The organism is Clostridium pasteurianum, from assembly GCF_001705235.1.
Lineage (GTDB): Bacteria > Bacillota > Clostridia > Clostridiales > Clostridiaceae > Clostridium_S > Clostridium_S pasteurianum_A.
The window spans coordinates 3,575,631-4,485,768 of the sequence record NZ_MCGV01000001.1 but is presented as its reverse complement, the minus strand read 5'-3'; the positions used below and the strand labels follow the sequence as shown (position 1 = coordinate 4,485,768).

Here is a 910,138-nt window from a genome sequence, read left to right as displayed (position 1 = left end):
GATATTAAAGCAGATAAGTTATTTTGTGGATTAAAAGGATCTTCAACAAAAGTATTGAAAACAAATAGAATAATTCATAAATCTAAAGTCGAGATGATTGAAGGAAATATAAATGAACAAGCAATTAAACTTACAGATAAGCTTTGTTCAATTAAACCATCTGTTTTTAAGTAACTAAATAGGGAGGAATTACATGCAAGAAAATAATAAACAAATATATTCAGGAGTTTGGATATTTGCTGAAGAAAAGAATGGAATTTTAGAAGATGTAGTTTTTGAACTTCTTGGTAAGGGAAGAGAAATAGCATCCCAAATCAAAGTGGATTTAGCAGTTGTTTTAATGGGACAAAACATTAAGAAACTAGTTCCAAAGCTTATACAATATGGTGCAGATATTGTATATATAATAGATAGTCCATCATTAAAAAATTTTAATGATGAATCATATAGTAAAATTTTTGTTGAATTGGTTAATAAATATAAGCCAGAAATTATTTTAGTAGGGGCAACAATTCATGGATGTTCTCTTGCAGCAAGGGTTGCCTCTATGTTAAATACAGGACTAACTGCATGTTGTATAGACTTAAAGGTAGATTTAAATAAAAAAGAATTGCTTCAAATAAGAACAGCATTTGGTGGCGATATTATGGCTACAATTGTATGCCCTAATAAAAGGCCACAAATGTCAACAGTTAGACCCGGAGTTATGAAAGCTGCTATTCCGAATTACGGTAGAACTGGAAAATTAATTAAACCGATTGTTAAAATTCCTGAAAATTTAAGTACAAATGTAAAGAATATAGTTTCAATTATAGATGAATCTAATAATACATCTAAATCTGATATAATAATTTCTGCAGGAAGAGGAGTTGGAAACGCTGAAAATTTAAAATTAATAAAAGATTTTGCAAAACTTTTAGGTGGTACTGTTGGAGCAACACGTGCAGTTGTTGATAATGGATGGATAGAACATAAATATCAAATTGGGCAAACTGGGAAAAGTGTAAATCCTAGAATATATTTCGCATGTGGAATATCTGGGGCTATACAACATCTAGTTGGAATTTATTCATCTGATATAATAATTGCTATTAATAAAGATCCTAATGCAGCAATATTTAATGTTGCTACTATTGGAATTGTAGCTGATATGATGGAAATAATTCCAATTTTAATGAGTAACTTTAAGAAGAGATTAAAAATAAAGGTGTAAATTAACTAATGGGATAATTGGATATACGTGAATTATTAGAAAAATTAAAGTTGGAATTTATATTTATATGGGGGAATAGCTCAAGTTATTAGTATTGCAGTCTATAGAAGTTTTTGCGATTGGCGTTCTTTTCAGAGTGCGAGTAGAATTATATGGCTTAATCAAGCCACCATCTTAGTGAAGTTGTAAAAAAAAAGTAGACATCGGATTTAACCACCAATTGTCTACTTTTTTAATATAACATATAAGGTAATGATATGATGTTTATTGGAATACTTAAAGGAACAAAAAAGAAAATGGACTTTTGAAGAAAAATCAAGAATTGTAAATAGATATTTTAATGAAAGTAATTATTTCAGTTAATAACAAATATGAATCTTTCGGATAGTGTCGTTTAGCAGCAATAATACAAAATAAAACAGAACTAACCATATCTTATAATGTGATACATAAGTGTTGTAATTTTTTAAATATAAAGTCACATGCCAAACTTCATAAATATAAACATACAGGTGAAAAAAATAAAACTTACGACAATATAGTACGAGGTCAATGGAATGCAAAAAGACCATTAGAAATTGTAGTATATGATATGACGAGAATACGTCAAGGCAATATAATGTATGAATGGACATATATTTTAGATACTTTTAATAATGAGATTATTTCCCATCATATTTCTAAAATTGAAGGAGACAAAACACCTTATTACCAATGCCTTGAGGATTTAAAACTAAAAGTAAAGAAACAGAAAGATCCAGTAATTTTGCATACAGACCAAGGATCAGTCTACTCTTCAAGAGCCTTTAGTGAATCTCATAAAGATTATAACATAGTTCGTTCAATGTCACGAGTAGCAACTCCAACAGATAATCCTATAATTGAATCAATTAATGGATGGATTAAGTCAGAGCTGCGCTCAGACTATACAAAAGAAGAAAAAAGGGACTTTCCTAATTTTCTAAATAAATATGTTGAATATTTCAATAATGAAAGGCTAGCATATGCATTAGGATACTTAAGTCCATTTCAATACAAGTTAAAAAATGGATTTCGATAATGGTGGTTTTATAGTTGTCTACTTTAGTTTGACAACTTCACACAGCAGGTGGTTTTCATGAATGACAAACAAGGATAAGAATGTGTTTTTCATTCTTATCCATATTAAAAATTTAAATATCTTATATCAGTTTTCAAGTTTACACAAAACTTGAAACACACTCGTTTAATACTTACTATTTTAGTTGTAAATAATAATCTTGTTGAAAGTCAGCAATTTGCAAGTGAATTGTTTAATAATTGCTATATTAGTTGTAAATGGAGTACCTGCAAGTTTACTCATAGCAGAAAGAGCAGTTTAATAATTACTATGATAGCTGTAAATCACCATGTTGGTATGTATATAGGAAATAGTCAATAGGTTTAATAAATTACTATGATAGTTGTAAATTATGATAATACAGGAATACAGCAGATTGTAACTTGCGTTTAATAGTTACTATATTATTAGTTGTGAAACTTTCCAATATTAAAATTTATTAATATCAAATTAGATATTTTGAAGCAAGTAATTAACTTTAACACCTGAAAACTGGAAACGTAAAATCAAAATATATTTTTATTTCTAATTTTATTGTGATAAAAATAAAAAAAAAGTGTATAAGAATAGTAGAGACATTTTTAGTCTTTGCTGTTTTTTTTATTTGGCAACAAATTATTTAGGTCAATAGACTAACAAACTGTGTGTAGGCAAATTTTGCTTATATGCAGTTTTTTTATACAAAAAATTAATGAGGAAGGTGAGATTATGACATTGACATTCTATAGTGAGAAGACAGGTAAACAGTTAGAAATTTATAATAATATGACTTCAATTAAATGCTATGAATTGCTTGATATTAAAAGAAAAATTGAAAAAGAGTATAAAGACAAAGTTATGTTTATTATCAAATAAATTAAAAATTTAAAATGAAAGGCGGAATTGTAATGGAGAATAAAGAGTTAGTAAAAGAAAAGAAAGAAGTTGCAACACTTGGAGATGGAGAAGTATTTATTAAAAGAACACCTAAAGGAGCTATAAAGTCTATATGTGCGAAATTAAAACTTGAAGAAGCGAAGGGAGAACTAGCCAATATACAAGGAAATATTACTATCACTGCTGCTGGATATAATACTTTAAATAAAATAGCAAGTATAAGTGTTTTTACTCCAGAAAAACTTATCTTACCGGATGGAAGTGTAGTTGTTAATCCATTCCCTGTATTTGATAAAGAAAGTGGGAGTATAGAAAAAGTATGGGTTAGAAAAACTGCTATAGGCTATGCTCCAAGCGGTAATTTAGTTATAACTTCTACTACCCTTCTTTACGATATAAGATTATATTTTGTTCAGGATCTTATTAAAAAAATAAAGAATAATAAAGCAGTAGGTAAAATAACAGTAGAAAGTTTACTAACAGAAGAAGAGAAAGGAAAGGGAATATTTGAACCAATACAGGGTAAGCTTGGTGTATATGCTAACCTTCAAAATGTTGAAGCAATAAAATGTTTTGAGACTTTTGTACAGAATAAACTTTTTGCTGATAGAAAAGCGCAAACAGTCGCAGAAAGGAATGTACTTAAAAAGCATCCTGCTTTGGCATTTTCAAAGGTACAAGCTTCAGGAGCTGAACATCATAGAGAAGCATGGCTTCAAGTTATTGGATGGAATAATGACCTTACAGAAAAAGATTATATGAAGCTTGCAACTATGTACGAAAATGGAGAAAACATAAGTGATTATAAAGGCGTTAATGTTGAAGGTTATGAAGTATCTGGGGATTTAAGCGAAGAAGATTTAAAAGCGAGTGCAGATGAAGAAGAAATAAATCATGATGAAGAAAATAATAATACAGTTCATAAGTTACCTGAAAAAACAGCAGATACTATACAGCAAATAGTTATAGACTCTGAAAATAAAAAAGTCAAAGTACCTGTTGGTGCTGCAAGTGAAAATACTAATGAAGAACAGGAAAAAATTAATGTAGAAGACTTAGGAGACGAGCCATTTTAAAATTAAATATTAAAAATTAAATTATATAAAATCCTCTTCTTATAAGATTTATTTATAGGAAGGGGATTTTATTTGTTAATCGATTAAATGAGAATAATTAAAATTTAAATGTAAGGAAGAGATTTAAATGATTAACGAAAAAGAATTATTAAGTGTACTGGATATTGATAAAAGGGCAGCCGTAATAGCACCATTAAATAGAACCAGCTTGTGTAAAAGCAAATGCAGGCAGTGGAAAAACTAGAGTACTTTCATCAAGAGTTGCAAATATGTAAGTAAAGGTTAGTCTTAGAACATTTTTTGATTGAATATTCATTACAAGTTCTATAACAGCTTATGAGTTTACATTTCTTACACTGCTTGCCACAATTACTATTACACAAGTTTGTTTTAGTACAACTTTTTCGATTTTGATCTAATCGATATTCAATTATAAGACAATCTTCTATTCTAAGGTGTTTTCTTTTGCATAACTTATTATTTGACATAATTAATCCTCCTAATATGCTTAGGACAAATATCAATTAATTTAATTATATCAAATACTTTGAAAGACTAACTTCCGCTTACAAATAAAAACGAAGTTAACTTTTCAATTAACAAATAAGAAAAATATAAGATGAAATAAAAATGAAAAAGAGTAATTTAAATTAAAAAAAGTTTATTTTTTACATAATTAGATTTATAATCTAATTATGAAAGATGCATTTGGACAACCTTATTATTGCAATACATCTCTCTTAGAGGGGAAAAACGCTAAGATCATACTAAAAATTTTGTTTTTTAAATCGACGGAAATATAATAAAAAATAAGCAATAAGCAAATAATTTTAAGAACAAGGTGTGAAAATGGCATTTCTGCAAGATATTTAAAATTGTGGTTAATAAGAATTATAAATATCTTATTTAACATCCATAATATTTAGAACTAACATTGACAAGCTATTTTTCATTTGATTAAAGAGAAACCACTATTACCATAATTGGTATTTTATGTTACCTAGCTTTTTACTAATTGAAATTTGGTAACATTTAAAGGAGGTGATAAAACTATGGTTGAAAAGAAAGAGTATAAAACTCCACAATTCGAGACAGTAGAACTTGTAGTAGATGAGACGCTTTCGTTAGACTGCTGGATGTCAGCACCTGAAAGCTGCTAATCCTTCTGCTGAGGAACTATTTATCCATTAGATAAATAGTTCCGTTTTCTCCAATAAAGAAAAGGTGAAGGTGTCCAATGTTAGGGATGGTAAGAAAACTATTCCTACTGGAGATAATAAAGATTAACGAGAGAGGGGGAATATGGTTACACAAGTTTTTGATATGTGTATATCATATAAGAAAAATATGGAACAAATATTAATGTCGTCTCAGTATACCATGATACAGGTGAAAGGAGAATATTATGTTATACCAGTAGTCACAGGGAAGGAATATCAAAACAATGTTATTTGCCTGAATGGTGAGGTCGCAAAATATATTTTTACATACATTTATAACAAAAAAGAGGCAACTAACTATATGGATATAGCTCAAAAAGTAATTCAAGTATTCAATGTGAGTCTTGAAAAAGCTCTAGTTGATATTAAGCATTTTGTGAATGAACTTAGTGAAAAAGGAGTGATCACAATTGACAGAAAACAATGAAAGGATTGGAAGGACTGAATTTAAAACTCATATACTAAAAGAGGCTGAGAAACAGAAAATATTACGTCAAGTCTCTATTGAAATACTTGATTATTGTAATTATAATTGTGATTACTGCTATGTACATGGAGCAAATAATTCCACAATAAATCTTCATCAATTTAAAAACATTATAAATGAACTTGCTGATGCTGGAACTTTGTGGGTAACGATATCTGGAGGAGAGCCACTATTGCATCCTGATTTTATATCAATGTATTCATATGCAGTGAAAAAAATACCTTATGTTACTATTTTCACTAATGCTTCATTAATTTCAAGCGAAATCATTAATTTGTTTAAAGAAAAGCCTCCATACGAAATTGAAATAAGCTTGTATGGAGTTGATGATAACAGCTACGACTCTTTTGTAAAAAAATCTGGAAAATTTCAATTATTTCAGTCAGGTTTGGATAAGTTAGAAAAAAACGGAATCAGTTATTCGCTAAAAACGACAATAACACGACAGAATGTTAACTTTCTTCCCTTGTTTATTCAATACGCGAATGAAAGAGGAGTTAAATATAGATATGATTCACTTGTTCTACCTAAAATATTTGAATCTTCTTCTAAAATCAATAGCGAATATCGATTATCACCTAAAGATGCTGTTGATGCGTTACTTTCGCGTAAAGGTATGCTAGAAAAAGCTACCGATATTTATAATGGTCGAAATAGCAATGACAATAGACTATATCGATGCAATGCTGGAATTAATTCAGTTGCTATTGACTCAAAATTAAAAATGAGTTATTGTGTTGCATTAAGAGAACCATATTATTCTTTGAGTGAAGACGGAAAAGGTATTGAGGCTGGTCATCAATGGCTTATGCAAATGAGAAATCAAAATCTGGATAGATCGGATAAGTGCTTTAACTGTGATAAAAAAGCACTATGTAGATATTGCCCCGGTAGATTTTATTTGGAGACTGGCAGTGAGCACATTCCGTCTGAGTGGAATTGCTTATATGGCCAATATCTTTATAAAAAAATAATGATGAGTAAAGAAAACAAGAGAGGTAACATATGAAACTATTTAGAACGAAAGGAAGAAGTATGTATACCTTAATATGTGAAGGAGATATCTTGATGGTAGATTCTTTATCTAGCTCAACTAAAATTATTTTTGGAGATATCGTTATATACGAATCACATGGAATCTTATGTGCACACCGAGTGTTTGCACATAAGAAAAATTGTTTAATTGTTGCGGGGGATAATTGTCGTAAGTTTGAACATATACCATACAGTAATTTGCATGGAATTGGAAGGGTATTATTCAAACAAGATCAAATTCCAGTGAAGCTTGACAGAAATATACATAGAGATATTCTTACAATATATATAATCGGATTCATTTTATTAAATGGTATAACTTTGAAAATTTTACGTAATATTCACAATAATAAAAATATAATTTATGGTTTCACAAATTATGTAAATAGTATTAATCAAAAAATAAAAAATAAACTACATCGTAAGTATCTTAAATCTTGTTATAAAAAGAATAATCAAAGATTAAAGAGGTGTAACCGTGTTTGAACATAAAAGCTTATTTCGTGCCTTGTGGGTTGGCCCATCACGAACAAATTTACTCATAACTCTTTTCAGCATTTTTGTATCGGGTACATCTGAAATTATTCTGCGCAGAATTTGCGGACAGATGGGTGATATGTTGATTGCAAATACATTTAATTTTATTTGGGTAGTATTTTTATTAGGGGTTGTCTCCATGTATATTATATTTAGCTCAATAGCAAGTTATGGCTATTCAAGGTTAGAAGCCCAAGAATACCATGGATTTTATTTTGATCTTGAGCATAAGTTAATTAATGGAGAGCAGTGTAAGCTTGATTGTTGGGATATTGGTAACTTAACGACACTTCTTGCACGCGATACTGATATTGTTATCGGATTCTTGAATCGCTTTTTTCAAGACACAATAACAGATGCAGTAAGCTTTCTTGTAAGTATTATTGTATTGATGTTAATTCATCCGTTGCTACCGGTAGTGGCATTAACTTTTGGTATACTTCAAGTTGGCATTTCAAAACTGGTGAATAAACCTATGCGAGAAGGATACCGTAATTATCAAAAATCACTAGATAAAGCAAACGCATCTGTCTTGTCTAACTTGTATAATCTGGAGTCTGTTAAATCAAATCAACTGGAAGAAATATATGAACAAAAGGACAAAAATCAACTCGAAGAATTACACTTTGCATTGAAAAGAAGTGCAAAAATCCGAGCACTATTTAATGCACCAGCTACTTTTTCTGCGTTTTTAGCATTAATTGCACTTTCAGTTTGTGGGGGATATTTAGCAGTTATTGGCAAAATTACAATTGGTTCATTGATTGTGTCGCTTACTCTAAGTGATTCAGTTGTTTCACCTTTAATGGGTTTGAATCGTACAATTACGATGTACCGGCAAATGAATGTTTCATATAATAGAATCCAGAAGTTTTTATCTGTTAGTGAGGAAAATAAATCTGATTTACACTTACAAACTATAGGAAAAAAAGATGCTCCTGAAATATGTATAAAAAATTTATCTTTTGCCTATGAAGGAAATAGTAATATTTTGCTAAAAAATATTACTGAAGATTTAAAATCAGGGCATATCCATTTTATCTTAGGTGAGAATGGAACTGGAAAGAGTACACTGATCAAACTAATAGCTGGAATATATAGTCCAAATGGTGGAGATATTCAAGTAGATGGTGTGTCTATAAGTAAGTGGAACAGGTGGAATTTGAGGGAGCGGTTCTCGATCGCCTCACAATCTCCGTTACTGTTTGCTATGAGCATATTGGATAATATTATAATAGGGAATCAAACAGTTTCAAATACAGAAGTAGAAAGTATATGTAAAGCTATTGGTATTCATGATGAGATTGTTTCTCTTAAGGATGGCTATCATACAGTACTTAAAGACAATGGTAAACCTTTATCAAAGGGACAGCGACAGCGACTAACTATTGCACGTGCAATACTAAATCCCGCAGAAATTTTAATATTTGATGAACCAACTTCTGCAATAGACACGAATTATGCAGAAAGCTTTATTAAATTAATGAGAAAACTGGCACAAACTAAGCTTGTTATCATAATTACACATGATTTGAACTTAATTGATGAGGAAGATCATGTCATTCGAATATCTGGAAGAGAGGCGCAATGTAGTGAAAAATCGTAATGCAATTTTACAAGTATGCAGAGAACTAAAAAGGTACATGATTCCATACTCAGCAACGACGCTTCTGATAGCTTCACGAAATTTTATTATTGTTTACTTGACAGCCTATCTTAGTTTTCAGATTGTTTTAGCAGCTAAACAAGCAAGTATAAACCATTTTATTAAGAATTTAATGCTTTTCCTTGTTTTGCTGTTGTTGTATGTTCTTGCGGACTCATTACTGATTTATGCGCAATCTATTGTAATCGACCGGATGACCAACCACTTAAGACATTGCATTCATAACAAAGTGTTACATGCTAGGTTGTCCGCAGTAGATGGAATTGGTACTAGGATGGGTGTAATTGCTCGTATTAATCAGGATGTAATGCTTGTAGCTGAAGTATTTCAAGGTAAAGTTTTGTTGCCGCTTATGTATTTAATTTCAGGAATTGGTGCTACAGTAAGTATTACGGTCATATGCTGGAAAATCACCGTTGTACTATATATATTAGGGTTACTGATATTGGTACTTCAGATTAAGCTTGGTAAAAAAATGAAAAGAATTGCTGAACAAAAGCAGATTATCAAAGCAGCTATACTTCAAAGATATAACGAAACAGCACAGAATTCTTTGTATATTAAGATAATGCGTCTTGGTAGTCTCGTTTTGGGTGCCATTAAATTAAAAATGATAGATTACTATAAAGTAAAAAACAACGAGGCTAATATTTCAGCTTGGATTTCAGCATTGAATGCAATAAAGCAATTTTTGCAATATGGTGGAATCATTATTCTTGGTTGGTTGATGTATAAACATGGTAATCTTGGTGCTGAGTATATCCTGTACCTTGCAGAGTTAGCACCACTGGTAATTAATATGATTACGTCTTTTGGTGATGCCTATATATTACTTCAGCAATCATTGGTTGGGTTCGAACGTATTAATGAGATGTTAGCACTTTCACAAGAAGATTTACTTACGGGAAGAAATGTTGCTATAAAAACTAGTGATGATATATTATATGCAAAGGAAGCAGCTATACGTTTTGCAAATGGAAATTATGGTTATACAGGATTGACGTTAACTGTTCCACAAAACACAATTGTTGGTATTACAGGAAACAGCGGTTCTGGAAAAAGCTCTCTTATGAGAGTTATACTAGGTCTATACGAAAATACAGAAGGAATTATGAAACTTTGGGGACAACCAATTAAGTCGTATAACAAGAAGAGTTTAAGAGGAGCAATCGCCTATGTTCCCCAAGATGATTTGATGGTTGCAGGAACAATTTATGAAAATTTGACTTTAGGAATTGATATGTCAAAAGTTAAACTTAAAGATATAAATTTACTGATCAAGAAACTGGGTATCAGTGAGTGGATTTGTGAACGGGGTGGTTATGATGTTTTGCTAAGTGATGGAGGAGATCAGTTATCAGGAGGTCAGCGCCAAATGATTGCTATTGCTCGTGTACTATTGAGCAGGAAAAAATTGCTTATACTAGATGAAGCATTCGCTGGAATTGATGCCAAGCATACTCAGCTTATTCTTGAGAATTTGCGGTCAATAACAAAATTTCAATCTGTGATTATAGTGTCGCATGATGAAATGGTGTTGAAGAAATGTGATGTTGTTTTGAATATGTAAAAAATTTAAAATAAATACAAAAATTTAAAGGAGGTGATTATGAAATGTTCATTCTTGTCTTTGGTAATGGAAATTCTGGTGCTGAAGCGGCCAATATTATATTTAAAATTACAAGTTCGAAAAATAACATTGTAAAGTATTACTATGAATACCCACCACATAATGGGTGGCATTTCACAAAGGAACTTGAAACTACTAAATATATTGATTCAAAGAGTTCAAGGACTGAACTTATAAAATTAATGGAAAAAGCTGACTTGTTGTTTTCCTGTGGCTGGGTACATAAAATAAGCGCAAATATTACAAATGAAAAAAATGTTATAATTTGCATCCTTCTCTTCTTCCTTTATATCGTGGAAAAAATACCTTAGAAAGGCAAATACGCAACAAAGAAAATTTGTATGGAATAACATTGCATATGATGGATGAGAAGTATGATACAGGTCCGATTTTTGAGCAAATTGCTTTTTTAAAAACCGATGATTGTTCTCCTCAAAAACTCGTAATTCAAAATATTAAATATATGAAAATTTTACTGGTTGATTTCTTTAATAATTATCCCAAAATAAAATGTATACCACAAGATGATCCACAAGTTAAGCAAAAGACATTGATACATCTATAAGTGGTGTTACAAAATAGTGCAGAACAGAAAGGAATATGTCAACGATTTGTGTGAAAAACAGCAATAATACAGTAGTTAGTATCACAAGAACTCTATTTATTGTATAACAATAAATAATCATAATATATGATACGAATTAATAAAGAAGATGTCGAGATAATAGGAATTCCATCTAGGCTATCTGTAGCAGTAATCTCTACTAGAATGGACATTGGATGCTCATCATTTTTTATTAAAGCGACATAATTATCAAGCATTGTATTTAGTGAATTTGATTTAACTTATTTTAATGTAAATTAGTTTGGTTTAATAGACTTTTAAGATGGAATATAACAAATAAGAGATTATATGACGCATGAATTTGAATAAGTCATATAGAGATTCTATAACAATTAATAGTGAAAAATGTTTACTATACAATATATTTTGGGTAACATTTTTTATTATAAAAAATTTTAAATTTTGATGTGATAAAAGTGAAAAAAAAGTGTATAAGAATAGTAGAGACATTTTTAGTCTTTGCTATTCTTTTTTATTGGCAACAATTTTTTAGGTCTTGTGACTAACAAACTGTATGTGAGTACAATTCTGTACTTATATGCAGTTTTTTTATATCTAATTTTAGAAGTGAAGGGTGGAATTTATTATGAAAATTAAAGAAGTTACAATGAATGGATTCAAAAATAATAATACTGTACAGGAACTTACAGGCTTTGATTTATTTACAGGACATAATGGTAAAGGAAAATCTTCAAGGCTTCAAGCTGTGTCTCTTGCAATGATGGGATACATACCGCAGTACGGAAAAACATTATCAGATATTTATAAATTAGCTTCAGATAAAGAAATTAATGTAGGTTTAAAACTGGATAATAATTTTTCTTTTGATAGAAGTATATTAAGGAAAACAACTACAAAGAGAAAAACAGGAGAGAAGGAAGTTAAATATGAAGAAAAATTAACGCTAACACCAAGCTTAGGTGAGAAAAAGCTTGCAGATAAAGAAGCAAGAATAAAATCAGAACTAGGGAATTTTCCTATGATGATTGATTTTCAGAACTTCTTAAATATGAGTGACAGTGAAAAGAGAAAGTTTATATATTCTCTCACTGGTGTAAATTCATCTAAATGGAATAAGACTTCAATACAAAAGTATCTTGAAAGTAAACTACTTACACTTGAACTTCAAGTTAAGAAACCAGCGCAATATGAAGGTATGAGAATTCTAATTGATGAGGTTATGAAACATTATGTTGATGGTATAGATGTTCAAATATCCATAGAAAATCTTATTGATAGAGCAAAAGAAAAATTATCTTATTATAAGGAGAATGCCACAAAAACCGAAGGTACAGTTCAAAAACTTGCAGAGCTTAAAAACTCAACAGATGTAGAAGGAGATTTTAAAGAGATTCAGGATGAACTTAAAAATTTACAGGACAAGCTAATGCAAACTGAAAAGCTAATAAGTACCTCTACGGAAAGAAGAAAAGTAATAGATAACAGACTTAAAAAAATTCAAATTATTAATATTGAAATAACTAATCTTGAAAGATTTAAGCCATCTGCTGATTTAGAAAGTTTAAATACTAAAATAAAAGAGCTTAAATCGCAGGTTAAAAATGATAATATAAACTATGATGATAAGGTAAAGGGATTAGTAGAAAAGATACAGAAGCTTCAAAGTGGACTTCCTGAAAAACAAAATAGATCACAGAAAATTATAAATAAAGGAATTGAAAAGAAAACAATTATTGAAACTTATCAGAAGGTATTGAAAAGTATAGATTCTCATGGAGCTTCATGCGTTCTGGATTCACAAATAAAATGTAATAAGGATTTTTCTAAGTTTAAAACATATGCAGAAAATCTAGTTAAGAATTCTAAAAAAGAGAGGAAAGAACTTCTTGATGAATACCACGCTGTGGAAGCGGAAATTGCTAAAATTAAAAAAGAAATAAAGGCTCTTGAAGATAAGAGAACTGATATTATATCTGAAGAAAGAAATCTTAATAATAAGAACACTTCAATTAATAATCAAATTCTAAAAATAATATCTCAAATAAATTCTGTTAAAACTGATATAAAATTAAATGCAGAGAAATTGAAGATTAAAAAAGATGAACTGTCTAATTTGCAGAATGAAATGGCAAGTACAGAACCGGCAGCTCCAGTAGATGCTCTTCAAAAACAGGCAACTGCATTAAGAAGTACTATAAAAACACTTGAAGATGAAAGTAAGCTTCAAGAGAAATCTAAGAATGATTATGAAAATTTAAAAAAGGTAATGCTTGAAAATAAAACTTCTGAACTTAATACAGTGCTTTTAAATCAGTTAATAGATTGTTTAGGAGTTAAAGGGCTTCAAGGTGAGATTATGAAACAGGGATTAGAACCTTTGAAAAATCTTGTTCAGGAAAATTTAAGACTTCTAGGCATTAAAAATGAATTTTCTTTTGTATGCGAGTCCGAAAAGGGAAAAGAAGTTTTTCAATTTGGCTGGATTGATGAAAAAAAGAATTTTGTTGATTTTGACGCTCTTTCAACTGGACAACAGATGATGTTATTAATAGCATTTTTAACGGCAGTGATAGAGAAGAAATCACCTAAATTAAAGGTTCTTATGATAGACAACCTTAATGATCTTGATAACATTAACTTAAAAAATGTATTATCTGGTCTTAAGAGATTATCACCAAAACTTGATAATATTATAATTGCAGGAGTTATAGATGAAAAAATCAATGATGATGTAATTAAAGTTTGGAATCTTGATGAAATAAGTGCAACAGAAAATAAAGAAATGGAAGATAAAGAAGAGATTATATAAATGAGAATAAGTATTAAAAGTAAAGTGCTGAATGGTTAATTAAAACTATTTGGCACTTATTTTTTTCTATATTAGAGGAGGAATATTCAAATGAATAAAGTGTATGAATATGTACAAGAAAACATCATAAATCAGTTAAAAGAGGCAATAAAAAATGGAACGGAAACACCCTGGCAGAAACCATGGGTAGGTATTGGAAGACCTAAAAATTATGTAACACAGAAACCATATAGAGGTATAAATCTATTATTGCTGCCTTTTGCCGGTGAGTATATAACTTTTAAGCAAATTAAGAATGTACAAAATAAACATCCAGAAGTTCATCTTAAAAAAGGAAGTAAATCATATATGGTTGTATTCTGGAAGTTTCAAGATAAGGATAAAGCCGATGAAGATGATGTTGTGATTGATGAAGATGAAAGTAAAAATAATTATAAACCTCCAGTGTTTAGATATTATAAAATCTATCATATATCAGATGTTGAAGGATTAAAACTACATGATAATATAATTCAAAATATAAATGTAAGCTTGCATGGAGAAGCAGAAAATCTTATTGATGAATATTCTAATGCGGTATGTATAAACAAATGCTTAGGAAGTGACAGAGCTTATTATAGTGCCGCAATGGATACGATTAATATTCCTGATATTAGGCAATTCAAAAGTGAAGAGGAATTTTATTCTACTGTGTTCCATGAAATGATTCATAGTACGGGTGCTAAAAAAAGACTTGGAAGATTTGATGAAAATGCCAACCAATTTCAATTTGGCAGTGAAAGTTACAGTAAAGAGGAATTGGTAGCTGAAATAGGGGCTTCAATGCTTATGTCACAGTTTAGTATTGCAACTAAAGCATCAAATAAAAATTCTGTGGCATATTTACAGAGCTGGTTAAAGGCTATTGAAAATGATGTTACTTTGATAACTTTTGCAGCACAGCAAAGTGAGAAAGCAGTAGATTATATAAATAAAATATGTAATAAGGAGCATATAATTATTGCTTAAAATTTCATAAAAAATTAAGTAGAAATGCTAAATTAGTTTACTAATAACTATTTGGCATTTCATTTTTTTTTACAGGAGGAATATAAAATGAAATTAGTTAAAACTTTAAATAATATTAGTATAAATGATTTAGGCTTTGAAGAATGGTACAGTTTTAATGAAAATGTATATTTCAAGTTCTATGATAATAGTTTAAGGATTTTTAGTCTTGAAAATGCAATGAAGAAGGGAAAAAAGGTAACTAGATACTCTGTTTACAGCAAAATTTATAATAATGGTTTTAAGGCAGCATTTTTAAACTATTTAAATGATTTACAATTGAATATTGTTGAATTTATTTCAAAATTACAAGAGGATGAAATAAAAGAGACATCAGAACTAGGTATAAGAATGACATTAGAAAAAGGTGTTAGAGTCTTTAATCCCTTTTATATACCTAAGAAAATTAAAGAGCCTGCTAAATGGAGAATATCACAGGTTATAAAAGCTGTGATGTCAGGACAAATAATTAAAGGTAAATGTACTATGCATCTTACAGACGATTATGCTTATGATAATAGCACAAATTTCGGAAAGAGAGAGATTAATGTTTTAGAACTTTGCAAGGAGCTTGTTGAAAATCCAAATGGTTGGTGGATTAAAAAAGAAAAGGAAGTAAAGGAATTTAAGATAGTAGGAGTACACTGCTACAATTTTAATTATAATGAAGTTTATTTTAAGGAAACAGCTGCTAAAAGAATAATAAAATTTGATGATAATAATGCTGATAAAGTTATGAAAGAAATCAAATGTTTATTGTGTAAAGGAGAGAAGGTTAAAGAGGTAACAATAGAAGCTAATCTAAAAACATATTATAAGTTAATAAATTGCAGTACTATTGCTTTTATGAATGTTCCTATTACGGAGGATATGAATTCTTCGATTGAAGCAATTGTAGATGATGAAGGAAGAATTACAGGTAAAGAAATAAGTAAAATATTATATCCTTACTTAAAGAAGAAATACGGATATGGTATAGCAGGGGATTTCTTAATTGTAAAGGTCAATAACAGAACTGGTGACACTATAAGTATGACAGATGGAGACATTAAAATGGTCACTACATTTATAAAAGTTCAAGAATATAATTATGGAAAAAGTCCTAATGAATATGATACCCAAAGAGAAATAGAAAAGAAAGAATTATGAGATACTATTATTATAAAAAAGAATAAAATAGTTATGATTTTGTCGTCGATCTCCAATAGAGTAAAAATACCGGGGGGGCGACGAATTTTAAGTTTGGCTTAAAATAGCGGTCTGAGATTGAATATTGGAATTTTTATGAAAAATTTTCTGATTATTGCGTTTTTACAAGTACTGATGTATACTATACTCCATTGTTTTTTAGAGTACCTATGAAGAATAAAGTAAAATGATAATTTGACGATATAGTTTTGGCAAGAATATATAAAATATTTCATAATAAGTAGCTATAAGATGATTTTACAGTTTGAAATAAACTTTAAATTTATTAGTGTACGTGATAGTCTTATTACTGATCTTTTTTACATATTTATTTTTTGGTGAATTTTTGATTCTTTCACTAGTAAATATTTTTTACTCATTAATTAAATCATCGCATAGATTTATGGTACAAAAAAAGCCTCTGTATAGGTAGGCACTTTTTTAGTGTCTACTGTATAGGGTCAATTTTAAAGATATAGGTACTTTTTATTGTTAATGTGTAATTATGAAAAATGTATCTAATTCGGTGGAAATAAGATTAAATTAGTATGATATAATTTTATTGGATTATTAAAATGAATAGTGTGGTGAACGTATGTGTTGGGATAAATTAAAAATTGTGTTTTTATCAGAACTAGTTAGCAGTGATGGTGGATCAATAAATTGTGAGATTGCTTCTTATATTTTAAAACATATTGATGAAGTTAAGAATTATAACATAAGTGAGCTGGCGAAAAAATGTCATGTAGCTAATAGTTCAATCAGTAGGTTTTGCAGAGAAGTTGGATTAAATGATTTTATGGAACTTAAAGAATTAATTACTACAACATCATTTCAATTTGATATATATTCAAATCATCCCAATACTAATGTACGCTCGTTAGATTTTATTAAAAGGGTTAAGGACAGCTTGGATTTAGCTTCAGAGTCTTTGAATTATGAAGTACTTAATCGTTTATCAGTAGATATTTACAATTATGAAAAAATAGCAATTTTTGGTTTGCTGAAAGCAGAAACGGTAGCAATGAATTTACAGAGTGATTTACTTCTACTAGGAAGAGGTGCTTTTGTTTTTACATTAGTCTAACTTTATGAGGGGGCCTATGAGATGTTAAGGATAAAATATTAACTGTATGTTTTTGATTATATCATCTATTATAATGAAAATAGTAGTAATAGCTGTAAACAAAAAAATTTAAATATGATAAAGGTAATTAAGCAATGATAAAAATTAATTATTTAAATGCAATTAAGGAAAAATTGGCAAAGGAAAAGGTATTTACAGCTGCGGTTATTTTAGCGGCTACATCTTCTTTAGTAGTAAAACCTAAGCTTGATTATATAAATTTTAAAGTGCTTGTTTTGCTATTTAATTTAATGATAGTAGTTGCAGCATTTGAAAAACTAAGAGTTATGGACAAAATAGCAGTAGAGATTTTAACTAGGTGTAAAAATACAAGAGTGGTCTCTTTGGTTTTTATAGTTGTAACATTTTTTTTATCAATGGTTGTGACTAATGATGTGGCACTTTTAACCTTTATTCCCCTTGCTATTCTCACACTAAAAAGTACTAGAATAGATCCAATGAAGACAATTATAATCCAAACTCTTGCGGCTAATATAGGAAGCAGTCTTACCCCCATGGGAAATCCTCAAAATTTATTTTTATTTACCCATTATAAACTCAGTGGTATAGAGTTTTTTTCTGTAACCATACCATTTGTTTTTTAGGATTTTTATGGCTTTTAATTTTGAATGGGAGGACTCCAAGAAAGAGAATAAAAATTTCCACTCAAAAAGTGTATATTGAAGATAAAAAAAGAATGTATATTTACTTGATTTTATTTTTAATCATAACAGATTCAGTATTTAACCTTATAAATTATATATATACTTTTGCAGCAATGCTAGTTCTTGTTCTAATTTTGCACAGGCATCTTATAAAAGAAGTAGATTATTTTTTATTAGCTACGTTTGTAGGATTCTTTGTGTTTATTGGAAATATATCAAATATTGAACTTGTACAGGCACAACTTAGAATTTTTCTTAAAATACCGCATATGCCATATATATCTTCTATAGTCCTCAGTCAGGTTATTAGTAATGTTCCTTGTTCTATACTTGTTTCATGCTTCACTAATAACTGGAAGGAGGTACTTTTAGGGGTGAATGTTGGTGGAATGGGAACTATAATTGCATCTCTTGCAAGTCTTATCTAATATAAAATATATAGTAATGAAAATTGTGATAGGAGCGGTGAATATATAAAAAAATTTCATATATATAATATTATAAGTTTGATTTTATTTAGTTTAATAATGTATATACAGATTTAATTCTTATGTAAAATTAATATAATGTTTCTGTTTATGTGTCTTAAAGGTACTGTTATAAATAATAACGGTACCTTTTTTGTAGTAAGGGAGTTTTAATTTTACAAATGAGCAAAGTATAGAGATTACAACAGCTTAAAATTGTAAACCAATGCTAAAACATAGGTTGACAATTTCAAGCTATTGGGATATTATTCTATATAAATAAAACATAAGGAATTATTTTAAGGATGGGGGTGTAGTCATAGAAGATAATACATATAAAAAAACTTTTTCGTTAAAATATAACTGGAAAACTAATAATACACCTGTAATGCTTCTTATAAAAGCAATGCAAAAGCTTTCAGGTAGTATGTGGAATGGATATTTTATTGTAAAACATGAGGTAGAGATCAAAAATATTAATAATATTGATGTAGGTGAAGAAATTAAATTTGAAGCTTGTATAGAAAAATCCAGTAAACATAAATTTATGTCTTATGTGATATGTGATTGCAAGGTAATGCATGATGGGGACAAAATAGCACAATTAAAAACAACTTTGGTTAAAAAAGAAAAGTATAAGAATGTAAAAAATAAGCCTATAAGTTTTAAGAATATGAAATTCTTTAGGGTTGTAACACGTGAAGAGGTAGAAAAGTTTTGCAAAATAACAGGCGATTACAATTACATACATAGAGGGGAAAAAGCAGTTGTACAAGCTATGCTTATGTTGCTTTTATTAGAAGATTATTTGGCTTTTAAAAAAGTGTATATGAGAAATTGTGTTATAAGGTATATCAGACCTGTTATAGTAGAAAGTAAAATATTTTTGTGCTGGAAAAATCCTATGGAATTAGTGGGAGCTACAAAGGATGGAATATGTTTTGAATTAAAATTTAAGAAATAGATTGGAGAAAGATTAAATTGAAAAATAAATTAACATTAAGAGATATTACTTATTCTGCTTTATTGACTGCAATAATATGTGTACTTGGATATATTATTATTCCCATTCCATTTAGTCCTGTTGCAATAACTGGGCAGTCTCTTGCAGTTATGCTTGCAGGCTGCTTATTAACGCCACTTCAAGCAGGGATTAGCATGATTAGCTTTTTATTTCTCGGATGTGTTGGCATTCCTGTATTTTCAGGAGGAAGAGCGGGAATTGGAATTTTGGTTGGACAATCTGGTGGCTACTATATTGGATATCTTATTGGGGCTGTTTTGATAAGTATTTTAGCAAGAAAAAGTGATTCGTTTTTATGGAGACTTGCAGCCTGCTTTATAGGAGGAATAGTTATAGTTCATTTTTTAGGTGCAGCATGGCTTGGATTTGTTACAAACGTTGGAATAAAGAAATCTTTTATTTTTGGTTCACTTCCATTTATACCAGGAGATTTATTGAAAGCGGTAATTGCTGTAGCTATATCATCAAAGATTAATAAGGGGTTGAGGAGAAATTAATAAGGTTTATATAGTAGGTGGACTTAGAACACCAATAGGGAAAACTAATGGATGTTTAAGAAATTTTTTACCTGAAAGATTAGCAGCTTTTTTAATTCGTAAACTCATACATAAATATAGGTTTAATAAAAATTCAATAGATGAAGTTATTCTTGGAAATGCTGTTGGGACAGGTGGCAATCTTGCGAGACTGAGCTTACTTGAGGCAGGTTTGGATTTTAATACAGTTGGCACAACTATAGATTTTCAGTGTGGCTCAGGACTTAAAGCTATAAATTTGGCAGGGAACTTAATAAGATCAGGTCAGAGGAATATTATAGTGGCAGGTGGAGCAGAAAGTACAAGTCTTATGCCTAACAAGCAGTACAATAAGAGAGATTTTAGATATAAAGGAGAAAATGTATTTTACAAAAGAGCACAATTTTCACCATATTCGATTGGTGATCCGGATATGATAGAAGGAGCGGAAAATACAGCAAAGCATTGTAATATTGTAAGAAAGGATATGGATATATGGTCTTTTCAAAGTCATGTTAAGGCTCTAAAAGCAAGGAGTGAAAATAAACTTCAAAATATTATATGCAGTATTGGGATTGATGAAAAAGTTATTAAAGAAGATGAAAATATAAGGAAAAGACCTTCATTAAAGCTTATGGAAAGGGCTGTTCCAATTTTGAAACATTGTGGTACCATAACTGCTGGAAATGCCTGTAGTACTAATGATGGTGCAGCACTTATAGTTATGGCATCAAAAGAAGCTGTACAGAAATATAATTTACACCCGGAAGCCTTGTGGGTCGGTGGAGAAAGTGCAGGTGTTGATCCAAATCTGTTTCCACTTGGTGCTGTTGCTGCTTCAAAAAAGCTATTAAAATTATATGATTTTAAAATTGATGATATGGATTTTGTAGAGATAAACGAAGCTTTTGCTGTAAAAGTATTGGCATTTTCAAAGTATTTTAATTACTCTAAGGATAGGTTGAATGTATTTGGTGGAGCTTTAGCTTATGGACATCCTTATGGGGCATCAGGGTGTATTATAATGTTACATCTTATGGAGGCTTTGAAAGACAAAAATAAAAAAAGGGGAATGGCTACATTGGGAGTTGCAGGTGGTCTTGGAGAAGCAGCCATAATAGAAAGGTGTGATTAGTTTACATGCTAATTTTATCAGGAGTATTCCACAGTGCAGAAAGAAATCCAGAAAAAATTTGTATGACTTTTAATGAAAAAAATATTACATATGGAGAACTTATAAAAAGCATAAATGAAAGGGCAGCATTCTTGACTCAAAAGTATGAACTAGGAAGTAAAATAATAATAAAAAATGAAGATCCTATAAATGCTATAATTAATTTTTTAGCATGCTGCCGAGGAGGATTAATTTCAATTCCAGTGTATGCTAAGGTAAGCTCCTCAAAACTAGAAAAAATAAAATTAAAGGTTAAACAAAGTTCTATTTTAGATAACAGTTTTTCCTTCAAAGAATGTAATAAAAAGGACTTAAAGCTGCCGCATATTGATGACACATGTATATTTCTTGGAGCTCTAAGCTCAGGGACTACAGGGCATAATAAAATCATATGGAGAGATCATACAAGCTGGGCAAGTGCTTTTGAATATCAGAGCAAAATATTTAATATAAGTTCTGAGGATATACTTTTTATTGTAGGCTCGCTTTCTTATACTGGAAATCTTAATAGTGTAATACATATTTTAAATGAAGGTGGAAGTATAGTATTTTCTAAAAGTATTTACCCAGATAGATGGGTAGAAGAAATGAAGAAAAACAATGTTACAAGTATATTTATGGTACCTGCACGCTATAGGATATTATTAAAAAAGCTTAAGGGGGAGTTAACAGGAATAAAATCTGTATTGAGTGCGGGAGATAAACTTGACTTTAAGACAGTAAATTTATTGAAAAAAAGATTTCCTAATGCTAGTATTTGTGAATATTATGGTGCAAGTGAACTTGGTCATGTAACATATATAAATTTTAGAGAAAACAATTCTGTAGATAGTGTTGGAAAAGCATTTCCACAAGTAAAGCTTTGGATAGAAGATGATGAGGTATGGGTAAAAAGCCCATATTTAGCACCAGATTTTAGACCTATGGCTTCTGTTAAGGATATGGGTAGAATTGATGAGGATGGTAATTTATATATTTTAGGAAGAAAAAATAATACCATAAATAAAGGTGGGGTTAAAATACTTCCATATGATATAGAGAAAATACTTAATTCACATCCTGATATATTGGAATCTGTGGTATATGGTGAAAAGCATCCGATAAAAGGTGAAGAAATATCTGCCTTAGTTGTACCCAAAACTGATAAGCTTACGGTAGAGGATATTCGAAGATATTGTAAAAACAATCTTGAATTATATATGCAGCCAAGAAAAATAAAAATAGTTAAGGATTTAAAATTGAATTCCAGTGGTAAAATTGATAGAAAATCTATAAATAATATTTAGTTATAGTATGTCAGGGCAGCCTTCTACAGGTTACGGTCAATAACAGAACTGGTGATACTATAAGTATGACAGATGGAGACATTAAAATGGTCACTACATTTATAAAAATTTAGGAATATAATTATTACGAAAAGCCTAATGAATATGATACTCAAAGAGAAATAGAAAAGAAAGAATTTTAAAGACAGGAACAATTTCACAGCAATATATATAAACAAATATCTGAAGTTAACACTATGATATTCTTCTATAAAATAATAAAAATAGTTATAATTTTTTCGTCGACCTTAGATAATATAAAAACACGATGGCCGACGAATTTTTTTATTTTAGGTAATGCTTATAATATATTCATAATCACATAAACACCAAGAAAATTTTTAATATGCTATTGTACCATAAAATTATTAAAAGGTATCTTCTTATTTATCTTAAAATCTCATTCATTAATTTGATATTATATATAATTTTTATTTTCAATTATTGCATCAGCTATTTGATTTAATGTAAATTGTTGTATATAAAGTGAAAAAAATATATAATTTATAATATATATTAGATAAAAGAGGAATGATACATATGGAAGAAAGAGTAAAAAATGTAGCGGTAGATGATTGTTATTCGCCACAATCTATTATAAATATATACAACAATTCTTTGAACGTTATGGTAGAAAGAAAACAATTAATACTTCAAGGAATGTATAAAGTGGCTGCTAAAAGTAAGTTATACAATAAATCATATTATGATAGAATATCAGATGAAAATACTGGATATGAAATATGTTTAGTTGTAAATGAATCATTGAGAGGAAAATTAAAAGACGGCTTTGTTTATAAATTTAAAGGCTATCTAAATAGGAGGGTAACAAAAGACGGTCATATACAGATCAATTATTATGTAATTAAAGTATTATCCCAAGAAGGAAAACTAATTACAGAAAAGCAGTATAAGGCTTTTAACATACAAGAACAGAAGGATAATATTGGATATAAAGAGATGGATAAATATATCAAAGATAAGCTTTATATTGAAGAAAAAGTTAGAATTGCAGTTATAATTGGTAACAATTCAATAATAAACGAAGATATAAAGAAGTGTATGGGAGAGAGTAAAGAGATTTATGATATTAGTCCAGTTAGGATAAATTTATCGGATAAAAATGAAATAATAAGCAAATTAGAAGAACTTGACAAAGAAGAATATAACGTTATATGTATATCAAGAGGCGGAGGAAGTGGATTAGAAATATTTGATGATCCTGATATTGCAGAAGCTATTATAAAAATGAAAACTAGGTTTATATCAGCAATTGGTCATGTTGAGGATAAACCATTCGTTCAAAAAATTGCTGATAAAAAATGTGATACGCCATCTTCTTTGGGTATATATTTAAGGGACATAAACAAAGAAGTAGTAGAAAAGAAGACTAAGGAAATTGAAAATGAAAATAAAGCAAATGAGGATAGAGAAAGATATAAATATGAAATTTCAGAATTAAATATAAAAAATGATAAATTACAAAACAAAATCTATGATATGCAAACGAAACACTCTATTGATATAGAAAATCTAAGAAATGAAGTTGAAATAAAATATAAAAAACAAATGTACATATACATAATTGCTGCACTTATTATTGGTTTTATGATATCGAGAATTATAAAATAAAATATTTCACTTAAAGCAGCTATAAAAAATTTTATGGCTGCTTTTTATCTTTTGGAGCTAATTGTATGAAAATTACAAAAGATTAATTAATTTTAGTAAACTACTAATGAATATTACAAGTAAAAAACATAAAATTGCCGCATATATAACAAATTCTATTTTAATTCCTTCTTTGACTTTCATGAAGTATCACCTCTTGTTACTAATTATTAACATTTAATGAAATAATATTACAAATAGTAGTATAATATATAATAAAATAATATATTATTGGGGGAATAATAAATGAAAAGAAAGTTTTATACTGAAACATGGTTTATGTGGCTTATGCTATTTCTTTTTGCACCATTAGGGATTATTTTATTGGTTAAATATCATAAGGGTAGTGAACTTAAAAAGTCTTTAATTTCACTTGTATTTATTTTTATATTTTTTATAGAAATCGGAATATATACAGGCGTTGGGGCTAGTAGTAACAAGAAAGTCACTTCACGCTTGCCTAAGGAAACTACAGAAAAAGTTACTTATAAAAAATTGAGTGCATCAGATAGAGATCTTTTAAAAATGAAATATAGTGATTTCAATGATGATGAAAAAACTCAATTTTCAAAAATAGAAGAAGAGTATGGAGAGTTGTCATCTAAAGATCAAGCAAGTATATCTGATGATTATCGAAGATTGGAAAATGAAAAAGAAGATGCAGAGACAACTAAAAGTCAAAATAATAATACTCAAAATTCTCCAACAAATCAACCAGCTCAACAGCCAGCACAGCAGCAACAAAATTCTACAGCTTCGCAACCACAACAAAATACACAGCAAAATCAACAACAAAATGCACAACCAGCAAGTAAAGCAGTTCAACAACCTTCACAGGATCAAAATCAAAGTCAAACCGTATATATAACGAAAACTGGTAAAAAATATCATAGGGCTGGATGTAGATATTTAAGTAGAAGTCAAATACCCATAAGTCTTAAAGATGCACAGTCAGAAGGATATACTCCTTGTGAAATATGTAATCCATAGAAAACCAAGTTTAATAAAGCAATAGTATTATTAATATGTATTTATAAGAACTACATAATTTTAAGTTTACTGTGATAAAAACGAAAAAAAGATGTATAAGAATAGTAGAGACATTTTAGTCTTTGCTATTCTTTTTTATTAGCAACAATTTTTTAGGTCAATTAGGACTAACAAACTGTATGTGAGTACAATTCTGTACTTATATGCAGTTTTTTTATATTTAAAATTAAAAATTTGAAAGGTGGAAGATTTTTATGGAATTATCTAAGAAACAAACATTTGAGGTCAAAAACACTCTTAAAATAGGGCATATGAGGTGTTCATTCGAAGATAAAAGGATGTGTAATCAATGGATGCCGCTTTACAGAAGCAATAATAAAACTAGTAGTGAATTAAAAGAAATTCAGAAGGTTATTAATGAAATAATGGACAAATATAATACCTTTGAAAAAGTTCTTCATGAATGTGAGGCTTATCATGGAGTAGAAATTAATTATATGTTTGGTGGATTAAATTATAATGCAGATTTATTTTTAGTGCATGGTAACTTTAATTACTGGGTAAGGCTGATACCACAAAAGGGTGAATACAACTTATATATTTCCGTCTATGATAAAGAGACAGGAAGTGATAAACAATGAAAGTATTAAATCATTTGAATGATAATCAACTCAGAGCTGTTACATCTGATTCAAAAACAATTCTGTGTCTGGCAGGAGCAGGAAGTGGAAAAACCACTGTCCTTACCAATAGAATTTCTTATTTAAATGAAACTCAAAGAGTAGGCGGCAGCAGTATATTGTGTGTTACTTTTACTAGAAATGCAGCTAAGGAAATGAAGGATAGAATAAAGCTCCTTATGGGTGAAGAAGAAGGCGGAAAGGTATTCTGTAATACATTTCACGCCTTTTGTATTTCTATACTAAAGGAATGGGGATTTAAGACTGGATATAATAAGGAATTCAGTATCTACGATCAAGACGATAAGGAAGATATTATTAAAAATATTTTAGTGGATCTTTGTATATGCCACAGTAAAGAAGCAATAAGTACAAGAGATATACTTAATTCATTGGAATGTATAGAACATCAAGAGTATAGGGCAGAAAAATATCCAGCACTAAAAAATTATATATTAGCTGCTGGAGAATACAGACACAGACTTAAGAAGAATTCAGCTGTAGACTTAGATATGCTTTTAAACGATGCTGTAAAACTGTTGGAGAAGTGTTCTGAAGTTAAAGAATATTATCATAAGAAGTATGAATATATCTTTTGTGATGAATTTCAAGATTGTGATGATATTCAAGTTAAACTTCTTAAAATAATTAATCCTAGAAATTTATTTGTTGTAGGAGATCCGGATCAGTGTATTTATGAGTGGAGAAAAGCTAAACCTAAATATATTGTGAACTTTGAGAGTTATTTTTCAAATTGTGATGTGATAAAACTTGAGGATAATTATAGATCTACTAAAGAAATAATAAATGCAGCTAATAAATTAATTTTCAATAATGATGATAGAGTTGATAAGAAGCTTATAGCACATAAAGAAGGAGAAAATATAGAAGTACTTACTTTAAAAAATACCGGGGAAGAGGCAGAATTTATAGCTCATACTATTGGTAACTATAATAGAAATTCAAAAGATTTTGCTGTACTTTCGAGGACAAATAAACAGCTTAACATAATAGCACAGAAACTTAGAGAGGGTGGTATTTCATATCAAATTATAAATAATAGCCAAGATATATTTAAAAAGCATGACATAAGGAAGATATTTAATTTTATCACTGCTGCTGTAAACACTAAAGATGATAGAGCAGTGAAAAGAGCTGTTAATTTTCCAAAATCTATTTTAAATGCAGCTCAAATATCAAAAGTTGAGCTTAGATGTTCAGAGATGGAATTAAGTTTCTTTGAAGGACTTCAAAAATTAAAGTTTAAAGCACAGGATAAAATTGATTTATTCCTGGATAGAGTATCGAAACTTGAAGAATTTATAATTAAAGAAAATAGTAATGCATATGATGTTTTTAAATATGTTGTAGAGCTATTAGATATACAGGAATTATATAGAACTGAAAACAGGGACAGTAAAAGTGATGATATATATGCAGCCTTAGAAAAAATATCTCACTGGACTGATATCCAAGAAGAAATAAATCAAAGTGTTTCAATTTCAACATTTTTAAAGTGGTTAAAAACAAAGGATATTCAGGAACGACTTCTGGAGCAAAAGGATGCTGTTAGGATCATGACGGTTCATGCAGCAAAAGGGCTTGAATTTCCAATTGTATTTGTAGTTGGAATGAATGAAGGAACTTTTCCAAATAAACGAAGTGATATTGAAGAAGAGAGAAGACTTTTTTACGTTGCAATTACTAGGGCTAAAGAAAAACTCTATATAACAAGACCAAGTAAGATTGTTTATAGAAGTGGACTTGAAGTTGATACTGAGGAAAGCCGGTTTATAGAGGAAATGAATGCTTAATTTTTGTGATTATAGAATTAAACAATTGGTTATAGTATAATATATATAGAAGGTTTTATTGTGAAAGGAAGATATCATGGAAAATATTGATTATGATAGAGCAATTAAAAAAGCAGAAGGAAATGTTAAACATGAGGGAATGCATTTAACCGATTATGAAAGAAATTTAATAAAAAGGACATTAATCGGAGAAATTTCTAATGAAGAATTTTTAAGATTGGTTTATCAAGAAGCTATTAAATAATGGAGGGCTGGTTATGTACGATATTACTGGAGACAAAAAATATCGTTCACTGTATTATTTTAAAGACGTTGATGTTTTAAAAAATAAATTTAATATAAAAGATGAAATCCAGTTAGAAAAATTAGAACGTACAATAACAACTAAAAGACTTTCTGAACTTGAATTAAGACCAATAAAAGGTGATTTCGATTTTACACATTTAACTAAAATTCATAAATGTATATTTCAAGATATATATGATTGGGCAGGAGAAATACGGAATGAGGATATATTTAAAGGCGGCGAATTTGCACCATCTTATTTACTGAAAGAAGCTTTAGAAACTCAAATATTTATTCCATTAAAAAATGATAACTATTTAAAAAACATGGATATAAATGAATTATCTTTTAAATTAGCATATTATATGTCTGAACTTAATTTCGCTCATCCTTTTAGAGAAGGCAACGGAAGAACTCAAAGAGAATTTATTAGGTGTCTAGCGCTTTTTAATGGATATGATTTAAATTGGAATAAGATTGATTCGGATGCTTTATTAAAGGCTACAATTAATGCTACTAGAAGGTATAGATATGATGATTTGTCTAAAATTATTCAGTTAAGTATTTCTAGTTAATCTAACACTTAACAAAGATAAAATTAGGGAAATTAAAAAAAGTTTGTGATAAAAACAAAAAAATAGTGTATAAGAATAGTAGAGACATTTTGTCTTTGCTATTCTTTTTTATTGGCAACAATTATTTAGGTCTATTTTATATGACTAACAAACTGTGTATGAGTACAATTTTGTATTTGTATGCAGTTTTTTTATTTATAAAAATTAAGGAGGAGATGAAAATTGATTAATTTTCAGGAATTACGTAATCAGCTAAGAATGAACAGATGGAAAAATGCTATGATTTTATACTCTGTAGATTATTACAGTATAAAAACTATAATTGAGCAATTTAAAAATTATATAGAAATACCAGAATTAAATATATCATATTTAAATGATATAGATAATATGAAGCAGATTGTAAATGCCTGCGAAACACTTCCTTTCATGAGTAAAAGAAGATTGGTACTTCTAAAAAGTGATTTTTTAGAGCCTAGCAGCAAAGATAAAAATAATTTATTAAAAGATATTTCAAAATATATTTCTGATGTTCCAATTACAACAATCTTGATTTTGTATTCTTTTCAAAAAGATAAAAGAGAAAATGTTAGCAAAAATAAAAAATTATTAAAGCTTGAAAGGATAGGAGCTTCAGTTGTTGTAAGTCCAAAAAACAATTCATATGCAGTCAGAACTTTAGTACAGGATTTTTCAAGAAAATATAACTTGAAACTTAGTAAAGATGCAGAAAATTTTATAACCTCTAATTCAAGCAATAATTTAGATTTTCTGATTAATGACCTAAGTAAACTTAGATTTATGGATGAACTATCTATAGAAAATATTAAGAAAGTTTTTTCAAGTTTAAATGATCAGGATATATTTGATTTTACAGAAGCTATAAGTAATAAAGATAGACTAACTTCACTTGAAATACTTAATTCTCTTACTAGAAAAGGAGAGACACCTATAGGTATTTTATTTATGCTCATTAGGCAGTTCAAACTTCTATTTTATGCAAAAATTTCAATAGAAAAGAACGTTAACAGTGAAGAATTTGCCAAAAAGAATAAATTACATCCTTACTTTGGAAAAATAATTTATTCTCAATCTAAAAATTTTACATTAAATGAGCTTCAGAGTTATTTAAGTATCTGTATAAAAAGTGAAATTAAGTTTAAAACAACCGGAGCTTCAAAAGTGGATTTAGAAATGCTTTTAGCTTTGTTAATTTAAAATATCAATAATTTATGCAATATAGATAAAAAACAAAAGGTGAAAGGGGAAAATAATATGCTGTACAATGATTTCAGACCACAAAATTTTAATGACATGATAGGGCAGGACCATATTACAAAAATACTTAAAAATCAGATTAAATCGGGACAGGTTTCACATGCATATTTACTGTGTGGTACAAGAGGAACAGGCAAAACAACCAGTGCTAAGATAATCGCAAAAGCTGTTAATTGTCTTTCGCCAGTAGATGGTGAACCATGTGGAGAATGTGAAATGTGTAGAAAAATTCAGCAGGGAACATGCCCTGATATTATGGAACTTGATGCTGCTTCTAACAATGGTGTAGAAGATATTAGAGGAATAATAAGTTCACTAATGTATCCACCAGTTGAGGCAAAATATAAAGTCTATATATTAGATGAAGTTCACATGCTGTCTATGGGAGCTGTAAATGCTTTTCTTAAAACACTTGAAGAGCCGCCTAAAAATGTGATTTTTATTCTTGCAACTACCGATCCTCAAAAGCTTCCAGTAACTATATTGTCAAGATGTCAGAAATTCGATTTTAGAAGAATTAGGACAGATGATATATTTACTAGATTAAAGTATGTATCATCAAAGGCTCATATAAATATTGAGGGCAAGGGACTAAATTTAATTGCAAAGGTATCAGATGGTGCAATGAGGGATGCATTAAGCATACTAGAACAATCTATGTCTCTTGATACTGGAAATGGTGTTATCTATAAGGATTTACTAAATCTTTTAGGAATCAGTAATAACAATAATCTCTTCAGAATAACAGAAAATGTGCTAAAAGATAATAAAATTGAAGCATTAAATATTATTGCTTCACTGGATGAACAAGGTATAGATTTACTGCTTTTAACTAAAGATTTAATAAAGTTTTTAAGAAACCTACTTATGGTTAAAACTATGAAAGAAAATGCTTCAAAAGTTGTTCCTATGGCTGAAGAAGATATTGAAAAATTAAAAATTATAGGTAAAGATACCTCAAGTGAGAAAATAATATCATTAATTAAAGTACTTCAAAATTGCGAATTAAAAATGAAAACTTCAAGCCAAATAAGAGTAGTACTTGAATTAGGATTAATTGAGTATGGAAGCTATAATGCCAGCGGTTCAATTAATACTATGAGGTCAGATATAAAGCAGCTTGAAGATGAAATGAAAAAACTGATAAATAGGCTTAATTGCAATCAAAAGATAAATACTTCTGCAAGTGATATAAAGATTAAGATAAAAGAAAGTAAGGAAAATATAATTGCAGCATTAAAAGCTTCACCCAAAGTTAATATAAAGCAAATAGGAGAAGCTTTAGAAAAGACTAAATTAAAAGTTTCTGTATTTCCCAAAATTATAATAATATCAGAAAATAAAGAAGAAAAATTAATTTTAAACAATGGTATTGAATGTATAAGGAGAGGGTTTTCTAAATTCTTAAATCAGCCTGAAGAAAAGGTTGAGATTACAATTGTATAAATTAAGTCAAATATTATATGAATTAAATTGAAACTGTATGTGAATGCATGACTGCATCTATGTACAGTTTTTTATTTTAAAGCTGGATTATTCAAATAAAAATTATGGAGGAATTTAATATGGAAAATGAAAATTTAAGGCAAAAAGCTGAAAATAAAATAGATGGAGAACATAAGCAATTTAAAGAGAAGGTTCTCAAAATGAAACCAGAAGAAATATACAATATGTCAGGTACTATTATTTTTACTGAAGCTACAATTTATCATTTACAGCAGCTTATGAAAAATGATGAACTCTGTGAACTTATAAATAAAGAGAATGCAACTCTTAATGGTGCCGTAGGTCATATTATTATGAATGTCAGAAAGAAATATGGACAAACGGGAGATTTACCTGTAGAAGAATTTCATAGTCTAATATGGGATTATTATAAAATGGATCACAGTAAAGCAAAGAAAGCTATGGAAACAAAAGAAAAGGTTAAAACTACTTTATCCGAAGTAACTAATATTACTAAAATAAAATCAAAGCCATCAAGTCCAAAGGCAGGAGTTCTTCAAATGTCTTTGTTTGACCTTGGAGGTGAAAATAATGCGTAAAGTTAAACTAGCAGAAATAAAAACATGTAAACTAAAAAAATCATTTTTAATAAAATTTTCAGAGACAAATATAAAGTACTTTATATCTTCTCAAATTATTAATTTTGATAATGATATATTAATGCTCTGTATATATTCAAAATGTGAAGATTCAAGTAAAGTAGAATTGAGTTATAGAGTATTTATAGATAAAACGAAAAAAGACTATATAACTCAGGATTTTACTTCAAAAGAAATAAAGTGGCGTAAAGCTATTCTCTCAAATCTTTTAAACTGGTACTGGGAAGAATATAGTGTCCTAGTAGATAATAAATCAACTCGAAATATATTAAAGTATTTTAATGTCAAAGAAAAACCTCTTTCTGCTGTAGATGACTTTCAAAATGCTGTACTTAAAGAAAAATTAGAAAAAAAGCATGAAATTATTACAAAGAGAATAGATGAAAAAATGAAAATAGTACCTGATTTGCCGGATGATTTTACAGAATGGGTTGACGAAGAAGCCTTAGTTAGAAGCAGATACATTTATTATAAATATAGGAGAACCAATAAGGCAATGGAAGGTTATTGTACTCACTGCGGTAAAAAGGTTTTTGTTAATAAACCCAGACATAATAAAGAAGGAATATGTCCTAGATGTAAAAGCAAAGTAATATATAAGGCAGAAGGAAAATCTAAAAATGTAGAGGATTTTACAAGGACATCTATTATACAGAGAGTTTCTGGAGGTATCATTATAAGATCTTTTAGTGTAAGGAAATTTTACAGAGAGAATTATAAAAAGCCTCAATTAATGATACATGAAGTTTCAAGAGATTTTTATGAGTTTAGTAGTGATAATTCTTTTAACATTAAAACATATGAATGGAGAAATTTTAAGCAAACAGATGTTATGCGTTGGTGTGAAGGTGAAAGTAGTTTAAACTTTGACTATTCTAGAATTTCACTATATAGTAGAAACCTAGATGATGTTTTAAATAATACGATATGGAAATATTCAGAGATTAAGCATTTTGCAACTGTGGAACCAGGGTATACATTTCCTGTGTATTCTTATTTAGGTTTATACACGAAGTATCCATTTATAGAGCAATTAATGAAGCTTAATTTAATACATTTAGTTAAAGATATATTAGGATCATATTATTCTTATGGACGTTGCTGTCAAGGTGAAAATGATGTATTTAATTTCAATGGAAAAAACATAAAAAACATTCTTAAAATAGATAGGAAGTTTTTAAGCCTTCTTCAAAAATTAAATGCAGGTATAAGCGAACTAAAGGTAATAGAGGAGGTTTTTAAGAGAAAAATTAATATTACAAATGAAGAAATATTTTATATTGCGGATAAGTTTTACCGCGAAAAAGATATTTTTGATTTTGCCACAAAGTACTCAATAACTATACACAGGATTATTAAATATATATCGTCTCAGATGCTTAATTATGATGAACATTCGAAAGAAAATGATATTTTCTCAGATTGGGAGGATTATTTAAATAACTGTACTCTTTTAAAATATGATATAAAAAGTGATTCAGTTATATTTCCAAGAAATCTAAAGCAGAAGCATGATGATATATATAAACTTATAAAAAATAATAAAAGGGAGTTGTACGATAAAGCCATAAAAGAAATGTATAATGAACTTTTGGAGAAATTCAAATGGAACTTTGGAGAATATATAATTTTTCCACCTAAAAATGCAGCTGAATTAGTAAAGGAAGGTAATACTTTAGATCACTGCGTTGCAACAAATTATATGTCTCTTATGGCAAGACGGAAAACAGTAATACTATTTTTACGAAAGGAAGATAAAATTGATATGCCATTTTACACTGTAGAAGTTAAAGATAATGAAGTAAAGCAGTGTAGAGGTAAGGGAAACTGCGGTATGACAAATGAAGTTAAAAAGTTTATTGAAGAATTTAAAGATAAAAAATTAAGAAAAACTCTAAATGAGAAAATAGCGTAGGAAGGTGAAGGTAATGACAGGAAAAACACATATAAGTATAGGACTGGCTGCTTCGGCAACTGTCCTTTCAATAAATAGTCAAACAGCGAAATAGAATTACTTTATACTATAGGAAAAAAGGCAGCACTTAAGCTTATTCATACGAAATCAATATTGGATTATGCATTAGGTGTACTAGCTTTTATTTATTTTATATTTACTATGTAAAAAATATTTTAAAATTGCGGTGATAAAAACGAAAAAAAGATGTATAAGAATAGTAGAGACATTTTTAGTCTTTGCTATTCTTTTTTATTTAGCAACAAATTTTTAGGTCAATTTGACTAACAAACTACATGTGGGCAGTTTCTGTCTATGTGTAGTTTTTTATATATAATTTTAAAATTTGAAAGGTGGAATTAAAATGAAATACCTAGATAGGAAAGAAGAATATTTTATAAAAGAACTTTATCCTGCAATTATAAAAAATAATTTAGAGGAAGATGTTAAAAATCAGACTGAAAAATTCATTAGAGATAAATCAAATGAATTTTTAGTAGAACTATCAAATCGAAATAATGCTGAAGAGCTTATAGCAAACATAACTAAAATGATAGTTGATAAATTCATGAAAACTTTCTCTGATCTTGACCGTAGTGGACTCTTTGGCTGTTTTACTTTTGAAAAACCAGAAATGGGCTTTGACGTTATTTACGGAATAGATTTCGAAGAATATAGAATTGTAATCAACGATATTGATGGAGAATTTTATTAATAACAAAAAATAATTAGGGAAGGTGAAAATTTATTATGAACAAAATTATATTAATAGGAAGGTTAACTAAAGATCCAGTGCTAAAATTTACTCCAGGGACAGGAAAAGCTGTAGCACAATTTAATATAGCTGTCGACAGAAAATTCAAAAGAGAAGATCAGCCAGAAGCAGATTTCATTCCTATTGTTGTATGGGGAAAGCAGGCCGAATCTGTTGCAAACTATATGTCAAAAGGAAGACTTATAGGTATTAGTGGGAGAATACAAACTAGATCCTATGATGCTAAGGATGGGACTAAAAGATATGTTACTGAGGTTATTGCAGAAGAAACACAGTTTTTAGATTATGGTTCATCTAATAATGGAAACAAAAACAATCAATACAATACTGGAAATCAAGGAAATTCATCATCAGATAATAATGATATATTACCTATTGATGACGGAGATATTCCATTCTGAGATACAATTTATAAATAATTAAAAATAAATCGTTTGAGATATTAAAGTGTCTTAAGCGATTTATTATGTAAAAGGGGAAAACTATAATGAAAAATTTTATTAAAAAGGTAATAACTTATTTATGTTATATATTTAAAGGAAAAAAGCTGGAGGAATCAATACAGGATTTGAAAAACATTAATAAAGAAATTATAAGTTCAAATGAAGAATTAAAGACTGAAAATAAGAGGCTACAGGATGAACTTCTAAAGATTAAGAATAAAAGTGAAGAAGAGAAAAAAGAACTTAAGGAGGCACAAGAAAGAATTATAAATGAAAATCTTGATTTAAGGTATTTTACAAATGAAGTATTTCCACAAATTCTCAAGGGAAATAAAGGATTTATGGATAAAAAGATTGCTTATGATACCTTTTTAAAAGTTGTAAAGAGAGGTTCGTTTAAAGAGAACAAAAGTGAAATTAATAAAAAACAGCCATCAAAAATAGTTGTAGTTAAGTAGAACTAAAAAAAACTGTATGTGAGCGGATAAAAGCTTATATGCAGTTTTTATTTTATAAAGGGAGGAAAATAATCATGCGATTTTCATGTGATAAAAATACTTTATTAAATAGTTTAGAAGTTGCAACAAGAGCTATTAACGGCAGAAACACTATGAAGGTCTTAACAGGAGTACTTATAGATGTAAAAAATGGGGATGTAACTATAACCGGAAGTGATTTAGACATGACGATTACTTCTAATTTTAAAATCTTAGACTTTGAAAATGGACAGGCTGTTGTTAATAGCAAATTACTTCTTGAATATGTTAAGAAACTAAAGAATGCAAATACAACAGTTTATACAGATATGGGAAAGCTAATTGTTAAGTCTGGCAAATCAAGCTCTGGCTTTATAACAATGAAATACGAAGAGTATCCTAAAAAAGTAATTAATTCAAACGAAACTTGTGTAAATGTACTAGCTTCTGAATTAGCAATAAGTATAAAAGAGGTATTATATGCAACCTCTAAGAATGAAATACGACCAATACTCACTGGAGTTTTATTTGAAATAGAAAATGGAGAATTAAATTTAGTTGCTATAGATGGTTATAGACTATCAATGTCAACTTTGGCTGCTGATTCTGAAAAAAATGTATTTGCTATAATACCAGGAAAGGCACTTAAAGAAGTATTAAAAGTGCTTCCTAAAAATACGGATACTAACAATGATAAGGATATTGATATAAAGCTTAATATATCAAGTAACTTTGCAAAATTTGTTATAGGGGATGTATCTATTGAGATAAGGCTGCTGGAAGGAGATTTTATAAAATACAGCAGTTTAATTGAGGAAAAATTCAGTACAAAACTAGTAGTTAATAAAGAAGACTTAGAGGATGTAATAAGCAGAACTTCAATAATTGATGAAAAATCTAATTTGATTAGGATGAGAATTTCAAAAGAGAGAATAATTATAACTGCTAACAGTAAAATAGGAAATGCTGAAGATGAATTAACAGTAGAAGAACTTCAAGGGGAAGAAATGAATATAGCTTTTAATTCAAAATACTGGCTTGAAATGTTATCAGCAATAAGTACTGAAGACGGTAACATAGAAATTAATTTAAATAGCAATACAAAGCCGGCAATTATTAGGAAAGTAAATGATGATAGCTTCACTGGACTTATTTTACCAATGAGAATTATGGGTGAAGAATTAAAAGAAAGTGCTTAAAAAGCAGAAAAATGATATGACAATTAATATAAAGCTCCTTTAATTGAATAATATAATTTATGCTACCACTTAATTGTGGTAGCTTTTTTATTTTGTTTCAAAATTGTGTGATAAAAACGAAAAAATAATGTATAAGAATAGTAGAGACATTTTTAGTCTTTGCTATTCTTTTCTATTGGCAACAATTATTTAGGTCTATTTATATGACTAACAAACTGTGTATAGGCAGATTCTGCTTGTATGCAGTTTTTTTATATTTAAAATTAAAAAATTTGAAAGGTGGAAGATTTTTATGGAAAACAAAATTGAAAAACTAAGACAGGAACTTTATGTGCTTATACAAAGTAATAAATTAACAGACAGGAATGTAATATTAAAATCACAGCAGCTTCAAAAAGAAATAAACAATTTTATGAAAGAAAATTTAAATGTGAAGTCTTTATGAGAGGGTATATAAGCAGGCAATCTATATGTTTACAGTATAGGAATTACATTGTTGTCTATAGAGATAACATAATGCTCGTAGGCATAGTCATAGACAGATTTATTGTTTGCTTTAAAAGAGTAAAAAAAGCGTTTATAAATTTAAAAGAAGCTTTAAACGCTATGGAATTAGAGCTAAGAGAAAGAAGAAAGTGTTAGATTACATGTCTAGCACTTTTATTTTACATATAAGAAATTGAAAGGAGCTGTTTAGGTTGAGTAAAAGAGAGGATTTTGACAATAATCCTAGACTTAGTATTTTAAATGTTGCGGATAAATGCAGAATATTATACAGGTCGGAGGGGAAGAGATTTACGAGTGTTTGTCCATTCTGTGGTGCTTCACTAGGGCACTTTTATTTAACTCCTGATGATGGTAAATACAAGAATGTTTACCGCTGTGTAAAATGTGGAGAACATGGTTCGGCTATTACACTTTATTCAAAACTTCATAATTGCAGTACTAAAGATGCTTATAAGGAATTAATGGGATTTGAAGTAAATTCATCTACAGTTGATTTTATGAAGGAAGCTAAAAAGGCTGCTAGTGTAAATTTATATCCTATAGCATCTATTGAGGTTAGAAACAAGGTATATAGAAATTTAATTAGAAAATTATCATTGTCCGAAAAACACTATTTAAATCTTAGAAATAGAGGACTTTCAGGGAAAAATATTATTGAAAATGGTTATAAAACATTGCCATTTGACAAGAAACTAAAAAATAAAATATGCAGGGAACTTATAAATTCTGGTTTTACATTATCTGGGATACCAGGATTTTATACTGATAAATATAATAATTGGACTTTCTGGACACCAAAAGAAGGAGGATTTTTAGTACCAGTAATAAATTCAATTGGACAAGTCCAAGGTTGTCAGATAAGAAAGGATGCAGTTAAGAAGAAATACCCTTGGTTTTCGTCAAGTAGAATGGAATGTGGCACTCAGAGTAATGGATTTATTCATGTTCACTGGAATAAAAGTCACTCTTCTGAAAAGGTAGTAATTACAGAGGGTGCTTTAAAAGCTACGGTAGCAAGTATTTTTTCAGATGTAACCTTTGTTGCAGTACCAGGAGTAAATTCTATTAATTATTTACCAGAAGTTTTAAAACTATTGAAAGCACAAAAAATTTTCATTGCTTATGATATGGATTATAAAAAAAATGAAGCTGTACAGAAAGCATTAAATAAACTTAAATGGACTTTAAGAGTTAATAGATATAATTATACTCAAAGTATCTGGAATGATGAATTTAAAGGAATTGATGATTATATGCTACACATTGTTAAAAGCAAAAATAAAAAATTGGTGATGTAAAAGACGATACAAAAATATTGAATAAAGTTATCATATATGATAACATGATAGAAGGAGAAAGAATGGATTGGCAGATTGAATATTATAAAAAGAAAAATGGGAATATACCAGTATTGGAGTTTTTACTAAAGCTTAATCCTAAAATTAGAGTAAAAGCGTATAACGAAATAAGATTATTAAGGGAATATGGAATATATTTAAAAGAACCTTATGTAAAATCAATAAAAGGTGAAAAATATAAAGGAATATATGAATTAAGAATTAATCAAGGAAATGATACTTCAAGAATATTTTATTTTACTTATAATAAAAATATTTTTATTATGTTAAATGGTTTTATTAAAAAGACTAATAAAACCCCAAAAGCAGAACTTGAAAAAGCAAAAAAGTATAAAATAGATTATGAAGAGAGGTGTAAATCATGAGTAAAGCTGGTGCAAGTTTTTCAGAAATTGAAAAAAGACTCATGGAAGATGAAAAATTCAAAGAAGAATATGAAAAAGCAAAACCTCGCTATGAGCTTGTTTCTTCAATTATACGAGCTAGGATTGAACAGAATTTAACGCAAGAAGAGTTAGCTTTACGTGTTGGCACTAGAAAATCTAATATAAGTAGACTTGAAAGCGGGAATTATAATCCATCACTTGATTTTGCAAATAAAATAGCGAAGGGATTAGGAAAAGAACTTTATATAGAATTAAGATAAAATTTTTAAATTAGAGCTGTTTGTAAATTATTACAGGCAGCTTTTTATTTTACAAAGAGGGAGGAAATAAAAATGACTTTAATTAGTTCAAAAACTATTAAGTGATATAATGTAAATGAAAATGTTAATTAATAGAATTTTATTAAAATAACAATGTTAATTTTAAAATATTTAAAAATCGGTAAACAAATCTTTTATAGTAGTATCTTCATAAAGACAAATTTATGTAGGGTTTATTGATGAGTTTATGATTAATACGTTATCAATATAAAAAGATAAAGGAGGATATATGAGATGTCACTTGTAAAGGCAAATGAAATACAAATCGAATATGAAATTTTTGGGAAGAACACCAATCCTACTATAGTGCTTATTGCAGGAAATGGTGCTCAGCTTAATTTTTGGGAATTAGATTTTTGTGAAATGCTTGCACAAAATAATTTACAAGTTATACGTTTTGATAACCGCGATGCGGGATTGTCTACAAAATTTGATGCCGCTGGTATTCCTGATATGAGTAAAATATATCAGGCAGCAAAAGATGGAAAACCAATTAAGACGGCATATACATTAGAAGATATGTCCGATGATGTGGTTGGTTTACTCGATACACTAGGAATAAAGAAGGCTCACATCTGTGGTGCTTCTATGGGAGGTACAATTGCACAGGTTTTTGCCTATAGGCATCCTTCGCGCATATGTAGTTTGATTTCTATTATGTCATCTACAGGTAATCCGAATAATCCACAAATATCACCAGAAACATTGAAAATTGTTACGGCAACTCCACCAAATGGGCGAGATGCATATATTGATTACACTTTATGTATGTGGAAAAATCTTTGGAGTAAAGGGTTCCCTTTTGAAGAAGAACGTGCAATACGGTATATTGAAGAAAGCTATGATCGCTCTTATTATCCACAAGGAGCTGTACGCCAAAATGCGGCATTAGTTGCTAATGGAGATAGGAGACAACATCTTTCACTATTAACAATTCCAACACTGGTGATTCATGGAACTGCAGATCCATTGTTTCCTGTTGAAGCAGGGAAAGATACAGCACGTACGATACCCAATGCTAAATTACTTTTGATTAAAGGAATGGGACATGACATGCCTAAAGGAACGTGGAAGTGCATAGTCAAAGCTATTGCTAGCCTAGTAAATGACACATCTCATTAATGTTAATGAGAAAATATGCAATCATATTTATTATGTGCGCAAAAGTGGATTGATTATTATAGAAAATTTCAAGTTATAGGTAAATTATTTTATATTTCTCCTACAAGACGTATCTATCGTTGATGCGCCTTTTTTTGTTTATGTTAAATGTAATGTAATAGTTTTTGATTTGCCCCTGATAACACTGGCGCTGGTATTGCTTCTGATAATGGGTATTTTTTATTTATTATACTCGCTGTAATTATTGACAAAATAAACAATTGTAGTAATGTAATGGTATAAATAATGTAAGGATGTGATAATATGTCAAAAGTACTTTTCTTGAATATGCCTGCCCATGGGCATGTTAATCCGACCCTAGGAATTGTGTCTGAATTAGTGAAACACGGTGAAAATGTAACCTATTTCTGTACTAATGAATTTAGAAGCAAAATTGAACAAGCCGGTGCTAATTTTAAAAGCTATAACGAAAAAACAAATCCATTGACCCAAAAACAAAACATTAATATTAAACCCAATCTTAAGTATTATTTAAATCATTTATCTGAAATAATAAAATCAATCGATGTTATTATTTCAGATATTTTGGAGCAAATTAAAGGTATAAAATATGATTATATTGTTTATGGATCTATGTTTCCAGTTGGGAAAATTATTGCTCAAATATTAAAAGTACCGTCTGTTGCTTCCTTTGCAGTATTCGCTACTGCTAAAGAATTGGTTGAACAAAGGAGAGAGTTAATCGATGTAAATGAATTGAAAAATCATCCAGTTAATAATGTCTATAAAGATGTTTCGCAGCAATTAAAAATAAAATATGATGTAGATTTGCCAGATAATATATTTGAGTTATTTTTTAATAAAGGTGATATAAATATTGCGTATACTTCTAAATATTTTGTTGCACATACAGAATATTATGATGATAGTTTCAAATTTATAGGGCCACCTATATATGACAGAAAAGAAAATATAAATTTTCCATTTGAAAAATTAGAAGGTAAAAAAGTTGCTTATATTTCATTAGGCACAGTTTTTAATAATACTGACAATAAACTTTATGATGTTTTCTTTAAAACCTTCGCTAATACAGATTTCACTGTGGTTATGTCAGCATATAATTTAGATCTGTCTAAGTTTGATATACCAGATAATTTTATTGTAAGAAATTATGTACCACAATCAAAAATTTTAAAATATACTGATGTAGCAATAACTCATGCTGGTATGAATAGTACTAGTGACTTAATATATAATAATGTACCTTTTGTAGCAATACCTATTGGAGCAGATCAACCATATATGGCAGGTAGGGCTGCAGAGCTTAAAGCTACCATTTCTCTTGACAAAGATAAGCTTACACCTAAAATACTAAAAAGTTCGGTTGAAAAAGTTTTATACGATTCTAGTTATCTTAAAAACATAAAAAAAATAAGTAATTCTTTTAAGAAAACGGGTGGTTATAAAAAAGCAGTTGAAGAAATTTTTAAATTGAAAAAATTAAACGATATTTTAAATTAGTAATATAAATTAAACATATGTTTTATTGTAAGATTTATGTTACAGTACAAGCAGCTACAGAATAAACCCTGTAGCTGTAAGATTTCATATTTTTTAAGAGTAGAGTAAATACAACTATATTTTTATATTTTTCGGTTTTTTATCATATTCATGTTAATGCAAATCAATTTTTTATCAAGCCTATCTTTATATTTTGAGAGTTAAATTTGCACCTTAACTCTTTAAAAATTCTTTTTATTAGTATTAGCTTTTTTATACGTGGTGAATTAATACAAGCTTGTTCTAGTGCTAGAAATCATTCATTTTTAGCAATTTCATTAAATAAGTAGCACTTGATCAACGCTAGCTCTACTGAAATCAGATATAGTTTTGCTACTTCATCATATATAAAATTAAAATCTATGATTTTATCTATTTTTCTCAATGAATGATCTTTTGTAACTATATCTTCTAAGATATTTAATTCAACTTTTTGATTATTTAGGGTAATATTCTATTTACACCATTTATTATTTTACATTAGAGAGAAATAAGGCTGTGCATTAGCGATTTTTTTAATTGCTAATGCGGTCTCTTTCTAAGATTTTTTATAGTTAATTAAAATATTATCAGTTATAAAATTCACAAAAATACAATTTTAAAATTGTATAGTACTGTCAAAATAGTTGAATTAGCTACAAAAAATGAAGAAATATAATAAAAACACGTATTTTAATAATGAGAAATGTAATTATAAAAAGTATATATTAGATAATCAACTGCTATATAGAAATATGCTCGGCAGTTACTATTTAATAAATGGAAAACTTTTGATATAATGTACGTAAAAATAGTAATTTACATTAAGCATTTATTGAGAAATAATATTTTTTATAGCATTAATATTGTATAAGTAATGTAAATAATTACATTACTTATACAATTAAAAGTTATAACATTGTAACAATATCTCAATAATACAATTTTAAAAATAAGTTTAGGTGAAATAATACATTTTACTTAAAAACAAGAAAAGGTTATCTATAAAATAAATTAAATATTTGAAACAACTTAATAACATTAAAGGAGGTGATGATTAAGTAATACTCAAATAATTATACAAGATATTTATAGAGGAGGAGAAAAAATGAAAACATCAAAAAAATTTTGCAGTTATTTGGCTTTGTTTGTAGCCACACTATTAATTTTTGTTAATTGCAAGAGTAGTGCTTTTGCAATGAATAAAGCTGTTAGCAAAAATAGTACAGATTCATTTAAACAAGTAATTGAATTTGAAAATCAAAAACATTTTTCACAAGATAATGGAAATGGAGTAAGAAACGATCAATTCAAAGGTTACTCTGGAAGTGGTTATGTATATCTTACATCAGGCTGGGCAGATGTTAATTTTACAGTTCCTAGCGATGGTAAATACAAAATAACTATAGTTACAAATTCAGATCAATATAAAGAAAACTGGCTTTATTTAGATAGTAATTCAGCTGGCAAACTTTCTACTAATGCAAACACTTGGAATCAAACTACTAATGAATATACTCTTACAAAGGGACAACACAAATTTGGAGTATCATCTAACTGGGGATACGTAGCATTAGATTATGTATCAGTTGAAAAAGTTGCTGATAATCCTACTGATCCAACTAAACCTGTAAGTGGTGGGCTTTATGTAAATGGTACTACTTTATATGATGGAAAGGGAAACCCATTTCTATTTAGGGGTGTAAGTGTTGCACATGCATGGTTTCCTTCATACACTCAAACTTCTATTAATGCTACAGCAAAACTTGGAGCAAACAGTGTAAGAGTAGTATTAGCTGATGGTTTCCAATGGACTAAAACTTCTGCTGATGAAGTTAAAAATATTATTTCATGGTGCAGACAAAATAATTTAGTTTGTATCCTTGAGGTACACGATCACACTGGTCATAATGATCCACAAGAATTATATACAGCAGCTGATTATTGGATAGGATTAAAGGATATTTTAAATGCTAATAAAGATTATGTTGTAGTGAACATTGCTAATGAATGGCTTGGAGATTGGAATCAATCTAATATTTGGGCTAGCACTTACTGCGCTGCAATTAAGAAAATGAGAGATGCAGGAATTCAAAACGTATTCATGGTTGATGCTCCAGGCTATGGTCAACAAACTGATCCACTTATTGCAAACTGTACAACAGTAAAAAACGCAGATAGAACAGGAAATACTATATTTTCTATTCATATGTACTCAGTAGCAGGTAAAGATGCGGCAACAGTGAAGAGTAATATTGATAATATGCTTGGGAAAGGTGTTTGCACGGTTATAGGTGAATTTGGAGATTATCAAAATGGTGGAGTTGTAGATGCTTCAACAATAATGAGCTACTGTGCACAAAAACAGGTTGGAACAATGGCTTGGTCATGGAAAGGAAATGGTGGACAAGATGCAAATCTTGATTTATCAAATGATTGGGCAGGAACTAACTTAACTGATTGGGGTAAATTTGTATTCTGTAGTAATTACGGAATTCAAAAAACATCAAAATTAGCATACTCAGGTAGTGGATACAGTGGCCCAACAAATCCAACTGATCCAGTTACACCACCAACAAATCCAACAAATCCGAGTAATCCGGTTACTCCGCCACAAACAGATGATGAATCAATAAATAATATTAAACCGGGATATTTAAAAAGTTTAGCTACACCTTGGTATGTATCTAGCAAAGGAGATGATACTACATCCTCTGTATCTTCAATTAAAAAATTAAGTAACGGTGGTTACCGTTTATCCTTTGATCTAGCAACAGATCCATATCCATATTTAGTTAACATGGCAAAAGGCTTAGATTTTTCTAAAAATTCTAAAGTTAATGTAGTTATAAGAAATAATAATGCATACGCTGTTCAATTGCAACCAATATTCAAAGCTGGAGATAACTGGGCATGGACAGAATACGATAAATATCAAGAAATACCAGCGCTTACAACAGTAAAACTTTCTTTTGATATGTCAACTTGTGCAGAAAGAAATGATGTAAATGCACTTTTATTCAGAATTCAAGGGGCAGGTAGTAAATTTGCTGGAAGTGTAGATTTCTTATCAGTTGATACTGATTTAGCAGCTGATGCCTATAGTGCAGATATTGCTGAGCTTAATCGTCCAAAATCAGCTTCATACTTCACATGGAGTTATCCAGAAGCTTCATTTAAAGATCAAACGACAAGTACAAGTTGTAGTTCGGATGGAGTTCTTGGAATTGATTTTAAGAATGTAACTTCAAAGGATGCAGCAGGTATTCAGACAGAAACAAAACCAGGACTAGGAAAAGGACTTGATTGTTCACCTTATAAAACTGTTACTTGTACAATTACAAATAACAGTTCAACAGATGTTTCAATGTCACTTTTATTAAGAACAACTAGCAACTGGACATGGCAAGAAAATTGCGGTACTGTCAATGGCAAATCAGGTAATGGTCTTATTCCAGCAGGAAAAAGTGTTAAAGTAACTTATATTTTAACTGATTCAGCTTGGAAATCAATACTTTCTAACTGGAATTATACTGGAAAATTACAAAATCCAGAAGATGTACGTGCAATTGCATTTAAAATATGGTCAGACAATGCTGCCGGAGCATACGGAAAAGTAACAATTTCAAATTTTGCTTTCAATTTCTAATATACTGAATTTTTAATACATTTGGCATGTGAAAATATTTTAAGGGCTTTCCGTGATAAAATTACATCATAGAAGGCCTTCTTTTTATTATAGAAAAAAATTATTTTAATTATATATATTGTTACTTTAACGTACTATATCATATTAACATAATAATGTGAAAACTTAATGTAAAAATAAGCATATTTAATAGCAAAAAATTGTAATTTAGCTAACAATATTTATATATTACGAATTAACTTTGGTTTAAATTATTATTTATAAAAAGTATATACAACAATATTATTTTAAATAAGTATATTTTGCTTGCAAATAGGACAGATGTTATTTTGAACTTAATTATTTGTATTTTGGTTGATATAGTTATTGCTATTTTTGATATTAAATTTTTGTTCATGTTTTTTTAAGTAAATCTAGTTTTGGTAAAAAATTAATTGTATATAAACTGGATGTCATAAAGGATGATTATAGTATACTGGATAGAGATAAAATGTAGCTAATATTGAGGTAAGAAATAAAGTGCTGTTATTTGCTTTTTCAATTATATCTCCAATGGTAGTTTACTATTATATGAGTAAGTACATATGTTTTTTATATCTATGTATTAATCAATAGATATAACTTTTAAAAGCAGGAGTAAAAAATTTCTGGAAAGTAAAAATAAATATAGAATATAGCTAGATTCGTAGTCTATGTATACTATGAAAGGCTAAATAGTAGGTATAGGAATTAATATTAAATATTATTTTTAAATTTAAAGATTATAATGTTATAACATTATATTGACAAGTTGTAGATATTAATATAAAATATAATTGTAAACATTATCATAATGCTTATAAAAATAGAGAAAAGAGGTGATATTATGAATATTTATTTGTTTTGCAATGCAGGAATGTCAACTTCTGTATTAGTTGCAAAAATGCAGATTGCAGCAGCTCAAAAAAGTATAGATGCAAAAATAGAAGCTTTTTCAGTTGAGGTTCTTGAAGACAAATTAGACGAAGCAGATGTTATACTTGTTGGACCACAAATCAGACATATGATGCCTAACATTAAAAAAACTGTTGGAGATAAATGCCCAGTAGATGTAATCGACATGAGAAATTATGGAATGATAAATGGAGAAGGAGTACTACAGCAAGCTTTAGATTTAATAAAAAAATAAGTAACAAAAAAAACAGCATACTAAATTTCTATTGTATGTTCAAAATATAATAAAAATTAGTATGCCCGAACAAAGTACACTTAATATTTTACACAAAAATAAAATATATTACAACATTTAAATATTATTCGGAGGGAATTTAAATGAACAATAAGATTATTGAAAAGATAGAAGGTATAATGATGCCAATTGCTAACAAAGTATCTAGTAATAGATATTTATTAGCAATGAGAGATGCTTTTTCAATATTACTTCCTTTTATCATAATTGGTTCGGCATTTGGAATATTTAATTGGGTTGTTTTTGATCCAGCAGGAACAATTATGGGATCAACTGGACTTAATTTGGGTCATAAAATAACAGGATTAACTGGCAAAGCATACGATTCTTCATCTTTTGTACAAACATTAACAAGCTTACAGTATATGTGTTCTATTGCTTTAAATGGTGCTTTCAGTGTATTCTCTTTATTATTAGTTATTGCCTTTGGATATAGATTGGGAAAAATTTGGGGTAGTGAAGAGTTTCTATCTGCAATGATTTGTTTAGTATCTTATTTGATAGTTACTCCACAAAGTATAAACTATGTACTTAAAAATAAAAGTACTGTTACAGTTCCAAATGCATTTAATATGAATTATTTTGGTTCAAAAGCAGTTATTACAGCCTTAATTGTAACTACCATTGTTGCTTATTTATTTGCAAAACTTTCAAACAATGAAAAACTTCAAATTAAAATGCCTGATGGAGTACCACCAGCTGTTGTAAAATCATTTCAGACTCTTATACCAATTGGAATAATAATATTCTTAGTTGCATTAGTTGCATCAATATTACATTGGACAAATCAACCTGCTTTAAATGATTTGATATATACAGTTATAGGTGCACCACTTATGGGATTCTCTCAAGGACTTGGATTTGCACTTATATACCAGTTAGTTGTATGGGTGTTCTGGTGGTTTGGAATTCATGGACACAATGTTACAGCAGCTATACAAAATGCAGTTTATCTCCCAGCACAACTTTCCAATCAAGCAGGAACAACTCATTATATATACACGAATGGATTTTTCGAAGCTGGATTAATGCACATAATGGGGTTGATAATTGCAATATTCATTTTCTCTAAAAGAGAAGATTGGAGAGCAGTTGCTAAAGTAGCAGCACCATCAATGATATTTAACATACAGGAACCTATAGTTTTTGGACTTCCAATTGTTTTAAATCCGCTTTTACTTATTCCATATATTTTAGCACCTATTATGCAGGTGCTTATTGGCGGAGCAGCTATTTCACTTGGAATTGTACCAGTATTTAAATATGTTGTTCCTTGGACAATGCCTGCTTTCTTTGGAGCATTGGTTGGAACAGGATCACTTGCAGGTGGATTGCTTCAATTAGTATGGCTTGTAATCGATACTATAATTTATGCACCATTTGTTATAGCAGCTAATAAAACAGCAAAAGCAGGACTTTAAGTAGCAGTGATTTATAATATTAAAAAAATTCTATAAAAGTTAAGGTAAAAAAATCATAAAATTTTAAGATTTTTTTACCAAACTTTTTTACCCTTAAACTAGAATTATAAACATATATGTATATGAGGAGGAATAATTATGGATGAAAAAACAGAGCAACAATCAATGGAACTTATTTTAGATGCAGGAAATGGTAAAGCTTTAGCTGTAGAAGCATTTAGAGGACTTCTTCAAGATAAAGATGTAGAAAAAGCAAAGAAAAAGTTGAAAGAAGCTGGAGCTGAAATAGGAAAGGCTCATAATATACAGACAAGTTTGCTCCAGCAGGATATATCTGATAAACCTGTTGAAAAATCTATTCTTTTAATACATGCGCAAGATCATTTTATGACGGCATTAACAATGAGGGATATGGTTGAACTTTTAATAGAAATGTATGAGAAATTAAATCATGAAAAATAAAACTATTAGTATAAATAAAACTACAGGTTTTGCATCAAGGCGTATATTTTGTACAGTATTAGACTTAATAGTGTGGTATCTAGTATATATAATAATTTTACTTCCAGCTTATTTTATGCAAAATGGTATGCCCCAAAAAGCTTTAAATCCTTACATATATAAAAATAGATTTGATGTAATAATAAAATCGCCCACATTTTTAATACTTTATTTAGGATTTATAATTTTATGGGAGATGTTAATTCCTGTAATAACTAATGGTCAAAGTCTATTTAAGAAAAAATTTAATCTGAAAATAGAGTGCGATGGCAATGGTAGTTATATTAATTTTGTTGTTAGAGGTTTAGTTAAAATAATAATATTAAATCCATATGGTGTTATTGCATATTTGATAAGCAGTTCTTTTAAAACCGGAAATGGAAATTTAATTTCTGATTTTTTTACGATTTTAACAATAATATGTGGAGTATTAATACTAATGAACAAAAAAACAATTCATGATAAAATATCAAAAACTCATGTAGTTTTAATAAAATAAAAGCCAGGAGTTGATTTTAATGAAATATACATTGCCTAAAAATTTTATAGTAGGAGCAGCTACTTCTGCTTGGCAGTCTGAAGGATGGACAAAAAAAAATGGAAGACATCATTTTGTTGATAGCATGTACATGGCAGCACCTGAAAGATGGCATGATGGCATTGGTCCAACAATAGCAGATGATTTTTACAATAGATGGAATGAAGATATAGATTTAATGAAAGAAACAGGTCTTGATTCCATAAGAATATCCATCGATTGGAGCAGATTTATTGATGATTATGAAAAAGTTACAGTAAATGAAGAAGCAGGTAAATTTTATGACAGCGTAATTGATAAACTTAATAAAGTAGGTATAATGCCTATGATATGCTTAGAACATTGGGATATTCCTCTTGATTTATACAATAAATATGGCGGATACGATTCATCTAAAATAATAGATTTGTATGTAAAATATGCCAAAAAAGTATTTGAAAGATACAATAAAAAGGTTAAATACTTCTGGACATTTAATGAACCAATGGTAATTCCACAATTGTGTTTTATGGATGGATTTTGGTATCCATACAAGACAGATACAAAAATTGCAATGCAGTGGATATATGGAAAAGTATTAGCCAATGCTAAAGCAGTTAAAGCTTTTAAAGAAATGAACGTAGAAGGAAAATTAGGAATAATATTAAATTCTTCTGTTATATATTCAAGAAGTGATTTAAATCCTAGTGATAAAAAAGCAAAAGAAGTTGCAGATCTATTTTACTGGAAAAGTTTTATGGATCCATGTATTAAGGGAAAATTTCCAGAAGAACTTATAAAAATACTTAGAGAAGAAAACTGTATGTTTAAGTATGACGAAGAAGAATTAAGTACAATAAAAAACAATACCATTGGTATATTAGGCTTTAATTATTATCAGCCAATGAGAGTTATGGGTCAGAGATTTAAATTAGCAGACAATGCTCCATTCCACCCATCTAAATATTATGAAGAATATGATATGCCAGGCAAGAAAATAAACCCATATAGAGGATGGGAAATATATCCTAAGGCAATTTATGATGCAGCCATGAGAATAAAGAATGAATATGGAAATATTGAATGGATAGTTACTGAAAATGGCATGGGGGTAGAAGGAGAAGAACAATATAAAGATGATAAAGGTGTTATACAAGATGATTACAGAATAGAGTTCTTTAAGCAACATTTGGCTTGGCTTCTTAAGGCAGTTGATGAAGGATCAAACTGTAAAGGCTATATGGTTTGGAATTGGATGGACAATATTTCACCATTAAATGCATTGAAAAATAGATATGGTCTTGTAGAAATGGATTTAAAAAACAGTAGAGCTAGAAGAATGAAAAAGTCAGGACATTGGTTTAAAAAACTTCATGATACAAGAAACTTTGATTATGAAGAAATAAAAAAAGAATATAAATAACCTAAAAAGAAAGGAGGAGCTGACAAGGGGAGCTGTTGCACAAAACGTAAATAATGCAAACTAATTTAAAAATTAATTTGCATTATTTTTTAAACTAAGAATTATTAATTTTTAATGTAATAGCACCTATTTGTACAGCGAGGAAGATTATGTATCCATTAAAATTTCAACATTTATATTATGAAAAAATTTGGGGTGGAAGAAAACTAAAGAAATTTAGAAATGATGTGCCAGATGGAAATATAGGCGAAAGCTGGGATGTGGCTTGCCATAAAAATGGAACAAGTATAGTTTCAAATGGGGAGTTTAAAGGAAAAAGACTTGATGATTTAGTAAAAGAAAAAGGCATTGAAATAATAGGTAGTAAAATAGGTAAAGACTGGTTTCCACTACTTATAAAAATTATAGATGCAAAGTCAGATCTTTCCGTTCAAGTACATCCAAATGATAAGTATGCAAAAGAAGTAGAAAATGAAATGGGTAAAACAGAAGTTTGGTATGTAATTCAGGCGGATGAAGGTGCAGCATTAGTAGTAGGAACTAAGGGTAAATGTACTAAAGATGAGCTTAAAGAAGCCATAGAGACAGGAAAACTTGATAAGTATATGAATAAAATACCTGTTAAAGCAGGAGATGTTTGCTTGGTAAGAAGCGGCATGATTCACGCTATATGTGGTGGAGTTTTAGTAACAGAAATACAGCAAAATAGTGACACAACTTATAGAGTTTATGATTATAATAGGGGAAGAGAACTTCATGTAAAAAAAGCTCTCGATGTTATAGATTTAAATCTAAAAGCTAAAAAGAGCAAGGGAATAAAACTTACTTATGAAGGCTATGAGAAAACACATCTTTGCCTTGGAAAAGATTTTTCACTTGAACTTTATGATGTTTGTAGTGAATTTACTGAAAAAAGCGATGAAGAAAGATTTTATATATTCACCTGTGTTGATGGAGCTGGAGAAATACTGTATGATGGGGGCACTGAAAAGATAGAGTTTGGAGAAAGCGTTCTTATTCCTGCATCACTTGGACAGTATACTGTGAAGGGAAAAGTTAAGCTTGTAAAAAGTTATGTGCCTGATGTAGATAAAGTAGAAAGTAAGATATTAAATGAAATAACTTATTAAATGAAAATAAAAAATGGGAGGTACTAAGGTGCTTCTCATTTTTTATTTTAAGATATAAAAAGAACTTGTTCATAATGCTAATTATACATGTTTTGAACAAGTTCTAAAAATAAAAATTATATTATTTTATGATTATATAAAAATTATTTAAAGTTACTGTTGAATAGTACAAGTTTGTCCATTTAAAGTAAAGGATGTTGGAGAAGTTAGTACTCCACTATAGTTTACATTAAAGCCAAAACTTTGAGTTCCACCGTTTGCAGCAATAGTTTTATTCCAGTTTGCATTTCTGAAAGTTGCAGTTAAACCATTGGTAGTATAATCAGCAGACCAAAAATTATTTATAGTTTCACCTAGTGGTAAATCCCAAGATAGCTGCCAACCATTTATAGGAGTTGCTCCATTGTTTGTTATTGTTACATTGATAGTAGCACCAACCTTCCAATCACTGCTAATGGTATATTTTATAGAAATAGGCGATTGAGGTTCTGAAACAATTGTATAAGAAGCTGAAGTAATATCTGAATCTTTCATTCCAGCGTTAACTGCATAAGCTTTTACCATTTCATTTTTTGATACATTAATAGGGGAACTGTATATAGCTGAATTTGTATTTGGATTGCTTCCATCTGTAGTATAGTAAATAGTTGCTCCTGGTGTAGCACTTGAAATTGATACAGTTTGAGTAGAATTATATTTACCTGATGGTACGCTAAATACAGGTGATACTACTTTTGAAATGCTGGTACCAGGTTCAGTAGTAACACTTAATTCTTTGCTTGAATTTGATACGTTTCCAGCAGCATCCTTAGCCTTTACCGTAAAATTGTAAGTAGTACTTGGAGCTAATTCGGTTACAGTATAGCTTGGCACTGTACTTGATCCTACCTGTGTAGATCCATTGTATATATCATATTCAGTTACTCCCACATTGTCAGTTGAGGCTGTCCATGAAAGACTAACAGAATCAGAAGTTTTTGCACTACAGGATAAATTGTCTGGTGCTGTTGGTGCTTCAGTATCTATCACCTTGCTACCGTTTTTTGCTGACATTTTATCAGACATAGTTTTATAATAGTCAAGAATACTGTCTCCATGCATAATTGTAAAATCATCTAATCTTCTATAATTATAGTTCCAGAACATACCTCCAGCAGCATCCATTTTATCTATCGTATCAAATGCAGCTTTCCAATAAGCTTCTTTATTATTGTGACTATTGAATTCGCCCATTACAAAAGGTTTTTTAACTACTTTATGTGCATCGTTAATCCAGGCAGTCATTAAAGTTTCAGTTTGAGATGGAGTTAAGTTTGCCCAGTTTTCATCAGGATATGGATGAGCTGAACAAAAGTCAATGTATGGAGACTGCTGAATATAAACGTATGGATTTCCTTCATCACCTCCAAAGTTATATTTACTTCCATGACCTTCTAAGCCTGCATCAACCATATGATTTGAATCTATGGATTTTATATAACCTGCCATTTCGTCAACCCAAGATCTTAAAATTTTACCGGTTACGTTTTCATTGCTAGTTGTATCTTCATATCTTGGTTCATTCATAAGTTCCCATGAAAATATAGTAGGATCATCCTTATAAGCTACTCCTGTGTAGTGATTTATTCTATCTATAAAATGTTTTGCGTAGTCTTTATAATTAGCTTTACAATTTGTATTTGTAAAGAATTGTGTTTTTGAGCCACTAAGACCTTCCCAAGAAAGTTTTTTGTTTATTCCGCCATAAGCATCCCAGTAATTTTCAAGGCAAATTATTACCTTCATACCATGTTTCTTTGCTGACTGCATGATATAATCAAATTCCATAAATTCTGCTTCATTGTATACTCCTTTGGCGGTTTCAAATCCATGCCAACTTTCATTTGAAAATCCCCAGGTTCTTACAACCTTGACTCCATCTGACTCCATCTGTGCCATAAGACTGTCAATTTGAGATTTGCTCATATAATTGTTTTCTATTCGAGATTTGCTTAAATTGGATGAATCTCCATCACCGTAGGTAAATAAATCATAAGCATTAGCACCTGTAAAATAGAATGGATGTCCATCAACAGAAAATTTTGTACCTTCTGCCTTCACAAAGCTGTTGTTATTATTTGCGGCTTTAACCTTAACATTGTTACTTAAATTAATACTGAGCGACATAAGTGTTGCAATACTACATGCAATAATTTTTTTGAATTTCAAATTTATACACCTCTTTTTAATTATTAAATGTACATTAGGAAAGTTATAAAATACTAATATTTTAACAATTTAACAATATAAATTTTAAAATAAATATTGAAGGTTAATATTGAAGGTTAAAAAAAGCAATGCAAATTATATATTCATATTATAATAAATTTATAATATGATAATGTTATAACATTTTAAAATATACGTAATATAAATATTTATATTGCTAACTTAATAATGAATAGTATTTTATAATCTATTCCTAATGTAAATATGATTTATTACATAATAATTATACCAAAAAATTACTTTTTGACAAATTGTAATAAATATGAATATTATTTGTTTTTGATATAATTAATCAGTATATTCCATTCATAGTTGCCTTTTTTTAGTATTATTACGTATATTTTAAATTTACTATTTTAAACAGTATAAAAACACATTATTTAGTGTACAACTCAATGTAATAATTTTATTGCTTTATATACTGATAATAGTAGTTTGATGTTTGCAAAGAAAAAGATATAATGTTATCATAATATAAAGTTACTAATTTCTATGTAAAGTTTAAATTGTAACTATTGTAAATGTTTTTATGAATGATATGATGCTAAGAATGGTTTATATTTGATATAACTGAGTTGAATGTGTACATAAATGCTAAAATTAAGATTAATTAAAAATATAATTGTAAATAGAGGTGAAAATTATGAAGCTTGATTTCAGTAGTGGAGCTAAACCTCTCTGGAGTCAGATGGCAAGCATAATTAAAAGTAGGATTGAAAATGGTGAATATAAAATAGGGTCTCTTCTTCCATCGGAAATGAATTTTGCAGACGAATTCAATGTCTCAAGAATAACAGTAAGGCAAGCACTTAATAGGCTTATGACCGATGGATATATATTGAGACAAAGAGGTAAGGGTACTATAGTAAAAAAGGATAAAAATAGTTTTTCAACAAGGATGCAATCCTCTTTTAAGCAACTGCAAGATGAATATGATAAAAAAAAGAAAAATCTTTTGAGTGTTCGTAATATTAAAGCACCCAATAATATTGCAGAAGTGTTTGACATTGAACCTGGAGATAATATTATAATGCTGGAACGTTCTGTAGAATTAAAAAATAAGATAATAATTATGTATTACAACTATATAAATCCCACGGTTGGAGCATCTTTAAGCGATGATTTTTCAGGTTCGTTAAGTAAATACTTAGAAATGAAGGGATTCTATATAACTTCTGCAAAAGAAGTAATTTCTGCAAAGATATCTTCAGAGAACGATAAAAAGATTTTTGGATTTAATGATGATAAGGCAATGATTTTAAAGACAAAATATTCTTATTCTAGTAGTGTTCCTGTGGCAGTGACTTATGGAACTTATATAGCAGAAGAATATAGCATTGTCATAGAATTAGTATAAAAAAATTAATGTTTTGTTCTATGGATATCTCAGTGGCTGTTATACTAAGAAATTAGTATAGCAGCTATTTTTTATAAAATTTATCGACATATTTTTAATATATGATATAGTTTTTTAGAATGTATTTTTATGTCCAAAATTTAAATAGGTATTGTTGGTCTTGGAAGTATAGCAAATAAGGTGTATCTGCCTTTTTATCAAGAGGAGAAGCTTGGAAGCTTGCAGGAGTTTTTAGTCCAACTGAGTCAAAGATAAATAAAATGTCTTAGTAAGTTCTTTTGGTTTATATTTACTCTCAGGTTTTTGGAAATAGGCTTAGTAATAGAATAAATATTAATATCAAGAATACTTTTAGCAATACTTAATACACTAATAAGACTTTTATTAGGTTGTCCATCACTTTTATGAAAATAGTAAGTTATATTACCACTAGAAATATTTCACCAAATTATAGATAATATATTGTTCTTTGTCATTTTTCAATTGCTAATTTGGTTTTGTTATGTTGTTTTTTTATGGATTGATGTCACTTTTACAGCAGCACATCCTGAGACTAAAATATATATGTATATAATAAATTATACATGGATATATTGGTTAATATTTTTATTCTACCCATAAGCAATCTGAGTGTCGCCTAGATCACTTTTTTACTTTTTACCATATCTTTTTAGAAGAAATTCCACATATGTAAGGGTTTCTTCATTTATATCTTGACATGAATTTATCCATCCTAAATTTTTCATACCTACTAATATATAGTCTTGTATTGTTTTGAATTTGAGAGACTCTTTTTCATCTAAATATCCAGAATAAATTAATAGTTGTTCTTTAGCAATATTAAGTCCATTGGCAAGCTTAACGATGGTACTTGAGTCAGAACTTTCTATGCTGTTGTTCTCTATTCTACTTATTGTAGTATTACTTAAACCAGCTATATCTGCAAGTGTCCGCTGTGAATATCCCCTAATAATACGGATTCTCTTTATATATTCTCCAAAAGTTTCGTTATGAAGTTTTACTAATTTATTATCCATATATTGTACTCCTTTTAATAAAAATACAAGGATATTATACCATATAATGTTAAGATATCGTATTAATTATTGACATTAATTTTATTGAAGTATAAAATCTGAATAGAACATATGTTCACAGTAGGTTAATAAGAGGGAGTGCTAAATATGTATAGGGAAGATTATTATAAGTTTTCACATTACTTGTTACCATATTCGATATTTAAATTTGGAAATGTAATTATAAAAAGAATATTAGAAGATGAAGAAGAATTTATTGAAAGTCTAAAAGTATCATGGAATAGTATTGAATTGGAAGGAAATTCGATTAGAAGTAATCCTCCTAGTTTTGATATTGATAATATAAAGATAGATGAAAATAAAACTCTTATTATAATTAAGATACCTGAAGCAAAAGAAGAAAGAGAAACTTCATATATAGGTATTGGATTTAATAAAAATAATGATTTTAGATATTTCACATATGAAATAGGAAAAGGTCTGCATTATGAAAAGATATATTTTTTATGTGAATGGACAAAAAAATTTAATCATATAAATCATGGAATGTACAGCAGTAATGATATTGAAAATTTTATAGATGATATAAAAACATTATTATAAGTTTATGAAAGAGATGAGTAGTAGTGAAAAATAATAATTAAAATGAAAAAGAAGAATATCTATTTAATAATATATGTAGGTATATAGACAAAAATTAAATATCTCCAACATTAACAGAATTAAAGAATATTCTATGGGCTAAATCTTACAAATATACTTGTAAATTATTCGAAAAAATTAGAAAAGTTTAATCAAAAGTACTCTAATCAAAATAATAAGTAGATATTAGTAATATACAAAGTCTTATGTGAGTATTGATAAATGAATATATCAAGTTATGAAAGAGATAGTATTAATTTTACAAAACTCCAAACGTGGTATGCTGAGAAATTTTATTTTGTGTTGCATTCAAATAGATGCTATTTATAAAAGACCGGTTTACCAAAAAAGAAAAACGTGTTACTATAATAAAGTAGTAAAAAATTTTTATTTAGAGAAATAATAAAATAGAAAATCTAGCTTATAGATTTATTGATAAATCTATAAAGCAGCTAAAATAGTAATTAAATTATAATTTTGTAATAATTTAGCTACTTTTTATTATTATGATGGATGTGATATTATGAGTACAAAATATGAAATTATTGCTGACAAGATTAGGCAAAGGATTATTGATAAAACATATGAACCAGATAATTATCTTCCTAATCAAAAAATATTGATGAATGAATTTAATGTATCTAGAACTACCTTAAATAAGGCTATTACAGTTTTAGTCATGGAAGGATTGGTTTATTCAAAGCGTGGAGCTGGAACTAAAATTATAAATAGAAAGTTTTGGTATGAAAATGAAAATACAGATAAACATTATCAAGGACTTGCTGCTCGAATGAAAAAAGCTAATAGGATTTTGGTAAATAAAATTATTGAATTTAATGTAGAACTATCAAATAATATTATTCAAAATAAGCTTAAATTAAAAGAGAAATCCCCTGTTTACAAGATAATTAGGTTAAGGGTATTAGATTCAAAGCCATACATGTTGGAGCATACATATATTCCTGTTAATCTTGTTCCAGGCTTAACCGAAAAGGAAAGTGAAAAATCTATTTTTGAGTACATGCGAAACATATTAAAAATTCAATTTTCAGGTTCTTTTAAATATTTCCGAGCTGATATTCCTAATAGTTATGATATTGAATATTTAAAATGTTCTGAAAATGATCCTATTTTTCAAATTGAAGAAACAAATTTTACTTTAAATGGAGAACCTATTGAGTATAGTATTTCAAGAAATAAATACAATATTAGAGGGTATGCACTACGAGAGGTAAATTTTAAATAAAAAATTAAATAATTTAATAGTAATGTTAATGATTTGAAAAATAAAGGAATTATTTAAAGATTTATGTAAACTGAGAAATTGACATTAAACAATAGCTCTGTATATATGTGTAGTAAGTTATATAACTTTAGTATGGATTTTATTATACAAGGAAATGTAATTATAAGTGTATTGGGATTTGATTTAGGTGGAGCTAGTATAAAATATGGCATAATTAATGAAAATGGAAATATTCTGGCAAATGGGAAACTTAAAAGCTCTAAGGAGGATATTGAAATTTTTATAAATAAATTAAATGATATTAAGTTAATGTTTCAAGAAAAATATGATATTGTTGGTGTTGGAATAAGGTTTTCTGGAGCTGTTGATAATGATACTGGAATAGTAGGTGGATTTAGTGCAATTCCATACATACATGGTTTTAATATAAAAAAAGATATGTGACACTAACTGTGCTGCATTAGTAGAAGTATAGAAGGGAGTAAATCTTCATTGTGGGGAATGGAACTATAACTTCATTAGATGATTATAATACTTTAAGTAAAGCGGCATCACATTGGAAATGGCAGTTGCTAAAGCAAAAAAATATATCAGAAGATAAGTTCAATGGTGAAATGGCAGTTACTCTCATGGAAAATGGAGATAAAAAGGGTAAAAAAGAAATTGAAGCCATGTATGATAATGTAGCAAAAGCTATAACAATATACATATAATCCAGAAATGATTATAATAGGCGGAGCTGCGAGTGATAGAAAAGATTTAATAGATAATATAGATATAATATTAAAAAATTTAAAATTAAATTGCTAAGATAAAATCATGCATAAAAAAATGTAAATCTGAAAACAATGCCAACTTAATTGGAGCTGTTTATAATTTTTTGAATGAGTAGTTTAAGAGAAGATAATATGACATTTAGTAAAATTTTTTTATATGGTGAAGTAGTTGAAATCTCATCAAGTAAAAGGTATATAAGGTAAAGGGGAAATACTTTAGTCATATTGTTTTTTAAAATTTTCATTAAACTCTAGTATCCTATAAATAATTTATAGGATACTAGAGTTTTTTCATTTGTATAATGTTAATAAATTTAGTAGTATGACAAGTTAAGGTTAATAAGCTAAAGTCATACATTACATAATATAAAACATGACTACTTTTTTAAAAAACCGGTTTACTTTTTTAAAAAAGCGTGTTAATATAATAAAGAAGAATAAAACTGGTACTTGCTATATAAATAGTTACAAGATAATATTTCAAAATGGAGGTATAAATGATGGATTTAGAACAGACCGTAATGAATATAATAATTTATTCTGGCGACGCAAGAGGATATATGTATGAAGCTCTTGAGAATGCCAAAGAAGGAAAATATGATGAAATAGGCAGTCTTATAGACAAGGCAAATGAAGCTATAGGTAAGGCTCATGATGTTCAGACATCAATGCTTCAAAAAGAAGCAAGTGGTGAAAAGTTAAAAGTATCAGTATTATTTGTGCATTCGCAGGATCATTTAATGACAACGATATCAGAGAAAAATATGATCTGCGAAATCATTGAATTAAGAAAATTAGTTAATTCATTGATGAATAAGTAATTTATCCATAAAGTATTAAAAAATGATATTTAATATAAGAAAGAGGAGGAAGTTATTATGGTTACTATTAGATTATTTTGTGCAGCAGGAATGTCAACAAGTATGCTTGTTACTAAGATGCAGGAGTCAGCAAAAAAAAATGAGATTGAAGTAGATATAGAAGCCTTTCCAGAAGCTGAAATGGCAAAAAGATTAGAGGGAGTAAATGTTGTACTTTTAGGACCACAGGTAAGATATGCTCTTAATAAAGCTAAAAAAGTATGTGAACCTAAGGGGATACCAGTAGAAGTTATAAGTCCAGCAAGTTATGGAATGATGGACGGTGCTAAAGTATTAGATCAAGCTTTAAAGCTTGCTAATAATAAATAAAATAATATAGAAATAGGGGGAAAATCATGAGTGAACAAAAAGAAAGCAAATTTATGTCCAAATTGGAAGAAGCACTTATGCCAATTGCAGGAAAAATATCGGAGAACAGATACCTTCTAGCAATACGTGATGGTTTCATGCTTGCAATGCCACTTCTTATAATAGGAGCAATGTCATTATTATTTGCTAATTTTCCTATAACAGGATATGGAGACTTCATGAAAGGTATATTTGGAACTGGTTGGGATGACTTTTTCAATATTCCTTATAACTGTAGTATGGCACTTATGACTATATTCGTTGTTATGGGTATAGCGGTTAGTCTTTCAAAATACTATGATATTGAACCAGTAAGTACCGGAGTAACTGCATTAGTATGCTTTTTTATAGTTACACCTTTCTGGATGAATTATACACCAAAAGGAACTAAGAGCAACTTTTTTATATCAAGTATAATTCCTACAGATTGGCTTGGCTCTAAAGGATTATTTGTTGGAATGTTTACAGCTATAATTGTAACTGAAATTGTTAGACAAATTATTCATCGTGGATGGGTAATTAAAATGCCAGCTGGTGTTCCACCTTCGGTTTCAAAAGCATTTTCAGCTTTAATACCTGCATTCTTTGCAATGTATGCTTTCAACATAATAAGATTGTTATTCACATATACTCCGTACAGTACTGTTCATATGTTTATATTTAAAATCTTACAGCAGCCACTTACTTCACTTGGTGCTACTTATCCTGCATCAGTTATTGCAAACTTTTTCATGCAATTATTTTGGATATTTGGTATTCATGGTTCAAATGTTGTTGGTGCTGTTACACAACCACTTTGGTATTCTTTGCAGGCAGAAAATCTTGCAGCTTATCAGGCAGGTAAAGCTTTACCCCATATAGTAATTCAGTCATACCAAGATTTATTTATACAATTAGGTGGATCTGGAGCCACACTTGGATTATGTTTATCAATGATATTCCTTTGTAAATCAGAGCAATGTAAAAAAATCGGAAAACTTGCAATAATACCTGGTATATTTAATATTAATGAACCTATTACTTTCGGACTTCCAATAGTATTAAACCCTATTATGGCTATACCATTTATAATTGTACCTTTGGTTCTTACTACAGTAGCTTATTTTTCAATGGCCACTGGATTAGTTCCTAGACTTTCAGGTGTTTTGATACCTTGGACGACACCACCAGTAATCGGAGGATTCTTAGTCTGCGGTGTAAGAGGAGCAATTCTACAAATAGTTGAATTACTAATTTCAACTTTAATATACTTACCATTCTTAAAAGTGGTAGATAAATCTTATTATAAAGAAGAACAATCTGTTCCTGCAGAAGCTGAGTAAAATGAATTTTAAGTTTTTGGAAACATAATTGATTGTTTCCAAAAACTATTTTTAACATTTAAATATAAGTTAAATAAATTTTTCAATATTAAGGAGGATCTTTAATGGTAAATAAAAAATTAGATGTAATTCCTGATAACTTTTTATGGGGTGGAGCTGTAACTTCCTTTCAAACGGAAGGCGCATGGAATGAAGGAGGCAAAGGGCTTTCTATAGTTGATGTAAGAGAGATAAAAGATGATTTTTCAGATTGGAAAGTGGCAATAGATTTTTACCATAAATATAAAGAAGATATAGCACTATTTAAAGAAATGGGTTTTAATGCTTACAGAACAAGTATTTCATGGGCGAGAATTTTTCCTGATGGTGAGGGAAAAGTAAATGAAGAAGGACTTAAATTTTACGATGATATGTTTGACGAATTATTAAAAAATGGTATACAGCCGGTTATCACACTTTATCATTTTGATGTACCGTTAGCTTTAGCTGAAAAATATAATGGCTTTGCTTCAAGAAAAGTTGTTGATCTATTTGAAAAGTATTCAAGAACGGTATTTGAACGTTTCAAAGATAAGGTTAAATATTGGATTACATTTAATGAAGAAAATTTGATGTTTGGAATGCCTGAGCACTGGGGAGTAAAACTTTCTGGAGATGAGACAGATGAAACATTAAGATATCAGATGTGTCATAATGTTTTTGTTGCTCAAGCAAAGGCTAAAAAAGCGCTTAAAGAAATAATTCCGGATGCTAAAATGGGAGGAATGGTTGCATATACAACATTATATCCTGCATCCTGCAATCCTAAAGATAACCTTGCACTTGTTAAGGCAAAAGAACTTTTTATAGATTTCTATTTTGATATATTTGCAAATGGAGAATATCCATCATATATTACAAGTTATTTGAAAGAAAAAAATATTAAACTCCAAATGGAAGATGGGGATCTTGAACTTATTAAAGAAAATACTGTGGACTATTTAACTTTTAGTTATTATCAAAGTCAAATTGTAAAAGATGTTAATGAAAATGATGAGTTAAATCTTAAAGGTATTATGCCAAATCCAAATTTGAAGAAAAATGAATGGGGTTGGTCTATTGATCCTATAGGACTTAGAGTAGCTTTAAAGGATGTTTATTCAAGATATGAATTACCTATTTTTATATCTGAAAATGGAATTGGAGTAAGAGAAGAACTTAATGAGAAAAATACAGTTGATGATGATTATAGAATTGATTATTTAAGAGAACATATTAAGCAAATGGAGATTGCTATATCAGAGGGTGTAGAGGTAATTGGATATCTAAACTGGGGTTCAACAGATCTTTTGAGTTCAGGCGGTGAAATGAAAAAAAGATATGGTTTTATTTATGTAAATCGTGGTGAGAAAGATTTAAGAGATTTAAAAAGATATAAGAAAAAGAGTTTTTATTGGTATAAAAAGGTTATAGCCTCTAATGGAAGAGAACTAGATTAAGAATATTCTATGTAATTAATGAAAGGATAAATGATGCTATGAATATAAGTATAATTGATGAAATAAAAATCAGCTTATTTAAACCACATAAATATAATGAACTAAAAAATGAATCAATTTTTAGGATAATTTTATTTCAGGGCATTACAGTGATAATAAGCATGCTATTTTTAATAGTATCACAGCTTCTAATCTCGATATTTACAGGCAAATTTTCAGAATTTAAAGTGTATCTAATGGGATTTACTTTCAAAAATGCTTTGATTACTGCTTCTACTATGTTTCTAGATATAATGCTAGTTACACTTATAATAAGCTTTATATTTAAAGTTGCAGCATTCATTAGAAAATCTAATAAGTTGAGCTTTAAAGTTACATTTAATTATATTGCACATTCTTTGCTTATTTGTTCTTTGTTTAATAGACTTTTTGGACCATTTGTCATTATGCTAGTACTTAGTTACTATTTAATGGCTACTAAAGAGAATATTCCTGATGTAAGGCATCTTCAAAAAAATAATAAGTCCATTTAGCTATATTGAAAAATCAGCAAAAAATAGTGGAATGTTAAAAAAATAGTTTTTATACGTTAAACTAATTTTTAAACATTCCACTCTTTATTAGCTATTTTAAAAAACAATCCATATGGGTACAACAATTATAGTTTTCAAAAACTAATTATTCGAGGCTTAAAGATGTGTTATCAATAAATATAAGCAAACATATATAAAGGTCAAACTGAAATACGTGTAAAAACACCTTTATTTACATATGATGATATAGTTATGCCATATTGGCTTATCATGAACAAGTGGTAATGTGTCAGGTGAAATTATAAAGAGATTTAAATTATGTGATGAGAGAAATTGCAAGGTTAAGTTTACCATGCATGATAACAAAATAAACAGCATAATATCTACAAATACAGGGTATTTGTTTGATGCCGTAAACGCCATTTTGAATATTATAAAAATATGCTATATAAATTAGGCTGGTGAATGTATATGAGATTAATAACATATGTATAAATTTTTATGTCAAAATTAAAACAAATAATTATTTTGTATATCTTTTTTATAAAAGAAAGGAGGTAGCTGATAAGAACATTACAAATCATGATAATGTTTATGCAGCGAGATGCTTATGTATCCATTAAAATTTGAACATTTATATTATAAAAAGGTTTGGGGAGGAAGAAGTTTAGAAAAATTTAGAAATGATTTACCAGAAGGTAATATAGGTGAAAGCTGGGATGTTGCATGTCATAAAGATGAAACAAGTATAGTTTCTAATGGAAAATTTAAAGGAAAAAGGTTAGACGATCTAATAAAAGAAAAGAGAAATGAAATTGTCGGTACAAAGATAGATAAATTTTGGTTTCCATTACTTGTAAAGCTTTTAAATACTACATCAGAATTGTCTGTTCAAGTACATCCAAATGATAATTATGCCAGAAATGTAGAAAATGATATGGGAAAAACAGAAGTTTGGTATGTAGTTGATGCTGAAGAAGAAGCTGCACTTATAGTTGGAACTAAAGGTAATTGTACTAAAGAACTATTTAAAGAAGCAATAAAAAGCAGTGAATTGGAAAGATATATGAATAAGATACCTGTTAAAAAAGGAGATGTTTATCTCATAAAAAGCGGCATGATACATACTATGACTGGAGGCCTGATAATAGCTGAAATACAGCAAAACAGTGATACAACTTATAGAGTATATGATTATAATAGGGGAAGAGAACTTCACATAAAAAAGGCTCTTGATGTTATAGATTTAAATATAAAAGCTAAAAAAAGCAATGGAATAAAACTTACTTATGAAGGTTATGAGAAAACGCACCTTTGCCTTGGAAAAGATTTTTCACTTGAGCTTTACGATGTTTGTAATGAATTTACTGAAAAAAGTGATAATGAGAGATTTTATATATTCACTTGTGTTGATGGGAACGGAGAAATAGTTTATGATAATGGAACTGAAAAAATAAGTTTGGGCGAAAGTATTTTAATACCTGCTTCACTTGGAAAATATATTATAAAGGGTAAAATTAAACTTATTAAGAGCTATGTACCTGATATAAAAAAAGTTAAAAATGAAATATTAAATGAAATAATTTATTAACTAGGGATAATGTCAACATTTCCAACAAAGACCAAGCTAAGGCAAGAAATAGGTAATTGTAATTATATAAATGATATAATTTACTTATTATTTATATAATTATGAGAAATGATAATATGAAAGGTAATAACATTTATGTTATCCATGGTTATATGTCTTCTAACCAAGCAGAGTGGTTTCGATAGCTGAAAGAACAATTTAAAAATAGTACTGTTAAAATTAATATTCCTAACATGCCTGATTCGATTAATCCCATCTTGAACCTTGGCTTGAACATCTTCGTAATAACGCTTTGGATATTGATTCCCCTAAAGAGCATTGGTAAGTGATAGCACTGATGAAAACTTATCAAACAGATGTGTTATAACAGATATGAAGCATAAAATAAAATTTCTGATTGTAGTTTAACCATGTTTAAATAAGTGTACTATATTACAAAATTTAACAAATAAAAGGATAAAGTCGCATATTCTCAATTTAAGGAGAGTATGTGGCTTTTATTTATTTTGTTTTTCAATTATATGTATATATAGGACTTTCGCCAACATTATTGCATTATCATATACTGAAGGAAAAGATGATATTATTTTAATTAAAGACAAACTTGAAGAAGTATTGGATTACTCACCTAGCATTATGTCTAAGATTGAAACTATGAAAGGTATTGACAATTCAGATGAAATTATAGAACATAGTGATTCTCTAATGCTTGCAAGAGGATGCTTAGTTTTGAATATAGGAATATCAAGACTTTTATATTATCAAGATTTAGTTTTAGACAAGTGTAAGAAAAGAAATTGTAAGTTATATATAGCATCGGAATTACTTTCATCTCTTGGTAAGAAAGAGTGGCCAAGTCGTTCTGACATATGTGATATATCTTATATTGTAAAAAAAGTTTTGAAGATATAATATTAAGTTCTTAATTAAGTAGAAATGAAAAATTATCAACTGCAAATTATTATTTAAACCAGGTATATGATATAATAGAAAAAATATCTAAATATTATATTACAATATAGATAAACTTTGATAATAACGCTATAAAACAATACTTGGGCTTAGTTTACTATGTATGAAAGATGATTAAATAAGATATTGTTAGGAGATGAGCTGATGAAAGTTATTGATGATATAACAAATTTTATATTTGTTGAAGATGAACCACATAAAGTCGATGCGATTTTTATACCTGGAACATCCTTGGCTGATCCAGCTGAGAAGGCTGCTGAACTTTGGAATAAAGGATATTCAAATTATATAATACCATCAGGGAAATATAGTTCAAAACTAGGATATTTTCCATCAGATAAAACTAAAGACACTTCCTATGAGAGAGATTATGAAACTGAATGCGATTTTTTTTGTGAAGTATTATACAAAAATAACGTGCCAAAAGAAATTGTTATTAAAGAAAAATCTTCTCAAAATACCTATGAAAATGCGTATAAATCAAAAGAATTAGTTGAGAGCTCAAATATAAATTTAAAAAAGGCTATCGTATGTTGTCAGTCATATCATGCACGTCGTGTGCTAATGACATATAGTTGGGTTTATCCTAATACTCAATTTTATATTTGTCCTGTTGACACTCGAGGAATAACCAAAGATAATTGGTTTACATTTGAGTATGGTATAAACCGAGTAATGGGGGAATTAGCAAGATGCGGACATTACTTCCCCGATATGATAAAAGAAATATATGAAAAAGAACTTAAAGATAAATAAAAATATTGCTATGTATGAAAACTATAAAGCATGAAACTTATAGATGAGCAGAATACGTATGAGGTTTAAAGATATATTAAATAATATTGGAGTTATTATGCTTAGAAAATATTTATTAAAAAATAAATTACTATTTTTAACGGCATCATCATTACTCAAATATATTGTTGATACTGCCGTTCAAGAGGATATAAATAAATTTAAAAGATCTATAGTATTGTGGGGGGCTTTATCATAAGTAAATTGATTATAGACTGTGTAAGTCAATATTTTAATGCAAATTTTATAAAGAAATCCATGGTTTGTGTAAAAGATGATATTTTCTTCTTCCTTATCTAAGTATTCAGATGCAATAATTAATTGCTTTTTATTTAAATTTAATAGCAAACCCATATATAATTATGTTTAATAAAATTATAACATAAGTGGGAGAATAATGGCGAAAAATATATTAATATAGATATTTAGAATTAATAAGTATTATACATTATCAAAATTTATATAACGAAATTAAAATTATTAATTACAAATTAAAAAGAACTCTTAGAATGTTTCCCTCTTGATTTCAGATAGCTTTTGTTGTATAACAGCGTAAACAGTATCAGGAATTTTATTTTTTCTCAATATTTCACTAATATAGTCTTTACTATATCCTAGACTTATACTAACACTTTTCCATGATTTAGCACCCATATACGCTTTTAATTTAAGTAATTTTTCCTTTGAACATTTTTCCTTCATATTATATAGCTTTAAGTAATTAATATGATTGATACCAAAATAATTACAAATAAGTCTCCAATAATATGGATTATTTAATTTGTCTTCTTCTACATGCATTAATGTATCAACTGAGATATTTATTTTTTTACTTAATTTATCTAACGTCATATTATTTTTAAGTCTTAATTCTCTCAATTTAGTTCCATAGGAATTTATATTTATAATTTTTTTAGAAATAACTTTTTCTTTCTTTATGTCAAATTTGCTACCCGCAAGGACACGGATTAATGGCGGATATAAATAAGAAGTTAGCTGGGTAAGTTACATTTCCTGTAGATCTAGAAAGTTTTATAATTTTATCCTCTAGAGGCTGTCTTAACACATCAATTACACCTCTTTTAAATTCAAGTAATTCATCTAAAAATAGAACACCATTGTGGGCGAGGGAAATTTCACCTGGCATAAGTCTATTTCCACCACCAACCAATGATATCTTTGAACATGTATGATGTGGAGCCCTAAATGGTCTTTTAAGAATTAAATTCTTATTTCCTAAATTTCCGGAAGCACTGTATATTTTTGTGACTTCAATAGCTTCCTCATAACTTAACGGAGGTAATATGGTTGGAAAGCGTTTTGCAAGCATTGTTTTACCTGAACCAGGAGGTCCGTAAAGCATTATGTTATGTCCGCCTGAAGCTGCAATTTCCAGTGCCCTTTTGGAAACTGACTGACCTAAAACCTCTGAAAAATCCACGTCATATTTGCAATCTGATTTTTTACTGTGATTTTTACAGTACGGAAGTATGTCTCTATATTTTATAAAATTTATTACTTGAAGTAAATTTGAGAAAGGATATAGATTTATATTTTTTATAATTGAACATTCTTCTACATTATCGGAAGGTATTATGAAATTAATTAAATCTTTATGTATTCCTTCTAAAATAGCAGGCAAAGCACCACGTATTCCTTTTAAATTTCCATTTAGTGAAAGCTCTCCTATAAGCATAAAATCATTTTTATCATCAAAAATAACCTGTTTTGTAGCAAGAAGTATACCTAATGCTATAGGCAAATCAAATAATGAGCCTTCTTTTTTTAAACTTGCTGGAGCTAAATTCACAGTTATTCTACATACAGGAAATTTAAATCCAGAATTTATAATAGCAGATCTGACCCTTTCTTTAGATTCTCTTACTGCAGTATCTGCTAATCCTACTATATTAAAAGTTGGAAATCCTTTTGAAACATCTATCTCTACAGATACCATAAATCCGTTTATTCCAGCTAGTGAAGCTGAGTTTAATATTATAGTGGACATATTATATTTTATTACCTCCTTGTATAAAGTCGTTACATAAAGATATAAATTTATACTCTCTTAAAATAAATTATTGACAAGGATATTTTTTTTATTCTAATTTTTTTTTGAATAAAAAAGTATTTTATGAACATAATTATGCATAAAGAATTTCAATAAGAAATAAATATTTATAAAAACTATTAGGAGAATAATAAAATGTACGATAATGATTTATGGTTTACCATAATTAACATGTCTGATAAAAGTAAGCAAGAACTTTTAAAAAAGTACAAAACTACCGATGAAATTTTGTACAAATTTAGAAATGCCTCATCGTTTAGTAAATATAAATTTGATGCTGATGAAATACAGTATACAAAAGAGTTAATGCGTAAAAATAATATGAAAATAGTTTTTTGGAATGATGAAGATTATCCTAAAATATTAAAAAACTATGATGATATGCCATATGGTTTATTTTATATGGGAAATATAAAAAAATTAAATGATATATCTCTTAATATTGCAGTTGTTGGTTCTAGAAAATGTACTCAATATGGAAAAGATATAACTAAGATAATTTCTCGTGAAGTTTCATTAAATGGTATTGGTATTATAAGTGGTATGGCTAGAGGAATAGATACATGTGCTCATACAGCATGTATAGAAAATAATGGTTACACGTGTGCTGTACTTGGATGCGGTGCTAATGTTATTTATCCTAGAGAAAATAAAGATTTGTATTGCAAAATTATAAGAAGTGGGTGTATAATTTCTCAATATAAGCCAAATACAAAACCATTGTCTTATAATTTTCCAATAAGAAATAAAATTATAAGCGGCTTAAGTAAATTAGTCTTAGTTGTTGAAGCAGGAATAAGAAGTGGATCATTAATAACAGCACATATAGCCTTAGACCAAGGAAAAGATGTTGCTGCTGTACCTGGATCTGTTTTTTCTAAAATGAGTCTCGGAACTAATCAGTTAATAAAAGAAGGAGCTTATGTTGTAAGAAATCCAGATGATTTATTTGATGTTTTAAATTTTGAAAAAATTAATTTTAAAAAAATAAGCGATACTGCAGGAACTGTGAAAATGTCTCAAAAGCAGAAACAAATATATGATATTATTAATGATAAACCAATTCATGTTGATGATATAAAACAGTATCTTAATATTGACATTCAGGAACTTTATGAGTTATTATTTGAAATGCAGTTAAAAAATGAAATAATATGTTTAAGTGGAAGCTATTATGTAAAAGTAAATAAGTCTTTATAAATATATAACTTTATTTTTGGAGGGGATAAGATGGGACATAAATTAGTAATTGTAGAATCTCCAGCTAAAGCAAAAACTATAGGCAAATATCTGGGGAGTAGCTATGTTGTGGAAGCATCAATGGGTCATGTAAGGGATCTTCCTAAAAGTACTTTAGGAGTAGATATAGAAAATAATTATAATCCTAAATATATAACAATAAGGGGTAAGGGAGAATTATTAGATAAGCTTAGAAAGGCTGCGAAAAAATGTGATAAAATATATCTTGCAACCGACCCTGATAGAGAGGGAGAAGCTATATCTTGGCATTTGTCAAAAGTTTTAAAAATAGATGAAAATGAAAAATGCAGAATAGAATTTAATGAAATAACTAAAAATGCTATAAAAAACGCTATAAAAAATCCGAGAAAGCTTAACCTAAATCTTGTAGATGCTCAGCAAGCAAGGAGAGTACTTGATAGATTAGTTGGATATAAGATAAGTCCAATTTTGTGGAAAAAGGTTAAATGGGGATTAAGTGCCGGAAGAGTACAATCTGTTGCACTTAGAATGATTTGCAGTAGGGAAAAACTTATAGTAGATTTTAAACCAGAAGAATATTGGAGCATAGAAGCTAATTTATATAAAAATGCAAAAAAGAACAAATTTACTGTTAAATTAACTTCATTCAAAGGTAAAAAATTAAAGATAAGCAGTAAAGAAGAAAATGAAAATATAATAAAAGATATAAAAAATGGAGATTTTAAGGTACAGAATATCAAAAAAGGTACAAAAAATAAGAATTCTCTTCCACCCTTTACTACAAGTACACTTCAACAAGATGCCAATAGAAAACTAAATTTTTCAACTAAAAAAACAATGTCTGTTGCACAGCAACTCTATGAAGGAATAGATATAAAAGGACATGGAACAATAGGTCTTATTACATATATGAGAACTGATTCAGTTAGAATTGCAAAGGAAGCACAGGTTTCAGCTTCTGAATTTATATCTAAGGAATATGGAAAGGAATATGTGCCATCAAGCCCTAAAATATATAAAAGCAAAAAAAATATACAGGATGCACATGAAGCAATTAGACCAACATCCATAGAACTTACTCCTAGTAGTATTAAATCAAGCTTAAAAGATGATCAATATAAATTATATAACTTAATATGGTCAAGATTTATTGCAAGTCAGATGTCAAATTGTATTTTAAATACGTTATCAATAGAAATAAAAAATGGAGATTACTCCTTTAGAGCTTCTGGAAGTAATATTAAATTTGAGGGATTTATGAAAATTTATAAATATACTACTCAAGAAGAGGAAGAAAACGAAAAAATTCCTGAACTAATTGTAGGTGATATTTTAAAATCAGAAAGCATAGATGGAAAACAACATTTTACACAGCCTCCTGCTAGGTTTACAGAAGCTTCACTTGTAAAAACACTTGAGGAAAATGGTATAGGAAGACCAAGTACATATGCTCCTATTATTTCCACACTTATTGATAGGAAATATGTAAAAAAAGAAAAACGAACCATATTTCCAACAGAACTTGGTAATATAGTTGATAATATTCTAAGTGATTATTTTAAACAGATTATTGATGTTGAGTTTACCGCAGACATGGAAAATAAATTAGATGCTGTTGAAGCTGGAAAAGAAAATTGGAAGAAGATAGTTGACGAGTACTTTGAGCCACTAAAAAAGGCAATTGATATTGCTGAAAAAGAAGTTGCTAAAATAACCATAGAGGATGAAGTTACAGATATTAAGTGTGATAAATGCGGTAGAAATATGGTTATTAAGCATGGTAGGTTTGGAGATTTTTTGGCATGTCCTGGATATCCCGAATGCAAAAATACAAAGCCTATTGTTGAAAAATTGCAAGTAAAATGTCCAAAATGTGGCGGAGATGTAATTGTAAGAAGAAGTAAAAAAGGAAGAAGATTTTATGGATGCAGTAATTATCCAAAATGTGATTTTGTAAGCTGGTTCGAACCAACGGATGAAAAGTGCCCTAAGTGTGGAAGCTTTATGGTTAAAAAGACTAGTAAATCTAAGGGAAATTATCTTCAATGCTCTAATACAGAATGTAAATATGAGAAAGTTAATGTAGAACCAGAGAAAAAATAATTGTATTAATATAGCTATAATTGTCGCAATTGTAAAAATTAAGATTGAATAAATAAAACATATATGCTATTATTTTTAATGGGCAAGTTGATAATTCTAAATGTTGAGAAAAATTAAAAAATTTAATAACTAAAAGGATAAAATTAAAAATCAGGAGGAGTAGTAATGTCAGTACTATTAAATAAAACACGTAAGCTAAATACAATACTTCAAAAATCAGGAACGGAACCAGTTGTCTTTGATGATATATGCAATTTACTAAGCGAGGTACTTGAATGTAATGTATACGTTGTGAGCAGAAAGGGTAAAATACTAGGTAATAATATTTCAAGTGGGTTTGAATGCGAAAAGATAAAAAAAGAAATATTACTTAACAAAAAATTTCCTGATTCGTATAATTTAAAACTTTTGGATTGTAAAGAAACTAAGGCAAATTTAAAGCATACCAAGAACTGTACTTTCTATGATGATGAAACTTGTGAATTTGAAAATAAAGTTTCAACTATAGTCCCAATAATAGGTAATAGGGAAAGACTAGGAACATTGCTTTTAGCTAGATTCACTAAAAAGTTTACGGATGACGATTTAGTTTTAGCTGAATATGGTGCAACAATTGTAGGACTTGAGATATTAAGGTCTAAAAATGACGAAATAGAAGCTGAGGTTAGAAAAAAAGCAGTTGTTCAATTGGCTATTGGAACCCTATCTTACTCTGAACTTGAGGCTGTTGAACATATATTTGATGAATTAGATGGAAAAAGTGAAGGTCTTTTAGTGGCATCAAAGATTGCAGATAAAGTTGGAATAACAAGATCTGTAATTGTCAATGCACTTAGAAAATTTGAAAGTGCAGGAGTTATAGAATCTAGATCACTTGGAATGAAAGGTACACATATTAGGATTCTAAATGACAAATTATTAGAAGGGCTTAAAAAAATAAAATAATTAAATAAAATTCTTGAATACATAGAATCTATGTGATATACTTACAAAGGTGAAAATACACACACTATCTAGTTTGAAATTTGTGCCATTAATGTATGGTTGTTTTAATAAAAGATAGTGGCGGTAATAACAAATTTTAGGAGGAAAAATTTATGTCAGTTATTTCAATGAAACAATTATTAGAAGCTGGTGTTCATTTCGGACATCAAACAAGAAGATGGAATCCAAAAATGGCTCCATACATATTTACAGAAAGAAACGGTATATATATAATCGATTTACAGAAAACTGTAAAGAAGATTGATGAAGCTTATAATTTCATTAGAGAAGTATCAGCTCAAGGTAAGGATGTACTTTTTGTAGGAACAAAAAAGCAAGCTCAAGAAGCTATTGCTGAAGAAGCAGTAAGATGCGGAATGCATTTTGTTAACAATAGATGGTTAGGTGGTATGTTAACAAATTTCAATACTATAAAAACTAGAATTGAAAAATTAAATAATTTAAAGAAGATGGAAGAAGACGGAACATTTGATGTTTTGCCTAAAAAAGAAGTTATATTATTAAAGAATGAAGAAGAAAAACTTGTTAAAAATTTAGGTGGAATAGTAAATATGACACAATCAAATATCGGAGCTTTGTTTATAGTAGATCCAAGAAAAGAAAAGAATGCTATCTCTGAAGCAAAGATTTTGGGAATTCCTGTTGTAGCAATTGTTGATACAAATTGTGATCCAGATGAAGTTGATTATGTAATTCCAGGAAATGATGATGCAATAAGAGCTGTAAGACTTATAACTTCAAAAGTTGCGGATGCAGTAATTGAAGGAAGACAAGGCGAACAGTTAGCTGAATAATAAACTAGTTATAATAAATCTAAATACTTTTTTTAAACGAATGAAGGAGTTTTCTTCTTCATTTGTTTATGTAAATAAAAGCATATAACGGAGGTATGAAACATGATTTCTGCAAGTGCAGTTAAAGAATTAAGAGAAAGAACCGGAGCCGGAATGATGGCTTGTAAAAAAGCATTAACAGAAGCTAACGGAGATTCAGAGAAGGCAGTAGAATTATTAAGAGAAAAAGGATTAGCAGCTGCTGCTAAAAAAGCTGGAAGAATAGCTTCAGAAGGTTTAGTTGTTGCTTATGTTAATGATGATGGAAAAAGTGGAGCTATTGCTGAAGTAAATTGCGAAACAGATTTCGTTTCTGCAAATGGTGACTTTAAAGCTTTAGCAGAAGATATAGCTAAATTAGCAGTAAACAGTAATTCAACTACAGTAGATGAACTACTAGAGGAAAACTTAAATGGAGAAGGCAAATTAAAAGATGTTATAACTGCTTTAATTGCCAAATTAGGAGAAAATATTAATTTAAGAAGATTTTCTAAATTTTCAGTTCAAGATGGAGTAATTAAAAGTTATATACATGGAAACGGAAGAATTGGAGTTCTTGTTAAATTAAATAGTAGCAATACTTCTGATGCAGTTCACGATTTAGCTAAAGACATATGCATGCAAATTGCTGCTGCAAATCCATTATATCTTGATGAAAGTTCTGTTGATCAGGCAGCTCTTGACAAAGAAAGAGAAATATATAGAATTCAAGCTGTAAATGAAGGAAAACCAGAAAAGATAGTTGAGAAAATGGTTGAAGGAAGAGTAAGAAAATACTTGAAAGAAGTATGTTTAGTAGATCAAGTATGGGTTAAAGATTCAGATTTAACAATTTCAAAATTATTGGCTAAAAAATCAAAAGAATTAGGAGCCGATATTTCAATAGCTGATTTTGTAAGATTTGAAAGAGGCGAAGGAATAGAAAAGAAAGAAGAAGATTTTGCTGAAGAAGTTAAAAAACAAATGCAGCAGAGTAAATAACATATTTGAGAACACTGCGTGTTCTCTTTTTTTGAAATAATTTTGTGAGAAATGCAGCTGAATTGCAGTGGCTTTTGATACCCAGTGCAATTTTAATTAAAATAAAATGATGTATAAGTAGCATTGGAGGTACAGTATGCAGTCGAATAAATATAAAAGAGTAATGTTAAAAATTTCAGGTGAAGCTTTAGCAGGAAATAATGGATATGGTATTGATTTTGAAGTAGCAAATAGAATAGCAAAAGAAATTAAAGAAATTGTTGATTTAGGAATAGAAGTTGGAGCTGTAGTAGGCGGCGGAAACATATGGCGTGGAAGAAATGGTAAAGGTATGGATAGAACTACTGCAGATTATATGGGCATGCTTGCAACTTGTATAAATGCCTTGGCACTTCAAGATTCACTTGAAAATATAAATGTTGATACTAGAGTCCAAACAGCTATAGAAATGAAACAGGTAGCAGAACCATTTATAAGAAGAAGAGCAATGAGACATCTTGAAAAAGGTAGAGTTGTTATATTTGCTGGCGGAACAGGAAATCCTTATTTTTCTACTGATACTACAGCTGCATTAAGAGCTGCAGAAATAGAAGCAGATGTAATACTTCTTGCTAAAAAAGTAGATGGAGTTTATGATAAGGATCCACATATATATAATGATGCTGTTAAATTTGACAATTTGAATTATATGGAAGTACTTGAGAAAAATTTACAAGTTATGGATTCTACTGCAACTTCTTTATGTATGGATAATAATATACCAATAATCGTATTTGGACTTGATGTTTCTGGAAATATTAGAAAAGCAGCACTTGGAGAGAAAATAGGTACTATAGTATCAAAATAGATTTGGAGGATTTATTTTATGATAAGTGATATAATTAAAGAATTAGAAGAAAAAATGAAAAAAAGTATATCATCTTTAAAAAAAGAATTAGGTTCAATGAAAGCTGGTAGAGCAACACCGGCAATGCTTGATAGAATAGAAGTTGATTATTATGGCACTATGACTCCTATTAACCAACTTGCTAATATATCAGTACCTGAATCAAGAATATTAATGATTCAGCCATGGGATAAGTCATCTATGAAGAGTATAGAAAAAGCTATTTTAATTTCTGATTTGGGTTTGAATCCATCTAATGATGGTACTGCTATAAGACTTATAATTCCCGAGCTTACAGAAGAAACAAGAAAAAATTTGGTGAAAAACGTTAAAAAAGCAGGAGAAGAAACTAAAGTGGCTTTGAGATCTATTCGTAGAGATGCTAATGATAAAATAAAGGCCTTGAAAAAAGAAAGTTCTATAACCGAAGATGAAACTAAGACTGCAGAAAATGATGTCCAGAAAAAAACTGATAGTTATGTTAAAGACGTTGATGTAATAGTAAATGCAAAAGAAAAAGAAATTATGTCCATATAACTGTATATATATGATTTATTTTAGACCTGCTAAAGTATGCAGGTTTTTTTTATATTGGATATATGTTAAAATATCAATGTATTTATATATTGAATGGAGAGAATAATATGCTAAATTTTACTAAATCTAATAAAAACATAGGTGACAATACAGATATTGATTTTTCTAATATTCCGCAACATATTGCAATTATAATGGATGGAAATGGACGATGGGCAAAAAAAAGAAATTTACCAAGAACCATGGGACATAAAGCTGGTGGAGAGACTTTAAGAAAAATAGTAAAAGAATGTAGTGACATAGGTGTTAAATATTTAACTGTATATGGTTTTTCAACAGAAAATTGGGTACGTCCTAAAGATGAGGTTAATGCCATTATGAAGCTCATTGTTGAAATTTTAAAAAAATATTTTGAAGAAATGAATAAAAATAATGTTATTGTAAATCCAATAGGTGATATTTCAGGTTTACCAGAAGCCTGTATTAAAACATTAAATAATGCAAAAGATAAAACTAAAGATAATACTGGACTTATGCTTAACTTAGCACTTAATTATGGTGGACGTAATGAAATAGTCAATGCTGTTAAGAACCTGTTCATTGATTATGACAATAACAAAATATCAAAGAATGATATTTTGAATTTAAGTGAAGATAAATTTTCTTCGTATCTTTATACAGGTGATATTCCAGATCCTGATATAATAATACGCCCAAGTGGTGAAAAAAGACTTAGTAATTTCTTATTGTGGCAGTGTGCATATTCTGAATTTTGGTACTCTAATATAAATTGGCCTGATTTTTCTGAAGCTGATCTCCATCAAGCTATAAGAGACTATCAGAATAGAGACAGAAGATATGGAGGCGTAAAATAATGAATATAAACAAAAGATATTTAGGTGCAGTTTTTTTAGCTCCTCTACTAATATTTTTGCTTTTAGGAGGAATATATCTTAAAATATTTGTTTTTGCTTTATCTATATTAGGCTTGTATGAATATTATAAAGTTTCAAAAGAAGCATCAATTAAACCTATGCCTGTAGTTGGGTACATTCTCTGTATACTTTATTATAGTTTAATAAGTTATAATTTAAATTTTAAGATTGTTTTGTTCTTAATAGTAATGGGAATATTTTTTATGATGTGCATACCAACATTTAATACCGAATACAACTATATAGACATTTCAGTTACAATATTAGGATTCATATATGTTGCAGTCTTTTTTAGCTTTATAGTTTTAACAGATGATTTAAAATATGGAAATTATCTTATATGGCTTATATTTATAGCTTCGTGGCTTTGTGATACTGCAGCTTATTATTCAGGAAGAATTTTTGGTAAAACAAAATTATGTCCAAAGGTAAGCCCTAAAAAAACTGTAGAAGGTTCGATTGGAGGAATTATTGGCAGTGTGCTTGGTTGTACTATTTATGGTTTTATAATATCTAAGTATGGTGTTAACATAAGTTTATATCACTACATAATATTAGGAATTATTTGTGGAATTTTTTCTCAATTTGGAGATCTTGCTGCTTCATCAATTAAAAGGCATGCAAAAGTTAAAGATTACAGCAATTTAATACCAGGTCATGGTGGTATACTGGATAGATTTGATAGTATACTATTTACGTCAGTAGTAGTATTTTATTATTTGAGCTTTTTTGTATTTTAAATAATTGTCAAATTAGCACTTATTTAAAATATATTTAATAAAATAATTGATCTTGTGACTTAAAGGAGGAGAACGCTTTGAAATTAAGCAGCATTCAAAATAAAATTGTTGAGGATACAAAACATACCTGCTGCCTAATTAAGGGTAAAAGGGGAACTGGTAAAACTACAATAGCAGCTTGTAGAAGCATATTTCTAAAAAACAATTACTGTATATCAAAAAGCGATAATATAATTGTAATTAATAGTTCCAAAAATAAATTGAATAACTTTAATGAAATATATTCTTCATTATATAATGATGCAAATTCAAAGTATTCAACACTTCTAGAACCTTATAGAAAAGTTACTAACATATGTACCTTAGATGAAATTATAGATAAATATGCTGTTTCAAAAATAAGCCTTATCAGTGAAAGAGATAAAATAGCTTTGATAAAAGACTGTGTATATGCTGCAAGCAATATTTATCCCAAAATTAAAATATTAAATAACAGCTATGTTGATTTTTTCAAAGATGAAATAGAATGGATTAAAAGTTGTGGTTATGAAGACATTAATATTTATCAGAATGTAAAAAGAATTGGAAGAAATTCTACTAAAAACACTGTACATGTAAGGCTTAATAAAAATTCTATTATGCGAGAGTGTGTTTTTAAATTGATGCTTATGTACAATGATAAATTAAGCTATGCTGGACAATTTGATGATGAAGATAAAACTAAGACTGCTTTAAAAAATTCATCTAAAAAGAAGGCACAAAAGTACACACATATAATAGTAGATGAAGTTCAAGAATTAACAAAACTGCAAATCGATTTTATTAATTCTATAAAAAGAAATTGCAAATACTCATCAATATTTTTTACATATGATAATGACTCAATAAAAGAAAACAATTCTTGGCTTATTAAGGGACATAAAATAAGTACAATATGTAAAGATAAAATAAAAAGTTATAATTTGAAAAATACCTACGGTAGTGAAACCCAAACTTCAATGGAGAAATTTACTTATAAGGATCTTAAGCATAAAACTAGCTTTGATTTTATGAGAGATAATTATGAAACATCTAAAATAATTTTATCAGGAGACTTAAAATACAACAAAAGTGAAGTGGCTAAAATACCTGTATTTAATGAGATAGCTGCAGGTGAACCAATACTTATGAATCCTGAAATTAAGGACAAGTTCTATCTTCCTAAGTACTGGATTAGTAGTGCTAAGGATTGCTTTATGCTTAAGATAAAGGGAGATAGTATGATAAATGCAGGAATAAATGATGGTGATTATGTTGTAATAAAAAAGACTGCATATGCGGAGAATGGAAATATCGTAGCTGTCAATATTGATGGAAGTGCAACTCTTAAAAGACTTAAGATGGATAAAAATGATGTTGAGTTTATGCCAGAGAATGAAAAGTACAGTCCTATAAAAGTTACTGAGGATCAGCAGGTTATGCTTATAGGAATTGCTATTGGTATATTAAAAGTCAATTAAAAAATAATATAAAACGATCTTCTTGAATATTAATAACTATAAAGTTTTAAAGCTTTATAGTTATTTTATTTTTGAGAGGTAATAATATTGAAAGAATACAAAAAGTTAATAGAATGTTTTGCACTATTATGTGCATTTATAGTATTCACATTACTTATAAAAAAGTATTTTAAACCATTTTTTGTTATAATCCTTTTTGTAATATTGTGTAGTCCGATACATAAATTTTTGTGCGGGTATAAAATTTTTAATAATAAATTAAGTGCAATAATAAGTATAGTATTTGTAAATCTTATGATTTTTTTTGGAGTATTTTTAATGGGCAATTTTATTATGAGTAAAATTACCATGTATTTTATAAATCCATACAATAAGATTAATATTAACAAATTACCAATAATAAGTAAATTTAATATTAACATTTTAATGGGCAAACTCAATATTTTTTCAGATAAGCTACTTAATACTGATTTCTTCAGGAAAGGAGCTTTTTATACCACAGATAGTATTTTAACATACTTTGTTGCAACTATATCTGTTTACTTTATTTTGGCAGATAAATATGATATAGTTAATTTAACTGAAAAATTGCTTACTAAAAACAAAGTACAATTAATACTAAAAAAGCTTAATGATATAAAAAACTTGCTCATAGTCGAAACCTTTTTAGTATTAATTACAACAGTAGAAACAATAATAGGATTTTTTATTCTAGGCATAAATGATTTTTTTATGCTTGGGATTATATGTGGTTTTTTAGACATATTACCTTATGTTGGGACTATTCTGGTTTTTATTCCTTTGATGATATACTATGCTTGTAAAAAAGAATATTTAATTGTCTTTGGTTTGGCTATCTTATACATTTTTCTCCAATTTATACGTCAGATTATGGAAGCCAAATTCATGAGCAATAAGTTTAAAGTGCATCCTCTTTTGATAATAGTATCAGTTTACATTGGAATTAAAGCCTTTGGAATAATTGGATTATTTATGGGTCCCATTTATGTAATAAGTGCAAAAGAAATAATATTGTCTTCATAAAATATAGGAGTGATACAATGAAAAACATATCAATAATAGGAGCTACAGGTTCAATTGGGACTCAAACTCTTGATGTAATAAGGAATGATAGTGAAAATTTAAAGCTAGTGTGTGCTAGTGCTAATACTAACTTTGAAAAAATGATACAAATAGTAGATGAATTTAAACCTGAAATGGTTGTAATGACAGATAAATATTCATATAGTAAGGTATTAGATTATTGCAAAGAAAAAGATATAAAAACTATTGTGAAATGTGGTTATGAAGCTCTTAACGAAGCTGCTTCTTACGAAAAATGTAATACTGTTGTAACATCCATAGTTGGAATGATAGGGCTTATTCCAACTTTAAAAGCTATTAAAAGTGGTAAAGATATTGCACTTGCAAACAAGGAAACTCTTGTTGTTGGCGGTGAAATAGTGATGAAGGAAGCAAAAAAGTATGGAGTTAAAATACTTCCCGTTGATTCTGAGCATGGAGCCATATTTCAGAGCCTTCAAGGAAATAAGTATGAAGATATAAATAAAATACTTTTAACTGCTTCTGGTGGACCTTTTAGAGGCAAAAATATGCATGAATTAAAGAACGTTAGAGTGAAGGATGCTTTGAATCATCCAAAGTGGAAGATGGGTAAAAAAATAACGATTGATTCATCAACGCTCATGAATAAAGGACTTGAGGTTATTGAGGCTCATTGGCTTTTTAATGCAGATTATGATGCAATACAGGTGTTAGTACACCCTCAAAGCATAGTTCATTCAATGGTTGAATATAAGGATGGAAGTGTTATAGCACAATTGGGACCTACTGATATGAGACTTCCAATTCAGTATGCATTAAATTATCCAGAAAGAAAAAAAAGAGTAGTTAAACCTCTCGATTTCTATACGACTCCAGATTTGCATTTTGAAAAGCCGGATTTTAATACTTTCAAATGCTTAAAATTAGCTTATGAAGCAGGAAAAGCTGGAGGTTTAATGCCAACTATTTTAAATAGTGCTAATGAATATGCTGTGAATTTGTTTTTAGATGGAAAAATTAAATTTATAGAAATTCAAGAAATAATAGAGGATGCATTAAATCATTTTCAGAATTTAAATAATATAACTGCTCATACTATAGTAGAACAGAGTAAAAAAGTTACAGAATATTTAAAAGGTAAAAATATATTTTAGAGGTGATAATTTTGAGTTTTTTGAATATAATTGCTGCTATCTTTGCTTTTGGCGTACTTATATTAATACATGAATTAGGCCATTTTATTTTGGCAAAGTTAAATGATGTTAAAGTTGAAGAATTCGCAATTGGAATGGGTCCAAAACTTTTAAGTATCAATGGAAAAGAAACGCAGTATTCGATTAGGGTTCTGCCTATAGGTGGATATGTAAAAATGCTTGGAGATGAAACTAAAAGCAATGATCCACGTGCATTTAATAATAAATCTTCAGCTAGAAGGCTTAGTATAGTTATTGCAGGTCCTCTTATGAACTTAGTGCTTGCTGCAGTTTTGTTTTTTGCAGTAGGAATGGCAAATGGTATACTTCTTCCTAAAATATCAGCAGTTGTTAAAAATTCTCCTGCACAAAAAGCTGGTATAAAAGTAGGTGACACAATAACTAAAATAAATAATTCTCACGTAGGTACATGGGAAGATGTTTCTCTTTACATAGCATTTAATAAAGGTGAAAGTGTTAAAGTAGCTGTGAAAAATAATAATGCCGTAAAAAACTTAGTTATAGTACCTGAGTATAATAAAAAAGAAGGAAGATATCTTATAGGTATAGCCCCTGAAGTTGTACAGAAACCATCTATTCTTCAAGGAACAAGTTATGGTGCTAATGAAACAGTAACTATGATTAAATCAGCATACTTAAGCTTAAAAATGATTTTTCAAGGAAAAGCTTCAGTTAAGGACGTATCAGGACCAGTAAGTATAATAAAGGTTACAGGAGCAGCTGCAAATGCAGGATTTATGGCTCTTATTAATTTCATTGCCTTTTTAAGTGCTCAACTTGGAGTATTAAATCTTTTACCTATTCCAGCACTAGATGGAGGATACGTATTTCTATTTATATTCCAAATGATTACTGGCAAGAAGGTTGATGATGATAAAATTGGAATTGTAAACACAATAGGTTTTGCACTGCTTATGCTTTTAATGGTAGTAGTTACAATAAAGGATATTATGTATCCTATAAAGTTTTAATTTTGAAGGGATGATACAATGCATAGGATAAAAACTAGAAAAGTGAAGGTAGGAAATTTATATGTTGGCGGTGATTCTAAAATAACAGTACAATCAATGACAAATACTGATACTAGAGATGCCAAAGCAACTATAGAGCAAATAAAAAAATTAGAGTCTTCTGGCTGCGATATTGTAAGATGTGCTGTTCCTGATATTAAAGCAGCTTCAGCCCTAAAGGATATAACAAAAAGTGTAAATATACCTGTAGTTGCGGATATACATTTTGATTATAGGCTTGCACTTGAGTCAATAAAAAATGGAATTTCAGCACTTAGAATTAATCCAGGCAATATAGGAAGCAGAGAAAGAGTTGAACTTGTAGCCAAAAGTGCAAAGGAAAGAAATATCCCAATAAGAATAGGTGTAAATTCAGGTTCTCTTGAAAAAGACCTATTGAATAAATATAAAAAAGTTTGCAGTGAAGCTCTTGTAGAAAGTGCTTTAAATCACGTAAAAATACTTGAAGACGTAAATTTTCAGGATATAGTAATCTCAATAAAATCTTCTAATGTTGCAATGATGATAGATAGTTATAGACTGATATCTAAAAAAGCAGATTATCCTCTTCATCTTGGAGTAACTGAAGCAGGAACTATATGGAGAGGAACTATAAAATCTTCTGTAGGTATAGGTACTCTTTTGAGTGAAGGAATTGGAGATACTATAAGAGTATCCTTAACAGGTGATCCAGTAGAAGAAGTTAAAGTTGGAAAAGAAATTTTACGCTGTTTCGGTTATGAGAAGAGCGGAATAGAATTTGTTTCATGCCCAACTTGTGGAAGAACTTCTATAGATCTTATAAAAATTGCAAATGAAGTTGAAAAAAGATTGGAAAATTGTAATAAAAACATCAAGGTGGCTGTAATGGGCTGCGTTGTAAATGGACCAGGTGAAGCTAGAGAAGCAGATATAGGCATTGCTGGAGGAAATGGTGAAGGCCTTATATTTAAAAAAGGACAAATAGTAAAAAAGGTTAAGGAAGAATATTTAGTTGATGAACTTATAAACGAAATATCCAATATGTAATTTATTATTGAAATATCATCTTTTATATGGTAAAATAGTATGAGATGTTAAAGTTTACTGATAGATTTGTGCAAAGAGAGTGGGTAGTTGCCCGCTCTTTCATTTTGTATTTTTTATTAAATTTAGGAATTAAAAAATTGTAATTGGTAGATTATATATTGTAAGGAGGGGATTTAGTGATAGAAAAACTAATGGAACTTATAAAACCAATCGTTGAAAACTTAGGTTATGAATTTTATCATATTGAACTTGTTAAAGAAAATGGTGAAAGATATTTAAGAATATACATAGATAAAGAAAATGGTATATCCCTTGATGATTGTGAGAAAGTTAGTAGAGCTGTAAGTGATTTACTTGATGATAAAGATCCTATTCCTTACAGTTATTATCTTGAAGTATCATCACCAGGAATCAATAGAATTTTATATACTGATGAACATTTAAAAAAATATGTTGGAAGTATGGTAGATATTAAATTGAAAAGCAGTCTTAATAAGGTAACAAACTATTCAGGTAAACTAAGTGGTTTTAATGAAGAAATTATTGCAATCATTGTCTTGGATAATAAGGAAATAAAAATTCCTAGAAAAAAAATCAAAAAGATTTGTTTGAGTGGGGAATTTTAAGGAGGTTAATAAAATGAATCAGGAATTCATCCAGGCACTTAAAGAAATTGTTGAGGAAAAAGGTATAAGCGAGGAACTTCTTTTTTCAACTATTGAAGATGCGTTAGTTGCAGCATATAAGAAAAACTATGCTAAGCTTACAGAAAATGTTCATAATGTTAGAGTGAGCATGAATAGAGAAAATGGTGAAATACACGTTTATTCTCAGAAAAAAGTTGTAGAAACAATTGAAGATAAAATTTGTGAAATTTCACTTGAAGATGCTAAAAAAATAGATCCTAAATATCAATTAGATGACATAGTTGATATAGAAATAACTCCTAGAAGTTTTGGAAGAGTTGCAGCACAGGCAGCAAAACAAGTTGTAGTTCAAAGAATAAAGGAAGCTGAAAGAAGCATTCTTTACGATGAATTTTCAGAAAAAGAATTTGATATAATTACTGGAACAGTACTAAGAAAAGATAAAGGTAATGTTTTAATTGATTTAGGAAGAATAGAAGCAATACTTGGACCATCAGAACAAATACCTGGTGAGGAGTATGTATATAATTCAAAAATTAAATTGTATATCGTTGAAGTAAAGAATACCACAAAAGGAGCACAGGTAGTTATATCAAGAACTCATCCTGGACTTGTAAAACGACTTTTTGAACTTGAAGTACCTGAAATATATAAGGGAATTGTTGAAATTAAAGGTATCGCAAGAGAAGCGGGTTCAAGGACTAAAATTGCAGTATATTCTCATGATGAAAACGTAGATGCCATGGGTGCATGTGTTGGTCCTAAAGGCTTGAGAGTTCAAAATATAGTAAATGAACTTAAGAATGAAAAAATTGATATAATAAAGTGGAATAAACTTCCAGAAGAATTTATTGCAAATTCACTTAGTCCTGCAAAGGTATTAGACGTTTTTATTGATGAACAGTCAAAATCAGCAAAAGCAATAGTAGATGATAATCAGCTATCACTTGCTATAGGAAAAGAAGGACAGAATGTAAGACTTGCAGCAAAACTTACAGAATGGAAAATTGATATAAAAAGTAAATCACAATATGAAAAAGAAAAATCAACAGAAAGTGAAGATGAAAGCGCTGAATAATCTATAATGCTATTTTGTTTAAAGGACGGTGGTTGTTATGTTGAAAAAAAGAAAGATACCTCAAAGAATGTGCACAGGCTGCATGGAGATGAAACCCAAAAAAGAGCTTATACGAATTGTAAAAAGCAAGGATGGAGAAGTATCTGTAGACATGACAGGTAAAAAGCCTGGAAGAGGAGCATACATATGTAAAAGTGTGGAATGCCTTGAGAAAGCAGTAAAGCAAAAAAGATTAGAAAAAAATCTTGAAATCAAGGTAGATGATGAACTTTATAATAAACTTCGAAATGAGGTTACTGATGAACAATAAATTTCTTCAATTTTTAGGTATTGCTCAGAAAGCTGGAAAATTAGTAATAGGTTATAATAAGTGCGAAGAACTGTTGAAAAAAGGCAAAGCAAATCTTATAATACTTTCAAAAGATATTTCTATAAACAGTAAAAAAAAGTTTGAAAAATATTCATTGGAACATAATATTGATGTTGTAAATATATTTTGGAGCAGTGAACTTGGAAATATTCTTGGAAGGGAAAGTATAAAAGTAATATGCGTTGTAGATGAAAATATAGGTCAAAAATTGAAAAGTCTATTAATTGAAAATAATTAACTGGGGGTGTAGCATTTGCCAAAAGTAAGAATATATGAATTATCAAAAGAATTAGGTAGATCAAGTAAAGAACTTATTGCTTTGCTCAAGGATGAGTTTGGTATAGAAGTTAAAAATCACATGAGCGTTATAGATAAAGAAGATGCTGATTTAATAACAGAAATGCTTTCAGAAAAGAAAGATGAAAATAGTGATGAAAAGCCTAATTTAGTAGAAGAATATGAAGAAATGATTGACAGCAGCATAAAGGTTAGAAAAAATAAAAAAATAAAAAATAAAAATGGTAAAGAGGATAATACAGCGGCTTCTTCAAATGAGACAGATGCTCAAGAGCAAGAATTTGATGACATAATAGAAATAGCAAAAACAATAACTGTAAAAGAATTATCTGAAAAATTAAAAAAGCCAACAACAGAAGTAATAAAACAACTCATGTTTATGGGTGTAATGGCTGCAATAAATCAAGAAATAGATTTTGATACTGCTTCGAAGGTAGCTTCCAAATTTAACATTGAGGTAGTACTAAAGGCAGAAGAAGCAGATAAGAAAGAGCTTAAGAGTGAATTCGAAAGTGAATTCGAAGGCGAAGAAAATGAAGATGAAAGCAATTGGATAAAGAGACCGCCAGTTGTAACAGTAATGGGCCATGTTGACCATGGAAAAACTTCTCTTCTTGATGCTATAAGAAAGTCAAGTGTAACTGAAACTGAAGCGGGTGGTATAACACAGCATATAGGTGCATATACCGTAAAAATGCACGATGGTAAAGTAACATTTTTGGATACTCCAGGTCATGAAGCCTTTACCGCAATGAGAGCAAGAGGCGCTGAGATAACAGATGTGGTAATACTAGTTGTAGCAGCAGATGATGGAATTATGCCGCAAACTGAAGAAGCTATAAATCATTGTAAAGCAGCTAAAGTACCAATAGTTGTTGCTATAAATAAAATAGATAAACCTGGCGCTAATCCAGATAGAGTTAAACAAGAACTTACTGAATATGGTTTGGTTCCTGAAGACTGGGGCGGTGATACAATATGTGTACCAGTTTCAGCTAAAACAAAAGAAAGTCTCGATAATTTAATAGAGATGACTATTTTAACTGCTGATGTTATGGAATTAAAGGCAGATCCTAAAAGACATGCAAGAGGAACAGTAATAGAGGGAAAACTTGATAAAGGAAGAGGCCCAGTTGCATCATTAATTGTACAAAATGGAACTTTAAAAGTTGGAAATTCTATAATAGTAGGTTCTACTTATGGAAGAATAAGAGCTATGTTTGACGATAAAGGCAAAAAAATTAAGTCAGCAGGACCGTCTGTTCCAGTTGAAGTTTTAGGACTTTCTAACGTTCCTGAAGCAGGAGATAAATTTAATGTTGTTAAAGATGAAAAAACAGCAAGAAATATGGCAGAAGCCAGAGTTGAAAAATTAAGAAGTGTTAACTTAGCTTCAAAACACAAGGTTTCTCTTGAAGATTTATATAAACAAATACAAGAAGGAAAGGTTAAGGAACTTAGCATAATAGTAAAGGCAGACGTACAGGGTTCTGTAGAAGCTGTAAGGCAATCTTTTGAAAAACTTTCAACTGATACAGTAAAAGTTAGAGTTATTCATGGAGCTGTAGGTGCAATTACAGAAACTGATGTTATTTTAGCAAGTGCATCTAATGCTATAATCATAGGGTTTAATGTAAGACCTGATAATAACGCATCAGCTTTAGCTGAAAAAGAAAATGTAGATATAAAAACTTACAGAGTAATATATAATGCTATAGATGATATAAAGGCTGCTATGGTTGGTATGCTTGATCCTGAATTCAAAGAAGAAGTTATAGGAAATGCAGAAGTTAGAAATATATATAAAATATCAAGTGTTGGAACTGTTGCAGGTTGTTATGTAACTTCAGGGAAAATAGTAAGAAACAGCAGTGTTAGAATAGTAAGAGATGGTATAGTTATATTAGAGGGAGAATTAGCCTCACTTAAAAGATTTAAAGATGATGCTAAAGAAGTAGCTAAAGGCTTTGAATGTGGTTTAACTATAGAAAACTTTAATGATATAAAAGAAGGAGATGTCATCGAGGCATTCCAAATGGTAAAAGTCAAACAGGAAGGTTAAAATAAATCTGCCTATAAAAAGGAGCGATGTTCTATGGCAAAATATAGGGCAGGAAGAATAAATGAAGAAGTAAAAAAAGCAGTAAGTAATATTATACAAAATGATATTAGAGATCCTCGTTTTACTTCTATGGTAAGTGTATTAAAAGTAGATGTTACTAAAGATTTAAAATATGCTAAAGTCTTTGTCAGTATACTTGGTGATGATGCTAAAAAGAAAGAAACTATGGAAATACTTAAGAAAAGTGAATCTTTTATAAGAAAAGAACTTGGTTATGCTGTTAAACTTAGATGTACACCTGAAGTAATAATAGAACTTGATAATTCTATAGAAAAGGGTATGCATATTGATGCTATTTTAGAGAAAATTAAGGGGAATAGCAAAAATGATAATAGATGATATAATTAATAAAATTAAAAGTAGTAATAAACTTGCTATAACTTTTCATATATCACCTGATGGTGATTCTATTGGATCAAGTTTAGGACTTTTAAATGCACTTAGGAGCATTGGCAAAAATGCATATATTTTAAGTAAAGAAGTGGTTCCTGAATCTTTTGGCTTTTTAAATTATGCTTCTGAAATAACAGGAACTGCTTACGATATAACTGATGATACTGATTTACTTATAACTTTAGATTGCGGCGATATAGAAAGATTAAATTTTAATAACTCTATAATGGAGTCAAAAAATAAGAGCTTTTTTGTAATAAATATAGATCATCATGTTACTAATGATTCCTTTGGAGATTTAAATTTTGTTAATACCAAGGCTGCATCGGTAGGAGAAATTATATACGATATACTTTTAAGAGCTAATATGCCAATTGATAGGAATATTGCTGCTTGTTTATACACATCAATACTTACAGATACAGGATCATTTAGATTCTCTAATACAACAGAGCATACACATGCTGTAGCTGGTGCTTTAATTAGCACAGGACTTGATTTTAGCGAAATACATAGAAAAATATTTGATAACAAAAAGTTTGAAGCATTTAAACTTCAAGCTTTGGTATTAAATGATATGTATTTAACTTTTGATAAGAAACTGTGTGTTATGAAAGTTACTAAAGATTTTCTTAAAAAATCAGCGGCAGAGGATGCCGATACTGGAGACCTAGTCTCTATGGGGTTAAAAGTAAATACTGCTGAAGTATGTATTCTCTTAAAAGAAAAGGATGACTGTATTAAAGTAAGTCTTAGATCAAAATCTTATGTAGATGTTAGAAAAATAGCAGAAAAGTTTGGCGGCGGTGGTCATGTTAGGGCTGCAGGTTTATCTATAGATTCAATAAATATACTTGAAGCAGAAAGAATGCTTCTTTCAGAAATAGAAAGTGAATTATAAAATGGACGGAATAATAAATGTATGTAAACCGCCTAATATAACATCCTTTGGTGTCGTAAGGGAAATAAAAAAAATTTCAAAAGAAAAAAAAGTTGGTCACACAGGAACTCTTGATCCAATGGCTTCAGGAGTTTTACCTGTTTGTCTTGGAAAAGCTACAAAAATTGTTGATTTTGTTATGAATGGCAAAAAATTATATGAAGCTGAGATGAAGTTAGGAGAAACAAGTGATACCTATGATAGAGAAGGAAAAGTATTAAGCAGTACTGAAGTTACTTTAAAAAATGATGATATAATTAATGCTATTATGAGTTTTAAGGGCGAAATTTCACAGGTGCCTCCTATGTATTCAGCTTTAAAGGTTAATGGAAAAAGGCTTTATGATCTAGCAAGAAAAGGCATAGAGGTAGAAAGAGCTTCAAGAAAAATAGAAATTTATGATATTAAAATCATAGATATAAGTATTCCGTTTGTTAAATTCTATGTTGAATGCTCAAAGGGAACTTACATAAGAAGTTTGTGTTATGATATAGGAAATAAATTGGGCTGTGGTGCATTAATGTTTAATCTTACAAGGTGTGCTTCGGGTAATTTTAATATACAGCATAGTGTAAAATTAGAAGATTTAAATCAGGATAATATTTTAGAAAATTTAATTCCTATAGATGAATGTTTAAGGGATTATGATAAAATTACTGCAAATAGTAAATTTGAAAAATTGCTTGTTAATGGTGTTAACATTTGTGATAAAAGATTTGTATCAAGCATATTAGATAGTAAAATATATAGAGTATATAATGAAAAAAGTGTATTTTTAGGTCTTGGTAAATTAAATGAAAAAGGATTTAAAATGATTAAACTATTAACTTAGGAGAAAGATTTATGGAAGTTTTAAATGATAGTTTTAAGATTAAATTTAATTACAAAACTTATATTACAATAGGAAGTTTTGATGGGATTCATATGGGTCATTTAAGTTTAATAAACAAGACTATAGCACTAAGTAAAAGCAGAGGCTCTAAGAGTATGTTAAGTACATTTAAAGAGCATCCTCTTAATGTAATAAATAAAGCTGCTGCACCTAAGATACTGATGGATAATGAAACTAAAATAGATATATTAAAATCTTGTGGACTAGACATTGTGAATTTTTTTGATTTTAATGAAAAAATAATGCAGATGATGCCAGAAGATTTTGTATTAAATATGTTACAGCACTATAATATGAAAGGTATAATAACTGGATTTAATCATAGATTTGGCTATAAAAACCTAGGTGATGTAAATTTACTTAAAACTTTAAGTAAAAAATATAATTTTGAACTTTATATACTACCACCGGTAACTTTTAAAAATGAAATAGTAAGCAGTACTAGAATAAGAAACTGTATAATAGATGGGAATATAGAAGATGCGAATAATATGCTTTTAAGACCTTTTTCTATTAAGGGATCTATAGTTCATGGCCGGGAGATAGGTAGGAAAATAGGATTTCCAACTGCGAACTTAAAGTATAATTCCAAGTTTATCTTGCCTAAAAATGGAGTATATTATACTAAAGTTTATTATAATAGTGCGGAATATAAAGGTATAACTAATATAGGTACTAATCCTACTGTAAATGGTGCTAAACTTACAATAGAAACCCATATGTTAGATTTTAATGAAAATATTTATGGAAAAGAAATAAAGTTAAGTTTTATTAAGAAAATACGCGATGATATTGTTTTTAAAAATATAAATGAATTAAAGGCACAGCTGGAAAAAGATAAGAATTTTGCATACAAACAGTAATATTAATAAATAATAATTTACATTTTAAAAAATTTTTGATATACTATTAAAGTAAACCTTATGCTAAGAGTATTGAGCCACCGACGATATTCTTGGAATATGGGGATAATATTTTGGAGGTGTTTGTTTTGGATAAAGCAAAAAAACAAGAATTAATTAAAACATATGGAAGAAAAGAAGGAGATACTGGTTCTCCAGAAGTGCAGATTGCATTATTAACAGAAAGAATCAATCATTTAAATGAGCACTTAAAGTTCCATAAGAAAGATCACCACTCAAGAAGAGGTCTTTTAATGATGGTTGGTAAAAGAAGAGGTCTTTTAAATTATCTTGAATCTGTAGATGTTGAAAGATATCGTGATATTATTAAAAAATTAGGTTTAAGAAAGTAAAAGTAGTGGAAGAGGGAGCGGTTCATACCGCTCTATTATTTTAAGTGACAAATTTGTCAAATCAAATAATAATAGTATAATTTATGTTTCGGTGATATATTTCTATTAAATTATGCTATTCTTATTTGATTTATGTATCACTTCAAAACATTACTTTTACTTTGAACTGATACATAAATTAAATAAATTTTTTTATACTATTAATGTAAATTCATATAAGGAGGTAAAATTATATGTTACATGTTTTAGAAACAGATATTGCTGGAAGAAAACTTAAAGTTGAGTGTGGTAAAACAGGTATGCTTTCAGATTGTGCTATGTTCATAAGTTACGGCGATACTGTTGTAATGATTAATGCTAATGCCTCAGAAAAACCAAGGGAAGGTATTGATTTTTTCCCTTTAAGTATTGAATATGAGGAAAGACAATATTCTGTAGGAAAAATACCAGGTGGATTTATAAAAAGAGAAGGTAAGCCATCTGAAAAATCAATTTTACATGCTAGAGCAATAGATAGACCTTTAAGACCTTTATTTCCTAAGGGTTATAGAAATGATGTTCAAATAGTATGTACTGTTATGTCTGTAGAGCAAGATAATTTGCCAGAGATATTAGCTATGAATGGAGCATCGCTTGCACTTTGTTTGTCAGATATTCCATTTAACATACCAGTTGGAACAGTTTCTGTTGGATATGTAGATGATAAGCTTGTAATTAATCCTACTTTAGAAGAAAGAGAAAAAAGTTCTCTTGATTTAACTGTTTGCGCTACAAAAGAAAGAGTAATGATGTTAGAAGCTGGTGCTAAAGAAATACCAGAGGATTTAATGATCAAAGCAATTGATTTTGGATTTAATGCATGTCAAAAAATAGTTGAGTTTCAGGAAAAAGCAATGAAGGAATTTGGAAAAGAAAAAGTTGTTCCTGAATTATATCATCCTAAGGAAGAAATCGAAAAGGATGTTAAAGATTTTGCTTTTGATATGATTAAAGAAGTTATGTACATAACAGATAGAGATGAAAGAAATGCTAAGCTAAAAGAAATAAAGGAAAAAATTTCTGAAGAATTCGGAGAAAAATATCCTGATGATGGTGCAGACATTGATGAAGTAGTTTATACTCTTCAGAAAAAGGTAGTTAGAAATATGCTTTTAAAAGAGCATAGAAGACCTGATGGAAGAGCATTTGACGAAATAAGGCCTATAAGCTGTGAGGTTGGTCTTCTACCTAGGACTCATGGAAGTGGATTATTTACAAGAGGATTAACTCAAGTTATGACTGTTGCTACTCTTGGACCAGTCGGAGATGCTCAGATAATTGATGGTTTAGGTGTAGAGGAATCTAAAAGATATATGCATCATTATAATTTTCCACCATATTCTACAGGTGAAACAAAACCATTAAGAGGACCAAACAGAAGAGAAATTGGTCATGGAGCTCTTGCTGAAAAAGCTCTTGTTCCACTTATACCTTCAGAAGAGGAATTCCCTTATACTATAAGACTTGTTTCAGAAGTTTTAAGTTCTAATGGTTCAACTTCACAGGCAAGTGTATGTGGAAGTACATTAGCCTTAATGGATGCAGGTGTTCCAATAAAAAGACCAGCAGCAGGTATTGCTATGGGACTTATCACAAGTGAAGATCTTTCTGAAGAAGCTGTTATTACAGATATTCAAGGATTAGAGGATTTCTTTGGAGATATGGATTTTAAAGTTGCTGGTACTGAAAAAGGTATTACTGCAATTCAAATTGACACTAAAATTCATGGTATATCAAAGAATTGTATTAGTGAAGCTATAAATGGTGCAAGAAAAGCAAGATTATTTATACTTGATAAAATAACTAAATGTATACCTGAGCCTAGAAAAGAATTGTCACAATATGCGCCTAGAGCGTATACTATAACTATAGATACGGATAAAATAAGAACTCTTATTGGTGCTGGTGGAAAAACTATCAATAAGATAATAGATGAAACTGGTGTTAAGATAGACATAAAAGAAGATGGAACTGTATTTGTTTTATCAGATAATGCTGAATCTGCAAATAAAGCTCTTAAAATGATAGATGATCTTACAAAAGATGTTAAACCAGGCGAAGTTTATTTAGGGAAAGTAACCAAAACTACTAACTTTGGGGCTTTTGTTGAAATACTTCCTGGAAAAGAAGGCCTTGTTCATATATCAAAGCTTGATGTAGTTAAGGTAAATAAGGTAGAAGATGTAGTTTCAGTTGGTGATGAAATATTGGTTAAAGTTACTGATATAGATCGTCAAGGAAGAATAAATTTATCAAGAAAAGATGTTTTAAAACAAAACGAAAACAAATCCAAAGAAAAATAATCAATCAATGATAGAAGGGCTTAATTGCCTTTTTATTTTTAACATATTTAAATTGAGGTTATAAATATATATGCAAATACATAATATTTTAATAACAATTTTAAATATGGAGGTTAGATTATGAGTGACAACAATAAATTATACAGTGAAATAGAGAAATATGAAATTATTAATATAAATGATGGTGAAAAATATTCTACTCTTTCAAATAATGATATAATTATTGATGACGATGGTAGCATGAAGTCTTTAATCATAGGAAACAACTCTACTGGTTTCTCCTTTTTTAGCAAGAACGATTTTTTTGAAGTTGACTGGCAGTATGTAAAAAAAATTGGTGCTAGGACAATAATTATGGATGTAGACAATTCAGTAATGAAAAAAAATCGTTTGTAATTGGAGGAGTACTATGAAGATTGTTGTTCAAAAATTTGGAGGGACATCTGTATCAACGCCAGAAAGACGAAAATGTGTTATAGAAAAAGTATTATCTGCTATAAATGATGGCTTTAATCCTATAGTTGTAGTTTCTGCAATGGGAAGAAAAGGTGAACCTTATGCTACAGATACTCTTCTTTCTCTTATAGACAGTGATTTTAAAAAATCGAACAAACAGGCTTTAGATTTATTAATGAGCTGTGGAGAAATTATAAGTACTGTAATAATGAGTAACGAATTAAAAAAAGCTAAAATAAATGCTATACCAGTTACTGGTGGTCAAGCAGGTATACTAACAGATGATAATTATACTAATGCAGCAGTAAAAAAGGTAAAGCCAGAAAACCTTTTGAATATTTTATCTCTTGGTAAAGTACCTGTTGTTGCAGGTTTTCAGGGTAAGAGTGAAAATGGATTTTTCACAACACTTGGAAGAGGCGGTAGTGATGTAACAGCTTCATTAATAGGTTCTGCTGTCAAAGCTCAAAAAATAGAAATTTATACAGATGTGGATGGCATTATGACTGCAGATCCAAGAGTAGTAAATGATGCTTCTTTAATAGAAAAAATAAGTTATAACGAAATATTTGAGTTCGCGGAGCAGGGTGCTAAAGTAATACATCCAAGAGCAGTTGAAGTTGCAATGAAGAGTGATATACCAATTATGATTAAAAATACTTTAAATCATTGCAGCGGTACTTTAATAAATAAATCTGGTGATACTTCAAATAAAAATATTATAACAGGTATAACTTCCTTAAGTGGACGAGTTCAAATACGAATAAGTTTAGAAAGTAATAAAAAGGCAGTAGATTCAACGGAATTTTTTAATAATCTAGCACTTAATAAAATAAGTATAGATTTAATAAATGTTTTTCCAAAGGAAAGTATATTTACAATAGATGAAAAAGATTTAAATAAACTTGAAGGAATACTTAAGCAGTATAATATTAAGTATTCTTTAGAAAAGAATTGCAGTAAAATTGCAGTTATAGGTAGTAGAATTTGTGGTGTTCCAGGAGTTATGGCAAGAATTTTGAAGGCAATTACTAAAGAAGGTATAGAGGTACTTCAAACTGCTGATTCACATATAACAATATGGTGCCTTGTAAAATCTAATTTAAAAGATAAAGCTATTAAATCTCTCCACGATGAATTTAATTTAAATAATAAATAAGTATAGTTTATTTAAACCTGCACACAATATTTGTAGTGCAGGAGGGATTTTAATGAGTGATGAAAATAATAATAACAGTCAGGAAAATGCTAATCAGGAAAATACTAATAATGATACAGAAAAAAATGACAGTAATAATGAAGCACCTAGAGATATAGAATTTATACAAATTATAGGTCAAATTGAAGGTCATGCAATATTGTCTTCTCAAACTAAGACAACAAAATATGAGGAAATCATTCCACAACTTATGAATGCAGAGTATAATCCAGAAATAAAAGGTGTTCTTATAATACTTAACACAATAGGCGGTGACGTTGAAGCAGGTCTTGCTATAGCAGAAATGATAAGAAGTTTAAGCAAGCCAACAGTATCTCTCGTTATAGGTGGAGGACATTCAATTGGAGTGCCACTTGCTACAGCATCCAATTATTCATTTATATCACCTACAGCGACCATGATAATACATCCAATAAGAATGAATGGTCTTGTTATAGGAGTACCGCAAACATTTCAATATTTTAATAAAATGCAGGAAAGAATATCAGAATTTATAGTAAGAACTTCTAAAATGAAAAAAGAAACACTACAAGAACTTATGCTTAAAACTGATGAACTCTTAAATGATATGGGGACAATTTTAATTGGAAAACAGGCAGTTGATTACGGTCTTATAGATGAAGTTGGAGGAATAAAAGAAGCAATAGGTAAACTCAGAGAAAACATGAATAAAAATGAACCGAAGAAACCATAGGCTATATTTACCCTATGGTTATAATATAGTTAAGAACTAAAATACATATTAATAATAGAGGTGATATATTTGCCGAGAAGTAAGCATTATAGGAAAAATAATCAAAAAAAAGTTTCTGAGAGTACTTTAAATAGTGACATAGCAGGTATATCAATTTTTAGCTTTGGAACATTTGCTGCATTGAGCATGTTTTTTACTAACTTTGCTGGAATTATTGGCAGCGGAATGAAGAAGCTTTTATTTACATTAGTAGGTATAGGTGCATATATATTTCCGTTGTTATTGATGTTTATAGGTGTCTGCTACATAATAAAAAGAGGAAGAATAACTTTTAGCAAAAGATTTTATGGAGTTAATTTATTAATCATCAATACTCTTATGCTCATACAGATGGAAAAATTATCCCTGTATTATAACGGAAATGTTTTAGCTGGAATAAAAAAAATTTATGCTTCAGTAGATACATTTCACGGTGGAATAATTTCATATCTTATAGACATACCTATATATAAATTATTTGGGAAAGGATATTTATTGATATTTGTAACTCTTTACATAATATCATTTCTTTTAATTTCTCAAAAATCATTTAGTGATTTGCTTAAAATGTTCTTTAAAAGAGAACCTCAGAAGGAAAAACCTCATATTGATGATACTAAGAAAATGGAATATGATGATTCCAAAGATAATGATGAAACTTTAGTTAAAAAAATTAGAAATAAAGTAAAGATTGTTGACTTTATGAAAAATGAAGGAAATTTGGAAAATGGTAATGATGGACAACCTGCCCAAGAAATTGCTGTATTTGATTCTTCAGATAAAACCGAAAATGATACTAAAGTTATAGGAGCAGAACTTGAAAATGCTATAGAAAAACATTCTTCAAATGATGTGGATATTAAATATGATTTTCCGCCGGCAAGCTTATTAAATATAAATGAAACTTCTAAATTAAAGAAAAGTGATAAAAAAGAACTTCTGGCAAGTGCAGAAAAGCTTACAGATACTTTGAATAGTTTTGGGGTAGATGCAAAAGTAGTACAGGTTTCAAAAGGACCTTCTGTAACAAGGTATGAACTTCAACCAAGTGCAGGAGTCAAGGTCAGCAAAATAATTAATCTATCAGATGATATAGCATTAAATTTGGCTGCATCAGGTGTTAGAATAGAAGCTCCAATACCTGGAAAATCAGCCATAGGCATAGAAGTTCCTAATAAGGAATTAACACCTGTCTTCTTAAGTGAAGTAATTCAATCAGAAACCTTTGCTAATTCAAAATCAAATTTAGCTTTTGCACTAGGAAAAGATATAGGTGGAAATTGTGTAGTTACGGATCTTACAAAAATGCCGCATCTTTTAATTGCTGGAGCAACAGGTTCAGGTAAAAGTGTATGTATAAATACCCTTATAATAAGTCTTCTTTACAAATGTGCACCAACAGATGTAAAACTTCTTATGATAGATCCTAAAGTTGTTGAATTAAGTGTATATAATGGTATTCCGCATCTTTTAATTCCTGTTGTTACTAATCCTAAAAAGGCGGCTGGAGCTCTAAATTGGGCTGTAAATGAAATGACAAAACGTTATAAACTATTTGCTGAAAATAATGTTAGAAATATAGAGGGATATAATGAACTGTATCATAAAGATAAAGTTGAAAATAAACTTCCATGGATAGTAATAATAATTGATGAGTTAGCTGATCTTATGATGGTTTGTCCAAATGATGTTGAAGAATATATAGGACGACTTGCTCAAATGGCAAGAGCGGCTGGAATGCATCTTGTAATAGCAACGCAAAGACCTTCGGTAGATGTAATAACTGGAGTTATAAAAGCTAATATTCCTTCAAGAATTTCTTTTGCTGTATCAAGTCAAATAGATTCGCGTACTATTTTGGACATGTCAGGAGCAGAAAAACTTTTAGGAAAAGGTGATATGCTGTTTAGTCCAGTTGGAGAATCAAAACCTCTTAGAATACAGGGAGCATTTATTGCTGAAGAAGAAGTTGAAAGAATTGTAAGTTTCATAAAAGATGAGACTAGTGAGGCGCAATACAAAGAAGAAATAATAGAGCAAATCAATAATAATGTTTCAAAATCCGAAGGAGATGAAGATGAATTATTGGATGAAGCTTTAAACATAATTATTGAAAACAAGCAGGCATCAACATCACTTATACAAAGAAAGCTTAGAATAGGTTATAACAGAGCAGCAAGAATAATGGACCAATTAGAAGAAAAAGGTTATATATCGCAAAAGGACGGAACTAAACCAAGAAATATTTTGATAGATAAGAATGATTTATAAAATTTGCATTAAATAATCTAAAAATCCTTGTTAATTTATCTATAAAGTAATAAAATATAACTTGTATTTAACGTGTGGATTGCTAGGAGGAAAAAACTTGAATAAATTAAAATTTGGCCTAGTAAGTTTAGGCTGTGATAAAAATAGGGTAGATAGCGAAATCATTCTTGGCTTTATACAAAACACCTGTGAAATCGTAAATGACCCAAAAAAAGCAGATATAATTCTCGTGAATACTTGTGGGTTTATAGATTCAGCAAAGCAGGAATCTATAAATACAATACTTGAGATGAATAAATATAAAGAGAAGTATAATTGTAAAATGTTAATTGCAACTGGATGCTTGACTCAAAGGTATGGTAAAGAATTAAAAGAACTTGTACCTGAAATTGATGCTATTTTAGGAGTAAATGATTATAAAAATTTAGACAAAGTAATAAATGACTTTTTTAATGTCGGAAAGAAAAATATTTATTGCAATTATAGTGATAAAGAAATAAATGAGGGGAAACGACTTATAACATCTGGCAGTTATTCATCATATATAAGAATTGCAGAAGGTTGTAATAATTGTTGTTCTTATTGTATAATTCCACAAATACGCGGAAAATATAGAAGTAGAAGCTTTGAAAAAATAATTGAGGAAGCAAAAGAATTATCGAAAAATGGAACAAAAGAACTAATTCTTATAGCTCAGGATACTACTAAGTATGGAGTGGATTTATATGGTAGGAAAAGATTGCATGAACTTTTAAGGGAATTATCTTTAATTGACAATATTGAATGGATAAGAATAATGTACTGCTATCCTGAAGAAATAACAGATGAACTTATAAATGAAATATCATCTAATAAAAAAGTATGTAATTATATTGATATGCCGATACAACATATAAGTGACGACATTTTAAAGAAAATGTTTAGAAAAACTAGAAAACAAGAAATATTAAACAAAATAGAAAAAACAAGAAGCAAAGTACCTGATATAACTTTAAGAACATCACTTATTGTTGGATTTCCTGGGGAGACAGAAGAAAATTTTAGTGAACTTTGTGATTTTGTGAAAAACATAAAAATCAATAACCTTGGAGTCTTTGAATACTCTAGAGAAGAAGGTACAAAAGCAGCTTTAATGCCTATGCAAATTAGTGATGATGTAAAGGCTAAAAGAAAAGAAACTATAATGATTATTCAGCAGCAGGTATCAAAAGAAATTAATTCGAAGAAGATAGGCAAAATTTATAAGGTTCTAATTGAAGGCTTTAATGGTGAATATTGGTATGGCAGAAATTTTGAAATGGCACCTGACATAGATGGTAAAGTTTTCTTCAGATCCAAAGCTAAACTTCAAGTTGGAAATTTTATAGACATAAAGGTTACAGAAAACCTAGAATATGATTTAATAGGGGTTGTATATAATGAATCTAGCAAATAAGTTAACTTTAATGAGAATTTTTTTAGTTCCTATATTCTTAATATTTATTGTAGTGCGTCAAATTCCTTTTGGAAGAAGTATAGCTACATGCATTTTTATAATAGCTGCAATAACAGATAAATTAGATGGCTATATAGCACGAAGCAGAAATCAAATAACTAATTTTGGTAAAATAATGGATCCTCTTGCAGATAAACTTTTAGTATCATCAGCTCTTATTGCTTTAGTAGAATTTCATGTTATCCCTGCATGGATTGCTATTGTAATAATAGCTAGGGAATTTGCTGTAACAGGTTTAAGAAGCGTTGCTGTTAGTGAGGGAATTGTAATTGCTTCAAGTTGGTGGGGAAAAATTAAAACTGTATTTCAAATAATCGCTATAGTATTTGCTTTATTGTACATAAATTGCAGGAAAAATTATGATTTTAGGAGAGTAATGGATCAAATAAGTTACTTTCGTATTCATGCCACAGGAGTAGTGAAATTTTTGCGATACAGTACCGATATTGCACTGGGCATAGCACTTATTGTAACTATAATTTCAGGCATAGATTATTTTATTAAAAATAAAGATGTTTTTATGAATGATAAATAATGATTAATTTTCTACAAACTGGATAATAATAAAAATAGAAAATTCTTTTTAGGAAATTTTTATTTATCTAATTCCGTAAAAAATGTAGTTAAATTGATTTCATAAAAGATATAACTAATTGTAGAGTGTCCTATGCACTCTACAATTTCTCATTTAAGTGATTTTACTATATTGACAAACATTGAAATTACTATATAATAAATATATAGAACAAATGTTCGAAGAAAGGTTGGTGACCCCTTAAGGGATAATATGGATAATGAAAAATTAAAAGCCATTGATGCGGCTATGAGTCAGATAGAAAAACAATTTGGAAAAGGCGCTATAATGAAATTAGGTGAACATGAGATACGAAATATTGATTCAATCTCAACAGGATGTTTATCTTTAGACATAGCGCTCGGAATAGGTGGTGTACCAAGAGGAAGAGTAGTTGAAATATATGGACCAGAATCTTCAGGTAAAACAACAGTTGCACTTCATATATTAGCTGAAGCACAAAAAAAGGGAGGAGCAGCAGCATTTATAGATGCTGAACATGCATTAGATCCTCAATATGCAAGAAGATTAGGTGTAGATATTGATAATTTAATAGTATCACAGCCAGATACAGGGGAACAGGCACTTGAGATTGCAGAAGCTCTTGTTAGGTCAGGAGCTATTGACGTTCTTGTAGTTGATTCTGTAGCAGCTCTTGTTCCTAAAGCTGAAATAGAAGGTGAAATGGGAGATTCCCATGTAGGTTTACAAGCAAGGCTTATGTCTCAAGCACTTAGAAAATTAACAGGTGCTATAAATAAATCCAACTGTATTGCTATTTTCATAAATCAACTTAGAGAAAAAGTTGGTATAATGTTTGGAAACCCAGAGACAACTCCTGGTGGAAGAGCTCTTAAATTCTATGCTTCTGTTAGAATGGATATAAGAAAAATAGATTCCATAAAACAGGGTGAAGAAATGGTAGGTAATAGAGTAAGAGTTAAAGTTGTAAAAAACAAAGTTGCGCCTCCTTTTAAACAAGCTGAATTTGATATCATGTATAATGAAGGTATTTCTCGTGAGGGAAACATAATTGATGTTGGTGTAAAAGAAAACATAGTTCAAAAAAGTGGTGCATGGTTCTCTTATGGTGACATCCGTCTTGGTCAGGGAAGAGAAAATGCAAAGCTATTTTTTAAAGAAAATCCTGAAATAAGAGACGAAGTTGAAAATAAAATAAGAGAAAAATATCAATTACCAATTCAGCAAGCACCTAAAGATACTGCTGCAAATAAAAAGGAAACTGGAAAGATCAAAAAATAGTTAAAAGGTTGTAGAAATATCTGCAACCTTTTATTGTAATTTAGCTTATTTTTTTACAGATGTTTTAATAATACTATATCTTGACATAATGATTAATTTAATATACAATTATCACATATACAAATACTGGTTTAGCATATTCAAATGATTGCCAATTGAATAATATGACACCTTTTCATAGCTTCATTAATTTTACTTTATAATATTGCAACATAAGCAAAGGGGTGTTTTAGGCAATGGATGTTAATAAATTAATAATTACTATAGTTTGTGTAATTGTTTTAATAACTATAGTTGAATTGTATATCAGAAGAAAATATGCCTGGGCTAAGATTTCAAGGGCAGAAGAAGATGCAAAGAAAATAAAAGAAGATGCTAAAAAAGAAGCCGAAACACTAAAAAAAGAGGCGACTTTGGAAGCAAAGGAAGAAGCTCATAGATTAAGAGCTGATCTAGATAAGGAAACTCGCGAAAGAAGAAGCGAAATTCAAAGATTAGAAAGAAGAAATCTTCAAAGGGAAGAAACTTTAGACAGAAAAAATGAATCACTTGAGAAAAGAGAAGTTACCCTAGATGAGCGTGAAAACTCAATACAAGAAAAGCAAAATACTATAGAGGAACTCTATAAGGAACAAAGACAAAAACTAGAGAGACTTTCCGGATTAACTTCTGAAGAAGCAAAGAATTTATTATTAGAAGAAGTTAATAGAGAAATAAGGCATGAAAAATCTGTAATGATTAAAGAAGTAGAACAAAAGGCTAAGGAAGAAGCAGATAAAAAAGCAAGAGAAATTATTACTTATGCTATTCAAAGATGTGCAGCTGATCACGTTGCAGAATCAACGGTTTATGTTGTATCTCTTCCTAATGATGAAATGAAGGGTAGGATAATCGGTAGAGAGGGCAGAAATATTCGTACAATTGAAACTCTTACTGGTGTTGATTTGATTATTGATGATACTCCAGAGGCTGTTATTTTATCTGGATTTGATCCTATTAGAAGAGAAGTAGCTAGAATTGCTCTTGAAAAGCTTATACTTGATGGGAGAATACATCCTGCTAGAATTGAAGAAATGGTTGAAAAAGCTAAAAAAGAGGTTGAAAATAATATTAAAGAAGAAGGAGAGCAAGCCACTTTTGAAACAGGGGTTCATGGGTTACATAGTGAACTTACTAGATTGCTTGGAAGGTTAAAATATAGAACCAGTTATGGTCAAAACGTTTTAAAGCATTCCATAGAAGTGTCATATCTTGCTGGCTTTATGGCAGCAGAACTTGGTATCGATCCTACTTTTGCTAAAAGAGCTGGTCTTCTTCATGACATAGGTAAAGCTGTTGACCATGAGGTTGAAGGACCACATGCTTTAATAGGTGCAGATGTCGCTAAAAAATATCGTGAACTTCCTCTAATTGTAAATGCAATAGGAGCTCATCATGGTGATGTAGAGCCACAATCTTTAGAAGCTATTTTAGTTCAAGCAGCGGATGCAATATCAGCAGCAAGACCTGGAGCAAGGCGTGAAACTTTAGAAGCTTACATCAAAAGGCTACAAAAATTAGAAGAAATAGCTAATTCTTATGAAGGTGTAGAAAAGTCATATGCCATTCAGGCTGGAAGAGAAATCAGAATTATGGTTAAACCAGAAACAGTTGACGATGCGGGTTCTGTAGAAATGGCAAGAGGTATTGTTAAACAAATTGAAGAACAATTGGAATACCCTGGTCAAATAAAAGTAAATGTTATAAGAGAAACTCGCGCAGTTGAATATGCAAAATAAAAAACCAAAATAAAAGGATCCTTTCAATTTATATTTATAAATTGGAAGGATTTTTTATTTTTTTACATTTACTAGAAGGATTTTCTTATTATATGTAGAATTATATACATATAACAATATAAAAATATACTATTTATCAACTTAGGAGGGTTATTATGGAAGTATTAAAAGTTTCAGCAAAATCAAATCCAAATTCTGTAGCAGGAGCTTTAGCAGGGGTCTTAAGGGAGAGAGGTGCTGCTGAAATCCAGGCTATAGGAGCAGGTGCCATTAATCAGGCAGTAAAAGCAATTGCAATAGCACGAGGTTTTGTTGCTCCAAGCGGCATTGATCTTGTATGTATTCCAGCTTTTACTGATATTGAGATAGATGGGGAGGAAAGAACAGCAATTAAACTTATTGTTCAACCTAGATAATTATAAATTTAAATTATAGGGGATTAAATCCCTTGTAATTTAGCTGAATTATTATGAAATTATTTTAATTATATTTATAAAGAGACTTTTGAATTTTACAAAGTCTCTTTTATTTATTATAAAAATGTGGTAAATTATTGTTTGTAGATAATTTTTTTGGAGGAATATTATGAAAAAAATTGACGTAAAAGCTATTATTACTCTCATGAGACCACAGCAATGGACAAAAAATGTTTTCATTTTTGCAGCAATTATATTTTCTAGAAAATTTACAGATATAAATTTGCTTTTAAGTAATTTTCTTATTTTCTTTATATTCTGTCTTGCAGCTTCAAGTGTATATATTCTTAATGATATAATGGATGCAGATAAAGATAGAAAACATCCTGACAAGAAAAATAGACCTATAGCCAGCGGTAGAGTCACAAAAACACAGGGAATAATTTTATATATAATACTTATTTTATTCCTCTCAGTAATTACATATAAAATAAATTTACAAATATTTATTGTAATATTAACTTATATAGTAATGAATATTTTCTACTCTATTAAATTAAAAAATATAGTTATAATAGATGTTATGATTATAACTGCTGGATTTGTTTTAAGAGTAGAAAGTGGAAGTATTATAACTAATGTAGAACTGTCTCCATGGCTCATTTTATGTACGATGCTTCTTTCTTTGTTCTTAGCTTTAAATAAAAGGAAAGGAGAAATTGTAGCATTAAAAGAGAAAAGTTCATCTACAAGAAAAATACTTCAAGAGTATTCTGTAAGTTTAATAGATAAAATGTTAACTATAGTAACTCCATCAATATTGATTGCTTACTGTCTTTATACTTTTAGTTCCGTACAAGACAGAGGAATGATGATAACAATACCTTTTGTATTATATGGAATATTTAGATATCAATATTTAATGGAAAAAGAAAATGCAGGTGCAAAACCGGAAGCTATATTTGCTAAAGATAAGCCTTTTTTAATAAACATCATATGCTGGTGTTTATCATCCTTAATTGTTATTTATTTTAAACTGTAATAATTATAACTAAAATATAAATAGATGTGGAGGAAACATAAATGAATTTTTCTAAGAAAGCCGAACAAATAACACCTTCTATAACTTTAGCCATAACTGCTAAAGCTGCAGAAATGAAATCAAATGGAATAGATGTAATAGGATTTGGAGCAGGAGAGCCAGATTTCAACACACCCAAAAACATACAAGATGCTGCCATATCTGCTATTAGAAATGGTTATACTAAATATACTCCTGTCTCAGGAATTAAGGAATTAAAAAAAGCCGTATGTGATAAATTTAAAAGAGATAATAATTTAGATTATGATATTTCTGACATTATAATTTGTACTGGAGCTAAGCAGTGTCTTTCAGATACATTTTCAGCTTTAATTAATCCAGGTGATGAGGTTATAATAGGTGTACCTTATTGGGTAACTTATCCTGAACTTGTAAAATTAAATGATGGTGTATCTGTACTCATCAATACTAAAGAAGAAAATCATTTTAAATTATCTATTGAAGATATAAAAAATGCATATACTAATAAAACAAAGGCAATACTACTTAATAGTCCTTCAAATCCAACAGGTACAGTCTATACAAGAGAAGAGCTTAATGAAATAGCTGATTTCGCAAAAGAAAAAGACTTATTTATAATTTCTGATGAAATATATGAAAAACTAATTTATGATGGAGAAAAACATATAAGCATTGCAAGTTTAAGTGAAGATGCCTTCAATAGAACTATAGTAATAAATGGAATGTCTAAGTCTTATGCTATGACTGGTTGGAGATTAGGATATGCTGCATCAGGCTGCACAAAGCTCATAAAGCTTATGTCAAATATACAAGGACATACTACTTCAAATGCAAATTCAATAACCCAATATGCCAGCGTTGAAGCTTTAAATGGAAGTCAAGAAGACTTAAAGTTTATGGTAGGTGAATTCGAAAAAAGAAGAAATTACATGGTAAAAAAAATAAATAGCATAAATAGAATTCATTGTACTATGCCTAAAGGTGCTTTTTATGTAATGATAAATATAAGTGAATTATTTGGTAAAAAAGTTAATGGCATAGAAATAAATAATTCTGTAGATTTTTCAAAAGCATTACTAGAAGAAAATAAAGTAGCCGTAGTTCCTGGAGCTGGTTTTGGAAGTGATAATTATGTTAGATTGTCTTATGCTACATCTATGGAAAATATAGTAAAAGGCCTGGATGAAATAGAAAATTTTGTAACTAAGCTCAATTAAAAATAGTAATAAATTTAAATTATAATAAATGGAATTTTTCTTGAACATGCCACTGATTTATGGTATACTTTAGGAAGCTTATTAGTAATAATAATTTTAGAGGTGATTTGTATGGTAACTAAAAGTGTCGTTGTTAAAAGTTCAACTGGTTTACATGCTAGACCAGCAACATTACTAGTAAAAAAAGCATCAGGTTTTAAATCAGATGTAACTATGGAATTTAATGGAAAGAAAGCTAATGCTAAAAGCCTTATAGGTGTTTTATCATTAGGAGTTTCAAAAGATAGTACTATTAAGTTAATCGTTTCCGGTGATGATGAAGCTTTAGCATCTGAAGAAATTGTTAAATTAATTGAATCATTAGATGAATAGGTAAATGAAAAAAAACAATGGAAATTAAATTTTCATTGTTTTTTTTATTTTAGCAATCTAATATAAATTCACAAAAAAGTTTATACTATAAGTATTGCATTGTTATTATCATAATTACGAACAAAAATCTTATATTAAGCAAAAATATATGTTATAATATAAACGAATTTAACAAAAACAATATTTATGTACGGAGGTATAGTATGAGGGATACATATGAAACACCACTTAACAGAAGATATGCTTCTAAGGAAATGAGCTATATTTTTTCTGATAATATGAAATTTAGGACATGGAGAAAGCTTTGGGTTGCATTAGCAGAAAGCGAAATGGAATTAGGTCTTAATATAACTAAGGAGCAAGTTAGTGAATTAAAAGCTCACATTGATGATATAAATTATGATGTAGCAGAAAAAAGAGAGAAAATAGTAAGACATGATGTAATGAGCCATGTATATGCCTATGGCGTTCAATGTCCATCAGCAAAGGGTATTATACATCTTGGAGCTACATCGTGTTATGTTGGTGATAACGCAGATATAATCATAATGAAAGAAGCTCTTCTAATAATAAGGAAAAAACTTCTTAATGTAATATATGATTTGAGCAAATTTGCACTAAAGTATAAATCTTTACCCACATTAGGATTTACTCATCTTCAACCTGCTCAGCTTACTACAGTTGGTAAAAGGGCAACTTTATGGATACAAGATTTAATGATAGATTTAGAAAATCTTGATTTTGTAATACATAATTTAAAGTTAAGAGGAGTTAAAGGTACAACAGGAACTCAAGCAAGCTTTATGGATCTTTTTAACGGAGATGAAAATAAAGTTAAAGCTCTTGAAAAAAAGGTTGTTGAAAAAATGGGATTCAAAGCTGCATATAATGTAACCGGTCAGACTTATCCTAGAAAAATAGATTCCGTAATTTTAAATACTCTTTCCGAAATTGCTCAAAGTGCATATAAATTTAGCAATGACTTAAGAATACTTCAAAACATGAAGGAAATGGAAGAACCTTTTGAAAAAAATCAAATAGGATCTTCAGCTATGGCGTATAAAAGAAATCCTATGAGATCTGAAAGAATAAGTGCACTTTCAAGATATATAATTGTAAATTCTCTAAATCCAGCAATAACTGCTGCAACTCAATGGTTCGAAAGAACTTTAGATGATTCTGCAAATAAAAGAATTTCAGTTTCTGAAGGATTTTTAGCATTAGATGGGGTTCTTAATTTATATATAAACATATCATCTAATATGGTTGTATATGAGAAAGTAATAGCATCACACGTTAAAAATGAACTTCCATTTATGGCAACAGAAAATATTATGATGGAAGCTGTAAAAAAAGGCTGCGATAGACAGGAGCTACATGAAAGAATAAGAGAACATTCTATGGCAACTACTAAAAGAATTAAAGCTGAAGGACTGCCAAATGATTTAATAGATAGAATTAAAAAAGACCCTTCTTTCAAATTGACCGAGGATGAAATTGATAAAATAATAGATCCAAATAAATTTGTAGGTAGAGCACCATCACAGGTTGAAGAGTATATAAATGATTGTGTAAAACCAATTCTTTTAGAAAATGAAGAAATTTTGGGCATTAATGTAAATATTGAGGTATAAATATTTACACATGGATTTTAAAAGTATATAATTAATTCATAGGAAATATTTTCTTGAATTAATTATATATTGTAAAGGGTGACCATATGTTTAAACAAAAAAGAATAATTAGTTTGGCTATTATACTCATTTTTATTTTTTCTGGTTGTTCAAACATACAAAATAAAGCTAAAAATAAAGTTAAGTCTAAAACTCTGACTTCGTCTATTAAGAAAAAAAGCAAACCTAAAGAAGATCCGGATAAATCTAAGATTTTTAAATTAGGTGACAACGGTGAAGAAGTAAAGAAAATACAGGATGAACTTAATAAGTATGGTTATTCAATAACCGCAGACGGAAAATTTGGTGCATCAACAGATTGGGCTATAAGAGATTTTCAATACAGGCATAATATAAATATAGACGGAAGCGTTTCAGAGCAAACAAATAGCTTGTTAAAACAGCCTCCAACAAATGAAACTATGGTAAATTCTAATGTTACACCAGATCCTAATCCTGATGTTCAAGCGTGCAAAGCAGCTGCTGAAAATACTGTAAATACTAAAGATACACCTACATATACTAAATTCTTTATAATGACTTCCCTCAGCGAACAGAGAGTATACATTTTTAATGGTGAACCTCATAATTGGAAACTCATAAATACTTTTGAATGTACTTCAGGTTCATCTGAAACACCAACAATAACAGGTCATTTTTTTGTCGAAGGAAAAGGACTTGCTTTTAAAACTGAAAATGACATCATATGTAAATACTATACGCAAATTCAAGGAAATTATTTATTCCATAGTATACTTTTTGATAAAAAAGGCAATGTAGTTGATGGGACTTTAGGTGCATCCTTGTCACATGGATGTGTTCGCCTTGCACTGCAAAATGCAAAATATATATACGACACGGTACCAATGGGAACAGGGATTTGGATATATTAGGCATAAAACAAAGATGTATATTCACATATAGAATAGTACATCTTTGTTTTATGCCCAATTTATTTTACATATAATATTATTTAATATAAGAAGATGTTATAATATATATTATAATTTAAATAAGATAATTTATAATTGGAGTTGTATAGATTATGTCTTTTAAAACTTCTTTGAAAGAAAATATAAAATTTAACATTAAAAAGCCAAAAATGTATAAAGTAATACTACATAATGACGATTATACTACAATGGAGTTTGTAATTGAAATCCTCATCAATATATTCAATAAAGTTCCTGCAAATGCAGTTAAAATAACTTTTGATGTTCATAAAAATGGATCTGGTATCGCAGGAATTTATCCATATGACATTGCAGCAACAAAGATAAATGAGGTTAAAGAATCAGCTTATGAAAATGGATATCCATTGAAATTGACTATGAGGGAGGTATGAGTGTTGAAATTAGATGAGATTGTAAATGAAATTATTACAGCAGCATATAGTGAAGCAAAATTTGATATGCATAAATACTTTACACCAGAGCACATTTTATATGCTTCATTATTCTATGATGCGGGAATAAATATAATAAAAAATACAGGTGGTTCTGTAGAAAAGTTAAAGCGGCAGTTAGAGCAATATTTTACAAAGAATGTAGAAAAGCTTGATTCAGGAGAGCCTACCCAAACTGTTGGAGTTGAAAATGTAATAAATGATGCAGCAAAACACGTATTATCATCTGAAAAAGATTCTGTTACAATTGGAGATATATATGTAGCAATATTTGATGATAGTTCATCCTTCGGCAGCTATTATTTAAAGAAGCAGGGTATTACAAGATTGAAGCTATTAAATTATATTACACATGGCATATCCACTGTTAATGATGACGAAGAGGAAGAAAACATAGAGCCTTTAATTGAAAACGAATATTTATTTGATGATTACCACGAAGATGAAACTTCTGTGGTGGAAAAATATACAGAAGATATTACTGAAAAAGCAGAAAAAGGTCTTATTGATCCTGTTATAGGCAGGCAAGACATTTTAAAGAAAACACTTCAGGTTCTATGCAGAAGGAGAAAAAACAATCCAATTCACGTAGGGGAACCTGGTGTTGGAAAAACTGCTATAACCGAAGGGCTTGCAAACTTAATAGCTAAAGGCAATGTTCCTAATATGTTAAAAGGCAGTAGAATATATACATTAAATATGGGAACAATGGTTGCAGGAACCAAATATAGAGGTGACTTTGAAGAAAGAATAAAAAATGTATTAAGTGAAATTTCAAAGTATGAAAAGCCTATAGTATATATAGACGAAATTCACACAATCATAGGCGCTGGAGCCGTTTCAGGCGGAACCGTTGATGCCGCAAATATATTGAAACCGTACTTTACCGACGGTAAAATTAAATTTATAGGTTCAACAACTTATGATGAATATAAAAAAATATTTGATAAGGATAGGGCTCTATCTAGAAGATTTCAAAAAATAGATGTTAGAGAACCTTCAATAGATGAGACTTACAATATACTTATTGGTATTAAAGATAAATATGAAGAGTTCCACAATGTTCGATACACTAATACAGCATTAAAGGCCGCTGCCTCACTTTCAGCCAAATGCATAAATGATAGATATTTGCCTGATAAAGCAATAGATGTAATAGACGAATGCGGCGCTTCGGCTGAAATGGATAGAAAAAATGATGAAAAAATATGTATAAACGTAAAAGATGTTGAAAATGTAATATCTACTATGTCCGGTATTCCTGTAAATGATTTATCAAAAACCAAAATAGAACGACTTAAAAATCTTAAAAAGAATCTTAAAAGTAAAATATTCGGACAGGATGAAGCTGTAAGTTCTATAGTTGAAGCTATCAAAAGATCCAGCGCCGGTTTTAACGATGAAAATAAGCCTATTGCAAGTTTCCTTTTTGTAGGTCCGACTGGCGTAGGTAAAACTGAAATATCAAAACAGTTAGCAGAAGCTTTAAATATAAAATTAATAAGATTTGATATGAGTGAGTATCAAGAAAAGCATACTGTTGCAAGATTAATTGGTTCTCCTCCAGGCTATGTAGGATACGAAGAGGGTGGTCTTTTAACGGATGCAGTAAGAAAGAATCCATACTGTGTTCTTCTTTTAGATGAAATCGAAAAAGCACATGCTGATATTTTAAATGTACTTCTACAAGTTATGGATTATGCTACACTTACAGATAACAGTGGAAAAAAAGCTGATTTTAAAAATATCATCATTATAATGACATCCAATGCCGGTGCTTCTGAAATTGGCAAAAATAGAGTCGGTTTTGGAAACAGAACCGTAGGAGAAGATAATATAGATAAAGAAGTTTCTAAAATATTTTCACCTGAATTTAGAAATAGATTGGATGATATAATAATATTTAATAAAATGAATGAAGATATGGCCATGAAAGTTGTTAAGAAGGCATTAAATGAGTTCCAGCATAAACTTACATCAAAACATATAGAAATTGAAATTACAGACAAATGCTGCAGCTTTATTGCCCAAAAAGGACTCAACTCAAATTATGGTGCAAGAGAAATACTGAGAGTTGTTCAGGAGAAAATAAAGCCGCATTTTGTAGATGAGGTTCTCTTTGGAAAACTCGTTAAGGGTAGTAAAACTTTAATAGATATAGAAAAGAACGATATTGTATTTAAAAAAAATATACAATAAAGATTTGGAACTTTTAATTTTTAGCAATGTTGACAAAGAATAAAGATTGTACTATAGTGTAATTATTGTTAAAAAGTTAATAATATATAATTCTCTTATCAAGAATGGTGGAGGGACTGGCCCTGTGAAACCTAACAACCGGCAAAGTGTACGGTGTTAATTCCTGCAAAACTTGTTTGTTTTGAGAGATAAGAAAAACAGTTTATTAATATGAATTTAGTAATCCGTTTCTCTTATAGAAATGGATTATTTTTGTATACTAATTTATAAAAAATGGGATGGTGAAAAAAATGCCTATAAGAATACCCGATAATCTTCCGGCAGCAAAAACTTTAAATGAAGAAAATATATTTTTTATGCACGAGAATAGAGCATATCATCAGGATATAAGACCTCTTAATATTCTTATATTAAATCTTATGCCTACAAAAATTGTTACAGAAACGCAGATACTGCGCCTTCTTGGAAATTCGCCTCTTCAGGTTAATCCTACTTTTATTCATACAAAAACACATAAATCTCAAAATACATCTGAAGAGCATTTAATTAAATTTTACGAAACCTTTAATGATATTAAAAACGAAAAGTTTGATGGAATGATAGTTACCGGTGCTCCAGTTGAAACTCTCCCTTTCGAAGAGGTAGATTACTGGGAAGAACTATGTAAAATCTTCGATTGGGCCGCTGAAAATGTAACATCTACTATATATATATGCTGGGGTGCGCAGGCTGGTCTCTATCATTATTATGGTATCCCTAAATATGATCTCAAAGAAAAACTTTTTGGAGTATTTAAACATACTATTACAAATACAAAGCAAAACATAAATTTAACAAGAGGTTTTGATGATGAATTTTATGCGCCTCACTCAAGACATACTACTGTAAAAAAAGAGGACGTTGAAAAGATAGAAAATTTAAATATTTTAGCGGAATCAGAAGAGGCAGGTGTCTATATAGTTGCCTCAAAAAATGGCAAGCAGATATTTGTAATGGGGCATTCTGAATACGATAGGGATACCTTAAATTCGGAATATGTCCGTGACAAAAATCAAGGTCTTGATATAAAAATTCCTAAAAATTATTTTAAGGATGATGATCCGGCTAAAGGTCCTAAAATTACATGGAGAGGTCATGCTAATTTACTATTTTCAAACTGGCTTAATTATTATGTATATCAGGAAACACCGTATGAATTGTAAGAAGAGTAAAGATCCCTGTAGTAAATATACTTTGTATTGCAGAAAGAAGTAAGCAATTATGGATTATAAAAGTGTGTTAAATAAAATTGTTAAAGCTTATAGGCATATACTTGGAAATAATCTAGTAGGGATATATGTGCATGGTTCTATTGCATTCGGATGTTTTAACTGGAATAAAAGTGATATAGATTTCCTGGTTGTTACAAATAAAGTACCATCTTTGCAGGAAAAAGTAGATATGATTCAAACCTTACTTAACTTAGAAAATCAAACCACAAAAAAGGGATTTGAAATGAGTGTAGTGTTAGAAAGGCATTGTAATAAATTTATATATCCAACTCCATTTGAATTACATTTTTCTAATGCTCATATACAGAAATGCAAAAATGATCTAACACAATATTGTGCAGATATGAATGGAACAGATAAAGATCTGGCAGCTCATTTCATTGTTACTAAAGCAGTTGGAGTTGTATTGTATGGAAAAGATATTGCTTCTGTCTTTGGAGAGGTCAACAAGGCTTATTACCTTGATAGTATTAAATCTGATATAGCTGATTCAGAAGATGATATTGAGAAAAATCCGGTATATGTCATTCTTAACCTATGTCGAGTATGTGCATTTATTAAAAATGATCTCATCCTTTCCAAAGAGCAGGGAGGGGAATGGGGAATAGAAAATATACCCAAAATTTATATTCCGATAGTAAAATCAGCCTTGAAAAATTATTGTGATGATGAAGATTTGTTATTAGATAAAGATTTGGCAAAAAAATTTGCTGCATATATGAAAAGTGAAATATTTATTAGTGATTAAAGTTATTTTTCATACTTTGGTAAAAAGAAATATTATTTTTATAGCCTCGGATTTAATTTGAGGCTTTTTATGGAACCCAGCATACTGACGATAACTTGGCACACGTACAAGTAACTTATTTAATGCAATTATGATTCGCTTGAAAAAGTAGTTTGGATTTAATGTATGAAATTCAAGATGCAGGTGATAGTTATTTGAACGATATAAAAATACATTATTGGTTTTTGCTGCAGAGGAGGTTATATTTTCAAGGTTGCTGATCGTTATTTAGAATCTATTGATTTTGAATATATAATGGGTGAAAATGAGAAATTAGGAGTAAGATTTAAAAATGAAAAAAGATTTCGCTAATGCATTATATATTTTATTATGAGTAATTTGAAATTTATATTTAGTACATGCAGAATATATTATATAATTTCCAGCTAAATTCAACTCCCTCAGCGATATAACTGATAATGCATATCACTTGATTATCAATAAAAAAGGTGAGAAGTAGTAAAAACCTAAATAATATATACAGGTTTTTACGCCAAAATATTTAATCCGCATTTGAGTGAAAATATTTAAATATAGTTTTAATTAAATGTACAAAATCATGTTTGAATGAAAAGTTTTTTGATTTTCTGTAGCAGAAACGGTTTTCAAATTTATTTCATTTAAGCTCTATAAACAATCAAATAAATAATATATAAAATTTTACTTATAAAAAGAAGGATTTTACCCCTCTTTTGTAGAATATTTTATTCGTAAAATAACAATTTGACGAAGTAAAGGAGATTTTTATGAAATATTCTTTAAAGCAAGTATATGATAATGAAATACCGCACTCTTTAAGTAGCTTTTTAATCTATCTCAAAACTATTAGGGGGAAATCTGAAAACACTATTTACAATTATAAAATGGATTTAATAGTTTTCTTTAGATTTCTCAAATTATATAGAGGTTTAGCTAAAAATATGGACTTCGATGATATTATTATAAATGATATAGATAATACATTTTTGAATTCTATAACTTTAGAAGATCTATTTGCATTTATAAGTTTTACAGAGGAATTTAGAAATAATGGTAGCTATGCCAGAGCTAGAAAAGTTGCCTCTTTAAAATCATTTTTTAAGTATCTTTCCGGTAAAGCTAAAATATTAAAAGAAAATCCAGCAGTTGAGCTTGAATCTCCTAAAATTCCTAAACGAAATCCTATATATTTAACTCTTGAAGAAAGTGAAAAACTTTTAAATTCTATAGACGGAGCCTTTAAAGCAAGAGATTATTGCATTATGGTTTTATTTTTAAACTGTGGCCTTAGATTATCTGAGCTCGTAAGTATAAATATTTCTAAAATAAAAGAAGATACTTTGACTATTGTAGGTAAAGGAAACAAAGAACGAACCATTTATTTAAATAATATGTGTTTAAAAGCAATAAATGATTATCTCCCTATTAGAAATAAAAAGGCAGCCGAAATAAAACCTGAAGATAAAGATGCTCTTTTTATAAGTAGAAAATTATCAAGAATAAACCAAAGAACTATCGAAATGATGGTTAAAAAATATGCTCTTAAAGCAGGCTTAGATTATAATAAGCTAACGCCACATAAGTTAAGGCATACAGCTGCTACTCTCATGTACAAATATGGGAATGTCGATATAAGAAGCCTTCAACAAATTCTTGGCCACGAAAGTGTGTCTACCACTCAAATATATACGCATGTTGACGATGAAAATTTACGAGAAGCTGTAAAATCAAATCCACTTAATAATATTTAGAAATTACATAACATGTATTATGTAAACTAATCTCACTATACAATTACTTAAGGGCATAACTTTGCTGATTTTAGCAGAGTTATGCCCTCTTTACTTATTAAAATTAAGTTATTTATTAAATTTATCTTTACGCAAAGTCAAAAATCCTGGAAAAGCTTCGTTTATAAATTTTTTTCTCTTCTCTTCATCATTCAATATTTCATTTAAGCCATCCACATCATTTATAAAATCAATTTCTGGTTCATCATAATCATCGTTCTCGTCTTTAACATAATCGTCATCATAATCATGAAGAATTTCGTTACTGTCATCACTATCTTTTGCTTCATTAATGTTATCATCGTCTGGTATTACATTGTCAACCAGTATAGATCTTGTGTTAGCATTATTAGGATTAAGGCATTTGCCACAATTATCACAAATTTTTTCCGGATTTAAATCGCATCTATCACATTCACCACAATTATCGCAAACTTTATTTTCATCAAGGACACACATCTTTTTCATATATTTAACCCTTCTTTACTTGTTCTAAATAGTAAATTTTATTATAACAGAAAACGAAATAAATATCAACATAGCATCTAAAGCCCTATTTTTTTACCATGATTATCCTACGTATATATATTTTATAGAACATAAGTTTGCATGTATTACCCTTATATGATATAATTTTTTTAAGTAATTATAACGTCTTAATTAGAGGTGTGACTAATGTCAAAAGAAACAAAACGTGATGTTCAATCAGAAATATACGACTTTATTAGATCTGAAGTTATCAATAAAGGTTATCCTCCTTCAGTTAGAGAAATCTGTAAGCAGGTGGGTTTAAGTTCAACTTCAACTGTTCATGGCCATCTTTCAAGGTTAGAGAAAAAAGGACTTATAAAACGTGATCCTACAAAACCTAGGGCTATAGAACTATTAAGAGATCCTGTATCTAAAAGAGAAATGATTGATATTCCAATAGTGGGTAAAGTTCAAGCTGGTCAGCCAATTCTTGCTGTAGAAAATATAGAAGATTATCTTACCATTCCTTTGAATTTTGTAAGAAATAATAATGAACTTTTCATATTAAAAATAAGCGGCAGCAGCATGATTGAAGCTGGAATTTATGATGGTGATTTAGCTATAATAGAAAAAACAAATTATGCTCAAAATGGCGATATTGTTGTAGCTTTAATAGAAAATGATGCTACAATAAAAAGGTTTTTTAAAGAAAAAGATAAAATAAGACTCCAACCAGAAAATCATACTATGGATCCAATTATAGTGAATAGCTGTGAAATACTCGGAAAATTAGCTGGTATTTATAGAAGATATTAAAATAAGCTGTTTCAACTTTGAAACAGCTTATTTTCTATTTATATGATTTTTTCATTAAATTAGAAAGTGCTACAAGTATTCCAAGCTTTGCATGATCAAAATTGAGTCCACCCTGCAAATATCCTATGAATGGTTTTCTTATAGGCGCATCAGCTGATAATTCTATAGATGCTCCTTGGACAAAAGTACCAGCTGCCATTATTACTTTATCCTCATATCCAGGCATATCCCATGGTTCACACTCTACAAATGAATCAACTGGAGATGCATACTGTATTCCTTTTATAAAATCAATCAATTTTTTCTCATCATTAAACTTAATAGCTTGTATTATATCAGTTCTTCTATCGTTATACTTAGGAAGAACATCAAAGCCACAAAGCTCCATTATTCTTGCACAGAATACTGCACCTTTAACAGCTTCAATTGCCACATGAGGTGCCATAAATAGGCCTTCATAGAACTGTCTCATAACTCCGAAAGTTGAGCCGCACTCTCCCCCTATTCCAGGCACTGTAACCCTATAGGTTGCTTGCTCTACATATTCTTTTTTTCCAGCTATATATCCTCCAGTTGTAGCTATTCCTCCACCAATATTCTTAATTAAAGATCCTGCTATAATATCTGCACCAACATCTGTAGGTTCTTTATCTTCTACAAATTCACCATAACAATTGTCAACAAAGACTATTACATTTTCATTAACTGTTCTTATAGCTTTAATTATTTCAGACATCTCTTTTATACTTAAGGATTTTCTCCATCCATAACCTGTAGAACGTTGAATATGAACTAATTTTATGCTTTTATCCTCTTTAAGCTCTCTTTTAACGGTTTCCACATCTATTTTACCATTTTTAAGGTCAACTATCTTATGATTTACCCCATATTCCTTAAGTGATCCTACTTTTTTAGAATCTCCTATACCAATTATATCATGTAGAGTATCATATGGCATACCACATATAGATATCATTGTATCTCCGGGCCTTAAGTTGCCAAATAAGGCAGCTCCTATTGCATGCGTTCCGTTGACAAAATGTGGTCTTACAAAAGCACTCTCCGTATGAAATATATCCGCATATACTTTATCTAAGGAATCTCTACCTATATCATTATATCCATATCCACTTGAATATGTAAAATGTGATTCACTTATTCTCGCTTTTTTAAAAGCTTTTAAAACTTTGAGCTGATTATATTCTCTAATTTCATTATAATACTTAAATTCACCCTCAACATCATTAAGAGCTCTTTCATACAAATCAAATACCTCTTTAGTTATTCCGTATTCATCCATAAGTGTTTTTCGTGTAATTTCTAGCATAAATTTTATAAACCTCCTGATAAATAAAAACTAATTTATTTTTACCTAAAAAAATAGGCAAAAACTTTGCCTACTTTTCTCATCTATTTTATTCTTCATCATGTTGATCTTGACTAAATGTCATTGGTCTCAAAGGAGTTACAGTAGATACCGCATGTTTATATATCATCATCTGTTTTCCATCACTATCAAGTATTACAGTAAAATTATCAAATCCTTTAACATTACCTCTTAATTGAAATCCGTTTGTCAAATGAATTGCAACAGGCACCTTATTTTTTCTTGCACTATTTAAAAATATATCCTGCAAATTGTTCGTTGACTTGTTATTCATGGTACTCACCCTCCGTTTATTTTACCTAATTAGTATTCTATAAAAAATTTTAAAATCCTTTAATTTTCTTTTATAGAAGATAGAATTTTAAAAACTACCTCATCATCATTTTTATACATATCTTTGTCTAACCACACTGCCCTTTTGTCTTTTCTAAACCATGTAAGCTGTCTTTTGGCATAATGCCTGCTTCCCTTTTTAATAAGTTCTACAGCTTCATTAAGTGTGATATTACCGTCAAGATAAGAAAGTATTTCCTTATAACCTATTCCCTTCATTGACTGCATATTTGAATTATATCCCATATCCCTCAATTTTATAACTTCGCGAACAAGACCTTTTTCAATCATTTTATCTACCCTTAAATTTATTCTTTCATAAAGCTTTTGCCTATTCATATTTAATACAAAATAATGAATATTGTACGGTATATCATACAAATCTACATCACTATTTATTTGACTTATAGTCTTGTTCGTAACTTTATAAACCTCAAGGGCTCTAATAACTCTTTTCAGATCATTAGGATACAATTTTTTATATGATTCATTGTCAACATCTTTAAGCATTTCATGCACATATTCTTTTCCTTTTTCATCAGCAAGTTTTTTTAAATAAGACCTGTATTCGCAATCCTTGTAAACTCCTGTGAAATCATAATTACATATTATAGAATTTATATATAATCCCGTACCCCCAACAAGCATAGGATACTTTTTTCTATCTTTTATATCATTAATAGTTTCTTGCGCAATATCTTTAAATTTAGCAACACTGAAATCCTCATTTGGTTCTACTACATCTATTAAATGATGTTTAATGCCCTTCATTTCATCTTTTCTTATTTTAGCAGAACCTATATCCATATATTTATATATCTGCATTGAATCAGCAGATATTATTTCTCCGCCTATTTTCTCCGCAACTTTTATAGATATATCAGTTTTTCCTACGGCAGTAGGTCCTGCTATAATGAGCAAATCATCCATACAAAATTCATCCTCAATCTCAGTTTATTATTGAATTCTTTTAAATTTCTTTTCAAAATCAGTTACAGTTAACTTTACAATAGTTGGTCTTCCATGAGGACAATTAAATGGATCATCAGCAAATCTCAAATCATCTATAAGTGCCTTCATTTCTTCCATAGTAAGTTCATGATACGCTTTTACTGCTGCTTTACAGGCTGCTGTTGCAATACTCCTGTATTTTACATCTACTGTTTCGCCTTTTCCCATATTTTTTAAATTATCTATTATTTCTAAAAATAAATCTTTTACGTGAGGTTTTCCTAAAAACAAAGGAACTTCTTTAATAGCAACTGTATTTTCGCCAAAAAGTTCAATGGTAAAACCAGCTTTCTCAAAAACCTCTTTATTTTCATCATAATATATAAAATCCTCTGGTATAAGCTCTACTACAGCAGGTGTAATCAATATTTGAGATACTACATTGCCATTTTTAATTTTATCTCTGTACTTCTCAAATATTATTTTTTCATGAGCAGCATGCTGATCTATTATATATAGCTCATCATTACTTTCACCTAAAATGTATGTATTATTAAATTGTCCTATTAATCTAATATACGGAAATTTTGGTGTCTTTTTAATTATATCATAATTTTCGTCATCTGGTAAAACTTCTTTAATTATATCCTTTTGGTGTATTTTCTTGAATTTGCTATCCTGAACATAGGCAGGAGCTTTGGGCTTGCTTTCAGCATAACTTTCATGATTTTGTAAGTCAATTGGTATCTGCACTGATACTTTGGGCCTTTCAGCATCAGTTTTTGTATTTAAATCATCTTTAATTTCATCAAGTTTATGTTCTTCTTCCTTTAAAGCTTCTACATGAAAAGAGTCTTTTATACTGTTTTTAATCCCCTCATGCACAGTGTCAAAAACAATTTTAAATATTTCTCTTTCATTTTGAAATTTTACCTCGGATTTTGTAGGATGCACATTTACATCTACAAATTCAGGAAACATATCAAGAAATATTACAAAGAAAGGGAACTTATTTATCATCATAAAGGATTTAACAGCGTTTTCAACTGCAGCAGTTATAAGCTTATTTTTTATATATCGTCTATTTATAAATATACTTTGATTATTCCTGCTTCCACGGCTTATTTCTGCATTTCCAACGTAACCATGCACAGATGCCAAATCTGTATGGCGTTCAAAGCTTATGACATTGTCACAGATTTTCTTGCCATATATAGCCCTTATAGTATCTAATAAATTATCAGAAGAATATGTTGTAACTGCTCTTTTACCGTTATTAACAAGTCTAAATGAAATTTCATTATGAGCTAAAGCTAGTCTATTTACTATGTCAGATATAGATGCAGCTTCTTTAGCTGGAGATTTTAAAAATTTTGCTCTAGCAGGCACATTATAAAATAAGTCCCTAACCTCTATATTAGTTCCTATATTAGTTCCGCAATCTTTTATATAATCAATGTTTCCACCGCTTATAGATATTTCTCTGCCAAATTCATTATCCTTAGTTCTGGATTTTAATATAGTTTTAGATACAGCAGCAATACTTGGGAGTGCTTCTCCCCTAAATCCTAATGTATTTATAGCATATATATCTTGAATTTTTGAAATTTTACTTGTTGCATGAGGCATAAAGGCCTTTTCAATATCATCTTTATATATTCCGCTTCCATCATCTAATATTTTAATTAATGTTCTTCCGCCGTTTTCTATCTCTATATTTATAGTCTTAGCTCCTGCATCAATACTGTTTTCTACCAGTTCTTTAACAACAGATGCCGGTCTTTCTACTACTTCTCCTGCAGCTATTTTGTTCGAGGTATCTTCACTTAAAACATTTATCCTCAAAATTCCACCTCCTTAGAAAATGCTTTACTACAGATTTTTAGCGCGTTTTATAAATTCGTAAAGCTTATTCATACATTCTATAGGGTTCATTTCTACAATTTCTGTTTCTTTAAGTTCATTTAGTATATTTTCTTTTTCAATATAATTAAAATCAATTTGATAATTTTCCTTTGGCTTTTCAAGGGCTACGGCTGCTTCTTCCTCATACTTTTCTGCTTTTTTTAATTTTTTATCTTTGTTATTCCTATTTTTGCTTTCTAAGTCTTTTAATATTTCCCTTGCCCTAGTTAAAACTTCTTCCGGTAATCCTGCAATCTTCGCAACCTCTATACCATAAGATTCATCAGCACCCTTGGGAATTATTTTTCTCAAGAAAATTATATCGTCATTGACTTTTTTTACTGCAATAGAATAATTTTTTAATCCGCTTATTTTTCCTTCAAGGCTTGTAAGTTCATGATAATGAGTAGCAAAGAGTGTTTTGCATTTTAAATTCTTATTTTTGCATATGTACTCTATAACTGCCCACGCTATGCTTAAACCGTCATAAGTACTTGTTCCACGACCTACCTCATCTAGAAGTATAAGACTGTTTTTAGTAGCATTCTTAAGTATATTTGATACTTCCCACATTTCCACCATAAAAGTACTTTTGCCTGCATTTAAATCATCAGAAGCTCCTATTCTTGTGAAAATTTTATCACAAATTGAAATCTCAGCAGAACTTGCAGGTACAAAGCTTCCTATCTGTGCCATGAGTACAATAAGAGCAACCTGACGCATATATGTGGATTTTCCGGCCATATTAGGTCCTGTTATAAGCATCATTACATTATCTGTATTGTTTATTGAAGTATCATTGGCTACAAAATTTCCATTTGAAATAACTTTTTCAACAACTGGATGTCTCCCATCTTTTATATCAATGTTACCATCAATTTTAATTAGTGGCTTGCAATAATTATTTTCCCTGGCTACTTCAGCAAATGAAGATATGCAATCAAGCTCCGCTAAAATTCTAGCACTAGCTTTTATTCTATCAATTTGTTCTTCTACTTTATCTCTTATTTCGGTAAACATTTTATATTCTAAAAGTACTAATTTTTCTTCAGCTCCAAGTATTTTTTCTTCCATTTCTTTAAGTTCAGGTGTTATATATCGCTCACTATTAGTTAAAGTTTGCTTTCTTATATACCTTCCTTCTGGCACTAAATCTAGATTTGATTTAGTTACTTCTATATAATATCCAAAAACTTTATTGTAACTAACCTTTAATGACTTTATCCCAGTTATTTCTCTTTCAGAGTTTTCTAAAGTTGCTATCCACTCTTTTCCATGAGACTTGGCTAATCTTAGTTCATCTATTTCTTTATTATAACCATCCTTTATTATATTACCCTCTTTTATGGATAAAGCTGGATTGTCATTTATAGATTTAGATAAAAGTTCGTATATATCGCTGAGATCATCAAGATTATCTTCCATTTTCACCAAAAGTTTTGACTTAAAAGTTTTTATAATTTTTTTTATTTGAGGTAATTTTTCAATAGATCCTCTAAGGGATATCATTTCCTTGGCATTTACACTTTTACCTGATATTTTTCCAGCAAGTCTTTCTATATCATATACTTGTTTGAGTAATTCCTTTAAATCTTCACTAGTGGATATGTTATTCAGCATTTCTTCCACTGCATTAAGTCTTAAATCTATTTTGGCTTTATCTATTAAAGGTCTATCTATCCACCGTCTAATTTGTCTACCACCCATTGCTGTACTGGTTTTATCAAGCACCCAAAGAAGAGAACCTTTTTTACTCTTATCTTTTAAAGTTTCTGTAAGCTCCAAGTTTCTTCTTGAATTTATGTCTATACTTAAAAAATCAAGTATTTCGTATTTTTGAATTTCATCAATATGTGTAAGTGCAGTTTTTTGAGTATCAACTATATATCTTATAAGTCCATTGGCACAATTTTTAAGAGTATCTGTCATTGTAACATCCTCGAAATTTGAAAATTGTGCTTTTAAATTTTGATTTTTATACTCTTCAAAATAGTCATCATTGAACTTGTTATAAACAATACTAAATCTTTCCTTTATTTTATCTATGAGTTTATCATTTATGCTTTCCTGAATGATTATTTCTTTTGGTGCAAACTTTGATATTTCATTTAGTATAACTTCAAAATCAAATTCAGTTTCAGTACAATTAAATTCACCTGTAGATATATCTGCAAAGCACATTGCTGTATTTTTACTATCTACAAATAATGACATTATGTAGTTATTTTTTGTATCCTCAAGAAAAGAAGAATCCGTATAAGTTCCAGGTGTAAGTACTTTTATAACATCTCTTTTTACAAGCCCTTTAGCTAGTGCTGGATCTTCCATCTGCTCTGCTATTGCAACTTTATAGCCCTTACAAATAAGCTTACTTGCGTAAATAGCATAAGCATGATGTGGTATACCACACATGGGAGCCCTATCCTTAAGCCCGCAGTCTTTACCTGTAAGAACAAGTTCTAATTCTCTCGAAGCGGTTTCTGCATCATCAAAAAACATTTCATAGAAATCGCCAACTCTAAAAAATAGAATACAATCTTTATAATTTTCTTTAATATTTAAATATTGCTGCATCATAGGTGATATGCCCATAATTAATCATCCCTCAATCCTATGTAAATAATTATGACTGTTTTACTAAAAGTTAATACTTCGTAGTTTATAAATATTGCGAAGCAAAAGCGGAAAAAAATTAAGAATTAAGAATGATGGTAGCTTTTTCTTCGTTCCACTACGAAAAACTTATAAACTTATAACTACCTCTATTTCCACCAGTGCAAATATTCTTTTCTAAATTGTAGATTTTCCATAGCAAAGCGGCGGAAAATCATCATTCATTCTTAATTTTTCTTAATATAGTTCGCAATATTTATATTTAGTGCAACAGCCCCACTAAATAATTATTAGTGTGACGATCACATTTATTAGACTTCTTCGCCAGATAATGAAAAAGCATGAGCTTTTGTTATTTTTATATTTTTAAGTTTACCTATATCGTCAATAGATCCTGCAAAATTAACAAGTTTTCCAGTCCTGGTTCTTCCCATTAATTTACTTTCATCGTTCTTACTTTTTCCTTCTATTAAAACCTCAACAGTTTTTCCTTCATATTCTTTGTTTTTCTTTTCACTTATGGAATTAACAGTTTCTAAAAGTCTATTAAATCTTTCATGCTTAATATCATCTGAAATTTGATCTTCATATTTTGCAGCGGGGGTACCTTCCCTCATAGAATATAAGAAGGTAAATGCTGAATCATATTCTACTGTCTTTACAAGACTTAAAGTATCCTCAAAGTCTTCTTCTGTTTCTCCTGGAAAACCAACTATAATATCCGTGGTTATAGCTGCATCTTTTACTCCGCTCTTTATTTTATTTACAAGTGATATATAATCCTCTCTAGTATAATGTCTATTCATTTTTTTTAGTATACGTGAAGAACCAGATTGAACTGGAAGATGAATATGTTCACATACCTTATCACATTCAGCAACTGCTTTTATAACATCATCAGTTAAATCCTTAGGATGTGATGTCATAAACCTTATCCTTGAAATTCCGTCAATTTTATTAAGTCTCCTTAGAAGGTCTGCAAAATTAATTTCTTCTTCTAAGCCTTTACCATAAGAATTCACATTTTGACCTAAAAGTGTTATTTCCTTATAACCTTGTTCAACTAAATTTTTTATTTCTTTTTCTATATCTTCAGGATTTCTGCTTCTTTCTCTTCCCCTTACATATGGGACTATACAATATGAACAAAAGTTATTACATCCATACATAATAGTTACAAAAGCCTTAATATCATAAACCCTATCTATAGGAGTGCCCTCTGTAATGCCTTCCTCCTTATCCCATATTTCAACTACAGATGTTCTCTCATTTTCAACCTTTTTTAAATAATTGGGAAACATTTGAGTATTATATGTTCCCATTACTATGTCAACAAATGGGAATCTCTTTTTTATATGTTCTGCCATATTTTTTTGCTGCATCATGCATCCACATACTGTAATTATTAAATTAGGATTTTTATCCTTGAGTTTTTTTAGAGTGCCTAAATTTCCATATACTTTAAGCTCTGCATTTTCTCTAACACAGCAGGTATTAAATATTATAAGATCTGCCCTGTTTTTATCTTCTGTTTTTTCATAATTCATTTTTTTTAGCATTCCTGATAATTTTTCGGAGTCTTCTTCATTCATTTGACAACCCCATGTTTCTATAAAAAACAATTTATTTTTATCCATAATTTCCTCCTGGCTTAATTCAAAATATAAATTTAATATACTATTTATAAATATAAAATGTCAATTAATTATTATATCATAAATTAGTCAATAAGGGCATATTATATAAAATTTTATCGAAATTTTTTTGAATAATTAATTAGATCTTTGAAAAGAATAATATTGAAATTGTATAAAGGAGGTTTTGCATATGTATGATGCCAAATTACCCGAAAATAGTGATAAACAAACTGAAAAAGACCTGATTAGATGCAACTGTGTATGTGATATAGGATATTTTAGTAGTTCCAAGAATGTCAAATTATTTAATGCTAGATCTTATCATGTACCGACCGAAGGAATATTATGCATTAAATAATAAAAAGTGAGAAATAGCAGTCGTAAGGGCTATTGTAATCTAGCTGCATTTCTCACAAACTTAATTAAATAAAAGCTATATTAAGTTCAAAGTTAAAACCTAATATAGCTTTTATTCTATACTCCTATAAAAACAATTCATACAATCATTCTTTCTTTTCTAGCTGGAGCTGTTCTACTTCTTTTACAAATCCTATGCCAGTATACAAATTTATAGCTGGAATATTATCCATATCCACTTTTATATAAACATCTTTATAGCCTTTTTCCTTTAAATCATTTAATATATAAGTCAAAAAGTATTTTCCATACCCTTTTCCTCGATATTTCTTAATTATACCAAAGTTCACTATAGTAACAATATTATTTTCTAATATATATTGACCATATCCTATTATTGAATCACATTTTTTTATAAAAAAGGCTCCATCGTCAACATAATAATCCTGTGTTTCATCATAGTATATATCCTCAACTGAAAGTGGAATTCTCCCCTCTGAATCAAAAATTTCATTTTGTATGTAGCATCTTATATTTTCATCTTGCAACTTTACAAATTTTTCAATGGTTACATCATCTAATTTTTTTACAGGCTTAAGATTTTCTAATTGAATTTTTAGCCGCATACTGCCTTTAATAACATTAAAACCTAATCTTTTTAATACAGGATAATTATAATCATTTTTTTCACATTTATATAAAAACTTATAGCCTTTACTAAAATACTTTAAAATTGTCTTGTAGATTCCAGCTTTTAATCCATACTTTTTTTCTATATACATAGCATTTATTTCAACTATGTCTTTATTTTTCTTTTCTATCCATGCATATCCTGCATATTCTTTGTTAAATCTAAAAATTCTTACATTTTTCTTAATAAAAAATTTTTTTATTAAAGATGTACTATTATATGCATCAAAAAAATCTTTATTAAGAGTATTAAAAATTTTCCTTCGCTTATTTAATTCTATAAAAAAATTTAAATTTTTATCGTTTAATTTCTCACATGTAATCATATAATATCCTCTTATTATATTTATTAATTTAAGTATAAAATCAATATATTTTTCTGTCAATTTAAAAATACATTAATTATATTTTTGTATATATTCCATGTATTTTTTTATAAACCCTTTTTCATAATCATCATTTAAGACAATTTTATTAAGTTTCTTCATGTACTTGCATTCAGACCAATTTTTATGTTTCACATATCTCTTATTGCCTATTTTCCAGAATTTATGTGGAAAAATTATAAGTGAAAGCATTATTTCTATTTCATCTATAGTGAGCTTATTTACGGAACTATATGCTTCTATTATGGATTTTGCCTTATTAAAGTCCCACATATATTCCTTTTTAGTCATAAGTCTTCTAATCATTTTACCTAAATCATTTATAGGCAAATCCAAAATTATACTGTCTAAATCAATTATATAATAATTATCGCCATTCTTAATTATATTTTGATAGTAAAAACTATTATGACATATAGATTTTTTTCTATTTATGTTTTTAATAATTCTAATATAAGATGATTCGTTAAGTATTTTTATAGAAAAAATTCCTCTTTCATAATACTTATCAATAAGCTTTTCATACATAATATCAAATTCATTCTTTATTCTTTTATTATCTATAATATATCTAAATTTTTCCATATCATCAACACATTTTGTAAAAATTTCTATCCAATTTTTTGATTTAGTTTTCATCTTAAATTTTCGAGTATCTATATTTTTTGCAGCCAGATGAAACTTTGCTAAAAACTTTGCACAATTAATAGCTTCATTTATATCATTTAAATTGCATTCGTCACCATCTATCCATTCTGTAGCATAGAACACAAGATTTCTATAATACACAGTCAATTTATCGTCTTTCGTTTTAATGTACTTGATTGTATTATTAAAATTATTTTTATTAAGTTCTCTAACTAAATAATTGCCATTTTGAACTTTTTTAAACTCATGTTTCATTTTCTTTAAACAAATAGTGCGCTTGTCTGTAGTAATTTTATATGCACTTCTTGCTTTCTTTATATCTATAGCTTTAAGTCCATATCTATCTAAAACTTTTCTTAACATTCTTAATTCTTTACCTTTTATTTCTCCAATGGAATTCACTGTTTCAATCATAATATCCTCCATAAATTAGATACTCAATAGAGTATATTGCAATTAAATTGAATTTATTACTCAATAATTGAAACCCCATAAATGCATTTTTAAGTAGAATATTTAAATAAAAAACCATAAGTACATTTAAACTTATGGTTTTCTATTCTATGTGATATTTATATTATTCTTCAACTTCTCTTATACTTAAACCTATTTTTTTATCTTCTGAACTTACTTCCAATATTTTAGCCTTTATTTCTTCACCAATTTCAAGAGCATCTGATGGCTTTGCAATTCTTTTATGGCTTATTTCTGAAATATGAACTAAACCATCAACTCCAGGTTCAAGTTCAACAAAAGCGCCAAAATCAGCAAATCTTACTACTTTACCTAAAACAACAGAACCTACAGGATATTTTTCTTCTACATTATTCCAAGGATTTTCTGTTAATTTCTTTATTGATAAAGATAATTTCTTATTCTCTTTATCAATACTCAATATATACACTTTAATTTTATCACCAATTTTAAGTACATCTGCAGGCTTTTCAACTCTTCCCCATGATATTTCAGATACATGAAGAAGTCCGTCTACTCCCTCTATCTCAACAAAAGCACCAAAATTAGTTAATCTCTTAACTTCTCCTTCAACTATTTGACCTTGCTCTAATTTATCCCAAACCGCTGCTTCTAATTTTTCTTTTTCTTTATTTAAGAGTTCTCTTCTTGATGCTACTATCTTTGTTTGTCTCTTCTTAATAGAATATTCTATAATAGCTACATCAAAACTTTTTCCTACATACTCACTAAGATTTTCAACATGAAAAAGTTCTACATGTGATGCCGGAATAAATATTCTTATTCCTTTATATAGTGCAATTATTCCACCTTTTACAGCTTCTTTAACAACAACATTTAAGGACGTCTTATTTTTAAATGCTTCTTCTATTTCTTTGTATCCTTCTTCTCTTTCAAGTTCTTTTATAGATAATACAACATAATTGTCAGCATCCTTTAATTTTATTATTTTTGCTGAAACCTTATCTCCGACATTGTATATATCCTTTAATTCTTTTTCCTGATCTTCAACTTCATTTTTAGGTATTATTCCGTCTCTCTTATAATTTATATTTACAAATAATTCTTTATTAGAAATTTGAATAACTTCTCCAACTACTGATGCACCTACATATATTTTTTCTTCATTCTCAGCTATGAACTTCATTGCATCAGCCATTTCACTATTTATTTCCTTTGAAACTTCATTTTCACTCATTTTACTAATTGCCTCCTCAATAATCCAATTAGGTGTTGACGCTCCTGCTGTTACACCTATTTTAATATTGTTTTTATTTTTTAATATAGCATCAGGTATTTCTCCTGAATTTTCTACATGAATTGTATTTTTACAATTGGCTTTACATATTTCATATAGCTTAGTTGTATTTGAGCTTTGCCTTCCGCCAATAACCACCATAAAATCCACTTTTTTTGAAAGCTCATTGGCAATCATTTGCCTTTCTGATGTAGCATTACATATTGTATTAAAACACAGAACTTCTCTCTCATTGTTCTTAACTTTACTTAATACTTTCTCCCAATTTTCTGCTTTTTCAGTAGTTTGAGAAACAATACAAACCTTTGAACCAACATTTTCTATATTTTCACCTTTTTTTGAAATTACAGCCTTATTATCGCACCAACCATTAATTCCTATAACTTCAGGATGGTCTTTATCACCTACAATTACTATATCATATCCAAGTTCACTGTATTTTTTGACTTTCTCATGAATCTTACTCACAAATGGACAAGTAGCATCAACTACAGTAAGTCCTTTAGACAAAAGCATATCATACACTTTCTTAGAAATACCATGAGATCTTATAATTATAACATCATTTTCTTTTAACTTTTGTATATCATAAGTTTCAATGGGATATATGTTGTTTTCCTTAAGTTTTCTTACAACATCATTATTGTGAATAAGTTCACCTAAAGTATAAATTTTTTTATTGTACTTTTTTTGAGTTAAAAGTGCCAGCTCTACAGCTCTTTTAACGCCAAAACAAAAGCCAGCTTTTTCGGCGAGTATAACCTTTTTCATTTACAGAATTAACCACCTTTTATATTTTATCTTTTATATATTTTGTAATGAAATCTACAACTTGTTCTATATTCATAAATGATGAATCGATTTCCACAGCATCTTCAGCCTTTGTTAGTGGATTTATCTTACGATTTGAATCAATATAATCTCTTTTTATTATATCATTTAGTATGTCTTCGTAACATACATTTATGTGCTTTAATCTCAATTCATTGTATCTTCTTTTAGCTCTTTCTTCAGGTGCAGCTGTAAGATAAAATTTAAAAGGTGCATCCTTTAAAACCACCGTTCCTATATCTCTGCCATCCATAATTACATCATACTTTTGCGACATACTTTTTTGCAAAGATACAAGTTTTTCTCTTACCTCTAAGATTGAAGCATAATTTGATACATTTTGGCTGATTTTAGGCAATACAATTTCCTCACTAACATCTTCTCCATTTACTATAAGTTTATCATCTTCAAAGTGCATAGAAATCAATTCCATAAGGTCACATAATTTTTTTATATTATTAGTATCTATATTTTTTCTCATAGCTATTAAGGTCACTGCTCTATACATAGCACCAGTGTTAATATACATAAGCCCAAATTTTTTTGCAACAAGTTTAGCTATAGTGCTCTTTCCTGCTCCCGCAGGACCATCTATTGCTACAGTTAATTTCAATTAAATTCCGCCTTTCTCTTTGCTGCAATGTGTTTAAAAATAATTAATATTTATTGAAATACTATTATTAATTAATTCTATACATATAGAAAAAATCCTTTAATTTTTCTACAAAATATATTTTTTTGTATTCTTTTCTATTAAATTTTACATAAATGCTGCAATATTTTTTTATAACTCGTTCATCTATACTATGACTATTAAATATTAACCATATAAAATTACAAAGCACCTACATTTTTTCCAGCTTCATGTGCTGTTGACATTGCTATTTGAAGATTAAATCCACCTGTGTAAGCATCTACATCTATTACTTCACCACAGAAATAAAGATTATGTATTTTTTTTGACTGCATAGTTGAAGGATCTATCTCCTTAGTATCAATTCCTCCTGCAGTTATTATTGCTTCTTCAATAGGTCTTAATCCTTTTATGCTCAAAGTTAAATTATTTATTAAATGTACAAGATTTTTTCTTTCCTCTTTAGTAATCAAATTTACTTTCTTAGTTTCTTCTATATTTGATAATTTTATAATTATAGGTATCAATTTCTTCGGCAGTAAATCATCTAGTGAGTTTTTAAAATCCTTATTTATATATTTATTAAAATCCCTTTGTATACGACTATCAAGTTCCTTTTCATTAAGTGCTGGTTTTAAATCTATTACAGCTTCTAGATTTTTATTATAGTTTACAACTCTACTTGCACTTAATACTATAGGACCAGATATACCATAATGTGTAAATATCATTTCTCCAAAGTTATCATATAAAACTTTTTTACCTTTCTTTATATAAAGTTTTACATTCTTAAGTGAAAGACCCTGAAGCTCACTTATCCAATTCTCTTTAACTTCTATTGGAACAAGGGATGGCTTTGGTTCAATAATTTTATGTCCTAAATTCTTTGCAAAATCATACCCGTCACCCGTTGAACCTGTTTGTGGATATGATTTTCCACCGGTACACAAAATAAAAAAGTCTCCACCTATAATTTTATTTTCACTCGTAACAACATTTTTTATAACATTGTTTTCTCTATTAATTTTTATAACTTTTGAATTTAAAAGTACCTTTATTTTTCTCTTTTCAATTTCTCTAATAAAAGCATTTATTATATCTGAAGATTTATCAGACTCAGGAAAAACTCTTCCGCCTCTTTCAACTTTTAATTTAACACCTAAGTTTTCTACAAAATTAATTAAATCAACATTAGTAAAAGAATAAAGGGAACTATATAGAAAATATGGATTGCCTGGTATATTATCAAAAAACTCACTAATATCTATAGAGTTTGTTATATTGCATCTTCCTTTTCCAGTTATAAAAAGTTTTTTACCTAATTTTGAGTTTTTCTCTACTAAAACGACTTCATTTTCAGCTGACGCCGTAATTGCCGCCATCATGCCTGCAGCGCCGCCACCTATTACAACAACTTTTGCCAAAAAACCACCTTCTAATAAAATTTAAAATTTATCTTCCATATTTCTAGAAGAATAAACCCCATATTCTTTCCATATATTTTCTAGGTCAGTAAATACATTGGATATACGATCTTTTTCTCTTAAACCAACAGATACAATAAGAGCATTTATTACACTTAAAGGTGCAACCAAAGAATCTACGAAAGAAGCCATATTGCTTTGTGCTATAAGAGTATAATCAGCTTCTGTTGCAAGTGGTGATAAAAGACTATCTGTAAGCGCAACAACCTTAGTTTTTCTTGATTTTGCAAACCTTAAAGCTTCAATGGTTCTTGAAGCATACCTTGGGAAACCTATACCTATAAGCAAATCATCAGAAGTTATATTTATTATTTGTTCAAAAATATCACTGATTCCGTAACTGACAACATATACATTATCTAGTATTAGGTTCAAATAAAATCCCAAAAATTCAGCAAGTGCTGTAGAGCTTCTAAGTCCAATTATGTATATTCTTTTAGCTGCAAATATGTTATTTATTACTTCATCAAATACAGTATGATTTATTTTTTCTAATGTGACACGTATATTTTCCATATCAGCTTTAAGAACACCTTTTAATGAACTTTCTTTTGATATAAATGTATTTGATAATTCAATTCTTTGAACAGTTGTTAACTTATTTTTAATTAGCTCATGAAGTGCTTTTTGAAGCTTTGGATATCCACTGAACCCAAGTTCATTTGCAAATCTAACCACTGTTGATTCGCTTACTCCAACACTTACTCCCAATTTAGCAGCTGTCATAAATGCTGCTTTATCATAATGCTTCAATATGTACTCTGCTATTAATTTTTGACCTTTACTTAATCTCGGAAATTTAACTTGTATAATTCTCATCAAATCATATTTTTCGTCTTCCATAAATTCTAATCCTTTCTAATGCTACAATAATAATTGCATTACCACAATTAAAATGAATTTTTTATTTCATTTTAGCATTTAATAAAAACTTATGCAATATTTTATTTATCTAATAGTATATAACATAGAATAAATCACGAACATACAATAATTGTAAATTACAAACTTTTTAAATAATTAATTTCATTTTCCCGCAGCATCCTTGTTTCACCTTCTTTTAAGTTTCCTAATTTTATATCACCAACAGAAATTCTTTTGAGTTCTACTACAGGAAAACCAATAGCACCACACATTCTTCTTACCTGCCTTTTTTTCCCTTCATGAATGATTATTTTTAATATAGAAGTTTTATCCGTAGACGAAACTATTGAAACTTCAGCCTCTTTAGTTATATATCCTCCTATATCAACCCCACGTTTTAAAGCTTCAATATGCTTTGCCTCTGGTTTACCCTTTACTGTTGCCATATAACATTTGTTTACATTTTGTCTTGGATGCATTATTTTATTAAATATTTCACCATCATTAGTTATAATTAAAAGCCCTGAAGTATTGTAATCAAGTCTTCCCACTGGAAAAACCCTTTCATTAAAATTAAGGAGATCTATTACCGTCTTTTTTCCCCTATAATCACTTACTGCTGAAAGATAGCCTTTAGGCTTATTAAGTGCAGCATAAATCTTTCTTTCCTCCAAGTGAATAAGTTTATTGTCTACTTTAACTTCATCCTTATCTGGTTCAACTTTAGTTCCAAGTTCCTTAACAATTACATCATTTACTTTAACTCTTCCTTCTTCAATCATATTTTCACATTTTCGCCTAGAGGCTACACCACAACTAGCCATATATTTTTGTAATCTTTCTTCCATTTAATCACCTTATTAATCATATTATTTAGCTTATTTTTTAATATTAAAGCCATTTTTTCTTTCTAAAATAAGCAAGCATAAATGCAGCTATACCTATCATAACAGCCCACAGGAGCGCATATCCATACTTAAATCTAAGCTCAGGCATATTTTCAAAGTTCATACCGTAAACACCTACTAAAAATGACAGCGGTATAAATATAGTAGAAAAAATGGTCAAAAACTTCATTATTTCATTCATTTTATTACTTACGCTGGATAAATATGTATCAAGCATACCTGATATTATATCCCTAAAAAGTTCAATAGTATCTATAACCTGAATAGTATGATCATAGACATCCTTAAAATAGATACTGACATCACGTCCAATTAAGTCAATTTCACCCCTTTGTAAATTATTTATTATTTCTCTAAGAGGCCAAACAGCTTTCCATAAGAATATCATTTCTCTTTTGAGATTATATACCTCATTAAACAAATCATTTGATGCCTTATCTACAATTGATTCTTCAAATTTTTCTATCTTGTCTTCTACCTTTTCTAATACAGCAAAATAATTATCTACAATAGAATCAATCAACGCATATGTTAAATAATCTACCCCTGTCTTTCTAATTTTACTTTTGGAATTTCTTATTCTATCTCTTAAATTCTGAAAAACGTCCCCCTCTTTGCCGGTTTCTTGAAAAGTAATTATCAAGTTATCCATACATATTATGCTGATTTGTTCAACAACAAGTTTATTGCTCTTATAATATATCATTTTAAGAACAATAAAAATATACTTCTCAAACTCTTCTATTTTAGGTCTTTGATTGGTATTTAATATATCTTCCATAATAAGTGAATGTATTTTAAATTTCTCACCAATCTTTTCATATAAACTTATATCCTCAAGACCATTTATATTTATCCATGTCATGCTGTCTTTATCTTTATATTCATAACATTCTTCAATTGTCTTTAAATTCTTTTCCTCAAAACACTCGTCTTTATAATCCATAACATAAATTTTTGATTTTTCACCGGTATTTTTGCCTATATGTACCAAACTTCCAGGTTTCAACCCTCTTTTTTTAGATACCCCTTTTGTGTATCTTGTCCTTGCCATTTTAAACCACCTAACTATGCATAAATTATATAAGTTTCTATAAAAAAACTATATAATTTATATTAACACATTGATAAATTACTTAAAAGTGCAGCACAATAAATGTTATAATAAGAATTGAATTTGTATTAGGAGATGATATTTATGAAAAGGTCTAATATATTTTTGGGTGGACTTTTGATTTTAATAGGCTTGATGTCAATTTTTAATAAGTTTAACTATTTTGGTCTATTTTCTTCAAAATTTATATTTGCACTTACTATATTAGTACTAGGAATAGCTTTTGACCTAAGTTATTTTATAGGTCGCAAAAGTTCAACTAATCTTGTACCTGGTGGTATATTAATAACTTTAGGAATATATTATATTTTTAAATCATATTTTTATATAGGGGCATTAAATGTTATATCATGGCAGATATATGCACTTTCACTTTCAGTTGGTCTATATCAGTTATATATATTTGCAGGAAAAGAACGAAGTAATTTTATATTGGCAACAGTACTTGCTGTAATTTCTATTTTTTCAGTAGCATCAAATATATTTAAAATCATACTCCCTGTATGGTTTGATAAAAGTTTTGTACTTCCAATAATTTTAATAGCAGCAGGCATTTATGTATTGTTTAGAAGCTTAAAAAATTAAGGAGATGCTTAAATGAATGGTGATAAATTGGCCTATAACGGTTGGCTTAAAATTTACAATAGAGATGTAAATGGAAGGACTTATGATATACTTAAAAATTATGATGCCGCAGCCGCATTTGTAACTGATGAATTTGATGATGTTTTAATGGTAAAGCAATTCAGACCTGCCATAATGGATAACACCCTTGAAATTCCAGCAGGCTGTCTTGATATTGAAGGTGAACTTCCTGAGGATTGTATTATTCGTGAACTTAAGGAAGAAACTAATTTGCAAGTAAAAAGGGAAAACTTACAGAAAATTATATCCTATAAACCAATTCTGGGATTTAGCAAAAGCGTTCTTCATCTTTACCACGTAAAAATCAAGAAATCAGATTTAACTATAAGTAAAATCAATGATGAAGATGTAAATGAAGTTATGTGGATAAATAAAAATGATTTTATAGAATATATTAAAAGCGGCAAAATTTCTGATGGTAAAACAATAATAAGCTATTTATATCTCAAGGAAATGATGGGACTATAGAAAGATGTGAAGTAATTTAGGTGCTTTCGTCATCTAACGAGATGAAAAAAATTATAATCTGCGTAGCCAATGTGTTGGGTACTAATATTGCTAACCAAAAATTTGCCTCGCATTATTTAAATTTGGTGCAGCAGTTCCATATAATTACACCCAAAATTCCGTAGGTACGGAGGAATTTTTTCCTTGCTTTACCTTCTAATCGAAGTAACAGTGCTGAAAATTCTAATAAATCTTGGTAGAAAAATCATAAAATTATCATACGTGAGGTTTGGGCTTTAGCACATTATCCTTCTTTACTTCAAATAGGCACTCTTTAAATTACATTAAACGTTTAGACAAACTCAAGGTAAGTTAAAGAGTGCCTATATTAAATTAAGAAGGATAATGGATCCATGATCCAAATCTCAGTTATAATAAGATTTATATGATTTTTTTAATGTTCTAAAGCACTGTTACTTCGACCTATTCAAACTTTGTCTTTAAAAAAGTCGTCTTTAGAGTAGGTCATATTTTTTTTATTGACTTTGCTTTCAGCTGCTTCATTAAAAGCGTGTTCTGACTTTTCTCCTTTGGTTTCAGTATCAGTTTTTTTTACGTTATTTCTTCTTGGCATTTTTTCCTCCTCATAATAAAAAAATTCATCTTTTTTATTATGTCTTATTTATTCTTATATATGCAGAGGAGCCTTTCTACTTCATCCTTATATTTTTCATTTTTAATATCATGATAAGCTGGAGATAAATTTTTTTTAGCAGTATTATATACATGAAGATTGCCTATTTTTACATCTTGCTTCCATATTTCAATTATCCCATCGCATGAATTAAATACTCCTTTAAATACAGCCTTTAGGCCATTATTACATAAAAATTCTGTAAAGCCTTCTCCAAAATCATTTAATTTTTCTACATATGTAGAGGTACTTTTTTTAGTTTTAACTTCCTTTTTTTTATCGTTAATAGGCTCTACAATGACTTCAGTTTTCTCTGAAAGAGTGCCTTTCTTTGCAAGAACATCAGCAGCTTCATTCCACTTTATACCTATATGGCTTTTTACCTTCACCCAGTTTATATTTATAGTACATTCATCTATAAAGCTTTTAAATTTCTGAGTTAAAGGTTTATTGGCTTTATACTTTCCTGTAGCCCATTTCTCTATATTTTCAAAATCGTAATAGATAGTTACATGATTTACATTGTTTTCACTGCACCAGGTTAATGCATATTCTACAGCTTTTATTTCTCCACCAACCTGTCTTGAGGATACTGCATAGTCAGCACTAACTCTTCCATATATCTCATGTATGCATTGGCCATTTTTTAAAATTACGGCTCCGTAACCAACATTTCCATTTAAATAAGAGCCATCAGAATATACTTCAAATTTATCCAAGCTTATCACTACCTTTCAATTAAAAATCTTTATTTAGCCCATTCATTATTGGCCCATTCCCCTCTATTGAACAAAACATCTCTATAAATTTCGAAACTTTCTACAGATTTATTCTTTAATTTTTTCACTTTCCCTAAACTTCTATTTAACGATAATTCGCCCTTTTGACCTGTAAGTACCCATAGTATTTTCTTTATTTTAGGCCTTACTGGCAGTTCTTTTTCACCCATACCGTCTGTAAAATATATTAAAAGGCAATCCTCCATTCTATGTTTATGGAGATATTCGAAAACGGGCGAAAAACTTGTTCCACCTTTTGTATCTAACTTTTTTCTTATGTCCTTTGGTTTTTTTACTTTATATACTCTTCTCACTATATTATCACATTCAATTATGGTACATTCATAATTTCTATCCCTTAAAATATCAAATACTTCTGTCATGGCTTCATCTATCTCCACATCAGTCATACTTCCACTTATATCTACAGCAACAACTATTTTAATAACATGATTTGAAAGCCTTCCTCTTAAATCCATCCTATAAGGCTGCCTTCTATCTTTCCTAGTTATTGTTTTTTTATATCCCTTAGGAAGTGTACCTATCATTCTTTTTAAATAACTTTGCCACGATATTTCTGCTTTCTTATTCATATCATCAACATATTCTTGAACCTTAGGAGGAAGCTTTCCCTTGGCTGCATTTCTTATAATTTTATTTTTTAGTTCATCTATTTGATCCTCACTAAACTCTTTAGAATTATTCCTCCAGAGCTTATGGATGTTCATTTCATCAAATTCCTTATATACACCAAAATTTTTATCATTTACAATTCCTCTTTTTTCATCTTTCTTCTTTTTATCTATATTTTCCTGTATCTTTTTCACATAGTACTCAAGAGTTTTATCATACTCAAAATCTATTATATTATACTGAAGTTTAGTATTTTGGAGACTAATGGACCATGGCGGTAAGTCTTTAATATACTGATTAACAGAAACATCCATAGCAGTATTTATAGCTAGCATACTGTACTTTTCACTTAACTTTTTTGCCCTTTTCATATGATTATACATAACATGGTATATTTCGTGTTTTATTAAAGCCTTCATTTCTTTTATGGAGCATTTTAAAAATATATACGGATTAAAATACATTGTAAAGTATGACAGCGACATTTCCGTTTCACAGCCTGAAGCAATATCGCCTCTCACTCCCCTTTTCATCTGTATAAAAAACATAGCAAAGAAATTATCCTCACCATCCATTAAGTCAAAGGTAAGCATTTCAATAAAATTTAAAAACTTACTTTTAAATTCACTGTCAAAAGTTTTTTCATTCATTTGAATCATTTGCTCAAAAAGCTCTTTATGAAGTTTGTCCATTTGAATATTCAAATTAATCAATCCTTTAATCTTCTATTTCTTCATACATACGAAAAAAGTCCTCTAAAAAAGTATCATTTTCCAAAAGTTCTTTATAAAACTCACTGCTACAATCCTTTTTTATATTTTGCATTATTCCCATCTTTAAATCATTGGGATAAAGATTTAAAAACTGTGAAAAAAGTTCAATTTCCCTTTTCCTATTATTTTTATTTTCAAGATAAAATAAAATATTTTTAGATGCCAAAAACAATCTAGAATGACTTTCACCTTTAACTCTATCCTTTAACTTCTGGCTTATTATATCATCCTTAAATACATCTTCAGGTTTTATAATAGGTCTTTTGCTTTCTTCAATATAGTTCACAAAATCCTGAGCTATTGAAGTTCCAACATTTCCACGTATAAGATTATAAAAGACATTTGATGATATAGAATCTTTTTCATTAACATAAATTTTATATATTTGAGAAACCCTTTCCCAGCTTCTAGGTGTAGCCTTTATGGATTCCTTGGAATTAGGTGTATTTAAGTATTCTGGAAAACTTGCTATAAAATCAAGTATTTCTGAGTGAATTCTTCTTTCACCGTTTACACATTCCATTCCCCATTCTATCCATGCATTAACATCTGAATCAAGATAAATCCATACAAATCTATCTTCCTGTGCAGGGTCCATATCATTTACCTGATAATCACTATCTTCAAATTCATCATATTTACTGGATGGGTTCATAGCCGCAATTACATGAACATTAGATTTTAGTTTATATCCATTTATTTCTCTATTTAAGATTATGTTCATAAGTTCTTGCTGTACGCTGTGTTCACACCTATTTATTTCATCTATGAATAAAAGTATTTTTTTACTAGGATTTTCTTTTAAAACTTCATCTATTTCAATAAATTTATAATACTCAGCATATACTGTTCTTTTCATAAAAACCTTTTTGCCATTAAAGTCCTTCTCATAATCCTGCACCATCGGCAGACCACCAATCTCTCCTTCCTTTAACAAATTGCCATCTATATTAACATAATAGTATCCTTCATTTTCAGCAAGTTCTTTAACTAAAGAAGTCTTTCCTATACCACTTTTCCCTATTAAAAGAGGTACAGAATTTGACTTTAAAACAAGCTTTATCCCTTCCATTGCATCCTTAAAATTCATTTCATGTTCTCCTTACATTGACAATTTATAATCTACTGTATATATTTTAGCATTTTTACTTCCATATTCGTGTATAAATCTTATTTTATTGAAATCAACAGCTTTTATTTTTAAAAAATCAACTACATATTGTTTTTCAATGTTTTTGTCTCTGAGCTTTTTGATTAAAATATCTTTAAATTCCTTATCATCTTCAAATTTTATATATTTTAATGTTTTTACATTGTCTTCTACAAAATATTTTTTATCATTTTCTTCTATATTATCTATATACATAATTGCTTCTTCATTTTGTTTTACCGCAGCTCTCTTAATTTCAAGAGTAGGATTATCTATATATTTTATAGCCTCCCAGTTTGATTTTACTGCCATAAGCTTAGCTTTATATGATGGATCCTTTATATATTGTATTGAATCCCAATCGCTTTTTACTGCTAAAATTTGAATTTCTTCATTTGGATTATCTATAAACTTAATAGCCCATCCCTTAGTTTTAAGAGCCGCTTTAATTGTTTTTTCTGTTGGATTTTTTATAAATTCTAATGTATTCCAGGCTCTTTTTACACATAAAATGCATAGCTCCTCATCTGGATTATCAATTTTTTCTATAAGCCATGGATTTTTTTCTATATCCTTTAAATTATAATTCAAACTAAATGCCACCTCTCTAGATTATTTCTCTACGCTTAAAAATTAATTCAATGTGCCTAACATAACACTTTGATGCCATCATCTTGGAACATAAATGTCTTAAGTTACATTTTGTTTTCCTATATTATATCACTGTATTAAATTCCAACAAAGCATAGGAAAAAGAATTATTGTAACAATTATGTCAATACGTAAATATTCTAATATTGAGACCTATTGATGTTCTCACAAACACTGGAGGTGCTTATATTGAATTATGAAATTATAGACTGCATAGACAGTGGAACGGAGTACTGCCCATGCCACCTTGCCGAAGCTGGTAACTGCATACTTTGTTCCCAGTTAAGCGGTAAAAACTTTTGTGATTGCGTAAATTGGAAAGGAGTTTGTATATATCAGGAATATACGTGGAATCTCAATAAAGCAAAAAAAGAAAGAGAAGAATATACATGTGAAATATTAAAAAAAGAAACAATAGATAATAATTTGATTATACTTACAATCTTAGTAAAACACAAACTTGCAGAAAACTTATTATATCCTGGAAGTTATGTTTTCTTAAGACCACCCAAAAGTTCAAAATACTACAGTTGTCCAATTTCAATAATGGAGGCCTCGTCCGAAGAAAATACTCTAAAAGTTGCTATTGAAATTAAAGGAATTAAAACTAAAAGTATAAATGACCTTAAAGAGCAAGACACTATTTTACTAAAAGGTCCTTACTGGAATGGCGTTTTAGGTCTAAAAAATATATATTCCTGCAAAGAAGGCATATCCCTTATTATTGCGAGAGGTATAGGAGAAGCTCCATCTGTTCCTGTTATGAAAAAACTATATTCCAGCGGCAATAAAATAGTTCTTATACTCGATAAAGGGAAATTTAACAATGTTTTTATAAATAAATATATAGAAGAATATGCAGCAGATGTTTATAATTTAAATACCCTTGATAATGGGGAGCTTTCAGAAGATTTTAGGGATTTTCTACTAAACTTTACAAAGTATAATAAGGTAAATTTAGTTCATGTTTCAGGACCTAATATACTCATAAGCAAAATTTTGGACGTACTAGATGAAAATATTAAAGTTTCTTGTTGCAACAATGCAAAATTATGCTGTGGAGAGGGTATTTGTGGTGCATGCAGTATTATGTATGATGATGATAAGATGAAAAGGATGTGCAAAGTTCAGATAGATCCAAGATTTCTTTTTAAGGGCAGAAGATATATTTAGTAACTAATTATTTTGGAGGTAATTTTTAATGAAAGTTATAATTATAGGTGGAGGATGGTCAGGTGCTGCAGCAGCAATAGCTGCAAAAAAAGCAGGTGCTGACGAAGTTTCTATATATGAAAAAACAGACATGATTTTAGGTCTTGGAAACGTTGGCGGAATAATGAGAAACAATGGTAGATATACTGCCGCAGAAGAACTAATTGCCATGGGTGCAGGTGATCTTATAAATATAACAGATGCTAATACAAGGCATAAAAACGTTGATTTCCCCGGTCATGAACATGCTCCACTTATAATATTGCAACATAGACTAAATTTAAAATTAATTTTTTAAAATCACTAAAAAATAGCATCTGGTCTAAAAATACCAAATGCTAAAATATATTTTCAACTATTCACTAGCAGTACTTCCAGCTGAATTAGATGTTTCTGTATTTGTAGATACATTATTTTGAACCTCAACTAAAGTTGCAGTATTAGCAATTTTAAGCGCCTCATCTAAATCAATACTTAGCTTATTTAAAGCATCTAACCTTGTCTGCATTTTGCTTATTACCTTATCCATAGAATTAAGTGCATTGTTAAAGTCTGCTTTTCTTACCTTCGATTGAGTATCTGAAACTTCAGTGTTTATCTCTGCTGTTTCTTTTATCGTATTACCATCACTTTGAATAGTTTCAGAAATTGCAATTAATGAATTTAATGTATCCTCAGGTAACGTTTTCTTGCCTGACTTAAGATCCTGTAGAATTAAAGAAAGTTTGTCCCTTTTCTGCTCAATTTGCTGCCTTAAAGCTATAGTCTGCTGCCTTAACTGTTTCATTTGTTCATGTTTTGCTTTCATTGCAGTCTTAAATTCAGCTACAGCTTGTTTTTTGTCATTCACTTTCTGTACAGCTTCTTGTCTATTGGCTTGTCCTTTTTCGCTGTTTTGTTTGCTTACTGAAGAATTCACATTAGCATTTTCATTTTTTACATTTTCATCCTTAACTTTAAGTTCTTGATGATTACTATTGCCCTGTCCATGTTCAGTATTGTTCTTATCCTTTGCTAAAGCTGCCGTAGGTAACGTTATTACTAAAGATAATGCAAGTGATAAAACTCTTTTTTTATTCATAATTATTTCCTCCGTTTAGATATTTTAATTTATGGAACTTAAATCAATATCACTTGGATCTTGAATGGATTTCAAAATACTGTCGATATTTTTTACAGCTGAATCAATTTTGGAGTCGACCGCTTTTTTTTGCTGTTTCGATAAGGGATGAATATCACTATTTTTTTCCTTAACTGTAGTATCTTTTGTACTGCTTGAATTCTTTTTTATACTGCTAACAGAATTACTAATTACTTTCTTTTTAGTAGCAACTGTATTATTTGTGCTTTTACTTGAACATCCAGTAAAAATTAATACTGCTGTAATCATAATTCCAAGCATTATTTTATTCATTGTCCTCCCCCTTTTTACTATTCGACAATATATTTGTATTATAGCTTTATTATCGTCAATTTTTAAGTAAAATTTATTATATTGTTAAAATATTTTTTAATCAAATACATATTATACCTTTTGAATTATAAAAACATATTTTTCAAAGTTGCTCAATTTCTAATCTTAATTTCATTAGTGTATAATTCTAGCCTATATCCTTTTTTAAAATTTCAATAAGTTCATCAATTTCGCTGCAGGTTAATTTTTTAGCTATAGCACTAACAAAGCAAATAGCTCCTCTTTTATAGTATTCAGTTTCATTCTCTTGTGTTGGATTATAAACTTCTACTTTTATTTCTTTCATGTGCTATAACCTCCCTATATTCTTTATGTCAGCTGATGTTTGTACTATTCTAATTTTTTATAGTATTTTAGTCCTATATTATCCACCATCATGAATAAGTTTAATACAGACTATATTTTCAATAAAAAACTTGTTCATTGAGGTGATGATCTAATGAGAGTTGCAATATACAGCCGCAAATCAAAGTTTACAGGTAAAGGTGAATCTATTGGTAACCAGGTAGAATTATGCAAAAACTATTGTACTGTTAATCTAAAGCATAAAAACATAACTGACTTTTTAATATACGAAGATGAAGGCTTTTCAGGTAAAAATACTCATAGGCCTAATTTCCAAAAAATGCTTAAGGCTGCAAAAGCTAAAAAATTTGATATTTTAATATGCTATAGACTTGATCGTATAAGTAGGAACATAGCAGATTTTTCAACTCTAATAAGAAAACTTGTGGAATGGGAAATTGATTTTATAAGCATAAGAGAACAATTTGATACCAACACACCAATGGGAAGAGCTATGATGTATATAGCCTCTGTTTTTGCCCAGCTTGAACGAGAAACTATAGCTGAGCGTGTAAAGGACAACATGATTGAATTAGCTAAAATGGGTAGATGGCTTGGCGGTCAAACCCCTTTAGGTTTCAAAAGCCAAAAAATATTATATTTGAATGATGAATTCAAGCAAAAAAGCATGTATAAGCTTTCTCCTATTAATACTGAACTAAAAAAAGTAAAATTAATTTACAATAAATATATTGAAACAAATTCCATAGCTCTCACTTTAAAATATTTACTTTCAAACAACATCAAAGGAAAAAACGGTGGTAATTTTGCTGCTATGTCTATAAACGATGTACTTAGAAATCCAGTATACGTTAAGTCAAATAAATCTGTTTTTATATACTTAAAAAATAAGGGTATGCAAGTTTGTGGTACTCCTAATCAAAATGGAATACTAATCTATAATAAAAAAAGGTGTCAATCCAAAACCAATAATATGGCAAAATGGATAGCTGCAGTAAGTAACCATAGTGGAATAATTGAAGCCGATACCTGGTTATATGTTCAAGAAATTTTAGATAAAAATTCTAAAAAGCTTAATCCACGTCAAGGAACTTCTAAAAAATCTCTATTGTCAGGTATTTTAAAATGTGCTGAATGTGGTGCTCCAATGCGTGTAAGCTATGGAAGGCCTAAAAAAGATGGAGGTGAAAGAATATATTATTACACCTGCACAATGAAAGCACATTCAGGAAAATCAAAGTGTTCTAATCCCAATGTACGGGGTGATAAACTGGAAAAAGTCATTCTAGAAAATCTAAAAAAACTAGACAAAAAAGCTATATTGAAAGAACTTCAATTATATAAAAAAAATACAGCTAGTACTTCTACCTCCACTGTTTCATGCCTCAAACATGAATTAAAATTAAAAAACAAAGAAATGAATGCACTTTTAGATGAACTTTCTAATTCCGCAAGTCAAAATGCATCAAAATTTATTTTACTTAAAATAGACAGCCTTGGTAAGGAAATATCAAATATAAAAAGCAGATTAAAGAATTTAAACTCTACAGAAAATACAAATAAACGGCTTAATTCTGATTTGTTGATGAATTGCCTTAATAGTTTTAAAGATACCTTTGATGTACTTCAAACAATTGAAGATAAACGAAATATAATAAATGCCCTCGTGCGTAGAATTGAATGGAATGGAACTAATAATACAGCATATATCTATCTTTGGGGTTCTGAAAGTACTTTATCGCAATACAATAAATCAAGGTCATGCTTGGCTATACGATGTAAATAAAATAGAACCAGCAGTTAAAAAATACTTAATAAATATGGGTATAAAAATACACCTTATAAAAAGAGTAATTGACGTAAAGAAAACAGAAAATAAAATTGAAGGAATTTTTTTATCTGATGGCACTTACATTGAAGGCGATATGTTTATAGAAACGACAGGATCTACAGGCCCAATGGGAAATTGTTTAAGGTACGGAAATGGATGTTCTATGTGCGTACTACGCTGCCCTTCTTTTGGTCCTAGAGTAAGCATAAGTCAAAGAGCTGGCGTTGATGATTTAAGAGGTGAAAGAGAAGCAGATATGCCAGGTGCTTTCAGTGGTTCCTGCAAGCTTGCAAAAGAGACCTTATCAGACGAAATAGTAAAACAATTAGATGAAAAAGGTGTCGTTATACTAACTGTCCCACCTGAGGATATAAATCTTGATAAATTAAAACTCAAAGTATGCCAGCAGTATGCCCTTAAGGAATTTGCGGAAAATGTAATACTATTGGATACAGGACATGCAAGGTGTTCCAAACTGCAACCTTTAAAAAAGTATTTAGAAAAGAAGTAGTAATTCTCCTTTCCTTTTTTAATCCTATACTATTATTTTCTGTTTATTTATCAATTTTCTTTATAGATACAGGATAACGTTTTGCATGCGTATAATTATGTTTAGAGTTAACAAGTATTTCTGCGCTTTCTTCACTCCTATTTACCATATTTAAAGTGATTTCATCATTTAAAAATTTAAAAGTAGAATCCTGCTTCTTAGATTTTAAAAATTGCTGTATATTATATATAAATAGTAGTTCTTCATCTAAATTCATTTTTAAATTTCTTTCAAAAAATCTATCAGATTCTTTATAGTCATTTATTATATGTGTTATTTCTTCATTAGCAATTTCATATATACTTTCTCGTTCAGATAATTTTTTGAGATATCTATATAACATATTTAAGGCAATAACTATGGCAAGTACTAAGGCAATGCATCCAATTACCCCTATGGCTCTAAATATTGCAATACAAACTTTTAATACAATTAAGATGACAACTATTATTAAAATTATTTTTTCCAATTAGAATCCTCCCCCCAATATATTTTTCTTATATTATGCCACTTAGTTTCCAATCATAGATTGCATACCTCGCTACGTATTTGTGTCAAAAAATAAAAGGAGCAATAATGCTCCCTTTCTTATTTTGTACCATTATATAGTTCTTTATTTTTAACTATATGGAATATTAATAGTGCTGCAAATATAAAGCTTAATATAGACCATATCTGTAAATCCTTAAAAATACCTATATTGCAAATTCCAATCAAACCACCAATAGCATAAAATACTATAGATGTAATAGTCATACCTTTGCTATATTTTGATACTATTGCAATTATACCTGCAATTAACATACATACTGCGAGAATAAAGCCTGCTGAGCCACTTGCAGTTTTATTATTTTCCAAAGCATTTCCTACTCCGGCAGCACAACTTTGAAATGAAATTAATGCAAATAAAACAATACTAACTATACCTATTACTTTTTTCAATTAAAACATCTCCTTTTTTGTCCACTATTATATTAACAAAATGTCCATAATTATTCAATAAAATTGTAAATAATTATATAAATATGTACTTATTTAGTGTATCTCAAAGGAAAATCCACTCTAACATATAAGATTAACTTAAATAACACAAATGAGCTGTCTATTACTACTGATGACAGTTCAAAAAAACTCAAAAAAAAATAGTAATGCCTTACGCAAATAAGTACATTACGTAATTAAAAACTCACACACAAAAAACAAAGGCTTCTTTTTATATTGTTTTCGCACTCAAAATACCATAAATTCCTCTGAAAACTACGACATATAAAAATCACTTTACTCATCAAGTATAAATAATTCATCTACCGTAGTATGTAACAATCTAGCCAGTTTCATTGCCAGCTCCAGTGTTGGATTGTACTTATTATTCTCAATAGCATTTATAGTTTGTCTTGTTACCTTCAAAGTATTGGCTACATCTTCCTGTCTGAGTCCAAGTTGTTTCCTTAAAATTCTTATATTATTTTTCATATCTACCAAGCTTCCATTTCAAAAAAAACTGCACCAATATCATAACAAGATTTTGTGTTATCAATAAAAACCCCGCCATTCCAATGTTTCCTGCATGAATAACGTTATATATAAGCCAAACTGTTAAAAATAATATTGTATAAGTCCATGCTGATTTTATTGATTTTAAGCTAATGCTCATTTCCATTTCATCCATTTTCCTCATAGTAACCATCTCCATTTTAATTCTTAAAGAAATATAAATGTAAAAACTTCTTTACATTATTTATTCTAGTACTCGTCAGAAAAAATGTAAATAGTTTTTTACATTTATCATGTACTATAGTGATTACTTTTTATTTTTCTCTTCTAATTTCTTAATCAAATATCCCAGTTCATCATGAGTCAAGGTATCAGCAGTAGCATATGCAAGCACCTCAGTATATTTATCCTCAAGCATTTTTATGTTTTGGGGTAATACCATAACAACCTTCATACATAATCCTCCATATAGTTATCTACTTTATGTTATGTATCATAAAAAAAATTGCTACCATTATTTCAATACATAATCATATATTTAGATAATTTATAAATAAAATAAATAGTAAACATTATTTATATCTTGCTGGGGGCAGCTAAATGAGAGTAGCAATATATAGTAGAAAAAGTAAATTTACCGGTAAAGGAGATTCTATAGAAAATCAAATTGAAATGTGTAAAGATTATATAAATAATAATAAACACAAAGATAACATAGAGTTTACTATCTACGAGGATGAAGGCTTTTCAGGAGGGACAATAAACAGACCTAAATTTCAAAAAATGATTAAAGACATAAAACTAAATAAATTTGATATTCTAGTATGTTATAGATTAGATAGAATAAGCAGAAATGTAGCTGATTTTTCTAGTACACTTGAAATATTGCAGGAACATAAGGTTAGCTTTATAAGTATTAAAGAACAATTTGATACTTCAACTCCTATTGGAAAAGCAATGATTTATATAGCTTCCGTATTTGCTCAACTTGAGCGCGAGACTATAGCAGAGCGTGTAAAAGATAATATGATTGAGATGGCCAAAAATGGGCGCTGGACCGGCGGAAAAATCCCATTTGGATTTAGTTCTAAAAGTAAAACTTATATTGATAATAGAGGACTTACACGTGAAGTACACACCCTTGAAATAAATAAAAACGAGAGTGAATTTGTAAAATTTTTATATCAAAAATATTTAGAGCTTGGAAGTCTACACAAATTAGAAGTATATATTACAGAAAATCAGTTAACCTCTAAAAATGATATCATGTTTGAAAAATCAAGTTTAAAACTTATACTTCAAAATCCTGTCTACGTAAAGGCAAATAATGATATTATAGACTATTTAAGGGCTAATGATTGGAAAGTTTACGGTGAAGCTGATGGCATTCATTCGCTTCTCACATATAATAAAACCAAGCAAGTTGTAAGAAATGGGAAACATATTAAAATCAAAAATCCTAAAAATGAACGCTTTGCTGCCGTAGGAAAAATTAAAGGTTTCATTGATCCAGAGCTTTGGCTTAATGTTCAAAAACAGTTTGATAAAAATAGAAATACCTTCCCTAGATTAGGTAAAACAAATAATGCTTTATTAACTGGTAAAATAAAATGCGGTTATTGCAAAAAATACATGGTAGTCCAACACGGCAAAGTTTCTAAATCAGGCAAAAAATTATTTTATTATGTTTGTTCTTTGAAGCAAAAATCACACAAAAAACTTTGTAAAAATACAAATGTTAGAGTTGATAAAATAGATTATTTAGTGATTCTTAGTTTAAAGAAACTATCTAAATCTAAGAAAAAATTCATAAATAATCTCAATCAAAAATATTGTTCTCAGATGAAAAATAGTGAATCAGATATAAAATTAGAATTAAATGCAGTACTTTCAAATAAGGAAAAGCAAATTGATAGACTAACAAATGCACTTGCAAATGGCACAGGAATTGAAAACATAATTATTGATAAAATTAAGACTATAAAAAAAGAATGTACTGAAATAGAAAATAAATTAACTAATATTAGATTTAATCATTCAGAATCTAAAACAGCTAAACTAAATTTAAATATAATAGAAAATATATTAAATGACTGTAATATAATCGATACACTGCCACACGAAAAGAAAAAAATTATTATAAATGCATTAATAGATAATATTTATTGGTTTGGAAATTCTAACAAAGACAAGGAAAAAGTCATAATCAACTTTATTGGATCTGATAAAAAGAGTAAAATATTGGAATTTGAAAATGTAGGCTTAGACAAAAACACACCGCAGTTTGGTTCACCTCGCACATGCAAAGCTAATGACATGCTTCTACCCCCTTGAAAAATTAAGAAAAATTAAAGGACTAGAAAATGCAAAATTTGTAGATCCATATGCAGGAGGCAAAGGAAATTCCATAAGATATTTATCTGTAGCTCCAAGAACAAACGATATGAAAGTAAAGGGTATTGATAATTTATTTTGCGGCGGAGAGAAGAGTGGCTTGTTTGTAGGTCATACTGAAGCTATCTGTACTGGAAGTCTTGCCGGTAATAACGCTGTAAGAAAATTTTTAAATATGCCACCTTTAATACTCCCTAATGAGACTGCTATAGGAGACATTATTTCTTATGCTAATTATAAATTGAGTACAACAAAAGGCCGTAGAAATAGATATACTTTTGCTGGGGCGGAATACTTTGCGAGAATGAAGGAAATGGGGCTATATACAATAGATAGAGAAAAAATTGAAAAAAGAATTTCTTCTTTAAATTTAACTAATATTTTCAATACTCAATTGGTGAAATAATGCTTTACAAATAATGATAAAATTTTAGCGGCGAAAAAAGCGCCGCTAAAAAACTTTAATCGTTACATAGTCCTCGTTGGTATTATAGCATCTATTACACCTATAACTATAGCTGCTAATACAGCTCCTATTATTGAAACATGCATATTAGGTACTAAGAATTGAGCAAGGTATATTATTATAACTGAAATAATAAATCCCTTAAACCCTTTACCAAATGGTGAAGCATCAACCTTCATAAAAGATTCTACCAAATAATCTAATGCAGTTATTACGATTGCTGCTAATATAAATGTCCAAAAGCCTCTTATTGAAAAACCCGGTGTAAAAAAGGATGTTATTGCTAAAACTATTGCAAAAAGAGCCAATCTTCCTAACCATCGCATGAGACTATTGTTATTATTACTACGTACATCTCCTTTATGATCTTCATTATGACTTTCTCCCATTTAAACATCTCTCCTTTTTATTTACAAATCTTTAAATCAGTCATAGTATACCCAGATTGATTTAAAATATTATTTAAAAAAGAGAAACTCTCATAAGTACAATTCATTATAAAGTTTTAAATAACTATAATATTTAACTAAATAAACACAAAAAATTTAAAATATATTCACACATTTTTACATATAAGCCTAAACATTCATTTGATTTTTTTTTTAATATAATATAAAATTTTATTGAATAGTTATTTACTTACTTTATTATTATTTAGGTTCCTTCGGGAACTTTTTTTTATACACATTATTAGAATGTTATAGTATCTGGATCATGCCCTATTCTTTCCCCTGTATTAAGACTTTCTATCTTTTTCATATCTTCCTTGGATATCTCAAAATCATATATGTTAGAGTTTTCTTTTATTCTATTTTCATTTATTGACTTTGGTATTGTAACTACATTCATCTGTAAGTCCCATCTAAGTGCAATTTGTGATATAGTTTTTCCGTATTTTTCTGAAAGAGATTTCATTAAAGGTATCTCAAATATTTTTCCCTGCATCAAAGGTCCCCATGCTTCAAGTTGTATGTTATTCTTCTTGCAAAAATCATGCAGCTCAGTTTGTGGAAACTCAGGATGATATTCAACTTGGTTAACCATTGGTACTATTTCACTATCCTCCATTATTTCTTCAAGATGGTGAATTTTAAAATTACTTACTCCTATTGCTCTAATGTATCCGTCCTTATATAATTTTTCCATGGCTCTCCATGTATCCTTATTTAATTTTTTAGGCCAATGAATTAAATAAAGATCTAAATAATCAGTATCAAGCCTTCTTAAAGTGTCCTGAAATGCTTTTAAAGTCTTATCATATCCATGTTTATTGTTCCAAACCTTACTAGTTATGAAAACTTTATCTCTTGGAATACCATATTCGTTTAAAGCTTTTCCAACAATAGGCTCATTTCCATACACAGCAGCAGTATCAATATGTCTATATCCAGCTTCTAATGCCATTTTAATATATTGAGTTGAAGTATCCTTATATTCTATTTTATAAGTTCCAAATCCGAGCCAAGGCATCTTAACTCCATTGTTTAAAACTGTACAGCTATTTATATCTAACATTTTTATTACCTCCCTGTAATTTCTAAATTTATTATATCACAAAAGAACTGCACATCATTAATGATATGCAGTTCCTAGAAACTTTTATTATAATATTAAAATGTATATTAAGTTATATTTGATTTGAGGTTTAAGTTTACTTTTTATTTTACTTTACATAATATTGATTATGTAAATATAATTCTATAGATTTAAAAATAACTCTTGCATACTTATATATCATCCCTAATCCAACTTCTTTTATAATATCTATTCCACAATAATCATCTAGTAAATTAAAAATCGCCTTAAAACTAACATTTCCAAATTTCAAATTACCATATGAGGTCCATAATTCATATGGTGTATCACTCAATATTATGACTTCCTTATCATCATGAAAATCTAAAGGAAATGATGTCCCAATTACAATTACATATGGAGCTTTATATTTATTAAGTATATAATTATAAGCAATCTTTATATTATTTCTATCTATAGGCTTTTTTATGGTTCCATAGATGTTATTAAGTCCTTTTTCTTCTAATAATGTCCCTACAAGTGGTGCAAGTATATCACCATTTATAGTCGGATTTCCTATACACAGCAAAATCACATCTCTATCTTGTTGTGTCATATTGCATAAAAGTTTTGAAAACTCTTTTTCTATTCCTATTTCATAATAATATTTTTGTAAATATTTATTCTTTTCCATTTTAATAATTCTCCTTGTTTTTTAATTTTTCAAATGTTAAAATTAATATTTTTGAAATCACCTTAGCCATTTTCCGAACTATTTCAAAATCACAGTGCTTTAATAGACTTATAAAATTGTTCTCATATTCGTCTTCATGGTTTACAACACCAACTAAAGAAACATCACCAATTTTAGGTAATCTACTATGAAGGCATTCGCCAGGTTCAAATCCTCTATTCTTTAAAACAATATCACTACTATAATCACTTGCTGTTATAGCCGCATCAACAACTATAATATATGGATTTTGAAATTCACCATAGATTTCGCTTAATACTTGTAAAACATTATGAGTATTAACTGTTTTATCTAAAGTACCATATACATTATCAATACCATTTTTTTTAAGTATACTTCCTGCTAATGGTCCTAAAGAATCTCCTATTAAAGAATCTACACCTAAACACAAAATTACTACTTCTCTTTTCTCCTTAATCATGTTAAATAAAATTTCAGAAACACACTTTACAATACCATGGTTGTCCACATTAAAACTGAAATAAAAATCATCTTCCTTTCTACATAATAATTCATTACAACTTTTCATTTAACTATTCCCCCTTAAACACAAAAAATTAAAGCTGGCTGCAATTAAAGATTGCAAACAGCTTGTCGGTATAAACCAAAATCATATATGTCGCCAATAAGAACTTATACTTACCAGCAAATAAAATTTACTTACATTAGTATTTATATGTCATTTAAAAAAATTCTCTAAATATTTATTTTAATTTTCTTCTAACCTTTCCCACGATTTAAATTTAGTTACGTTATCTTCATCTATAAAGAAAACTCTTGCCCCTCTTCTATAACCTGATTGTGCATATGCATCATACCCACTGCATCTTCCATATCCCATAATTATTCCATCACTTTTTCCTATATAATCATTAGTATGATCATGCCCTACAAATATAGCTTTAACATCTCCTCCATTAATTATGGCTTTAAAAAGTCCACTATCACTACTTTGGGAACATATTGATTCATTTTTTTCACCGTCTATTTTTTGATTATTCCATGCTTTACAATACTGCGATAATGGTATGTGAAAAAACATAACTGCTGGAATTAAATGTCCATATTTATTTTTTATTTCTGATGATGTCTTTCTGTACCATTGAACTTCGGAAGGTTTAATACATCCATAGCCTCCTTTATTGTCATAACTTCCTGAATCCATCATATACATATTAAAAATAGGTGCTTTATTTTTTGAATCGTTAACGATCAGGTTAAAAGCACAGTTATCATCATTTATTTTATTCATATTATATTTATACTTCATATACTTTTTTATCATGGTTTTTCTTTCAACATTAATAGCTTCAGTATCATGATTTCCAAGTACTACTGTCCAAGGAATTTTTCTTTTTTCCATAGGTTCCGCTATACTTTTAATTGCACCCTCATAAGTCATACTCATGCAATATCGTCCATCTATGTTATCTCCTGTTAATACAACAAAATCAGGCTTTTCATAATCAAGAACTCTTTCCATAAAAGCTACTGTCTTTAAATTTATGCAGTCCGTTTGATGCAAATCAGTAAATTGTACTATCTTAAACTTACCATTATTATTAAACTTTAATTTATTAGTGCAAAAAAAATCATTTCCATTAATCATATTTATGAGGAATACAAATTCAAAAACTAAAATAACATTATTTCTAAACATATACTTTTTATTTTTCATTTTTTACCTCCATAATTTAAAATAAAAACAGGCACAATAAAACTTACATTTTTATTGTGCCTGTTTTTATTTTAAATTATTTTGTTTTCATTCTGTGAATTTTTGGTATGATGAAATTATAAATACCAAACTTAAAACAATCATAATTTTCTACATTCTCGCTAATAATTCACTCTTCTTTTGACTAAATTCTTCCTCTGTTAAAATGCCACTATCCTTAAGTTCTGCAAGTTCCTTTATTTGTTGAGGAATGCTTTCTTGCTTAACCTCAGCATGTCCCGATTTATTTTTTAATTCCTCTTTAGCAATATTAACAGCATCAATAAATAGCTTTATAGCCTTTTCACTTACACCTTCCATAATGATCTTTGATACTCCATAACCTATTTCTAAATCGCCTGAAGCGTATCCGCTTTGCTGGGATATTGAATTAATTTGCTCTAATTGTATTTCCTTTTGTTTAAGTTCAAAGAACCCAGTTCTATATAAAAATAAAACTCTTTTATTGGTACATGCTGCCAACCAATAATGACCATCTAGAACACATGAAGTCAGATATTTAATTTCTTCATCTTCCATTAAAACTTTTGGTAAAGTATTAATCTCATCTTTAATACAAAAAGTATTAGTAACATTTGCTTTCTTCATTTGTTCCTTTATTTGCTCTAATGTAGGCATAATAATCCCCCTTAAAATTATATATTTTAGTCTTTTGAGAAACAATAAAACATTGAGTTTTATAGCAGTTTCACAGATATATTTTTAAAAAATTTCATAACTAAAAATCAAAATTTATATTTACATAAAAAACTAATTGAAATTATGAATATTCTTATTATACTTTTATTTGCTATATTTTAACAAACTATTTATGCTTTAAAATTAGTGTGACTTACATCTTTTATTATTAAGTAACTCATAGTAAAGTTCATAGTTTTTTTCATCAAAACATACAAACAAAATTTCTTTCATACTTGACTTTCTATTCAAGCACTCACGTACAGTATTTATTGCTATTTTGCATGCTCTCTCTTTAGGAAAACCATACACCCCTGTACTTATATTGGGGAAGGCTATAGTACTAAGCTTATATTCTTCTGCAAGCTTAATACTATTTATATAACAAAGTTTCAAAAGTTCATCCTCATTATTACTTCCATCTCTCCAAATTGGACCAACTGTATGAATTACATATTTTACTTTAAGTAGTCCTCCAGCTGTAATAACAGCTTGACCTGTTTTACATTTTCCTATTTTATTTCTTATTTTAATACACTCTTCAAGTATATCTTTTCCACCTGCTCTATGAATTGCACCATCTACTCCACCGCCACCAAGAAGGCTTGAATTTGCAGCATTTACAATAGCATCAATCTTTATCTTTGTTATGTCTCCCTTAATCAATTTTATTTTCTCGTTCATAACTTATTTAATGAAAAATCACTATATCATCAAAATTTTTCATTAAAATTCACCCCTTTATATCATTGACCTTTAAATTAAACTCTATTTTTAATTTCATTATTTAACTTTATTTTAATAATTAAACTTATAAAGTATATAATACACTTACTTGTTCACTATTTCCAGATAAAATTATATTTTATTTGGGTTTACTTTTTATAACATATACATAATTTATATTATGTAAACTTATAAAAGTTTTACTGTAATTAATGCCTCCCAAAAAATAAAATTAAGAAAAAAGAATTAGGAAAATCATCCTTTATTCTTCTTTCTTAATTTTTCTAAAATCAATTTCTTTTATTTTATTCTCCTAAATATGCTTTTCTTATAGAATCACTATTTAAAAGTTCTTTAGCATTACCCTGCGTAACTATATTTCCCGTTTCAATTACATATGCTTTATCTGCTATAGAAAGAGCCATCTTAGCATTTTGTTCAACAAGAAGCACCGTAGTTCCAGCTTTATTTATCTCTTTAATTATTGAGAAAATATTATTAACAACTATAGGTGCAAGTCCCATTGATGGTTCATCCAGAAGTATTATCTTAGGATTTATCATAAGAGCTCTACCCATAGCAAGCATCTGCTGTTCTCCACCACTTAAGGTTCCAGCGAGCTGCTTACTTCTTTCTTTAAGTCTTGGAAATTTATCAAATACTTTTTCATAATCTTCCGATATTTTGCTTTTATCTTTTCTTATATACGCACCTAATTCAAGGTTTTCCATAACAGTAAGATTAGCAAATATTCTTCTTCCCTCAGGAACATGTGATATACCTAAATACGGCATTTTATAACTTGGAAGAGTATTTAATTTTTCACCATCAAAATTTATCTCTCCAGACTTTACAGGTACTAACCCTGATATAGCTCTAAGTGTAGAAGTCTTTCCGGCTCCATTGGAACCTATGAGGGTAACAATTTGTCCTTCGTCTATTTCCATATTTACATTCTTAAGTGCATGTATTGCACCATAATATACATTTAAATCTTTAATTTTCAGCATCGTCTGTATCCTCCCCTCCTAAGTATGCCTTTATAACCTGGGGATTATTTTTTATTTCTTCCGGAACGCCTTCAGCTATTTTCTTACCATAATCAAGCACAGCTATTCTTTCACATAGATTCATAACAAGTTTCATATCATGCTCTATTAAAAGTATTGAAATTTTAAAATGATCTTTAACCCACTTTATAAGTTCTGTAAGTTCTTGAGTTTCCTGAGGGTTCATTCCCGCAGCAGGCTCATCTAAAAGTAAAAGTTTAGGACTTGCTGCAAGTGCTCGCACTATTTCAAGTCTTCTCTGCTCACCATATGGTAGGTTATCTGCCATCTCATCTTTTTTATCATCAAGATGAAATATTTTTAAAAGTTCAATAGCATTTTTTTCTATTTTCTCTTCCTCATTAAAATATCTAGGAAGTCTTAATATTGAATCAAACAAATTATATTTAACTTGATAATTATAAGATATTTTAACATTATCTAGCACAGAAATACCCTTAAAAAGTCTTATATTCTGAAATGTTCTTGCAATTCTCTTTTTAGTTATATCATATGGCTTAACATAAGTAATATCTTCTCCATTAAATTGTATAACACCACTAGTTGCATGTTTTACGCCTGTTAACATATTAAAAATAGTGGTTTTACCGGCACCATTAGGTCCTATAAGCCCATATAAATCATTATCACCCATAGTAAGTGAAAAATCTGTTACGGCCTTAAGTCCTCCAAAGTGTATGCTTAAATCTTTCACATCAAGCAGTGGCATTATTCTCTCCTCCTTTAGCTAGACTTTTTCTTTTAAATATTTTAGAAGGAGTAATTCCCTTAGCACCTAAAATCATTATTAATATTAAAAGAATAGGATAAATTACCATTCTGAAATCACCAAATCCCCTAAGTCCCTCTGGGAGATAAGTTAATATAGCAGTTGAAATCATACAACCTGGAATAGTCATACCTCCAAGAACTACATAAACAACTATATCTGTGGCTTTCAAGAAGTTAAAAGACTGATTAGGTTCTATATACATCATATAATGCGAATACAAACCTCCTGCAAGCCCTGCAAAAAAGGCTCCAACTACAAATGCCATGATTTTGTACTTTGTGGTGTTGATTCCCATTGCCTCAGCTGCAATTTCATCTTCTCTTACTGAAATCATAGCTCTACCTTGAGATGAATGAACTATATTGTAAATAACAATAAGAGTTATAATCATGCCTATAAATGCAGCACCAAAGGTTGTTTTTGCTGGGATTCCCGTAAGTCCCTGTGCTCCACCTACAGCAGGTATATTTTGCATTACAACAACAATTATCTGGCAGAAGCCTAAGGTTGTTATTGCAAGATAATCACCTTTAAGCTTTAATGTAGGAACCCCTATTAAAAATCCAATAAAAGCAGCAAAAACTCCTCCTAAAGCAAGTGATGCTATAAAGGGCATTTGAAGTTTCATTGTAAGCATTGCCGCAGTATATGCACCTATAGACATAAAACCTGAATGTCCTAGTGCAAGCTGACCCGTAAAACCAACTATTAAATTTAAACTTAAAGCCATTATAATATTTATACATATTAACACAAGAATTCTCGCATAATATTGACTAATTATGTTTTTATTTATAGCAAACGAAAGAATCAAAAATACTACAGCTGAAATCACAACAAGCAAACCTAATTTTTTGTAACTACTTTTTATCATAATCTGTCACCTACACTTTCACATTTGGCTTTTTACCTAGAAGACCTGAAGGTTTAATTAAAAGTATTAAAATCAGTATTGCAAATGCAATGGCATCAGAGAGTTTAGAAGATATATAGACCTTCGTGAATGTCTCCGCAATTCCCATTATTACTCCACCTAAAACGGCTCCTGGAATTATTCCTATACCTCCAAGTACAGCCGCTATGAATGCTTTAAGACCAGGCATTATACCCATATAAGGATCAATTCTTGAATAAAGTATTCCAACTAAAACTCCAGCAGCACCTGCAAGAGCAGAGCCTATTGCAAAGGTAATTGAAATAATGTTGTTAATGTTTATCCCCATAAGGGCAGCAGCATCTTTATCAAAAGAAGTTGCTCTCATAGCTTTTCCAACTTTAGTCTTATACACTACAAATTGAAGAACAAGTGCTAGTAAAATCGATATTAGTATAATGATTATATGAAGAGAATCCAATCTTAAAGAACCAAAGTTAATAACTTTTGAAGGAAGAAGATTTGACGGATATGTTCTATAATCAGGTCCAAAAATAAAATCCAATCTACTTCCATTTTCAAGTAAAAGAGACATTCCAATAGCTGTTATGAGAAGTGAGAGTTTAGGAGAATTTCTAAGAGGCTTATAGGCAATCTTTTCAATTATAATGCCTAAAAGTGCTGAGCCTAACATAGCAATTATAAGCGTAGGTATAAATGGCAATTTAAAACTTGTTGCTGCAAAGAAACCAAAAAACGCTCCCATCATATATATATCACCATGTGCAAAGTTTATAAGACCTATTATTCCATATACCATTGTATATCCTATTGCAATAAGCGCATAAACGCTTCCCAGTGCAAGACCATTTATAAGTTGTTGTAAAAATTCCATATGCGTTCCTCCGTTTCTTATGATATATACTTATAAAATCGAAAAGACATAAATCCTTTCGATCTTATAAGTTAATCATATAATTTAAAATCATATTATAAACGAATCGTCTCAAAATGCTTAAAATTACAAGAAAACATTTTTAATTATTTTGAGACATATCCTTAAATTTGCTTTATGGCTGCACCTTTTTAACAAAATCAAATTTATTGTCTTTAGCATTTAGTATTACAGCTGATTTAATAGCATTTCTGTCTTTATCAAAAGTAATTTTACCAGAAACAACTGTACCATTATAGCTCTTAAGAGCTGCTTTTATAGCATCAGGATCAGTTTTTCCTGCTTTCTTTATGCTTTCAATTAAAACTTTACCAGCATCATAATTTAATGCTGCCATTGAATCAGGTACACTGCCATATTTTTTCTTGTAACTATCTACAAATTTAACAACCTCACTTGATGTATCTTGTGAAGAGTAATGATCTGAAAAATATGCTCCATTTACAGCATCTCCTCCAACTTTAAAGAGATCATCTGAATCCCATCCATCACCGCCAAGGAAAGTTGACTTTATTCCCTGTGATCTAGCCTGTTTAGCTATCATTCCAACAGTTGAATAGTAATCTGGAAGTAAAATAACATCCGGGTTCGTTGCTTTTATTTTAGTAAGCTGTGCATTGAAATCTTGATCTCCAGTATTATAAGTTTCTGTTTCTACTACCTTTCCTTTAAAAGATTTTTGGAAGTACTCCGCGAGTCCCTTTGAATAATCATTTCCATTATCATAAAGTATTGCTGCTGTCTTAGCTTTTAAATCAGAAGCTGCAAATTTAGCTATGACAGTTCCTTGAAATGGGTCTATAAAGCATGTTCTATAAATATAATCACCAGCTTGTGTGATTTTAGGGTTAGTACCTGTTCCTGTTACCATTGGTATTTTGTTTCTCTGTGCAATAGGAGCTAATGAATTTGCACATGTACTTGTAAGTGGGCCAACTACTGCTACTACTTTGTCATCATTTATTAATTTTTGGCCTACATTTACAGCTGAAGCTGGTTTATTTTCATCATCACCATAAACAAATTCTACCTTTTTACCATTGATTCCGCCGCCTTTATTAACTTCATTTTCTAAAAGTGTAAGACCATTACGTGCTGATTTTCCATATGCGGCTATTGAACCTGTAAGCGGTAATACTGCTCCGATTTTAATCTTATCTGAGCCACTTCCACCGCTAGAAGCACATCCGGAAAACATTCCTACAGTTAAAGCTAAAATTATACCTATTGAAATTTTCTTTTTTAACATATATAAGTCCTCCTATTAGTATTTTTTATTATTAACAATTGCAACTATGTTTTTTATTATATTATCACAGTTTGTTTACAAAATCAATATTTTATTAACAAATTATCAACGTATTTGTGTTATTGTTATTAAATTATTACTGTATATTGCTTATAGATGAATATTTTGTAATTTGTCACAATTAAATATTTACATAGAAAAAAGCGACTAATTTGCATTAATCGCTTTTTTTATGTATTTTCTATTTTAAGCTATACCTATTTTACATCTTAATCATGAACTACTTTCCAATTTCCGTTTACCTTTGCAGTTACCTCTCCATTTTTCAAAAAATAATCTGCAATTAATTCTGAAATATCAATTGGAATATCTTTAATTACCCTTTTGTTTTTAAACATGTCGTAATTCCCACCGCCGGATGCACGATAATTATTAACTGCAATATCGTATTCTTTATCCATTTCCATAGGTGCTCCCCTGTAATTCAATTTTGTAATTCTGTCTCCTATTTTTCTAGATATATTTATTTCGTATTCAATTCCTTCCCACATATCATAATTATAATGATGAGGCTTTAATACTGTAAATTTCGAAGAAACTTTTACTTTTCCAGTAAAGGTTTCAAAGTAAGCTGCTGATACCTCAAGTGCATCTTTAATATCCTTACCTTTAACTCTTATAACTTTCAAAGTATTTGGATACACATAATTAGAAACAATATCCCTCATAGTAACATTGGCTGGAAATCCTTTACCATTATTGTCAAATAGCGCAGTTGCAGAAATGTCTACATTGCCATTTATCATTTGAATCTTATTTATAAATTCAATTAAAGCATTGTCTCTAAGCCTTGCTTCCTTGGGATCCTTTATTGTCATATCTCCCTTTACTTTACCAATAGGTGTATCCAGCCATTTTTGAGTATCCTCTTCAAATTTTTTGCCTATTTCTATTACTTCGCTGTCATCTTTAACATTCAGCGTTGGGAGCAGCGATGATTCCTTTTTAACTATTTTCCAACCTAGTGAAGTTTTCTCTAATACAATATCCACTTTGCCAATATTCTTAGCACCATAACCTGGCTGAACTACTGTTACCCCATTAATTGCTTTACCCCAAATTTTCCTGTGCTGATGACCAGTTAAAAGTACATCCATTCCAGTAACTTTCTTGCAAAGCTCATAAGCCTGATTTTCTCCATTTTGAATTTCAGTCCCATAACCCGTATCAATATCTCTTTCAAATCCGCCATGATACGAAACTATAATTATATCTACCTTTTTTTCTCGTTTAAGCATGTTAATCCATTTTTGCGCTGTTTCTACAACATCTAGAAACTCAAATTCTTTTATTATATTGGGATTTTCCCAATTGGGAATGAATTTTGTGGTAAGACCTAATACTGCTAACTTTAAATCCGTATCTATTTGTTTTGTAATATATGGCACACCAAAAGCAGGCTTTTTACTTTTTTTATCTACAATATTCGCAGAAAGCCATGGAAAATTAGATTGATTTACTGAATCATTGAGTATTTTAGTTCCATAATTAAATTCATGATTTCCAATAACTGCAGCATTATATTTCATATAATTCAAAATGGATATTATAGGATTATTACCATTTTTACTTACTTTTGCATAATAATACGTAAGTGGAGTCCCTTGAATAATATCGCCATTATCAATTAAAATCAAATCATCGTTCTTTTTTCTTTCATCTTTAACTATGCTAGATAACTTGGTTAGGCCAAACTGTTCTTTACTATTATCAAGGTAATTTATTGGAAATACATTTCCATGTATATCACTAGTTTCGAGTATAACTATATGTTTAATTTTACTACTCACGCACAACAACTCCATTCGTAAATTAACTATATTTTACCATCTTATTACTGCACAATCAATAGCAATTAAACGAATACTTATCCCTACTAAACACACTTATAATTATATTTTAAAGAAGTTTTTTTACTTCAAAATACGCAGCAGTTAATGTTATTTTTAACATTTATATTTTTAAAAATAGTTCTGCTGCATATTACAATTCACTAAAGAGAAACTATGCTACACATTACATTTATTATTTTGATTTATCGGTCTCATTAAATTTGCATTTATTTTTTTATCTTCATAATTAATGTTTTTTATCCTCACTACAAATCTTTCTCCTATGGATGGTGAAAAATTTGACCAATTAGGGAAAGGACATAGACAATTTACACCCTTCCTTATGTTTAAAAATATTCCATAATCCTTAATTCCAGTTACTGTGGCTAAATATTCTCCACCTTTATTAAGCGCCTTTACAAAAGTAAGGTATGGATCTTTTTTAGCATCTTTTAATGAAACTACTATATGACTTTTATCTACATCAAGCTCCTTTATCACAGCATCAACTACGTCACCAACTTGTACATATTTATCAACTCTATCTATATATCCATAATCTATTTCATTTATAGGTACTCTATATTCTATTCCGTAACAATCCACTCTACAATTATTTCTACCAACAGAAGTAACCCTTACAGAAATCCTATCTCCTACTTTATGTTTTTTTAGCTCTAAATTTTTTCTGAGTTCCATAGCTTCCTTCCTTGATGCTACAGCCGTTTTATCCTCTTCATTAAAATTAGATACAATAAAATCAATTTCACAGCCTATCATGCTTCTTATAACCCTTTTGTCTTCCCTTGATATGTTCATTTCTTTAATTGGTATAAATACTTTAAATTCATCATAGAACACAATTCCACAATCGACTTCTTGTCCATCTTTAATATCAACAGTTTCTACAGCAGATAAAGTACCTGTTAGTATTTTTCTACTTTGACGTGAAGCCATTAAATCATACTCTTTACTATTTAATTCATTTCTCATAAAATTACCTTCCTCCTTAAATTATATAACAGCTCGTTGCTGCACTAAATAAAAGTAATGCAGCGATCACAAATTCTATTTATATTCTAGTTTATAAATTGTATTTAAAACTTACGCTATTTATGCCACCTTTATAAAAAATACCCTTGCAATGAATTTTTTCATTACAAAGGTATTTTTTATTTTTAATTAATTTATTTTTAATTAGTTTATTGATAATATTGTTACTCCGTTCATGCTTCTATTATCAGGAAGATTAACATCAAAAGTATCACCTACATGTTTTTTATATAAAGCTTTTCCAAACGGTGAATCTGCACTTATGTATTCTATATCGTCTTCACCATCCACATTTATATTAAGCGTAGTAACAAGTTTAGCTTTAAACTCTTCTTCCTCTCCTATTTTAAGAGTCACTTCTGAATCTATGTTAACTTCATTATTATCATGATTTTCATCTACAATCACGGCATTTTTTAACAGCCTTGATATCTGTCCAAGTCTTCTATTATTGTGGTAATAATCTTCCTTTGCAGCTTTATACTCAGCATTTTCTGAACGATCGCCAAAGGCTGCTGCCTCCATCTTCTTTCTAGCTATTTCATGCCGCTTAACCGTATTTCTATAATCATATTCCTCTTTCAATTTTTTATAATCGCTTTTCGTAAGCATTCTAGACATTATGCATAACACCTCTTAATAATATAAACTTATAAAATCATTATACCATTTGTATTCTTAATCAGCCCTTAAAAGTTCAGTATATTTTTCAATTTTTAAACTATTTATTACTGTTATAGACACTAATATATTAAGAAATACGGCTATTATAATTATAATTGCATCAACTTTTAAATTAGCTGTGTACTTAACTGAAAATGAACCTACCAATACATTATAGCTCAATACTTCACATATTAAACTACTTAATATTCCAGAAAGTAAACCAATTATAATTCCTTCACTAACTGCAATTTTTATAATATCTTTGTTTTTAGCGCCTAATATGTTAAACATTACAAATTCATTTAATCGGTCAAAATTTATTATCATTAAAACATTACCTATTAGGCAAACAGCTGAAAATATACTTATAATACAAATATATATGAAAGCATAAGTAATCTTCTGTATATATTTATTAACCTGATTATATTTATCTTTTTCATCTATTATAAGAGAATTATTTAAACTTTTAGTTAAATTTAAATATAATTTTTTTTCATGTCCTGCATCATCTTTAACTAAATATTTAATTTTGCTATTATTATCTCCTATAGAATTATTATTCTTAATGTCATTTATATCTATATAAATACCTGAATTATCTCTAAAATTACTTTCTGTGCAAATACCTATAACTGTAAATTTGTAGTTTTTCCCTTGTATATTTAAATCAATTTTATCGTTAACATTAATGCCAAAATGATAAAATCTTTCACCTAACACTATATATTTTCTATTCACATCATTTTTATTAAACCATCTTCCTTGTAAGGTATTATAATTTACAATATCTTTACTTATATCAATAGCTTGTATATTTATGCTTCTATTATCATAAAAAAAGTCTCTAAGTTGTTTTTTACTCCCCTCCTCAAATTTTTGTCCTTTAATAAAATTGTCGAAGTTCTTTCCCCTTATTGATTCAAAATTTCCTGTAACATCTATAGTTTTTACATACCCTTTTACATCTTTTTCCCTGCTTAATATTTTCTCTATATTATTTATATTTTTTTTATTAAAATTTGTACTTACAGATAAGGTATATCCCATATCATAATTAATTTTATTTATTATCCCTGGAATTAACTCATTTCTTAAATTAACAATAAACCCACAGACAACCAAGGTAACAATTAACGCAGTAACACAAAAAGAGAATCTGGTTTTATATCTCTCTATATTCCTTAGTGCTAACAAAACAAATTTATTTCGTACGTTGTTTAATTTTATAATTAAATTAATACTAACCTTTGATAATCCATATATAATTATTATTGAAATTAATATTATACTAACACATACTACTCCATTTTTTAACGAACCAATATAGATTGAAAAACTTAAGGTCATAAGTAAAAACATTTCAATTACATGCGTTCCATAATCTTCTCTGCTAAATAAGATTTTTTGTGTCTCCTTACGTAAAATAAAGTTAGGATTTATTTTCTTACTTATAATAATTGGCAATATGGTAGATATCATCATTTGAATAATAATAAATAATGCTGTTGACAATATAGGCAAAATTGATACTTTTATTATTGAAAACATATCCATATCAGTTAAAATATTTTTTTCTACAAAACCAGTAATTGCGAAACTAAAAAAAATTCCTATAATAGTGCCAATAACGCAGATTATGAAAGTTTCATATAAAATTAAGTTTCTAAGAATATCATTTTTCATTCCATATATAGCTAACAGGACATAATCTTTTTTTCTTTTTAGTATAAGTAACCATGTGGTAAAAGATATACTTATTACTGTTATAGTAGTGACTAATATTTGAATAAAATCTAATGCTTTTTCCTCTTTATCCATAGTATTTTTATTTGACTTAATACCTTCTTCATATGTAACTATATTAGTTCCTGATCCAAAACTTTTGTGTAGTTCACTCTTTATATCATTTAAGTTATAGTTTTTATTAACAATTACATTAGCGTTTGTTACTAAATTTTCTATTTTTATTCCTTTACTAAGTTGCAGTTTTAAATCGGATTTACTCAAAATAATTGCGCCCAAAATATCTTCCTTTGATACATCCGTATTTTCTACAATATCTGCAATTTTAAATTTATTATAGTCATTAGAAAGTCCTTTAAGTTTAAGAGAAATAATGTCTCCCATTTTTAAATGAAATTTATCTGCCGCAGCTCTGTTAATGACTACTTTGTGATTTCCTAATTTTTTTAAATAGTTTGTAACTCTTTTGTTTATATAGCAATATTTTGGATCAATAAATTTTACTTCTGCTATATTGGCTATTTCTCCATGAGTAAAGTTATTCTCAATTTTATATGTAGTAGCATATTGAATCTTGCCTTCACGTGTTAATTTATCCAATACATTTAGCTGTTTATTACTAATAATAGAGTTTGGCACTTCTATATTAATATCACCTTCATTAATACTTTTAGCATTACTTACAATATAATAATTATTTAAAGCAATTATAATTTTAAGCGATACTAATATTGCTGCTGCAATAACTACAGAAAAAATGCTTAAGAAAATTTGAAATTTTGCTTGCTTCCAGTTTTTTAAGTTATAAGTTTTAAATAGTTGTTTTGTAGTTATCATGCCTGTTCACTCGCTTCCATTAAAGTGCCATCCTTCATATATAATATTCTGTCTGATCTTTCAGCAACCTGCCTATCATGAGTTATCATTATAATTGTCATGTTATACTTTTTTCTAAACTCATCAAAAATATCTAAAATAGTCTTACTGTTTTTACTATCTAGTGCACCTGTTGGCTCATCTGCAAGTAAGATTTTAGGTTCACCTGCTAAGGCTCTAGCTATAGCAATCCTTTGCTGTTCACCGCCAGATAATTGTTTAGGAAAAGCCTTTTTTTTATCTTTTAATCCTACAATATTTATTAGTTCATCAACTTTATTTATCATATTAATTTTTTTCTTAGAGAAAAACAATGGAACTTCAATATTTTCCTCAGCATTTAAAGTAGGAATTAAATTAAAAGATTGAAATACAATTCCTATATTTTCATTTCTGAATTCCGTTAATTTATTTTTGCTTAATTTTGCAACATCAACATAATTTATATTAACTATCCCTGATGTTGGCTTGTCTATACATGATAGTATGCTAAGGAACGTACTTTTACCACTACCACTAGGACCCATTATAGCAACATATTCACCATTTTTAACACATAAGTTAACATTTTTTAAAATTTCAAATTTTTTATTTACATCACCTACAGATTTACAAACATTTTTAGCTTCTACTATACAATGCAGCATGTTTTTTCCTCCAAACACTAAATATTGCAAATTACTTCTTATAATAAATACTAATTTGTGATGTTATTATCTTTTAGATATTTTAACAAATTATCTTTTAATTGTTTTCCACCCTTAATTTTATTATATAAAATCTCATTTTTATTTGCTCCACCAAATTTATCTTTAGAGTTGTCTATGTATATTTGAATGTATTTTCCATTAAAGTATAACTGCGTAATTATAGGGTCTCCTTCTGTAGTATACCTGACTAAATTAATCCTATCTTTTATACCTTTACTAACATTATCTATAAACTTTTGCAATCTATCTGTATTTACATTATCTTTAAGACTATAAGTAATAGTATCATTTTTACTAACATTTTTGATACCATATTTACTATATCCTTCTTCTTGCCTGCCACATGCAGAAAATATCAACATACTTACTACAACAGCAGATATTAAATATTTTTTCATACAGCTTCACCTCCAAATTGCTATTTACATATGTACTGCTTAAATTTTTATGTATATTATACCATATATGACAATTACCTTTTATTACTCACAGGACTTAATAAAAAAATAAATATTGTCAAAAAAAATAGCAAGGACTAATGTCTCTACCATTCTTATCTTATATACTATTTTTTTGACTTTATCGTAGATGATTGAAAATTCTTTTATACTTATAACATAAAATATTTATAAACGTCTGTGTGTATAAATAAAGATAAATCATTGCCACACCTATTATTATGTATTCACATGGAAATTTAGATTTCTCCACTGTATGATCAATTTCAAGCCTACTTGCATAAGTGCTGGCTTTTCTTAAATGCCAGGGTGAAGATACAATAACTGCTGTATTAAGCTTTCTCTCGTGCATAATTTTCTTTGAATTTACTAAATTCTCATATGTATTTTGGGCAAGTTTTTCACGGACTATATTGCCATTAGGCACTCCTAATTTAATCAATGCTTCTGCCATAACATCAGCCTCAACATAACAATTAGCTACCGCTGCCCCAGAGCAAATTATGATTTTTGCAATTCCTTTATGATACAACGCTGCCGCTTTATTTATCCGTTCTCGCAAAATTGGTGATACTTTTCCATCTCGTTTTGCTGGATAACCAAGTACAATTATTACATCTCTTTTTCGTCCATTATTATATGCTGCCTTTTTAAAATAGTGGCATATGATAACATACTCAATCATAAAGCACAATATTATTGAGCATAAAATATATAATAATATCATCTAACGTATATCCTCCTATATTTTCATTATCACTAATATTTTTCAACATGTAAATAATCCATGATATAATTCACTAAACAAACAAAGCAGCCAGTAAGGGGGGACAAACTGGCTGCTTGCATATTAGTAATTCGATTTATCTTTTTCTATCTATGTTTATATAGTACCTTATTATTGTGACAGTTAAGTTACAATAATAAGTACAATATGTTAATTTAGATTTGCTTCATCTTCAAAATTAACTAAATCAAAATTTCTATGTCTATTTAATTACCAATTATAATATAATGAAAGGAAAGTCTATTGGGCTTATGAAACAATAGATATATAAGATATTATCAAAAATGCACTTATTGGTCTTAGCTTAGGTGCATTTTTAATCTTTTGAATCTTTCTTTTCAGCAGTAATTTCCGTTTCACTTTTTACATCATCTTTTATGCTTGTCTTATTTTTTATTGTTAATTTATCTTTTAGATATGTTGATATAAATACTATAGCAGCCATTCCTAGAGTCGTAATACAAAACATTGCTACAAGAACAATTTTATCACTCAAAGTATCACCCCCTAGTTAATCGCCCAACAGCTTTCCATGGTTTGAGAAAACCTACAATGGGGATAATAGAGATATCTTATATCGCTTTCTCATATATATATTATAACATATTTGTAAATTTTGTAATTAACTTCTTGTAAACTCATTTAAAAATAGATTCACTTTAACATCTTAGTATAGTATTCTCCTCATTATCTCTATGCCTAACTTCAATAATGCATTTCTCTTTGGCTATATTATCTAATTTTTTTGAAATATATTTAATATTGTTTGTATCTAAATTTGCATCCCATTCATCTAATAATATCACTTTTATGTATTTTGCATTTTTACTCATCAAAAATTCTTGTAAATTTGATAACATTCTCTCACCAGTTGAACCTTCAGATCTCTCAAAATACAATTCTGATGATGACGGAAGATAAAAAGCATAATCACCATACATTTCTTTTAATTTCATAAGTAAAGTTGATTTTCCACTGCCATTCTCCCCACGTATCGTATACCGCCCATTTTCAAAATTATTAGTTAACTTTTGAATGCTATTAACAGAATCTGCGCTTTTTTTTGTACCTTGGTAAAATATATAAAGCTTATGCCAATTAATATTTCCCTGATACTGATTTAGCTTTTCTGGCAAAACCATATTCTCTACAATATTATTTAAGCTTGCCATAATTCCAGTAAGCAACATACCATATTCAATTAAAATACTCATATTTTGCAGCATATTAACCTGACGTGGAAGAGTTACAATTAATGTAGTAAGTATAGCCATATTATTTCGATTTGTACTAAGAATAAAAATAATCACAAATACTATTGGTAAAACACTCAAAAGCATTGATATAACTGAAATTTCACCTGTTAATTTTGCAGACTTTACACTATATTTTTGAGCTGCTATTAACTTAGTGTAAAAATTTTTCTGCCACTTACACCAATTATATTTATTACCAATTAAAATACTGCTCCAGCCACTTGATAATGTACCATTCATTGCAGCCTGTGAATTTTGAACACCTATATTATACTTTTTTACTTTCTTCCTAGAACAAATAATACAGAATAGAACTATTGCAAATGCACAAAAATATCCTATAAGGAACACTGAGCTTAATGTCAAACAAATAACAAAAGCATTTAATATTAAGTTTAAAATAATTGTTAAAAAGTCACGAAAAAAATTATAAGAGTCATTAACTGTTATCCATGTTTGATTCGTAAAAAATGCAGAACGGGATTCATTAAATGCGGAATTGTTTCTTAAATATGGATGATTATATAAATTAACATTATATTCATTAATAAAACCATTGAATACTTTATATTTTGATTTATTTAATAAAACATTAATCACTAATCTAGGTATTAATACTAAAATAAGCGAGATAAAAAATAAAACTAGCCAAGACATAAAAACTGCATAACTGCCCGCCGTTTTTCCTAAATTAGTTGTGCAATATGTAGAAAATGCTACCAATGATTGCTCTATAAACACACATATTACTGCAAATACAAAGTAATGATTAACAAATTTTTTTAACATTGCGTTTCCCCCATGTGAGTATATTTCAATTATTTTTTATATGAGTTTTTAATTTCACCTTTAATGATTCTTTCTATAAAATCATCAAAAACTATTTTTAATGCTTGCACATTTCTTCTGGTTTAAATCTTCCTTCAACAATACATCCCTTTCTACAAAATCCTTCAAATTTAAAACAGATAATGTCTCTTTTCTATTCATACAAATAAGATCCACTAAATACCATAAATATTATTCAATACTATCCTTTGTACCCTTTCTGTAATCCCCGTATTTTCAACCATTATAATTTTTAAAAATAAGTATAGTAATAATCACTTGCTAATACTAATTCTATTATTTTACTTATAATTAAAAATATGTTATATTATAATTAAATACTAGTATTGAAGTAATTTATAATGTGAAGATAGGTCATTATATAAAATTTTAAAGAGGCGACTTTTGTGTTAAAAAGCGAAGTAATTAAACAACTTACCACACCATTAGACTCACCAGCATATCCTAGAGGTCCATATAGATTTCATAATCGTGAATATTTTAATATCATATACCTTACTGATAAAAATGCATTATGCAAAATTGTTCCAGAACCATTAAAAGTTGATAAACCATTGGTTAGATTTGAAATCATGGCAATGCATGATACTAGCGGATTAGGTTGTTATACAGAAAGCGGGCAGAGCATTCCCGTAAGTTTTAATGGTACTAAAGGTGATTATCTCCATATGATGTATTTAGATAATGAACCTGCTATCGCTGTTGGAAGGGAACTTAGTGCTTATCCTAAAAAATTAGGATATCCAAAACTATTTGTAGACTCAGATACTCTTGTTGGTACACTAGAATATGGTAAATTACGAGTAGCAACAGCTACTATGGGATATAAACATAAAGCATTAGATATTAAAGCAGCAAAAGATGAAATTTGTCGACCTAACTATATGCTTAAAATAATACCCAATTATGATGGCAGTCCAAGAATTTGTGAACTTGTAAGTGCAACAATCACTGACATAACAGTACATGAAGCATGGACAGGTCCCGCACGATTACAATTATTTGACCATGCTATGGCACCACTTAATGATTTACCTGTAAAAAAAATCATTTCTAGTTCACATATAATAGCAGATATAACACTTCCTAAGCCTAAAGTTATATATAATTATCTATAACTTTTACTTGTTTTATATAAAAGAACATCTTATTAGTAATTTAAAAAATTGCTAGTAAGGTGTTCTTCTTCAACTTTAAACACTGCAATTAAGACTATTAATTATCCATAATTTTAAGTTTATTTGAAATAATTAAATCTGCATCTGTAAGTTTCTTAATCTCATCTATACTTGTATTTTTATTAATCTCCGTAAGCAATAATCCTTCAGGGACAATCTTTATCACTCCAAGTTCTGTAACAATTAAATTTGCTCGAGCTTTAGCTGTAAGTGGTAAAGTACATTTTTTTAAGATTTTAGGGTTTCCTTTATTTGTATGAGTCATTGCTATAATTACTTTTTTAGCTCCATTAACTAAATCCATTGCTCCACCCATACCTGCAAGCATTTTCCCAGGCACAATCCAATTTGCTATATTGCCCTCTTGGTCTACTTGAAGTGCGCCTAACACACTAACATCTACATGTCCACCTCTAATTAAGGAAAAAGATACAGAACTATCAGTGAAAGCACCATCTTTAGATACCGTTGTATACTGTCCACCAGCATTTATAACATCCTTATCTTCCTTACCTGGATTGGGTTTTGCACCCATGCCTACTATTCCATTTTCCGATTGAAATACAATTTTAAAATTCTTAGGAATATAATTTGCAACCATAGAAGGAATACCTATACCTAAATTTACAAGTTGTCCATCTTTTAATTCTTTACTAACTCTTTTAGCTATAATCTTCTTTGCTGTATTCTTTTCCATAATCATCTAAGCAGCCCCCTTTACTATATAACTTACAACAACTCCTGGAGTTGCAGTTTCTTCCTTTTCCAATTCATTGCATTTAACTAAATTTTCTGCTTCAACTATTACTGTTTTAGCAGCCATTGCCATGTAAGGATTAAAATTTTTTGTAGTCCCCTTATAAAAAATATTTCCCTCTTCATCCACAATGCTGCCTTTAACCAAAGCTATATCAGCCTTCAATGGAAGCTCTAATAAATATTCTTTTCCACCTATAAGAATTTTCTTTTTTCCTCTTTCAACTAAAGTTCCTAATCCTGTTTGAGTAAGTACTCCACCTAAACCTGAGCCACCTGCACGTATTCTTTCTACTAACGTTCCTTGAGGTGATAATTCTAATTCAAGTTCCTTATTAAAAAATTTTTTTCCTGTTTCAGGATTAGTACCTATATGAGATGCTATAACCTTTTTTACTTGATTATTTACTATTAATTTACCTACACCTTTATTAGGGTAACCGGTATCGTTGCTAATTATCGTTAAGTTTTTAACATTCAAACGGACTAATAAATCAATTAATCTACCTGGTGTACCACAATTACAAAAACCGCCAATCATAATTGTCATACCATCCTTAAAAAGCGACTTTACTTTCTTTAATTCAACTATCTTATTATTCATTTTAATACACTTCCCTTTATCCTTTTTAGAATAATATTAATAAAAAGATAGATAAATTATAAAACACTAACCTTTAAAACAATTTACATACATATCTTTTATCTCGCTTGTAAGTGGGAATCTAGGATTAGTACCTGTACATTGATCATCTAAAGCTCGTTCTGATATCTTATCAAGTGAATCATAGAAACTTTTTTGTGAAACACCTGCATCACTTATTGATTTTGGTATATTTAATTCTTCTTTTAATTCATGTATTTTCTTTATTAAAAGGGTGACTTTTTCATCGTCAGTACTTCCTCCTAAATTTATATAATCTGCAATTCTAGCATATCTGAATATTGTATTGGGATACTTATATTGAGGACAAGGTGCCTGTTTTACTGGATTGTTAACTGCATTAAATTTTATTACTTCTTCAATTAATAATGCATTAGCAACGCCTCGAGCTATGTTATGCTCGGAACTTAATTTTATTGCCATAGAATGACATAACCCTAAAAATGCATTAGCAGATGCCATACCTGCCATGGTAGACGCATGTGCCATTTTTTCTCTTGCCTTTTCATTTGATTTTCCATTATGATAAGCTTCTGGCAAATACTTTAAGATTAATCTTATAGCTTCTAATGCTAGTCCATTTGTGTATTCTGAAGCATATACAGATGTGTATGCTTCTATAGCATTAACTAGTGCATCCATACCTGAATAGGCAGTTAATTTTTGAGACATATTCATCATTAATTCGGCATCTATAATTGCCATATTTGGTGTCATCTCATAATCTGCTAAAGTATACTTGTTTCCTGTTTTATCATCAGTCACTACTGCAAATGGGGTAACCTCTGAACCACTTCCTGCTGATGTTGTAACAGCAACTAACATAGCTTTCTCACCAAGTTTTGGAAAAGTATATATTCTCTTTCTTATATCCATAAATTTTATTGCAAGATCTTCAAATTTTACTTCAGGATGCTCATACATTACCCACATTAGCTTGGCTGCACTCATTGCAGAAGTTCCACCCAATGCTATTATAGTATCTGGCATAAAAGATAGCATCTCAGAAGCACCCTTGCTAATAGTCTTTAGATCAGCTTCTTTTTCTAACTGACTAAATACTTTAAATTCTATACCTATACTTTCAAGTATTTTTATTATTGGTTCAACATAATTTTGATTATAAAGATCTTTATTTGTAACTATATACGCTCTTTTTTTATTTAACTCCTTTAGGTCTCTTAAAGCAAATTGGAGACAACCAAATTTAAAATATATTTTTTCTGGTACCCTGAACCAAAGCATATTTTCTCTCCTTTCAGCTACAGTTTTTATATTTAGAAGATGTTTAGGGCCAACATTTTCAGATATTGAATTTCCACCCCAAAATCCACAACCTAAAGTAAAAGAAGGCGGTATCTTAAAATTATATAAATCTCCACTTGCACCTTGAGCTGTCGGGATATTAACAAAGGTTCTTACAGTTTTCATGGCATTGCTAAATTTATCTATTTTATCTTGTGACTTTATTACATCTGCATATATGCCTGAAGTATGACCAAGTCCACCCAAGTTTACAAGAGTTACTGCTTTATTTAAAGCATCATCGAAATCCTCTGCCTTATACATAGCTAAAATAGGAGATAATTTTTCATGTGCAAAAGGTTCTTCTTCACTTAAAGAAGTAACTTCACCTACTAATATCCTTGTAGTTTTAGGAACTATTATACCTGCCATGGATGCTATAGTATACGCTGATTGTCCTACTATTTTAGGATTAATTCTTCCATCTTTAAATATTAGTTGGCGCATATTATCCATTTCATCCTTTTTTATTATATAAGCACCTCTTTTTTCAAACTCAGCTCTTACGCTATTATATATTGATTTTAAAACTATTACTGATTGTTCTGAAGCACATATAACTCCATTATCATAAGTTTTAGACAATATTATCGAACTTACAGCCATCTTTATATTAGCTGAATCATCTATTATTACTGGAGTATTACCTGGTCCAACACCTATTGCTGGTTTTCCAGATGAATAGGCAGATTTAACTAGTGAAGGTCCACCAGTTGCAAGAGTTATGTCTGCCTTCTGCATTAAATATTGAGTTAATTCAATTGTGGGATTATCTATCCATCCTATTATATTTTCTGGTGCACCACTTTTAACTGCTGCATCAAGTATTATTTTAGCTGCTAGTATTGTTGATTTTTTGGCTCGAGGATGTGGTGAAAATAAAATTCCATTTCTTGTTTTAAGTGATATTAAAGATTTAAATATTGCTGTAGATGTGGGGTTTGTCACAGGAATTATAGCTGCTACAACACCTATGGGTTCTGCTATTTTAGTAATGCCATATGGTTCATTTTTTTCTATCACTCCACAGGTTTTTTCATCCTTATACCTATTATAGATGTATTCCCCAGCAAAATGATTTTTAATTACCTTATCTTCAACTAATCCCATACCTGTTTCTTTGACAGCTGCTTTTGCTAATTCTATTCTTGCATCAATAGCTGCCATAGCTGCATTTCTAAAAATTTCATCAACCTTTTCTTGAGAATAATAAGAGAATTCTTTTTGAGCTTTTTGGACTAATTCGAATGTTTCGTCCAATTCTTTTGTTGTTGAGACTTTCATACATATACACTTCTTTCTAAAATATTTATTATATTTTAAAAATAATGTCTATATTAAATTGTCAGTATAGATATTATTCTTGAAAGCTTATTAAAAAATATACTATACCAAAATTTCATGCAAATACACAATCATACTATATACAATTTTACGTTATTCATAAATATATTTAATAAATTAAGTTATACCCATTACGAATTTGGTTTATATTCTTGAATAGTAATTTTGTAAAATCTTATTCTTATGCAGAATTGACAAAATAAATTTTTATTTTAGAAAACAAATCAATTCTTCTCAAAATCCATAGTAATATTAATTTATAAAAACACTGAAGTTTTTTATTTATAAATTATTCTTACTAAATTAACTAGTATAACGAATTGATTTATTATTTATTTTACAATTCAATTATATATCAGTGAAAACGCTATGTCAAAATTTTAACATATATGTATTTTATAGTAAGTAACACTTTTTACGGAAGGTTGTCCTTTTATTTTATGTTAATAAAATATATTGCATAGTTATCATCATATTTATAAAAATACGAATGTTTTAAATTTTCTTAATAATTAGTTTGATAAAATTTTGTATACAATGCAAATTAGTAAAACATTCATATACAAGTTGCTAATTGATTTAACCAGCTACAAATTTTGTTGATGCATCTTCATTTCCATATCTTCAATAATTATCAGATATACTTATTTTCTTTTCATCTGCTAAATCCTCATATCTATTTTCTCTTTTTAAAATTAGATATAAAAAAACTGTATATAAGTACAGAATTATACTCATACACAGTTTATTAATTAAAATTCATCTAATAAAACATAAAATGATAAAAGTTAAATAGTATTCTGTAGTTGTTTTTTTATGGGACATAGGTCTTGCAATAATTTAAAGCATATTTTCAATGCTTATTACTAATTTAAAATATGTTTTAATTTTTTTAATTTAAAAATTTCTTCAATTGCTTTTTTATAACCACCCGTCTGCTTAAAAGAATTACTTATTTTTTTTATGTTTTTAAGATAACTAGAATCATATAAAACTTTTTCAACCGAACTTTTTAGTATTTTAGGTGTAAGCTTATCTTTGTCAAGAGAAATGGTAGCTTTAAGCTCTGCAGCCCTACCTGCCATATATGGTTGATCTGCTCCAATAGGTATTGCTACAAAAGGTACATTGTTATATATTAAGTCACTAGTACTATTCATACCAGCATGAGTTATTGCTACATCAGTATATTTTAAAATTTTTGATTGCGGTACATAATTTCTTACAATAAAATTATCTGGTATATCAAACTTAGACAGCTCTAAATTATATGCTGACATAACTACAGTGAAATCTGTATTAGCGAAGGTTTTAAAGAAAACATCATAAAGTTTATTGTCAGTATTATTAAAAACTGTGCCTAATGAAATATAAGCAACTTTTTTACCTTTTAATTTTTCAAATGGAAAATCTATATTTTCCTTTCTGTCATATATAGGTGGTCCTATAAATTTGAAACTATCATCATAATATTCTGTATGCGCAACAAAATATTTAGAAGTATACGCAATATTTATATCACCTTTATTGAAAAATAACTCAAACATATTATCTGGAAGCTCTACATCATATTTTATTTTTAATTGTTGCGAAACATCTTTATAGACATTATTAACTGGATGATTTTTTAATTCATTTACATTTATAAACTCTCTTCTTTGCTCCATTAGTTCTTTAGCTGTAGCAAATACAGCAAAAGAAGCAACAGACGGTACTTTTAATATTTGGGCAATAATTTTCCCAACTGGAAACATAGATCCATAAACAATATAATCATATTTTATACCATTAATCTGCTCCAAAATATCTGAAATAATAACATCAATTGATTTTATTATTTCAGATAAATGATTTAAATAATACTTAAGATTGGGTTTAATATTAATGTTTTGTTTTTTTGTCAATGGATTTGTTTTTTCGTTATAGCTTTTAAAATTGGCACCGGCTTGTTCAATTTTGCTTTTAAATTCATTAGTGCAGAAATAGGTCACATTTTCACCGTGTTTCACTAATTCAGACACAATTCCTAGGGTCGGATTAACATGCCCATGGGCAGGCATATTTAAGAAAAGTACTTTTGACATATTATCACATCCTTACATTGTTTATACCATTACATTACTACAATTGTTTATTTTGTCAATAATTACAATGCACATATAAGTCTCCTGTCTTAGTTTTCAATAAAAATTTTTCACCTTCCAAATTTTTGATTTTAAATATAAAACAAACTGCATACAAGCAGAATCTGCCTATACACAGTTTTAAAGCAAAAAAGCCATCACAATTAAGTGATAGCCATAAATTTATATAATATGAAGCAATCTAAGAACATTCCTATTTAGTTTTCTAGTTTCTGATATACACACACCTTTTGGCAAGGTAGTTTTCTTTCTTTTACACTTCATATCTTTATTTACATTATTATTCTTTTTTAATTTTAATTTTGCTAGCATAAATTTAACTACCTCCTCACTTACTATTATATATTAATTTTATCATTAATATTATTATTTTTCAAAATAAAGTAACTATTTCTGTATATCAAAAAAATATTTACCATGTAAAGTACATTCATTATATCAGTGTCAATAATATCTTCACTGGATATTAGAATAATATATGAATATTCTCCACTAAATATAGGTATTAAATGTATTTTGCTATCTAATTTTTGTATTTGTCCCATACTGATGTTTTTACTTATCCTCTCTAGTACCCCTTTTCTTATTTTCAAACTATTTTTAATTATTATATTTTCAAGTACTTCTTTTATGCTGTTTATCAAATCAGTATCATTAGAATATTTCACTTCATACATATAAACTTCAATTTCAAAAATATTTGTATACTTATTTAAATACTCTAATAATTCTTTTTTATATTCATCAAAAATTTTAATTGAACCAATGTTTCGCTGTTCAAAATAACATTCAGCATCTTGAATTATACTTAAAAATACTTTCTGTTTATTCTCAATAATATCAAATGTTCTTTCATTTTCACTTGTGATTTTACTCATTATTTCATTACTCTTAAATTCTGCATTTGCAAATTTAGATATACTAGGCGTTTCAAATACAGCTATATCAACTACAACCACTGCTGCCATATAATATATTAAATTTTTCCAATCGTAAGTGTTGATATAACCACTTAAAATACACAATATAACGCCTAATATAGCAATTAAATAGAATGTTTTTCTTAATTTATTCAAGTACAAAGAGAATTTTAAATCATCTATCCAATAAAATATAGTACTTATAATCAAATAAATAATTACAACACCATAATATATTAAAATCACTAATTTCATGTTGCTTCCCCCATTAATAATTTAATTATATCATTTTTACACTTTTTAACAAATAAGGTTATTATCTTTTTGATAGAATTTTTAATTGTAATTTCCACAGCTGCCTTATTTGTAAATGTCAAAAGCATAATTCCACCTACATCTTCTAATATCAAATATGCAACTCTTGATGAAAGCATTCTAGTTTTTCAGCTTCCTGCATTTACTCTTACACAGGCATGTTCATTTAATGGTGCTGTTACGACTGCCATCTGGTCAATATTCAATCTATTTAATAATTCTTTTTTGTTAATCATTTATATATCTCTCTTATATTTTATATTAAAAAAGTAGACAATTGGTGGCTAAATCCAATGTCTACTTTTATCTTATAATTTTACTAATCCAGTGGTTTTCATGAATAACAATAATAGAAATAAAATTTCACACTATTGACTTTAGAAGAAAATTGAGTCTACATATGTAGGATCAGCATATGTAAAATCATTTCCCCAACCATCATCTATCATAAAAAATTCATTGCTATTTATATTGCAATATCCCCAAGCTGTAACTGCATGCCCTAATTTAGTACAATAAGGTTTCATTGCAGAAAGTCCTAATATTATAGGTTTATCTTCTTTAATAACTCTCGTAATAAGACTTCTATAATCATTTATATTAAAATAACTTATAAAGGTAAAGTTCATAATATTAGAAGCATGCTGACATTCTATCAAATATTTTTTTATACCATCCAAAAGTGAACCTATATATATTCCTTTATTGTTTTCAAGCCTTGTTACTCCTGTTACATAATATAGCAACTCATCAGAAAAATTACATTCATGCGTAAGATTATCCACGGAAACATAATCATTATAAGCATTCCAATACTTTGCATAATATGCCAATAACATAGTAGCAGCAGTAATAACGCATCTACCATCTGGATTATACTCATAATGTGGCAATTTATTTTTCAATGTATATGTTTCATTATCGGAGCCCAAATTTGATTTAAAACTTTTAATTGAATCTTTATTAGGCATATTTTGATAATATACTTTCTTTAAATCTTTTAATAAACCTATCCTTTGTTTTGTTTTACAATCAATAATCTCATTATTGTCCTCTTCGAAATAAGCCAATGGTCCATTATAAAAATATTTTTTATCTCTATCCAAAATAAATTTATTATTTTTTTTAGGTGAAAATTCTATAACTTTACGATTACTTAAGTTTATTATTATATATCCACTACTATTTGATGAAAAAAATAGAGCTTGCTTATCTCCTTGAAAACTATATAAAACAATACTATTATTCAGCTTACAGTTTGAATTGAATTTCTTCATAAAACTTTCAGCATAATTTTTAAAATCCGGATAATTCTCCTTATTTGAATACGCTTTGACATTAAATGTTAAAATTATACTTAGTAACATAACAGCAGAAAAAATCTTTATCATATAAAATTTGATTTTCAAAATAACTCCCCCTTATATTGATATATGATATAATTGTAATATAGCCCATAATTACTATAATAATACATCAATTAAAATGTTGTATCAATAATGAAAAATATAATTAATATTAAAAGGAGCTTATTATGAAAAAAATTATAATTAAAATCTTTCCTTTACTTATTTTATCTATACTAAGTTTACCAATTAACATAAATGCAGAATCAATAAACGGAATTGGTATTATAGGATATGGTGATATATACACAGCTAATAGAACAATTAGTGTTACAAGTTCGATAGTTAATAATAATAAAAACATAGTTTTTTACGAAGTTTACAGCTCTACAATTTATCTTAGTGTTATTGAATTAAATTCAAAAGTAACAGAAATAACTCTAGATGATGACCAAAAAGATTGGCCATTTAAAACTAGTATTTCAGGAAATACTACTGTTTATGAGCTTGATAATATACCAAAAGGTATACACTGTATATCTTTTAATACAAACAGCACAACACCGACGTACGACGGTTCTAAAAATGATTATATATACATTAATGTCAAACCAGATGTTGTAGTTATGCCAGAATTAATAAATACTCCAATTGAAAAAGATTTTAAAATCAGATTCAATAAACCTGTAAAAGATGATGGTAATTTAAATAATTATATATCAATATTAAACCAATATGGTGATAAGTATACTACTTATAATTCATATGTTTCTTCTGATGATCCTTGCTGCATTAATGTTCACTGCTATAATCCTTTTCGCATATTAACAGACTATACTTTACATGTATTGCCAGGAATAAAATCTACATCTGGAAGTGTTTTTTCAAAAGAAACAGTATTAAGATTCAGAACAACTAATGACATGAGTTACTATAGTTTCAATAACTTAAAATAATTAGTAACCAATTTATATTGTATATTTTCAATATAGTATCAGTCTGTTTTAAGTTTTGTATGAACTTGAAACAGACTCTAACTTTTACCTAGATAGTTTTTTATTATATAATTCTTATTATATTGACATAAATTTTTCTTAAATATATCATAAAAATAACAGCACAATCATATTCATTCTAATTGAATCATTTTTACCAAAAATTAGATTTTCTATTTGTTTTATTTTTAGGTTCTGTGCTTTGATATTCTTCTATTGGAAGTTCTTCATCATCGGGGTTGTCACTTTCTAAATTATTACTACTTTCGCTAACAGTATCTCGAACTGATTTTTTATCTATTTCCTCAAAATATTTCTGTGTCCATTCAGGTTTATAATCACTCACCTTTATAGGTCGCATAAACTTTGAAAGCCTGTGTTTTGTATAATCCATCTTATCAAGTATTAGAGGCTTCTGCCCTCTTAAAATAAGTATTTCCTTTTCATTTGGAAGTCTTAATATCTCATCTGGATTCATAAGATTTCTCTTAACAGTTCTATTTGTTATCTTTCCAAAATCCATCATACCCTCAAAACCTGCTGATTTACTCAAACTAACATCATTTACTGTAGCAGTCCCTAAAAGTTTTGATACAAATTCCGCTGTGATTATATCAGTAGCTCCTAAAAATAATCTGCTATCGCAATTTCCTATAATTTCGGACCACCCATCATTAGGGTATCTATTCTTAAGCTGTGCTATATTCTGAAATATTACACAGCTTGAAATCCCCCTTGAACGCATGGTTGATATTTTCTTTGTAAAGTCAGGAATAGCACCAATATTGGGGAACTCGTCCAAGATAAAATATACATCCTTCTGTCCTTCCTTTACTGCATAATCAGCGTATTTAACAAGCTTTATAAAAAGGAACGAAAAAAATAACCCTGCTATAAAATCAAAAGTCGACTCCATATCAGATGTTATGCAGAAGTATGCACACTTTTCTTTTTTAGGAAGTGTTAAATTTATATCACTTTTACAAGTTAAATCCTGTACTAATTTATTCTGAAATACCTGAAGCTTGGAACCTAATCCTATGACAACTCCTGTCCTTACATTTTCACTGGCCTGCGAATATATATTATAAGGCATTTTAGCTGCATGTGATGGAGATAAAGCTCCGAATACTGCATCTATGGTTGAAGGATCATTTAAAGCAAGCATTGAATAAACTGCTGATAAGTTTCTCTCTTCTTTTGGATTTTCCTTAACTACATATAAAACTAAGGCTTTAAGTAAATTCATTTCGGTTTTGTCCCAAAATTCATCCTGCCTTGCCCCTGGTGCTTTTGTATTTGCCATGACAGTCTCGGCAAAACTTTGAGCTGAAATATCGTCTGTTACTTCATTTAATGGATTCCATCTATCGGAATTAACCATATTAACTAGGTTTAAGGCCTTAACATTATAACCTTTATTCTTTAGAAACTGAGACATAGATTCAAAAATTTCAGCCTTTGGATCTGTTAAAATCATAGACTCACCAAGTTCAGCTATCTGCATTATATTAGGCCTTACAAAACTTCTGCTTTTCATACTGCCAGAAGCTCCAAACACAGCTATATTTTTATTGAAGAAAGTGTCCGGCGATAGAGTAACCATTTTACTTCTAATACCATCCTTTATACTTCCAAATACCAGACCTTTTTCAGTCCCAATACCTAGTACCATATCTGCCTCTTTTGCACTCATCCAGTTTGCTGTTCCTTGGGTTCCATTATCCTTAAGATAATTGACACCACTCTGCTCCCCTCCTATTTCCATATTTCTAAAAAAGAAATATATTACAACAAGGCTAATCGTAAAAAGTAAAAATTCCAATAAAAAGCCTTTACGTACTGTGTTATCACATGCAAGCATACTAAAACTTCGCAGTGGATTTTTATACATATCTCCTATTTTAGATAAATCGACTATATATTTTCTCATTAATCCTGCTCTATTTAGCTGCTCCGTTAATACAACCAAAGGAGTTAATAGATATATACAAACAATAAAATACAACAGAAATACATATAAAATAACTTTATAATTATGTTTCTTTGAATGCACAACAATCAATTTAATCACCTCATGTAAAAAAGATCGCCTAAATAAGCGATCTTAAGTATATTATTGTATTTTTAACTACCTTTCGATTCCATAATACTATGAAAATATATCTTATTTATGTATTATCTCTTAAAGCGTTCTGATTTAATTTTCTAATTGAAGCTACAATTAAAGAAATAATAGGAAGTATAACTACTATTGGTATAACTAATATAACATATATATTAGAAGCAAAATACATATGTTCTACAGGTGAATCAAACATAATAATTGAAAATATGGCACCTATAATCCCAACAGGAACTACTAAAGGCTTATAGGATTGTAATTTGAAAAACTGTGCTATTGATAGTACTGTTGAATAGTACATAATACATATTTTCATAAATTCATTAAATAGCAGCATCAGAGAAATTAATGCTTCCATCCTTGTAATAATTTGTCCTATATTTATAACTCTTGTTGTCTCAAATGGTGATAAAGCATTAATATATCCTAATCTCCCAAGTACAGATGTGTCTCTAAAAACAACAATAAAAAAATATGTCCCTCCTATAATTAATCCTGCAAATGCAGATTTTTTTACTTTTTCTATATTATTAACATATGGAAAAATCATCAAAAATGATATCATTTCACCAAATGGAATAGATACCATAATATTTGTTCCTTGAATAAAATCGTTAAAATTCATTTGAAAAAAAGGTAAAAAATTTGATAAGTGCGCATCTTTAATAACGCTTATTGTAATTATCGCACTTACGATAAATGCCAATATACTCAGAATAAAAGCGGCCCTAGCAATAGTTTCTATACCTTTTTTTATTGCATACATAGAAACCATTGAAATTATTATTATAAATACAATAGTATATGTTCTATTAAAAAGATATGCAGAAAGAAAATCGGCAGTAAATCTAAAATTAGCAGCAACTATATATCCAAAATAGGAAATATATAATATAGATATGGCCTTACCAAAATAGCTTCCATATATTACATCATTTATTTCTATTAAATTTTTTCCCGGAAATTTTTTACTTAAAGCTGTATAAATTTGTAATAAAAATAAAGCTATAATAAATCCACCCGTCAAAACTATCCAAGTATTTTGCTTTGTTATCCCACTTACAAAAGTTACTGTAAGTGCAGATGCCTGAAGTAAACCAGCAATTAAAAATGTTAGTTGTGAACCTGATATTACACCGTTCTCTATTCGCATATTTTCAATACCTCATATAATTTTACTGCAATTTAATTATTTTTCCTAATAGTTAATATTATTTACAAGTTTACAATTTTTATAACTACATTGTTTTTCTACTTCATATTCACCCGTAAAAAATCCTGCCTTAATAAAGCACTCTTTAAAACCAAGTCTTGCTGAAATAGCTAAATAATAATACGTATATTCCCTTGTTATTGTAAATCTATCTTTAATCTCCCCCTTAGTTTTAATGACATTATCACCAATTTGGGGCATTTTCAAAGAAGCTTTTGGAGTATCATAAAATTTATTCATCTACTTCACTCACCTTTTCAAAAAAATTAACTGCACCATGTTTAACTGTGCAGTACTTCACCATCTTATTTATTTTTATTTTTTCTGCCTGTTTTTTATTGTCTAAGATTATTATTACTCTCTCACCAAAACTTCTATTTACTGCTCCCGAATAAATTACCTCCTCTCCCTCATCTATTACGGCTATATCAAAAGCCCTATTTTCTTTAAACAAAGCTAATTTAAAAGGAAACTTTTCAATCATACAACATTTAATTTGCATTTTCATATCATTAATCAAATAAACATACAAATCCAATGCTTTTATCATTTTTTTATCTAACTCTTTTTTACCTTTTAAAACATATATATCATCACAAACTAACTCAATTCTATTTTGTCTTATAAGGTTTTTAAATTGTCTTTTAAGATCTTTTATATGAGCTAATTTATTTATGTTCTTATACCTCATGCAGCCAAATTTACTAATAAGCTCAAGTATCTTTTCCTGCCTTGTATTTATATAATACATACTATTTTCTCCCTTCAATATGCAATTATCATTATTAAAGCAGCGGTTATATATGGCACAAAAGCTACTCTATCATTTTTTAAACTTCTATTTTTTAATAACTTATAAATGCCATAAATTCCACAAAGAACAGAAGATAAGATTAATACAAAAAAGCTTTTATATATTCCAACGAACATACCGCAAATTGTAAGCATTTCTACATCTCCACAGCCAAAAACTTTAAAAAGAGTCAAAGTTAAAGAAATGCCTGCCATAACTATTCCACCATACAAATAAATCTTAATTTCTCCTCCATTTAAATAACCTAATATAATAAACAAAAGATTTACAAAAAATAAACTGACTGAGGTAAAGAAATATACGCTCCTAGTTTTAATGTCAATTAATGATATGAATACCATAAAAGTTATTACAGACGAGTACTTAAAAAACTGTAAGTTCACTCTATATTTTGAATAAAAGAGAATATAAGATATTTCAAGAACAATACATATAGTTATAAATTCTTTTAAATTTTTCTCATTTTTTTTGCAAAGTTTTGAAACTCCAATTTGAATAAGCTCACTCATAATTGGGGCAAACATAAATATTAAAATCAATATATTTATCACCTTCTTGCATATTAAAACAGCGAACAGATAATATCTGTTCGCTATAAAACATAAATCCAAATTTTTATTATAATCATTAATGATCACTAGCAGCAGTAATATCTTGCCCGTTAGTATCTTGTTGACCTGGCTGCCAGTTACCAACTTTTTGTTCATCCTGAGATGGTGTTGGTTGAGTTGGTTGTACTGTGTGCGTTGGTGTTGGTTCTTGTGTTGGAGCCGGCGAAGTTGGCTTGCTAGGTGATACTGTTGATTTAGGTGAAGTAGGCGAAGTTGTTCTTCTAGGTGAATTTGTTTGATCATTATTAGATGCAGTATCTTTTTTGCTACTACCATTTTTATTACTGTTATTTTTACTATTGTCATTTGAAGCTGCATTAGAATTTTTAGCTGTATTTTGCGTATTTACATTCGCAGGCTGACTACTTGCAGCAGCTTTATTTGAATTATCATTCTTAGGCTTGTCCGCAGTTTTAGTGCTTTTCTTTTTAGTTGCTTTCTTCTTAGCCTTGCTTTGTGCAATTTTTTGAGCTGCAAGCTGTTTATCTTGAACTACTTTATTATCATGTATTCTATATAATACTCCAAATGCTGCTTCACCAAGTAAAATCAATCCCATAACTAATACAATTATCTTAGTTCTTTTAGATTTATTTGGCCTTTTAAATTCTTTCATCGGCTTAGTTCTTTTAAGTCTTCTCATTTTTCTCATCGTAGATCCCCCATTACCAATAAAATCGAATATTATACTTATATTTTACAATCTATGAACCTATATTGCAAATAAAATCACAAAAAAAACATTATTACTATAATTTGTATATGCATTATGGAATTAATTATTACTGTAATTTTATCTCATAATAGAACATTTAGCCACACTAAAATAGCCCACTGATAAATCTCTAGATATTTTTAAAAATTCATCCTGTGATCCTCTAACCATGATTGATGAAGCTAAAACATTTTTATCACTACTCTCTAAAAATCTTCCCTCAGAATCAACAGCTCCAACAACTTCTGCTTTTTTCATATCGAGCTCTGTAGTGCTATTTTCACCCTGCAATACACTAGTATGTGTTATATCGATAACATCACCCTTGCGCAGAGTTCCGGCAAAAGCATCATTATTGATTTTATTAACAGGTATTGAAATTTCCTTTTCATCTTTCTTTAAAAATATTCTTGAATTATCACTTTTATCTGAAATTTTTCGTCTATTCAAAATTTCACCTTTATAAATATCTTTTAAAGCATATTTACTTTTCATCATAGATGTACTTTCAATCATATCAGAACTAACATATTTAACATCACACTTTATTATTTTTAAATCACAGTTTTTGATTTCTTCACCACACTCTATATCTTTTGCAGCAGCTATAATCTCCTTTTTAGGCAAAGGTTTTGTCATATTTTTTTCAAGTATAATTAAAGTACTAAAAAGAGCACATGCAATTACTGCTGTGCCTATTAGTATCTTTATTCTAATTTTACTAAATTTCATATTAATCACCCTTTCTCTATTTAACTATATCCGTATCAACAGAAGTTGTAACCTTCTTAGTTTGTCCAAATAAAAGTTTTACATTATAACTTATAGCTACATGAACACTTGTATTTTTAACTATGCTGCCATTTGAAGTTGTTACAGGATTCACGCTTTTATCCATAACGTCTCTTCTTGTAAAGGAATTACTATTTCCACTATAACTTAATATTTCCACATGATTTTTGTTTACATTATATATTGTAAATTCTTCTATATGAGTCTTACCAATTACTAAGCTGCCCTTTGAAGTAGTAAAATCATCATTAAGCTTCATATTTGTCTTCAAATGCTGTATAAAAGTTTCAAGTGCAGCTGCTGCATCACTTATTCTTAAATTTTTTTCATCCACTGACAATGCATTAACATCTACATTTTTATAAACTGCAAGATTTGACAGCATAACATCATCCTGAATTTCCTCAGCTCTATTTACCATTACAGCATGAAATATAACAAACTCTGCACATAAAATTATGAGAACAATAACAAATAAACTGAGCACAACTATGGATGCATCACCGTTATGTTTTATTTTAATCATAGCCCTTCTCCTTTAATTTACGGTTCTACTGTATTTTTGCTCGTAGAACTTTTTTTAATTGTCACTGTCTCATCCTTATTTGAAAAAGCAGGTATTATACCACTTTTCACTGTTAATTTCTTGAATGTAATCTTATACTTTATAGTAAGATATACATCATCTCCATATTGTACTTTATTTAAAGTAGTTCCTGCGGTATCAATATTATTCACTCCTATACTCTTAAAAGCATGAGTCATCTGATTTAAATTATCTATATTTAAATAACCTGTTTCCTCCATTTTAAGCATATATTTTCTAGCTATAGCTTCAGCTTTATACGTTGTATTGACTGGAGGAATGTTTGAAACAAAATATACAAACAGCGTACTTATAATAGCAGTTCCAATTAAAACAGCAGCCACAACCTCAATTGCTCCATCTTTTTTCCTTTTAAACTTTAAATGCAACCTACCACTTCCTTTAATTCAAGCATGACTCAAAATACTTTCACTAAACAAATATAGTTTTAATAGTATTATTAAACCAAGTTTGTACACTTGTCATAAAGCCATTTATAAGATTTTTATACACTGGATAAGTTATTACTAAAAAAACTGCTATTATAACTAGAACCGCAACAGTATTAACCTCTCCTTTTTTGTTTCTTGAAATTTTCTTTAAAGAATTTAAAATTATTTGATTCATAATATCTCTCCTATCTTTTTTAATTATTAATTAAATATCCCGTGTACACTCTGCATCATATTACTTCCTATAACATAATAAACGAGTATAACTATGCCTCCTAAAAGCATCATAGAAATAGCGAGCACATACATATCAATTTTTTCTGTTTGACTTGCTGTATAAATTGAATTAACAGCCTTTAATGAGGTGCTTTGATCATCAAGAGCATCTTCAGACACACCACTTGATACACTTTCCTTAATAAGTGCGACAAAGGAATCTATTTCAGGCATATCATATTCATCATTAAAGTCATCCAGTGCCTTTTCTATATTTTTAGATAGATTTATTCTAGCCGCCAATCTTATGAGACTTTTTTTAAATCTACCATTTTTACAAACTGTATAAGCTTCAAGAAGTGCATGTCCTATACTTACTCCTGCAACTGTCTGAAGTGTTACTAAATCATATACATCTGCTAAATCCATCCTTATTTTATTCTTATCATCTTCATTACTTATATAATTTATAATATCCACTAAAAAAAAGCCCAATATAGAAATTGCGCCACTAAAGACAGAATTCTTTATGGATACTCCAATTTGCAGTAGTAATGCTATTAACATTATTACTGCAATAGAAACTTTTATAAATACATAGCTTGAAACATTTAGTTTAAGGGGATTACCACATCTCATGAGCTTCTTTTCTATACGTTTTTCATCAAAAAGTTTTTTTATAAAATGAATTTTTTTATCGCTACCATAAGAACTATCTTTCTTTACCCTTCTGTACTTTTTATTTAATTTAAACTTAACAATGTATCTAACAATATAAGAAATTATTAATATACACAATATTAAAATTCCCCTTAATATAAAAATTATCACCACCCTTCTTCCCTCCTTCAGTAATTAAATTTTTTAAGAGTTATGCACTCATACGCTGCAAATACTAATACACAAACCATATACGCAACTATAATTTGTCCCACAGTTGTTTTCATCAAAAGTGCATAAAAATTATTTGTAATTCCAGATAGCGCATTCAATATGATACCCGCCACAAAAATAATAACAGCAATACTTATTTGAGCACCTATTACCTTCCTTCTACGTTTCTCTTTACCTTCGTAATAATTTTTTATAACTATTCTAGTTTTATCGAGAAGTTTAGAATAATTGGCATTATTTAAAGAACATATATACAAATTTTTTAATATATTTTTAAGTCTTATATTTTCAATCTTATTTATATAGTTATCAAAAGCTTTCTTCATTGGAATACCCATTTTAACATCCCTTATAAAATCCATGTTATATGTTTTAAGTGGTTCTTTAAGCCTTGATGTACTTTCTTCCATCATAAAAATAATATTGTTTTTTATGGCGGCGTTATTTTTTAAAGAACTTATAAAGAACATAATACTGTTATCTATTCTGTCAAAATTAATTCTCATCATTTCCTTTAAAACAGCATAAGAAATAATTTGTACAGAAAAAAAAGCTATTAACGAAAATATAAAACTCTTATAGATTTTGAAAACTACAAAGGAAAGAATTAAAGATACAATCAAAATAAAAAAGACAAATATTTCAGAAGTCATGCATTTAAAATGGTTCCTTATCCCTGATAAATACATAATCTCATCTAATTTGTCCAAAACTTTGCTTTTAGTCTTTTCTTTATATATGCTGTTAAGTCTTCTATTAAAAAATCTTTTCCGGTATTTGTCATCAAAGTAACAAAGTATTTCTTCTATTTTTCCTCTACTGCCTTTAAATAATTGGGATGCTAAAAAATACGCTGTAAGAATAGCAAAAAAAACTAAAACTAAATTTAAAATAGCAACTAAATTTTTCAAACTATACACCTCCAGCATTCATGAAGTTTGCATATTCAATTTTTCTTTTTACCTTAATACAGCTATCATTTCTTTTTATAAAATCCCCTTTATTGAAATAAAAAATGGGATTAAAAATAAGTTCACCCTCCTCTTCATTAAATCCGGCCACTTCTGTTACTTCCATAACTCTAAAATCTTTCATAAATATTATTATATCAATAGCTGCTAAAAGTTTTAGAAGTGACAATCTACTTAGTTTAGCATTTCCCTCCTGCATGTAATCCACAAGCTTGTTTACAGCTTCCTCTGCACTATTGGCATGAACAGAGCTCCAGCCATCATGTCCTGTACCTATAACCTTAAAAAGACTTAGAGCTTCCTGCCCTTTAATTTCTCCTATAACGATCATGTCAAGGTCCTCTGTCATGGCAAATCTTGTTAAATCGCCAAGAGAATATTCAGCATCATTTTCCCCAACTTTAGCTCTCTTCTTTTGAAACATCATATTAGGATGCCTTGAGTGAAGTTCTTCAGACTCTTGAATAATAAGTACAGCTTTATCATAAGGCACCTTTTCTAAAAGAGCATTTATAATTGTAGTTTTTCCGCTGCCTCCTTTACCACATAAAAGTATATTAACACCTGCTTTAACACGTTCCATAAGATAATCATATATTTTTCTATCAAACATATTTTTTTTAATCATTAGTTCTTCCAATTGAAGTTTATTCTTAGGTATTTTTCTTATAGATATATATGAATTATCAACAGAATTTACAAAGGATGAACTTAAACTTATCCTTAAATAAAACTTATCTGTACTATCTGATAAGACCTGTATAGCATTCTTCTTATCAAGAGTTCCTTCAAGTTTTATAACAATATAGTTAAAAAATATATCAAAAGACTCTTTAGATGGGAATTTCACCTTTGACGGAAATCTCTTTCCACGTATTTTTACCTGTACATTATCATATGAAAGCACCCTTATATCAGAGATTTCATCATCATCTATTAAATCCTGGAGAATGTAATATCCAAAAAGATAATCCTTCACACCTTTTATGAGCTTATTTCTATTTGTTTCATTAATTTTTATACCATTTTCATCTACATAATTCATGATTTCACTTTTAAGCGATTGTTCTGGAATTTTACCATTCTCGGTATCGTTTATGAGATATGGCCTTTTCTCTGTAAATTCTTTTACTATATTGTCAACTAAAACTATAAGTCCATCTTGACCTTCATCTTTAGTATTTTTTATTAAAGCTTCACTTTTGTAATTAAGCTCTTCTACTAAATTGACTCTGTTCATTAAATCACACCTTTCTTTCCAATAAAAAACCTATCTAAAATAGAAGCTTTAGGTATATATCCTAAGTTTTTTAGCACTTCCATATATGGTTTAATACATTGGCTTTTTAAACCTAAAGTATCTATAAAAGGTTTTTGGTTATTTAATGCCTCCTCCTTTCTAGAATCGTGAGGTAAATACCCTATGATTTTGTATTTTTCAAAAAGTTTTTCAATGGTCTCTATATCTAAACTATTATTAGAAAGCTCAGAAATAACAATATTAAATTTGCTTAAACTTACTGCCTTTTTTAAATTATCAATTACAAAAAGCATATTTCGTATACTGGTATAATTAGGTCTTACAATACAAATAATTTTGGTAGAAAGCTTTATAGGCACAAAAGTGCTTCCAAGACTTATATCGGGGTTTGTGTTTATTAGTACGGTGTCATAAATTTGTGAAGCAATATTTATTATGTTCTCAAAATACTCAGGCGGCATTTTTTCAAAAAGCATTAGGTCATATAGCCCTGTTGCTATATCTATATTCTTGTATTTATTATGTTTATTTACAAATTTAGTAAAATTATCTTCATTAAATATTTTTCTTTCTATAGCATTATACATTAGCTCAATGCTTGTACTATTTTTTATATCATACTTACTTTGTATGCTTATTTCCTTTTTAATCCCAAAGAAATCATCTACAGTTGGAAATAAAGTATTGAAATCTAAAATTAATATTTTCTGATTGCTCTTTTTAGATAAAATGACTCCTATTTGAGTTATAAAATCTGCTGTAAGTAGTGAATCTTCTACCGAATATACAGCAATTACATTCTTCCTTAATATTTTAGTTTTGTATATTATTTCTTTTACTGGAACTTTAACCTTTTTTTCAATTACTTTCTGCTTTTTTAATTGAGATGCTTTTTCATCATTTTCTAGATTGCTATACTTTAAATAAATACTGGATATATCAGAAAATGAATTTGGTTTTAATATTAATTTAATGACATCCTCTGGCTTTACAGGATCAAACAGTATATCATTTATAGAATAATTAAAACATCTCTTAACTCCAGCTGTATCATCCTCATTTGTAAGGTAAACTATTCTTGTATTCTTCGATTTTACTAAAAAAAGCACATCATTTATGTCCATTTCACCCGTAAGCCTGCGCGATAAAACTACTACATCGAAATTCTCCTTTAAAAAAAATTCTCTATAGTTTACTACAACTACTTTCATATCTTTAGTATTTTCTAGCATTTTGCTTACCTTTTCATCCAATTCAGTCATCCCCGTTGCCACACCTATTTTCATAAATTTTCCCTCCTTACTTATATGCAACGCATAAATTCTCGATAGTTTACACTGATAAAATTTTCACTTACATTTTTTATACATATCCTTCCCAATACAAATATATTTTAGTGCATATTTAAGTTTTAAAACTTATCTAATTTGCTACATTTATATGCCAGTTTCCACATATGCACTTTACATACAAATTTAAACTTAACACAATTTTAATAATTTGTAATAATTCTCATAACTTTTATGGCATAAAATATATTATGGAGCTGTCAAAATTTTTATTTAAAAGAAAGGACTGTATTAATGAGGCTTTTAACGAATAAACTTAATTATATTAGGAAAAATTATTTCATCGAATTATTATTTATACTTGCGGCCGGAATAATATTATTAAATACACTTTTTATAAATCCTGTTATCGGAAAGCATGATAATGGTGATTTTGGTAGGCTCATGTTATATGGTGGAATAAATAATTTATCTAGTAACTATGATAAAATTTATGATGGTTTCTTACATCTAAAGTATTCAATATCACCTAATCACATATTTTTAATATTTGACGCGGATTGGGTTTCATGCTCTTTAGTCCTAAAAATATCAACGATTATTTTTTTAATCACACGCAGTTTTGCAGCAAAATTATTTGATATAAGGTATTTAGCTTTTATGTACAGCATCATATTTTTAATTGGAACATTCCTAATAATTAATTATAAGAAATTTTCTAAGCCTTTAAAAATATCTGCTGCAATATATATACTTTTATTTTTCACAAGTACATGTTATGTTGAGTATTTTAACTCCTTTTTCGGTGAACCTGGCACTTTTGTATTCTTCTTGTTAACCATAGGAACATATTTACATTTAATTGAAAAAGAAGATGTTAAGAAAAGAGATTTTATATACTTTTTCATTGCTTCTGGATGTTTTTTGACTGCAAAGTCACAAAATATACCTATGATGCCATTTATGCTAATAATATATATTGCTCTATTTATTTCATATAAGAACTTAAGTTTTAGAAGAACTATAATTATAGGATCAATAATAGTAACTTTAATGTGCTCTGTTTCCCTTATTTCACTAACAGAAACCATTAATGAAAATAACATATATCAATCAGTTTTTTCTGGAGTTCTACGTGGTTCTAAAACACCAGAAAAAGACCTAAATGAATTAGGACTCAATAAAAAGTTTAAAGTATTCATAGGACATTCCTTTTATAATACAGATAAGGGACTTGATCCTCTTGGATCGGACATGCTTAAAAATTTTTATCCTCATATATCTAATTGGAAAATATTATTTTTCTATTTAAAGCATCCGTCTAGAATGTGGCAAAAAATTGTTGATGCTGCAAATTCAAACTATGAATTAGACAAACCTTATACATGCAACTTTGTTAAGGGTGAGTATTCTCCAAATAAAAAGGTTAATACTTTTAGAAGCTTTTTAATAAAAAAATTTCCTGCTGTACATCATAATGTGTATGGTTTTATCATTTTCTCCTTAATATACTTTATAATATCAACAATATATTTAATAAAAAGTAAAGATGTTTCTATAAAACTTTTAAATTTAATGCTTATTTTCATACTCATAACAGGTTCTTCTCAATTTATTCTTCCTGTTATAGGCGCCGGCCATGGTGACTTCTCAAAACATCTTTTTTTACTCAATTTATCTTACGATATTATGTTTGGTATAGCTTTACTTTGGATTATGCATATTACTTTAAAGAAATTAAGAATTAAAAATTAAGAATGATTGTAACTTTTTCTCCGTTCTACTTCGACTATTTTTAGATTATAAATTTAAGATAAGCAAAATTCATATGTTTATTATATTGATAATTGTGTTATAATAATTAATAAAGAAAGCCATTGGGCTTAATTGTTTAAGTATACGATATTTTTTAAAACGCACTTAGTGGAATGAGTGCGCTTTTATTTTTTTGATTTTCTATTTTTTGCCGTGACTTCTATTTCAGTCTTTGCAATATCCTTAATTTTCATTTTATTTTTAAAAGTTAAACTGTCTTTCATATAAGTAGCAATAAAGACAATTGAAGTCATTGCTAAAATCGTTATACAAATTATCGCTGTAAAAATTACTTTATCACTCAAAAGATACCACCTCCCTGCTGTCAAAATTGTCCATGACTTTCCTTTGGCTCAAGAAAACTCCCTGGAGGCGATATAAATATCTTATACTGTTTTCCTATATCTATATTATTCCATATTTGTATGTTATCTATTCAACATGATTCCTCATCTTAAAAATAAATATATTTTTAACTATCTATTTAACTCTTCCTCCATGAAATACACATTCATAAACTTTTTTATTATTACAATAAATTTCCTCATTTCCATTAAACCAATTAAACTCTCCATTAACGCTACAATGATAAATATAGTCTCCATTTTTATATATCATTGGTCCCCTGTATGGATAATCTTTTGAAACTAAAAGCAGTGCTTCTTTAAGGAATTTTCCAGAAAAATTTTCATCAATAACTCTTCCCATATAATTCATTGACCAAATTGGAGTATTATCCTGCCATAAAGCTTCCTCTCCTAAGAACTTTTCTCCTCCTAAATATGTATCAATATACTTTAAATTTTCCTCTTCATAATGCAAATCATGAGAACTAGGTCTTGAAGATGGTTGTTCTTCTTCTCCACTTCCTGCATATGTAACCTTTTTAGCTCTACATAAAAAATTCACTATATTCTCAAAACTGTAATCAATAAATTTTTCTTCATTTGTGCAACAATTACTATCACAATCCTTAATTAATTTATCTATAGTAACCTTAAATAATTCACTTAGTAAAATTAATTTATCAATTTCAGGATAAGACTTTGCACTTTCCCATTTTGCCACTGCCTGCCTTGAAACACCTAGAATTTCACTTAACTTCTCCTGAGATAATCCTCTATCCTTACGAAGCTTCTGTAATCTTTCATTAAACTGCATTTTCATCACCTCAAATTAAGTATACTTATTAAATTAAAAACTATCTACCACCTGAACGTAACAATCATGTAAACTATATGTGGCAAAGAAACTTAAGGGCTGTTGAATTAATAATTAAGATTCATTTTTTCATGTATCACACCTTTACTAATACTTTTATTTGTAATACAATATTAAGAAATTTATATAAGGAGATTCAATCATATGAAAATCATAAATAATTCTGACTCAGTAATTATAGTACTACATGAGATATATGGGATTAATAAATATATAGATGAGATTTGCATGAAATTTTCTAAGCTTAACTATGATATTATTTGTCCAAACTTAATTGAAGTAGAAAATCCTTTTAGTTATGATTTGCAAAATGAAGCTTATGATCATTTTATTAATGAAATTGGATTTGATTTAGCTGCAAAAAAAGTAAAGAAATTAATAGATAAGGTTAAAACGCAATATAAGCATATATTTATATTGGGCTTTAGCATAGGAGCAACAATTGCATGGTTATGTAGTGATTATTACGAAATTAGCGGAATCATAGCTTACTACGGTTCACGAATTAGATACTATGTAAAAATCACTCCTAATTGCCCGGTTCTATTGATTTTTGCTGATGATGAACCTTCTTTTAGTCCAACTGAATTAGCCAAAACCTTAAAAGCCTTAAATGTCGATGTTCACATATTAAATGGCAAACACGGCTTTAGTGATCCATTTTCATCTAATTATTTTAAGCCATCATCAAAAAAAGCAGAGCTCTTAGCATATAGGTTTTTAAATCACTACAATAACTAATATCTACTAAGTTTATAAAATATAATTTTGCGATTGCTTAAGTAAAATATTTACTAAATCTTGTGCACTATTGCAAATATTATTGCTACCACTGCATTATGCCCTACTTTTGTAAAAATAAAAATGCAATTCCCAGAATTAGAAGACAAATATATCCAAACTTTCTTTTTATATTTTTTTCCTTAAATATGATACCTCCAACTATTGCTGATACTAAAATAGATATTTTTCTAAGAGGCATAACTATTGAAATTTCACTTGATGGAATATTTAATGCCATAAAATATATTCTGTCGGCCGTAATAAGTATTACACTCATAAGTGGTATATAAAAATCGAGTTTAAATGGGCTTTTATCTCTTGAAGTTATTCTACAGTATAACATTGCTGACATATTAAATAAAAACATAAAGAAGCAGAACCAAAACTGCATTTGCCCAGGGTTAATAGACTTAAGAGCTATTTTATCAATAGTTGCACTTATAGCATTCAAAATCGCTGCACATATCATAAAATAAAAGTATTTATTCTTAAATATATTTACTACTTCATTTGAACCTACCCTACCAATGAAATAATAAGATACAAGCATAATAGCTATTCCTACATATTGAAATAAATATAGTCTTTCATTTAATATGAGTATACCAAAAATCACAGAAAACATCGGGTTTAGTGTGTCGAATGGAGTTATGACACTTATAGGAAGATGCTTAATAGCTGTAAAACTAAGCAGCCATGCTATAAATACCACAAAAGTTTTAAATAATAATATTAAAATACTACTTGTACTTATTTTTGAGGCATTATTAAATTCAAAAGACACTAAAATAAAGGAACAAAGAGAATAGAAAGCAAGCACCGTTAGCACTGAATTTTTCTCAAATGCTTTTTTCTTAGTTATATCCCAAAATCCCAATAAAATTCCAGATAATATTACCATCCAAATCCATGAATACATAAAAAATTTCTCCTTTGTACTGTAATTTATTTTAACATTTTTGCAAGGTTTAAAAAAATACTACTATAGTATATATTTTTCTTTAATTAAGGTCAAATCCATAATAGGTACTAAATTCCTCATTTATAAACATTATATAAAATCAGTAATCCAAGCTATAACAAATACAAGCTACCATGATATAATATTATTTATAAAATTTGTTCGGCAAAATGTACATTGATTAATTGTTCACGTTTGCTAAGGAAAGAGGTGTGCAAACTTGTGTCTTATTTAAAAGTATATATAAAAAAATACTGGAAAGGATTTATTACGGCAATTTTATTTGTATCCTTAGAAGCATTATGCGATTTAATGCAGCCTACAATAATGTCTCAAATTGTAGATAATGGTGTTACAAATAAAAATATCAACTACGTTTTAACTATGGGAGGAATTATGCTTCTCATTACAGCTATAGGTGCCGCTGCAGCTTCCATTCGAAATATAATCTCAAGCAATGTTTCTCAAAAATTTGGTACAGAACTTAGGAGTGACTTATTTAAGAAGATTCAGAGTCTTTCCTTTGAAAACATAGATAAATTTCAAACTTCTTCTCTAGTAACTAGGCTTACAAACGATATAACCCAGGTTCAGAATTTTGTAAATGGGCTCATGAGAATATTTTTTAAAGCACCACTTGTAGGCCTTGGTAGTATAATAATGGCTGCAAAACTTAATTTTAAACTCTCAATAATTCTATTTGTTATTGTACCTATTGTTGGTGGATTAATTTACATAAACATGAAATTTGCATATCCGTACTTTACCAAAGTGCAAAAAACTCTTGACAGCATAAATTCAGCTATGCGTGAATATTTATCTGGTGTAAGGGTTGTAAAAGCTTTCAATAGGTTCGATTACGAAGTAGAAAAATTCCGGTTAAAGAATGAAGAATTTACAGTGAGCTCAACCACAGCCATGAAAGTAACATCAGTATTCACTCCTGCTATTGCACTTGTTGTGAATTTAGGAATAGTATTAGTTTTATGGATAGGCGGTATAAAAGTAAATAACAGAAGTATGCATGTTGGAGAAATAATAGCTTTTACAAACTATATGACTCAAATTTTATTTTCTCTAATGATGGTTACAAATGTATTCACTATGCTTGTACGCGCTAAAGCATCAAGTGACCGTATAGGAGAAGTGTTTTCAGAAAAAAATTCAATGATAGATGGAAAAGAAATTAGCAATACATCTTTAGAAAAAGGAACAATTTGTTTTGAGCACGTATTTTTTTCTTACAATAAGGAAAAAGAACCTGTTTTAAAGGATATATCTTTTAATTTAAACAAAGGTGAAACTCTAGGAATAATAGGTTCAACTGGTTCAGGAAAAAGTACCCTTGTAAATTTAATTCCAAGATTCTATGACTGTACAAAAGGTAAAATAAAAATTAATGGAATAGATATAAGAAATCTAAATTTTAAATACTTGAGAAACAAAGTTGCCTTAGTACCACAAAAAGCACTATTATTTTCAGGTACCATACTGGATAACCTGAAATGGGGCAATGACAACGCTAGCTCTAATGAAGTTATAGAAGCTTCAAAAGTAGCTGCAGCACATAATTTTATAGAAAAACTTCCAGAAGGCTATGATGTTAAAATTGGTCAAGGTGGTGTCAATCTTTCTGGCGGCCAAAAACAACGTATATCCATTGCAAGAGCATTACTCAGAAAATCAGAATTTCTTATTCTCGATGATTCTACAAGTGCAGTAGATACTGATACAGAAGTTAAAATAAGAGAAAACTTAAAAAAATATGAAGAGGATTTAACTTGTATTTTAATAGCGCAAAGAATAACTTCTGTAATGGATGCAGATAAAATCATAGTTTTAGATGACGGGGAAATTAAAGGCATAGGAAAACATGAAGAACTTCTAAAAAATTGCAGCATATACAAAGACATTTTCCTCTCTCAAATTGGAAAGGAGATGATGTAAATGACTGAAGCGCAACATTCCACTAATGTAAATGTACCCATTCCAGGTTTTAATGGCGGAAAACGGCGTCATATGGGTCCTGTAGAAAAGCCTAAGAACTTTAAAAATACCTTAAAAAGATTGTGGAATTACTTTGGATATGAAAGAAAAAACCTTATTATAGTGTTTATATTAGTTGTAATAGATGCAGGAGTAACTCTTATAGTTCCCTATTTTATAGGCCGTGCTGTTGATGCCATGTCCCTAAAAAGTGGAAAAGTAAATTTCAATCTTTTGACTTTAATGATACTAGCTTTACTTACATCATATATTATTGATGCAATTTTAACCTTAATTCAAGGCTTTTTAGTATCAACCTCAAGTCAAAGAATTGTAAAAAATATGAGAAACAATTTATTTTTAAAACTTCAAAAACTTCCTGTAATGTTCTTTGATACAAATTCCAACGGCGACATTATGAGTAGATTATCAAATGATATAGACAACGTAAGTACCACTATATCTCAATCTTCAATTCAGCTTATGTCTGGAGTTATAACTTTAATTGGTTCCTTAATTATGATGATAATATTAAGCCCAATACTTACAGCTGCAAGTTTAATAACTGTACCCCTAGTTTTTATACTTACAAAGAATATTGCCAAAAAAACAGGAAAACTTTTTAAAGAGCAGCAAGCAGAACTTGGAAAGCTTAATGGACATATAGAAGAAAATATATCAGGTATACATATTGTAAAAGCATTTAACCATGAAGAAAAGACTATTAAAGAATTTGATAATATAAATGATAGATTATGCTCTGTTGGATTAAAAGCTCAAATATTTTCTGGCTTTTTAATGCCACTTATGAACGTAATAAACAACATAGGCTTTGCTGCAGTTGCCGGTGTTGGAGGCATCTTAGCTGTAGAAAATATGATTACTGTAGGTATTATTGCAAGCTTTTTAAGCTATTCAAGGCAATTTGTAAGACCTCTCAATAATTTAGCCAACGTATTTAATACCTTTCAATCGGCTGTAGCTGGCGCTGAAAGAGTATTTGAAATATTGGATCAAAATGAAGAAGTAAAAGATAAACCAGATGCTGCGAAAATTGACAAAGTACAAGGTAATGTTGAATTTCACAATGTTTATTTTGGATATAGAAAAGATGTAAACATACTTAAAGCTATTAACTTTGAAGCAAAAAAAGGTGAAACTATAGCACTTGTTGGACCTACAGGTGCCGGAAAAACCACCATAGTAAACTTACTCACAAGATTTTATGATGTAACCAATGGCGAAATTCTCATAGATGGAATTGATATAAGAAATTATACCCGCGATAGCCTTAAAAAATGCTTTGGTATAGTACTTCAAGATACATATCTTTTTACAGGAACAATAAAAGAAAATATAAAGTATGGTAATTTGAATGCTCCTGATGAGAAGGTAACAATTGCAGCAAAAATGGCAAACGCTCATGAATTTATAAAAAGGCTTCCAGACGGTTATAATACTGTACTTTCCGAAAACGGCTCAAATTTAAGTCAAGGTCAAAGACAACTTTTAGCCATTGCAAGAGCAATCTTAACGAATCCATCTATACTCATACTGGACGAAGCTACAAGTAGCGTTGATACTAGAACAGAATTAAAAATACAGGAAGCCATGATTAAATTAATGGCTGGGCGAACAAGTTTTATCATAGCCCATAGATTAAGCACTATAAAAGATGCCCACAAAATAATGGTTATAGATGACGGAAAAATCATTGAAATGGGAAATCACGCTGACCTTCTAGCAAAAAAAGGCAAGTATTATCACATGTACTTCAATCAATTCAAAAACACTGAAGATGAACAATAAAAATTGAAAATTAAGAATGGCGGAAAATCCTCCTTGATTCTTAATTTTTTTCTGCTATTGGCATATAGTTAAAAACGATAGTTTCTGCACTAACATTATTATAATCACGCCTATACATAGTAATTACAGGAAATTTTACAATTTCATAAGACTTAGAAATAAAACTTATCATTGGTATTTCCCCTTTTATAAATGTCTTTAAATTTTTACTCTGTTTTATATACCATGCATGTTTATGCTGTGGAATAGCAAATACTTTCATGTCCTTTGGAATTTCTTCCACTTTAGAAACTTGTACTCCTATTATAAATGAGAAAGTAAATTTATTAGTTTTAGGTTTCTCATATTCTGGCAAACTGTCAATGCCATTAATCGTATAGATATCATTAGGATTAATTACATTTTTAATTTCCTTAATTCTACTTCTAAAGTTATCAACCAATTTTGTCGTTTTCCCAAAGGGTATAAACTTTGTATATTCATATGCAACCAAAGTCATTTGAGGCAAAATTATAACCCCCATATTATTTTTAACTTTATTAGAATCAAACTTCATCAAATTTGAATATACTTTTTTCATTTCGTCATTAACTTTTAAACGATTTTCCTCAAATTTCTTGTATTTTGAGCTGAGTATCTTTAAATCTCCACTTATAGATTGGAGCAAATCATTAGTGTATTTTATACTTTCTTTAGAATCCATACAACTAATAAATTTTTCAAGAAACTTCAAATCCGTCTCAGTGAATTCAAGATTATATAAACTTTTCACATAACTCTTAATATCTTCTTCTGTCATCTGATAAAATTCTTCATCCCTATCTTGAATTGTTTTTTTAAATGATTTCCAATTAATTTCATCATCTTCTATTATCTCATTTTTAACTCTCAATGTATTACTGTTATCAAGTACTTTAACAAGGTGTATCCATGCATTCTCCTTTTCTTTACTATCAATGGGTTCATCAAGATAATTTGAAAACTTCAAACAAATATATCTGCCAAAAAATCCAGGAAAAATATGCAGTAACTTTCTTTTCATATATCCCCTCTTTTCCCTTTCACTCATGTCAAAACTTTTCTTTAGAATCATCATATTTTCAGTTATTTTTTGTATATTAGAATCTGCATAATTAAACTCATTTATACATGTTTCAAGAATCTCTTCGCACCTTTCCATATTTTCAATTTTAAGTTTCATATTATTTAGGTGTTCCTTAAATACCCTTTCAATTTCACTAGAATCAAATAATATTTCTTTAATTTTCTTTACTGATATGTCAAAGCTCCTCAATACAGAAATTTGTTTTAACTTTTCAATATCCTCTTTAGAATAATCCCTGTAATTATTATGTTTTATTGAAGGACTAATCAATTCATTTTCTTCATAATAATTTATTGCCCTTTTGGTTAAAGACGTAATTTTCATAACTTCACTTATCTTCATACTTATCTTCCCTCCCTTATTTAACAGTATAAACTAATCCCCAAGGTATCAGTCAATAAAGAATTTATCTTCCTGTTATAAATAATATTTATGACTTAATAAATAAACTATATTTCTCCTTGGACTAGTATAGAAGTATAATAAATTTGAAAAGAAAAACGAAAGGAAGTTTCAGGTATGGAAAACGATTGCAGGGGTACACTATTCTCTAATGTGTACTTTAAACTACTTATAGTCTTTGCCATTGGTGCTATAATATGGTTTATGCCTTGTCCTTCTGGTATTAAACCAATTGCCTTACATATGCTAGCAATTTTTATTGCAACAATAGTTGGATGCATATTAAAACCTTTTCCAATAGGTGCTGTGGCTATTATAGGCTTAACATTATCTTGTTTTACAAATACCACAAAAATAGATACTGCACTTTCTGGTTTTAGTGAAAGCAGCATATGGCTTATAGTTATTGCCTTCTTTATATCAAGAGGTTTTATAAAAACAGGTCTTGGTTCAAGAATCGCTTATCAATTTGTAAAATTATTTGGTAAAAAAACATTAGGACTTTGCTATTCAATTATATTTTGTGATCTCGTAATAGCTCCTGCTACTCCAAGTAATACCGCAAGAGCTGGTGGAATAATCTACCCTATAATAAAGTCACTATCAGAAGCATTTGGTTCAAAGCCCGAAGATGGAACAGAAAGAAAAATAGGAGCTTTTCTTATATTTTCTGAATTTCATGGAGATGCTATAACTGCTGCTATGTTTTTAACCGCAATGGCTGGAAATCCGTTAGCTCAAACGCTTGCAAAGGGACTTAATGTTAATATCACCTGGTTTGGCTGGTTTTTAGCTGCACTAGTACCTGGCATTGTATCACTTATTCTTATACCTTTAATAATATACAAGCTGTATCCACCAGAGGTTAAAAATACACCCAACGCACCCAAAATTGCAAAAGATGCCCTTTCAAAAATGGGACCATTAAAAAGGCAAGAAAAATTTATGATTTTAATCTTTATTATAATACTTTTCTTATGGGTAACAGGAAGCTTTACTCATGTAAATGCTACACTTACAGCTTTAATTGGTCTTTCACTTTTACTGATTTTCAAAGTAATTGACTGGAATGACGTAAAAAGCGAAAAAGGCGCCTGGGATACTCTTGTATGGTTTTCTGTATTAGTTATGATGGCAAATCAGCTAAATAAACTAGGGTTAATCAAATGGTTTAGTAAATTAGTTGCAAATGGTGTCCACGGTTTCAGTTGGCCAATAATATTGTTTATTTTACTCGTAGCTTATTTTTATATACATTACATATTTGCAAGTGCAACCGCTCATGTAAGTGCAATGTACTCCGCATTTCTTGGTGTAGCTATAGCTGGTGGTGTTCCTCCAATGCTTGCTGCTTTAACTTTAGGTTTCTTTGGAAACTTATTTTCTTCAACTACACATTACAGTAATGGACCTGCTCCTCTTCTTTTCGGTTCAGGTTATGTAAGTCAAAATAAATGGTGGAGTTTAAACTTTATTCTTGGTATAGTATACTTTATTATATGGCTTGGTTTAGGCTGCATATGGTGGAAAATTATTGGATTATATTAAAAAATTCATATTATTTATGACATTAATGAAAATTAAAAGGAGTGTTATTAAATGATCAACTTAAAAGGACAAGATTTATTAAGAAACCCATTTTTAAACAAGGGAACTGCTTTTACTGAAGAAGAAAGAGAAAAATACGGACTTACAGGACTTCTTCCAAGTACAGTAAGAACTCTTGACGAACAGGAACAAATTGCATATGAAAGAACAAAAGCTTTTGAAGATAACCTTGAAAAGCACAATTATCTCATGAATTTATTTGATATAAATAGAACTTTATTTTATTATGTTGTAGGAAAACACGTTACAGAATTTCTTCCAATAATATATACTCCAACTATAGGAGATGCAGTAATAAATTATTCTAAAAATTATGAAACACCAAAAGATGCTGTATTTTTATCTATTGACCATCCTGAAAACATAAAAGAATCCATTGAAGCAGGCTTAAAAGATCTCGATGAAATTAAACTTATTGTTGTAACCGATGGTGAAGGAGTTCTTGGAATTGGAGACTGGGGAATTCAAGGCGTTGATATTTCAATAGGAAAACTTGCAGTATATACTGTTGCGGCTGGTGTTAACCCTAAAAATGTTCTTCCTGTAGTAATAGATGCTGGAACAAACAATGAAAAACTTTTAAATGACCCACTATATACTGGAAACAAACATAAAAGAGTTACAGGTGAAAAATATGATAATTTCATAGATGAATTCGTAAAAATTTCTACAGAGCTTTTCCCTGAAGTTTTAATGCACTGGGAAGATTTCGGTCGTGGTAACGCACGCAGAATACTAGAAAAATATAGATCAAAAATTTGTACTTTTAATGATGATATTCAAGGTACAGGCGTAATGATGGTATCCGCTATGAATGCAATTGCAGAAGTTACAAAAATTCCTGTAAAAGATCATAAAATATTAGTATTCGGTGGTGGTACTGCTGGAGTTGGAGTATCTGATCAAATACTTCTTGAAAAAATAAGAACTGGAAAATCTGAAAATGAAGCAAGAAAAGATTTTTATCTCATAGACAGGCAAGGCCTTCTAACTGAAGATATGGATGGCTTAACTGATGGCCAAAAGAAATATGCTAGAAAAAAAGGCGAATTAAAAAAACCTTTAACTGATATTGCTGATATAGTAGCAGCAGTTAAACCTACAGTACTTATTGGATGCTCTGGAGTTCACGGTGCTTTTTCAGAAGCTGCAATAAGAAAAATGGCAGAAATAAATGAAAAACCTGCTATTATGCCTATTTCAAATCCAACAAAACTTGCAGAGGCAACTGCAAAAGATATTATAGAATGGACTGATGGAAGAGCTTTAGTTGTAACTGGAAGTCCTTCAGAGCCTGTTGAATACAAAGGAATTACCTATAAAATAGGTCAGGCAAATAACGCTCTCCTCTACCCTGGTCTTGGCCTAGGAATAATTGTTGCAAAATCAAAAACAGTTTCAGATGCAATGCTTTCAGCCGCTGCACATGGAATTGCAACTTTACAGGATCTTTCAAAACCTGGTGCTCCAATACTTCCACCTGTTGCAAGACTTAAAGAAGCTTCAAAATTAGTTGCAACAGCCGTAGTTGAAGCTGCTGTTAAAGATGGTCTAAATAGAGCTGACATAAAAGATGCTAAAAAAGCTGTAGAAAACGAAATCTGGGAAGCGAAATATGAGTAGTAGTGTTCCGATACATTAAAAAAAATTCATAAATCTAAGAGCCTAGATATTAAAAGCCTAAGAGATTTCAATAAACTCACTATCGTTCAAACCTGCTAAGTAAAGTCAAGTGTTTTTATTAAAAAATTTCAAAGAAATTTTTCAGTAAAATAGGGCAACTTTAAAAGAACCTTCTTACAGAAGATTTTTTTAAAATGCTCTATTTTTATTTTTTTAGTTTTTCAAAATTTCTGAAACTCTAGCATAATATATTCTCAAAAATTTATTTAATCCTGCTATTTTAGCCTGCTTCTTTGCCTTACCCTCTGATTCTTTTTTTATTATATAGTCATACACTGCTGTATCTTTAGTGGGGACTCTACATTTTATGCTTTTCATTATCTCATAACCTGTTTTTCTAAGATATCGAGATCCTCGTTTTGATATTTTTCGGTTGTTTCCATTAAAGTTTCCCGATTGATAAGGTGGTGCATCTATTCCTGAATAAGCCACAAGAGCCTTTGCACTGTAATACTTTCTTACATCACCTATTTCCGCAATAATTCTTGGTGCCAGTCTTTCTCCTACACCGTTCATATTCAAAACAACATCATATTCTGGTAATAGCTTGGCAAGTTCCTTCATTCGTGATAATATTTTATTTAAGGTTATTCCAGTCGAATGGATGCCCTTTATAGTTTCTAAGATGATCATTTTTGTACTTGACATCTTAGAAGGCATAGTTGTGATACTATTTTTAGCGAGAATATATATTTCATGAGCTTTATTCTCGCTAAATTGGTATCCTTCTTTTTTTGTCCACTTCTTATAGTTTTCAGTAAATTTATTTTGGCTTAATTTAATAATATTGTCATAATGCCAGTATTTTTGAACAAAATCTGATAACTTATCTTTTGCAAAGTTAGGTGAATTTGAAGCTAGAAGTCCTGCAATTCCTGGCATTGTTTCATCTAAAAGGTTTGAAAGAATTACTTTAAGTTTTATTCTTAAGGACATAAACTGAAAATATTCTCTTGAAAGAGCTTTAAGTTCATAATATATATCTTCTTCTATTTTATAATTACTTAGTTCATGCCAATTGTCTAAGCCAAATTTCGAGATTGTTTTTGAGTCTAATTTATCTGTTTTACCTTTTCTAATAGATATACTTGCATACTTTTTCATAAGCATGGGATTAACAACAGAAACCCAAATTCCTCTTTCCTGTAGATAAGATACTACTGGAATATGATAATGTCCTGTTGCTTCCAAAATTACTTTACTTTCTTCGTCAAAACTTATAATCTTATCAGCCAGCTTTTTTAGTTCTTCTAAAGTATGTTTAACTTCAAAAGGTTTCTCTAAAATTTCACCATATAATTTGCGAATACAAACTGTACTTTTGTTTTTTGAAACGTCTATGCCAACACTAATCATAATATCGACTCCTTTGCTAAAAATTTTGTCCATCCACTTATTACTACTCATTTTTGTTCGTTACACGGAAGCTAATTATAGTTCCAACCTGCTTAATCGAATATACGTAACAAGGAATGGGTGATAGTTTGAGCCACGGAAGCAAAATTCCAACAATTGAATCATCAGCCCATTTCTTATTATATTAAAATAAGTGTAGGTACTTAATCAAATGAGATTAAGTGTCTACACTTATAGTACAAAACAATTGAAATCTCTAAGCCTTTTAATATCTAGGCTCTAATATTTATTGGATTTTTTTTAAATCATATCAAAACACTACTACTCATATTTAAACAGTAGTTTAAGGAAAAAATTCCTCCGTTCCTACGGAATTTTGAGAATATCGAGCGCTTTGCTCTAAAAAATCTACATTTTATAAAAAAACATTTCCACTAGTGAAAATGGGAGCAGTTATAAGTTTAAAAGTTTTTCGCAGTGGAACGTAGAAAAAGTTACATTCATTCTTAATTTTTTAAAAATATTATTACTCTATATAAGCCCCAAAACTTTAAGTAAATATATTCCTATAAAAATTATAAACATCAGCTGTATTAATCTTGCTAATTCTTTATATAATAAAGCAAAAAACGCCAGATATAAAATTAAATCCAGCGCTTTTTATTCATTTTTACTTATGAAGCTTTTTCATATTTTAATTTTTTAACATTACTTTTACTATTTCCGAAGATACTAAATAAAATACCCATTACAATTAACACAGCTCCAATTATAAATCTCTTATTTATAACTTCACCTAAAAAAACCGCTCCAAGGGCAACTGATACCATAGGCTGTACTGGATAAAATAATGAACACTTTCCTGCTTCAATCATTGAAAGACTTTTATTCCACAATAAATTTGGAAGAGCCGTACACACAACACCCATGTATATTAAACAAATTATATTAGAAGTAGTAAACGTAACATGACTTGTATTTGCAATTTCTATAATAGAGGCCGGAAAAGAACATATCATAGCAACAATAATTGCATAAGTTGTAACAGTAATTGCATCGTATCTCTGTGTAATCTTACGTACAAAAATAGATGTCAATGACCATATAATAACGGACACAACAGAAAATACAATCCCTAGTATTGCTCCGCCTCCTCCTACTCCACCGATAATTATATAAGCACCTACAACTGAAGCTATTACAGCAATAACTTTATTTAATGTAATTTTTTCTTTTAATAATGGAACTGCAAATACAATAATAGCTACAGGGTTCATAGAATTAATAAGTGAGGCAATTGATGCATTGGCAAACTTTATCCCTATCATTTGGGAGCTCACCGAAATAAAATATCCCATAAACCCAATAAAAAAAATGTATTTATAGTCACTTTTTTTGATAGTAACCTTCTCCCTACTTTTAAGCACAATAAAAAGTACAATTGAAGCTATTAAATATCTAAAGAACAAAATTGTAATTGGTGGGATGCTCTTTAAGACAAATTTACCTGCTACATATAAACTTCCCCAGGCACTAGTTGTAATAATTAAAAATAAGTACGCTATTCTTTTGTCATTTGTTCCCATGTAATTCCTCCATATATAATTTTTATACTAAATTTAACGCATTAAACTTAATTATACCACCCTCGTCAAATAATGTTATGGTTCTGCTATTTTGCTTTAAGCATTCTAATAAAATAATCTTTAAAGCAAATATTGATATGATTTTACAAATAGTGTATTCTAATTATAAAGGAGTTGTAACTATGAATCTAAGAGACTTGGAATATTTTAATTGCTTATGTAAAACTAAGAACTTTACTGAAACTGCAAAAATTCTTTATGTTTCACAGCCCTCAGTAACCATGGCTTTGCATAGGCTTGAAAAAGAATTAAATACAAAACTCATTATAAGAGATCATTCGTCAACTAAATTTTCACTAACTGATACCGGAAAAATACTAGAAAAACATGTTATAAACATATTTAATGAGATAAATGAAACAAAATTTGAAATTTCTAGAGCAGCAGGACGCAAAATAAAATTGGGAGTTCCCCCTATTATAGGAGCTTATTTTTTTCCTGCCTTCATGGAACAATTAGTTAAGAATGGTACTGCTGAAAATATAGAACTTGTAGAAACAGGTTCCGCAGCTATGAAAAATCTTATATTATCAGATAAAGTTGATATGGCACTCATAGGTTCACTCGCACCAATAAAATCTAAAACTATAAATGCAACTCTTTTAAAAACAGATGAATTTATGGTTTGCATGAGTAAAAATCATATAATTTCAGAAAAAGAAAGATTAGATTTTAAAGATATTGCAAAAGAAAAGTTCATTGTTTTAGGAGATTCATATATACATAATAAAGTATTAAAAGACCTGTTCTTAGAAAATGGAACTCCTCTAACAAACTTTTACTGCACAGATGAAATACAAACAGCAAAATCGCTTATAAGTTCCGGTCTTGGAATAGGTGTAATGATAAATATGGCCGTTAAAAATGTGGACAGTTTAAAAAAACTCCCCTTAAAAAATCCAATACTTTTTTACATATCACTTGTTATAAAGAGAAATCACTATATGACTCTAGATGAAAACAAAATTACAAATGTACTTACCTCTAAAAATATAAATTAAGAGCTGATTTTTTAGTACAATCAGCTCTTAACTTAAATTTATCAGCATTATTCATTTAATTTCTTCATTCTAATGAAACTATATATAAGTACTATTAGTGCTATCAATACTAAATATGTGTTTTTTTCTAATGTAGCAAACATCAAAACTACTACAGACACTGTTAAAGCTATTTTATTTAATAATACTTTAATATTAATAATAACATCACCTTTCGTATATCAATATTATAACGTTTTCTTCAATTTATATACAATACATAATGCCGGTATAATTGTAAAATGACCTTCTTTTGAATGCTGTATGTTAAATATTTTTTGAATAATCACAAATTTTCATCTATAAAATCTTTTATCATACCTAAAAGTTCTCTGCTCCAGAATGACCCTTCATGAGGTGCTCCGTCTACACATATAAGACTTGCATCATAACCTGCATCGGATAATTTGTGAAACATTAATTCGCTCTGTGAAAAATCCACAAGTGAATCATTATTCCCATGGAGAAGCAAAAATGGAGGATAATTCTTTCCCCTTTTTATATGATTTACCGGATTAATTTCAAGAAGCCTTTTAATATTTTCTTCTGTATCTTCTCCCCTAAGTCCCTCAAAAATTTTCCTTGATTTTTCATCCATATATTCTATTTTATTTAATGCACTAGTAAAATCAGCCGGTCCAAAACAGTCAACTACCATCTTAACACTATCCGAATATTGTGCATGTTCATCTGTCTTATACCGTTCTTCATCACCTGTTAGGCCTACAAGCAGTGCAAGATTGCCACCAGATGAAGTTCCCCATATTCCAATTCTATCTGGATCTATTTTATACTCACTTGCATGTTTTCTCAAAAATCTTATACCTGTTTTAACATCCTGTAAACACTCAGGAAATGGATGCCCTTCTAAACTATTTCTATGAGTTAGTGTAGCTACAACATACCCTTCTCTTGCAAACTGAGATAATTGAGGTATTTCATAATAAACATCTGGGAATGTCCATGCACTTCCCTGTACGAAGACAATTAAAGGATATTTAGGCTGCTCTTTTGCAGTATCATCCGTCCAGGGTCTAAAAATCTGCATTTTGAGCTCTACGCCTTGAACTCTCGAATATACTACCTCAGGAATCATAAGTGCCATACCTTCCAGCGATGGATTATTTTTAATTGTTATGATTTCTTTGTATGCCATATTAATCTCTCCTTACTAAATACTAATTATATCTTATATCATAAAAATGCATTTTTCAATTATAAGCTAAAAAAATAAATATATTGTTTTCATATTATAAATTCAAGATTAATATAATCCTTATAGAAAATAATATATAATTATGTTAGTATTTAAATATAGTTGTCGTTAATCGTTATTTAATAATTTATTTGGAGGTTTTCATGAGAATTGTTATGGTCTCTAACCTAAAAGGAAGTGAAATCCTTGGAAGGCAAATTTATGATGAAACAGGGAGAGTCTTACTTGGTGCAGGAGTAAAACTAAAACCCTATTATATTGATAAAATCAAAGAACTTGGAATTAATTTAGTATATATTGATGATGATATATCCAAAAATGTAGTAATTGAAGAAAGTATATCTGAAAAAACAAGACAAATGAGTAAACGCGCTGTTAAGGACATGATTAGTAAATACTCTCTTGAAAGAAAAACCTATAGCAGTGGTATTATGGATTCTGTAGATTCTGTAATAGAAGATGTTTTGTCAAATAAAGATGTTTTAATAAATGTTGCAGAAATAAGTGCAAGTGATAACAATATATATTCTCATTCTGTAAACGTAAGTGTTCTTTCTACAATAATAGGAACTCATATGGGATACAGTCCATTAAATCTTAAATCTATAGCTACAGGTGCACTTTTGCATGATATAGGTAAAATAAAAATTATGAATGATAATGAGATTTTAAATAGTTTTAAAGATAAAAAAGAATTAGATAAATATATTAAATTTAATCACCCTAAAATTGGTTATGATTTTTTGGGGAAACAGCACATTTGGAGTGCGTATGTTAAAGTCGCTGTACTAATGCATCATGAGAAAAGTGATGGCAGTGGATATCCTCTGGGATTAGAAAGTAACGAAATAAATAAAGCAGCTAAAATAGTTGCTATATGCGATGTATTTGATAATTTAATATCAGGTAAATATAAAAATAATTTTCAAACTACATCTGAAGTCATTGAGTATCTTGTAGGAATGAGTAATACTTATTTTGATGCAGATATAGTAAGAAAATTCACTGCAAATATAGCTGCTTTCCCAACAGGAAGTGGCGTTCTTTTAAATACAAACGAAAAAGGACTTGTAATAAAGCAGAACAACTCGATGCCAACACGTCCTATTGTAAAAGTTATTTATGATAAAGCTGGGAACTTACTTTCTAAGCCTTATGAAGTAGACCTAATAAAAGAATTAACTCTTTTTATTATAAAATCTTGTGAATTTTAAATTCTTGGAGGTATTTTATGTGTCAGAATGTTGATTATACAAATGCTGGTTATTCTCGTGAATGTATTACCCTAATTAGCAATATTTTTAAAAAACTTTTAGACATAGATGTTGATAACTACGATACTGAAGTAAAAAGCTCACTTGAGAAAATCGGAAATTTTTTTAATCTAGATAGAATATACATATACTATTTATCTGAAGACCCTACTTTTATGCGAATAGAATCACAATGGAATAAGCTAGGTATAGCCCCCAAAAGGGAATTTCAAGAAGAAGAAGCTGTTTATATGCTTCCATGGCTCATGCGAAATATTAGGAAGAATAATTTTATTGCAATAAACAGTATAGATGAGTTTCCTAAAGAAGCAACTTTTGAAATAGAAAATTTTAAGACTGAAGGCATAAAATCTTCTCTCATAATACCTTTAAAGAAGAAAGAACAATTAATTGGATTTGTAGGTTATGAAAGTTTGTCAAAATCAATAATATGGGAAGAAAATCAGATTACAATATTAAATTATGTAGCAAACTTTTTTTCATATGCAAGAACAAGAATTATAAAATCCAAATTATACAAATCAACTCTTAAGGGACAAGCAATTTTACTTAATAATTCTAAATCTCAAATTTGGGCTTTAAGTAACATTACTTCGTATGAAACTGTTAATGAAGCACATGCAAGCTTTTTTGGAAAGAAAAAAAAGGATTTGGAATATCAAGATTTGTTTGATGTATTTGATATAGATACTGCAAATAAACTTTCTAAAAATAATTGGGAGCTATTCAAAAAGAACGCACCAGCTGAAAAAGAACTTGAAATTAAAAATTTTAAAGGTGAAAATAGATTACTTAAAATTAGGAGTAATCCCCAAAGAGATGAAAAAGGAAATATTAAATATCTTATTTGTACAGCTGAAGACATTACAGAGCAAAGGCAGTCAGAAATTGAATTATATAAAGCAAAAGAGCAGGCAGAAGCTGCTAGTATCGCAAAAAGTCAATTTCTTGCTAATATGTCCCACGAAATAAGAACGCCAATGAATGGAATATTTGGCTTCCTGCAACTATTAGAAGCAACTGATTTATCTTTAGAACAGAAAGGATTTATACGAGAAACAAAATCTGCATCTGAGATGCTGTTACATATTATTAATGACATACTGGATTTTTCAAAAATTGAAGCAAAAAAATTGGTTATGGAAAAAATAGAATTTAATTTAAGAAGTACCATTGAGAATACTGTTTCACTTTATATTCCAAAAGCTTCAGAAAAAAATATTGAAATTTATACTATGATAAAAGCAGATGTTCCTGAAAATGTTATTGGTGATCCATCAAGGCTTAGACAGATACTAGGGAATCTTATAAGCAACGCAGTAAAATTTACAGAGCACGGAGAAATTACTGTTAAGGTAGATTGCATAGATGAAAAATGTGGAACGGCTTTAATTAATTTCAAAGTGGAAGATACTGGTATTGGAATACAAAAAGAACGTATTGATACAATTTTTCAATCCTTTACCCAAGCAGATACATCTACGACTAGAAAATATGGCGGAACCGGGCTGGGACTTGCAATATCCAGTGAATTAGTAAAAATGATGGGCGGCAAAATTGAAGTTCAAAGTGTATTAGGTGAAGGTTCTACATTTAAATTTGATGTTAAATTAAAAATTTCTAAAAAAGTCTCTGAAAAAAAATTTGCATTTGAAAAAATTAGTGGCACAAATATTTTAGTTGTTGATAGTAACTTAAATGATAGAAACACCGCTTGCTCCTACCTTGACGGAGTTGGACTTAAAGTATTTCCAGTAGAAAACGCGGGAGCTGCAATTACAACTATTATTTCAAAAGCAAATACAGCTGATAAAATAAACGTTGCTATAATTGCATATAAAATGTCAGATATGAGCGGCCAGGAGCTTGCAACTACTCTCAAAACAATGCCTTTTGCTAAGGATATTAAGTTAATACTTTTAACATCTGTAGCTAAAAAAGGAGATGCTAAAATTGCAAAAGAATATGGTTTTTCTTCATATTTAGCAAAGCCTATTAAGAAAAATGATTTGCTTGGAAGTATTGCTATAGTATTAGGATTAAAAGATGAAAATAATGAAGAAAATCAAATTATAACAAAGCATATAGTTAAGGAAACAGAATATGCATTAAAACCTAAAATTTTATTAGTTGAAGACAATGAAATGAATCGTAAAATAGTTATAACTATGCTTAAATCCCATGGTATGAACTGCGATGTTGCAGTAAATGGCGCAGAGGCTTTGGAAGCAGTTTCTAAAAAAGATTACAATATTGTTTTTATGGATTGTCAAATGCCAATAATGGATGGATATGAATGTACAGCTAGAATAAGAGCCTTTGAAGGTAATAAAAAACATACTACCATTGTTGCAATGACAGCTAATGCAATGAAAGGCGATTCAGAAAAATGTCTTAAAGCTGGAATGGATGAGTACATTAGTAAACCTATTGATTTTAACATTATGTTTCATATGATAGAAATAAATATTAAGAATAAAGTCAATAATAACTACAGTAAAATTATAAACGACAATATTAGTTACTTTATTGAGGCTACAGGTCTTGAAAAAAAAGATGCAATTGAGGTACTTGAAGAATACGTAAAATGTTTACCAGATCTATTAAAAAACATTAATGATGCTTTAAATAACAATGATTTTAATAAATTAGCAAGTCTCGCTCATGAATTAAAAGGTTCTTCTGGATCTTTTAGAATAAATTCTATTTATGAATTAGCAATAAAACTTGAAAAAGCTGCTAAAAATCAAGAACTGAATGAATGCAGCAAAATGTTTATTAAAATACAAGAAATTTGTCATTAATAGCTAATTTAATTTTTATATAATATACTTAGGAGGTTTCTGTATGAAAAAAGTATTAATTGTTGATAATTCATCTTACATGAGGATGTTTATAAGAAAAATAATTGAGAAAAATGGTTCTTATAAGGTATCTGAAGCTGAAGGAAAAGACGATTCAATTGAAAGAGTTAATATTGAAAAACCTGATATTGTAATTTTGGATTTAAATATGTCCGAAGCCACACTTGATGGTATTGAAGTATTAAAAGATATAATGAAAATCAATCCTGAAACAAATGTAATTATTATGTCCGCAGTAGGACATCAAGATGTGAAGGATGAATGTATGGCCCTTGGAGCTAAAAGTTATATTAGAAAGCCTGTTGACACTAAAGCATTACTAAAAGCAATGAATTAATATAGATATCAAAGTAAATAAACTATTTACTAATTGATACCCAAAATTCCGTAGGTACTAAGGAATCTTTCCCTTGTTTTACTCCAAAAGCGAATTAACATTGATGAAGTAACGATTTAAAAAAATTCTAATAAATCTTTGTGAAAAAATAGTAAAATACTTAGTTATTTGAATTTGTCTGAGCATCTTTTCAGCGAGTTATTGAAATATCTTAGTATTTTACTATTTTTTTACCCTAGATTTATAGAATTTTTTTAATGTTACAAATCAATGTTAATTCGCTATAATTAAGTTTTATTATTCAGTCATAATTTTAATAATTTCTTTGTCAGTTTCTCTCATTCCTTCTTTTGCAAGCTTACCTACATTACATATAGTAGCTTCAACGCCCTTCTTTACAATTCCATCACCATCTCTAAATTGTTGTCCATTTTTATACATATAATATCCTAAAATTCCTGCATCAACACCTGCTGCAATTTTGGCAGCACAAGATGCTTTAGCACCATCACAAATAATTCCAGAAACTATAGATAGCGCATTAACAATTGTATGAGAAATTTCTTTATAATCTCCACCATAAAGATAGGCAATGCCTGCTCCACTCCCTACCCCTGCACTAACAGCACCGCAATATGCAGAAAGTCTTCCGATTCCAGTTTTCTGATGTATTGTAACTAAACTTGAAATAACTAAAGCTCTATAAAGTTTTTCTTTTGAAACTTTCAATTCTTTTGAATATTCAATAACAGGAATAGAACATGCCATACCTTGATTTCCACTACCTGAAATAATAATGACAGGCAATTCACAGCCATTCATTCTAGCATCTGATCCTGCTGCTGCCTTAGCTTTTGCTCTTAATTTAATATCAGAACCATATGTTGAAAGTAATACCTTACCTATATTGGCACCATAATCACCTTTTAATCCCTCTTCTGAAATTCGTGAATTATATTCAATTTGTCTGTGTATAATATCTTCTATATCATCCATATCAACAGAATTTGCAAAATCAATAATATCTTTTATATCTAATAATTTCTTATCACTGAGTCCCTCTTCATGCGATACATTTGCTTCTTTTTCATAAATTACTTTATCATCTTTTTGAACTAAGACAATATTAGTATGATAATTCACAATTTTTACTTTTACAAATGAATTTTTATAAAACAAATTCATTTGTATATAAAATATGAATTTGTTTTCTACTGGCTTAACTTTAATTGAATGTGTATTCATGTAATTTTCAATTTCTTGCTTTTCCTCTTCTGTTACCTCAGAAATAACCTCTAACTTTTTTTCTGCCTTGCCAGCTATAATTCCCGCTGCAACTGCTGCCTCTATTCCCTTTAAGTGATTTGTATTAGGAACTATTACACTTTTAACATTCTTAATAATATTTCCGCTTACTTCAACAATAACTTTTTCCGGTATACATCCTAGTACCTTTTTTGCGTATGCAGCAGCATATGCAATTGCAATTGGTTCAGTACATCCCATAGCAGGTACTAATTCTTCTTTTAAAATTTGCAAATAATTTTTATATTTCAAATTACTTTTTTCCACTATTACCACCTCTAATTCATAATTGTAAATACTATTTGAAATTTTCTTTACTTTATTATACTACATATTATTCCGTATGCCTCATTCTGTAAATTATGATATTTTCAATTTATGAAAAAATGAGCATTAATTAGAATGACTAATTATCACAGTAAAATGGTAAACTAAAAATGTAAAAGTTATCAATAAAAAAGCAGTTATCTTAAGGAGGTATTATATTATGAAAAAGTTAAAAATAGTCACAATTGGTGGGGGTAGTAGCTATACTCCAGAATTAATGGAAGGATTCATTAAACGTTACAAAACTTTTCCTCTTACAGAACTTTGGCTTGTAGATGTTGAAGGTGGAAAAGAAAAATTAGAAATAGTTGGCGCTATGGCAAAACGTATGTGGAAAGCTTCAGGATATCCATGTGAAGTGCATTTAACTTTAAATAGACGTGAAGCCCTAAAAGATGCTGATTTTGTAACAACACAATTTAGAGTTGGTTTTATGGATGCACGTATTAAAGATGAAAGAATTCCTTTAAGTCACGGAATAATTGGTCAGGAGACAAATGGAGCTGGAGGTATATTTAAGGCATTTAGAACTATTCCTGTAATTTTGGACATTATTAAAGACATGAAAGAATTATGTCCAAATGCTTGGTTAATTAATTTTACAAATCCATCAGGTATGATTGCTGAAGCTGCTATTAAATACGGCGGCTGGAAAAAAACAATTGGACTTTGTAATGTACCAATAACTTATATGAAAATGGCAAGTGAGGCTTTAGATATTCCTCTGGAAGACTTAAATTTTAAATTTGCTGGATTAAATCATTTCCACTGGCATCGTGTTTGGGATAAATATGGTAATGAAAGAACAGATGATGTAATTGAAGCCGTTTATAATCCAAATAGCTCTAAAAAGTTAAAAGGTATGGCAAATATAAAAGATACACCAATGCTTTATGAACAAATTAAAGATTTGGGAATATTACCATGCTCATACCATAGGTATTACTATACAACAGACTTTATGCTTAAAGATCAATTAAAAGATTATGAAAAAGGAGAAACAAGAGCTGAAAGTGTTAAACGCATAGAAGCTAAACTATTTGAATTATATAAAGACCCTAATTTAAATTATAAGCCAAAAGAATTATCAAAACGTGGTGGAACTTATTATTCAGATGCTGCATGTGAAGTTATAAATTCAATATATAATAACAGTCAAACTCAAATGGTAGTAAGCACTCAAAACAATGGAGCAATTTCAGAGTTACCATATGACTGTATTGTTGAAATATCTTCACTTATCACCGCTCATGGTCCACAGCCTTTAACTTGGGGAAAATTTGATTCTGCACCAAGAGCACTTTTGCAGCACATGAAAGGAATGGAGGAAACAGTAATTAAAGCTGCTGTTACTGGAAATTATAATAAGGCATTGCATGCATTTACTATAAATCCACTAATACCTAGTGGTGAAATTGCTAAACAGCTCTTAGATGAAATGCTTGTAGCACATAAAGAATATTTACCTCAATTTGCAGATAAGATCAAAGAAATTGAAGCTCAAAATAAATCGAAGTAATAGTATTTTGAAACATTAAATAAAAATCATAAGACTAAGCTTCAAATTATAAAAAGACTAAGGAATTTTAATAACTCGCTGAAAAGAAGCTCAGACAAATTAAAATTTCTAAGTCTTTTTATAATTTGAAGCAAGTCTTATTGACTTTTATTTAAATCGTTCCCAAAATACTATTACTTCGCTTAGAATAAAAACAAGGTAAATTTTTCTCCGCTTCCCTTCGAAAAATAATATATTAATTTTTAATGCAACACCTAAGTGTTTTATAATTCAAAAAATTCCCATTATAAAATGCTGAACACCAAGAGATGTAAATGCTAAAACTACCCAGCATGTGAAACCTAATAAGATTGGTCTCATACCATTTTTTATAAGTTTTACAATATTAGTATTTAATCCTACAGATACCATTGCCATTACAATAACGAATTTTCCTATCTCAGATAAAAATTCAGCACTTCCCTTTGGCATTGGAACAAATGTATTAATTAATGATGCAGCTATAAATCCAAGTACAAACCATGGGAATATTTTGCTTATGCTATAAGAACTTTTTTCATTTTTAGCTGCTTTTTTAGATGTATAAAGAGCCAATACCAATGTAACTGGAACAATGGCCAAAGTTCTTGTAAGTTTTACTATAACTGCAAGATTACCTGCTGCATTACTGTATGAATAACCGGCCGCTACTACAGATGAAGTATCATTAACAGCTGTTCCTGCCCAAAGACCAAAGCATTGATTGCTCATACCAAATAAGTGTCCAAGAAATGGAAATAAAAAAGCCGCAATAGCATTAAAAAGAAATATGGTTGATATAGAATGTGCAACTTCTTGTTCATCTGCATTAATAACTGGGGCTGTTGCTGCAATAGCTGAACCTCCACATATTGAAGAACCAACTCCAATTAAAGTCGCTGTTTTTCCGTTTATTTTTAATAACTTACCTATAATGTACGCGGTAATAAATGCTGCTGATAATGTAAAAATCATCAAAATAATTGTTTGCTTCCCTACCTTAAAAACATTAAAAAGATTCATGCTAAATCCCATAAGAATAATGGAATATTGCAGTAATTTTTTTGCGGTATAAGTTACACCTTCATTAAAATATTTTGGCCTCTTCCAGAATGCTAAAACCATACCAAATAAAAGTCCCAATACAGGGCTTCCTATAATTGGGAACGTATTTCCTATTAACCAAGCTGGAATTGCTATAATTAGTGCAAGTATAATTCCTAATAATTTATTTTTCATAGTATCTCCTCCTGTCTGTTTATTATCATACATCTTGACAATGTATAAGTAAAATATTATTATCTAATACATATAATAAGTATATTCTTATATATAAAGGGGATGATATTATGACTTTAAGACATTTTAAAATATTTGTTGCCGTATGTGATGAAATGAATATGACTAAGGCTTCCAAAACACTTTTTATCTCTCAATCAGCAGTTAGCCAAGCAATTTCTGAACTTGAAAATCATTATGGAGTACATCTTTTTGAACGTTTATCAAGAAAACTTTACTTAACTAATGCTGGAAAAGAATTGCTAAATTACGCTAGATATATGATTAAATTAAATGTAGAGTTAGAAAATGGTATGAAAACTTTACACCAAAATGGTTTTATTCGCATTGGTGCAAGTGTTACTGTTGGAGCTTATGTCCTTCCTAAACTTGTTTCACATTTTCAGAAATTAAACCCCAAAACTGATATAAAAGTACATGAGGAAAACACTAAAGAAATTGAAAAAATGCTTCTTTGCGATAAAATTGATATAGGTCTTGTAGAAGGAGACACAACAAGCCAAGATATTATAAAAAAACCATTTATGAATGATGAGCTTATACTTATATGCGGACCTAATCATAGATTTGCAAAACTCAGTTATGTGGAACCTACCGAACTTGAAAAAGAAAAATTTATTATTCGTGAAATGGGAAGTGGAACCCGTAAAACTTTTGAAGATAAAATGCAAGAAAATCAATTAACATGGCAAGTTTCATGGACATGCAATAATACTGACACTATAAAAATTGCCGTTGCTGAAGGCTTAGGAGTTTCAATTATTTCTAAGCATTCCGTTGAAAATGAAGTGGCTTCTGGAAGCCTTTGCAGCATACCTGTTAAAGGTATAAAATTCAAACGTACCTTTAAAATTATATATCATAAAAATAAATATCTAACAGAAACACTTAAAAATTTTATGGCCTTATGTTCAACAGCTACTGTTAAACACCAATAATAAATCTAGTATTGACACTTTAAGGAATTTAATATATCATCTTTATGTAAATGCAAATAGTTTGCATTTACATAATTGGTTTTAGGAGTGATATTATGTCAAAAAAATTTCTTATTTTAATCGGTATTATTATTACATTATTTGCATTTACAGCCTGTAACGGTAATACTCTATCAAAAAATAACTCAGATAATAAACCTAAAGTTGTTGTTTCCTTTAATGCTATGAGAGAATTTGCTTATGCAATCGGCAAAGATAAAATCAATATAGTAACAATGACACCAAATGGTACTGAACCACATGATTATGACCCTAACGTTAAAGATATAAAAAAATTACAAGATGCTAAAGTATTTATATATAACGGTCTAGATATGGAATCATGGGTAAACAAAACATTAAAATCTATAGATAATAAAGATTTAATTGTAGTTGAAGCATCTAAAGGAGCTGTACCAATTGAAAATAAGGATAAAGATGAAATTAAAGATCATGGAGCATATGATCCACATTTATGGATTAGTTTAAAGGGTGCCAAGCTTGAAAGTAAAAACATAAAAAATGCATTAGTTAAAGCTGACCCATCCAATAAAAACTTTTATGAAAAAAATTATAATGACTTTTGTGCAAAACTTGATAAGCTCTACGATGAATATGCTATCAAATTCAAAAGCTTACCTAAAAAAGATTTCGTAACTGGACATGCTGCATTTGCATACCTATGCAGAGATTATGGATTAAATCAAGAAAGTGTAGAAAGCACTTTTGCAGAAGGTGAACCAAGTACAAAACAACTTGACGAGCTAGTAAACTACTGCAAAAAAAACAATGTAAAAACAATATTTGTTGAAGACATGGTAAGTCCAAAAGTTTCAAATACATTGGCAAAAGAAGTTGGTGCAAAAACCGAAAAAATATATACCATTGAAAGCAAAGAAGATGGAAAAGACTATATTGCATCCATGAAATCAAATTTAGAAGAAATTTATAATAGTTTAAAATAAATTTTCATAAAATCCTAATTAATGAATATCTATAATCTAAGTAAGATATAACATAATACCAGATTTATATCTTACTTAGATTATTTCATTAGGTGGTGATATAAATTGGAAAACAGCCGTCATAATGTACTTTTTATGCCCTTTATGTTATGTCTATTTTTGCCAATTTTAATTATGCTTATATTAAATGTAAGCACATTTAAAAAGTTATTTCCATTATTTTTTAACAATTCATCCTTACAAAGCTTCACAACTATTTTTATAAGTATTATTTTAGAGGCTCTCCCCTTTATCATTATAGGTGTATTTCTATCTTCTTTAATTCAAATCTTTATATCAGAGGAAACACTATCTAGGATAATACCTAAAAATTTAACTTTAGGTATTTTAGCAGCGGCCACAATCGGACTTATATTTCCTGTATGTGATTGCGCTATAGTTCCAATAGTACGAAGACTTCTAAAAAAAGGACTTCCCCTTCCCATTGGAATTACATTTATGCTTTCAGTTCCCATAATAAATCCAGTTGTACTTACTTCAACTTATTATGCCTTTTTAAATAGCCCACATGTTGTATTATTAAGAGGTTTATCTGGTTGGCTTGCTGCAGTAATTATAGGATTTATAGTAAGTAAATCTAATAAAATAGCTGCTAACCATCAAACCTTGAATGACATTTTATTTTCCGAAAGACTATATACAAGAGATTCGCATTCTCTTAAACACCATAGCCATGAACATATTCATCACTGCAGTTGTGGACATGTTCATAATGATACAGATAAAATTTCTAAGTTCACATTAATTCATATATTAAACCATGTAAGTTTAGAGCTCCAAGATGTCGGAAGATTTATTATAATAGGTGCTTTTCTTTCAGCGCTTATGCAGACCTTTATACCGAGAAAATACATTTTATCCATAGGACATGGAAACATATCTTCTATTATAGTTATGATTATACTTTCATATGTACTATGCGTATGTTCTGAAACTGATGCTTTCATAGCACGTACTTTTGTAAATCAATTTACTAATGGTTCTATAATTGCATTTTTAATATGTGGCCCAATGATAGACATAAAAAACACCTTTATGCTCAGTGACGTATTTAATTTTAAATTTATATTCAAGCTGATATTTACAATAATGAGCGTATGCTTCTTGGTAGGCTTAATATTTAATCTTGTTAAAATTCCATTATAGGAGAGATTTAGAATGAAAAATGAATTCAAGTGGTTTATAATTCTTTTAGGATTTACATATTATATGTATTACCTTATTTCAACTAAAAAACTCTATCTATTTATACACCCTAAAATGACCTGCTATATAGTTTTTGCGTTTATAATTTTCATTATATTATGCGTTTTCCAAATACATAATATTTTCAAAAGTAAGCACTCTATTTCATCAAAATCTGTTTCAAGTGTTTTTCTTATTCCTCTTATACTTGCCTTTTTAATAAATCCACAGGGGTTAAGTTCAGATATTACTCAAAAAAAAGGCTTAACTACAAGTCCTTCTTTTACGATAAATGACAATGTTAAAAAAGAAAAAGGAACAATTAAATTAAATGATAATAACTTTTCAGATACCATAAACGAAATAGAAAATAATGTATACAAATACAAAAACAGAAAAATTGAAATTTCAGGCTTTGTTTATAGAGATACCAATTTTCCAAAAGATTGTTTTGTAACTGCTAGAATGCTAATAATATGCTGTGCCGCTGATGCAGAAGTCACCGGTATTGCATGTAATAAAGTCAACAATAATTTAAAAAACAATGAGTGGATTAAAGTTACTGGAACAATAAAATCTATGAAAAATTTTGATAAGGAAGATACCACCCAAACTGTAATTCCTGTAATTGAAGTGCAAAGCATAAAGCCTATTTCAAAACCTAATAATCCTTATATATACTTAAAAAAGACACTGTCAAAATAATGATAATTATTTGTTAATATATAAAATTCAAGAAAAAATTTATGTAAAAAGTAATAGCCCTAAATATTAGATAACTATTTAGAGCTATTACTTCTTATTGCACATCATTTAATTAACTAATTTAATTATTTAATTAAATGTTTACTCTTTAAAAATTCATCTGCTACCTTTTCAGGACTTTGCCCATTATCAACTTTATAATTTAGGCTTCTCATTTCAGAATCTGTAATTTGATTTTGAAGCTTCAATAGAACTGGTTTTAATTGAGGAAATTTTTTCAATGTATCTTCTCTTACAATAGGTACAGCATAATAAGGTGGAAAAAAGCTTTTATCATCTTTTAACGTCTTTAAATCAAATTTTTGCAATAATCCATCTGTTGAAAAAGCATCTGTTACTTGAGTTTCATCCTTATTTAAAGACGAATATCTTAATCCACCATCAAGACCTTTTTTACTTTTAAACTGTAATCCGTACTTTTCATTCAATCCAGGATATCCATCGGATCTATTTAAAAATTCCATTGTGCTTCCTAAACTCAAATTATTACTTACCTTCGATAAATCAGATATACTGTTTATATTATACTTTGCTGCAACATTCTTTTTCATTGCAAGTACATAAGTATTATTAAACCCAATAGGCTTCATCCATTCTATATTGTAATCTTTATGAAAACAACTTTTCACATTATCATAAACCTTTTTTTCATCGCTTATTGAAGATTTTTTCATTATATCTACAAGTCCCGTACCTGTGTATTCTACATATGCGTCTATATCACCGGATTTTAAAGCATTAAATGCTACACTTGTACCACCAAGATTTAGTTTTCTTTCAACTTTATAATCTGTATTATGCTCTATTAATGAAGCAACCATATTACCAAGTATTAGTTGCTCATTAAAATTTTTCGAACCAATAACTATAACCTTTTTAGTTTTATTGTTATAAAATGTAACACCGCTGGCAACTATAATTGCAACTAGGACTATTGCAATAACTGCCTTGTAAATCTTACTCTGTATCTTTTTTGATTTTTTCTTATTGATGTTATTTACATTCTTTATTCCCTGAGGTGTTACTAAACTTTCAATCTTCCCTATTATAAAATCTAAAAGAAGAGCAAGTATTGAAGCTGGAATTGCCCCTGCTAATATCATATTATTATCAACTGTTTGTACTCCTGAAAAAACAAGATATCCAAGACCACCCGCACCAATAAATGCAGCGATTGTCATAAGTCCAACAGCAGTTACAACAGAAATTCTTATACCTGACATTATTATAGGCATTGCTAATGGTAAACTTACTTTAAATAATATCTGATTTTTAGTTAAGCCTAAACCAGTTGCCGCTTCAATTACAGGCGGCTCTATACTCTTTAATCCGGTAAATGTATTTTTTATAATAGGAAGTAGTGAATATAATACTACCATTACTATAGCAGGTTTACTTCCAATTCCAAAAAACGGTATTAAAAATCCAAGTAACGCCATACTTGGAATGGACTGAATTACATTTGCAATAGCTATAATTGGCGAAGAAATTTTTCTTACTCTTGCTATTAAAATTCCTATGGGAACTCCTACTAATATTGAGATAACTACTGCAAAAATTGTAAGTTCAATATGCTGCAAGAACAAGCTAAATATTTGCTCTTTTCTGTTAATTGCAAAATTCAAAAAACTAATCATATAAATTAACCTCCTTGTTGATGAATTGATTGCTCAATACAGACAGCAAGCTGCTTTTAGTAATAAGACCAACAAGGTTTGAATTATCATCTATAACAGGCATAAACCCATTCTTTTTGTTTTCAACTATTTCCAATATTTTTATTATTGAATCATTTTCATTTATGGTAACTACATCATTTTTCATAATATCTTTAACTTTTTTATTTTGGGCTATATTAAACTTCAATTCTTTTAGCGTAACAATTCCAAGCAATTTATTATTTTTAGAAGCTATAATTAATCTATCGACATGATTTGATTTCATAATTTCTAATGCCTGAATAGCTGTTCTTTCAGGACTTGATTTTATAATATCTTTTATCATTATATCCTTAGCTTTAATTAATTCTGGTTGATTCCATATTCTATTTTTCCCAACGAAACTTTTTACAAAGTCATTTGCAGGATTTTTTAATATTTTATCAGGAGTATCATACTGCACAACCTGTCCATCTTTCATAATACAGATTCTATCCGCTAATTTTAATGCCTCATCCATATCATGTGTTACAAACACTATAGTTTTTTTTAAGTTTTCATGTATTGTAAAAATTTCATCTTGAAGCTGATTTCTTGTTATTGGATCTAAAGCACTAAAGGGTTCATCCATAAGTATTATCTCTGGATTCATAGCAAGAGCACGTGCAAGTCCTACCCTTTGCTGCTGACCACCGCTTAATTGACTAGGGTATTTATACATATATTCCTCTGGTTTCATTCCAACCAAATCTAACAATTCTTTTACCCTATTGTTAATTTTAGTATTATCTACTTTTTCAATTCTTAATATTATGGATATATTTTCTTCCACTGTCATGTGTGGAAACAGTCCTGTTTGTTGTATTACATATCCTATATTTCTTCTAAGCTTAATGGTATCTTGATTTTCTATTTGATTTCCATTAATCAAAATTTCACCTGAAGTTTGATTAATTAATCTATTTATCATTTTCAGTGTAGTAGTTTTTCCACATCCACTTGGTCCAATTAGAGTAACAAGTTCGCCATCTTTTATAGTCAAATTAACATCTTTTATTATGATTTTACCATTTACTTTTTTACATACATTTCTTAATTCTATCAACAAATCGCCTCCATTTATTGGAAACAACTTTATATAAAAATAAAGTTGTTTCTTATAATTATAGTATACAACACTTATTTTGTAAAGAAATCGTAATTTTACCTCCACAATACATATAAAAAAAATGAGCTTACACTCAATTTTTATTGATTGCAGCTCACTTTAAATTATTATATAAAAAACCTTTAATTCTCAAATAACTTCCTTCATCACCTATGGCTATAAATACATCATTACTCTTGAATATTGCATATGGACCAGGCGAAAGTATAAGTTCTCCTTGACGACGTATAGCTATTATTGTCGCACCAGTATTTTGCCAAAACTTAGTTTCTGAAATTTTTTTACCAACTACATGTAAATTACTATATATTTTAAATTCAAATGGAGCAAATGGATTTGTTTTACTGAATCTACTCGAATAATCTATTAATTCATTAGTAACACTATTTATCTTTTTCTCTAAATCATTTCTAGAATTTATTAGTTCCTCCATCTCTGCTCTTAAAGATGTCAATGAATTTGTATCTTTATACTTGTCAATAAACTCCAAACAGTTATCTATAGATTTTATAATAATGCCTTTACCCTTTTCAACCTCTACTATATTCATATCATTGAGTATAGCAACAGCTCTTCGTACAGTTTCAGGTGAAACTTTATATTGGCTTGCAAGGTGAGAACGACCATATAATTTCATACCTATTGAAAAATCACCTGATATTATTCTATTTGCAATATCAATAGCAATTTTTTGATAAACAGGTTTTGTTATATTCTGCACCATATTCTTCTGAAATCCCATTTATATAATGGGATACCTCCTTTTTTACCATTAATTTTAACACATAAATAGTATAGTTAATTATTTTACAAATGTAAATACTTATATAAAAATATATTTATAATTAAAATTCTATATTTCATCCAAGGATTTTTGTTTTGTTTCAACTCCTAAAGTAGCAATAACAAAGGCTACTATTATAAGTATAATTCCAAGTGCAGCAAAAACTATTTTAGTATCGTAATTTTTAAGTATCCATGCAACTCCATAAGGGCTGAATATGGTTGCTAATCTTCCAATAGCATTGCAAAATCCTGAACCTCTCATCCTCACATTGGTAGGAAATAATTCTGGAACATAAATAGCAAGACCAAGGGTAAGCAATACATATATGATTATAGTTAGGAAAAATCCAATAGTTAGTATCATCCACATAACATTTTGTGAAGCATATGCATATCCAAGTGCACCAGCTGCAAGCATAAATATAGTCAAACACCACTTTCGTCCAAATTTGTCTACAATAAAACTTCCAATTAAAGCTCCAAGAGGTGCTCCTACCATCATTATAGTTGTATATCCAAGAGACTTAGAAACGTTTATCCCCTTCCTTAAGAAAAATGTAGGTGCCCAGCTTACAAAAGTGTATATCAAAGTATTTATTGCAATCAAAACTACGCATCCTACAATGGTTCTTGAAAGCATATTTTTGCTAAATAAATCAGAAAATTTCCCTTCATCCCTATTTTCACTTTTCTTTATAACACTAGGCTGAGATATAGAATTTCCTCTTTCCGCTGTAGCTTCATTGTAAAATATATTTACTACATCCTGTGCTTCTTTTTCCATTCCCTTTGATTCATACCATCTTGGGGATTCAGGCATACTTTTTCTAAGATACCATACAATAAGAGAAAATACTCCTACAAATACGAACATCCATCTCCATCCAAATCTAGGTATTATAATATATCCTAAAAATGCAGCTGCCGGAGTAGAACAATTTGTTATGAGGGATAACATAGAAACCCATTTTCCTCTTGTTTTTGATGGTACAAATTCTGCTAAAAGTGCATATCCTGTAACAATTTCAGCGCCAAGTCCAATTCCCATTACTCCCCTACAGGCTATTAAAAAAGTCATATTAGGAGAAAATGAAGCCACAAGAGATGCTCCACCAAATATTAAAAGATTAAGCTGATAAGAAAATTTACGTCCTAATTTGTCACCTAAAAATCCAGTAAGCAGCGAACCTATTAAAAGTCCTAAAAAAGTTACAGAAATAAAAATAGCATTTAGTCCAATAGTTGACCATCCACTTTTTAATAACACTCCTAAAACTCCACCTGCTAAATATACATCAAAACCATCCAAAAATATTCCAAGGCCTATAAGCCATAACATCTTGTAATGTAATTTAGATACCGGAACATAATCCATTTTTTCAGAAATATAACTAACTGATTCCATAAAAATACCTCCATCAATAGATAAAATTAATTTAATATATAATTTCACTGGCCAGTAAAAATTATTTTCTAGAATTGAACATAAAAAATAGACCTCTCCCTGGGGCGAAAGGTCTACCGCGGTACCACCCAAATTTATTACTTAAATAGTTTAACGGCTCTACCGGCATAATCTTACTAATTTCAGATTGCAATTTAAGGGTGAGTTTCAATATAATATAAATATGCTTTTTCACCATGCGCACTCTCTTTAAAATATATTTATATTTACTTGTCCCTATCATAATCTTTTAAATATTAATTTTTGAAATAATTAGAAATTTCAGACTAAATAAAGTGACCTACAATTTAAACAAATTTCCAATAAAATATAAAAAAGCGGTAGTATTCTCTTGGAGCGAGAATACTACCGCGGTACCATCCAAATTTTTTCTTAAATAAATAACGGATCTAACCGATTTAGCTTACTAATATTTCAGCTAATAACTCGAGGATGAGTTTTCAATATATAAATATGTGAATTTCCAGCAAACATCACTCTCTGTGAATACTATATATTTACTTGATTCCTGTCATAGTCTTTAAATCAAATTCAATTTTATGTGTTAATTGTATTACTAATTTAACAGGTTGTCAAATCATTTTTTAAAAATTTTGCATAAACATGCAAAATTTTAGACAAATTCTTATTATTAATTTCTATACATTTTTCATTTAATTAAAGACAGTCCCCAAGTTTGGAATTCTGTATTCTAGCTGCATGTGCTAATAACATAATTTATAATAAACACATCCAATTACGTCTTCCATATAATATTCTAACAATTGCAACTGTTTCATTAACCTCATTTTATAAGTCCTTTTCTATATCAGACAGTGCCTCCTTAAAAGGTTTAACTTTTTTCTTTTCCATTGCATCTAAACCTTCATCAAGCAATTTATGCAATTCAAATTTACCAACAAGTTTTTCATAAGTTTCAATGCTCATAACAGCTAAATCCTCCTGACCATTTTGGGTTATATAGACTGGCTCTTTATATTTATGACAGAAATCTGATATTTCGCTGTATTTATTTCTTAAATCTGAACTTGGTCTTATCTCTGGCATAAACTATCCCTCCTATAATTTCTAGATTAATTGATATCCATCTTTCTGTATACAAAAATTATTAATGTTTATATATACTAATTAATACATTTATTTACTGTAATCTTGCTTCATGAAATACCTTTACGTTTTAAGAAAATAATCATATTGCAGCGGCCAAGTTTTCTCTTGGTTTCATGATAAATTTTTTTTGATTTTATCATGAATTTTTTGCTTTCAAGCATAATGAGTAGACTTCCTGTTTTTTAGAAAATTATAGTATACATTCAGTGATAATTTAAATTTCTTTTGCAAAAGATATCGCCGTTTTTTCAGGAAATGATTCTCTTTTTTCATCATCTTTGTTTACTACATGGTCTGTTTGGCATTTTTCAATATGAAAGTGTATAATTTTTGTTTTAAATTCTTCCTCATAAACTTTCTTTTCATAACCATTACTTTATTCTTAATAGATTCTATTAGGTTGAGCTGTTACAACTTTATTGTACCACCGCACTCAGCGTACGAATATATTAACTTCCTAATAATATCTATTGGCAATCAGTTCATCTCCATCAACAGTATTCTTTATAATCTATAATTCATTCCTATTTTTATTATATAACGTCGAATTCCTTCATCAAATCAGATTTAAATTTTGACAAAGGCTTATCCAAAAAATTTTCTCCATCGTAATCAAACAAAATCTTGATTACTTCTTCTTTGGTTAATATATTTTTACACTGGCTAATAAAATCCTTAAGATAATCATTATTATAAATATATGCTTTTCTGATTATGTTTTTTGCAAATAAAGTCATATTCTTGTACTTATCATCTAAATGAAATGTAGATATTGATTCTTCTATACTATTTGCTTTATTTCCACCAAGATAATCAGATATTTTAATATTAAATTTTTCAGATAATCCATATAAGTAATCGAAATCAGTTATCTCTGATTCTAAGTCAAAATCAGTTTTAAATCGATAAGTGCTATCATCATCCATATATGGATGAAATGGCTGAAAATTTATTTTATCTAGGTCTGCTTTCTCATGATTGCATGTCTTACATGAAGGTATAAGATTATAAAGGCATAATGCTAAATAGCTATACTTAGATTTGGGAAAGTAATGATCTATATCCCCATTAAATTTATTTGGCTTTGTAGATTTTTTATCGTAATATACATCTATAAAATTTCTATTACAATACGGGCACGTATGAATACCTAATATTTCAATTATTTTAGGTATTTGTGTTTTTCTAAAATTCTCATATCTGTGGTAAAAAAACGTTTCTGAATCATTGTTTATTTTCATATTTTTCTTTTTCATTTTTTTGCAATATTTAAAATGCTCTTCTGGTGATGAAAAGAAAAACTTTTTTAAAACTGCATAATCATTTTTTTTATATTTATAAATATCATTTTCCCAAATCAAATATTTTCCTTCATGTCCAAATATAAGGTTTTGCAAAACAACATCATTACTTAGGATCTCTAAAAATTCTTTTAAATGATATTTATAAAACCAATCCCAAAATATCTTTTCAATATTTTCTTTTTTATTTTTTAATTTAATACTTATCATAATTTATCACCATTCAAGATTTCCCTTATTCTGTTAAGTTTTTCTTCACTAGTTTCTCTCTTTATTAAATCCAATAAATTATTTTTTAATTGATTTTCTCTATTTTCAATATACATATACTGCAATTTTTTTCTTAATGGCAGTTCACCTATCGAATTAATTAAAAACTTTTCATAGTCCATATTACTATTTCCTGCTTTCTTATTATTAAGTTCCTTAATTAAATCAAGTATTTTATTGTATGCAAACTCTCCTATTGTTCTTTCTAAAATAAAGCTATCTTTTAAGATTTCATAAATATTTGCACCAAAAGTGTTGTAAATTTCATCTTTCTTATTATTCATTGAGCATATATTAATTTCATTCTTCACATTTTCTAAACAATAAATGTGATCTGACATAATATCTGTTGCCATAAATGGTGAGTGTGTTGATAACACTATTTGAATATTTCTATTCTCATATTTCTTTATTTCATCACACAAAAGTTTAATAAATCTTCTACTCCATTCTGGATGTAAACTTTGATCAGGCTCATCCAATAAAATTAGTATCAACTGATTTTCTTTAGCTTGTATTACTATATCAAAAAGTTTAGATATTAAGTCCAAAAAATTTTTCTCACCCTCCGACAAATTAGAAATGCTAATATTAAATCTAGTATTAAGATCACTATATTCACTTTTAAAATAAAAATCATACACTCTAAGTACTTTCACAACTACTTCATCTATCTTTGATTTACAATCAATTAATATTTCATTTTTATTAAAATACGCTTCATCCAAAAAATTTAAAGAATTTAAAAATTCTTCAATTGACTCTTGATATTTACTATTTGTACCTAATCCAATTTTACTTTCCATTCTTGAATATAAATATCTACTTATACAAATTAATTTATCATAATCTTCTAACGTTTTATCTGTTTTATAATAATTGATTACATTAATTAAATTTTCATACTCATTTCTTTTATTTGATAACTTTCCAAAAATAAAATTAGAATTAGATTGTACATATTCCTTCTTTTTAAGATTATTTAAAAATTCAATATGCTTATTATTTGAAAAATTAATATTAATTCCATTATTGTTATTTTTTTCTCTATCATTATCTATCATATCACAAATTCCTTTTATAAACTGGTATATAATATAACTAGATAACACATCTAATATAAATATTCTTTTGTGAAATATTTTTTTATTGTTTTCTAATTCGATTTTCTTATTTGGCTGCTTTTTCTTAACCAAGTGCAAAAAATTTATTCTTTCTGATTTATCTATGTATAAAATGTTTTCTAAGTTCGCAATCCACTTTTCCATTTCCTTATTCCTATTTTCAATATCTAAACCATAATCAATATTTGGTGAAATGTGAATAATTGCCGAATTGCCACAAAAATGAAGCTCACTGGTATTATTAATATTATTAAGATATCTATACTCCCTCTCTGTACTAGGATATACATAATATCTTCGTTTTCCTAAATAATCATCATCTTCATAATTTTCTTCACCCTTGCCTATATACATACTTCTTATATCTATTCGTCCACTATACTTATTTGATATATAATTTACTTTTATCTGATCACTTATTTCATCTTCAAACAATTGACTTTTATTAAAAAAGTGCTTTATAACATCAAAATTATTATTATTTTTTTTAATCACTAATCCCATAGGAATTTTATAAAATGGATCCCTCATTTTATAAAAATTGAAATTTGTTAAACTATTTTTAAACAACTTTGTTATTTTATCTCCTGGTTCCATATCATCCATTATTTCAATTCCAAAATAATTTGATTGAATATGATAAAGTATAAAATAGCTATCAATAACCTCACTTCTAGTTCTACCTTTTCTCTTTATTGATTCACGACATCTGTCATCCCAGTTCATGCCAAGTATATCTAACAATGTCGTTTTTCCAGAACCATTCTTACCAAGTAGCATTGTAATATTCTTCATACTTTTAGGATATAGCTTGTCCATATAAGATGGTTTCTTATTTACAATCAATCTTTTATTTTCAATCTTCACATCAAAATTTGGCGAAAAATTAATTTCTTGCTTTTTTAATATTCCATTGAATTTTTCCACATATAAATATATAAGTTCCATTTATATCTACACCCGTCTTTTTAATTTTAAATTTATGTATTCTGTTTATTTAAATCATATAAACCTTATTTATAATATAAAACATTGTTTGATTTCTTATCATATATCAAATCAAAATGATAGTTAATTAAGTTGCTTTTATTATACTACAAATCCTATCATTATAGCCTTATTTTTCATATAGAAATTGACCTATTCTATATTGCTAATTGCATATATTTCGTTCTGTATAAATACAAAAGCTCCCAAGGGAAATCCTCAGAAGCTTCACTTATCTACTCAATTTTTATGTTTTCTATTTAAACTCTCTAAATTTTTAATACTTATACTCATCAACATAATGACATCAATTCAGTAGGCTTATATCCCTTAAGAATAAGTTCAATTATACTTTCCTTTATTGAATCATAATTATTAAAAATCACTTTAGCTTTCTCTACATTATGATAAACTTTCCAATATCCTACCATTTTGCACTCTGTATCATTACAATCCATAAAAGATATTACATCCTCTATGGGATATCCTAAAAATACTCCAATTTCATGTGGACATATTTTTTCAAATCTTCTTTTCAAATGGCATAAACACTGATTAACATTCATTTCACTTTTATACCCAAACCTATTTAAAAAGACAATATTTTGCTTATCCTTTATATGTATTTCCATCATCTCATAGTTGTAAAATAATACCACTATATTTCTTTTATCCCTACGTAATTCAAAGAAACTGACACCTAGCTTCTTTCTTAATCTATCCTTATATTTATTCCATATTAAATTTAATTTTCTTTTATCATTACTAAAAGTAACTAGAGAGGCTATTTTTTGTTTCTTTAAAGTTGGTCCACAATTACATATTATTATATACAATAAGTATTCAAAATCATCATACTCATTAACAATATTAAAAAATTTAGTTACTTGTTCCCTACTCACAAAATAGCCTCCCTATATTATTATTAAAATCTTATTTTTCTGATAATGTCGCACCTAACTTCTGGCAATTTTCTATACTGCTGTCATCTGGTTCATTATTTATTATCAGGCTTTCCTGAACAAGATTTGCTCCAAAACCCTCCATTTGTTTTTCCCAGTTAGTCATCCAATCACCGCCGCCCCAACCGTATGAGCCAAATAAAACAATATTCTTTCCTTTAACAGCCTCAGAAGCAGATTCTATAAATGGTTCCATTTGAGATTCCTCAAGCTGTTCAGCACCCATAGCGGGGCAACCAAAAGCTATTAAATCAGCATCTGATACATCCTCAATTGATGCATCACCTACGCTAATAAGTTTTACAACTGTATTTTGTCCCTCTGCTCCATCTTTTATTCCTTTTGCCATAGCTTCCGTATTTCCTGTACCACTCCAATAAATTATTGATATTTTTTTCATGATTTTAATCCTCCTGATTTATTTTATTTTTTATATGTGACCAAGCCCGTTTAGAAAAAACAAGCTTTATCCCTTGTCTTCTTGTTTCTTTTTTTATAATATTCATAAGTGGATGCTCTACATAATCCACTAAAACCAAAACTAAATCTATTTGATTTGGTATTTTTATTTTTCTATCTCCACGTTTTCTTCCTGTTATATGAAATACATCAGAGAATCCATTTTGAGCTAATTTGTCTTCGATATTTCCAATTTTATCTCCTCCAACAACTAAAACACTCATTTGCATCCTCCTTTACTTGTTGATTATCATTCTCAATGAAGGCTGTAATATTATACAGCTGCCCTACCTTTTTCAGTAAGTTTCCACAAATCTATGTTTACATTATTTTTACCACTACAGCAACTTCTTCTTTTTTTAGAATTGCAGCTTCCGCAGTCACAGCCTGATGAAGCATTCATATTATCTTTAACTATATAACCAAGTCTTTCAAGTTGAGATATCATTTGCTCTACCATACTTTCATCTATTCCAAGTTCTTTAGCCATTTTTTTGTTTGAGTACAAACCACCCTCTGAAAGTCTTTTTAAAATTTTCATCATCATAAAAATCATCCTTTCCTTAAACAAATCCCATAAGTCTTCCTACCTGATATACTATTACTGCACATATCCATCCAATTGCACAGGTATATGCTACTGCTCCCCATGCCCATTTGCTTGAGTTAGTTTCACTCTTTATTGCTCCTATAGTTGCAACGCATGGAACATATAAAAGACACATTACCATAAATGACATTGCTGTAAGTGGAGTAAATGTATTTTGTATTGCATGGAAAAGATGTACTCCTTCGTCAACACCGTAAATTGTTCCAAAAGTACCAACAACAGCTTCCTTAGCTGCAAATCCTGTTATAAGTGCAACTCCTGCCTGCCATGTTCCAAAGCCTGCTGGTTTAAATATAGGTGCTATTAATGCTCCAAGCCTTGCTAATATTGTTTTATCCTGTGCTGCTCCTGCTGGTAAATTAGTAAGTACCCAGACAACTATACACACAACTAAAATAACTGTTCCTGCCTTCTTTAAGAAGTGACTTGATTTTTCCCACATGTGAATTAAAATTCCTTTAAGCGTTGGTATACGATAAGGAGGTAGCTCCATAACAAAATAAGAATTTTCGCCTTTAAATACTTTTGAGCTGAGAAATTTACCCATTAATATTGCAACCATAATACCTAAAGCATAAAGTATAAATACTATAAGTCCACCTTCACTGAATATACCTATTTTTTTATTTGCAAAGAATGCTCCAATAAATAATCCATAAATTTCAAGCCTTGCCGGACACGACATAAAAGGACTTATTAAAATAGCTATCATTCTATCCTTTTTATTTTCAAGTGTTCTTGCTGACATTATTCCCGCAACATTACAGCCTGATCCAATTATAAGTGATACTGCTGTTTTACCATGAAGTCCAACTGCATGCATAAGTCTGTCCATTACGTATGCTGCTCTTGCCATGTATCCGCTGTCTTCAAGAAGTGAAATGAAAAAGAACATTATGAGAATCATAGGGAAAAATCCAAGAACTGAACCGACACCACCAAAAATACCATCACGTACAAAATCACCTAAAAGCTGTGGTGCTCCCATTTGCTGAAGTGTAAAATCCACATTAGTTCCAAGCTGTCCTATTAAATCATTAACTAAATCCGCAAGTTTTCCATTACCTAAACCTATGGAAATCTGATAAACTCCAAACATTATAATTGCAAATATTGGTATTCCAAGCCATTTATTAGTTATCACTTTATCTATTTTATCCGAAACAGTCTCTTTAATAACAACATCTTTTTTCACACTGCTTTTAACTATATTGCTTATTTTTTCATATCTCTTATCAATTATAAAAGCATCTGGCTCATAACCAATAGACTTAGTAAGTGTTTCTATACTATTATAAACTTTATTTTTTACATCATTAGTTTCTACTTTTTCACTTACATACTTATTTACATATTCATCATTTTCTATAAGCTTTAATGCTGTCCATGAAGTTGGATACTCGAGTGCCACAGCACTTTCTGAAAAGGCGTCCTCAATTTTTTTAATCTCTTTTTCAACTTCAGAGCCATAATTAATTTTATATAAATCATTACTAGAAGAATCTCCAAGTTTAACTGCTGCACTTATAAGTTCATCTATTCCCTGTTTCTTTGGTGCTACTGTTGGAACTGCTGGAATTCCAATAGCTGATGATAACTTTTTAACATCTATTTCTATGTTCTTATTTTTAGCTTCATCCATCATGTTTAGTGCTAAAACGACCTTAGCCCCAGTTTCAAGAATCTGCATAGTGAGATATAAATTTCTTTCAAGATTGCAGGAATCCACAACATTTATAACCACATCCGGTTTTTCCTTAAGTATAAAATCACGGGCTACAACTTCATCTTCTGAATATGCGCCTAAGCTGTACGTCCCTGGCAGATCAACTACCGTTATATCTCTACTTTGAAACTTTAATTTTCCCTCTTTCTTCTCAACTGTAACACCAGGCCAGTTACCTACATGCTGCCTTGACCCTGTAAGTTCATTAAACAAGCTAGTTTTACCACAGTTTGGATTACCAGCTAAAGCAATTACTAAATTTTTATTCATTATCAGCCCTCCAATTAATCTTTCTAAACTTCTCTAACCATAACCTTTTGTGCCATTGACCTTCCAAGTACAAGTCTTGTTTCACCAAGCTTTATTACTAAATGACCTATGTCATTATTCATTATCTTAATTATGGTTCCTTTACTAAGTCCCATTTCCATTAATTTTTTGCACATGTTTTCTCCTCCAACTACATCTTTTATTTCTGCACTGCTCCCCATAGAAACTGCATTTAACGGCATACTTTTTTCATTCATATAAATTCCCCCTTAATTTTTATATTAACTCTACTAAAATATCCTTTGCTTCATTCTTTCTCAAGCTTAAATTGTACCCTCTAAGTTGAAGTTCTATAGGGTCACCCATAGGTGCTTTTCCTGCCACAAGAATTTCTGTTCCCCTGACAATTCCCATGTCCATAATTTTTCTTCTAACTTTGCTTTCAGGTAATATTCCTACCACCTTGACTCTTGATTTAATTTCAACTTCATTTAAGCCTATACCATTTGACATAACATCACTCTCCTAAAGCTATTATTTTTTATATATAATTATTATCATATGAGATTGATAATCATAATCAACTATGTTGTAATTGTATTACATTAAATTACTTATGTCAATAGGGATTTTCTTATTTTCGCATTTATTCCCACAGCTCCCATTCCAATTTCAAATAAAAAAAAGCTGCATATAAGCACAGAATCATACCTATACACAGTTTTTTATGATGCTTATATTATTTTTCAAATTTAAAGTCTTTTAATAAATCTGCTAAGCTTGTATTTGCCTGACCTTTATCTACATACTTTTCAAAATCAACTTGAGGTTTTTCTGCTGCTTCTTTTATACTTAAACTTATTCTATCTTTTTCACTATCAATGTCTAAAATCTTTACTTTAACTTTGTCTCCTACCTTTAATACATCAGAAACCTTTAAAATTTTATCTTCTGATATTTGAGATATATGAACAAGTCCTTCAACACCATCTGCAATTTCAACAAAAGCTCCAAAATCTACAATTTTACATACTGTTCCTTCTACTATATTTCCTACTTTAAATTCACTATTTACATTATTCCATGGATCTTCACTTACATCTTTTAACGAAAGTGATATTCTACCTTTTTCCTTATCGGCTTCTAGTACATAAACTTCAACCTTATCTCCAACATTTACTACATCTGAGGCCTTCTTAACTCTCTTCCAAGATAATTCTGAAAGATGTATAAGTCCATCTACTCCTCCTAAGTCAACAAAAGCACCAAAATTAGTAAGTCTAACTACAACTCCTTCTCTTTTTTCTCCAACTTTTATGCTGCTCCATAACTCATCTTTTTTAACTTTAAGTTCTTCTTCTTCAACTTTTTTGCCAGATACTATTATTCTCTCTTTTTCCTTTTCAAATTCAATAACTTTTGCTTTAACTATCTTATTAACAAAGGAATTTAAATTTTCAACATAAGATACTGAAATTTGGGACGCTGGCATAAACACTCTTATTCCATCTATGTATCCTACAACTCCACCTTTTACAGCTTCAGATATAGTTACATCTATAACTTCACCTTTTTTAAATGCACTTTCGAGTTCATCTAGAGCCTTTATTTTATCTGCAATTTTCTTGGATACAAGTACATTTCCTTCTCCATCATTCATTTTCATTATGTACAAATATATTTCATCATTTTCCTTCAAAACTTCACTAGGATTAACATCCTCAGTACTGCTCATTTCACTTTTAGGTAACAATGCATCTGACATGTATCCTATATTTATTACAGCACCCTCTTGAGATACAGATACAACCTTACCTTTTACAATTTCACCTGCTTTTACAGTCTTCATTGAATTTTCAATTTCATCCATAAATTCATTCATTGAAACCTTATTATCTTCTGCCATGTTTATTTCCCCTAACTATATATATTTACAAATCATTTAATGATTTATATCCAAACATTGTTTTAGCATTTCTCACTGCCCTAAGCACTGCTTCTTCCATTACCTTAGCTGATAGAAATCCGACTACAGACATATCTGCATCAACTTTCCCAGTTGCCATAGTAAATATGGTATCGCCATCAAACATGGAATGTGCTGGTCTCATAGTTCTTGCATAACCATCATGAGCCATTGAAGCAATCTTATTCATTTCACTCTTGTTAAATTTTCCATTTGTAACTACTACTCCAATTGTAGTATTTCCACTAAATAAATTTTTCTTTTCAGCATAGCTTTTTACCATTATATCTTCTGTACATGCAAAAGTTTTTTTATCCTTGTTTAAGGCACCTGCTATTATTTTTCCTGAACGTGGATCTACTACATCTCCAAGGCAATTTACTGCTACACATGCACCAACTTTAAGTTCACCAGCCTGAAGTGCATAACATCCAAGTCCACCTTTCATTGAATATTCTGCTTTTCCAGATATTTTTCCAACAGTGGCACCTGCGCCTGCACCTACATTGCCTTCTTTGCATTTATTTATCTCTGAATTTTTACATGCTTCGTAACCCATATTTTTATCTGGTCTTATTTTATAATTTCCAATACCAAGATCAAATAAAACTGCTGAACAAACAATTGGAACTTTAGTAACCTGTACATCAAATCCAATATTTTTTTCCTCTAAATACTGCATAACTCCACCTGCTGCATCAAGTCCAAAGGCACTTCCTCCAGCTAATACTACAGCATGAATTCTATCCACAAGATTTACAGGATTGAGTAAATCCGTTTCTCTTGTCCCCGGAGAACCTCCTCTTACATCGACTCCAGCGGGAGCTCCATCATCACAGATTACTACAGTACATCCTGTTGGACCATCTAAATTTTGAGCATTTCCTATTCTTATACCCTCAATTTCGTCAAATGATATCTCCTTCATATTATTCTCCTTATATTAAAAAATATTTTAAAGCAATTTGATTCAAAGTAAAGCCTTCTTGCTTAATATATTTACCCTTATTTTATTTATCATACCACAATTGCCCACAATAGAAAAACCCAAGTCCTTGTACACTGACTTGAGTTTTTAAAATTTTTGTGTTTTACAAATGTGAATTTAATATTATATTAATTAATTCATCTAATTTGTAAATTCCTTCTTCTTTATTTCTCCCTATAATAACAGCTTTTATATTAAGTTTTCTGCATGCCTCAAGTTTTTCTAAAGTTCCACCTCTAGTGCCGCTGTCCTTCATAATTACATAATCCGCCGAATATTCTTTAAACATTGCTCTATTAAAAGCTTCACTGTAAGGCCCAAGCGCTGCCACAATATCTTTAAGCTTTACACCATGTTTTTCACATTCCTTTATGCTAGGAGTAGCAGGTAACACTCTATAAATAAATCTATTATTCCCTTTAACTTTTTCAAAATCACATATATTTTTCATTCCTGTAGTAAAAAACACTGTTCCTCTTATACTCTTTATGAATTCTATACATTGGCTCAATGAATCTACATATATGCAGCCCTTATAATCCGATATCTTATCCCTTACATACCTAATATATTTTAGATTGTATTTTTTACTTACTTCAACTGCATTTTGGGTTACCTCTACTGCATACGGATGTGACATATCTACTATCATTTTAATATGTTCACTTTTTATGAATTCTTCCATTAATTGCTTATCCATTCTTCCAACAAACAATTTTCCTTGAGGAATAAATTCTCTCTCACTTTCAGTAGCAGAAGACACTATAAAATCAGCCTTATCATATAATGCTCTTGTTAATTCTGCGGCTTCAGAAGTTCCACCTATTATCCATATCAAATAGAGTATCCCCTTTCAGTTACAATATTGCCATTAACAACAGACGTACTTTTATTTCCTATAATAACTAAAGTCCTCATATCAACAAAATCAAAATTAATGTGAGCCAGCGTTGTAATAATTTTTTCTTGTCCATCTCTTTCTGCATTTTTAACCATTCCGACAACAGTATCGCCGCTCTTATAATTTTTAATTATATCTATGGCTTTTTTTAGTTGAAGCTTCCTACTTTTACTTTTAGGATTATAAATTGCTATAACAAAATCACCCTGTGCTGCAAGTTTAATTCTATTCTCTATAACCTCCCAAGGTGTCATAAGATCACTTAAACTTATACAGCAAAAATCATGCATTATTGGTGCTCCAAGCTCTGCCGCTGCTGCAAAAGCACTTGTAACTCCAGGTACAACCTCTACTTCTATATCTTTAGCCAGCTCAAGTATTGGACCTGCCATTCCATATAAACCTGCATCGCCAGTACTTATTATGGCAGTATCAAACCCGGCCTTTACTTTTTCTACAGCCAATTTGCATCTTTCTATTTCTCCACGCATGCCTGTACTTATTATTTCTTTTCCCGTAATAAATTCCTTAATAAGTTCAATATAATATTTATACCCTACTATTACAGGTACCTTCTTTAATACCTTTACAGCTTTTACTGTCATATATTCTTTTCCGCCAGGGCCTATACCTACAACATAAAGTTTCGCCATTATTTTTTCCTCCCAACTGCAATAGTTATTCCATTTACTATACTTTTCTTAACTATTAATTCTCCACCTGCCAAATACGCACATGGTTCGCATACAGAAGTAACACCAACTTTACTTTTAACAAAGCTGCTTGAAGTAAACATATGCTGTACTTTACATATATCTTCTTTAGAAAAAGTAACAAACGGGCAATTAAGCTGCTTACTTAATTCAACTATTCCCAGCTCGCTTTTTTTAATATCAATACTTGCAATTCCACATATGGACTTTATATTTAAATTATTTTCTTTAAACACTTTTTCTAATGCATTTAGAATTTCCACTTTACTTTTTCCACGTTTGCACCCTATACCAACCACCAAATTTTTAGGCACTAATATGCATACAGGTTTATTGCAACTAATATTTTTTAATGAAGTTACATAAATAGCACCCTCATAATTTTTATTATTTACATTATCATAACCTATAGAAGCCTTAATTTCAGATTCATAATATATATTTCCACCATTAACCATAATAGCAGTGATTTTTTTTGCCATTTCCATATCTTCTATGTGTAAATTAAGTCTTTTAGCAAACATATCTACAGCCTCAATATTTCTTCCGTCTGAAGCTGTGGTTATTACGGCTTCAGCTCCAGTAATCTTCTCAAGCTTCTTTGCAAGGCTATTAGCTCCTCCAATATGACCTGATAAAAGACTTACAGCATATCTCCCCATATCGTCCATTACAACAACTGCGGGATCTTCAGTTTTACTTTTTATATATGGCGCAAGCATCCTCACAGCTATACCAACTGCACTTATAAAAATGATATTATCATAACTAATAAAAATTTTCTGAAGAACTGATTTAATGCCTCCTGATACATTTTTATTTATAAATACATCAGCACCATCTAAATCCTTACATATATTTTGGGATAATCTTTCTCCTCTATTTGTAAATACTGTAATTGCAGTCTTCATTTTTTTCCCTTTCTGAAGCCGTGAGAAAATTCAGGATCATAGAGTTTTGATCTATTATAATCTCCATCTATAAAATTGCCAACTAAAATCTGAGCAAAATTCTTTATGCCATTATCTTTAACCTTCTCTGCTATATCCTTTAAAGTACCGTATATTATCTTTTCATCAGGCCAAGTTGCTTTATATACAACAGCTACTGGAACATCTTCTCTACCATAGCCTAGTTTCAGTTTCTCAACTACTTTTTCAATATTCTGTGCAGAAAGAAAAATTGACATTGATGCTTTATGTGCTGCCAGAAGTTCTAATTTTTCACCTTCTGGTACCTTAGTTCTTCCTTCCATTCTCGTTATTATAACAGTTTGACTTACACTTGGCAGCGTAAACTCCTTTTTTATAGCGGCGCAACTTGCTGTAAAGGAACTAACGCCTGGTATTACCTCATACTTTATATTCCTTTTATCAAGTTCATCCATCTGTTCACGTATAGCACCATATATTGTTGGATCACCAGTATGTAGTCTAACTAAATTTTCATTTTCATTTTGAGACTTTTCCATAATATTTACAACCTCTTCCAGTGTCATGCCTGCACTGTCATAGTTCTTACAATTCTCCTTGCAATATTTAAGGTGAACCTTAGATACAAGTGATCCTGCATATATTACAGTATCAGCAGCTTCTATAAGCTTTCTTCCTTTTACAGTTATAAGATCTTCATCACCTGGACCTGCTCCTACAAAGCTAATCATTGTTTTTCCTCCTCCCTAATAAAAGAGACATATAACTTTTATCTTCAAGTATTTCTTCTTTATCATATAATATTTTTTCATCTGACCTACCGCAGCACTTTATATAAACATACTGAAATTCATATTTTTCAAGTGTATCAAGTATGTCTTTTTTATTTTTATAGGTTTTTAATATAGCTACGCTGCTGCATTTTTTTAGAATTTCTTCATCTATACTGCCATCACATAAATAAAAACCTTCGCCCTTCATTGCAATTGGTATTTTTACTTTGCTGGCTGCCGCAGTAAAAGAGGATATTCCGGGGATAGCTTCAACATTAACCTTTATTTTTTCTAATTCTCTCATTAAATATAAAAATGTGCTATACACCATAGGATCTCCAAGTGTAAGAAACACTCCTGTATCTCCATCCATTAAAGTCTCCTCTATAACCTTTGCTGCCTTTGAGTATCTTATATCATTATTTTCTCCCATAACTATGCTTATTGGAACTATCTTTTTTTCATCAACATAATCTTTCACTATAAGAAGTGCTGTACTTTCACCCTTTCTATCTGGTACAAATATAGCTGAAGCTTCCTTTATAGCTTTATAAGCTTTTATTGTAAGATATTCTGCATCACCAGGTCCTACACCTATTCCATATAATTTTTTCATGGTTTTATCCCCCTAACTAAAAATACAGGATTATTAGCCTTCATAAGTCCTAATCCATCTACAATTGAAACCTGAAACAGTTTTATCTCTATATTTAAATAATTGTATTCCTTTAATATTTCGCAAAAATCATTCATATTTTTAACTCTAATAAAAGTTGCTGCAATTATGCCAGAAGCTTTAAGCTTTCCATTTATAATTTCAAATATTTCTTTAAGCCTGCCTCCACTTCCACCTATAAAGCATTTATTAAAATCAGGCACTTTATTTAAAATTTCTGGTGCCTCTCCTTCTAATAAATTCACATTAACCTTAAATTTTTCAGCATTTTTTTCTATTAATTCTATTGCCTGCTTCTTTTTTTCAATAGAATAGACAGCTGCTCCAGATAAAGCCGCCTGTATTGAAATAGATCCTGTCCCTGCACCTACATCTAAAAAAATATCATCTTTATCTATTGCAAGAGCTGCAATTACAGCAATTCTAACATCAAATTTAGTCATAGGAACTTTGTTTCTTATAAATTCCTCATCTCTCAACCACTTCAAATTTCAATCACCACCACTGATAATTTAGATACGTTAAAAATATCGTCTCCTATATTTTTTTCAATTATAATTTCATCTTCGTATGACAAATTAAACCCTGAATATATCCTTCCCTTTACTCCAATACTATAAAGTTTTTTAGATATATAAGAAGGTGTATTAGTTTTATCCGTAAGAAATACATATACATTTTTATTTAATACCATATTTTGAATATCCGCATTTTTCCCGTGTAAACTTATAAGTTCAGCTCCCTGCCAGCTTTTCTTAAGCTTACACATCATATACTGAAAAGAAGACAATCCTGGTACAATTTCATCAATACAAATTTTCTTTCGTGTAAGATAATCGGTTATTCCAAAAAAACAGGGATCACCAGAAGCCAATATATCAACATCCTTATTTTTTTCTATAGCTTCTTCAACCTCACATAATCTATTTACTGATATTATCTTATCATTCAATTTAGCTGCATCAGAAGCTGCCCTTTCAAAAGCAACAATACATTTAGAATTTTTTATTATATTAACAGCCTCAAAAGTCATATATTTAACATTTCCAGGCCCTATTCCAATAATTCTAATCATTAAAGCACCCCATATTCCATAGAGTATATATATACCTTGATTTTTATTTGATCGGTTTTTAAATATTTTCTTATTCTTTTTTCGCAACCAGTTGTCATGTAAGAAAACACTTTATTCCACGAAGTATTATGTATAATTTTAACTGCTTCTTCTGCCGTAACACATTTTCTCATTTCCTGCAAAACTTCCATGGGTGCCCCAAGCATAGCAAGATAATATATAAAAGCTTCTATTCTAGTATCGCAAACCTTACTATGAGTATTGAAAATTCCTAGAGACAATTTAGAAAACTTACCTATATGCCCTACAAGTATTATTTCAGTAAAACCCTTACTTTTGCAATATAAAAGAGCATCACCTATATAGTTTGATACCTTTACCCTAGGTGCAGAAAGTCCAAGCTCTTTAACCATAGTTTCTCCATAGTTCCCTGGAAAAAGTATTATGCTCCTGCTCCCCTCATCATATATCTTATCTATTTCCATATATATAGTTTTTACAAGAGCAGCCTCTGACATTGGTTCCACAATACCCGTTGTTCCTATAATTGAAATTCCACCGAATACGCCTATATTTTCATTAAAAGTTTTTTTTGCTATAACTTCTCCTTCAGGAGCATAAATAGTTATATTATAACCTTTATTTGAAACTCTCCTTATTTCATCTTCAATCATTTTTCTAGGCACTGGATTTATAGCTGCTTCACCAACTTTTCCAAATAATCCTTTTCTTTTTATCCTCCCTATTCCCTGTCCACCATCTATATTTATTATGTTATCATCACGTCTAGTTACCCTTGCAAATATCTCTATTCCATCAGTTGCATCAGGATCATCTCCACTATCTTTTACAATGCAGCAACTGCTAAACTCATCATTAACTTCTGCCTTTTCCACCTTCAATTTAAGTTTCATTCCATATGGCGTATCAATGTCTACATATTCTATTTTCCTTTTGCCTAAAAGCATTATAACTGCGGCTTTAGCTGCCGCAGCGCTGCAACTTCCTGTTGTATAACCACAGCGAAGTCTTTTTCCTTCTTTTATAACATAAAGCTCATTCATTTTTTCACCACCACATATATTTAAATATTCTCTAAAGCCTTTTTTATATGGGATACATATATTTTTTGAAAATCTTTAAGCTCTCCTAATCCATGAATATATGTTTCAACTTTAAAGCCCTTTAATTTTAAAATATTCTCCCAGGAATCCTCCTTCTCACCACACATATCATTTTTAACATGATCACCTGCTACTATCAAAAGTGGTGCTAACATCACTTCATGTGCTCCTGATTTTTCAAGCCACTTTATCCCTTGTTCAAGTCCTGGATATCCTTCAACCGTAGCTATAAACACATTATTGAATTTTCTTTCATGAATAACATCCATTAGTTCACAGTAACAGGCATTTGCATAATGATTTGAACCATGAGCCATAAATATCACTGCCTTATTATTAGGTATAATAGTTCTAATAGCATCCAAAAACACTTCATAATCTCCATGATCATACATTACAGGTGTTCCTAGTATTAATTTCTTAAAAGCTTTCCTATTAATAAACTCTTCTACTGTTTTTTTTACATAATCATACTCTATTCCAGGTATTATATGAAGTGGCTGAACTACAACTTCCTCAAAACCTTCACTGTACAATTTCTCTAAAGCTTCTTCCGGAGTATCCACGCTCAAGTTATCTCTATTTTTCAATTTTTTAATAACCATGTGTGATGTGTATGCTTTTCTAACCTCATAATCCTTATAATCCTGGGCTATTTTGTTTTCAATAGCATCTAAGGTAAGTTTTCTTGTATCTGAATATGTAGTTCCAAAACTGACTACTAATATAGCTTTTTTCACTTTTATTCTCCTTACTATAATATTTTAAAAATCTATTTTCGGTTTTTTTGATTTTCTAAAACTCTTCTAATTTGCCCAATAGTTAAAGGTAATTCTCCATTATCTAGTTTTATAACTCCATCTTTTTCTAAAATTTCTGCTAGATGAGCTATTCTAGGAAGTCTAAGTCCTATATCTCTAATAACCTTTTTATTACTGAATACCTCTTTAGTTGTACCACTAAGCACTATTTCACCTTTATTTAATAAGTATATCCTATCTGCAAGAAGTGGCACAATATCTACGTCGTGAGTAGCAAAAATTAAAGTTATATGAAGTTTACTATTGATATAATTTAACAATTTTACAATCTGGCTAACACCCCTTGGATCTAGAGCCGCTGTAGGTTCATCAAGAACTAAAACCTTAGGTTTCATTGCAAGAACGCTAGCTAAAGCAACTCTCTTCTTTTCACCACCACTTAAATTAAATGGACTTCGTTTTTCATAACCCTCTATTCCAACTGCCTTTAAAGCCCACTTTATAGAAGCTTCCAATTCCTGTCCTTTTATTCCCATATTCATTAATCCATAAGCAATTTCCTGATGAACTGTAGAATTAAAAAGTTGATCATCAGAATCCTGAAAAATCATTCCAACCTTACTTCTTATTTTAAGCAAATTTTTCTTGTTTATTTCTAGTCCATCTACTATTACTTTACCTTTATCAGGAACAATAAGTCCATTAAATAATTGAAACAATGTTGATTTACCAGCACCATTCTCCCCTAAAATAGCAACTTTTTCTCCGCTATTAATGGTCAAATTTACATTTTTTAAAGCCAAATTACTTTGGTCATAGCTGTAACTAGCATTTTTAATATTAATTAATTCCATTAACCTTCATTCCCCTAACAAAATATTATATCAACTCCAACTAAAAACAAAAGTATTATTACAATTAGTATGCCTATACATTTATCCGCCTTAGGAACTGCATTTTGAAAATAATTTGGACTTTTTGTATTTTCATTGTAACCCCTAGAAAGCATTGCTTTATAAATTTGAATACTTCTGTCAAGTGATTTATTTAAAACATATGCAGCAATTTTACCAGTGTCACTTACCTTATTAATCCATGAACGCTTATTTCCCATTCTACTTGCCCTTGCACGATTCATGTTACTATTTACTTCACCAATTATATATAAATATCTATACATCATAGCAGCTATATCTATAATTATTGCAGGGATTTTACAAACTCTAAGCGTTTCTAATATGTCTACCATATCCGTACTAAATCCCAATAAGGCTACTAAGGTCACTGAAGTTAAAATTCTAATTAATACTAGTATTCCTAGTCTCATGCCCTCTACATATATGTGTAATTTTATTGAAACTAAAGATATGGTACATATAACAGTTTCACCATTTGTAAAAATAACGCCTAAAAACACTAACCAGGCAATACTCAGCGGAATACTCAGCCGTTTCATTATTTTATTAATAGGCATACCACTAGAAAATAAAAGAATTAAAGACACAGTAAGTATTGCCATAAGTATATAAAAACTTCTTAACATCGATGCTATAAACACACTTATAAGTATTACTTCCGTTTTCACTCTGCTATCTAAATTAAAAAATAACTTATTATTTTTCAATTCACTTTCCATAGACTTACTCCTTATGGGTTTCTACAGCTTTACTGCCGAAAAGCTTTTCCCAGTTATGTCCTATAATTATACCAGCAAAAAAATTTGCTACAGAAAACGCCCCTACTTCTGCATCACCAGGTAGTTCTATAAAAGGATGATGAGCTTTTGCAGTTAAATTATTAACTTTGTCATCAGTTCCCCCAGCCTCCATTTTATGGCTGTCCATATATTTTCCTGCTCCAAAAATAAATATTAATATACATATCATTATAGCTAACATAATCTTAGTGAATTTATCTAAAAATTTCATTTTTTATCATCCTTTATAAAATATTTTTTAGACTATGTTTTAAATAGGTGTTATTTTTTCACTTATTTAAAACATAGTTTCATTTAGTATCCTTAGATATTTTTTAAAAGATCCGGACGCCTTTTAATCATTACCTGTAAAACAGCAGCTGTAAATATAGCTTCTGCTACAGCTAATGGTAATTGTGTTGGAGCATATCCCATAAAAAATATCATCCATTCCTTAACAAAAGAAACATGTCCATGTAAACTCAGTGCCAATTCAAAGGCACTAATTAAATATGTTACAATATCCCCCACAAAACCAGCAACTGCCGCTGCTAACCAAATAGGGCTTTTAAAATGTCTAAGTATCTTCCAGCACAAATATCCAGAAATACCCCCTGCTATTCCCATTGAAAAATCATTTGCTCCTATTGTCGTTATTCCACCATGTCCCAAAAATATGGCTTGGAAAAATAAACATATAGCAGAAATCACAGCAGTGGCAAAAGGTCCTACAATTATTGCTGCTAAAGGCGTACCACATGGATGTGAGCATGAACCTGTAACTGGAACAGGTATATGCATACAAGAAATTGTAAACACACCTACTCCAACCATAGCTAAAAATGGTTTATAATATAAATTTTCTTCTGATCTTTTCTTAATCTCCCTTACACCCGGTATTATAAAAGCTGCACTTACAGCATACCAACTTCCCCATGCCGCAGGTGATAATATTCCATCTTCAATATGCATTACAAAACCTCCAAAAAATAAAAGAATCCTTTAAACAAAGCTGTTAAAAGGATTTTAAACTAAATAAATCATATAAATATCAATTACTACCTCAATATTTAATCTTATTTTCGCTCCCCCCTATCGCTCGTAGAGTTATGGTGCAAAATATAGGCTTGTGTTCTGACTTAAGAATCATTATTTTAGCACGTCTTCCCATTTTCAAGTGACATAATATGCTAAAATTCATCTATTACAGCTACGGGATAGTTCAGGATTTTAACCTGATTCCAATTTAATTAATCATAATGATTAAACCTTATATTTTTTATTATTATATTGTTAAAATAATATCTGTACAAATATTTAATTGATTATAACATTAATGCAATATTAAATCAATAAAAAAACTCAAGTCCTAATACAAGAACTTGAGATATTTTCTATTATTTATGTCTTATTTTATTTACAGCAATTACAACTGCAACAGTAATCAAAACTGATAAAATAGCCTCTGGTATCCCATTTACCACACACACTGTTAATATTCCACTTTTAGCAGTATTTACACTTACGTTTAAAGCCTTTGCATATGGTTTTAAGTATATAAGATAAATCATGCCCATAACTCCTACAGTATTTGTAAGTGAGCCAACTAAACCTGCTAGCATAATACCTAAATTTTTAAACCTGTTTTGGCATACTTTATAAGAATAATATGCAGTTATTCCTATTAATACCCTCGGCAAAACTGATACCAATGGATTTATAAATGCAAATGATACTGGCGTTGGTGCAGTTACAGCCTGTATGACACTAAAGATTCCAAATATAAGTCCTATCATACTTCCAACTACAGGTCCTTCAAGCACCGCTCCTATTATTACTGGTACATGCATTATAGTAGCTTTTATAGGTGGTATAGGTATAAACCCTAAACCCGTGACACCTAACATAATTGAAACTGCGGACAACATACCTATTATGGAAAGTTGCCTTGTGCTAAACTTTGCTACTGAATTTGAATTTGCTTTCATGATTGTTCCTCCGTTCTTATTCCTTTTAGGATATAATTCAGATAATTTCTTATAAATACTTTTATAAAATTATAGTTCAGTTTCATAAGAATACCGACGTTTTAATTTTATCATTTTTAATATAAATTTCAACATAAAAATTATTGGTAATGTTAAATTTTTTACCTCACTAATCAGTTATCTATAATTTAGTATATAAATCAAAGTCTGTAAGTTCCTGCTCAACATCATTGTTTTTGAATCCATTCATTGTAATCTCTTTAATTTTTATAATAAATTCCACCTTTAAATTGGATATAAACAAACTGCATATAAGTACATAATTGTACTCACATACGGTTTGTCAGTCACAAGACCTAAAAAATTGTTGCCAATAAAAAATAGCAAAGACAAAATGTCTCTACTATTCTTATACACTAATTTTACGATTCTATCACTTAAAATGCAACATAAATGTTAAAATTATAATTATTCATATTTTACTAATTTGACATTATAATCAATTAATGTTATTTTATATTTGACATGTCAAATAATATCATTAAAAGAAGGGATTGTTGTTTTATGAATAAAAAAACAAAATTTTTATCATCATCTTTATGTGCATTAGTATTAGCTTTTAGCACATCATTAACAAGTGTACATGCTGCATCTATAACTTCAAAGAACATAACTAATAAAAATGTAATTCATAGTGTACTGAAGCAACCATTTACTGGAACGCTCAGCGGATATGCTACTCAAAGCATCCCACTTTTGGCTAGCCCTAATGCTTCATGTAAAACTATTACAAGCTGGCTTATGGCAAATACACGCTTTGTAATAACAAGAACTGATACTAATGGATGGTATTATGGTGCTTGGGGCAGTGATTATAACGGATGGCATTTTGGTTGGGTTCAAGTACAATATATAGACAATATAACTCTTTCTTAATTTTTTATACACTTCATATATAGTACAAGCTTAGTACTTGTAAATAAAAGTGCATATTAGAATATATTTAAAAATAAGTGATTTTGTAATTAACATTATAAAAAATCTTACGGAAGGAAGTAATCTATTTCATGAATAAAAAAGTAAAATTTTTAGCAACATCATTATGTGGATTAGTTTTAGCTTTTAGTTTATCTTTAGCAAATGCTAATGCTGCTACTATACACACTACAAACTCAATTAATAAGAATATAATGTCGATAAACTCTAATATGGGTTCTAGTTATGGTGCTATTTTTGGATATGCTACTCAGGATGCATATCTTTTGAATAATCCTAGCCCATCTTGCACTCAAACAGTAGGTCATCTTTCACAAGGCACACGTTTTCAAATACTAGAAAGCCCGGGTCGGGGATGGTATTATGGTGCTTATGGTAGTGACTATAATGGGTGGACTTATGGTTGGATTCAATCTGAATATATATCAAATATAACAGTTGAATATTAATTTTTTATATACTAAATAATTAAAAACTAAATGTACACCGAGATATCAGTCTATATCCCGGTGTGCATTTAGTTATATAGTAAAGTTAAAGCACCAATTAAATGACTATTAATAACTTTTGAGTCTATTATTAAAAACAGTTATTATTTTATAAAATTATAGCAACATGTATTGAATTGTTTTCCTTGACATACTTATAATTAACGATTTGAAATTTTATCTTCATCTAAATTATAACAATTATTATATGTATCAATCATTTCACTTTCAACTACCCCTAAAGCCGTTGTAAAAGAATTAAATAGTAATACATTACCATTTTTCATTTTATTAATTTCTATATTATACATTTATTTTTTTAATTTCATTTATTTTTCCTCCGTTTTATTTAATTCTAATTTTTTAAAATTTAAAGGACCTTCTTAAATTTTTTATTATTGAGGATTTAAGATTTTTATACTGAATTACCCTTTAAATTTCAAAATCACTTGTTATGCTATTACTATAGCATAACAAAACTCATCGCCACAAATGACAAAGCAATCATCATTGCATTGACAATCACCACAGAGATTTATTGATGGTTTTACCCCTTTTCTAATTATTTTCATATTATCACCTCCTTTCAAAATGTAATTTTTCCACAATAAATATTTGCGTATTTTCATTTAAATATCATAATTTTATTTAAAGTACTATATTAATTACGCAATCCTCTAAATAGAATCAACTAAATAATGAATATTATCAATTGATGATAATATTTCTAATTGCTTGTCCCAATGTTGTATTTACTTGCTCCTGGAGAATTTTTTATAAGTACAATATATTTAAAATAATCAGTTACAATACTTTTGCCTAACCTATTATCAATAAAGTACATTTCCCTATCAAAAGAAGATTTACTTCCATCTAGCTTAAATACAGTAATATCACATTTAGTATACTTATTTATGATTTTACATACTCTAAAGATTATTATAAAGCTATTGAAAACCTAACAAATCTCGAAAGTATAATTAAAAACATTGACATTAATAAATATTATGAGGTTCTCATACAAAAGACAATTTGTCTTGAAAGGTTAGAAAGATATTCAGAGAGTCTTAATTTATACAATAAAATGGCAAGCATTTTGGAAAACACAAACATTGAACAATATGTATTAGTATTAGCAAATATGTTAAAACTTTTTAGAGATTCTCTTAACTATAAAAGTGCAAAAAAACTCTTAGCAATATAACTTCAAACATAGTTAAAATTAATAATCCAAGACATCTATCTAATATTTGTCTTGATATCTCTAAAACTTTTAAATGGTTAAAAGATTACAAGAACGGAGAAAAATATTGTTTAAAATCATTTGAATTTTCCAAAAAATATATGCAATATTTTGCAATAGATGATATATTCTCTGAATTAATTGATATATTATATTACAATTAATAAAGAAAAATTTTCAGAAATGAAAAATAAATTTTTTATTATATCAAGTAAAGGAAATAAATTAGATACTAAAATCATGCTTAAATTAATAGGAATTTACCTAAAAATTAACGATACTCAATCTATTCAAGAAATATATGATTTTAGTATAAAATTTGGCAATTTAAATATTTTACATTTATTATCGTTTTCACCAGAATTTCCATGGTAACATATGATAGCGTTACCTTTATACCTATTTTAAACAAATTTACTTATATCATCATATAATCAAGCAAACAAAAGCAGCCAGTAAGGGGGGCCAAACTGACTGCTTGCATATTAGTAATTCGATTTATCGTTTTCTATCTATATTCATATAGTAACTCACTATTGTGACAGTTATGTTACAACAATAAGTATAATATGTTAATTTGAATTTTCCCCCCGTAATTATAATTAAATCTTTATCTCATCTTTTAAATGTTATTTCATCAAATCTATAATTATATTTCATAATCTGTTTACCTCTTAAATTAACTCTCTAATTCCATCCACTTTTCCATAGCTAACTCTAATTTCTCTTGAATTTTCACCTTTTCTTTTTCAAGTTCTAACAATTTATCATATTCCCTTCCTTTATTATTCATTTCATTATCTATATCTTTTAACTTTGTTTCGAGCTCTTGTACTGTATTTTCTAAAATTTCAGCCTTTTTTATTTTATTATTAGATACTTGCTTTTGAGAATTTTCCTTTCCCTTTATTTTTTTGTTTTTCTTTTTATTTAAAGTTTCTATTTTATTTTTGCTTAATTGTGCTTTCTTCTCTTTGTAATACTCATAATTTCCGTTATAATTTACAACTTTTTTATCTTTTATTTCACATATTCTCTCCGCAATTTTATTTATAAAAAATCTATCATGTGATATAAATAAAATAGTTCCATTAAACTCCATTAAGGCTTCTTCGAGGTTTTCTCTTGAATCTATATCCAAATGATTTGTAGGCTCATCAAGTATTAATAAATTTATATCATTTTGAATCAGTTTACAAAGCTTAAGTCTACTTTTTTCTCCTCCAGAAAGATTTTTAACCTTTTTAAAAACACTTTCTCCATAAAATAAGAACTTAGCTAATATTCCTCTAGCTGGGCCTTCTAAAATACTCATATCCTCTCTAAAAGCTTCAAGAACCATCAATTCTTCATTATTAAAAGTTACATTTTGAGGAAGATACCCTATTTTAATGTTAGAGCCTAATTTTATCTCACCACAATCTGCATCATATTCACCTAAAAGCATCTTTACAATAGTTGATTTTCCACTTCCATTGTTACCTATTAAAACTGTTCTCTCACCATATCTAATATCTAAATACAAATCTTTTAAAACTTTTTTATCTCCAAAAGATTTACTTAGTCCCTTAATGCTAACTACATCCTTGCCTGACATATCTGTATCTGCAAAATCTAATTGAATTTTAGGCTTGTCAATCACTGGTTTATTTATTCTTTGTATTTTATCTAACCTCTTTTGCATACTTGCTGCTCTTTTAAAAAACTTTTCATTGTCGGCTTGAATAGCCCACTGCCTTAATTGTTTTATGGCTTTTTCCATAGCCTTTATTTTTTTCTGCTGATCTTTATAAGCTTCAAACTGCTCAAAAACCCTTCTTTGTTTTTCTTTAACATAATACGAGTAATTGCCATCATAAAGTGAAACTTCTCCATCTTCAATTTCAACTATTTTTGTTACTACTTTATTTAGAAAATATCTATCATGTGAAATAACTATAACTGTTCCTTTATATGTTTTAAGATATCCTTCAAGCCATTCTATTGATGACATATCTAAATGATTGGAAGGCTCATCAAGAAGAAGTACATCTGGTTTTTGCAATAAAATTTTACCTAATATTACAATAGTCTTTTCCCCACCACTTAAACTTATAAACTTTCTATTTAAAAACTGGCTATTAAATTTTAACCCGGTGCAAACCTTACTAATATTCTCCTCTATTTCATAGCCGCCCTTTGTTTCGTAAAGTTCATTAAGTTCACTATATTTTCTTAATGTATACTCTAATTCTTCTCCTTCTAATTTAGCCATTTTTACTTCTAATACTTTTAATTGTTTTTGTATCTCATATTGAGTTTTAAAAGCAATTTTCAAAACATCCTCTACTTTAAATTGCTTAGGATAATTGGGTATTTGATCTAAATATCCTATTGTTGAATTTTTTCTTATAAAAATACTGCCTTTATCCTGTTTTTCAATGCCTGCAATAATTTTAAAAATTGTAGTTTTCCCTGTGCCATTTCTTCCTATAAGTCCAATTCTATCCATACTTTTAACTTCAAAAGTAATATTTTGAAAAATCCAACTACCTCCAAAGTATTTTCCTATTTCTTTTAGCGCTAATTCTATCATCATTAATTTCCCCTCTATATTTTCAATTCATAAAAAATAAAACCCGAGCAAGTAATACTTACCCAGGTTTTAAACTTTGAAATTTAACATATAATTTTTCCTATATATGAATAAATGATTATAAACAAAACCCAGGCAAGTTAATCCTCACCTGGGTTACAAATAACATAATTATATTGTATTTACAGCAAAGATAACTCACTTCTTTTTAGTTCAATATTTAATTTTAGACAGACTTCTCCCGTAAAATTAGAAGTTGCATATGAAATTCCAGATAATTCCATTGGTAGTCTATCTAAAACTATATTTACTAAAAAGAGCTTAACCATTATCTTCACCTCCACAATTTTCAAATTAATATATTAATATTAGCATATAATTTACCCATTATCAACAATACATTACCATTTAATTCTTCATAATTACTTTCACCATTAACTTGTTTATAACAATATATACCTTTTGAATAGTGTTTCTTATAAATATTTCTTCATATTTTCAAGAATAACTGAATATGCATTGGACCACATATGTATACCTTCTATTGAAAATTCTTCTTTTAAGTTTCCTTCTTCATCCATTAATCCATCATTTACATTAATAAATTCATAATTATGCTTTTTAGCTAATTCTTTAATAGATTCATTCGCTTCCAAAATGACAGCATTTGTACGTGTCTTAAATCTGTTTTCTTTAAATTCTTTATCCACATCAGGGAAATCAGCCTTTGCATTTACTGGATAATAAGCCATTACATACACCCTGCAATTTGGCAATCTTTCACTTATTTGATTTAAAATCTTGTCATAGTTTTTAATTAAGCTTTCTTTTCTATAATCCGGTGTATTCATATCATTTGTTCCTATATTAATAAATATTTTTGATGGTTGCAGCTCAAAAATACATTCATCCATAGAATTTAATAATTCTGTTGTTACAAAACCTGCAATTCCACGATTATAGATAATGCAATTTTTCTCTAAAGTTTGCTGCATCTCATCAATTGGGAAAAATTCCATTAACGAAGAACCCACAAATAAAATTTGTCCTTTCTTAACAGATTTATTAAGTATTTTATAATTTGTTAATTTGTTTTTCTTGTGCTTTTGTATATAATTAGATCTTACAGCCTTAATTGCACCCTTTATTTCTGGCTTCTTTAGTATTTCCATAGTCTTTTGATCCATTGTTTTAGGCCTCTATTCTATTAATTATTCTAATTACGTTTATAAGCTCTACCATTTATCTATTAAGCATTTTCAATAACTTAGTTTCATTATTTCTTTAGATCATTAATAACTAGCTAACTCTATAAAATATATAAATTTATGATAAGTCTTATATTCTTATACATTCTTTTTAGTTTTTATCATTTGAATTAAAACTTTTTGCATTTACACTTACATAAGAATATCTAACATTTTTTTAGGGTTATTAACGAATGATTTCATTATTTGATAAGTTTCAGTATCCTCATACTTAACTCTTTTTATCTTATCATTATTTAATTCATAAATTATAGAATCAGGGTAAGCCATAACTATAGGCGAATGTGTAGTAATTATAAATTGAGAGTCTTCTTCAATCAAATCATGCATTCTGGAAACCAGAACCATTTGCCTTGTTGGAGATAAAGCAGCTTCTGGTTCATCTAAAATATACAAACCGTTTCCTCTAAATCTATTCATAATTAATGACATAAAAGATTCTCCATGAGATTGTAAGTGTAACGAATTTCCACCATACGAATCGGAGACACCTATATCATCAATATTAGAAGCTAAATTATAGAAACTTTCTGCTCTTAGAAAAAAACCATCTCTAGGTATTTTAGTTCCTTTAATCAATTTTAAAACTTTCCATAAATCAGAATGAGTATCTCTTGTTGAAAAAATAAAGTTTTTAGAGCCTCCCTCAGGATTGAAACCATATGCTACAGCAATTGCTTCAAGTATAGTGGATTTACCTGTTCCATTTTCACCCACTATATAAGTTACCTTCGGATGAAATTCTATAGTTTTCAAATTTTTTATTATAGGTAGGCAATATGGATATTTACGAAATGAATCCACTTCTTCTATATTTAATTTGGCTTCTCTTATGTAACAATTTTGTTTCATTTACTTACTCCTTAAACTTTATTTAGAATTTCAATTTAATAATTTTAGTTCTGAAAAATAAAATATATAATAAAATTATATCATATAATATCAATATAATATTTCATGCTTATTTTCATACATATCTAATAATATATGAGTTCACCATTAACCTCTATTTGGGCTACATAAGCTTCAATTCCATCAACTAAAATCATACTGTCTTTCCTTTTACCGTTGTAATTTCAAAATATTTTTTTCATTTGAAATAATTTCATTAACATATTATTCAATTAGTGGTATAGTAAAAGTGGATTAAATTTTTTTACTGGTTAGGAGTTTTAAGTATGGGAAGTTATGAGATACTGTCTATTGGCACAAAACTTAAAAACTTAAGAGAAAAGTATAATGTAAAGCAGGAAGACATATCAGGTAAGGAGATAACTAGAAATCTTATAAGTCAAATAGAACATGATAAAGCAAATCTCACCCAAAATGCTGCTGAAATTATATTAAAGAACTTAAAAAACATTTGTGATAAAAGACATATTACAATTGATGAGAACATAGAATATTTAATGGAAGATGAAAAATCACAGGCTAATAAGATACTTGATAAATGTATTAAAGAGCTTAAGGATTTAATGGTATATAAAGATAATAGCTTTATTAATAAGTTAGCAGAAATAGAAGAATTCTTAGTAAAATGGAGTATTACTGATAAAAAAATAGCCATTTTTGAGTTAGCTGGAGATTATTATTGCAATATTAATGATTACTATAAGAGTTCGTTATATTACGAAAAAGCTAGAGCATTGTTTGATATACATAGTAAAAATTCTATTGGCATTTTAAGAAAATTATCTATGGTATATTTTTATATGGGCGAATATAAACAGGACATAAAATGCTGCCAATTTGCTTTGGATTGGTTTAATGATGATTTAACAAAAGAATATCACTGCATATTTTTATTTAATAGTGCCTTATGCTATATAGAATTAAAAAAATACGATAACGCTTTAACTTTACTTAATACCTTGGAACCATTAATTAAAGATGTAGATGAAAATAAATACTATGATGTTATAATTCAAAAATCTGTATGCCTTCAATTATCAAAAAAATTTGATGAAAGCTTAAACATATATAATAAAGCATTAAAATTTATAAGTAAAAAAAATATTGAAAAATATTTATTGATAATAGCTAACATCACTGAAATTTATATAGAACTTCATGATTTTGATAAAGCCAAAAATGCATTAAAAGTATTACTTGATAATTTGGTGACACTTGATGATAGTTTTAAATATTCTCCAATATTATATTGCGAACTTGGTAAAATATATAGAGATTTAAAGGATTTAAAAAATGCCGAAAAATACTTTTTGAAATCATTATATGTATCCAAAAAACAATCCTATTATTTCACCATAAAAAATGCTATTATTGAGTTATCTTCCATATATGTCAGTACAAATAATGCAGAAAAACTTTCTGAAATAAAAAATGAATTTTTCATCTTAACATCACAAGAGAAAAAACTTAGTAATGATGTTATGCTTATATTGATTAAAGACTACCTTAACCTAAAAGATACCAATTCCATAAAAGAAATTATTGATTTTAGCCAAAAATTTATATATGAAGGGATATGATAAGTATGTTTTCTAAAAAACATAAGATAATAATTTCACTAATAGCCGTATTTCTCCTAGGAACTTGCATAATATTTAATGGTAATGTTGATTTAATATCAGCTGGTCCAATACTTCCGTGGTAAAAAAATAATAGTACTAAATTCATAATCCATTAAAATTTTAATTTCTACATAAAAACGCCAGGTAATCAGTTACTTAATATTACCTGGCTAATTTCTATATTATACAGTTCATATTATATTAGCATCAATTTTTTCCCCATTGCTAATATTTTTAATTCTAACTACATATTTTTCACCGATATTTGAGTAAAATTCGTCCATTTGATTAAAATACAAAAGCAGCCAGTAAGGGGGGACAAACTGACTGCTTGCATATTAATAATTCGATTTATCGTTTTCTATCTATGTTTATATAATAATTTCTTATTGTGACAATTACGTTACAACAATAAGTATAATATGTTAATTTAAATTTTTTCAATAAACTTCATAAGCTATGCATTTAAATATTATTCATTATCCTATTCAAAATCAATTTAATTTTTGAATCATCCTTTATATTTCTCATACCATACTTCTTTATGAAATCTCTAATGAACTCTATATTATTTATTGATAAAACTAATCTGATTTCTTCTTTTAAATCTTTAACATATTTTTCGCTTTCAATCTTTTTATATTCTTTAATAAGCTTATCTAATTCTGAATAATTAGTACTTACATTAAAATAGCATTCAAAAAAATATTTCAACGTGCATAATTGTTTTTCATCAATCACCATAATCTCTCCTTAATTTTATGGTAAAGGAAACGATTTTGTGTTCTATTTATATATGATTTACATACAAACAATTTTTCGCCGCCTATATATTATAAATTCACACTATTATTCAATCTATTTTTTTACTGTATCTGTTAAATAATGCATACATCGTTTAACATACATTTCATCCATTACTCATATATTTTTGCTATTATTTATTTTCTTCTTTAAATTGCTTCAATTTTTTACATCATATCTCTTTCTCTGTCCGCAGGGAATTTTCATCGCCAAGTTATCTCACATGCTAAATTCACAAAAGAGCTAATTGCTTAAAATTATAATCAGTTCTATAACTTTCAACTTTGCTTATATATCTTAATGTTTGTTTTAATTTATATCTTTTATTTATATAGTGCCAATGTTACAATTTCCATGTTATTTAATCTTATAAATGCTGTAATAAAACAGTAACTATGATAATTCTTTAACACTTTTAAATTCATTAAATATTTCCCTTATTATTTTAATCATTTTCTCTGGGGTTGTATTCATTTCAATACAATTAGTTATAATTTCATTTAATGCTTTCTCTTGCGATTCAGTATTATTCAATACTTTCTTCATTTGTCTTATAATTTCATTTGTAGTTTCCTCAGTTTCATTTTCTATAAATTCAATTACTATTTGATTTAATGTCTGATCATAATCTAACATTAAATAATAACTATCGAAAAAATATACTATTTTATTATTTTGTTCCACTATTAATTCCTCCTCAATTTAATTTAGGATAGCAAGTTATAATTTTAAATCCTAAGTCATTATCTTTAGTTTTTTGGATTACCGTCACAGTTTTTGATACATTATCAACATATTCACCAGAGTTTTTTGAAACTCCATATCCCACTGAAAAATCATGTTCTGTTTTCAATGTGATCCTACTACTTTTTCCATTCACAATCCAATCAGCTATTTTATCTGAGTTTTGATTTAAAACATCTTTTGTTGCTTTTATCGCTGTATTTTTATCACTAAAAGATGTTGCACCATCTGCTCCCTGCCTCATATTACTAACTCTCTCCTCTAAATACTCCCTACTTTTACCTACATGTCTATCTAATGTATGTCCACCTTTACTTTCCATTATATCCAAAATATCATTGTCTACATGACGTATTTTATTAATTTGTTTCCAATATAATGAACTAACTTTACTAGCACTTCCAAATCCAGAGGCAGCTATAAAAGATTTACCTCCTACGCTCATACCAGGTTTAAAACATTTAAATGTTGACCTTGCTCCTGCAATTCCTGAACCTAGAAAAACTCCACCTAGTTCACATGTAACCATATCCGAACCTGCTTCTGCTAAATTAGGATTTATTCCTGTTGCTATCATAGCATTTTTTTCACTTGAATTAAATAACCCAAATCTTATTTTCCAATCAATCCCTGCAAGTTTAAAAAAGTCTAAGGTTCCATCAAATACATTGTCCTTATTAAATAGTTTATCTCTTAAATTATCCCTTTCCTTTTTTAACCTCATAAGTCCACTGTCTTTCTTCACTGTAAATGATAAACCATCACTATCATTTGAACTATATTGAGCACTGTTTTCATTATCTGCTTTTTCGAAATCACCTTTTACTTTAATTAATTTGTCATGAAGTTCTTTCAGTTTACCTAAGAGCTTGTATCCTTCTATGCTCGCTTCTTCTACCATATTATATATTTTATTCATACTGAAAGCTGCAAAATTATTCCTTAATTCGTTATTATAATTGTCTATTGCTTTAATTTGCTTACTAAGAATATTATTTCCCCATAAAAACTGTTTAGCAAGAACTTCAAGCTCGTCTGTTACCATTTTTATCTCTGACATATAATCTCTCCATTATTGTAGCTCATGTATATTATACCTTTATATGTCTTAAAAATCAATAATATTTAAATTCAATTAAAATATTCATTAAACTTTTATAACTTCTACTGATTTTTAAAGGAGTTTATTAACTTTGTTGATTGCTGTTTACACTTTACATTTACCTCCTCACGTTTTATTTTCTTCATACAGTAAAAAATCAGCTGCTTATCTCTATCTATCCTATTTTAATATTTAGTACCGCTCTATCACTCTTAAACTCTAGTTTTACATTGAATATCTGTTCTTTATTATCACTGGAATATACATTCATATTAAACCCTATATGGTTATCATCCTGCTTGATTATATTACTTATAACACCATGAGTTAATTTAGAATTGTCTTTTATAAAACTAAGTTTATTTATTAAGGTTTTAATAGAATTTACATCTTCTACACCATACAGATAATTGAATCTATCTTTGTTAGTTCCTTTTAACATATACTTTTTTAAAGCTCCATCATTATTTTTAATACTTAAAGTTTCTTTATAGAGCTTTGGCATATCATTAGCTGCTTCTTTTAATCTTTTCTGTACCCAAAACATTTCATCCATTGATACAAGTTTATTATTATAAAAGTCGCTTATATTATCAATATAGAAACTTCCATTGCTCTGCCTTTCACAGGATGTATTAGCCTGTTCCTTTACATTATTTCCATCGTCACTTTCAAACTTTTCAAGTTTTTCTGCATTCTTATTTTCTTTTCCAACTTCAACATTTATTTTATTTTCTTTAGCATTTTCATCATTAGATTTAACACCTTTGATTTTAGCTTGTATATTTTTCTTAGGATTTAATTCATAATTGTCCCTACATGTAAATTTAATCATCAAAAATATAGCTGCCCCTATAAATAACGCCGTTATAACACTTCCAGCAATTATAAATTTAAGTTTTCTACTCATTGTTTCTCACCCCTAACGTCTTACTTTTATATTTACTGTTCCAAAATCATCGCATCTTGCAGTATCGCAAGCTCCACCGAAGCCCATAAATAAGTCTATATGATTACCTTTTATAGCTCCTCCAGTATCTCTAGCTGTGTACCACCCATTAAGGTCATATCTCTGTCCATTTTTATTCTGATACCTTTTATTATCAGGAAACTGAATATATACACGACTTCCCAGTTTAATTACGCTTGGATCTACTGCTATTACCCTTGCTGTAAAGTCCTTTCCATCAAGATTTGTCCCATCTGCTGTAGTTCCGCCGCCTTCCATACCATCATGTACACCGCCATATGCAGTACATATAAAACTGTCATATTTAATATTAGGATTATTGAACACCCAGAATACATTAGCTTCTGAAGCTATACCTTCCATTGGAAACTTATTTATTCCAGTTTTGGGGTTAGGATCATTAATTAAAACCTGTCCATCTGTATCAACACCAGTTAAAACAATAAAATGACCACCCTTAGTAAAGTGTCCTGCGTGCATACTTGCAACTACTGGATTACCCTTTTTAAGCTGGTCATATACATAACTATAATTGGAAGGTTCTATTTCATTACTGCTATTAATTCCAAATCGTGACGTAGAACTATTGTCAAATAATCCCCAAGAAGTACCTTCTCCTGTATAACTATTATATCCCGAAGCTATAGCATAAGTCGCAGCTTCACCTGGATCTAACATTCCATCACCATTTTTATCCCATGAACCTAGCTTTCCACTAAGCCCTGAAATTATCATAGCGAATGAAGTCGGACCACATCCACTTGTACCTATATTTCCTTGACCATAAGGCTGACTTGCCCATCTTGCATCCGTCTGTCTGAAAAGTGGTATTTCGCCGCTGAACCCATTATCAGCTCCAGCATCTAATATATCATTTACTATACTATTGTCATTAGGATCTTTATTCATCCAGTCACCATTCTGCTGTTTTGTATCATAGTCATTACTAGCTCCTGCTATGACAAAGTGTGCTGCCATTTTAAGCTTATCCTCTGTATCTTCATTTGGGAACTGTTGTTTTATTATCTTTTTTAGTCTTTCCATACTCTTACCGCTTTCTGTAACCTTTTCTATAACTGGAGTATCAACCTTAGTTGTAGTGGTTATAGTTTCTGTTACTGTTTCCATTTCTGGTTTTGCATTTGGATTATTGTTGGCAGTCGGCGGCTTACTATCTTTAAGCTTCTCATATGTTCTTGTTTTAACATCTGTTTTAGTCTGAGACTGCACTTTATAAGTTATATCCACTTTACCTTTTAAAGCATCTGCACTGGTTAATAACTTTACTTTTTCCTTAGTAACAATAGGTGATGATGTGACATTCTGCCCTGTTGAATCCTTTGTATTAACTGTAACTGTTGTAACTATAGAATCATCCTTATAGGAAAAATCAGGCTTTAAAAGCTCTGCATACTCTGAAATAATATCCTCAGAACCTAACAATCCAGCCCGTCCACTTTTGGATACCATTTTATCTATATCCTGATTTTGCTCCATTTCAACAAGTGATATAAAACCTTCAACATTACCATCTGTAAGTGCTACTTTTTTAGCCATACCATACATATCATTCATAGGGCCATTGGCATCTTTAACTTTTTTAGTAAGAAAACCTGCAAGTTCTTTATTCTGATATTCATTTAGATTGTCACTAAAAGTTTGATCTCCCATGAAACCCGTTTTTGCCACTGATATAGCGAAAATAACTACAAATATAAAGCAAATAAAAATAAGTCCCCAAGGAAACATTATCTTTTTTATTAAAGCTTTCAAAACTTTTTTCCCGTTTTTCTTGAACTTGTTCCTAACCATATTTCCTAAAAATGAACCTGATTTCTTATTTGACATAAATCATACCTCCCTTCAAAAAATAAAAAAGCCGAGGAATTTTAAACTTTAAACAAGTTAAATTCTTTGGCTTTTACAATCAATATTTATTTATGACCAGCTGTTAAATCCATCAATAGAGGTATAAGAATTAGTCTGTGCTATGATTTTTGCCTTATTGTCATCCGATAGCTTATTGAAGGGATGTGCTTTTGCTAAATTCATAGCTGCCGCAGTATTATTGCCAGCTGCTATATTTCTAGAAAAAGCTTTTTTATTGTGAGAAGTTCTTAATGACTTACCTACATTTGTATTAGCAGTATGCTTTAAAACTGCATTTGCAGGACGATTTAACACTTTAAACTTCTTAAAATTAGCCTTTAAATCATTGTTTCCTCCAAATAAAGTATTTATAGCTTCTTTCTTATTTTTAGCCAGTCCAAGTTTCTCCATTTGTGCTGCTGTTTTATATATAGCTTTTGATGCTGTTCTTCTATTCTGTATACCTCCTGCTAAACTCCCACCTGCTTCAGCCAAACCTTTAAACATAGGATCTCCTGCGGTCATAGCTTTTAATAGTCCATTAACCCTTGATCCTGCCTTATTTTTTGAAATTCCCATGTTAAAATTATCTGCAAGCATAGAGTTAGATAATCTTTGCTTTGAACTATCCTCAGTAAATTTACTTATCATAGAATCTGATGCTTTATTGTGTGAAGGGGCTGAAATATCTTCCCCACTTTTACCTAATAAATCTTCATCAAAATTATAATTATTATAAGATTTACCACTACTCTTATTTTTATCTTCTAAATCATTATTTCCTACCTTAACATATTCTCCGTTATTATAACTTCCATATAAGTTATCCTCAGTATTTTCACTTGGAGGATTTGAATCTTTTACTGAATTTTCTCTTTTACCTGAATTTCTATTTTCGCGTAAACTTTTACCAACATTACCAAGTGTATTCCCAAAGATTTTCTTAGTTACATCTGAAGCTTTAAAATCTTTAAGTCCATTCCCACTTCCATGATTTCCTCCTGTTGTCATTCCGAAAGCTGCCGTCATGCCTTTAGCAATACCGCCCACTGTTCCTAGAGCTCCACCAGCAAGAGTTGATTCATCTATACCGGAAGCTCTTGTAAAAAATCCCTGAAGTGAATTTCTAAGCATTTCAGCAACTTTTGTTAAAGCTGTTACCCATATTAGAGCTAGAAGCCAATTCTGCCAGGTTGATGCACCTAAAGCTGCAATCATTACGGTAAAAGTAAATGCATAAAAAAACTGCATAGAGGCATTGGTTATCATTTCTCCAAACCATATTGAAGCTGCATGTACCCTATGATTTATACCCCATAGTGCTATGGCTATAGGTGTAAATACATACATTACTGAAAGTACAACCTTTCTACTTAAAAATATAATGTTTATTCTTATATTCTGCCATGCATAAAGTAAATGAACTATCGCTGTAGTTATTGGAGAACTTGTCTTAATTGCATCAACAAGAGAGTACTTAAATGCTGGGCTGCTAGAATAATCACCTATTACCGATTTCGTGGCTGTTGTTAGTGCATCCGTAAAACCATTAAACAGCTCAAATAATCCCTGTATAAAAATCGGTGCTGCTGCCAGTAAAAATATACATAAAAACCAGTTCATTAATTCTTCCTTTAAATCTATTTTCTTTGAAACTGAATCCGAAAATAGTACCATACTAAAACCAGTTTTTGCAATCATAATTAAAAACAGCGGTGACACTAAAGTACAGATAAGAGTATATAGATAGTTTAGATTCTGCCATTCTTCATACTTAAATGGTGCAAGATCAAGCTTATCGGTGCTGAATATTAAATCACCAAGAGGCTCAAATCCAATTTTGTCATCTATAATATTATCGAGTGCTTTAGGCACCGCATCTATAACATCTGCCACACCTCTTTCAATAAATGTCCCATCTTTATCCGTTTCAGTTTTGGAACTACTGTCAATCTTAAAGGTGGAATTTTTCGTGTTAAGTGCAGCTCCTGAAGTATTTGCTATCCATCCTAAAAAGCCTGCAAGTATTAAACTTATTCCAAGTATAAAACCTCCTGCTGCTATTTTGCCAAGTGACTCCATGGCTTTTTCTCTAGCATCCTTTTTATGTGCTGTAAGAAGCATTTTTATGCCAAGCATAATTATTGCAAACGCCATTGATATGCCGCCAAAGGCACTTATATACTCATATATTATTTTAGTTGGTGCATCCGCATTTGAAGATATAAAATTCAATTTAAAACCTCCTTCCTATGAAGTTTTCACCATATCCCACTCAAAGTCAAAGGGCTTAACATGCATAAGTACAAGCTCCTGCTCTGAAAGAAGTATTGCCTGTCCAGAAACAAAGGTTGTCATAAGCTGCTCGCACCTTGAAGATAGACTTAAAAATTCACAGACCTTTTTTGCCACTGAAGATTCCTGTTTCAATAGTATCTTCGTACCACAGAGATTTATTATAGCTTCCGTCTGCTTGCTGCCTATGAAATCCTGCATAAACTGCGTGGCTAAGGTAAGTGCTATCTTAAGTTTTCTTCCGAGCCTTGCTATAAGCTCTAAGAAATGAAGTGACCTTTCAAACTTAGCAAATAAATGCCCTTCATCAACTATAACTTCCTTTTCAATATCCTTGTATCTGTAATTTGAAAAAGTTGTCCATATCCATGAAAGACTGTTTATCATAGCATAAAATTTTGTGAATTCATCATTTAAATGTTTATAACTTATAGCTATTATTTTACTGTTAAAATTTATTGAAGATTTACAATCAAACATTGCCATAGGACCGTCACCTGTTATCATCTTCATTACTTCTATGAGTTCTTTTACTCCCTCTGATTTTATAGTTTCATTTTTCTCAATAAGAGCGTTCCTTAAATCAGTTAAAGTCGGTAGATCCTTTTTTATATTTCCTGTATAAAATTTACCTTCTTTCTCATAGGTTTTCTCTTCATATAAACTTTCAGGTTTTTCTGTAATACCTAAATTCTCATAAAGTTTTGCTGTACACTCGTCAACTGCCGTTATTTCTTCTCCTTGAAGTGGACTTCCGTTCCTAAATTTCTCTGAAAATATAGAAATCATCTCTATTATTTCAGAACGCTTGCCGTATATATCAATCTTCTTTTTGCAGGTTTCATCTTCTTCAACTTCTATTTCAAATGGATTTATACCTGATTTGACACCTGGTTTTAATTGTATATACTGTCCTCCAAGCTTGTCTATTAGTGGCCTGTACTCCTCCTGTGGATCGAGTATGACTGTCCATCTTCCTGCCGCTGCCGAACGTGCGGATTTAAGTTTCAAAAAAACTGACTTCCCTGCCCCTGTAGTACCTGAAACAAAAGTATGGGGATTAGTTAAGGTCGGTGCTCCTATAAATTCGTTATAAACTATAGGTGATTTAGTAAACATATTTTCTCCGTAGAATATACCATTTTTATGACACAGTTCAGTATTTCCAACAGGCACTAAACATGCAACAGAGCCCGTTATCATATTTCTAAACCCATTTGTGTATTCTATATTGAGATTTGGAACACCAGTTAAAAATCCTTTTAGTTGATCTCCCACAAGGCATTTTGCCACAAGAGACTTTCTAGCACAGATAGTATCAAACATTTCTGCTTTATCCTCCAGTGCATTTAAGTTTTTTCCCCACAGGAATATTATTGGCTGCACATAAAACATTCTTTCAGTATTTGTCTGTATCTTTGCTCTAGTTTCATCTAAATCCTCCGCTGCAAGCTTCATGCCATAATCTATAGAATAGCCGTGCTTTAACTGTAAATTTATATTACTCATGTACTGACTGTACTTTCCTGTAAGTCTTCTTATAACCGTTGAATCAGGTATATTTTCAACATAAGTTGTAACATCAATGTCTCCCATTTGAAATAACTCATTTAAATATCCTACAGTCATATTTCGTGGAAAACCTATTATTGCGTAAACTCTAACATATCTATTGGGTCCTAAATAAATATAATCTTTCCCTTCAGCTATTCCATCAGGCGTAATTAAATCCATAATATCTATAGTACCTTTTTTAAAGAAATCATTGTTTGTGCTATTTTTCTCTTTCTTATTCTTCTTCGACTTCCACAACCTGTCCTACCCCCTCACTGTATAAATCAAATGCTCCTTCTTTTTCTAAGCTCTCTATCTTTATATTTTTGCCCCTGTTAAACAGGTCTGTTAAAATCTGTGCTGTACTTTCAGAACTTAAAAGGCTAACTTTCATCCTTGCCCTTGAAAGTCCTCCTATTATATTGTCTACTCTTGATTGAAGTTCATTCAAAACCTTTTTCTCGCCCTTATCTGGCAGATATGCCCCTACAGTGCAGAAACTCTTTCTCACAAAAATGCCCTTTTCATTTTCAAGCTTCCTATAAGATGTATAAAGCTCAGAACAGTAATCCTTTAAATTATCCGAAATTAAAATATCTGCACTATTCATGGTTCTTTCAACAAGCTCCGCTGGCTCCTTTATATCTATCTTTTTTAAAGTCGTATGAAATTGCACAGGAAAATTAAGTGATAAAGCTGACATCATAAGACAATCCTCAAAAGATGTCTGTTCATCGTCCGTTAAAAGCTCAAAATCTGGAGAAGATATACCTAAATTAACCCTTATGGCTCCATTTCTCATATATATTTTGCTTCCTTTTATTTTTTTAATTCCAGTACATTTCTTTAATTCACTGCTGCTTATCTTATTTCCATCATCATTTTCATTATGATTTTGAATAGTTGCATTTATCTGCTTTTTAGGTTTATTGTTTTTTCTAGTATATATAACCACAATCCCTAAAAATATAAACGCAAGTACTGGAAATACTAACGCTATAATTATCACTGAATTGCCTCCTTCTATTTATTTTTGAAATTTAAATACCTTATTTCTAAATTTAAACTTAATCATTTTAAACAAATATTTATCAAAATTATAGGTATCATCCACTTTATAAAAAGCACATAAGGCTGAAAAAATAACTATTACAAATGCAAATATAATCCTTATAGTAAGCGATATTGGATGAAACGTTATATCTGGTGAATGACCTAATACTCTGTGTATAGTCATATAATTTCTATTAAAAAGAAATAATATTGAAATAAAAAGTGCAGCAAAGATTATCCATCCAAACTGCCTTAAAGAAACATATCCACCTATTACTTTGTCCTCTTCATTTATGTTAAATGGGACTTTAAAATATCTCATATATTCACCTGCCTTTTTTATTTTAATTGTTCCACAAAATATTGTTACTTTTCTTAGAATAGAAACAAGGCAACTTATTCTCCACCCCCTGCTTTACTTTAAAATCGAATTACCAGTACTGAAGTAACGATTTAAAAAAGCTCTAATAAATCTTGGTGAAAAAATTGTAAAATACTTAGAGTTTTTAATTTGTTTGACCTATGGAGAGTTATTGAAAACTCTTAGGATTTTATAATTTTTTCACCTTAGATTTATAGAATTTTTTTAATGTTATAAAGTACTAGTAATTCGTTTTATTGTCCAAAGCCAAAAAACAATCCTGCAAAAATAGCAAATCCGCCTATTAAAAGACTTGCTATTATAACAGTTAAAATTGAATCCATAGCCTCACTTCTTGCTTCCTGCTTTTTACTTGTCATTAACATTTTTATTCCTATAACAACAACTGCAATTCCTATTAGAGCTCCACCAAAAGCTTCTGCTATTCCTTGATTAGCTTTAAATATATGACTTGCAACTTCACCCGCAGAATGAGATGTTATCTGCTCTGCATGTACTATCTTCGTACCTGAAATTCCTATACACAATGATGTAGTTATTCCTATATAAAATTTCATACTTAACCCTTTGAATTTATTAAAATACTTCTTTATCTTCATCATTCAAACCACCCCTCTACTTAACTATAGTTTCAATTGTCTTTAAAACACCAACAAAAGTAGGCATTAAAAAATAAGAAATAAGTACCAAAGTTATAACACCAAAATCAGTAATTCCAACTTTTTTAATTGTTTTACTATGAATAACGGCTCCAAGTATAATAAAAATAAATGCAGCAGAATACCCTAAAATAGCTGCTGGATATATAATGGGATTGATGGTACTATATATAGTCATTACTACTTTAACTAATTTGCCACTTGCGACTTCAGGAGAAACAGGTTGTATATTCATAGAATCAACCTCCTCACATCAAAAGAATACTTAAAGTTTATTTTATCTTGGATATGCTTTGTATTTTTTTCAAGGCATTGTATTTTATATTGGATATTTTTTTTGCAGACATTTTTGTTTTTTGAGAAACGCTCTTTACTGATTTATCTTCTATAACTATTTTTTTTAATATATACTTTTCTATATTAGATAAGTCATTTTTACTTCTTAATAAAATTAATCGTAAATCTATTTTATCTTCTATTTTTTTATAGTTTGTATCTTCACATGCAAGCATATCTTCTAAAGACATTTTGCCATCAAAAAATTTCATTTCATCCAAATATATAAGATTATTTATATTACTCAAATAAAGCAAATCAGTATATTGACCGTAATTTAGCCCCATCTTCTGGAATTCACATTCATAATATTTTTTTTCTGCTTTTAAAGCCTCAATTTGTTTTTTAAATTTTAATATTTTGGAAACCTTATGTTCTGGTATTTTAAAATAACTATATTTCTTTTTTATTTCAGAAATTAAAGTAAAATTAATCATGCTAAAAACATAAGTTGAAAATTTAATTTTTTTATTAATATCATAAGAATTTATAGCCTTCATTATAGCTATTATGCCTTCTTGTGTAAGATCTTCTACAGATAAATTTCTATTACGCAAATAAAAACCATTTACAATTTTTTTTACATATCCCATATTATCCTGTATCAATAAATTTTTAGAATCCTTATCACCTCCTCTTGCCTTTAATATTAATTCATTCGTTTTAACATTATCCATTTAAATCACCCATTTTGCATTCTAGATTTTAATACTGCCTGGAAGATCATTTGGCTTGGCTCCAGAAGAAGCAACAAATTCCAACTTTTTATTCTTGGAATTATATCTATAATGATTAATATTTGCCAAGACCATGTCTCTATTTGAAAGTTTATTTCTTTTAGACATAGCTATAGAATTTTGTCTTTGCAGCATAATAAGTATTTCCATATCATCTGCATTAATCTTACTTCTTCTTTTTTTACTAGCTAACTTAGATTTTTCCCTATTAATTTTGGCATTTACTTTTTTTCTTCTTTCCTTTTCCTTATCATAATTTTCATCATTTTTTATAATTTTAGTTACTAAAGAATTACTTATCTGTAACTTATTTGATATTTCAATAACTTTCAGCTTTTCCACATAAAAATAATACTTTATCATCTTTTCTCTTTCTTTAATTTGAATACTTTTATTACAGTCCCTCTGTTCTTTTTCCAATTTGTATCTACTATCAAGTTTTAATATTGAATATATACTTGTCCTGCTTTTACATGATTTTTTAGCAATACTGCTGATAGACATTTTCTTATCAAAATACATACATAAAATTTCCCCCTTCATAACCACACCTCCTATAATTTATATTTTTTGAACTATACACTAGTAAATTTTTTGTTTACTGTTATCAAATATAACTTTCTCTTCAAAATTATTTTATAACATTTATAATATTTTCAACTAATCACCTTTATATCTATATTTTTACATATAAATGTCAAAAAAATGCACTTATATTTGATTATCTATTATCAATAAACTTTTCAAATGATTTATTACTGTTTTCCTTATTCTATAGTAGGTTCTCTCTTTTATAAACATTTCATCCTGTATTTCAATAACACTTAATTTTCTCTTATATTTACATTCAATATACTTTTGTTCATCCCCCGTTAAATTTTTTATTATCTGTTCTAGATATTTATTTTTAAAATTTATTTCTGCAATTTTTCTCTTTATAGATTCCACTTCTTTTTCATTATTAATATTTTTATTAATTATAGATTTATATTGATCATAATAATTTAACTTACTTTGATACGCCTGTACATTAAGCTGATCTTCATAGTAAGCACTTAAAATATTCTCCACTTTTTTATCTTCAAAAGATTTTTTCATTTCATTTGCCTCTTTCCTTTTTATTGAGTATATGGTGTAAATTGTATGTAACTTTTAATAAATATTATATAATTATTATTTATTTTATGCAACACTTTTCAAGATATTTTTACCACTTTTAGGTTGTTTATGCTAAAATTTATATATACTTTCTAAACACTTTACATAGAAACCATTTTGACTATTAAGTTATCCTTACATATAATGCCTTTAAAATTATTACTTGCTTAAGTTTCACATTATGAATCCTATAACTGAAAGGAGCTAGATTATGGATAATAAATTATTAAAATTACCAGAAGAAACTTTTGGAGAATATATAAAAAGAATACGTGAACTTCGTGGATATTCTCAACGAAAACTTTCAACACTAAGTTCACTAAGTAATACTACAATTTGTAGAATTGAAAAAGGAACAAACGGTGGCATTGAAAACCCAGATGCTGAAACTATAGCTAAGTTAGCTGAAGGCTTAAAACTAAATAAAGAAACACTATTAATTGCAGCAGGTTATCTTGAAAAAAAAGATACTAAAGAGGCAAATGATATCAAAGAATATATAAGAATTGCCCTCCAAAAATTAGGATGGATAAATTCATATAAAGATATAAATGAAGAAACTATTACATATGTAGAATTCTTACTAAAAAAATATGGCAATAGATATAAACAAATTCCTTAATGCCATGTATCAAGGAATTTGTTTACATTTTACTTGTTTATTCTAATATATTCTATTATTTTTTCTTCTCTTTCATTTTCTAAATCCATTAGTTCAATTAAGTTTTTCTTTAATTCTGGATTAACTCTTAATATATTTTTAATCATATTTTCTTCAATATCATTAAACTTGAAAGTCATATTTTTAAATTTAAGCCAATTCAATTTTTCAAAAGTATTTTTTAAATTTTTATACTCAGAAAAGCTTGTACTATCCTCCATTCTATTTTTAATAGACCTTTGCAAAATAGAAATGGAATATTCTTTTATGTATTTACCACTAAATATTGATTTTTCCATATAACTTACTGTTTCTCCTACTTCACTATTTGAAAGCATTGCCACGGCTTTATTAATCCCTTGCTTATCATCTAAGCTTAAGAAATCAAATTTTTTTTTGACATATTATCTTTTCCTCCTCGTTGTATATAAAGAAACCTTCTCAATAGTTAATTTATACAAGTACCTTAAACTTTGAAACAGGCATAAATTTAATTTTGATACGGAGACTTTATAGTTCTTACATATAAATATTAACACTTATAATCTAAATTTAACGTCTCTTTTATGACAACTAAATTCAATAAATATTACAAAAATATGACCCATTACTCCATAAATAAAACAGCTGGTACGCTACATTCCAGCTGTTTTATATTCAAATAGGATTACTCAGCAAGTAATTTTTATATACACATTTTTCATCGCAATATATTTCTATTGAACCAATAACATCACGATTCAAATCACGATTTTTTATATTATCCGATAAAATTATCTTTTTTAAGCAGTGTTCATCTTTACGCAAAGGAATATAAATATCACATGGTGAGTAAAGTTTAACTTTTCTATTACTATTAGAAGTAATCTTTTCACCTACCTTTTCACCCTTTGAAGCTACTTTTCTATATTCATAGTTTTTCTTAACATACTCATATATCCTTTTAGTTTCTTTCCATCTAGGCGTGCAATTTAACACAACAAATATAACATCATGACCATTCATTTTTACAGATGTAACAAGGCATTTTCCAGCCTTTCCAGTGTATCCTGTTTTTACTCCATTTGCACCCGGTATCTGATATAATATTTTGTTTATATTATGATAACTTCTAGTAAAACCATATCTATCGGCGGGCACATCTTTAGAACTTACAATTTCATTAAATAATTTATTCTCTTTTGCAACTGAAGTTATAAAAGCCAGTTCATATGCTGTGCAATAATGAAAATCTCTGTCAAGTCCATGTGGTGTTTCAAAATGACTATTAAACATTCCAATTTCACAGGCATATTCATTCATAAGCTCTGCAAATCCTTCTACACTGCCTCCTATACCTTCCGCAATACAGATAGCAGCATCATTGCCAGAACGCAGCATAAGTCCAAATAGAAGTTCCCTTAAGGTTATTTCTTCTCCTGCTCTATATCCTACTTTTGATCCCCTTATTGATGCTGCCCTTTTAGATACTGTAAATTTCTTATTTAAATCACCATATTTAATTGCAACTAAAGAAGTCATTATTTTAGTAGTACTTGCCATTGGAACTATCATATCTGCATTTTTATCATACAATATCATTTTCGTTTTACTATCCATAGCCACAGCACATCTAGCATCTATATTAAGTTTATCTGCTTTTACGTTAACAATTGGACTAAGAAAGCATATAATTAATGCTAAAGCTGTAACTCTACAAATTTTCACATAAATCACCTTACTTTTTATAAGTATTAATTATAGATTTTCTAAAGTTAAACTAACTGCATTATATTGTCTAACTGGAAATCCTATGTTTGCACTTAATTATTTTGTCCCTCTTATAATTTAAATATTCCTTTCCTTATAAAAAGCATATATATGGTTAAAATATATAATATTATCCTTATCGGGAGGCATATTATGTATCTAATAATTATTCTTATCATACTAATTCTTATTCCCTTTCCTGTAAAAGTATCTTTTTTATACTTTGAAGGCAAATATTCAATTTTTGTTTATAAGAAAAAATTAAAATTCAGAGTTAGTAGAACTGAAAGAAAGGTTGCATATTACTTTGACACATTAACTTACATTAATAAGAATAAAAATAAATTTCTAAAATACTCTTCAAAGTTTAAGTTCAGTTTAGGATTTGGAATTGCTGATGATGCCGCATGCACTGCAATTATCTTTGGATTTATGAATTGTCTTAATTCTTTTTTTTATAACTTATTTAGTACCTTTTTTAAAATAAAAAATTTCAATTACAAAGTACTTCCCTACTTTCAAAAAGATATATTCAAAATTGAATTTGAAAGTATAATTTGGGTAAGTATAGCAAAAACTATCTACAATTTGATAATTTTATTTTATTTAAAATTTAAGTTGCATATAAAACTCAAAAATAAAGGGAGTGTACATAATGGATAATAATCCTATTGAAAATTTAATGAAAACCACTATGGAAAATATCAAAGGAATGATTGATGTAAATACTATCGTAGGGGAGCCAATTAAAAATACAGATGGAAGCTTAATATTACCTATTTCAAAAGTATCTTTTGGTTTTGCATCAGGAGGAAGCGAATTTAAAGATTCATGTTCATCGTCTGGTCCTGATAAAAACTATCCATTTGGCGGAGGTTCAGGTGCAGGAGTCTCTTTAAAGCCTATAGCTTTTCTTGTTATAAAAGAAGATTCATCAGTAAGACTTCTTCCTTTAAATGCAGAAAACACCTATGAAAAAATAGTTGACTTAGTTCCACAGGTTTTAGAAATGGTTAAAAATTTTTCATGTAAATGCAAAAAAGGTGAAAAGCAAAATGCTGAAAAGGAGAAGAAAGATAGTGAAAAGAAACAAGATTCAGAAGATAATAAAGAAGAAGATTAAAATTTTTTAGTCATAAAAATTTTTTTCCTATTTTACTCAAAAGTCAAAGCTGTTAATTATAACGTCAAAAGTGCCTATTTTTAAAGGCGCTTTTGACATACATAATTAATTTGCTTTATTTATATCATAAGAATTTAACTTTTTCACAGTAATTCAGCATCCTTTTTATAGCATCCTCATCTAATTTACTCCACTCAAAATCTAATTTATTTAAAATAGCATTGGTTCTCTCATTAACAGTTATAAATCTTGTTGAACTATTATCGTCAAGAAGTCCAAAATTAACTTTAATATTATCAACATACTCTCTTAATTCATCACTCTCACCTTTTAAGGAAATACATGATAAAAATTCATTCATATCCTTAAGCTTTATATTTTTGTATTTTGTATTTAAGAGAGTTACTAAATTACTAGTACTGATTTTTTTAGGATTTATTATATGAAACACTTGATTCTTCAAATCGCACTTATTAAAAATGAGAATAATTGCTTTAGATAACTGATCTACATAAGAGAAATCAAAAATGTCTCCTTTTATATTGGGTACACACTTAAGCCTTACAAAAGCCTTTATATTTTTATAAAAAGCATTTTCTTTTATGTTTTCCTGAAACAAGCCAGTTCCATAATTAAACATAACATTACCTAATCTAAATATTTTAATATTCAAGGAATTCTCACTTGCTTTTTTAACTAGTTTTTCAGCTTCTAATTTCGAGCGTACATACACATTATTACTTTTTTGTCCTATATCAATATCGGATTCAGAAAACATAACCAATTTATTATTTGGTATGCTTCCACTTGCAACACTCATAGTGGATATTTGATTAAAATCTTTTTTTAAACCTGCCATCGCAAAATCAAGCAGTCTTTTTGTACCTAAAACATTTATATCATAAAAGTCTTCATATTTACCATAATGCTTTACATTTGCAGCAGAATTTATTATGCAATCTATCTCTGATAAATATTTTTTATAGATTTCTACATTTAATCCTAATTTGTCCTTTGATATGTCTCCACACAAAATATTAATTCTATGTCTATATTTATGATAAAATTCTTGTCCAAAATAGAAATCAGTCTTTTGCATAATCCTTTCTTCAGCTGCTTCAATACTTTTTCCCCTTAATAATAAGTGTACTTTACTATCTGTATTAATCATAATTTCTTTTAAAATATTTACACCAACATATCCAGTAGCTCCTGTAAGTAAAATATTTTTATAAGATACTTCTTTATTCAAGTTAACCTTTTTATATTTTTCTATATCATGTATATAACGATCATACTCAACTTTTATTTCATGTGGTATTTCATTTTCAAATCCTGTAGTTGCTGCTATTTCACCTTTAGCTGCAACATAAAATTTGCTTTTAATATTTAAAGCTAATTCTCTTATTGTTGGATATTCAAATATATCATTTATAACAATACTAAATTCCCTTGATAATTTTGAAACTACCGAGATAGCCTTTAGAGAATTACCTCCTATTTCAAAAAAATCATCATTTATGCCTATAGTACTTAGACCTAACACATCCTGCCATGTTTCCATTATATTTTTTTCTATTTTGTTTCTTGGAGGCTCATATTCCACTCCCATGTTAATTTTTTCTTCTGGATTTGGCAGTGCTTTTCTATCTACCTTACCATTTGGTGTTAAAGGCATGCTGTCTAGCTTTACAAAATACGATGGCAGCATATACTCTGGAAGAAAGTTCTTTAATTCTTTTCTTAGTTCACCTACACTATATTCTTTTTCTCCAAGGTAATAAGCACATAAGTAATTATTCTCATTTTCACATTTCTCTAATACTACCGCTGCATTTATCCCCTCTATTCTTAATAAATTATTTTCTATTTCTTGAAGCTCTATTCTAAAGCCATTAATTTTCACTTGATAATCAATTCTTCCCATAAAGTATATATTGCCATCTGGGAGCCATTTTGCAAAGTCACCTGTTTTGTATATTTTTTCTCCTTTTACATAAGGATTTTCTATGAATTTTTCTTTTGTAAGGTCTTCTCTATTTAGATATCCTCTCGAAATTCCATCTCCGCCTACACATAGTTCTCCCGGCACGCCTATTGGAAGTAAATTGTTATTCTTGTCCATTATATAAGCTGTTGAATTAGATATCGGAACTCCTATAGGTACTACTTTATTTTCATCCCAATCTTCCTTAATTTCATATACCGTTGAAATTACTGTGTTTTCTGTTGGTCCATATCCATTTACAAGCTTTAAATTTTTATATATTCTCTTTATTTTGCTTACCTTTTTACTTGACAGTACATCCCCACCTACCATCAAATATCTTAGATTTTTAAATATTTCTACGTTATTGTCACAATATTGATTAAATAGTGGAGTTGGCATAACCATTATTGTTATTTTATTATGATTAATGTAATTCTCTAATTCAATATCACTAATCGTTAAAACTTTATTCTCCAAATGCAGTGCTGCTCCGTTAAGCAGTGCGACCCAAATTTGAAATACTGAAGTATCAAATGATAAAGAACCACATTGAAGAACCTTATCATTTTCCTTAATTTCAATATAATCAGGATTATTAACAAGCTTTACTAAATTTCTGTTCTCAACACATACACCTTTAGGGTTTCCAGTTGAACCTGAGGTATAAATTACATATACTAAATCCCTCGGTGTATTGATATTTTCAAGGTTTTCTTTGCTCCCCTTAAATATCTCCTCACTTTTTAAATCTATTAATTGTACATTTATTTTTTCTAAATTAATCTTTTCTAACTGATGTTTTTTAATTAAAAGTAGTTTACTGCGGCTATCTTTAATCATATAATTTATTCTTGTTTCAGGGTATTCTTCATCTATTGGTAAATATGCTGCTCCACTTTTTATAATTGCAAGCATAGCAATTATTGTATCCACGCTTCTATCACACAATATTGGAATAATATCTTCTTTAACTACACCTTTTTTTACTAATATATTGCCAAGCTGATTTGCTCTTTCATTTAATTCTTTATAAGTTAAACGTTCTCCATTTGATACAAGGGCAGTTTTATCTTTAAACCTTTCAGCTATTTCTTCAAATAATTCTTTTATTGTTATATTCTCTGCATATTCTCTTTTTGTATTGTTAAAATTATTTAATATAATGCTTTTCTCTCTTTTAGATAAAATATCAATTTCACTAATAGAACAACTAAAATCTTTAGTTACCTCTGATAAAATATTAATATAATGATTAGCAAAGTTTTCCATGAACTTCTTACTATATACCGACTTTTTGTACTCCAATTCACCAAAAGTATATTCCTTATTTTCTTTAAGTATCATAGAAACATCAAATTTTGCTGTCTCACTTTTTAAATTATACATAGATATTTCTGTATCTTTAAAACTTAAATTATCAATATTTAAATTTTGAAATGAAAAAGTAATATTAAACAATGATGTATCATTTATGTTTAATTTCTCAATTAAGTTCTTAAGGTCATACTCTTGATTTTCAAATGCATTCAGTGAGTTAGATTTTACCTCACTCAAAACCTCCTTAAAACTCATATTTCCACTTATATTGCTCCTTAGTGGAAGCATATTTACAAACATACCAACTGTATCCTTAATATCTTCATTGGTTCTTCCTGATACTGGTGTCCCTATAATTAAATCTTCTTGGCCGGTATATTTGTATAATAATACATAATATGCTGATATATAGAACATAAATTTTGTTATGCCTAAATTATTCAAAGTTTTATTTATTTTAGAAGTAAGCTTTTTATCTATTTTGAATTTTATGGTATTTCCTTTAAAATCTTTGTTCAAAACTTTTTTTCCATTTAAGCAAACATTCATTTCAAAAGGTTTTCCTTTAAATTCGTTAAGCCAATAATTTTCTTGTTCTTTTAGCAAATTCTTCTCATACATATTATTTACCCAGTTCGAATAATCTTTATATTGAATTCTTAATTCATTAAGTTTTTCTTCATTATATAATTCTGATAATTCTTTCATTATTATTCCTACAGAAACACCATCAGAAATTATATGATGCATATCAATTATTAATACGAAGGCATCTAAAAATTCAATAATGAAAGCTCTAATAAGTGGACTTTTACTTAAATCAAATGGTTTTATAAACTTTTTAGCTTGAAATTTATTTTTATCGAATTTCATACCAGCATATATATATTTAGTTTTAAAGTCTGCTACTGCATGTATCTTTTGAAATATATCTCCATCAATTACATGAAAACTTGTTCTTAAAGCTTCATGTCTATTTATTAACTTACAGATTGATTTCTCAAAACGATACCTATCAAAGTTACCCTTTATAACATACACTAGAGGTATATTATAATTTGTGCTGTTTACATTAGTTTGGTTTACAGCATATAACCTTTTTTGTACCGGTGATGCCTCATAATAATCTGCTTTATTAGCTTTTTTAATTTGTTTAAAACCTGCTATTCCATCTGAAATGTTACCTTTTAAGTATTCTGCTAACTCTTCTATTGAAGGCTTATTAAATATATCTGTAACAACAATTTTATATTTTAATTCTTTATGAATTTTAGAAACTAATCTTATAGCTGTTAATGAGTTCCCTCCTAGTTCAAAGAAATTATCTTTTACAGATACTTTTTTTATATTAAGTACCTTGCACCAAATATTCTCAAGTTTTTGTTCCATCTCATTTCTAGGTTCTATAAACTCAGCATCACTTTGTGCTGATAAATCAGGTATAGGAAGTGCTTTTCTATCAACCTTACCATTAGAGTTAACAGGCATACTTTCAAGCTGCATTATGTGTGAGGGAATCATATGACCTGGAATTTCTTTCTTTAAAAAATCCCTTATTTCTTTTGAAGATACTTTTTCCTTGCTTACAACATATGCGCATAAATACTTATTTCCATCTTTATCCTTTTGGGCCGCAACAACTGCTTCTTTTAGTTTTGAATACTTTAATAATTTTGCTTCTATTTCTTGAAGCTCTATTCTAAAACCATTAATTTTTACTTGATAGTCCATTCTACCTATAAAATGTATGTTCCCATCTGGAAGCCATTTTGCAAAATCACCGGTTTTATATATTTTTTCTCCTTTTACATAAGGATTTTCTATGAATTTTTCTTTTGTAAGATCTTTTCTATTTAGATATCCTCTTGAAATCCCATCTCCACCTACACACAGCTCTCCAGCTACACCTATTGGAAGCAAATTGTTATTCTTATCCATTATATAAGCTGTTGAATTAGATATCGGAACTCCTATAGGTACTGATCTATTTTCATCCCAGTCCTCCTTAACTTCATATGCCGTCGAAACTACTGTATTTTCTGTTGGTCCATATATATTCATAATCTTTAAATTTTTATATGTTTTTTTTATTCTACTTACCTTCTTGCTTGATAAAACATCTCCACCTGCCATCAAATATTTTAGATTTTTAAATATTCCTATATTGATATCACAATATTGATTAAATAGAGGAGTTGGCATAAGCATTACTGTAATTTTATTATGACTAATGTAATTTTCTAATTCAATATCACTAATTGTTAAAAGTTTATTTTCCAAATGAAGTGCTGCTCCATTAAGCAGTGCAATCCATATTTGAAATACTGAAGCATCAAAGGATAAAGAACCGGATTGAAGAACTCTATCATTTTCATTAATTTCAATACAATCAGGATTATTAACAAGTTTCACTAAATTTTTATTTTCAACGCATACACCTTTAGGATTTCCAGTCGAGCCTGAAGTATAAATTACATATACTAAATCCTTTGGTGTATTAATATTTTTAAGGTTTTCTTTGCTTTCCTTAAATATATCAGCACTTTTTAAATCTATTAACTGTACACTTGTTCTTTCTAAATTAATCTTCTTTAACTGATGTTTTTTAATTAAAAGCAGTTTACTTCGGCTATCTTTAATCATATAATTTATTCTTGCCTCAGGGTAATCTTCATCTATTGGCAAATATGCTGCTCCACTTTTTATAATTGCCAGCATGCCAACTATTGTATCCACACTTCTATCACACAATATTGGAATTATATCTTCTTTGACTACACCATTTTTTATAAGTGTCCTACCAAGCTGATTTGCCCTTTCATTTAATTCTTTGTAAGTTAAATATTCACCATTCGATACAACAGCAGTTCTATTTTGAAATCTTTTAGCTATATCTTCAAATAGTTCTTTTACCGTTTTATTCTCCGCATATTCTCTTTTTGTATTGTTAAATTTATTTAAAATAATGTTTTTTTCTTCTTCAGAAACCACCTGTATCTGAGAGATTTTCATATTAGGATTATTAATAATCTGTATCGCAATAACCTCCATACCTTTAAGCATTTGAGTTATTTGCTGTTCAGTATAATCCTCTATTCTATAATGAATTTCTAATTGAATATTTTCCTTTCTTTTTAATTTTTTAATAAAAATATGTAGTGGAATATTTGCATGCTCTTGAGCAAGTATTTCATTATAAGTATACATATTGTTAGATGCTTCTAAATTATAGCTATCAAGTACATAATAATTTACACAAAATTTAAATAAGGAATCAAATCCCTTTCTCTTTAACTCTAAATCCTGGACTAATAAATCATATGGATATTTCTGATTATGGTAGCAGCTTTTAAGCTCCATATTTAAATAATCCAAAAATTCATTAAAAGTAATATTATCTTTTATATTTATTCTTAAAGGCATGGTTCCTGTAAACATACCTATAGTATTTTTTTGGCGTTCACTATCCCTATTAAAACAAGCAACAGCTAGTGTTATATCGTTATCATTTAATATTCTACTCATATATATACTTGAAATAGAAATAAAGAATTTGTTTAAAGATATGTTTTTATCATTTAAAAATTTTTCAAGTCCCTTTTGCATATTTTGACTTAAAGTAAACGATTTTATTCTAGACTTTGTACTTTTAGGATTTACATATAAAGAATTTTCATTTAAATTTGAGAATTTTTCATTCCAGAATTGCTTATTTTCTTTAAATTCTTTAGAACTTAAATATTTATTTTCATCATATATGAAATCTATATATGAATTTTCAACATTAGAATTTACAACTTTATTACTGCATAGCTGGTTATATATATTACAAAATTGTTTGATTAATAAATTACAAGACATACCATCAAAAATAAGATGATGTATAAAAAAGCATATTCCCATATTTTCATCATTAATTTTATAAATAAAAAACTTAAATAGCAATTCATTTTGCCTATATAAAGTTTTTCTACCTTCATTTATACAAAATTCATCAAGCTGCTTTTCAGCATTATTCTTGTACATTGTAAAATCTAAAAAAGGTACGTTAATAAATTTATATTCTTCTACATATTCATATAACTTTCCATCTTCCTCATAAAACTTCAATCTAAAGGAATCATTTTTTTTAATAATTAAATTTATTGTCTTTTCTAATAAATGAATATCTAGGTTGCCGCCAATATAAATTTTAGACACAATATTATGCATTGATGTACCTGGAAACAATATTTCATTGTACCAAATTCTCTTTTGTGGATGTGTTATTTCAAACTTTTTATTAATGCTATTCATAAAAATACCCCCTAATATGTTAGTTTACATATATACTACACTTTAAATAAAAATATAGTTGCAACATTTTTCTTTTAAATGTAATTTTTAAATTTTATTAACATATTAGATTATAAGCTGCTCTTTATCATACTAATAACTATTTTTTCATCAATACCATTTTTAAATGAAATAGAATATGATAGCTCTCCATTTTTCCATGTTGCTGAATTAACTATTTTATTTTTGCTCTCTTCTAGGTTTACGCTAATTTTATTTATTTTACATACATTTTCAACTCCAGATGTATTAGAAACATCTCCTGTATTTCCAATATCTTTCCCTGCTCTAAAATTAATTGTATCTTTACCATTGATATATTCTACTTCAATCATGTTATCTTCTATAACATATATTTTATTTAAATCAAATCCATCAGGTATTTCTTTTATATAATTTATGTTTAAGTTTACCTCCCTTTCAGCTTCTTCCAGAGTTTTGTACTCTTTTATCTGGTTTCCACAAGCAACTGAGGGAAACTTGCCTTGTTTATCATTTTCTTTATTATTATTTTCTTCCTTATTTGCTTTAACATTTTTGTTATTATTATTTACTCTATTATTGATATTACTATTGTCATCACTCTTATTATCTGAAATGCTATTTTCCTTATACTTTAAAGGATCACTTTTCTTATAATTTTTATTATCACTAACATATTTATTTGCATCTTTTTGCCTTTTAGACATATCATAACTTTGGCTATTTTTATTTTCTATACTATATCTTTTGTAATTATTATATGATTTACCTGATTGCCTATTTTGTGAATTTTTATTTGTATTATGTACATATTTCTGCTTTAAACTATGCCTATTATGTTTAAATAATTTAAGATTATTATTTACAACATTTAAACTTAACGCTAGTGTAAAAAAACTTACAGCAATAATTAGTATATTTCTTGTAAGTACTTTATGATTTTTTATTTGTGAATTTGTATTTTTAATTTGTAAATTTGCACTTAACACATTGTGGAGTATTCTCTTTTTCATATCTTCATTTATACTAATCTTATCCAATGCTCTTTTATAATTATTACTCAAAATCATACTCCTCCCTTAACTTCTTCTTTAATATCTTTCTTGCTCTACTAAGCAATGAACGTACTGTTGAATTTTTTTTATGTACTATAGCTGCAATTTCTACCGTAGTGTAATCCTCATAATAATATAAATAAATAATTTCCCTGTATTTTAGTGGAAGCTCCATGACTTTATTAAGAACATTATTATCTTTATATTCATCGTAATATGGAATTTCAGTTAATTCCACATGCTTTTTAAACCACGCAGATTTTAATTTGTTTTTGCAAATATTTCTTGCAACGCAAATAAGCCAACTTTTTTTATGATTATTATTTTCAAATATTTGTATATTTTTAAGCAATTGGATAAAAACCTCTTGTACTACATCCTCTGCATCATAAATATTTTTCATATATGAATATGCAAGTCTCAATAACATATTCCCATAATGATCCAAATCCTGTGAGATAATTTCATTTGTACTTAATGAAATCTCATTCATTATAAAACTCATCCTTCCGTCCTGCAGTACAAAACACTATAAAGTCCCTAAATGATTTATATTGAATTTTTTAATTATTAATAAGTACCTTTAATTTATTCAAACTCCGTTTTTTTCCACTGAAACTAAATACAACATACTATTTATTTTTCAGGCTGCATAATTTACAAGCTTATCATTTCTACTTAACTTAATGCTTTGACCATCTACATTTCTTTAAATATTTAAACTTTAAGTTCAAGTACATTTTGAACTTCTTCAACATTATTAAATTATCCTATAAAATTTTCTAAATATAATACAACTTAACCTAAAAAAATGTTGCACAAAATTATATATTTCTTATAATTTTATCAAGTGTTTTTTAATTCTTTAGTGTTTCAACTTAAACTACCTAAATCACTATTATTTCCTATCAATTTTATGCAAATAAAAACGGCTATGCAAAAACATAACCGCTTTTATTGATATAATTAACTTTTTCTAATTTTCCTCAGCAGAATCCTTTTCTACTTCCTCTTTGATCTCCGTTTCATCTATGTCTTTTAAAAATTTTTCCATAGACGGCAGGTCTTCTATATTCTCCATATTAAAGCTTTTCAAAAATTCATCTGTAGTTTCATATAATATAGGTCTTCCTGGTACATCTAACCTTCCGCATTCTTTTATAAGCTTCTTTTCTTGAAGTGTTAAAATAGCTCTATCGCTTTTAACTCCTCTTATTTCGTCTACATCTATTCTCGTTATAGGTTGTTTATATGCAATAATTGCAAGAGCTTCAAGAGCTGCTTGAGAAAGTGCCTGTCTTGTATTTGTCTTTAATAATTTTCGTACATATTCACTATTTTCATTTTTAGTAACAAGCTGATACGAATCATTTACGTTTATTAATTTTATACCTCTTGAATCATCGTTATACTTAACTATCATATCATTTATTATATTAAGTGTCTTTCTTGTACTGCACTCAATTATAGAAGCTATTTGCTTTAATTTAAGCGGCTCCCCACTTACAAACAAAAGAGATTCAATTATAGATTCATAAAAGACTTCCTTTGAAGTTTCATTCATCTCCATCTGCTTTTCTTTAATTTTGCTCAAGTACTTTCATCCCTTCTATATATATATCTTTAAAATTATTTTTCTGGTATGCTTTTACATCCTTAAGTTTTATTAATTCTAAAAGTGCCAAAAAAGTAACTACTATTTCAATTTTACTAGAACACTCTTTAACTAAGCTGGAGAAATACACTTCTTTTTTTAATTTTACACTTTCACTTATTTGATCCATCTTATCTTCAATTTTATAAGTATCGGGCGATATTTTATCTGAAAGATTATCACCTATATTCAGCTTACTTGTATACATCTCCATTAACTTTTCAAATAACTTGTACATATCAAGAAGAGTTTTTCCCTTAAGAATATCTTTATCAAATTCCCCTTCTAAATTGTCGTCAATTATTTCCGGTTTTTTGGAAAATACCTCTCCATAATCTTTTTCACGTTCTTTTAAAAACTCAGCTGCTAATTTAAACTTTTTATACTCTACTAATTTAGAAACGAGTTCCTGTGTAGGATCCTTTTCTTCATCTTCTTCCTCATCTTCTTTGTTTTTAGGTAAAAGATATTTCGATTTTATTTCTATTAAAGTAGCCGCCATAACTATAAATTCAGAGGTTACCTCAAGATCCATTTCCTTCATCTCATTTAAATACTGTATATATTGATTGGTTATATCAAATATTTTTATTTCGTAAATATTCATTTTATTCTTTTTTATAAGATGAAGAAGAAGGTCAAAAGGTCCCTCAAAATTATCTATGCTTATATTCAGCGTCATATAAAATCTCTCCCATATTTTTCTCTGCGAAATCACTTAAATCAAAATTCATGAGCATATTTACGTTTTTTCTTAAAATAAATTGTTTAATCAATCCTACTACTTTTCCATCTATTTTAATTAATTTCTTTATTTCGCTGCCACTTATTTTTAAATTACATTTCAATATATTATTTACATAATTGTATATTTTATACTTTATATCATCATTCCATGAAAAAAGAATAAGCTCATAATCACTCATACCTCTAAGTATATTATATATATCATAATTTGTTTTTGCATGCAATAATCCTACCTCTACTTCATTTTTCTTCAAAACAAACTCTCTAATTGGATTTATAAGCTCCTTACTAAAAAAAGAATTTTTAAGTATAATAGTATTTAGTTTCTTATCTTTAGAGCAGTAAATCAAATTTAAAAAATTCATATAGGGATTTTTGCTGCAATTACAGAGTATATTCTTACTTCCAAGCTTCTCATAATCAATATTAAAAATTCCATACTTATGACAGGTCTTTAACATTTCGATCCAGTTTTTCTCACAACAAATTAAATACAATTCTTTTACGTACCTATCATAACTTATAGAATCAAATATATTATTGCTAATAAGCTTTTTTATTACATCCTCTTCTTTAATCTTAAAACCATATCTAATACCATATCTAATGGCTCTAAAAATTCGTGTAGGATCTTCATTATATGAATTTTTATGTACAGATTTTATAGTCTTCTCATTTATATGTTTTATCCCATTATGCAAATCTATAATTTTCTCTTTAGCAAGATCATAGGCTAAAGCATTGATTGTAAAGTCCCTTCTATATAAATCATCTTCAATAGATGAAGGTTTAATAACTGGAAGCATTCCATCATTTAAGTAGATTTCACTCCTGCACCTTATTAAATCTATAACTATTCCATTATTAAAATGAAGCGTTGAAGTTTGAAACTTTTCATAATAAACGTACTTTTTCAAAGTTTTCAAAGCTTTTATAACCTCCAGGGGATTTTCCTCAATACACAAATCAATATCTCTAGTTTTCAAATTTAATATTGAATCTCTAACAGCGCCACCAACTATATATACTTTTATTTTTTTGGCTTTGCATATATGCTTTATTTCATCTAAAACACTTATTTGATTTTCATCAAGTATCCTAAACACATCCACCAAAATGCATCCTTCCATCTATAAAAAAATAAACTGTAATTCCAATAGAAATGGCTTTACAGTTTATTTTATCATACTCTATATTGCATTATCAAATATACGTTCTAAATCATGTTTGAAATTATCAAAAAATCCTCCTAGTTTTATATCTCTGTCACAATATATTTTAACTCTACCAGCAAATTTGCCATTTACATAGTACTCAGAGTATCCAATAATCGTTCCCATTTTAAGTTCCTTAGTTTTCTTATTTATTTTATAACAGCATCTATTAGTTATAGTGCTTTTATCTCCTCTTGGGACAACTACAGATAAATCATCTTCTGCTTTTATTAAAAAGAATTTATCACCTTTCTTATTCAAAGGGACCTTTTTTACAACACTATTCTTTGAAACAATCTTTTTGGAAGTAAATTTTGAAAAACCATAATTCATTAACATAGAAGCATCTTTATTTCTTATTTTATACGTAGGAGCTCCCATTATTATGGCAAGCATTCTAACGTTATCTTTACATGCTGTTGCACTTATACAGTACTTTGCTTCATCTGTAAATCCTGTTTTCAATCCATCACAGCCTTTGAAAAACCTTACCAATTTGTTGTGATTTACAAGACCTATAGGACTTTTTCTTCCTTCACTTATAGTCTCCATATACGTTCCTGTATACTTTAAAATTTTAGGATGTTTTAAAAGCTCACGTGACATAAGCGAAATATCATAAGCCGTTGTCATATGTCCAGCAACATTTAGTCCTGTGCAGTTTTTAAAAGTAGTATCCTTCATTCCAAGTTCCTGTGCCCTTTTATTCATCATGTTTACAAAATTTGCTTCGCTGCCGCCAAGATACTCTGACATCGCAACCGCTGCATCATTTCCTGAAGCTATGGCTATTCCTTTTAAAAGTTCCTCTACAGTTCTAACTTCTCCTGTATCTAAAAGCATAGAACTTCCGCCCATTTTTTTTGCATTCTCACTTACTGTAACCTTGTCTGAAAGTCTAATCTTTCCACTGTCCACAGCTTCCATGGTAAGTAACATTGTCATTATCTTAGTTACTGAAGCAGGTGCAAACTTTTCATGAGAATTTTTCTCATAAATAACTGTTCCAGTTGATGGTTCAAGTAGTATAGCAGACTTACCATCAACATTAATACCTGAAGTATCATTTGGCACTTCATTTTTAGCATTATTTTTAGGCTCAAATGCCATTACATTAGTTGGTAAAAACACACTTTGAAGAAATATAAATAGCAGAGCTACCGCCCCTATCGTAATTCCCCTTTTTTTCATTTATGTATCATCCTCTCTAACAATATCAGTTTACAGATTTATTTTTACCATATTGTCAGAAATTATCACATAAATGAAAAATTTTTTTCTTTTATAGTTTTTCTAGTATTGTTGTTACAAGTTTAGTAAACTTTTCTTTAACCATATTTGAAGTTTCCATTACTTCTCTGTGATCAAGAGGTTTATCAAGTATTCCAGCTGCCATATTAGTTATACATGATATACCTATAACTTTAATTTTACAGTGATTTGCTGCTATAACCTCTGGCACTGTAGACATTCCAACAGCATCACCGCCTAAAGTCCTTATCATTCTAATTTCAGCTGGTGTTTCATAATTAGGTCCTGACATCATAAAGTAAGTTCCAGAAACCACATCAATATCAGCTTCATCTGCTGCCTTCCTAGATAATTCTAAAAGTTCCTTGTCATAGGCATTAGACATATCTGGAAATCTCGTTCCCATCTCATCACAATTTTTACCTATTAACGGATTTATACCTGCAAAATTTATATGATCCTTTATAATCATTAAATCACCAGGTTTAAATGCAGTATTTACTCCACCAGCTGCATTTGTAACTATAAGAGATTCAACACCTATGCTTTTCATTATATAAATAGGCAATGCAAGGTCTTCCATTTTATTTCCCTCATAATAATGAAATCTTCCCTGCATCATAACTACATATTTTCCATTAAGCTTTCCAAACACAAATTGACCTGCATGACCTTTAACTGTGGATGTTGGAAGATTTGGAACATCCTTGTATTTTATAACAACCTTTTCACTTACCTTGTCTGCAAGCTCTCCTAGTCCAGAGCCCAATATTATAGCAATACGAGGTTCTCCTTTTATTCTAGCTTTAATAAAATTTGAACTTTCTTCTATTGTTTTTATATCCATATTAATTCTCTCCTTTATCTTGCAATTAAATCTTTAAAACTTTTACCTTCTAAATTATTTCTCATCATTTATTATGTACTTTTATATGTTTAAGGCTATGTAAATAAATTAGGCTCTAGGATGTGTTTTCTTATAAACTTCAACAATTCTAGTTTTTTTACACATCCCAGAATAAATTTGAGTAGTAGACATATCACTATGCCCTAAAAGTTCCTGTATTGTTTTTATATCTGCTCCATTTTGAAGCAAATGAACCGCAAAAGAATGTCTTAAAGTATATGCATTAATCTTCTTTTTTATGTTGGATTCTTTTGCATAATGCTTAACTATTTTCCAGAACCCTTGGCGTGTCATTTTATCTCCCTTTAAATTAAAAAACAAATAATCTAAATTTTGAATGTTGAACTTTGTCCTTATTTTTAAATACGTTTCAAGACGTTTAACTGCATAAGATCCCATTGGAATTATTCTCTCTTTATTTTTTATGCCCTTGCACTTTATGTATGATAATTTTAAATTCACATCATAAATAGTCAAATTTAAAAGTTCAGTAACCTTCATACCGGTGGCATACATTATTTCAAGCATAGCCCTATCTCTTATGCCCTTATCGGAACTTTCATCCGGTTCATTTAATAATCTTTCAACTTCTTCAATAGTAAGTACTTCTGGAAAATCTCTTTTTATTTTTGGGACTTCATATTGAACAACAGGATTATCTTCCTTTATGCCTTTTACCTCGAGATACTTAAAGAAATTTCTTATAGAAACTATATTTCTTACAATGGAACTATTAGCACGTCCACTTTTTTGAAGATGCTGTACATATGCCATTATAGTAATTACATCAACCTCTTTAATTTTTTCCGATCTCTCCTTCAAGAAATCATCAAATCTCTTTATATCTCTCTGATAAGCATCAATAGTATTTACACTGAGATTTTTTTCTTTCATTTCACAGAAATATTGTTCAATTAAATTATTCATATATAAGTCTCCTACTCCTTTTAATTATAACCTTCACAAATTCTAAAATAATATATATATTTTATTATAAATTGCTTACTATAATTAAATATATTATATACAAAATAACTGTTACTATTAATATTCTTTTTCTCAACAATGTAAGTTATAATTTTGTCTGCAATTTCCGGAAGCAGTATGCCAAAAATTATAAGTATTAGAAAACACTTTAAAAATTTTATTATAAATAAAGTTACTTCCTTATTCATATCAAAAAAGACTTCCCCAAAATTGTATTGATGCGAGTTTAATTATATTTGGCGTACAATATGTTTCAAATAAAAAGCCTATTCCCATAAATATAGTTACACAAACAAATATTAAAGAATATGAACCTATTTTAGTAAATATTCTGCTCTTTATACCATCGTTAAACCCATACTTTATAAGACCTATGGAAAATTCCATAGAAATAACCGAAACAAATACAATACACGGTATATAAATCAAATTCTGAGGTAAAACGCCCAAAAACGCCATTGTAATTCCCTTTATTCCGAGATTGTTAACAAAAAATGTTATTGTAAATCCAAGACTAAATCCTTTTAATACATCAATGATCAAAATCACAGGTATGCCTATCATGGTAAGTCCCAAAAACCAAATTGCTAATATTAATGGTATATTGTTTTTTAATGTCTCAAATAAAATTCCATTATAATTCATAGAAACATTACTTTTGCTCTTCGTAAAACTCAAAATATAACTCATCAAGTCACTTTTTTCATAGCCTGTCATGTATTTAACTGTATAAACACCTATTACAAAACCTATTCCAATACTTAAAGAACTTATAATGTAAAGCCAAAATTTCTGCCTTACATGATTTCCTATCATCTCAGCTATATTTAATTTCATGCACCTCACCCTTTCATCCATATCATTTTAATAAATAATATGCCATTAAAAAAAGGTTTATGCACAATTTATATTTAAATAAAACCCTACGTTCTCCTACACATAAGTATATAAATAAATTTTACTATTGAAATCCTCATTTGTAAATGCACATTTTATTCACATAATTTACCCCTAGACTCAAGGTACTATTGAGTTAAATCATAATTTTGTACATTATTCTCTTAAAAGAAGCTATTACTTTTTATATTTAAGTAATTCCATTTAAATATATCCTTAAGCAACTTACTACTTTATTTTTGGTTTTTTATTTATATTATCTTTTATTTTATTTTCTAGTTCATCTGCCTTACCTGAAATTCTAATACAGGCAATAACACTAAGCAAGGAAATTAATACAAATACGCTGCATACTATAACTACTATTTTTACCAACATAAATATATCACCACTTGTCAATAATCCTATCTTAAGTATTCCCTTTAAATATTTTTCCCATAATATGAACTTATAATCATTTTAATTTGTTTTTAATAAGCATTTTATATTATATCACAATTTTTGCATAATATTTCTACCAATATGTATATGTATTAATTCAAATTGAAAAGATATAATATATGTTCACTTCATTCCCACAATTTATCATCGCCTTTATTCTATGCGAAGTAACAGTATTTTAAGAACGATTTAAATAAAACTCAATAATACTTTGCCCAAAATAATGAAAAGACTTAGTAATTTTAATTTGTCTGAGCTTCTTCTCAGCGAGTTATTAAAATTTCTTAGTATTTTCATTATTTTGGGCTTAGTATTATGAATTTTATTTAATGTTCTAAAATACTATTACTTCGCATTATTTACTTGCTATTTCTTTAGCTACATCAGTTTCAATTGTTTTAGCCACAAAATCAACTATCTCTTTTATTTGAGCCCTTGATAAATGGTCTCCATATTTATTATCCAATTTATCTAGTAAATCAGTTATTTTATCCTCTGCAAAATCCTCTGGATGAAGTTTGGCTAATTGAATCAAGAATTGCTTACACTCATTATAATTTGCATCACCCATTTTGCTTTTTATAAAAGTGAGCCCAGCCTTTGCTTTTTTAACTGCTACTGGTACTATAAGTCCTACAATTATTCCTAAACCGCCATAAATTAGATTTGTATAATTATCCATTATTATTTTACCTCTTTATTCATAATTTTTAGTATAATAAAAAAGCTGCTTACAAATTATATATAAGCAACTTTATAACCAATTGTTCCTATTCAATAAACTTAGCAATGTTACATTTCTCGCACTATAATTCCTGCATTTATAACAGCATTTAATTGATTATCACTGCTAGATTCCATTATTGCTATTGTATTGAGATAGCTAACCTGTGTATATTGTCCAAATAAGTATTATAAAATAAATACTCCATATTCATGTTTATACTTTAACTTCAAAAATAGACTTCCTACATTCTAACTATGAATGAAGAAAGTCTATTGATATTATTTTTAAAATTAACACATATATTTAAGGACTCACCTTGTAACATAAAAGCAAACTTTTCCTAAAATATTGCTACCACTAGTCTATGATACTTTATTTTTAAGTCTTAATTTATCATCAATCATTGCAATGAATTCTGAATTTGTAGGTTTACCCTTGCCATTGTTTATAGTATAAAACCCACTAAAATCAACCATTCCACCGTTTATTATATATTTTCAAAAATTATATATCGTTCAATATTCATTGGTTTATATATATAATAATAGTTATTAATTACATATATATTATACCCTATTTTTTTATTATGCAATACCCCAAAATTAAAAGAAAGAAAAAAAGGGATACAACAGAGTAATTTAATATCCTATCGTATCCCGCAAATCTATTTACCCACTATTTTTTCTAACATAATTACTTTCTTATTCAATGTAATAATTCAATAAATTATGTCAATTTAATCAATACTTATTGTGAATCTCAAATCACAGTATGTCTGAAATTTTTGCAATATTCAAGTAATATAAGAAATCTACATCTATTTCTTATAGGTTATCCTATTAAGATAATTACAATAAGAAGCAATTAAATACATCATTTAACATTTATTCCTATAAGTTGTACACTTTGTTTGTATTTAAAATACAAATAATCGAATTTTAGGAGGATTTAAAATGAAAAACTTAAAATTAAAAACTTTATCTTTAGGAATTGTATCTAGTATCTTAATTTCTTCTAGCGCTTTTGCTGCTACTAATAATACAAAACAAATAAACACAACTTCTACTAAAGTAACTACACAAGCACCATCTAAGAATGCTACATTGTTAAAACTTCGTGATTCATGGGATAGTAGAGACGCTTCTAAAATACTTGGCAGTGGTGGATATATTGAATTAGGTGATGAAGGAACAGCTGTTCTACAAGTTCAATATCGTCTACAATCTGCTGGTTTTTTACCTCTTATTTATACTAGTGTTGATGGTATATTTGGACAAGAAACATACAATGCTGTTAGAAATTTTCAATCACACTATGGTTTAAGGATTGACGGTATTGTTGGCTGGGCAACATGGAATGAATTATTAAAACATTAAAGTTTGTGTAATATAAATTCACATGATCTAAAAACCTAAACGAAGCTCAAGATTATTTATTTAATCCTGAGTTTCATTTCTATAATGTTTCTCTGTACTTGATCTAAAATTTTTCATAATGCACTGTTCCAATATAAATTGTTGAAAACCTTCAGCAAAAGTTCTATCATTCACTTTAGTTTTCATATTTATTTTTTAAATACTACGCACCTCTACACACCTATAGATGTGAGTAGCTTTTTATGTATTTAAAATAGTCCATTCTAGTTAATCAAAGCCTTTAAAATACCCCTATTTATTCATAGCTTCTTCAACTGCAACGGCAACACTTGCTCCAACCATTGGGTTGTTACCCATTCCGATTAATCCCATCATTTCAACGTTGGATTTACTTTTTACTGTTGAACCCACATAAATACTTAATTAATATAAAATCAATACAAAAAATAAAAAAGAGTATATTAATGTAAATATACAGTAAATTTATTTTATAGTTTCAACTTTTATCATGCATTAATCTAAATATAAAACTATTATTTTTTCTCATTTTTACTCAGAACTTCATTTCTATATAATCCTAATCCAATAGACGTTATAACTAAATCACTTATACCTTTTAATCCGGATATTAACAATCCAATGCTTATACTCGTGATAATACACACAATCATTTTATAATTAGGCAATTTACTTGAATCAAAATAATACAAAACTAATAATAAAAAATTAATAATAATACTTGCAATCCAGGTTAATGTACTAAGATAAAACGGAACAACAAAATCAAAATAAGAATCTGTTTCTTGAATTAGATTTAAAAATCTTTCATTAATCAAACTCGTTATAATTGCTAATGCTCCTACAACAATAGCAAGTATGCCTGCATCAATTGCTATTGAATCTTGAGAATAATCTTTTAACAGTTGAAGTTTATTATTTATTGGCAATATTAACATTATTACGAAAGCAATAACAGAAACAATTATTAGTAAAAAAAAATCAGCAGATAAAAACACATTTTTTATTCCATACTTTTTTAGCATTGACTTTCCGTTTATATCAATCAATTCTTTCATCTCCTCAAAGTTTTAATTGAGATGATTCTCTCTCTTTATAATATCTATGAGTTCTTTAAACTTTTTAATATATATTTGTATAGATGAATCACTTTTAATACTTTTTTTATAAATCGTACACTCTGAATCTATTCTCTTAATCACCTTTTCATTTATATTTTTAACATTTATAACAAATGTGCCATACGCATTTTTAACCATATTAACACATTGGCTAAAAACAGTATCTTCTTCTTTTGAAATTTCACCTTCTTTATTTTTTAAAGTAACATTAATTTCACTTATTTTTTCTTCTTTTAAAGCTTCATCTAATTTTTTAAATCCATTTTTTGAAGTATAATTTGCAGGTATTATATTAAATTTTGCATAATAAATTTTATTTATTTCAGCTAATATTTTATCTATATCAGCTGATTTAGGATATAATTTAATTTTTATCTCACCAATGGTTGGATTTATTAAATAACATAATCTTTCAAATTTCTCCATAAAAGTTTTTTTGTCTATTTCATAGGTATCTTCAAATACAATTATTTCACTTTTTTGATCATATAAAAAAATGTTCTCATAAGCCTTATTAGTTTCATCTTCCCAATAAGTATCATGCATATCATCATCATATTTTTTCTCTACAACCTTTTTTCTTATCTTACATAATTTTCCTGTTATATATTCTTCAGAATCTAATTGTATCTTCTTTACATCAACAAATGTCCATTTTAATGTTTTTGTTTCATATATCTTATCCTTATAATTTAATATTGCCTCACCTATTAATGGTATTAAACTATCAAAATTACTATAAAAAATATTTTGATTTATATTTATTTTCGCTGCATATATGTATCTACTCATTATATTTCCTCTCTTTTGATTTAAGTATACTAATTTCTATTTAATTTAATTATTTCTACAAAAATCATAAAATTCCTCCACCGAATTACATAAAACTGCTGTGTGTTACCTATTTTAGAAAAATATAAATATATTTAAAAAATATATAAAAATTACAACAACAAAAGGGATACAACTCAATAAATTAATATTTGAGTTGTATCCTTTCCTATTATATATAGTATCTTTATATTTATAAAATATATACATTATGTTTATTTAACTACTTCCTTATCAACGTCAATTTCAATAGTTTTAGCTACAAAATCAACTATCTCTTTTATCTGATTCCTTGATAAATGGTCTCCATATTTATTATCCAATTTATCTAATAAATCAGTTATTTTATCCTCCGCAAAATCCTCTGGATGAAGTTTGGCTAATTGAATCAAGAATTGCTTACATTCATTATAATTTGCATCCCCAATTTTGTTTTTAATAAAAGTAAGTCCAACTTTACCCTTCTTAACTACGACTGGTACTATAAGTCCTATAATTATTCCTAAACCACCATAAATTAAATTTGTATAATTTTCCATTGTTACATTACCTCTTTCTTTATAATTTTTAATATAATAAAAAAGCTACCTATTATATATAAGCAACTTTATAATTAATAGTTCCTATTTAATAAACTTGACCATGTTGCATTCCCTACAATTCCATCATGATTTAATCCATGTCTTGCTTGATAATTTTTCACATATGCTTCAGTCTGCCTGCCAAATATACCATCAAATTTAATTCCCATTCTAAATTGTATTATTCTCGTGGCTAACCTATTTACATAAGGTCGTCCACATATTGGCTTAGAATAAATAGTTGCCATTGCATTAGCACACTTACAACCCCATATTCCATCAGCATTTAACCCACATGCAACCTCAAATTCTTTTATTTTAGCTGTGGTCATTTTGCCTTGAATTCCATCAACAGTAAGTTCAGCACTCATAACAGTATTTAATTGTTCTTGAATTATCCTTACTGGATTTCCTTCTTGCTGCTGTATTGAAATATCCTGTGGTGTGTCATTTAGATAAGCATTATCAAGAAAATAATCCATGTCTACATTACCATTTATTGCTCCTGCAATATTTCCTGTCTCTGTATATTGCCAACTTGCAATATTGGGATAAAGATGTGGAACACGACCATATGAAGCCAACCATAAAATAGTATCAGATGGTATATTCCCTGCAAGATAATCACTAAAGAATGAGGTTGAAGTATACAAACCTACTCTTTTCCCTTGTGATTTTAAATAATTCAAAAATTGATTTACATAACTAACAACTTGAAATTTACTTGTCCAATAGCTCTCATTTTCAACATCAAGCCACAACACCATATCATTATGCCTATTACCTATTTGATTTAAGAAAAATTGTGCTTGTAATATAGGATTACTCTTTCTTAAGAAATGATAATATCCTATTTTAAACCCATTAGATATTATTTGATTATATCTATAATCTAAAAGTGAATCCCTAAAATCACATCCTTCAGAAACCTTTTGTACGATAGTTGTTACACCTGCATTATGAAGATTTGAATATGAACAGATATCATCTCCGCTATAAACGTCTATCGCCCAATTTTGAGCTTGTACATTTTTATACATTAAAAAAGTAGTAGATATAAATATACCTACTACCAATAAACTCAATATTCTATTTTTTATTTTCATTAACTCATCCCCATTTATCATTTAAATAAAGTAACTTTAGCAAAGAATCCTATAATTGCAATTCCTAATCCTACAACTGCATAATAAACATGTTTTAAATCTGTTTGTATTTCCCCTATGTCTTTACTATTCTGCATACTAATAGAGTAAGCATTTTCGGACTTTTGCCTCAAATTAGCAAAGTCATCTAACTTAGTCTCGATACGGACTAATCTGGTTAGTATGTCTTGTATGTTGTCTTTGTCGTCCATTATTAATACCTCCCAAAAAATAAAATTAACATCCTATTTGGATGTTTTTAAAGTTAATTATTAGCTTTTTCTATTACTGGAATATCTATTTCATTGAGTCTCATAGCTGGATAATCAATTTGTTTAGCTACTATTTGCCAACCAAATTTAATATCCTTATCACCTTTAACAATGAAGCTGTTTGGGTCTCTTTCCTCAACCCATATATCGCCTTGTCCATATTTTGTTAGAAAAACTTGATATGGATAATTAACAGTATCTACAGTTTCATTAAATATCTTTTCAATATCTATTGTAGCAGTACCATTAACTAACTGACTTTCTCCAAAATCACTAAAATAACATTCTGCTGTTTCAAAAGCATTTAAACCTCTAGCTCCATAATCTTTTGTTCTAACACATCTCTGCTTGTAACCTTCTGCTATAAAGCCACCTACAACATGGAGAGTACCATTACCATTATTTGAATTTCCACCAACACAATATAATCTAGTATCATAATCAGCATTAGTTCCGCTTGAATGGAAGTCAATATAAGTTGTCGAAGGTACTGTTTGTGAACCGAATTCCATTCCACTATTCGCTTCTTCAAGCCTTAATTGTATTCTGTTATCTTGACTTGTAATACTGTTTCCATTCCAAGTTATTCTATTCACTCTCAAATCTCTTGAAGAATTAATATCGATACCATCTGCTGAAGGTTCACAAATTTCAAAATAATCATTTACATTGTTATTTGAATCAAAAGCCTGCATATATATTTTATTCCATACCATAGCTATACTTGAACGACTAGAGGTATCATTACTCATATGGCTTATGTTTACTGAATCTGAACCCATTTCGTTTCTACTGTATATTGTTCCACCATATGGGTCGTTTGGATTTAATATACCTTGAAGAATATTAATAGGTGAACCACCGCTTGCTGTTATTCCGTATTTATCAAGCATTAAAATTGGGGTATTGTTAGCATCATTTATAACTTCTTTTCCATCACCATTGCCGCTACCACCTAATGTTAAAACTCCACCTGCTATCTTATTTGCGGACACACTTCCATCTTCTATCAACACACCTGTTATACACCTTTTAAGAAAAATTCTTCTTAATCTAATATTCTTTCCCCCCACACCAGGGAATCCAGCAACAAATAAACAAGCATTAGTTCCAAAATTAGGTATTGTTACATAACCACTAAATTTTGTTTCTGTTGTACCAATAGTGAAATTATTACTCTGTCCATTACATAACCATGCCTTATTAATATCATATATCCATACACTCATATTGGTTGAAACTGATACATCACTTATTGCATAAAATTCATAATAAAGTTGTTCTCCTGCTCGGAATGGAATAGCTGATTGATTAGTAATCATAAAATAATCTGAATTATTATTTGTTCTAATTACATATCCATTACTAATAGTAGTTGTATTCCAACCTGTTGATACATTAGCACCAGTAAGTTCATTGCAAACTGCTAAATTTGTGCTATCTCCTATTTGTAATTTATCTGCTGTAATAGTATTGGATGATATATTATCAGATGTTATAGTATTGCTTGCAATTTCATTAGCTGTTATACATTTCGAAGCTATCTCTCTTGCTGTTATGGAATCTGCCACAAGTTTGTCACCTGTGATTGTATTAGCAAATATTAAATCATCTGTTATAGCATTATTAGCAATTTGCCCTGTATTAACAGCCTTATCATCTATTTTATTTGTAGTAATAGCTTTGTCTGCTATTCTTTGTCCATTAATTGTTCCTGCCGTTAGATTGTCACAGTTTAAATTTACAACATCTATTATCCCTGCATCTATTCTTCCTGCGGTTAATTTATTAGCAGTCAGAGTTATTATTTTACTATCCGTTATACTACTATCTGCAACTTGTTCAGTCTTTACTGCTCCTGTATCAATCAATGCTGTTGTAATGGCACCAGTTTTTATTTTAGCAGTTTCTATTGTGGCATCTGCAATCTTAGCATTATCTATACTTGCATCTTTTATTTTAGAAGTGTCTACAGCTTCATTTTGAATGTCTGCATTAGTAACCACTAATTTATTAGCTGTTGCCCTATCAATTTTAGCATTCGTAATAGCTCCATCCTCTATATCGGTTGTACCTACAACAAGTTTATTAACACTAGCTCTATCAATTTGTGCGTTTCCTATAGCGGCATTAACAATATTGGAACTGTCAACAGCTTCATCACCAATTTTTGCGTGTGTGATACTTCCATCCTTTATATCAGCCGATTGTACCACTAATTTATTTACGCTTTCTCTGTCTATTTTGGCATTAGTAATGCTGGCATCTACTATCTGTGCTGTTCCTACACTGGCATTTGCCATTTGTGCATTGGTAACACTTACATTATTAACTTTTGCCCAATCAACACCATTTAAAGTACTTCCATCTACACTTCCATTACTTGTTGTAACATTATCTACTGTATCTTTTGTATTATCAAAACGAGTTACTAAATCCTCTATATTATCTAATACATTACTTATTTCTGCTGTATTCCTTTCTGGTTCTTCTAAATATTTATCAATCTTTTTTATTCTTTGTAAATCCATAATGTTATTGTCTTTATCTACTAGCATTATGGTGTCGCCTATATCATAACTTAAAACTTTATATTCGTCTGGCTTTAAGTTTGCTAAATCTATAATATTAACTGAATAACTTTTCTTAGGTTTAGAAAGTTGCTCTAGTCTATCATTGGCATCATCCCATAAGTTATAAACATTATCATACCTATTATCTTTCCAATATGCCCGTATATGTTGCGTGGAATAAGTATAATCACTGATATAGTCTCTACCATCATTAATACCAGTTATTCTCAATCCATTAGCACCAATTGGACAAAGCTCTGTTATAAAATCCCTGCTATCACCTTGAACAGATAAACTTTTTAAATTTAAATCTTTCATAAAGTATGTACCTTTTTTTGACCCTAGCTGTTCATAAATCTTTACTTCTTTATTTTTGGCATCAAATGTCATGTCACAATGAAACATATTTTGTATCTCTTGAAGAATTTCATAAACCGTACATTCAGCCTTATTTATATTTCTTACCTTTGTTACGTTGCAATAAGATACAAACCATGTAGTATGTCCTAATAATTGGTCAGTAACTGATTGACAAGAGGTTTGATTATAAGTAAAACTATCAACTAAAGTTCCTTTTAATTCTTGAATATCTACTTCACAAACTAATTCCTTATAATTGTCCTCATTTATATTAACTTCTTTTACAACATATCTGTTATCCTCTGTTTCAACATACATTTCTTCAACTACTACTGGATAATTAATATCTGTATTTGCTATAGAAAGAGAGAGAGTATCTAATTTTCCGATTTCTCTCTCTAACTTCAATTCTTTATATTGAGAAATATTACTAACAATATTTCTATTTTTGTCTAATAAGACTAGCAAAATATCACGCTCCCCTTTTTTATAAATATCTTGGTTTCCAATAAACATCAGTCTGAATATTGGTATTTATAGTTAATGTATTACTTCCTATCTTTAATTTAGGAAATTCCCATAAGTTGGCTTGGGGATATTTATTATATATATCTAAATAATCTAATTCTCTTGCATAATAGCAATTAACACTATCAACCAAATCTTTAGGGTTTGGTTCTACATTAGAAACACCTCCAACGCTACTTCTAACTAAATATATAAATTCTAATGTATTCCAACCTGCATTTAAATTTAATGTCAAACTTTTATTAGTCTCTGCATTATTGTTACTATAGACACTAGAGCCATTTAAATAAACATTTATTGCATTACTATAACTGAAAGTAAATGTTATGGACTTTGCATTTGCAACATATAGTCCACTCTTTATACTTCCAAACATTCCAGCTAAATCATCCTGTTCAGCAAAACTCATATCACTAATAAAGTCCTGTTGGTATGCACTTATACTTTTATCTATATAACTTTTATCTACTCCAATAGGTGATAAGCTTTGACTTGTGTCCGTACTAAATCCAATAGTCCAACGTTTATGAATCCATTTATTAGCTCCTGTTGTTTCTGTAACCCAATGGTCTAAATCTGGCTCTGTAATTAATTGCTTTTCTCCATCTAAAGTTACTGGAACACCATTTTTTAAATAAATTATTCTTATTTCCTTATCAGTTACACCATCAACATAAGTAACTGGTGTATCAACAATAGGAGTTAAAACAATTTTTAATGGACACTCTGCTGTACCATCATTATTTATTGTTAAGTTACCTCCTGGCATAGATAAATGCTGTTCACTTGTATAACAAATTGCCTTAAATACACAAGTTAATACTAATTTATTTAGTACTACACTTTTGGCAACTGTAGGTGTACTATCTAATTTACTATCATAAAAATAGTTCATATTATCTAATTGCAAGGTTACTGTATTTCTTAAAATAGAATTTAATTGTGATACTTTTAATAAAACATCTTCTCTGCTACTTCCAATAACTAAAATTTCTGCTGTGATTTTTTTATATTCAAATTGTTGGTGTAGGTCAAGGGGTGTTAACCTATCCCTTAACCATTCATCAGCGTTATCTACTGTAGCTGGTTGTATATCTAAATTTATTAATCTACTACTATAATTACTTATATCTACATTGTTTATGGCCATTTTCAAGATTTATCGCCCCCTTCTACTATTCCTTGCAATCTGATTACTTACAGTGTCCGCTACTGCTCTACCAACTAGAGTTTTATCCAAGTACATATTTACAACTGTTGGTGTACTATTTCCACTAACTCCATCAAGAACATTTTGAGCGACTTCATGAGCGGCTTTCTTTACCATATCCTCACTAGCTTCGTGGTTATAGATTTTTGTTCCTTGTGGTGGTGCATAAACTTCATAACCTCTTTCATGCATAGTTGTTAAATAACCTTGGAAATTGTTTGTACCACTTGCATGTTTACCAGTTAAACCACTTGTTGCCATTCCAACACCTAACATATTTGCACCACTTTGTACAACTTGCGCAACGATAGGGTGGTCTTTAAAGAAACTTTGAACATCACTTACTATTTGCTCTACTGCTTTTTGCCACTTTTGAAATGGTGTTAACATATTTCCAGTATCAGTGTTAATTTGCTTTACTGCTGAACCTCCCATATCTTTTACATGGTTAACTACTCCATCACGTTGTTGTTTTGCGGCATTTATAGACTGGTCACGTTGTTTCCCTGCGGCATCAATAACTTTTTGGGCTTGGTCTGCGGTTAAACTATGTGTTACATCTCTTTCATAAATTGCATTTGCAACTACATCATTATATTGTTTATTAGCGGCACTTATCGCTCCATCTCTTGCACTATTAGCATTCTTTATAACTTCACTAGCTTCTTGTGCTGTAATACTGCCATGATAAGATTTAATTCTTTCAAGTAATACTTTTTGTTCTATAGCACTACTGCTCAAATTATTAACTGCATTTTCTCTCATAGCTTGTGATATTTGGGCTATCTGTTGATTTTCTTGCTGGCTAGTACTTCTATGTTGGTCACTTGCATGTTTATAAATTGCCAGTATTTGGTCTTCATAAGCCTGTGTAACACCTTTTCTAGTATTAGCACCATTTTGAATATCTCTAATCATTTTATCTTGTTCATTTTTTGTAATAGATGTAGTTTTAGAAAATAAACTTTGAAGTTTTTGGACTTCATCACTTGTTCTCTTATCAATAGAACTATCTACAACTTGTGTCATTTGGTCGTATTTACTTTTTATTTGTTGTATGTTTTGTTGAGTTATGCCTATGCTGTCGGTTAAAGTAGATTTTAAATTATTAACTAATTTCTGTTTTTGTTGGTCTGATATTCCACCGACTTGACTAAGCATTTGTTGGTATTGACTTACTATAGCTTTTCTATTTTCAGCAGTTAAATTAGATGTATCAGTAACAAGGTTTGTAAAATCTTTAATTTTATTTAACTTCATTTCATCATCTAAAGATTTTGACTGTTTAACCATATCTGTAAAATTCTTAATAACATTAGTTTTGGTTTGTTGGGTAAATTTATCGCTGTTATCATTCACGTTCATCATGGTTTTAGTTACTTGGTCGTCTAATTTTGCATATTGACTTATACTATCTTTTGTTGATTTAGAAAAGTTTACTGTTTTAGTCTGAACTTGGTCTATCATCTGACCATTTTCATTCATAACTTTTGTCGTTTCTTGATATTTATTATTAAATAAATCAACTGTAGGAATAGCATCATCAGTTCCCCATTTATAAAACTTATATCCTGCTACTCCTAATGCTCCAACTGCGGCTACTGCAATTGCTATTGGTGCGGCTAAACCTGCAACACCAGCACCTAAAACTGTTGCTCCACCCTCGGCTATTCCTAAACCTGCTCCACTTGCTTCGGCGGCTGTTCCTAACCCTTCAACTGCTCCACCTGCTATTGCTGTTTTTTCTGCTGTCTCTGCGGTTGCTTTACCTAAATCTTCTGCTACTTTTGCACCTTTGCCACCTGCCATAGTACTGGCATCTTGTGCTAAAGTATTTTCTTTAGTTGCTAAAGTATCGGCTTCTCTTTCTGCTGTACTTTTACCTAAACCTTTTCCATTTTCAGCTTCACTATTAAGATTTTTGGCTTCTGTATTTCTAATTGTTGCTTCTGAATTAGCTGTTTCAGCTTCTGTATTAAGAGTTTTGGCTTCTGTATTTCCTGCGGTTGCCTCTGTATTTGTCTTTTCTGCGGAGGTATTAGATTTTAAAGAATTCTCTAATGTTTTCTTACCTATAAATCCAGTTACCTTGCTTATAACACCAAGTAATTTTCCGCCGCCATCAATTATCTTTCCTGTCAATGATAAAATTGGTGATCCTATTGCTACAATTCCTGCACCTTCTAAAATTAATTTCTTTGTACCTTCATCTAAATTACCAAATGCTTTTACTGTGTTTGTTGCATCACCAATTAAAGGGGTTAAAGTAGGCAAAACATCTTCTCCAATAGCAACTCCCAAAGCTTTTATAGAACCTTCAAGTTCTTTTAGTTGATTAACTGGTGTGTTTTTCATACTATCGCTAAGTCTATTTACTTCACCCGTACTGTTTTTAGCACCATCACTTAACTGTCTTAAATTGTCTCCACCCTTTGTTAAGAGTGCGTTCCAACTTGCTAGACTTTCCTTACCGAAAATAGTTGCAACTGCGGCATTCCTTTGTTGCTCTGTCCAATTTTTAGTATGATTATTAATGGTATCAATAATAGTAGGTAAATCTTTCATCTGACCTTTACTATCAAATACTTGGAGGTTCATTTCTTTCATTGCATTTTTCATTAGGTCTGTTGGTTTAGTTAGATTTACAAATCCTGCTTTTAAAGAATTAGCGGCGGTTGTTGCATCTATATTATTACTTGCAAGTTCACCTAATGCGGCACTTGTAATTTCAATAGGTTGGTTCATTGCACTCAAAGTTTGTCCAGCTACACTTATCCCTTCACCAAGACTTGTAACACTTGCCTTAGTATGGTTAGCAATATAAGCGAAACTGTCTGCTATATGAGACATATTTGCTGTATTCTGTGCAGCATTATTAGTTTTCATTCCATAAGCTTCAAGTGAACCACCTAAAGTATTAATAACATCACTTAAACCTTCATTTGCTCCTCTTGCAGTAACTAATGATATTTTCAAATCATCAATTGCTTCACGACCAGAATATCCATCTTTTTTCATTGTTAATAATCCAGCGTTTATATCATCAGTACTTTGTCCAAAATCTCCACTCCATTGTAATGAATCCGTTGACATTTCTTTCATAAGGTTATCAACTTCGCTAGTACTTTCACCACTTGCAATTAATTCTTTTCTTATATCTGCCATTTGATGCTCAAAATCAGCACCACTTTTAACTGCAATTCCTAACCCTGCAACGACTGGTAGTGTAAATTTTGTAGTCATGCTGTTTCCAATATTCTCTATATTAGAACCAACATTTTTTATTGATTTTGAACCACTTTCTAATGTTTTACTTGCGTTTAACCAACTATTATTATTCTTTGCAATAGTTTCATTAGTTTTCTTTAATTGTGCTTCATATCTTAAACTTTCAGCACTGGCATTATTCATCTTGGTATTAAGATTTTCAATACTTTTTGCATTGGTTTGTACTGCTTTGTCGGCGTTCTTATATTGTTCAGTTAATTCCTGTACTCTTGCTTTTGAGTTTTGAGTAACCTCTGAATTCTTTCCATAAGCTTGTGTAGCACCTTCAAGTTTTGCTTTCTCTTCATCAAGTTCAACCTTTAGTTGGTCACGTTTTTTTATATTATCTTCTAATTTTTGAGAGGTCTTTTCAATGGACTGGTTATATAAGTCAATTTTACTTTTTGCTGTTATTATAGTTTCCTGTAAAGATTTTTGGACTCTTGTTAAGTTAGTTTCACTTTCTCCAAAAGCTTTTACTCCCAAATTAGCTTCATTTAATGCACTTTTATTTAATTTTAAATTAGCATTTATTCCTTTTAAGCTGTCATTAAATCCACTATCATTAAGTATGTATTGTACATTTATCTTTTTTGTTTGGTCTGCCATAATCCAATCTCCCTTCTATAAAAATTTACAGTTTTCTATTGATACAACTGTATTAGGATCGTTAAAATCGTTTATCTTATCACCTTTTTTATTTGTGTTATTTTCATTTTCATTATTTTTGTCCCATCCCATAAATTTACAATGCTGTTTCCATAAACTTAAAATTTCTTTTGGACTTGCTTTCCAAAATTCTTCATCTGTATAATTTAATTGCGTTTTTGCAATATAAAAAAACCAGTCTAGGTCTATCAAATCACCTGACTGGTTTACTTGTTTTTTCTTGTATTCTTTTTAACTTTCTTATCATCTTCTTTTTTCTTATCGAATGATAAACTTCCTTGTATCATGGAATAGCATATTCCATCTATTATCTTCATTGTTGGATAATCCATGCTTATAGAATTTGAAAATTCTTCTTCTGTCCAATCTTTTTCTATACATGCACATGCTAATATTTTTATTGCATTAGTAAATTCCTTCTTAAACTGTAAAAAATCATTTATAATTTGTGTGCTATTTTCATATCTATCTTCTATTTTTTTTACACAATTCATATCAAACCTAAATGTATACTCCTTGTCTCCAATTTCTAATTTATATTCCTGTACTTTTCCAACATTCATTAATATCTATCTCCCTTAATTGAATTATTTTTATATTAAAAAAGGAATGGAAATTAATCCATTCCAATAAATTAAGATGCTGTTGTAAAACTTATAACCGTTGTTGCCAACTCTTGTCCATAAATATCCTTAGTCCCTGCTACAACTATTTCGTATCTCTTACCTGCTGTTAAATTAGCAGATGGAATTATAGTACATATCTTTTTAGCATCATCAAAAGCAACACTTATGTTTACTGCTGTATTATCTGTATCATTAAACATATTTATTTCATTTGAAGCTATTGCATTATTGAATGTAATAGCAGGTTTTGCACTAACTGCTACATTTGTTCCACCATTTGCTGGAGTACTTGAAGAAATCGCTAATGCTGATACTGCTTCTTCTGTAGGAATTATTACATTTGCAAAGAATAAAGTATCTATATCTGTTGGACATTTATCATCTATAGTTTCTATTCCATATTTCCACATTTTATTATTATTTAAGGGTTGGAATGTGCAAGAAATTGTTGTATCTTGGTAATCTACCTTGCCTTCGGCTTGTTTGTATGTTTCATCGACTGGACTTAATTTACCTTTGTAATAAATCTTATATCCATGACCATTACCACCTGCAAGTGTATATTTAACAAGTATTGCGGTATATGGTGCAACATCTGTTGTTAATGCATAAACCCCTCCTGTTGAAGCTACATGATTTCCGAAATATTTAGCCATTTGAGGATTAGAAACATGACCTAAATCAAAACTTATTTCAACGTTCTGTAAAGTTGTATCTTGATCTGTCAAATTTCCTTCCTCATAGTGCTCACCTGTGTTAGTCTTTACCTTGGCTTGAAAACTTTGAACTCCTGGTATGTATTCTGGTGTTTCAAATACTAGATTTCCAACACCTAATTCATCTTTATCTATTATTGCTAATGCTAATTTGTCTATATTTACTGTTGCCATAATATATCTACTTCCCTTCATTTTTTTATTTTTATAAAGTCCCTAAGAATCTAATTGCAGTATGATTTAATTTCGTAGTATCTTCATATAGATCAACTTTGCTTTGTCTTATAAAATCATTATCTTTTAATTTTTTCTTTACCGCTTCTTCTATATCTGTGCTACTTGTGTCTTTTGTAAAAATATCAACTTGTAAAAAGTAATTAGTTGTTATTTCTTGTCCTTCTTCAAATAAAGCACCGTTTTCATCATAGAATTCGTATTCAAGATATGGCGGTGTTGGATTGTCTGCATGAAGGAAATAAACTGTTTTGTCTGTCAACAAATTTTTAATTGTATTATCTAATAGTAAATTTCTTACATAAGATTTTATATTCAAAACATCACCTTGCTTTCTCTAGAAGTCCATTAGCTAATTTAGAAATTACATCATCCATAGTTTTATTAATACTTCTTTCAAACCATCCCACATGTGCTTTTTGTTGACTTGTCCCATACTCGGTGAATTGTGTATACCATGTACCAAGTGTTATTTGACCAATGACTGCAAAATCTTCAACTTTAACTGTACTTTTTATTCCTTTTTGTATTCCACCTTTTCGCTTTGGTGCATTTTGCATTACTTCTTCATAAGCTGGCTCTATAGCATTTTTCATAACTTTTTTCTTGTCAGCTTCGGTCAAAGTCATTTTGTCCAAATTATCAATTAAATTATCTAGTCCATCAACTGTTATTCCTGCCATATTAATTTACCGCCTTGGCTTTAATCTTATAAAAAGTATTGAGATATTCTACGTTATCAACAAAAGTAATATCATAAGTTTTATTTTTCCATAAAATTCTATACATTTTTGCTCCATTAGCCTGCTCCATGTCTTCTAAATCTTTGGAATATCTAATTATAAAATTAATTGTATCTTGTTCATTTACTGCTTTGGCACTCCAAAATTCACTACCATATAAATTGTTTATACTAGCAAATTTAGTTGTATAATCATACCATCCATCTGTGGTAGGATTTCCTTCATCATCATTAACAATTTTTGTCTTATCAAGTTTCTGTATAGTGATTTTTTTATTGAGTTTCCCTATGTTAATATTAAACACTTGTACCACCACTTTCTGCTTGTTTAACTTTATCTTCTAGTACAAGTTGAAATGCTATAGAATTTAATGTTAATCTAGTTTTATTACTCATATTTACAGTATCTAATGTATAAGACTTATTATTGTACCAGTCTGATACTAAACAAAAACAATATATTTTTGCTCTTGCATTTGTACTATCTAAATTAGTTAGTCCTGTATTGGATATTAGATAATCTTCTGCACCTTGAATACATAATGTTAAAAAACTATCATCATCAGTTCCATCAACTCTTAGAAAATCCTTTGTTTCTTCTAATGTAAGTATCACCTTCATTCACCCTCTTTAAAAAAGGGCATAAAAAAAGAACATATCTTCTCTATGCCCTAGTAAAATTATTATGCTAATTTAGCCATTAAAACTTTTATAGCTCCAGTATCTTTAAGCTTACCATCAAATCTGAATATACCTCTTACTTTAGTTGTATCAGTATCAAAAGCATCCCCACCAATGTTAGTACTTGCAACTGATAACTGCTGTCTGTCAAACATTGTGTATGCAGCAATTAAATCGCCTATTACAAATGGAGTTCTTGTTACGCTTGAACCACTTTCTACTGCTGTTACATCTGCTAAGAATTTAGAAGGTACTTTAACAAGTTCATGTCCTAAAAATCTAAAACCGCTTGCCATTGTTGGATCTGGCTGTAAATATGGGTGTCCTTGTTTGTCTTCTAATTCATCAATGAATTCATATCCACTACCATTAGTGTATATCTTAACACCATCAAGTGGTAAATCTTCAAAATCTTTGTTTAATACAGTCTTTAAAGCTTTTATTGAAGCTGTTGCTGTTCCTGTAAAATCAGCAGTTTCTTGTAAAGATGTTACACTCATTATTCCCTGTGCGGCTTTAGTTCCAGAACCATTAAATATTTGATAATTATAAGTATTTAACTCGTTCTTTGCCATCCATCTTTGAATATAAGCCAAAACGTTCTCTGGAGTATCGTTTAAAAGTTCATCAGTTAAAGGAATTGTACCAGCATATTTTCTTACAACATAATCTAATTCTTTGAAATCTGGTTCATGTAATGCTTGAATTTCTGCTCCCTCGTCTACACTTGCGAATCCAGCAGCTTGTGGTTGTTCATCTTCTACATTCCTTGAACCCGATAATGTATTAACTGGTTCTACAGTTATGTAAGGTCTAATATCAAACTGATTTCTCTGTAATTCTATTATTGCAGTTCTTAAATCTTGTGGTACAAGTAATCCACCTTTTGTTTTGTCTCCCTCAACCAACATATTCTTTATTTCTGTCTTTTCTTCATTTGACATATCTCTTTTTAATAGAGCTTTTACAAACGCAACATTTTTAATATTAGGATTTACCTTTTTATTTCCCTTACCGTTAACTTTTACATCTTTAATCTCATTCTTAGATACATTGTCCTTTACATCCTCAAGACTCATATCTTCCAAGTTTTTCTGAACCTCATATTCATCTTTTAAATCATTGATTTCTTTAATTTTGTCCTGTGCTTTCTTTAAGTTTTCTCCTACAAATCTTCCATCTTCATTTTTTAAACCTTCAACCTCTATCTTTTTTGTGTTTATTACATTTAATATTTCTTCACTTTTTTTCATAATAATATTACTTCCCTTCATTTTAATTAATTTTTTGTATAAAAAAAGCACTATTTATTTAGTGCTAAAAATATCTCTGTTTCCGATATTTGATTATTAATTTTTGCTTCTAATTCCTTGTTTTCTTTCTCGGCTGCATCCTTTTTTTCATCTTTAATATCCTTATCCTCTATTTGCTTTTTAGATTTATTAAACATATCTAGTACATATTTTGGTGTATGCTTGTACTTATTTAAGAAGTTATGTTCTCCTGCATAAGCAACCATTTCTTTATCATCATCTAATATTGTAATATTAAATAAATCACTCATTTCTTGTGCATTTAACCATGTTTCATTTGCTAATAAATTTTTAAAATCATCAACTGTTGTTTTTTTAGGGTCTTTTATTTGGTTCATGTAAGTTGGTATCATAATACTGTCTTCCATTTTATTTAAAACATCAATTTGTTTCTGCATATCATTAGCGTTTCCCATTGCAAAAGTCATAGGTTTATGTATCATTAAAACACTAATATCATAAGCATAAATATTATCTGCAACCATTGGAAGCCAACTTGCACAACTTGCACATGTTCCATCTAAATAAGCATTTATAGTAATACCTTTATTTTTAACACTTTGTAACATAGTAATCATAGTTTGAGTTGTAAATACACTACCACCCATACTTGAAATATGCATATTTATTTTTTTTGCATCACCTAAGTTATCTAAAGATTGTTGAAAATCTGGTAATGTAACATCTGTACTATCCCATTTATCACCTCCAGAAACTATATCTCCATAAACATATAAATCTACTTCCTGTGGATTTTCATTACTATTTGTAAAATTCCAAAATTTATTTTTCAAAGAATATCACTTCCCTTCATTATTGATTTTGATTAGTATTTGAATTTTGTTTAATCCATTGTGTACCAACTTGGTCTATTTTAATCATTGCACCGTTGCCAAATAATTCATCACCTCCATCTTGGTGTTTATATCCAAGCTTTTCTCTCCCTTCATTCGGTGTTATAAGAAAACTTTGAACACCCTTAGTAACATAAGTCATTAGAACGTCTGGGGACATTTTAAATAATTCATCTGTATCTCTTTCTAACCTTGTCCCATTATTCTTTTCAGTACTTGTCAATAGTTTTCTTGTATCCTCTTGGTTGTAGGCTTTAAGTATAGGCATTAAGCTATTAATATAAAAATCCAATTGTTGTGTTTCTGAATTACTATAGCTCGAATGGTCATAGTTATTTAATATGTTTGGTTTTATTCCAAATACTGCGGCAAGTTCAAGCGAACTCATTTTGCTTAATTCCTGGAATTGTGCATCTGTAAGTTTCATATCAATTGATTTCGTACTAAAACCCATAGGAATAGGAATCCATTTACCAGCATTATCAGTGTTGTTACTGAATTTTTGCATTTGGTTTGCTATCTGTGTAGCCTTTTTATCATCATAAGTTTCACTGTCATACTGTACAATAACTTTGTTTCCCATCATCTTGTTTCTATATAGTTCACTCAAATACTCTTGACTATATTTTTTACTATCAATATGATATTGTATTAGGTCTGGTAGACAAACTCCTGTGTAACCATCCCAACTAATGCTACTTTTATAATGAAGTATTTCATCCGTACTAAATAACCATTGTTTGGCGGTTCGGCTATCCGTCCATCTATACCAAACAGCATTTTTAACACCAAATATTCCAACATTATCACACAATATTTGAACTTCATCACTTGGCAAAATCCATAAACTAGCTGTGTTTCCATTCTGCATTTGATTATATACATAAGCATTACCATACATATTACGGTTAAATTCTACAGTTTCCCAAAAATTAGTTGCTGTCATATATGGGTTTGGCTCTACATTTAGAATATAATCCAATCTAAAGTTATTTATGGTGTCTTTTCCTGCTACATCATCCTTTAATGTCGCCTGTATAGGTAATTTTCCCATGCATTCACTTAAAAATTTTAAACATACTAAAAATGTACTTTCACCTAAGTTTCCATCTTTAATATGTTCATTATTTAGTAAAGCATTTAAGAAATCATTGGAATTTATACCATAATTCAAAAATTTACCTTTGTTATTGTTCCTTTTTAGCCTATTTCTAATAAATCCCATTGTTATTTATCACCTCCCTTTGGGTATTTGGCTAATAAATAGCTTGTAATTAATAAAAATATCCCTAAAGTATAGAACCCTACGACCTTATTTATCAAGAAACTAGCATAAATAGCACATAAAATTCCACCTAAAAATGGTATTTCCATGTCATTATTCTTAATAAAATTACTTATATTTTTAAGAATATTCTGTATTTTTCCTATAAATTTCTTCATTTTCACACCTCATTTATTATCCATACATTGATTTCAACCTATCATCATCATATACTTTATTTAAATCTGCTTTCTTAGGTTCATTTTTCATTGCTTTCCAGTGACTATCAACCCAAGCGGCTACGGGGTCAATTCTTTTAACTCTACTATTCTTATCAAGCATGACTTTACCCAAATAAGGTTTTGTAAGTTCACAGTTATTCATTGCCCATGCTAAAAGTTCATCTTTTCTGTTATAATAAACATTTCCTGCCTCTACTTCATATCTAATATCCATAACACTATCATTTAAGTTCTTGCTATATTGTTTTATTTCTAACGTATCTGCAATTTCTTCTAAGTCAGCTAAAAACGCACTAGAATTAGCTGGGTCATAACAAATTAAAGTAATATTTAAATTATATTTCTTTTGTTGTTCCTTAATATACCTCAAAACCTCTTTATAATCAGTTTTAATTCCGTGTGCCTTAGTTGTTCTTGTAATTAAGCCCGCATTAATCCACTGTTGATAAGGTGCATTATCGGTTTTTTCATGTTCCCCTACTCTTTTACTTGGCATAAAACTATGATGATGTACAAAATATTTCTTTTCATCATCTTTATTAAATACAAACTCAAATACAATGGAAGTAAGATCTCCGCCACTACTAAGGTCAACCCCGATAACGCAATCTTGTCCTCTAAAATCTTCTAAAGTTAAATTACATTCACATTCATGGAATTTAGTCATATTCATATACTTAGTTTCGCTATATTCAACCCACATATCTAAACTCTTTGTAAGAAAGTTATTCCAATCCTTACCACCCATTGTTTTAGCTTGTCTATAATCAGTTTTCATTGTATCTAATGTGTCAATATCGTACTGCATACAAGGATTAGCCTTATAGTAGTTATTGTAATCATCTAAATTATCATCTTCATCTAATTCAGCAATAAAAATAAAGAATTTTTCATTAGTTTCATCACCATTTAATACCTTTTTGCAATATCTATAAAGTTTATGACATGCACCATCTATAGTAAATCCTGCTGTTGTTATTACATTTAAAAGACATTCCTTTAATTTCTTCTGACCATCCTTTATAAGAGAATACATTTGGTTATCTTTATGTGCATGAAATTCGTCTATTGAGCCATAAAAAGCTCTAAATCCATCAATAGAGTTAGTATCTCTACCAATAGCACGAATTAAATTTCCAGTATTATCACATTCAATTTCACTTTTATAATCTTTTATAGTAAATAGTTCATTTAAATCATCATCACTTTCAATAAACTTCTGTGCTTCTTTAAAAACAATCTTGGCTTGATCTTTTTTTGTTGCGGCTAATAATATTAGTCCATTTCTATAGTTAACAAAGTTACCCATGTATGTAGTTAATACACCACTTAACATTGATTTACCATTTTGTCTTGCTAATTGAATATAACTCTGCCTATATCTTCTATATCCTGTTTCTTTATCAATCCATCCTAATAAACTTCCTAATATAAATGCTTGAAATGGATATAATGTTAAAGGTGTGTTTTCATCACCTTCACATATAGTTAATGTTTCAGCATAACTGATAATATCATTTGCTCTTTGTACATCAAAAGTATACCTAAATGGTGCTGATTTACTATCTTCTAAATCCTTTAAATGCCTTTTACAAGCTAATTTGATACTATTCCCTGCTTTTATTTTTCCATTTAAAACATCATAGCAGTATTGTGTTGTCCTATCTTCAATCATTTGGTAACACTACCCTTGAACTTATCAAACTTATTTTTAGGCTTTTCTTTTTCCTTTGGAACTGTCAATTTACATCTACTCATTATGTTTAGACCTAATTCATTTCCAGCTCTATCAAGCATGTTAAAAATGCTTTTCTGTGTATTTAATAAATCACTGTAATCTTTTCCTAATGGACTTACTTTATTAATTTCTTTTGCTATCTTGTTGTATTGTTCCTCCAGTAAAACATATCTTCCTAATGTTTCTGCATCTAAATTAGAAAGTATCTTTGCTTGTATTAGTTGTTCCTTTAACCAATCAAATCTTTCTTTCTGCTTTTTAGATTTTATATATGAAGGTGTAATAAAATCATCAATTCCAACCTTCACTTCATGTTCCATTCTTTCTTTTATTTCAGCTTTTGTCTTATGTGCTACGTTTCCTCTAGCCAAAATTGAATTTATTGGCTCTTTTATTCTTCCCATGTTAAATTACACCTCCATTTCGCCGATTTCTTGTTCCGTAATGTGAAACGATATAAAAACGATATTTTGCACGAATTCAGTCCGACCACAGACTTAGAAGCATTAGTTAAAAACTTTTTGACACTCCCTGCCCCTTGTCACAACAAAGGATTTTTACTTTCTATAAAAATATTTTTATATTATTTATTATTTTTTTATTTTTCTTAAAAATTTTTCCTTTGCTTGACTCAATAAGTCTTGCATATGCATCTTACTATCTATATCCTTTATGTATTCGTCATGTATAAGTATATGTGTTGCCTTGCTTACTGGTATCAAGTTACCGTCTTCAAGTCTCTTACCCCAATCATCTTTAAGTTCTACTATATGATGTACAATATCTGCATACACAATCCTATTGTTAACAATGAATTCATACACATCCAACCCGTGATACAACTGTATTGTTTGCCTTCTCTTTACCATCCATATCTTACTTATGTAGAACCCTTGTTCCTTTGTATCATTTCTACTCTTTTTATATTCTCTATACTTCTTTCTTCTATTACCATCCACAATGTTACTGCAATCATCACAATACTTTTGATCCAATGGTATCATCACCTCATTGCAACGTGGACACATCTTAAACATTCCCATTACAACACTTCCCTCGAACGCTTTATTGATGTAATGTCTTCCATTACTTAGCTAATAAGTAATATACCTACACATATACTTGTCCCTTTAGTATCTTGGCAATGTAGAACCCCAATTCCAAATAATAAAAGTAGAACCCCTAAAATAAAAACAATAATACTGCTGAACCAACTGAACCTTTTTATTATTAACTTCTTATCTTTTAACATGGCACATTCCTTGTCAATGTTTCATTCTTCTTTATTTCATCTACTGTATATATCTTTAATCTTGTCTTACAATCTCCGTTATGTTCATTGTCTATTAATGGTTCTATGTCAACATCCAAATTTAAATCCGTTAAAGCTTTCACAACTTCATTAGTAACATTACAAGCATAAGTATTAATATCTATAGTTCCACTTAAACATCTTGTCTTTGCCATTACATATCCTCCCATTTTATTTATTTTACTTTTACTTTCTTTGACTTTAAAAAATAAAATAAGAAGGTATTACTACCTTCTTTTAGTTTCATCATATTTATTTGATAAATAAGCATTTGCTTTACCTTGCTGAACCTTGCCTATAATTCCACCAACACCAGACAAATAAAGCACTATAATTATTGCACTTATTATTAGACTAGAACCAAAGATTTTAACAATAAATATAATTGGAATAAATCCAATAATCAATAAGACTATATATTTAGTTAAAGTTATTTTATATTTTCTATTCACCTAAACAACCCCTTAAATAAATCCAATATACTAAAAGTGGTTCTGTGATAAGCTCTATTATACATACTTTTTTCAGGATTATTAACTAATCCCATTCCCTTTTTACTATATAGAGGATTTACACTTTTTTGGCTGCTCTTGTTATTCTTCCTGTTGTACGTGCTTTTACTCTACGTTTAATACTTGGCTTTCTTATACCCATTCTCATACTAACATCACCTTTTTAGGAATATTATACCATATGTAACTATTCAAAAAAGAGTTATTTTTCAACTTTTTCTATTATATAAATCTTCTGATTCTTTTGCATATTACATCTACCAATTAAATCAACTATTGACCCTTCACAGGATAAAACAAGTGATATAGTTTTTTTATATATTCAATTTCATATGAAGTAATACATTGAACTGTAGCTCTTTCAAGTTCTCTCCTACATTCATTATAGTCTTGAAATTTAGGATTAATTTCCCCCATATCTTTTTCAAAATTTCCTATATCAGCATAACCAGTTTCTTTTAAGTTATAAGCATACTTTATTATAATATGTTCCGAATTTGTATCCATAGGTTCATATCTATAATCATAACTTTTTCTCATTTCTATATCACCCTAATCCCATACAAATTTTTTATCTTTTAGTATTGGCAAATTGCCTAAATTATCTTCTTTTATATCATCCTTTTTTGTTTTTATATATTTAGGGTTATCTTTAGGATAATATATCACTTCTTCACCATAATCCCATTCACCTGTTACCATATAAGCAGTAAAAACTTCTTTTACATTCGTATTTTCAATTAATTCTATAACATTTTTTCTTGATAATTTTTCAAAATCATCATTTGAAATCTTACCCATAAAAAAATCTTCCTTACTATCACACTTATACGCTTTTACTGCTAAAATTGTTTTACGTTCTTCATTATCCTTATAGCAAGCTTCTGTAATTGCATAATATTTCTTTATATCATCCATTCTAACACACTCCAATCAAATATATTTTTACATATACTTCTACAATTGAAGTGTATTTCCTCTTAAATGTCGAATGATTATAAAGAAAGAATTATTTATATTTTGGCATTCTGTTATATCCTATTATTGGATTATTTGATTCATATAATTTTATATATTCTATTTCTTTGCGATTGACTTCCTTATCATCAGCACTTTCAGATTGCCATAAAATTTCTTTTCGTATTGTAAAGTCTTTTCTCTGTTCTCTAATAAAATCTTTTTCAATCAATTTACTATTTGCACTTCCAAAATAATTAATGTCATCAGTTAAATCCTTACCTATATAAATCTTGCCATTTGGATAAGTAATTTTATAAATAACTTTCATTATTGACACCTCAAACTTACATATAGGTTGCTTATATACTTGTACCATAACCAAATTATTCTTAATTTATAGTCTTGGTCTTCTTCTTTCATTATCAATGAATTTTTCCAAATATTCTTTTATGGCTATTTTAATTATTTCTTCTTTATCTAATATAGTATTATTTTCATCTATAGAGTCAAATTTATCTATAATTATGTCAATAATATCATTAAATTTAATAGTGACTGGAGTTGAAGGTGTCTTACCTAAAGCTACACTATATTTAAATTTGCCAACACCTTCATTTTTAATTAAATCTTTATTAAAGCCTTCTTTATAATAGCATTCATCTAATGTTTTAATTAATATTTCATTAAATATTTTTTCATATTCCTCTGGACTACCAATTGCCATATTAACATCCCCATGATCTATTTTGCATCTAATAAAATTTTTTTATTATTATTTTATAAAATTCATTAGCTATCTTATTTCTCCTATTAGTAGATATTCTTATAGGTCAATGTATTTTATATTTCCATTAATTTTAAATTGATTTTTAAACTTCAACACTTCATACTTTATTTTTATAGCTTTCTCGATATTTTCAATTACCTTTTTAGCTTTTTCAAGATTTTTAGCTTCTCCAATATTAATGCGTATTCTATTTGAATAATAATTATCTTCATCAATAAAATTCACAATTCCTACTGGAATAATTTTTTCACTATTATAAACATTATCTTTTTCTACGATAAAATCAATATTATTAGATTTAAGATATTCTTTATTATCTATGTCAGTAACTTCAAAATCGTTATTACCATTTATAAACGAACTGTAATACTCATCATTATCCTTTTTTACACTAATATCAACATAGTATTTTGTTTTAAGCCTCTCATGATATGCACAATATAATATTTCAATTTTCGTGGTGCTCATCTCCTAATATTGTAATTTTATAATTTATTCTTCAATATTAGTTCATAATCCTTCTTTTATCAAACTGTTATACTATTTTTATATCAGTTCTTTCTAAATATGGCGTATACTCAGTTTGCTTAAAATTCAATTCATATTTCTTTTCAGATAGAAAACCTTCGTAGAATTTAACAGTTCGGCTTTGCCCTCGCATAATGAGTGAGATAATTTCCTTATACACAAATGGCATTTTTGCACCAAAATATATCCCTGTTAAACACTTATTATCATATACATAAAGCTTATTACATTCTTTATGAAGTAATCTCCATTCTTTTTCATATCCCCACTGCTTATTTTTAGTACATATACTATCAAGAAATTTATCTCCTACTTTTGATATATCCAACGAAATTTTAGGATAATCATCACTGTAATTTACCTTTCTAATTTTATTAAAAAGTTCATACCTTGTATCAAATTCCAAACAGAATCCACTATGCTTATCAGCATAATGAGACCACATAAGAATATTATCATATAATTCTGAAAAACAAGATACGCCATTATATTTTTTAAAATTATTCGCAAATTCTTCAACTGTTTTTTCAGCAGCCTTTTCTATATTATCACTCTTCTCCTTAGATAATTCAGGTGCAGTAATTCCATGCCTTTTCAATGAATCATTTAATATATCATTTCCAGAGCGTTTATCTATATTAAATCTTAATTCAAATGGATCATTGAAATCATCTACATTTGAAAACCATATTTGATTGTTTTTTAAATTAGCTAAAGTATAATTGTTAACTGGCTGATATTTATACAATTTATTAGGGATTATCCTATGTTCCAATTCATAACGCATCCTTTACATTTTTTCTTTTATTATACTACTTGTACCCATAATGTTCTATATCTTGTAATATAATTAAACAAAAAATACAAATAAAGGATATTTAATTAACTATCTTTATTATTATTTATTTATTTCAAAAAAGTAAAATCCAGCATACAGTATGAAACTCATATTTAGTATCTAATATTATAATATCATGGTGAAAGATTTTGACATTGAATTACTTTAATCTAATTCTTTAACTTTTCTAATAGCAAAAGCCACTTGTTTAAAGCAACTATTATATTTTAAGTTCATTATTATAATGAAATTGCTTTAGCAGCTCCATAACAGTATTAGTCTTAGCAAATATAAAAGCCCATTGTTCTTGTCCATTTCTAATTATTTTTTCTATACGTTCCGCGTAAATATTTTTTCAATATAACCATGCTATCTTTCCTCTATTTACAAGAGCTATTTCATTGTTATTCTCCAATCCATAAATTTTAGAGTAAATTCTAGCATATTCTGTTCCCATAAATTCAGATACCTCTCGTTTTGATAAATCCCTTAAAATCCAATTAGCAGTACCAAGTGCATCTTCTACAGTATCAACAAACTTTTTATTTTCATCTTCATTACTTTCATACTTTTTTAAATGGTATTCTTCATATTGCCTGTCCAAATACATTTTCATATTATCAAAAGTTTCTTTATACATATTTTGCTTTAAATAATCTATGCACTCTACAATTTCCTTTCTATCTTTATTTACATATTCAAATAATAAATTTCTATCATCCTTTTTATCTGGTATAGCACCAAAATAGAATTTATTTTGTGATGGCAATTTTTTTAATTCTCTGATTTTCTTTATAATATTAATCATCTTTATTCCTCGAGTCTAATTAGTTCAATATTTGACAGTATATACTTTTTTGTACTAAAATAACTTCTACAAACAAATTTTATAGGGGATGATTAAAACGAAAAAATTTATTGTTTTATTTGGTGGAATATTTTTATTAATTATTATGTCTATATCAAATATTCCTATTTTAAATGATGCATTCTCTTCATTAATAAGCAACTTGCCTGTAATAGGGAATATTACAACTTTCATTGATATCTTTAATGTTTATAAAATATTAGGAAATTCACCTTTAACTATTCCAAAAGTGTACTTGCTTATTCCACATGCTATTTCGCTCATAGCAACAATATGGATTTTTGAAAACACCTCTTTTTTAGATTCATATGATGAATCTTTAGATACATTGCTATCTAAAATCTTACTTAGAACTATCATTTATCTTATAATAATATTGTTACTAAAATGGTCTATCTTGTCAGTAATACATCTTTATACAAAAGCAATTAATGAAATAACTTCCTTTCAATTTTAAATCATTTATAATGCACTCATTCGCTTTTATTACATTTTCAAGATAAAATATGGGATACCACATGTCCCAATATGTAGGTTTAGCCAATCGCTTCAATATTATTATGATTGTTCATCCATTCCTTATATTCTTTTACCCATCTGTCATGTCCAATCCTGTTAGTGTATCCCTTGCATATGTCAAATTTAATTTCTATTACATTTTTATTAACTCCATCCTGAATCATATCTAAAATCTCAAATACATTTTCTTTTGATAACTTTGTATTATGTCCATTATTTTCTCCACTTGTTATAGCACTTCTTTTTTGCCTATAATTCGCTGCTTCTTTGCCACGTCTAATTTTCTTATTTAAATTTTTTATAGCATTTTTATTATACATTGCACAATCCGAATACAAATCCAAATAATATTTTTCCATTTTGTATAAGTCCTTTACATTACATTCTTTCAAAATTATAAATTCAAAGCTTTTCTCACCATATTCGTTGTAATCCTGCTGCATTAATTTATTAGCACAACCGCCTCTAAGCTTTGCTTTATAATTACTAAACCTTCTTTTGATATCTTTAGAAGAACCAACTCTTACTCTTCTTGTTATGTTATTTTTAATTAAATAAATTCCTATTTTTACTTTGCTCATAATAATATCCCCCTTAATTTTTTATAAAATAAAAAGCAAGTAGATTAAACTACCTGCTCTGGTACTAATTTTTGTTAATTTTAATATTTACCTTGCAACACTGATGATTTAACTTTTGATGCTTATACTTCACATAAAGGGAAAGTCTATAACCTTTACCAACCTATTTGAGGAGGTAATCTATACCTTAAACTTGATTGATTTTTCCTTATGGTCTACTATGTCCAGTAGGCTGACCAAACCCCGTTTTGGTATGATTAAATTACAAAAAATAATAAATACCCATGCAAAATCATATCTCAAGCAAAGAAATTTTATCTCTACTATAATAGTACTTTTGGACAGACCTCTAGCCCTTTATTTATGCGATGTTCAAAAAAAGTTACAATACTTTTATACACTTTTTAAACATTCTAATAACATTTTTTTATGTGTTACGAACAAGACACTTAGTACTAACATTTTACAATTCTTAAAATCTTTATTTAGTTTAAATAATATAACCCTCATTGTTTGAGGAATTATATTTTTATTTTTCATTTTATCTATCAATCCATTTTTAACCCACCTTATTATATTTTCTGTCTTTCTTTCACTTTCTTTGTCTCCTTTTACATAATTCATTCTAGCTCCATTTATTTGTCTTTGTGCCTTATTAAAAACTTCTTTCATAAAACTTATCTGTGTATTATAATATCCCCTTGTCTTTATTCCTTTGCAACATATGTCTTCTAGCTTCAACACTTTTGTGTGTTTACTTCTAGGAATTTTATTTAATACTTCATTTAAATAATCCATTGGTGTATCCATAAAAGTAAAAATACTAGACTTTGACTGACCAGCATATTTAAAAAATACAGTTCTTACTATTTTATGTGTTTTAAAGTCTTTATTAATCCTAAATAGTATTACTATTAATCTAATATGAGCCATGATAAAGCTCGATACAAGTTCATACACACATTTTTTCTTGATAATGGTATAATTTTACGTTATTACTTAATAACTGTTCTGTATAAAGCTTGTACAAAAATTATAATAAATATTTAACTGACCATCACATTGAAGATCGGTTATTATACATTCCTTAATTAGTTTATCGCATACAAAAACTAATAAGCAGTCTTATAAATAAAAAATAGCTTATAACTATTGATATATAAGAGTTTGATAAAAAAGTTGGCTATTTAAAAGTACCTATATATTTATATAATATATATTTATTATAGGTATCTTTAAATAGCCAACTTTTAATTTTTAATTAAAATCATTATAAATAAATGGTTAAGACCACTTTCTTTTGTTTCTTTTCTTTGTTGGTCAGCTCTTAGTTTCCTTTGTGGAATGAAATGGAACAAAAAACTATGAGTTCATACAAAGAAAAGAAATTTAGTCCCCTATTACTATCAATGACACTTAATATTTATGAAATGTTCTTCTTTCTTTGAACCAACTTCTTTGCGATTCAGCGGTAAAAAGAACCGCTCGGATTCGCAGAACCTTCGCTAAAGAAGAAGAACCAAGAAAGAAAGCTCTTATTTATTTTATTTGTAAGTTGGTTAGTATATTATAGAAAACGACCGGTTTAGAAAATCTATATATAATTATATTTGTATTAATACTATATACATTTATATTATAGCGTTTCTAAACCGATCGTTTTTTTGATGTTATAAAAAGTTGTCACTTTTAGAAATGCTATAATAAATATATATATTTAGTATAATTATATATTCTAAAGGTGACAACTGTTTTGTTAAACTTTTTCTTTTATATTTTCTATTTCATAAGACAATAATATTTTCACTATACTTTCTATACCGTTACTATATTCTGGTGATACTCTAATTTTATCAGAATCATATTTATAATAAACTGTACCCCAACTTTTATCTTGAAGATATTTGTCTTTTACTTTTTTCACTTCATTTTTAATGGATTTAATTACATTGCTACTAAATTTTTCATTTAATTGCTTTTCATACTCTTGAATGTTTTTTTGCCTTTTTACATTAACATGATTAATTTTATAACCTTTGTAATATCCTGCTATCCTATCATCTTTTTTGGTTAATATAGGCAGCACAATATCATTTACTTTTTTATAAAATTTCTCTTTTAATTCTATTTTCCAAAGTTTTTGTTTATTGGTGATATTCATTTTCTGCATTATCTTTTTTTCTGCATTAATTATTATTTCTTCTTGTAAGATAGTGGTTTTTTTCTCTACATAATTATCATAATAAATTATATAACAATAATCATATTCAATTTTTTTCTGCCTTTGTAATCTATTGAGTGAACTTTCAATAGCTTTTTTTGATTTACTATTTACTTGGAAAAACACATCATTTTCTGCAAGTTCATTTGATTTATATTTATTTTGCATATATTTATGAAATTTTTTTCTGTTTCCGTTACACATTTTATAATTTTTATTAACCATATGCGTTAATTCTGCCAAGCCATTACTAGTTATATACATAACATTGCTATTTTTTTTAAATAATATGTTTTCTATTAATACATCTAAATATTTACCATAAATCCCTTTGTAATTATCGACTTTGCCACGATTATCTATTTTTTCCTTTGGATTAATATAAATTTCATCTATAATAAAAGCATTGCCATCTTTATGATATGTAAAATACCTTTCCCATTCTTTAAATTGTAGCTGTTTAGATTTACCTGTTTTTATTTTTTCTTTCAATACATCACATAGTATTTTATAATTTTTATATTTTTTATTTAATTCTAAATTGTTAATATTCATATTTATTTTCTCCTAATTGTTAATTATTTAATTCTGCTCTTAGCTGTAATAATCCCGTTAAAGCTTTATTGAATTTTTCTGTATTCTTAAAACTATATACCTGCTGTCCTAAAAAATTGGTAAATTTATAATATCTAAAGCCTAAAAAATTTAATGAATCAGCTAAATTCTTTTTATGTATTTCATGATACTCTTTTTTGTTAGTATCCATAATTTATTTTCCTCCTAATTCTTTATATTTTTTTGTGTCCTATCTCTACTATAATACCACTTTTGGACAGACCTCTAGTCCTTTACTTATGCGGTGTCCCAAAAAAGTGTTTACTGATTTTGTTGCTTTCAATAGTATAATCTTAATAAATACTATTATAAAGAATTTGAGATTTTACCTTCTTATATCTTCATAATAGGAAATAAGGTTTTTTTAAACACTTTACATTTAGTATCTATAAAATTAACTTTCATACTTATTTTTATAAATATAATAAACGTTTATGGAATAGTAATTTTAAAGGTTTTATATTTCCTTCATTTTTTGAAATTTTAATTCATGTTCATTAACTTTTTTACTAATACTGTCAAGTCTTTTATCAATATTATCAAATCTTTTCATTATATTTTCATACATACTTTGTATTACATTTAAAAGTTTATCATATTGTTCATTATCCATTTTTACACCCTCTTTATTTAATATTATATAACAAAGTGACTAATGTATTAAAGTTTACTAATACCATATAAACTACCAACTAAACCACTTAAACAAAGCTACTTTAAATAAAATAAATATATTTATAGCTCTAATTTACAAATTATAAATAACATATATTTTTTCATATCTCCATTATCTTTTATTTACAACCCAGCATTACTTCTATATAGCTTGAATAAGACTACTCTGTATATGCTATAGCATAATTTATCCACTAGAATATAAATCCTCTGTATAAAGCTAATACACGCTTATAACTATATTTGTCATTTTCATAAAAATAATTAAAGTTCATCCATTAAAAGGTGAACTTTAATTACACAAAACTATAGTTGAAATGTAAAAAAACCATCTTACTTTTACAGATTATTTAGATTACCAACTTCATCTTTTGTACAAAATACAAAATTATAACATTCTTTTATTATTTTATCATTTGGAGCAATTGTCATCCCTGTTTCTTTATTATAATTTTCTAAATATCTATCATCTTTCTTCGTAAATGTTACCTGTTTTGCTTCTTTTATAATTTCTTCTATAGCTGCTTTACAAAATTTAATATCACTTTGATCATGTAAATCTACATCTTTAGGTATATCTAATAAATAGCTTCCATCACTCCCTCGCTCTATTTTTCCAAATGATCTTACTCCTACAGTGAAGTCCCAATCATCATTATAAAGAATAACATAATGAGTATTATTAAATATAGGCATCCAAAAAGACCTACATTCGTCAGTACTATTCCTTCTTGATATTATATATTCTCTTACTTTCCTGAATACCTCTAATTTGTTCATTATCTTTTCAATTCCTTGTAAATTCTTTGTATTTTCCACTTTTATTATCTCCTTTGTCTTTATAATTATATTGTACCCCATTGGTACTCCATTATCAATAAATTTATAAAAATAAAAAAGAGACTTTTTCAGTCTCCTAAATTTGCCTTATGTATAGTTTTACGCTTCATATCTCTATACCAATCCGCTTTATCCTTGTACCCTAGTTTTTTAATAGCTTTTTCTAGCTTTTCAAGTTCTTCTTTTGTATCTCTTACTTGAAAGCGTGGATTCTCTGCCATACTATCACCTCTTAATGCATGATACTCCATTTGTACTCCTAATGTCAAATTTATATATGCTGGAGTAATTCCAATATAAAAAAAACAATTATATAACAAAAAATTTTCTAATTTAAATTTAATTAAAAAGAATAACACAATAAAATTAATATTGTTCTATCCTAATTGTATTCACATTAACTCTAATAAATTGTACTAAACTACTATTTATCATATTCTTTATTTTCCGTATCACTATAAAATAAATCATATATTTTTCTTATAATATATTACTTCTATATCCATACTAAAATGCATTAACAATTCAAATTAAAATATTAATGTAAAAATCAGAAATAGTTATTCTAATTGATTTAATCGTAATTTCACAATAGATTTGCTATACCTTATTGTTTTTTATGTTATAATTTATAAAATGCACTTTAAAGTTTGTTTTTCATAAATAATAAATTAACAAAATATAAACAAATGGGGCGATTAAAAATGGAAATGAAACTAATTGAAGTTAATGAAGAAAGAAAACAAGAAGTTTTTAAAATAATTGATCTAAATTCAAATATTTCTAAAGTGACTTTTAATTATGTAGGAACAGAAAAACAATTAGATAATTTTTTCCAAACAGCTTGTTTAGGATATTTGAGAAGAAATAAGTTAATTGACTAAATTTAATAAAGGTAGAGAATGACTTCTCTACCTTTTATCATACTTTTCTTTTTGTCCAACAAAAATGTTTTTCAGCTCTTCTACTGTTAAACATTTTTTTCTATTTCTGTGTATCATTCTATGACAATTAGAGCATAACATTCTAATCTCTCTTATATTTACTTCTCTCATATCATCAAACTCAGAAAGTGGATTCTCATGATGTCCTTCTATATAATCTTTCCCCCAGTCTCCATATTTGGCATAAAAATCAGTATTACATACTTCACAATATAACTTTCCATGTTCTTTTTTAAATAGTTCTTTTGATAATTTTATTACTTTTGGATTTCTCTCTATTTTCTTATGGGTTGTTAAATATCTTTTTCCCTCTTGGAAAACCCTGTCATTATATTTATCAAGATTAATCTTTACGAAAATGTTTTTATTTTTAGGTTTGTGTGTTTGGGTGAATCCCAAATAGCTTCTTACTTTTTTATATAAATTTGGTGTTAAGCATAATTTTTCAGCTATATCCTTATCATAATAGTTATCTTGCATTGATAATATAATTTGTTTTAATTTGCTCCCATACCTCATACATGCTAAATCAATACGATCTTTATCATATATTTTAAATTCAGAATATACTTCATCTAAAAATTGAATATATGCTTCATTTTCAAATCTACCCTCTGGTTTTAATTTAAATTTATTTTCAAAATATTCAATATCATATTTTATATTATACAACGTAACATTTTCAATAAATATATTTCTTAATTCTAATTTGTTGTATTTTGAATAAACTTTATTTCTATATTTACCTAGTATATCATTTATCATTTTTTTTCGTTCATCAAGTATTGGATTTTTTATATGTTCATTCCAATACTCCCATCCAACATGCTCTATATAATCTGTTACATATGTTGTAATATTTTCCTCATTATAAATTTCATTTTCAAGTATTTTATTATCACTATCTTTTATTATATTTAGTATTGCTCTAGCTATACTTGTATAATATTTCACATTATATTCACGTTGTTTTTCTATATATGTAATTCTAAACAATTTATATATTGCTTTTCCAACATCATTTTCTTTTGTAATTTTTAATAGTAATTTTGTAAATTGTTTTGTAAACTTTAATCTATCCTGCTTATTAATTATTATCATCCCCAACATAATTTTAAGCTTATAATACACCATTTGTAAATATTCTTTTGGGATTTGTTTTAAAGCAGCTAATACTTTAATTTTATAAATGATTTATATTAAATATAATTATTATTCCCTTAGTATTATTTAATACTTAACTTTGTCACACCAGTATTTCCAATGTTTTCGTGTCATCTAATATAAAAATGTCGTATTAAACAAAAATCGTGACTTAGCGAACTGATTTTTTTAATAATTCCACCACATTATTTACTTTAATTTACATTTATGCATCAATACTATGTATTCAAATTACTAACAAATATAACTGCACATTAAAACAAATAATTTTTTACAGCAAAAATACACCTACTCTTTATATCTTTTTAAAAATTTGATATAATATAAAGTAAGTGTTGGATGTTATTTTCTGATGCTTACATCTATCAAAAATAGGAACTTATAGAGATTGCAGCTCTATAGGTTCTTTTTATTTAAGTCATTCTCTTTGCCATGCTGTGAGCTTCTTTTCTAAATCTTTATAATCATAAGTTCTTTGATTGTAGTTATTAAATTCATCTACTTTATAAGTATTCTTATAGCTCTTATATACATTTCTAGCTTTATTTACAGAATTATTAATGTTATTACCTATCTTTTTACGTAAAAGCGTATATACATTGCTTATACTACCTCTATGTCGAATTCTAATTATATTTTTAGTTACTAGTTCTTTTAAATACCTTTGTATTGTTCTAATGCTCCTATTAAGTTTATCAGCTAATGTTTTTTGTGAAGGATAACAATTATCTTTTTCCGCATAGCAATATGATTTTAGAAGCACATAGAGCCTGAATGCACCATTTGATAGGTTGGAGGTAATATCTGAATTCTTGATTATTGTAAAATTTCCTTCTTGCATTATCTTCTACCTCCTCTCATGTTTTCCAAAGGGCTAAATTGCTGATAATTTTTTCTTATATCTTCTGTTGTAACATCTGCATAAGCTTTCTCTGTGACAGTTACGGATGAATGTCCTAGTAGTCTACTTAGCATAAATATATCTCCGCCAGCTAATAAAAACCTTCTAGCATAGTTATTTCTTAATCCGTGAGCTGTTATATTTTTCTCTATTCTTGCTCTCTTAACATACTTAGCAAAATTGGTTTCAAAATTTCCTATACTTAATTGACTTCCTCGCTTAACACAAAATAAGTTATCTGTTTCTACATATCTATCTTTATATTGCATCCATCTTCTTAACAGTTTTGACATGGTATAACTATAAAATACATATCTATCCTTTCTACCCTTTGCAATATCTCCACTTATAAATACTGCTCTACGGTCTATATCTATATCTTTTACTTGTAAAGCTAAACATTCTCCTATACGCATCCCTGTATCCATTATTATTTGGATTATCACATAGTCTCTAAACTCGTGAAATTTTGTGGTATCCATACATCTAATTATTTTTTTAAAATCTTTATCTGATAATTGGTCTTTCGGTATTCTTTTATTTTTAAATTGTTTTATCTTTTTCATAGGGTTTTTTTTAATAACATTTTTATCTTCTAAATAATTAAAGAACACTTTTAAATTTCTAATATAATTATTAACAGTTGTTACACTTACTTTTTTACCATAATCTTTTCGATTTTCTGGAAAGTTAATTCCTTTACTATAGTCATTACTTAAAAATGTATATTTACCTCTTTCTTTTGTATAGGTAATATAATCCTTACACATTTTATCTGTAATAAGATTTACATTATTAACTTTAAAAGTGTCTTCTATATATCTATCAAATAATCTTAATGTAGATTCATAACTTGTAATAGTCTTGATTCTTAAATCTTTTTCTTGACAGTAAATCATAAAATCATCAATTGCATAATCGATACCTAAATTTTTATTTTTTCGCATAATAAAAAGCCTCCAAAATCCATACTCAATGAATATTGAAGGTTTAATCTTTAAACATATATAATATTGGTTGGTTCAAAAAGCAATTGGTTGCTATAAAAATATAATTTCAATTGCCTTCAAAACGTTGCTACCACTAGTCTATGATACTTTATTTTTAAGTCTTAATTTATCAGCAATCATAGCAATGAATTCTGAATTTGTAGGTTTACCCTTGCCATTGTTTATAGTATATCCAAAGAGCTTGTTTATTGTTTCAACTTGTCCACGAGACCATGCAACTTCTATAGCATGTCTTATAGCTCTTTCTACTCTACTTGCTGTAGTATTATACTTTTTAGCAATAGAAGGATATAGTTCTTTTGTAACTGCTGATAATAGCTCCATATTGTTTACTACCATAGTTATAGCTTCCCTTAAATACATATAGCCTTTTATATGTGCTGGAACTCCAATTTGATGAATTATAGCTGTAATTTCACTTTCTAAGTCAACAGCTTTGTTGCCTGAGTTACCAGAATATCCTTCGTTTGCAGATGTATTTTCAAAGCTTGTCTCTCTTTCTATCCCAGCGTATGATTTTTTTTCATCTGAATTAGATATGTTACTATTAAACATGTCTCTTATTCTGCTCGTAAACACATCCATATCAAATGGCTTAACTACATAATAATCTGCACCAAGAGTTATTGCTCTCTGTGTTATCTTATCTTGACCCACTGCAGATAATACTATAACTCTAGGTGGATTTTCTAAATTTTTATTATTAAGTCTTTCAAGTACTCCAAGTCCATCTAAGTGAGGCATTATTATGTCTAGAACTACGAGATCGGGCTTCTTTTCTTCTATTAATTTCAACGCTTCTATTCCATCTTTAGCTATTCCTACTACTATCATATCACTTTGATTCAACAAATAATCATTAAGAATATTACAAAATTCTTTATTATCATCTGCAATTAAAACACTTATTTTTCCATTTTCCATTTTTAACTCCCCTTTTATAAATTATAGAAATTCTACCATTAATTATCATTTTATATAATTTATATTCGACAAAACTATATTTTATCCTTCTTATCTATATAAAATTACATTATAGTGTATGTATAATTTTATAATTCTATATTTTTCATATTTAATTAATTTTGTCTTTATCTACTTTTCCATTTTATTACTAAAATGATAAAAAATCAAGAGATTTTATCTTTTTTATAAACTTATTATAAGGTATTACACCAAAATAGATATGATTTATACATGTTATATAATGATCAATAAAAAATTATATACATGCATAAACCATAATAATTATATCTCAAATGACATTTATAACAAAATTTTTATAACACTCCAGCACCTTTAAGCATCCACTCAATATAAACTCCATATCCTGTATCAGGTTTATTGACAAGAACATGTGTAACAGCTCCAATTATTTTGTTATTTTGAATTATTGGACTTCCACTCATTCCTTGTACTATTCCACCTGTTTTCTCTAGAAGCTCAGAATCTGTAACTCTAATCATCATACTTTTAGGATTAGGAGAATCTTGATCAAAAAGTTTTTCTATATTTATAGAATACATTTTAGGTTTATTTCCGTCTATAGTTGTTAATATTTTTGCAGGTCCTAATTTTATTTCATTTCTCATTGCAACTTCCATTGGCTTGCAGTACTGCTTATTTGCAAGATCATCAAAACTTTTACCAAATAAACCGCATATAGTATTTTTGTTTACAGTACCTATAGGATTATCTTCATTTATAAATATGCCCCTTAACTCTCCTGGGTTTCCTCTAATTCCCTTATTTATAGAAACTATAGAAGAATCAATTAAATTTCCACTGCTCATATTTATTATATCACCTGTATCCACATCTGTGATAGGATGACCAAGAGCTCCAAAAATTTTATCCTTATCATAGTAAAAAGTTAATGTTCCAATTCCAGCTGTTGAATCCCTTACCCAGAGACCTAGCTTATACTCTCCATCATTTTTGTTTTTAACTTTATCAATTATTTTATCAAACGCCTTACCTTTTCTTTCTACTGTAATTTTTACTTTAGCAGTAGAATTTTTATTTACTTTTTCTGATAATTCGCCAGCATTATTTATATTTTCCCCATCTACCTTAATTATACTGTCACCAATTTGTATTCCTGCCACCACAGCTGGGCTCTGTACCTTTCCACTACTACCAGTTATATCACTAAATCCAACTATTAATACACCCTTTGTATGAAGCTTAACACCTATTGGCTGTCCTCCAGGATAAACTTGAATTTTATTTTGATTTTTAACGCTTGAAGATTTTGATGAAAATACACCAAATATACTTTTATTGGTATTATTGTTTCTACTTAAAGTTGTATTTTTTGTTTTAGCTGCAAGTGAATTAAGGCTAATTTCACTATTCTTAAAAAAAACACTTTTTGGCATACTACTTATTTTACTATAAGCCAAAAATACAACTAAAATTACAGGAGTTAAAATGCAGTATATAATATTTATTTTTTTATTTTTCACAATTTTACCTCCTTACATTTATAGTTTTAAACTTCTACGCTATTAAATTTCCCATTTTAAAATTCAATTATGCTATTATATAGCTGTATTTATAGTTAATACTTTAGAAATTATCCTAAAAAAAAATAAAACTGAAAGAACATATGGTTCTTTCAATTTTATTTTATAATAATATAATTTTTATAAGCATTTTCTATTATTTAACTTACCTTTTTACTAATAATCTTCACTTTTCTTTTTTCAGCAATAGCTATCATTTCCTCAGCATGCTCAATAGTTATTTTAGTAACTTTACTTCCACCTATCATCATTGCAAGTGCTTTCATTTTACCTTGCTCATTTAAACTTTCAACATTAGTATATGTTTTATCATTTTTAGTATTTTTTGAAACCATAAATTGCACGTCTGACATACAGGCTATCTGAGGAAGATGTGTTATACAAAAGACTTGATGATTCTTAGAAACCTCATACATCTTATCTGCCACACGCTCAGCTATTCTTCCACTTATTCCTGTGTCAATTTCATCAAATATTACAGATGGTATTTTATCTTTATTTACAAAAACCGTCTTAATAGAAAGCATAACTCTTGAAAGTTCTCCTCCAGACACTACTTTTTCAAGTGGTCTTAAAGGCTCTCCTATATTAGTTGAAATAAAAAATTGAACTTTATCACAGCCATCATCACTAATATAATTTTCATTAAAATCCACACCGATTTTAAAAGTACTTTTATCGAGTCCAACATAATTTAACTCATTTTTTATATTAACTTCAAGTTTACTTGCAAATTCACATCTTATCTCATGAATTTCTTTAGCATATTTTATTAGTTTGTTACAGATATCTTTTCTTTTATCTTCTAACTTTTTTATTATTTCCTCACTATGAACTATTTCATCATAGGATATACTTAATTTTTTCCTATAATTTAATATGTCTTCAATAGTACTGCCATACTTTTTTTTATATTTATCTATAGTAAATAATCTACTATTTATATAATTAAGTTCCTTTTCATCAAAACTTATATTACTTTTAATTGATTTTATCTCTTCCACAACTTCTTCAATATTATAATAACTATCTTCAAGCACTTTAACTATATTAGATATTTTGTCATTATTATTTTCAATATTTTTAATTCTATTCACAACATATCCAATTAAATCATATACTGATTTAGAATTTTCACTGCCATCATAAAGAATTTCAGAGGCTTCAGAAAATACATTTGATATGTTTTCACTATTAGAAAGAATGGAATATCTCTCTTGAAGCTCGTCATCCTCTCCTATTTTAAAATTAGAATTATCTATTTCATCTATTTGATACTTTAAAAAATCAGATAATTTACCATTTTCTCCATTTTTATTTTTCAAATCATGAATTTTGCCATCTATATCTTTTAATTTTTTATATGTATCCATGTATTTTTCTTTTACATTATGAAGTGTTTTTTCTGCATAATCATCTAAATACATAATATGCTTTAATGGATCCAATAAATTTTGGTTCTCATGCTGACCGTGTATGTCTATTAGAGTTACACTTATGTTTTTAAGGGCAGATACTAAAATGGCCTTGCCATTGACTTTAGCAATACTTTTACCTGATTTAAACGTTTCTCTACTTATTATTACATAATCGTCAAATTCTATTTCCATATTTTTAAGTTCTAGCTCAGTTTTATCATTTTCTATAGTAAAAATAGCTTCAACATAAGTACTTTTCTCACCAGTTCTTATAAAATTTCTACTTGATTTTCCTCCAAGAACATAACTTATAGCATCAATTAAAATGGATTTACCAGCTCCTGTTTCACCAAATAAAACATTAAAACCCTTTTCAAAATTAACAGTAAGCTCCTCTATGAGTGCAAAATTTTTAATATTAAGTTGAAGAAGCATAAAAACTCTCTCCTATTCATCAATCATCTTTTTAAGCTTTTGAACTATGCCAACTGCTATTTCTTCAGTTCTAGCAAGTATAAAAATAGTATTATCACCTGCAATTGATCCTGCTATTCCATCTAGATTTAAAGAATCTATAGCTTCAGCTGCTGCATTAGCAGAACCAGATATCGTCCTTACAACTACCATATTATTTACTCTATCAACATTTAACACTGTCTGGGAAAAAATTGTTACAAGTTTATTGGATAAAAAACTTTCCGTTGGTGAGATAGTAGCATATTTATATCTTCCCTTTGACGAAAGTACTTTTATAAGCTTCAGCTCTTTTATATCCCTTGATACAGTTGCTTGAGTAACTTCCATTCCACTTTTTCTAAGTTCTTCTGCTAACTCTTCCTGTGTCTCAATATCTTTTGAATTTATAATTTCTAATATTTTTGTATGTCTTGATACCTTCAATCTTTATCACCTTCGCATTCTTCACTTCTAAGTATTATCTTTTTTCTTAATACATCGAAATAATCATAATTATTCAATTTTAATAATTTACATTTATAATCAAGTCTAGAGATTTCAATATCTGGAACGCCCTTAACATCTACAGGATTTTGTCCATCTACAGATATAAATACACTTTCATTATTTTCTATTTTGGATATTAATATATCACTCTTTCCATCAAGTACTATAGTTTTCATTGCCAGACCTTGAGGACAAATTGGTGTTAGTGATATTAAATCCAAATTAGGATAAATAATGGGTCCACCTGCTGATAAATTGTATGCTGTAGATCCTGTTGGTGTTGATATTATCATTCCATCTGATTTAAACCCCATATAGAACTTATCGTCAACTTTTATATTATATTTTAATATTCTTGCCATATTTCCATTATATAAAACAATTTCATTTAAACAATAGAATACTTTTTTTTCTTGATTTTTTATAAAAGAACATTTAAGCATGGTTCTTTCTTCAATAGAATATTCACCTTCAAAAATTTTATGAATGGAGTCTTTAAAATCTTTAAATTCAATGCAAGATAAAAAACCAAGATGACCTATATTAACACTGAATATAGGAATTCCACAAGATACTAGGTGCCTTGCAGCATTTAATATGGTGCCATCTCCTCCAAAAACAATAAAAAAATCCAGTTCTGTTTTACACATTTCATTAAAGCAGTTTAATTTATCGTAAAACTTAACTTTAATATCTTTATTTTCGTCTTTTATAACTTTTTCTACATATTTTTTTATTTTTCCTTCAGGATCTTTACTATAGTTAATATTAACTCCTACTTTTTTCATTTAAATCTCCTCTTAATCAAGATTTCCGTGAGCACTTTCAACTACATAATTTACTGAATCATAACTCACTTCTTCGTGGCTCTTGGAAAAATAAACTAAATATTCTATATTACCCTCAGGACCCTTTATAGGAGAATATGTAATTCCTATTATAGTTAACTTCATTTCTTTCAAAAAATCAACTATACTATTTATTACCTCAATGTGTGTATTCGGATCTCTTACAACACCTTTTTTGCCTACCTTATCTCTGCCAGCTTCAAATTGTGGCTTTATTAAAGCAGCAACTTCACCATCATCTTTAAGCAAATTTATTACTGTAGGAATTACCTTTTTTAGCGATATAAAAGAAACATCTATACTTGCAAAATCTCCATATTCTCCTATATCTTCATAGGTTACATATCTTACATTAGTTCTCTCCATGCACACAACTCTTGGATCAATTCTAAGTTTCCATGCAAATTGACCATAACCAACATCTATAGCAAAAACCTTTTTAGCACCATTTTGAAGCATACAGTCAGTAAAACCTCCTGTAGATGCTCCTATATCAAAGCATACCTTATCTTGTAATTTTAAGCCAAAAGTTTTAATTGCTCTCTCAAGTTTATACCCACCACGGCTTACATAAGGCATCTTTTCTCCTCTAAATTCTATTTTGGAAGTCACCTTTACTTTTTGACCACACTTATCAACCCTTACTTCATCTACAAAAATCTCTCCAGCCATTATGCTTGCTTTTGCTCTTTCTCTAGATTCAAATATTCCTTTTTGTACTAATAGTACATCCAATCTTTCTTTGTTTTCAGACATATGAACTTCTCTCCTAAAATAAAACCATATAAACCATGAAAATCACGTTATTTAAAAGAAAGTATCCTTTTACAAATGCTATCTATATCAAGGCCATACAGTTTGTATAAAATTTCAGTGCTTCCCTGCTCTATAAATTCATCCTTGAATCCAAGATTTAAAACATCGTTTTTAAAATTCATATAATTTAAATGTTCAAGTATTAAACTTCCAAGACCACCATGAAGCACATTATCTTCAATAACTACAAATTTATAATTGTCTTTTGCAAATTCATTTAAAACCCCAGTATCTATAGGTTTTATAAATGATGCATTTATTACAGCACAATTAATTTCATATTTTAAAAGTTCTTCTCTAATTAAAACAGCCCTCTGAACCATTTTACCTGTGGCTATTATTGCTATACCTTCTCCTCTATTCAATATTTCCCATTTTCCTTTATGAAATTCCTTTAATGGTTCTAATTCGACTGAAAATTCATCTCCACCTCTAGGATATCTTATAGCTATCGGGAAATTTTGATTAACAGCCCAACCCAGTATATATTTTAACTCATCTATACACTTTGGAGCCATTATAGTCATATTAGGTATGCTGCTCAAATATGAAATATCAAAAACTCCTTGATGTGTTTCGCCATCTTCCCCTACAATTCCAGCTCTATCTATAGCCAAAACCACAGGAAGATTCTGAATGCAAACATCATGAAGCACTTGATCATAGGCTCTCTGAAGGAAAGTAGAGTATACTGCAAAAACAGGTTTATAACCTGAAGATGCTAGCCCTGCTGCCATCGTAACTGCATGCTGTTCTGATATTCCTACATCAAAGAATCTATCTGGAAACCTTTTAGAAAAATCACACAAGCCTACTCCATCTGTCATAGCAGCAGTAATACCAATAATTTTTTGATTCTTCCCTGCTAATTCTACCATAGCTTCACCAAACGCTTTAGAATATGTATCTTTAGGCTTACCAAGTTTTTCGCCTGTTTTTGGATTAAATGGACCCATACTATGAAACTTATTTGGATTTTTTTCTGCATAGTAATATCCTTTTCCTTTTTGGGTTATAACATGTAGAATAACAGGTCCTTTAATTTTTCTTGCCTTTTGAAGTACATCTGTCAATTCATTGATATTATGCCCATCTATTGGTCCTAGATATTTTATTCCTATATCCTCAAAAAACATACCTGAAACAACCATTTGCTTTATTCCACCTTTTATTTTTTCAATGGAATTAGCAACCTCTGATCCTAAATTAGTTTTTTTAAGTTTGGATTTTACGTCCTCTTTTAATTTATTATATTTTGGATCTAACCTTATTTTGTTTAAATACTTAGATATACTGCCAACATTCTTAGCAATTGACATTTGGTTATCATTTAGTATTATTATAACATTAGTTTTTTTGTATCCAATATCATTTAAAGCTTCAAAAGCCATTCCCCCAGTAAGTGCTCCGTCACCTATAACAGCAATTACACTATAATCATCTTTAGATAAGTCCCTTGCTCTTGCAATACCTGCAGCTGCTGAAATAGATGTACTACTATGACCTGTTTCAAACACATCATAAATGCTTTCATTCCTTTTGGGGAAACCACTTATTCCTTTATACTTTCTAAGCTTATCAAATTTATCTTTGCGTCCAGTTAAAATTTTATGTACATAAGATTGATGTCCTACATCCCATATAATTTTATCTTCTTTAAAATTAAATACTTTATATAAACTTAATGTAAGCTCAACTACACCAAGATTAGAAGCAAGATGCCCACCTGTCTTTGAAACACTGTCTACTAGAAATTCTCTTATTTCCTCTGCCATTTCATTAAGTTTTTCATTACTCATTGATTTTATATCTTCTATATCTTTATAATTATCCAGTATATTGTACATTTTTTCATCTATCCTTTTGAACCAAGTATAAAATCTTCGATACTCTAGTGACTATTTTTATACTATTATTTATTCCATATGTTTTTCCAATAGCTTTGCCCAAAATAGTTCCACCTGCTATCATTCCTCCGATTATGGCACTTAAAACTGCAGAGGGAATACTATTATTAAATATTTGCTGTATCACTTTATCTGTAATTAAAGCCCCCATAGTTCCACTTACAATCCCACATATATCTCCTATTACATCATTGCAGAAAGTTGAAACTTTATCAGCATTCCTTATAAGTTTTATAGCAATTTCGGAGCCGCTAATTTTCTTTGCAGCCATAGAATGAAATGGTGTCTCAACAGCTGTAGTTACAGAAATACCAATTACATCAAATACAATTCCTATAAGAATTACACAAACTAATAAAATAAAAGCTACTAATAAATTGACTCTTTTTAGTAGCAAATCAGATAATAGAGAAACGCTACTACTAATAGTAATAGACCATACAAAAATTTTCAATAGCCATTTGTGCATAGTTTTCGCATTGCTCTTAATATTTTTATTTTTTGACACAGTAACTCCTCCAAGTAAAATAATCAATGTGGTAGCAAAGCAGGTAAATCTTGCGGCATAGGTTCAGTAGGATTTCCCCACAGATAACCATGCGTCACCGCATGGCGGTTTCCCTTTAATATCCGAGCTGAAGTGTCACCACATTCAGGACTGAATTGCCACTAAGTCCGCACTGCAATCCCTGCTCTACCTTTTTATAACAGCCTAGGAGTTTTCCTCAACAGTTAGATGCTTCTCTAGCCTCTTTTGCAATATAGGTTTCAGAGTTCAATAAGATAAAAAATTTAGGCCTAAAATTTTTATCATGTTTATCTCCTCTCCCCATATCACTCAAGGCAGGCTACACTGCACATAGCTTTCACACCACATTGCAGGTTTAATCCAATTTCGTACATTGAATATCTCATCCAACATACAAGAACTGGTCTCCACAAAAGTAGGGTCATTTATCGCATGCCATTGCGAGTGCCCCAGCTTTTTTAACTTCCAGCACAAGCCCAGGACTGGGCATTCCAAGGCCAGCACCAGAAACTTCATCGATATGCCCTTTAGCGGATTTTTAGCCCCGCCTTCAAAAAGCACTTACCTGACTAGGATACTGCACCACATTAAATATGTTAATTGAAATTATATCACACTAACTATAAATATTCAAAAAAGCAAAAACACCCATATAGTTATAAATTTATGATATTTATCTCTTTCTCTTTAATAAAAGTTCCGTTATCTCTGTAAGACAAGTTGTATTTCCATCTATTGTACTGACAATATCTAAACATTCTTCAGTTAAACTTTTGCACATAGTTTTACATTTATCTATTCCATAAGTTGTTACATAAGTACACTTATCATTTTCTATATCGCTTTTAGATTTTTTACCCATAATTTTGGTATCACCAATAACATCGAGTATATCATCTTCTATCTGAAATGCAAGACCAATTTTGTCACCATATTGTGATAAAAGTTCCACATGACTATGAGGGGCATCACCTAAAATAGCTCCACTTAATATTGATGCCTTTATAAGTGCTCCAGTTTTCTTTTTGTGCATATACCTTAATTCATCTGCACTTACTTTCTTTCCTTCACTTAATATGTCTACAACCTGACCACCTATCATTCCCTCTGAACTTGCTGCTCTTGATATTAATGAACATGCCTCAAGTGCCTTTTTATCTTTTTCTAAACAATACTCAAACATTATATCCATTGCTTCATTTAAAAGTCCATCACCAGCAAGAAGTGCCATAGAATAACCAAATACTTTGTGATTTGTAGGCTTTCCTCTTCTCAAATCATCATTGTCCATACACGGCAGGTCATCATGTATAAGAGAATATGTATGTATCATTTCAATAGCTGCTGCTACTTCAATTACATCTTTATAATTGTCATGATATATTCCATAGGAAGACATTAGAAGAAGTGGTCTTACCCTTTTACCTCCAGCATTTAAACTGTATTCCATAGCTTCATATATTTTTTTATCATATTTACCTTTGCCATTAAAATAATTTTTTAAGTAATTATCCACTGCCTGCCTTAATTCTTTATTGTTCATTCAAATCACCTGCTTTATTAAAGTCCTCTTCGCCTTCCTGTGTAAGTATTTTTATCTTTCCCTCAGCCTTGTTTAGAATCTTGTACAGTTTATTGCAAAGTTTCACTCCGTCCTCATAATTTTTCATAGTATCATCAAGAGTCAATTCTTCATTTTCCATACTACTTACAATGTTCTCAAGTTCCTTCATCATAGTTTCATAACTCTCTTTTTTAGGCATAACTGATTTCACCTCACACTAATTTAAAACTATTTTGAAATATGTATTTCAGCCTCTACTTTTCCATCTTTTAAAGTTATATTTACACGATCTACTTCTTTAAGTGTTTTTACATTATTTATATTTTTACCATTGTAATCACTTATAATTGAATATCCTTTATTTAAAATATTGAGTGGACTGTTTAGCTGCAAAATAGAATTATATTTTGATAATCTTTCCTTCTCAATTTGTATTTTTGTCTTCATTCTCATATTTAAAATATATTGAAATTTATCAATTGATGAGTACCCATTAACTATAAATACTTCAGGGCTATTCTTTTCTATGATTCTTCTGTTTATTTCAAGCTCCTTGTATTTATTTTCAAAATAATTTTTAATATTAATTTTAAGCGAATTTCTAAGTGAAATAAATCTATTAAACTCCTCATTTAAATTAGGTACTGCAATCTCAGCAGCCGCAGATGGAGTTGGTGCCCTTCTATCACTTACAAAATCCACAATAGTAAAATCTGTTTCGTGTCCAACACCAGTTATTACTGGCTTTTTGGAATTATATACAGCATAGGCAAGCTTTTCATCATTAAAAGACCAAAGTTCCTCAATAGAACCGCCTCCCCTAGCTAGTATGATAGTATCAATATCTTCAATTTCATTTAAGTAATTAAGTGACTTTATTAGGTCCTTCGGAGCATTTATACCTTGCACCAAGGTAGGACATATTAGTATATCAACACTTTTGTTTCTTCGCCTTGAAACATTTATTATATCTCTCACTGCCGCACCTGTAGGAGAAGTTATAACTCCAATTCTCCTGGGGTATTTAGGTATCTCTCTTTTATACTCTTCATTAAACATTCCTTCCTTTGAAAGTTTTTCTTTTAACTTCTCAAAGGCTTCGTAAAGTTCACCTTTTCCTTCAGGCTGTATTTCAGTACAATAAAGCTGATAAGCCCCATCTTTAATATATACTGACACTCTACCTTTTATCTTTACCTTCATGCCATTTTGAGGTATAAAAGTAAGTCTTTCAGCATTGCTTCTAAACATTATGCAATTTATTTTGCTTCCTTCATCCTTAAGAGAAAAATATACATGGCCACTGCTGTGAAATTTAAAGTTTGATATTTCTCCTTTTATGTAAGCATTATTTAAAATATAATCACTGTCTATAACTTTTTTTATGTAATTACTTAATTCAGAAACGGACAATACTTTTATATACATACTATTTTAATGCCTCACAAACATTTAATATTAACATTGTGGTAGTCATAGCCCCTACTCCACCGGGTACAGGTGTAACATAAGCTGCCTTCTTTATAACTTCGTCAAATGCCACATCACCACGAAGTTTACCATCAACTACTGTAGTTCCTACATCAATTACAATAGAACTTTCACTTACAAATTCCTCAGTTACAAATCCAGGTCTTCCCACAGCACTAACCACAATATCAGCATGCTTACATATATCCTTTAGATTCTTAGTTCTTGAATGACATATAGTAACCGTTGCATTTTCATTTAGTAAAAGCTGTGCTGTTGGTTTACCTACAATATTACTTCTGCCTATTACAACAGCATTTTTACCGCATATATCTATATTTAAGCTTTTTATTAACTTTAATACACTTCTTGGCGTACATGGTATAAATGATTTTTCGCCCTTATAAAACTTACCTGTATTAATATCCGTTAAACTATCTATATCCTTATTAGGATCTATCTTTGAAGTTACCAGTTTTACGTCTATATGATTAGGAAGAGGAAGTTGGAGCATAATACCATCAACATCTTTATTTCTATTTAATTCTTCTATAGTATTTATTAGTTCTTCTTCACTTATGCTTTCATCTAGAAATATACTTTCAAATTTTAGTCCAAGACTTTCAGAAACTTTCTTTTGATTATTAACATAATATATTGAGCCTCCATCATCACCAACAGTTATGCTTGCAATACATGGAACCCTAAGTCCACTCTTTTTTCTGTTCTCAACAAATTCAAGTATTTTTTCTTTATACTTTTTAGACTCCGCTTTACCATTAATTAATTCACCCATATAAAATTTCCCCTTTAATCCTGAGATTTTTTATCAACACTATCTATTAATTTTCCAATAACTCCATTAACAAATGTAAAAGATTTTTCTTCTGAATAATTTTTTGCAAGTTCAACAGCCTCATTGGCAGATACCTTATATGGAATGTCATTTTGAAAGAATATTTCATAAGCTGCTATTCTAAGTATTGCAATATTAACTTTAGATATCCTATCCATTTTCCATTTATTTGAACTCTTCTCTATTTTACTATCTATAAAATCTATATTTTCTTCTATTCCATTTATAGTATTTTCTACGTATCCAAAATCTATATTCTGAGATTTATTGCTTTCTTTATAATTTTCTATAACTTCTGAAACACTGTTTTTATTAATAGATATTTCAAATAAAAGTTTCATAGCTACTTCTCTACTTTTTTTTCTGTTCATTAAAAATTTTCCTCCTAATACACAATTCAAATTGAAATATATGTATACAAACTATAATTTATAAACATCAAAACACCCTCTTAAGAGGGTGTTTTATAATTATTCTTCTTTTTTTTCTTCTTCCTTGTCTACAAAAGCTACATTTTGAACAAAAACATTTACCGCTGAAACCTTAAGTCCTGTTAAACTTTCAACCGTTCTCTTTACATTTTCCTGAACCTTACCTGCAATATCTGGTATTCTAAGTCCATATTCTATTACAACATATAAATCTATTGAAGCGCTATCCTCTGCAACATTTACTTTAACGCCTTTTGTTAAATTCTTTTTTCCACTTAATATCTTAGTTATTCCACCTACAATACCTGAGCTCATACCAACTACGCCCTTTATTTCAGATGCTGCAAGTCCTGCAATAACGCAAACTACTTCATCAGATATTTTAACTATTCCCATATCTATATCCTTAAGTTCCTCTTCCATCTTAATATTACCTCCTCTGCTTTGAAAAAAAACAAAGCTATTACCTATAATTAAAATTAAAGGATACTACACAAATCAAAAATTCATTCACTAAACTAAGAGTATTATATCAAAATAATTAGTATTTTACAAATAGGCAATTTAAAAATATTGCGAACTAACATTGATTTGTAACATTAAAAAAATTCTATAAATCTTATCATAAATGGGGTTTAGGTCGTAGACCCATTATCCTTCTTTATAAAATATAGGCAATCTTAATGTTTACGATTAATAAATTAGATTTCTTAATTTAAAAATCTAATTAAGAATCGTAAAATACTAAGATATTTCAATAACTCACTGAAAAGATGCTCAGACAAATTGAAATAACTAAGTATTTTACGATTTTTTCACCAAAATTTATTAGAATTTTTTTAAATCGTTACGTATTAATGTTAATTCGCTTTTGGAGTAAAACAATGAAAAAATTCCTCCGTCCCTACGGAATTTTGAATATAAATAGCTAATCTACTTTGATATCTATATTATTTGATTTTTAAATAGGTTACCGTATTTTTCGTAGGATAGCGGAGAAAAATTTACCTTGCTTCTAATTTTTAGCGCAGTAAGAGGTACTATTTAAAATACGTTTTAATGTACTGGCTGTAAAACTTCTATGTTCCTGAGATTAGTTACATCTGTAACTACTTCTTTAATATCTCTGAGTTGATTATCAGTCAATTTATCATTATCACATTTTACTGTTATAGTTACTTTACTATCAGTAATTGAACATAATGCTTCTTTAAAGCCTTTGCTTTTAAGCATTGTTTCAACTTTATTACTTTTAGCATCTTCATCTGTTAATGTCATCATCTTTTGTTGAGCTGATGATTTAGTTTCATTTGAAACATTTTTATCATCAATTATGTTCTTTAAAGTCTGAATTTCCCTTTGATCTTTCTGCTCTCGCTCAAGTCTTCCCTCTGCAAATATGTCTGATTTACTGCTGCTTTTTTTAGAATTATCATTAAGAGAAACTGTACTCTTATTATTACTATCACTATCAAAATCAGAATCATTTACATAAAGTGGGCTTCTGACCCTTGTGGCCAGAACACCAGCACACACTATAAGTACCATTAAAGTAACAATGATAACAGCTTGTTTTTTATTCATTTATTTCTTATCCTCCCTTTATTTATTATCTATTCTAAAAAATTTATATGCTTGTTTACTCTTTTCTATGAATGATTTATTTTTTCATAGGATATACATTTACCTTATCTTCACTAAGTTGAAATAAGTCAACAACAGCATTTATTATATTAAGTTTTATAACGGAACTGTCTGCCCCCTCTGCAACCACACATACTCCTGTTATCTTAGGCTTGTAATCTTTTAGTATGAATGGTGATTCTTTATCCCCATCTTTTGAGGTTACAACGGTGCTTCCATCAGAATTTTGTGTAGTTGTCCTTTTTCCACCGGAATTATCTGTTTCATCAGTAACAGATTTAGTTTTATTTTCATTAGTGGCAGGTACCTGTTCTTCTCCACTTCCAAAATAAATCATAACTTGAACTTTACCAACTCCATCTATTTGCTCTAAAGTACTCTTTAATTTGTTTTCCATACTAGTTTCATAATCTTTTGAAGGTTCTACTTCATTCTTAGTCTTGCTTTGATTACTTTTACTAGTATTATTACTATTACTTGCCAAAGACATATTAGAAGTATTTCTAAAAAAATCAGCAGTAATAATTAAGAGTACTCCTATAAGCCCTAAAATAATTATGTTACTTAATGTATTTTTTTTGCCATTCTTATCCTTGAAATTAATTTTAAGATGTTCTAAAATTTTTTTAAAATTCATCTCATCACCCCATTAAAGTTTATAAACTTTTATATCAGAATAAGGTACTTTTATTTCATCACTTACATAAGTACTTATTTCTTTTTTTGTTTTTTCATCAACATCACTGCTTTTATCACATTGTTCATCTTCTATTCTCACCTTTTTTACCTTCCCAATTGATCTGTCTTTCACTCCAATGCTTAAAGACTTTACGGAGACCGCTTTACTGCTATCATCATAATTAACCTCAGCAGTTACACTATAATCATTATCAGGATATTTGTTTTTTAGCATTTTTACGCAGCTGTCCTCTAAATTTTTTTTAAACTCCCCTACTATAGAAGATACATTTTTACTGTCACTTTTCTTTAGAGTCTCATTATAATTATTTTGTTCAAATGTATTCTGAGCATTTATAATATAGCTTTCTACATCATCAGTTTTACTTACAACTTTTATTATTGGTTGAATAATTACAGTCATTAAAATAAGACCTACTACAAACTTAGCGTATTTTCTGAGCTTATTATCCGGTAATATAATCTCCACAGCTGTAATAAGTACAGCTGTAGTACATATAGTTATAACCCATTGTTGAAGCCATTTAATCATATAGTTCACCATTCCTTACCCTTTTAAGCTGCTTTACCCGCAGCTATTATTATTGCTATCATTATAAAAAACATTACTGATACGCCTATAAGACACGAAGCAATAAGTATAAGACAATCGCCTGCACTATTTATGCAATTAACTATTTTTTTATCACTTATAGGTTCTACCAAAGCAGCTGCTAATTTATGAATAAATGCAAGTACCAAAATTTTTATTATAGGGAAAATAACAATTGCTATTAAAACAATAAGCCCTACACTTCCAACTGCATTCTTAATTAGTATTGAATATCCAGCTACTGTTGAGATTGCATCTGATAAGCATTTTCCAACTATTGGTACAAAATTATCCACTGCAAATTTTGCAGTTTTTGAAGTAACGTTATCTACAGCTTTAGCACTTATTCCACGTATAGTTATTATTCCTATAAATACGGTCATAACTATACCCTGTATCCACATAACACACTGGCGTAACAGTTTTGATAATTTATCAATTTTGTAATCATTAGATAAGTTGTTTACAAATTCAAGTACAAAAGACATTAAAATCATTGGTATTAATACATCATTAAAAACTTTTTGTGTAAAGCTAATAGAAAACAATATAATAGGATCAAGGAGAGTAGACTGAACTAAACTTCCTGAGCTTATAAGTAGCGTAAGTAAAATTGGCACAAGTGCTCCCATGGTACTACTCATATCCTTCATTGAAGCTTGAGCAGTACTTATACATATTTTAAAATTTCTGGCAATTATTATTATTATAATTGAGTAGCATGCAAAATATGCTATATCCGTTAACTTTTCTGAGGAAAAAGCATTTTGTAAATTATTTAGAAGAGCACATATAATACATATAAATATAAGTGTAGATATTAATTTTAAACTAGCTGATATATCCTGAATAAAGTACTGGGCTACAGCCTTACTAAATTTAGTAAATGATACATTCCCTTTACCATTTTTCATATAATACTCAACATAATCCTTTATATCAAAATCCCTTAATATCTCATATTTATTTTTAATTTTAGTCATGTAATCATACATCTGCATTATTTGTTCTTCATCTTCCTTAGTACTTTTATCATTATTCACATTATATGCTTGTACAGTTATTGGTAATAACATAAAAAAAATTATAAGCATTAATATTATTTTTTTCATTTTTTACTCCTATATGATATTTAAAATAGCATTTAAAACCCCCATAAGTATTGGTATTGCTAACATAAGAATAAGTATTTTCCCTGCAAATTCCACTTTTGAAGCTATATTATTTTGTCCTGCATCCTTACATATTTCACTGCAAAATGATGCTACATATGCGATACAAAGTATTTTAAACACAGTAGTTAAATATACAAAATCCACTTTAGATTTAAGGGCAAATTGCTGTAAAACCTGCATAACTGATGTTATTTTAGGTATCATAAAAATAAAAATTAAAGTTCCTGTAATTATACTTATACTAATAGCTACATCTTCTCTTCTGTTTTTAAATACAAGCGTAACTGCTAAAGCTACAAATGCAAAAGCTGCAATCTTTATTATTTCCATAATATCCCCCTAGAGTTGGAACATAGTTTTTACAGCATCAAACAATTTGCTTATTAAATTTATTACCATAATGAGAATGATCACTATGCCTGCTAAATTTGTTACTACCGCAAAATCATCTTTGCCACTGGATTTAAGTATTTTATCCATAATTATGATGATAATTCCAACTGCTGCAATTCTAAATATAAGTGTTACATCAAGCAAAAGATCACCTCCTAAATAAGCATAATTGTAATCATCGCCCCAACGCAAAAGCCTAAACACCTATACATTTTGACGTTTTTTTTCATCGTTTCTTCTGCATCATTTATATTTTTTTTTATACTTTCAACAGCTAAATCAAATACCTTTATTTGACCATCAACATCTGTTTCCCCTAAACTTTTAGATAAATTTAAAATTATCCTTTTATCTTCATATTTTAAATTAGTATCAAATTTTTCAGATGCAAAAGTAAATTTAAATGCTTCATATACGCTATTACAAGTTTTATTATTAAGATTTTCTGCTGCGCACTTAAAAATCAAGTTCACAGGATAATTTGCCCTTTCGCTAGTTTCATTAAATGCTTCGATAAGCGGCACATGAGCATATATAATTTCATTTCTAAGTTCATAAAGACAATTTTGAAGCTCCTTTAACTGCTTTACTCTTTTTCTAAAGTTCTCTGCATAACTAAATCCCAAAAAAGTAGAAGAAGTTATAATAAGAATGCATCCTAAAAACTTTATCAATTATATAAACTCCCCTCCTTCTCCCCTGTATAAAAATTATAAATATACTCTACGGTTCCAACTCCTCTTTTATCACTTAAAACTATTGCTCTTTCAAAAACTCTGTTATTAACTGCATCTTTAAATACATCTCTTTTATTTAAATCTTCAATACCAAAACCATGTATAGTAGTAACCAAATTAACACCACAGTTTACTGCGGTAAGTATACTCTTAATATCATCATAGGTTCCTATTTCATCGCAAATTATAACCTCCGGTGCCATGCTCCTTATAGCCATCATAATACCAACACTTTTAGGACAGTTATCCATTATATCTGTTCTTATTCCAATATCCATTTGGGCTATGCCTTCTAAACAAGCACCTATTTCACTTCTTTCATCTATAATGCATACCCTTTTCCCCTTAAAATCAATACTTCTAATGCCATATGATAAATTTCTTGCAATGTCTCTTAGTAAAGTTGTTTTACCACAATTAGGAGGTGATATTATAATGGTATTAAACACCCTGTTTCCATGAATTATTTTTTTCATTATCTTATTTGAGCATCCTATTATTTCATTACATATTCTTATATTTAACGAAGATATATTTTTTATAGTTTTTACCTTATCTCCCTCAACCACACAATCACCGCATATTCCAACCCTGTGTCCACCTTTTATAGTTATATAGCCTTGTTTTAATTCATCCTCTACAGAATATATTGAATAACCACTCATAATATTAAATATTTTTTTTAACTCTTCTTTAGTAGTAATAGAACTACCTGTTATTTCTCTTCCACCTACTTGGAGCATTAAAGGCTTGTTTACTTTTATTCTTATCTCCTGCAATTTATTACAATCTGATATTCCTTTAATTTGATTTTCTATATTTTCAGGTAGTATGGAAAAAATATCTTTAAGGTTCATCACTTTTCCTCCTTTCCCTAATTAATTATTATTTTATATACTTATGAATTATTACAAAAAATGAAATTTATATATGCTTCTTATAAAATTGCAAAAAACAAAAGAAGCCATAGACTTAATATAAATCTATGACTTCTTTATGCTTTATATGTACTAAACCTTTTTACTTTAAAAGCTTAGATATTTATAAATAATTTTTCTATATAAAACTGTAAGATTCGTTGATAATATGATTATTGAACTCTTTCCATGTATTCCCCAGTTCTTGTATCAACTCTTATAGTTTCTCCTTCATTAACAAATAAAGGTACTTGAACTACTGCATTAGTCTCAAGAGTAGCTGGTTTCATAACATTTGATGTTGTATTTCCCTTTACTCCAGGTTCACATGAAACTATTTTAAGCTCTACAAAATTAGGTGCTTCTACTGAGAAAGCTTCTCCTTTATAGAATTTAATTGTTGCAAACATATTTTCCTTTAAAAACTTAATAGCATTTTCAACTTGATCAAAACTTAAAGGAATTTGTTCATAAGTCTCTTGATCCATGAAATAATAAAAAGATCCATCAGAATACAAATATTGCATTTCTTTTCTTTCTATTACTGCTTCCTGTAATTTAGTTGTTGGGTTAAATGTTGTCTCTGTTACGGCACCATTAATAACATTTTTAAGCTTTGTTCTTACAAAAGCTGCTCCTTTTCCCGGTTTTACATGTAAAAAATCAACTACATTATAAACTTGTCCATCTAACTCAAAAGTAGTTCCTTTTCTTAAATCTCCTGCTGATATCATTTAAGTATCCCTCCAAAACATTAATCAATATATAATATTATAACCTTTTAGGTAAAATTAATACACTTTATCCTTATTAAACAACTATAAACATATAAGTTCTTTAGGTGAATGTGATAAAGCTTCACATCCATTATCTTTAACAAGTACTAAATCTTCTATTCTTACTCCACCAAATTCAGGAATATATATACCAGGTTCATCTGTTACTATCATTCCAGGTTCCAAAACTATATCAGATGAAGGACCTAGTGTAGGGTTCTCATGTATTTGTCTTCCAACTCCATGACCTAGTGAATGTCCAAAATTCTTTGCATATCCATAAGAATTTATTACATCTCTTGAAACTTTATCAGCTTCACAACCTTTAATTCCACTCTTTATAGCTTTTAGACCAGCTTCATTAGCCTTAAGAACTATACTGTATATTTCTTTCATCTTATCATTTGGTTTTCCAATAACAACTGTTCTTGTCATATCAGAGCAATAATCATTAAAAATGCATCCAAAATCCATAGTCAAAAAGTCTCCATCTTGAACAACCTTCTGAGTAGCCTGACCATGAGGTAAACATGATCTTTCACCACTTGCTATTATAGATGGAAAAGATAAATCCCTAGCACCTAATTTCTTCATGGTAAATTCAAGTTCAAGTCCAATTTCTCTTTCTGTCATTCCTTTTTTTATAAATTTAAGCATATGACTAAAAGCTTTATCGGCTATAGCTGCTGCCTGCTTTATAGTATCAATCTCATCATCATCTTTTATAATTCTTAATTTTTCAACCATACCATTTAAAGGTACTAGTTCTGCTTTAACACTATTTTTATAAGTATTATACGTAGAAAATGATATTATATCTTCTTCAAATCCCAACTTTTTAATTTTTAGCTTTTCTACCATACCACCTAAGAAAGATGAAAATGGCCTATCATACTGTACAACTTTATAATTTTGACTAACTTGCTGCTTTGCCTGTTCTGTGAACCTTGAATCAGTTATAAATATAGTCTCATCTAAAGTTATTATAGAAAAGCTTTCGTCGCCCGTAAAACCACTCATGTAATTTCTATTAGGATCACTTATAAGCAAAACCCCATCTATTCCACTGTTAACCATTGCTTTTCTTAATTTTTCAATTCTTTTACTATACACTTAAGACGTCTCCCTTCTGACACTTATACTAATAATATCAATCTTATAGCACATAAATTACGACTTAAATAAATAGCTTGTAATTTCAATATATATTTATTGACATTATAAGTTATTCCAAAATTACACATGGTTGACCAATGCTATTTTATCAGAACTTATAATTATTTGCAAATTTATTTTTCCCCTTGCTTCTTGAGCATCAGCTCTATTTTACAGACTTTATTACCATCTTTGCTGTTTATAGTAATATTACTAATATTATTTATGCATTTCTCATAACTAAATTTATTAAGCTTACTCATTATTCCATTTTTGTCGGAAACAAAGCTTACTTCCGTACATATATTATTTTTATCATCATATTTAATATCTTCTACATTTACATCTTTATATTTATTAAATGTATGAAATATTTCTTTATATGAGACATTAGTCTTTTTTTTAGTTATTTTCTTAGTTTGCATATTATTTTGATTCTCTAAAGTTATATATTTATTATAAACCTTATTATTCACTGCAATCAAAAATAAAAAAGAGAATACTAATAGTACCCCCGCTATAATTTTAATTTTCATGTAATTCCACCTTTACATTTAAATTATATGAATTATCATCATCTTCACCTTTACAAACATCTTGCACCTTAAACTTTTCACTTTTTTCCATTTCATAAAGCATATTTTCCATTTCATTATTTCCACATATTACATTAAAACTTATCAAATTATCTTTTATTATAACAGTAGTCCAGTTAAATTTATTTATAATACAAAAAAACTCATTAAGTCTATTATTATATCTTTTAGAAATTTCATTTTCTGTTGGTTTGTCGATGTTATCTTTTTCGAAATTTGTTTTATCTTCTATTTTTATTTCTTTTAAATTATTATACTTAAAATAGTTACTGCATAAAGCACCTACTGCTATTAAATTACATGCTGCTAAAACAATTAGGACTATATACACAATCTTGTTTTTTCTATTAACCTTTTCTGTTTTAATATCATAGGGTAAAAAATTGTTTTCATCCATATTTTTTCCTTTCGTGGCACTATTCGTAATTTTTTTAGTTAAACAATTAGTTTCATCAATTCACTTTTACTCATCTCATCCAAGTAATGTACTCTAAAATTTTTCATTAATTTATCTATTGTCTTTTTATCACTTATACTTTCTTTTACAATATAAAAATCTTTAAAGTTATTTCTATCAATTTTATTTTCTATAAACATACTAATGTAATCATAAAAGGCATATATCTCATTATTTCTACGCGAATATATATTATTAGCACACATATACCCATTTTCAACAGCATTTATATAAATATCTTTCTTATATGAAAAACATAAAATAAAATTATCCTCCTTAATGATCTTTTTATAATATTCAATAAAACAAAATTGAATCATTTTTACTGCTTTTAGAGTCCTCACATCTATATTCTTTCTTATACCTTGTAAATTATCGGAGCTCACAAAAAATACAATTACTTTTATTTTATTGTTTTTTTCTTCAATCTTCCTATAGCTAAATATGAAATTTCTTTCATTATGATATATATACCTTAATTCATTATTTATCATTTGATACAATTGTTCATCTTTAACCTTAGGTAAATCAAAGTATTTTATATAAACTTCTTCTCCACCTATTATTACATAGGTCTTTTTACTCTTTAAATTAAAGAATTTATTTGTGCTTTTTATATCTTCCATTGTAATTTTATTTAAAATATTCAAGTAAGTCTTTTCAACTTCGTCATAATTAACAGCATAAATTTCCTTAAAATTTTTCATGAATTCTCCTTTCCTGAAATAAAACTTCATTCTATATAAATATCACAGTTATTATTTTTTGTTTTAAATTCTGATTTTTGAAATTCCAGCATGCATTTCTTTCTTTGACATTCAATACTTAATAAATAAACTGCTGCAATAACACAAAGCATGCCCAATATAATTCCATATATAATGCTAAATCCTTTATGTTTTATTCTTTTATTGGAAAACACTTCATATACCTCTTTCCATCCTTTAGAGTTACAAAAATATAAAAAACATTGTTATTTTTTATCACTTTAAAATCTTTAACATCCATAATAATATTATTCGATGTCACTTTCATATTTAAGATATAATAATCTATTACAATTTTGCTTAAATATTTATTTAATAAAATCACGTTAAAACTATTTTGATCCTTAGTTATTTTTATTTTATTATCATCTTGAACTTCTACTGTGCCTTCCTTCAAAAATTTATTTATCACAATTGTTCCATTAGAAAAATAGGCACTATCATTATTTGTAAGCATTTCACTTTTGTATTGATTTATAAAATTAAACAGCACCGAAATCGCAAATACAGCAAACATACTGAATATGGCAGCTGCAGCTGTAATTTCAATAAGTGTAGTTCCCTTTTCTACTTTACGAATGTACATACAAAAGTCTTTTCCTTTCCAAGAATTTTAGTATAAAGTTTTAAATTCACATTAGTTCTTCCACCTACATTTGAATCATTTACAATAATATAGGGATAACTGTTCAAATTACACGTTCCTATGTTTTTCAAGTCGGGTGTATAGTTATTACTTTGTATATCAGATTTTGACAAACATATCTTACCTTTTTGTTTCAATCCTTCAATATCCGAATTATTATAATTAAAAATAATCTCATTTTTTACAGCATCTAAATAATATGTATAATTCATAACTTCATCATTAAATTTTTTCATCTTTAATTCATCTACTTTTAAATCTATAGCAAATAAAAACAGTATTGAAAATATACTAAATGCGCACATAACCTCAACTAAAGCAAAACCTTTTTTACTTCTTAATTTCAACATTTCCCGTTCCAACACACACAGTAATAATATGTGTTCCTTTCTTACTATCTTTATATGCAATGGAACACGCATTTAAAAGCATTCCATTCTCATCAATCAAAATTAATCCATTGTTAGTTGCAACCGGCTCAAGTTTAAAACCTTGTGGTAAAACAAAGATATCTATATTAGAATTTATATCTTTAAAAAACTCTACACGATTTAAATTCATATTAAGAAACAATTTTCCGCATGTACCCTTAGCTATGCAATAATTTCTGCTAGTATTTATAAAGTTCACCATTTGATTATTAACATATTTAACTTCAAGTGCATTTCTAATGTCTTTATAACTTTTAATGCTCAATATAACTGTGCTGCACAATATTGATATGATAGCCGCACTACAAACAAGTTCCATAAGAACATATCCCTTTTTATTTTTTGTTAAAAACATATGTAGCTTTCCTGCCATTTATCTCGACCTCATATTTTAAATTATTACATTTAAAATCCACATTGAGCGTATTATCATCAATTGGATTCTCAACATCTACCTCTGCATCTCTAACATTCAAGTCTTCACTTATGTTATTCCGAACTTTATCTTTATCAAATTTATCTTCTTTCATATAACTTCTCATAGAACTTGAAAATATAAGTGCTCCTATATTTTTTGCTTTCTCATCTTTAGCTTTTGCCACATAGGAGGAAATATTAGGAACAAGTATAGAACCTAGTATAGCTATTATTGATATTGAAATTATAAGCTCAATAAGCGTAAATCCCTTCTTTTTCATCAAAAATACCACTCCTTATATAGAATTCATTATATTAATCATTGGCAATATAGAGGATATTATTATTGTACCTACAAATATAGCAAGCAATATTATCATACATGGTTCTACTAAATTAATTATCCTTTTTAAATCATCTTTAAACTCTTCACTGTACAATTCACATATATTTGACATGATTTCTTCCATATTGCCGCACTCTTCTGCCATAATAAACATGCTCTTTGCTCCTTTCGTGAAAATATCTGAGTTTTCAAAACCTTTTCTAAAGCTTTTACCATTTTTTAAACCTTCTACTATTTTCATTACACATTCTTCAGCATATAAATTATCTAAAACTTCTGAAGCTATATACATTGCCTTAACTATATCTATACCACTTTTTAATAATATGAAAATTACATTTGAAAATCTAAGAGTTATTTTATTCATATATATTTTTCTTATAAATGGAATTTTAAATTTAAATCTATCTACTTTTATTCTAACTTTTTTCGTTTTTAATATTTTTTTTAATATAAAATATTGTAGACCAATAAATATAAAAATTATGGGAAAATTCTGTCTCATAAATAAACTTATATTCATAATAATTTGAGTTATCTCTGGCAATTTACCACCCAATGAATTTAATGTATCAACAAACTTAGGAATAACCTTTGAAACTAAAAACATTAAAACTATTATTGTAAATATGAATACAACTATAGGATATGTGCTTGCATTTTTAATTTTTTCTTTAATCTTCCATTCTGATCTATAGTAATCTGCTAAATTTCTGAAAACCCCTGATAAATTTCCACTCTCTTCGCCTATATATATCATATTCTTAAAAAAATGAGGAATTTCATCTCCGCATAATTCCATGCTCTTGTGCAATGAATTACCGTTTTCCACTTCTTTTTCTATAAGCTTTATGTTTTTCCTCATAGTTTTTTGAAATTTATCACAAAGAATATTTAAACTTTCGCATATATTAAAACCTGAATCCATCATATATGCCATCTGCTTTGAAAAAATATATAATTCCTTATTGGTTACTTTCCTATTTCTATTAATAAAAATATATTTTAATGTAGAATACTTAATTAGAAAATATTTCTTACTTTTAAGTTCCACAATAAGTTCATTTTTACTATTACAAAATAGCGTTCCCTTTATAACTTTTCCCTGCAGATTTATAGCTTTATATTTATATTCTTGCATGAAAGCACCCCTTAAATATTATAAATAACTCTCTTAAATTCACTGAATGTAGTTGCACCCTTCCTTACGAGGTCTATTCCACTACTTTTTAAACTTTTAATTCCTCTGTCCATAAAATACTTCTTAATTTCTTCACTGCCATCCGTCTTAGCTATTATATGTTTTGCTTCATCATTTATAGCCATGATTTCAAATACAGCTGTCCTTCCATAATAGCCTGAGAAATCACATTTCGTACAACCTTTACCTCTATATAAGACATCACTTGAATTTAGTTTTAAGATTTGCCTTTCATAAGAATTAGGCTTATATTCTTCTTTGCAATGTGGACAAATAGTTCTCAATAACCTTTGAGCTATAACTCCATTTAAAGCATCTGCTATAAGATACTTAGGTACTCCCATATCACAAAGTCTTGTAACTGCTGAAAATGAATCATTCGTATGAAGGGTGCTTAACACCAAATGCCCTGTTATAGCTGCTCTTACTGCAATTTCTGCTGTAGTTTCATCTCTTATTTCACCAACCATTATGATATCAGGATCCTGCCGCAATATGTTTTTAAGTCCTGAAGAAAATGTAATTCCAGCTTCCTCATTAACATTTATCTGATTTATTCCATTTATTATCATCTCAACAGGATCCTCAATTGTTACTATATTTTTTTCTTCTGAATTAATCTTTGAAATCATAGAATAAAGTGTAGTAGTTTTTCCACTTCCAGTTGGACCAGATAGAAGGAGAATTCCATTAGGCTTATTTAGCATTTTAATAATATCATTTCCCCTATTTCCTGTTATATTATCAAAACTAAGATAATTACTTTCTTTATAGAGCACTCTTATTACAATTTTTTCTCCAAAAATCACTGGTATTGTTGATACTCTAAAATCATAATTTCCAGTTTTATTTTTATAATGTATTCTACCATCCTGGGCTGCCTTTTTTATTACAATGTTCATTCCTGCCATTATCTTTATTCTTATACAAATTGAATTATAAGCATTTAAAGGTAATTCCATTATTTTTTTAAGAACACCATCTATTCTTATTCTAACCACAGCCTTATCTTTAAAAGGCTCTATATGTATATCACTAGCTCGCTTAGTAATTGCTAAATCAATTATTGAAGCAGTAAGAAGAACTGAAGGCGAATCGTTATTCTCGCTGCTATCATTCTTATCATTTTGTCTACTTTCCTTGCTTTTGATATCCTTTATTGCTTTCTTGCTGCATTCGAAGCTCGTATATAAATTTATGTATTTTTCTATTTGATTTTTATTTCCCTTATATATAAAAATTTCTCTCTTAAGTAAAAACTTTAAGTCATTAATTATATCTATGGATAAATCACTATAGGAGGCAACATAGGCTTTGGTGTCATCAAGATAGAATGGAAATACCTTATAGCTGCAAACCGCCTTAATATCCATACAATTGAAGTATTTTTTATTAATTTCACATTCATCTAAATCTACTAATTTCAATTCTGTCACTTACAATAACACCACCTTATATATGAAATTATTAACATAAATTTTATTTATATACAATGTTTTGTAACGATTTTCCAAAGAAATTTTTATTAAAGAAAATATATTAAACATGTAATATAAAATATATTTATATAAAAAAACTGTTGGCATACAAAATGCCAACAGTAATATGTTTGGTATTAACCATCTTTTGCTAATCCATAAGAATATTATTTTAACTTTATTAATACTATATTTTTCTTATTAATTTGTGTTTGGTAAGTTTGTCCACAAACTATATATCCTGAATCATTCGTTTTTCTAATATCCAAAGCTGTATCCCATGCATTGTAATCACTCGCTGTATAATGCCATGTTTTATTTCCATATGAATCTGTTTGTATAATATCTATAGTTGGGTTGTCTATACTAAAATTACAACATGTTAACATGCACCCATCATTTGGTGTCAATTCAAGAGACATTACTTGATCATCGCCAAGCTGTTTTTGCCATATCAAATTTCCACTATTGTCTATTTTGTTAAGCCTATTTCCACCAGCAAAAATATAGCTATCATCACTAGTTATTTGTAAACTATTTGCATATGATGAATTACCACTATAATACATATTATTCCATAGTTCATGTCCATTTCTATCCGTTTTGATAATAGACGCTTCAATACCCTTTTGCATAAAAGAAGTTCCTAAGATAATATACCCTCCATCAACTGTTTGTTTTATTGAAGCTCCACAATCATCATTAGATGTACCATAACTTGTATTAAAAATAATATTTCCATTAGCATCAATTTTAGATAAACTTATATCACTTCTATGATTAGGTATTTGTATACTTCCTACAATTGCGCATCCGCCATCTCTCGTTGGCTCAATTTGACTTAAATCATCTACGTTTGAAATCGTTTTACTCCATAATATGTTACCATCTTTATCGATTTTAGATAAATAACTTTTATCCCCCATAATTAAATAGTTTCCATCGCTTGTCTTCTTTATATCTTGTATTACTCCATCCCTGGAATCTGCACTTACAGGCTTAATACTTTTATCCCATAATTTATTACCATTACTATCTGTTTTTAACAAGTACATTGCATACTTACCATTATAGCCACCAACTAAATATCCACCATCGTCAGTTGGCTGTACACAATGCCCAGATGCAAAATCATCACCATATTGTTGCCATTCAACATAAGAGCTACTAGATAAGTTAGACGTTTTCATTGGCCTATTTATTTTGTTTTTACTACTTATTGTAGCTTTACTGGTTACATTTTTTGTAGAATTACCAGCAGCAAAAACAGATGTTGAAGTTAAAAATGTTGAAGCTAAAATTCCTGCCATTAGGCACTTCATGTAATTTTTTTTCATTTTCATCACCCTTTCATATTTTGTCACATTATAACAATAGTGTTACCATTGTTTGTTTTAATATTACACCTTATGTCTAATATAGTCAAATACTACAAAAATGTAATGCAATTCAATCATATATAACTAATAAAATTATTTTTAAATACCTAATTTCATTAATATTCTAAGACACTCACTTTAGGTGTTTTCATGAATTACAGAAAAAGTCACCTTCTATAGAAGATGACCTTTTACCCAATTTATATTTCGTTCAATTATGTCAGCACATTTCATAAGATATTTCTCTTCAATTTCAGTAAACCTTCCTATTTCTGCACTGTCTATATCCAGTACAGCACAAACTCTACCATTATGTATAATTGGAACTACTATTTCGGAATTAGACTCTGCATCACATGCTATATGTCCCTTAAATTCATGCACATTTTTTATTATCATTACTTTCTTTTCTTTAAAAGCAGTACCACATACTCCTTCACCATACTTTATTTTAGTACATGCAGGCATACCCTGAAATGGTCCAAGTATTAATTCTTCTCCTTGTGCAATATAAAAACCGCACCAATTAATTTTATCAATCAAAGCATTTATAAGTGCAGAAGCATTACACAATTTTGTTATGCTTCCTTCCTCATTACCTTCTACTAATCCTTTGAGCATAATTAACATATTTTCATACTTTTCTTCTATACTCATTTCATTAAATATACTTATATCAAACATATTTATCTTCAGTGAGCAAATCCATATATTAAAAGACCCCCACTAAAATTCACATCCTCTCAATTAAATTAATTCAATTATATTAACATTACTAAATTAATTCAACTAAAAAATAATACATCCACAGCCAAAATAACTGTGAATGTATCACTAGCTCATATAATCACCTAATGTAAGATATGCCATACAGTATGAAATTATACTCTCAGATCCTTGATTAAAATTTATCTTGTCTTTTTCTATACCATCAAAGCAGCCTCCTGAATCCTCATCAATAAGGCAAATATTTTTTGAATTTTTACCTATATACCATTTAAAGCAATCTTCAGCCCTCTTTAAGTAAATATCTTCACCTAAAATATTATAAAATGCAATATACATAAGAAGTGCTTCTGCTGCTTCTATAGGCTGTTCATCAAATTCTGCTGCATCCTTACCTTTTTCAAGCCACCCTTTACAACCTATTGGCTTAAAATAGTCTTTTCTAAAATATATTTTATCTATAAACTTTAAGCTTTGAACAGCAACCTTCTTTACATCATCTTCCTTTAAAATCTCATATGATAATATTAAAGCCCATGGGATTATAGAATTGCTGTAAGTAAGTTTTCCTTCAAACCAGTTCCAATTTAAATCCTTATTTTTGTCATAGGCACCCATTATATCACTGCTTAATTTCTTAACTATAGAAATCAATTTATCCTTACTACTTGCATAACTAATTTTATATTTTTTGTTCTGCTCTATGTTCAAAGTGTAATAAATACCAATAATACAGTATGCCTTAGATCTTAAAAATCTTAGATTTAAGATATTAGGAACTGCTGCATCAAGTAAAAGCATACAGCAATTTTTTATGTTATCAGGCATAGTCTTTATTGATGCTGTATATCCAAGTGCCCATATACATCTGCCAAAGCAGTCATCAGATCCCTCTTCTTCAATAAAATTTCTATTGTAGTCCATAAAATTTTTAAACTTGCCTTTTGAATTTTGTGCATTAACTAAAAAGGACATATATCTATTTACAAGTTTCAAATATTTTTTATCCTCATATTTTTCATAAAGCATTCCAGCAACTATAAGTGCTCTCACGTTATCATCTGTGGTATAGCCTTCAGTTGGATCAGGAACACTAAATTTAGAATGCTGAAATATTCCAACATCATCTGTCAGTGTATACAAATAATCTAAATTTAATTTGCTATTAATTTAAACCACCATCTTTCTTACTTTACAATTATCTTCAATTACTTTCAAGAATAACTGTATATAAGAATTAGCAACATTATCCCACATCATATTTTTTCCAAGTCTTTTAGTTTTAGCTTCTATTTTCTTCTTTTCTTCAGGATTTTCAATAACCCAATTTATACATTTTGCAAGAGAATTTTCATCTTCAAATTCTCCTAAGAGTCCTCCGCAATTCTTGAGCATTTCCCTTGCATAGCTGTAAGGAGTTGATATTATCACTTTCCCATACCCAACTGCATAAGCAAGAGTTCCACTTACTGCCTGGTCTTTACCCAAATAAGGAGTCATATACATATCTGACATTCTAAGATATGTTATTATTTCTTTTTTAGTTAAATACTTATTTAAAAACTGCACATTTTTCTCTATTCCAAGTTTTTTTACTAGCTCCATTAAACTCTCTCTATATTTTTCACCATAATTCTTTTTTACAGTAGGATGAGTTGCCCCTAGTATTAAGTACTCTATGTTATCATGCTTTTCTGCAACTTTAGCTATTGCTTTTATACCATAATTAAGACCTTTTGATGGACTTATAAGCCCAAAAGTACTAACTATGGTTTTACCACCTAAGCCATTTATCTTTTTTAATTCTTCTCTTGTCTTTGTTCGTATCTTAGGGACTCCATGAGGTATAACTTCTATCTTACTCTCTAGGGCTCCATAGATCTTAGTTAATATTGGCACAGTATTTTTAGCCATAGTCACAATTTTCGAACTTTTTTCAATGAGTTTTTTTAATATTTCTTTCTGCTTTAAGCTTGGATTTGGAAGTACTGTATGGAGCGTTGTTATAAACGGTATATTTAAATTATCTATAAAATCAAGTATATACTCTCCACTTTCTCCTCCAAATATACCATATTCATGTTCTATTACAAGCAGTTCTATATCCGATTCATTAACCTTCTTAGCCGTTTGTATATAGCTTTCTCTGTCGAATTGATTTATTTCAAATACAACTCTATTATCATACTCATATTTATCATCATTTATAGCAATTACATAAGGTTCATCAATAAGTTTGGTTTTATATATTTCATTTATTAAATCCTGAGTGAATGTTGCTATCCCACATTTTCTTGAAGGATATGTGCTCAAAAAAGCAACTTTTTTACTCATCATTTGCATAAACTATTCCTCCTATCCACTGCTATATTGCAATATCTTCATTTTTTGCATATGCAGTATCACAAATTTTCTTATCCTTACCTATAGTGCAATTAAAAGTTACAACTGTTCTAAAAAGTTTCGCTCTATCCCTAACTTCAACGCCATTCCATAAAATACTTTCTGCAATTCTACTTTCTGGCATAACAACAGAATTATCCCCAATAAACGCATACGGACCAACTAAGGCTCCTTCACCTATTGATACATTTTTTCCAATATAACAAGGACCTACTATTTTTGCTTTACTACTTATTCTATTATTCCTATATGGCAGAATTATATTCCTGTTATAATAAAATTTTTCCATCTTTGAAGAAATTAATTTGCATTTTCCATCCATAATATCCTTGTGACACCTTATATACTTACTTAAATTTCCTATATCCATCCAGTAATCTTTTGATTCATACGCATAAAGACCAAATCCTTTTTGTAACAGCTGAGGGTAAGTATCTTTTTCTATAGAAACCACTCTATTAGCTGGTATTTCTTTTAAAACTTTAGGTTCAAAAATATATATTCCAGCATTTATAAAGTGTGATGTTATTTCCTTTTCCTTAGGTTTTTCCTTAAAGGATTTTATACGCTTATTATCATCATATTCTATAACGCCATACTGAGAAGGATTCTCAACATAAGTGACAGCTATAGTTGCATCTGCTTTTGTGCTTTTATGAAAATCTATAAATTTTTTGATATTTATATCACTTAATATATCAGAATTAAAAATAATGAATGCATCATCTACATATCTTTGCACATTTTTAATTGCTCCACCTGTCCCAAGTGGAATATCTTCAGATATATATTTTATTTTAACCCCAAATTCTGAACCATCCCTAAAATAATCTTTTATATAATTAGATTTGTAACAAGTACTTATGATTATTTCAGTTATACCATTTTTCTTTAAATTCATTATTGTGCTCTCTAAAAGAGGTTTTCCCATAACCGGAACCATTGGTTTTGGAATATTATCAGTAAGTGGCCTTAATCTAGTCCCTTTACCTCCTGCTAAAAGTAGCGCTTTCATATAATCCCTCCTATTATTTTTTTTAAACACATGAAATTGAATGTTAAATTAGTATTGATACAGTAAAACTACTGTGAGACTTAAACTATTTATGTTCCAGAATGCCAATCTTAAATATGAATTATGGAACATATATAGCTTTTAGTTAAACGAATTTCTCTATATATTGAAATGTTAAATTACACCCTTGTATAATTTCTTACTGTAGATGTAATTAATATTTTAGATTTAATGAAGTTGTAAAAATTATGCAGCAATCTTGTTAGCACTCGTATTTGTTGAGTGCTAACAAGATAATTATAAGATTATTTCATGTTATTGTCAACCAAATTGTTTACATGTATTTGATTCTTTACCATTTTTTATAAAAATTCTAACTATTACTGCTCACTTAACAATTTAATAGTTGAACTATTTTCCTTATAAATGTTATACTAAAGTCAATTGACATTTTACTTTTAAATGAGAAATTATAAGGGACATCAATTTCCTGCATGTTAGATGTATTTCTCATGAAATCACTTAAATGAAAGGGACTGATATAATGGCTCTAGATGGCATATATATTCACAGTATTTTACATGAACTTAAAAACAGCCTATTAGGCGGAAAAGTAAGTAAAATAAACCAGCCTGAAAAGGATGAAATAAATTTAACCATAAGAACTAAACTAGGAAATAATATAAAATTACTAATAAGTGCTAATCCTTCTTACCCTAAAATACATATCACAGACCTAGTAAAAACTAATCCTATAAAAGCTCCTATGTTCTGCATGGTTTTAAGGAAGCATCTTATAAATTCAAGAATTCTTAAAATAAACCAAATTGAAAGTGATAGAATAGCAGTATTTGATTTTGAAACTACAGATGAATTAGGATTTAATAGCATATATAAATTATATATAGAAATAATGGGACGTCACAGTAATATTACTCTTGTAAGGGAACATGACAATATAATAATGGACTGTATAAAACATATAACCCCTGAAGTAAATAGGTATAGAACTCTTCTGCCTGGCTGTAAATTTGTTCTTCCACCAAAAAGTACTAAACTCAATCCATTTAATTTTGATATTGAAGATTTCAAAAAATACATTGAAGAAAATAATGTTTCTAAAAATCCAAATATGTTTTCCAAAATATTTACAGGTATAAGCTCTAATTTTTCTAAAGAACTATACTTTAATATGGAAAAATACAGTGATATAAATTCATTTTTCGCATATTTAAAATCAATGTTTGACAAGATTAAAAATAATGAATTTTACTTTGCTTCTTATTCTTTAAATGGTTATGTCAAGGATTTTTATTGTCTAAAACTAACCTATATCCCGGATTATGAAGAAAAACTATATGAAACTCCTTCTAAGCTAGTTCAAGATTTTTATTATTTAAAAGATAAAACAGAAAGACTTAAAAATAGATCTTCTGATCTTCAAAAAATAGTGAACACAAATTTGGAAAGATGTAAGAAAAAAAATGAAATTTATGAAGATGAACTAAAAGAATGCATGCATAAAGATTTATACAAAATATACGGAGAACTCCTTACATCAAATATTTATCTTTTAAAAAAGGGTGACAAAAATGCAACCGTACTAAATTATTATTCACCTGACAATGAAAATATAACAATAAAATTGGATGAAAATAAAACACCTTCTGAAAATATACAGCGTTATTTCAAAAAATATAATAAGCTAAAAAAGACTGAAAAAAATGCTAAAGTACAAATAAAAAATAACAATGAAGAAATAGATTATCTCGAATCCGTTCTCACAAACATTGTAAACAGTGAAACATATGCTGAAATTGAAAATATACGCCAAGAACTTATAGATACTGAATATATAAGATTTTCTAAAAGAAATAAGCATAAAAAAGCAAAAACATCAAAACCTATGCACGTTAAATCAAAGGATGGAATAGACATATACATAGGGAAAAATAACAAAGAAAATGATTATTTAACATTGAAACTTGCAGATAAAAGGGATATATGGTTTCACACCAAAAAAATTCCTGGCTCTCATGTTATAGTTAAAAACTTCGGCAATGTACCAGATAGCACTCTTGAAGAGGCTGCAGCAATTGCAGCATACTATAGCAAGGCAAGGGAATCTTCTAATGTAGCAGTAGATTATACAGAAGTAAAAAATATAAAAAAACCATCTGGTGCTAAACCAGGAATGGTAATATACTATACCAATAAAACACTATACGTAAATCCAAAGAAACCACTATCGTAGAAAAAATTAAGAGTTAAGAATTAATGAAGTAACAGTAGTTTGAAACATTAAATAAAACTCATAAGACTAAGCTTCAAATTGTAAAAAGGCTAAGAACTTTTAATAACTCGCCTCTCGGCTCAGACAAATTAAAAGATCTAAGTCTTTTTACAATTTGGAGCAAGTCTTATTGAGTTTTATTTAAATCGTTTCCAAACTACTGTTACTTCATTTAGAGAAAAAACATGGTAACTTTTTCTCCGTTACACTACGAAAAGCTTTTAAATCTATAAACATTTTGGGACTGTTGCATTAAAAAATTAGTGCACGGCTCTTTTAGCTAACAAAAATGCAATTTCCCGAGCTAAAAGCCCGGAAAATTGCATTTTATAAATTATAATTTTATTTATCTTACTGCTCTGACAAGCTTTTCTCTGGAAGTATCAAATTCAAAACAATTCCAACAATAGCTGAAAGTGCAACACCTGATATAACTACCGGTGAATTGCCAAGCTTAAAGTTAAGTGACGCTCCACCTACTCCAAGAACTATCATTACAGAAGTTATCATAAGATTTCTTTTAAGTGAAAAATCTATTTTTTCATCTACAAATATTCTATAGCCAGAAGAAGCTATTATACCAAATAGTAGTATACTCACTCCCCCCATGACTGGCTGAGGCATATTTATAATTATAGCAGCTATCGGTCCTATAAAAGATAATATTATCGCAATTACACCAGCTATTCCTATTACCCATACACTATAAACCCTAGTTATTGCCATAACTCCTATGTTTTCTCCATAAGTTGTATTTGGAGGTCCTCCTACAAAACCTGCGAAAATAGTTGCAAGTCCATCTCCAAGAAGTGATCTATGAAGTCCTGGATCCTTGGTAAAATCTCTTCCTACTACATTGTTAGTTACATATATATGACCTATATGTTCAGCTATAGTTACAAAGGAAACTGGTGCCATAATTATCATAGCATTTATATTAAACTTAGGCGCCATAAATGCTGGTACTTGAATTAGCTTAGCTGACATTATAGCATGTATTGCTTTATCTGGCATAACACCTAATGCTAGAGCAAGTAGATATCCACATATCATTGATATAAGTATTGGAATTACTCCTAGGAAACCTTTAAAATACATGCTTCCTATTACTCCAACTGCTAATGTAACCATAGAAACTGTTATCCATGCCCACTTAGGAACATTAGCTGGTATTGCAGAATTTGAACCAAGCCCTGCCCAACCAATTGCACTTCCTGCTAAACTAAGTCCTATTACTATTACAACAGAGCCAACTACTACAGGAGGCAATACCTTATCTAGCCAATTGCTTCCCACAAACCTTATTATTGTTGAGACTATTACATAAACGATACCTGCTGCAATAACTCCTGAAAGCATTGCATTAGAGCCATAAGCGGCAGCAGCTGTAGTCATCGGTACTATAAATGCAAAGGACGAGCCTATGTATGCTGGTAATTTTGCTTTAGTACATAAAATATACAGTAAAGTTCCAACTCCACTGCAAAAGAGTCCTATTGATGGATTCATGTGTGTTAAAATTGGAACTAAAATAGTTGATCCAACCATAGCAAATAAATGCTGAAAGCTGAGTGGTATTGTTTTAACTATTGGTAATTTTTCTTCTACGTCGATATAGTTTTTCAAAAAACTCCTCCTTTTTAGCCTCTCTGGACTATATTAAAAGTTTATTTATATTTATAATTCATAAATATCTACTGAATCTTCTTTGTCCATTTCCTTAACATTAACTGATATCATTTCACTTTTTGAAGTAGGTACATTCTTTCCAACATAATCTGCCCTTATTGGAAGTTCTCTGTGTCCTCTATCAATTAAAACTGCAAGCTGTATCATCTTAGGTCTTCCTAAATCCATTATAGCTTCTATGGCAGCTCTACATGTTCTTCCTGTATAAAGAACATCATCGACAAGTATTACTATTTTTTCTTTGACTTGTATTTTAACTTCTTCATTGCTTACTATAGGCTTGTCACTTACAGTAGTTAAATCATCTCTGTAAAAAGTTATGTCAACATTTCCTACTAAAACTCTTTTTCCTTCTATTTCCTCTATTATATCAGCTATTCTATTAGCTATTGGAATACCTCTTCTCTTTATTCCAACCAATATTACATCATCTACACCCTTGTTCTTTTCTATAATTTCATGTGCTATTCTAGTCAGTGTTCTTTTTATTGCTTTGTCATCTAAAATCTTTGCTTTTAAATTCATATTTTCACCTCCAGTATAATAATTAATAAAATGCAATAAATATTAATTTTAATATATTACCTTAAAAATCACTTCAATAAAACAGGAAATCATAAATTTTAAAATAAAAAAGCCCGACCTAAAGGCCAGGTTGATTTTTAACAACAAATTTTTCAAACCTTAAGACCTCACAGGATCATTTTAAAGGAAATTTACCAATACATATGTTAGCATAAATCTGCAATTATTTCAATTCATTTTTCAAAATACCTATGATTCTTTCAAAATATGCAGGTAGTTTGCTATTAAACTCCACATATTTTCCAGTCCTTGGATGAACAAACCCTAATTTTTGGGCATGAAGCATTTGTCCATTTAAATTGAATCTTTGCTTTTTGTAACCATATACAGGATCTCCTACTAATGGGTGCCCAATATACGCCATATGAACTCTTATCTGATGAGTTCTCCCTGTTTCAAGCTTGCATTCTACAAGAGTATTATTTTTATACCTTTCAATCACCTTATAATGGGTAACTGCCTTTCTTCCATTCTTAACAACTGCAATTTTTATTCTTTCAACAGGATGCCTTCCAAGTGGTTTATCAACTATTCCTTCATCTTCTTTTATAATTCCCTCAACAAGAGCTTTATATACTCTATTCATAGAATGTTCTTTAAGCTGATATGCAAGTTTTTTGTGCGCAGCATCATTCTTAGCTACGACAATTACCCCTGAAGTATCTTTATCAATTCTATGTACAATACCAGGCCTTAAAACTCCATTTATTCCAGACAAATCATTACAATGATATAGTAAAGCATTTACAAGAGTTCCACTGTAATTACCCGGTGCTGGATGCACAACCATCCCCTGCTGTTTATTAACTACAATTATATCACTGTCTTCATAAACTATATCTAAAGGTATATCTTCAGCATCTACTTTAAGTTCTTCATTATCGGGAAATTCAAATGTTATATTATCTCCCGCTTTTAGCTTATGATTGCTTTTTACAATTTTACCGTTAACAATTGCACTTTTCTTTTTAATTAATTCCTGAATATACGATCTCGATATATCAGTAAACTTTGAAGATAGATACACATCAATTCTCTCATTATCATTACTCTCTTCTGTAGTAAAATTAAACTTTTCCATGCTTTTTATCATCCCTTATAATATATACTGCCAGAATTATTGTACCTATAACAACACATATATCTGCAACATTAAAAACTGGATAGTAATAAATGTCTTTATAATGAACTGAGAATAAATCCACCACATATTTATAATAAATCCTATCAAATAAGTTTCCAATGGCCCCTGCAATAATTAAACTTAAAGCAGCTCTTAAAAACATATTTTTAGGTCTATATTTTATAACATATCCTATAATACCTATTAAAATTAAAGCAGTAATTATAGAAAGGATCACCGTTTTTCCTCCAAAGATACCCCAGGCAGCCCCCCTATTTTGTACATAATTCAAGTCAAAAAAATTTTTAATTACTACTATCTCTTGAACTTTCTTAAGCTTTGTTACAGCCCAAAACTTAGTTAATCTGTCTACTAAAATACCTGCTACTATTATAAGTATCTCCACACAGAAACCTCCCTGTTCTAAATATATAAAAATTATGAAGCAAAAGCAGAAAAAAATTAAAAATTAAGAATGAATGTAGATTTTCCAAAGCAAAGCAGAGGAAAATCCTCCTTCATTCTTAATTATTAATTTTTCATTCTTAATTTTCTAAAGTTGCTTCGCAATATTTTTAATGTATGTGAATTTAATCTGGCAACTGATTTTTATATTGAAGATTACTTATCTTCTCTATTGGCTCAACATAGCCTTCGTCTTCACTATCATCATCATTAAATTCATCACATTTTTCTATTTTATCAAATTCCTGAACCTTCTCATAACTATCCTCTAAATCAAATCCACTTCTAAGATTACCATCATAAAATGGATATCCCAAAACATCTTCTTCTGGTGCTCTATCATTTTTTTCTCTTGGCTTCGAATCATTCAATTTGTTTTGACAATTTATGCAATTTTCAGCATATGGTACAAAACTAAGCCTCTCTTCACTTATAGGTTTACCACAAATTTGACAAACACCATATTCATTATTTTCTATACGCTCTAAAGCACCATTAATTTTATTAAGTAAATCCTCTTCATTTTTTCTAAATGCCATCCCTCGTGCAATATCATTAAATTCAGAAGCTAGATCAGAAGGATGATTGTCATAAAAAGATAATTCAGATGCTATTTCACTTTTAGAATCTATCGTTTCATTTTTTTTCATTTCTAAAATAATTTTGTTTATGTTCTCTTTTTCATTTATAAGTTTATTTTTAAAATGCTCAAGCTTATCACTATCCATAATAATCCTTCCTCCATTATACTATATAGAAAATATAGGGTCTATAAATAAATTTAATTTTCCCTAGGATTATTATTTGAATATAAGCAAATATTATAACAAACTAATCATATTCTTTAATATTGTAGATGAATTCTTTATGGCAATTGGCAAAAATTTTTCATAATCCATGTGTGCACCATTATTTGCATTATCAGATATAGATCTTATTACAACAAATGGTATTTTATTTAAATATGCAGTATGAGCTATGCTTCCACCTTCCATTTCACATGCTACAGCACCAAATTCACTATTAAGCCATCTGATTTTATCTATATCTGCAACAAATTGATCGCCTGTTGCAATTCTTCCAATATAAGCTTTTTGAGTATCAAATTTATCACATACTTTTTTAGCTGTTTTAATAAGTTTAGTATCGCATTTAAAATCAAAAGTATCCATTCTAGGTATTTGTCCAACTTTATCTCCAAAAGCTGATGCATCCATATCGTGCTCTACTAAACTATCTGCTATAACAATATCTCCTGGAAGAATATCTTTTCCAATTCCACCGGCAACTCCAACATTTATTACATAATCAACATGAAAATCATCAGCTAATACTTGTGTACATATTGCTGCATTAACTTTTCCAATTCCACATCTTACTACAACTACATTTTTTCCCATTAATTTACCAGAATTAAAAGTCATATTGGCTTTCTCTTCTTTTTTTTCAAGTTCCATTTCACTTAAAAGAAGCTTTAACTCCTCATCCATAGCTCCTATAATTCCTATATTCATATTATACTAATCCTCCTAAAAATTATATTTTTTTAATTCAATCTTTATTTTAACATGTACTTTAATCTACCATAAAAAAATCTCACATAAAAGTGAGATTTTTAAATAAATTTTCTATTTAACGAAAAACTTCTTTACTTCCTCTAAATCATCTGCAAAACTCTTATCGTCATCATTAACATCAGTATCATTTTCTACTGACATTTCCACTTTTTCACTATTTTTACTCTCAATTTCCTTTTCACTTATGCCTTCAGAGTCAGAGACATTATAATTGCTTTCAAAATCACTCTCAAGTGAATTAAACATATCAAGCTGCGAATTCATAAAATTTCTATACTTTGCTCTAAATCTCATAAACTGCTGCTTAACATTATCATAATCATCATTTATTTTTATTACATCCGTATTAGCTTTATCAATTATTTTTTGAGCAGTATCATTAGCATTTTTAAGAATCAAATCACTTTCTTTTTTAGCAGATTCCTTTGCTTGTTCTGCTGCATTTTGAGCTAAAATTAAAGTATTCTGTATTGTTTCTTCAATTTTTTCATAATGAGATAGCTTTTCCTTTAATGCTGAAACTTTTTCCTTAAACTCTGAATTTTCTTTATAAAGCTGCTCATAATTATCTGAAACCTGATCTAAAAATTGGTCAACCTCATCAGGATCATATCCTCTTAACGTTTTTCTAAATTCTTTAGTATTTATATCCATTGGCGTTAATCTTACATCCATAGTATCACCTCAGTTTTATAATTTCCATCTTGTTTAAATTAACTTATTCATAATAAAACATTAACAACAATCCTCTGAATTAAACTGAGTAAAGCCCAAGCAAAAATAGGCGAAAAATCAATCATAAGCCCAGGTATAATTCTTTGTTGTAACCTTCTAAAAGGCATCAAAAATGGTGATGTTACTCTTCCGACAATTTCTCTTATATCATATAAAGAATCCCCTGGTATAAAAGATAATATACAATCAGCTACAATAAACCACTGCAAAATTGTTATTATGCTATTGATTGCTTTAACGAGTATAAACATTATGATTATCCCCCACTATTTAGACCAGTTAAATATACTTTTACTTGCTAAATCATTTTTAAAATCTCTTGATATATCAACATTTGAAGGAGATAATAAGTAAACTCCCTTATCAACCTCTAAAAGCTCACCATTTAAAACATAACTTGCTCCTCCCATAAAATCAAGAAGTCTCTGTGCAGTTTTTGGTTCTAATTCAGTGACATTGACTACAACTATTTTTCTGTTCTTCAAGTCATCACAAATTTGAGTAGCTTCATCATAATCTTTAGGCTTTACAATGACAACTTTAACTGAAGAAGCTGTATGTATATTTACAACCTTGCCATTATTGTTTTTGTTATTTGCCTTTTCCTCATACTCATAAGCATTTTCCCTTACTGCTGAATCTTCTTCAATTTCATCTTCCTCATAATCATCAAAATCTTCATCATTAAGTCCTATTATTCCCATAACTTTGTTTAAAACCTTACTTGCCATTTTTTTTACCCTCCTAATTAATAACTAAATTTTATTATAATTTCTTTTTCCAAATATTCCTTCTCCGACTCTGACAATGTTTGCGCCTTCTGATATTGCGACCTCATAATCATGTGTCATACCCATAGACAAATATTTCATTTCAATATTTTCAAAATTTCTATTTTTCAAATTTTCAAAAATACTTTTCATTTTTCTAAAATAATTTCTATTACTATCTTCGTCACCTATAGGTATTACGGCCATCAATCCTTTCACTTTTACATTATTACATTTTTGGCATTCTTCTAGCAGCTCATTTAAATCTTCTTCTAGAATTCCAGTTTTATTCTCTTCTCTACCTATGTTGATTTCTATAAGAACATCAGCTGTTAAATTTGCCTTTGAATATCTTTTTTCTATTTCCTTTAAAAGTTTTACACTATCAAGAGAATGTATTAAAAAAACTTTCCCCACTATGTACTTTACCTTGTTTACCTGAAGATGTCCTATTAAATGCCATCTTATACCTTTGCCAACTTTATCATACTTATCCATTAGCTCTTGAACTTTATTTTCACCAAAATCCCTTACACCCTGCTCGTATGCTTCCTTAATGTCTTCAATAGGTTTGGTTTTAGATACAGCTACAAGAGTAACTTCTTTAGGGATTTTTTTTCTTACATTTTCTAAGTTAGAAGTTATACTCATTTTTACCGTCTCCTTTAATATATTCTCCATAAAAACAAAAAAACCTTCAAAATTAATAATCTTTTTAATAGAATTCAATAAAAATTAATATTATTTATTTGGATTTAACATTTGAATGTCTAAGCTCACCACCATATGCAGGAATTTTGATACTATTAAAAACTTTTAGACTTACATATATACTTCTTCCTTCTAATATTTTAAGATGTCTTCCATTCGACATCATATAAGATTTAAGTCTAGCTTTGTCTCCTATAGCCTTTATATCAAAAGGAGTTGCTACCTTAACACCATTTACAAGTAAAAACTCAGCATTGCAATATATTTCAGTATTGCTTGTAATTCTCTGATCATTAATAGAAATAGCTTCTGCTCCTGCACACCTTAAATCATTAATTACAGCACGCATATCAAAATCATGAATTACCTGATATATTCCTCTTTGCTGTCTAAAATCACTGTATTTACTACTTGCAGCAAACTGATTACCACTATCATCTAAAATTATTTCTACTCCCTGACCATTTACATCTATAGTTCCAAGTTCCATTTTATCTAAAGTTAGTTCATCCTGAATTTGTTTTCTAGTGCTATCAAAATCCTTGCTGGTTTTTTTAAAATCTTTTATATCATTTTTTAAAGCAAAATACTGTTCATTTAAACCATTTACATCGTTCAAAAGTTTGCTTCTTTTTCTAAAAGCATCCTCATACTGTTTAGAATTAAGATAAACTCTTTTTTGTTTATTACCAAAACTCATATTAGATGATATAAGAACGCCCAAAAATACGGAAGCGATAAAAATAAATATAGATGCTTCATTGTTTTTCATAAAACCACCCCATTAGCGATTTTTAGCCATCTCTATGAGTTTTCTTCTTATTTCAGCAAAGTTGTTAAAAATCCTAGTACCAAATACAATGACTGCTGCTAAATATATAGGAAGTCCAAGTTTATCACCTAAATATACAAGTGCAACTGCTAAAACTGCATTTCCAAAAAATCCAGACATAAATATATCTGATTTAAATTGTTTATCAAGTCCAGCCCTTACAGCCCCAAAAACTGAATCCAAACATGCAAAAATAGCAACTGAAAGATATGGTGAAAATTTATCAGGAATTGGGACATTCCATACGACCCCTATTATTATACCAATCAATAATCCAAAAATTGCAAGCACAAAATCACCTCATTATTTATTCACAGGTTTAGCATAATCAAATTTTATAACTTTATTCGATTTACTTATTTTAATACTTTCATGTTTATCATAATCTGTTTTATAACTAGACGGTATACTCGAAAGCACTCCTGGATAGGAAAGTGCCGAATAAAGAAGTTTGCTATCTCCTATAGCCTTTATTGTTATTTTTTCATATGGAGATATTCTGTCATCACCAACAAATATGTCAGATCCACCACTTGAACTTCTAATACCAGTCATAGAACTAATTCTTATATCATTAATAGATATAGCCTCTGCTTGTGAAAAATTCAATTCATTAACGAGATATAACAAATCTTCCCCAGTAATTGCCTCACTGGTGCCAGTAGATGTAGATATTTTTTGAGGCGTTATTACAAGTATGATACCAGGTCCAGTAACATCTACGCTTCCAGTTAACATATTACTTAAATTAAGTTCGTCTACTATTTGTTTATTCATAGAATTGCTGTTTGCTGCTGCATTTTGATATCCCTTTACTTGTTTTTGAAGTTCATCTACCTTTTTTTGCAAATCACTTTTTTCTTTACTTAGACTATTTACCTCTTCTGAGATTTCTGTACTTTCCATGCCTGTACTTTGTTTTTCATTCTGGAAATTAATAGTTTTAAGTTGATGAGCTATCATAAAACCAAGAATACAGCATACAAAAGCTACTCCAATTTGTGAACCAAATCTTTTCATATTGCTCATAATATCGCCTCCCTATTGCTGCAACAAAAATACAGGATTACCTTTAAAACTAACATCTACATATCCCTTTTTATCAATTAAATTTTGAGAAGTAATTATATTTACTGCTTTATTTAGCTTGTCCACGAGGTTTTCCGGTGTTCCTATAATCACACACATATCTTTAAAATATAATTTTAAATTTATAATATTGGTCATATCCACACTTGTCATTTTTAAATTTTTATTTTTCATGACTAAACCTGTCATTTCATTAATGAGTTCCAATCTTCTGCTGCCACATGGAATTTCTTTTCCTATTTTAGCATTTTTCACACTAATTCCATCTAATTTTATTAAATTCATTCCTGATATCTTATTTCTTATTTCCAATAATACACCATTTTTATCAATAATAAAATAGTTTTGTCCACTATTTATATAAAAAACCGCTTGCCTTTCTTTTACAATAATATCAATAGTATTCGGCAATTTCTGCTTTATGTTAACATCCATAACATAAGGATCCTGCTTAATATTATCTTTATATTTATTCAAATTTAAATAAAAAATATTTTTTCCCTTTGGAATATTAGAATTTTCTATAATTTTATCAGATTTTAAAATTTTGTTTCCATCTACATTTATATATTTTATATTAAAATATGGTAATTTTAAACATAATGTTACAAGAACACATACTAGCAAAAATAAAAATATAATTATTCTTTTTCTTCTTTTTTTTCTTCTTCTCTTAACTATGTACTCATTATTTTCTTTCATAAATTCACCTTCACACCTATGGAATTTTAGATATAAATTTTTATAACATTATCACACACGAGGTTTGGGCTAAGCCAATTATCCTTCTTTACTTTAAACAGGCCTTCTCCATATTATAAGATGTTTAGATAATTCTTAATACTACTAAATTAAAGTTATTAAGATAGCCTATATTTTATACAGAAGGATAATTGGTCTACAACCCAAACCCCAGTTACAATAAGATTCATAGAATTTTTTTAATGTTACAAATCAATATTACTTACTACTCTGAGATGATATATTAAGAAGTACTCCCATGGCTATAAGATTAAAAAGTAATGAAGAACCTCCATAACTTATAAATGGAAGCGGTACTCCTGTAACCGGAATTGAACCTGTTACAACAGCTATATTTATTATTGCCTGTACTGCTATTACAGTTGTTATTCCAACTGCTAAAAGCATACCATAGGTATCTTTTGCATTCATAGCTATTTTAATTCCTCTTTGTATTAATATTATAAATAATATTATTATAAAAATACACCCTATAAGTCCTAATTCTTCTCCAATTATAGAAAATATAAAATCATTATAAGGCTCAGGTATATAATAGCACTTTTGTCTTGACTGTCCGAATCCAAGTCCTTTAAGTCCTCCAGAACCCAAAGCTAAAAGTGATTGACATAACTGATATCCTACTCCCTGTGAATCTTTCCAGGGATTCCTAAATGTCATAAATCTCTTATACCTATAACTTTCTGCAGTTATAAAAACCCATCCAGCAGGTATCATTGCTAAAAATATCGAACAAATATGCTTTACCTTAGCACCACCAACAAACATAACTACTAAACTTACTACCATTATTACTGTTGCTATACTTAAATTTTTTTCGATATAAACAAGACCCGCAAATAAGCCTGCAATCATAAGGTATGCTACAAAATTAGGAAAAAACCTTTTTATTTTATCTCCATTTTTTTCAATAGCCTTTGCCAGCACAAGAACTATAACATACTTGGCTATCTCCGATGGTTGAAGATTTCCAAAAGGTCCTATTCTTATCCATCTATATGCTCCATTTATAGGAGGAAAAGCTAAAACAACCAAAAGAAGAATTATAGTTATAATAACTAGCTTTAATGTAATTTTCTTAAGTTTATGATAATCTATTTTCTCAACTATCAAAAGAATAGCTATGCTTACAATTGCCCATAACCCCTGCTTTTTTAAAAAATACATATCATCATAATTGTACATTGAGCTATTAAGTGCACTATACGAACTTGCACTATATATCATAATAACTCCTATTGCTACCAGCAAAAGCACTGTTGCAAAAAGCACAAAATCAACTTCAACCTTTTGAAGCAGTTTTGGTTTTGACATATCTCACCCTCCTAAAATCACATACTTAAATTAACGATAGAAAAGCAACCAGACACAATACAACTGTCACAATGGAAAAAACGGAAACAACCTTTGTCTCATGCCACCCTAATTTTTCAAAATGATGATGAATAGGTGCCATTTTAAATACTCTTTTCCCTGTAAGTTTAAAACAAGTAACTTGAATTATATCTGATAATACTTCAATTACATATATTCCACCTACAATTATAACCAGTAATGGTAATTTTAATACCAAGGCAATTGCTGCCACAGCACCACCAAGTCCAAGTGAGCCTGTATCACCCATAAAAATTTGTGCAGGATAGGAATTATATTTCAAAAATCCTAAAAGTGTACCAATTATAATTCCGCAGAATACTGCAAGTTCATACTGATGCCATGAATAACTTACAACACAAAAGAAAGTTATAACGAGAATTGTAATTGATGCTGCAAGTCCATCAAGACCATCTGTAAGATTTACTGCATTAGTAACAGCTACAAAGTAAAATATAACCGCTGCCATATATACTAAAGGCGGAAGAGTCCATGTTGTTTTAATGAAAGGTACAAAAGTATCACTTCCAAAACGTATATAAGCATAATATGAAATAGCTGCTGATACTATAATTTGAAGTAAAAATTTTTGCTTTGCAGTGAGTCCTTCATTTCTCTTATGAATAATTTTAAGAGAATCATCTATAAATCCTATTAAAGAAAATGCAAAAAAACATACAAAAACAAATACAGCATTACTATTAATATTTTTTCTCATTATAACCATTGAAATAGCAGCTGTAATTATAAAAATCACTCCACCCATAGTAGGTGTACCTGCTTTTTTCATATGGCTTTTAGGCCCTTCTTCACGTATAATTTGACCGAATTTTAATCTATGTAGAATAGGTATAACTAACGGTCCCTGAAGTATTGAAAACGCAAATGAAATCAATACTGAATAAATGATAACTCCCATTTTATATCTCCTTATCTAGTTCTTTAAGTTTTGCAACTATATTTTCAAATTTCATAAGCCTAGATGCCTTTACAAGAAAAACATCTCCACGTCTTATGTTCTCCTCTACAAATTTAATGAGCTCATCAGAATCCAAAAATGATTTAAAATTTTCCTCATTGCCATATCCTTCAAGGTATGCTTCACCAAATTCACCTATTGTTAAAAGCTTATCTATATTATTTTCCTTTGCATATACACCGACATTTTTATGTGCCTCATGGGATTTTTCACCTAGTTCTCTCATGGTACCGAGTATTGCTATTCTCCTTTTTCCTTTAAGATTCTTAGTAACATCAATAGCAGCTCTCATAGAATCAGGACTTGCATTATAGGAATCATCTACTATGACAATATTATCTCCATTAACAATATCAAGCCTCATTGATGTAAGTTCAAGATTTAAAAGTCCCTTTTTTATTTCTTCATAAGTAAGTCCTAAGCTTCTAGCACATGCAATAGCCAACATGGCATTTTCCACATTATGTTTACCTGGCATTAAAAGTTTTATATTACTAAACTTCTGACCTTTCTCTTTTACACTAAAATTAGAGCTATTCTCATCTAAAACTAAATCACACGCGCTAAAATCTTTTTCATCCCTGATAGAAGTTTTAATTACATGAACATTATTAAGTTTTACAGTACTTAAAAGATCATTATCGCCATTTAAAATTAAGATATTATTATCCTTAAAGAAATCTATTATTTCGAGTTTTGCCTTCAATATATTCTCTCTGCTGTGAAGATTCTCAATATGTGATATCCCTATATTAGTTATCATAGCAATATCTGGCCTTGCAGCCTCAGCCATTCTGTGTATTTCATCAAAGTGACTCATTCCCATTTCAAGTACAGCAATATCATAAGTATTATTAAGTTCAAATATCATCAGTGGCAGTCCTATTTCGTTATTAAAATTTCCAGATGTTTTAAATACTTTAAACTTGCTTCTTAAAACAGATGCTGTAATATCTTTTGTAGATGTTTTTCCTGTTGAGCCAGTTATAGCAACTACCTTTATGTCAAGTGTACTTCTATAATATTCTGCTAAATTAAGAAGTGCCTTTTTTGTATCTTTAACCTGCACTATTGTTACATCATACTGCACTATAGAATCTTTTTCAAAAAGGACTTCATCTACAATACAAAAAGCTGCTCCATTTTCTACTGCTTTATGTATAAACTTATTACCATTAAAATTTTCACCTTTAATAGCTATAAAAACAGAACCTTTATTTAACTTTCTTGTATCGATACTTATATCATTGAATTTTTCTTTACTTCCACGTAGAATAACCTTGCCATCTACTGCTTTTACAATCTCATCAAATGTCAAATTTTCCAATTAAAACAGCTCCTTTATATATTCTGAAACTATTTCTCTTTCATCAAAATGAATAGTTTTGTCCTTTAGTATTTGATAATCTTCATGTCCCTTACCAGCTAATACTATAACATCGTCTTTTTGAGCCGTAAGAAGAGCCTTTTTTATTGCTTCTTTTCTATTTTCAACTATAACATAATTATCGTTTTTTATGCCTTTTACTATATCCTTAATTATTTCTCCCGGTTCTTCACTTCTAGGGTTATCTGATGTTATTATCGCAGTATCACTTAGCTTTGCTCCAATTTCACCCATAATCGGTCTTTTGGTCTTGTCTCTATCTCCTCCACATCCGAAAACAGCAATGAGTTTTCCACGTGTAAATTCTCTTGCAGCTTTAAGTACTTTTTCAAGTCCATCTGGAGTATGAGCATAATCTAAAACCACATCAAAAGGTACCTTTGAGCCATGAGTTACTATTTCACATCTCCCTGGAACACTTGAAAGATTTTTAAGTCCCTCCTTTACTTTTTCCATACTAATTCCTTCATTTAAGCACGCAGCAACACTTCCAAGCGCATTATACACATTATACTTACCTGGAATATTTATTTTAACATGTTCTTCTAATTTCTTATAGCATAAATCAAATTCTGTTCCTCTAGAACTCATTTTTAGATTTTCCGCTCTTAAATCAGCTTTTTCTGATAAACCATATGTAATCTTATTATTATTACAATCTTTAAGAACTCTTTCACCATATTTATCATCAATATTTATTATAGAATTTTTGCTATTCCTAAATAGTATCATTTTAGCTTGATAATAATTCTCAAAAGTTTTATGGAAATCAAGATGATCCCTTGTCAAATTTGTGAATATACCTTCTCTAAAATTAATTCCATAAACCCTATCAAGATACAAAGAATGAGATGAGACTTCCATTACACAATACTCAATTCCGCTATCCACCATATCCTTAAATAATTTTTGAAGTTCAAGAGATTCAGGTGTAGTTCTGTGGCTTTCAATTTTTTTATTCCCTATATAATTTGCAATTGTTCCTATAAGCCCAACTTTATATCCTGAACTTTCAAGCATAGACTTCATCATATATGTAGAAGTAGTTTTACCATTGGTACCTGTAATACCTATGAGCTTAAGTTTCTCTGTAGGATTACCATAAAAATTTGCTCCTAAAACTGCCATGGCCTTTCTTCCATCCTCTACTTTAATAACAGTACAATTAGGCATTTCCTCAGGTATTTTAGTACATACTATAGCAGCTGCCCCATTTTCTACAGCCTTATCTATAAATTTATGTCCATCACTTTTATAACCTTCAATACAAAAAAATAATCCCCCATCTTTTACTGCTCTGGAATCATAGTTTATGTTAGTTATTTCAGCATTTAAATCTCCACTTATAAGTTCATATTTAATATTATAAAGTATACTTTTTAATTTCATAAAATCACTCCTTTAGCACTTAACTATGAATTCAACTTCATATATAAAAATAATACAGACTAATTAAAATTAAGAATTAGAAATTAAAAATTAAGAATTGATGTGACTTTTTCTCCGTTCCACTATGAAAACTTTTAACCTTCTATTTCCACCAGTGTAAATGTTCTTCTATAAAATGTAGACTTCCCAGAGCAAAGCGGCGGAAAATCCTCCTATATTCTTAATTTTTAATTTTTCATTCTTAATTTTTGTTAGTCACTTATATCTCCAAGATTAATAGTTATAACTGTCCCCTTATTAACCTGCTTTCCTGCCTTAATACTCTGTTTTTCTACAACACCATCCCCTGTAATTTTAAAATCAAGTCCAAGACTTTTTAGTGTCTGTTCTACCTCTTGTCTACTGCACCCGATTAAATCCGGTACTATAACATCATTATTATTATAATTAGTACTATCACCTGTGTAAAGTACCACTTTTGTTCCTTCCTTTACAGTTATGCCAGGAATAGGTGTGGTATTCTCTACATATTCGCCTGCACCATCTATATCTGCTTCTATATTTAACTTTTTAAGTTCCTTAATTGCATCGTCCTTTTTCATGCCGCGTAAATTTGGAATAACAACGTCTTTAAGCATACTTTTAGCAGCATCAGAGCTGGATACATCTGGTTTCATACCTAAGTAATTAAATATTTCATTAAAAACTTTCTTTCCTACTGGTGCTGCAGTCTGAGCTGCATAATAATTAGATGGATCCGGTTCATCTATTGAAATCATAACTGTAACTTTAGGGTCATTTGACGGCGCCATGCCCACAAAAGAAGATATATACTTTCCATGTTCATAACCACCGCCATTGGGATTTGGCTTTTGTGCAGTACCGGTTTTTCCTGCAATATGATATCCAGCAATGAAAGCATTTTTACCTCCACCTTCTGATACTACCCTTTCGAGATAACCTCTAAGAGTGGCAGTCATACTTTCATCTAAAATCCTTTTTTTATTATAATCATTATACTCTTTATCTACAACTTGCTTATTATTATCTACATGGCTTATTTCTTTCATTACATGTGGTGTTATTAAATTTCCTCCATTTGCAACGCAATTAAGGGCCTGCATGTATTGAACCATGGAAACAGTATTTGACTGTCCAAAAGCTATTGTAGCTAAGTCCACAGGGCCTATTTTGCTGGTTGGCCTAATAATCCCTCTTGCTTCTCCTGGAAGATCTATACCTGTTTTTTTACCAAAGCCAAATTTATTTATATAATTATTGAGATTCTCAGCTCCAATTTTTTGTCCAAGTTCAGCAAATCCTACATTGCATGAGTTTTTAAGTATATCCGGAAAAGTTTCCTCTCCATGCCCTGTTCTTTTCCAGCAGTGAATAGTTCTCTTAGCTATAGTAATACTGCCTGGACAGTTAAATTTATCATTTTCATGTACAATTCCAAGACTCATGGCTGTACTAGCAGTTACTACTTTAAATATAGAACCTGGTTCAAACGCATCGCTTACTGCTCTATTTCTCCAGCTTCTCTGGAGCTCGTCATAACTTTTACTTTTATCCCAGGGATCATTTAAATCATAATCAGGCTTATTCGCCATAGCAAGTATTTCTCCGTTTTTGGGATTCATTATTACTATAGAAACAGCTTTTGCCTTATTATTTATCAAAGCTTCTTGAGCATATTTCTCCGCAAAATACTGCATGTTTTTGTCTATAGTAAGCACTACATCCTTGCCATCCAATGGTTTTGAATATTCAGAAATTGTATAAGGCAAATTAGCACTATTCTTATCTATTTCAGCTTTCCTCACACCAGGTTTGCCCTTTAAATATTTATCATATTCAAGTTCTACTCCAGTAAGCCCATTACCATCCGAATTTGTATGTCCTAAGACCTGTGACAAAAAGTTGCCATATGGATAATATCTTTTTGTATCTGGCGACACCATTATACCCTTTACATTTATAGCTAAGACTTTATCCGTACGGCTTTTATCTACTCTTCTTGCAAGTATAGCAGATCCCATAGGTCTACCATCTTTAAATTTTTTATTAAGTTGTTTTTCTACATCCTTCTTTTCCATACCAAGTGCTTTTGAGAGCTTATCTGCTAGTTCATTCATCTTCATATTTTTTTCAGCAAGAGAATTTTTTATAGTGTTTAAATCTAAATCGACTCTATAAACATTACCGCTGATAGCAAACTCTTGACCATTTCTATCAAGTACTCTTCCTCTTTTAGCTGAAATTTTTACTTCACTTGTCCACTGTTCTTGTGCCATTTTTTTGTATTTTGTAGATTTTACAACCATAACACTAAAAAGTTTATAAAAAAGCAGTGCAATGACAAAAGTTAAAACTACAAATACAATAAAAATTCTATTTCTAATAGTAGCTTTATCAACCAATATTCTTTTTGGCAACCAAAGATACCTCCATTAAAAGAGCTTACTTTCTATAAAATCCAAAACACCTTTCTTACTTGTATCTTTAGTATTTCCACTATAATTAACACTATTCTTATGTAAATCTACACGCACAGCATTATTTTTATCTGGTTGAATCATATGTAAATCGCCTGTAGCCTTTTGAGTTAAATCATCTATATTCTCAGATTTAAAAATTTGCAGCCTCAAATCATCATTTTGATCCTGCATGACGTTTGACTCATTTTGAATAGATGCTAACTTATTTTGAAGTGAATAAATCTCTGAATATCTAAGCAAAATAACAAACCCAAATATAAAAATAGCAGCTATGCCCAAAATAATCCTTACTTGTTTTTTCATTTTAATATTTTTTCTATGAAGTTCCATTTCTCTTTTTCTTCTCTTATAGTTTTCCCTTTCTTTTATATATTCCTCTTCTGACCTCTCCGGAACTAATACTGTATTACCTTTAATCTCAAACTCTTTATCCATTATTATCACTTTATTCACCTCATTCCAATATTATAACTTTGAGCTAAATATAACTCATTAAAATTCTAACATTGTACCTTATAAAATATTCCTGCAAGAGAGGTTCGAGCTATATATAACGTATTAAAATTCTAACATTGTAGCTTATAAAATATTCCTGCAAAAGAGGTTCGACCTTAGAATCTTTTATAAGATAGAATGTTATTAGAATTTATATGTTATATTTAGAATCTTTTATAAGGTAGAATGTATTAGAATTTGTGTGTTATATATAAATTTTTTCTGCCACTCTGAGCTTAGCGCTCCTACTTCGTGGATTATATTCAAGTTCTTCGCTGGAAGCTTCTATTGGTTTTCTAGTTATTATCTTTATCTTAGGTTTTTTTCCACATACACATATAGGTATCTCTTTTGGACAGGTACATGGATTTTGCAGCTGCCTGTATTTATTCTTAATAATTCTATCTTCAAGTGAATGAAATGTTATTATACAAATTCTTCCTCCGGCTTTCAATTTATCAACTGAATCCTCTACAGTTTCATTTAATATCTGAAGTTCCTTATTCACTTCTATTCTTATGGCCTGAAATGTTCTTTTAGCCGGATGAGGACCTTGTCTTCTAAATTTTGCAGGAACTGCCGCCTTTATTATTTCGACAAGTTCAAAAGTTGTCTTTATAGCATTTTCCTGTCTTCTTTCTGCAATAAATTTAGCTATACGCTTTGCAAACCTTTCCTCTCCATAGTCCCTTATTACATGATAAAGCTTTTCTTCATCGTAACCATTTACAACATCAAAAGCGGAAAAATCACTATCTCTATTCATTCTCATATCAAGAGGTGCATCGTGCATATAACTAAAACCTCTTGAAGGTTCGTCAAGCTGATATGATGAAACTCCTAAATCGGCTAATACTCCATCCACCTTATCTATTTTAAGTTCTTCTAATATGTTTTTTATGTTGTGAAAATTATCATGCACAGGTATAAAATTTTCATAATCCTTAAGTCTTTCACCTGCTGCTTTAAGTGCATCCTTATCCTGATCTATACCTATAAGCTTTCCATCTTTTGAAAGTTTCTTTAGTATTTCAAGTGAATGACCTCCGCCGCCAAGGGTGCAGTCAACGTAAATTCCATCTTCTTTTATATTAAGCTGTCCTATAGTTTCATTTAAAAGTACAGGGACATGACTAAATTCCATAATTTATTCTCCTTTTGTATTCCAATTATATTCCAAGTTCACTCATCTTTTCTGCAATCTCATCCATATCCACACTTGCTTCATTGTATTCTAACCATTTTTCTTTGCTCCATATTTCTATTCTAGTGGATACTCCAATACTTATAATTTCCTTATTAATAGATGCATATTCAATTAAATTTTGCGGCACAAGAACTCTTCCATGTTTATCTAAACCTACTTCATTAGCTCCTGAAAAAAAGAATCTAACAAAAGCTCTTGCATTATGGTTTGTAAGTGGGAGTTTTTTTAATTTTTCTTCAAGTACCTTCCATTCGCTAAGTGTATACACATAAAGACATCCATCTAAACCCTTGGTTATAATAAATTTTTCTCCAAGCTCTTCTCTAAATTTAGAAGGAATAATTATTCTATTTTTTGTATCTATGGCATGACTATACTCACCTATAAACACATTCTCTACCCCTTTATGTATTTTTTGTACCACTCCGTACCACTTTAAACCACTTTTAATATAATTCTATATTAACATTAAAATTCCTCCTTTTTAAAGCAATAATTTTAAATGTTTTAAACTTTTTTTTAAAAAAACTGTATTCTTGAATAAATAACCAGCTTAGAGTATAATTTAAAGGAAATCTTATATTAATTTTAGAAGGGATGTACATAATAGATGAGATTGGGAATTGTAGGTTTACCAAATGTAGGTAAAAGTACTTTATTTAACGCAATAACAAAGGCAGGAGCAGAATCTGCAAACTATCCTTTTTGTACCATAGAACCTAACGTAGGAGTTGTATCTGTTCCTGATAAGAGACTTGATGTCCTTGAAAAAATGTATAACTCAAAAAAGAAGGTTCATACAAGCATAGAATTTTATGATATAGCAGGTCTTGTTAAAGGAGCAAGTAAAGGTGAAGGTCTTGGAAATAAATTCTTATCACATATAAGAGAATCTGCTGCTATAGTTCACGTTGTAAGATGTTTTAAAGATGATAACATTGTACACGTTGATGGAAGTGTTGATCCTATACGTGATATTGAAACTATTAACCTTGAACTTATATTTTCAGATCTTGAAGTTCTTGAAAAAAGACTTGAAAAGACTATTAAAACAGCACGTTCTGGTGATAAAAAGTCAAAAGCCGAACTTACTATACTTGAAAAGTTAAAGGCACATCTTGAAGCTGGTAAATGTGTAAGAACTCTTGAATTCACAGAAGATGAAGCTGAATTCGTAAAAAGTCTTTTTCTCTTAACCTCTAAGCCTGTACTTTATGCTGCCAACATATCAGAAGATGATGTATTATCAGGGAATGTTGAAAATGATATGGTTAAATCAGTAGAAGAATACGCTAAGAAAGAACATTCTGAGGTTATTCCTATTTGTGCAAGTCTTGAAGAACAGCTTTCTGCTCTAGAAGAAGATGAAGAAAAGGAAATGCTTTCAGAATACGGATTAGAAAGTTCAGGATTAGATAGACTTATTCAGAGTAGTTACAAACTTTTAGGTCTTATGAGTTTCTTAACTGCAGGACCGGAAGAAGTAAGAGCATGGACTATAAAGCAGGGAACTAAGGCGCCTAAAGCAGCTGGTAAAATACATACAGATATTGAGAGAGGTTTCATACGTGCCGAAATTGTATCTTATGATGATTTAGTTAAATGTGGTTCAGAAGCTGCCGCAAAAGAAAAGGGTCTTTATAGGCTTGAAGGAAAAGATTATATAATGCAGGAAGGCGACGTAGTATTCTTTAGATTTAATGTATAATTTTAAATAAACATAAAAGAATATTTGAGAAGTACACAAAAAACTAAGAGCAAAGGATACATTTTCACTTTTAATCCTTCCGCTCTTAGTTTTAATCTTATAAAATGCAGCTATTTTTTTAATGATTTCTTTCCTTACTAGCTCCATATTTTTTCATCTCTAAACTTGATTTTTTTAGCATATCCTCCCAATTTGTATCCATTAATATTTTTACTGCATCTTTAATATTCGTCATTGTATATACTGAAAAATCACCTTCAATAATTGATTTTTCCAAATCATAATTTAATATAATATTATCTTGATTATTTTGTGGAATTACAACTGCGTAATTACTTTTACTATTGTATAATCTAGAAATTTCATAAAATCCCTCTATTTTTTCATTTACTCCACCAATAGGCTGCACTTCACCAAACTGATTTATAGAACCTGTAACTGCTATATTCTGCTTTATAGGTATTTTAGAAAGTGCAGAAAGTATACTTACTATTTCTGCAACGGAAGCACTATCCCCTTCAAGTTTTCCATATATCTGTTCAAAGCATACATGAAAATCTACAGGTATTTTATTGTATCCTCCAAATATTTCATTCATAAGTCCTTTTAATATACTAATTGATTTAGAATGTATACTTCCGCTTAAAGAATTCTCCTTTTGAATATCAACTATATTTCCGCTTCCTCTTGAGCAAGTACATGTTATTCTTATTGGTTTGCCTAATTCTGCATAGCCTAAACTTATAACTGATAAACCATTTATCTGTCCAATTCTACTACCAGAAAAATTCATTAATATCTTTTTTTCTACATAGTTTTCATTTATCTCTTCCTCAATAATACTTTTCTTATATATTACATTTCTTATATTATCATCAGTTATGCATTTCTCACCATTTTTATCTGCGTTATAACAGCATAGAGTCAATATTTTTTTCAGTTTATTTGGTGAAATTAAAAGCTTATTTTTACTGCCAGCCAATCTAGATAAATACTTATATATCTCCTTAAGCGCAGCTGAAGATATATTATTATTTCTCTTACATTTTATAAATTTATATACTTCATTTTCAATATACTTTATAATAGCTTCATTAATTTCCACAACTGGATTATATTCAGCTCTCACCTTAAATAATTCCCTAAAGTCTTCATCTAAGCTATATAATAAATTATAAGTTTCATAATCACCAACTAATATAATTTTCACACTTATATCCACAGGCTTAGGCTTTAAAGTATTCAAAGATATAACTTCAAAATGCTCTCTGCCATAATTAGGTCTAATCTTTCCACTTAAAAGTACCTTTTTTAAGTAATAGTAAGAAGTTGGTCTTTCAAGTATATCTTTAGCTCTAATTATTAAACAACCATCATTTGCTTTTAATAAAGAACCTGCTTTTATTAATCTCACATCGGCATCATAGCTACCATCATGATTCACATATTCAATGTTTCCAAAAAGATTAGAAGGACATGGATCATCTTCGTAAATAACTGTAGGTTTTGTGTTTTCACTATTATCTACTATTACATTAACATGATATTTAAGAAGTATTTTTACTATTTTTTCTGAATCCTTCTCATAATTTGAACTATAATTTTCTATCATCATTTTTTTTATATCATTAAAAACCTTATAAATATATACCACTGCCTCAGGAATACCTTCAAAGCAATTCATAAAATTATACTTATTTTCTTTGGTTTCACTTTCAATATATTTCCTTAAGCATTCCTTTAAATCACTTATTTCATTTTCCTCTATATTTTTTAAATTTGTAAATATAACCTTAGTACTTTCCTTAAGCTGTTTCATATTTTTTAGTATTTCTTCTCTTTCTACTTCATCTATATTATCATATTCTCCTTCAGTAAGCGGCTCACCATCTTTAAGCGGCACAAAATTAAATCCACCATCTGACGGCTTCAAATCAAACCCCTTTTCTTCTGCTTCTTTTACTATTTTATTTATTATTTTCTTTTTTCCATTTTGTGCTTTTTCTAATATTACATCACGTTCTTCAACTTCGAGGCCGTTATAGAATTTATATATTATATCTTTATATAGCTTCTTTATTTCCTCTACACATTCAAAAAGCTTTTTACCATATCCATTATTTATAACCATACTTTCAGGTTCATTTTTATTTTTTCCTGTAACATAACATATATCTTTAGGACTATTTTTTCTACTTAAAACATCATTTATATAACTTTTAATATTATTTATCACATCAACATTAGGATCATCTATTAAATAAATATTGTACCCCTTATCATTTATATTAAGGCCTTTTTCTATTAAGTCATATAGTTTATCATAAGCATTAAATTTAGAAGTTCTTTTATTAGTTAAATCGATATTATAAACAAGCTCTTCAGGAGTTAATTTTTTAACCATAATATATCCCTCCTTTATATTATTATTCTTAAAGTACTATTTTAGGAACATTTTTTTTAGTAAGCTTATATTTTACATTCACAAATATTTGAACCTATGCTATAATAAACGAGAATAACATATGTACTTTTAAAACCAACATAAAGGAGTTATTAATATGAGTTTTAAAGAAAAAATTTCTCAATCTTATGCAAAAAGTTTTCTAAAAAAATACGGAGACAGATTAACAAATATTCAAGGTAATGTAATTTCAGTAAAAGTTGAACGAAAAACCTTTTTATGGTTTATCAATAAAATAGTTGCAACCATTATTGTAAAACCAGATAGAAGTAAATCTGTAGTAAAATGTGTATATAAAAGAAGACGTTTTTTTAAAAAACCAGATTTCATGAACATATATCAGGGTAACCTTGTAATAGTTCAAGGTCTTAAACCTAATAAAAATTCTAAAAAGAATAAAAAATCTAGTGATGCTGTAGAAATCATGAACATACGAAATTTAAGCACAAAATGTGATTTAGTCCCTGTTGATGACGGAGGAGTAAAAGTTTCTAGAAAAATTCAAAGGATAAAATAAAAATCAACACTTAAGCTTTTAAATATGGCTTAAGTGTTTTTTATTTAAAAAATGTTCTTCTTTATTACTCTAAAATATGTTTTATTTATTATGATATAAATATATGCTATTTATAAGAGATATGAAACCTGAGAAAAACAAAACTATTATCCACTGTAATATGCTCAGTGCAGTTGTATGAAAAACCACTTCCAGAAAAGGAATATATACAACACATAAAAGCATTGTTACAGATATACTTACTGCCCCTAAAAGATACATATTAGTAAAGATTTTTATTTCAAATATAGAATGTTTCTCAGAACGACATTCAAAAACATGTATTAACTGAGACATAATCAAAGTACCAAGTGCCATAGTTCTACTTACCTTTAATCCAAAATTCAAATACAAGCCAACTAGAAATGACAAAATGGTGCAAATTCCTATAAGACAGCCTCTTATAATTATCTTTTCACTAAGTCCCCTTGAAAAAATCCCTTCTTTTTTATCTCTTGGTTTATCATCCATAATATCATCATCTGGTGGATCAAGACCTAAAGCTAATGCCGGGAGACCATCTGTAGCCAAATTTACAAGCAGTATCTGTATAGGCAAAAGTGGCGTTTCAAGATTAAAAATAGAAGATAAGAACATAGTCAAAACTTCTCCTAAATTACATGACAAGAGATATCTAATGAATTTTCTTATATTATTGTATATAACTCTTCCTTCTTCTACAGCCGCTACAATAGTTGCAAAATTATCATCTAAAAGTATCATAGATGAAGCCTCTTTTGTAACATCAGTACCTGAAATTCCCATAGCTATACCTATATCAGCTTCTTTAATTGCAGGAGCATCATTAACGCCATCTCCTGTCATGGCAACGACCTTATTTTTTTTCTTAAATGCACGTACAATTTTAAGTTTATGTTCAGGGCTTACTCTAGCAAAAACTCTTGTCTTATCAGTTCTCTTAACAAGTTCATTTTCGCTTATCTTATCAAGCTCTTCTCCGCTTATAACCTCTGACAAATCAGAACATATGTTTAAATCCTTAGCTATGGCAAAAGCTGTATTTTTGTGATCCCCTGTTATCATTACTGGAGTTATACCTGCAGTTCTACATTTAAGTACAGCATCCTTAACTTCAGCTCTTGGAGGATCAATCATGCCAGCAATGCCTAAAAAAATCATGTCATCTTCTTTGCTTAAATTTTCATCCTTATAAGCACAAGCAATACATCTCAGAGCCTTTTTAGACATATTATCAAGAGCCATATTTACTTTAGATTTATATGTTGAAGTAAATAATTCTATTTTATTATTCAAGTATATATATTTACACTTAAGTATTACCCTCTCGGGTGCTCCCTTTAAGTAACATCTAATACCATTTCTGCTTTTGCTTGTTACCTTCATCATTTTTGTCTTAGAATCAAAAGGTACTTCATTCATTCTTTTTTCAAGCGAAATAAAGTTTTTAAGTTTTGAAGTGTCCTTAAAAAATGCTCTTATTAATGCCGTTTCTGTTGGATCACCAAAAAGACATTTGTCTATATTATTTCCCTTAAAATCATAATCACAATCATTACAGTATACAAAAGCCTTTCTCAAAGCATCAAACTTATTTTCATCATAAATATCTCTTTCATAAATTTGATCATTAAAATACATGGCTTTTACCGTCATTTTATTTTGAGTCAAAGTTCCTGTTTTATCACTACATATTATAGATGTACACCCAAGGGTTTCTACTGCTGGAAGTTTCCTAACAAGTGCATTCCTTTTTAACATCCTTGAAACCCCTATAGCTAAAGCTACTGTAACTATTGCTGGAAGTCCTTCAGGAATGGCTGCAACAGCAAGACTTACACCCAAAAGAAACATCTCATACTTGTCCTCTCCTCGCAGTATTCCAAGTACAGTTACAACTACACATATTACTATACATATTACAACTAAAATTTTTCCAAGTGATGCTAGTTTTTCTTTAAGAGGTGTTTTCTCTTGTTCTATATTATCAAGCATGTTAGCTATTTTACCCATTTCTGTAGCCATGCCAGTTTTAATAACCCTTGCCTGACACTTTCCTGTGAGAACTATTGTGCCCATATATAGATTGCTTTCTCTGTTGTCTTTTGAAACGCCTGCTGATTCACCAGTAAGTAAAGATTCATCCACCATCATATTTATACCTTCAATCAAGATACAATCTGCTGGAATTCTGTCACCAGTATCTAAAACCACTAAATCTCCTGGAACTAAAAGTGATGCATCAATTATCTTTATACTTCCATTTCTTATTACTTTTGATGTTGGCGCTGTAAGTTTTTTTAATGCCTCAAGAGATTTCTCAGTCTTAAACTCTTGTACAAAACCGAGTACTGCATTCATAACTACAATTATAATTATAGTTATGGCATCTGCTTTTTCCCCCATAAACCCAGATATAATTGTTGCTGCTATGAGTACCCATATGATTACATCATTGAACTGAGATAAGAATATCTGAGCTGGAGAAATTTTTTTACCCTTTTGTATTGTATTATATCCATATTTTTTCTGACGTCTTTTAACCTCTTCTTCTGACAAACCACTAGCTGCCCTATTTTCATTAATCAATTTATCACCCCACATTGTGAACTATATATACTTATACTACTTTTACAATTTATGCTTATAACTATGAGAATTATGCCGCTAATACTTTACAATTTACAATTTAAATTATAAAATATATAAAGATTAAGATTTACATATTTAAAAATGAAGGGATGTTTAGAAATGGAAGATATAATTTATATAACGGGACACAAAAATCCAGATACTGATTCAATATGTTCAGCAATAGCATATTCAGAACTTAAAAATAAATTAGGAGCTAAAACAGTGCCAGCAAGACTTGGCGATGTAAGCCGTGAAACAGGATTTGCTCTAAATTATTTTAAAGCTGATGCTCCAAAATTAATGAAAGACTTTCCAAAAGATCAAAATGTAATATTAGTTGACCACAATGAAAAATCTCAATCAATAGATAATTTAGAAGATGTGCATTTACTTGAAATAGTAGACCATCATAGAATAGCAGATATTCAAACAAGCTATCCTATATTTTTTAGAAATGAACCCGTAGGATGCTCAAGTACAATAATTGGAACTATGTATTTTGAAAATGGAATAGAACCTTCAAAAAAAGCTGCTGGTCTTATGTGCTCTGCAATAATATCAGATACACTTTTATTTAGGTCTCCAACTACTACTCCAAAAGACAAAGAAGTACTTAAAAAGTTAGCTAAAATAGCAGATATAGATCCAGAAAAATATGCTTCAGAAATGTTTAAAGCAGGAACTTCTCTTAAAGGAAAAACTGTAGAAGAAATCTTCAATAGTGATTACAAGATATTTAACCTTGGTGATAAAAAAGTAGGTGTTTCTCAAGTTACCACTATGGACATAGAAGGTTTTGATGAATACAAAAAAGATATGCTTAATTACATGAATAAAAAGGTAGAAGCTGAGAACTTTGACGTTTTACTTTTACTTTTAACTGATATTATAAAAGAAGGTTCTTTGTTTATAGCTGCCGGTAAAGAAACAGCTATTGTAAACAAAGCTTTCAACGTAGAACTTGAAGATAATTCCGTTTATGTTCCTGGAATATTATCAAGAAAGAAACAGGTAATACCACCTATAACTTCTGTTATAGAATCTAAATAAAAATAAGAAAGTGTGTGCAGTGATTTTTTAATCATTACATGCACTTCTTTTTTTACCTAAAACAAGCAATTAAGCTAACATTATATGTAAAACACAACTAATAAACTATTTGCATCATATTTATATACCTGTAATTAAATCAAGTTATAGATATATGATTGTTAAAATATACTTAGAGTACTAAAATTGAAGTAGCAGTGTTTTGGAACGATTTAAAAAAATTCTAATAAATCCAGGTAAAAAAATCGTAAAATATTTAGATATTTCAATTGTCTGAGCATTTTTTCAGCGAGTTATTGAAATATCTTAGTATTTTACGATTTTTTCACCTTGGATTTATAGAATTTTTTCAATGTTCCAGAGCACTGCTACTTCAATTCTATCGTCTCAAATTATTTACAAGTCCCCACATACTGTCTGCCGTTTGTACACTCTTTGAACTCATTTCTAATGCTCTTTGAGCTACTATCATATCAGTTATCTCTGTTCCAAGATCAACATTAGAACCTTCAAGACATCCCTGCTCTATCTGTGAATCATTTCTTTGAAAGACTTGAACACCATCTGCCGGAACAAATAAATTATCTCCTGCAGATACCATAGAGTCGTCTCCAACAGCATCATAAATATTTATCTTACCTACACTTGTATAGTTGCCTGAAGCATCATCTTTTACACTTAATATGCCATCACGTGATACAGTAAAATTATCGTTAGTAAGATGAACTGTATTAGGGTCAACACTATAGTCTACATCGAGCATATTACCATTTCCATCAGTTAACTTTCCATCAGCATTTATTTGAAAATTTCCATTTCTCTCATAAGCCTCAGAACCATCATAAGTAGTTACTCTAAAATATCCTTTTCCATTAATACAAAAATCAGTATTAACTCCAGTATTATTTACGGGACCCTGATTTTTATCTCTTAACCAGTTATCAGCTTTAACTCCGGAACCAACATAACGATTCTTATCATTATTAGTAACTGGTACCCCATTTCTATTCAGTGTTTCATATAGCAAATCACTAAATCCAACATCTTCTGACTTATAACCTGTAGTGCTCATATTAGCTATGTTATTTGATATAGCATCAAGTTTCTCCTGTTCTGCAGCCATACCACTTATGCCGTTCCACATAATCCTAAACATATATTTTCACCTCTCCTAAAAACATGTAATCATCAAACCTTTCCAACATCATTGGCTGCTTTTCCAACCGTTGAATCAATATCTTGAACCATCTTCTGATTACTTTCAAATTCCCTCATTGTAGTCATCATATCAGTTATTCCCTGCATTACATTTACATTTGATCCTTCGAGTGCCTTATTTTCTACTCTTACTCCAGAATTCATTATAGGGTTGTCTCCCTGATATAAATTGTCTCCAACTTTTTTCAAAGTATTATAGTCATTAAAATCAGCCAATTCCAATGAATATTGTGGTACTCCATTTACACTAAGCGTTCCATAACCATCACATGTAATATCTCCATCACCTATTTTAATTGGCTCCTGAGCATTTGTTGCAATGTTTTTTCCCATAACATAGTCACCAGCATCATCCATAAGATATCCATCCATATTTACATGAAAATGACCATTCCTAGTATAATAATTTTGTCCATCCTTATTAACTGTAAAAAAACCTCTACCCTCTATGGCGAAATCAGTATCCTTATCTGTACTTTTTATCTCACCACCAGTAAAATCAGTAGAAGTTTCATCTACCTTAGAGCCTAAATTTAAATACCCCAAAATCGTTCTTTCAGGTACTCCATTTTCTTTATTTGAATAATTTTGTATAAGAACATCTTCAAAAGATTGTGAATGTAAATCGTCACTTTTAAAACCTACTGTATCCATATTCGCTAAATTATTACTTATAACATCTTGTTTAGCTTCCTGAACAATCATTCCACTTATAGCAGTGTAAAGTCCCCTTACCATAATATATCACTTCCTCATTTACTATTTACTTTCATGTCCGATGGATATTTCATACCATAAGAATATGCTTTACTTTCAATTTGGGCTTTAGACATAGTATTATCTATCTTTACAGTATACATAAAAATTGATGCCAAAACCATACCTATCCCAATCCCAAAAAGGATCTTTCTATCACAGATAATACACAAAAATGATTTTAATTTGTATATAACTTTTGAATTAATAATACTTCCCCCTTACCTAAATTGAGCTTTTCTGATATATCATCCACTGAATAACCATCTTGAAACATCTTTTTAACCTTACTTACTTTTGCACTCTGAATATTATTGTTATCGTCTTTTACGTTCAAATCTTTACGCTCTAAGTCTTTATGTATATTGCTTTTACTCACTAGAATATCATTTTTCTTTTCTAAATATTCTACTTTCTTATTATCGCCCAATTCTGCTTCTTTTTTATATGTATCAATATTATATTTAAGTTCTTGTATTTCCTGCTGCATTTCAAGAATAGTTTCTGCAAACTCTTTTCGTATTGTGCCAATCTTTAAATCATAATCTTTAGTATTCTTTAGCTGATTTTCAAAATTCGAATCAAAAGAATCATCATTTTTTACTGCTTTTAAATTTATACAAATAAGTATAATTCCTATAATTATTAAAATAACACCTGACATTTCATCAACCCCAAATTAATCGTATTTTAATGTTTTTAGCGCCCTTCGTAAATGCATTATAGCTCTTGTATGCAGCTGACAAACCCTTGATTCAGATACATTTAATATATTTCCTATCTGCTTTAATGTTAATCCCTCATAATAATATAATGACAAAACCATATTATCTTTATCATTTAATATTTCTAACGCTTTTGCTAGATACTCAATTTCTTCTTTTTCTTCAAAACTTTTCTCAGGGCTTGGACTCTTTTTATCCTCTATAGTACCAAGAAGAGGCATGTCATCATCTTCTGAAAATATTAAATCTTCAAGCGATACAACAGATATGTAATTAATATAACCTTCAATTTCTGCAATATCCTTAAGCTTAATACCCATGCTGCTAGCAATTTCACTTTCCGTAGGTTCTCTTGATAATTGCTTTTGTAATTTTTCTAACGTAAGATTATATTTATTAAGCTTATCCATTGCCCCTTTAGAAATAGGACTATTTTTCCTAAGCTCATCAATCATAGCTCCTTTTATCCTTATAGATGAATAAGTTGAAAATTTCATTCCTTTACTTTTGTCAAACTTACTTAAAGCATCCATGAGACCTATCATACCATAACCTACCAAATCTTCATACTCAATATATTTACTCTTACCAAGTATTACCCTAGAAGCAATATATTTAACAAGAGGTATATATTTCTTTATTATTATTTCTTTATCATCTATAATTCCATCTATGGCCATATAAAAATCCTCCCTAAATTTTTTTCATGCGTTCTCTCATTATATCAAAAGTATAAGCTATTATGTGTTCCCTCTCCTTATCATCAATATCATAAAATTGAAGTCCACATATATATTCGCCCTTTGCCTCAATTATTGTTCTTACACAAGTACTTACTAAAAATATCTTTTCCTTTTTTAGAGGCATATTAATAAAAATCACATCACCGACTTTAGATTTTTCTTTGATTCTTATCTTAAGTCCACCACCACTTATATCAAGAAGAATAGCATCTAAAAGTTCGTCCGAATGCTTTTTCAAATTTTCGATTTCATTTTTTATTTGGCTTCTATCTAAAACTTTATACTTTATTTTTTCAACTAATTCAACCCTAAAATTTTTTCTTCTCTGAACCCTTTTTATATCTTCATCATTAGGTTTAGTTATTAATATCATACTTATAGTATCTTTTTTCCTACCAATAACAGTGGATATAAATGAATAAACCTTTTTATTATTATAACAAATTATCTCTGCCATATCACCTTTATAAGGCGCTGCATAAACTCCATTTGATACTGGAAGACTTATGGCAATATACTCTTCAGTTATTTCTTGAATATTACTTTTATAAATCCCATTCTCCAATAAAACTTCACACTTGTCATTAATACTTACAATACTACTATCACTCATAACCACAGCTCCTTACGAAAAAATCTTAAATATTTTCTTAAATAGCCCCTCAATTCCAAGACCATTCTTACCATTAGTTGTTCCTATAAGTTTATTAGCTATGTATTTAATATCTCTAGAAGCATCACAATTTGGACTCTGTAAAACAAAAGGATTTTGATTTCTAACTGCCTTAAGCAATTTTGAATCCTCCGAAATACTACCTAAAAATTCAGTATCTGATTTTAGAAATTTTCTTGCCACATTTTCAAACTTATTGTAAGTATCAATACCTTCATTACTATCAATTACTCTATTTATAACTACTTTAGCGGTTTTCTTTATATTAAAATGAGTAACAGCCTTGAATAAACTATATGCATCCATCAATGAAGTAGGTTCCGGTGTAGTAACTATTATAAGTTCTGAACAACATGAAATAAATCCCAAAACATTTCTATTTACTCCTGCACCAGTATCCATTATTATATAATCCAAGTTTTCCATACGTGAAAGCTTTCCAATAAAATTATTAATTTGCTTATTGCTTAGTTCTTTAATTCTAGTTATACCAGATCCTCCAGCCAAAAGTTTAACTCCAAATGGGCCATTTAAAACAACATCCTCTATTTCCATATTGTTATATATAACATCAAATACATTATATTTCGCTGAACATCCAAGAAGAACATCATCATTTCCCATACCAACATCTGCATCAAATATCAAAACTTTTTTCCCCATTTTCTGAAGCGTTATTGACAAATTAACTACAAAATTACTCTTACCAACCCCTCCTTTTCCTGATGTAACAGTAATTATTACAGGCCCTTTTATAGAATTTTCATCGATATTTTTTTTTGCAGCCATAGTTCTCAATCTTTCAGCCTGATCTAACATACATTATCCTCTCCTAATATCAAGCTACTTAATTCTGCTAATTTTAACTTTTTTATATCATCAGGAACATTTTGACCTGTCGTAACGTAACTCACAGGTTTATCTGCATATTTTAAAATATTAACAATTGAACCATAAGTTGTAGTCTCATCAAGTTTAGTAATTATAACATTGTGAAATTTAAGCTGCTTATACCCATCAATTATTGATTCTATATCCTTATTTTTAGTAGTACAACTTATAACAAGGTTTATATTTGAACTATGAGTATTATTGATAAAAGCTCTAAGTTCTGATATTTGCATTTTATTTTTACTGCTTCTACCCGTTGTATCTACTAAAATTATATCACACTCTTGCATACTTTTGATAGCCTCATTCATTTCTTTTAAAGTTAAAACTATTTTAAAAGGAAGATTCATAATATCAGCGTATGTTTTAAGCTGTTCTACAGCTCCTATTCTATATGTATCAACAGTTATAAGCCCAACTTTTTTCTTGTCTACTAAAGAAAACTTTCCAGCCAATTTTGCAATAGTCGTTGTTTTACCAACACCAGTAGGTCCTACAAACGTAATTACACCCTTTTCCTCTAAACTAGAAGTTTGTATATTATTTTCTAGTGCTCTTCTAAATTTCACATTCTCACTTGCATCTGAAGAATCACTCTTAAAACTTCCAACTATTTCTTCTATATACTTAGGATTTACATCAGCTTCTTCAAGCTTTAACTCCAATTCTGTCTTTTCTTTAACACTATTGCCTAAAGAAATATTTCCTATAAGTTTTTTCATTTCTTGCATTTCTTTTAGTATTTTTTCTTCACCTTTATTACTAGACTCTACTTTCTCCTTTGCAATATTTTGTTCTCTCTGAATTTTTTCTGATTCTGCATGTTTTTTCATAGCCCTTTTTAAAGCTTCCACACTCTCATTTACATTTGAATCATTATTTTCAGTACTTACATAATTTCTTTCTTTAATTTTAGATTTATTTGAATTTTCAACCGCTGCCGTAACTTCTATGACTTTCTTAGAAAAAAATCCGGCAATACCAGGTTTTCTTACTTTCATTTGACTTATTATTACAGCATCACTACCAAGTTCACGTTTTATTTTTGATAAGGCTTCATTCATACTATTTACAATATACTTTTTTATCACCATTATAAATTTACAACTCCTTCGGTTTTTATCTGCACATCGTTAGGAATTTCATTTAATGAAAGAACAGCAACATTTGAAAATACCATTTCTGTAAGTTTTCTAAATGCTGGTCTTATCTTTGGTGAAACTAAAATAGCCGGTTGATTATCATTAAAGTTAACAGAATCGATAACTTGCTTTATAGACTTTAAAATATTATTTGTAATATCCGGCGCAATTGCTGGAAAAGAACCCTGAACTGATGATTTTTGAATATTCTTTGCAATAATGCTTTCAACTTCAGGTGCTAAAGTTGCAACTGTAATACTATTATTCTCATCAACAAGATTACTGCAAATTGTCCTTCCAAGTGCCATTCTAACATATTCTGTTAAAAGTTCAGTGTCCTTTGTTTCTCTAGAATTATCAGCCAAGCATTCCATTATCGTCACCATATCTTTAATTGGTATTTTTTCCTTAAGAAGACTTTGTAATACTTTTTGAAGTTCACCTACAGTCATTAAATCAGGTATAAGCTCTTCAACTACAGCAGAATATTTCTCTTTCATTGAATCCACAATATTCTTTACTTCCTGTCTGCCTAAAAGCTCATAAGAATGATCCTTAACAGTTTCAGTCAAATGAGTTATCATTACCGTTGTAGGATCAACAACTGTAAGCCCTCTTATTTCAGCATCTTCTCTTTGATCTTTGTTAATCCACATAGCAGGAAGCCCAAATGTAGGTTCTACCGTTTTTATTCCCTTTATATCTGAATTTTCATTCATAGGATCCATACATAAAAGCATATTAGGCATAAGTTCTCCCTTTGCAACAATTGTTCCCCTTATTTTAACAACATATTCATTGGTTTTAAGCTGCAAATTATCTCGTATTCTTATTGGTTGTACAACTATTCCCATTTCTATAGCACACTGTCTTCTAACAGATGCAATTCTCTGAAGTAAATCTCCCCCAGAATTTTCATCAGCAAGAGGAATTAGACCATAACCTATTTCTATTTCCATAGCTTCTACCGAAATCAAATTCATTACATTTTCAGGCTCTCTCTTTTCCTTTTCAATAATCTTGTTATTTTCATTCTGCTGTTCCATCATTTTCTGTGACGCATCATCTTTAAATAGAAGATATGCAGAAACACCTGACGCAATTGCAAGAATTAGAAATACAAAATGCGGAAATCCTGGAACTATAGCTAAAGTAGCTAATACAAATGAAGTAAGTGCGAGAACCTTAGGAAAAGCTGTTATTTGCCCAATAAGATTGTTTCCAAGGCTACTACCATCTTTAGATCTTGTAACAAGTATACCAGTTGCAACAGAAATCAAAAGTGCAGGTATTTGACTTACAAGTCCATCACCTATTGTAAGTATTGTATACTGCTGTGCTGCCTGAGCAACAGTTAACTTACGCATTACAACACCCATTATCATTCCACCTATAATATTTATAACACATATTATAAGAGAAGATACAGCATCACCTTTTACGAACTTTGAAGCACCATCCATAGATCCAAAAAAATCTGCCTCAAGCTGCAAATCATTTCTTTTTTTCTTTGCCTCATCCTCTGTAATAAGACCTGAATTTAAATCAGCATCTATAGTCATCTGTTTTCCCGGCATAGCATCCAAAGTAAATCTAGCTGCAACCTCTGCAACTCTTCCTGTACCACTTGTTATAACTACAAACTGCACTATTACTATTATAAGAAAGATTATTACACCAACAACATAATTTCCGCCAACAACGAAATTACCAAATGCATTTATTATGTTTCCAGCATCACCATCAAGTAAAATACGTCTTGTAGATGATACATTAAGTGCCACTCTAAAAAGTGTTGTTATAAGTAATAACGTTGGAAATACAGAAAATTGAAGTACACTTGTATTAAACATTGTTATAAGAATTATAGTTACTGACAATGTTATATTAAAAGCAATTAAAAAGTCTATTGCTGTAGCTGGCAATGGAATAATCATCATAAGAACTATTGCAACAACAGCAAGGGAAACTATTAAATCCATATTACCTTTTATATTGAATTTTAATTTCTTACCCTCTTCCAAAATTATCACCCTTATCTTCTCTTCTTTAATTTATATACCAAAGCTAAAATTTCAGCCACAGCCTGATACATATCCATTGGTATTTGTTCATCCACATCAACCTTTGCAAATATAAGTCTTGCTAATGGCTTATCTTCCATAATAGGCACATCATTTTCCTTTGCAATTTCCTTTATCCTAATTGCCGTCCTATCTGCACCTTTAGCAACAACCACAGGAGCCTTATCAACTCCTCTTTCATACTTAAGTGCAACAGCAAGATGTGTTGGATTTGTAATTACAACTGTAGCATCGGGAACCTTATTCATCATTGTCCTATTAAGAAGCTCTCGCATTCTTTTCTTTCTTTTTCCTTTTATTTCAGGATCTCCTTCATCATCCTTAAATTCATCTTTAACCTCTTTTTTAGTCATTTTCATTTCTTTTTTATATGAACGCTTCTGAAATACAAAATCAAAAGCTGCAATTATTACCATAATTACAGTAATACGTTTAAATATATCAACAATATATGTTAAATACTCCTTTGGAATATAATCAATCATAAGATTGCTTATATTTACTATATCCCCATAATTATTCATTAAAAATTCATATCCAACAAATCCAGTAATGACAACTACTACTATATCCTTTAAAAGCTCTTCAAGCGTTCTTTTTGAAAACATTCTCTTAAAGCCAGATATTGGATTGAACTTATTAATATCAAATTTAAAAGGTTCTTTAACCCTTATAAAACCAGTTTGCAATATATTTCCTGCAACACCAAATATCATTATGGGTACGGCAAATAAGAAAATACATTTACCTGCATTCATAGCTGAAAAAGCAATTATATGTTGTAATCCATCTTCTGTAAGAGTACCTTTTAAATAACTTTGAAAGAATGTAATCATCATTCCTTTAAGCCCATCAAATATATAATTTCCTGTGGCAGCTAGCATTACTGTGGCTGTTAAAAGTGTTATTGCAAGAGTGACATCTTTACTTTTAGCAACTTGTCCTTTATCTCTTGCCTTACTCAGTTTTCTAGGAGTTGCATCTTCTGTCTTATCACCATTATCAGCAAAAATAAAAGCAATAGGTACTAATTTATAAAAGCTTTTATATATATCAGGCAAATACGAAAATGATGAAATTAAAAGGTTTATAATAATAGGTAAAACCATCATCAAACACGTAAGACCAATTAATATCTTTATAGGAAGTTCCAATATCATTACATTAAGTTGAGGTACAGTTCTAGACACAATTCCTAAAACTATATCTGTAATCAAAAGTACTAAAATAATTGGAAGTGCTATTTTAAAACCAAGCGTAAAAAATTTTATAAAGACATCAAGTGAAACCAAAACACTTTGACTATTTACCACAAAAGTTCCTAATTTGACAACCTTAAAACTATTCACAATCTCCCTTATAACCATCTCATGTGCATTTAAGGAAAAAAATATTACAACTGCAAACATATTTAAAAGTCTTTCAATTATTGCTGCATTACTTTCACTTGTAGGATCATATGATGACATCATTCCATATCCTATTTGAAAGTCCAAAAACTGGCCTGCTACCCTGGTGCACATAAAAGTAAGATTTGCAAAAAAACCAAGTATGAGTCCAGTTATAGTTTCACATATACACTGCCACATATACAAAAGACCATTATTAAGTGCAGTATTATGTGATACAGTTACATACGGCATTATAAGATACGCTAAAACTAATGATAACATTATCTTAACAGTATTTGGAAGAGATTTTGGAAATATAACCTGCAGTGCTATAAAAAAAGCCAGAACTCTTAAAAATATTAAAAATAATGATGTAAAATATGTAATGTCCATATTTTTATCACACCTAACGTGTTATATTTGATATAATATCAAATATTCTGCCTGTAAAACTTGTCATCATATGAAGCATCCAGCTTCCTGTTAAAAATCCAACTACAGCAACAGCCAAAAGCTTTGGAAGAAATGTAAGTGTCTGCTCTTGAATTTGAGTTGTTGCTTGGAATATACTTACTATAAGACCAATTACAATTGACGTTATAAGCATTGGTGCAGAAACCAAAAGTCCAGTTGTTATTGCATCTTTCATAACCTTAATTATCATATTTTCACTCATATATATCACCCTCCAAAACTCAAGACAAGAGATTTAACTACAAGATACCATCCATCAACCATTATAAACAAAAGAAGTTTAAATGGAATTGAAACCATAGTTGGAGGAAGCATCATCATTCCCATTGACATAAGTATACTTGAAACAACTAAATCTATAATTAAAAAAGGTATGTATATTAAAAATCCTATTGTAAATGCAGTTTTTAATTCACTTATAATAAATGCCGGAACTATATCATGAAAAGGAACCGTATCTTTTGTTACTTTTCCGTATTTATTATCCAAATCTACAAAAAGTTTTAAGTCCTTTTGATATGTCTGCCTGTACATAAATTTTCTAAGTGGTTTCTCCATTTCAGTAAGTGCCTGCTGTTGATTTATAGTGTTATTTATATATGGCTGAATTGCATTTTTATTTATAGTATTATATGTAGGCATCATGATAAACATAGTTAAAAATAATGCTAATCCTATAAGTACTTGATTTGGAGGAGACTGCTGCGTTCCCATGGCAGTCCTTAAAAATCCCAAAACTACTATTATTCTCGTAAAACTTGTCATCAATATAATTATTGATGGAAGCAAAGTTAAAACTGTAAGAACTAAAAGAAGTTTTATATTGTCGACAAAATCTTTTGGATTATTGGCATTTGCATTATCAACTGAAATATTTACCTTAGGTATCTGCATTGTATTTGCATTTGTAGGCGCTGCATAAGCTTTAGTTCCAAAATAAAAAATGAATACTAAAAAAACTGCAAGCATAATTATTTTTTTCTTTTTCATATTATTCTTCCCTTTTATTCTCAAGTTTATTTCTAATATTCTTCCAAAATTCATTAAAAGTTGCATACTCTGAGACCTTTTTATCCTTCTCAAGCATAATAACCTCATCATCCTGAAGTTCCTTTAAAATTTCAACTTTATTTTGAGCACTCGAAATTACATACATCTTTTGACCAATTTTAACTACTAAAAGACTGTTCTCTTTAGAAATAGGCATTTTTTCGATTATCTTTATAAATTTACCATTTTGAATATTTTGTAGCTTACTTCCACCATATTTAAATGATACAATTATTAAAAACAAGACAAGTGGTAAAAATATAGCTATTTTTAATATCATAAAAAAGAATTGTTCCATAAGATACCTTCCTATTATAATTATTGTTGAATAACTAAATCAGAAAAATACACATTATCTATAGTACCATTTTTAAGATGTGGATTTATGGACTTCAGCATTTGCTCCTTCATCTTATCTATTCCCTCTTGATTAAAATCAGCCGCCTTTTTACTTCTAAGAACATCTACAATAGCATCTCTAAGTATAGGAGTTTTAATATCTGATTTTTTGTCCTCAAGCTCAGATTGAAGTTTTGAATTTTTAGCATTATAGCCAAGTGCAACTGTAACCTTAACATATTTAGCTGAATCAGTATCTGCAAGATTAGTTAAAATTTCATCAAAAGTATATGTTTTTTCATCAGCATTTACCTGTTGTGCATTACTTACAGCATTATTATTAGAAACTGGTTGTGGCTGATTTGCCTTCTTAGAAAAAAATAAAAAATATGCAGCAAAAGCTACTACTAATACTACAATAATGGCTAAAAGTATTATTGTCAATTTAGATTTTTCTTTATTATCATTTGTACCTTTTTTGTTCTTTTCACTCATTTATTACTCATCCCTTCTTGTTGGCATATACCATAATCTATATAATTGCACCTTTTAAAATTCTTCTTTTAAATTCTATAATTTTATCTATGATTTCATCCGAATCCTGTTGAACAATGTATTTATTCCCATTTGCAAGAGTTATTACTGTTTCAGGAACCTGCTCAATTTTTTCTATTTGATTATCATTTAATATTAATTCCCTGCCATTCATTCCCGTAAGCTTTATCATTGATACACCTCACATTAAGCTATTAAACAGGGGAATCCAATATATAAATTGAATTTCCCCGTAAAAATCATATAACTAAAATCATTGTTTAAGATTAACTAACTTTTGAAGAATTTCATCTTGAGTTGTTATTATTTTACCACTAGCTTCATACGCTCTACTTGCAGTTATCATATCTGTAAATTGCTGCGCCAGATCAACATTTGATGATTCAAGGGCACCACTTGTAATTGCTCCAAAGGAACCACTATTATCTTTAAGTGTTACATCAGTATTATAATCAGTTTTTCCATCTATTGCCTTTGCATATCCGCTTTTAACTATAGCCGAACCAGAGTTTGCAGAAGGATCAACCAGATTACCTCCAATTTTATTAAGACCTGCTGGATTTGTAAAATTAGCTGTTGCAATTTGACCTATAGCTGCTGTTGAATTATCAGAAAGAGTAGCTGTTATAAGCCCAGTGCCACTTATACTAAAACCAGTTACTGCAACATCTTTAAATTCAAATGCCTTATCAATCGTATTATAATAAGCTTTTCTAACTGTTTTAGGTATTTTTAAAGAATGTAAATTAGTGTTATCAGCCCTCAAATCTGCATCCTGATTATCTACAAAAACTATGTCTCCTGAATTTGCATACAATTTATCATCTTTATCACTAGAGTGATTTCCTGCTGTTCTGTTAGTAACAGCAGTAATGCTATCTTCTAATTTAGAAGCTCCAACTGTATCTGTTGCAGTACTCTCATTTGCAGTACTAGCATCCTGCATTTTAGACATACTTACAAAATCCCCACATATTTTATTGCCAGAAGTAGCATCTGGATCAATGGAATTTCTACCAATCATAGAGTAGCCAAGTACCTTATATCCTCCTGCTGTAAGAAGGTTACCATCCGCATCAAGATGGAAAGACCCATCTCTTGTATAATGAACTGTAGTTCCTGTAGGTGCAGATGTTATAGTATGCTGTTCAGGGTCTACCTTTATACAGTCACTTTCATCATACATATTTTTACCTGAAGCAACCATAAAATATCCATCACCATCTATATAGTTATCAAGGGTCTGTCCTGTTGTATTTATACCACCCTTTCCAGTATTTGTTGTTATGCTTGCAACATCAACTCCAGTTCCTATTTGCTGAGGATTTGTACCACCATACGTTGTTGATGAACCTGTTGCTGCTTTAATGTTTTCATTCATTGAATCCTCAAAATTAACTGATTGATTTTTATATGCAGTAGTACTTTGATTTGCTATATTGTTACCAACTATATCCAATTGTTCCTGAAAAACTTTTAGAGCACTTACACCTGCATTCATACCTCTTGACATAAATTCTACCTCCAATTTTTATATTTATGCAGTTTTATGTTCTGCTTCTATCATTCCGCAAAACAAGCTTCCTTATAAGGTCCAGCTATAATAAAACCACACTGTCTATATTAGTAAATACATTCCCTTTACTGCTATTTTTATCTACAGCAGTTACTATAGTCCTATTTTTAATACTTGTAACCAACGCTACATCTTTATAAAGAATCAAACAATCCTTTGATCCCTTTTCGTTTGCTTTATTTATACCATCATTTATTTTCTTCATGTCAGTTTCATTAAAATCAATATTCCTTAATTTAAGTCTTTCCGCTGCATGATTTGAAAGAGTGAATTGATTCTTCTCTTTAATACTTGTATCTAGAATATTTTCAAAATCAAGTGAATCATTGCTCCTATTAGTTTTTACAGTATTGTTATGGATAGAATAATCAGAAATACTTTGAAATTCTAGCAGCTTTCCATTTATTACTCTATATCCCATATATTGTCACCTACACTATCTAACTTTAAGTTGTACTTGGAGTACTATTACTACTTGAAGTACTACTACTTGAACTACTGCTGCTACTTGGAGTAGTACTGCTGCTACTTGGAGTAGTACTGCTGCTACTTGGAGTAGTATCTGTACTTTCGGTATTATAAATTCCATTTTCTATAGAACTAACATCCGAATAATTAAATGTTAACACCTTATTAACAGGAACATCCTCATACATAATATTTCCCTTATCATCTTTAACAATATTACCACTTGAATCCCTTTTAGGCTCTTGCGTTGTTTCATATTCAATGTTACCGTTACTGTCTCTTATAATATTGCCCTTGTCATCACGTTTTTCTTGTTTTATTGGGTAACCATTATCGTCTAACACCTCAACATTGAGTTTGATGTTATTACCATTTCTGGTGACATTTTGAACTATGCCCTTATAATTCTTACCATTATCATCAGTTACACTTAGGCTTACTAATTTTCCAACCAAAGAGCTTGCTCCATTAAATGTCATAGTAGTATTCAAATTTAGCATCTCCTGAAGACTTGAAAACTGTGCCATCTGTGCTACATATTCAGTAGAATCTTTAGAATTTGTTGGGTCTTGATTTTGAAGTTCTGCAACAAGTATCTTTAAAAAAGCATTCTGGTCTAAACCACTAATACTATTGGTTTTACTAGAAGTACTACTACTGTTTTTAAGCGCCTGAGCTTGTGAAGCACTTATTCTAGAGCCATTCATTGAGTTAATATCAGTATAACCTGTACTACCAGCCATACATACACCTCCTAAACAAATACATTTACTTTGTTAATTTCATTTTCATTAGAGACATTTTGTGAACTTTCTTCATTAATATCTCTATTTAAGTTTTTGCTCCTATTTCCATTGTTGCTATCATTTTTGTCATTTCCACCATTTTGATAACTGGCACCTTGTCCTCCAAAGAAAGTTGTATCTTCATTATATACATTTACTGAAAAAGTCTGTATTTTTATATTTTCATTATTTAAACTACTATTTATGTCTTTTAAATTTGCATTTAAGAGGGCATATGCATCTTTATTTGAAGCTACAATATCTGCTTTCATAACACCTTTATCCATAGTAAGTCTTATGAGAACTTCTCCAAGTTCCTTTGGATTGATTTTCACAGTTAATTCTTGAATATTATTATTCTGCATATACTTAACTGATTTTACTATATCTGCTGCAAATGTACTTTTGTTTATATTAGGGACTTCTTCTGCTCCATCAACTTGTACACTATTATGAGAAATTTGATTCATAAGTGTAGTAACCTTTAAATACTTGCTATCAGATTTATCACCATTATTAACAAGATTCTTTAAAAAGCTATCTCCAGCACTTTCCCCATCATCTTTTTTATCAGATGACGATAAAAGATCATTAGAATTCTTACTTGCATTTTCATTATTTAATGGCTTCTCTTGATTAATTACATTTAAATTTGTATTTTGAGTATTTGTCGTTAAGCTTTCATCATAATCATATTGACCTTCGTTCAAGTGATTCACTACATTCGCCGATTTATCTTCGCCCTTGTTAACTTTTTGTTTCAATACACTTACAATATTACTAATTAGCTCATTATGATCATTAGAATTCAAATTTGAAATATTTTTTAAACTTGAATTAATAAAATCAAGAACCTTGTCAGTAGAATTTCCATTAAATAAATCTTTAATATCAGAAACAAACTTTGAAATATCATTTTGAACATTTTCAGATAGTCCTAATTTTGCAGCATAATCTTTAAGCTTATTGATGTCTATATTTCCACCGCTGTTTCCCAAAAAACCTGAAATAAGTTGTAAAATTCCCTGCAAATCCAAACTTGAATTTTTATCATCATCTTTAACTAATTTTTTCAAATCATCTACCAATTTACATAATTTATCGTCTTTAACATTTCCTGTATCACTAGCTGATTCATGACCTGCATTTACATTTCCTGTATCACTAGCTGATTCATTACCTACATTTACATTTCCATCACTTTTTAAAGAATCATCTTTAAGTTTACCACTTGATGAATCATCTTTTTCATAGGTTGAATCGTCATCTTCTTTACTTTTCACATTATTTTCGCCAGAATAATTACTTTTTAAAACCTGGTCAAAAGATGATTTTGAAGAATCTTTAACTGTATTAGATTTACTTTGACTCAAATTAGTTTTTAAATCAATACTTTTTACAACGTTAACCATTTTTCTATTTTCACCCCCTTTCGCTATTTCGCATAAAGCTATATAAAGCAAGTTCATCATTTATTTTTTGTTCATTTTGCTTTTCATTTATTTCAAATTCCAATCTTTGTTTTTCCTTTAAAACATCAACTGTCTTTCTTTCAACCTGTTTTTTCACGAGAACTTTTCTTTTCTCTTCAACCACAGCTTTTTGTCTTTCAAGATCATTTATGGCTTCATCTATACATACAACTAAAAAGTTCAAATAATTTTGAGTTACTTTTTGCTCAATTACTGTACCAGAAATTCTTTTTTCAAAATACTCGTTATAATTATTTTTTAAGGTAACTATTCTGTTTTGAATCTCATTCTTTTTATCTTGAGATTTTTTAAAATCAAGTTTACTTTCTTCCTCTCTCTGCATCCTCAAATCTAAAAGCTTTTGAAGCCTAAAATTAAATACAGCCATAATCACATTCCTTTCTACTTTTTAAGGAACATATTCTTTAATGAATCTACACTATTCTCAAAAGATGATTTTTCGTCTATCCCCTGCCTTAAGTATGCAATTATCTTATCATAATAAAATATCGCCATATCAACTTTTCTATTAGTACCTTTAACATAAGCTCCTATATTTATAAGATCTTCATTCTTTTTATATTCTGCAAGGAGATCCCTTGCAACACCTGCTGCTTTTTTATGATCTTTATCCGCTACTTCTGACATAAGTCTACTTATACTTTTAAGAATATCTATTGCAGGATAATGATTTTGTGCTGCAAGGTCTCTTGATAAAACAATATGTCCATCAAGTATACTTCTTACTGCATCAGCTATAGGTTCATTAAAATCATCACCATCAACAAGTACTGTATAAAATGCTGTAATAGATCCTTTATCAGACATACCCGAACGCTCCATAAGCCTAGGAAGTTTTGCAAAAACTGATGGAGTATAACCTTTTGTTGCCGGTGGTTCTCCCGTTGCAAGCCCCACTTCCCTTTGTGCCATAGCAAATCTAGTTACAGAATCCATCATTAAAATTACTTTTTTCCCTTTATCTCTAAAATATTCTGCTATAGCTGTAGCTGTAAATGCTCCTTTAAGTCTAACAAGTGCAGGTTTATCAGAGGTAGCACATACAATTATTGATCTTTTAAGCCCTTCTTCACCAAGATCCTTTTCTATAAAATCTAAAACTTCTCTTCCTCTTTCACCTATAAGTGCTATTATATTTATATCAGCTTTAGCTTCTCTTGCAATCATTCCAAGAGTCGTGCTTTTACCAACACCACTTCCTGCAAAAATACCAATCCTTTGTCCTTCACCACAGGTTAAGAAACCATCTATAGCCCTTATTCCTGTTGAAATAGTATTTTTAATTCTCTTCCTTTTCAAAGGATTAGGTGGTTCTCTATCAAGTGAATATAATACGCCATTTTCTACCTTTCCACCACTTAAAGGATTACCGAGACCATCTAAAACTCTTCCCAATAATTCATCTGAACACCTTACAGAAAGCGGAATACCTTTTGGAACAACTTTGCAGCCTGGAGATATACCTTCAAGTTCTCCAAGCGGCATTAAAATTACATGTCCCTCATTAAATCCAACAACCTCGCATTTTATTTCCTTATTCTTCTCATTGTAAATTATACATACCTCACCTACAAAAGCCTTTATACCATCAACTTCAATAGTGAGACCTATAACTTTGTTTACAATTCCCTCTACATATTCAGTTTTACTCTCTTTTACTCTATCTATAATCTCATCAAAATCAATATCTATCATTTAATCACCTGTATTATTCAGTTTTAAATAATACTTCTTTTATATTTTGAAGTGCACCCTTAATACTAACTTTAACTTTTCCATTATCTCTTTCCACAATTGCTGAATCTTCTTCTACATATCCATCATCAATCACAAAAAATTCTCCATGATATGGAAGAGTCCTCTTCCAATCTTTAAGTGCCGCTTTAACACTTTCAGAATGTTTTTTATTGCACTTTATTATTATAGTTTTAGTATTCTTTGAAAGATTAATAGCTTCATAAATCATATTATTTAACCCATCACTCTCAGAAACTCTCTCCTTTAATACATGCTGTGCCATTTCAAGTGCTAGTTTTTTTATTTCTTTTTCTTTACTTTTAAAATACTCTTCTACCTCGTATTTAGCACTCTTAATAATGTTTGAAGCATTCTGCTGTGCAAGCGATTTTAAATTTTCAATCTCCATATTACCTTTTACAAAAGTATCATTGTAAGCATCATCATGTCCCTTTTTTCTTCCTTCACTGAGACCTTTTTCATAGGCTTCATCATATGCTTTTTTATAAGCATCTCTTGACTCTTCTATTCCTTTATTCTTTATTTCTTCCGCTTCTGCTTTAGCTTTACTTAAAATAGCGTCCGCAATTGCAGTATATTGCTCAATCTCAGCCTGCTCACTATCACCTGCAAGTTTTTTATACTCCTCAAAAGATTTTACTTCAGCTACAGGAATTACGTGTTCCTTATTTTTATCTAATATTCTTTCATAATCAATAATATTAGAGGATAATAGCATCTTCTCCACCTCTTGAAATTACAATTTCTCCAGCATCATCAAGTCTCCTAATTACTCCAACAATCTTCTGTTGTGCTTTTTCAACATCTACAAGTCTTACAGGTCCCAGGAATTCTATATCCTCTTTAAGTGCTGCTGATGCCCTCTTAGATTGGTTCCTATAAACAGCATCCGCAACTTCCTCTGAACATCCCTTAAGAGCCATTCCAAGATCCTTATTATCAACTTCTCTAAGAACTCTTTGAATTGCTGCATCATCAAGACTAATGATATCTTCAAATACAAACATAGATTCTTTGACTTTCTCTGCAAGTTCTGGATTTTCTTTTTCAAGTCCTTCTGTAATATTTTTCTCTGTAGTTCTATCAACCTGATTTAATATATCAACAAGAGTTTTAACTCCTCCTATAACTGTTACATCAGATCTTACTACAGACGATAATTTACTATTTAATACTTTTTCTATTTCCTTTATAACCATAGGAGACGTATTATTTATATTTGCAACCCTATATGCTACATCATTTTGAACTTCTTCCGGAAGAGCCGATAATATTTGACCTGCTTTGTCCGGTTGAAGGTAACATAATATAAGTGAAATTGTCTGTGGATGCTCATTCATTATCACATTCAAAAGTTGATGAGCATCTGCTTTCCTTGCAATAGAAAACGGTCTATACTGTTCTGTCTCTTCAGCCACTTTATCAAGTATTTCTTTTGCCTTTTGATTACCTAATGCTTTAGCAAGTAAATCTCTAGCATAATCAACTCCACCTTCTAAGATATAATCTTTGGCTTTATTCATTTCTATGAATTCTTGAAGAACTTCCTGCTTATATTGAGATTTAACACCAGAAATATTCGCTATTTCATAAGTTATTCTCTGAATTTCTCTTTCTGGAAGCTTTTTAATTATATTAGCTGAAGCCTCTGGCCCAAGAGTAATGAATAGTATGGCCGCTTTCTGAACACCAGTTAACTTCTGTTCCTTATTAGCCATATACTATCACCTCTCATCATTTTTCAGCCAAGCTTTAACAATATCAACAACTTGTTCCGGCTTAGTTGAAGCATACTTCTTAATTTCTTTTTCAACATGAATTTGCTCATTTTCTTCTCCATCAAAATCAATTGGTGCAAATTTCACTTTAGTCTTTTTATTTTCGATTTCATCACCAATTACAGCATCAATGTTTTGAGTATTATCTAAATCCTCATCTTCAAATTCATCTTCGTTCTCGTTTCGTCTCCTCTTTATTATCATAAATACAGCTAAAGCAATTATGATAAGTAAAATTGCAGCTCCTATTCCAATGCCTATATAAAGCTTCTTCTTCTTAGCAGCATCTTGTTCTTGCTGCATTTCTTTAAGTTCTTTCTTTGCATTGTCTTGTGCAGTTGTATCAAATGGCATACCCTCTACACTTACACTATCTCCTCTTTGCTGATTAACGCCAACTGCATTACTTACAATATTAGTTAGTGTTGCTTGCGTTGTCCCACTAACCTTGCCATCAACAAGCACCGAAACTGTAAGTCTTGTTATATCACCAGGAGCCTTGACAATTTTAGATTTTTCACTACTAACATCATAATTCGTAGTGGTATCTTTACTTGTTGAAGTAGATCCATTATTAGCATTAGTAATAGTATTACTATTAGTATTATTATCAACTGTACTTCCTGAATTATTACCAGCACCACCAGTATTATTACTTTCTTGGTCATGTTGACTAACTATAACAGGATTTTTAGTATCATTTGGATTTCCCTTGTTATCATAATATGTTTCTGTATTTGTTTCATTAGAATCAAAATTTAAATCTGCATTAATTTTAACTTTAACTTTTCCTTTTCCATAAATCTCTTCAAGAGCATCAAGAGCCTTCTTTTCTAACTGATTCTCAACAGTTGTTTCCATCTTATTTCTACTTTGAGCAGAATCAGAACCGGAGTCAGAGTCAAAATCATTTCCCTTGCTGTCATACAAGCCTTTACTTAAAAGATTCATTTTATCATCAACAACCTGAATATTGCCCTTAGATAAATTTTTAACACTACCAGAAACTAATGCTATTATAGCTTTTACTTGATCTTTAGTAAGTGTTTGTCCATCTTTCATTTTAAGGGTTACAGAAGCTGAAGCCGCAGTTGAATCTTTAACAAAAGCTGAATCCTCTGACATAACAAGCTGAACCCTTGCATCATCAACGGCACCAAGACCTTTTATAGTTCTTTCAAGTTCGCCTTGAAGGGCTCTTTGATATTCAACCTTAAATTCAGAATCAGTAGTTCCAAATTTACTATTACTATTATCAAATAGTTCAAATCCTGTACTACCATTTTTTAAAGTAGATGCATATTGAAGTCTAAGTTTATCAACGTTCTGCTCCGGAACATATATAGTATTATCAGATGAATCCTCCTTATGTGGAATCTTATCCTCATCAAGTTTTTTCATAACCGTAGATGCATCAGTTGAATCTAATTTAGAAAATAGAACCGCATACTTTGTTCTGGTTTTTAGCATTATAAATGATATTAATGAAATCACAATAGCTAAAACAAGTATTACAGAAACTATCTTTTTTCTCTTGCTAAGTTCTGTCCATTTATCCTTTAAGTTCTTAAAAACGTCTAATAGTTTATTCATCACCAGCACTCCCCGCTATAACTGCATTCTATTTAACTCCTGATATGCATCTACTAATTTATTCCTTACCTGTATAGCAAGTTCCAGTGATAATTTTGCTTCTTCAGTTGATAACATTACTTTATGTACATCCACATTGTCGCCTTCAACAAACTGATTCGTTGTGTTGTCAGCATCTATTTGCTTATTATTTACATCTTGCAATTTTTGTTCCAATATATTCCCAAAATTTACATTGTTTGTATCTTTTCCACTATTTTCATCATCAATCACATTATTATTTGAACTAACCGCATTTTTATTTACTACTCCGGTACTATTAAGTGCATTTTTGACACTATCCGGTATAAATTCATCAACTCTCATAAATATTTACTCCTTACTTACCAATTTCTAAAGCCTTTGTATACATTCCTTTTTCATCATTCATAGCAGTTACATTAGCCTCATAAGCTCTAGTTGAAGCCATCATATCTGCCATTTCATTTAAAATATCAACATTAGGCATAGCTACATATCCATCTGCATTAGCATCAGGATTACCAGGATCATATTTCATTTTAAAAGGAGACTGATCTTCAGCAATCTTTACAGCCCTAACACCTAATAGTTTTTGATCATACTTGCCAGTTTGTGTATTAAATTCATTTTCAAAATTATTCTGAAAAACTGCTACTTTTCTTCTATAAGGTCCACCTTCTGCTGTTCTTGTAGTAGAAATATTCGCTACATTAGAAGCTATAGTATCCATCCTAAGCCTTTCAGCAGAAAGACCACTTGAACTTATATTAAGTGAATCAAAAGCACCCACTAAAATCCACCTCCTACATAATTACTAATTTATTTTGAATTTATAACGTTGCTTTCCATACTTATTCTGTTACTTATTTGATTTATAAGTGTGTAATATTCTAATGTGTTTTGAGCTTCATTTGAAGATTCAGTATCAATATCAACATTATTTCCATCTTCTCTAACACTTGATGAAGTATCTCTTTTTACTGAAATATCCCCAAATCCAGTCCCATCATTTATATGTTTGGGATCTGTTGTCTCCATTTCAAGATTATCCATTGAATTTTTCAAATTATCTTCAAAGTTTACATAATATCTTTTATAATTTGCAGTATTAATATTGGCCATATTATTAGATATAACTTTCTCTCTTTTAGATGTTGCATCCAATCCTTTACCAAGTAAATCATATGTAAATTGGCTGCTTGAAATGTTACTTAAATTCATTAAAAATTCTCCTCCCTTTAATAAATTTTAATACCCTATTTAATTAATTGGACAAAAATAATTAAAATCCTTCTCAAATTTAAAATTTGCATTATTTTTGCATATTATAATTATACTATATTTCAAAAAACTTTGAAACCATTTTAGAAAATTTTAAGATATAATTAAAATATCAATTAAATATCTTTTATCACACTATACTCATTATTTCTTTAGTTATTCTAAATGTTCCCTTACCATCCACAAGTTTCTGAGACTTAATGGAAACTTGCCTTCTCATATCATAATCAAAACTTAAATTATTTATTTCAGCTAAAATTTTTTGTTTACTTAATTTATTATACCATCCAACATTTCTTATTATTTTTAGAGAATCGAATCGCTTTGCAACTTCGATTTGATTCTTTGCCATAATAATGGATAATGATGGTACACCAACAGCACACAATTCATAAAGTGTACTTCCAGCCGCCGATATACATATATCCGCATTTTTCATTAATGAGCACATATCAGCATTATAATAAAATTTTATATTTCCTAAGTTTTTATAACTTTTAAGTTTTTCTATATAACTATCATCAAAATATTTTCCAATAACTACATGGAATTTATAATGTTCATTCTTCAAATAATCAAGAAGTTTTAATGTAATAAAAAAAGGATCTGTACCGCCCATAGTAATCATTATATCGTAAACATTTCCTTTTATATTTTTAGCAGTAACATTTTTAAATTCATTTCTAACCATAGCATATTTACATCCTAAAAGTAATTTAGCATTTGTACCATAATTTAAATCCTCTGCATTTATATTTTGATTTATAATCATATCTACATCATTAAAATTATGAAGACACATATCATCTATATATATACTTTTATTAAACATATCACCTACCAAACTAAAATACTTATCATTTACATCGTAGCTATCTGTTATTAATACATCTCCTGTTAAATCTCCTAAATCATGAAACAATCTATTTTCCCTTACAAGTTCAATATTAAAACCTGAAGACAAAACTTTATTTATTCCTTTAAAATATTTGCCATAAGTCTTATCTTCAACATTTTTCCCGGAAGTTTTGCAAACATATGATATATCAAAATGTTTCTTGAGTTCTTTAGCAAGAGCAAGTGTTCTCATAATATGACCCATACCTATATTGCCCCCACCATCAGCTCTAATTAAAATTTTCAATTGTATCACAACCCTTATTCTGTAAAGCTACTTTATAATAATTTTCACACCTTTTTTTGTTCTATATCACAATTAATATTTGCAATCTTTTTATGTTCATCTAAATATTTAATTACATCTTTTGCTGAAATAAAATCATCCTTAAAATAATCATATATTTGCTGAACCACTCTATAATCCTCTTTAGTATCTACACATAATCTATAATTTTTTTTGTAAAACTCATTTCCTTTTACACAACCTATTTTAAATTTTTCAGGGTGCTTGTATATATAAAGAGTAACATGTTCTTTATACATTTTCTTTTCTTTTTCTGAAATATTTTCATTGTCTTTATTTATAAGATAATTTACCTTGCTTAGTACATTAAATAAAAATATTTCAACATCAAATCCACGTACGAATGTTTCAGGAACATCAAGCCTTACATAATCATAATCATTACATAAAAATTTTGTTATAACATTATCAACTATTACAGGGTCTATAAAAGGGCAATCTCCAGTTACCCTTATTATAATATCTTGACTTAATGCACCAAATTTTTCTCCAGCCTCAATATATCTTTTAAGCACATCATTCTCTGAGCCCCTAAATACATCATATCCATATTGTTCACATTTTCTTACAAGTGGTAATTCCCTCTCCATTAATGAAGTTGCAAGAATTATTTTATCTATATATTTTGATTTTTTTAATCTATCAAGTGTATGAATAATCATCGGTTTTCCCAAAATAGGCTTCAATACTTTACCCGATAATCTTTCCGACCCCATCCTTGCTTGGACAATACAAAAAATTTTTGGCATAACACTCACCTTTTCCCCATACTTGTAATTGTCTAAAAACATAAAGTTTTTAGATACTATTTCTTAAAAAAGTATACCTGCTTTTCAGCAAACATTCAATATTATAATTTTTCCCTTTATGCTATAAATTTTATTACTTATATTTAACTTTTAAAACTGGCATATTACTTGAATAATCAAACGTTTTAATAAAATCTGCATGCATACAATTATTTTGAAATTTATTATAAAGAGATTGCAAATCAAGTAATTCTCCATCATTATTTAATGTTTTCCCAAGATAATCATATCTAATGAATCTGCTGATGCTACATATCCATCTATAAATAGAAGAATTCCTGTATCATCATTAACACCGCACTCAGGTTCACTAAAATAAACGTCTAGTTTTCTATTCTCAGGTTTATATATACTTGGATGTGCATCTATACTCAATTTATATTACTTTGACATAATTTTTCTTGCCTCTATATATAGTATTTATTTAAAATCCAAATAAATAAGTTGTTGAATTAGAAGATAACATTTTACTAATTCAACAACTTAATATTTACAAAAAAAATATAATCATTTTACATTTTTAAGTATATTTAATACATCTTGTGGAAATTTATTAGCTTGAGCCATCATAGCTGTACCGGCTTGAACTATTATACTTTGCTTGGAATATTCAAGTAATTCTCCAGCAACATCCACATCCATAACATCACTATCTGCACTTTGAATCTGTGAATTTAAAATATCTGTATTGGCTACAGTTGAATTAAACCTATTCTCTAAAGCTCCATATTGGCCTCTAGCATCATCAATCTTTGATAATACAGCATCCACAACATTGATAGCAGTCTTAGCACCTGCATATGTTGAAATATTAACATCTGTTAGTTTATTACCTGATGCATCCGTAAGATTATCTGTTTTAAAATCAAAAGTTGGTACAGTAATAGCCTCCCCTGCATTATATCCAACTAAACATTGTAATGCATTAGGATTGTCACTGTCTAATAATGAAACATTATTTATATTAGTACTTTTAGCTAAATTATTTATGCCATCAATAAGCTGACTTACTTCTAATTGAGAATCTGCTCTATTGTTATCATTACTTGTACCATTTGCTGCTTGAAGTGCTAATTCTCTAATTCTATTAGCCATAGAGCTAATTCCATCAATTCCACCCTCAGCTGTTTGTAGCAAACTTACAGTATCCTGAGAATTTTGACTTACTTTTTGAAGACCACGAAGCTGCATATTAAATTTTTCATCTTTATCAATTGCATATGGATTATCAGCAGCATTATTAACTTTAATTCCAGAAGATAAATTTCTGGAAGCCACATTTTGTCCAGCAATGGCTCTTCTATAATTTTTAAAAATCTTTAACGAATAAATATTATGATTTATTCTCATATTATCAACTCCACTTATTACATACTTATATTGTTATTATCGAAAAATGCATAATAACCTTTAATTGCAATTAACATTCATCCTTACATTTTATATAAGTGCTTTTTGCTTCTTAGTGTATTCTTCTATTTGCATTTTACAAAACTCATACATGTCCTCATTACAATAATTTTTATACCAGGAAACAGTCATATCTATAGTTTCCTCAAAATTTAAAGCCTGCTGCCATCCCAAAAACTCTCTTGCTTTGCTGCAGTCAAGTGTAAGTAAATTTGCTTCATGAGGCTTTGCTTCATTTGAAACATCCTTCCACTTACCTTTTCCATAACTTTTTATAATTTGATTAACTACATCCTTTACCTCAATATTTAAGGTTTCATTTGGCCCAAAATTCCATGCTCCAGAATATTTTAAAGGTTCATTATACAATTTTGCCGCAAGTAACATATAACCGCTTAAAGGTTCTAATACAAACTGCCAGGGCCTTACAGAATGAGGGCTTCTAATATTTATAATATCACCTTTTTCAATTGCCCCTATACAGTCTGGGACTATTCTATCCTGTGCAAAATCTCCTCCACCAATTACATTGCCTGCTCTAACTGAAGCCACAACTTTTCCATGTTTTGAATAATCATTTAAATTAAAGAAAGAATTTCTATAAGAAGCTATTAATAGTTCTGCACATCCTTTGCTTGAACTGTATGGATCATATCCACCCATAGGATCGGTTTCTTTATATCCTATAGATTGCTCCTTATTTTCATAACATTTATCTGTAGTAACCATTACCCCAACTTTAACAGTTTCACATTTCCTAATTGCTTCAAGCACATTAAGAGTTCCCATTACATTTGTTTCATATGTTTCCCTTGGGTTTTCATAAGATTTCCTAACAAGTGGCTGTGCTGCAAGATGAAATACAAATTCTGGTTTATATGTATTAAATACATTTTCAAGTTTTTCTGAGTTTCTAATATCTCCCCTTATATCTATAAGCCTACCTGAAAGTCCACAGACATTAAAGTTGTCATTCTTTGTGTATGGATCTAATGAATATCCTATAACATTAGCCCCTAATTTTTTTAACCACATAGAAAGCCACGAACCTTTAAACCCTGTATGACCGGTAACTAATACATTTTTATTTGAAAATACATTTTTCAAATTATTTATCAATTAATAGTGCCTCCCACCTATCTTCAATATATTTTTCAAATTGCTTTATCAGTAAATTAGTAATATATTTTAATTCTTACCCATGAGTAAATCCAATAAGCTTACTATTTTAATATCTTTTTTTGTTAAAGAAAGTACTTGCTTTCTAATTTCATCAATATAACCATAACTAAAGACAATTAAAATATCAACAGGATCTGATACCAACTTTAACGGACTAACAATTTTAATATGAGTTTTAGGTGTGTACATTTCTTCATTAAAAATATTATTATCGCAAATATAAGATATAGCTTTACTAGATTTCATTGCTGCTAAAGTCATAACTCCTCTACCACCTGCTCCAAATCCAGCAATCGTTTTTCCTTTTTTAGCAGCTTCAATTACAAATTGATCTAATTTATCTATACTATTTCTTAACTCGGATTCAAATTTCTCATATGTGTCAAAACTATCCATAAAAGTATTTTCCAAAATTTTTTTTGAATTATCTTTTTTCAATTTAATTACTGCTAAAAGGGAATTTCCCCTTCTTTCTGATTCATTTAGTAAATCCGTTGTAACAAGCTCGAATCCATATTTATCTAAAGTTCGTTCTAGGGTCTCAGTTGACATGTATATAGTATGTTCATGTTCAAAAAGGCAATATTCTTTACGCTCTAAAATTTTTTTCAAATCATGAATTTCAAGTACTAATATACCATTCTCAGTATCTAAAATCTTTTTTATATCAAGTAAAATCTTTTTAGGTTCAGGCATATGATCAAAAGTATAAGTTAAAAGTACAACGTCAACTTTCCTTAAATCGCTTGGTAAATCATTAATTGAATTTTCTTCAAACAGCCCCTGATAAACACTAACACCCTTTTCTCTGCTTAATGCACATAACTCCTTCGAAGGTTCAAATCCAAAAACCCTTGCCCCTTTTTTCTTAAAATAAGACAATTGTTTTCCATCACTAGAGCCTATTTCTACAACCTTAGAATTCTTTTTTAGATTAAATTCACTATAAAGTTTATCTACAAGTTTTCTCATAAACTTATTAGCAAAGTCGCTTTCACCCACAGTATAATTATATGTATCATAATAATTACTATAATCAACATCATCTAATGTTTGAGATACATGACAATCATTACAAAAATAGATATCAATATTATGAGTAAATTCATTTTTAAAATTATTCTTACTTCTTAAATCATCCGTTAAAGGCATATCTTTTAATGTAAGCCACTTTTTTAAATCATGCCCACCACATATTCTACATTCATTTCGTTTCACTATCTTTATATCAGCCAAAAAAATCACCCTCTAAATTTTAAATTTTATGCATTTCTTAATATTATATGTGTAGTCTCTGGTACTCTTATACTCTTAACACTTTTATTTGCACTCAAAAACTCATCAACAGACCTTTTTACTCCAGTTGCTCCTTCCTTCTTTGCAAAATAATCATGTATAATAAAATATCCTCCCTTACACAACTTAGGATAAAAATACATTAATGATTGTTTACAAGATTCGTATGTGTCACAATCATAATATACAACAGAAAATTTATTATTATCAAAATTAGTTAATACTTCAGGAATAAATCCTTTCGTTATAATAACATCTTTAAAGTCTTTAAATAAATTTAACATTTCTTCATAAGAAGTGTCCTTAAACATACCCTTTAAAAATGTAGGATCAAAACCAGATACATGGTCTTTAAATCCTTCAAAAGAATCTACTATGTAATATTTTCTATAATCTTCATATATCGTTTTATATAAAGTCAAAAAATAAGAAAGTCCACATTTATAAGCACCTAATTCTATAATATCTCCTTCTAAATTTTTAGTGTTTTTTATAATAGACATAATTAACCATGAACCAATAACTGAAGATTGATTATCTATTTTCATATTTCTCAAAATACTTTTTGTAAACAAATAATCATTTTCCATTAAAGAAATCTCTTGCTTTTCAAGTTGCTCTTTAATATCATCTTTTATTAGAATACTGTACTCATCAAAATTTTCTTTATATTTAAGTCCTAAACTCATTAATTCATCACTTATCTCATTAACTACTTTAGATGACATTGCAAAAATCACAATAAAATAATTCTCAACATTGTTACTTTCTACATATTGTTTCAAAAAGTTTTTCTTGTATAATTTAATTCCATGTATATCGTCTTTTTCTAAATTGTTATCAATTGCAAATAAAATATTGTTTGTATTAGTACATGTATTTAAATAATTTCTAAATGCTGCTCCAGCCCCATATGCAATAATATTCTTTATCATTTTTTCTACACTCCTTAATTACCTCTAAATTAGCCAAAATTTCACGCTTTCTGTTTACTAATTGATTTCAAAATATCATTATAAATATACTCCTCATCAATATTATAGAATTTTCTTAGATAATCTTCGCTACCAAAAGCTTGTGGATACCTATCACCAATTCCATATTTCTTAAATATTATATTTTTGTTCATGTTTTCACATAATATTTCACTCACTGCACTTCCAAGACCACCTATTAAATTATGTTCCTCTACTGTAAAAATATACTTAGTATGTCTTGCACATTCATCTACAGCAATTTTATCAATAGGTTTCACTGTGTGCATACTAATTAAATTTACTGAAACGTTATTATTATCTATTAACTTTTTTGAAATATTCAAACATTGTTCTAACATGTTACCTGTTGAAATTATACTTATATCATTTCCACTGATAACTTTTATAGCTTTTCCAATTTTAAATTTCGGAAAAGGATGACTAAAAATATGTTTTTCATTATTTCTATTAAGCCTTATATACATAGGTCCATCTATTTCAGCTGAAGCTTCAACAGCCTTTGAAGCTTCATACGGATCACCAGGGCATACCACTTTCATATTGTTAAGTACTCTCATTATCGCTATATCTTCAGTAGCATGATGGGTTGTTCCTTGTACCCCATAGCTAAACCCACCTCCTACACCAACAAATTTAACATTTAAGTTTTGGTAGCACACATCCAATTTAATTTGCTCACAACATCTCATAACCAAGAATGGTATAATTGAATAAACATACACAATCTTGCCCTTCATGGCAAGTCCAGCAGCAACACCTATCATATTAGCTTCACTAATACCTACATTAATAAATCTATCAGGAAATTCTTCTGCAAATCCTTCAAATACAGAATAGCCTAAGTCTGCTGTAAGTAAATATATATTTTCATCTTTTCTTGCTAATTCTATTAATTTATTAATAAACGCAGTTCTCATAATGAATCCAACTCCCTTATTGCTTTTTCGTATTGCTGTTTATTAGGAGATTTATAATGCCATTCTAACTTATTTTCCATAAATGATACACCCTTACCTTTTACCGTATGCGCAATTAATGCAAAAGGTTTACCTGTATCATTATTATATGCCAATTTTAATCCCTCATCTATAGAAGCATAGTCGTTTCCATCAATTTCCTTAACATTCCAGCCAAATGCCTCCCACTTATCTTTCAAAGACTTTTCACCAGAAATCTCCTTACTTTTTCCTAGCCCTTGTAATCCATTATTATCAACTATAGCTATTAAATTTGATAAATGGTTACTTGAAGCAAACATTGCAGCCTCCCACACTGAACCTTCATTACATTCCCCATCTCCCATTAAAATAATGGTTTTACACATTTTGCCTCTATTAGCTATTTCCATGCCACAGCCAATAGATAATGCATGGCCAAGAGACCCTGTTGAAGCTTCAATTCCAAGCATAACCTGTTTAGATGGATGTCCTCCTAATTTAGTACCATCTTTACAATATGTATCCAGCATATCAACGCTAAAGAAACCTTTATGAGCTAAAACCGAGTATAGCACTGAACATGCATGGCCTTTACTAAGAATAAAAACGTCTCTATTTTCATCACATATATTGTCTTTATTCAAATTCATATATTTAAAATACAATGTAACTAAAATGTCAACACATGATAAAGCAGAACCAACATGCGAGCTTTTTGATATATACGCCATTTTAACTATTTCTTTTCTAATGATTTTTGATATAGTAAAAAGCTTATTCATTTCAATATTATCCATAACGTCTCCTTTGTTTAATATAAATCAATATTTTTTTTGAACCATGCTACACTTTCCTTTATACCACTTCTAACATTGTATTTAGGCTTCCAATCTAATTCTTTATAAACCAAAGACATATCCGCTTCCCAGCTATCTGTATCTGAAGATCTTCCAGATAATTCTCCCCATAATGGTTCAAAATTTCCTGCACATTCATCAATAATTACACTAGCCATTTCTTCAATAGACATTTGATGACCACTACCAGCATTGTAAATTTTACCTGCAATTTTTCCTTCAAATGCAACATATTTAAGAAGCTCTACAATATCTTCAACATATATAAAATCTCTTACAGCAAATTTATTAGCCAATTTAGGATTTTCGTTTCTTAAACAAGATAAAATCACTGAAGGTATCAATCTAGTTTTATCTTCATATTTTCCATAAACTGAAAATAATCTCACCGTTCCAATAGGTTTTCCCTGAGTTTTATAAATCATGTTACAATAATTAGTTGCAGCCGCTTTTGTAATACCATATACATTAATAGGCTCAAGAATATCGCTTTCTTTCATTGCACAACTTTTCATTCCATATTCTGACGAACTTCCTACGTTTACAAATGCCTTATAATCTATTTTAGAACAACAATCTACAAGATTCTTAGTTCCAATAATATTAGTTTTAATTATTTCATTATCATCTTGTTGGTAATAATATGCACCATAAGTTGCAAGATGGAAGATATAATCCGGCTTTACACAATTAACAACTTTATTCACTTTATCAAAATCAGTAATATCGGCATAATGCACTGTTACGCTGTTTATTACCTTCCTCAATCTCCAAATATTTGAACTTTCCCGTATTATTATATTAACATCAAAGTTGTTTTTCACTAAATTTTCTACTAAACAGGCTCCTATAAAACCAGTTGATCCAGTAACTAAAATTTTATTATTCACTTTCAAATTCCTTTCATATATTAATTATTTTAGCTTTACCCTCTAAGCTCAAAATATATCCTTTATATTTAAAATCATCTCTCAACATCCTCATAATCTCGTCTTCATAAGATACAGCAAATATAATTATCAAATCATTAGAATTTATTTTTTCCATATCGGGATACTCAATTTTTTTATCACAATTGATTAAATATTTACCTTGTTTGTACTTATCAGTATCAAATACATGATTTATATGAAACTTACTGCCACAAGCTGTCATCATAGCCTGTGATTTAGCACCCGCACCCCAAATTGAAACATTATGAAATTTTTGAATTTGTTCTAAAATAAACTGAATGTCGTTTGTCCTCTTAGTTAAAAGATTTTGATTTTGCTTTCCCTTTCTTAAATACAATTCCAAATAATCATTAGAAAATAATTGCCTGATTTTAATAACTTCGAATCCCGCTAACCTGGAGAGATAAGCTAGACTTAAAGGTGTATAATAATTTATATGATCTGAAAACAAGTCATAATATCTGTCTTCCGAAATCATTTCCTGGCCATTAGGAACTTCAATTAATCCTACCGCTCCATGATTACACACATTAAAAATATTTTTTAATATTTCAACCGGATTATCAATATGTTCAAAAACTTCTCTGCAGGCAAAAGCATCAAATTTACAATTAACATTAGTTTTACCTGTAAAATATTCATTGACAACTTTTAACTTTTTTTCTTTACACATTTCACAAAATTCAGAGGATGGTTCAAAATCAATTTGATTATTAAAATATTTTTTTGTATGTTCTAAAAAAGAACCATCACCACAACCAATTTCTAAAAAATTATCATGTTCAGAACCTAATTCATTTAATTTTTCAACTTAATTTGTCTGTACTTCTTTAATTTTATCCGTATGTGATACCGCCATTACATAGTCATCATAATATCCTTCATCATTAACATATGGTATTTGATAATAGTTGCAACATGGACAATTATATAATTTTAAAGATATACCATTAAATTTGGTAACCTTATTATACAACTTTCAAACTTCCAAAGCTGAATTTTTCATTTCACAAATAATTTTCATTTCCACATATTCTACATTTCATATTTACACTTCCTACTTAATTTTTTAATATAATATTTTACTTTTCTCCTTATTTCCTATAACTAAAATTGTTTTATCTTTATAGAATCCATTGAATAGATCTAACTCCATATTTTCCATGGCATATTACCACCTTCACACATTTTGTTTACTGTTGATACATCCTTAAAAGTATCTACTGCTTTCCAAAATCCCTTATGCTCGTATACTGCAAGTTGCGAATCTACAACCAATTTTTTCAAAGGCTCTGCCTCAAACATACAATCTTCATCTGGAATATAATCAAATATCCTCTTGTTTAAAATCATATAGCCACCATTAACCATATCCTTAAGAACCGGTTTTTCCTTAAAAGATATAACTATACCCTTCTCAATTTCCATTAATCCAAAGCTGGACAATGGATGAACACCCGTAAGTGTAGCAAGCCTTTTTTTGCTTTTATGAAATTCAAATAGTTTCTGCAAATTAACATTGCTTAGCCCATCACCATATGTAAACATAAATTCATCATCTTCTATATAATTTCTAACTTGTCTTAACCTTCCACCTGTTAAAGTCTCAAGCCCTGTATCAACTATAGTTACATTCCATTTTTCTTCTTCCTTTGTGTGATATTCAATATGGTTATCGCCATTAATATGTAATGTAAAATCATTATTTCTCCAATACATTTCCATAAAATATTGTTTTATCATGTCACCTTTGTATCCAACACAAAGTATAAAATCATTTATACCATAATAAGAATAGAGCTTCATTATATGCCATAGTATTGGCTTCCCGCCCACTAACACCAATGGTTTAGGTCTATATTCTGTTTCTTCCCGCATTCTAGTACCTTTTCCACCACACAAAATAACTGCTTTCATAAAATCGCCTCACCTTTTTAATACATATTTCACTATAAAATTTTATATATGTTTATTTTTTTATTTTCCAATACCCATTCTTTCGTATATCGCAGTAAAATACTTCTTTTATTACCGCCAAATATTCCTTCATTGTTATTTGATACTGCCAAATTTTGTTTATATAAATATTTATCATCCTCAATTAAAATATCATCTTGCAAAATTTCACCACAATACTGCAAATAACCAGTTCTACCAACTTGTATATCCTCAGCAGCAATTCCTGCAAATATTTTTAGCGAATCTTTATTACTCATTATTTTAATTTCATTTGTACCATCCTTAAAACAACATGCCATACCCTTTTTTATAACCTTATCACTACTATTTCTTAATTTTATATAATGATCTAGTTTACCATATTTATATTGCAATTCCTCTTTTTTTGATATACCATTATAAAAAAATGAATATGAATTCTCTTTTCCCCTAATAAGCCATTCTGAATGATTTTCTTTTTCTTTTCCTAACCAAGGAATATCTTCAATAATGATTGGCCCGATTATATAATTATTATATAAGTAACAAATATCTTCCTTTTGCGACCCTAGACTTGACATAAAAACTGCTGGTCCGCCATCAGCTTGAATAATATTAGAATTGGTGCAAAATATTTTACTAGGCTTTACAAAGTTTGCATTATTGTGAGCATAAAGTGCCGCTCCATACTTTCTGGCAATTAGGGTAGATCCTTCAATATATATTCTCATTCCACTGCTAGTTCCACACCCATGTGCATGGCAAGATGTCCACCCACACTCATCCATTTCCGCCAACCTTGAGCCATCACTTATCCAATTACCTAAATGTTCTATGTGACAATTTATTATTCTTTGCTCTGTTCCTGCAGAACATGCGTCATTATGAATAGGATACCTCATATTTCTACAAGTTATTGTTAAATTTCTTAATTCAGATGTACTTTGAAATATAATTGTTTGATATAATCCACAATTTTTTGATCCATCATTTCGTCTTCCAACAATTTTGTATTTCTCCCTTTGTGATGTCTTACCATAAAGATTTACCCAATCTCTAGTTCTTAGATTCATTACATTATAAGTTCCCTCTTCTAAAACTAAATTATATATTTTAAGCGGCGAAGCATCTATGCAACTATCAATAACTTTTTGAAGATTATATTCATTGCTAATGCTCAAATTTACTTCTTCCCTGTATCTTTTTAATAACTTTTTCAATTTTTGTGGAAAATCATTATAACTTTTATACTGAAAATCCAGTTTCACTTGTAATTTACTTGATAACATTTTTTCCAGCTCATGGTATGATTTTTCGTTTTCTTTAAATACAAAAGTTTTAACATCCATATAATTTCCTTCTATCTATATAATAATTAGCTTTTCATAAAATATTTTATAATTCCCTAATTATCTTTAATAATTCTTCTAAGTAAGACTCACCTTTATAATATTTTTCTATATATTCTTCAATGCCATTTAGCTCCAATTTTGCATATCCATTCTTTATTAGCTTGCACCATGGTAAAATCATTTCTTCCATTAATTTTTTCTTATCTATTTTTATCGTCTCATCATTTAACCCAAAATTTTTAAAATAATATAATATTTCAAGATAATTTTGAATAAATACCTCACCAAAATTGTATCCAGAAGGTCTATGTGCACCTGCTTCGCTAAAAAAATTATCATATAATACACAATAAGGTTTATTTCTTAACAATATTGACAATTGAAGATACACCTGATTTAAACGTAAATCTACAAATTTATCATTTTCTTTTATATCATCAAAATCACTTTTCTTTAATATAATACCTGAAGCGTATGTAGAGTAAAACGATACATCTTTTATAAAATTATTAATTCCACAATCTATCTTTTCACTAACTTTAGAATTATTAAATATATAAAATACCCCACAATTAGGATTTTTATATATTTTATCTACTAGTTTATATATACCCTGAAATGCAAAATAATCATCATCACCATGAACTGTAATAAACCTTCCAGTTCCTTCTTTTAAAACAGTTAGCACATTCTTATCTGCTCCAATATTTTGTTCATTTTTAAAATATTTCAAATTACTATACAATTTCATATATTTATCTACTATTTCTTTTGTATTATCTTCAGAATTATTATCTGATACAACTACTTCTATATTAGTATCATTTCCAATGTCGTCAAATATAGATTTTAAACATTTATCCAAATACTGTGACCTATTATACGTTGGAATACAAATAGACAAAATAGGCTGAGATTTTCTTCTATCTTCTAAAACTTTAGATAATTCATTATTATCTTTTGTTTTAATCCATTTACCAGATACATAATCAAAAGCTTTAACTACTCTTGCTGGACTTCCAACTGCAACACAATAATCTGGTATATTAGAAGTAACTACGCTGTTAGCTCCAATTGTACATCCTCTTCCTATTTTAACATTTCCTACTACAACACAATTATTAGCTATCCATGTACCATCTCCAATAATGACTTCATTTTCAAATGAAGTTATTCCTTGATACATTATAGGAATTCCAACTTTTTTATACTCATGATTATGATCTGTAATATGTATATTAGATGCAAATATACACTTCTTTCCTATCCTTACAGTATGTGCAGCCGAAATTACAAGCCGCCTTCCAAATTGGCATCCATCATCAATTTTTATATTCGGTTCATATCCTAACTTTCCAAAAGGAATCATAAAACATGCGTCTTTTAAAATAACAACATCTTCACCTATACTTATACCTTGTGAATAATCCACTTCAAATCCAGGAGCAATTTGTGATCTATTTCCAAAATAAAAGAATTTAAATTTAACATCTGACAAATATTGTTTCGCAAAAATCTTATTATATTTTTCATTATTCCATCCTGTTTTGACAGCTCTACAATCGTGAATACACCATGGCGATTTTTGTCTCGGTACCACTATTTTATATCCAGCAATTATACTTTCAGCACTTAGAAAACTATCATTTAAATGCCAACTATTAAACAAATCATCACGCCATTTTAAATCATATTGAGTAACCATTATGAACCCATCAATTATTTTTACTTTTTCAACTTCATCATGGCATTCACCTAAAGAAAGCAAATTAATTTTTCCCGTACTTGACTCATAAACTTTACCAACTTTAAATTTTGATTTGCTTAAATCCCCTGATTCATCTAATGTCTTAGCTCCAACCATTCCAAGCAAACCAACCTCTGGATGATTTATAAAAATATCTATTATATCTTGAATAAAGTTTTTATTTATTATAAATACATCTTGATGTAAATACACTTTATATTTAGCATCACTTTCTTTCATTGCTAAATTATAACCCTCTGCCATATTATTAGCTTCTTTTATGAACATTGTATCCATACTATATCCATCTGGTATATTCAAATTATTTATGTATTTTAAACATTCATCATATATAGCATCATTATTTACACAAGATATAAAACAAATCTTTTTATTATTCATCACTATTTTCACCTCTAATAGCATCTGCTAAATTTTTAATTTCACTATCATCATTCTCCATATTCTTTAAAAATCTCAGCGCCAATTCATCTTGACCAAACTTATGTAATATATATCCAAGATTATATACAGTATCAGAATTACAATTATTAATTTCATAGGATTTCTGAAGCATAGGAATGACTTCATCATATAAACTATTTTCATAACACAAAATTGCTATTTCATTTAAAATATACTCTTTTTTTATAATATTACTAAAAACACTAGAAATAATATTATTACAATTTAAAATTCCATCTTTAAACATTGTAATTAATTTATTTTTACTTTCTTCTACTTCAATATTATTTTCAATTCTCCTTAGTAAAAACTTAACTTGAATATCAGTATTTTTACCAAGCTTATTATTTATTTCATTCATAAGTTCTAATTCCATACTATTTTTATTTTCTATCATATTTAGATATTTTATTGCAAGTTTATCTTCTTTAAAAACATGCAACATATATGATATGTTATACAAAGTGTCTCTGTCTTTTGAATTAATTTCAAAAGCCCTTTGCAAAAATGGAATTACATATTCATAATACTTATTTTGAAACATCATATTTGCTATATAATTCAAAACTTCAACTTTATCTTTTGAAATCTTGTCTACAGATTTTATAATATCATCAAAATTAGTATCCTTTATAAAATCAACTGCTTCCTTCTCAATACCACTAAATCCATCATCTTCAATTTCCTTTATTAATTTATCTATATGATTTAATTTTTCATCACCACAGCCAACTGCAATATATTCATATATTAAATATTGTTCCTTTTTATCCTGACCAAAAATTCCACATAATTTATTAACGAAATTTTCGTCTCCATTCATTACAGTCGTCATTACCTTATTAAAAGTAACATTTTTATACCCAGATTTTAAGAACACATCTTTAATTTCTTTATAATTAAAGAATAAAGTTGGCTTATCATATATAACATTATATACAAAATCGTTTTTATACAAATGATTTCCCATCATCATATTGTATAAAAATTTATAATTCATGGCATTTGGAACACTTACTATGATTTTTCCTTTTTCTGTTAAATAGTCTTTCAATTTTTTCAAAATCAATTCAGGTTCATTTAATAAATTTAATATATTGTCCATTATTATATAATCGAACTTATTTTCACTAAAACTAAATTCAAAATTTTCAATATCGCCATTATAAGTCTCACATATATTGCTAGCTTGTTTGAGTGCATAAGCATTTTTATCTATCCCAAATAACTTTACATTTTTATAAATATTTTTTATTTTAAGTAAGTTAGAACCACATCCACAGCCTATATCTAAAACTTTAAAATTACCATTTTTATCTTCATTTATAAGATTAATTAAATTTTCATTTATGGCAGTAGTATCTCTTGTTGTAAACTTCCATTTATCATAAAACTTATTTTCATTTGTTTTCAATAAACTTATATACTTATCATCTTGACTAAAGGAAACGCTTCCATAATGATGTATAAATGTATCCTTACATAAAATCAACCTATAATGCGCATTGATTATTCTTAAAGATAAATCATCATCCTCAAAATTTCCTGGTGAAAATATTTCATCAAGTAGCCCAATCTCATCCAAAACATTCTTTTTTATAAGCATACAAAATCCAACTAATTTGAGTCTATCTTCCCACTTCGAAACATCACTGACATTATATCCTTGAGCAAAGTCAATTAACTCTTCTAAATTAGTATAATTAGTATTTATTTGCTGATAATACGATACACTATTTGATACAGGACCAACAGCACCAATATTATCAGAACTATAAAGACATTTAATCATATTATCTAACCAATTATGTGTTACTATTACATCATTATTAAGAAGTAAAATATTATCTCCTGAAGCCACCTCAATTCCTTGATTACATCCTTTAGGAAATCCTACATTTTCTTCATTTAATATTAAAATGATATCTTCTTGATTATTAAGCCATTCACGTGTACCATCATTTGAACAATTATCAACAACTATAATTTCGTATTCACTATTTTTAGTATTTTTCCTTATACTTTCTATGCATTGCTTTGTATACTCTAAATTATTATATGTAAGTATTATTATACTAGTTAACATTAGCATCACCTCTTGTTTACTAAAAACATTGTTATAAAATATACTGCTTATATTAATATCGTGATTTTCTGCTATTTCTTTAACTTAAAGCACATAATAGAAATTCACATTTAAGTACTTATAACACACCATAATTAAATTATACTTAACGAAAATTATTATTGGAATAGCATATTAATTGATTTCTTAGCTCTCTATCTGTAAATTTAACTTGTTCAAAATCAACCTTACTATTGTCTAATAATTGTAAGTTATACTTTGCATCATTATAATTATTTAAAAGTGCTAATGCTTTTTTTAAATACATAAGTGCCATATTCTTTTCACCTTCTACTATAAAAATCGCACCTAAATTATTAAATGATGCAGCATTTATAGGATTCAATAAAATTACTTTTTCAAATTGTTTTTTAGCAAGCTGCCAACTACCAATTTTTAAATAATATACTCCCAAATAAAAAATTGCAGAATAATCATCCTTTTCTTTTTTCAAACATTCCTGCAAAATTTCAAATCCATCATTTAATTTTGAAAGTTTAAATAATACTGACACATAATCAACACAATTTTTTTCATACGGCAAATTCCTTTTAAAAATAGATGTTTTTATAAATTTTATATCATACTTTTTTAAAATTTTAATTTCATCATTTATAAAATCCTCAACATTTCTTGATGTGTTATTATCATGTCTTCTTAATTTGATCATAGGTTCATTTATATACCCGATACCAGCCACTTGACAAATTTTTAACCATAAATCCCAATCCTGAGAATAATTTAGATTTTCATCAAACATTCCACACTTAATAACAGTCCTTTTATCTAACAGCATTCCTGAATTAGTTATAATATGATTTCGTACAAATTCATATCCTAATAATTCACTTGATTGTACTTGTTTCCAATCAATTACTGTATTTATAACATTGCCATATTGATTAATTTGCTGATATGCTGAATGTACACCAACCCATGGATTACAACTACTATTTTTTTTATTTAAACTAATTAAATAACTTAATTCTTTTTCAACAAGAGTTGGAAGTGCTATATCATCTTGATCCATAAAAAGTATAATATTATTTTTGCTTAATTTTATTCCCTTATTTCTACTTGCAGATGATCCTATATTACTTTTATTTTTATAAATAAAAATATCACTATATTTTTCACTATATTTTTCACATATCTTCAAAGTATCATCACTACTTTTATCATCAATTATTATTAATTCTTCTACAGGTAAAGTCTGAGACATTATACTTTCAATAGTTTCACCTATAAATTTTTCTCCATTATATGTCGGAATTATCGCTGATATATTAGCATAATTCATAAAAAGCACTCCTAACAATTTATATTATTTATAATCAATTGCAAAATACTGCAATCTACTATACTTTTATCTTTTTAACGAGCTATCCATATTTCGTATTGTTATATTTCTAGTATAAGTAAGCTATCATTAAGTCAAATTACACCATAACCAAAAGTGTAATTTTTCCCATATTCTTTACCCTCACTAATTAAAACATTTTCAGCTTCTGCTTTTCCAGCAGTAGTAGCTATTACAATATAATCATAATTTAACCTATTCAAATTTTGTGGATTATAAATATCTATATTTTCAAATTTTCCGCTTTTGAATTTGTCAATAAACCCAATCAATTCAAAGTTAGGCAAAATATTTTCAAATATAGTTTTAGTTATCTTACCCGAATTACTTGCTCCCCAAATAACGTACCTTATTTTTTTATTACTGTAATCATTCAACAAAACAATTATGGATTTTTTCATATTACATATAAAGTCATAATTAATATCTAAATAAAACTTTTTTTCTATTTTGTCCATTACCTTATCTATATATATATCAAAAAATCTTTCAGTCTGATGTGCATAATTATTTTCATCTCGTAACATTGCATTATAAATTAGATAAGGTTTAAATTTACCATTGACTACATTTTCACTCAACCTTGTAACATCTCTATTTACATGACTAATGTATTTATAAACTTTTTGCGTCTTATCTTCAATTAAGTAATTTGAATCAGATAATTCAATAAATCCATCAAATATCTCAGCCAATTTATGAGAAGGAAAAAATATTTTATCGTAATTTTTTAAATGCTCCCTAACTTTAGACTTCCAAATATTTAGAAAGTTTTTGCTATAGCCTAAATCTTTGTATATAATTTCAGAACTTATATCTTTAGTAATCGGATAATTACGTATATCAAATTCCTTTTTAGTATCTGGGCACAATAGATAATAATCATGTATAGTAATATATAATGGAATAGAATACTTTTTAGCTATTTCAGATATATCAAAAGTATGAAATTTCAAATCATATACATGAATAAAATCAATATCAAACATTAAAATAATTTGTTCTAAAATTTCTCTATAACTTTTTTCAAAATATGTAGAAGGTCTTATAAAACATTCTAATTTAAAATTAAATTTTTTCACATATTTATTTGAATAAACCGTTAAAAGCAATTCCCTACCATTGGATGTAATAAAAAATTTATTAATATCTAACGGTAGGGTTTCTATATATTCATGATAATCCTCTAATTTCACAGACATTAAATATAATACATTTCTTTTGTTATTTTTAATTGAAATGTAATTCTTAATATTTTCCTGTATATCTCTTAAAGGATTAGTTCTTATAAACTTATCTACTTCATTAAAATAAAAAGGATACTTATTTCTTAATTTTATTGAATTTTCTTCAATATATTTATTTTTTTTGCTTCCAAAAGATTTACTACCTTTGTGATATATAAAAGTATTATCACAAATAACATTTACATATCCATACTCTATAGCTCTGCAGCAAAAATCATTTTCTTCACCATATCCCTTGTTAAAACTTTCCTCATCAAGTAATCCTATTTGATTTAAGACCTTTCTCTTAATATACATGCAAAAACCTACACCCGTTGGAACTGCTGGATAACTTTTAAAACTAATTTTTTCAATTAATTTAGCATAACTATCTAAATTGAAATTTTCAGGAATTGAATTGTGTGTACAAAAATTAGGAACCGAACATATCGTACCATCGTTTGTTAAAGGAGTCACCGTTGCAATTAAATCGTCACTATATGCACAACTTATAATCTTATTTAACCACTTAAATGTGACAATAGTATCACTATTAAGTATCACTACATCATTATTTGAGTACTTCATACCAATATTAATACTTTTTACAAATCCTAAATTTTCTTCGTTATTTATGATAATTACATTTTTTTTATTACTACATAATGAATTTAAGTATTTTTTAATTCTCATATCGCTGCTATTATCATTAATTAATATTAAATTGAACCTCTCATTTAAAGTATTTTCGTAAATTGAATTTATGCATTGAATTAAATCATCAAACGCATTATATATTGGTATTACAATATCATATACATAATCATTAAACACTCTTATTTCTCCTTTTTAAATTATAATTAAACGCCATATCCATACATATAATCTTCAATAAGATTTAAGCCTAATTCTTTCAAACATTTATTAGCTTCTTGTTTCCCCGGTGATGTAGCTACTAATATATATTGAAAATTTAATTTAGAGATATCATCTGTTTTACGTATTATACAATTTTGTAAATTTCCTTCTTTATACTTATCAACAAAACATACTAAATTAAAATTAGGTAAATATTTGCTAATTAACATTTTTGTTATTGTACCCGAATTACTAGCACCCCAAATCACATAATTAACCTTTTTATGAATAAATTTTTCCTTTAAATAGCAGATTTTATATATCATAAAAATTAAGAAATCGCGCTTTAAATCATATTCATTCAAAATCTTATAAGTTTCTTTTTTTATGAAATTGCTTTCAAAGTTTTCACCCGAATCCATTATTAATGAACTTAGTGGATTTTTTTCATTATTTATATTAGAATTGTAAACTAGCTTCTTATCTCTATCATTACTAAAAATATATTTCTTGTATTCCTCAAAATAGCATTTAGCCTCTTGTTCCGTACTTTGTATTTCCATTTTACATATATTATCTTTAAAATTATTCAAAATACTAGGCTTATCTAAAATCAGCTTTATGCATTCACTTAATTGATGTACATTTTTATTTTCAAACACCAATCCATTTACTCCTGTTTTTACATTTTCCGTTAGTGCCCCAACATTGCTTACAATTATTGGTACATTGCATGCCAATGCTTCATATACAACAAAACAATACGTTTCATTCCATATAGATGGAATTATAGCAATATCTATGTCCTTATACATTTCCCATATATTGTCACCTAAAAAGCTACCACAAAATTCAATATTCTTAACGCCTTGCTTAGCAGCCATAATCATTAATATTTCTTCAAACTCTCCAGTACCATACAATTTAAAATTATAGTTATCATTTCTAATGCGTGACAATGCATTAATTATCAAATTAACACCCTTATGATAAATCAAAGCTCCAATATATCCAATAGTTATTTTATCATTATCCTTATAAATTTTTTTATTCATTCTAATTTTACTAAAATCTATGCCATGATTAATAACTTTAATATCAATTGAATTCTTAAATTCATTAACAAATACTTTTTTCAAAGCTAATGATGGAGTAAACACCATTTTAGCATCCTTTAAAAAATCTTTAGCAATTTTGAACCTTTTGCTAAAGATTTTTTTATTTTTAATTTTACTGTGACAATTTACACAATTTTCACCAGACCTAGATCCTTCACATATTTCATAATTATAATTTAAATAAATAATCTTAGGGCATACGAGGAAAAAATCTGTTAATGTTACCACATATGGTATATTTAACAGTTTTGCTGCCTTTATAAAAAAGGCAGCTCTTATAGTATGACATATATGTATTATATCTGGTCTTTCTTCTGATAATATTTCAACTGCAGCATCAACATATTTACTATTTTCTAACTCTAAGTCATCTACTAATTCATCACACAGCTTAAAAGCCATTATTGGTACATTTTTATAAACAAAATTTTTTATTAAAATGTTATTAATTTTTCTATCATAAGTTTTATCATTATAAAAGCTATGAGTAATTACTTTTACATTATTGTCCATCTTTCCAATCTGGCTAGAAAGATTAAATACAAATCTCTCAGTTCCTGAATAAGTTTCTGGATAAAATGTATGTACAACGTAAAAAATTTTCATATTCTTCCTCCTTACATTAATAATCAACATATCCCTAAGACTCACTTAAAATTTACTACTTTTTCAATAATTTTATAATCATATCTATTTTAGAATCATTCGTATACTTTTTTGAATCCTCTAGCATATCGATAACTGATGCAAATTTATTTTTATTAAATTTAAAATCCTCATGATTACTTTTAAATATGCCAATTTGAGCTGGGGAAATATTGTAGTCTATATCATAGAAAAACAGATCCGAATCCTCACTTATAACTTTTATTACCCATTCAGGTGCATTTAATAAAACTGCTTTTAATGTATCTCTAAATTGATAATCTTGCGATAAAGGTAATAAACACCTTGAGCATACAAGATCTTTATCAACAATATTATTTTTGAACATCTTTCTTGCCCTTATGAATTTACTATTATTTCTAACATTTAAAATACTGTTATTATCTGAAAGCTCTCCAAAATCATCTGGTTCATCATTAGAAACACAGCATGGTGAAATTCTACCATCAGGGAATATCATGCCACCAAAATATAGCCAATCACATTTTTGTGATCTTAGCTTTACATCTGGAATTTCTGGCTCATAATCAATTATTTCTTTTTCTTTAATATACTTTTTTAAAAATGTATCCTGTTTTAAAAGTGATTTTTCTATAGCTTCCCCAGAAATCATAGGTCCATCAACTCTAACTTTAGATGGATTTATTCCAAACTCATTTTCATCTTGTGGTGCATATCCATAAAAAAACTCTACTATATCCACACCTATTTTTCTAGCCAACTCTCTCACTTTATCAATTTCATTTTCATTGTGTTTAAAAATCAAAAATCTCCATTGAATCAAAGGATATTCCAATCCAAGTATCTTTTTTCTCTGAACTAATTTCTTTAAGTTATTTATTACCAGAGAAAAATTTCCTTTCCTTCTATATTTACTATAACTCTCTGCGGTTGCCCCATCTATAGAAGCACTAATCAGTCCTATACCACTTTTTAACAATTCATCAATTTTATCATCGGTAAGATTAACACTTAAATTCGTAGATATTACAGTAAATACATTTTTCTTCCTATTTGCACTAATTATTTCACTCAAATCTTTATTCAACAAAGGTTCACCAGTACTAAAATACCATGAAACAAAAAGTCCATCACCAATTTCATCTATATACTTAGTATTTGTATCTTTGCTAAGAAATGTTTTTTTTCGCTTTATTGTTCCATTGCCTGTCCCACAATATGGACAAGAAAGTTGACATATTGTTGATGGATCTATAGTAACATCAATTGGCTTGCCACTAACTTTTTCAGTTCTTTCTTTTCTTTCCATTAACAAAATAAGCAAATTGAGATACTTTTTAAAACGCATTTCTTCATTTTCTATGAGCGGTAATATATATTTTAAAGCTGACATATTATTTTTCCCCCTTTATAATCAAAAATATATTATAAGACTGCATAACACACTGTTTCACACATATCATAACTATAATGCCTTATATACAACTTATATTCTGGCACTATTGATTTTATCAATAATGGAATTTGCCACATATCTTCAATTTTATGATATACACAAATTGCTAATTTAGGTTTTAATTTTGTTATAATTTTTTTTGCTCCCATGATTGCTGAATACTCTGAACCCTCAACATCCATTTTTATAAATGTTACCGGTGTATCCTTTAGATATTCATCAAGGCTATACACATTTACTTTTTTTACTCCTTGATCACTTATAGACGATGCACCTTCTAATCCATCATAAAAACTCAATGTTGTAGTTTTATCATATACTCCACCATTAACAGGTACTACCTTATCACTATATTTGCTATCCTTAATATTCTTTAATAACCTATTATAATTTTTCTTATCAGGCTCAAAAGAGTATATTTTATCAAACTTTCCTTTAGTCTTATGGATAAAGCTTTTCATTGTATCACCTACATATGCACCTGCATCTATAAATATTTCTCTATTACCTAATTTTATAATTTCTTCATCAAAATATTGGTTTTCATTACATTCGGCAACACTATATAATAAATTAAAATCTAAATTTAATTTATGCATTAATATATTCATATATATTTGCTTTGAATTATAATCTTCTAAAATATTTAACACTTTAAAAATATCATTTATATGATCTTTCATAACAAGTGGACTTGATCTATAGAATCTCGCAAATCTTATTGCATTTATATTTTCAATATAATTAATATTTTCAATTCCCATCTTCTCTAATTGAAGTTTTATTTCATCATGATACATACTTGTAATTAAAACTTTAACTTCGCTCTTCATATCTTTTAACTGTTTTGGTGATATAATCGGGACATCATTAATGTACTCTCCCCACTTTTTACTATCATTATCACAAAAAAACTTAACAACATTTTGGTTTTCTAAGACCTTGTAAAAGTCTTCACCAAATTTCGATGCTCCAAATAGTACAAGTTTTTTTCCATCATTGTCCAAGAATTTCATTTTATTGTTTTCTTCGAATTTTTGTAAACTATAACTATTAATAGAGCAATAATTTATAAACATTTCTTTAGGATCAACTATATAATTATCCATAGTTTCTTTGCAAACATTCATCCATTTTTTCATAGTTAAATCTATTTCTTTATCACCTACTACCTTTATTGCTATATCATTTCTTTTCTCTATTTCATTTTTTATATCATCATTCAAAACAAACAAAGAATTTTTATTATTTAATATTTTTAATAATGAATAATACTTACCAGTCCACAAGTCAATTTGATTTTTATTTAAAATATATGTATTAAAAGGTATCTTAATTATTTGTGATAAATAAAATGCATATATTGCACCTTGTAATTCATCTGCCTCAATAATATTAATACTATTTTTTCGGATAATATCTGCCATTATACTTAACCTTAATATAATTTCTCTATCACAATCACTTTTTATTGCATTTTTAATCCAATAACATTCATAATATGTAACACCATATTTGTCCAATTCTTTTTTTACATTAATTTCATCTGAAATTACTGTAACTGAGCATCCATTTTCAGTGAGCCATCTTATTTTATCCAAAAAAAACTTTTTATTAAGCTCTACTTCCCCTTGTGCAATAATTATTAAAACATTAACTTTCATAACTTTACTCCTTTATTTTAGATATTTTCTATTTAAATGAATTAACTTACTTTATGATGCAATTATAAATATTTTTATACGATATTATCTCATCTTCTATTGATGGTACATAAAAAGACTTTATATTATCTTTAAATCTGTTTAGAATAAGCGGTTTTTTTAAAATATTATCAATTATCATTGCAAGCGCTTTACTATTGCCGCATGCAAATGTAAATCCATTAAATCCATTCTTTATACCTTCTGGTAATGCTCCAACTTCTGCCGATATAACCGGAACATGACATGTAAAAGCTTCATACATTATAAGACAATAAGTTTCGTCCCATATTGATGGAACTATTAAAACATCAATATTGCTTAACACATCACCGAATTCTTCTCTTGAATATACTCCACAAACCTTAATTCTACTATCATTCTTAACCGATTTTTCAATTAGTTTATTATAATCTTTATTAACACCGGAACCATATACTTTCAATTGTAAATTGTTATTGCTTATATTTTTAAAAGCTTCTAATATAACGTGCAAACCTTTATGTTTATACAAAGAACCAGCATAGCAAAAATTTATTTCATCATTTTTCTTATATATCTTTACATTTTTTTTAGAATCATTTAAGCTTATTCCATGATTTATTACTTCTACATTCAAATTATCAAAATTGTTTTCAAAGATATTTTTAACAAATTTAGATGGTGCTATTACTCTCTCAGCTTCTAAAAGCATTTTATTAGCTTCTATATATCTATTTTTACTTTCATTTTCATTATAATCACAACACTTATAACACCTCTTACCATATTCATTTCCATTACAGCGATTTCCTTCTTTACCTAATAACAAATATTTAGGGCAAATAAAAAAATAGTCCGTAAGTGTTATAATATATGGGATTTTTAACTTTCTTGCACTATTTAAAAATGGAGCTACTCTCATTGGATGACATAAATGTATTAAATCCGGTTTTTCAATATCCAATATTTTCAACGCAAATTTTTCCACGTCATTATTATTTAAAGTAAATTTTATATTATCCGGGATACATTTATGTTTTATTTCTATTACAGGAATATTATCATAACAAGTTTCTCTATAAATTATATTTTCATCCTCTTTATTATAATAACTTTCATCATAAAAACTATAAGTTATAACTTTAACGTCAATTCCTGATTTTATCATGTTTAGAGCAAGATTATAAGTAAATCTTTCAGTACCCATGTAATATTTAGGATAAAACTGATGAACCAAAAATAATATCTTCATATAAATACCTCAATTCATATTTATTAGTTAGTAATGTTTTATGGTCTTTCAGTTTTCACATTATTAGAGACCTCGCTAAAGGTGTTCCCTTTTTTATGTAACTCTTTGCTTTTTTGCCAATCACATCGTTTATATATTTAGTTTCCATCCCAAATCCTGGTCTAATACTCTTAATATTCTCTTGAGTAAACATTTCTCCAGCCTTTATATCCTTAACAACAAAAAGAGACCTTGAATGTTCTCTACTTTTAATTTGCCTTTCTGTAAGCTCATATGTAACTTTTCCTAATGCTTTTTCCACATTTCTAATAGAATCTACCATATTTTTAAATTCCTTTGGTTCCATTGAAAACTTAGAATCAGGTCCTCCAAGATTTCTATCTAGTGTGAAGTGCTTTTCAACTATTTTTGCTCCTAATGCCACTGCTGCCACTGAAACTGAAGTTCCAAGAGTATGATCAGAAATACCCACTACCACTTCAAATGTTTCAGCCATATTAGGTATTGTTTTAAGGTTAATATCTTCGTATGGTGCTGGATATTCACTTGTACATTTCAAAAGTACGACTTCATTATTTCCAACTCTTTTACATGCTTTTAATGCTTCCTCTATATCAGAAAGCTCAGCAATACCTGTTGATATAATTACTGGTTTTCCCTTAGCAGCCACATATTCTATAAATGGTATATCCGTAATTTCAAATGAAGCAATTTTATACGCTGGAACATTCATTTTTTCAAGAAAATCCACAGCCGTATTATCAAACGGAGACGAAAAACAAATGAGTCCTTCCTCCTCTGCAACTTTTTTCAGCTTTGGCTGCCAATCCCACGGAGTATACGCTTTCTCATATAATTTATGAAGTGTTGTTCCATCCCATATTGTACCCTGTTTTATCTGAAAGTACTCATTATCACAATCCATTGTTATAGTATCAGGAGTATATGTTTGAAGCTTTACAGCATCCGCTCCAGCTTTTTTAGCTTCTTTTATAAGCTTAACTGCATTTTCATACCTTTGAAGGTGATTTGCAGATAATTCTGCTATTATAAATGCAGGTGAATCACTACCAACCTTTTTATTCTCTATATTAAATACCTTTTTCATCAAATTCACCTCTAGTTAATCTAAAAGTCATACATTTATTATCGTCAAAAACCACAAAAAACTTAGAGTTATTTTCTCTAAGTTTTATATATCATCATAACTTGTTATTGTAAATCCATTTTTCAGTTTCCATAATACCATCTTTAATATTATATTTCGGCTTCCAAGCTAAAATTTTTTGTGCTTTACTGTAATCACATTTTAGCTTCATAATTTCACTCTGAGGATGAATATGTTTTACATGTATTACTTTTACCCTGTTATTTGATATAAGCTCTGCAAGCTCATTTATTTTTATATCTTCCCCTGTACCAGCATTAACTATTTCCCCATTAACATTATCATTATAACCACATTGAACTATAAATTCGGCACAATCTTTTACAAATAACAAATCCCTTGTTTGGTCACCTGAACCATAAATTTTAATAGGCTTACCTTCTAAAGAACTTTTTATAAAAATAGAAACAACACCGCCTTCTCCACCTGATTTTTGAAAAGGCCCATATGTATTAAAAGGCCGAATAACAACAGCTGGAAGACCATAAGCATGATAATAAGATAGTACCATATTTTCAGCCGCTATCTTACTTCCGCCGTAGGGTGATACAGGTTTGGTAGGATGTTTTTCATTAATCCCACTTTCATCACATTTATCATAAACCATACATGTACTCATAAATACTACTTTGCATGAATGAATTTTCTCAACATTAATATTCCATTCATCACCCTGCATTCTGCTATCTTTGCCAAACATCTGCTGTTTAGCTTTTTGTAAAATATTAAATGTTCCCACTGCATCATTAAAAAATGTTGTTTTAGGGTCATCAATGCTGTCCTGAACATTTATTGAAGCTGCAAGATGAAAAATTATATCAAATTCATTTTTAAATATCGTATCCAGAAAATCATTATCCTTTATATCACCTTTATAAAATGAAAAATTTTTTAGTGATTTAAATTCTGAAATATTAGATAGATTGCCATTAGACAAATTATCTATGGCAGTTACTTCATTATTATCTTTAAGAAGTCTTTTTACTACCCATCTTCCTATAAATCCCGCTCCTCCAGTAACTAAAACTTTCATATTATCACCTTTTCATTATATTAAATTTGCTATTTCCCTAACTCTATTATTCCATGTATGATTCATTTCTACTTCATTTCTGGCTTTTTCCGCCATTAAGTTTCTTTTACTATCATTATTTATTAAATCATCTAATCGTTCATCTATATTATTCATATCTTTAATATCAACTAGCAGTGCATTTTCCTTGAAAATTTCATGAAGCAGCGGCGTATAATTTGAAAGTACAACGCTCCCGCACATAGCACTATTAAGCACCCTTTCTGTTATTCCATTATACACTAAGGTCATAGTGGCATTTAAAGATATCTTAGATCGTTTTAAAATCTCAATAGAATCATTAATTCCCACTGGAGAATGAAGTATAACATTATCTCTATTTAAAAATTTTGTCCAAACATCATTCCCATATATATGGATTTTGTGCGTTTTTATTTTTTCTATGTATTTATGTCTATTAAAAAATCTCAGATATCCATCAATTTCTGGTAAAAGTACTAATTGAAATTTCATCTTGTCATTCTCACTTATTTTGTCATATCCATTATATGACATAGAAATATTAAGAGCTTCATGAACTGGCAAAAAAGAATTATACATTCCTACTTCAATTGCATCGTTTAATAATTTATTAATAGGTTTTCCAAATTTAACTTTCCATGATTTTCTTAGTTCTTCATAATCAATCATAGTACCAAAAAAGACTATATCTTTATCCCTTTTATCACTGCTACACTCAATATTCTTATCCGCACCTAAAAGCATTGAATAAGCATTTTTTATTTTTATTTCATTTCTTAAATAATTGACTCTACCTACATCATTACATAAAATATATAAATTATCATAATTTAAATCTATCGTCGGTATATGATAAATTGGATGATCTACCATTATAGATAAATGCTTCAAATCAAAATACCTATAATATGCAATATTATTATAATTAAAGCTCATTGAATTAAAGCCTATACAAAGTTTAGGTTTTTTTTGCTTAATTTCATCTGCAAACTGCATCTTATCCAAACTATTTAAATCAATTATTCCAGATTCAAAACCTTCTTCTTTAAATGCCAAATCCAATTTATCAGCAAAATACTGCATCATATCATATGCACCTGTGCCTTTAAAAATCACTATATCCTTCATTTTTATACACCTCATTTATTTTAATGTCATCATGAGTTCATTTAAATTATGAATTTCACAGTCTGCTTCATAATCCAAATTTAATCTATCATTTTTATGGTCACCATGTTCACGAATTATCCTCACAGTATTCATTCCAACTTTTCTTGCGCCAATAAAATCTTTATGAGGATTGTCACCTATATACACTGAATCTTCGGCATTTAAATTAAAATATTCAAGCATTTTCATATAAGGAACTTCACTTGGTTTAGAGAAATCTTTTCCTAAGTCATCTGTAACGATTATTTTATCAAAAAAATTTTCTATATTTAATAATTTGATTTTATTCCATTGCACAGCTGCAAGTCCATCTGTTATAATTCCTAGTTTGTATTTTCCTTTTAACTTACTTAGAGTATATCTACTGTCATCATACAATTTTAATTTAGGTTTAGCTTGTCTGTATATTCTTACAAGCTTTTTTATATCCTCGTTGTAATCATGATTTTCGCATAATACATTAAATATCTTCCCTCTACCATCCTTATTTAATATATTTAAAATTTCTTCCATAAGTAAATCATAATCATCCAAATATTTTAGACTTAAATATTTGCAAACATCTTTAAATCCACCAATTACAAAATCTCTTTCATCATACAAAGTATCATCTAAATCAAAGATTATTAATTTAATCACCTGTACACCGCCTCATCATAGCGAAGCATAGTTAGTTCCTTAAAATCACCTATTTCATATTCTATCTTTTTTCCTGCCTTCATAAAATTGAAAAATTTTCCGTAATCAGCACCAGACTCAAATGTTAAAGGAACGCCGCCCCCAAACCTAGGATTAATTTCTATAAAATATATATTATCAAACTTATCTTTAATACACTGAATAGTAAGCGGTCCTATTCCCTTTAATTTGGTGCATAATTCAAAAGTTTTATCTATAATCTTTTTATCCTTAACAGTTTTGCTTTTAGTTACCTCTCCTGCCCTTACTTCAATACGCTGTCTTGGAACTATGGATATTATCTTACTATTTAAATCACATAAAACATCTATGGTATACTCCGTGCCTTCAACGTACTGCTGAATGATAGGATTATGAACCTTACTTGCAAAAAAATTCAAATCATTATTATCATATATTTTAAATACACTACTACTTCCCATGCCATCTCTTGGCTTAATTATAAGTGGAAATCTTACATCATAAGGCTTTTCTTTAATCGAAAAAGATTTTGGTGTTTTAATTTCATTCTCATTAAAAAATTTATAGGTTTCCCACTTGTCATTACAGACTTTTATTACATTCTTATTACTTAAAAGTAAGATAGTATTTACTTTTTCAAATTCTTCTCTATACTCACAAAGCAGTTCAAATTCCCTTTCATACAGTGGAATTAACATATCAATGCTTTCTTTTTTACAAATTTTTATTAATTCATTTACATAATTTTTCTCACTGCACTTTGGCACAATATAAAATCCATCTACAAAGCATGCTGCTGGAGCAAGCATACTTATATCAGTTCCAAAAACATTAGAAGTTTTCTTTAAATGCTTTATTAATTGTACTCTCTTTCCTACTGCTGTTAATAATATATTCATATTTACTCCTATAACTTTTTTAATAACCCTGCATTTAAAAGGGCATCCGCTGCATTTTTAATCCTGAAAAAATCTATATTTGATTTTTCAGATATATCAAGAAGAGAATTCTTTCCATCACTTTGATTTAATATCCAAAACATTGCAGTTTCATCATATTCATATAACATTCTTCCACCCAGACTTCCATACAAATTTCTTTTTCCAAGTCTCGGTTCACATTTAGGATTTAAATTTAAATATGCATTATTATTTTCAATTATAAAAATAATTTTAATATATTTATCAAAAGTGTCTGCAATGCTTTTTTTATCTACAAAATTAAAATTATCCGCTGAAGTATGATATTCACCGTAATACCCATAAGGGGTTCTCATAAGTGAACCTACTGGTAAATTAAAACCCGGTGAGCAAAACTGTCTTTCGTCGCTTCCCCAAGGAAAAAAGTCCAAAACTTTATATTGAGCACCACTGTATTTTAATATATTAACAGCTATTTTATCTATTAAGTTGTTTCCATCTCTGCTCTTTTTATATGTAAGACATCCTCTATCTCCAACACAGCTTGCTACAAGACCATATTTAATGTTTGAAGTTTTCTTTTCATTTAAACTTAGCCACGTAATTGAGCCAATAGTTTCTGGCACAAATAGAAATCTATATGAATATCTTAATTTACATTTTTCATTCATTTTTGCTAAAGCATATGCTAAATAAGTTGTAAGTGCTATTCCACTTAAATTATCATTACACATGGAAGGATGGCACACATATGTACTTATAAGCACTTCCTCTTTGCTTTCCCCCTGTAAAAAATACTCTCCGTACGTAAGATATCCATTCTTTAGGGATGAATCAATATGGACTTCAAATTCTTCATCAGGTTTTGTCTCGTTTTGAAACTTAATAAATTCATTATGACTCATACAAAATCCCCAATTTTCATTATAATAAGACGTCATATATGGTATCCAATCTGGTGTATATGGCAAAGTAAATATATGAGTTTTTAACTCTTCAAATTTCATGGTCTTATTAATAGGACTACTGTAATTTAACACACGCAGGTTTGATTCTTTAAAATCTACTATTTTTTCTCCTCTTGGGTTTTTAATCCATGCATCTTTTATATTCCACTCTCTTGGAACAGTCCAATCAAAAACCTCAGTACCCGATGGCACTTCATTTATGTTTATAGGAATTATTTCCTTTATTATATTTAATGTTTCCCTTACTCCATCACCAGTTATGCTCCTGCATATTGGAAACATCTCTTTCATGAGTTTAAACATCTTTTCACCATAAATCTCACAATTATTTATTAAATCCATAGTACCTCCATATCACTTTTTAAGAAAAGAATTTATATCATTTTGTAAAAGCTTCCTACCTTGAGTATAAACATCTGCCGCACTTACAAAAAGTACTTTTCCATATCCTATCTGTTCTTCATTCATGTATCCATTATCCATTAGATGTTTTTTTAAAAAATTAACATCAAGCATGGGATTTATTTTTAAATCTCTTACATAAAAAGTACACTCATCTTCATACTGATTATTACCATCTTTTATTATACCTTTAAAGGTTTTAAAATATCTATAAGGAACCTTAAAGCTCTGCTCTACATAATGAATATAAGTACAGGCATGAAAATCTGCTCCAAAGTATAAAAGTTTTCCATTATTTTTATGTAAAATTTGAAATATTGATTTATCACCAAAAGAATCTTTACCTATTCTTAAATATTCTTCTTTTTGCTTTCCATATACAGCACATGAAAATATAGGCTGAATAGTCCGCTCTACACCCGGCATATTTCTAAAATATTCAGTAAGTACACCTACAGTAGATTTTGATTTATCTTTGTCAAAAACTTCACCATTACAAAAACTATAAGTAAATGTAGGCATTATTATGGTACCTTCTTTTCCAACACATTGTTTTAACACATCTACAAGTGCCCCCAAAAGTTCATTTCTATTTCTTAATGCCAATTTACCAAATACAGTTATATCAGAATGTACAAGAATTGTATCTCCCTTTTTTATTCCAATATTTTTCAAACTATTTATAAAGTCATTACAATACAAATATCCATCTTCTGTCTTAAATAATGGATTTAATATTTCCATTTTATCTTCACTTCTAAACATTCTATCCCCTCTTTTTAGCTGCAATATCATTAAGCTGTTTAAAATTTCTTATTCCCTCTACCTCTTCCATTGTAAATTTAATCTTTAATTTATCTTCAATTTCAGAAATAAGCATAAGATGAGCAAAAGAATCCCATACATCGTCATTATTATCTCTAGATATATTATCATTAATATCTTCTACCTTCATACCTGTAACTGATGAAAAAATTTGTTTTAATTCATCCATAACCAATCCTCCTATAATTTATATATCCAATATTGTGTTTTATCTTTTTCCTTTAATAATTTAAATCCATAATTTTTATAAAAGTCCATGCAGGGCACATTCCTTGCTGTTTCTTTAAATTGCCCTATTATTTCATTTAGTTTTAACTTTTTAGCTTTTTTTACTATATAATCAATTAAATTATTTTCTATCCTTCTTCCTATAATGCGGCAACTCATAAAGAACCCATTTATAACAAGTTTATTTTCTTTTACATTTATTATTATAACAGCTGTAAGTCCATTATCTCCATATTTATCTGAAACTTTTGCAGAAATAATTTTGTATTCTTTATCATTCATTAAATTCTTAATTTCTTCTTCTGAACACCTGCGTCCAGTCATATTAAATTGATTTGTTTTTTGAGTCAGCTGCGAAATTCTTGCAACATTAAATATATCATTTTCTTTGATATCAACTTTTATTTTTAAATTTTTAATGTATTCATCAATATTGGTACTATTTCTTTTTTCTATGTCTCTTTTCTTTTGAGCATTGTACATCTTTTGTTTATTCTTATCTTCTTGTGTAAGACTTAATATGTTAAAATCATTTAGACCCATAACAGTACTTAAATATAATGCAGGATCACTGGGCAAATCTACTACCTTAACATCTGGAAGTTCTCCTTTTACAATTTCTCTATTAAATTTATCATCATCCATAAATACAATACTATTAAGCCCTATATTAAGTTCTTTTGAAATCTTCTTTAAATTTAAAACCTTATCATCCCAATTTATTTCTATGCATGCAAAATTATCTTCTCCCAAAACCATATAAGGATGCTTTTTAATAACTTCGAGTGCTTCATCCTTGTTATTTTTGCTATTTACAGCTAAAAGAACTCCTCTTTTATTAAGGGCTAAAAGATATTTTTGAAGTTCCCAAAAAGGCTTACCCTCATTTGTCGGTCCAAGTTTTATTCCTTCTATACCAAGTTCACCAACTACACCGCCCCATAAAGTATTATCTAAATCTAGAACAATACATTTCCTTATAATAGAACACATTGGTTTAATATATCCCATATATTCCATACAAAGATATGGAATATAATCAAATTTAAGTTTTACATCCCCTATATAATACATTTTATCATCGTGAATATTTATTTTCCCGTACTTTGAGCAAAAACCTTCATAATCAAATATAAACACCTGATTATCATTAATATATTTAGCATTAAGTTTTTCATTTAACATAGTAATACTTTTGACAATACCCTCATTCTGTTTATTCTCTAAAATTCCCATAGATGAATACATTGGCACTTCAAAATTATGAAATAGTATTTTAGAATTTGTATTTGATTTCAAAACTTCTAATAAATTTTCTATGTTATTCAATTTTTCATCAAAAAATTCTCGTCTTTGATTTTCATTAAAAGCATAAAATTGAAAATAATTTTCACCAAGCAAACTTCTAATATCTATAAATATTATTATTAATTGAGAGTTAAATTTATAAAGGCTACCATTCAAATTAAGAATTTCTTGAGAATACTGATTATATGCTCCCTCATAAAATTCGCACTTAATATCTTCATCTGCGCACTCCACAGTCAAAACTTCTTTAAATGCCCTTGTTGTAAAACTAGAAAGATAAGCTATTCTAATATTCCTAGTGCCACATTTATTTAATTGCTTATATGTGCTAATATATTCACTAATACTTCTTTTCAAAGCTGTTCCTCCAATTTTAATTATAATAATCAAATAAACTTAGAGTTTTCCCTAAGTTTAAAATTTACATTTAGATTAAATTTTCATTTTTAATTATATTTCTTAATTGCTCTTTACTTAAAATAATCTCATCATTTGAAGTATAACTTTTTATTTTAGCTTTCTTGCAACTTGAATAAAAATTTTCATACTTTAGTCTGTCAAAGCTTGTAGGCGTAACAGCAAACATATCATCAAATTCATAGGCATATTGAGCTTCTTCCTCTGTCATAAGTTCTTCATACATCTTTTCTCCTGCTCTTAATCCTATTACTTTTGTATTAATTTTTTCTCTATCCAAACTGTATTTTCTAGAGGTTTCTTCAACTACAACATCAACAAGTTCTTGAAGCAATAGAACAGGCATTTTTAGCACAAAAACTTCTCCACCTAATGCCTTTTCTGCTGCTATAAGTGTAAGATTTACTGCCTGCTTTACTGTCATCATAAAACGTGTCATTCTCCCATCTGTTACTGTAACTATACCATCATCAATAATTTGTTTTTTGAAAAATGGTATAACTGATCCCCTTGACCCCATAACATTGCCAAATCTTACTGCAACAAATTTAGTTCTAATGGAACCTTTACTAAAATTAGCTGCTTGAACTAATTTTTCAGCTAATAATTTAGTTGCACCATAAGCATTTATTGGATTTATAGCTTTATCTGAACTTGTAAAAAGTACGCACTGTACGTTGTTATAGGTTGCTGCTTTTATAACATTCTCCATGCCTGACACATTTGTTTTAATTGCCTCAGTTGGGTTATACTCACAGGCTGGAACATGCTTCATAGCTGCTAAGTTAAATACAATATCTATACCATTCATAGCTCTTTCAACACGATCATAATCCCTTACATCGCCAATTAAAAATCTTAATTTATTGCAGTCTTTTATAGCATTTTGCATCATAAATTGCTTATACTCATCTCTGCTAAATATCCTTATTACCTTAGGATTTGATTTTAAAAGTTCTGTGACCATTTTTGATCCAATTGTACCAGTCCCACCAATTATCAATATTTTTTTATCTTCATAGTAATTCATAGTTTCACTTCCATATTATTTCAAAAAATTTTTTCAATATCTGCATTTATAGTTCCTTTTATTCTAGCTCCAGCACTACAATTTATAAATTTAATGTGAGTATACTTAGCAATTTTATCTTCAAGCCATTTTTTCATGTACAGCCATCCAGATGTAGTCTTGAGAATACTTCCATCTACTCCTTCTACTTTTTTAGTTAAATCACTATTAAAAACAGGTGCATTTCCATGAATATAATCATCACAATGAGATTTATTATTTAGATAAGCCAAATCCTGTCCAACAAATATTACTGAATTTGCGTCTTCTTTTATAGCAATGCTCAAGGCTGCTGTGGCCACAGATTTCCCAGTATCAATTACCTTATCCTCATTCACTACACCATCACCTGAATTGTAAAACATAAATTTAGGTCCATTATACTTTGTTACAGCTAAATTTGAGGCAATATTTAAAAAGCACATAGGTACATCTAAATTTTCATATCCTTCAATTTGGTTATAAACTATTTCTTGAGGATCTATAATTGTTATCATATCTGGCTTTATTCCAGCATTCATTAACGTTTTTAATGAACTTCCAACTGCAAAAATAATAGCCTTATCTCTAATTTTTTTTATTTTACCAATATTTAAGCCTAACGACGGTCCAGCTGCTGCAATAATGATTTTTTTGTTTCTAAAATTGTATTCTTTAAAAAACTTTTCAATAGTATCAAATTTCATCTTTTCATTTAAAAGAGAATTTTTTTTAGCTATTTCACCGTGCCTTTCAAATTCTATTACTGCAATTTCAAATCTTTGTAATGCCTCTTTAAACTCATTGCAGCCTTCGGGAAGAACTCTTGCTGATGGTTTGTATATAATAAACGCATCACTTTCATCAATACATTTAGATAATTTTTTCAAAGTATCCCCATTATATGTACATGAAACACTTACTCTCTTATCCTTTAAAATTTCCTTTAAAACACCATACTGCAGCGCAGCTTTCATTACTTCTTCATCTACATCAAATACGTTAACATTACTTTTTTCATCTATTACTTTTAATAATTCCAAAATATGATATCCTAATCCTATACCATATATAACTATATTCCTTTTATCCTTAACTTTCTTTTCTCTATATTTTGCAAAATTCACGGCTTCTTTTAATGGATGATATACACTATGAAGCAGTACGCCGTTGACTGACAGTGTATAGACATTATCATAAGTATTAAATAATTCCACTTTTCTTCCTATCGCCAAATTAGACATCTCCTTTTAAAGGATCTAATTTTGAAATCCATTCATCAATCATCGGTATAAATTCATATTCAAGCAAGTCATCAATTAAAATATAATTTTCAGTTTTTATGGAATTAGCTACATTAAGTAAAATGTTATTTAATTTCCTGCCATCATTTTCGATAATATTGCTCATCCCATTTTGATTCATATTCCACATGATTTTTGATATTTCCTGTGATAAACTGCCAACTCTTATAACTGCTGAATTATCATGACCTGATTGAAACTCATATATGATATTATATAAATTTAATTTTAAATTGTTAAGTAACTCAATCAATGTTTTTCACCAACCAATTTATTAAGCTCGTTTAATATTTCAGCCCTCTTATTAATTATTAGATACTTCCTAAATTCATTTAACCCATCATACACAAAATTATTAGTATCAAATACACATTCCATAAAAGCATTTATTGCTTTAACTTCTTCATTCAAATTAACATAACATTGGGCTATCATACGTTTAGGCTTAAAACTTCCCATACCAAATACTGATACAAATTTTTTTGTTTCACCCATATCTATACATTCTTTAAACACTTTAATAGCTGTTTTGTAATCTTTTTTCAAATAATAGCAAAAACCTTTTATATATTCTAAGTCAACAAAGCCTTTGTAACACTCATCGCTTAAAAGGTTATCAACCATTTCAATACATGCATCGTATTCTTCAATTTTAACAAGAGCCTCTGCCATCCTTTTTGCCATATCAATCTCATACAGTGTTATACCTGTAGGATCTTTTTTCCCTGCCAGTTCATTGCATTTAAAAAAATACTGCAGTGCTTTTTTATAATCACCTGCTACTTCATAGCTTACACCAATATTATAATAAACAAAAGGCTCATTTGGTTTTTCTTTTAACTGTTTTTTCAGTATTTTCAAGTTTCTGTCAGATTTGTTTCTCTTCTTTACCACAGATGCTAAATATCCATAATGAATAATTTTGCATATTTTGTCATCCAATATAAAATCATTTTTCTGAATATCTGGAATATTTATTTGCTCATGTATACTTCCAGAATATCTATATTCCTTTTTATTTCTAAAAATTTTAGTATAAACTGCAGAATATAATATCATGCTTGCGTCCATAATGTTGTATAATGGTATTTTATATCCTTCTACTTTTGCATCTTTAAGAATTTCTCTAACCTTAGCTGCATCACACAATAGCTTCTCATCTGCATCAAGAATAAGAATCCAATCCCCTGATGCATTTTCAATGGATATATTCCTTGCCTTGGAAAAATCATTTTCCCATTTATAATCAATAATCTTAATATTACTATCAAACTCTCTAATTATTTCTTTAGTTTTATCTGTCGAACCGGTGTCTACAATTACAGCTTCATCTGCAAGTTTCATAGCATTTTCAAGACACATTTTTATATATTTTTCTTCATTTTTAACAATCATACATAGGCTAATTTTCATTAGTAATCCTCCATAGAACTTAATACTCTGATTATCGATAATATTTTATTATACTTTAATAAATATCCATCAGCTTAGTGAACATGAACAAAAAACCTCCGCATAATAGCGGAGGCTTTATTATAATCTATATTATTGCAATAATTTAAGAACCTGCTGTGGATTCTGATTAGCTTGTGCAAGCATTGATTGAGCTGCCTGTTGAAGAACGCTCTCTTTTGAGTAGTTCATCATTTCTTTAGCCATATCAACATCTGTTATGTTTGCATTTGCTGTTGTTAAATTCTCTTGCTCTGTTGAAAGGTTATTTATTGTATGTGTAAGTCTGTTCTGTACTGCTCCAAGATATGCTCTTGAAGTTGATACTGTATCTATTGCTTTCTGTATAATACTCATTGAACCTGTTGCTTGAGCATTGTTACTAACACTTAGAGAAGATGTATCAACACTTAAAGAAGTTGCATTCATAGCTATACTATTTATGTTAAGTCCAATAGAATCATATGCATTAGATGTTGAACCTATTTGGAAAGTTAAAGTATTAGCTACTGATGTATCTGCCGACAACAAATTAACACCATTGAAATTAGTCTGCTGAGAAATATGATTTATTTCATCTGCAAGTGTTGACATTTCTGCTGATACTGCACTTCTATTTAAGCTTACATTTGTATCATTGGCAGCTTGTGTTGCAAGTTCATTCATTCTCTGAAGAATTGATTGTGTTTCATTTAATCCACCTTCTGCTGTCTGAATTAATGATATTCCATCTTGTGCATTGCTTTGTGCCTTATCAAGACCATTAATTTGTGACTGCATCTTTTGTGATATTGATAGTCCTGCTGCATCATCTGCTGCCTTGTTGATTCTTAAACCTGAACTTAACTTTTCCATTGAAGCTGAAGCGCTTTTTTGATTCTTGTTTAAATAGCTAAGTGCTGTGTTTCCACTAAGATTGTGATTGATTATCATGATAAATTCCTCCTTGAACTTTAATGGGAATCCTTTCCCATATTTTGTTTATATTTTTAGAATTTCATTAATACTAATTTATATATCGTAATATTATAATGATGCTTTATACTTTTTGTCGAAAAATGTTTTATTGTTGTATGTAACTTTTTATACACTAATAAGTAAAAACAAAGGTATTACATTAGCATAAAAAATATGCTCCCTTCTAAGTGGTCAAGTAAAATAATAAAAAACTTGTTACTTAGGAGGGAGCATATTTTTATGGCATTTAAACACAAATATTCGCTTTTGGATTTGATGGGTTAAGAACAAGCAGTAAAGCAAGTAGATATTCTTCAGTATTAAAACATGCAGCAATTAATGATTATCTGAAAGAAAAAATATACAGCTTCTGAAATACTGAAAAAATATAAAATCCGGTCAGAAACTCAACTCAGAAGATGGATTAAGAAGTATACTGGTCATCAAAAGCTAAAATCTTTGGGAACAGGAGAAAATACTGTCATGACTAAAGGAAGAAAAACTGCGTGCTGAAAATGAGAGTATAAAACACCTCATTGCCTATGAAATTGAAGAAATTCATGAAGAAAGCCCTAATAAAGGATATCAAAGAATACGAGATGATTCAGAACGATATCATGATATTAAAGCGAATGATAAACGTGTTTTACGCATATGTCGTAATTTAAATATAAAATCAACACTTAAATATGCAAACAAAGGTTGTACTAGGCACACAGCAGATCCACAATACATAGCTAAAAATCTACTAAACATTGACAACGGTCTTATAAAAGGCTTTTGTGGTATCCTTAAAAGAGAACGTTACTAAAGTTCAATAAAAAAAAAAATTGTTCACTTTAATAAGTCTTTGTAAAAGAAGCTTTTTTTAATTACGTGGATTTTAAATTGAAAAAGATGTGTTTCTGTGCTATCTGATTGGGTTTTGCAATGTAACTTATTTACATTATGTGTGTTACTTTCCAATCTACTAATATCACTCTCATAACCTGCATCCGCAGTTATATTTGAGTGCTTAAAATGCAAAAAATTTTCCATGATTTTTTTATAAATGGAATTAGCTTTGTAGTATCCGTATGCTGATAGCCTAAAGTAAGCAATACAATATATTTAGGACCTAATACCGTATACGATATTAGGTCCAATACAAATCTGTTAAATCCATTTCCTCAATAAATTAACTCAGTAAACAAACGCACCGAATCATTATATGGCATTTAGAAAAAACCTCCGCATAATAGCGGAGGTTTTATTAAAATCTATATTATTGTAATAATTTAAGAACCTGTTGTGGATTCTGATTAGCTTGTGCAAGCATTGACTGAGCTGCCTGTTGAAGAACGCTCTCTTTTGAGTAGTTCATCATTTCTTTAGCCATATCAACATCTGTTATGTTTGCATTTGCTGTTGTTAAATTCTCTTGCTCTGTTGAAAGGTTATTTATTGTATGTGTAAGTCTGTTCTGTACTGCTCCAAGATATGCTCTTGAAGTTGATACTGTATCTATTGCTTTCTGTATAAGGCTCATTGAAGCTGTTGCTTTAGTATTATCGCTAACAGATATAGCTGATGTACCAACAGATAAAGATGCTGAACCCATTTTTATGCTGTTCAAATTAAGTCCAATAGAATCATAACTATTTGCTGTTGATCCTATCTGGAATGTCAATGTAGTAGTACCACCTGTCAAAAGACTTACACCATTGAAGTTTGTCTGCTGAGAAATATGATCTATTTCATCTGCAAGTGTTGACATTTCTGCTGATACTGCACTTCTATTTAAGCTTACATTTGTATCATTTGCAGCTTGTGTTGCTAATTCATTCATTCTCTGAAGGATTGATTGTGTTTCATTTAATCCACCTTCTGCTGTCTGAATTAATGATATTCCATCTTGTGCATTGCTTTGTGCCTTATCAAGACCATTGATTTGTGACTGCATCTTTTGTGATATTGATAGTCCTGCTGCATCATCTGCTGCCTTATTAATTCTTAAACCTGAACTTAACTTTTCCATTGAAGCTGAAGCACTCTTCTGATTCTTGTTTAAATAACTAAGTGCTGTGTTTCCACTAAGATTGTGATTGATTATCATAATAAATTCCTCCTTGAATTTAAGCGGGAATCCTTTCCCATATTTTGTTTATATTTTTAATTTTTTTATTAAAAGCGCAATATTATTGTAATAATTTAAGAACCTGTTGTGGATTCTGATTAGCTTGTGCAAGCATTGACTGAGCTGCCTGTTGAAGAACGCTCTCTTTTGAGTAGTTCATCATTTCTTTAGCCATATCAACATCTGTTATGTTTGCATTTGCTGTTGTTAAATTCTCTTGCTCTGTTGAAAGGTTATTTATTGTATGTGTAAGTCTGTTCTGTACTGCTCCAAGATATGCTCTTGAAGTTGATACTGTATCTATTGCTTTCTGTATAAGGCTCATTGAAGCTGTTGCTTTAGTATTATCGCTAACAGATATAGCTGATGTACCAACAGATAAAGATGCTGAACCCATTTTTATGCTGTTCAAATTAAGTCCAATAGAATCATAACTATTTGCTGTTGATCCTATCTGGAATGTCAATGTAGTAGTACTACCTGTCAAAAGACTTACACCATTGAAGTTTGTCTGCTGAGAAATATGATCTATTTCATCTGCAAGTGTTGACATTTCTGCTGATACTGCACTTCTATTTAAGCTTACATTTGTATCATTTGCAGCTTGTGTTGCTAATTCATTCATTCTCTGAAGGATTGATTGTGTTTCATTTAATCCACCTTCTGCTGTCTGAATTAATGATATTCCATCTTGTGCATTGCTTTGTGCCTTATCAAGACCATTGATTTGTGATTGCATCTTTTGTGATATTGATAGTCCTGCTGCATCATCAGCTGCTTTGTTAATTCTTAAACCTGAACTTAACTTCTCCATTGAAGCTGAAGCACTTTTTTGATTCTTGTTTAAATAACTAAGTGCTGTATTTCCACTAAGATTGTGATTGATTATCATAATAAATTCCTCCTTGAATTTAAATGGGAATCCTTTCCCGATTTCTATAACTTATCGCTTTACACAATATTTATCGTAGTGTTTTTATATTACTTTATAATTTTCAATAAATTTTTTTATTAAAAAATATTGCATTACCACTGAGCCTATTACCATATTTTTTATTTATAAAATCTTTTTCATTTATTGATTTAAGTTTATCTTTTATAATGTCTAAATTTTCATTAATTAATTTTTCAACCTTTTTATCAATATCTACAATATCACTGTTATTAAATTCTTTAATTATATTCTTCTTTCCATAGAAATCAAGATTTTCTTGTATACTATTTATTATATATTGTCTCTCTTTTAATAAAGAATTTAATTCATCATAATTTTGCGTATCAAAACATGATATCATTTTAACAGTTTTTTCTTTAAAACTAGAAACTAAAGTCTGTATATCCTCCATAGTTCCTCCTCTACAAGTCCAAGACATCAAAAGCTTGCAATAAGTAGGTTTCTCAATTATTAACTATTACTACTTTGCAGCATAGATGATAAGTAACTTGACTGTGAATTTAAAGTTGAAAGTGCAGATTGAAGCGCAGTAAATTTATTAGTATACCTTGTTTTATCTCCACTCATTTTTGTTTTAAATGTTGCAATTGCATCCTGTTCATCCTTTAATTCCTTATAAATAGCATTTTTATTATTTGAATAATCACTACTGTTACATCCTGCTTCTTGAATCAGCTTACCTTGATTACCATTCTTATCTACATAAGTTCCAGCATATTCACTAATTATATCACTTATTCTTTGAAAAATTCCCTCTTCACTATTTCTTGCAGTAAGCTGAGTACTTGACAAATCCGGTGTATACATTCCTGTACTTGTAGAAGCTTTAGTGAATAAATCTATTACCTCTTGAGGATTATTCTGCAGCGCAGTTGTAAGTTTGCTTACATCTATTGTGATTTTCCCATAATCCGTATAATTTTTAGTTGATGTTGATAAACCAATCCCATTCATAGTAAGATTATTAGCTTGAACGGGTGTATAAAAGGCTGTTCTCATAGATGTTGTCATATCTACAAGTAAGCCATCATTTGAAAGTATGCCCTGCTGCGCTTTCTGATTCCATTTTGTAATTTGATCCGTTGTCATCCCTTGCTCTTGAGCTAACGTAAGTACAGAATATCTTCCACCAGTACTTGCAGTACCAGTTCTTTGATTTATAATAGTTTGTACCCCACCTATAAGATCATTATATTCATTGACAAATTCCTGTATTTTACTTACTGCTGAAGATACATCCTGCTTTACAGTTATTGTAGCAGGATTTGATGAATCTATAGCACTTGAAACATTATACTGCACACCATCAACTGTAAATATATTTGAAGACTCCGTTATAGCAACACCATTACTAGTATCACCTGGTTCTTTTATTGTAAATGTACCATTTGCGCCAGAAGTACCTTGGGCAGCTCCATGTGATGTTTGCGTTATACTAGTAGCTCCTGCTGTTGCGCCAAATGCACTATTAAAAAATGTTTGAGCGCTGCTACCATCAGCATAAGATATATTTAGATTTTGAGTTCCTGTTTCTTCAACACTGATTTTACTTGTTGAAGAATTATAACTGAAATTTAAACCTGTTAACGATGAGAGGTCACTCATAATTGTACTAATCGATTTAGTAGTATCTACAGTGTAATTTTCAGTTGCTCCACCATTAACACTAAATGATAAAGTATCTCCATTTTTCAATCCCAAATTTGTAGTTATTAAATTACCTGATGTTATAGAAGTACCAGCCGCAGCTGTTATACTAGTGGAACTAGTTGAATTTCCAAATGTATTGTTAAAAAATGTTTGAGCACTACTACCACTAGCATAGGATAAACTCAAATTTTGACCTGAAGCAGCTTGAGCACTAATTTTACCTGTTGAAGCATCGTAACTAAAAGTTGAACCTGTTAATGATGACAAATCACTCATAAGCGTTCCCACTGTTTTGCTTGTATCTACAGTATAACTTTGAGCCACTCCATTAGCAGTAAACGATAATACATCTCCATCTTTTAGTGCTAAATTCGTATTTGATATCCTATCCGAAGATGATGTAGTATTAGCTGTTATAGTACTGTTACCATCTATCCTAGCTGTATCCGTTGTAGATATAGTCCCTCCACTTAAAGTCATTCCAAGTTTATTAAAAAAGCTAGTACTATCATCTACACCTTCAATATCAACATTTTGACCACTTCCAGTCTTGCTTGTAGAAATACTGAATTTTCCGGTAAGTTCACTATAATTAAAATTCATGCCAGACATAGATGATAAATCCTGCATTGCAGTATTTATTGATACACTATTGTTTAAATTATAGCTTACATTTCTACCATTAGCTGTAAAATGTAACACACCACTCTGGATTCCAAGTGTCGACAATGCTGTTCCTGCTGGTGGCTTTGAACCTAAAGTAGCTGTTACATTAGCAGATGTTGCAAGTGTCGCTGAAGTAATTTGATATGTTCCCGCTTTTGCATTATTTAATGCTGTAGCTGAAACATTATTCACATTAGAATTGGCAGAATTGGTTAAAAACGCATTTGGTGCGAATATATAGTCACTTGATAACTGATTAAAATATTTATCTTGAAAATGCTGCAAATTATCTATAATTGATCTATACATATCCTGCCTCCACTGAGAGGTCTGCTGCTTAGCATATAACTTATCTAACTGTACCTGATCAGATGCAAGCATTTCATTAGTCATTTGTCCAACATCTAAGCCTGACATTTGAGAGATCAACCCTTTAGAATAACTTCCAGATGCGCTTGTTGTAGATGTACTAGAATTGCTGCCAGATTTATTAGGTGTGTACACACTATTTTCATTTCCAATTAAATCGCTTGTACTATATGGAACCACATAAGAATATGGATTGCTACCAATTGTACTACTCATTAATCATTACTCCCTTCTACTTGTTTCTTACAGATGTCTTGTATGCCTCATCCCAAGTTGCTTTTACTTCTTCAATAAGAGGTATTACTTCATCCATTTTAGAAACATCTTTTTTCATATTTGCTTCAATTAATTCATTTATTATATATTTGTATATAGAAACAATGTTAGGACCCCAATCGCCAGCCATTTCTAAATCAAGTGTTGCAATAAGTTCATAAAATACATTTTGTGACTTCTTTATATTCTCATTTGCTTTATGAAAATCCTTATCTACTATAGCCTGTCTGCCTATTTTAGAAAACTTCACAGCACCACCTAATAGCATAAGAAGAAGCTGATCTTTTGAAGCATATGTTACACTATTTGTTCTATATTGCTTATAAGCATCTTTAACATTCATTTATATGGCACCTACCTTCTTATATCTAGAAACTTACCTTTATCATTTTTTTGATCATTATGATTTATACCATCATCCTGCTTAAATGCTTCTACTTCAATGGTTTTAACAGCAGTTTTATTATCCTTATATGCAACTACAACAAATTTTTTATCATTTGATTTTTGCCTTTTAGAATTAAAGTTATGATTGTTTTTATCTTTCTTCTCCCTTTTTAATGGCTGGATTTTCCCATTATGATGAATCTTTTGTGTTTTAATAGAATCATCTATCTTCACTCTTGCATCCATGTCGATATTATTCATATATGCTACCCCCATGAATTTTTAATTAAGCTTTTTTATTTAGAACCAATCCAGCCATGCCATAAAACTCTTCCATTAAATCAAGCATTTGTTTTGATGGTATTTCATTTACCACTTGACGTGTATTGTTATCAATAACCTTCATAACCATTACAGATTTAAATCTTTTATCTTGTTCATACTCTATATGTGTGGACTTATCTTTAATAATTTTATTTATTTTATCCTTTGTTTTCTGTACCTCTTTAGTTTCTGTTATCTTATCTTTAGGATTATATTCATTTGGAATTGACTTTTGCTCTGAAACATTTTCAGTTTTATCAACCAAACTATTATCTATGCTATACAAGTTCTGTCTTCCTTGACTTAAACCTTCAACATCCATATTAATTTAAACCTCCATATTATTTTTTTATTTTTTTTAGTATAGAACTATCAACTAAAACTGACTTTTTATTTTCCTCACTGATTTCCTTGTATAATTCTTTCCTCAATATAGCAACATCTCTAGGTGCATTTATAGCTAGTTTAACTGATCCATCATCAATTTTAGTTACAATAATCTCAACATTATCGCCTATAAGAATAGATTCGCCTTTTTTTCTCGTGATAACTAGCATAACTTATTCCTCCTTTAAGAGAGGATACTTTATAGGATATTTATCATTATCTAAAATTAATTGCTCACCTACTTTACTTTTAGTATTAATAACTATGGGAGCCTTTAAATTTACAGTCATTTTTGATACATCCTTATTGGGACATACAGTATTATATACTAAAATATCTGATTCCTTCTCAACCTCTAATTCTTTAATTTGATTTTCTAAGAGCTTAAATTCATAATCCTTAACAACCATAAAAGGAGATACTATTATTATCCCAATTTCAATATCCTCAGTTGAATGCATTATACTAAATACATTATTCCCTTCAAACGGAACAATTATGAACTTTGTTAATTTTTTAAAACCTGGCAAGCCTTTACTAAAAGTTATTATATCACTATCATTATATTCTATATCGCCATAATACTTCGAATGTAATTTCATATTCTACGCTCCTATTTTACATAATCTAACAAAGTTTCTTGAAGTACCTTTGCACTTACATAAAGTGATGCTGAATAAGTAGCCTGAGTTTCTGAATATTTCATAGTAGTTTCTGCATAATCTGCATCATTAACAGAAGATAAAAGTTCTGTTAAATTTGTATTTTCTGAATCATTAACACTTGCTGCTGTAGTCATTCTATTTTCTACTGCTCCAATTTCAGTACGAACTTTAGATACATTATTTATAGCATCCTGAATATCACTTAAATCACTACCAATTAAAAATGATCTACCCGTAGTTGTTGTATCACCGTCTGCATGATTTCCTGTAGAATTAGGATAACTTAAATCTTTAACTATATTACTTAAAATAGTCCTTAAGTCTTTAGAGTTACCATCTGTATTATTAAACTGAATTACAGAACTTGCCTGAATATTATACGAAACTGATACACCAGCTGAAATTTCAGTTGACAATCTTGAATTTATTTGATTTAACTGAGTTGTTTCACTGGCACTAGGACTACTTCTATTTATAGCAGTTCCGTCTCGCATAATATAATCCAGCTGTGTATTTCCATCTGAATCAGTAGTGGTTCCTACAGGTTTAAATGTAGCACGAGTTCCACCAAAAATATACCTACCATCATAATTTGAATTCATACATTGTGCAAGCTGACCTATATTAGCATTTATTTCATTTTTAATACTTGTCAGCTGCTGAGAACCGTAGGCAGCATCACCAGCCGAATATAAAAGTTCATTAATTCTCTGTAAAACACTCTGAACTTGACCCAAATCTGTATCTGTAACACTTGACCAATTTTTTGCATCATTTATATTACTAGCATACTGCGCATTTTCAGAAAGTTCTTCATTTATTTGCATTACCTGCGTTGTCCCATAAGGATCATCTGATGGTAAGCTTATCTTTTCTCCAGTAGACATCTGCTGTTGATATTTTTGAACATTTTGTAGGTTGTTACTTAAATACATAAGAAAATTATCTGAAAGCATACTATTTGTTATTCTCATATTATCACCTCTTAATATCTAATATTATCTTACAAGTCCAATTACAACATCCAATAAATCAGCTACTGTAGATATTACCTTAGCATTTGCCTGATATGCATGTTGATATTGAATTAAATTTGTTATTTCCTCATCAACTGAAACTCCTGAAACTGCAGTTCTGCTATTTTTAGTAGCATTTAATGTTGAATTTTGAGTAGCATAATTTCTATCAGCCTCAGAAGCTTCGTTACCTACAGCATCTATTATATTCCTATAATAATCCGATGAAGTTGTTCCATTATCATAATTGTGAAATGCTGCAATTCCGTCAGCATTATTAACTAAGCCGCCATTCGCAGTTATAAAATCATTTCTAGATGAAATCCCAGTTATACTAGAAATATTAAGCAGTATATTTTGCATACTAGCAATTGCCTTAGCCCTATTTCCATCATTTGGACCATCTGTTGTATTTAAGCTTTCATCATTATATTTATTATCATTAGTTCTTGTCTTTATCTTTGCATTATTATCAACTATCATCTGGTTTAATGTTATATTCCCCGCTGTTATTCCTTCTTCATCAGTATCAGTATACTTGGTTGAAAATCCAGTAGCATTGCCTGAAACCAAACTATACTTAGCTGTATCACCATTTACAAAGAATGGCTCACTATCAGCATGCGCACTAGTATCAGATGAATCTACAGTAGATTGACCACTTTCTATTGTATTAACGGTGAAAGCTAAAGCTTTAGCAAATGTATTCAAACTATTAATAGCATTATCAATATTTGATTGAGCATCAACTATACCTTTAATTGAACCATCAGTTGGAGAAAATAAATTAAGATCACTAAGTTTAAATGATGTAGTTTGAGATGCACCATCACGTGAGCCAGCACCAGCATTTACTGTTGCATTACCCTTTACATCTGCCATCAATATTCCATATTTGCTAAGGCTATCATAATCACTTGAACTCAAATTAGCATACATTGTAATTGTATTGTTAGGATTATCTTTATCTCCATTTCTATAGTAAGTTATTTTATATACTGGATTTCCTGTGGCAGCATCTGTTACAGGATTTCCGCCTCCATCTACAACAGCATTTATACTATTAACAAATGAGAGTCTTTTTTCCTTATCAGCATCTACAGGTTGAACTAAATTTTCATCTGAAGATGCACCACCAGCTTTTAAAGTAAGCCCTCCATTATCAGCTACATCTTGATCTACATTAAAATATGTGCACAATTGTTCAACTTTTTGATCTCTTTCATCCATAAGGTCATTAGGTGTATCACCAACGTATTCAAGTTTTATTATTTGAGTATTAAGGTCATCAAGATCATTAAGTCCACCATCTATCTTTTTTACATAGTCACCTATAGTTGTCTTACAATCATCTTTTAACTGCTGCAATTTTTTATATGCACTATTTAATTGATTTGTAAGTGCTTGAGTTGCTTCAACAACGCCCTTTCTTGCAGTAGGATCACTTGCCGCTCCTCCCTCAAGTTTACTCCATGCACTAAAAAAATTATTTATCTGGGTAGCAAGACCATCCTGCGAAGGTTCCTGCGTTATGTGTTGAAGTTGATCTAGATATGACTTAACAGATGCTGCATATCCAGTACTGCTTGTATCTCTCCTAAATGCATAATCAAGGAACATATCTCTTACTCTTGCAATATCAGTTATTGCTACCCCTGTACCTGCCTGAGGGCCTCTGGAATCAAATTCTCCTGCACCATTATAGAAAGTAGCATCCATGGTAACCCTTTGTCTTGAGTAACCATCTGTACTGGAATTCGAAATATTATGTGACGTTGTATCAATTGCAGCTTGCTGCGCCGTTATACCTGACCTAGCAATATTCATAGTTCCATTTAATCCTGCCATTACTTTATCTCCCACCTATCTATCTATTTATTTACTTTTCCATAATTGTTATATACTTTTGCACCTCTATCTGGATTGAAGATTCTCAAAACTTTATTAGTAAACATTAATCTTCTCTTAAGTAAGCTCTGATTAATTTCATTTTGAGATTTAACTTTTAAAATAATATTCTTTAGCTTAAGGAAATTATCATTTAATTCTTTATCATTTAATTCTTCTATAATTAACTTTACACTTTTACTACCAGTAAGTTCCCTACGTTCAAGTTCATATTTACCAATAGTAATACTGCTTTTTTCTATGTCTTTAGCTACAGCCTCAAGCTCAAAAGCATTTTCATTAATGCAAAGATTATACTGCTTCTCTAATAGCACAATTAACTCATTTAATGCATCGTATTCCTTAAGCATAAGTTCATTTAGCATTTTTTTCATATATATCATTCCTTCCTAACTTTACTCTTCTAATGTAAACTTGCTTTTACTTAAGATATCCAAGATAGAACTAAATTATAGTATAAACTCCATTGAATTTAAGTATATGCTTGAAAATACTAGATTGGAAATTCACCATGAACCTCAGTAATAAAAGATATTTAAAACTTAAAATCGAAAACAAATACCCTTATAATGTTCTATTTCTCATAACATCAATCATCTTTTGTGAAATCAATTTGGGATCTATGTTATAAGTTCCATTTGATACTTCATTTTGTATAGAAGCAACTTTTCTCTCATTTTGTTCTTCAGGCACATCCATAACAAATGCACTTAAGCTTCTGCCTGTATTAGAAATTTGTATTTTATCTTCATTAACAGATTTTTTTTGATTGATATTACTATTTTTACTAGTTTTATAAAATTGAATAACCTTACCAGCATCTACACTATTTATTTTCATAATTGTATACTCCTTTCCTAATCATATATATCAAGCTTATACAAAAATAAAATTATACCATATGCTAATTTTATTATCGTAACTATAAACGATAAATTTATATTAGTATTAAAATAATTATGGGAGGATTTAATCACTTAATTAAATTCAAGTGATTAATCCTCCCATATATATAAGCTAAAAACATTATTTTCTCAAACTTTTTATTTTCTCTTCATTACTTACAATACTTGTAATTCTAACTCCAAAGTTTTCATCAACAACAACAACTTCACCATAAGCAATCTTTTTACCATTTACAAGTATTTCAACTGGTTCTTCAGCAAGCTTATCAAGTTCTATAAGTGATCCAGTACCTAAGTTAAGAATATCCTTAATATTCTTTTTAGCTCTTCCTAAAACAACAGAAATTTCAAGTGGAACATCCATTATAAGATCTATATTCTTAGGTGCACCATAGACCTCTGAAGCTTCCAAAGGCTGAAATGATGCTCTATTAACCTCAACTTTAGGTTGTGCATACATTTGTCCTTGTGGTACTTGCATTTGTGGCTGAGGCGTCTGAGGTGGTGCAGTATTAGTATATGCTGCTTGCATCTGAGGTTGTGATGCCTTCTGCTCCGGAGCAGCCGTAACTGCAGGTGTAGGTTCATCTTTTACAGGTGAATTACCATTATCTTTAGGTGCACTTTCTTCAGAATTTTGCTTTTCCTCATCACCTTTAGAATTATTCCCGCCCATCATTATTCCTATCATTTTTTTCGATGTTTCTATAGGCAATATCTGCATAATCTGACTATCAACCAAATCACCAATAGTCAATTTAAATGCCACCTGAACTATACTTTCATCTTCCTTAATATTCTCTGATAACATATCAGTTTTAGAATCCCATATTTTAGATACTGGAGGTGAAATATTTACCTCACGTAAAAGCATGGTAGCCATGGAAGTGGCAGATGCTCCAATCATTTGATTCATGGCTTCCGATACTGCACTAAGTTCAATTTCTGATAAAGTTTTACTTTCAACTTTACCATCTCCACCCATCATTAAATTAGCAATAACAGCAGCGTCTGTAACTTTCATTACAAGCAAATTTTCTCCAGAAATTCCACTGATATATTTAACATCAAGTGCAACATTTGGAACCTCAAAGTTTTTCTTTAATTCGCTAAGTGTTGTTACTGTTACAATAGGTGTAGTTATATTAACTTTTTGACCAATTATAGTTGAAAGGGCTGTAGATGCCGAGCCCATAGAAATATTTCCTATTTCACCTAATAAATCTTTTTCTATATCATTTAAACCATTATCATCATTAGCAGTATCCTCTTTCTGCTCTTCAGGTGAATCAGAATTATCTTCTCCCCCATTCAAAAGAGAATCTATCTCTTCTTGTGAAAGAAATCCATCACTCATATTTTCCCACATCCTTATCAATTTTATCTAATATCTTAATCCCCATACTTTTACCTATAATTCCAGGTGTAGCTACATAATGTAACTTATCATATATATATATATAGGAATAGGATCGCTGCACTTATTATCTAAAGTTATTACATCTCCAATAGATAATTTCAAGAAATCAGCCACAGTTATTTTGCTAAATCCTAATTTAGCTGTTAAAGGAACATCAACCACATCCAGTCTCTTCCTCAATTTTGTTCTTGATTCATCAATTATCTCTTCATCATTTTCCTGATACCAATACTGTACAACAAGTTTGTCTAATATTTTTTCTATGCTAAGATATGGTATACAAATATTCATATAAGTGTGGCTGTGTCCAACATCTACCGAAAATGTTATAAGTGCAACTGGTTCATGAGGACCCAAGGTTTGGTTAAGTGCCGGATTTGTTTCAAGAGATTCTATCTCTGGTTCAACATTAACCACATCTCCCCATGCTAATTTTAAGTTGTCGATTAGTCCTTGATTTATCTTCATAATAATATTCTTATCTATATCAGTTATATCTCTTGGCTTATATTTCCCTTCACCATTGCCACCAAGAAGTATATCTATAACCTGATCTATAAATTGAGGATTCGTTTCAAATAAAATAGTTCCACTGAGAGGAGGCATCTTAAATATTGTTAAAATTGTAGGATTTGGTACTGAATGAATAAACTCCTCATAAGTTATTTGTTCAACTGTTTCTATTTTTACTTTTACGTTATCCCTAAGTTGTGCTGTTAAATAATTAGACATTATTCTTGAATAATTATCATGAATAAGTTCAAGGGTTCTTATATGCTCCTTAGTAAACTTCTGTGGACTTGTAAAATCATATACTTTTACTTTTTGCTTGTCCTCGTCTTTTGGAAGCTCATCAGGCTGAAGTTCACCGGAGGATAAGGCAGATAATAGGGCATCTATTTCACTTTGTGACAAAACGTCTGCCATAATTTTCCCTCATTTCTTCTCATTCTTCATTATCAATTTTTTATCAATTTATCAATATCTATAAGGGTAACTATTCTATCCTTAAAATTAATAACGCCTTTTACATAATCCTTTTTACTATTATCATCTACTTTTTCTATCAATTTTTCATCTATATCTAATACTTCATCTACTTGATTAACTGATATTCCAACTAGTTCTTCTTCTAATTTAAGTATTATTATACTTTCATCTTCATTATCACCATCACCTATATCAAGAAGAAGATTTATATCTAAAAGTGAAAGCACATTACCTCTTATATTTATGAGGCCTTTGACATAATCAGGTGCTTTAGGCACTTTAGTTACAGTCATACTTTCAACAATTGTTTGAACTCTTGATGTTTCAACTGCAAACTGCTCATCATTTAACTTAAAAACAACAACTTGCATTATCTCACCCCTATTACTCTTATAATTGCTTCAACCTAATATAATTACTGTTGAAGTGTTAGCACTGTATTTTTTATCCTAATGCCTTTTTTATAGCTTCAAGTACTCTATCAGCTTGAAAAGGCTTTACTATGAAATCTCTTGCACCTGCTCTTATAGCATCCATAACCATTGTTTGTTGTCCCATAGCAGAACACATAATAACTCTTGCAGCTGGGTCAAAAGATTTTATAGCTTTAACGGCTTCTATACCATCCATATCAGGCATAGTTATATCCATTGTTACTACATCTGGTTTTTCCTTTTTATAAATTTCAACAGCCTTTAGACCATTACTTGCCTCTCCTACTATTTCAAAACCATTCTTCTCCAATATATCCTTAATCATCATTCTCATAAAAGCAGCATCATCAACAATTAAAACTTTAGCCATTTTTTTCAACCTCCATATTAATTTACTCCCAAAATATTTAATATCTTTTCTAATGAACCGGGCATTGGTATATAATAAAAATGCCCACTTATATTTCTAGTTTTGTCCTGAAGAAAAACTGTTTCCAAATCAAGAACATTATCATCACATTGTCCAGCTTCTATAAAACTTGTTGAGAGTATAGCCCCCAGCATGTCATATGTAAAAGCCGGTACCGATGGTGTTATAACTAGATTCGTGAATTTAGCTATGGCATTCATATATGAACTAGAAATTATATTACCTATTTCACATAATACTGAAGCACACATATCATTCAATTCTTCTTCCTTACTTCCTGTCAATGTTTCTACTATTTCAATAGCTGTTTCCTTTTCAAATACAAATAAAATATTTCCAGGAGTATCTCCAAGTACCCTAACCACAACCCCAACTGCTACCTCTTCTTCACCTACGTTTGAAAAAAGGGTATTAAATGGAACTATATTTACATCCGGTACTGTCATATCTATTTTTTTATTTAATAGTTGAGACAAAGCCGTTGCGGCATTGCCAGAACCAATATTTACAACTTCTTTTATTGCATCTAATTGCATAGGAGTTAATTGTAAGTAATTCATATTTGATCATCCTCCTCTACACCAGGGAAGCAACATCAAGTATTAACGTTACGAGACCATCTCCCAATATAGTTGCACCAATATATTCTTTTAAACCTTTTAAAGTTTTTCCAAGTGGTTTTATAACAATATCCTGCTGACCAATAAGTGAATCCACAAGAAGTCCTGCCATTTTATCTCCTATTCTTACTATTACTATATATATTTTATCACTATCTGACTTTTCAAGTCCCAACTTTTCATTAATTCTAATTATAGGAAGTACTTTACCCCTATATATTATAACTTCTTTATTATTTGTCTTCTTTATTTCTGCTTCCTTAAGATCAATTACACTATCAATTGCATTTAAAGATATAGCAAGATTTTCTTCTCCAACTTTAACTAATAATGCAGTAATAATTTGAAGGGTTAATGGCAATTTTATAGTAAATGTACTGCCTTTTCCCTGTTCTGTAGTCATATCAACAGTTCCGTTAAGAGATTGTATTTTAGTCTTTACAACATCCATTCCAACTCCTCTACCGGATATATCTGTTACCTTATCATTTGTACTGAAGCCCTGATCAAATATCAAATTTACTATTTGATCTTCAGTCATACTTTCTGTGTTTATTCCTCTTTCTTCAGCTTTTTCTCTTACTTTCTCCACATTAATTCCATAGCCATCATCTTGAACCTTTATTACTGCCTTAGTTCCTTCTTGATATGCTATAAGTCTTATTTTTCCTACAGGATCTTTACCAGATTTAAGTCTATCCTCTTTTGTCTCTACACCATGATCAGCTGCATTTCTAATAAGATGGATAAGTGGCTCACCAATTTCATCTATGACTGTTCTGTCAAGTTCAGTATCCTGACCTTCAATAATAAGTTCCATGTCTTTATCAAGTTCAACTGATAAATCTCTTACCATTCTTGGAAATCTATTAAATACAGTATCAAGTGGAAGCATTCTTATCTTCATAACTAAATCTTGAAGATCATTAGTAGTTCTAGCTACCTGCTCCAAAGTTTCATTTAATTCAACAAGTTTATAATTTTGACTTATTTGCTCAAGTCTTGTTCTATTTATAACAAGCTCTGAAACCATATTTAAAAATTTATCAAGTTTCTCTAAATCAACTCTAACAGACTGATGAACTTTTTTATGTGTATGCTGAGTTGTCTTTTTAGGACTACTTTTCTTAGCCTTTTCTTGAGCAGCTGGCGTTGGCTTACTTTCAGCTTTCTTTTCTTTATTAGCTTCTTTAGCCTTTTCTTCGCCTTTATTATACTTAGCTTTAAGTTCTTCTTCTGTCAATTGTTCTATTTTTATACTATCTATTTCTGAAATTTCACTTAATATTTCATTTACATCTTTTTCTTCCTTAGTAGTTAAATAAACAAGTTGTATTTCAAACTCAAAGTTTTCTGCTTCAAGATCTTCAGTAGCAGGAATAGATTTTGTAATTTCTCCCCACTCTTCAAGACTCTTAAATATTAAAAAGGCTCTTGCTGACTTAAGTAAAGTTGACTTACTCAAATTAATTTCAACATAAAATGCATTATATCCCTTTTCAATAGCCTGCTTCATAACATTTAAGTCATATTCATTAAGTTCTACGCCTTGATTATCTTTTTTGCTTTCTTCTGCCTTTGCATCACTATTTTCATTACCTTCAGGTGATGCCTGAACATTTGTATCCTTTTTATCAGAATTAACGCTTCCTGATATAGCTTCAAGCTTTGATATGATATCATCAACTGGAACTCCTTCTTCTTCTCCATTTTGAATATTATCTACCATTTGCTCAAGTGTATCAAGACACTTAAATAAGACAGTTACAACTTCCTGAGTAACTTTAAGCTGTCCATCTCTAAATTCTGAAAGGACATCCTCCATTTTGTGAGTCAAAGCTGCCATAGTATTATAGCCCATAGTAGCTGCCATACCTTTTATAGTATGTGCAACCCTAAATATTTCATTTAGCTTGTCTACATTATCTGGCTCCTGCTCCAATTGAAGGAGTGCTTCATTTAAAGTTTGTAAATTATCCATAGATTCTTCTAGAAATATCGACAAATATTGAGATGTATCCATAAATTCCCCTCCTTACAGCTTCCTATAAATAAAAGTAGATGCTTTTTCAAAACCATATTCTTTATAATTATATATACTCTCAGTAGCTCCTACAAAAAGCAATCCACCTTTCTTTAATGACTGACTAAACTTCTTATAAATTTTTTCTTTGACATCTTGATTAAAATATATAACAACATTTCTGCACACTATAAGATCAAAATTGTTATCATAAGAATCCAATATTAAATCATGCTTCTTAAATGTTATCATTTTTTTTATTTTGTCGTCCACGATATATTTATCGCCTATAATTCTAAAATATTTATCTAAATCTTTCTTTTCTACATTTTTTATTTCATTTTCTGCATACTCACCAAGTTTTGCTTTGCCTAATATTGTTGAATCAATGTCTGTAGCTATTATGTTATGCTTTCTAAAACTATCTATTTTATCGAGTATAATTGCAATTGAATATGGTTCAGCACCTATTGAACATGCAGCACTCCAAATTTTAAGTGGTTCCTTATTTGAGTATACCATATTTCTAAGCTCTTTTTCAGCTTCTTTAAATATTTCTGGATTTCTAAAAAACTCTGTAACATTAATAGTTATAAAATCCAAAAATCTCTGCCTTTGATCTTCATCCCTCTTAAGTATTTTAACATACTCATCAATAGATTCAGCTCCTACTCTTGATATTAAGCTTAAGATTCTTCTATGTAATTGATTTTCCTTATAAGCAAACAAATCTATGCCAAATTCTCTTAGCACCCACTTTTTAAATTCGCCTAAATCCATATTTACCTCCTGAAACCTCGTACTATCTTTATTATTTCATCTGATATTCTATCTAATGGAAGAACAATATCTACTTTTCCAGTTTCAAAAGCTGACTTTGGCATACCATATATAACACATGTTGATTCATCTTCTGCAATTGTCACTCCCCCATTATCCTTTATAACTTCTGTTCCCTTTGCACCATCCTTTCCCATGCCTGTTAATACTGCACTAACTATATGCGAATTAAAAATTTTAGAAGCCGAAATAAACAGCTTATCAACTGCAGGTCTAACACCCCATATAGGCGGATCTGTAGTAAGTTTTATTTTATTATTAAAATTAACTTCCATATGATATCCTCCAGGTGCCAAATAAACTTTTCCAGCCTCATATGTTTCTCCATCTTCTGCCTCTTTAACTCGCATTTTACTATTGTCATTAAGTCTATCAGCAAAAGCTTTTGTAAAGCCAACAGGCATATGCTGAACTACAAAAATCGGCACATTCATGTCTTCAGGAAAGTTTGTAATAACCTTGTATAAAGCTTTAGGTCCACCTGTTGACGCCCCTATAACTACTGCTTCTATATTGCTATTATTTATATTACTGTTATCTATATTTTTCACTTTTCTTTCTTTGATAATATTATTCTTAAAACTTACACTTGTTTTTTTATACTCACTTTGACTATATGCTGCCTTTACTCTCTTTATGAGTCCATCTTTTAACTTAGGTATATCAAAGGTTCTTTCAGGTTTTAAAATAAAATCAAAAGCACCTAAATATAGACAATCCATAGTATACTTCACTTCTTTTTGTGAAACACTACTAAAAACTATTACAGCCATATCCTTTTTTAAGTATTTAATAGCTTTAAGTGTTTCAATACCATTCATCACTGGCATTTCTATATCTAGAGTTATAACATCGGGCTGCATAATTTTCAATTTATTTAATAAATCCTGCCCATTTGTCGCGGTTCCTATAACTTCAATGTCTTCACTGGTATTTAACATATCTGATATCAGCTTTCTCATAAGAGCTGAGTCATCTACTACAATAACCTTTATTTTTTCCAAAGTCATCCACTCCACCTAAATTTTCTTAGTTCCCATACCAACTGTCCTAATACTAACGCTTCCATCAAAAGTATCAAAAATCATTGTCCTTCCTTTATTTCCACCAATATCTTCACTTAATAGTGGTACATGGAGCTCACTTAAAATTTTCTTTACTGCAATACCATTTCTATTTCCTATGTCCATGTTCATACTTTTATCTGAAAAGTTAAACATTGAAGCACCACCAGCTATTTTCGCTTTCATATTCCTAGCATTAGCTCCCATCTTCTCCATTTTCTTTACCAATATAGGTACTGCTAAATCAGCAAATTTATAAGGATTTGTAACCTTGCTAAATTGAGTGCTGTCAGGAAGCATTATATGTGAAAGTCCTCCTAATTTATTTTTCTCATCATAAATAGCTATACCAATACATGATCCTAAACCAACAGTTATTATCTTGTTTGGAGAAAGTGCAGCATTAAGATCTGCTATACCAACTCTAATCTCCTTAATTTTTTCTATCTCTTCCATTATCATACCCCAACTACCCTAAAGTAGTTCTTTTTCCTCATCAGTTAGTATTTTTGATATATCAAGAAAAATAACTATATTGTTGTCTGTCTTTATAAGTCCTTTTATATAACGCTTGGAAATACCTGATATTACATTAGGTGGTTCTTCTATATCACTTAAAGCTACATCTCTAACCTCAGACACTAAATCAACAATTATTCCAACCTTACCATTTTCAAGTTTTGAAACTATTACTTTTGTTTCATTAGTAACATCACTATCTGGAAGATTAAATCTTTTAGCAAGAGAAATTACGGGCAATATACTACCCTCATAATTAATCACGCCATCAACAAAATCTGGTACATCTGGAATTTTTGTTGATATTTCATGACCAAGAATTCTTTCAACTTGCATAATATCTGCTGCATAATATTCTTTATTCACAACAAATATAAGTATTTTTACATTGTCATTCATATGTTATCCTCCTATAATAATAATTTATCAACAACAAGTTCATCGTCTTTATCTACATATACATGAATATCCTTGCACGGATTTTCTATAACAGATTCCTTATTGCCAATAGCAAATATGGTATTTTGATAGGCTACTTCAGCATATATATTGCCATTCTTCTCAGTTTGTACTCTTGTAGAAACGCCTCCTATACTTCCAACAACACCACACTTTATTTCATTACCAGCCTTTATAACGCCACCCCTAGCTATGGCATTCTCATTATTAAATATAACATTGTTCCTTGCAGATATATCAGAAATATATTCTCCCTTCCCAGATATAAATACATTTCCTGAACTTTCTATCTTTGAATTTTGGCAATATCCTACACTAACATCTACAGGTACAGAAAGCATTAGCTTAAGCTTAGAAACCTTATCATCGCAAAGTGAAGCAATTCCACTTAGCTCATCAGCATGCTTTATATTTAAGGGTCCCATACCTATTATCTTAGCTTTAAATATATTTATAATTTCAATATTATCACTATCATCCATATCACATATGCTTACAAATTTTTCACACAATCTAGGTATTAACCTAAACTTTCCTTCTAAAAGCACTTTTAAAATTTGGCCATCTGAAACTTCTGCTTTTGGTGCATTATAATTCTTTAATTGTTCAAAAGCTTCTAATAGCTTTTTAATATTTAAGCCTATAGTATTGAGAAACTCCAGTTGCTTTAATACAAATACATCCTCTCCACCCCCACATACGGTAGAGAAAATAGCATTTTTTTCTATAAAAATATTTCCACTAGCAATAACTGTAGCATTCTCAACGTTCTCATCAATTTTAACATTATTTTGAGATTCAACTTTCATGCTCTCATTTACGCTGCCGTGAATAAAAACGTCTCCAACAAATTTTATATTTCCAGTTGTCAAATCCACATCAGAATTAACTTCATGTATTGCTATAACTGAAATTTTATTTCCACTATATACTGGCTCACCTTTTCGCACGGACACAACTGTATTATCGTCCTTAATTTGGCAACCTTCACCAACATTAAGTTTTACTGACTTTCCTTTTTTCTTTTTAGTTTCATTTCCATATATGTCCTTACCATCATGTCCTTCTTTACCAGTATGTCTTACAGCTAATATGGTTCCCTCTTCAACAGCATTAACAAATCCTATACTCTTAAAGTCTATTCTTCCATTTTTGCTTTCCTTGAAGCCATTTTTCTTTCTTACATCAAATTTAAACTCAATATAATCGTCCTCATCATCTTGGGTTTTAATTCCTTGTGCAACTAATACATTCATTGCTCCATCATCTGAAGTACACTTGGACATATTTTCTTCAACTATACCATAAGATATATTTGCTGCCCTTAAAGTATCTAAAAGTTCAGCCTTAGTATATATTGGCGGTTTTTCGGTTCTTAAAATTTCTTCCTGCAGAACTACTCTGGCTGAAGGTTTTGTATCTTTAAGCTTATATATGTTCTTATTAGTATAAGTTATATTTACATATGCACTCATCTTATCTGATGAAACACTTATATCAGCTCTTCTCTCTGGTTTCTCAATTTCATGAAAATAAATTTCTATTATATTAGAGCTGGAAACCTCATTTTCTCCAGTAACTTCTTTTCCATCAATTTTAACATTAATATTTTTAGGTACTACAATTACAGCATTATTACCACCTTCTTTGGGATCTTTAACTATTATCTTACTATTTAGAACTTGAATTGTGCCATTACTATTTTCATGCTGTAATTCTTTATTCTTATTATTCTTATCAATAATTTGAACCTTTATTGATGCCTTCTTTTTAAATATTCCCCTTTTTTCTTCGATTACTTCGTATTTAATATCAGCCTTAGTCAAATTATATTTTTTGCAAGCCTGCACTATGCAATCATCAACTGTGGATCCATTAAAAATTTCATTTTTCATCTAAAAAATCTCCCCATCAAAAAAGTTATTAATTAAAATCATGTTACCTTTAACCCACACATTTTTTACTTAATTTATCGTAAAACTTTACTAAACCTTTATAACTATAATATTTAATTTAATTAATACGGTTTATTAATTATAATACATCTTACTATTATTGTATATTATTTTTTTGATTTCTGCTATTAAAATCTCTAATATATTTCTCTATATATTCGTCATATCCTTTTCTTATACGTTTTATAGTTTGAACTTTTTGAGAATCAAACTTCATTTCATCCACTTCACAAATTGGTAAAACTTTAGGTGATGTCCCTGAAATAAATAATCCATCTAATTTATTTATATCTTTATAATTAATTCTTTTATCTAAAACTTCTAGTCCACAATTTTTGCAAACTTTAATTATAACATCTCGTGTTATACCTGGCAGCACATCCTCTTTAGGGGCCGTGTAAACCTTATTATCCTTTACCATAAATATGTTTGATTTGCTCCCCTCAGTTATATTTCCATTTCTGTCCACAAGTATAGCTTCAAAAACATTCATTTCCTTTATTTTTTTATCAACACTGCTTCTAAAATCTAGATTTATAACCTTAGCATTAGGATTACTTCTTTCTCCATGGTAAATTATTGTTTTAACTCCATTTTCATAGTCCGATTTGTCTGGATACTTATGTGGAATAAAATAACTATAAAAATCAAATTTGTTATCTACATAATTAAATACTAATTTTATATTTCCTATTTTCTTATTATTAGCCTTTACAAGCTCAAATATATTTTCTTCTATTTTATGTTCCGTAACAGGCAACTTCAAATTTTCAATTTTAAATGAATTTTCAAATCTATGAATATGACCATCTAAAAAAAGTGGAATACCATCAATTATCCTAATTACTTCATATAAACATTTTCCTTTGTAATCAAATCCACCATCAAATTTACTTTTATCTTCTACTTTTCCATTATATAAAAAATAACTTCCAGCACATTTCTCCATATTATTATACACTTCTTTCTAAAAAATCTTTGTAAAACAATTTTTATTTCCAATTTAAAGCCTCAATATTATCATCTCTTTTCTTAGGATTTACAAGATATGGATGCCCCACCAATTTAAATAGTGGCATATCGGATAAGGAATCAGAAAACATGTACGATGCCTTAAAATCTACATCTATTTTTTCTTTTTTTAAAAATTCTTTAAGTCTTTTTACTTTTTCCTCACCTTTACAGTTTTCGCCTATGATTTTCCTTTTAAATGCACCTTCCCCACATGTAAATCTTGTTCCAATAATCTTATCAACTTCTTTTATATTATAAAGTTCATTCAAATAAAATTCTGCTGATGCTGATATTAAATATATATCGTATCCTTCACTCTTGAGCTTTTTCATTGTATTAATAGCATCAACATATAATATCTTACTTAATTTTGTATTATAGAATTCTTTAACATACTGTTTCATTTCGTCCTCTTTTACTCCATCTATAAACGAAATAAACATTTCTTTTGCACTTCCTGCATCTAATATTTTAAATACATATAACACACCTGCAATAATTATTTTAGGAAACTTCATTATTATTTTAAAATTCTTTTTAACCATAAATTTATAAAACTCAAATAGAGTTTCTTTTTTAGTTAAAGTGTAGTCAACATCAAATATAGCTAATTTTTTCATTAATTTTTTCTCCTTCTATATATAAAAGCAACTTATTTTTCTGCATATAAAAAGGGATTATGCAAAATGCACGACCCCTTTTACTACATAAGGAAAAAAGCATTACATTCTACACACTATAAGTTTCATGTGATAAAATTTACAATCATATACGAATTAATAAATAATCTCAGATTAAAATAAATTATATATGACTTTTTATTCCTTACAGATTTAATTTTATATGAATAAAATCCAAAATTTCTTAAAGTATCCGACTTGAATATACTTAATTCAAAGCCAACTTAATCACCTAATATAGGTTAATTATTTTTACTCATAATATCTTCATAATACTTTGTAGCAGCTTCAAACTCCTTATCATCAGGTATTACAAGTTCTCCTTCTTCACCTTCACCTACAACTTTAAAAAGGTAAACTGAACCATTTTCAGGATTTTGAACCAAAGCAAACTCATTATCATTATAAACAAAGCCATCTACAACTTCACATGAGACTGCATTGCCATTTTCATCCTCTAATTCAACTACCATGGCTTCTTCAGATCCACAGCCGCCACATCCACAATCGCATCCATGTTCATGTTCATGTTCTCCACAGCCACAATCGCCTTCACAGGAATTTTTTATTTCATCTTCTTTCATTAAAACTTCACTCCTTTTTTTACATCATGTTATCATTCTACCCTTATTTTAATAATTTTAAAAGTCTTTTTTCTAAAATTATTAAAATTTTTCCTAAAAAATAAAATCTATGTATCATACCATAGTCATAAATTATATATTAAATAACTATTAGTATCAAAATCTTTTAAACATAAAAATAAAGGACCCTAAGGTCCTCTATTTTTATTGAGCAGCTAATTTCTTATATCCTTCAAGTCTTTCTTTTGCATCTTTTTCAGTCTTAGCATATAGTTCATCGGCTTTATCAGGGAATACTTTCTTTAATGAAGCATATCTAACTTCACCAAGTAAGAATTCTTTAAAGTTTCCAGTTGGCTCTTTAGAATCAAGAGTAAATGGATTCTTTCCTTCTGCTTTTAATAATGGATTATATCTATAAAGTGCCCAGTATCCGCAGTCAACTGCTTTCTTCTGTTCAACTTGTGATTTACCCATTCCAGCTTTTAAGCCGTGGTTAATACATGGTGAGTATCCTATTACAAGTGATGGACCATGATAACTTTCAGCTTCTTTTAAAGCTTTCATTAATTGATTCTTATCAGAACCCATAGCAACTTGAGCTACATATACGTAACCATAACTCATTGCCATCATTCCAAGATCTTTCTTCTTAGTCTTCTTACCTGAAGCAGCAAATTGAGCTATTGCTGATGATGGAGTTGATTTTGATGATTGTCCACCTGTATTTGAGTAAACTTCTGTATCAAATACAAATACATTTACATCTTCTCCACTTGCAAGTACGTGGTCTAAGCCGCCGTATCCGATATCATAAGCCCAACCATCTCCACCGAATATCCATTGAGATCTCTTAACTAAGTAATCTCTATTAGTGTACATTTCAGCAAGAGCTGGATTTGAATCTTTTTCTTTCTCAAGTAAAGCTGTTAATTTATCAGCTATTGCTCTTGAATTTGTTCCATCATCTTTATTGTCAACCCATTCTTGAAGAGCTGCTTTTAATTCTGCACTTACGCCAGAGTTAATTGCTTCATTAGCAAGATCAGCTAATCTATTTCTTAACTGCTGAGATGCAAGGTTCATACCTAAACCATATTCAGCATTATCTTCAAATAATGAGTTTGCCCATGCTGGTCCATGTCCATTTTCATCAGTTGTATAAGGCATTGAAGGAGCACTACATCCCCAAATTGATGTACAACCTGTAGCATTTGCTACTACCATTCTATCACCAAATAATTGAGTTATAACTTTAGCATAAGAAGCTTCTCCGCATCCTGCGCAAGCACCATTGAACTCAAGAAGTGGTTTCTTAAATTGGCTTCCCTTAACTGTGTACTCATTAGCAACATCTTTCTTCTGAGGAAGAGTTACTGCATATTCAAAGTACTCTGCTTCATAAGCTTGGCTTTCAGCTGGTTTCATAACTAAAGCTTTCTCTTTTGCAGGACAAACTTCAGCACAGTTTCCACATCCAGTACAATCAAGAGGACTTATAACTATTGAGAACTGTAAATCTTCAGCTGATTTAACTCCCATAGCTTTCTTGAATTTCATTTCTTTTGGAGCTTTTTTAACTTCTTCTGCAGTTGCAAGAACTGGTCTTATTACTGCATGAGGACAAACAAATGAACATTGATTACATTGAATACATTTGTCTACATCCCATTCAGGAACATTTATAGCAATTCCTCTCTTTTCATAAGCTGCTGTTCCAACAGGATATGTTCCGTCTTCTTTACCAGTGAATGCGCTAACTGGGAGTTTGTCTCCTTCTTGTCTATTCATTGGTTCAAGTATATCAGTTATGAACTTAGGCTTTGCTTTTTCAGCTTTTGGTGCATCTTTTGCATCAGCCCATGCTGCTGGAACATCTATCTTAACAATAGCTCCAACACCTTGGTCTATTGCAGCATTGTTCATATCAACAACTTTTTGACCTTTTCTACCATAATTTGTTACAACTGCTTCTTTTAAGTACTTAACAGCATCCTCTACTGGAATGATGTTTGCAATTTTGAAGAATGCAGCTTGACAAATCATGTTTACTCTTCCGCCAAGACCAATTGCTTGAGCAATCTTAATAGCGTTTAATGTATAGAAGTTTATGTTATTTTTAGCTATATATTGTTTCATTGCAGCTGGAAGTTTTTCTTCTAACTGTTCTGGAGTCCAGATTGTGTTAAGTAAGAAGTTTCCACCTTTTTTAAGTCCTGCAAGAACATCATATTTATTAACATAACTTTGGTTATGACAAGCAATAAAATCAGCCTTATCTACTAAATATGGTGATTTTATTTGTTTTTTACCAAATCTTAAATGTGATACTGTTATACCACCTGATTTTTTAGAATCATAAGCAAAGTATCCTTGAGCATACATTGAAGTATGATCTCCTATGATCTTTATAGCACTCTTGTTTGCTCCAACAGTACCATCTGATCCAAGACCCCAGAATTTACATGCTTTAGTTCCTTCTGGTGTTGTATCTATTTCAACATTTGGAACTTTAAGAGATGTATGTGTAACATCATCGTTTATTCCGATTGTAAATCCATCTTTTGGTGCATCAGCTTTTAAGTTTTCAAATACTGAATAAATATGAACTGGTAATGTATCTTTTGAACCAAGTCCGTATCTTCCACCAACTATAACTGGTCTGCTTGCTTCATTATAGAAAGCTTTAACAACATCAAGATATAATGGCTCAGCTTCTGAACCAGGCTCTTTTGTTCTATCAAGAACAGCAATCTTCTTAACTGTCTTTGGTATATATTTTAAGAAATGTTTAACTGAGAATGGTCTGTAAAGATGTACTTTTAATACTCCGACTTTTTCTCCTTTAGCCATTAAATAATCAATTGTTTCTTCTACAGTATCGCAAACTGAACCCATAGCTATGATTATTCTGTCTGCATCTTTAGCACCATAGTAATTGAACAAATGATATTCTCTTCCTGTTATTTTGCTTATTTCAGCCATGTAATTTTCAACGATTTCAGGAAGTGCATTGTAGAATTTATTTTGTGCCTCTTTTCCTTGGAAGTAAACGTCTGTACCTTCATTACTTCCTCTTTGAACTGGATGATCTGGATTTAATGCTCTTCTTCTAAATGCATTAACAGCATCCATATCAACTAATCCTCTTAAATCTTCATAATCCATTACTTCTATCTTTTGAATTTCATGTGAAGTTCTGAAACCATCAAAGAAGTTTATGAAAGGAACTCTGCCCTTTATAGCAGTTAAATGAGCTACTGCTGACAAGTCCATAACTTCTTGTACACTTCCTTCAGCAAGAAGAGCACATCCAGTTTGTCTTGCAGCCATAACATCCTGCTGATCTCCATATATATTTAAAGAATGAGTAGCTAAAGCTCTTGCAGTTACATGGAATACTCCAGGTAAAAGTTCTCCTGCAATCTTGTACATATTTGGAATCATCAAAAGCATTCCTTGAGAAGCTGTATATGTAGTAGTTAAAGCTCCTCCTTGTAATGATCCGTGAACTGCACCAGCAGCTCCTGCTTCTGATTCCATTTCCATGATTTTAACTTTTTGACCAAAAAGATTTAATCTTCCTTTTGTTGCCCATTCATCTACGTGTTCTGCCATTGGTGATGATGGAGTAATAGGATAGATTGCTGCAACGTCTGTGAACGCATATGAAATATGAGCTGCAGCTGTATTACCATCCATAGTTTTCATTTTTTTCATGTTGTTTATACCCCTTCCTACAAATTATTTTATTAGGAATTATAGGTAAAATTATAAATTTTGCCTATAAAAGCTTAAGAGCTTGTTACATTTTTAACTATACTATAAAAAATTTTCAAAGCAAAACTTTTCTTTTTTTAATTATCATAACTCTAATGTGAAAATGCTTAGCATTTCTTCATAAATTACAACTTTTCATTTATTTTCTCTTTTTTACTTATCTAAATTTTTTAATGTACAGCTTTTCATTGTACCTATAATGCTAATTAAATTTTAATTTTTGCATTACTTTATATTATATATATCGCTTAAATTATTTTCAAGTTAATTCATCTTTTTCTTCAATTCGTAATTTTTAAAAAATTCCAAACCAACTAGGTTAATATATTATTTTTCCCAGGGAAGCATAGAAAAATTCACCTTGTTTTTATTCTAAGCGAAGTAACAGTATTTTGGAAACTATTTAAATAAAACTCAATAAGATTTGCTCCAAATTATAAAAAGACTTAGAAATTTTAATTTATCTGAGCTTCTTTTCAGCGAGTTATTAAAATTTCTTAGTATTTTTATAATTTGGAGCTTAGTCTTATGAGTTTTATTTAATGTTTCAAAATACTGTTAATTCGTTATCTTTTAATAAAAACCTGTGTCCAGTATATTTGCCCATTACTTGATTTTGCAGCTCCAACTCCCAGCTCTCTATATTGTTTTCCAAGAATATTGGCTCTATGTCCTGGAGAATTCATCCAACCTCTCATAACACTTGCAGCATTAACATATCCATAAGCAATGTTTTCTCCAGCTGCAGCATATGATATGCCATATCTTGTTAGTAGTGAAAATGTTGAACCAAAGGTAGGAGATGTATGCGAAAAATAATTTCTAGTAAGCATATCCTTTGATTTTATTCTGGCAACATTAAAAAGCTGCACATTAGCTTTTAAAGCTGGAAGACCATACTTAGCCCTTTCCACATTTACAAGTCTTAAGACTTCATTTTCTTGACCTGTAAGTCCATTTACTGGAATTTTTATAGTTTCTCCAACATAGATGGCTGTTGACTTTGAGAACTTGGGATTAAGAGAAATTATTTGATTTAAACTTACCCCATTTTTGTTTGCTATCTTTGAAAGAGTATCACCACTTCTGACACTGTAATTTGTATAATTAGCTTGAGCACATACACTACCTGCGCTCATTGATAGCGCAATTAGAATACTCATAAAAAAGCAGCAGATTTTTTTCATAAAATTCATCCTCCTAAAAATAAGTTTTTATTATTTTTAGGAGTTTATTTAAAAAATATTCATAAAGTTGTTATATAACAATCGAAAATATAAACTTTAAAAAAATTAAGAATTAAAAATGAAGAATTAAGAATGATGGTAACTTTTTTTCCGTTTCACTACAAAATACTTCCATTAACACTAGTGGAACTGTTCTTCTATAAAATATAGATTTTCTAGAGTAACATGGTGGAATACCATCCTTCATTCTTAACTCTTGATTGATCTTTCAACAAACGAGTTATTAAAATTTCTCAGTATTTTTATTATTTTGTAGCCTTATTTGTATGAATTTTAATTTAGATTTTCAGTAGTGATAGCGTATAAAAATCTTCCTTGCCCTTATTCCAAGCGAAGTAACAACATTTTGGAAACAATTTAAATAAAGCTCAATAAAACTTACTCCAAATTATAAAAAGACTTAGAAATTTTAATTTGTTTGAGCAATCACCCCAGCGAGTTATTAAAATTTCTTAGTATTTTTATAATTTGGAGCTTAGACTTATGAGCTTTATTTAACGTTCCAAAATACTGTTACTTCGCAACTTTTTTGTATTTTTCTATTACATTTATTATATTTTGTACACCATTTTTTACAGGACTTAAATTCATGCTATTTATATACTTTTTCTTATTTTTTTCAAGTTCAATAATTTTATTAACCAGTAAAGATGGATTTAATTCTTCTTCTTCTATTACCACACTATACCCATTCTTTTCAAAAGATCTTGCATTTAAAATTTGATCCCCTCTACTTGATTTTTTAGAAAGTGGAATGAGTACATTAGGTTTTTTAAGAGCTAAAAGTTCAAAAATTACATTAGCTCCTGCTCTTGAGACTACTAAATCCGCCGCATTCATAACATGAGGTAGTTGCCAGGATATATAATCAAATTGCTTATATCCCTTAGTACTGTTTAAACTTTCATCTATATTACCTTTACCGCAAATATGGACTATATCATATCTCTTAGTAAGTTCTTTTAAACTTTTTCGAATATTTTCATTTATAACCTTTGAGCCAAGACTTCCACCTATTACTAAAAGTACAGGTTTATCACCAGAAAAGCCACATACGTCAAGGCCTTTTAATTTGCTTCCCTTAAATAATTCTTCCCTTATAGGTGTACCTGTTAGTGTACCTTTATTATTTTTTATATTTTTAAGAGACTCAGGAAAAGTTACGCAAACTTTTGTGCAATAAGGTGCAGATATCTTATTTGCAAGTCCCGGTGTTATATCAGATTCATGAGCTATTACTGGTATCTTACAAAAATGTGCAGCTATAACAACAGGTACAGACACAAAACCACCTTTAGAAAAAACTATATTGGGTTTTTCCTTCCTTAATATATTAATAGATTGAAATACACCTAAAATAACTTTAAATGGATCAGTAAAATTTTTAATATCAAGATATCTTCTCAGCTTCCCACTAGATATATAATGATAATTTATTTTTTCCTTTTCAATTATATTTCTTTCTATACCATTTTTTGTTCCTATGTACTGCACTTCATACCCAAGTTCTTTAAGTTTGGGGACAAGCGCTAAATTGGGTGTAACATGTCCAGCTGAACCCCCGCCCGTCATTATTATTTTTAGCTTTTTCATAACTACACTCCTTTTCATAATTATAACGTTTCAATTTAAAATCATTTTTCATAAAATTCATTATAAAGCTGGTATATAACAGTTCATGCACTGCTATAATAACTTTAAAAATAAATCATCTAAAATATTGTATTACTATTTGTATATTTACATTTCCATTATATTCATTTATATCAGGGTAAAATGCAATATCAAGATAAATATTATTGTCTAATCCATTATACATTTTATTCATTTCACTAGCACCAAACTTATCTATAACTATATTTTGAAATTTCTCTATATCACCAAAAAATATTCCCTCAATATATTTATTATTTTTTGATAGAAGCTTTAATTTTAAAACATTATGATTTTGTCCTATTATTCTAGCATTTACTAACTTTGCGTTTTTTTCACCAAATATTGGCTTAGGATTGCCCTTTCCAAAGGGTTCTAATAAACTCAAATCTGTAATAAATTTATAATTTATATTATCAAGAGGCATTCCCATATCAAGAGTTATTTTAGGTATTAAATCTTCTTCGCTTAATTTTGTATTTTCATTTAATTTCTTTCTCAAGACATCAATATTATCTATACTTAAGGATAATCCTGCTGCCATGGGGTGTCCACCAAAATTTGATAATATATCTTTACATTTTATTAATTCCTCAAACATATTGTATTCTTCTATGGATCTTCCTGAACCCTTGGCTCCATTTTTTGTTTTTGTCAAAACTATTGTAGGCACATTATACTTTTCTCTTATTCTACCTGCAACTATTCCTACTATACTTTCATGTACATCTGGTATATATATTACAAATACTTTGTCATCTTTTATCCCCGTATTTTCAATTATATTAACTGCTTCTTCTAAGCCCCTTTGAGTCATGTCCTTTCTTTCATTATTAAACTCAAAAAGTTCTTTTGCTAATTTATCCGCCTCTTTTTCATCTTTTGTTATTAATAGTTCAAGTCCCCTTTTGGCAGAATCAAGCCTACCAGTAGCATTTATACATGGTCCTATTACAAAGCCAAGATGATATGTAGAAATTTTTTTATCCTCAATGCCAGTTTGTCTTATAAGTGCTTTTAAGCCTACATTTTTAGTCATATTAAGCATTTCAAGACCTCTTTTAACAAAAATTCTATTTTCATCAACTAAATCTACTACATCGCATACTGTTGCAATAGCAACAAATTCACATAAATTATAGCATTCCTCTTTATTTATCTTCAATTTCTCATATAAACATTGTATTAGTTTAAAAACAACACCTGCTCCACATAGGCTTTTAAATTTGTATTCACATTCATTTTGTTTTGGATTTATTATAGCATCTGCCTCTGAACTTAAAAATTTTCTTATACCTTTTTCATTTTCCACAAATGGTATATCATGATGATCTGTAACTATAACTGTAAGCCCAAGCTTTTTAGCATAATTAATTGGCTCTATAGCTGCAATACCATTATCACACGTTATTATAGTATTAACATTATCTTTTACACATTTTTCTATTAAATTTATGTTTATCCCGTATCCATCTTTCACTCTGTCTGGTATATCATAGTCTACTTCAGCACCACATCTTTTTAAAGCTGTAAAAAGTAAATATGTACTTATAACTCCATCAACGTCATAATCACCTATTATTCTAATATTACTTTTATCTTTTATTTTATTTTTTAATATGGTACATGCTTTTTCCATATCCTTCATCTGACATGGATTATGTAATTTTTTTAAATCTGGATGTAAAAAACTATTTATCAAATTTACATTATTAATATTTCTATTAATAAGAAGTTTTCCCAGCACTTCACTTATACCAAATTTTTTAGCTATAGATTTATAATCAGCTTTTTTATTTCTAACAAACCATTTCTCCAACTAATAAAACACTTCCTTTAGCATCAAATCATAATTAAGGGACATCCCCCATAGCTTACATGCATTTCCCATGAAATCGCTCAAACAAAAAGCGATGGCTATTTAATAATGCCACCGCCAACTAAAATATCACCATCATAAAACACAACAGATTGACCTTTAGTTACCGCTCTTTGTGGTTTTTCAAATTTAACTTTTACATGTTCATCGTCTATAGAATATATAGTAGCTTTAGCTGGACTTGCTTTATATCTTATTTTAGCTTGAACTTCCATAGAATTATTAAGCTTATCAAAAGGTATAAAATTATTTTTAATTGAAACTAATTCGTCTTTAAATACGTCCTCTTCATCACCTATTACTACTTCATTTTTCATTGTATTTATATTGGTTACAAACACCTTTTTACCTGCTGATATGCCAAGCCCTTTTCGCTGACCTATAGTATAATAAACTATTCCTTTATGTCTGCCTAGTACTCTTCCAGTCTTATCTACAAAATTTCCAGCTTTAATTTTCCCGGGACACTCCCTTTTTATAAAACCACCATGATCATTATCAGGTATAAAACATATTTCTTCGCTGTCCTTTTTATCAAACACATTTAAGCCTATTTCTTTTGCAATTTCACGAATATGTTCCTTTTTATAATCTCCACATGGCATTAAAGTATGTTTAAGCTGATATTGTGTCATATTGTACATAACATACGTCTGATCTTTTTTATCATCCTCAGATTTCTTTATTAAATATCTACCATTTTCCTCTATGATTCTACAGTAATGTCCTGTAGCAACATAATCAGCACCTAACTCTTGAGCTTTCTTTAAAAGTGCATCAAACTTTATATATTTATTACAAGCGACACAAGGATTTGGAGTGTGTCCTTTTAAATACTCATCTATAAAATAATCTATTACCTTTTCCTTAAATATGTCTGTAAAATTAATTACATAAAAAGGTATGCCTATCCTATATGCTACTCTTCTCGCATCCTCAACAGATGAAAGCGAACAACATCCACCCTCAAGTTCAGTGTAAAAAGCATCATCAGGTGTAAGTTTCATTGTTATTCCTATTACATCGTATCCTTGTTGTTTTAATAGATATGCAGCAACCGAACTATCAACCCCACCACTCATACCTATAACTACTTTTTTATTCATTTTGCATCACCGCCATTTCCTTATCTAGCAAATTCCTTTAGTTTATCCACAACATATAAAACTTCCTCTTCTGTGGTAAATTTTCCTATTGTAAATCTTATTGAACTTTGTGCTTCTTCCTTAGATATACCCATTGCCATGAGAACATGCGATGGTTCCATTGCTCCTGCCTGACATGCACTTCCAGCTGATGCCGCTATTCCTTCCATGTCAAGTTTAAACAAAATGCCTTCACCATCTTTTCCATTAAAACATAAATTTATGTTATTTGAAAGCCTTTTTTGGTTTAATACCCCATTTAATTTTACACATGGTATCTCTAATGCCTTTTCAATAAATAAATTTCTTAATTTTTCCTGCCTTATACTTTCATCTTCAAGATCTTCTGATACAATTTGAAGTGCTTTAGCTGTTCCAACTATACCTGGAACATTCTCTGTTCCGCCCCTCCTTCCTCTTTGCTGTCCTCCACCATATATAATATTGTTTATTTTAGTTCCCTTTTTTATGTATAATATGCCAACACCTTTAGGGCCATAAAATTTATGTGATGATAAACTAAGTAAATCAACTTTCATCTTTTGGACATCTAGTTTTAAATGGCCTGCTGCCTGAACTGCATCTGTATGAAAAATTATATTTCTTTGCCTACATAAATTTCCTATTTCGTCCACTGGCTGAATACTTCCTATTTCATTATTAGCCGTCATAATGGATACAAGTATAGTATCTTTCCTTATACTTCTCTTTAGATCATCTATGGAGATAAAACCATTTGAATCTACAGGAAGATATGTTACTTCAAACCCTTCTTTTTCTAAAAACTTACATGAATTAAGTACTGCATGATGTTCTATTGATGTTGTTATTATATGTTTGCCTTTATTTCTATTTGCAAAAGCAGTGCCGATTATTGCCCAATTGTCACCTTCACTTCCTCCACTGGTAAAAAACACTTCATAAGGTTTGCAGTTTAAAGCTCTTGATATTGCTATTTTCGAGTCATCAATTGCAATTTTACTCTTATTAGCCAGAGAATATATTGAAGATGGATTCCCGTAATATTCTGTAAAATATGGCATCATTTCATTTACAACCTCTTTTAAAACAGGGGTTGTTGCAGAATAATCCATATAAATCATCTTTTTCATTATCTTCATCTCCTCTTTTATTTATACAATTTTCACACTTTAGAAAAGTTAAAAATGATGGTAACTTTTTCTCCGCTGCACTGCGAAAAACTTTTAACCTTATAAATACCTCCATTTTCACCATTGGAAATGTTCTTTTCTAAAATGTAGATTTTTCATAGCAAAGCGAAGGAAAATCCTTCTTAATTCTTAATTTTCTTTTTACGTTTTTGCGTAGCTTTATTTTTACATTCAATAAAAAACTTCGAGTCATTTATAAACGCATAGAGCTGTTTCAAAATATTTTTGAAACAGCCCTTAAATTTTCACTTTATTATATTATACTACAACTTATAGAGTTCACAAAGTGAAACTTAAGTTATATGTGCTCTAAAGCACTATCATCAAAGCATCATGGTGCACATATAACTTAATAGTTAAAATAGGAACCCTTTATTAATCAAATATAGGCATTGATAAATATCTTTGACCGCTGTCAGGAAGAATTACAACTATATTCTTTCCTTTAAATTCTGGTCTCTCAGCAACCTTTTTAGCTGCGAATAGTGCTGCTCCAGAAGATATTCCAGCAAGTATTCCTTCTGTTCTTACAAGTTCTTTAGTTGCAGCAAAAGCATCTTCATTTTTAATCTGAATTACTTCGTCAACCACACCTGCATCATATACTTCAGGAATAAATCCTGCTCCAATTCCCTGTATTTTATGAGGACCTGGCTTTCCACCTGAGAGTACGGGTGAAGTTGCTGGCTCTACAGCTATTATTTTTACATTAGGATTTTTCTTCTTAAGCGTTCTTCCAATTCCAGTTATAGTACCACCTGTTCCAGCTCCTGCAACCACTGCATCAACTTTTCCATCAGTATCTTCCCATATTTCAACTGCTGTTGTAACTTCATGTATAGCTGGATTTGCTGGATTATTAAATTGTTGAGGTATAAATGAATTAGGATTTTCAGCTGCAAGTTCATTTGCCTTTTTAATAGCACCAGACATACCTTCAACTCCTGAAGTTAAAACAATCTCTGCACCATATGCTGTTAAAAGCTTTCTTCTTTCAATACTCATTGTCTCAGGCATTGTAAGTACTAATTTATATCCTTTAGCAGCAGCAATAAATGCAAGACCAACACCTGTATTACCACTTGTAGGTTCTATTATAACTGTGTTTTTATCTATTAATCCCTTTTCTTCTGCATCCTTTATCATCGAATAAGCAATTCTATCTTTTATACTGCCTGATGGATTAAAATATTCTACTTTTCCAAGAATATTTCCACCAACTTTATTTTTTTCTTTGTAATTTGAAAGTGCTACTAAAGGAGTTTTTCCAATAGTCTCAATTAAATTTTTATAAATTTTACCCATAATAAATCACCTCATTTAATTTATGAAACATATCTGTTTAGTAGGAAAATATGTTTTAAAAATTATCTATACTTCTTTAACAATATAGATAATTCTTCAAGTACATTAAATGTAATACATATAACTTGAATTTATTGTATTACTATAATTAATAACTAAATCCTCTAAAGTAATTGAAACAACTACTTCTTCAATTGCCTCATTAATTTTTGACCAAACACTATTTCTTATAAAATTATCAAGCTTATCTTCACTTAGTACTGCATCTTCATCTCTCTCTACAACAGAAAGATCTCCTTCAAGAGCATTCAATATATCGAGTACTGTCATTTCCTTCATGCTTTTTCCTAAAACGTATCCACCTTGAGATCCTTTTCTTCCCTTAACAAGACCTTTTTTTCTAAGTGCAGAAAAGATTTGTTCAAGATACCCCTCAGATATATTTTCCCTTTGAGATATGCTCTTAAGGGTAACAATATCATTTACAGAATTTACAGCTAAATCAATCATTGCCTTTAATCCATAGCGTCCTTTAGTTGATATTTTCATATACATTTCACCTATTTATAGTTTCTTTATTAATTTACTATGTTTTTATATTACGACTAAACATTTTACTTGTCAAGTAATTTTAAAAATTTATTGTTTTGAGTATTTTAATTATTCGCTATTGCAATAATTTTTAAAATTTTATATTTTATTTGTTCATAAAATATTCTTTTTTGAAGCAAAATACTGTAAAATAGAATTATGGGTATGTTAAATTTTAAAATTAATTCAAAATATTCATTTTACTATTTCTATTTAATTGAAAGAGGGGTTTGATTTGTTAAAAAAGGAAATTATTGCAATGATTCTTGCGGGTGGTCAAGGCAGCCGACTTGGAATCCTAACAAGAAAAACTGCAAAACCAGCAGTACCTTTTGGTGGCAAATACAGAATTATTGATTTCACGCTAAGTAATTGTTCAAATTCTGGAATTGACACAGTAGGTGTTCTAACTCAATATAAGCCATTAGCATTGAATTCTCATATAGGCATTGGGAGTCCCTGGGATTTAGATAGAAGCAGTGGTGGTGTTAGTGTTCTTCCTCCTTATATGGGTGAGAGTGGTGGAAACTGGTATAAAGGCACTGCTAACGCTATTTTCCAAAATAGACACTTTGTAGATGCTTATGATCCAGATTATGTAGTTGTACTATCTGGAGATCATATATACAAAATGAACTATGAAAAAATGCTTGATTATCACAAAAAGATGAAAGCAGATGCAACTATTGCTGTATTTGAAGTTCCAATAAAAGAAGCAAGTAGATTTGGAATTATGAACACAGATGAAAATGATAGAATAAATGAATTTGAAGAAAAACCAAAAAAGCCAAAAAACAATCTTGCTTCTATGGGAATATATATTTTCAACTGGAAACTTCTAAAAAGATTTCTAAAAGAAGATGATGAAGATAAAACCTCAAGTAATGATTTTGGAAAAAATATAATTCCAAACATGCTTAAAGCAGGTAAAAAACTTTACGCTTACAGATTTAATGGCTATTGGAAAGATGTTGGGACAATAGAAAGCTTATGGCAGGCAAATATGGATTTATTAGATGATAGTAATAAACTTAATATTTATGACACCAAATGGAGAATTTATTCCGTAAACCCAACAATGCCTCCTCAATACATAGCTTGTAACTCTAATGTCAAGGGTTCACTTGTAGTTGAAGGATGTATAGTTTTCGGTAAAATCACTAATTCGGTATTATTTCCTGGTGTACATGTTGGTAAAAACACTGTAGTGACTGATTCGGTCATAATGCCAAATGTAAAGATTGGTGATAATGTAGTTATAAAAAGATCAATAATAGGCAGTGGTGCTAAAATAGATGACAACTTAGTTATAGAAGGAAAAGATAATATCGCTGTGGTAGGTGAAGGAAGTAGAGTAAAAGAAAGCATTGCACAATAACATGTTGGGGGAGGATTAAAATGCTAAATAATTATATGTCAATTTTAAGTTTAAATGAAAACGACGAAAATATTAAAAGCCTTACGAAAGCAAGACCTTTAGCTTCTATACCAATTGCAGGAAGATATAGAATTATAGATTTTACACTTTCAAACCTTGTGAATTCCGGCATACAAAATATTGGTATATTAACGCAAGGTAAATCGAGATCTCTCATAGATCATTTAGGTTCGGGTAAGCCTTGGGACTTAGATAGGAAAATCAATGGACTTTTTATATTTAATTTTGGAGGAGTTATTTCATCTTTAAGTGATGTTGAAATGTTAAAAGGAAACATGGAATATTTGTACAGGAGTAAACAAGAGAAGGTTGTTTTATGCTCTTCCGCTATGATATGCAATATAAATTTTGAAAAAGCAGCAAAATTTCATGAGGATTCTAATAAAGATATAACTATTATATATAAAAAAATAAATGATGGCACAAATCATTTTCTAAATTGTGATGTACTAAATATTGACGAGAATAATTCTGTACTCAGCGTAGGTAAAAATACGGGAATAGATAATAATCAAAATATATCAATGGAAATGTTCATTATGGATAAGAGTCTTTTAATCGATATATTAAATAATTGTATAAAAACAGGTTATGTTTCATCTTTAAAAGAATGGATTTATAGGAATATAAGCAAATTCAGTGCAAATGCATATGAATTTAAAGGATATGTAGAATATATAAACTCAGTAAAAACCTATTATAAAGTTAATATGGATATGCTTAATCTTGATATTAATAGAGAATTATTTTTTAAAAACGGACTCATATATACTAAAGTAAAAGATGAAGCACCTACAAAATATTTTAATGATTGTTCTGTATCAAATTCATTAATAGCCAATGGTTCTTTAATACAAGGATATGTTGAAAACAGTATAATAGCAAGAAGAGTGATAATTCTTAAAGGGGCTAAAATAAAGAATTGCATTATAATGCAAAACTGTATTATAAATGAAAATGCCGATCTAACAAATGTAATAATTGATAAAAATGTTACAATTGATGCAAACACCGTTTTAAAGGGTGGAAATGAATTTCCTTTAGTTATAGAAAAAAAATCTCTTTATTCTGTAAGTTAATTTCGCAAGAAATATTATTATATATTTTTAGTAAATCTTTATAGTAAATGCAGCAAATGAGTTTATGATTATTTTAATTTTAATTACAAATTCATTTGATTTTTCCAATTACAAAAGGAGGTAAATTGATTTGAAAATTTTATTTGTTTCGTCTGAAAGCTACCCTTTTATAAAGACAGGCGGTCTTGGCGATGTATCTTATGCACTTCCAAAAGCTCTTAGGAAAATAGGTATAGATGCAAGGGTTATAATTCCAAAATATTCTGATATTCCAAAGCACTTTAGATATAACACAAGTCATATTGCAAGTTTTGGAGTCCCCGTAGGATGGAGGAGTCAATATGGCGGACTAGAATATTATGAATATGATGGTATTCCTTTTTATTTTATAGATAATGAATATTACTTTAATAGATCTGGTTTATATGGTTATTATGATGACGGTGAAAGATTTGCCTATTTCTCAAGAGCAGTATTACAGGCTATAACCTATATGGGTGATTTTAATCCTGATATTATACACTGCAACGACTGGCAAACAGCAGTTATTCCTGTTCTTCTTAAAGATCATTATAGGGACTACAGCAATTATAATCATATTAAAACTATATTTACAATACACAATTTAAGGTATCAAGGTGTTTTTGATAAATGTGTTCTAAGTGAACTTTTATGTTTGAATGAAGGATATTTTAATGAATATGGCCTTAAATTTTATGATGGCGTTTCTTTCATGAAAGGTGGGCTTTTATTTGCAGATAAAATTTCCACTGTAAGCAGAACATATGCAGATGAAATTAAAACACCGTATTACGGAGAACATTTAAATGGTCTTTTAAACACACGCTCATGCGATTTATGGGGTATCGTAAATGGAATTGACTATGACATATTAAATCCTAAAACTGATAAAGATATATTCTTTAATTATGATGCTTCAGACTTTACAAATAAAGTTAAAAATAAAACAGCTCTTCAACAGATGCTAAATTTGCCTGTAAATGAAAACATACCACTCATAGGTATAGTTTCAAGACTTGTAAGTCAAAAAGGATTAGATTTAATATCGTGCATATTAGAAGATTTACTTCAAGATGGCATACAAATTGTAGTCCTTGGTACTGGAGATACCGAATACGAAAATATGTTCAAATATTTTGCCTCCAAATATCCTAATAAATTATCTGCAAATATTAGATTTGATAACAGCCTGGCTCAAAAGATATACGCTGCATCTGATATGTTCTTAATGCCTTCAAAATTTGAGCCATGCGGAATAGGTCAACTAATAGCGCTTAGATATGGTAGTATGCCTATTGTAAGAGAAACTGGTGGTCTTAAGGATACTGTTCATCCGTTTAATCCTTTAACCAGTGAAGGTAATGGTTTTTCTTTTACAAATTATAATGCATACGATATGCTTCATACTATAAGATTTGCTGAATATTTTTACTATAACGAAAAAGATAATTGGCATAAACTTATAAGTACTGCTATGAATGAAGATAATAGCTGGAATAAGTCAGCTTACATTTACCGAGATTTGTATAATTCAGTACTTTAGCCATAAATAATTATTTGTTAACACCTTGGATTATTTTACAAACTGTATAAATAAATTAATTTGGGAGGGAAAGTATTATGCAAAAAACAACATCAAAAAAAAGAAGTTCAAAATCAAAAACTGCATCTAAAGCAGCTGATAAAGAAAAAAAGACTTCTACATCAAATACTGATGTTTCTATTGATTTAAAGCCAAAAGAGATTTCAACCAATGTAAAACCAAAAACTAAAAGATCAGGCAGTTCAAAATCAAAAACTACTGCTAGAAAAAAGACCTCATCTACTTTAAAGAAGCAAGAACAAATAAGAGAAACTGTTAAAACACCATTAGTAAAAGAAGAAACCAAAGAAGCTATTAAAAATGAGATCAAAGGAGCAGTTAAAGAGCCTCCTAAGGAAGCAGTTCAAAAACAAAGCAGGAATAAAAATATTAATGTAACTTTTATTGTTAATAATACAGTAACTTCTATAGGAGAAAATATATTTATATCTGGAAATTCAGAAGTTTTGGGAAACTGGGATATAGACAAAGCGGTTAAATTAGATACAGATAAATCTTTATATCCTACATGGAGAAAAGATATACACTTACCTTTAAATACTGAAATTGAATTTAAATTTTTATCTATAAAAGACTGTGGAGATCACAAAGATGTAACATGGGAGAATTCAGAAAACAGGATATTAATTGTCAACGAAAATACAAAAGTATACGAATGCAACTGGAAATAGAAACAAAGGGAAGTAACTTTGATTTGGAACATTAAAAAGGTTCTATAAATCTTATCATAAATGGGGTTTTTGTCAAAGACCCATTATCCTTCTTTATAAAATACAGGCAATCTTAATGTTTACGGTTAATAACCTTGATTTAAAGGATTGTATAAACCTTTTATAATATAGAGATTGCCCATATTAAGTAAAGAAGGATAATGGGCAAAGCCCAAACCTCGTGTATGATAACATTTATTAGAACTTTTTTAAATCGTTCCTTCATCAAAGTTATTTCCCTTTAGGAGTAAAGCAAGGAAAAAATTCCTCCGTACCTACGGAATTTTATAAATCTTATCATAGATGGAGTTTGGGTCGTAGATTCATTATCCCTCTTTATAAAATATAGGCAATCTTGATATTTACGACTAATAGCTTTGATTTAAAGGCTTATATAGATTTTTTATAATATAGAGATTGCCTATATTAAGCAAAGAAGGATAATGGGCAAAGCCCAAGCCTCGCATATGATAACCTTGCTTTTATTCTAAGCGAAGTAATAGTATTTTGAGAACGATTTAAATAAAATTCAATAAGACTTGCTTCAAATTATAAAAAGACTTAGAAATTTTAATTTGTTTGAGCTTTTTTTCAGCGAGTTATTAAAATTCCTTAGTATTTTTATAATTTGGAGCTTAGCCTTATGATTTTTATTTAATGTTTCAAAATACTATTACTTCGCAATATTTATTCTCTATCTTTTCTCGTTTATGTGCATAAATCCCATATTAAATATTCCCTTTATATGTTCATCATCAAGAGAGTAATATACAACCTTTCCATCTCTTCTGTATTTAACAAGTTTTGCCTGCCTTAATACCTTTAGTTGATGTGATATTGCGGACTGCTTCATTTGAAGTAAATAAGCTATGTCACATACACACATTTCAGCTTTAAAAAGTGCACAAATTATTTTTATTCTAGTACTATCTCCAAAGACCTTAAATAAGTCAGAAAGATCATATAATTCCTCTTCATCAGGCATTTCATCCTTTACTTTTTCAACTATATCTACATGTATTACATTAGTTTCACATACTTCATTATTATTTTCATTTTCAGCCATATAATTCATCCTCCTAACATATTCATATGAATATATGTTCACATAAATATATTAACATTGTATTAGCAAAAACACAATGTTAATTCGCTTTTGGAGTAAAACAGCGAATTAAAATTTACCTTGCTTTTATTTTAAGCGAAGTAATAGTCTTTTAAAAACAATTTAAATAAAACTCAATAAGTCTTGCTCCAAATTATAAAGGCACTCTTATCATATACGAGTTATTAAAAGCTTAGCTTTACATAAACTTTTAATTCAGATTTTCGGTAGCGCCAGCGGAAGAAAATCCTCCTTGCCTTTATTCTAAGCGAAGTAATAGTATTTTGAAAACAATTTAAATAAAACTCAATAAGTCTTGTTACAAATTATAAAAAGACTTAGAAATTTTAATTTGTTTGAGCTTTTTTTCAGCGAGTTATTAAAATTTCTTAGTATTTTTATAATTTGGAACTTAGACTTATGAATTTTATTTAATGTTTCAAAATACTATTACTTCGCTTATTTAATCTTAATATTAAATTTCAAATCATCTCTAAATTCAACATTACTAAAATCATTGGTATATATAACATATTTCTCATTAGGCTTTAACGCCTCAAATACCTTTGTAAATTCATTAGGATTCTTGTCACTTCTTTTAACATAGTCTTTAATATCAATATCATTTCCCTTAGAATCTTTTATTAAAATGTCCTGTGCCTGAAAGTAAGGTGCCTTTCCTTCTGCTGTATATTTAACTATAGTTTTATCCTTTTCTTTTTCGATTTCATTTATTATAATCTTCCCCATACTTCCTTGCTTAAGTTCTATCGGACATGCTACATCTGTACTTTGGCTGACTTCCTTTGGCTTTTTTGTTTTAATTTTAATAGGCGTTTCTTTACCATTCTTTGACAGCTGTACTCCACCTCCAGCTGATGGTATTATCCTACACGGAACAATAGTAATATATTTAGGTAGTTTCTTTAAACTAACGTAGTCCATTTCACTAGTAAAAATTCCTGTTTTTAAATCTCTTGATCCTCCACCTAATCCTTTAGGTATAAGTTCTATTCCTCTATCATCAAAAGCTATCCAATAATCATACTTACATAATTCACTACTGCTGTCTTTGTACTTAGATTTACCGCTTAAATCAATAGATGTATCAATTGGTGAAAGAGTAACCTTGTCTACACTTATATTACTATCTGGAAATTTCAGCTTTAAGTTTGGTTTAATAACTTTACTAGCTTTGACTAATTCCCTTTTAGATGCTGTAAATGCTATATTCCAGTGACCTTTTATATTACCAATCTCCTCTACCTTTAGAGCTATATTATAATTTTCAGTATCCTGCGGCAATTTTGTATGAATTTCTTCAGTACCTACATATGTGTTGTCATTCTCATAACTTCCTGTGCTGCTGCCATTTGATCCCGAAAGCATTTTACCATTTATCTTTAAAAATCTACTAAAACCTGAAACCTCTAAATCATTAATTTTTTTCTTACTTTTAATTGTATATCCTAAAATAACTTTTGAATCATCTGCTAGCACCTCATTTATAGTAATCGTTACTCCACCATAAGATGCACTTCTATTAACACTTTGAGAATATTTAGCATAATCTCCATTAAAGCCAAACTTATCATTTAAAGTTTGCGTTATAGAATTCAAAATTGGTATATTCTTAGCAAATGCAGGTGAAACTGTTCCTATTCCTATAATAAAAACTAAAGCTGCTGCCGCTGCCACTGAACTATATTTTATTACCTTAAATCTTCTATTTCTTTTTATTCTCTTATTTAAATTTTTCTTTATTTTTTCTTTCTGGGATTCAGATACATCTTCCTTAAAATCATTTGCTTCTTTTTCATCCATTTTTACATAATTGAATAATTTGTATATGTCTTTCTCTTCCAATTTAAAATTTTTACTTTTCATTATAAAAGCTCCCCCTTCAAACTTGTAAGTTTGCCTTTTAAAAATTTGCGTCCTCTCGAAAGCCTTTTATCAACCAAATTTCTGTTAACTCCAAATACTCTTGCTATGTTTTCTATATCCTCATGCAAAAAATATCTTCGTATAAATATTTCTCTATCTTCTTCCTTCATAGTATTTATAACTTGCAAAATTTCCTTTTTGTTTTCCTTCGATATGAGATTTTTATCAATACTAAAACTATCCTTTAAATCATAGTCATCTATATTTTCATTCTTACTTTCCTTTAAAAGTTTTCTCATATAATCTATTGCCTTATATTTCGATATTGCTGCAATCCAACACTTAAAATTTCCCTTTTCTATGTCAAAACTTTCAATATTATTCCAAACAGCCCAAAACACATCACTTGCACACTCCTCTACATACTCTGAATTTAAAGTAGTCCTTACTACCTTAAATACCAAGTTACTGTACTCGTCTACTACGAATTCTAAGGCTCGTGGATTTTTTTCCCTTATTTGCTCTATAAAATTTTCTTTGTTTATATTCACATCTTTTTCCTCCCTAAGAAGCTTCTCATAAATTAATACGAAACTTTTTAAGACATTCTGACCTTGATATTCCTATCTTTTAAAATTATATAGAAATTACTAGCCTGTATCAATTAAACTCTACAAAGCATACTATGATATATAAGCAAACTTTAAAGAAGAATGGTGATAATATGTGTGGAATAGCTGGATATGTTAACTTTAAAAGAAATTTAATTGATAAAAAAGCTGTCATAGAAAAAATGACAGACACTCTTATAAAAAGAGGCCCAAATGAGAAAGGTTACTATATATCAAAAAACGCCCTATTAGGTCACAGGCGTCTTGTAGTCGTTGATCCAACAGGTGGAAGTCAACCAATGATAAAAGTTCATAATGGTAAAAAGTACATTATAGTGTATAATGGTGAGCTATATAATACAGAAGATGTACGAAAAGAGCTCCTAAAAGAAGGATATAGTTTTTCATCCTACTCCGATACAGAAGTTCTCTTAACAGCTTATATACACTGGAAAGAAGATTGTTTAAAGCACATAAATGGTATTTTTGCTTTTGCGGTATACTCAGAAAATGACAAAAAGATTTTCCTCGCAAGAGATCCCCTTGGAGTAAAACCTTTATTCTATACTATAAAAGATAATAATTTAATTTTTGGCTCTGAAATAAAAACTCTTCTTGCAACCCCCCTTGTAGAACCAATTTTGACTAAAGAGGGTTTAATGGAAATATTCGCCCTTGGACCTGCTCGTGATCTCGGAAGTGGTGTTTTAAAGGATATTTACGATATTCCACCTGCAAACTACGCTGAGTTTACAGAACATGGCTTTAAACTTCAAGAATACTGGCATTTAACCTGTAAACCTCATCCTGAAAATGCAGAGGAAACAGCAGAGCATATAAAAATATTGCTCACAGATGCTATAAAACGTCAATTATATGCCGATGTTCCTGTTTGTACTTTCCTATCAGGCGGGCTTGACTCAAGTATAATTTCAGCCGTTGCAGCTTCTGAATTTAAAAAACAGGGTAAAACATTAAATACTTACTCTATTGATTATAAGGATAATGAATTGTATTTTAAAAACGATAATTTCGTAATAACCCCTGATAGTGTATGGGCTGAAAAAATGCATAAATTTATAGGCAGCAATCATCATAATATAATAAATGATAATTTGGAATTAGCCTCTGCTCTATATGATGCTGTAAAAGCAAATGATATTCCAGGTATGGCAGACATTGATTCTTCCCTATTTCTCTTCTGCAAAGGCGTTGCCAAAAATAATGTAGTTTCACTATCAGGTGAGCGTGCTACACGAGTGATACTTTTAAATAATTCCATAATGTCTTAATGCATATTCAATTCCATCATTAGCTATATCTTTAGTAACAAAAGAAACTAAATCAAATAAATCCGGATTGCTATTCCCCATGGCTATACTATTAGGAACATACTGGAGCATTGATAAATCATTTTTACTATCTCCCACTGCATAGCAATTTTCCGGCGAAATATTAAGATAATCCTCTAAAAATTTAATTCCCGTTGCCTTTGAATATTCCTTAAGAATTATCTCTCCGAACTTTCCAGTCTCATCAACTCTATCAATGTACTCAAAATCCTTAGAAATATATGATTTAAATTTTTTTAGCTCACTTTGTTCGTTTGTCCACATAACAAATTTATCAAAAACAATACCAGGATAATCCCATGACTTTGTAACATCATGCCCTCGTTTTCTGAATTTATTCTTTAAATACTGAATCCTTTCAGAATCATGTTCTGTTTGATCAAAGAAAAAATCATTCTGTCCTTCTAAAAGTGCTTCAATTTTACATTCACGCAGCTTTTCTACAATCTCAACGCACTTTTCATGAGGAATTGACTTATCTAAAAGTGGTTGTCCATTAAAATATATGTACGTTCCACATCCACAAACATATCCGTCAAACCCAATTTCACAAACATTTTTGGGTAAATTAAAAAATGTTCTTCCTGTATTTATAAAAACTAAATGCCCATTTTTACGTGCTTTCCTTATGGCAGCCACAGCACTTACAGGAATTTCATTTCTTTTTTTATCTACTATAGTCCCGTCAATATCAAAAAAAATCATCTTTCTATTCATTCTACTACTTCCTTTTCTTCTGTCTTTCATAATCATCATTTTAAATTACTACTAAGAAACTTAAAAACCTTGTGAAAATAAGGTATTATCACACTGTCCTTTTCTCTGTATATCTCATGATTTGAATTTTTAACTACTACAAGCTTACAATTCTTTGCGCTCTTTGCAAATTTGTTTTCACCTTGAGGTTTTACTGTATTATCATCTGCTGCTTGAAATAAGAGCACCGGAATAGTGACCTTAGAAGCATTTTCCTCATCGGTTACTTCGTCTGTTGCCGTTAAAGATTCATTAAGCCACTTAAATGAAGGTCCTCCATTTTGAAGCTCAGTATTATTGTCTATTTTTCTAGAATAATAATCATATCTAATTTTACTGCCTGTACAAGAATCTTTTGAATATAATTCTTTTGAATAAGCATGCTTACCTGGAGCGTAATTATCCCCACATCTAATAAGATTAACTACACTGGCAGTGACTCTTGAAAAAAATTCAGGATATTTACCTGTATTTATTTCAAACATTGGTGCACTTAAAATAGCAGCATTAAAATACCCTGGATGCCTTTCTAAAAATAGACCTCCAATTGCTCCCCCCATGGAATGTGCAAACAAAAATAGCTTTTTCCCCTTATTTTCCGGTATGACTACTGTATCCATGTACGTTTTAAAATCATCAACATAATAATCAAATTTATCTATACTCGTCTGAGTAGAATCTTTTCCTAATCTCCCTGAGCGTGCATGTCCTCTATGTTCCAAACCATATACAGAATATCCATTTTTCAAAAAATAGTATATAGTCTCATTGTATTTAACCATACTTTCTCTAAATCCATGGGATATTACAATAGATGCCTTTGAATCAGACAAAACATATTTTTCATAATAAATCTTCAAGTTGTTTTTACCATGAAAATACCCTGACTTGCGTATATTGCCCAAATATTTTTCTACACCCTTCATTTCTTTTGAATAATTTTTCTCAGTTATATAATAATTTTCGAAATCCCCGTCTTCTTTTCCCTCTTCGGATGCTGATACACTTCTAGTAAAAAAAGCATTAAGCATTAAAGTCATAACTATAATCATTAAAAAAATCTTCTTTATTCTTTTGCATTTCATTTAAAATACCTCAATTTCTTTAGCTTTAGTTTAAATAATATTCCTATAGAAGTTTATACTAAGAATTTTTATACGTCAACTTATCAATATTAATTTTAAGCTTAAACTCCAAATTTCTGTCCTTGTAAACTACAATCTTATCAAGTATTCTTTCCAGATCCTCACGCGTTGGAATTTCAGAATCAATTATATTATCAAAAATTTCAACTGCCGTTTTTAATTTTTTTTCCGCTCCTCTACTGTTTTCTTTCTTGCTTTTTTCAATTTTTTTCTTTAGATTTAAAATACTTTTTTTCTTCTCATCTTCAACTTTTACATAAGCATCTTCAATTACATCTTTACCTCTCTGATCTTTCTCCCTTACTAACTCGCTTATTTTCTCTGATAAAATTAATTGTAGTTCCTCTTCTTCTATAGAAAGCTCTTTTTTCATTCTATCAATAGATTCTTGTTCTATACTCATGTTTTCTGTAAAACCAATACTTAAAATATAATCTGCATACTTTACTTTAACATCCTTTAAAAACTCCTTAAAAAAGAATAAAATTTCATCCTCACTTACAGCATGATTACTGCATACTTTATTTCCATACTTCCTGTACATTCCGCAATTGTAACCTCTACGTACAGCTGGCTGCGAACGTAAATTGCAGCCAATAATAGCATGTTTACATTCTCCGCATTGCATAAAGCTACTAAATATATAGTTATATTTTGCTCTACCTCTAAAATTCACTTTATTCCTTCTGGAGTTTATTTCCTGTGCTAATAAAAAATCTTCTTTTGAAATAATAGGTTCATGGTGATTTTCAAAAACATACTGTTCATCCCTAGGTACCATTTCCTGCTTACCCTTAATCATCCTAGCTTGTCTTTTTCTTGTCCTAAGAGTACCTATATAAATATCATTTTTGATTATCCTGTTAATCATATGCGTCTGCCATTTATGAGTTACAGCATTTTTAAACACCCTGCCCTTTTTTTTATGCCTTTTTTGTATATATTCACTTGGGGTGGGACATCCCCTTACATCAAGAAGATCACATATTTTTTTATACCCGCATCCCTGTATATATTTTCCAAAAATAAACTGTACTACTGGCTTTATTTTTTCATCGACTATAAGTTTAAAATCGTCACCAACTTTAATTTTTTTATATCCATAAAAATTTCCCATTATTAGCTCACCTTTTTTTTGCTTTAAGTACATACTGGCCCTTATTTTTCTAGAAATATCTTTTACATACATTTCATTGTACCAAGTTTTTATTCCAAGTATATCGCTATTGTCATTCAATAAATCAAGTCCACCGTTAGCCTCTTCAACTAATATGAGTCTAACATTAACCTCACGCAGTTTGTCAATGAACACAAGAACCTTTCCATTGTTTCTTCCAATACGTGACAAATCTTTAGCTATAATAACATCAATTTTTCTATTTTTAATTTCTTCAATCATACTTAAAAAATCAGTTCTATTAAAGGTATATCCAGAACAGTTGTCATCTACATATATTCTACTAACTGTCCAATTTCTACTTTTGGCATATTCTTTAATAATGTTTTTCTGAGAAATAACGGAACTGTAATTTTCTTTATCTTCATCCCTACTAAGCCTTACATAACCCACTATGTTCATGATTTAACCTCTCTTAAATTAATATAAAAAAATAAAGACTAAAAGTCTTTTCTACATTCTCTTCTGAACCATAGCCTTAAGTACATTTTCAATACTTCTACTTCCACTTAAAAACACAGTTACATTTAAATATTCTTTTTTATACTCTATAATTTTTTCTTTTATATTAATATCTTTAATTTCAGTTTCAGTTAAATAAATAATTAAGGATTTTTGATTTTTGTAGATTACTTCTCTTAGATGCATTTTGTCTCCAAAAATATTGATTATTATATTATATGCAATAAGAGTATCTTCCGTTACAAAAATCTACTCTTATTATCATATATTTTTTAATTTATACACTCAAGTTTTTATAATTTTTTTATATAAATATATTAAGGAAATTCCCCCAACAAATATACCTAAAATCACATACAAGACTATAAAACTTTTTGTATAATAAACCACTTGAGGAGCAATCAGCGATCCAAATAAATTGAAAGACATATGAAGAACAATATTAGATAAAATTGAATCTGTCCATATATACACAAGTGCTGTAATTACCCCAAGAACAAATGCATAAATTCCCTGCTTAACATTGCCATGCATTAAAGCAAATATAAGTGCCTCAATTATGATGCTTAAAACTAAATTAAAGTTTTTTCTAAGTTCATTAAAAATTATTCCTCTAAAAAATATTTCTTCAAATATAGGTGCAATAATAATCATGCAAATTATTCCTATAACACTTTGTGTGCCACTTAGTATACTGTTAGCAACTTTATCATAATCTCGTAAAATATTTTGAGTTAAATACAAAAGGCTTGAACACAAAAATGCAAATCCTATAGAAGACAAAATAATAATAATTGCATTAAAAATACTGATTTTCTTAAACTTACATCTCTCTATTAAATTTTTTTCTTTTTTCCTAAACATTAAAATAAATATAACTAAAGCTATAATATCCGCAATTGCTGTAATTATAACAGCATATTTTGTAGTAGCACTATAAATGTACGCTTTACTAAAGGTCTCAGTTGATAATGCTTTTACTACTAAATAAATTCCAAATATCATTCCTACTACGATTTGTGATAAAAAGTAAATTAAAAAATATACTATTACATTTAATATAGTCTTAAAATACTTCATATTTCCCCCCCATCCTTGCTATATAATAGATATATTATACTACTTTCACAAATAGTATCTAATAATACTTTTAAATAAGATATTTATATTATATTTAAATCAAAATGAACAATCAAGAATATCTTAAAACCCCTCAAAAATAATCACTAGCTATGCACACTCAGGTGAATGTGCAGATGAAATATTCGGTGGATACCCTTGGTTTATGCGAAAAGAAATGATATATGCTAATACCTTCCCATGGTCAAGATTTGTAAGTGAAAGGAGCAGCCTTCTGTCACATGACTTAAAATCTATAAACCTTCAAGAATATGTAGATGCTAAATATAAAGAAAATTTAAATAATGTTCCCGTTTGTGATACTGATACTCCTTATGCAAAGAGAATGCGTGAACTTTTCTATTTAAATATAAAGTGGTTTATGATTACACTGCTTACAAGAAAAGATAGAATGAGCATGGCAAACAGCCTTGAGGTAAGAGTACCTTTTGCAGATTACAGACTTGTTGAATATGCCTTCAATATACCACCTGAAATCAAATTTTTAGAAGGCAGAGAAAAGGGAATATTAAGGAAAGCCTTTGAGGGCGTACTGCCTCAAGATGTAGTTGAAAGGAAAAAAAGTCCTTATCCTAAAACTTTTGATCCAAGATACACCGCTATAGTCCAAAAATGGCTTAAAAAAGTAGTAAGCGACAAAACTTCACCTATTCTAGATATAATAGATTTAAAAACTATAACTGAACTAATAGATACCGGAGGGGCTTCCTACAAAACTCCATGGTTCGGTCAGCTTATGAAAGGCCCTCAATTAATAGCTTATTTACTTCAATTAAATTATTGGCTTAAGGAATATAAAATAAAATTAGTTTAATCATATGCGAGGCTTGGAATATGATTCCTTACCCAAACCTCGCATATATGTTCTAGATTACTGTTGCTTCACTTCATTTGTTGATTAATATTAATTGATTATATTTTTATAATAATTATTAATACTTTATTTACTATTTACCCATATAAGTGATATAATAAACAATATTTTATTATTTTACGTATTAAATTTATGGAGGATACATAATGTCGTCATCTAATAAAACTTCTGCTCAAGCTTCAAATAATTTTGTCGAAAAATATTACTTTCCAATTCTAATTATTTCACTAATAATACCAATATTTAATTTATTTTATAAACTTAGTTTAGGAACCATTCAAGATTGGGATGAAGCTAGACACGGAATTACAGCCTTTGAAATGATAAAAAATAATAACTTTTTAATTTCAACCTATGGTTATAAAATAGATTATTATAACTTTAAGCCACCCCTTGGAATGTGGATGATAGCATTATCTTATAAAATATTTGGCTATAATCTTTTTTCCTTAAGACTTTTTTCTACTTTAAGTTCATTTTTTACAGTATTAATTGTAAGCAAAATTTTAAAAGATAGAATAAGTAAATTGGCTTCAATAGTTGGATTAATTATCTTAAGTACTAATTACCTTTTCATAATTTGGCACACCGGTAGAACTGGAGATTTTGATGCAGGATTAACTTTACTTTTCACATTATTAATTTACTTTTTACTTAAAATAGATAATTCTATAAAAAACTTTTACATTGCAGGTTTTATTTTTTCTATGGCTTTTCTACTTAAAAGTTATGCAACACTTCAAATTATAGCTGTTGTTGGACTCATATTATTAATTACAGGCAAACTATTTAAGATAACCTTTAAAGAATATCTAATCTTCTTTGCATGCAGTTTTATTCCAATATTTATATGGGCTGGACTAAGATATAATTTTGATGGCACTAAATTTTTAAAATCCATGATAACCTATGACCTTTTAGCCAGATCCACAAGCACAATAGAAGGCCACAGTGGAAGTATAACTTATTATCTAAAATATTTTGTTAGAAATAATTACTATATTACTTTTTACATTGCTTTTATAGTACCTATATACATATTTACAAATAAACTAAAAATAAATTTACAAAATAATAGATTTATGAAAATTTCCATTTTAGTTTGGGCTCTTGTTCCTTTTATATTATTTTCATTGTCTAAATCCAAATTAATATGGTACATAAACGGAATATATCCTGCTCTAACCATATTATTAGCATGGATGACTAACTCTTTAATTAAGAACAAAGCTGTTTCATCAAATCTTAAATATTTTGTATGTTTTATTCTTATTTCATGCTCTATATGCGGTGAATTTTCTATAGTACATAAAATTAATACCTCATCAATGCCTGCTTCTCAAAATGTACTTATTGATTTAAAAAACAAAGAAGATTTGAAAAATAGCACAATATATACTGATGAATGGTCACAATCAAATATGTTTATTACAGAAGTTTTATGCAATTTAAATCCAAAAGAAAGCTCTAAAGATAATTTTGTTAATAATAAAGTTAAAGGATTATACTTATTAAATAATAGCAAAACCAATAGGTCTTTTGTTCATGATAAAAAATGTACTGTTATTATGAACAATGATGATTATATTATAATAAAACAGTAAATACATATAATTGCAGTGAAAATAATCCTCATTGCAATTTTTTATTTCATTACGTATATTTTTCTATTTCATCTACAATTCCTAAAATGCCTTTTTTTATTTTATGCAAATTAGTTCTACTTAAGCTAATTCTCATAAGTCTGCTGCTATTACTATTTAAATAAAATTGTGATGTATCAAGCATTATTATATTTCTCAATTTTAATTTCTTAATAATATAACTCATATTTACAGTTCTATTTATTTCACAGCTAGCAAAAAATCCCGACTTTGGAATATACCAATTTATTTTTGAACTACCTAAATTCCTAGTTAATCTATTCAGATAATTCATCCTCCCAGTATACACTTCCTTAAATTTTTTAATATTTTCATCGAACATACCACTTTTTATATATATCTCTAAAGCCCCCTGTGAAAGCACAGATGTATTTAAATCATTCCATCTTTTATACTCTATAAAATCATTTGTAAACCTACTTGGAAGCACTGCTGCTGAAATTCTAAGTCCAGGAAGAAGAACTTTAGAATATGATTTTAAATAGATAACCCTTGAATTCATATCTAAGGCATACATTGGATCTGATTTTTTATCTATATCTAAATCCCCAAGATAATCGTCCTCAACTACATACACATTATATTTATTACAAATTTCTATTATTTTTCTCTTATCATCATTTGAATATGACAGGCCTGTTGGATTATGAAATCTTGGTATAGTATAAAAAAATTTTATACTTTCTTTTTCAAATATATTCTGAAGCTCATCAAAATCTATACCATCATAATTTCTTTTAATTCCAATAATATCTACATGATTAAGTCTCAAAGACTTCAAAACACCGTGATATGTAGGCTGTTCCACAAGCACTTTTTTCCCACCATTTCCAAAATCCATCATTGTAAGTATATTTATAGCCTGCTGAGAGCCTGATGTTATAAATACATTCTTCTTCTCTGCAAATACCTGATAATTCTGGAGCTGTTTCATAATGGCATCAATTAAATTAGGAAGTCCCTGTGCATTTGAATTACTAAAAAGGTTGTCCTTGTATAAGTTCATTGCCACATCCGTGCAATGTTGAAATTCTTCATATGGTAAAATAGCTTTATCTGGTGCAGCTGAAGCAAAATCCACTTTATTATTTGAAACTTCATCACTTAAATTCAAATCTCTTTCAATAAGGTAATATCCACTTTTAGGTATAGAATAAACTATGTGTTCTTTTTCCATCAAATCATAGGCTCTAACCACTGTTGTTTTACTGCAATTAAACCTTTCTGAAATATTTCTTATTGATGGAAGCTTTTCACCTGATTTTATATTACAATTCAATATTTCATTCTTTATATATTTTATAATTTTATCATATTTGTTCAAAGCATTTTCCTCCTGCGCATGCACACTTATAATACTATTTTACACCATGGACAGTTTAATTTTTAATATTAGAAACTTAATCTGTACCAGTTCACATTAAGTTTTTTATTCTTGTACCACATGTAAGTTCTATTTTACACTGTACCTATAACATTTTTAAAGAGGAGACTTTAACATGAAAGATTTAACTATAGGGAATGAACGTACAGTTATATTAAAATTTACTTTACCAATACTCTTAGGTAACTTATTCCAACAATTATACAACACTATAGATAGTATAATTGTTGGAAACTTCCTAGGTAAAAATTCTCTTGCTGTAGTCAGTGACTGCTTTAACATAAACTTTGCCATATTCCTCATAATTATAGGATTAACTTTAGGTACAAATATACTCACAGCAAAATTCTATGGTGAAAAAAATATAGCTAAAGTAAAACAAGCTATTGATACCTCATATGTATTTATATTAATTACATCAATATTAATTACAATACTAGGAATTATATTTAGTAAATATATATTAATTTTCTTCAAAGTTCCTTACACTCTTATGAATGAAGCAAATTTATTCTTTAAAATTCTTATGCTTGGAACTATTGGTTCCTTTGGTTATAACACCATAAGCAGTATTTTAAGAGGCATTGGAGACTCAAAAACTCCACTATATTTTCTCATACTGTCTACCGCTGCAAATATATTTTTAGACATTCTATTTATAGTAATCTTCAAAAGTAAATCTTACGGAGCAGCATTTGCAACAATAATATCTCAGACCATTTCTTTTATAGGAATTTTTATTTACTTTAATAGGTCATATTCTGAATTTAAATTTAATATAAAAAATATAAATTTCAGCACATATGTATTTAAATTAAGTTTAAAAATAGGACTTCCCGCTGCCATTCAAAAATTGTTTTTATCTGGTGGTCTCATAGTTAATCAGATTTTAATAAACAGTTTCGGTGAAACCTCTATTGCAGCTTTTGCAGCAGCTTCAAAGCTTGATTCTTTTGCGCAAATGCCTGCTGCTAATTTAGGAGATGCATTGTCTGTTTTTACCGCACAAAATCTTGGTGCAAATAAAAAATCAAGAGTTAAAAAAGGATTTATTTCTACTTTCATAATTGGTTTTATTATATGCTTAATAATTTCTGTAATAGTTGTGATCTTCTCCAAAAACTTAATGAGACTTTTTGTAAAAGATACTTCTGTTATTAGCATAGGAAAAAATTATCTTTTAATAGTAGGATCTTTTTATATTGCCTACTCGGCTATGAATGTAACAAATGGCGTTCTACTTGGACGTGGCGATTCAATTTCTGCTATGATTTCAACTATAGTATCTCTATGGTGTATTCAACTGCCTATATCAATATTTATGTCATATAAAATTGGTGTAAGCGGAATATGGCTTGGGATTCCTGCTGGTTGGGTTTCTGGTTTTGCTTTAAGGTTATTATTCTATTTTAAGGGAGAAACAAAAAATTCTAGAGAGCATAAAGTACCCTAGAATCTGTATTTCTCATGAGATCACTTAAATAAAGCTTAACTATTAAAACTCTATAGTTGAAAGATATCTCATAAGATCTTCTCTTAAATTATTATTTTTAAGAGCAAACTCAATATTAGCTTTCACGAATCCCAATTTATCTCCTATATCATATCTCTTCCCCTCAAAACAATACGAATATATTGCTTCTTTTTCAAGTAATTCTTCTAAAGCATCTGTAAGTTGAACCTCTCCACCTTTTCCAGGTTTAGTATTCTTTAATACTGGAAATATCGATGGTGTTATTATATATCTACCTAAAATAGCTATATTGGAAGGTGCTTCTTCTATTTTAGGCTTTTCCACTAAATTTTTAACCTTGCATACCTTATCTTCAATTTCTAATCCATCTACGATTCCGTACTTTGATACATCCTTCTTATCAACTTCTTGAACACCCAAAATAGATGTATTGTATTTATCGTAGCAATCCATAAGTTGTTTTAAACATGGCACTTTGTTATCAACTATGTCATCGCCAAGCATAACCGCAAAGGCTTCATTTCCAGCAAAACTTTCAGCAAGACTTATAGCATGACCTAACCCTCTAGGTTCTTTCTGCCTTATATAACATATATTAACCATAATACTTACGTTTTGAACTACTTTAAGTAATTCATTTTTATTGCTATTTCTTAATTCTTCTTCAAGTTCTACTGATTTATCAAAGTGATCTTCAATGGATTTTTTGTTTCTGCCAATTATTATTAATATTTCCTCAATACCTGCTGCAACTGCTTCTTCAACTATATATTGAATTGTCGGTTTATCAACTATTGGTAACATTTCCTTTGGCTGAGCTTTTGTAGCTGGTAGGAATCTAGTTCCTAAGCCAACTGCTGGTATCACTGCCTTTCTAATTTTCATAATATTGCCACCTTTCGTTACTATTTGTTTTTAATACTATCTGCATAAGATTTTAAATCATATAATTGTGAGTTCATTCCGTCCATTCTACCTTGTGCATTTCCACCTTTACTTTGGTCACTTGAACTTTTACTACTAACTGCATTTTGTTTAGTGGTAGTTTGAGTTTTCTGATTGCTATATTCACTTGAATCCACTAATTTACCCATTTTTTGAACCCAATTCATTATTTCACTGCTGGAGTTTCCTCCACCTCCGCCACCAACCATAACATACCTTATTTTACCTTGCTTAACCAATTCTTTAAATTGAGCCAGTGTAAGTATCTTATCATTGCCCATGAATCCACCTAAGCACATTACGGGCTCTCCAGTTTGTACTATTAACTCTGATGCTGAATTAGCATTTTGAACTACAAGTAGATACTTTTCACTACTGGTCTTATTCTTTTCTAGAAATTGAATAAGTTTTGAGTTAGAATTATTTCCACCTTGAGTCATACCAATATTGCCACCTCCCATGCCGTGACCGCCGCTCGATAAAATTTCTAGGCCTGCTACTGGGAATGAACTATTAACTGCTGTAGTAAGCACAGCACCCGAGCCTATAAGTGGCGCTACTATTAGTCCTGCTATAACCAAACATGTTAGTTTTTTCTTAAACTCAACATCTTTTAAATCCTCTATTTTCATACCCGTTATATTCAATACTAAAAGTATTATAGACGGTACAATATTTAGTAAAACTACTATTATCATTAATACTTTTGCAATACTTAATGAACTTATAAAAAATGAAAGCATAAGTAACTGAGTTGCTCCGTTTACTGCAAAAGCTACTGGTAATAAGTAAGCTTTCCATCCACCCTCTTCATAAAGTTCCCACAAACAAGTGACTCCTATTCCAGCCAAAGCTGCTGTTGGAGGGGCGAACATTGTTAAGTAATATGGATGCCATGTACCTGTATTAAAGCTGAAATATATAAATTCAGGCAAGAACCACATAAACCACATTACAATAGATTGTTTTCTCTTATTATCAAGACGGAATCTTAATTTTTCCTTAAGCACAGATGCTATAAATCCAAACATTGCAAGTGGTAAAAACCACACTACTTGATCTGCAAGTGTATTTTTAGAAAATAATCTTGTCACTCCTGCAGTAACAGTTCCACCAAATGTTGATGTTTGGAATCCTGATGAATTACTGTCTTGTCCACCTGGGCCTCCCTGACCTCCTGGTCCACCTTGCATGTTACCAATCTTACTACTTGAACTTGAACCTCCTGGACCGTCCTGCATCTTGCTGCTGTTACTACTTGAGCCTCCTGGCCTTCCTTGGCCTCCTGGTCCACCTTGGATATTAACACTTGAAGAATTCTTTAAATTTCCCGGCATAGATTTTCCACCACCAGGGCCACCTTGTTTAGAACTAAAGGATAATCTCTCCGAACCATTATGTCCGAATATTAAATTTATTACTGTATTATTACTACTACTATCCACATATGGTCTACTTGATGCAGGAAATAAATCAACAGCAAATGCCCAAGATAAAGAAACAACCACTAAAATAAGAGTTCCACAAACTAAATTTATTAACCTTTTCTTAATAGATATAGTTGTTGTAAGAAGATACGTTATATATATAGCTGGAATAACCATGTATGCTTCTAGCATTTTTACATTAAAGCCAAATCCCACAAGAGCTAAACTTATTATTAAATACTTCATTTTCCCTTTCTCAGCTGCAACTGTAAGTGCCCACATTGCTAATAGTAAAAACATTATAAGTATGTTATCTATAGTATTATTTCTACTTACAGCTACAAAAATTGGTGTTATAGAAAGAAATAATGCTGAAAAAAGTCCTGCCGCACTTCCAAAAGATTTTTTGACTATTATGTATATTAATATAACAGAAATTACTCCTGCTAATGCCGAAGGTAATAATATACTTACACCACTGTATCCAAATATTTTAGCAGATATTGCTTGAAACCAGAATCCAAGCGGCGGTTTATCAATACTTACAAATCCAGAAGGATCAAAAGCTACAAAAAAGAAATTCTTAAAGCTCATAGTCATGCTCTTTACCGCTGCTGCATAATATGCATTTCCAGTTCCCTCTATACTTAAATTTACAAAGTTTAATATTGATGATAATATCACAATTATAGTTAAAGCTATATTTTCTTTGGTAAAACTAATTTTTCTCATTTAAAGTTCACTCCCCTTATTGTAATTTGCATCCTTAAGTTATTATGTAAAAATTATAAAACACAATTTACTGTACAAATATCAAAAGTTTATGTGAACTCTATGTGATTAAATTTTTTCTATAAAAAAATATTGTAAATTCAAAAAAGATGCCGCAATAAGCGACATCCCTTTTGTTATTAATTAGGATTAGTTTTATACCATGCTCCATCCTTGTACCATTCTTCACCTGAAACCACAAATCCTGGTACATTATGAGCTGGAACTTGATTCGTTCCATCATTAAATAGTATATTAGCACTTGAAGCATTTTCGATAGTATATGAATACCATCCATTGCCATCGCTAGTCATTTTTGCTCCTGGCCATGCTGGTCCCGTTACTCCACCTGTAGCCCCATAAAAATATATATTAGGTTCTCCCCAAGTACTTATATTTTTGAAGTGAACTTTCATATAGATATTATATTTTTGTGAATATGCCTGTGATTTGTCTCCATTAGCATCTACAGCTATAAATTCAATTGTTCTACTTGAATCTATTGTAATGGGCCCAGTATATTTTGTACTATTACTGGTTGGTACAGTTCCATCAATAGTATAATATATTGTTGCATTTGGATCTGATGACGTAAGTGATAGTGTTTGACTTCCTGCATATCTTCCCTCTTTTAAACTTGGAGAAATAGTTATTTCTGGATTGTACTGATATAATGCTCCATCTTTATACCACTCTTCTCCTGTAACATCAACGGCTGCACTTTTATTAGTCCCATCATTAAAGGTAGCTTTAGCAGCTGTTGTATCTTTAATAATGTAGGAATACCATCCATTACCATCATTATTCATCTTTACGCCTGGCCAATTTGCTCCTTTTACTCCACCAGCGGCATTATCATAATATACATTTGGTTCTCCCCAGCCACTTGGGTTTTTATAGTGTACTTTTATATAAGTAATGTATTTCTCAGTATATACATCTGATTCATTGCCTTTAGAATCTCTTACTATAAACTTAAGTATTTTACTTGAATCTATTGTAATTGGTCCTGTGTATTTTGTGCTTGAAGCAGTTGGTTCAGTTCCATTAGTAGTATAATATATTGATGCATTTGGATCTGAAGCTGTAAGTGAAACCTTTTGAGGTGATGTATAAGTTCCTCCTTTTACATCTGCATAAGCTGTTAATTGAACAGGATTACACGGTATATTTATATGTTTTGCATGTCCTGCATAAACTTTTACATAGGTAACACTACCATATATGTCAGTTCCAGCTGCATATCCTTCTCCTGTTGCTTTCTTTAGCTCATCATAACTTGCATATTTGGTTAACTTACGTCCTCCTACAGTAACATCTCCATTTGCTTTTACGTGCATTTTAACTATATAATTTTTCAAATCGGATTTATAGCTGCCTTTCTTTGAACTTATATTAAATTGTACAGCTTTTGAATCACAGGCTCTTTGAAGTGTCATTTTTTGATCAAAGTAACCATCATTCTCATAATTATAAGTATTTCCATCATCATCATAGTAATCAAAGGTTGAAGTGTCTGCTCCTGGAAAAGCATCTACATATACGTCAGTTATTTTCTTTTCACCTACATAGTTTTCATAGTCCTGTGTAGGAATTATTGCACCACTCTTTATAAATATAGGAACATCATCCCAGGTAGTTGAATTTACAGCATAATTTATACTTTGCCCACCTGTATATTGGCGACCTGTCTTATAATCTATCCAATTTCCTGCTGGTAAATATATGCTCTTTGATGTTTGTCCTTCTTCAACAACTGGTGATACAAGCATATAATCTCCAAACATCCATGCTTCCTTATCATTTGCTGTATTAGCATCATTAGGATATTCCATCATGAGTGATCTTACAAGTCCTAATCCAGTTTGTGATAAGTTTCTATCATATGAGTATACATATGGCATTAATTCATATCTTAACTGCATAACTTTCTTCGCAGCAGATTCCGCAGTGCTACCAAATGCCCATGGATAACGTACTTTATCCTCTTGACCATGGACTCTAAATATAGGTGTAAATGCACTGAACTCAACCCATCTTGCGTAGTTCTCACTTGATGGATCATCACCATTAAATCCACCTGTATCCATTCCCCATCTAGCCTCACCTAAGTTAACTGCTGAAAGCATTCTTTCACGTTGATTTGCCATGCTTTGAAAGCCGCTATTTATATCTCCAGACCACATGCCATAAGCATATCTCTGGGCTCCTCCATAATAACATCTATTAAGTGACCATACTCTTTGGTTTTTATATTCTCTTTGACCATCATATATGGCTCTTTCCATGTTCATGTTTCCAAAATTACCGAACTTAGTATCCTCATCACATTCATCATTCCAGAAACCTACAATACCTTTATCAAAAGCATCTTGTATATGCTTCCACCACCAGGTTCTAAGCTCAGGTATTGCAAAGTTTACATTCTCCATTTGTTTTCCGCAGCAGTAATCACTCTGTGCTGAATCACCTGGAAGCCACCAATTTTTTGATGTTACATAATCTGCCTGAACTGAATCTTTGAGAATTCTTGGTTTCATTATTCCTGTTAATTTAAGTCCCTTGGAATCCATATACTGTTTAAGCTCACCCGACTCTGCAGATGGGAAATTATCTGTATTCCATTTAAATTCACCATAGTTGTCCTGCCCCCACTCTTTCCAATCAAAATCAAGACAGAAGTTATCTATTGGAATTTGCTTAGAACGATAGGTATTAATTACACTTTTAAGCTTGTCTTCATCAGTTCCACTTCCTGATAATGAATTCTTCCATCCCCATTGAGTATTTGTAAAACCAGTTGCCCATTTTGGAAACATTGGTGCTTTACCTGATACATCAGCTTCCTCTGACATAACCTCCTTAGGACTTCCTACCATCACATAATAATCTGTATCGGTTTTAGAATCCCCATTATAGCTAAGAGATGTATCTCCTACTGAAAAGTTTCCTCCATCTGAATCTACAAGTACTCCATATCCATCATTACTCCATATAAATGGTGCTCCACAGTGTCCTTGATACCCTGCATAAACAGATGTATTGCCACTTCTAAGCATTCCTTTACTTGAATCATCGTTAACATTGTATCCACTTACCCCATAAAATCTATCTCCAGAATTATGTGTAAAATTTACGCTCTTACTTGCAACTGAAGCTTGTTTTAAGATCAATTTATCTTGTAAATCATAAACAGAAATACTTAAATCCGTTTTACTTATTTTTAAAGTCATTTTTGAGGTCTTTATAATCATAGGATCCGATTTAAGATCACTTGCTTCTATTTTAACTTTACTCCATTTTTTATTAGAATCTATGACTAAGGTATCCTTACTTGATTTTCCGCCTGGTTTATAATCAACCTTAAAAAGTTGAGGCTCACATATCTGTATGTCTGTTTTATCAGCACCCTTTTTAATCTTCAATACATTACCCTTTAATTTAGCAGAAAATTTCTTTGGCGAAGCTACTTTACAACTTACAATAGTTTTCGTATTAGTATCAGCTTTTACAACATTTGAGCTTAAAACTTTAGGATGAGCGCTTACTACTAACGCGGCAGCAACAAGACAATATAACGTCTTTTTACATAAACAGTTCCTTTTAGTATTGTCCATTTAATGTTTACCACCTTTCAATATTTTGTTTTAATTTTTCTCATTTTAGTTATTTAAATTCATATATATTAAATCATAAATGTATAAATTTTAAATCTAAAAGGGTTGTTACATCAAATAAAATAATATAGTGCAACTTAAAATCAGTAACCAATTAATTTAATTATTAATGCAACAACCCAATTTTAGGTCATTTCAATATACTTTATCTAAAACTAAGGTCTGGAACTAATATATTTTTCATACATAATCCTAATTTTGTTGAAGCAGATTGTGCTCTTATAATTGAATTAGCATCAGGATTACTTTGATACCATGTTCCATTTTCACACCATTCTTCTCCTGTAACATCATATCCTGGCTGGTTTTTGCCTGGAGTTTGATTTCTGCCATCAGTAAATAATACTTTTGCACTTGTCCAATTTTTAATAGTATATGAATACCATCCATTGCCTTCACTAATCATTTTTATTCCTGGCCAATTTGCTCCTTTTTTGCCTGAAGCGTCATAATAGTACACGTATGGTGCTCCCCAACCACTTGGATTTTTAAAGTGAACCGTTACAAAATCGCTTACTGGATTTATTTGATATGTTTCTGTATAAATAGCTGATTTATTGCCTTTTGCATCTACTGCAATAAACTTAAGTGTAGTAGTTTTAGCTATATTAATTGGTCCCGTATATTTTGTACTGCTTACTCCTGGATCTGTTCCATCAGTAGTATAGTATATCGTTGCATCTGAACTTGTTGCTGTAAGTGATACCATCTGTGCTGACGTATAATTTCCACCCTTTACACTTGCAGCTGCAGTTAAGCCATCTGGGTTAGATGCATACCATATTCCATTTTCATACCATTCTTCTCCTGTAACATCAAGTCCTGGCTGGTTCTTTCCTGGAGTTTGATTTGTACCATCAGTAAACAATACCTTTGCAGTTGTCCAGCCTTGAATAGTATATGAATACCATCCATTGCCTTCGCTGGTCATCTTTATTCCTGGCCAATTTGCTCCTTTATTACCTGAAGCATCATAATAGTACACATATGGTGCTCCCCAGCCACTTGGATTTTTAAAATGTACAGTTACGCCTTCATCTGCTCTACGTATGTTATATACTTTTGTATAAACATCAGAAACATTATTTGGATTTGCAGCATCTACAGCTATAAATTTAAGTGTTTGAGAATCTTTTGCTGGATTTAAAATTATTGGTGCTGTATATTTTGTACTGCTTGATGTTGGAGTTGTTCCGTCAGTAGTATAGTATATTACTGCATTCTGTTTTGAAGCTGTAAGAGTTACTGTTTTAGCACCATAGTATGTCCCTTCAGCTAAATCTGCAGATGCTGTTAAAGGTATATTGATAGTATAATTTTCTGTATCAACATCAGATTTATTACCTTGAGCATCTACTGCTATAGCTTTAATAGTTGTATTTGAATCTATAGTAATTGGTGCTGTATATTTTGTACTATTTTCTGTTGGCTCCGTTCCATCTAAGGTATAATATATTGTTGAACCTGGTCTTGAAGCTGTAAGAGATACATTTTGTGCACTTGCATAAGTTCCACCCTTTACACTTGGAGTTACTGTTAAAGATGCAGGTTCAGCTGTTGTAGGTACAATTATATCTTTTGCATCACCGGCAGCAACTTTTACATAAGTAACATCACCATATTTATCAGTTCCAGTTGCGTACCCTTCTCCTGAAGCATTTTTAAGTTCATCATAACTTGAACACTGTTTTAATGCTTGTCCGTTGGAAGTAACCGTATTTAATGCTTTTGAATGTACTTTCACTATATAATTCTGTAAGTCAGGTGTATAACTTCCTGAATTTTTACCTATATTGAATTCTACATAGGTTGAACCATTATCCTTTTGAAGAGTCATCTTCTGATCAAAATAAGAGCCTTTTTCATAATTATAAGTATTTCCATCATCATCATAGTAATCAAAATTTGAAGCTTCTGTACCTGGAAAAGCATCTACATATACGTCAGTTATTTTCTTCTCACCTACGTAGTCTTCATAATCCTGTGTAGGAATTATTGCACCGCTCTTCATAAATATAGGGACATCATCCCAGGTATTTGAATTTACTGCATAGTTTATAGTCTGTCCACCATCATATTGTTTTCCTGTATTATAATCTATCCATTTTCCTGCTGGTAAATATATATTCTTTGATGTTTGCCCCTGTTCAACAACTGGTGATACAAGCATATAATCTCCAAACATCCATGCTTCCTTATCATTTGCTGTATTAGCATCATTAGGATATTCCATCATAAGTGATCTTACAAGTCCTAATCCAGTTTGTGATAAGTTTCTATCATATGAATATACATATGGCATTAATTCATATCTTAACTGCATAACTTTCTTTGCAGCGGATTCCGCAGTACTCCCAAATGCCCATGGATAACGCACTTGGTCTTGGTTACCATGAACTCTAAATATAGGCGTAAACGCACTAAACTCAACCCATCTAGCATAATTTTCACTTGATGGATTTCCGCTATTAAATCCACCTGTATCCATTCCCCATCTTGCCTCACCTAAGTTAACTGCTGAAAGCATTCTTTCACGTTGATTTGCCATACTCTGGAAGCCAGTATCTATATCTCCAGACCACATACCGTAAGCATATCTTTGTGCTCCAGAATAGTAGTTTCTATTAATTGACCATACTCTTTGGTTTTTATATCCTCTTTGTCCGTCATATATAGCTCTTTCCATGTTCATGTTTCCGAAGTTACCAAAGTTAGAATCTTCATCACATTCATCATTCCAGAAGCCTACAATACCTTTATCAAAAGCATCCTGTATATGATTCCACCACCAGGTTCTAAGTTCAGGTATCGCAAAATTTACATTCTCCATGTCCTTCTTACAACAGTAATCATTCTGTGCTTTATCACCTGGAAGCCACCAATTTTGTGATGCTACATAATTTGCCTGTTGTGAATTAAAAAGAACTCTTGGCTTCATTATTCCTGTTAATTTAAGTCCCTTAGAATCCATATATTGTTTTAACTGACCTGACTCTGAAGATGGAAAATTATCTGTATTCCATTTAAATTCACCATAGTTGTCCTGTCCCCACTGCTTCCAATCAAAATCAAGACAGAAGTTATCTATTGGAATTTGCTTAGAACGATAGGTATTAATTACACTTTTAAGCTTGTCTTCATCAGTTCCACTTCCTGATAATGAATTTTGCCATCCCCATTGGGTGTTTGTGAAACCGGTTGCCCACTTAGGAAACATTGGTGCTTTACCTGATACATCGGATTCTTCTGACATAACTTCCTTAGGATTCCCAAGCATTACATAATAATCTGTATCGGTTTTAGAATCTCCATTATAACTAAGCGATGTATCTTCTATTGAAAAGTTTCCTCCATCTGAATCTACAAGTACTCCATATCCATCATTGCTCCATATAAACGGTGCTCCACAGTGTCCTTGATATCCTGCATAAACAGGTGTATTGCCATTTCTAATCATTCCTTTGCTTGAATCATCTTTGATATTGTATCCATTAGCTCCATAAAATCTATCTCCAGAATTATGTGTGAAATTTACGTTCTTACTTGCAACTGAATTTTGTTTTAAAATCATTTTACCCTGCATATCATACGCTGAAATGCTTAAATCTGATTTACTTATTTTTAAAACCATTTTTTTAGTTGTCACAACCATAGGATCCGAATCAAGATCACTGGATACTATGTTACCTGTACTCCACTTTTTATCAGGATCTACTACTAAAGTTTTATCACTTGATTTTCCACCTGGTTTATAATCAACCCTAAACAGTTGAGGTTCACATATTTGTATACTAGTTTGATCTGAACCATTTGTAATTGTCAATGTATCTCCTGTTAGCTTTGCCGAAATATTTGAAGCTGCTTTAACACTATTAGCCTTAATGCTGGTATTAAAATCAGCAGCGGTATTCAATCTTAATGTTTGAGGTACAGTATTTACTACTAATGCGGCAGCAACAAAACAATATAATGTTTTTTTCCATATAGGTCTTTTATTAACACTACTCATTTAATTTTTACCACCCTTCATTACTTTATTTATAATATTTCATACTATTTTTCTCAAGTACTTTTAAATTTGTGCAATCGATTGCACAATTAGGTAAAAAAAAAGATTTTTTTTCGTTAGTTATAATATATTACTTTTAATAATTAGAATCTTTACACCTCCTTTACAGATAAAGTATATACCAATTTTGCATACTTGTAAACGTTATTTTTAACATTTAATTACACGTGTACATGATTTATCCATGTGTATTCTCTTCTTTTTAGCATATTTTTATCTATAAATCTCTTTTTCTGAATTTTTTGTAATATTATCAAATTACTACTTATAGTTAAACTTATGACATTTTGATATATCAATAAAAGGTACTGCTGCACTAAATATAAATATTGCAAAGCAAAAATAAAAAAAGAATTAAGAATGAATGTAAATTTTCTATAGCATAGCGGCAAAAAATCATCCATCATTCTTAACTCTTCATTCTTCATTAATTTTTTATATGGCAGTTACTTTATTTATTTCCATTAAGTATATATTGTCATATCACGATAATGATATTGTTTATAAGTAAAATAATATATATTTTGGGAGGATAATAAAATGAAGAAAAAGTTTAAAGTTATTGGATTATTTTTATGTGCATTTTTTGTAGTAGCTTCAGTTATATTTAGTGGTGACAGCAGTAAAATATTTGCAAATGTAACTAAAGGTTCTTCAAATAATAATGCAGTTGCAGCAATAAATACTGAAAACTATGTACCTAAGAAAGATTATTCATCTAATTTAGTAGCAAATTATAAAATGGATGAAACAAGTGGAACAGTTTGTAAAGATAGCTCAGGACATGGAAATGATGGTACTTATAATGGTACTACAAGTGTAAATGATAATGCTGGAACATATAGAATCTTTAATGGTAGCAATGATTATATTAATTTTAATAAGCCTATAATACCAGCTGGTAAGAAAAGTATAATGTTTAGAATAAAATGCCAACATTATGCATCAAATTGGAGAAGTTTACTTAATAATTATCAAGGGGATTGGTCAAAAAAAGGAATTGGATTTTATGTAACAGATTCTGGCTATTTATCAATTCTTATGGCTAATGGATCGACTTTAACTTATACTATATCTATGCAGAGTAATATTAAGGTAGATGATGATAATTGGCATACTATATTATTTACTTGGGATGGGACTACTAATTCTAATTGTGTTAAATTATATATTGATGATTTAATAAAGCCAAATGTTTCTTCTACTGCATCTTCAGTTGAAACAGATGCTGCAACATATAGTTTACTTGTAGGAACAGCGAGAACTCCTGATATGATGTACCGTTATAACGGTTCTTTAGCCGATTTACAAATATATAATGATGTAATAGAATGCAACAGTGTGGCAACAGGAATAACGTTAAATAAGACAACAGATTCAATAGAAGAAAACAAAACTGATGATACTTTAACAGCAACAGTAACACCTGATGATACAACTAATAAAACTGTATATTGGACAAGTAGCGATTCAAATGTAGTAACGGTAGATAAACTTACGGGAAAGATGACAGCAGGAAGCAGCGAAGGAACAGCAATAATTACAGCAACTACACAGGATGGAAGTAAATTAAGTGCTACATGTACGGTTACAGTAACAAAAGCAAAGGATCCAACGCCTACAACTGGCGGCAATAGAGCAACGTTAATAATTAATATGGCTAATGGAAGCACAAAACAGTATGATTTATCAGAAAGTGAGTTAAATGACTTTTTGAATTGGTATGATGCAAGGTCGAAAGGAACAGCAGCTGCGTATTATGTAATTAATGTTCCTGCAACTGGATCATATTTAACAAATAAGGATTATATACCATTCGATAAGATAGATGATTTTAAGGTTCAGGAGTATACAAAATAGTAATATTCATTTTCAAAATATATTCATGCCTTAGAATTTCAAACATACTAATCTTAGTAAGTTAAAAGTTAAGAATGAAGGAAGATTTTCCAGAGCAAGGATGCGGAAAACTCTCCTTCATTTTTAATTTCTAATTTTAATGTACTATAAATTTTATTAAACAATTGTACCTATCTCAAATATACTATTTATGTAAGTTTTTAATAATAACATGAGGTTATAATTATGGAAAATACTAATTTAGATATCTTAAAATTTAATGAGAGGTATTTTAGACCTTCAAAACTAGTTGCTATAAATGTAAAAGACTTTAGCTATGAATTTCTTGATAAATACTGGAAAGAAGATTACAATAAGATAACCTTGCCAAATTATCTATTTATCTCCCCTAAAGAAACCGTTATTAATTATTTTAGTATTTTAAGAGAGGCGTCGAGTATATCAAAAGGTGGATGCGGAAGCATTGGAAATGGAGTGGAACCCTACCCTATTTCCTACAGCTTTCTCACAGAAGATTTTAAAAAAAGACTTGATTATAAAAGTTACTCTGAAATGTTTAAAGAAATTGGTCATATCAATTTAATAAAACTAAGAAATATACTAGATGCTAATAATACTAATGTATATAAATATTTTTTTGAAATAGAAACCATAGAACCATCTGTAAATGGTAATACAAGTTTTGCCTATTACTATGGATTTATGTATATAAAAAATGAGAACGGCAGCTACAAAATTTCTGATATAGATTTAAGGGGTGAGGATTTTCTGTGTGCTCCCTACCATGGTTGGGCACATAATGCTGAACTGTATGTAAATACGGTTTACGGTGATTGGTGCAAACTAATTAAAGTTGTACATCCTACAGAACAAATTGGTTATGTAAAAAACATTTTTGTTTCTGGAACAGATGGAAATGAATACATGTTTCAATTTTTTCAGCTAACAAATGGTACAGACATACAGGTTAATCAATTTATAAAAAATATCAATGGACAATGGGTTCCTACTATAATTGATGTTAATAAATGTTTAAATCTGTGAAGTAATAGTATTTTGAAAAATTAAATAAAAATCATAAGACTAAGCTTCAAATTATAAAGAGACTAAGTAATTTTAATAACTCGCGTAAAAAAGCTCAAACAAATTAAAATTTCTAAGTCTTTTTATAATTTGAAGCAAGTCTTATTGACTTTTATTTAAATCGTTTCCAAAATACTATTACTTCACTTAAAATAAAAGCAAGGTAAATTTTTCTCCGCTTCCCTACGAAAAATAATATAAATATCAAACTAAATCAGCTATTTAAATTTGGCAAACTTCGTAGAATTATTGAAAGTTTACTTGTCTAAATAGTGATTTACTAATTATTCCTAAAATTCCGTAGGAACGGAGGAATTTTTTCCTTGCTTTACTCTCTAATCGAATTAACATTGATGAAGTAACAATTTAAAAAAGTTCTAATAAATCTTGGTTAAAAAATCATAAAATACTTAGAGTTTTCAATTTGTCTGAACGTTAGTGAGTTATTGAAAACTCTTAGGATTTTATGATTTTTTAACCTTAGATTTATAGAATTTTTTTAATGTTACAAATCAATGTTAATTCGATTTATTTTTCCACTGAATAATAGCATCTCTTAGGCGATATAATTTTTCCATCAGTTTTTAATGATTTAATTGCTTGATTCACTTCCTTTGAATCAATACCTGCCTTTTCAGCTATATCCTTAGTTTTAAGAGGTTCTCCTGCATCATTTAATATTTTTAAAACAACTTCTTTTGTATCCATAATAAACTTCCTTTCATTAATATTTATTATTATTTAATAATCTATATTTATTAATATACTACTTTTTTAAAAAGTTGTAAATAATAAATTTAAATCTTATAATATTATTAGACTTTAAATTTGCTTATATGTATAAACCAAACACAATTTATGACGATTTTATTACTATGTGGTTTATCTCTAATTTGAAAGGCGGTAATTACATGAAAAAATACAATATACCCTTCTCTCCACCAGACATCACTGAGAAGGAAATAGAAAAAGTAGTTGAAGTTTTAAAATCTGGATGGATTACTTCAGGGCCTAAAGTTGCAGAATTTGAAAAAAAAGTAGCTGAATACTGTGAGTGTGAAAAAGCAGTTGCCGTTTCCAGTGCAACCTGTGCTCTTGATTTAATACTTAGAGTTCTTAATTTCAATCCTCCCTATGAAATAATAACTACCCCTTATACTTATGCATCTACTTCAAATACCATATGTCATAGAGGTATAAAGCCAAAATTTGTGGATCTAGAAAAAGATTCATTCTTAATAGATATAAATAAAATTAAAGATGCTATAACACCAAACACAAAAGCAATAGTAACAGTTGATATTGCTGGAATTCCCCTTGACTATGATGCCATAAGGAATCTTTTAAAAGAATTACATAGAGAAGATATAGTTTTAATATCAGATTCTTCACATGCTTTTGGAGCAACATATAAGGGAAGAAGAGTTGGATGTCAGGCAGACTTTCACGTATTTTCTTTCCATGCAGTAAAAAATCTAACTACTGCTGAAGGTGGAGCAATAACTTTTAATAATAATCATTTTAATGGAAAAAAGGATTTATATAAGGAACTTAAATATACTTCATTAAACGGTCAAACTAAAGATGCTCTTACAAAATCTAAAGCTGGCGGTTGGCAGTATGATATTTTAACTGACGGTCTGAAATGTAACATGACAGATATTCATGCAGCAATCGGTCTTGTACAACTTACACGTTATGAAGATATGCTAAAAAAAAGAGCAGCACTTACAGACCTTTATGATGAAGCTTTAAAGGATAAATCATGGGCAATCATACCTTTTAAGAAAGATTCAGAAAAGGAAACTTCATATCACTTATTTCCTTTAAGAATAAAAAATTTTACTGAAAAACAGCGTAATGATGTAATAAATATACTGGCTGAAATAGGAATACCTACAAATGTCCATTTTACGCCTCTTCCAATGTTTACTTATTATAAAAATTTAGGATATTCTATAAAGGATTACCCTAATACTTATGATCAATATAAAAATGAACTAACACTTCCACTGTATTCTTCCCTTTCTTTTGAAGATGCGAAAAGTGTAGTAGCTGAAGTTATTAAAGCAGTTGAACAAGTTATAAAAACTGCATAAAATTATAAGTGGCTGTTGCATTAAATGCAGCAGCCACTTATAATTTTATTCTTCATTTTTATCTAAGTTAGATTTATATATTCTTCTTCTATCAAGAGACCATACTGGATCTGACATTTCACCTGGATTTATTCCCTCAACTGCTTTTCTCATGTCGAACATAGCAGCATCCATATCATCTAAATGATGAAGAACTTCTGCCTCAGGAAACATTGGCTTTTTAGGGCTTCCGTATTCTGCCTCATAGTGATGTGATAATACCATGTGCTCAAGCATCATAGATACTTCCTTACTTGCTCCAACTTTTTTAGCTGAAGTTCTTACCTTTTCCACACCTAAAATTATATGACCTAAAAGCTGCCCCTCTATACTGTAGTCAGTAACTATCCCAAGCTCTGATGATTCCATTTCCTCAAGTTTTGCCATATCGTGAAGTATCGCACCTGCATATATTAAATCTGTATTCAAAAATGTATATACCTCACTGATTTTTTCTCCTGCCTTAAGCATAGTAGTTGTATGATATAAGAGTCCAGAACGAACTGAATGATGATTTTTCTTTGCTGCTGGCCAGTACATTAATTTTTCACCAGCTCCTTCTAAAACATCATATACAATGTTTTTTATATCTTGATTTTTTATCTTATCAGCATATTCAAGTATAGTGGCGTACATATCATCTGAAGAATATGGTGCTGATGGAACAAAATCTGATATTTTAACATTATCATCATCTACGGTTTTTCTTATTTTATCTATTTTAAGTTGAAGATTATTCTGCCATTCTATTATAGTACCTCTTACCTTTACAAGCATGTTGTCTGTAAAATTTTTTTCATCTTCATCTGATGCATCCCAAAGTTTTCCGTTTATATCACCGGTTTTATCTCCAAAAGTAAAATTAATAAACTTCTTATTGTTTGATGAGATTCTTTTCTCCGCTGATTTAATTATGAAAAACCCATCTATTCTATTACCCGCTTGAAATTCCTTAATAGTTTTTAACTCTACCAAAATATTCCTCCATTCTTTATGCATTTAAATAATAACTACATAAATATTGTATTATTAGGCATCTTAAAAAATAATAATTCCATGTTGCAATATAATTTTTTTGAAGATGCCTTAAATCCCTATTGTATTTTAACAGCATCACCAGAGTAAAATAAATAAAGATATTTCTCTTTTACTTTTAAACCAGTTATGATTTCAAGAGCCTTCTCATAATAATTAATTTGATAAGTATATTTTTTAATTATATCATCTATATTATCATCATTTACATAATCATTTTTATAATCTACAAGTATTATTTCATTATTTTCCTTAAAAAACAAATCTATTATACCTTGAACTACAATCTCTTCCCCTTCATATTCCTTAGGCAAACTCTTATATATATCTGTGCTTTTTACTCTCATTTGAAATGGGAATTCTCTGTATACATTCTGAGACTTAATTACTCTTTTACCTATTTCATTTTCAAAGAATTTTAGAATTCTACGTATATTTACACTCTGTGCCTGCTTTTCAGTTAAAATTTTTCCTATAACCATATTATCTACTTGATTTTTAATATCCTTAGCATTCATGTTTTCATGTAAAGCTAAATGCTGCATTACAGAATGCATAGCAGTTCCCCTCTCTGCGGGTGTCAACTTTTTTACTTCCTCAAGAAAATGCGGTTTCTTTGAGAGAGGTGGTGTAAAAATCTTAGCAGCATAATCATCATTTTGCTGGTTCATTCTTCTCTTAAGCTCCGTTACTGAAAGAAGCGCTGGAAGCTCAGAGGCTTTTTTATGTGGATATTTATATTCAAGCCTATTCTTTATCTCCTCTGCATAATTACTTTCATATGGCATGCCTTTTATCTTATTTAAATTTTCATAAAATAAATTAATTCTGTCATCAGTGTTTTCTTCATCCTCTAAAGACGGCTCACTAAATGTAAGTATATCCTCTCTGCTCCACATTTCTATTTTCCAATTTGATTCATCATCAATTAATTTTCCTTCTTTAACTTCACCTGCAGCCTCTCTCAATTTTTCAGCATCTTTATGCCTTATAACTGCACTTGCTATCCAATCAAGAAAACTTTTACTCTTAAGTATAAAATCCTCTGAGATCTTGTCACTACTTACATTTAAATTCATTGACCACTTAAAAGCAGCTTTTTGAACATCCTTAACTGAACCTGTTATTATGAGCTTCTCTTTAGCTCTAGTAAAGGCTACATATAGAATTCTCATTTCTTCAGAAAGTGTTTCAAGCTTTATTTTATTCTTTATTGCCTCTTTTACAAGTGTTTTATGTGAAATTCTCCTTTTATAATCAACATACTCAGGACCAAAACCAAGGTAGTCATTAAAAAGTACTGGATTATTCATATCCATAAAGTTAAAATTCTTTCCACAGCCGCTTACAAATACTATAGGGAATTCCAGTCCTTTGCTCTTATGTATACTCATTATCCTAACTACATTTTCATTTTCGCCTAAAATTTTTGCACTTCCCATATCACCGCTAGTAAGCTTAAGTTTGTTTATAAAGTTTATGAAATTAAATAATCCTTTATAACTAGTTTCACTATAAATCTTAGCTCTTTGAAATAGCATTTTCAAATTTGCTTGACGCTGAATTCCTCCACTAACAGCTCCTACATAACCGTAGTACCCCGTATCAGTATAGAGATACCATATAAATTCATCTATAGGAGTATATAATGATTCTTTTCTCCATTTATGAAGCTTAGAAAGAAATTCTCTTACTTTTATTGAAAATTCATCATCACCATTTTCTGCTGCATTTTTTAGCTTATCATAAAAAGTAATTCCTTCTATTCCTTTTATATCAATTAAATCCTCTACTGTAAAGCCTCCAATTGGAGATTTTAGCACCGCTGTCATTGGGATATCCTGCCTTGGATTATCAATTATCTGAAGCAGCGACAACATAGTTTTAACCTCAGGCGTTTCAAAATAACCTGAATTAGTATCAGAAAAAACTGGTATACCCATATTTTTAAGTTCATCCGAAAAGACATCTGCCCATCCTTTTGTAGATCTAAGTAGAATTACAATATCCTTAAACTGGGCTTTTCTATAAGTACTTGTATTTTTATCGAGTACTTTGAAGCTATTTATAAGCTCCAGAATTCTTTTTCCAATAAGCCTAGCTTCAAGCATAATATTATCTACATTTTCTTCATCTTCATCATTTTCCTTAATAGCTTCTTCTTTCACTTCATTTTTTTCAATTATATTGAGCTCAACGGCATGAGAAAATGCCTTTTCATCTATTTCTTCATAATTTGCCCCTAAATTTAATTTTTCTTGATCATTATAATCAAGTTCACCTATGTTTCGAGACATTATTTGCTTAAATACAAAATTTACTGCATCCAGTATTTCCTTTCTGCTCCTAAAATTTTTGTATAGAAGTACTTTTCTATCTTTTTCTCCATCAGCTGTTTTATAACTATTATATTTATCCAAAAATATACCTGGATTTGCTTGTCTAAACCTATATATACTCTGTTTTACATCACCAACCATAAATAAATTTGGATTTTCTGTATCCTTCCTCGATATAGTTCCAAGTATAACTTCCTGCACCATATTACTATCCTGATACTCATCTATAAGTATTTCATCATACTTTTCACGTATTTTAAGTGCCGTATCTGAAGGTATTATATTACCATCATCATCTTTTTTAACAATAATAGAAAGACACATATGCTCAAAATCATTAAAATCAATTATACCTCTCTTTTTCTTTTTATCCTTATATCTAATATCAAATTCTATAATAAGTTCACTTAAAGTTTTCATGAGAGGATATAAACCTTTAAATTCTTCTTTTATTTCTTCATCATCCTGCAATAACATATCGTCACTTATGCTGCTTAAACTCTTTTTAACACCATCTCTTATAGACTTTACAATACTCTGCTTTTCTTTGTCTACACCTTTAGGACATCTTTTTAACTTTTTAAATTCAATATTTAGGGATTGAGCTTTAAGACTTCCAAAACTTTCTGAAGCCTTAATTAAAGCTTCAATCATAAAAAGCTCTGATTCAAAATTTTCTCTGTAATTTTCTATTGATGGACATTCATTTATTATTTCAATTGCCACTTTAAGCTGATTTTCCATACCTAATAATTGAATCTTTATATTTTGTTTTAAAACATCTGCCCAAATCGAATCTTCAAACTTAAAGTCATCACCTACATTAAATTTTTCAGAAGCATTTGTAAGCCATGTATAAGGCTCAGGATTGCTCATAACAAAGCTATAAAGGTTCATTATCATATTAAAGAGTATATCATCACTCTTATTACCACAGTAACATTCTACAAGCTTTAAAAATTCCATACTGTTATTATTTTTATTTATCCCTTTAGAGGTATATTCCGCCTGAAGGTACTTATCCTCAAAAAGTTCTTCTAATGTTTCATTTTTAAGGAGAAGCACCTCAGTTTCATCTCCAACTCTGAAATCAGGGTCCAAATCAAGCATATGGAAATTATTCTTTATTACATCAAGGCAAAATGCATGTATTGTAGTTATTTTAGCTTTTCCAAGTAAAGCTAGCTGTTTTTGAATTACCCTTGATCCTGGATTTTCACAAAGCTTTTTAGATAAAGCATTTCCTATTCTCTCTCTCATCTCAGATGCTGCTGCATTAGTAAAAGTAACCACCAAAAGTTTATCAATATCAATAGGATTTTCTTCATCGGTTATCATTCTTACTATTCTTTCAACGAGAACTGCTGTTTTTCCAGAACCAGCAGCTGCTGCAACAAGAAGATTACAATTTTTAGTTTCTATTGCCTCAAGCTGTTCTTTTGTCCATTTAGTTGCGCTCATTGTAATCACCTTCTTCATCTATTTCTTTCCCTATAAGTTTAAATACTTCGTCATCCGACTTTTCCTTAACATATCTATAATTATTGCCATGAAACATAGTATCAAACCTACAAATAGATGAATAAATGCAGTAATCACATGGCTTTTCCTTTCCATTTTTATACGGTCTTATTTTTATATCTCCCATTAGTAGCTTTTCACAATTTTTAATAACTAAATTCTTTACATGGCCTATTAACATTTCAAACTGCTCTTTAGTAGCCGCACTTGACCTTCCAAGAGTACCATCTTTCTTTATTGAAGCAGGAATAAGTATTGATGCACCTTCCATTTGTCTATCCATCTCATGTACAACCTCTGGATCTGAAAGTAAAAGTCCCTTCATTTTAAGATGCTTCATTATTTCCTCTTTAATTTCTTCCTCTGTTAAATTTCTTTTATCCTTTATAATGGGATCATCCATTGTAAAATAAAATATTCCGCCAGGTAAAGTTCTATCATCATCCTCCAGATTCTCACTTTGAAGTATAGCATCAAGATATAACAGAAGTTGAATATCAAAACCATAATACACATCCGATAGTTTAAATATCTTATTGCCTGATTTATAGTCTATTATCCTTATATAAGTATTTCCGTCCTTTTCCAGCATATCGATTCTATCAATTCTTCCCGTAAGTACAACTTCACTATTATCAGCAAGCTTAACTGTTATTGGTGGATAATTTCCTCCATTTTCAAAGGTAACCTCATACCCTGCTGGCCTAAAACCACTTCTTTTAAACTGCTCTGCAACAATTCTAGCAGTTCTTTTTAATATTCTTTTAAGCCTTAATGTCATATAACTGTATCTAGGTGAACTGTTAAATATAGAACCAGCATTATCTTCTAATTCCCTATCAACTATTTCATATATTTTTTTCTCACAAACTTTATCATCTACGTCTTTCCATTCTATATTTTCTTCTCTTATGTTTTCACAAAATTCGTCTATTACCTTATGCATAAAAGAACCCAAATCCGGAGGCGTTAAACTAAACATTTTCCTTTCTTTTATGTTAAGTCCATACTGCACATAATATGAGAAAGGACACTCTACATATTTTTCAAGTCTTGATACACTCATTTTTAAGCTGCTTCCATATAGTTTTACTGCCTTTTCTTCACTTATATAATCAACTTGAGTAGTATAAGCTACCGCCTTAAACATATTGCTGCATTTTTGAGACCAACTTTCATCTTTACAGTACCATCTATATACATCATGCCAGACAGCACTACTATGATTCTTCCCATCTACTTCCTTTCTGAAAGATGCTACCATTTCATTAAAAGTAGGCACAGTACTAGAAACAAGCTTCATATTCTCATCATCGTTATCAATTTTGATTACATCACTTTTTTCTTTAAGTTCTGGAAAAAGTGTCTTCATTCTATTTATTATCATAGAAGGTCTTAAAGTTTTTCCTTCATAATCAGCTATAGGATAACTTAATATTAAATATTCACTGGAATTTGCAATAGATGTATATACCAAAAATCTCTGCTCCATAGCTTGAGTTTTTGTATCCTTAGCAAGTTCTACTCCGCTATTCATTAAAATTTCTCTGTCTCTATCGCTGAGTATGCCCTCTTCCATAGCCGCAGATGGAAATACACCATCATTAACACCCATTATGAATATAAGCTTTATTGCGTGACTTTTAAGACGATCTATGCTTCCAACAAGGACTTGATCTAAAGATGATGGAATAAGCCCCATTTTATGTTCTTTTACCCCTATGGAAAATATTTTAGAAAACTGCTCTAAATTTGCCTTCTCATCACCCATTACCTCAACCAGTTGGTCCATAAGTTCTATTATTACGTTCCATATTTGACTGTATTCATTTGCCAAAACCTGTCTTCCGCTTTCTCTAAATTCGGAAACCATTTTTTCAACTTTATCTGGAACATTTATATCACACAAAAATTCGAATAGTGATTTGCATATTTCAGCAACATTACTCTTTCTTAAAACTTTTTTTCTAAATTCAACTATAGGTTCCACAACTTTATTTCTTATTTCATTTACTTTTGCTAATCTCTCTTGGTTCTCTACCGAAACTTCATCATCATAACCATTGTGATATACATTATATGTCCAGTCCTTCTCAGTCCATTTCTTCTTTCCCTTTATTCCAGCTGCTAAAACATAATTTTCTAATATATCAATATCATCATAAGGGACATCAGTAAAACCTGTTTTAAGATACCTGAAAACAGCCTCATAAGACCAGTTTTTAATAAAAATATCCATGATTGATTTTATGAGTATTATGAGAGTATTATCTTCAATATCTTTATTTTCATCTATAAAAAACGGAATGCCATACTCTTTAAAAATTACAGCCACGGTTTTTTTATAACTTCCTAAATCCCCTGTTACAACAGCCATATCTGAATAACGCATTTTCTTATCGCGCACAAATTCCACTATTTTTCTAGCTGTTTCTTCAACTTCAGTATACAGGTTTGAAGTCTTAAAAATCCCTATTTTTTTAGGTTCACTTTTATATATTTCATATGGAAAGCTGTATAAATTTTTCTCTAAAAAGCCAAGCTCTGGGCTTCTCTTAAATCTGTAAAACGGTCTTTTATTTAAATTTACAGGTTTATCAATTTTTACGTTATTATCCTGAGCTATTTTCATTATTCTATTTTCTGTGTTTTTAGTTACAGAAAAAATATCATCATCATACGGCACATTGCCATAATCCATAGTTAATGTAATATTAACTCTACTGCACTTTTTTAATAATTCTTCTATTATTCCATACTGCTGTGGTATAAAGCTTGAAAATTCGTCAAGCCATATTTCAGCGCCACTGAGCATATTTGAAAATTTTATTTTATCTTTAAGCATAGTAAGATCATCGTCAGAATCTATGTAATTCTTATGAAGTAATTTATCAAATTCATCGTATATTAAACTTAAATCATGAAGTTTATTTTTAAGCTCATCATCTTCTACATTATCAATAGTACTTCTAAGTATCTCCGGTGTTAATTCATATTTTTTAAACTCACTTATTGTATCTGACACAGTATCAACAAAACCCTTTTGTCTTGCTGAAAGAGCGAAAACTTTAAACTCATCTTTTAGTTTATTCATTATGTGATAAAAGAGCATACTCTTACCTGATGAATTCATATGTTCTCTTGCTATTCCGCCAACTTCATCAAACACTCTATACGCCATTCTCTTAAAGCTAATTACCCTAACTCTACTAAGGCTCTTTTCACCAATTAATGTTAATATACTTTTTTCACTTTGAAAAGAAAATTGTTCTGGAACAACAAGTATAAGGGGCTTATCTCCGCCTTTTTCTATTCTACTATGTATGCTGTTTATGCAAAACTGACTTTTTCCACTTCCAGCTCTTCCGTATATAAATCTTAAACTCAACTTATAGCACCCCTTTTCACAACCTTATAAATTAAATTATATACAATAAAAATATACATTGCAAAAATTGCAATGTATATTTTTATTATTGACATAATTTTTTATTTGTATATAGGGAATTTACTACATAACTCAGAAACTTGTTTTCTTATTTCGCTTAAATCTTCATCTCTATGTTCAATAGCATAATTTATAAAGTATGCTACCTTCTTCATTTCATCTTCTTTAAAACCTCTAGTTGTAACCGCTGGAGTTCCCATTCTTATACCACTTGTTACAAAAGGACTCTTTGTTTCAAAAGGTATAGTATTTTTATTAGCTGTTATTCCAACTGAATCAAGAAGATGTTCTGCATCTTTTCCTGTTATATTTTTATTTGTTAAATCAACTAGTAGAAGATGGTTATCAGTTCCTCCTGATACTATTCTAAAACCATAATTTTGAAGCTCATCTGCAAAAACCTTTGCATTTTTTATTATCTGATTTGCATAATCTTTAAAATCGTCCTTTAATGCTTCTCCAAAGCACACTGCCTTACCTGCAATTATATGCATTAATGGTCCACCCTGCATACCAGGGAATACTGCTTTATCAATAGCCTTTGCATATTTTTCTTTGCAGAAAATTGCTCCTCCTCTTGGTCCTCTTAAAGTCTTATGTGTAGTTGTTGTTACAAAATCAGCATATGGAACTGGTGATGGATGAAGTCCTGCTGCTACAAGACCTGCGATATGAGCTATATCAACCATCATATAAGCTCCTACTTCATCACATATTTCTCTTATTTTCTTAAAATCTATAATTCTTGAATATGCGCTGGCACCTGATACTATAAGCTTTGGCTTGCATTTTAGTGCAGTTTCTCTCATTGCTTCATAATCAATTTGTTCTGTTTCTTTGCTTACGCCATATGGAATTACATTAAAGAGTTTTCCTGAAAAGTTAACTGCACTTCCGTGACTTAGATGACCACCATCAGTTAAATTCATACCCATTATTGTATCTCCTGGCTTTAACATAGCAAAATATACAGCCATATTGGCCTGTGAACCTGAATGTGGTTGTACATTTGCATGCTCTGCTCCAAAAAGCTTTTTTGCTCTCTCACGTGCAAGTTCTTCTACTTTATCAACTACATAACATCCGCCATAATATCTTTTTCCTGGATATCCTTCTGCATATTTATTAGTTAAGTAAGAACCCATTGCTTCCATTACAGCTTGACTTGTAAAATTTTCTGATGCTATAAGTTCTATGTTATTTTCCTGCCTTTTATGTTCTTCTTCTATAACAGAATAAACCTCAGGATCACTGGCTTTTACCTTTTCAAAATCCATTTATTATACACTTCCTCGTATTTTAATTTAATTAGCTAAAAAATTATCAATTTTATGTATGATTATATACTAAAATGGCGTAGAATTCAAATAAAAATTTGTGTTATAATAATTTTTGTACAAAACATAAATTCTACCTTATAAAAGATTCTAAGCTCTAAACTCTTTTACAGGAATACTTTATAAGTCACAATGTAATACTTTTAATGCATTTACATAGTTAATAATTATACATTAATTTATAATCCTATTTAGCTACAATTTTTTGAAAGGTTCTGTTAACTATTGTCTAACGAAAAAATTATAAATTTAGCAGCATATGCAGGTAAAATATTACTTGAAAGTGGTGCTGAAACATATAGAGTTGAAGAAACAATAAACAAAATTTGTTCAGCTTTTGATATGAAAGCCGCTGATAGTTTCGTAACCCCAACAGGTCTTATCATATCAGGTACAGGTAATGATGATAAAATAATTTCTATAGTAAAGAGGGTACAGGTAAGAACAGTAAATCTTGAAAAAATATCCGAAGTGAATAATCTTTCCAGACTTTTGCAGCATGAGACTCTTTCTATTGAGGAAGTACATAGTAGGCTAGAAAAAATTGATAATAATAAGATTTTTCCAAATTGGACTCATACTTTGGCCAGTGCCTTAGCAGCTGGATTTTTCACTCTTATTTTTGGAGGTACTATAAACGATTTTGGAGTTTCATGCCTTATAGGTGTATTAATTAGATTATCCTCAACCATAATTTCCAAGCTTAATATGAACGACTTTTTTCTCAATATGTTTGGAGGTGCGGTTGCAGCACTTACAGCACTTATTTTTAAGAGATTAGGAATTGTAGTCTATTTAGATAAGACCATCATAGGTTCTATAATGCTATTAGTACCCGGTCTTGCGATTACAAATGCTGTAAGAGATACCATAGCCGGAGATTTAGTGTCTGGAATTTCAAGAGCACTTGAAGCCTTTTTCATGGCAGTAGCTATAGCTGCTGGAACTGGTATAGTTTTTAAAGTATGGATTAACTTTTTTGGAGGTACAGGGTTATGATATTAAACTTTATATACGCATTTATAGCATGTGCAGCATTTTCAATTTTATTTAATATAAAAGGCAAAAGAATATTTATAGCATCTTTAGGCGGCGGATTAGGTTGGCTTATATACATATTGTGCATTCATTATAATGTTTCCATAACTTCTTCTAACTTTATAGCTGCTATGGTAGTTTCTATATACTGTGAAATAATGGCAAGAGCCTCAAAAACTCCTGTAATTGTGTATTCTGTCTCTGGTATCATTCCATTAGTACCTGGAAACGGAATGTACAACACTATGTATGAAACTATAACCGGAAATCTTTCAAAAGCATCAGAATGGGGTTTTAAAACCTTAATGTATGCAGGTTCCATTGCTGTTGCTATCATTTTAGTTTCTTCACTTGCTAGACTAATAAAGATGAAGAGAAGTAGCAGTGCTTTGGAACATTAAAAAAATCCTATAAATCTAAGATAAAAAAATCATAAAATACTAAGAGTTTTAAATAACTCACTACGTTCAAACAAATTCAAAACTCTAAGTATTTTATGATTTTTTTGTCAAGATTTATAGGATTTTTTTAAATCGTTCCAAAGCACTGCTACTTCTCTTTGAGGGTAAAGCAAGGAAGAAATTCCTCCGTACCTACGGAATTTCAGGGGTGAAATATATTTACTTCTATATCTATCTTATTTAGCTTTTAAATACATTAATGTATTAGTCATCATTAATTAGTGGTAAATAAAATCATACACGATATTTAGGCAAAGCTAATTCTTCTTTATAAAACAGGATATCTTAGTATTTACAATTAACAACCTTGATTTACTGATATTAAGAATTATCTAAACCTTTATAATATAGAAATTGCCTGGTATATTATAATTTTATAATACGATATTATAGAATTTTTCGTAGAGCAGCGGAGAAAAATTTACCTTGCACTTATTTAAATGAAGTAATATTATTTTGGGAACGATTTAAATAAAACTCAATAAACCTTACCCCAAATTATGAAAAGACTTAGAAATTTTAATTTGTCTGAACCTAAAGGTGAGTTATTAAAATTTCTTAGTATTTTCATAATTTAGGGTTTAGGCTTATGAGTTTTATTTAATGTTCCCAAAATAATATTACTTCATAAACATAGTTATAGTGGAAATTAGTTCGTCTAGTTTAGAATCATTCAAATCGTCTAATTTAATCTCATCTTTCATGCACTTTTTTGTATAATTCTGAAGCATTAGTATCCCTATTTTATTTACAGCCGCTTTAACTGCAGCAACCTGCACAAGTACATTTTTACAACAGGCATCAGCTTCTATCATTTTTTCTATACCTTTTACCTGTCCTTCTATCTTCCTGAGTCTTACAATCAGATCTTTTTTATTTTTTTCATTATTTTCTCCCACTTATTTCACTCTCCAATCGGAAAATATAAAGAATTGCATCTCCTATGAAATTAATTAAATAACATATGGGAAAACTAGCACTTTTACCAGTTTTCCCATATAAAAACTATATCTATCAAAATGATTTAAATTCTATTTTTTATTTTTCCTTGCATTCTATGCCAAGCTCTTCAAGTTGAGCTGCATCTACAATATTAGGTGCTTCTGACATTGGGCAGAATGCATTCTGATTTTTAGGGAATGCTATTACATCCTTTATATTCTCTGTGCCTGCAAGGAACATTATAAGTCTATCAAGACCATATGCAAGTCCCGCATGTGGTGGTGGTCCAAATTTAAACGCCTCAAGAAGGAAACTAAATCTTCTCCATGCATCTTCCTTTGAAATACCTATTACCTCAAACATTTTTTCCTGGAGTGCAACATCATGAATTCTAACGCTTCCTCCTCCAAGTTCCTCTCCATTTAATACAATATCATATGCCTTAGCTCTAACCCTTGCAGGATCGGAATCAAGATACTGAATATCTTCGTCCATTGGCATTGTGAATGGATGATGTTCTGCTTGGAATCTACCTTCTTCTTCATTATAAGATAGAAGTGGGAATTCAGTAACCCATACAAATCTAAATTCTTTATTATCCTTTAATAACTCAAGCTCCTTCGCAAGCTCTACTCTAAGTGCTCCTAGTGCTTGAAATACTACTGAATCTTTATCTGCAACTATAAGTATAAGGTCTCCTGTTTTACCTTGAACCTTATCAATTATTGCATTTAACTCTTCTTCTTTTAAGAACTTAGCAATAGGAGATTTTACTCCATCTTCCTTAAGTGCGATCCATGCCAAACCCTTTGCCTTATATGTCTTTACAAACTCACCTAATTTATCTATCTTTTTTCTAGGCATATTAGCTGAATTTGGTGCTTTAATAGCTCTTACGCTTCCACCATCCTTTATAGCTCCGCTAAACACTTTAAACTCACTATTTTTTAATTCTTCACTTATATCATTAATTTCCATGCCAAATCTTAAATCTGGTTTATCTGATCCGTACTTTTCCATAGCAGTTTTCCACGTCATTCTCTCAATTGGAAGTTTTACATCAACTCCAGCTATTTCTTTAAAAACCTTTTTGATAAGTTTTTCATTGAGAGCCATTACGTCATCTTCCTCAACAAAAGACAATTCCATATCGACTTGTGTAAATTCAGGCTGCCTATTAGCTCTTAAATCTTCATCTCTAAAGCATTTTGCTATTTGGAAGTACTTATCATAGCCTGATACCATAAGAAGCTGTTTAAAAAGCTGTGGTGACTGAGGAAGCGCATAAAATTTACCGTTAAAATTTCTACTTGGTACTAAATAATCTCTTGCACCCTCAGGTGTACTTTTTGTAAGTACTGGTGTTTCCATCTCAAGGAAACCTTCCTCATCCATAAAATCTCTTATAACTTTTGTAGTTTTATGTCTTATCTTAAAAATCCTCTGCATATCAGGTCTTCTAAGATCAAGATATCTATATTTAAGTCTTATATTTTCAGCAGCATCAAGATTTTCTTTTATGTAAATAGGTGGAGTTTCACTTTCTGATAATATTTTAATATTTTCTCCCCTTAATTCCACCATTCCTGTTGGCATATGAGGATTTGGTGATTCACGTTTTACAACATCTCCAGAAACTGCTATACAATATTCTGATTTAACCAAATCTGCCTTTAAAAAAGCATCTTTATTTATCTCTTCTCCGAAAACCACCTGGAGTATTCCTTCTCTATCTCTTAAATCTACAAATACTAATCCTCCAAGATTTCTCTTTCTTTGAACCCAGCCCATAACTACAACTTTATTTCCAATATGGTTTTCTCTAAGTTCACCGCACATAATGGTTCGCTTTAATCCATTTAAAGATTCTCCCATTTCTTTATTCCTCCTAAATATAGGATTCTCAGTTCAACTATCAAGTTATGCATGCACCATAATACTCTAATTCTAGCATTTTAAAATACATATATCTTATGTTTTACCTTGTGAATCCCTTATGTAATACAAATGTCATGAATAAACCACTTCACATACTAATTGAAGTGGCCCTAAATTTAATTTTAACCCTATAATTCACTTTTATCAAGGTTTATTCTCTATACAATGTTTCTAAAAAATCTATTTTTCCATTTACTTTTTCCTTAATTCTTTTTATGTACTCCCTTACATCTTTTAAATTAGCATATCTTTCTATTCTGTTAGTATCTTTAAATATTATCTTTGAAACACCATGACAGCCCACTGCAATTATAGGTTCGCTGTCTTCTATCATTATCATATTGTATACACATTCTCTGCCTTTTATAGAGTATCCTATATTCTCCATGTTGCCTAACATATTCTTCTGTCTATACATATAATATGGACTCATATTAAGCTTTCTCGCTGCATCATGAGCTATTTCAAACATATCATTTATTTCACTATCATCCGGTAATTTTACTTCCTTCTCCTCTAAAATATCTTCAAATAATTTTGAACCTCTTTTTAAAGCTAAACCATGGATAGTTAAACTTTCAGGCTTTAATTTTAAAATTTCGCTGCAGGTATTTTTAATCTTATCTACATTTTCCCCTGGAAGCCCTATTATTATGTCCATATTTATATTTGAAAATCCAACTTTTCTTGCCATATAGAACTTGTCAACTACATCCTGAACAGTATGATGCCTTCCTATAACCTTCATGGTATCATCATTCATGGTCTGTGGATTTATACTTATCCTATGAACTCCATACTTTTTCATTGTATTTAATTTTTCTTCTGTTATACTGTCTGGCCTTCCGCCTTCTACCGTAAACTCTTTTACAGAATTACCTTTTATGAATGCCTCATACACATTTTTCATTATGAGTTCAAATTGATTATTATTTACTGATGTAGGTGTCCCTCCACCAAAGTAAACACAGCTTATATTAAGTCCTTTATTTTTTATGTATTCCGAAGTTGCCTTAATATCATAAATCATAGCATTAAGATAATCATCTACGTACTTTTTACAATGATCTATAGTATCTGAAATAAATGAGCAGTATAAGCACCTTGTAGGACAAAATGGCATCCCAAGATAAATGCTTACTGCCTTTTTATCATCCTTTATAAAATTTCTTTCATTTTTACTAACTTCTATACATAATCTTGCCTTTTTTTCATCTGTACAGTTATGAATCCTATAATAATCTATTATTTCTTCATCACTTTTATTTTCTTCTATTAACTTACTGGCTATTTTGCTAGGCCTTATACCTATTAAAGTACCCCATGGCAATTTTCTACCTGTAAGATGAGAAAAATATTTAAATACAGCCATCTTAACATTATCATTAAATTTTATCCTATCATCAAACTCATAATTTTGTAGGCTGCCATCCTGTGAAAAAATTTGAGTATTATTAGAACCAATTTCTATCCTATAGTCCCAACTTTCCGAATCAACCATTTCTACTTTTTTAAAAAACAAAATGGTCATATGATAAACAGCATACGAATACGCTTCATCATTTATTTTTACTTTTGTCATAATTTAAACTCCCCAGTCTTTAGATAAATGGATTACTCATCTTTTCGTGTTCTATAGTTGTTTCTCCTCCATGTCCAGGATATACAATAGTACTGTCATCCAATTTAATGAGTTTCTTAACAGAATCCACAAGTGCATTGAAATCTCCACCAGGAAGATCCGTTCTTCCAACCGAATTATTAAAAAGAGTATCACCAGAGAAAAGGAAATTATCTATTAAATAGCACATACCACCTGGAGTATGGCCAGGAGTTTCTATGCATTTTACTTTTAAACTTCCAAATTGAAGCTCATCATTATCATTTACATATTTGTTTGCGTTCTCTTCTTTTTTTCCAAACATGTATTCTCCATTATTTATAAGCTTAACATCTTTTTCATTCATATAAACATCTATATCATACTCTTTTATTAATTCTGACACAGCAGCTGTATGATCTGCATGGCCATGGGTCAGTAATATGAATTTAAGATTGGAGTTTGTATCCTTAAAAGCCTTTAAAATTTTATTAGGAGCATCACCTGGATCTATAATTATACTATCATTTGTCTTTTCATCAACAATTATATAGCAATTTGTCATATACATACCAGCAGGAATTATACTTATTTTCATACATTTCACCTCTAAAATACTTTTTTACTATCAAGCAGCAACGTTACAGGCCCATCATTTTCTATCTCAACATCCATATAGGCTCCAAATATTCCAGTTTGAACATTCTGTATGTCCTCTTTACATGAAGATACGAAATCCTCATATATCTTTTCTGCTTTATCTCCTGAAAGAGCTGCTACAAAACTTGGGCGCCTACCTTTCCTACAGTCTCCATACAATGTAAACTGTGAAATTACTATGAGCTCTCCATTGATATCTTTTAAGGATTTATTCATCTTGTCATTTTCATCCTCAAATATTCTTAAGTTTATAATTTTATTTTTTAAATACTCTACATCTTCTAAGGTATCTCCCTCTGTAATTCCTATGAGCACATTTAAGCCTTTATCTATTTGTCCTACTACTTTTCCGTCAACTTTCACACTTGACTTTTTCACTCTTTGTACAACTGCCCTCATAATATCCCCCTTAACTATTAGTTCTATATATATCTATAATGCCCGGTAGCCTTTTTAGTTTTTTCATAAGTAGTCCTAAATGGTCTACATCCTGTATTTTAAGTTTTAAATTCAAATATGCCATGGAACCTTTGGATGTTTTAGCATTAATAGACTCTATTGATATTCCGAGGTAACTTATTACCTCAACAACATCTGCAAGAAGTGACTGTCTATCCTCAGCTTTAATTTCAACCTCAGCAATATAGCTTTCATTTTTACTTTTGCCCCATTTTACTTCTATAATTCTAGAACTATCTTCTCTTATAAGATTATTTACATTTGTACAATCGGTTCTGTGTATTGAGACTCCTCTTCCTTTAGTTATATATCCTATTATAGGATCTCCTGGAACTGGTGTGCAGCACTTTGCAAACCTCACTAAAATATCCGATACTCCTTTTACTGTCACTCCAGGCTGTTCATCCTTATAAATCTTTTTAGCAGTACTTGCTCTATTATTGCTTTTATTTACACTTTCCAAAACTTCTTCATTGCTAGCTGGTTTATGGTCTTTTGATTTTTCAAAAATATCTTTAAATCTTGCAAGTATTAGAGATGCTCCAACTGCACCTATTCCTACAGAAGCATATAAATCATCTATTGAATTCATATTATATCTTTTTAATACCAATTCCAAATTTTCACCCTTAGCAATCTCACCAAAGTTGAATTCCTGCTTTTTAGCTTCTTTTTCTAAAAGTTCTTTGCCCTTGCTTATATTTTCATCTCTCTTAGCTTTTTTAAACCATGAACGTATTTTACTTTTAGCTTGATTGCTAGTAACTGAATTAAGCCAGTTTATATTAGGCCCCTTAGGCAGTGATGTAGTAAGTATTTCAATTATTTCTCCTGTTTTTAGTTTATAATCAAGAGGAACTATCTTTCCATTTACCTTAGCACCTACACATCTATTTCCTACATCTGTATGTATCTTATAAGCAAAATCTACTGGTGTCGCATTATATGGCAAATTTATAACCTTTCCCTTAGGTGTAAACACAAAAATTTCATCAGAGAACAAATCTATTTTAAAATTTTCCATAAATTCTTGCGCACTAGGAGTTTCCCTCTGCCAATCAAGCATTTCTCTTATCCATGTAAGTTTAATATCATCTTTATTCCCATTTTTGGTTTTCTGCGCTGCATTTTGGGTATTTTCCATTATTCCTTCCTTATACTTCCAATGAGCAGCTATACCATATTCTGCAGTTTTGTGCATATCATATGTTCTTATTTGAATTTCAAATGGTTTGCCTTCAGGTCCAATTACCGTTGAATGAAGTGACTGGTACATATTAGGTTTTGGCATTGCTATATAATCTTTAAATCTGCCCGGTATAGGTTTATACATTGTATGTACGATTCCAAGAACTGCATAACATTCCTTTATGCTATTTACTAGTATTCTCACTGCCGTTAAATCAAAAATTTGATCTAAGCTTTTACTTTTGTTTAACATCTTTCTATAAATGCTGTAAAAGTGCTTTGGTCTCCCATCTATATCTGATTCTATTCCAGATGCCTCAAGATTATTTTTAAGCTCTTCTACTATTTTTTTTATGTATTGTTCTCTCTCAACTCTCTTTTCAGATATTAAGTCCACAAGCTCGTAGTATTCTTTTGGCTTAAGATATCTAAAAGAAAGATCTTCAAGCTCCCATTTTATTTTAGACATACCAAGCCTATGCGCTAATGGAGCATATATATCGAGAGTTTCCTTTGCCTTTTCCTTCTGCTTTCGTTCACATTTAAATTTAAGCGTACGCATATTATGAAGTCTATCGGCAAGTTTTATCAAAATAACTCTTATATCTTTAGCCATTGCCAAAAGCATTTTTCTTACATTATCAGCCTGTTGTTCTTCTTTTGTTTTGTAAGTTATTTTGTCAAGTTTTGTTACTCCCGATACTAAATCAGCAACTTCCCCACTGAATAATCTTGTAATATCATCATAACTAAAACTTGTATCCTCAATAACATCATGTAGTATTCCCGCAACTATAGTATTAGTATCCATGCCCATTTCTGCTAAAATGCACGCAACATCGACAGGATGACTTATATACGGCTCTCCCGATTCCCTTTTTTGAAATTTATGAGCTTCATATGCAAAGTTATATGCTTTAATGACAATATCTTTATCTACATTATTACAATTTTCATCTATCTTTTCTAATAAATCTGATAATTCAGCCATTATAATACTCTCCTAAAATCAAAGGCTGGTCGCATAACCAGCCCAATATTTTCTTAATATTATATAGTATACCTTCTAATTTTATAATTGTAAAGACACTACTGTAGGCTTTATTTTTCGCCACAACTTTAGCATTACACTCTAATATAAATTTTATTAAACATTATATTTAACTAGAGACATTGTATCATATTCTCCAAGCTTTTCTTTGCCATTTAAGTCTGTAAGTTCTATAACAAAACATGCGCTAACTACAGTTCCACCTAATTTTTCAACAAGTTTTGCCACTGAATTTATAGTTCCACCAGTTGCAAGAAGGTCATCAACTATAGCAACTCTTTGACCTGGTTTAATAGAATCCTTATGCATCTCTAATGAATCCTCACCATATTCAAGTGCATATGAAACACTTACAGTCTCGCATGGAAGTTTTCCTTTCTTTCTTACTGGTACAAATCCTGCTCCTATTTTATAAGCAATTGGTGCTCCGAATATAAATCCACGTGCTTCAGGTGCAACTATTAAATCTATATTTTTGTCTTTAAGATAGTCTCCAATCTCATCTATACAACATTTATATGAATTTTTATCTTGAATAAGTGTTGTAATATCTTTGAAGCTTATTCCTTCTTTTGGAAATCCCTCTATAACTCTTATACTTTCCTTCAGATTCATTCAAAGTTCCCCCTTAAAATTAAATTATGTACAAGCTAAACATAACGTATTAAAATTTATGTGCTATATATTTAGAATCTTTTATAAGATACAATGTACTAGATTTTACGCATTATATTTACATATATTGTTTTACGGTTATAATTATACTATAAAAATTCTTCTCTTAGCTTATCTTCATTACCTAAATACTTAGCTATTTGCTCTGCCTTATAGCTATCACCTGTAGTAAACAATTCAACTATTATTCTTGCATTATCCATTTTGCCAACAGCATTTACCCTAGGATTAACAGCTTCTGATAAAATCCTTACAGTATCTACATTAACGGCTTCAATAGATTTTAGTTTCATTAAAGCCTTTATACCATGATTATTGGTCATTTTTATCCTGCTTATACCTTCACTACTCATAATTTTATTTTCGCCATATAATTTATTACATTTATGTATAATGCCTATTGTTGCAAGATCTAAATATTTATTAACACACTTCATTTGATAGTACATAGAAATAGCCTCGCATACCTTAAATACCATCCCACTAATACTCAACTCATTAAATGGATATTTAGATTGCTTACAGTTTGGATTTACCACTATTGCATAATCATTTTCATTATTTGATTCATGATAATCAATAACAATTGCATCTATATTTAACTTTTTACATAAGATAGCATTTTCCTTAGAATTAATGCCACATCCTATGGTTATAAGTAAATTTGCTCCAAAATATTTTATTTTTTCATTTACATCATGCGGATTGACTTCAAAGCTTCCACAAAAGTCATCCGGTATAAAATATTCCACATCAGCATTAAGGTATCTCAAAACTAACAGCATAACAGACATACCTACTATACTGTCTACATCATAATAACCATAAAGTACTATTTTTTCTCTATTATTTATAGCCTTAGCTATTCTCAGTAACGCTTTATCCATTTCTTCAATTAAAAATGGATTATACATTCCCTTTAATCCGAAATATTGTAGCTTTTCTCCTGTTTTTTCCATTTTTATTCCTCCGAATTTGTAGAAAACAAATATATTATAATGTATTATGAGATATTTTACAAATGCTATTTAACCCGAAAAAATAAAACAGCCTGCAAGGCTGTTTTATTTTTGAGCTGCTGCTTTCATTTGAAGCTTTTTTTTGTCAGCTCGCTTTTTGAATATAACCCATAAAGGACTTGCTATAAATATTGAAGAATAGCATCCAGAAGTTATACCTACAAGCAATGGTTCAGTAAATTCCCTTACAGACGGAACAAAAATATGTACTGAAGCTACAGCTATCAAAACTGTAAGTACTGTATATATAGATCTCGTCATAGTTTCATTTATACTAAAATCAGCAATTTCCTCTGAACTCATCTTCCTATGCTTTCTACTATTTTCTCTTATTCTATCAAATACAACTATAGTATCATTTATAGAATAACCTATAATTGTAAGCATACCAGCTATAAATGCTGAATTTACTGGAATTGCAAAAATAGCATAAAATGCAAGTGTTATGAGTATATCATGAAATAATGATATCATAGCTGCTGCACCAAATTTAAATTCAAATCTCCATGCTACATATAAAAGCATGAGAACATGCGCAACTATAAGTGCAAGTATAGCTTTTTTCAAAAGTTCGCTTCCTATAGTTCCACCTATTTTTTCCTGAGAAGCTAAAGCTTTTGATTTTAAATTATATTTTTTTTGTACTTCTTTAAATATTTTACTAGATTCACTATCTGTCATAGTACTGCTCTTTATTTCAACTTCAGTATCATTGTTAGCTGTAGTTATAGTACTATCCTTTGTATATTTATCTACTATTTTTTGAATGTCACTTTTATTAAAGGATTTATCTATTTTTATATCCATAGAATATCCACCAACAAAATCAATACCAAACTGCAATGGTTTTCCTGTAGTAGCACCTCTATATACCATAAAGGCAATTCCTAAGAATATTATAGTAAGTGATATTCCAAACCAAACTTTAGTGTGTTTAATAATCTTAAGCATTATTTACTACTCCTTTCCAGACTAACTCCGAAATGAGATGCTTTACTTATAAGCTTCATATCTATAGCCCAGCTTAAAAGGTGCTTTGTTACAGTAATAGCAGTAAACATACTTATTATAACACCTATTACAAGAGTTAAAGCAAATCCCTTTACTTCTCCACTACCAAGAGCATAAAGTACAACACCTGCAATAATAGTAGTAACATTAGAATCAATTATTGATGACATAGCTCTATGAAACCCTGCATTAAAAGCAGATCTCACTGTTTTTCCAATTCTAAGTTCCTCTTTAAACCTTTCAAATATAAGTACATTGGCATCTACCGCCATACCTATTGTAAGCAATAGTCCTGCTATACCAGACAAGGTTAAGGTTACTTTTACAGCCACAAAAGCTCCTAAAGTTAAAACTGTAAATAAAACTAAAGCTATATCTGCCATAAGTCCAGGAACTCTGTAAACCAAAATCATAAAGAAGAATATTATAGCTATAGCCACTTCTCCAGCAAGTATACTGTTAGGAAGAGCACTTGCTCCAAGAGAAGCACCAACAGTTTTAGATTGAACAACCTTTAATGTTACAGGAAGTGCTCCTGAATTTATTATATTAGCTACACGTTTAGCATCTTCAAATGATTTACTTCCAGTTATAATCGCATTTCCCCCGTTTATAACTGAATCCACTGTAGGACTGCTCAAAACATCCTTATCCATATAAATAGAAATCTTTTGTCCTATGAATTTTGAGGTAGCATCAGCGAATTTTTTTGTACCTGAACTATTAAGTTCAAGACCTATAGTTGGCTGTTGCGTATCCTGTGATAAATATGCACTTGCTTTTTTTACATCCTTACCAGTTAAAACCGTTTTATTATCAGGGCCTACAAATCTAAGTTGACCTGTTCTTCCTATTGTTTTTGCAACTGAATCCTTATCATACACTCCAGGAACATCAATTCTTATTCTTTTAGATCCTTCACTTGATACACTTGTTTCACTAACTCCCAGTTTATTTACCCTTAGGTTTAAAAGTTCTATTGTCTTGGACATAGTGTCCTTACTTATTTTCCCTTGTATCTCTTCAACTATAGAAACTCCGCCTTGAAGGTCAAGTCCCCTAGTTATAGATTGTTCAAAAGATTTAATTCTATAATCGCCTAAGTTAAGTCCAAACGCACCAATATAAGCTAACCCTGCTATTATAAGTACACTTAGAGTAAAAAAAATGGTACTTTTCTTTTTCATTTTTATCCCCCTTTATCGCCAAATTATGCCATGTATGATTATATTGTAAAACTTATTCTTTAATTTTGCAAGACCAATTTCTAAGTGTTTTAGAAGTTATATCTTCAAAGAATTAAAATGTAAAATACATAGCTTAATTTAGTTTCTATTTTTCGGCTTCTACCAGTAATTGTTCATTATTAGTGTTATTAATAACTACCTTCTAATTATACATATACTTACAAATACAGTCAATAAAGTCTACTATCTTAATATTATTCCATAAATTGAGCTTTTAATGCAATAGCGCACTCAATTCTCTTTTTCTGCATTTTACATCCCAATTCATATGGAATATTCATGTTTCCATTAAAATTATAGTTATTAGCTTGACATCCACCACTGCAATAAAATCTAGCCCAACATTCTTTGCATTTAGGCTTACTATATATATTAGCTTTTTTAAATTCACCTGACATTTTTTTATCTATATCATCATCATATATTGTGCACATTTTAAAAGCTTCATTTCCGACAAACTGGTGACATGGATATACATCACCTGATGGAGCTATAGAAACATATTCATGTCCTGAACCACAACCAGAAATTCTTTTATATACACATGGTCCACCATTTATGTCTATATTGAAATGATAAAATTTAAATTCATTTCCTTCCTTATGCCTTTTTATCATTTCTTTATATAATTTATCATACTGCTCAAATATTACAGGAAGATCTTCTTCTCTAAGTGAAAGAGGATTACTGTCCGGTAGCACAACTGGTTCCATTGATATTTCTTTAAATCCCATATCAGCTAAATATTTTATATCCTCAAAGAAATCCAAATTATTTCTTGTGAAAGTTCCCCTTACATAATATTGTTTAGATTTATCTCTTTTTTCAACCATCTTCTTGATATTAGGAAGTATAGCATCATGAGAGCCTGTCCCATCTATTCTAACCCTTACTTTATCATTTACTTCTTTTCTTCCATCAATACTTAAAACTATGTTTCCCATATTTTCATCTAAATAATCCATTATTTCATCATTTAAAAGTGTTGCATTTGTTGTCATTGTAAATCTTATATTCTTATTATATTTTTTTTCTTCTTCCCTCGCATGTTCAACAACCTGCTTTATAGTGTCCATTGCCATAAGTGGCTCTCCACCAAATAAATCCACTTCTATATTTTTTCTTGGTCCACTATGTTTTATTACAAAATCAATTGATTTTTTTGCAACTTCAGGAGACATTATCTCTCTACGTCCTTTGTAATCTCCCTCATCTGCAAAACAATACTTACATCTTAAATTACAATCATGAGCTATGTTTAAACACAATGCCTTTATGAAAGATGGCTCATCATTATTTTTCTTAGCTACATCCTCATATAAATCTTTTGAATAAAGCACTCCCTCATTTTGAAGTTCTTTAATTTCATCATAAGCTTCTGAAATTTCTGCTTCTGTATACTTATTTTTAAACTTATTTATAAGTTCTTCTTTACTTTCCATTTTATCTTCATCTATTAAATCATAAACCAGTTCATCAATTTCGTGTATAGAACCGGAATTAACATCTAAAACATATCTGTTATTATCTTGAATAAATTTATGTAATAATGACAATTTATTTCCTCCTTAAATTTCGCTTTTAATAATTTTAACAAATAAGGGGTTTAACACCGCTCATTCTAATCGAAAACCTTGGATTTTCTTCATGGAAAATCTTTCATACCATTTTCCCTTGAAAAATCTTCATTTTCAACGAGTAAAGCAAAGTTAAGCCCCCCAGTTACTAGTTCTTAGTTGTACAAAAAACGTCTTGAAATAACTTTTCTTACAGTCAATCCAAAATTGCAATAAAAACTGCTATCCTAGTTATTTTCACAAGCTAAATTTGCAACTGTACAAGATGTTTTACATGCTGATTGGCATGAATTTGCACATTCTTTACATCCAGGTTTCTTTAAGCTTTCTTTTATGTTTGATTTGTTAATACTTTTTATATGTTTCATAGTAATTCCTCCCATTTCATACAAGCTACAATATAGAGAAACTAGTTTAGCTATTAAGTTTCCCCTTGTTTTCTCTATAGATTATAGCATAATTCAAAAATTAAATAAAGAATCTAAATATTAATTCCTAACATACCAGATAATGTTCCAACAACAATAGCAAGTACAATTCTTATAATATCCCTTAACTGAAATGTTCCACTTGAACCATCAATTAGAGAAACAATATAAAATATTGCGATATAAAAAATTCCAACTAAAAGACCATTAAGCCAGCCCTTTTGGCCAGATTTCCTTGAAGAATAAATGCTTCCAAACATTACACTCAAAAGAGTTGTTACCAATATGACCATATTAGTAATTCCCTCCGAAAAACTAACTTTAGTAGAAACAAAAGCAAAAATAAGAATCACAACAAGAGTAATAAAAAGTGCTCTTAAAACTCCTCCTGCTGCTGAAACATAAATTTTACTTTTTCTTTCCAAACAAAACACCCCCTTGCCTTACACGAAACATTTTTATGTAAAACTTCTACATATAATTATTTATGTTGACACAAGGTGTTTTATTACTTTAAGGCTTAGAGTTTAAAATACTTTATTTTTCACTATCTGCTGTTCTATCCTCTACATTAGATATTGCTACCTTTTTAATTTTTAATTTTGTTTTATCTGGACCAGTCTGTAAGATAATATAATCACTTTGTATATTGGTGATTTTACCCATTATCCCGCCTCTTGTTACTACATTTTCATTTACTCTTAGTTCTGAAATCATTTTGTTAAACTTCTTTTTTCTAGACCTCTCTGGAAGCCATAATGCAAGATAAAATACTGCTAATAAACCTACAATATAAAGTACTGTAACAAGCGTACCTGACATAATATCTCTCCTCCTATCTATAATTAGAAATTTTATAGGGCATAAGCCCCCTTAAAACTTAGCTGCATTCCTAATGAAATAACTCAAATAAATTTTTAAGCTCTTCCATTCCACATACTCAATTTTTCATTTTTAAACTCTTCAAAATAATCTCCATCTATAGCCTTACGTATATCTGCCATAAGCGTATTATAAAAATAAAGATTATGGAGCACACAAAGCCTCATAGCCAGCATTTCTTTAGCCTTAAACAAATGTCTTATATATGCTCTTGAATAATTTCTGCATGTAGGACAATTGCAACCACTATCTATTGGTGAATCATCCAGTTCATACTTAGCATTTCTGAGATTTATTTTGCCATACTTTGTGAACACATGGCCATGTCTTCCATTTCGTGCAGGAAGCACACAGTCAAAGAAATCAACACCTCTTGCAACACCTTCAAGTATATTACTTGGAAGGCCTACCCCCATTAAATATATTGGTTTATCCTGAGGTAAATGCGGCACAACAGCATCTATAATTCTGTACATTTCTTCATGGCTTTCACCAACAGCAAGCCCCCCTATAGCATATCCATCTAAATCCATCTTAGCTATAGTTTTAGCATGCTCTATTCTTATATCATCGTAAACTCCGCCTTGATTTATTCCAAAAAGCATTTGTTTTTTGTTTATAGTATCCGGCAGTGAATTAAGTCTATCCATTTCATTTTTACATCTTACAAGCCATCTTGTAGTTCTCTCAACAGATCTTTCAACATATTCTCTTGGAGAAGGATTTTTTATACATTCATCAAATGCCATAGCAATTGTTGATGCAAGATTACTCTGTATTCTCATACTTTCTTCTGGTCCCATGAATATTTTTCTACCATCAATATGAGAATTAAAATAAACCCCTTCTTCTTTTATCTTTCTTATATCTGCAAGGGAAAAAACTTGAAATCCACCTGAATCAGTTAAAACAGGTCTATCCCAATTCATAAATTTATGAATACCACCCAATTTTTTTACAACATCATCACCTGGACGCAAACTCAAATGATACGTATTTGAAAGCTCAACCTGGCATCCAATTTCCTTAAGATCCATAGTTGATACTGCTCCCTTTATAGCAGCAAGAGTTCCTACATTCATAAACACTGGTGTTTCTATTGTACCGTGAACCGTCTCAAGTCTTCCACGTCTAACTTTACCACATTTCTTTAAAAGCTTATACAACTATATTCCTCCTCGGTCTATTTTATAAACATAGCATCTCCAAAACTAAAAAATCTATATCTATTTTCTACAGCTATTTTATAGGCATTTAATATATTTTCTCTTGAAGATAATGCACTAACTAACATCACAAGTGTTGATTTAGGAAGATGAAAGTTTGTTATAAGTGCATCAACTATTTTATATTTATATCCCGGATATATGTATATATCAGTCCATCCAGATTGTTCCCTAACTATTCCGTTTTCATCTGCAATAGTCTCTAGTGTCCTAGTTGAAGTTGTACCAACAGATATTACCTTTCCTCCATTTTTTCTAGTTTCATTTATAATATCAGCACTTTCCTTTGAAAGTATATAATATTCCGAATGCATATGGTGTTCTTCAATATTTTCCACTTTAACAGGTCTAAAAGTTCCAAGACCAACATGAAGTGTTAAAAATACAGTTTTTACTCCCTTAGCTCTTATTTTATCCAAGAGTTCATTAGTAAAATGTAGTCCTGCCGTAGGTGCTGCTGCAGAGCCATTATTTTTTGAATAAACTGTTTGATACTCCTCATTATCCTCAAGTTCTTCTGTTATATATGGTGGAAGAGGCATTTGGCCTAATTTATCAAGTATTTCTTCAAATATTCCATCATATTTAAATTCTACAATCCTGTTACCATCTTCGCCTATGCTTTTAATTGTAGCCTTAAGACTTCCATCTCCAAATTCAAATTCAGCACCAATCTTGGCTCTTTTTCCTGGCTTTACAAGAGTTTCCCAGGTATTGGCATCAATTCTTCTAAGAAGAAGAAATTCCATTTTTCCACCTGTTTTCACTTTGCTACCAATAAGCCTTGCTGGCAAAACTCTAGTATCATTTAATACAAGGCAATCGCCTTCATTTAAATAATCCACTATGTCCTTAAAAATTTTATGCTCTATTTCTCCTGTTTTTTTGTCCATTACCATAAGTCTGCATTCATCTCTTCTGTCACAAGGATGTTGGGCTATTAATTCCTGTGGTAAATCATAATCAAAATCCTCTAATTGCAAAACCTTCACATTCCTTTCACTTATGTTTATAGAATCTTACTCATCTTTTTTAAAAAATGAGCATTGATTGTTATTTATATTATCATTGCCACTTTTAAATGGCAAATTCAAATGTTCATATGCTTTTTCAGTTGCCATTCTTCCTCTAGGTGTACGTACTATAAATCCCTTTTGAAGAAGATACGGTTCATATACATCCTCAATTGTGTCTATTTCTTCACCAATAAAATACGATAAAGTTTCTATTCCAACAGGACCACCGCCAAAATTTTCAACTATTGCTTTAATTATTTTGTTGTCTATGCTGTCAAATCCTTCATTGTCAACTTCAAGCATCTCAAGAGCTTTTTTAGCAGAATTCAAATCAACAATTCCCTTTCCCTTTACATCTGCATAATCTCTCACTCTCTTTAAAAGCCTATTAGCAATTCTAGGGGTCCCTCTTGAACGTTTTGCCACTTCAAGTGCTGCATCTTCTTTTATCTCTATATCAAGTATTGAAGCAGACCTAAGTATTATTTCTTTTAGCTCCTCATAATCGTAAAATTCCATTGGGCAAAGTACTCCAAATCTATCCCTTAAGGGAGATGTCAAAAGTCCAATTCTTGTAGTTGCACCAATAAGTGTGAATTTAGGCAAATCTAATCTTATAGATTTTGCCGCAGCTCCCTTTCCTATTATTATATCGAGAGCATAGTCTTCCATTGCAGGATAAAGTATTTCTTCCACACTCCTGTTAAGTCTATGTATTTCATCTATAAAAAGCACATCAAACTCAGAGAGTCCAGTTAAAATTGCTGCCAAATCACCTGCTCTTTCAATTGCCGGACCAGATGTAACCTTTAAATTTCCTCCCATTTCTTTTGCAATTATATTAGCAAGAGTAGTTTTGCCAAGTCCTGGTGGGCCATAAAAAAGCACATGATCAAGTGACTCTCCTCTTTTTTTAGCTGCTTTTATGAAAATATCCATTTTTTCTTTTACTTTTTTCTGACCTATGTATTCTTTTAATCTTTGAGGTCTTAAATTGTATTCAGCAGAATCCTCTTCTAAATTCATTGATGTTAGTATTCTTTCATCCATATTAGATCACTCTCAATTCATTAAAAACCTTAAACAACTCTTTATGATATTTTCAATACTTTCATTCTTGTCCACATTATTAATAGCTTTATCTGCCTCTTTTTCTGAGTATCCAAGTGAAATCAAAGCATATTTAGCTTCTTCTATTCTTTTATTTTTATCTTCAATGTTTATAGTAACAGTGTCATTTTCATTGCCATATTCCTGCACTTCATCAACTTTAAATTTATCTTTTAATTCAAGTATTATTCTCTGTGCTGTTTTTTTGCCAATTCCAGGAGCTTTTACTATAGTTTTTTCATCCCCTGTAATTATAGCATACTTAAGATTATTTACAGTAGAAATTGATAAAAGTGACAATGACGCTTTTGCTCCAACTCCATTTATTGTGAGAAGTTTATTAAACATTTCCAGTTCTTCTTTAGTTAAAAATCCATAAAGTCCTATAAAATCCTGTCTTACAATTTGAATTAAATAAATAAGAACCTCTTCACCAGTCCTCGGCATATTTGCTATGGTATTACCTGAAGTGAAAATTTTATATCCCATTCCATTATTATCAATTATTATATAATCCTTATTTATTCCTATATACTTGCCCTTTATATATTCATACAAAATTATTACCCCCAAAAACGAACAATATATTTTAGGATGTTTAATTTATAATGCAGGCTATTATTAATTATAGCCTGCAACTTTTTTAGCATCTTCCTTAGAACCAAATACTAAAAATCCTCTTTTTAAAAGTTCCCTAGTTTCATCCTTTAGCTGTTTTACATTCTTATATGCCTGTTCATTAGTCTGTATAAGTGCACCATTACTTCCTACCTTATATACACTTATATTATCACTATTTTTATCTTTTTTTAAAACAAAGACACCGTCAACTTTGGGATTATCAATATAATTGTTCTTTATAACTTCAACTTTCATGTCATTGTCCCATATTACAATATATCCTTGATTTTTGTAACTTTTAGTTATTTCATCTTTGCTCATGTTATTTTTCTTTTCTTTTTGAGAATTAGTTTTCTCATTACTTTTCAAAACAGTATTCTTTGTCTCATCTTCCGGATCGAAAGTAATATCATATTCTTGTTTTAATATCAAAACATCCAAATTCTTTCTTTTATTGACATTGCTACTAGAACTATATTTGGCTTTATCTTTTTTTCCGAAAAATTCATTTATACTTTTAGATACAGCATATTTTTCAGTATTTATAATTTTAACTAAATTCTTTCTATATCCTACACAAAAAGAAATAATAAAAGTCCCAATTAAAACTATACAGCTTAAAAGCATCTTCTTTTTCAGAGTCATACTATCCCTCCTGTTTCTTATTGGATAGTATTGACACTTTTAATGATTTTATTCAAATATTACTATAAAATATGCTAACAAATATTATATATCAAACATTTATACAATTGCAACTAAAATATAAGATATCTAAACTATCCCACCGCACTAAAATGCAGCAAAATTACAACGAACACTAAGTTCAATACAATTTTGCTGCATTTTTATAAAATCATTTTAATGTGGCTATTACACTAAAAGTTAATAAAATGAAAAAATTCCTCCGTGCCTACGGAATTTAAATAACTGATTTAGTTTCATATCTATATTATTTGATCTTTAAATAAGTTAATATATTATTTTTCGCAGTGAAGCGGAGAAAAATTCACCTTGTTTTTTTATTTTAGGCGAAGTAATAGTATTTTGGGAACGATTTAAATAAAATTCAATAAGACTTGCTTAAAATTATAAAAAGACTTAGAAATTTTAATTTGTCTGAGCTTTTTTTCAGCGAGTTATTAAAATTCCTTAGTATTTTTATAATTTGAAGCTTAGTCTTATGATTTTTATTTAATGTTTCAAAATACTATTACTTCTCTTTATTTTTAAAGCTGTCTACTGACAAGGAATGTAAGCTCCTTAAGGTTGTGGATACCATCGTGTGAAGTGCCTGGATAATGAATAGCCATCTTGCCAGGTTCAGTTACTATACTAACACCTAAAAGCGTCATTTTTTCTATGAAATTTTCATCGTCCCCACTATATCCCATGGTTTGTAAGTATGCCGTTAGATTTTCTTCAACATAATTATAAACTTCCTTACTATCAGAATATGGACAAACAAATATAAATCTATGGAAACACCTATTTATATCTTCACCTTCTGGCATCCCACTCGATAAAATTACTGTATAATCAGCATTAAAAGAAGAATATACTTTAAAGTTTTCTTTATTTTTTATTCCATACTTAATAGTGCAGTATTGCCTATCCTGTATTGTTTTAACAGAACTCCATTCATTTAAATATGCCTTTGGTACAATTTCTGCACCCCTTTTCAGTGCACTCGAAAGATCTTCACAAAAATTTTTTACATCCAATTTTTTATTTATAAATACTATTCTTGGAGACAAACAGGCTTTCTGTTCCCATGTTATCATATCTTTTGCTACATTTTCTGCCGTTCCCTTTAAATCATAACATTTATCAATTACTTCAAAACTTATTTTAGCGCCGTGCATTAATATATGTTTTTGATATTTTGCGCATATCTTTCCTATAATTTCTGCAGAATAATCTCCTCCCCAGTGAATTACTCCATCTGAATTTTTTATCACACTATCATAAATTTCAGTTTCACTGCTGTCAAAATATATAACAGACAATCTATCCTTTATATTGCTGTCCACTTCACATAAACTTTTATAAAATGCATAAGCAAAATAAGGCTCATCCTTTGATACTTTTACAAGATTACAGTTTTTTGATAGCAATCCCATGGAAATACTTACAGGTATAACTACAAATGCATTTCCTGATATATTATGAAAAATTGTTCCCATTGGCTGTCTGTGTACATATCCATAATAAGTTTTTTGCCATTTATCAAGAGCATCTAAATTTCCTAGTTCACATTTTATAGTCTTTTCTATATTTTCACGAAGCAGCATCTTCATTACACCCTTGAGCTCGTAATTAACTAGCTCAGTACTTTGATTTGTTATTTGCGCAAGAATTTTAATATGTTTACTGGCGTATTCTTCATTGAGCCACATTTTTGCACATTTATCAAGTATATCAATTGTCTTCGAAGTTGAAATGCCGTGAGCCTTAAATTTATTATCATTAAGTCTATTTATTTCATTTATAACTTCCTCTTTATCACATGTTCTTATTTCTAAATTTAATTTATTTATCTCCTTTAAAGTTACATTTTCACCCGAAGTGAGTTCTAATTTCATTTTTCTTCCCCCTTTATATTAAGGGTAGCACCACAGCCTTTTGCTTCTGATCCCTTGACCCTTCCAATTACTTTAAAAGTCATACCTTTTTCACCGCATTCCGGACACACATCATTAGAAACAATTTCAGCCATATCATCAACTAATATAGATGCTCCTGCAAAAGACGAAGTACCATAAGCATTTAAAACTTGTATAAGTCCTTTATCTCCAGGTTTAGTTAGAGGTCTTAAAGTTTTTACATCTCTTATAATTACCCTTCCCCATTTAGGAACATGGAATAAATAACTTTTTAGTTTCTCTGAGTAGTGTCCATACATTGGGAATGTATTTTCAGTAAATGAGTAAGTATCAATAAAATTCTTCTTAGGAACTCCTAAAAATTCCGAAATTTCTTGAACAAAAACATTTCTTTCTAATTTAGTACCTATAGATATGCTTCCTTTTTTACCATCCCAACCTCCTCCTCCGGTATGAATTAATGCTCTATGGCCTAAATTATATGGTCCCTTGCCTTGACCTTTTAATTTCATAACTGCATTATACAAAAGTAGCGTTGAGCCTCTAAGTGATATATGATTGTTTTTATTGTTATTATCCTTTAAAAATTTCTCAAACACACTTATATCTATTGAAAATTGTTCACCATCCTGCTTTAACAAAAATACAGTATCTTTACTAAATTTAAATATGTTTAAAATATTTCCAATATACGATTCTGTAGGCTTATTTTCTATACATATGCTTTTATATTTTCTCATTACTTTTGGCTCTGGAAAAAAAACGCAATTGTATTCAGTTGAAGAATCATAAACACTATCGTCCATTGAAGCAAATTTTCTTATCTGCTCTATATCACAAATTCTTCTACCTACTATACTGGGGTCACCGCTTGTACTACTTGACATTGTCCATCTATCCAATTCTTCAGGAGAAACTCTTAATAAATCTCTAAAAAGATTGGCTGACTTTTTAAAAAGTGTTGTTGCTAAAAATGGTATAAAACTAATATCATTTTCACTTTTTAAATGTACATTAGGATTATATGATTGACTTTTGCATATTAATTGATATGCTGGACATTCTTCATATTGTCCAATAACATTATCTCTAAGATCATTAAAAAAACTTGAATATTCCATTTCATTTTACCTCCCATAATTAGTATGTTATTCTATATAATAATTATAATTGAATATTTTTCTATTTCAAATTGCATTACAGCCCATATTTTAATGTACTAAATAGTATAAAGTTTTTAAATTGAGTCTGACCAGTCAGTCTAAAATTTACTCCGTTTTGAATGTAAATATGTATTATTACCTTTATACTTGTGTAATCATAGCTATTTATGAAGAAAAAATTAGTATTATTAATTAAATACAAATTAAAAGTAAATACTATATGTGAATTAATTATTAAGGAAGTGTTCTAAGTGTATCATTATTTAAATATATTTTTTAGATCCCTCATTTCATATTTTGTTCTGCTTATTTTTACACGAATTATGGGAAAAAAACAATTATCTCAACTGACTTATTTTGATTACATAGTTGGAATCACCATTGGTTCTATTGCAGCAGCGGCCTCAGTAGATAAGCATATTAATGTATTTGAAAGCTGCTTTTCTATCATAATATGGAGCCTACTTACATTAACAATCTCAGAAATAGCCCTAAAAAGTGCGAAATTAAGATTGTGGCTTGACAGTGAACCCTTAATAATCATAAATAATGGTAAAGTTATTTATAAAAATATGAAAAAAGCAAAGTATAACATAGGGGACTTATTAATGCAACTTAGAAACAAAGACATTTTTTACATTACTGATGTTGAAATAGCAGTACTCGAACCAGATGGTAAGCTAAGTGTTTTGAAAAAAGCTGAAAAGACTTCAATAACCGCAGAAGATATGAACATAAAAAAACCTAAAGTCGGTATGATGGTAGATATAGTTTTAAATGGTAATATCTTATCTAACCATTTAAAACAAATTCAAAAAAATAAAGATTGGGTCATTGCAAAACTAAAAGAGAGGAATATATCTAACATAAAAGATGTAATCTATGCTGGAATCCAAGCAGATGAGCAGCTATACATAGTCACTAAAATAAAGTGATATCTTTAAAATAAAAATATAACACTTTTATATGTGATTACTACATCTACATATAAAAGTGTTATATTTCATGATAAAAGCACGTATATCATTGCAATTCGAAATTTCTAGCCTTCAAATTCCTCATCAAATTCAGCATTGTGATAAACATTCTGGACATCATCGCTGTCTTCAAGTTTATCTATTAATTTCTGAACTTTTTCTGAATCCTCTAAATTTAATTTTATAGTATTATCCGGAATCATTGTAAGTTCTGCTGATACAAAATTAAAGTTTTCCTTTTCAAGTGCCTCACGTACACTAGAAAAATCCCCTTGAGCAGTAGTTATTACAAAAACATCATCTTCAGATGAAAAATCTTCAGCCCCTACTTCAAGAGCCTTCATCATAATTTCTTCCTCGTCCATTTCATCAGTTTTCTCAATTACAATTTGACCTTTTCTCTGGAACATCCATGATACGCATCCAGTAGCACCCAAATTTCCACCATGTCTATCAAATGAACATCTTACATCACTTGCGCTTCTGTTTTTATTATCTGTTAAAACATCAACTAGCATTGCAACGCCAACTGGTCCATATCCTTCGTAAAGTATTTGTTCATAGTTTACGCCTTCAAGCTCTCCGGCTCCTTTTTTTATAGCTCTATTTATAGTGTCCATAGGCATATTAGCAGCTTTAGCCTTTGCAACGCAATCTCTTAACTTTGAATTTGCCTCAAGACTAGCTCCTCCTGTTTTAACAGCAACAGCTATTTCCTTACCTATTTTAGTAAATATTTTTCCTCTTTTGGCATCTGCTTTACCTTTCTTTGCCTGAATATTATGCCACTTTGAATGTCCTGACATACTCCAATTCCTCCTAACAATATATAAACATATTAAATAAAAAACAATCTACTATAAACTGTATAATATCGACATACACTTTTGTATTATATCACAAAGGATATTTTCATTTCAATTATTCCGTAAATAATCTATTTTCTCCCTTAAAGTAATATTTTTCCTCACCTATATTAAACTTAGATGTACCATGACATATTTCAGTCACTTCTTTTTTAACTTCACTTAGCTTATCCAGTTCACAATTAAACAAAATTTTAACTTCATCGGTATATTCAATGTTCTCAACATGCCAATTTTTATTTGAAAAAAGATACTGAATTTTTCCCAGAAGATCATAATTTATTGTGATAACTAAAGGTACTCCTTTCACTTTAAGAACTATTCCGGATTCTTTAACAGCATCAGCTGCACTTTTAGAATAAGCTCTTACAAGACCTCCTGCCCCTAAAAGTATTCCTCCAAAATATCTTGTTACTACAATTGCCGTATCTGTTATTCCATTTTTCTTTATAACTTCAAGTACCGGTATTCCTGCTGTACCTTGAGGCTCACCATTATCACTGTATCTTTGAATCATTCTATTTTCCCCAACTATATATGCAGGTACATTGTGCGTAGCATCCTTATGTTCGCTCTTTATTCTTTCTACAAATTCCTTTGCTTCCTCTTCGGATTCTACTCTCTTTATGTGACCAATAAAAATTGACTTTTTTTCTTCAAATTGAACCTCTGCTTCACGTCTTACTGTCAAATAGTCCATATTTCTGCACTTCCAATCCCAAAACTTAATGTAATCACTTTAGTATATTATTAATAACTTTAATTCCCTTTTCAATTTTCTCTTCATTTGTTTTTGAAAATCCAACCTTAAAATACCTAATTCCATCAATGCTATTTTTATAGAAGAAAACCCCTGGAGTAATCAATATATTATTTTTCTTACATTCATAAAACAAATCAACACAATTTTTATTTATAAAATCATCTATTTTAACATAAAGGCTGAATCCACCGCCGGGCTCCTTAAACTCAACTTTATCTCTTAGTATGCTTGAAAAACTATAACACATGAACCTATACCTGTTTTCATATATATTGTTTATTTTATTTATGTATTTTTTCCAATATCCATTTTGTATATATAAATCCAATGCTCTTTGCATCAAACTAGATGTAGATATATCCGTATTCACCTTTGAATTTTCTATTTGTTCTCTAATTTCATTTGGCATTATTAAATATCCTATCCTAATTCCAGGAAGAAATATTTTAGAAAAACTCTTTATATATATAACTCTGTCCATTGTATCCATGGCTCTAAAGCTAGTATATTCAATGCTTTTGTCATATCTTATTTCAGAAAGATAATCATCTTCTATAATATAAAAATCATACTTATTAGCAAGTTCTATTATCTTCTTCTTTTTCTCTCTACTGTAAGATATACCAGTAGGATTTTGAAAATATGACATAGTATAAAAACACTTTATATTATTTTTCTTTAAAACTTTTTCAAATTCCTCAATATTAATTCCGCCATCTTCCATTGGCACTTCAAATATATTTGCCCTTCTCCATCTAAATATAGAGAGCGCACCACTGTATGTTGGCTTTTCTATTACAACATTATCATTTACATTAAGGATAGCCTTAGAAACTATATCTATGCCCTGCTGGGCCCCTGAAACTATAAGTATGCTTTCATCATTTATTTTTCCATTCCAGAAATGCTTACTTATGCTCTTTCTGAGTCCTTCATATCCACGAGCTTCCTCATAAGAAAGGGCATCTACTCCATCTCTTTCCAGTACCTCATCTATTACTTTTTTAAAATTGCTAACGGGGAAAAATTCAGAACATGGATTTTCTTCTGCAAAGTCTACATATTTATCATATTCCTTCTTATTAGTTCTCTTAAATATTCCAGAGTAATCTTTCATAAGTTTTCTATTTATATCCCTTTTTTTAGCGTAAGTTCCACTTCCCATTTTTAAAAATGCATATCCTTCACTTTGAAGTTTTCTATATGCATTAACTATGGTATCATTATTTACATTCAGAAATTTAGATAGTCCCCTTATGGAAGGAAGTTTTTCTCCATTTAAAATTTTACCACTATCTATCAATTTCTTTATATTTTTGGCTATTTGAATATACTTAGGAATTTCTTCATTTAAAAGCACTTTATATTTTTCCATTAACTTCACCCACTATAGGTAATATACATTTTCACTGCAAAGCACTTTTCCGTCTTTCATTTTGTATTCCCTTGTACCTTTCTTTATTATATTAAGCTCCCACATTTTGTTTAATATTTCTTCAAAACTTATAGTAAACTCATTAAAGGCTGGATCATTATTAATATCCTCAGCACTTAAACTTCTATCTTTTTCTCTCATATAATCTATCAAAATTGATGTAATTGATCTTATATTTTTACTTATAAATTCCTCAACCTTGAAAATCATGTCACTTATAGCTTTTTGAGCATCTTTTTCACTAAAAAATAAATTATCTATGTACTTCTTAAAATCACTATTTATGTTCGTAAGCATATTTACATCGTCTTTATTTATCATATATCCAGAATAATTAATATAGAGTTTTGAGAACTCTTCTACAGAATTTACTGCAAAATAATATGCTGTATATATCCTTTTATTTTTTAGATATTTTTTACATAATCCAATACTTTTTAGCAGTGTTGAAATGTATACCATGTTCCATTTTTCTCTATCAATATCAGGATAATATCTTCCACTGTCATATTTCGCTGTTATATCCTTGTCTTTAGAAAATACAAGCTTGGATGAAGCAAATATTCTATGAAATAGTCCGCCTTTTAGATCATTTTCATTTATACTTACAAATTTGCTTTTACTCATAAGTTTTATGTGAATAGGAATGCCTTTTTCATTCATATATATATTTTTTATTAAATCCATTTCTTCACTTACTATTACAAAAAAATCTATATCTGATTCTTCCCATAAATCACCAGAAACTATGCTTCCAAATACCATAACTGCTAAAACATTATCGTTTGATTTTAGTGAATCAGTAAGCGATAAATAAGCTTTCTGGTATTTCAATATATCATTTTCCAATGATAGCCCCCCTTATAATACTGTTCATATCATATATATCTTACATTTATTATAAACTTCATCATCAACTATTGCTACAATATGAGTTCCGTCATCCTTAAATTCTTCTGATTTCACAATAGATTTTTTGTGGATATATGAAACTATTTTTTGTTCAGAATAAGGTATTAAGTACTCTGCTTCTCTAGCTGCACTTGGAATACTCTCTACAATTTTTTTCATAAGTTTATCAAGATTAATTCTATTTTTCGCAGACATCTCCACAATATCATAGCCAATAAGAATTTTTTTTATTTCATCTAATTTTTCTTTAGATACCTTATCTATTTTATTTAACACCAGTATCTCTGGTTTATCCTTTACACCAAGCTGGCTTAAAACACCATTTACAGATTCAATTTGCTGCATAAGTGTATCCGATGAAGTATCAACCACATGAACTAATAAGTCAGCATAAATAACCTCTTCTAGTGTAGCTTTAAAAGCCTCCACTAAATCATGAGGAAGTTTTCTTACAAAGCCAACAGTATCTGTCAAAACAGCTCTTCTGCCATCATCAAGCATTATTGCTCTAGTCGTAACATCAAGAGTTGCAAAAAGCATATCCGCTTCCATAACATTTTCCTTATTAGAACTATCAGTAGGCGCTGCAATTTCACATATAGCATTTCTTAAAGTTGATTTTCCCGCATTTGTATAACCTACAAGTGATATGCATGGCAATTTTTCAGAAACTCTTTTTTCTCTTTGCACCTGTCTTACTTTTTTTATTTTCTTTAATTCCTTTTGAATTTCATATACTCTTTCACTTATATGTCTTCTGTCAATTTCAAGCTTTTTTTCGCCAGGCCCTTTTGTTCCTATTCCTCCACCAGTTCTTGAAAGTACCTTGCCAAGTCCCATAAGTCTTGGCATTCTATATTTGAGCTGTGCTAATTCAACTTGAAGTTTAGCTTCCTTTGACCTAGCTCTTCTTGCAAATATCTCTAGTATCAATGTAGTCCTATCAATAACTTTTATACCTATACCTTCCTCAAGGTTTCTAACCTGCGCTCCTGAAAGTTCATCATCAAAAATTATAAGATTAGCATGTAATTCCTGCACTAATAATTTTATTTCAGATACTTTGCCTTTACCTATAAAATAGGCGTTATCAATTTTTTCTTTATGCTGAGTAACTTTTTTTAGTGCTGTTACCCCACAGGCTAGAGCAAGTTCTTTTAATTCTTCTAAGCTTTCTTCACTATCCACACCGACTAGTATAGCTTTTTCAGAATTATCATATTCGCTGACAATTTTATTCATACTACGCTCTACATAATTAACTTCATCAATGAACTTATAGTTAAAGGCCTCATTTAGAGTTATTGGTCCTATCTTTTTTGATATTATTTTATTATCTTTTATATCACAAAAACCTATATCCACTCCAGTTATAGTACCATCTATGGTTCCAATTGATACTACAGCATCCAGTTTCAAGCTCAAAAGTGAAGATAGATCTATATCTGAAAGTTCGGGATTACCATTAGGGTGTGTATGTACTATCCTGACACCTGATAGCTTCTTTTCTTTCAAGTCTACAATTGGTGTTTCAACACTGCGCATATCGCCAATAGATACACTTACAATTTTTCCTTTTCTACTTATGGCAACACTTATTTCTCTATTGATTAAATTTGTTATGCTGCATATCAAATTTATAATTTCAATGGTAAATATGTTTTCCTTAGCATTCATATCATATAATTTTTCTAATTGATTAATCAGTGAAGTTCTTATCCCTTGTGTATTTCCTGATATCATAATATAACTTCCTCCTTAAGCATCATATTAAAATGCATCCCTTTTATAATATATCATTTTTTTATTAAAATCTATAATAATCTTTATTAATAGCCATTTTAAGGCACCTTAAATCCAGAATTTTTAAGGTTAAGTTGAATAGCAGAACTTGGTATTTTACCTACTATTATAGTTTCCACTACAGGTATTTCATTCTTTATTTCTATATCATCATACGCCATTGGAATCATTACTCTAACTTTAGTTTTAACCAAAATACTTATAGTATGCCTCGTTTGATTAATTCCAGCACTTTCAAATTTTGATACATATCTCGTTTCCACGCTTCCTATTTGCTCCATTTTAATAGTTATATTAGGTCCTAAGTAGGCTAATATATTATTTTTCAAAGCATAACCCATAGGTATTTTAATTCCCATTTTTCCTAACCTTCCTATATCATACTGCGATTCTAGTGCAATATCACAGGCTAATTTATTTAATTTTACTGTATCAGCTTTAATCATAACTATATTATCATCTTTATCTTTGTCTATTTGTATAATCTTATTGTAATCGCATGTTTTATTGTATATTTTTGTCGTATTTCTGTTTACTATTTCAGTTACTTTCGACTTTATTTGAGCATCTCCAATCTCCATAATTATAGGTGTTACAAATTTATCGAAAGCATAAATAAAGCTATTGAATAATATTAACATAAATGTTAATATTAATATTGTAATAATTTTTGCTTTTTGCGTTAAAATATTTTTCACCTTGCTTCCATATTGTGTAATATTTTGTTTTCATAATTTAATAAAACAAAAATATATTACACTAAAACATTTTTTTATTGAAATAGTTACTATACCATCTAGAACATTATTTAACTTTAGTTTATAATATGGTTAATTATATATAATTATTATTTTAACTAAAAAATAATACCAACATTTTGAAACATATAAATTTGTTATTACGATAATTTATGGTATAATTATTCAACATAGTTTAATACTTTTAAGGAGGAAATTATGTCTGATAACAACAAGGCTAAAATTAAACCTAAAAATAGAACTGTTAAACGAACAAAGAAAGTAAAGCACAAGAAATTTGGATTCTTCAGAACACTATTTACTATATTCTTTTGCGCATTTATTTTATTAGCCGTAGCTGGCGCTGGAGTAACATTTGCAGTAATAAAAACTTGTCCCGATTTGGATGTAAATGGAACCATTTTAAATGTAGATAGAACTTCACAATTATACGATGACAACGGTAAAGAAATGGATACCGTTGTAACAAATCAAAAACGTTATGTCGTAAGTTCAAAAGACATCCCTCAAAATTTATCAAATGCTTTTGTAAGCATAGAAGATGAGCGTTTTTATAAACATAATGGAATAGATTTGAAAAGAATTTTAGGTGCATTTTATAATGATATAAAATCAAAGATACATAAACAAAATAATATTCAAGGCGCATCAACTATAACACAACAGCTAGTTAAAAATAGAATGTTTTTAAATGATTCACTAGCTAATAGAATTTCACTCAAAAGAAAAATACAAGAAGCTTATTTGTCTATTAAACTTGAAAAAGTATTGAATAAACAGCAAATACTTGAGGCATACATGAATACAATTTATTTAGGTGGTCAAGCTAATGGAGTTGAAGCCGCTTCAAAGCAATATTTTAATAAAGATGTTAAAGATTTGAATTTAATTGAATCTGCATTTATTGCTGGATTAGCTCAAAGCCCATCGGCATATTATCCATTTTCAGGTAATGCTGCCAAAAACCCAAATATTTATTTATCTAGAACAAAATTAGTTTTATATCAAATGCGTAAAAATAATTTTATAGATTTTTCTACTTATCAAAATGCTATAAATGACTTAAATAATAACAAATTGGTCTTTTCACAGCAAAAGATGTCCAACAAATATGCCTATGAATGGTTTTCTATACCTGCAGTTAATGAAGTTAAAGAAGATCTAAAAGCTCAATACCATTATACTGACGAAGAAATAGAAAATTTACTTAGAGATGGTGGACTTAAAATATATACTACTATGAATGTAAATATGGAAAATAACATTCAAAATATAATAAATAATTCTAGCAGACTAAATTCAGTTTCTGTACATGATAAAAACAATATCATTCAACCTGAAGCTGCTGCAACATTATTTGATTATCATACAGGTGAAGTTAAAGCTATAATTGGTGGACGTGGTGACCAACCTCCAACTTCGTATAATAGAGCGGATTCAAATTCTTACTTGCGTTCAATTGGTTCAAGTATAAAGCCTCTTACAGTTTATGCTCCGGCTATAGAAACAAAGCTTGCAACCGAAGACAGCATTATAGACGATTCGCCTTTACCACCAGATATTGGTGAAAAATATTCTACTAATGGTACACCTTATAATCCTCACAATGATAATAATAGTTTTTCTGGACCTATTACAGTAAAAGAGGCTTTGAAACAATCAGTAAACCTTGTAGCTATAAAACTTGAAGATAAGTTAGGTCTTTCGGTAGGCGCTTCATATGGTGAAAAATTTGGTCTCAACTTAGTAAATAGTGATAAAACAAGTATTGCTGCAATGTCACTTGGAGAAATCCGTGGTTCAAATGCTACTACTATGGCCGCTGCTTATGGAGTATTTGGAAATAGTGGTTTATATGCACAGCCTAGATTATATACAAAAGTAGTAGACAAAACTGGTAAAACCATACTTGAAAATGACTATTCAACTAAAAAAGTTATTTCACCTCAAGCAGCTTACGTAATGTATGATCTATTAAAGGGTCCTGTAAGTGATGGAGGTACTGGAAGTAATGCTAATTTTGGAGGTATGCCTGTAGCCGGTAAAACAGGTACTTCATCAGATTCAAGTAATTTATGGTTTTGCGGTCTTACTCCTTATTATTCTGCAGCGGTATGGGTTGGAAAAGATCAAGCGCCATTTAGTCTCAACCCTCTTGGAAGTAATGACGTTGCCGAAATATGGGGAGAAATTATGAAAATGGCAAATTCAAATTTAGCATTCAAAGATATTGAAATGCCCGGTGGTGTAACTAAAGTTGGAGATTCATACTTTATTGATGGTACTAGTCCATCTAATTTGAGTGATAGCGGTCAGCAAACACCAAATGCTACTACACCAAATGCTGCTACACCAAATGCTACTAGTCCTAACCAAAATAATAATACAACTAATACTAATAATATTGATCCCAACAAGAGTAACCCTAACCAAAATAACAATAATACTGTCAATAATACTGTTAATAGTAATGTCAATAATACTACTCCTATTAATAATAATACTACTGGTACTAGTAACAACACTAATGGTAACACTACCAACACAACAAATAGTACTATAACTAATCAATCCAAGCCTAAATAAAAATAGTCCCAAATAAAGTATAAGTTCTTCTTTATTTTGGGACTATTTTATATTATTATAATATATTTTTCAAACTATTATAACGTTCTATTTTTATAAGTATCAATAATTAATTTTACAGCTTTTGTTAATATGGGACATCCTTTATTTAAATCATCACATCCATCCATCTTTCCAGGATCTCCAATTCCAATGATGACAGGTATATCTTTTGGGTTTATTGTATTAACAGTATCTCCAATTAGTACTTTATTATTTTTACAATTTCCATACTTATCTACAGCATATTGTACTTTTTCTCCATACTTATCTATTGAATAATCAACTTTTATTCCGCTTCCCTTACTATTAGATGCCACTGCAACTATACCCATCACTTCAACTTCATGGTCTTTAATAATATCTTGTATTATTTTTTCTCCTTTACCTCTTCCTATATCTCCTCTATCATCCACCATTACAATTACAGGATCATTCTTAGCACATTTTATTAATTTTATAGCTTCATTTCCTGTAATTTCACTTGGGTTTCCACCTGAAATAGATATACATCTTCCACTAACATTTTTGGCTGCCTCTTCAGCAGCCTTTTTTGCAATTTTATCTCCATCAGTTATAATTATAATTTTTCGTTTCATTTCATATTACTGTTTTGTCTTGGAATTAAACAGTACAGCCATTAAATATCCAAAGAAAATAGCCGCTGTAATTCCAGCTGCTGATCCTTTTATCCCGCCAGTAAATGCCCCTACAATTCCATCAGCCTTTACTTCTTTAATTGTAGACTTTGCAAGTGTGTATCCAAATCCCGGTAGTGGAACTGTCGCTCCTGCTTTACCATATTTCACTACTACATCATATATATCAAGAGCTCCCAATATTACTCCTAATGTAACAAGCGAAACAAGTATTATAGCTGGCTTAATGGAGAATTTATCCATTAGTATCTGAACAATAACACACATGGCACCTCCAACTAAAAAAGATGCTATATAATTACTCATTATTATCGCCTCCAAATTCAATGGAAACAGCATGTGCAATTCCTGGTATTGATTCACCTTGAAGAGTTGAAGTGGTGCTCAAAAGTGCTCCTGTGGAAACAATTAAAGCTTTCTTTATTTTACCTTTTAACATGCTTTTATATATATATCCACAATCTACAACAGCAGAGCATCCGCATCCGCTTCCGCCAGAATTTGTGTCTTGTTCATCACAATTAAATATTTTTTCGCCGCAATCCATATAAATATCTCGCATTTCATAACCATATTCTTTTTTTAAAAGTTCCTGTGTTATTTTTTTACCAACTCTGCCAAGATCACCTGTAGCAATAATATCATAATCACTTGGGCTTCTGCCTGTATCTTGAAAATGCTGTCTTATTGTATCAATTGCAGCCGGTGCCATAGCTTCACCCATACTATCTGGACTTGTTATTCCATAATCCTTAACCTTACCAGTAGTAACAAAGGTTATGTACGGAAAATTTCCTTGCCTCCCTAAAAGCATTGCTCCTGCTCCAGTAACTGTCCACTGAGCATCAGGTTTCCTTTGGCTTCCAAATTCCAGCGGGTATCTAAACTGCCTTTCAGCAGACGAAAAATGGGAAGATGTAGCTGCTATTACGTAATCTGCAAAACCTCCATCCATAATCATTGAAGCAATACCAAGTGATTCAGTCATTGTAGAACATGCACCATATAGCCCATAAAACGGTATCTTTACATCCCTTGCAGCAAAACTTGAAGATGTAAGTTGATTTAAAAGGTCTCCTGCAAATAAGTAATTTATATCATCTTCAGTAAGATTTGCTTTTTTAATAGCTTCAGTGATAACTGTATAAAGCATGCTGCTTTCAGCCTTTTCAAAACTCTTCTCACCATTCATGTCATCATTTAATACAATATCAAAGTAATCCTTGAGTGGTCCCTGGCCTTCCTTAGGACCTACTACAGAAGCTGATGAAATTATTCTCGGCTTACTATCAATTTTTACTGTTTGTGAGCCCAATCTCTTTTTCAAATTAACCACCCTATTTCACATTATACTAATAAAATAATATATCAATCCTATAATAACCGAAGAACCTATTCCATATACTAATACAGGTCCTGCTATAGTAAACATCTTTGCACTTACACCCAAAACAAAACCTTCTTTTTTAAACTCAATAGCTGGAGCAACTATAGAATTTGCAAATCCTGTTATAGGAACTATTGTTCCCGCACCAGCTACACTAGCAATTTTATCGTATATCCCTATACCAGTTAAAAAAGCACCTATAAATATCATTGTAGAAGATGTGTACATTCCTAAGTCCGCAGTTTCAACACCATATCTAGAATAAATATCAGAAACAAGCTGACCTACATCGCAAATTAATCCACCTATTAAAAATGCACACACACAATTTTTCATAATATTAGGTTTGGGTTTTTGTACCTTTGAAAGTTCATTGAAGTCATTCTTTATTTTCGCCTCTGGAACATCCATAAAGTTTCCTCCTTTTTAATCTACAGTTCGTTACAAATCTATTGTTTACAATTAACCTATTTTTTAAACAAAAAAATAGTATACACTCAATTGGTGTATACTATTTAGTTAATTTTTCTCTTATAAATTTTAATATTCTTTTTTCTATTCTAGAAACTTGCACCTGACTTATACCAAGCATACTTGCTACTTGTGTTTGAGTTTTATCTTTAAAGTACCTAAGCATTATAATTTGTTTTGATTGCTTATCTAAACCCTTTATAACTTGCTTAAGGACTATTTTGTCTATTACTTCTGAATCTTCAGAATATGGTTCACTCAGCTTATCTATTAATAGCACCGGCGAGCCATCATCTTGATGTACAACATCATATAAATACTGCATACTTGTTGTAGATTCTGTTGCCATTATTATTTCTTCCTTGTCAATTCCCGAAAACTTAGATAATTCTTCTATTGTTGGTTCTCTATTTAATTTTTTAACTAGTTTCTCTCTATCATAATGAATTTGTCTTGCTGTATTTTTTACACTCCTACTGACTTTTATTATTCCATCGTCTCTCAAAAATCTTCTTATTTCTCCCATAATCATAGGAACTGCATAAGTAGAAAATTTAACTTTATAATCCGAATTAAAATTGTTAACGGCTTTTACAAGTCCCATACAACCTATTTGAAAAATATCATCATATTCATAACCTCTATTTAAAAATTTTCTACTTATAGCCGACACTAGAGGAAGATTGTTCTCTATAACCTTATTTAAAGCTTCCTTGTTGCCCTCTTGAAAACATTTTATCAATTTCTCGTTATCGTTATAATTATGCTCCTCATTTCTTAATGAATTTTCTTCTCCCATAATACTAGCTTCCCCGCTATTCCCTCCTCTTATCACTCTTTAGTGAGGATGAACTTTTTTTTCATTACTACTTTAGTTCCCTTGTCCTTTTCAGAATCAACTTTTACGCTGTCCATAAAACTTTCCATAACAGTAAATCCCATACCTGATCTTTCAAGATCAGGTCTTGATGTATAAAGAGGCTCCATAGCCTTCTTAACATCTTCAATTCCAATTCCTCTGTCTAAAATCTCAATTGTAAGCTCTCTATTTTCTATTGAAGCAGTAATTTCAATTATTCCACCCTTATTCTCATATCCATGAATGATAGAATTTGTAACTGCTTCAGATACTGCCATCTTAACATCATCAATTTCCTCTAAGGTTGGATCAAGTTCTGCTGCAAATGCTGCTACAGTAACTCTTGCAAAACTTTCATTCTCAGATTTTGCAAAAAATTTTAGTTCCATTTTATTATCTAACATTGAAATCCCCCCATTAAATACTTCTAACAGCTTCATTTACACTGTTATAAATGTTTATTATCTTAAGCATACCAGACAATTCAAATACTCTCTTAACTGATTCTTTTGCATTTATTATGCATATAGTTCCTCCAGATGAATTGAGTTTTTTATATCTCCCAATAACCACCCCAATTCCTGAACTGTCCATAAAAGTAACGCCGGAAAAATCCAAAATAACATTTTTATATCCTTTAAATCTTATGTAATCATCTATTTTATTTCTTACTTCATCCGAACTATGATGATCTAGTTCTCCAGCTATAGCTACTATAAGCTTACCATCCACATCCTTAAACTTCAAATTCATAATTAATTCCCCCTGCAATTATAAAAAAGTAATTTTTAATATGGCACAATAGTGCATGTATAAATTTATAGCTATATTCAAAACACTAAAGTACTAAAATACTTATTCTATACATATAGCTAAATTCCTTTTTTTATATAAAAAGTTTATATTTGTATTATTTCCAATTCATTTCTTTTTATACACATAAATAGATTTAACTATAAAAAGGCCCTGAATGTCAAAAGGACCGTTGCACTAAAATATAAATATTGCGAAACACAAACAGAAAAAATTAAGAATTAAGAATGAATGTAAGTTTTCTCCGTTCCACTACCAAAAACTTTTAAACTTATAACTGCTCCCATTTGCTCTAGTAGAAATGTTCTTTTATATATTATTAAATTTTCCAGAGCAAAGCGATGGAAAATCATCCTTCATTCTTAATTCTCAATTTTTCTATGCAGTACACAATACTATATCAAAAAATTTATTATCTCTATCTCATGCGTTGAAAGTTTAAATTTATCATACAACATTTTTTCCGTGAATTTTCTATTGAATCCCTGAGCATCTGGAATGCATAATTTCATAAGATTGTTAGGATAATATTCATATATATTTTCCCCTAATTTCTTCGCAAAAGCTTTAAAATAGAATTCATAAATCTTACTATTTAGTATATCTAATAAATATTCATAACTAATAGAAACTTTTTCTTTAGTTGCAAGACAATAAACATCAGCACTAAAATAACTTTTTTTATCTATAGCAAATCTATTTCTAGAAGCCTTATATGGGAAAACAATCTTTTCTCTCTCAAATATATCGCTCTTTCTTCCCCACTGAAGTTCATACCATTTCCTTATACCTTTTTTACATTCACGTCTTTTCTCTAATCTATCCTTATATTCACCTATGTGCCTCATTACATTAGGATACTTTGAAGGATCATCAATAAAATTAGAATAAATTATATATAGACTTTCCTTACTGACATTATATTTTGATATATCCTTATTTTTAATCCAAGGTCTTATAATACATTGCTCTAAGTTTTCTTTTAATATAGTATCCTTATCAACTATAAAAGCTTTATCGCATCCAGTTATAATCCCTTGATAACTTTCGCATATATCAGACAATCTAAATTCACTATTGTCTTCAATTTTACTTATTATATTTCTTTCTTCGTCAGGCACTAATATCCATCCTGTATTACTTAAACTTTTTGTATTTACATAAAATCTTTTTAGTAACTTACCTTTTCCTTTAAGCAAAGAATCATAAAATTCTTTTTTATTATTTAAAATATTAGGTTTTATAACTTCTATTTTGTCACTAGAAGCCTTACGTTTTTTCAAAAAAATCATGACTGTATCTATTCCTGCATTTTTAAATGGTCTTATACCATAAAAATCCACAATTTTATATATATTTGCAGTTTCGCTTAAAATTTTTCTAAGTTCCTCTCCACTGGGTGATTCTATAAAATATCTTGAAGTTATGAACCCAAGTTTACCTTCATCTTTAAGAGAGGAAATGGATTTTTCAAAAAAGCAGTATGATACATCACCTTTGTCTTTATATGATGAGTACATCTTTTTTAAAGTTAAAGAATAGTCTTTATTTATTGATTTTAAGCCCACATATGGTGGATTGCTCAAAAACACATCATATTTTGTTTTTATGTTCTGAATTAAAAAATCGCTGCATAAAAAATTATGAGAAATGCATCCAGATATAAAAAGTAAATCTATAAATAATATTTTTACTGCATTTAAATCAACATCATACCCAAATAAATTATTTTTTACTATGTGATAATTTATATCTTTCCTTTTAAGCTTTAAATTATTTGTTTTATTTATAATATCTAGGTTTCTCAAATAAATATCTTTTAAATACAAGAAACATGGTATTATAATGTTTCCACATCCACATGCTGGATCAATTATTTTAAGAAAGGGATTACTTATTATATCCTTCTTTGTAATTGTATTTTTAACTATATAATTTGATATTTCAAGAGGCGTATATACTATTCCCCTCTCCTTTTTCATAGATATAATTTTAGAATATTCCTCTGAAAAACTTCCATTAATATCTAAAGCTTTTTTATAATTTTTAATAGTATTTACCGCTTCATCTTCATTATCAGCTTTTTTTATACTATTATATAAAACATCAATCTTATACAAAAATTCTTCTATCATAGTTTCTCCAATTTTCTGTCTTATCTATATATAACACATTAAAATTTATACATAATAAAAATTATATATTTAAAAATACCTCATCAAGTATCTTCCTTTTCCATTTGTCACTACTTTTAGATAGCTCACTACAATTTTTTTCCAACTTATTTCTGAAATCTTTATCATCAATAGAATTTAGATTTATTTTTATGTTTAGTATAGACATTTCTATGGCTGATGCTGCCATAATTGCTGCCGCTCCCGCATCTGTTAGGACATTTTTATTCCCGTACTTTACTGAAATCCATATGAGTTCAAAGAGTTTGCATGAATTTTCAGCTATATTTTCTGGAACTTTTGCAGCAAATTTTGAAGCTTTTTGTATCATTTCATGCCTGTATTCTTTTTCTTTTTCAGTATTTTTAGGAAGTTTATAGCTTTCTATTATTTTAGCAAAAGCTTCGGCATCCTTATCTATTCCTAACAAGAAATACTCTTTAAGCCTGTCCGATTCTTTTAAACACGTATCAATTGCTTGTTTAACTTCTTCATCATAATTTTCATAAATTTTTTTGCCTATTGTAAGATTAAAAACCATACAATTAAGTGCAGCTGAAAGTGATGCTGAAAGTGATGCTACCGCACCGCCACCAGGTGTTGGTGCCTTGGATGAAAGTTCTTTTATAAATCCCCTTATGGTTAAATCCTCTAACATTTTTCTCCTCCACTATATTATGACTATTTTTTAATTTATATTTTATCATGTTTTAACAAAAATACAAAAAAGAAAGCAAAAATAAAAGCATTTTTGCTTTCTTTCAAAATTATTTCATAACAAGATGTTTCTTTTCTGTATAAGGCATACTCCAATAATTTTTATAAATATGGTCTGATGCCTCTTTAGGTTCATAATGCTTTTTAGATTCTGCTATTTCTCCAACAGGTGTTATGGCAACTACAGAATATTTATCTGGTATTCTGAGTTCTGTCTTTATTTTCTGCTCATCAAAAGAAGCAATCCAGCAAGTTCCATAACCTTCATTGGCAGCAGCCAAAACAAAATGTTCCATAGCAATAGCGCTATCGACTAAATAATACTCTTTTCCGTTTATAACTCCTGATTGTGATTTATCTCCAACAACTACAATAACCATAGGAGCATCATTTACAGCATTCTTAGCCTCTTCATCAGCATTAATAACACAATTGGCAATTGCACCCTTCTTAGCTGCATCATCTACAACAATAACACTATACGACGTCTTATTCTTCCATGAAGGTGCCATCATAGCAGCATTAAGCATATTATCTAATTTAGGTCCTGCTATAGGTGTATTCTTAAATTTTTTTATACTAGTTCTACTTTTTATTACTTGATAAAAATCCATAGAAATCACACTCCTCTAGATTTATTTTGCCTAAAAAATAAATCTTTTATGTGCTTTCTAACAGAAAAATTTTTGATAATATAAATAAGTATAATTAATTGGGATTGTTGCATTAAAAATTAAAATCATTTTAAATACCTTTGTATATCTAACATATCAATTGAGTTCTTATTTGCCATAAATCCGTAAAATATATATTTAAAAAGTGACAATGGCTCTTTCCTTATAATCATTCTTCCAAATGCTTCGATAAAAATATATACTGAAAAAATAATCTTTTGATACCATTTAGAGTTTCTTCTTACAAATATTACCCTGTTTCTATTTAGATAAGCATACGAAAGTCCTCCAAACTTATTTATTGTAGCTGAACCTTTGTGATAAACTCTACTTGAATATACAGATACAATTTTATATCCTGCTTTTAATGTCCTAGTACAAAACTCAGTTTCTTCAAAAAACAAAAAATAATTTTCTGGTATAAGTCCTATTTTTTCAAATACTTCTCTTTTAATTAAAAAGCAGGCACCTTCTACATAATCTACAAAAACATCTTTTTTTTCAATTTCATTATAATTTTCGCCTTTAAAATTTCTTCTTGCAGCTGCAAAATATAAATTTATTCTTGCACCCATACCTTGAATAATATCTCTCTTGTAGTAATCACATATACATGACCCTGCTATACCTATCTTACTATTTTCACTCATTTTTCCTACAAGCTTTTTCAAAAAATCTTTTTCAACTACTACATCACTATTAAGTATGCACACATATTCCGCACCATTATTAAGTGCATATCTTATACCTATATTATTTCCACTTGCATAGCCTAAATTTGAATCAGCTTCTATAATATTATAGCCCTTGAGTTTATTTTTTAACTTTAAGTAAGAATCATCCGTAGACAAATTATCTACTATGACAATATTATAATTGCTATAATCTATATCTTTTAAACTTTTAATACATTCAATAGTATCATCATAAGAATTATAATTTAAAATTATTATAAATATTTTGGGATCATTAATCATTTTGATTTTTACTCCTAATTTCAATTAACTTTTTGTACAAAGTTTTTGTGATTTTGTTCCAATCGTACTTATCTCTAACAATCTCTTCAGTTAACATTCCCTTATGTTTTATATCATCATCCTTAATAAGTGTACTTAAAGAATCACTCAAAGCATCCACATCGTCAAAAGGAACCGATTTACCATTATGGGCTTTTATTATTTCAGATGCTATTCCAACATCTGTAGAAACAATAACATTTCCCAAGGCTCCCGCCTCAATTAACGAAAAAGCAAAACTCTCATACTTAGATGTCAAGCAAAATATTTTTGCATTTCTATATTCCTGAAATAGTAATTTTCTATCATAAATAGGTCCTTTAAAAATTATGCTCTCTTTCATTTTAGGATATTTATTAAAAAACTCCTCTATATATTGCTTAAATTCGTCCTCAATGGGTCCTACAAAAATTAATTTCCAATTACGTCTAATATCTTCATTTATATTTTTAAAGGCTGACATTAGCATATCTGAAGCCTTTTCAGGGCTTCCTATTCTGCCAACACTTATAATAATATTTTTCTTTTTATTATAATCTACTTTTTCACTAAGAATTTCTTTATCAAAATCAAGTCCATTAGGAATATTAACAAGTTTATCTTGAAACTTTATGAGCATGTTTTTAAATTTTTTAAAAATTTCTTCCTGCTCCACACCTATTATATCTACCTTACTTAAATATGTATTTAATACTATACGTTCAAAAACTTTCAAATTTTCAAGTTTTAAAACAAGTTTATTAGAACAATCCAATTTTAAAAATATAGTACCCTTTTTATTAAAATGCTTATACAAAAAAGCATATATCACAGAATTAAAAGTAATATGGAATATTTGAAGAACATCTATATCCTTAGCTTTTGATTTCAAATATTCGTAAATATTGAAAATATGCCTATGCTTTTTTTCTATAAAATCTATTTTTAAACCCTTTACCTCATTTTCAAGATAATCATAACTTCCATTTTCATAGCAAGCTACAACAGAATCCGCACCATAAAGTTTATTCATTTTGTAAGCAATCATACCTACATCCTTTATTAAATGAACGTTTTGTGCATCAGGATAAAGTACACAATATTTCATAAAATCAACTCTTTCTCACTGCAATTTTTTTTATATCATCTACAGTAAAATATTTAAATATAATAACAAATACAAGATACCCTACTGCACTTAAAATTATATTAAGAACAACATTCACATGAAAATATTTTAGTATCCAGGTTACAGCACCCATACTAAAACATGGCAGCAATATCTTTAAATAAAATTCATATTTAGCTACTTTAACAATTTTATCCGAATAATACTTCATAATAGCGATAGTTATAACTTCAGAAGCAACTGTTATTAATGCAGCCATATTCATACCAAAATAAGGTGTAAGTATTAGATTAACAATCAAATTAAATAAAGATGAAATTGTTACAGCCTTAAGGTATTTCTTTTCCATATTCCATGCATTTAAACCATATGCATATACTTCTCTAACAAATAGTATAAGAGTATAAAATAGCAGTATAGAAAACGGCATATAAGCACTTTCATATACTTTTCCAAACAGCAGTACTATTATATCTTTTGACAAAATTATACCACCTAAAACTATAGGTGTAATAACAGCCACAACTACCTTGGATACATTTTTTATTAATTCTTTCAATGCAGTCATATTTTTGTCATTATAATAACTTATCATAAGAGGAAATACAACTCCGAATATTATTGTTTCAATATTTGTCAAAAATGAAATGATAGTATACGCTGATGCATATATACCTGTAACAGCACTGCCCCAAGAAAATCTAATTACAATTCTATCCACATTAAGATTTATTGTAGCCAGTATTCCCGATGCTAAAAATGGCCAACCATACAAAGTATATTTTTTTATTCCATTCCAATTTATTTTTAATTTAAGACTAAACTTTTCACGAAAAAAGTATATGTAAAATTGATATATAGTAGCAACTGCAAGTCCTAAAAGAATGAAAACAACATAATAATTAATTTGCGATGGTTTTTTTAAAAATAAATATATCAAAATAAAAGGTATCACATTTTTAAGTACATTGTATACAGCATTGTATTTCATCTCTTGAATTCCATTATAAACCCAATCTATGCATAAAGCATTAGGTAAAAGTGTTAAGCTGTATAAGATTAAAAGAACTGCCATACTTTTAGAATTAAATGATAAAATAAAAGCTAAAACAATCAGTACTATAAAACTTAAAATAAAAATAATTATCCTAAAAGCTGTTATTTCACCCACTATATTTTCAATATTTGCCCTGTCTTTTGCAACTTCCCTTTGTCCATATGTCTGAAGTCCAAAAAGTACTGTAATCGAAAAGTATACTATAATGGCCTGAACTGTTGATATATCTCCAAAACCCGATTTATCTAAAACATGAGCTGAATATGTTACTGTAAGAAATGATACAAGTTGTGATACTATGGTTGAAAAGCCCATAGAAAAAAAATTTTTTATTACTTTATTCATAAAAACCATCCTTATGTATATATAATTATAAATTATAGGTGGCACTAAGCCACCTACAATTTAAATGCACTATTTTTCAAGCCAATTTATATATTCCTTTAATGATTCTTTCCAATCTCTTGTAATATCTCCTGTTGTAAGTTCAAGCATATAATTTCTAAGTACAGAATACTTCGGTCTCTTAGCTGATGCTGGGAATTTTGCCGCATATTCTTCTGAAGTGCATGGAATTGCTTTTGCATCAATTCCTGTAAGTTTAAATATTTCTACTGCAAAATCATACCAAGAACATATTCCTTTACATGTACAATGGAATAAACCATAATTCTTTTCATCTACTAATTTAAGAACAACTTTAGCTAAATCAACTGTACTTGTAGGTGTTCCAACTTGATCATTTACAACTGTTACTTCACCATATTTTTTTCCTAAATTTATCATAGTTTTAATAAAATTTTTTCCATCACCATAAAGCCATGCTGTTCTAACTATGTAATGCTTTGGGTTCAATGCCTTTACAAAATTTTCCCCTTCTAATTTAGTCTTTCCATAAGCAGATTGAGGATTAACCTTATCAAATTCAATTATTGGTTTTGTGGCATCACCACTAAAAACATAATCTGTTGAAATTTGAACAATCTCTGCTCCTACACTATATGCTGCTGCTGCTAAATTCTTAGGTCCTATAGCATTTATCTTATAAGCCAAATCATACTGCTCTTCACATTTATCAACTGCTGTATGTGCTGCACAATTAATTACTATATCTGGTCTTTTTTCACTGAAAAATCTATTTACAGCTAAAACGTCAGTTATATCTAGATCTTTAACATCTGTAGGTATAACCTCTACATTTCTTCCTTTTAACTGATTTTGAATTTCTCTTCCTAATTGACCATTTGCTCCTGTTACAAGTATTTTCATATACTAAACCCTCCATTTAATTTATAAGTTTCTTAAATTCTTCTAAACTATAGTTATTACTTATATATATCCTCTTTAACTCATAGCTTCCATCCGATTTTGAAGCAAAACCTTCCTTAGTACATGCTGCAAGCCTATATCCAAGTTTTTGAGCTATGCTAATCGTATCCTTATTATATTTTCCAAAAGGATATGCCAAATAGTACTCTTTTTTATGCAAAATACCTTCAAGCTTTTCTTTAGAACGTTTTAATTCATTATACTGCTTTTCATAACTCAATTCTGAAAGCTTAGAGTGACTAGCTGCATGAGATTCCACATCTACATTATTGTTAGAAAGTTCAACTATTTCCTTCTCAGAAAGATATGGACATGTATTTATCAAATCTGTTATGGCAAATATAGTACCTTTAAATCCATATTCTTTAAGCACAGGATAGGCATTTACATAATTATCTTCATATCCATCGTCAAAAGTTATAAGTATTGGTTTAATACCAAAAGGTTTGTTGCCTTTAATAAAATCATAGAGTTCGTTAAAACTTATAGGTGTATACCCACTTTGTTTTACTATTTCCATTTCACTTTTAAATTTTTCCTTTGAGACCTTAAGCTCGTCACCTTTGCCATCTTCAATCCAATGATACATCAAAATTGGTATTTTTAATTTTTCACTTTGTTCCTTATAAAGTTTAACCTCATCATTTTGATAATCTGAATTTTGTTTTTCAAGTTTTTGATTTTGCTCTTTTAAATATAAAATCTCTTTTGCATAATTAGATTTTTTTTGATTATAATTCATAAAATTGAAACCAACCAAAAACATTACACAAAACATTATAGTAAAAATTACAATATACTTTTTATTCTTATTCATCATACACAATATTTAGCGAAAAGTCACTAAATTACTTCATCTTCCTTTCTCACTAAATATTATGTATTAAATATTACAAAAATATACAGCTAATTAGCTTTTTTATATTTAGAATATACCTTTATTATCTTAAGATCATCTATAAAAACTCTCTTGAATATTTTCTTAGGCTGTCTGAACATCCTATAAAACCATTCAAGTCCAGCTTTTTGCATCCATCGTGGTGCTCTTTTTAAATTTCCTGCCTCTATATCTATAGAAGCACCTATAGCTAGTGATACTGGAACCCTAAGCTCTTTTCTGTATTTATATATAAATTTCTCCTGTTTAGGTGCACTTACACCAATGGCCAGTATATCTGGCTTTATTTTATTAATCATATCAATAATGTATTTTATCTCATTTGGTTTTTTTTCAAAACCGAAACTTGGTGAAAAAGTCCCTGAAATTTTAAGACCAGGATATTTCTTTTTAAGATTTTCTCCTGCTTTAAATGCAACGCCTTCAGCTGCACCCAAAATGAAAACAGAGTACCCCTTATTTGCAGCAAGTTCACATACACTTGGAAACAAGTCTGATCCTGAAACCTTCTCTTTAACTGGCGTTTTAAGCCACTTTGAAATCCAAACTAAAGGCATACCATCTATTAAAATCAAATCAGCATTTTTATATACTTCTCTAAACTCATTATCATTTTCAAGCCTTACAATATGATCTACATTAGGGGTAACAACATAATGATAATTTCCATCCTTAATAAAATCATCTATAGTATCAATCGCTTCTGCCATATTTACATTATCTATATTTGTATTCAAAAATTTCATTCTATATTTAGTCAATCTTAACCTGCCTAAAAATTTAAGCAGTTTCACCTCCTTTACAGTATAGCCTCAATCTAACTATAGTTATAATACTAATGTCTGTCACCTAATGCAACAAACATCCAAAAAAATGAAGTTATTGTAGGTATAAAAAGAAGATTATCTGATAAATTCATAACCATAAATGCAGCGGCAGATGCAGTAAAACCTAAATAAAAAGCTTTTCTAAGCTTATCATTTGAATTTTTATATGTATAATAAACCTTTAAAAACATGTTTATTATAGCTGCTATAAAAAATATTCCTCCAAATACCCCAAGTTCAGATTCTATCTTCAAATATGAATTATGTACAGGGAAATGTGAATAGTCAAGATATCTAAGCTCTGGATACTTTTTTACATATATATCATAGTTACTAACGTAATTTCCATTTCCAACCCCTGATATGGGATGCTCTTTTATCATTTTTAATGCAGTTTTCCAGAGTTTTATTCTAGCCTCATTTAAATTCTTATTGTTTATATTCATTAATCTGCTCGTGACCTGAGGTATAAGCATAGAAACCCCACCCAAAGCTATTATAGGAATTATAAATTTAATACTGTAAATTACAGCCAGTACACAAAATCCTAATGCTAATGCTATATATGAATTTCTTGATCCTGTTAATATCATATTATATATAACAAGTACTATTAAGACACCATAAAAAGTTTTATTTTTTAAATTTTTATCAAAAAAAGCCATCATTGCAATAGGAAAAATGGCCAAAATCATGAGTGCAGCTAAAGTATTCGGATTACCTAATGTTGATGAAATTCTAACCATAGTTACACCATTAACTTTGTAGTCATATATGTGTCTTATCCCAATGCCAGTGATTTTTTGTACCAATCCAATAACACTAACAACAAATACTGAAGCCACAAAACTATTTACAAAACCTTTAAAATACTTTTTTTCTTTATAATTTAAAGCTAAGATTGTATATAAAACTATATATGAAAAAAATCTTAACGTCTCCTGGAATGCTAATTTTTTATCCATAGCATAAGAAATTGAAATTACCATAACAAAAAGTAACAGTACTAAGCAAAATAAAGTTTTATCACCTAACATAACATAAAAGCATTCTTTAAATTTTTCCTTATTGTATAAGATTTCGACTAAGAACAATATAAAAATTGCTAAAAGAAGACAATCACTAACTGTTATATTTTTATGTATAGTCATATTATACGGAACTACAGGTGTTAAAAATATAAACAAGCATATAACAAAATAATTGATTTTCTTAACCTTATCATTCATAAAAAAACTATTCTCCTTTTTTTAACGTATTTATATTAAACCCAAGTGCAATTTTTATTGTATTAAAATATATTTTCACCGTATACAATGTATACTTATCATGGCTAAATAGAAACTTTACAAGGTTACCAACTGTCCTAAACATTAAACCAACAATTAAGTTAATTCTAACAAGTATTTCTTTTAATTTGCCATAATTCTTATTAAAGTATTTTATCATACTCTTATATCTTTCATAAAACGTTATATCTTTAATTTTATCGCTGCTCTGCCCTATGTAGTGAATTATCTCTCCATAAGGATAATAGACTGCTTTAAATCCAGCTTTATTTGCCTGATAACAAAAATCTATTTCTTCATAATACATAAAATACCTCTCATCAAGCATTCCTATTTTGTCTATCACATCTCTTCTTATTAGAAGTGCAGCCCCAACGAGAACTTGAACCTCACGTGGCTCATTTACTTCCTTAAAGTTCATCATATATTGCTCTACATCTTTAGATCCTATTTTACCAGATATAGCTATCATTAACTTTTTTAACATTGGCACTTTAAGAATGTTTTTAAGCTTATATATATGATATACTTCTCTCTTAAAAGTTGGGAAACCAGAAACAGAAGTTTGATGTGTCATATCAGGATTTAATAGTTTAGGTCCCAAAAGTCCCACATCATTATTTTCATCCATATATGTCACCATTTTTTTTATTACATCCCGTAAAAGCACCGTATCACTATTTAATAAAAATATGTATTTGCCACTGCTCTTTTTTATAGCAAGATTATTGGCATAAGCAAAGCCTCCATTGATTTTACTTTCTATAAGCTTAACCCATGGGAATTCCTGTTTGAGCATAACAGTGCTTCCATCCTTTGAATTATTGTCCGTCACTATAACCTCATATTCAATATCATTTACTGTAGACTTTATTGAATTAAGGCAGTTTCTTAAAAGCTCCTTCGTGTTATAATTTACTATTATAATTGAAATGTCCAATTTGCTCATCCCTTCTAGCCCCTGGAGCCAACTTTCTTCTTAGGTAAAATTAAGAGCTTTGCCATAGCTAAACCCATTAAAAATTTTACCCCTAACCATACAATGGGATCAATAAATATATTTCTTTTGTTATTTTTCTTATAAAATATCCACATTGCCCTATAAAATTCATATGTAGCCTTATGACTAAGCTGTTTACTACTCTCGCCCTTATAATGAATTATAGTTCCAACAGGACAATATCTAACAATATATCCTGCTTTTCTTGTTCTAAGACACCAATCCATTTCCTCACCATACATAAAGAATGTCTCATCTAAATAACCTATCTTTTCTATAACTTCTTTTTTCATCATTAGATATGATCCCGAGACTGAATCTACATCTATAAAATCATCAGGAGAAGCATAGGTTAAATTGTATCTTGAAAACTTCTTATTATTCTTAAATATTTTACTTAACCCAAAAATCTTGTAAAAAGCATCCTTAGGTGTTGGAATCATTCTTCTGCATGCAAGTTGAAGTGTTCCATCAGGATTTAAAACCTTGCAACCTGCAACACCAACCTTTTTATCACCCATTAAACATTTATACGTTTCTCCAATTACATTTCCATTTATAACCGTATCCGGATTTAAAAGAAGAACAGCTTTACCTCTACTCATTTTTATAGCCTTATTGTTACCAGCAGCAAAACCAGAGTTTACTTTATTCTCTATAAAAACAAAATTCTCCATATTAAGAAATTCTTCTTTTATAAAATTAACACTATCATCTGTAGAGCTATTATCTACCAAAATCACTTCAAATTTAATTTCATTCGTATTTTTGTATATAGAATTAATGCAATCACTTAAAAACTTTTTAGCATTATAGTTTAATATTATTATGCTTAAATCGTATTCTATCATATATTTCTCCTATAATTCTCTTTTAATAACATAGTAAATTATAGCATAAATATAATTTTTATTGTAGATAATGATTTTAAAAATTAGTTAATTTAAAAGATCAATTTATTAAATTAGCTATGAACAAAAATATATTACTCATACAAAACTCTAAAATAACCCTATATTTACATCAAAATACTAATGAAGTATAATGTTTAGAGGTGTACATATAGATTCAAGTTAAATATATTATGCTACTATAATATACATAAAATTAATCAAGAAAGGTTGTTTTTTATGCATAAAATGAAAAATATTTTTAACACGATTATAAAATTTCGATATTTATTAGCCTTACTTATTCTTATATTAGGCGTAGCTTCTGATTTTAATTTCAGTTCAATTCCTGCATGGGAACAATATGTTCCACAAATTAACAATGCCACTTCAAAAATATTAGGTCAAACAAGATATATAAGAACTGATGAATGGGTCGTACAAACACCCATGTATATGGCACAAGTTATGGATAAAGATCATTTTCCTGTCTACAATAAAAATATTGGTTTATCAGGTCAAAATATGATTTTAAATTATAATGCTCCAACACGTGACATAACTGTATTATCAAAACCATTTAATTGGGGATTTCTACTTTTAGGAAAGGGATACGGTTTATCCTGGTATTGGTTTTCCAAACTATTATTATATCTTTTATTATCCTATGAAATGTGCTTTATAATAACAAAAGGAAATAAGGGAATTTCAGTTTTAGGAAGTTTATGGATAACTTTTTCACCTGCTGTGCAATGGTGGTTCATGCAGCATATAGGAGATTTAGTACTATACTTTGAAGCTATAATTGTAACATATTATTATTTTCTTAAAAACTCTAATAATACTTTACGAAGAATACTGCTAGCTTTTGCTTTTGCTTTAAGCTGTATAGGCTTTGCACTGGTATTATATCCTGCAGTTCAGGTTCCCCTTTTCTACTTAGGCATAATATTTATGATTGTTTTATTTATAGATCTAAAAAAAGATTTAATTTTAGAGAAAAAAGACGTATTAATTATTATTTTAAGTTTTGCTTTTATATTTTTTAATTTAATCCATTTTTATTTAATTTCAAAAGATTCAATAAAAATATTATTAAATACAACTTATCCTGGAAAGAGAGTAAGTGTAGGTGGAAATTTATCTTTTTTTGCTCTAAATACTTTTTTAATAAATGTACTTTTGCCTTTTAAAAATTCTACATATTTAAATAACTGCGAAGTCAGTAGTTTTTATAATTTTCTTATCCCTTTGATCTTTTGTATACCAGTTTTAATAAAGAAAAAGGTAAAGGATTTAAAATTGGGAATTGCCTTAATTATATTTATATTATTTCAGGCATTTTATATGCTTTGGGGAATACCAGTTTTTTTATCAAAAATTACTTTATTTTCATATGTTACCGAACAAAGACTACTCGCCATATACAGTTTAACTTCATTATATTTAAGTATTTGGGCATTAAATCTACTATATAAAAAAAGATATTTTAATTTTATATTTTGTGCAGTAATTAGTCTTATAACAACAATAATATACTATTTTTCTATCTTTTATTCTCCATTTAAAACATACGTAAGTCCAAAATATTATTATATTATTTTACTTATATTTTTCGTTTTAAGCTTTTTACTTTTATATGGCAAAAAAAATTATTTTATTGGTTTAATGGCAATTTTAGTACTAATTTCTGGTATAACGGTAAATCCGTTAACCAAGGGTGTTAACTCAATATATAATAATAATTTATCAAAAAACATAGTTTCCATATCAAAGAAAAGTCCAAATGCAAATTGGATATCTATTGATGATACAAATGGCACTATGGGAGCTTTTATATATGCTAATGGTGCAAAGTGCTTAAATGGAGTAAATTTCTATCCAGATTTGGCTGAATGGAAACTTCTAGATAAAACCGGTAGTCAAAATAATATTTATAATCGATACTCACATTTTTCTTTTAGCTTAACTGATAAAAAAACTTACTTTACGCTAGTTGCCCCTGACAGCACACACGTATTTATAAACACTAAAGATATAAAAAAATTGAAAATAAAATTTATACTGTCTAAAAATAATTTAGATAGCTATAGTGATTCAAGCATCAAATTTTCTAAAATATATAGTGATAAAGTAAATAAATATAGTATATACAAATTAATATATTGATAAAAAAACAATTTACGACTTGAATTTAGTATAATTTTAATTTAAAATAAACTTTGTGGTAAATTTATTTTTCGATATACCAGTTTAAAGTTTATTAACTGTGTGAAAGGTGTGTTATTTTTGAAAATAGCAGTTTTAATTCCATGCTACAATGAAGAATTAACAATAAAAAAAGTTATTAATGATTTTAAAAGAGTCTTACCAGAATCGGATATTTATGTTTATGATAATAACTCAAAAGATAATACAGCTGCTATAGCAAAAGAAAATGGTGCTGTAGTCATAAAAGAACCCCGTCAAGGAAAAGGAAATGTTGTAAGGAGTATGTTTAAGGATATAGATGCTGATTATTATATTATGGTTGATGGTGATGATACTTATCCAGCAGAGTTTTCACATGAACTTCTTAAACCAATAATAAATGGTGAAGCAGATATGACAATAGGTGATAGATTGTCAAATGGTACATATAGATCTGAAAATAAAAGAGCTTTTCATAATTTCGGAAATTCATTAGTAAAAAGTTTAATAGGTAAGCTATTTAAAAATGATATCAATGATATTATGACAGGCTATAGAGCCTTCAACAGATATTTTGTAAAAACAATACCTATTTTAAGTACTGGTTTTGAAATTGAAACTGAAATGAGCATACATTCTTTAGATAAAAATTTTCTCTTAAAAGAAATTCCTATAAACTATAGAGATAGACCAGCCGGCAGTTCTTCTAAACTTAATACATATAAAGATGGTTTAAGAGTTATTAAAACTATTTTATCTTTATTTAAAGATTATAAACCTTTAGAGTTTTTTTCAATTATTTCACTAATCATATTAATTTTAGGTTTGATTTTTGGTGTACCAGTAATATATGAATTTGTAGAAACTAAATATATAACTAAAATACCTTCTGCCATTTTAGCTACAGGTTTAATCATTTCCTCGGTTATATTCTTAATAAATGGTTTTATACTTGATACACTTGTAAAACAGCATAAACAAGACTATGAATTGTTTTTAACTGAATACAAAACAAATAATCATATTAACAAATAACTAAAATACATATAAATAAGCAGTTGTCACTTAACTATTAAGTTAAAGTAACAACTGCTTATTTCTTAATTAAATATAGGAATATCAAATTTTAAAATTGGACTTGTACACATATCTATGAGCTTCTTAATATTATATATTTGATTATAAGCCCATCTTACATCAGTAGCATATTGATGTTCTCCTGTATCATTAGGATTCCATCTCATCTTATATAGTGTATTCTGATTATACGTAGAACTATTTATGTAAGAACTGCCTACCCAGCTTGCTCCTCCAACAATAGCTTTGTCAACGCTAGTCCAACCTTTATTATATGCATATTGTGAGCCATAATAATTAGGGCTTGAATCATATGCTCCTATTCCATACATGTTATAAACTGTAGTTCCATTTACGCTAATTCCTGTAGCTAACCTTGAACTTCCATTTCCAGTTTCTAAAAGAGCATGAGAAACTAAATAAAAAACACTTATATTACTCTGCTGAGCACCTTGAAGAAATGCTGCTCCATGTCCTGCCAAAATTCCCTTTCCAGCTAACATACTATTTACATCATCAACAGTTACTCCAGGCTCATAATTTAGAACCATAAATTGGTATATTCCATAGTCGTTTAAAAAGTTATTTGGATTAGCATAATACTCAACATCACTTCTAGATGCAGCAACCCAATCATTTCCTGATTCTACCACATTAGCACCAGGTGTGGCCATCTGCTTGTCTACTAATTGAGATAATGACATATTATAATTCGTGCTTACTCCATTTAATCCCACAAGCTTCATAACAGATATATCTTGCGATACAGTTTTACCTGTATTATCATAAGCTGTTACAGTCACATTATGCTTTCCATTTGGTATATTTCCTGCATCCAGCGTATAAGTAAAGCCACTATTATCACCATTTTCATACATTGGATATGCATTCTTAACATCAGTTCTTGAAGTCCCATAATTAGCATTTCCTTTTAACTGACCATCTACAAAAATACTAACCTTTTGGATACCGGTACTTCCAAGTGCCCAACCTCTTAAATTCAAAGTTGAATTTGTAAGAAATACACTACCCTGTGGGTCATCTATATACAGCATAGGTTGTAAAACTTTATAATCCACATTTATGGACGTAGTTACAATTTTTGCATCTTTGCCTATTGCTTCAACCTTAAGTTGTTTATTGCCACTTCCATTATCGAAGTTCTTACTTGTTGAATAAGAGTAAGATACTTGAGAACCATTTGTAGAAATAATATTAGCCTTACCCAATAATATAGCATTTGAATATACATCAATCTCTTGGACACCATTTGAATTAACAGTAGTACCAGTTACATTAATAGATTGATTATCATAAAAAGACGTTCCATCATTTGGAGTACTAATATTTACACTTGGACTTACACTTTGAGGTAAATCCTTAACAATCCTTATTCTTATTGCTTGTATACCCCAATCTTGATTAGGTACACCTGCTACCTGTCCATCTTGTACCCAATCCATCCAACCTACATTTTCCACATGAACTTGATATTGAATATGGTATCCAGAAACATTATTAAGTCTAATCTTTATTTGATTCATTCTCAGGCCTTCACCAACAGTACCAGCATTTGCTCCATTTTGTACCTCAGGCATCCAACCTTTATTCTCCACATTAGCTTGATATGCTATACTACATCCAGTCGGTAAATTATCACTACTTATTTTAATAGTCTCTAGTCTCAAACCTTTTCCTGTAGTACCAGCAATGTCCATACTTTTTAAAGTATTCATCCAACCTAAGTTTTGTACCTGTGCCTGATAATTTACATTTAAATCACCTGTTGGCTGCACTGGCTGCGGTTGTGGCTGTGGTTGTGGCTGTGGTTGTGGCTGCGATGAATTTGTATTATCTTTAACAATTTTTACTCTTATAGCTTCTACTCTAAGACCTTTTCCGGTAGTTCCAGCTATGTTTTCATCCTGGTCTCCACCTTTAACCCAATTCATCCAACCTAGGTTTTGTACATGAGCTTGATATTCAATATGATAGCCACTGACTCCTTCAAGCTTCATTTTTATAGCTTCTACTCTAAGACCTTTCCCTACAGTTCCAGCTATATTTCCATCCTGATCTCCACCATTAACCCAGTTCATCCAACCTAGGTTTTGTACATGAGCCTGATAAGAAATCTTAGCATTTGGAAACTCACTTGAATTTATGAGCTTTACCTTCAATGCTTCTACTCTCAGCCCTTGCCCAGTTGTACCAGCAATATTACCACTTGAACCTTGTACTGGCTGCTGCCATCCAATATTTTGTACATGAGCAGAATACTGGACATCTAGATCATTAGTTTGAGCTTGTACTTTAGAAGATACTAGTGTTATAAATACTAGAATAAACATACTTATAACAATACCTACCTTTTTTTTCAATGTTCTTCTCACCTCCCTTCAAGGCATACGAAATAAGTACAGATTATATTTATATAATCGTAATATATGTCGAAAATATTAATACCTTAAGCATTTAATATCTCAATAAAAAACCTTGAAGCTCGAAACACAACAGCCATATTTATAAAATTTAAATTATTTCTTATTTATCATTCTCTTTATTTTATTTTTCACTCTAATAAAATAATATTTAAACAAATTAGGGCTCTTATATAAAAATTTTACTTTTAATTTTTTATCCGAAGAAATATATGGATTCTGACAAAAATCAGCAAGCGGCTTCACAACATTATTCCATTTATAACTATCCTTAACAGCCTTGATATTATCCTTTGCTTTACTATATTTTTCTTCATTATCTAATAACTCCATTATTTTCTCCGCCAACTCATTATACTCTCCCGCATCGTGGCAAAATCCAAGCTCATTCTTCTCAACAAGTTCAGACATATAATCGCCTTTTGTAAGAACCATAGGAAGTTCACACCATAAATAATCTAAAATTCTAGTTCTAAAAGAATATCTAGTCTCTAAATTATTTAAATATGTACTAACTCCAATATCAGCTTCTAAAAGATAATTCTGCCTTTCATTATAATCTACCCAGTCATTAAAGAATACATTTTTATTATATATTCCATACTTTTTACTTCTAGCTATACATTCATCTGCAACTGTAGTATCAACATTTAAACTAGGATGCCCAATTCCCATGAAAAACAACTTTACATCATTTCTCTTAGCTACAATAACTTTCATTGCCTCAATTAATGTAATTGGATCAAACCAATTCCATATTCCGCCACCCCATATTAATACTTTGTCATTCACATTGATGTTTTTCCAGACACCCTTTAGAACATTCTTAGTCTTTTTAGGTTCCTCATCATTAAAGCCAAATGGCACAACATCAATTAATTTTTTCATTTGAACATCATCAGTATACGTAGCTGGATTAACTCTATTTATAGCAGAAAGCATACCCATCCAGTAATCCTTTTGCTTCTCACTAGCACATATGAAGAAATCACCTATAGCTAACTCTTCTAATATCAATTCCACATCAGTTTGATGATAATCAATACGATCTTTTAACGATAAAAATTTTCTAAGCTCAAGATTTTCAAGAGTTATAGGATCGTATATATCTACTACTATAGGCTTTTTTATTTTCTTCAAAAAAGGATATAATCTAAATGCTATTCCCTGAACTATTATAGAATCTACGTTTTCAATTTCTTCCTTAAGCTTTTTTCTGTCACCTAATATTACCTTAAAGTTTTCCTTTTCAAAATTCATATCTGTGTCATTATTAGGTATAAATAAGGTTACTGCAAGCTTTTTGGATAACTCCTTAGCAAAATTAAAATAACGTATACCCGGTCCAGACATTTTCTTTGCAATTTTATCAGGACTTATTAATAATACTTTTTTCATCTTTTATACTCCCACTATCTTTTAAATATCTTTCCTAAAAATCTAAAAATATTTAAATTTTTAAGTCTTCCGAGTTTCCTATCTATTTTTCTCATCCAACTTTCAAGTTCATTTACATCTGTTTTAACTTGATTCAATGAGCCCTGTAAATTAACAACTTTCTTATTTATAGTTTGAATTTCTCCTATTTTCTTTAAAAGTAAAGCGTTTAATTCTGTATTTCCGTCACCTTTATTTAATAACATTTCACTTGAAATATCAATATCACCTGAAGTTTCCTCATCGTAATCGTCTAGAACTATACATTTACTCTTATCTAAAGGATTAGCTTTATACACACACTTACTTTTGAATAAAAGGCTTCCTTTTAATTCTTTTCCATTTTCAATTATAGATCCAACATACTCATTTAAGTCATCTTTATCTTCTTTATCATCTTTCCAAATAGTTATACAATTATCGTACCTATCTGTCTGCGCATCTAGCACAAAATAAAATCCCCTGTTCTGTGAATTACAAATTGGTTTAAATCTTATACTCACCCATGAATTATCAACTAATGATCCTGCATCTATTGTTTCTTCTACTAATAGCTTATTTTCCTTTTCCTCATACAAATAAAATTTTATCTCATGATCATTCTTTCTACCATATGTTGCAACCTTTAAATCTATGGTAGTTAAATTTGGATATCTGCATTTAAATTTCTGCCCTATCCTTCTCCCCAGCATTAGCTCACCTACATTAGAAGTTTGTTTTTCTTCTGATATGTCAATAATTAAGTCTTTGTTTCCATCCATATCAACTTTTCTCTTCTTTATAGGTTTATTACAGAAGCTTACTAAAGGTTTCATTACCTCTTTCCACCTGTATTTTTCTCTTATTCTACCAATGTTATTTTTACAATTCTTATAGAATTCTTCACTGCCAGCTAATTTCAAAATTCCATCTTTAAGACTATTTACATCTTTATACCTTACAACAACACCAAGTTCTTCTTTTTCTATAAGCTCTGCAAAATAATCACCTTCAGTAGCGATAATAGGTAATTTAGCCCAAAGATAATCTAGTATTCTAGTTCTAAATGAAAATCTAGTTTCAAGATTATCTAAATGACAACTAACTCCTGCAAAGGATTCAAGAAGAAAATTCTGTCTTTCACTGTATTCAACCCAATCCATGTTAAAGAAAACATACTTATCCTTTATATTTAACTTTTCTGCTAACTCTATAGCATTATTACACATTTCCATTTCTGGAACACCTGGATTAGGATGTTTTACACCAAGAAAGAATAATTTAATATCATCTCTTTCTTTAGAAATTTCATATACTGCTTTAATTAATGTAATTGGATCAAACCAATTCCATATTCCGCCGCCCCATATAAGAACCTTATCTGTTGGCTTAAGGTTTGGAACTTTTTCTTTCATTAATTCCTTATTATGTACAGGTTCTTCGTTGCTTATACCAAATGGAACTAAATCGATAAGTCTATCTAGTTTATGAGATAAATCATACTCATATGGATTTATCTTATTAAGTGCAGAAAGCATTCCTATCCAATAATCCATTTGCTTATCATTTGCACATATGAAATAGTCACCTAATTGTAATTGTTCCAACTGAATTTTCAAGCTTCTATTATTCTCTATTAATCTATTTCTCATACTTTTGTTTTTAAAAGTTTCTAATATCTCTATAACAAAAGGATCATATATATCAACAACAAGTATTTTTTCTTTACATATTTCTTTAAGTGATGGTACTAATTCTAATATAAGTCCTTGAAGAACTATTACATCACTTTCATGTGCAGCCTTTATAAGTTTATCAGCTTTTCCGAGTTCATACTCTACAATTTCAAAGTCCAGCTTTATATCTATCTCATTCTCATTTGGTATGGCCAACACAACATCATTATACTTACTTAATTCTTTAGCAAACTCCCAATACCTTATTCCTGGACCTGCCATTTTTTTAGCTATTGGTTCATTGGAAATAAGCAGTATTTTTCTCTTAAATTTAATATCTAATTTTTCTTCTACATTATAAACATTTAATAACTTTTGAAACTTATCTAAGTATTTATAATCATGATAATATTCAACCGGGAAAGGCATCAATGGATTTGGGATTAACTTTTTCAAATCCTTATCTTTAATCTTTCTATTGTTTTGTATGTATTGTCTTTTTTCATTAAGCCTTACTAAATTATCTGTAAGATTATTTATAGCAACTAATGATGAAAAATTCTTCTCATCAGAATCGATTTCAAAGAAAGCGCTGTCGCTGTTTTTTATATCAAAATCATCACTATCTACCTTTAAATCCATCTGTATTCTTTGAATCATTAAAAGTAAATTACAAAGTACTATATCAAAATTCTCACTTGAGTAATTTTTATATATAGTATATAGAGCATTTCTTTCAAATAAAGTTTTCATTTTATGCTGATTGAACTTCTTGGATGTACCATTATGCCTATGATAACATATAGCTTTAGAACAAAATCTAACTTTATATCCTAAAACCCATAATCTCCAGCCAAGATCAACATCTTCATAATAAGCAAAATAATCTTTATCAAAACCACCTATTTCAAGAAAAACATCCTTTTTTATAATCATAGAACCGCCGCAGGCAAAAAGTATATCCATATCTTTATTATACTTTTTCTCAGCCTCTTTTGTAGTTATACCAAAATCATACTGATATCCATATCCCGCAAAGCTTACACTACCACCGGCAAAATCAAGCTTTGATCCATCCCAATTAAGTATCTTACTTCCGACACAAGCATACTTATCATCACAATTTTCAAGAGTCTCAAACATATCATTAAGCCAATTTTTATCAAGTTTCATATCATTATTAATTAATGCAAGATATTCACCTGTTGCTATTTTAGCAGCATCATCATTAGGCTTTGCAAATCCCTCATTAGAATCATTTTTTATTATTTTTACTTCCGGATAATTTTTTTCTAAAAACTGAACAGAACCATCCTTAGAGCCATTATCCACAACAATATATTCTATCTTTTCATGAGGATAAGATAATTTTTTAAGTTCGCTGAAACAATTTTTAAGATGCTGTACTCCATTGTAATTTACAATTATAAAACTCACTGTAGGATAACTATTCAAAATCTATTCACCACTTTCTATTTTTAATGCCCTATATAACGCGTAAATTCTATTACATTCTATCTCATAAAAAATTCTAAAGTCGAGCCTCTCTTGCAAGAATATTTTATAAGCAACAGTGTTAGAACTTTAATGCGTTACTTGTAATTAAAGCATCCATTCACAATTAATTTTAACCTGCCCGTCTCCTTTTACATCTCCTTCATGGATTGTAAAACAATAATGCTTATGTCTAAAATCATATACTTCTTTTAAATCTTCATCTAATAAACCAACAGAAAAATAGTACGTAGACTTTAATAGCAACTCGTTTTGCAATGAAAAACTTATCATATTAGTATCTTTCATATCTGTAATAAGCATACCATCTTGTTTACAATCATGATATATAAGCTTAAAACCTTCCTGTGTAAATATTTCAAAAGCAACAACAGCTGATTTAACATCTGAGTTTCTTTTAAATTCAACATTTACCTTTATATTCTCTTCAGTACCAAAGAAATTCCTAGGACGTCCTGCATTATCAGAAAAATATACTTTAGTTACCTCTAGCTTTTTGTTTCCTTCTCTATTTCCTTCAATAAATTCCGGAGCCTCATGAAGCGTAAAATCAAAATCAGTAAGTTCATTTTCACTTTTTGATTTATCTTTATTAATTTTATCTTCACTTTTAGCATATAATAATTTCATATAGAGACCTACCATTCTATCTGTAGGACCTTCTATTACTTCTCCGCCTCTTTTAATAAATATACATCTATCACATATACGCCTTACACTGCTCATATCATGGGAAACAAACAGTATAGTTTTACCTTGTTCTTTGAAAGATTCAATTTTTTTAAGGCATTTTTTCTGGAAATTAGCATCTCCAACAGCCAAAACTTCATCAACTAATAGTATATCCGGATCTACTGTTACAGCAACAGAAAATCCAAGTCTCATGTACATACCTGAAGAATAGTTCTTAACTGGTGTATCCATGAAATTTTCAAGTTCTGCAAACTTTACAATTTCATCATATCTTTTATCTATTTCCTTCTTACTTAATCCAAGTATAGATCCATAGAGATATACATTTTCTCTACCTGTCATATCAGGCTGAAAACCTACACCAACTTCTAGAAGCGATGAAATTTTTCCTTTAACAAAAATTTCACCTGAATTTGGTCTTATTATATTAGCCACTAACTTTAAGCTAGTACTTTTACCGGTTCCATTTTCTCCAATTATTCCTACAGTTTCACCCTTATTAACAGTAAAAGAGGCATTTTTTAAAACATTAAACTGAGTAACCTCAGTTCTATTTCTATGTAATACTTTATTTAAAAATTTTTCTTTTAAGGAATAGCTTTTATTTTTGTATATATTAAAATGCTTTGAAACGTTTTTAAATTCTATAACTGCCATTCTATATTCACTCCAATTTATATTTAAACCAGATTACTTATAATTTATACATTGGTCTTACACAAATTAAATTTCATCTTAATTTAATTAATCAAACTTCCTCTGCAAAACTATTTTCTATTTTTCTAAACACCTTATCACCTATATATAAGACAACTATATCCCATAATAACATTGCCACAAAATAAAAGATGCTTGGAACTTTTCCCTGAATTAGTACCATTCTTATACTGTCTACCATAATCGTAATTGGATTCAAGAGAAGTAATGGTCTGTATCTTACAGGGACAGTTTCCATTACATATACAATTGGCGTCAAATAAAACCATAACATAAATAATACTTCTACCAAATGTGAAACATCCCTATAAAGCACATTAAGTGCTGATAGCAATAACGATAAACCAATCGAAAAACCAAGCAATAATAATAATATTATAGGAAGTAAAACTACAGTAAAACTAAATTTTACATTAGAAAATGCTATCGCTCCGAATAAAATAACAAGAGTTATCAAAAAGCTAATAAAATTAGAAAATATTATTGATAACGGCATTATCTGTCTTGGAAAATATATTTTCTTAATTAAATTTGAATTCGATATTATTGAAGTAGTACTACCTTGAACTGCCCCTTGAAAGAACTGCCATGGAAGTAATGCTGCAAGTAGATTAACTGTAAAATTAGGTGTCTTCATTCTCATTATATATTTAAATGCAAATGAATATACAATTAAAAGCATTATAGGATTAAGAAATGACCAAAAAAATCCCAAAGCAGAATTTCTGTATTTCAATTTCAATTCTTTAATAGTTAAGTTTTGTAGAAGTTCCTTATGTTCCAATAGTTCTTTAATAGAATTAATCAAAAATTTCACCTGCTCTTTTACTAATATATTTTAATTTTTATTTTCTTATCTTTTAATATTTGTTCAAGCTTGATATCATCTTTAACAGCCTCAGTACTTTCCTTCATAAACATTATTTTCACTGTCTGCACTATTAGTTTCAAATCAAGTAGTATAGAATAATTTTTTATGTACATAATATCATATTTTATTTTATCTTCTGGAGTAGTATTGTATTTTCCAAGAACTTGAGCTAATCCTGTAAGACCTGCTTTTACAAAAGTTCTATACTTATAATCTGGTATTTCCTTTTCAAACTTTTCTACATAAAAAGGTCTTTCTGGCCTTGGACCTACTATACTCATATCACCTTTTAATATATTAAACAGCTGAGGTATTTCATCTAATCTTGTAGACCTCATTATAGCGCCTATTTTGGTTATCCTTGTGTCGTTTTCCGTAACCAAAACAGGTCCAGAATGTTTTTCAGCATTAACTATCATAGATCTAAATTTGATTAGTTTAAATCTTTTTCCACCATTCGTAACTCTCTCTTGAAAATAAAATACACTTCCACCATCCGTAAATTTTATAATTACTGGCAATATAAGAAAGCATGGAGAAAATATTACTATTGCTATAATAGAAACAACTATATCTAGTAATCTCTTTATGGTCTTTTGTTCAGTAGTTAGCTCAAGATTATTAACTTTTAATATAGGTATATCATCTATCTGCTCAAAGGCAGCTTTATAAAAAGCTATATCCGTAACAGATGGAACTATAAATATATTTTTATTCATGTACATACAATTTTTAATAATATCACTTTTTTTATTTTCATCTAAGTCATCACAAATAAGAACTATATTAGCTTTATCTAAAAGCTCCTCTTTGTCATTTGTATAATTTTTAATTATACAAATAATATCATATAAATCATCATGCTTAAGTAATATCTTCTTGGCAACACTTTCACCGCTCTGCCCTATTATAATTACTTTTTTCACACCATAAATTTTTCGTTCGACTTTCCACCATATACAGTTCCAAATTGACAAAAATATGAATTGAAGTATAGTACTTATTAATATAACTAACCTAGGATAAGAAAATCCCCTAAGGAAAAATGTAATTGCCATGGTAAATACAAAAAGCATTATTACAGTGAGAAATATAGAATAAACTATTTCCCATAAATCTTTTTTAAGTATATCAATAAGTCCAAATATATACATAAACACCAAATAAATAACTATAGTAAATGGCAATGCTCTCTCAAAAGGTCCTAAATTAAATTTAGGGGGATTAAATTTAAATTTAATCATGTAAGCTAAATATATAGAACCTGCTACAATAAACATTTGAACAACAACAGATAAAATTCTATAAAAATTCGATGTCATATTATTCTTTTTCAAGCATTTCACCTCTTTTATATGATTCTATAAAAACAACAATCACTAATCTAATATATCAAATTAAATATATTATTTCAAGTGATAAGTGACAAGTTATAAAGTTCTAACTAAATTTCACTCTATAACTTGTCACTATTATAATCAATATCAAATATAGAACTTCTGTATCACTCTTAACGTGTACCTACTTCAAAACATTACAAACTATTAGTTTCGTTAGAAATCATATAACTACATAGAATTCTTATCATTTTATTTTTTAGAATTCAATTTTGCACTCACTTAATTTAGGCCACTTTTGATCCTTGTCTGAAAAAGTAAGCTTTTCAATTCCTTCTATAGGCCATTTTACACCTATCTCAGGATCGTTCCAAAGTATTCCACCCTCAGAAGCTTTATCATAAAAATCAGTACATTTATAACAAAATTCAGCAGTATCAGATAAAACTACAAAACCATGTGCAAAACCTTCTGGTATGTAAAATTGCTTTTTATTTTCTTCACTTAATGTTACTCCTACCCATTTTCCATAAGTTTTTGAGCCATGTCTAAGATCAACAGCAACATCAAAAACTTCTCCGCGTACAACCCTTACAAGTTTTCCTTGTGTATGTTTCTTTTGAAAATGAAGTCCTCTTAAAACTCCTTTAGTTGAGCTAGATTGATTATCTTGAACAAATTTCATATCAAGTCCAGCCTCTTTAAAATCATTATAATTATATGTTTCCATAAAATAACCTCTGTTATCTCCAAAAACACCTGTTTCTATTATATACACTCCTTCAATATCAGTTTTATTAAACTTAAACTTACCCATTTAAATTCATCTCCAATTTACAATTTTATATTCCAAAATAAACATAAATTATAAAAGACATAAGGTCCCCTACAATCTAAATGTATTTCTTACGAAATCACTTGAATTACAGTAAAATCAGTAATTATTAGTTTTAAACAAAATAATAATTACTGATTTAAAATTAATTACTTATTTTTGTACATCTTTTTATAGTATTCTTGATATTGTCCTGAAGTAACATTCTTCATCCATTCTTCATTATCAAGATACCATTTAATAGTCTTTACAATTCCAACTTCAAATTTTGTTTCTGGATACCAATCAAGTTCATCCTTTATTCTAGTTGGATCTATACCATATCGTCTATCATGACCTTTTCTATCTGCAACATATTTTATTAAACTTTCATCTACATCTTTATTCACATTATTATGAATATAGTCTATTACAGTTTTAACTATAAATATGTTTGTTCTCTCATTATGTCCACCAACATTATATACTCTTCCAACTTCGCCATCATTTAATACCATGTCAATTGCCTTACAATGATCTTCTACAAAAAGCCAGTCTCTTATATTCATTCCGTCACCATATACAGGTAATTCTTTTTTATTTAAACAATTGTTTATTAAAAGTGGTATTAACTTTTCAGGGAACTGATAAGGTCCATAGTTGTTTGAACATCTAGTAATATTAATTGGCATTTTAAAAGTATCAAAATAAGCTTTTACAAGCATATCAGCACTAGCTTTGCTTGCTGAATATGGGCTATGTGGATTTAGTGGAGTAGTTTCAGTAAAAAATCCCTCTTTGCCAAGTGACCCATAAACTTCATCAGTTGATATTTGAAGATATTTCTTACCTTTCTTAAAACCATCTACAGTTTCCCAGTTATTTTTAGCTATATTAAGTAAATTAACAGTGCCAAGTACATTAGTTTGAACAAATACTTCAGGCATTTTAATACTTCTATCCACATGTGATTCAGCAGCAAAATTAACAACAAAATCTATGTCATAATTCTTAAATATCTTTTCAATTGCTTCCTTATCACATATATCTGCCTGAACAAAAACATAGTTTGGATTTTGTTCACAGCCTTTTAAATTTTCAAGATTACCAGCATAAGTTAATTTGTCTACATTTATTATCTTTATATCATTGTATTTATTAAGCATATAATGTATAAAATTTGAACCTATAAATCCGGCTCCACCAGTTACCAAATAATTTTTCATATATTTGTTCTCTCCTTCACTACCTATAAATTACAATTTATTTTATTCTTGAACAAGATTAAATAAGTACTTACCATAATCTGTTTTATGAAGTGGCTCTGCAAGCTTTTTAACCTGTTCTTTAGAAATATATCCTTTTCTATAAGCTATTTCTTCTATACATGCAATATAAAGTCCTTGCCTATTTTCTATTGCTTCCACAAAGTTAGCAGCATCTAAAAGTCCTCTATATGTTCCTGTATCAAGCCATGCCATACCTCTTCCAAAGAGTTCTACCTTCAATTTTCCACTTTCAAGATATGCATTATTAACAGCTGTTATTTCTATTTCTCCTCTATCCGATGGCTTTACGTTTTTAGCTATCTCTACTACATTATTATCATAAAAATATAAACCTGGAACTGCATAATTTGATTTTGGATTTTCAGGCTTTTCTTCTATTGATATGACATTATTTTTATCATCAAATTCAACTACACCAAAAGCTCTTGGATTGCTTACGTGATATCCAAAAATTGTAGCTCCCTCTTCTCTGGCTGCTGCTCTCTCAAGTCTTTCAGTAAATCCATAACCATGGAATATATTATCTCCAAGCACAAGGGCTACTCTATCATTTCCTATGAATTTTTCACCAACTATAAACGCATCTGCAAGTCCTCTTGGTTTATCCTGAACAGCATATTGAATTTCAAGACCAATCTGACTTCCATCACCCAAAAGTCCTTTATAAGCATTTATATCCCTCGGAGTTGATATTATTAAAACTTCCCTTATTCCAGAAAGCATAAGCACCGATAAAGGATAATATATCATAGGTTTATCATAAATAGGGAGTAATTGCTTCGACGTTGCCATAGTTATTGGATAAAGTCTTGTCCCAGATCCTCCAGCTAAAATTATACCTTTCATTATATAATTAACCTCCTAAACTATACTAAATATTTATATTTCGTACATTACTTTCAACATTGCAAAACTCATTATACTATATATAATCTCAATTGTCTAATTAAAAGCTCTCCATAGTTTCTTTTATTCCATGTTCTAAATCATATTTAGGTTTCCATCCACATGCCTTAGATATTTTATCATAAGACATATAACTTTCAAAAATATCCCCAGCTCTTTCACCATCATGAATTATTTCTACATTCTTCTTACTTACAGAACACATAAGCTCTGCTAATTCATTTACAGTGATTTTTTTATTTGTACAAACATTATATATACCGTTATTTAATGATTCTAGAGCATACATATTTGCCGTTGCCACATCTTTAACATAAACAAAGTCTCTTATCTGCTCACCATTTCCATATATATGAAGAGGCTCGCCTTTAATGATTTTATCAGCAAATATAGAAACTACTCCGCCTTCTCCACTGCTGTCCTGCCCTGGCCCATATACATTAGAATATCTCAAAACAGTATAGTTTATATCATATAATTCTTTATAAACTTTCAAATAATGTTCAACTGTATGTTTTGAAACGCCATAAGAAGATATCATATCAAGCGGGTGATCCTCATCTATAGGCAGATACTTTGGCTCCCCAAAAATAGCTGCTGACGCTGGATAAATCACCTTTCTTGTGCCATATTTTCTGCACATTTCAAGTATATTGATACTTCCTAAAATATTTGTTCTAGCATCATATAAAGGATCTTTTACAGAACCTGCAACACTTATCTGAGCTGCATTATGTATTACAATTTCCGGTCTTTCCTTTTTAAACACATTTTCTATTTCGCAGCTTAATATGTCAAGCTTATAAATATCAACACCATGAGGCACTTTACTCTCATTACCATGTATCATATTATCTACAATACATACTTTATGTCCATGCTCTAATAGCATTCTGACCACATGTGAACCTATAAAACCTGCTCCACCAGTTACTAATATATTCATTATCAAATCTCCTATTCTAAATAAGAGGTATCTACTTACTCTTCTTATTACTTAATTCATCATATAATGCTTTAAATTTAGGATTATCTTTTATAGTAAATAAGTAATTCATAAATGGTTTCTTTAAATCGTCTCTCTTTAAAGCATACTCAACTGTAGCCTGTAAAAATCCAAGTTTATCCCCAACATCATATCTTCTACCATCAAAAATATATGCATACATTGCTTCTGTTTTCATTAATGTCCTAAGTGCATCCGTAAGTTGAATTTCGTCACCCTTACCAGGTTTTGTCTTATCCAATATATCAAATATTGCTGGAGTTATTATATATCTTCCAAGTATTGCGAGATCGGAAGGTGCTTCTTCTATTTTAGGTTTCTCTACTAGATCCTTAACCTTGTAAACTCCGTCTTCTATATGCATTCCATTTACTATACCATATTTTGAAACCTCTGAATGAGGTACCTTTTGAACTCCAAGTATTGAAGTTTTGTATTCATCATAACAATTTATGAGCTGCTTTAAGCATGGTACCTTTGCATCTACTACATCATCACCAAGTAAAACTGCAAATGGCTCATTTCCAACAAAAGTCCTGGCGCAATTAATCGCATGTCCAAGGCCTCTTGGCTCCTTTTGACGTATATAATATATATTGGCTAGCTTAGATATATCTTTTACCACTTTAAGAAGTTCATTCTTGTTATGACTTTCAAGTTCACTTTCAAGCTCAAATGATTTATCAAAATGATCTTCTATAGCTCTTTTATTTCTTCCTGTTATAACAAGTATCTCCTCTATCCCTGACTGAACCGCTTCTTCTACTATGTACTGTATTGTAGGCTTATCAACTATTGGAAGCATTTCTTTAGGTTGTGCCTTAGTAGCTGGCAAAAATCTTGTTCCCAATCCTGCTGCTGGTATAATCGCCTTTTTAACTTTCATTGCAAAAACTCCTCTCAACTAGTTACTATAATTAAAATATATTCAATAACTATTATTGAAAACCATTTACCTATTAACGTAATTTATATTATACTACTTTTCAAAAGAATTTCCTAATTTTAAAACAATTTCATCTTTAGGATTCATTTTTTTTGCTATATCGTAATGCAATTTAGCTTGCTTTAGATCTCCCTTATTAAGATAACATATAATAAGATTAGTGCATATCTCTATTGACTTAGTCACTTCAAATGCTTTTCTTAAATATGCTATGGCCTTATCCATATCACCAATAGCTGCATAGTTTATGCCAAGTTCATTAAAAACTTCTACTATATTATTATCTATTGCTATTGATTCATTAAGATAATAAATTGCTTTTTCATAATTTGAAAGTATTCTATAATTTACTCCTATATAATACAAAAGCACTGCATCATCTTCAAATTCATCAAGAAGCTTTATGAATATTTTAAGTGATTCTTTAGGCTCTCCATTCATTATTTCTTTTGCTTTTTCGTATTCCCTTATATCCTTAAGAGAATGCTTTAACTCTAATACATTTTCACTTTGTTCTCCGCCATTTTCAATATAAGTATTTATAGAATACCAGGCACCTTCGTAATCCTTATCTTGATTTTTAATTAAAGCCTCATAAAAATAAGGTTTTGGAAATTTTTTAATTTCTTTAGCTCTTTCTATTATTTTCAATTCTTCTTCTTTAAATTCAGAATTTTTCTCTCTTATATTCTCAGCTACCATCAAAGCCTTATCATAATTTTCTTCATTTTCCTCTATAAAAGTTAATCCTTTAAGAAGTATATATGCATCTTCATAATTAGAATCTTTAACCTCACTAAATATAATTTCCTTTATATATTGTGTTGTAATTTCTAAATTTTTATTTAATATTTTTTTATATATTGAGTTATATTTGAAATTTTCATCTCCACCCAGTACATAAAACATACCTTCTACGAAAAAAGAAAGAGGTATATTCTTGAATTTTTCTCCACTTTTAACTTTATCTATAACTCTTTTTGATCTTATTGGTACATATATATTTTCATTCATACTAACCTTAAAAATTGATTGTACACTTTGAAATCTAAGTTCCAAAAAAATAAGTTTTGATACCTTTTCTTTAAATTCTTCTTCTACACTCATTATTTCACCACCATTTATACATCAAAATGGAAGGTAACTATCACCTTCCATTTTATTAATTTAAAATTATCCTAATATTTATTTACAAGCATCATTTACAACATTCATAACACTTTCATTAAACTTATCCATTTTAGCTTCTGAATCATTTGAATTATTACCTACAACAGCTAAGTATATTTTCATTTTAGGCTCAGTTCCAGATGGTCTTACAACAAACCATGAACCATCCTCTAAAATATACCTTAATACATTTGATTTAGGAAGTTTTATTTCATTTTCAGTCTGATGTACAAGATCTTTTTCAATACTTGCCTTATAATCAAAATTTTTAACTATCCTTACTCCATCTATACTCTTAGGCGCATTTTTTCTCAAATAGTTAAGTGCATTCTGAATTTTTTCTTGTCCTTCCTTGCCTTTAAGTTCTATTGAAACTAATTTTTCTTTATAAAATCCATATTTCTCATATAACTTATTAAGAGCATCGTCAAGATTTAATCCTTTTTTCTTATAATATAAAGCCATTTCACATACAAGTGTAGCAGCTATAACAGCATCTTTATCTCTTACAAAAGTACCAGCAAGACATCCATAACTTTCTTCAAAGCCAAATAAATAAGTATTAGATTTAGTTTTCTCAAATTCCTTGATTTTTTCACCTATATACTTAAAACCTGTAAGTACATCTATAAGTTTTATATTATAATCTTCTGCAATCTTACGTGTCATTTCAGAAGTTACTATAGTCTTTATAACAGCACCATTAGAAGGAAGTTTATTTAAATCCTTAAGTGATGATATTATATAATGAGTTAAAAGAACTCCTGTTTGATTTCCTGTGAGTACTTTATATTCTCCGTTCTTATTTTTAACTACAACTCCTATTCTATCACAATCAGGATCAGTTCCAAATATAACATCTGGCTCAACCTTTTTAGCTAATTCAAGAGCTATATTAAATACTGAAGGCTGTTCTGGATTTGGATATGGTGCAGTAGGAAAATTACCATCTGGTTTTTCCTGTTCCTTAACTACAGATACATTTTCGTATCCCAATTCTTTTAGAACTCTTCTTACAGGAATATTTCCAGAACCATGAATAGGTGTATATATTATTTTTAAATCTTTTGCATGTTCTTTTACCATGTCTTTTCTTATGGTAAGGTTTTTAACTTTCTCTATGTAAGCCTTATCTACATCTTCACCAATTATAGTAAGCAATCCACTTTCTTTTGCTTCATTCATTTTTGCAAGTTTTACACCAGAAAAAGCATCTGTTTTTTCTATACAATCAAGGACTTCTGCTGCTGCTTTATCCGTAAGCTGATTTCCATCCTCATTGTAAACTTTGTATCCATTATATTGTTTTGGATTGTGTGAAGCAGTAATTACAATTCCAGCCTTACAATCTAAATGTCTCACAGTAAATGAAAGCATAGGTGTAGGTCTAAGTGAATCAAATAAATAAGCTTTTATTCCATTAGCACTTAAAACACAAGCTGCTCTTTCTGCAAATTCTCTTGACATTATTCTTGAATCGTGAGCTATACTAACACCAATTTCACCTTTATAAGTTTTATTCAGATAATCTGCAAGACCCTGTGTTGCTTTACCAACAGTATATATGTTCATCCTATTACTGCCAGCTGCAATTACTCCTCTAAGTCCCCCCGTTCCAAACTCTAAATCTTTATAAAATCTATCCTCTATTTCCTTGTCATCCTTTATACTCTTGAGTTCATTCTTAGTTTCATCATCTACAGCTTTTGAATTCAACCATAGTTCATATTTTTCTTTATATAACACTACATAACACCCCCTAAAATTTTAGCTATAAATATTATACTATAAAACAGCCAAAATTAAAACTTTACAGGCCTTTAAATATATATTTATTGCTAGTTTTTATTTTAATTTCAATAATCTATATTATTCTAAGTTTATTATACTTCTTAAACTCATAAAAATACCTCACAATCAATTAGTCTTTAATCGATTGTGAGGAAACATTTTGATTCTAATATAAATCTTGCATATTACTAATCTTTAAATATGCTTTATCTCCAAACATTTTCATATTTATAGCCAGTAAGATTTTCAACAACTTCTTTTGTTTTCGGATCTACATCATCCTTTGAACCATTCTCTTTCAAACGTTTAATTTCATTTAATAATATAATATGTGTTTGTTTGTTAAGTTTAAAAGTAAATGCTAATGCTATAGACCATACAAGCATTCCAACGCAGCCAATAATTAGTATATATGCAATAGTCTGCATTACAAAATGAGATTGTACAGCTCTTCCTTTAACAAAACCTGAGGCTTGTAATATTAATCCAACAGCGAATGTAGCAATGGCTACACTGCTTTTTCTTGTAAAAGTCATAACTGCTGCAAAAAGTCCTTCTCTTCTTTTCTTTGTAACTATTTCATCTACATCCGGTATAAATGGGAACACATTCCATGGTGTGAATTCCAATAAACTTCTTCCTATTTGATAAACACCAGCAATCAAAAATAATAAGACCATATTGGCTCCTAGTCCTCCTACATAAACACCATAAAAAGCAAATAAGCATACAATCATTATGGAATATGATATCTTATACAAGTTAGCCGGACCAATCTTAATCATCAAAAATCCGCCTACTATAGTCATAGGTATACCAACAATACTAAGTGAAAGCAAATTAGCTGCAAGTGATGATGTAGCCTTCAAATTATAAACACAGAAAAATACAAATACAGTATTAAATGTATCTTTAGCAGTAAATGATAGTAGGTAAATAGCTAAATGTTTTCTAAAGCTTTTAATTTTCAAAGTTGATAGATAATCACCCGCTACCTCAATAATATTTTTTATATAATCTTTAATACTTTTATGTTCAGGCTCAGCTGAAGCCAATTTCTTCATTTCTGGTGTAAGCTCTCTTTCCCATGATACATGATAAGCTGAAAATATACAAATTGCATATAGTATAGCAAATATTAATCCATTAATAAAATATGCATATGGATTACGTTGACCAAAATAACCAATTAACTGACCAGGAACAAAAGTAGCTAAAAACGTACCCGAAGCAGAAATAAACATTCTGCATGTAGAAATTTTAGTTCTATCATCAAAATTATCTGTCATCTCAGTTGGCAGCGTTTCCCATGGAATTAGAACCATTGCAGCTATTATTTCAAATAACAAATAAGTCACTAAATAAAACCAATAACTTTGTCCTGTTACCCACAACAAAACATAGTCTGCCATTAAAGGTGCACCAATGAGTAAAAAGAAACGCCTTCTTCCGAATTTTTTACCTAATTTATTTTTATAAAAATTATCTGTCAAACTACCTATAAATAAGCTAGTAAATGAATCAACAATTCGTGCTATAGCTATAATAGAAGCAGCCTGTACAGGTGATAATCCTGCAAAATTAGTGTAAAAAAAGAGTAAAAAGGCTCCAATAATCGTAAAAGCTCCACCGCCCATTAAATCCACTAATCCATATCCAATACCTACAGGTATAGTAATTTTTTTATCTTTACGTGACACATAAACTCCTTCTCTCTATATGGTATTCTTTAGTATCGTTTAAAATCTAAAATATTTTTTTGCATTGTTATAGCATATTCCTTTTATTGTATTTTCTAGTAATTCCATATCTTCTGGTACCTCACCATTTTCAACCGATTCACTTATTAGATTGCAAAGTATTCTCCTAAAATACTCATGCCTTGTATATGATAAAAAGCTCCTTGAATCTGTAAGCATTCCTACAAATCTTGATATAAGTCCTGTATTAGATAAAGCTTTCATTTGGTCTATCATTCCATTTTTATTGTCATTAAACCACCATGCTGCACCAAATTGAATCTTTCCAGGAATTCCGTCACCTTGGAAGTTTCCGGCCATTGTGCTGACAATATAATTATCATTTGGATTTAATGAATATATTATTGTTCTAGGAAGAGCTTTTTCCTTCTCTAATGAATCTAAAATTTTTGAAAGTGGATATGCTATACTCCCATCCCTAATAGAATCAAATCCCGTATTAGGTCCCAGTTTTTCTAGCATTCTTGTATTGTTATCTCTAATTGCTTCCATATGAATTTGCATTGTCCAGCCTAATTTATAGTAAGCTCTACCCATACATCTTAATGTATATGTTTTATATTTATTTTCTTCCTCTTGACTTATGGTTTTACCATTTATAGCCCTATAAAATATATTCTTTACTTCTTCTTTTGAAGTTTCTTCATACATAATGGAATCCAATCCATGATCTGAAATTTTGCATCCAACAGAATCAAAAAATTCTATTCTCACTTTAAGGGCACTTAAAAATTCATCATAATCTGAAATTTTCATTTTAGATACTTGTTCAAGTTTTTTAAGCCACGGAATAAAGTCATTTGATCTTATTTTCATAGCTTTATCAGGTCTAAAAGTTGGTAAAACCTTTACATCAAAATCTTTATCTTTCTTGATTTTTATATGATATTCCAAAGTATCTACTGGATCATCTGTTGTACATATAGTCTCAACATTTGATTTTTTAATTAATTCCCTAACTCTAAACTCATCACTTGAAAGCATTTTGTTTGCTTTTTTCCAAATTTGAGGTGCAGTTTTTTCATTTAAAATATCATATATTCCAAAAAATCTTTGAAGCTCTAAGTGTGTCCAACTATAAAGCGGGTTACATATAGTCATTGTAATCGTTTTTGCCCATGCCATGAACTTCTCGTAATCGGTTGCATCTCCTGTAATAAATTTTTCATCTACACCATTGATTCTCATGGCCCTCCACTTATAATGGTCTCCGTATAACCATGCTTCTGTTATATTCTTAAATTTTTTATTTTCATAAATTTCTTTTGGATCTATATGACAATGATAATCTATAATAGGCATATTTTTAGCATAATCATGATAGAGCTTTACTGCTAAATCATTCGATAATAAAAAATTTTCATCCATAAATTTACTCAATGTAATCAACCTACTTTCAAATTATAAAATTCCATTTTTAATAGCTAACAATCAAAGTTATTAAGTTTGTTAATTGCCATAAGATATGATATATTATTATTCGTAAATATTTTTTATTTGTAGGCATTTTTATTAACCATCACCATATTACTCGCAATAATATGACAATGATTAATTAATAAAAATGTCTATTTTCAATTAACTTATTTTTGACTGCTCATTTTATTAATAGCTTCCCAAAGACCATTTAAATAAGTTACACCAAGAGCTCTATCATATAGTCCATATCCAGGTCTTGCTTTTTCATTCCATATCATTCTTCCATGATCTGGTCTCATGTATCCATCAAAGCCTATATCATGATAAGCCTTCATTATTTCAAACATATCAAAGCTTCCATCACTTGAAAGATGTGATACTTCATGAAAATGTCTTTCACCTACAAATTTTATATTTCTAACATGAGCAAAATGTATCCTTCCCATGGCACCAAAATATCTTATAATTTCAGGAATATTGTTTTTCCTTTCACAGCCTAATGCACCACTGCAAAGTGTAATTCCATTATATAGGCTATCCACTGATTTCACTATTCTATCTAAATTTTCTTTTGAATGAACTACTCTAGGTAATCCAAATATTCCCCATGCAGGGTCATCTGGATGAACTGCCATTTTGACATCATACTTTTCACATGTTGGTATGATTCCCTCAAGAAAATACTTGAAGTTTTCAAATAACTTTTCTTCATCTACATCCTTATATAACTTAAGAACTTTTTTTAATTCCTTAAGTCTTTCAGGTTCCCATCCAGGAAGCGTAAATCCATTAGAATTTTTTTCTGTATCCTCTACAAGTTTTACTGGATCCATTCCTTTTAGTTTTGCATCATCATAATCCATAGCTTCAGAACCATCTGATAGTTTCATTGCAAGATCTGTCCTAAGCCAATCAAATACTGGCATAAAATTATAACATATTACCTTTACACCTGCTTTTGAAAGATTTTTTATAGTCTCCTTGTAATTCTCTATATACTTGTCTCTAGATGGTAGCCCAAGTTTTATGTCCTCGTGCACATTTACACTTTCAATAACCTCTAGTTCCAGCCCATGTGCTTCTATATTTTTCTTATAGTCCAGTATCCTGTCTAGCGTCCAAACCTCTCCAGCTGGAATATCTCCTAAAAATCCAACAACTCCCGTAACACCTGGTATTTGGCGTATTTGATCAAGTGTTACACTATCATCATTTTCACCAAACCATCTAAACGTCATTTTCATAATAACACGTCCTTACTATTTAAAATTCAAGCTCTTTTTAAGTGTATCCCTAACTGCACCTTTTCCCTTTATCATTTCAGCAAAATAGCTTTCAACCTTTTCTCCAATACCAACTTGATACAAATCAGAGCCAAAAATATCTTTGTTTGAAAGTATTGGTTTCAAAGTACCATTTTTATATTCGCTACCAATATTAACTTCAGATAAATATTGCTTTAAAGTTTCTAAAAGTGGATCTGAACTTATTTCAAACTTTTCACCCTTGTCATCTATTCCAAGCATATATCTACACCATGCTGCAATAACCATTGGAATATACTTTAAAGATTTAACATCTAAATCTTCTCTTCTTATATATTCTTTAATTGTTTCACCAAATCTTATTCCAACCTTCTGTGATGTATCTGTAGCAATTCTTTGAGGTGTATCTGGAATATAAGCATTTGGAAGTCTTACCTCTATAACTTCTTTTATAAAATCTTTAGGATTAAGTATTCCTGGATCAGTAACTACAGGCATACCTTCCTTATAACCTATTTTCTCTACAAGCTTTCTTATACATTCATCTTTCATTTCATCTGCAATAAGATTGTATCCAAGTAAACAACCAAATACAGCCATAGATGTATGAAGCGGATTAAGGCATGTACACACTTTCATTCTTTCAACTTTTTCAACTGTTTCTCTATCTGTAAAATAAACACCTGCATCTTCAAGAGGTATACGACCATTAGGAAAATCATCTTCAATAACAAGATACTGAGGTCTTTCAGTATTTACGAACGGTGCTATATATGTGTGTTTATTTGTTATAATCGGATCTATATTTTGGAGTCCTAAATCCTTAAGTTTTTCTTCTACTGATTTTGAAGGTCTAGGCGTTATTTTATCAATCATACTCCAAGGGAATGTAACTTTATTAGTATTATTTATGTAAGAAACAAATTCTTTTTCAACAAGCCCTTTTTCAAACCACTTATTAGCAATAGTGTTTACCGCATTATAAAGTTTTTCCCCGTTATGTGAACAATTATCCATACTAACTACAGCAATCGGCAATTCACCATTTTTAAATCTAGTGTATAAAAGAGAAGTAACTTTGCTCATAACATTTGAAGGCTTAGATGGACCATTGTCTATATCAGAATTTACTTCATCAGTAAATTCTCCTGATAATTTTTTCAAATTGTATCCTTTTTCAGTTATTGTAAAGCTCACCATCTTTAATGAAGGTTTTGAAAATATAGTATTTAATCTATTCCAACTCTCTTTTCTTTCAGTATCTGCTGCAATACTCTCACCTATACTTGCAATAACTGTTTTGTCTAATTTTCCATCTGGATTCATAATTACCTGTAAACTTAAATTATCATATGGTTTATATATTTTATCTATAATTTCATAATCATAAGTTTCTGCAGCAATAATTCCGGTTTTTACTTTTCCTGAATTTAAAAGTTTCTGCTGAAGTGATGCTATAAACCCTCTAAATATGTTTCCAGCTCCAAAATGTACCCATGTTGGATTTTCAATAGTATTTTGTGACATTTTTTCATAATCAAATTTAGGAAGTTCAACTTTTTTGTTTTCCCATATACTTTGATTTTTAATACTTTCACTACTTAAATTTAGCATAAAATTTTCTACCTCCTCTTAATTATGTCTTATTTGTCCTAATTAGTTATACCAGGACTCACCTCCTTTGCTTTTGCTAACATATAAATATAATGTTTGCACTTAATTATAATAAAATTTTTTAAGCTTATATCTATATAGAGCATTTAAGTTTACTTAAAATACTCAGGATATTGCATCTTTACCTTATCTAAATTGAAATTAACCATAGTTAAATGTTTTTTCATAATTTCATCAGCAACATCAGGTTTATTATTTTCTATAGCCTCAATAATACTTTTGTGTTGAGAATAAATTTCGTCAATACTCAAATTAAAAGCCAAAGTAAGTATACGAATACGCTGAAAATCCCTTTCAACTTCACAAATAGTATTCCATGTTCTTTCCTTATTGCAACCTTCAAAAATAGCTTTATGAAATTCCTCATCCAATTCAAATAATTTCTTATAATCTTTTTTCTCCATATATAATTTGTACATTTGCAAATTCATTTGCAAGGATATAAGTTTTTCTTGTGGAAATTTTTCACAACAAAGTTTAACAACTGCTCTTTCCACATGCTCACGCAAAAATCTTGCTTCTTCAACAGCTTCCAAATCAATTAATGACACAAATGTACCTCTTTGTGGATATACATTAAGTAATCCTTCTTTAGATAGAAGCAGAAATGCTTCTCTGACAGGTGTCCTACTGGTACCAAACATCTCTGATATTCCTTTTTCAGAAATATTCAAACCAGGTTTAAGTTCCAGATTCATAATTTGTTTCTTTAAAATTTCATGTAATTGTTTACTCGTTAAGCTTTTACTTATTTCAGAATTCATTTTTTTCCTCCATTGCTACACTACCATACTACCATACTTGTATGGTAGTTGCAAGCGTTTTCTTTTTTTTTAATATTAATAGTTATAGTAGATGATATATTACAACATATATTATCTACTATAACTATTAATATTTCAATGAACATTACCCTTCTAGAAAATATCTTAAATGAGGTAATTTCATATTTTACGTATATAAAAAAGAAGTTTAACTTAAAAATTAAACTCCTCTTCTTGCTATTTAATATCTAATTCATTAAGAATTTCAATTCCATTTTTTTTAAGTACTTCAGCTGTAACCCCATTTCCATTTATCTTATTTCCTATAAAATTACCATCATATATAGTGCCACAGCCGCAAGATGGACTATTTGCCTTAAGTATTGCCTTCTTTGCATCAAACATCTTAACTATTTTTAGAGTCTCTTTAGCTCCTGAAATATAATATTCTGTAACATCTTTTCCATCCTTATCAAATACCCTAGCTTTTCCATCTAAAACTTCTTTTCCGCTTCCACCTTTAATTTCAGCAGGCTTTCTTGGGGTTGTCATACCACCAAGTTGTTCAGGGCATATTGGTATTACAGTCATATTATTGCAGAGCTTCTTTACTTTTTCATTTAAATTATTTGAGCCACTATATTTACAATTTATACCTAATAGACATGCAGAAACAATCAAAACATCATTCTTCATTTTTTTCTCCTTATTTTAATTCCACTACAGTAACTCCTGTGCCACCTTCTCCAAAATTTCCAAGCCTATAACTTTTCACATGAGAATTTCTTTTTAACATGTCATTTATAGCCTTCCTTAAAACTCCTGTTCCCTTACCATGTATTACTGTAACAGAATTTAGACCTGCCATATATGCTTCATCAAGATATATATCAGTTTTGTACATAGCCTCTTCTGAATCCATACCTCTAAGGTCAATAGATTGAGAAACTGACCTTAAATTAAGCTTTGCCTCTCTTTTCTTATTTGCTTTATTTTTCTTTGAAGATATAATGCTGCTATCGCTTTTTCTAAGCTCCTTTAATTTAACATTTATCTTCATTATTCCAGCTTGAATTTCAACTTCTCCTTTATTATCAACAGTTGAAACCACAATGCCCTTCATGTTAAGAGATGGTATAAATACTTCTTCTCCCTCTTTTACCTCTTTGAGCATCTCACCTTCGTGTTTTACATCTTTATTTAAATTTTCTTCTGCCTTATCCAGTTTTTCTTTTAACTTCTGTCTGCTCTCCTGAAGTTTTTGTCTTGCATCAGAAGAATATCCCATTCTCTCCATTTCCCGCATGTCCTTTAAAATCTTATCTGCTTCCATTTTAGCTTCTTCAATTATTCTCTTTGCCTCACGTCTGCCTTCATGGAGAGCTTTTTCCCTGGTTTCTGTTATTGAAGATGCTTTTTTTTCATACTTTTCCTTAAGATTTTCAGCTTCTTCCTTTAAGAATTCTGTTCTTCTCAAGTTTTCTTCAGCTTTCACACTTCTAGTTTGAAGATTTTGAATTAAGTCCTCAAAATCCAAAGTATCCTTGGATATACCTCTTCTAGCATCTTCAATTATGTAATCAGAAAGTCCTAACCTCTTTGAAATTTCAAAAGCATTTGATTTTCCAGGTATGCCTATTAAAAGTCTATATGTAGGTCTTAAAGTTTCAACATCAAATTCAACAGAAGCATTTTCAACATTTTCAGTTTTAAGAGCATAAGCCTTAAGTTCACTATAGTGGGTTGTAGCAACTATCTTAGTTCCTCTTTTTCTCAAGTTTTCAAGTATTGAAACAGCAAGTGCAGCTCCTTCTGTAGGATCAGTACCTGCACCTAATTCATCAAATAACACAAGTGAATTTTTATCAGCATTATCAATTATTTTAACGATATTAGTCATATGTGAAGAAAAAGTAGATAAACTTTGCTCTATACTCTGCTCATCACCTATATCTGCATAGACTTCATTAAAAAAGCTTATAGTCGAATTTTCCCTGGCAGGTATCATAAGCCCACTCATAGCCATAAGTTCAATTAATCCTGTGGTTTTAAGAGTTACAGTTTTTCCACCTGTATTTGGTCCTGTTATAATAAGTGAGGTAAATTCTCTCCCCATGTATATATCAAGAGGAACTACCTTAGAAGTATCTATAAGTGGATGCCTTCCCATGACTATATCTATTATTCCATTGTCATTTACATGTGGTGCAGTTGCATTTATAGAACTTGCATATTTAGCTTTTGCAAATATGAAATCAAGCTCTGTAACTATTTTTTCATCATTTTTCACTGCAATAATACTTTTATATATAAGCATCGATAATTCCCTTAAAATTCTTTCTATCTCTGCTTTTTCTTTTAGCATAAGTTCTTTTATCTCGTTATTTAAATTTACAAGTCCCATAGGCTCTATAAAAAGTGTTGCACCTGTAGAACTCTGATCATGTACAAGGCCAGGTACCTGAGCTTTATATTCAGCTTTAACAGGAATTACATATCTATCGCCTCTTATGGTATATAGATTCTCCTGTAAATACTTTGAATAATTTCTCATCATGGAATTAACCCTATCTTTTATAGATGCATTTTTATCCTTAAGACTTCTTCTTATTCCATATAAAGCAGTACTGGCTTTATCAGAGATTTCATCCTCACCAATGATTGCATTAAAAATACTATTTTCTACATTTCTTAAAGGAATTATCCCACTGCATATGTCTTCTATTATTCTATAACTTTCTTCTTCATCCTTATGAGCTATGTACTCCTTAAAATTTCTGGCACACTTAAGCATATTTGCAACCTTTAAAAGCTGACCTGGCATTAAAGAGAATCCTTTTTCAGCCATGCCTACTGCTTCAGTTACATCATAAGCTCCCTCAAAAGGAGGGGTTCCCTTCTTCATTAAAAGTTCAAAAGCTTCTTTAGTTTCTTCTATATGTTCTTTGACTTCGTAAACACTGCCATAAGGTCTCAAATCATCAATTAATCTTTTTGACGCACTTGTACTCGTATATTTTTTGATCTTATCCTTTATCTTAAAATATTCAAGAACTCTAAGTGATTTTTCATTCACTTTATTCAACTCCTCTTTTATAGCTTCCTCTTGTAAATCCCTTAAATTCTTCCGTTACTTTACCTTTTTTTATCCATGAAAGAACCTTCTTAACCATTTCTTTATCTTCATCAATAAAGTCCACTCTACATGAATCTACTCCTAACCCTTTAATTTCCTCTAGATTATCTATTAAATTCAAAGGCATAGGATTATATATATGACTTCTACAATATTTATCCGTTATAACATTAAATGGAACATCCATTCTGTCTTTAAGCACAAAATTGGAGTGCATGCATGCACCACTGCATTTATCTTTTGAAGATTTTCCTCCAAAAACGCTTCCTATTACACAATATTCACTTACCATGGCCTCCACTTTACCATATATAAGTATTTGAGTATTCATGCACTTATATTTATTTACTGCCTTTATTTCACTCTTGCTCAATTCTGTACTTAGGCAAAAACCTGTTACATCTTTTTTGTATAATTTTAATGCCTCACTATTGAATATATTTCCCTTATAATCGCCTATTATTTTAGCTATACTTTTATACTTATTTATTATCCCTGCATTGGCTGTTACTATGCCCTTTATACTATTTAAATTTCTATCTATAATGCTACATATATCTTTAAACTCAGTTTTAATAATATTAGGCACTTTAACATATACTCCATGAAGCTCTTCAAGCTTTAAATCACATTTCCTTGGAAATACATCAACTATTATATCATTAAACCCTTCTTCACATGCTGCTTCATATTGAGCTTTATTTGAAACAAGAATCATCATTTCAGGAATTTTTATAACTTCACTTTTTGAAACTTCTAATTCTTTAAACTTAAAATTAGACTTTCTCCTATAACTTTTTTCAATAGAATCTTTAAATTTTTGAAGTGCATCCCTTCTCACTGCATTTACATGAGAAATAGATATATATCCATCTTCAAAATCTTCAAAGATTATATTTTTAACTTCAAAAGGAGTGCCTCCCGTTTTCCTCAAATTCTCTTCTAATTTGATTTTACTTACTGGACTCTTTTGTGCCTTCTGAACTAAATCTCCAACTGATACTACTTTAATATCTCTATTTTTTTCATTAGATTTTAGTTTATTACTCCTACTAAATTCTAAGTGAACTTCAAAAGGACTATGAACTTTAAATTTAACTTTTAAATCTACATATATCTTTCTTTTAAAATCATTCTTATAGCTTTCCCCAATTTCATTTATTAGTTTCGAATCTAACGTTTTATAAATATAATCTCCACTTTTATAGAAATGAGGAAATATCTTAACTTTGCTGCCCTTTTTAGCTTCTTTAACTTCGTTTCCATCACTAATTATTTTAGATACAATAGTACCTTTCGTATCATTCCTGACTCCATCTTTTAGCCTTAAAGTTTCCTCAAGCAAAATAGTATTGTCATTTAAAATCTTTCCCATAAAAATTCCTGTATTTTTAGGGAAATTATATGCCATCATATCTCTTCCTGTATTTTGAAGAAGATATGCCCTTGAAAAGCCCTCTCTATTAAAAAGTTTGAGTAATTTATTTTTTTCTTCATTAACATTATACTCTTTTTTGTCTATAACTTTTCTATATGTAGAAACTACTCCTCCCGTATACTCAGGCTTTTTCATCCTACCCTCAATTTTCAAAGAAGAAACTCCTGTTTTAATAAGTTTATCCAGAACATCTACAGTACAAATATCCTTAGTACTTAAAAAATATCCTTTCTTACTTTTTCCTGTACTTTCATCAATAAGAGTATATGGAAGTCTGCATGGTTGAGCACACCTTCCCCTATTTCCACTTCTTCCACCTATTATTGAACTCATAAGACATTGGCCTGAATAGCATACACAAAGTGCACCATGAATAAAAGTTTCCGTTTCTATGTTAAGATCTTTAGATATATATTCTATCTCATTTAAAGATAATTCCCTTGAAAGAACAACTCTATCATAACCTTTTTCACTATAATATAAAGCTCCTAAAGCATTATGAATTGTCATTTGAGTTGAAGCATGCATTTGAAGCCCAGGAAAATATTTTTTTGCATACTTTATAATAGAAGTATCTTGAACTATAAGAGCATCTACTCCAATCTCATAAAGAAATTTTATATAATTCATAACTTCCTTAATTTCATTTTGCTTTATAAGTGTATTTACTGTTACATGTATTTTAACACCATAATCATGACAGTAATTAACTGCCTCTTTCATTATTTCATCATTAAAATTTTCAGCATAAGCTCTAGCTGAAAATCTACTTCCACCAATATAAACTGCATCAGCACCATTTTGAACAGCTGCATATACACTTTCAATACTTCCTGCTGGTGCTAGCAATTCAACCTTATTCATATGTACCTCCATTTAATAAAATTTATAATTTAAGCGTAATCCACGCAATCAGACAATTACATACTTCCTATAACTATTATACATAAAGGAAATTTTATTACAAACTTTTATTCTAATATAAAAACAAAAAAACACCTTAAATAAAATATAAGGGGGGAAGACCCTCCTTATGTTTTATATTATTTTCTAATTATTCTTTATCTAATTTGCTTATATCATCATCTAAGTATTGTTGAGAATCATCTTCGTCTTCATCAGTATGACAAACATCTTCCTTTTGAGGTGGATCAAATATATCAAATGGGAATTCAAGATTATTAAAATATTCACATGGATCTTCTGAAATTTCTTCGCACACATCTGGTCTGCAAAATCCTGAAGATGGAACAACAAGATTTACAAGTCTAAACAATTTAATTATAGTAAATAAACCTATGGTTACATTAACTGCATTAGGTACTGGAACAGCATCACCACTACTTACTACTGGAATAGTGTAACTCAAAGTTGCATCAAGTGGATAGCCATTTGCTTCTACTAAAACAAACGGTGCAACTTGTAGATTATCAAATTTACTATTGCTTAAATCTGTAAATATACTAACAGGAGCCCCAATAGAACCAAACAAAGTAACTTTTTTATTGAATATGCTGCTGGCTGCTACAGTTGAAATAACAGCTCCAACACTATTCCTGAATTCTAATGTGTACAAAAACGTGAACTTAAGTTCAATATCATAATACCCTCTTTTAAAGGCATTTTCTGATTTATTTACTAAAATTACATTGCCTATAGAAAAGCTATTTGGGACTATAACTACTGCTGCTGCATTATCCGGTGGATTGATTGGCTGACCAGTTGTATTATCATAAGCTAATTTTTCAATACAATCCTGCTGCCTACATTGATCATAAACTTTATTAGCTATAATGCATTCATCTTTAGGCCTTTTCCTAGAATCACTAATAGCCATTATAATACCTCCCTGTATTGAGTTACAACATGCGCATAACATGACATTATTTATCTTACATTTTTATAATATGAATCCACAAAAAAAATTGTGATTACTTTTTATAAATTATTGTTTATATTTATTTAAATATCTTTTTTCAAGTTCCAGTATTTTATTTCTATTCATATCTTTTATCTTTCTAATTGGTGAACCAACATATAATGAATATGAATCAGTTATTGTCTTTGATTTGACTAAACTATTAGCTCCAATAAAAGTACCCTCACTTAGAACAGCGCCAGGAAGTATTACACTATTCGCCCCTACAATAGAAAACTTTTCTAGTACAACCCTAGAAGAAAATACATTTTTATATTCATTAGGTACAGTAGGATTAGTAAGATACGAATTACTATAGTCATCCGTACTTGTAAGAACTTTTGTTCCTGTAGAAAGTGCTGTAAAATTTTCCATAACAAACTTTTCATTTCCGGTTATACTTACAAAACTTGCTATATGAACATTGTTACCTATTTTAACTCCTTTTTTACAACTTATGAAAACAAAATCATCTATAATAACATTATTACCTATCTCTACGTTTTCCGGAAATGTTATCTTTGACTTTCCATATATGGTTACATTTTTGCCAATACTTTTGAATTTCATAAATTATCTCCTTATTATTTTTAATAAACTTATTGAGTTTTTTATCTACTTACCATTTATACTATTAGAATATACTTTCTTACAATAAACCTTAATCTGAAAATTCACTTATATGATAATAAGAGTTGCGAATATATAGATTTATCTATAATTTTCATTTTATATGCATATTGAATTAGTTCATACCATTCAGACCTCATCAGCTTTTTTATACCTGGTTTATTAGTATTTTGTCCATTATGAATTCTAAAACAGCTCAAGGTTTCCGATAAATATACAAAATTGCCCCTTAAAAGTAATTTAATCCATGTTGCAATATCTATAAGAGCACAAAATTGCCTATTATTAATAGTGCCAAATTTATCGACATCTTTTTTCTTAAATAATACTGTAGTTGGCTCTCCAATAAAGTTCCCATATAAAAATATTGCTTTAGCAGCACGTCTGCCATTAATCGGCCTATTTACATATTTTATTTTGTTATAAGTAAGTGTATGAGGTAACCTATCCCCACTTCTATCTACGAGTTCTCTGTGAGATGTAACCAATGAAATTTTATTATTGCTTTTAAAGCATTTAAGCATTTTTAATACTTTGTTTTTAACAAACATATCATCATCATTTAAATAGTTAATATATTCTCCCCTTGAAAGTTCATAACATTTATTAAAATTATTAAGGCCAAAGTTTCCTAGTGGTCCATTATTAAAATAATATCTTATATTTTTATATTTTTTTAAATACTTATCTACTATTTTTTTTGTGTAATAATTAGTGCTATCATCACATATTACAATTTCAATATTTTTATAAGTTTGATTCACTGCACTCATTAATGCCATATTAAACAATTCAGGTCTATTAAAAGTAGGTATAAGAATACTTACAAGTGGATCATCTTTCACTTTTATCACCTTTTCTTCATTATTATTTGCTGTACTTTTTAATCGTTATGTTATTATATTTTAAAAATATGTGTATTTAATTACTGTAACTTCATTCCCCATTTTCTTTCAAATTTAATTCTATTTGCATTAATTATTTTAGAATATTCTGTATTTTTAAAGGATATACTTCCATAATGGTGAACAAACGTGTCTTTACAAATCATAAGCTTATATCCCTTTCTAACCATCCTTAAACAATAATCATCATCTTCAAAATTTCCAGGTGTAAACCTTTCATCTAAATATCCTAAATTATTTATAACCTTCATTTTTATAAGAATACAAAATCCAACTAGTCCTCGTGTTTTGACCCACCTATTACTATTTGAAACATTGTATTTTTTTGCAAATCTTTGCATTTCATATAGAGAATTATATTTAACAAATATTTTTTGTTTTCCATAGCATGTATTGGTAACAGGTCCTACTGCCCCTATCTTATTATCACTATATAAGCACTTTTTTAAATTTAAAAGCCAATTTGATGTAACTATAACATCATTATTTAAAAGAAGTATTTCACTACCTGATGCTTTTTTTATTCCAACATTGCAGCCCTTAGGAAATCCTTCATTAACTTTATTATATATTGTTTTTATATCTTTTTGCTTCCTGAGCCAGGATTTAGTGCCATCTTGAGAATTATTATCAACTACAATTATCTCATAATCATTTTTTCTCGTGTATTTTCTTATACTATCTATACACATTTTAGAGTACATAAAATTGTTACAAGTTAAAATTATTATACTAGTCTTCACATCATATTCCCCTTTAGATTGGTATGAATATAAGAATTTATTTATTTTTTAATCTTATGAGTTCATCGTAGATTCCTTTTTTCAAGAAATTAAAATTACGGCTATATTTAAATCCGAAAAATTTATCATAATCATCAATCTGTTTCATAACCATTTTAAGTCTACTTTCTTTATCAATGCCACTCCACACCCCTCCTCTATGAATTCTATAAACAGAAGTTACCTGAGGTAAATAAGCTATAGGCGCTTTTTCTGATACTGCCATATTGAACATCCAATCATAAGTTACCATATTGTACAATGATTTTTTTAATTGTTCTACAATACTTTTTCTGTACATACATGCAGAAAAATTGCCTATAACATTTCTAATTGTAAGATCATTTATAGTTATTTTTTTATATTCAGAATATCTATATTGCCATGGAATAACTGTCTTTAAATTTTTCGCAGCATCATATATTATATATCTATTAAATACAGCAGAATAATTTCTGTGTTTGTCTAAAAAGTCACTTTGAATCTGCAACTTTTTTCTATTATTCCAGTAGTCATCTCCCTCAAGAACAGCTATATACTCTCCTCTACATTTTTCAAAGCCTAATTTATAGTTTTTTGTTATACCAAAATTTTTACTGTTGTTAAATATTCTTATTTTATCTCCATATTTTAATTTATACATTTTTAAAATTTTAAAAGTATTATCACTAGAATGATCATTCATTACTACAATTTCATATTTATACTTTGTTTGCTGCATAAGTGCACTATCCATAGCTTCTTTTATAAATCTCGAATGATTATAGGTAACAATTAAAACACTTACTTTTATTTTATCTTCCATAAAACCACCTTTTACTCAATATAACTTATTAAATTATATAAATAATTTTCACATTAATATTTTCTATTTAAAGATACCTTATCATGCTAAAACATTATTTACTATTTTTATTATTTTCCATTGAACATCAGCTTCAAGAGAATCATAAAAAGGCAAGCATAAAATTCTTTTTGATATATCCTCTGCTATAGGCATTTTTTCTTCACTTTTTAGATACGATAATTTACTTAAACATGGATAAAAATATCTTCTAGGACTTATTCCTTCTTTTAAAAGCAAATTCTGTACTCTTTTGAGTATACCTTCATCCTTTAAAATAATAGGAAAATAGCTATAATTTAATGTACTATTATTATTATGAATTTGGAATGTTATATCACCTTTAATGTAACTCATATAACGTTCATACACATTCTTTCTGTTTTCTAATATTTTATCCATATCATCTAAAATACAAAGTCCCATTGCCGCTTCAAATTCATTCATCTTAGCATTTATACCAATATTCTTTACGCTGTCAATACCATTAATCCCAAAATTTCTCATAAGCAATGCTTTTTCATATAATTTATCATCCTTTATTATTAGCGCTCCACCCTCAATTGTATGAAATACCTTAGTTGCATGAAAACTTATAGCAGATATATCACCATAATTCAAAATGCTTTTTCCTTTATATTTAACACCAAATGCATGTGCCGCATCATATACAACCTTTATATTATGCTTACTCGATACTTCATCTATTTTCTCCACATCACAGCTATTTCCAAAAACATGAACAGGAACAATAGCTGATACATCATCTGTTATATTTTTTTCTATCAATTTTGTATCAATATTTAATGTGTCTTTATTAATATCAACAAAAATTGGATTAAGCCCTTCCCATACCTGACTGCTTATAGTTGCCACAAAAGAAAATGGAGTAGTTAAAACACTGCCCTTTAAATTTAAAATTTTATATGCAAGTTGTAGAGCCAACGTTCCACTTTGAACTAAGACTACATTTTTCACATCAAGATACTGTTCAATATTTTTTTCTAGCTTCCTTACCATTTCGCCATTATTAGTTATAATTCCGGTATCAAATATTTTTTTTATATACTTAACATACTTATCAAATGGGGGAAGGTATGTCTTTGTTACATTTATCATATTATCCTCCTCAATAATTTCTGAAAATCAAACTACTACAATTGACTCATAATTTGAATAATCGCCAACTTTTCTTGTGATTTTCATTAAACTTTCCGCACTTATCTTCCATGTGTGATCATTTAAACTTTTATGCTTAAAATATAAATAGTTAAATTTATTGCACGAATATATTTTAATTCCAATTCTACAGCAATCCTCCATAAATCCAGCATCTTCTGCTAAATCCACATCTCTAAATTTTACTCTTTTAAAGATATTTTTTTTGCCTAAAAGTGTAGAACCTGCAATTCTCGGTATATACTTTTCGCTTCCATCAGGATACATTATTTCAACTTTCTTATAGTTCTCATAGTATATGAAAAATGATGCTTTCCCAACAACATCAGCCTTTGAATATGAAAGAGAATTAATTTCATCAATTAGATAATTTTTTCCGTAATAATCATCATCATCAACTTTTGCTATATAATTGTATTTTGCAATGTTAACTCCACAATTTAAACATTGTCCAAGACTTATATTTTCAGGCTTTTGAATTACTCTTATATCTTTAAATAACTTGGACATTTTTCTATATTTATTCAAATTCAAATTATTTTTATTTAATATAATTATCATTTCTTTTTTGGGATAGCTAACTCTGTCATAATTAGCAAATATATTATTAATATATTTTATTTTATTTGTACAAACTATTATTGATATTCCCGGTTTATAGTGATTTTTACATTTTTCCCTTGTTTTAAGTAACTTTCTTCTTTCCTTATCAATATTAAATATCATCGCCATCATTTTAAAATAATCTTACTTACTTAATTAATATATGTGATTGTGATATTAAATGTTACATACCATGCATTAAGCAAAACACAATTTAAATATAATGATTAAAGGTGCATTAAAATGCTAAATCAATTTAATTCTATACATAAAAAAAGAAGTGCTAATAGCAATTAAAAATTACCATTATAGCACTTCTTTTATAATAAACTTAAGATTTTATTTTTTGATAAACTTTTTTTGTACCATTCTTTTCAATTTTGTATATTCCCTTTATTGGAATATTAGCATTTTTTGCTTCATTACTTACATCATCTATATTTTCTTCTTTAAATTTTACACTATGAGTACACGAAGTCGAAATAGAACAAGGTGTTTGTATTATCTTAGTTTTTATATTTTTTTCACTCAACTTACTATATACATATATAGCATGATTCTGTGATTTAAAAACTGCTAGATATTCATTTTGTAACTCATTTGTTTTCACTATATCAACTCCCTTATTAGAGGAGTTTTCGAATCCAAACCCACTCTTTTATTTTACGGGCGTTTTCAATACTCCCTAATACATTAATATGCCTTTTATCAATTAATGTATATAAATTTTTTATATTATTTTTCTTAATGTAACTTATTATAGTATAATATAAATACTTAATATATGATGCTTTATTCAATTTATCTTTATCCAAATATAGTTTACCAAATGCCTTATCCCCCTTTATGTTGATTTGTGCATAAAACTTTCCTGCTCTCATGGTGAATCTATACAATTCGTTTACATTATCTTTTTCTTCAAATCGATTTGGACACATTTTAAAAATAGGCACATATCTACTACCTACACGATGTTTAACTTCTTTTTCATATTCCACTAGATTACAATTATTATTATCTATTCTTAAGTAACAATTTCTATATAACTCAGTGTATCCCATACTTTTAAAGTTACTTAACAAATCATCGCTTACTACCCTATCTATTCTATTTACTCCAAACTTCTTAGCTAAATTAATTATTTCACTCTCTATAGCCGGATATATTTTTTTATATTTAGAATTTAATACCCTTAAATAATGAACAAAAGCATATTTTGCTTCATTAGTACCAAAGTTTTCAAAACTTATTATAGCCGAGGATATATTCTTTTCATTTTGTAAACCCTTTAATATTATAGTTCTATCATTTAATATTATATTTATTAGATTTGAATTTATATTTTCCATGCTTTTTAAATATCTTTCTTTTTCATCAAAGTTTTGTATACACTGAAATCTGATTGTTCCATGCTCGTCTCCCTTAAATGCTTTAGTATCTTTTGATACTTTTAGTAATTCTTCAGCATTCTCATCTATAAATCCTTTTAACTTTTTTCCTAAGTTATAATATTTATGTCCATTTCCTTCTATAAACTCCCTATAAAACTTTAATGCCTCTATTATAGTTTTCTCATAATTAACTCCCTTTTTTAAAGAATAATCTTTTATCCATTTTTCTAGTTCATCCATAACTTCACCCCATAAAATCTTTTATATCTCTCCTTTATTTATTTCAATTAGTGCTTGTATTAACTTTTCAATATCTTGAATTGTATTAAAATATCCTGGACTAATTCTCACTGTACCTTTATTTTCCGTTCCTATAACCTTATGGACAAGTGGAGCACAATGATATCCATTTCTCACATAGATACCCTTTGTATTTAGAAATGCTGCCGCATCTGAACTATCAATTCCGTCTATATTAAATGAAACCACAGCACCATGATTTTTCATGTCAGGAGGACCATATAATTTAATATAATCCTTGCTTTTCAAATTATCTATTAGATATTCTGTAAGTTCCATCTCATGCTTTCTTATATTACTCATACCTACTTCATTTATGAATTTTATTCCCGCATTTAATCCTGCAATTCCAGGTGTATTTAAAGTACCACTTTCAAATCTATCAGGTAAAAATTCAGGTTGATCTACTGAAAATGAATTACTTCCAGTTCCCCCACTTTTGAATTCAGCAAGTTTTATACCCTTTCTTATATAAAGTACCCCCGTACCTTGTGGTCCTAAAAGTCCCTTATGACCTGGAAGAGCAAGTATATCTATATGATATTTTTGAACATCTATATCTAAAGTACCTGCACTTTGAGATGCATCTACCATAAATGCTATCCCTCTTTTATATGCAATTTCTCCTATTGCCTCTATATTTTGAATACTTCCAGTCACATTTGATACATGATTTACTACAATCATTTTTGTATTTGGGTTAATAAACTTTTCTATCTCTTTTTCATCTACAAATCCATATTTATTAGCTGCTGCGATACTGCACTGTACTCCCTTCTTCTTTAAATAACTTACAGGTCTTAGTACAGAGTTATGTTCCATACATGTCGTAATAACATGATTTTTCCTTTTTAAAAAACCTTTTATTCCTATATTTAAAGCTTCTGTTGCACTACAAGTAAATATCACATCAAATAAATCCGGAATGTTAAATAATTTAGCAATTTCTTCTCTTGTATCTGTAACTTTACGCGATGCCTTTATTGCCATATCATATGAGCCTCTCCCCGGATTTGCTGCATAATTTTTCATGCAATCTAAAACCTCATCATAAACCTCTTTAGGTTTAGGAAATGTCGTTGCTGCATTATCAAGATATATCATTTATAAATCTCCTAAAATAATTACTTATAAATATTTTATGAAAATTTAATTCATTATATTATAAAAACAAACCAAAAAATATTCTTTATATAAAAATAAAAATCTCATTCATTATTGAATGAGATTTTATTTAGAATTCTTTCTATTTTTCGTGCCATCATTTAATACTTCAACTACCTGCTTCTTTGCTTTTGCCAGATTAATTTGATTTTCCAAAAATTTATTTTCAAGATCCATTACCTTATATTTTAAAGTATGTACATTAAATTTTAAATCTTTATTTTCCTTCTTATATTTTTCTTGAATGTCTATATGATTTTTAACTGAATCTTTCATCTCTTTATTTTCTTTTGTTAACTTATCAATTTCTTCTTTCAATTTAACGATTTCACCTTGTGAATCTTCATCCACTGCATTTTCTAATTCTTCAATTCTAGATAACAACTTCACATTTTTTTCATTAATACTTTCTATTTTATCTGTAAGTTCTTTTTCATTTTCTTCAAGTTTCTTTTTACTTTCTTCAAGCTCTTTTTTATTCTCCTCCAATGAAGCTGTTTTTTCCCTCATTAATTCAACATCATCAGCCAACTTTTCATTATCATTTCCAAGCTTGAACATGTCATCAGTGACATTAAGTGCTGTAAGTATTGCCGCATCAGATGTACTTAACTTTTCATTATTTTCTAAAATGTTCTTTATTTTCTTATCAACGTAATTTCCAACAGTCCTGAGGTATTCTTCTTTTTCTTCTCCCTTTAAATTATACTCCATACCATTTATAGTTATGGTAATTGTATTCATATAAACACCCTCTTAATTTTGTATGTATACAGTATATATTAAAACTAAACATCATTTATGTAAATTGCAGCGGGCACATAACGCCCTCTACAATTTAAATTCATTTTGAGCAATATCATTTTCAGCTATAATATATTCTATCACTTTTACAACCTAATTTCACATAATAATTAGATTAATATACCTTAAATATATTTTAACACATAATTTACTATTGGAAAATATGATTTTTATCTAAGTTCTGCGCCTAAAACATGTTCAAGGGTTTTTATAATTTTATTTTGAACCTTTTCAACTTCTTTATCCGTAAGTGTCTTATTTTCATCTCTGTAAACTATAGAATAAGATACACTCTTTTTGCCGTCTGGAACCTGTTTACCCTTATAAACATCAAATAATTTTAGTGATTCTAATATATGTCCACCCTGTCTCCTTATAACATCATCAATTTCCTGTACAAGTGTATTCTCATCAACTAACACTGAAATATCCCTAGTTACTGCTGGGAATTTAGGAAGTTGCTTATATTTCTTATTCAATTCTGCATTTTCTATTAATAGGTCAAATTTTATTTCCGCTATATAACATTTTTCATCTATTCCATAAGCTTCACAAACATCTGGATGTATTTCACCTAAAGTTCCTAAAACTTCATTCTTTATCTTCACAACTGCCGTTTTTCCAGGATGGAAAGTATGATTATTAGTTTCTCGCTCATATGAAACTTTATTTACTCCTAAAGCTTCAACTAAATTTTCAATAACTCCCTTTAGATCAAAATAATCAACATTGCCATACATACCTATAGTTATAACTTGTTTTTCTTCTGGAATTTTATCTTTATCTTCACTTGGTACATAAATTTTTCCTATTTCAAATAGCTTTGCTTCTTCATTACTATGAGAATAATTTCTTACAAGAGATTCCATCATAGAATGAATAGTCGTAGTTCTCATTATACTAAAATCTTCACCTAAAGGATTTCTAATTTCAACAGCATTTCTAAGAGGACTATCTTTTGGAATCAATAACTTATCATATATTTTAGGACTTACAAATGAATAATTTATAGATTGGTTAAGTCCACTTGAAATTAATATATCAATTACATCATCTTTTATTTCCTGATCTTTACTCTTACCTGTTCGTATACTTGGAGATTTTATGGTAGTTGATATTACATTATTGTAACCATAAATTCTAGCAACCTCTTCAGCTATATCTTCTTTTATGTTTATATCATTTCTAAAGGTTGGAGAAAATACTTCAAGCTTATCACCTTTTATCTCTGTATTTAATTCTAATCTATCAAGATATTCCTTCATTTTTTCTTTTGGAATATCTGTACCTAAAAACTCGTTTATCCAATTATAATCAACCTCTACAGTATGTGGTTCTTTTTTTACAGGATATATATCAATTACTCCATCTACAACTTCTCCTGCCTTCAACTCCTGTACTAATGTACAAGCTCTATTAAGTGCAATTTCAGCAAGATTTGGATCTAAGTCTTTCTCATATCTTCCTGATGCTTCTGTTCTAAGAGCTAATTTCTGAGAAGAAACTCTTATATTAGTTCCATCAAAAGTAGCAGATTCAAATATTATTTCATTTGTATCTTCAGTTACCTCTGAATCTAATCCTCCCATTATACCTGCTATAGCACAATTTTCATCACCATTTTTTATCATGAGAACATTTGAATCTAAGTTTCTCTCTTCACCATCAAGTGTAGTGAATTTTTCACCATTATTTGCTCTATCAATAACTATTTTATTTGAAGATATCATCTTTTTATTAAAAGCATGCATTGGCTGACCTAATTCAATCATAACAAAGTTAGTTATATCAACTATATTGTTTATTGGTCTTACCCCCGCAAGCATAAGTCTTTCCTGCATCCATGCTGGAGAATCCTCTATTTTGACATTTTTAATTATTTTTGCCATATACCTTTTGCATAGCTCATCTTTAACTTCTACACTTAACTCTTCTTTTATATTTTTTCCACTTGTCTCAGAAAAATCTATCTTTACATTTCTGTACTTAGTATTAAGAGTTGCTGCTGTTTCTCTGGCTATTCCAAGTATACTTAAACAATCAGGTCTATTAGATGTTATTTCAAAATCTATAACCGGATTATCAAGACCTAAAACTTCTTTTATATCCTTTCCAATAGGAGTATCTTTATCTAATATCATAAGTCCATGTACATGCTCTTCATCAGCTATTCCAAGTTCTTCTTTAGAACACATCATTCCATTGGAAAGTATTCCTCTAAGCTTACCCTTTTTAATTTTCACGTCACCTGGAAGAGTAGAACCATGAAGCGCAACAGGGACAACATCCTGTTCTTTCATATTTTGAGCACCGGTAACTATTTGAATTGGCTCTTTTTCACCAACATCAACACTGCAAACTACAAGTTTATCTGCATTAGGATGAGGTTCTATTTTTAATATTTTTCCAGTAACTACCTTTGTTATCTCATCACCACTTGTTATTATCTCTTCAACCTTAGAACCTGAAAGAGTAAGTTTATCTCCAAGTTCTTTAGCATTTATATCAAAATCAACATAATCTTTTAACCATTTAACAGGTACTTTCATTTTTATCCTCCTTACAAACTATTAAAATTGTTTTAAAAATCTCATATCACTTTCATATAACTGTCTTATATCATCTATCTCATAATTAAGCATAACAATTCTATCAAATCCAAGTCCAAAAGCAAAACCGCTGTATTCTTCAGGGTCTATACCGCAATATCTAAGAACATTTGGATGAACCATACCACAGCCCCATAATTCTATCCAGCCTTCACCTTTACATACTTTACATCCTTTACCACCACAAGCAAAGCATGTTACATCTGCTTCTGCAGAAGGTTCTGTAAACGGGAAGTGATGAGGCCTGAATTTCATTTTTACATCTTCACCAAACATCTTTTTAGCAAATGTTTCAAGAGTTCCCTTTAGATCCGAAAATCTTATGCCCTTATCAACAACAAGTCCTTCAATCTGATAAAATATTGGTGAATGAGTTGCATCTACAGCATCAGCTCTATAAACCTTTCCAGGAGAAATCATCTTTATAGGTGGTTTCTGATTTAACATTGTTCTTACCTGCACTGGTGAAGTCTGAGTTCTTAAAACTACGCTGTCATTTATGTAAAAAGTATCTTGTTCTCCTCTTGCAGGATGATTTTTGGGAATATTTAGCATTTCAAAATTGTATTTATCATATTCAACTTCAGGACCTTCCTCAACTACAAAGCCCATATCTCTAAATATGTTTTCAACTTTCTCTAAAGTTAAATAAGTTGGATGTTTATGACCTATTGTCTGTCTCTTGCCCGGCATAGAAATATCTATAACTTCACTTTCAAGTCTGTTCTTTTTTTCTGTCTCTTTTATCTTTTCACTTGCATCTATTATAAGACCTTCTAGCTTTCCTCTAACTTCATTTGCAAGTTTACCTATAACGGGTCTTTCTTCTGGTGATAAAGATCCCATACCTCTTAAAATTTGTGTAAGTTCACCCTTTTTACCAAGATATTTAACCCTTATGTCTTCAATATTTTTCTTGTCACTGGCTTTTTTTAATTCATTTAAAGCTTTTTCTTTTATAGCTTCAAGTTTCTCTTTCATTGAATTATAAACCCCTTTCTTTTTTATATAAATAAAAAACCGCCCCTAATAAAAGGGACGGATAATATTCCGCGGTACCACCCAAATTGGATAACCCACTCAACATTTTAACGGTATTAACCGCTACTTACTAATTTGTGCATAGCACATTTCATAAATAGGACTCCAGAGCGAACTTCAATACAAAATTAATTTAAAAAGGCTTTCAGCTAATAACCTCTTCTCTCTTAAAATCTTATTGTATTTACTTTCTCCTTCAATGCCTTTAATTATAACATTATTTTTTATTATAACACATAAAAATATTTTTTCAATACTTTATTCTCTAAACTATTGTTTCATTTGCCTAACATATTCAAACATCATAACAGCAGATGCTACTCCAACATTAAGTGATTCTGCATTCCCTGGCATTGGTATTTTAACTATTAAATCACTTACTTTTTTTATGAGACTACTTACACCATTTCCTTCATTACCAACTGTAATAATTAACTTTCCATTTAATTTAACATCATAAAAATTATGTTTTGCCTCAAGAGCACTTGTTATTATTCTAAAACCATTTTCTTTTAATTTTTTTATTTTAGATAAATTCTTATCTTCAAATATGATAGGTATTTTGAATATGGATCCCATAGTAGATCTAAGAGTTTTGCTGTTATATACATCCACAGTACCTGTTGTAATTATAACACCAAGAGCCCCTGCAGCATTTGCAGTTCTTATTATAGTACCCATATTACCTGGATCCTGAACTTTATCTACAAGTATATAAAATCCATCTTTAACTTCAGCATCAATATTTTTATATTCCACAACAGCTGCTATACCCTGGGGATTTTCCGTACTGCAAATTTGATGTAAAACGCTTTCAGAAACCTCAAACAATTGAGCCTCTTTTTTATTCTCTTTTATAAAGTCTTCTGAAGTGAATTTTTTATAATTCTTTTCGGAAATAAACAAATAGTCCACTTTAAAATCGGATTCAAGGGCTTCTTTAACAAACCTCAATCCCTCTACAATAAACTTTTTTTGTGTATCCCTATATTTTTTTTCTCTTAATTTCTTAACAGTTTTTATCACAGGGTTATCTTTACTGCTTATTATCATCTTTAATTTGTTCATTCCTTTACTTAAAATATGTATAACACAAATGCAGCCATACTAGGCTGCATTAAATAATCTTATGCGTTAATTTGCTTTTTAGCGATTTCAACTAATTCTGAAAATGACTTAGGATCATTTATAGCAATTTCAGAAAGCATTTTTCTATTCATATCAATTCCTGCTAATTTCATTCCGTTAATAAACTTAGAATATGAAAGACCATTTGTTCTTGTTGCTGCATTTATTCTTGCTATCCAAAGTTTTCTAAAATCTCTCTTTTTTAATCTTCTTCCAACATAAGCATTTCTTAGTGCTCTAATAACTGATTCATTTGCAGTTTTAAATAACTTACTTTTTCCACCATAATATCCTTTAGCAAGTTTTAAAACCTTTCTATGATTTTTACGTGCATTTACTGCTCTTTTTACTCTAGCCATAACTAAATATACCTCCTTTAACCTTTCCTATTTATAGGTATGGTAACAATGTCTTCATTGTTTTTTCTTGAGTCTCTGAAACGTATCCACCTTTTCTAAGATTTCTCTTAGTCTTTGTGCTTTTCTTAGTTAATATATGGCTTCTAAAAGCCTTTCCTCTTTTTAACTTTCCAGTTCCAGTCAACTTAAATCTTTTAGCCGCTGCTCTTTTAGTTTTCATTTTTGGCATAACTTATTTCCTCCTATACTATTAAGCTTTTTTAGGTGCTAATATCATTATCATATTTTTTCCTTCTAACTTTGCTGGCTTCTCAACGACACAAACATCATTGATTTTCTCAACAAAATTATCAAGTATCTTGTTACCTTTAAATGCGTAATCTGCTTGCCTTCCTCTAAACCTTACTGTAACTTTAACTTTGTTTCCGGCTGTTAAAAATTTACGTGCATTGTTAGATTTAATCTGTACATCATGTTCTTCAATAGACGCACTTAATCTTACTTCTTTAATGTTTACAACTTTTTGATTTTTTTTGTTTTCTTTTTCTTTCTTAGTTTGTTCATATAAAAACTTACCAAAATCCATTATCTTGCAAACAGGTGGAACAGCATTAGGTGATATAGCAACCAAATCAAGTTCCTTTTCTTCTGCTAATTTTAAAGCATTGCTTGTAGGAATAACCCCAAGCTGAGAACCATCATCGCTTATTACTCTGACTTCTTTCTGCCTTATTTCCCCGTTTACAATAAAATTTTTATTCTTACTTATGACTTTCACCTCCGAAAACTTAATAAATATATTCATAATAAAAAGAGACGGTTATTTACCGTCTCTAATATACATAACAAAATATCTGCATATCTAAACCTTACTAGCAATGCTGTAAGGTGAGAAACGGCAAGTTTCTACTTTAACACCTTATGAATTATATCACTGTTATTATATCTTGTCAACAATTACAGTGAATTTATTTTTTGCTCAACTTCTGCATGAATTTTAAATATGAAATCTTCAATATTCATTGAACCTAGATCTCCATCTTTTCTGCTTCTTACAGAAATAGTTCCCTCTTTCATTTCTTTCTCACCTATGATAAGCATATAAGGAACCTTTTTAAGTTGTGCTTCTCTTATTTTGTATCCAATCTTTTCGTTTCTAACATCTTTTTCAACCCTTATACCTGCATCTCTTAATTTTTCGCTTATTCTATCAATGTAGTCTAATTGATTATCAGTTATATTCATTACTTTTACCTGAACAGGCGCAAGCCAAGTTGGAAAAGCTCCGGCATAATGTTCTATTAAAATTCCTATAAATCTTTCTATACTTCCAAAAACAACTCTATGGACCATGACAGGTCTATGTTTTTCTCCATCTGCGCCAATATAATTAAGGTCAAATCTCTCAGGCATCTGGAAGTCAAGCTGTATTGTTCCACACTGCCATGTTCTCCCTATGCAATCTTTAAGATGAAAATCTATTTTAGGGCCATAAAATGCTCCGTCACCTTCATTAATCTTATAGTCTAATTTTGCAGCTTTAAGTGCGTTTATAAGGCCATTTGTAGCCATTTCCCAATCTTCATCGCTTCCCATTGAATTTTCAGGTCTTGTAGACAATTCTACATAATACTCGAAGCCAAATACTTTATAGAATGCGTCTATTAGTTTTATTACTCCAATTATCTCATCTGTTATCTGATCCTTAGTCATAAAAATATGGGCATCATCTTGAGTAAAGCACCTAACTCTCATAAGGCCATGAAGTGCTCCTGATTTTTCATGTCTATGAACAATACCAAGCTCTCCAAGTCTTATAGGAAGCTCTCTATATGAATGTATATCATCCTTATAAACAAGAATTGATCCTGGACAGTTCATAGGTTTTATTGCATAATCTTCATCATCTATTTTAGTAAAATACATATTTTCTTTGTAATGATCCCAATGTCCTGATTGGTGCCATAATTTTTCATTTAATATTATTGGTGTACTTATTTCATCGTATCCTGCTCTATAATGAATTTGTCTCCAATAATCTATTAAAATATTTTTAATTATCATTCCCTTTGGATGAAAGAAAGGAAAACCTGGTCCCTCTTCATGCATTGTAAATAAATCTAGTTCTTTACCAATTTTTCTATGATCTCTTTTTTTAGCTTCCTCAATCATATTAATATAATCATCAAGCTCTGCTTTTTTAGTAAATGCTGTTCCATATATTCTCTGAAGCATTTTGTTCTTCTCATTGCCTCTCCAGTAAGCACCAGCTACGGACATAAGTTTTATAACTTTAACCTTTGCTGTTGACTCAACGTGTGGGCCAGCACATAAATCTACAAAATCACCCTGTTTATAAAATGAAATTACAGCATCCTCTGGCAAATCCTTTATGAGCTGTACCTTATAAGGTTCTTTTCTTTCCTCCATGTACTGTATAGCTTTTTCTCTTGGAAGTTCAAATTTTTCAAGTTTAAGATTTTCTTTTATTATTTTGTTCATTTCCTTTTCTATTTTAGGAAACATTTCTTCTGTGAATGAAAAATCCGCATCAATATCATAATAAAATCCATCATCAATTGCAGGTCCTATAGCCAATTTAACTTCAGGATAAAGTCTTTTAATTGCTTGTGCAAGTATATGTGAAGCAGTATGCCTTAATGTCCATCTTCCATCCTCATCATCAAAAGTAAGGATCTCAAGCTTACAATCTTTATCAATGCTGGTCATTAACTCTGCCCTTTTTCCATCGATTTTAGCAGAAATAGCCTTCTTGTACAGTCCTGGACTTATTGCTTTTGCAATATCGCCTGGAGTTGTTGAATCTTGAAACTCCATAACTTTTCCATCTTTAAGTGTTACTTTAATCATTTTATTTCCTCCTTGTATATAAAATTTATTTTATCAAAAAAAATAAAACTCCTCCCATACAAAGGGACGAGTTACCGTGCTTCCACCCAAATTAAAAGAAGATACAATCTTCCTTTCACTCAAATCCTTAACGCAGATATGCGGAGATGCCTACTATAATTTCGACACTCAGCTCAAAGGTGGTTTTCAACATTACCCATTTGAGAAACTTTCAGCAATAATTTCTCTCTCTTTAAAATAGTACCCTGTTTACTCTTCCTTTTCAAAGCCTTTAATTTATTTTAAATTATATTCCAATACAAACCATAAGTCAATATATAATTTAAGCTTATTATACAAATAATAAGCTCAAGCTACTTTCTACTAACACTGACACTATTACAAAATACCACTTTTCTCTCAAAAACGTTCTGTATAGTGTTTAAAATCTCCTTATTTATAAAATTATCATCATCATGAATAATTATCTTTTCAGGACATGCTGTTATGAGACCACTTATAAGCATATCATCAGCGTTTATATCATTTTTAAATTTAGATCCAGAAAGTTCAGACATAACTTTTTCCGTCACATCCACCTCATTTTTGTCAGTAATTTTATATTTTCCGTCCTTTAACACATAAATATTTATAATTTCAATTTTGCTTTCCTGCATATCAACAAAATATTTAAGTAATTTGATAAATTCATCATATTCCTTTTCAATCATATATCTTTCTATAACTTTATCAATTATACCTTTTAAATTGGTTTCTATACTTTTCATCCTAAAAATCAAAAAACCATTTATATTTACTTGATCATACTCACTCAAACATTCATTTATCTCTTTTAAAATAAAATTTTTCTTATTTAAATAAAATATTTCTTCATCATTTATGTCATTATCTTTTAAAATAGCATTAATGCATAATTCTCTTATTTCATTCATCTCATCAGAATTTAAGAAAAAATATGAATCCTCTAACATACAATTTAAATTTGACACACAAAATTCCATTGCCAAAATATCATAAATTACTTTTGAAAAATATCTATTAAATTTCTTTTTAATATCATTATTATAAACACTATCATCACAAATAACTTTTATAAAATGGTTTTTATCCTCAACACTTTCACATATTCCCATATTTATATTTTCTTTTTTAAATAAAGATTCTATTTCTTGTATGCTACTTATTAAATAATTAACTTTATCCATTGCCACTATAGTCTTAATCAGCATATATACCAATCCCTTCCAGTTAAATGTAATGCAAAATCATATTCATAATAACCTAAAATAAAAAATTCAATCTCATATTAGTATGTATCTAAAAAAGAACTATATTCATTTAATTTTCGAAATATATCGACAAACTCAATTCTTATGCCTTTCACTATATGTTATACTAAAAGCAACTGAGAGGTGTTTATTTTGAAAAGTGTTATTGTTGATAATAGAATAAGTCAAACAGAAAAAAATAATCTTAAAAAATTAGGATTAAATATAATTTTAGTTCCGCCTTGCAATGATATCGGTAAAGCTATTTCGTCTCACCCAGATGAAGTGCTCTGTAAAATAGATCGAAAAAATCTAGTGGTATACAAAAATATTCCTGAGACATTTATTTCTGATTTAAAAAAATCAAATATTAAAATAACAATGTCTGAGAATACACTAAGCCAAAAATATCCCTACGATATACTACTAAATGGAGTTACTCTAAAGAATTTTTTTATACACAATATTAAATTTACAGATCCAATATTATATAAAAATATCTCTAATAAAATTATTCTAAATGTTAAGCAGGGTTATTCAAAATGCTCAACTGCTGTAGTAAATGATTCCGCTATAATTACAAACGATATCGGCATATCTAAATCAGCAAAAAAGCATAGCATAGACGCATTGCTTCTTCCGCCTGGTGATATTCTTCTTCCTGGATTCGATTATGGATTCATAGGAGGAACCTGCGGACTGATAGACCCTAATACTTTAGCCTTTTATGGCAATTTAAAAAAATATAAATATGGAAATGAAGTTTTGAAGTTTTTACATAAATACAACATAACTCCTCTATATCTTAGTAATGATAAACTTATCGATAGAGGAAGTATTATTTGTATAGACTCTTAAACAATAATCCACCTTCCATATTTAAAACATTCCATTATAACTTGACAACTTGATGTAGCAAACTTCTTTAAATAAATAAAACTGCCCCAAACGATTTTTATATCATTTGAGACAGTCTCTAAACTAACTTCTAGGCTTTATTATTTAAGGCTGCTTTCATATTCTTGTATCATTCTTTTAACCATCTGTCCGCCTACAGAACCATTTTCTCTAGAAGTAAGATCTCCATTGTATCCTTGCTTTAAGTTTACTCCTACTTCTCTTGCTGCTTCCATCTTAAACTTATCTAATGCTTCCCTTGCTTCTGGTACTAATGTTTGATTGTTTCTTCTTGCCATAATTAATTCCCTCCTCAATAATTTTAACTTGTATTGAATTTACACTATAAGTTTGCGTCATTTTGAGATATTTACTCTATTAAATTAAATGTAATTTGTCCAATACTTGCATACTAATTTATCTTTTTAGCTTTAAGGATTTTTTTTCAATTAAAATCAAGTAATTGGAAAAGCTATTGTCAAGAATTATTATATTTGTTATAATACTTATGTAACTATAATATAGGAGGTAATTTTATGGAAAATGAAAACAAGCCTAAACTCGGAGGCGGAATAATAGCTTTATCTGTAATACAATTAATAATTTATATTCTAATGTTAATAGGTACTATATTTGTGTATGTTTCTAAAGATAAAATAATTGAAATTTTAAATAATTCCGGTACAGATACTTCCGCAATTACAAAAGCATTCTCTACAACTAATTTAATCATTGGATTAGTTCTTACATTACTATTGATAATAGGTATTATATTAATTCTTTCAAGAAAAGTTTTAGGTGTGTATATATATTTCTTATCAATTTTGGCAAATTTAATTGTTACTATAGTATCACAAGGTTTTTCTGCTGGTATACTTATACAGCTTATACTACCAGTTCTTACAGCAATATTCATATTCCAAAAGAAAGAAATATATGGCTTTGGAAATAAGAATGCCAATATTAATATGTAATACTTTCCATAATGCTTAAATTTATATTTCAGTAATAGGTAATAGAACTCCTACAGCTATTTAGGAGTTCTATTTTCTATTGTTGCAAAAATTATAAAAAAATAAAGGTTTTTAAGCTATTTTGTTGAATATATTATATTAGCATTTTTAGTGTTTATATTTGCTTTATTTTAACATGCATAATTACCATAAGGGGGGATTTAAAACGAAAAAGTATTTTAACAAATTTTTCAACATAGCCTTAATCATTGGTTTTTTAGCCATTTCATTAGGTATTAAATCAACTGTTTTTGCCGATTCAACAGTTCCTGGTGTTACATATCAAGGTCAAATACAAAATATTGGTTGGCAAAGTCCGGTTACTGATTATCTAGATACTAATATGGATAATTATGATATAAAAGTAGGTACTCTTGGACAAGGCTTAAGACTAGAATCACTAAAAGTAAATCTTGTAAATGCACCTGCTAATGCTGCCATAACATATAGCGCTCATGTTCAAAATATTGGCTGGCAGCAACCTGTAAGCAATGGAGAATTAGCTGGAACTGTCGGTCAAGGCTTAAGAGTAGAAGCTTTTAAAGCCTCTATTTCAAACATGCCAGGTTATTTAATTCAATACAGAGCGCATGTTCAAAATATTGGCTGGCAAGATTGGGTAACAGGTGGTTCAAGTATTGATAATTCCAACATTGCTGGAACTGTCGGTCAAGGCTTAAGAATAGAAGCTATACAAATCAGACTTGTAAAATCAAGTGTTGACTCCATAACTTTAGATAAAAACACTTGTACTTTATTCGCTGGTCAAACAGATACTCTAAAAGCAAATATACAACCTACTTATGCAGCTAATCAATCTGTAACATGGACGTCTTCTAATACTTCCATTGCTACAGTAGATAACACTGGTAAAGTAACTGCCATAAGTGCTGGTACTGCCAATATAACTGCTACCACAGCAGATGGCAATAAAACTGCTTCTTGTGCTGTTACTGTTAATACTCCAACAAAAGTTGATAGTATTAGTTTAAAGCCTACAGATGCTTTAAAAGTAGGTGACACAGATACTTTAGCAGCAACTATATCGCCTGAAAATGCAAGTGAAAAATCTGTAACATGGACATCTTCTAATGCTTCCGTTGCTACAGTCGATAGCACAGGAAAAGTAACTGCTGTAAGTGCTGGAACTGCCAATATAACTGCAACTACGGTTGATGGTGGTAAAACCGCTTCTTGTAACGTTACTGTTACTAATAACCAAAATGATGGAATTTCTGTATCTTATCAAGCTGATGTAAAAGGTACAGGATTGCAAAATTCAGTTAGTGATGGACAAATAGCTGGAACGGTAGGACAAGGCTTGGCTATACACGGCATTAAAGTTCAACTTATGAATGCGCCAGCTGGAGCTTCAGTTGAATATCAAACTCAAGTTCAAAATATTGGTTGGCAGCCAATAGTATCTGCTGGTACTGAATCAGGTTCAGATGGACAAGACTTGAATGTAGAATCAGTTAAAATCTATCTTAAAGGTCTGTCTGGATACAAAATACAGTATCAAGCTCAAGTTCAAAATGTTGGCTGGATGAATTGGGTAAACGATGGCGATATCGCTGGTACTGTTGGTCAAGGCTTAAGACTAGAAGCTTTAAAAATTAGAATAGTAAAAGACATTCATGTTCAATATTCTGCACATTTTGGTAATATAGGATGGAAAGACCCAGTTACAGATGGTACAATAACTGGTTCAAATGCTAAGCCTTTTGATTTACAGGCATTAAAAGTACAATTAATTAATCCACCATCTGGTGCAAGCGTACAGTGTCAGGCTCAAGTTCAAAATATTGGTTGGATGAATCCTGTTACTTTAGATGGCAATAATTATGCTGGTACTACTGGTCAAGGCTTAAGGCTTGAAGCTTTAAAATTACAACTTCTCAATGCACCTGGATATTCCATAAAATATCAAGTTGATGTTGAAGGACAAGGTTGGCAAAATTGGGTAAGTAATGGTCAAATGGCTGGTACTACTGGATTAGGTCTTAGAATACAAGGAATAAGAATAATAGTATATGCTGATGACGGAAGTTCAACTAGTGATACTAGTCAACCTTCATCTTCTATGCTAAATACAGTAAATTTTAAAGCTTCTGAGTACTTACGTTATTCTTCTAACATACAAGCTACAAATCAAACTGCTATAAAGCTTCACAACGGAATTAATCAAAATAACTGTGTATATTTTTCAAGCACAGCTCTTAGAGCAGTAGGATTTTGGGTTCCTTATTCGATGTGTAATACAGGAGACTACACAAATTACCTACTTGGTAAGGGATGGAATAAGCAAACTGATGTAAGCTTATTAACTCCTGGAAGTGTATGTTTTACTGTTAATGATGGATTAACATATCCAACTCATACTTTTATGTTTTTAGATTGGGTAAACCCTGATGATCACACTTCAGCTTATGTTGCTGATAATCAATCAAATGATGTACATGTAAGAAGTTTAGTAGATGCTCCTGGAATAGATGCTTTAGCATACTTCCTACATCAATAAATTAATTATAAAAAAACTGCTTCATAAAGTTGAAGCAGTTTTTTTATACAATTAAAATGCTTAAATTAGTCCTGTAAACATTTATCTATTGATACCTTATAATAATCAATTTTATCATTCAATTTTTTAAGATGCTCATTATATTGGGCTATTTTTTCTTCAAGAGCAGTTCTATGATTTATAAGCATTTCCATGCGTTCATTCATGGTAAAGTCTCCAGCAGCACGCAATTTAGCATATTTCTGAATTTCCTTTATAGGCATTCCCGTATCCTTTAATCGTTTTATAAATTGTATCCAGCTTACATCCTTTTCACTATAGCAGCGCCTACCGTTTTTTTCACGATCTGGAGTAATCAAATTCTCACTCTCATAGTAGCGCAGTGCGTATATACTTATATTAACAAGCCTTGAAAACTCACCAATTGAATATTTCATTTTGTATTTCCCCTTTTAACATTAAATTAATACTTGACCTATAGTTAACTGTAGGTTATATAATTCCAATATAACATCAAAAAGGGAGTGTTTCAAATGAAAGAAAAAGTTAAATACACAGTTATTACAGGAGCAAGTTCTGGTATAGGATATGAAACTGCAAAGGCATTTGCAAAACGTGGTAAAAATTTAGTTATTGTTGCCCGTAATAAAGAGAATCTTAAAAAGTTAAAAATGGAAATTTTATATGATAATCCATCATTAGATGTTATAGTTAAAAATGTAGATTTATCTATTATGGCTAATGTTCATCAATTATATGAAGAATTAAAGCAATATCGCATTGAAACATTGATAAATAATGCGGGTTTTGGTAACTACTCCAATGTTGCTAATCAAAATTTAAAAAAGATAGAAACTATGCTTCAACTAAACATAGAGGCTTTAGTCGTTTTATCTTCACTATTTGTACATGATTATCAAAACATTGAAGGCTCTAAGCTCATAAATATTTCATCCTGTGGCGGATATATTATTGTACCAAACGCTATTACTTATTGTTCAAGCAAATTTTTTGTAAGTACATTCACTGAAGGCTTAGCAAGAGAATTACAGGCCTGCAATGCTAAATTACAAGCAAAAGTATTAGCACCTGCTGCCACAAAGACTAACTTTGGAAATGTATCCAATAACATAGATAACTATGATTACGATAAGTCTTTTGGTACTTATCACACTAGTAAACAAATGGCCAACTTCCTTCTTAAATTATACGATAGTAATGAGATTGTTGGATTAGTCAATCGTGAAACTTTTGAATTCGAGTTAAGTTCTCCCCTATTCGATTATGCAGGAAATTCAAAACATAATCAAAAATAATATAGCTAGTATTCCAATAAAACTCGATACAAAGATTTGATATTGTGAAGAAATGAAATAATCAAAAATATCTGCGCCTAATTACACAAATTTTTTTATATCTTAAATATACTCTATTGTCTTATTATGCAAAAAAATGTCACAACAAATGTGACGTTTTTGTAAATTTTTAATTATCTATATTATACATAATAACACAAAATAGCAAAAAAGTCAAGTATTGTAGTGTCCCAATATGTATTGTATATTTTATTAGAGGTGATAATTTTATGAAACCAAAAAGTATGACAGCACTCGTAAGTGTCTTTTCAAGGGCATATCATTCAGTACAAAATTCGGAAAAAATATTTGATGATTATTTAGCAATGGAAATGTTGACAGAAGATGAATACAACCAAATATCACGTAATATGGCAAAGGGAATATCTTTTTTCAATCCCTCTTTTGTAGGTACACAAAAAGAAGCTTTGCGTTATATTGTTGACAATTATTTATCTCCAACTCCACTTGGTAGAGCTGCATTTACAGAAAAATCACTTGAAAACGCTGTAAAAATTGGTGCAAAGCAATATTTAATTTTTGCTGCTGGATATGACACATTTGCTTACCGTCAGCCTTCCTTTGCATCAAAAATTGAAGTTTTTGAAATTGACCACCCCTCTACTGCTGAAGACAAGCAAAAACGTATTAAATCATTAGTATCAGAAAAACCAGTAAATCTACATTATGTGTCTGCGGATTTTAGAGAAACAAACTGGAAAAATAATTTGCTTACCCGTACAGAATTTGATAAAAATAAAATTAGCTTTTGTAGCCTTCTCGGAATAAGTTACTATTTGTCCAAACATGTATTCGCAGAAACAATTAATACAATTTCAGACTTTATGCCAAAAGGCAGTAGCATTGTTTTTGATTATAACGATGAGAATGCTTATACAGACAAAGCAGGAAAGCGAGCTAAAAAACTAACTGCAATGGCTGGTGGTGCAAATGAAAAAATGCTTGGAAGATATTCTTATATGGAATTAGAAACATTATTAGACGAAAGTAATTTCTTGATTTATGAACATTTGGCACCAAACGAAATAACAGAGCAACTCTTCAGAAAATATAACAAAGCAAATCCAAGCCATCAAATGACAGCTTTTGATAATGTAAATTATTGTTTGGCTGTTAAAAAATAATCACCAAAATTGTTCATAATTAATATTTAAAACTAAAACATATGTCACAAGACATATAGCACACTATCATTGTACATTTGTGAAATTACTTATTTTTAATATGCAGAAATGATAAAATTTAAAGTGTTTTTATAAATTATTTGTTTTCTTAATTGTTGCGTTAAATATGTAAAGTTTTATGAGAAAACTTTACATATTTAATATTTTAATTATGCTTCTATAAAACTAATAGTTGCAAGCAATAAAATTAACCCACTGATTATTATTGAACTTATTGCATATTAACTTACCTAAAATAAAAAAAGCAGTCCAGCTACTGAAAAATCAGCAGTCAGACTACCTTCTTACTGTTATGGAGGCGCCACCCAGATTTGAACTGGGGGTAAAGGTTTTGCAGACCTCTGCCTTACCACTTGGCTATAGCGCCATATGGAGCGGAAGACGAGATTCGAACTCGCGACGTTCACCTTGGCAAGGTGACGCTCTACCACTGAGCCACTCCCGCATTCATACATAAACATGGTGGCCAGACCAGGAATCGAACCAGGGACACGAGGATTTTCAGTCCTCTGCTCTACCGACTGAGCTATCTGGCCACAATGGCGACTTGGAAGGGGATCGAACCCTCGACCTCTGGCGTGACAGGCCAGCACTCTAACCAGCTGAGCTACCAAGCCACTGTGTAGTTATAAATATAGAATGGTGGGCACTACAGGGCTCGAACCTGTGACCCTCTGCTTGTAAGGCAGATGCTCTCCCAGCTGAGCTAAGCGCCCACACCATATATCTTAACTAAGACAAGGAAAATTATACAACAAAATAAGCTATATGTCAACGTTTTATTTGTTATTTTCCAATTTTTTTATAAGCTCTCCAATTTGGTCGTTCGTAAACTTATATTTTCTGTTACAGAAATTACATACTATTTCCTCTTCTTTACCATCATCATATATTTCTTTTAAATCTTTCATACCTATACTTATAAGTGCTCTCTCAACTCTTTCCCTTGAACAATCACATCTGTATTTAGGTACCTTACTTCCATCCAATATTTTTAAATCCATACCTTCAAATATAAATTCTAATATATCCTCTATAGACATTCCTTTAGCTATAAATTCAGTTATGGAAGGTATTTCTTGAAGTCTGTATGTTATTAAATCTGCTGCCAGATCATCAGCTCCAGGCATCATTTGTATTATAAATCCTCCTGCTGCCTTTATTGACATATCTTTATCAACAAGTACTCCAACTCCAACTGCTGATGGTATTTGCTCTGAAGTAACATAATAATAAGCAATATCATCTCCTATTTCACCTGTATATATTGGCACTTGCCCTACATAAGGTTCTTTTAATCCCATATCCTTTATGACAAGAAGATTACCCTTCTTACCAATAATTCCACTCACATCTAATTTTCCCTTCTCATTAACAGGTAAATCAGCATTAGGATTACCTATATATCCTTTTACATGAGCATCACTATATGAGGTTACTGTTACTCCCTTAGCTATTCCACCACCATTTATTTTAAGAGTAATACTATCTCTTTCCGACTTAAGATCAGAACCCATAATAGCACCTGCTGTAAGCATTCTTCCAAGTGCGGCTGCCGAGGTTGGTGCACATTTATGTATTTTTACCCCTTCATTTACCATTTCAGTTGTTATTGCTGCAATTATTCTAACTTCTCCATTCTTAGCTGTAGCATTGATCAATTTATCTGCCATCAATTTTACCTCCTATATTAACTATATATGTTATTCTCTCAGTAGCTTCACCTACATTTTTATCAGTATAACAATCTGTTTTATTCAACACATTAAGTTGTCCTTCTTTTAGACATGTTTCCAATATTTGATCCTTGTAAGCTCGTTCCTCATGTTCCTCATTAAATCTTCTATATACATCACCTTTGCGCACAAAAAAGCTTATATACATAGATACTATATCATCTTCAAAGGTATTTTCCCAGTAATAAAAGACATCATCATCATCATAATTAAAAACATTATTACCTAATATCTCTGAAAGCTTATAATATGAATTTATGTCAAAAACAAAAATTCCATTTGGCTTTAAATGTTTTTGAACACAAGAAAAATATCTTTTTAAATCATTAATATCAATTATATAATTAGTAGCATCAAGACAACTTGTAATAAGATCAAATTTTTTATTAATGCTCAAATTTGATATATCCTGACATATTAAATTCACTTTTAGTCCTTTGTTTCTAAACTTATTATCCGCTTCAGAGAGCATATCCTCTGAAAGATCTACTGCCCAGGTACTTTTAAATCTTGAACATAAATTTTCAGTTAGATTTCCAGTGCCACAGGCTAAATCAAGATAATCTTCAAATTCTATCTTATTTTCTATGCATTTTTTTATTATAAATTCACTCCACTTTTTATAATCAATATCAACATCAATAAGTTTATCGTAAATATGCGCAAACTCATTATAACAATTCATTTATGCACCCTCCGGTCAATCTCTTCTGAGTTTTTTAATATTTCTTCATTTTTAGGCAGATTAAGATTCTTTTTCGTTTTTGTCATTATCCCGCCTATTCTTCCCGTTTCCTCTGAGGTCAAATACCCCCAGCCATACTTATCCACCTTATCCTTCAATCCTAATTCAACAGCTATTTCATATTTTAAATTTTCCCTTTGTTTTTCAAGTTTAGTAAGCTCTTTATGTGTTTTTATTTTTGACTTAATTACTTTTTTTAGTGGTGTTTTCCCCATATTAATTCCCTCCAAAAATAATACAAAATTATTATATGATATATTATTTTGCTCATAATACAGGTTTTTATTCTAAAAATATTTTATAACCACACTTTTAGTAAAAACAAAATAACCAAAGCAACTCCAATACCTAGTATTAAAAAAACTGGCATAAAGACTTCAAATGCAGCAATAATAAAAGCCGCTTTATCTTTAAATTCAAACTTTTCATCACTATTATTTGTCTCAGAACTATTCTTACGAAATTTCAATAAAAAACACTCCTCATTCCTTTAAGACATTTTCTTTATTATAACAACTATATTAAATTACCTAAATAAAAATGTCCACTACAAAATTCACATTTTATTTTACATCCATTTCATCTCTTAACGCATCCCCAACTAAATTAATAGACATAACTGTTAGAAATATACATATTCCTGCTGGTATCCAAAGCCATGGATAATGATTAAAAGTGTAAAAGTCATTTACTCCCTGTATCATGTTACCCCAGGAAGGAGTCGGTTCCGTAATACCAAGTCCCAAAAAACTGAGCGTTGACTCAAAAATAATATTACTTCCTACACAAAGAGTAGAAAAAACTATTATGGATGGTAATACATTAGGGAGAATATGTACTACCATTTTTCTCCTAGTGCTAATTCCAAGCGCATCTGCTGCAAGCATAAACTCTCTATTTCTTATAGATAATACCTCTCCTCTTACAATACGCGCTAAACTTGGCCACTGAAGCAAGGCTAAATTTATTATAAGTAACACTACTCTTGAATTACTTGAAATATGTATGTCTGATAATATAGCCCCTAAAACTATTAATATTGGCAGCACTGGTATGGATATTATTATATCACTAAAACGCATTATAATAGAGTCTATTATACCACCATAATACCCAGAAATCATGCCAAAGGTTGTCCCTATTACAACTTCAAATAATACAGAAAATATACCTACAATCAAAGACACTCTCCCACCATACATAAGTCTCGTAAAAACATCTCTTCCAAGCTTATCCGTTCCAAGAACATGCTCTATTGATGGTGAGCTTTTTATATCAATATAACTAATATCATCTCCAGAATATCCTGTTAAAAGTGGCCCTATAAAACAAAATATAATCATAATAGCAATAATAATTATACCAATAACAGCAAATTTATTTCTTTTAATTCTCATGAATGTACTTTTATAAAAACCCATATAAACACCTACTTGTACTTTATTCTAGGATCAATTAGAGCATAAATCACATCTGCCACTAAATTTCCTACAAATAGTAAAACTATTGTAATCATATTTATGCCCATAAGTAAAGGATAATCTCTTTGAAAAACAGCATCTAGTGACAACTTACCAATACCAGGCCATCCAAATATTTGTTCAGTAACTACAGCTCCCGTAAATAAACTAGCAATTGACATTCCAAGTATAGTTACTACTGGTATCATAGCATTTTTAAGAGCATGCTTATATATAACAACTCTTTCTTTTAATCCTTTTGAACGTGCTACCACTATATAATCCTTATTTATTACTTCCAGCATACTGCTTCGTACATATCTAATGAGGCTAGCTGCATTAACAAAAGTTAAAACCACACATGGAAGAACCATATGATACCCTATATCTAAAACCTTTTTAATCCCTGTTAAATTTTCACCAACAGTAGTCATACCTTCAATTGGTAAAATATTAAGATCAACAGCAAACCATTTAATAAGTATGAGTCCTAAAAAGAATGTCGGTATAGAAATACCTATAAAAGAAACCGTTGTAAAAAGTCTGTCAAAAAATGAATTTTTATGAACTGCTGACATTACTCCAACCGGAATAGCTACTATTATTGAAAGTATAAATGACGCAAACTGTAAATAGAATGAATTCCATATATACTTATTAATAACTTGTATTACAGGTTCGTTAAGCTTATATGATATTCCGAAATCGCCATGAATAGCACCATAAGACCATCTCAAATACTGAACTATTCTTGATTCATCAAGATGATAATTATGCCTTAATTCAGCCACTTTAGCCTTAGACATATGTACATGCATAGAAGTAACTGCATCACCTGGTGCAAGAGTAAATATCATATAAATTATGAAAGATACAGCAATTAATATAGGTATCATTGCTATTAATCTTTTAAATATATATCGAATCATAATAATCCCCCACAATATAAAATTGTGCCTGGTATTTTAACACCAGACACATAAAAAATTATTTAAGTTTTGCTTTCCATAAAGATGCGGTAAAATCCTTGTAAGGTGTAATATCAATACCACTAACTCTAGAACTTATTGCCCACATATCATTTCTTTGATAAATAAATATTTGCGGCAAATCATCATTTACAGTTTTCCATACATTCTGATAATCCTTTTTCCTTGAATCAAATTTCTCATCTTCCAAAGCATTATCCATTTCTTTATCAAGTTTCTTGTTTGAATATCCGGAATAATTTTGAGCTCCATTTGTCTTAAATACAGTTGATTGATCTGGATTTGCACCCAAGCTTCCACACACAAAGGACATATCATAATCTCCATTTTTAATTTTATTTTGAATAGTTTCAAATTCCATAGAATCAACTATAACTTGAATACCAAGTTTTTTATAATTTTCCTTCATAATTGGAATAAGCACTTCGTTAACCGGATTATCTGTGCTAGCTAAATAGTGGAATTCAAACTTCTTTCCATCCTTACTTCTAATGCCATCAGCACCTTTTTTCCACCCAGCCTCATCAAACAATTCATTTGCTTTTTTTGTGTCAAACTTATATTTATTAACATCACTATTATAATTCCATGAAGCAGTAGATTGAGGTTCATTGCACACTTGTCCATATTTACCAAAGGTGGTTTTTATCAAATCTTCCCTATCAAGTCCATATGTAAGCGCCTGACGAACTTTCTTGTCCTTGAAAATATCCTTTTTTAAATTTAAATCAATATATCCATACGTGTTTGATGGAAATACTCTTAAATTAACAAACTTAAAGTTTTTAATTGCATCTACACTTTCATCATTAGGAGTAACTATGTCTATATCTACTCCACCGTTTTTAAGTAGCTGCATTTTATTACTTTGATCAGTAACCTTTAGTATTACTTTCTTTATTTTAGATTTACCACGCCAATAATTACTATTAGCTTCAAAATCATATTCCTCACCAGGTTTGCAGTCCTTAAAAACATATTGACCTGAACCAATAGGCTTATCTTGTAAAGCGTTTAAAGATGATGTGTCACCCTGCTTGTAATTTTTGCCATAATAATCTTTTGGCATAATTAACGTTCTTGCAAGAGTGTATATAGCTGAAGTATTTTGCTTCTCAAGCTCAAAACTTACAGTATGTTTGTCCTTAACCTTTATTCCTTCTATGTCTTTTGCAGTTCCATCGTGATACGCTTTCCATCCTTTTATGTTTATAGCGGAAGGATCAAAGGAACCATTATATGATTTATCACATAAATATGTAAACGTAAAAGCAACATCATCTGCTGTCAATGATGTTCCATTACTAAATTTAATATTATCTTTTATGTGAAAAGTGTAGGTTAATCCATCTTTGGATATATCCCATTTTGCTATGCCCGGGACAGGCTCACCTTTTTCATCTACATCACCTAAGCAATCATAAATCATTTCACATATATACTGATTGTAAATAGAATTTGATGTTAAAGGTATCATCTTAGAATCTTCTGGTCTTGCAATTCCAATTACTAAGGTGTCTTTTCTGCTTTTTGCCACATCTGGAATTTTATAAGGTTGTGGCGCTTTTATTGTCTCGGTAGTGTTTTTTAATGGGGCATCTGTAACTTTAATTACATTAGATTGTCCACATGCAGTTAGAACCATAATAGCACTTACCGAAGCAATTAATGACATTACATGCCACTTTTTCATTTTTGTCCCCCCTTGTCATTTTAAAATTTTATTGATACATAACATTTTAAATATAACCTTTTAAAGTAACTTTTTACATATATTTATTGTACTCCTTAATATTGTCCCATAAAACAACATTTCCTTCTAATAAGTGGCAATAAATATATATTTTTTTTATTATGCTTCATAATACCACTTTTTTTATATAGTGTCAATTATCAAACATACATAAATTCATTATAATATTTTTATTATATGGTGCAACTTAACTATAAACTTTTAAAGATATTACTAACTTATATTTACATAGTATTGCGCCTTATTATAACTTAATTCTTCAATAAAGATGTTATTTTGTACATTGCTTCGCAATAGTATTTTAAAACATTAAATAAAAATCATAAGACTAAACTCCAAATTATAAAAATACTAAGAAATTTTAATAACTCGCTGAAAAAAAGCTCAAACAAATTAAAATTTCTAAGTCTTTTTATAATTTGAAGCAAGTCTTATTGAATTTTATTTAAATCGTTTCCAAAATACTATTACTTCGCTTAAAATAAAAGCAAAGTAAATTTTTCTCCGCTTCTCTGCGAAAAATAATATATTAACCTATTTAAAAATCAAATAATACAGACATCAAACTAAATCAGTTATTTAAATTTCGCAAGCTTCGTAGAATTATTGAAAGTTTACTTGTCTAAATAGTAACTTACTAATTTAATCTCTGTAATTTATGCCTAAAATTCCGTAGGCACGGAAAAACTTTTTCCTTGTTTTACTCAAAGCTTTACTCTAAAAGCGAATTATTAATTTTTAGTGCTACAGCCCCATACCTAATTTTTTCAAATTTTAGATTTGTTTTTTATGAAATCACTAAGTAAGGCATTTTATCTGTATCATTTACAGTGCTAAAATGATATAATATATAGGCGCAATCATACCTTATAATATAATTCTTTATAGTTTATTTGCCACTAAAATTAACAATATAATTTAAGGAGAGTGATTTGTTTGAGTATTTTTAAAGGAGCCGCTGTCGCACTTGTTACACCATTTACAAATAACGGAGTAAATTTTGATGAATTAAAAAATTTGCTAGAATGGCATATTAAAAATGGAACTGATGCCATTGTAATATGTGGGACAACTGGTGAAGCTACAACTATGACAATTGAAGAGAAAAAGGCAACAATAAAATATACCGTTGATATAATTAATAAAAGGATACCCGTAATTGCTGGTACTGGAAGTAACAATACACAGGCAGCCATAGATATGAGTAAATGGGCCGAAAGCATAGGTGTTGATGCTGTCCTAGTTATAACACCTTATTATAATAAAACGACTCAAAAAGGTATTGTTGAACACTTTAAAGCTATAAACGACAGTATTAATATCCCTATAATATTATACAATGTACCAGGAAGAACAGGATTAAATATAAAGCCTGAAACTTTATATGCAATGAAGGATTTAGAAAATATACATGCAATAAAAGAAGCAAGCGGCAATATAAGCCAAATTGCAAAAATGAAAGCATTGTGCAGAGATAGGTTTGATATTTATTCTGGAAATGATGATCAAATAATTCCTATACTTTCGCTTGGCGGAGCAGGTGTTATATCTGTACTTTCAAATATAATTCCAAAAACAGTTCATGAAATGTGTTCTCTTTACTTTGATGGGAATCTAACCGAAGCTTTAAAACTTCAATTAGATTCTTTAGCTCTTACAAATAGCTTGTTTATAGAAACAAATCCTATACCTATAAAAACAGCTATGAATTTACTTAAATTTAATGTAGGTCCTCTTAGACTTCCACTTTGTTCTATGGACGACAAAAATTTATCTGTTTTAAAAAATGAATTAAAAAATTATGGTCTTATTAAATAATGGAGGTAACTAAAAATGACTAAAATTTTACTAAATGGCTGCGGCGGTAAAATGGGGACAGCCATATCGAATCTTACAAGTAGCTATGACAATATCGAAATAGCTGCCGGAGTTGACAAATTTGCAAAACCAGGTTCACCTTACCCTGTATTTAAATCTATAGATGAAGTTAATATTCCTTGTAATGTAATATTAGATTTTTCTAGACCTGACTCATTAAAGGGACTACTAAATTATTCAGATAAGAATAATTTACCTATAGTACTTTGCACAACTGGATTTACTGATGATGAGCTTAATACAATAAGTGAATTTAGTAAAAATCACACTGTTTTTCGTTCTGCTAATATGTCTATTGGTATAAATATAGTAAATAATATTCTTAAGAGTATAAGTTCTCTCGTATACGAAAATTATGATATCGAAATAATAGAAAAACATCACAATCAAAAAGTTGATGCCCCAAGTGGAACTGCTCTCTTGCTTGCAGATACAATAAAAAATTCTATTGCCGAAAATATAAATTATATCTATGGTAGAAGCGGCGTTAGTAAGAAAAAGCACAATGAAATAGGGATACATGCTGTAAGGGGTGGAAGCATCGTTGGAGAACATGATATATTGTTTGCAGGCGAAGGAGAAACTATTGAAATTAAGCATACAGCCCAATCTAGAGATGTATTTGCTGTAGGTGCTTTAAAAGCATGCAGCTTTATATGCGGAAAACCATCTGGTCTTTATGATATGAATGATGTCCTTGGTATGAAGTAATAATACTTCATCGCGTTAAATAAATTTAATAAATCTAAGGCGAAAAAATCCTAAAAAACTAAGATATTCCAATAACTCCCTATCGGTCAAACAATTGAAATATCTAAGTATTTTAGGATTTTTTCGCCAAGATTTATTAAAATTTATTTAAATCGTTCTTTCAGCATTATTACTTCACTTATACAGTAGTACAAGGAAAAAATTCCTACGTACCTACGGAATTTTTGATATAAACTTTTATAATATATTATTTAGATACTTTCATTTATGCTTCTTTAAAGTAAGATTTTTATCTATTTTAAAGTGCCAACCCACTTTTCCATTCTATCTAAACATTCTTTTAATTCTTCCATGCTGTAGGCATAAGATATTCTTGCAAAACCTTCACCAAGTTTACCAAATGCAGAACCAGGAACTATAGCAACTTTAGCTTCATTTAAGAGCTTTTCGCAAAATTCCTCGCTTGTAAGTCCGAAATTTGATATATCAGGGAAAATATAAAATGCTCCTTTAGGCATACTTGCTTTAATTCCGATGTCATTAAGTCTCTTATATATGTAATCTCTTCTTTTTTTGAATTCATTCTTCATATATAAAACATCTTCGCTGCAGCTTCTTAAGCCTTCTAAAGCACCGTATTGAGATATTGATGGTGCACATGTTGTTGTATATTGGTGAGCCTTTAATATGCTGTCCATATAATTTTCACATGCACAAACGTATCCTATTCTAAGTCCTGTCATTGAAAATGTTTTAGAAAATCCGCTTACTACAATAACTTTATCTCTTATATCTTCGTATTGAGATATTGAATAGTAGTTATCTTCATAACATAATGCACTGTACATTTCATCGGATACAACTACAATATCATTATTTTTTATTATATTATGTAATTTTTCATTATCTTCTTTGCTTAAAACCGCACCAGTAGGATTTGAAGGATATGATACAACCATAAATTTGGGTTTTTCATCTTTTATTTTTTCTTCTAACTCATTAAAATCTATAGAAAAATCACTACCGTATAATCCATAACTTATAACCTTACCACCTAAAAGTTTAGTGCAGCTATCATATGCAGGGAATGCAGGTTCTGGAATAAGAACCTTATCTCCTTTATCTACAAGGGTCTCAAATATATCAATTATTCCTTCAGTGCCTCCTGCCGTAATGCAAATTTCATCTTTATCATAATTTATGTTAAAATCATTTTTTAAATACTTACTTATTTCAGCTCTAAGTTCTTCTATACCAGCATTTGATGTATAAGCTGTCTTATTTTCATTTATAGCTTCTATCATTGCTTTTTTTACTTTAGATGGTACAGGAAAATCAGGTTGACCAAGTGTAAGTGATATAGCTCCCTCTATTTTTACAACTTTATTATAAAATTTTCTTATGCCAGATATCTCTATGCTACTAGCACCTGATGATATTTTATTGCTTTTCATTTTTCATGCCCCCTATAAAAATATACATATTTAAGTACAATTATGGTATAATTCTAATGTAAATGTCATCTATATATAACGCATTAAATTAGTTATAAAATACAATGTATTAAATTTATGCATTATATATAACTTATTATTTAATAATAATACAACTCATATTTGTTGTAAACTTATAGTTTATATAAAATTATTGCTGCAAATTCGGAACTGTTGTACCAAATAGAAATATCAATACAGTAAGTTCCATAATTAATATTTTTTAGGAGGCTATTAAAATGAATTATGATTTAACTAACCCATACGAAATTGCAAAATACATAAAAGAAGCAAAGAAAACCACACCCCTTAAAGTCTATGTAAATGGTAATTTAGACGACTGCCATTCAGATAGTATTGATCTTTTTGGAACAAATGATTTTTATGTTTTATTTGGAGAAAGTGATAAAGTATCTGACTTCCTACAATCAAATCATGATAAAATTAAGAATTTTAGAATAGAACAGGACAGAAGAAACTCAGCTATACCACTAATTGATATGACAAAAATAGATGCAAGAATAGAACCTGGTGCTATTATACGTGATAAAGTATCCATAGGCAAAAATGCCGTTATAATGATGGGTGCTGTAATAAACATTGGATCTGAAATAGGTGAAGGTGCTATGATAGATATGAATGCTGTCGTTGGCGCTAGAGGTAAAATAGGTAAAAGAACTCATGTTGGAGCAGGTGCTGTAATTGCCGGAGTTTTAGAACCACCTAGTAAATCACCATGCGAAATAGGAGATGATGTTCTAATTGGAGCAAATTCTGTTATATTAGAAGGCGTTAAAATAGGTTCTAATTCCGTTATAGCAGCAGGATCTGTTGTAGTAGAAGATATTCCTTCAGGCGTTGTTGCAGCTGGCACACCAGCAAAGATAGTAAAAAAAGTAGATGATAAAACCAAAGATAAAACTAAAATAATGGCTGATTTAAGAAAGTAAAAAAGATTCACTCTTTTTGTCTCTTTACGATAAAAAGAGTGAATCCTTATTTTAGGCTACATTTAATAAATACTCACCTTTACACTTATTAAATTTAAATTACCTTCTTATGCTGATCTTCATGCACATCAATATCAACTACATTTGATTCTTCGCCATTCTCTTCTTCCTGAACCTTTTCCATTTTTGATATAGAAACTTCGTATGCTGTCTTTTTAATTACATCTTTCTCTGATATTTTCTTTTGATATTCTCTGCTCTGAAGTCTTCCCCATATTCTTATATTATCTCCTACTTTTAAAGTTTCACAAAATCTAGAATTCCTACCCCATGCTATTGTGGGTATGTAATCCGATTTATTATATGATCTATTTACAGCTAAAAGCATATCAGATATCTCCCTTCCAAAAGGAGTTGTTCTGTATACCGGCTTCTTGCATATAAAGCCATCTAAAAATATTTGATTAGGATTTTTACTTTTTTCACTACAATATTGGATATTTCTTGTAAATACAGTAAGTATAAGTCTATTGGAACCATCAACAAATTTATTATAAGATCTAAGCTGCCCCTCTACAATTACCTCTTTACCTACATCCAAATTCATTCCTGTAATTAATCTCTCTGAAACAGTTACAAACAATCTATCCTTGGCATCACTTAGTCTCTGAACATCTAGATAAAAATTATAAAAACCTTCTCCATACATTTCATGACTAAATTCAAGTTTTGATGAAATTACTCCTTCAAGACAAAGTTTATTATTTAACATTAAGTTATCCATTATAGCCCTTCTTTCCCTTCGTTATTTATTGCTTCAAATATAAAACATTTAACTTTTTGATTTACTATATTTCCATTATAATACAATTTTGCACCTAATTTCAATAGTCTATTTTTTTATTTGTCTACCCATATAATCAATATAGGAGTTATTATCATAAATTAAGTCTGATATTCTTACAAATTTGTACCCATCATCTTTTAAGTTATTTAATATCTTATTCAAATTGTATGGTGTATACTTTGAATTATTATGAAAAAGTATTATAGAACCTGGCTTTACTTTACTCATGACCCTATCATATTCAACCTTCTGCCCCTGTTCTCTCCAGTCTATGCTGTCAACATTCCACTGAATACACCTATATCCCATGCTATTAACTACATCAACTACAGAATTGCTATATGAGCCAGAAGGACATCTAAAAACTTTTGTCCTAACTCCTGTAATAGAATAAATTTTATCTTCAGCATTCTTAATATCATTCTTTATTTGTTCTTTTGACATGTTAGTCATATCTAAATGCTTATAAGAATGATTTCCTATTTCATTTCCTCTCTTGCATATTTCACGTGTTTCATCCGGATAATCTTCTGCCCATCTACCTATTACAAAAAAAGTAGCCTTAGCATTATTTTTATCTAATATATCAAGTATTTTATTAGTATTATCATTTCCCCAACTAGTATCAAATGTAATTGCAATTTTTTTGTCGTTAGTATCTACCGAATATATTGGAAGCTTTTTATTTTTTTCGACAAAAACTCCAAAACTTTTTTCGTGCATATATATAAAAATTGCAAAACAAGAAATCAGTAAAAATATGGAGAAAAATATTTTTTTTGTGTTTACTTTTTTTGCAAATATTACATGCAAGTCTTCCCCTCCTTTCCCATAAAATTTATGTTCAACAAAATAATTGCAAAACTTTAATCTAAACTAATACCAAATCATAATCTTAAAATATATGGTAATGTATAGATTTCAGCCCAGCTAATTTTACTTCATCTATACAATTTATTCCCTTTAAAAAAATATATGAATGAATATTAGAAAAACACAAAAACTATATATAAACCATATAAGGAGGGTTTATAATGCCAAACAGAAAAACGACATTTACTAATGTACGAGGCCATAAGGAAGAATTTTCTTCAAGAGATCTAAATATACAAAACAAGTACTTAGCTAGAGAAGTTGATTTACAAAAGTCTAAACTAAAAGAGTACAAAAAAGATAATGTTGTTGGAGAAAAAAAAGACGTAAAAATTCCTATAAAACATAAATTAACTTAAGGCTGTTGCACTAAAAAATTAAGAATTAAGGAGGATTTTCCGCCCCTTTGCTTTGAAAAATCCACATTTTATAGTAGTGGAATGGAGAAAAAGTTACCATCCTTCTTAATTCTTCTTTCTTAATTTTTTCTAAAGTCAGTTCACAAGTAAGCAAAGTAGAGCAAAAAGTTAAAGAATTTAGATTTTCTAAGGGAAAAGTATGCCCTCTTTATGGTTCAAAGCAATGTAACACACTCATATATCGAAGTAAAAGATTTAAAAAATAGAGAGCCAATGTATGTATAACATATGTTATATTTTTTAAATTATGTTATAATAAGCATCACACAAAACTATAATCTAATGAACAATAGTAGATTAATATGAAAGGAAGTTGTACTATGACAGTTCGGTTTGAAAGAGCGACATTGGATGATGTTGAAGAATTAATTAGTATAAGAAATCAATGTTTCTACTCAGATTATATTAAATATGGTGAATGTCCAGGATATAATATATCAAAAGAAACTATGATAAAAAAAAAATTTCAAACAATATATCGTATAAAATAATCTGTGATAATAAAACGGTAGGTAATATTAAGGTAGTATTATTTGAGAAGAAAATTCATCTCAAACAATAGTTTGATTTGGATAGAAAATAGTACATAGTATTAATATATTTAGTATTATAGTTGGACAATCCACCTATAGTTTTTTTAGGCTGTATTTCAACATCATATTAAAACATAGTCTTAACTTAAAACATATAATAACTATTTATTTTAAAAAAGCACCTATTAAAAGGTGCTTTTATGATATAATATTATTAATGATAGTTATTTCAACTAATTATCATTTTTCATAATATGCTCAAGGAGGAAAAAAGATGTTTGAAGACACTTTAGAATTAGCTGAAAACAAACTTCTTTTGCTTTATATATTACATAAATTAAAATTTCCTATTTCCAGAAATCAATTTACCGAAATAATTCTTGAAAATAATTTTATGAATTATTTTATACTTCAACAATATATAACTGAACTTATATCTTGTGATTTTGTTAAAATAACCAAAAAAGAAGATAAGCATAGACTTTCAATTACAAATAAAGGTTCAAAAGTTTTAACCTTATTTATAAATAGACTTGGCGCAGATAAAAAAGATTTAATTGATAAATATATAGAATCAAATCTACATAATATAAAAAATGCAATAAGTGTTACGGCCGATTATACTATCGCAGATAAAAACAGCTTTATTGTTGACTTAAAAGCCATGGAAAACGAAATAACTCTAATAGATATAAAGTTGAATGTAGTTTCAAACAAACAGGCTAGAGAGTTGTGCAGTAAATGGAAATCATCATCTTCTGAATTATATAATAAAATAATTAATCTTCTCACTAAGGATTAGATAAAAATAATACCTGTAGGCTCATTTCCTATTGGTATTATTTTTGTTTTATCTAGTTTCATGTCAATACATATAAGACTGTTATTATAGCTGTCATCTACATATAATATTTCATTTCTCTTTAATATCCCCCTTGGCATACCACCTATATATATTTTTTTTGATTCTTTTATTCTATCTAGTCGCACTATACTTATACTTCCTTCACCAAGATTCGAAACAAAGCATACTCCATTTTCATAAAAAACATCTACAGGCCACTTACCAACTTTAATACTAAGCCTTTTTTCTGTATTATTTAAAGGTATTATACTTAAAGTTCCATTTGAATCAGTGCCCATATTACTTTCACAAACTATTATTTTCTTACCATCTTCTGTAAACAATGCCTTTGTAGGATACTCTCCAACTTTTACTCTTTTTACATAACCATAATCATCATCTTTAAAAATTGTAATTGTAGAGTCCTCCATATCTGCTGTTACAAACGTATTATTTTTCACATTAAAATCTATGCTATGCGGCATGCACCCACAAGGAATTATTTCCTCTACACTCTCATTTTTAATATTATACTTTACAATACTATTTGAATCACCACATACAACATATGCTCTTTCATTGAAAACTTTAAGGTCATTGCAGTGCATACCTATAAAAAGGCTTTTATAGATCTCTCTCCTCTCAAAATTTATAATTGAAATGGTATTACTAAACATATTAGCAGTTATTATGTTATCCTTATATCTGCAAATACCATGAGGTCCAATTCTGTCCATTTGAATCCTTAAGTTAATTCTTGAGCACTCACTTAAGCTATTCAAATCTATAACAGATACATCATCTGAACCAGAATTACACACACAAATAGAGCTCACAATTTTGCCACTTCCTTCCACAATAATTATAATATGAACTTGACTTAAGTATTGCTATAACAATCTTGACATAAACATAGTTTTTAATGTATATTTTTTATAAAGATCTAAGATCTCTTATTTCAAATATACATAAAGTTATTAACTTTAGTTTTTATAGCTAAAAAATTTATACTTATGGAAAGGATGATTAACTAATGCACATTTATAAAACAAAAGGAGTTTGTTCTAGAGAAATTCACTTTGATATTAAAGATAATAAAGTAATTAACGTATCCTTTGTAGGAGGATGTAATGGCAATGGTCAAGGAATAGGAAAACTAGTAGAGGGAATGCCTGTTGACGATGTTATTAAACGCCTTCGCGGTATAAACTGTAACGGAAAAGGAACTTCCTGTCCAGATCAACTTTCAAAGGCTCTTGAAGAAATTAAATAATTAAAAAATGTGTGGCTTCACTTAAATGAAACCACACATATACACTCAATGTTCTATTATGATAAACTTTTCTCGAATATGCTAACTGCCTTATCTATCTCCTCAAAGCTTACATTAAGAGGTGGTAAAAATCTAATAACATCTTTTCCTGCTGTAATTAAAAGAAGTTTATTTTCAAAACATTTATTTATTACATCTTTTACATTACAGTTTACACTTACACCAATTAAAAGTCCCATTCCCCTAACATCGTCTATAACTTTATATTTTTTCTTCAAATCATTTAGTTTATCAAATAAATATTTACTCTTCTCATTTACATTTACTTCAACAACTTTATTATTTATTAATTCATTTAATACTGCAAGCGCAACTGAACATGCCAAGGGATTTCCTCCGTATGTATTTCCATGATCTCCTGGCACAAATGCAGATGCAACATTTTCTTTTGCAAGCATAGCTCCTATTGGGAATCCACCACCAAGTGCCTTAGCTATACATACTATATCAGGAACCACGCCGAATTTTTGATATGCAAAAAGACTTCCCGTTCTTCCCATTCCACACTGTACTTCATCAAAAATTAAAAGTGCACCATTCTCATTACATAATTTTCTAAGAAGCTGTAAATATTCCTTATTTGCTGGGACTATTCCGCCTTCACCTTGAATTGGTTCTATTATAACCGCACAAGTTTTGCTACTTATTTTCTCTTTTATATCATTTTCATCATTAAAATTGACAGATTTAACGCCTCCAATTAAAGGCCTAAAACTCTCCTGATATTTAGGCTGACCTGTAACTGAAAGTGAACCCATAGTTCTGCCGTGAAAAGAATTATTCATATATATAATTTCTTTTTTATCCTGCCCACCGTGAATACTACCATATTTTCTTGCAAGTTTAAGTCCTGCTTCAATTGCCTCTGTACCACTATTGCACATAAAAACTTTATCAAAATCACTGTGAGTACATAAAACTTCCGTTAATTCCATAGCACTTTCATTCCAGTAATAATTAGATACATGCATAAGTTTACTGCTCTGTTCCTTAATTGCATTGACTATTGATGGGTGGCAATGTCCTAAGCAGTTTACAGCAACTCCAGATACAAAGTCTGTATATTCATTTCCCTTATCATCATATAACTTAGTTCCCTTACCCTTTACAAATGTAACATCGAATCTTCCATAAGTATTCATTAAATAGCTTTTTGACATTTTGTATCACTCCCATAAGAAATTATTGTACCGTTATAATTTAAAATATCATTTAAAAGGCAATGATTGTTTCTTCCATCTATAAGATGAACCTTTTTAGTACCATTTTCTATAGCACTAGCACAGCACTGCATTTTAGGTATCATTCCACCTTTTATGATTTCTTCCTTTATATAATAATTAACATCCTTAACATCCATTTCATGAATTATACTGCCTGGATTATCTATATCCTTATATACACCCTCTACATCTGTAAGTATTATAAGTTTTTCAGCATCAAGAGCAGAACTTATAAATGCAGCAGCATAATCAGCATTTATATTATAAATCTTTCCCTCTTCATCACAACCTATAGGCGATATAATAGGAACCTGTCCATTTGATAAAAGTTTTTTTATAAATTCAGAATTTATACCTGTTACTTTTCCTACATATCCTATATCTATTTTTTCATTATTTTTATATACATATTTCTTACATGCTTCAATTAATTTATTATCAACACCGCTTAAACCAACGGCCTTAACTCCATCTAAATTTAATTCAAGGGATAATCTTTTATTTACTTTCCCTGAAAGAACCATTTGAACTATTTCTATCACTCTTTCATCTGTAACTCTAAGTCCATCAACAAATTTGCTTTCTATTCCGGAAAGTTCAAGCCATCTTGAAATCTCAGGTCCACCACCATGAACTATAACTATATTAATTCCAAGTTGTCTAAGACCTTTAACATCTTTTATAAATGCCTCTTCAGCTTTTTTATTTTTCATAATGCTTCCACCATATTTTATAACAAATGTTTTTCCTTTATATTTGCTAAACATTGACAAAGCATCTTTAAATGTACTTTGAGTTTTTTTCATTCCGAACACCAACCTTAATTTTATTGACATGTATAATTATACACACATTTTTATTATTATTCAAGTTTTTTGTTTAATTTATACTTTAAAATATTGTTAAGTAAGTTATGATTCTATTTAATTAATTCATATTATTTACATATTATAATGTTAAGAAGTTTTTTAATAAATCTTATTGAATATTTATGCTTTTTTATGTATAATTAATATTAAAAAAATAAAATTGGAGTGATTCACAATGATAAATGTTGGCATAGTAGGTGCTACAGGCTACGCAGGAGAGGTTTTAACATGGTTACTAAATAATCACCCAAATGTAAATTTAGTTTTTTTAGCTTCTCACAGCTACGGTAATACAGCATTTAGTTCTACCTATTGCAATTTTAAAAATATAATTGAAAATTTATGCATAGATGACAGCGAAGTAGAAAATAATTTAAATAAAATTGATATACTTTTTACAGCTCTGCCTTCAGGTAAAACTTTTTCTATTGTACAAAAAGCAGTAAAGGCTGGAGTTAAAGTTATAGATCTTGGAGCTGATTACAGATTAAAATCTGCTGAAACCTATGAAACATGGTATCATATTAAGCATGAATGTAAAGAGCTTCTAAAAAACTCAGTATATGGGCTTCCCGAAATTTGCAAAGACAAAATAAAAACTGCAAATTTAGTTGCAAATCCAGGGTGCTACCCAACTGCATCTTCACTTGCACTTATTCCCCTTCTTCATCATAAGCTCATTGAGCCAAACTCTATAATAATAGATGCAAAATCAGGTGTATCTGGTGCAGGGAGAAAAGCCTCAACAAATAATTTATTCATTGAGTGCAATGATAGTGTAAAAGCATACGGCGTTGCAGGTCACAGGCACACTCCTGAAATAGAACAAACTTTAAGTAGTGTAGCAAAAGAAAATATAACCCTTACATTCACACCTCACCTTATACCAATGAGTAGAGGAATATTATCTGTATGTTACAGCAACTTAAAAGAAACTTTAGCTCTCAATAAAGTATATGATATATACAAAGAATTTTACACTAATAATCATTTTATTAGAATAATTGATGATTTGCCTGAAACAAGATGGGTTAAAGGATCAAATTATTGTGATATTGCTATAAGAATAGATAAAAGAACAAATAGAATAATAGTTCTATCTGCCATTGATAATTTAATGAAAGGTGCTGCTAGCCAGGCAGTTCAAAATATGAATATAATGTATAACTTAGATGAAAAAACAGGAATAGATTTAACTCCTATGTTTCCTTAATATTAATGTGAAAGAAGGTTTATTTATGAACTCTATAAAAGTATTAGAAAATAAAAGTATTGCTGATGTACCTTATTTTAAAGCAATGGGTGCTTCCTGTGGTTTAAAAGGCGGAGATAAAAATGATTTATGTGTAGTTTACAGCGAAAAGCCATGTATAGCAGCCGGAACATTTACAACAAACAAAGTAAAAGCAGCTCCCGTACTTTTAAATATGGAGCATATAAAATCAGAAAATGTATATGCAATAACAGCAAACAGCGGAAATGCAAATGCATGTACAGGTGATGACGGATACAAAAAAGCATACATGATGGCAGAAGTAGCAGCAAAATACCTTAACATAAATCCAGAAGAAGTATTAGTTGCTTCAACAGGTGTTATAGGTGTTCCTCTTCCAATTGATAATGTAGTTTCAGGAATAAAAAAAGTATTTTCATTATTTCCAAATAGCAGCGGAGAAGAAGCTATAAAAGGAATAATGACGACAGATACTATACAAAAAAAGATATGCATTGAATTCACTCTTGATGATAAAAAAGTTACAATTGGAGCTATTGCAAAAGGTTCTGGAATGATTCATCCTAATATGGCAACAATGTTGAGCTTTGTAGGTACTGATGCAAACATATCAAAAGAAATGCTGAATAAAGCACTAAAGGAAAGCGTTAAGGATTCCTACAATATGATTTCTGTTGACAGAGATACCAGCACTAATGACATGGTTTTAGTTCTTGCAAATGGGACTGCAAATAATAAGCTTATAGACACCGAATGCTCTGACTATGAGACATTCAAAAAAGCACTTCACTATGTAAATGTTGAAATATCAAAAATGATTGCAAAAGATGGTGAGGGCGCCACAAAATTAATTGAATCCAAAGTATTTGGAGCATGCTCTTTAAAAAATGCAAGGATAGCAGCAAAATCAATTATAACTTCAAGCTTAGTAAAAGCAGCTATATTTGGCAGCGATGCAAACTGGGGCAGAATAATATGTGCACTTGGTTACAGCGGTGCAGACTTAGATCCCTACAAAATAGATATTTACTTTTCTAATGCAGATAAAAAAATTCAAACCTGCTCAAAGGGAGTATCCTTGGCTTTTGATGAAAACACTGCGAAAGAAATTTTAGATGGTGAAAAAGTCAATATAGAAGTAAATTTAAATGATGGTGATTTTAGTGCCACCGCCTGGGGCTGTGATTTAACCTACGATTATGTAAAAATTAACGGCAGCTACAGATCATAAGTGTGAAAGTGAATTAATATTGATTTGTAACATTAAAAAAGCTCTATAAATCTAAGGAAAAAAAATCATAAAATCCTAAGAGTTTTAATAACTCGCAAAGCTCAAACAAATTAAAACTCTAAGGATTTTATGATTTTTTTACCAAGATTTATTAGAGTTTTTTTAAATCGTTACTTCATCAATGTTAATTCACTTTTGGAGTAAAACAAGGAAAAAATTCCTCCGTACCTACGGAATTTTGAATATAATTAGCTAATTTACTTTGATATCTATATTATTTGATTTTTAAATGCATTACTGTTATTTTTCGTAGAGAATCGGAGAAAAATTTACCTTGCTTTTATCCTAAGCAAATTAATAATATTTTGAGAACAGTTTAAATAAAATTCAATAAGTCTTGTTTGAAATTATAAAAAGACTTAGAAATTTTAATTTGTTTGAGCTTCTTTTCAGCGAGTTATTAAGATTTCTTAGTATTTTTATAATTTGAAACTTAGACTTATGGGTTTTATTTAATGTTTCAAAATATTATTAATTCGCAGCATTCTTGAATTGGCTCTCATAAATTTCTCTGTACAAGCCATTATCTTGCAGAAGCTCATCATGATTTCCTCTTTCAACTATGTGACCATTCTGCATAACCAAAATTAAATCAGCATCACGTACAGTTGAAAGTCTGTGGGCAATGACAAAACTTGTGCGACCTTCCATCATTTTAAGGAATGCGCTTTGTATTTTTATTTCCGTTCTTGTATCAACACTGCTGGTTGCTTCATCTAGTATAAGCATTGGTGGGTTTATAAGCATTACTCTAGCTATAGTTAAAAGCTGTTTTTGACCTTCTGAAAGATTTCCTCCTGATTCTGTTATCTTTGTATCATAACCATCTGAAAGCCTTTTTATAAAACTGTGAAGATAAGCTTTCTTTGCTGCATCTTCAATCTCAGTGAGTGATGCATCTGGTTTTCCATAAGCTATGTTTTCCCTTATAGTTCCCTCAAAAAGCCATGTATCCTGAAGTACCATTCCAAATAAACTTCTAACATTATTTCTAGTCATATGATTTGTATCTTTACCATCTATAGTTATCTTTCCTCCATCTAAGTCATAGAACCTCATTAAAAGATTAACCATGGTAGTTTTGCCTGCACCCGTTGGTCCTACTATTGCTATAGTGCTTCCTCTTTTAATATCAACACTGAAGTCTTCAACAAGTGGATGCTTTTTATCGTAAGAAAAAGATACATTTTTGAATTCAACGTCTCCATGACAATTTTCAATAGTTTCAGCATTTTCATCATCTGCTTTTTCTGGTACTTCATCTAAAATTTGAAATACTCTTCTAGCTGATGCGAATGCAGCTTGAAGCTGCGTAGCTACGCCTGTTACATTGTTTATTGGCTGAGAAAACTGAGTTGAATAAGTCAAAAAGCTCGAAATTGTTCCAATACTTAAACCACTCATAACCGAAAGTAATCCACCTACGACACCTACTAATATAAACGTAACATTATTTACATATCTAGTTGAAGGGTTAGTAAGTGAAGAATATAACTGTGCAAGTTGTCCACATTTATAAAGTCTTGAGTTTATTTCTGAAAATTTATTTTCTGACCTTTTTTCATATCCAAACAATTTAACTACTTTTTCACTACCTATGATTTCTTCTATATATCCATTTAATTCTCCAACTGTATTCTGCTGTTCTTTAAACATCTTATTGGAATGTGTTGTAATAAAAGATGCTATAAAAAAGCAAAATGGTGTCATTAGTAATATTACGATTGTTAACTTTATGCTCAAACATAACATCAACACAATAGAACTTATTATAGTTACAACTGCTGGATAAAATTGAGTTATTCCCTGAAATAATCCATCAGAAATAGCATCCATATCATTTGTAAGTCTGCTCATAATATCACCATGTGGATTCCTATCAAAATATTTTAAAGGCAATGTACTAATTTTACTTAAAGCCTCATTTCTAAGATCCCTTACCGTATTATATGCCAAAATATTTGCAACAACAGTAAATAACCATGTAAAAAATGAACTTATTAAGTAAATCACAGCTAATATTAAAATTATCTTTAGCAGATTATTGAAATCCACTTTGCCTTTAGACACTATATTATTAATTCCCTTTCCAACTATAAGAGGCATAAATGCGATAAGCACATTACTTACTAGAGCAAATAGAAGTGATAAAAACATATATACTTTGTACTTACCTACATATCCTGCGAGCCTTGATAACGTACTCTTTTTCATCTACTCAGCCTCCTTTGAAAGTTGTGATTTGCAAATTTCTCTATAAACGCTGGATTCCTGAAGCAATTTTTCGTGGGTTCCTGTGCCAGCTATTTTTCCATCATCCATGACAATTATTAAATCAGCATCTTTTATTGTACTTATTCTTTGAGTCACCATAATAACCGTGGTATTACTTGAGTTCTCTTTTAATTTCTGTCTTAACGCAGCATCTGTGGCATAATCTAGTGCACTTAAGCTGTCATCCATTATGAGTATTTCCGGTTTCTTTACTACTGCCCTTGCTATAGTAAGTCTTTGCTTTTGTCCACCTGAAAAGTTTGCTCCTCCTTGAGAGATATTAGTATCATATTTTTTAGGAAGCTTTTCTATGAACTCCGCTGCCATACCAATTTCAGCCGCCCTCTTAATCTCTTCAGCTGAAGCATTTTCTCGTCCCCAGCTTATATTTTCACGTATGCTCCCTGAAAATAAAACTGCCTTTTGAGGTACAACTCCAATTTTCTCATCAAGAATATTCTTGGGATATTTTTCTACGTCTAATCCACTTATAAGAATTTTTCCTTTAGTTACATCATATAATCTTGGAATTAAATTAATAAGAGTAGTTTTTCCAGCTCCTGTTCCACCAATTATACCAACTGTTTGTCCCCTTTTTATTTCAAAGGAAATATCTTCTATAGCATATTCTTTAGAATCTTTATACGCAAATGATACATTATCAAATTTAATAAGTGAATCTGAATCCTTTTTATCTTCAAAATCTTTTTCATCTACATATTTAATGCTTGGCTCAGTATCAAATACTTCCTGCACACGTGATGCACTGGCTGCAGCCTTTGTAAATATTACTATAAGATTAGCAACAATGATAAGTGCTGATAAAACAAGATTGATATAATTTATATATGCTATTATTTTTCCTCTTGTGATGGCTCCCCCATTTACTCTAATTGCTCCAAACCATAAAAGTGCTAAAATAGCAAAATTCATTATTACACTTGTAAGTGGATTCATAAGTGCTGAAATTTTTCCAACTCTAATTGCAGTATTTGCAAGATCATCATTGGCATTTTTAAATCTTGTCTTTTCATTTTCCATCATGGAAAAAGCCCTTATTACTCTTATACCAGATAAATTTTCTCTTAAAATAAGTGCTAAATTATCAAGTTTCTTCTGAACCAATTTGTACATTGGCAAAGACTTACTCATTATAAGATATATAACAAAAGCAAATACTGGAATAGATAAATACATTATAGACGAAAGTTTTAAATCTAAAAACATAGCCATTACAATTCCACCTACACATAAAAAAGGAACCCTTATAGCAAGTCTTATGAACATTGCAAGCGCAAGTTGAAGTTGATTTACATCATTGGTTACACGATTTATAAGCGATGGAGTACCAAAATCATCAATTTCATTATATGAAAAAGTTCCTATTTTCTTAAACAACTCATTTCTTAAAATTGTACCAAATCCTTGAGAAGCAATTGATGCAAAATACTGACAGGTAAAAGATGCTACAACTCCTAAAGTAGCCATTAAAAGCATTATTAACCCTATCTCAATTATATAATGTGTATTCCTTATACTTATACCCTTATCTGTTATAAGTACCATTATTGTCGGTATAGATATCTCAAATATTGCTTCCATTAATTTAAAAATCGGGCCTAATATAACTTGCTTTTTATACGGTTTTATAAATTTAAATATTTCAAACAATTCCTAACCTCCTTAAATATAAACTTTATCTTGAACATTTCTTAAAATTCCTTTATTATTATATCAAACATAAATATATATTAAAAATACATAATACATATTAGTTATATATATTTTTTATATGGGATGCTATAATATTTTGGATATTAAACAATTAAGATATTTTTACACAATTGCTGAGGAAGGCAAAATAACAACTGCCGCAAAAAAACTTCATATTGCACAACCCCCCCTAAGCTATCAGCTAAAAAACTTAGAGACCGAATTAGGCGTTAAACTGGTAGATAGAGGCAGCCGCAGCATTAGGTTAACTGATGCAGGTCTAATGCTTTATAACAGAGCTAAACAAATATTGAATTTAACTCAAACAACCATAGATGAAATAAATGATTTTAAAGAAGGGACACATGGCACTTTATCCCTAGGAACTGTATCCACTTCAGGCGCATCCCTTGTAAACAATATACTTACAAAATTTCATAACAAATATCCTTATGTAAATTTTGAAATTCATGAGGGCAACACTTATGAATTGTTAGAGATACTTAATAGAGGAATAATAGAAGCTGCCATTGTTAGGACCCCATTTAACACATACGGTTTAAACTCAATTTACCTACCTTATGAACCTATGGTGGCTGCAATGACTGAAGCTCTTAATTACAGCGATAGTAATACTACAGATATAAAAGATTTAGCTAATAAGCCCCTAATATTTTACCGAAGATTTGAAAAATTAATATATGAAGCTTGTGAAAACTCTGGCTTTCATCCAAAGGTTTTCTGTAAAAATGATGATGCAAGAACTACACTGTTATGGGCCAATGCAGGACTTGGAATAGCCATTGTTCCAAAATCATCCGTTGGGCTTATAGGCAGCTCTAATTTAATATGTAAAGAAATAAATGATGCTTCGCTATCAACTAAACTCGCAGCTATATGGCCTAAAAATAGTTATATATCATCAACTGCTAAAAATTTCTTTGAAATGTTCAAGCTTTCTTAATCTTGCGTTTATCACTTGTTAATCATTTTAGCACATAATGTATATATATACTTTATATATACATTTTTTATATATAACATATATTTTTTTAATATTTTATATATATATTATGTATTGCTATAATGATATAAGTAAATATTGCAAAACCTTGAGTTAACGTTATTACCGGTAAAAACAGTTTAACCCAAGTTAATTTTCCCTATTTAAATTTATATTATATAGTGAAGTAAACTCATGGTAAAAGATTTACTTGATTATAGTAATGGAGGCAATGCAATGAATGATAAGCTAATTAATTTACAAAACATTTTCAAAAAATTTTGGACTAGGAATGCATATATTATATATACAATTATAATTGTCACAATTAAAGTTCTTAATTATGAGAAATTAATATCTCCTACTTTCTTTAGTGAAAAATTTATATTTCCAGCGGTCTTTTCATCAATAATAATAATTTGTAGTTTTTCAATGCTATTTAAAAGTAAAGGAAGATTTAGATTTCTTTACTTTTTTAATTTAATAGTTAGTATACTTCTTATAGCTGATTCAGCTTATTATAGGTACTTTAAGGATTGTATAACAATTTCAGTAATAAGAAACGGTGTACTTTTAGGCGGTGTATCTTCTAGTTTAAAGGATTTAATACATCTGTCAGATTTCCTTTATCTTAGTGATTGTATAATTCTAGTACCCCTAGCTAAAATTTTCAAACGTTATTTTGATAATACTGAAATCTGCAAGGTACGCTTTGCAAAATTTCTAATACTTCTAGTTATAGCTTTACCTATAAACATCTCTAAAATTAATAATTTAGCAATAGAGCAGCCTGGTTTACTATCTACAATGGTTAATAAAGTATATATAGCTAAAGTTATTGGTATTATTAATTTTCAGGTTTTAGATGCTTACAATGTTATTTCTACAAAAATAATGAATTTAAAATCTCTCCCAGCTGAAAAGCAGCAAAAAATAAAGGACTATTTGAAGAAAAAAGACACATATACTACTTCTAATTTTTCTGGAGCTGCAAAAGGTAAAAATTTAATTATGATCCAAGTAGAGGCTCTACAGCAATTCACAATCGGTCAAAAAATTAATGGACAAGAGATCACACCAAACTTAAACAGATGGATAGGAAAAAGCCTATATTTTAATAACTATTTTTATCAGGTATCTTCCGGTATGACATCCGATGCTGAATTTTTATCTAACAATTCTTTGTATCCCGCAAACTCCGGTGCAGCTTATTATATGTACTGCAATGATACCCTCGATTCTTTAGCTAAACAAATGAACGATAAAGGTTATTACTCGGCTGCTATTAATGGCTATAAAGCAGGATTTTGGAATAGAAACGTAATGTATAAAGCAGAAGATTTTGATGATTACTATTCTGAACATAATTATAATATTAATGAAACTGTAGGCCTTGGTTTAAGCGATAAGTCCTGGCTTAATCAAACACTTCCCATGATGCAGAAATTCAAGCAGCCATACTTTTCGTTTTTAATTACTTTAAGCAGCCATTATCCTTTTGATGATCAAAAAGGTTATGGAAATTTTGATGTAGGAAAATATAAAGGAACTCTCTTTGGAAATTATTTAAATGGAATACACTATACCGATGCACAACTTGGAATGTTTTTAGATAAACTTCAAAAACAAGGTATACTGGACAACTCTATAGTTGTCCTTTATGGTGATCATTATGCTATTCCTAAAAATGCAATAAACGACCTTTATGATTTTGAAAATATTAAAAAGCCAACAAATCTAGATTGGTATGAACTTCAAAAAGTACCTATGTTAATTCACTTTCCTAACGACGAAAACAAGGGAGTGAACTCTATGTACAGCAGTCAAATAGATCTTTACCCTACACTTGCAAATCTATTTGGTCTCAATAAAAAATATATGTTTGGTTCTGATTTACTAAATACACAAAATAATATGGTTACTTTTAGAAATGGTTCATTCACTGATGGAAAGCATTTTTATGTTTCCTTTGAAGATAATTATTATGATATAGATACTAAAAAGGTTATTTCTCCAACTACAAAGCTAAAAAATATGAAAGAAAATTCTTTAAACCAGCTAGAATATTCTGATGATATTTTAAACCATAATTTAATAAAAAGCTTCCTAAAACAAGATAGTAAAAAGAAACAAAAAGGTAGGTAGTAATATGAATAAGAAAAAAAAAGTAGTATTAATAATATCATTCCTACTTTTGTTAATACTATATGCTTCTTATGATTATATAATAAATAAACCAATAACAGGTAAAGTAATTAATATAAATTCAGGTAAAGTTAAAACTAAATCTAAAGCCAAAAAAAATTCAAGTAAACTAAATCAGCATCAATTAAGTGTTAAAATCACCTCTGGTGACCATAAAGGTGATATTGTTAAAGTAGACAACATTGTAAATGATAAAACATTCGATGAGTATATGGTTGAAAAAGGTTCAAATGTTCTTCTTAATATTGAAGAAAACGATAATGGAACTATAAAACGAGCCTATATATACGAAATTATAAGATATAAGTCTTTGTACATTTTAATATTTTCATTTATACTATTACTTGGCATTTTAGCCGGCGATAAAGGGTTAAAATCCATTTTAGCTCTTTTTGTAACTGGTTTTGTTATTTTAAAAGTATTAATACCACTTATAATTAAAGGATACAATCCAATATATGTATCCACTATATTGTGCATAGCTATAAGCACAATAAGTTTAATTGTAATAAGTGGGAAAAACAGAAAAACCCTAGCAGCAATTATTGGAACATGCAGTGGGCTGCTGATTGCTGCTTTAATTGCAATAACCTTTAGTTATAAATTAAAATTAACTGGCTTTACAGATGAACAGCTTCAAATGCTAGTATATATCTCCCAAGATAAAAACTTTAATTTTAGGGGACTATTATTCAGTGGAATACTAATGGGAGCTTTAGGTGCTGTAATGGATATTAGTATGTCTATAGCTTCTTCTGTAAGTGAAATAAAAGAAAAAAAGCCAGATATCAGTACATCTGAATTAATAAAATCTGCAATGAAAATAGGACAAGATATAATGGGAACTATGGCAAACACCCTAATACTTGCATATGTAGGTGGAAATTTATATAATTTAATTTTGATTCAGTCCTATAATCTTCCACTATATAGGACTTTAGATCAAGATATTGTTGCAGTAGAAATCTTAAATTCTCTAGCTGGCAGTTTGGGATTATTGTTTACTGTTCCCATAACTGCTGTAACAGCCGCTTTATTATTAAATCGAACAAAAAAACAATTAAGAATTGAAAATTAAGAATGGATGAAACTTATCCTTAATTTAAGTATAAAAACATTTAATTTAAACATAATAAATTTGTATTTAAATTAACTTAAATTAAAGGAGTGTTCTTAAATGGGTATTGCAACCATGGTAACAAGCAAATATCAAAAATGTATTGATGAATGTAATAGATGTACTCAAGCATGTTATGAATGTTTTGAGGCATGTATCAATGAACCCGACTTAAATGCAAGAAGAAGCTGCATAAAAAACCTTATTGAATGTGCAAGAATGTGTGAAATGTCATCAGGACTTATGTCTATGAATGGGCAGTTTGTAAAAGAACATTGCAACATGTGCGCTACAATTTGTGATACATGTGCAAAAGAGTGCTCTAGATTTAAAGATGAACACTGCCAAAAGTGCGCCGATGAATGCCGTACATGTGCCAATGAATGCAGAAAAATGGCTAGTATGCAGTAATTTAGAGTAAGCAGTTAGGATGTTTTTCATTATTACTCCTGACTGCTTTATTATATTGGTTACTTTCTACCACCAAAGTGGCATATACATTTATAATATACCTAATATACCCTTTTTATATTTTATACATATTCATTATACTGTTATAATTGATACATATCTAAATTATAATTACTACATTTAATTTTAGAGCAGAAAAAATTTAATGGAGGCTACCAAATGACAAAATTAAACTTAAGCTTATTTCATTTAATAAATAATCTAGCTTATAAAAATCAGTTATTAGATAAACTAATGATTTTCATATCAAAATATGTTATATACTTTTTCATGGCACTGCTTTTAGCAGAATTTATTCTTAGTATACTTGCAAAAAATAACTACATGAAAAAAATAACTATTTCATGTGCTTTTATAATTGCTTTGGACATGCTTCTTGTATTTATCATAGGTAAAATTCACTTTGTTAATAGACCCTTTGTATTTAATAAAGTAAATTTACTTTATCCGCATAAGCTCACTTCATCCTTCCCTAGTGACCATGCTATAGTTACTTTATGTATAGCACTTGGTATATTTAAAATTAATAAACCACTTGGGAGAGTACTTATTTTATTATCAATTATTGTTGGTTTTTCAAGAATATATGTAGGACATCATTATCCATTAGATGTTATTGCAGGCTTTATTTTAGCTGTACTATCTACTTCTTTCTTAAAGTTAATACCTAGGAACTTTAAGAAATCGCATAAAATTAAAGCGCATACAAAGAGTGTATAATTTTATAGAACTGTGGCATTAAATTAATAATTCGTAGTTTATATATATTGCGAACTAATGTTGATTTGCAACATTAAAAAGATTCTATAAATCTTATCATACATGGGATTTGGGTCAAGGACCCATTATCCTTCTATATAAAATACAGACTATTTTAATATTTACTAGTAACAATTCTAATTTATTAATATTAAAGATTACCTAAATGGGCACTCTCATAATATAGAGAGTGCCCATTTAAAGTAAAGAAGGATAATGGGCTAAAGCCCAAACCTCTTGTATGATAAGTCTTATGATTTTTATTTAATGTTTCAAAATACTATTACTTCTCAGTATTTATTGTAATTGTCCAAAGCTATAACCCTGTGATTTTAAATACTGTATTATCTGTGGTAAAGCTTGTACTGTTGTTGTCTTTGCTGCTGCATCATGCATTAATATAACAACAACCTTTTTCCCTTGTACAGTTGTCCTAACACGATCCATCAAGTAATCTACAGAAGAAAGAGGATGCTCTGCATCACCATCTAAAGCGTTCCAGTTTATAAATCTATATCCTGCATTTGTTACAGCCGCTTTAAAAGGAGGAATTCTTCTTCCAAAAGCTCCACCTGGAAACCTAACAAATTTAGGTATATATTTATCTCCAAGCACAGATTTAAGTACCGTATCACATCTATTTATATCATTTACAAATACATCCGGTGACTCCCTATAATTTAAAACATGACTATAAGTATGATTGGCAACTGTTTCTCCATTTGCCACCTCTAATTTAGCAAGATCCGGATATCTTTCTACATTTTTTCCTATTAAAAAAAACGTAGCTTTTATATTGTTCTGATTTAAAATATCTAGTATCTTTCTTGTATTAATAGAAGGGCCATCATCAAATGTCAAATATGCTACTTTATGTGGACTATCTTTTTTCGTAACCCACGGCTCAACTACTCCTGGAGCACAATTTTCTATATTAAAAACATCTGCACCACTTAGCTTATTATCTTTACTTTTGACTTTTTTAATCTTGCTTTTCTTAATAACCTTAGTACTATTATAAGCACTTACTTGGTTCTTTTTATTGTATTTTCTTTGAATAATACAAGCACTTACAATAGCAACAACAGCTACTAAGCAAACAGCTGCTCCTCTTTTTACTAATAATTTTTTCCTTTTGTTTTTATTCAATGTCTTCACCCCTAACTATAACTTATTACATTATATCAGAGTAAAAGCAATATTAAAAATACATATTACATATTACATTCATACATATTATATATAATTTACTATGCTGACTTTATCTGCAACACACTTAAAAGTTCTTCAAGCTCTCTATTTTTCTTATCAAGCTTAGATGTACAACAATTCACAAAATCGATAATAGAAAAATCACGCTGTTCTTCTTTACAATTATCAACTAAATTTACACTTTCAGAACTTGTATTCAAATATGTTTTAATCAAATTTAGTACCTTAGTTACTATAATTTCATTTGAGCATTCATTAATTTTTCCCCAATACAATAAGAGCATAGCCCTTATAAATTCATTTTCTTCATTGATATTCTCAATAAGATTAAACTTTCTGTTTTCCATACAAAGTCTATAAAGAAACATTATTTTTAATTCTTCTGAATACTCATTCCAGAATCTCACAACATCTTTTTCTTCAATATTGAGTAATATGTCACTTTTATCTTTTAGGTTAAGCTGACTACATATATCGCTATTTAAAAATTTATAAAAAAGTTCTATATCCTTTTCATCCTTTAAAAGTTTTACTCTAATACATTGATCCCTATTATTTTTATAATTTATTCCCTTTTCAAAAGTTACCGCTGTCCCTGCAGTAAGTTCTTTCAATTTACACTGAACATGTCCTTTATTAAAATATATATCTTCATTTTTGTCATTTGTTATAAAGCCAAAATCATTCATTCTTTTTTGCTTTACATTGTATCCACCAAACCATCTTATCAATCCTATTTCCCTCATATAAGTTGTCTCCTTTTCTAAAGGTTTTTTACTATTCACTTTTTATAATTCTAATCATATCTCCTATCATATATAGAGATCCACATATAAGAATCATATCTCCTTTTCTGTAATAAGAAGCAGCCTTTTCATAAGCTCTTTTATAATCCATTTCAGCTTCACATTTATTATTATAATTTTTAACTATATCACATAATGCCTCCGCATTTTCCGCTCTATCATTATGTGGTGATACAGTTATAACCTTAAACGCATCCTCAGCTATTATTTTCACCATTTTTTCTACTTCTTTATCTGCTAATATTCCTAGAATAAGTATTAATCTATTATATTTAAAATGAATTTTTATACTTTCCTTTAGCCTTGATATACCATCAATATTATGGGCCCCATCTAAAACAACAAGAGGTTCATTTTTTATAACTTGAATTCTTCCCTTCCACACCACTTTAGATAAGCCTTTTAATATATGCTTTTTCTGTATTAACACCCCTCGCTGCTGCAAATTCTGAATAGCCATAATAGCCGTAGCGGCATTAATAAGTTGATGCTTACCAAGAAGGGCTAATTTTATATCATACTGCTCCTTCAATGTGTCTATATGTACTCTTTGAAAATATTTATTATCTTCAACTAAATTTTCTATAAATTTGGCTTTGGCTTTTCCAACATCCGTTATTTCCGATTTTTTTTCCTTTGCAATTTCTATTATAACATCATGTGCTTCCTTTTTCTGCGGATATAGAATTAAAGGAATTCCTTCTTTAATAATTCCTGCCTTTTCATAAGCAATTTTCCCTAATGTATTTCCCAGCACATTCATATGATCATAACTTATTGAAGTTATAACTGTAAGAATAGGTTCTATTATATTTGTAGCATCAAATCTACCACCAAGACCAACTTCAATTACAGCATAATCAATTTTATTCATATAAAAATATAAAAATGCTGCTACCGTTATTATTTCAAATTCAGTAGGATTTTCTATTTCTTCATCTTTTATTTGATCTACTGCATTTTTAACCTTTTCAATTATAGTGCATAAATCTTCTTTAGGTATATTCCTATTATTTATCTGAATTCTTTCCTCGAAATCTTCTATATAAGGTGATGTATACATACCTACCTTATATCCAGCTTCTATAAGTACTTGACTTATCATAGCCACTGTAGACCCTTTTCCATTTGTACCTGCAACATGAATACACTTTATTTTTTTATGAGGATTCCCCAAAATTTCAAGAAGCCTTTCGACTCTCTCTAAACCAAGATTCACACCAAATTTTAAAGAACCATGTATATAATTAATAGCTTCTTTATAATTCAAAAAATCACCTCATATCTTATTATAGTTTTACTTACTAAATTGTAAAGGTCATAATCTTAATTCAATTTATTTAGACACATTTTATAAAAAAAATTAAGAATTAAAAATTAAGAATGATGGTAAGTTTTTCTCCATTTCATTACGAAAAATTTACAAAATTATAACTACTTCCATTTTCATTATTGGAAATGTTCTTTTATAAAATGTAGATTTTCTATAGCAAAGCGTCTGAAAATCCTCATTCATTCTTAATTCTTCATTCTTAATTTTTTTAATGTAGCAGCTTCTTGTAATTCACATACCCTATTTAAGTGCTGCTAATCTCTCCTCAACAGCTTCAAGCATTTTCTTATATTTTTCTCCCTTTAGCCTTTCACCTTCAACTACCTTTTCTGGTGCCTTAGCTGTAAAGCCTTTATTAGAAAGCTTTTTATTAACTCTGTCTATTTCACTGTGAAGTTTGTCTTTTTCTTTGTTTAATCTTTCTTTTTCTTTATCTACATCAATTAGATCAAGAAGCGGCATAAACAGTTCAGCAGACTTGGTTACACATGATACTGCATTTTCAGGTGCCTCATTCTTTGTCTTTAAGAAGCTTACTTCAGAAGCATATGCAAGTTTCTCAAAATAATTTTTACCAAGCTCAAAAGCTCGCTTATTTTCATCATCCGTAAATATCATTATTTTAGCTTTCTTAGAAGGTGGTACATTCATTTCAGCTCTTACATTTCTAATTGATTTTATAGCCTCAATAATATAATCCATTGCCTTTTCCGATTCATCATTCTTAAGTTTTTCATCATAGCAAGGCCATTTTGAAATAGCTATAGATTCATACTCTCCCCCTAAATGCTGATAGATCTCCTCTGTTATATATGGCATTACAGGGTGTAATAACTGAAGTCCTGTAGTTAGAACTTTATAAAGAACATTATATGAAGTTCCCTTTGCTTTTTCGTCATCTCCATACATTACAGGTTTTACAAGTTCAATATACCAATCACAGAACTCATTCCACATAAAGTCATAAACCTTTTGAGATGCTATTCCAAGCTCAAATTTATCTATGTTTTCTGTTATCTCCCCTACAAGAGAATTACACCTTGATAATATCCACTTGTCAGCAAGACTATAGTCCTTTGAATCTTTATATTTATCCATTACATCCTTATCAAGATTCATAAGTACAAATCTAGATGCATTCCACATTTTGTTGGCAAAATTTCTTGCTGCTTCTACCTTTTCTACTTTATATCTTATATCATTTCCTGGAGCATTACCTGTTATAAGCATAAATCTAAGTGCATCTGCTCCATATTCATCAATTACATCAAGTGGATCTACACCATTACCAAGAGATTTTGACATTTTCCTTCCTTCAGCATCTCTTACCAGTCCATGTATATAAACATGTTTAAATGGAGTTTCACCCATATTATAGATTCCTGAGAATACCATTCTTGCTACCCAAAAGAATATTATATCATATCCTGTAACAAGAGTATTTGTAGGATAAAAACACTTTAAATCTTCAGTTTTATCTGGCCAACCAAGTGTTGAAAAAGGCCAAAGTGCAGAACTAAACCATGTATCAAGAACATCTTTATCCTGCTCAAGATTTTTACTCTTACATTTTGAACATTCATGTGGAGTATCAACTGAAACAGTTATAGCATTACAATCTTTACAATACCATACTGGAATTCTATGTCCCCACCATAACTGTCTTGAAATACACCAATCTTGAATGTTTTCCATCCAGTTAAAATAAATTTTATCAAATCTTTCAGGAACAAATTTAGTATCACCATTTCTAACTGCTTTTATAGCTGGCTCTGCTAAGGATTTCATCTTAACATACCATTGTTTTGATATCATAGGTTCAATTATACTTCCACACCTATCATGTGTTCCAACATTATGGACATGCTCTTTTATTTTTACAAGATATCCTTCTTTTTTAAGATCCTCAACTATAACTTTTCTTGCTTCATATCTATCAAGTCCTGAATACTTTCCAAAGCCATCCCTTACTGTTCCATCATCATTTAACATAACAATTTCTTCAAGGTTATGTCTCTTACCTACTTCATAATCGTTTGGATCATGGGCAGGAGTTATCTTAACAGCACCTGTACCGAATTCCATATCAACATAATCATCTTGAACTACAGGTATTTTTCTGTTTACAAGCGGTAAAATAAGTGTTTTCCCCACAAACTTTTTATATCTTTCATCCTTTGGATTTACAGCAACAGCAGTATCACCAAGCATCGTTTCTGGTCTTGTGGTTGCTATTTCAAGAAAATCATCTGTGCCTTCTACTGGATATTTTATATGCCAGAAAAATCCTGCATCCTCTTTATACTCTATTTCAGCATCAGATAATGCGGTTTGACATTTAGGACACCAATTTGTAATCCTATTTCCCTGATATATTAGACCTTCATTATAAAGTTTTACAAATACTGTTCTTACAGCTTTATTAAGTCCTTCATCCATAGTAAATCTTTCTCTTGTAAAATCAGCCGAAACTCCAAGCTTTTTTTGCTGATTCTTTATTCTTTCTCTGTATTCCTTAGTCCAATCCCATACTTTTTCAAGGAATTTCTCTCTTCCCATTTCTTTTTTCTTTAGTCCTTTTTTTAGGAGCTCTTTTTCAACCTTTACTTCTGTAGCAATACTAGCATGATCCTGACCTGGTAGCCATAAAGTCTCAAATCCCTGCATTCTCTTGGTTCTTATCATGAAATCCTGAAGTGCACAATCAAGTGCATGACCTAAGTGAAGTTTTCCCGTTATATTAGGAGGTGGCATCATTATTGTATAAGTTTTTTTTCTATCATCAGCTTTTGGAGTAAAAAACCTTTTTTCCTCCCACCATTTATATATTCTATCTTCAAATTCTTTAGGATCATATGTTTTTGCCATTTCATTAAATTCTTTCATTAAAATCAATCCTTTCCTACTTTTGTGAAAACAAAAAAGCACAGCAATCCATCAAAGGACGACTGTGCGCGATACCACCTTTATTCCTGCTTTTAAAAAGCAGACTCTTTATACATAACGGTAAGAAACCGCTTCTACCTACTTAAAATTTCAATAGAAGAACTCAGAAGCTACCTTCAAAGCAATTAACATAGGAAAATCTTTCACCTTAAGTTTTCCCTCTCTACATGCAAATATTACTTTTACTCCTCTTCTTCAACGTTTAAATTTTATGCCACTTATTTTTATTATAATTAAATTTCAAATTATGTCAATATACCATAATTAAAATTTAATTAATAATCCACGGCATTTATGTAGAATTTCGATCTCAATCGTTATATTTTATTAACCTTTTACTACTATTAACATCATTTTAAATCTTTGAGTTGCTACTAAAGCATGTGGAACATTACTAGGCATAACTATAAAATTTCCTTCTTTAACAGCTGTAGACTTATTATCACCAACTGTGACAGCCGCCTCACCTTCTATTACATAAACTAATGCATCTCCTGATGCCGAATGTGAGCTTATTTCCTCACCCTTGTCAAATGAAAATAGAGTCATACTTACATTTTCTGTTTGCACTAATGTTTTGCTAACAACCTGTCCTTCAGCATAGTTCACATTATTTTTAAGTACTAGCTCCTTTGCAAACTCTACATTTTTAAAAAATTTTCCCATCATAACGTTTTCCTCCTTGTTTTTATTATTTACCGTTAGACTTTATAAATTCATTATATTTCTGTTGATTCTAATAGTATGTGATTCAAATGAAATTCTAATTAATATATACAATAAAATTTAAATATTAATCCATAGAATTTACTAATATCATATAAATAAACTGTAACAAATATTATTTTCTACTATAAGCTAATATTAAGAAGTATATTATCTAGATATATACAATGACTCAGTTATTTAAATTTCACAAGATTATTAGGGACATCGAAAATTTGCTATTTAAAATAGTAATTTACTAGTTAAATCTATATATTTGACATAAGATTAAAAGAAGGTGTAATAATGAAAAATAAAAGATCTAATACTATAATAAAATTAGAAAATTGTAGGTTTCTGGGAAAAGGTCACAGCGGAAGTGTGTATCTTATGCCGGATAATAGAGTTGTTAAAATATTTAAAAATCCAAGCTCCTGTAGTGAAGAGTATCATATATTAAAAAAGGTAAGGAATGGTCCGTATTTTCCTGAACCATATGAATTTCACAGCCACTATATGATAAGAGAATATATAGATGGTATAAATATAAATGATTACATTAAAAAAAACGGTGCCTCAGAAAAATTAATGCTTGAACTTATTTATCTTCTTGAATACATGAAAAATGCAGGATTTAAAAAAATAGATGTAAGATTTGTACATGTATTTGTTCAAAATAATAAAAATCTAAGAATAATTGATCCTAGGCATAGTTTTACAAAAAAAACAAGATTTCCATATCACCTGCTGCAAGATTTAAAATCTTTGAACTGCCTTGAATTGTTCTGGAAAGTTCTAAAATCCGAGAGACCAAATTTATACACAAAATGGTACCATACGAAATAATAGTGCTTTGGAACATTAAAAATTATCTAATACATGCACTCTCATAATATAGAGAGTGCATGTATTAGGTTAAGAAGGATAATGGGCAAAGCCCAAGCCTCGTGCACGATAATTTTAAGATTTTTTTACCAAGATTTATTAGAACTTTTTTAAATCGTTCCTTCAGCACTGTTATTTCACTTTTGGAGTAAAACTTAGTAAACCGCTATTTAAACAATCAAACTCTGTATATTCTACGAAGTTTGTGAAATTCAAATAGCGGTTTTTATTTTAATACCTATATTATTTCATCTTGATTACTTTTTACATATTAGCCTTTTCAGTTACAGAAGCTACTTCTTCCTCAGCCTCATTCAAACTGTTTTCTTGCTTTTTATTATCCAAGTTCTTAAATGCAGTTGAAAGCATAAGCTTTATTCTATTAATTTGATTAACTTCACTTGCACCTGGATCAAAATCAATAGCTGCTATATTTGCCTTAGAGTATCTTCTTTTAAGTTCTTTTATGACTCCCTTACCAGTAACATGGTTTGGAAGACAAGCAAATGGCTGCATACATATAACATTCAAAACTCCATCATTTATTAATTCTACCATCTCAGCTGTTAGAAACCATCCTTCTCCAGTCTGATTTCCCACTGAAACTATGCCCTTTACACCCTCTGCCAATTCTTTAATGGAACTTGGAGGAGTAAACCTAATGCTTTCTTTAAGTGCCATTTTCATTGGTTTTCTAAAATGTTCTATAGCATCTATAAGTATATTAGAAAGAAATTTTCCCTTTTTATCTGTATGATAATGCTTATCCTTAAATGTAGTATTATATGAAGAATAAAGTACAAAATCCATTAAATCAGGCATTACAGCTTCTGCCCCTTCTCTTTCTATAACATCTACTACATTATTATTCGCTGTAGGATGAAATTTAACTAATATTTCACCTACAAGTCCAACTTTAGGCTTCACTACATCATTTAACTCAAGATTATCAAATTCTTTAACTATATTTCTTACATTATTTTTAAATGTTTTAATTTTAGCATTTGATGAATCATCTTTACATATGTTTACCCATTTATCATAAAGCTTATTTGCAGAACCTTTGACCTTTTCATAAGGCCTAACCTTATATAGAACTCTCATCAAAAGATCTCCATATAAAATTGCCTTTATTGCCTTTATTCCAGTTCCTAAACTGTAAGTTATACCAGGATTCTTTTCAAATCTTTGAGCACTTATTGCAATTACAGGAACTTTTTCAAAACCCGCATCCTTTATAGCTTTACGTATAAATCCTATATAGTTAGTTGCTCTACATCCACCACCTGTTTGTGATATCAAAAGGGATGTATTATTCAAGTCATATTTTCCAGATTTTAAAGCTTCTATCATTTGTCCAACTACTATTATAGATGGATAGCAAGCATCATTATTTACATACTTTAATCCTTCATCTACACACTTCTTGTCCACAGAAGGCATAACAACAAGATTATATCCTTCACTTCTAAGTGCCGTCTCCAAAAATTGAAAATGTATAGGAGACATTTGAGGCATCAATATAGTATGATTTTTTCTCATTTCCTTAGTAAATACTTTTCTCTTTGGAAGTTCAAACTTCCTTTCAGGTTTTATATTATTCTTATCTCTCTCAGCCATAGCTGCTTTAAGGGACCTTATTCTTATCCTTATAGCTCCTAGATTGCTTCCCTCATCTATTTTAATGAGAGTATATATTTTTCCATACTGATCCAGTATTTCTTCAACTTGATCAGTTGTTACCGCATCAAGCCCGCATCCAAAAGAATTAAGTTGTACAAGTTCAAGATTATCTTCATGTGCAACAAAACTTGCTGCTGCATACAGCCTTGAATGATATACCCATTGATCTACTACTCTTAAAGGTCTTTCAACTTTTCCAAGATGCGCAATAGAATCCTCAGTTAAAACAGCCATCCCAAAACTATTTATAAGTTCTGGTATCCCATGGTTTATTTCAGGATCAATGTGATATGGTCTTCCTGATAAAACTATTCCTTTTTTACCAGTTTTCTTTAAATATTTTAAAACTTCTTCACCTTTTCTACCTATATCCTGCCTTAAGTTTTCCTGTTCATCCCACGCTTTATCCACAGCTAAGCCAACTTCACTCTTTGTTAAATTAAATTCCTTAAGTGACTCTAAAAGCATTTCTTTTAGTTTGCCCTTATCATCTAATGACAAGAAAGGATTTTTAAATATTATATCTCCATCTCTAAGACCATCAATATTATTCTTTATAATCTCTGCATAAGAGGTTACTATAGGACAATTATAATGATTATTTGCATCCTTTTGTTCCTGTCTCTCATATGGAACACAAGGATAAAATATGAACTTTATACCTCTTTCCATAAGACTAACAACATGTCCATGTGCAATTTTACCAGGATAACATACAGATTCAGACGGTATTGTATCCATACCTTTTTCATAAACACGTTTAGACGATCTAGGTGATAATTCAACTCTAAACCCTAGCTCTGTAAAAAAAGTAAACCAAAATGGATAGTTTTCATACATATTTAAAACTCTAGGAATTCCAACAACTCCTCTTTTGGCTTCTGTCTTTTTAAGTGGTATATAACCAAAAATCCTCTTATATTTATAATCATACAAATTAGGAAGATCATTTTTCTTGATTTCGCTGCCAGCGCCTCTTTCACATCTATTTCCAGTTATAAACTGTCTTCCATCTGAAAACTCATTCACTGTAAGCATACAATTATTAGCACATTTGCCGCATCTTCTCATACTTGTTTGAGTGCCAAACTTTTCAAGTTCATCACTCTTTAATATGGCTGTTTCATGCTTACCATCATAGTTTTCCTTTGCTATAATAGCTGCTCCAAAAGCGCCCATAAGTCCTGCAATATCAGGTCTTATAGCTTCTCTTCCTGATATTATTTCAAAACTTCTAAGCACAGCATCATTATAGAAAGTTCCACCTTGTACTATTACTCTTTTGCCCAAATCCTTTGGGTTTCTAACCTTTATAACCTTAAAGAGTGCATTTTTTATTACTGAGTATGAAAGTCCAGCTGATATGTCACCTACTTCAGCACCTTCTTTTTGAGACTGCTTTACCCTTGAATTCATAAATACCGTACACCTTGACCCCAAGTCAACAGGTCTCTTAGCAAAAATAGCAGTCTTTGCAAACTCACGTACATCCATATTTAATGATTTGGCAAATGTCTCCAAAAACGAGCCGCATCCTGATGAACAAGCTTCATTTAAAGTTACAGAGCTTATTACTCCATCCTTTACCCTCATACACTTCATATCTTGTCCACCAATATCAAGTATAAAATCAACACCAGGCTGGAAAAATTCAGCAGCTTTATAATGTGCAACTGTTTCAACCTGTCCAATATCAACTTTAAGTGCTGCTTTTATAAGGCTCTCTCCGTATCCTGTAGATGCACTATTAACAATATGAGCATTCTCAGGAAGCTTACTATATATATCCTTTAATATTTTTACTGAAAGCTTTAAAGGACTTCCTTCATTACTTCCATAATATGAATATAAAAGTTCTCCAGTATCAGATATTAAAACTGCCTTCGTAGTAGTAGAACCTGCATCTATTCCCAAAAAACAATTTCCACTATATGAACTAAGTTCTCTTCTACTTACTTTATCTTTATCATGTCTTTCCTTAAATTTATTATAATCATCTTCATCTCTAAATAAAGGCTCTAAGGTATTTACTCCATTGTCTACTGCTTTATTTAGTTTTAAAAGTCTTTTCTTTATTTCTCTAAAAGTTAATACTTCCTCATTTTTAGAAGAAAGTGCTGCACCCATAGCTACAAATAGCTGTGAATTATCCGGGAAAATAACCTCATCATCTGCGAGTTTTAAAGTTTCAATAAATCTCTGTCTCAGTTCAGATAAAAAGTAAAGAGGTCCACCTAAAAATGCGACTTTACCTTTTATTGGTTTTCCACAAGCAAGGCCACTTATAGTTTGATTTACAACTGCTTGAAGTATTGAAGCTGCTACATCCTCTTTTGCCGCACCTTCATTTAAAAGGGGCTGAACATCTGTCTTTGCAAAAACACCGCATCTAGCTGCAATTGGGTATATACATGTATGCTTTTTAGCAAGCTCATTTAAGCCTGCGGCATCTGTCTTTAAGAGCGTAGCCATTTGATCGATAAATGCTCCTGTTCCGCCAGCACAAGTTCCATTCATTCTTTGATCTATATTATCATCATAAAAATAAGTTATTTTTGCATCTTCTCCACCAAGTTCTATTGCAACATCAGTTTCAGGTACAATTTTTTCAATAGTATTAGTACATGCTATTACTTCTTGAATAAATTTAACATCCATCCATTCGGAAACAGACAATCCTCCAGAACCGGTTACCATAACTGTAACATTTTCATTTTTAAATTTTTCGTATGCTTCAGTTATGAGGCTTATAATTGTAAACTTAATATCTGAATAATGTCTCTGATACTTACTGTATAAAATGTTATCATCATCATTTAAAATTACTATTTTTACAGTAGTTGATCCTACATCTAATCCTAAATGTAAATTTTCTCCCATAGTTACCTTCCTATCTATTTTGAATTCAATTTAGTATAACATATAGTTAAATAAATGTTAACATATACGAGGTTTGGGCAAAGCCCATTATCCTTCTTAATCTCATAAAAGCACTCTTTTTATCACGAGGTTTTACAGTTTAAAAGCGTATTACACAAATCAACTTTTATTTTTAGAAAATGCTTTTTTATAATTTAGAAGGATACTGAATCTGACTAAAACTCCTTATATGATAGTTATCCTTCTTACTCTCATATATGCTAACACAAGGTTTGTTAGTGCTACATTATGTAGCTAGTTAAATTAACCTCACTATATATTTATTTTGTTCTTATTAATACATATTATCTTTTACTAATTATTATTCTATCATATAAAAATAAATTCCTCAATTTAAATCTTTATGAAAATTGAATATTATTACATATATTGGATATAAATTTAAATACAAACTCATGTAAGGAGGTCTTTAATATATTATATTTTAATAAAGCTACAGATTATTATAATAAAAAAGACTACAAAAAAGCTCTTTCAATGTATAAAAAAGCTCTTGAATTAAAAGAAAATGAATCTGCATCATTATATAACTCCGCTGTGTGTCTCATAAAATTAAAAAACTATGAAAAGGCTATACCATTTATAAAATTGGCTCTTACTAAAAGAGAAGACAGCAGATACTATTTTAATCTTGGTTACTGTTATGCTATGACAAAAAATAAGAAAAAAGCTTTAATATGCTTTAATAAAGCCTGGTCTATTGACAATAATGATGAGGATTGTAAAAAAGCTATTACACTTATTCTAAATTCTTATAAAAAATTTTCTCTTTAGCAAAATAATAGTATTTTGAAACATTAAATAAAAATCATAAGTCTAAGCTTCGAATTATAAAAATGCTAAGAAATTTTAATAACTCGCTGAAAAAAGCTCAAACAAATTAAAATTTCTAAGTCTTTTTATAATTTGAAGCAATTCTTATTGACCTTTATTTAAATCGTTTCCAAAATACTATTACTTCGCTTAAAATAAAAGCATGGAAATTTAAAAAAAATCTAATAACTATTGGTGAAAAAGTCATAAAATTATCATACACGTAGTTTGGATTTCAACCTATTATTCTTAACTTCAAGCAGGCAATCTTTAACTTGCATGAGCAGTACAGACAAAGTCCATGTAAGTTAGAAAATACTTATACTGGATTAAGAAAGATAATGCGCAGAAACCAAACCTCATTTATGAGTAACAATCTTCTTTTGTGGTTTTATAAAGTTTCACTTATTTTTATAGATTTTTTTATAAATAAATATACCTATAGAAGTCAATATCAGTTCAAATATAAAACTTCCATAATATATATTCCTAAGAATTACACTTATACTTCCATTTCCATTTTTATTCGTAATAAATCCTGAAGTAACTCCATTTACGGCTAAGTCCCCTCGCTCATTGTCACCATCTAAATTCAAATTCCAAAGAGGAGTTGGTGATTCTGAATAATTTATAAGTAATTTTTCATTATTAGGATTAGAAATAGACAAAAGTCTCTTCATAGAATCTACCCTTGAATATTTTACTTTCTTCCCCTTTACTTTAGACGGAAAGAATTCATCAAAATTATTTCCCTCAAACATTATTAAATTGTCGACAGATATTAATTCTGAATAATGATAAATATTATACTTTTTCATCTCTATGTAACCATCTTTACTACTATTTCCTCTACATAATATGTGAAATTGCATATATGATGCTTTTTTAGGAGCTTCTATCACCTGCTCATATGAGTTCCAATCGTTTTTAAACCTCTCATTTATATCATTAATATATACATCTGAAATAACTCTAGAATCCTTGTCCATAAATACTATTTTCATATGTCTATCATGTACATATTTTGAAATAACTGAAACCTCAAATAAATATTCATTTTGCTCTATAACATTCATTTTTTTAGAAGCATAATCATACCAATCATCTGATTTTGTTTTCTGTAAATTTATTTCAAAAACATCTTTATCAATGTGACTATCCATCATTGAATCATTTATTTTTTCTTTTGAAACTCTAGCATTGTTTTTTTTGTTACTGCTCTTTTTATCTACCTGCTCATTATATTTAAATTTATGTAAATCAGTAAAATCACTTAACGTTGGTGCACAGCTATTAAATGTTATTGTAATTGTATATTTTCCTTTTTTAAGATATATATCTTTTAATTCAATTCTCTTATAATAACTCATTTGATCTGGTATGTTTTTTAATGTATACTGAAAATTATTACTTAAACTATTCAAATTTACGACTTCATTATCATTATTTATCTTAGTAAATTCACTGCTAGATATCTGCCTTGTTGTTGTACTATTATCCTTTAAATTTTTAATTTCAAAAGTAACATATCCGTTATTTCCATTAAAAGCATTCATATTCATTACAAAAGAATAATTTGCATCTTTTATTATGTCTACGTTTCTTTTTAAAGTACCATTTTGAGAACTTATGCTTCTCCCCATACTTAACTTAGGATATATCCTGCTGCTTTGAATATTTCCAGAATATTCAAAGTTATTCTCTGCCTCAAGTTCATAAAATACCTTACATTCATCAGCCTTTTTATAAAGCTTTTTTTTCAAATTATTATACTCATCATCAGAAACCACTGTGAACAAATTTACCGCATTAAAACCTGATTTGTTTTCAACCTTAATAGAATTATCTCCAGCATTAAAGTGAAACTTTCCAACTTCAATCCATTTAAACTGATTCTCATAAGAATTAAATGTATCTACATAGGCAGATTTGTTTCCAATAGTAATTTTAAGTTTTCCACCCTTTTTAGAAACGAAGGCTCTTATATAGACTTTTGCATTTTCAGGTTTTTTGAGTTTTTTGTTCATATCAAAGGAATTAGAAATTTTATATTTACTTAAATCGTATATATTGATGTCATGAATCTTCCAATAAGTTTTTTCCTTTGGATTTTTATAGCATAGGAGTTCCATTCTCATGTACTTTGCTCCTGGTGGAGATACACACTCTCCATTAAAATCCATAGAATCAAAATCACAATCATCTGATGGTTTTACAACATAGCTGCTGTATATTTCGTGCATATTAGTATCAAAATATTTAACTTTAAAGTGAAGTTTACTAGTATTCTTGCCTGAAATATTTATCCTAAATTTATATGGATTATTTTCCTTAGCTCTTAAAACACCAGATTTAGCTACTTCCCAGATATTATTTGACTGACCTTTTTCTATTTCACCCTTTACATATGGTGCGCTACTATTCTTTTCCTTTACATCAGCCTCAATTTTATATTCAGAAGGATTCTCTGATACAAAAAAATCATTTTTCTTTAAAATATCTTTAAAATTCACTATATTTTTCCCCTTGATTTTATTTACTTTATTAGGAGCCGCATTTAATTTCATATTTGAAAAAGTATACACTATTCCTGAATTAAAATCGAAATCAAATGGGAAATTATTTATATCCTGTGAATTTAAAATCCACAGCCAATCTGAATTTTGACACAAAGTTTTAGCCCAGTTCATATATGCATCAGAGCTATTAATACTATCAAAAGGAACTATATAATCATCTTGCTTCAAATTACACATTAAAACATCATTTATATTATTGGCTTCAAGGTAATCACCTTTATTCAAAATGTCTATACATGATTTTTTATCTATTGCCGAAAATATAACACCTAAATTCTTAAAATTAAAATTAGGTATACTATTATAACTTTCTAATTTATCAAAGCCATATGGAGTATATATCTTTTTAGGTACATTGTATAAATATGGCAAGCTATTCTTAATATCATAACAAGTCGCAATTTTATTTTCATAAGTTTTTTTAATAGACGAATCCTTGCTTATTATTTTTTTATTAAAATTCTGTCTTTGAGTTTGACCATTGTATTCCTTATGATATACAAATTGATTAACTCCAAATGCACTTATTAATTTACCAATATTTATAGACATGCCCCTATCCATTAAATATTGAAGGAAATTCATATAATATTGTATATTCATGGAATTGCCTTCATGTTGAAATATAGTGTTTTTTGAAGACGAATATACTTGTATATCACCTGTTGCCTTCTCCATTCCATACTTTTCACCATTTACATTCCAGTATGGTGTTGAAACTCCTGTTTTAGATTGCAGCATATTATCTGCAATAGGTAGATATAAAACCTTACTGCTAAAAGAACCTTTATTTTTTAATTTATTTTGCAATTCTATATACTCTTTAGGTTCCTTTACAGGATTATAAAATCCCTTTATATAATGTATATAAAACGGATGTATATATACTAACAAGCACACAATTATAAATGTGGTAAATAAAATGCAAAACGTCATAACATATTTAAACCTATTAAATCTTATGGTAATGGAATACAATCCAAATATAAGGAGTACACTTAAAAAACATGCCATTATCGCTACCATTTTATTACAGTCTCTAAATATGCTGCCTATAACAGGAAGTTTATTTATTCCTACAAACATGCTATAAAACCAATCAAAATTAGGTCCTGTAGATAATATCAAAAAAATTCCAGTAAGTGCAGTAAAACATAAAATTAAATATTTCCGTCTTATCTCAAATATTATCGAATATAATATTATTAATAAAATTATACCTCCTGAAATATAAAAACTTATGCTAAGACTTCTAATATCAAACATAGGCCACCAATATGATATTAAATAAAGTATATTTTTTATAGAACTGTATTTTCCAAATAAAAATAAAGTATCAATTACATTTACATTATGCTGCGTAACCTCTGCCTTTAAAATAATACTAAATACATACATAGACAACCAGTAAGCATTTGTAACTATGAATATTGGTATAAATATAAACACTTTTTTAAAAAAATTTACCATTATGCATTTAAAGTTGTATTTCTTTTTCACTAAACACTCTAAAGACAATTTTAACAAAATAAAAATAGTTATAATAAATATAACTATAATTCCGTAAAAAAAATAATGTATTGCAGCAGCACTAAATGCAAAAACAACACTTAGCATAAACATATCAAATATATTTCTCTTATAAATCCTAGTACTTTGTATGTCATAATCCTCTATTATGGTTTCTTCAAATCTATAATAGAAAATATTTAAATAAAACATAATAATTAATGGAAAAAGGCTATATCCACATAATAGATAAACATGTTGTATTCTAACTATAACCCATGGATTTATAGCATAATACAAAGCCCCAGGTATAATAACAATCTTTTTTAGCAGCTTATTGTTAATAAAATATATATTTAAAAGCCTATTGCAAAATATATACATAGATGTTCCAGAAATTAATATTATACCTGTAATAAAACTTTTTAAGAATACTGCTCCACTATAATTAAATACCATTGATAATGCATAAAATGGAAGTATATACATTAAACGCGGCACATTTAGCAATGTAGAAGTACTCCACCTTTCATTCCATGCTCCAAATATCTCATTCATATAACCTTTTGAAGAAAATCCAAAATCTATATCACTAAAAACAATATGTCCGCTTCTATATATGGGATTCAATATAAGAATTATTAATAAATATAATATTAATATACATATAAAATCATATCTATGTTTATTCAAAAAAATTTTCAGCTTACTTTTAATATCCTTCATATATTGTAAAAATTCCTCACTTTTTATGCTTTATAATTTGAATTACTCCTATAATTGTTAAGATAATATACATGTTTATTATGCCTAAAGTTAAAATGGGATGCTTCATATATCTTTTAAGGTTACTTTTTCTATAAAGCACTGGTCTAAAAAAATACCATCGTTTAAGAGTTTTCATAAAGCCATTCTTTTCAGACTGAATTGTCTTGTCCATTACAGAAAAATAGTACTTTTTCTTTTTTAATAAATTTCCCAATGTAACAAACTTTTCATCGTGGTAAACTTTTGTAAATACAGCCCTCTTTATCATTCCGCCCTTTTCCATATATCTTATAGTAGGCTGCGTTTCTTCAAAAGAGATTTGATTGGGGTTTATTCTCCCAGATAGATCATAAGCATCTATTCTCCAAAATCGTGCTGCTTCTATAGAGTTTTTACCTATATTACCTCCTGAATTATTTATTGTATTTCTCTCGAAAACCTTAACCTTAGAATAAAAATTTTTATAGTTTGAAAAGGCTACTTCAGGTATTATAAGTGCTCCTACCTTTTTATTTTTATGAAAAAAATCAATACATTTTTCTACGAGCTCGTCCTCTAAAAACATATCCGAATCTATTATGTATATATATTTACTATTTAATTTTCTTGCTAATGCTATTGCTTTTTCTCTAGCTGCACCACGTTCTTTATGTTCAAGTGATATAAATTTAAATCTATCTTCCTTATTTGCAATTTTAGAAAATGCCTCCTTAGAACCATCCTCTGAACCATCATCTGCTGCTATTACATAAAGCTTATCATATTTTTGTTTCAAACAACTTTCAATGCACTTTAATGCACTTTCCTTATTATTATAAGTTGAGAAAACTATTGATACTATTTCATCCAAATCTATTTCTCCCCTTTTATTTTATATAGTTTATGAATTTATCAAAACATATTGATGTATTATCCCAATTAAATTTGAGTGAAAAATCATAAGCTTTCTCCCTTACTAAGTTATACTCAGTTTTATCCTCTATAACCCTGCTCATGATTGAACACAAATCCTTTGGTGTATTTTCTTTGCAAATATATCCTGCCTTTCCTTGGTCTACTGCATCAACTAATCCTTTAGAATTGTACACTATAGTTGGTGTACCTACAGCTCCAGCTTCTATTACTGTTAATCCAAAACCTTCACGTGATGACGGAAACAAAAGTGCTTTCATCTTACTCATCAAAGTAAGTTTTTCTTTATCAGTTACAAAACCAAAAAAAGTAACATCTCTATTTTCATCTCTGTCGCCATAAGATATATTATTTTCTTTAAATACAGGCACTAACTTTTCTTCAATATAGACATCATTTTTCTTGCCAATAATCCAAAGCTTACTCTGTGTATGTTTCTTTTTTATAATTGAATAAGCTTTAACCGCCGCATCTATGCCTTTATAATTCACAAAACGACCTACATATCCAAAAATATCTGAGTTATCTTTTTCAATAAATTTTTCACTGTTCCAAGGCTTAAAGTTGAGTCCCTCTGGAAAAATATGTACCTTATCTTTATTAAACCCTATGTCTATTAAGTCATTTTTAGTTGATGCCGATACCGTAATAGTATAGTCATTTTTATATAATTTCAGTGTGGGAGTCTCCGACAAATATCCCAAAAAACTAATAGGAAATTTAGCATTCTCATACCATATTTCTCTTGTTAATTGATGTATAAAAAATATTCTTTTTTCTTTAGGAACCCACAGTGGAGTGAAAAATTTATGAGTATTACACTGATCCACCACAAAGTCAATTGTTTTTTCATTTAATTTATAATACTTTTTTGCCTCTCTTATCACAGATAAAATGTTTCCACGCCTTATATAGCTTATATTATCTATTATTTCCTCACTCTTTGCGCCTTCAAATATTGGAGAAAAATGTGTTATGTTATATTTGTCAAAGTTAAGCCTTTTAAGCATTTCATGAGTAAATACTTCAGCTCCACCACTTTTCGGACATTTTATATCCCTCCATGATAAAAACAGTATGTTAATTTTATTATCTTTCACTACTCTTTTCCTCCTTCTACTTTTTTAGGCTTTAAGACATGTATAACACTCATTAAAAGTATGAAAAATAGCACTGCGTAGAAAATAATTTCAATATAAAAAATGGATGTTATATTTTCATGATGTAAAGCTATAATAATCATAAAAGCAATAGAAGCTATGAAAAGAACTATAAAATGTATCCACTTCTCAATTATTATATAAATATTGATTATTATAAAAATAAAGCTCAAGAAAATATATGAAATTATTCCAATAAAGAAATAATCTTTTGCATGTGCATACTGTTTTCCAAAGAAAATTGTCACCGTATACGGCATTACAAATTTATAAAATATAAGTGTAAAAATGCTTACTCCTACCATTATGAGAAACAAATTTTTAATACACTTATTGAACTTTTTCCTATCATAAAGTTTTTCAGTAAGCAAAGGAATAAATACAGTAAATATACTGGAGGATGCAAATGTCAAAAGCTGATTATATTTTAAAACAACTGCAAATATACCTGAACTTCTAGGTAAATAATAATTAACCATTATCATATCAATAGAAGTAAAAAAATTAAAAAAGAAATTTGCTATGTAAATATTCGTAACTTGTACTGCAATTCCCTTAATCTCACTTACCTCTTGTTTCAGATTTAAAAACCTTCTAGCTTTATATACACCATGAATTAGTGAAAAAATCATACCAAACAATATAGCCAAAAGCACTGAATATATATTGCTCTTATTCCGTAATAATAAAAACAATGCTAAAATTTTAAAAAGTACTTCTATGTAGAAACTTATGTTAAGAATAAAAAAGTTTTTTGTTCCCTGAAAAATTCCTCTTATAACACTTAAAAATATATTTGAACCAAGTATTAAAATTATAATGACAATACTTATAAAATCGCTTTTTGTAGTTCTAATCAGTACTGGAGAAAAAAGAAGTATAAAAGCCGTAAAAATAAAGAAACATACTGTTGAACTTTTAAATATACCTTTTAAATTAGATTTTGAATCCTTATTACTGGATATATATTTTGCTGTATATGTTTGAAAAGAAACTCCTATGACTGTAAGAATTGAAATTAGTGATAGAAGTGAATTAAGCTTTCCATAATCATCCGGAATCAAGTACCAGCTTACAAATATGTGAAAAAAATAATTCACTCCATTTAAGCTAACATCAAATATAGGGAATATTATTTCTTGAAGTTTTTTTTGTTTACCTAGCTGATTTGAGATACTCTGAATATTCAATAGTTTCCTTTAGTATTTTTTTATAATTTCCCTGTAAATTTAATGGCTTTGTTAGGTACCTATAAACTTCTCCCTTATTTATAGCATCTATTATAAATGAAGAATTATAATTTCCCGATAATGCAACTCTTACTACTTTAGGGTATTTATTTTTAACAATTTGCAGCAGCTGTAGGCCATTTGTTACAGGCATAAGTATATCTGTTACTATTACATCAATATCATCGTCCTCAAGTATTTCTAAAGCTTCCTGCGCACTTGACGCATAAAATTTATTGAATTTTTCATTTTTTAAAAGACCATCAAGAGTTTTTAAGATAAATTTTACATCATCAACAAATAATATTGAATTTTTGTACATAAATTTTCCCCCCTTAATATGAATTCATATTCCCATGAAATTTCTTTATTTTAAAAATATTTTTAACAAATTTAAAAGAGTCCTTTACTATATTCACATGAGAGCCTTCCCTATCTATACACTTCACAGCAAGTTGAAATACTCTAAAATTAAGCTTTTTTGCAATGTACAGCATCTCAAGATCTATAGCAAGCTGCATATCCCAATGTAAATATGGCAGTATATATTTAGCACAATTCCAGCTCATTACCTTTAACCCTGTCTGAGAATCATCTACTTTATTAGGAAGCAAGGGCTTAGTAATATGCCTCTTTAGGAAACTTATAATTCTCCTTATAATATTTCTATCCTCTGCCGTTTTATCTTTAGTTCCAATAACCATATCGTAATATCCTAATTTAATTATATTTAGCATAAGAGATATATCTTCAATCTTAAATGAATCGTCAGAGTCTACAAAAATTATAGTATCTGCACGTATATAGCTAAGTGCCTGTATATATGTACCTGCTTTTTTAGTGTTATAGTCTAACTTATAATACGATATACTTGCCTTATCATCTATCCACTCTACATTTTCCTTATAATGTTTTAAAATTTTATTGACTAATCCATCAGTTTCATCTGTACTTCCATCATTTAAAAAAAAGATACTAGCATTAGTAAAACCTTTTTCTATCATAATCTTTATTTTACTTATAAAATCATATACATAACTAATTCTAGATTCTTCATTATATACTGGAATAACTACAGCTATATTGTATGGTTTTATATAATACATTGGCTTTAAAATATTTTGAACACCATCTACAATTTCATATGGATATTTTTCCTTCCATCTAAGAAGCTTTATTTGACCAAGTCCCTTTATACTGTTTAAATAATATAATTCTGTTTTTAAAGACGTTTTAACATCTACAACAATAAGTATTGGAATCCACATGTTTGATAGCCTTATAATGTTCCCAGCATCAGCACACTTTATAGGATCACTAGCATCTATTATAACCATAGAATATACGAACTCTTTTATAAAATTAAGCTTGTCCAAATTAAATATATCATTATCATAAAAAGTAAGTATATCATTATACTTTATATTTCTCTTTCCATCAGTTACTATAAGTATTTTATTATTCAAATTCCACCACCCCCCGCAGGTGTCTAGCTTGTAATATACTGTAATTTAATTAGATTTTCTTTCATTTATGTCTATCTTTAACAAATTATATCATAATTTAGCCTTAATATCAAACATTGTAAAATATTCTGCTTAAATTTGGTTATACCTTTGCATAAAAAATAGGCTATACAAAATTAGACCGCCTCTGTTAACTAACAGATGGCAGCCCATTTTGTATAGCCTATCCAGTAAATTTACTAATTTACCATTCTCCAATTACCTTTGCATTTCTATGATCTATATCAAAAGATCCATTATTAAAATAATCTCCACCTCTTGCAAAAGTAGTATCTACGTTTATCCACTTTCCGCTCTCAGGAACATAGACTTGATTCCATGCATGGCTTACCCATGAAGCTCCATTAAACCCTTCTCCCGTTACAAGCCTAACTTTCATATTATTCGCTCTTGCCATAGCTACATAAAGGCAAGAATAATCAAAGCATATTCCTTTTCTAGTATTAAATGTAGGTATAGCACCTGATTTAACATCATAATTATTATTTAAAACACTATTTGCTTTATCATAATCATAATTTATATTATATCCTACCCAGTTATATAGCTTTCTAGCCTTATTTAAGGTTCCACTTGAATTATAAGTTAAATTTCTAGCAAAACTATCAATTTCAGAATCAGATTTTATACCTTCATCCAATGTTACTCCATTATAATAAACAACTACATTAGAGCCTTCATTTTCACTATTAATATTATTATTTGTACTATTTGATTCATTTGCTTCTTTAGTTGCATTTCCTGTTTTAGCTACAATTTTAAAGGAATTGTCCAAAATATCAGGCAAATTCTTAGCTACACTTGAATTAGTTACCGGAACTATGACTTTTTTACACAAATAAGTGTATACATTTGATCCCTTTAGATAACTATTCATCTTTGCGCCTGGACTTATTATAGAAATTGCATTAAACAAAATAAGAACAGTTATAAGATAACAAATTCCCCTTGGAATCTGAACAATTGAACCTAAAATTCTTTTCACAATATTGCTCTTGTTAGAAATAACTTTATCAAGTCCATCATATATATTAAAAAATACAAATCTAGCAAGCAAACTTAGTATCAAACTAATAAGCTTATATACTATATATACAAATATGGGTGCAACTACAAAATATAGTATATATGGTTTATTTGCAATAAGTTCCGTTATATTTTGAGGAATAAGTTTATATAACTTACTTCCCTGACTATTTAAAAATATAACTTTTGAATATTTTATTCCTACAAAAATGGCAGCAATAAATGCTATGCTATTTACTAAATTTTCAGTATCTCTCTTTAAATCATAAGAAGAAAATTTAAACAAAAATCCTCTTACAATTGGAAAGAAAAATGCAAATATCAAAATTAAAGTTATTGGATTTGCTTTCAATTTAATCACCTCAATATTGACCTTTAATAATTTTCAACAAAAATTTCCTTTAAAACCTCACCTATTTCATTCCATGAGTATCCTCTTCCAAGTAAATAGCTGCCTACCTTTCTCTTTATTTTAAATTTATCTTCTTCTACTCTTATTAATGAGTTATACTTTTTTATAGCCATTTTTCGCATACCCTCTACATAGGCTTCATCATTATCATGGTATTCATTTAACTTTTCGTCTATAATATTATCCTTTATTCCCTTTCGCTTAAGCTCATACCTTATCTTTGATTTTCCATATTTTTTAGCTTTCTCTTTTATATAAACTTCAGCATACTTAGAATCATCAACAAACTTATAATCCCTTAAAAATTCTATAACCCGCCTTATTATTTTATCATTAAAATTATACTTTTGAAGTTTAACTTCTATTTCATTTTCTGTTTTAAATGTCTTTTCAATAAAAGTTAGAGCCTTACTTTTAGCATACAAATAATTATCTTCTTCAATTAAACCTTCAAGATAATTCATATCAATAATCTTGCCTTTTTTAAGTCCATTTATATATACAAGTTCACTACTGCATGAAAATGAATATTCTCCATCAACATATACATTTACCCTATCTTTTTTCTTCTTCTGAACTTCTATCTTTGTTATAGCATTATCCATACTAAACACTTCCTTTAGACTTTACTATATATACTGAAGGATCTTTAAGAACTCTACATGCAATTTTTCTTACATCTTCACTCTTTATAGTATCAACATAATTCACATCCTTCAAGAATTCATATATATCTTCGTCATCCATGCACTGGTGAAGGACATAATTGCCAATATCTGTAGTATCCTCTAATGTAAAAGCTATAGAAGTTTTTAAAACCTTTTTCATAAGTACAATAGAATCATCATTAAGAACATCCGGCTCTGTCTTGATCTTTTCTATAGCATTATTTATACTTTCAATTGTTTCCTTAATATTTTCACTACTTACAGCAGTATAAATGTACATAGTTTTTACATACTTGGATAAATTTAATTCAGAATATATATCATAAGCAAGTCCTTTATTTTCTCTTATTTCTCTGAAAAGTATGCTGTTTGCACTTTCCCCTAATTTATAATTTAATATCTTTAAGGCTGTTTCCTCAAACCTATTTAAATTATGGACAGTAAACATATATATTATACTGCTTTGAGATATATCACTTTTGCTTGAAGTTACCCTGCAAGGTATATTTTTTTCAACAATTATATTATCTTGTTTAACTTCCCCGCTTTTCCAATCCCCGAAATACTTGTTCACTAAATTAAATATATCATCATGTTCCATCATTGACACAATAACTATAAAAGAATTATTAGGCAAGTAATATTTTTTATAAAAATTGACTATGAATTCTCTCGTGAAATTTTGTACATTTAATTTTGTACCTATTGTATCATACTTTAGCGGACTATTAGAAAATCCAATTTCATGCACTTTAGTATAACAATAATCTTCTATATCATCCTTGCTGCTGTTTATTTCTGATAATATAACTTTCTTCTCTTTTTTAAACTCATCTTTATCAAATGATGGTTTTTTTAACATATCAGAAACTAATTCTACAGCATTGTTTAGCTCTTCATGAAGCGCAGTTACACTATATACTGTACAATTATAATCGGTGTACGCATTATATTCTCCACCAAGGTTTTCAAATTTTTCATTTATTTCTCTATTGCTAAATTCATTAGTTCCCTTAAAAAGCATGTGTTCTATAAAATGTGAAGCACCTTTTTCATTATTCTTTTCATATATAGAACCAATTTTAACACCAACATGCAGTGAAAACAATGCTGTTTTTTTTCTTATAGAAATAATCTTCAGTCCATTATCCAACCTAAATTCTCTTGAATCAAAAATATTGTTGTTCATTAACTTCTCCTTCATTTATAACTAAACTACCAATTTATATTTAATATAAATCCACAAAATAAATTATACCTCAAATTCACATAAAAATGATATAGAAAAATAGAAACAACTTAAATTAAGGGAAGTATTTATAACTTCCCTTAAAATCATTTATATTTTGCAAAATTGTAAACTTCATTTTTATAAATTATTAGATATACATTTTCTTTAATAAAAGAACATTTTTTATTTTACTATCCAATTTATCATAATAACAGAACATAGCTTTTACCATATCTTTACCTGACATATTTATTATAAAATACTTTTTAGTCACCTCAGCCAATATCTCCTTCTCTATAGGCTTATCGGTAACTATCAAATAATTGCTTATCTGATCACTATATTTTGATATTATATTTAATATATTTTCACTTTCAACTATATCCTTATTCTCTAAGATACATACTCTTATTATATTTTTAGTAAACTTAAGTTTATCCTCATTTACAATAAGATATGAATTTTTATTATCATTATCAAATTGTGAACTTACTTTATAATCCATTGCGGTTAAAATATCTTTTAGTACTGAGTCAAATTTATTTTTATCCATACTATAAACTATATTTTTAACACATTGAACAGCATCATTATATAATTTCTTTTCCTTCTTTAATATTTCATCAGCACTACCGCTAGAAACAATAAGTCTTCCCATTTCTGCTTCACAGCCGAATACCATAAAAATAGGACTACTTGAACTTAATGATGCTCTGAGATTCTTAGACATAGAGCTTTCACTTATATGTTTATTAATCCACTTTACCCTGAACATACTTGGATATTTAGGCCATTCTTTAGGATTATATTCATAATTTGAATCTACAGTTCCTATATAATACTCTTTATCTTGAGGATCATATGAAATCACCCTGTCTCCTTTAGCAATTTCTCTAGAAAACTTCCATATGTAACCTTCGCGTTGAATTCTCATCATAGGTGTTTCCTTACTATATACTTCATCACACTTAATTAAAAGTTTATCCTTGGTATCATACTCCATAGGATTACCGATTTCAGGAAATCCGAAAGTTATTACGCCATTACTTGTCCATTTAGTTAATAAATTTTCATTTCCATTAATACTACTAATCATCCACCAATTTGCCACTCAAATCTCCCCAATCTTTTAAACCTTGTATTATTACTTTATTACTTGAAAGTTATTATTTTATTTAATGCCTTACTTTTCTTCAAGAAAGACAATAATGGAATTCCTAGGCAAAAACATGATATTATCTCTCCTAGTGCAACCCAAACTGCATTTATTAGAAACGGAGTATGCTGTACCATTTTTAATTCTATACCTATTATCACCGCATTAGATATCACTGGTGGTAATGGAGCAATATATTTTTTAAACTTTATATTACTTTTTCCAATAAAATATGTTAGACACGCTCCTATAAACGTAGCCAAAGTTCCAAATATCATATCGAGTTTCATCATGCTAAAAATATTCGCTATAAAACACCCTAGTGTAATACCTATTATATAATATCCCGAAAAAAACGGCAATATTGTTAGTGCTTCTGCCACTCTTACTTGAATCTGACCATAACTCAAAAAATATAAATATATGGTAAGTGCTGCATAAAGTGCAGCTACAAAAGCATTTACTATTAAAATTTTCAAAGTTCTTCTACTCAATGTCAATTTACCTCCATAGTTTTATTTATAGACAGGATGGTTTCGAACTGTCTCTTCTATTTTAACATAGTTTTAAATAAGTGCCTACCTTAGCACTCATTTAAAACTATATTTTTATTTTTTATATATTCTGTAGTTGATTTTAGGAAATATATTATCCATATTCTCAATTTTCTTCAACTGTTTTTCTTCAACTGTATTTTTAGTTATTTCATCATAAAGTCTCATAAATCTATCAATATGAGTATTTATTCTTTTTATAGCATAATCGACAGTTGTATTATTTTTTATTATAAATGACCAATCAGAAGATTCTGCAAGCATAAGTTCTCTTGAAGCTTGATTTAAAGCTCTTTCTTGAAGCTTAGAAGGTTTATCATAAGTGTTCGCAAGTCTTATCATTATTTCCTCACAATTATGAATATCCTTGTATATCCAATGATTAGATGGATTTACCCATACCGAATAATCTCCATTTTCTCCCCAACTTGATGGGCTAGGGGTACTACACTGAACCATAGCATTTTTCTTTAAATATTCAGTTGGAGTTATAAGCTCATATGAAGTCCACTCCTCTGCACTCTTTCTTATGAATGCATTTATAAAATCCGGTCCTTCAAACCACCAATGTCCATATAGCTCCGTATCATAAGGGCATGTTATTATAGGCGGTTTATCCATATTATCGGCTGCAGCATTTATTTGATCATGCCTGCACCTAGCAAAATGTGATGCATGATCCCAAACTTTCTGCATAGCATTTTCTCTATTGTAAATATCTTTTTCTTCTGTATTTCCCGTTATCTTATAATACTTAAACCCAGTATCAACTCTTATTCCACTTTCATTAATGTATGGTTTAATGTAATCCATAGGAAGTTCAAACCCAATATCTCTATAAAACTCTCTGTAATTAAAGTCTCCAGGATATCCCATAAAATCACTCCATACCTGATATGATGAATCCATATCTCTCCCAAAAGCACACACACCACTTGGTGCTGCTATAGGGGCATTAGTACCATACATAGGTCTAGGTGATGCATAATTAATTGCAGTACTTTCAGAAATAAAATACTTTATTCCAAATTCCTTAAGTATATTATCAATTCCATAAGCATATGCACACTCTGGAAGCCATATTCCATTAGGCTCATGACCCATTACATCTATATAATATTGAACACCTGTAGCTATCTGTGCTTTAACAGCCTCTGGATTTATTAAAATAAGAGGCAGCAGGGCATGAGTCGCTGAACAAGTGATTATTTCCACACATCCTAATTTATCGTACTTCTTGAATGCATTCATAAGATTATTTTCGTATTTTTCATATGTTGATTTTATACTTCTAGCTCTTTCATTATAAAAAAGTGCAACCTTATTTTTTTCTCTATGATTTTTAGTTCGTACTATCTCTTTTTCTGAAAGTTCTATGGTTTTATTAAGATAATTCAAATATCTAGAATTCAAATATTCATCTTGAAGCATTGACATAAGCGGCGGCGTTATTGACATTGTCATTCTAAATTTCACTTTATCCTCTAAAAGACTATCATATACTTGAATAAGTGGAATATAACACTCACTCATTACCTCAAAAAGCCATCTTTCTTCAAGAGAATCCTTTATCTCTGGATGCCTTATAAATGGCATATGACTGTGCAAAACAAAATTAACATATCCCTTTTTCAAAATTATCCCCTCCGTTACAATTTTTTGACAATTGATGATCCAGGTGACATTTTGCAATATTTTTCTTCATTTCGTTCCATTTGTTGCTGGAAGTATTTGTTGTAATAGGTATGAGATTGTAAAATTATATGAGGATATCTCCTAATTTTTTTTTCTCTCCATAAAGGGATATGGTTTAGGCTCTTTATGGATGGCTTTTTTATTCACTTTTTTATTATATATTGGCACCTTTCCCTCTGGATTAACAAAATTTTCAGAGACATCTACATAATACACCGCCGAATCACCTGATATATGATTTCTAGGTGTTGTAACAGTATTCGAAACAGCTATGGCTTCAAAATCATCATTTGGCAGGATTCTTCCAAGCTTAACAAAAACATCTACATCATCTTTATCAAGCTTTATATACCAATTATCAGCCACAGGATCTATGTAAATAGTTTTAATTTCACAAGCACTTCCATCTGAGATTTCATATACCTTTAAAACAGGTTTCGAATTTTGCCACGAATTTTCTCCATATCTATCTTCAAATTCTTTAATAGTAATAGGTGATACATTAAAATAGCAAAATACATTGTAAGCATTTTGAACTAGAAGCACTAATTTAGTTTCATCATTCTCCATCATATAACCACCCCTTTGCAACAATTTTTAATGAAAAACAATTTTGAAATATGCGAAAATTCCCCATATAAATCAAAAATTTAACAAGAATAATTTACTACCCTATTTTTGTTCATTTCTCCTAAAATTATTATAGCTTAAAAATATAAACATGTCACGTGCAACCTCCCCACTATAATACACAGCAATTAGAAGATTATATATTCAGTGTCCATTTTATCCAATGTATCTTTATTCTGTATACTTTATGAAAATTTAGTATATTAATAGAACTTAAAAAATATAAATTAATTATAGATTTTTTTTTACTAAAATTTGATTTTCTTGTACATGTGTACATATACTTAAAAAATTTATTTGAGGGGGAAGACAAAAAATTGAAATTAAAACTTTCAAAGTTTCAAAAAATCCTAATAATATTAATATCTGTTTTAATTATTGAAATTATACTTGTAATAACATTTTATAAGATGAGTACCGTAAGCTCTACAATCTCCGGATATATACCAAAAGAAAAAATACTCATAGTAGTAGATGTACAAACTAGCAAACTCTGTGTCTTTCAGCACGATAAATTATTAAAAACTTATGACATTTCTGGCGGAAAACCATCTACGCCTTCACCAATAGGTACATGGACTATTGTTGGTAAGGATACATGGGGAGAAGGATTTGGAGGAAGATGGATGGGCTTCAATGTTCCATGGGGTAGATATGGAATACATGGTACAATTTATCCAAACTCAATTGGATGGAATGCTTCACATGGCTGCATACGAATGAGAAACAAAGATGTAAGAGAACTTTATAGAATAACTCCTGTTGGTACTAAAGTAATTGTACAAGGAGGTCCTTATGGAAATTTTGGTTCATATCTCAGAACTATAAAACCAGGTATGCGGGGTGCTGATGTTTATGAAATACAAAAACTTTTAGCAGAAAGAGGATATTATAAAGGAAAACCAGATGGAATTTATGGAGATGGAATGAAATACTGTATACATAAATTTCAAAAAGATAACAATATATATGTATCAGACACTATCGATAAAAACTTTTATAAAAAGCTAGGTGTTAATTTGGTTGAATAAAAATTCAAATACATGTATTGACAATTAATTATATATTTCTTATAATCGAGTTAAACGTAGCAGAGTAGATATTGTGCGTAAAGTGTTAGAGGATGGGAAGTTGTCTCTAAACGAAAAGACTTAGTCTTGCGGTGCAATGTTGCTTCCGCTGTTACATTAAAGGGATTTTGGAACATTTGCCTTTTTTTCTCTTTAATGTGGCAAGCATTAAGGAGGAAAGGAGGCTTTTTATTTTTTAGTTAAGCTGCGTAATAACTAAGATAGGAGTAATAAAATAATGAATAAAAGAAGTACAAAATTCCTTATAACTACAGCTTTATGTATAGCACTTTCAATTATATTAAAAACTATTGGTATTTCACTAACTGGTGGTGGAATTGTGATTATGAAAATAAACTTCAGTGCTATTTTTTACATTCTACCAGGATTGTTATTTGGACCATTTTATGGTGCTATTGCAGGTGGTGCCAGTGACATACTCGGTTTTCTAATGAAACCGACAGGAGCTTATATGCCTATTTTTACACTTACAAATATAATTGCCGGTTTTCTTCCTGCTCTATTTTGGAAAAATATAAAATTAAAATCTATAAGCATATTGAAAAAAATATACGTCTTATTTTTCTCAATAATTTTCATTTCCGGAATGGTCAATTATATACTTATAAAATTTTTGTACAACCTACCTATTGCAAGAGTACTTACTAGTCTCGGTAAAAAATCTCAGTATACAGGTATTGGCTTTATCTTAATAGCATTACTTGGCATGACCGTCTTCATGTTAAATGAAATTATTGAAAAGAAATCGAAAAAAAATTATTACTTATGCAATAATTTTTTTAAACTCATAATGTCAATTGGAATTTCAGGAATAATAGTTTCAACTTTAAATACAATTTTCATGCTAGTTTTTACCCCAGCTTTAGCTGCAAGTGGCTTCATGATTTTATGGCTTCCTAGAATTGTACAAACAATTCTTATGACCATGTTAAATGCATATTTGTTATCAATGCTTATGTATTTATATAATTTTGCAGACAAAAAAGCTTTGGGGGTGAATTAACATTACCGAAGGGACATAAAAAAAGTTCTATAAATCTAAGATAAAAAAATCATAAAATACTAAGAGTTTTGAATAACTCACTAACGTTCAAACAAATTCAAAACTCTAAGTATTTTATGATTTTTTTACCAAGATTTATTAGAACTTTTTTTAATTGTCCCTTCGGTAATGTTAATTCACTTGAAAGTAAAACAAGGAAAAAATTCCTCCGTACCTACGGGATTTTAGGCTTAGACTCATTTCTCGTTTAAATAAATTAATGTACTAATCGTCATTAATCTGTGCTGTGGCTCAAACCTTATGTATAATACCATTCAAAACTCTAAGTATTTTATGATTCTTTTACCAAGATTTATTAGAACTTTTTTTAATTGTCCCTTCAGTAATATTAATTCACTTGAAAGTAAAACAAGGAAAAAATTCCTTCGTACCTACGGAATTTTAGGCTTAGACTCATTTATCTTTTAATCAATTAATGTACTAGTCGTCTTTAACCTGTGGTTCAAACCTTATGTATGATATCATTCAAAACTCTAAGCATTTTATGATTTTTTTACCAAGATTTATTAGAATTCTTTTTAATTGTTCCTTAAACAATGTTAATTCACTTCAGGGGTAAAACAAGGAAAAAATTCCTCCGTGCCTACGGAATTTTAGGCTTAAACTTGTTTTATTTCATCTTGTAATGGAGTTCAACAAATTGATTGAACCTCCTTATCCCCTTTAACTTTAGTTCTAACTCAAAATCATTTTTTTTAAATAAAGGTATTCCATGACCTATTAATGTAGGTGATATAGTAATAATAAATTCGTCAACTAACCTTTCTTTAATAAAAGAATTTAGAAGAACACCACCGCCAACAAGCCATATGTTTCCTCCATCCAGTCTTTTGATTTTATTTGTAAATTCCACTACATCTTGATTAATAAATTCTACATTTTCATTCTTACCTTTTTCTGATTTAGAAAATACATAACACTTTTTATTCTTATAAGGAAATTTACCTTTTTCTTTTTCAATAATCCAGTCATAAGTTCTTCTACCAATTAGAATAGTATCAACTGTATTGTAGAATTCAGAATATCCATTATCTCCTTCACCTTCAGTTTTAAACAACCATTCCAAGGAATCATCTTCTGTCGCTATGTAACCATCTAAACTTGTTGCAATATATAGAACTAATTTTCTATTGCTTAACATCTATAAACCTCCATATTTATAAAATTCAATCTAATTTTAAAACATAATTAGTAAACAATATTTTACTATTTTCCATTAAATTATAGTTTTTAATGACACTTATTGTAACATAACTTACAATATATCGCATATGTCATACATACATTGGCTCGCTATTTTTTAAGTCTTTTATTTTGATATACGAATGTGCTACATTAATTTCTACAACTTTAGCACTCTTCCTAATAGAATATCCATTAACCATGTACTTAGCATATTTAGGCCTCTTATCTAATGTTTTCTTACTTTTATAGGTTGCAGATATATCTTTGTTTACCATTATACTTACCATTTCTTGATATAGTTTCAGAGCCACAAATTGGGCACACTTTCCCCTTAGAAAATCTAAATTCTTTGCCTTTACCTTCTACGTGAAGTAACAATATTTTAAGAACGATTTAAATATAACTCAATAAGACTTTGCTCCAAATAATGAAAAGACTTAGTAATTTTAATTTGTCTGAGCTTCTTTTCAGCGAGTTATTAAAATTTCTTAGTCTTTTCATTATTTTGGGCTTAGTCTTATGCGTTTTATTTAATGTTTCAAAATACTGTTACTTCATACTATTTTAAAACCATCCTCTTATGACCTTTTTACTTTCATTTGACGGATAATAATTCTTTTCACCTACTTTATTGCCAATTGCAAAGACAGAAAATCCCATGAACCATTTTTGAGTAAAAACAAGCTTGTAAGCTTCAAAACATCTTGCCTGTTCCTGTCCATTCTCTACATTAGACGGTTGCGGATTCCATGGATATTGTGATGCATAATTTCTTCTTGGAAAACCAAGCTCTCCAAAGAAAATTGGCTTATTCCATTTTTTATGCAGCTCATTCAATTCATCTACAATCCTCTGTCCCCTACTATTTATTGTTGTAGAATAAAGACTGTTTTTTATATAATCTACACTGTTAACAGCATTACCTGTAATCTCAAAATATGCTGCTACAGAAATATAATCCACCTTAGAAAAAATCTTGTTATCAAGTTTCTTTTTGAATTTTTCCTTTGACTCATTATCCCAGGAAGCTGTATACCACCAATTTGTTTTATATGTAATAAGTCCTTTGTATTTGCTCCTTGCAAAATCTATTATATTACACCACTTATCACTGTAATTTTCGAGATTAACAAAATTTGAAGCAATACACAAAGCATCGACTCTTTTAGGTACAGCAACCTCATCTATAATTTTACCAATAACATCATTTTTCCATGTACTAAAAAATTTATTTACATCTGTAGGCTTCATTGAAGTTTCATAATCCTGTCCTTTATTTATCCATGGATATGGTTCTAATATAACATTTATATTTCTTTTATTTAACTCATCAATAAGCTTTTTCGCCTTTTCTTCGCTTTGTTTATTTACAGATATAGACTTTGCATTTAAATCAGATATATCAACTTCAATAGGAACATTCACAGTATTAAGCTTCATACCATCTACATCCTTAAGCGTTTGATCTATAGTGTAATCAACAGATAAATCACCCGATTTTATTTTATTATTGAAACTTTTATTTAACGTCTTTTTATGCATTATGTTAGAGTAATATGCTATATAAGCTTTAGATCCCGGAAATATCCCTAATAATATAACTAAAATTAAAACAATACTACAAATACCGCCTAAAATTTTTATCTTATTTTTTATCAACTAATTTTACCTCGCAATCAATTATAGTCTTCTAGTAAAAATTCTATATAAGTTTAAGTTTATTTAACGCATTATAAATACCATCTTGAAGAACACTATCTGTTACCATATTTGCCTCTTTCTTAAGCTCAGGCACTGCATTTCCCATAGCAATACCATTTTTTGCAGTCTTAATCATAGTAATATCATTTTTGCCATCTCCAAAAGCAACAGTATCATCAATATTAATTCCTATATACTTTATAATATATTTTATTCCACATGCCTTATCCCAATCTATAAAAGAAACATCTGCCGATAAATAAGGTTCATGAGTGTTAAAAACAAGTTTATCTTTAAAATATTCAGCGCACTCTTCTAAATGATTTTTATTCTTTAAAAAAACATCAAGCATATTAGCCTTTACATCTTGTACTTGCCACTTTTCTATCATGTATGGCTCTCCTCTTTTATAAAATCTATTCATATCATAAATTTTACTTTTATCCATATTATAAGAATAGCCGTTATAAGCTCCACTAAAGCTTGCACTTATCCCTAATCTGTTAAACTCCTTAATTAAAAATTTAATCGTATTTTCATCAATAAGTTTATTATATATACATTTATTTTCATACACAAGATAAGTACCATTGCAGCAAACATAACCATCAAACATACCTTGGAACTCTTGAGTAACAAATCTTATAGGTCTCCCACTGCAAATAAACGTAAGGTGTCCATTTTTCCTAAGCTGTTTTATGGCTTTCTTTGTACTTTCTGGCAATATCATTCCCTTATCCGTATGCATTATTAATGTACCATCTATATCAAAAAATACAGCCTTCCTATTTTCCATAATAATTCCTCCCCTGAACCACTTATATTAAGATTATATATCATTCAAGCCATATTTCAAATAAATGTTTGCTTTTACGCTAATTTAAAACATTAGCTTCATTTAATGTGTAAGTTAAAAAATGCACCAAGCCTCCAAACTTTTCCTTTACAACAGCAATTAAGTTATTATAAAATTTATTTAAAGGCAGGTGTTTAAATTGAATAATATTGGACTCATATTAGAAGGCGGTGGTATGAGAGGCGTATATACAGCTGGAATACTCGATTTTTTTATGGATAAAAATTTATACTTTCCTTATGTCTCAGGTGTATCCATGGGCGCATGTAACGCTGCTTCATACGTGTCAAAACAAAGAGGTAGAACTAAGGCCGTAACCGTGGATTTAGCCCCAGATCCAAGATATATAAGTATAAAAAATTTTATTAAGCATAGGTCTATATTTAACATGGATTTTATATTCGATGAAGTACCAAATAAACTTGTTCCTTTCGATTTTGAAACTTTTTCATCCTCACCTCAAAAACTTATTATAGGAACAACCGATTGCTTAACCGGAAATGAAGTTTATTTTGATAAAACATCAAATGATGATATTTTAAATATTATAAGAGCTTCTAGCAGTCTACCTTTTATATCCAAACCCGTAAAAATAAATAATAAAATATTAATGGACGGCGGTATATCTGATCCAATACCAATAAAAAAATCAATAAGTGACGGAAATAAAAAAAATGTTATTATACTCACAAGAGATCCAAATTACGTAAAGGCACCCTTCAATCATAAGTGGCTTCTTTCTAAAAAATATTCTAATTTCAAAGGATTATGTAAATCTCTTTTAAATAGACATAAATTGTACAATGAAACTTTAGCATATATAAAAAAGCTTGAAAATGAAGGCAGCGCATTTGTTATAAGACCCCAACTTCCGCCCAATGTAAGACGTGTTGAAAAAAATCAAAAAAGATTAAATTCATTATATTTACAAGGGTATAAAGATGCTGAAAAAAACTATGAAAACTTAATTAACTTCCTAAATTAAAAATAAATGGAAGTAATAATGCTTTGGAACATTAAAAAGATTTATTAGAATTTTTTTAAATTGTTCCAAATCACTATTACTTCGCTTAGAGAGTAAGTCGAGGTGACTTTTTCTCCGTTACACTACGAAAAATTTTCAACCTTATATCCTTTCCATTTTCACTGATAAAAATGTTCTTTTATGTATTATCAGTTTTTCCGGAGAGAAGCGACGGAAAACCATCCTTCATTCTTAATTTTTCATTCTTAATTCTTAATTATTTTTGGTATTCTAAAATATTGTTACTTATCTTTAATTTTTCTCTTTGAATATATTTTTCTTTTGTGGGCAAAATAATCCAATATACTTACAATCTTTTTAGAGGAGGCTTAATTAAATGAAAATAGGTTTTCCAAAGGGTCTTTTATATTGTGATTATTATCCCTTTTTTAACACTTTTTTTAACGAACTTGGCTGCAATGTAGTAACTTCTCCCGATACAAACAAGAACATTTTAAATCTTGGTATAAAGTACTGTGTTGATGAAGCCTGCTTACCAATAAAAATATTTCACGGTCATGCGGCATATTTAAAGGATAAATGTGATTACATATTTATTCCTAGAATCATGTCAATTAGTAAAGGTGAATCTATATGTCCTAAATTCTGTGGTCTTCCAGAAATGATCAAGAATTCTATACCTGATTTGCCTAAAATAATATCCTACCCTATTTACATGGATACAGAAAAAAATTTTATGAAATTTATAAGAAAATGTGGTCATGAATTTACTAAAAGTAGCTTTAAAATTCAAAAATCATACATAAAAGCTAAAACGGTTCAAAATACTTTTAATTCAAAAAAAAGCAGCCATAAGTTACATAGTACTCGTGTAGCTTTAGTTGGTCACCCATATAATATATGGGATACATTCTCCAATTTAAATTTAGTAAATAAATTAGATAATTTTAATATAAGTATACTCACTGAAAAAGATATAGATGAAAATTTTATAAATAATGAAATAAATAATCTATTTAAAAAACCATTTTGGACTTTTGCAAGAAAATCCTATGGTTTTTCAACTTTTGCTGCAAAAAATCATCTAGTAGACGGTATAATATACATTTCATCTTTCGCGTGTGGTATAGATTCAGTGATAATAGATTTAATAAAAAAAGAACTCAAAAACTTCCCTATATTAGTTCTTAAAATTGATGAACAAACTGGAGAAGCTGGTTTTAATACAAGGCTTGAAGCTTTTTCCGATATGCTTGAAAGGAGATACGATTTTAATGACAATAACATTTCCTCAATTAGGTAACACTTGTTATGCAGCTAAAGCAGTCTTTGATAACCTTGGAATAGATTATATAATGCCTCCTAAAAGCAATAAAAAGTGTCTTGAATTAGGTTCTCTCTATTCTCCTGAAGATATATGCCTTCCATTTAAAATAATGCTTGGAGCATATATAGACTGCATAAAAAGAGGTGCTGATACCATAATTATAACTGGCAGCTGTGGTCCCTGTCGCTTTGGCGAATATTGTGAAATGCAAATAAATCTTTTAAATAACCTTGGATATAATGTTGATTTTATAGTATTAGATAAACCATCATCCATAGGAAAATCCGAATTTTTTAATAGGATTTCAAAAATTTCAAATGCAAGTTCTATAAGTAACTTTGAAAAAATGAAAACTTTATATTCCGCCTACAAAATAATAAATCTTATTGATTATATAGAAAAAACCGCTAGATATAAAGCTGGTTTTGAATTAAAAAAAGGTGAATGCAAAAGGATTTTAAACTCATGTAAAAATAGTGCCTTAAATACTACAGGTGCCGATTCAATTTTAGCTCTTTTATTAAAATATAAACGCATGATAAAAAATGTTCCAATAGATCCCAATAAGCAGCCTTTAAAAATATCAATTATAGGTGAAATTTATACAATATTAGAACCTTTCTCAAACTTTTATATTGAAGACAAATTAATGGATTTAGGAATATCCACCCAAAAAACTTTAAATCCAAGTTGGTGGTTCAAAGATGCAATTTTATCTGCTATAAATTTAAATTCCTTAAGCCTAAGAATTAATTCAAAAAAATATTTGCCTTACTATATAGGTGGTCATGGACGTGAATGTATTGGAGAAGCCGTTACTGCAAGTAAAGCTGGATTTGATGGAGCAATACAATTATTTCCTATGGGTTGTATGCCTGAAATTGTATCTAAAGCAATACTTCCATCAATATCAAAAGAAAAAGACTTTCCTATTCTATCATTAATAATAGATGAGATGACAGGAGATGCAGGTTACATGACGAGAATAGAAGCATTTATAGATTTACTTGAAAGGAGAAAAAATAAATGTATTATATAGGTGTAGATGTTGGTTCAGTAAGTACTGATATAGTTATACTAGATGAGAAAAATGAAGTAGTAGATAGTTTATATCTGAGAACTAAAGGTAGACCAATTAGTGCCATAAAAGAAGGTTTTAAATTTTTAAACACAAAATATACTGATGACCAAATTTTAGGCGTTGGTACAACTGGAAGTGGAAGAGAGATAGCATCTTATGTACTTGGTGCAGATGCAGTTAAAAATGAAATAACAGCACATGCAGTAGCAGCATTAAGCATAAATAAAAATGTAAGAACCATTATAGAAATAGGTGGTCAAGATTCTAAAATTATAACATTAAAAAGTGGTATTGTTACTGATTTTGCAATGAATACTGTTTGCGCTGCTGGAACTGGCTCCTTTCTTGATAGGCAAGCAGAGAGACTTGATATACCTATAGAAGACTTCGGAACGTATGCCCTCAAAAGTACATGTCCCGTTCGTATTGCAGGGCGCTGTGCCGTTTTTGCAGAATCAGATATGATACATAAACAGCAATTAGGCTACAAAGAAGAGGATATAATTAAAGGCTTATGCGATGCTCTTGTTAGAAATTATCTAAGTAATGTAGGTAAAGGCAAGGAAATTGTTCCTGAAATATTTTTTCAAGGCGGAGTTGCTTCAAATGTAGGTATGAAAAATTCTTTTGAAAATTATTTAGGTTGTAAAGTAATAGTTCCCCCTCATCATAAAGTTATGGGAGCTATAGGTGCTGCTTTGATTGCTAAGGAAAGTTTAATTAAAAGAAAAAATCATACTAATTTTACTGGATTCAGTTTATCTAATACAGATTTTAATTCTAAGAGCTTTGAATGTTCTGGATGTTCTAACAGATGTGAAGTAGTTGAAATAAAAAATAACAGCTCCATTATAGGATGCTTCGGTGATAGATGCGGAAAATGGAGTAAAAGCAATGCTGTATAATTTTATATGTCAATAACTCAAATTATTACAATACTATGAATTAATTTTGTTAATTTTAACTATATACTGTATAATATTATTATCTAGAAAATATTATTTTACTATGGTAATAATTTGAGGGTGGTTATTTATGAGAAACTTTAGTGAACATAGAAAATTTAAAAGAACAAAATACAAATGTACTGTAAATTCTTTTATAGTAAATGGTGTATCTCAATCTTATAATGTTGAAATTCTTGATATCAGTGAATCAGGTGCACGAATTCATGTACCTAAACAATTAAACACAGGCGATAAAATCACTTTTAATTTTAGAATGGGAGCTTTAAATATAACATGTAATTCAACAATTATATGGGGAGCTGTTAATAGCTTTTCATCTGGATTTATAAATGGATGTAAATTCGATATTATCGCTGCTGATAAACACCTCCTAAAGCTTTTTATTGATTCACTTTATAATAAAAAGTTTATATCAATATACAAAGATAAAAAAACTTACATAATTCCAAATGTATATTACACTTTAGATATATCAAATAGTGACTTGTATAAAATATTTCAATATGCAACATATCAAATAGGAAGTTTTAAAAAATCAACAGAGGTTCTTGATTTAAGTATACGAAATAATATTGTTGAAAGATTAAGCACATATCTAGAGGAAAATGCAAATTGTTTTAAAGTAAGTATGTATGAATATGATCAATTCTATGATATACTTGATTTTTCAATAAAATCCCTTGAAGACAATTCCGAAAGTATTTCAGCACTACAATTGAGAGAAATTAATTTATCTGATTTTCAAAGTGATCGTGCTCAAAAATACAAAATTGACTTTGAAAAACTACCTAATGAAATAAAACTACTAGCTATAGACGAAATATCTAAAACTCTAACAAATATAGGATAATAATTAAACTTTACTTACACATGTACCAAGACATTAATTTTCAAAACATTATGGTACATGTATAAATAAAATATTAAACTTAAAATCCTATATTATATAAGTTTAATGTAGAAACTTCTTGAAATAAATTGAATTTAGTAATATGATATATAGTGAAACTTGTGGTAAGTTGTTTAAATTTATATGTATTTTTATTACATATAAATAAGGTTTCACTATATTTTATTTATATAATTTTAGGAAAGCAAATAAATATACATATAATGTGTATATATTTTTTATATGGAAAGCAATATGAATTTTATCTATATATTTATTAAATACAATTTTTAATTGATTCATATATAGATTTTTCAATTGGTTTCTCTTTATTATACAAAATTTAAGATAGTGGGTGTTTATTGATGAGTAGTAAGATTTTAACTGAATCTGGAAAGAAAAAACTTGAAGATGAATTGGAATATTTAAAAACTGTTAAAAGGGCTGAAATTAAAGAAGCTCTAAAATTTGCCCGTTCACAAGGCGATTTAAGTGAAAATGCCGATTATAGTGCTGCTAAAGATGACCAGTCTATGAATGAGACTAGAATTCAAGAAATTGAAGCTATACTAAAAAGCTGTACTGTAGTTGAAAGTTCTGAAAATCAAAATATATTTGATTTGAATAAAAAAGCGTTAGTTAAGTTTTGTGATACAGATGAAACAGAAGAAGTTACATTAGTAAGTTCTGTAGAAGCTGATATTAAAAATATGAAAATAAGCATTGATTCTCCATTAGGAAAAGCTTTATATAAAGCAGAAGTAAATAACAAAACTACTGTTCAATCTCCCGATGGTAACTATGAAGTTGAGGTAGTTAAAATTTTATAAATAAAAAAATCAGCTTAAATGTTAAAACATTTAAGCTGATTTTTTTATTTTGAAAAAGTTTTAATTAAATTATGGTTTAATAAATCATCTGAATATTTAAGTTCAGCTGCACTTGCATTTTTTTCGCTTTTAAGTTCAGATGTTTCTGGAATCTTCTTACCAGTTGCTATATCATAATAAGTATCAGTCCATGATACATAAAATACTTTACCATCTGTAAATGACCCATTTCTAAATGTAACTCTCTTCTTATTTGCATCTTTTAGATTAAGCAGATCATCACCAAACATATAATTATTATTTATATTAAACATATTAGCTAAAGTTGGATAAAGATCCATCTGGCCTGCATAAGTATGGTTAACACCTTTATGCTCGTCATCAGGGAAATGAATAAGCATAGGAACTTTTTGATATTCATACCATTTAAGATCATTTGCTTCTTTTGTATCTTCAAAAGCATAAAGTTGATTTATATTTTCTTTTGGTATTGCAAAATGATCTCCATACAACACAATTATAGAATTCTTAGTTATTCCTTCTTTATCCAGTTCGTCCAAAAACTTTCCTAACTGTTCATCTGTATAATGTATTCCTTCTAGATAATTTCCCAAAAGCGAACCTTTGTATTTTCCAACATCTAATTTATCATTAGTATACTTTTCATATGCTTTTGTATCATTAAAAGGATAATGACTACTTAAAGTTATAAGGAATGAAAAATACGGTTGCTTAAAGCTTTTTAATTTTGTAAGAGATTGATTTAAAAAAGATTCATCACTTAACCCCATACCGACAGTTTGATTCAAATTGTAATTTGTTTGAGAAAAGAAATCATCAAACTTTTCTGCTTTATACATAACATTTCTATTCCAAAATCCTGGAGTATAACCATGAAGCGCTGCTGTATAATACCCTTTATCACCTAACTCCTTAGGAATAGAATTAAAAGTATTACCTGCATAAGTATAATATGCTGCTCCTGATTCAGCTGGATACAATGAATTTAATGACATAAATTCAGCATCAGAAGTAGTTCCTTGAGATACTTGATAAAAATAATTATCAAAATACAAACTTTTATTTATCCACCTGTCTAAATTAGGTGTTATCTCTTTTCCGTTTATGCTTCTATTTATAACAAACTGTTGAAGTGCTTCCACCTGTATCATTATAAGATTTTTTCCTGAACCCTCAGATTTAAAATTAACGCCACTATTAGAATTCTTATTCTTAAGATATCCGCTAATCGCGTTCTGATTTTTTTCAGGAAGCTTTTTAGAGTTTTTTATCTTGGTTTTCGTATAATTATACGCATCTACAGCATGAAAATTTACATCTCCAATCATTTTTGTTAAATATATTCTATTACTCATTGCCGTTAATAACGTAGGCTGCTCTGTAGAAACCTTATGAAATGCACTTGCCTCCATTGCTGAGCCTAAAATTAATACCGCAGCAAACAAAATGATTCTTAACTTGAAAGTAGATTTATCATAATATTTATACGGTTTTTTAAAAAATTTTTCTAAAATTATAAATATAATAACATCAATAAAATAAAAAATATCTGTAATTTTTAAAACACCTGCTACACTTGATTTTACTCCCATTAACATTTTTGCATTTTTGACTGCAGAAACAGTTATTATATCCTTATTATACCTAAAGTACGCTATATCCGATACAAGAATAATGCTTATCAAAATGTCAATTACAAGGAAATATACAGTTCTTTTCTTTCCCTTAAATAATAACGAAAAGCTAAAAAGTATTAGTACAGAAGCAAATATTGGTGTAATAACACCTGTGTCAAAATATTCTGGAGAAATTTCCCTTCCATAAGAAACTACTTTAAAAAATATAACCATGAAAAAAACTATACTATCACCATAATTTAATATTTTCGAAAATAAATCTGTTGCTCTATCTAATAAATAATTCTTATCCGCTGCATAAGATTTCATTCACTCATCTCTCTTCCAATTTATCATTCTCCTATAATATAATATAAAAAAATTAATAATACATAAATAACTTATTAACATTAAATAAATTATTCATGTATTAGTACATATAACGCATTAGAATTTATGTCTTATATACATATAACCTTTAAAAATTCTCTCATAAAATAATTTTATGAAACTTTTACTTCAAATACATCAAGTATAAACATAAAAAGTGGTATTCCTAGTAATAGTCCCCATGTTCCCATAAAATGATCTGATACAATAAGTATTATAAAAGTAAAAAATATAGGCAATTTAGTTTTTGATGACATTAATTTAGGGTTTAAAAAATAGCTTTCTATGCAATGAATGACAAAAATCATTATAATCACATATAATACTTCCACAATACCACCAATTTTAAATGCAATCAGTGATAAAGGTACAAGAGAAATGATTACTCCTGCCACAGGAACAAGACTTAATACAAATATCATAACCCCTAAGGTCATAATATTAGGAAATCCCATTATTATAAGAGAAATAACTGATAATATTGTATTAACAAAAGCTATTATAATCTGTGCCTTTATAACCTTACCAAAGGAATTCAAAAAATTGTTTCCATAGTATATAAAATATTTATACATAACAGATAATTTACTTTTTTCAAATTTTTTTCCAAAATTTTGTATCTGTTTTTTTTCTAACACAAAGAATAAACTTAATACAAATGCAAAAAAAACATTTAAACTTACCGTTCCAAAACTTTTAGCAAATTCTATAATATAGCCCAATCCCATTTTAGTATATGATCCTATATCCACTTTAGAAATAATTGGTTGTATATACTTGCCGAGTATTCCTAATTGATTTAAATCAACACTATTATAGAAACTACTTGCTTGATTAATAATACTTGTTGTTTGTCTTACAATTATTGGAACATAACTATAAAATGCAAGAACTATCAGAGCTATCATTGTCACATATAACAATATAGTAACTAAGCTTTCACGAACTTTAATATGTTTTTTTAGTTTTAAGACTATATAACCTTGTAGACTGCTAATTAAATATGTAATAATAAATGTTAACAAAATAAAATTTATTATAGTTCTACAAAAATAGAAAAATGCAATTAAGAGAATCAAAAATGAAGCTCTCTTAAATGATTCTTTATGAAATAGCTCTAATAAACTTTCCAATATAATACCCTCCTTTTACAGTAATAGTTTACTATGAAATTTCTATAATTTCAATGGTATAGCTTTGGTATAACTTTTAAATCTAAACAACTATTTAACAATGTTGTCACATAACTGTCACATATAGGTATTATTATTAAGGCATACAAAACATGAACAATTAAGGAGGTAACAATACTTATGGATAACTTAAATAATTCCAATAATACAAATGGAAATGGAAATAATAATATAAATGATAATAAAAATGATAATACTACTAACATGAATCTACCTATTGAATACGACGTAGAAGGTACAGACAAAACTAAAAGACCTTTCAACAAAAAATTAGCTTCATATATAGCTGTAGGGTTAACTTGTGCAATACTTGGTGGAGGAATATCAACAGCTTCAGCATTATATCTTATTCCTAAATCAAATTTTTTCAAAAATACTCCTCTCTACAAAGCTGTAAATAATAGTTATGCTTCCCCATCATCATATATTAATGCATCTGCAACATCTGCTAAAACGAACAGTTCAGCTGGAAGTGGTTTAACCGTATCACAAATAGTAAAAAAGGTTAGTCCAGCTGTAGTTGCAGTTTCAACAAAAACCAATGTAACTCAAGATGATTATAATTCCTTCTTTGGTTCATTTGGTAATGGAAAAAACTCACGTAATTCAGTTCAAGAAGGAATGGGATCAGGAATTATATATAATAAGGATGGATACATTCTAACAAATTATCATGTTATAAAAGGAGCAAATACAATAACAGTAATTTTAAATAATAAAAAGCAAGTGAAAGCTAAAGTTGTAAATTATGATGAATCAGCTGATGTAGCAGTTATACAAATGACAGGCGATTTTACAGTGCCTGGTGTTGCTGAACTTGGAAGCTCAAGCAGCTTGAATGTAGGAGATTCAGTTGTAGCCATAGGAAATCCTCTTGGCAAAGAACTTTTAGGTACAGTTACAACTGGAGTTGTCAGCGCTCTTAATCGACAAATAAGCGTTGGAAGTGAAGACAGTAGTAATAACGGTTTTGGTGATAATAACAACAGCAGTAGTGGTACAACTAGTGGTGCAACTCAAGAATACATTCAAACAGATGCAGCAATTAATCCTGGAAATAGTGGTGGTCCTCTTGTTAACTCTTTAGGACAGGTCGTTGGTATAAATACTGCAAAAGTAAGTGAAAGCGGCGTAGAAGGCATTGGTTTCTCAATACCAATAGATACTGTAAAAACAAAAATTCAAAACCTCTCAAAACCAATGCTTAAACTTGGTATATCATGTGAAGATATAGATAAAAATACAGCTGAACAGCACAATATTCCACAGGGAGTATATATTGAACAAGTAGAAGATTTAAGTGCTGCTCAAAGAGCTGGATTACAGGCTGGAGATGTCATAACAAAATTTGATGGTAAAAAAGTATCCTCAACAAACGACATAAATCAAATTAAAGGAAAACATAATTCAGGTGATGTTGTTCAAGTTGAAGTTTATAGAGATGATTCATATAAAACCATCTCTCTAAAATTATCTGATAAATAAATCTAATTGGCTACATTAAGTGAAAAATAGAACTTTACCCCCTTTTTTATATTCTGAACTCCATAATTTCCTTTATGGAGTTCTATTATATTTTTAACTATTGCAAGTCCAAGTCCTGTACCACCTATTTTTCTATTTCTAGACTTATCAGTTTTATAGAATTTATCCCAGATTTTATTTATTTCAACTTCATTTATATGTTCTCCATCATTTATAACCTCTACTGTAATCTTATTACCTTCTCTAATCATATTTATATTTATACTAGCTTTAGCATATTTCATAGAATTATTAAGTAAATTAATTAAAACTTGTTCTATTCTATATTTATCTCCAAAAACATAATTATTTATTATATTTATATCCATATCTAAATTTCTTTCTTCAAGTATAGCATAATATTTTTTACAGCATTTAAATACCATTTCCCCTATATCGAATTTTTCGTTTGTGAGTTTAAAATTTCCACTCTCAAGTTGAGATAAATCAAGCATATCAGAAATAAGTTTTCCCATTCTTGATGCCTCATCAATAATCACATCAGTATAATATTCCCTTTCTTCATCACTAGTCACTACATTATCCTTAAGTCCTTCCGCATAGCCTTCAATTATTCCTACAGGTGTTTTAAGTTCATGAGAAACTCCAGCCACAAATTCTTTTCGCATTTTCTCAAGTTCCTTTTCTTTCTCTATATCCTTTTTTAATTTATCATTGGCCTTCCTGAGAGAGCTAAGGGAACTATCTAAATTTTCGGAAAGAAAGTTTAAGCTCTTTCCGAGGTCACCTATTTCGTCATCAGAGGTTATTGTACATTTTTCATTAAAATCAAGTTCTGCCATTTTAGATGCAGTGCTTCTCAGTCTTTTTAATGGCTTTGTTATCATTTTTGAATATATAAATGACAAAATTACTACAACAACAATTGCGCTTAATAATATGTAGATAAAAAATTCTCTCATTACTGATGACGCCTCTGTAATTGCCTCAAAAGACGATATTGCAAATATAACATCACCATTTTTACCTGGTACTACACATACTATATTTTTTACATTATATGTCTTACTCTGAAAAACATAAGTCTTACTTTTTCCTGTTCTCTTCATGTTAATAAATTCAGCAGGATTTGATACCCAGCTATGCATTATATCCTTAATTATATTTATTTGTGCAATTGTACTACTGCTTTCATAGTCACTTTCCAAATATCTCAAGTTTCCATATGGATTTAGCACTGCAATTTTGCAATCATTTTTTTGCTCAAACTCCTTTATACTGCTCTGAATATCATAATTAGAATCGCTTTTACTATCATATTGTTTCTTAAAATTCATAGTTGCTGTATCAAGACTATCCATTTTTTTATTTTGATAAAACTTGCCAAAAAAAGCACTTTCGAATACAAGTATAGCTATTATGAAAAATGCATAAAAAATTAAGGTTACCAAAAATAATTTAGTTGTTATACTTTTTTTTATCTTCATTTTTTCACCTCAAACTTATATCCACTTCCCCTAACTGTAGCTACAAGATACGATTTGTCCTGAAGCTTTTCTCTAAGTCTTTTTACGTGAGTATCAACAGTTCTAAAATCACCATAATAATCTTTTCCCCAAACATTATCTAAAATTTTATCACGGGTTAAAGCTATACCTTTATTATGGCAAAGATAAATCAAAAGATCATATTCCTTTGGAGACAAATAGATTTCCTTATCCCCAATCATAACTTCATGGGAAATCTCATCTATCTTAAGGCCATCAAACTCTTGGCTTTCAGATTTTTCATTAAGCCTAGCCCTCTTTAAAAGCACTTTAACCTTAGCTGTAAGAACCTTGGGACTAAACGGCTTTGTAACATAATCATCCGCTCCAAGCTCATATCCAAGAAGTTTATCATCTTCTTCATTTTTAGCAGTTAAAATTATTATAGGAACATCTGATTTTTTTCTTATATCGCCGCAGACAGTCCATCCATCTAAAACAGGAATCATTATATCCAAAATAACAAGGGACACAGAATTTTTGCTAAAACTATCCAAAGCACTTCTGCCATCAGCTGCTTCAATTATACCGTATCCCTCTCTTTTTAAATATGCCTTTATAAGTTCCATCATTCTATCTTCATCTTCTACTATAAGAATGTTTTTATCCAAATTATATCCCCCCATATATATATAAGTCTATTCTTTAATTATTTCTCCACCTTCTATTATACTATTCTCCCCATTATTAAGCTTTTTCTTCTCTTTTTTAAATATGACAGCAGAACAAATTGCAGTAAGAGGTATAGTAAATATAAGTCCAATACTTCCCGCTAAAGATTTTATAACTTCAGAAGCTATTACATCCTGATTTATAATTCTATATAAAGGCAAATCGTATGAAGAAATCCATATAATAGCATACATGGCTCCACCAACATATGCAAGAATAAGAGTATTGGCCATAGTACCCATTATATCCTTTCCAATATTCATACCTGATTTTACAAGATCCTTAATACTTGCATTATCCTGTTTATCATTTATTTCATTTATAGATGATGCAATAGACATACTTACATCCATAACTGCTCCAAGAGCTCCCATAAGTATTCCAGCAAAAAGCAAACCACTAAAATTAAAATTTACATTTTGAGAGATATAAATAACCATCTGCTCTTCTTCATCTGTTAGTCCCGCAAGATTTAAGGATAATATGCTAAATTCTGCAATAAGCGCTGACAATATTACTCCACCCCAGGTGCCCATTATAGCTGCTAAAGTTTTTTTGTTCTTTCCGCTTATTATCAGAAGATTAATCGTACTTACACCCATACATATTACAATTGATACAACCGTTGGATTAAATCCATGTAGTATAAGTGGTACCATTATTTTTAGAACTGCAAATCCAGTTATTCCAAGTGCAATTACTGACTTTATTCCCTTTTTTCCTCCAACTATACCAAGTAATATTATAAATATAATTATAAGTTCATAAATAAATTTATACCTTACAACATCATATATGTACGCACTTGTTATTTTGCCCTTGCTGTCCTCATCTATATTAACAAGTACTTCATCTCCCTTTTTAGTAAGTGTTTGGTGTGCAGTTTTTTCATTAATCAAGTTTTCAAGTTTAATAACTTTCCCTTTATAATCTCCATTTAATATTTTCACCAAAACATACTTTTGTTTCAATGAACTTTTGTTGTTAATTGATTTTTTATTTTCCGGTACATTTACTACTTTATTTTTAGATGAATTTTTGTTACTTGACGCTTCTCCAATTACTTTACCATGTATAACAGTATTTCCGTTATTATCACTAAAATAAAAATGCCATATTAAAAAAAGTACAGCAAATACAACTGCCAGACTTGCAAATATAATCTTTTTCTTTTTGCTCATAGTTTCATCTCCATTCTGTTAAAATATAATTATAAACATCTTTAATATATCACAGCTGTATATAGTAAAAAAGTAATTCTTTAAATATTAATCATATGTTAAAATAATATTCGGAGATGTTATATTAATATAATTAAAAATATTGTAAATTAAATAAAGTTCAATATATAGAATAGGAGCATACACATGAGTAAATTAAATTTCAAGGGCAGTGTTATGTTAAACCCTACCCCCGTAGTTCTTGTTATTAGCAAAAACAAATCCGATAAAATAAATATTTTTACCGTTGGCTGGATAAGTACTGTATGTACTAAAGAGCCAATACTAGCCATGGGAGTTAGACCTCAAAGACTTTCACATGAATACATTACAGAAAGTGGTGAGTGTACTATAAACCTTCCTACCCAAAGTATGGTTAAAATTGTAGACTACTGCGGTGTTGTCTCTGGGAAAAAAGAAGATAAAATTAAGCATTTTAATTTAAAACTAAATGATGGTGTGTCGATTTCTACACCTTCACTAGAAAATTCGCCAGTTGCTTTAGAGTGCAAAGTTAAATCAGTAACACCACTTGGAACACATGATTTATTTCTACTAGAAATCTTGAATGTTAAAGTAGATGAAAATTTATTAGATAAGAATAATAAGATATGTTTTAATAAAGCTAACCTTATATGCTACAGTCATGGAGAATATTACGGTTTAAGTTCAAAGCCATTGGGCTCTTTTGGTTTTTCAGTAAAAAAGAAAAGTAGAAAGCACAGAATCGCTAAATAGGTGCATATATTTTATTAAATTTTAGAACATTATTTCATTCCTTTTAATATAGATTTAATATAAAAATTGTAAAATAAAATTATAATGAATGTTAAAACTAAGCAATCAGTTTATATTTATAAAAATAGCTAAAATAAAGGAGTGAAATAATGATGCTATTTGTAAGAAAATTTGATAACTTTATAATTTCTCGTACCCCTTTTAAACATCAAAATACACTTTTAGATAGAATCATGATATGCATAACATGTATGGGTAATGGAGGTCTAATCTGGATAATAATATCAACCTTCTTATGGCTTCTAACGCCTTATAAAATAGCAGCCTTAAGTGTACTACTAGCACTTGTTATGAGCTCAATTTTAGGAGAAGGTTTAATCAAACATTGTGTAAAAAGAATACGTCCTTGCAATGTTGATAAAAGTATAAAAATTTTAATTTCAAAACCTGCATCTTATTCTTTCCCCTCTGGTCACACCTTCTCATCTTTTGCTGCCGCAAATATGCTTTACCTTTATTTTAATAACACAGGCATAATATTTTTCATACTAGCATTTCTTATATCTATATCGAGAGTTTATTTACGCGTACACTATCCTACAGACGTACTTGGAGGCGTACTTCTTGGAATTCTGTGCTCTAAATTACTATTTATAGTACTTCAATACAATCTAATTTAGCCCAGTGCAATCATCAAAATTAAACTAATAATAGCTGAAATTAAAGCTATAACAATTGATATTTCAAGAAAACCTAAAGTTAATACTCCTGCTCTAATTATATAAAGTGCAAAAGTATATTTTGATACATCAAAAGCATCAATAAAATTAAATACCATTAATATAATAAAAATTATTGAAAAGCCTCTCATTACACATCGTATGTCACCCTTATCTGGTGACATGCTTAAAAAAATATATCCCGCTACAAATATAAATATAAAGAAATGTGGGTTAGCTACATTTGAAACATCAAAAAAAGTTTCTAACATACATTTATTCGAATTTATAATTCCATTTAAAGTACCAAAATCTAAAGTTATAGAATTGGCATTTTGATATACAACTTTAAGAATATTCTGCAGCGTACCTGGAATAATAACTTTAACGCCTATAAATATAGCCAAAATCCCCCACAAAAAAGGCATAATTCCTATAAAAAAATCCCCTGTCCTTTGATAAAAGTTTTCATTCTTATCAAAACACTTTACGTATCCAAGCATATTATTTTTATCTGGCTCTTGAAGTAATTTTATATCTTCAATTCTGTGTGCAAATACAACAGCCATAAATACATGAAGAAATTGATGAAAAGTAGAACCTAAAGCCCCTATTACCATTACAGCTTTTTTCCCAATACTGCTTTTTAAATTACCTATAATAAAATTTTTAAATCCACCAAGAATAAAACTAAATACTACTAATATTATTGTAAAATAAATAGCCTCGATTAAAGTTCTCGATAAAACCGCAATCTCAGTTATATAATCTATCTTCATTTTATATCACCATCTTTAAAATATCATAATATTAAGTTATACATACATCATAATGCTTTGTTTATAACATTTTAAAAATGCATAACTTTAACTTCACCTTGTGAACCATTTAATCATATCCTTACAACTCTTGTAATTAAACTTATTAAAAACGTAATACAAGAAAATGCAACAGCTAAAAGAATAAAACATGTCATTAAAACATTATATCTCACAATATTTATATTAAATATATATTTAGACAATCCAAAAATATTTATAACAAGAATAATCATAAATATACTTATAAGCCCGCTCCATGCTCCCTGCATATCCGCACCACTTAAAGATATATGTGATGATATACATATTGCAATAAATAAAAACAAATAAAAATATGGATTTTTCAAATTAACCGCAGAAAAAATAGTCTTCATAGCCATTATATTAGAAGCTAGAATTCCATGTATTGAACCTTTATTTAATACAGTAACCCCTAAATTTTGCTTCATTATAGTAATAAAATTTGTAAATTCTACTGGCATAGTTACTCTCATTAAAGCAATTATTACAGTTATACCCCCAAAAATAGGAGCAACACCTATGAAAAAATTTCCTATTTGCTGATATATGTTTGCCGCATTATAAGTATGTTTCACATAACCTAATACTCCACTTTGGTCTGGTTTTTGTAGTAGCTTCATGTCCACAATTTTATGCCCAAATATAATCGCAGCTAAAGCATGGCTTAGTTCATGAACAGGCACTCCTATAAATCCGGTTATCATAACAGCCTTCATTCCAAAACTTCTCTCAAAATTTAATATTGAATTATTTCTTAAGAAGCCCAATATAAATCCACCAGCAATTATTACCCCTGTTAAATATACTGTTTCTATTAATGCTTGTATAAATATATTTACTAAAGAATTCATATCCATTTCCTTTCAAAATATCATTCAGTTATCTCTACTCTATTACCATCAGGATCTAATATACAACTCTCATAATATCCATCTCCCGTACGCCTTGGTCCACTTACAACTTCATATCCTTTATTTTTTAATAAGTCAGTAAGCTCATCCACTTTTTTTACGCTTCCTACTGAAAAAGCTATATGAGCTAATCCAATAAATTCTTGAGCTCCATCACTTGTCCTTGATTTTATTTTCTCATTAGACATTATTTCTAATCGTGCATCCTCATCAAATTCAATAAAATAGGACTCAAAGTGTTTCTTCTCATTTATATATTTATTGCCACTTTTTCCATTAAAATACTCAATGTAGAATTTTTTTAACTGTTCTATATTTGTTGTCCACATTGCCACATGTTCAATTTTCATATTATCATCCCCATTTAATTTATCTCTAATTTTTTATTATATCATAATATATAAAATTTTATGTTAACATTAAAATAACTTATCTATTCTGCATAATTGTAATTTATAAAATAACATGGTATACTAACCATAAACTAAATGCTATGCTTTAGGCACCAATTAAGGTTTAATAGGGAAATTGGTAAAAATCCAATACAACCCCCGTTACTGTATGCAGGTACAAAGCCAATATCCACTGGGAATTTTTCTGGGAAGGATGGCAGAGGTTAAACTGTAAGTCAGGAGACCTACCTAAAGTATTATGGAACTTCGGAGGGAAGTAAAATCCATAAACATAAGATAATATTCCCAAAATTAATCTATAGGGATATATTAGTTATATTTATGTACAAAATTTCGCCCCGCATAAGCGAGGTTTTTTTATTTTCATCAATCTTCCGAAGAAGTAATAGTATTTTGAGACATTAAATAAAACTCATAAGTCTAAGCTCCCAATTATAAAAATACTAAGTCTTTTTATAATTTGGAACAAGACTTATTGAATTTTGTTTAAACCGTTCCCAAAATAATATTACTTCATTTAGAATAAAAGCAAGGTAAATTTTTCTCCGCTTCACTGCGAAAAATACCATAGACACGGAGGAATTTTTCCCTTGTTTTTGAAATTATAATTATTAATTTAACGACCCTTTACAATAGGAAGGAGATTTACAATGTACAAAAAAATCAAAATACTAGTAATTTCTTTATTGGTTTTAGTCAGTTTAGCTTTATCTTCATGTACTCCTAGCAGTACAAATAAAACTCCTACAGCTAATGAACCAAGCTCCAAAAAGACCAGCGCATCTATTATGAATTATAATGGTAAAGTTTATGTTTCGCTAAAAGACGCTTACAAATGCGTAAATGGAAAATATTCACTAAATGGCAAAACTGCCAACATATCAGATCCTGATGAAACTTTAAAAATTACATCAGGCAGCGATACAGCTTATGTAACTTCCCTGAAGACCAAAGCTACCACTGTAGTAAAAATGAGTACCGTACCTACTATTAAAAATAACGATATGTATGTCCCAATGGACTTCTTAAGTGATGTAATGGACGCTAGATTAGATTACTCAAATGGGAAGCTTAACATCGAAACAGAAATGCCTTTAAAATACACAAAAGCATTTAGCATTAAATACCTAAGAGGTGGACTTAAAAAAGTAACTGACGGAAATAACAAAGTCTTAATACTTGTACCAAAAGGGAAAGCTGTCCCAGATGAATACAAAAATGACACTATAGTTACTACACCTGTAACAAATGTATTGTGTGCATCAACTACTCAAGGTACTTTGTTGAAACCGCTAAATGAATTAGGCAGTATAAAGAGCGTTACATCAAAAGAAAATGAATGGGAAATCAAAGACATACAAAATGGTCTTAAAAACAATTCTATAACTTATGTTGGAGATAATAATTCTCCTGACTATGAAAAAATTTCATCTTCAAAACCAGATATGGCATTTCTTTATGGAGGAACTTATGGTTTAAACAATATGATGAAAAAATTCGATGAATTAAAAATAAATTATGCTTCTGACAATGAATATCTAGAGGAAAATCCACTTGGAAGATTAGAATGGATAAAATTTTTATCGGCATTTTATAACAAAGAAGATACCGCTGAAAAGTACTTTAATGATATGGTCAAAAAAGTTCATGCTATAACTAAAAAGACATCTTCATTAAAACGACCAAACGTTGCATGGGGAATAGTTGAGAATGGAAAAGTATATATACCCGAAAAAAATTCTTATCCTGCAAAAATGATTCAAATGGCAGGCGGAAATTATATATTTAAAAACTTCAAAAATGAAAGTGGATACATAACTCTTGAAGATTTTTACGCAAAAGCAAAAGATGCTGACATATTAATCTATGCCTCTACAAAAAAATATACACCATCAGTTAAATCAATGCTTACTACCGCTCCTGTGCTTAAAAGTATTAAACCTGTAAAAGACAAAAAAGTATGGTGCTTTAGTGAAGATTATTATCAATCTATAGATAAAACTGATGAACTCATAGAAGATTTAGCATCTATATTACATCCAGATAGCTTTAAAGGCTATACTGTAAAACATTATTCACATTACTAAACTTTACTTTGGAGGATAGCTATGAATTTTATTCTTAAAAAGAATGCAAAACATGTAATCTTTATTATACTTCTATCTATAATGATGATTATAACTTTTGCCTTTTGTATCAGTGTTGGTTCCATAAAAATAAACTTAATTGAAGTATTTAAAATATTACTTAGACACGGTTCTTATGATAGTGGGAACTATGAAATAATATGGAATATACGTTTTCCTAGGGCGCTAGGTGCCTTAATAGGTGGCTCTGCCCTATCCGTTTCGGGACTATTACTTCAAATATTCTTTAAAAATCCCATAGTGGAACCTTATGTTCTTGGTATATCCTCTGGAGCAACTTTATTTGTTGCACTTGTTATGCTTGGAGGGATAAGTTTTGGGCTTTCCTTATCCGCTCCTTTTTTAATATTTTTAGCAGCTTTACTTGGCTCTACCTTAGTAACAATTGTAGTACTTTTATTTGCAAACAAAGTTAAAAGCATAGTAACACTTCTGGTAATTGGAATAATGGTTGGATACATATGCAGTGCTGCAACAAGTATTTTATCTACTTTTGCAACCAAAGAAGAGCTTCAAAACTTTACCATGTGGACATATGGAAGCTTTTCAGGCTTTACCTGGAAGAACATACATATACTTATCTTTATAGGAATACCCACTCTCTTAGCTTCAATGTTTATAATAAAACCTTTGAATGCCTTTTTACTTGGAGAAGATTATGCCAAAAGCATGGGAATACAAATAAAAGCTTTTAGAATTGCAATTATACTAATTTCCAGCATCTTGGCTGCCGTTGTAACAGCTTTTGCAGGTCCTATTGCATTCATAGGATTAGCTATTCCACACATAACAAGATTGGTTTTTAGAACTTCAAATAACATATTTTTAATACCTGGCTCTATTTTACTTGGAGGCATAGTAACTTCAATGTGTGATCTTATGTCAAGGACTTTATTTTCACCAACAGAACTTCCAATAAGCGCAGTAACCTCTTTTATAGGTGCTCCTATCGTTATTTTCCTCATTTTAAAAAGGAGGACTTCATTATGAACTGTTTAAAAACAAAGGACTTATACTGCGGCTATAATAAAAAAGCTGTAATTGAAAATATAAATTTTAGTGCTAATGAAGGTGAAATGATATGTTTACTTGGTCCAAACGGTGCAGGTAAAACCACAATACTTAGGACAATATCAGGTCTTCTTCCACCTGTAAAGGGTGATGTATATATTAATGGAAAAAATCTTCTTAATATAAAAAAGACCGACCTTGCAAAAACACTTTCAGTTGTACTTACACAAAAAACTTCCTTTGACCTCATGACAGTTTTTGAAGTAGCAGCACTTGGACGTTATCCTCATACGGGTTTTTTTGGTAAACTGTCAAAAGATGATGAAAATAAAATTTCAAATACTCTAAAAGATGTTGGTGCTTTTAATTTAATAAATCGATATTTTGATGAATTAAGCGATGGCGAAAAACAAAAAGTTATGCTTGCAAGAGCCTTAGTTCAAGAACCTAAAATCATAATTTTAGATGAACCCACAACTCATCTTGATATTAATCATAAAATAGAACTTTTAAATACTTTAAAAAAATTAAGCATAAAAAATAAAATTTCAGTTATATTATCCTTGCATGAAATTGACCTTGCTCTTAAATACTGTGATAAAGTTATGCTCATTAAAAATAAAAAAGCTTTCGCCTTTGGTGAACCTGAAAATATTTTAGATGACAGTACTATAAATAAACTTTATAATATAGAAAATGCTAACTTCAGTAAAGCTTTATGCTCTATAGAAGTAAAAAACCAATTAAAAAACAGTATCTATGTAATAGGCGGTTGTGGAATGGGAACTCCAATATACAGGCTTCTTACAAAATGTAATATTGGCTTTTCTACAGGAATTCTACATAAAAATGATATTGATTATGAAATAGCCAAAACTATGTGCTTAAACATTCAAAGTGAAGAGCCTTTTGAAAAAATAAGTTCAGCCGTTTTTGAAAAAGCTTTAAAGATCATTGACTTGTCAGATATAATAATTGACTCTGGAGTTAAAATCGGAGAAATAAATAAAAAAAATATGGATCTCATAAATTACGCTTTAGAAAAAAATAAAAAAGTAATAACCTTGAGAAAAAATTTTAATGATAAAGTAATTTCCTGCAGTGATGCAGTTAATATAATTAATTATATTAGGAGGTATAACCATGAGTGAAAACTACAAATTCTTTCAGCACAAAAACTGCGAATATTTCCCCTGTCACAAAGTAAAAAATGAAGAAAACTTTAATTGCCTTTTTTGCTATTGCCCACTTTACTTTTTAGAAAACTGTGGTGGAAATAACAAAGACTTCCATGGAATAAAGGACTGTTCAAATTGCCTCATCCCTCATTCCCCAAAGGGCTATGATCACATTGTAAATAAAATAAAGGAAGTAAATAGTAAAAAACTCAACAAATGATTTGACTTATAAGTTATGCTATTATATAATTTTATTAAAACTAGAAGGTTGTGTGACTGGCGGAAATGGAGTCTACCATAGGAAACACAATCTATATTTAATCGACCGCCTGGGTGAATTGTATGTGATTTACTCAGGCTTTTTTTGTATTTAATTTTTAGGAGGATGTATAAATGAAAGTTTCAGAAATAAAACTAAAATATGGATGTAACCCTCAACAGAGTCCAGCTAGAATATATGTAAATAAAGGAGTTTTACCCCTTGAAGTACTAAACGGCAGACCAGGATACATAAATTTCATGGACGCACTAAACTCATGGCAACTTGTAAAAGAATTAAGAAAAGCTACAGGTCTTGTTTCTGCTGCATCTTTTAAACACGTAAGTCCAGCAGGCGTAGGTACCGCTGTTCCACTAAGTGATGCCCTTAAAAAATCATATTTAGTAGAAGGCACTGAATTAACTCCAGCAGCAATTGCATACTCAAGAGCAAGAGGTGCTGATAGAATGTCCTCTTATGGAGACTTTGCCGCTTTAAGTGATAAAGTTGATGTTGCTACTGCGAAGATACTAAAAAAATCCGTTTCCGACGGTATAATAGCACCAGACTACGAACCTGAGGCATTAGAAATCTTAAAGACAAAGAAAAAAGGAAATTACACTATAATAAAAATTGATCCTGATTATGAACCAGCTGTAATTGAAAGAAGAGAAATTTACGGAATTACTTTTGAACAAAAAAGAAATCTAACACCTTTAAATGAAAGCTTACTTCAAGATATAGTAACTAAGGACAAAAACCTTCCAGAATCAGCAAAGCGTGATTTAATAATTTCTATGATAACTTTAAAGTATACTCAATCAAATTCTGTATGCTTTGCCCTAGACGGTCAGGTAATCGGTGTTGGAGCAGGACAGCAGTCCAGAGTACACTGTACAAGACTTGCTGCTTCAAAGGCAGATATATGGTTCTTAAGACAGCATGAAGCAGTATTAAATCTTCCTTTTAAAGAAGGCATTTCAAGACCTGATAGAGACAACTTAATAGATCAATACCTTCGTGACGATGTTACTGATGCTGAAACAGTAGGCTGGGGAAGAGTTTTAAAATCCATACCTAAGAGACTTTCAAAAGAAGAAAAAGATAAATGGCTTTCAAATCTTAAAAATGTTTCACTGGGCTCAGATGCATTTTTCCCTTTCAGCGACAATATAGACAGAGCTGCTAAAAGCGGTGTAAAATATATCGTTCAACCTGGAGGTTCTATAAGGGATGATGTTGTCATCGAAGCCTGCGACAATTACGGCATGGTAATGGCATTCTCCAAAGTAAGGTTGTTCCATCACTAAGAGAAGTAACAGTATTTGGAAACATTAAATAAAGCTCATAAGACTAAGCTCCAAATAATGAAAATACTAAGAAATTTTAATAACTCGCTGAAAAAAAGCTCAAACAAATTAAAATTTCTAAGTCTTTTCATTATTTGGAGCAAAGTCTTATTGAGTTTTATTTAAATTGTTTCCAAAATACTGTTACTTCTCTTAAGGAACGATTTAAAAAAAGTATAATGAATATTATCATATACGAGGTTTGGGCGAAGCTCATTATCCTTCTTTATAAAATACAGGCGCTCTTAATGTTTACGATTAATAACTTTGATTCGTTAATTAAAAAATTCTTTTATAATACCCTGATATCTTATTACAGGAGAACAATCTGTAAAGCCAGAGCCTTATAATATTCTATTAATCATACCTGAAATTCCGTAGGTACGAAGGAATTTCTTCCTTGCTTTACCCTTAAATCAAAATAACAGTGCTGAAGGAATGATTTAAAAAAAGTCTAATAAATCTTGGTTAAAAAATCATAAAATACTTAGAGTTTTAATTTGTTTGAGCATTTTTTTAGCGAGTTATTAAAACTCTTAGGATTTTATGATTTTTTAGCCTTAGATTTATAGACTTTTTTTAATGTTCCAAAGCACTGTTATTTTGCTCCATCTCATATACGCCCTGGTAAGAAGAATCCGAAAAATGCTTTTTAGGATACTTTTTAATTATTTCAAATCCACATTTTTTATAACAGCTAATGGCTCTCTTGTTTGTCTCACGAACATTTAAATATATTTTACTAAGTTTCATTTCTTTAAATGCCTTTTCCTTTAAAATTCTTATTACTTCACTCCCTATGCCCTTTCCTCTGCAGTTCACATCAGCAATATAAATTCCAAGTTTTCCATTATTTTCAGTTATATTTTCAAGCCATGCAGCACCTATTATTGATTCGTCAAATTTTATCATAAAAAATAATGTGTGCTTTTCAAGAGCTAAATCCGATTCTCTTAAATACTGCGGCCTAGTATGAGACAAATACTTAGATAATTCTTTAGTACTCTCCCACTTTTCAATAAATTTAATATAATCATTTGAATATGGCACAAGTTCTAACCCCATATTTTCATCATCTCACTTTATTTAATCATTATTCATTTATAAATATAAGTGTTTTTTATAGATTCTAACAGTACCATGATATTAAAAATACAATTCACTTCTGGTATCATAATTTCCTATTAATCTTGATATATTAAATTCCGTAGGCACGGAGGAATTTTTCCCTTGCTTTACATTTAAATCAAAATAACATTACTGAAGGAACGATTTAAAAAAATTCTAATAAATCTTGGTGAAAAAATCGTAAAATCCTTAGATATTTTAATTTGTCTGACCGATAGGGAGTTATTAAAATATCTTAGGATTTTATGATTTTTTCATCTTAGATTTATAGGATTTTTTTAATGTTCCTTCAGTAATGTTATTTTGCTCCATGCTTTAAAATTTTAGGATTTGTTTTATTAAAAACCTCATTAGTTACAGAATAAAAATGAAAGTAAATATTTATATGATGATTTCCTTTATTTATTAAATTACTATTCTCAAGTTCATTCATAAACTGGTATACCCTGGAATTCATTTGATTTTTATCAAAGTTCTCTCCACTATTAACTAAAACATATAAATTAATTGTCATTTCCTTCTGATTACTTATAGCAGAATTCAAATCAAAACTCATATCATTATCTTTTTTTATAATGTCGCTTGAAATATCAACATAATATTTAAAATCTTTAAAGTTATCTCCCATAATTCCTTTAATACGTTCACTTACCAAATTGCTTACAAGTGATGCAAAATATCCATCATTATATGTAGTAGATTTACCAAAATAGCAATGATTTTTAGTTATTGTAAATTTTTTAGAAGGATTATTTTCAGAATAAATTACACATTCATCAGGATAGCTGCCTTCACCAAAGAAACTTGACCCTTGAGATATACTCTTAATCTTAAAATTCATTGCATATTTAGCTTTAGTGTACTCTTTAAAATCCTTAGCTGTATCCTTATCTGTTTCACACCCAAACAACGTTAAAATTATAATTAAGCTTACAAAGATACATATTGCTTTTCTTAATTTATTCAATAAAAAAAACCCTTTCTTACTTTGTTTTAATATATGTAATTTTTACTTTATCTTTATCATTTTGTTCCTTACACTCAATAGAAACTATATTTTTCACAGACTCAGTTTTCATAATTTCATTTCTATCCTTAAATTTACATACCATTCTTAGATTTTTTTACACTTTCAAACTCATCTGAAATTTTATCTATTGTATCATCATTATATATATCACATTCTGCTTTATCATAATAATGCGTTTCTCCATATATTTTTGCTTGCGCCTTATTATCTTCTATTTCAATATCTCTATCTTTTTCTTCTTCCCCTTGCAGTACTCTTTTTACATACATCTCTTCATGAGCATCTTCTTTTTGTATAGTTTCTGGTTTTGTTTTATTAAACACATAGCTATTCACAAAATAAAAATTCAACTTCATAGACATCCTGTTTATCTTTTTATTAATTAAATTACTATTCCTAAGTTCATTCATAAACTGATAAACCCTTGCAGCCATTTGAGTTTTATCAAATTTTTCTCCACTATCAACTAACACATAAGTATTAATATCAATCTCATCTGTATTATTTATAACATCATCTAAATTAAAACTCATATTGTTATTTTCATTTTTAAATTTTTCACAATAATAACTAGAGATAAAAAAGCAATATTTAAAATCTTTAAATCTATCTCCCATAATTCCTTTAGTGCGTTCCTCAATCAAAGATTGTACTAAATTATTAAAATATTCATCAGTGCATTTACTTTGGCTATTTGTAAAAAGATGTGTCCTAATCATTAGAAACTTTTTAGACTGGCTATTGGCCGGATATAATAAACATTCATCATAAGAACTACAAAAAATCCCTAAACCTCCTTGATACACATCTTTAACTTTTGCCTTCATTGCATACTTTTTTCTGGCATATTTCTTGTAATCATTAGCTATCATTCCATTGGTTTCACACCCACACAATACTGTTGAAATTGCAATTAAACTTATAAAAATGCATATTACTTTTCTTAACCTCTTCAATAAAAAAACCCTTTCTTACTTTGCTTTAGTGCGTGATTTTCACTTTATCCTTATAATCCTTTTGTCCTTTGCACTCAATAGAAGCTATATTTTTTATAGTCAAATCTTTTATAATCTCATTTTTATATTTAAATTTATATTTTTCCGGATTTATCTTTACATACTGTTTTGATGTAACAAGATAAAATTGAAAGGATATTTTAACATCTCTATTAGACAACTTGTTCTTCATTATCTTATTAATAAAATCTCCTATTTCATTAGCTGTTTGTAGCTTGTCCAGTTTATCTCCATAATTGACAAACACTTTTATTGTAACTAAAGCCTTTTTTTCCTTGTTAAAAAAGTCTTCTAATTCTGGCTGCTCTTTGTAATCATAATCTGAAACAGACAAATTCCCATCATTATTGTTAGATACCATAACTGCATATTTGAAATTTTTAAAATCCTGGTTTTGTATTCCAAGTATTCTTTCATATAATAAAGGCTCTATCAATCTGTATACATATCCATCCTTATATGTATCCTTTTTCTCTTTCTTTACATAAAAAAATCTATTTACATCATTCTCAGGATATACAATCATTTCATTTGATAATAATTTATGTTCTTTAACCTTTAAATACAAAGCATATTTATTTCCTTCATAGCTAACCATATTGTGAAGCTTATATTCATCAACTATCTTAAATGAACTTACCCCTAACAAAAATAGTATTATTACTAGTGCACTTATTACAACTTTTTTTGCTCTCATTTTTTCCTCCGTTTATTTTAAGGCTACCTTTATATTCAATTATAGCTTGCTTACTTTTATATAATCATTTAATAAACTATAGCATTTACATACCCTTTTTAGGATCTTCTACGCTTTTAAAATCATTTAAAATTTCATCTACTGTATTATCCTTATATATGTCACATACTGCTTTATCATAATAATGGGTTTCTTTGTATATCTTCGCTTGTGCCTTAGCTTCTTTTTGATCGTAATCTCCAGTTTCTTCTTTATCTCCCTGCAGTCTTCTGTTTTGCTTTGCATCTTCAGACTCTTCATTTTGTATGATTTCTGGTTTTGTTTTATTAAACGTATGGCTATTTACAAAATAAAAACTTAAACTCATAGATACCATGTTTATATCTCTATTAACTAGATTACTGTTTCTAAGTTCATTCATAAATTGATAAACCCTTTCAGCCGCTTGAGTTTTATCAAATTTTTCTCCACTATCAACTAACACATATGTATCAATATCAATCTCATCTTTATTATTTAGAACATCATCTAAATTAAAACTCATATTCTTATTTTCATTTTTAAATTTTTCACAATAATAACTAGAAATAGAGAAGCAATATTTAAAATCTTTAAATCTATCTCCCATAATTCCTTTAATGCGCTCCTCAATCAAGGATTGTACTAAATTATTAAAATATCCATCCGTACATTCATTGGCTATCCCCATAGTATGATGGTCTCTAGTCATTAGGAATTTTTTAGACGGGTTATTTATAGGATATAATAAGCATTCATCACGCGAGCTGCCCAAAACATCCCACATTCCTTGATCCACACCTTTAACTTTCGCCTTCATAGCATACTTTTTTCTAGCATACTTTTGAAAATCACTAGCTACCATTCCATTTGTTTCACACCCACATAATTCTAGTAAAATTACAATTAAACTTATAAAAATACATACTACTTTTCTTATTTTGTTCAATTTAAAAATCCTTTCTTAAAAGCTTATATGAGCATTTTTTAATCATTTATAATATAAAAGGAGCTGTTGCACTACTTAAAAGCAGAAAAAAATTAAGAATTAAGAGTGAAGAATTAAGAATGAATGTAACTTTTTCTCCGTTACACCATGAAAAACTTTTAAGCTTATACTGCTTCCTGTATTATTAAATTTTCCAGAGCAAAGCGGCGGAAAATCCTCCATCATTCTTAATTTTTAATTCTTAATTCTTAATTTTTAATGCAACAGCCTCTTTATATTATCTAAATGCACTTGCATTATTATTTATTGAAGCTTCCATTTGAGTATAGTTCTCAACAACACTATCTAAAAATCTTGCATATGAATCTACCACTCTTCTGTAATCATCAAATTTAGGTGCTAATGCATTAAACTTGTCCCTTATTGTGTTTCCAGCATCACTCTGCCATGTTCCATTTAAACCATTTACTTCTCTTTTCATGTCTTCAAGTTCTGATGTCAAACTTTGATTTAAATTTCTTATACTTGACGCTGTCTTTGAAACCTCTGCAAAAGATATCTTTATTCCATCTGAAGCCATTATAAATTCCTTCTTTCTTATTTTGTCTTAATTAGTTAGTTAATCTTCTTGCTGCATTCATAGTCTCTTCTTGAGCCTGAGAATAATAAGTTGAAGATGACTTTAAGAAATCTGAATACTCCTTCATTACACTAACCATTGCTTTAAATGCCTCTCTAAAGCCTTCTATTTGTGTTACATATGCCTGATTATCAGAACCCTGCCATGCAGATTTCATTGCTTCAACTTCACTATAAAGCTGATTATAATTCTTTTCATATTGTGCAATTTCTGTATCCATATTGCCTGATGCTGATTTTAATTTTGATGGATCTACAAGTATAGATTTTCCCATTTTAATTTCTCCTCTCCTGTGAAAAAATTACTTTATTTATATTAGCATCAGCTTTGAACCATTTTTAAGTCCAAGTTCAGCTGATGACATATTAACATTATAAATTGCTCCTGTTATCCTATCACATAATACAGAATCATCATCACCTATAAAATAGCCTTCAGATAATTCCTCGATTATGCTAGTTACTAATCTTACAATTTCATAAAACTTACTTTTTAATGGTATGTACACATCATAACTACATCCTATTGACGGAACATATATACTAACTAAAATTTTATCCATATATATCATCCCCCTCATAATTTGTAGATAACAATAGTTTTGCAAGTTTGGGCTTACCCTTTGAAATTACGTAACCAAAATCATCCCCTATACTCTTGTACATATCTTTATTTACGTTTGAAATCTTGAGTTGATACTGGTTACCTATTCCATCTCCAATCCAAATTCCATCATTTAGTGCAAGGCACTTATACCAATTTTGAATTGAATAGGAATTTATATTTCCAATAGCATCGGAAATAATGAAATTCACATTGTACTCAGCCTCTCCCTTGTCTAAAAGGACATTCAATTTGTCTTTTCCATCATCTGAAAGATTACTTATAAGACTTGACATAGAATTTACTATACAAATAATCCTGTTAAAATTAGGAAGCTTCTCTCCTTTTTCCTTTGCATCTTTATACGTATTGTTTCTATATACTAAAGTATTAAATAAGTAAACAACATTTTTCTCTAATTCTTCTGCTTTTACATATTTATACTGTGTACCTTTTATATCATTAAACATATCTACTGGATCTAATACAATTACTTCATTTACACCTTTAAGCACAAAAATTTCAGCTAATCCCTGCAAGAAACCTGCATTTTCATTTCCTGAAGAGAACACAAAGTTTATGTAGTTATCATAAAAGTTGAAATAAACTGTCTTAAAATTATTCTTCTGCACTCCAACAGGTATCTTGTCATAATCTCCATTTAATATGTCATCTCTTAAATAAGAAATATCAACCTTCTCTGGTAGTATAGGAATTTTTTTAGCTGATTTCCCTTTCCAGGCTTCAGCGTATACCTTACAATAATTTCTTACAAATTCAAATATATTATCTGGACTATTTCCTACAATTGCAGTTTGGAATTCATACACATTGTCCTTTTTGAAAATTCCTCTACCTCTATATTTTGAAGGATATACCCCTCCTACATTTCCAAGTATCCCTGAATAATCTACAGAGTCATTTAATTGAAGTACATAAAGCTGCTTAAAGTTCTGTAAAATCCTATACCTAACAGCACTTGCACCTGCTGCTGTAATAACAAAATAAATACCATACTTTGTTCCTTCACGAGTTAAATATGAAATATTTTCTTCAAAGTCTGCATACATTTCACTAAAGGCTGCAAAATTGTGAATTATAACAACTATAGACTGCATACTTCCATTTCCTTTAGTGTTATATGAAACATAATCTCCTCCATACTCTGAAAGTGTCTTTTTTCTAACTTCTATTCCCTTAGTCAGCATTTTAATAAGGTTGTTTATCTTTTCACTCTCATGGGATAAAACAACATCACCAACATGAGGAGCTTTTGAAAATGCCTTAAGTGTCTCTGCCGAAAAGTCAAGGATATAGAGATTAAGTTCATCTGGCGAGTGATCCTTCATAAGCGCATAAATTAGTGTAGTTAAGAAAGTAGTTTTTCCATTACCAGCAGAACCATAAATGACTACATTTCCCTCTTCCGTAATAGGAAGTACTAAAGGCAGCTGTCTCTGTCTTGCAGGATCATCAATTTCACCAACAACAGGACTTAATATGCACTTTTCATTTTTATTTATTTTGTACTTTTTAGCTGTGTCATCAATACATATAACTTCTGGTATTGGAGGAAGCCATAAAGGTCTAACTTTAATATTTTCTTCCTCCGCAAGTTTCACAAGATAATTATTTATTTCATCAATTTGCTTTGGAGGATGCTTTACAGTATGCGCCTTATTTGCTATTTTAGCTTCACGTATAGTATGTCCTAAATCATCTATAACTGAAACTCTATCATAGCTTTTCTCCTCTATCTGCTCTGATGGATAATAAGGAGCTCCTCCCCAGGCTGATTGACCTAGTTCAAAAAATTCGTTAAATCCAACCTGCATATAAAATCTTCCTGTTACAGATAATTCTGCAGCATCTGGCCTTTTTATAACATCCATACTATCTTCTTTTTCCTGAACCTTAAGGCATATTCTAAATCTTGTATTACTCCATATTTGGTCATCAACTACTCCCGATGGCTTTTGAGTTGCTAGTATAAGATGGACTCCAAGACTTCTTCCTATTCTAGCGGCACTTACAAGTTCATTCATAAAATCAGGCTGCTGTGTTTTTAATTCTGCAAACTCATCGGATATTATAAACAAATGCTGCAAAGGCTCAGTTACCTTTTTTTCTCTAAAAAGTTTTTGATACTTATAAATATCAATGTTACTTAAATTTAATTTCTTCCCTGTTTCACTAAAGATAGCCTGTCTACGTTTCAACTCGCTCTGTATTGAAACAAGCGAACGCTTTACCGCTGCACCATCCAAATTTGTTATTGTTCCCGCTAAATGTGGAAGCTTTGTAAAAACATTTGCCATTCCTCCGCCCTTATAGTCTATGAGAATAAAGGCAACTTCATATGGATGATAATTTACAGCCAAAGAAAGAATCAAAGTCATTATAAGTTCACTTTTACCTGAACCTGTCATTCCTGCAATTAATCCATGAGGGCCATGATACCTTTCATGCAAATCAATTTTAAACGCTTCTCCTCTTGTATCAACGCCTAAAGGAACCTCTAGAGATACCGTTGGATCATTTTTCTTCCACCTGGTTAAAGAATTCAAATGTTCAATTTTAGATACACCGTACATATCCAAAAAAGTAAGCATTTTAGGCAAGCTATAAGAAGCATCTAAGGAATCAAGCTTTATATTTGCCAGATCAACTGCTATATCATCTATGCTTTGTCTTAAGAAAATATCCGGCTGAAAATCAAGATGTTTACCGCTTATATCGCTTTTATCATATATTTTACCTTCGCGCTCTCCAAGTTCTATAACCGTTCTGCATTCTTTAGGCAAATTTTTAAGTTCATCATAAAGAGTTATTAAAGCAAAACCATAATTATCTTTACTCTCAAGTATGGTATTTACAATTTCAGATTTTTTAGATAGCTCCCTACTTATTGAAAACACCATGTAATATGGTCCCATTTGTTCAAGGCTTTTTTCCTTACCCATGGCTTTTCTTCTATTAAATTCACTTAATAGATATAAAGAAAGTTCCTTGGCCTCATTGGAATCTTCAGCTATAAATCTAATTGTTTTACCTTGATTCCAGGTGTATGGAAGCCATCTTGCAAAATTCCATACTTTCTCTTCACTTTTGTCATATATAAATACAAACTTTAGTTCATCATAACTGTGAAAGGCTGTAAGCTGTACTATAATGCCCTTTACAAGCTCTATAACCCTGTTTCTATCACCAATTATCCCAGATATCCATTTTTCATGAAAAGAAATAGTTATAGGAACCTGCTCTAGCATTTTAGGCTTATCCGCCATTTTGTACATTTCATCCTTAAGAACATCTTCTTCAACTGAAAAACTTTTCTCTGAATATTTTATATCCGCATAAATGGGAATGCTTCCAATTCCAAGCCTTACACTTAAAAAATCATTATGTTCATAAGTTCTTTCCCATAGGTTCCTCTGTTTTAGCTTTATTCTACTTATACATTCATCTAAGGTTATATTATTTTCATGAAGTATTTTGCTTTGTCTAATGCATTCTTCAACTATTTTTCCTTCTACCTTCTTAAGATATGCTCTATATTTTTGGCATCGTATTTTTTCCTTTTTATTACGTCTTCTTGTCTCATACTTTTTTGATAGAATAGGAAATAAAACTGTTCCCACAAGCATACTAAGTGACATTACTAAAGTTGGAACAGCCGTCATTATACTTCCATGATTACTCATGACATTTTGCAGTGCCATAATACCTGTAAAAAATGATGCCATACCCATAGCTAAAGAGGGTCCTAATATAAGCATAAGTGGCATTTCATCTCCATCTCCAATAGCTGGAGGAGAATCTATCCTTATAACTTTTCTTTCTATATCTCTTTTAAATCTCGGAGAACGATAAAATAAATCCATGTTACTTTCTGCTTCTAAATCTTCTTCTGCTGCTTCAACCTTCTGCTTTACAAATATCTTTAGTACATTACCATTTTGCTTAACTAAAGAATCCGGATTGTTTAAAGCTAAGAAACCTTTTCCCACTATAATCTTAAGTCCCAAAATGTATATGACATCACCTGGGTTTAATTTATCCTGTTCCACCCTAAAACCATTTACGAAGGTTCCATTAGAACTATTTAAATCCTTTATACTAATACTTTTTTCTGATATATTAATTTCAGCATGATGTGAAGATACAAATTCATTTTCAAATATAATATCACAATCATCACTTCTACCAACTACAAGCTTAGTATTTTTATGTATAATAAACTTTTTAAAATGCTTTCTATCCGCTGTAACGGGTTCTGAATATATAAGTGCTCTTTCCTTTGATTCTGAAAAACATATATTGTAAAATTGCATTGGCTCTAAAGCCATTCTCATAACTTTTTCATCATTTTCGTCCGTTACAAACACATTTTTATTTGAAACTAAAAACCATTTTTCCTGAAAACCTTCAACACTAATTACATCCTGTCCATAACCATTTTTACTTTTTTCACTTATCCAATATTGTCCGTTCTGCTTTTCTGGCAAAACACATGTATTAGTAGAATCTTTTTTTATTAATGTTACCTGAATAATAATAGCCTTGTCCCTCCTTTTCCTATAAATGCAAAATCATATACATTACTTAAGAGAAGATATTTGACTCTTCACATAAGTGTATCTATCTGCCATTTTCTTTATGCTTTCGCTGCATGCGGACTCCCCTATTCCTTTGAAATCTCTAGTCACACCAGCTGATAAAGAATTAAGCTCTCTTATTAATCCATCAAGTTCACGTACTATTGCATTAACTTTACTTTTATCTCCATCATTCATTCTATAAACCTTCTTTACTTTAACTATGTAGTGAATTTGCATACTGGGTAATACTATTTTCAACGCTGTCAAACCTATCCGCTGTTTGATTGAAGAAATTTATGCACTCTGCAAATCTATAGTTTGTTTCATCCATATAGCTTGACCTAACTAAATTTACAAGGTTACCTAAATGCACTAAATTATCTACTCCAAGTCCAAAATACAGTGTATTAATTTTATGGCTAATTTCATCGGCTCTTCTTTTTAAGCTGCTAATTTTAGAAGCATACTGTCTTAGCCTATCGGTATTTATCTTTATATACTCTTCCGTTGTTACACTATGTTCGCCTATACCAAGTGTATCCTTAATAAAATTTTCAGTAACTGCTGCAAATGACATATCTTCACCAGCCATATCTAGATAACTTCCACCGACTTCACCTACTGTATCCTTCCCCATTACTGTACCTACGTCGACTATATCTGATACAAATGCTTCTGCATCTTCCTTCTTATCTTCAACGTAACCTTCTGCCTCTTCTACTTCACGTTTGACCCATCCTTCTCCCTTCTCAAATTCTAACTTAAAGTACTCTACATCATTCTTAATTTCTGAAGCAGCTTCTTTTACTTTTTCAAAAGTTTTCTTAGATACTGCAACGATACCATTTGCCATATCCAAATCACTATCTACAGATTGTGCAATAGCAATTACAGGCGTAGCAACTTTATCTGCTACTACTGTTCCACCTATTTTAAGAACCTTAACTGAAAGTTTATCATTAGATTTAATGGTCTTTAATATATAGTCTCCTGCAACAATATCCTTATCGACCTGCAAATTTCCCAACGTAACAAAGGTAGATCCTGTGAAGTTCTTATCGGTTAAAAGGTCAATAAGGCTTTCTCTTGTGCCCATTCCTTCACCCTTTAGTCCAATATTGTACAAACCACCGGCAAAATTTAGAATGTCTTTTTCACTTTCCTGCTTGGACAAAAGATTTGTTAAAAGACCTAATTCAGAAAATGCATAATCCTTATTTTTAATATTTCCATAAGAACCAAAATCCTCATAGCCTACAGCATCTTTATTTTTATTAAATATTAATTTAAAAAATATATTATCCTTATGGTTATCACCAAAGCTTTTTACTCCATTAGTTTCTACAACTTTAACATGCCCTGCTATATTATTTAATATAGCCGAAACGAAGTCCTTATAGCCCATATATGAAGTTATTTTATCCTTAGCTCCTGCTATTCCATCTGAATTTTCTTTAATAAAACCGAAATTAAACCCTGGAGCATCGAAAGTAACACTTTTTACTACATCAGAACCAGCCTTTACTGCCACACACTGTGCATCATTAGCACCCTTTGAGTGTCCTGTCGTAGCAAATTCACTGTAGCCATATTTGCTTTTCATATCCTTTAAAAAATCTACCGCAGCCTTCTGTTGAGGAGTATAATCTTCACAGGCAAGCTTAAAATTATCATACCAGTCCTCTCCACCAGCACCCGCTCTAGTTTCACTTCCTCTATAATCTATTATTGCTTTATGATCACTTGTTTCAAAACAATATGCTACTAGTCCATTTTCTGTGGGATGTAAATTATTATAGCTTGTAGAATCCTGATTGGTATACCCTGTTACTTTTAAGCTACTTAACTTAGGTGTATTCTTTATTGCCTGAAAAGTATTCCTCCATTCAGTTTTTGTCATATTGCATCTACCACTTAACGTATTAAATTGCTTTACACTTTCAGGATTATCACTAAGATAATAATTTGCCATATCCCTAATAGTATAGTTTTCCACCCCTAAGCCTCTTTTATTCTTAAGAGAATTTGGTAAATCCGCATATGCTAATATAGATAGCATATTATAATCATTATCTTTTATATCATTTATATTAGTATTCATAATATCCTCCACTAATCACTATAAAAATCGTTTTTAGCATCTTCAATTGTTACATTATATTTCTGCCCATCTTCTAACATCAAATGAGCAAACATTTTGACATCATATTCCTTTTTTAATTTTTTACCATCACTTACTACCTTAAGTTTATTAGCATCAACTCTATTAAAATTTTTATTGTCTAAAAATGTAAATTCACCTACTATAGCAATTTTACTACCCACTATTTTGCCATCAACTATTCTTTTCATAAACGATAACATTTCTTGTGCTTCTTTGTCTTTGTCAAATACATTTCCACAATTCACAAATGCGTTAATTTCTATATACGCACCATACACTCCTTCTTTTTTAATAAAATCATTATAATCAATTTTTTTTGTATAATTTCCTTCTGCATATTCCGGATTAGCATTTGTTGTGATAACAGTTGCATATTTAAAGTCCGGGAACTCATTTCCCACAATATTTTTTATTCTTTGATCAACCATAGGCTCAACTAACCTAAATGCATATCCATCCTTATATTGATTTTTCATTTTTACTACCATAAACTGCTTTGACAAATCTCCCTTTGGATACATTATTGTATTTGGAAACTGTATATTTTTATATGCTCCACCACCGTCATAACTTTCAGCTACAAACTTCTGTCCGTATTTTCTCTCTGCATATTCAACCATTTTTCCTTCTTCGCCTGTATAACGGGGATCTGAATTTTTATCTTTTGACATACATCCGCTCACTCCTATCATCATTGATAAAACTAATATTATGCTGATTATCCTTCGCTTTTTCATTGTTTTGCCCCTTTCACGTTTAAACAATAAACTCAGATTAATTTATAAGATTTTATTTTTTATAGATTAATCTCAATTTACAGAAAGCATATTATAATCATTATCTTTTATATCTGACATATTAACCTTCATGAATAATTTCCTCCATAGCTAGTCATTAAATTTTTTTTCAATATCCTCCACTGACTCGTTATAATTCAATCCATCCTGTGATATTAAAGTATTAAACGTATTTATATTGTATTCCTGAGACAATTCTCTATCAGCATGATTATATCTACATTTTTTTGCATTTATTTTATTGTAGTTACTCTGATTAACAAAATAGAAACATGCTTTTACTATCATTTTGCTTTTAACTAATTTGTTATCAATTAGTTTTTGCATAAAAGAATGGATTTCTTCTGCCTCTTTATGCTTATCAAGTTCATCACCATAATTTACAAAAACTCTAATTTCAATAATAGCTTCATTTCCTTCTTTTTTTATAAAATCATCATAGTTAATTTTAGTTATATAACTATTATCCGTAAATTCTGCACTACCTAAATTTACGGTAATAAATGTAGCATACTTAAAATTAGGGAATTCATTGCCTACTATGCTTTTTATTCTTTCATCTACCATAGGTTCAACTAACCTAAATGCATAGCCATCTCTATACTTATTATCCTGTTTTATTACCATAAATGGCTTTAATTTATCCCCCTCTGGATACATTACTGTATTTGGAAATTGTATATTTTTGTATGCTCCTCCACCATCATAACTTTCAGCTACAAATTTCTGTCCATATTTTTTCTCTGCGTATTCAACCATTTTTCCTTCTTCGCCTGTATAACGGGGATCCGAGTCTTTATTCTTTGACATACATCCACTCACTCCTATCATCATTGATAAAACTAATATTGCGCTGAGTATCCTTCGTTTTTTCATTATTTCGCCCCTTTCACGTTTAAACAATAAAGCGATATTAACCTATTATTCACTAAAAAGAATCCATTTTATTTTCAATGTCTCTTATGTCCTGACTATAATTAAGTCCATCTTCCGATTCTAAATCAACTGAATATTTTATATTATATTTTTCATGTATATCAACATACTCACCACTAATATCATTTTCATCCCATCGTACACTTTTTATATTATCTTTGTTATAATTACCAGAATCAACGAAGTAAAAACTAGCTTTTATTTTTATTGGGGTATTTACTAGTTTTCCATCAATTACTTTTTTCATAAATGAATATGCTTTTTGAGCCGCTTTATTTTTATCAAAGTTATCTCCATAATTAACAAGAACCGTAATCTTAATATCAGATGTTTCTCCTTCTTGTTTTATAAAATTATCATAATCAATTTTATCTTTGTAATCATTATTAATATTTCCACAATCTGAAATATATGAAGCATATTTAACATCTGGAAATTGGCTGCCCACTGTATTCTTTATTCTTTTATCAATCATGGGTTCAATTAATTTGGATGGGTAATCATCCTCATAGCTATAGCCGTCTTTACGTACATCTCGTCCGTTTTCTTCAACATACGTAGGACTATATTCTTTTAAAATTGTAAATCTTTTTGTTTTATCGTCCTTAGGGTGTATTATCATTTTTGAAGTGTCTCTACTCCTGCCGGATTTGCAATAACCTTCACACACAAATTTTTTCCCATATTTCTTTTGTAAATACTCAAGTGCTTCCTGCTCTTTAATTACAACATGGGTTGTCTTCCATTTCCATGATTTGCTGCATCCACTTGATATTACTACAATTAATAGAACTAAAATAGCACATAAAATTTTATTCTTTTTCATTGTTTCTCACCTTTCCCCTTTAAACAATAAAGCGATATTAACCTATTATCCGCTAAAAAGAATCCATTTTATTTTCAATGTCTCTTATGTCCTGACTATAATTAAGTCCATCTTCCGATTCTAAATCAACTGAAGCTTTTATATTATATTTCTCACGTGTGTCAACATCATCACTAACGTCATTGTCATCACATCGTACACTTTTTATATCATCTTTGTTATAATTATCAGAATCAACGAAGTAAAAACTAGCTTTTATTTTTATTGGGGTATTTACTATTTTTCCATCAATTACTTTTTTCATAAAGGAATATGCTTCTTGAACCTCTTTATTCTTATCAAAGTTATCTCCATAATTAACAAGAACCGTAATATTAATGTCAGATGTTTCTCCTTCTTGTTTTATAAACTTATCATAATCAATTTTATTTTTATACTGTTCATTAAGATTTCCATAAACTGAAACATATGAAGCATATTTAATATCTGGGAATTGACTTCCCACTGTATTCTTTATTCTTTCATCGATCATGTTTTCAACTAATCTGGCTGGGTACTCATCATCATAATCATATCCGTCTTTACGTACATTTTGTCCGTTTTCTTCAACATACTTGGGACTATATTCTTTTGAAATTGTAAATTGTTTTGTTTTATCGTCCTTAGGGTACATTATCATTTTTGAATTGTCTGTACCCTTTCTAGATTTGCAATAACCTTCACACACAAATTTTTTCCCATATTTCTTTTGTAAATACTCAAGTGCTTCCTGCTCTTTAATTACAACATGTCTTTCCTTCCATTCTCTGCTGCATCCACTTGATACTACTACAATTAATAAAACTAAAATCACGCATAAAACTTTATTCTTTTTCATCTTTTGTCTCCTTCAATGTTTATCTTAAAAAAACTCATAATTTTCCTTTGCAAATATAATACTATCTCCATGATTTAGCTTGTACATTTTATTGGGTTCAAGTTTCACACCATTTAAATAAGTACCATTACTAGAATTATTATCACTAAGATAATACTGTCCATTAACGCAGGATATAGCAGCATGACTTTTAGAAACTGTAGGCTTCATAATTGTAAAATCCGAAACACTTGTATCTCTTCCTATTCTAAAAACATCCTTTTCAATGTAAATCCTATTTGTTTCACCCTCATCTCCAGACTTAATGATATATGGCATTTTAGTTTCTTCACTTTCACCTTCATTAAATAAAACTCTAGTTCCGTTTTCATCATCTGAATCCTGACACAAAATTTCCTGTGACTTTTGTCTACTAAATTTTCTATCTTCAAGGTTGAAGTCTTCATTAATAACTGGCGTATACTCTCTGCAATTAGCTGTATCTGTGTCTTTCTCTTTTTTTAACCTTATACTGCCGGTTTCCACCATCTTAGGTATACTGTCATGAACTCTTATGCTGCTCAAATTATTAAAATCAGATTTATTCTCTTCTACAGCCTTCTGTTTTGATTTTTTATTTCCAACTACTAAACATAAAACAAATGACAAAATAGAACTCATACCAAACATTACCGAAAATGCAGCTAGAGCCTTATAATCAATAATATTTTTCACAAAAGAAATATTTAAAATATTGCCAAGCAGTGGAATAATAATACATAAAAAAATCACACTTAAAAAAGTTATTACAAATCCTTTAACTTTATCATTTGATTTATTTTCTTCTATCTTAGGTTTGTAACTAAAACTCATAATTTGTTTTTGAAAACCTACAATATCAAAAATAGGCGCATTCACACTTGACAATATAAACCCAATCAGTTCATTTGCATCTCTTGTTTTGCTTATAGTCACTATTTCCTTAAGCAAACTTCTAAAATCGTCCGATACAGAATTAATATTTTCATCCAAGGCAACTGGTATGTATACAATCTTAATATCATGGCTATATGAATCAACAAAAACATAATTCATATCTAAAAAGACATTAGACATTATTAGCTTTTCATCTTTTATCCATAAAACTGAAGTGGTTATTTGCTCTATAAGTTTTTTAAAATCCTCACGCGAAAAAATATTTTCCATTATGAATTTTTTAAGAGGTAGATAGTTTCCAATATAATACAATATGCAATTTGCCTTGTACCTGTCCTTAACACAATTAATTAAGTTACTGCCGCTGCTGTTTATAATAGAAAATTGATAATTGTCTATTATACTTTCAGAATTAATAGTAAATGCAGCATAATTATCTCCAGTAAATTCTATATTATCTATAACATTAAGCATGTATTAGCTCACCATCCAAGTATATGATAGGATATTATATATTTTATCCTGTACCACATAATACCACATTTCTAATCATATTTCCATGTTTTTTTGATTTTTTTATATATGATTAAACTTATTATTTAATATTTTTATATAAATCATAAATATAATGATGCTAACATTATGACAAAACAATTCAGTAAGAAAATATATATGAAGAAAGACAAAATTATACTCACATAATTTTGTCTTTCTTCATATATGATATACAAGATACAATTTTTAAAGGAGAATTTATATGGATGATGATAAAGATGCTTTAACACAAAAAAATTCTATAATAGATAAAGTAAATAAGGCCTCTGATACCATTTTTAATGCCGAGTACGAAAAATTAATAGTTAACGTACTAACTGTAAATGCTCCAAACTCACCTATTCTAACCATAGACAGTACCAAAAACACCGTTAAAATAACCAATTCAAAAATTCAATCACCAATAAGAAAAGTAAATGATAAATGGGAAGGTAGTATTATTTTAAATGGTTATGTGGAAAATACCGTAATTTATAAAACCGTTTCAAATATAATTTCAAATACGATTAGCGGTAATATACAGTTTTTAACTACAAGAATAGATTTTGAAATAAACGCAGTTGCATCCTCTATCACAAAATTCAGTCCAAAATCAAAACTAGATGTTGTTTCTGCATATATAGAAAATGAACGAAAAAATTTAATCGAACCAAACCCTGTTCTGCCCAATCATCCTGTTTGGGCTTTAACTTATAATAAACTTTTAGAAAAAATACTTATAAAAGTGCAAATCAAAATCATAAATAAAGCGAAGTAACAGTATTTTAAAACATTAAATAAAGTTCATAAGTCTAAGTTTCAAATTATAAAAGGACTAAGAAATTTTAATAACTCGCTGAAAAAATGCTCAGACAAATTAAAATTTCTAAGTCCTTTTATAATTTGAAACAAGACTTATTGAATTTTATTTAAATTATTTCCAAAATACTGTTACTTCGCTTAGAATAAAAGCAATGAAGAAATTCCTCCGTACCTACGGAATTTCGGGGGGGAGTATAAATTGCTTTGATATCTATACCATTTGATCTTTAAATAAGTTAATGGAGCTGTAACACTAAATAAAAAAAATTTCGAATTAATTTGTGTGGGAGGGCAAGAATACGCCACTAAACGGTTGGTGGGCAACTAATAGAACCCAATCAAAACTAATAAATTATACATTTATTAGTTAAACTGGTTTCCATCAGACGAAGTGTGGTGTGCTGACATCGCTTCGCCCGTCAGTGGGTGATTGATTTCACCTGCGGCAAAAAGTTATGGATATCTTTCTTACATTTCACTAATATACTATTAAGTATTAAGCCAGAAAGCCATTAAATTTCTGCTGCATATTTTATTTATAATTTGAAGCAATGTCCCATGCTGTGATAAGTCCTAAAATTTTTTCTTTAACCTTACCTGTTTCAGTAATAAATACTAAGGCTAATTTTTTCTTACCTTTAAGCCTTTTTTGAAATAGTTCTTCAACTTCTACTACAAGACTGTCTTTGGGAACAAAGATGAAGAATTCACTTTCATGCTTTTCCATAGGTATAAATTCTTTAAATTCACTTATTCTAGTACTTCGCTTAATTTGCACTCCATCATTTTCAATTATATAAGAAAAAACTGTATTTTCACTGAACACACCTTTTATTAGTCCTTCATTATCAACTACAGGTACATTAGCATATCCATTATCTTTCATGATTTCCATAACATCAACTACAAATTCTTCCTCTGTCACGGAATAAATTTTTTTGCCCGTTACTGCAATAGTGTCTAATGCCCTTGCTGGATCAAGAACTTTATCACGTATATCTTTATATTTAATAACAATCTTCTCATGCGGTTCAGCAATTGGATCTATTTCACTATTATATGGGTTATGCACTATTGAATTTCTAAGCCTAGCGAAAAGCATCAATTCATCTTTGTTTTTAGCAAATACCCTACTTTTTTTGACCATCTTTTTTATTAAATCAACATGACCTATTCTTTCATCTTCATCCAGACTTTTTCGCATATATCTATCTATTTCGTTGTAAATTCCAATAAATTTTTCGGCATTAGATTTACCATTTTTAGTATCTTCCATTAACCATTCCCCTTTTAACAATAAAGTTAATTCTAATATAATTGCATTTTATGTGAAAAATCCCAGAAAATATCGTCTCCTATAATTCACATTCATTTCTCACGAAAACTCCCTAATCATAAAAATATTATAACTATATTATATCAAAAAATTTTACCATCTGAATGAGCTCCCTATAAAATTGTCGTAACTAAATTTTATTTTTGCCCTTTTATCCCATGAATATGATTTTTTATAGAAATATTATTTTAAAACCTTAATCCACAAGCTTTTTTCTTTTTTCATTAAAACTATAATCCCTTATAGCCTGTAGTGTACTTGTCCATTCCGCTGTGATATTTTCCTCATTCTTTGGGGCGCCATTTGGAATATTTGTTATATTATAATTTTTTAAAAAATCTAATTTCATATTTTGTTCTACTTGCAAACACAAATCAAAGTAAACTAATTTAGTTAGTAATTTCAAACTACTGTTTTTCATATTAAATTTCCTCCATAACTGACCATTTTAAAATTATATAAAATTTCAAAATACATAGAGAGCAAATTATATTTTTACTCAATGTGCATTTTTTAATAATAAGCTTTAAAATATTTTACTTTTTTTTACATATAAGACTATAGAAATAATATTTTGCTTGTCATTCTATATATTATCACTGTATCTATTATATTTCCACCTTTTTTAATTTTTTTATAAAAAATATTGTATTTTATTGTAAAATATATGTGCATAAATTTACATATAAAAATAATCCATTTATTTAAATTAAATGGATTATTTTTATATTGCCATTTTTAATAAAACTTTTTTACTACTTTAACTCATTTAAATAATATTATTCAAATAAGTTTCAAATATAATTATTTTCTCCATGCAGGAAGCTTAGACATTGTTTCCTTTGCAATTTTTAAAGCTGCTTTTTCATCAAACCCTTGAGTTCTAATTATAAATTCTGTAGTACCTTTAAGTTTTTCATCATATGACTGCATGCTGCCATCTTTTCTAGCACAATATTTGCAGTAATCTTTGCTTTCATCCCCCATTGCAAAATCTTCTTTTTTACTCATTGGCATACCACATGAAATACATTTTTTCATAAATTATCTCTCCTTATTATGTTGACTTAATGCTCATTGACTTTACACTCATTATATATTTTTTGCCTTAACATGTCAACTTTAAATTATATAATTGTTACAAAAAAATAAAATGAAGTAACAGTATTTTAGAACATTAAATAAAACTCATAAGACTTATCATAACTGGGGTTTGGGTCGTAGACCCATTATCCTTCTTAATCTAATATAGGCACTTTTTAGCTTAACAGACGGTTGACTGAAGCTCTTATGTAATTTAAAGAGTGCCTATTTGAAGTAAAGAAGGATAATGGGCTAAAGCCCAAGCCTCGCATATGATAATACCCAGACAAATTAAAACATCTAAGTTTTTTTATAATTTAAGACAAAATCTTATTACTTCGCTTAGAATAAAAGCAAGGTAAATTTTTACCTTGCTTTACTCCAAAAGCGAATTATTAACTTTTAATGCGACAACCACTTCTTTAATTTTTCTTATTTAGAAATGAGCTGCATAAAATATTCTATAAGTTTCTTACCATATCTTTTTACAATAGAACCATCTGGTGCAAACAAATCCTTGTTTTCAAGATAGTAATTTAAAATTCCAATCCAGGTATTAAATATAAAATTTATTGGCAAGTTTTTTATCTTCCCATTTTCAATTTCAGATTGAAGCACTTCACTCAAATGATTACAAACTGCCGATTGAATTAGTACAAAAGCATTTCTGCTGTCTTCAGGCAAAATCTTTGCTTCAGTAACAAGCTTTATATAAAACTCCTCAAACTTACCTATACCCTCTAAATGTGCTTTTAGAAGATCCTGAACTGAAACCTTTTCCCTGGAAATATCGTGAGTTCGCTGAACCATCTTTTCACTGTATATATTAACAACTTCATTTATAAGTTCTTCTTGCGTTTTAAAATGTGCAAAAATAGTACCATGAGAAACCCCTGCCTTTTTTGCAATATCCGAAGTTCTAGTTGCTATAATACCATTTTCACAAAATTCCTCATAAGCTGAATGAATTATTTTCTTTCTTGTTTCTTCTTTTTGAATTTGTCTTTGCGTTAACTTCATTTTACCGTCTCCATACTCATTGACTTTATGCTCATTATATTTCACAGTATCTTAGATGTCAATGTTCCCTGATGAAAAAACATTTTCCATTTTCCATCACAGCATTTCCATATTGAGCTACGAAGTGAATATTTTTTATCTTCAGAAACTCCATTATGTTTTATTACCTTATATCTTGCTAATATACAGTCCTTTGACAATTCCTCTATTTCAAAGTCTAAAATTTCCCAGTTGAATATAGAATCATCATTTTCATCCTGAAATGTATCACCTTTTTTATAATGGTATTCTGTTCCCGAACTACAATATTCAATATAATCTTCACATAATATTTCACTTGTTTTTTGTGCTGACTTTCTTACTTCTGATTTTAATAATTCTTTTTCTAACTGCAATATATGCATTCTAATATCATCCATAATATCGCCTACCTTAACACACTTTAATAAAAATATTATAGCATAAAAAAATTATGGAGCTGATTACATCTTTAATGCATTCAGCTCCTTCTATTTAATACTTTTCGCAACTAATATAATAGTACATACATTCAGTAGCATAATTAAAATTTCTGCTTTAAAAAATAAATCCTTAAGAATTATTATCTAATACACCAACTTTAATTAAATTTTCACAGTTACTTAAAAGATCTCCTGGTGTAACAAAATACTCTTCTCTATCAAGCATGGATGTAATGGCATTTGATGATAATCCTTTCCTTGTATTTGTAAGTAGCATTTCTTTCCTATTCACACCAAAACAATGATTTATTACAGCACAAAATTCATGTGCCGATGTTACAAACTTTTCATCTAAAAGACCTTTAGCGTTTTTTTCTTCATTACCAATTTCCTTTTTTAACTTACTATAGAGGTTCTCCAGATCACAATCTTCTATTGATGTACAGCCTTTATCCCTATCTATCATGTCAATACTTGTAACTAATTTGTTTCTCATATTATAACCATTTTGGTTTATATAGTCCTCAATACGATGCAGTAATGTTTTTGTAGAAGTGCCATTATTAATTATAAGCCTATATCCATTCCCAGCATTTTTGTAGCAATCATACACAAATTGAGAACATACCATAGGATGTGAATTTTTATAAACTCCCTTATCAATCATCTTAATTAAGGTACTAACTACACTTTCCATAAGCGGTATTAAAAGTTTTTGAACTTCTACACTTATAGCCGCTCTTTTAAATAGTATAACTAAACCAGAAAATAGTAATTGTATTCTTGTATATGGTATTTTATCATCAAGATACATTTTTGCCACATCTAATACTTTAGTCATATCTTTATTATGTGGATTTAACCTCATCACTGTAATTGTCCTGTTTCCTATTCTATTTCTTATCTTATTAACCTGCACAGTCGGTACATTTTCCTCAATAATTTCATTAGATTTATAATATGATATTGCAGAATGAGTTACAGGAGCATCAGTTATAAGTGCTATTAATTTAGACTCCCAGTCAGTAAGTACAGGTGAGAATAAAAGTATATCCCCCTGCCTTAAATCATTTATTTTTATTAACCTTGTATCCATAATCATCACCCTATGAACATATATATTATTCAAAGTATAAAAAAGTGACAACAGATTTAATATATAAGTTAATAACTAATTCTCCATAGAAACTTTTTTGCCAGCACATTTTCTTAAATTCATGCATAAATATACCATATAAAGTACAAGTAATATTATTCCAAATATTAAAGCTTCATTATTAATATCAAAACCATTTAATCCTGAACCACCCTTAACCTTATCGCTATTACCCATAAAAGTAATAAAATTATTTAAAGCATGCAGACATATAGATGGTATTAAAGATTTATATTTATAATCAAGGATAGCAAGTCCAAAACCTAAAAACAGGATTACAGGATTGACTGTTAAGTGCATTATAAAGAAGATAAACGAAGAAATTATAATTGATTTAATAATTCCATACTTGTTGTATAACCTTCCCATTAATATTCCCCTGAAAATAAATTCCTCTGCAATAGGTGCTGCAACTACTGTTCCAAGAAAAGCTATTGCCACAAAAAAATTGCTACTTAATATAGATGGCGGAGATGTCATATTAGATTCTACGCTTTTTAATACACTAGGATTCAAACTATTTACTCCAAATAGTATAACTAAGATTCCACCGACAGCTCCTAAGTAACTTATTATATACATAATTGGAACCTCAACAATAAACATCTTTTTAGGCATTTTCCCAACAAAATTGCCAATAGTTATTTCATTTTTCTTTATAAATCTAATAGCCAGCAAAAACCATATAAGAGTAACTATAAGTGCATAAAGTTCATTTAAATCATCATTTATAGTAATTTTATATGCTTTAGAGAATATTACAAGTGCTATTAAACTAAGTATTGTTACAACAAACATTTGTATAAATAAATATCTAGTTTTTGTATTTTTAAAAACTTCAAAGTTCAAATTGTTTACCCCCTACCCTTTTCATCCTATTGTTATAAAAACATTTGAATATTTTATATTTTAACATTACTATATATATTTATAAACTATAATTTTTATATCACACAAAAAACAAACTATATTTCCTCAAAACATAGCTTGTTTTAATATTAACCTATAATTTTAATCTCTTAATCCAACACCTAATATTTTATAAGAATTTTTTTCGACATAAACGATTAATGTTCCAAGTATTTCCTCATCTGATGTGTGAAAATCAACAATATAGATATCCTTTCCATTCAATATCCCCTTACCTGTTGAAATAACACTATCATCATTTTGTGGCACACTCTTTTCAGTTACTTTTGCATCCTTCCAATTTATAACTTTTAATTTGTTTTTTGCTGCCCATTCGAAAGCTTTAACTTTAGCTGTATCATATTCATTTTTAGGATGAAAGTTTTTAACTTCTTCCGCCCAATGTGTTTCTTCTTTGCTCTCTTCCCTCTTTTCATTAAATTTGATATCAGACTTTTCACTTGCTATAAGCTTATCCATATAGTCTTTACTTACCTGATCTTTATTTTGGGGTTTAACATAACCTACAACAAAACAAACTACTAATAATGAAATAAAAAGCATAGTTACCTTTTTAATCATAATTTTTACCTTCTCACATACTTATAAATTCTTTCAATGCTTCTTTAGACTAGCACTTATTTTTTTAATATACTCATTAGCATCATTTCTCTTTTTAAATATTATAATGTGCTTGTCTGTATTCTTTATTATATACTCATTCTTTTCTCCCCACTTCTTAGGGAAATTCCATATATATTTTATAAATTCAAAATCAAATTTTTCCGTACAACCTTCTGGCATGTCCTCTCTTACTTTATAAAAGCTTGTTATAACTCGTTTAAAATATCTCATTAAACATACTACTCTACTGAGCTTGAAGCATACAACAGTATCTGCCCTTTCAAGACGAATATCTATGGTTGAGCCGTAATTTCCTTCAATTATCCATCTATCCATCTTAATAAGCTTCTTCTGTTTTTTTATCCATTCATCCCTCGGAGTTTCAATCCATCCATAATGCCAGTATTCTTTATCAAGATGTATCAAAGGAATCCCTGTAACCTTATTTAACTTCTTTGAAAATGTGCTTTTTCCACTTCCAGGAGAGCCTATGATAATTATTCTATTTCCTATATAATCCATTTAACATCACCATAAATAATTATATCATTTTTATGTTTCAAATCTAATAGCTTAATTCACAAAAATTACATTAACTACATTTTAAAGTGATGTATATCAAAATTAACCCTTTTCACCACATATGCTCTAGAAAACGTTTCCTCCTTAAACTTATTAAGTCAAAATCCCATCTATTATTTTTATTTACTAAAGATTGCACAATAAGTAATCGAAACTTATTGTGTAATATAATAGCACGATAAAAATTCCAATAACTTATTTAAATTATAAAAGGAGTGTTCTAGTATGACTACAATTTGTGGGTACAGCTATTCTAATAGTGCAAAGGAAGCTGTTGAAGAAGCCTCAAAGGAGCTTCATACCCCTAAACTCATTATATATTTCAGCAAGATTAGTTACTTTAAAGATGTAACCTCTCGCCTAAAGGAGAAATTCCCGAATTCCACCACCATAGGTTGTACATCCTGCGGTGAAATATCAAAAGATGGTATAAAAGGAGGCTTATCACTCATTGCTTTCGATGAAAACATCACATTGAAAACTATGATTATGGAGAATATAAATGAGGCACCAATAATTTATATTGAAGAGCTAAAAAAATTCAAAAAAGGATTTGATGCTAAAAATACTATAGCATTTGAAATAACAGATGGATTGTCAAATTCTGAGGAAAAAAGTTTATCCGTATTAAACAGCATTTTTGAAGAAGATAATATTCCTGTAGTTGGAGCTAGCGCTGCAGATGATTTAAGTTTCACCCAAACATATACTTCTTATAATGGTGAAATTTATTCAAATGCAACTATTGTAACTTTAATTCACAATAACGCCGGCAAAATAAATATATATAAAGAGAATATTTACGAACCAACAAAACATGAATTTATAGTAACTAAAGCTAATCCAAAAGAAAGAAAAATATATGAACTCGATGGAAAACCAATAATAAAAACATACGCAGATACTTTAAACATACCTGAAACAGAAGTATCAAAATATTTCATGAGTAATCCTATTGGAAGAATAATAGGAAATGAATCTTTTATATCTTCCTTTAAAAAAGTAGAATCTGACAATTCTTTTTCTTTTTATGGTAGAATTTACCAAAATTCATATGTGTCTATATTAAGACTTAAAGATCCTATGGAGGTTCTTGATAAAACAATACATACAATAAAAAGTGAAATGCCCAATATTTCTGGTTCAATAGTAATTAACTGTATATTTAGGACTTTACTTTTTAAAGAAAAAAATCTTACAACTGAATTCACCTCTAGACTGCAAAATTTAAGTTCATTTGCTGGCCTTACAAGTTATGGTGAACAGCTCAACAATAAGCATCTTAATCAGACAATGATTTTGATTTGCTTTGAATAATGGAGGTTACTTATGCTTTGGTTTAATAATAAAGATACTAACACCAACAATGAAAATACTACTACTTTAGATAAAGTTATAAATTTAAAAAAGAAAAATAAATTAAACATAGATACTGCAATAAAAGAAACAGTTTTATTAATTAAAAAGAAAATATCTGAACTCATGGACAATGAGGGGGATTTTATAAAATCCATTGGAAAAATCGATACTTCTGCTAAATCAACTAACACTAAATTAGATACTATATCAGCTTCTGTAGAAGAATTTGATGCTAATATACAAGCTCTTACTGAGGCATCCCAAGCTATAAATAAAAATATCCATAATGGTAATTCTCTTATAGCTGAAGGTGAAACCGGAGTTTCTTCTATAAGTAATGAAATATATTCAATAGCTGATTCTATTAAATCTTTCGGAGCTAATTTCAATAACTTACAAAATAGTATTGAAACAATTAATTCATTCTCAAATAAAATAATTGATATATCAGAACAAACTAATATGCTCTCCTTAAATGCAAACATTGAAGCTGCACGTGCTGGTGAAGCTGGGAAAGGGTTTTCTGTTGTTGCAAATGAGGTTAAAAATCTATCTGACGAAACAAAAAATCTTTCAGTTTCAATATCTTCAAACCTAAATAATATAAGTACTTTAGCAAGTGATTTAAATAGCAGTTTAGAGAATATTTTAGATAAATTGCAAAGTGGTGTAACTAAAGCAGATAAGTCACTTGAGGTTTTTTCGAATATAAAAGAATCAAATAAAGATACTGATAAAAAAATACAGCATATGAATAACTCACTCAAACAATCTGCCGAAGCTATGAATGAAATAACAAATTCTGTAATGGCAATTTCACATAAGAGTCTTGATGATATAACTTTAGTTAATGCCCTACAAAAAAAAGAAAGCCTGAAAATAGATTATTTTACTGACATTTTAAGCTTTTTAGAGCAACTTGACTTTGTACTAAATAAAAATATTGGGAAGTAACAATATTTTGAAACATTAAATAGAACTCATAATACTAAACCCCAAATAATAAAAATACTAAGAAATTTTAATAACTCGCTGAGAAGAAGCTCAAACAAATTAAAATTTCTAAGTCTTTTTATTATTTGGGGCAAGTATTATTGAGTTTTATTTAAATCGTTTCCAAAATATTGTTACTTCCCATAAAGAGTAAAGGCAAAGGAAGATTTTCTTCCGCTCCGCTGCGGAAAATCCGAATTAAAACTCATATAAAATAGGCTACAAAATAATAAAATACTAAGAAATTTTAATAACTCGCTGAAAAGAAGCTCAGACAAATTCAAACATCTAAGTCTTTTTATAATTTGAAGCAAAGTCTTATTGAGCTTTATTTAAACAGTTTCTAAAATACTGTTACTTCGCTTAGAGGTAAAAGCAAGGAAGATTTTCTTCCGCTCCGCTTCGGAAAATCTGAATTAAAAACTCATATAAAATAAGGCTACAAAATAATAAAAATACTCTTATTTTCCATAGAGAGTAATAGCAGGATAATTTTTGTAAATTTCGTAGAATTGTTGAAAGTTTACTTATCTAAATGTCGATTCACTAATTTATGCTTAAAATTCCGTAGGCACGGAGGAATTTTCTCCATGTTTTACTCCAAAAGTGAATTAACATTGATTTGTAACAATTAAAAAAAACTCTAATGAATGTTATCATATACGAGGTTTGGGCTTTGCCCATTATCCTTCTTTACTTAATATGGGCAATCTCCATATTATACGAGGTTTGGCCAATTGGAGAAATGCTTATATGGAGTTGTTGGTGATAATATAAAAAGTTCCTATTTATAGTTAAGAAGGATAATGGGTCTATGACCCAAACCCCAGCTATGATAAGATTTATAGAATTTTTTTAATGTTACAAATCAATGTTAATTCACTTATTTTAATATTTTAACCTCTCCACTTGTCAAAAAATATTTAGTCTTTACTATCCTAATTTTATTCTCATTATAAAGCTTTTTAAGCATTTCACTTTTTAAAAGTTTTTTTGCAGATAATGCTATGTTTTCATCTTCAACTTTTGAACTTAGTACATCTAGTGGGCACTCTTTTCCGTATAAATTAGTATTATCCACAGCTTCTTTTAACGGCTGTATAAACCCATTTAATCTGCCATGAAGCTTCATTTCATCTAAGGCAGCTTCAACTGCACCACACTTTTCGTGTCCCATAACCATAATATATCTAGTATTTAGATGGCTTACAGCAAATTCAACATTTTCTATTACATTATCATAAACGATATTGCCAGCATTACGAATAGTAAATATCTCTCCTATACCAACATCAAAAATGGTTTCTGGTGGAGTACGTGAATCTGAGCATGAAATCACAACTGCATAAGGCTTCTGCCCATTATCACTTAACTTTTTTCTGTTTTCATAAGAAAAATCCTTAGTTTTGAGCTTATTTAATATAAATCTTTTATTGCCTTCCATAAGAGTTCTTTCTATTTTCATAAATTCCTCATTCATAAATTTTACCTCCTCAAACTGTAAGTTCAATTCACTTTATCTCCTCTATGGACAAATTAACTTTATAATTACCATACTTTAATATTTCATCTAGAAACCCAACTAACTTTTCCTGTGTCTCTGCCACCACCTTCAATAAATAGCACCCTTCACCACTTATCCTATGAGCTTCAACAACAATATCACTTTTATTTATATAATTCCTAAACTCCATATGATTTGAAGTTTTCATAAAAATAGTTACAAAAGCCATTACTTTTTTACCTAACTTATGAAAATTTATTTTTAATGTGTACTTTTCTATAATCCCCATTTTCTCCATTTTAGTTATTCTATTTTTAACTCCCTGTCCTGTTAGATGTACTTCTTCGCCTACGTCCTGTAAACGCCTTCGTGAATTTTGTATGAGCAAATTTAAAATTCCTATATCCGTTTTATCAAGCAAACCCTATCAAATCCTTTCATTATTAAAAGTTTTTCATCATTATTCTTTTTCAATTCAAGTACTAATAATAATATACTATAAATAAAAGAATAGGAGTGATAAAATTGACAATCCAATTAATAAGACATGCTACTTTAATCTTAAATTTAAATAACAAAAGAATACTTGTAGATCCTGTCTTAAACAAAAAAGGGGTTATGCCTGCAATTCCAGATGTCCCAAATACAAATGCAAATCCCCTGGTTGACCTTCCCATGGATGTTAGTGAAATTTTAAATTGTGATGCCGTACTTATAACTCATACACACAGCGATCACTTTGATGCTGCCGCTTCAATGCTTATTCCTAAGGATATGACCTTACTTTGCCAGCCAGCTGACGAATTAAAACTAAAAGAATTTGGTTTTTACAATGTCCATGCAATAGAAAAAAGCTTTACCTGGCACGGCTTAACCTTTAATAGAACTGATGGAGAGCATGGACATGGAGAACTTATCAAAGCAATGGCCCCAGTATCAGGCTTTGTAATCTCTTCACCAAAGGAGCCAAGAATTTATATTGCAGGTGATACAGTATGGTGCAATAAGGTTAAAAAGTCCATAAAAAAATTCTCACCTAAAATAGTGGTTTGCAACTCAGGTGCTGCTAGTTTTTCTTATGGAGAGCCAATAACAATGACAGCTTCAGATATACTCGCACTTCGCAAAACATTTCCACATATAAAAATAATTGCAGTGCATATGGATGCCTGGAATCACTGCAAACTAAGCAGAGAAGCCTTAAAAAAAGCTATTAAAAATAAGAATAATATATTTGTACCATATGATGGTGAAACACTATCCTTTTAGACACATTATTGCAAGTAATTATATAGCAATTCTACAAATGCAGCGTTTTTTCTAGAATTGCTATATGTTCAGCCTCATTATTTATAATATTTGATAGTATCTTATAAGTTTCTGTATTCATATCACTTGTATCTTCCACAAATCTGCCCTGTACATCAATTAAAAGAGAATACACATCTTTTTCTAGTCCAAGTGAAAACATTAAATAATCTCTAACATTATTAATATCTTTTATATATGTCTTTTTATTAAACTGATTTATAAGTGAAGCCATTTTATCATATATAAAAAAATCAATTTCTTCAAATTCAGTATCACCTATTTGCTCTTTTAATGACTCGTAATACTCAATAGTTTTATCAAGCTGCTTTACTAATACCTTTGACATTATTTTTATAGATTGAATGTCACATTTTTCCTTACCTATAGTTTCATATTCAATTTTCACCTTATTCGCAACGTTTATTGCTTTATCAAGTATATCTACAATATTATACGCCATAACATTACCACCTTAAATTATATTTTGCTTCAATAAATTTCACAGTATAAAACTATATTTTATTTTTATTGTCCTCAAAACACGCATTATTATAACAAAATTTAATATTTACTCTAAAGACTCCATAAATTTATAAACTATAGTAACCGATAACATTGACTTTATACCTTATGTTACATATAATTATTTTATACTATTGTTAACGTTTGCGCTATAGTTTATTTTACATTGGAGGTTTTAAAATGAAAAAAAAATCTTTTCTATCGTTTGTTACACTTACATGCGTTACTTCCTTAATACCTGGAATGAATGCATCAGGAAAAATATTAAGTTATAATGCTATAGTTGATATTAATTTCAAAGGACAAGATGGCACTAAAGTAAATGGAATATCCACCTACAAATCCATCACTTCTGCAGTATCAAGTGCTCCTACTTCCTCAACAAATAAATACGTGATACATATTAAAAAAGGAACTTATTATGAAAAAGTAACTGTTAATAAACCAAATATAACCTTTATAGGCGAAGATAGAGATAAAACTAAAATTACATATGATGTAGCAAATTCAACAAAAAAACCTGATGGCACTACTTATGGTACTTTTGGTTCTGCAAGTCTATCAGTTATTGCTCCAAACTTTAGTTGTGAGAATTTAACTGTAGAAAATTCCTTCGACTATCCTTCAAACAAAGCTAAAGCTTCAAATGATCCAACTAAACTACCAAATCCTCAAGCTGTTGCTTTAAAACTTGATGAAAATAGCGAAAAAGCATACATTAAAAACTGCAAATTAGATGGATATCAGGACACATTATACTGTAATAAAGGTACCTCATATTTCACACATTGTTTTATCGCTGGATCTATAGATTTTATTTTTGGAGCAGGTCAATCATTTTTTAATGAATGTGAAATTATTTCAAAGGATATGGATTGTAAAAGCTGCAATGGTTATATAGCAGCTCCAAGTACACTTATAGAGAATAAATACGGCTTTGTATTTTATAAATGCAACATCAAAAAAGGAGACAAGAAAATGGCTTCAAATTCTGTAGCTCTTGCTAGACCATGGCATCCTACAACTTCATTCTCAGATGGAACTAGAAAAGCTAATCCAGATGCAATTGGAAGTGCTGTATATATTGATTGTTATTTAGATTCTCACATCAAAACTACCGGATGGGACAAGATGCATGGAAAGGACAAGGATAAAAATTTGATTTGGTTTCTTCCTGAAGACTCTAGATTTTATGAATTCAATAGTAAAGGTCCTGGAGCCGATGTAAATCCTTCTAGAAGACAGCTTTCAGAAAATGAAGCAAAAAGCTACGAAAAAAAATATGTTTTAAATGGCTGGATACCAAAATAAAAGAATTGAGAATTAACATTGATTTGTAACATTTAAAAAATTACTTCATCAATATTAATTCTCTTTAAGGTAAAGCTTAGTATTACATTTTAGGCATAGCTGACATGTTGCTTATGATTTCAGGATTTACCATTCCTAGTATCATTGCAACATGAGCTACAACTAGGAAACCGCCTATAAGAATAAAATGTATTTTCATTTTTTCATCCACTGTTTTATTCCTAAATATTAGTCCAAGTTCCATAAGTGCTATAGGCAGAAGGAAGATAATTCCGCTTAAATAAAAACCAACAGCTAATACGTCCACCCATGTATGCCATTCTCCTGCAGTTGTTATAGGTATAACTGCATTAAAGAATAGATAAATAAAAATTCCTGTAAAATAAAATCCGTCAAAAATACCAACAATTTTATTAAGAGTTCTTATTCCACCACTTTGTATCCTGTTAAAAATTATGAGAAATTCAGTAATTGTAAGTGTTTCGGCACAAATTACTGGTACCGCCATAAAAATAAGTAAGTTCCACGGCTGATTACTTGCTAGTAATGACATATAATGAGTCATGTTCATAATTAATTACCTCCATTAAATTTTGTAAACTTATATTACAAAAAAGATATGAAGATTATATAAAGATTGCAGGGCAATGTAAAAAAAAATCATAATAACTACAAAAAATAAAAACTATGCTTTAAGTAAGTGCAAAAAACAGCACTTATTTAAAATATAGGCAAAATAAAAATGGAATGCTGCATTAACAATTCAAAAATTGCTAATGCAGCATTCCATTTTACTTATTAGTTTTATATCAATTCTAAAGTGGGAAGTATTTAACTATTTTCCTAAAATACTTTGAACAAATTCCTTCATCTTATCACATTTGCAATTAGCAAAGAAGTATTCCTGGAATTTCTCACCGCTTATAGCACCCTTAAGTAAATCTTGATCGATTTCTTTTAATACTGTTATGATATCTTTGAAAGCTGCTTTTCTAACTCCATCTAATATCTTTTTATTTCTTTGTTCTGGAACAACTCTTTCTGGTGGGTATCCTTGACCACTTTTATCTTGGAATAATTTTTCAAATATATATCCTAAGTTTAAGTCTCCACCCCAGCCAAATCCTTTAGCAAAAGGCATTGCAATTGCATTTCCATCATTAATTTGTGCAAACATAAATGCATCTGAAGGATCTTCTACATGTCCACAGATTACTCCTGGGAAAGAATTTAAAGCAAGCATTGCTCCTTCTCCAGTTCCACATCCAGTTATTACATAATCAGCTGCTCCTGAATTTAAAAGAATAGCTGCTAAAATACCATTTTGAACATATGTTAATTGTGCCTTATCATCTGCACTGTACATTCCATAATTAAATACTTCATGTCCCTTTGGTTCTACTACTTTTTTTAATGTTTTAAATATTAAATCATTCTTTGCTGCTTGGCTGTTTTCATTTATTAAAGCTATTTTCATTTATATATTCCTCCTATTAAAGTGAAATCACTTTGATACATATTAATTTATATTACTATATTATTGTGGTTGTTTTCCTATATAAGCTAGTATACCACCATCTACATACACAACATGTCCATTTACAAAGTTTGATGCATCAGATGCTAAAAATACAGCTGGTCCCATTAAATCATCTGTTGTTCCCCAACGTGCTGCTGGAGTTTTTGCAACTATAAATTGATCAAATGGATGTCTTGAACCATCTGGCTGAATTTCTCTAAGTGGTGCTGTTTGTGGTGTAGCTATATATCCAGGTCCTATACCATTACATTGGATATTGTGTTCACCATACTCAGATGCAATGTTTCTTGTTAACATCTTAAGTCCACCTTTTGCAGCTGCATAAGCTGAAACAGTTTCTCTTCCAAGTTCACTCATCATTGAGCATATGTTTATTATTTTCCCGTGTCCCTTTTTAATCATACCAGGTATTACAGCTTTAGATACTATAAATGGAGCATTTAAGTCTACATCTACAACTTTTCTAAAGTCTTCTGCTTTCATATCAAGCATTGGGATACGTTTAATTATTCCTGCATTATTTACAAGAATATCTATTACTCCAACTTCTTTTTCTACTTTTTTAACAAATTCATTTACTGCTTTTTCGTCTGTAACATCGCATACATATCCGTGTGCTTTTATTCCTTCTGCTTCATAAGCTTTTAATCCCTTGTCTACTAATTCTTGCTTAATATCATTAAATACTATTGTAGCTCCTGCACTTGAGAAAGCTCTTGCAATAGCAAATCCTATACCATATGATGCACCCGTTACCAATGCAACTTTGCCCTTTAGTGAAAAATCTTTTAATATATCCATTAAATATTCCTCCTTATTAGACTTATAATATTTACATCATAATTAAATTATACTATTGTAGTTTGGCTATTTCTTGTTATATTTTTTTTAAAATGTTGCAAATATTGAAGTAAGGATTATAATAAACTTAGTACTATTTTGATTATGGAGGTAAAATATGAAGGAATTCACATCATGCAAAGAGTCCATAAATAATTGCATTAAAAGCAAAGATTTTTCTATTGCACACCTGCACACTGAAGAAGAAACTATGGCAATTCATATACATGATTGCTATGAAATTTATTACTCAATTTCTGGCGGTAAGCAATTTTTAATTGATAATAAATTATATGATATAAATTCTGGAGATTTGTTTGTCATAAACCAGTTTGAAAGCCACTATGTTTCCCAGATAAATAAAGAAATTCATGAAAGAATAGTTATTTCAATATATCCTGATTTTTTAAAAACTATTTCTACCAACAAAACAGCTTTGAATTACTGTTTTAAACACCGCAGTGAAAACTTCAGTCATAAAATTTCACTTAATAAAGAGCAGCAAAATAGATTTATGTATTTTATAAACAAAATTACAAGTGCAAAAGGTTTTGGTGCTGATATGATTGAATACTCAAGTTTTATAGAGCTTATGGTTTATTTAAACACACTTTTTCTCAATAATGAAAATTCATCATCACTATCTTTATACAAATACAACAATCAAATTCAAGAAATGATTCACTACATAAATGACAATGTTACAAAAGATATTACTGTAAAACATTTAGCAGAACACTTTTTTTTAAGCGAATCATACATTTGCAGGATTTTTAAATTATCAACTGGGACTACCATAAATAAGTACATTACTGCAAGAAGAATATCCATAGCTAAATCTCTTCTCTCAAACGGCTTGAGCATTAATGATGTTTGCATTAAATGCGGCTTTAACGATTATAGTAATTTCTTAAAAGCATTTAAAAAAGCCGTTGGGGTATCGCCTAAAAAATACTCTACATTTAGTTTAAACTAAAACTAATCGTATTATTATCAAGGATTCCAATTTTTTTAGGAGCACTGGAATTCAAAACTTCAATCAATTTTGATGCTTGAATTACTTCCATTACTTATTTCTCCTTTCATTAGATCCTTGATTTTGTTTAAAAATTTTAAGTTGTCCACTTTATAAATTGGAATTTGTAAATTTCGGCTTATCTTAATCTGAATGAAATAAGAATTATGACTACTCAAAAAACTTTCCTTTATAAAAATTCTCATTTCCAAGTTTCTTTGCCGTCAGCCTAAATATAACACAACCATCTGGGCATACAATATCTTTGCTATATTTACTAGTTCCACCGATATTCTCTAAATCACCGCCACTCCTGACTGCCTCCATTATTGGAAACATAATCATCATAGCTTTGGAACAAATACCTTGTCCATCAGCATTTACAGGACAGCCATAGGTGCAGGTATACTTATCCCCAACTTCCTCACCATTTCGGCAATATCTCTCAGTGTGGTCTCCACGAAGAAACCCTATAACCTCGATTTTCCATTGATACTCCTCATCATACCATTTTTTCATAATAAACCTCCATATTCTAACTTTTGTTCTCTTTCTAATATCCAGACAAATTAGTATTACTTTTTACTAAATTATAACATGCTTACAAATAAAAACTACTGGTTTGAAAAAGTAGAAACTGCCCACTAATTAAGCTAAAGTTTATCTTTAGAAATAACATAGCAAAGTAAGCTATCTTCATTCTGTTAGAGAAATAATTTTGAAGATTCAATGACAATTAACCTTATTCCTATCTTTTTATTACAAGATGAAGACAAATCAATACTATAAGTAAAAATGATAAGCTTCTATGTACCCTAAGCCAATACTTTTTCTTATTTTTACTTATAACACCATATATCCCTAGCAACACCACAATAAACATAACTATAATTGCTGCAAAGCCTGTTATTGATAAGCCTCTAAACCCATATAAAAAATAAAAATGTACACTTAAAGCTATTACTGCTATTACTCCAGCAATTTTATGATACTTGATTACATACTTCATTATTTTTCTATAAATCACAGCATAATTTTTCTTATCCTTAGGCAATTTATTTATATACTTTTTGTTTACATATTTAATAAAAAATTTAAGTAAAGTAAAACCATATGCCCCTACACCAACCCAGCCTAAAAATTTCGCTATCTCTTTCATATTACCACCTCATCATTTATAATATTATCTATTTTAATAATATACCAAAACAAATTATAATAAACCATAATACATATTTAAACCCTCAATAGGAAATCTTATTCCTTGTAAAGAAAATTTAAGGAGTGAGATATTAATGAGTGAAACCATTAAAGAAAAATCACAAGGCAGAGTAAGCTATCACGATTCTGTTGAAGAAATGGTTAAAAGAATTAGAAGTGATGGGATGTCTAATGTATTTGATAGATATGCCCTTCAAGAAAAAATACGATGTAAGTTTTGCTTGCAAGGTGTTAGCTGCCAGCTTTGCTCTAACGGTCCCTGTAGAATAAGTGAAAAAACAGGTCAAGAAAAAGGTGTTTGCGGCATAGGTCCAGATGCTATGGCTATGAGAAATTTTCTCTTAAAAAACATAATGGGAGCTGGTACATACAGCCATCATGCCTATGAAGCTTTTAGAACCTTAAAGGCTACTGCTGAAGGAAAAACTCCATTTAAAATAACTGATGAAAATAAACTTAAATGGATGTGTGAAAAAGTCGGCATAAATACAAATCAATCTAAGGAAGACATGGCAATTGAACTTGCAGTACTTCTAGAAGATCAACAGAGAATTGGGAATCCAGAGGATAATTTAATGGTTAAAGCCTTTGCACCTAAAAAGAGAATAGAAGTCTGGAAAAAGTTAAATATTTATCCTGCTGGCACAGTTCACGAGGAACAAAACTGCGTAGCAAGCTGCCTTACTAATGTAGATGGAAGCCACGTTTCCCTCGCTATGAAAGCCTTAAAGCTTGGCATAGCTACAATATATAACACACAAATAGGTCTTGAAATGGTTCAAGATATACTCTTTGGTACACCAACACCTCATGAAGTAAATATGGATCTAGGAATAATGGACCCTGATTACATAAATATAGTATTTAATGGTCACCAGCCGTGGATAGGTGTAGCCACTATCTTAAAGGCAGAAACCAAAGAAGTTCAAGACATGGCGAAAAATGCTGGTGCTAAAGGATTAAGAATTGTAGGCTCCATAGAAACAGGCCAAGAGCTCCTTCAAAGATTTCCTGTTGATGATGTCTTTGTCGGTCATATGGGAAACTGGCTTGCTATTGAGCCTCTTCTAGCTACTGGAACTGTTGATGTATTTGCAATGGAAGAAAACTGTTCCCCTCCAGCTATTGATATGTACGCTGAAAAATATCAAGTAACTCTAGCCTCCATAAGCACCATAATTGATTTACCTGGAATTAAGTACAAATTTCCATATGAACCATCCGAAGCCGGAGCTACTGCCGACAAATTAATTAAACTTGGCATAGAAAATTTCAAGAAGAGAAAAGAAAGAAAAATAAAAGCTGTCGTTCCTAAAAAAATTCAAAAGGCTGTAGCTGGTTTTTCAACTGAAGCCGTTTTGGGTGCATTAGGTAACAAGCTTGATCCTCTAGTAGATGTAATAGCTAAGGGACAAATTAAAGGTGTCGTAGCTCTTGCAAACTGTTCAACCTTAAGGAATGGTCCTCAAGATTCAATGACAATTAATCTTACAAAAGAATTAATTAAAAAGGACATATTAGTTGTTGCAGGCGGTTGTGGTAATCACGCCCTTGAGGTTGCCGGTCTCTGTACTCTCGATGCTGCAAACACTATGGCAGGTGATGGCTTAAAGGCTATCTGCAATGCTCTTAAAATACCACCAGTATTGAGTTTTGGAACCTGCACTGATACCGGAAGAATTTCCATGCTAGTAACTGCCCTTGCTGAGCATTTAAATGTTGATGTACCAGAGCTTCCTATAGCTGTAACAGCACCAGAATGGATGGAGCAGAAAGCTACTATTGACGGGATTTTTGCTTTAGCTTATGGAGCTTATACTCATCTTTCCCCTACTCCATTTATGACTGGTGCCCCTCAATTAGTTGAACTTTTAACTAGTAAAGCAGAGGATGTTACAGGAGGCTTCATAGCTCTAGGTGATGATCCTAAAGAAGTAGCAAATAACATTGAAGCTCATATATTAAAGAAAAGAAAAGCACTTGGTTTAAGTTAAACACTAATTCAATTCATTAACCATATAAATACTAAATTTAGTATAGGAGGAATAAAATATGGCTAAAAAATTAAAAACTATGGACGGAAATGAAGCTGCTGCCTATGCTTCTTATGCATTTACAGATGTAGCTGCCATCTATCCTATAACTCCATCTACTCCAATGGCTGAACTAGTTGACAATTGGTCATCCCATGTGAGAAAAAACATATTCGGTCAGCCTGTTAAAATTGTTGAAATGCAATCAGAAGCTGGTGCAGCTGGTGCAGTTCACGGTTCTTTAATTGCCGGTGCGCTCACAACTACATACACAGCTTCTCAAGGCTTACTATTAATGATACCTAACATGTATAAAATAGCCGGGGAACTTCTCCCGGCAGTATTTCATGTAAGTGCTCGTGCACTGGCAACCCATGCATTATCCATTTTTGGAGATCATCAAGATGTTATGGCAACAAGACAAACAGGTTTTGCGCTTTTAGCATCTTCTAATGTTCAAGAAGTTATGGATTTAGCTATGATTGCCCATTTATCTGCTATTAAAGCAAGAGTACCCTTCGTACATTTCTTTGATGGTTTTAGGACATCGCACGAATATCAAAAAATTGAAATGATAGATTATAATGATGTTGCACCTTTAGTTGATTATGAATCAATTAAAATATTTAGAGAACGTGCTCTTAATCCAGAACATCCTACCGTTCGAGGAACAGCACAAAACCCAGATATTTATTTTCAAGGAAGAGAAGCCTCAAACAACTTCTACAATGCCGTTCCTGATATTGTTGAAAACTACATGAGAAAAATAGAAAAAATCACAGGACGTATATATCATCCTTTTGATTACTATGGAGATCCTAACGCAGAAGGCATAATTATTGCCATGGGCTCTGTTTGCGATACTATAGAAGAAACTGTTGATTACTTAAGAGGCAAAGGAGAAAAAGTTGGTGTTCTAAAAGTTCACCTATATAGGCCATTTTCTATTGATTACTTCTTTAAGTATCTTCCTAAAACCATTAAAAAAATTGCAGTCTTAGATAGAACAAAGGAACCTGGCTCTGCTGGAGAACCTCTTTATCTTGATGTTGTCAATGCCTTTTACAATAGTCCAAACAAACCTATTATAGTTGGAGGACGTTATGGATTAGGTTCTAAAGACACAAGACCATCTCAAATTTTATCTGTTTTTGAAAACTTAAAATCTCAAAATCCTAAAAACAGATTCACTATTGGAATTGTAGATGACGTTACAAACTTATCTCTTCCTGAAGGTGAAATAGTTGATACTACACCAGAAGGTACTATAAGATGTAAGTTCTATGGTTTAGGCTCTGATGGTACAGTTGGTGCAAATAAGAGTGCTGTAAAAATCATAGGTGATAACACAAACATGTACTGTCAAGCTTACTTCTCCTATGATAGTAAAAAATCAGGTGGAAGCACTGTTTCTCATTTGAGATTTGGAAATAAGCCAATTAAGTCTCCTTATCTTATTTACACAGCAGATTACATTGCCTGCCACAATAAATCTTTTATATACAATATAAATGTACTTAAAGGCTTAAAGAAAAATGGAATTTTCGTATTAAATTGTCCATTTAAAGATAATGAGCTTGATGAACATTTACCTAATTCAATGAAAAAATATATAGCAGACAATAACATACAATTTTATACCATAGATGCCGTTTCAATAGCCCAGGAGGTTGGTCTTGGCTCAAGAATAAATATGATTATGCAGGCAACTTTCTTTAAACTAGCCAACATAATACCAGTTGACAAAGCGGTTCAATACCTCAAGGATTCTATAGAGTACACCTACGGCAAGAAAGGTGCTGCCATAGTTGATGCCAATAAAAAGGCAGTGGATGCAGGAGTCAATGCGGCGCACAAGGTGTCTGTACCTGAAGCCTGGAAAAATGCCCAATCAGATTATAAGCCTTTAAAGAAGCTTCCAGATTTCATAGAGAAAATTGAAAGGCCTATGGCAAGACATGAAGGTGATGAACTTCCTGTAAGTACATTTAAAGGTATGGAAGATGGTGTGTTTCCACTAGGTGTAACTGCCTATGAAAAACGTGGTATTGCAGTTAAAATTCCAGAATGGCAAATCGACAAATGTATTCAATGTAATCAATGCTCGTATGTTTGCCCTCACAGCGTCATAAGAGCATGTTTACTTGATGATAACGAAAAGGAAAATGCACCGGAAAAATTCATGACAAAAAATCCTACTGGAAAAGGTTTTGAAAACTTACACTACAGAATTCAAATAAGTCCCCTTGATTGTACCGGCTGTGGCAATTGTGCGGATATATGCCCTGCCCCAGGCAAAGCCTTAATAATGAAACCTGCCTCTGAAGAAATTGAAGAACAATCAGAGAACTTCGAATACGCTCTAAAAGTAAAACCAAAAGAAGGCATAATGAGTCTTAATACAGTAAAAGGAAGCCAATTTGCTACACCGCTTCTTGAATTCAATGGTGCTTGCCCCGGCTGCGGTGAAACACCTTATATAAAGCTTTTAACTCAACTTTATGGCGACAGAATGATGATTGCAAATGCCACTGGATGTTCATCAATTTGGGGAGCCAGCGCACCTGCAATTGCATATACTACAAATAACTTTGGAAAAGGTCCTTCTTGGGGAAATTCTCTATTTGAAGACAATGCAGAATATGGTTATGGAATGTTCTTAGCTGTAAAACAAATGAGAGAAAGATTAGCTGAATTAATGACGGAAGCTCTTAAGTCAGATATAAACATGCAGCTTAAGGATGCTTTTTCTTCATGGCTTGAAGGCTTTGATGACGGCGATAAATCAAAAGAAGCTTCAATTAGAATTCTCAAAATATTAGAAAATGAAAATTTCAAAGATAACAAAGTTTTAGCAGAAATATATGATAAAAAAGATTATTTAGTTAAGAAATCCCACTGGTTACTTGGCGGAGACGGCTGGGCATATGATATAGGTTTCAGTGGTGTAGATCAAGTGCTCTCCTTAGGTGATGATGTAAATATATTCGTAATGGATACGGAAATATATTCAAATACAGGAGGTCAATCCTCAAAATCTACACCAGCTGGAGCAGTTGCTAAATTTGCATCAGCTGGCAAGAGAACTAGAAAAAAAGATCTTGGCTTAATGGCAATGACCTATGGAAATGTTTATGTATCGCAGATAGCCATGGGATCAAATATGAACCAAACTATTAAGGCAATTACTGAAGCTGAAGCATACAAAGGACCATCTTTAATAATAGCCTATGCACCATGCATAAGCCATGGTATAAAAACTGGTATGGGAACTAGTATTGCAGAAGAGAAGAAAGCAGTGGACTCAGGATATTGGCATCTATATAGATACAATCCTATGCTTAAAAAAGAAGGTAAAAACCCATTCATATTAGATTCAAAGGAACCAACAGAACCTTACACCAACTTTATAAATGGAGAACTTCGTTATTCTTCACTTAAAACTATTTTCCCTGAAAATGTGGAAAACGCCTTTAAGAAATCTGAGGAAGATGCAAAAAACAGATATTCTCTTTATAAAAAACTATCTGAATTATAGTAATTTAATAGGGGAATGTTTAAAAATAATTTTAAGCATTCCCCTATTTATCATGTCAAGCCCATTAATTTGGTATTACTTTTCATTAGAATCTACATACTCTTTAGCATTTTTTGTATCAAACCTGCTTGGAATTGTAACATTAGATACAGGCTTTTCCTTATGAACATCTGCCCAGGCTGCAGTAGAATGTTGTTCTATTGGAACTTCCATAAAACTATCCTTACGTCTATCGTCCTTCTTTTTCATTTTAACTCCTCCCTTCACAAATAGTATTTTCAATTTTTAAAAATGTATTAAATATTTAGTGAATACTATAAAATACATTTATCATCTGGTACACTAATAATGTGTAATAACTTCATATTTTATTTTAATCTCTTTATTAAAAACCAACTTGATATATTTATTAAAATAAAATAAAATAGAATAGTGATTTATAAAATGTTTAAATATGAAAAGGTGACAACAATATGAATAGTATAATAAGTTCGCTTAAAAAAAATCAAAAAGGTATAACACTTATATTACTATCTTCTATATGCACTACCATTGGACAATATATGTGGAAAATATCAGCTATGCATAATTTAACTTGCATTATGATTGGCTTTTGTTTTTATGGACTAGGTGCTGTTGGAATGATAATTGCGTTTAAATATGGAAGTTTTTCTGTTATACACCCTATGATGAGCATGGGTTATGTCTTTACGGTAATAATATCGTATTTATTTTTACATGAAATAATTAACTTTCCAAAAGTACTAGGCATACTCTTTATTATGGTTGGTGTCGCATTTATAGGTGTAGGTGATGAATAATGAATAATTTAGTTTTGATACCAGTAATACTTTCAATGACACTGCTTGGTTCTTTTGGAGGTTTCTGCTTTAAAAAATCAACTTCAGGAAATACAATGCTGTCAATTTTAAAGAATAAATTTTTATATATTGGCGGTTTCTTATATGTAAGCTCAGCTGTTATAAATATATATGCATTAAAGTATATGCCCTTATCAGTTGTTATGCCGCTATCTTCAATTACATATATATGGTCCATGATTATTTCTAGAATTACCCTACATGAAAAAATAACGAAATTCAAAATTATAGGACTAGTTCTTATACTTATCGGTGCTGTTTTGGTTGGACTTTCATAACTTAAAAATGTGGACATTGCATTAGTACTTATTGCAATGTCCACATTTTTTTAATCTTAGAAATTCTAATTAAATATTCATAATAATTGTACAAATTAAAGCATTCTTGAACTCTCAATATAATAAAATTATTACATTATTGCCATAATAGCCGGTATAGTAATCATAGATAGAACCGTGGTTAAGAACACACACTTTGAAGCAACTGCCTTATTTCCATTGTACCTTTCCGCAAAAACTCCCACTAAACTTCCAGTTGGCATTGCCACTAAAATTACACATATACATAGGACTATATTATTAGTACCTAAAAGCTTAAGTATAAGATAAACTAACAGTGGGGCTCCTATAAGTTTTATAAAATTCATATAGTAAACATCAAGTCCCTTAAATACTTCCTTTAACTCCACATCCGCAAGCATAGCTCCTATTATAAACATAGAAATCGGAGTTGTCATGTTTCCTATGCTTGACAGAGTTTGCGTCAAAACCTTAGGAAGCGGAACAGAAAAAATAAACATCAACACACCTAAAAAGATACTTATTAAAGGTATATTAACAACATTCTTCCATACTTTTTTTAAATCCTTTTCTCCTGTAAAAATCATAATTCCATATGACCACATGAACACATTAAAAGGAATTGTAAATATTGATGTATAAAATACGCCTACATTTCCAAATATGCCTTGAACTACTGGATAACCTACAAAGCCGCAGTTTGAAAATATTGTGGCAAATTCAAATACCTTTTTCTTAGAATCTTCAGATTTAAAATATAATAACTTGCTTAAAACTATTAAAAAAACATGTATTGCAATAGAATAAAAAAGTATCATGATTGCATTTTTTAACATACTCATTGAAAACTTAAAATTAAAAGAATATAAAATCATGCATGGCATTGTGACATTTATTAGAATAGTAGAAAGTGCCTTATTTACTTCATCCGTAATTATTTTTGCTTTTCTTAAAATAATACCTACTATCATCATAAGTGTCAGCATGGTTACTTGGTTTATTACATTAGTATTCATTTTATACCTCCTATAAAATTTTTTCATACGTTGTTATATCAAATCTTCTTTAAAAATCCCCCAAAAAAAGAACAAAGACCTTTTATTTAGTCTTTATTCCAACTTTTTTATTATAACATAAATATATAATTTACTCTAATTATTAAGTAAATCTTTGTAAGCTTCCCTAAGCCATGGATGAATAATCTTTGCATGTTTTAATTGGTATTTTATATAACTAAAAGTTCCATTCTTTAAGGATACAGACAGTGATTTTTCAAGTTCATCAAGATACGGCGGCACGCCTTCTTTGTCCCACTGAATTTTATCTGCAACAAATAAAACCATATCCATTTTTGATGCCTTAGCCTTTAATGTTGTGTGGCAGGCTATAGCGCTTAAGATTTCTTTATCATGTACATGAAATAGTTCCTCTGCCATTATAGCTGATATTCTTTGATGTAAAATTAGTGGCAGAACTCTTTCTTCTTCAAAAATATTCAGCCCCAATTCCTCTGCTATTTTAAGTCTTTCATCACTAGGATAAATACCACTTATATCATGCAAAAGCCCTGCTATTTCTGCTTTTTCATTATTGATTCCATATCTTTCAGCTAAAACTTTAGCTTCTTTTGCCACTCTAAGACTGTGCTCCGCTGTTACAAATTGATGGTAATTTTTAAGAAGCTTCTGACTATCTATTTTTATATTTCCTGTAAATGTAATGTTATTAATTAAAGATGCAAATATTTTTTTCATTTTCCTGTATATTCTCCCGCTATCCTCTGTTTTCACATAGTCCAATTAAGAACTTGTAATTTTCTATTTAATTATATTTTATCACAAGGTGACATTCTAATTCCCATGATTAAAAGTTCTCCTATTAAAGTTAAAATAATACCATATAATTTATTTTATTTTTTTTCGAAATATTTATTTACAATTACATTAAAGTGATATATAATCAAGTAAATAATGAACGGAGGTTCACAGATGCAATATTTAAAAGATGAAGTACGAAAAAAAATACTTTCATCAGCCTTGATAGAATTTAAAAATAATGGATATTTAGATACATCAATGAGAACTATTGCAGCAAAATCAGGAATAGCCCTAGGTAGTACATACAGATATTTCAAAAGCAAAGAAGATCTTTTTAATACATTAATAGAACCTGTATATAATAAACTGCTACTATATGTTGTTAAAATACAAGTGCAGGTAAATAATTTCACTAGTAAAAATTGCCATGAAATTACAAAATACATAATAGATATATTAAACAGTATAGCGTCATTTGTAAAAGAATCAAATAATGAACTTCTCATTATTTTCAATAAAAGTAAAGGCTCAAAATTTGAAAATTTCAAAAAAGAATTAGTTGCTTTAGTTAACGATATACTTATTAAATATCCCAATGCAGAAAAAATAGATGATAATACAAAAATTATAGTTTATACAGTATCCCATGATTTAGTTGAAGGTATTTCATTTATACTTAACCAGGATTATGATGGAGATAAAGTCAAAATCCTTATTAATAGACTTTTGTATTTTTATATTACAGATATGACTAGAATATTTGATCCTAAAATTTAATATAAAATATATATTATATGTATCAATAAAAATATAATATATACTTTTACTATAATAATGAACAATTGTTCACAACCAATAATTATTTTTTGCTTGAATAATGAACATTAGTTCACTGGCAGTTTTAACTGCTTTTTATTTAAGCTCAATAATGAACTTTTGTTCATAGAAATAATAAACCATTACAATAGGGAGGAAAAACTATGCGAAAAATATTAAAAATGAGGTGGATTGTATTAGCAGTATGGATGATTTCACTAGCATTATCAATAATTTATTCACCAGATTTAAACAAAGTACTTAGAGCTAAAGGACAGCAATTTTTAAGTAATGACAGCCAATCTGTTAAAGCTGATAATATGGTAAAAAAAATGGATAAAACTGGTGGAAATACAGACATAATAGTATTTAACAGTAACAGCAAACTAAGTTCCAGTAACATGGACAATATAGAGTCCGGAATAAATAAAATAAAAAGTAATAAAAGTTCACTTGGAATAAGCAACTTAATTGATCCCTTTAATACCCCATCTGTCAAGTCAAAGCTTATATCCAAGGATAAAAAAACTTTAATGGTTACTTTTAAGCTTAATAAAAAAGGCAGGGAAGTAAAAGATATTAAAGATGAAATTAACGCTAAACTAAAAAATGTAAAAACAACTCATTATCTAACAGGAACAGATTTTATAAGTGATGACTATATGAGAACAATTTCTGCTGGTGTTGATAAAAGTGCACTTTTGACTATAATTTTTATCTTAATAGTTCTAATAATTCTATTTAGATCTGTAATAACACCACTTATATCTTTATCAGCAGTTGGAATATCATATTTGATTTCATATGCAATAGTAGGTCAACTTGTTTATAGATTTGATTACCCCATTTCTTCACTCACGCAAATAGTGCTTGTACTTATACTTTTTGGAATTGGTACAGATTACAATATACTTTTATTTAATAGATTTAAAGAAGAAATGTCCCACAGTTCTTCTATAGATGAAGCAATTGTAACCACGTATAAGACAGCAGGAAAAACCATAGCCTTTAGTATCCTCACTGTATTTGTAGCCTTTTTAAGTTTAACTCTAGCAAAATTTGGCTTATATCGTTCAGCAAATTGTGTTGCTATTGCAGTTGTAATTCTACTACTTGAAATACTTACACTTACACCAATTACTATGAAATTTCTTGGAACAAAACTTTTTTGGCCATCTAAGAAAATTACCAGTCATGGTGAAAACAAACTTTGGGCTAAAGGATCTGCATTTTCAGTAAAAAAACCTATTTTAGTTTCATCTATAATAATACTTATATTAATTCCAATAATTTGCTTTAATACAGAAAAGTTTTCCTTTGATACAGTAAATGAACTTCCAGGTTCTGTAGAGTCAGTAAAAGGATTTAATCTCATTACTAAAAACTTTGGAAAAGGTGAGGCACTTACTACAACAATTGTCTTAGAAAATGACAAACCTATGGATAACAATGCTTCTCTAGCGGCTATTGATAATTTAACCAAAAAATTGAAAGGCATAAAAAATGTTAAAAGTGTATCCAGCATTACAGAGCCACTAGCTGACCCTATCGACTCACTTTATATAGGCAATCAATCAGAAACTGCTGCTGACGGAATTTCAAAATCGAAAAATGGTGTGGACACTATAAATAACGGACTAGGTCAAATAAACACCAGCCTAAATTCTGTTAATTTAAAAGATTTATCAAAAACAGATGCCTTAGTTGCTGGAACAGGTCAAGTTCAAAATGGACTAAATGCTGTAACTGATGGTCTTAATCAAATAAATACCGGTATTCAAAGTGGAGCCGATGGTGCTGCTAAAATAAACTCCGGCTTAGCTGAAGCTAAAAATGGTATGGCACAGATAACAACTTACACTAAAGAACTGTCAGATGGTTTGGGACAAATTCAAGGTGGATATCAAAAACTTGGAGGTGCTTATGACTCAATATCTTCTAGTGTAAGTAACCTTCAAAGTGCAACAAAAACTATGAACGATTATATTTTAGCTTTATCAAAACAATATAATTTTTCAAATGATCCTAGATTTAGCGGTGCTGAACTTTACTACAATAATATAAATAATGGCTTTACCGGTTTAAATGCCGGACTTAGTACCTTTAAGGGAAATTACGATACTCTTACTTCTAAACTTGGAGAAGCCACAACAAACTTAAATCAAATAAATGCTTCTGAAAATAAACTAGTTGATGGACTCACTCAACTTGAATCTGCTTCCTCTGCCCTATCAAATGGACTTAAGCAGGGAGCCGCCGGTCAAACTACTGTAATCCAAAACATGGCTAAACTTAATTCTGGTTTAGGTCAAGTTAAAGCCGGTCAAATTGAGCTTAATAGTAAATTAAATACACTTAGTTCCAGTGTGCCTAAATTAAAAGATGCTTTAAATGAGGGTAGCAATGGATTATCCGCAGTTTCAAATGGACTTACACAAGTAAATGGGTACATGTATCAGCTGAGCGGTTCAAAAGACTTTTTTGCACCACAGGAAACCTTTAGTAACGCTTCTATGAAACAAGCTTTTGACATGTACATGAGCAAAGATAAAAAAACGACTAAACTTACGGTTGTTTTATACTGTGATCCATATTCAGAAAAAGCCATGAATACAGCAAATGAAATTAATAACACAATTCCAGGTGCACTTAAAGGAACTGTGCTTAAAAATGCCAAGTTTGGAACATCAGGAACAAGTGCTTCTGATTATGATTTAAATAAAACAGCTTCAGGAGACTTAAATACAATGAGACTAATTGTTTTAGCTAGTGTATTTGTAATACTTTTATTAGTAATAAGATCTCCATTAATTTCATTTTATATATCTGTATCATTAATGGCAGCTTACTATATATCATCATTCGTCTTAAACTTTATAGTATCTAATATTTTTAAATTAGATGGAGTATCATGGAATGTACCATTTTTCTCTTTTATGATGATTGTGGCATTAGGAGTTGACTATAGTATATTCTTAATGACTAAATTCAAGGAATATAAAGGTATTGATGCTAAAGAAGCCATAGTTGAATCTTCAAAACACATAGGTACAGTTATTATGTCCGCTGCTTTAATACTTGGAGGTACTTTCGTAACAATGGTTCCAGCAGGAGTTAAACTTTTAACACAACTTGCCATAGCCGTAGTTGCTGGATTAATAGCTCTTTCAATTTTGCTATTGCCGATGTTTTTACCTGCACTTATTGCTTTGCCATCTTCCATAAAAAATCTTGTTTCTAATAACAAAAAAGATACTTCAGATAAAGAGACTATTAGCGCATAATAAAAAAAGATACTCGGGGTTAAAACTTGAGTATCTTTTTTATCTTTTAAAAGCCCATAATTTTTAGGCAATTTTATCATTTTATAAATTATTTCAAATTCAAAATGTAACTACTATTTTAATGCATAATAAAAATACCCCGTATACTGGCACAAGATTTACTTTCCATCTACCAATTCTACAGGATACACTTTGTTCTATATTTAATTAATCTGCTAATGCTATTACTTCTATTTCAACTAAAGCATCTTTAGGTAATTTTACTTCTACGCATGACCTTGCAGGCATATCTTTCTTAAAATATTTTGCATAAACTTCATTGACAGCAGCAAAGTCATTCATATCTTTTACAAATACAGTTGTTTTAACAACATTGTCAAGTGATGTACCCGCAGCCTCAAGAATAGCCTTTACATTTTCCAATGATCTTTCAGCTGCTTTCCCTATATCATCTTTAATCAATTCTCCAGTTAATGGATCTAATGAAATTTGCCCTGATACAAATACTAGATTTCCAGCTTTGACAGCCTGGGAATAAGGTCCTACTGCTCCAGGCGCATTTTTTGTACTTACTATTTTTTTCTCCATAAATTAAAACCTCCTATAATCTAATTTTGAAAATTTATAATATTACTATGCAAAAGCTTCTAATGCTTGCATAAAATCATATACCAAATCATTAGGATTTTCAATACCTACAGACACTCTTAAAAGTCCATACGTAATACCAATTTTTAATCTTTCTTCTTCTGGTACATCGTAATGTGATGACATAACAGGATGCGAAAGTGTAGTTCTATATCCACCTAAAGTCATAGCATAGTGGGCAATATTTAACCTGCGCATAAACTTATTCATTTTTTCTTTATCATCTGGAACCACAAAGCTTATCATACCACCATACTTATTATCAAATAATTTACTTGCTAATTCATGCTGTGGATGGCTCTTTAGGCTTGGATGATTTACTTTTAATACATAAGGATTCTCATCTAGAGCTTTTGCAAGTTTTTCAGCATTAGCCATTTGTTTTTCAACACGAAGCTCCATTGTACGCATGCCCCTTTGTACAAGCCAAGAAGTAAACGCATCTGCTGTAGTTCCTAATAATACCTGAAGATTATATGCTTTTTCAATTAAAGACGCACTACCTGTAATAGATCCACATACAGCATCACTATGTCCATTTGCAAACTTTGTCAAACTATTTACTGTAATATCCGCACCATGTTCTATTGGTCTAAATGCAACTGACGTCATAAAAGTATTATCAACAATTAAAAAAGCATTATTTAAATGAGCAATATCTGCAACCTTATCAATATCTACAACTGAAATCATAGGATTTGACACTGTTTCTGTGTAAAATATCTTTGTATTTTTTTTAACGGCTCCCCTTACCTCATCTAAATTTGTGAAATCAACATATGTAACCTCTACTCCGTACTTAGATAAAACTTTACTAAATATATCAATTGTTTCTCCATAAAGCGTTTTATCCGAAAGAATATGATCTCCCTGCTCTACAATTGATAAAACTGCTGTAGATATTGCAGCCATACCCGAACTACAAATAATTGAATTCTCTCCTTTTTCTAAATATGTCACAAGTTCAATTAGAGCACTTCTATTAGGATTTCTATTTCTATTATAGCAAAATCCTTTTACATCATACCTTGCTTGCAGGTCGTCAAGATCTTCTACATTAAAAGCAGTAGTTAAATAAATAGGAGCTGTTTCAGGATTACTTGCCAAGCTATTTATGTATGCTCCCTTTTCTAATAGTTCTGTCTCAAACGAAAATTCTTTATCCGTTTCTTTAAACATAATTTATCTCCCTTTCAAATGAATTTATAGTACTTTACTTAAAAAAGCTTTAGTTCTATCTTTAGTAGGATGATCAAATAATTCACTAGGCATATTTTCTTCGACAATATATCCACCATCCATAAATACAACTTTATCGCCTACTTCACGTGCAAATCCCATCTCGTGTGTAACAACAACCATGGTCATTCCATCCTTTGCTAATTGTTTCATAACATCTAAAACTTCTCCAACCATTTCAGGATCAAGTGCTGACGTAGGCTCATCAAAAAGCATAATCTTAGGTTCCATAGCCAGTGCTCTTGCGATAGCTATACGCTGTTTTTGTCCACCTGATAATGAATCTGGATAAGCATCTGCCTTTTCTTCTAGCCCCACTTTATTAAGCAATTTTAATGCCGTTTCTTTTGCTGCATCCTCACTTATCTTTTTTACCTTCATTGGTGCCAGTATAATATTTTGCATGACAGTTAAATGTGGAAAAAGATTAAAGTGCTGGAATACCATTCCGACTTCTTCTCTTACTTTATTTATGTCTGTTTTTTTATCTGTTATATCAATATTTTCAATACAAACACTCCCATCTGTTATGCTTTCCAAACGATTAATGCACCTTAAGAGTGTCGATTTTCCAGCTCCCGATGGACCAATAAATACAACAACTTCCTGTTTATTTATTTCTATATTTATATCTTTTAAAACGTCATTATTACCAAACGATTTTTTTAAATGGCTAATTTTTATCATTTTGTGTCCATCCTCCTTTCCATATATCCAACTACATGTCCCATTGAAAGAGTTAATATAAGATATATAAGTGCTGATGTCAAATATGGCTCCCACACACGATAATACTGAGCATTCATAGCCTGCGCCCAATACATAAGTTCAGGTGTTGCTATAGTAGATGCTAATGAAGAATCTTTTATAAGACTAATAAATTCATTTCCAAGTGGAGGCAGCATTCTCTTAAAAGCTTGTGGTAAAATAACATATCTCATAGCTTTAAATTGTGTCATTCCTAAGGAACGTGAAGCTTCCGTTTGTCCCATATCAATAGACTGAATACCTGCCCTAAATGTTTCTGCAATATATGCTGAAGCATTTAATGAAAGTGCAACTATTGCAGCAACTACTCCATTAGCCTTTCCTAAAATTGCCGGAATAACTCCAAAATGTACAATTAATATTTGAACTAGTAATGGTGTTCCTCTAAAAAAACCAACATAACAAGCAAATATACGTGCCACCAACTTGTTTTTCATCATTTTACCAATTCCTACAATTAAACCAATTACTGTTCCAAGCAAAACCGCTGCTAAAGATAGTCCTATAGTAATGAGTGTTCCTCTCAGGAAATACTGTGAATACTCAGCTATAATATCAAAACGAAAATCCAATTAAATTCCTCCTTACTAAAGCTAAAAATTGCATAACACATATGAAGATTTATAAAAGCTAATTTATAAATTAAATTTCTTTTAAAATTCCACATGGCAAGTTATGCAATTTAAGCATTTTCATGCACACTTTATTTTAGTTGTGCTTTTAATTCCTTAATATCTGGTGCTACCTTAAACCATTTCTTATATATTTTTGTAAACGTTCCATCGTCATATAACTTACCGAGAGCTTTATTAAATTCTGTTCTTAATTTGCTTTTCTTAGGATACATTATGCCGAAGTATTCAGGTGAAAATGCTTTTTTATCTTCAATAACCTTTAGTCCACTTTTAGGATTATTAAATAGAAATTCTTTATTACTTGTATCATCACCTACTACAGCATCAGCATCACCATGCATAAGTTCCATATATGTAAGTCCATTCTGTACTTTTTTTATCTTGCTATTATTTTGTCCAAGAATTTTTTCTACAGCATCTTGCCCAGTAGAACCACTTTGAACTGCTATTTGTTTGCCTAATGTTAAATCAGTTCCAGATTTAATTTGGCTTCCATCTTTTACTACAATGCTTTGTCTAGATACAAAGTATGGATCTGAAAAATCATAAGTTTGTTTTCTTGCATCAGTTATTGTAATACCTGAAATCCCCAAATCTGCGCCATTATTCTTTAATTGAGTAAACATTTCATTCCAACTGACATTTTTAATTTCATAGTTATAACCTTCTTTTTCTGCTATTGCCTTAATTATGTCAATATCGAAACCAACAATTTTTCCTTTGTTCAAATACTCAAATGGATTCCAATTAGCATAGGTTAGTACCTTTAAAGTTTCTTTAGAATTGTCTGCAGTGGATTTTTCTTTGCTCTTTCCACATGCTGAAAACATTAATACAAAGATAAGAATAAGAGATAAAATAGATAACTTCTTTCTCATTTAGTAACACTCCTCGCTTTTTTAATTTGATAATTTTATTATTATTTTTTTATTAAAGTATTATTAATTTCATCTTTTGCTTGCTTATATAATAAACTCTGTTACTGTTATAGAGTCAACAGTTTTTTATTAATTTGTTAAAAAAATATTGTTGTTTTTATGTATATATCATTTTATTTAGCATATTAATGATTGTTTGTTGTAAATTGCCGTCATTATTTACAATATACATACATTGAATACATATAAATGCAAATTGAGCCCCATAAGATCAATACCCCACATTTATAGTATCTATCCTATAGAGCCCAATTCGTTATAATACATTTTAATTATTGAATCTCTAATTAAAGCTTATACATTTGCGTATACTTTTCTCCAAAATTTCTAATCCCATATCTAATTGCTCATCAGTCATAACAAGAGGAGCTAAGAAACGTATTACATTATTATAAGTCCCAGCATTTTCAATTAGCAAACCATTCTGAGCTGCCTCCTGTATTAATCTTGACACAAAATCGGCATCTGGTGCTTTAGATTCCTTGTCCCTTACAAACTCAATTCCAACCATTCCGCCTAAACCACGTACATCACCAACAACTTCATATTTATCCTGCCATTCTCTAAATGTCTTAACGCACTTTTCTCCAATTTTTCTTGAACGCTCACAAAGATTATCTCTTTCCATAATTTGAATTACCTTTAAAGCTGCCGCACAAGCAACGGCATTACCACCAAAGGTTCCTCCAATTACGCCATTCGGAACAGAATCAAATATTTCACGTCTTGCTGTAACTGCACTTAAAGGAATTCCAGCCGCAATAGATTTTGCAGAAGTTAATATGTCAGGCATAAAGCCATTTTCCTTCCAGTAATCTGATGCAAACATCTTTCCTGTTCTCCCAAATCCAGATTGAACCTCATCTGCAATTAACAAGATTCCATTTTCATCACAGATTTTTCTAACTGCTTTAACCCATTCAATGGGTGCAGGAATAAATCCGCCCTCTCCTTGCAGCGGCTCTAATACAATTGCTGCTACAAATTCAGCTGGCGAGCTTTCTTCAAAAACCTTATTTAATCTAGCAATGTAATAATCTATAGCTTCACTATCTGTCATACCAACTGGTTTTCTATACAGATATGGATATTCGGCACGACATATTCCATCAGGGAACGGTCCCATACCAAAGGAATATGCTTTCTTTGAAGTCATTGCCATAGTCATTACTGTTCTGCCGTGAAAAGCCCCAGAAAATACAATTATATTCGGTCTTTTAGTATATGCCTTTGCTATTTTTACAGCATTTTCATCTGCTTCTGCACCGCTATTTACAAACATTGTCTGCTTAACTTCACCATTTACAGGAACAATTTCATTCATCTTTTCTGCCAGCTTTACATATCCCTCATGTGTTACTATATTGAACATTCCATGAAGATATTTTTCACTTTGCTCCTTAATTACCTGCACTACTTCTGGATGAGTATGTCCTATATTTAATACTCCAACTCCTCCTACCCAATCCAAAAATTTATTTCCATCAACATCTTCGATTATAGCTCCTGCTGCCTTTTTCATAACACATGGATACACACATCTAATTGCTGCTGGCGTTGCTTTTTCACGCCTTTCTATTATTTTTGTAGCTTTAGGTCCTGGCAGCTTTTCAGTTATTATCTCTGGTAATTCTTCATTAAGCATTGCTTTCACTCGCTTTCTTATAATATTTTTGTGCTAAATCATAAAATTTTTCTAATTTCTCCCCTGTGTCACCCGGATAACCTTTTTTATAAAAATTTGCTAATCGCATCAGATATTCTCTGCAAGGTCTTAGTTCTGATACCCTCATTAAACGTCCAAGTTTAAAACTATAAGCCTCTTTTATTTCTCTTATATATGGGAATTCAGAAAATTCGCCTTCAAACATGTCATAAATCTGGAAAATAGCATCCTCAACAAAACCGTCATAAGCTTTGTAAAAACAGTATTCAGCCTTTTTTTTATCTATAGATTTTTTCCCCTTACCGTTTTTATAAAATAAGCCCATTTCATAAAATGCTTCTGGTTTTTCATTCTTCACTCTTTGAAAATATATAATTCCCTTTTCTTCATTCATTTCTATGCCATATCCATATGTATAGCACATTCCAAGCCTGTAAGTAGCTTCAACGCTTTCTTCCGCATTATCATGTACTATTACCTGTTTGAAAAGCTGCTCTTCTACTTCATAATTAGACTTAATGCCCAAATTATGCCTCATACAATAAGCTAGTTTAAATGCAGCAGAAATGCATCCTTTCTCAGACGCCTTTTTATACCAGATAACTGCATCTTTATAATCTTTTAAACTATACTGGTATTCTCCATAACTATATTCTTCTTCCACTGTAACTGGAACTTTTTTCATCCAGTACATAGTTTCACTTAAAGCTTTTTCGTGCTCTCTATCCGTATAAGTACTCAAAGGAATCACTCCATATTAATCAATTTTTCATAAATCTCATTCATAACCCTTTGCAGCACAAGGTCCTGAACTACACATACCACATCCCTGCTGGAGATCATGAATATTCTTGCCATCTAAGTATGCATTACACCTAAATCTATCAAAACCATCAATAGATAACGCTCCTGTTGGACATTTTGCAATACAAACTTTGCATTTCTCCATTTTGTAATACAGACAGTAAGACGTATTGGGTCTTACTGTTGGTGGAATTTTAGTATTTATAACTAAGCTATTCAAACGCCCGGCAGTTCCACTTTTAGTTATTAATAAATGATTTAGTCCAAAGGTTCCAATTCCAGCTATAACAGCAGATGATTTGTGAGCCCACGTTGAAGTTAAATTAATAGGATCATAATTATTAGTCGGATGCTCTGTAGTCACAAAAACCCCTCTACTTCTAAGCACTCTTGCAAGTACATCATTTATCCTTGCTAGTAAAATGTTACCTGCTGTATAGTTATCTGACCATTCTTGAACTATTACTTTTTTACCCTGAATTTTTTTGATTACATCAAGTGAAAAAGGAATAAAATATACTACAACCGTCCGAGCTCCCCGCAGCATTTCTTTCGGATGTGTTTGTTTTGTTCCTATAATTTCATCTAATTTATCATATAAAGGATCATTAGCATCGGCAAAACCCACTATAGGCTCTCTAAAACGAAAACTATCCTTGGAATTTTTAACTTCATCCTTTATAATTGTTTCAATAATTTCAGATAACTTCATATAATATAAAGCCTCCTAACAATTTAATAAATATTACTTAAACGCATCTAGTGCTTGAACAAAATCCGCAATTAAATCTTCTGAATCTTCAATTCCAACAGATACCCTCATTAATCCATAGGAAATACCCATTTCTTTAAGTTCTTCTTTAGGTATATGATAATGAGATGAATGCAGCGGATGAGACAAAGTAGTTCTTATACCACCAAGAGTTGGTGCATAATGTGCTAACCTAAGTCTATTCATAAATTCATTGATTTTTTCTCTATCATCAGGCATTTCGAAACTCAGCATGCCCGTGGAGCTTTCATCATTTTTAAATAACTTTTTAGAAAGCTCATACTGTGGATTACTCTTTAAGGATGGATGATTTACACGTAAAACAGTAGGATGAGCCTCTAATGCTTTTGCAAGAAGAGCTGCATTCTTCATTTGCTTCTTAACACGTAAATCTAATGTATGAATTCCCCTATAAACCATCCATGAGCTAAACGGACATGCAGAAGTACCAACTAACATTCTAATTGTATGTATCTTGTTAAAAATTTCCTCACTATTAACTGTAATTGAACCTGCTAATGCATCACTATGTCCATTCATAAACTTAGTCAAACTGTTAATTACTATATCTGCACCTAAAGTTATAGGCTTAACTGCAATAGGTGTTGTAAATGTATTATCAACCATAAGCATTGCATCAGATGAATGTGCAATTTTAGCGAGCTCTTCTATATCTGCAAGTCTATCAGTTGGATTACTTGCAACTTCTGTATAAAGCATTTTTGTATTAGGCTTTATTGCTGATTTTACTGCCTTTAAGTCAGTAAAATCCACAAACTCAATAGTGATTCCATAATTTTTAAGAAGTATAGTAATTACATCAAAAGTTTCGCCATAAATATTAGTATTTGCAAGAAAATGATCCCCTGGTTTTAACACAGAAAAATAAGTTGTCGTAATAGCTCCCATTCCTGAAGAAAAAATCAAAGTGTATTTCCCTTTTTCCAGATAAGAAATAGCATCTGCTAAAGATTTACGGTTTGGATTACGTGTGCGAATATATGTATATCCTTTTCTATCGTAAGTTTCCTGAACATTCTGTAAATCTCCCATAGTAAAAGCCGTAGTTAAAAAAATCGGAACTGATTCAGGCATATATGAATACCCCTCAACTTTATCACCTTCATATAAAAGTTCTGTTGCTTCACTAAATTTCATATTTTTCTTTTCCATATTTAAACCTCCATAATAATAAATATTTCAAGCAATTGACCGCACTTACTAAAAGCTTTCAATTGTCCTTAATCAAACTAAATATTGTGATTTTAAATTAGTTTGATTATATAGTCTGTATTTATTATAGAGTCAACACTTTTATTTTAATTTTTACTTAAGGATATCAATGTTTGAACTTCGTATGGACAATAATGATACTCCGATAAATTATCTTCATATTCATTGGCAATAACATATACTGGCGTTTTTTGTTTCTTAAAATATGCTTCCACAATAGATGGATCCCATTCATCTGTACAAATTCTACCTCTAAAGCATAAATATTCACCAGCCGGTATTTCCATAAGCCACTCAGCATCATAATCTGGTTTTTCTTTAAGATATATAAAATACTTTTCTGGTACAAATTTCTTTTTTATTAAATTATCAAATCCAGCTATATAACCATATTGTCTTCTATATTTTAAATCTGTTTTATTTTTGAGTTCTGCAAGTCTAGTTTCCACACTTTCAACTGTATCATTCTTTAAATAATTAACATACATAATATATCTTTTATCAAGTTGTAATACATAAGGAATATTATTAAAATCATACTTATTAAGATGCTTAAAATAGTCCATATACCATTTTATTTCATCATATGTTTCATGCATTTTCTTTATTTGATTAAGAATTTTTTTTTCCTGCATTTCAAGGTATGATAACATTTTATCTGCTTTACCATCATCGAGAATATCTTCTATTTCTGATAATGAAAGTCCAAGATCTCTTAAATATTTAATTCTATCTATATAATGAAATTGTTTAAATGAATAATAACGATAACCCGTATCAGGATCTACATATTGTGGGTTTAATAGTTTCAAGTTTGAGTAATTTCTTAATGTTTGAACAGAAATCCCCATAAGTTTTGCAGTGTCCCCAATTGAATATAATTCATGCATAAGGTTCCCTCCTTTGACAAAAATATTTTTTTAATAACGTCCTTGTTGCGTTGATTGTTTTAAAATATTATTTGGCTATTATTAACTAAGTTATATTTTTATGCTGTATATTTTATTAATTTATTAAATTATATATCGTAATATATTTTTTTGTCAATCAATAATCTATGTTATAGGATAATCAAATATCAATAACTTTTGAAAAAACGTGAAATAACATTATATGGCACTTTGACTTTAAAATGAAATAGACCTATAATTGAGCAAAATACAAAGGAGATTTGCTATGAAAAAAAAGTTATTACTTGCATTAGCTACTATCTTTTGCGGATGCTGCTGTTTTAATAATGCATCATCTAAAAACATAATTTCGTCAAAAACACAATCAAATAAAAACGCATATTTATCAAATTCTTATGAGGATAAAAAGAAAAATATATTTCTGAAGGGAACCTTATCAGACAAATTAGAAATTAATGAACAATCTATATTAAACTATATGGAAGAAAAGAAAACATCATTTATGAATGTATCTGGAATAAATAATTTTAAAATTATCTCTATAAAAAAAGATCCTGATTTTCCAAACCGTACTATAGTAAGATTATCTCAAGCAATAAATTATATTCCTCTTCGCGGAACGCAAATTATATTACACATAGACGAGAATGGTATTGTAAATGTGATTGTAGGCTCTATTAATCATAATTACATTAAACCAGACTATGATGTAAAAAATCCACCTGTTTCCATGAATGAAGCAATTACTACTGCTAAAAATCAATTTACTTACTCCTACTTATATCAAAAGCCTACAGTACAAAAACAATTTATAATTCAAAAGGGAGCTGCCATTTTAGTTTATGATGTAAATATAGTTTATCATAAACCAAAATGGGGAAATTGGGATGTATTAATAGGTGCTAACTCAGGAAATGTAATTGCTAAAATAAGCAATATAAGAGACTAACATTGATGAAGTAACATTAAAAAAGCTCTATAAATCTTATCGTAACTGGGGCTTGGGTCATATACCCATTATCATTCTTTATAAAATACAGGCTATCTTAATATTTACGCCTAATAATTTAAAGGCTTATCTAGATCTTTTATAATATAGAGAGTGCCCATATTAAGTAAAGAAGGATAATGGGCAAAGCCCAAACCTCGTGTATGATAACATTCATTAGAGTTTTTTTAAATTGTTACAAATCAATGTTAATTCACTTTTGGAGTAAAACAATGAAAAAATTCCTCCGTTCCTACGGAATTTTACGAATCTTATCCTAACTTGGGTTTGGGTCATATTAGGTTACCGATAATATTTAATATATTATTATAAATACAAAGATATATTATATTTGGTAAAGAAGGATAATTATCATATACGGGGTTTGGGTTAAAGACCCATTATCCTTCTTAACTATAAATAGGCACTTTTTACATTATCACCAACAACTCCATATAAGCATTTCCCAAATTGCCCAAGCCTCGTGTATGATAATTTTGAGAACGATTTAAATAAAACTCAATAAGACTTTGCCCTAAATAATAAAAAGACTTAGATATTTCAATTTGTCTGAGCTTTTTTCAGCGAGTTATTAAACATCTAGCCACACATAAGCTTTTAGCCCAGATTTTCCGCAGCGGAGCGGAAGAAAATCTTCCTTGCCCTTACCTTCTATGCGAAGTAACAGTATTTTGGAAACTGTTTAAATAAAGCTCAATAAGACTTGCTCCAAATAATGAAAAGACTTAGAAATTTTAATTTGTCTGAGCTTTTTTCAGCGAGTTATTAAACATTTAGCCACGCACAAACTTTTAGCCCAGATTTTCCGCAGCGGAGCGGAAGAAAATCTTCCTTGCCTTTACCTCCTATATGAAGTAACAGTATTTTAGAAACGATTTAAATATAACTCAATAAGACTTTGCTCCAAATAATGAAAAGACTTAGAAATTTTAATTTGTTTGAGCTTTTTTCAGCGAGTTATTAAACATTTAGCCACGAATAAATTTTCAGCCTAGATTTTCCGCAGCAGAGCGGAAGAAAATCTTCCTTGCCTTTACCTCCTATATGAAGTAACAGTATTTTGGAAACAATTTAAATATAACTCAATAAGACTAAGCTCCAAATAATGAAAAGACTTAGAAATTTTAATTTGTCTGAGCTTCTTTTCAGCGAGTTATTAAAATTTCTTAGTATTTTCATTATTTGGAGCTTAGTCTTATGAGTTATATTTAATGTTTTAAAATACTGTTACTTCACACTTTCATAAACATCATCAATTCCTTTTTTATAATGCTCATATGATTCTTCTACATTCACATCGGGCATGAAACTGCCTTGAATTCCTGGACATCTATCAAAATACTTATCTGAATATGATACTTTTAACTTAGAATTTGGAAGCACTAAAGTTCCTACATCTCCATATCCATTCGCATTTCCGCCAGTAGGCTCTCCTACAAAAACTGCTGATGTACTATTTTTAAAGTCATCTGCTGCTAAAACTGCCGATGAAAAAGTTCTATTTCCTATCAATACAAAAATCTTATTTTTACCCTGGAGCTTTTGAATCTTTTGTAACTTAGGCACAAGACTGCTCATAAGTGAAGAATCCCCTCCTCCATTATTTCTCAAATCCACAACAAATTTATTAACATCATTACCATTGATTGCTTTTAAAAGCTCTTCAGAAAATTTATTAAAGTCAGGATAATCTTTATAATTTTTAATTCCCTCATTTTCAGCTGTTGAACGATCCTCACAGCTATTATATTGAAAATATAGTATCTTATCCTTAGGAATATACTTGTACCAATATAAACTTTCTTTTAAATTATGTGGATCATACTGTAAACGTAGTGGTTTAACATTCATACTATCCTTAACCTGTACAATATTATTTCTTGTTATATCATGAGGTTCAAGCTTAACTTTGATAATTTTATTGTCATCACCCTTTAATGAAAATTGAACTTCATCTCTTGAAGTAATCTTTAATCCACTTAAAACTTCAGGTATGGTAACATATTGTGCACTAATAACTTTTAACCACTGATCATTCTCATGCGATACAAGTGTATTAACTTTTTTAATTACATCATTTATTGATTCATCATTTATAGCAGTAACCTTTTTCCCTAAAATATTTTTATGCTGTCTATCTGTAGCAATAACCCTTAAGTCATTGCCAAACCAATTTAATACAATTGGATATTTACTTTCACCTTTATTAGTTACAAAACTTAACTGAGTATGTGAATCTTTAACCATAGCCATTATCTTAGCTATTCTACATTCAATTTGATATTTGTTAAGCTTTGGAACATCCTTTTTCAAATCAGATATTTCTCTATCAAAGGTTTCCTTATCCATATCATGGTATAAATTTGCATGAACTTTAGGTAATTTATTATGTAAATAGTCTATATCTTGAAGCCACATATTATCTGTTACTATACGCTCTTCTGGACATTTTATAACTTTCGTTGCACTAATCCCACCATCATTATGACTACACCCCGATAAAACTACAACTAAAATTATACACAGTACAATACTTATTTTTTGTTTTGAAAATATACTCATGATTACCCCCTATATTTGTAAATTTATTTACATCTTACTTTATGCTTTAACATGTAATGTATAATTTATATTAATTATAGTATAATTGTTTATATTTTACTACAGATTTAATTTCAAATTACTAATAATTACATTTCATCATCTACTAATAATAGTTAAAAATATAATTTACATACTTATATTGTAAAAAGTTTACCTTTCTTTTAGTTGCAATCGATCACATGTAAGTATAATTACATATTATGGTGTTTTTGCTATTGTTATACGTATTGACCATTTAATGTTAATATAGTAAGATTACATCATAATTATTATTAATTTAATAATTCAATACTATTTGGGGGGTATTTTTATGAAAAAGAAACTTTTATCAATTTTATTAGCTGCTTCTGTTTTATCAAGTTACAGTAGTTTCAGTGTTTTTGCTAAAATTACAAACACAAAACCATCAGTAAAGCAATTTTCTTCAATTACTAATAATCATAGGACAAGCCTTAAAAGCACAAATTCTATCGAGGACAAAAAGAAAGACGTATTTTTCCATGGTAACCTATCAGAAAAGTTGGAAATTAATGAACAAGCTATTCTTGCGTACCTGGAAAAAAATAAGTCTATGTTTACAACTGTAAATGGATCAGATTTTAAAGTATTGTCCATAAAAAAATCTACTGATTCAAATTACACAATAGTAAAAATAGCTCAAACATCAGATGGCATCCCTATACATGGAAGTGAAATCATACTGAATTTAGACAAAGACGGTGTTATAAAAAATATAATAGGAACTGTTAACAAAAATTATAACACACCTCGATTTGCCGTAAAAAGACAGAATATCTCACCTATTCAGGCAATTAATACTGCCAAAAAACAATTTGCCTACTCTTCTTTAGTAGAAGAACCTAAAGCCGAAAAAGAAGTTATAATAAAAAACGGCACTGCTACTGAAGTATACCGTGTAAATATACATTACATTAAACCCGACATAGCAAACTGGGATGTTTTAATTGATGCTTCTTCTGGAAATGTAATTAAGATACTGGACAAAATAGAATATTCAGGTCCTGCAAGCGGTACAGGTACAGCAGTTGATGGGACTACAAAACCTCTTAATTTATATTTTACAGGAAAATTATATGAAATGATAGACTCAACTAAACCAATGAGTGGACAAATTGAAACATATTCAGCTGCTAATGAGGAGACTGAACCCGGAAATATAGTAACTAATACTAAAAATACATTTACTTTAGAAAAATACAAATCAGATGTCAGCGCACATTATTATGCTGGTGTTGTTTATGATTTTTATAAAAATACACTTGGCAGAAACAGTATCGATGATAACGGAATGAATATAATTTCTACAACGCACTATGGTAATTCTTATGATAATGCTTATTGGGATGGAAGCCAGATGGTTTATGGCGATGGTGATGGAACTGAGTTTACTTACTTTAGTGGTGATCTCGATGTAGTTGGTCACGAATTAACTCATGGTGTAACACAATATACAGCAAATCTAGACTATCAGGATCAATCCGGTGCTCTAAATGAATCAATTTCAGATGTATTTGGAGTTTTAATAGAAACCTACGATGAATACAATGTAAAACATGGTGGCTCATGGAAATTCAATCCAACAGATTGGGCTGTAGGAAAAGGTATTTATTTAAACAATACAACTGGTAAAGCTTTGAGAAGTCTTGCTGATCCAACCCTTTATGATCAACCTGATAATATGTATGATTATGTATCTACAAGTGATGATAATGGCGGAGTTCACACGAATAGCGGTATACCTAACAAAGCAGCTTACTTAGTTGCAAAGTCAATAGGATGCCCAGAAACAGCCAAAATATATTATAAAGCACTAAGTAGTTACTTAACTTCTAGCTCTGATTTTTCATCTGCAAGAGATGCTTTAGTATCTGCTGCTTCAGAACTATATGGTGATTCTTCTAATGAAGTAAATGCTGTAAACTCTGCTTTTGATACCGTTGGAGTTTCATCTTCTAATAATCAATAATTTTAAATTCAAAAAAAATTAAGAATTAAGAATGAATGTAGATTTTCCATGGTAAAGCGGCGGAGAATCATCCTTCATTCTTAATTCTTCTTTCTTGATTCTTAATTTTTAATTAATTGCAAATTTATACATAATGTTACTTTAATGTTATAAAAATTATTAAAATTTCATAAAGTTTTTACTTATACTATAATATTTAACAAATAAGCTAAACTCTTTCTATCTTCGGTCGATAATCTCATAATGGGTCTATTTTATTGATACTTTATAAAAGTGCCCTAGAAATTTCAATAACTGAGGTGATTAATTAATGTTAAAAAATGCGAAAATATCGCACAAAATAACACTACTGTCTATAGTCTTAATATTATTTAACCTTATTTTAGGCTTAACAGCTTACAGCTCCAACAAAAGAGCTAATGATGATTTTTCAAAAATGCATAATAACGATCTCAAGGCTATAAATTTAATGGATGATGTGAGAATACAGTCAAGAACTGCTCAATATGATTTACTTAATATAACCTTGAACAACGGAAACAAAGAAAATCAACAATCTTTTTCAACCGAACTTAACAATAAAATTAAAGGAATAAAAACTGATGTCAATGCCTATAAAAAGTTAAATCTGGATAAAAACGAAAAGGATTCTCTTACTGCAATTGAAAATAATATTCCAACTTATACTGATTCATGTCAAAAGGTTGTAACCATGGCATCTGACGGTTCAACAAAAACAGAAGATATATATAAATATATTACGGATAACATTAATACTTTAGATGGATTCAGAAAAAAATCAAATGCTTTATTAAAATATCATATAAAAAGTGCAGATAATACATATAAACTATCTACTTCCAGTAATAATAGATTATCTAAAATACTCATTTTAATTTCTATAATAACTATATTAGCCGCTATTGTACTTACATATTTAATAATAAAGCCAATTACTGTTTCATTAAATGCAGCTACAAAGTATTTAAAAATAATGGGAACAGGCGATTTTACTAACAATATAGAAACCGGTTTACTGGAAAGCAATGACGAAATAGGACAAATGTTAAAAGCTGCTAATCAAATGCAAGAATCCATAAAAGAGCTTTTAACATCTATAATAAATGAATCCTCAAAGGTTCAAAACATGATTAATAATGCTGATAGCAGTATGTCAAAATTATCTGCCCATGTACAGGATGTATCCGCTACAACAGAAGAACTTTCTGCTGGAATGGAAGAAACTGCAGCATCAACAGAAGAAGTAAATTCAGCCTCAGAAGAAATAGGAAATACAATTAAAGCTATTGCTGATAAGGCAAATGAAAGTGCTGCTACTTCTCGTGAAATAAGTACTAAAGCAGATAGAGTAATGTCAAAGGGAATGTCATCTAAAAAAAGCGCAGATGAAATTTATTCATCTACAAACAAGGATTTAAGAGATGCCATAGAGCAATCAAAATCTGTTGAAAAAATCAAAGTATTATCTGATTCTATACTTCAAATCACATCACAAACAACACTGCTTGCCTTAAATGCTTCTATTGAAGCCGCTAGAGCCGGTGAAGCTGGTAAAGGTTTTGCTGTTGTAGCTGATGAAATACGAAATTTAGCAGAGAATTCAGAAGGTACTGTAACTGAAATACAAAATATTACACAAATAATACTAAATTCTGTAAAGAAACTTTCATCAAGTTCCAGTGAATTATTAAACTTTGTTGAAAATAAAGTAATGACAGATTATGTTGCTTTAGTAAATACTGGTAAAGAGTATGATACAGATGCTAAACATGTTTATAATTTGTCTTCCGATTTTACTGAAGCATCGACTCAATTAGAAAGACTTATGAAAAACATTTCTGAATCACTTAATGGAATTGCTTCAGCTGCAAATGAAGGAGCTGAGGGTACTACTAATATAGCGGCCAAAACAAACAGCATAGCTGAAATGACAAATAATATAACTAAAGAAACAGATAATTTAAAGGAAAGTATGAATACCCTTTCAGCTCTTGTAGCTAAATTCAAAATCTAATTGCAAAGCAATAGTATTTTGAAACATTAAATAAAACTCATAAGTCTAAGCTCCAAATTATAAAAAGACTAAGAAATTTTAATAACTCGCTGAAAAAAGCTCAAACAAATTAAAATTTCTAAGTCTTTTTATAATTTGGGGCAAGACTTCAAGAAAAAAATTCCTCCGTACCTACGGAATTTTAGGTATGAACTATACAGATTCAATTAGTAAATCGCTATTTAAATAAGCAAACTCTTGATGTTTCTACGAAGTTTGTGAAATTTAAATAGCTGATTTACTTTGATATCTATACCAATTAGCTTTAAGTAGGTTAATGTAATGCATCAATTATCATTAATCTATTATAAATAAAATATTACACAGGACTTCAACTAAGCCATTATACTTCTTACCCTTTAAATATTTTATTTACCTGTTCAACAAGTACAAAGCTATATGTTTTCTTTATCAAAATTGTACTTTAACTGCTTTTCATTAGTACCTTTTATGGATTTCATATCTCTAATAGTAATTTTTTCGTCACCCACAATATGTCCAACTAATAACTCTGATTTTAGATCATGTCTTAAATAATTTTTTTCCACTAAATCATGGTTAAAATTAGCATAACAGTATAAGCAATGATGTCTACACGTATTGTACTGACCGATATCCACACTTTTAACACAGCCACATGTTTCTCTTTGCGTATCATCTTTCTTTACGCTAACAGGTACTTTAATTATCTTTGATATAAGCTCATCATCTATACATTTACCTTTTTCAATACCGTATTTAGATAAGTCTATACTTTCTGAACATGTTTGCATTTTAATATTATACTTTGCTGCAATAGTTGCAAGTCTTTCACCTATTTCACACATGGTTTTTTCATTAATTTTAGTTATATTTAGCTCAACAGTATTTCTTTCAGTTTTTTTGTACCAATCTAAAAAACTTATAACACATTTTTCAGTATATCCCGAAAGCTCACTGCAAAACTTTTCAAACCATTTATAATGATATTCTTTAGTGTAAAAATCATTTAAAAATATAGGATCATACCTCCATATAACCTTTTCCATACCTATAGTTCTTGATAGTTTTTTAAAGGTTTTAAGGATTTCACTTTTTCTCCTTACCCCCTTTTCAACATCTCTTCTGTATGAGGTTATTGTAAACTGAAAGTAATAATTAAATTTTTCCAATTCATTTAACCTTTTAAGCATAGGTTCTGCATCTTTAGTCCAAAAAACAAAGCAGTCAACCTTATTGGGTGTAAGTTCTACTTTACTAACTTGTTTTACATTGAATGGATTAATCACATAAACAAAACCATCTTTTACTCTATTAAAAAACCATTCGCTATAAAAATGCGGTACATCAGTTCTTCTACTTACACTAACTATCATAGTCTAACACCACTTTACAAATAATCATTTTATGAATTTAATTATTTCATTTGATCCTTTAATAACTACATTATCCTTATAATCTAAATAGATGAAATTATATTTATCAATAGTTTCTCCTAATAAATCCTTAATTTTATTTGGAGCAATGATATATACGCTGCTATCAATAGGTTCACTCCATGAACTTTTAAATTTATTTATATTACGATTTTTTCTAAATCTATCTGGTATATCTCCTGTAAGCTTTGAAGATACTGATTTTATCCCATCCAAAATATCATTTTTATTAATCTCATTAAAATTCTTTTTAATACATGTAAATTCAACTAATCCTCCTGCCCACATGAGATAAACATAAGTTTTCATATTCTCACTGTAAACCAAGAATCTTTTCTTTACATCATCAGCTGGCCATTTAATAGCTCCTATTTGTGCTGAAACAAGGTTTTCAATTCTGTACAGTTTCTTTACGTTATTCACTTTTCCAATACTATTAATTACACTCTTTGAGTTTTCACTAAATATATATCTAAACTCTGCAGGTGCATTTAGCATTAAGATTATACTATCAGTTCTACTAACCCTCATCTTATCCACACAATAGTTTAGTATTGACCCTATAAGCCCTTTTTTATCGTAAATACTTTTATTAGACTTAACATTTTCATTAAGCTCTTTAAGTATATTGGATGTTGGTTCATTCACCAATATCTTCTTGAATTCTGCTACAGTAACCTTTTCATCTGTTATATAAGCACTTAAATATCTCTTCTTAAACATTTTTTCCCTCCTTATATATTAATTCAATCTATACTACTTTTATTATTTCATTTCAAATTCCATTTCACTTGACAACGTTTTCCTAACCGGACACTTTTTTAAAAGCTTAAGAACAGCTCTCTTCTCTTCATCTGACATATCCCCAATAATATTTTCCTCCTATAATGTATATAATACCTTTTTAATATTTATAAGTTAAGTTTCATCTCAAACTCAATTTCATGCTTTATAGGTATGCCATAATCTCCTTTTTGTGGTATGGATGGCTTTATTTTTCTCGATGCCTCCAAAGCATTATAATATAGATGAGTCATGTCAAAGCCTCTTTTTTGATAAAAACGCATTGCATTCAAATTATCATTTGTGGTAACTAATTTTATTTTAGTACATTTCTTTTCACTTGCTATTTTAACTACCTCTTTTACAAGTTCAGTTCCAATTCCGCAATTCTCCTTCAAACTATCAAGGGACATAATTTCACACTCACTATTCTCAAATCTGCATGTAATTAGTCCAATAATATTTTCATTTTCATACATCACTAAGCCATCCAGTACTGTCATATCAAATATTTGTCCTCTAACAACCATATCAGTTGTAAACCAATGCTGAACAATAAAGTTATTTACCTCCTGTCTATTTTTATTTGTTATACTCCTTATGTCCATATTTTATCTCCTTTTTATTATCTCAACAAGCCAGGTAAAGTTAACTATATGCTTATATTTAACCTGGCATCCAAAATCTTCTGAATAATCTTTAATTTTTTCAATATCTGTATAGTATTCGTCCTCAATTATATTCCATAAATCTTCCTTATTACCTTTAAATAATATCTTTTTTTCCTCTGCCTTTTTTTCTTCACTCAAAAACATCAAATCTGCAATTACAATTTTTCCACCTGGCTTTAAATATTCCATCATAATTCTAACCGCCTTTTGCTTTTCATCTGGTGTTAAATGGTGAAATGCATAAGTTGAAACTACCACATCAAACTTATTTTCTTCAAATGGTTTATCCAAAAAATTTCCCAATCTCACTTTTATATTAGGATACTTATACTTTGCCTGAATCAGCATCTCTATACTTTGATCCATTCCTAGAAAATTTAAATTGCCATTAAGTTTACCGTATAAATTTCCCGTGCCGCATCCAATATCCAATACATTCACTGCATTACTTTGAGATATTATTTTTGCTGTACTTTCAAGAACGAAATCATATTTTTCAAATAGCTTCAAATCACCAGTCAAATCATTTTTAACTGAAGCGTCATAGTTTTTTGCCCATGAATCAAAATTCCATTTATCAAGCCATTCATCCCTTTTCTTGATATTCTCACTTAAACATTTGTCTATTTTGCTAAAATACTCACTATAATCACTTATTTCATTTTTATTTAATGCATCATTAATGCTATCATCTAAGACAGCTTTAATATTTTTTAATTCATTTATCCTATTTTCTACAGCCCTTAGCTGAACCCACAAGGCACGTACTATTTTATTTTCTCCATCTAGATCTTCATTGAGTAAAGTTTTAATCTTTTTAAGTGGTATACCCATTTCCTTTAAAACAATTACCTGCCTCAACTTTAAAACATCATCTTCGCTATAATTCCTGTAATTATTTTCTTCCCTTTCTGGTACTATAATGCCTAGATTTTCATATATTCTAAGCGCCTTTGGAGAAACTTTAAGCTTGTCACAAACTTTTTTTGTATTCATTAATAATCACCTCAATAAAACCATAAGCCCTGCCCCTTAGGCAAAGTCAAGCTGTTTATTGGTATAAAAAATCGTATCCTTTTTCCGATGAACTTACAATTTTAAATTTACAGTTATTTAGCACTCTAATGGATGCAGTATTATTTTTTACAACTTTGGCTGTTATTCCTTTACAATATTGAAATTTACGAGACCATTGTATTAACGTTTTCAGTGCTTCTGTCATAAGCCCCCTCTTTCTATAATTAGAAGAAATACTATATCCAATCTCCGTATAACCATTTTCATCTGGCAAACCTTTAAAGCCAATAAAACCTATACCTCTTTTACTTTCATCATCTACAATTAGCCAATAAGTATACCATTCATAATTATCTTTACTAACATTTCTCATCTTTTTTAACTTTTTTAATATTGGAAGTTCAACATAATTAAGTACGTCCTCTTCAATGATTACTTCAAGTTTATTAAGTTCATTTCCACAAATATATGTCAATTCCTCAAAAGATAATGATATCAAGCTAATTCTTTCCGATTTCAACTTCATTTATATTCACCTTCTTTGCATATCTCATGCAGCATATGTTACACGGATTTATTTTACTTAATTATTACCAAAATTATAACATGTATATGTTGCAAATTAACATTGATTTGTAACATTAAAAAAATTCTATAAATCTAAGATAAAAAAATAATAAAATCCTAAAAGTTTTAATAACTCGCTAAAAGATGCTCAAACAAATTAAAACTCTAAGTATTTTATTATTTTTCGTTTCAAAATACTTTTACTTAGCAACATTTAGTGCAACAGTCCCTTAAATTTTTTTATAATCTCAATGACTACGCTCCGTGTGCAAAATATTGGACAGCGTTTCTACCTAAAACTTCATTGTAAGTTTCAAGAACTCTGTCCGCAAAATGCTCTACAGAGTACTCTCTAAGTTTATACGATAAATTTTTCATTATATTATTTCTTAATTTTTCACTTCTTATAACGCTGAGTAACGCACTTATAAATTCATCTTCATTTTTATAAGTGAATCCCGTTTTCCCATTTATTATTAAATCTTTTACGCAAAGATCCCACCTGCATATCGTTGGCAAGCCACTTGCAAGTGCTTCTATATAAGTTATTCCTTGAGTTTCACTTTGAGATGCTGTTACAAAAATATCTCCAAGCTTATAATATTTATAAATTTCTTCAGACTCAATCATACCTGTAAATTTCACATACTCTTTAATATTGCTTTCCTTTACTAGGGTTTTTAATCTTCCTAAAAAAGGTCCTCCACCAACTATAAGTAGTTTTATATTACTTACATATTTTAGAGACTTTCTATATAATTTTAAAACTTCTTCAATATTCTTTTCTTCAGCAATCCTTCCAACATAAAGCATTACAATATCATTGCTGCAAAGTCCATATTTTGATAGAAGTTTTTCCTTTTCACTTTTAGGTAGCTGCCTATTAAATTTTGTCATATCTATTCCTGTTGGAATTACTTTTATATTGGTAGAAACATTGTAGCTTTCTAATTTTAATTTTACTTTTTCTGTTGGTGCTATAACAGCTTCAAAAGTATTTAAAAGTGCTCCTGTTAATTTGGGAAGAACTGTCCTTTTTAAAGCCTTACCGCATAAAAAATAGTGCATATAATCTTCGTACATTGTATGATAAGTGTGCACCTGAGGTATATTTAGTTTTCTTCTTATATACTTAGCCAAAATCATCGTTGAGAATTCAGTTTGAGAATGTATTATATCCGGGCTCCATTTTATTAGTTCACCTACTAATTTATTTTTAATAGGTTTCATAATTCTAGAATTGGGATAAACATTTGTACTATAAGAACTTAAATAAAAAACATCGCCTTCTATATATTCCTTTCCACTTGATGATAAGGTTAATATTTTCACGTCATGGCCTAAATATTTTAACTGCCTGTATAAATTAGAAGTAGAAATTACCACTCCATTTGTCATTGGATAATACGCATCAGTAGTAATTAGTATTTTCATTTTGACCTCCAATTTAAATTTATTTACCATTATAAGTATTGCTTTATATTCACATTGTAATTCATAAACATTAAGATTGTATTAAGAAATACACATATTTCACAAAAGCTAAATAATACACTCATTTAACTTTTTTCGATTGTTTTGTACATTTTTTCTTGTTTTAATATTATTTCTGCAAATTAAATATGATATAATAAGCATACTTTAAATATGAATTTTAAATTTTATTTTAATTGTCAATGTTTAAATTTTTGTATTTAGGATATTAATTTAAAACAGATTTCAAAATAATTGTAGTAAATAAATGTTTGGGGCAGGTGATGTTATGTCTTTTACAGTATCAGTAAATAAGCAAATTGAAGATTTCAAAAAATTTATTTCAAAATATAAGATTCCCATAATATATTCTTTTATATTCAGTTTAATTTGTTTTGGTTTTATGCTGACCAATCATTCCTTAACTATAGATGAAGAAACTTGGATTAACGGCAACAACTTAGGTGGAATTAAATTATGGTTAATGCAGGGAAGGTTCGGAATATTTCTACTGGATAAAATCATTTCTCCAAGTGGAACCTATGTGCCTTTTTTATGGGATTTCTTATCAATTTTAATATGGCACTTTTCCGGAGTTTGCTTTTTATATTGTATATCAACTATTTATCCAAAATTCAGTAAATTTTCTTTCTTTACATTCTGTGCATATTTTTCTTCCTTACCACTTGTTGTAGGTGAACTTCTTTCCTATTCCATGTTCAATTTACAACAATCACTAGGGATGTTATTCATGGCAATCTCAACTTTCTTCATATATAACTACTTTAATACCAATAAGAAAAAACATATTGTAGCTAGTTCAATATTTTTATTTACAGCTACATCTATTTATCAGTCATTTTCAGTTATATACATAATAGTAATTGTATCCTATGCACTGATTTACATACTAAAATCGGATTGTGTTAACATTAAAAAAATTATAACAAAAATCATAAAATCCATACTAGCATTTTGGGCTGGAGTTTCACTATATTACATAATTAACAAATTCATAACCACTTACATAGCTCCTGATTCTGGTAACTATCTCTCAGGTTACATAGGCTGGGATAAAGGCAAAAGCAATATTCACGTTCTTCTAACTACTTTTCACTACATAGAAAAAATACTTCTTGGAGATTCAGCCGTTTATGGTGGAAGAGTACTTTTAGTGATAACTGTTTTATTTTCTATGTATTCAATTTTTTCCTTTATAAATGCAAAAAAGGCTTATAATAAATTCATGATTTGTATTCTATCAATTATGCTTTTAGTATGTCCTTTTATCTTATCCATCATACTTGGAACTTCAGGCATAGATGGTCGTACCTATGTTTCACTTCCCTTAGCTGGAGCAATTGAACTCTTTTTAATTATTAATGAAACCTCAAAAATTAAAATTGCAAGGCAAGTAGTTATAATAGCTGTTATTTGCATTTTATTCCTAAATTCAATGTACATGAACAGACTTTTTTATGACAGTTTTGTTGTATATCAATATGATACAAATATAGGGAATGAAATCATACACGACATAGGAACTTACGGATATGATTATAAAAACACTCCTATTGTATTTATAGGTATGCACGATATAAACAGAAAAATCATTTCAAGTTCTGGCTCTACAGGCGGCTCATTTTTTAGCTGGGATGATGGCAATAATGTCAGAATAACAAACTTTCTAAAATCTAAAGGTTACAGCGTTATTATGCCTGCAACCGATCAAATTAAAGCTGCTTACAATTCCTCAAAAGGCCTTCAAAATTGGCCAAATAGAAACAGTATTAAAAAGATACAAAACTGCATAATAGTAAAATTATCTGATCCATCACAAACCTGGATGTCCGTGAACGGCGTGAAGTAACAGTGCCGAAGGAACATTAAAAAAATTCTATAAATCTAAGGAAAAAAATCATAAAATCCTAAGAGTTTTGAATAACTCACTACCGTTCAAACAAATTCCAAACTCTAAGTATTTTATGATTTTTTCTCCAAGATTTATTAGAATTTTTTTAAATAGTTCCTTCAACACTGTTACTTCACTTTAATGGTAAAAACAAGGTAGATTTTCTTCCGTTACTCTCCTGAAAATCTGAAATTAAAGATTGTATGAAACTAAATTTTAGATTATATAAAAAGGCTAAGAAATTTTAATACTTCCCTCTCGCCTCAGATGGATTAAAATTTCTTAACCTTTTTACAATTTAAAGCAAAGTCTTATTGATCTTTATTTAAACAGTGGTGTCTAAGTTACTTCCATTCTGCTGATTTGCATAACTTGTTGAAGAATCACTATTACCATATAACTTTAAGTAGCTTGACTGGTAAATACCGCTTTCCAAAGCATCATAATTATTCAAAAGATTCATACTCACTAAATCAGGAGATGACTCACCACCTTGAAGGAAAGAAATTATGTCGGGATTTTCCGTAGATAATTCACCGTTTGGAATAGTTGGAACGGTTATATCTCCAGAACTATTAACAGTAATACCTAAATCGCCACCATTTTGCTGATTCGTACCACTTGTTATAGGGCTGCTATTTGAAGAATCACTATTGCCATATACCTTTGAGTAACTTGATTGATAAATACCGCTTTCCAAAGCATCATAATTATTTAAAATATTCATACTCGATAAATCTGAAGATGACTCACCACCTTGAAGAAGAGAAATTATGTTAGGATTTTCCGTAGATAATCCACTACTTGGAGTAGGTATATTAGTGGGAATGGTAAGATTTCCGGAACTGTCATATGTGAGTCCAGTATCATAGTTAGGCTCAACTTGATTATAAATATCTTGAAGCTCAGAAGTCGTATTCTCACCCATACAATTGTCTTTCATATAGTCTTCCTGTACAGACGAATTAAGATCACTTACTAAAGGAACACTTGAACTTGAGGCTCCAGGTTGATTTAAATTATTCCATAATGACATCATATTATAAGTATTCATAACACCATCTACATCCATAGGACACACCTCCTTTTATTAAAATAGTTAAAAAATAGAGTGCTTTTTTTATATGTCGTATGATGAATATAGTCATTTAGTATATAATAAGATAATTTGTCGAATTTTTCATGAAGAATAAATTAACATTTTATAAAAATTATATAAACTGTATAATTTGCCTATGTTAAATTATAATATATTTACTTCATTAACCATATTAAAGCACTTTGAAACCTTTTGGGTATTTCAGTAAAATGTCCCCCATTATTCCACTGTAAAATCAAATTTTCTTGGGCTTGAAGTTCATCCCTGAGAATATTAAAAGCTTTTCTTGTGCAGTCTCCAACTTTAGCCATACGCTGATTGCGGCTTTTTTCCTCTGCCTTACCAAGGGAAATATATACTTTTGCATTCTTGTTTAAAGGACTATTCTCTTCCATGAACTCTATCCATCCATCGTACCACATCGAAGTTGAAATACTGCCAATCCTGCCAAAGATTGAAGTTTTATAAAGTGCATATAGTGCAGCAAGTCCTGCCAAAGAATATCCTATTAGTGCAGTATTATATGGTTCCGACTTGGTTCTATAGTTTTCGTCTATAAAAGGTTTTATTTCGTAAATAAGCTTATGTAAATATATATTGGCCTCTCCTTTAAATTCTTCTGTTTTCTTTGTCAAAGCAGGTGCCGGCCAAGGTGTGTAATTCGAGTTCCAATTTTGTGCTTCAATTCCGATAGTTATAAATGTCTTACATTCAGAGTGAAAATACGGCTCAATTTTACCCATAATTTCACTTATATTACCCTCACCATTTATATATACTACAGAATATTTTTCATTTGAAGAATCATACCCTTCTGGAAGGTATATTTCACAATTAAAATTACCTATCTTGATTTTATGTATATTTCCTTTCATTTTCCCACTTCCTTGTATTTACACTTCAAATAATAAAAAACATATTAACTTACAAATATATTTTTTATTATACAGCATATCTACAATTAGCAAAAAAATATAAAGGGCTAAATGCCCTCTATATCTATATCTTAAATTTATTTATCTCTTGCTGCAACTTTTTAGCTAATTCCTGTAACTCAGATGTATGCTCAGTAAACTGATCCATCGTAGCTGTAACTTCTTGTGTTGAAGCTGAAACCTCTTCTGTTGAAGAAGCTGTCTCCTCTGAAATAGATGAATTACTCTCTACCTGATCAACAAATATCCTCTTTTGAACCTGCATGCTTTCTATTGATTTTTTAACTTCTTCAACCTTCTCATTTAAAGTTGTTACAGAAAGTAATATGTCCGTAAATATCTTCTCAGTTTTTTCTACAGCTTGGTTCTGCTGTGTACTAATTTTCTCGTTATCTTCCATAGCTTGAACTGCTGTGCCGGCTTTTAATTGAATATTTTCTATTATGACTTTAATTTTTTCTGTAGAGCCCTTTGATTCTTCTGCAAGTTTTCTAATTTCATCAGCAACTACTGCAAAGCCCTTTCCAGCTTCCCCAGCACGTGCAGCCTCAATAGAAGCATTTAACGAAAGTAGATTTGTTTGCTCTGTTATTTCATTTATAGCATCTGAAATTATACTAATCTCTTTTACACTATTATCCATATCAAATACTATATCCGCAACTTTAGCAGAAGCCTCCATTGTCTCGCTATTTTTGTTTATTAATATGTTTACAGTATCTATTCCCTGTTTACTAAGCTCTTTAGTATCCTGAGATACATTATTCATATCATGGGTAACCTTTTCAATATTATCTAACTTTTGTGATAACTTACCTATACCCTCTGAAGTTTCTTGTGCATTATCAGCCAGATTATTAGCACCTTGTGATATTTCAGTAACAGCTACTGCAACCTGTGACATTGAAGCATTTGTTTCCTCAGCCATACTTGAAAGATTTGATGAAGTATCAAGTACTGTATTAGATGTATGCTTTGCACTTTCCAATAACTGACCTATATTTTTCATCATAAAATTATAGTTTTCTCCAAGTTCACCAAATTCATCTTTTGACTCAATTTCTACAGTATCAGATAAATCTCCGCTGGAGGCTTTACGAAATGCTTTTTGCAGCTTTTTAATATTACGAGCCATTCCCTTACTCATTAAAAATGAAACAATTGTCGCAACAAATGCTGCTGCTAATATGATTAATAATGTTGTCATTAATATGCTACCTGTATCATTTTTCAATTCACTTTCTGGCAGTGTAGCTATTAACCTCCAACCTGTTAATTTATTAGTTTCATATGCTCCAAACTTTTGTACTCCATTATAAGTATATTCAATAAATCCACTTCCACCTAACTTTGCCTTATTCCAAAAGGATAACTTTGCAGCACCATATGTATTAATTACTTTTTTATCAGGATGAGCTAAAAACTTCCCTGAAGCATCTGCAATAAACACATATCCTGAATTACCTATTTTCTTGTCAGCTATTTTATTAGCAAGTGTAGATAATGTACAATTCATTCCCACAACGCCAACTACTTGTCCGTTATTTTCTACTGTACAAGCAACTGTAACAATATCCTTACCTGTTAAAGCATCTTTATATGAAGAAGTTATTATAGTTTTACCCCTATTTGCTAAAGCTTGTTTATACCAAGGTCTTTTCGTTGCATCAAATCCATCAGGTAACTTTAAATTAGGATAAACTGCAAATTTACCAGAAACTGTTCCATAATAAACAGAAAGTATATCTTCATCACTTTCTTGTGCACACTTCAGTAAATCAGGAACATAATTAAAATTATTGTTCGTATCAACGTTTACAAAATCATAATTACTTGACATAAGTATAACAATATTTCTGAATTTATCCACATAATCTGTTATTCCATCGTTTACCTGCGAAAGTGTTTGCTCACTTGTAAGACTTAATTTTTTGTTAAGAATTACTTTTGATTGATTATATAGAAGAATTCCAACTATAAGCAAGGGGATTACACAAATTGAAATCAAACTAATAATTAATTTACTACGAATACTATTAAAACTTATCCTCTTTTGCCACATCTTTAACTAAAATCCTCCATTTTCATGTGATTGTGAATTTTGCGCAAAATTCCTTTAGCCCTCGTGCGAGCAATATATCTGATTAATAATATAAACTCATATGAGGGCTTCATTTAAGTATCGTTACATTCTGAAATTTCTGCAACTGTAAGTAATTCCTTGTATGGAAACATTATTACTTAGTTAGAAATGCTTACTTAAAATGTATCATTTTTTAATAAGCCATTATGTTGTTTCCATTATAACTAATAATTTGCATTATATTTATTTTCATCCTAAAATTAGGTTGTACGAGTCTAATTGCAAAACCATATACGAATAATAGAAAGGATGTTGTTAATGAAAACTATAATCAACGATACAAGCTATTGTAAAGTAAAAGGTATTCAGTGCGATGGATATCAATTGTTTAAAGGAATACGTTATGCTAAAGCCAAAAGATTTGAAAAACCTAAGATGGTTCTTTCAACTGATGAAATTTATAATGCCACAAAATTTGGATACACATGTCCTCAGCCACCCCAAGTTAATACCAGTTTCTACGCTCATGAATTCTGGAGTGACAAAAAATATTTGACTACAAATAATGAGGATTGCTTATGCTTAAATATATGGAAACCGGATAATGCTGAAAATCTACCAGTTGCCATATGGATTCACGGAGGATATTTTAAAACTGGCTGTAACTCTAAGATGGAAGTTGATGGGCAGCATTTTGCTGATAAGGGGATAATTTTAGTATCAATAAATTATCGTGTGGGAATTCTTGGATTCCTATGCAGTGACCTAATTAGTGATGAAAACGGTCTAAGTGGAAATTACGGAATTTTTGATCAACTTTGCGCTATTGACTGGATTCATAAACATATAAAATCTTTTGGTGGAAACCCTGACGACATAACCCTAATGGGACAATCCGCAGGAGCCATGAGTGTACAAACCTTGGTAAGCAGTCCACTGCTTCAAAACTGCATTAAAAAAGCTATTATGCAAAGTGGTGGAGGATATAATAATGGATTTAATAGGAATATTAGATTAGAAGAACTGAAGGAAATACATAAAGATGTTTTAACACAAATGGGAATACAAAGCCGTGAAGAATTAATGTCTATGGATGCAATGGAATTATTATTAAAAGCTGAAAAGGTTAATGTGAAAATGGATAAACTACTATTGCTATTTTGTCCTGTAATTGATGGCTACTTGTTAAAAGATACCTACGAAAATATAATTAAAAATGGAATCAAACAAATTCCTTACTTAGTAGGCTGCACTAAAAATGATATGTTTGTCAAAGGTTCAATAGAGGAATCTCCTATTTATAAAGGTTGCACTGATTTTGCAAAATATGTTGAGAGTCCTGTATATCCTTACCTGTTTTCAAGAGTACCTTTAGATGATACAGGCGAAGGAGCTTTTCACTGCTGCGATTTATGGTATTCATTTTATACATTAGATAGAAACTGGAGAAAAAAAGATAAAACAGATTATGAACTAGCTTATAAAACAAATCTCTACTGGGCTAACTTTATTAAGACAGGAAATCCAAATGGAAATGGTCTTCCTACCTGGAATGAAGGCGAAATTATGGAGTTAAAGGACTAAGCACCAAAACCTAAATTCTAAGGGTGTAAAAGCAGCGGAACTCATATAAATCTACCGCTGCTTTTATCTAAATTATTTCTTTTTCATAGATATTATCTGTATTATGACCACTATAACAAGAATTATAATTCCCACAATACATAATAATGAAAACAAAGCAAACCTTCCAAGACTTCCAATTGCAGGCAACCCTGTTTTTGTCGATGAATTCTCCATAATAGCTAGTACCAAGAAAAGAATTATCCATATTGTATCAATCACATAAAATATCATATATTTTTTCACGGTAACTACCTCCTAATTAAAAGCACTGGCATAAGTATGAGTAGACAGCAAATAATATGATTCCGTATAATGCGGATTTTCTATGCCAAATATTCCTGACCTAATAATAGCTATTTTAGCACTTTGATATCTTTTAGCTGTATTAAGTTCAACTGCAAATCTTACAGCATTTATTTTATTTCCCATAAATGCTGCTAACACCTGCATAAAATATTCTGGCTGCTGACAAACTGTAAAATCCCATCCCGCAAACAGGAAACCATCATACCTAGTAATAGCACAATACGGCAGCGCATTGTCCGGTATTTTAGCTATAGCCTTTTCTCTGCTGTCTTTAGAAGTTCCATAATTTCTCACGGTAATATTATTTGAAGAGCCATCTCCATGACAGGAACAGGTATACTCATAAGCTTGATTTCTGTTTCCCATAATATCAGACAATTTTTTAATAGTATCACTCATACCAATTGTATCATTAGTATAATCTACTACCCCAAACTTATTTTTACAGCCGGTTAAATCTTCCCATTCTTTTTTATAATTATCGGCTATACTAGTAGAAACTGATTTTCCATAATGGGTAAACTTCCAGGCAGCCATTGGCAGATATGGCACAAGATCATCTGTATTTAAAATATTATATATTCCTTTATAGCTGCCAGCATTAGAAGCGGTTGTAGTATTAGGAGCTGCAAAAGTATATGCATACACATTTTTAGACTCATCCACCAATCTCGCCCCAATAATATCGGCTATTGCAGCACCCCTCGAATGTCCCATTACCCAATATGCCGTAGATACTGATTTATCCGTATATCCAATTTTTTCATATTGATCTAAGCATCTAAGTATCCTAGTTGCAGCTACATCAAAGCCCTTGTGGTTATTTTCTACTATCCAATCAGGATATTTATAATAATTATCAGTAGTTCCTATATCAAAATTGCTTGACCACTCCTGAATTGTTCCATTTGTACCTCTTACAATTACAGCAATAATCTCTTTTGTTTGACCCTTATATGAAACTTTTCTATGTCCAATATATGCTTCAGACACATCTGCATCATTATACATTTTAGCTAAATCATAATCACGTACATCACAAATACCATTGTCCTCCATGTATGCTTTTATGTCCATACCTGAATATTTACCTCCATCATATACAACAGAAGAATACAATGATGATATTGTTCCTATATCCTTTGAGTAAGAACTATTACTTTGAAAGAAATCTCTATAATCCATTGTATATGACACCTTAGAATTGGAATAATCAGTATGTAACACCCCTGAAGAAGTATTATCTAAAGGCTTTGAATCAACATTATCATTTTTTCCGTCATAATCGGTATCTGGTAAAACAGGATTTGATTTATAATGATATACTGTAATGCTTGTCTTCCCCGAATAATAGTCCTTAGGAATTCCATATGCCTGCAAAAGTTGATTAATAGATGGGGTTAAATCCTCCTGAATCGGTGTTCCAAGTTCATCATAATCACTAACTCCATCTCCATCTGAATCTGTACCGCTGCTTTGAGAAACTGGACCTTTAAGCTTAACATACTGATAATCACTTAATAAAACCCAGTTGCCATCACTTGCTGATGCATTACTTGTATTATCATTTGGATTTATAGCCGTATCAGCTTTTATACTTCGTGCAGTAGACTTAGGTTTTGCACAGTTTTTTACCTTATTTAGTGGATCTACTCCCAAATTATTTAAAAATTCTTCTGTGTTAAGTACAAAATAGATACCTTCACCAGAAATACTTGCATATAAAGATTTATTTTTATCATCTCTCTCTGTAGTTAAAGGGACAAACCTATTGTCTGTATACTGGCAGATAGTGAGTTTATTTACTTCTGATATGTCATGATTAGCTAAAAAATTACTGTAAGAAAAACTTAGCTTTAATTGACTATCTTTATTTAATGAAGTTTCTACTTGAAGCGGTTTGCCAATAACAGCACAATTTTTGCTGAGAACATCATTATGATACTCGTCCAAGAATACTTCCTTATCAATTACCTTAGCCAAAGCGCCTGATAAGGCTGGTACAAATAAATTACTGCTGTCTTTTAATGTATCTGCAATTCTTTTACTACTTAAATTTTGCTGAATTTTTCTTTCACTATCTTTAGTAACACCGTCAGAACATGCTTTTAGTGGATTCAAGCCTAAACGTACTTCATCTCCATCTGAAATGCCATCTCCATCAGTATCACTAAGTAACGGAGAAGTATGATATTTCTTAACTTCATCTCCATCTGAAAGGCCGTCCCCATCAGTATCTTTCTTAGTGCAATCTGTGCCTAGCTTTATTTCCTCTAGATTACTCAATCCATCACCGTCAGTATCCTCATCTCCATCATTTATACCATTTCCGTCGGTGTCTTTTTTTAGTGGGTTAAGGTTGAGTTTAATTTCCATATAGTCGCTTAAACCATCACCATCAGTATCAGCCTTCTCTGGATTCGTTCCATAAACTTTTTCAAGTGCATCAGGTAATCCATCATTATCTGAATCCTTGGTGCTATCATCCATATCTTGCTTTTGACTGTTGTTATTTGTGGGTCTTGCTTTGTAATTTGACAAATTTTTGTTATAATCTGAAATTTTCTTCACATGGCTTGTCTTACTTTTTTCTGCTTTTACCTGTACAGTACCAATAGATGAAACTATCATAAACATTACCATTAAAAAAGAAAAAAGTTTCTTATCGCTTTCTTTTTTATGCTTCATAGATAATCGCCCTCTTTTTATCCTATTTTTATTATTTTTACTATATATTAACATATTATCATGTATTTTCCCTATTTGCAACAACTTTTATAAATAATTGGAGGAAATAAAAAAAGTTCAAGAATTTTAATTTCTAATTCTTGAACTTTTAATATATATTATTTTGCAGATTTTAAATATGTAATATCATAGCAGTTGGATTTAGTCACATTTATTACTGTATTAATATCCTTTTTTAAATCATCAATACTCTGTTTAGTTTCTGTTCTAAATTCTGTCAAGTCAGCAGTTTGTTCATGAACGCCATCGATTTTTTTCTCAATTCGATTTTGGCCTTCTTCTAGTTTTCTTTGACCTTCTTCTAATTTTCTTTGGCCTTCCTTCAGGTTCTGTACATCTGATTTCAAACTACCTACATCTAATCTTAAACTTTCCTGACCATCTTCTAATTTTTCCAAACGCTTATTAGTCTTTACCTGTTCTAATTGAATTTGTTTTAAAATTTCCAGTATCTGATCTTCCACTAATACCACCTCATTTTAATAACATTTTACCCTATTTTTAATACCATTACAACATACTTATTTCACCAAATATATGTACCAAGATCTTCATATTAAATTTAAAACTTCATCAAGTTTATGCACTTCTTTATATGACTCATGACGCTTATTACCTTTTTTGTAATTACGATTTACCCATATTTTATGCCATCCTAATTTTGAACACGGCACAATATCCCACCAATATCCTTTAGCAATATGACAATGTTCTTTTTCTTTCAATTTTAACTTTTCTTCAACATATCTAAAAAATTCAAGTTGAGGCTTATATGCATGAATATCCTCTGCAAGAAAAACATCATCAAATACATTATCCAATGCGGCTAAGTGATAATTCATAATATCATGTACAGAATTTGACATAAGAATAAGTTTATGTCCTCTTCTATGTATTTCCTTAAGCGTTTCATTCACCTCATCAAAAGGCTTTAATTCTTTATGTACTGAAATAATTTCATAATACGCTTTGCTAAAAATATCACTATTTAATTCCATATCACAGTATTCCAAAACTTGTTTTATCAATTTATCATACGGAATATATTCCTCACCATACATAAGCCTATCTTCATAACTCACATAAATGTTTACAGCCTCTTTTGAATTCAGTCCATTCTTTCTTGCAATATTTGATATTGTATCAAAAATTGGTTTCGTATTAATCAGTGTTCCATAGCAGTCAAAGGTTAATATTTTATCCATTATCCATTCCCACCTTAAATTTAAAATTGTACTTTTTAATTAAATATTATTTCTGCAATTTGCTTATATTTTAATTCTCGTATAATGTTCTTTTTTATCTGAATGATGAATATACGCACCATTATTTAGCTGCACTTTGAGCGATGCAGGGTTATCAATATGAACACTTAAATATATTTCATTTTCTCTTATAATATCATTTGCCTTTTCTATTGCTAATGCTAAACCTTTGGATGCATACCCTTTACCTCGATAATTTTTATGTATGCCATAGCCAATATGTCCAGCACCGTTTTTCAAGGAATCCGTTAGGTGATGTCTTATCTTAAATAAGCCTACGATATTATTATCATCCCATAAAAAATACAATGTTTGTGGTACATAACCTTGAGGTAAATCTATACCCTTTGAAAATTTTATTATCTCCGGCAATGCTTTCTCAGCAAAAACTTCATATGAAAAGTCATAATATTTATTTTCAAAACCATTTTCATCTACAGGAGTATCCTTTAAAAACTGATATTCTTTTTCAGCATCTTTTACATTTGCCTCTTTCAAATAAATCATATACATCACCTCTTAGTTTTAACTTTTTTCTTTTAAATCAAATATTATTTATTAAATGAACCAATCTCAATAAGGTTTCCCTCTGGATCTGCAATATAGCATGTCCTCTGTCCCCATGGCTCTGTTGTTGGTTTCATCACCGATTTTGCACCTTTAGCAATAACATCTTCATATGTTAAATCCACATCCGCATGTTTAGGAACACTTAATGCTATTTCATAGTGACCATTTACACCCTTAGCATAATTAAATCTGTTATTTGTCATCTTCTCGAAATCATTTCTCCCATAAAACATAAATAATACTCCATCTTTTTTCACCATTACATTAGGTTCTTTTCCATCCCAATCAATTTCAAATCCAAGGACATCCTTATAAAAATCAACCATTGTTTTCATATCGCTGACAAACACTCCGATACCATCTAATTTCATTTTAATCATCCTTTCTTTTAAACTTTATAACTTCTATTATATAAATCTTTCAGTATTTCTCCTATTGGCAGATATATATTTAATATAAAACAGCATTATCCTAACTTGTTTTAGTCTCTTTTATTTTATCATAGTTTTTTTCTGTTCAGAACTAAAAACATTTTGTCCACTAGTCTAATCAGTAATTTTGAACGCAAAAGGTTCAAGAATCTAACTTTTAATTCTTGAACCCTTAGTGTCTATTATTTGTAGATTTTAAATATGTAATATCATAACAATTGGATGTAATAACTTCATTAATTAACTTTTCATCCACCTTAAGTTTTCCAAACTTGTCCACATAATTTTTATTTTAAACAAAAAGGATCTTCTGCTAAAGCATCTCCATTCATCTTATAGGCTGCTGCTCTACATCCTCCACATATTAAATTACTTTCACATTCCCCACATTTTCCTTTTAAATAGTTCCCTCTGTCTCTTAATTTGTTAATAACTTCGTTTCCATTCTCCCAAATATCAACTAATGATTCTTTATTTAAATCTCCAATTTCAATAGGCAGCATCGTACATGGATATATCTTCCCATCTCGCGTAATTATCATATTAACTATACCCGCAACACAACCACCAATTGGAATCTTTTGTTCTAATTCTTCATTAAACGCCTTAAATATATACTCTTTATTATAATTATTCATACATGGATCTTCTGTAATAACAAAATCAAATCCAAATTCTTTCTGCATGGAATGTATTTTATGTAAAAATTCAGTATGTTGCTTAGGAGTTAATGCTTTTAATTTATCTTCTTCAACATTATTAGGAACATATTTATTTAGTGACACACATTTCACATTTAACTTCTTTGCCAACTTAACAAAATCATACATTTGATCATAATTAGTATTAGATACTGTCATTCTCAAATATGGCCCTACGTCATTTTTTACAAGCTCCTTTACAGCTTCTATTGTTTTTTTAAACGTACCTTGTCCCCTATAAAAATCGTGTATTTTAACTTCTGAAGATTCAAGACTAATTTGAAATTTTTCTACTCCAAGCTTCTTTATTTCATTAATTTTATTTTCATCGATTAATGTACCATTAGTTCCTATTCCTATTTTACAATTTATAGCATCCTTTAGCCTTTGAGCATACTTAAATATATCAGGATGCATTAATGGTTCTCCCCCTAAAAAATCAACAGCATCAATATTCCATGTCTTTGAAAGTTTTAAAATTTCCTTAATTATTTTTTCGTCTAGCGCTTTTTGTTTATCTGACAAATCTACTCCTCGTCCATATTCATCATGATAACAATGCTTACATCTTAAATTGCATGCATCGGTAACATACCATGTAACTACAACCGTACCATTTTTCTCACACATAATTGCCATTACCTCCATAAAATTTAATATTAAAAACAAGATTCCAGAGTAAAATACACTTTAGATAAGTTATTTTACTCTGGAATTTCATTAACGCATTGATGATATGCACCACAAATTAATGCACTTTTTATTTATTCCTTTAAATCTCTTCATCTTTATCCCCCCTTCCTCTTAAACAATATTATGAGAATAAAATTAAAGATTAATTACAGGTTAACCTCTAACTTTAATCATAAGCAACTTATTTTATAGCCTTTTAAATATTTAGGAAGATTTTTTAGTTAAATAATTGTTAATACTAATATATTATTTTTTATATGTTACATTTAGTTAATTTTATAATATTTATTATATTATACCACTAATTTAATATTTTTAAAGCATTTTTTAATTTTTACATTTTATTATTATCACATTAATTGCATATTGCAGTAATTATTACGATTATGAAAAATTCAGTTTTCTAAAATTCAGGCTGTATTTTACACATAAAAAAATCAACTCATAGACACTTTCGTAACTCTGAGTTGGTTTTATATTCAAAACTTTATTTAATCTACCTCATCATTTATCTCTTCAAATCTATATATCTCTTTACCATTAACTTCTTTTTTGCCTAAAAACATATTAAGTGGTCTAACCCATACTTTCCTATCTCCATAAAGCGCCTCATAAACAACCATATCTTCAAGCGTTTCTGAATGCTTTGCTACATAAAGAACTAAATATTCTTTCCCCTTAAAATGCCTGTACCTTCTGCCTATTTTTATTTTTCTTTCTGCCATTTAATCTTTTACCTCCAATAGTAAAAAAGCTGAAAACAATGAAATTTATTTAAAAAAAGATAAAATCACTGTATCAACTAATGCAACAATCACAAATACAATAATTCCTTTTAAGAATGAACAAATGTGCTTTTTAGGGTTTTTATATGCATTATCTAATTTTTCTGTTCCTTTAAATCTCACTCTTTTTGCATTTCTCCACCAAATCATATCAATAATGAAAAAATCAAAAGCGTTAAGGGCCTCACCTAAAATTAAGATATTTATAAAATTTTGTTTTGAGCTATCAGTTCTTATAATAAAACCAAATAAAAACAACACTATAGAGAATATAAAAACATTTGATATAAACAACATATAAGAACTTTTCCTTACAATTTTATTTTTTAACCTATCATTATTGATTATTATGCCTTGTATTTCATCTGGGTATGAATCAAAACTTTTAATATTTTTTTCGTCACTTCCAGTTCCTAAAAAGCAAATTACGAAAAAGATTAAACATAAAACAATACTTTCTATTAACAATCCCATTACATCACTTCCTAGCTCTATAAGTTAAATAAAAAAAGCCGAGAAAAATGAAGATGTTATTCTCCATTATTCTCAGCTTTCTAATCAGAATAATTCTATCCTATTTATTCATAGCTTCTTCAACTGCAACGGCAACAGCAACACTTGCTCCAACCATTGGGTTGTTACCCATTCCGATTAATCCCATCATTTCAACATGAGCTGGAACTGATGATGAACCTGCGAATTGAGCATCTGAATGCATTCTTCCCATAGTATCAGTCATACCATATGAAGCAGGACCTGCTCCCATGTTATCTGGGTGAAGTGTTCTTCCAGTACCACCACCTGATGCAACTGAGAAGTATTTCTTTCCTTGAGCAATACATTCTTTCTTATAAGTTCCTGCAACTGGATGCTGGAATCTTGTTGGGTTAGTTGAGTTTCCAGTTATAGATACATCAACGCCTTCATGGTGCATTATAGCAACACCTTCTCTAACGTCATCTGCTCCGTAACATCTAACCTTTGCTCTATCTCCATCTGAATATGCAGTTTCCTTAACTATGTTAAGTTTTCCTGTATAATAGTCAAATTTAGTTTGAACATAAGTGAATCCATTAATTCTTGAGATTATAAATGCAGCATCTTTTCCAAGACCGTTTAATATAACTCTTAATGGTTTCTTTCTTGCTTTGTTAGCTGAGTTAGCAAGTCCAATTGCACCTTCAGCAGCTGCAAATGATTCATGTCCAGCTAAGAATGCGAAACAATCAGTTTCTTCTTTTAAAAGCATTGCAGCTAAATTTCCGTGTCCAAGTCCAACTTTTCTGTCATCTGCAACAGAACCAGGGATACAAAATGACTGTAATCCTTCTCCGATAGCTTCAGCAGCCTCAGTAGCTTTTTTGCAACCCTTTTTAATTGCTATAGCAGCTCCAACTGTGTAAGCCCAACATGCATTTTCAAAGCAAATTGGCTGAACTCCTTTAACTATATTATAAGCGTCTACTCCTTTTTCGTCGCAAACAGCTTTAGCTTCTTCTAATGAATTCATACCATATTTCTTAAGTACAGGTAAAATCTGATCTATTCTTCTTTCATAACTTTCAAATAATGCCATATCAATCTTTTCCTCCTATCTCTTATTCTTGTCTTGGATCTATAATTTTTGCAGCTTCTTTATATCTTCCATATGTACCTGTTGATTTTTTAAGAGCTTCAGCAGGTTCTACGCCCTTTTTGATGAATTCCATCATTTTTCCAAGGCTAATGAATTCATATCCTATAACTTCATTATTCTTATCAAGAGCTATGTGATTAACATATCCCTCAGTCATTTCAAGATATCTAGTTCCCTTAGCTTTAGTTCCGTACATAGTACCAACCTGGCTTCTAAGTCCTTTTCCTAAATCTTCAAGACCTGCGCCTACTGGAAGTCCACCTTCTGAAAATGCAGTCTGAGATCTTCCATAAACTATCTGTAAGAATAATTGTCTCATAGCAACATTTATAGCATCACAAACAAGGTCAGTATTTAATGCTTCAAGGATAGTTTTTCCTGGAAGTATTTCTGATGCCATAGCAGCTGAATGAGTCATTCCTGAACATCCTATTGTTTCTACTAAAGCTTCTTCAATTACGCCCTCTTTAACATTTAAAGTTAATTTACAACCACCCTGTTGTGGAGCACACCAACCAATTCCGTGTGTTAATCCTGATATATCTTTTATTTCTTTAGCTTGTACCCATTTTCCTTCTTCTGGTATTGGAGCTGGTCCATGATTTGGTCCTTTTGCTACACACATCATTCTGTCAACTTCTGCTGAATAAATCATATTAATATCTCCTTCCTTGCGACTAATATAGGTTTTTTTAACAAAGATTGCTCAATGTAAATAAAACAATAATTGTCAATGAATTCTTATATAACCCTTACTATTGTAACAAATAAGTATCGTTCAAACAATATGTTTTTTGTAAATTTATATTTACACACGAGCATTTTTGTATAATATTTAACAAAGTCATACTCTCTTTTCAATGCAAATTAGCTCTGGTGGACAATTAATTTGATTTATGAACTTGGTTACAAAAACATTATATTTTTTTTGATTAAGTGAAGCACAAAACTTTTCTACAGCTTCTTTTTCTGTTTTTCCACCTTCATGGCCATAATAAACATTTATTACTACTGCACCTTTTTGAGAGATTTTATCTAAAAGTTTTTTTAAAGCTTCTATAGTTGTTTCAGCTTTTGTTATTATATTATGCGTGTCACCTGGTAAATATCCTAAATTAAAAATTGCTGCCTTTACCTCTTCAGAAATATATTTATCTAAATTTTCATGTCCATCATTAATTAGTTTAACTCTTTCATCTTTCCCCTCAGAGTTTAGTCTATTTTTAGTATTTTCTAGAGCTTTTTTCTGGATATCAAAAGCATAAACCCTGCCCGAAGCTCCAACAAGGTCACATAAAAAGCTTGTATCATTTCCATTCCCAGCAGTACAATCAACTGCGGTATCTCCATTAGTTAAAATTTTCTCTAATATGTATCTAGATAAAGAAATGGCATTATTATAATTATCGTGCATTTCTTATGCATCTCCAATCACTTGTTTTTCTAAATAATAAAAACATACTTACTGCTCCTATGATATTTAAAATTGAAACCGCAGTCCAACTGTATGTATAACCAAATCTAGTTAAAACACCTCCCATTATGATAGGTCCAACTGCATAGCCAGAATCGCTAGTAATCATAACTAAAGAATTTATCCTTCCACGGTTGCTATTTAAGGTATTTTTCGCTATAAAAGAACTGTCATTTATAGCAATGGCTATTTCACCCAAAGTCATAATAAACATGGAACCAAAATATGGATAAACGCTTTTAAACATTCCAAAGGAAAAAAACACACTAGCATATACAAATCCTGAAATTGAGATTACAAATAAAGAATTCTTACTACTAAGCTTATGTGTAACAATAGGAGTAAATAAAATCACTACTAGTCCATTTAATGCAGCAAGTAAAGTGTATATAAATGCTCCATTAGACGAAAACATGTGTTTCATTTGAATTGGCAGTATAAAACTCCACTGTGCATAGGCAAATTGATAGGTAAACATAATGACTGCAAAGCACATAACTATTTTATTTTCTTTAATTACAGAAAAAATTGAATTTCTTTTATAAGTTTCATGAATTTCTTCTTTTTTATTGACTACTAGGGTTTCTTTTATATAAAATATGAAAATAACAATTGATGCCACTGTAGTAAAACTATCCACTATAAATATCAAAGGAAAAAATCTATTAAAAAGTATTCCAGCCATAACGGGTCCAGCTGCATACCCGATATTGCATCCCATATAAACTAAAGAAAAAGACTGCTTTCTATTCTTATCTGTAGTTATATCTCCAACTATTGAATCAAAAGCTGGTGCCGCAATTGCATATAAGCTTGAAGTAATCATTATTAAAATTGCCATAAATATATTGGGCTTCAAAAAAGCACATATAAAATAACTAAAAGCTCCTATACTTTGAAATATAATTATTGTTTTTCTTCTCCCAACAGAATCTATAATTTTCCCACCAATTATAATACATGGCCCCTTAGTCAAAAACATTACAGTTAAAAAGGTACCTGCCGCAACGGCACTAAAACCCATTTTAACTGTAAGTATAAGAGTCATAAGTGGAAATACGAAATTTCCCATAGAGTTTATTATTCTCGATATAAATATTATGTAAATTTCCTTTGGCAAACCTTTATATGCCTTTAAAAGAGTTTCCATATAAAATTTACCACCCCCATTGTATATAATAACACAAATAAAAAATTGCAGGGAATATGTGAAACGCTGCAATTTTTTATTTGTGTTATTAATTAATCTGCTGTTACATTAACAGTAATATTAAAATATTGCTTATGGGAAGAGTTCTTACTAACATAACTCAAAATAATATCCTGAGGCCCCTTCTTTAGTGGCATAAAATAGAAATTTTTCCTATCATAATTTATTCCAATTAGCTTCTTTGGATTTTTAAACGGAACCGACAATTTTGTTTTCTTTAAAAGTATTAAACTTGAATTATCAATATTATTCTGTATACTCCATTCGGCGAAAATAACACTGCTTTCATGCAGCGATATAATAAATCTTTGATTAACTCTACATTTTATATTCATACTTCCAGAATTATTAACAGTATAACTTTTTAATTTTCCCCTGGATCCATCAGGGAAATACACATATACTATTGCTTGTTTATCTGAATTATTTGAAACATTAAACTTCTGTTTACTTAAAAATTTATCCACTGGATCTATTTTAGACTTAGAAGAGGTATTTTTATTACTAGCGCCCTGCATATGCACTTTATTACCGCATCCACTGAAAATTAACAATAGTAAAATGTTAAGAAAAACTACAACCTTTTTGCAATTCATTATATCACCCTATTTTTTTCTCAAATTCTATTAATTTTTCATTTGCACTTGAATTTATAATATCTTCTTTCTTTGAATTCAAAACCATTAAATCCCTCTTAGTACTTACTCTATTTGATAAATCTATAATATATGATCGTGTAGGGGTTTCACTTATCTCTATAGAAACTAAAATCCACCCTAGCTCTATGAGTAATCTTTGTATATCATCTTTAAAATAGCTGCAAATGTTCTCTAATGTAGGATTTAATGTTGTAAACGGCTCTATACTATTAATATAAGAATCCTGATACTTATCCATGTATTTTTCGATATACTTTTCCACATCATTAAAAATAATAAATCCACTTGTAAGCTTTATGGTATCTATTATAATTTCCCAAGTGTGTGGATGTTCCTCTCCAAGTACACCTTTTATGTATATAGAATGAGAGGCATTAAGATAAAATTTAAATCTATATTCATCATATTTCAATTTAATCCACCTCCACTTTTAAATCATCGTTTTCTTCATTTTTTACTAAAAGCTTAAAAGATACACTGCATATGAAATCATAATTATTCATTTTAGATTTTATATAATCTATAATTCCACCTGCTACCTTTTTATCCCCATTAACTTTTAAAATAGCAAATTTGTTGTACGCAATTCTTGAAACCATACCCTTTTCCATAAAAATTTTAACTAAGCCATTTAAAAATTTGTCTGTTTTTTCACGTCCAAGCATCTTATCTATATCATGAATATTTTCTATTTGAGCCAAAATCACTACTATAGGTAAAAAAAGCGGTATGTCTATTTTTCTTATAATACTATAAAAGAACTCCATATTGTATGCTCCTGTAGTAGAATCATATATGCTGGCTTTTTTAAAATTGCTTTCCATTTTAGATAATTTTGATATAAACTTCTCTATCTGAATATTCTTTTCCGTTATGATTTTCTCCATATTAACTACTTTTTTAAAAGTAAAATACATATGAAGCAAAAATGCAGTAGATATTATAATTAAAATAGCTGTTAATATAGCAGCAAATATAATTATCCTGGTATCATGCTGATTAAGTAAGGTCTCTTCAATTAAATAATTTTCCGAAACAGAAATCCCTAAAATATAATTCTTATTCTTAACCTTAAAAGAACACCAGGAAACAATTTCCCTTCCAATTGAGTTATCCTTTATAACCTCGTCGCTTCCGCTTTCACGGTTTAAAACCAGCTCTTTCATATTATCAAAGTTTTTGCCACCATTATATTCCCAGGTATGAAAAAGATTTTTAATGCTCATATTTTTATACTTTGAGGTTACTGAATCATTTCGCTCAAAAATTACACCTTTATCGTCATATAAAAACATGTAATTATTTTTAGAGTTAGTTTCCTTTTTAATTATATCCTGAGCAACTTTTTTTCCTGCATCATCATAAGATAGCTTTCCTTCATTAATATATTTTTCAAGTTCTGCTTGAACTCTACCGCTGAATCTATTAGTCATTAAATACTGCTGTTGCATAAAAGCATTTATAACATTTCTCTTATTGTTATTTAGTTCATACGCTGCCGCATACCACAGCGTAAAAATAGTAATTACATTGGCCATAAATAGTATAAACATTTTTATTACAAATTTTTTCTGCTCTTTATCTTTCATTAATTATTCACCAAACGCCTTATTTTTTTTATTTTTAACACTACCATTTTAAAATCCGATTTAACAACCTTTAAAAATGCTGCATATTCCTCATGTATGTTTAAGGTTTTCCACTGACTTTGAATCTTTATGCTGTTTATAATTCCAGCAAACCTTATCCAAAATATAACGAAATTATATAAAGGAAGTAAAAATATATAGTACCATTTAGAAGTATAGTACTTCCTAATATTTTTGTACTCTTTAAGGTATGATCTTACATTAAGAAAAAACAAAAATGCAGACAGAACATATAGTACATATATCATTCCCATGGAGCTACAAATCAAATTTGGTGGATAACCCATGAAAAAGAGAAATATTATTGCAAAGTACCATATCATTCTAGGAAAAGCAAAAGTATGATCATACATAAGTACTCTTATCATGAAGTTACCAACAAAGCCAATGGATGCCACCATTTTATCTTGAAGAAACATATGCGAAACCTCAAGCTCACCTCTCTGCCACCTCTGCCTCTGGGTATAAAGTTTATCCATGTCATCTAATGGATCTACAAAAAACAATGCATTCTCACATAAATAAACCTTTTGTTTTAAAAACTTTCTTACCTGAAAAGTTATATGTGTATCCTCACAAACGGTTTTACTGTTATAAAGTTGAGTTTTCAATATTGTAGACTTTCTAAAAGTTGAAAATGCACCTGAAAGAGTATAAATGCTATTTAATTCCGATTCGAAGTTTCTTCCTGCTAAAAATGCTGATGCATATTCATAAAATTCGCATCGCCTTACAAGTCTTAAAAGTTTTCCCTCGGTTTTTTCTATGCTGTGAATATCACTCAAAATTGCTCCCGTCATGCAGTGTATATCAGGATTATTTTCAAAGCGAACTACTATATTCCTTATGGCATCAGGATGAAGCTTTCCATCACTATCAATGTGAATTATATATTTGCCCTCGCTGTTAAAAAGAGCCATATTAAGTGCCTTTGATTTCCCCTGCTTTGCATTCATATATCTCATAGAAAGATCCTTAAACTCTTTCTGGCACTGACAGAAAACTCCAAAGCTATTATCGCTGCTCATGTTATTAACCAAAATTAAATCAATAAGCTCTACTGGATAATTTGAATCATATATAGATTTAATACATCCTCTCAAAGTATCTTCTGAATTATATACAGGTATAATCACTGTAATTTGAGGCAGCTTACCAACAAATTTATCTTTACTATTCACATCAAAAGCTTTTCTTACAAGAATAAAAAATCCTCCAATTGCCGGTATTATCTCCATAATAAAAGGTATTATAATCCATGCCATCCATGAAATTATTTCTTTTAAGCTCTTACTTAGAAGCATATTCATACGAAACATTACCTACCTTCTGCCTTTTTATCTGTGACTTTGTAAACACATAAAAATATAAAATTATAGAAAGTACATAGAATACAATTCTTCCAAATATAGTGTGTGCAAAATAAAACATACTGTCTCCATAATGATGCACTATAACACATATTATAAGAACTCTTAAAACATTCGCCATAAATATCCAAAGCACTCCAATTATGTTATACATTATTTTCTCTAACACATTATATAGTGGAAAAAACCATAAGAGAGCAGCAAAAGCAAATATCTCTATAACACCGGAGCATTCATAATCTATATACATGGAAACACTTGAATCAGCCGTTGATATAAATATAAGCGCATATTCATAGTAAGCTTTAAAATATCCGGTTAAATCTCCAATAACCCCACAGACTGCTGTTAAAGATGTTGTTAAAACTCCTATTACATACTGCTGGAGGAATACAAGTAGAAAAAAGAATGCTCCTACAGAACCTATTAAAAATTTAAAAAAGTACAATTTTGCCCTCATTAAAACCGATACAATGTATACCCATATAATAAAAAGTATAATTAAAATTATCTTCATGCCTGAGCCTTTATTCTTCTATGCAGAGAAAGAAATGCTCCTGCTGCAGCTACAATACCGCACAATATAACACCAACATATGGTCCTGTGCTTCCTGTTTGAAATACAACACATCTATCACCTAAATCTGGGATTTTAAGTGTTACATTAGAAATCCCCATTGAGTTTCCACTTTGAAATTCACTTAAAGGTATTCTAAACTCAGCTTGATCACTAGTTTTGCCATCATTATTATTTCCACGTACAACATAGCCGTCCTGCGATACAGCCCTATATCCTCCATCCATATCATAAATCGTAACACGTCCAACTTTAGGCTCATCAGGTGCAATTTGAAAATGTTTCATTTGTCCATTACTCATAGAGCATTCTATAACATATCTATCTAGTCTCTGACCACCTTTAGTTCCCATTTTTATATTAAGATATAAATTTGAACTATCAGTACACTGCCTAACACTGTGAACCTGCTCCGTTGCTACACTTGTATATCTTAAATATGTTACCGGCTTGCCATTCCAATCATCAAAATATCCATCAAGTGTTACTCCATTTTGAGCCGCCAAAGTATTCATAGGAAACATAATGCAAATAATTATACATACAAAAAAACAATCTTTTAGTAACTTTTTCACTATAATTCACCCTTCCCCTATATAGGTTCTTGCATTAGAAATCATAATATTGAGCTTTTCAGAATTTGTTTCTTATAAACTTGTTTAAATTACAAATATTCTATAAAATTATAAGTATAACTAATCCAATTAGCCCAAGTATTGATAATACTGCTCCCTGAATTAAATATGGATAAGTTATAGAAATATTAGTCTCGCCCTTTTTTACCACATTTAAAAGATTCTGATCTTTATATATCCCTTTATCTCCTTTGTAAGCGTCCAAAAATGCAAGAGTTGTATTTACATTATTTTTAGGAGATTTTATCTTTATCAAATTCTTATAATACTTCACATCTAGTGGTACTATGTTTCTTTGAGGAGGATTTAAAAGTTCTGTCCCCATTACAGAATTCATAATATCTATTGATTTTGTATCTTCATTTTCCATACCATTGAACATTAAGTTAAAACCTATAAAATATACATTCTTATTATTTCCATTTCCTTTCCCTAAAAAGGGAATCTTTCTATCGTTAATCCATGAAAATCCGATTACTTCAGGAACTTTCCCCAGATATACGGTGCTCCATTTTTTATATTTCTCATTAAATTCCACCGATGGTTTGTACTTTTGCCCTTTAAAAAACAAGTTAGGCATTTTATTATTAAACGTTATTGGTTCAGCATTTACTCCAAGAAGGGTCATACGATTTATTATAGGATCTATAGGTATTTTATTCATATCTACGATAACCTTAACTCCACTTTTGCTTAAAGCAGTAAGCATTTTTTCCGCTGCTTTTCTATTATTGTACGAAAATCCAGATAAATAAATGACTTTATATTTCATTAAATCCTTCAAAGAATAGTCCTCAATATTACACGAATCTCCAAGCTTAAATGATGGATATTGAAGAGGAATATCACTTGAATTTTTTCCTAGGCATAGCCCATAATATTTCGTAATAACTCCAAAATTTTTAGGGGTTTTTCTATGAAATACATAACTATCATCATCTTCACTGTACAAACTGTACCCCGAAAGTTTTGCACCTATGTTTATACTGTTAAAATTTTTTTTATTATACTTAAGGACCGATTTCCTTACAAGTACCGTATCACACCCCATTTCAAGTGATCTATCAAACATATACTTGTAATAGCCATTTTCAAGTGCTGTGTTTAGTAAAACTATATTCTGTGCAGTTGAAGCACCCTGCCATGCCCATCCGTAAGAATAGGGTACTTCTTTACCAGTACTACATATATAATATGAAGCATAAGACTGATAAGTGCTATCATCTAATAGTGAAATCCTTTGATTTGTTATATTTTTAGCTATTTTAAGTTCTTTTGCAGTACTGTAACTTTTCCCCTCTGGATAAAGCTTAAAATTGAAAGATAATGCACTGTCAGCTATTATAAAAATCAAAATTACAGTCTTAAACCATACTTTGCAGCTTTTCCAGTTTAAAATACTTATAACAAATAAGGCATAAGCTATAGGTGTAAATCGTATCATCCAAAAAAGCTGATTTAAAGGTAATTTTGATATTATTGGCAAAAACGCAGTGGTACTTCCAAAAAATATAATTAATGAAGTTATAAACCCAGGTAAACTTTTTTTCTTCGAAAGAAACACACCCAAAATAGCAACTACAAATATAGATATTCCATAATAAAATAGACCATTTTTATTGGCATTTATTACTCTTAAAAAAGGATTTAATGCTAAAGTGAATTTCGCACTAAAAAATTTCATAACCTCAGACGTAGCACCGCTGTCCATAGATGCAAGTCCACCCTTAAGCGCTGGATAAAGCCATATGCCACAAATAGCATAAGATAAAAGCATAGCTGCTATTACACGCATAGATCTTAAAAATTTCTTAAATAAAATTGAATAGATGAATAAAAATATGAATGATGCTACACCTAACATTGCAGCTATCATCAAATGAGTCATGGTTATGAGCACCATAAAAAAACTCATTAGTAATATTGACCACTTCTTGCCATATTCAACGAAATCCCACAAGAAGTAAAATAGATAAGGCAATAAAGCTGTTATAACAACTCTCGGAATATTCCCTTCAAAGAAAAGCACCTTCAAATTTTCAGGTAAAAAGAACCATACTATACCCAAAATCAAGGCTGTATATACATTTTTCCCCCCTATACCCCACATGAGCCACCCCATGGCTCCTATTAGAAATACAAATATTACAAAAATAAAATAAGCATTAATAGCATCTCCGCCGGAAGCAAACTGGAATGCCGCTAGTATGTAGTATGTGAGAGGCGCCCAGTACCTAAAAGGTTGTATGCCATTATACCAATACTTAGTTAATAGTGGATATAAATTCCCACTTTTTATACTTTTATATAAAAAATCAGCTTTAAATATATGCCCATAGGTATCTATTCCCCACGGGTACCCTCCTAAATTTTTCAAATATAACGTAAGCAGCACTGAAATTAAAAGTAAAAAAAACATTGAAATTAAAGCTTTAGGCAATACTTTATATTCTTTAATGATTTCTACTGAATCTTCTCCTTCAACGTTTTCATGATATTCTTCTATTTCTTTTTCTTTTAGTATCCTTTTCACAGGAACTACAGCTTTTTGTTTTTTTACTTTATCCTTAGAACCCTTATATTTGTTTAACAAATCCTCTGCACATGAATTAATAAGACTATTTAATAAAAGTTTTCTTATTTTAACATTATATTCCTCCTCCTGCTTTTTATTCTGTGCATTTACAATATACACTCTAGCAGGAGTTTCACTTATTTCTAGTTTAGTAAGTTCAATACTTTTTGCGGAAAGTATCTTTTGAATTTCATCAAATAAAAAATTGCCTATATTTTCCAAAGTAGGTTCTATCTCATCAAATGGTTCTATTTTATTTAGTTCTTTTTCTTCATACTTTTTTAAATAATCAATTATTACTTTCTCCACATCATTATAAAGAACAAAATCACTGCTAGCTATCTTAATGTGCATTATAATAATAAAAGTATGAGAATGGACATTTCCCCTTACGTTATCAATTAAAACACTATGGGAGGCATTTAACTTAAATTTATAAATATATCCCTTAAATTTCACTTAAGGCCTCCTATTTTTTTATATTAATTACATAATAACATTAAATTGTCATATAATCAATTATTAGTCTTAATACGTTTTAGAATATTTTACATCTAACTATAAATTATTTATTATATATGATAAAATTATTTAGAATGTGATTAATATATAATTATATATGGTAGCATTACTTGCTTAATCTAGAGCGTTATTTGAGTAATTTTTCTAGTTTTTAATTATTATATTGCATACAATAACAGTCAGAGGAGTGTATTTATGAAACATATTTTTAACGTTCTTAAAGTCTACAAAAGAGACATGAAAAGCATTCTTAAAAATTTTCCAACCACGGTTATTATAGTAGGACTCTGTATAATACCATCTCTATACGCATGGATAAATATAAAAGCTTGCTGGAATACATATGAAAATACAGGCACAATTCCAGTAGCTGTTGTAAATAATGACAAAGGGGCCTCCTTTAGGGGCAGCAATTTAAATATTGGAAAATCAATCGTAAGTAATTTAAAGAAAAATCATAAAATTGGTTGGGTATTCGTAAACTCTAAAAATGCAGATATGGGTGTTATTGATGGCAGCTATAATGCCGTTATAGAAATTCCACCAAATTTCACATCAAGCTTTACAAGTATAACTAGCAGTAATCCTAAAAAGCCGCAAATTGTATATAAAGTAAACACTAAGTTAAATCCTGTATCTAGCAAAATTACTGGAACAGCTAAGGATACACTTACAAATACAATTACTACGGAATTTATTTCAACTGTAAATAAAACTATATTTTCTTCATTAAATGAAGTTGGTAACAACGCTCAAAAAAATAAAAGTAACATATTAAAACTGAAAAACAATATAATAAATATCAACAATAATATGGATTTTATCCTCACCTCACTTACTAGCATAAATAATAATTCAAGTAACTTAAGCACTTTTTTAACACAGCTTCAAGCTACTATGCCAGGTGTAAATAATGGACTAGATTCCATTTACAAGAGCAATGAGGATACTAAAAATATTCTGTCTGAAACTCAAACTACTTTAAATAATTCTTTTAATAATATGGATCTTAATTTAAATAACGCCAGTGCATCAGTTTATAAAATTCAAACACTGGTTAATACCTTAAATACAAATTTTAGTTCTTCTAATTCTTCATTAATTTATTCTAATATATCAAAGTTAAACACTGAGTTAGAGAACTTAAATAATTCCACCAACGCTGTTATAGATTTTCTGCAGAAAATCAATAGTACATCGCCTAATGAATCTGTAACTAGTATGATTGCATCACTAAAAAATGTTCAGAACTACATAAGTGATGAAAAATCAAACTTAAGTAAACTCCAAAGTCAGCTTTTAAGCTCAAATAATTTGAATCAAAGCCTAGTTTCTTCATTAAATAATGATACTGCTGCCATGAACACACAGCTTATAAATACAAATAAAACTTATAATAATAGTGCAAAATCAGCTTTAAACTCTACAGCCCAAAGCCTAATTAATGCTACAGGTGATGCCGCATCTCTTATAGGCACAGCACAGAATTTAAATACTGAAATAAATGGACTTTTGAAAACAGCAGTAGATGGTAGTAATTTATCCGGTAAGGTATCTCTCGATTTAAAAAATAGACTACTTCAGTTTAAAGATATAATTTCAACTTTAGGTAACAAACTTGAAGATACCAATAACAATGACATAATTCAAATAATAAGTGTTCTGCAAAATAATCCTGACTTTATGGGTGATTTCATTTCTACACCTTTTAATGTTAAAAATGAATCAATATACACCATACCAAATTACGGTTCAGGTATGGCACCCGTATACACAGTACTAGCAATCTGGGTAGGAGTTCTTCTATTAGGTTCCTTACTTAGAAGCAAGCCAGTACATTTTGAAGGCTCAGATGGAATATCCATGCGTGAAAAGCACTTTGGCAAAATGCTAACTTTTATTACTTTAAGTCTCATACAATCATTTATAGTATCCGTTGGTGACTTAGTGCTTTTGCATGTACATACTGCAAATCCGTTTCTTTTGATCGCTTTTGCCTTGATATCTGGTCTCACTTTTTCCATAATAGTATTTTCACTAGTTTCCGTACTAGGCAACATAGGCAAAGCCGTCAGCATAGTATTTTTGATAGTGCAAATTGCAGGTAGTGGTTCTACTTATCCTATACAGGTTGACCCTCTGTTCTTTAGAGTAATTCAACCGTTACTGCCTTTTACCTACAGCGTCGGAGGCTTTAGGGAGGCAATTGCAGGTCCACTTGCTACAAGCGTAGTACTTGATATTACTGCACTAATGTTAATTTCAACCGTATTTATATTATTTGGTTTCTTCTTTAAGATTCCTCTTAACAGAATAATTTCAAAATTTGAATCCAGCTTTAAAGAATCAGGTGTAGGTGAATGATTAGGAGGATGAATAATGAAAACAGTTTTTGAAATATTTTTTAGAGATGTACGAAACATAAGGAAAAGACTTGGCGCTGTTATAATGATAATTGGTTTATGTATTTTACCATCACTTTATGCCTGGATAAACATAGCTGCTTGCTGGGATCCTTATGCTAACACAGGCAATATTCCAATTGCAGTTGTCAATGAGGATCAAGGTGCTATTTTAAATGGTAAAAAAATTAATGTTGGTAACCAAATAGTCTCACAGCTTAAGAAAAGCAAATCCATAAAATGGGTCTTCATAGATGAATGGCAGGGCAATTACGGTCTAAACGATGGAAAATATTATGCCCTTTTAGATATTCCAAGTGATTTTTCAAATGGACTTTTAAGCTTAACCACTTCTAACCCAGAAAAGCCTTATATTATATATAGAAACAACGAAAAACTAAACGCAATTGCATCAAAAATAACTGATGCAGCCAAAAATAAAGTAGCTAAAGAGGTAAATACTAATTTTGTGAACATGGTAACTAAAGAGGCTCTTAAAACAATAAAGTCCAATGTTAATACAAATACAGGTAAATCAAATCTTGTAGCATTAAAAGAGACCTTAAATGAAACCACAAAAAATTTATCTGATACTCAAAAATACATTAGTGAAGCTAACGGAACCTCTGCTGATATAAGCAAATATTTATCTAGCCTTCAAAGTACTCTTCCAAAGGTAACAGACAAAATAAATAACCTTGAGAAAGCCGCAGAAGGCAGTAAATCCTTAGTTTCAGCTACAAAAAACACTATGAACTCTACATCTAATAATTTAAGCAACGATATGAGTTCTATTGAAGCTTATAACAGTCAAATTCAAGGTTTGTTATCACAATTAAAATCCGTGAATAATTCAAGTGATACCTCAAATATGGTTAACACAGTAAATGAATTAATAACTATAAATAATTCTTTAGACAGCCTTTTAAAATCAGATATAAATTACTTGCAGTCCATAAATAAAACTAACCCCAACAATTATATAACTTCACTTATAAGCTCTATGCAGGCTATGGACGCAATAGTACAGAACAATGCTAACTCACTTAATCAATTGAAATCGTACATAGGGAGCGGTGCATCAAAGGATCAAATAAATAACAGCATTGACTCTATTTCTGCTTTAAGTAATGAACTTTCAATAGATATGCTGAGTGCATCAAATAACTTTTACTCAAATGTAATGCCATTAATAAATAATATTTGTAATGATTTAAATACAAGCTTAACTGACGTTCAGGGTCTTCTTGATAGTACGAAGGTTGTAGTTCCTGAACTTAATGCTCTAGCAAGCTATGCATCATCAACATGTAAATTGTCGGCTTCACAGGCTTCAGATTTAAGCGGCAAACTTTCAAAGCTATCAGGTGACTTAAATGGCTTAACTACAAAAATGAATTCCCTAAGTGATAATGATTTAAACGACATAATGAAATTATTATCCATGAATAATGATAAACTTGCAGACTTTATATCTTCACCATTAACAACAAAAGAAGTTGATTTATATAATGGAGGCGTCTTTGGGGTCGGCTTAACACCTTTTTATTCTGTACTCGCCATCTGGGTTGGAGTATTACTATGCTGTGCCGTACTAACTACAGAATTTAAGAATTCAAAAAAGCACGAACATCTTAACATGTGGCAAAAACACTTTGGAAAAATGCTTTTATTCCTGGTACTTGCATTTATACAGACCACAATTATAATACTAGGCGACATGTTCATACTTAACGTTAATCCTGTAAGCATTCCAACTCTCTTTCTTTTTGGCTATGTTGCAGCAATTGCTTTTACCTTTATAATATTTACTTTGGTATCTATTTTCGGCAACGTTGGTAAAGCTATAGCCGTAGTAATGATGGTTTTTCAAATTGCCGGTTCCGGTGGAATATATCCAATACAAACAAACCCAAGCATATTTGGAATTTTAGAACCTCTGTGGCCATTCACTTACGCCATAAACGGATTCAGAGAGGCTATTGCAGGCCCTATTTGGGAAAATGTTTATAAGAACTTACTAGCTTTAGGATGCTTCATTGTGTTTTTCCTCTTCTTTACTCTTTTGAAGAAGCCATTCCACAAGCTAACAATAGTTATGGAACACAAATTTAAGGAGTCCGGATTATAAGATATTCAAAAAAATTGTCATATATAAGTAAAAAAGCTTGACTGACATATATTCATGTGATACAATATTACATGTCGGTCATGCCGAAGTGGTGAAATTGGCAGACGCAACGGACTCAAAATCCGTCGAGGGTGACCTCATGCGGGTTCAAGTCCCGCCTTCGGCACCATTGAGGAATCAAGGTTTAGAGGATAATCTGATTAAGTTTAGGTTATCCTCTAATTTGTTTTTTGGTAAACAAATGGTCAGCATAATATCTAAGCTGCAATATATTTTACCGATTTTTCATTCACCCCCCTTTACAAATTTTCTCATTCTGTAGTTATATTTTCTTGATTTAAAAACCACTATATTATCCCCACAGCTCTCTAGAATCCTCCCAGAAAGTGATTCGTCTAAATTTTGTAAGTCTATCGGTGTACATTCGCTGCTTATTAATGTCGGTAACTTATTTATATAGCGATAATTAAGTATTGGGTACATATTCTTCATATCTGCTTCATTAAGTCCTTTAATGTGTCCATAATTATCTTTTATGAGTTGACCATTTTTAATTTTATCTTTAAAAAGATCATCTACTATTAGAACCTTTGCTTTTTGGTATCTGTTAGAAAATTTTAAGTAATATTTATAATCATTTGCGTTTGCCTTGAGCTGTCTCATAGCTTCTAAATATGGCATATACACTACCTGTATACCCTTATCTAGTAATGCAGCACCTATTGCAATAACTATATGGCTTTTCCCTGCTCCTGGTTGTCCAAATAGTCCAAAACTATTATTCCTTAACGTTTTTATACTTTGAAACTTCTTGATATAATCTACGGATTTATTACGCGCACTCATTGTTACATCATCATAAGTCTTATATTCATTAAGCTTTTTTACTTCTTTAGGATCTACGCCAAAACTTTTCCACAATTTTTGCAAATAATTTTTCTTTTGGCAGACACATCTTCTATATCCGTTTTTCCCTTGCACCCATCCAGTATCTTTGCATATATAACATTTATAGTTAGCCCCCATATTTTGAGAAGTCATATTCCACTTTCTTGCTGTTTTCATTACCCTTTTTAATGTTTCTTCTAGTGCCATATTCACTCCCCCTTTTTAAAGGAAATATTCCTTGCCAACTATTAAAAATGCTTTGATTCAATATTTCAACTTTTTCATTATCATTTTCACTTAAACTATCAAGCTTCCTTAGTAGTAATTCCATACCTCTGTTAGTAAGTGGTTTTTTAATTGATTTACGCATTTTTAAGAAATCCTCCAATGTTTCTATTAATTCTTTATTATCTGTATATCCATTAATAAGATCATCTAATGACTTCTTCTTTTTATTTGTATTATTAATTGTATTATTAATTAATGTAGTATTATCTTTTAACTTTTCTTCAATAGGGGTATGTAACTTTTCTTCAATACCCCCTATAAGAATTGTTAAATACCTATTTAATATTTCTTTAGTACCTTCTTTGTAAATTACTACTGATTTTAAATATTCACAATCTATGAGTTGCTTGATCCATTTTGATATGCTTGTCTTACTAACGTTATATAATTCTGCAAAATAAGCATTTGATGCCCAACAATAACCTTTTTCGTTAGTTAATGCAGTTATCTCTCCATACAATAATTTAGCATTAGGAGTTATTCTTCTATCATATCTTATATTGGCTGGTATGATAGCGTAATATGATCTTTGGAGTTCTACCATATTCACACCTCTTTTAAATATTTCTTATTTGCCTTATACAATTTCAATGATTAAAAAAATTGACTCTGCTGCCCTAGTAGATGATATAGGATATGCTTATGTCTCACCAGTAAGTTGAATATATTGTAAATACTGCCGTTGAAATCATTAAAAAATACACTCTTTAATCCCCCTACCTTTCAAATTAATAATTTTTCGTGTTATATTTAAGCCATTTCTCAGATGACTTTAGATAAAAAGGAACTTGTCGCAAGAATAAAAGCTGCAAAAAATAAAAAACGAAAATTAGAACAGATGTAAGAAAATATCTGATAAGAAATTAATGGATTTTGCAAATGAACCTTTAAATTAATTAAAACCTTTAGGATATAATTACAAGAAATAAACTAAAGAAAAGTGCTGTCTATGAAATCTATAGAATGGATTGATAAAATTATTGCTGGATTTCTAGATATAATATTGTAATTTAACATTAAAATGGTTATCGTATTGTCTTCAAATAACTTTAGGTGTATTGGATATTTAAACCAAATAAGGATGCTTTAACCATGAAAGTATATTATCAATTAGATAATTGAGCTCAATCGCCCCTCACTTCATCTGTGAGGACCATTCACCTTTTGGCGGCGTATTTTTTCTGCAAGCCAATGTTGTACCTACCAATTTTCATACTTTACTATAATAATTTCTGTTTTAACTTCTAATTTGCGTTTCACAATCTTTATGTTATTATAATTACGAAAATAATCACCGTGAACCAAAATCTAATTATATAAAGAAGATCATAACTTATGAATAATGCTGCTGAAAACAAAATATATACCTATGCTGATTGCTTAACTTATCCAGAAGATAAACGTATTAAAATTATAGATGGTCATATATACAACATGGCTACTGCTCAAACAAGGATACATTAGCAAATTATCATGGAAATCAACTTAACTAATTTCTCATATTAGTTCATCATTCATAAAATCACACATTTGCTACATGACAAATTTCTGATAAAACAGTATATGCAATACCTATAAATATACATATTATAACAGCTAATTTTGATTTAAAAAGTGACTTTTCAACTGCAAAAAATATTGCTAATACGATAAATGTAATTGCAACAACACCAAACATTGCCTCTAAAAATTGGAAGTCTAGATTGTAAATACAAACCAAATTGACATTATTTCTGAGAAAACACGTTCCATTATATATTTTTGCCTCCATACAATACCAATTAAGTATATAATATCCCATTTTATTTATTCTCGCTCATCTTAAGATTAAATTTGTTTGTCTTTTGCAGTAATATGGTAATAATTATAATGTGTGTAGGATTAGATATTTATAAATATAATAAAGTACAAACATATAAGAGTTTAGTAAATGCTGCAAATGAGGATATGTATAGTGAAAAGTATGATCAGGCAAAAGCTTTATTTAATCAAGCATTAAGTTACAAAAATGATTCATTAGTACAAAAAGATATAAAACTAGCTCCTAAATTAAAATCAATTAAAAATATTTATGATGAAGCTATTAAGCATTTAGATGCCATATTAAAAGTAGATGATACTAATGAAGATGCCAAAAGACTAAAAAAAACTTATTCTTCAAATATTCAATTAGAAAAAAATAAATCGGCTCAATCTACTGAAGCCCAAAAAGAAACGAATCAGCAAAATAATATCAATAGCAGTTTCACTCCAGATCAAGCTGTACAATTAGCTAGACAATATTATTTTAAGCAATTAAATGAATCACCTGATGATGGTATAGCTGGATATTTCGGCAAATGGGAAAATAAAGATGGTAAAACTTACGCCTGGGTTCATTTGTACTCCGTAGCTGCCGCATCAAATGGTGGATCAGGAACAGTTTGTAATATTGAAATAGCCAAAGATGGTAGTACAATAACACCTTAATTTAGATATCAATAAATGCTTCCTTTTTGCATTAATAGAACCTCCAAAACTGAATGTTTTATCTTACATCAGCTTGGAGGTTTATATAAACTTTAGGACAGACCTAATTTTGTTACTGCAATATATACAAATATGTATCTAAACTTCTATTTACTGCTTTCTCAACAATCTTTATGAAATCATCAAGATTATTTTCCTCACTAGCCTTTTCAAGTGCGCTCATATACTCATTCCTATCTTTCATCCTTATTACAGTCATTGGATAGCCATTTCTCATAAAAATTAAATTCATAAGCAATATTCCACACCTACCATTTCCATCTATAAATGGATGTATAAAAGTAAATTTGTGATAAAACTCAGCTGCAAGTTTTACAGGATGCAATTTATTTTTATTTTCATCATACCATTTAATTAATTCTTCCATCTCCTGTGGAACTAAAAAATGTTCTGGTGGTCTATGCTTGCTGCCGCTTATGAGTACATTAACATTTCTATACCTTCCTGCATTTTTATTATTTATACTCTTAAGAATAATATATTGTAAATCTTTTATAACTTTTTCATCAATATCTATATTCTTAATCATATATATCCCCTTATAAATCAAATTCTATTTATATTATTATCAAATAGCTTAATTTCATAGCTTTAAATTAAATACTTTCAGCCATATTATGCCACATAGTCAAGGTAACTTTAAATGACCATTTCATTAGAGTTATAACATGCTTACACATCTTCTAATAATTCGTTTTTTTAATTTAATCTTCATTAACACAACTATATAAAATGGAATATAATGTTATGGGTATATATTCTCAAGCAAATACTTTAGAATACGAAGCAAGCATATTTTTTAAAAAACATATATAAACAAATTTATATTATATATGAATATTAATAAAGGAGTGTTGTTAGATGAGTATATATACCGAAAGTAACCATCATCATAGGCACAGTCATGCTGATTCTGATTCACCTGCTGAAGGTGCTCCAGATAAATTTAATGAAATAAATGTTTCAGCTTGTTTAGATAATGATAATAATTTAAATTCACAGGATAGAAGCTCCAGTAAATGTAACTCATGCGGTCCTTGCAATTTATGCCAAACTATTATAGCTGATCCATCTGATATATCAAGGCACGGAGGCAGATTATTAACAGTAAGAGTAAAAGTAACTAATGTATGTGTTAATAAAAAAGTGGCTGTTGCATGTATCATATATGGTAATAACGGAGAAGTCCTTGTATTTAAAGCTTTTACTACAATCATAATTAAAGATGATCCTAGTATTAAATGTGGCTGTATTGAACGTACTTTGAAATTTGTACTTCCTGATACTGATGCATTTGATCCTGACAATTTAAATGTTCGTGTCATCGCAAACTATATATATCCATGTGCTTAAATTTTCTACAATGACATATTTAACTTACCAATAGACACGTAAAAATTAACTTTCTATAATAATTATTAAAGGCAGAATTGTCAGAGTACTGACTTCCTGCCTTGTTTTTATATGCTCTGTAAAATACTAATTTAAAATATGGTATATTAATTTCTAAATTGAACCTACATTCTCTAACAAAAATAATAAAATCCTTCATAATTACATATCCTAAATATCAGTTACAACTTTATATTATTTGCAAGTACTAATTTCTAATAAATTCATTACCCAAAAGATATTAATCATTATTATGAGAAGGAGTCCAGCATATAAAATGAAAGCAGACATTAATAGCAAAATAAAGCTTCATGGTTTCAATAATTTAACCAAGACTCTATCTTTCAATATGTATGATATATGTTATGCAAAATCAGAGGAAGATAGGAAAGCTTATATCACTTACATAGATGAGCAGTATAACGCAGAAAGGCTTACTCAAATTCTCACAAAAGTTACTGAAATTATAGGTGCTAACATTTTGAATATTGCAAAGCAGGACTATGATCCTCAAGGTGCTAGTGTAACAATATTAATATGTGAAAATCCAATGGATAAAAATTCAGAAGACACATTATCAAATGAAACTCCTGGACCGCTGCCTGAAATTATACTTGCTCATTTAGATAAAAGTCACATTACAGTACACACTTACCCTGAATATCATCCCGATGATGGTATTTGTACATTTAGAGCTGATATAGATGTATCCACCTGTGGAATGATATCTCCTTTAAGGGCACTAAATTACCTGGTGCATTCCTTTGAAGCTGATATTATGACTATGGATTACAGAGTTCGTGGTTTTACTAGAGACATCACCGGCCGAAAGCTATTTATCGACCACAAAATAAACTCTATTCAAAACTACATGCCTTTTAATATTAAAAATAAATATAATATGATTGACGTAAATGTTTATCAGGAAAATATTTTTCATACCAAATGCAAGTTAAAGCAATTTGATTTAGACAATTACCTCTTTGGATATACTAAAAAGGACTTGTATCCAAAAGAAAGAAGAGAAATAACTCGCAAACTCAAAAAAGAAATGGATGAAATTTTCTATGGTAAAAATTTTGATGGATCATATCATAAATAAAAATAATGGAGGACTGTTATGTTAGATCTTTGGTATTCAGAAAGTCATGCAGATGACGTAAAATTTTCAATAAGGGTAACTCAGCATTTATACAGCGAAAAAACCCCTTTTCAACAAATTGATTTTTTTAAAAGTGACACTTTTGGAACTTTTTTTACTCTCGATGGCTACATAATGCTGACTGAAAAAGATGAATTCATATATCACGAAATGATTACCCATGTGCCAATGGCTGTTAATCCCAATATTAAAAAGGTTTTAATTATTGGTGGAGGCGATGGTGGAACTTCAAGGGAAATTTTAAGGTATAAAACTATCGAAAAAGTAGATTTGGTTGATATTGATGAAAGAGTTATTAGACTCTGCCAGAAGTATTTACCACAAACCGCCTGCAAGTTTGATAATGACACTAGACTTACTACTCATTTTGAGGACGGTAAAGAATTTGTTAAAAAAACAGCAAGCGGAACTTATGACCTTATTTTAGTTGATTCAACAGATCCTATTGGCCCTGGAGAAGGTTTATTTACTAACGAATTTTACAGCGATTGCAAGAGAATTTTAAGTGATGATGGAATTTTAATAAACCAACACGAAAGTCCATATTACAAAAATTACTGCCGTGAAATGAAAAGAGCTCATAGTAAGATAGAAAATAATTTTCCTATTGCAATGGTTTATCAATTCCACATGCCAACTTATGCTTCAGGTCACTGGCTATTTGGATTTGCTTCAAAGAAATATCATCCTCTAAATGATTTGCATGTAGATGAATGGAATAGTTTAGGACTCAAAACAAGATATTACAATACAGACTTGCATAGAGGTGCATTTGCACTGCCAAATTACGTTATTGAAGAATTAAATGAAAATAACTAGTTTATCTTACAGAAGGAGCTGTCTCACTAAATATAAATTGATGGGGCAGACCCTTTTTAATTAAATGCAAATATATATTCATAATATAATATTATATAAAAATGAGTTCAAACAATAACATATTAAAAATTTAAGTTCAATTATATGTACAATTTCTCAACTTATCTTAAAATTTGCTGCAATATTTATAAATCGTAAATTTGAAATATAAATATATTGTATTGATATTTTTTTATATTTGGTATAATATTTATTGCATAAACATGTCAATACTGACATGTTTATAGTTACATGTTTATATGTGTGGAATATTTATGCATAAGAATGAAAGGTGGAATTACAATGGCAGAAAAAAAAGTTTTTAAAAATTTGGATGATTTCTTAGGAACTCATTTTATTTATACTTATGACAATGGTTGGGAATATGAATGGTATGCAAAAAATGATCATACTGTTGATTATCGTATACATGGCGGTATGGTAGCTGGACGTTGGGTAACAGATCAAGAAGCAAATATTGTAAAATTAACAGATGGCGTCTTTAAAATCACTTGGACTGAACCAACTGGTACAGATGTAGCTTTAGATTTTATGCCAAATGAGGGAAAATTACACGGCGTTATCTTTTTCCCAAAATGGGTTCAAGAACATCCTGAAGTTACAGTAACATATCAAAATGAACATATTGATTTAATGGAAGAATCAAGAGAAAAATACGAAACATATCCTAAGTACGTCGTACCTGAATTTGCAAATATAACTTATATAGGTAATGCAGGTCAGAATAATGAAGATGTTATAAGTGAAGCTCCATATAAGGGTATGACAGATGACATCCGTGCTGGTAAATATTTTGATAAAAACTATAAAAGAATCAAAAAATAAAAAGCTATAATTTTTTAAAACAAGCCCTCAATATAAATATTCTTATAATTTATATTGAGGGCTTGTTTTAATTGTAACAAATTTTATCTATACAAAAATCAATTGAATTGTCTTAAAACTAGATGTGAATTTTCACTATCTTATAAAAAGCTACTCACATACTTTCTCTGGATTTAAAATATTTTTAGGATCAAAAGCTTTTTTAATATTTTTCATAAGGGAAATGTATTCTTCACCACATTGATTAAATAAATATTTCTTTTTGGCAAAACCTATTCCATGTTCTCCTGATACAAGCCCTTCCAGATCCATAGATTTTTTGTACATGCATTCAAATACTCTCTTTAGTTTTTCTTCCCACTCTTCTTTACTTAAATCATCTTTTAATATATAAACATGAAGATTTCCATCGCCAGCATGACCAAAACTTCTTATTCTAATATTAAACTTATTTTGAAGCTCATCTGTATATTTTACGAATTCGGCAACCTTATTTCTTGGAACAACAACATCACATTCATCCATTTCTGTAGTAGAAGCTTTAACTGCTTCAAGAAACGCTCCTCTTGCGTTCCACACAGCTTCTTTTCTTTCGTCTGTATCAACTATATAGACATCAAGTGCTCCTTCATTAAGGCAAATTTCAGCAACTTTACTATAATCTTTTTCAACATCTTCCTTAGTATTTCCATCAAAACTCAAAAGCAAATATGCATCTGCACTGTTATCAGGAAACTTTTTGCCTAAGTATTCCTCAGCCGAAAGAATTACTTCTCTCTCCATAAACTCAATAGCTGTAGGAATTGATTTTGACTTTATAATTTTAGGAACAGTACTTATAGCTGTATCGAGGTCATTAAAAGGTACAAGAAGGCTTATTGTCTTTTTAGGAAGCGGCATAAGTTTTAAGATTGCTTTTGTTATTATAGCAAGCGTTCCCTCTGAGCCGCATATTAAATCCTTTATGCTGTAACCAGAACTATTTTTAACAACCTTTCCTCCAAGATTTAAAATGTCACCATTTGGCAGTACCACTTCAAGTCCTCTTACATAATCTCTAGTAACTCCATACTTTACAGCTCTCATACCTCCAGCATTTGTACTTATATTTCCCCCTATAGTTGCAGATTTTTCTCCAGGGTCTGGTGGATAAAAAAGATCATGCTGCTCTACAAATTTACCTATCTCCATCAAAAGAACTCCCGGTTCAACGGTAAGCGTTAAATTTTCCTCATCAAGTTCAAGAATCTTATTCATACTGCTCATATTTAGCATTATTCCACCATGAAGTGGTACAGCTGCTCCAACAAGTCCTGTCCCCGATCCCCTTGGAACTACCGGTATGTCCTTTTCATAAGCATATTTCATAACCTTTGATATTTCCTCTGTATTTTTAACATCTAAAAGTACTTCAGGCATCTTGCTTACGCTGCCAAGCTCATCATGGCTGAAATCCTCATTTATTTCATCTCCGCTGAGTACTCTATCTTCACCTAAAAATGATTGAAAATATTTTATATCTTCTATATTAACCATAAGAACTTCCCCCTTTATATTGCCGTTTCTACTTTTTTATTTTGCTTTATCTTTTCAATAAGTTTAGGAACAATATCATATAAATCTCCAACTATTCCATAGTGACTTACACTAAATATAGGTGCTTTTTCATCCTTATTTATTGCAAATATATATTCGCTACTGTTCATGCCTGCTGTAAATTGAACTGCTCCTGAAATACCAAGAACTATTATGAGTTTAGGCTTTACAGTTCTACCACTTAAACCTATTTGAGTTTTAGCATCAATCCATCCTGCTTCAACAAGTGGTCTTGTACCTGCAACTCTTGCACCTAAAAGATCTGCTAATTCATACACCATGTCCATATCTTTTTCAGCCTTAATTCCTCTTCCAACTGCAATTATTACTTCTGCATCAGATATACTATTCTCTGGCTCTTTTTTAGTTATCTTTAAAACCTTTATATTGGAATTAAGTTTCTCTTTATCTATGTTGCATACTGTAATTTTTCCGCTCTTACCATCCTGTCTCTCTGGTGCATTCATAACTTTATACCTAACCGTAGACATTTGTGGTCTGTTATTTGGATTTATAATTTGTGCCATTATATTTCCGCCAAAAGCAGGTCTTATTTGGACTAAGTCAGTATTTTCTTTCATGTCAAGTATGGTACAATCTGCTGTAAGCCCTGTTTTAAATCTTGCTGCAACTCTAGGTGCAAGTGACCTTCCAACAGTGGTAGCTCCAACAAGTATTGCTGTTGGCTTTACTTTTTTTACTAAATCTTCAAAGGCAGCAGTATAAGGTTCAATGGCGAAATCACGAAGTTCTTCATAGTCATATACAAAAACCTCATCAACACCATAATGAAGAAGTTCTTCTGCTTTTTCTTTTATATTATGTCCAATAAATAGTGCATAGACTGGGTGATTTATTTTTGAAGCAAGCTCTCTTGCCTTTCCTATAAGCTCATAGGTTACGGGATGTATATTTCCTTCAACATGATCTACATATACTAAAATTCCCTTCCAGGCACTTTTATCTATACTTTTTACCTTATCTTCTACAAACTCTATAACTCCCTTAGGTCCTCTCCTTATGCATGTTTTACAGAGTTTACAGGCCGCATTTATTTGTAGCTTACCATTATTTTCTTCTATAGCATTAAAAGGACATAAATTAATAAGTTCTTTTATGTTTTCCTTTGTAAGTTTATCCTGGTTAATAACTAACTTTCCCATAATAATTCCCCTCCATTAAACATATTTTAATTGTTTAAGTTTATTAAATATTTTATCTGATATTTCTTCACTGCTTCCATTCCAAATTTCTCTGTCATTATTGACTGAAGGTGGAAATATTCTTTCAACCTGAGTTGCTGAACCATTAAGTCCATAATGATTTTCATCCTTATCCTCAAAATCATTAAGGCAAATAGATTCAATTTCTCTATCCTTAGTTTCAAGTTTTTTCTTGTAAGATGGAAGTCTTGGCTCAAATATATCTTTATCTATAGTAAGAAGACACGGATAAGAAATTTTATCAAGTTCTATAGTGTTTGGCATATCCATATCAACTGTTATTTCTTTTTCATTTGTTTCTTCTATTCTTATTACATTTGCAATATGTGGTATTTTTAAATATTCAGCTATTTCAGGTCCAACCTCAGCTGTATCTCCATCTGTAGTTTGTTTTCCACAAAGTATTAAATCGAAATTCCCCATTTTCTTAATACCTTGAGAAATTGTATATGCTGTAGCAAGTACATCTGCACCTGCAAATTTTCTATCTGAAATAAGCATTCCTCTATCTACACCCATCATATATGCTTCTTTGATAACTTCTTTTGCCTGTGGAGGTCCCATAGTGATAACGCTTACATTGCCTCCAATCTTTTCCTTTATCCTAAGTGCTGTTTCAAGTGCATAAAGATCATAAGGATTCATTTTAGAGTCTATTCCATCTCTTTTTAGAACTCCAGTTTTTTCATCTACTTCAACTTTACTAGTACCTGGAACTTGTTTAATACATACTAAAATATCCATTGTAAACCCTCCCTCTCTAAAATTGGTGTGTTGGTATGACCAATTTCAAATAAATTGTAGCACATAAAAACAAAAAATTCCATAAAAAAACAAAAGTTAAAAATTTAACTTTTGCACATTGATTTATTTATAAGCTCCAAATGGTTACGCATTTCTGCTGCTGCTTTTGATTCATCCTTACTTAAAAGTGCTTTATATATAGCCTCATGCTGAGTTACTAACAAAGTTTTATTCTCACCATTTGCTATAATTTTATATCTTGCATCACTAATAAATGTATCTATTAACACAGAAGTAGCAGATAAAATATTAACTAAAAGAAGATTTTTAGATGCCTTAGCAATTTTATGATGAAATTCAACATCTAATTCTGTATTAAGCCTCTCATCTGTAGTAATCTTAAATTTATCTATTATAGCCTTTATCTCTTGAAGCTCATCCGAACTAACTTTTTTTGCAGCAAGAGAAGCTGTTTCAGTCTCTAAAACCATTCTAAGCTCAAGTATATCCCTAGGACTACTTTCTTGAAGCATGAACATAAGCGATATAGGCTCAATTAAGCTATCATCAAAGCTTTCTTTTATAAAATTGCCATCACCATGCCTGCTTTCAACAAGCCCAAGTATTTCAAGGGATCTTAAAGCCTCTCTTACTGAAGTTCTACTTACATTAAGTTCTTCTGCAAGTTCCCTTTCAGGTGGAAGCTTATCACCCTTTTTTAATTTTCCTGTCTTTATCATCTCTTTTATCTGTTCAATTACAACTTCATATACCTTTTGACTTTTTATTGGAGAAAACATATTATCACCCTTTTCCGTGCAACTTCTTAGCAATATAAATTATACCACAACCTTTTATTCAAACATCAATTTATAATTTTATACAATAAATATTTATCTTAATTTTATTCGCCAAACTAAATGCTAAATGATATCTTTTCGTATAATTATGCATTCGTCCTTAAATATTTTTTTGGCATTTTTAAAGTAAATTATACTAATTGATAATATTTTTATATTATTTTAGATAAATTATTGCATTTTTAGTTTTTTTAATCTATAATTGTTATTAATTCATCAAAAGAATGGCAAGTTTTACTATCAAATCAATATAGAAATTATTAACCCATATATATAATGATTTTTATATTTATGCATTTATTGAATCGAACTAAAAAATATATTTAAAAGGAGTGTTTAAATTATGGAAAAACTACGACAAAACGAACTAACCTACCTAGAAGTTGTCGCTTTACCAGTAGCCATGATAGCCCCATCAGCAGCAATGGCTCTTAATGTACCTTTAATGGCAAGTGTATGTTCATATTCTGTAAGCTTAGTATTCTTAATTTCTATATTACTATTAGGATGCATTGCTGTATCATTTGTAAAGTTTAATCAGTACTTTTCAACTGCAGGATCTATATATACTTTTGCAACAAAATCTCTTGGTGAAAAGGTAGGATGCTTATCAGGCTGGGCTCTTTATTTAACTTATGCTATATTTCCAGCAGGCTGCCTTTCAGCATTTGGTTCAATGTTTAATGACTTCATTGCAACTTATACAGGAATAAATATAGGCTGGCTTCCATATACCTTATTAGCTGCATTATTAAGTTGGTATTTATGTTTTTCCGATGTAAAGCTAAGTTCAAAAATAATGCTAGCACTGGAATTTGCATCTATATTTTTAATTATAGTTCTAGATATAGTGGTTATAAGCAAAACAGGATTTAGTGCAATTCCATTTAAGACAAACAATAATAGTTTCTCAAGTATTGGAGCAGCAATAGTATTTGCAATATTATGCTTTGCTGGATTTGAAGGTGCTTCAAGCTATGGAGAAGAAAGCAAAAATCCTAAAAAAACAATTCCACTAGCAATAGCAAGCTCAGTTCTTATATCAGGATTATTTTTCGTACTTACAAGTTATGCCATTGCATTAGGATTTGGCAGCTCAAAAGCAGGTATTACATCATTAATAAAATCCGCATCTAGTGTTGCTGATTTATCAAAAATGTACATGCCATTATTCTTTACAGGAGCATTAGCCTTTGTAGTATCATTATCTGCTTTTTCAGCTGGACTTGGTGCTATGGCTGCTGCAAGTAGATTACTTTATTCCATGAGTCAAGACGGAAATGTTCCTAAAATAGTTTCAAAAGTACATCAAAAACACCAGACACCTTATATATCATTAGCCTTATTGCTTGTTGTAACAATTGTTTTAGTACTTCTTTTATCTAAAAATGAGGGTACAACTATCTTTGGATATTGTGGTACTATTGGTGCATTGTCATTAATAATTAACTATTTTGTTACTTGTCTTGGTTCAATAGTATACTTTAAGCGCAATAAAATTTGGACAAATAAGAATCTTATATTTCCAGTAATAGCTTTAATAGTTTTAGCTTATACATTTTACGCTAATGTATATCCTGTACCAGCTTTTCCATCTAACATATTCCCATATATAGTTTTAATTTGGACTATTTGTGGCTACATCTTTACAAGTATATATAGAAGCAAAACTAAAAATGCAAAAATTAGCAACGATGAAATAGCATCATAATCTATATACCACTTTAGGTATTATTTGATATAATAATTATAAAATTTATGGAAAAATATTTAAGGAGTGATTTAAAATGAGTAGTTTTTACACAAAATCAGGAGTAAGACTGGATTACGTAGAATCAGGAAATAAGAATGGTAAAGCAATTGTTTTAGTTCATGGAATGTTATGTTCAAAAAACTTCTTTCAAAAACAAATGTCCTTCTTTGAAAATACAGAATATCATGCTATAGCTGTTGATCTTAGAGGTCACGGAGATTCTGACAAGCCTTTAGAAGGATATACAGTAAAAACATATGCTTCTGATGTTCATGAATTAATCAAAGAACTAAATATAGAAAAGCCTACTCTACTTGGTTGGTCAATGGGTTCAATGGTAATTTGGGATTACTTTGACATGTTCCCTGATGAAGTTGGTGCTCTAATATGTGTAGATCAATCAGCATCAGATTTCGCATGGCCAGATTGGAAATTAGGCGTAATGACTACAAATGACCTAAGAGATATATCTGAAATAACTCAAACAGATAGAGAGCCTTTTTATAAAGAATTAATAGGTTTAATGATTCACGAACCTAATGAAAAAGATGCTGAATTCTTTTTAAGTCAAATGATGAAGATACCTCCTGTAATAGCTGAAGGAATTGTTTTAAATCAAACTTACCAGGATTACAGAGAAACTGTGAAAAAAATAAATGTACCAACTCTTATTACCTTTGGAGGAGATCCAAAACTTAATCCACCAGCAGCTGGCTTTTGGCTTAACGATCAAATCAAAGATTCTAAAATAAAAATCTTTGATAAATCAAGCCACTGCCCATTCTGGGAAGAACCAGATGACTTTAATGCTACAATAAAATCATTTATAGATTCACTATAAGGGAATTAACAGTTCATTGGAACATTAAAAAAGTTCTATAAATCTAAGATAAAAAGTTGTAAAATACTAAAAGTTTTAATAACTCGCTGAAAAAAAGCTCAAACAAATTAAAACTCTAAGTATTTTACAACTTTTTATCAAGATTTATTAGAATTTTTTTAAATCGTTCCAATGAACTGTTTATTCCCTTTTAAAGTAAAGCGCGGAGAAAAATTCGCCTTGCCTTTATTCTATTCTAAGTAACAGTATTTTGGAAACGATTTAAATATAACTCAATAGGACTTTGCTCCAAATAATGAAAAGACTTAGAATTTTTAATTTGTCTGAGCTTCTTTTCAGCGAGTTATTAAAATTTCTTAGTATTTTCATTATTTGGAGCAAAGTCTTATGAGTTATATTTAACGTTTCAAAATACTGTTACTTAGAATTCTTTAGGTCATTAACAACTTTACCTGCACTATTTACATATCCAGAAGCCTTTTGCCACAATTCCTTCGATGGAATAACTTTATTAACCGTATTATAAGCCTGTTTTACTATCGGAATGTTTGCAAGATTAGTGCTTTGAATTGACATCAATAAAAACCAGCAAACGGCTATAACAGCCACTACCTTTATTATTTTGCTCATTACCTTCATAAAAATATACAGAGCCACAATTGCAATAATCACAAAAATCACAGTATTAGTTGTTACATGCGGCAATCCATTACCGATTACACTATTTATCTTCTCCATTTGCCTCACTCCCCTAATCTTTTGTATAAAGTATATTATAGTACAGAAGTTACTAAAAGCAAAGCAATTATATACCTAATTTCATGACTAAACTCACTACTTTTTACAAATACAAAAAAGAGCCTATTTCTAAGCTCTTAAAAATCTTATTTATAAACATGCTTTCCATAAAACACTTATTTTACATTAACATCAAAAGTAAATGGAGTAAATTGCTGCTCAAAATCATCAGATGAGCCTGTGAAAATAAATTTAATATTTTCGCCATTATAATCTATAGGTTTAAATATAATGATTCCGTCTTCTTTTACTCCTGGAAGTATTTCTGTCTTCATCTCAGGATAATTAAGGTCACCACTATCAACATCATATTGCTTATCTCCTTGAGTTGCTTTAGCTTCAAATGTATTAAAGTTTATTTGAGCATTAGAACTATTAGTTACAGTTACATATACTCTAGTATTTTTAGTTCCAAATTCAACTTTATTTAGCTGTACTACATAACCATTCTGGTTAATTTGTTTATTTACAGTTATAGTTTTTTTAGCTGGATCAAACGCAGTTGCATAATCTGTTTTTTCAATTTTACTTGCACTTATAACTGGTGCTACTATGTCTCCTCCAAATGCATTTTTTCCTTCATGCTTCTCGACTACTTTACCAACTACATGTATAATGTCATCTTTTTTTACATCAAAATTAGGATTTTTTATTTTAACTATAGTATTCTGTTCTGAATTATCCGGATCAGCAAAAGCTTGTATATATGTTACATTGCTGTCCTTTTCTGGATCTACAGATACTTTAGCATAATAATCTACTTTTCTACCTTCAAATTTATTTGCATTCGAAAACATTTGTCCAAATTCACTTTTAGTTAAAAGTTTATTTGATTTTTCAGTACTACTTTTTTTGCTTTGAGCTCCTGAATTTACGCAACCTACTAAAGCAATACTTAATATAAGCATTACTATTACCATACTTGATTTAATTTTTTTCAATGTAATCATTCCCCCTTGTTAACACTTTGTTAAAAAGATTATAACATATTATTACATTTGAGTATAATACATTTTGGAATGACATTGTATCTTAATATAATATTTTGATTGCTTTATCTCCTTAAATTTAATTATTTCTATTAATTTTGATATCATTACATCATTTTACATTCAAGGGTTAACTTTCTTAAATACATCATCTTAAGATATGAATATTATTAATATAATTGTAAATACTTTAAATAGAGGTGATAAAATGAAAATTAATTCCTTTAGCAAATTAGATTTTTTATTATATACAAGCTTAACATGTGCAGGTCTAATAATCTTAAATATAATTATTGAATAAAATTTCTTATTAAATAATTTCTTTTCGTAACATACTATTTCAATCGAGCCTGACTTTTTATATCAGACTTACCACTTAAAAAAAGTTATATTAATTTTAAAACCATCATAATAAATGTGGTATTAAAATCAATATCCTAATAACTACGTACGTTATTTCATTCATTTTAATACCACTAATTTTTAAACTCATTTAAAAAATATTTTCTTTAATATTTGAATATAAAAAACAAATAGTTATCAAATTTTTATATGTATTAGTATTAATTATTTGCTAGCTTTTTCATACAATAAAGGTTGTACCTTTTGATACAAAACATTAGCTATAGCTTCCATCCCTTTATCATTTGGACTAAAATCATCACTTACACCATAAAAGGTTTTATTTCCAGCTGTACATACATTAGTCTTATTTGAATATATGTCCTTCATATTGACAACAGGTATATTTCTCTGCTTTCCAATATTAGTTATTATATCATCATATCTTTGTCCATAACTAACATTCCAGGTTGTCATTAAAACTATTGTTGGTTTTCGATTCACTTTAGTAGTGATGCCATCAAGTAAAGTATTGAGTTCATTTTCAAATACAGCTGGTGATACATTATTTTCAGTATTAGAATCATTTGTTCCATATTCAATAGTAATTAAATCCGGAGACCAACTATTTATTTGACTTACATCATTAAGTGCCTCTGATAAAAGTTCTCCACGTTTAGCTATATTGTTCTTTTGTACCTGAAATCCCATATTATTTGTAATTAAAGTTCCTAACCTATTTGTAAAAAAGCTATCCTGTGAAGATGCACCATATCCTAATGTAACACTATCCCCTATAGATAAATATTTAATGCTCTTGCCTTTACCAATCGTTTTCACATCTTTACTCTCTTTAACCTTTCCTGTGCTATTTTTCTCTTTCGCCTGACCGAGTTCCTTTTTTTGATATGCTGCAATGGCTTTTTCGTTCTTTGCATCTCTTTTTTTATCATACTCTACACCACTTATTATTACCGCTACTGTAATAACAAATAGCAAAATGGCTAAAATAGTCACCTTTTTATCAGACTTATATGTATTATTCATTATTATATTCCCCTCCGCTAATATTAATAGATATACATATAAATAATATCGTACTTATTTAAAAACTGCAATATTTAATGAATTTTAATATATTCTAACTCTTAATGATTTTTAAACTTACAATAATATTGCATTTATATTGCGATTAAATTATAAATTGAAGCAAATTAAATAATTTTATAAATAAAAGTTAATTTCTATATTAAATATATATAGAATTACTCATAAAGACCGATAACATATACATAGTTGTTATTTATTACTATAGAAACTATTACCTAGGGAGTGAATTTAATATGCCAAGAATAAAAAAACTATTACCAATTGACGAATTAAAACCAGGCATGATATCAGCAGATAATATAAAGTTTGAAGAAAAAGCACTACTTACAAATGGTGCTCAAATAACAGAATTAGCTATAAAAAAATTAAAGAATACTTATATAGTAAATAAAATAGAAGTATACATTGATGAAGAAGACTCTGAACCTGCACCATGTAAAGCCAAAACAATACAAGAGCTCAAAGCTACTTTTAATGAGTTTTCTTCAGATCTAGAAGATATTTTTAATAACATTAACCAATTAAAAACTAACGGTATAGAAAGCGTACGAAAATTCTCAAAGAGATTACAGGTAGAATTTGAAGCTACAGGCTTAGTTATTAAAAATGTTATTTTCTACGGAAGTCAAAATGATATCTACAAACATAGTGTTAACGTAGCTGCCATTAGTTTTATCTTAGGAAAATGGCTTGGATTAAGTGAAGAAGAAACAAATTTATTGATTTATTCTGCATTGCTCCATGATTTTGGAAAAACTCAAATAAGTAATGATATATTAAATAAAGAAGGTAAGCTCACTCAAGAGGAATATGCAGTATATAAAACCCATCCAGTTATAGCTTACCATCTTGTCAAAGAAATTCCGTATATAAATCCCAATGTTGGTTTAGGTGTACTTATGCACCATGAAAGAAATGACGGTTCAGGTTACCCACTTGGAATTAAAGATGCTAAAATCCACAAATTTGCAAAAATAATAGCAATTGCAGATACCTTTGATAAAATAAATTCTGATACTAATAATGGACCTTTTGATGCCTTAAAAATTATAAAAGAAGAAAGTCTAAACAAATTAGATTGCCCTTATTGTAACATGTTTTTAAATCACGTTATTAATTATTATATGGGTGAAAGTGTTATTTTAAATGATGATCGCTCTTGTAAGATTATTAAAATTGACATAGAAGATTTAACAAAGCCTCTACTTCTTACTGATGATGGATTTTTGGATCTAAAAAAAGAGAAAGAATTATATGTTAAGTCTTTAGTTATTTAAATTATATTAAATAATAATTTTTAATTTCATATACAAAAATAAGCAGTTCGAATACGAACTGCTTTAATGTTTAATTTATTCGGGGGGAATAAATTTTTTCTTAATTACATTTATATTTTAATATTTTTCCGTGTCAATTTGTTGTCAAAATTGAGTATTATCTGTAAACAATAATTTAACAATTTTCATCCAGAAATTTACTCCAGGTAATACCTCCTACAATTCCATCTGCATTTAAATTATGCTTTGCTTGCCATGCCTTGACATTATCCTCAGTTGCATTTCCATAGACTCCATCTATATTACCACCAACTCTATATTGGATATATCTAGTGGCATATTCATAATGTCTATATTTAATCCCATCTAAAGGTCTTGAAAAAATTTCAGTAATGGCTGCAACCGTTTTAGAGCCCCAAATTCCATCTCTTACAAGTCCCATAATTCCTTGAAATTCTTTTATAACAGCGGTCGTATTATAACCATTTATCCCATCAACCGCAAGATTCTTTTTCAAAAGTGTATTAAGCTGACTTTGTATTATCTTTACTGTATCATTAACTGTTATAACGGGTGTTGATGAAACCACACCTAAACTTTTTGAATTTATAAAAATACCATCATTGAATTCATTTAAATCAACACTGCCACTTATACCATTAATTCTACCTGTTTCAGAATATTGAAATCCAACGTATGCTGTACTTATATTAGGCTGTGTCACACCATACTCTGCTATCCATAATGGTATATTCTTAACATTACTATTTAGATTATTTTTATAAAAACTTGTATAAGTGTATATACATACATCTATTCCTTTGCTTATTAAATAATCAGCAAATTTTCTCACATTAGAACTTATAGTATCAACAGTTTGTCCTAATGTCACCTCTACATCAATAGCGAGCTTGCAATCATAATTCATCCCTGATATTGCTGATAAAAAGTGCTCTGCTTCATTTATGGGATTATTGTTTCTCAGAAAATGATAAAACCCTACTTTAAATCCTGCATCTTTAGCTCTTTTATAAAATTCCAGAACAGTTCTATCTGTATAAGTCACCCCTTCAGTAGCTTTTATATAAACAATATCTACTCCACTTGACTTAACTTTAGAAAAATCAACACTACCCTGTCCTGAATAAATATCAATTCCCTTCAAATTTATCACTCCCATATAACTTATTTCTATCGACAATAAATTATATATGCAAATACACTATATCTTGACACAAAGCAATGCACTTTTTTACCTATAATTTCTTTCACCAGATTTATAATCCCCCGGAGTACAACTAAACTTTATATTTTTTCCATCGCTAGTACATACTATAGTACCATTCTCATCCGTTCTATAGACTGGTATATGCCTTTTTTTTAATTTGTCAACGGTTTGCTTGTGTGGATGTCCATAGTCATTACCCTTACCACAACTTATAACTGCATATTTAGGATCTATATAATTTAAAAATTCATCACTAGATGAAGTTCTACTTCCATGATGGGCAATTTTTAAAACATCAGAGCTTAAATCATATCCTTTATTAATCATTTCATTTTCATTAGTACTCTGGGTATCACCTGTGAATAAAAATTTATTTTCTCCATATGTTATTTTTACAATTATGGAATATGTGTTTAAATTTCCCACAATTGTACCTAAAGGACCATATATATCACATCTGGCTTTTCCTAAACTAAAAGAATCCCGATGGGCTTCATTAGCCTTTAATCCTTTATCTCTCATTGCATAAATCAAATCTCTAAAGGTTCTTGTATTGGTAGTTATACTGTTCATATAAACTTTATCCACTTTAAACTTTTTTATAACCTTATCTGCACCACCTATATGATCTTCATGAGGATGAGTCAATACCATATAATTTATTTCCTCTACCTTCTGCTTCTTCAGATATCTTATAAGATCTCCCTGGGATTCATTTGTACCTGTATCAATTAGCATATTTTTTTCTCCACTTTGAATCAATATGCTGTCACCTTGACCAACGTCTATGTAGTGTACTTTAAATTTACTACTATAAACTTTATTATCAGTTTTAATATTATTTGAAAATATATTATAATAATTCTTGGAGCACCCACAAAGAGACACTACTATGCATACTAGTACAAGAGCATAAATTTTTATCCTTTTCATCGACTTTCCTCCATTTTTATCAAAATTACTACTAAATTTCCAAAAAGTAAATTTCATTATTTACTTTTTGGAAATAATGAAGTATAATATAAGTGCAGTTAGAAATACATTTTAATAATTATCTTTTAAAAAGTAACTTTATTCACTTTACATTCTATTATTTTATGGATAAGGGACTAAAAATATTTATGAGAGGTATTTTTATAATTATCTATAATTTATTTTTAACTTTTATAAGTCAATTTCCCCTCGATTTTTTAATTTTTATATAAGGGTGTTGATCTTATCAACACCCCTATTGTAATTATATCCAATTTTAATTTTTTTAATTGAACATCTATAGAAATTTTATATTTTACAATAATGCAGCTATAATATTGGATATTGCACTTGCAAAATTAAATTCCTCAACATTAAATTCTTTTTGTTTATTGGGCACTTTAAAATACAGAGCTCCCTTACTAATGCTTTTATTGATTAATGGGATGACCATTATAGAATCCCAATAAGGCATACCGGTTGCTTCATCAATACCACTTATATTATCCCAATCTATCATATACATACCTATACCTTTTTGTAAAACATCCTTTATAATTCTACTATTTACATAAGTACTATCAACAAATTCAGCTTCAAATATCTTTCTTGTATATATTTTAGTAATACTTAAATTATCTAATAATATAAAACTACAATAAGTTGCCTCAAAAAATTCAATCAGTCTACCAAGAATACTAAATATCTTTTTTTCCATTTTATCATTATCTCTAAGCATCTCCATAAACTCTACCATAACAAGTACATTTCTAGAATCTTTAACAGCATTACCTGTAATTATTCCCGTTATTTTATTAGTACCTTTAGCTTTGTAATTAAACCTTTCATTCCAAATAACGCATCTATTTCTCCCTGAATTTTTAGCCATATAAAGAGCCTTATCAACTTTTTCAAAAATTTCGCTTTTAGAATTTGCCATATCTGGGTATGAAACTACCCCTACACTTATAGTAACACTTCTCTTATCGCCAAGAATTTTAGCCTTATCTATTTTATCTCTTACAATTTCAGAAATTTCATAAGCTTTTGCCACATTTAAGTCAGGGAGTATAACAATAAATTCCTCTCCGCCATATCTTCCACAAATAGATTTACTGCCTATATTATCCATAACTATTCTGCTTACTTCCTTTAAAACCTTATCGCCAGTTCCATGTCCAAATCTATCATTTATACCTTTAAAATTATCGAGATCATACATAAAAACTGAAAATTCTTTTTGCTTCTCTTTACTTTCATTTAAAATTTTTTCAACACTGTTCTCCAGATATCCTCTAGTTTTTGCTCCTGTAAGCGCATCAACAGATGAACTAATTGAAAGTCTATATTTTTCAACATTAAGACCAATCAAACCATTAAATTGAATACATTTATTTATAGAATCCACATTAAAATTGTTAAGTATCTTATCCGTATCAATATACAGTATACCTAATACATTTCTGAAACTTCTCTTTTTATATTCATCTTCTAGTAGCCTATATATTGGAATGCAAATTATAGATTTTATTCCTCCCCTTAGGTTTTTTTCTGCCTTAAATCCAAATCTTTTTATAAATATAAGATTTTTTCTCATATTAACATTATCTATAATCCAATTTTTTTTAAATATATTATTATCAACAAAACTACCTATTTCAGTAAAAATTCTTACATCTTCATTTTTAACTGGATTTAAAACGAAATAAATATTTTTTGCAATCAAGCTGTACTTTAAATATCTAAGTATATTCTCTATATTAATAGTAGAGGAATTAACCTGATTCTTCATAACACTTATTCTTCCGTTCACCTTTTTGGGAATACAGGTTAAATAATATTCTTTTAAATCCTTTTTCAATTTTTCCATACTAAACAACTTTTTTAGATTTGTATTTTCATAAAATTTTTCAGTGCCATTATTATCACATATGTAAGTAAAATCGTCTTTGACTAAAATTTCACTTCCTGCATATTCGTTTATTACATCTACATATTTCTTAAAAAAGCTAATTAAATTATAGTTGTTTATAAAATCTTCTTTATATTGATCTGGAATATTAATGTAATAATTCCACACAATATCTATACAATTAAAAAAGTAGTTTATAGTTCTTATATAATCCTTATTTTTTAAATAGTATTCAGTAATATTCATATACAATACGATATTGCTAAGTGAAACTTCATTACTGTTTTTATTTAAAGCTCTAATTGAATAACTAAGTCTCTCTTTCCCCTGAGCCTTAAGTGATTTCATTACAGTTATTTCTCTACTAACTAAACTACTTTTTATATCCAATTTATTTAATCTATTGTAAATCATATAGAATAATTCAAAATCTTTATTTAAATATATTGTAATTGATAAATGTACTATTTCAACAATACTATTTATATCCTTATTTTTAAAATCCACTTTTTTCACAAATGCCTTGAATCTCTCAATTGAAGCTTCATCTTTGTAAGTTAAGTAGTCAATATAGTAATCAATAAATTTCTCTATTTCACTAATATTATCTTGCCCGCATTTATTCTTTAATTTGTTCATGTACGCCTTAGCCTTTTTAGGCTGCCCTATTTTTAAATATAACTCAATAGCTATCATGAAATACATATTTATAAAGTCAGCATCATTTTTAAAATAAGCTATCTTAATAGCAGCTTTTATAAAATACTTATATGCTTTTCCAATATCATATGTCGATAAACACACCTTGCATAATTTACAATAGCAATAAGCTTCTATAAATTTATCATTAATCTTTTGGGCAAGTTCAAGAACATTCTCAAAAGACTTAAATGCTCCATCATAAGCTGCCTCCTTTAAATCTAAAGTTGCTATCTGTGAGAGCGACAACAATTTAAAATGAAGATAATTAAAATTTGTTGATAATTGAAGCAATTGTAAAAGATACTTTTTAGCTTTATCAACATCATCAAAATAATTTTCATATATATAAGCCATATTATTTAGTGAATTTAGTACATAAGTTAAATTTTGTGAAATGTATTTTTCATCTACGCATAAGGCAGTATATTTAAATGCATCTCTAATATCCCATTTTTTTATAAATGAATTACTTAAAATATAGTAAGCAAAAAATTTCTCTTCTTCCATATCCTGATTACATTCCTTAAGCGCACCTTTACAAATAAAAATGGCTTTTTCAAACTCCTTATTATTGTAAAAATTAAAAGCCTCTTCTAAACATATACAAAGTTTAAACTCTAATCTATAGTATTGCTTCAAGATTTTTTTCTGCTCATATATATACTTTTTACTTTCCGTTAAATTTAAATTATTTTGGAGAATAAATATAATCTTATTTAACGCTTTAAACTGTAAATCATAATTTTTCATTTTTTCTGAAAGTTTTTCTGCTAGTTTAAAATAAATTTTTGCTTCATCCTTTTTTTCATCTAGCAGCAACAAATCTCCTAAAATAATTAGGAGTTTAATTCCTCCAAAACTGCAATTAGTAGTAATAGATTTCACCAATTTTCTAATTTTACTTACTACTAAATTTCTATCTTTTATATAAAGCGGATTCTTATACTTACTTAAGTAATATTCAATTATTTTATTTACATCAAAAGAATTTTCAAAGTGAAACAGTATTTCCTCACTATACTTATCTCTATCTATTTTTTCTAATATAAGAGCGGCCCTCTCATTAATTTTATTTTTATAATTATTATCCATTCTTTCAATTAAAGCTAATTTAATCGTTTTACTGGTAACTGCATAATATAAGCCTGTATTTTTATCTACTTTTTCTATTATTCCCTTATCTAATAGCTTATTTACCACTTCATAAACAGTTTTCTTATCATATTCCTCAAAAAACGCCTCTATAATTGACATCTTTAAGTTTATATTAAAAATAGAAAAGGCGTTCATGAACTCTAGCTCTAACCCGTTTATCCCTTTTATCTGATTCTCAATATTCTTAATAAGTGATCCATGTATTGGAATTTCACTTATCTTATCATAAGATGTAATCCATAATCCCTTATCCTTGCTTACATATATGTACTTTCTTGCATAAAGTCCTTTTAAAACTTCCATGATAAAACCAGGGTTGCCTTTTGTTTTTTCAAAAATTTTTCTACAGAAACTTTCAGGTAAATACCTAGTTCCCAAAACATATTTTATAAATTTATTGGTATCTTCAAATTTCAATTCATCAAGGAATATATCAGTAAAATTCATTTTAAATAGATTTATTAATTCATTTGTTCTGTTAGTTCTATATTCAATTTCTTCTGAATATGAAAATATAAATAAAATATTTTTTGTACTTCTTACCTTACTATAAAAATATTTTATAAACTCAATACTAAATTCATCTATTTCATCTATATTATCAATTAATAAAATTAAAGGTTTTTTAACTGCCATCATATTTAAAAAATCTATACACATATCAAAAACTTTAAATTTATCCTCATTGTTTAAAAGAATTTCCTTGCTATCATAATTACTAAATATGTTGAGCAAATCCAATGCTAATTCACGTTCGCGACTCTTCGTACCATGCTCAAAGTCACAATTTATGAGAATCTGCTTTAATATCTCATTAAACGCAATTCTCTTTATATCGTGTCCATTATCAAAGCTGTAATAAACACTATCCATATTAAACCTGAATATATATTTAATTTCCCTTAAAAACCTTGTTTTGCCTATTCCACTTTTACCATGCACAATAAATAGATTTGACTTATGAGTACTATTTTTAGATAAACCATACGCATTTAAAACCTTTTCTATTTCAGCCTTTCTACCAACTATGCTCACATTATAATTCATTTTTTCAAGAGCTTCTACATCATAAACATTAACATCTCTTTCAAAAACATAATTAATATCATCCACTATATTTTTTATACTTCTGTATCTTTTATCTTCACTGCAAATCATATTATAAATAATAGGTAGTATTTTAGATAAAAAGTCACTACTATAATATTTCGAATAACTTCCTTTTGAAATACTCTTATACACTTCTAATAAATTATCTTTCTCTAAATAATCTAAAAATTCTCTCCTAACTAATCCCATAAGTAAAATTCCAAGTTTATATATTTCTTGTTTTATGCCATCGTAAAAACCAGTTTGATTCTCTCTATTAAATTTAAAATCCCATCCGCTGTTCTGCTGAGTTTCATTCAATTCAGATGCTATTAAATTATTTAGTTTAACTTTAAATTTATTTTTATCATGCATAACATACACATTTTCTGGTATTATATTTTCGTATATATACCCACTACTATTTATGTATTGTATGCAAATACATAGCTGTAAAAATATATCTATAATATCTTTCTCGTTTAATTTGACTACATTATATAAATTATTCCATTTATACTTTAACTCAGATGTATAATACCATTTAAACTCATCCACGTATCTGTTATCTATAGTATTTATAACATTTAAGCTATAAAGTTTAAACATATATTTACTGCTTAAATTAACTAAATTTACAAATTCATTTTTTAGATAGCTTTCCATGTTTTTAGAAAGGTATTTTATGTCAATTACATTAAGTTTTAATTTAGAATTTTCTCTCAGTATATCCATAACCTCGAGTGACGTTAAAATTTGCCCTTTATCTATTATACTTAATACTCTATATCTATTATTTATAATATTCACAAAATTCACTTCCAATACAATCCTAACAATTTTTAAAACTTACTTTATATATTATACTCCTTTATTTTTGTAAGTGATAGGTTTAATTGTTATTTTTTATATATTTTTATCTATTTGTATTTATTTTGAATTAATATTTATAAATTAAGGGTAAAAGATTCTTAATAAATCCTTTACCCTTAATAATTTCATATAAATAAAATGTTTAACTTAAAATGCTATAATAATTCATAAAAAGTTTTATTCTATTTTCTTTCTTGTATAATTAAAGAACTCCTCATAGCAATTATTTTCATCTTCAAAACCAATTTTATCAGTAGTAAAACTTTGGATTTTCTTTTCATTCATTTCTATAGTCCCTCTAAAAACAAATGTTGCATTTCCAATAAAATCTACTGCATAATTGTCCTTATCATCTTTATGAACAATTGCTTTTATCATTCCGCCATCATTATATATATTTAATTCCTTATCAAAGGAAACTTTTTTACTTATGCAACTTACTATGCTAGAAGCCGTCATTGCTGTTCCACATGATTTAGTAAGTCCAACTCCTCTTTCATAAGTTTTTACATATATGTTATTGCCGCCAAGTACCTTCACAAAACTTACATTTACGCCCTTAGGAAGAACAGTTTTTGTATTATTTCCTTTCATTCCAACTTCAACTAGCTTATCCCTATCTATTTTATCAACTATTGCTACTAAATGTGGATTCGTAATACTTACAGCCGTAAAATCAAGTTCATCTGATAATTCAGGTATCTTATCAAACATGAGATTTTTCTTTTTATAATTAATTGGCAGTGAACTTACATCAAAGGATACAGACTTAATATCTATTTTAACAGTTTTTACTCCTTTATATATATCTTCCTGCTGCCTTACAAAATACCTTGATTTTAAAGTTTCTATTTCTACAATCTCTTTTTTTAACATTTCGATAACATATCTACCAACACATCTAAGTCCATTACCACACATTTCAGCTTCTGAGCCATCTGAATTAAAAATTCTCATTTTAGCATCGCATATGCTACTTTTTTGAACAAATAATATACCGTCTCCACCTATTGATTTTTTTCTATTACAAGCCTCAACTGCAATACTTTTTCTTATCTCATCATTTAAATTATAATCATTATTATATTCATCAATTAAAATAAAATCATTTCCTGTCCCATGGCATTTCAATATATTAATCTTCACCATTATGCATCCCCTCTATAATTACTATTTATAATTCCATTATACTAATTTCGCCTTAGTTTCTTTTTAATTATATCATTAAAACATAGGCATTTCTAACCTTATTAATAAATTTAGGTTATATTTTAAATAAGCGTATGTTTCTACACTTATTTAAAATATAACCTATGGGATATTAATCTTTATTTTCATCTACCTTAGAAATTATTTTTAATGATATATAACCTTCAACATCATAGCTAATCTTTATTTTGTGATCATATACACTGCTATTATGGATATTTGAATCATAAGAATCTAAATCCAAGATTCCTTTAACATTTTTAGGCAACTTAAAATTTAATTCTGTACCATCTTCACTTTTTTTATTTTCCACATCCATATCATATATATTTTGTTTATCATTCATTACTGCGGGATATATGCTGCTCTTTTTTACATCGTTTATTGCTTTTACATTGCTTACTATCTCATTGTCCATTTTTGTTCCTTTGATTGATGAATCTGCATATATAATATTATTAATATTATATTTTCCAATTACACTTAATATATTATTTACGGCTTTCTCATCATTTGAAGTTAAAATAAGCACATCTACTTTTTTTATACCATGTGAATCGAGTATATTAAAAATGTTATTCTTATCTTGTGGCTTTGACACATAAGATGGTATATCAACTAGTATATTTTTATTATCATATTGTATTATTATACTCTCACCATTTTCCATACTATATAAATTCATAATTTTAGCCTTATGCGATTTAACAGCACTTGTCTTTACAGTTTTACTCTCTTTAGGTACACTATTATATTCCCTTACAGGTATTTCTATAAAACTAACAATTACTATTGCAATAGCTAGTGTTAATAAACTCCAATACATATAGCCCAGTTTTTTTCTTTTTATTTTCTCTATTACAGCTATAATCATATTTATAAATAATAGTATAAGGCCTAAAAGTAAAAAAAATACTGCCATAATACACACCTTCCCATAATTGTTTATATTGGTATTATTGACAGTATTTATATAATTTATTCAGTAGTAAATTTAAATAAGTATCAAGTCTCCTACAAATTAAATCATTCCACCATCTATAGTTATAATTTGTGATGTAATATATGCAGCTTCTTTACTTATGAGAAATACAACCATTTTAGCTATATCTGAAGCTTCTCCAAATTTGCCCATTGGTATTTCATTTTCCAAATCCGCTCTTTCGTCCTTTGAAAAACACTTATTCATATCTGTATCTATAACTCCTGGAGATATTGCATTAACTCGAATTCCTGATGGTGCTAATTCTTTACCTAATGCCTTTGTAAAAGAATTTACAGCACCTTTAGCCGAAGAATACAAAACTTCACAAGAAGCCCCTACATTTCCCCACATGGAAGATATATTTATTATGCTGCCCGATTTCTTAGGTATCATATATTTAACAGCTAAGCTGGAACAATTAAAAACTCCCCTAAAATCATTATCCATAACTTCATTATAATCCTCCTCTGTCATATCCATAAAAAGACCTACTTTGGATATTCCACCATTGTTCACTAAAAAATCAATTTTTCCAAATTTATTGATTACAAATTTAAACATTTCCTTCACTTGATTATATGAACTTATATCGCATTTGCATATACATGCAGTTCCACCATTTCTCTTAATTATATGTAAGGTTTTCAATGCACCTTGTTCGTCTTCCTTATAATTTATTACAACCTCTATACCTGACTTTGCCATTTCAACTGCTATGCCCCTTCCTATTCCACGGGATGCACCTGTTACAATGGCTATTTTTCCTATTAAATCTTCAAACATAAAATCACCCTACTTTAATTCAGCAATTAAAAATTTAATCTTTATACCTAAATTCATAAATTTAGTTTCATATTCAGTTTGAATATTCTCATCAAAATCACTTTTATGTAAATCGTAAGTTATAAATTTTATTTCAAAGCCACATTCCTTAAAATAATCCAAAGATTCTACAAAAAGCCCATCATCATCAGTTTTAAACCATATTTGACTTTTAGGCTTTAAAAATTCTTTATATTTTGTTAAAAATTTAGTATGCGTTAATCTTCGTTTCTTGTGACGCTCCTTAGGCCATGGGTTACAAAAGTTTATGTATATCCTACCTATTTCATTTTTATCAAAAATATCATTTATAAATGCTATTTGAAGCGGTGTTATTCTAACATTAGTAACTTCACTTGCAGTTATCTTTCTAAGGGCAATGGCAATAACCTCATCCTTTAGATCAATTGCTATGTAATTTTTTTCTGGATTTTTTAGTGCTATATTAGTCACAAAATCTCCTCTACCACAACCAAGCTCAAGGTAAATTTCATTATCATTTTTAAAGACATCATTCCATTTACCCTTATACTCTTGAGGAGTAATTATGCACAATGGATTTTGCTCCATTTCTGGTCGTGCCCACCTTTTTTTTCTAAGTCTCATCTTTTCCTCCTAAAATCAATTATCATTAGCTTTTAATACACAATAATATAGAGGGCACTGGCCCCCTATATTATTATTTAGATACAATTTCCGTAAAACAGCTTAAATAAGATTATATGAGAGCCCCTATTTTCATGAACAATTGAGAAAGTAAATTTGAAGGAATTCCTACAATAATATCAGCTATAGACGTTGTTCCAATAGGAATAATCATAACAAAGAACAAAAGCATACCATATTTCTCATAAGCAGAAATTTTATAGCCAAATTTCGGGAATAAATCTTGAATAACATGATATCCATCGAAACCAGGTATTGGAATCATGTTAAATATTGAAAACATACAATTAATTCCAACAATTTTAACCAGTAATATATAAATTATGGCTGTAATAGAATTAGCAATTGCAAGCTTCGAAAATATTCCACATATAATAGCGAAAATAAAAGCAGTTATTAAATTTGCTAGTGGCCCCGCTATTGATACTTTGAGATCATCCTTATAATAATTTTTATATGCTCCTGGATTTGTTTCTACAGGTTTAGCAAATCCAAAACCAACTAATATAATCATTATAAATCCTACTATATCAATGTGGGCTGCTGGATTTAACGTAAGTCGTCCTTGAAACTTTGGTGTTTTATCTCCAAGTTTATCTGCTATCAAAGCATGTGCATACTCATGAAAAGTAAATGCTATAAGTATTGCCGGTACTAATTCTAGTTTATAAATAAGTATATCCCTAATATTCACAAAAGCATTCCTCCCTTACTCTTAAATTAAAAATTGTAGGAGGCTATAATATCCACTACAATTCAGCCGCATTTTTCATAAAATTACTTAAATGAAAATTGAAAAAAATTAAGAATTAAGAATGAAAAATTAAGAATGAGTGTAACTTTTTCTTCGTTACACTGCGAAAAACTTCTAAACATATAACTGCCTTCATTTCCACTAGTGAAAATGTTCTTTTGTAAAATGTAGATTTTCCAGAGCAAAGCAGTGGAAAATTCTCATTCATTCTTAATTCTTAATTCTTCATTCTTAATTTTTATTTTATAAGAGTTTCAATAAGCTTGTTATTTTCTAAATCCCTGCTTATTATTCCTCCATTTTCCGAATCACCATACATTGTTATATACATGTTATTAAAAGAAATTGCCTTTCCTGTCTTAATATTTGAGACTTTACCCTTAAGTCGATTTACAGTATATATTTCACCTAAATCGGATACATATATATCCTTTGAATCAACTGGCTGTTTAAGTGCAGTTTTATCCCAATTAAGTGTAAAAGTCGAATCCTCGCTGCCACTTGATTTCTTATTTAAACTTGCTGTATATATTTCATTTACTTTATCATTTACAACATTTCCAACATACAAATTTCCCTCATTATCAACATCAATAAGCTTAGGATTACTTACACCTGGAATATTAATATCATTACAACTTCCAGAAGTAGCAACTGAAATCTTATTAGCAGCTAAATCTTCAAATATAACCTTATCTTCTGCCTTGAATACATAATAATCTCCGATACGCTTTAATCCCATTTGGAATTTTTGAAGTTCTCCTGATATATCAAGTCTATCTATATATGAAAGCTGCTTTCCATTAGTTTCCTTTAAATACATTATTGTATTTAAATCATTAGTTTCAAGACCCGTAATATTTGAACTACTTCTAGTTAGTTCGTAAGTTCTTGCTTTATTATTATAATCTAGTGCCTGCTGTTTGTCTCCATTTGAAGGATCATATTTATATACCTTTATTCCAGAACTTCCTTTTTCTATAATAAGAAGTCTATCTTCTGAATTACGCCATTTACTATAGGCATTATCAAAACTACAGTCAAGTGGTACTGTCTTATCTTCTCCACTACTCATTTTAATAACATGCAGCGAACTATTTGAAGTATATGAAGCATACTTTCCTGTATATGAAATCTGAATATTATCAGCATCTCCAGGAATAGAAACAGAAACTACCTTTTTTTTATTATCGTTAGTTTTTATTATTTTATAGCTTACCTTACTAATATTCTTAAACATATAATTATTCATGTAATACAATATTCCAGTTTGAACAAATATTGAAATAATTATCCATATAATTAAGTTTCTCGCTTTTTTCATCCTACAATCCTCCTATTTAGGCTCAACATAAATTATGTCAGGCACTGCTCTTTCGCCAGTTGCATTGGAAGGATTGTTTATTATCTCACCATTGTAATACATTGCTGTTGAACCTCCACCATCGAGGCACACTGCGTTCACCGCATCCAATTTATGCATTAAGTATTGAACATCTGCAATGGTAGCTCCTAATTTTACGCCCTGTCTTCCATCAATTACCATAAATATTATACTTTTATCCTCACGCTGACCAATTGCTGTTCTAGGCTGAGTTCCACCAACAGTAGTTGACTGTATTGTATTTTTTCCATCTTTAATAACATATGGCTCTGTTATAACCGCCTCTTTAATGCCGCTTCTAATTAACTGATTAGGTGAGTAACTTCCACCAACGCCTAAATTTCCATCCTTATCTATTGTTAAAACATGATTTGTTGCAACTTCATCAAATTTACTAGAATCCTTAGGATAAACTAATTGACCATTTGACATTACAAAACTAGTAGGAATTGCTCCAACTCCACCTGCTTGAGACTGTTGGTTAGGAGATGTATCTGAAAAATATCCTCCATTTATAGCAGCAACCGCTCTATAACGCTTTGCCATTTCATGTGTTGTTTCTCCAACATATCCTATTTGTGACGCATATCCAACTTTAACTCTCTTAGGATCTTTAATTATGAGAACGTTAGCAGTAAATTTACCATCTCCGTCTAACTGCATCCGAGTTATATCACTATCCGTATTTATTTTTATAACATCACTTTTAGATTGCTTATAATCTACATTCGTGCCCTTATTGGTTTCTTTCAATATTGCCTGTATTTGCGAATCACTAAAAAACCAATGTGCCATATACTTATGAGCTCCTGTACCCATTAAAGTACTAACTATAGTATTTCGTACATTTTTAAATGGTCCATAAAGTGAATATGGAACAATAGTAACTCCTGTAAATATAACCTCAAATGCTAAAAACAATAATACAACCTTAAATATTTTTCTTTTTCCCCTGTGCTTTATTCTTCTGTTGCCCTCATGATTTTTCCTACTCATTGATATTCCTTTCTAATGTTTATTTTATATTGACCACAGTTCCTTTGGGTACATTATCATATATCCACTTAGCATCATTAATTGCAAGTCTTACACACCCATGAGATGCTTTATTTCCAAGTTTACTTATTTCTTCTGTTTCTATGTTTTCATTTTTATCAAAAGGAACACTATGAAATAAATAATTTCCCATAAATTGCACCCAATAGTATGCACCTTCTTGGTACTTCTTACTATAAAAAGAATATCCTCTTTCTTGCACTTTATACTGCCCCTTTGGAGTATCGGATCCATCCATTCCAGAAGAACAAATAAAAGAATTAACTAACCTTTTTTGAGCATCATAAACACTAACTCTTTGCTTTTGTAAATCAACATCTATAGTAAATGGCTTTTGAGCTTCACTTAAAGCTATAAGCGCATTTGCTTTATTAGAATTAGATTCATTAGCATTAGTCTTCTTGTAGTCATTTGCTTTTGCTTTAATATCTTTCTTATGTGCACTTTTTTTCTTTGAAATACTTTTACTTTTTTCCACTTTTAATTTATTATCATATAAATATTTTTTCACACAAAAATAAGTACCCGTACCCAAAACCAATATTAGAGTTACCAAAATTGAACTTAAAATTCTTTTTTTTCTTCTTATTTTTCTTAATCTACTAAATCTACTCTCTTGATTAGTTTCTTCGCAATTATCATAAATCAAAAGTATCAGCTCTCCTTATGATAGTATGAATTTTAGTATATAATTTTTTCGTCAATTCATTAAATATATTTACTGCATAGCACAGTATACAATATATATTAGCTTTAAAATCTCATTAAGTCAACATTATGACTTTTTATTTACAAATTATACATATAAGTTTAGTCTATTGTTTGCAAAACTAACTTGTTGTTACTTACTGAAGCAATCCTATCGCTAAACAAGCCAATAAACTTTCCACTATACTTATATTTTGTGTTATTCTTCAAGTTTACTAAGTTAGAATTTAAGGCATCTACTAAATAAATATTTCCTCCCGATGAAATAACTATGTTATTTGAATCACAACTCAAACCCAAATTTACAGTTTTTAAATTAGAACCACTTGATGTAACCTGACCATAAAATATTTTGTTTATTTTATCAGTTCTATACGAAACATATACATTATTATTTTCATCAACACCTAAAAGCTTTAAACTTGTATTGCCATCAGCAATTAAGTTACTTCTAATTTTAGTAGATCTAACTCTTCCACTGCTTGAATCTTCATAAATAAGATCATCTTCTCTTGAAGTTATATCGAATTTTCCTATTTGGTCAGTTACCGTTGCAACTCTAGTAAGCTCTTCATTTACGTCAAGTCTATAAATTCTAGCTCTACCAGTTACAAAAGATACTTTTATGTACATTACTCCGGTCAAAACAGACATTTGCATGCCAACTTTAACATTATTCCTGCCAACTGATATTGTATTTGCTTTACCATTTATATAATCTTTTACTTCTTCTTTATACTTTTTCTCTGCATTGTAAGAAAAAAATCTTATTTGTCCAGAAACATTTTCTGCTATTATCATCCTATTAGTATCTGGAACCCATTCGTAAGCAAGGCACTGCACTCCACTCGTAAAATCTAATGTTACTTGTTTACCCGTATTAGTATCAAACACTTTAACCATTTGATTTTGGACATATGCTGTATAGCTTCCATCATCTGATACAGATATATCATATGCCGAAGTCGGAATAGCAACATTAGGTTTTATTTCTGGTGCTTTATATATATCATTTGCTTCACTTATTTTTATGTTACTTTCTGCTCCAAAATAAAATTTATCAAGATAAAAATATAAAGATAATTGTAAAGTTAAAGATATCAAAGCCCATACAATAAATTTCTTCGATGCTTTCATTACTTCACCCCTAATGTTTAACAATTATTGCAGTTGCTACGGTTCTCTCTCCAAATTTATCACAAGGATTATTTATAACATGTCCATTGTAATACATTGTCGTAGATGCTCCACCATCTAGATTTACAGCATTATAAGCATTTTCTTCTTTCATTATTCTCTGTATATCACTTATGGTTGCTCCCATTTGTAGCCCCTGTCTTCCATCTATAGTCAAAAGTAAAATTGCTCCATCCTTCCTTTGACCTATAGCAGTTCTAGGTTGTGCTCCCTGACTGTCTATGGAATTTCCAAAGGAATCTCTTGTCTCCTCTACTCCATTAACTATTAATGTTGGTCCAAAATTTATTGCCTCTACCACATTTTCATTTAAAAGTTCACGAACACTATGATCACCAACAACTAAAACTCCACTTCTAGTAATTGCAATACAACCTCTTTGGGTTGAAACTTCATCAACTTCTTTAGGATAAACTAATTTACCATTACTTATTACAATTCCCGTTGGAACTGCTCCAGTACCAGTCCATACAACCTGTGATCCAGAACTATTTTCCTTGAATCCGCCACCATTTATCGCAGCTATAGCATTATTATGTTTTGCTATCTGACTTGTAGTTTCTCCCTGTACCCCAAGTTTTGAAGTATATCCTATTTTAACTTTAGTTGGATCATGTACTATTAGCAAAAGGCCATTAAATTTATTTGCCTGTATTTTCTTGCATTCTATCTTTTCATTATGACCTGCAGTATTTATATCATTCAAATTTTGACTTTGATTACTGCTTGGTCCTCCTGATCCAGCTCTGATTTTAGCAATTTGGGCATCTGATAAAAATAAAGTAGCTAAATATTGATGTGTAAATGTAGACATTGCAGTACCCACTATATTTCTCTTTAAATTATTAAATGGTCCATAATATACTATCCATGGTGCAGTTCCTATACCAAATAGAAATTGAAATATTATAAAATATATGAAAAGTTTTACCTTTGATACTTTTTTTTGTTTTTTACCTTTTCTTCTGCTAACCCTTTTAGCACTAGCACTGTTAGAATACATATATTTCTCCTTTCTGTTATTTTAATTGAGAAATAATTATTTACCTAAAACTCATAAAATAAAAATGACATACAAAATACCTATTATAAACATAGCTTATATTATACAACATTTTTTTAATTTTTCACAGTAATTCTCATTCATTTTTTACAAAAATTTATATGCATAATTTATTTTTGACAATCAATAATTTTTATTATATAATATATTATGTTATATAATATATTGTGTTGTATAACATATTACATTATACAATAGTTATTGAATCGAGGGTGGTGAATATGAATACTTTATCAACTATTTTCAAAGAAAAAAAATTAAAATTAACCCCACAAAGAATAGCAGTTTATAAATACTTAAAGTCAACTGTTGAGCATCCATCTGCTGAAACAATATATAAAGCACTTCAACCTGATTATCCTACTATGAGCTTAGCAACTGTATATAAAGCATTAAAAACTCTAGTTGAAGTAGATTTAATTCAGGAATTAAATGTCGGTGAAGGCAATTTCAGATATGATGCCAACGCATTACCTCATCCTCATATACAATGTTTATCTTGCGGCAAAGTAGATGATGTTATAGGAATAACTTTTGATAATCTAAATAAGGATATTGCCCCTTATACAGATTATAATGTCGTATCCAATAAAGTTTACTTCTACGGTATATGCAAGGATTGCAAAAATAAAGTTGATACCTTAAAATAAATTGTAATATCTAAAAACATTCCGCATATGTATAAACATATAAATATGTGCGGGGTGTTTTTTTATGCGATTCAACGTTTTTTTTCTTAAAATAAAACATATATACTATATAATTTTAACAATAATTTTAATAGTACTCTTTACAATTTTTATATTGTCAAAAAATTCATTGCAAACCTTCAACATCTTTACAAAAGACAAGCCAATTAAAAATTATGATGTAACTGGTGATGGTCTAAAAGATAATATTTACATAAAAATACTCAATAACAAATACTTCTTAACTGTTACATCTAAAAATAAGACTTATACTTTAAAACCAGCTAGCAAGCTCAATACTTTAGGAAATTATAAAAGTTATGCACCACTAAAACTAATTTTGACTGATGTATCAAGGGATAACATAAATGAAATATTTGTACAAAGCTCACAAGGCAATACCAGTTTACAACATTTATTCGTTTGGGATAAAACCAAATTCAAGGATGTACTTTGCACTACTAATAACATAATTGGATTCATTGATGTTCATAATAACAAAACTCCAAAAATAATATCCTCCAAATTCAACAATGCTCCATTAACCTTTTTAAATTATATACTGGTTAAGAATAAAATTAAGCCTTACTATTGCAATTATAGCTCAAATTTTATTGGAAAAGATACCATAGCATCATTTATAACTTATGTACAAAACTTATCCCCTAATACTGCAGAAAAGCCTGAAAACTTATTCCATGAATCAGGTAAATTCTCATGTTACTCTTCAATCGATAAATTAATTAAGTCAAATAGAAAATACACTTTTGAAGATGGTTCATTTTCTGATACAGATTATAATAAAAATGGTGAAATATCCGACGTGAAATGGATTTTAAATTTTAAATCCACTTCTAATTTGGTCAAAGAAGACTGCAAAAATACTTCTATTAGATTATCATTAAAAAGTATGGGTAGTCCAAATAAGCAATTTTATTTCAAAATATCATCAATGAACATACTTTCAAATTAATTAAAAGTCGCTATTAGTTATAGTATCCTCACATTTAGATACATTTTCCAAAAATTATTTAAACAAATTAAGCAATCTAACCTCACACCAACTTTGAAAATACTATTAAAAAATGGGACCGCAATATGGCGATCCCAAGGGGGATGGGGGGTTTAGTATAAAACAAAAGCTTAAGCTACTATTTTATACTAAATGGAGAAATATTTCTCCACTTACATTTTATATATTGCCCAATTTCCAACATTGTATTCACTAATAGATAATTTTATTCTACTATAATTCCAGAACATATTTTATCTATAAGATCCTCTCTGCCTTCCTTAGTAAGAGAAGAAAAGAAATAAAACTCATCCTCACTATTAAGATTCAAAGTTTCCTTGATTAATTTTTGATTTTTAGCTTTTTCACTTCTTTTTATTTTATCGCTTTTGGTGGCAATTATTATACATTTATAATTATAATATTTAATCCACTCATACATTGCGACATCATCTTTAGTGGGCTTATGCCTTGAATCTACAAGCAATATAACCTTTTTTAGTTGCTGCCTAGCAGTAAGATAATTTTCTATTGTATGAGACCATTTTTCCAGTTCCTTTTTTGAAACCTTAGCATATCCATATCCAGGCAAATCGACAAAATAAAATTTTTCATTTATCATAAAAAAATTAATTAATCGTGTCTTACCAGGAGTATTGCTTACTTTAACAAGTTTTCTCCTATTCGTAAGAGAGTTTATTAGTGATGATTTACCTACATTTGATCTTCCAACAAAAGCTATTTCATCTTTACCATCTATAGGAAACTGTTTTTTCCATGCTGCAGAAATTATAAATTCTGCTTGTTTAATTATCATTTCTAATACCACCAATCAATGCATTTTCTAATACAGTATCAATTTCTTCTGCAAGTATAAATTTGATTTTTCCCCTAATTGACCTAGGAATTTTGTTTATATCCTTTTCATTTTCTTTAGGCAAAATAATAGTATCTACTCCCGCTCTATACGCAGCTAATGACTTTTCTTTAAGTCCACCTATAGGCAAAACCCTTCCTGTAAGTGTTATTTCGCCAGTCATAGCTACATTGTGCTTTACTTTTTTATCACTCAATGCAGAAACCATGGCAGTAATCATTGTAACTCCCGCTGATGGACCATCTTTAGGTACTGCTCCTTCTGGAACATGTACATGAATATCTTTATTCTTATAAAATTCTTCATCTATACCATACTTAACACAATTTGATCTCACATAACTATATCCAGCCTCAGCTGATTCTTTCATAACATCACCAAGTTGTCCCGTAAGTTGAAGTTTACCTGTACCATGCATAACAACTGCTTCTACTGGAAGGGTGTCACCACCATATGCCGTCCATGCCATTCCTGTAACAACTCCAACTTTATCTTGATTGTCTATTTTATCAAAAGCATATGTGTCATCACCAAGATATCTTTTAACAGTTCTAGAATTTATATTTATAACTTTCTTATTCTTTTCAATCATCTCAGTTATTGCTTTTCTTATAATTGCTGCTATTTTTCTTTCTAAACTTCTTACTCCAGATTCTCTTGTGTAATTTTCTATAATATAATATATGGAGGAATCCATAAAGTTTATTTTATTCTCTAAAGGCACATTATGCTCTTCTAATTGTTTACTGATTAAATGTTCCTTAGCTATATGAAACTTCTCCTCGTATGTATATCCAGAAACTTCAATAATTTCCATCCTATCCATAAGTGGTCTAGGTACAGTTTCAAGTGTATTTGCAGTTGTCACGAACATTACGTCAGATAAATCAAAATCAAGCTCTAAATAGTTATCCCTGAATTTATTATTTTCGGAACTATCTAGCACTTCCAGAAGCGCATCAGAAGCTTCTCCCTTATAGCTAGAACTCATCTTGTCTATTTCATCCAGTAAAATTAATGGATTATTTGATTTTGCTTGTTTCATTCCATATATTATCCTACCTGGTATAGCTCCAACATATGTCCTTCTATGACCACGTATTTCTGCCTCATCATTTATTCCGCCAAGAGATATCCTAACAAAGTTTCTATTTACAGCATTAGCTATTGATTTTGCTATAGATGTCTTTCCAACTCCTGGAGGACCAACAAGGCATAATATTGGACCCTTTAAGCTATTACTCATCTTTTTTACAGCAAGGTATTCTACTATTCTCTCCTTTACATCTGTAAGTCCATAATGTTCTTTATCTAATACATCTCTAACTTTCTTTATATCAAGATTATCTTTTGTCTTTTCTTTCCACGGAAGTGCTAAAACCCAGTCCAAATAATTCTTTATACCTGCCCCTTCCGCTGAATATGCTCCTGCATTTTCTAATTTTTTAACTTCATACAATGCCTTTTCTTTTACTTCTTTTGGCATTTTATGCTTTTTAATCTTCTGAGTATATTTTTTTACTTCTGCTTTTTCCTCATCATCTTCACCAAGCTGTTCCTGTATAACTTTTATTTGTTCTCTAAGATAGTATTCTCTTTGAGACTTATCTACTTTTTCCTTGACCTTAACACCTATATTTCTCTCAAGTTCAAGTATTTGAAGTTCATCTTTAAGTATTTTTAGAACTTTTTGTAGTCTTTCTTTTTGATCAAATGAATCAAGTATTGACTGCTTTTGTTCTTGCTTTATAACAAGGTAAGAACTAGCTACATCTGCAAACTTTCCAGGTTCTTTTATATCTCTTAAAAAATCAATAGAATCTTTAGAAGCAGCACCTGAAAGCTTTACATATTTCGAAAATTCTTTTGTTATAAGTCTCATTAAAGCTTCTACTTCATATTTATCATAATCATTTTCATCTTTAACTTCATCAATTTGAACTTCAATAAAAGATTCTTTTCTTAAATATTTATTTATTTTACCACGATTAATTCCTTCTACTAAAACCCTTACAGCATCGCCGGGAAGTCTGAGTATTTGTTTTATACTGCAAACCGTTCCAACTAAATTTATATCCTCTTCTTCTGGTTCATCTATTTTTTCATCTTTTTGAGCTGATAAAAATATCTCCTGACTATTAAGCATTGCTTCTTCTAAAGCCTCAACGGACTTATCTCTACCGACATCAAAATGTACTATCATATGAGGAAATATTATAAGACCTCTTAACGGAATCAAAGGAAGAACTTTACTTTCTTCGTTCATATTATTTCTCCCCGCCTTTCAATAATCTACAGCCAGTCTAATATATTATACTATAAAATAGCAATTTTTCAACTTTTAAAAATTACACTTCTCACCAGTTGCACTTTCAGCAGTCAATATACCTTTACAATTTTCCTTATTAATTTTAATCCTTATATTGTTTTCACTACTACTTATAAGAACATATTTTAAAATTTCTCCAATAGTCTTAACACCAACTATCTTAACATTTGCATAATTATTATTAAAAGAGCTATCCCAGTTTTCATACGGAATGATAACCAATTTAGCTCCAGCTTTAACTGCCGCTTTTATTTTAGAGCCTATTCCACCAACAGGTTTTACTTTACCATTTAAAGTTATTTCCCCCGTCATAGCAACTTCACTTTTAATTGGTTCATTTTTTAATGCACTTAAAATAGCACATGCAATACTAACTCCCGCTGATGGACCATCTACTGCATATCCACCTTGAAAATCAATATGAATATCATAATTTCTAGTATTAATTTTGAAGACATTTTGGATCATTGAAACTGCATTTTCTGCTGAAGACATTATACTACTTTTCTTTCTTACCTTTTTATTGTAACCATTCATTTCTTCTTCTTCAATTATTCCTGTTAATTTTATTTCACCAGTCGAATTTTTAACCCTAATAGCTGCCGCCTCAATATCCATTACTATACCATTATCAATGCCAAAAACGCCCAAGCCATTTACGCATCCAATTCTAGCAATATCGCTTACCTTCTTATATGTTCTCATTGAATACCTTCCATTTTCAACAAGCCATAAAATATCCTTATACTCTATTTTATTTCTATTTTCATTCATAACAATTCCACAGGCCAACTGAATTAAATTAATAGCTTCCCTTCCATTTGATGCATACATACCAATTAAATCTAATGCTCTACTATCCATATTTACCTTTATTTTATCTGATGCATTTTTTGCTATAGTTTTTATTTCTACTTCATCAAGCTGCCTAAAAAATATTTCAATGCATCTTGAACGAAGTGCAGGATTAATTTCTTCTGGATTTCTAGTTGTAGCACCTATAAGTCTAAAATCAGCTGGAAAACCATTTTCAAATATGTCTTTTATGTATTCAGGCATAGTTTCATTTGAAGAGTTATAATAAGCACTATCAAAAAATACTTTTCTATCCTCCATAACCTTTAAGAGTTTATTCATTTCATTAGGATTAAGTTCTCCTATCTCATCAATAAAAAGTATCCCTCCATGTGCCCTTGATACAGCACCCATTTTAGGTTGAGGTATGCCAGCCATTCCGTACTTTCCTGCTCCTTGATATATTGGATCATGGACAGAGCCTATAAGTGGATCTGCTATTCCCCTTTCATCAAATCTCAAAGTGGTTGCATCTATTTCAACAAATTTAGCATCATCTTTAAATGGAGAATATGAACATGTTTTTGCATATTCAAGGGCAAGTCTAGCTGCTGCAGTTTTACCAACTCCTGGAGGCCCATAAATTATTACATGTTGTGGATTAGAACCACATATAGATGCTTTTAATGTTCTTATACCATTTTGTTGACCAATTATCTCTTCAAATTTTTGTGGTCTACTTTCTTCGCAAAGCGGAACAGATAATTTAACTTTTCTCATTTCATCAAGCTTCTTTAGCCCTTTTTCATTTTCTTTATTAATACTAATTCTATCTACTTGCTGATTTTTTAACATATAGAAAAAATACAATCCTATAATAATATTAAAAATCGTTTCAACCACAATAATCATATTATACATAAACAACCTCCATTAATTAGCTATAATAACAGTTATTTTTATATTAATATTATGTGATGTTTTGATTTTAATATACAAATAAAAAAAACGGATGATAATTTTCATCCGTTTTTTTATTTAAACTTTATATTTATGCACTTTCTATATCTTTTTTATTCTTAGATTTCTCCTTCTTTTTAGGAGCATCTAATGCTTTCTTTCCTTCTTCCAAAACTAGCTCTGGCTGTTTTGTTTTGATTGTATTTTCTGTAATTATTACTTTTTTAACATCATCTCTAGATGGTATGTCAAACATTATATCTTTCATTATATCTTCAACAATAGCTCTAAGTCCTCTAGCACCTGTACTTCTTGCTATAGCCTCAAGTGCTATGGCTTCAAGTGCGCCATCCTTAAATTCAAGTTCTACATCATCCATTTGTAACAATTTTTTATATTGCTTTACAAGTGCATTTTTAGGTTGTGATAATACTTTTACAAGCGAATCTTTATCAAGTGAATTAAGGGTTACTATTATTGGAAGTCTTCCAATAAATTCAGGTATCAATCCAAATTTCAAAAGATCACCTGGCATTATTTTTTTAAGAAGAGCTCCTATATCCTTATTTTTCTTTGATTCAATAGAAGCACCAAAACCTATTGTACTTATTCTAGTTCTATTTTCAATAATTTTATCTACTCCATCAAAAGCTCCACCACAAATAAAGAGTATATTTGTAGTATTAATTTGTATAAACTCCTGATGTGGATGCTTTCTTCCACCTTGTGGTGGTACAGAAGCAACTGTGCCTTCAAGTATTTTAAGAAGTGCTTGTTGAACACCTTCTCCTGATACATCCCTTGTTATAGATGGATTTTCAGACTTCCTAGCTATTTTATCAATTTCATCAATATATATTATTCCTTTTTCTGCTCTTTCAATGTCATAATCCGCATTTTGTATAAGCTTTAAAAGTATATTTTCAACGTCCTCACCAACATATCCTGCCTCTGTTAACGTAGTTGCATCTGCTATTGCAAATGGAACATTCAAAAACTTAGCCAGTGTTTGCGCAAGAAAAGTCTTTCCACATCCTGTTGGTCCTAATAATAATATATTACTCTTTTGAAGTTCTACATCCTCACTATTAGATAAGTTTGAATTTATTCTCTTATAGTGATTATATACAGCAACAGATAGAGACTTTTTAGCATCATCCTGACCTATAACATACTGATCCAAATAATCTTTAATTTCAGCAGGCTTAGGCAAATTACCAACATTAATCTGAGGAGCTTCTTCAAATTCATCTGCAATTATTTCAGAACATAGCTCTATACATTCATCACAAATATATACACCAGGTCCTGCAATTAATCTTTTTACTTGATCTTGACTTTTACCACAAAACGAACAACGTAACTGCTTTTTATTATCATATTTTGCCATTTGAACACCTCACTTAAAAGGTTATTTTAAACATGTGATAAATCACATGAATTTTGCCAATAAAGGCTTACTATTTATCATAGGGCTATTTTCATAGACTAAATATAAAACCCTATGTATCACATAAAACTATTCAAGCAATTTAATTATTACATTAACTAAACGCAACTTGAATATGCCTCCCAAAGGATACTAATTATTTAGTCTTAACTATTACAAAAACAGCCCTACTATTATAATGCGAAATTATAAAATCAATGAAAGCATGGTGTTCATATTACAAAATATAATTAACAATGAAACCTATGAATTCACCTAATTATAAACCTCATTCTTTGGGATATTTGTACATACATATTATAATTCTAAAACTATAAAATTTTTATCCTAATAAAGTACTTTGATTAATGTTTAGTTATTACTTCATCAATTAAACCATATTCTTTAGCTTCGTACGCATCAAGGAAGTGATCTCTTTCAGTGTCTTTTTCTATTACTTCAAGAGGTTTTCCTGTTCTCTCACTGTATATAGTATTTAACTTTTTCTTTATGTGGAGTATTCTTTCTGCATGTATCCCTATATCCGTAGCTTGACCTTGGAATCCTCCTAATGGCTGGTGTATCATTATTTCACTATTAGGTAATGCAAATCTCTTGCCTTGTGCTCCAGCAGTAAGTAAAAATGATCCCATTGATGCAGCCATACCTATGCATATAGTTGACACATCCGGTTTTACATATTGCATTGTATCATAAATAGCCATTCCAGATGTTATAGAACCTCCTGGACTATTTATGTAAAGATATATGTCCTTGTCAGGATCTTCGCTTTCCAAAAATAGTAATTGTGCTACAACTAAACTTGCACTAGTATCATTTACTTCTTCTCCTAAAAATATTACTCTATCTTTTAATAATCTAGAATATATATCATAGGATCTTTCACCTCTACTAGTTTGTTCAACTACATAAGGAACTAAACTCATAAGAACTTCCTCCTTAAAATTTATACTATATATTTAAAGTTAATTGCTAAAGTATTTAACAATTAACTTTCTTTATATATTATTATATATTTAACATTTTTTAAACATTTGTTATTCTACAACTTTTGCATTTTCAACTAATAAATCTATTACTTTACCGTTAACTACATCTTGAACTAGCATACCTCTTTGAGCTTTTAGAATCAAATCAGCCATCTTATCTAAATCTTTGCTAGCATATTGTTTTGCCATTTCTTTTGCTTTCTCTTTTAATTCATCATCTGATGCTTCTATTTTTTCAACTTCTGCTATCTTTTCCATAACTAATCTTGTTCTAACTCTTTTATCAGCAGTTTCTTTCATGTAATCTCTTACTTTATCTTCAGAGCTATTTGTATATTCATAGTATGATTTAAGATCAAGTCCTTGATATTTTAATCTATTCTCTAATTCTTTAAGCATTTGATCTGTTTCATTCTTTACCATAACTTCTGGAATATCGATTTTAGCATTTTCAGCTGCAACATCGACAACTTTATCTTCAAACTCAGTTTTAGCTTTTTCTGCATTAGCTTTTTCCATTTTACTCTTTATGTCTTTTTTCACTTCATCTAGAGTGTCAAACTCAGAAATTTCTTTTGCAAATTCATCATCTAAAGCTGGTAATTCTTTCATCTTTATATCTTTTATTTCTACTTCAAATTTTGCTTCTTTACCATTTAATTCTTCTCTACCATAATCTTCAGGGAAAGTAACAATTACATCTTTTTTGTCACCCTTTTTAAGACCAACTAACTGATCTTCAAAATTGCCTATAAATGTACCGCTGCCTATTTCAAGTGAATAGTCTTTTCCTTCTCCACCTTCAAAAGCAACATCATCTATGTAACCTTTAAAATCAATAACAGCTATGTCACCTTTTACTACTGCTTCTCCATCTTCTTTTAATTCTATTCTAGCATTTTTTTCCTGTGAACTCTTCAATTCATTTTCAACATCCTCATCAGTTACAGGATATTCTATTTTCTTTACTTCAACACCTTTGTATTCTCCAAGTTCTACTTCAGGTTTTACTGTAACCTTAGCACTGTATACAAAGTCTTTTCCTTCTTCTAAAGTTACTACTTCAATTTCAGGATATGCAACTGGATTTATTTTATTTTCTTCAACTACTTTAGGATAAGTGTCATCTATACAATAATTAACAGCATCCTCATAGAAAACTCCTACACCATAATAATTTTTTATTATATTAAGAGGGGCTTTTCCCTTTCTAAAACCAGGCACATTAAATCTTTTACGATTCTTTTTATAAGCCTTTATAATAGCTTCGTCAAATTTACTTTTATCTACTGTGATATCAAACTTAACTACATTTTTTTCTAATTTTTCCATTTTACTATTCATTATGAATATTCCTCCTACTTAAGTACCTATTAGCTTATATATTATAACATACAAAATTAGTTATTTACAATCTAATTTTAACCTATATTTATATATTATAACATAAAATTGTGGCTTTATAGAAATTTCTCTAACTTTTTTTTGCAATCGCTTATTTCATTATAGGAAAAAAAATTGTCTCTGTAAACTTCTATTATTAAATTTCCATTATAATTCACATTTTTCAGTTCCCTAAATATCCTTTTGTAATCAACATTACCCCTTAAAGGCAAAAGGCACACATTTTCATTATCTCTATCATTTATATGAAAATTAACTAACTTTTCGTTCATAATTTTTATGTATTGATATGGATCTTTGTTAGCCTTATATGCTTGCTTAATATCAAATGTAAAGAAAAGATTTTCTATATTTTTATCATTTAAAAACTTCAGGTAATCAAAATTGCTGGACATGCACCATGAAACATTTTCTTGTGCAAGCTTTATGTCGTTCTCTCCTGCAATATAAGTTAATTTTTTGTAAATATCACAAATTAAATCTTTATTTATATTATCAAAATTCTTATATTTCATACCATGAAAAGTATAGCAAGTTGCACCTAATTTTCTACCCGTTCTGCATATCTTCTTAAAGTATTCTAGCATTTCATCCCGTCTTCTTTTGTACTCATCAAACAAAAATGGCTCAAAAATTGATGACAAGGCATGAACTGAATTTATGTTTAAATTCAGTTCATGCTTTTTAACCAAAAGTTTGTCTACAAAATCATCTTCACATTCAAGAAAACTATTTATAAAAATTTCTGCAGTATTAAATCCAAGACTCTTTATAATTTCTAGTGTATCCTCTGTATTAACTTCAGGATAAAATACAGCAGAAGACAATCCTATTTCCACGTACAAATCATCCCTTATAAATTAATTTGATGTACTGCCATCAGCTTTCATATAAGTTGTATTTCCATCTATAACTATCTGTATTCCTTTATCGGTTACTGAGTTTATTTTAATATCATTGCCAGTTAAATTCGTATTTACATATGATTTATCTGTTATATTAAATTTCCATACATATTTACTTTGTCTATTATCAAACCATGGCAACTGACTTACATAAACTATTGTATTATCATCTACAAATCTTGGTGATGCGCACCATACATATCCAGCGTTACTACTCAGAACATTGTCCTTATTAAAGCTGGTTCCTCCTCCAGAAGTATATGTTTTATAAGTTATATCTTGTGCATTACCATTTGAATCTATGAAAAACATATTTTGATTATCTTTTTCATATATAATAACATTCTTATTACCCGGACTTATGTTATACTCTGCATTTAAGCCCTTTAAATCAACTGATTTCATAGTTCTAGTATTACCAGTTTCTGAATATACTAAATCTACTGGTTTCCCATCAGGTAAATTTACACTAAGAGACTTATCCTTTACTTCACCTTTTTTGTTTTTAGAAGATACCTTTTTATTCTCCTTAACTGCAACCGATGTGCCTTTTTTCTTATTAGAAATTTTACTACTGCTATTTGATGCATTAATCTTAGGCAATTTTATATCTTGTAAATTAGCTTTATCATATATATTAAATAAAACTAAAATTATTATACATACTACTAAGAAAATAATAATATTCCTTCCTCGTTTTCTTCTTCTCAGCTGCTTTTCATAATCACTGCTAAAAATACTTGGTTTAGCCATTTTACAACCTCCTTAAAAACATCTAACTTTAATTATACCTCATAAATAAATATTTTAATAATATTTTTTTACGTATAATAAATTTAAATTAAATAAAAAAGCTTGAATCACAATAAGTTTTCAAGCTTTTTCTCTTAATGCCTTTAATTTAAATGGTTTCGTAAAAGCATACCTAAATTGTAGTAAATGTGATGCTCTTAATTTATTTAAGCTCTATTTTAAATAAGTGCTCACTTTTACACTTATTTAAAATATTCTTTCATAGCTTTATACTCTACTTTTTCTTCTTCTCTCTTAACTTTTATAGCAGTTAGAAAAGCCTTAGCCGTATCTACGCATGTAAATGCTCCAACCCTATATTCTGCAGCTTTTCTTCTTATACTAAATCCTTTAGTTCCAACCGTATTTCCACGAGTTGGTGAATTGATTATAAGATTTACTTTTCCATCACTTATAGCCTGCATTAAAGCATTTATGTGAAGAATCTCACAATCTATTCCTTTCTTTTGCAAGTACTTTCCTGTACCATAAGAAGCATAAATTTTATATCCAAACTTTACATAGTCCTTAATAAGTGGAATACTTTCCTCCTTATCAACATCTTTTAATGATACATACAAGTTTCCGCCTTCTCCAGGTACATCTATTCCTGCTGCTCTAAAGCCTTTATATATAGCTACATCAAAATCGCTGTCTACTCCCATAACTTCTCCTGTAGATCTCATTTCCGGTCCAAGATATATATCTACATTTGCAAGTTTTTCATTAGAGAATACTGGCACTTTAACAGCATATAGTTTGTGATCTGTCTTTAATCCTGTTCCATAACCCAAGTCCTTAAGTTTTTTACCCGTTACTATTCCAACAGCTAAATCTACCATTGGAACAGCAGTTACTTTGCTGAGTATAGGGACAGTTCTTGATGCTCTAGGATTTACTTCTATTACATATACCTTTTTTCCATCATAAACATACTGTATATTCATAAGTCCCTTTACTTCAAGTGCTTTTGCTAAACTCTTTGTGTATTTTACAAGAGTATCAAGTACATTTTGAGGAAGAGTATGTGTTGGATACATTGTTATACTGTCTCCTGAATGCACTCCTGTTCTTTCAACATGCTCCATAATTCCAGGTATAAGTATATCTTCACCATCTGAAACAGTATCAACTTCAATCTCTGTTCCTCTTATATATTTATCTACTAAAACAGGATGTTCTGTTGAAAGAGTTACCGCTTCAGTCATATATTTTTGAAGAGCTGCTTTATCATAAACAACCTGCATTGCTCTTCCACCTATTACATAAGAAGGTCTTACTATTACAGGGTATCCTATTTTTTCAACAGCCTCATAAGCCTCTTCCATGCTTGTTACAGCCATTCCTTTTGCCTGAGGAATTTCAAGTTTATTCAAAAGTTCGCTGAATTTTTCTCTGTCCTCAGCTAAATCTATTGATTTAAATGAAGTGCCAAGTATATTTACGCCTTTTTTATAAAGCTTCTCCGCTAAGTTTATAGCCGTTTGCCCTCCCAGCTGAACTATTACGCCTTCTGGTTTTTCTTTTTCAATTATATTCATGACATTATCTATATATAATGATTCAAAATAAAGCTTATCTGCTGTATCAAAATCAGTACTTACAGTTTCAGGATTATTGTTAATTATTATTGATCTATAACCAGCCTTTTTTATAGCCCATACACCATGTACACAGCAATAATCAAATTCTATTCCCTGACCTATTCTTATAGGACCTGAACCTATTACTACTATCTTTTTCTTATCATCTATAATTTCATCCTCATCTTCATCCTCATAGCAAGAATAGTAATAAGGAGTTTTAGCTTCAAACTCACCGCTGCAGGTATCAACCATTTTATATACAGGTTTAATATTATTCTTCTTTAATAATTCTTCTATATAATCCTCTTCTAATTTAGTTATTCTTGATATCTCTTTGATTGTAAAGCCCATTTTTTTAGCTTCTATTATAGTATCTTCTTTATTATCATCATCTTTATTTGCAAGTGCTTTTTCCATGTCTATTATATTATTTATTCCATTAAGATACCAATTATCTATACCTGTAATTTCGTGTATCTTCTTAATATCTACACCTTTTCTAAAAGCTTCAGCTATGGCAAATACTCTTTCGTCATCCTGTTTCTTTATTTTTTCAAGAAGTTCCCTAACAGTTGTATATTCAAATTTTTCAAGTCTAAGTCCAGACATCTTTCCTTCAAGCGAAGTTACAGCTTTTAAGAGTGCAGCCTCAAAGTTCCTATCAATCGCCATGACTTCTCCAGTTGCCTTCATTTGAGTTCCTAGATGTCTCTCTGCTGTATTAAACTTATCAAATGGCCATTTAGGTATTTTTACGACAACATAATCAAGAGCTGGTTCAAAACAAGCACTTGAATTTTGAGTAACGTAATTTTTAAGTTCATCTAAACTATATCCTATGGCTATCTTAGATGCTATTTTAGCTATTGGATATCCTGCTGCTTTTGAAGCAAGAGCGCTTGAGCGGCTAACCCTTGGATTAACCTCTATAACTATGTACTTGTCGCTCTTAGGATCTAGTGCAAATTGTATATTACATCCGCCTTCTATTTTAAGATTTCTTATTATCTTAAGTGCAGAACGTCTTAACATATGGTATTCTTTATCTGTAAGTGTCTGTGATGGTGCAGTAACTATACTATCTCCTGTGTGAACTCCAACTGGATCTAAATTTTCCATATTACATACTATTATGCAATTATCCTTAGCATCACGCATAACTTCATACTCAAGTTCTTTCCATCCAGCAACACTCTGCTCTAAAAGTATCTGACCTATAGGGCTCATTTTTATACCTCTGTCACAGATTTCCTTGAGTTCTTCCATTGTTGAAGCTATTCCGCCTCCAGTACCTCCAAGAGTATAAGCCGGTCTGATTATTACTGGAAGTCCAAATTTGTTTACAAAATCTATGCATTCATCAACATGAGTTGCTATTATACTTTTAGGCACAGGTTCATTTATTTCTTCCATAAGATTCTTAAATTCTTCTCTATCTTCAGCCTTTTTTATAGCCTCACTATTTATTCCTAAAAGTTTTACATTATATTTTTCAAAAATCCCCTGATCTTTTAACTTCATTGCAAGATTTAATGCTGTCTGACCTCCAAAACCTGCCAGTATTCCATCAGGTTTTTCCTTAGCTATTATCTTTTCAAGAGCATCCTCTGCTAGAGGTTCTATATAAACTTTATCTGCTATATGTGAGTCTGTCATTATAGTTGCAGGATTGCTGTTAACAAGTACCGTTTCAATCCCTTCTTCTCTTACAGCCTTACATGCCTGTGTTCCTGAATAATCAAATTCAGCTGCCTGACCTATTATTATTGGTCCAGAACCTATTATTAATACTTTCTTAATTGTCTTATCTAATGGCATAGTTATCCTCCTTATAGTCACATAAATTAATATTACAGATTAATCTTTAAAGTACACTTTCTAAACATTTTACCGAATCAACTTTACTATTTTCATTTTGTTTCATTAATTCAACAAATTCATCAAATAAATAGGAAGTATCTGTTGGTCCAGGTGCACCTTCTGGATGAAATTGAACCGAGAATAATTGAAGACTTTTGTGTCTCATTCCCTCTACTGTATTATCATTTAAATTTCTATATGTGACGATCATATTTTTGTCTTTAATGCTTTCTTCATCTACAGCATATCCATGATTTTGTGCTGTTATATATGCTTTATCTCTTTCGATATCATAAATTCCATGATTTCCGCCTCTATGACCATATTTTAATTTATAAGTGTCTCCTCCGATAGCAAGTGCTATTATTTGATGTCCTAAGCATATTCCAAACATAGGAAGTTTGCCTATGAGTTTCTTCACATTCTCAACAGCTTCAGGTATTGATTTAGGATCTCCAGGCCCATTACTCAAAAATATTCCATCAGGTTTTATGCTCAAAACTTTTTTATAGTCGGTATCATAAGGGAATATAGTTATATCGCAATTTCTATCCTTTAGATTTTCAATTATATCATTTTTCACACCAAAATCCATAACTGCTACTTTTGCTCCGCTTCCCTCTATATGAATAATCTTTTTAGTGCTTACAGTCTTTACATAGTCATCTACAATCTTAGTAGCAGACATCATTTTCTTTAAATCATCCATAGATAATTCTTCATTTGAAATTATACATTTCATAGTACCATAACTTCTTATCTTCTTAGTTATGCTTCTTGTATCTACACCGTAAACTCCAACTACTCCCATTTTTTTTAGCATGTTGTCTATATTGATTTTGCTTGTATAATTTGATGGATTTTTGTCTATATTTCTAACAACAAAACCTTTTGCATATACCTCACTTGACTGATTTACAAAATCGCTTACTCCATAATTTCCTATAAGAGGATATGTCATAGTTATTATCTGTCCTGCATAGGAAGGATCTGTTAGTATTTCTTGATATCCAGTCATAGATGTATTAAAAACAATTTCTCCAACTTCACTCCCTTTTTTTCCGAACCCATTTCCATAAAAAGCTGTTCCATCCTCTAAATATATTATGCCTTTCATCAAACAATCCACCTCTTCTTTATTTTAAAACTTTTCAGTCTCAGTTACTAATATAATATACATATATTTTTATATTTATACATATATTATCTCATACTTTATTATACTGTCAATGCCTATATTGTGTTATTTTTTATTGCTTTTAAAATTTTGTTTCATACATTATTCATTTATATTTATACATGTTTTATTTTTTAAAAAACCTCCTGCCATAAGACAGAAGGTTTTAAACACAAAGCAATTAAGCATAAAGCAGTACAACTATTACTATACTTATCCAAATATAAAGTTTAATAATGCAACACCAAACTTTTACATTTAGTTAAAAAATAAATAGTCTTCTGCCAGACGCAAAAGACTATTAATACTCTTCATAAAACAAACATTTAATCCTTCTTAGCCTCTCTGGACCAATCATTAAAGGTATATTCAATTTTCATTTACTTGCATACATGTTATCATTGTTTTAAATTAATGTCAATATGTTTTATAAAAAAATTAAGAATGAATGTAGATTTTCCAGAGCAAAGCGGCGGAAAATCATCCTCCATTCTTAATTTTCCTAATGAATTTAAATGTTAAAAAGTTCTAATGCGATTAAAAGGATATACTCTAACTACTACATGACCATTTAAAGATTTTAAAGATACAGGTCCTATGTACCTACTGTCCTTGCTTATAGGCCTATTATCGCCCAAAACAAAAATATAACCTGCTGGTACTTTGTACTTCACATTTTCCTTCAAGAAGTCTCCCCCTTGGGTATAAATATTGGGATCAAGATAGTCTTCTTTTAGCTCGCTTCCGTTTCGGTAAACTTTTCCACCCTTTAATTCAATTACATCACCAGCTAACCCTATAACTCTTTTAATATAGGTATTATTCTCTGCATCACCTGAATAAAATGTAACTATTTCTCCCCTCTTTATAGCATGTGTATATAAACTTAATTTTTCTACAAATATTACATCTTTATCTTTAAGTGTAGACATCATGGATGGACCATCAACATTTGCTCTTGCAAATACAAACTGCCTAAAAAGCATAGCTATAGCAAACGCTACAATAAGACATATAGCATATTCCATTATATTTCGGTTAAAACTTTTCTTTTCTTCTTTTTTGCCACTTTCCATTATTTTACCTCCAAGTTTTATAAAATTACAAGATATAAATTTATGGCTCTAATTTGCACTTAAGAACAATATAAATAATCAATTTTTTGGGATAAAGTAATATTTTTAGGATTCCAGTTTCTAATAGAGCAATACTTCTTTATTACATTTCTTTTAGCAGATCTTATAAAACTATAAAAATACTTGTCAATCCATGGTGGTGTCCACATACCAGATCTGCATATATGTATTACAGAAACATTTGTATCTTTTTTTACATCATCTAAATTGCAATAATTAATTGGAAATTTTCTATTTATTTCATCAAACTCATCTTTATTTTCATAAGTATAAGGACTGTATAATATAGATGCCCCTTTAGATATATTGTTACCTAAAAGTTTACCAAGCCAATTAGAGCAATTAACCTCAAACATAAAAGATTTTATTCCCTCATAACCAAGATCAGAATGTGCATCTATATTAAAAACATATTTGCAATCATACTCCTTAGCTATATCATAAGACCATTTATGTGAATCAGTAACATATAAATTTACATCGTTTTTTATATCGAATACATTATTTATATTACCCCAAAATTTATTTATTGTATTAGAAACTCTAACCTCATTAACAATATTTCTCCCCATATCCTTATATGCAAAGTATCTTTTATACCATAAGGCTTGTACTTTTTTACTGCTTTCCAAGTAAGAACCACACCATTCCCTTCTTATCGGAATAAAATAATCCCAATCAATACTTAAAAGTACATTAGCCATTATAAGTCACCTCTATTTTCAATTATACTACAAAATGTAATTAATTGTATGAATAAAACTTTAAAAAAATTAAGAATCAAAAATGAATGTAAATTTTCCAGAACAAAGCAGGGAAAAATCATCCTCAATTCTTAATTCTTAATTTTTCCTAATAATCTAAATCAATCTTTACTAAATCAATCTTTACTATATCCTTCAAGTTTTCATAGAAATTAGCATTAGCAGTTACCGCATAAGGAATTACAAATAAAGAATCAGCAATAAGTATTACATAACTAATAATAATCCATACTACTATTCCAGCAATACTATCAATTTTATTCATATTTATTATTAAAAAAACCACTCCGCCAATAAGCGGTATCATACCTAAAATGTACCATCCAATAAACGTTAAGTTAAGCCAAAATAATTTTAATTTGTATCCTTTCATCATTGTTTTGCTTTTCTTTATAGCATTATAAGCCCCAATATCTGGGCAATCACTTAATATATAATACGACATAGAATACCTATATTGAGCTATTATTGCTGGTATTAAAAGAACGAAAAAGCCAACAAACGCAGCAATAACAATAGCCTTAGTGCCTGTATCACATGAGGCATAATAAGTATTTTTACTTACCACTATTAGTATGGTTGCTACAAAAGGTACTATAGCTATAAGCGCCCATAAAAGCGTAAATATTATAATAAGTAATTGAAGTAAAAATGCCGAAACA

843 protein-coding genes, 6 tRNA genes, 11 pseudogenes, 5 riboswitches and 5 other annotated features (1 of these 870 running past the window's edge) are annotated in these 910,138 nt (G+C 29.5%); of the genes and pseudogenes, 235 read left to right on the top strand and 625 right to left on the bottom strand.

Annotation, left to right across the window (positions count from 1 at the left end):
* The first annotated feature begins 193 nt into the window (after window positions 1–193).
* From BEE63_RS20175 to BEE63_RS22590, 5 genes are all read left to right on the top strand, one after another.
* Complete coding sequence (locus BEE63_RS20175; RefSeq protein ID WP_066023097.1) at window positions 194–1,213, top strand: electron transfer flavoprotein subunit alpha/FixB family protein; 1,020 nt, start codon at window positions 194–196, stop codon at window positions 1,211–1,213.
* A gap of 442 nt (window positions 1,214–1,655) precedes the next feature.
* Complete coding sequence (locus BEE63_RS20170) at window positions 1,656–2,273, top strand: DDE-type integrase/transposase/recombinase (protein WP_081312631.1); 618 nt, start codon at window positions 1,656–1,658, stop codon at window positions 2,271–2,273.
* Between the two features lie 747 nt (window positions 2,274–3,020).
* The gene (locus tag BEE63_RS21880; RefSeq protein ID WP_157797128.1) at window positions 3,021–3,167 is read left to right on the top strand and encodes a hypothetical protein; all 147 of its coding nucleotides are present in this window, start codon (window positions 3,021–3,023) and stop codon (window positions 3,165–3,167) included.
* A gap of 32 nt (window positions 3,168–3,199) precedes the next feature.
* Window positions 3,200–4,264, top strand: a complete 1,065-nt coding sequence (locus BEE63_RS20165; protein WP_066023096.1) for a hypothetical protein — start codon at window positions 3,200–3,202, stop codon at window positions 4,262–4,264.
* Window positions 4,265–4,461: 197 nt separating this feature from the next.
* A complete protein-coding gene (locus tag BEE63_RS22590) occupies window positions 4,462–4,539 on the top strand; it encodes a UvrD-helicase domain-containing protein (protein ID WP_431732493.1) in 78 nt (25 codons plus the stop codon).
* On the opposite strand, the gene BEE63_RS21465 is transcribed toward BEE63_RS22590, so the two are convergent.
* On the bottom strand, window positions 4,519–4,752 hold the full coding sequence (locus BEE63_RS21465; RefSeq protein WP_139111570.1) for a hypothetical protein: 234 nt from the start codon (window positions 4,750–4,752) through the stop codon (window positions 4,519–4,521). The two genes, BEE63_RS22590 and BEE63_RS21465, sit on opposite strands and share 21 nt — an antisense overlap.
* Window positions 4,753–5,566: 814 nt before the next feature.
* Between BEE63_RS21465 and BEE63_RS20160 the strand changes: the two genes are divergently transcribed.
* From BEE63_RS20160 to BEE63_RS19955, 45 genes are all read left to right on the top strand, one after another.
* Window positions 5,567–5,911, top strand: coding sequence for a PqqD family protein (locus BEE63_RS20160; RefSeq protein ID WP_066023095.1), 345 nt, complete (start codon window positions 5,567–5,569; stop codon window positions 5,909–5,911).
* A complete protein-coding gene (locus tag BEE63_RS20155) occupies window positions 5,895–6,980 on the top strand; it encodes a radical SAM protein (protein ID WP_066023094.1) in 1,086 nt (361 codons plus the stop codon). The genes BEE63_RS20160 and BEE63_RS20155 overlap by 17 nt, the downstream gene beginning before the upstream one ends.
* Entirely contained in the window at window positions 6,977–7,492 is a 516-nt protein-coding gene (locus BEE63_RS20150) for a S24/S26 family peptidase (protein ID WP_066023093.1), read from the top strand. The genes BEE63_RS20155 and BEE63_RS20150 overlap by 4 nt, the downstream gene beginning before the upstream one ends.
* Window positions 7,485–9,149, top strand: coding sequence for an ABC transporter ATP-binding protein (locus tag BEE63_RS20145; protein ID WP_066023092.1), 1,665 nt, complete (start codon window positions 7,485–7,487; stop codon window positions 9,147–9,149). Before BEE63_RS20150 ends, BEE63_RS20145 begins: the two co-directional genes overlap by 8 nt.
* Window positions 9,136–10,779 carry an ATP-binding cassette domain-containing protein gene (locus tag BEE63_RS20140; RefSeq protein ID WP_066023091.1) on the top strand — a complete coding sequence of 548 codons (1,644 nt, stop codon included), beginning with the start codon at window positions 9,136–9,138 and terminating at the stop codon, window positions 10,777–10,779. The genes BEE63_RS20145 and BEE63_RS20140 overlap by 14 nt, the downstream gene beginning before the upstream one ends.
* 44 nt (window positions 10,780–10,823) lie before the next feature.
* Complete coding sequence (locus BEE63_RS20135; RefSeq protein WP_066023090.1) at window positions 10,824–11,150, top strand: hypothetical protein; 327 nt, start codon at window positions 10,824–10,826, stop codon at window positions 11,148–11,150.
* Between the two features lie 47 nt (window positions 11,151–11,197).
* Window positions 11,198–11,404, top strand: a complete 207-nt coding sequence (locus tag BEE63_RS20130) for a hypothetical protein (RefSeq protein WP_066023089.1) — start codon at window positions 11,198–11,200, stop codon at window positions 11,402–11,404.
* A gap of 646 nt (window positions 11,405–12,050) precedes the next feature.
* Window positions 12,051–14,234, top strand: a complete 2,184-nt coding sequence (locus tag BEE63_RS20125; RefSeq protein WP_066023088.1) for a hypothetical protein — start codon at window positions 12,051–12,053, stop codon at window positions 14,232–14,234.
* Window positions 14,235–14,324: 90 nt separating this feature from the next.
* Window positions 14,325–15,242 (top strand): ArdC family protein, encoded by a 918-nt coding sequence (locus tag BEE63_RS20120; RefSeq protein WP_066023087.1) that lies wholly within the window; start codon window positions 14,325–14,327, stop codon window positions 15,240–15,242.
* 87 nt (window positions 15,243–15,329) lie between these two features.
* Complete coding sequence (locus tag BEE63_RS20115; RefSeq protein WP_066023086.1) at window positions 15,330–16,430, top strand: DUF3846 domain-containing protein; 1,101 nt, start codon at window positions 15,330–15,332, stop codon at window positions 16,428–16,430.
* A gap of 634 nt (window positions 16,431–17,064) precedes the next feature.
* Window positions 17,065–17,556: a MurR/RpiR family transcriptional regulator gene (locus BEE63_RS20110; protein ID WP_066023085.1), complete on the top strand. Its 492-nt coding sequence runs from the start codon at window positions 17,065–17,067 to the stop codon at window positions 17,554–17,556.
* 134 nt (window positions 17,557–17,690) lie between these two features.
* Window positions 17,691–18,200, top strand: coding sequence for an SLC13 family permease (locus BEE63_RS22210; protein WP_242874887.1), 510 nt, complete (start codon window positions 17,691–17,693; stop codon window positions 18,198–18,200).
* A 92-nt stretch (window positions 18,201–18,292) separates the two neighbouring features.
* Window positions 18,293–18,688 (top strand): hypothetical protein, encoded by a 396-nt coding sequence (locus BEE63_RS22205; protein WP_242874885.1) that lies wholly within the window; start codon window positions 18,293–18,295, stop codon window positions 18,686–18,688.
* A 427-nt stretch (window positions 18,689–19,115) separates the two neighbouring features.
* Window positions 19,116–19,691 (top strand): hypothetical protein, encoded by a 576-nt coding sequence (locus BEE63_RS20100; RefSeq protein ID WP_066023084.1) that lies wholly within the window; start codon window positions 19,116–19,118, stop codon window positions 19,689–19,691.
* Window positions 19,692–19,708: 17 nt separating this feature from the next.
* On the top strand, window positions 19,709–20,248 hold the full coding sequence (locus tag BEE63_RS20095; RefSeq protein WP_066023083.1) for a biotin transporter BioY: 540 nt from the start codon (window positions 19,709–19,711) through the stop codon (window positions 20,246–20,248).
* Window positions 20,244–21,401 carry a thiolase family protein gene (locus tag BEE63_RS20090; protein WP_066023082.1) on the top strand — a complete coding sequence of 386 codons (1,158 nt, stop codon included), beginning with the start codon at window positions 20,244–20,246 and terminating at the stop codon, window positions 21,399–21,401. The genes BEE63_RS20095 and BEE63_RS20090 overlap by 5 nt, the downstream gene beginning before the upstream one ends.
* A 5-nt stretch (window positions 21,402–21,406) precedes the next feature.
* Window positions 21,407–22,726, top strand: a complete 1,320-nt coding sequence (locus BEE63_RS20085; protein ID WP_066023081.1) for an AMP-binding protein — start codon at window positions 21,407–21,409, stop codon at window positions 22,724–22,726.
* A 579-nt stretch (window positions 22,727–23,305) separates the two neighbouring features.
* Window positions 23,306–24,397: an exodeoxyribonuclease VII large subunit gene (locus BEE63_RS20080; protein ID WP_066023080.1), complete on the top strand. Its 1,092-nt coding sequence runs from the start codon at window positions 23,306–23,308 to the stop codon at window positions 24,395–24,397.
* A gap of 285 nt (window positions 24,398–24,682) precedes the next feature.
* Entirely contained in the window at window positions 24,683–25,426 is a 744-nt protein-coding gene (locus BEE63_RS20075; protein WP_066023079.1) for a hypothetical protein, read from the top strand.
* A gap of 254 nt (window positions 25,427–25,680) precedes the next feature.
* Window positions 25,681–26,067 carry a hypothetical protein gene (locus BEE63_RS20070; RefSeq protein WP_066023078.1) on the top strand — a complete coding sequence of 129 codons (387 nt, stop codon included), beginning with the start codon at window positions 25,681–25,683 and terminating at the stop codon, window positions 26,065–26,067.
* Window positions 26,064–27,920, top strand: coding sequence for an ATP-dependent helicase (locus BEE63_RS20065; protein WP_066023077.1), 1,857 nt, complete (start codon window positions 26,064–26,066; stop codon window positions 27,918–27,920). Before BEE63_RS20070 ends, BEE63_RS20065 begins: the two co-directional genes overlap by 4 nt.
* 76 nt (window positions 27,921–27,996) lie before the next feature.
* Window positions 27,997–28,164, top strand: a complete 168-nt coding sequence (locus tag BEE63_RS21875) for a hypothetical protein (protein WP_157797127.1) — start codon at window positions 27,997–27,999, stop codon at window positions 28,162–28,164.
* Window positions 28,165–28,177: 13 nt separating this feature from the next.
* Window positions 28,178–28,780, top strand: a complete 603-nt coding sequence (locus tag BEE63_RS20060; protein WP_066023076.1) for a Fic/DOC family protein — start codon at window positions 28,178–28,180, stop codon at window positions 28,778–28,780.
* A gap of 222 nt (window positions 28,781–29,002) precedes the next feature.
* Window positions 29,003–29,998, top strand: a complete 996-nt coding sequence (holA, locus tag BEE63_RS20055) for a DNA polymerase III subunit delta (RefSeq protein ID WP_066023075.1) — start codon at window positions 29,003–29,005, stop codon at window positions 29,996–29,998.
* 57 nt (window positions 29,999–30,055) lie between these two features.
* Entirely contained in the window at window positions 30,056–31,504 is a 1,449-nt protein-coding gene (gene dnaX / locus BEE63_RS20050; protein ID WP_066023074.1) for a DNA polymerase III subunit gamma/tau, read from the top strand.
* A 119-nt stretch (window positions 31,505–31,623) separates the two neighbouring features.
* A complete protein-coding gene (locus BEE63_RS20045) occupies window positions 31,624–32,103 on the top strand; it encodes a Cas9 inhibitor AcrIIA9 family protein (RefSeq protein WP_066023073.1) in 480 nt (159 codons plus the stop codon).
* The gene (locus BEE63_RS20040) at window positions 32,096–34,078 is read left to right on the top strand and encodes a PcfJ domain-containing protein (RefSeq protein ID WP_066023072.1); all 1,983 of its coding nucleotides are present in this window, start codon (window positions 32,096–32,098) and stop codon (window positions 34,076–34,078) included. The genes BEE63_RS20045 and BEE63_RS20040 overlap by 8 nt, the downstream gene beginning before the upstream one ends.
* A 403-nt stretch (window positions 34,079–34,481) precedes the next feature.
* Window positions 34,482–34,832 carry a hypothetical protein gene (locus tag BEE63_RS20035; protein WP_066023071.1) on the top strand — a complete coding sequence of 117 codons (351 nt, stop codon included), beginning with the start codon at window positions 34,482–34,484 and terminating at the stop codon, window positions 34,830–34,832.
* Window positions 34,833–34,867: 35 nt separating this feature from the next.
* Window positions 34,868–35,293: a single-stranded DNA-binding protein gene (locus tag BEE63_RS20030; protein WP_066023070.1), complete on the top strand. Its 426-nt coding sequence runs from the start codon at window positions 34,868–34,870 to the stop codon at window positions 35,291–35,293.
* An 86-nt stretch (window positions 35,294–35,379) separates the two neighbouring features.
* Complete coding sequence (locus BEE63_RS20025; protein WP_066023069.1) at window positions 35,380–35,793, top strand: hypothetical protein; 414 nt, start codon at window positions 35,380–35,382, stop codon at window positions 35,791–35,793.
* A gap of 74 nt (window positions 35,794–35,867) precedes the next feature.
* Window positions 35,868–37,010, top strand: a complete 1,143-nt coding sequence (dnaN, locus tag BEE63_RS20020; RefSeq protein WP_066023068.1) for a DNA polymerase III subunit beta — start codon at window positions 35,868–35,870, stop codon at window positions 37,008–37,010.
* Between the two features lie 292 nt (window positions 37,011–37,302).
* Entirely contained in the window at window positions 37,303–37,455 is a 153-nt protein-coding gene (locus BEE63_RS21300; protein ID WP_081312626.1) for an aspartyl-phosphate phosphatase Spo0E family protein, read from the top strand.
* A complete protein-coding gene (locus tag BEE63_RS20015) occupies window positions 37,452–37,652 on the top strand; it encodes a hypothetical protein (protein WP_066023067.1) in 201 nt (66 codons plus the stop codon). The genes BEE63_RS21300 and BEE63_RS20015 overlap by 4 nt, the downstream gene beginning before the upstream one ends.
* Window positions 37,653–37,708: 56 nt before the next feature.
* Window positions 37,709–38,815: a DUF3854 domain-containing protein gene (locus BEE63_RS20010; RefSeq protein ID WP_066023066.1), complete on the top strand. Its 1,107-nt coding sequence runs from the start codon at window positions 37,709–37,711 to the stop codon at window positions 38,813–38,815.
* A 17-nt stretch (window positions 38,816–38,832) separates the two neighbouring features.
* Window positions 38,833–39,240, top strand: a complete 408-nt coding sequence (locus BEE63_RS20005) for a type II toxin-antitoxin system RelE/ParE family toxin (RefSeq protein WP_347464697.1) — start codon at window positions 38,833–38,835, stop codon at window positions 39,238–39,240.
* Complete coding sequence (locus tag BEE63_RS20000) at window positions 39,237–39,521, top strand: helix-turn-helix transcriptional regulator (RefSeq protein ID WP_066023064.1); 285 nt, start codon at window positions 39,237–39,239, stop codon at window positions 39,519–39,521. Before BEE63_RS20005 ends, BEE63_RS20000 begins: the two co-directional genes overlap by 4 nt.
* A 294-nt stretch (window positions 39,522–39,815) precedes the next feature.
* Window positions 39,816–40,703, top strand: a complete 888-nt coding sequence (locus tag BEE63_RS19995) for an alpha/beta fold hydrolase (protein WP_066023063.1) — start codon at window positions 39,816–39,818, stop codon at window positions 40,701–40,703.
* A 303-nt stretch (window positions 40,704–41,006) separates the two neighbouring features.
* Window positions 41,007–42,224 (top strand): macrolide family glycosyltransferase, encoded by a 1,218-nt coding sequence (locus tag BEE63_RS19990; protein ID WP_066023062.1) that lies wholly within the window; start codon window positions 41,007–41,009, stop codon window positions 42,222–42,224.
* A gap of 1,126 nt (window positions 42,225–43,350) precedes the next feature.
* Entirely contained in the window at window positions 43,351–45,891 is a 2,541-nt protein-coding gene (locus tag BEE63_RS19985) for a cellulase family glycosylhydrolase (protein WP_066023061.1), read from the top strand.
* Window positions 45,892–46,756: 865 nt separating this feature from the next.
* On the top strand, window positions 46,757–47,059 hold the full coding sequence (locus BEE63_RS19980) for a PTS sugar transporter subunit IIB (protein ID WP_066023060.1): 303 nt from the start codon (window positions 46,757–46,759) through the stop codon (window positions 47,057–47,059).
* A gap of 143 nt (window positions 47,060–47,202) precedes the next feature.
* Entirely contained in the window at window positions 47,203–48,540 is a 1,338-nt protein-coding gene (locus BEE63_RS19975; RefSeq protein ID WP_066023059.1) for a PTS sugar transporter subunit IIC, read from the top strand.
* Between the two features lie 138 nt (window positions 48,541–48,678).
* Window positions 48,679–49,002, top strand: coding sequence for a PTS lactose/cellobiose transporter subunit IIA (locus BEE63_RS19970; RefSeq protein WP_066023058.1), 324 nt, complete (start codon window positions 48,679–48,681; stop codon window positions 49,000–49,002).
* Window positions 48,992–49,540 (top strand): RDD family protein, encoded by a 549-nt coding sequence (locus tag BEE63_RS19965; protein WP_066023057.1) that lies wholly within the window; start codon window positions 48,992–48,994, stop codon window positions 49,538–49,540. Before BEE63_RS19970 ends, BEE63_RS19965 begins: the two co-directional genes overlap by 11 nt.
* A 19-nt stretch (window positions 49,541–49,559) precedes the next feature.
* Window positions 49,560–50,981: a glycoside hydrolase family 1 protein gene (locus BEE63_RS19960; protein ID WP_066023056.1), complete on the top strand. Its 1,422-nt coding sequence runs from the start codon at window positions 49,560–49,562 to the stop codon at window positions 50,979–50,981.
* A gap of 149 nt (window positions 50,982–51,130) precedes the next feature.
* A complete protein-coding gene (locus BEE63_RS19955; RefSeq protein ID WP_066023055.1) occupies window positions 51,131–52,111 on the top strand; it encodes a type I phosphomannose isomerase catalytic subunit in 981 nt (326 codons plus the stop codon).
* 153 nt (window positions 52,112–52,264) lie between these two features.
* Here the strand turns inward: BEE63_RS19955 and BEE63_RS19950 are convergent, their stop codons facing one another.
* Window positions 52,265–54,319: a cellulose binding domain-containing protein gene (locus tag BEE63_RS19950; protein WP_066023054.1), complete on the bottom strand. Its 2,055-nt coding sequence runs from the start codon at window positions 54,317–54,319 to the stop codon at window positions 52,265–52,267.
* Window positions 54,320–55,022: 703 nt separating this feature from the next.
* Here BEE63_RS19950 and BEE63_RS19945 point away from each other — a divergent pair.
* Window positions 55,023–55,736: a GntR family transcriptional regulator gene (locus tag BEE63_RS19945; protein WP_066023053.1), complete on the top strand. Its 714-nt coding sequence runs from the start codon at window positions 55,023–55,025 to the stop codon at window positions 55,734–55,736.
* A 650-nt stretch (window positions 55,737–56,386) separates the two neighbouring features.
* On the opposite strand, the gene BEE63_RS19940 is transcribed toward BEE63_RS19945, so the two are convergent.
* Entirely contained in the window at window positions 56,387–56,773 is a 387-nt protein-coding gene (locus BEE63_RS19940) for a helix-turn-helix domain-containing protein (RefSeq protein WP_066023052.1), read from the bottom strand.
* 147 nt (window positions 56,774–56,920) lie between these two features.
* Between BEE63_RS19940 and BEE63_RS19935 the strand changes: the two genes are divergently transcribed.
* The 14 genes from BEE63_RS19935 (at window position 56,921) to BEE63_RS19875 (ending at window position 67,556) form a co-directional block, all read left to right on the top strand.
* A complete protein-coding gene (locus BEE63_RS19935) occupies window positions 56,921–57,376 on the top strand; it encodes a hypothetical protein (RefSeq protein ID WP_066023051.1) in 456 nt (151 codons plus the stop codon).
* 562 nt (window positions 57,377–57,938) lie between these two features.
* The gene (locus BEE63_RS19930) at window positions 57,939–58,661 is read left to right on the top strand and encodes a GntR family transcriptional regulator (RefSeq protein WP_066023050.1); all 723 of its coding nucleotides are present in this window, start codon (window positions 57,939–57,941) and stop codon (window positions 58,659–58,661) included.
* 132 nt (window positions 58,662–58,793) lie between these two features.
* The gene (locus BEE63_RS19925; RefSeq protein ID WP_066023049.1) at window positions 58,794–59,105 is read left to right on the top strand and encodes an ROK family protein; all 312 of its coding nucleotides are present in this window, start codon (window positions 58,794–58,796) and stop codon (window positions 59,103–59,105) included.
* Window positions 59,106–59,155: 50 nt separating this feature from the next.
* The gene (locus BEE63_RS19920) at window positions 59,156–59,374 is read left to right on the top strand and encodes a hypothetical protein (RefSeq protein WP_066023048.1); all 219 of its coding nucleotides are present in this window, start codon (window positions 59,156–59,158) and stop codon (window positions 59,372–59,374) included.
* A gap of 560 nt (window positions 59,375–59,934) precedes the next feature.
* Window positions 59,935–60,258, top strand: coding sequence for a PTS lactose/cellobiose transporter subunit IIA (locus BEE63_RS19915; RefSeq protein WP_175400876.1), 324 nt, complete (start codon window positions 59,935–59,937; stop codon window positions 60,256–60,258).
* A 57-nt stretch (window positions 60,259–60,315) separates the two neighbouring features.
* Window positions 60,316–60,627, top strand: coding sequence for a PTS sugar transporter subunit IIB (locus tag BEE63_RS19910; protein ID WP_066023046.1), 312 nt, complete (start codon window positions 60,316–60,318; stop codon window positions 60,625–60,627).
* Between the two features lie 26 nt (window positions 60,628–60,653).
* On the top strand, window positions 60,654–61,988 hold the full coding sequence (gene celB, locus BEE63_RS19905; RefSeq protein WP_066023045.1) for a PTS cellobiose transporter subunit IIC: 1,335 nt from the start codon (window positions 60,654–60,656) through the stop codon (window positions 61,986–61,988).
* A gap of 104 nt (window positions 61,989–62,092) precedes the next feature.
* On the top strand, window positions 62,093–63,466 hold the full coding sequence (locus tag BEE63_RS19900; RefSeq protein WP_066023044.1) for a glycoside hydrolase family 1 protein: 1,374 nt from the start codon (window positions 62,093–62,095) through the stop codon (window positions 63,464–63,466).
* Between the two features lie 38 nt (window positions 63,467–63,504).
* Complete coding sequence (locus BEE63_RS19895) at window positions 63,505–63,999, top strand: hypothetical protein (protein ID WP_066023043.1); 495 nt, start codon at window positions 63,505–63,507, stop codon at window positions 63,997–63,999.
* A 286-nt stretch (window positions 64,000–64,285) separates the two neighbouring features.
* Entirely contained in the window at window positions 64,286–64,456 is a 171-nt protein-coding gene (locus tag BEE63_RS21870) for a hypothetical protein (protein ID WP_157797126.1), read from the top strand.
* A 153-nt stretch (window positions 64,457–64,609) separates the two neighbouring features.
* Complete coding sequence (locus tag BEE63_RS19890; RefSeq protein ID WP_066023042.1) at window positions 64,610–65,590, top strand: type I phosphomannose isomerase catalytic subunit; 981 nt, start codon at window positions 64,610–64,612, stop codon at window positions 65,588–65,590.
* A 429-nt stretch (window positions 65,591–66,019) separates the two neighbouring features.
* Window positions 66,020–66,502 carry a pyruvate kinase gene (locus BEE63_RS21295; protein WP_081312625.1) on the top strand — a complete coding sequence of 161 codons (483 nt, stop codon included), beginning with the start codon at window positions 66,020–66,022 and terminating at the stop codon, window positions 66,500–66,502.
* 204 nt (window positions 66,503–66,706) lie between these two features.
* A complete protein-coding gene (locus BEE63_RS19880; RefSeq protein WP_066023040.1) occupies window positions 66,707–67,318 on the top strand; it encodes a YdcF family protein in 612 nt (203 codons plus the stop codon).
* Window positions 67,319–67,361: 43 nt separating this feature from the next.
* Window positions 67,362–67,556 (top strand): hypothetical protein, encoded by a 195-nt coding sequence (locus BEE63_RS19875; RefSeq protein WP_175400875.1) that lies wholly within the window; start codon window positions 67,362–67,364, stop codon window positions 67,554–67,556.
* Window positions 67,557–67,861: 305 nt separating this feature from the next.
* Here BEE63_RS19875 and BEE63_RS19870 read toward each other — a convergent pair whose 3' ends face one another.
* Both BEE63_RS19870 and BEE63_RS19865 read right to left on the bottom strand, forming a co-directional pair.
* A complete protein-coding gene (locus BEE63_RS19870; protein ID WP_066023038.1) occupies window positions 67,862–68,236 on the bottom strand; it encodes a helix-turn-helix domain-containing protein in 375 nt (124 codons plus the stop codon).
* A gap of 73 nt (window positions 68,237–68,309) precedes the next feature.
* Window positions 68,310–69,365 (bottom strand): annotated as a pseudogene (locus tag BEE63_RS19865) (YifB family Mg chelatase-like AAA ATPase); the annotation flags it as partial.
* Between the two features lie 198 nt (window positions 69,366–69,563).
* Between BEE63_RS19865 and dprA the strand changes: the two are divergent.
* From dprA to BEE63_RS19645, 44 genes are all read left to right on the top strand, one after another.
* The gene (gene dprA / locus BEE63_RS19860) at window positions 69,564–70,628 is read left to right on the top strand and encodes a DNA-processing protein DprA (RefSeq protein ID WP_066023037.1); all 1,065 of its coding nucleotides are present in this window, start codon (window positions 69,564–69,566) and stop codon (window positions 70,626–70,628) included.
* Window positions 70,629–70,658: 30 nt separating this feature from the next.
* Window positions 70,659–72,752, top strand: coding sequence for a type I DNA topoisomerase (gene topA, locus BEE63_RS19855; RefSeq protein ID WP_066023036.1), 2,094 nt, complete (start codon window positions 70,659–70,661; stop codon window positions 72,750–72,752).
* Between the two features lie 165 nt (window positions 72,753–72,917).
* Window positions 72,918–73,697: a GTP-sensing pleiotropic transcriptional regulator CodY gene (gene codY, locus BEE63_RS19850; RefSeq protein WP_066023035.1), complete on the top strand. Its 780-nt coding sequence runs from the start codon at window positions 72,918–72,920 to the stop codon at window positions 73,695–73,697.
* A gap of 152 nt (window positions 73,698–73,849) precedes the next feature.
* Window positions 73,850–74,551, top strand: a complete 702-nt coding sequence (gene rpsB, locus BEE63_RS19845) for a 30S ribosomal protein S2 (protein ID WP_066023034.1) — start codon at window positions 73,850–73,852, stop codon at window positions 74,549–74,551.
* Between the two features lie 102 nt (window positions 74,552–74,653).
* Window positions 74,654–75,571, top strand: a complete 918-nt coding sequence (tsf, locus tag BEE63_RS19840; protein WP_066023033.1) for a translation elongation factor Ts — start codon at window positions 74,654–74,656, stop codon at window positions 75,569–75,571.
* Between the two features lie 136 nt (window positions 75,572–75,707).
* On the top strand, window positions 75,708–76,418 hold the full coding sequence (pyrH, locus tag BEE63_RS19835; RefSeq protein ID WP_066023032.1) for a UMP kinase: 711 nt from the start codon (window positions 75,708–75,710) through the stop codon (window positions 76,416–76,418).
* A gap of 18 nt (window positions 76,419–76,436) precedes the next feature.
* Window positions 76,437–76,994: a ribosome recycling factor gene (frr, locus tag BEE63_RS19830; RefSeq protein ID WP_066023031.1), complete on the top strand. Its 558-nt coding sequence runs from the start codon at window positions 76,437–76,439 to the stop codon at window positions 76,992–76,994.
* A 107-nt stretch (window positions 76,995–77,101) separates the two neighbouring features.
* On the top strand, window positions 77,102–77,869 hold the full coding sequence (locus BEE63_RS19825; protein WP_066023030.1) for an isoprenyl transferase: 768 nt from the start codon (window positions 77,102–77,104) through the stop codon (window positions 77,867–77,869).
* Between the two features lie 5 nt (window positions 77,870–77,874).
* On the top strand, window positions 77,875–78,669 hold the full coding sequence (locus BEE63_RS19820) for a phosphatidate cytidylyltransferase (RefSeq protein ID WP_066023308.1): 795 nt from the start codon (window positions 77,875–77,877) through the stop codon (window positions 78,667–78,669).
* A 77-nt stretch (window positions 78,670–78,746) separates the two neighbouring features.
* Window positions 78,747–80,168, top strand: a complete 1,422-nt coding sequence (lexA, locus tag BEE63_RS19815) for a transcriptional repressor LexA (RefSeq protein ID WP_066023029.1) — start codon at window positions 78,747–78,749, stop codon at window positions 80,166–80,168.
* A gap of 87 nt (window positions 80,169–80,255) precedes the next feature.
* The gene (locus BEE63_RS19810; RefSeq protein WP_066023028.1) at window positions 80,256–81,212 is read left to right on the top strand and encodes an AI-2E family transporter; all 957 of its coding nucleotides are present in this window, start codon (window positions 80,256–80,258) and stop codon (window positions 81,210–81,212) included.
* Between the two features lie 17 nt (window positions 81,213–81,229).
* A complete protein-coding gene (gene dxr, locus BEE63_RS19805; protein ID WP_066023027.1) occupies window positions 81,230–82,387 on the top strand; it encodes a 1-deoxy-D-xylulose-5-phosphate reductoisomerase in 1,158 nt (385 codons plus the stop codon).
* An 11-nt stretch (window positions 82,388–82,398) separates the two neighbouring features.
* Window positions 82,399–83,418, top strand: a complete 1,020-nt coding sequence (gene rseP / locus BEE63_RS19800; protein WP_081312622.1) for an RIP metalloprotease RseP — start codon at window positions 82,399–82,401, stop codon at window positions 83,416–83,418.
* An 18-nt stretch (window positions 83,419–83,436) separates the two neighbouring features.
* Complete coding sequence (ispG, locus tag BEE63_RS19795; RefSeq protein WP_066023026.1) at window positions 83,437–84,486, top strand: flavodoxin-dependent (E)-4-hydroxy-3-methylbut-2-enyl-diphosphate synthase; 1,050 nt, start codon at window positions 83,437–83,439, stop codon at window positions 84,484–84,486.
* A 176-nt stretch (window positions 84,487–84,662) separates the two neighbouring features.
* A complete protein-coding gene (gene rimP, locus BEE63_RS19790; RefSeq protein WP_081312621.1) occupies window positions 84,663–85,112 on the top strand; it encodes a ribosome maturation factor RimP in 450 nt (149 codons plus the stop codon).
* A 13-nt stretch (window positions 85,113–85,125) separates the two neighbouring features.
* The gene (gene nusA, locus BEE63_RS19785; protein WP_066023025.1) at window positions 85,126–86,211 is read left to right on the top strand and encodes a transcription termination factor NusA; all 1,086 of its coding nucleotides are present in this window, start codon (window positions 85,126–85,128) and stop codon (window positions 86,209–86,211) included.
* Between the two features lie 40 nt (window positions 86,212–86,251).
* Entirely contained in the window at window positions 86,252–86,521 is a 270-nt protein-coding gene (gene rnpM, locus BEE63_RS19780; protein WP_066023305.1) for an RNase P modulator RnpM, read from the top strand.
* On the top strand, window positions 86,511–86,819 hold the full coding sequence (locus BEE63_RS19775) for a ribosomal L7Ae/L30e/S12e/Gadd45 family protein (protein WP_066023024.1): 309 nt from the start codon (window positions 86,511–86,513) through the stop codon (window positions 86,817–86,819). Before rnpM ends, BEE63_RS19775 begins: the two co-directional genes overlap by 11 nt.
* A 15-nt stretch (window positions 86,820–86,834) precedes the next feature.
* Window positions 86,835–88,940, top strand: coding sequence for a translation initiation factor IF-2 (gene infB, locus BEE63_RS19770; RefSeq protein ID WP_066023023.1), 2,106 nt, complete (start codon window positions 86,835–86,837; stop codon window positions 88,938–88,940).
* A gap of 33 nt (window positions 88,941–88,973) precedes the next feature.
* A complete protein-coding gene (gene rbfA, locus BEE63_RS19765; protein WP_066023022.1) occupies window positions 88,974–89,339 on the top strand; it encodes a 30S ribosome-binding factor RbfA in 366 nt (121 codons plus the stop codon).
* Window positions 89,326–90,294, top strand: a complete 969-nt coding sequence (locus tag BEE63_RS19760) for a DHH family phosphoesterase (RefSeq protein WP_066023021.1) — start codon at window positions 89,326–89,328, stop codon at window positions 90,292–90,294. The genes rbfA and BEE63_RS19760 overlap by 14 nt, the downstream gene beginning before the upstream one ends.
* Window position 90,295: 1 nt before the next feature.
* On the top strand, window positions 90,296–91,165 hold the full coding sequence (gene truB / locus BEE63_RS19755; protein ID WP_066023020.1) for a tRNA pseudouridine(55) synthase TruB: 870 nt from the start codon (window positions 90,296–90,298) through the stop codon (window positions 91,163–91,165).
* Between the two features lie 11 nt (window positions 91,166–91,176).
* Window positions 91,177–92,088, top strand: a complete 912-nt coding sequence (locus BEE63_RS19750) for a bifunctional riboflavin kinase/FAD synthetase (RefSeq protein WP_066023019.1) — start codon at window positions 91,177–91,179, stop codon at window positions 92,086–92,088.
* 128 nt (window positions 92,089–92,216) lie between these two features.
* Window positions 92,217–92,480, top strand: a complete 264-nt coding sequence (gene rpsO, locus BEE63_RS19745) for a 30S ribosomal protein S15 (RefSeq protein ID WP_066023018.1) — start codon at window positions 92,217–92,219, stop codon at window positions 92,478–92,480.
* A gap of 233 nt (window positions 92,481–92,713) precedes the next feature.
* A complete protein-coding gene (gene pnp, locus BEE63_RS19740; RefSeq protein WP_066023017.1) occupies window positions 92,714–94,822 on the top strand; it encodes a polyribonucleotide nucleotidyltransferase in 2,109 nt (702 codons plus the stop codon).
* A gap of 120 nt (window positions 94,823–94,942) precedes the next feature.
* Window positions 94,943–95,218 (top strand): YlmC/YmxH family sporulation protein, encoded by a 276-nt coding sequence (locus tag BEE63_RS19735; RefSeq protein WP_066023016.1) that lies wholly within the window; start codon window positions 94,943–94,945, stop codon window positions 95,216–95,218.
* Window positions 95,219–95,231: 13 nt separating this feature from the next.
* On the top strand, window positions 95,232–96,437 hold the full coding sequence (dapG, locus tag BEE63_RS19730; protein ID WP_066023015.1) for an aspartate kinase: 1,206 nt from the start codon (window positions 95,232–95,234) through the stop codon (window positions 96,435–96,437).
* Window positions 96,438–96,489: 52 nt separating this feature from the next.
* Window positions 96,490–97,191, top strand: coding sequence for a ClpP family protease (locus BEE63_RS19725; RefSeq protein ID WP_066023014.1), 702 nt, complete (start codon window positions 96,490–96,492; stop codon window positions 97,189–97,191).
* A gap of 45 nt (window positions 97,192–97,236) precedes the next feature.
* Complete coding sequence (locus BEE63_RS19720) at window positions 97,237–99,501, top strand: DNA translocase FtsK 4TM domain-containing protein (RefSeq protein ID WP_431732492.1); 2,265 nt, start codon at window positions 97,237–97,239, stop codon at window positions 99,499–99,501.
* Between the two features lie 97 nt (window positions 99,502–99,598).
* Window positions 99,599–100,936, top strand: coding sequence for a 30S ribosomal protein S12 methylthiotransferase RimO (rimO, locus tag BEE63_RS19715; protein ID WP_066023012.1), 1,338 nt, complete (start codon window positions 99,599–99,601; stop codon window positions 100,934–100,936).
* Window positions 100,920–101,531: a CDP-diacylglycerol--glycerol-3-phosphate 3-phosphatidyltransferase gene (pgsA, locus tag BEE63_RS19710; protein ID WP_066023011.1), complete on the top strand. Its 612-nt coding sequence runs from the start codon at window positions 100,920–100,922 to the stop codon at window positions 101,529–101,531. Before rimO ends, pgsA begins: the two co-directional genes overlap by 17 nt.
* A 252-nt stretch (window positions 101,532–101,783) precedes the next feature.
* Window positions 101,784–102,833, top strand: coding sequence for a recombinase RecA (gene recA / locus BEE63_RS19705; RefSeq protein ID WP_066023010.1), 1,050 nt, complete (start codon window positions 101,784–101,786; stop codon window positions 102,831–102,833).
* Between the two features lie 236 nt (window positions 102,834–103,069).
* Entirely contained in the window at window positions 103,070–104,611 is a 1,542-nt protein-coding gene (gene rny / locus BEE63_RS19700) for a ribonuclease Y (protein WP_066023009.1), read from the top strand.
* A gap of 155 nt (window positions 104,612–104,766) precedes the next feature.
* On the top strand, window positions 104,767–105,027 hold the full coding sequence (locus BEE63_RS19695; protein ID WP_066023008.1) for a stage V sporulation protein S: 261 nt from the start codon (window positions 104,767–104,769) through the stop codon (window positions 105,025–105,027).
* Between the two features lie 169 nt (window positions 105,028–105,196).
* Window positions 105,197–106,069, top strand: coding sequence for a decaprenyl-phosphate phosphoribosyltransferase (locus BEE63_RS19690; protein ID WP_066023007.1), 873 nt, complete (start codon window positions 105,197–105,199; stop codon window positions 106,067–106,069).
* Between the two features lie 41 nt (window positions 106,070–106,110).
* Window positions 106,111–107,307 carry a pyridoxal phosphate-dependent aminotransferase gene (locus tag BEE63_RS19685; RefSeq protein WP_066023006.1) on the top strand — a complete coding sequence of 399 codons (1,197 nt, stop codon included), beginning with the start codon at window positions 106,111–106,113 and terminating at the stop codon, window positions 107,305–107,307.
* 111 nt (window positions 107,308–107,418) lie between these two features.
* A complete protein-coding gene (locus BEE63_RS19680; RefSeq protein ID WP_066023005.1) occupies window positions 107,419–107,679 on the top strand; it encodes an HPr family phosphocarrier protein in 261 nt (86 codons plus the stop codon).
* A gap of 203 nt (window positions 107,680–107,882) precedes the next feature.
* Complete coding sequence (gene purB / locus BEE63_RS19675; RefSeq protein ID WP_066023004.1) at window positions 107,883–109,313, top strand: adenylosuccinate lyase; 1,431 nt, start codon at window positions 107,883–107,885, stop codon at window positions 109,311–109,313.
* A gap of 86 nt (window positions 109,314–109,399) precedes the next feature.
* On the top strand, window positions 109,400–110,245 hold the full coding sequence (locus tag BEE63_RS19670) for a L,D-transpeptidase family protein (protein ID WP_066023003.1): 846 nt from the start codon (window positions 109,400–109,402) through the stop codon (window positions 110,243–110,245).
* Between the two features lie 152 nt (window positions 110,246–110,397).
* The gene (locus BEE63_RS19665; RefSeq protein WP_066023002.1) at window positions 110,398–110,697 is read left to right on the top strand and encodes an ATP-dependent Clp protease adaptor ClpS; all 300 of its coding nucleotides are present in this window, start codon (window positions 110,398–110,400) and stop codon (window positions 110,695–110,697) included.
* A gap of 3 nt (window positions 110,698–110,700) precedes the next feature.
* Window positions 110,701–112,956: an ATP-dependent Clp protease ATP-binding subunit ClpA gene (gene clpA, locus BEE63_RS19660; RefSeq protein WP_066023304.1), complete on the top strand. Its 2,256-nt coding sequence runs from the start codon at window positions 110,701–110,703 to the stop codon at window positions 112,954–112,956.
* 92 nt (window positions 112,957–113,048) lie between these two features.
* A riboswitch (SAM riboswitch) is annotated at window positions 113,049–113,151 on the top strand.
* Window positions 113,152–113,246: 95 nt separating this feature from the next.
* Complete coding sequence (metA, locus tag BEE63_RS19655; RefSeq protein WP_066023001.1) at window positions 113,247–114,158, top strand: homoserine O-acetyltransferase MetA; 912 nt, start codon at window positions 113,247–113,249, stop codon at window positions 114,156–114,158.
* 58 nt (window positions 114,159–114,216) lie between these two features.
* Entirely contained in the window at window positions 114,217–114,975 is a 759-nt protein-coding gene (locus BEE63_RS19650; protein WP_066023000.1) for an aminoglycoside adenylyltransferase domain-containing protein, read from the top strand.
* 785 nt (window positions 114,976–115,760) lie between these two features.
* Window positions 115,761–116,744, top strand: coding sequence for a tyrosine recombinase XerC (locus BEE63_RS19645; RefSeq protein WP_066022999.1), 984 nt, complete (start codon window positions 115,761–115,763; stop codon window positions 116,742–116,744).
* A gap of 108 nt (window positions 116,745–116,852) precedes the next feature.
* On the opposite strand, the gene BEE63_RS19640 is transcribed toward BEE63_RS19645, so the two are convergent.
* A complete protein-coding gene (locus tag BEE63_RS19640; protein WP_066022998.1) occupies window positions 116,853–117,251 on the bottom strand; it encodes a hypothetical protein in 399 nt (132 codons plus the stop codon).
* 207 nt (window positions 117,252–117,458) lie between these two features.
* Here BEE63_RS19640 and lexA (BEE63_RS19635) point away from each other — a divergent pair, with 207 nt between their 5' ends.
* Entirely contained in the window at window positions 117,459–118,070 is a 612-nt protein-coding gene (gene lexA / locus BEE63_RS19635) for a transcriptional repressor LexA (protein WP_066022997.1), read from the top strand.
* Between the two features lie 34 nt (window positions 118,071–118,104).
* Here the strand turns inward: lexA (BEE63_RS19635) and BEE63_RS19630 are convergent, their stop codons facing one another.
* The 6 genes from BEE63_RS19630 to miaB all read right to left on the bottom strand — a co-directional run bounded on the left by BEE63_RS19630 (window position 118,105) and on the right by miaB (window position 126,896).
* Entirely contained in the window at window positions 118,105–119,397 is a 1,293-nt protein-coding gene (locus BEE63_RS19630; protein ID WP_066022996.1) for an aminotransferase class I/II-fold pyridoxal phosphate-dependent enzyme, read from the bottom strand.
* Between the two features lie 88 nt (window positions 119,398–119,485).
* Window positions 119,486–119,731, bottom strand: coding sequence for an RNA chaperone Hfq (hfq, locus tag BEE63_RS19625; RefSeq protein WP_066022995.1), 246 nt, complete (start codon window positions 119,729–119,731; stop codon window positions 119,486–119,488).
* A gap of 59 nt (window positions 119,732–119,790) precedes the next feature.
* On the bottom strand, window positions 119,791–120,720 hold the full coding sequence (miaA, locus tag BEE63_RS19620; RefSeq protein ID WP_066022994.1) for a tRNA (adenosine(37)-N6)-dimethylallyltransferase MiaA: 930 nt from the start codon (window positions 120,718–120,720) through the stop codon (window positions 119,791–119,793).
* Window positions 120,721–120,747: 27 nt separating this feature from the next.
* Window positions 120,748–122,586 (bottom strand): DNA mismatch repair endonuclease MutL, encoded by a 1,839-nt coding sequence (gene mutL, locus BEE63_RS19615; RefSeq protein WP_081312620.1) that lies wholly within the window; start codon window positions 122,584–122,586, stop codon window positions 120,748–120,750.
* A 27-nt stretch (window positions 122,587–122,613) separates the two neighbouring features.
* Window positions 122,614–125,238 carry a DNA mismatch repair protein MutS gene (gene mutS, locus BEE63_RS19610; RefSeq protein ID WP_066022992.1) on the bottom strand — a complete coding sequence of 875 codons (2,625 nt, stop codon included), beginning with the start codon at window positions 125,236–125,238 and terminating at the stop codon, window positions 122,614–122,616.
* A gap of 332 nt (window positions 125,239–125,570) precedes the next feature.
* The gene (gene miaB / locus BEE63_RS19605; RefSeq protein WP_066022991.1) at window positions 125,571–126,896 is read right to left on the bottom strand and encodes a tRNA (N6-isopentenyl adenosine(37)-C2)-methylthiotransferase MiaB; all 1,326 of its coding nucleotides are present in this window, start codon (window positions 126,894–126,896) and stop codon (window positions 125,571–125,573) included.
* 190 nt (window positions 126,897–127,086) lie between these two features.
* Here miaB and BEE63_RS21865 point away from each other — a divergent pair, with 190 nt between their 5' ends.
* Complete coding sequence (locus BEE63_RS21865) at window positions 127,087–127,254, top strand: hypothetical protein (RefSeq protein ID WP_175400873.1); 168 nt, start codon at window positions 127,087–127,089, stop codon at window positions 127,252–127,254.
* Between the two features lie 145 nt (window positions 127,255–127,399).
* On the opposite strand, the gene BEE63_RS19600 is transcribed toward BEE63_RS21865, so the two are convergent.
* The 8 genes from BEE63_RS19600 to corA form a co-directional block, all read right to left on the bottom strand.
* Complete coding sequence (locus tag BEE63_RS19600) at window positions 127,400–128,269, bottom strand: GNAT family N-acetyltransferase (protein WP_066022990.1); 870 nt, start codon at window positions 128,267–128,269, stop codon at window positions 127,400–127,402.
* Window positions 128,270–128,341: 72 nt separating this feature from the next.
* Window positions 128,342–129,391 (bottom strand): CotS family spore coat protein, encoded by a 1,050-nt coding sequence (locus BEE63_RS19595; RefSeq protein ID WP_066022989.1) that lies wholly within the window; start codon window positions 129,389–129,391, stop codon window positions 128,342–128,344.
* 163 nt (window positions 129,392–129,554) lie between these two features.
* On the bottom strand, window positions 129,555–131,480 hold the full coding sequence (locus BEE63_RS19590) for a bifunctional 4-hydroxy-3-methylbut-2-enyl diphosphate reductase/30S ribosomal protein S1 (protein WP_066022988.1): 1,926 nt from the start codon (window positions 131,478–131,480) through the stop codon (window positions 129,555–129,557).
* A gap of 19 nt (window positions 131,481–131,499) precedes the next feature.
* Window positions 131,500–132,153 (bottom strand): (d)CMP kinase, encoded by a 654-nt coding sequence (gene cmk / locus BEE63_RS19585; RefSeq protein WP_066022987.1) that lies wholly within the window; start codon window positions 132,151–132,153, stop codon window positions 131,500–131,502.
* Between the two features lie 221 nt (window positions 132,154–132,374).
* On the bottom strand, window positions 132,375–133,598 hold the full coding sequence (locus BEE63_RS19580; protein WP_081312619.1) for an NAD(P)/FAD-dependent oxidoreductase: 1,224 nt from the start codon (window positions 133,596–133,598) through the stop codon (window positions 132,375–132,377).
* A gap of 21 nt (window positions 133,599–133,619) precedes the next feature.
* Window positions 133,620–134,501, bottom strand: coding sequence for a MurR/RpiR family transcriptional regulator (locus BEE63_RS19575; protein ID WP_066022986.1), 882 nt, complete (start codon window positions 134,499–134,501; stop codon window positions 133,620–133,622).
* Window positions 134,502–134,659: 158 nt separating this feature from the next.
* On the bottom strand, window positions 134,660–135,370 hold the full coding sequence (locus tag BEE63_RS19570) for a pseudouridine synthase (RefSeq protein ID WP_066022985.1): 711 nt from the start codon (window positions 135,368–135,370) through the stop codon (window positions 134,660–134,662).
* Window positions 135,371–135,413: 43 nt separating this feature from the next.
* Window positions 135,414–136,484, bottom strand: coding sequence for a magnesium/cobalt transporter CorA (corA, locus tag BEE63_RS19565; protein ID WP_066022984.1), 1,071 nt, complete (start codon window positions 136,482–136,484; stop codon window positions 135,414–135,416).
* Between the two features lie 144 nt (window positions 136,485–136,628).
* Here corA and BEE63_RS19560 point away from each other — a divergent pair, with 144 nt between their 5' ends.
* Complete coding sequence (locus BEE63_RS19560) at window positions 136,629–137,129, top strand: hypothetical protein (RefSeq protein WP_066022983.1); 501 nt, start codon at window positions 136,629–136,631, stop codon at window positions 137,127–137,129.
* Between the two features lie 12 nt (window positions 137,130–137,141).
* On the top strand, window positions 137,142–137,657 hold the full coding sequence (locus BEE63_RS19555; RefSeq protein WP_066022982.1) for an NUDIX hydrolase: 516 nt from the start codon (window positions 137,142–137,144) through the stop codon (window positions 137,655–137,657).
* 466 nt (window positions 137,658–138,123) lie between these two features.
* Here the strand turns inward: BEE63_RS19555 and BEE63_RS21860 are convergent, their stop codons facing one another.
* Genes BEE63_RS21860 through BEE63_RS19535 form a run of 5 tightly spaced genes read right to left on the bottom strand, consistent with a single transcriptional unit; the run spans window position 138,124 to window position 142,256 of the window.
* Window positions 138,124–138,270: a hypothetical protein gene (locus BEE63_RS21860; protein WP_175400872.1), complete on the bottom strand. Its 147-nt coding sequence runs from the start codon at window positions 138,268–138,270 to the stop codon at window positions 138,124–138,126.
* Window positions 138,271–138,314: 44 nt separating this feature from the next.
* Entirely contained in the window at window positions 138,315–139,058 is a 744-nt protein-coding gene (locus tag BEE63_RS19550; protein WP_066022981.1) for an RNase H family protein, read from the bottom strand.
* A gap of 20 nt (window positions 139,059–139,078) precedes the next feature.
* Entirely contained in the window at window positions 139,079–140,434 is a 1,356-nt protein-coding gene (locus BEE63_RS19545) for a vWA domain-containing protein (protein WP_242874883.1), read from the bottom strand.
* A gap of 25 nt (window positions 140,435–140,459) precedes the next feature.
* Window positions 140,460–141,605 carry an AAA family ATPase gene (locus tag BEE63_RS19540; RefSeq protein WP_066022979.1) on the bottom strand — a complete coding sequence of 382 codons (1,146 nt, stop codon included), beginning with the start codon at window positions 141,603–141,605 and terminating at the stop codon, window positions 140,460–140,462.
* A 12-nt stretch (window positions 141,606–141,617) separates the two neighbouring features.
* Entirely contained in the window at window positions 141,618–142,256 is a 639-nt protein-coding gene (locus tag BEE63_RS19535; RefSeq protein WP_066022978.1) for a hypothetical protein, read from the bottom strand.
* 249 nt (window positions 142,257–142,505) lie between these two features.
* Here BEE63_RS19535 and BEE63_RS19530 point away from each other — a divergent pair, with 249 nt between their 5' ends.
* Together BEE63_RS19530 and BEE63_RS19525 are read left to right on the top strand one after the other, a co-directional pair.
* Entirely contained in the window at window positions 142,506–143,489 is a 984-nt protein-coding gene (locus BEE63_RS19530) for a sulfide/dihydroorotate dehydrogenase-like FAD/NAD-binding protein (protein WP_066022977.1), read from the top strand.
* 28 nt (window positions 143,490–143,517) lie between these two features.
* Window positions 143,518–143,778, top strand: a pseudogene (locus tag BEE63_RS19525) (FAD-dependent oxidoreductase); the annotation flags it as partial.
* 105 nt (window positions 143,779–143,883) lie between these two features.
* Here the strand turns inward: BEE63_RS19525 and BEE63_RS19520 are convergent.
* From BEE63_RS19520 to BEE63_RS21855, 3 genes are all read right to left on the bottom strand, one after another.
* Window positions 143,884–144,609, bottom strand: coding sequence for a hypothetical protein (locus BEE63_RS19520; protein ID WP_066022975.1), 726 nt, complete (start codon window positions 144,607–144,609; stop codon window positions 143,884–143,886).
* Window positions 144,610–144,633: 24 nt separating this feature from the next.
* On the bottom strand, window positions 144,634–144,942 hold the full coding sequence (locus tag BEE63_RS19515; RefSeq protein WP_066022974.1) for a hypothetical protein: 309 nt from the start codon (window positions 144,940–144,942) through the stop codon (window positions 144,634–144,636).
* Window positions 144,943–145,129: 187 nt separating this feature from the next.
* On the bottom strand, window positions 145,130–145,288 hold the full coding sequence (locus tag BEE63_RS21855) for a hypothetical protein (protein WP_175400871.1): 159 nt from the start codon (window positions 145,286–145,288) through the stop codon (window positions 145,130–145,132).
* Window positions 145,289–145,441: 153 nt separating this feature from the next.
* Between BEE63_RS21855 and BEE63_RS19510 the strand changes: the two genes are divergently transcribed.
* Window positions 145,442–147,094 carry a recombinase family protein gene (locus tag BEE63_RS19510; protein WP_066022973.1) on the top strand — a complete coding sequence of 551 codons (1,653 nt, stop codon included), beginning with the start codon at window positions 145,442–145,444 and terminating at the stop codon, window positions 147,092–147,094.
* Window positions 147,069–147,647 (top strand): annotated as a pseudogene (locus BEE63_RS19505) (FAD-dependent oxidoreductase); the annotation flags it as partial. The gene BEE63_RS19510 and the pseudogene BEE63_RS19505, both read left to right, overlap by 26 nt.
* Before the next feature lie 46 nt (window positions 147,648–147,693).
* Here the strand turns inward: BEE63_RS19505 and BEE63_RS19500 are convergent.
* From BEE63_RS19500 to BEE63_RS21850, 5 genes are all read right to left on the bottom strand, one after another.
* Complete coding sequence (locus BEE63_RS19500; RefSeq protein ID WP_066022971.1) at window positions 147,694–148,158, bottom strand: hypothetical protein; 465 nt, start codon at window positions 148,156–148,158, stop codon at window positions 147,694–147,696.
* A gap of 119 nt (window positions 148,159–148,277) precedes the next feature.
* Complete coding sequence (locus tag BEE63_RS19495; RefSeq protein ID WP_066022970.1) at window positions 148,278–148,631, bottom strand: hypothetical protein; 354 nt, start codon at window positions 148,629–148,631, stop codon at window positions 148,278–148,280.
* Window positions 148,632–148,967: 336 nt separating this feature from the next.
* Window positions 148,968–149,162 (bottom strand): helix-turn-helix transcriptional regulator, encoded by a 195-nt coding sequence (locus tag BEE63_RS19490; RefSeq protein ID WP_066022969.1) that lies wholly within the window; start codon window positions 149,160–149,162, stop codon window positions 148,968–148,970.
* Window positions 149,152–149,367 (bottom strand): hypothetical protein, encoded by a 216-nt coding sequence (locus BEE63_RS19485; protein ID WP_066022968.1) that lies wholly within the window; start codon window positions 149,365–149,367, stop codon window positions 149,152–149,154. The genes BEE63_RS19490 and BEE63_RS19485 overlap by 11 nt, the downstream gene beginning before the upstream one ends.
* A 123-nt stretch (window positions 149,368–149,490) precedes the next feature.
* Window positions 149,491–149,637 (bottom strand): hypothetical protein, encoded by a 147-nt coding sequence (locus BEE63_RS21850; RefSeq protein ID WP_175400870.1) that lies wholly within the window; start codon window positions 149,635–149,637, stop codon window positions 149,491–149,493.
* 146 nt (window positions 149,638–149,783) lie between these two features.
* Here BEE63_RS21850 and BEE63_RS19480 point away from each other — a divergent pair, with 146 nt between their 5' ends.
* Window positions 149,784–151,517 carry a recombinase family protein gene (locus tag BEE63_RS19480; protein WP_066022967.1) on the top strand — a complete coding sequence of 578 codons (1,734 nt, stop codon included), beginning with the start codon at window positions 149,784–149,786 and terminating at the stop codon, window positions 151,515–151,517.
* Window positions 151,468–151,983, top strand: a pseudogene (locus BEE63_RS19475) (FAD-dependent oxidoreductase); the annotation flags it as partial. The gene BEE63_RS19480 and the pseudogene BEE63_RS19475, both read left to right, overlap by 50 nt.
* A 62-nt stretch (window positions 151,984–152,045) precedes the next feature.
* Here the strand turns inward: BEE63_RS19475 and BEE63_RS19470 are convergent.
* The 21 genes from BEE63_RS19470 to BEE63_RS19370 all read right to left on the bottom strand — a co-directional run bounded on the left by BEE63_RS19470 (window position 152,046) and on the right by BEE63_RS19370 (window position 172,607).
* A complete protein-coding gene (locus tag BEE63_RS19470; protein WP_431732491.1) occupies window positions 152,046–152,369 on the bottom strand; it encodes a phage holin family protein in 324 nt (107 codons plus the stop codon).
* 364 nt (window positions 152,370–152,733) lie between these two features.
* Window positions 152,734–153,558, bottom strand: a complete 825-nt coding sequence (locus BEE63_RS19465) for an aldo/keto reductase (RefSeq protein WP_066022965.1) — start codon at window positions 153,556–153,558, stop codon at window positions 152,734–152,736.
* A gap of 148 nt (window positions 153,559–153,706) precedes the next feature.
* Window positions 153,707–154,252 carry a DUF1256 domain-containing protein gene (locus BEE63_RS19460; protein ID WP_066022964.1) on the bottom strand — a complete coding sequence of 182 codons (546 nt, stop codon included), beginning with the start codon at window positions 154,250–154,252 and terminating at the stop codon, window positions 153,707–153,709.
* 1 nt (window position 154,253) lies between these two features.
* Complete coding sequence (gene yyaC, locus BEE63_RS19455) at window positions 154,254–154,841, bottom strand: spore protease YyaC (RefSeq protein ID WP_066022963.1); 588 nt, start codon at window positions 154,839–154,841, stop codon at window positions 154,254–154,256.
* A gap of 180 nt (window positions 154,842–155,021) precedes the next feature.
* Complete coding sequence (locus tag BEE63_RS19450) at window positions 155,022–155,990, bottom strand: metallophosphoesterase family protein (RefSeq protein ID WP_066022962.1); 969 nt, start codon at window positions 155,988–155,990, stop codon at window positions 155,022–155,024.
* A 150-nt stretch (window positions 155,991–156,140) separates the two neighbouring features.
* Window positions 156,141–156,668 carry a PH domain-containing protein gene (locus BEE63_RS19445; protein WP_066022961.1) on the bottom strand — a complete coding sequence of 176 codons (528 nt, stop codon included), beginning with the start codon at window positions 156,666–156,668 and terminating at the stop codon, window positions 156,141–156,143.
* A gap of 204 nt (window positions 156,669–156,872) precedes the next feature.
* Window positions 156,873–157,412 carry an O-acetyl-ADP-ribose deacetylase gene (locus BEE63_RS19440; RefSeq protein ID WP_066022960.1) on the bottom strand — a complete coding sequence of 180 codons (540 nt, stop codon included), beginning with the start codon at window positions 157,410–157,412 and terminating at the stop codon, window positions 156,873–156,875.
* Between the two features lie 347 nt (window positions 157,413–157,759).
* Window positions 157,760–158,464: an ABC transporter ATP-binding protein gene (locus BEE63_RS19435; RefSeq protein ID WP_066022959.1), complete on the bottom strand. Its 705-nt coding sequence runs from the start codon at window positions 158,462–158,464 to the stop codon at window positions 157,760–157,762.
* The gene (locus BEE63_RS19430) at window positions 158,451–159,233 is read right to left on the bottom strand and encodes an ABC transporter ATP-binding protein (RefSeq protein WP_066022958.1); all 783 of its coding nucleotides are present in this window, start codon (window positions 159,231–159,233) and stop codon (window positions 158,451–158,453) included. The genes BEE63_RS19435 and BEE63_RS19430 overlap by 14 nt, the downstream gene beginning before the upstream one ends.
* On the bottom strand, window positions 159,220–160,170 hold the full coding sequence (locus tag BEE63_RS19425; protein ID WP_066022957.1) for a branched-chain amino acid ABC transporter permease: 951 nt from the start codon (window positions 160,168–160,170) through the stop codon (window positions 159,220–159,222). The genes BEE63_RS19430 and BEE63_RS19425 overlap by 14 nt, the downstream gene beginning before the upstream one ends.
* A gap of 10 nt (window positions 160,171–160,180) precedes the next feature.
* Window positions 160,181–161,065 (bottom strand): branched-chain amino acid ABC transporter permease, encoded by an 885-nt coding sequence (locus BEE63_RS19420; RefSeq protein ID WP_066022956.1) that lies wholly within the window; start codon window positions 161,063–161,065, stop codon window positions 160,181–160,183.
* Between the two features lie 175 nt (window positions 161,066–161,240).
* A complete protein-coding gene (locus BEE63_RS19415; RefSeq protein ID WP_066022955.1) occupies window positions 161,241–162,374 on the bottom strand; it encodes an ABC transporter substrate-binding protein in 1,134 nt (377 codons plus the stop codon).
* Window positions 162,375–162,643: 269 nt separating this feature from the next.
* A complete protein-coding gene (locus tag BEE63_RS19410) occupies window positions 162,644–164,224 on the bottom strand; it encodes a bifunctional metallophosphatase/5'-nucleotidase (RefSeq protein WP_066022954.1) in 1,581 nt (526 codons plus the stop codon).
* A 219-nt stretch (window positions 164,225–164,443) separates the two neighbouring features.
* Window positions 164,444–165,259, bottom strand: coding sequence for a S1 RNA-binding domain-containing protein (locus BEE63_RS19405; RefSeq protein WP_066022953.1), 816 nt, complete (start codon window positions 165,257–165,259; stop codon window positions 164,444–164,446).
* A 204-nt stretch (window positions 165,260–165,463) separates the two neighbouring features.
* Window positions 165,464–165,940, bottom strand: coding sequence for a transcription elongation factor GreA (greA, locus tag BEE63_RS19400; protein WP_066022952.1), 477 nt, complete (start codon window positions 165,938–165,940; stop codon window positions 165,464–165,466).
* Between the two features lie 57 nt (window positions 165,941–165,997).
* The gene (locus BEE63_RS19395; RefSeq protein ID WP_066022951.1) at window positions 165,998–168,568 is read right to left on the bottom strand and encodes an ABC transporter permease; all 2,571 of its coding nucleotides are present in this window, start codon (window positions 168,566–168,568) and stop codon (window positions 165,998–166,000) included.
* Window positions 168,565–169,254: an ABC transporter ATP-binding protein gene (locus BEE63_RS19390; protein WP_066022950.1), complete on the bottom strand. Its 690-nt coding sequence runs from the start codon at window positions 169,252–169,254 to the stop codon at window positions 168,565–168,567. Before BEE63_RS19390 ends, BEE63_RS19395 begins: the two co-directional genes overlap by 4 nt.
* A gap of 50 nt (window positions 169,255–169,304) precedes the next feature.
* On the bottom strand, window positions 169,305–169,715 hold the full coding sequence (locus BEE63_RS19385) for a DUF4362 domain-containing protein (RefSeq protein ID WP_066022949.1): 411 nt from the start codon (window positions 169,713–169,715) through the stop codon (window positions 169,305–169,307).
* Window positions 169,716–169,896: 181 nt separating this feature from the next.
* Window positions 169,897–170,502 (bottom strand): YdcF family protein, encoded by a 606-nt coding sequence (locus BEE63_RS19380; RefSeq protein WP_066022948.1) that lies wholly within the window; start codon window positions 170,500–170,502, stop codon window positions 169,897–169,899.
* Between the two features lie 376 nt (window positions 170,503–170,878).
* Entirely contained in the window at window positions 170,879–171,058 is a 180-nt protein-coding gene (locus BEE63_RS22200; protein WP_242874881.1) for a hypothetical protein, read from the bottom strand.
* 163 nt (window positions 171,059–171,221) lie between these two features.
* Window positions 171,222–172,607 (bottom strand): hypothetical protein, encoded by a 1,386-nt coding sequence (locus BEE63_RS19370; RefSeq protein WP_066022947.1) that lies wholly within the window; start codon window positions 172,605–172,607, stop codon window positions 171,222–171,224.
* A 446-nt stretch (window positions 172,608–173,053) separates the two neighbouring features.
* On the opposite strand from BEE63_RS19370, the gene BEE63_RS19365 reads away from it, so the two are divergent.
* Entirely contained in the window at window positions 173,054–173,785 is a 732-nt protein-coding gene (locus BEE63_RS19365) for an acetoacetate decarboxylase (protein WP_066022946.1), read from the top strand.
* Window positions 173,786–173,882: 97 nt separating this feature from the next.
* Here BEE63_RS19365 and BEE63_RS19360 read toward each other — a convergent pair whose 3' ends face one another.
* The 8 genes from BEE63_RS19360 to BEE63_RS19330 all read right to left on the bottom strand — a co-directional run bounded on the left by BEE63_RS19360 (window position 173,883) and on the right by BEE63_RS19330 (window position 182,702).
* Window positions 173,883–174,548, bottom strand: a complete 666-nt coding sequence (locus BEE63_RS19360) for a 3-oxoacid CoA-transferase subunit B (protein ID WP_066022945.1) — start codon at window positions 174,546–174,548, stop codon at window positions 173,883–173,885.
* Complete coding sequence (locus BEE63_RS19355) at window positions 174,549–175,205, bottom strand: CoA transferase subunit A (protein ID WP_066022944.1); 657 nt, start codon at window positions 175,203–175,205, stop codon at window positions 174,549–174,551. It abuts the gene before it with no gap.
* A gap of 66 nt (window positions 175,206–175,271) precedes the next feature.
* Complete coding sequence (gene adhE, locus BEE63_RS19350) at window positions 175,272–177,854, bottom strand: bifunctional acetaldehyde-CoA/alcohol dehydrogenase (protein ID WP_066022943.1); 2,583 nt, start codon at window positions 177,852–177,854, stop codon at window positions 175,272–175,274.
* A gap of 926 nt (window positions 177,855–178,780) precedes the next feature.
* Complete coding sequence (locus BEE63_RS19345) at window positions 178,781–179,998, bottom strand: macrolide family glycosyltransferase (protein ID WP_066022942.1); 1,218 nt, start codon at window positions 179,996–179,998, stop codon at window positions 178,781–178,783.
* Window positions 179,999–180,220: 222 nt separating this feature from the next.
* On the bottom strand, window positions 180,221–180,370 hold the full coding sequence (locus BEE63_RS21845; protein WP_157797125.1) for a hypothetical protein: 150 nt from the start codon (window positions 180,368–180,370) through the stop codon (window positions 180,221–180,223).
* A 26-nt stretch (window positions 180,371–180,396) separates the two neighbouring features.
* Entirely contained in the window at window positions 180,397–181,233 is an 837-nt protein-coding gene (locus tag BEE63_RS19340; protein WP_066022941.1) for a type II toxin-antitoxin system SpoIISA family toxin, read from the bottom strand.
* Window positions 181,230–181,412, bottom strand: coding sequence for a hypothetical protein (locus tag BEE63_RS19335; RefSeq protein ID WP_066022940.1), 183 nt, complete (start codon window positions 181,410–181,412; stop codon window positions 181,230–181,232). Before BEE63_RS19335 ends, BEE63_RS19340 begins: the two co-directional genes overlap by 4 nt.
* Window positions 181,413–181,670: 258 nt before the next feature.
* Window positions 181,671–182,702: a C39 family peptidase gene (locus BEE63_RS19330; protein WP_066022939.1), complete on the bottom strand. Its 1,032-nt coding sequence runs from the start codon at window positions 182,700–182,702 to the stop codon at window positions 181,671–181,673.
* A 125-nt stretch (window positions 182,703–182,827) separates the two neighbouring features.
* On the opposite strand from BEE63_RS19330, the gene BEE63_RS19325 reads away from it, so the two are divergent.
* The gene (locus BEE63_RS19325) at window positions 182,828–183,595 is read left to right on the top strand and encodes a hypothetical protein (protein WP_081312616.1); all 768 of its coding nucleotides are present in this window, start codon (window positions 182,828–182,830) and stop codon (window positions 183,593–183,595) included.
* A 193-nt stretch (window positions 183,596–183,788) separates the two neighbouring features.
* Here the strand turns inward: BEE63_RS19325 and BEE63_RS19320 are convergent, their stop codons facing one another.
* The 14 genes from BEE63_RS19320 to BEE63_RS19255 form a co-directional block, all read right to left on the bottom strand.
* On the bottom strand, window positions 183,789–185,567 hold the full coding sequence (locus BEE63_RS19320) for a VirD4-like conjugal transfer protein, CD1115 family (protein WP_242874878.1): 1,779 nt from the start codon (window positions 185,565–185,567) through the stop codon (window positions 183,789–183,791).
* Between the two features lie 238 nt (window positions 185,568–185,805).
* A complete protein-coding gene (locus BEE63_RS19315) occupies window positions 185,806–186,912 on the bottom strand; it encodes a GerAB/ArcD/ProY family transporter (RefSeq protein WP_066022938.1) in 1,107 nt (368 codons plus the stop codon).
* 45 nt (window positions 186,913–186,957) lie between these two features.
* A complete protein-coding gene (locus BEE63_RS19310; protein ID WP_066022937.1) occupies window positions 186,958–187,212 on the bottom strand; it encodes a hypothetical protein in 255 nt (84 codons plus the stop codon).
* Window positions 187,205–187,723, bottom strand: a complete 519-nt coding sequence (locus BEE63_RS19305) for a DUF5697 family protein (RefSeq protein ID WP_066022936.1) — start codon at window positions 187,721–187,723, stop codon at window positions 187,205–187,207. The genes BEE63_RS19310 and BEE63_RS19305 overlap by 8 nt, the downstream gene beginning before the upstream one ends.
* Before the next feature lie 14 nt (window positions 187,724–187,737).
* Window positions 187,738–188,325, bottom strand: a complete 588-nt coding sequence (locus tag BEE63_RS21840) for a prepilin peptidase (RefSeq protein ID WP_066022935.1) — start codon at window positions 188,323–188,325, stop codon at window positions 187,738–187,740.
* An 88-nt stretch (window positions 188,326–188,413) separates the two neighbouring features.
* Window positions 188,414–189,049, bottom strand: coding sequence for a hypothetical protein (locus BEE63_RS21835; RefSeq protein WP_066022934.1), 636 nt, complete (start codon window positions 189,047–189,049; stop codon window positions 188,414–188,416).
* A 141-nt stretch (window positions 189,050–189,190) separates the two neighbouring features.
* Entirely contained in the window at window positions 189,191–189,844 is a 654-nt protein-coding gene (locus BEE63_RS19290; protein WP_066022933.1) for a hypothetical protein, read from the bottom strand.
* Window positions 189,845–189,860: 16 nt separating this feature from the next.
* Window positions 189,861–190,430: a hypothetical protein gene (locus BEE63_RS19285; protein WP_066022932.1), complete on the bottom strand. Its 570-nt coding sequence runs from the start codon at window positions 190,428–190,430 to the stop codon at window positions 189,861–189,863.
* Window positions 190,431–190,447: 17 nt separating this feature from the next.
* Complete coding sequence (locus BEE63_RS19280) at window positions 190,448–190,879, bottom strand: hypothetical protein (protein ID WP_066022931.1); 432 nt, start codon at window positions 190,877–190,879, stop codon at window positions 190,448–190,450.
* 43 nt (window positions 190,880–190,922) lie between these two features.
* Complete coding sequence (locus tag BEE63_RS19275) at window positions 190,923–191,117, bottom strand: hypothetical protein (protein ID WP_066022930.1); 195 nt, start codon at window positions 191,115–191,117, stop codon at window positions 190,923–190,925.
* A 26-nt stretch (window positions 191,118–191,143) separates the two neighbouring features.
* Window positions 191,144–191,992, bottom strand: coding sequence for a type II secretion system F family protein (locus BEE63_RS19270; protein ID WP_242874876.1), 849 nt, complete (start codon window positions 191,990–191,992; stop codon window positions 191,144–191,146).
* A gap of 14 nt (window positions 191,993–192,006) precedes the next feature.
* Complete coding sequence (locus BEE63_RS19265) at window positions 192,007–192,963, bottom strand: hypothetical protein (protein ID WP_242874875.1); 957 nt, start codon at window positions 192,961–192,963, stop codon at window positions 192,007–192,009.
* 1 nt (window position 192,964) lies between these two features.
* Entirely contained in the window at window positions 192,965–194,263 is a 1,299-nt protein-coding gene (locus BEE63_RS19260; RefSeq protein ID WP_066022928.1) for a CpaF family protein, read from the bottom strand.
* Window positions 194,263–195,570, bottom strand: coding sequence for a MinD/ParA family ATP-binding protein (locus BEE63_RS19255; protein ID WP_066022927.1), 1,308 nt, complete (start codon window positions 195,568–195,570; stop codon window positions 194,263–194,265). Before BEE63_RS19255 ends, BEE63_RS19260 begins: the two co-directional genes overlap by 1 nt.
* 297 nt (window positions 195,571–195,867) lie before the next feature.
* On the opposite strand from BEE63_RS19255, the gene BEE63_RS19250 reads away from it, so the two are divergent.
* On the top strand, window positions 195,868–197,328 hold the full coding sequence (locus BEE63_RS19250) for a hypothetical protein (RefSeq protein ID WP_066022926.1): 1,461 nt from the start codon (window positions 195,868–195,870) through the stop codon (window positions 197,326–197,328).
* Between the two features lie 185 nt (window positions 197,329–197,513).
* Here the strand turns inward: BEE63_RS19250 and BEE63_RS22195 are convergent, their stop codons facing one another.
* Together BEE63_RS22195 and BEE63_RS19240 are read right to left on the bottom strand one after the other, a co-directional pair.
* On the bottom strand, window positions 197,514–197,693 hold the full coding sequence (locus tag BEE63_RS22195) for a hypothetical protein (RefSeq protein ID WP_242874874.1): 180 nt from the start codon (window positions 197,691–197,693) through the stop codon (window positions 197,514–197,516).
* Between the two features lie 175 nt (window positions 197,694–197,868).
* Window positions 197,869–198,549, bottom strand: coding sequence for a DUF5680 domain-containing protein (locus BEE63_RS19240; protein ID WP_066022925.1), 681 nt, complete (start codon window positions 198,547–198,549; stop codon window positions 197,869–197,871).
* A gap of 204 nt (window positions 198,550–198,753) precedes the next feature.
* On the opposite strand from BEE63_RS19240, the gene BEE63_RS19235 reads away from it, so the two are divergent.
* Window positions 198,754–199,350 carry a dienelactone hydrolase family protein gene (locus BEE63_RS19235; RefSeq protein ID WP_066022924.1) on the top strand — a complete coding sequence of 199 codons (597 nt, stop codon included), beginning with the start codon at window positions 198,754–198,756 and terminating at the stop codon, window positions 199,348–199,350.
* A 103-nt stretch (window positions 199,351–199,453) separates the two neighbouring features.
* On the opposite strand, the gene BEE63_RS19230 is transcribed toward BEE63_RS19235, so the two are convergent.
* Entirely contained in the window at window positions 199,454–200,311 is an 858-nt protein-coding gene (locus tag BEE63_RS19230; protein WP_066022923.1) for a DMT family transporter, read from the bottom strand.
* A gap of 264 nt (window positions 200,312–200,575) precedes the next feature.
* Here BEE63_RS19230 and BEE63_RS19225 point away from each other — a divergent pair, with 264 nt between their 5' ends.
* Window positions 200,576–202,300: an ABC transporter ATP-binding protein gene (locus BEE63_RS19225; protein WP_066022922.1), complete on the top strand. Its 1,725-nt coding sequence runs from the start codon at window positions 200,576–200,578 to the stop codon at window positions 202,298–202,300.
* Window positions 202,301–204,148, top strand: a complete 1,848-nt coding sequence (locus BEE63_RS19220) for an ABC transporter ATP-binding protein (protein WP_066022921.1) — start codon at window positions 202,301–202,303, stop codon at window positions 204,146–204,148.
* 40 nt (window positions 204,149–204,188) lie between these two features.
* Here BEE63_RS19220 and BEE63_RS19215 read toward each other — a convergent pair whose 3' ends face one another.
* Entirely contained in the window at window positions 204,189–205,595 is a 1,407-nt protein-coding gene (locus BEE63_RS19215; RefSeq protein WP_066022920.1) for a MerR family transcriptional regulator, read from the bottom strand.
* A gap of 177 nt (window positions 205,596–205,772) precedes the next feature.
* Between BEE63_RS19215 and BEE63_RS19210 the strand changes: the two genes are divergently transcribed.
* A complete protein-coding gene (locus BEE63_RS19210; RefSeq protein WP_066022919.1) occupies window positions 205,773–207,203 on the top strand; it encodes an anion permease in 1,431 nt (476 codons plus the stop codon).
* Between the two features lie 51 nt (window positions 207,204–207,254).
* A complete protein-coding gene (locus BEE63_RS19205; protein ID WP_066022918.1) occupies window positions 207,255–208,886 on the top strand; it encodes an NAD-dependent malic enzyme in 1,632 nt (543 codons plus the stop codon).
* A gap of 213 nt (window positions 208,887–209,099) precedes the next feature.
* On the opposite strand, the gene BEE63_RS19200 is transcribed toward BEE63_RS19205, so the two are convergent.
* Both BEE63_RS19200 and BEE63_RS19195 read right to left on the bottom strand, forming a co-directional pair.
* Complete coding sequence (locus BEE63_RS19200; RefSeq protein ID WP_066020505.1) at window positions 209,100–210,302, bottom strand: IS110 family transposase; 1,203 nt, start codon at window positions 210,300–210,302, stop codon at window positions 209,100–209,102.
* A gap of 674 nt (window positions 210,303–210,976) precedes the next feature.
* On the bottom strand, window positions 210,977–211,888 hold the full coding sequence (locus BEE63_RS19195) for a DMT family transporter (protein WP_066022917.1): 912 nt from the start codon (window positions 211,886–211,888) through the stop codon (window positions 210,977–210,979).
* Between the two features lie 182 nt (window positions 211,889–212,070).
* Between BEE63_RS19195 and BEE63_RS19190 the strand changes: the two genes are divergently transcribed.
* A complete protein-coding gene (locus BEE63_RS19190; protein ID WP_066022916.1) occupies window positions 212,071–212,949 on the top strand; it encodes a LysR family transcriptional regulator in 879 nt (292 codons plus the stop codon).
* A 325-nt stretch (window positions 212,950–213,274) separates the two neighbouring features.
* Here BEE63_RS19190 and BEE63_RS19185 read toward each other — a convergent pair whose 3' ends face one another.
* Window positions 213,275–214,144 carry an alpha/beta hydrolase gene (locus tag BEE63_RS19185; protein WP_066022915.1) on the bottom strand — a complete coding sequence of 290 codons (870 nt, stop codon included), beginning with the start codon at window positions 214,142–214,144 and terminating at the stop codon, window positions 213,275–213,277.
* Window positions 214,145–214,347: 203 nt separating this feature from the next.
* Between BEE63_RS19185 and BEE63_RS19180 the strand changes: the two genes are divergently transcribed.
* From BEE63_RS19180 to BEE63_RS19170, 3 genes are read left to right on the top strand one after another with little or no spacing between them, the layout of a single operon-like run.
* Window positions 214,348–215,418 (top strand): HD-GYP domain-containing protein, encoded by a 1,071-nt coding sequence (locus BEE63_RS19180; protein ID WP_066022914.1) that lies wholly within the window; start codon window positions 214,348–214,350, stop codon window positions 215,416–215,418.
* 17 nt (window positions 215,419–215,435) lie between these two features.
* On the top strand, window positions 215,436–218,282 hold the full coding sequence (locus tag BEE63_RS19175) for a PAS domain-containing hybrid sensor histidine kinase/response regulator (RefSeq protein WP_066022913.1): 2,847 nt from the start codon (window positions 215,436–215,438) through the stop codon (window positions 218,280–218,282).
* A gap of 43 nt (window positions 218,283–218,325) precedes the next feature.
* A complete protein-coding gene (locus tag BEE63_RS19170) occupies window positions 218,326–218,679 on the top strand; it encodes a response regulator (RefSeq protein ID WP_066022912.1) in 354 nt (117 codons plus the stop codon).
* A gap of 297 nt (window positions 218,680–218,976) precedes the next feature.
* Here BEE63_RS19170 and BEE63_RS19165 read toward each other — a convergent pair whose 3' ends face one another.
* On the bottom strand, window positions 218,977–220,251 hold the full coding sequence (locus tag BEE63_RS19165) for a serine dehydratase subunit alpha family protein (protein WP_066022911.1): 1,275 nt from the start codon (window positions 220,249–220,251) through the stop codon (window positions 218,977–218,979).
* Window positions 220,252–220,471: 220 nt separating this feature from the next.
* Here BEE63_RS19165 and BEE63_RS19160 point away from each other — a divergent pair, with 220 nt between their 5' ends.
* A complete protein-coding gene (locus tag BEE63_RS19160) occupies window positions 220,472–221,830 on the top strand; it encodes a 6-phospho-beta-glucosidase (protein WP_066022910.1) in 1,359 nt (452 codons plus the stop codon).
* 270 nt (window positions 221,831–222,100) lie between these two features.
* Here the strand turns inward: BEE63_RS19160 and BEE63_RS19155 are convergent, their stop codons facing one another.
* Window positions 222,101–223,087 (bottom strand): YeiH family protein, encoded by a 987-nt coding sequence (locus tag BEE63_RS19155; RefSeq protein WP_066022909.1) that lies wholly within the window; start codon window positions 223,085–223,087, stop codon window positions 222,101–222,103.
* Window positions 223,088–223,197: 110 nt separating this feature from the next.
* Here BEE63_RS19155 and BEE63_RS19150 point away from each other — a divergent pair, with 110 nt between their 5' ends.
* The 4 genes from BEE63_RS19150 to BEE63_RS19135 all read left to right on the top strand — a co-directional run bounded on the left by BEE63_RS19150 (window position 223,198) and on the right by BEE63_RS19135 (window position 227,039).
* Window positions 223,198–224,085, top strand: a complete 888-nt coding sequence (locus tag BEE63_RS19150) for a LysR family transcriptional regulator (protein ID WP_066022908.1) — start codon at window positions 223,198–223,200, stop codon at window positions 224,083–224,085.
* Window positions 224,086–224,180: 95 nt separating this feature from the next.
* The gene (locus BEE63_RS19145; protein ID WP_066022907.1) at window positions 224,181–225,089 is read left to right on the top strand and encodes a metal ABC transporter substrate-binding protein; all 909 of its coding nucleotides are present in this window, start codon (window positions 224,181–224,183) and stop codon (window positions 225,087–225,089) included.
* A 105-nt stretch (window positions 225,090–225,194) separates the two neighbouring features.
* Window positions 225,195–226,295 carry a permease gene (locus BEE63_RS19140; protein ID WP_066022906.1) on the top strand — a complete coding sequence of 367 codons (1,101 nt, stop codon included), beginning with the start codon at window positions 225,195–225,197 and terminating at the stop codon, window positions 226,293–226,295.
* A gap of 12 nt (window positions 226,296–226,307) precedes the next feature.
* Window positions 226,308–227,039 (top strand): TIGR03943 family putative permease subunit, encoded by a 732-nt coding sequence (locus BEE63_RS19135; protein ID WP_066022905.1) that lies wholly within the window; start codon window positions 226,308–226,310, stop codon window positions 227,037–227,039.
* A gap of 125 nt (window positions 227,040–227,164) precedes the next feature.
* Here the strand turns inward: BEE63_RS19135 and BEE63_RS19130 are convergent, their stop codons facing one another.
* The 30 genes from BEE63_RS19130 to BEE63_RS18985 all read right to left on the bottom strand — a co-directional run bounded on the left by BEE63_RS19130 (window position 227,165) and on the right by BEE63_RS18985 (window position 254,588).
* Complete coding sequence (locus BEE63_RS19130; protein ID WP_066022904.1) at window positions 227,165–228,736, bottom strand: glycine betaine ABC transporter substrate-binding protein; 1,572 nt, start codon at window positions 228,734–228,736, stop codon at window positions 227,165–227,167.
* Window positions 228,729–229,862, bottom strand: a complete 1,134-nt coding sequence (locus tag BEE63_RS19125; protein WP_066022903.1) for an ABC transporter ATP-binding protein — start codon at window positions 229,860–229,862, stop codon at window positions 228,729–228,731. Before BEE63_RS19125 ends, BEE63_RS19130 begins: the two co-directional genes overlap by 8 nt.
* Before the next feature lie 157 nt (window positions 229,863–230,019).
* Entirely contained in the window at window positions 230,020–230,649 is a 630-nt protein-coding gene (locus tag BEE63_RS19120; RefSeq protein ID WP_066023299.1) for a TrkA C-terminal domain-containing protein, read from the bottom strand.
* Window positions 230,650–230,778: 129 nt separating this feature from the next.
* A complete protein-coding gene (locus BEE63_RS19115; protein ID WP_066022902.1) occupies window positions 230,779–232,116 on the bottom strand; it encodes an MFS transporter in 1,338 nt (445 codons plus the stop codon).
* 97 nt (window positions 232,117–232,213) lie between these two features.
* Window positions 232,214–232,408: a binding site (T-box leader), on the bottom strand.
* 97 nt (window positions 232,409–232,505) lie between these two features.
* Window positions 232,506–232,700 (bottom strand) — a binding site (T-box leader).
* A gap of 265 nt (window positions 232,701–232,965) precedes the next feature.
* Window positions 232,966–233,223 (bottom strand): type II toxin-antitoxin system Phd/YefM family antitoxin, encoded by a 258-nt coding sequence (locus tag BEE63_RS19110; protein WP_066022901.1) that lies wholly within the window; start codon window positions 233,221–233,223, stop codon window positions 232,966–232,968.
* 596 nt (window positions 233,224–233,819) lie between these two features.
* On the bottom strand, window positions 233,820–234,797 hold the full coding sequence (locus BEE63_RS19105; RefSeq protein WP_066022900.1) for an HNH endonuclease: 978 nt from the start codon (window positions 234,795–234,797) through the stop codon (window positions 233,820–233,822).
* Window positions 234,794–236,929, bottom strand: coding sequence for an AAA family ATPase (locus BEE63_RS19100; RefSeq protein WP_066022899.1), 2,136 nt, complete (start codon window positions 236,927–236,929; stop codon window positions 234,794–234,796). The genes BEE63_RS19105 and BEE63_RS19100 overlap by 4 nt, the downstream gene beginning before the upstream one ends.
* Before the next feature lie 332 nt (window positions 236,930–237,261).
* A complete protein-coding gene (locus BEE63_RS19095; RefSeq protein WP_066022898.1) occupies window positions 237,262–237,870 on the bottom strand; it encodes a DUF3793 family protein in 609 nt (202 codons plus the stop codon).
* A 31-nt stretch (window positions 237,871–237,901) separates the two neighbouring features.
* Window positions 237,902–238,330, bottom strand: a complete 429-nt coding sequence (locus BEE63_RS19090) for a flavodoxin (protein ID WP_066022897.1) — start codon at window positions 238,328–238,330, stop codon at window positions 237,902–237,904.
* A 4-nt stretch (window positions 238,331–238,334) separates the two neighbouring features.
* The gene (locus BEE63_RS19085) at window positions 238,335–238,613 is read right to left on the bottom strand and encodes a DUF2325 domain-containing protein (protein WP_066022896.1); all 279 of its coding nucleotides are present in this window, start codon (window positions 238,611–238,613) and stop codon (window positions 238,335–238,337) included.
* Window positions 238,614–238,663: 50 nt separating this feature from the next.
* The gene (locus tag BEE63_RS19080) at window positions 238,664–238,936 is read right to left on the bottom strand and encodes a FeoC-like transcriptional regulator (protein WP_066023298.1); all 273 of its coding nucleotides are present in this window, start codon (window positions 238,934–238,936) and stop codon (window positions 238,664–238,666) included.
* A gap of 16 nt (window positions 238,937–238,952) precedes the next feature.
* Complete coding sequence (gene feoB / locus BEE63_RS19075) at window positions 238,953–240,995, bottom strand: ferrous iron transport protein B (RefSeq protein WP_066022895.1); 2,043 nt, start codon at window positions 240,993–240,995, stop codon at window positions 238,953–238,955.
* Between the two features lie 23 nt (window positions 240,996–241,018).
* On the bottom strand, window positions 241,019–241,252 hold the full coding sequence (locus BEE63_RS19070) for a FeoA family protein (RefSeq protein ID WP_066022894.1): 234 nt from the start codon (window positions 241,250–241,252) through the stop codon (window positions 241,019–241,021).
* Window positions 241,253–241,271: 19 nt separating this feature from the next.
* Window positions 241,272–241,508 (bottom strand): FeoA family protein, encoded by a 237-nt coding sequence (locus BEE63_RS19065; RefSeq protein WP_066022893.1) that lies wholly within the window; start codon window positions 241,506–241,508, stop codon window positions 241,272–241,274.
* A gap of 226 nt (window positions 241,509–241,734) precedes the next feature.
* The gene (rpsA, locus tag BEE63_RS19060) at window positions 241,735–242,901 is read right to left on the bottom strand and encodes a 30S ribosomal protein S1 (RefSeq protein WP_066022892.1); all 1,167 of its coding nucleotides are present in this window, start codon (window positions 242,899–242,901) and stop codon (window positions 241,735–241,737) included.
* Window positions 242,902–242,926: 25 nt separating this feature from the next.
* Complete coding sequence (locus tag BEE63_RS19055) at window positions 242,927–243,889, bottom strand: P1 family peptidase (protein ID WP_066022891.1); 963 nt, start codon at window positions 243,887–243,889, stop codon at window positions 242,927–242,929.
* 163 nt (window positions 243,890–244,052) lie between these two features.
* Window positions 244,053–244,787, bottom strand: coding sequence for a precorrin-6A reductase (gene cobK, locus BEE63_RS19050; RefSeq protein WP_066022890.1), 735 nt, complete (start codon window positions 244,785–244,787; stop codon window positions 244,053–244,055).
* The gene (gene cobJ / locus BEE63_RS19045) at window positions 244,784–245,503 is read right to left on the bottom strand and encodes a precorrin-3B C(17)-methyltransferase (RefSeq protein WP_066022889.1); all 720 of its coding nucleotides are present in this window, start codon (window positions 245,501–245,503) and stop codon (window positions 244,784–244,786) included. Before cobJ ends, cobK begins: the two co-directional genes overlap by 4 nt.
* Complete coding sequence (cbiG, locus tag BEE63_RS19040; RefSeq protein WP_081312613.1) at window positions 245,503–246,474, bottom strand: cobalt-precorrin 5A hydrolase; 972 nt, start codon at window positions 246,472–246,474, stop codon at window positions 245,503–245,505. Before cbiG ends, cobJ begins: the two co-directional genes overlap by 1 nt.
* Window positions 246,471–247,226, bottom strand: a complete 756-nt coding sequence (cobM, locus tag BEE63_RS19035; RefSeq protein WP_066022888.1) for a precorrin-4 C(11)-methyltransferase — start codon at window positions 247,224–247,226, stop codon at window positions 246,471–246,473. Before cobM ends, cbiG begins: the two co-directional genes overlap by 4 nt.
* Window positions 247,219–247,884 carry a precorrin-2 C(20)-methyltransferase gene (gene cobI, locus BEE63_RS19030; RefSeq protein WP_066022887.1) on the bottom strand — a complete coding sequence of 222 codons (666 nt, stop codon included), beginning with the start codon at window positions 247,882–247,884 and terminating at the stop codon, window positions 247,219–247,221. Before cobI ends, cobM begins: the two co-directional genes overlap by 8 nt.
* Window positions 247,881–248,432 (bottom strand): precorrin-6Y C5,15-methyltransferase (decarboxylating) subunit CbiT, encoded by a 552-nt coding sequence (gene cbiT / locus BEE63_RS19025; RefSeq protein ID WP_066022886.1) that lies wholly within the window; start codon window positions 248,430–248,432, stop codon window positions 247,881–247,883. The genes cobI and cbiT overlap by 4 nt, the downstream gene beginning before the upstream one ends.
* Complete coding sequence (gene cbiE / locus BEE63_RS19020; protein WP_066022885.1) at window positions 248,429–249,019, bottom strand: precorrin-6y C5,15-methyltransferase (decarboxylating) subunit CbiE; 591 nt, start codon at window positions 249,017–249,019, stop codon at window positions 248,429–248,431. The genes cbiT and cbiE overlap by 4 nt, the downstream gene beginning before the upstream one ends.
* The gene (gene cbiD, locus BEE63_RS19015; protein ID WP_066022884.1) at window positions 249,019–250,083 is read right to left on the bottom strand and encodes a cobalt-precorrin-5B (C(1))-methyltransferase CbiD; all 1,065 of its coding nucleotides are present in this window, start codon (window positions 250,081–250,083) and stop codon (window positions 249,019–249,021) included. Before cbiD ends, cbiE begins: the two co-directional genes overlap by 1 nt.
* A 20-nt stretch (window positions 250,084–250,103) precedes the next feature.
* Window positions 250,104–250,883: a sirohydrochlorin cobaltochelatase gene (locus BEE63_RS19010; protein WP_066022883.1), complete on the bottom strand. Its 780-nt coding sequence runs from the start codon at window positions 250,881–250,883 to the stop codon at window positions 250,104–250,106.
* Between the two features lie 32 nt (window positions 250,884–250,915).
* A complete protein-coding gene (locus BEE63_RS19005) occupies window positions 250,916–251,758 on the bottom strand; it encodes an energy-coupling factor ABC transporter ATP-binding protein (RefSeq protein ID WP_066022882.1) in 843 nt (280 codons plus the stop codon).
* 14 nt (window positions 251,759–251,772) lie between these two features.
* Window positions 251,773–252,540: a cobalt ECF transporter T component CbiQ gene (gene cbiQ / locus BEE63_RS19000; RefSeq protein WP_066022881.1), complete on the bottom strand. Its 768-nt coding sequence runs from the start codon at window positions 252,538–252,540 to the stop codon at window positions 251,773–251,775.
* 4 nt (window positions 252,541–252,544) lie between these two features.
* A complete protein-coding gene (locus BEE63_RS18995) occupies window positions 252,545–252,832 on the bottom strand; it encodes a hypothetical protein (protein WP_066022880.1) in 288 nt (95 codons plus the stop codon).
* A 92-nt stretch (window positions 252,833–252,924) separates the two neighbouring features.
* Window positions 252,925–253,572: an energy-coupling factor ABC transporter permease gene (locus BEE63_RS18990; protein WP_066022879.1), complete on the bottom strand. Its 648-nt coding sequence runs from the start codon at window positions 253,570–253,572 to the stop codon at window positions 252,925–252,927.
* Window positions 253,573–253,708: 136 nt separating this feature from the next.
* Window positions 253,709–253,888, bottom strand: a riboswitch (cobalamin riboswitch).
* A gap of 109 nt (window positions 253,889–253,997) precedes the next feature.
* Window positions 253,998–254,588: an ECF transporter S component gene (locus BEE63_RS18985; protein WP_066022878.1), complete on the bottom strand. Its 591-nt coding sequence runs from the start codon at window positions 254,586–254,588 to the stop codon at window positions 253,998–254,000.
* Window positions 254,589–255,152: 564 nt separating this feature from the next.
* On the opposite strand from BEE63_RS18985, the gene BEE63_RS18980 reads away from it, so the two are divergent.
* Both BEE63_RS18980 and BEE63_RS18975 read left to right on the top strand, forming a co-directional pair.
* Window positions 255,153–255,524, top strand: a complete 372-nt coding sequence (locus BEE63_RS18980) for a hypothetical protein (protein ID WP_066022877.1) — start codon at window positions 255,153–255,155, stop codon at window positions 255,522–255,524.
* A 131-nt stretch (window positions 255,525–255,655) separates the two neighbouring features.
* Window positions 255,656–256,033 carry an SH3 domain-containing protein gene (locus BEE63_RS18975; RefSeq protein WP_066022876.1) on the top strand — a complete coding sequence of 126 codons (378 nt, stop codon included), beginning with the start codon at window positions 255,656–255,658 and terminating at the stop codon, window positions 256,031–256,033.
* Between the two features lie 200 nt (window positions 256,034–256,233).
* On the opposite strand, the gene BEE63_RS21830 is transcribed toward BEE63_RS18975, so the two are convergent.
* Window positions 256,234–256,383 (bottom strand): hypothetical protein, encoded by a 150-nt coding sequence (locus BEE63_RS21830; RefSeq protein ID WP_175400867.1) that lies wholly within the window; start codon window positions 256,381–256,383, stop codon window positions 256,234–256,236.
* A 1,115-nt stretch (window positions 256,384–257,498) separates the two neighbouring features.
* On the opposite strand from BEE63_RS21830, the gene BEE63_RS21825 reads away from it, so the two are divergent.
* Window positions 257,499–257,690, top strand: coding sequence for a hypothetical protein (locus BEE63_RS21825; protein ID WP_066022875.1), 192 nt, complete (start codon window positions 257,499–257,501; stop codon window positions 257,688–257,690).
* A 304-nt stretch (window positions 257,691–257,994) separates the two neighbouring features.
* Here BEE63_RS21825 and abc-f read toward each other — a convergent pair whose 3' ends face one another.
* The 4 genes from abc-f to BEE63_RS18955 all read right to left on the bottom strand — a co-directional run bounded on the left by abc-f (window position 257,995) and on the right by BEE63_RS18955 (window position 262,010).
* On the bottom strand, window positions 257,995–259,893 hold the full coding sequence (gene abc-f / locus BEE63_RS18965; protein WP_431732481.1) for a ribosomal protection-like ABC-F family protein: 1,899 nt from the start codon (window positions 259,891–259,893) through the stop codon (window positions 257,995–257,997).
* Window positions 259,894–260,072: 179 nt separating this feature from the next.
* Window positions 260,073–260,219: a hypothetical protein gene (locus BEE63_RS21820; RefSeq protein WP_175400866.1), complete on the bottom strand. Its 147-nt coding sequence runs from the start codon at window positions 260,217–260,219 to the stop codon at window positions 260,073–260,075.
* Window positions 260,220–260,366: 147 nt separating this feature from the next.
* Complete coding sequence (locus tag BEE63_RS18960; RefSeq protein ID WP_242874871.1) at window positions 260,367–261,077, bottom strand: GDSL-type esterase/lipase family protein; 711 nt, start codon at window positions 261,075–261,077, stop codon at window positions 260,367–260,369.
* Window positions 261,078–261,290: 213 nt separating this feature from the next.
* Window positions 261,291–262,010: an AAA family ATPase gene (locus BEE63_RS18955; RefSeq protein WP_066022873.1), complete on the bottom strand. Its 720-nt coding sequence runs from the start codon at window positions 262,008–262,010 to the stop codon at window positions 261,291–261,293.
* A 326-nt stretch (window positions 262,011–262,336) separates the two neighbouring features.
* Between BEE63_RS18955 and BEE63_RS18950 the strand changes: the two genes are divergently transcribed.
* On the top strand, window positions 262,337–263,650 hold the full coding sequence (locus BEE63_RS18950) for a helix-turn-helix domain-containing protein (RefSeq protein WP_066022872.1): 1,314 nt from the start codon (window positions 262,337–262,339) through the stop codon (window positions 263,648–263,650).
* Window positions 263,651–264,157: 507 nt separating this feature from the next.
* Here BEE63_RS18950 and BEE63_RS18945 read toward each other — a convergent pair.
* The 14 genes from BEE63_RS18945 to BEE63_RS18880 all read right to left on the bottom strand — a co-directional run bounded on the left by BEE63_RS18945 (window position 264,158) and on the right by BEE63_RS18880 (window position 277,295).
* A complete protein-coding gene (locus BEE63_RS18945; RefSeq protein ID WP_242874869.1) occupies window positions 264,158–264,436 on the bottom strand; it encodes a hypothetical protein in 279 nt (92 codons plus the stop codon).
* A gap of 453 nt (window positions 264,437–264,889) precedes the next feature.
* Window positions 264,890–265,180: a hypothetical protein gene (locus tag BEE63_RS18940; protein WP_066022870.1), complete on the bottom strand. Its 291-nt coding sequence runs from the start codon at window positions 265,178–265,180 to the stop codon at window positions 264,890–264,892.
* Between the two features lie 13 nt (window positions 265,181–265,193).
* On the bottom strand, window positions 265,194–266,300 hold the full coding sequence (locus BEE63_RS18935) for an RNase A-like domain-containing protein (protein ID WP_066022869.1): 1,107 nt from the start codon (window positions 266,298–266,300) through the stop codon (window positions 265,194–265,196).
* A gap of 217 nt (window positions 266,301–266,517) precedes the next feature.
* On the bottom strand, window positions 266,518–267,252 hold the full coding sequence (locus BEE63_RS18930; protein ID WP_066022868.1) for a hypothetical protein: 735 nt from the start codon (window positions 267,250–267,252) through the stop codon (window positions 266,518–266,520).
* A gap of 12 nt (window positions 267,253–267,264) precedes the next feature.
* Window positions 267,265–269,160: a 3D domain-containing protein gene (locus BEE63_RS22585; protein WP_066022867.1), complete on the bottom strand. Its 1,896-nt coding sequence runs from the start codon at window positions 269,158–269,160 to the stop codon at window positions 267,265–267,267.
* A gap of 90 nt (window positions 269,161–269,250) precedes the next feature.
* Complete coding sequence (locus BEE63_RS18920; RefSeq protein ID WP_066022866.1) at window positions 269,251–271,416, bottom strand: hypothetical protein; 2,166 nt, start codon at window positions 271,414–271,416, stop codon at window positions 269,251–269,253.
* Window positions 271,417–271,431: 15 nt separating this feature from the next.
* The gene (locus BEE63_RS18915; RefSeq protein WP_066022865.1) at window positions 271,432–273,288 is read right to left on the bottom strand and encodes a VirB4 family type IV secretion system protein; all 1,857 of its coding nucleotides are present in this window, start codon (window positions 273,286–273,288) and stop codon (window positions 271,432–271,434) included.
* On the bottom strand, window positions 273,266–274,039 hold the full coding sequence (locus BEE63_RS18910; RefSeq protein ID WP_066022864.1) for a hypothetical protein: 774 nt from the start codon (window positions 274,037–274,039) through the stop codon (window positions 273,266–273,268). The genes BEE63_RS18915 and BEE63_RS18910 overlap by 23 nt, the downstream gene beginning before the upstream one ends.
* Window positions 274,040–274,057: 18 nt before the next feature.
* Window positions 274,058–274,405 carry a PrgI family mobile element protein gene (locus tag BEE63_RS18905; RefSeq protein WP_066022863.1) on the bottom strand — a complete coding sequence of 116 codons (348 nt, stop codon included), beginning with the start codon at window positions 274,403–274,405 and terminating at the stop codon, window positions 274,058–274,060.
* A gap of 293 nt (window positions 274,406–274,698) precedes the next feature.
* Window positions 274,699–275,067, bottom strand: a complete 369-nt coding sequence (locus BEE63_RS18900) for a hypothetical protein (RefSeq protein WP_242874867.1) — start codon at window positions 275,065–275,067, stop codon at window positions 274,699–274,701.
* Between the two features lie 13 nt (window positions 275,068–275,080).
* Window positions 275,081–275,359 carry a hypothetical protein gene (locus BEE63_RS18895; RefSeq protein WP_066022862.1) on the bottom strand — a complete coding sequence of 93 codons (279 nt, stop codon included), beginning with the start codon at window positions 275,357–275,359 and terminating at the stop codon, window positions 275,081–275,083.
* A gap of 37 nt (window positions 275,360–275,396) precedes the next feature.
* Complete coding sequence (locus BEE63_RS18890) at window positions 275,397–276,137, bottom strand: sigma-70 family RNA polymerase sigma factor (protein ID WP_066022861.1); 741 nt, start codon at window positions 276,135–276,137, stop codon at window positions 275,397–275,399.
* Window positions 276,138–276,158: 21 nt separating this feature from the next.
* On the bottom strand, window positions 276,159–276,740 hold the full coding sequence (locus tag BEE63_RS18885) for a hypothetical protein (RefSeq protein WP_066022860.1): 582 nt from the start codon (window positions 276,738–276,740) through the stop codon (window positions 276,159–276,161).
* A gap of 168 nt (window positions 276,741–276,908) precedes the next feature.
* Entirely contained in the window at window positions 276,909–277,295 is a 387-nt protein-coding gene (locus BEE63_RS18880; protein WP_066022859.1) for a hypothetical protein, read from the bottom strand.
* A gap of 271 nt (window positions 277,296–277,566) precedes the next feature.
* On the opposite strand from BEE63_RS18880, the gene BEE63_RS18875 reads away from it, so the two are divergent.
* Window positions 277,567–277,977 carry a helix-turn-helix domain-containing protein gene (locus tag BEE63_RS18875; protein ID WP_066022858.1) on the top strand — a complete coding sequence of 137 codons (411 nt, stop codon included), beginning with the start codon at window positions 277,567–277,569 and terminating at the stop codon, window positions 277,975–277,977.
* A gap of 29 nt (window positions 277,978–278,006) precedes the next feature.
* Here the strand turns inward: BEE63_RS18875 and BEE63_RS18870 are convergent, their stop codons facing one another.
* A complete protein-coding gene (locus tag BEE63_RS18870; RefSeq protein WP_066023294.1) occupies window positions 278,007–278,354 on the bottom strand; it encodes a hypothetical protein in 348 nt (115 codons plus the stop codon).
* Window positions 278,355–278,673: 319 nt separating this feature from the next.
* Entirely contained in the window at window positions 278,674–279,723 is a 1,050-nt protein-coding gene (locus BEE63_RS18865) for a D-alanyl-D-alanine carboxypeptidase family protein (protein ID WP_066022857.1), read from the bottom strand.
* Between the two features lie 153 nt (window positions 279,724–279,876).
* Between BEE63_RS18865 and BEE63_RS18860 the strand changes: the two genes are divergently transcribed.
* Both BEE63_RS18860 and ytfJ read left to right on the top strand, forming a co-directional pair.
* On the top strand, window positions 279,877–280,428 hold the full coding sequence (locus BEE63_RS18860) for a DUF2953 domain-containing protein (protein WP_242874865.1): 552 nt from the start codon (window positions 279,877–279,879) through the stop codon (window positions 280,426–280,428).
* On the top strand, window positions 280,421–280,888 hold the full coding sequence (ytfJ, locus tag BEE63_RS18855) for a GerW family sporulation protein (protein ID WP_066022855.1): 468 nt from the start codon (window positions 280,421–280,423) through the stop codon (window positions 280,886–280,888). Before BEE63_RS18860 ends, ytfJ begins: the two co-directional genes overlap by 8 nt.
* 124 nt (window positions 280,889–281,012) lie before the next feature.
* On the opposite strand, the gene BEE63_RS18850 is transcribed toward ytfJ, so the two are convergent.
* The 13 genes and pseudogenes from BEE63_RS18850 to BEE63_RS21455 all read right to left on the bottom strand — a co-directional run.
* On the bottom strand, window positions 281,013–288,491 hold the full coding sequence (locus BEE63_RS18850) for a non-ribosomal peptide synthetase (RefSeq protein WP_066022854.1): 7,479 nt from the start codon (window positions 288,489–288,491) through the stop codon (window positions 281,013–281,015).
* Window positions 288,492–288,601: 110 nt separating this feature from the next.
* Complete coding sequence (locus tag BEE63_RS18845; RefSeq protein WP_081312612.1) at window positions 288,602–289,576, bottom strand: hypothetical protein; 975 nt, start codon at window positions 289,574–289,576, stop codon at window positions 288,602–288,604.
* Entirely contained in the window at window positions 289,569–290,060 is a 492-nt protein-coding gene (locus tag BEE63_RS18840; RefSeq protein WP_066022852.1) for a sigma-70 family RNA polymerase sigma factor, read from the bottom strand. Before BEE63_RS18840 ends, BEE63_RS18845 begins: the two co-directional genes overlap by 8 nt.
* 483 nt (window positions 290,061–290,543) lie before the next feature.
* Window positions 290,544–291,161, bottom strand: coding sequence for an SMC-Scp complex subunit ScpB (gene scpB, locus BEE63_RS18835; protein ID WP_066022851.1), 618 nt, complete (start codon window positions 291,159–291,161; stop codon window positions 290,544–290,546).
* On the bottom strand, window positions 291,148–291,903 hold the full coding sequence (locus BEE63_RS18830) for a segregation/condensation protein A (protein ID WP_066022850.1): 756 nt from the start codon (window positions 291,901–291,903) through the stop codon (window positions 291,148–291,150). Before BEE63_RS18830 ends, scpB begins: the two co-directional genes overlap by 14 nt.
* Window positions 291,878–293,080, bottom strand: coding sequence for a CCA tRNA nucleotidyltransferase (locus BEE63_RS18825; RefSeq protein WP_066022849.1), 1,203 nt, complete (start codon window positions 293,078–293,080; stop codon window positions 291,878–291,880). The genes BEE63_RS18830 and BEE63_RS18825 overlap by 26 nt, the downstream gene beginning before the upstream one ends.
* A gap of 78 nt (window positions 293,081–293,158) precedes the next feature.
* On the bottom strand, window positions 293,159–294,373 hold the full coding sequence (locus tag BEE63_RS18820; RefSeq protein WP_066022848.1) for a D-alanyl-D-alanine carboxypeptidase family protein: 1,215 nt from the start codon (window positions 294,371–294,373) through the stop codon (window positions 293,159–293,161).
* A gap of 91 nt (window positions 294,374–294,464) precedes the next feature.
* Complete coding sequence (locus tag BEE63_RS18815) at window positions 294,465–295,280, bottom strand: purine-nucleoside phosphorylase (RefSeq protein ID WP_066022847.1); 816 nt, start codon at window positions 295,278–295,280, stop codon at window positions 294,465–294,467.
* Window positions 295,281–295,388: 108 nt separating this feature from the next.
* Window positions 295,389–296,267 carry a site-specific tyrosine recombinase XerD gene (gene xerD / locus BEE63_RS18810; protein WP_066022846.1) on the bottom strand — a complete coding sequence of 293 codons (879 nt, stop codon included), beginning with the start codon at window positions 296,265–296,267 and terminating at the stop codon, window positions 295,389–295,391.
* A 249-nt stretch (window positions 296,268–296,516) separates the two neighbouring features.
* Window positions 296,517–297,164, bottom strand: a complete 648-nt coding sequence (gene spoIIM / locus BEE63_RS18800) for a stage II sporulation protein M (protein ID WP_066022844.1) — start codon at window positions 297,162–297,164, stop codon at window positions 296,517–296,519.
* A gap of 288 nt (window positions 297,165–297,452) precedes the next feature.
* Window positions 297,453–297,602, bottom strand: coding sequence for a hypothetical protein (locus tag BEE63_RS21815; protein ID WP_157797124.1), 150 nt, complete (start codon window positions 297,600–297,602; stop codon window positions 297,453–297,455).
* Window positions 297,603–298,020: 418 nt separating this feature from the next.
* Window positions 298,021–298,347 carry a hypothetical protein gene (locus BEE63_RS18795; protein WP_066022843.1) on the bottom strand — a complete coding sequence of 109 codons (327 nt, stop codon included), beginning with the start codon at window positions 298,345–298,347 and terminating at the stop codon, window positions 298,021–298,023.
* Window positions 298,348–298,754: 407 nt separating this feature from the next.
* Window positions 298,755–298,847, bottom strand: a pseudogene (locus BEE63_RS21455) (sporulation transcription factor Spo0A); the annotation flags it as partial.
* 498 nt (window positions 298,848–299,345) lie between these two features.
* Between BEE63_RS21455 and BEE63_RS18790 the strand changes: the two are divergent.
* The gene (locus tag BEE63_RS18790) at window positions 299,346–299,768 is read left to right on the top strand and encodes a peptidoglycan-binding domain-containing protein (RefSeq protein ID WP_066022842.1); all 423 of its coding nucleotides are present in this window, start codon (window positions 299,346–299,348) and stop codon (window positions 299,766–299,768) included.
* A 60-nt stretch (window positions 299,769–299,828) separates the two neighbouring features.
* On the opposite strand, the gene BEE63_RS22360 is transcribed toward BEE63_RS18790, so the two are convergent.
* The 41 genes and pseudogenes from BEE63_RS22360 to BEE63_RS18595 form a co-directional block, all read right to left on the bottom strand.
* Window positions 299,829–299,954, bottom strand: a complete 126-nt coding sequence (locus tag BEE63_RS22360; RefSeq protein WP_278327525.1) for a hypothetical protein — start codon at window positions 299,952–299,954, stop codon at window positions 299,829–299,831.
* Window positions 299,955–300,059: 105 nt separating this feature from the next.
* A pseudogene (locus tag BEE63_RS21450) lies at window positions 300,060–300,155 on the bottom strand (GGGtGRT protein); the annotation flags it as partial.
* Between the two features lie 146 nt (window positions 300,156–300,301).
* Complete coding sequence (locus BEE63_RS18785) at window positions 300,302–300,835, bottom strand: hypothetical protein (protein WP_066022841.1); 534 nt, start codon at window positions 300,833–300,835, stop codon at window positions 300,302–300,304.
* A 21-nt stretch (window positions 300,836–300,856) separates the two neighbouring features.
* Window positions 300,857–301,699, bottom strand: a complete 843-nt coding sequence (locus BEE63_RS18780) for a hypothetical protein (protein ID WP_066022840.1) — start codon at window positions 301,697–301,699, stop codon at window positions 300,857–300,859.
* A gap of 254 nt (window positions 301,700–301,953) precedes the next feature.
* A complete protein-coding gene (locus tag BEE63_RS18775; protein ID WP_066022839.1) occupies window positions 301,954–302,277 on the bottom strand; it encodes a hypothetical protein in 324 nt (107 codons plus the stop codon).
* Window positions 302,278–302,351: 74 nt separating this feature from the next.
* Window positions 302,352–303,425 (bottom strand): GH25 family lysozyme, encoded by a 1,074-nt coding sequence (locus BEE63_RS18770; protein WP_066022838.1) that lies wholly within the window; start codon window positions 303,423–303,425, stop codon window positions 302,352–302,354.
* 17 nt (window positions 303,426–303,442) lie between these two features.
* Window positions 303,443–303,676: a hemolysin XhlA family protein gene (locus BEE63_RS18765; protein WP_066022837.1), complete on the bottom strand. Its 234-nt coding sequence runs from the start codon at window positions 303,674–303,676 to the stop codon at window positions 303,443–303,445.
* A 53-nt stretch (window positions 303,677–303,729) separates the two neighbouring features.
* On the bottom strand, window positions 303,730–307,137 hold the full coding sequence (locus BEE63_RS18760; RefSeq protein WP_175400865.1) for a phage tail spike protein: 3,408 nt from the start codon (window positions 307,135–307,137) through the stop codon (window positions 303,730–303,732).
* A gap of 19 nt (window positions 307,138–307,156) precedes the next feature.
* Complete coding sequence (locus BEE63_RS18755; RefSeq protein WP_081312610.1) at window positions 307,157–308,353, bottom strand: hypothetical protein; 1,197 nt, start codon at window positions 308,351–308,353, stop codon at window positions 307,157–307,159.
* Window positions 308,354–308,356: 3 nt separating this feature from the next.
* A complete protein-coding gene (locus BEE63_RS18750; protein ID WP_066022835.1) occupies window positions 308,357–312,283 on the bottom strand; it encodes a phage tail tape measure protein in 3,927 nt (1,308 codons plus the stop codon).
* A gap of 15 nt (window positions 312,284–312,298) precedes the next feature.
* On the bottom strand, window positions 312,299–312,535 hold the full coding sequence (locus tag BEE63_RS18745; protein ID WP_081312609.1) for a hypothetical protein: 237 nt from the start codon (window positions 312,533–312,535) through the stop codon (window positions 312,299–312,301).
* Window positions 312,536–312,549: 14 nt separating this feature from the next.
* Window positions 312,550–312,906 carry a hypothetical protein gene (locus tag BEE63_RS18740; RefSeq protein ID WP_066022834.1) on the bottom strand — a complete coding sequence of 119 codons (357 nt, stop codon included), beginning with the start codon at window positions 312,904–312,906 and terminating at the stop codon, window positions 312,550–312,552.
* Between the two features lie 71 nt (window positions 312,907–312,977).
* A complete protein-coding gene (locus tag BEE63_RS18735) occupies window positions 312,978–313,859 on the bottom strand; it encodes a major tail protein (RefSeq protein ID WP_066022833.1) in 882 nt (293 codons plus the stop codon).
* Between the two features lie 31 nt (window positions 313,860–313,890).
* The gene (locus BEE63_RS18730; RefSeq protein ID WP_066022832.1) at window positions 313,891–314,238 is read right to left on the bottom strand and encodes a hypothetical protein; all 348 of its coding nucleotides are present in this window, start codon (window positions 314,236–314,238) and stop codon (window positions 313,891–313,893) included.
* Window positions 314,239–314,242: 4 nt separating this feature from the next.
* On the bottom strand, window positions 314,243–314,602 hold the full coding sequence (locus BEE63_RS18725; protein ID WP_066022831.1) for an HK97-gp10 family putative phage morphogenesis protein: 360 nt from the start codon (window positions 314,600–314,602) through the stop codon (window positions 314,243–314,245).
* Window position 314,603: 1 nt separating this feature from the next.
* Window positions 314,604–314,966, bottom strand: a complete 363-nt coding sequence (locus tag BEE63_RS18720) for a phage head closure protein (RefSeq protein ID WP_066022830.1) — start codon at window positions 314,964–314,966, stop codon at window positions 314,604–314,606.
* A complete protein-coding gene (locus tag BEE63_RS18715) occupies window positions 314,959–315,282 on the bottom strand; it encodes a head-tail connector protein (RefSeq protein ID WP_081312607.1) in 324 nt (107 codons plus the stop codon). The genes BEE63_RS18720 and BEE63_RS18715 overlap by 8 nt, the downstream gene beginning before the upstream one ends.
* A 62-nt stretch (window positions 315,283–315,344) precedes the next feature.
* Window positions 315,345–316,595, bottom strand: coding sequence for a phage major capsid protein (locus BEE63_RS18710; protein ID WP_066022829.1), 1,251 nt, complete (start codon window positions 316,593–316,595; stop codon window positions 315,345–315,347).
* Between the two features lie 50 nt (window positions 316,596–316,645).
* The gene (locus BEE63_RS18705; protein ID WP_066022828.1) at window positions 316,646–317,449 is read right to left on the bottom strand and encodes a head maturation protease, ClpP-related; all 804 of its coding nucleotides are present in this window, start codon (window positions 317,447–317,449) and stop codon (window positions 316,646–316,648) included.
* A 19-nt stretch (window positions 317,450–317,468) separates the two neighbouring features.
* Entirely contained in the window at window positions 317,469–318,734 is a 1,266-nt protein-coding gene (locus BEE63_RS18700; protein WP_066022827.1) for a phage portal protein, read from the bottom strand.
* Between the two features lie 2 nt (window positions 318,735–318,736).
* Window positions 318,737–318,952 (bottom strand): hypothetical protein, encoded by a 216-nt coding sequence (locus BEE63_RS18695; RefSeq protein WP_066022826.1) that lies wholly within the window; start codon window positions 318,950–318,952, stop codon window positions 318,737–318,739.
* Window positions 318,953–318,968: 16 nt separating this feature from the next.
* Entirely contained in the window at window positions 318,969–320,690 is a 1,722-nt protein-coding gene (locus tag BEE63_RS18690) for a terminase large subunit (protein ID WP_066022825.1), read from the bottom strand.
* On the bottom strand, window positions 320,687–321,157 hold the full coding sequence (locus BEE63_RS18685; RefSeq protein ID WP_066022824.1) for a P27 family phage terminase small subunit: 471 nt from the start codon (window positions 321,155–321,157) through the stop codon (window positions 320,687–320,689). Before BEE63_RS18685 ends, BEE63_RS18690 begins: the two co-directional genes overlap by 4 nt.
* 186 nt (window positions 321,158–321,343) lie before the next feature.
* The gene (locus BEE63_RS18680; protein ID WP_081312606.1) at window positions 321,344–321,796 is read right to left on the bottom strand and encodes a hypothetical protein; all 453 of its coding nucleotides are present in this window, start codon (window positions 321,794–321,796) and stop codon (window positions 321,344–321,346) included.
* Window positions 321,797–321,998: 202 nt separating this feature from the next.
* The gene (locus BEE63_RS18675) at window positions 321,999–322,220 is read right to left on the bottom strand and encodes a hypothetical protein (RefSeq protein WP_066022823.1); all 222 of its coding nucleotides are present in this window, start codon (window positions 322,218–322,220) and stop codon (window positions 321,999–322,001) included.
* A gap of 72 nt (window positions 322,221–322,292) precedes the next feature.
* Entirely contained in the window at window positions 322,293–322,517 is a 225-nt protein-coding gene (locus BEE63_RS18670) for a hypothetical protein (RefSeq protein WP_066022822.1), read from the bottom strand.
* A gap of 333 nt (window positions 322,518–322,850) precedes the next feature.
* On the bottom strand, window positions 322,851–323,117 hold the full coding sequence (locus BEE63_RS18660) for a hypothetical protein (protein ID WP_066022821.1): 267 nt from the start codon (window positions 323,115–323,117) through the stop codon (window positions 322,851–322,853).
* A 12-nt stretch (window positions 323,118–323,129) separates the two neighbouring features.
* Window positions 323,130–323,495: a DUF3892 domain-containing protein gene (locus BEE63_RS18655; protein ID WP_066022820.1), complete on the bottom strand. Its 366-nt coding sequence runs from the start codon at window positions 323,493–323,495 to the stop codon at window positions 323,130–323,132.
* A gap of 91 nt (window positions 323,496–323,586) precedes the next feature.
* Window positions 323,587–323,865: a hypothetical protein gene (locus BEE63_RS18650; RefSeq protein ID WP_066022819.1), complete on the bottom strand. Its 279-nt coding sequence runs from the start codon at window positions 323,863–323,865 to the stop codon at window positions 323,587–323,589.
* Window positions 323,866–323,931: 66 nt separating this feature from the next.
* A complete protein-coding gene (locus BEE63_RS18645) occupies window positions 323,932–324,261 on the bottom strand; it encodes a hypothetical protein (RefSeq protein WP_066022818.1) in 330 nt (109 codons plus the stop codon).
* A 99-nt stretch (window positions 324,262–324,360) separates the two neighbouring features.
* Window positions 324,361–324,792, bottom strand: coding sequence for a hypothetical protein (locus BEE63_RS18640; RefSeq protein ID WP_066022817.1), 432 nt, complete (start codon window positions 324,790–324,792; stop codon window positions 324,361–324,363).
* 67 nt (window positions 324,793–324,859) lie between these two features.
* Entirely contained in the window at window positions 324,860–325,639 is a 780-nt protein-coding gene (locus tag BEE63_RS18635) for a DUF2971 domain-containing protein (RefSeq protein WP_066022816.1), read from the bottom strand.
* Between the two features lie 406 nt (window positions 325,640–326,045).
* Window positions 326,046–326,498, bottom strand: a complete 453-nt coding sequence (locus tag BEE63_RS22180; RefSeq protein WP_066022815.1) for a hypothetical protein — start codon at window positions 326,496–326,498, stop codon at window positions 326,046–326,048.
* 249 nt (window positions 326,499–326,747) lie between these two features.
* Window positions 326,748–326,918, bottom strand: a complete 171-nt coding sequence (locus tag BEE63_RS21810; protein WP_157797122.1) for a hypothetical protein — start codon at window positions 326,916–326,918, stop codon at window positions 326,748–326,750.
* Between the two features lie 176 nt (window positions 326,919–327,094).
* The gene (locus BEE63_RS18620) at window positions 327,095–327,658 is read right to left on the bottom strand and encodes a GIY-YIG nuclease family protein (RefSeq protein WP_066022813.1); all 564 of its coding nucleotides are present in this window, start codon (window positions 327,656–327,658) and stop codon (window positions 327,095–327,097) included.
* A gap of 393 nt (window positions 327,659–328,051) precedes the next feature.
* The gene (locus tag BEE63_RS18615) at window positions 328,052–328,591 is read right to left on the bottom strand and encodes a hypothetical protein (protein ID WP_066022812.1); all 540 of its coding nucleotides are present in this window, start codon (window positions 328,589–328,591) and stop codon (window positions 328,052–328,054) included.
* Between the two features lie 823 nt (window positions 328,592–329,414).
* Entirely contained in the window at window positions 329,415–330,434 is a 1,020-nt protein-coding gene (locus BEE63_RS18610) for a hypothetical protein (RefSeq protein WP_066022811.1), read from the bottom strand.
* A gap of 19 nt (window positions 330,435–330,453) precedes the next feature.
* Window positions 330,454–330,645 carry a hypothetical protein gene (locus tag BEE63_RS18605; RefSeq protein WP_066022810.1) on the bottom strand — a complete coding sequence of 64 codons (192 nt, stop codon included), beginning with the start codon at window positions 330,643–330,645 and terminating at the stop codon, window positions 330,454–330,456.
* Window positions 330,646–330,951: 306 nt separating this feature from the next.
* Window positions 330,952–331,107, bottom strand: coding sequence for a hypothetical protein (locus tag BEE63_RS21805; RefSeq protein ID WP_175400864.1), 156 nt, complete (start codon window positions 331,105–331,107; stop codon window positions 330,952–330,954).
* A gap of 401 nt (window positions 331,108–331,508) precedes the next feature.
* Entirely contained in the window at window positions 331,509–331,988 is a 480-nt protein-coding gene (locus tag BEE63_RS18600; RefSeq protein ID WP_139111568.1) for a hypothetical protein, read from the bottom strand.
* A gap of 89 nt (window positions 331,989–332,077) precedes the next feature.
* Window positions 332,078–332,260: a hypothetical protein gene (locus BEE63_RS18595; protein ID WP_066022808.1), complete on the bottom strand. Its 183-nt coding sequence runs from the start codon at window positions 332,258–332,260 to the stop codon at window positions 332,078–332,080.
* Window positions 332,261–332,713: 453 nt separating this feature from the next.
* Here BEE63_RS18595 and BEE63_RS18590 point away from each other — a divergent pair, with 453 nt between their 5' ends.
* Window positions 332,714–332,893: a hypothetical protein gene (locus BEE63_RS18590; protein WP_066022807.1), complete on the top strand. Its 180-nt coding sequence runs from the start codon at window positions 332,714–332,716 to the stop codon at window positions 332,891–332,893.
* A gap of 27 nt (window positions 332,894–332,920) precedes the next feature.
* Here BEE63_RS18590 and BEE63_RS18585 read toward each other — a convergent pair whose 3' ends face one another.
* From BEE63_RS18585 to BEE63_RS18380, 41 genes are all read right to left on the bottom strand, one after another.
* A complete protein-coding gene (locus tag BEE63_RS18585; protein ID WP_066022806.1) occupies window positions 332,921–334,087 on the bottom strand; it encodes an HNH endonuclease in 1,167 nt (388 codons plus the stop codon).
* A gap of 448 nt (window positions 334,088–334,535) precedes the next feature.
* Complete coding sequence (locus tag BEE63_RS18580) at window positions 334,536–334,958, bottom strand: helix-turn-helix domain-containing protein (RefSeq protein WP_066022805.1); 423 nt, start codon at window positions 334,956–334,958, stop codon at window positions 334,536–334,538.
* Window positions 334,958–335,965: a tyrosine-type recombinase/integrase gene (locus tag BEE63_RS18575; RefSeq protein WP_066022804.1), complete on the bottom strand. Its 1,008-nt coding sequence runs from the start codon at window positions 335,963–335,965 to the stop codon at window positions 334,958–334,960. Before BEE63_RS18575 ends, BEE63_RS18580 begins: the two co-directional genes overlap by 1 nt.
* Window positions 335,966–336,106: 141 nt before the next feature.
* A complete protein-coding gene (spo0A, locus tag BEE63_RS18570) occupies window positions 336,107–336,952 on the bottom strand; it encodes a sporulation transcription factor Spo0A (protein ID WP_066022803.1) in 846 nt (281 codons plus the stop codon).
* 356 nt (window positions 336,953–337,308) lie between these two features.
* Window positions 337,309–338,496 carry a SpoIVB peptidase gene (spoIVB, locus tag BEE63_RS18565; RefSeq protein WP_066022802.1) on the bottom strand — a complete coding sequence of 396 codons (1,188 nt, stop codon included), beginning with the start codon at window positions 338,494–338,496 and terminating at the stop codon, window positions 337,309–337,311.
* A 200-nt stretch (window positions 338,497–338,696) separates the two neighbouring features.
* Complete coding sequence (recN, locus tag BEE63_RS18560; protein WP_066022801.1) at window positions 338,697–340,409, bottom strand: DNA repair protein RecN; 1,713 nt, start codon at window positions 340,407–340,409, stop codon at window positions 338,697–338,699.
* A gap of 12 nt (window positions 340,410–340,421) precedes the next feature.
* Entirely contained in the window at window positions 340,422–340,874 is a 453-nt protein-coding gene (locus BEE63_RS18555; RefSeq protein WP_066022800.1) for an arginine repressor, read from the bottom strand.
* Window positions 340,871–341,725 (bottom strand): NAD(+)/NADH kinase, encoded by an 855-nt coding sequence (locus tag BEE63_RS18550; RefSeq protein WP_066022799.1) that lies wholly within the window; start codon window positions 341,723–341,725, stop codon window positions 340,871–340,873. The genes BEE63_RS18555 and BEE63_RS18550 overlap by 4 nt, the downstream gene beginning before the upstream one ends.
* 12 nt (window positions 341,726–341,737) lie before the next feature.
* Window positions 341,738–342,541, bottom strand: coding sequence for a TlyA family RNA methyltransferase (locus BEE63_RS18545; protein WP_066022798.1), 804 nt, complete (start codon window positions 342,539–342,541; stop codon window positions 341,738–341,740).
* A gap of 47 nt (window positions 342,542–342,588) precedes the next feature.
* Complete coding sequence (gene dxs / locus BEE63_RS18540; RefSeq protein ID WP_066022797.1) at window positions 342,589–344,448, bottom strand: 1-deoxy-D-xylulose-5-phosphate synthase; 1,860 nt, start codon at window positions 344,446–344,448, stop codon at window positions 342,589–342,591.
* 4 nt (window positions 344,449–344,452) lie between these two features.
* On the bottom strand, window positions 344,453–345,016 hold the full coding sequence (locus tag BEE63_RS18535; protein WP_066022796.1) for a hypothetical protein: 564 nt from the start codon (window positions 345,014–345,016) through the stop codon (window positions 344,453–344,455).
* A gap of 694 nt (window positions 345,017–345,710) precedes the next feature.
* Entirely contained in the window at window positions 345,711–346,580 is an 870-nt protein-coding gene (locus BEE63_RS18530; RefSeq protein ID WP_066022795.1) for a polyprenyl synthetase family protein, read from the bottom strand.
* Window positions 346,570–346,800 (bottom strand): exodeoxyribonuclease VII small subunit, encoded by a 231-nt coding sequence (locus tag BEE63_RS18525; RefSeq protein ID WP_066022794.1) that lies wholly within the window; start codon window positions 346,798–346,800, stop codon window positions 346,570–346,572. Before BEE63_RS18525 ends, BEE63_RS18530 begins: the two co-directional genes overlap by 11 nt.
* A 29-nt stretch (window positions 346,801–346,829) precedes the next feature.
* A complete protein-coding gene (gene xseA / locus BEE63_RS18520; RefSeq protein WP_066022793.1) occupies window positions 346,830–348,029 on the bottom strand; it encodes an exodeoxyribonuclease VII large subunit in 1,200 nt (399 codons plus the stop codon).
* Window position 348,030: 1 nt separating this feature from the next.
* Window positions 348,031–348,867, bottom strand: a complete 837-nt coding sequence (locus BEE63_RS18515) for a bifunctional methylenetetrahydrofolate dehydrogenase/methenyltetrahydrofolate cyclohydrolase (RefSeq protein ID WP_066022792.1) — start codon at window positions 348,865–348,867, stop codon at window positions 348,031–348,033.
* Between the two features lie 14 nt (window positions 348,868–348,881).
* The gene (gene nusB / locus BEE63_RS18510; RefSeq protein ID WP_066022791.1) at window positions 348,882–349,298 is read right to left on the bottom strand and encodes a transcription antitermination factor NusB; all 417 of its coding nucleotides are present in this window, start codon (window positions 349,296–349,298) and stop codon (window positions 348,882–348,884) included.
* A 99-nt stretch (window positions 349,299–349,397) separates the two neighbouring features.
* Window positions 349,398–349,781 (bottom strand): Asp23/Gls24 family envelope stress response protein, encoded by a 384-nt coding sequence (locus BEE63_RS18505; RefSeq protein ID WP_066022790.1) that lies wholly within the window; start codon window positions 349,779–349,781, stop codon window positions 349,398–349,400.
* A gap of 633 nt (window positions 349,782–350,414) precedes the next feature.
* Window positions 350,415–350,942 carry a SpoIIIAH-like family protein gene (locus tag BEE63_RS18500; RefSeq protein ID WP_066022789.1) on the bottom strand — a complete coding sequence of 176 codons (528 nt, stop codon included), beginning with the start codon at window positions 350,940–350,942 and terminating at the stop codon, window positions 350,415–350,417.
* Window positions 350,943–351,018: 76 nt separating this feature from the next.
* Entirely contained in the window at window positions 351,019–351,639 is a 621-nt protein-coding gene (gene spoIIIAG, locus BEE63_RS18495; RefSeq protein ID WP_066022788.1) for a stage III sporulation protein AG, read from the bottom strand.
* A 12-nt stretch (window positions 351,640–351,651) separates the two neighbouring features.
* Entirely contained in the window at window positions 351,652–352,233 is a 582-nt protein-coding gene (spoIIIAF, locus tag BEE63_RS18490) for a stage III sporulation protein AF (protein ID WP_066022787.1), read from the bottom strand.
* A 23-nt stretch (window positions 352,234–352,256) separates the two neighbouring features.
* Window positions 352,257–353,405, bottom strand: coding sequence for a stage III sporulation protein AE (gene spoIIIAE, locus BEE63_RS18485; RefSeq protein WP_066022786.1), 1,149 nt, complete (start codon window positions 353,403–353,405; stop codon window positions 352,257–352,259).
* Window positions 353,406–353,414: 9 nt separating this feature from the next.
* Window positions 353,415–353,798, bottom strand: coding sequence for a stage III sporulation protein AD (spoIIIAD, locus tag BEE63_RS18480; protein ID WP_066022785.1), 384 nt, complete (start codon window positions 353,796–353,798; stop codon window positions 353,415–353,417).
* 9 nt (window positions 353,799–353,807) lie between these two features.
* A complete protein-coding gene (gene spoIIIAC / locus BEE63_RS18475) occupies window positions 353,808–354,005 on the bottom strand; it encodes a stage III sporulation protein AC (RefSeq protein WP_066022784.1) in 198 nt (65 codons plus the stop codon).
* An 11-nt stretch (window positions 354,006–354,016) separates the two neighbouring features.
* Window positions 354,017–354,535, bottom strand: coding sequence for a stage III sporulation protein SpoIIIAB (spoIIIAB, locus tag BEE63_RS18470; RefSeq protein ID WP_066022783.1), 519 nt, complete (start codon window positions 354,533–354,535; stop codon window positions 354,017–354,019).
* Window positions 354,532–355,455, bottom strand: a complete 924-nt coding sequence (spoIIIAA, locus tag BEE63_RS18465; RefSeq protein ID WP_066022782.1) for a stage III sporulation protein AA — start codon at window positions 355,453–355,455, stop codon at window positions 354,532–354,534. Before spoIIIAA ends, spoIIIAB begins: the two co-directional genes overlap by 4 nt.
* 233 nt (window positions 355,456–355,688) lie before the next feature.
* Complete coding sequence (gene efp / locus BEE63_RS18460; protein WP_066022781.1) at window positions 355,689–356,249, bottom strand: elongation factor P; 561 nt, start codon at window positions 356,247–356,249, stop codon at window positions 355,689–355,691.
* Between the two features lie 84 nt (window positions 356,250–356,333).
* The gene (locus BEE63_RS18455; protein ID WP_066022780.1) at window positions 356,334–357,404 is read right to left on the bottom strand and encodes a M24 family metallopeptidase; all 1,071 of its coding nucleotides are present in this window, start codon (window positions 357,402–357,404) and stop codon (window positions 356,334–356,336) included.
* 176 nt (window positions 357,405–357,580) lie between these two features.
* Complete coding sequence (locus tag BEE63_RS18450; RefSeq protein ID WP_066022779.1) at window positions 357,581–357,982, bottom strand: hypothetical protein; 402 nt, start codon at window positions 357,980–357,982, stop codon at window positions 357,581–357,583.
* On the bottom strand, window positions 357,972–358,439 hold the full coding sequence (locus tag BEE63_RS18445; protein WP_066022778.1) for a hypothetical protein: 468 nt from the start codon (window positions 358,437–358,439) through the stop codon (window positions 357,972–357,974). The genes BEE63_RS18450 and BEE63_RS18445 overlap by 11 nt, the downstream gene beginning before the upstream one ends.
* Before the next feature lie 38 nt (window positions 358,440–358,477).
* Window positions 358,478–359,206, bottom strand: coding sequence for a hypothetical protein (locus BEE63_RS18440; protein WP_066022777.1), 729 nt, complete (start codon window positions 359,204–359,206; stop codon window positions 358,478–358,480).
* A gap of 193 nt (window positions 359,207–359,399) precedes the next feature.
* Entirely contained in the window at window positions 359,400–359,852 is a 453-nt protein-coding gene (locus BEE63_RS18430) for a competence type IV pilus minor pilin ComGF (RefSeq protein WP_066022775.1), read from the bottom strand.
* Window positions 359,834–360,262: a prepilin-type N-terminal cleavage/methylation domain-containing protein gene (locus tag BEE63_RS18425; protein WP_066022774.1), complete on the bottom strand. Its 429-nt coding sequence runs from the start codon at window positions 360,260–360,262 to the stop codon at window positions 359,834–359,836. Before BEE63_RS18425 ends, BEE63_RS18430 begins: the two co-directional genes overlap by 19 nt.
* Window positions 360,243–360,716, bottom strand: coding sequence for a pilus assembly FimT family protein (locus BEE63_RS18420; protein WP_066022773.1), 474 nt, complete (start codon window positions 360,714–360,716; stop codon window positions 360,243–360,245). Before BEE63_RS18420 ends, BEE63_RS18425 begins: the two co-directional genes overlap by 20 nt.
* Window positions 360,679–361,041 (bottom strand): prepilin-type N-terminal cleavage/methylation domain-containing protein, encoded by a 363-nt coding sequence (locus BEE63_RS18415; protein ID WP_242874943.1) that lies wholly within the window; start codon window positions 361,039–361,041, stop codon window positions 360,679–360,681. Before BEE63_RS18415 ends, BEE63_RS18420 begins: the two co-directional genes overlap by 38 nt.
* 15 nt (window positions 361,042–361,056) lie before the next feature.
* Window positions 361,057–362,247 carry a type II secretion system F family protein gene (locus BEE63_RS18410; RefSeq protein ID WP_066022771.1) on the bottom strand — a complete coding sequence of 397 codons (1,191 nt, stop codon included), beginning with the start codon at window positions 362,245–362,247 and terminating at the stop codon, window positions 361,057–361,059.
* Between the two features lie 11 nt (window positions 362,248–362,258).
* Complete coding sequence (locus BEE63_RS18405) at window positions 362,259–363,743, bottom strand: GspE/PulE family protein (RefSeq protein ID WP_066022770.1); 1,485 nt, start codon at window positions 363,741–363,743, stop codon at window positions 362,259–362,261.
* Window positions 363,744–363,952: 209 nt separating this feature from the next.
* Window positions 363,953–365,122, bottom strand: a complete 1,170-nt coding sequence (locus tag BEE63_RS18400; protein ID WP_066022769.1) for a hypothetical protein — start codon at window positions 365,120–365,122, stop codon at window positions 363,953–363,955.
* Between the two features lie 216 nt (window positions 365,123–365,338).
* Window positions 365,339–365,848, bottom strand: a complete 510-nt coding sequence (locus BEE63_RS18395) for a GAF domain-containing protein (protein ID WP_066022768.1) — start codon at window positions 365,846–365,848, stop codon at window positions 365,339–365,341.
* 150 nt (window positions 365,849–365,998) lie between these two features.
* Window positions 365,999–367,033: a glycosyltransferase gene (locus tag BEE63_RS18390; protein ID WP_242874861.1), complete on the bottom strand. Its 1,035-nt coding sequence runs from the start codon at window positions 367,031–367,033 to the stop codon at window positions 365,999–366,001.
* A gap of 27 nt (window positions 367,034–367,060) precedes the next feature.
* The gene (locus BEE63_RS18385) at window positions 367,061–368,224 is read right to left on the bottom strand and encodes a glycosyltransferase family 4 protein (protein WP_431732490.1); all 1,164 of its coding nucleotides are present in this window, start codon (window positions 368,222–368,224) and stop codon (window positions 367,061–367,063) included.
* Between the two features lie 31 nt (window positions 368,225–368,255).
* On the bottom strand, window positions 368,256–369,308 hold the full coding sequence (locus BEE63_RS18380) for a sugar phosphate nucleotidyltransferase (RefSeq protein WP_066022766.1): 1,053 nt from the start codon (window positions 369,306–369,308) through the stop codon (window positions 368,256–368,258).
* Between the two features lie 544 nt (window positions 369,309–369,852).
* Between BEE63_RS18380 and BEE63_RS18375 the strand changes: the two genes are divergently transcribed.
* Window positions 369,853–371,562 carry an Rqc2 family fibronectin-binding protein gene (locus BEE63_RS18375; RefSeq protein ID WP_066022765.1) on the top strand — a complete coding sequence of 570 codons (1,710 nt, stop codon included), beginning with the start codon at window positions 369,853–369,855 and terminating at the stop codon, window positions 371,560–371,562.
* A 390-nt stretch (window positions 371,563–371,952) separates the two neighbouring features.
* Here BEE63_RS18375 and uraA read toward each other — a convergent pair whose 3' ends face one another.
* From uraA to mraZ, 22 genes are all read right to left on the bottom strand, one after another.
* On the bottom strand, window positions 371,953–373,227 hold the full coding sequence (gene uraA / locus BEE63_RS18370; protein ID WP_066022764.1) for a uracil permease: 1,275 nt from the start codon (window positions 373,225–373,227) through the stop codon (window positions 371,953–371,955).
* A gap of 51 nt (window positions 373,228–373,278) precedes the next feature.
* Window positions 373,279–373,815: a bifunctional pyr operon transcriptional regulator/uracil phosphoribosyltransferase PyrR gene (pyrR, locus tag BEE63_RS18365; RefSeq protein ID WP_066022763.1), complete on the bottom strand. Its 537-nt coding sequence runs from the start codon at window positions 373,813–373,815 to the stop codon at window positions 373,279–373,281.
* A 223-nt stretch (window positions 373,816–374,038) separates the two neighbouring features.
* Entirely contained in the window at window positions 374,039–374,956 is a 918-nt protein-coding gene (locus BEE63_RS18360; RefSeq protein WP_066022762.1) for an RluA family pseudouridine synthase, read from the bottom strand.
* Window positions 374,943–375,404, bottom strand: a complete 462-nt coding sequence (lspA, locus tag BEE63_RS18355; RefSeq protein ID WP_066022761.1) for a signal peptidase II — start codon at window positions 375,402–375,404, stop codon at window positions 374,943–374,945. Before lspA ends, BEE63_RS18360 begins: the two co-directional genes overlap by 14 nt.
* Window positions 375,405–375,588: 184 nt before the next feature.
* Window positions 375,589–376,191: a TraR/DksA C4-type zinc finger protein gene (locus BEE63_RS18350; protein ID WP_066022760.1), complete on the bottom strand. Its 603-nt coding sequence runs from the start codon at window positions 376,189–376,191 to the stop codon at window positions 375,589–375,591.
* 93 nt (window positions 376,192–376,284) lie between these two features.
* Complete coding sequence (locus BEE63_RS18345; RefSeq protein ID WP_066022759.1) at window positions 376,285–376,977, bottom strand: 5'-methylthioadenosine/adenosylhomocysteine nucleosidase; 693 nt, start codon at window positions 376,975–376,977, stop codon at window positions 376,285–376,287.
* A 114-nt stretch (window positions 376,978–377,091) separates the two neighbouring features.
* Entirely contained in the window at window positions 377,092–377,715 is a 624-nt protein-coding gene (locus BEE63_RS18340; protein ID WP_066022758.1) for a DivIVA domain-containing protein, read from the bottom strand.
* 47 nt (window positions 377,716–377,762) lie between these two features.
* A complete protein-coding gene (locus BEE63_RS18335) occupies window positions 377,763–378,026 on the bottom strand; it encodes a YggT family protein (RefSeq protein WP_066022757.1) in 264 nt (87 codons plus the stop codon).
* Window positions 378,027–378,041: 15 nt separating this feature from the next.
* Complete coding sequence (locus BEE63_RS18330) at window positions 378,042–378,506, bottom strand: cell division protein SepF (protein WP_066022756.1); 465 nt, start codon at window positions 378,504–378,506, stop codon at window positions 378,042–378,044.
* A 24-nt stretch (window positions 378,507–378,530) separates the two neighbouring features.
* Window positions 378,531–379,196, bottom strand: a complete 666-nt coding sequence (locus BEE63_RS18325; RefSeq protein WP_066022755.1) for a YggS family pyridoxal phosphate-dependent enzyme — start codon at window positions 379,194–379,196, stop codon at window positions 378,531–378,533.
* 94 nt (window positions 379,197–379,290) lie between these two features.
* Window positions 379,291–380,028: a DUF881 domain-containing protein gene (locus tag BEE63_RS18320; protein WP_066022754.1), complete on the bottom strand. Its 738-nt coding sequence runs from the start codon at window positions 380,026–380,028 to the stop codon at window positions 379,291–379,293.
* Window positions 380,029–380,040: 12 nt separating this feature from the next.
* Complete coding sequence (locus tag BEE63_RS18315; RefSeq protein WP_066022753.1) at window positions 380,041–380,379, bottom strand: small basic family protein; 339 nt, start codon at window positions 380,377–380,379, stop codon at window positions 380,041–380,043.
* Between the two features lie 12 nt (window positions 380,380–380,391).
* Window positions 380,392–381,117: a DUF881 domain-containing protein gene (locus BEE63_RS18310; RefSeq protein ID WP_242874859.1), complete on the bottom strand. Its 726-nt coding sequence runs from the start codon at window positions 381,115–381,117 to the stop codon at window positions 380,392–380,394.
* 12 nt (window positions 381,118–381,129) lie between these two features.
* Window positions 381,130–381,879: a cell division protein FtsQ/DivIB gene (locus BEE63_RS18305; protein WP_066022752.1), complete on the bottom strand. Its 750-nt coding sequence runs from the start codon at window positions 381,877–381,879 to the stop codon at window positions 381,130–381,132.
* 258 nt (window positions 381,880–382,137) lie between these two features.
* Window positions 382,138–383,253, bottom strand: coding sequence for a putative lipid II flippase FtsW (gene ftsW, locus BEE63_RS18300; protein WP_066022751.1), 1,116 nt, complete (start codon window positions 383,251–383,253; stop codon window positions 382,138–382,140).
* A gap of 25 nt (window positions 383,254–383,278) precedes the next feature.
* Window positions 383,279–384,232: a phospho-N-acetylmuramoyl-pentapeptide-transferase gene (gene mraY, locus BEE63_RS18295; protein WP_066022750.1), complete on the bottom strand. Its 954-nt coding sequence runs from the start codon at window positions 384,230–384,232 to the stop codon at window positions 383,279–383,281.
* Between the two features lies 1 nt (window position 384,233).
* Window positions 384,234–385,619 carry a UDP-N-acetylmuramoyl-tripeptide--D-alanyl-D-alanine ligase gene (locus tag BEE63_RS18290; protein WP_066022749.1) on the bottom strand — a complete coding sequence of 462 codons (1,386 nt, stop codon included), beginning with the start codon at window positions 385,617–385,619 and terminating at the stop codon, window positions 384,234–384,236.
* Complete coding sequence (locus BEE63_RS18285; RefSeq protein WP_066022748.1) at window positions 385,620–387,068, bottom strand: UDP-N-acetylmuramoyl-L-alanyl-D-glutamate--2,6-diaminopimelate ligase; 1,449 nt, start codon at window positions 387,066–387,068, stop codon at window positions 385,620–385,622.
* A 251-nt stretch (window positions 387,069–387,319) separates the two neighbouring features.
* On the bottom strand, window positions 387,320–389,506 hold the full coding sequence (locus BEE63_RS18280; protein WP_066022747.1) for a stage V sporulation protein D: 2,187 nt from the start codon (window positions 389,504–389,506) through the stop codon (window positions 387,320–387,322).
* Between the two features lie 15 nt (window positions 389,507–389,521).
* Window positions 389,522–390,004, bottom strand: a complete 483-nt coding sequence (locus BEE63_RS18275; protein WP_242874941.1) for a hypothetical protein — start codon at window positions 390,002–390,004, stop codon at window positions 389,522–389,524.
* Between the two features lie 265 nt (window positions 390,005–390,269).
* A complete protein-coding gene (gene rsmH, locus BEE63_RS18270) occupies window positions 390,270–391,208 on the bottom strand; it encodes a 16S rRNA (cytosine(1402)-N(4))-methyltransferase RsmH (RefSeq protein WP_066022745.1) in 939 nt (312 codons plus the stop codon).
* 25 nt (window positions 391,209–391,233) lie between these two features.
* Window positions 391,234–391,662: a division/cell wall cluster transcriptional repressor MraZ gene (mraZ, locus tag BEE63_RS18265; protein WP_066022744.1), complete on the bottom strand. Its 429-nt coding sequence runs from the start codon at window positions 391,660–391,662 to the stop codon at window positions 391,234–391,236.
* A gap of 219 nt (window positions 391,663–391,881) precedes the next feature.
* On the opposite strand from mraZ, the gene ychF reads away from it, so the two are divergent.
* Window positions 391,882–392,979, top strand: coding sequence for a redox-regulated ATPase YchF (gene ychF, locus BEE63_RS18260; RefSeq protein ID WP_066022743.1), 1,098 nt, complete (start codon window positions 391,882–391,884; stop codon window positions 392,977–392,979).
* A gap of 118 nt (window positions 392,980–393,097) precedes the next feature.
* On the opposite strand, the gene BEE63_RS18255 is transcribed toward ychF, so the two are convergent.
* Entirely contained in the window at window positions 393,098–395,383 is a 2,286-nt protein-coding gene (locus BEE63_RS18255) for an AAA family ATPase (protein WP_066022742.1), read from the bottom strand.
* A 157-nt stretch (window positions 395,384–395,540) separates the two neighbouring features.
* On the opposite strand from BEE63_RS18255, the gene BEE63_RS18250 reads away from it, so the two are divergent.
* Window positions 395,541–395,960: a hypothetical protein gene (locus tag BEE63_RS18250; protein WP_066022741.1), complete on the top strand. Its 420-nt coding sequence runs from the start codon at window positions 395,541–395,543 to the stop codon at window positions 395,958–395,960.
* An 81-nt stretch (window positions 395,961–396,041) separates the two neighbouring features.
* On the opposite strand, the gene BEE63_RS18245 is transcribed toward BEE63_RS18250, so the two are convergent.
* A complete protein-coding gene (locus tag BEE63_RS18245) occupies window positions 396,042–398,567 on the bottom strand; it encodes a calcium-translocating P-type ATPase, PMCA-type (RefSeq protein WP_066022740.1) in 2,526 nt (841 codons plus the stop codon).
* Window positions 398,568–398,729: 162 nt separating this feature from the next.
* Here BEE63_RS18245 and BEE63_RS18240 point away from each other — a divergent pair, with 162 nt between their 5' ends.
* Complete coding sequence (locus BEE63_RS18240; RefSeq protein ID WP_066022739.1) at window positions 398,730–399,662, top strand: putative manganese-dependent inorganic diphosphatase; 933 nt, start codon at window positions 398,730–398,732, stop codon at window positions 399,660–399,662.
* A gap of 379 nt (window positions 399,663–400,041) precedes the next feature.
* Here the strand turns inward: BEE63_RS18240 and BEE63_RS18235 are convergent, their stop codons facing one another.
* From BEE63_RS18235 to BEE63_RS17940, 64 genes and pseudogenes are all read right to left on the bottom strand, one after another.
* Window positions 400,042–400,818, bottom strand: coding sequence for a flagellar hook-basal body complex protein (locus BEE63_RS18235; RefSeq protein ID WP_066022738.1), 777 nt, complete (start codon window positions 400,816–400,818; stop codon window positions 400,042–400,044).
* A 32-nt stretch (window positions 400,819–400,850) separates the two neighbouring features.
* Window positions 400,851–401,618, bottom strand: coding sequence for a flagellar basal-body rod protein FlgG (locus BEE63_RS18230; RefSeq protein WP_066022737.1), 768 nt, complete (start codon window positions 401,616–401,618; stop codon window positions 400,851–400,853).
* Between the two features lie 14 nt (window positions 401,619–401,632).
* Window positions 401,633–401,755, bottom strand: a complete 123-nt coding sequence (locus tag BEE63_RS22355; RefSeq protein WP_278286438.1) for a hypothetical protein — start codon at window positions 401,753–401,755, stop codon at window positions 401,633–401,635.
* 62 nt (window positions 401,756–401,817) lie between these two features.
* Window positions 401,818–402,300: a DUF6115 domain-containing protein gene (locus BEE63_RS18225; protein WP_066022736.1), complete on the bottom strand. Its 483-nt coding sequence runs from the start codon at window positions 402,298–402,300 to the stop codon at window positions 401,818–401,820.
* A 15-nt stretch (window positions 402,301–402,315) separates the two neighbouring features.
* The gene (locus tag BEE63_RS18220; protein ID WP_066022735.1) at window positions 402,316–403,041 is read right to left on the bottom strand and encodes a FliA/WhiG family RNA polymerase sigma factor; all 726 of its coding nucleotides are present in this window, start codon (window positions 403,039–403,041) and stop codon (window positions 402,316–402,318) included.
* Window positions 403,042–403,054: 13 nt separating this feature from the next.
* The gene (locus BEE63_RS18215) at window positions 403,055–403,717 is read right to left on the bottom strand and encodes a flagellar brake protein (protein ID WP_066022734.1); all 663 of its coding nucleotides are present in this window, start codon (window positions 403,715–403,717) and stop codon (window positions 403,055–403,057) included.
* Window positions 403,718–403,729: 12 nt separating this feature from the next.
* Window positions 403,730–404,596: a MinD/ParA family protein gene (locus BEE63_RS18210; protein ID WP_066022733.1), complete on the bottom strand. Its 867-nt coding sequence runs from the start codon at window positions 404,594–404,596 to the stop codon at window positions 403,730–403,732.
* Entirely contained in the window at window positions 404,590–405,762 is a 1,173-nt protein-coding gene (gene flhF / locus BEE63_RS18205) for a flagellar biosynthesis protein FlhF (RefSeq protein WP_066022732.1), read from the bottom strand. The genes BEE63_RS18210 and flhF overlap by 7 nt, the downstream gene beginning before the upstream one ends.
* Window positions 405,762–407,834, bottom strand: coding sequence for a flagellar biosynthesis protein FlhA (flhA, locus tag BEE63_RS18200; protein WP_081312667.1), 2,073 nt, complete (start codon window positions 407,832–407,834; stop codon window positions 405,762–405,764). The genes flhF and flhA overlap by 1 nt, the downstream gene beginning before the upstream one ends.
* An 11-nt stretch (window positions 407,835–407,845) precedes the next feature.
* On the bottom strand, window positions 407,846–409,678 hold the full coding sequence (locus tag BEE63_RS18195) for a fused FliR family export protein/FlhB family type III secretion system protein (RefSeq protein ID WP_066022731.1): 1,833 nt from the start codon (window positions 409,676–409,678) through the stop codon (window positions 407,846–407,848).
* A gap of 13 nt (window positions 409,679–409,691) precedes the next feature.
* Window positions 409,692–409,961 (bottom strand): flagellar biosynthesis protein FliQ, encoded by a 270-nt coding sequence (fliQ, locus tag BEE63_RS18190; RefSeq protein WP_066022730.1) that lies wholly within the window; start codon window positions 409,959–409,961, stop codon window positions 409,692–409,694.
* A 5-nt stretch (window positions 409,962–409,966) separates the two neighbouring features.
* Window positions 409,967–410,749, bottom strand: a complete 783-nt coding sequence (gene fliP / locus BEE63_RS18185; RefSeq protein ID WP_066023286.1) for a flagellar type III secretion system pore protein FliP — start codon at window positions 410,747–410,749, stop codon at window positions 409,967–409,969.
* Window position 410,750: 1 nt separating this feature from the next.
* Window positions 410,751–411,107: a flagellar biosynthetic protein FliO gene (fliO, locus tag BEE63_RS18180; RefSeq protein ID WP_066022729.1), complete on the bottom strand. Its 357-nt coding sequence runs from the start codon at window positions 411,105–411,107 to the stop codon at window positions 410,751–410,753.
* Window positions 411,108–411,127: 20 nt separating this feature from the next.
* A complete protein-coding gene (locus tag BEE63_RS18175; protein ID WP_066022728.1) occupies window positions 411,128–411,643 on the bottom strand; it encodes a flagellar basal body-associated FliL family protein in 516 nt (171 codons plus the stop codon).
* 37 nt (window positions 411,644–411,680) lie between these two features.
* On the bottom strand, window positions 411,681–411,875 hold the full coding sequence (locus BEE63_RS18170; protein ID WP_066022727.1) for a flagellar FlbD family protein: 195 nt from the start codon (window positions 411,873–411,875) through the stop codon (window positions 411,681–411,683).
* A gap of 81 nt (window positions 411,876–411,956) precedes the next feature.
* Window positions 411,957–413,216, bottom strand: coding sequence for a flagellar hook-basal body complex protein (locus tag BEE63_RS18165; RefSeq protein WP_066022726.1), 1,260 nt, complete (start codon window positions 413,214–413,216; stop codon window positions 411,957–411,959).
* Window positions 413,217–413,301: 85 nt separating this feature from the next.
* Entirely contained in the window at window positions 413,302–413,700 is a 399-nt protein-coding gene (locus BEE63_RS18160) for a TIGR02530 family flagellar biosynthesis protein (protein ID WP_066022725.1), read from the bottom strand.
* Window positions 413,701–413,725: 25 nt separating this feature from the next.
* Window positions 413,726–414,490, bottom strand: a complete 765-nt coding sequence (locus tag BEE63_RS18155) for a flagellar hook capping FlgD N-terminal domain-containing protein (RefSeq protein WP_066022724.1) — start codon at window positions 414,488–414,490, stop codon at window positions 413,726–413,728.
* Between the two features lie 11 nt (window positions 414,491–414,501).
* Complete coding sequence (locus BEE63_RS18150) at window positions 414,502–415,944, bottom strand: flagellar hook-length control protein FliK (RefSeq protein ID WP_066022723.1); 1,443 nt, start codon at window positions 415,942–415,944, stop codon at window positions 414,502–414,504.
* 10 nt (window positions 415,945–415,954) lie between these two features.
* Entirely contained in the window at window positions 415,955–416,392 is a 438-nt protein-coding gene (fliJ, locus tag BEE63_RS18145; protein WP_066022722.1) for a flagellar export protein FliJ, read from the bottom strand.
* A gap of 14 nt (window positions 416,393–416,406) precedes the next feature.
* Window positions 416,407–417,720 (bottom strand): flagellar protein export ATPase FliI, encoded by a 1,314-nt coding sequence (gene fliI, locus BEE63_RS18140; RefSeq protein WP_066022721.1) that lies wholly within the window; start codon window positions 417,718–417,720, stop codon window positions 416,407–416,409.
* 13 nt (window positions 417,721–417,733) lie between these two features.
* Complete coding sequence (locus tag BEE63_RS18135; RefSeq protein WP_066022720.1) at window positions 417,734–418,501, bottom strand: FliH/SctL family protein; 768 nt, start codon at window positions 418,499–418,501, stop codon at window positions 417,734–417,736.
* Window positions 418,485–419,501 carry a flagellar motor switch protein FliG gene (gene fliG, locus BEE63_RS18130; protein ID WP_066022719.1) on the bottom strand — a complete coding sequence of 339 codons (1,017 nt, stop codon included), beginning with the start codon at window positions 419,499–419,501 and terminating at the stop codon, window positions 418,485–418,487. The genes BEE63_RS18135 and fliG overlap by 17 nt, the downstream gene beginning before the upstream one ends.
* A gap of 6 nt (window positions 419,502–419,507) precedes the next feature.
* A complete protein-coding gene (fliF, locus tag BEE63_RS18125) occupies window positions 419,508–421,154 on the bottom strand; it encodes a flagellar basal-body MS-ring/collar protein FliF (RefSeq protein WP_066022718.1) in 1,647 nt (548 codons plus the stop codon).
* A 15-nt stretch (window positions 421,155–421,169) separates the two neighbouring features.
* Window positions 421,170–421,520 carry a flagellar hook-basal body complex protein FliE gene (gene fliE, locus BEE63_RS18120; RefSeq protein ID WP_066022717.1) on the bottom strand — a complete coding sequence of 117 codons (351 nt, stop codon included), beginning with the start codon at window positions 421,518–421,520 and terminating at the stop codon, window positions 421,170–421,172.
* Window positions 421,521–421,533: 13 nt separating this feature from the next.
* A complete protein-coding gene (gene flgC / locus BEE63_RS18115; RefSeq protein WP_066022716.1) occupies window positions 421,534–421,965 on the bottom strand; it encodes a flagellar basal body rod protein FlgC in 432 nt (143 codons plus the stop codon).
* A 29-nt stretch (window positions 421,966–421,994) separates the two neighbouring features.
* The gene (flgB, locus tag BEE63_RS18110; protein WP_066022715.1) at window positions 421,995–422,396 is read right to left on the bottom strand and encodes a flagellar basal body rod protein FlgB; all 402 of its coding nucleotides are present in this window, start codon (window positions 422,394–422,396) and stop codon (window positions 421,995–421,997) included.
* A gap of 190 nt (window positions 422,397–422,586) precedes the next feature.
* Window positions 422,587–423,609 (bottom strand): UDP-2,4-diacetamido-2,4,6-trideoxy-beta-L-altropyranose hydrolase, encoded by a 1,023-nt coding sequence (gene pseG, locus BEE63_RS18105; protein ID WP_242874856.1) that lies wholly within the window; start codon window positions 423,607–423,609, stop codon window positions 422,587–422,589.
* A gap of 35 nt (window positions 423,610–423,644) precedes the next feature.
* A complete protein-coding gene (locus tag BEE63_RS18100; protein WP_066023285.1) occupies window positions 423,645–424,409 on the bottom strand; it encodes a cytidylyltransferase domain-containing protein in 765 nt (254 codons plus the stop codon).
* 264 nt (window positions 424,410–424,673) lie between these two features.
* On the bottom strand, window positions 424,674–424,844 hold the full coding sequence (locus BEE63_RS21800) for a hypothetical protein (protein WP_157797120.1): 171 nt from the start codon (window positions 424,842–424,844) through the stop codon (window positions 424,674–424,676).
* A 132-nt stretch (window positions 424,845–424,976) separates the two neighbouring features.
* Window positions 424,977–425,819, bottom strand: a complete 843-nt coding sequence (locus tag BEE63_RS18095; RefSeq protein ID WP_066022713.1) for a flagellin — start codon at window positions 425,817–425,819, stop codon at window positions 424,977–424,979.
* 90 nt (window positions 425,820–425,909) lie between these two features.
* Window positions 425,910–426,998, bottom strand: a complete 1,089-nt coding sequence (rfbG, locus tag BEE63_RS18090; protein ID WP_347464634.1) for a CDP-glucose 4,6-dehydratase — start codon at window positions 426,996–426,998, stop codon at window positions 425,910–425,912.
* A gap of 69 nt (window positions 426,999–427,067) precedes the next feature.
* Window positions 427,068–428,297, bottom strand: coding sequence for a class I SAM-dependent methyltransferase (locus BEE63_RS18085; RefSeq protein WP_175400863.1), 1,230 nt, complete (start codon window positions 428,295–428,297; stop codon window positions 427,068–427,070).
* A 26-nt stretch (window positions 428,298–428,323) separates the two neighbouring features.
* A complete protein-coding gene (locus tag BEE63_RS18080) occupies window positions 428,324–429,292 on the bottom strand; it encodes a TylF/MycF/NovP-related O-methyltransferase (RefSeq protein WP_066022712.1) in 969 nt (322 codons plus the stop codon).
* Between the two features lie 41 nt (window positions 429,293–429,333).
* The gene (locus BEE63_RS18075) at window positions 429,334–430,272 is read right to left on the bottom strand and encodes a transketolase family protein (protein WP_066022711.1); all 939 of its coding nucleotides are present in this window, start codon (window positions 430,270–430,272) and stop codon (window positions 429,334–429,336) included.
* Entirely contained in the window at window positions 430,269–431,090 is an 822-nt protein-coding gene (locus BEE63_RS18070) for a transketolase (protein WP_066022710.1), read from the bottom strand. The genes BEE63_RS18075 and BEE63_RS18070 overlap by 4 nt, the downstream gene beginning before the upstream one ends.
* Window positions 431,091–431,104: 14 nt before the next feature.
* Entirely contained in the window at window positions 431,105–432,040 is a 936-nt protein-coding gene (locus tag BEE63_RS18065; RefSeq protein WP_066022709.1) for an NAD-dependent epimerase/dehydratase family protein, read from the bottom strand.
* 13 nt (window positions 432,041–432,053) lie between these two features.
* The gene (locus BEE63_RS22350; RefSeq protein WP_278286436.1) at window positions 432,054–432,440 is read right to left on the bottom strand and encodes a hypothetical protein; all 387 of its coding nucleotides are present in this window, start codon (window positions 432,438–432,440) and stop codon (window positions 432,054–432,056) included.
* Window positions 432,441–432,485: 45 nt separating this feature from the next.
* Window positions 432,486–432,881 (bottom strand): annotated as a pseudogene (locus BEE63_RS22345) (class I SAM-dependent methyltransferase); the annotation flags it as partial.
* 33 nt (window positions 432,882–432,914) lie between these two features.
* On the bottom strand, window positions 432,915–433,079 hold the full coding sequence (locus BEE63_RS21795) for a hypothetical protein (protein ID WP_157797119.1): 165 nt from the start codon (window positions 433,077–433,079) through the stop codon (window positions 432,915–432,917).
* Window positions 433,080–433,249: 170 nt separating this feature from the next.
* Window positions 433,250–434,020 (bottom strand): glucose-1-phosphate cytidylyltransferase, encoded by a 771-nt coding sequence (gene rfbF, locus BEE63_RS18055; RefSeq protein ID WP_066022707.1) that lies wholly within the window; start codon window positions 434,018–434,020, stop codon window positions 433,250–433,252.
* Window positions 434,021–434,052: 32 nt separating this feature from the next.
* Window positions 434,053–435,390, bottom strand: a complete 1,338-nt coding sequence (locus BEE63_RS18050) for a hypothetical protein (RefSeq protein WP_066022706.1) — start codon at window positions 435,388–435,390, stop codon at window positions 434,053–434,055.
* 46 nt (window positions 435,391–435,436) lie between these two features.
* Window positions 435,437–437,542: a glycosyltransferase gene (locus BEE63_RS18045; RefSeq protein ID WP_066022705.1), complete on the bottom strand. Its 2,106-nt coding sequence runs from the start codon at window positions 437,540–437,542 to the stop codon at window positions 435,437–435,439.
* Window positions 437,535–439,691, bottom strand: a complete 2,157-nt coding sequence (locus BEE63_RS18040; RefSeq protein ID WP_066022704.1) for a glycosyltransferase — start codon at window positions 439,689–439,691, stop codon at window positions 437,535–437,537. The genes BEE63_RS18045 and BEE63_RS18040 overlap by 8 nt, the downstream gene beginning before the upstream one ends.
* Window positions 439,692–439,836: 145 nt before the next feature.
* The gene (locus tag BEE63_RS18035) at window positions 439,837–441,030 is read right to left on the bottom strand and encodes a glycosyltransferase (protein ID WP_066022703.1); all 1,194 of its coding nucleotides are present in this window, start codon (window positions 441,028–441,030) and stop codon (window positions 439,837–439,839) included.
* A gap of 134 nt (window positions 441,031–441,164) precedes the next feature.
* Window positions 441,165–443,150, bottom strand: a complete 1,986-nt coding sequence (locus tag BEE63_RS18030) for a glycosyltransferase family 2 protein (protein ID WP_066022702.1) — start codon at window positions 443,148–443,150, stop codon at window positions 441,165–441,167.
* A gap of 26 nt (window positions 443,151–443,176) precedes the next feature.
* On the bottom strand, window positions 443,177–444,898 hold the full coding sequence (locus BEE63_RS18025) for a glycosyltransferase (RefSeq protein ID WP_066022701.1): 1,722 nt from the start codon (window positions 444,896–444,898) through the stop codon (window positions 443,177–443,179).
* 55 nt (window positions 444,899–444,953) lie between these two features.
* Window positions 444,954–446,312, bottom strand: coding sequence for a radical SAM protein (locus tag BEE63_RS18020; protein ID WP_066022700.1), 1,359 nt, complete (start codon window positions 446,310–446,312; stop codon window positions 444,954–444,956).
* Window positions 446,313–446,344: 32 nt separating this feature from the next.
* Window positions 446,345–448,039, bottom strand: coding sequence for an FkbM family methyltransferase (locus BEE63_RS18015; RefSeq protein WP_066022699.1), 1,695 nt, complete (start codon window positions 448,037–448,039; stop codon window positions 446,345–446,347).
* 46 nt (window positions 448,040–448,085) lie between these two features.
* Window positions 448,086–449,312: a glycosyltransferase gene (locus BEE63_RS18010; protein WP_081312598.1), complete on the bottom strand. Its 1,227-nt coding sequence runs from the start codon at window positions 449,310–449,312 to the stop codon at window positions 448,086–448,088.
* Window positions 449,313–449,367: 55 nt separating this feature from the next.
* Complete coding sequence (pseI, locus tag BEE63_RS18005) at window positions 449,368–450,420, bottom strand: pseudaminic acid synthase (RefSeq protein ID WP_066022698.1); 1,053 nt, start codon at window positions 450,418–450,420, stop codon at window positions 449,368–449,370.
* 94 nt (window positions 450,421–450,514) lie between these two features.
* Window positions 450,515–451,513 carry a dTDP-glucose 4,6-dehydratase gene (locus BEE63_RS18000; RefSeq protein ID WP_066022697.1) on the bottom strand — a complete coding sequence of 333 codons (999 nt, stop codon included), beginning with the start codon at window positions 451,511–451,513 and terminating at the stop codon, window positions 450,515–450,517.
* Between the two features lie 15 nt (window positions 451,514–451,528).
* Entirely contained in the window at window positions 451,529–452,662 is a 1,134-nt protein-coding gene (locus BEE63_RS17995; RefSeq protein WP_066022696.1) for a glycosyltransferase, read from the bottom strand.
* 15 nt (window positions 452,663–452,677) lie between these two features.
* A complete protein-coding gene (locus tag BEE63_RS17990) occupies window positions 452,678–453,343 on the bottom strand; it encodes an HAD family hydrolase (RefSeq protein WP_066022695.1) in 666 nt (221 codons plus the stop codon).
* Complete coding sequence (locus BEE63_RS17985) at window positions 453,340–454,263, bottom strand: ATP-grasp domain-containing protein (RefSeq protein ID WP_066022694.1); 924 nt, start codon at window positions 454,261–454,263, stop codon at window positions 453,340–453,342. Before BEE63_RS17985 ends, BEE63_RS17990 begins: the two co-directional genes overlap by 4 nt.
* Before the next feature lie 8 nt (window positions 454,264–454,271).
* Window positions 454,272–455,594, bottom strand: a complete 1,323-nt coding sequence (locus BEE63_RS17980; RefSeq protein WP_066022693.1) for a DUF4910 domain-containing protein — start codon at window positions 455,592–455,594, stop codon at window positions 454,272–454,274.
* Window positions 455,595–455,606: 12 nt separating this feature from the next.
* On the bottom strand, window positions 455,607–456,419 hold the full coding sequence (locus BEE63_RS17975) for an AAC(3) family N-acetyltransferase (protein WP_242874854.1): 813 nt from the start codon (window positions 456,417–456,419) through the stop codon (window positions 455,607–455,609).
* A 1-nt stretch (window position 456,420) separates the two neighbouring features.
* Window positions 456,421–456,648 (bottom strand): acyl carrier protein, encoded by a 228-nt coding sequence (locus tag BEE63_RS17970; RefSeq protein WP_066022692.1) that lies wholly within the window; start codon window positions 456,646–456,648, stop codon window positions 456,421–456,423.
* An 11-nt stretch (window positions 456,649–456,659) separates the two neighbouring features.
* A complete protein-coding gene (locus BEE63_RS17965) occupies window positions 456,660–458,372 on the bottom strand; it encodes an HAD-IIIC family phosphatase (protein WP_066022691.1) in 1,713 nt (570 codons plus the stop codon).
* Window positions 458,373–458,442: 70 nt separating this feature from the next.
* Window positions 458,443–459,462, bottom strand: coding sequence for an SDR family NAD(P)-dependent oxidoreductase (locus tag BEE63_RS17960; protein ID WP_066022690.1), 1,020 nt, complete (start codon window positions 459,460–459,462; stop codon window positions 458,443–458,445).
* 20 nt (window positions 459,463–459,482) lie between these two features.
* Window positions 459,483–460,715 carry a motility associated factor glycosyltransferase family protein gene (locus tag BEE63_RS17955; protein ID WP_157797118.1) on the bottom strand — a complete coding sequence of 411 codons (1,233 nt, stop codon included), beginning with the start codon at window positions 460,713–460,715 and terminating at the stop codon, window positions 459,483–459,485.
* A 1-nt stretch (window position 460,716) separates the two neighbouring features.
* Window positions 460,717–461,037, bottom strand: a complete 321-nt coding sequence (locus tag BEE63_RS17950) for a hypothetical protein (RefSeq protein WP_066022689.1) — start codon at window positions 461,035–461,037, stop codon at window positions 460,717–460,719.
* The gene (locus BEE63_RS17945; protein WP_066022688.1) at window positions 461,034–462,197 is read right to left on the bottom strand and encodes a glycosyltransferase family 2 protein; all 1,164 of its coding nucleotides are present in this window, start codon (window positions 462,195–462,197) and stop codon (window positions 461,034–461,036) included. Before BEE63_RS17945 ends, BEE63_RS17950 begins: the two co-directional genes overlap by 4 nt.
* A 132-nt stretch (window positions 462,198–462,329) precedes the next feature.
* Window positions 462,330–463,169 (bottom strand): flagellin, encoded by an 840-nt coding sequence (locus BEE63_RS17940; protein ID WP_066022687.1) that lies wholly within the window; start codon window positions 463,167–463,169, stop codon window positions 462,330–462,332.
* A 526-nt stretch (window positions 463,170–463,695) separates the two neighbouring features.
* On the opposite strand from BEE63_RS17940, the gene BEE63_RS22580 reads away from it, so the two are divergent.
* Window positions 463,696–464,004, top strand: coding sequence for an IS3 family transposase (locus BEE63_RS22580; RefSeq protein WP_081312665.1), 309 nt, complete (start codon window positions 463,696–463,698; stop codon window positions 464,002–464,004).
* Window positions 464,005–464,457: 453 nt separating this feature from the next.
* Here BEE63_RS22580 and BEE63_RS17935 read toward each other — a convergent pair whose 3' ends face one another.
* The 35 genes and pseudogenes from BEE63_RS17935 to BEE63_RS17765 form a co-directional block, all read right to left on the bottom strand.
* Complete coding sequence (locus BEE63_RS17935; protein ID WP_066022686.1) at window positions 464,458–465,288, bottom strand: flagellin; 831 nt, start codon at window positions 465,286–465,288, stop codon at window positions 464,458–464,460.
* An 82-nt stretch (window positions 465,289–465,370) separates the two neighbouring features.
* Window positions 465,371–466,201, bottom strand: a complete 831-nt coding sequence (locus tag BEE63_RS17930) for a flagellin (RefSeq protein ID WP_066022685.1) — start codon at window positions 466,199–466,201, stop codon at window positions 465,371–465,373.
* 103 nt (window positions 466,202–466,304) lie between these two features.
* Window positions 466,305–466,655: a flagellar protein FliT gene (locus tag BEE63_RS17925; protein ID WP_066022684.1), complete on the bottom strand. Its 351-nt coding sequence runs from the start codon at window positions 466,653–466,655 to the stop codon at window positions 466,305–466,307.
* Between the two features lie 59 nt (window positions 466,656–466,714).
* Complete coding sequence (gene fliD / locus BEE63_RS17920) at window positions 466,715–469,165, bottom strand: flagellar filament capping protein FliD (RefSeq protein WP_066022683.1); 2,451 nt, start codon at window positions 469,163–469,165, stop codon at window positions 466,715–466,717.
* 16 nt (window positions 469,166–469,181) lie between these two features.
* Window positions 469,182–469,568 (bottom strand): flagellar export chaperone FliS, encoded by a 387-nt coding sequence (fliS, locus tag BEE63_RS17915; RefSeq protein WP_066022682.1) that lies wholly within the window; start codon window positions 469,566–469,568, stop codon window positions 469,182–469,184.
* An 11-nt stretch (window positions 469,569–469,579) separates the two neighbouring features.
* Window positions 469,580–469,873: a hypothetical protein gene (locus BEE63_RS17910; protein ID WP_066022681.1), complete on the bottom strand. Its 294-nt coding sequence runs from the start codon at window positions 469,871–469,873 to the stop codon at window positions 469,580–469,582.
* Between the two features lie 25 nt (window positions 469,874–469,898).
* The gene (locus BEE63_RS17905; RefSeq protein ID WP_066022680.1) at window positions 469,899–470,258 is read right to left on the bottom strand and encodes a flagellar protein FlaG; all 360 of its coding nucleotides are present in this window, start codon (window positions 470,256–470,258) and stop codon (window positions 469,899–469,901) included.
* A gap of 19 nt (window positions 470,259–470,277) precedes the next feature.
* Window positions 470,278–470,493 (bottom strand): carbon storage regulator CsrA, encoded by a 216-nt coding sequence (gene csrA, locus BEE63_RS17900; RefSeq protein ID WP_066022679.1) that lies wholly within the window; start codon window positions 470,491–470,493, stop codon window positions 470,278–470,280.
* Window positions 470,494–470,496: 3 nt separating this feature from the next.
* Window positions 470,497–470,925, bottom strand: a complete 429-nt coding sequence (gene fliW / locus BEE63_RS17895) for a flagellar assembly protein FliW (RefSeq protein WP_066022678.1) — start codon at window positions 470,923–470,925, stop codon at window positions 470,497–470,499.
* A gap of 11 nt (window positions 470,926–470,936) precedes the next feature.
* On the bottom strand, window positions 470,937–471,962 hold the full coding sequence (gene flgL, locus BEE63_RS17890; protein ID WP_066022677.1) for a flagellar hook-associated protein FlgL: 1,026 nt from the start codon (window positions 471,960–471,962) through the stop codon (window positions 470,937–470,939).
* A gap of 24 nt (window positions 471,963–471,986) precedes the next feature.
* Window positions 471,987–473,852: a flagellar hook-associated protein FlgK gene (gene flgK / locus BEE63_RS17885; RefSeq protein WP_066022676.1), complete on the bottom strand. Its 1,866-nt coding sequence runs from the start codon at window positions 473,850–473,852 to the stop codon at window positions 471,987–471,989.
* Window positions 473,853–473,875: 23 nt separating this feature from the next.
* Window positions 473,876–474,286 carry a flagellar protein FlgN gene (locus tag BEE63_RS17880; RefSeq protein ID WP_066022675.1) on the bottom strand — a complete coding sequence of 137 codons (411 nt, stop codon included), beginning with the start codon at window positions 474,284–474,286 and terminating at the stop codon, window positions 473,876–473,878.
* Between the two features lie 190 nt (window positions 474,287–474,476).
* Window positions 474,477–474,752 carry a flagellar biosynthesis anti-sigma factor FlgM gene (locus tag BEE63_RS17875; protein WP_066022674.1) on the bottom strand — a complete coding sequence of 92 codons (276 nt, stop codon included), beginning with the start codon at window positions 474,750–474,752 and terminating at the stop codon, window positions 474,477–474,479.
* Window positions 474,753–474,938: 186 nt separating this feature from the next.
* The gene (gene fliY / locus BEE63_RS17870; RefSeq protein ID WP_066022673.1) at window positions 474,939–476,174 is read right to left on the bottom strand and encodes a flagellar motor switch phosphatase FliY; all 1,236 of its coding nucleotides are present in this window, start codon (window positions 476,172–476,174) and stop codon (window positions 474,939–474,941) included.
* Window positions 476,167–477,164: pseudogene (fliM, locus tag BEE63_RS17865) on the bottom strand (flagellar motor switch protein FliM). The gene fliY and the pseudogene fliM overlap by 8 nt, the downstream one beginning before the upstream one ends.
* A gap of 32 nt (window positions 477,165–477,196) precedes the next feature.
* A complete protein-coding gene (locus tag BEE63_RS17860) occupies window positions 477,197–477,598 on the bottom strand; it encodes a chemotaxis protein CheW (RefSeq protein WP_066022672.1) in 402 nt (133 codons plus the stop codon).
* A gap of 73 nt (window positions 477,599–477,671) precedes the next feature.
* A complete protein-coding gene (locus BEE63_RS17855) occupies window positions 477,672–478,031 on the bottom strand; it encodes a response regulator (protein ID WP_066022671.1) in 360 nt (119 codons plus the stop codon).
* A gap of 17 nt (window positions 478,032–478,048) precedes the next feature.
* The gene (locus BEE63_RS17850; RefSeq protein WP_066022670.1) at window positions 478,049–478,651 is read right to left on the bottom strand and encodes a chemotaxis protein CheC; all 603 of its coding nucleotides are present in this window, start codon (window positions 478,649–478,651) and stop codon (window positions 478,049–478,051) included.
* A 16-nt stretch (window positions 478,652–478,667) separates the two neighbouring features.
* Entirely contained in the window at window positions 478,668–480,734 is a 2,067-nt protein-coding gene (locus BEE63_RS17845; protein WP_066022669.1) for a chemotaxis protein CheA, read from the bottom strand.
* 12 nt (window positions 480,735–480,746) lie between these two features.
* Window positions 480,747–481,514 carry a CheR family methyltransferase gene (locus tag BEE63_RS17840; RefSeq protein WP_066022668.1) on the bottom strand — a complete coding sequence of 256 codons (768 nt, stop codon included), beginning with the start codon at window positions 481,512–481,514 and terminating at the stop codon, window positions 480,747–480,749.
* 2 nt (window positions 481,515–481,516) lie between these two features.
* Entirely contained in the window at window positions 481,517–482,578 is a 1,062-nt protein-coding gene (locus BEE63_RS17835) for a protein-glutamate methylesterase/protein-glutamine glutaminase (RefSeq protein WP_066023279.1), read from the bottom strand.
* Window positions 482,579–482,593: 15 nt separating this feature from the next.
* A complete protein-coding gene (locus BEE63_RS17830; RefSeq protein WP_066022667.1) occupies window positions 482,594–483,094 on the bottom strand; it encodes a chemotaxis protein CheD in 501 nt (166 codons plus the stop codon).
* 18 nt (window positions 483,095–483,112) lie between these two features.
* Complete coding sequence (locus BEE63_RS17825; RefSeq protein ID WP_066022666.1) at window positions 483,113–483,556, bottom strand: chemotaxis protein CheW; 444 nt, start codon at window positions 483,554–483,556, stop codon at window positions 483,113–483,115.
* Window positions 483,557–483,567: 11 nt separating this feature from the next.
* On the bottom strand, window positions 483,568–485,511 hold the full coding sequence (locus tag BEE63_RS17820; RefSeq protein WP_066022665.1) for a flagellar assembly protein A: 1,944 nt from the start codon (window positions 485,509–485,511) through the stop codon (window positions 483,568–483,570).
* Between the two features lie 157 nt (window positions 485,512–485,668).
* Window positions 485,669–486,520, bottom strand: a complete 852-nt coding sequence (locus BEE63_RS17815; protein ID WP_066022664.1) for an aminotransferase class IV — start codon at window positions 486,518–486,520, stop codon at window positions 485,669–485,671.
* A gap of 43 nt (window positions 486,521–486,563) precedes the next feature.
* On the bottom strand, window positions 486,564–487,205 hold the full coding sequence (locus BEE63_RS17810; RefSeq protein WP_066022663.1) for an HAD-IB family hydrolase: 642 nt from the start codon (window positions 487,203–487,205) through the stop codon (window positions 486,564–486,566).
* Between the two features lie 302 nt (window positions 487,206–487,507).
* Entirely contained in the window at window positions 487,508–487,849 is a 342-nt protein-coding gene (locus tag BEE63_RS17805; protein WP_066022662.1) for a DUF1292 domain-containing protein, read from the bottom strand.
* 204 nt (window positions 487,850–488,053) lie between these two features.
* Window positions 488,054–491,569, bottom strand: a complete 3,516-nt coding sequence (nifJ, locus tag BEE63_RS17800; protein ID WP_066022661.1) for a pyruvate:ferredoxin (flavodoxin) oxidoreductase — start codon at window positions 491,567–491,569, stop codon at window positions 488,054–488,056.
* Window positions 491,570–492,195: 626 nt separating this feature from the next.
* Window positions 492,196–492,816: a CAP domain-containing protein gene (locus BEE63_RS17795; RefSeq protein WP_066022660.1), complete on the bottom strand. Its 621-nt coding sequence runs from the start codon at window positions 492,814–492,816 to the stop codon at window positions 492,196–492,198.
* Between the two features lie 573 nt (window positions 492,817–493,389).
* The gene (locus BEE63_RS17790) at window positions 493,390–494,469 is read right to left on the bottom strand and encodes an undecaprenyldiphospho-muramoylpentapeptide beta-N-acetylglucosaminyltransferase (protein WP_066022659.1); all 1,080 of its coding nucleotides are present in this window, start codon (window positions 494,467–494,469) and stop codon (window positions 493,390–493,392) included.
* Window positions 494,470–494,584: 115 nt separating this feature from the next.
* Complete coding sequence (recJ, locus tag BEE63_RS17785; protein ID WP_066022658.1) at window positions 494,585–496,348, bottom strand: single-stranded-DNA-specific exonuclease RecJ; 1,764 nt, start codon at window positions 496,346–496,348, stop codon at window positions 494,585–494,587.
* A 98-nt stretch (window positions 496,349–496,446) separates the two neighbouring features.
* The gene (mnmA, locus tag BEE63_RS17780) at window positions 496,447–497,514 is read right to left on the bottom strand and encodes a tRNA 2-thiouridine(34) synthase MnmA (RefSeq protein WP_066022657.1); all 1,068 of its coding nucleotides are present in this window, start codon (window positions 497,512–497,514) and stop codon (window positions 496,447–496,449) included.
* 20 nt (window positions 497,515–497,534) lie between these two features.
* Window positions 497,535–498,665, bottom strand: a complete 1,131-nt coding sequence (locus BEE63_RS17775) for a cysteine desulfurase family protein (protein WP_066022656.1) — start codon at window positions 498,663–498,665, stop codon at window positions 497,535–497,537.
* A 435-nt stretch (window positions 498,666–499,100) separates the two neighbouring features.
* Window positions 499,101–500,030: a cysteine synthase A gene (gene cysK / locus BEE63_RS17770; protein ID WP_066022655.1), complete on the bottom strand. Its 930-nt coding sequence runs from the start codon at window positions 500,028–500,030 to the stop codon at window positions 499,101–499,103.
* Window positions 500,031–500,135: 105 nt separating this feature from the next.
* On the bottom strand, window positions 500,136–500,579 hold the full coding sequence (locus BEE63_RS17765) for an RrF2 family transcriptional regulator (RefSeq protein ID WP_066022654.1): 444 nt from the start codon (window positions 500,577–500,579) through the stop codon (window positions 500,136–500,138).
* Window positions 500,580–500,856: 277 nt separating this feature from the next.
* On the opposite strand from BEE63_RS17765, the gene BEE63_RS17760 reads away from it, so the two are divergent.
* The 4 genes from BEE63_RS17760 (at window position 500,857) to BEE63_RS17745 (ending at window position 505,433) form a co-directional block, all read left to right on the top strand.
* Entirely contained in the window at window positions 500,857–501,999 is a 1,143-nt protein-coding gene (locus BEE63_RS17760; RefSeq protein WP_066022653.1) for a glucose-1-phosphate adenylyltransferase, read from the top strand.
* A gap of 20 nt (window positions 502,000–502,019) precedes the next feature.
* Window positions 502,020–503,138, top strand: a complete 1,119-nt coding sequence (glgD, locus tag BEE63_RS17755; protein ID WP_066022652.1) for a glucose-1-phosphate adenylyltransferase subunit GlgD — start codon at window positions 502,020–502,022, stop codon at window positions 503,136–503,138.
* Window positions 503,139–503,268: 130 nt separating this feature from the next.
* Entirely contained in the window at window positions 503,269–504,702 is a 1,434-nt protein-coding gene (glgA, locus tag BEE63_RS17750; protein WP_066022651.1) for a glycogen synthase GlgA, read from the top strand.
* Window positions 504,703–504,779: 77 nt separating this feature from the next.
* A complete protein-coding gene (locus BEE63_RS17745; RefSeq protein WP_081312594.1) occupies window positions 504,780–505,433 on the top strand; it encodes a CBM20 domain-containing protein in 654 nt (217 codons plus the stop codon).
* A gap of 733 nt (window positions 505,434–506,166) precedes the next feature.
* Here the strand turns inward: BEE63_RS17745 and BEE63_RS17740 are convergent.
* From BEE63_RS17740 to BEE63_RS17730, 3 genes are all read right to left on the bottom strand, one after another.
* Window positions 506,167–506,538 carry an ArsR/SmtB family transcription factor gene (locus tag BEE63_RS17740; protein WP_066022650.1) on the bottom strand — a complete coding sequence of 124 codons (372 nt, stop codon included), beginning with the start codon at window positions 506,536–506,538 and terminating at the stop codon, window positions 506,167–506,169.
* Window positions 506,539–507,036: 498 nt separating this feature from the next.
* Window positions 507,037–508,464: a DUF4179 domain-containing protein gene (locus BEE63_RS17735; protein WP_066022649.1), complete on the bottom strand. Its 1,428-nt coding sequence runs from the start codon at window positions 508,462–508,464 to the stop codon at window positions 507,037–507,039.
* Window positions 508,464–509,015 carry a sigma-70 family RNA polymerase sigma factor gene (locus BEE63_RS17730; protein ID WP_066022648.1) on the bottom strand — a complete coding sequence of 184 codons (552 nt, stop codon included), beginning with the start codon at window positions 509,013–509,015 and terminating at the stop codon, window positions 508,464–508,466. Before BEE63_RS17730 ends, BEE63_RS17735 begins: the two co-directional genes overlap by 1 nt.
* A 173-nt stretch (window positions 509,016–509,188) precedes the next feature.
* Between BEE63_RS17730 and asnB the strand changes: the two are divergent.
* Window positions 509,189–510,337, top strand: a pseudogene (gene asnB / locus BEE63_RS17725) (asparagine synthase (glutamine-hydrolyzing)); the annotation flags it as partial.
* A gap of 6 nt (window positions 510,338–510,343) precedes the next feature.
* Here asnB and BEE63_RS17720 read toward each other — a convergent pair.
* From BEE63_RS17720 to BEE63_RS17700, 5 genes are all read right to left on the bottom strand, one after another.
* Window positions 510,344–511,144, bottom strand: a complete 801-nt coding sequence (locus BEE63_RS17720) for an HAD family hydrolase (RefSeq protein ID WP_066022646.1) — start codon at window positions 511,142–511,144, stop codon at window positions 510,344–510,346.
* 35 nt (window positions 511,145–511,179) lie between these two features.
* Window positions 511,180–512,268, bottom strand: a complete 1,089-nt coding sequence (locus BEE63_RS17715; protein WP_066022645.1) for an alpha/beta fold hydrolase — start codon at window positions 512,266–512,268, stop codon at window positions 511,180–511,182.
* A 58-nt stretch (window positions 512,269–512,326) separates the two neighbouring features.
* Complete coding sequence (locus tag BEE63_RS17710) at window positions 512,327–513,907, bottom strand: recombinase family protein (protein ID WP_066022644.1); 1,581 nt, start codon at window positions 513,905–513,907, stop codon at window positions 512,327–512,329.
* A 51-nt stretch (window positions 513,908–513,958) separates the two neighbouring features.
* Window positions 513,959–514,153 (bottom strand): hypothetical protein, encoded by a 195-nt coding sequence (locus BEE63_RS17705; protein ID WP_066022643.1) that lies wholly within the window; start codon window positions 514,151–514,153, stop codon window positions 513,959–513,961.
* A 99-nt stretch (window positions 514,154–514,252) separates the two neighbouring features.
* Window positions 514,253–515,047 carry a CPBP family intramembrane glutamic endopeptidase gene (locus BEE63_RS17700; RefSeq protein WP_066022642.1) on the bottom strand — a complete coding sequence of 265 codons (795 nt, stop codon included), beginning with the start codon at window positions 515,045–515,047 and terminating at the stop codon, window positions 514,253–514,255.
* Between the two features lie 154 nt (window positions 515,048–515,201).
* Between BEE63_RS17700 and BEE63_RS17695 the strand changes: the two are divergent.
* Together BEE63_RS17695 and BEE63_RS17690 are read left to right on the top strand one after the other, a co-directional pair.
* Window positions 515,202–515,921: pseudogene (locus tag BEE63_RS17695) on the top strand (asparagine synthase-related protein); the annotation flags it as partial.
* 206 nt (window positions 515,922–516,127) lie between these two features.
* Window positions 516,128–517,585, top strand: a complete 1,458-nt coding sequence (locus BEE63_RS17690) for an ArnT family glycosyltransferase (RefSeq protein WP_066022640.1) — start codon at window positions 516,128–516,130, stop codon at window positions 517,583–517,585.
* A gap of 49 nt (window positions 517,586–517,634) precedes the next feature.
* Here the strand turns inward: BEE63_RS17690 and BEE63_RS17685 are convergent, their stop codons facing one another.
* Window positions 517,635–518,969 (bottom strand): PLP-dependent aminotransferase family protein, encoded by a 1,335-nt coding sequence (locus tag BEE63_RS17685; RefSeq protein WP_066022639.1) that lies wholly within the window; start codon window positions 518,967–518,969, stop codon window positions 517,635–517,637.
* A 175-nt stretch (window positions 518,970–519,144) separates the two neighbouring features.
* Between BEE63_RS17685 and BEE63_RS17680 the strand changes: the two genes are divergently transcribed.
* Window positions 519,145–520,482: an MATE family efflux transporter gene (locus BEE63_RS17680; RefSeq protein WP_066022638.1), complete on the top strand. Its 1,338-nt coding sequence runs from the start codon at window positions 519,145–519,147 to the stop codon at window positions 520,480–520,482.
* Between the two features lie 42 nt (window positions 520,483–520,524).
* On the opposite strand, the gene galU (BEE63_RS17675) is transcribed toward BEE63_RS17680, so the two are convergent.
* From galU (BEE63_RS17675) to BEE63_RS17660, 4 genes are all read right to left on the bottom strand, one after another.
* On the bottom strand, window positions 520,525–521,388 hold the full coding sequence (gene galU / locus BEE63_RS17675) for a UTP--glucose-1-phosphate uridylyltransferase GalU (protein WP_066022637.1): 864 nt from the start codon (window positions 521,386–521,388) through the stop codon (window positions 520,525–520,527).
* A 20-nt stretch (window positions 521,389–521,408) separates the two neighbouring features.
* Window positions 521,409–523,607 (bottom strand): glycosyltransferase family 39 protein, encoded by a 2,199-nt coding sequence (locus tag BEE63_RS17670; protein ID WP_066022636.1) that lies wholly within the window; start codon window positions 523,605–523,607, stop codon window positions 521,409–521,411.
* Between the two features lie 179 nt (window positions 523,608–523,786).
* Window positions 523,787–527,263 carry a TIM-barrel domain-containing protein gene (locus BEE63_RS17665; RefSeq protein ID WP_066022635.1) on the bottom strand — a complete coding sequence of 1,159 codons (3,477 nt, stop codon included), beginning with the start codon at window positions 527,261–527,263 and terminating at the stop codon, window positions 523,787–523,789.
* A 205-nt stretch (window positions 527,264–527,468) separates the two neighbouring features.
* Complete coding sequence (locus tag BEE63_RS17660) at window positions 527,469–531,332, bottom strand: chitobiase/beta-hexosaminidase C-terminal domain-containing protein (protein WP_081312593.1); 3,864 nt, start codon at window positions 531,330–531,332, stop codon at window positions 527,469–527,471.
* A 600-nt stretch (window positions 531,333–531,932) separates the two neighbouring features.
* Between BEE63_RS17660 and BEE63_RS21270 the strand changes: the two genes are divergently transcribed.
* Window positions 531,933–533,252 carry a LamG-like jellyroll fold domain-containing protein gene (locus BEE63_RS21270; protein ID WP_081312592.1) on the top strand — a complete coding sequence of 440 codons (1,320 nt, stop codon included), beginning with the start codon at window positions 531,933–531,935 and terminating at the stop codon, window positions 533,250–533,252.
* A 225-nt stretch (window positions 533,253–533,477) separates the two neighbouring features.
* Window positions 533,478–534,296 (top strand): hypothetical protein, encoded by an 819-nt coding sequence (locus BEE63_RS17650; RefSeq protein WP_066022634.1) that lies wholly within the window; start codon window positions 533,478–533,480, stop codon window positions 534,294–534,296.
* 567 nt (window positions 534,297–534,863) lie between these two features.
* On the opposite strand, the gene BEE63_RS17645 is transcribed toward BEE63_RS17650, so the two are convergent.
* Window positions 534,864–535,043: a winged helix-turn-helix transcriptional regulator gene (locus BEE63_RS17645; RefSeq protein ID WP_066022633.1), complete on the bottom strand. Its 180-nt coding sequence runs from the start codon at window positions 535,041–535,043 to the stop codon at window positions 534,864–534,866.
* A 203-nt stretch (window positions 535,044–535,246) separates the two neighbouring features.
* Here BEE63_RS17645 and BEE63_RS17640 point away from each other — a divergent pair, with 203 nt between their 5' ends.
* Complete coding sequence (locus tag BEE63_RS17640) at window positions 535,247–536,434, top strand: DegT/DnrJ/EryC1/StrS family aminotransferase (RefSeq protein ID WP_066022632.1); 1,188 nt, start codon at window positions 535,247–535,249, stop codon at window positions 536,432–536,434.
* 45 nt (window positions 536,435–536,479) lie between these two features.
* On the opposite strand, the gene BEE63_RS17635 is transcribed toward BEE63_RS17640, so the two are convergent.
* The 4 genes from BEE63_RS17635 to glyA form a co-directional block, all read right to left on the bottom strand.
* On the bottom strand, window positions 536,480–537,472 hold the full coding sequence (locus BEE63_RS17635; protein WP_066022631.1) for a 3'-5' exoribonuclease YhaM family protein: 993 nt from the start codon (window positions 537,470–537,472) through the stop codon (window positions 536,480–536,482).
* A 95-nt stretch (window positions 537,473–537,567) separates the two neighbouring features.
* On the bottom strand, window positions 537,568–541,308 hold the full coding sequence (gene addA, locus BEE63_RS17630) for a helicase-exonuclease AddAB subunit AddA (protein ID WP_066022630.1): 3,741 nt from the start codon (window positions 541,306–541,308) through the stop codon (window positions 537,568–537,570).
* The gene (gene addB / locus BEE63_RS17625) at window positions 541,295–544,756 is read right to left on the bottom strand and encodes a helicase-exonuclease AddAB subunit AddB (RefSeq protein WP_066022629.1); all 3,462 of its coding nucleotides are present in this window, start codon (window positions 544,754–544,756) and stop codon (window positions 541,295–541,297) included. Before addB ends, addA begins: the two co-directional genes overlap by 14 nt.
* A 101-nt stretch (window positions 544,757–544,857) precedes the next feature.
* Window positions 544,858–546,093, bottom strand: a complete 1,236-nt coding sequence (gene glyA / locus BEE63_RS17620; protein WP_066022628.1) for a serine hydroxymethyltransferase — start codon at window positions 546,091–546,093, stop codon at window positions 544,858–544,860.
* A 285-nt stretch (window positions 546,094–546,378) separates the two neighbouring features.
* On the opposite strand from glyA, the gene BEE63_RS17615 reads away from it, so the two are divergent.
* Together BEE63_RS17615 and BEE63_RS17610 are read left to right on the top strand one after the other, a co-directional pair.
* Entirely contained in the window at window positions 546,379–547,152 is a 774-nt protein-coding gene (locus tag BEE63_RS17615; RefSeq protein ID WP_066022627.1) for a threonine/serine exporter family protein, read from the top strand.
* The gene (locus BEE63_RS17610) at window positions 547,149–547,592 is read left to right on the top strand and encodes a threonine/serine exporter family protein (protein WP_066022626.1); all 444 of its coding nucleotides are present in this window, start codon (window positions 547,149–547,151) and stop codon (window positions 547,590–547,592) included. Before BEE63_RS17615 ends, BEE63_RS17610 begins: the two co-directional genes overlap by 4 nt.
* Before the next feature lie 680 nt (window positions 547,593–548,272).
* Here BEE63_RS17610 and BEE63_RS17605 read toward each other — a convergent pair.
* The 21 genes from BEE63_RS17605 to BEE63_RS17505 all read right to left on the bottom strand — a co-directional run bounded on the left by BEE63_RS17605 (window position 548,273) and on the right by BEE63_RS17505 (window position 570,029).
* Window positions 548,273–548,551, bottom strand: coding sequence for a metal-sensitive transcriptional regulator (locus tag BEE63_RS17605; protein ID WP_066022625.1), 279 nt, complete (start codon window positions 548,549–548,551; stop codon window positions 548,273–548,275).
* A 139-nt stretch (window positions 548,552–548,690) separates the two neighbouring features.
* Window positions 548,691–550,469 carry an aspartate--tRNA ligase gene (aspS, locus tag BEE63_RS17600; protein ID WP_066022624.1) on the bottom strand — a complete coding sequence of 593 codons (1,779 nt, stop codon included), beginning with the start codon at window positions 550,467–550,469 and terminating at the stop codon, window positions 548,691–548,693.
* 214 nt (window positions 550,470–550,683) lie between these two features.
* Entirely contained in the window at window positions 550,684–552,114 is a 1,431-nt protein-coding gene (locus tag BEE63_RS17595; RefSeq protein ID WP_066022623.1) for a coproporphyrinogen III oxidase, read from the bottom strand.
* A gap of 19 nt (window positions 552,115–552,133) precedes the next feature.
* Window positions 552,134–552,730 carry an MBL fold metallo-hydrolase gene (locus BEE63_RS17590; RefSeq protein ID WP_066022622.1) on the bottom strand — a complete coding sequence of 199 codons (597 nt, stop codon included), beginning with the start codon at window positions 552,728–552,730 and terminating at the stop codon, window positions 552,134–552,136.
* Window positions 552,731–552,741: 11 nt separating this feature from the next.
* Window positions 552,742–553,191: a D-aminoacyl-tRNA deacylase gene (gene dtd, locus BEE63_RS17585; RefSeq protein ID WP_066022621.1), complete on the bottom strand. Its 450-nt coding sequence runs from the start codon at window positions 553,189–553,191 to the stop codon at window positions 552,742–552,744.
* 10 nt (window positions 553,192–553,201) lie between these two features.
* Complete coding sequence (locus BEE63_RS17580) at window positions 553,202–555,430, bottom strand: RelA/SpoT family protein (protein WP_066022620.1); 2,229 nt, start codon at window positions 555,428–555,430, stop codon at window positions 553,202–553,204.
* Between the two features lie 156 nt (window positions 555,431–555,586).
* The gene (locus BEE63_RS17575; protein ID WP_066022619.1) at window positions 555,587–556,105 is read right to left on the bottom strand and encodes an adenine phosphoribosyltransferase; all 519 of its coding nucleotides are present in this window, start codon (window positions 556,103–556,105) and stop codon (window positions 555,587–555,589) included.
* 149 nt (window positions 556,106–556,254) lie between these two features.
* A complete protein-coding gene (locus BEE63_RS17570) occupies window positions 556,255–557,124 on the bottom strand; it encodes a DHH family phosphoesterase (RefSeq protein WP_066022618.1) in 870 nt (289 codons plus the stop codon).
* A 105-nt stretch (window positions 557,125–557,229) separates the two neighbouring features.
* Window positions 557,230–558,135: a protein translocase subunit SecF gene (gene secF / locus BEE63_RS17565; RefSeq protein ID WP_066022617.1), complete on the bottom strand. Its 906-nt coding sequence runs from the start codon at window positions 558,133–558,135 to the stop codon at window positions 557,230–557,232.
* Complete coding sequence (secD, locus tag BEE63_RS17560) at window positions 558,135–559,382, bottom strand: protein translocase subunit SecD (protein ID WP_066022616.1); 1,248 nt, start codon at window positions 559,380–559,382, stop codon at window positions 558,135–558,137. Before secD ends, secF begins: the two co-directional genes overlap by 1 nt.
* A gap of 254 nt (window positions 559,383–559,636) precedes the next feature.
* Window positions 559,637–560,998 carry a thioether cross-link-forming SCIFF peptide maturase gene (gene scfB, locus BEE63_RS17555; protein ID WP_066022615.1) on the bottom strand — a complete coding sequence of 454 codons (1,362 nt, stop codon included), beginning with the start codon at window positions 560,996–560,998 and terminating at the stop codon, window positions 559,637–559,639.
* 248 nt (window positions 560,999–561,246) lie between these two features.
* Window positions 561,247–561,387, bottom strand: coding sequence for a six-cysteine ranthipeptide SCIFF (gene scfA, locus BEE63_RS17550; protein ID WP_066022614.1), 141 nt, complete (start codon window positions 561,385–561,387; stop codon window positions 561,247–561,249).
* A gap of 113 nt (window positions 561,388–561,500) precedes the next feature.
* Window positions 561,501–561,881, bottom strand: coding sequence for a TIGR04086 family membrane protein (locus BEE63_RS17545; RefSeq protein WP_242874850.1), 381 nt, complete (start codon window positions 561,879–561,881; stop codon window positions 561,501–561,503).
* A gap of 103 nt (window positions 561,882–561,984) precedes the next feature.
* Window positions 561,985–562,269 carry a preprotein translocase subunit YajC gene (gene yajC, locus BEE63_RS17540; protein ID WP_066022612.1) on the bottom strand — a complete coding sequence of 95 codons (285 nt, stop codon included), beginning with the start codon at window positions 562,267–562,269 and terminating at the stop codon, window positions 561,985–561,987.
* Window positions 562,270–562,364: 95 nt separating this feature from the next.
* Window positions 562,365–563,495 (bottom strand): tRNA guanosine(34) transglycosylase Tgt, encoded by a 1,131-nt coding sequence (gene tgt, locus BEE63_RS17535; RefSeq protein WP_066022611.1) that lies wholly within the window; start codon window positions 563,493–563,495, stop codon window positions 562,365–562,367.
* A gap of 17 nt (window positions 563,496–563,512) precedes the next feature.
* Entirely contained in the window at window positions 563,513–564,538 is a 1,026-nt protein-coding gene (gene queA, locus BEE63_RS17530) for a tRNA preQ1(34) S-adenosylmethionine ribosyltransferase-isomerase QueA (RefSeq protein WP_066023276.1), read from the bottom strand.
* A 36-nt stretch (window positions 564,539–564,574) separates the two neighbouring features.
* A complete protein-coding gene (gene ruvB, locus BEE63_RS17525) occupies window positions 564,575–565,621 on the bottom strand; it encodes a Holliday junction branch migration DNA helicase RuvB (protein ID WP_066022610.1) in 1,047 nt (348 codons plus the stop codon).
* Between the two features lie 12 nt (window positions 565,622–565,633).
* Window positions 565,634–566,239, bottom strand: coding sequence for a Holliday junction branch migration protein RuvA (gene ruvA, locus BEE63_RS17520; protein ID WP_066022609.1), 606 nt, complete (start codon window positions 566,237–566,239; stop codon window positions 565,634–565,636).
* 63 nt (window positions 566,240–566,302) lie between these two features.
* Window positions 566,303–566,947, bottom strand: a complete 645-nt coding sequence (locus tag BEE63_RS17515; RefSeq protein ID WP_066022608.1) for a hypothetical protein — start codon at window positions 566,945–566,947, stop codon at window positions 566,303–566,305.
* Window positions 566,948–567,531: 584 nt separating this feature from the next.
* Complete coding sequence (locus tag BEE63_RS17510) at window positions 567,532–568,887, bottom strand: aldehyde dehydrogenase family protein (protein ID WP_066022607.1); 1,356 nt, start codon at window positions 568,885–568,887, stop codon at window positions 567,532–567,534.
* The gene (locus BEE63_RS17505) at window positions 568,884–570,029 is read right to left on the bottom strand and encodes an acyl-protein synthetase (protein WP_066022606.1); all 1,146 of its coding nucleotides are present in this window, start codon (window positions 570,027–570,029) and stop codon (window positions 568,884–568,886) included. Before BEE63_RS17505 ends, BEE63_RS17510 begins: the two co-directional genes overlap by 4 nt.
* A gap of 293 nt (window positions 570,030–570,322) precedes the next feature.
* On the opposite strand from BEE63_RS17505, the gene BEE63_RS17500 reads away from it, so the two are divergent.
* The gene (locus tag BEE63_RS17500) at window positions 570,323–571,006 is read left to right on the top strand and encodes a DUF421 domain-containing protein (protein ID WP_066022605.1); all 684 of its coding nucleotides are present in this window, start codon (window positions 570,323–570,325) and stop codon (window positions 571,004–571,006) included.
* A 107-nt stretch (window positions 571,007–571,113) separates the two neighbouring features.
* On the opposite strand, the gene BEE63_RS17495 is transcribed toward BEE63_RS17500, so the two are convergent.
* From BEE63_RS17495 to yunB, 6 genes are all read right to left on the bottom strand, one after another.
* The gene (locus tag BEE63_RS17495) at window positions 571,114–571,854 is read right to left on the bottom strand and encodes a YebC/PmpR family DNA-binding transcriptional regulator (protein WP_066022604.1); all 741 of its coding nucleotides are present in this window, start codon (window positions 571,852–571,854) and stop codon (window positions 571,114–571,116) included.
* Window positions 571,855–571,969: 115 nt separating this feature from the next.
* Window positions 571,970–572,614 (bottom strand): YigZ family protein, encoded by a 645-nt coding sequence (locus BEE63_RS17490; RefSeq protein ID WP_066022603.1) that lies wholly within the window; start codon window positions 572,612–572,614, stop codon window positions 571,970–571,972.
* Between the two features lie 34 nt (window positions 572,615–572,648).
* On the bottom strand, window positions 572,649–574,052 hold the full coding sequence (locus tag BEE63_RS17485) for a PLP-dependent aminotransferase family protein (protein WP_066022602.1): 1,404 nt from the start codon (window positions 574,050–574,052) through the stop codon (window positions 572,649–572,651).
* 12 nt (window positions 574,053–574,064) lie between these two features.
* Window positions 574,065–574,961 carry a nucleotidyltransferase domain-containing protein gene (locus BEE63_RS17480; RefSeq protein ID WP_066022601.1) on the bottom strand — a complete coding sequence of 299 codons (897 nt, stop codon included), beginning with the start codon at window positions 574,959–574,961 and terminating at the stop codon, window positions 574,065–574,067.
* A gap of 24 nt (window positions 574,962–574,985) precedes the next feature.
* On the bottom strand, window positions 574,986–576,767 hold the full coding sequence (hflX, locus tag BEE63_RS17475) for a GTPase HflX (RefSeq protein WP_066022600.1): 1,782 nt from the start codon (window positions 576,765–576,767) through the stop codon (window positions 574,986–574,988).
* A 98-nt stretch (window positions 576,768–576,865) separates the two neighbouring features.
* Window positions 576,866–577,516: a sporulation protein YunB gene (gene yunB / locus BEE63_RS17470; RefSeq protein ID WP_431732489.1), complete on the bottom strand. Its 651-nt coding sequence runs from the start codon at window positions 577,514–577,516 to the stop codon at window positions 576,866–576,868.
* Window positions 577,517–577,783: 267 nt separating this feature from the next.
* Between yunB and BEE63_RS17465 the strand changes: the two genes are divergently transcribed.
* Window positions 577,784–580,171: a PBP1A family penicillin-binding protein gene (locus BEE63_RS17465; protein WP_066022599.1), complete on the top strand. Its 2,388-nt coding sequence runs from the start codon at window positions 577,784–577,786 to the stop codon at window positions 580,169–580,171.
* Window positions 580,172–580,248: 77 nt separating this feature from the next.
* Here BEE63_RS17465 and BEE63_RS17460 read toward each other — a convergent pair whose 3' ends face one another.
* The 19 genes from BEE63_RS17460 to BEE63_RS17370 all read right to left on the bottom strand — a co-directional run bounded on the left by BEE63_RS17460 (window position 580,249) and on the right by BEE63_RS17370 (window position 597,339).
* A complete protein-coding gene (locus tag BEE63_RS17460) occupies window positions 580,249–580,809 on the bottom strand; it encodes a stage V sporulation protein AE (protein WP_066022598.1) in 561 nt (186 codons plus the stop codon).
* 6 nt (window positions 580,810–580,815) lie between these two features.
* Entirely contained in the window at window positions 580,816–581,175 is a 360-nt protein-coding gene (gene spoVAE, locus BEE63_RS17455) for a stage V sporulation protein AE (RefSeq protein WP_066022597.1), read from the bottom strand.
* Window positions 581,168–582,196 carry a stage V sporulation protein AD gene (gene spoVAD / locus BEE63_RS17450; protein ID WP_066022596.1) on the bottom strand — a complete coding sequence of 343 codons (1,029 nt, stop codon included), beginning with the start codon at window positions 582,194–582,196 and terminating at the stop codon, window positions 581,168–581,170. Before spoVAD ends, spoVAE begins: the two co-directional genes overlap by 8 nt.
* A gap of 15 nt (window positions 582,197–582,211) precedes the next feature.
* Window positions 582,212–582,667, bottom strand: coding sequence for a stage V sporulation protein AC (gene spoVAC, locus BEE63_RS17445; protein ID WP_066022595.1), 456 nt, complete (start codon window positions 582,665–582,667; stop codon window positions 582,212–582,214).
* Window positions 582,668–582,767: 100 nt separating this feature from the next.
* Complete coding sequence (gene sigF, locus BEE63_RS17440) at window positions 582,768–583,526, bottom strand: RNA polymerase sporulation sigma factor SigF (protein WP_066022594.1); 759 nt, start codon at window positions 583,524–583,526, stop codon at window positions 582,768–582,770.
* 32 nt (window positions 583,527–583,558) lie between these two features.
* Window positions 583,559–583,990 carry an anti-sigma F factor gene (spoIIAB, locus tag BEE63_RS17435; RefSeq protein WP_066022593.1) on the bottom strand — a complete coding sequence of 144 codons (432 nt, stop codon included), beginning with the start codon at window positions 583,988–583,990 and terminating at the stop codon, window positions 583,559–583,561.
* A gap of 13 nt (window positions 583,991–584,003) precedes the next feature.
* Complete coding sequence (gene spoIIAA, locus BEE63_RS17430) at window positions 584,004–584,339, bottom strand: anti-sigma F factor antagonist (protein WP_066022592.1); 336 nt, start codon at window positions 584,337–584,339, stop codon at window positions 584,004–584,006.
* 455 nt (window positions 584,340–584,794) lie between these two features.
* On the bottom strand, window positions 584,795–586,534 hold the full coding sequence (locus tag BEE63_RS17425) for an Eco57I restriction-modification methylase domain-containing protein (RefSeq protein ID WP_066022591.1): 1,740 nt from the start codon (window positions 586,532–586,534) through the stop codon (window positions 584,795–584,797).
* A 61-nt stretch (window positions 586,535–586,595) separates the two neighbouring features.
* Complete coding sequence (locus BEE63_RS17420) at window positions 586,596–587,231, bottom strand: cyclodeaminase/cyclohydrolase family protein (RefSeq protein ID WP_066022590.1); 636 nt, start codon at window positions 587,229–587,231, stop codon at window positions 586,596–586,598.
* Window positions 587,232–587,340: 109 nt separating this feature from the next.
* Window positions 587,341–587,904 (bottom strand): nitroreductase family protein, encoded by a 564-nt coding sequence (locus tag BEE63_RS17415; RefSeq protein WP_066022589.1) that lies wholly within the window; start codon window positions 587,902–587,904, stop codon window positions 587,341–587,343.
* Between the two features lie 125 nt (window positions 587,905–588,029).
* On the bottom strand, window positions 588,030–588,941 hold the full coding sequence (locus BEE63_RS17410) for a glycosyltransferase family 2 protein (RefSeq protein ID WP_066022588.1): 912 nt from the start codon (window positions 588,939–588,941) through the stop codon (window positions 588,030–588,032).
* The gene (locus tag BEE63_RS17405) at window positions 588,934–590,067 is read right to left on the bottom strand and encodes a glycosyltransferase (protein WP_066022587.1); all 1,134 of its coding nucleotides are present in this window, start codon (window positions 590,065–590,067) and stop codon (window positions 588,934–588,936) included. Before BEE63_RS17405 ends, BEE63_RS17410 begins: the two co-directional genes overlap by 8 nt.
* Window positions 590,068–590,071: 4 nt before the next feature.
* Window positions 590,072–591,490 (bottom strand): flippase, encoded by a 1,419-nt coding sequence (locus BEE63_RS17400; RefSeq protein WP_066023274.1) that lies wholly within the window; start codon window positions 591,488–591,490, stop codon window positions 590,072–590,074.
* A 69-nt stretch (window positions 591,491–591,559) separates the two neighbouring features.
* The gene (rfbD, locus tag BEE63_RS17395) at window positions 591,560–592,414 is read right to left on the bottom strand and encodes a dTDP-4-dehydrorhamnose reductase (protein WP_066022586.1); all 855 of its coding nucleotides are present in this window, start codon (window positions 592,412–592,414) and stop codon (window positions 591,560–591,562) included.
* Between the two features lie 16 nt (window positions 592,415–592,430).
* Window positions 592,431–593,216: a polysaccharide deacetylase family protein gene (locus BEE63_RS17390; RefSeq protein WP_242874846.1), complete on the bottom strand. Its 786-nt coding sequence runs from the start codon at window positions 593,214–593,216 to the stop codon at window positions 592,431–592,433.
* A 164-nt stretch (window positions 593,217–593,380) separates the two neighbouring features.
* Window positions 593,381–594,118 carry a WecB/TagA/CpsF family glycosyltransferase gene (locus BEE63_RS17385; protein ID WP_175400897.1) on the bottom strand — a complete coding sequence of 246 codons (738 nt, stop codon included), beginning with the start codon at window positions 594,116–594,118 and terminating at the stop codon, window positions 593,381–593,383.
* A gap of 89 nt (window positions 594,119–594,207) precedes the next feature.
* Entirely contained in the window at window positions 594,208–595,428 is a 1,221-nt protein-coding gene (locus tag BEE63_RS17380; protein ID WP_066022583.1) for an O-antigen ligase family protein, read from the bottom strand.
* Window positions 595,429–595,435: 7 nt separating this feature from the next.
* On the bottom strand, window positions 595,436–596,437 hold the full coding sequence (locus BEE63_RS17375) for a glycosyltransferase family 2 protein (RefSeq protein WP_066022582.1): 1,002 nt from the start codon (window positions 596,435–596,437) through the stop codon (window positions 595,436–595,438).
* 5 nt (window positions 596,438–596,442) lie between these two features.
* Window positions 596,443–597,339: a glycosyltransferase family 2 protein gene (locus BEE63_RS17370; protein ID WP_066022581.1), complete on the bottom strand. Its 897-nt coding sequence runs from the start codon at window positions 597,337–597,339 to the stop codon at window positions 596,443–596,445.
* A gap of 288 nt (window positions 597,340–597,627) precedes the next feature.
* Here BEE63_RS17370 and BEE63_RS17365 point away from each other — a divergent pair, with 288 nt between their 5' ends.
* Together BEE63_RS17365 and BEE63_RS17360 are read left to right on the top strand one after the other, a co-directional pair.
* Window positions 597,628–599,547: a DUF7657 domain-containing protein gene (locus tag BEE63_RS17365; RefSeq protein ID WP_242874844.1), complete on the top strand. Its 1,920-nt coding sequence runs from the start codon at window positions 597,628–597,630 to the stop codon at window positions 599,545–599,547.
* A gap of 120 nt (window positions 599,548–599,667) precedes the next feature.
* Window positions 599,668–600,603, top strand: a complete 936-nt coding sequence (locus BEE63_RS17360; protein ID WP_066022579.1) for a glycosyltransferase family 2 protein — start codon at window positions 599,668–599,670, stop codon at window positions 600,601–600,603.
* A gap of 65 nt (window positions 600,604–600,668) precedes the next feature.
* Here the strand turns inward: BEE63_RS17360 and BEE63_RS17355 are convergent, their stop codons facing one another.
* The 40 genes from BEE63_RS17355 to ytxC form a co-directional block, all read right to left on the bottom strand.
* Window positions 600,669–603,026, bottom strand: coding sequence for an Ig-like domain-containing protein (locus tag BEE63_RS17355; RefSeq protein ID WP_066022578.1), 2,358 nt, complete (start codon window positions 603,024–603,026; stop codon window positions 600,669–600,671).
* A 156-nt stretch (window positions 603,027–603,182) separates the two neighbouring features.
* The gene (locus BEE63_RS17350) at window positions 603,183–604,484 is read right to left on the bottom strand and encodes a glycosyltransferase (protein WP_066022577.1); all 1,302 of its coding nucleotides are present in this window, start codon (window positions 604,482–604,484) and stop codon (window positions 603,183–603,185) included.
* Between the two features lie 14 nt (window positions 604,485–604,498).
* On the bottom strand, window positions 604,499–607,633 hold the full coding sequence (locus BEE63_RS17345) for a glycosyltransferase (protein WP_066022576.1): 3,135 nt from the start codon (window positions 607,631–607,633) through the stop codon (window positions 604,499–604,501).
* 147 nt (window positions 607,634–607,780) lie between these two features.
* Window positions 607,781–609,043, bottom strand: coding sequence for an ABC transporter ATP-binding protein (locus tag BEE63_RS17340; RefSeq protein WP_066022575.1), 1,263 nt, complete (start codon window positions 609,041–609,043; stop codon window positions 607,781–607,783).
* A 91-nt stretch (window positions 609,044–609,134) separates the two neighbouring features.
* Complete coding sequence (locus BEE63_RS17335; RefSeq protein WP_242874842.1) at window positions 609,135–609,920, bottom strand: ABC transporter permease; 786 nt, start codon at window positions 609,918–609,920, stop codon at window positions 609,135–609,137.
* Window positions 609,921–609,931: 11 nt separating this feature from the next.
* Entirely contained in the window at window positions 609,932–611,320 is a 1,389-nt protein-coding gene (locus tag BEE63_RS17330) for a sugar transferase (protein ID WP_242874840.1), read from the bottom strand.
* A gap of 250 nt (window positions 611,321–611,570) precedes the next feature.
* On the bottom strand, window positions 611,571–612,128 hold the full coding sequence (gene rfbC, locus BEE63_RS17325) for a dTDP-4-dehydrorhamnose 3,5-epimerase (RefSeq protein WP_066022572.1): 558 nt from the start codon (window positions 612,126–612,128) through the stop codon (window positions 611,571–611,573).
* Window positions 612,129–612,295: 167 nt separating this feature from the next.
* Window positions 612,296–613,351 carry a dTDP-glucose 4,6-dehydratase gene (rfbB, locus tag BEE63_RS17320; protein ID WP_066022571.1) on the bottom strand — a complete coding sequence of 352 codons (1,056 nt, stop codon included), beginning with the start codon at window positions 613,349–613,351 and terminating at the stop codon, window positions 612,296–612,298.
* A 42-nt stretch (window positions 613,352–613,393) separates the two neighbouring features.
* Complete coding sequence (gene rfbA, locus BEE63_RS17315) at window positions 613,394–614,260, bottom strand: glucose-1-phosphate thymidylyltransferase RfbA (RefSeq protein ID WP_066022570.1); 867 nt, start codon at window positions 614,258–614,260, stop codon at window positions 613,394–613,396.
* A 100-nt stretch (window positions 614,261–614,360) separates the two neighbouring features.
* Window positions 614,361–615,266, bottom strand: a complete 906-nt coding sequence (locus BEE63_RS17310) for an NAD-dependent epimerase/dehydratase family protein (protein ID WP_066022569.1) — start codon at window positions 615,264–615,266, stop codon at window positions 614,361–614,363.
* 31 nt (window positions 615,267–615,297) lie between these two features.
* A complete protein-coding gene (galU, locus tag BEE63_RS17305; protein ID WP_066022568.1) occupies window positions 615,298–616,212 on the bottom strand; it encodes a UTP--glucose-1-phosphate uridylyltransferase GalU in 915 nt (304 codons plus the stop codon).
* 93 nt (window positions 616,213–616,305) lie between these two features.
* Entirely contained in the window at window positions 616,306–617,379 is a 1,074-nt protein-coding gene (locus BEE63_RS17300; RefSeq protein WP_066022567.1) for a tetratricopeptide repeat protein, read from the bottom strand.
* Window positions 617,380–617,457: 78 nt separating this feature from the next.
* Window positions 617,458–619,188 carry a phospho-sugar mutase gene (locus tag BEE63_RS17295; RefSeq protein ID WP_066022566.1) on the bottom strand — a complete coding sequence of 577 codons (1,731 nt, stop codon included), beginning with the start codon at window positions 619,186–619,188 and terminating at the stop codon, window positions 617,458–617,460.
* 251 nt (window positions 619,189–619,439) lie between these two features.
* A complete protein-coding gene (locus BEE63_RS17290; RefSeq protein ID WP_066022565.1) occupies window positions 619,440–620,933 on the bottom strand; it encodes an MFS transporter in 1,494 nt (497 codons plus the stop codon).
* 39 nt (window positions 620,934–620,972) lie between these two features.
* On the bottom strand, window positions 620,973–622,373 hold the full coding sequence (uxaC, locus tag BEE63_RS17285) for a glucuronate isomerase (RefSeq protein WP_066022564.1): 1,401 nt from the start codon (window positions 622,371–622,373) through the stop codon (window positions 620,973–620,975).
* Window positions 622,374–622,576: 203 nt separating this feature from the next.
* Window positions 622,577–623,656 carry a mannonate dehydratase gene (gene uxuA / locus BEE63_RS17280; RefSeq protein ID WP_066022563.1) on the bottom strand — a complete coding sequence of 360 codons (1,080 nt, stop codon included), beginning with the start codon at window positions 623,654–623,656 and terminating at the stop codon, window positions 622,577–622,579.
* A gap of 15 nt (window positions 623,657–623,671) precedes the next feature.
* Window positions 623,672–625,291 carry a mannitol dehydrogenase family protein gene (locus BEE63_RS17275; RefSeq protein ID WP_066022562.1) on the bottom strand — a complete coding sequence of 540 codons (1,620 nt, stop codon included), beginning with the start codon at window positions 625,289–625,291 and terminating at the stop codon, window positions 623,672–623,674.
* 152 nt (window positions 625,292–625,443) lie between these two features.
* The gene (locus tag BEE63_RS17270) at window positions 625,444–626,115 is read right to left on the bottom strand and encodes a GntR family transcriptional regulator (RefSeq protein ID WP_066022561.1); all 672 of its coding nucleotides are present in this window, start codon (window positions 626,113–626,115) and stop codon (window positions 625,444–625,446) included.
* Window positions 626,116–626,352: 237 nt separating this feature from the next.
* Window positions 626,353–626,811: a DUF523 domain-containing protein gene (locus BEE63_RS17265; protein ID WP_066022560.1), complete on the bottom strand. Its 459-nt coding sequence runs from the start codon at window positions 626,809–626,811 to the stop codon at window positions 626,353–626,355.
* A gap of 10 nt (window positions 626,812–626,821) precedes the next feature.
* On the bottom strand, window positions 626,822–629,191 hold the full coding sequence (locus BEE63_RS17260; RefSeq protein ID WP_066022559.1) for an endonuclease MutS2: 2,370 nt from the start codon (window positions 629,189–629,191) through the stop codon (window positions 626,822–626,824).
* Between the two features lies 1 nt (window position 629,192).
* On the bottom strand, window positions 629,193–631,553 hold the full coding sequence (locus BEE63_RS17255) for a DUF3656 domain-containing U32 family peptidase (RefSeq protein ID WP_066022558.1): 2,361 nt from the start codon (window positions 631,551–631,553) through the stop codon (window positions 629,193–629,195).
* A gap of 190 nt (window positions 631,554–631,743) precedes the next feature.
* On the bottom strand, window positions 631,744–632,526 hold the full coding sequence (locus BEE63_RS17250) for a hypothetical protein (protein ID WP_066022557.1): 783 nt from the start codon (window positions 632,524–632,526) through the stop codon (window positions 631,744–631,746).
* A gap of 108 nt (window positions 632,527–632,634) precedes the next feature.
* Window positions 632,635–633,177 (bottom strand): acyltransferase, encoded by a 543-nt coding sequence (locus tag BEE63_RS17245; protein WP_066022556.1) that lies wholly within the window; start codon window positions 633,175–633,177, stop codon window positions 632,635–632,637.
* Between the two features lie 104 nt (window positions 633,178–633,281).
* The gene (locus BEE63_RS17240; protein WP_242874838.1) at window positions 633,282–634,091 is read right to left on the bottom strand and encodes a glycosyltransferase; all 810 of its coding nucleotides are present in this window, start codon (window positions 634,089–634,091) and stop codon (window positions 633,282–633,284) included.
* 71 nt (window positions 634,092–634,162) lie between these two features.
* Complete coding sequence (locus BEE63_RS17235; protein WP_066022554.1) at window positions 634,163–634,885, bottom strand: glycosyltransferase family 2 protein; 723 nt, start codon at window positions 634,883–634,885, stop codon at window positions 634,163–634,165.
* Between the two features lie 37 nt (window positions 634,886–634,922).
* Window positions 634,923–635,729 carry a glycosyltransferase family 2 protein gene (locus tag BEE63_RS17230; protein ID WP_066022553.1) on the bottom strand — a complete coding sequence of 269 codons (807 nt, stop codon included), beginning with the start codon at window positions 635,727–635,729 and terminating at the stop codon, window positions 634,923–634,925.
* 81 nt (window positions 635,730–635,810) lie between these two features.
* Window positions 635,811–636,887 (bottom strand): DegT/DnrJ/EryC1/StrS family aminotransferase, encoded by a 1,077-nt coding sequence (locus BEE63_RS17225; protein ID WP_066022552.1) that lies wholly within the window; start codon window positions 636,885–636,887, stop codon window positions 635,811–635,813.
* A gap of 27 nt (window positions 636,888–636,914) precedes the next feature.
* A complete protein-coding gene (locus tag BEE63_RS17220) occupies window positions 636,915–637,682 on the bottom strand; it encodes a glycosyltransferase (protein ID WP_242874837.1) in 768 nt (255 codons plus the stop codon).
* Between the two features lie 199 nt (window positions 637,683–637,881).
* Window positions 637,882–638,160, bottom strand: a complete 279-nt coding sequence (locus BEE63_RS17215) for a DUF3343 domain-containing protein (RefSeq protein ID WP_242874835.1) — start codon at window positions 638,158–638,160, stop codon at window positions 637,882–637,884.
* Between the two features lie 16 nt (window positions 638,161–638,176).
* On the bottom strand, window positions 638,177–639,181 hold the full coding sequence (locus tag BEE63_RS17210) for a hypothetical protein (RefSeq protein ID WP_066022550.1): 1,005 nt from the start codon (window positions 639,179–639,181) through the stop codon (window positions 638,177–638,179).
* A gap of 21 nt (window positions 639,182–639,202) precedes the next feature.
* The gene (locus tag BEE63_RS17205) at window positions 639,203–640,345 is read right to left on the bottom strand and encodes an aminotransferase class V-fold PLP-dependent enzyme (RefSeq protein ID WP_066022549.1); all 1,143 of its coding nucleotides are present in this window, start codon (window positions 640,343–640,345) and stop codon (window positions 639,203–639,205) included.
* 126 nt (window positions 640,346–640,471) lie between these two features.
* Window positions 640,472–641,149 (bottom strand): cell division protein ZapA, encoded by a 678-nt coding sequence (locus BEE63_RS17200; protein ID WP_066022548.1) that lies wholly within the window; start codon window positions 641,147–641,149, stop codon window positions 640,472–640,474.
* 230 nt (window positions 641,150–641,379) lie between these two features.
* Entirely contained in the window at window positions 641,380–643,758 is a 2,379-nt protein-coding gene (pheT, locus tag BEE63_RS17195; RefSeq protein WP_066022547.1) for a phenylalanine--tRNA ligase subunit beta, read from the bottom strand.
* A gap of 21 nt (window positions 643,759–643,779) precedes the next feature.
* Complete coding sequence (gene pheS, locus BEE63_RS17190) at window positions 643,780–644,799, bottom strand: phenylalanine--tRNA ligase subunit alpha (protein WP_066022546.1); 1,020 nt, start codon at window positions 644,797–644,799, stop codon at window positions 643,780–643,782.
* Window positions 644,800–644,849: 50 nt separating this feature from the next.
* Window positions 644,850–645,068: a binding site (T-box leader), on the bottom strand.
* A gap of 61 nt (window positions 645,069–645,129) precedes the next feature.
* Window positions 645,130–645,927 (bottom strand): TrmH family RNA methyltransferase, encoded by a 798-nt coding sequence (locus tag BEE63_RS17185; RefSeq protein WP_066022545.1) that lies wholly within the window; start codon window positions 645,925–645,927, stop codon window positions 645,130–645,132.
* Window positions 645,928–645,986: 59 nt separating this feature from the next.
* On the bottom strand, window positions 645,987–646,346 hold the full coding sequence (gene rplT, locus BEE63_RS17180; RefSeq protein ID WP_066022544.1) for a 50S ribosomal protein L20: 360 nt from the start codon (window positions 646,344–646,346) through the stop codon (window positions 645,987–645,989).
* 31 nt (window positions 646,347–646,377) lie between these two features.
* Complete coding sequence (gene rpmI / locus BEE63_RS17175) at window positions 646,378–646,575, bottom strand: 50S ribosomal protein L35 (protein WP_066022543.1); 198 nt, start codon at window positions 646,573–646,575, stop codon at window positions 646,378–646,380.
* Window positions 646,576–646,596: 21 nt separating this feature from the next.
* On the bottom strand, window positions 646,597–647,124 hold the full coding sequence (infC, locus tag BEE63_RS17170; protein WP_081312662.1) for a translation initiation factor IF-3: 528 nt from the start codon (window positions 647,122–647,124) through the stop codon (window positions 646,597–646,599).
* A gap of 179 nt (window positions 647,125–647,303) precedes the next feature.
* The gene (thrS, locus tag BEE63_RS17165) at window positions 647,304–649,217 is read right to left on the bottom strand and encodes a threonine--tRNA ligase (RefSeq protein ID WP_066022541.1); all 1,914 of its coding nucleotides are present in this window, start codon (window positions 649,215–649,217) and stop codon (window positions 647,304–647,306) included.
* A 59-nt stretch (window positions 649,218–649,276) separates the two neighbouring features.
* Window positions 649,277–649,492, bottom strand: a binding site (T-box leader).
* Between the two features lie 78 nt (window positions 649,493–649,570).
* On the bottom strand, window positions 649,571–650,446 hold the full coding sequence (gene ytxC, locus BEE63_RS17160) for a putative sporulation protein YtxC (protein ID WP_066022540.1): 876 nt from the start codon (window positions 650,444–650,446) through the stop codon (window positions 649,571–649,573).
* Between the two features lie 192 nt (window positions 650,447–650,638).
* Between ytxC and BEE63_RS17155 the strand changes: the two genes are divergently transcribed.
* On the top strand, window positions 650,639–651,343 hold the full coding sequence (locus BEE63_RS17155; protein WP_066022539.1) for a DUF6873 family GME fold protein: 705 nt from the start codon (window positions 650,639–650,641) through the stop codon (window positions 651,341–651,343).
* A gap of 140 nt (window positions 651,344–651,483) precedes the next feature.
* Here BEE63_RS17155 and BEE63_RS17150 read toward each other — a convergent pair whose 3' ends face one another.
* Window positions 651,484–651,681 (bottom strand): alpha/beta-type small acid-soluble spore protein, encoded by a 198-nt coding sequence (locus BEE63_RS17150; RefSeq protein ID WP_066022538.1) that lies wholly within the window; start codon window positions 651,679–651,681, stop codon window positions 651,484–651,486.
* Between the two features lie 237 nt (window positions 651,682–651,918).
* On the opposite strand from BEE63_RS17150, the gene BEE63_RS17145 reads away from it, so the two are divergent.
* Complete coding sequence (locus tag BEE63_RS17145) at window positions 651,919–652,356, top strand: hypothetical protein (RefSeq protein ID WP_066022537.1); 438 nt, start codon at window positions 651,919–651,921, stop codon at window positions 652,354–652,356.
* A gap of 175 nt (window positions 652,357–652,531) precedes the next feature.
* Entirely contained in the window at window positions 652,532–654,916 is a 2,385-nt protein-coding gene (locus tag BEE63_RS17140) for an Ig-like domain-containing protein (RefSeq protein ID WP_242874833.1), read from the top strand.
* A gap of 65 nt (window positions 654,917–654,981) precedes the next feature.
* Here the strand turns inward: BEE63_RS17140 and BEE63_RS17135 are convergent, their stop codons facing one another.
* Window positions 654,982–655,353: a MerR family transcriptional regulator gene (locus BEE63_RS17135; protein ID WP_066022536.1), complete on the bottom strand. Its 372-nt coding sequence runs from the start codon at window positions 655,351–655,353 to the stop codon at window positions 654,982–654,984.
* A gap of 96 nt (window positions 655,354–655,449) precedes the next feature.
* Here BEE63_RS17135 and BEE63_RS17130 point away from each other — a divergent pair, with 96 nt between their 5' ends.
* Together BEE63_RS17130 and BEE63_RS17125 are read left to right on the top strand one after the other, a co-directional pair.
* Window positions 655,450–656,232, top strand: a complete 783-nt coding sequence (locus BEE63_RS17130) for an SDR family NAD(P)-dependent oxidoreductase (protein WP_066022535.1) — start codon at window positions 655,450–655,452, stop codon at window positions 656,230–656,232.
* Window positions 656,233–656,501: 269 nt separating this feature from the next.
* The gene (locus BEE63_RS17125) at window positions 656,502–657,416 is read left to right on the top strand and encodes a class I SAM-dependent methyltransferase (protein WP_066022534.1); all 915 of its coding nucleotides are present in this window, start codon (window positions 656,502–656,504) and stop codon (window positions 657,414–657,416) included.
* 353 nt (window positions 657,417–657,769) lie between these two features.
* Here the strand turns inward: BEE63_RS17125 and BEE63_RS17120 are convergent.
* From BEE63_RS17120 to BEE63_RS17070, 12 genes are all read right to left on the bottom strand, one after another.
* A tRNA-Cys gene (locus BEE63_RS17120) sits at window positions 657,770–657,843 on the bottom strand.
* Between the two features lie 3 nt (window positions 657,844–657,846).
* Window positions 657,847–657,921 (bottom strand) — tRNA-Gly (locus BEE63_RS17115).
* Between the two features lie 15 nt (window positions 657,922–657,936).
* Window positions 657,937–658,012 (bottom strand) — tRNA-Phe (locus tag BEE63_RS17110).
* A 4-nt stretch (window positions 658,013–658,016) separates the two neighbouring features.
* Window positions 658,017–658,093, bottom strand: a tRNA-Asp gene (locus BEE63_RS17105).
* Window positions 658,094–658,116: 23 nt separating this feature from the next.
* Window positions 658,117–658,192, bottom strand: a tRNA-Val gene (locus BEE63_RS17100).
* Window positions 658,193–658,255: 63 nt separating this feature from the next.
* Window positions 658,256–659,149 carry an Hsp33 family molecular chaperone HslO gene (gene hslO / locus BEE63_RS17095; RefSeq protein ID WP_066022533.1) on the bottom strand — a complete coding sequence of 298 codons (894 nt, stop codon included), beginning with the start codon at window positions 659,147–659,149 and terminating at the stop codon, window positions 658,256–658,258.
* The gene (locus tag BEE63_RS17090) at window positions 659,139–659,897 is read right to left on the bottom strand and encodes a class I SAM-dependent DNA methyltransferase (protein WP_066022532.1); all 759 of its coding nucleotides are present in this window, start codon (window positions 659,895–659,897) and stop codon (window positions 659,139–659,141) included. The genes hslO and BEE63_RS17090 overlap by 11 nt, the downstream gene beginning before the upstream one ends.
* Window positions 659,894–660,172, bottom strand: a complete 279-nt coding sequence (locus BEE63_RS17085) for a small, acid-soluble spore protein, alpha/beta type (RefSeq protein ID WP_066022531.1) — start codon at window positions 660,170–660,172, stop codon at window positions 659,894–659,896. The genes BEE63_RS17090 and BEE63_RS17085 overlap by 4 nt, the downstream gene beginning before the upstream one ends.
* 83 nt (window positions 660,173–660,255) lie before the next feature.
* The gene (locus tag BEE63_RS21780; RefSeq protein WP_175400861.1) at window positions 660,256–660,426 is read right to left on the bottom strand and encodes a hypothetical protein; all 171 of its coding nucleotides are present in this window, start codon (window positions 660,424–660,426) and stop codon (window positions 660,256–660,258) included.
* Window positions 660,427–660,520: 94 nt separating this feature from the next.
* Window positions 660,521–661,378 (bottom strand): oligopeptide ABC transporter permease, encoded by an 858-nt coding sequence (opp4C, locus tag BEE63_RS17080; RefSeq protein ID WP_066022530.1) that lies wholly within the window; start codon window positions 661,376–661,378, stop codon window positions 660,521–660,523.
* 8 nt (window positions 661,379–661,386) lie between these two features.
* Window positions 661,387–662,346, bottom strand: coding sequence for an ABC transporter permease (locus BEE63_RS17075; protein WP_066022529.1), 960 nt, complete (start codon window positions 662,344–662,346; stop codon window positions 661,387–661,389).
* A gap of 58 nt (window positions 662,347–662,404) precedes the next feature.
* Complete coding sequence (locus tag BEE63_RS17070; RefSeq protein ID WP_242874831.1) at window positions 662,405–664,099, bottom strand: ABC transporter substrate-binding protein; 1,695 nt, start codon at window positions 664,097–664,099, stop codon at window positions 662,405–662,407.
* 996 nt (window positions 664,100–665,095) lie between these two features.
* Between BEE63_RS17070 and dapA the strand changes: the two genes are divergently transcribed.
* Together dapA and dapB are read left to right on the top strand one after the other, a co-directional pair.
* Window positions 665,096–665,977, top strand: a complete 882-nt coding sequence (gene dapA, locus BEE63_RS17065) for a 4-hydroxy-tetrahydrodipicolinate synthase (protein WP_066022528.1) — start codon at window positions 665,096–665,098, stop codon at window positions 665,975–665,977.
* Window positions 665,978–665,992: 15 nt separating this feature from the next.
* Window positions 665,993–666,748, top strand: coding sequence for a 4-hydroxy-tetrahydrodipicolinate reductase (gene dapB, locus BEE63_RS17060; RefSeq protein WP_066022527.1), 756 nt, complete (start codon window positions 665,993–665,995; stop codon window positions 666,746–666,748).
* A gap of 293 nt (window positions 666,749–667,041) precedes the next feature.
* Here dapB and BEE63_RS17055 read toward each other — a convergent pair whose 3' ends face one another.
* On the bottom strand, window positions 667,042–668,202 hold the full coding sequence (locus BEE63_RS17055; RefSeq protein ID WP_066022526.1) for a pyridoxal phosphate-dependent aminotransferase: 1,161 nt from the start codon (window positions 668,200–668,202) through the stop codon (window positions 667,042–667,044).
* Between the two features lie 278 nt (window positions 668,203–668,480).
* Here BEE63_RS17055 and dapD point away from each other — a divergent pair, with 278 nt between their 5' ends.
* Window positions 668,481–669,191, top strand: a complete 711-nt coding sequence (gene dapD / locus BEE63_RS17050; RefSeq protein WP_066022525.1) for a 2,3,4,5-tetrahydropyridine-2,6-dicarboxylate N-acetyltransferase — start codon at window positions 668,481–668,483, stop codon at window positions 669,189–669,191.
* A 94-nt stretch (window positions 669,192–669,285) separates the two neighbouring features.
* Here the strand turns inward: dapD and BEE63_RS17045 are convergent, their stop codons facing one another.
* Window positions 669,286–669,975, bottom strand: coding sequence for a single-stranded DNA-binding protein (locus BEE63_RS17045; protein ID WP_066022524.1), 690 nt, complete (start codon window positions 669,973–669,975; stop codon window positions 669,286–669,288).
* 108 nt (window positions 669,976–670,083) lie between these two features.
* Window positions 670,084–670,851, bottom strand: a complete 768-nt coding sequence (gene pdaB / locus BEE63_RS17040; protein ID WP_066022523.1) for a polysaccharide deacetylase family sporulation protein PdaB — start codon at window positions 670,849–670,851, stop codon at window positions 670,084–670,086.
* 221 nt (window positions 670,852–671,072) lie between these two features.
* Here pdaB and BEE63_RS17035 point away from each other — a divergent pair, with 221 nt between their 5' ends.
* From BEE63_RS17035 to BEE63_RS17030, 3 genes are all read left to right on the top strand, one after another.
* Entirely contained in the window at window positions 671,073–671,270 is a 198-nt protein-coding gene (locus BEE63_RS17035; RefSeq protein ID WP_066022522.1) for a hypothetical protein, read from the top strand.
* A 380-nt stretch (window positions 671,271–671,650) separates the two neighbouring features.
* Window positions 671,651–671,821: a hypothetical protein gene (locus BEE63_RS21775; RefSeq protein ID WP_157797117.1), complete on the top strand. Its 171-nt coding sequence runs from the start codon at window positions 671,651–671,653 to the stop codon at window positions 671,819–671,821.
* Between the two features lie 316 nt (window positions 671,822–672,137).
* A complete protein-coding gene (locus BEE63_RS17030) occupies window positions 672,138–672,665 on the top strand; it encodes a DUF4364 family protein (protein ID WP_066022521.1) in 528 nt (175 codons plus the stop codon).
* Here BEE63_RS17030 and BEE63_RS17025 read toward each other — a convergent pair.
* Window positions 672,662–673,528, bottom strand: a complete 867-nt coding sequence (locus BEE63_RS17025) for a YncE family protein (RefSeq protein WP_242874830.1) — start codon at window positions 673,526–673,528, stop codon at window positions 672,662–672,664. The genes BEE63_RS17030 and BEE63_RS17025 overlap by 4 nt on opposite strands.
* 212 nt (window positions 673,529–673,740) lie before the next feature.
* On the opposite strand from BEE63_RS17025, the gene BEE63_RS17020 reads away from it, so the two are divergent.
* Window positions 673,741–673,980: a TIGR03905 family TSCPD domain-containing protein gene (locus BEE63_RS17020; protein WP_066022519.1), complete on the top strand. Its 240-nt coding sequence runs from the start codon at window positions 673,741–673,743 to the stop codon at window positions 673,978–673,980.
* A 56-nt stretch (window positions 673,981–674,036) separates the two neighbouring features.
* Here the strand turns inward: BEE63_RS17020 and BEE63_RS17015 are convergent, their stop codons facing one another.
* Window positions 674,037–675,200, bottom strand: coding sequence for an aspartate aminotransferase family protein (locus tag BEE63_RS17015; RefSeq protein WP_066022518.1), 1,164 nt, complete (start codon window positions 675,198–675,200; stop codon window positions 674,037–674,039).
* The gene (argB, locus tag BEE63_RS17010) at window positions 675,182–676,069 is read right to left on the bottom strand and encodes an acetylglutamate kinase (protein WP_066022517.1); all 888 of its coding nucleotides are present in this window, start codon (window positions 676,067–676,069) and stop codon (window positions 675,182–675,184) included. The genes BEE63_RS17015 and argB overlap by 19 nt, the downstream gene beginning before the upstream one ends.
* A 238-nt stretch (window positions 676,070–676,307) precedes the next feature.
* Between argB and argC the strand changes: the two genes are divergently transcribed.
* Together argC and argJ are read left to right on the top strand one after the other, a co-directional pair.
* Entirely contained in the window at window positions 676,308–677,345 is a 1,038-nt protein-coding gene (argC, locus tag BEE63_RS17005; RefSeq protein ID WP_066022516.1) for an N-acetyl-gamma-glutamyl-phosphate reductase, read from the top strand.
* A 25-nt stretch (window positions 677,346–677,370) separates the two neighbouring features.
* On the top strand, window positions 677,371–678,597 hold the full coding sequence (argJ, locus tag BEE63_RS17000) for a bifunctional glutamate N-acetyltransferase/amino-acid acetyltransferase ArgJ (protein ID WP_066022515.1): 1,227 nt from the start codon (window positions 677,371–677,373) through the stop codon (window positions 678,595–678,597).
* Between the two features lie 531 nt (window positions 678,598–679,128).
* Here the strand turns inward: argJ and BEE63_RS16995 are convergent.
* On the bottom strand, window positions 679,129–680,871 hold the full coding sequence (locus BEE63_RS16995; RefSeq protein ID WP_066022514.1) for an ABC transporter ATP-binding protein: 1,743 nt from the start codon (window positions 680,869–680,871) through the stop codon (window positions 679,129–679,131).
* The gene (locus BEE63_RS16990; protein ID WP_066022513.1) at window positions 680,872–682,602 is read right to left on the bottom strand and encodes an ABC transporter ATP-binding protein; all 1,731 of its coding nucleotides are present in this window, start codon (window positions 682,600–682,602) and stop codon (window positions 680,872–680,874) included.
* 139 nt (window positions 682,603–682,741) lie between these two features.
* Between BEE63_RS16990 and BEE63_RS16985 the strand changes: the two genes are divergently transcribed.
* From BEE63_RS16985 to BEE63_RS16965, 5 genes are all read left to right on the top strand, one after another.
* Entirely contained in the window at window positions 682,742–683,608 is an 867-nt protein-coding gene (locus tag BEE63_RS16985; protein WP_066022512.1) for a LysR family transcriptional regulator, read from the top strand.
* Between the two features lie 276 nt (window positions 683,609–683,884).
* Window positions 683,885–685,792, top strand: coding sequence for an LTA synthase family protein (locus BEE63_RS16980; protein ID WP_066022511.1), 1,908 nt, complete (start codon window positions 683,885–683,887; stop codon window positions 685,790–685,792).
* Between the two features lie 4 nt (window positions 685,793–685,796).
* Entirely contained in the window at window positions 685,797–686,930 is a 1,134-nt protein-coding gene (locus BEE63_RS16975; protein ID WP_066022510.1) for a YibE/F family protein, read from the top strand.
* A 99-nt stretch (window positions 686,931–687,029) separates the two neighbouring features.
* Entirely contained in the window at window positions 687,030–687,380 is a 351-nt protein-coding gene (locus BEE63_RS16970) for a four-helix bundle copper-binding protein (RefSeq protein WP_066022509.1), read from the top strand.
* Window positions 687,381–687,599: 219 nt separating this feature from the next.
* On the top strand, window positions 687,600–688,160 hold the full coding sequence (locus tag BEE63_RS16965) for a phosphatase PAP2 family protein (RefSeq protein ID WP_066022508.1): 561 nt from the start codon (window positions 687,600–687,602) through the stop codon (window positions 688,158–688,160).
* A gap of 336 nt (window positions 688,161–688,496) precedes the next feature.
* On the opposite strand, the gene BEE63_RS16960 is transcribed toward BEE63_RS16965, so the two are convergent.
* The 5 genes from BEE63_RS16960 to BEE63_RS16940 form a co-directional block, all read right to left on the bottom strand.
* Window positions 688,497–689,357: a polysaccharide deacetylase family protein gene (locus tag BEE63_RS16960; RefSeq protein WP_431732480.1), complete on the bottom strand. Its 861-nt coding sequence runs from the start codon at window positions 689,355–689,357 to the stop codon at window positions 688,497–688,499.
* 92 nt (window positions 689,358–689,449) lie between these two features.
* Window positions 689,450–690,157, bottom strand: coding sequence for a hypothetical protein (locus BEE63_RS16955; RefSeq protein ID WP_066022506.1), 708 nt, complete (start codon window positions 690,155–690,157; stop codon window positions 689,450–689,452).
* Between the two features lie 31 nt (window positions 690,158–690,188).
* Window positions 690,189–691,487 (bottom strand): bifunctional folylpolyglutamate synthase/dihydrofolate synthase, encoded by a 1,299-nt coding sequence (locus tag BEE63_RS16950; protein WP_066022505.1) that lies wholly within the window; start codon window positions 691,485–691,487, stop codon window positions 690,189–690,191.
* 303 nt (window positions 691,488–691,790) lie between these two features.
* Entirely contained in the window at window positions 691,791–694,436 is a 2,646-nt protein-coding gene (locus tag BEE63_RS16945) for a valine--tRNA ligase (RefSeq protein ID WP_066022504.1), read from the bottom strand.
* 51 nt (window positions 694,437–694,487) lie between these two features.
* Window positions 694,488–694,704 (bottom strand) — a binding site (T-box leader).
* 119 nt (window positions 694,705–694,823) lie between these two features.
* A complete protein-coding gene (locus BEE63_RS16940) occupies window positions 694,824–695,162 on the bottom strand; it encodes a cupin domain-containing protein (protein ID WP_066023270.1) in 339 nt (112 codons plus the stop codon).
* 345 nt (window positions 695,163–695,507) lie between these two features.
* Here BEE63_RS16940 and BEE63_RS16935 point away from each other — a divergent pair, with 345 nt between their 5' ends.
* Complete coding sequence (locus BEE63_RS16935; protein WP_066022503.1) at window positions 695,508–696,047, top strand: serine/threonine protein kinase; 540 nt, start codon at window positions 695,508–695,510, stop codon at window positions 696,045–696,047.
* Between the two features lie 303 nt (window positions 696,048–696,350).
* Here BEE63_RS16935 and BEE63_RS16930 read toward each other — a convergent pair whose 3' ends face one another.
* Complete coding sequence (locus BEE63_RS16930; RefSeq protein ID WP_066022502.1) at window positions 696,351–700,649, bottom strand: 2-hydroxyacyl-CoA dehydratase; 4,299 nt, start codon at window positions 700,647–700,649, stop codon at window positions 696,351–696,353.
* Between the two features lie 474 nt (window positions 700,650–701,123).
* Here BEE63_RS16930 and BEE63_RS16925 point away from each other — a divergent pair, with 474 nt between their 5' ends.
* Window positions 701,124–701,483: a tetratricopeptide repeat protein gene (locus tag BEE63_RS16925; RefSeq protein ID WP_066023269.1), complete on the top strand. Its 360-nt coding sequence runs from the start codon at window positions 701,124–701,126 to the stop codon at window positions 701,481–701,483.
* A gap of 440 nt (window positions 701,484–701,923) precedes the next feature.
* Here the strand turns inward: BEE63_RS16925 and BEE63_RS16920 are convergent, their stop codons facing one another.
* From BEE63_RS16920 to BEE63_RS16860, 13 genes are all read right to left on the bottom strand, one after another.
* Window positions 701,924–706,336, bottom strand: coding sequence for a hypothetical protein (locus tag BEE63_RS16920; RefSeq protein ID WP_066022501.1), 4,413 nt, complete (start codon window positions 706,334–706,336; stop codon window positions 701,924–701,926).
* A 16-nt stretch (window positions 706,337–706,352) separates the two neighbouring features.
* The gene (locus BEE63_RS16915) at window positions 706,353–707,228 is read right to left on the bottom strand and encodes a glycosyltransferase family 2 protein (protein ID WP_066022500.1); all 876 of its coding nucleotides are present in this window, start codon (window positions 707,226–707,228) and stop codon (window positions 706,353–706,355) included.
* 16 nt (window positions 707,229–707,244) lie between these two features.
* Window positions 707,245–708,390 carry a glycosyltransferase family 4 protein gene (locus BEE63_RS16910; protein WP_066022499.1) on the bottom strand — a complete coding sequence of 382 codons (1,146 nt, stop codon included), beginning with the start codon at window positions 708,388–708,390 and terminating at the stop codon, window positions 707,245–707,247.
* Window positions 708,390–709,640, bottom strand: coding sequence for an oligosaccharide flippase family protein (locus tag BEE63_RS16905; protein ID WP_066022498.1), 1,251 nt, complete (start codon window positions 709,638–709,640; stop codon window positions 708,390–708,392). Before BEE63_RS16905 ends, BEE63_RS16910 begins: the two co-directional genes overlap by 1 nt.
* A complete protein-coding gene (locus BEE63_RS16900; RefSeq protein WP_066022497.1) occupies window positions 709,606–710,001 on the bottom strand; it encodes a response regulator in 396 nt (131 codons plus the stop codon). Before BEE63_RS16900 ends, BEE63_RS16905 begins: the two co-directional genes overlap by 35 nt.
* 13 nt (window positions 710,002–710,014) lie before the next feature.
* A complete protein-coding gene (locus BEE63_RS16895; RefSeq protein WP_066022496.1) occupies window positions 710,015–711,145 on the bottom strand; it encodes a glycosyltransferase in 1,131 nt (376 codons plus the stop codon).
* A 244-nt stretch (window positions 711,146–711,389) separates the two neighbouring features.
* On the bottom strand, window positions 711,390–712,583 hold the full coding sequence (locus tag BEE63_RS16890; protein WP_066022495.1) for a transglutaminase-like domain-containing protein: 1,194 nt from the start codon (window positions 712,581–712,583) through the stop codon (window positions 711,390–711,392).
* 23 nt (window positions 712,584–712,606) lie between these two features.
* Window positions 712,607–713,248: a recombination regulator RecX gene (recX, locus tag BEE63_RS16885; RefSeq protein WP_066022494.1), complete on the bottom strand. Its 642-nt coding sequence runs from the start codon at window positions 713,246–713,248 to the stop codon at window positions 712,607–712,609.
* Window position 713,249: 1 nt separating this feature from the next.
* Window positions 713,250–714,500, bottom strand: coding sequence for a M16 family metallopeptidase (locus BEE63_RS16880; RefSeq protein ID WP_066022493.1), 1,251 nt, complete (start codon window positions 714,498–714,500; stop codon window positions 713,250–713,252).
* A 190-nt stretch (window positions 714,501–714,690) separates the two neighbouring features.
* Window positions 714,691–715,653, bottom strand: coding sequence for a restriction endonuclease (locus tag BEE63_RS16875; RefSeq protein WP_066022492.1), 963 nt, complete (start codon window positions 715,651–715,653; stop codon window positions 714,691–714,693).
* Between the two features lie 41 nt (window positions 715,654–715,694).
* Window positions 715,695–716,192: a QueT transporter family protein gene (locus BEE63_RS16870; protein ID WP_066022491.1), complete on the bottom strand. Its 498-nt coding sequence runs from the start codon at window positions 716,190–716,192 to the stop codon at window positions 715,695–715,697.
* Between the two features lie 114 nt (window positions 716,193–716,306).
* The gene (locus BEE63_RS16865) at window positions 716,307–717,887 is read right to left on the bottom strand and encodes a glycoside hydrolase family 57 protein (RefSeq protein WP_066022490.1); all 1,581 of its coding nucleotides are present in this window, start codon (window positions 717,885–717,887) and stop codon (window positions 716,307–716,309) included.
* Window positions 717,888–718,028: 141 nt separating this feature from the next.
* Window positions 718,029–718,520 carry a DUF4912 domain-containing protein gene (locus BEE63_RS16860; protein ID WP_066022489.1) on the bottom strand — a complete coding sequence of 164 codons (492 nt, stop codon included), beginning with the start codon at window positions 718,518–718,520 and terminating at the stop codon, window positions 718,029–718,031.
* 374 nt (window positions 718,521–718,894) lie between these two features.
* On the opposite strand from BEE63_RS16860, the gene BEE63_RS16855 reads away from it, so the two are divergent.
* Window positions 718,895–719,608: a L,D-transpeptidase family protein gene (locus tag BEE63_RS16855; RefSeq protein ID WP_066022488.1), complete on the top strand. Its 714-nt coding sequence runs from the start codon at window positions 718,895–718,897 to the stop codon at window positions 719,606–719,608.
* 58 nt (window positions 719,609–719,666) lie between these two features.
* A riboswitch (THF riboswitch) is annotated at window positions 719,667–719,761 on the top strand.
* Between the two features lie 124 nt (window positions 719,762–719,885).
* Window positions 719,886–720,671 (top strand): folate family ECF transporter S component, encoded by a 786-nt coding sequence (locus BEE63_RS16850; protein WP_081312589.1) that lies wholly within the window; start codon window positions 719,886–719,888, stop codon window positions 720,669–720,671.
* Between the two features lie 670 nt (window positions 720,672–721,341).
* On the opposite strand, the gene BEE63_RS16845 is transcribed toward BEE63_RS16850, so the two are convergent.
* The 4 genes and pseudogenes from BEE63_RS16845 to BEE63_RS16830 all read right to left on the bottom strand — a co-directional run bounded on the left by BEE63_RS16845 (window position 721,342) and on the right by BEE63_RS16830 (window position 724,413).
* Window positions 721,342–721,872 (bottom strand): dihydrofolate reductase family protein, encoded by a 531-nt coding sequence (locus BEE63_RS16845; RefSeq protein WP_066022486.1) that lies wholly within the window; start codon window positions 721,870–721,872, stop codon window positions 721,342–721,344.
* 178 nt (window positions 721,873–722,050) lie between these two features.
* A pseudogene (locus BEE63_RS16840) lies at window positions 722,051–722,309 on the bottom strand (transposase); the annotation flags it as partial.
* A gap of 171 nt (window positions 722,310–722,480) precedes the next feature.
* Window positions 722,481–723,575 (bottom strand): glycoside hydrolase family 113, encoded by a 1,095-nt coding sequence (locus BEE63_RS16835; protein WP_066022484.1) that lies wholly within the window; start codon window positions 723,573–723,575, stop codon window positions 722,481–722,483.
* Window positions 723,576–723,618: 43 nt separating this feature from the next.
* Window positions 723,619–724,413 carry a Cof-type HAD-IIB family hydrolase gene (locus tag BEE63_RS16830; protein WP_066022483.1) on the bottom strand — a complete coding sequence of 265 codons (795 nt, stop codon included), beginning with the start codon at window positions 724,411–724,413 and terminating at the stop codon, window positions 723,619–723,621.
* 199 nt (window positions 724,414–724,612) lie between these two features.
* On the opposite strand from BEE63_RS16830, the gene BEE63_RS16825 reads away from it, so the two are divergent.
* The 6 genes from BEE63_RS16825 (at window position 724,613) to greA (BEE63_RS16800) (ending at window position 730,553) form a co-directional block, all read left to right on the top strand.
* Window positions 724,613–725,458, top strand: a complete 846-nt coding sequence (locus BEE63_RS16825; RefSeq protein WP_066022482.1) for a patatin-like phospholipase family protein — start codon at window positions 724,613–724,615, stop codon at window positions 725,456–725,458.
* Window positions 725,459–725,834: 376 nt separating this feature from the next.
* Window positions 725,835–726,761 (top strand): acyl-CoA dehydratase activase-related protein, encoded by a 927-nt coding sequence (locus BEE63_RS16820; RefSeq protein ID WP_066022481.1) that lies wholly within the window; start codon window positions 725,835–725,837, stop codon window positions 726,759–726,761.
* Window positions 726,733–727,824, top strand: a complete 1,092-nt coding sequence (locus tag BEE63_RS16815) for an acyl-CoA dehydratase activase-related protein (protein WP_066022480.1) — start codon at window positions 726,733–726,735, stop codon at window positions 727,822–727,824. The genes BEE63_RS16820 and BEE63_RS16815 overlap by 29 nt, the downstream gene beginning before the upstream one ends.
* The gene (locus BEE63_RS16810; protein ID WP_066022479.1) at window positions 727,812–728,771 is read left to right on the top strand and encodes an acyl-CoA dehydratase activase; all 960 of its coding nucleotides are present in this window, start codon (window positions 727,812–727,814) and stop codon (window positions 728,769–728,771) included. Before BEE63_RS16815 ends, BEE63_RS16810 begins: the two co-directional genes overlap by 13 nt.
* Before the next feature lie 130 nt (window positions 728,772–728,901).
* Entirely contained in the window at window positions 728,902–729,684 is a 783-nt protein-coding gene (locus BEE63_RS16805) for a PilZ domain-containing protein (protein WP_081312588.1), read from the top strand.
* Window positions 729,685–730,088: 404 nt separating this feature from the next.
* Window positions 730,089–730,553: a transcription elongation factor GreA gene (gene greA / locus BEE63_RS16800; RefSeq protein WP_066022478.1), complete on the top strand. Its 465-nt coding sequence runs from the start codon at window positions 730,089–730,091 to the stop codon at window positions 730,551–730,553.
* A gap of 44 nt (window positions 730,554–730,597) precedes the next feature.
* On the opposite strand, the gene BEE63_RS16795 is transcribed toward greA (BEE63_RS16800), so the two are convergent.
* A complete protein-coding gene (locus BEE63_RS16795; RefSeq protein ID WP_431732488.1) occupies window positions 730,598–732,424 on the bottom strand; it encodes an LTA synthase family protein in 1,827 nt (608 codons plus the stop codon).
* Window positions 732,425–732,693: 269 nt separating this feature from the next.
* Window positions 732,694–733,713, bottom strand: coding sequence for an AI-2E family transporter (locus BEE63_RS16790; RefSeq protein ID WP_066022476.1), 1,020 nt, complete (start codon window positions 733,711–733,713; stop codon window positions 732,694–732,696).
* Between the two features lie 180 nt (window positions 733,714–733,893).
* Here BEE63_RS16790 and BEE63_RS16785 point away from each other — a divergent pair, with 180 nt between their 5' ends.
* Complete coding sequence (locus tag BEE63_RS16785) at window positions 733,894–735,258, top strand: S1C family serine protease (protein ID WP_066022475.1); 1,365 nt, start codon at window positions 733,894–733,896, stop codon at window positions 735,256–735,258.
* Window positions 735,259–735,260: 2 nt separating this feature from the next.
* On the opposite strand, the gene BEE63_RS16780 is transcribed toward BEE63_RS16785, so the two are convergent.
* From BEE63_RS16780 to BEE63_RS16770, 3 genes are read right to left on the bottom strand one after another with little or no spacing between them, the layout of a single operon-like run.
* Window positions 735,261–736,745, bottom strand: a complete 1,485-nt coding sequence (locus BEE63_RS16780; RefSeq protein ID WP_066022474.1) for a sensor histidine kinase — start codon at window positions 736,743–736,745, stop codon at window positions 735,261–735,263.
* Window positions 736,742–737,416 (bottom strand): response regulator transcription factor, encoded by a 675-nt coding sequence (locus BEE63_RS16775; protein WP_066022473.1) that lies wholly within the window; start codon window positions 737,414–737,416, stop codon window positions 736,742–736,744. Before BEE63_RS16775 ends, BEE63_RS16780 begins: the two co-directional genes overlap by 4 nt.
* Before the next feature lie 27 nt (window positions 737,417–737,443).
* Window positions 737,444–738,658 carry a YibE/F family protein gene (locus BEE63_RS16770; RefSeq protein ID WP_066022472.1) on the bottom strand — a complete coding sequence of 405 codons (1,215 nt, stop codon included), beginning with the start codon at window positions 738,656–738,658 and terminating at the stop codon, window positions 737,444–737,446.
* Window positions 738,659–738,844: 186 nt separating this feature from the next.
* Between BEE63_RS16770 and BEE63_RS16765 the strand changes: the two genes are divergently transcribed.
* Together BEE63_RS16765 and BEE63_RS16760 are read left to right on the top strand one after the other, a co-directional pair.
* Complete coding sequence (locus BEE63_RS16765) at window positions 738,845–739,435, top strand: flavin reductase family protein (protein ID WP_066022471.1); 591 nt, start codon at window positions 738,845–738,847, stop codon at window positions 739,433–739,435.
* Between the two features lie 149 nt (window positions 739,436–739,584).
* Complete coding sequence (locus BEE63_RS16760; RefSeq protein ID WP_066022470.1) at window positions 739,585–740,115, top strand: phosphatase PAP2 family protein; 531 nt, start codon at window positions 739,585–739,587, stop codon at window positions 740,113–740,115.
* On the opposite strand, the gene BEE63_RS16755 is transcribed toward BEE63_RS16760, so the two are convergent.
* From BEE63_RS16755 to BEE63_RS16745, 3 genes are all read right to left on the bottom strand, one after another.
* Window positions 740,112–740,933, bottom strand: a complete 822-nt coding sequence (locus tag BEE63_RS16755; RefSeq protein WP_066022469.1) for a hypothetical protein — start codon at window positions 740,931–740,933, stop codon at window positions 740,112–740,114. The two genes, BEE63_RS16760 and BEE63_RS16755, sit on opposite strands and share 4 nt — an antisense overlap.
* A gap of 113 nt (window positions 740,934–741,046) precedes the next feature.
* Window positions 741,047–741,847 carry a hypothetical protein gene (locus BEE63_RS16750; protein ID WP_066022468.1) on the bottom strand — a complete coding sequence of 267 codons (801 nt, stop codon included), beginning with the start codon at window positions 741,845–741,847 and terminating at the stop codon, window positions 741,047–741,049.
* 20 nt (window positions 741,848–741,867) lie between these two features.
* Window positions 741,868–742,257: a VOC family protein gene (locus tag BEE63_RS16745; RefSeq protein WP_066022467.1), complete on the bottom strand. Its 390-nt coding sequence runs from the start codon at window positions 742,255–742,257 to the stop codon at window positions 741,868–741,870.
* 133 nt (window positions 742,258–742,390) lie between these two features.
* Window positions 742,391–742,566: riboswitch (cobalamin riboswitch) on the top strand.
* A 404-nt stretch (window positions 742,567–742,970) separates the two neighbouring features.
* On the opposite strand from BEE63_RS16745, the gene BEE63_RS16740 reads away from it, so the two are divergent.
* The 5 genes from BEE63_RS16740 to BEE63_RS16720 all read left to right on the top strand — a co-directional run bounded on the left by BEE63_RS16740 (window position 742,971) and on the right by BEE63_RS16720 (window position 748,225).
* Entirely contained in the window at window positions 742,971–744,407 is a 1,437-nt protein-coding gene (locus BEE63_RS16740; RefSeq protein ID WP_066022466.1) for an ABC transporter substrate-binding protein, read from the top strand.
* A 21-nt stretch (window positions 744,408–744,428) separates the two neighbouring features.
* Window positions 744,429–745,457 carry a FecCD family ABC transporter permease gene (locus tag BEE63_RS16735; RefSeq protein WP_066022465.1) on the top strand — a complete coding sequence of 343 codons (1,029 nt, stop codon included), beginning with the start codon at window positions 744,429–744,431 and terminating at the stop codon, window positions 745,455–745,457.
* Complete coding sequence (locus BEE63_RS16730; RefSeq protein ID WP_066022464.1) at window positions 745,454–746,629, top strand: ABC transporter ATP-binding protein; 1,176 nt, start codon at window positions 745,454–745,456, stop codon at window positions 746,627–746,629. Before BEE63_RS16735 ends, BEE63_RS16730 begins: the two co-directional genes overlap by 4 nt.
* The gene (locus BEE63_RS16725; protein WP_066022463.1) at window positions 746,622–746,876 is read left to right on the top strand and encodes a cysteine-rich small domain-containing protein; all 255 of its coding nucleotides are present in this window, start codon (window positions 746,622–746,624) and stop codon (window positions 746,874–746,876) included. Before BEE63_RS16730 ends, BEE63_RS16725 begins: the two co-directional genes overlap by 8 nt.
* Before the next feature lie 42 nt (window positions 746,877–746,918).
* Window positions 746,919–746,998, top strand: a riboswitch (ZMP/ZTP riboswitch).
* A gap of 51 nt (window positions 746,999–747,049) precedes the next feature.
* Window positions 747,050–748,225, top strand: a complete 1,176-nt coding sequence (locus BEE63_RS16720; RefSeq protein WP_066022462.1) for a phosphoribosylaminoimidazolecarboxamide formyltransferase — start codon at window positions 747,050–747,052, stop codon at window positions 748,223–748,225.
* A gap of 618 nt (window positions 748,226–748,843) precedes the next feature.
* Here BEE63_RS16720 and BEE63_RS16715 read toward each other — a convergent pair.
* From BEE63_RS16715 to BEE63_RS16640, 17 genes are all read right to left on the bottom strand, one after another.
* The gene (locus BEE63_RS16715) at window positions 748,844–749,314 is read right to left on the bottom strand and encodes a GNAT family N-acetyltransferase (RefSeq protein ID WP_175400859.1); all 471 of its coding nucleotides are present in this window, start codon (window positions 749,312–749,314) and stop codon (window positions 748,844–748,846) included.
* Between the two features lie 376 nt (window positions 749,315–749,690).
* On the bottom strand, window positions 749,691–750,359 hold the full coding sequence (locus BEE63_RS16710; RefSeq protein WP_066022460.1) for a hypothetical protein: 669 nt from the start codon (window positions 750,357–750,359) through the stop codon (window positions 749,691–749,693).
* 16 nt (window positions 750,360–750,375) lie between these two features.
* Window positions 750,376–750,504: a hypothetical protein gene (locus BEE63_RS22340; protein WP_278327423.1), complete on the bottom strand. Its 129-nt coding sequence runs from the start codon at window positions 750,502–750,504 to the stop codon at window positions 750,376–750,378.
* Window positions 750,494–751,378: a hypothetical protein gene (locus tag BEE63_RS16705; protein WP_066022459.1), complete on the bottom strand. Its 885-nt coding sequence runs from the start codon at window positions 751,376–751,378 to the stop codon at window positions 750,494–750,496. The genes BEE63_RS22340 and BEE63_RS16705 overlap by 11 nt, the downstream gene beginning before the upstream one ends.
* Before the next feature lie 25 nt (window positions 751,379–751,403).
* Window positions 751,404–752,135, bottom strand: a complete 732-nt coding sequence (locus tag BEE63_RS16700; RefSeq protein ID WP_066022458.1) for a hypothetical protein — start codon at window positions 752,133–752,135, stop codon at window positions 751,404–751,406.
* Window positions 752,136–752,220: 85 nt separating this feature from the next.
* The gene (locus BEE63_RS16695) at window positions 752,221–753,102 is read right to left on the bottom strand and encodes a hypothetical protein (RefSeq protein WP_066022457.1); all 882 of its coding nucleotides are present in this window, start codon (window positions 753,100–753,102) and stop codon (window positions 752,221–752,223) included.
* A gap of 277 nt (window positions 753,103–753,379) precedes the next feature.
* Window positions 753,380–753,682 (bottom strand): pore-forming ESAT-6 family protein, encoded by a 303-nt coding sequence (locus BEE63_RS16690; protein WP_066022456.1) that lies wholly within the window; start codon window positions 753,680–753,682, stop codon window positions 753,380–753,382.
* Between the two features lie 31 nt (window positions 753,683–753,713).
* The gene (locus BEE63_RS16685) at window positions 753,714–754,016 is read right to left on the bottom strand and encodes a WXG100 family type VII secretion target (protein ID WP_066022455.1); all 303 of its coding nucleotides are present in this window, start codon (window positions 754,014–754,016) and stop codon (window positions 753,714–753,716) included.
* Window positions 754,017–754,052: 36 nt separating this feature from the next.
* The gene (locus BEE63_RS16680) at window positions 754,053–754,304 is read right to left on the bottom strand and encodes a methyltransferase (RefSeq protein ID WP_066022454.1); all 252 of its coding nucleotides are present in this window, start codon (window positions 754,302–754,304) and stop codon (window positions 754,053–754,055) included.
* Window positions 754,297–758,853 (bottom strand): type VII secretion protein EssC, encoded by a 4,557-nt coding sequence (gene essC, locus BEE63_RS16675; protein ID WP_242874828.1) that lies wholly within the window; start codon window positions 758,851–758,853, stop codon window positions 754,297–754,299. The genes BEE63_RS16680 and essC overlap by 8 nt, the downstream gene beginning before the upstream one ends.
* A gap of 93 nt (window positions 758,854–758,946) precedes the next feature.
* Window positions 758,947–759,141: a hypothetical protein gene (locus BEE63_RS16670; RefSeq protein ID WP_066022452.1), complete on the bottom strand. Its 195-nt coding sequence runs from the start codon at window positions 759,139–759,141 to the stop codon at window positions 758,947–758,949.
* A 19-nt stretch (window positions 759,142–759,160) separates the two neighbouring features.
* Window positions 759,161–761,047, bottom strand: coding sequence for an Mbeg1-like protein (locus tag BEE63_RS16665; RefSeq protein ID WP_066022451.1), 1,887 nt, complete (start codon window positions 761,045–761,047; stop codon window positions 759,161–759,163).
* 11 nt (window positions 761,048–761,058) lie between these two features.
* The gene (locus tag BEE63_RS16660) at window positions 761,059–761,847 is read right to left on the bottom strand and encodes a hypothetical protein (RefSeq protein WP_066022450.1); all 789 of its coding nucleotides are present in this window, start codon (window positions 761,845–761,847) and stop codon (window positions 761,059–761,061) included.
* 150 nt (window positions 761,848–761,997) lie between these two features.
* Window positions 761,998–762,783 (bottom strand): hypothetical protein, encoded by a 786-nt coding sequence (locus BEE63_RS16655; RefSeq protein WP_066022449.1) that lies wholly within the window; start codon window positions 762,781–762,783, stop codon window positions 761,998–762,000.
* 52 nt (window positions 762,784–762,835) lie between these two features.
* On the bottom strand, window positions 762,836–763,669 hold the full coding sequence (locus BEE63_RS16650; protein ID WP_066022448.1) for a hypothetical protein: 834 nt from the start codon (window positions 763,667–763,669) through the stop codon (window positions 762,836–762,838).
* Between the two features lie 52 nt (window positions 763,670–763,721).
* Window positions 763,722–764,546: a hypothetical protein gene (locus BEE63_RS16645; RefSeq protein WP_066022447.1), complete on the bottom strand. Its 825-nt coding sequence runs from the start codon at window positions 764,544–764,546 to the stop codon at window positions 763,722–763,724.
* Window positions 764,547–764,570: 24 nt separating this feature from the next.
* Window positions 764,571–765,935 (bottom strand): FHA domain-containing protein, encoded by a 1,365-nt coding sequence (locus BEE63_RS16640; RefSeq protein ID WP_066022446.1) that lies wholly within the window; start codon window positions 765,933–765,935, stop codon window positions 764,571–764,573.
* 283 nt (window positions 765,936–766,218) lie between these two features.
* Between BEE63_RS16640 and BEE63_RS16635 the strand changes: the two genes are divergently transcribed.
* Window positions 766,219–766,773 carry a hypothetical protein gene (locus BEE63_RS16635; protein WP_066022445.1) on the top strand — a complete coding sequence of 185 codons (555 nt, stop codon included), beginning with the start codon at window positions 766,219–766,221 and terminating at the stop codon, window positions 766,771–766,773.
* 576 nt (window positions 766,774–767,349) lie between these two features.
* On the opposite strand, the gene BEE63_RS16630 is transcribed toward BEE63_RS16635, so the two are convergent.
* From BEE63_RS16630 to BEE63_RS16590, 9 genes are all read right to left on the bottom strand, one after another.
* Complete coding sequence (locus BEE63_RS16630) at window positions 767,350–768,093, bottom strand: CBS domain-containing protein (protein WP_066022444.1); 744 nt, start codon at window positions 768,091–768,093, stop codon at window positions 767,350–767,352.
* A gap of 256 nt (window positions 768,094–768,349) precedes the next feature.
* Window positions 768,350–768,574 (bottom strand): hypothetical protein, encoded by a 225-nt coding sequence (locus BEE63_RS16625; protein WP_066022443.1) that lies wholly within the window; start codon window positions 768,572–768,574, stop codon window positions 768,350–768,352.
* Window positions 768,575–768,957: 383 nt separating this feature from the next.
* Window positions 768,958–769,194, bottom strand: a complete 237-nt coding sequence (locus BEE63_RS16620; protein ID WP_066022442.1) for a zinc ribbon domain-containing protein — start codon at window positions 769,192–769,194, stop codon at window positions 768,958–768,960.
* 474 nt (window positions 769,195–769,668) lie between these two features.
* Window positions 769,669–770,256 carry a TetR/AcrR family transcriptional regulator gene (locus BEE63_RS16615; RefSeq protein ID WP_066022441.1) on the bottom strand — a complete coding sequence of 196 codons (588 nt, stop codon included), beginning with the start codon at window positions 770,254–770,256 and terminating at the stop codon, window positions 769,669–769,671.
* 41 nt (window positions 770,257–770,297) lie between these two features.
* Window positions 770,298–770,675: a DUF4440 domain-containing protein gene (locus tag BEE63_RS16610; RefSeq protein ID WP_066022440.1), complete on the bottom strand. Its 378-nt coding sequence runs from the start codon at window positions 770,673–770,675 to the stop codon at window positions 770,298–770,300.
* A gap of 172 nt (window positions 770,676–770,847) precedes the next feature.
* A complete protein-coding gene (locus BEE63_RS16605) occupies window positions 770,848–771,813 on the bottom strand; it encodes a hypothetical protein (RefSeq protein ID WP_242874826.1) in 966 nt (321 codons plus the stop codon).
* 75 nt (window positions 771,814–771,888) lie between these two features.
* Window positions 771,889–772,722: a CPBP family intramembrane glutamic endopeptidase gene (locus BEE63_RS16600; RefSeq protein ID WP_066022439.1), complete on the bottom strand. Its 834-nt coding sequence runs from the start codon at window positions 772,720–772,722 to the stop codon at window positions 771,889–771,891.
* Between the two features lie 162 nt (window positions 772,723–772,884).
* A complete protein-coding gene (locus BEE63_RS16595) occupies window positions 772,885–773,364 on the bottom strand; it encodes a hypothetical protein (protein ID WP_066022438.1) in 480 nt (159 codons plus the stop codon).
* A gap of 33 nt (window positions 773,365–773,397) precedes the next feature.
* Window positions 773,398–773,928 (bottom strand): topology modulation protein, encoded by a 531-nt coding sequence (locus BEE63_RS16590; RefSeq protein WP_066022437.1) that lies wholly within the window; start codon window positions 773,926–773,928, stop codon window positions 773,398–773,400.
* Between the two features lie 285 nt (window positions 773,929–774,213).
* Here BEE63_RS16590 and BEE63_RS16585 point away from each other — a divergent pair, with 285 nt between their 5' ends.
* Both BEE63_RS16585 and BEE63_RS16580 read left to right on the top strand, forming a co-directional pair.
* A complete protein-coding gene (locus BEE63_RS16585) occupies window positions 774,214–775,305 on the top strand; it encodes an FIST signal transduction protein (protein WP_066022436.1) in 1,092 nt (363 codons plus the stop codon).
* A gap of 12 nt (window positions 775,306–775,317) precedes the next feature.
* Window positions 775,318–776,301: a methyl-accepting chemotaxis protein gene (locus BEE63_RS16580; RefSeq protein WP_066022435.1), complete on the top strand. Its 984-nt coding sequence runs from the start codon at window positions 775,318–775,320 to the stop codon at window positions 776,299–776,301.
* 922 nt (window positions 776,302–777,223) lie between these two features.
* On the opposite strand, the gene BEE63_RS16575 is transcribed toward BEE63_RS16580, so the two are convergent.
* Window positions 777,224–777,820, bottom strand: a complete 597-nt coding sequence (locus tag BEE63_RS16575; RefSeq protein WP_066022434.1) for a carbonic anhydrase — start codon at window positions 777,818–777,820, stop codon at window positions 777,224–777,226.
* Between the two features lie 31 nt (window positions 777,821–777,851).
* A complete protein-coding gene (locus BEE63_RS16570) occupies window positions 777,852–778,265 on the bottom strand; it encodes an Lrp/AsnC family transcriptional regulator (protein WP_066022433.1) in 414 nt (137 codons plus the stop codon).
* 95 nt (window positions 778,266–778,360) lie between these two features.
* Between BEE63_RS16570 and BEE63_RS16565 the strand changes: the two genes are divergently transcribed.
* Window positions 778,361–779,113 (top strand): MBL fold metallo-hydrolase, encoded by a 753-nt coding sequence (locus BEE63_RS16565; RefSeq protein WP_242874824.1) that lies wholly within the window; start codon window positions 778,361–778,363, stop codon window positions 779,111–779,113.
* 31 nt (window positions 779,114–779,144) lie between these two features.
* Here BEE63_RS16565 and BEE63_RS16560 read toward each other — a convergent pair whose 3' ends face one another.
* Window positions 779,145–779,615, bottom strand: a complete 471-nt coding sequence (locus BEE63_RS16560; RefSeq protein ID WP_066022431.1) for a hypothetical protein — start codon at window positions 779,613–779,615, stop codon at window positions 779,145–779,147.
* 242 nt (window positions 779,616–779,857) lie between these two features.
* On the opposite strand from BEE63_RS16560, the gene BEE63_RS16555 reads away from it, so the two are divergent.
* Complete coding sequence (locus tag BEE63_RS16555) at window positions 779,858–780,988, top strand: pectinesterase family protein (RefSeq protein ID WP_066022430.1); 1,131 nt, start codon at window positions 779,858–779,860, stop codon at window positions 780,986–780,988.
* An 82-nt stretch (window positions 780,989–781,070) separates the two neighbouring features.
* Here the strand turns inward: BEE63_RS16555 and BEE63_RS16550 are convergent, their stop codons facing one another.
* The 3 genes from BEE63_RS16550 to BEE63_RS16540 form a co-directional block, all read right to left on the bottom strand.
* Window positions 781,071–781,559 carry a DUF6803 family protein gene (locus tag BEE63_RS16550; RefSeq protein WP_066022429.1) on the bottom strand — a complete coding sequence of 163 codons (489 nt, stop codon included), beginning with the start codon at window positions 781,557–781,559 and terminating at the stop codon, window positions 781,071–781,073.
* Between the two features lie 264 nt (window positions 781,560–781,823).
* Complete coding sequence (locus BEE63_RS16545) at window positions 781,824–782,465, bottom strand: RpiB/LacA/LacB family sugar-phosphate isomerase (protein ID WP_066022428.1); 642 nt, start codon at window positions 782,463–782,465, stop codon at window positions 781,824–781,826.
* 60 nt (window positions 782,466–782,525) lie between these two features.
* A complete protein-coding gene (locus tag BEE63_RS16540; RefSeq protein ID WP_066022427.1) occupies window positions 782,526–783,329 on the bottom strand; it encodes a gluconate 5-dehydrogenase in 804 nt (267 codons plus the stop codon).
* A gap of 157 nt (window positions 783,330–783,486) precedes the next feature.
* On the opposite strand from BEE63_RS16540, the gene BEE63_RS16535 reads away from it, so the two are divergent.
* Window positions 783,487–784,344 carry an AraC family transcriptional regulator gene (locus BEE63_RS16535; RefSeq protein ID WP_066022426.1) on the top strand — a complete coding sequence of 286 codons (858 nt, stop codon included), beginning with the start codon at window positions 783,487–783,489 and terminating at the stop codon, window positions 784,342–784,344.
* A gap of 210 nt (window positions 784,345–784,554) precedes the next feature.
* Here BEE63_RS16535 and BEE63_RS16530 read toward each other — a convergent pair whose 3' ends face one another.
* Both BEE63_RS16530 and BEE63_RS16525 read right to left on the bottom strand, forming a co-directional pair.
* The gene (locus tag BEE63_RS16530) at window positions 784,555–784,902 is read right to left on the bottom strand and encodes a TIGR04076 family protein (protein ID WP_066022425.1); all 348 of its coding nucleotides are present in this window, start codon (window positions 784,900–784,902) and stop codon (window positions 784,555–784,557) included.
* A 229-nt stretch (window positions 784,903–785,131) separates the two neighbouring features.
* Window positions 785,132–785,542, bottom strand: a complete 411-nt coding sequence (locus tag BEE63_RS16525) for a hypothetical protein (protein ID WP_066022424.1) — start codon at window positions 785,540–785,542, stop codon at window positions 785,132–785,134.
* 136 nt (window positions 785,543–785,678) lie between these two features.
* Here BEE63_RS16525 and cooS point away from each other — a divergent pair, with 136 nt between their 5' ends.
* Complete coding sequence (gene cooS, locus BEE63_RS16520; RefSeq protein WP_066022423.1) at window positions 785,679–787,598, top strand: anaerobic carbon-monoxide dehydrogenase catalytic subunit; 1,920 nt, start codon at window positions 785,679–785,681, stop codon at window positions 787,596–787,598.
* Between the two features lie 58 nt (window positions 787,599–787,656).
* Window positions 787,657–791,175 (top strand): pyruvate:ferredoxin (flavodoxin) oxidoreductase, encoded by a 3,519-nt coding sequence (nifJ, locus tag BEE63_RS16515; protein WP_066022422.1) that lies wholly within the window; start codon window positions 787,657–787,659, stop codon window positions 791,173–791,175.
* 75 nt (window positions 791,176–791,250) lie between these two features.
* On the opposite strand, the gene BEE63_RS16510 is transcribed toward nifJ (BEE63_RS16515), so the two are convergent.
* The gene (locus tag BEE63_RS16510) at window positions 791,251–791,424 is read right to left on the bottom strand and encodes a CDIF630_02480 family spore surface protein (protein ID WP_066022421.1); all 174 of its coding nucleotides are present in this window, start codon (window positions 791,422–791,424) and stop codon (window positions 791,251–791,253) included.
* Window positions 791,425–791,648: 224 nt separating this feature from the next.
* Here BEE63_RS16510 and BEE63_RS16505 point away from each other — a divergent pair, with 224 nt between their 5' ends.
* Together BEE63_RS16505 and BEE63_RS16500 are read left to right on the top strand one after the other, a co-directional pair.
* The gene (locus BEE63_RS16505; protein WP_066022420.1) at window positions 791,649–791,996 is read left to right on the top strand and encodes an EamA family transporter; all 348 of its coding nucleotides are present in this window, start codon (window positions 791,649–791,651) and stop codon (window positions 791,994–791,996) included.
* Window positions 791,996–792,334 carry an EamA family transporter gene (locus tag BEE63_RS16500; RefSeq protein WP_066022419.1) on the top strand — a complete coding sequence of 113 codons (339 nt, stop codon included), beginning with the start codon at window positions 791,996–791,998 and terminating at the stop codon, window positions 792,332–792,334. Before BEE63_RS16505 ends, BEE63_RS16500 begins: the two co-directional genes overlap by 1 nt.
* A gap of 131 nt (window positions 792,335–792,465) precedes the next feature.
* On the opposite strand, the gene BEE63_RS16495 is transcribed toward BEE63_RS16500, so the two are convergent.
* Both BEE63_RS16495 and yqeK read right to left on the bottom strand, forming a co-directional pair.
* The gene (locus tag BEE63_RS16495; protein ID WP_066022418.1) at window positions 792,466–793,371 is read right to left on the bottom strand and encodes an AEC family transporter; all 906 of its coding nucleotides are present in this window, start codon (window positions 793,369–793,371) and stop codon (window positions 792,466–792,468) included.
* Window positions 793,372–793,506: 135 nt separating this feature from the next.
* Window positions 793,507–794,109, bottom strand: a complete 603-nt coding sequence (yqeK, locus tag BEE63_RS16490; RefSeq protein WP_066022417.1) for a bis(5'-nucleosyl)-tetraphosphatase (symmetrical) YqeK — start codon at window positions 794,107–794,109, stop codon at window positions 793,507–793,509.
* A gap of 234 nt (window positions 794,110–794,343) precedes the next feature.
* Between yqeK and BEE63_RS16485 the strand changes: the two genes are divergently transcribed.
* Together BEE63_RS16485 and BEE63_RS16480 are read left to right on the top strand one after the other, a co-directional pair.
* Entirely contained in the window at window positions 794,344–794,949 is a 606-nt protein-coding gene (locus BEE63_RS16485) for a TetR/AcrR family transcriptional regulator (RefSeq protein WP_066022416.1), read from the top strand.
* 203 nt (window positions 794,950–795,152) lie between these two features.
* On the top strand, window positions 795,153–798,272 hold the full coding sequence (locus BEE63_RS16480) for an MMPL family transporter (protein WP_066022415.1): 3,120 nt from the start codon (window positions 795,153–795,155) through the stop codon (window positions 798,270–798,272).
* Between the two features lie 207 nt (window positions 798,273–798,479).
* On the opposite strand, the gene BEE63_RS16475 is transcribed toward BEE63_RS16480, so the two are convergent.
* From BEE63_RS16475 to BEE63_RS16430, 10 genes are all read right to left on the bottom strand, one after another.
* Entirely contained in the window at window positions 798,480–798,860 is a 381-nt protein-coding gene (locus BEE63_RS16475; protein ID WP_066022414.1) for a RidA family protein, read from the bottom strand.
* Window positions 798,861–798,905: 45 nt separating this feature from the next.
* The gene (locus BEE63_RS16470; RefSeq protein ID WP_066022413.1) at window positions 798,906–800,099 is read right to left on the bottom strand and encodes a trans-sulfuration enzyme family protein; all 1,194 of its coding nucleotides are present in this window, start codon (window positions 800,097–800,099) and stop codon (window positions 798,906–798,908) included.
* A gap of 24 nt (window positions 800,100–800,123) precedes the next feature.
* Complete coding sequence (locus BEE63_RS16465) at window positions 800,124–800,846, bottom strand: amino acid ABC transporter ATP-binding protein (protein ID WP_066022412.1); 723 nt, start codon at window positions 800,844–800,846, stop codon at window positions 800,124–800,126.
* The gene (locus tag BEE63_RS16460; protein WP_066022411.1) at window positions 800,843–801,499 is read right to left on the bottom strand and encodes an amino acid ABC transporter permease; all 657 of its coding nucleotides are present in this window, start codon (window positions 801,497–801,499) and stop codon (window positions 800,843–800,845) included. Before BEE63_RS16460 ends, BEE63_RS16465 begins: the two co-directional genes overlap by 4 nt.
* 131 nt (window positions 801,500–801,630) lie before the next feature.
* Window positions 801,631–802,440: a basic amino acid ABC transporter substrate-binding protein gene (locus BEE63_RS16455; protein WP_066022410.1), complete on the bottom strand. Its 810-nt coding sequence runs from the start codon at window positions 802,438–802,440 to the stop codon at window positions 801,631–801,633.
* A gap of 343 nt (window positions 802,441–802,783) precedes the next feature.
* Window positions 802,784–804,145 (bottom strand): aspartate aminotransferase family protein, encoded by a 1,362-nt coding sequence (locus BEE63_RS16450; protein WP_066022409.1) that lies wholly within the window; start codon window positions 804,143–804,145, stop codon window positions 802,784–802,786.
* Window positions 804,138–804,908 (bottom strand): tetratricopeptide repeat protein, encoded by a 771-nt coding sequence (locus BEE63_RS16445; protein WP_066022408.1) that lies wholly within the window; start codon window positions 804,906–804,908, stop codon window positions 804,138–804,140. The genes BEE63_RS16450 and BEE63_RS16445 overlap by 8 nt, the downstream gene beginning before the upstream one ends.
* A 36-nt stretch (window positions 804,909–804,944) precedes the next feature.
* Window positions 804,945–805,682 carry an epoxyqueuosine reductase gene (locus BEE63_RS16440; RefSeq protein ID WP_066022407.1) on the bottom strand — a complete coding sequence of 246 codons (738 nt, stop codon included), beginning with the start codon at window positions 805,680–805,682 and terminating at the stop codon, window positions 804,945–804,947.
* A 33-nt stretch (window positions 805,683–805,715) separates the two neighbouring features.
* On the bottom strand, window positions 805,716–806,915 hold the full coding sequence (locus BEE63_RS16435; protein WP_081312585.1) for a trans-sulfuration enzyme family protein: 1,200 nt from the start codon (window positions 806,913–806,915) through the stop codon (window positions 805,716–805,718).
* 146 nt (window positions 806,916–807,061) lie between these two features.
* Window positions 807,062–807,865: a MerR family transcriptional regulator gene (locus tag BEE63_RS16430; protein ID WP_066022406.1), complete on the bottom strand. Its 804-nt coding sequence runs from the start codon at window positions 807,863–807,865 to the stop codon at window positions 807,062–807,064.
* Window positions 807,866–808,151: 286 nt separating this feature from the next.
* Between BEE63_RS16430 and BEE63_RS16425 the strand changes: the two genes are divergently transcribed.
* Window positions 808,152–808,835, top strand: coding sequence for a PepSY domain-containing protein (locus tag BEE63_RS16425; RefSeq protein WP_066022405.1), 684 nt, complete (start codon window positions 808,152–808,154; stop codon window positions 808,833–808,835).
* Between the two features lie 1,287 nt (window positions 808,836–810,122).
* Here the strand turns inward: BEE63_RS16425 and BEE63_RS16420 are convergent.
* Window positions 810,123–811,457: a S41 family peptidase gene (locus tag BEE63_RS16420; RefSeq protein ID WP_066022404.1), complete on the bottom strand. Its 1,335-nt coding sequence runs from the start codon at window positions 811,455–811,457 to the stop codon at window positions 810,123–810,125.
* A gap of 352 nt (window positions 811,458–811,809) precedes the next feature.
* Here BEE63_RS16420 and BEE63_RS16415 point away from each other — a divergent pair, with 352 nt between their 5' ends.
* Window positions 811,810–813,486 carry a M4 family metallopeptidase gene (locus BEE63_RS16415; RefSeq protein ID WP_066022403.1) on the top strand — a complete coding sequence of 559 codons (1,677 nt, stop codon included), beginning with the start codon at window positions 811,810–811,812 and terminating at the stop codon, window positions 813,484–813,486.
* Window positions 813,487–813,796: 310 nt separating this feature from the next.
* Window positions 813,797–815,521: a methyl-accepting chemotaxis protein gene (locus BEE63_RS16410; RefSeq protein WP_066022402.1), complete on the top strand. Its 1,725-nt coding sequence runs from the start codon at window positions 813,797–813,799 to the stop codon at window positions 815,519–815,521.
* 434 nt (window positions 815,522–815,955) lie between these two features.
* Here the strand turns inward: BEE63_RS16410 and BEE63_RS16405 are convergent, their stop codons facing one another.
* The 6 genes from BEE63_RS16405 to BEE63_RS16380 form a co-directional block, all read right to left on the bottom strand.
* On the bottom strand, window positions 815,956–816,915 hold the full coding sequence (locus BEE63_RS16405; RefSeq protein ID WP_066022401.1) for a DUF1848 domain-containing protein: 960 nt from the start codon (window positions 816,913–816,915) through the stop codon (window positions 815,956–815,958).
* Between the two features lie 24 nt (window positions 816,916–816,939).
* Complete coding sequence (locus tag BEE63_RS16400; RefSeq protein ID WP_066022400.1) at window positions 816,940–817,698, bottom strand: hypothetical protein; 759 nt, start codon at window positions 817,696–817,698, stop codon at window positions 816,940–816,942.
* 188 nt (window positions 817,699–817,886) lie between these two features.
* Window positions 817,887–818,366 (bottom strand): GNAT family N-acetyltransferase, encoded by a 480-nt coding sequence (locus BEE63_RS16395; RefSeq protein WP_066022399.1) that lies wholly within the window; start codon window positions 818,364–818,366, stop codon window positions 817,887–817,889.
* A 3-nt stretch (window positions 818,367–818,369) separates the two neighbouring features.
* Window positions 818,370–819,425 (bottom strand): MerR family transcriptional regulator, encoded by a 1,056-nt coding sequence (locus tag BEE63_RS16390; protein ID WP_066022398.1) that lies wholly within the window; start codon window positions 819,423–819,425, stop codon window positions 818,370–818,372.
* Between the two features lie 55 nt (window positions 819,426–819,480).
* A complete protein-coding gene (locus BEE63_RS16385; RefSeq protein ID WP_066022397.1) occupies window positions 819,481–819,972 on the bottom strand; it encodes a GNAT family N-acetyltransferase in 492 nt (163 codons plus the stop codon).
* Between the two features lie 296 nt (window positions 819,973–820,268).
* Window positions 820,269–821,447: a glycosyltransferase family 4 protein gene (locus BEE63_RS16380; protein WP_066022396.1), complete on the bottom strand. Its 1,179-nt coding sequence runs from the start codon at window positions 821,445–821,447 to the stop codon at window positions 820,269–820,271.
* A 307-nt stretch (window positions 821,448–821,754) separates the two neighbouring features.
* Between BEE63_RS16380 and BEE63_RS16375 the strand changes: the two genes are divergently transcribed.
* On the top strand, window positions 821,755–823,356 hold the full coding sequence (locus tag BEE63_RS16375; RefSeq protein ID WP_081312584.1) for a glucosyltransferase domain-containing protein: 1,602 nt from the start codon (window positions 821,755–821,757) through the stop codon (window positions 823,354–823,356).
* A 367-nt stretch (window positions 823,357–823,723) separates the two neighbouring features.
* Here the strand turns inward: BEE63_RS16375 and BEE63_RS16370 are convergent, their stop codons facing one another.
* The 3 genes from BEE63_RS16370 to BEE63_RS16360 all read right to left on the bottom strand — a co-directional run bounded on the left by BEE63_RS16370 (window position 823,724) and on the right by BEE63_RS16360 (window position 827,494).
* Window positions 823,724–824,470, bottom strand: coding sequence for a hypothetical protein (locus BEE63_RS16370; protein ID WP_066022394.1), 747 nt, complete (start codon window positions 824,468–824,470; stop codon window positions 823,724–823,726).
* Window positions 824,471–824,652: 182 nt separating this feature from the next.
* Window positions 824,653–825,372: an alpha/beta hydrolase gene (locus BEE63_RS16365; RefSeq protein WP_066022393.1), complete on the bottom strand. Its 720-nt coding sequence runs from the start codon at window positions 825,370–825,372 to the stop codon at window positions 824,653–824,655.
* Window positions 825,373–825,496: 124 nt separating this feature from the next.
* Window positions 825,497–827,494, bottom strand: coding sequence for a methyl-accepting chemotaxis protein (locus BEE63_RS16360; protein WP_066022392.1), 1,998 nt, complete (start codon window positions 827,492–827,494; stop codon window positions 825,497–825,499).
* Between the two features lie 339 nt (window positions 827,495–827,833).
* Between BEE63_RS16360 and BEE63_RS16355 the strand changes: the two genes are divergently transcribed.
* Window positions 827,834–829,099: a carboxylesterase family protein gene (locus BEE63_RS16355; protein ID WP_066022391.1), complete on the top strand. Its 1,266-nt coding sequence runs from the start codon at window positions 827,834–827,836 to the stop codon at window positions 829,097–829,099.
* A 72-nt stretch (window positions 829,100–829,171) separates the two neighbouring features.
* On the opposite strand, the gene BEE63_RS16350 is transcribed toward BEE63_RS16355, so the two are convergent.
* The 20 genes from BEE63_RS16350 to BEE63_RS16255 form a co-directional block, all read right to left on the bottom strand.
* The gene (locus tag BEE63_RS16350) at window positions 829,172–829,384 is read right to left on the bottom strand and encodes a hypothetical protein (protein ID WP_066022390.1); all 213 of its coding nucleotides are present in this window, start codon (window positions 829,382–829,384) and stop codon (window positions 829,172–829,174) included.
* A gap of 12 nt (window positions 829,385–829,396) precedes the next feature.
* Window positions 829,397–832,135, bottom strand: coding sequence for a lipase family protein (locus BEE63_RS16345; RefSeq protein ID WP_066022389.1), 2,739 nt, complete (start codon window positions 832,133–832,135; stop codon window positions 829,397–829,399).
* 158 nt (window positions 832,136–832,293) lie between these two features.
* Window positions 832,294–832,659, bottom strand: a complete 366-nt coding sequence (locus BEE63_RS16340) for a hypothetical protein (RefSeq protein WP_242874822.1) — start codon at window positions 832,657–832,659, stop codon at window positions 832,294–832,296.
* A gap of 87 nt (window positions 832,660–832,746) precedes the next feature.
* The gene (locus tag BEE63_RS16335; protein WP_066022388.1) at window positions 832,747–833,400 is read right to left on the bottom strand and encodes an HAD family hydrolase; all 654 of its coding nucleotides are present in this window, start codon (window positions 833,398–833,400) and stop codon (window positions 832,747–832,749) included.
* A 63-nt stretch (window positions 833,401–833,463) separates the two neighbouring features.
* Complete coding sequence (locus BEE63_RS16330; RefSeq protein ID WP_066022387.1) at window positions 833,464–833,967, bottom strand: GNAT family N-acetyltransferase; 504 nt, start codon at window positions 833,965–833,967, stop codon at window positions 833,464–833,466.
* A gap of 44 nt (window positions 833,968–834,011) precedes the next feature.
* Window positions 834,012–834,401, bottom strand: coding sequence for a VOC family protein (locus BEE63_RS16325; protein ID WP_066022386.1), 390 nt, complete (start codon window positions 834,399–834,401; stop codon window positions 834,012–834,014).
* A 347-nt stretch (window positions 834,402–834,748) separates the two neighbouring features.
* Entirely contained in the window at window positions 834,749–835,792 is a 1,044-nt protein-coding gene (locus BEE63_RS16320) for a radical SAM/SPASM domain-containing protein (protein ID WP_066022385.1), read from the bottom strand.
* 554 nt (window positions 835,793–836,346) lie between these two features.
* A complete protein-coding gene (locus BEE63_RS16315; protein WP_066022384.1) occupies window positions 836,347–836,580 on the bottom strand; it encodes a DUF1653 domain-containing protein in 234 nt (77 codons plus the stop codon).
* A 45-nt stretch (window positions 836,581–836,625) separates the two neighbouring features.
* Window positions 836,626–837,114, bottom strand: coding sequence for a hypothetical protein (locus tag BEE63_RS16310; RefSeq protein ID WP_066022383.1), 489 nt, complete (start codon window positions 837,112–837,114; stop codon window positions 836,626–836,628).
* Window positions 837,115–837,214: 100 nt separating this feature from the next.
* On the bottom strand, window positions 837,215–838,216 hold the full coding sequence (locus tag BEE63_RS16305; protein ID WP_066022382.1) for a GGGtGRT protein: 1,002 nt from the start codon (window positions 838,214–838,216) through the stop codon (window positions 837,215–837,217).
* A gap of 22 nt (window positions 838,217–838,238) precedes the next feature.
* Window positions 838,239–838,931 (bottom strand): iron-sulfur cluster assembly scaffold protein, encoded by a 693-nt coding sequence (locus BEE63_RS16300; protein ID WP_066022381.1) that lies wholly within the window; start codon window positions 838,929–838,931, stop codon window positions 838,239–838,241.
* Between the two features lie 189 nt (window positions 838,932–839,120).
* Complete coding sequence (locus BEE63_RS16295) at window positions 839,121–839,690, bottom strand: class I SAM-dependent methyltransferase (RefSeq protein ID WP_066022380.1); 570 nt, start codon at window positions 839,688–839,690, stop codon at window positions 839,121–839,123.
* Entirely contained in the window at window positions 839,680–840,900 is a 1,221-nt protein-coding gene (locus BEE63_RS16290; protein ID WP_066022379.1) for an MFS transporter, read from the bottom strand. Before BEE63_RS16290 ends, BEE63_RS16295 begins: the two co-directional genes overlap by 11 nt.
* Before the next feature lie 92 nt (window positions 840,901–840,992).
* Entirely contained in the window at window positions 840,993–841,556 is a 564-nt protein-coding gene (locus tag BEE63_RS16285; protein ID WP_066022378.1) for a hypothetical protein, read from the bottom strand.
* A gap of 4 nt (window positions 841,557–841,560) precedes the next feature.
* Window positions 841,561–842,031, bottom strand: a complete 471-nt coding sequence (locus tag BEE63_RS16280) for a 6-carboxytetrahydropterin synthase (protein ID WP_066022377.1) — start codon at window positions 842,029–842,031, stop codon at window positions 841,561–841,563.
* A 1-nt stretch (window position 842,032) separates the two neighbouring features.
* On the bottom strand, window positions 842,033–843,208 hold the full coding sequence (locus BEE63_RS16275; protein WP_066022376.1) for a hypothetical protein: 1,176 nt from the start codon (window positions 843,206–843,208) through the stop codon (window positions 842,033–842,035).
* The gene (locus BEE63_RS16270; RefSeq protein WP_242874820.1) at window positions 843,208–844,587 is read right to left on the bottom strand and encodes a TIGR03111 family XrtG-associated glycosyltransferase; all 1,380 of its coding nucleotides are present in this window, start codon (window positions 844,585–844,587) and stop codon (window positions 843,208–843,210) included. The genes BEE63_RS16275 and BEE63_RS16270 overlap by 1 nt, the downstream gene beginning before the upstream one ends.
* Window positions 844,559–845,155, bottom strand: a complete 597-nt coding sequence (xrtG, locus tag BEE63_RS16265) for an exosortase family protein XrtG (protein ID WP_066022375.1) — start codon at window positions 845,153–845,155, stop codon at window positions 844,559–844,561. The genes BEE63_RS16270 and xrtG overlap by 29 nt, the downstream gene beginning before the upstream one ends.
* Entirely contained in the window at window positions 845,152–845,790 is a 639-nt protein-coding gene (locus tag BEE63_RS16260) for a Firmicu-CTERM sorting domain-containing protein (RefSeq protein ID WP_066022374.1), read from the bottom strand. Before BEE63_RS16260 ends, xrtG begins: the two co-directional genes overlap by 4 nt.
* Before the next feature lie 100 nt (window positions 845,791–845,890).
* A complete protein-coding gene (locus BEE63_RS16255) occupies window positions 845,891–848,884 on the bottom strand; it encodes a 6-pyruvoyl-tetrahydropterin synthase-related protein (RefSeq protein ID WP_066022373.1) in 2,994 nt (997 codons plus the stop codon).
* A 258-nt stretch (window positions 848,885–849,142) separates the two neighbouring features.
* On the opposite strand from BEE63_RS16255, the gene BEE63_RS16250 reads away from it, so the two are divergent.
* From BEE63_RS16250 to BEE63_RS16240, 3 genes are all read left to right on the top strand, one after another.
* A complete protein-coding gene (locus BEE63_RS16250) occupies window positions 849,143–851,311 on the top strand; it encodes a YhgE/Pip domain-containing protein (protein WP_066022372.1) in 2,169 nt (722 codons plus the stop codon).
* A 15-nt stretch (window positions 851,312–851,326) separates the two neighbouring features.
* Window positions 851,327–853,480: a YhgE/Pip domain-containing protein gene (locus tag BEE63_RS16245; RefSeq protein ID WP_066022371.1), complete on the top strand. Its 2,154-nt coding sequence runs from the start codon at window positions 851,327–851,329 to the stop codon at window positions 853,478–853,480.
* 82 nt (window positions 853,481–853,562) lie between these two features.
* Window positions 853,563–853,649, top strand: a tRNA-Leu gene (locus BEE63_RS16240).
* A 116-nt stretch (window positions 853,650–853,765) separates the two neighbouring features.
* Here the strand turns inward: BEE63_RS16240 and BEE63_RS16235 are convergent.
* Both BEE63_RS16235 and BEE63_RS16230 read right to left on the bottom strand, forming a co-directional pair.
* Entirely contained in the window at window positions 853,766–854,575 is an 810-nt protein-coding gene (locus tag BEE63_RS16235; protein WP_242874818.1) for an ATP-binding protein, read from the bottom strand.
* Window positions 854,496–855,200 (bottom strand): helix-turn-helix domain-containing protein, encoded by a 705-nt coding sequence (locus tag BEE63_RS16230; protein ID WP_066022370.1) that lies wholly within the window; start codon window positions 855,198–855,200, stop codon window positions 854,496–854,498. The genes BEE63_RS16235 and BEE63_RS16230 overlap by 80 nt, the downstream gene beginning before the upstream one ends.
* Before the next feature lie 791 nt (window positions 855,201–855,991).
* Here BEE63_RS16230 and BEE63_RS22335 point away from each other — a divergent pair.
* Window positions 855,992–856,120: a hypothetical protein gene (locus tag BEE63_RS22335; protein WP_278286423.1), complete on the top strand. Its 129-nt coding sequence runs from the start codon at window positions 855,992–855,994 to the stop codon at window positions 856,118–856,120.
* 58 nt (window positions 856,121–856,178) lie between these two features.
* On the opposite strand, the gene BEE63_RS16225 is transcribed toward BEE63_RS22335, so the two are convergent.
* Window positions 856,179–856,457, bottom strand: a complete 279-nt coding sequence (locus BEE63_RS16225; RefSeq protein WP_066022369.1) for a hypothetical protein — start codon at window positions 856,455–856,457, stop codon at window positions 856,179–856,181.
* Between the two features lie 53 nt (window positions 856,458–856,510).
* On the opposite strand from BEE63_RS16225, the gene BEE63_RS16220 reads away from it, so the two are divergent.
* Window positions 856,511–857,125, top strand: coding sequence for a hypothetical protein (locus BEE63_RS16220; protein ID WP_175400857.1), 615 nt, complete (start codon window positions 856,511–856,513; stop codon window positions 857,123–857,125).
* A 112-nt stretch (window positions 857,126–857,237) separates the two neighbouring features.
* Here the strand turns inward: BEE63_RS16220 and BEE63_RS16215 are convergent, their stop codons facing one another.
* Entirely contained in the window at window positions 857,238–857,714 is a 477-nt protein-coding gene (locus BEE63_RS16215) for a Fic family protein (RefSeq protein WP_242874815.1), read from the bottom strand.
* Window positions 857,715–858,046: 332 nt separating this feature from the next.
* Here BEE63_RS16215 and BEE63_RS22175 point away from each other — a divergent pair, with 332 nt between their 5' ends.
* From BEE63_RS22175 to BEE63_RS16195, 4 genes are all read left to right on the top strand, one after another.
* A complete protein-coding gene (locus tag BEE63_RS22175) occupies window positions 858,047–858,538 on the top strand; it encodes a hypothetical protein (protein ID WP_242874814.1) in 492 nt (163 codons plus the stop codon).
* Window positions 858,539–858,854: 316 nt separating this feature from the next.
* Window positions 858,855–859,679 carry an adenosylmethionine decarboxylase gene (gene speD / locus BEE63_RS16205; protein WP_066022367.1) on the top strand — a complete coding sequence of 275 codons (825 nt, stop codon included), beginning with the start codon at window positions 858,855–858,857 and terminating at the stop codon, window positions 859,677–859,679.
* A gap of 18 nt (window positions 859,680–859,697) precedes the next feature.
* Window positions 859,698–860,558, top strand: coding sequence for a polyamine aminopropyltransferase (gene speE, locus BEE63_RS16200; RefSeq protein ID WP_066022366.1), 861 nt, complete (start codon window positions 859,698–859,700; stop codon window positions 860,556–860,558).
* A 291-nt stretch (window positions 860,559–860,849) separates the two neighbouring features.
* A complete protein-coding gene (locus BEE63_RS16195) occupies window positions 860,850–861,443 on the top strand; it encodes a phenolic acid decarboxylase (protein ID WP_278327397.1) in 594 nt (197 codons plus the stop codon).
* A 150-nt stretch (window positions 861,444–861,593) separates the two neighbouring features.
* On the opposite strand, the gene BEE63_RS16190 is transcribed toward BEE63_RS16195, so the two are convergent.
* From BEE63_RS16190 to BEE63_RS16175, 4 genes are all read right to left on the bottom strand, one after another.
* Window positions 861,594–862,979 carry an FAD-binding oxidoreductase gene (locus tag BEE63_RS16190; protein ID WP_066022364.1) on the bottom strand — a complete coding sequence of 462 codons (1,386 nt, stop codon included), beginning with the start codon at window positions 862,977–862,979 and terminating at the stop codon, window positions 861,594–861,596.
* 14 nt (window positions 862,980–862,993) lie between these two features.
* Window positions 862,994–864,202, bottom strand: coding sequence for an electron transfer flavoprotein subunit alpha (locus BEE63_RS16185; RefSeq protein ID WP_066022363.1), 1,209 nt, complete (start codon window positions 864,200–864,202; stop codon window positions 862,994–862,996).
* Window positions 864,203–864,217: 15 nt separating this feature from the next.
* Window positions 864,218–865,006, bottom strand: coding sequence for an electron transfer flavoprotein subunit beta/FixA family protein (locus BEE63_RS16180; RefSeq protein WP_066022362.1), 789 nt, complete (start codon window positions 865,004–865,006; stop codon window positions 864,218–864,220).
* 104 nt (window positions 865,007–865,110) lie between these two features.
* Window positions 865,111–865,806 (bottom strand): FadR/GntR family transcriptional regulator, encoded by a 696-nt coding sequence (locus BEE63_RS16175; RefSeq protein WP_066022361.1) that lies wholly within the window; start codon window positions 865,804–865,806, stop codon window positions 865,111–865,113.
* A 403-nt stretch (window positions 865,807–866,209) separates the two neighbouring features.
* On the opposite strand from BEE63_RS16175, the gene BEE63_RS16170 reads away from it, so the two are divergent.
* Both BEE63_RS16170 and BEE63_RS16165 read left to right on the top strand, forming a co-directional pair.
* Complete coding sequence (locus BEE63_RS16170) at window positions 866,210–867,577, top strand: APC family permease (RefSeq protein WP_066022360.1); 1,368 nt, start codon at window positions 866,210–866,212, stop codon at window positions 867,575–867,577.
* Window positions 867,578–867,653: 76 nt separating this feature from the next.
* On the top strand, window positions 867,654–868,460 hold the full coding sequence (locus tag BEE63_RS16165; protein WP_066022359.1) for an alpha/beta fold hydrolase: 807 nt from the start codon (window positions 867,654–867,656) through the stop codon (window positions 868,458–868,460).
* 417 nt (window positions 868,461–868,877) lie between these two features.
* On the opposite strand, the gene BEE63_RS16160 is transcribed toward BEE63_RS16165, so the two are convergent.
* From BEE63_RS16160 to BEE63_RS16150, 3 genes are all read right to left on the bottom strand, one after another.
* Entirely contained in the window at window positions 868,878–869,198 is a 321-nt protein-coding gene (locus BEE63_RS16160; RefSeq protein WP_066022358.1) for a hypothetical protein, read from the bottom strand.
* Between the two features lie 176 nt (window positions 869,199–869,374).
* The gene (locus tag BEE63_RS16155; protein WP_066022357.1) at window positions 869,375–870,208 is read right to left on the bottom strand and encodes a DUF4352 domain-containing protein; all 834 of its coding nucleotides are present in this window, start codon (window positions 870,206–870,208) and stop codon (window positions 869,375–869,377) included.
* Between the two features lie 606 nt (window positions 870,209–870,814).
* Window positions 870,815–871,636 carry an SGNH/GDSL hydrolase family protein gene (locus BEE63_RS16150; RefSeq protein ID WP_066022356.1) on the bottom strand — a complete coding sequence of 274 codons (822 nt, stop codon included), beginning with the start codon at window positions 871,634–871,636 and terminating at the stop codon, window positions 870,815–870,817.
* A 296-nt stretch (window positions 871,637–871,932) separates the two neighbouring features.
* On the opposite strand from BEE63_RS16150, the gene BEE63_RS16145 reads away from it, so the two are divergent.
* Window positions 871,933–872,976, top strand: a complete 1,044-nt coding sequence (locus tag BEE63_RS16145) for an HD-GYP domain-containing protein (RefSeq protein ID WP_066022355.1) — start codon at window positions 871,933–871,935, stop codon at window positions 872,974–872,976.
* A 175-nt stretch (window positions 872,977–873,151) separates the two neighbouring features.
* Here BEE63_RS16145 and BEE63_RS16140 read toward each other — a convergent pair whose 3' ends face one another.
* The 13 genes from BEE63_RS16140 to BEE63_RS16080 form a co-directional block, all read right to left on the bottom strand.
* Complete coding sequence (locus BEE63_RS16140) at window positions 873,152–874,141, bottom strand: GH25 family lysozyme (RefSeq protein WP_066022354.1); 990 nt, start codon at window positions 874,139–874,141, stop codon at window positions 873,152–873,154.
* 87 nt (window positions 874,142–874,228) lie between these two features.
* A complete protein-coding gene (locus BEE63_RS16135; RefSeq protein ID WP_066022353.1) occupies window positions 874,229–875,137 on the bottom strand; it encodes a ComEC/Rec2 family competence protein in 909 nt (302 codons plus the stop codon).
* Window positions 875,138–875,492: 355 nt separating this feature from the next.
* Complete coding sequence (locus tag BEE63_RS16130; RefSeq protein WP_066022352.1) at window positions 875,493–880,844, bottom strand: diguanylate cyclase; 5,352 nt, start codon at window positions 880,842–880,844, stop codon at window positions 875,493–875,495.
* A 240-nt stretch (window positions 880,845–881,084) separates the two neighbouring features.
* A complete protein-coding gene (gene dapF / locus BEE63_RS16125; RefSeq protein WP_066022351.1) occupies window positions 881,085–882,056 on the bottom strand; it encodes a diaminopimelate epimerase in 972 nt (323 codons plus the stop codon).
* 172 nt (window positions 882,057–882,228) lie between these two features.
* Window positions 882,229–883,038 (bottom strand): hypothetical protein, encoded by an 810-nt coding sequence (locus BEE63_RS16120; protein WP_066022350.1) that lies wholly within the window; start codon window positions 883,036–883,038, stop codon window positions 882,229–882,231.
* Window positions 883,039–883,137: 99 nt separating this feature from the next.
* The gene (gene ymfI / locus BEE63_RS16115; RefSeq protein WP_066022349.1) at window positions 883,138–883,884 is read right to left on the bottom strand and encodes an elongation factor P 5-aminopentanone reductase; all 747 of its coding nucleotides are present in this window, start codon (window positions 883,882–883,884) and stop codon (window positions 883,138–883,140) included.
* Between the two features lie 9 nt (window positions 883,885–883,893).
* A complete protein-coding gene (gene trmB / locus BEE63_RS16110; RefSeq protein ID WP_066022348.1) occupies window positions 883,894–884,529 on the bottom strand; it encodes a tRNA (guanosine(46)-N7)-methyltransferase TrmB in 636 nt (211 codons plus the stop codon).
* 112 nt (window positions 884,530–884,641) lie between these two features.
* A complete protein-coding gene (locus BEE63_RS16105; protein WP_066022347.1) occupies window positions 884,642–885,283 on the bottom strand; it encodes a site-2 protease family protein in 642 nt (213 codons plus the stop codon).
* A gap of 298 nt (window positions 885,284–885,581) precedes the next feature.
* Window positions 885,582–886,667 carry a hypothetical protein gene (locus BEE63_RS16100; protein WP_066022346.1) on the bottom strand — a complete coding sequence of 362 codons (1,086 nt, stop codon included), beginning with the start codon at window positions 886,665–886,667 and terminating at the stop codon, window positions 885,582–885,584.
* 12 nt (window positions 886,668–886,679) lie between these two features.
* Window positions 886,680–887,723, bottom strand: coding sequence for a phosphodiester glycosidase family protein (locus BEE63_RS16095; protein WP_066022345.1), 1,044 nt, complete (start codon window positions 887,721–887,723; stop codon window positions 886,680–886,682).
* 19 nt (window positions 887,724–887,742) lie between these two features.
* Window positions 887,743–888,432, bottom strand: a complete 690-nt coding sequence (locus BEE63_RS16090; RefSeq protein WP_066022344.1) for a L,D-transpeptidase — start codon at window positions 888,430–888,432, stop codon at window positions 887,743–887,745.
* Window positions 888,433–888,593: 161 nt separating this feature from the next.
* Entirely contained in the window at window positions 888,594–889,628 is a 1,035-nt protein-coding gene (locus BEE63_RS16085) for a hypothetical protein (protein WP_066022343.1), read from the bottom strand.
* 10 nt (window positions 889,629–889,638) lie between these two features.
* Window positions 889,639–890,691 (bottom strand): phosphodiester glycosidase family protein, encoded by a 1,053-nt coding sequence (locus BEE63_RS16080; RefSeq protein WP_066022342.1) that lies wholly within the window; start codon window positions 890,689–890,691, stop codon window positions 889,639–889,641.
* A gap of 281 nt (window positions 890,692–890,972) precedes the next feature.
* Here BEE63_RS16080 and BEE63_RS16075 point away from each other — a divergent pair, with 281 nt between their 5' ends.
* Window positions 890,973–891,401 carry a Fur family transcriptional regulator gene (locus BEE63_RS16075; protein WP_066022341.1) on the top strand — a complete coding sequence of 143 codons (429 nt, stop codon included), beginning with the start codon at window positions 890,973–890,975 and terminating at the stop codon, window positions 891,399–891,401.
* A 154-nt stretch (window positions 891,402–891,555) separates the two neighbouring features.
* Window positions 891,556–892,413, top strand: coding sequence for a hypothetical protein (locus BEE63_RS16070; RefSeq protein WP_242874812.1), 858 nt, complete (start codon window positions 891,556–891,558; stop codon window positions 892,411–892,413).
* A 265-nt stretch (window positions 892,414–892,678) separates the two neighbouring features.
* Here BEE63_RS16070 and yihA read toward each other — a convergent pair whose 3' ends face one another.
* The 13 genes from yihA to BEE63_RS16005 all read right to left on the bottom strand — a co-directional run.
* Window positions 892,679–893,269 carry a ribosome biogenesis GTP-binding protein YihA/YsxC gene (yihA, locus tag BEE63_RS16065; protein WP_066022339.1) on the bottom strand — a complete coding sequence of 197 codons (591 nt, stop codon included), beginning with the start codon at window positions 893,267–893,269 and terminating at the stop codon, window positions 892,679–892,681.
* A complete protein-coding gene (lon, locus tag BEE63_RS16060; RefSeq protein WP_066022338.1) occupies window positions 893,259–895,595 on the bottom strand; it encodes an endopeptidase La in 2,337 nt (778 codons plus the stop codon). The genes yihA and lon overlap by 11 nt, the downstream gene beginning before the upstream one ends.
* A 75-nt stretch (window positions 895,596–895,670) precedes the next feature.
* Window positions 895,671–897,374 carry an ATP-dependent protease LonB gene (gene lonB / locus BEE63_RS16055; protein WP_066022337.1) on the bottom strand — a complete coding sequence of 568 codons (1,704 nt, stop codon included), beginning with the start codon at window positions 897,372–897,374 and terminating at the stop codon, window positions 895,671–895,673.
* A 130-nt stretch (window positions 897,375–897,504) separates the two neighbouring features.
* Window positions 897,505–898,803: an ATP-dependent Clp protease ATP-binding subunit ClpX gene (gene clpX / locus BEE63_RS16050; RefSeq protein ID WP_066022336.1), complete on the bottom strand. Its 1,299-nt coding sequence runs from the start codon at window positions 898,801–898,803 to the stop codon at window positions 897,505–897,507.
* A 404-nt stretch (window positions 898,804–899,207) separates the two neighbouring features.
* Window positions 899,208–899,789 carry an ATP-dependent Clp endopeptidase proteolytic subunit ClpP gene (gene clpP / locus BEE63_RS16045; RefSeq protein ID WP_066022335.1) on the bottom strand — a complete coding sequence of 194 codons (582 nt, stop codon included), beginning with the start codon at window positions 899,787–899,789 and terminating at the stop codon, window positions 899,208–899,210.
* Window positions 899,790–899,900: 111 nt separating this feature from the next.
* On the bottom strand, window positions 899,901–901,196 hold the full coding sequence (gene tig, locus BEE63_RS16040) for a trigger factor (protein ID WP_066022334.1): 1,296 nt from the start codon (window positions 901,194–901,196) through the stop codon (window positions 899,901–899,903).
* 116 nt (window positions 901,197–901,312) lie between these two features.
* Window positions 901,313–902,095 (bottom strand): sugar phosphate isomerase/epimerase family protein, encoded by a 783-nt coding sequence (locus tag BEE63_RS16035; RefSeq protein ID WP_066022333.1) that lies wholly within the window; start codon window positions 902,093–902,095, stop codon window positions 901,313–901,315.
* 21 nt (window positions 902,096–902,116) lie between these two features.
* Window positions 902,117–902,914 carry a hypothetical protein gene (locus BEE63_RS16030; RefSeq protein WP_066022332.1) on the bottom strand — a complete coding sequence of 266 codons (798 nt, stop codon included), beginning with the start codon at window positions 902,912–902,914 and terminating at the stop codon, window positions 902,117–902,119.
* 242 nt (window positions 902,915–903,156) lie between these two features.
* On the bottom strand, window positions 903,157–906,357 hold the full coding sequence (carB, locus tag BEE63_RS16025) for a carbamoyl-phosphate synthase (glutamine-hydrolyzing) large subunit (RefSeq protein WP_066022331.1): 3,201 nt from the start codon (window positions 906,355–906,357) through the stop codon (window positions 903,157–903,159).
* A 46-nt stretch (window positions 906,358–906,403) separates the two neighbouring features.
* The gene (carA, locus tag BEE63_RS16020; protein ID WP_066022330.1) at window positions 906,404–907,516 is read right to left on the bottom strand and encodes a glutamine-hydrolyzing carbamoyl-phosphate synthase small subunit; all 1,113 of its coding nucleotides are present in this window, start codon (window positions 907,514–907,516) and stop codon (window positions 906,404–906,406) included.
* 578 nt (window positions 907,517–908,094) lie between these two features.
* A complete protein-coding gene (lepB, locus tag BEE63_RS16015) occupies window positions 908,095–908,652 on the bottom strand; it encodes a signal peptidase I (RefSeq protein ID WP_066022329.1) in 558 nt (185 codons plus the stop codon).
* Between the two features lie 59 nt (window positions 908,653–908,711).
* Window positions 908,712–909,416 carry an arginase gene (locus BEE63_RS16010; RefSeq protein ID WP_066022328.1) on the bottom strand — a complete coding sequence of 235 codons (705 nt, stop codon included), beginning with the start codon at window positions 909,414–909,416 and terminating at the stop codon, window positions 908,712–908,714.
* A 148-nt stretch (window positions 909,417–909,564) separates the two neighbouring features.
* On the bottom strand, window positions 909,565–910,138 hold the 3' portion of the coding sequence (locus BEE63_RS16005) for a DUF975 family protein (RefSeq protein WP_066022327.1). Its footprint extends 263 nt past the window's final position; the window shows 574 of its 837 coding nt (coding positions 264–837); its start codon lies off the right edge, out of view; it ends in the stop codon at window positions 909,565–909,567.

Bases quoted from the DNA above. Each gene is read 5' to 3' on its own strand.
- BEE63_RS20175 (WP_066023097.1), top strand. From the start codon at position 194: ATGCAAGAAAATAATAAACAAATATATTCAGGAGTTTGGATATTTGCT.
- BEE63_RS21880 (WP_157797128.1), top strand. From the start codon at position 3,021: ATGACATTGACATTCTATAGTGAGAAGACAGGTAAACAGTTAGAAATT.
- BEE63_RS20165 (WP_066023096.1), top strand. From the start codon at position 3,200: ATGGAGAATAAAGAGTTAGTAAAAGAAAAGAAAGAAGTTGCAACACTT.
- BEE63_RS21465 (WP_139111570.1), bottom strand. From the start codon at position 4,752: ATGTCAAATAATAAGTTATGCAAAAGAAAACACCTTAGAATAGAAGAT.
- BEE63_RS20160 (WP_066023095.1), top strand. From the start codon at position 5,567: ATGGTTACACAAGTTTTTGATATGTGTATATCATATAAGAAAAATATG.
- BEE63_RS20150 (WP_066023093.1), top strand. From the start codon at position 6,977: ATGAAACTATTTAGAACGAAAGGAAGAAGTATGTATACCTTAATATGT.
- BEE63_RS20135 (WP_066023090.1), top strand. From the start codon at position 10,824: ATGTTCATTCTTGTCTTTGGTAATGGAAATTCTGGTGCTGAAGCGGCC.
- BEE63_RS20130 (WP_066023089.1), top strand. From the start codon at position 11,198: ATGATGGATGAGAAGTATGATACAGGTCCGATTTTTGAGCAAATTGCT.
- BEE63_RS20125 (WP_066023088.1), top strand. From the start codon at position 12,051: ATGAAAATTAAAGAAGTTACAATGAATGGATTCAAAAATAATAATACT.
- BEE63_RS20120 (WP_066023087.1), top strand. From the start codon at position 14,325: ATGAATAAAGTGTATGAATATGTACAAGAAAACATCATAAATCAGTTA.
- BEE63_RS20115 (WP_066023086.1), top strand. From the start codon at position 15,330: ATGAAATTAGTTAAAACTTTAAATAATATTAGTATAAATGATTTAGGC.
- BEE63_RS20110 (WP_066023085.1), top strand. From the start codon at position 17,065: ATGTGTTGGGATAAATTAAAAATTGTGTTTTTATCAGAACTAGTTAGC.
- BEE63_RS22210 (WP_242874887.1), top strand. From the start codon at position 17,691: ATGATAAAAATTAATTATTTAAATGCAATTAAGGAAAAATTGGCAAAG.
- BEE63_RS22205 (WP_242874885.1), top strand. From the start codon at position 18,293: ATGTATATTTACTTGATTTTATTTTTAATCATAACAGATTCAGTATTT.
- BEE63_RS20100 (WP_066023084.1), top strand. From the start codon at position 19,116: ATGCTTCTTATAAAAGCAATGCAAAAGCTTTCAGGTAGTATGTGGAAT.
- BEE63_RS20085 (WP_066023081.1), top strand. From the start codon at position 21,407: ATGCTAATTTTATCAGGAGTATTCCACAGTGCAGAAAGAAATCCAGAA.
- BEE63_RS20080 (WP_066023080.1), top strand. From the start codon at position 23,306: ATGGAAGAAAGAGTAAAAAATGTAGCGGTAGATGATTGTTATTCGCCA.
- BEE63_RS20075 (WP_066023079.1), top strand. From the start codon at position 24,683: ATGAAAAGAAAGTTTTATACTGAAACATGGTTTATGTGGCTTATGCTA.
- BEE63_RS20070 (WP_066023078.1), top strand. From the start codon at position 25,681: ATGGAATTATCTAAGAAACAAACATTTGAGGTCAAAAACACTCTTAAA.
- BEE63_RS20065 (WP_066023077.1), top strand. From the start codon at position 26,064: ATGAAAGTATTAAATCATTTGAATGATAATCAACTCAGAGCTGTTACA.
- BEE63_RS21875 (WP_157797127.1), top strand. From the start codon at position 27,997: ATGGAAAATATTGATTATGATAGAGCAATTAAAAAAGCAGAAGGAAAT.
- BEE63_RS20060 (WP_066023076.1), top strand. From the start codon at position 28,178: ATGTACGATATTACTGGAGACAAAAAATATCGTTCACTGTATTATTTT.
- dnaX (WP_066023074.1), top strand. From the start codon at position 30,056: ATGCTGTACAATGATTTCAGACCACAAAATTTTAATGACATGATAGGG.
- BEE63_RS20045 (WP_066023073.1), top strand. From the start codon at position 31,624: ATGGAAAATGAAAATTTAAGGCAAAAAGCTGAAAATAAAATAGATGGA.
- BEE63_RS20040 (WP_066023072.1), top strand. From the start codon at position 32,096: ATGCGTAAAGTTAAACTAGCAGAAATAAAAACATGTAAACTAAAAAAA.
- BEE63_RS20035 (WP_066023071.1), top strand. From the start codon at position 34,482: ATGAAATACCTAGATAGGAAAGAAGAATATTTTATAAAAGAACTTTAT.
- BEE63_RS20030 (WP_066023070.1), top strand. From the start codon at position 34,868: ATGAACAAAATTATATTAATAGGAAGGTTAACTAAAGATCCAGTGCTA.
- BEE63_RS20025 (WP_066023069.1), top strand. From the start codon at position 35,380: ATGAAAAATTTTATTAAAAAGGTAATAACTTATTTATGTTATATATTT.
- dnaN (WP_066023068.1), top strand. From the start codon at position 35,868: ATGCGATTTTCATGTGATAAAAATACTTTATTAAATAGTTTAGAAGTT.
- BEE63_RS21300 (WP_081312626.1), top strand. From the start codon at position 37,303: ATGGAAAACAAAATTGAAAAACTAAGACAGGAACTTTATGTGCTTATA.
- BEE63_RS20015 (WP_066023067.1), top strand. From the start codon at position 37,452: ATGAGAGGGTATATAAGCAGGCAATCTATATGTTTACAGTATAGGAAT.
- BEE63_RS20000 (WP_066023064.1), top strand. From the start codon at position 39,237: ATGAGTAAAGCTGGTGCAAGTTTTTCAGAAATTGAAAAAAGACTCATG.
- BEE63_RS19995 (WP_066023063.1), top strand. From the start codon at position 39,816: ATGTCACTTGTAAAGGCAAATGAAATACAAATCGAATATGAAATTTTT.
- BEE63_RS19990 (WP_066023062.1), top strand. From the start codon at position 41,007: ATGTCAAAAGTACTTTTCTTGAATATGCCTGCCCATGGGCATGTTAAT.
- BEE63_RS19985 (WP_066023061.1), top strand. From the start codon at position 43,351: ATGAAAACATCAAAAAAATTTTGCAGTTATTTGGCTTTGTTTGTAGCC.
- BEE63_RS19980 (WP_066023060.1), top strand. From the start codon at position 46,757: ATGAATATTTATTTGTTTTGCAATGCAGGAATGTCAACTTCTGTATTA.
- BEE63_RS19975 (WP_066023059.1), top strand. From the start codon at position 47,203: ATGAACAATAAGATTATTGAAAAGATAGAAGGTATAATGATGCCAATT.
- BEE63_RS19970 (WP_066023058.1), top strand. From the start codon at position 48,679: ATGGATGAAAAAACAGAGCAACAATCAATGGAACTTATTTTAGATGCA.
- BEE63_RS19965 (WP_066023057.1), top strand. From the start codon at position 48,992: ATGAAAAATAAAACTATTAGTATAAATAAAACTACAGGTTTTGCATCA.
- BEE63_RS19960 (WP_066023056.1), top strand. From the start codon at position 49,560: ATGAAATATACATTGCCTAAAAATTTTATAGTAGGAGCAGCTACTTCT.
- BEE63_RS19955 (WP_066023055.1), top strand. From the start codon at position 51,131: ATGTATCCATTAAAATTTCAACATTTATATTATGAAAAAATTTGGGGT.
- BEE63_RS19945 (WP_066023053.1), top strand. From the start codon at position 55,023: ATGAAGCTTGATTTCAGTAGTGGAGCTAAACCTCTCTGGAGTCAGATG.
- BEE63_RS19940 (WP_066023052.1), bottom strand. From the start codon at position 56,773: ATGGATAATAAATTAGTAAAACTTCATAACGAAACTTTTGGAGAATAT.
- BEE63_RS19935 (WP_066023051.1), top strand. From the start codon at position 56,921: ATGTATAGGGAAGATTATTATAAGTTTTCACATTACTTGTTACCATAT.
- BEE63_RS19930 (WP_066023050.1), top strand. From the start codon at position 57,939: ATGAGTACAAAATATGAAATTATTGCTGACAAGATTAGGCAAAGGATT.
- BEE63_RS19925 (WP_066023049.1), top strand. From the start codon at position 58,794: ATGGATTTTATTATACAAGGAAATGTAATTATAAGTGTATTGGGATTT.
- BEE63_RS19915 (WP_175400876.1), top strand. From the start codon at position 59,935: ATGATGGATTTAGAACAGACCGTAATGAATATAATAATTTATTCTGGC.
- BEE63_RS19910 (WP_066023046.1), top strand. From the start codon at position 60,316: ATGGTTACTATTAGATTATTTTGTGCAGCAGGAATGTCAACAAGTATG.
- celB (WP_066023045.1), top strand. From the start codon at position 60,654: ATGAGTGAACAAAAAGAAAGCAAATTTATGTCCAAATTGGAAGAAGCA.
- BEE63_RS19900 (WP_066023044.1), top strand. From the start codon at position 62,093: ATGGTAAATAAAAAATTAGATGTAATTCCTGATAACTTTTTATGGGGT.
- BEE63_RS19895 (WP_066023043.1), top strand. From the start codon at position 63,505: ATGAATATAAGTATAATTGATGAAATAAAAATCAGCTTATTTAAACCA.
- BEE63_RS19890 (WP_066023042.1), top strand. From the start codon at position 64,610: ATGTATCCATTAAAATTTGAACATTTATATTATAAAAAGGTTTGGGGA.
- BEE63_RS19880 (WP_066023040.1), top strand. From the start codon at position 66,707: ATGAAAGTTATTGATGATATAACAAATTTTATATTTGTTGAAGATGAA.
- BEE63_RS19875 (WP_175400875.1), top strand. From the start codon at position 67,362: ATGAGCAGAATACGTATGAGGTTTAAAGATATATTAAATAATATTGGA.
- dprA (WP_066023037.1), top strand. From the start codon at position 69,564: ATGTACGATAATGATTTATGGTTTACCATAATTAACATGTCTGATAAA.
- topA (WP_066023036.1), top strand. From the start codon at position 70,659: ATGGGACATAAATTAGTAATTGTAGAATCTCCAGCTAAAGCAAAAACT.
- codY (WP_066023035.1), top strand. From the start codon at position 72,918: ATGTCAGTACTATTAAATAAAACACGTAAGCTAAATACAATACTTCAA.
- rpsB (WP_066023034.1), top strand. From the start codon at position 73,850: ATGTCAGTTATTTCAATGAAACAATTATTAGAAGCTGGTGTTCATTTC.
- tsf (WP_066023033.1), top strand. From the start codon at position 74,654: ATGATTTCTGCAAGTGCAGTTAAAGAATTAAGAGAAAGAACCGGAGCC.
- pyrH (WP_066023032.1), top strand. From the start codon at position 75,708: ATGCAGTCGAATAAATATAAAAGAGTAATGTTAAAAATTTCAGGTGAA.
- frr (WP_066023031.1), top strand. From the start codon at position 76,437: ATGATAAGTGATATAATTAAAGAATTAGAAGAAAAAATGAAAAAAAGT.
- BEE63_RS19825 (WP_066023030.1), top strand. From the start codon at position 77,102: ATGCTAAATTTTACTAAATCTAATAAAAACATAGGTGACAATACAGAT.
- dxr (WP_066023027.1), top strand. From the start codon at position 81,230: ATGAAAAACATATCAATAATAGGAGCTACAGGTTCAATTGGGACTCAA.
- ispG (WP_066023026.1), top strand. From the start codon at position 83,437: ATGCATAGGATAAAAACTAGAAAAGTGAAGGTAGGAAATTTATATGTT.
- nusA (WP_066023025.1), top strand. From the start codon at position 85,126: ATGAATCAGGAATTCATCCAGGCACTTAAAGAAATTGTTGAGGAAAAA.
- BEE63_RS19775 (WP_066023024.1), top strand. From the start codon at position 86,511: ATGAACAATAAATTTCTTCAATTTTTAGGTATTGCTCAGAAAGCTGGA.
- rbfA (WP_066023022.1), top strand. From the start codon at position 88,974: ATGGCAAAATATAGGGCAGGAAGAATAAATGAAGAAGTAAAAAAAGCA.
- BEE63_RS19760 (WP_066023021.1), top strand. From the start codon at position 89,326: ATGATAATAGATGATATAATTAATAAAATTAAAAGTAGTAATAAACTT.
- truB (WP_066023020.1), top strand. From the start codon at position 90,296: ATGGACGGAATAATAAATGTATGTAAACCGCCTAATATAACATCCTTT.
- BEE63_RS19750 (WP_066023019.1), top strand. From the start codon at position 91,177: ATGGAAGTTTTAAATGATAGTTTTAAGATTAAATTTAATTACAAAACT.
- pnp (WP_066023017.1), top strand. From the start codon at position 92,714: ATGTTACATGTTTTAGAAACAGATATTGCTGGAAGAAAACTTAAAGTT.
- BEE63_RS19735 (WP_066023016.1), top strand. From the start codon at position 94,943: ATGAGTGACAACAATAAATTATACAGTGAAATAGAGAAATATGAAATT.
- dapG (WP_066023015.1), top strand. From the start codon at position 95,232: ATGAAGATTGTTGTTCAAAAATTTGGAGGGACATCTGTATCAACGCCA.
- BEE63_RS19725 (WP_066023014.1), top strand. From the start codon at position 96,490: ATGAGTGATGAAAATAATAATAACAGTCAGGAAAATGCTAATCAGGAA.
- pgsA (WP_066023011.1), top strand. From the start codon at position 100,920: ATGAATCTAGCAAATAAGTTAACTTTAATGAGAATTTTTTTAGTTCCT.
- recA (WP_066023010.1), top strand. From the start codon at position 101,784: ATGGATAATGAAAAATTAAAAGCCATTGATGCGGCTATGAGTCAGATA.
- rny (WP_066023009.1), top strand. From the start codon at position 103,070: ATGGATGTTAATAAATTAATAATTACTATAGTTTGTGTAATTGTTTTA.
- BEE63_RS19695 (WP_066023008.1), top strand. From the start codon at position 104,767: ATGGAAGTATTAAAAGTTTCAGCAAAATCAAATCCAAATTCTGTAGCA.
- BEE63_RS19690 (WP_066023007.1), top strand. From the start codon at position 105,197: ATGAAAAAAATTGACGTAAAAGCTATTATTACTCTCATGAGACCACAG.
- BEE63_RS19685 (WP_066023006.1), top strand. From the start codon at position 106,111: ATGAATTTTTCTAAGAAAGCCGAACAAATAACACCTTCTATAACTTTA.
- BEE63_RS19680 (WP_066023005.1), top strand. From the start codon at position 107,419: ATGGTAACTAAAAGTGTCGTTGTTAAAAGTTCAACTGGTTTACATGCT.
- purB (WP_066023004.1), top strand. From the start codon at position 107,883: ATGAGGGATACATATGAAACACCACTTAACAGAAGATATGCTTCTAAG.
- BEE63_RS19670 (WP_066023003.1), top strand. From the start codon at position 109,400: ATGTTTAAACAAAAAAGAATAATTAGTTTGGCTATTATACTCATTTTT.
- BEE63_RS19665 (WP_066023002.1), top strand. From the start codon at position 110,398: ATGTCTTTTAAAACTTCTTTGAAAGAAAATATAAAATTTAACATTAAA.
- metA (WP_066023001.1), top strand. From the start codon at position 113,247: ATGCCTATAAGAATACCCGATAATCTTCCGGCAGCAAAAACTTTAAAT.
- BEE63_RS19650 (WP_066023000.1), top strand. From the start codon at position 114,217: ATGGATTATAAAAGTGTGTTAAATAAAATTGTTAAAGCTTATAGGCAT.
- BEE63_RS19645 (WP_066022999.1), top strand. From the start codon at position 115,761: ATGAAATATTCTTTAAAGCAAGTATATGATAATGAAATACCGCACTCT.
- BEE63_RS19640 (WP_066022998.1), bottom strand. From the start codon at position 117,251: ATGAAAAAGATGTGTGTCCTTGATGAAAATAAAGTTTGCGATAATTGT.
- lexA (WP_066022997.1), top strand. From the start codon at position 117,459: ATGTCAAAAGAAACAAAACGTGATGTTCAATCAGAAATATACGACTTT.
- BEE63_RS19630 (WP_066022996.1), bottom strand. From the start codon at position 119,397: ATGCTAGAAATTACACGAAAAACACTTATGGATGAATACGGAATAACT.
- hfq (WP_066022995.1), bottom strand. From the start codon at position 119,731: ATGAATAACAAGTCAACGAACAATTTGCAGGATATATTTTTAAATAGT.
- miaA (WP_066022994.1), bottom strand. From the start codon at position 120,720: ATGGATGATTTGCTCATTATAGCAGGACCTACTGCCGTAGGAAAAACT.
- mutS (WP_066022992.1), bottom strand. From the start codon at position 125,238: ATGGGCATATCACCTATGATGCAGCAATATTTAAATATTAAAGAAAAT.
- miaB (WP_066022991.1), bottom strand. From the start codon at position 126,896: ATGGATAAAAATAAATTGTTTTTTATAGAAACATGGGGTTGTCAAATG.
- BEE63_RS21865 (WP_175400873.1), top strand. From the start codon at position 127,087: ATGTATGATGCCAAATTACCCGAAAATAGTGATAAACAAACTGAAAAA.
- BEE63_RS19600 (WP_066022990.1), bottom strand. From the start codon at position 128,269: ATGATTACATGTGAGAAATTAAACGATAAAAATTTAAATTTTTTTATA.
- BEE63_RS19595 (WP_066022989.1), bottom strand. From the start codon at position 129,391: ATGATTGAAACAGTGAATTCCATTGGAGAAATAAAAGGTAAAGAATTA.
- BEE63_RS19590 (WP_066022988.1), bottom strand. From the start codon at position 131,480: ATGAAAAAGGTTATACTCGCCGAAAAAGCTGGCTTTTGTTTTGGCGTT.
- BEE63_RS19575 (WP_066022986.1), bottom strand. From the start codon at position 134,501: ATGGAAGACGAAAAATATGATTTGATGAGAATTATACAAGTTAAATTT.
- BEE63_RS19570 (WP_066022985.1), bottom strand. From the start codon at position 135,370: ATGGAAGAAAGATTACAAAAATATATGGCTAGTTGTGGTGTAGCCTCT.
- corA (WP_066022984.1), bottom strand. From the start codon at position 136,484: ATGGCAAGGACAAGATACACAAAAGGGGTATCTAAAAAAAGAGGGTTG.
- BEE63_RS19560 (WP_066022983.1), top strand. From the start codon at position 136,629: ATGAAAAGGTCTAATATATTTTTGGGTGGACTTTTGATTTTAATAGGC.
- BEE63_RS19555 (WP_066022982.1), top strand. From the start codon at position 137,142: ATGAATGGTGATAAATTGGCCTATAACGGTTGGCTTAAAATTTACAAT.
- BEE63_RS21860 (WP_175400872.1), bottom strand. From the start codon at position 138,270: ATGCCAAGAAGAAATAACGTAAAAAAAACTGATACTGAAACCAAAGGA.
- BEE63_RS19545 (WP_242874883.1), bottom strand. From the start codon at position 140,434: ATGGACAAACTTCATAAAGAGCTTTTTGAGCAAATGATTCAAATGAAT.
- BEE63_RS19540 (WP_066022979.1), bottom strand. From the start codon at position 141,605: ATGAATTTTAAGGATGCAATGGAAGGGATAAAGCTTGTTTTAAAGTCA.
- BEE63_RS19520 (WP_066022975.1), bottom strand. From the start codon at position 144,609: ATGAATAAAAAAAGAGTTTTATCACTTGCATTATCTTTAGTAATAACG.
- BEE63_RS19515 (WP_066022974.1), bottom strand. From the start codon at position 144,942: ATGAATAAAATAATGCTTGGAATTATGATTACAGCAGTATTAATTTTT.
- BEE63_RS21855 (WP_175400871.1), bottom strand. From the start codon at position 145,288: ATGAAAGAAATAAAAGTAGAAGTTTATAATCCAACACAAGAGAATGAA.
- BEE63_RS19510 (WP_066022973.1), top strand. From the start codon at position 145,442: ATGAGAGTTGCAATATACAGCCGCAAATCAAAGTTTACAGGTAAAGGT.
- BEE63_RS19490 (WP_066022969.1), bottom strand. From the start codon at position 149,162: ATGAAAAATAATATAAGAATTTTAAGGAAACAACTTGGACTCAGACAG.
- BEE63_RS19485 (WP_066022968.1), bottom strand. From the start codon at position 149,367: ATGAGGAAAATGGATGAAATGGAAATGAGCATTAGCTTAAAATCAATA.
- BEE63_RS21850 (WP_175400870.1), bottom strand. From the start codon at position 149,637: ATGAAGGTTGTTATGGTATTACCCCAAAACATAAAAATGCTTGAGGAT.
- BEE63_RS19480 (WP_066022967.1), top strand. From the start codon at position 149,784: ATGAGAGTAGCAATATATAGTAGAAAAAGTAAATTTACCGGTAAAGGA.
- BEE63_RS19470 (WP_431732491.1), bottom strand. From the start codon at position 152,369: ATGCGATGGTTAGGAAGATTGGCTCTTTTTGCAATAGTTTTAGCAATA.
- BEE63_RS19465 (WP_066022965.1), bottom strand. From the start codon at position 153,558: ATGTTAGATATAAATAGCTGTACAGTTTTAAACAATGGAGTTAAGATG.
- BEE63_RS19460 (WP_066022964.1), bottom strand. From the start codon at position 154,252: ATGGAAAAGAATAAATATTTACAAAAATATTATTATGAAATAGGAATA.
- yyaC (WP_066022963.1), bottom strand. From the start codon at position 154,841: ATGAAAAGTTGTAATGAATTATTATGTAGAAAGGAAGATGATTTTTAT.
- BEE63_RS19450 (WP_066022962.1), bottom strand. From the start codon at position 155,990: ATGAAAAATAAAAAGTATATGTTTAGAAATAATGTTATTTTAGTTTTT.
- BEE63_RS19445 (WP_066022961.1), bottom strand. From the start codon at position 156,668: ATGCCTACATTAGAGCAAATAAAGGAACAAATGAAGAAAGCAAATGTT.
- BEE63_RS19440 (WP_066022960.1), bottom strand. From the start codon at position 157,412: ATGAACGAGAAAATAAAATTGATTAAGGGAGACATAACAAAGATAAAG.
- BEE63_RS19435 (WP_066022959.1), bottom strand. From the start codon at position 158,464: ATGCTGAAAATTAAAGATTTAAATGTATATTATGGTGCAATACATGCA.
- BEE63_RS19430 (WP_066022958.1), bottom strand. From the start codon at position 159,233: ATGCCACTGCTTGATGTGAAAGATTTAAGCATACACTTTGGAGGACTT.
- BEE63_RS19425 (WP_066022957.1), bottom strand. From the start codon at position 160,170: ATGATAAAAAGTAGTTACAAAAAATTAGGTTTGCTTGTTGTGATTTCA.
- BEE63_RS19420 (WP_066022956.1), bottom strand. From the start codon at position 161,065: ATGGAATTTTTACAACAACTTATAAATGGTCTTGCACTGGGAAGCGTT.
- BEE63_RS19415 (WP_066022955.1), bottom strand. From the start codon at position 162,374: ATGTTAAAAAAGAAAATTTCAATAGGTATAATTTTAGCTTTAACTGTA.
- BEE63_RS19405 (WP_066022953.1), bottom strand. From the start codon at position 165,259: ATGAGAAATGAATTAAATAGTAAAGAGTATGATTTAATGGCTTCACGT.
- greA (WP_066022952.1), bottom strand. From the start codon at position 165,940: ATGTCTAGAATGCTTACGAAAAGCGATTATAAAAAATTGAAAGAGGAA.
- BEE63_RS19395 (WP_066022951.1), bottom strand. From the start codon at position 168,568: ATGATAACTACAAAACAACTATTTAAAACTTATAACTTAAAAAACTGG.
- BEE63_RS19390 (WP_066022950.1), bottom strand. From the start codon at position 169,254: ATGCTGCATTGTATAGTAGAAGCTAAAAATGTTTGTAAATCTGTAGGT.
- BEE63_RS19385 (WP_066022949.1), bottom strand. From the start codon at position 169,715: ATGAAAAAATATTTAATATCTGCTGTTGTAGTAAGTATGTTGATATTT.
- BEE63_RS19380 (WP_066022948.1), bottom strand. From the start codon at position 170,502: ATGATATTATTATATATTTTATGCTCAATAATATTGTGCTTTATGATT.
- BEE63_RS19370 (WP_066022947.1), bottom strand. From the start codon at position 172,607: ATGTTAAAAAAATTTGTTAATCATTACTTTGTATTTGCAGTAATATGT.
- BEE63_RS19360 (WP_066022945.1), bottom strand. From the start codon at position 174,548: ATGATTATGGAAAAGAATACAGCAAAGAAGATTATAGCTAAAAGAGTT.
- BEE63_RS19355 (WP_066022944.1), bottom strand. From the start codon at position 175,205: ATGAATAATAAGATAGTTGAATTAAAGAAAGTAAAGTCGCTTTTTAAG.
- adhE (WP_066022943.1), bottom strand. From the start codon at position 177,854: ATGAAAGTCTCAACAACAAAAGAATTGGACGAAACATTCGAATTAGTC.
- BEE63_RS19345 (WP_066022942.1), bottom strand. From the start codon at position 179,998: ATGTCAAAAGTACTTTTCTTAAATATGCCTGCCCATGGGCATGTTAAT.
- BEE63_RS21845 (WP_157797125.1), bottom strand. From the start codon at position 180,370: ATGCTAGCAAAATTAAAATTAAAAAAGAATAATAATGTAAATAAAGAT.
- BEE63_RS19340 (WP_066022941.1), bottom strand. From the start codon at position 181,233: ATGAAATTAGTGATTTTAATATATTATGGTGTTGTAATTATTTATTTG.
- BEE63_RS19335 (WP_066022940.1), bottom strand. From the start codon at position 181,412: ATGCTTTCATCAAGAGTTGCATATTTGATATTAGAAGATGTAGGTGGA.
- BEE63_RS19325 (WP_081312616.1), top strand. From the start codon at position 182,828: ATGAAAAAAATTATAATTAAAATCTTTCCTTTACTTATTTTATCTATA.
- BEE63_RS19320 (WP_242874878.1), bottom strand. From the start codon at position 185,567: ATGAGAAAATATATAGTCGATTTATCTAAAATAGGAGATATGTATAAA.
- BEE63_RS19315 (WP_066022938.1), bottom strand. From the start codon at position 186,912: ATGCGAATAGAGAACGGTGTAATATCAGGTTCACAACTAACATTTTTA.
- BEE63_RS19310 (WP_066022937.1), bottom strand. From the start codon at position 187,212: ATGAATAAATTTTATGATACTCCAAAAGCTTCTTTGAAAATGCCCCAA.
- BEE63_RS19305 (WP_066022936.1), bottom strand. From the start codon at position 187,723: ATGTATTATATAAATACAAGGCAGGAAAAGATACTTGAGCTTATTAGT.
- BEE63_RS21835 (WP_066022934.1), bottom strand. From the start codon at position 189,049: ATGAGAAAAATGAGAAGACTTAAAAGAACTAAGCCGATGAAAGAATTT.
- BEE63_RS19290 (WP_066022933.1), bottom strand. From the start codon at position 189,844: ATGAAATTTAGTAAAATTAGAATAAAGATACTAATAGGCACAGCAGTA.
- BEE63_RS19285 (WP_066022932.1), bottom strand. From the start codon at position 190,430: ATGATTAAAATAAAACATAACGGTGATGCATCCATAGTTGTGCTCAGT.
- BEE63_RS19275 (WP_066022930.1), bottom strand. From the start codon at position 191,117: ATGAATCAAATAATTTTAAATTCTTTAAAGAAAATTTCAAGAAACAAA.
- BEE63_RS19260 (WP_066022928.1), bottom strand. From the start codon at position 194,263: ATGAACAGAGTCAATTTAGTAGAAGAGCTTAATTACAAAAGTGAAGCT.
- BEE63_RS19255 (WP_066022927.1), bottom strand. From the start codon at position 195,570: ATGAAAATAGGTGTGGCAACGGGGATGACTGAATTGGATGAAAAGGTA.
- BEE63_RS19250 (WP_066022926.1), top strand. From the start codon at position 195,868: ATGAGGCTTTTAACGAATAAACTTAATTATATTAGGAAAAATTATTTC.
- BEE63_RS19240 (WP_066022925.1), bottom strand. From the start codon at position 198,549: ATGCAGTTTAATGAAAGATTACAGAAGCTTCGTAAGGATAGAGGATTA.
- BEE63_RS19235 (WP_066022924.1), top strand. From the start codon at position 198,754: ATGAAAATCATAAATAATTCTGACTCAGTAATTATAGTACTACATGAG.
- BEE63_RS19230 (WP_066022923.1), bottom strand. From the start codon at position 200,311: ATGTATTCATGGATTTGGATGGTAATATTATCTGGAATTTTATTGGGA.
- BEE63_RS19220 (WP_066022921.1), top strand. From the start codon at position 202,301: ATGACTGAAGCGCAACATTCCACTAATGTAAATGTACCCATTCCAGGT.
- BEE63_RS19215 (WP_066022920.1), bottom strand. From the start codon at position 205,595: ATGAAGATAAGTGAAGTTATGAAAATTACGTCTTTAACCAAAAGGGCA.
- BEE63_RS19210 (WP_066022919.1), top strand. From the start codon at position 205,773: ATGGAAAACGATTGCAGGGGTACACTATTCTCTAATGTGTACTTTAAA.
- BEE63_RS19205 (WP_066022918.1), top strand. From the start codon at position 207,255: ATGATCAACTTAAAAGGACAAGATTTATTAAGAAACCCATTTTTAAAC.
- BEE63_RS19200 (WP_066020505.1), bottom strand. From the start codon at position 210,302: ATGATTAGTGTTGGCATAGACGTTTCAAAAAACAAAAGTACAGTTTGT.
- BEE63_RS19195 (WP_066022917.1), bottom strand. From the start codon at position 211,888: ATGGGAACAAATGACAAAAGAATAGCGTACTTATTTTTAATTATTACA.
- BEE63_RS19190 (WP_066022916.1), top strand. From the start codon at position 212,071: ATGAATCTAAGAGACTTGGAATATTTTAATTGCTTATGTAAAACTAAG.
- BEE63_RS19185 (WP_066022915.1), bottom strand. From the start codon at position 214,144: ATGGCATACAAAGAAATCATAACAATTAAAAATAATCCATCGCTGGAA.
- BEE63_RS19180 (WP_066022914.1), top strand. From the start codon at position 214,348: ATGAGAATTGTTATGGTCTCTAACCTAAAAGGAAGTGAAATCCTTGGA.
- BEE63_RS19175 (WP_066022913.1), top strand. From the start codon at position 215,436: ATGTGTCAGAATGTTGATTATACAAATGCTGGTTATTCTCGTGAATGT.
- BEE63_RS19170 (WP_066022912.1), top strand. From the start codon at position 218,326: ATGAAAAAAGTATTAATTGTTGATAATTCATCTTACATGAGGATGTTT.
- BEE63_RS19160 (WP_066022910.1), top strand. From the start codon at position 220,472: ATGAAAAAGTTAAAAATAGTCACAATTGGTGGGGGTAGTAGCTATACT.
- BEE63_RS19155 (WP_066022909.1), bottom strand. From the start codon at position 223,087: ATGAAAAATAAATTATTAGGAATTATACTTGCACTAATTATAGCAATT.
- BEE63_RS19150 (WP_066022908.1), top strand. From the start codon at position 223,198: ATGACTTTAAGACATTTTAAAATATTTGTTGCCGTATGTGATGAAATG.
- BEE63_RS19145 (WP_066022907.1), top strand. From the start codon at position 224,181: ATGTCAAAAAAATTTCTTATTTTAATCGGTATTATTATTACATTATTT.
- BEE63_RS19135 (WP_066022905.1), top strand. From the start codon at position 226,308: ATGAAAAATGAATTCAAGTGGTTTATAATTCTTTTAGGATTTACATAT.
- BEE63_RS19130 (WP_066022904.1), bottom strand. From the start codon at position 228,736: ATGATTAGTTTTTTGAATTTTGCAATTAACAGAAAAGAGCAAATATTT.
- BEE63_RS19120 (WP_066023299.1), bottom strand. From the start codon at position 230,649: ATGGTGCAGAATATAACAAAACCTGTTTATCAAAAAATTGCTATTGAT.
- BEE63_RS19115 (WP_066022902.1), bottom strand. From the start codon at position 232,116: ATGGAATCAGTTAGTTATATTTCTGAAAAAATGGATTATGTTCCGGTA.
- BEE63_RS19110 (WP_066022901.1), bottom strand. From the start codon at position 233,223: ATGCCAGAGATAAGACCAAGTTCAGATTTAAGAAATAAATACAGCGAA.
- BEE63_RS19105 (WP_066022900.1), bottom strand. From the start codon at position 234,797: ATGATAAGTATTAAATTAAAAAATAAAAAAGAAAATATTGAAAAGATA.
- BEE63_RS19100 (WP_066022899.1), bottom strand. From the start codon at position 236,929: ATGGAACTTATATATTTATATGTGGAAAAATTCAATGGAATATTAAAA.
- BEE63_RS19090 (WP_066022897.1), bottom strand. From the start codon at position 238,330: ATGAAAAAAATATCAATAATTTATTGGAGTGGTACAGGAAATACGGAA.
- BEE63_RS19085 (WP_066022896.1), bottom strand. From the start codon at position 238,613: ATGAGTGTTTTAGTTGTTGGAGGAGATAAAATTGGAAATATCGAAGAC.
- BEE63_RS19080 (WP_066023298.1), bottom strand. From the start codon at position 238,936: ATGATGATGAAAATTTTAAAAAGACTTTCAGAGGGTGGTTTGTACTCA.
- feoB (WP_066022895.1), bottom strand. From the start codon at position 240,995: ATGAATAAAAATTTAGTAATTGCTTTAGCTGGTAATCCAAACTGTGGT.
- BEE63_RS19070 (WP_066022894.1), bottom strand. From the start codon at position 241,252: ATGAATGAAAAAAGTATGCCGTTAAATGCAGTTTCTATGGGGAGCAGT.
- BEE63_RS19065 (WP_066022893.1), bottom strand. From the start codon at position 241,508: ATGTCAAATGGTATAGGCTTAAATGAAGTTGAAATTAAATCAAGAGTC.
- rpsA (WP_066022892.1), bottom strand. From the start codon at position 242,901: ATGGCAGAAGATAATAAGGTTTCAATGAATGAATTTATGGATGAAATT.
- BEE63_RS19055 (WP_066022891.1), bottom strand. From the start codon at position 243,889: ATGAAGGAGATATCATTTGACGAAATTGAGGGTATAAGAATAGGAAAT.
- cobJ (WP_066022889.1), bottom strand. From the start codon at position 245,503: ATGGCGAAACTTTATGTTGTAGGTATAGGCCCTGGCGGAAAAGAATAT.
- cbiG (WP_081312613.1), bottom strand. From the start codon at position 246,474: ATGAAGACTGCAATTACAGTATTTACAAATAGAGGAGAAAGATTATCC.
- cobM (WP_066022888.1), bottom strand. From the start codon at position 247,226: ATGATTAGCTTTGTAGGAGCAGGTCCAGGTGATGAAGATCTTATAACT.
- cobI (WP_066022887.1), bottom strand. From the start codon at position 247,884: ATGAAAAAATTATATGGAATAGGTGTAGGACCTGGTGATGCAGAATAT.
- cbiE (WP_066022885.1), bottom strand. From the start codon at position 249,019: ATGATTAGAATTATTGGAATAGGGCCTGGAAATGTTAAATATATGACT.
- cbiD (WP_066022884.1), bottom strand. From the start codon at position 250,083: ATGAATGAGCTTTATGTTATAAAAGAAGGAAAAAGACTTCGCTGTGGT.
- BEE63_RS19005 (WP_066022882.1), bottom strand. From the start codon at position 251,758: ATGGAATTAATTAATATTAAAAATGCTAGTTACAGCTATGACCAAAGT.
- cbiQ (WP_066022881.1), bottom strand. From the start codon at position 252,540: ATGGAAAGTGAATTGAAAAATAATAAGTTATTTTTTAATTTAGATAGC.
- BEE63_RS18995 (WP_066022880.1), bottom strand. From the start codon at position 252,832: ATGAAATTTTTAGATAAATTCACTAAGATTATGTTAGCTATAATGATA.
- BEE63_RS18990 (WP_066022879.1), bottom strand. From the start codon at position 253,572: ATGCATATTGAAGATGGAATATTATCACCTGCGGCATGGGGAAGTTGG.
- BEE63_RS18985 (WP_066022878.1), bottom strand. From the start codon at position 254,588: ATGAAAGCAAATTCAAATTCAGTAGCAAAGTTTAGCACAAGGCAACTT.
- BEE63_RS18980 (WP_066022877.1), top strand. From the start codon at position 255,153: ATGAATAAAAAAACAAAATTTTTATCATCATCTTTATGTGCATTAGTA.
- BEE63_RS18975 (WP_066022876.1), top strand. From the start codon at position 255,656: ATGAATAAAAAAGTAAAATTTTTAGCAACATCATTATGTGGATTAGTT.
- BEE63_RS21830 (WP_175400867.1), bottom strand. From the start codon at position 256,383: ATGTATAATATAGAAATTAATAAAATGAAAAATGGTAATGTATTACTA.
- BEE63_RS21825 (WP_066022875.1), top strand. From the start codon at position 257,499: ATGAAAAATAAATTTTTTATTATATCAAGTAAAGGAAATAAATTAGAT.
- abc-f (WP_431732481.1), bottom strand. From the start codon at position 259,893: ATGATGATAGAATTAGCGCTAAAAGAAATAGGAAAATACTTTGGAGGT.
- BEE63_RS21820 (WP_175400866.1), bottom strand. From the start codon at position 260,219: ATGGTTAAGCTCTTTTTAGTAAATATAGTTTTAGATAGACTACCAATG.
- BEE63_RS18960 (WP_242874871.1), bottom strand. From the start codon at position 261,077: ATGGATCAAAAGACTATGGAAATACTAAAGAAGCCAGAAATAAAGGGT.
- BEE63_RS18955 (WP_066022873.1), bottom strand. From the start codon at position 262,010: ATGAAACAAAATTGTTACATAAGAGAAGCCAAATTAAATATAGAAGAA.
- BEE63_RS18950 (WP_066022872.1), top strand. From the start codon at position 262,337: ATGGGAAGTTATGAGATACTGTCTATTGGCACAAAACTTAAAAACTTA.
- BEE63_RS18945 (WP_242874869.1), bottom strand. From the start codon at position 264,436: ATGGTGATTGATGAAAAACAATTATGCACGTTGAAATATTTTTTTGAA.
- BEE63_RS18935 (WP_066022869.1), bottom strand. From the start codon at position 266,300: ATGTCAGAGATAAAAATGGTAACAGACGAGCTTGAAGTTCTTGCTAAA.
- BEE63_RS18930 (WP_066022868.1), bottom strand. From the start codon at position 267,252: ATGAGTAGAAAACTTAAATTTATAATTGCTGGAAGTGTTATAACGGCG.
- BEE63_RS22585 (WP_066022867.1), bottom strand. From the start codon at position 269,160: ATGTCAAATAAGAAATCAGGTTCATTTTTAGGAAATATGGTTAGGAAC.
- BEE63_RS18905 (WP_066022863.1), bottom strand. From the start codon at position 274,405: ATGAGATATTTTAAAGTCCCATTTAACATAAATGAAGAGGACAAAGTA.
- BEE63_RS18900 (WP_242874867.1), bottom strand. From the start codon at position 275,067: ATGATGAAGATAAAGAAGTATTTTAATAAATTCAAAGGGTTAAGTATG.
- BEE63_RS18895 (WP_066022862.1), bottom strand. From the start codon at position 275,359: ATGAATATACAACCTGTTTCTCCTGAAGTCGCAAGTGGCAAATTAGTT.
- BEE63_RS18890 (WP_066022861.1), bottom strand. From the start codon at position 276,137: ATGGATAATGTTAAAACGAATGAATTAATATTAAAGGCAAGAGGAGGT.
- BEE63_RS18885 (WP_066022860.1), bottom strand. From the start codon at position 276,740: ATGAAGGGGGAAATTTTATGTATGTATTTTGATAAGAAAATGTCTATC.
- BEE63_RS18880 (WP_066022859.1), bottom strand. From the start codon at position 277,295: ATGAAAAAATCTTTTGAAGATAAAAAAGTGGAGAATATTTTAAGTGCT.
- BEE63_RS18875 (WP_066022858.1), top strand. From the start codon at position 277,567: ATGGATAATAAATTATTAAAATTACCAGAAGAAACTTTTGGAGAATAT.
- BEE63_RS18870 (WP_066023294.1), bottom strand. From the start codon at position 278,354: ATGCTTTCAAATAGTGAAGTAGGAGAAACAGTAAGTTATATGGAAAAA.
- BEE63_RS18860 (WP_242874865.1), top strand. From the start codon at position 279,877: ATGGTTAAAATATATAATATTATCCTTATCGGGAGGCATATTATGTAT.
- ytfJ (WP_066022855.1), top strand. From the start codon at position 280,421: ATGGATAATAATCCTATTGAAAATTTAATGAAAACCACTATGGAAAAT.
- BEE63_RS18850 (WP_066022854.1), bottom strand. From the start codon at position 288,491: ATGAATAGCATTAATAAAAAGTTTGAAATAACACATCCACAAAAGAGA.
- BEE63_RS18840 (WP_066022852.1), bottom strand. From the start codon at position 290,060: ATGAATGAGATTTCATTAAGTACAAATGAAATTATCTCACAGGATTTG.
- BEE63_RS18830 (WP_066022850.1), bottom strand. From the start codon at position 291,903: ATGACGCTGAATATAAGCATAGATAATTTTGAGGGACCTTTTGACCTT.
- BEE63_RS18820 (WP_066022848.1), bottom strand. From the start codon at position 294,373: ATGAAAAAAAGGGGAATTACGATAGGGGCGGTAGCTCTGCTATTTATA.
- BEE63_RS18815 (WP_066022847.1), bottom strand. From the start codon at position 295,280: ATGGATATAAAAACAATAGAAGAAAGTTCAAATTTTATTAAAGCTAGA.
- xerD (WP_066022846.1), bottom strand. From the start codon at position 296,267: ATGAATAATTTAATTGAACAATATTTCTGTGAAATGAAAGAAAAAAAT.
- spoIIM (WP_066022844.1), bottom strand. From the start codon at position 297,164: ATGAAATTAAATATAGCTGAGATGATAGGAAATCATGTAAGGCAGAAA.
- BEE63_RS21815 (WP_157797124.1), bottom strand. From the start codon at position 297,602: ATGTTGGTAAAAATAGTAGTTATAGTATGCAGCGTATTTGTATTAATT.
- BEE63_RS18795 (WP_066022843.1), bottom strand. From the start codon at position 298,347: ATGGATAATTATACAAATCTAATTTATGGCGGTTTAGGAATAATTGTA.
- BEE63_RS18790 (WP_066022842.1), top strand. From the start codon at position 299,346: ATGAAAAACTTAAAATTAAAAACTTTATCTTTAGGAATTGTATCTAGT.
- BEE63_RS22360 (WP_278327525.1), bottom strand. From the start codon at position 299,954: ATGAAAACTAAAGTGAATGATAGAACTTTTGCTGAAGGTTTTCAACAA.
- BEE63_RS18780 (WP_066022840.1), bottom strand. From the start codon at position 301,699: ATGAGTAGATACATATATGCAGCGAAAATAAATATAAATCAAAATATT.
- BEE63_RS18775 (WP_066022839.1), bottom strand. From the start codon at position 302,277: ATGGAAAATTATACAAATTTAATTTATGGTGGTTTAGGAATAATTATA.
- BEE63_RS18770 (WP_066022838.1), bottom strand. From the start codon at position 303,425: ATGAAAATAAAAAATAGAATATTGAGTTTATTGGTAGTAGGTATATTT.
- BEE63_RS18765 (WP_066022837.1), bottom strand. From the start codon at position 303,676: ATGGACGACAAAGACAACATACAAGACATACTAACCAGATTAGTCCGT.
- BEE63_RS18750 (WP_066022835.1), bottom strand. From the start codon at position 312,283: ATGGCAGACCAAACAAAAAAGATAAATGTACAATACATACTTAATGAT.
- BEE63_RS18740 (WP_066022834.1), bottom strand. From the start codon at position 312,906: ATGAATGTTGGAAAAGTACAGGAATATAAATTAGAAATTGGAGACAAG.
- BEE63_RS18735 (WP_066022833.1), bottom strand. From the start codon at position 313,859: ATGGCAACAGTAAATATAGACAAATTAGCATTAGCAATAATAGATAAA.
- BEE63_RS18725 (WP_066022831.1), bottom strand. From the start codon at position 314,602: ATGGCAGGAATAACAGTTGATGGACTAGATAATTTAATTGATAATTTG.
- BEE63_RS18715 (WP_081312607.1), bottom strand. From the start codon at position 315,282: ATGAAGGTGATACTTACATTAGAAGAAACAAAGGATTTTCTAAGAGTT.
- BEE63_RS18710 (WP_066022829.1), bottom strand. From the start codon at position 316,595: ATGAAAAAAAGTGAAGAAATATTAAATGTAATAAACACAAAAAAGATA.
- BEE63_RS18700 (WP_066022827.1), bottom strand. From the start codon at position 318,734: ATGGGATTTATTAGAAATAGGCTAAAAAGGAACAATAACAAAGGTAAA.
- BEE63_RS18695 (WP_066022826.1), bottom strand. From the start codon at position 318,952: ATGAAGAAATTTATAGGAAAAATACAGAATATTCTTAAAAATATAAGT.
- BEE63_RS18690 (WP_066022825.1), bottom strand. From the start codon at position 320,690: ATGATTGAAGATAGGACAACACAATACTGCTATGATGTTTTAAATGGA.
- BEE63_RS18685 (WP_066022824.1), bottom strand. From the start codon at position 321,157: ATGGGAAGAATAAAAGAGCCAATAAATTCAATTTTGGCTAGAGGAAAC.
- BEE63_RS18680 (WP_081312606.1), bottom strand. From the start codon at position 321,796: ATGGGAATGTTTAAGATGTGTCCACGTTGCAATGAGGTGATGATACCA.
- BEE63_RS18675 (WP_066022823.1), bottom strand. From the start codon at position 322,220: ATGGCAAAGACAAGATGTTTAAGTGGAACTATAGATATTAATACTTAT.
- BEE63_RS18660 (WP_066022821.1), bottom strand. From the start codon at position 323,117: ATGAGAAAAAGTTATGATTATAGATATGAACCTATGGATACAAATTCG.
- BEE63_RS18655 (WP_066022820.1), bottom strand. From the start codon at position 323,495: ATGGATGATATAAAGAAATATTATGCAATTACAGAAGCTTGCTATAAG.
- BEE63_RS18650 (WP_066022819.1), bottom strand. From the start codon at position 323,865: ATGAAAGTTATTTATAAAATTACTTATCCAAATGGCAAGATTTATATA.
- BEE63_RS18645 (WP_066022818.1), bottom strand. From the start codon at position 324,261: ATGGCAATTGGTAGTCCAGAGGAATATGAAAAAATATTTAATGAAATA.
- BEE63_RS18640 (WP_066022817.1), bottom strand. From the start codon at position 324,792: ATGAGCACCACGAAAATTGAAATATTATATTGTGCATATCATGAGAGG.
- BEE63_RS18635 (WP_066022816.1), bottom strand. From the start codon at position 325,639: ATGCGTTATGAATTGGAACATAGGATAATCCCTAATAAATTGTATAAA.
- BEE63_RS22180 (WP_066022815.1), bottom strand. From the start codon at position 326,498: ATGATTAATATTATAAAGAAAATCAGAGAATTAAAAAAATTGCCATCA.
- BEE63_RS21810 (WP_157797122.1), bottom strand. From the start codon at position 326,918: ATGATAGTTCTAAGTAAGATTTTAGATAGCAATGTATCTAAAGATTCA.
- BEE63_RS18620 (WP_066022813.1), bottom strand. From the start codon at position 327,658: ATGAGCAAAGTAAAAATAGGAATTTATTTAATTAAAAATAACATAACA.
- BEE63_RS18615 (WP_066022812.1), bottom strand. From the start codon at position 328,591: ATGGCTCATATTAGATTAATAGTAATACTATTTAGGATTAATAAAGAC.
- BEE63_RS18610 (WP_066022811.1), bottom strand. From the start codon at position 330,434: ATGAATATTAACAATTTAGAATTAAATAAAAAATATAAAAATTATAAA.
- BEE63_RS18605 (WP_066022810.1), bottom strand. From the start codon at position 330,645: ATGGATACTAACAAAAAAGAGTATCATGAAATACATAAAAAGAATTTA.
- BEE63_RS21805 (WP_175400864.1), bottom strand. From the start codon at position 331,107: ATGGATAATGAACAATATGATAAACTTTTAAATGTAATACAAAGTATG.
- BEE63_RS18595 (WP_066022808.1), bottom strand. From the start codon at position 332,260: ATGGAGTATCATGCATTAAGAGGTGATAGTATGGCAGAGAATCCACGC.
- BEE63_RS18590 (WP_066022807.1), top strand. From the start codon at position 332,714: ATGGAAATGAAACTAATTGAAGTTAATGAAGAAAGAAAACAAGAAGTT.
- BEE63_RS18585 (WP_066022806.1), bottom strand. From the start codon at position 334,087: ATGGTGTATTATAAGCTTAAAATTATGTTGGGGATGATAATAATTAAT.
- BEE63_RS18580 (WP_066022805.1), bottom strand. From the start codon at position 334,958: ATGCAAGAAGGAAATTTTACAATAATCAAGAATTCAGATATTACCTCC.
- BEE63_RS18575 (WP_066022804.1), bottom strand. From the start codon at position 335,965: ATGCGAAAAAATAAAAATTTAGGTATCGATTATGCAATTGATGATTTT.
- spo0A (WP_066022803.1), bottom strand. From the start codon at position 336,952: ATGGAAAATGGAAAAATAAGTGTTTTAATTGCAGATGATAATAAAGAA.
- recN (WP_066022801.1), bottom strand. From the start codon at position 340,409: ATGCTTCTTCAACTTAATATTAAAAATTTTGCACTCATAGAGGAGCTT.
- BEE63_RS18550 (WP_066022799.1), bottom strand. From the start codon at position 341,725: ATGAAAAAAGTAGGAGTTAATATTAACTATAGTAAAGATCCTGAAGGA.
- BEE63_RS18545 (WP_066022798.1), bottom strand. From the start codon at position 342,541: ATGTCTGAAAACAAAGAAAGATTGGATGTACTATTAGTACAAAAAGGA.
- dxs (WP_066022797.1), bottom strand. From the start codon at position 344,448: ATGTACAATATACTGGATAATTATAAAGATATAGAAGATATAAAATCA.
- BEE63_RS18530 (WP_066022795.1), bottom strand. From the start codon at position 346,580: ATGAACAATAAAGAATTAAGGCAGGCAGTGGATAATTACTTAAAAAAT.
- BEE63_RS18525 (WP_066022794.1), bottom strand. From the start codon at position 346,800: ATGCCTAAAAAAGAGAGTTATGAAACTATGATGAAGGAACTTGAGAAC.
- xseA (WP_066022793.1), bottom strand. From the start codon at position 348,029: ATGTATATAAAAGTATTGTCCGTTTCTGAATTAAGTAATTACATAAAA.
- BEE63_RS18515 (WP_066022792.1), bottom strand. From the start codon at position 348,867: ATGGGTGAATTAATTAATGGTAAAGCGGAGTCTAAAAAGTATAAAGAA.
- nusB (WP_066022791.1), bottom strand. From the start codon at position 349,298: ATGAACAGAAAAAAAAGTAGAGAAGTAGCTATGAAACTTTTATTTGAA.
- BEE63_RS18505 (WP_066022790.1), bottom strand. From the start codon at position 349,781: ATGGAAGAGGAACTTAAGGATATAGATATGGGAATAGTTAAAATATCT.
- BEE63_RS18500 (WP_066022789.1), bottom strand. From the start codon at position 350,942: ATGAATAAAAAACAAGCTGTTATCATTGTTACTTTAATGGTACTTATA.
- spoIIIAG (WP_066022788.1), bottom strand. From the start codon at position 351,639: ATGAATTTTAAAAAAATTTTAGAACATCTTAAAATTAATTTCAAGGAT.
- spoIIIAF (WP_066022787.1), bottom strand. From the start codon at position 352,233: ATGATTAAATGGCTTCAACAATGGGTTATAACTATATGTACTACAGCT.
- spoIIIAE (WP_066022786.1), bottom strand. From the start codon at position 353,405: ATGAAAAAAATAATATTAATGCTTATAATTTTTTTTATGTTATTACCA.
- spoIIIAD (WP_066022785.1), bottom strand. From the start codon at position 353,798: ATGGAAATAATAAAGATTGCAGCTTTTGCATTTGTAGCTTTAGCAGTT.
- spoIIIAA (WP_066022782.1), bottom strand. From the start codon at position 355,455: ATGAACCTTAAAGATATTTTTTCCATACTACCTGAAAATATAGAAAAT.
- efp (WP_066022781.1), bottom strand. From the start codon at position 356,249: ATGATATCAGCAGGAGATTTAAGAAAAGGAACTACTTTTGAGTTAGAT.
- BEE63_RS18450 (WP_066022779.1), bottom strand. From the start codon at position 357,982: ATGAAAATTAAAATTATAGCGGGGGTACTATTAGTATTCTCTTTTTTA.
- BEE63_RS18445 (WP_066022778.1), bottom strand. From the start codon at position 358,439: ATGGATGAAAACAATTTTTTACCCTATGATATTAAAACAGAAAAGGTT.
- BEE63_RS18440 (WP_066022777.1), bottom strand. From the start codon at position 359,206: ATGAAAAATTTTAAGGAAATTTATGCTGTTAATTATGACGAAGTTGAA.
- BEE63_RS18430 (WP_066022775.1), bottom strand. From the start codon at position 359,852: ATGTACATTCGTAAAGTAGAAAAGGGAACTACACTTATTGAAATTACA.
- BEE63_RS18425 (WP_066022774.1), bottom strand. From the start codon at position 360,262: ATGTTGAAATTAAGAAGTAAAAAAGGTTTTGCTTTAGTTGAGGTTATG.
- BEE63_RS18420 (WP_066022773.1), bottom strand. From the start codon at position 360,716: ATGGCAGGAAAGCTACATATGTTTTTAACAAAAAATAAAAAGGGATAT.
- BEE63_RS18415 (WP_242874943.1), bottom strand. From the start codon at position 361,041: ATGAAAAAGAAGGGATTTACGCTTATTGAGCTTATAATTTCAATATCA.
- BEE63_RS18410 (WP_066022771.1), bottom strand. From the start codon at position 362,247: ATGCAAGAATATAAATATAAAGCTATAAATCTGCAGGGAAAAGTTATA.
- BEE63_RS18400 (WP_066022769.1), bottom strand. From the start codon at position 365,122: ATGAAAAAAAATTACATGAAGTGCCTAATGGCAGGAATTTTAGCTTCA.
- BEE63_RS18395 (WP_066022768.1), bottom strand. From the start codon at position 365,848: ATGTTTGATATAAGTATATTTAATGAAATGAGTATAGAAGAAAAGTAT.
- BEE63_RS18385 (WP_431732490.1), bottom strand. From the start codon at position 368,224: ATGAGTAAAAAAGTTGCTTTTTTGAGCACATATCCTTCAAGAAAATGT.
- BEE63_RS18380 (WP_066022766.1), bottom strand. From the start codon at position 369,308: ATGAAAGCGCTACTTTTAGCAGGAGGTAAAGGGACTAGATTAAGGCCA.
- BEE63_RS18375 (WP_066022765.1), top strand. From the start codon at position 369,853: ATGGCTCTAGATGGCATATATATTCACAGTATTTTACATGAACTTAAA.
- pyrR (WP_066022763.1), bottom strand. From the start codon at position 373,815: ATGAATTTAAAAGCAAAGATTTTAGATGACAAAGCAATAAAAAGAACA.
- BEE63_RS18360 (WP_066022762.1), bottom strand. From the start codon at position 374,956: ATGGAAAAGTTTAATTTTACTACAGAAGAGAGTAATGATAATGAGAGA.
- BEE63_RS18350 (WP_066022760.1), bottom strand. From the start codon at position 376,191: ATGGATAGTGATAAGCTTGAGCATTTTAAAAATAAACTTATAAATGAA.
- BEE63_RS18345 (WP_066022759.1), bottom strand. From the start codon at position 376,977: ATGAATATAGGAATTATAGGAGCTATGGATGAGGAGTTAAAGCTTCTT.
- BEE63_RS18340 (WP_066022758.1), bottom strand. From the start codon at position 377,715: ATGGATGTAAGATTAACGCCAATGGATATAAATACTAAAGAATTTAGA.
- BEE63_RS18335 (WP_066022757.1), bottom strand. From the start codon at position 378,026: ATGTTTATACTCGTTAAAGCAATCAATAGCATAATAACAATTTTGCAG.
- BEE63_RS18330 (WP_066022756.1), bottom strand. From the start codon at position 378,506: ATGGCAAGTAAGGTTTTAAACAAAGTTATGGGAATAATAGGACTTAAT.
- BEE63_RS18325 (WP_066022755.1), bottom strand. From the start codon at position 379,196: ATGAGTATAACTTCTAACTTAGAAAATGTAAGAAAAAAAATCCCTAAA.
- BEE63_RS18320 (WP_066022754.1), bottom strand. From the start codon at position 380,028: ATGAAAAACAATGAAGCATCTATATTTATTTTTATCGCTTCCGTATTT.
- BEE63_RS18310 (WP_242874859.1), bottom strand. From the start codon at position 381,117: ATGAGCAATATGAAAAGATTTGGTTCACAAATTGGAGTAGCTTTTGTA.
- BEE63_RS18305 (WP_066022752.1), bottom strand. From the start codon at position 381,879: ATGAAAGAAAATAATGAGTACATAGTTAAGAGAAGAAGAAAAAAAAGA.
- ftsW (WP_066022751.1), bottom strand. From the start codon at position 383,253: ATGTCAAAACCAAAACTGCTTCAAAAGGTTGAAGTTGATTTTGTGCTT.
- mraY (WP_066022750.1), bottom strand. From the start codon at position 384,232: ATGGGAGTTATCATTTATTCAGTATTGATTTCATTTGCGTTTTCAATA.
- BEE63_RS18285 (WP_066022748.1), bottom strand. From the start codon at position 387,068: ATGAAATTAAAAAGTATACTTTATAATATTAAATATGAACTTATAAGT.
- BEE63_RS18275 (WP_242874941.1), bottom strand. From the start codon at position 390,004: ATGGATAAAGAGTTTGAGATTAAAGGTAATACAGTATTAGTTCCGGAG.
- rsmH (WP_066022745.1), bottom strand. From the start codon at position 391,208: ATGGAATTTAGTCATGTCCCTGTACTTTTAAATGAAACTATAGGACAG.
- ychF (WP_066022743.1), top strand. From the start codon at position 391,882: ATGAGATTGGGAATTGTAGGTTTACCAAATGTAGGTAAAAGTACTTTA.
- BEE63_RS18255 (WP_066022742.1), bottom strand. From the start codon at position 395,383: ATGGTTAAAAAATTAACTCCTGAAGAGCTTGTTTATAATATCGATTTA.
- BEE63_RS18250 (WP_066022741.1), top strand. From the start codon at position 395,541: ATGAGTTTTAAAGAAAAAATTTCTCAATCTTATGCAAAAAGTTTTCTA.
- BEE63_RS18240 (WP_066022739.1), top strand. From the start codon at position 398,730: ATGGAAGATATAATTTATATAACGGGACACAAAAATCCAGATACTGAT.
- BEE63_RS18235 (WP_066022738.1), bottom strand. From the start codon at position 400,818: ATGTTTAGGATTATGTGGAACGGCATAAGTGGTATGGCTGCAGAACAG.
- BEE63_RS18230 (WP_066022737.1), bottom strand. From the start codon at position 401,618: ATGGTAAGGGGACTTTACACTGCTATAAGTGGAATGATTGTTCAGGAA.
- BEE63_RS18225 (WP_066022736.1), bottom strand. From the start codon at position 402,300: ATGTCAGGTGTTATTTTAATAATTATAGGAATTATACTTATTTGTATA.
- BEE63_RS18220 (WP_066022735.1), bottom strand. From the start codon at position 403,041: ATGGCCATAGATGGAATTATAGATGATAAAGAAATAATAATAAAGAAA.
- BEE63_RS18215 (WP_066022734.1), bottom strand. From the start codon at position 403,717: ATGAGTGATAGTAGTATTGTAAGTATTAATGACAAGTGTGAAGTTTTA.
- BEE63_RS18210 (WP_066022733.1), bottom strand. From the start codon at position 404,596: ATGTTAGATCAGGCTGAAAGATTGAGAACTATGGCTGCAAAAAAAAAT.
- flhF (WP_066022732.1), bottom strand. From the start codon at position 405,762: ATGGTGATAAAAAAGTATATTGTAAATAGTATGAATGAAGCCTTATCA.
- BEE63_RS18195 (WP_066022731.1), bottom strand. From the start codon at position 409,678: ATGGACATTACATATTTTACATCATTATTTTTAATATTTTTAAGAGTT.
- fliQ (WP_066022730.1), bottom strand. From the start codon at position 409,961: ATGAGTGAAAATATGATAATTAAGGTTATGAAAGATGCAATAACAACT.
- fliP (WP_066023286.1), bottom strand. From the start codon at position 410,749: ATGAAAAAGAAAAAAATAATTATGCTTGCAGTTTTTTTAGTATTCATT.
- fliO (WP_066022729.1), bottom strand. From the start codon at position 411,107: ATGGAACAATTCTTTTTTATGATATTAAAAATAGCTATATTTTTACCA.
- BEE63_RS18175 (WP_066022728.1), bottom strand. From the start codon at position 411,643: ATGAGTGAAAAGAACAAAAAAGGTACAAATGATAATAAAGAAAAATCT.
- BEE63_RS18170 (WP_066022727.1), bottom strand. From the start codon at position 411,875: ATGATAAAGCTTACGGGAATGAATGGCAGGGAATTAATATTAAATGAT.
- BEE63_RS18165 (WP_066022726.1), bottom strand. From the start codon at position 413,216: ATGTCAAGAGGTATGAATGCAGGTGTAAGTGCTCTAAAAGTTTTTCAG.
- BEE63_RS18160 (WP_066022725.1), bottom strand. From the start codon at position 413,700: ATGGGATATAGAGTAATAAATGGAAAGCTGCTAGAATTTCAAAGTATT.
- BEE63_RS18155 (WP_066022724.1), bottom strand. From the start codon at position 414,490: ATGGCTGGTAGTACAGGTTATACTGATATTAACTCAATGAATGGCTCT.
- BEE63_RS18150 (WP_066022723.1), bottom strand. From the start codon at position 415,944: ATGGTTAACGTTGTAAAAAGTATTGATTTAAAAACTAATTTGAGTCAA.
- fliJ (WP_066022722.1), bottom strand. From the start codon at position 416,392: ATGGCTGTATTTAATTTTAGGCTTCAAAAGCTTTTAGATTTGAGGATG.
- fliI (WP_066022721.1), bottom strand. From the start codon at position 417,720: ATGATAGATATTGATTTTGATGAGATTATAGATAGAGTAAAAGAGAGT.
- BEE63_RS18135 (WP_066022720.1), bottom strand. From the start codon at position 418,501: ATGCTATTATCCTCTAATATTATTGATTATGAAAGAATATTAGATAAA.
- fliG (WP_066022719.1), bottom strand. From the start codon at position 419,501: ATGGCTAATAAGGAACAGAAGTTAACTGGTGTTCAGAAAGCGGCCATA.
- fliF (WP_066022718.1), bottom strand. From the start codon at position 421,154: ATGAATAAACTATTAGACGTTTTTAAGAACTTAAAGGATAAATGGACA.
- fliE (WP_066022717.1), bottom strand. From the start codon at position 421,520: ATGAGAGTTGATGAATTTATACCGGATAGTGTCAAAAATGCACTTAAT.
- flgB (WP_066022715.1), bottom strand. From the start codon at position 422,396: ATGAATTTAAGTAACATTTCAAGCAGCCAATTTACATATGATTTACTT.
- BEE63_RS18100 (WP_066023285.1), bottom strand. From the start codon at position 424,409: ATGCCAAAAATTTTTTGTATTGTCCAAGCAAGGATGGGGTCGGAAAGA.
- BEE63_RS18095 (WP_066022713.1), bottom strand. From the start codon at position 425,819: ATGAGAATAAATCATAATATTTATTCGTTAAAGATTTTTAAAAATTAT.
- BEE63_RS18080 (WP_066022712.1), bottom strand. From the start codon at position 429,292: ATGATAAAGAATATTATTGCATATGGGGCTGGAGCAGCATTTAGAAAT.
- BEE63_RS18075 (WP_066022711.1), bottom strand. From the start codon at position 430,272: ATGAGAACTGCGTTTATTAATAAATTAATAGAATTAGCAAGAAAAGAT.
- BEE63_RS18070 (WP_066022710.1), bottom strand. From the start codon at position 431,090: ATGGATAATATTGAAATGAATAAGCTTTTTACTATATCAAAAATCATT.
- rfbF (WP_066022707.1), bottom strand. From the start codon at position 434,020: ATGAAAGCAGTTATTTTGTGTGGTGGAAAAGGTACTAGAATGCGGGAA.
- BEE63_RS18050 (WP_066022706.1), bottom strand. From the start codon at position 435,390: ATGGATGTTAAAACTTTTGTATTTAAAGAAAACGAAAAATCATACCAT.
- BEE63_RS18045 (WP_066022705.1), bottom strand. From the start codon at position 437,542: ATGAATAATAAAAAGATTTGTTTTATATCTTGTGTAAATAATGATGCT.
- BEE63_RS18040 (WP_066022704.1), bottom strand. From the start codon at position 439,691: ATGTTAACTAGTATAATAATACTTACATATAATAATTTAGAGTATACA.
- BEE63_RS18035 (WP_066022703.1), bottom strand. From the start codon at position 441,030: ATGAATTATGCTAATATATCAGCGATAATTCCGACATATAATGGAGAA.
- BEE63_RS18025 (WP_066022701.1), bottom strand. From the start codon at position 444,898: ATGAAAATTTTTTACGTTGTACATACATTTTATCCAGAAACTTATTCA.
- BEE63_RS18020 (WP_066022700.1), bottom strand. From the start codon at position 446,312: ATGTCAGCTTTAAAATATATATTACCGCTCATAGAAAATGAAGAAATG.
- BEE63_RS18015 (WP_066022699.1), bottom strand. From the start codon at position 448,039: ATGAAAGTTAATGTTTTAATAATTATTGCACAAGGGGAAGTAGAGCTT.
- BEE63_RS18010 (WP_081312598.1), bottom strand. From the start codon at position 449,312: ATGAAGATATTATTTTTGGTTCATCAGTTTTATCCTAAATATTACATG.
- pseI (WP_066022698.1), bottom strand. From the start codon at position 450,420: ATGAAAAAGGTATTTAATATAGAGAATAAAAAGGTTGGTAGTGATTCA.
- BEE63_RS18000 (WP_066022697.1), bottom strand. From the start codon at position 451,513: ATGAAAGTTTTAGTTACTGGAGGAGCGGGATTTATAGGAAGATGGGTA.
- BEE63_RS17995 (WP_066022696.1), bottom strand. From the start codon at position 452,662: ATGAAGGATATAGTGATTTTTAAAGGCACAGGTGCATATGATATGATG.
- BEE63_RS17985 (WP_066022694.1), bottom strand. From the start codon at position 454,263: ATGAATATATTATTAACAGCAGTAGGAAAGAGAGTACAATTAATAAAG.
- BEE63_RS17980 (WP_066022693.1), bottom strand. From the start codon at position 455,594: ATGGATTTAATAAATAATTGTGAGATTTATGGTGAAAAGATGTTTAAA.
- BEE63_RS17975 (WP_242874854.1), bottom strand. From the start codon at position 456,419: ATGTTTAGAAGTGAAGATAAAATGGAAATATTAAATCCATTATTTAAG.
- BEE63_RS17970 (WP_066022692.1), bottom strand. From the start codon at position 456,648: ATGGATGAATTAAAACAAATTTTTTCATCAGTTACAGGTATGAAGGTA.
- BEE63_RS17960 (WP_066022690.1), bottom strand. From the start codon at position 459,462: ATGAATTACTATGAAGATAAAAAAATATTGATAATTGGTGGGACTGGT.
- BEE63_RS17945 (WP_066022688.1), bottom strand. From the start codon at position 462,197: ATGAAAATTAGCCTATGTATGATTGTTAAAAATGAAGAAAAATATATA.
- BEE63_RS17940 (WP_066022687.1), bottom strand. From the start codon at position 463,169: ATGATAATCAATCACAATCTTAGTGGAAACACAGCACTTAGCTATTTA.
- BEE63_RS17935 (WP_066022686.1), bottom strand. From the start codon at position 465,288: ATGATAATCAATCACAATCTTAGTGGAAACACAGCACTTAGTTATTTA.
- BEE63_RS17930 (WP_066022685.1), bottom strand. From the start codon at position 466,201: ATGATAATCAATCACAATCTTAGTGGAAATACAGCACTTAGTTATTTA.
- BEE63_RS17925 (WP_066022684.1), bottom strand. From the start codon at position 466,655: ATGGAGGATATACAGACTTTAGTTTCTAGTTTTAAAGAAAAAACTGTT.
- fliD (WP_066022683.1), bottom strand. From the start codon at position 469,165: ATGAGTAGTACAATTGGTAGCAATCCATATTCTTATGTGGTTCCATAT.
- fliS (WP_066022682.1), bottom strand. From the start codon at position 469,568: ATGAATGTTAAAGATGCTTATAAGCAATATAGAACAAATAGTGTAACA.
- BEE63_RS17910 (WP_066022681.1), bottom strand. From the start codon at position 469,873: ATGAATAATATCGACATGGATGCAAGAGTGAAGATAGATGATTCTATT.
- BEE63_RS17905 (WP_066022680.1), bottom strand. From the start codon at position 470,258: ATGGATGTTGAAGGTTTAAGTCAAGGAAGACAGAACTTGTATAGCATA.
- csrA (WP_066022679.1), bottom strand. From the start codon at position 470,493: ATGCTAGTTATCACGAGAAAAAAAGGCGAATCTATTCTTATAGGCGAT.
- fliW (WP_066022678.1), bottom strand. From the start codon at position 470,925: ATGAAATTACATTCGAAGTATTATGGCGATATAGAATATAATGATAGT.
- flgL (WP_066022677.1), bottom strand. From the start codon at position 471,962: ATGAGAATAACAAATAGTATGCTTTCAGATAATTTTCTTATGTATTTA.
- flgK (WP_066022676.1), bottom strand. From the start codon at position 473,852: ATGGCAGGATTAAATGGAACTATGAATATTGCTAGGTCAGGTATAACG.
- BEE63_RS17880 (WP_066022675.1), bottom strand. From the start codon at position 474,286: ATGAAAAAAATGCTAAATGAACTTATGCTTAAGGAATACGATGCATTA.
- BEE63_RS17875 (WP_066022674.1), bottom strand. From the start codon at position 474,752: ATGAAAATAAATAGTGTAGATGCTGGTAAGGTTATTCAATTTTATAAA.
- fliY (WP_066022673.1), bottom strand. From the start codon at position 476,174: ATGAGTGATGGATTTCTTTCACAAGAAGAGATAGATTCTCTTTTGAAT.
- BEE63_RS17860 (WP_066022672.1), bottom strand. From the start codon at position 477,598: ATGCAAGTTGTTGTTTTTAAGTTAAATGATGAGCAGTTTGCAGTTGAA.
- BEE63_RS17855 (WP_066022671.1), bottom strand. From the start codon at position 478,031: ATGGCTAAAGTTTTAATTGTTGATGATGCTGCTTTTATGAGAATGATG.
- BEE63_RS17850 (WP_066022670.1), bottom strand. From the start codon at position 478,651: ATGAATTACTTACAATTAACTCCTATGCAATTAGATGCAATAAAAGAA.
- BEE63_RS17845 (WP_066022669.1), bottom strand. From the start codon at position 480,734: ATGGATACATCTCAATATTTGTCGATATTTCTAGAAGAATCTATGGAT.
- BEE63_RS17840 (WP_066022668.1), bottom strand. From the start codon at position 481,514: ATGGATTTAGGCGAATTTAAAAAGTGGGTGCTAAGAGAATTTGGCATA.
- BEE63_RS17830 (WP_066022667.1), bottom strand. From the start codon at position 483,094: ATGGAAGAGATAGAAAAAATTAAGGAGATTAGAGTTGGTATAGCAGAT.
- BEE63_RS17825 (WP_066022666.1), bottom strand. From the start codon at position 483,556: ATGAATGACAATGTAAAAATACTTATATTTGTTGTGAATAAAGAATAT.
- BEE63_RS17820 (WP_066022665.1), bottom strand. From the start codon at position 485,511: ATGAAAAATGAAATTTTTAATGGATCCACAGTTGATGATTGCATAGTG.
- BEE63_RS17815 (WP_066022664.1), bottom strand. From the start codon at position 486,520: ATGGAGAAATGTGCTGGAAGTTATTTTTTATATAATGGAAAAGTAGAA.
- BEE63_RS17810 (WP_066022663.1), bottom strand. From the start codon at position 487,205: ATGAAAAAATTAGCTATATTTGATGTTGACTACACTTTAACTAAAAAA.
- BEE63_RS17805 (WP_066022662.1), bottom strand. From the start codon at position 487,849: ATGAAAGAAGATGAAATAAAAAATTCCTGTGAAGGCGATTGTGGCTGT.
- nifJ (WP_066022661.1), bottom strand. From the start codon at position 491,569: ATGAAAAAAATGAAAACTATGGATGGTAATACAGCTGCAGCTCATATT.
- BEE63_RS17795 (WP_066022660.1), bottom strand. From the start codon at position 492,816: ATGAAAAAAATCTGCTGCTTTTTTATGAGTATTCTAATTGCGCTATCA.
- BEE63_RS17790 (WP_066022659.1), bottom strand. From the start codon at position 494,469: ATGAAAAAGCTAAAAATAATAATGACGGGCGGGGGTTCAGCTGGACAT.
- mnmA (WP_066022657.1), bottom strand. From the start codon at position 497,514: ATGAATAAAAAAGTAGTTATAGGTATGAGTGGTGGGGTTGATAGTTCG.
- BEE63_RS17775 (WP_066022656.1), bottom strand. From the start codon at position 498,665: ATGAAAAAGATGATTTATATGGATTATTCTGCAACAACCCCTGTTTTA.
- cysK (WP_066022655.1), bottom strand. From the start codon at position 500,030: ATGGGTAAAATTTATAAAAATTTAATTGAGACTATTGGAAAAACTCCT.
- BEE63_RS17765 (WP_066022654.1), bottom strand. From the start codon at position 500,579: ATGAAAATATCAACTAAAGGACGCTATGGATTAAAGGCAATGATTGAT.
- glgD (WP_066022652.1), top strand. From the start codon at position 502,020: ATGCTAAATAATTATATGTCAATTTTAAGTTTAAATGAAAACGACGAA.
- BEE63_RS17745 (WP_081312594.1), top strand. From the start codon at position 504,780: ATGCAAAAAACAACATCAAAAAAAAGAAGTTCAAAATCAAAAACTGCA.
- BEE63_RS17740 (WP_066022650.1), bottom strand. From the start codon at position 506,538: ATGGCTGAAAATGAAAATAATAATGAAGTATGTGAAACTAATGTAATA.
- BEE63_RS17735 (WP_066022649.1), bottom strand. From the start codon at position 508,464: ATGAAAAGTAAAAATTTTAAATTGGAAGAGAAAGACATATACAAATTA.
- BEE63_RS17720 (WP_066022646.1), bottom strand. From the start codon at position 511,144: ATGAATAGAAAGATGATTTTTTTTGATATTGACGGGACTATAGTAGAT.
- BEE63_RS17715 (WP_066022645.1), bottom strand. From the start codon at position 512,268: ATGAAATGCAAAAGAATAAAGAAGATTTTTTTAATGATTATAGTTATG.
- BEE63_RS17710 (WP_066022644.1), bottom strand. From the start codon at position 513,907: ATGAACATAGTGGGTTATGTAAGGCTTAGTAGGGATGAAGATAAAGAA.
- BEE63_RS17705 (WP_066022643.1), bottom strand. From the start codon at position 514,153: ATGCATCTAAGAGAAGTAATCTACAAAAATCAAAAATCCTTAATTATT.
- BEE63_RS17700 (WP_066022642.1), bottom strand. From the start codon at position 515,047: ATGAAGTATTTTAAGACTATATTAAATGTAATAGTATATTTTTTAATT.
- BEE63_RS17690 (WP_066022640.1), top strand. From the start codon at position 516,128: ATGTCGTCATCTAATAAAACTTCTGCTCAAGCTTCAAATAATTTTGTC.
- BEE63_RS17680 (WP_066022638.1), top strand. From the start codon at position 519,145: ATGAAAGATTTAACTATAGGGAATGAACGTACAGTTATATTAAAATTT.
- galU (WP_066022637.1), bottom strand. From the start codon at position 521,388: ATGAAAATTAGAAAGGCAGTGATACCAGCAGTTGGCTTAGGAACTAGA.
- BEE63_RS17670 (WP_066022636.1), bottom strand. From the start codon at position 523,607: ATGAGAAAAATTAGTTTTACCAAAGAAAATATAGCTTTAACTATAATT.
- BEE63_RS17665 (WP_066022635.1), bottom strand. From the start codon at position 527,263: ATGGACAATACTAAAAGGAACTGTTTATGTAAAAAGACGTTATATTGT.
- BEE63_RS17660 (WP_081312593.1), bottom strand. From the start codon at position 531,332: ATGAGTAGTGTTAATAAAAGACCTATATGGAAAAAAACATTATATTGT.
- BEE63_RS21270 (WP_081312592.1), top strand. From the start codon at position 531,933: ATGAAGAAAAAGTTTAAAGTTATTGGATTATTTTTATGTGCATTTTTT.
- BEE63_RS17650 (WP_066022634.1), top strand. From the start codon at position 533,478: ATGGAAAATACTAATTTAGATATCTTAAAATTTAATGAGAGGTATTTT.
- BEE63_RS17645 (WP_066022633.1), bottom strand. From the start codon at position 535,043: ATGGATACAAAAGAAGTTGTTTTAAAAATATTAAATGATGCAGGAGAA.
- BEE63_RS17640 (WP_066022632.1), top strand. From the start codon at position 535,247: ATGAAAAAATACAATATACCCTTCTCTCCACCAGACATCACTGAGAAG.
- BEE63_RS17635 (WP_066022631.1), bottom strand. From the start codon at position 537,472: ATGCATAAAGAATGGAGGAATATTTTGGTAGAGTTAAAAACTATTAAG.
- addA (WP_066022630.1), bottom strand. From the start codon at position 541,308: ATGAGCGCAACTAAATGGACAAAAGAACAGCTTGAGGCAATAGAAACT.
- glyA (WP_066022628.1), bottom strand. From the start codon at position 546,093: ATGGATTTTGAAAAGGTAAAAGCCAGTGATCCTGAGGTTTATTCTGTT.
- BEE63_RS17610 (WP_066022626.1), top strand. From the start codon at position 547,149: ATGATATTAAACTTTATATACGCATTTATAGCATGTGCAGCATTTTCA.
- aspS (WP_066022624.1), bottom strand. From the start codon at position 550,469: ATGGGAGAATCTTTAAATGGATTAAAGCGAACCATTATGTGCGGTGAA.
- BEE63_RS17595 (WP_066022623.1), bottom strand. From the start codon at position 552,114: ATGACAAAAGTAAAAATAAATGATGAAGCGTATTCGTATGCTGTTTAT.
- BEE63_RS17590 (WP_066022622.1), bottom strand. From the start codon at position 552,730: ATGAAAATAAGTATAATTCCTGCTGGTATGTATATGACAAATTGCTAT.
- dtd (WP_066022621.1), bottom strand. From the start codon at position 553,191: ATGAGGGCAGTTGTACAAAGAGTGAAAAAGTCAAGTGTGAAAGTTGAC.
- BEE63_RS17580 (WP_066022620.1), bottom strand. From the start codon at position 555,430: ATGGCTGAATTATCAGATTTATTAGAAAAGATAGATGAAAATTGTAAT.
- BEE63_RS17575 (WP_066022619.1), bottom strand. From the start codon at position 556,105: ATGAATCTGAAGGAAAGTATAAGAGTTATAGAGGGATTTCCAAAAGAA.
- BEE63_RS17570 (WP_066022618.1), bottom strand. From the start codon at position 557,124: ATGGAAAAAACAGGAGAAAAGCTACAATATTTCGGATTAAAGGGAATG.
- secF (WP_066022617.1), bottom strand. From the start codon at position 558,135: ATGCTTAAGATTATTAAACACACTAAAGTTTGGTTTGGAATATCACTT.
- secD (WP_066022616.1), bottom strand. From the start codon at position 559,382: ATGAAAAAGAAAAGTACCATTTTTTTTACTCTAAGTGTACTTATAATA.
- scfA (WP_066022614.1), bottom strand. From the start codon at position 561,387: ATGAAACATATAAAAAGTATTAACAAATCAAACATAAAAGAAAGCTTA.
- yajC (WP_066022612.1), bottom strand. From the start codon at position 562,269: ATGTCAGGTACGCTTGTTACAGTACTTTATATTGTAGGTTTATTAGCA.
- ruvB (WP_066022610.1), bottom strand. From the start codon at position 565,621: ATGGATGAAAGAATACTAACATCAATGAATTTAGAAGAGGATTCTGCT.
- BEE63_RS17515 (WP_066022608.1), bottom strand. From the start codon at position 566,947: ATGACTCTGAAAAAGAAGATGCTTTTAAGCTGTATAGTTTTAATTGGG.
- BEE63_RS17510 (WP_066022607.1), bottom strand. From the start codon at position 568,887: ATGAAATTAGAACTCACTTCGGGTGAAAATGTAACTTTAAAGGAGATA.
- BEE63_RS17505 (WP_066022606.1), bottom strand. From the start codon at position 570,029: ATGGAATATTCAAGTTTTTTTAATGATCTTAGAGATAATGTTATTGGA.
- BEE63_RS17495 (WP_066022604.1), bottom strand. From the start codon at position 571,854: ATGTCAGGACATTCAAAGTGGCATAATATTCAGGCAAAGAAAGGTAAA.
- BEE63_RS17490 (WP_066022603.1), bottom strand. From the start codon at position 572,614: ATGGACTATTTGACAGTAAGACGTGAAGCAGAGGTTCAATTTGAAGAA.
- BEE63_RS17485 (WP_066022602.1), bottom strand. From the start codon at position 574,052: ATGGAAAAATATAAAGTGCTTTTAAATGAAGAAATTCCTAAGTATATT.
- hflX (WP_066022600.1), bottom strand. From the start codon at position 576,767: ATGATATCAGGAAATACACAAGGGATAAGAACTTCACTGATTAATCAA.
- BEE63_RS17465 (WP_066022599.1), top strand. From the start codon at position 577,784: ATGTCTGATAACAACAAGGCTAAAATTAAACCTAAAAATAGAACTGTT.
- BEE63_RS17460 (WP_066022598.1), bottom strand. From the start codon at position 580,809: ATGAAACGAAAAATTATAATTATAACTGATGGAGATAAAATTGCAAAA.
- spoVAE (WP_066022597.1), bottom strand. From the start codon at position 581,175: ATGAGTAATTATATAGCATCTTTTTTAGTTGGAGGTGCCATGTGTGTT.
- spoVAC (WP_066022595.1), bottom strand. From the start codon at position 582,667: ATGGATGTTCCAGAGGCGAAAATAAAGAATGACTTCAATGAACTTTCA.
- sigF (WP_066022594.1), bottom strand. From the start codon at position 583,526: ATGGGAGAAGAAAATTCATTAAGAAATGAGGAGCATAATTATAACGAT.
- spoIIAB (WP_066022593.1), bottom strand. From the start codon at position 583,990: ATGTTAGATAATAAAATGGAACTAAAATTTTTTGCAAAATCTGAGAAT.
- spoIIAA (WP_066022592.1), bottom strand. From the start codon at position 584,339: ATGAATTTGAAGTTTAAGGATGTGGATGGTAAGCTTATAGTAGCTATA.
- BEE63_RS17425 (WP_066022591.1), bottom strand. From the start codon at position 586,534: ATGATAGAAGAATTTTTGTATAAGATTGATGTTTTATATAATAGTATA.
- BEE63_RS17420 (WP_066022590.1), bottom strand. From the start codon at position 587,231: ATGTTAGAGGATTTAACCATAAGGGGATTTATAAAAGAACTTTCATCC.
- BEE63_RS17415 (WP_066022589.1), bottom strand. From the start codon at position 587,904: ATGGATTTTTATCAAGTAATAAAAAGTAGAACTAGTATAAAAAAATTT.
- BEE63_RS17410 (WP_066022588.1), bottom strand. From the start codon at position 588,941: ATGATTAATGATCCCAAAATATTTATAATAATTTTAAATTATAATTCT.
- BEE63_RS17405 (WP_066022587.1), bottom strand. From the start codon at position 590,067: ATGAAATATTGTGTACTTTATCCTGATGCACAAAACGTTCATTTAATA.
- BEE63_RS17400 (WP_066023274.1), bottom strand. From the start codon at position 591,490: ATGAATAAAGTAATAAAAAATTTTTTTTCTATGGGCTTTTCAACCATA.
- rfbD (WP_066022586.1), bottom strand. From the start codon at position 592,414: ATGAAAATACTTGTAACAGGAGCAAATGGTCAATTAGGAAGAGAAATT.
- BEE63_RS17390 (WP_242874846.1), bottom strand. From the start codon at position 593,216: ATGAATTATAATCAAAAAAAATCTAATTATGCAAAAGAGATTTTATAT.
- BEE63_RS17385 (WP_175400897.1), bottom strand. From the start codon at position 594,118: ATGAAATTTTTGAATACAAATATAGATAATGTAAATATGGCAGAAGCG.
- BEE63_RS17380 (WP_066022583.1), bottom strand. From the start codon at position 595,428: ATGAATGATAAGGTTAAGAAAATCAATTATTTTGTTATATGCTTGTTT.
- BEE63_RS17375 (WP_066022582.1), bottom strand. From the start codon at position 596,437: ATGAGCAAATTGGACATTTCAATTATAATAGTAAATTATAACACGAAG.
- BEE63_RS17370 (WP_066022581.1), bottom strand. From the start codon at position 597,339: ATGATAGAATACGATTTAAGCATAATAATATTAAACTATAATGCTAAA.
- BEE63_RS17365 (WP_242874844.1), top strand. From the start codon at position 597,628: ATGAAAAATATTTTTAACACGATTATAAAATTTCGATATTTATTAGCC.
- BEE63_RS17350 (WP_066022577.1), bottom strand. From the start codon at position 604,484: ATGAAAAAAGTATTATTAATAAGTCCTGATAAAATTGCAAAGAAAATG.
- BEE63_RS17340 (WP_066022575.1), bottom strand. From the start codon at position 609,043: ATGGCAGTTATAGAATTTAAAAACGTTTCAAAGCATTTTAATATATAC.
- rfbC (WP_066022572.1), bottom strand. From the start codon at position 612,128: ATGGGTAAGTTTAAGTTTAATAAAACTGATATTGAAGGAGTGTATATA.
- rfbB (WP_066022571.1), bottom strand. From the start codon at position 613,351: ATGAAAAATTATTTGGTAACTGGTGGAGCCGGATTTATAGGTTCAAAT.
- rfbA (WP_066022570.1), bottom strand. From the start codon at position 614,260: ATGAAAGGTATAATTTTAGCTGGAGGATCTGGGACAAGACTTTATCCA.
- BEE63_RS17310 (WP_066022569.1), bottom strand. From the start codon at position 615,266: ATGAATATATTAGTAACTGGTGGAGCAGGTTTTATAGGTTCACATGTG.
- galU (WP_066022568.1), bottom strand. From the start codon at position 616,212: ATGAAAGTTAAAAAGGCGATTATACCAGCAGCAGGATTGGGAACAAGA.
- BEE63_RS17300 (WP_066022567.1), bottom strand. From the start codon at position 617,379: ATGAGTGTAGAAGAAGAATTTAAAGAAAAGGTATCAAAACTTATTTTT.
- uxuA (WP_066022563.1), bottom strand. From the start codon at position 623,656: ATGAAAATGACGTTTAGATGGTTTGGTGAAAATGATGATAGTGTAACA.
- BEE63_RS17275 (WP_066022562.1), bottom strand. From the start codon at position 625,291: ATGCTAAATTTAAGTAGTGAAAGTATTAAAAATCAAAGTATATGGGAA.
- BEE63_RS17270 (WP_066022561.1), bottom strand. From the start codon at position 626,115: ATGAATTCTGAAATAAGTAAAAGCTTAACGAGTAAACAATTACATGAA.
- BEE63_RS17265 (WP_066022560.1), bottom strand. From the start codon at position 626,811: ATGAAGAATGATGTTTTGATTGTTTCTGCATGTCTATTAGGTATAAAT.
- BEE63_RS17255 (WP_066022558.1), bottom strand. From the start codon at position 631,553: ATGAATAAGGTTGAATTGCTAGCACCAGCAGGAAGTATTGAAAGTGTA.
- BEE63_RS17250 (WP_066022557.1), bottom strand. From the start codon at position 632,526: ATGGCTATTAGTGATTCTAGGAAAAGGCCTAAAGATGAATGCATTATA.
- BEE63_RS17245 (WP_066022556.1), bottom strand. From the start codon at position 633,177: ATGAAATTCAAAAGTATTGGCAAAAATGTAACCATATATGGAAAGTCA.
- BEE63_RS17230 (WP_066022553.1), bottom strand. From the start codon at position 635,729: ATGGAAGATAAAATAAAAGTAAGTGTTTTAATTGTTACCTATAATCAT.
- BEE63_RS17225 (WP_066022552.1), bottom strand. From the start codon at position 636,887: ATGATAAATGTAACAAAGACATACCTTCCCCCATTTGATAAGTATGTT.
- BEE63_RS17220 (WP_242874837.1), bottom strand. From the start codon at position 637,682: ATGATGGCGATGATATTTAATATTGATAAGGAAAGAAGAAAGTTACTT.
- BEE63_RS17210 (WP_066022550.1), bottom strand. From the start codon at position 639,181: ATGGATGAACTAGAAAAATGGATAAAAGATTATTCTTTAAAAAAGGGA.
- BEE63_RS17205 (WP_066022549.1), bottom strand. From the start codon at position 640,345: ATGATATATCTTGATAATGCAGCAACGACATTTCCTAAACCTAAAGAG.
- BEE63_RS17200 (WP_066022548.1), bottom strand. From the start codon at position 641,149: ATGAATACAATTACCATAACTATAAATGGTATGGAGTATAATTTAAAG.
- pheT (WP_066022547.1), bottom strand. From the start codon at position 643,758: ATGAAAGTACCTGTTAAATGGTTAAAAGATTATGTTGATTTTGATATA.
- pheS (WP_066022546.1), bottom strand. From the start codon at position 644,799: ATGAAAGAGAAACTTGAAGCTATAAAAGAAAAAGCTTTAAATGAATTA.
- BEE63_RS17185 (WP_066022545.1), bottom strand. From the start codon at position 645,927: ATGAACAAATTAAAGATGATAATAAGCAGTAAAGATAACCCTGTGATA.
- rplT (WP_066022544.1), bottom strand. From the start codon at position 646,346: ATGGCTAGAGTAAAAAGAGCAGTAAATGCACGTAAAAATCATAGAAAG.
- rpmI (WP_066022543.1), bottom strand. From the start codon at position 646,575: ATGCCAAAAATGAAAACTAAAAGAGCAGCGGCTAAAAGATTTAAGTTG.
- thrS (WP_066022541.1), bottom strand. From the start codon at position 649,217: ATGATTAAAGTAACACTTAAAGATGGAAAAGTTATGGAGTTTCAAGAT.
- ytxC (WP_066022540.1), bottom strand. From the start codon at position 650,446: ATGCTGATTAAGACTATAGTGGCAATGGATAAAGTTAATTATTTAATA.
- BEE63_RS17150 (WP_066022538.1), bottom strand. From the start codon at position 651,681: ATGGCAAGAAGAAACAATCAAACATTAGTACCAGAAGCAAGGGAAGCA.
- BEE63_RS17145 (WP_066022537.1), top strand. From the start codon at position 651,919: ATGGAAAATGAAAACAAGCCTAAACTCGGAGGCGGAATAATAGCTTTA.
- BEE63_RS17140 (WP_242874833.1), top strand. From the start codon at position 652,532: ATGCATAATTACCATAAGGGGGGATTTAAAACGAAAAAGTATTTTAAC.
- BEE63_RS17135 (WP_066022536.1), bottom strand. From the start codon at position 655,353: ATGAAATATTCAATTGGTGAGTTTTCAAGGCTTGTTAATATAAGTATA.
- BEE63_RS17130 (WP_066022535.1), top strand. From the start codon at position 655,450: ATGAAAGAAAAAGTTAAATACACAGTTATTACAGGAGCAAGTTCTGGT.
- BEE63_RS17125 (WP_066022534.1), top strand. From the start codon at position 656,502: ATGAAACCAAAAAGTATGACAGCACTCGTAAGTGTCTTTTCAAGGGCA.
- hslO (WP_066022533.1), bottom strand. From the start codon at position 659,149: ATGGCAGATAAATTGATCAATGCTACAGCTAAGAATGGAGAAGTTAGA.
- BEE63_RS17090 (WP_066022532.1), bottom strand. From the start codon at position 659,897: ATGAATTGTTATAATGAGTTTGCGCATATTTACGATAAACTTATTGAT.
- BEE63_RS17085 (WP_066022531.1), bottom strand. From the start codon at position 660,172: ATGGGGAAAACACCACTAAAAAAAGTAATTAAGTCAAAAATAAAAACA.
- opp4C (WP_066022530.1), bottom strand. From the start codon at position 661,378: ATGGGTTTTTATAAAAGTACATTCATGAGAATTAAAAGAAATAAATTT.
- BEE63_RS17075 (WP_066022529.1), bottom strand. From the start codon at position 662,346: ATGATTCGATATATATTTAAAAGATTAATAGCAATGATACCTATATTA.
- BEE63_RS17070 (WP_242874831.1), bottom strand. From the start codon at position 664,099: ATGAAAAAGTGGCATGTAATGTCATTAATTGCTTCGGTAAGTGCTATT.
- dapB (WP_066022527.1), top strand. From the start codon at position 665,993: ATGACTAAAATTTTACTAAATGGCTGCGGCGGTAAAATGGGGACAGCC.
- BEE63_RS17055 (WP_066022526.1), bottom strand. From the start codon at position 668,202: ATGAAAAGCAATAAAATATCATCAGGTGCTAGTAGCATAGAGATATCT.
- dapD (WP_066022525.1), top strand. From the start codon at position 668,481: ATGAATTATGATTTAACTAACCCATACGAAATTGCAAAATACATAAAA.
- BEE63_RS17045 (WP_066022524.1), bottom strand. From the start codon at position 669,975: ATGGATAACTTAATGTTAAATAATAAACTTTGTCTTGAAGGAGTAATT.
- BEE63_RS17035 (WP_066022522.1), top strand. From the start codon at position 671,073: ATGCCAAACAGAAAAACGACATTTACTAATGTACGAGGCCATAAGGAA.
- BEE63_RS21775 (WP_157797117.1), top strand. From the start codon at position 671,651: ATGACAGTTCGGTTTGAAAGAGCGACATTGGATGATGTTGAAGAATTA.
- BEE63_RS17030 (WP_066022521.1), top strand. From the start codon at position 672,138: ATGTTTGAAGACACTTTAGAATTAGCTGAAAACAAACTTCTTTTGCTT.
- BEE63_RS17020 (WP_066022519.1), top strand. From the start codon at position 673,741: ATGCACATTTATAAAACAAAAGGAGTTTGTTCTAGAGAAATTCACTTT.
- BEE63_RS17015 (WP_066022518.1), bottom strand. From the start codon at position 675,200: ATGTCAAAAAGCTATTTAATGAATACTTATGGAAGATTCGATGTTACA.
- argB (WP_066022517.1), bottom strand. From the start codon at position 676,069: ATGAAAAAAACTCAAAGTACATTTAAAGATGCTTTGTCAATGTTTAGC.
- argC (WP_066022516.1), top strand. From the start codon at position 676,308: ATGATAAATGTTGGCATAGTAGGTGCTACAGGCTACGCAGGAGAGGTT.
- argJ (WP_066022515.1), top strand. From the start codon at position 677,371: ATGAACTCTATAAAAGTATTAGAAAATAAAAGTATTGCTGATGTACCT.
- BEE63_RS16995 (WP_066022514.1), bottom strand. From the start codon at position 680,871: ATGAAAAAGAGTACGTTATCAAGGCTCGCAGGATATGTAGGTAAGTAC.
- BEE63_RS16980 (WP_066022511.1), top strand. From the start codon at position 683,885: ATGAATGATAAGCTAATTAATTTACAAAACATTTTCAAAAAATTTTGG.
- BEE63_RS16975 (WP_066022510.1), top strand. From the start codon at position 685,797: ATGAATAAGAAAAAAAAAGTAGTATTAATAATATCATTCCTACTTTTG.
- BEE63_RS16970 (WP_066022509.1), top strand. From the start codon at position 687,030: ATGGGTATTGCAACCATGGTAACAAGCAAATATCAAAAATGTATTGAT.
- BEE63_RS16965 (WP_066022508.1), top strand. From the start codon at position 687,600: ATGACAAAATTAAACTTAAGCTTATTTCATTTAATAAATAATCTAGCT.
- BEE63_RS16955 (WP_066022506.1), bottom strand. From the start codon at position 690,157: ATGAGGGAAATAGGATTGATAAGATGGTTTGGTGGATACAATGTAAAG.
- BEE63_RS16945 (WP_066022504.1), bottom strand. From the start codon at position 694,436: ATGAAAGAATTTAATGAAATGGCAAAAACATATGATCCTAAAGAATTT.
- BEE63_RS16940 (WP_066023270.1), bottom strand. From the start codon at position 695,162: ATGGGAAAATTTTTTAAAAATGTAGAGTTTGCAAAGGAGCTAGTACTT.
- BEE63_RS16935 (WP_066022503.1), top strand. From the start codon at position 695,508: ATGAAAAATAAAAGATCTAATACTATAATAAAATTAGAAAATTGTAGG.
- BEE63_RS16930 (WP_066022502.1), bottom strand. From the start codon at position 700,649: ATGGGAGAAAATTTACATTTAGGATTAGATGTAGGATCAACTACTGTA.
- BEE63_RS16920 (WP_066022501.1), bottom strand. From the start codon at position 706,336: ATGAAGGATATTAAAAGTAAGCTGAAAATTTTTTTGAATAAACATAGA.
- BEE63_RS16900 (WP_066022497.1), bottom strand. From the start codon at position 710,001: ATGTACAAAAATTCAATATTATTTGTTGATGATGTAAAATTTATCTTA.
- recX (WP_066022494.1), bottom strand. From the start codon at position 713,248: ATGGATAATGCTATAACAAAGATAGAAGTTCAGAAGAAGAAAAAAGAT.
- BEE63_RS16880 (WP_066022493.1), bottom strand. From the start codon at position 714,500: ATGAACAACAATATTTTTGATTCAAGAGAATTTAGGTTGGATAATGGA.
- BEE63_RS16860 (WP_066022489.1), bottom strand. From the start codon at position 718,520: ATGATGGAGAATGATGAAACTAAATTAGTGCTTCTAGTTCAAAATGCT.
- BEE63_RS16850 (WP_081312589.1), top strand. From the start codon at position 719,886: ATGAATAAAAGAAGTACAAAATTCCTTATAACTACAGCTTTATGTATA.
- BEE63_RS16845 (WP_066022486.1), bottom strand. From the start codon at position 721,872: ATGTTAAGCAATAGAAAATTAGTTCTATATATTGCAACAAGTTTAGAT.
- BEE63_RS16830 (WP_066022483.1), bottom strand. From the start codon at position 724,413: ATGGAAAATAGGAAGGCTGTATTTTTTGATATAGATGGTACATTAATA.
- BEE63_RS16820 (WP_066022481.1), top strand. From the start codon at position 725,835: ATGAAAATAGGTTTTCCAAAGGGTCTTTTATATTGTGATTATTATCCC.
- BEE63_RS16815 (WP_066022480.1), top strand. From the start codon at position 726,733: ATGACAATAACATTTCCTCAATTAGGTAACACTTGTTATGCAGCTAAA.
- BEE63_RS16810 (WP_066022479.1), top strand. From the start codon at position 727,812: ATGTATTATATAGGTGTAGATGTTGGTTCAGTAAGTACTGATATAGTT.
- BEE63_RS16805 (WP_081312588.1), top strand. From the start codon at position 728,902: ATGAGAAACTTTAGTGAACATAGAAAATTTAAAAGAACAAAATACAAA.
- greA (WP_066022478.1), top strand. From the start codon at position 730,089: ATGAGTAGTAAGATTTTAACTGAATCTGGAAAGAAAAAACTTGAAGAT.
- BEE63_RS16795 (WP_431732488.1), bottom strand. From the start codon at position 732,424: ATGGTTATATTTTTTAAAGTAGTTTCTTATGGAAGGGAAATTTCTCCA.
- BEE63_RS16785 (WP_066022475.1), top strand. From the start codon at position 733,894: ATGGATAACTTAAATAATTCCAATAATACAAATGGAAATGGAAATAAT.
- BEE63_RS16780 (WP_066022474.1), bottom strand. From the start codon at position 736,745: ATGAAGATAAAAAAAAGTATAACAACTAAATTATTTTTGGTAACCTTA.
- BEE63_RS16770 (WP_066022472.1), bottom strand. From the start codon at position 738,658: ATGAGCAAAAAGAAAAAGATTATATTTGCAAGTCTGGCAGTTGTATTT.
- BEE63_RS16765 (WP_066022471.1), top strand. From the start codon at position 738,845: ATGAGTAAATTAAATTTCAAGGGCAGTGTTATGTTAAACCCTACCCCC.
- BEE63_RS16760 (WP_066022470.1), top strand. From the start codon at position 739,585: ATGATGCTATTTGTAAGAAAATTTGATAACTTTATAATTTCTCGTACC.
- BEE63_RS16755 (WP_066022469.1), bottom strand. From the start codon at position 740,933: ATGAAGATAGATTATATAACTGAGATTGCGGTTTTATCGAGAACTTTA.
- BEE63_RS16750 (WP_066022468.1), bottom strand. From the start codon at position 741,847: ATGAATTCTTTAGTAAATATATTTATACAAGCATTAATAGAAACAGTA.
- BEE63_RS16745 (WP_066022467.1), bottom strand. From the start codon at position 742,257: ATGAAAATTGAACATGTGGCAATGTGGACAACAAATATAGAACAGTTA.
- BEE63_RS16740 (WP_066022466.1), top strand. From the start codon at position 742,971: ATGTACAAAAAAATCAAAATACTAGTAATTTCTTTATTGGTTTTAGTC.
- BEE63_RS16735 (WP_066022465.1), top strand. From the start codon at position 744,429: ATGAATTTTATTCTTAAAAAGAATGCAAAACATGTAATCTTTATTATA.
- BEE63_RS16730 (WP_066022464.1), top strand. From the start codon at position 745,454: ATGAACTGTTTAAAAACAAAGGACTTATACTGCGGCTATAATAAAAAA.
- BEE63_RS16725 (WP_066022463.1), top strand. From the start codon at position 746,622: ATGAGTGAAAACTACAAATTCTTTCAGCACAAAAACTGCGAATATTTC.
- BEE63_RS16720 (WP_066022462.1), top strand. From the start codon at position 747,050: ATGAAAGTTTCAGAAATAAAACTAAAATATGGATGTAACCCTCAACAG.
- BEE63_RS22340 (WP_278327423.1), bottom strand. From the start codon at position 750,504: ATGGTATGTAAATTTAAGGATAGAAATGAAATTATGAAAACTGAGTCT.
- BEE63_RS16700 (WP_066022458.1), bottom strand. From the start codon at position 752,135: ATGAGAGCAAAAAAAGTTGTAATAAGTGCACTAGTAATAATACTATTT.
- BEE63_RS16690 (WP_066022456.1), bottom strand. From the start codon at position 753,682: ATGGCTTCAGATGGAATAAAGATATCTTTTGCAGAGGTTTCAAAGACA.
- BEE63_RS16685 (WP_066022455.1), bottom strand. From the start codon at position 754,016: ATGGGAAAATCTATACTTGTAGATCCATCAAAATTAAAATCAGCATCA.
- BEE63_RS16680 (WP_066022454.1), bottom strand. From the start codon at position 754,304: ATGGATAAAATTTTAGTTAGTATATATGTTCCGTCAATAGGATGTAGT.
- BEE63_RS16670 (WP_066022452.1), bottom strand. From the start codon at position 759,141: ATGAATGATGGAGATAAAAGTAAAGTTAATGCAATAGTACGTGAACTT.
- BEE63_RS16665 (WP_066022451.1), bottom strand. From the start codon at position 761,047: ATGAATACTAATATAAATGATATAAAAGATAATGATTATAATATGCTA.
- BEE63_RS16660 (WP_066022450.1), bottom strand. From the start codon at position 761,847: ATGAAAAAGCGAAGGATAATCAGCATAATATTAGTTTTATCAATGATG.
- BEE63_RS16655 (WP_066022449.1), bottom strand. From the start codon at position 762,783: ATGAAAAAACGAAGGATACTCAGCGCAATATTAGTTTTATCAATGATG.
- BEE63_RS16650 (WP_066022448.1), bottom strand. From the start codon at position 763,669: ATGAAAAAGAATAAAATTTTATGTGCTATTTTAGTTCTATTAATTGTA.
- BEE63_RS16645 (WP_066022447.1), bottom strand. From the start codon at position 764,546: ATGAAAAAGAATAAAGTTTTATGCGTGATTTTAGTTTTATTAATTGTA.
- BEE63_RS16640 (WP_066022446.1), bottom strand. From the start codon at position 765,935: ATGCTTAATGTTATAGATAATATAGAATTTACTGGAGATAATTATGCT.
- BEE63_RS16635 (WP_066022445.1), top strand. From the start codon at position 766,219: ATGGATGATGATAAAGATGCTTTAACACAAAAAAATTCTATAATAGAT.
- BEE63_RS16630 (WP_066022444.1), bottom strand. From the start codon at position 768,093: ATGGAAGATACTAAAAATGGTAAATCTAATGCCGAAAAATTTATTGGA.
- BEE63_RS16625 (WP_066022443.1), bottom strand. From the start codon at position 768,574: ATGAAAAACAGTAGTTTGAAATTACTAACTAAATTAGTTTACTTTGAT.
- BEE63_RS16620 (WP_066022442.1), bottom strand. From the start codon at position 769,194: ATGAAAAAATGTATTTCATGTGGTATGCCAATGAGTAAAAAAGAAGAT.
- BEE63_RS16615 (WP_066022441.1), bottom strand. From the start codon at position 770,256: ATGAAGTTAACGCAAAGACAAATTCAAAAAGAAGAAACAAGAAAGAAA.
- BEE63_RS16610 (WP_066022440.1), bottom strand. From the start codon at position 770,675: ATGGATGATATTAGAATGCATATATTGCAGTTAGAAAAAGAATTATTA.
- BEE63_RS16605 (WP_242874826.1), bottom strand. From the start codon at position 771,813: ATGGATACAAGGTTAATAAAAATAAATGATTTAAGGCAGGGGGATATA.
- BEE63_RS16595 (WP_066022438.1), bottom strand. From the start codon at position 773,364: ATGATTAAAAAGGTAACTATGCTTTTTATTTCATTATTAGTAGTTTGT.
- BEE63_RS16590 (WP_066022437.1), bottom strand. From the start codon at position 773,928: ATGGATTATATAGGAAATAGAATAATTATCATAGGCTCTCCTGGAAGT.
- BEE63_RS16585 (WP_066022436.1), top strand. From the start codon at position 774,214: ATGACTACAATTTGTGGGTACAGCTATTCTAATAGTGCAAAGGAAGCT.
- BEE63_RS16580 (WP_066022435.1), top strand. From the start codon at position 775,318: ATGCTTTGGTTTAATAATAAAGATACTAACACCAACAATGAAAATACT.
- BEE63_RS16575 (WP_066022434.1), bottom strand. From the start codon at position 777,820: ATGAATGAGGAATTTATGAAAATAGAAAGAACTCTTATGGAAGGCAAT.
- BEE63_RS16560 (WP_066022431.1), bottom strand. From the start codon at position 779,615: ATGGCGTATAATATTGTAGATATACTTGATAAAGCAATAAACGTTGCG.
- BEE63_RS16555 (WP_066022430.1), top strand. From the start codon at position 779,858: ATGAAAAAAAAATCTTTTCTATCGTTTGTTACACTTACATGCGTTACT.
- BEE63_RS16550 (WP_066022429.1), bottom strand. From the start codon at position 781,559: ATGAACATGACTCATTATATGTCATTACTAGCAAGTAATCAGCCGTGG.
- BEE63_RS16545 (WP_066022428.1), bottom strand. From the start codon at position 782,465: ATGAAAATAGCTTTAATAAATGAAAACAGCCAAGCAGCAAAGAATGAT.
- BEE63_RS16540 (WP_066022427.1), bottom strand. From the start codon at position 783,329: ATGGATATATTAAAAGATTTTTCACTAAAGGGCAAAGTTGCATTGGTA.
- BEE63_RS16535 (WP_066022426.1), top strand. From the start codon at position 783,487: ATGAAGGAATTCACATCATGCAAAGAGTCCATAAATAATTGCATTAAA.
- BEE63_RS16530 (WP_066022425.1), bottom strand. From the start codon at position 784,902: ATGAAAAAATGGTATGATGAGGAGTATCAATGGAAAATCGAGGTTATA.
- BEE63_RS16525 (WP_066022424.1), bottom strand. From the start codon at position 785,542: ATGAAAGAGATAGCGAAATTTTTAGGCTGGGTTGGTGTAGGGGCATAT.
- cooS (WP_066022423.1), top strand. From the start codon at position 785,679: ATGAGTGAAACCATTAAAGAAAAATCACAAGGCAGAGTAAGCTATCAC.
- nifJ (WP_066022422.1), top strand. From the start codon at position 787,657: ATGGCTAAAAAATTAAAAACTATGGACGGAAATGAAGCTGCTGCCTAT.
- BEE63_RS16510 (WP_066022421.1), bottom strand. From the start codon at position 791,424: ATGAAAAAGAAGGACGATAGACGTAAGGATAGTTTTATGGAAGTTCCA.
- BEE63_RS16505 (WP_066022420.1), top strand. From the start codon at position 791,649: ATGAATAGTATAATAAGTTCGCTTAAAAAAAATCAAAAAGGTATAACA.
- BEE63_RS16500 (WP_066022419.1), top strand. From the start codon at position 791,996: ATGAATAATTTAGTTTTGATACCAGTAATACTTTCAATGACACTGCTT.
- BEE63_RS16495 (WP_066022418.1), bottom strand. From the start codon at position 793,371: ATGAATACTAATGTAATAAACCAAGTAACCATGCTGACACTTATGATG.
- yqeK (WP_066022417.1), bottom strand. From the start codon at position 794,109: ATGAAAAAAATATTTGCATCTTTAATTAATAACATTACATTTACAGGA.
- BEE63_RS16485 (WP_066022416.1), top strand. From the start codon at position 794,344: ATGCAATATTTAAAAGATGAAGTACGAAAAAAAATACTTTCATCAGCC.
- BEE63_RS16480 (WP_066022415.1), top strand. From the start codon at position 795,153: ATGCGAAAAATATTAAAAATGAGGTGGATTGTATTAGCAGTATGGATG.
- BEE63_RS16475 (WP_066022414.1), bottom strand. From the start codon at position 798,860: ATGGAGAAAAAAATAGTAAGTACAAAAAATGCGCCTGGAGCAGTAGGA.
- BEE63_RS16470 (WP_066022413.1), bottom strand. From the start codon at position 800,099: ATGTTTAAAGAAACGGATAAAGAATTTTCGTTTGAGACAGAACTATTA.
- BEE63_RS16465 (WP_066022412.1), bottom strand. From the start codon at position 800,846: ATGATAAAAATTAGCCATTTAAAAAAATCGTTTGGTAATAATGACGTT.
- BEE63_RS16455 (WP_066022410.1), bottom strand. From the start codon at position 802,440: ATGAGAAAGAAGTTATCTATTTTATCTCTTATTCTTATCTTTGTATTA.
- BEE63_RS16450 (WP_066022409.1), bottom strand. From the start codon at position 804,145: ATGCTTAATGAAGAATTACCAGAGATAATAACTGAAAAGCTGCCAGGA.
- BEE63_RS16440 (WP_066022407.1), bottom strand. From the start codon at position 805,682: ATGAAGTTATCTGAAATTATTGAAACAATTATAAAGGATGAAGTTAAA.
- BEE63_RS16435 (WP_081312585.1), bottom strand. From the start codon at position 806,915: ATGGAAAAGAAAAATATGAAATTTAGTGAAGCAACAGAACTTTTATAT.
- BEE63_RS16430 (WP_066022406.1), bottom strand. From the start codon at position 807,865: ATGCATGAATTATATTCAATTGGGGACACTGCAAAACTTATGGGGATT.
- BEE63_RS16425 (WP_066022405.1), top strand. From the start codon at position 808,152: ATGAAAAAAAAGTTATTACTTGCATTAGCTACTATCTTTTGCGGATGC.
- BEE63_RS16420 (WP_066022404.1), bottom strand. From the start codon at position 811,457: ATGAGTATATTTTCAAAACAAAAAATAAGTATTGTACTGTGTATAATT.
- BEE63_RS16415 (WP_066022403.1), top strand. From the start codon at position 811,810: ATGAAAAAGAAACTTTTATCAATTTTATTAGCTGCTTCTGTTTTATCA.
- BEE63_RS16410 (WP_066022402.1), top strand. From the start codon at position 813,797: ATGTTAAAAAATGCGAAAATATCGCACAAAATAACACTACTGTCTATA.
- BEE63_RS16405 (WP_066022401.1), bottom strand. From the start codon at position 816,915: ATGATAGTTAGTGTAAGTAGAAGAACTGATGTACCGCATTTTTATAGC.
- BEE63_RS16400 (WP_066022400.1), bottom strand. From the start codon at position 817,698: ATGTTTAAGAAGAGATATTTAAGTGCTTATATAACAGATGAAAAGGTT.
- BEE63_RS16395 (WP_066022399.1), bottom strand. From the start codon at position 818,366: ATGGACATAAGGAGTATAACAAATAAAAATAGACAGGAGGTAAATAAC.
- BEE63_RS16390 (WP_066022398.1), bottom strand. From the start codon at position 819,425: ATGAATACAAAAAAAGTTTGTGACAAGCTTAAAGTTTCTCCAAAGGCG.
- BEE63_RS16385 (WP_066022397.1), bottom strand. From the start codon at position 819,972: ATGAAGTTGAAATCGGAAAGAATTAGCTTGATATCATTATCTTTTGAG.
- BEE63_RS16380 (WP_066022396.1), bottom strand. From the start codon at position 821,447: ATGAAAATACTAATTACTACTGATGCGTATTATCCAATGACAAATGGA.
- BEE63_RS16375 (WP_081312584.1), top strand. From the start codon at position 821,755: ATGTTTGGGGCAGGTGATGTTATGTCTTTTACAGTATCAGTAAATAAG.
- BEE63_RS16370 (WP_066022394.1), bottom strand. From the start codon at position 824,470: ATGGATGTAGATGGTGTTATGAATACTTATAATATGATGTCATTATGG.
- BEE63_RS16365 (WP_066022393.1), bottom strand. From the start codon at position 825,372: ATGAAAGGAAATATACATAAAATCAAGATAGGTAATTTTAATTGTGAA.
- BEE63_RS16360 (WP_066022392.1), bottom strand. From the start codon at position 827,494: ATGTGGCAAAAGAGGATAAGTTTTAATAGTATTCGTAGTAAATTAATT.
- BEE63_RS16355 (WP_066022391.1), top strand. From the start codon at position 827,834: ATGAAAACTATAATCAACGATACAAGCTATTGTAAAGTAAAAGGTATT.
- BEE63_RS16345 (WP_066022389.1), bottom strand. From the start codon at position 832,135: ATGAAGCATAAAAAAGAAAGCGATAAGAAACTTTTTTCTTTTTTAATG.
- BEE63_RS16335 (WP_066022388.1), bottom strand. From the start codon at position 833,400: ATGGATAAAATATTAACCTTTGACTGCTATGGAACACTGATTAATACG.
- BEE63_RS16330 (WP_066022387.1), bottom strand. From the start codon at position 833,967: ATGATTTATTTGAAAGAGGCAAATGTAAAAGATGCTGAAAAAGAATAT.
- BEE63_RS16325 (WP_066022386.1), bottom strand. From the start codon at position 834,401: ATGAAATTAGATGGTATCGGAGTGTTTGTCAGCGATATGAAAACAATG.
- BEE63_RS16320 (WP_066022385.1), bottom strand. From the start codon at position 835,792: ATGTGTGAGAAAAATGGTACGGTTGTAGTTACATGGTATGTTACCGAT.
- BEE63_RS16315 (WP_066022384.1), bottom strand. From the start codon at position 836,580: ATGGCAGAAAGAAAAATAAAAATAGGCAGAAGGTACAGGCATTTTAAG.
- BEE63_RS16310 (WP_066022383.1), bottom strand. From the start codon at position 837,114: ATGGGATTGTTAATAGAAAGTATTGTTTTATGTTTAATCTTTTTCGTA.
- BEE63_RS16305 (WP_066022382.1), bottom strand. From the start codon at position 838,216: ATGGCATTATTTGAAAGTTATGAAAGAAGAATAGATCAGATTTTACCT.
- BEE63_RS16300 (WP_066022381.1), bottom strand. From the start codon at position 838,931: ATGATTTATTCAGCAGAAGTTGACAGAATGATGTGTGTAGCAAAAGGA.
- BEE63_RS16295 (WP_066022380.1), bottom strand. From the start codon at position 839,690: ATGCACGATAATTATAATAATGCCATTTCTTTATCTAGATACATATTA.
- BEE63_RS16290 (WP_066022379.1), bottom strand. From the start codon at position 840,900: ATGGAAACTCTTTTAAAGGCATATAAAGGTTTGCCAAAGGAAATTTAC.
- BEE63_RS16285 (WP_066022378.1), bottom strand. From the start codon at position 841,556: ATGAATTGCAAAAAGGTTGTAGTTTTTCTTAACATTTTACTATTGTTA.
- BEE63_RS16275 (WP_066022376.1), bottom strand. From the start codon at position 843,208: ATGAAAGATAAAGAGCAGAAAAAATTTGTAATAAAAATGTTTATACTA.
- BEE63_RS16270 (WP_242874820.1), bottom strand. From the start codon at position 844,587: ATGTTTCGTATGAATATGCTTCTAAGTAAGAGCTTAAAAGAAATAATT.
- xrtG (WP_066022375.1), bottom strand. From the start codon at position 845,155: ATGAAGATAATTTTAATTATACTTTTTATTATATGGGTATACATTGTA.
- BEE63_RS16250 (WP_066022372.1), top strand. From the start codon at position 849,143: ATGAAACATATTTTTAACGTTCTTAAAGTCTACAAAAGAGACATGAAA.
- BEE63_RS16245 (WP_066022371.1), top strand. From the start codon at position 851,327: ATGAAAACAGTTTTTGAAATATTTTTTAGAGATGTACGAAACATAAGG.
- BEE63_RS16235 (WP_242874818.1), bottom strand. From the start codon at position 854,575: ATGGCACTAGAAGAAACATTAAAAAGGGTAATGAAAACAGCAAGAAAG.
- BEE63_RS16230 (WP_066022370.1), bottom strand. From the start codon at position 855,200: ATGGTAGAACTCCAAAGATCATATTACGCTATCATACCAGCCAATATA.
- BEE63_RS22335 (WP_278286423.1), top strand. From the start codon at position 855,992: ATGAATAATGCTGCTGAAAACAAAATATATACCTATGCTGATTGCTTA.
- BEE63_RS16225 (WP_066022369.1), bottom strand. From the start codon at position 856,457: ATGGGATATTATATACTTAATTGGTATTGTATGGAGGCAAAAATATAT.
- BEE63_RS16220 (WP_175400857.1), top strand. From the start codon at position 856,511: ATGGTAATAATTATAATGTGTGTAGGATTAGATATTTATAAATATAAT.
- BEE63_RS16215 (WP_242874815.1), bottom strand. From the start codon at position 857,714: ATGATTAAGAATATAGATATTGATGAAAAAGTTATAAAAGATTTACAA.
- BEE63_RS22175 (WP_242874814.1), top strand. From the start codon at position 858,047: ATGAGTATATATACCGAAAGTAACCATCATCATAGGCACAGTCATGCT.
- speD (WP_066022367.1), top strand. From the start codon at position 858,855: ATGAAAGCAGACATTAATAGCAAAATAAAGCTTCATGGTTTCAATAAT.
- speE (WP_066022366.1), top strand. From the start codon at position 859,698: ATGTTAGATCTTTGGTATTCAGAAAGTCATGCAGATGACGTAAAATTT.
- BEE63_RS16195 (WP_278327397.1), top strand. From the start codon at position 860,850: ATGTTTATATGTGTGGAATATTTATGCATAAGAATGAAAGGTGGAATT.
- BEE63_RS16190 (WP_066022364.1), bottom strand. From the start codon at position 862,979: ATGGTTAATATAGAAGATATAAAATATTTTCAATCATTTTTAGGTGAA.
- BEE63_RS16185 (WP_066022363.1), bottom strand. From the start codon at position 864,202: ATGGGAAAGTTAGTTATTAACCAGGATAAACTTACAAAGGAAAACATA.
- BEE63_RS16180 (WP_066022362.1), bottom strand. From the start codon at position 865,006: ATGGATATTTTAGTATGTATTAAACAAGTTCCAGGTACTAGTAAAGTT.
- BEE63_RS16175 (WP_066022361.1), bottom strand. From the start codon at position 865,806: ATGTTTTCTCCAATAAAAAGTCAAAAGGTATATGAAGTTGTAATTGAA.
- BEE63_RS16170 (WP_066022360.1), top strand. From the start codon at position 866,210: ATGGAAAAACTACGACAAAACGAACTAACCTACCTAGAAGTTGTCGCT.
- BEE63_RS16165 (WP_066022359.1), top strand. From the start codon at position 867,654: ATGAGTAGTTTTTACACAAAATCAGGAGTAAGACTGGATTACGTAGAA.
- BEE63_RS16160 (WP_066022358.1), bottom strand. From the start codon at position 869,198: ATGGAGAAGATAAATAGTGTAATCGGTAATGGATTGCCGCATGTAACA.
- BEE63_RS16155 (WP_066022357.1), bottom strand. From the start codon at position 870,208: ATGATTACATTGAAAAAAATTAAATCAAGTATGGTAATAGTAATGCTT.
- BEE63_RS16150 (WP_066022356.1), bottom strand. From the start codon at position 871,636: ATGAATAATACATATAAGTCTGATAAAAAGGTGACTATTTTAGCCATT.
- BEE63_RS16145 (WP_066022355.1), top strand. From the start codon at position 871,933: ATGCCAAGAATAAAAAAACTATTACCAATTGACGAATTAAAACCAGGC.
- BEE63_RS16135 (WP_066022353.1), bottom strand. From the start codon at position 875,137: ATGAAAAGGATAAAAATTTATGCTCTTGTACTAGTATGCATAGTAGTG.
- dapF (WP_066022351.1), bottom strand. From the start codon at position 882,056: ATGGTGAAGATTAATATATTGAAATGCCATGGGACAGGAAATGATTTT.
- BEE63_RS16120 (WP_066022350.1), bottom strand. From the start codon at position 883,038: ATGGCAGTATTTTTTTTACTTTTAGGCCTTATACTATTATTTATAAAT.
- ymfI (WP_066022349.1), bottom strand. From the start codon at position 883,884: ATGTTTGAAGATTTAATAGGAAAAATAGCCATTGTAACAGGTGCATCC.
- trmB (WP_066022348.1), bottom strand. From the start codon at position 884,529: ATGAGACTTAGAAAAAAAAGGTGGGCACGACCAGAAATGGAGCAAAAT.
- BEE63_RS16100 (WP_066022346.1), bottom strand. From the start codon at position 886,667: ATGAAAAAAGCGAGAAACTTAATTATATGGATAATTATTTCAATATTT.
- BEE63_RS16095 (WP_066022345.1), bottom strand. From the start codon at position 887,723: ATGAGTAGGAAAAATCATGAGGGCAACAGAAGAATAAAGCACAGGGGA.
- BEE63_RS16085 (WP_066022343.1), bottom strand. From the start codon at position 889,628: ATGAAAGCATCGAAGAAATTTATTGTATGGGCTTTGATATCTTTAACT.
- BEE63_RS16080 (WP_066022342.1), bottom strand. From the start codon at position 890,691: ATGTATTCTAACAGTGCTAGTGCTAAAAGGGTTAGCAGAAGAAAAGGT.
- BEE63_RS16075 (WP_066022341.1), top strand. From the start codon at position 890,973: ATGAATACTTTATCAACTATTTTCAAAGAAAAAAAATTAAAATTAACC.
- yihA (WP_066022339.1), bottom strand. From the start codon at position 893,269: ATGATAATTAAACAAGCAGAATTTATAATTTCTGCAGCATGGAAAAAA.
- lon (WP_066022338.1), bottom strand. From the start codon at position 895,595: ATGAACGAAGAAAGTAAAGTTCTTCCTTTGATTCCGTTAAGAGGTCTT.
- lonB (WP_066022337.1), bottom strand. From the start codon at position 897,374: ATGTATAATATGATTATTGTGGTTGAAACGATTTTTAATATTATTATA.
- clpX (WP_066022336.1), bottom strand. From the start codon at position 898,803: ATGGCAAAATATGATAATAAAAAGCAGTTACGTTGTTCGTTTTGTGGT.
- clpP (WP_066022335.1), bottom strand. From the start codon at position 899,789: ATGAGTTTAGTTCCTTATGTAGTTGAACAAACTAGTAGAGGTGAAAGA.
- tig (WP_066022334.1), bottom strand. From the start codon at position 901,196: ATGAATAGTAAAATGGAAAAATTAGAAAAAAATGTAGTTAAGTTTGAT.
- BEE63_RS16030 (WP_066022332.1), bottom strand. From the start codon at position 902,914: ATGGCTAAACCAAGTATTTTTAGCAGTGATTATGAAAAGCAGCTGAGA.
- carB (WP_066022331.1), bottom strand. From the start codon at position 906,357: ATGCCATTAGATAAGACAATTAAGAAAGTATTAATAATAGGTTCTGGA.
- carA (WP_066022330.1), bottom strand. From the start codon at position 907,516: ATGAAAGGCATAATATATTTAGAGGATGGAACAGCTTTTTATGGAAAT.
- lepB (WP_066022329.1), bottom strand. From the start codon at position 908,652: ATGGAAAGTGGCAAAAAAGAAGAAAAGAAAAGTTTTAACCGAAATATA.
- BEE63_RS16010 (WP_066022328.1), bottom strand. From the start codon at position 909,416: ATGGCTAATGTACTTTTAAGTATTGATTGGGATTATTTTATTCCGATA.